The organism is Teredinibacter franksiae (assembly GCF_014218805.1).
GTDB lineage: Bacteria > Pseudomonadota > Gammaproteobacteria > Pseudomonadales > Cellvibrionaceae > Teredinibacter > Teredinibacter franksiae.
The window spans coordinates 2,888,945-3,811,690 of sequence record NZ_JACJUV010000001.1 but is presented as its reverse complement, the minus strand read 5'-3'; the positions used below and the strand labels follow the sequence as shown (position 1 = coordinate 3,811,690).

Below are 922,746 nucleotides of genomic sequence, written 5' to 3'. Positions count from 1 at the left end.
GCATTAGCACTTCCTTGTGCATCGCCGCTCTCGACCATCCCTGGCCTTCACGGCATTAGCACTTCCTTGTGCATAAAAAAAGGCCGGGGATCGCCCGGCCTTTTGTTTTAGAGAAGCGGGGTTATTGCTTCTCAAAAGCACCAAGGTCTGGTGCATTTCCTTGGTAGGGCAAGCCCACGTTTACACCAGCATCAATTAAATCGCTGTTGGCATTTAAGCGGAATAGGCCATTGTTCGGCAGGGTACCGTCTGGGTTGCGGGCTACCGTTGCGTTGTTTAGGTTCAGGCTTTCAAAGTCTGAGCTGTTTGCGGTTACGCTTATGTCCCACGAGTTGTTACGTGAGTCGGCGTTTTGTACGTCGGCGGTTCCACTAATGGAAACATTGTTGCGGAAGTAAAGTTGATGACCGGAATCTAGGTCGCCACCAAAACCATAATCCAAGCCATTATTGTAGGAGGTACAGTTCATCACCGTAACGCTTCCCGTGTTGTGGTTTTGGTCAAAACCTTTGTTTGGGTGACCAAAAGCAACCGACTGGGTAATACGATTATTGGCCGCTATCGCATTTCCGCCCATTTTAAAGCCGTTACCATTACCCGCGAAGTCACCATAACCCCATACATCTACACCGTTGCGGAAGGCCCAGCTTTTTTCTACCGTTACCACTTCGGGACTGTCGTACATGTCGAAGCCATCATCGGAGTTTTCCCACGCGCGGCAACCATAAAACGTGTTGCCGGGGCCTTGGGTTTGTTTGGGCCCAAATCCATCGGCCATGCTGCCGAATTTTTTAGGGTCGTAGTTGCGGTAGGCATCGGAGTTAATGACCGTGGTGTATGAACCGCCTTTGTTTATTTCTAAGCCGGTGTTGCGGTTATTGTAGAACGCGCAGTTTTCGAAGGTGTTGTTTGCGCCAATAACATACACGCCCTGATAACCTGCACGCGTTATGTCTATACCTTTAAAGAACCAGTAGTTACCGGTTAGGTGGAAACCGTAGGAATTTTGCACCCAGGTGTTGTCAGGGAATTGGAAATCGATAACCGCGCGACCACAGTTGGCTGCCACCATTTTTATTTCGGCACCACTGTTACCCGATTTAGAAAGGGTAATTGTATTTTTCGACCCTGCACTGTATGCAACACGGTAGGTACCCGGTTGCAGCAATATCATTTCACCAGCACCCACAGCCGAAAGTGCTGCATTCAAGCTCATAGGCGAGTTAAAGCTACTGCCGTTGCTAGAGCCGGTCGGTGTTACGTAGTAGGTACGTGAAGCGGTAATGTTACTGCTCTCGGTTCCACAGCCTGTTACATAGGGGTCGGACGAGCTGGAACTGGAGCTGGAACTAGAAGAAGAGCTGGAGCTAGAGGAGCTGCCACCACAATCACCCGCAGAAAGGTTAACACCTTCAATACTCAGGTAATCAACATTCGCCAGCCCACTGCTGGTAGTTGCCGTTAGCTCAAGGGTGTTTTCACCCTGCACTAAATCCACATACACCACTACCGTTTGCCAGCTTGTCCAGCCACCGGTTGCTGCAAGGTCTACTGTATAAATACCGCCACTGCCCGCATTAATGGTTAATTCACCGGGGCGAGACGCACTGCCGCCGTTGGCAAAGCGGAATTCCAGTTTATAGTTATCGCTAGTTGCGGCATTTACGCTCCATACGATACTTGTGCCGTTTGCGTTATCCGTATTGGCGTAGCCGATTCCGGTGAAACCGGCATTGGAGCTTTCGGAAGAATCACCATCAACTGAACAGAAACCGGCGCTTTCTTCTTGCAGGGTAAGTACAGACATTACGCTGCTTGAGGAGCTAGAACTTGAGCTACTACTGGACGAAGGAACAGAGCTGCTGCTGGAAGAACTGGAGCTACTGCTGCTAGAGCTACTGGAAGAGCTGCTACTGCTGGAAGAACTGGAGCTACTGGAAGAACTGGAGCTGCTGCTAGATGAGCTGCTACTAGACGATGTGCCCGGTCCATCACACGATGCTACCACTACGTTAGGGCCAGTAATTTCGATGTAATCTACGTTACCAAGGCCCGCACTCTGATTGGCCTGTAGGCGTAAGGCTTTATAACCACCGGCAAGACTCAAGTTAACCGAGGTGGTTGCCCAGGTTGTCCAACCGCCAGTACCCACAAGGTCTTCTGTGGATAGGCTTGCTCCGTTTGAGCTCAATACACCAGAACGATTGGTGGTAGAACCATTGGCAAAGCGCCAGCGCACGGTATAAGTACCTGCGTCGCCACTCACCGCCCAATCAATGCCGGTTGCGTTGGCATTGTCGGTATTAGCAAAGCCACTACCGGTAAAACCTGCGTTGTTGGTGTCTATGGAGCCATCAACACCGCAAAAGCCTGCCTCATCTTCCTGGATGGTGACCGTGTTATTCGCTTGCACGGAAGACGAGCTGCTAGAAGAACTGCTGGAACTCGAAGAAGAGCTGGAACTCGAAGAAGAGCTGGAACTTGAGGAAGAACTGGAGCTGCTGGAGCTTGAAGAGGAGCTGCTGCTGGAACTTGAATTACTGGTGCCGTCGGCCGAACACCCTAAAACGGTTGCGCTGGAGTCGTCGCCGTTTCCCTGAATGCCAAAACTGACCGAGCTACCCGCCGCGAGGGATAAATTCCAGGCTGCAGGCGTTGCCACATAAGGGTTAGACCCAGTGTAATTCGCCCCCCATACACTAGCTAATGTTGTGCCGCTGGCATGCTGCCAATTTACTTGCCAATTACTGATGGTGGAAGAGGAATCGTTTGTTACCGTCATATTGGCGGTAAAACCAGAACCCCAGTCGTTAGATACAGCGTAATCGCACGTCAAACTGTGGGCCTGAGAAACCAAGCAAGATAGAAATAGCGAGCCAATAACGGCATTCACACATTTCCGCCGAAATGAAGTGTTTACGGGCATGAGAGCGTCCTCTAATAAACCAGTTAGTTGCTATTGTGCGCACACCAGAGCGTGCAAGAAATATAAACGCAGTTTTTTATTTTTTTCTGCTCAAGCCCACTCGAGGGGAAGGGTTCGGACTACGGGCTTGGTTTATCAATAAGCGTATAACGATACATCAGTGTTATACCAGCCAACGCAGTTTGGCCTTACCAATAGTGCTAGGGTACGCCCACCACACGCCGCTGTAAAGATAACAAAAAGTATTAAATTACTTATTTGGTAACCATACCGATGGTGGAAATTGGCAGTTTTATACACCCCCAAGGAAGGGTTAAAACACAGACACTCAGAGGATTTTGGTCTAGGCCGGAACAGACCAGCGAGCGGTACCCGCCGGAATGCACAACGATAAGTGCGGAAATCTATTATTCCATTACCGAAGCCGCCATGAGTATGGCCATGTAGCCGTGCATATGCTGCTTGCCCTCTGGCGCCGGAATACTAACAGGCCGAATAGCGACATAATCTTCATAACTATTCTGACTGCCCATTCCCGGTGCAACAGAATTAATTTGTGGGCCGCCGTCTTTATAGGTGGTTATATCTGCTTGCAGTGCCTGCCAGCCTTTTTGTGCAACATTGCTGTAGCTTTTGTCCAGTATTTTTAAATCCACGCCTTTTTGTAAAGCGTAAACGATCATGCCGGTACTGCTCGCCTCGGGGTAGTTATCTTTTTTACCCACGGCATCTAACACTTGGTACCAGTAGCCATTGGCTGGGTTTTGTACCGCTTTCAAGCCTTTAGCCAAATTTTTATACAGGTAAACTATTTTTGAATAACCCGGATGTTCTTTGGGCAAGACGGCCAGCACATCCACCAACGCCATGGCGTACCAGCCCGAGGCCCGCGACCAAAACTGGCTGGACGTGCCCGTAATGGGATTAGCCCAAGGTTTAGTTTTGTCGTAATTCCAAGCATGAAAAGGCAAATTAAATTTAATGTTGAACGAGCGTTCAGACACCAATAATATTTGTTCTACAGCGGTATCTATGGCTTGCGCATCATTCGCAATAACCCCATAGCGCGTTAAAAACGGCTGCACCATATACAAACCATCGACTGATGACACATTGGTATATTTTGAGTTGTTTTTATGCCAGTAAGCACCATCGGGCGTTTTGTTGAAAGGCGATTTTTCACCCAACAAATAGTCGCGCATATTTTGCGCGGCTTTTAGGTATTTTTTATCGCCGGTTTCTTCATATAAAAACAAACAGTTCACACCAGGGTTAATGCCGTCCAAGGTTGTGAGCAGGCCGGTAATGCTGCCATCGGCATTTATAAACGCATCGGCATAGCGTTTTATATAGGTCACATAAGCTTTTTTGCCGGTATTTTTGTATACTTTTTCCATACCATGCAACACTACACTATTGGAATGATCCCAACCGTGGTGCGTTACTGCATCTATTGTCGGCTGGTAACGCTGAATTATGGCATCAGAAAAGGCCTCTCCCACGCCCTTGCCTGCGGGGAATGCGCTCGCAGAAAAAAACAAAACCCCTACTAACAACAGAGTAATTTTTACACCATTCATTCATTAACTCTCCCATTTCATAATAATTCCGCAGCCAGCCATTACCTTACGAAAAAAAACAATCAACCGCCACTCACTATTTTTATTCGGAAACTGACCATTGCCATAAACAAGCTATGTTACTGGAAATACGCGTAACTGCCTTTAGCGGCATCATTTTCTGATTCGGGGTGAGCATTCAGCCGGCAATAACCGTATAGGTAAACGATTAGTTCCCAAGTAAGATTTTACCGGTATCGCCACAGGGCTCGCGACGTTTTATTGTGGCAGGCCAGGGCCGTATCCAGTACCTGTCGTCTTCGAGGGGCACCCAATCGGGAATATTAGGGTTGCACAAAGGAATAATTCGGCGACCAGAAAAATTATAGTCTGTCAAAACCGAACGGGTTGTGGTGTGGGCATAGAACAGCTTATCTAACGCACCATCATCAATGGCTCGATCCAATCCCACGCTCAAGCGCTCCGCCAGCTTTGTTTGTTGCTTATTCAAGTGGAAGGCTGTCATAAAGGGGTAAGTGATCATTAGCGCAGGTTCAACTTCTATTGCATATTCACCATAAATGTTTATTTCAGAAAATATTTCGGCTGCACCTCGGGGGGAATAGTCAAAGCGCTTGTGCGTGAGCATATCAATCAGCGAGTCGATATTTGCGGTGGTTTTAACCGTGAGGCCATTCGCACGCAATATGCTAGTGTCCACGCATTTTTCACCTTGACCAGCCGACAACCTTTTCAGGCTTCCCACATTTTGTATGTCTGCGAACTTAGCGCTTTCGCCTTTACGAATAAGGAATATGCGGTTGCCTGCCAGGCCTTTATACAGAGGAACCGGTACCACCAAAAACCGTTCAGTTCGGTCGGCGCGTATGGATAGGTCTACCACTTGCAGTAAGTCGCCGCCTTCTAGGTACATTTCCGTGCGCTTAACCGGCAATGCGTTCATTACCAAATGAGCGCGACAGGGGCCATAATCGACTTCAGTTTTCTGTAATGCGAGGCGTAGCAGGCTAAAAACATAGCCCTGCTCCTTGAGGTTCTCTTTAAACTTATGGGGGAAATTGATAACGGGCTGGTTTTGGTCTGGCAATAGCTCACAAGCACTGGCAGAGCCAAAGAGCAGGTAGACCAAAAGGAATTGAACGATTGATTTGACCATTGGTTAAGCATAACGCAATAATCCTAAGCGTAAAGTCGAACCGACAAACCCCAGAACAAGCACCTTAGATCAAAAACCAATGATTTTTGTCCTGACCCGTTTGCCCGCGAGCCTGGCAATACCTATAATCGCGGCTTTTTGTTGATAGGAGTTGTTTCATGAAAATTGCCCTGATGAATGAGTTCAGTCAAGCGGCCAAAAACCCGATTGTGCTGGAACAATTAAACACCGTTGCCTCAGACTTGGATCACAGTGTTTTCAACGTGGGAATGGACGGCGATAACGATCACCGCCTTACCTATATCCACCTCGGTATTATTGCCGGGCTACTGCTTAACTCTAAGGCAGTAGACTTTGTTGTGGCCGGTTGCGGCACAGGCCAGGGCGCACTGATGTCACTGAACGCATACCCCGGTGTTGCATGTGGTTATTGTATCGACCCCGCAGACGCTTACCTGTTTGCTCAAATTAACAACGGTAACGCGCTTGCTCTACCTTTTGCCAAGGGCTTTGGCTGGGGCGCAGAGCTAAATGTTCGCTACATCTTTGAAAAGGCCTTTACCGGTGCGAAGGGCCAAGGTTACCCCCCTGAGCGCAAAGAGTCTCAGGTGACTAATGCCGGTATTCTAAATAGCATAAAAGACGCCACCACTAAGCCTTTCCTTGATGGAATGAAGGCCATCGACCCCGAGCTAGTCAAGCACGCGGTTTCCGGTGAGCGCTTCCAATCCTGCTTTTTTGAAAACGGCCAGGACGCCGACATTGAAGCGTTTGTGAAATCTGTACTCGCTGCGTAGTCCGCAGGCTCACACAAGCCGTGCAATGGAAAGTCGTTATTCACCCCGGTTCGGGTGTTCGAAGAACGGCTTTTCCAATTTGAAATCTTTAGGTAGTAGGTGGTTTTTCAAGGTATAAAAAACCGCATTTTTTTGTTTTATTAGGGTTATTTCCCCGTCAAAGTAGTGGTGCAAGAGTGCATCCCAGCTTCCATCCTTTTTGGCCGCCTTAAGGCCGACCTCAATACGCTCGGCTAGGTCCTTCCTGTCCATACTCACATGGTAAACAATGGGCAGTGGGTAGTAGATAAATATTTTGGGTGCTAAGGTGAATCGCGGTGCATGGTGCCTTGTATTATCTAAAACCGATTTCACCTCAATCACGCTCATGGCGATGTAGTCGAACCGCCCAACCGATAACATTGAGAACATCGTCTCCAAATTACCGTTGTCCATAACGTTGTAGCCTGCGGCTCGGTAGAATTTTACCTCTTCCCAACCTTTACCTTGCCCAAGCACCCATTTTTTTAGCTGCTCTTCACCGGTTAGATTATTAAACTTGTTGTAGTCGGCGCTGCGAATGAGCAGGCGCCGATAACCCAACAAATTACGCGCAATGGGAATATCGATACTTCTGTTAACTTCGGCTGCAACATCTTTTTTTGCAGCAATCGGTCGCCATGGGCCGACACGTACATTAATAACATTGCCGCGATTAATCTCTCGTCGCACCCTCGCGGTGCTATAACTGCGAATTTCACGCGTTAACAGATAGGGGCCATGGGAGGCTTGAGTCTTATCCAGAATTAGCTGTAGCAGCGCATATTGGTAGTCATCGCGCTTGGGCGTCGTACCCCAATCCCAGTAACGATAGTGCATAACTTCGGGCTTCTGCTCGGAATAGCATAGCGAAACCCAGCACAGAAGGAGGCATAACAGGCATAAATAACGGTTTTTTCGCCGGAAACAAACCCGTTGCAAACAGTGCTGTCGCATGAATTGAACCAATGTATGCCCAGTAATTACAGGGGTATAACTGGGCGACAAACAAATAGATCTGAGCCTTTTACTGTTTATGCTATTGATAGCACACAGCCAATTGGGAAATAGATGATTACCAAGCCCACAACCAGTGTAGTTAATAGCGGTGTAATTAATAGCGATGAAGCTAACAGAGATGAAGTTTAAAACTGAACGGCACTTTTATTGTAGGCGCTGTTTATTAAAAACGGTAATGCGGCGTTTCCTTTCGACATCATGGGTTGTTCAGTGGCCACTAAACCGACATGCATGGGAGCTTTTAAAGTGACATCAACATAGCAAACTTCATTTCTCGAATGAAAGCCGCCTTTTTTGATTTTACTTGAGGCATAAAAAAAGCGAACCGGCCGTAAGCCAGTTCGCTTGTAGTGCTGTTATTTATCGTTACTGTACCGCTTCTATAACAAGATCATCAAGAGTGATGGTTGCATCACTCTCAGTTCTTAGGGTAATAAACGAACTATTCGTGGCTACCAAACCAGGCACCACTACCGTTGCGCCAGGGGTGAGGTCGGCCAAAGCCACGGAGTAAAACTTCGAGTCACCCCCGTGAATTGACGCCTTACTATCGGCGGTATTGTTGTCCACGTACAACATAAACTTCTTAGTGGTAGTACCGCCAACGCTCACCACTTTAAACGAAACCTGATAAGCCGCGTTTAGGCTTAATACACCGGTCGTTGCCGCATCGGTTGCGGTTGTTACTACAGCAGGCGTAGTGTTACCAATGGATACCCGACCAGCCGTAATGGTGATTTCCCCAGAGGCGATTGCTACCGTACCGGTAACCCGATGATACATTGGCGCACTGCCGCCAGACGCGCCGGTAAGGTCGCGATACGCCGCGGTGAAAAACGCATCGGCATCGGTAGCCGCAAAGTCTTCACTGTACGGTAAGGCCACGTCACCGGGCACAATAGGTTCTTGGGTTGGAACACTGCCAATGGGCGTTTCGGGGTCTGGAATAGTCAAACCACTCTGGTCTATTACACCAACACCCGCATTAGCCACAACCTGATCTTTTAAACCCGCAATAGGGTCCAGCGTGTAGGCGTATGGCACGGCAATGGTTGCATCAGAACCGGTTACACCGTCTGGCCCAGCCGTGGCTTCGTCCGCATCGGGGGTAGTCCAGTTTGTGCTGGTAAATTCATTACCCACAGAATTCCAAAAACCAATTTGACTGGAGTAAAACGATACTATTGGGTTTTGTACATTTTCAAAAACATTGTTCTCCACTAAAATTTCCGCGCCCATGCGTGAGTTAATAGCCGTAGAACGTACATCTTTGTAATAGTTGTTATAAATATGGCCAGTGCCAAAACGAAATAGCGGCACACGTGACTCTAGGTTTTCGAAGTAGTTGTGATGAAAGGTAATATTGCGGTCGCCGCTATCGGTATCACCACTACCATGAAGGGACGCTTTCCAATGGTCGTGCAGGTAGTTGTAAGAAATAGTGATATTTTCGGCTTCGCTTTTACTGTCGAGCAAGCCATCGTAATAATCTTTACTCACCCCGAGGCTACCGTAAAGTTCATTGTGATCGATCCAGATATTACTGGTGGTAGTACCGTTATCATCACCCTCGATAGAAATAGCATCTTTACCGGAGGTTAACACTTCATGAATTTTTAGGTTCTGAATAATGATGTTGTTGGCACGACGAATACTGATACCGATACCGTCGAACTCACCTCGGTCCGCCACGCCAATAATCGATACGTTATCCATATCTTTAATATCGATTGATTTACCGGTAGCACCCGAGTTGACATCGGTAATAACGCCGTCAATAAAAACGGTTACCGGGCTGGAGGCATCACTGGCGTCCGACAAAACTTTAATCAGGTCGAGGCCATTGTTAACGGTATAAACGCTTCCACCGTCACCACCGGTAATGTTGAAGTTGTAGCCGGCAAAGCCACCGTCGACGGAGCCTCCGGCTGGAATACTAGAAGAAGAGCTTGAGCTAGATGAACTCGAACTACTGGAAGAGGATGAGCTGGCGACCGAACTCGAGCTGTTGTTGCTGCCCGATGAACCACCACCACAGGCCCCTAAGGCCGCACATGCAGTGAAAGCTAAAAGTGTTTTTGAAATGTTCATAATATTTTCTCGAATAATAAAACCAAAGAAGGCCAACATATTGCTGGCCTTCAAACACGTCAGTTGTTATTGCGTGATTTGAATATCTTCAAAGGTAAAGACCTGAGCACCTGATCCGTTTGGTGCAGCGAATACACCTACCTTTATAGTGTCGGGTAATGCGGTAAAGGTACTACCACCCAGCCCAGAATAGGTCACACCACCATCGGTTGAAACCGATGCGGCATAATCCTGCCCAGTGCGCACCAACTTCAGGTAAAGGTCGTCGCCCGGAGTCACCGCTGTACTACCGGTTTTACCCCAAGAGCCGTCTGCTGCCAGAATATGCCCATAACCTGCAATTAAATCCACGTTCGCATCGGCGGTAATATCGTGAATACTGGCATTAGCCAATGGCTCGCTTGTAGCCGAGGCTGCATCACAAACACACATCATCAAGCCGGCAGGGAACTGGTAACTACTGCTTTCACGCAATGTACCAACAGCCTTTACTTTGGCCGTGATGGTGAAATCACCGGTTACGTCTTGCGACGCCAGATACATGGAGGTTTTCTTGCTTTCGAACTTACCGCCTTCTGCCGTGAGGGTTACAGACGTATCCGTTTGCGCATCGATACTGCCGTTAATGCCTGAAGTTGATCCACCCAACTGCATTGCGGCTCCACTCCATGCTTCTGCATTAGGCAAAGAACAAGCGTCATCACTCACGTCTTCTGGGTATGGATCCCAACCGGCGCCGTTGTCAAAGCTGGCGAAGATTTGCGCACGACTACAATAGTTTGCATCAACCTCTGCCTGGCTTAATTCATAACAGCTATCGGGCTTGCCGCTACCGTCTCCATTATCACAACGATCTGACATATCCAAAGTCGCGCCCGACGCATCCAAGCTATTGAATTCTTTCCAACCGCTAGTTGCATCCGCTACCGCAGGGTTTGGTGCTGGCTGGCTGTTAATACCTTCATAGGCAAAACCGATATCGGCTACATGATCACCCATTTTGGTGTTCACAAATGTCACGTTATCAAAGTAACTGCTGCTTCCACCGGAACGCGCCAAATGCGTTGTACCTGTGGTGATAGTTACGCCTACAGGGCCTGCGCCAGAGGTGAGTTCGGAATCGAGGAATACGAAACCGGGGTCTGTCACATTGGAGGTACGCGCCTGCAGAAGATACCCACCGGAACTTTCTCCAGTGCCCACTTTTGAATCGCCCAAAGAACGAATCTCACTGGCTTCAAAGATGGTGGCAACACTGTAGCCCCATATGAAGTCAACGTTACCCGCTACCAAGCTGTTGTGGAACCAGTTGTAACCCTTCAACAACAAGGTGTCCTGCTCTGAAATAAACTGTGCATTGGTTGCTATCAGTCGGCCAGATGTAGAGTTGAAGTAAATGGTTTCGGCCTGATCGCCGCTACCCGTGCGTACATGTGTGTTGTACAGGGTGAGAGAATCCAGTGTGAGCATATCCACACCTTCCACTAAGAACAGTGCACGCCCACTACTACCGCCGTTCAAGCCCTCAGAGTTTTTACCCTGAATCACGGTCTTGCCTGCTGTGTTGTAGAGGTCGTTGTCGCCCTTGGCCGTGTTGTCTCCGTTAACACCTTCAATAGTAAGGTTGTTTTTACCTTTCAGGAAGTAGAGACCATCGTAAACACCTTCCCCTACGCTAATGGTAAAGGCGGTATCAACAAAGGTGGCATCGCCCGCTGCCTTCTCCATCACCCAATCCAAAGCACCCTGGAGGCTGCGGAAATCGGCGCTAGTGCCGTCATCATCCACACTGAGCCCGGTAGCATTTGCATCTGGAGCACTTTTAGTGGTGAATGTCCAAGCGGAAGATTCGCCCAAACCATCGAAATCAGACGTATTGAGCTTAGCTCCGGTCACTACATTCAGACCGATGGTAACCGTATATTCGGCGTCATAGGCAAGAACCTGGCTGTGCGGTTTGATGGTAAGCGTACTGCCGTCAAGGGTGATCAATGAGGTATTTAAAGGCCGCTCACCTGTCGCGCTAGAGAAGCCTACGTTTTCAGTTTCACCAGCCACTTTAATGCGGTCGACTAAGGTATCCGTTGCATCAAAAATACGCACTTCACCGGTGGTACCCAACGCGATGCCATCATCGCTGTCGAATTCAATGGTAAGGACGGTATCCGCGTAAGCGCCGGTGGAAAGCGGTGAAACCACGCTGGTAATATCGCCGTAATCGGTAGTAGGCATATCCCAGGCTGGCTCAATTTGCACATTCAACGTGCGCTGAACGCTGCTGTCAGAACCTGCCGAGAAGGTTACGGTGGTAGTACCCGCACCTACTGGTGTTAGGGTTACGGCGTTGGCGTCAGTCGCTACCGAGACCACGGTGTCATCGGCTGAAGCAACCGTAAAGGTATCCGCTGTAGTGCCATCGCTTTGAATGGCGGTTACATTGGTGGTTAAGGTGTCGCCGCGAACCGCAGAAACCCAACTGGTATCGGCGTAATCTAGGCTCAGCTGCACAGGCTTCACAGCGGGGTCACCCACTTTAACGTAGTCCACTTCAAAGGAGCGGTTATAAGTAAAGAAACCAATCAGACCCGGGCCTGCGGTATAGGTGTTGCCGGTATCTTCCCAGCTACCCAGCTCTTCACCGTCTAAATAGGCCGTTAAGGTACTGCCCACAACATCAGTACGAACCGTATGCCAGTCACCATCGGTGCCGCCTTCAGTGCCCAACTCAATCGCTTTCTTCTTTTGTAGACTACGCTGAACCGCACCGGTATCGATGAAACCCGCTTCTACCTGTGTAGAGGCGCTTGAATTCTGCATATTCAAACCACCGAAGTACCACTGTAGCTGGCCTTCGTAACGCATCATGCCGTAAAGGTATTTGTTACCCGTATTGCCGTTGGCGCGCGGGCGAATTTTGTATTCAACAAAATAATCATTGGGTACGTCGCCGAACTCAGAAGCCTTAACTAGGATCAGCTCGCCCTCTTTGAGTTCACCCCCACGTGTACCGGCAGTGAAGCGCAATGACTTACCAATTTCGGTACCCTCATCAAGAATATCGAACGCACCGGGATCAGCCAAGTCGTAGGTGGAAATCAGATCGTCCCACTTATCATCAAATGTGCCGTCTTCAAAGTCGTCACAAAAGTATAAGCTTCCGCCTTCTGGGCAAGTCCAAGCTGTTTGTGGTTCCTGAGTAGGTTCAGCCGTAGGTTCAGCCGTAGGAGAGGGACCGTTGTCGCCTCCACCACCACAAGCAACGATCGAGCTGCCCACGAGTGTTGCTAATAGCAATTTTTGTAAATTCATCTAATTGCGCTCCAAATTTATTGAGTTGTCGAGCTGTTATAAGAATGACGCGGCGGAACCAGTCTCCCGGAAATATACATCAGAACTCTTACTCCGAGCCGGTCGGGGATTACCATATTTAAAATTATTGGCATTACCAATTCAGGCAATTCGGTCAATACTGACACACCAACATTTGAAATACAATTAGGCCAACTTAGACTTTAGTATAATGTTTAATGTGCTCCAGTCGGCCCGAAAAGTGCCATACAGCTGACAATACGTGCAAATACCGGCCAAATCGGGATGTATGCATTACATTCGCTTTGTATTATTGTCTGGCCAAATTAACTATTGGCATGACATTAAACATACAAGTAGTAGCTATTTAGGCCTTAGGAAAAAGAGAATACTCAACAGGGGATAGCTCAAGGAGCCAGCCCTGCCTGAAGGTCTGGATCATCAAGGTTTTGTTTAGTGACAAAAAAACGCCGGTATCGACAAACTCTAGGTAGGCGCTATGGCTCAACATGGCCGCCAACCCCACAACCCCACAACCCCACAACCCCAAGATAACCCATTTCTCCGGGCCGCTGAGAGATTACAGCATGGATTTTACCCGACTCAACACCCGCCAATATTTGCTTGCTTACGTAGAAACCGACATGAATAATATCGGAGCGCTTAACCTTTTCGAGGGCGATGAGAGCTCCAATAGTAGTGGGTTCGTTTGAGGTAAACACACCATCCAACCCCTCCACACCATTAATTACTTTGAAGGCCTTACTGCGCGCACCACCAACCGTGACACCAATGTAAGCCTCCAGTAAAACATCCAGCCCCTCCCTCGGTCGCCCCCTTACGGAAGCCTTCTTCGCGAGCGTTGGTGGTTATCACTTCGGCATCATTACGCAATAGTGCCACACGGCCTTTTCCGCGTAATAGCGCTACCATGCCTTCTCCGGCTAAAGCACCCGCGCAGAAGTTTTCAGTTTTAACCACGCTCATACGCTTACCACCATAATCGCGATCGATGTAGACCACCAGAACCGGCATGTCCGAGTGATTCAAGTAATTGGCAACCGCAACCGACGCTGGGGCAATAACAATTCCAACACAACCACGAGCCAACATACTTTTTACGATATCTATCTGTGCGCCCTGATTAGTCTCTTCCATAGGGCCGCGAACAAGTATGGTGTAGCCATATTCAGCCCCCGCTTCCAGTGCGCCCTTCTGCACCGCTCGCCAGAAACTCAAACTGGAGCCTGCGGTTACAACACCAATACAACTATTGGCGTGCACAACAGGGGCAAGACAACACTAAAAACAGCAGGCATAACGGCAATGGGAGGGGGAATCTCGGCACTTATACATCAACTCGATAAGGGCTTATTCCTCAGCCTAGGCCAATTTCGGGGCTTTTTTAAGTAACAGCCTACTTGCGTAAGAACCGGTCGATAAAGTCGACGGTTGGCGTAAGCCATGGCTCGAACAGCCAGAAGGAATGCGGCGCCCCTTGCAGGGCCTGAACCTGGCTATGCTTCAGCCGTTGAATTACTTCGCTCTGACCCGCCGAAAAGCGTGGGCGGCTACTGTTTATAAACAGCATAGGAGGGGACTGCTCTGAGGCATACGACAAAGGAGATGCCTGTACCCATATTGCAGGAAGTTCCTCGTAACGCCCGCCAAACCAGGCTTCGGCCGATGAAGGTTTTTTACGTGGGTCGTTTTCGTGCTTGAGTGCCAGCGGTACGGTAAAACTCGACAAACCGTCGATATTAACGATAGCAGACACCTGACCCAGCTCGGGGTTATGCGCGCTATATTGGTCCAATTCTGAATGCCCGCTAGTAAGCCCCACCAAACTGGCTATCTGCCCGCCAGCGGACCCGCCCCCAAGCGCTAGGCGCTTAGGGTCTAGGCCATATTTTTCAGCATTCAATCGTAACCAACGCACAGCGTCACGAATATCATAAACCGCTGCGGGGTATTTCGCTTCACCTGCGAGGCGATAGCTCGCCGTTGCCACCACATAACCTTTTTCGGCTAATCGAGCCGCAAGCGTGTGGTACAAATCGCGGCTTCCTGCGCGCCAACCACCGCCGTGAACCAACAGCAATGCTGGCGCAACGCCAGCTTGATCTGCTCGGGCAAATATATCCATGGCCAACAACCTGCCCTCCACCTGTTTATACGTCTGGTTGCACCAGCGATTTAACTTGGCGGTAGGCGCCTGCGGCAATTGAATACCGGGGTGTTTTTTTTGGAGCTTATTGAATGTAGCTTCGATGGTGTAGCCGTTCGCTGGGCTCGCCTGCGTATGACACGCAGTTTCCGCGCGAGCAGCCATAGAAACGACTGCGCAGAAAAATAAAACGATAAAGTTATGCAACTTCATGTTTTTAACAAGCCCCGACAATGTTAAGTACGCCTCAATTAATTAATATGTCAATTTTAGATGCTTAGGGTCTGGTGTACGCAAGCGCTCAACCAGAGGGTGGTCCATTTTTTTCAACTCCACCAATACCAATTGTGCAATCTCACGGGCGCCCAAACGGTTAGTGTGGGTATTATCGCGAACACCATTGGGATAATTGGGGTGCAAATTGGGTTTTATGTGCATAAAACGTAAAGTAGAGGCCTCATCACCCATCTCTTCAAAATAGGCACGGGTTAATGGGTCCATATCGATAAAAGCAACGCCCTGCTCTTCGGCAACTTCGACCACCACTGGGCTGTGACTGTGGGTCAACTTAATGCTGTCGCCGTCAAAATAACGCCGCGTAATGGGGCTCAATAAAATAGGGCTGGCCTTTTTTTCTCGTGTTTCACGAATAAACTGTGTGAGATTAATTTTAAATTCTTCCGGTGTTGTGTAGCGTTCCTGTTTTTTAATTGACTCATCATTGTGACCGAACTGAATAAATACGTAATCGCCGGGCTTTACTTCATCCATAATTTTCCCCCAGCGCCCTTCCGTTATAAACGTTTTGGTGCTGCGGCCATTTTTTGCGCGATTCTCTATGCGAACAGTGTCATCAAAAAAGGTGGCAAAGGGCACGCCCCAACCGGTTTCAGGAAAATCTTTAGGATGCTTAATGGACATGGTGGAATCACCCGCCATGAATACGGTGGTTACTGGAGCCATGGAAGGCTCGCTTACCGTTTTGGGCTCTTCGTTAGCAACATTTACATTGACGCAACCGGTAAACGCAAGGCCCGCCATCAAGGACACAACAAGTTTCTTCATGTTATTTAACCACTTAAAAGGTGAAAAAATCAAAGCAGGGACTCTCTCAAGATTCCCCAGCCAGTTCAAGTTTTTTTGCTGTGGCCGCCACCATAAACGCATCAACTGGGTCTATGGCTTTACTACCATTCATTGCCTGCTCTTTGTGTACTTCAGCTTCAGCTCGGTCTACCTCTTTACCCAATTTACGCCCCAACCCCAAGCCTTTGGCCACCTGCATTAACCAGGTTATTTTTTGAAACATCTCGAACCAGAAGGGGGCTCCCTGGCCAATGAGAAATATAGCGCTCGCCAAGCCCATTAACCAGCCTACCCATTGTGCCACTAGTTTAAGCGGCCCAGCTTCTTTAGCGCCTTGAGTGCAGCGAATATCTTTTATCGCATTGTTCGCATTAGAAAAGCAGCCCGGAAAATGCTGCCACCCCATAGGCACCCCTTCTTCCTTCAACCCAGCCAAAGATGTTTTAATATTTTTTACACCCGATTGTGTTGTACTCAGCAAAGCCTCCAACTCAACTTTACCCTCCGAATTATTGGTGTTGGCTAGCTCCGTTTTTACGGTCTCCAGCGCTTGAGCCGTTTCTATATAACGCTCTTCTGCCTGGTGACCAATGTCGGCAACCGCCTCGGCTATGGCCGGGTTAGCGGCATAAGTACGGAATATATGAATCGCATCAATATTAAAAAACACAACCAGAGGAATTGCCGCTATTAAAGAGAGAAAACGGGACTTTACCCTGAAATTAGAGGTGGCGCCGGTCGATATAGACTCCAGGTTTCGGGCAAGGTCAAGAATCATCACCCGCGCTTTGTCTTCACTGTAATCTAGCAGAGTAACGCCAGCCTGTGTACGAGCCAAGCGCTGACAAAACTCAACGGCGTCCAGCCTCTCGGTTGTTTTATCTGCACTTTTAGACTTATGGTAGGTTAACTTATCGTCTTTTGATCTTTGTTCAATGTCTAGACTAGGTAAGCCACTCACCGACAACATAGCCTGTAAAAATTCAGCTTTATACTGCGCGGAAGGTTTGCCTTCAACCTCTATCAAGCCGCGTATTTTTGGCCAAATTAATTCATCAAAAAACTTACTCACCATCAATTCAAAATATTTTTCGCGTGTATGATTAAAACGATGAAAAACCTCTACAACAACCAAGGTCATCGTCGAGAAAATCAGCATCGTCACGCAAAAGGCGAGCAATGCATTTAGTAAGTTCATTCCGCATCCCTCATTAGGTATTTTTTTTGCCTATTAAAGCGATCCAAGGGTACACCCCAGCGCCCAACCCAGTAATTCAGGTCGCTCATCAGGCTTTTCAACCCAGCAAAATCGCGGCTTACCAGCAGTGGTTGCAGGCGCTCTCTAGTCACGGGCGTATAACCTCCTCGATAACGCAGGTCGGCAACTGTATCGCAGATTAGCACGGGTAGCGACGACCACGTTGTTAGGCCATATTTATCCTGAACAACTTCTTTTGTGCAAATTCGAATGACATGACCTTCACCAGAGGCCAAAAGTCATTAATAGAGGTGCCCCTAAGTTGTTATTGAAACCTTAGCCCACGAGATACGCATTGTTTGTATTCAGGCGTAAGGCAACAAGCTTCTTTAGTGCGTTGCTGAACATGCCTGCCTTCTAAATTAGCTTGCCAATATTGTATTTATGCCAGCGAAGCGGGTTAATCAATATACCCTTGCATAACATGAGCCCTGAGCCTATAGTGATATCAAATTGATATCACTATCAACGGAGCAAACCTTATGATGACCGAAACTCCCGCACAAACCTTCTCCGGGTATACCTTCCTGGCCCTGCTGTCCCTGGTACAACTGACCAGTATCGCCAGTGTGGCGCTAGTTCATGGGCCCATTATTCTCAAGGTGATGGAAGTATTAGTAGTAATGCTCGTGTTTGCCTGTATGTTTGGCTTTTTTATGGTGGCGCCTAACGAAGCCCGCGTAATGCAGTTATTTGGTCGTTATGTGGGTACCGAAAAGCTGACCGGGCTGCGCTGGGCTAACCCTTTGTACATGAAAAGGAAAGTGTCGCAAAGGGTACGTAACTTTGAAAGCAACCAACTGAAGGTAAACGATCTTTCTGGTAACCCCATCGAAATTGCCGCCGTTGTCGTATGGCGGGTCATCGACACGGCAGAAGCCATATTCGAAGTCGATGACTACGAACAATTTGTAGCCATTCAAACTGAAGCCGCCATCCGTGACATGGCCACCAGCCACCCTTACGACATTCACGAGGAAGACCAGATTGCTTTGCGCGGCAATGGCAATGAAATAGCCGCTATCCTTAAAGACGAAGTACAGGGGCGTCTCGGTAAAGCCGGTGTAGAGGTTATTGAAGCTCGCATCAGCCATCTTGCCTACGCGCCTGAAATTGCCAGCGCTATGCTACAACGGCAACAAGCTTCCGCTATAGTTGCCGCTCGGCAAAAAATTGTAGAAGGCGCCGTAGGCATGGTGGAGTCCGCACTGGAAAAACTATCTGAGAAATCGATTGTTGAACTTGATGAGGAGCGCAAAGCCGTTATGGTCAGTAATTTACTGGTTGTACTTTGCGGAGATAAAGCCGCACAACCGGTTGTTAACACCGGCACTTTATATAACTAGGGTGTTTTTTCGTGGCTGCTAAAAAATCGTATCCGTTACGGATAAATCCAGAAGTACTTGCGGCTATGCAACGCTGGGCAGACGACGAGCTGCGCAGCGTGAATGCACAAATCGAATATGTTCTACGCGATGCCCTAGTGAAATCGGGGCGAGTGAAACTTACCCAAACGGTTGTCACTCACATCGAAGAACCAAAAAAGAAAAATAGCCCACCATAGCGCCGGTTATTCACGCGTGTAGCCGCCCCTAATCAGCTTAGGGGCGGCTACACGAGGCTCATCCTGCTCATCCTGCTCATCAGTCTCTCTCGACAGCATTCATACTGACTCACGGTTTGCGTGCATAGCTAACCAAAAGCCTTGTAAACCGAAGGAGTGAGGAATAGAACCTCAACTTTCTGTCACCATTCATCTACACTGTCACCTTCAACCACCCTGCCGCTCGGCATTCGAAAGCGCTGCTTTTATACGCCGAGTGATACGGATAGCCCCATGAGTAGAAACATACGAAGCACCGAAGAAATAATTGTTTTGGCTCTAAGCGGGCTTACAGTGCTCTCACTTATACCGTTGAGCGTCATCCGTTTCATTCAAGCCGAATGGGAAATAGCCGTGCTGGATACCACCGCGGTGGTTCTGGTAGGTGGTATTTTCCTACATGTCTACAAAACCGGTAAAACTGAACTCGCCGGTAAAATGCTGGCTACCATTTGCTACTTGGTTTTATTAACAACGATAAAACTTGGGGGGGCAAGCCAGCTTCTATGGGCCTACCCCGCTTTAACGGCGGTATTTTTTCTTATCCCCCCTCGATTTGCGCTCGCACTGTCGTCGATTTGCCTGCTTATTATGGGCGGCCTTATTTGGACCGAAATCAGCTTATTAGAAAAGCTGAAATTTTACATATCAACATTTTCGACGCTCTTATTCAGTTATGCCTTTGCGGAAAAAATGTTGCAGCAAAAAAGTCAGTTACTCGAGTTGGTTAGTAAAGATCCTCTCACCGGCACTGGCAACCGACGCGCAATGGAAGAAAAACTTCGCGAAATCTATTCTCACAAGCAAAGAAAAGCCGACGTTCCGGCGTCAGTCATTCTTATGGATCTTGATGATTTCAAAAAACTCAACGATAAATTTGGCCACTCCATTGGCGATTTGGTGCTCGTCGAATTTGTTCAAACCCTTAACAAACAAATCCGAGCAACCGACAGCCTCTATCGCATTGGCGGTGAAGAGTTTTTAATTGTTGCGGAAACCTGTAATAAAAACGCAGCACTTGAATTTATTGACCAATTACACCTGGCAATTGCTACTAGCGCTACCCTGCGACTTTACGGTTTATCCATGTCTGTTGGTATTGCCGAATACAAAGACGCCGAAACCACAAGTGATTGGTTCGGCCGGGCCGATACGGCAATGTATGAGGCAAAACGTCAAGGGCATAACTCCACATGCTCGGCCTAACACTCAACCTTTTTGGCTTTCACCTGTAAAAGCCCGACATTAAACAACCGTTTTTCACTTCCGTATCGTGCACCTAATTAGCCCGTACAGTCACGCACAACTATAATCCCTTGGCAATAAACTTAGCTATTACGGGTTAAATAGAAAAAACTCGTCGCCAAATTCAACCAATTTCCCGTCAATCACTGCTATTCTCGGGCACTCAATAATAACAATAAGACTTCAGCAGAAGCCGAAGGTCCACATGTACGACCTAAAACCATCAGACACGTCTTTTTTCCTCGAGTCAGTTTTAGATTCGCTACCACTTTGCGTGTATCGAATAGCGGTGGACGGCTCCCTTATCTACGTTAATAAAGCCCTACAAAACTTGTTGGGTACGGATGCCGATCAAATACTGGGTAAAACCGCATACGATTTGTACCCCCCCGCAGTTGCAACACGCTACCGCAATGACGATATAAAAGTCATGACCACGGGTAAACCGCTACATATCCTTGAGCACAATATTCGCGCGGTGGGCGGTGCTAAACATGTAGAGGTACACAAAACCCCTCTTTTCGACGAAAACGGCGATGTGATTGGTGTGCAGGGCGTATTTTGGGATATTAGCGAGCGCTTTATCGCCGAGCAGGAGCAGGCTAAAAACGAACTTCTTCTAAAAACAATTTCGGAGCAATCGCCCAACCACGTTATCCTACTTAACGAACTACTGCGGATTGTATACATTAACAAAACCGTAGAGGGCATGAGTAACGATGACTTTCTTGGCGCGAACTATTTAAAATTTGAATCTGCCAACCGCGAGCAAGCACGGCGCTGTCTGTTACGCACGCTCACCACCGGTGAAATCACCACTTACCAAACAACCTTCACCCCACCGAGCGGCAACCTGCATTATTTTGAAGTTATATGTGTACGCCTCTCAGAAGCACCACTTGAAGCAAAACTACATTTAACCGCCACCGATATCACCCAGCGCATATACAGCGAGCAGAAACTTCGCCAAGCTGCCGCCGTTTTTACATTTGCAAAAGAAGCTATTCTGATCGCAGACGCAAAAGGGAAAATTAGCCTAGCAAACCAAGCTTTTACCGATATTACCGGCCACACCCCAGCCAGCTGCACAGGGCAACATATTCGCTCTTACCTGTCTTCCGATAACCCCACCCAGTTGCTCAATGAGGTGGCCAGCACCATATCCCAAACCGGTGCTTGGCAAGGCGAACTGAATATCATCGGCAAAAGACCCGGAGAGCTGGTGGTATCAGCTGCCATTAGCACCATCCGAAATGATGATAGTGATGTCCAAAGCTACGTCATTTTACTTTCAGACATCACCCGTCAAAAACAACATCAATTACAGCTGGAACATATTGCCCACTACGACGCGCTCACGGGGCTACCCAATCGATACCTATTGAGTAACCGGCTAAAGGATGAAATAGCCAATGCAACGCTTACCGGTGAACGGCTCGCCGTTGTCTACCTTGACCTGGATGGTTTTAAATCGGTGAATGACCATCACGGTCACAGTATTGGCGACCAACTTCTAATCAAAGTAAGCCAACGCCTGCTTGGCACGCTGGATGTACATAATATGCTCGCGCGTATCGGCGGCGACGAATTTTTAATTGTTATTCCACACATTGTTACACATAAAAATATAGACAATTATTACCGCCAAATTCTCAAAGCTATTTCCCTACCTATACACAGCGATGTAGGCATATTTGAACTATCCGCGAGCTTGGGTATTACCTATTTTCCACAGGAGGATTCCGTAGACCCCGACCACCTAATACGCCAAGCCGACATCGCCATGTACCAGGCAAAAATTCACGGAAAAAATCAGATCGCTGAATTTGACCCTATTGAGGATAAACATCAGCGCGGCTACGGAAAAATATTAACGGAGCTTCGCCACGGAATAGACAACGAAGAGCTTCGTCTGTACTACCAACCCAAGGTAAACATGAAAACAGGGGAAATACTGGGTGCAGAAGCGCTGGTTCGCTGGAACCACCGCCGTAAAGGTTTACTCGAACCGGAGGCCTTTCTCGGTGCAACGGTAGAAGACCCCATCGCCATTCGACTAGACCACTGGGTATTGCGCAACGCACTGCGTCAACTACAAAACTGGCAGGTAAAAAAATTGCATTTTGCCATCAGCATTAATGTCAGTATACAAACCCTGGAGCACCCCGATTTCATCCGTATTTTTAAGCAGTTAATCGAGCAGTCTGGCGCTAACGTTCAAAATCGTGTCACCCTGGAAATACTCGAATCCAGCGCCATTGCCGATATAGGCAAGGTGTCACAAATAATCAACGAGTGCAGCACCCTGGGTATCGATTTCTCCCTGGACGATTTCGGTACTGGATTTTCCACCCTTAGTTTTCTAAAACACCTCCCGGCCAGCGAATTAAAAATCGACCGCTCTTTCGTTAGCGACATGCTGAAAGACACCGATGACATGGCCATTATTCAAAGTATTCTCGGTATGGCCAGCGCCTTTAGCAAGCGCGTTGTTGCCGAAGGTGTAGAAACAGAAAAGCATTGCCGGGAGCTTCTTCAACTTGGCTGTCACGTTGCGCAAGGGTTCGCCATAGCCAGGCCGCTTTCGGCAACCGACTTTGAAAGCTGGTGTATGGAGTGGCAGCAGACCATGCCAATGGCTTCCAGATTTTCGTTAGAAACATCCGTTTAATGCATCGAATTGTGACTACTCAGTCACAAAGCCGCCACTCTTGGCAACCTAACCCCATGCTGTGATACCTTGCGCAACTCTCGAATTCGCAACGGATAGCCAGTCATGCTGCAAACAATAAAATCCATGCCCCGCAATATTTGGATTATTGCGCTGGCCCTGTGCCTGCTGCAAGGCTCTATGCCACTGCTGGTTTTAATCAGTGGCCTTTTAGGCGCAAAACTGGCACCACGGGCCGACCTGGCAACACTGCCTATGGCCATTGCTGTAGTGGGCCTAGCCATGGCGACAATTCCCGCCGCGGTAGTCGCGAAAAAGCTGGGACGGAAACAGGCTTCGTTACTGGGTATGCTATGCGCCCTTATGGGTACGGTTATCTGCTTGGTATCAACTTGGTACTCTCACTTTTATCTACTGCTCGCGGGTACACTTTGTATTGGTTGTAGTACGGCCTTTTACCAGCAGCTACGATTTGCGGCGATCGAAAGCCTTACCGATAAATCCAACACCGGGCCCGCCCTCTCTATTTTGATGATGTCTGGAATAGTGGCAGGCGTTGTTGGGCCAGAATTGGTCAGCATTGGCCAAGCCATCGGCGGTGGGCTGCCCGAATTCGCACCGGCGTTTGGTTTGATGGCTTTATTGATTATCGGCGGCATGCTGGTTTTTAGCGTTTTCCAAAACCCACCACAAGGTGAAACACAAACAGAAGGGGAACCACGACCGCTACTGGAAATAGTCAAATCACCACTATTTCTTACATCCGTTTGCGCATCGGTGGTTGGCTATGCCGTTATGGCCTTCCTCATGACCTCCACCCCCATCAGTATGCATACCATGCACGGCCACAGCCTGGCAGAGTCTAAATGGGTTATTCAAAGCCATATAGTCGCCATGTTTTTACCTTCACTGTTTTCTGGGTTTTTAATCAAACGACTGGGGGCCAGTACCATGATGATTGCCGGCTGCATAGCCTACCTAGTCGTTATTGTTGTGGCCACATCGGGGCAACAGGTAGTACATTATTGGTGGGCGCTGGTGCTACTGGGTATTGGCTGGAATTTTCTCTTTTTAAGCGGCACCACGCTTCTGCCTAGCGCCTATCGCGATAATGAGCGTTTTAAAGTACAGGCATTCAATGACTTTACCATTTTTACCACACAGGCCGTGGGCTCTCTAACAGCCGGACTAATACTGTTTAACTACGGCTGGACAGTACAGGTATTAGCCTGCCTGCCGGTGGTCATCCTTTGCCTCATAACGTCCACCATTTATACCATGAGGTCACGGGGCTAACGGCGTTTTAAACGCACGCAAAAGTATTTATGTCGAACAGTAAAGCCAAGCTTGAGAAAAATTAGCCCACATTTGAGCTAACCCCGGTAACAGGCAATTCCACCTTGATGAGGCACCCAAATTCGTTATGGTTAAAACCTCGCCATTGCGAACACAATAAAGCCAAGAGAGGAATACCCGATGTCGCAAGTTAAAATTCTGCTCAGCGAAGATGAAATGCCAACACACTGGTATAACATTGCTGCCGACATGCCAAACCCACCGTCACCACCACTGGGACCCGACGGTAACCCGGTCACCCCCGACCAATTGGCCGCTATATTCCCTATGTCTATCATTGAGCAGGAAGTTTCCCAGGAACGTTGGATCGAAATTCCTGGCCCCGTTCGCGATATTTACCGCCAGTGGCGACCCTCTCCTCTATTCCGCGCCCGCCGCCTCGAAGAAGCGCTCGGTACACCGGCCAAAATTTATTATAAAAATGAAGGTGTAAGCCCAGCGGGTTCACATAAGCCCAACACCGCCATTGCACAGGCCTATTACAACAAGCGCGAAGGTGTTAAGCGCATAAGCACCGAAACCGGCGCAGGCCAATGGGGTTCCTCCATGGCGCTGGCGGGGCAAATGTTCGGTATCGATGTAAAAGTCTTTATGGTGAAAGTGTCTTACGGACAGAAACCTTTCCGCCGCTCCATGATGGAAACCTGGGGCGCTGAAGTCGTTGCTTCGCCCTCCACCCAAACCCAAGCAGGGCGGGCCGCGTTAGAAGGAAACCCAGACAACCCCGGTTCGCTTGGGCTGGCTATATCAGAAGCGGTGGAGGAAGCGGCCACGCGCGCCGATACCAACTACGCTTTAGGCTCCGTACTAAACCACGTATTACTGCATCAATCCGTCATTGGTTTAGAAGCGAAAAAACAATTTGAAAAAGTGGGTGATTACCCGGATGTAATCTTCGCACCCTGCGGTGGCGGTTCTAATTTTGGCGGCGTCGCCTTTCCGTTTTTTGCCGATAAAGCAGCAGGTAAAAACATTCGCCTCGTCGCCGTAGAACCTCACTCGTGTCCCACGTTGACCAAGGGCAGCTACACCTACGACTACGGCGATGTCGCAGGGCTTACCCCGATCATGAAACAGTACACACTGGGTCACAATTTTATGCCTCCGGGTATTCACGCCGGAGGCCTGCGTTACCACGGCGATTCCACTCAGGTTTCACAGCTATACAACGAAGGTTATTTAGAAGCGGTTGCCGTTCACCAACTGGAAACCTTTGAAGCCGGTGTTAAATTCGCCCGTGCGGAAGGCATCATTCCCGCACCGGAATCCTCCCATGCCATTTGTGCAGCCATAAAAGAAGCGGAACTGTGCACAAAAACCGGCGAGGCCAAAACTATTTTCTTCAACTTATCCGGCCATGGCCATTTTGATATGGCATCTTACGATAAATATTTTTCGGGAGGACTAGAAGACTTTGAGTACCCAGCCGGTGCGATTGCCGAGTCGTTAAAGGATTTACCGAAGTTGGACTAGCCACCACTAACACCAGCAAACAAAAACCCCGGCTAACATGCCGGGGTTTTTTATTGTGTGCGAAGACCTTAAAGCAAACTTAGAGCTGTACAATTGCCTCTTTAGATTTCTCGCTCGCACCTATCACGCTGGCTTGCAAGCTTTGTGCAAGTGCACGGTGATAGCGTTGCCCCAAATCGCTACTGGCAAAATCGATATAACGCTGTAATTCTTCATCCGTTAAAGATTGATAATTATAAAGGTAACTGGCTTCTACCATAGCCCCCAAGCGCTGCTGTAATCGGGGACGTGCCTGCGCTTCTTTTTCCGCAAAGTCTTCTGCACTTATTTGTGCGCTTTCGGGCATATTAGATGAGAGCGTATCGATCAAAACCCGCTGCACCTCAATAACCAAATCCACAGAATACTGTGTTGCGTTTGTTGCAGACTGTAATTGCTGTGTTTTTGCAAGCCGCGAGTTGTTTTCTTTTAAACGATTATACTGCCCCATAATGTCGGCATGGCTACCATCGGCAGCACCGGCTATTTCAAGCGCTGTAATTTTTGTTCCAAGATCTGAACTCAACCATGCCAGAGTATGCTCGATATCGGCTTTGTTTAAATTTTCGCTCAAACTGACGCGCACCTGTGTGCGCAGTGCATCGGGGTTGAATTCCCGGCGAAGAATCGCACGAATGTCATCGACGTCGGTTGCCCCCCGACGCAGCTGATCTTCGGCAGACGTTAATACGTTTGCAGGTAAGTCGACTATTTGTGCGTTTAACCCAGAGCGCTCCATCAGTTCATCAATGGGCGCATCATCACTTTTAATTACGCGCCCATCCAATACGGGCAATGGCGTGGCTTCATTTTTACTGCAGCCGACCAATGTCAGCGCAAGCACTAACGAGAAACAACAGGTAAGAAGGCTTTTCATAGGAAATCTCCATTTATTATCAAGTGTTGTTGGAGTGCTAGGTTCCCGAGTTTAACCTATTGGCACAAATAAAAAAGGGCCGCCTTGTGGCGACCCTGTGTGTTTATCAATATTCGTTAAAATTACGGGCGAGTAGTTCCCGTTCCGGCGGCACCACCCAGCGGAACTTCACTGTCTAGACCAATAAAGGATCCACCGCTCTGCCACAATGCAGGCTTAAGTAGGTTGTATTTTTCTTCATCCCAATTCAGCCAGTCGTCCGCAACCAAACCACCAGTATCACCGGAATTGGGGTTAATACACCAAAAAGTGTGATGCAGCCCCTTGAGGACAATTTCATCACGAATAGCTTCCATCCACTTCTGATTGTCGGCGCCATCCATAAACCCACCCCACTCTCCGATTAGCAGCGGTGAAATATTTTCGTCGTGCAGGTATAACCAGTTAGGCCCCCAAACATCAGCCTCCAATGATTCGCGGGTGAAGCTGCCATCCTTAAACCAGGGCTGCATATAAACCAGCGGGCCGTAATCATGTGGCGAATACATAATCTGGTCGTTATGACCCGGTACTTCTACGGGCAGTTCCTTCGCCAGACGCAGGTTGCCGCCCCACCAGTTGTTGTCGTAACATTTGTCGCTATACTCACCGGCACCGCTCTTATTGTCGACCCACTTGCCGTACTTGGGCGTAGTTTCAATGCCCTCAACCAGAATCAGCACATTGGGGTTAAGCGCCAAAATACGTTCAGCTGCAACAGTGGCAGCGTGGCGCCAGTTGTGCTCGTCTTGCGAATCATCCCACTTGGCAAAATCGGTTTCAGCAGATAACGGCTTACGCTGGCAGTAATCTTCCCAGCTTTCATTCTCACCGCGAACAAGGTTTGCACCGGCACCGCCATCGGGCGAACCGTGTGGCTCGTTTTCCAAGTCGTAAGCAATGATGGTGTCATTGCTTTTATAACGATCAGCGAACCATTCCCAGGTGTCGTAAAAATCAGCCGTGGTGATATCACCTTTGTACCAGAGCTCCGCAGTATGACCAGCGTTATCCGCTTCAGCACTGTGCTGATCAACCAACACTTTCATTCCACAGGATTTGGTTTGCAGCAGGAATTCATCGAACACTTCTAGGCTGGTTGCACCATCTAGGTCGGGGTTAGTAAAGCCATTCACACTAACAACTTCAGCTTGGCCATTCATCCACTCTTTCAGTAATTCGGTAGAGATAGGCACGCGAATGGTGTTAATACCGCGTTCGGCCATCGAGCGTAGTAACTGGTTCATATTCGCAGTCCAAAGACCGTGAAAAACACGCTCGGAGGCGTTAAAGCCAAACCAGTTAGCACCAGTAAGCCGCACTTTAGTACCGTCGCTGTCGACAATTTTGTTACCACTTGTGGTCAACCAATCGTCGTCACTGGCAATGCTGGTAGGGTCTATGCCGCAGGCCCAGCGGTTGTAATCAGGCCCTGTTTCGCCGGTATCGCCTGTATCTCCGCCAGCGGCACCAACCACACAGCGGGGTTCTGCGTAGGTGCCGCTATAGGTACCCTGGAAACCAAAGGAGGCCGATTCGGCCGCTGCCAGAGCGCCGCTGTTTGCAGTGTTGCTAATAGTCAGCGGGTTATCGCCCGAATAATCTCCATTCCAGCCATTACTAAACGAAACGCTTATACCTTCCCAGATAAGCTTTACTGTCCAGTCATTGACTGTCCTGGTGCCATTGTTGGTCAAGCTGACATCCAGCTGAAAACCGCTGTTCCAAACATTCGCATTTGTTATTTCACAAATGACATCGCTAGAAGGCTCAATCGTTGGCTCAATCGTTGGCTCAATCGTTGGCTCAATCGTTGGCTCAATCGTTGGCTCAATTGTTGGCTCAATCGTTGGCTCAACCGTTGGCTCAATCGTTGGCTCAATCGTTGGCTCAATCGTTGGCTCAATCGTTGGCTCAACCGTTGGCTCAATCGTTGGCTCAATCGTTGGCTCAATTGTTGGCTCAATCGTTGGCTCAATCGTTGGCTCAATCGTTGGCTCAACCGTTGGCTCAATCGTTGGCTCAATTGTTGGCTCAATCGTTGGCTCAATCGTTGGCTCAATTGTTGGCTCAATCGTTGGCAGGTCTACATGATTTGCAGCTTCGCACTCTGGCGTTACGAAACTACCATTGTGATTGCCCTGAAAACCAAAGCTGGCTGAAGCGCCAGCAGCAAGGTTGCCATTCCAACTTATATTACTCGCGGTGACCGAATTACCGTTTTCGCTCAGTCCTACATTCCAAGAGTTCGTTACCTGAGGGGCACCATTAAAAGTGAGAACCACCTCCCAACCATTCGCCGAAATTGTATCGTTATTTGTAACATCAACACTTAGCTGATAGCCGCTACCCCATGTATTCACATAGGTAACATCGCAATCAACAGCCAAAACATTTTTTGATAGCAGGACACCCAGAAGCAGGGCTCCCACACGGAAATAAGGTCGCATACTCTAGCCTCGTTATTATTAAATCAAGGCGCGAACGTTATAGAAGCTGAATCAGAAATCTATCGGTCTAAAGTGTGGTAAACCCCTTAGCGATATAAGGTTTTTAAATACATTTGCTTGTGCTTTACAGCGATTCTTAATATAAGGTTGTTTTTCAATCAAATTGCCGAATACAAAAGCAAAACGCTTTGTCGCAGCCTGCATATTTAATTCCGCTTATATTTTTTTGAAATTTATTCCTAACGTAACTATTCAAAATCAAAATAGATAAGCGGGTAACCCTCATAATTTAGACTTATATTCTCCTCTTTTTACCACAATTTCTATGAATGGGCTCCCAACAATATATTTGATTAAAATCAACACGCTTTTCCTTTGATAGACTTGCCGGAGGTAGGTCTTTATCCTTCCAACGCGATATTTCCCCCAAACTGAAGACCGTACACTCGAGAAGTTCTAGCGCTCGTTAGTGACTGGGGACTTCTTCCACAAATCTAACATACAGAGGCTAATAATGAATAATATCCCTCTCAAACGATGTATCAGGCGTTTTTTGGCGCCGCTGGGTATTATCCCGCTACTTGCCATAGGGCAGGTACATGCAGCATGTGAGTACGGATTCTCCAACGACTGGGGTTCTGGCTACACAGGCTATGTACGCATCACCAACGATGGCTCATCTGCCGTCAATAGTTGGTCAGTCAGCTGGAATTATGCTGACAACTCAGCGGTCACTAATTATTGGGGAGGACAAGTAAACGGTGACAACCCCTATACCGCATCCAATGAAGCATGGAATGGCACTATCCAACCAAATGGCTCGGTGGAAGTGGGTATTCAGGTAAACCGTAATGGCAGCGGCGGCACTGCCACACCCACACTAACCGGAGCGTTATGTGGCACCGCAAGCTCGTCTTCGAGCAGTAGCAGTTCATCATCCAGCTCTTCGTCTAGCTCAAGCTCTTCGTCTAGCTCAAGCTCTTCGTCTAGCTCAAGCTCTTCGTCTAGCTCAAGCTCTTCGTCTAGCTCAAGCTCTTCGTCTAGTTCAAGCTCTTCGTCTAGCTCAAGCTCTTCGTCTAGCTCAAGCTCTTCGTCTAGTTCAAGCTCGGTCGGCCCTGGTCACTGCGGTGTTGCGCCTTCCGGCAGCTTAACGGCTACGCGTATTTCTGGCGCGGACTCTACACGAGGTACTAGTGGCCTCTACGAAGGTCCGATCTGGCTCGATGGTGCGCTTTATTTCTCTGACTTCACCTTCCAGACCGACTTCCCGTCTCGTATTCAAAAGCTGACTACAGCTGGCGTGATGACAACCCAAATAAATGATAGTGGTAGTAACGGTCTCGCCGTTGATGCCCAGGGCGATATTGTTGCGGCTACCCACAAGTACAGCGGCTTATCGCGCTATGACCTGAGCGGTAATCGAACAGCGGTTGCCAGCTCCTACAGCGGCAATGTGTTCAACTCGCCGAACGACTTGGTGATAGCAACCGACGGTACCATTTACTTTACCGACCCCGACTATCAGCAAGGTACTTCCGCAGGCCAGCCGCTCACCGGTGTTTACCAAGTTGCCACAAACGGCAGCGTTACACTTATTGACGGTACTCTTAGCAACCCCAATGGCATTGCGCTCTCACCAAACCAAGATGTGCTCTATGTCGGTGGTGACTCAAGCCGTGTGCGCACATACGCTATTGTAAACGGGCAAGTTCAATCGGGTAACGACCTGATAACTGGCCTAAACGTTCCAGACGGTATGGCGGTGGATTGCCACGGCAACCTCTACGTTGCCGAACACAACGGACAGCGCGTTTTGGTGTATGACGCTTCAGGTAACCAGTTGGCCTCCATTGCCGCTGACGCCAATGTGACCAATGTAGCATTTGGTGGCAACGACGGCACCAGGTTGTATATCACTGGCGCCCAGCGTGTATGGAGCATTGATCTTGACGTGATTGACGGCCACGGTACCGGCAGCTCCAGCTCATCCAGCAGCAGTTCCAACAGCTCATCATCATCCATTGGCGGCACAGACGTAACCGTGGAGCTGGAAAGCCTGTCGAACCAAGGCAACTTCTCACCATTTGAAGTGAAAACGGATAATAGTGCTTCTAGTGGGCAGTATGTCGTTTGGCCAATCAACGGTAGCCAGATATTGAACTCGGCCGCTAACGGTGCAACCGGACAAATGCAGATCAACTTCAGCCTATCGCAAAACGCCAATGTTGAATTTCAAATCAGGGTTGATTTTGCTAACGGCAGCGACGACTCCTTCTACTACAAGTTAGATTCGGGCTCATGGAATACCCAGAACAATACCTCGACCTCTGGCTGGGAAACCATAACCCCCGCAACATTTTCCAATGTTTCTGCAGGCCCTCACACTTTGCATATCCTGCGCCGTGAAGATGGGGCACAGCTTGACAACGTTACCTTAACGCCTTCTGCCGGCACTATTATCTCTTCCGGAGATAGCAACTCCAGCTCTTCTAGCAGTAGCTCCAGCTCTTCCAGTAGCAGTAGTTCTTCTAGCAGTAGCTCCAGCTCTTCCAGTAGCAGTAGTTCTTCTTCCAGTAGCTCCAGCTCTTCGAGTAGCAGTTCCAGCTCGTCTTCCAGCAGCTCGGTTCCACCACAAGAAGTAGCTATTGAGCGTGCATTTCCCAACCTGTTCTTTAACTCCCCGCTAGGAATGCTGCAGGCACCGGGCGACAATTCACGCTGGTACATCCTTGAAAAAGGCGGCACTATTTATTGGGTTGACGCCAACAACGAGAGCACTTCTACTAAGAACGTGTATATCGATTTACGTAGCGTAGTAGATACCGAAAACGAAGGTGGTGTACTAGGTATGGCGTTCCACCCGGATTACCCTGCGAACACCAGCGTGTATATTTCCATGACCACGCCAGACGCAAACCCGATGCGTTCAGTAATTGCCCGCTACACCGAGAGCAGTAACGGTAACAGCCTGAATTCTGGTTCGCGACAAGATGTTTTCGATTTCAATCAGACCTACTCCAACCATAACGGTGGTGACCTCCACTTTGGTCCCGATGGCTATCTCTACGCAGCCTTCGGCGACGGTGGCTCTGCCAACGACCCACAGAATGATGCTCAGGACCCGAGTAACTACTTCGGTACTATGATTCGTATCGATGTGGATAACGGTTCGCCCTACAGCATTCCAAGCGACAACCCCTTCGTTGGCGACGGCAATGCACAAGATGAAGTCTTTGCCTATGGCTTGCGCAACCCGTGGCGTTGGAGCTTCGATCGACAAACCGGTCAATTGTGGCTGGCAGACGTTGGCCAGGCCGCCTGGGAAGAAATCGACATAATTCAGGCCGGTGGTAACTACGGTTGGCGCTGCCGGGAAGGTGCTCACCAAACGTCAAACAGCTGTAACACCAGCGGTCCTTACATCGACCCCATTATGGAACTCGACCATGGTATAAGCGCTTCCATAACCGGCGGCTATGTGTACCGAGGCAATCGCATTGCCGGGCGCAACGGTCAGTACTTTGTAGGTGACTACGAAACCGGTCGCATTTGGGCCGTGTCTAATAATGGCAACGGTAACTACTCGCGTGAAGAAATCGCCAACACCAACCACAACATTGCCTCTTTTGGCGAAGCCAATAATGGTGAGCTGTACTTTGTTAACTATGGTGGCGATCTCTATAAGTTGGTACCTGTAGGCGGCTCCTCCAGCAGCAGTTCAACTAGCAGCAGCTCGTCGTCCAGCAGTTCCAGTTCATCGTCCAGCAGCAGTTCCAGTTCATCGTCCAGCAGCAGTTCCAGCTCATCTCCCGGTAGTGGAGTTACTTGTGTAGCCGAAGTTGGCAACGACTGGGGCTCTGGCTATCAATTGGATATCACTGTCACCAACAACGGCAGCTCGGCCGTAAGTGGTTGGGAGATCACCCTTGGGTTCAACGCTGATCCACAAGTCACCGGCTCGTGGAATGTGAACCTGGTTGAAAATGCCACCACTATTACGGCCACTAACGTTGGCTTTAATGGCAACCTTAGTGCAAATGGCGGTTCTGCCAGCTTCGGTGTGCAGGGTAATAAAGATAGCAACAGCAACTTCAGCGCCCCGTCCTGTACCGGCCCCGGCGGACCGTCCAGCTCTTCCAGCAGCTCTTCCAGCAGCTCCTCTAGCAGCGAGATGACCGGCGAGCAGGAGTTTGCTACACAGTGCTCCAGCTGTCACGGTGCTGATGCGGCGGGTGGTTCAGTGGGAATCGCATTGAACACCACCCAAGACAAGGCTGATATGGCGGCCTATATCGCAACACAAATGCCGCAGAACAACCCGGGTTCCTGTGGACAGACCTGTGCAGAAAAGGTTGTCGACTACCTCGAAACCACCTTCTGGGGTAACGACAACACACTGGTGTGTAATAACCAAACGAGCTACGGCGCTCGCCAGTTGAAACTGCTCACCCGACCGGAATACCAGAGCACAGTTGAAGACCTGCTGGGCATCAATGTCGATGTTTCCGAGGGGCTGGTAGCCGATACCATCATTGGTTACTTCGTAAACAACACTCACTCGTCAGTTGTTAACGGTAGTTACGACAGCTACCTCACTGTGGCTGAAAACGTTGCCCAACTGGTCGCTGACAGCAATTTTACCGGCGCCCTCAGTTGTAACGGTAACTTTAACCAATCCTGTGCCAATGAGTTCGTGAATACCCTGTTGCCACGCATTTTCCGCAGACCCCTAGAAGGCAACGAGAGTAGTACGTACTCAACCATGGCCAACGGCAGCGCCACCAACGGTGATGTGAAGACGGGTATCCAGATGGCACTAGAAGCGGCACTGTCCTCACCACAGTTCATCTACCGCCATGAAGTTGGTGAGCTGAACCCATCCAATACCGGTATCGACAGTGATGTATACGAACTGACCTCCTACGAAATGGCCTCCTGGTTGAGCTACACCTTTACGGGTTCATCACCAGATAACACCACTTGGCAGAAGGCTCAGAACAACCAGTTGCGCTCTGAACCTGCAATCCTAACCGAAGCCCAACGCTTACTGGGCAGCAATGAGGCTAAGGAACAGCTGGGTAACTTTGTCGCTCACTGGTTGGATACCGAGCACTTGGAAGCAGCTCCGAAAGATGACGCGACCTGGCCAGGCTTCAACGCCGTGATTCCACACATGAAACAAGAAATCCGTGAAGTATTTGCCTATGTAATGCTGGAAGAGAGTGAGCAGTTCGACTCCCTTTATAGCGCCAACTACACCTTCGTCAATGGCCCACTGGCTCAGTACTACGGTATTAACGGTGTTAGCGGCAATGGTTTCCAAATGGTAAATACTACTGACCGAGGCGGTATTCTCGCCAACGGTGCTTTCATGGCTCGCTGGGCAGAAGAAGTTGAAACCTCTCCGATTCGTCGCTCCGTAAGAGTACGCCGCAGAATGTTGTGTCAGGACCAGCCAGAGCCACCAGCCGGCGTGTTTGCGGATCGCGCAGAGAAGATCGAAGAATTAGCCGATTTCCTCGCTGCATCATCTACAACCAACCGCATGAAGTACGAAGCCATTACCGGTGACGCCGCTTGTCAGGTATGTCACGCCGAGTGGATCAACCCACTGGGCTTTGGAATGGAGGACTTCAGCCCTGTGGGCAGACCACGCAATACAGATTTGAAAGGCAATAGTATTGATGCCACCGGTGCGGTATACGCTCCTGAAAATCTGAACGACAAAGGTATTTCAATTGCCTTCCAGGGCACCAAAAACTTGGGACAGGTGATTACCACCTTGCCTAACGCCCAACAGTGTGTGCCCCAGAACCTATTCCGCTTTATGACAGGTGTGGGTATTGAAGGTATTAATGTTGATGACCTTGAAGGTCCGACACTGGCAGCTGAAGAGAAAAATGGCTATGCCTGTGCAGTTCGAGACCTGACAAACACCATGATGGAACAAAGCCCAAGAGTAATGTTGGAGCGCTTAAGTACGATCGATGCTGTGCGCTACCGCAAGGCTTGGTCTAGAAGCGAGTAAGGCCTAGTGGCCGCTGCCCTGCAGCGGCCCTCCCTAGCTTAAACAACGTTCCGAATATGAGTGAATAAATCTAAAGGTTAAGATCATGAAAAAGCGATACAAGAATAAATTTGATAAACAGCGCCGCGATTTCCTCAAAATACTATCTGCAGCTGGTATCAGCCGCGGACTTCTCAAGGCCTCCCCGCTAGTAGGCGGCATGATGATGTCTCGCCTAGCCGAGGCCCAAGACGCCCCCAACAAATCGTTGATTATCTATTGCCCCGACGGCTGCATTCCTTCAAATTGGGCCCCCAATTCGAACCTCAGTAATTTCCCTGTCATGTCGGCTCCTTACGCCAGCGTGGCCAGCGATTGCAACTTCCTTCGGAATATGGGGCACCACCGTGGCGGTCACGGTGTTATGAACACAATGATGAACAACACCTGGTCTAACGACAGCTTTGATGTGAACGTGGGTCGCATCCTGAGTGCTAATATGCCCTTCAGTTACCTCAACTTGGGTGTACACAGTAACGGCCACGGCTATATGACTCGCGATGCCGGTGCCGAAGTCCCCTTTGAAGACAACCCCTTCAATGCCTTCCAGCGCCTATTCGGTAACTTGCCATCAGGCGGCAATCAAGCTGTCGATACTAAAAGCAGCGTGATCGATGCCCACAAGGAAGCCTTAGACGCCCTGGGTAATAAGCTCGATAACTACGAGCAGCACCGCCTAGATTCGCACCTTACCGCCATTGAAGAAACCGAAACTCGCTTGAACGATTTAAGCGGTAGCCCCCTCTCCTGCGATGCGGCTAGCGAACCCACCCCGTTCGCGCTAACCTTCGACACCTTCGAGCAGCAAGCCCACCTGCAAGCAGATATTATCGCCATGGCATTGAGCTGCAACCTCACCGCTTCAGCCTCTATCGGCTTCGGCAACCACCAAGGTGAATTTGCTTTCCCATATTTGAATTTCACCGGTACCTACCACGGCTCAATTCACGGCGGAAACAATGGTGACCCCAGCTACCCTCACTTCAGTGAATACCGTGCGCATATGAGCAGCCTCTCGGCCTACGCCATTCAGGCGCTGAAGACTGCAGGCGTACTGGACACAACCATCGTCTGTGAGTTGTCTGACATGGGGAATGGCGACGCCCACAGCAGCACAGATACCCCCCTAATAATGGCCGGTGGTGGTGGTGCCATTAATCGCGGCGTTTCCAACGCAGGCGGATCCTCCTACACGCCACTGCATGTCATCCACACCTCGGCAGTCATATTGGGCGTTGATCAAGCAGCGGGATATCAGGGCTACGAATCAAGCGTTATTCCTGGCGTTATTGCCTAATTGTAGGGTTTTTATCAGCCAAACCCGGCTGCGGCCGGGTTTTTATTTTTAGGATGAACAGAAAGCGGCGAAGGCCATGAATAGCGATGTTGAGCTAGGCAAGTTGGCAAAGAGCACCTTATCCCAAAGCTTTAAATAGCCGATATCAACAATTGTAGGTCCCCTAGAAGAGCGCCACGAAACCAGTGATCCGTGGTGAGCTGAGGCGTATAGGCAGTTCGAACAAAACACTTTATGATAAGCCCGCTAGGCCGCACGCGCGGCACAAAATAAAATTGAAAACAGATAAAAACAATAACGATGCGACAATTAAAAACAGTTCTGGGCGCTACGGCCCTGCTCGCCATAGTCAGCGGTTGTGGTGAATCCACGCCGCCGCTCAGCACCAGCCAGGTAAAGCTTAACGACACCGGTATTCGCTGGGGCGGCAACTACCCGAAAGGTATCAACGATACCTGCACGGCGGCTATCAACGTAGAAATACTGCCTGAAGGAGAATCAGTCAGTGGAGACATTCTAGCCCAGCAAGACTGCTTGCATGGCCGCGATGCGTTGCTAAAGGACGATCGTGACGGTCTTGGAGGCCTCAGTTACCAGAAAATAAGTGCAGAGGGTAAGCCCCGACCGCATGATGCTGCGGAATGGGCCTGTGTGCGAGACACTGTCAGTGGTTTAATGTGGGAAGTAAAAAAACCAATAGACGGTATAAAGGGCAATGCAGGCCTACACGACGGCGATGACCGCTTCACTTGGTACAGCGGCAACACCAAAACTAACGGCGGTGCCATTGGCGACTGGAACCAACGCTACAATCAGTGTGCGGGCTATCAAGCCAATCAGCCAGCAAGCTACTGCAATACCGACGAATTTATAAGCCGCGTCAACAACGAAAGCTTGTGCGGCCACAGTGACTGGCGAATACCTACCCGCCCAGAGCTGGAAACACTAGTGTATTTTGGCCAATCACAACCCGCCATCGATACTCAGTTCTTTCCCAATACCAAAAACGAGTTTTACTGGAGCAGCTCGCCCGTAGCCGGACACAGCACCAGTGCCTGGGCCGTTAGTTTCCAGTTTGGTTTTACCGCACCCCTGCAACGTAACAACAGCCGATTTATCAGGCTGGTTCGCACGACCAAAAAAGAACAATAACGAGTCACCTATGAAGCAGACACTCCTAACTAAACACCTCTTACACGTCATGAGCACGATAATAGGTCTGGCAGCCACCGCGCTTAGCTACGCCGAACAAACGTGTCAACTCGACAATATGGCCCAGACAACTCCCAGCGCCCACTTCCAGGTAAATCTAAACCAAACGGTAACCGATAGCGCCACCGGTTTGATGTGGGCCCAGTGCCTTGTTGGCAGCACCGGCGTCAACTGTAGTCAGGGCGAAGCTACAGGTTTTACTTGGGCGCAAGCCCTACTCGCTGTTTCAGCGGTAAATAACGAAAAGCCGCCAGGGGGCCATAAAGACTGGCGCCTACCCAATATTCGCGAACTCAGCACCTTGGCAGAGCTTCAGTGCGCTTACCCTGCCATAAACCTCGAAGTGTTTCCCAGCACTCCGGGGAGCCATGTGTGGTCGTCCTCGCCTTACCACTTTTATACTCACTACTCCTGGTATGTTGATTTCGGCAATGGCGCGGCAACCTACGACGAGCGAATCAACCCTAAAATGCTGCGTTTAGTCCGCGAAGCGGACGCCAAATAGTCTTTAAGCCCGACAAGCCCCAGCCATGCTGAAGTAGCGCCCAACGGTTAGCGTTAGCTCTGGGTCAAATGTGGCCTTGAGCGTGGATTTAAGTCGCCGCTTGAATTAAGCTCTTCGGGTGAGCTTACCCGATGCGTGCATGCATCGACGAGTTCACAGCACATAAACACATACTAAGCCGCGTCAAAATAATAATAAAAGAAGCCAGAGGTATACCCATGCCCACACGCCATGTAGCCACCCGTTATGGGCTTATTGTCGCCCTGTTGATGATCGCAATAGTCGCATCGCACCTACTGTTTGAAGAGCCCGTTCATGCCTTTGTGAACCACCATTCTAGCGCTGCGAGTAACCCGCTAGGCATCGCCGTGGCCATTTTCACTGGCTTAGACGCCGATATTTTGTTACCTATCCCCTCGTCTGTACTGTCCATATGGGCCGTGATTAACTACGGTTTTATTTCGGGTTTTGTGCTGGTCTGGCTAGGTATGAGTGCGGCTTGCATATTGGGCTATCTACTCGGAGCCGGTGCGGGGAATCGCTTCTTAATGCGCTTTTTCTCAACTCAAGATATTCATTCGGCCCAACAGTTGACACAACGCTACGGCACAGGCGCTTTAATCTTTTCTCGAGCAGTACCCGTGCTGGCCGAAGCCAGTGTTGTTGCGGCAGGGATTGCGCGCATGCCCTTCGCCGCATTCCTGCGCGTTACCCTGCTCTCAAACGCGGGTATTGCTTTGGCCTATTCAGCTGCAGGCGCTTGGGCTAACGCCAGCACATCGTTCATTCTCGCCTTCGCTGGCAGCATTATTTTGCCCATGAGCGCACTTGGTATCTTTCGATTTGTACAGAAGCTTAAGTCGTCTAGCCAACATTTACCCCAAACGGCGTTTACCAACGATCAGCTGAACCCTAGCTTTAGTGTCAACTTTAGCTACCCACTAAGCTTCACCCAGGATGCCTTTCACCCTCAAAACACGCTGCTTGTAAGCCAGTTACGACGCAATAGAGCGGAAGATACCGCCATCAAACTACAGTTTTTTGTCGATCAAGAGGTTTTAAATTCTCACCCGGGTTTAACCGCCAAAATTGAACATTACTGTAAACACCATCAGCTGAATCTTCAATCAACGCCTATTGCCATACCGGGTGGCGAAGCCGCAAAAAACCACGCGCAAATCGAGCGTATGCACGATCATATGCTCACCGACGCGCTCGACCGACACGCCTACGTCATTGCTATTGGCGGTGGCGGCTTATTGGATGCTGTGGGCTATGCGGCCTCTACATTTCATCGCGGTATGCGACTGGTGCGTATGCCTACCACCGTACTCGCTCAAAACGACGCCGGGGTAGGCGTTAAAAACGGCATAAACAGTAACGGTCTTAAAAACCTACTCGGTTGTTTTGCCGTACCGCACGCCATCATTAACGATGCGGAATTTTTACAGACATTGAGTAACCGCGATTTCCGCGCTGGTTTTGCCGAAGCCATTAAAGTTGCCCTGATTCGTGACAGCCGCTTTTTTTATTGGATTTGCGAACACCGCGCCGAACTCTTTAATCGCGAACCCAAAACCAACCACTGGCTTATTCGACGTTGCGCGGAGCTGCACCTCAACCAAATTTGCAATGGTGGCGACCCTTTTGAAATGGGCAGTGCGCGGCCATTGGATTACGGCCACTGGAGCGCCCACAAACTTGAGACCCTCACTCAGCACGAACTTTGCCATGGCGAAGCGGTTGCCATCGGCATGGCACTAGACACACTTTACGCAGTAGAAATTGGCCTGTTAAAGCGAGCAGACGCCGAAATGGTTCTTCAGCTATTGCATGATCTAGGCTTTAACATTTGGCACCCTAGCCTGGAGTGGGTAGACGACGAAGGCACTAGCGCACTCATTAAAGGCTTGGAAGAATTTCGTCAGCACCTCGGCGGCCGCTTGTGCATAACGCTGTTAACCAGTATTGGCGAAACCTTTGAGGCCGACGCAATAGATCACTTGGCCATGCTAAGTGCACGCGACAAGTTGAAAGGCTACTCTGAATCTGTGCTGGAAAGCTCCAATTCCACACCCGAACTCACTGTGTAGCTCGCAGGTTCGGATCGGCTATGGAAATCGCCAATAATTGCCAGCTAACCTACTGTACCAATATTCACCCTGGTGAAGATTGGCCTACACTCTTTGCTCAGTTAAAAAACAAGCTCCCTCCAATTAAACAGGCCGTGTGCCCTCGGCAGCCTTTTGGGCTCGGCCTTCGGTTGTCGGCTCAAGCCGCCAAGTATCTATGTACCGATACCGCCGCGCGCAACGAATTTAAAACCTGGCTCGGCGAACACCAGCTCTATATTTTTACACTCAACGGTTTTCCCTACGGCACTTTTCACAAAGTGGCGGTTAAAGAACAGGTCTACCAACCCGACTGGCAAACCCCGCAACGCTTTGAATACAGCTGTGATCTCGCTCTCTTACTCAGTGAATTTCTTCCTGAAAACAGCAAGGGCAGTATTTCTACAGTACCAATCGGCTTTCGTAGCGATTTCGATTCCGAAGAAAAAATGCAAACAGCTGCCAATACTGTTCTCGATTTTGTCTGTTTTTTAATAGCGCTTCAGGCCAGCAGCGGAAAAACAATTCAGCTAGCGCTGGAACCTGAACCCGGCTGTTTACTGGAAACAACCGCTGGCACAATCAACTTCTTCCAACAATATTTATTATCGCCAAGCGCTCTAGCATACGTACAAAAGAAACTACCCAACCATTGCACGCCTGCCGCGATTAGCCAGAACGTAAAAGCACACCTCGGTATCTGCTTAGACACCTGTCACGCAGCGGTAATGTTTGAGAGTGCAACCGATGCAGCACGACAAATTCTTTCTGCCGACATTCCCATCCACAAAATACAGCTGACGGCGGCATTACAAGTAAACCACCTAAATGACCGTGCACAACAACAATTACACGCTTTTGTAGACCCCGTGTATCTCCACCAAACCAGCGTTATGGCACCGGGCACAACTAAGCCAGTGTTTTATCTCGACCTCCCTGAAGCACTAGCAAGCGCCCCCAAAGGTGCCGCTTTGCGTAGCCACTTTCATGTGCCCGTGTTCTACAGCGAGTTCGACGAACTGCAAACAACCCAAACCGATTTAATTAATTTAATTCAACAACACAACTTGTCACCTCTTTCGCCCCATCTGGAAGTAGAAACTTACACCTTTGACGTTTTGCCCCAAGAGCTGCAGACTGCTACTGTTACAGAGGCAATAAGCCGAGAAATTTTGTGGGTAAAGGAGTTGTTAGAGTGAAAGTCTCCACGATGTTGAAACTGGGCCGAATGTCGAATCTGCCCACAATATGGACAAACACCGCTGTTGGCCTAGCTTTCGCAGGCCTTTTAACCGACTACACGCTAGCCATTATTGCCATGGTGGCCATGAGCCTGATGTACATCGGCGGCATGTTCCTTAATGATGCCTTCGACGCCAAATGGGATGCTCAGCATAATGCTACCCGGCCAATCCCCAGCAAAGAAACTACCGTAGAAGAGGCCGCCGCCTTTGGTTCCCTGTTTTTTTTAGCGGCCATCTTACTTATTGTAACCATCGCCCGAGAAGAGCAAATTATCAGCGCCCTAATCTCTGCCGTTGGCCTAATAGTGTGTATTTTAATCTACGACTGGAAACACAAGGCTTGGAGTTTCAGCGCATGGATTATGGGCGCCTGCCGACTATTGGTATACGTTACAGCCGCCGATCTTTTAAGTAATTCCGGCTGGCCGGTACTGGCCATCGGCGCCTGTGTTATGGCTTACATCGCAGGCATTACTTACCTTGCAAGATCCGAACACCTCAATCAAATGAATAGTATGTGGCCAATTGCTCTACTGTATTGCCCCACTGCCACCGTTATTTATTTCGCATCAATCACCAATAATTTCAGCATCATTCTACTGGCCACCCTTTTAGCCACCATTTTTTGGACACTCTATTCCATTCGCTCTCTTATGCCTGGAGAGACGCGAAACATCGGCAAGGCTATCTCCAACCTTTTAGCGGGGATTTGCCTTTTAGATGCCTCTTTTTTATTTTTGCTAGATCAAGTTATCCTTGGGCGGTTTGCGCTGGTCGCATTCATCCTGTGTTTACTTCTTCAAAGAAAAATTCCAGCGAGCTAACTAGCCATGAATAATAATGAACAAACTCTATTTTCAGCTCTAAAAGATGCGCTTTCTTTGTCACGCCCCGAAGCATTTACCAAGCTCGACGAAGAACTTAAACTTTTGGAAAAAAACTTTTCTCACCAACAGTTTAACTATCTGTTTGCAATAGCACCTTCTCCGCGCTGGTTTAACGGCGCACCCATGATTCCGCAATCGATCGATCTTCTAAAGCCGTTCGACGACCACCATAAAATCAGTAATTGGACATGCTCGCAGGTTGCACGACTGACGATACTGTTGGCACTGTACAACCTTGTGGAAAAAGATACCTATATTGCGTGTATCAACGAGCTATTTAAAACCGCCGACATGAATGAACTTACCATGCTGGTTCAAAGCCTGCCCCATATACCCGAAAAAGAAGCCTTTGTAGAGCGTGCACGAGAGGCCGCGCGTAGCAATATCGAACAGGTGTTTTGCGCAGTTGCGCACCAGAGCGACTTTGCCAAATGCTTTTTCGACGCTGCTGGCTGGAATCAATTGATATTAAAAGCAGCATTTTTAGCCGTACCCATATGGCCCATCATTGGTCTACGTGAACGCAGTAACCCAGAGCTTGCCCTTATGCTCGCAGATTATGCCCGCGAGCGACAGGCGGCTGGGCGAGACCTACCCTGGGATTTATACTGCTGTATAGGCTGGCAAGCTAAAACCAATGAGGATATGAGTTTTCTGAAGCAACAATACCAAATCGGTAGCGAAGAAATTCAGTCCGCCATACTCTCCTCACTGTCAGAAAACGGCAGCGCTAAAGCCCTCGATACCGCAAAAAGTCTTGGGGCCAAGAATGAGCCAAAAAGCTGGCAGGAAATTGCACTGCTTCATGCATAGGCAACAATAAAGCAATAAAAAGGTTTATCCATGTTTATCGATCCACACATTCACATGAGTGCACGCACAACTGACGACTATGAAAGCATGGCCGCAGCCGGCGTTGTAGCGGTTATTGAGCCGGCATTTTGGCTGGGGCAGCCACGCACTTCTATAGATACGTATCGCGACTACCTAGCCTCGCTAGTCGGTTGGGAACGGTTTCGCGCATCGCAGTTTGGCATTCAACATTACTGCGCCATCGGGCTAAATTCGAAAGAGGCTAACAATCCAGAACTGGCTGAGGCGGTAATGGATATTCTCCCACTGTTTCTGGCAAAAGAAAGCGTTGTAGCCGTAGGTGAAATTGGTTTCGATGAACAAACCGATCTAGAAGAAAAATATTTACGCGCCCAATTAGAATTAGCCAAAAAATTTGAATTGCCGGTAATGGTGCACACACCTCACAGGAACAAACTTAAAGGCACAATACTAACCATGGACATTTGCGAAGAGCATGGTTTGGAGCCTTCCCAGGTCATTATCGACCACAATAACGAAACCACTGTAAAAGCGGTGAAAGACCGTGGCTACTGGACAGCTTTCACCCTATACCCGCAAACTAAAATGGGTAGCGAGCGCATGGTAAATATCGCCCGAGAATATGGCTCTGAACGTATATTTATAGACTCCAGCGCAGACTGGGGTGTGTCCGACCCAATGTCTGTACCCAAAACAGCCAATTTAATGCTGCAATCAGGCATAGACAAAAACGACGTACACAAAATTTGCTACCAAAATGCATTAACGGCCTATAGCAAGAGTGGACGAATAAATGAAGCCGACTGGGAATCGAAAAAAATCAACCAGTCGCAATTATTCGAAGGTAATTCTGTGCTTCGAGGGCAGCAGCCCCAAGTAGTGAAATAACCATTCATAACCACCGCTTTAGCGTGTTTCTCAGCTCGTGCCACTCTTTACATTCGCATAGCACTAGTAACTGATAAACCGCTATTTGGCGCTAAGAATCATAATATAAAAGCGCACCCCATATTCAAAAAAAACAGATACTAATCGTGTGAATATGGAGTGCCCATAAAAAAGACACATACCGTTTATGGCCAACAAATTATTACTACTGAACGTCGTTGGGCTTAGCCCAAAACATATTGGAGCCCACACCCCAAACCTTAGCCAATTAGCGGCGAAAGGCTGTAACACTCACATACAACCCATGTTACCCGCCGTCACCTGCTCCGTTCAAACTACCTACTTCACCGGTAAAACGCCTGCAGAGCATGGCATTGTAGGTAATGGTTGGTACTTTAAAGATCAGGCAGAAATTCGATTCTGGCACCAGAGCAATCACTTAATTCAAGCGGAACAAATTTGGGATCAGCTAAAAAAAGATAACAACCCACTGACCAGCGCCAATGTTTTTTGTTGGTACAATATGTACTGCCCAGCCGATACGGCAATCACCGTGCGCCCCATGTACCCCGCAGATGGTCGCAAAATTCCCGACATTTATACGACTCCGGGCCACCTACGTGCGGAGATGAATAAAGCGCTGGGGAGCTTCCCGCTATTTAATTTCTGGGGCCCCAAAAGCGATATTACGTCTAGCCAATGGATTGCCGATTGCGCCCTTCGCACACTGGAACAGCAATCACCCGACTTTACCGCCGTGTACCTACCCCACCTCGATTACGCCCTTCAAAAAGTCGGGCCTGACGACAGTAGCATACCCACAGAACTGGAGCGCATTGATGCTGTTTGCGGCCAACTTATCGATTATGCACAATCTCATCAGTACCAAGTGGTAGTCGTATCGGAGTACGGTATTCATGCAGTGAACAAAGTGTGCCACCTAAATCGACTATTCCGGCAGCAAGGCTGGATAGGCATTCGAGAAGAACTCGGCCTAGAATTATTGGATCCGGGTGCCAGCCGCGTGTTTGCCGTTGCCGATCACCAGTTAGCGCACATCTACGTACAAGACAAAACATTAATCGGAAGGGTGCGCGCACTGCTGGACCAACAAGATGAAATCGATCTAGTCATGGGAGAGGAGGAAAAATTGGCGTTTGGCCTAAACCACCCCCGCAGCGGCGATTTAGTGGCCATCGCCAAAGCCGATACCTGGTTTAGCTACTACTACTGGCTAGAAGATCAACGCGCACCAGACTTCGCCCGCTGTGTGGATATACACCGTAAGCCTGGCTACGACCCAGTTGAACTTTTTTTAAACCCAGACATTAAATTTCCGCTGGCAAAAATTGGCTTAAAACTGCTACAGAAAAAACTGGGGATGCGCACACTTATGGATATGATCCCACTCGATACTTCACTGGTTAAAGGCTCCCATGGCGCACTCACACCCGCGCCACAAGACGGCGCCATTTTTATGTGCTCTGAAGCCGCCTGCCTCAATGCCACACAAAAAACCGACGGCCTGGAAGCTACTCGTGTATACGATTTATTGACTACACTCATTGGGCCACACGACTAGAATGAATTAAGGGCACCTATAATAATGTGCCCTTAAGCACTGGCCTTAAGCGAAGTAATCTGAACGCCTCTGTAGCTTAAGCGAATCGACCACCCAGTAGGCTACGACCACGAAAAAAGCGAATACGGTTCCAATGAGTTCCCGCGCCTCTTCAATGTAGGGTTTAGTTGGGCTCATACCCTGGATTAACGATTCCGAAGTGATGTGATTTAAATACTCTACCCCCCCAGGCAAGGTCATAAGAATTCCTGCAGCACAATAGCCAGCCGCTACTCCGGTAGTCTTACTGCCAATACCACCACCCAGAGAAAGCATGCGAACAAATGGTACTGCCGCCGCCAGCAGATACAGCGTTACCCAAAAAAGTGGGTCAGGATCATTGAGCTGCAACCATGCGGTGTACCCCAGCAGGGCACAAAATATTAGGTGAATTAGTTTGGTCATTTCCAGCCTCATTATTATTGTATGTGTATAAGTGCTGGCCTGTTCGGCGCAGATTTTCAACGTCATTCTATATCAAACACGAAACAAGTCCTATTGACACAGCATCAAAAAAAACAGATTAGCGCTCGGCTTCCAGGCCTGTGTCATCTTTGCGCACCCAAGATGTGATCTAGTGCACCATAATGCGATGCGTTAAAAAGACAAACACCCAGAAAGCATATAGACACTTCAAGCAATCCCCAAGCATGCCCCCCAAAAGTAACTGTATTCACGTTCATGAGTATGTGCGATACATTTTTTTCATCTATTTTTGCCAATATTGTTGTGACTTGGAATGCATCATTCTCAAAAAATTGGGTCCAAAACCAACTGAACTCACGCAGCTTTTTAAGCTCTTCGATTCACTCTTCAGTTACGCAACACTATCATTCAAAATGGAAATGGCATCCACCAGTCATACAAGCGTAAAACCTATCTCGTCATGGGTGGTTAGCAAACTAATTGAAAAATCCCTTCGACAAAGCCTTGCGTTGTTTACCTACATTTAAAAAGGCACAAAATAAACGCCTAAATAACTAGGCTAACGATAACACTCAAGCCAGTAAAAAAACCAATTGCGTGCTATTTTAGTTCGCATCAGAAACACCCTCCAAAACGAACGTTCGTTGCGAAAACTTTTTTTCCGTTCCAACAATCATGGTGTTTTGTGGGCCAATAGATCTAATGAGGGCAAGCGCATTCGCACCACATTTCTTATAATCCAGAGTAACTATTTTCATTTTCTTGGGGCGCAATAAAATAAAACTGCCTTTAACTCTCCAACGTTTAGGCTAATGGCCTCCAGCGAAGACAATAAAATCAGTATCAAAAGGTTATTACTCAAGAAAAAATCGTCATTGAGATAAAATTAAAAGCTCAAATAGTCGTAACTCAGCCGCTTACAAGAGCAAGGCAACTAAACCACGATCTAGTTTTTAACCGTGCAGTACAAAACACACAAAATTCGGTGTGACGCAAGGGGAGATAGTGGCTAGACACTAGGCTTTGCAATTAACGTTTGTACCGATGTACTGATCTGACAACTGCCAATTATAACGTCTGTCTGAACGCGTGCCCGAGCGCTTGCGGCGGCACGTGCGCTTACCAGAGAGCGGCGCTCTTGCGGGGAATGACGGAGGAAGCTCAGCCGTGTGAAGAATATGGCGATAAGCCCTGATAACCAACTTGAACATGTCTTCTGCCGACATGTCACCTGGGTTGCGGTCAGGATGATACTGCGCAGCCATACGCCGATACGCCACCCGAACTTCGTCTATAGAAGCTTTGGGCCGCAAACCAAGAATGCGATAACTGGCGTCTGACATGGGTAGTGTGGGCTCAAAATGGCCTTTAGCACTTCCCTGATAGGCACTGTTTTATAAGCTAATAGATTGCAAGTTGGCGCCTATATTACTATTTCATCTATCACCAAAGCAATGATTATGGCGCCAGAAATTAACTAATTAGCTTCTTCTGAGCACTACCGCTCATGTTTTGCAGTAGAGTAGCTGCCCTACTGAGCCGAGCCTATGCCCCAGGCTGGCCTAAAACCCCTAAATCAGCCTAAAAATAAGACCATTATGAGCAATATTTTCGCCAAAATTTGGCTACTTCACCTCCTAGTGCTTACAGGTACATGTCACGCTACCAGCTGGAATGATATCAGTCGGCTAAATCAAGAAGACGTAGGCCAAGTAATCTCGGTTACCGCCGAAACACAAGTGATTCAGGCCATTAGAGACGCCACGGCTAACAAGCAAAAAATTGCTATCTCTGGCACAAAACACTCTCAGGGGGGGCATATTGTTTACCCTGGTGCAATTTTGTTGGATATGACCCCGTTCAATCGAATAGTCGATTTTTCACCGAAGAACAAAACCATTCGGGTGCAAAGCGGTGCAACCTGGGCCGACATTCAGACGGCGATAAACCCCCACAACCTCTCGATAAAGGTTATGCAGTCATCCAATATTTTCACCGTGGGTGGCTCACTAAGCGCGAATGCACATGGTAGAGACCCTAACTACGGGCCCATTATTGAAACCGTGAACGAATTGAAACTGGCTCTAGCATCAGGAAAAACGGTTAATGCCAGCAAAACCGAAAATAGCGACTTATTCTATGCCGTGATAGGTGGGTATGGCTCTATAGCGATTATTCTCGAAGCCGAAATTGCACTCACGGATAACCTTATTTTTAGTAAATCAGTCGTCGCTGTAGATTACCGAGACTACCCCACCCTGCTCTCAAATGGCCACAAAATGAATCCTCTGCATTTTGGTCGCTGCGCCATTGCGAAGGGAGGCACGCTTCTTCGCGAATGCTTCTCTATCGACTACACTGCCCACTCGCCAATTGATCAGGCCGAGCAAGGAGCAACTTTACCCGTACCTTTAGACCTGCAAAACGAAAAGAACATCTCCCTCAACGCCTTTTTCTTCAACCGATCAAGACACAGTAACACAGGGAAAAAACTCCGTTGGTATTTACAAAAAACTTTTATTGACCGCCCCGAAAAAACGACGTTAATCACCCGCAATAATGCCATGAGGCCTCCCATAAAATTCCTTGAATATCACGGTAAAAAAGATACCGATATATTGCAGGAATATTTTATCCCTCATCATCACTTTGTCGGCTTTGTGGATAAGCTGAGAACCGTTGTCGAAACCCACGATGTAAATCTTTTGAGTGTTACCCTCAGGCATGTAAAAGGAAACAACGATGCAGTACTAAGTTACGCACCCAATGATGCCATCGCAGTAGTGCTTTATATCAATATTGGTTTAGACACAGCCGAAATTGAGAAAGCAAAAACATGGACCAGGGAGCTGGTGGATATCACACATGAACATAAAGGCAGGTATTACTTGGCCTACCAGCGGTTCCCCTCCATTATACAATTCAGCACTATCTATCCGAATGTCAAAAAGTTTCACAAAATCAAGCAACTCCATGACAAAAATTATATTTTTTACAATCGATTTTATGAGGCCTATATAGCCCAACCGGATAAAAATTAACATTAATTGTCAAGCCTGCCTTAAGCGTTATCGCAGGTAAAAAACCTTAGATTTTTCTCGAAGGTTTTTAAGAAAATACTTATTCCCGGTTTGGCTACTCAACCTGCAATTGCTCAACCTAGACGGTTAAGTGCTCGCCCCAAAGCCCTAATTTTTTAGGGCGAAGCAGAATCCCCGGCAAAGAATATGCATTTGGTTGTAACTCGTCGGTACAAACACCCACCTAATGAGCAAACTAAAGCCGAAGACCACTACAACCATTTAACGCCAAACAATTCCTTTATACCGGAGAGAACAAATGTTGGCAGGGCGGCAATAGCGGCCGTCATTAACAGGTGTTTTGCGGATATTGCTACGGTGCCGAGTATCATCCCCCCCAGTGGCGAGTAAATTAATGCGAGTGAACTGCCGGTAGCAGCAACCAGCACGGTAATAAGCAGCTTGTTTTCAAAAGGGTTAAGGCGATAAATACTCTTGAAACTACGGGCATCCAGCAGGTGGAAATTCTGAATAAATATCAGCGAAACGAAGGCTATCGTTTGCGCATATTCCACACTTCCGCCTCGGCTAAGTACAAACTGAAACAACGCATAGATGATATAACCGTGGATTAATCCACGCACCAGTATTCGAGCCCCCAAACCCTCCGCAAAAAAGCTTTCGTTACGCTTTCGGGGCTTTCGGGTCATCAGGTCTGCTTCCTGTTTTTCCCAACCAAGACACAAGCTTGGCATCGCATCAGCCAACATATTAATCCATAAAATCATTAACGCGGTTAAAGGTACTAGCGGCTCATTTGCCATAAGTAAAAATGCGAACAGCACGCAACTAACCTCCGAAACGTTAGCTGTAAGCCCCGCTCGTAGGTACTTTCGAATATTATCGTAAATTCTGCGACCTTCTTTTACGGCTAAAACTATGGTGGAGAAGTTATCGTCCAGCAGTACCAAATCGGCAGAATCCTTAGCTACCTGGGTCCCCGCTATTCCCATAGCAATGCCAATATCGGCGTTGCGCAGGGCTGGAGCATCATTCACACCGTCGCCGGTCATGGCCACCACTTCATCATTCGCTTGTAATGCTTTCACAATACGCTGCTTATGTTCGGGCGAAACTCGGGCGAATACAGAGGTAGTTGGAGCTAGTTCACGCAATTTACGATCGCTAATTTCTTCCAGCTGTGGGCCCGTAACAACCAGCTCTTGATCGCTTTTACGAATACCCAGTTCCGTGGCTATTGCCTGTGCCGTAGCGGCATGATCACCGGTAATCATTACCGTGCGAATTCCAGCATCCGTACACTGAGCAACGGCTTCAACAACCTCGGGCCTAGGTGGGTCTATAATGCCGTGCATGGCCAGAAAGGTTAAATCCTGCTCGTGCTCTTCTTGGGGTTTATCGATATCCGCTTCGGTAATTTCAACAAACGCCAACGCCAATGTACGCAGTGCACGCTTACCAAAGGCATCAATACCGGTATGTATTTTCTGTTTAAAATCATCGTTCAATGATACCGCTTCATTGTTCCAGTAAATGGCATTGGAACGATTCAGAAGCACATCGGGCGCGCCCTTAGCGATCAGCCAATAACGGCCTAAGGGGCCACGGATGACGGAGCTGGCCATTTTTCGTTTGGAGTCAAACGGAAAGCTTTTTATTAATTGGAAGCCTTCTTCAAATAAAGCGTCGCGGTAAATACCCACTTTCGTGCCAGCAACTACAAGCGCGCCCTCTGTGGGATTACCCTGAATGGAGTAACGCCCGTCTTTTTCCTGCAATTCTGCGTCGTTACAAATAGCGGAAATAATCAAACCGTATTTCAGTTCCGGCGTTTGTTCCAAATCTAACTCTTCATCATTTTCATCAAGGAACCTGCCGACAGGTTCAAACCCTTGCCCCGTCACGTCAAATGTTTTACCACCGCTCCAATAAGCTACCACCTGCATTTGGTTCTGTGTGAGGGTACCGGTTTTATCGGAGCAAATTACCGTAGTGGAGCCCAGAGTTTCCACCGAGGCCAACTGCCTTATGCGCGCATTACCTCGCGCCATATGCTTGGCACCCATGGTTAACACAATAGTAACAATGGTGGGCAGCCCCTCGGGAATGGCAGCAACGGACAGCGATATACCCGTTTGCAACATTTCCAGCCAGTCGGCACCATTGTACAAACCTATTCCCACCACAATGGCTACCGCCGCTACAGCCACTCCAATTAAGGCATGAGAGAGCGAATTTAGTCGTCTCTGCATGGGCGTTTCAACGCTCTCCGCTGTTTGCATTAAGTTAGCGATATGCCCCACTTCGGTATTCATACCGGTATCAACCACTACCCCAGTACCGTTGCCCGCCGTAACAATAGTACTGGTAAACACCAAGTTTATACGGTCGCCAATACCCAGTTCAGGAGCATGTAATAACTCAATATTCTTTTCGACGGGCTCCGACTCTCCCGTTAATGCCGATTCGTCAATTTGCAACTGATTGGCGGCAAGCAGACGTATATCGGCACCCACCACATCACCTGTATTGAGCTTTACAATATCTCCGGGCACCAACGTCTTCACCGGCAACTTTTGCCACTCGCCATCACGTAGCACCAGTGCATTAGGTGCACCCATTTCCCGAAGAGAGTCCAAAGATTTTTTGGCGCCGAGCTCCTGAATGAAGGTGATCAATGCGTTGGCCACCACAATTACCAGGATCGCAATACCATCTACAAGGTGCCCTCCCAGAACGGAAAGCAGGCCACCAATAGCGAGAATGATAAGCATAGGGTTTTTAAACTGAACCAAGAACAGCGAGAGCGTGGACATTTGAGCAGTTTCAGCCAATTCGTTAGGCCCACATTCCTGCAGTCTCGATTCCGCTTGTGATTGGCTCAAGCCCTTTTCGATAGAAGATTCGAAATGCTCGATAATCTGTGAGGGTTCCTGGTTAAACCATTTCATAGCCGCTCTCCCGTGAGCTTTAAGATTTTTTAGACGAAACTTTTATTACATAACCTGTTAGTAGAAGTAACCTATATTGGCCCTCTAGATCATTGAAAAGGTTGCAATTGACCGATGACAGGCAAAATATTTCTACCCCGATACGTCACCATATCGACGACCCGCGGTGATTATCCATCGAGGGGTACAGCCGCGTTTAACCCTGTACAGCGACGACCAATACGGCGAATACCGAAGAGCCAAGTGTAGCGCAGCTTTCCGGCAAACGCTCTAGGCCACAGGCCCTTATCCACAAAAAAACACTGGTCGCCTATACTGCCATCCGAGGGAATCTAAACGCCTTGCCCCCGCAGAACGCAACGTACCGATTTAAAAACGCTGGCCTACTATTTTAAGGTGCGCAGTTAGTATGCTGCATACCTTCTCAGAATCAAAATCTAAACTTATAGCGCTAAAGCCTAACATCTATAACACCACGCACTTACGCGTCAAAATTGTACCTGTAAGCGACAAAAATACACACAGCTCGGCCCTAGATCTAACCCAACCCCATCTATTTTAATGTTCGTTTTTTTCATACTATTAATAACAGAAACGTGTTAAGTTTTTTCGCTCAAAAGTAAAAACACACAAAGAGCCTAAATACAAAGGGACACCTCTAGAAATTAAGTTTTGCCTCCGCGCGGTCTGGCAAGCCTTGACCTAAGACGGGCGGCGAAACGAAAGCAAACGGCCTTTCCAAGCATGCCAACGCCGCAATATGGCCTGCCAGACCACACACAAAACCAGAGGCCAAAAGCAATGAATAGAGGCACCCTAAGGATATTTTATGGAACCCAATAATGACCAAGCCCCTAACAATGGACCAGCTCCCAAAATGACAACAGACGCCGAAACACCCTCATACCTTATTCCTAAGATGAATGAACTCCCCGTAAATAATTCTGCCTATTATACTTCACTGCATATCACTGATTATGAGGGCGACGACACAGCACCTGGTGAAGCAATCCAAGCACCGATAGATCCGTTCATACAATTGCCAGATGAAACAAAGCGACCAGCCGTTGGCGTTCTTCTAACCCAAGAACAGGGTTGGTTTATGGAAGGACTGGCCTTAGGCGAACTACTGCATTCACTCTGCCTAGCCCCGGGGGAAGTCACTAAAATAGCCGTGGTTGATTGGCGCCGAAGAGAGGAAGCCAATGATGCCGCGGTTACAAGCCAAGCGGACCAAGTATCGAACCAAACAGAACATACATTAGCAACGGCTGAAATCCAACAGGCGCAAGCCTATGAATTACAAACCGGTAATTCACTCTCCTTTGGGTCCAGCTCCCAAAGTCAGGCCAGCGGCAATGCCGGTTTTCTATTCGGCGGTGCGTCCGCCTCAACCTCGGTAGCGAGCAGCCTTGGCTTCACCGCATCGGTCAGTACCGGTGAACGTAACTTATCTGCACAGTCAAATTCCTTTGCCAACCAACGCGCACAGCAGCTCAGCCAAGCAACCCGTTCTCGCCGCTCGAGCTCTGTTCGCGAAGTTAGCCAAAGCGAGAGTACCGAAGCCTCTACACGCGTTGTGGCCAATTACAATCGCCAGCATGCACTTACGGTACAGTATTACGAAGTACTTCAAGTTTACCAACTAAAAACACGCGCGGTTAAAGCACAACGCTGTGTTTTTATTCCCATGAAAGTCATCAATTTCGATGAGGATAACAACTTAAGTAAATTCCGAGAAACATTAGTAGTCATTGCCACTAAGGTCGGATTTGTCGATTTGAGGCAAATGCTAATGGATAGTGCCAAAAAGGAAGAGCAGCTTCAAATTGCACTCAAAAACCAGCAGACCGTAGTAGCTGAAAGAACAAAAGTCGTCGACTCCACCCGCCTCGCCTATAGCACCAATAGAGAAAAAATGGAGGCGCTCTTAGCCACCGGAATGCCTAATGCGCTTAAAGCCGCATTTAGAGCCAGCAATAAACCATTAAAAATGGCATTAAGTGCTGCCCTTCACGCCCTATCGGCTGCCACTGAAGCTCTCGAAAACATCCAGTTAAGCATGCAAGTTAGTCATGAAGAGTTAGTACAGTTTCTACAACGCGACAAACTCATTTTCAATCAATTAATGTGGATGGACCTAGACCCCCATCGAATCGCACGTCTTGTTTCCAGCTTAACCTACGAGGGAAAAAAATTAGGCGCGTTAATTAATCCCAAACCCGTTGGCGTTTTTGGTAACTTGCTTGCTCTACCGTGGCATTTTGAAAAAGGAGAGGAGCAAACGGCATTTGAACACGAATACCTTCAAGATCCCGAAGACGCGTCTAAAACCAGCGTTGTATTGCCGACCGAAGGCATGTTTGCAGAGGCTGTTTTGGGTCAATCTAACGCCGCCGAGAAAATTGACATCACCCGCTTTTGGGATTGGAATGCTTCACCGATACCTATTTTACCACCGGAAATCAGTGAAAGTATGGTGGCCAGTCGCGCAACCGATACGAGCACTGCGGATACACACTTGGACGCATCTCAAGCAACCCTACAGAGCCTGCAGTCCCTAAGCGGAGCACAAGGCTCCGGCCTAACGAATATTTTGAACGCACTTCAGGCCGGTAATCAATTCCGTGATATGAGTGGTACGACAGAATCCGCATCATTGGCGGGCAAGCTTGCCGATAACGTCGCCGAAGGCGCAACAGAAGCCGCAAAAGCGGCACTTCAATCGCAAAAAACCTACTCAGATACCCTCGTAAACCTGGCAAATTCTGAGGCAGGTAAAGCGGCGATTCAACTCGGCATGGCCACAGCCGTTCCAAGCAGTAAAGCAACAACCATGCTCGGTGGCTTAATTAATCAATCCAACGCTAAAGAATAACGCCTAAAGCTATCCCCTTTTACCCGCTATCCGCACGGCTAGCGGGCATTCATCTCCACGCCTAATTTTAGCGCAGCTCTTATAATTGCTTTTGGACTCCGGCAAACCAAAAACTAAGCTGTCTATCACAAAGACTCTAGCCATATTCGGCTGCTCGGCATCCAGTTTAAATCTACCTAAAAAAAACATTCGCCTTCCTACCGGGCCGGGTCCTTCGTAAACGCTCTTTACATCAGATACAGAATAGACTGCCGTCGAATCAAGGGTCTTAATTAAGTTTATCAGGCTAGGGACATTACGGCGTTTTTCAACTATAAACAATAACTCGATCGGCTTTTCGTGGCCCATATCACCATCAAATGAAACGACTTCAAAGCCTTTTTTACGTATTTTTTCCGCCAAAACATCACGGTTAAATGATAAGCATCGAACAAGCTCATTGCCAATGGCGAAACGATTTTCAATCCACATACCAACATAATTTCCAACGGAGAATCCGCCAGCGTAGGCTAACGCAAGATACCACTGATCAAGATTCTGAAAAACCTGGCCCGCCGCAACTAGCCATATAGTGATTTCAAAAAACCGATGAAGGCCGCTAAAAATTTGTGCCCACGAAAGACAACAATAGTACGAAAAGTCCCTAGAGATACAACCATGACTTGGGCTATAAAAACAAGCAATGCTAACAAATAGGGCATGCTACCCAATAATTTGTTCATACTGGAAGGGCCAATTGGGAGCCAATAGAAATGTATACAAAAATATCACGTGTGCACTATAAACCATTCGTAAGTACTTACTGAGACTAAGAATCTTAGTCGTGCACTCACATCCACACTTAAACTTTAGGGCATTTTTATTAATTGCTTTTGGCCTCGGGCTTAGCAAGCCATATGCCAGCGTTGGCCAGCATGAAAAGACAACCAGCCTTCCGCTGCGTAGCCCGCCTCACCCTAAGGTTTGACAGGTCGCGTAGGGGCTAAAATCAATTAATAGAGGGCACCCTTTACCTTTAGACCGTAACGTCTATATAAAGGGCCTAAGCGGCGCATCAGTGAAAGTTCAAACCGCAAAGAGCAAAGAGCCAGCTTTGATAAAATAGCAAGGCTATTGCGTCAGCTCGACTTTTCTCTGCGATACCCTTGTAGTTTCTCCACTGGCCTTACATTTAGGGCTTTTTAGCTAAGCACATGCTACGGCGAAGTAGCGCTTTTAGCTGTCTACCAATAATGCAGCGCATATTAAATACCTGATTAACTTTTCTCACAGCTCAAGATTTCTGGTTAAGACCTCTGCAGAAGTGATAATTCGTTTAGTCCGATACAGCTCAGGATGTTTTTCACTGTCAGCGTATCCTACTGGCTCTCCAGCACCTGTGTTAACGAACCAAGAATTTTCCGGCCTACGTTCACCCATTAGTTTTTTAAACTCGGCCGGTTTAATGCCTAGCGCTTGAGCTGCTGCATTATATGTACAGCGAGTTTTAGCTTCATTCAGGTAATTTCGTATAATATTAATTTTATCCAGCATTAAAAGACAATTCCTATAAAGTTAACGTTAGTATTTAGTGAATTTTTAAGCGGACAAAAAAATTTCGTTAAAATACACTGACTATGTTTTTACTTGTTTACAACCTTAACAGCTCTATATTCAGCAATACCGGTATTACCGACGTCCAAAAATAAAATATTCCCAACGTATTGTAGGCTCAAGCCATATTAAAATTACGTATAACATAGAGCCGCTCAATTCCGCCTGCACCTACTGTAAACACGCCACCCGCAAGAGTATCCAAAGTGGTCATGCCATTCGGGTTCTGCAACCTGCGGTAGAAAGGTATCGCTGGAATCACGCTATGAATCAACACCCATCCAGTCTGCGACTATTGTCATGATTCGCCCTGAAATATAGCGCAAAGCATAACGACGTCGCGTATATACATGCGTCAAACTGCAAGTGTTTGTCAGGCCGACCTAAACGGGTTACCACCGGGGGCTAACGCAAAGTTTTTTTGCTAGAAAAATGGTATGTCGACTGCCTTTACCCGGCCTAGATCTCACGGTGCGCGCTTCAACTGAGAACCGAGCTTTTTTTAGTTGAATAGTGAACATAGGGTCTGCTCCGGCAGACCACACGGCCAACATGCCTTCAGGGCGTAAACTGTTATATAAGGCGTCTAAGCCGCTGGTGGAATACAACCAATTGTTATTGCTATGGGTAATACCCTCCGGACCATTATCAACATCCAGTAAAATGGCATCAAAATCTGGTTGCTGCAATCTAATTAATTCGACAATATCGCCCAACCTTACTTGGCAGCGGCCATCGGCTAATGGCTTGCCCGCACATTCACCCAGCGGGCCTTGATTCCATTCAACCACCTCAGGAACAAGCTCCGCCACAGTGACCCGTGAGTTTGCAGTAACGCTCTCCAGTGCTGACGCCAAGGTATAACCCATACCCAAACCACCGACTAACACCTCCGCATTATCTTTATTTTGAATATGAGCACAACCCAGCTTTGCCAATTCCTGCTCGGAATTATAAACCCGACTATTCATTAACTCCCCGCGTACGCCGGAAAGCCGAATAGAAAATTCTTCTTCGCGGCAAAATAAAGTTAATTCGCCGCCATTATTGGGTATCTTCGCTATCGCGAGTTTGCTTAAAGGCTTCATTTTGCGCGCCGTGGTTACATTTTTCATCTAGGCGCTGTAAAAAATTATTTGCAAGAAATTACTGCTCGATGCTTTAAAATTCATAGAGTTTACTGCTAACGTTTCCACGGCGGCCTAAAGGGCGCCTCTATTAATTGATTAGATAGTGTAAATCTCCATACAAGACCGGCCCCCCAACTCAGACCCAACACCACCTTAAACATATTCACCATTAGCGCCATTCATAGCCATGGCATCCCGAGCCTACCAACTGGATGATTCACAAAATAAAATTTGTCAAGACAGGATAAGCCGATCGTGATCTGGATTTGAGTCATTGATCAAATCATCCAGACACCCCAACAGCACAAATTCCTGGGCCGAGCGCTCTGTTTTCTGAACTATCTTTAACTCCGAGCAGCAGCATAGGCATTTAGATACAATTATACCGGGAATTACTCTATTTTTGGCATTATTTACATTATCAAATTTTAGCGTTGACGCCATCATGGGAAAGCCGTCCGCTGGCCTGCATAGCGCGCAGGTAGGCTGCCATGGGTATGGAGCACCTTTTCAGGGTGGGGCGGAACCACCCCGAAAAGGCACCGAGCATCCTGCTGGCTAGGTGCACGATAGAGGCGCAGACCCAAACCATCAAAATACTGGTGTACTACTTTGTAGTATTCTTTTCTGGGCATTTTTCACCTGCATTGATCATCGTCCCATCTGGACAAAGCCTATAGGCAGAACGAACATTTTGAAAAGACCCGTCTTTGGCGCTAGCTGAAGAGCCCCTAGCCAGCGCTGGCGCTGCCATATCAATAGGTTTTGTAACGGTGATAGGCTTGTGTTGATGCTTGCCTGTAGCCATGCCCTCGGAGGACGTATCGGCATGGCATACAGAACCGAATAATATGGAAGTAACCATTGCAGCTTTAACAATCGAGTGAAGCGTCATAACAGTACCTTTTCATTTTTTTGAAGAAAGTTACCGTTAGGTCGTATGCCTCGCTAGTAAGGTTCAAATTATTTTTCGCAACCCATCGCCGATAGCATGACATTGAGCCCACACCAGCAATTGAGCAAGTCAGTTTAAACGAAGGCGTACATAAAGATCCCCGGGGCAAGCCCTCTCGCCTAGGCTCGACTTCTTTCGAAGCGGGGTATTTTAGAATAATGCCAGCTGGTGGTCCTTATGTACCTCTTTATATTCAGCCTCTTTTCCCTGATTCTTCACATAGCTCATAATCGTATTTTCGTCTCCGTGCTTACCCACTGTACTTGCAAAATAACCATCGGACCAAAACTCCCCGCCCCACAACGTCTTCTTTACATGCGGGCACTTTCTAAAGACTTCGCGAGCAATCAAGCTTTTTATCACTGTCACTAGCTTTGTAACGCTATATTTGGGTACAGACTGCACTAAAAAATGAACATGGTCCTTATCCGTACCTATCTCAAGAAACTTTAATTCATAGCGTTTCTCGATCTCTTGGCACACCTCTAGTAATGCTCTATCTACACCGCTATCAAACACCACTCGCCTATACTTCGCAGGAAAAACAAGGTGATACAACAACACAGTCACATTATGGCTCTTATGAATATATTCACTCATACTTCAATTTTACGCCGCAAGCGGCGGGGAATAAAACCCGAAGAGATTCAAACTGCGAAACTATTCTGCACAAACGCCGTCCCAAATTGCGCAGCCCCCCCCAGAGGTCAAGGAACATAAAAAATCCGATGACATTACTGACATCGGATTTTTCATCAGGCCCCGGCAAGCCAAAACCACTTCCGTAGACTGTAACTCGACATAGACACGGATTGCTGTCTTTTTTATGCTCAGCTCTCCAGCTCTCCAGCTGAGCACTGGGCTAAGGATTAAACTTAAAATTACGTACGCGAATATCGTCGGTAGGTAAGCCTTCACTTGTTGGCATGCTTAAGAAGAACGATGCTTGATTGATGGTGGTCACATCGAAATCTTCACTAAGAAATACCAGTGATGCACTGGGAATGTCAGTCAGTGAAATTGTGTTCCAGGCATCACCTACCAGATCCGCACTATAAATGGGTTTGGTAATTACTGAGTTATAGTTTAAGTCGTGCACGATTAATTGCATTAACACGCCGCTAGTAATGTAGCTTGCAGGCAGAAAGACGTCGATAGAAAGACTACCAGTCTCCAAGCTGGCGGGCGACTCCGGGTAGTGATATAAATTGACGCTGTCGCCGTTCGCTGTCCAAACGGGATTAAGGACCAGTTCACCCCCCTCAAAATACCAACCGAAGCCTTCACCCGCATTCACCTCCACTTGCAAGTTTACGGGGGTTCCCGTAACAGGCTCTTCGCCTGAGCCTTCAGAAACCGGTTCCGCCAGCGCTTGGAAGCCGCCCGACTCTGAAAGCTGAATGCGATCAATTACAATTCGGCCTCCTACATCTACAGGTTTACCGTTTGCCTGAATACGAACACCAATAGCCGTAATTTGTGACATATCAAAATCTGTGTCAGAGCTTTCCAAAGATTCAGGGGCAACTCCGGAGCCAATAGATATTGTTCCATTTTCAGGGTCTATCCAACTAAGCTCCAGAGGCGTTAGGTGCCCGTCATTTCCAAAAATGTCTTCAAAGAAAATATTGATGAGTAAATTACCGTCGTTAATGTAATCCGCGGGTATTTCAAAATCAGCAAAAAGCGCACCATTTGTTAGATTCAATGGGTTAGCGGTAGACAGAAGAGTCATCAAAGTGAATGAGTCGGTTTCAGACTGCCAGGTGGGGTCAACAGCCAGCGCGCCTTCCCCTCGCCAGTGTTCGATAGTATGAAGAATATCAACAGACGCTGGGCTGTTTTCTGATGGACCAAAAAACCAGTCGCTCACACTTACGGGATCATTAAAGAAATATAGAGCATTTTGAAAAGGCCGGCCGCCACCTACAGTTATCTGGACGGAAGAGAGGGAAACGGTACCTGCACTCTCGGTAATCTCATCTTGAAAAATAACTTTAAGACCAACGCTGGCAACTGCGGTGAAATCGAACCCTTCGTCCCTGTAGTCGAGGAAGGCGTCATCATCACCGTAAATGGTTTGAGAGAAGCCCACAGAGCCTTCGTCGAATGGCATTTCCGAATAGGTACCTGCCGAACGCCCTTGATCGTCAACTATAACAAGCTGTGCACTTATTGGGTTGCCAGCCAGCTCAGCCGAAAATTCAAGTGATGCATCTAGGCGCCCGCCAAGTAGATTTATCGGGCTGCCTAGATCATTAACAAAAAAACGCGTATCACCGGCATTCCCCGATTGCGGGAAGACATCCACACCGCTGTTACGACCTTGGTATTCGGTTGTAGGCGAGCCGACAATATCGATGGTTGTCCAGTTACCTGAGTCAAGCGTAATCACACCATCACCACTGGTATCTCCGCCGTTATCTCCACCACCAGAATCGGGGTTATCAGGACCGCTGCCTTCGTGAATTTGTACATTGCCAATGGCGAATTCGCCCGGACTACCCGTACTGCCAGCAGCAAAGAACAAAATATCAATAAGCTGGATGGCAGCGGGGTTGAAAGCTTCGTCGTGGCCAGTAAAAGCATTCACATCGAAGGGATTAAAGCTAATGGTATTCCATGCATCGCCCACATAGTGGCTGTATTGCGACCAAGATATATAGGCGCCATTCCAGCTTGTGTCATAAATATAAATACCTAGCGCACCGCTGGACTCCACAGCAGATTGAGGTAAATATACATCGAAAGACAGACTCCCACCATCAAGATTCAGTGGCGTGCTGAAATAGTAGTTCGCACCGAAGAAGTCGTCGACAGTGTTCCAGGTGGGGGTAAAATGTACGGAGTTTTCAGTGGTGTAAATATCATCCAGGCCAGTGGTACCACTGTAGTCACCTATGGTCCACATACTATAGTCAATGTTGACAGGGCCGGCAATTTCACCTCCCAGCCAGTGAATGTTGTCTACCTGAAAATGTACACCCGCTTGTTGCCCCCAGTTTGGGAATACCTGAAAGCCAATCTCCACGGCAGTTAAATCTAGGCCTGTGTCAGCTAGTGCGGATATTGGAAGGGAGACATGCTGCCATTCAGCGTTTTTATCTAAAGGCAATTGGAAGTGGCCGCTCTCACAGGGGTAAATGCATTCCAGTTTCAGCATCATATCGCTAGCGTTTGCCCAATCCAGTACGCGAACATCAAACTCCAACGTACCGTTGTAATAAGCGCTGAGATCTTTAGTTACACCAAAACCTCCTGCCGTATACAGCCGCGTATAGCCATTTACACCCGCTTGGTCGTTATAGGCGATATCGATCACCTGATCATAGCCAGACTCAGCGGTGTCGAGAATCTGCCAATTAATCAAAAACTCATTATGACCTTCTTCATAGTGGTAGTTGGTGTAGTTACCGTCATCTAGCATTTCCCAGCCACTTACTGAGCCCCAAGCGGGGTCTATACAATTGGTGAACATCGCTGAAGGGTCATCCATGCATTGATTTACAGGTACCACCACTTCAGCAACACTGGTTTCGTCTCCATCGCTGACGCTCACTTCAAACACAAGCTCACCTTCACTGCCCTTGCCCACGTAAAATTCAGGCGCTGTACCGTCAAGCCCGCTAATGGCGATTGCAGGCATACCTGCTGTCTGTTGCCAGCTATAGCTAAGTACATCGCCATCCACATCAGAGGAAGCCGAGGCATCCAGCGTGAAATAGCCATGAACATCAACAACCGCTGGGCCAAAAGCGACAGCTTCAGGCGCTTCGTTACTTAGCAGTTCTTCACAGAATTGCTTCTTCCAGCTATTAGATTTATTTTGAAATTTAGGCTTGGCTAGCTTTTTTTCACACCATGTCACTAGCTTATCTTTATAATCTGTTGGCAAGCATACGCTGCTGGTATCTTGAGCAACCGTAGAGACTGAAAGGCTGCTGAACAAAGCTAATGACAATAGCCATGTAGCTCCTGTAAGTATTTTGCGCATGTGAAGTTCCTTTTGTAGTTGAGGTCGTAGCCCCACGATGTTTGTGTTGTTAAGTAATTGGAAGCGAAGTGAATTGTAGTATTAGCGCCACAATCAACACAATCAGAAAAAGGTCCCGAAATAGTACATATAAGGGTAGACAGCTCGCTAAACCGTATTGCGGATGTTACCCGGCAACCTCGTTGTTGCGCTGAACAAGCGCCTAAAGATTGAACTACTGCACAACCGCCTTTCCATGTGTCAGTGAACCCCAATGACTGATCTATGCCCAGAATCAGAACGCAATCAATATCACTCGTCACCACAGCCTATTACCACTCAGCGTTGGCTTCCTGCGTCGCTCGGAGGCCTGCAGTCAATCGTGCTCGTTCCCCTGGGTAACGACAGGCATTTCGGTGAGGTTCAGATCCCGCCCCCGACAAAGTCTACGAACACCTCCATCAGTAGGAGGAAGACCGTGTTATTGTCTAGGTGGGGCGTTTTACATTCATGTTTATACCGCTGCGGTTATAAGTAATTGGCGAATTCAACATCTAAGTGCACCACCCGCCCACAGTACGCCGCCTCAATTACAAGATTCCATCCAGCTTGTGGGATAAACCGCTAGAGCGATCAGAGAAAAGAACGCAGCCTTATCAACACCAACTTGCATCCCTTCATTGAGAGACTTACGGGCACCTTTTATTACTTTATTTTCGCCTCTGCGTGGCACGACCAAATAGTATTACTTCGAACCGAACAAACCTTCTTTTACCGGACGCCCTTAACCTGGCTGACCACTTTTTCCTTTTGCAGTGTCGCTCTCTGTCTTTTTTAATTTGGGAACAAATAAAGCAATCCCGCCAAAATAACAATTTAGAATAATTACTGGTATATGATATTTCTTTTAATTGAGCGAGATCATTTAATAATATATTTAACGCGTTCATAACATTATTATCGTACTCCATATTACAAAATGTCCTAAAAAACAGCCAGAAACTCCTAGCTGTATTACCAAATGTGACCTAACATTGGCCGAATCGGACTGACCAAACCGGTCAACCGGTTTCAAATTCGCTTTGCGAACCCTAGTTATTCCAAGTCTTCATTTTGTCTCGGTGTGCACATAATAAAGTTTCCCTTTCTTAAATGCCCATACCGAACGATGACAATGAACAACAGGGGCTTAAATTAATCCGTTTTTCACAAAACCAAATGGCACACTTATCGCGAATGCAGGCTGTATCTCATCGCAGTAAGTCGTGACCGGTTCCGAAAGCAATAATGAATAAATGAGGGTCAATACTATGAAAAGATATCTCCGCGCCTGTAGCGCGCTTATTTTCACCTTTACATGTGGTTCCGCTTTAGCTGCAACGGGTTTTGCAACCCAAAATGGAGGCACAACAGGTGGGCAAGGCGGTAACAGGGTAAGTGCTTCTACGGGCACAGAAATTCACGCAGCGATTTGTAATCGCGCAAACGACGATACACCGCTTATTATTGAGGTTTCGGGTACCATCACACCTGGCAACACCTCAAAAGTTAGCGGTAGCTGCAACACCAAAGATGGTGTTATCGAACTCAAAGAAATCGAAAACATTTCGATTATTGGCGTGGGTGGCGGTGCTGTTTTCGACGAAATTGGTATTCATATTCGCAGTTCCCGCAATATTATCTTGCAAAATCTCCATATCCGAGACGTTAAAAAATCGGGTGGCACCACTTCCAACGGGGGCGACGCCATTGGCATGGAATCCAATGTTTCTAACATTTGGGTAGACCACTGTACGCTGGAAGCCTTTGGGGGTGAAAACGAAGGTTACGATGGCTTGTTCGATATCAAGGCCAACACTAAGTACATTACGCTCTCCTACAGTATTCTAAAAAATTCCGGCCGCGGTGGTTTGGTGGGTTCAAGTGAAAGTGATACCGGCAACGGCCCCATTACTTACCACCACAACCTATTTAGCAATATCGACTCACGCGCGCCCTTGTTACGTGGTGGTACCGCACATATTTATAACAACTTTTATGATGGTATTAATAAATCAGGTATTAATGCACGTGCAGGCGGAAAAGCCAAAGTTGAAAAAAACTATTTTCAAGATGCCAAAGATCCACTCGGTACTTTCTATACTAACGATCGCGGTTCATGGCAAGTAAACCAGAACATTTTTACTAACGTGAGCTGGTCGAGCCAAGGCGACGAGAAGTATCCTGCCGGCCCGAATGTGCAATCTACAACTTCAGTCAGCATTCCCTATTCCTACTCCATGGATGATGCCGGCTGTGTGCCACAGATTGTTCAAAGCACTGCCGGTGCTAACAATGGCCTGCGAACCTCCAACGGCTCCTGCCAATCTCAATCCAGTAGTTCGTCAAGTTCCACTTCTTCGAGCAGCTCAAGCTCATCCAATAGCTCAAGCTCAAATTCTGGCAGCGCAGCTGTTTACAATGGCTCGAACCCACTGACTGTCCAAGAAAACGGCACAGGCTTCGTAGGTGTTGATGGCGCGGTTGAAACCAACAACAGTGGCTATACCGGCAGCGGATTCGCCAATACCGATAACAGCAGCGGCACCGGTATTGAGTGGTCGATTTCCGTTCCATCCAATGGCAACTACACACTCACCTTCCGCTATGCCAATGGCGCCACCAACCGCCCCGGCGCGATTAAAGTGGACGGCAATACGGCTGTTGGTAACGTGGATTTTCAAGGCACCGGTGCCTGGGCCAGCTGGGCTCTAACATCAGCCAGCGTTTCCCTCTCGGCAGGAACCAATAGAATTCGACTGGAAGCAACCAATGGCAGTGGTCTGGCAAATATAGATTTCGTGGAGATATCAGGTGGCAATGGTTCGTCCAGCTCAAACTCCTCTAGTTCGACCAGCAGCTCTTCATCGTCTAGCTCAAGCTCGTCTAGTTCGACCAGCAATTCTTCTTCATCCACGAGTTCGAGCAGTTCAAATAACAATGGCGGTGACTGCAGTGGCGTAAATGAGTACCCCAACTGGACAGCGAAAGACTGGGCCGGTGGCGACTACAACCACGCCAGCGCCGGTGACCAGATGGTATATCAGGGTGTGCTTTATCAAGCGAACTGGTACACCAATAACGTGCCCGGCAGTGACGCCTCTTGGAGCACAATAGGTAACTGCAACTAAGTTTTCCCCAGTGAACTAAGCGCCCGAACCGGGCGCTTTCTTTTACCGTTATTACAGCGTAATTAATTTTAATTGTGCAGAAAAGCAATTAGAGGAACAGGTAATGAAAAAAAAAATATTGGGCTCAACGGCACTATTGGCTTTGTTGTTTGCCTCTGCCACTACCCTTGCAGCTGATTGCAGCGGTGTAAACGAATACCCGAACTGGACATCGAAAGACTGGTCCGGCGGTGATTACAACCACGCCAGCAGCGGTGATCAAATGACTCATCAGGGTGAGTTGTATCAGGCTAATTGGTATACCAACTCTATACCAGGCAGCGATTCTTCATGGAGCCCAATGGGCTCGTGCGATGGCACAAGCAGCTCTTCGTCCAGCAGTTCATCATCGAGTAGCTCAAGTTCAAGTTCAAGTTCAAGTTCATCAAACTCTAGCAGCAGCTCTTCAAGCTCAAGTAGCAGCTCTTCCAATTCAACCAAGCTCACGATTCAGGAAAACAACGCAGGCTTTTGTGGTGTAGACGGTTCAGTTGACTCCAACAACAGTGGATACACCGGCGACGGATTTGCCAATACCGACAACTCGAATAGCAAAGGTATTGATTGGGCCGTTAATGTGCCCTACGGCAGTAGCTATTCACTCGAATGGCGTTACGCGAACGGTTCCAGCGATAACCGTAACGCAAACGTGATTATAAATGGCACTTCCGTTGGCTCCGTGGATTTCGATTCTACCGGCTCTTGGAGCAGCTGGACTTCAGTTAGCACTACCGTAAACTTGAATGGCGGCAATAATACTATTCGGCTAGAAGCAAACACCGGTAGTGGTTTATCCAATGTCGACACCATTGTGTTGCTAGGCAACGATCTGTCTACCGGATCTTGTTCCGGCAACAGCTCGTCGAGTTCAAGCTCTTCCAGTAGCTCCAGCTCGAGCAGTAGTTCGTCTAACAGCTCCAGCAGCTCGTCTTCAAGTAGCGTCAATGTCAACCCAGACTCATCAATGGGTGGCTTCGCCAATACCAGCGGTCACGGCTTGAACACAACAACCGGAGGCAAAGGCGGCAGAACTGTTACCGCCAGTAATTATTCACAACTTCAGCAATATGTTCAGTCTAACGAGCGCTTAGTTATTCAGGTACAGGGCACTATAAGTAATGGTGGCGGTAAAATGCTGCGTGTTGCTGGTTCAAACAAAACCATTATTGGCTCAGGTAGTGGTGCTACTCTTAACGGATTCGGTTTGAATATTAGTAGCTGGCACGATGGCCTAGGCGCGGGCGACTCCTGTGACGAAGGCGAAAACAATGTCACCACACCGGTTAGTAATATCGTTGTCAGAAACCTTCGGTTTACCAACTCTGCCGATGACTCAATTACCATTCAGTGCTGGTCCCACCATGTTTGGATTGACCACAACACTTTTGAACCGGCCTATGATGGTTCAGTCGATACCAAGCGCGGCGCCGACTTGGTTACCATTTCGTACAACCACTTCGACGGCACTTCAAAAACCAGTCTCGTTGGCCATAGTGACAACGTCGCATCTTTGGACCGCGGTCACCTCCGAACAACCTATCATCACAACTGGTTCGATCGCGTAAACAACCGCACACCGCGTGTTCGCTTTGGCTATGTTCATGTGTATAACAACTACTGGGACAACCAAGACTCCTGCATGCGTATTGGCCCTGAAGGTAGAATCTACGCAGAAGCCAATAACGTAGCCGATGCTGGTAAAATTCTTAAGGCCTCAGAAAACGAAGGCAGCCTAACATGGACAAGCTCCAACGTATGGGATGAGAGTAAATTCGGCGGCGTAGGTAGCAATCTTCTCGATGCAGACCAATCCGTTAGCAGACCACCCTATAGCGACAACGTAGGCTCTGCCCCTTCATCGCCACCTTCTGCAGGTGTAGGAAAAATATAAAGCAATCTTAGTTGGTAGTATTAAGTAATTGATAAACGCAAACCCGGCAGCCTTTATTGTTGCCGGGTTTTTTCTACAAAAAATTGATCTGAAAACTAATGCTTACCCCTTCAAACCGCGCTGCAATTAGTGGCAAGACCCAAGCACCAAAGCTGCAGGGCCTTAGCCTTTACCTTACAAGGCTACATCCATATTCTAGATGTTACTGTCAGATAAATGCGACAAAACAAACGTCGAAAAAAACTGCTTCAGTGAAATAACCAGGCCAAAACATCCTTACAGATAGTCGACTATATTTAACCCAAACAAATCCAGCCCCATGAAACCCGTAGAAATCGACAAAACCAATAGCGAAATTGGCCTGCTTAGAATTCCTTGTCTGCGCGATTGAATGGTTCAGGCCACGTTAAAACGGCTACTGCATCCCGCCGTTACTGCCACAATTTTTAACTGCAGTTTTAGATCTGTTCCTAGCAAAATCAGGAGCAAGCGATCGAAGAAGCACAAAGGATATACGTAATTTTTAACATGGCTAATGTCTCGTTTATCGTTTTTTTTGCTGGATACGGGCTTTGCGAAGACTAAGCGGTAAAGTGAATCTGTTCAGCCGATTGGTTAATGATCTCTATAACCCACTGCGGTATTTTTGACCCGAAAATCCCTATTAACTCCACCAATGATATTTCATGAACTTCTAGTACTGGAAGGGGTGTATTCATGGCTGGCCTCTATATACCTAATTCGTGTTTCATTATGATTAGAATAACTGGGCTTCGCTTAACGATAACTGAATAGGTCGCTCTAACCACCCAGTACATATTTCGCCAGCGAGAACACTTAAATCCGCTAACTTTGAACACCGGGGCCTAGTATCCCGAAGGCTATGTCTTTTTACCTCAAATATTCACGTGATGGCTATCACTCGACTTGAGCTGATCTCTCTTTAGTAGACACAAAATATGAGCGTCTGTAGTAGCTCAGGTGAACAGGCCTTTCGACCAACCTTTTTTCTTATAACGACTTAATGAGTCGTCAAGAATATGCTCTTCATGAGAAGCGTATACAGATAGAAATCAAAGCCATTCGTGCCTAGGTGATCAAGACAATTAATATCCATGAGCACTGCTTGATCATGCTTGTGGGTAACACATGAGTATTTCAGAAAGGAGAGCGCCAGCGCTATGTACCAATGGCAGTCGTCAACCAATGTGGATGCTGATAAAACGGACATCAGAGTCCTAATTAAACCATGGGCTCTTTGTAAGCGCCAATCCAACCACACCCTACAAGGCGCGACATTAACATAATAACCTATAGTCTCCATTACTAAGGAGGCTATCATGTCCAAGCGCCGCACCTACAACTGGCCCCAACTTTTCGCAGAATTCGAGCGGTCAGGCCTATCGCAAGTCGAATTTTGCAAGCAACACGACCTCAATCCAAAATATTTCAACTTAAAGCTTTCCAAGCTCAAAGCGCAGGAAGACAGTGCGTTCGCGCATGTGGTTGTACAGCCTGAACTTTACTCGCGGCAGGGGCTTGTCCTCGAAGTGGGCAACTGTAAAGTTCATTGCCCACCAGCCATGTCTATTCCTTCCTTTGTATCATTGATTAAGTCCCTCGCATGATCCAGTGGTCCAATGCGATTCCCATATACCTGCACCGCGACCCAGTAGACTTTCGCAAAGCGATCAATGGCCTAGCGGTTATCGTGAGTGAGGAGATGGAGTTGGATGTATACAGCCAGGCGTTGTTCGTGTTTTGCAATAGAAACCGCAGTCAGCTCAAAGTGCTCTATTGGGACAGTACGGGTTTTGCCCTGTGGCAGAAACGCCTAGAGAAGGACAAATTTAAGTGGCCGAGTAAAGACCCGCTTGCAACCGCATCAATTACCTACGAGCAATGGGGTTGGTTATTGCGGGGTTTTGACTTTGCTAAATTTAGACCACATAAGCAGTTAAAATTCACCGAGGTGGCCTAATATTTTGTATAATAGCCGCTATGAAATATGCGGCGGATTTACAAAAAGAAAATGATTTATTGCGCGAAAAGATTGCCGCGCGCGATACGCAAATCGCCGTATTAAACGAACAGCTTAAACACCTGCTGAGCAAACGCTTTGGATCTTCTAGTGAAAAAATATCGGCTGATCAGCTAGGCTTATTTAACGAAGCCGAAGCATGTGTAGTTGAAGTTGAGGCCGCCGAAAGCGATAGCACCACTGTAAAAAGTTATACTCGCAAGCGTAAGCCTCGCGTTACTATACCCGACAACCTTCCCCGTGAAGACATCATTCACGACATCACCGAAACGGAAAAAGTCTGCCCTCACGATGGCAGCACTCTTAATATCATTGGCAGCGAAGACCATGAACAACTGGAAATCATCCCCGCTAAAATCAAAGTGGTTCGCCACAAGCGACTAAAATATGCCTGTCCCTGCTGTGACAATCACATTGTAACGGCAGGCAAGCCCAAACAGCCTATCGAAAAAAGTATCGCCAGCCCCAGTCTACTCGCTTACATCGCGGTGCAAAAATATGCGGATGCTTTACCTTTATACCGTCAAAGCGAGATATTCAAACGAATCGGCATAGAGCTGGACAGAACTAATATGGCGAACTGGATGGTGAAGTGTGGTGAGCTGACACAGCCCCTTATCAACCTGTTAATTGATTACCTCCACAAGCCACCGTACATCCACATGGATGAAACCACACTACAGGTATTGGAAGAGCCGGGAAAGACCGCACAAAGCAAAAGCTACATGTGGGTAATGACCAGCACAGGTCCACAGTCGGTTTACGTATTCCACTATGCGGATAACCGAGGGCAACGGGTACCCATCGAGCTACTTAGCGCCGAAAATACCTCCATTATGGTCGACGGCTACGAGTGGTACCAAAAAGCCTGTGATGAGTACGGTATTACCCGCTTAGGTTGCTGGGCTCATGCCAGAAGAAAGTTCAAAGAGGCTCAAAATTTACAGAAAAAGGGTAAAACAGGCAAAGCTGATCAAGCCTTAGCCTATATCCACAAGCTGTACGCGATTGAAAAGAAAATAAAGGACGAACCACCGGATAAACGCTACCAAGTTCGCCAAGAGCAGGCAAAACCCATCCTCGACAAAATCAAAGAATGGTTGGATAAAAGCTTACAGTCGGTGGCACCGAAAACAAAACTCGGTATAGCATTGGTGTACCTGAACAACCAGTGGGATCGATTAATCGCCTACCTGGAAGATGGGTGCTATCCCATCGATAATAATGCTGCCGAACGTGCAATACGCCCCTTTGCTATTGGTCGCAAAAACTGGATGTTCAGTAAGAGTCAGGCGGGCGCTAAAGCTAGCGCAAATCTTTACAGTCTGATAGAAACAGCCAAGGCTAACGACCTGAATACGTACGACTATTTGCAACATATTTTTGAAGAACTACCCAATGCGCAAAATGTTGAGCAGATTGAGGGATTGTTGCCTTGGAATGTCCAGCTTGGTTAGGGTGTGGTTGGTTTGGCGCTTACGGCTCTTTCAACGTAACCGGTCATTCCACCCTGTTACAACTAATAGCCACAAACCCTTTGAGCCGCTTTCAATTACTATGCTGGTAGCCTTTACTCATAGGCATAAAAAAACCGGCACTAGAGCGCCGGTTTTGTATCAGTCAATTTTCTAGGGCAAATCACACCCCTCTTTGGCTGCGCGTATTAAGGTAAAAAACTCTCACCCATCAAAAACGCATCAACTTCTCGCGCGGCACGTCGGCCTTCATCAATAGCCCACACAATTAAACTCTGCCCTCTACGTGCATCACCACAGGCGTATATACCTTTAACGCTAGTCGCAAACTTATCGTAGTCGGCTTTGGCGTTGCTGCGCTGATCTTGCTCTACGCCTAAGTCTTGTAGAATTTTTTCTTCTGGGCCTAGAAAACCCATAGCCAGCAACACCAAATCGGCAGCCATTACTTTTTCAGTGCCCACCAATTCTTGCGGAACCATACGGCCCTGCTCGTCTTGCCGCCATTCGATTTGAACCGTGTGGACGGCTTTTACATTGCCTTTGCCATCGTCTTCAATCTTTTTGGTCATGACCTGATAGTGGCGTGGGTCGTCGCCCTGTAAGGCAATCGCTTCACTTTGCCCGTAATCCACCAACAGAGTTTTTGGCCATTCTGGCCAAGGGTTGTTGGGGGCACGCTCTTCGAAGGGGCGTGGCATAATTTCCAACTGAGAAACGTGCTCACACCCGTGGCGTAGAGAGGTGGCCACACAGTCGGTGCCGGTGTCACCGCCACCGATAATCACTACATTTTTGCCTTTAGCAGAAATGTAGTTGCCGTCTTCTAAATTACTATCAAGCAAGCTCTTGGTGTTTTTACCGAGGAATTCCATGGCGAAATGAACGCCGTTTAATTCTCGACCGGGAACAGGCAAGTCGCGGGGCTTAGTCGCGCCTGTTGCAATAACCACCGCATCAAAATCTTTGTGCAATTGTTTTGCTGAAATGTCTTTGCCTATTTCAGTATTGGTAACGAAGACTATGCCTTCTTCTTTCATTATGTTGATACGACGATCCACATAATGTTTTTCCAACTTCATATTGGGAATGCCATACATCAACAAACCACCAATACGGTCGGCACGTTCGTAAACCGTCACCAAATGGCCCGCTTTATTCAGTTGCGCTGCCGCCGCCAAACCCGATGGTCCAGAACCTACAACGGCTATGGTTTTACCGGAACGGCTTGCAGGTGGTTCGGGCTGTACCCAACCCTCTTCAAAGGCCCGCTCAATAATGGCGTATTCGTGAAGTTTAATCGTTACCGCAGGTGCATTAATGCCTAGCACACACGAACCTTCACAAGGAGCCGGACAAACACGGCCGGTAAATTCTGGAAAGTTGTTGGTGTGATGTAAACGCTCAATCGCTTCCTTCCAGCGACCGTGATAAATCAGGTCATTCCATTCTGGAATTAAATTGTTTACCGGGCAACCGGCAACGCGCGGGGCGAACTCACTAATGCCGCTTTGACAAAAGGGCACGCCGCAATCCATGCATCGCGATGCCTGCTCTTGAATGCCAGCTTCTGGCATGTGTTCGTGCACTTCTTGCCAGTCCACTAAACGCTTTTGTGGATCCCTGTCGGCTGGCAGAGCGCGATCAACTTTTAAAAAACCTGTTGGATTTCCCATAATTCTCGCCCCCTTACGTCGCAGCCAGTTTAGCCAAGTGCATATCAAATGCAGCTTCGGCAACTTTCTGTTCGTTATCGTACTGGCCGCTGTTGCGCGCCTCTTTCATGTAACTTTGCATTTGCTTGTAGTCCACAGGCATTACCTTAACGAACTTCGCCAGGCTGGCTTCCCAGTCGGCCAAAATATCGGCCGCCACGTCGGAACCCGTTTGTTGCTGGTGTTCTGTAATTAAAGCTTTTAGTTCGGCAATGTCGGCTTCGTCTTCTGCTTTTTCAAGCTGCACCATTTCCATGTTGCACTTATTGGCGAAGTCGCCTTTTGTGTCTAGCACCCAAGCGTAACCACCGCTCATACCTGCGGCAAAGTTCCGCCCGGTCTCACCTAGAATAATGGCTTTGCCGCCGGTCATGTATTCACAGCCGTGGTCGCCCACACCTTCAACAACCGCCGTAACACCCGAGTTACGCACGCAGAAACGCTCACCGGCAATTCCGCGAATAAAAGCTTTACCGGCGGTGCCCCCGAAGAAGGCAACGTTGCCAATCAAAATATTATCGCGCGGCTCGAAAGGTGACACTTTGGGAGGGTATACCACCATGTCGGCACCGGAGAGACCTTTACCGAAGTAATCGTTGGCATCACCCTCTAACTCAAAGCGAATACCCCGAGCCGCGAAAGCACCAAAACTCTGACCAGCAGAACCGTCGAATTTCACGTTAATAGTGCCTGCAGGCAAGCCTTCGGCGCCGTAGCGCTTGCTGATCTCATTAGAGATCATGGTCCCTACGGTACGATCGGTGTTTACGATGTCTTTATGCAGGCTAACCTTTGTACCCTTCTCAAGAGCCGCGTGGGCTTCTTTAATGAGTGCTCGGTCAACAATGTCGTGAATCAGGTGCTTTTGTTCCACGCTGCGATACAGGGTGTCGCCTTCAGCGGCGTCCTGCTTTTTCAAAACGGGCGACAAGTCCAAATGAGCTAACTTCCAATGATCTAAGCCTTCCCGCATTTTCAAGCACTGTGCCTGCCCCACCATTTCATTAATGGTGCGGAAGCCTAACTCGGCCATAATTTCACGCAAGCCTTGGGTCATCATGGTGAAGAAATTCACCACATTTTCTACCTTACCGGCATAGCGCTCTCGCAATTCTTTATTCTGCGTGGCAATACCGACCGGGCAAGTATTGAGGTGACACTTGCGCATCATGGTACAGCCTTCCACTACCAGTGCAGCGGTGGCAATACCCCACTCTTCGGCACCCAGCAGGGTGGCAATGGCAAGGTCGCGTGGTGTTTTCAACTGGCCGTCGGTTTGTACGGTAATACGGCTGCGCAAACGGTTAGCGACCAATGTTTGGTGAGTTTCAGCCAAGCCTAACTCCCAGGGCAAACCCGCATGTTTGATGGAGCTAAGCGGCGACGCACCGGTACCGCCGTCGTAGCCAGCGATAAGCACAACATCGGCATATCCTTTACACACACCAGCCGCAATAGTGCCCACACCGGCTTCAGAAACCAATTTGACGTTTATGCGCGCTTCGCGATTGGCGTTTTTCAGGTCGTAAATGAGCTGCGCCAGGTCTTCAATAGAGTAAATATCGTGGTGCGGTGGTGGCGATATCAGTCCAACACCAGGGGTTGAGCCTCGGGTGCGGCCAATCCATGCATCCACTTTATGGCCGGGTAGCTGACCGCCCTCACCGGGCTTGGCACCCTGAGCCATTTTAATTTGGATTTCGTCACAATTAGCAAGGTAGTGACTGGTAACACCGAAGCGGCCAGAAGCTACCTGCTTAATACGGCTGAGCATGAGGTCGCCGTTTTCGTCTCTCTTAAAGCGAATAGGGTCTTCACCACCCTCACCACTGTTGCTCTTACCGCCAATGCGGTTCATGGCTTTAGCCAAGGTGGTGTGCGCTTCCCAGGAAATGGAACCGAAACTCATTGCTCCTGTAGCGAAACGCTTAAAGATAGCTTCTGCCGGCTCTACTTCTTCCAACGGAACAGAAGGCCGATCGGCATTAATATTCAGCAAGCCACGCAGGGTAAAGGCCGCGGTCGCTTGGTCGTCGACCTGCTGGGCGTATTCCTTAAACTGGCCATAATCGTTGGCCGCCGTAGAATGCTGCAGCATGCGTATAGTGGTTGGGTTGAACAGGTGACGCTCACCATCGTGACGCCAGGCATATTCACCGCCGCTGTGCAGTATATTGTCAACATGAATACGGTTCGCGGCTGGGTAACCTTCGCGGTGCTTGGCCAACGCTTCGCGGGCAATTTCATCTAGGCCAATGCCTTCAATACGGCTTATGGTTGCAGTGAAGTACTTTTCCACAACCGCACTGTTAATGCCCAGCGCCTCAAAAATTTGTGCGCCTTGGTAGCTCTGCAGCGTAGAGATACCCATTTTCGAAAAGATTTTTAGCAGACCACTGCCCACGGCTTTGGTGTATTTCTTCAGCAGGTCGGTATCGGCCAAGTTGCTGTCAAGCACACCTTCGTCGCGCATAACTTTAAGCGTTTCGATAGCCACATAGGGGTTAACGGCAGCAGCGCCATAACCAATAAGCGTCGCTAGGTGGTGAGTTTCGCTTACATCACCCGACTCCACAATAATCTCAGCTTTTGCACGTAGGCCATCCCGAATTAACGAGTGGTGAACCGCAGCCGTTGCCAGCAGTGAGGGTATGGCGGCGTGATCGGTGTCGGCATTGCGATCGCTAAGGATAAGCAGCGAATTGCCCTCGTTTACCGCGTCTTTGGCGGCGCGGCAAAGTTGATCCAACCCTTTTTCTAATTCGCCAGCACCACCGCCCGCACCGAACAGCGTATCGAGGGCTTTAGCCTTCAATTGACTCTGGTCTATGTGCTTTAGTTTGGCTAGCTGTTCGTTGCTTAATAGCGGCTGTAAAATTTCAACTTTGCGACAGTGTTCGGGGGTTTCACTCAGCAGGTTTTTCGAAGCGCCTACGTAAGTGCGCAGCGACATCACCATCTCTTCCCGGATGGGGTCGATAGGCGGGTTGGTCACCTGGGCAAACAGCTGCTTAAAATAACTGGACAAGTGCTGAGGGCGATCGGACATTACCGCCAGCGGGTTGTCGGCACCCATTGCCCCCAAAGGCTCTTTACCGGTCTCTACCATTTGCTTGAGGATCACATTCAGATCTTCATAGGTGTAACCGAAGGCCTTCTGCTGGGTACGCAGGTTTTCAATTTGTGGCAACTCAATACCCGCAGGAAGTGGTAAGGCATCCAGCTCCAACTTGTTGTTAGCCAGCCACTCGCCGTAAGGCTGGCGAGCACAGATGTCGGCTTTGACTTCGTCATCACTGATGATGCGACCTTCGTTGAGGTCGGCAATAAAGATTTTACCGGGCTGCAAGCGGCCTTTCTTAACCACGCGGGCGGGGTCTACACACAGCGCGCCGGTTTCGGACCCCATAATGACGGTGTCATCATCGGTTACGAGGAAGCGTGAGGGACGCAGGCCGTTGCGGTCTAGTGTGGCACCCACTACCTGACCATCGGTAAAGCTCACCGAAGCCGGCCCATCCCAAGGCTCCATAACATTCGCGTAATACTCGTAGAACGCGCGCTTGGTTGCATCCATATTGTCCTGGCTCTGCCAGGCTTCCGGTACCACCATCATCATCACCTGAGCCAACGGGCGACCACTCAGTACCAAAAGCTCGATAGCCATATCCAAGTTGGCGGAATCGGAGTTGTCACGGTTACAGATCGGCATCAGTAACTCTAGCTCTGCCTCGCTGAAATTGGCGCTATCGAACAACGCCTGACGGGCGGTCATCCAGTTGATATTGCCGCGAACGGTATTGATTTCACCGTTGTGAGACAAGAAACGGAACGGCTGGGCACGACGCCAAGCAGGGAAGGTATTGGTGGAGAAACGGCTATGGAACATGGCAATGGCCGATGTCAGGCGCTCATCACTCAGCTCAACATAGTATTCGCTCACCTGCGCTGTGGTGAACTGGCCCTTGTAGACAATGGTGCGGTTAGACAGCGAGGCAACGTAAAATTCGTCCTTCTGGCACCCTACCTTAGCATTAATTTGATGGCCACTGGCCTTACGCAGTACAAACAATTTGCGCTGGAAGTCCTGCTGGCTCAAGCCTTCAGGCTTGGCGATAAACACCTGCTCAATTTTTGGCTCGGTTTCGCGTGCCGCGTAGCCTAGGCTGGAATTATCGCCCGGCACACTGCGATAGCCCAGTGAGCTAAGGCCCATCTTGGCCATAATAGACTCGAAAACACTGCGACACTGGTTTGCGTGATCGTCGCTCTGCGGGAAAAAAACCATACCCACGCCGTAATCACCCACAGCGGGCAACTCAAAGCCCAGCTTGACCGTTTCTTCGGCCAAGAAATCGTGAGGGATCTGAATAAGAATACCGGCGCCATCGCCGCTATTTACGTCGTAACCGGTACCACCGCGGTGCTCCATGCAGGTAAGCATGGTGAGCGCATTGCGCACAATCTCGTGAGACCCACGGCTTTTCAGGTTAGCCACAAAGCCGATACCGCAGGCATCGTGCTCAAAATCAGGATGGTAGAGTCCTTGCGACTGCTCTTTTTCTCTCATAAACATTCTCGTATTTCATATTTCTCAGACAAACAAACCGCGCGGGATGACCCCTCGCGGTTCCTGAGAAGATTTCAATCATGTAATGCGGCGGGTTGGCACAGGTGTTTAGCCCTTATGCTATGGGCTATACCTGCACTTCCCTCCAACAGCGCAACGTTTCTATGGGCTAATTATTATTTTGTTCTGCCTGTATTGCTGTGAGGGCGATGGTGTAGACAATATCTTCCACCAGAGCACCGCGACTCAAATCATTCACCGGCTTCTTCAATCCCTGTAGAACCGGGCCAACGCTGACAACATTGGCGCTTCGCTGCACCGCCTTGTAGGTAGTGTTCCCCGTGTTTAAATCCGGGAAGACAAATACAGTTGCTTTACCTGCCACTGGACTATCGGGCGCTTTTGACGCCGCCACGCTGGCAATTGCGGCTGCATCATATTGCAGTGGGCCGTCAATGACCAGATCTGGACGCAATTTGCGCGCAATTTCTGTTGCTTCGCGCACCTTATCCACGTCGCTACCCACCCCGGAAACCCCCGTGGAGTAACTGATCATCGCTACTCGCGGCTCAATTCCAAAGGCCTTAGCCGAATCGGCCGAACTGATAGCAATATCAGCCAAATCCTCCGCATTGGGGTTGGGGTTAACCGCACAATCGCCGTATACCAGCACTTGATCCGGCATCAACATGAAGAAAATGGAGGATACCAGACGGGTGTCGTCGCGTGTTTTGATGAGCTGCAAGGCTGGGCGAATGGTGTTGGCGGTGGTGTGCACTGCGCCACTCACCAAACCATCCACTTCGTCTTGAGCCAACATCATGGTGCCAAGTACCACTTTGTCTTCCAGCAAGGCTTCGGCCTGGGGCGCACTCACATCTTTGTGTTTACGCAACTCCATCATTGGCTGAATATAGCGCGGGCGAATGGTCGCAGGGTCAAGAATTTCAATGTCGTCTGGCAGCACCAGACCATTGGCCTCTGCAACCAGAGTAATTTCTTCGCGATCACCCAGCAATAAACACTGCGCAATTTTACGTCGAGTACATTCAATAGCGGCCTGAATAGTACGCGGTTCGTTGCCCTCGGGCAGCACAATTTTCTTTGCTGCACTCTGCGCCAAAGTCATTAGATGATGGCGGAAAGCCGGGGGTGACATGCGTGAATCCTGAGGCAGCGCGGCACGCTCCGCCAACCATTTAATATCAATGGAGCGAGCGACCTCATCCATTACCTCCAGCATGCGGGGTACGTCATCGGCTGGCACTTCGTTATTCATGCCATCCAGCAACTGAACGGTTTCGAGTGAGTCATAACGCGTAACAAGCACAGGTAACCCGGTATTAAAGGCTCCACGGCAAAGCTGTAAAACCTTCTCGTCGGGTACCATTTCGCCGGTAAAAAGAATGCCCGCAAGCGGCACGCCGTTAAGCACGGCTTGGGAGGCCGCGAGTAAAATATCGATACGGTCACCCGGGGTAACAATCAAGGTTCCCGCCTTTAGGGCGTAGAGCATATTGGGAACAGTACGGGCACAAAGCACAACGTTGCTCACACGGCGTGTGTCCATTTGCCCCGCATTCACAATACGGGCACTTACACTATTGGCAATATCCTGTGTACGCGGCGCAACAAAATGTGGGTTCCAATGAATAATACCCAAGCAACGAAAATTCTTGTGGTTGAATACCGGCGTTTTCCGTTTGAAATCTTCAAAGCTACGTTCCTGTACTTCCCAACCGCTAACGTTGTCATCAGCAGAAACACGCTTATTGCCCTTAGGCGGTGCCCCCACTTTATTGATGATACAACCAAGCAAACGTGGGTTATCAAAACCGCCGAATATACTGGCGGTAATATTAATACGCTCGCTCCACTCAGCGGAGGTGTAGTGCTTTTTGGCGGTCACAATAATAACTTCACTGCCCAATGTAGCCGCCATGCGCTGGTTCAAGCGCGCAATGTAGTCTTCATTTGGGCGCGGCACCAAGCCTTCGATCACCATCACATCAGCATCACCACAGGACACCTGATAGTTAGTAATCACTTCTTCCATAAGCGTGTCAAAATCGCCGTTCGCCACTTTCTGTTGAGCATAGGAAAGGCTTACCGAATCACCAGATTGCAAACCTACCGTCTGCTTAATCAGCTCGGTAGAGCGAGTAGAACCGGAATCGGAACCGTAAATTTGTGCAACGGGTTTAAAGAAGGCTACGCGCACGCCAATTTGATCAAGAGCACGAACCAAACCGAGACACGCCGACGTTAACCCGGTACCTGAAGTAGTTGGAGCAAGATAAAAGCTGCGCATTATTGAGCGACCTCCTTCCCATTTAATAGACTGAGCGCATCTCGCGCGATCATCGCTTCTTCATTTGTTTGAATAACCATTGCGACCGTACTGCCGGCCTCGGTGATAACACCACCGGCTTCGCGACCATGAATATCGTTACTGGAAACATCCACGCGGAAACCAAAAATAACCAGTTGCTCTAATACCCGCGCTCGAATACCTGGGCTGTTCTCGCCAATTCCCCCGGTAAATATCAACGCATCCACACGAGAGAGGGACGCCGTAAGCGCCGCCAAATGGCGTGCCAGGCGGAAGCAAAATACATCTATCGCAATAATAGCGCCTTCACTCCCCGACTCTGCTGCGGCAACAAGGGTTCGCATGTCATTACTGACTTCAGATAAACCCAGCAAACCCGATTCTCTGTTTAGTACATCGGTAATACGGCTTAACGACCAACCGAGCGTGTCCTGTAAATATTGGTGAAGGCTCGGATCAACATCCCCAGAACGGGTTCCCATCACCAGCCCTTCTAACGGGGTAAGACCCATGGTGGTATCAACACTTTTACCGTTAACCACCGCCGTAGCACTACAACCATTACCGAGGTGTGCCACCAGAATTTGGCTGTCATCTTCGCTAAGTTTCAATTGCTCGATAGCGGTTTCAGCAACGTAGCGATGGCTGGTGCCATGAAAACCGTATCGACGAATACCCTGCTCTTTATAGAGCTTGTAGGGAATGGGGTACAAAAAGGCCTTGCTCGGAAGTGTTTGATGGAAAGCTGTGTCAAAAACAGCGACCTGTGGTAATTCTGGGTAAAGCTCTTTCACCAACTCAATACCCAGTACATTCGCTGGGTTATGAAGAGGCGCCAGCGCAGAGCAAGAGCGAATGTCTGCAAGCACCTTGTCGTCTATTTTAACCGATGCCGAAAAGGTTTCGCCCCCGTGTACAACCCGGTGACCCACTACGGCAACATCATCAAAACTTAAATCATAGGCCGGCAACTTTTCCACCAAGGTTTGAATCGCCGCCTCGTGATCACGGTGTATATCTAATTGCTCCTTTCGCCCATCGACGGCTTTTAGGCTCATAAAAGCCTCAGAGGTACCCAACTTTTCGGCTATCCCGGTAAGCAGTGGCGCTTCAGATTCAGTCGAAAAAAGAGAAAACTTGAAAGACGAACTTCCACTGTTAAAAACAAGAACATGCTGCATATTTCGTTTCGCTCGCACCTATATCAGATAAAAAGGGCCTTAGAGGCCCTGGCGGAGCCTATAGTAAACGAGATTGTCAGGCCAGTTTTTGATTTGGCTTGACAATTCATCAAATTTATCGAATATACAAAAAGATAAATGGTAATGATGTTACTTTTTCAACGCTCACGATAGAAGACATAGACACGAAAGGTGCTCTCCCCCCCCTGAACTGCGCAAGCTATTCAGGCAAGCCAAGCATTCCCTTTCAGTAGAAAATCCCATGAACGCAGGCCCAAGTATAGACAGAAGTCACCCAACAAAAGCACCCAAAGGATAAAGGACACCGCTATTAATGTGTTTTGGCCTCTGGCTTTGCATGCGATTCATGTGCAGGGGGAAATTTACAGGCACACCGGTGGTCTGGCGATAAATTTAGGCACTGTTCTTGAATCGCATGTAAAGCCCCGAAGCGCGGAGTCTGGCAAGACTTATACGGCGCAGATCGGCTTGGGAAAGCAGCTCGCCTTGCGCGACCCTACACTAAGCTTTCCAGGCCGCGTAGAAGCTTAAAGCCACTGAATCGCCGTGTCGAAAAAAATCAACAGCAGCAAGCAAAAAGTTGACGTTTTAGCAACGATCCTACTCCGTAATCACGCGAGTTCAGGAGGAGGAAAGTATTGGCTTAAGCGTCGTTTGAGTGACAATTTCGACCAGACACTGGTGACACAAGCAACTATCCCATTGCTGCGCGATAATTTCACGCTGCTGCCTACTCAGCTCAACACTGCTGCAATGGCACAGAGTAATTGAACCCATTTTGCACTCGAAGGAGGCCTGGCAGCGAGGGCACGGCAAAATCTCGTGATGCGGCATAACACCTACCTCAAACCCTATATGTTGTGAATTATATAACAATAAAATACTACATGCTGTGCTTGAAGTCAGTTTGAACCATATCAAACATAGTGCTTTAGTGGCCCCCAGCTTTGCGGGCAAAGCTTATGTACGTGCAAGCGCCAATCGTAATAGCCCCACCGCGTGGGAGCTTTCATTTTCACTAGCACGCATCCCCAGATGGATCTGCTTAGACACGCCAGCACAACCCAGCGATATCGGAACTACCGCAAACTGCCCGGCAAATTGCTCAACTAACCAGCGCGGCAAACAGGCAACCCCACGACCGGCCGAGACAAGTTGCAGCATAATTTCCGTTGCTTCAACGGTTTTACGGCGCGCTGGCACACAGTTTTCGGGCTGAAGAAATAACCTGTAGATATCCAGCCGCTCTATCTCAACCGGATAGGTATACAAACACTGGTCACTTAAATCTTCTGGCTGCACGTAGGTGTGCCCAGCCAGTGCGTGATTGCGGCTCACCACCAGCACCTGCTCATAATCAAACACGGGTGTAAAACATATACCTTTACGCTGCAACGGGTCGGGCGTGACCAATAAATCGATCTCATGATTGAACAGTGCCGCCATACCACCAAACTGAAAACGCTGTTTCACGTCCACTTCCACACCTGGAGATACCGCTAGAAACTCACCTACGATTGTCAGTAACCACTGGTAACAAGGATGGCACTCCATACCAATACGCAAACTGCCCCGCTCCCCTTTTGCGAACTGACCGAGGGCGTCATCTAACCGTTCCAATTGTGGTAACAACCTTTTTGCCTCTTTGAGTAAGTAGCGCCCAGCCTCGGTAAGTTGGAGATTACGGCCCTCTTTCGTCCACAAACGAGTACCTACCTGTGCCTCAAATTTTTTCATGGTATGGCTTAGGGCCGATTGCGTAAGGTGTAGTTTGCCGGCCGCCGCCGTGAGCGAGCCCTGCAGCTCAATTTCCCTTAGTACCGTGAGGTGAATACGTTCGATCATAGCAACTCATGAATAATTTTAATGATTGACTGAAATATTACCATTATTCCTCATGAATTATTTGCCTTAACCTCATCGCCACTTAAACCCGAAACCCCTCGAGTTCACTATGGCAATTACACACAACTTAGGTTTTCCCAGAATAGGAAAACATCGCGAGCTAAAGTTCGCACTAGAAAAATACTGGAAAGGCGACGCGAGTGCCGAAAACCTGCAACAACACGCGGCGGCCATTCGACAACAAAACTGGCAGCATCAAGAGGCGATCGACTGGGTACCGGTAGGCGATTTTTCACTCTACGATCAAGTGCTAGACATGAGTTTTTTACTGGGGCACGTGCCAGAACGGGTTGCCTATTCCCAGGCGCCGGAGCTAGACAAGTACTTTCAATTAGCGCGAGGACGATCCTCCAACCAATGTCAGTGCACACAGGCAGGCGAATTAACCAAGTGGTTCGATACCAATTATCACTACATTGTGCCGGAAATTTCCGCACAGACGCGCTTCCAACTTCAACCAAAGCGTTTGCTCGCTGAAATTGCCGAAGCCCAAACCAGTGGCGTTAACGCCAAGCCCGTTTTGATTGGGCCCGTGACCTATTTGTGGTTAAGTAAAACTAAAGATAACACTCAACCCTTGGATTTACTCGAACCCCTACTGGTGGTGTATAACCAACTCTTAGATGCTTTGAAAAAAAGCGGTGTTGAGTGGCTGCAAATCGACGAACCTATTTTAGTTACCGAGTTATCAGCTCCATGGAAACATGCGCTAGAAAAAGCCTATCACTCACTTAAAAACTCACCACTTAAGATTCTACTCACGACTTACTTTGGTACCTTGGAAGACAATCTACAATTGGCCTGCAACCTTCCTTGCGCAGGTCTACACCTAGATGCAACACGCGCGCGTGCCGAAGTGAATAAAGTGATTGACTGGCTACCGGCGCACAAAGTTTTATCGCTGGGCGTAATTGACGGTCGCAACATATGGAAAACAGACCTGACAAAAACACTCGACTGGCTTGAGCCCATTGCAGAACGATTACAGAATAGATTGTGGCTGGCGCCCTCCTGCTCACTACTGCATGTACCTGTCGACCTCACAACAGAACAGGAATTCGAACCCGAGATTCAAACCTGGGTGGCCTTTGCGGTACAAAAAATCACGGAGCTAACCCTGCTGAAAACCGCCATTAATAGTGGCAGAGAATCGATTGCACAAGCGTTAAGCGCAAACCATCAAGCACAGCAAAGCCGACGCCAATCACCGCGTGTACATAACCTCGCGGTGCGCAATAAAGTACAGAACATTTCTGCAGCCCAAAGCCAAAGGCAAAGCCCTTTTCGAGAACGCTCACTGTTACAATCTCAACATTTGCCTTTGCCCGCATTCCCCACAACCACGATAGGTTCATTTCCGCAAACAAAATCCATTCGCCAGTTACGAGCGCAATTTAAAAGTGGCGCAATCGACAGCGACACTTACCAAAAAAATATTCAAACTGAAATACACTACTGCATTCGTAAGCAGGAAGAATTGGAACTCGATGTGCTAGTGCACGGCGAAGCTGAACGCAACGACATGGTCGAATACTTTGGAGAACAGTTGGAAGGCTACGTTTTCAGCCGCTACGGCTGGGTACAATCTTACGGTTCCCGCTGCGTAAAACCGCCGATAATATTTGGCGATATTCACCGGCCCAAGGCGATGACGGTGGATTGCACAACCTACGCACAATCACTTACACAAAAACCCGTTAAGGGCATGCTCACCGGACCTGTAACCCTTTTGAACTGGTCGTTTGTTCGCGATGACCAAGATCGGGAGCTCACTTGCTACCAACTGGCACTGGCAATACGCGAAGAGACGCTGGACCTGGAAGACGCGGGCGTAAAGATTATTCAAATAGACGAAGCCGCATTACGTGAAGGTCTTCCCTTGCGGCAATCGGAATGGCAACAATACCTTGAATGGGCCGTAGACTCTTTTCGTTTGTGTGCAAACGGCGTACAAGATTCTACTCAAATTCACACACACATGTGCTATTCCAATTTTAACGACATTATCGAAGCCATTGCAGCAATGGATGCTGATGTTATCACCATAGAAACATCACGTTCAAACGGCGAACTACTCGATGCATTTAATTTTTTTCACTACCCCAATGCTATCGGTCCGGGCGTTTATGATATTCATTCGCCAAACACGCCGAACGTAAACGACATGGTAAAAATCATCCGTAATGCTGCCGCGCACCTTCCGGAAAAGCAATTGTGGATAAACCCAGACTGCGGCTTAAAAACCCGCCAATGGGAAGACGTAATGCCTGCACTCACAAACATGGTGAGCGCGGCAAAAGAGCTGCGAAAAAAGCACGCGGGTCAAACCGCAGAACTAAAACCAGCATCAATGGTAAGCGCCTAACACTCAGCAACGATAGCGGTAAAGCAAGGAGCGATGTTCATCGCCCTTGCTTTAGGGCATCTCTATTACCTGATTTTGGCCTTTGCGCGAACTAGCACGCCTTAGAGTAAGGCGGACTGTGCGGCGGAAGGCTGGCTGCCTTTCCAAGCAGAATACCCTGCAATAAGGTTTGCCAGCCTTCGTAGCTTTGTGTGCGATTCATGCAAGGCATTAACATTTTCCGCTAGACAACCCAAATGCCTATCAATTTTTACTGCGTACGAACAGCACCCAAAGCCAGAGGCCAAAAGCAATCAATAGAGGTGCTTTTAACCCCCAACATTCAACCCTCAGGAAAACTGATTCATTGTATTGCTGTCCCCGGAGGCCTTTAGCGCCTGGCCACCGGAAAAATACTCTTTGTGATCATCACCAATATTGGAGCCAGCCATATCCTGGTGCTTAACACAGGCTAGGCTTTCCCGAATCTCTTTACGCTGCACATTTTTCACATAAGCCAGCATTCCCTCGTCGCCGAAGTAATCTTTGGCAAGATTGTCCGTGGACAACGCAGCCGTATGGTAAGTGGGCAACGTAATCAGGTGATGGAAAATTCCAGCCTGCTTTGCCGCATCTTTCTGGAAGGCTCTAATTTTATCATCTGCAGCTTGGGCTAAATCGCTACCGTCGTACTGCACACTCATCAAATTATCGCGTTGGTAGGCCGACATATCGCTGCCTCGCTCCTGCCAAGTGTCGAACACCTGTTGTCGAAAACTCAGTGTCCAGTTAAATGACGGGCTGTTGTTGTACACCAGCTTTGCATTGGGAATGATTTTTCGAATACGATTAACCATACTTGCAATTTGCCCTACATGGGGTTTTTCAGTTTCAATCCATAAAAGGTCCGCACCATGTTGCAATGACGTAATACAGTCCAGTACTACGCGGTCTTCACCGGTATTGGGTTTGAAGCGGATTAAACCATTGGCGAGACGATCCACTTTTATATTACCCTCGGCCTGTGCAATTACCAGCTCACCAGACTTTAGGTTATCCAACGTACTAATAGGCTCACCATCAATATAGTTATTGTACTGCTCGGCCAAATCACCCGCAGACTGCGACACGGGTATTTTCTGTGTAAGGCCGGCGCCCAACGAATCTGTGCGCGCAACAATTACGCCATCCTCAACGCCCAATTCCATAAAGGCGTAGCGCACCGCATTAATTTTTGCCAGAAAATCTTCGTGAGGAACCGTCACTTTACCGTCTTGATGACCGCACTGCTTTGCGTCCGACACTTGGTTTTCAATTTGAATACAGCAAGCACCCGCTTCTATCATTTTTTTGGCCAATAGGTAGGTAGCCTCTTCGTTACCAAACCCCGCATCGATATCGGCAATAATTGGCACAATATGGGTTTCAAAATTATCAATACATTTTTCAATATACTTTGATTTCACATTGTCGCCAGCCGCACGAGCCACATCCAAATCTTTAAACTGCTGCCGCAACTCACGAGCGTCGGCTTGCTTCAAAAATGTATACAGCTCTTCAATGAGTTCCGGCACAGCCGTTTTTTCATGCATGGACTGATCCGGCAGAGGGCCAAATTCCGAGCGCATCGCGGCAACCATCCAACCCGAAAGATAAAGGTAGCGACCTTTGGTTGTACCAAAGTGTTTTTTAATAGAGATCATTTTTTGCTGACCAATAAAACCGTGCCAGCAACCTAACGATTGCGTGTAGCGTTCGGGGTTTTTATCGTAAGCTTTCATATCGTCGCGCATAATTTTTGCAGTGTAACGAGCGATATCCAAACCGGTGGAGAAGCGGTTTTGCAATCGCATACGCGCTACCGACTCGGGGTTAATTGCATCCCATGTGTGGTTATGGCCCGAAACGGCTTTGGATGCATGCTTTGACTCAAAAGAATACTTGTTCATAATTACCTCAACTAAATTCGTAATTAATTAAGCTCTACCGGCTCAACGTTTTATGCTGTTCTGTTTTAGCTATTACTCAAGGGAAACTCACTATCGCTGCTTTGCCTTTAAGCGATAACTATGTAATAGCGGTTCGGTGTAGCCGTTGGGTTGTTTGGCGCCGAGAAAAATCAAGTCTTGCGCGCTTTTAAAGGCAAGACTCTGATCTGTATCGGGCACCATGTTTCGGTACCCGGATATTCCTTCATTCTGACTGTCAACTACCGCAGCCATACGCTGCATAACATTGCGTACCTGCTGTTCGCTACAAACACTATGCATTAACCAATTGGCGATATGCTGACTGGAAATACGTAGGGTCGCGCGGTCTTCCATTAGGCCGATATTGTTAATGTCTAGCACTTTTGAACAGCCAACACCCAACTCCACCCAACGCACAACATAACCAAGAATTCCTTGGATATTATTTTCCAGTTCCTGCTCAATTTGCTCGGCACTGAGGCTGGTGTAACTGGGCATTAACGGAATTTCTAGAATATCGTCCACGCTAGCTCGTGGCCTATCACGCAACTCTGATTGAACGTCATGCACATTTACTTTGTGATAATGTAGTGCGTGTAACACAGCGGCTGTTGGCGAAGGTACCCATGCCGTATTCGCTCCGGCGAGAGGGTGATCGATTTTCGCCATCATCATCTGATTCATTTCATCGGGCATGGGCCACATACCCTTACCGATTTGTGCATGCCCAGGCAAACCACATTCAAGGCCTATATCAACGTTCCAATTTTCGTATGCTTTAATCCACGGCTGATCTTTAATACGCGCTTTGGGTAAGAACGGGCCGGCCTGCATACTGGTGTGAATTTCATCACCGGTACGATCAAGAAACCCGGTATTAATAAACGCCACTCGTGCTTTAGCTACACGAATACATTCCTTTAGGTTTACCGTTGTGCGACGTTCTTCATCCATAATGCCCAATTTGATGGTGTTGCGTTCAAGCTCCAGCAAGTCTTCCACACGCTCAAATAATCGACAGGTAAACGCGACCTCATCGGGGCCATGCATTTTGGGTTTAACGATATAGATACTGCCACTACGGCTATTGCGGATTGCGCTGTTTTCTCGATTCAAATCGAGTGAACCAATGAGTGCTGTAATCACAGCATCAATAATGCCTTCTGGCACAAAATGACCATCACGGGTTTGCAGTAAATCACTTTCCATTAAATGGCCCACATTTCGATTCAGCATCAGTGCGCGCCCAGGCACACGATATTCCTCGCCGTCTGGGCAGGTGAAATATCTATCGCGATTTAATTTTCGAGTATAGGTCACGCCATTCTTATCAAACGAGGCCATCAAGCTGCCCGCCATCAATCCAAGCCAGTTACGGTAAATTTCAATTTTGTCTTCGGCATCGACCGCCGCTACGGAGTCTTCGCAATCCATAATGGTGGTTACTGCAGCTTCAACGACAACATCCTGAATGTGCGCAAGGTCATGGCAACCAATGCTGCCGTTGCGATCGAACTGAACCTCGACGTGTAAGCCGTTGTTGCAGAGCAGAATCGATTCTGGGTCATCTTTATGTCCGCAAAGGGCGACAAATTGACGAGGCATTTTTAACCCGGTTTTACTTCCATCGGGGAAAAAAGCCAGTAAATGCTGGTAATACACAATGTAACTGGTGACATCTAAATGCGAACCTAAGGCCAAAGGGAAGACCTCATCGAGAAATTCTTTCGCATATTGAATGACATGGTTGCCACGCGCAGGGTTATAACGGCTACAGGGCTTTAATCCTTCGCTGTGGGGAATCGCATCCGTACCGTAGAGCGCATCGTATAAGCTACCCCAGCGAGCATTAGCCGCGTTTAGCGCAAAACGTGCATTTTTTAGCGGTACAACCAGTTGCGGTCCGGCAATGGCCGATATTTCTTCGTCAACATCGTCAGTTGTTACCGAAAAATCCTCACCTTCCTCCACTAAGTAGCCAATATCCAATAGAAATTGACGGTAGTTTTTAGGGCTAAATCCCTCGTTACTGGTGTCTCGGTGCCAACCGTCAATTTTTGCCTGAAGCTCATTACGCGTTTGCAGCAAATGTTGATTAAGGGGGGCCAGCTCGTCGACCAAATCATTGAGCCCATTCCAGAACTTTGCTACGTTCATTGAACGCAGGGGTAAAACTTCATCGTTGATGAATTTGTAGAACTTATCATTAATGAAACAGCTATTTTCGAGCGGAATGTTCATCGTATACACCTGTGTAATACTCAATAACAAAATGTTACTTTTGTCGTAATCCATATACGCAAGCCGTCTTATTTACTCGTCTAAGCTTAGAGTAGCGACATTGCTGCGTTGCATGATAAGCAGTGTAGGTGAGAGTGAACTAGAATTTCACAATAGAAATTACACAGTGTAAATTTTACAAAATGAAGGACACAAAAAGCCTGATGAGGAAGGCTCACTTCCTCGGCACAAAAATACGTAATCTACGTAAGCGAAACCACCTTACGATGGAAGACTTGTCCTCACGCTGCGTAAAAATCAACGCTGAATCCGCGCCGTCGGTTTCCTACCTTTCGATGATCGAGCGCGGCAAACGCGTACCCAGTGAGACCATGCTTGAGGTGATTGCCTCGGTGTTCCAAAAAGAAATGAGCTGGTTTCTCGATGACGTACCGGAAGAACAGGCCATTACCCCGGTGAAAGGCAGCCGCGGCGGCATTAGTGGCATAGCACTAGAACCCAACTTCCTGTTTTCCAATGAAATATTACAAATCGCTATCCCTGAGCTACTCTCACAAACCGGTACTACCGGGCGCCAATTTGCACACTTACTCATTCGCGCCCATCAAGAACACCATCAAAATCATTTTCCCGATTTAGAGCGCGCGGCTGAGGAGGTGGGCCAGAAGCGTCTGCCGCTGAATACGGCAGACCTACTTGAAATAGTTAAAACCATGGGAATGACGATTCAATGGTTTGATAAAACGCCCGAGGCCGTGAAAAGCGAGCTGCACAACGAACGGGCTGCCATTGTTACGTCTTTTTATTCGCCCCCTAATACTCTTTACGTGAATCTGGCACTAAAACAGAGACCCTTACGTTTCAAATACGACCTAGCTGTACACATTGGCCACTGCATTCTTCACGACAAAGACACCTTTAAAAATGTATTAATAGCGGGCCACGGACAGGCCTCAACGCTGCTCGAAGATGATAATGACATTAACCCCTCAGCCAACATCAACCCACAGGATATTCTCCATGCTTGGCGGGATTTTGAATGCAGTTTTTTTGCTGGCGCGCTACTGTGCCCAAAGGTACCTTTCCGCCACCTACTCGACAGGCAAGGCTATGAGATAAACACAGCACAATTAGTAGAGGTTTCTGAAGCGGTCGCCATGCGCCGAATGACGGCGGTATCGCCTTACCCTCACTGGCACTACTTTGATGCCTACACCCCCGGCAAATTAAAAGCCGTTTACCGCGGTAACGGCATACCCCTGCCTTGGGGAAATATGCGTGAAGTTAAAGACCCCTGCCATCACTGGTCGGTTTTCCGCATGATAGAGGTTCCCGCCGAGGGCACGGCCTCACAAATCTCGATTATGAACGTCAATGGCGAGCCACATATTTACTGTTGTGAATCTATCGCTGTAGCCGATTTAGCGGGTAACAATCATGTACTCTGCGCGGGTATTGACCTGAACCACGCTATCGAAGCGCAGGGGCGCAATGCGCTAGACCTCGCCAACAGCCTAAAGCAAACCTGTGTTACCAGCGGAGGCTCCACGCCCATCCCTAGAACCATCAAAAACGATCTGAGCACCACGGCGCGCATATTAAATATCGCCTGGGTATCCAGAGGCATTGAAGGTGAAGCGCGGCTTATTTGCCCAAGGGGAGCCGTTTGCCCGCGGGAGCCCAGCTGTTATCAGCATTAACTGAAATCACCAGTCAATACCATAACCTCCGTCCAGTTTTCTGTAGCCGTTTCAACAACCACTAAAAGGCCTGACTTTTTAACAACGTCTGCCCGGCAGTAACTCGTAAAGATTTATTTTTTTCCAATTAAACGCAAGTAGCAAGCCTGTATTCACAGCTCACAGCTTAGGTTAATGCAGCCGTAACACATTCAAACTGAGCAATGAACAAAAAAAGTCGCTCGCAATACAGTAAAAGAGAGACTCTCGATTTTACTGTATTGCGAGCGACTAAAAGGCATCGGTTGGGCTACTAGTTTGCGGCCAAAGTCTGTCGATAATTCACAACCATTTTTTGATCATTGCCGCGAGGAAGCTCAACAGAGGTTACAACACCTCGGCTGGACACATCCTCCACAATAACGGCCTCAATCTTTACTCGTATCTCGGCCATTTTGTCTTGGGCAACAGAAATAAGCCCAGTACCAACGGCCACTTTATCGCTGCCACCAACCTGCGGCACAGTTACTTCTGCGGCTTGTGCCATTACATTTACACTGGAAAATAACGCAATCAATACACCGACATATACAAATTTTTTGACCAAAGTTTTCATGACATATCTCCTGATAATAATTCCTGAGTTCTATTCACCGGCGTTCCGATCATGTGGGCTTGGCCAGCGATGCGAATAAGCGTTTCAACCACACACGCTAGGTATATCAGGAAGTGTGCCAACTTTTTAAAAGTCCGTAACCCACTGTTTTCATTGTAGTTTTATAAAACCGGAGTTTATCGGAAAGAATTCCGCGCCACTGCCATTTTAATAGTTAGTAAAAATAGCCAGCCAATTGGTCAATTAGGCCAACTGAAATATCTAGATCCAAAACAACCGCCTCCTACTTCAAAAAAACTTTGATATCCGTCAACGCTCTCGGCGGTTATTCCGGCAAACTGAAAGTCACTTTAAGCCGTCTGCAGCGGTGAATAATGGCGAATAGCTAATATTAAAAACCAACTTTTTCTTTAGGTATGCGATCAAGACGCACCTAAATTTATTTCACTACACACCCAATCATTCTCCGGAGGTCACGATGACCGAAATGAGATCTACCCTCCCTCTGCACTTGTGCTTTCAGCAACGCATGACCGTCCACCTGGCCAGGAATAATGTTTTACCCCATCCAGAATCCACATAATTCAACATTAGGGTAATAGTTATGAACACCACAGAGTCCATTCGAAATATTGCGGTTACCGGTCATTCAGGGGCCGGAAAAACATTACTTATAGAGAGACTACTATTCGAAGCCGGCGCCATACCAACACTTGGCGAAATTCAGCGTGGCACCACCGTCACCGATCACGACAACCAATCTAAACAATTACAGCATTCGGTAGAAACCTCCATTTGCAGTTTTGATACCGATAAAACACACGTAAATCTATTGGACACTCCGGGATATCCAGACTTTGTCGGCCGCAGCATCAGCATCCTTCCCGCTGTTGAGAGCGTTGCTATCGTTATTGATGCCAGTGCCGGTATCGAGCAGGTCACTGAACGCATGTTGGATGTAGCCAAAAAACGCGAAAAATGCCGGCTCATCATTATCAATAAAATTGATGCAGCCGAAGAAGATCTTTCTGGATTAGTCCGAGAAATACAGCAACGCTACGGCAGCGAGTGTCTACCATTAAATTTGCCAGTGCCCGGCCATGAAGCTGTTGTAGACTGCTATTTCGAACCGAAAAAAACTGACACCGAATTTTGCACGGTTACCCAGGCACACGATGCGCTTGTAGATCAGGTGGTGGAGGTAGATGAAGTATTAATGAACCTGTATTTGGAGCAGGGTCAAGCGCTAAAACCAGAGCAATTGCACGATCCCTTTGAGCAGGCACTGCGCAGCCAGCACTTAATCCCAATATGCTTTGTATCGGCAAAAACCGGCGCCGGTATTGCAGAACTGATGCGTATTTTAACGCAGCTAATGCCAACCCCCACCGAGGGCAACCCTCCGCTATTTTTGAACGGTGATACACCGGTGGAACTGTCGGAAAAAGCCGATGATCATATTCTCGCCCACGTCTTCAAAATATCCATCGATCCCTTTATGGGGAAGCTGGCGGTAATGCGTGTACACCAAGGCACCATTACCCCAGACAGCCAGTTATTTTTAGGAGACGGACGAAAGGCCTTTAAAGCCAGCCACCTGTACAAATTACAGGGCGGCAAACGAGAAGAGATTAACGGCGCTGTTCCAGGCGATATCTGTGCTATTGCGAAAGTGGATGACATCGATTTCGACTCTGTGCTGCACGATTCTCACGAGCAAGATCACATCCAACTTAAATCGCTAAGATTCCCGGCGCCCATGTATGGGCTGGCCATTCGCCCAACCCGCCGAGGCGACGAGCAAAAGCTTTCGGAAACGCTGAAAAAAATTGCCGCTGAAGACCCCAGCCTAAAAATTGAACACCGGCTAAACCTTAACGAAACTATAATTCAGGGCGTAGGCGCCTTCCACCTGCGTATCGCGCTGGAAAAAATGGAATCCGTTTTCAACATAACCGTCGATACACAACCACCCACCATAGACTATCGAGAAACCATCGCTCGCCCCGCCGAGGGCCATTACCGTCACAAAAAACAAACGGGAGGTGCAGGTCAGTTTGGCGAGGTATCCCTCAAAATTGAACCGCTATCGCGGGGTGAAGGTTTTGAGTTCGTCAACAACATTGTCGGCGGCGTAGTGCCCGGGCAATATATTCCCGCCGTCGAAAAGGGTATTCGAAATATATTAGAAGAAGGAGCGGTCGCGGGTTTTCAGTTACAGGATGTGCGAGTAACACTTGTTGACGGCAAACATCATGCCGTGGACTCCAAAGAAATAGCATTTGTTGCCGCAGGAAGAAAGGCGTTTCTGGATGCGGTATCGAAGGCGGCACCGCTGGTACTTGAGCCGATTGTCAATGTCACTATCATTGCCCCCTCCGATAATATGGGTGATATTACCGGCGATATTTCCGCCCATCGGGGGATGGTGACCGACGCCACGCCAACGCAGAAACAAAAAGTTCAAATCAGCGCAAAACTACCCTTGTCTGAACTTTTTGATTATCAATCGAGAATAAAATCGATGACGGGAGGCTTGGGTTCATTCACCCTTGAATTTAGTCATTACGACCCCGTTCCTGCCACAACACAACAATCCTTAACTAAAAACTATCAAGTTGCAGAGTTTGCGACCTAGATCATTAACCGGATCGAACTGAGGCGTATCGCTGCGCCTCAGCTTGTTTCACTTCGGGTTCTGTCAACCAAAAAAAATAATCTACAGAACGTCGAAATCAAAAGAAAGGCTGTACGATTACCATTCCAGCCTAAATCCGATCACGGGCACAGCGGAGCCTTCTTCGGCAATATCTTCACCGCTGCGCTCATTGAAACCGGTATTGGACGGGTTACTGGAACCCAGTAAATTAATCACATCCACAAACGCAATAACATTCGTGCGCCCAAACGCTCTCCGGTAATCCACTCGCACGTTCAGTGAGTTGTAGCTGTCGTAACGGTCAGTATTAAAGGCCACTGTTTCTCGTGAATAACGCAGCGGCTGATCATCGCCCAACACGTTCTCATGTACTACATAGCTATCGCTGGGGCGGCCAGAGGCGTACTTCCAACGGCTGGAAATTTTCCAGCGTGCATTGGCTTCCCAGATACCGCCAACACTCATGCTATGGGGGCGGCCAAAATCCGCATCGTAATAATCACCATCGGCTGAATCTTTTACCGTGGAATCATTATAGGAATAGGTCACGTCAGCCGACCAGCCATTGTCGAACACCCGCGTAAGCGCGGTATCCAAACCATAGGAGCGCCCTTCACCGGTATTCGCCAAGGTTCGACGTGTACCGTCCTGCTCAACAATTAATTCGGTTAAGCTCTGGTAATAGGGCTCTACGAACAGCTCAAGACTGTCTGAAAGCGAATAAGCAAAACCAACACTAAGCTGGTCAACCAATTCATTTTTGAGGTCTGCATTGCTGGCATCGCTAGCCCGCTCGGTTGCATCGGGCTCCTGATGATATCGCCCGGCCGTTGCGGTTATACGTACGTTCTGGCTCGCCAACCAGGTGGCACCTAGCCGCGGAGAGAAAATCGTTTCGTTGGCAAAGTTGTCTTGGTCGTAACGCAATCCCGCACGCCACTCCCAATCACCGGTCTCTAACTGTTGATCGACATAAAGCGTGTAATTAGTCGCCGATTCACGGAACTGGTTATTAGTTGTCTCGGGCGTAAGTTCTATGTAGCGTGCATCTGCAGAGGGACGAGAATCGTAATAATTATAGGTGTACCGAATCCAGTTGTCGGTTAACTCTAGGCCCATATCACGTTCAATATTGGCAATGCGCAGCCCAGTAGAAAAATAACCCAGCATGTTGGGTACCCGATAATCGAGACGGTAGCCCATTTCAGTTTCGCTGTGCGTCGATAACAATAGCTCTGGACGAACCGGCACTTCATTTTCAGGGGAACCCTGTGGAACCAAATCTGGGTAAGCCTCTCCCGATGCCGCTTCTTCATCAAATGAACGATGATACAAGCGCTGCCCTACCTCGCCATCATTAGCGGTCAAATGTTCCCAAGTGAAAGCCCACAAACGGTTACTGCGTTCAGTTTGCGCCAAACCGGCATTGGCATAATCGCCAATTTCGTCTTCATCCGACGCAATAACATGTTTGACTGTGCGTAAATAATCTTCCGAGGAGTCGAGCAGCAAAAAATTAAACTTGTCGTTGGTGAGCTGCGTTGTCGTTTTGACAATAATATCTGTCAGTCTCGGTTCACCTAAATCGTCCAAGCCTATAGTTTCAAATAGTTGAGTGAAATCCAGACTGCGGGCAGAAAACAGCACAGATGTTTTGTCGTGTATATAACTAGGGCCGTCGTAACCTACCTCCAGCCCTGCAACATCAAAACGAACAGTAGACGATGGTGTCTCGTTGTTAGCCTCTGCCACATCCAACTGAAGCAGAGACCCCGCTTGACCACCATAACCTGGCCCCCAACCTCCGGGCTGGAATTTTGCTTCGGCAATGACATTAGGTGCAAATACCGAATAACGACCGCCGCCTTCTAAATCCTCTTGCTCGCCAAAAGCATCGCTAAAATGCACAACATCGGCGAATGGAATACCATCAACCAGTATGAGGTTATTGCGTGGCCCATTGCCACGCACGGTGTAACTGGAAAACTCACCACCAGAGAACAAGCCCGGCAAGCCATCGAGAGAGCGCAGTACATCACCACCACCACCAGCGGCACTGCGCAAGGCTTCGCGGTCAACACTAGTGCTACTCACCGCGCTCAATACATCCACGCGCGTTTTCGACGCTTGCACCAGCATTTCTTCGAGGTTTCCCCGCGCATCATTTAAGGCGATATTCAGCGGTGTTGTTTTGGCGTTAACCACTCGCACACTGGGTTGCCTGTCAACGAAGTAATCTGGGTGGGAAATACGCACTTCGTAGAGCCCTGCTTCCAGCTCTTGTACCAGTAGCTCGCCATCCTCATCGGCCTTAAAAGTGCGCTGCTGTCCATCGCGGGAAATAATCGTAACGTCACTCTCAGTGATAGGGCGATGGCTATCGACATCGGTTACCACAACACGGATATTGCCACCAGCCAATACCGGGGCTGCCAACATGCTGAGTAAAACAATCACAGCTCCTGTTAACCAGTGTCGCTTTAAAATGTCATCCACTTTCATTAAGAATCTCTCAGTTTAAGTTTATTTCCCGTAGGTTATACGGATGAAACGTGATTTGGATTGCCGGGAATCTTATCGGAGGAGTAAACGGTCGAAATTGAGGCCCACAAGAAGTGAACACTTACATGAGGGAAGGGCAGAAGAGCTTTGGAAGTTAACCCTTCTGCCGTCATTTGCACTTAGCGAATTTGCATTTGCACGTGAAAGGTAGTGCCAACATCCACATCTGAAGTAACCGCCATATGACCATGATGGTGCTCTGTTACCACAAAATGTGCAAACGATAAGCGCTGGGAGCTCACGCCTGCTACTTGCTGTCCCGCTTCATCAACGAAGTACGGCTCGAAAATATTCTGTTGTTCTTCGGGCGAGAGCCCCTTGCCATTGTGATTAACCTTAATCCAGATAGCATCGTAAAACTCATTAACATCGATAGATATCAGCGGCGAAAAATGATCGCGCTCACACTGGCTCAGTGCGTGGCAAGCATGGCGGAAAATACCGAGGAACACCTGCTGTAATTCAGCTAGTTGACAGGGAACCCGACTGATATCGTCCTGATAATTTATTTGCAGCTCGATATCCTTGAACTTTAGCCCGGATGAGCTAGACATGATTTCACCCGCCAACTCTATGGTGTGATCCAGAATCTCAGGAATGGAGGACAACTGTAACTGCCCCCCCTGATTTAAGGAGAAATCCACCAAATTATGCACAATAGCATTGGCTTGCTGCCCATCTTCCAAGGCCGCATCCAGACATCGCGTGAGGTTTGCATCAGCTTTGTCACCCGCACAGGAAGATTGCAAACACTGCAGGTTATCCATAATGTTTTTGAGTGGCCTACCCACGTCAATGGCCATGGTGGCGGCTAGCTCGCCCATAGACGCCATTTTATCCAACTCGATTAGCCTGTTCTCGGATTTCACTCGACTGGTAACGTCTTCCAGTAAAATAACGATGCCCACGTCTGCACTGCTGTGCAGAGCGTAAAGCGTAATATCAAAATAGTACTGCCCACGCTGGCTGTGCTTAAGAGTGGTAGTCTTTTTGGTTTTGATCACCTCCTGCACTTGGTCACGCGATAGCGTAATAGTAGGGTAGGCTTCCCACAAATTTTTACCTAAGACTTGTTCGCGCTTGGCGCCCGTCACCTTTTCAGATGAACTGTTCCATTGCGTGATCTGCATATCCTGATTCAAACCAATCAGCATCAGCGGCATCGAATCGACAATGCTCTTGATATAGCCTTGGGAATCCTGCAGGCGCGACATGGTAGCGCGGTGCTCGCTGATTTCAGATTCCAGCGCTTGGTTAGATTGCGCCAAGTTTGCGGTACGCTCTTGAACGCGAATTTCCAAATCTTTACGTATCTCACTCAGGGCATTGTTCGCCTTGCGGCTAGCACGGTAACTAAAGAATAGGAATATCAGGGTGATGCTGAGTAGCGTGATTAAGATGGCGCCAGAAAAATTGGCGACATGCTGCCATTTCGTGTGGCCATCATCGTCTTTAAAGTAATCAGCGATTGAGGCACAGCAGGTATTGGCAAGTAATAACCCCGCCAAAAGGGCACAAACTTTCGTCATATGATGTTTCTTGCAACAGGTGGGAATGGGTCAGGACGGTATTGTAGCTGAATTCACAGCCATCTGAAAAAAACTGTCGCTCATTAGATAGCTTAAATGGTCAAAATTGGCCACAAAAAAACCGGGTGTTCAGAAAACACCCGGTTTTTCGTCGCCGTTCGCTATTAAGCGTCGGCGAATTTACGTCGCATCATCAACCCTGCAAAGCCAATGGCGAATAGCATCAGAGTCTTTGGCTCTGGAACCGAAACGCTGGTGACACCCTCAACAACGTCATTACCACAGGACATTGTCCAGTGCATACCCAGATCGAAGCCTTCAGTTAGCCCCAATACATTGAGGTCAATAGACGCCGTACGGAAGTAACTGTCGGCAGAAGCAACATAGTCAGCACTTGTACCAATCAAAGCACCACCCACCAGAGAGCCCTCCGTCATCGCAAAAGGAGCCGACTCGTCAAAGTAGATATCGTTATTCCAGGTTACGCCAGAATATAGACCCGCAGCATCAACACCCGTGCCGCTACCAGCATCCACAAGATCTAGATCGTAGTCTTTGGTCAACAGACCAAAATCCAGCGCGTAATCAAAATCACCACCAAAACTAAGTGCCAGGTCACCGGCATAATAATCGCGACCCGAAGCGCTTACATGCCCATCTACCAGATCGTAACCAGCCTGAATACCCAAATGCAGGGTGCTGCCTTCTACTCGGTAGTAGAGATACTCGGCATCAAAATCCTGACCTCCCCAACCTGGGTCGACAAACCCGTTACGGGCAACACCTTCATCATCATCAACCTGCACCCAGCCTTCCGTACCCCAAAAATCCAGAGGGGCGGCACTTACCTGAGCGACCAAAATCATGCCTACAAACGCCGTTAAGAGCTTCTTCATTGTCATCACCTAAATTCTCCATCAATCCGTTGGCTACCGTGCCAAGCCGCACTGTTACATACACTATTTATGCCAAATATTTTTACCTTAGATATCAATAACTTGAAATACCTAAACGCATTATATGTAAGTTTTACCGACATGAGCATACGGCGCGATTCCCCGCAAGTATCGATGCAAGATATGACGCCAACTTCAGCCAGAAAGCGTATTTATACGACGTGACTAGCTGTGCGAAGGCGGCCTATTCCTGGCGGTCAACTCACGAGCAGCAAGAAGTACCGGGGCCTCAACCCATAATCGATAGCACTGACACATGGGGAAGCTAGCTTTCCTAGACTGCTGGGTATACCGGCGCCCGTTCGTTCTGGCGGGTTGACAAGCCATGCGCAGGAGCAGCCCAATTTAATCCCTAGGGGTTAAACGATGAAAATGAAACGCTTGGCAAACGGCTGCGCAGCTTTCACTGTTTCCACAGGTGTTCACGGCCAGTCTTTACCATCAGTACAAACCAGGAACACCTCGCTTGCCAATGCACAGACCAAGATTGCGAGGAAACTTACGCGAACACAAAGCGGTGATGGTGAGGCCATTGCCAGTGGACACGGGCAATCAGTTTTATTACACGGCCCGGCAGCAAAGGCCCCAGGCTCTGCCTAAAACACAGGTCAGCTTTATTATTGAGGTAACAGGTAAGCTCAACATTCTAATACAGGGCACCCAGACGAATTATTTCCCGCTGTAAAAATGACAGCCGACTCGCCTCGTCATTTCCACCTAAATAAGGCAACAATATCCACGTTTCCTCGGCCGCCATACGCTTACCAGGCTGAAGAGTTTTATACGCCGCATGCACTTCAAGCTCCAATAAACCCTGCTCTGACTTGTCCCCGGTATACTGCATATAAAGTTCAATGTGGCCTTGTTCCGGATGGATGAGGCTTTTATCTAACAAAGGAAACTGAATAATAAGCAACTGGTCATCATTAAAGGCCGCCAGCCAGCCCTGCGAGGGCTGAATAAAAAACTTTCCACTGCGTTCATTTTTCCCTGCATCTGGCGGAGGCGTTAGCAAAGTAAACAGGTTATCTTTTATCGCATAGGTTAGCGGGCTAGCAGAATCGGAAAAGGGTGTTTGTTTCCGCAACGAACTTTCCTCGTCTACCGGCACATACACCTTTGTTCCCGCATTCACACGAGTGTTAAACCAAATATCCCAGCTTACATTTTCTGTTTCATGAATATTAATAGCTTCCGCGGCAACCTTTACCCGTGATGGGTGTATAGGGTCAAGTGAAAAACGTTTATTCAGTTGCACGCCAGAAACCGGACTAGGCACCCCTGCAAACTCAACTAACCGCTCACTGTGACCCACGACTGTATTTTTTGACTGCACCAACCAAGGGTCCGGTGGCCAGGCTGCAGCGGCATCGCGACGAGCAGAGTTTACCTGCTGATGCTTCCACCATTCCGACTGCGGGCCCAACCAAACAGTATGTCCAAGGTAGGCGATATTGTCGGCGCTAGCGGTTACCTCGGGTTCTGGCTTTAACGCCACAGCATCACCAACGGACAATATATTAGGTTTGCCATTAAGAGAAAGCTCCAACACCCGCCCACCCATTTGTGGTGATACGGCCAAGCTCACATGTGAATTTTCCAATATCAACAGCTCTACATTCTTAGCTGCGATTTCGCTATGGTGTGATGATAAAGCGTCTGGCTGCGCGGTGTTATCACACCCCACAATAAGCAGCATAATCGTTAATAAGCCATAATTTTTCATGTGTAAATACAACCCGACAAAGAATTCTAGACCACCAAAACAATTGTCCAACAAAGATACAGCAAGACATTGCAACTGTCTTGAATCATAATCAAACACGCGCCTAATCCTGCCAAACACTATTAATGCAGCGAATAATCGAATTCATATTTTTATCCCTTATAGTGCCGTGTTTCTTTGGCTGCACACATCCAGAGAAAGCGGCCCAGAAAGTTACCGCAGGCGCTCGCGTTATCACCATAGACAAAAATGCCTGGGCAGGAAGCTCTGTTAACGTGTTGGCGGGCGCAAGACAAACACTCTACACCCACGGGAATGTTCAATACGCGGCCTATTACAATGCGCAGGCACAATTGGTCGTTGCCAAACGTCAATCCGATTCAACAAACTGGCAAAAATACATTACCCCGTATTCCGGCAATGTAGTAGACGCCCACAACCATATTAGCCTTATGGTTGATGGTGATAGTTTTCTGCATATTGCCTGGGACCACCACAACAACCCTCTCAACTATGCTCGTAGCATTGAGCCCGGCGGGCTTGAATTGAAACGCCAGCCCATGGCCCAAACGCTTGACCAAAGTGTAACTTACCCGCAATTTTACCAGCTGCCATCGGGCGATCTTTTATTCCAATACCGGGACGGTGGCTCAGGACGCGGTACGCTGGTAATGAACCAATACAATGTTGCCACGCAAACATGGCAGCGACTACACAGCGCGCTAATTGATGGGGAAGGCCAGCGGAGCGCATATTGGGATATGGCCATAGACGCCAGGGGCGTTGTTCATCTAGCGTGGATTTGGAGAGAAAACCCAGATGTGGCCAGTAATCACGATATCGCCTAAGCACGCTCAAACGACGGGGGTAAAACCTGGCTCACCGACATCGGCAACCACTATCAACTTCCGATCACATTGAGCAATGCTCATGTCGTAAAACATATCCCTCAAATCACAAGCTAATGAACCCACCGGTGGTCGCGGCCGACGAACACAGCAACCCGTTCATTGCCAGCTATTGGGCCGACACCCCCAATGCCAGCCCGCGCTATAGAGTTTTATTCATGCAAGATGGGCATTGGCAAGAAGTCTCAACTGCCCCTGCCCCGGAAAACTTTACCCTGAGCGGTATAGGCACCAAGCGCCCACCGTGGTCGCGCGCAGCATTGTTGGTAGAAACAAGCCCCGACACCGAACACAAGCCTATCCACCTGATATACCGCGATGACTTCCACAGCGGCCGAGTTATTGCTTCAACAATAGACAACTGGCACAACCCGCTGTGGCGGCACCGCTTTCTTACGAGCGAAAACCTAGGCGCATGGGAACCTAGCATCGACCCGCAACAATGGAATAAACACAAACGCGCAAATATGTTGCTGCAGAAAGTTAACCAGCAAGACGGCAACGACGCCCAAGCCAAAGCTTCTACCCCCTCAGCTATCCAGCTACTGGAGTGGGTGCCGGAGTAAACACTCACATCACCCCGACAGAGCCTCCTCAGGTAAGAACCAATACAACCATAGCGCCCCATAAACTCCAGACATAATGGACCACCCTTCAAAGCAACCCCCTGCCCGCAGGGTCTCAGCAGGCGTCCTCACCTAGCCCAAACCAATCGGCGCAAAAATCATCATATAGACTTGTATACTAGAACGCCGTAAAATCCAATTCGTCACCTACCCAATAACCGGCCGAAGAACCGGAAAAACGCTCGCTACCTGTAGTTAGGAGATCACCATCACTTCATGTTGGCAGTTGGAGCCGCACAAACCACCCTTGAGGGGCCGTAGCCTTAAGGGCGCATTCATAAATGCTCCAGTACTTAGATCTATTCCATAACAAAAGAGAGTTTCCATGAATAATAAAATGCGCAAAATTCATAGCCGAAAAAGCATAGCACTGGCCTCTTCACTCATCGTACTCACATCCGCCCTTGGCTCCTATCAGGCCAATGCCCAAGACGACGCAGACATGCTCGAGGAGGTAGTCGTCAGTGGAACCCGAGTGAATCTGCAGAATGCCCAAGATATAAAACGCGAAGCCGATACTTTTGTCGACGCCATCTCGGCTGAGGATATTGGCAGCCTGCCCGACCGCTCGGTACTCGAAGCCATTCAACGTCTGCCCGGTGTGGCCGTAGAACGATTTGCGGGTCCAGACGACCCCGACCACTTCAGCGTTGAAGGTTCTGGCGCCATCATTCGAGGCATGACTCAAACCCGTTCAGAGTTTAATGGTCGCGACTCTTTTACAGCCAATTCTGGCCGAGGCCTGTCATTCCAAGATGTGCCACCCGAGCTTATGGGAAAAGTGGAAGTTTTTAAAAATCAGACGGCGGATATGATTGAAGGCGGTATAGGGGGCACCATTACCCTGCACACCCGCAAACCCTTCGACAGTGATAATCGCCAAGCAGCCTTCACTATTGACTACTCCTATGGTGACCTCGCCGAAGAATGGAGCCCCACTTTTTCAGGGCTGTTCAGCGATCGCTGGGACACGGATCTGGGTGAGTTTGGCTTGTTACTGAATATTGCTGATTCCACCCTAGTGGGCGAATCCCACGGCATTCAAAGTGATGCCTATGTAGAGTACTGGGCACGCAACATTCCAGGAGCCGAAAGCTTTGAAGGCGTCGATAACAATGGCACAGTATGGCTTCCGAATGCGGCCAACGCCTTAATGAAAACCGATGATCGTGAACGCCAGGGCTTTGCCACCTCTCTACAATGGGCCAATCCTAATGATACTGTAGAAGTTACCCTGGATTACATCCGCTCTGAAGCACAGCTTTCCTGGCATGAACAGGCACTTAAATATCAAGGCGGATTTCAAGATATTGATCGCCGAGAATCTACAGCCCTCGATACCGGCAATCCTGAAACCGACATACTAGCCTTTGACGAAAACGGCCTATTTGAATCAGGCACCTTGGTTTGGGGCGGCCCAACCCACAACGGCTGGCGTGTATCCGGCGGAAACGTGGACCACGCCTCCCGTACTTGGGGCACCAACTCCCGCCCTCAGTTTGGACACAAATTCCAGACCGACAGCCGAGTTCAAGACACGCGTAACCTGATTGAAGACATGTCACTGAATATAAAATGGCATGCCAGTGACAATCTTGAGCTGGAGGCCGACCTACAATATATCGATGCTGAAACCTCCGTTGATGATTTGGTTATCCACCTAGGCTCTTTCGCCTCTCAGAACTACGATACTTCAGGTAAAACACCAACGCTGACACTGATAGAACCCTGGCATGGATATAGAGATGCAAACCCCGACCTATTCACCACCTATCCGGGTGATGTACCTGTCGACGGTGATGGCAACCCCTATTTCGAAGCCATATATCCAGGCTTCAGCAACGACCCCGCAGGGGACACCAATTACTATAACGACCCTAACTCCTACTTCTGGCGTTCCGCCATGGACAAATACGAGCGATCAGAAGGTGAGTCCACAGCCGCAACCATAGACGGCACCTATCAATTTGAAGGCGACAACTTCTTTAAATCAGTAAAAGCAGGCATACGCTACGCCAAACGCGAACAACTTATTCGCGATACCGGCTGGGACTGGAGCTCTGTTGCACCGGAATGGTCAAGCGCGCGAGCGGGTTGGTTAATGGATGAAGACTACGCCGCACAATCGGGTGATTGGGAATACGTAGATTGGTCCGACTTTCACGGCGGCGGTGTTGTTAATATCCCCGAAGGCAAAACCATTCACGCCACCGAAGACTTTGTGCGAGCAGTACTGGCGCCAAATAATACCCGCGACCTCATCACATCCGCAGGCGGTTCCTGGGAAGGCTATTCCAGTAACGATGTCTACGACGTATTCGACGAAAGTCAAATCTTCGAAACGACTGAAACCAATAAGGCCCTCTATATTCGCCTCGATTTTGGCGGCGACGGTGAGCTGCGTTACTCCGGTAATATTGGCCTGCGTTATGTCGAACTAAGCCGCGAATCTAATGGCTTCATTCGCTTTCCAGATCTGGTGGCCGTGGATGCCCCCCCGGCCGAGCTTGGCTCATCGATCACGGCCCAAAGTGTTATCGAATATGCCACGGCAGAACTTGGCCAGCCCCCAACCGGCGCCGAGATGGAAGTTTGGCTGGCGGGTAATCCCTGGGCTTCGGAAGACATTAACTACCTGAGTAATGCCGAGCAAGGTTTTGGTGACTATTCAGCCGAAGCCCAATCGGCGAAGGCAGATTTTAAAATGTTCTTACCTAGCTTTAACTTCAAACTAGAACTCACCGACGACCTAATAGCCCGCTTCGCCTTAGCGGAGGCGGTTGCCTTACCGGATATTGGCGATGTACAAAACCGCGTTGTATTCGGCTCTGAATCGGTGCAAACGATTCGCCCGACGCCGGTGGATGAAGAAAACCCGACCGCTGAAGAGCAATTGATTGAAACCGCCTATGTAAGCAGCTGGAACGGTAGCGGTGACAACCCCTACATGGAGCCAATGGGTTCTGTGCAATATGACTTGGCACTGGAATGGTATTTCTCCGATGTAGGCCAACTTAGCGGCACAATTTTCCACAAAAATCTGAGTAATTACTTCATTAAAGGAGGTAATTTTCAACCAGTAACGAACAACTCATCCGGCGTAACGCAACAGGTAGATATGTACGGCACGGTTAATGGCGGCAACGCCAAAATGGACGGCTTCGAACTCGCCTACCAACAGGCTTTTGAAGGCGTATTTGACGGCTTTGGTATACAGGCAACTTACACTTACATCGATGCCAGCGGTGTACCCAACAACGAAGAATCTTACGATCAGGCTGGCTGGGTTGGCGCCGATGCCAACGACACTGGCATTCGCGTATCACTCGACAGTGTTCCACTACAAGGCCAATCGAAAGAGACTGTAAACCTAGTTGGTTTCTACGACAAAGACCGCTGGAATGCCCGCTTGGCTTACCACTGGCGTTCGAAATACCTCCTAACTACCCGCGATGTAATCAGCAAAGCACCACTATTTTACGACAATCACGGCCAGCTCGACGGCTCCGTATTTTTCGATGTGACCGACAATATCGAACTGGGCGTTCAAGGTACAAACCTGACCAACTCTCAATCTGAGACCATTATGCTACTCAACAATGAAGGACTGGAAACCGGGCGCTCTTGGTTCGTTGCCGATCGGCGTGTGGCTTTCGTAGTGAAAGGTAAATTCTAAGGAAGCACCAACTAACCATAACCCTCAGCCCCGCTCAGCGGGGTTTTTTTGCACAAGGATGTGCTTACGCTGCGAAGCACATGGATGTGCGAGAGCAGCGTTAGTTAGATTCATCTCATACGTAATATCCAAGCACAAACCCTACAACCCAATACCAACACTCTTACCCTGAGAAGCACATACATCCGCGAAAGCAGCGTTTGTTGGCGATCTTCTTTAAACGGATACTAGCTTCTGGTATCAGGTCAAAACGTGCAAACACTCTCCCTAAAGCTTCTTCGCAAGAAGCTCCTATCTATAAGTACCGACTAATCACCTACCTTACCCTCCCCTCTATGTCCCGCAACCCTCCGATTCAAACTCGAATACAACCACACATCCAAATCAAAGTTTTGCTATTTTAGCATTTGAACATTCGGAAAAGATCCCGCAATATGTCAGAAAAAACAAAAGGGAGTTATGGAAAGTGGAATCTAAAATAAGGGTATCTTGCTTTTGTATCGTATTGCTGCTCTCCCTTGCCGCCTGTAGCAAGCCCATTCCCGACAACAAAAAACACTTCGCGGGCCTCTGGCAAGCCAACAATATGAGCCTTCTCATTACCCTCGATGGTCGAGTCGATTACCAACGGGTAAAGAGCGACAATTTCAATAAAACCGTTAGCGTTAATGCGCCCATCCAAGAATTTACCGAAACAGGGTTTATTGTGGGTTTCATGGGCTTAACAACTGAATTTATTGTTTCACAACCACCCACCCAAAAAGGCGGGCAATGGTTTATGATTGTTGATGACGTAAAATTAATCAAATCCGAAGCCGTAAATGAAGCTTGAAACGCTCGAATACATTTCACCAAAAGAGTGGGAATACCTTACCCAGTGGCGTGAAACAGTATTCCCTATTGAAGGCAAAGAAATACAATGGAGCCCCTCAACACATCACGTAATTGCGCGAGACAACGACCAAAAACCAGTCGGCCATATTGGCTACGGACATTTTGTTGTGCAATCAGGCTCATACAGCTTTTCGATAATTGGCGTTGGCGGAGTTGTTGTACGCCCGGAATATCAGGGCCAAGGTGTACCCAAACGCCTATTTGAGCAATTACACAAAAACACCCCCAGTAGCGACTGCCTGCGGCTGTACACCTTATTCTGTCCAGCTAGACTTGAGTGCTATTATAAAAAGCATGGATATCAAAAATATACAGGCCTAGTCAAAATTTTGCAGATGAATCAACTTGTAACGACCGATTTCTCATTTATGTTTCGAGGTGACACTATTTTTGGCTCGGAGCTAAATTTAACCAGTAACCCTTGGTAACCGTTATAGAAACTACACAACTACCCTTTGGAGGGAAAATTTATGAGCGACGACATCTATCAAAGTCCAGAATCTAACTTGGAAAGCGGAAACGAAGAATTCGCAACCCCTAGTATTTCTGAAATTCTGTTTTCATTCAAAGGAAGAATTCTACGCAAACATTATTGGTTCAGTTTGCTCGCTATTTATGCAGTGGTTTTTATTATCGCTATCGTTCTGGGTGCAGCATTAAGCGAGCAAGCGGCTACTATTGGCATACTTGTTCTCTATGTTCCAATGATCTGGATTGGTTTGGCCGTTCAAATAAAACGTTGGCACGACCGCGATAAATCCGGATGGTGGGTTTTCATCAGTTTTATCCCCGTTATTGGTGCAATTTGGGCACTGGTAGAGAACGGGTTCCTGCGAGGCACTGAAGGCGTAAACCGCTTCGGTCCTCCCTGCGCGTAACCTCTAATCAACCTGTGTAACGGTCAAAGCACCGTTACACAGGTTGCACAAATACCGTATTTTACGATGCCCTCATCTACACCTTTCAGCAACACTAACAGCTCACTCCTCCTCGAAGCTTAAATCACCCAGGCACATTAAGAGCATACAGGCTTTTCGGTTTTTTTTACTAACAAGCACACTATTCATATGCAATGGCTATACTCCTATGTCATTGGAGGTGTGAAAGTGAAAGTAACGGAAGCCCATAGACCAGGTGAAGGACATTCTCAACTAAGATTATTCCCACTTGGTTGAAAAAGAAACCGAAAGCCAGCACACTCAGGCATACCCAATGGGTACGAATGAGAATAGCCGCCCCCAACTAAACGACACCCCTATAAAGTAGTTTTAGGCTCTAGCACTGCTCATGGTTCATTCGCAAAGCAATGTTTACACGTATGTTGGTGACCTAGCCAAAAATTTAACGCCGCATGTGAATGCCTACGCAAAGCCGCGTAGAAGCTAAAACCACTTATGTGAAATACCCTAAAATCAAGAAGGTCGCTTTCATTACATGGCTACTGGCTACTGGCTACTGGCTACTGGCTACTGGAGTTTCCACTGTTTTTTCACGGCTACATCAACTCAAACTGTGAACTTTTTTGGAAAAAGGCCAATGGGCACCGCTATAAATTGCTTTTGGCCTCTGGCTTTGTGTGCGGTTCGTGCGCAAACAATATTTATAAGTATGCTAGTGGCCTGGCGAAAATTTTAACGCCAAGCATGGCTCGCACAAAAAGCCCAGAAGGGCGCGGCCCGGCAAACCTTAGTGTAGCGTTGGCCTGCTTGGGAAGGCAATCAGCCTTCCGCTGCGCAGTTCACGTTACACTAAGGCTTGCCAGCTCGCGCAGAGACTAAAATCAATGAGTAAAGGTGCCCCTATTATGAGTTTCTTGCGTTTTCTTTGGGTAACGGTTGTCTGCCTGATTGCCCCTTCAGTCGTTTTTGCGAACAGCATCGAATCCGGAGAAGCGCTATTGCGCGTCGCCGATAATTCAATAAAAATTTATCGCAACAACAAGCCCATTCTGCATGTCACCAAGATCGCCTTTAACTACAAAACGGTTAACAACTGGGTGATTACAAAGCGCGATGACAAATACCTTCAGTTGAGCGCATCCATGCCCGCCGCTGTGGACTTTCATCGCTCGGCGGAAGATAACGCCCCACACCCGCTTACCATAACTATTACCGCCAGCGAAAACGGTTTCCATTTTTTCGCCGACGAAAAGTGGGCCACGCAGGTGACGCTGGAATTCCACTACCTGGGCGATCATTTTTTTGGATTATCTGAACCGCTCCAACCCGACAACCAGTTATCACCCGATCTCACGGGGGGAATGATTACGATAGATACCGTTAGCCATGCCAATGCTCTTCGCGAAAACTACGCTTCGGCGTTTTCCGCGTTTTACATGAGCAGTTTCGGCTATGGCGCTTTCTTCGATACCTTTGCTAGAGGTCGCTACGACTTTGCCATCAACGGTAAAAACAAAATCCACCACGAAACAGGCACATTAGACTGGCATATTTTCATCGGTGGAGACGGCCGCGAAATACATAAGGCCTATTTCGATTTAATTGGAAGCCCTAAAAAAATTCCTCTATGGGCGCTTGGCCCGGTTGGTTGGCGCGATGCAAATTCAGGTGGCGCCGCCGAAATTATCGACGATCTACAAAAAATGACCGATCGTAAAATCCCCTTTACAGGGTGGTTTGTAGACCGCCCCTATAGTGATGGCGCCCACGAATGGTCGAAAATGAATTTCAACAAAAAATTCGCCAATCCTGAAGAGTGGACTAAAACAATAATCGACGACTTCGGCATTGAATTTATGACTTGGGTATCACCGGCCACCTTCGGCGATAACATTTTTGAGAAGCAGTTTGAAGGCCGCTATAGCTATATCGACCTCTCTCACCAGCCCTCCGTGAAAGCCTACCAGAACGTTCTAACCAACAATCAATATCAACTGGGCATAAAAGGACACAAAATTGACCGCCTGGACGAACGCCTTCCTGAATATGAATTATGGCACGACAACACCCCCATCTTCGAACGCCGGAATAAGTATGCCTATCTCTCGGCGAAGATTCACGACCAAGGGTTGCGCGAGCACTTCGGCGACGACCAATTCACTTTTGCCCGTACGGCTTTCCATCGCACACAGCCTTACCTAAGCGCCATCTGGGGCGGAGACCCGCGCTCAACGTGGGAGGGCATGCAAGCTAATTTCGCCAACGCCATGCGCTCATCGTTTATGGGGTTCCCTATTTGGGGAACCGATGTCGGCGGCTACCTCGGTGAGGGGTTTATTCCAGAGGATCTCTATCTACGCTGGATGCAGGCAGGCAGTATGACGGGGTTATTTGAAATAAAATTTGACGGTAGTGGAGGCGAAGGCCGCGACCGTATGCCCTGGCGCTACAGCGAGGACTTTCAAAAAAAATTACGCGCCGTATGTGAAGACCGCATGCAATTACTTCCCTATTTATATTCGCTTGCCAATACGAGCCACCACAATGGTGTGTTAATGCAGCCAATGGCCTATCGGCACCTAAGCGATAAAAACACCTGGCAACTGTGGGATCAATTTTACCTAGGAGATGCGCTACTGGTCGCGCCAGTATTTAATGAAACATTGCGCCGTAGCGTTTACCTCCCCATAGGTGAATGGCGAGATTTCGACGACCCCAGCATGCTCTATAAAGGTGGGAAGCGCATTGAAATTGAAGCACCGCCGGAAAAACTTCCACGCTTTGTAAAACGTAACTCCTTATTTGTTTCAGGCCATACACGCACCGGTAATACCCAATTGTGGAAAAACCATGCTGAAAACCTCGTATTGCATGCATGGCCAGGTAAAGGGCGTGCAGAAACAGCTTTCGAGTATATCGACCGGCAAGACGGTAACAAGAAGAAGGTGTTTCAACTTAAATCGTTCAAAAAGCAAATAAGCCTTACGGGGCCGTCACTAACAGTAAGTGCCGTCATTGAGGTATTGCTCGATAAAAAACCGAAGTCCGTTAACCTGAATGGCAACAAAATAGAATATGAATTCGATAGTGTGAGTAAGGTGCTAACCACCACCCCCATAAAAGGCAAGCCTATCGATATTTCAATCCAATATTGAGGGCACCTCTATTCATTAGCTTTAGCATCTACACGATCTAACAAGGCTTTATGAAAGGTGGACTGGACTGCGTAACGGAAGGCAGGCTGCCTTTCCAAGCAGGCCACACTGTAGGCCGTTCCCATAAAGCGCGCGCGGAAGGCCACTCTGTGGTCTTTTACATCCATCGTAGACACACAATTGTGCTGCGAGGCCCAACTATAAAAAATCATTCCAGCCCCGACAGTACTTTTATATGAGCCACCACTGACGTACCCAAAGCCTGTAGGTCGTAACCGCCTTCGAGCGAAGACACAATCCGGCCCTCACAACATTGCTCCGCGAGCTTTTTAATTTCTCGCGTTACCCAACTGTAGTCCGCTTCCAGTAAGTTTAGTTGTGCTAGAGGGTCTCGGCGATGGGCGTCAAAGCCTGCGGAAATAAAAATCATTTGCGGTTTAAATCTACGTAATTGGGGAAACCACTGCTCTTCTAGGGCTGCCCGAAATGTTTCGCTGTCAGTGCCGGCTGGTAGTCGAACATTCACCAAATGCCCTTCAGCCGATGGGCCACAGGAATAGGGGTAGAAAGGGTGCTGAAATGACGAACACAGCATCACCCTAGGCTCATTTTTGAAAATATCTTCACTACCGTTGCCGTGGTGGACGTCGAAGTCAACAATGGCTACTCGCTCAAGACCATAGTGCTCAAGCGCATGGGCCGCCGCAACAGCGATATTATTAAAGATACAAAACCCCATAGCGCGCTCGCGCTCTGCATGATGCCCCGGAGGCCGCACCGCACAAAAAGCATTGTCTGCTTCACCATGCATAACAAGGTCTACCGCCTGCACAGCTGCACCTGCCGCCATCTGTGCAGCTTCGAGCGAATACTGGTTCATACTAATGTCTGAATCTAACGCAATCATCCCCTCTGCAGGTGCAGCACTGTGCACACTGGCGATATAGTCACGGGTATGCACTCGCTTAAGCTGGTGAACTTCCACAGGCTTCGCCTCACGGCACCGCAGAAAATCCATAACTCGAGCATGCACCAGCGCGTCGTTAATGGCCGACAAGCGCTGGGGGCATTCGGGGTGCCCTGCGCCCATATCGTGCTGCAGACAAACGGGGTGTGTGAGGTAGGCAGTTACCGGCATCAAAAATCTCTCTATTATTCGAATAGCGATAACCTAGATTTTACATGACTGCGACCAAAATGGTTGCTCCCAATACATTATCATCACTGAATTTTATACCCGATAGGGGCGGCCATACCTGCCCCCCGACATGACGTGAAGCCCACGCCAAGGAACAGCAACGACAGATATTCATTGTTGTGATCGCGATGTCTTATGGCCTCAATATCCACATCACGCGGCTGTTCATCACCCAGCTATTCGTCAATAGCCCTCGATAGATCAAAACGTGAAAACCGCGCGATAATCAGCGGAACAGTGGGAATGGAGCAAAAACTCGTCTAAATCGCTGACTTCATTTACCCTCTTTGAACAACAAAACGCATTTATAATTGCTATCGATAAATACAAACCGATTTAGGCGGGTTTAGGCTATAGGCAAGAATATAGTGGCCTATAAAGACGCTGTAGAAACTCACGCTAAACATCGGTTAATTACCCTATTGAATCTATTGAATAGCCAGCAAAGAAGTTTCTAGAACGCCGGACAATCACCCTATCTAAAGAGCCGCTGATAGAGGCTGGTGGCGACTTAGCTTTGGCCTTCTATGTCGCTTTACTTCCATATAGTCGTGTGTCAACGTGAAAAAAAGTATCCGGGGTTTCGCGCTTCGACGGGCAAGGGTGCCACTCTTACTTACGCGCCCCCCCCTGTAACAAGCCCGCGTGTTTTGAGAGCACCCACAGCTATCCCACCGGCACACCCTACCAATCCGAAAAAGTAACTCACAGCTAACGCAACATATTGTCTGCACGCTTAAGGGAATAATTTTTTAGATACCACTGAAGAAATTCATGATTTGGCGCAGGCGGCAAAAAGTAATACCCCTGCATACAATGACAGCCGAGATCTTGCAGGGTGGCAAGTTCATTTTCGTTTTCAACGCCCTCAGCAACCAACTGTAAGTCAAGGCCCTTAGCTAACGACACGATACCGCGAGTTAACCTTCTATCTTGCAGATTGGTATCAATACCAGCAACAAATGAACGATCCAACTTTACCGTATCAATAGGTAACGTTCTTAAGTAATTTAACGACGAGTACCCGGTACCAAAATCATCTAGACTAATGCCCAACCCTAGGGCTTTAACTTCACGCACAATTTTTTGTGCCTTATCCGGATCTTGAATCAATACAGCTTCGGTGATCTCGGCTTCTAGTAGGTCTGGATTAATGCCGTATTCTTCCAGCGCATCCGCCAACACATGAACAATTTTATTGTCATGAAAATGTCGCCCCGAAAGATTGAACGCTATCGGAATCGGCTGTGTAAGAATCGACTCCCACTCAACTTGAAGCTCACAACAACGACGAATAACAAAATAGTCTATTTCAGCTATCATCCCTACTTCTTCAGCATAGGGAACAAATTTATTGGGGGTAAGAAAGCCTTCAGTCGGATGATTCCAGCGAACCAGTGCTTCACAACCCAAAACCAACGATCTTGCTGGGTCTACCTTGGGCTGTAGGTACACCTCCAACTGCTTTTCATTTAGCGCGGTACGCAAATCGGTTTGAATCATCAACCGATATTTAACATCTTCTTCCATGCCTTTACTAAACAGGCAAAATCGGTTTTTACCCGCATCCTTAGCACGATACATGGCGACATCGGCATTGCGCTTTATGGTGCTCAAATTTTCACCGTGAAAAGGAAATACCGCGCCACCAATACTTACCGCCGTACGTACTTTTTCGTGCTTAACGGTAAACGACTCACCCAATTTACGCAGTATTTTTTCGGCTACGGCCCCTACAGATTCAGCCTCCTTTAAATCGTTTAGCAGCACTACAAACTCATCTCCGCCCAACCGGCATACCATATCCTCTGCGCGCACATTGTCTTTTAGTCGGCTGGCAACATCGATAAGCAGTTCATCTCCAAATTCGTGTCCTTTGGTATCGTTTATCGTTTTGAAATCATCTAGGTCTAGCAGCAATAGCGCAAAGTAACTATTGGATCGACGCGCATGCTGAACACTAAATTCGAAACGTTCGTGCAGCAGCGCACGATTAGGCAATCCAGTGAGACTATCGTGAAACGCGCGAAAGCGAAACTCCTCCGCCAGCTTTTCCAGCTGGTTTGTACGTTGCCCCACCTGCTTTTCCAACATCACGTCACGATGCTCAATTTGTTCAACCATATGGTTGAACATTTGACTCACTTGGCCTATTTCATCGTCGGACTTTATGGGTACCCTTAAGGCGTAATCTCGGGTGCTGGCAATTTTTTCGGTAACGTTATGTAAGTTTAATAGAGGAACAAGTATTGAGCCAACGATTGGGCGAATAAGGAGATACACCAACAATGAAACAAGGCATAGCAATACCGCTAAAAAACTAATATTAGCAAAATTTTGCTCGTACACTTCTTGTTTTGATACAACAAATTTCAAGTGACCAATGGTACGACCTTCGAATACAATATCGCGCAATATATGAATGGTGTTGGCTTCGCCCTCGCGAAACTCAATATCTTGATAGCGACTAAATACCTCACCATTCTCTTTAGTTAGTGTTGCCTGCATTACGGCAGCATCGGCTTTGATCGTTGCTAATATCTCACTGGCGGAGGCGGAATCATCAAACAATACAGAGGCAGCAATATTTTCACTGATTATTTTGGCTTCAATTTGCGTTCGAGAAAGGAGCACGTAACGTGCAACTTGATCTGAATTCCAAAAAATGGCTGCGCCACTGGCAATACCGGAAATTACCGTGGCTAACAAAGTAACAACAACGATACGAGACCTAAAAGTTAGGTTGCTAAGCCGCATACAATTTAGGCTCCATTACGAACGGACAACCGCAGCAATTTTGAGCTTGCTTTAAAATTTCGGTCTACCAGCGATCGGTTATCGATACTGAATTTTAATTTACTATTTTGCATAAATAAATGTATTACGCCTCGTTCATCTAACAGGCCCTCCGTTATTAAAAGCGTGCGCACGGAAATTTCTGGGCGGATAGCTGCCAACCACTCACGATGTTCTTCGGCCACATACAACATATGGCAACTAGCCAATGCACTCACCCCTCGGGGGGCCAGCAATACGATTTTTAGGGTATTGGCTCCCAACGATTTGTTGTCAATTGTGGTTAATTGGAATTGATCTTTTTTATCGTCAGTACGAACACACAAATTTAATTCGGACTGAGGGAATTCTGAGTCATCGGGCCATGAAATGAAATGAGAAAAATAGTACAGATAAGCGCTGCGCAGGGCGTGAATATCCGGCTCAGCTGAAACTGACGAGCTGGTGAAAACACCTAACAGCAACGCCGACAGCCAGCATAAGCCTGTCGCTACTGTTTTGCGTTGTAACTTAGCGAAACCAGTATTACTCAAAACGTATAACCCACCTTCAGCAGAGCGTAGGGCTCTACAACTCTCAACTCTGTAACAAACTCCTCCCGCCGCGCCTCGGTATGATCGCTACCCAAATTATTAGCGATTAAGGTCAATTCCACATTATTACTTGCCGACCAAGATAAATTGGTATCCACAACGGCATAGCTATGCACATCAGGCAATCCGCGTGATGCCGAATACTGTGCTCCCGATCCCGAATCTCCATCGCTGTAACGAAGCCAAATATTCCACTGCCAATTCTCGGCCAGGCTGATTGAATTCAAAAAAGAAACCTTGGAACTCCAGCCGACATCATCTTCCAAACGCCTCACCCTGGATACAGCCAGTTGGCTTTCCCAGTTAGCCACCCACTTGCCGCGCATACTCAGCTCGCCTCCACGACTCGAGTAATTTTCACTATTACTGAAGCTTCCGTTAACTTCTATATACTGCGGCTGATAATCTGCACTAAAACGTAGAACGGGGTCCCCCTTTAACGCCACGGTTACGTCATTTTTATACTCAAAATCAAATAGGGCAATATCGACATTAAAATGTTCGAACGTTTGCCTGTAGCCGAATTCTAACGCCGATAAACTTGGCTCATCACTGTCGCCTTTATTGCGCCCCAATACCACCACCACCGGGTAAGGCGTGCCGCTCAGCTTCGGGCTCTCAATGGTATAGGCCACTGAAGTTATGTCTTTTAAGGCGCGCGACGCAGAAGTATTCGCCTTTGAAGCAGCCATCCAAAGCCGCTGAGAGTCATTCGGTGCCCACAATAAACGGGCGGAGGGTTGCAAACTGCTATTACCAATTTCGTTATCGTCTAGGCGTGCCGCTAAGGTAAGCTCCAGCTGGCGGGTGATGTCCCAGCGATCACTGAGGTACACGCCGAAGTAATTGAGTTTGCGCCTTTCCGGTACCAACGCCAGAACGAAATTAGGCGGCGTGATGGCGGTAGAGTCATTGTTTCGGTTGTTCAATCCCATAGCAAGCGAGTGATTGCCCCAGCTACCTGCTACCTCTAGGTCCAGCTGATAGTTAGACGAATCCCACTGGTAGAGATCCGTGTCTCTTTTTGTACTGTCGGCCGATAATCGTAGCTTCCAGTGCCCGTGTTCAAACACAGACTGCTGGTGCGCAAGTTGTATCGCCCACCCACTTTTATCTTCTTGGTTGTCTTGGGTAACGTTCGAAAGCGAGGATAAGTCGTCCCAGCCCCATTCAGTGACCTGATCAACACCAAAGGCATCGGCACTAAAGCGCGTAGCAGAGGACGGCAGCTCACGACCCAGGCTCATGGCGAGCCTCCAGTTTTTGTGGGGAGCCTCATAGATATCCTCAGAGAGCGTTTTCATACCACCCCACTGCTGCCCCAAAGCCGACACCCCTAATGCCCAGTCACTGTCTACTTCCATACTATGAGAAACAGAAACACCTCTACGATCACTCGATCCACCCCAGGCCTTCACCCGCGAGGCACGCGCTGCATCCGGCTTGTTGGTAATAATGTGCACGATCCCGTTCACAGCATTGGCGCCCCATGACGCTGCATTCGGGCCGCGAATCACTTCAATTCGCTCAATATCGTCTAACGAGAGGTTTAGTTCGTCCCAATTCACGCCACTGAATACACTGTTGTAGACAATACGTCCGTCGATCATCACCAACACATAACGAGAAAATCGGCCTTCACCGCCACGAATGCCTATAGCCCATTCACCCGCGGATATTTGCCCCACAACAACACCCGGAGCCAAGCGCAGGGCATCGGGAATATTGGCGGCCCCACTCTGCTGAATCTCACTGGCAGAAATGACCGTAGCCGCGTAAGGTAAATCCATGGCCCTAGAGCTGTTCTTACCCGCACTTTCGATCTCTACATCCATATTCACCAAATCTTCGAAATCCATTTCAATTAGATCGGCGGCTGTCATTTGGTCATTTTCGGCAAAAGCATGGCAGGCTTGCAGCAGAGCCAAAACCAGCACCGTGTTTCCATAAGCTTTCATCAAACTATCTTCCGTCCTCGTTCCACATCAAACTGGAGCCATAAGAGGCCCAATTTTTAGTCTAGCAGTTGAATTGGCAGAGCATAGGGCGGTCGCTTTAGGGTTTGCCGATACGTCAAAGGTGCTTTAATCTGGCGTTAGAGTTCACACGCGACGCAAAACCGCCGTACAATTTAGGGGCTCCCTCTGAACTCTGGCCCCAAGCAGCGCGCACGGAAGTACTCAGAGCCAGAAACAGCAAAGCCTTACATTGAAGATTGCTTAAGAGGTTTCCTAACAATGACGATAAAAAAAATACTATTGGCAACTCTATTGCCGTCCCTACTCATCGTCGCCTGCAGCGGCGGGGGCGATATAAGGCTTAACAACGGAGCTGTTACCCCCACCCAACAACCAACAGCAACACCAACCACAGCGCCAGCCTCGACCCCAACTATCCTGCCCAACACCAGCACAGGTGGCGTGCCTACGGGCGGCAATCTTATTATTGACCGCAACCTCGGCAACGCTCGGTTCTGGGAAGGCGTAAACGATGGTGCCGCTGTTGGCAATAAATCCATTATCGAAGTGGACCACGAAGACTTCTCCCGCGCGTCACGTATCAGCGTAGAGCGGCCTGCAGGTGAATTCTGGAAGGGACAACTGATGTTTCCGGTAACCACCAGCCTGAAAAGCGGTGATGTGGTACTGGCACACTTTTTTATGCGCTCAGTGGAAAACACATATGAGTCGGGCAATAGCTTCGTAACCGTTTTTCTGGAAGATATCAGTACCAACGGCAAATACCTTACCCGAGAGGTCAGCGCCTCCTTCGAATGGGTTGAATACTACCTTCCAGCGACCGTCACAGACACCCAAGCGGGCGGTAACCTAGAGCTAAAATTCGGTTTTGGTGCCGGAAGTAGGGTCCAGGTTTTCGATATTGCCGGTGTGGAGCTCTATAATTACGGTGATTTCGATATCTCCCAACTGCCCAGTACACGCCCCAGCTACGAAGGCCGAGCGGAAGATGCCAGCTGGCGTGCCGCCGCCAGCGAGCGGATTGAGCTGCACCGCAAGGGCGACTTCGAAATCACCGTAATTGGCGCCGATGGCAAACCTGCAAGCGCCGCCACCGTTGACATCAACCTCCTTAAGCACGCCTATCACTTTGGCTCTGTCACAGTCGGTAAAGTACTGGCGGGTAACGATAGAGACAGCACTCTCTATAAAGAAAAAGTACTGGAGCTATTTAACCAAAGCGGCCCAGAGAACGACTTGAAGTGGGCCCCCTGGGAAGGCGAGTGGGGTAACAATTATAACAAGGTCCAAACCCTTGCAGGCCTACAGTGGCTGCGCGATAACGGCCTATACACCCGTGGCCATGTCATGGTGTGGCCGTCTAAACGTAACCTGCCCAAGCTGATGCAAAAATACTTACCTGAAGGCGACCCGGCTAGTGCCAACCCTCAAGCCAAGCAGGCTGTACTCGGCCATATTGATGACATTGCCAGCGCTTCAGCCAATTATCTAGATGAATGGGATGTAATCAATGAACCCTACGACAACCACTATCTAATGGACGCCTTTGGCGATCAAGTAATGGTCGACTGGTTCAACCGCGCCCGAACCAACCTTTCCGACCACAAGCTTTACCTAAATGACTACAGCATTCTCTCGGCCGGCGGCCGCAATGCAGTACACCAGCAACATTTTGAAGATACGCTTCAATACCTAGTCGACAATGAAGCACCGATTACCGGTATAGGCATGCAGGGGCACTTTGGTGATTCGCCCACCGGAATTGAATTGGTGTACAACATTCTCAACCGCTATAACACCGCCTTTCCAGAGCTTGATATTCGCGTTACGGAATTTGATGTGAACAGTGAAGATGAAGAACTACAGGCGGACTACACGCGTGACTTTCTCACCATTATGTTCAGCCATCCAGCTACTGTTGGCGTTCAATTATGGGGTTTTTGGGCGGGGGCTCACTACTCACCAAAAGCAGCGCTATTTACCGAAGAGTGGCGAGAAAAACCTAATGCCACGGCGTGGAAAAACCAGATATATACGGTTTGGTGGAATAACTTTAAGGGGCAAACAAATACAGAAGGACAATATTCTCAGCGGGGCTTTTACGGAGAATACGAAGCCATAGTTTTTGTAAATGGCGAAAACCAGACATTCAACTTTACGGTTGCAAAGGGTAACGACAACGCTTTCACCTTTTCACCCAAAGACTAAAAACAATCACAGCAACTCAACTATGCCGCTAGCCACACCAAACCCGCTTCAACCGTGAGCGGGTAGCTAGCAACTAGCATTTTCAGCCTACAACACTCTAGCGTATTTTCAACAAGGCTCGCGATTCAAATTTGAACCGGTGTGTACACCAATTGATTCTTACCGAGCTTCACATCACCGATTAATTGGTTCTGCTGCAAGGTCCAGTGCGTAACGCCGTACAAGCCCTCCCACTCTTTATCAATTTCCTCCTGAATCGTTACTCTATTTTGCTCAATAATGTAGGTAAATCTATGGTTGAGTGTCTTTATGCTACCGTTACGATTAAAACGTTGATAAGCGATTCCCGTGCCATCCTCAAAAAACATCCACAGCGTGGTTAAATCACCTTTAAACGTATTCGCTCTTTCTTTTTTCCACACTTGGCCGACCAACTGCTGTCGAATATCACTGTAGGCCGGCAGGCTCCAAACACCCACAAATAGGCAAAACAGAAAAAGAACAGAAAAAGTTTTCTTTGTTTTCATGACAACCTCCTAGTGCTTTTTCTTTAAATAAGGGTGGTTAAGTGGCAACTGAATATGCTGCTCCTCGAAGGTAAAATCGCCGTTTTCCTGAAGCGTTGCGAGCACCCAAAATATCGGATCTCCATCATTGCCAATACCCACCATAGTAACCGGTGTATCATCGAATTCATGATTTTGGATTCGACCGGAAACATCCCCAACCACAATACGTTTGTAGTCTTTCAGGTGAGGCGCAACCTCTTCGCGTTTAATACTCTTCCAGTACCACTGAATCCAGTTTTTACCAAATCGATCAATCCATATGGGATGATGGGTGAGCATAAAATTCGGAGTGTCCGGGTTTGCACTTGCGATGGCCTGATCGAGAAAAGGCTTAGTTGTGACATAGGGGTCGTTGGAGTTGAAAAGAATGAAATCTGCCCTATCATCCTGAACGTGTTTATTCACATATCCAATTTGATCAATATATTCCTGCCGCCGTTGAGGATAGTGGCGATTCGTTTCTAGGCTCTCCACTTCGTAAAAGCTATGCAAATCATGATTGCCTGGTGAGTAGTAAACTGGCGACATAAAACCGGAATGAAATGCCTTAGCATGCTCCCAGCGGTAAGCATCGTTCACCAAAACAACATCACCCAGCGAGAATATGTATTTTGGATTTGCCTTGTTAATACTATCCACCAACATAGCTTGAATATCTTTATGTGTGTGCAAGTGGTAAGTGTGCGATAGAAACGCCACACGCAAGGGGCCCTCATCGACTTTTTGTTTGCAAGCGCTGATACTGGCACATACCAGCATCAGCAACACAACACGCATTAGCATTGTCATAGTGCTGCCTATACTTTTAATCTATAAATGGATTGAATGGCGTTCACATATTTTGAATTTTTACTCAACCGGAAGGGGAAACGATTAGTAATGCGCTCCACTTCTACATCATTATCAACATCATACTTCAATTCAACAATATTGCGATCATCCCGGTTTCCGGCTCCGCGAACAACGCCGTTACCGGCATTAAAGTATCGAATGCGATCATCAAATGTCAGCCGATAGCGACCGTCTCGCGATTCAAAGTATTTTCTCCAATAACTCACTTGCACCACGGGCGAAGTCGTACGCAGACGCAACTTTACGTCTTGCGGCAAGTCTGACGCCAACAACGCCTTTACAATATCCCGTGTAGAGCCATTAGCATCAAAGGTATTAACGTGAAATATTTCTTTTCGGCCAACTAACGCACTTTTGATTTTGAATTCGAGCTTAGGGTTAACCACCATCCCTTTATTGTCACCATACCAACGTACTCGGATTTTTGTGCGCTTCCCTATACCATCAATATTCTCGGCACACTGGGTGAGCGCCAAATCATCAAAATAAATGCTGTTGATTTTTCTTTCGGGGTAAGCTTCAGCAAAACCAAGTACACCATGCTTCAACAACGTGAACAACCCCGTAATACGACTTTGGTTTACGACGAACTTTCGTTCGTAACGGTAACTTTGAGTCTCCACGTTAGGCTCCTGCAATCTTTGCAATTAACAGCTCTTTCTTTTTCTTCTCCATATACAAGGGCTCCTCATTCAGCGAGATTGACGACCCCTCGTCATAAATAAAGGGAAGGCTAATTTCAGAATTAAGGGTGGACTGCTTTAGATCGATCTGCGCTTTTCCGTACTCCGGCTTTTTTTGATAAGCGGCTAAACCAATAACGGATTTTTTTATTTCAACGGCATGGCCAACAACCCTAGAACCGTCTTTACTCGCTATACCTATCTCGGCTCCGTCTACAACAAGGTTTCGTAACGTTAGCGTACTTGCTTCACCGGCGCTCACGCCTTTGTCTCCAGCGTTATCAATTTTAACATCACTTATTAACACGCGGCTCCCGGAAAAATCTACAGAATCATTACCGGAATCGATGAAGTGGCTATCAATCACCCTTCCTGTTGAAAAATCCGAATCAAAAGCATCTCCGTATGTATTTTCAAATACCACCTTGGTCAGCAAAAAATCCGAAGACACGATATTCAGTGCATCTTCACAATGATTGTTTTTAAAAACAGATTCGGTAATCAATACATCAGACTGATAAAAAGTAATGGAACCGGGCACCATCCAGCCATCATCATTTGGGTTAGACAGCCCATCGAAAGTTACAAAGCTTAACACTGAGCTTCCGTCATGAACCTTTGATTTGTTTGCCTGCAGAACGGTCAACCCCTGGGAACTATTATCACTTGAGTGAATAACAATAGGCTCGGCCACTGAACCCGCAATAGTTACCGGCGAAAAACTGATGATTTTGGCTTGGTTTACAAGATCCAAACGCGTACCCGACTCAATAATCAGCCGTTTAGATTCAGGGACTATTAAGTCTTCATCTAGAGTCCACTCGCCTTTGGCTATAAGCAGCACATCAGCTTTTGGCTGCTTAATAAACGGTCGCTGAAGAACCGCTTCCGGGCTGCGAACAAAACCGTTCAAGCCCACCTCAGCTAGCGGGTTTTTGAAAGGCAAAACCTGCAATTCTCGCCACTTGGAGGTTCCAGGTACTCGGTAATCGATCAGCATCGGTTCGCTGCTCAAATCTAGGTCGGCGGCACCAATAGCAAAACGAATCCGTACACCTTTACCTTTCGCTTTAACGGTGGCGCCCGATCTTGCTGGAGCATATTCCTTGCTACCCATACGCAGCCCTCTAATTTCAAAAGGCACATCTAGGTCATTCTCAAACACCAAGTCCAGCTTGCCCGGCCGCAAACGATATACCATGGCATCCAAAGGCTTGCCACCATAGAACGTGTTACGAATCACCTCTTGCCTACGACTGAGCGCTTCCCATTTTATTTTATAATCGCCACCATTTTCTGACAGGAGCTTGTTCTTATGACTAAGCTCATCGGCATAATCGTTGCGAAATTCAGTAAAATAATCGGGATCTGAAAGCTTTTCCAACCTAGCAAAGTATTTTGCCGTAAACTCATCATCGCTAAACATCAATTCCAATATTTCGTCTTGATTTCGGGTAAAGTAATGCAGCCTTTGGGATCCACCTCGTCTGTCTGCATCAAAAAGAATAGGCTCAAGACGATCAATTATTGGATTGTAGTAGAAGCGTAGATTATGCCAGCGCAACGCATGCCATGACTGAAATATATCTGTAACGGACACAAAGCGCGCAAAGGCGTCAATATCAAACACATCACCAGGCTTCATCGTCTTCTTTCTAAAACCATCAAGCAGCGCATAACCACGACGGTAATTTTCTCGAAGATTATCAGCTTCCAACGTTTTACTCGTCTGGAACACGTCTATATCTGAATTCAGCAACGTTTTTATCGTATTATCAAAACTACCGCCATCTTCCAAGGCATCGTCAAAAACATCGGCTGACTTAAACAAAACAGATTCATCAAACTTCAAAATGGGCCCTTCCTTCCGCCCATGAAATTCAATCAAACGCTTTCCGAAATGCTCCTCCAGAGCATAAACACCAAAGCCCTTATTGTTAATATCAACGGGAACAAAATCGTAGCGCGGCGTTATGCCACCTTCCCGACGAAACACCTCATGGACAATCCACTCGAACATATGAGAACGCGTTCCCGGCGTTTGAATAGAAAACCGCTTCATTCCCATTAAAGTCTTAGCGCCCTTCATATTAACTCGGTACGACCAGCGTGCAGTATCCAAATGGTCTAACCAGTCACCCTTAAAACGCATGTCAACTTTATAGGTCTCGCCCTGAAAATCGAGTTTGGCTGGCACGCTTTTCTTGCTCGCATCTTTAACTCCCCCCCTCGACATTGCTTCATCACGTAAGGCCACCAGTTGCTGGTAGTGCTTGGGCTTTATCGTAAAGCGCAACTTATCTTCAGTAAGCGCCGCAGATTTCGCAGCCACAGTTTTTAATTCTTTCTGGGGAAAGGATTCCAGCAGGGTTATATTGCGATGATCATCGCTAACAATAGTATTAAAGCTACGATGAGAAATGATTTCAAATTGAGGGCTTAACACCACCATATTCACTCCCGGTGAATTGGCTGCGGCATCCTCGCCTTGAATATAAATGGCTGCCATTCCTCTCTCGTCAGCTGTGGAGACCAAACTGACAGGCATTTTGGCTTTGTGTGCAGCCTCACTGATTTCGGGCACCTCAAACAAGGACAACGCTTGGCCACCTTTCCCAAGTTTTTCACTTAACACTTTACCTGCACGGAAAACCCCTACATAAGACTCACCAGATTTCGCTTGCGCAAATGTAGAACCCAGCGCTGAAAAGTACTCTGTACTACCCTCAGAGAGAGCACGAACGTACTGCCCCTTAGAAACCAAAAGCGTATAAAAATCTTTCGGTACGCTGGCCATAACCTCGCCAAGACTTATTCTTTCGTAGCTACTGGCATGGAGTTTAAGCGATTTCGGTACCGAGAACGTTTCCTTTGAATATGTATCGGCAGTAAGAGAAGCAACCGTATTTAAATGATTATCTAAAACGACAATATTGATTCCGCGCCGGTCTCGCGAAAGGTCTTTTTCATTCATAACGATGCGAGAAACATTTCCGGCCTGAAAACCCGCCGATTGCACAAGAAGTTTCACACCCTTCTCTTTAAGAAGCGGCTTAAGTGCTGCAACACTAGCACCATCGATTTCCGCCATTTTTTTGGGCAACCCAATATCTTCGGCCAGTGGGCGATTATTTTGCCATATCGCAGCCCACGAGCCGCGGTAACGAATGTCTTTAATTTTTGAACCCATTTTCGCGAGCTGATCTCTATGCTCATCGCTTAAATGGCGCGTACCCTCATCCTTAATGGAAAAAATCGCCACATAATCTTTGGGCAGCTCTGAAATAAATTGCGGGATAGTCACTCGCTTGGAGCCGCGATCAATGTTTACCTGGTCGCTCTCATCAAAGGAGACTTTCAAGTCGAACTGGAAGTTAGGTCTGACGATAACCTCATCAAAACCTAACGCTCTCACACGCTCAGGAACCTCAAGCAAATAGCCGAACTCTGTAACTTTAAAGGTGTTTTTATGGGCAGTAAACTTCGTCGATTCTATAAAATCCTTATTATTAAAAAACGAAACGCTGTATTCCTTTGCTCCGGGTACATTTAGCCTAATATGGTTATTGTAAATTACATGACCAATTTTTAACTTTATTTCCGAACCGTTGTAAACTGTACGACTGAGCTTTAAAGTACGATCGACATAAGCGTGACCGGTATACCGCCCCCCTCCTTCTTCGATAACGACGCTGGCATCTGGCGAGGAGAGCAGTTCGCGCAGCACTAGTGCGACTATAGCCACCGCAAGCAATGCAACAACAATAGATAGGGCCGCAACAAGGGATACCCTCTGCGTTTTTTCTGTGGCGTTAGAGGCCATCATGGCAATGCCTCCGTTAGCTAATTTCGCGATTCGCTACCACATCGATAGCAATACCAGGCTCATACTCAACCAATAATTTGCGAAATCCATCAAGCTTTTCCAAACTCGAAATATCAGCAAAAAACAGCATAGAAGTTGATTGCTCATCTTCTGAATAATGCTTTAGCTCAGCCTTAGTGGTGTGCTCTTTAACAATATTACTGATGGGGCCAACACCAGCGGTTTTTGCCAGCTTACTAATAACATTAATATTGTAGTTGCCCATGGGCGTGGTCTTATTCACCTTGCCACCTATATGAGCGCGCAAAATTATCAGCCCAATAATAAACGGGATAGCAACCAAAATGATGACGAACTGAAAGGCACCTAGGCCAATGCCAATGGCAATAATAAAGAACAAGTAGGCAATTTCTTCAGGCTCTTTAATCGCCGCCCTGAAACGCACAATCGACAAAGCTCCCACTAGACCGAGTGATAGAGCGATGGAAGATTTAACCACTATAATAATTAATGTGGTAGACATTGTGATGATAAGAAAATTACGAGCAAACACCGTTCTGTTGGAGACAGAGCTACCGTACTTTTTATATACCATGCCGACAATGATGGGGAGAATGCCAGAAAGCGCCATGGCATAAGCAAAATCTGAATATTCCACTAACTGATTAAGTAAAGCTTGCATACTGAGCTCCAAAGGCCAAAAATCGTGGAGCACTCGGGACACCAAAGACAGGAATTAACATCATCCCAATAGTGAAAAAGGAAGGAAGCAACCTGCCAGAAGAAAGGTAATGAGCGCTGTTTTTATTATTTAAGTAGGCCTATTTCACTGACGAAACCACCTTCGGTGGACTGGATTCCGTAAGGCGTTCAATCAACAAGGCCAAGCCCAAATATAGGAGCGCGCTTGATTTTTATGTTACGTGGCGCTCACCGTTACAATAACTTACCACAACTGCCATGGTTGTGGAAAAAATTCTTATTATCTATAAACACCAAGGCCGAGCCACGCTGAATACGAGCGCCCTAAAAGCGTTAACCAAGCCACAGATCTGGGCCCTACAGCTTGTACAGTGTGAATTTCACACTTTTTCAGCAACACAACAAATTCATCTTACATACTTTATACGCAAAACTTATTCATCCAGTCACCGATCTGCCTAAGGCCTACAAACCGCACACGCATATACGAAAAAACGTATATACTAACCACCAACAATACGCTATCGACGGCTTTTAATGACACCCCTCAGCCTGTTCAAATGTTTTGCTGATGAAACCCGGCAGCTTTCCACCCTGTTAATTGCGCGGCAGGGGGAGCTGTGCGTGTGCGAATTAATGTTGCTGCTAGACGAGAGTCAACCCAAGATATCTCGCCACTTAGCGCAACTGCGTAAGTGCGGCGTATTGGCCGACCGCCGACATGAGCAATGGGTATTTTACCGGCTTCACCCCCAGCTTCCAGTATGGGCGCAAGCCATTGTTCGCCATGCTGGCGAGGCAGAATTCGACAGGGTCGAGCGCCTTACCCGTAAACTTAGCGTCAATAAGCGCGTGTTAAATCGCTGTTAAATTCAGCGCTATTCGAAAAAAGGTTCCTATGAAAGTTCTGTTTATTTGTACCCACAACCGCTGCCGCAGCATATTGGCAGAAGCCATTACCAACCACCTGAGCAATGGCAAAATAATAGCCCGCAGTGCCGGCAGCTCGCCGACAGGTGAAGTGCACCCGCTGTCGTTGAAATATTTGCAGGAACAAGGCATTAGTACCGATGGTTTGCAAAGCCAGTCATGGGATGAACACGAAGCCTTCGCACCGGATGTAGTCTTTACCGTGTGTGACAGCGCAGCAAAAGAAACTTGCCCCGCGTGGTTCGGCCAGTCGCTAGTCGTTCACTGGCGGCTACCCGATCCATCCAAGCTGGAATGTAGCGAAGAGAAAAAGCGTACCGCGTTCTATGCCCTTATGAAAACCATAGAAACCCGTGTTTCAGAACTGCTTAAACTCGATATTACCAAGCTAAACCGAATTCAACTAGATTCTGCACTGACTAAAATTGGAGGCGAAAACTAATGGGTATTTTTGAGCGTTACCTAACAGTCTGGGTAGGCCTATGCATATTAATCGGCGTCACCCTTGGCAATTTGGCCCCTGGAATCTTCCAGGTGTTTGCTGCACTAGAGGTCGCTCACGTAAACCTGCCAGTCGCTGTTTTTATCTGGATTATGATTTACCCGATGATGATACAGGTCGACTTTTCATCGATTAAGGATATTGGCAAAAAGCCCAAGGGGCTGGCTTTAACCTTGATAATAAACTGGCTAGTTAAGCCCTTCACTATGGCCGCTTTGGGCTGGCTATTTTTTCGTGTGTTTTTCGCACACCTAGTAGACCCGCAAACGGCTAACGAATATATCGCGGGCATGATTTTATTGGGCGTAGCGCCCTGCACCGCGATGGTATTTGTTTGGAGCCAATTAACCAAAGGCGACCCCAATTACACCTTAGTGCAAGTATCGGTGAACGATATTATTATGATATTTGCGTTCGCCCCGCTCGCCGCATTATTACTGGGTATTACCAACATACAAGTTCCCTGGGAAACCTTACTACTATCTGTACTTCTGTATGTTCTGCTCCCGCTTCTAGCCGGGCTTTTCACCCGCAAGCTACTAGACAAATCATCGGACCATCATGAAGTTAACGCCCTGGTAAGCAAGCTAAAACCCTGGTCCATCATTGGTTTATTGGCCACCGTAGTACTACTGTTTGGCTTTCAGGCCGAAGTGATACTACAAAAACCTTTGGCAATTGTTTTAATTGCGATCCCCCTGCTCATACAGACGTACGGCATATTCGCCATTGCCTACGCCGCAGCCAAAGCGCTAAAACTACCTCACAACATCGCCGCTCCGGCCTGCATGATTGGTACATCAAACTTCTTTGAGCTTGCCGTTGCCGTTGCTATCTCACTCTTTGGATTACAGTCTGGCGCGGCTTTAGCGACGGTGGTGGGTGTACTGGTCGAAGTACCTGTAATGCTCTCGCTGGTAGCTTTTGCCAATCGAACTCGCCATTGGTTTGAATGAAGGTTGATTTTGAAATTGCTATACTAGACCTCCTGCCAACCAAGAAAGATTGCTGGTGTGCCACCAGCAATCGCTACCATTTTAGAACCTTAACCCACCCAAAACACCAAAGGTGTTTGACTCATCGCCATCGGAAAAATAGGCTCCCACATAGGCATCCGGGGTGAAGAAATGCTTGCCGCGCAAGGTATATTGAGTATTTGCACCTGTGTCGACCAATTCAAAACCTAGGCTCGTCGCTCTGCTTACATAAAAATCCATACCCGCAATTAATGTATTGTTATCATCATTGATAAAGCTGCCGTTAAAGCTCACGGCATGATCAGCAAGGTTAGTAACATATTTGGCCGAAAGGTTCAGGTCGTAGCCTTCGTCTTCAACATAGGTAGTGGTTACCAACAACCCGTGCATCGGTGTTAGCCCTCCCGTAATTGAAATACGGCCATCGCTTTCACCACCGATATCCCAGCGCGTGTAATCTACGCCCACATATACAATAGAGTTCGGAATATACACTTCGCCGCCCAATTGCGTATACGCTACATCAGTCCCGCCGTTGTCGAATATCTGGGCATTGATATTGGAAGAACGGTTAAGAAACGCCGCTTCAGCTAAAGGTTTATTCGACGTATCAACAGGTGAAAAATGGAACTCACCGCCCACCGCAAACAATGTGCCGTCACTGCCCTCATCTACACCAACTCGGGCTAATTCGCCATTAACTTCCGCTTGATATGAACCGGCAAGCACCTGTGCACTACTAAGAGACAAGCCTAAACACATTATTGCCACTGCTTTTTTCATTATTTCACTCCACTATCATTTTTCTTGAATCAATTCTTTAAACCACTTTATCTTGAACTGGCAGCTGGCGAATTTTGTATACCGCCATCAATAATCCAGCCAATGCCACCAACACTGCGCCAATATAGAGGCCAACCATAATACCAACCGGCCCGCCCCACTTTGCGCCAAATAGCACAAATGGAATGGTAAATACGGTTGCTCTAAAAAAGTTAAACAGGGTCGCCCAATGAGCCAAGCGCAAATTATTAAAAAGTGCGTTGGTAACGAAGGTTATACCAGAGAAGAAAAACATGCTGCTAAGTCCGTAACAGAACCAGCGAATTAACCTTGCGGCTTCATCCTTCACCTTGAACGCCCAAATCAAAACATCGGTTAATGTCAGTAGTACTAAGCAAGCCACTATAGAATAAACGGCAATAAATTTGATGCTGCTGCTTAGGGTTTCCATAACTCTGTCTATTTTTCCTGCACCGAAGTTTTGCCCGGCTATAGGCCCTACAGAACCCGAAAGCGCAAACAAGCCCGCAAATGCCAGCGGCTGTAACTTGCTGATAATAGTATTACCGGCAACCGCACCATCGCCAAACTGAGCCATGGTAGCCGTCACATAGGCGACGCCTATAGGCGTTGCTAGGTTGGTCAAAACGGCAGGAAGTGCTGTTGCAAAATATTCGCGGATGTCGGCAAGCAATCTAGACATCTTCGGCATACGCAGAAGTTGATAAGCACCCGCCACTCGGTAGAAACCATAGGTTACCATCGCTACTCGGGCCAACACCGTCGCTACAGCCGCACCTTCAATGCCCCACCCCACCCAAAAAATAAGAATAGGGTCCAATACTGCGTTCACAAGGCCGCCAAACAAAGTGAGGTACATTGATTCCTTGGCGTGGCCCAACGCACGTAAAACACCTCCGGTTGCCATGGCAACCGACATTATCGACAGGCTAGGTAAAACAATGCGCAAATAGGAAAGAGCGAAATCAAACGCAGCCCCTTCAGCCCCTAACTTTGTCAAAAACCAAGGCGCATAGATTAGCGCTACTAGCGAAACAACCAAACTAACCGTGAATATAGTTAGAAACAGGTTACCGATTAACTGCGCGGTTTCCCCCTTGTCGCCACCGCCTACGGCATGAGAAACCATGGCGCTACAACCAATTGATAGGCCGATGGCAAATGATAAGGTGAAAAACAGGATAGACCCTGCATACCCGATAGCCGCGGCCAATTCGACAATACCCAGCAGGCTCAGCCAATACATGTCCACCAAGTCTACGAGAAATAGCGACAATAGCCCTGCCGTCGACGCAAACGTCATGACACAAACGTGCCGAAAGATAGAGCCTTCAGTAAATTTAGCCTGCATGAGGATTCCGTTTATACGGCGGGAGAGAATAAGGGGGTAATACTACTATGGCGTACGTAGCTGAAATATAAACAACAGCGCTATTCCATAACGGGTTTTTTTTGCAATTTTCGCTGCAGGGTACGGCGGTGCATTTTGAGTTGACGTGCGGTAGCCGAAATATTGCCATCGTTAGCCATGAGGGCTGTCTGGATAGTCTCCCACTCCCGACGACGCAAAGACATTTCACTCTCACCTTGCGGTAGATCCAAAACGTTCGTATCTTCAGGGTCTAGCGCGCGTAAAATTTCATCGACCGTTGCTGGTTTTGCCAGATAATTTGTAGCCCCCATTTTTACCGCCTGCACCGCTGTGGCAATACTGGCATAGCCGGTTAGTACCAGCACCTGCATCTGCGGATTAGCCTTAACCAACAATTCAATAAGTGACATGGCATTACCGTCGTCCAGTTTTAGATCCAATAAAGCATAGTCAAATTCGTCCAGATAATGACAAGCCCGCGCCAGCGCAATAGAGGGGAAATGCTCTACTGTATACCCTCTTTTTGTCAGCGCAGCGGTTGTCACCCTAGCCAGGACATCATCGTCTTCAATATAAAAAAAACGGTCCAAATCAAGTTCCATCACGCCTCTCCAGCTCGCGCTAATTCCACCAACACCGTTGTGTTACCGCTTCGACTCTCACCAGGGTTGAACAACATAATTTTACCGCCCAACTTATCAATGGTGGTGTTTGCCAAAAAAATACCAATGCCAAGGCCACCCTGCTGACGCGACAGGGTGGGCATGCCGAAATTTTCGACTAGCGCTTCAGGCACCCCCGCACCGTCGTCCACAATGGCGACATGTACTCCATCCTCAGAAGCATTCACATTCACACTCACCCGTTTTCGGGCTGCACGTATAGCGTTATCAATCAGGTTGATGAGCGCATAGGGTAAGGAAAGGCTGCTATGCAGTCTTACGTCAGCGGCACTCCCGTCGAGGTTAAATGTGGGCATAACCGCAGGATTTGCTAAAAAGTAGTGCTCCTGTAGCTGTTCTACCAGCGCTTTTACCAACAGCGTTTCGCTCTGATCTTCGGCACCCGCAAGCTGAGACAACCTCCCCAACGTACTCTTGCACCGATCGACCTGGCCCAGCAGCAGCTCTATATCCTCGGTTTCATCCTGTTCGGCCCGCATTTCCCCCAACATGACCGCCATTGTCGACAAAGGCGTTCCCAGCGCGTGAACAGTGGATGCGGCCAAGGTACCAATACCAATTAACTGTTCGTTTTTCAGCGTTTGCTCGCGGGCATGCGCTAAACGCACCTCTCTGTCCCGCAGAGCCGTTGCCAGAGAGGACACAAAGAAATTCATCAACAGTGTACTAGCAACAAAGTTCACCCACATGCCAATAAGGTGTAACTGAAAATCACTAAACAGGTGATGTATGTGCGCCTCGAGGTCGAAATACAACAACATCGTATAAGCCACAACGGCCAGCGCAGCAAAAGCCCAGCTTACTTTACGGGTAAAAATAGTCCCGCTAACGGCAACCAATACCAACAGGTAGTATATAAACGGATTAGTTGCCCTCCCAGAAAACGCCACCAACACCAGTAGGATTAACGCATCCATGAGCAAATGTACCAGTAACTCCAGGTCGGTAACCGGTAGGCCACTGCGCAACCGCAAAAAACTCGCAATCGTATAGGCCACGGCAGCAAAGGCAATACTGTAAAGCAACGGATAGTCTAATTCCCTCGCTAAAGCCAACTGGAACATAGCCAGCATGGAGAACGCCCCCACCAAGGCAATTACTCGCAGCCACAGCATGCCCCGCAAAATTTGCCTGCGGTCACCGCCCTGAGTTCGGGTAAGCTGAAACATGGTACGCACTCATCTAAAAGAGCCTAAAGTGTAAACGAGGATAGCCTCAGCAGGAAATCCTGGCCCGTTCTATGCCTTCATTTTAGGTGAAATACCCCCCAAAAGTGCTACACATCCCACACTATGCGCCAATATCATCCGACGAAGCTGGCGCATAGAGCTTAAGATTGATTAAATGTCGGGCACACCAAAGAATAATAAGTGAGGCAATAGTAATGCAGCGGGTATTGATTGTTGACGATTCCAAAACGGCACAGATTCGTCTTAGAAAAATGCTCACCCAGTATGACATTATTGTTGACGTAAGCTTCAGCGCTGAAGAAGCCTTAGGTTACCTCAGTTATCGTCACCCCGCGGTTATCTTTATGGATCACCACATGGAAGGGATGGACGGATTTGAAGCGCTGAAAATCATTAAAGCCAACCCCAAAACAGCCATGATTCCGGTGATCATGTACACCGCACAAAAAGGCGATGTGTATGTCGGGCAAGCTCGAGCTCTCGGAGCGTTGGATATTCTTTCTAAGGAAGCGATAAAACCTTCTAACCTCCAGCGCGTGCTGTCCAGCCTTAAAATATTACCGAAAGACAACGCCGAAAAAAGTGCTAAAAGCACCAAAACCGCCGCCACTGAAAATCCGGCAGCAATTGCTCAGGTCTCGCCACCAGTCGTCGCCGAACCCAAACCCACCCCGGAAGACACCGCACAAGAACAGGTAGCCACTCAAGTTGCGCGCCTATTTAAAATGCACATAGCAGAAATGCGGCAGCAAATTGCAGAAAACTCTCGCTTTGTTGTGCGTAGGCTAGGCGAAGAAATTGTTAAAAACAGCAGTAAAGAGCCCACCATTGGTGATGTGCCCCTGTCGGTTGTAAACGCAGAAATAGATGCTGACCAGCGAAAGTCTTCGTTTATCTCCAGCTCTCTATTAGTATTAATTTTTATCGGCCTAGCGTTAATCGCCTATGAAATCTTTCAGACCAAAGGTGAAATGAAGGGCCTACAACGGGATTACGGCGAGCTAGTTAAATTAAACAATGAAAATGTAAAGCTGCTGAACACCTACGCCAGCAGGCGAGCGCCCCCGCCCACACTTGCACCGCAGAGAGTCGCCCCAGCGTTACTAGACGCCTTGAGCTGGGCACTGGATATAGACTTAGAATTTCCCTGGCGAGCCGCACCGCTAAACGAACAACAGATGCTGAAAATCAGCAACTTAGTCTATCGGCTCTCCAGCGTAGGCTTTAATGGTGCCATAGAGCTAGACATACATTCTGGCAATTACTGCTTGCAGCAGAGCGCAGAGGGCACACTTGTTTTAGCAGACCCTACACTACCAACAACTAAGTGTGTTTTTAGCGCAGATGTCACCACCGAGTATTCCAGAGACTCCTATCTAAGCCTGCCATACCTGAATTTCGAGCAAAACGCCCTTCCCGTTCAGGAAGGTATTATCGACCTCAATGTAGTCACCAGCGGTAACGACAGTCCTCGCTATGACTACCCTCGAATAGCTCCCGAGCTTACCGCCGACATATGGAATGATGTTGCCCAGAAAAACAATCGAATTTCTGTTTCTTTCGATTTTTTGTAGTACAACACTGCGGTTAGCAACTAAGCACCGCAAAACTGACCCGCCAACAAATGTACCGGTAAAATCCGTTTTTATAGTGAGCGCCCAAACACCCACAGATAAAACGGCTCTATACCTTAAAACGCCCAAGGGTTTGATCCAGCGTTTGTGAAAGCTGGTGTATGTTTTGCGCCGAACTAGACAGCGAACGCGCACTGTCGGCGGTGTCTTCTGTTTGGTGGGTAATATTATTCATATTGCGATTAATTTCTTCGGTGGCCGTAGACTGCTGCTCTGCCGCGGTTGCAATTTGCACATTCAAATCCACAATTTGCCGTACCGATTCGGTGATTTCATCTAAGGACAACCCTGCCTGTTGTGCGCTTCCAACACTGGCGATCACTTTGTCTTGGCTTGAGCCCATTTGCGCAACCGCTTGGTCGGCACCGTTTTGTAATTGCAAAATTACATCTTGAATTTCCTGGGTAGACTCTTGGGTACGCTGAGCCAATGTCCGCACTTCGTCTGCCACTACTGCAAATCCCCGGCCCTGCTCACCGGCGCGCGCCGCCTCAATTGCAGCATTCAGCGCTAGTAGGTTTGTTTGCTCGGCAATGCCACGGATCACATCCAGTACGGTGCCAACATTAACGGTATCCTCCTTCAGGCTTTGAATGGCATTCGCTGATGTTTCAATATCTGAGGCCAAACCTTCAATACCAGCGACTAGGCTACCCACTATGCTCTGACCTTCACTGGCATTTCTTTCCGCACTTTTAGCGCGGTCCGCTGCGTCCGTAGTATTGCGCGCAACCTCGGTAATGGTGGCCCCCAGCTGGTTAATAGCAGCCGCTGCCATGCTAATTTCCTGACGCTGGCTTTCGATGGTATTACTGGTTCGATCACTTTCGCCATCAATAGAGGAGGAACGCTCGCTCAGCTGCTCCGAAACCTCAAAAATATCACGCACGCTGACCTGTAAATTCCCTACAAACTTGTTGAATTCGCTGGAGATTTTCCCAAACTCGTCTTCTCCACGAACTTCCAGCCGCTTTGTAAGGTCACCCTCACCCTCAGCCATATCTTCTATGCGATTCAGTAGAGTACCCAAACGCTTAGTGGCAAAATTCGGCAGCACAACCCACAGCAGCGCTAAAGTTATCAGCCCGCACACCAAAAGTGTCGTTAATTGAAACATCGCTGAAGCATTCACGCCGGCGACACGCGCGCTCAAATCAGTAGAATACTCATTTGTTCGCTCAGTCAGCTTGTCGATGACATCGCGCATCGCTTCAAATTCTTGCCCCGCCTGCCCCAAGCTGAGCTGCGCGGCAGACTCCTGATCGGCATCAACCATATCCAGTATTTTCTTAACCGACTGCATATGTTGCTGGTAAAGCGTAAAAAAACGTTCAGCTTTTTGGGTAAGCTCTGGCTCGTTCATCGCCTCAACATATTTTGTAACCCTAGCCTCCGCCTGACCGAGGTTCTCATTGATGGTATTGGCCAGCTCCCGTTGATTTACACTGCCTGGGTTCGCCAGGACTAGAATACGCTCGGCGAGCAACGCCTGGTATAAATCCCGGTCGGCCTCCAGTAAAAAACCTGTTGCTGGAAGGTAGCTGTCGACCGCCACTTCCGTTTCCTCACTAACCCGATTAACGTTCACAATAGCCAACATCACAATCAGTAACATCAACGAACCGATAATGGCCAGAGGAATTCTTAGCTTCCAAGCGAAGCCAATATTATTGAACCAGTTATTCATGTTATCTGCTCAAAATTACCCTATTCGTTCTTTGACTATAGCCCACACAAAGAGAATTGCATGCCTGTGTATTGCCTGCCCGGCGCAAGGTCGCGCGTTGATCTCCCATGTAAAGCTGTCGCAGCCAGTACAACACAAAGTATGTGAGCACTCACATACTTACTATAAGTGCGACCAACTTTACCACTGGCACGAATATTCACTTGCAGTGGAACGCACGGTACATTGAGGGGCTAAGACTTTCAGCTCAGGCAGGCAGGTGGCAAGCGAGCGATCCAGGATGTTCGCCGGTATAACCTTATCGGCTCCGGCTACAGACAACTCCGCCAGTGCAAGTATGTATTCTGCCGGTCGGACTTTTTGAGCCAAGGCTCTCTACCCCGCCGACGCCACCACTCACGTCGGTTTCATTCACAGGCGAGGGGTACGCACCTAAGGGAGCTCAACCAACACACGCCGAGAACGGCCCACAAAAGAACACAAACAAACCAGAACAATGGTAAACAGTACAATCCTTGAAACCCATTATTAGCCTGTACAGAAATACACAGCCACAATTAAGAGTACCCCTAATAATTGATTTTAGTCCGCAATGAGACGCACGCGTGCCCGCCAACATTGACAACAACACACAGGTAAGCGTCAACACCCAGAAAAATTTTGCTCTAGCAACTTCGTCTCTGCCGTGAAGTGCCTAGCAAGAAGGTAAAAAGGCTGAGCTATACCAACAATACTATTTGAGAGCACCAAGGCGTAAACTGTTAAAACGGTGGAGAGAGCCACGGAAAGAGCCAGACACCCATGATCCTCATACCTTATAAAGTAGATTCCGAAATGGCTGGGCTTCCCATAGTCACAACCCTGGTTGCCCTAGCCTGTCTTTTAATTTTTTTCGTACAACAGTATTCCTGGCACAACTATGAACGAAACGTAGAAAATTTTTGTCGCTACGAAATTGGAAATAATCTTGACGAGCTATTAACGCGTGAAGAGTGTCTCGATATTTTTGTAAAGCTTGACTTAAGCCAAGACCGAAAAAACACTACGCAACTATTGCTCAGCCGCCACCCTAAAATTAAACCTTATTCCAGCGATATTGCGTATCAACTCAAACGTATGCAAAGTATTGTGCCTAACCCCGCTACTATAGATTGGTGGTATGAACCCGAAAGCTTTAACCCACTATCTATGATCTCGTCAAAACTCAGCCATATTAATTGGCAACAACTGCTTTTCAACTTGGCTTTCTTTCTTGCATTTGCCATAACCGCCGAACAAATACTGGGGCACTTGGGCTTCGCTTTATTCCTATTTTACAGCGCAATTAGTACCTCAATCATCTACAGCCTGGGCGCAATGAATCTGCACAATAGCGCGCCCGAAATTGGCTTATCTGGAGTTGTCACTAGCACCATGATATTGGCCACCCTTGTTTACCCGCATCGCTTCCTAAAATTTTTCTTCTGGTTGATATTTGTTTCCGGTACGTTCCGCCTTCCTCTACTGCTCATTACCATCGGCTATATCGGCTCAGACGTGTACTCCATAACTATCAGGAGAAACGACGCCAACATCTACTTCCTATCGCATATCGCGGGTGTTTTATCTGGTTCAGCCGTTGCGATCCCGTTGATTATTTTTCGCAAATACAAAAAAAGGGAGCATAAAAAAAGGCCGTGCTAAGCACGGCCTTCTGTTTCTATTGAACTGTATCTATTGGTATTATTTACTCAGCCTTTACCGCTTCCTGCAACTCTTTAAGCTTCGTGTCCGCGGTATCAAGCGCTGCAAAGGCCACTTCTCTACTCTCAAACTCAAATATTTGGCTTATCGTGCAAGTGTCGCCACCGGAGCGAATCTTACTACTCCCTCCACCACAAATTTCATAACCTGATGGCCCCTCAAATCGCGCGGCAACAGCAGTGTTCATGGCGTTACAGCGCATAACGGTTGTTGCTAGGTAGTAATTCCTACGACCGTCGATCGTTATAACGTTATTCTGATAACCATAACCATTTATATCGGAAATACGCACACAAGCACGCCCGTTTTGCCCGGTTTGCTCTTTTAGCACATCCTTAATTTTAGGCGTTGAGGCGCCATCTTTAACATTACCGCAACCGGCTAAAACTAGTACTGCCAATAAAGAGATTACAATAACTTTTTTCATCAAACCTTCTCCTAATATCTAAGGAATAGCCCCAAGAAGAGCCAGGGGCCGAGTATAGCAAACGTAATTTCATCTCATCAACGTAAAGCGCCGGCTAACCTATGAATGATTCATATTGCTGCTGGAAGCGCTCAAAAACCACGTCCAAAGCCCGTAATTTATTGCCCCCCTCAAGGCCAGCTAAGGCCGCCACCGCCGCTTCGAAAGTCGATAATTGACTGCCTTTTTCGGCCTTGCGAATTCGATACTGCCCATGCACATCACTCAACGATAGCCGAGGTAGCGCCGCCAACCAGGGGTTCAGGTAGAGCAGTTTTCGACTTTTTCGCCAAGTGCCATCCAGCACCAATAGCTGGTCTACACGGCAGCCCTCACTAGCAGTAGTTTCTTCACCCTGAGCTGCAGGATAGAGCAGTGCACAGCGAGTAACGTCGAGTTTCAGATCGGCTGGCAATTGCTGCTGCGCGCACACCAATCGGCTGTTCGGTAAACACAAATGCAGTAACTTCGCCGTACCCTTAGCCCGCCGCTGCTCACTAGGGTGCTGCCAAATTACCAGCTCTACAGACGTTTCGACCGCCTCCACCAAGCGGCACAAACAGGCAATTTCCGGTCGCCCGCAACTTTTACAACAAGGTCGTTTATAATCCACCCTTGTAACCCCTTATATGTACCCAAAGCAGGAAGCCCCTCCCCATTATGAAAACTCGCGATCTTCTCACGGCAACTGAAGCTGATTACGTTCAAAGCCTGCAGGCTATGAAGATAAAGGAACTAGAACGCCACGCAAACAAATTCACCCTAAACTATGGCAATGGTGATTATAACGAACTTATGCGCGCCACAATCAACCTTCTGCAAACGCTAGACTCAATTGATAGTGAACGATTCCAAAAGGTTCAAGCGCTAGTGCGCGAGCGTCTCGCCAACAGTACCGATGAAGACATCATTCAACGTCTTACCGTACTGATTACGGTCATAATCACCAAAAAGTTTAATAAAATACACGCCACCTGAGTACTCCGCCCTTTACTACATCACAAACAATACTGTATCCTTGTACAGTATTGTGAATTTTCACCCTAAGGAGCCCGTTATGGCGGTAATTGCAGTTTGGAAATGTGACCGGGATGGTAGTATGTTCGAAGATAAAAAGTCCGCAGAAGCTCACGATAAAATGCTGGAGTTAGCAGCCAATATCACCAGCCTTATTGAGAGCGAAATCCCCGATGTTAGCGAACAAGCCTGCGAGGCCATTGGCCTGCTGCTGGCAAAACGCAGCGAAGATCTAGTAAGAGCCTGCAAAGGCAAGCCTTCGGTACTGCTGGAAGCCAGCGAAAATTCTACCGAAGAAAAAGCGACCGGCGAAGCAATCGTTACCTCCATAGCGGGCTAGCCTAGGTCAAGCTTTTACTATGGCGCCCCCCGAACTCCGCTACCCGAGTTCGGGGTATTTAAGGAATCGCCCGCAAGGATGCGGAGCCTCACTCTTGGCGCTTAGCTGGGCTACTCTCCAATATCGCCTCTGGCTTCTGCTGAAAACCCAGCAAATACTGTTTGTCCTGCGCGTACATACCCGGCTCGAGATTGGTATTTTCAATATAAAAAATACGCCGATTTTTTAAGTCAAAACCCTTTACCAAGTTACCGTAATGTGCAGTAAATAGCTCATCCAATGCACCACTTTTATGCATCTTAATAAGACCGGCCTCTATTCGATGCGCAAGGCGTTTGTGCTGCGGTGACACATAAAAGTAATTCGGCAGGTAGGTATAAACCGCTACATATCGGTCATACGTCAACTGTTTATGTTTGCGTGAGAATATCTCGAGTTCAATGGGGATTTCGTTTACGCCACGGTTAAATGTTTGAAAACGACCCTGGGCGAGCATATCGAACATAGTCGCATAACCGTAACCCACCACCAGATTAAACCCGTGATCGGCCAAAATCTGGGTTGTAGACCAATCAGAGCTGGAGCCCGTTGAAACGGCCTTTAATTGCGCCAACGTATGCACATTTTTCAATAATTCTTTGTGCTCCTCCATCAACATGAAAATACGGTAGCTGGAGATCCCCCGCTGAATCGGGAACGGCACCCGAATCACTTTTTTAGACCACTGTCGTTTTGGTGGCGAAGTTAGAACCGTAAGGTCCTTGCCCTTGTGAAGAGCCGAAAACTGGCGATCGCGAACCATCGCGTGTGCCGTTTCCCGCAACCTGAATCGACCATAGTCGCCTTCAGTTTCCCTCAGCGCCCGCAGTACTACAGCGTAGGTGTAATCCTGCAGTCGATCTTGAGCATCGGCAGGGGCCTGCATGATAACCAGGTCTTCGGCATGAACAGCAGCTACCAAACACACCCCCCCTACACTAAGGCAACGGAGAAAACGATGGGTTACGAACTTGAACATAGAATTTAAGTATTGTCCCTGGCACGTATAAACGCAATATTGTTGCCTTAAAACCCTCCTGTTTCGCGCCAAGGCGCCGGAGAGTACAAATTTGAAGTCGCCACCGGATAGCCCCAGAACACACAAGCGGCCCCCCCCCCACACGAAATCTTTTTGTCTTAAGCGCACTGCTACTAATTGGAGTTTTATCGCTCAAACGCTATTATCGGTCATTACAGCCTGTAGTTATCAAACGGAGATCTCGCCTTGAACGCATTAGCCTGGCTAATTCCTGAGCTAACCCAACCGGAATGGGTAGCCCATGGTTTCATCTTTGCCGTTAATATCGGCTTACTTTTATTTGCCAAGCCCATTCTAAGTCTTGTAGATGCCGATGAAGAAAACCGCATTACACTGCGTATCTTCAGGTCGGTTAACCTTATCATTCTAATACTGCATTTGCTTGATATTGCGTTACTACGCGTCAACGATCACTACCAAAATGCTTTTATAAAAATTGGTTTGAATTTGGCGGCTGTTTATACTGCGCTCTATTGCTACAAACTGCTTTGCTACCTCTCCCGCCGTCGCTTTGGCAACGAAAAAACCATTGATGAAAAAATTACATTTCTCGACACATACAGTTCTAGGCTTGTAGATCTGCTATCTTTGATTTTCATTGTTATTACACTGATCTATACACTGATAAAAATTTGGGGTGCCAACGGCCTGCTGGAGACAACCGGTATATTCGGAATTATTGCTGCTTTCTTTGCGTTTACCAGTAATGCTTGGGCGCCCGACATTATAAGCGGGTTGATTGTACTTAATTCCCGCATCCTAGAGGATGGTGATGTTGTCGTCGTCGATGGATACCCAGACGAATACATCATAAGCAAGGTATCGCTTATCTATATTGTTCTCTACGATGTTCGCAACAACCACCGCACGCTCATTCGCAACAGTCAGTTCATAAAAAGTAAAATTGATAACCTTAGCCGCGTAGCCTCGACCGATGGTTTACGTAAATCCATTACCTATAAAATAGGCTACCCCGCGTTACCCGTTAACGATCAAGAGCAACGAGTAGATCAATTGAATCGATATAAGTCACGTATTGATCGAATTTTTACGTCTGCGTTTGACAATTGCTGCGCCAACAAATCCGTTATGATCAATCGCGATAGAGAATTCGAGTGGGCACTAACCTCAACCGGAGATTTTGCACTTCATTACACACTATGGGTGTTTCTAGAGCGAATCCCAAATACCAAGGTTACCTCGTCAGTCAGGAAACACCTAATTCGCAGTCTGTTTCACGTTAACGAAGCGGTTTTTACGGCGGCTGAAATAGAAGGCGTTAGCCTTTCTACGCCAATACTCAACGAGGTGAATTTTGAGCACACTGAAAAAGATCGTTAGTGCCTCACTTCTGTTTTTGTCATTGAGCATTAATGCGGAAACCGCACGCATAGCCGTTGCCGCAAATTTTGCGCCGACACTTAAACAGCTCTCAACTGTTTTTGAGCAACAAACACCGCACAAATTGGTGATCGTGAGCGGCTCAACCGGAAAACTATTTGCCCAGATTGAACATGGCGCGCCCTTCCATGCCTTTTTATCGGCAGATAGTAAAAGAGCAGACGAGCTATTAAAAAGGGGTAATGCCATACAAGGCAGCGGCTTCATCTACGCCCGAGGTCAACTTGTTTACTGGGCGCCAAAGGAAAGTCCGCGGGAAGACAAACCCAATTTTTCCACCCTTCGCACACTGGCAATGGCAAACCCTAAGCTAGCGCCCTATGGTGCAGCGTCACAATCGGCCGCTGCTAATTTACTTGACCAGAAAATACCACCGTATAAAACAATTTTTGGAAGTAACATTACCCAAACCCTGCAATTTATTGCCAGCGGTAGCGTCGATGCTGGCTTTATCTCACTATCACAATTAATAATGATGCCGGAACAAAAGCGTGGCTATTGGTGGCATGTTCCCGAAAATTTTCATACCCCACTAACACAGAAAGCGGTGCTGCTGAAAAAAGGCGTAAAAAACGCTGCGGCCTTGGCTTTTCTCGATTATTTACAGAGTGAAGCCGCAATCACGCGAATTGCACAAAATGGTTATACACAGTAACCTCTTCTCCCCCCAACACATACGTTAGAGAGCATGCTGGCATCCCTAGACACTACTCCCATTTGGCTCACCTTAAAGCTAGCGGTCGTTACCACTTGGCTACTTATTTTTATTGCCTTGCCTCTAGCCTGGTGGCTCGCAAGAAGCCACAGCTTTATGCGCCCACTGGTGTCAACGCTGGTAGCCATGCCGCTGGTGCTACCACCAACGGTTCTCGGGTTCTATTTACTGATACTGCTTGGCCCTCAAGGATTCGTAGGCCAAATGACCAATGCCATTGGCCTGGGAACTCTGCCGTTTACGTTTTCGGGGCTTGTGGTCGCATCGGTGATTTATTCATTACCGTTTGCCGTACAACCACTGGAAAATGCTTTTCGATTAATGGGTAATCAACCCTGGGACGTTGCCGCAACCCTTCGAGCCTCAGCACTCGATCGATTTTTTACCATTGCCCTACCTCTAGCCCGGCCCGCATTACTCACCGCCGTTGTACTTTCCTTTGCTCACACCATGGGTGAGTTTGGCGTTGTTCTGATGATCGGCGGTAATATCCCCGGCGAAACCAAAGTGCTTTCCATGGCCATATACGACCATGTCGAAAGCCAAGAATACCAGCAGGCTCATTGGCTAGCGGCCGGAATGCTAATCTTCGCTTTTTTGGTTTTGCTGTGCCTGCAAGTACTTGATCAGCGTCAGAGGCGAAGACAATCGTGAACACATCGACGAAGAACGACCTGCGCCTAAACTACACCCTGCACAAAAACTATTTTGAATCGACGATAAATTTATCCATTCCCTGTCGTGGCACCACAGCCATTTTTGGCGCTTCGGGTTCAGGAAAAACCACCATGCTGCGAAGTATTGCTGGTTTGGAAAACACCGTGCGCGGTACGATACAGTTTCGTGAGCAGGTATTTCAAAATGAAAAAACGTTTTTACCGGTACACAAACGACCCATAGGTTATGTTTTCCAACAACCGGGGTTATTTCCTCACCTTACCGTTTTAAAAAATCTGCTGTATGGTTACAAGCGTATAAACCCTGCCGAGCGCACAATTACATTTGATGATGCCGTGCAGCTATTGGGTGTAGAAAATCTTCTTAAGCGCTTCCCTCACCAGCTTTCTGGTGGTCAACAACAACGCGTCGGAATTGCACGAGCGCTGCTTACCAGCCCGAAATTACTGTTGATGGACGAGCCTCTGGCCAGCCTCGACCAGCGCAGTAAAACCGAAATATTGCCCTACCTCGACCATCTCCATCGCCGTCTCGAAATCCCCATCCTTTATGTCAGCCACGCTATTGAAGAAGTTGTACGTATTGCAGACCGAATGATTCTGATGGATAAAGGCGCCGTTATTGCCGAGGGCGAACTTAATGCTCTACTTACCGACAATAATTTACCGCTTACAGACCTTGAAGAAGCCTGTGTAGTGACAGACGGCAGAGTTAAATGTCATCTGCCCGAGTACCACTTAACGCAACTCAAAACCGATTATGGCGATCTAGTTGTTTCACAGAAAGACTTGCAACCCGATAGCTGTGTGCGCATAAGAATACTTGCACGTGATGTGAGCCTAGCGTTGGATTTAGCCGAGCGTAGCAGTATCAGTAATATACTACCGGTTATAGTGGATCAGATTACGGATACCCCCGACCCAGCACAGGTTTTGGTAAAACTAAAAGCAAAAACAACACCAATGCTTTCGCGTATCACCCGCCGTTCACTGTCTCATTTAAACCTAGCCCCCGGTCAACAGGTATACGCGCAAATAAAAAGTGTATCGTTAATGAAAGACAACCTTTAAGCTACTTCGTATCAGTTTATTTTCGCTTCCGGCTTTATGTGTGGTTCTTGCGCAAAAAAAATGTTTACCGGCATATTGGTAGTCTGTGACAAAGTTTTAACGCTGAGTATGGCTCGCTCGTAAAGTGCAAAAACTAACATCAATTACCAGAAGTGTGCCCTAAAGATACTTAGTAATATCGACAGGAAATTCATCAAAACAAGGCACGCTATCATCTGGCTGTGCCCATTGTGGTTTAGAAGCAACCTGCACATTCGCAACTGGCTTTATTTTGTGATCAGAAATAACGCAAGCCAACGCAACACTCATGTAGTCGTTTTTTGCCTTTGCGTAATTCATCAACCGAGCCCCACAATTACTACAAAAAGCTCGAACACCCATAGGGCTATAACTGTATTACGCCACCAACGAATCTCCGGAAATAAGACGCAAAGAACTTTTCTTAGAGATAAGTTGCGTAGCACAATCGGCGCCGTGGGAGCACTGGCAAATAGAGCAATAACAGCGCAACGCTGTATCCCCCACAGGCACGAATTCAAATTCAATCTGGCCACACAAGCATTGTCCAATCATAATCACGCCTCCGGTTTAGCGCTCGGCGAAACTTTACTCCCCTCTTGAGAATCTAAAGGTTCTAGAACTCTCTCGGTACGAGGAATATAGAAATTATCATAATTGAAGGACAATACAACATGCCGCGCGCGACCGATCATTTCGTTTCTAGGCACAAACCCAATGGCTCTAGAGTCGGCACTGTTGTCACGGTTATCTCCCAAAACCAAATACTGGTCACTAGGCACCCTAACAGGTTCAAAATTGGCGTAGGTAGAAGGTTTAGAATGTACGCGAACACGGTGCTCAACTCCCACCAAGTTTTCACGCAGTTCGGCGAATTCGTCTGTTATTTTCACCGAGCTATAGGACAATGATTCGCCATTGATATACACCCGGTTATCGCGCATTTCGACGACATCACCCGGCACCCCAACAACCCGCTTAACCAATCGTATATCCGATACCGCTGAATCGAAGACCACAATGTCGCCCCGAACTGGGTCGGAAACACGGTATAGCGACATTGAGGTAAACGGCACCCTAAGGTCGTAAGCAAGCTTATTTACCCAAATCCGATCTCCCACTTCAATGGTGGGCTTCATTGAACCCGTTGGCACCGTATTCCAATCGGCAACCGCACTTCTAAATAGCAGCATTAACGAGAGAAACACAATAAAGGTTTTATTTTCGCGCCAAATTTTCAAAATCAATTTTTTCATAGCCAATCCCATTCGATTTTCGCCTAAATTTAGCACAGCTACAGGTGATTACTGGGTAAACCCCAGAGCCTTACACCCACAGTTCGACAATCCCATTGCGCTATGGTTCGCTCTTACGCAACACCCGCGTGCCCTATACCAGCCCAGACTGGTAACATTACGCCTTTCTGTATTCCACGAGCTATCCGAGGTTCACCAGCGTTGCTACCCATTCACGCCCATTTAGATACCATTTTGACCACACTTGGCCAAAACACTGCGCTGGTATTGCAAGCCGAACCGGGGGCCGGCAAATCTACCGCGCTGCCTCTCCGCCTGCTAGAGGCCGACTGGTTAGCCAATAAGAAAATCGTCATGCTCGAACCTCGACGAGTCGCGGCTCGCTCCATAGCTCACTATTTGGCGCACCAGCTAGGCGAAAAAATTGGTCAGCGAGTGGGTTATCAGGTGCGTAATGACCGTAAAGTCTCCAGTGAGACGGTTCTCGAAGTTGTAACAGAAGGCATTTTAACTCGCCGCTTACAGGCCGATCCGGAGCTAGCCAATACCGCACTCATCATTTTTGACGAATTTCATGAGCGCTCGATACATGCCGACCTGTCGCTATTACTGGCGCTAGAGGTTCAACAATCGTTACGCGACGACCTAAAACTCTTGGTTATGTCAGCTACTATCGACACTCAAAAAATGGCCCAATACTTAGGGGGAGCAGCAATTGTCGAATGTCCGGGGCGCAGCTTTCCCGTCACAGTTGTGCACACGCAGCCAATCAACAACAAATATCGCCTCGGCCACCAGGTAATCGCTGAAGTAGCCAATGCACTTAAAAACGTGAGCGAAGGCGATTTTTTGATATTTTTGCCCGGCCAACGCGAAATCAAACAATGCCTGAACGAGGCCAATAACTTTTTTAACGACGACACCTTAGAATTTTTACCCTTGTACGGTGCTCTCCCGCTGGATCAGCAGGAGCGCGCACTGCAAACTCATACCGGTGCTCAACAAAAACGTCGTATTATTTTCTCTACCAATATTGCCGAAACTAGCTTAACCATTGAGGGTGTTACCTGTGTTATAGATAGTGGCCTAGAGCGTGTGCTCACCTACGACCCCGCCAGTGATATGACTCGCCTTGAGACGGCGTATATTTCCAAGGCTTCGGCAGAGCAACGAAAGGGCCGCGCCGGGCGTGTACGCGCCGGCCATTGTGTGCGCCTGTGGAATGAAACCAACCACCACAGCCTGAAGGCTTTTCAAGCGGAAGAAATACTATCCGCAGACTTAACCCCTCTTGTGCTGAATTTACTCAACTGGGGTACCGCTGATTACAGCGAAATCAACTGGCTTACGGCGCCGCCTAAAGCGCATTTTGACTCGGCCAAAGCAACACTGCAGATACTTGGGCTAACGAAGAACAACCATCAGCTTTCTTCAATGGGTAAGCAAGCTAACGCGCTGCCACTGCACCCCCGGCTCGCCGCTATGGTGCTATCGGCAAACCAAAAAAACGCCGAGGCCTCCGTTGCCTGCCTACTGGCCGCATTGCTAAACGAACAGGATATTTTTACTGTTCAGGCCGGTGACGCACACCACCGCAGTGTTGATATTACCGAGCGAATAATCGCTATTCAGGAATATCATAAACATAAAGTAACGGCTCTGAGAAACTACCCCATACGCCGCACAGCGCTAGAATCGTTATTGAATACCCAGCGTAATTTAGAGCGCAAACTAAAACTTACATACAACCGCAAAGAAATTCCCCTCGCTGCACTAAAATTGGCGATTGGCGCACTTCTGCTCGCCGCCTACCCAGACCGATTGGCAAAACAGCGCTCGCGCGGTAGCGGTCACTACCAGCTAGCGAATAGGCGTGGCGTTATATTGCGAGAAGGTGATCCACTGTTCGACAGCCCCTGGCTAGTCGTTGCTGACGCCGACGGTCAAAAGCGAGAAGGGCAAATATTCAGTGCCGCGCAAGTATCGTTCGAGCAGGTTAAGCTGTGCTTAAAAGATCACCTTCATGAGCAAGACGAATTCCAATACGATCAGCAAAAACAAAAAATAACCGGCCGTAACTATACCCGCTACAAAGCACTCGAACTAAGCTGCAAAATGTTGGCCGAAATTCCGCGTGAAAAATTTCAACACTGCTTACAGTCCATTGTAAAAACTCAGGCATTTGAACTTTTAAACTGGACAGAGAAATGTGAACGCTGGCTCGCCAGGGCCCAATGGCTAGGGGAGCAGAGCACCCGCTTTCCAACGCTCTCGAAGGCGTCACTTTTAGCCTCAACTGAGCAATGGCTACTTCCCTATACCACTAGCCTAAACAGCATTAGCGAACTGAAAAAGCTAGACGCCTTGGCCATAGTGGCTGGCGCACTAAACTGGGAACAACAGCAACAACTGGAACGTGAAGCTCCCGCCAGCTACACAACGCCGAGCAATAAGCAGGTGAGTATTTACTATGATGAAAACCAAGGGCCTACGGTTTCCGTCGCCCTGCAAGAAATGTTTGGTGAACTCGAATCGCCAAAGCTCGGCGGAGGTAAGGTACCCTTGCGCTTCGAACTGCTATCGCCCGCTCGCCGACCGATACAAACCACCAGCGATTTAGCAAATTTTTGGCGAACATCGTACTTCGAGGTTGCGAAGGAAATGCGGGGCCGCTACCCAAAACACCGTTGGCCGGAGGAGCCACTGAAGGAAAAACCGGGCCGCTCCATCAAAGCTAAAAGCTGTCGATAATACCAGCATACGTGTGGGAGAAATCAAATCGTGTTAATCGAGATCTTCCTTACTCACGGCGCAGCAGCTTTTCATGCAAATCGGTCAGTTCAGGCTGATAGCTGCCCCGCGTTGCTAAATAATGTAAATTAAAAATTTTAAAATAGTCGAACAGTTTGTTGGCTTGAAGCGGCTCATTGGCCAACTGCAAGCACAAGCCACCGGCTTCCGCCGTCGAAACTTGGTGTAAATGTTCAGACTTTCTGACGGCATACCCTCGTAAAAGTGATTCCGGAAACGCCAATGTTGGAATACCATCCAACCACCGACTAAGCGTCAACATACGGCGCGCCTGCTTCCACGTACCGTCCAACAAAATAAAGGTGTTCGTCTTACCGTCCTCCGGCAGTGCCTCTGTACTTGGGTGGTGATCTACATTTTCCGGAAACACAATATAACAGCGTCGATCAGGTTGCTTAAGTAACTCCAGTAAATTCGGTTCCGGATGGGTGCGACTCCAGCAGCTCACCTGCGTACTTGCCGGAAATACATCAGCAATCAACCGCCCGGTATTCGTTGGCTTAAACACTTCATTGTGGTGCATCAGCAATACAAAATGGCTCTTGCAACTAGACTCTGGGCAGTACAGGCAAATACAGGCACGTTCGGCCAACTGACAGCGATCACACCGCACCACAGATTTCCCCCGCGCGTTAAAAACCCGTGTCGCTTCTGCCAATCGCTTGGCTTTTAATGCTAAAAACTGATTTGTCATTGTAAAGACGCCTAAGAGCTTTGTTCCAACTAGTAAATTGCCACTTCCCAAGCGACCGTTCATTTTGCATACAATGCGAATACTCATGTAACATTTTTACCACAAACACCCGCTAGTGTTCACCGATCTTTGCCAAGTGATTACTTATACATGCATTAAAATACCCTAACCCATTTCGAAAACTTAGGCCTTCCGGCAGCGTAAAGCTACAGAGCCAATCAACAAATGGGTATCGATTTAACCAATATGGGTAAGTAAACGAAAACTACGCCATTATCGCCAAAAAACTCACACCCAACCGGTTTTGTGAACCGTATCTGGCACATATTCGACAAAAGAAATGCAAGGGCTTCGCTATTCAATTGCTTTTAAACTCTGGCTTTATGTAGGCCCCTCTACCGCCATTCAGCAAATTACTGCAACCTCACCCCATCAATTTCTGGCGAGCGGAGCGATTTTCTTAGATACTCCGTTTACCCTCAGGTAAAGGAGTACAAAAATGACCGAGATTCTTGTACAGCACACCGATATCACCCGCCTCGAAGTAAACGCTATAGTGAACGCGGCGAACACCAGCTTACTCGGCGGCGGTGGTGTAGACGGCGCCATTCATCGCGCAGCTGGCCCAGAACTGCTGAATTACTGTAAAACGCTCGGTGGTTGCGATACGGGCGAAGCACGTATAACACCAGGTTATAGACTTCTGGCGGACCATATTATTCACACCGTTGGCCCGGTTTGGCATGGTGGCCACCAGGGTGAGAAGGCCGAACTTCAGTCTTGCTACCGGCAATGCCTGAAACTAACCGGCCGGCATCATATTCCCTCTATTGCTTTTCCCGCCATAAGTTGTGGTGTATACGGCTACCCCCATTCCGAAGCCTGTGCCACAGCAGTTGAAGAAGTGTGCAGCTACCTCACCGATCATACCCATCTACAATTGGTTATTTTTGCTTGCTTCAGCGAGGCTATGTGCGCCCAATACAAGCACGCGCTTTCACGCAGAACGTTTTAGGGGTCAACGATTGAATATTGTACGACGCATTCTAGTTTTTATTGCCGCCACAGGGTTACTCTTTGGCTCGCTATTTTTCAGCCAACTGGCATTTGACAAAATTTTAGATTTTCGCAAACTCGAGCGCATCCCTGTTACCTCAGTTCTCGGCAGTACCTATGGAGAGGTTCAGCTACGTGGCTATGCCATTGAGGCAGAGCAATCGCTAACCTCACCAATGACCAACACTGCCTGCGTTTATTACCGTTACCTTGTCGAAGAGGAATACCGAGACAGTGATGGCGATACCCATTGGCGCACTCTGCGCGATGAAACCCGAGGCCTAGACTTTTATCTAGATGACGGTAGCGGTCGCGCACGCCTGCGAGCGGCGGATGCGCTACATACAATTCAATGGAATGCACCAAAGGCGTTTTTCAAAGAAACCGGCGACCACCGCTATACCGAATGGCGTATAGACAACAACCAATGGATTACAGTTTTTGGCTGGATGGAGCCAGAATTAAACAACCCTCATGTTAATTTTAAAACACTAGGCGAGTATGTACCCATTATTTCCTCCGGCACTGCGGCTAACGAACGCAGTCGTATGGGTTGGAGTGCTCTTCTTTTATTAGCCAGCGCAATTGCAGCGCTGGTTCTGATGTGCTGGTGCGTAATGTTCTGTTTTCGCCTGCACAAGATATTAATATACCTTAGTCTTACCTCACTCTGTTGCACCGGTTTACTTTTTCACTACGGCTGGAAGAGCCTGCAAGAGGATGTGCTCACGGGTTACGGGCATTACCAAAAGCAGCTAAATCGTTCACAAACACTGACGCAGGCATTAATGGCAAACTACAAACTTAAAGCGATACCCGGCTTTGATGTTAACGCTCCGCCCCATTCCGCTCTTTCAACCGATGACAAGCTTCGGGTCAATAGCTGGCGCATAGCAAGCCACCTTGTACGCGAACATTATCTGCAGCAAATCGATCGTTTCCCCGAAAACATCTACGCTCGCATGAACAATTTGGACACGCCACCGCCTATACAACTACCCGCAGAACAATTAAAAATCGCAAACGAACAAATGGCGTCCTTTGAGCGAACCAAAACGGCAGATACCGCCTGGTTAAACCTAGTGGCCGTTGCCATTACCTTTATTACCGGGTGGCTGGCCTTTCGCTTTATTAAAGTAAAACGAATACAAGAAAATTTACCTACGCGAAAAACCGCAGGCGTTACCTGTGGGTTAACGGAAGTTACTGGCACGCTCACGGAAGAAGAAGGTAAAAACACCCTGATAGGCCCTGTATCTAACCAGCCCTGCTGCTGGTTTCACTACACCGTCAAAGAACGACGCAGTAGCGGTAAGAATACGCGCTGGGTAACCATTGAAGATCGGCAAGAAAAACAGCCCTTCTACTGTAATGACGACGAAGGCAAAATTCGTCTATTTCCCGGCAAGGCCGAAATTATAACCAAGCACTGCACCAGCAGGCGCGAAGGCCGCTACCGCTATACCGAAAAACGTCTAAGCCCCGGCGACACACTTTATTGTTTGGGTAAAGCCGTACCCGACAAAAGCCGGGGCGACACATTGGTACTCACCCACGATAAAGAAGCACCTTATATCATCAGCAATAGACCCGAACACGAAGTTATGCTGATGAAAGCCAACCGCGGTATGGGAATGCTCACGGTGGGCATTAGCGCGATGTTTCTGGCTCTGCTCATTATTGCGGGCAGTAACGGCAGTTTTTCTAGCCTCGACTACCTAATTGCGTCACTGGCTGCACCGTTTTTTTTAAGCGTGATTATGCTTATAATAATGTTTAACGACTTAATATTTCTTCGCCAGCGCTGCAAGCGCGGCTGGGCTAACATTCAAACAAGCTTGAAAAAACGCGCAACACTTATTCCTCAATTGGAAAAAGTCGCCAAAGCTTTACTTGCTCACGAAAAAGGTTTACTCACGCAAATAACACGATTGCGCAGCCAATCCATGCAGCAACAGTCGACCAATGAGGTGAATCGATATATGCGCAATGAACACACATTCATCAATAACCTACAAATAACCCTAGAAAAATACCCAGAGATTAACACCGATAAATCCATACAAGACTTACATCGCCGCATCGTAAAGCTGGAAAACGAAATTGCCATGATCCGCAACGGCTTTAATGATTCAGTTACCCAATACAATACCCGCATACAGCAATTCCCAGATGTACTAATAGCGAAATTATTTCGATTTACGCGAATGAGCTTGCTGGACTTCAGTACGGCTGCACACGCACTACCAGAGATAGCACTAGATAATCGCTGATCTAAACCTTTATTATGTATAACAATAAATAAAAACTTAAGTACGGAGTAAGCGCATGCCGCCCCTAAATCAACCCGCCCCTCAATTAACAGTAAAGGCCGTTCTGCTCGGCATTGTATTGTCCATGGTTCTTGCCGCCGCCAACGCCTATCTTGGCCTATTTGCGGGCATGACAGTTTCGGCTTCCATTCCAGCGGCGGTTATTTCCATGGGGCTGCTAAGGCTTTTCCGAAACTCCAATATTCTTGAAAACAATATCGTGCAAACGGCTGCCTCGGCGGGAGAATCCGTTGCCGCCGGTGTCATTTTCACGATACCCGCGCTGATTATTCTCGACTACTGGAATGTATTTGATTATTGGTGGGTTTGCATTATTGCCGGCCTAGGGGGCTTGCTAGGGGTTATGTTTACCGTACCTTTACGGCACACGTTAATTGTCGAGCAGAAATTAAAGTTTCCAGAGGGGCTGGCAACAGCAGAAGTATTGCGTGTAGGTGAAAGTGGTAGTCAAGGTTTAAAAATTCTGGCCTGGTCGGCGGCTATTGGTGCCGTAACAAAACTATGTGAAACAGGTTTAAAGCTTTGGTCGGGTACCGCACAGTCGGCCACTTATTTTGGCCAAAGTAGCATTGGATATATCGGCAGTAACTTATCTCCGGCACTTATCAGCGTTGGCTACATTGTAGGGCTTAACATTGCTGTACTAATATTTTTAGGCGGCGTTATATCTTGGCATATCGCCATCCCTATTTATTCCACCTTTTTTCTCGATACCGACCCCTTACTTGCAGCAAAATTTGCCAACGGTATGGCCGCCGAAGATTTGGCCTACAGTATCTGGACAGCAAAAATTCGCTACTTAGGTGTGGGTGCCATGCTGGTGGGTGGCATCTGGGCGTTAGTTTCCATGCGCGGCTCATTGCTCTCGGGGATTCGCAACGGGTTGAAAAAACAAAAATTTGAACCTGGAGAAAGTTACGACCACACAGAACACGATACACCAATGAAATTTGTACTTGCGGGTATTGTGCTATTTGTACTACCCATTTTTGCGGTTTATTACAACATCGTCGACTCCCTAGGCATCGCTTTTTTGATGGCGGTGGTTATGGTTATTACTGGATTTTTATTTTCGGCGGTGGCCGCTTATATGGCGGGCCTTGTCGGTTCATCGAACAATCCAGTATCGGGCATCACCATCGCAACGATTTTATTCAGCTCTCTCTTACTCGTTTTGTTAATGGGCAAAGAGGCCAGTACCGGCGCAGCAGCGGCCATCATGATTGGCGCCGTTGTGTGCACCGCCGCGGCTATTGGTGGCGACAATATGCAAGACTTAAAAGCCGGTTTTATTCTTGGTGCAACACCCTGGAAGCAGCAACTTATGCAGGCGGTTGGTGTTATTTCTGCCGTGCTTGTAATGGCACCCATCCTCAATTTATTACTGGCCGCCTACGGTATAGGCGCGCCTACCGCCGAGCACCCCGATGCATTACTCGCTCCGCAAGCAACCCTTATGGCTTCGGTCGCAAAAGGTGTGTTTGGTGGTGGGTTACCTTGGGGCATGGTGTGGATTGGCAGTGCTATTGGTATAGCGATTATTATTCTTGATGAATATTTAAAAAAACGCGACAGTAACTGGCGCGCACCCGTACTCGCTGTAGCCGTAGGCATCTATTTACCGTTGGAGCTTTCGGTTCCTATTGTTATCGGTGGTTTACTCGCACATTTTGTGAAAAAGAAGCTGAAGAACAACGCCCCAGGCGAAAACAATCACAATGGTCTACTGTTTGCTTCAGGCCTTATTACCGGCGAAGCGTTAATAGGCATATTCATGGCCATTCCAATCGTTATCAGCGGCAACCCCAACATTATCGCTCTAAATTTCAAACTGCCTGTATGGGTAGGTATTTTCGTTATCGCCGCTATTGCTTATTCACTCTACAAAGTAGCGAGTAAAAAACAAGCCTAAGCCCGTTTCCCTGTTGGTAAAAACCGACATTGCAAAAAAAAACACCGTTAAATTTGGACAAAAAAACGCCGGGCAAATAGGCCCGGCGCTTATGTTGAACCTTATACAATATTAGTCTAGAAGTCCCACACCCACGTTCTGAGTAACAACAGCAGGAATATTGGCTGACGCTTCCAGTTCGTAACTATAGGGTACCGTTACATCGGTGGCGCAACTCGACTGCAGCTGACCATCAACAATGGCAGGTACGGCATGAGCCTTACCATTAGCAACGGTGCGAGTGTACTGAATGTTGTCGATTGTGTTCTCGTATGCTGTCCAACATCCAGGCTCGGAAGAATCCGTGGACGCCAACAACGGATTGTTCGAGTTGTAAAAATAGTTACCTTCCACAAGCACTTCACTGTACATGCGTGCATTAATCCCGTGAATCATATCGCCATTACTTTGGTTCGACCAATAGTTGTTAAAACTATGGGCTTCGCCGTGGCGTAACAAAGGCGTGCGCTGTTCTATATTTTCGTACCAATTATGGTGAAAGGTAATAAAACTATTTTTATCATCAGTGTCACTGGAGCCAACCAACCCACCACGGCTTGAATTCCGCAACCAGTTGTAGGAAACCGTTACGTATTTCACATCACTTTTCATATCGACCAAAGAATCGTAACCATCGCTTTCACCGCCGCTGGCCTCGAGCGTATTGTGGTCTATCCAGATATTGTGAACACCCGCTTCCATACCGATGGCATCACCACCATTAGACGTGGGTGAACCGGATTTCTTCACGTTTTTAATATGAAGATTTTGCACAATAATGTTGGACGCATCACGTACGTGAATACCCACTTGGTCTAGTACACCGCGATCACCCACACCAATCAATGAGATATTACTCACACCTTTAAACTGAATCTCCTCGCCAGTTGTGTCGCAACTTCCGCTAGCACTGGTGGTGTTGTCATGGTTGATCGTGCCATCGACATAAATAATAAGAGGGGTCGTATCAGAAGCCCGGCCACACATCGCCTGATTAATTTCCGCTCCCGTGGTTGCGGTTACTGTATTTCCGCCAGCACCACCGGTGGTACCCCCATTTTCAGTCGCCCAACCTTCAAGCTTGGGTGCTCGAACAGCAACGCTACTAAAGCTAGAGGAAGTACTACTATTGGCGGAGGAACTGCTGGAGGACGAAGCACCCGCACAAACTTCAAGAGAAAGGCCCTCGCCTTGGATACGAATAGAATCGATATTCGACAACCCATCGGTCGATTGCGCGGTAATAACCAACGTATTTGAACCGGCATCTAAAGCAATATCCTGGGTTTCTTCCTGCCACGTATCCCAGTCACCGGTGGACGCCAAGTCAAATACGGCTGCACTGCCGTCGTTGCCATTCGCAACCAAGGTGCCAGAACGTGCCGCTGTACCTTTGTTGGCAAAGCGTAATGTCACGCTGTAAGTATTGGCCGAACTAGCGCTCACCTGCCAACTGACCGCCATATTCGCCGCATTAGTGGTATTGGCATAGCCGTTACCGGTATAACCGGCGTGCTCACTTTCAATATCACCATCCACACGGCAGAAGCCCTGCGAATCTTCCTGAATCAATAACTCGGAAGATGAACGGCTAGAACTCGAGGATGGTGTAGTGGAGGACGAATCGCTTGCGCTAGATTGACTACTACTGGAAGACTCACTATTCGCCGAAGAAGAGCTACTAGAAGATACCACTGACGAAGAGGAACTAGACAAAGAGACACTGGAGCTAGAACTGGAATTGTCGTCATTGCTTGAAGACGAGCCTCCGCCACCACAGGCAGCGAGTAGGGACACAGACAGGAAAAGTGAGAGGTACTTGAACATAGCGTAGAGACACCTAGTTAATCGAAATAAAAATTAACATCGAATATAGCGGCGCAGTATAACAGATCATTTTGTACGCCAGCCTTCGTCGACCAGCGGCTACGATAACTGTGATCTCAGACAAAATTTCACGATTCATACCGAAACTAGCGCTGTGAGCTTATGCGCACTCAGCTCGTAATGACTGCGCAGCTCGCGCTCGGCGCTTACGCATCCAGATAATCACGCCCGTTACCGAAAAAACGGCAACCATCAACCCCAAAAACGATACGATGACCCGCCCCGTCACACCCAAAATTCTGCCACTATGTAGCGGAAACTGTGCCTGCATGAAGATATCGCCTGCACTGCCCTCACCGGGTAGACTGGCCCCCAAATAGCGGCCATCTTCGCCACTGAAATAAAACCAAGGGTTACCCAAGCCGCCATCTCCGTGACTATTGCCCCCTTCAAAAAAACCAACTCCGTACACATTGTAATCGCGCGCAAAGAAAATCCCCCCCAGCGGTGAGCTCAGGTCCAATTCGCGCTCCTCGATTTCGGCCAGTGCACGCTCCAGTATCTGCTCACGACTGTAATGAGGTGTGGAATATTCACTGAAGGGGGCCGTTTCGAACGGGCTTGGCGTAAGCGGGGAGACACTATTAACTAACGGACGCACGACCTGAAAACCGAGATTCATCGAGACCGATGTAATGGCCAGAATTAACATGAAAAACCACAACCAAACACCACCGGAACGGTGTAGATCAAAATTCAGTTTGTAGCCCCCAGACTTAAAACGAAAAGCAAAGGATTTACGCCAGCTACGACGCGCAGGAAAGGAGATCCACAGCACCACCAAACAATCCAGTACCCACACAATGCCAACAATGCCCATCAATAAAACTCCCGTTTCTAAACCACCAATATCCGGCAGGTGCATGGAGTAGTGCAGCTTGTAAAGAAAGGGCAAAAGGTTCTCGCGAGAGAGCGACACCGCCCCCCACATACGACTTGCCTGAACTTCCCCCGTTCCCGGGTTAAGGGCTATTTGATTGTAATCCAGCTGAGTATCAGCACTGCGCTCCTTGACAAAAAGATTTAACGCATGTCCCTGCTCTATCGCTAAAGGTAGAAAGGTTACGATGGTATTCGGAGCTTGGGTTTCCAGCTGGTTTGCCAACATTAGAGCCGTTGCTGTCTCTCCCTCCCAGCTTGCTTTGTACATACTCGGATTCAATGCTTCATCCAGTTCATGATCCCAGGAAATAATGGCGCCAGTGAGCCCGGAAACAAATAAAAACACAGCCATAAACAAGCCAAACCAACGGTGCAAGTGAGGAAGTAAAGAACGCATAAATTTTTTCTAGCCGCAGAAAGTAGAGAAAGAAGAGGTTAATTTGACCCATTACAAATAATAACCATTATCATTGACATTTGCATTACCGGTGCTATATTGGCGTCAAAATCTTTCTCCGTCAACCCATATTGGATAGTACAAATGAAACCCTCTTCGTTACCCTACCGCCAAACAGCCCTTGCCTGCGCAGTATCCCTACTTGCTCAACAGCCCGTTCTCGCCGACGAAACTAACAGCGCCGAGTCCATTGAGGAAATGCATATTATTGGTCTGCGTGATGAGCGCACAAGTAAAGGCGCAATAGGCCTGGATTTATCACTGTTCAACACGCCGCAATCGGTCAGCATTATTGACCGCGCTCTTATCGACGACTTTGCCCTAGACAATATTACTGAGCTACTTAAACTCGCCGTCGGTGTGAATGTAGATGAAGTGGAAACCGACCGCACCTACTTTAATTCCCGCGGTTTCGACATTAAAAGTATGCAGGTAGACGGCCACGGACTGCCTTTCACTTGGAACCTAGTGGGTGACTTAGACACGTTTATCTACGACAAAGTGGAAGTTGTGCGAGGCGCAAATGGCTTACTTACCGGTACTGGCAACCCCTCAGGCACCATTAACTATGTGCGTAAACGCCCTACCAACGACCTACAGGCCAATGCGAGCCTTGAATTAGGTTCCTGGAACAAGCGCCGAATTGAAGCCGATATTTCCACACCGATTACCGAATCCGGCTCTTGGGCAGCTCGAATTGCCGTTGCCGACCTCAGTACCGACAGTCACCTGGACAACTACAGTAAAGAACGCCTAATTGCCTATGGCGTCATTGACGGTCAGCTTTCACGTAACGCAACATTCACGGCGGGGCTCACCCATCAGGCAGCTCGCTCTGAAAATGTTTTATGGGGTGCGCTGCCGCTACAGAACTCCGACGGTAGCCAGGCCGAATACGATACTTCGGCGTCCACCACCATGAACTGGAGCTTTTACGAAACCGACGATACCAGCGCATTTGCCGAATTACAGTTGGAGTTAGGCAACTGGATATGGACTACAACCCTCACCCACAACGATCGCGAAGTACCCTCTGAATTGTTCTACACCTATGGAGACATCGACGCCGACACCGGTCTTGGTCTTTATGGCTGGCCCGGAAAGTACCTGAACACCCGCGACCAAAATATGCTCGACTCCACCTTGATCGGTGATTTTGAGCTGGCAGGCCGTAACCATGGCCTCGCTATGGGCTTGAATGCAAGTAAATCGAACGAAGGTTATCTGGATTACGTCGCCCCTGCCGACTCTCCCGCTTGGGGAGCTCTACCGTCGTTTCCCGGCTGGAGCGGCAATGAAATTCCACGTCCAAATTTTGGCGAAGGCTCGGTTGAATCCAACTTCGACACCAATACTAAACGCCTCTACGCAGTGGCGAATTGGAGCCTAAGCGATAAGCTTTCATTCATCACTGGCGCCAATTTTATTGATGCTACATCCAAAGGTTTCAGTTTTGGCGAAACCATGGACAGAGATGATGCCGAACTTAGCCCCTATATCGGCACCACCTACGAAATTACACAAGGCGTAAACCTTTACGCCAGTTACAGCGATATTTACGAGCCCCAAGGCGAACTTAACGAGGAGCTAACAAATCTTGGCCCTGCAGTGGGCACCAGCAGCGAGCTGGGTGTTAAAGCCGAATTGTTGAACGGCGAGTTACTCACCAGCGCCTCTGTATTTACAGCAAACCAGGAAAACTATGCAGAATATGCCGGCTTTGAACCAGAGACAGGCTTGTCTTACTACAGCGGTATTGAAATCAACGCCAAAGGCTTTGAGCTAGAAGCCAGCGGAAAAATAACCGACGAATTACTGCTCACCGCAGGCTATACGCAACTTTCACTTGAATCTCCAGAAGGTGACGACGTTCGCACCTATGTACCGCGTAAAACCCTCAAAGCAACCGCTCAATACACGCCAGTAGAAGCCCTCTCGATTGGCGCAAGTGTTCGTTGGCAAAGTAAAATTGCTAACGGCCCCATCTCACAAGACAGCTACGCCGTGCTTTCGGCCTACGTAAGCTACGACATTAACGAAGCCGTTAATGTGGCACTCAACCTGAACAATATTACCGACACAAAATACCTCACCAGCCTCTACTGGAGCCAAAGCTACTATGCGGCACCACAAAATGCGCAGCTGAGTGCAAGCTACCGCTTTTAACCACTGCCCCACGTTATAATTCAACTAACCAACAAAAAAGGCCAGATGCTCACGCTCTGGCCTTTCTTGTTGTTCAATCTACACAGATTCGTGCAAAAGAAACACTATTGCCGAATACGATAGCCTGTTTTAAAAATCCACCAAACAGTTGCAAGACAAACCGTTAGGAAAAACAGGGTCATACCCAGACTTACGCCTATATTCACATCAGCAACACCGTAAAATGACCAACGAAAACCGCTAATCAGATACACCACAGGATTAAACAACGTCAATTTTTGCCAAGTTTCAGGTAGCATGCTGATGGAGTAAAACGCACCGCCCAAAAAAGTGAGCGGGGTAATAACCATTAACGGAATAACCTGTAGCTTTTGAAAATCATCGGCCCACACACCAATAATGAAACCGAACATACTAAAGGTAACCGCCGTAAGCATTAAGAAGGACACCATCCACACCGGGTGAGCAATATCATAATCAACAAACACGCGGGCCGTTAACAGAATAAGCCCTCCCAAAACTACAGATTTTGTAGCCGCAGCACCGACATAACCAATCACAATCTCCATTGGCGACACGGGTGCCGACAATATTTCGTATATCGTGCCAGAGAACTTCGGGAAAAATATACCGAACGAAGCATTCGAAATACTTTCGCCTAGTAAAGACAACATAATTAGCCCAGGGATGATAAAGGCACCATAGCTTACGCCATCTATATCGCCCATTCGGGAACCAATTGCCGCACCAAACACAATAAAATACAGCGACGTAGACAACACTGGTGAGGCAATACTCTGCATAAGAGTACGGCCTGTTCTCGCCATTTCAAACATATAGATAGCGCGAATACCGTATAAATTCATGATTCTTCCCTCACCAGATTTACAAATATATCTTCGAGTGAGCTTTCACTGGAATGAAGATCTCTAAACTCAAGTTTTTTTTCATCGAGACAACGCAACAACTCGGCAATACCAGAATTTTCGTCCTGTGTATCAAAAGTATAAATGAGCGAGTAGCCGTCATCACTGAGATCAAGGTTGAACCTCTCAAGGCCGGCGGGCACCTGCTGAAGAGGCACATGAAGCTGGATAGCCAGCTGTTTCTTACCCAGCTTTTGCATCAAACGTTCTTTTTCCTCAACAAGAATAAGTTCGCCCTTATTGATAACACCTATGCGGTCTGCCATCTCTTCCGCTTCGTCAATATAGTGCGTTGTTAATATTATGGTCACACCCGACGTCTGTAAATCTTTCACCATTTTCCACATGTCGCGCCGCAATTCAACATCAACGCCTGCTGTGGGTTCATCCAGAAACAAAATTTCAGGTTCGTGAGACAACGCCTTTGCAATCATGACACGGCGTTTCATGCCGCCGGACAACGTCTTTATTTGCGCGTCTTTCTTTTCCCATAGCGAAAGCTGTTTCAGAAGCTTTTCCAAATAGGCTGGGTCTGGCGCTTTGCCAAATAGGCCTCGACTAAAAACAACCGTTGCCCAAACACTTTCAAAAGCATCAGTGGAAATTTCTTGCGGCACCAAACCAATCGCACGCCGGGCTGCCCGGTATTCTTTTGCAATATCAAAACCACCGGCTAGCACACGCCCGTTAGTGCCATTAACAATGCCGCAGACAATACTAATTAAGGTCGTTTTACCTGCACCATTTGGCCCTAGCAGCGCAAACAACTCACCCTTTTTTATATCCAAATTAATATTACGAAGGGCGGTAAAACCACCCTTGTACGTTTTATTTAAATCTTTAATTGAAATTACATTTTCCATAAATACTCTATCAACCCGCGGTTAAATCTGTGTTACTCATTCACTTTGTCTACCACTAACCTATGGCCCTTTTCAAACCCCCAGGCTTCCCCATAATCCGCTTCAAAGAGATGCCCATTAGAGTCTTTACAATAGCCTGTAATTCCCCAGCGGCTGCAGGTTTGACAAGGGTTCCACCTGCCTCAACGGTATTTACAGAATTTGTGGTACTTCTTCCGGTGTTTTTGCTAAATACACCAGGCCAATACCCATAAAACCATTACCTTCCAAACACGAATATAGTGCATCTTTCGCTAGGTCTTGCCGGGATAGGAGGCAAAGCGCGTATCCAACCAGATCAATTTTTACAAATGCATCGTGTCCAGTGGGTGATTTTTCCACCCAAGCACCGTTTTATTTCTATTCATATTTTAGAAACCACCGCCCCAGACACCAACCCAAATAAGTGCCAAGGAAATAGTTAAAGCCAAAACAGCTAACATAATCAACAATGAAATACCAAACGCACGCCAATTGGAATACAGCAACCCCGCTTCCACCTTATGCTGCTCAATATATTCACCCTGGTAGTACTTCGCCAGTTGGTGCACAATAATTACCTGAGGAACAGCGTAAGAAATTTGTGGAAGCGCAACAAATTGTTCAATTAACATCAAAGCTAATATAAATAAAATCGTCCCCCCAATAGAAATCCATAGGGCTTTACTTGCCTCCACACCCATCCCCAACGCTTTGTAGTTCCGTGAGAGCAGAAAGCCACCGGCAATGGGAGTACCAAAAAAAGTCGCCACCCCCATACCCGTGAGTGTATAAAGCTTAAAATCCCGATGGCTACTTACAGCAACATTAAGATCGGATTCGGGAGACGTGTAAATATCGTTCATTGTATCAACGCCCTATTTGGCCAGGTAATTAAGAGCACCAACGTTAAGCGTAATTTTTCTGATACGCAAGTAGAGGTTAACCCCTGCACAACTAGATCAATTTAACCCCCAGCCCCTCCACACTTACAGCCGTATATTTTTGTTACTAAATCGATGTTTACCCTTTCAAAATTGGCGTAGAATCGAGTGTCAGGCGCCATTAAAGACCGGGTACTATTATGTCAAAACAAACAGCACACGCAGGTAAATCATAGTGAATAATTATAAACGCGTTTATCTAGCATCAGTTCTCGCTTCCCTCTCCGCCGCCGCTTCCGCCGTGGATGTCAGCTTTTCGGTTTCAGCCGAAAACCTCCGCCACGAAATTAGCCCTCTTATTTACGGTACCAACCAAACCCTAACCGGCAATGAAAACCTGGCACTATACCGTATGGGTGGCAACCGCTTAACCGGCTACAACTGGGAGAACAACTGGTCTAGCGCTGGCGAAGATTGGTTTAACTATAATGATGGGTTCTTAATCCCCAACGGGGCCGACGGCTCCACACCCGGCATTGTGCTCACTTCGTTTATTGATGATGCCGCTACTGCAAAATCGATTATAACCCTGCAAATGGCCGGCTATGTGTCGGCCGATGGCAGCGGCACGGTGAGTGAAACCGAAGCGGCGCCCTCCAGCCGTTGGATTCCCGCGCACGCCAGCAAGGGCTCCACTTTTTCGCTCTCACCCGACTTAACCGATAACGCCGTTTATATGGATGAGCTAGTCAACTTTCTGGTAGACCGTTACGGTACAGCAGACAACGGCGGCGTATTTGCCTACTCCCTCGACAATGAACCTGCCCTGTGGGCCGGCACACACCCTCGCCTACACCCAAACCCGGTAGGCGCCGAAGAGCTTGTTACCCGCTCAGTGGCGCTGGCAACCGCCGTTAAAAATGTAGACCCGTCAGCCAGTATATTCGGCCCTGCACTTTATGGGTTTGGCGCTTACCTGGACCTGCAATCCGCACCGGACTGGGCGAGCTTTTTCAGTAGCTATAACTGGTATGTCGACTATTATTTGGCACAGATGAAAAGCGCCTCCGAAATAGAAGGCAAACGACTGCTTAATGTTCTAGACCTGCACTACTACTCAGAAGCTAAAGGTGACCAGCGCATTACCAACAATGATGCAAATTCAGTCAATGACCAACTTGCACGCCTGCAGGCACCCCGCACCCTTTGGGATACGGAGTATACGGAAAACAGCTGGATTGTCGATAATCGTATTGAACAACTACCTTTAATCCCCCACGTTCAAACATCTATTAGCACGCACTACCCCGGAACAGAGCTGGCGTTTACCGAATATAATTTCGGCGGCAGCGACGATATTTCCGGTGGCCTTGCACAAATTGATGCGCTGGGTATTTTTGCAAAATACGATGTGTACGCCGCTAACCTCTGGTTGCTGAACGATAAGCCAAACTATCTCGCTTCGGCCTTTCGTTTATTCAGAAATTACGACGGTGCGAATGCCAGCTTTGGCACCACCAGTGTCGATGCATCAATGACCGATAAAGACAACAGCTCCATTTACGCTGCGGTTAATGCCAGCACCGATAACTTACACATTATCGTACTGAATAAAAACACCAAGGAAACCCTTAACGGTAGCTTCAGCATAAACTCGAGCACTGCCTTTGCCTCAGCGGCGGCATGGCGTTTAACCGATGGCTCCACCGCCATTGAAAGTCTGGGCGAGGTGGCCGTAACCAATAACAGCTTTAGTTATGCTCTACCGGCGCTTTCGGCCTACCATTTGGTTTTATCAACGGACAGTATCAGCTCATCGTCAAGCGATTCGTCATCCAGCAGCTCTTCCAGCTCCAGCAGTTCGTCTAGCAGCGACAATTCCAGTAGCAGTGTTTCATCAAGCTCAAGTAGTGAATCATCTTCCAGTAGCTCCTCAATAAGCAGCAGTAGCGACTCATCATCGAGCAGCTCTTCAAGTACCCTAGCAAGTTCCAGCACATCAAATAACAACACGCCGTCATCTTCCGGCGGTGGCGGCTCAACAGGGTGGCTATTTTTAGTATTAGGGTTCTGGCTATCGGCCGTTCGCCGCTCCCGCTAGCGTAACCCACTGCACAATAAAAAAAGCCCGGAAGAATAAGTTCCGGGCTTTTTTTTACGCCAGCAGTTAATGCCAGCAAACATGGTTATCTATTACAACCGTTACAGCTCCTGTGGAACCGCACCGGTAATACTCAGCTGATAATTCAACCCCTGTAATTCAGGACTTGCACTAGTCGATTCAAACGCATTGTATCGGTAAAGCGAATCAGGTGTGTTGGCTACTACAAGGCTGACCTCCTCACCACTGGCAATCGTTACCTGTCCGCTACCGTTGATCAAATCAATATAGCGAACACTACCGTTACTATTGCGAATAGCCAGCGTTGCGGTGAAATTACTGTCGGACAAACCGTTGCCTAAATTGCTAACAGACACATTTATCGCGCCGCCGTCGGTGACTTGTAGCGGGGTAATATTAGCACCACCATAATACGGTTTTTTCTCGGTTTTCACCTGGTAAGTATTATTACCTACAGACGCTAAGTTAGCGTAGGCCTGACTGCGGAAATTGCTATTGTTACGCACATTCAAAAAGCGCTGTAATGCCCTAGTATTATTAATATCTAAATAGGCCATACGTGCCCAGTAACGCCCTAAAATTGTCTGCACGCTCACTGGAGCCGCCAGCCGCTCGAGTACATGCAACGGTGTTTCATTATTTTTTAAATGATTACTGAAGAGGTTCGGCACAACCATTGCGCCAAGACCGGCATAGTTATCTGGATTGTTGTCCAAGTATTCGATAAATGGCCAAGCATCATAAAGATTTTCTTGATGCACAATGGTCAGGTAAGAACGCCCAAGTACAACATCAGTATTCAACACACCGCTACTATCCGGCAAACCAAATTCGTTGCGAACCCTTTGATAGGCAGGGCTGGATTGATATTCATCCGCTACCCAATTAGCGATGGTTTCCCACCAGGCACCGGTTCGACCTTGGTCCACCCAGCCTTCGGCGGTATACGTAAGTGAATGACCAAACTCGCGTACCGCAATACCGGGGATAGAAATTTCGCCATTGCCACCTTTTAGCTCAATAAAACTCAACCCCATTCTCGGGTCGGCACCCATCGCACCGGCAGCATTCAACGTTGTACTCACGTACAAGTTCATTTTGTAGTACGGCCCCTGATCGGTATTTTGCGGCAAAGCCGTAGATCGAAAGCCGCGTTCGTTAACGAAATACTCATACGCCGACTCAAGGTGAGCCAAACCTAAATCAATATTCTGCTGTGACTCTTGATATAGATTACCATCACCGCCAGACATACCGTTGCCTGCGTAATAAACCCTGAAACGGTCTGAATCCCGATAGAGCGCATTACTAGTCGTTGCGTTCAACTGTGTGAATTCATCTGTAATGGCTTGATAAGGAACCGCGCCACCATTATTGGATGAACGACTACTGGAGGAGGAGCTGCTTCTGGAAGAACGACTACTGGAGGAGGAGCTGCTTCTGGAAGAACTACTGGACGAAAAAGAACTGGCGCTGCTCGGAGACGAGCTGGAGCTGTTCGATACCGTGCCGTCACACAGGGTACCGGTTACTGTTGGCTGCTCTATAACGCCGCCAATGGTTTCGCCCTAGAAACCAAATTCAACACTTTTCCCCGGTGCAATACCAGCATTCCATCCAAGGTTTGTAGTGGTATAGCTGCCACTCAGGTTCGCATTCCATACATTGGTAACCACGTTCTGACTGTAATCCCAACTAACCTGCCAGCCAGCCATTAATACTAGATGAGGAACTGTTGGTAATCCGAATGGCGGCAGTAAAACCCGCGCCCCAAGAGTTTGTAACGACATATTCACATTCGGCCAATGCCAAACCGTTGCAGACAAATAAATATAGCCCGAGAAGATATGACAAGCGAAACCGCTTCACATTTTTATTCAGCATAGGGCTGCCTCTGTATCACGTGTTTAATTATTGAAACGTTGATGGTTTAACCGGCCCGGAAAAACGAAGAGATAAGTACAAAAAAGAAAAAATAGACGACAGCCTTTGCGTGCAACCGAATAAAACGCAAGGTCATCGGAAAATCTGGTGTCGAAAAACATTGAAATAAGTATGTTTGTTTTTATTTTTATAGGAAATAACACATGCAACGAAATTGTACCGGTAAGATGCTTACAATAATACAAATAAATATTCGATCAAAATTTTTAGGCTTTCCACACAAACTTCGTCACAAAGACAACCGCCCAAACTCACCACTTTAGCCGCCACAGACTGCGCGCCATCAACACCATAAGAAAAGTTATAAATCACCTAAAGTAACGCACGAGCATCCTTAGGGCACCTCGTATAATATTTGGCAGGGTAGCGTCAACCAATCGTTTCCCCACCCAAATATTATGAACAACGGCAAAACCACGGTAGCAACCATAGCGGATAAGTATCACAGCAATAGTCACACGGGACTTTTGGCCTCCTAAACCAAACATAGCGCTCATACACTGCCGTATTTTATTGTGTGGGGGGAAAACCCGAGAAAGCAAACAGCTAATGGACACAGCACGGCACTCATACAGCTCGCCGAGGCAATTGCATCAAACGACACAAACCAATACAGCATCTCAAGTGACTAAATTCGACCTCAATCTAGAGATAAGGCAGGTACAATTGCCGCTGAAAATACAGCGTCGAGCGCTCGAATATCAACTTACAACACCATAAGCCGTATTTATGGCCAAAAAAAAGGGCTAGCCCACTAGGCTTGCCCTTTTCTTGAAAAATCTAAATGCTATTTAGACAGCAACAATGTTCTCAGCCTGCGGGCCTTTTTGACCTTGAGACACTTTAAACTGAACTTTCTGGCCTTCGGCCAAAGTTTTAAAACCATCACCGGTAATTGCACTGAAGTGTGCGAATACATCGGGACCGGATTCCTGTTCGATAAAACCAAAACCCTTAGATTCGTTGAACCATTTTACGGTTCCTGTAACGGTATCTGACATAACAATATCCTGAAATTAAATTTTATAACGCCTTAATTTGGCACGGGTAGCGAAAAAAAGAGACTGGTACTTAGAAACTGCAGGACGAGGTATTACGGATAAAACAACGAAATGGAGATTTTAAAGATGTTACTTTCTTTCTAGCTGGCGGAATATTAGCCGGACTATTCACCCATGTACAGGCTTATTTTGAACTATGCGCCACGAATTTCACCATTTTTCGTAGATTCACAGAGAACCCTGTTTGCATTGCATTTAGTCCCCAATAGTTAACCAATAAGACGCCCCCGTGGCATACAACCACACGCAAATAAAGGCCTGCCAGTGGATAGTACGAGCGCCCATGCCACTGGCTAATGCGCATGGAGCCGCTATCGACACTAGCGCTAATCCCGAAAAAAACAAACACTCCGCCGCCGTGTATTTAGTTACGCGTATCAGGCGTAAACGCGTGCACATCGCGGGTGGCCATCTCCTCATATACAGACCACTTCTGATTAACGACTTGCTGAGCCAAGCTCATCAAGCGCTTGGCTTCTTCGGGGTTCCGGTTACGCAGGATTTTGTAGCGATTTTCACGGTACGCGTATTCCTGCATGTCGATAGACGGCCGCAATGAATCAAGCATAAACGGATTCCGACCAGTGGAGTGAAGACTTGGGTTGTAACGATATAGGGGCCAGTAACCGCACTTAACCGCCAGCTTCTGTTGAGTCAGCCCCTCATCCATACTAATACCATGCTCTACACAATGACTGTAAGCCAGAATTAGCGATGGCCCAGGGTAGGCTTCAGCCTCGCGGAAAGCTTGTAAAGCCTGTTGAGGGTTTGCTCCCAAGGCAATGCGCGCGACATAAACGCTGCCGTAGGCAATAGCCTGTAAGCTAAGATCTTTTTGCGGAACCACCTTACCACCCGCCGCAAACTTTGCGACTGCCCCAATGGGTGTTGCCTTCGACGCCTGACCACCGGTGTTAGAGTAGACTTCGGTGTCCATTACCAACACATTCACATCGCGGCCACTGGCAATTACATGGTCTACTCCACCGTAGCCAATATCGTACGCCCAGCCATCGCCGCCTACAATCCAGACGCTGCGCCTGACCAAATGGTCAATTACAGAGAGTAAATCTTTGGCTTTGGGGTCATCCAATGTTTCCAGAGCAGCACGCAGCACGATTACCCGCTGGCGCTGCTTGCGAATATCACTTTCCAGTTGCTGTTCGGCACCAAGCGCGGCATCCACTAAATCAACATCGAGCTTATCGCGCAATTCCAGCAAACGCATACGCGCCAACTTTAGATGCTGATCGGCGGTTAAACGGTAGCCGAAGCCAAACTCAGCGTTATCCTCGAACAACGAGTTGCACCAAGCGGGCCCCTTACCTTCACTGTTTTGCGCCCAAGGTGTTGTCGGTAAATTACCGCCATAAATGGAAGAGCAGCCAGTAGCATTGGCAACTAAAGCCCTGCCACCAAACAACTGACTAATTAATTTAAGGTAGGGTGTTTCACCGCACCCAGAACAGGCGCCACTAAATTCAAACAATGGCTGTAAATATTGCACACCGCGAACATTAGAAAAATCGACGGTGGCGCGGTCGTTATACTCCAGCGTTTCGAAAAACGTCAGGTTTTCCTTTTCTTGCGCTAACCAATCGTTTTTCGGTTGCATGTTAATCGCATGACGACTTTCATCTTCAGCATCGTTCACCGGGCAAGCACGTACGCACAGCCCACAACCGGTACAATCTTCCGGGTACACCTGCAACGTGTAGCGCAAATCGGGAAACCCGCGTGCCGTCACGTGAGAGGTTTTAAAGCTATCTGGAGCACTCTCCAACTCGGGTGCCCGATAGAATTTGGCGCGAATCGAGGCGTGCGGGCATACAATGGCGCAATTGCCGCATTGAATGCACAATTCAGATTCCCAGATAGGTAAGTCCGCGGCAATATTGCGTTTTTCCCACTGGGTTGTTCCGGTTGGAAAGGTGCCGTCGTCGGGCAATTGGGCAACGGGAATTAAATCGCCCTTACCTAGGATAATTTGACTGGTCACCTGTTTTACAAAATCTGGTGCATTATCAAAGGCTTGCATTGGGTCTGGATTGTACTCACTGGTCACCACCTGCGGATAATTTACTTCTTCTAGGTGAGCAAGCGCAGAATCTATTGCCGCGAAATTACGCTTAACAATGTCCTGACCTTTTCTGGCATAGCTTTTTTGCGCGGCACTTTTAATTTTTGCTATCGCCTCTTCTTTTTCCATTATGCCGCTGAGCGCAAAGAAACAGGTTTGCATTACAGTATTGATACGACTTCCCATGCCCACCGAGCGCGCAACACGTGCCCCATCTATAACGTAAAACGCCACTTCCTTTTCAATTATTTTCCGCTGTAGATGTTGTGGCAACTTATCCCACACCTCATGTTTGCCGTAGGGGCTGTTTAGTAGGAAGGTGGCACCGCGTTTAGCGCCCGCAAGGATATCTACGTGATCGATAAAATTGTACTGATGGCAAGCCACAAACGACGCGGAGGTTATTAAGTAAGGTGACTCAATTTTATGCGGGCCAAACCGTAAGTGCGAGGTGGTCATACTGCCGGCTTTTTTAGAATCGTAAACAAAGTAACCTTGCGCAGAAAAACGGTCTTCAGCGCCAATAATCTTAATGCTGTTTTTGTTGGCACCCACCGTACCGTCAGCCCCCAGTCCGTAAAAAAGCGCACGAATTGTTTCATCCGCTTCAATATCCAGGGGTTTAATATTATCGAGACTGGTAAACGATTTATCGTCTGTAATACCAACCGTAAAACCGTTTTTAGGCTTTTCGGCATTCAATTCTTCAAATACTCGCGCCACCATTGCAGGCGTAAACTCTTTACTCGATAAACCGTAACGGCCGCCTATAACCCGCGGCATGCGACTGCGCAGCCCATTGCTGTGTGCTTGCGCTAAGTCAGTAACGACATCTTTGTATAGCGGCTCGCCGTTTGAACCCGGCTCTTTGGTTCTATCCAGTACCGCTATTTTTTCTGCCGTTTTCGGTAGTGCCCGTAGCAAGTGCTCGGCGCTAAATGGCCGGTAGAGGCGCACCCGAATAGCGCCAACGCTCTCGCCTTGCTTGTTTAAATACTCCACCGTTGATTTAACTGTTTCGGTGGCGGAACCCATGAGTATGAGTACACGAGTGGCTTTTGGGTCGCCAAAGTATTCAAACAACTGATAGTGACGACCGGTCAGTTCAGCAAATTTTTTGAAATTCTCTTCAAAAATGTTAATGCTTTGACTGTAATAGGTATTAACGGTTTCCCTGCCCTGAAAATAGGTATCCGGATTTTGCGCCGTTCCGCGCATTTTTGGGTTGTCTGGATTTAGCGCACGGCTGCGGTGCGCGAATACTAGCTCATCATCAATCATGGCTCGAATGTGCTCATCTGCTAACATCGAGATCTTGCTAACTTCATGTGAGGTACGAAAGCCATCAAAAAAATGTACGATGGGCACACGGCTTTTTAGGGTTGTTGATTGGGCAATTAGCGCCATATCGTGACATTCTTGCACAGAGGAAGAAACCAGTTGTGCAAAACCAGTTTGGCGAACGGCCATTACATCTTGATGATCACCAAAAATAGAAAGCCCCTGCGCAGCCAAAGAGCGCGCGGCCACATGAAAAACCGTTGGTGTTAATTCCCCGGCAATTTTATACATATTGGGAATCATCAACATCAGGCCTTGGGAGGCCGTAAATGTTGTGGTCAACGCACCCGTTTGCAAAGCTCCGTGTACCGTACCTGCGGCACCGCCTTCACTTTGCAGTTCGGCTATCAACGGCGTCTGCCCCCACAGGTTGTTAACACCCTGGCTCGCCCACTCGTCGGCAAATTCTGCCATTGGCGATGAGGGCGTAATAGGGTAAATAGAACAAACTTCATTGGTTCTATAGGCCACATAGGCTGTGGCTTCGCCACCATCGAGAGTGACCTGTACGGCGGTATTTTTATTCGCGTCCATTATTCACTCCTCACACTTTTTCAGTCATATGAATGGCGGCTGTTGGGCACTGTGTTGTACAGGCACCACAGCCTGTACAAAGCGAATAATCAATTTGGTAAAAGCGCCCAACTCCGAGTTTTATAATCGCATTTTCCGGACATGCGCCGTAGCAGCCGTCGCACTCAAAACAATTGCCGCATGAATAGCAACGACTGGCCTCGTACTTTACTTCGGCGGGGGTTAAGCCACCAAGGACCTCATCAAAACTCTTATTCCGCTCATCGGCGGGAACAACAGGTTGTTGCGATTGACTGGCACTGGCGTAATACCAAATATTGAGTGAATCTAAACCCACTACGTCGGCAGGATTCTTCTTCGTCATGGCCTGGCCGCTAATAAAGGCGTGAATATTACGCGCCGCTTTTTTGCCGTGACCCGTTGCGATGGTGACCGTGCGCTCGCTGGGCACCATATCGCCCCCTGCAAATATACCCGGTTGCCCGGTCATCATATGGCTGTCCACTTGCACGGTGCCATCGTCAGTGAAATCAACGCCGGGAATATACTGCATGAGTTGTGAATCGATATTTTGGCCAAGGGCAAGAATTAACGCATCGGCTTCCAAGGTTTCAAAGATACCCGTTGGTTGTGGGCGCCCACTGTCATCGAGTTCCATTTTTTCAACTTTAATTTGGTCTTCGTCTATTTCATGAATAGTGCGCAACCAATTAATTTTCACACCCTCTTCCATCGCCTCTTCGGCTTCGAATTGATGCGCGGGCATATGCTCCATGTCGCGACGGTAAATAATCAGTGTTTCTTCCGCACCCAAACGTTTTGCCGTGCGAGCGGCATCCATAGCGGTGTTACCTCCACCATAGATGGCTACTCGGCGACCGAGCAGAGGTTGATTTCCAGAGCTAACGTCGTGGAGATAATTCACCGCATCGAGAATGCGCCCCGCTTCCCGTGAAGGAATATTGATCTTTTTGGATATATGCGCACCCACAGCAACAAAAACCGCATCGAAGGCACCCTGCTCTTTTTCTTTTTGCAGGTCTTCAACCTTGTGGTTGAGTGTAATCTTTACGCCCATTTTTTCGATGCGGCTAATTTCGGCCTGTAAAATTTTGCGCGGAAGACGGTACGCAGGGATACCAAAGTGCATCATGCCGCCGGCAATAGTGCCGGCATCGCGAATCTCAACCGTATGGCCTAGGCGAGCAAGCTGATAGGCCGCACTTAAACCGCTGGGGCCTGCCCCAACGACCAACACCCGCTTACCCGTTTTACGGCTGGTGAATTTCGGTATCCACCCCTGCTCGATGGCCATATCACCCAAATAGCGCTCTATCTGATGAATACCCACCGCGCCATCCACCTGCTCACGGTTACACTCAGATTCACAGGGGTGATAACACACCCGGCCATGAACAGCGGGCATAGGGTTATTTTCAACTAATAATTGCCAGGCATCTTGGTAACGTCCATCGTGCACCAGCGCCAACCACCCTTGGATATTCTCCCCGGCGGGGCAAGCGTTATTACACGGTGGTAAATAATCCTGATAGACAGGTCGTTTGTCTGCGGAGGGTCCCGTACCGGCACTAGAGGTAAGGTCGGGAGGCGTGGTCATATCTGCTGAGCGAATATTCATTATTATCCAACCTCTGGTAAGGCCAATTATTAAAAATAGGTTAGGCCATTTTTCCGGGCTGAAATTTGATATAGCGCAAATGGTTGGTTTTTCAGCAATCGGAACGATTGCCGGATTCATCGCCATCTAAAGCAACCACTTCTATTAGATCGCCGCAGTTCGACTCTAAATAACGCCATTTTAGGTCGAAATCAAAGATTTTCATGCCATATATTCGGCCGCCGTCTGTTTTTTGGTAACTAGGTCGAGGATCCTGCTGTAAAACCTGCTCAATAATTATGCGCCTTTGCTGGCTGTTTTCTATACTACTTAGCTGTTCTTCTGCTTTAGCGCAAAAATACACAGGTAAAAGGGCGGGAGGGGTATCGGCAATAGCGTTTTTGGCGCTATCTATGCAATCCACATAAGGCACATAAGGTTTAATGTCGATAATAGGGGTGCCATCAAGCAGGTCGCCGCCAAGAACATAGAGGTTCAGCTCCCGTTCAGTCTCAATACGGTCCAATGCGACAACCGATAGCCCTAGCGCCGATGGCCTGACCGGAGAGCGAGTTGCAAACACCCCTAAAGTTTTATTGCCACCCAACCGTGGTGGACGCACGCGCGGTCGCCATTGATGCTCTAGACTTCGGTGAAACACAAACTGTAACCAGAGGTGGCTACAGTGTTCTAGGCCATAAAAAGCCTCGGAATTATTGTAGGGCGAAACTATTTCAATACGTGCCTGCGCTGCTGTAACCAGGCCTGATTGGCGTGGAATTCCAAATTTTTCTTTATAACAAGAATGGACGCGACCAATGACGGGAAAATTGAACGATTCGATAGCTTTTTTTTTATCCATAGAGGTTGTTTTCTGTATTTATCCTGTCAGAATCGCGGCCGTAAAAAAACGGTTTATGTACGATTGTTTTAGTTTCTAAACATTAAACTCAATCTCCCAATACTACTCCATAGAAGGACACCTCATGAGACTTTTGGTCGCCTCGCTAACTTCAGTTTTATCTATTTCAAGCTTTGCTGCTGAAGAGACAAAACCCATTCAAGCAGAAGCTGAAGTTGGAGCCCTGATCACCACCGGTAACACCCAATCAACTGCCTTCAAAGGAAAGCTTGATATCAAGCACAACCTCGATAAATGGTTGAACAATTATATTGTCGAGGCTTTCTACAAGGAAAACCAAGTCGATATTATAATAGATGATGTGCCATCGACTGAAGACAGGGTAGACGCCGAAAAATATTTCGCCTCAGCCCAAAGCGACTACAAGCTAAATGAAGAACACCGCGGCCTATTCATGTTCGCCTCTTACGAGGAAGATAAATTTAGTGGCTATGAATACCAAGGGACTATAGCAGCGGGTTATTCTGACCGCCTTTTCAAAACTGAAAACCAACAACTACTCTACAACGTCGGCCCGGGTCTAGCTCTCTCCACAACGGATGATATTACCGACGCAAACGGTATTGTAACGGAAGAAGGGGTTAAGTCCGAAAACGTGGTATTGCGTATTTCAGCCAACTATAAGTGGCAAATCACTGACCATGCAAAGTTCACCCAAACACTGAGCTCTGAAATATCTCCAGACACCGATAAAAACACTAAAACTAAAGCAGAAACAGCGCTTACAACGGCTATCAACGGCTCTTTTGCATTAAAAGCTGGCTTTACTGTAAGTCATAACTCTGTCGTTCAACCGGAGTTCGACAAAACAGACACTCAGAGCTCTGTCACTTTGGTTTATACCTACTAAGTTAGGCTTTACGCGTATTGGGTGCTCGCTTCGAATGAGCATCCAATATTATCTGTACTGTTTCTCCACGTACTCCCGCTTACCCCTCCCCGTTAACGAGAAAAGACTACCCTTCCCTAAGGTGCTTCATTAGTCGCGCCTTCAATGCAGAGGGAATTTTACGAATAGTCAGGCTATCTGTCTCAGCATCATAAACAATCGTCTCTCCGAGACAATCCGAAGCAAAGCTCATGCTCATTAACTCATCACGGCCGCTGATACGCACATAATTCTTTACCTGCCCACGGTCGGCAATAAATTCCTTTTTTATTTTAGGGTTATGGCTTTGCAACTGCTGATAGAATTCATTAGGCGCACCGGTATTCACCTCTCGAGACAACTCAGACAGCTCCACGGCTTGCCCTAATTTGTCTTGCTCAAGACAGTACTCCACAATTTTATCGCGAGCCGGTGAAACCTCTTCTTCCGAGAGTTTACCCACATAGCTTTCAACGGCTTCTAGAAACACCTCGGTATCGGCTTTGGTGTCTACCCTATCGGTAAACCCTATTACATCGAGCAACGCGTCGGAAATTTCTTTTTCGCCACGCCAAGCAATTACGCCTAAGTAATGCTGCGAAGCTCCACTTACCCACTCTTCAATATTAATTTTTGCTGCCCAGGCAACATTCGCCGTTTCTAGCGTTTGCACGTCACTGAAGTTCAGCTCGCCATCCAATGCTGCAGCTTGATTTTGATGCGCCCAGAAGCAGTAAATACTGTTTCCGATTTCCAGCTTTTCCAGTGCGACAAAAAAATGGCCTTCTACAGAAAATTCGCCACTATCAAATAGGCTCCTGAGCTGCGTAAGTAGCTGTTCTGTAAATTTCACAAAACTGACTTTGTCTTCCAACAGCTCCTTAATCCAGCTCGAAAGCGGAAACTGGCCAATATCGTCTGAGAATCGGCCATACTGCTTACCTAAACGTTTAAGATAAGATTGTTTTAACTCTCGAAAAACTTCTTCGATTCTTCCGTTTAGCTTGAACTCTTCGGAACGTAATTGAATTTTACAATTTTCAGACGGTGATAACCGCTGCACGCGATGCGCAATAAAGTTAGTAACAGGCATGTGAGAGAAACACTGAAGTTAGTAAGTAATATGGAAACCTGCGGACAGGTTTGCGTATGAAGCGTAGTCGGGATCGGTTGGCGCTATTTCACGCATATCAACCGCCGCTACTTTTGCATAGGTTGGCCCTTTGTTGAGCCACTGTTCGAGCACTTGTAACTGATCGGGGGAGCCATTTGCCAGCACCTCAACAGCACCATCGGAGCTGTTACGCACCCACCCCTGTAACCCTAATGCTGCTGCTTGCTCCTGTGTGCTGACCCGAAAACAAACGCCCTGCACCAGCCCGATTATTTTGTAATAACAGATCATTTACTTGCGTAATCCTTTGCCGTGCTAATAAGGCCCGCAACGAGAACGTCGGTCATAGCGCCAAAAGAAGCTTTAATGCTTTCTTTGTCGCACAGCATAAATTCTTGCGGCCAGCGACCCGACATACACGCATTATGGTTCACATGTTTAGCCGCCAGCGCGCTAACCCCATGCGCCAGAGACCAGCAAGTAAAAGTACCCAACCCCTCTGTATAGGGATTCAATGGCAGATTATGCTTCCGCAATAAATCAACAACGGCAGAACGCACAGACATTTCCGCCGCCGTTGATGCATCGATCAATTCTTGCGTGATCGATTCATCGGGCAATTCATCTTGAAACATCATTTCAAAGTAACGCACGTGCTCAACCGAATATTGAAAATAAGCTCGGCCAAGATTACGGATACGCTTTTCCGGTGATTCTTCGCCTTCAGAACTATTATTGAGGTATTCAGTAAAATGTCGCAGACAACGTAATTTGATTTCTGAGCGCAGCGCTTCTTTATCAGCAAAATGATTGTACACAGCCGTTGGCGCAACCCCCACGTGGCCGGCTAGCTTGCGCAGGGACAACTTTTCTACCGGGACGGTTTCCAGCAGCTCTATGTAGGCATCAACCAGAGCCCGCTTGAGATTACCGTGGTGATAACTACCGTTCTGTTTGGTGGCCTTACTATTTTGCAAAAAAACCTCACAATAAAGAAGCCTTTCGGGTTCTAGAAACTCAATTTTACCGAAGCGTTGAGCGTATCATTCGTTCGGAAGGCATACAGCATGGATGCCGGGTTGCGGTTACGGTAGCCGATTGCCGCGAGCGCTAGCGTCCACTTGTCAGACAATTGGTAGCTCATATCCCACCGAGCCAGCTGAGTGTCATCACTGGTTAATGCCATTAACCACAGCGAATGGGTGAAGCGCTCATTAAGTGCAGTATGACGCATCCGGAAAACATGGCCAAGCTGCCATTGCGGCGTTTCAATAGTATCGTTTAAAGATACCGAAGCCACTTCTGGCGCGAAGATTGAACTAGCCTCATAAGTGATCGTAAGATCATTGATACCCGCGTATTCAATACCCGCCATACTGCGCCACTGGTTTTGTGTTACCCACGGAAGCGTACCGCCGAGTTCCACCGGTTGATCCCAGTAGTGTGCGAGTTCAGCACGCAATAACCAATCGCCAAATACTCGATTCATCGTTGCCCCAGCTACCCGTATACGCTCTTGGCTCAGTGTTACCAAGGGCGTAGCATTGACAACCTGAATGTCCTTTACCGCAAACGCGTTATCGTTCACCTCAGCAGCCATAAGTGATACATCACCACCATTGAACTGCCGCTCCCAGCGCACCGCCAACTCCCACTCCTCCTCAGGCGCCTGCTCGGTAAGCGTTACACCACTGCCGACTAGCGCAATATAAGGGTAAAACGCTTGGTCACTGTCGGCGTAGAGGTTGTGGCCAGCCTGGTATGTGACGACCGTAGACAGCTTGCCCCCCACGCTGGGGAGTGAAACCATGATCGCCGGTATTTGTTCGCGTAAATCTTGCAGCTCTGCCTGCCCCGGCTCTCGAGAGTCTACCGGGCTAAGCACATCGGTAATCGTCAGCCCTTCGGAATCTCCCCAGGCGAGCACCTGATTACCCGCTCGCAACCACAGGCCGTTGTTGAAACTTGCATCTAAATACGCATCTTTTAGACGCAGGTCTTCGCGGTGCAACGTCCAGTCTCTTTCGCCCTGCTGCCATTGCAACCAGTCGAGTTCTGCTTTAGCGCTAAGCTGCCAGTAAACATTGTCCGATGCCTCGCCACGCAGCTCAATAAAAGCATCCGTCCTCACCCGGTCAAGCGCGGCCCGGTCTCGCGCAAAAGGAAAGTTGGGGTCAGGGTCCTGCAAGCCGTATTTGCCGATAAGCTGGACATAACCACGATGAGACAATATGGTCGAATCTTGCTCTGTTTCGTTATCGAGTTCAACTTCAACACTATCGAAGAAGTCTTCGTTAGCCACGGCTGTACAGGCAAGAAACCCGATAGCCCATACGGCGTTTTTTAATTGCGGCATCGACTACAAACCCCGCTGCATCGCCTGAGTATCGAACATTGATTCATCTACACCTTGGTTGTACTTCAAATTATGCACTTTAAACACACTACTGTGCTCACGCTTACCTCTACGAGTAGTCACCATTTGTAAAGTTTGCGCTGTCCATACACCCTGTATTTTTTCAATATCTTTTGCTGCAAAGTATTTGATTCGTTTACCTTTTTTCACTTGGATAACCGCTTTCACAACCATGTAGTTGTCTTTGCGCACCCAAGAAACCGATTCCGTATAACCCGTTTCTTTAATTACGGCCTCATTTTTCGGTATCGACTTAACAACCCAACAATCGTGACCATCGACAGGCTCACTTTCATTCTCCAAGGTGTAATCAAAATCTTCGTAGTCTGTACCATTAATATCAACATACGCAAAATCACTACCCATAAAAGAACCAGACTCATCCGACGCTGCAACACGACGAACCTTCTGCAATGCAGGCAGATATAACCAAGAATCATCCTCTTTCGCTTCGGCTTTCCAGTCAAACGACATATACGATGTATTCTTCACATCAGACGGCGAGCGAAAAAATATAATCGATTTTTCAACATCGTCTTTTTCTATCGAATAAAGGCTGAGCTCTCGTACCCGCTGGCGATCTTTCTTGTCGATCAACACCAGTGTTGCATCCGACGTGCTGGTATCCCCCGTGTAGCGATCGTCCACCTTTTTCATTATGTCGTCGGCCGTTTGTGCATGAGCCGAAACCGCACCCCAAATAAACACAGTCGCTGCTAGTATATGTTTCACGTTAAACCACTCCTTATATAGTCGTATTTCTGTCTGTTACAACCGCAGATGAATGCTGGGCTATTGGCGCCTTAGCTTTACCCCGGCTTTCACCTTCGCTGGACGCCCTATTCAATACAGCCGCAATCGTGCTTTTATCCCCATCGACCAAATACAGTAACGCGGGCATAAAAATAATGTCTCCAAGAAGCGCAAACAACATAATCATTGCAGAGAAAAGCCCTACATAGATGTACGACACAAATGACCCAAGTAACATCACCGAGAAGCCTGTAACCAATATAATGGAGGTTAACACCACCGCTCTTCCCGAGCTATTCATCGAAAACTGGACAGCTTCATGAACGTTATAGCCACGACGGCGCATGAGCAGATAACGACTCATTAAATGAATAGCATCATCAACGGCTATACCAATGGTCATCGCCCCTACAATCATTGTGCCTAAATCCATCGCAACACCTGCGTAGGATATTAGCCCACCCGTTAAAATGACCGGAACAATACTCGGTGCCAGCGCGATGGTGCCATACTTAAACGAACGAAAAAGCAGAATAAAACACAACCCTATGGCAACAATCGCAATACCGAATGACTGGAACATTCCATTGTTAACATAGCGGTTCTGTGCGTTGTTCATTATCAGGTTTCCGGTAAGATCTATCGTCAAATCAGCAAATTGCTGTTCGAGGCCCTGATTAATTCTTTCTATAAATTGCGTAGTATCGACTTCATCCATATTCAGAACGGGGATCTGCACACGTAAAAACTGCTCATTAAAATCCTTCAGATCGCTCAAGTCTTCATTGGGGCCGGTATTTTCGTACAACAGCAAAAATTGCGCTGCCATTTCTCGGCTTGTCGGCAATTGAAAGAAATCCGGATTGTCTTCGTTTAGCGACTGATTTATTTGTTTAAAAAAGTCAATAATCGATGTTGGCTTTCCTGTCTCATCAAATGCACGCAGCCACGTTTGCATAGCATCGATACGCTGGAGAATTTCAGGGTTTTTAATACCGCCTTCTTCCCCCGTATCAACCACTACCTCTAAATTGGTAATGCCTTTAAAATTGTCGTTAAAATAGAAAAGATCTTGGTTCATCCAGCTGTCTTTCTTAAAATAATTGACAATATTCGAATCAACCCGAATATGAGAAATACTGTAGAAGCTGAACACGGTAATCAGTACGCCCACTACAGCAAGCGGCTTTCGATAGCGTAAAGTAAACACTGGAATGTGGTGCGTTAACCAAAGCATGGGCGATTTTTTAGACACAGTTTCCTGCGTAAGAATATCTTCCAAGCTCTCACTTCCGCTTTCGAGTTGCTTACGCTTGTTGCGCGGCACCCAGGGGACGTAGCTGAGGATAGCGGGTAGCGTGGTCATCGACAGCAGAAAAATCAGCATGGGCGCGAGTGCCGCTAGCAATGCAAATTCGCGCACAGGCTTTAACTCCGTTACCGAAAGGGCAATAAAACCCAGTGCCGTGGTAACACAGGTAAACAACACGGCAAAAAACAGGTCGCTAACAGCTTCTTTGGCCGCCACCTTCGGCTCATGGCCCGCAAAGCGGAATTGAAAAAATTCCACCAGCACATGTACGCAGGTTCCAATACACAAAATAATTACAGTGGGAATTAAAGCGGAGTTAACCGCCGTAAAGGGAAACTTGAGCCACCCCTGAATACTGGTGGCCAGCAGCATGGTGGCAATAATAACCACAATGGGTACGGCCATGGCAAAAAACGACCGAAAAATAACAAACAGGATAACCAGCATAACCACACCCATTACCGGGTTGATCCAGGCCATATCTCGCTGTGTCAACGTTTCAAAACGCTCACCTATTACCGGCATGCCCGATAAGTGAAGCTCGAAACCCTGTTCGCGATAGCCATTTTCTACAATAAAGGCGAGCAGTTCATTCACCAGCTCTACGTTGTGGACATTTTCACCGGGTAAATAAACCGCGCGGGCGACGATTTGTGTGTGTCTAAAATCCGGTGTAATCAATGCTTCCAGTGCCAACTGCTCTGTCGCCATAACACCTCGAGCATCATCCAATATTTCTGGCTGTTGCTCTAAATCTTCCACATACTCAAAGAGGTCGTCGGTTGCCATCATGCCATTATCATCATGAGTGTACTGGTACTCACTTAATGAACGAATCTGGGTGATATGGCGATGATCTTCAAGAAAATTACTGATCTCGTCGATCATAGTGATCGTTTCAACATTGAAAAGATCCCTATCCTGTTCGCGTGCTTCAACGCCTACCAGCAGGTAATTCGGATCGCCAAATAGATCCACTAGGCGATCGAATGCCTGTAAGTTTGGATCATTTTCAACAAAATAACTTTCGTTGGAATTGTCGTGGTGTAAACGATTAAACGAGAGTGGCGCGGCAAAAATACATAACGCGGTCACCGCCAACACCCATTTGCGGTATTCAACAATTTTACTGGCCCAGCCAAGGCTGAATCGATTCATAACATGAACTCCTTTCCTGCAGTGAACCGGGCGATAGACCCAGATTCGAAAACTGTATGTGCACCCTATTAAGTGCGCTCTAACGAAGGCCGCAACCAAATATGCACAGCGTTCATTTACAGTGCAAATATATGTTAACACTGTTTATATTGCAAGGCCTTCGACAGGAATTTGGCGCGTATTAACGACAACCTCATCACGCTTTACCTGCTCGAGCATAGGCAAGATAACGCTTAACACATGTAGTACATTTGATTCGGCATTACCACTCAGCCTACAATCGTCGCTTGCACTAACGTGATAACGGAGTATCCAACCCCATGCTGCACCGAACCGTGCCCGCCTTTTTCCTTTTTTTCTCCGCCCCCGCTTTCGCTTTCGACCTAGACGCCAGCAAAGCCCTCAGCCTGTTTGGCATTACCGGTTTGGTTATCTTCTGCCTATCCATTCTTGCTGCAGCAGTGGTGATCGAACGTTTTTCTCAACTACAAAAAAAATATGTTGTTCCCGCTAACCTTACCGCAAGGGTTGACGCCCTCTGGCAACAGGGTCAACACAGCGCCATTTCAGACCTGTGTAACTCCGACAACAGCACCCTATCGAAGGTGCTGGCCTTTATTCACCGACACAGAAAACACAGCCTAAACATTATCTCCACTGGCGCTGGCGATATTGCATCAATGGAGCTGCGCAAACATATGCAACGCGCCTACCCGTTAGCCGTCGTTGCTACTATCGCACCACTTGCAGGCTTGCTGGGTACGGTTATTGGTATGATCGAAGCCTTTTATGTCGTTGCCGAGTCTGGAACTATAGGCGACGCTTCACTTCTGGCCGACGGTATTTACAAAGCTCTACTAACAACAGCCGCAGGCCTTACGGTAGCACTGCCCGCACTGGGGTTTCACCACTACTTTAAGAACCGTACAGTACTTTACGGCATCGCTCTGGAAGAGGAAATAAACCAGTTAACCAGCGACTGGTTTGCCGGGGGGCACAACGATGAGGGTTGATCTGGACGACCAGGAAAACCTCGAGCCCAACCTAGCTCCATTACTTGACTGTATATTCCTTCTACTTATTTTCTTTCTCGTTGCCACCACCTTCGAAAAGCAAAAACAAGACGATCACCCCATTGAAGAGCTATCGATTCAGCTACCCAGTTCGGCGGCTGCGCTAGGAGCCCTCCACCACAAAGCATCCACTACCGTTATTGCTATCAATAGGAGGGGGCATATCTTCCTCAATAATCAGCGCATTAACACCTCTGAACTACACGTAAACCTAAAGGCCATCGCAGAGAAAAATCCGCAGCAAAATATTCGCATTGACGGTGACCGCAACACGCCTTTACAGCATATCGTTCATCTAATAGATCTATGCGAATTCGAAGGCCTGCGAAATATTAGCATTCGGGCAGCCTCTGATGTGGAGTACTAAACCTGTAAAACCGTCTAAGAATAAGAATCCCTACTGGGTCATTTCCGTGTATCTGCATGCCGCGGCCATCTATTTTGTGGCAACTAACCTTGAGCACCTAACGCCGAACACCGTTAGCGCAGCAGAACACGTAGAAGCCCTTCATTACACCCACGACAGTTACAAAAAAGCGATGCAATCGCGTATTGACGACATGGAGCACATCAAAAAAAACCTCGATGCACTCGCCCACAACAACAATCAGATCACCGAATTTGAGAAGGGTGCAGCCGAAAATAAAACAATAGAGCAACTGTACACAGAATCTGAGGAGCTGCTCGCCGATATTAGAACAATTGAGAACACCTATTTGCAGGAAAAGCTAAAACAATTACCCCAAGAAGAACAACGTAGCGCTGAGCCCGGCAACGAAACACCCGAAACCAACGAGACAACTAAAAAGAAAGAACAGAATAGTATTAGCGAAAAGCAAGCGCACAAACCCACAGCAGAAGAGATGGTACAAAAAACGGCCATTAATCAACGCCAAGCACGAACAATTTTCGATAAAATACAAATGTCTGAACAGGCAAAACAAGAAGGCCATAACATTCAGTCGCAGAGCAAAGACAACAGCGGTGGCTCAGCGCCCTATGACACCAACAACCCGCTCGCCGTTGAACAGCACTTTAATAATTTGTCTCGCGGTAACCGGCAAGATCTAGTGTCAGAAATGCAGCGCTACTATCACGCGACTCCTTTTCTATCGCCAGAGCTAGACGCAGACAAGGGCGAAAGTCCATCAAAGCGCAAACAGCTGAAAGTGCCGCCCAATAATCGACAGGATAGACGATTTCTTTTTTCGCGAAAACTCGACAGCAACGGTGAAAAAACCCAATGGTTAATTTTGGATTCCTGGTATTTTATTGGCCCCTACCCCAACAAAGATCGAGCGAATTTACACACGCGCTTCGCCCCGGAAACAGGTGTTGATTTAGATGCAATGTACATCGGCGACAACAACAGGCTGATAAAATGGCAACATATAGAATACGATCATCTACCGATTATCCCACCAGAATTCACTGACTTCGCTATCTATTATGCTTACACAGAGGTCTTAAGCGATAGCGAGCAGAATGTCTGGCTTAATATTGGCAGTGACGACCAATCCAAGCTTTGGATAAACGACATTCTTGTTTGGCAAAGTTCCAACGCACAAAAGGTGTGGATGGTGAGTGAAGGTCGCAGAAGAATCACCTTAAAAAAAGGCAGAAATCAATTTTTATTTCGTCTAGAAAATGGCGTACAACGAGCAGCTTTCTCTATTGTCGTGTCTGAGGGTTAACCTAGTTTTTGGTAAACCCAATTTATTACAATTGAATTCACCTCTGTAGAACTAAATTGGACGCGACTCAAACACATAAATACGTCGCAACATACCTGCTGCCACCGGCAACCAAATCACAATAGTAACCAGAGGATTAAGAGCAAAGAAGAGGGCCTGATAGTGCTCGTAACCCCAGCGAGACTCCAACTCACCCATAACTTCGGGCAAAATAGATTCAACCATATTAGTCAGGCTGTAAGTGTTGTCATCACCAAACAAGGCAAAACTGATCATTAGATTTAATTGCGCAAGAAAAATTAATACTATCCATTTGTGAAAGCGATTACACACTGGTAAAAACCCAGACAGCATACACAAAATCAGCAAAAACAAACCGTAACTAGCTGTATCGCCTGGCTCAACCTCCACACCGATAAGCATTGCAATAATCAATGGCTGAATTATTACCACCAAAATCAAAGATACAACATCCCGACTAAAGCTGGAAACAAACATCACCACCACAGACCACAACACAGCCCAACCGACAATTGCCGAAAAAATCGCGGCGCCATCCAAACCGGTCAGCTCGCTAGAGACGTCTTCGTGTAACCACCAGCCCAACTGAGACACTAAAATTAACGACACATAAAAAGGCAGCTGAAAGACAAGCGCGCTAAGAACCTGCACGAACGCTTCGGGGTAGGTTGCCATTGGGACATGGTATCGCCTCAATCGTACACAACGGTAAGCGCTATAAAGCAGCATGGCCATGAATGCGCCGAAGAATACCCCCATCATTTTTACATCTTCGTCTTCTGTTAAAAACAGCATTAACAAAGGAATCAAAAAACCCGCGACGGCCCCAAGAATAAGGTCGGGTATCAGGTTATGATTACCCATCGCCCACATACGGGGCATCCTTTGACTGAAATAATATTCGAGCCGAGTTAAGTTCAGCTTTTTTCTAAACTGTGAGTACCGGTAGGCAATAAATTCTTGGCAGACAGCAAAGGAGCCAAATCCACGGTTGGAGATAACAACAACAAGGATACTAAGTGATAGTGAGGCAAGGAAATACACACCCAGAAGTGGGTGATAGACGAGAAACGCAAGTAAACCGCCTTTCAGAACTAGCTGCCGATAATGATATGCGTGTTCAAGTGTTTCAATCTGCTCGCTAACACCCGCACTGAAATGCCAGCCGGCAACACCTTCACCTAAATATTCAAACCGCAACACAGTATCGGGCTCTGCGCGTTTCAACTTAGCCACAACCTGAGGGTTATATTTAGCGCAAAACTGAAATAAGACTGCCGCCTCTCGCTCCCCCCATTGACCTTGTTCTGAACCACCTTTTTTCCCTCGCCCTGCCAATTCACGCGATATAGCGTCCAAAGGCAACTGGTCCGAACCACCCTCGAACAATAATCCCTCACCTTTCTGGCCAGAGTAGAGCGTCTGAAAATTTAGCTCAGCCGTAGCCCCTCGATACTGTTGCCAGCGCTCAAAAAAGCCCTGGTACTCCGTGTCCGCAAGCTGTAATTTACTGCTGCACATAGCCGCTAACACACGCTTATCTTCCACAACTGCACTCTCGTCATAAAGCGCAGACATATTCATCAAACGGTTATGTACATGAGCAAATGGGCTACCAAATAAAATTAGCGCCAACAATAACGCCACCACCCAGGTAATCATATTCCGGCTCGCGCGGCCATCCAAAAGCGGATATTTGAAAACCTGAAATACCCAGATACAACTCAAAACACCAAGACCAATCAGCCAGGAAAACTGGCGAGCATTGAGTTGTTTTTCTAGGTACACCCAGTAAGGCACATCGCTGAGCCGTGTAACGGGCAATTCATACCAATAGAACCCCAGCACAACTAAGCTAGCAAGGAACAGCGGGTAGAAAATCCGGATACGCCAAACCAGAGGGAAAGAGGTTCGAAGCCATTGCGATAGTGGGTTAGACAATAGTAGTAGCCGACGAAAAGACACAGCCATAACTATGCTGCCTGCACAGCGCGCTGATTAAATAAACGTTTTGATGATCGGCTAATATCACGAAAGTAGTGCGGTGGTGCTCCGGCATTAATGAGTAATTGTAAAATAGTCTCTGCCGTAATATCCAGATCCGATGTCACCACGTAGTGCATACCATTGTAATCAATGGCTATAGGCATTACTTCGGGAAAGATTTTGGAAAATACGCCGGGCGCTAAACTAGAGCCTATTTCAAATACGTTGGCCGTTCGATTCAATCCCAGGCGCTTAACATTGTCATTAAAAACAGGGGTTCCATAGCGAAGAAAAAGCATATTATCGGCAATAGACTCAACTTCATGAATATGCTGAGAGCTAATAAACACAGCAATGGGGTGCACGACACTGGTAGCAAGGCTTTTTATATCTTGCAGTACCGATAATTGCGCATTCACATCCAGATTGGCCAACGGCTCATCCAGAATCATCAATTCTGGCTTCCATACCAATGCCTTCGCCAAAGCAAACCGAAATTTAGTTCCCCCCGAAAGCTTTTTCCAGCGTGTTTTCAGATGATCTCGCAAACCTAACCTATCAATAACGAAATCAACTTCACGACAATTCTCTTCGCCTGTTACACCGTGGGAAGCCGCTTCATATTGAAGATTCGCCTCCAGGTCGCCATACCAACTGGGTAACTCTTGGGGAACATAAGCAATTTTGTTTTTTACTTCTACCCAGTCTACATCGGAAGCCAATTTACTGGTAAGGCAAGGATAACTTAACTCACCGGCGCTAGGCTTAATTAACCCCGCCACAAGATTAAAGAAAGTTGTTTTACCATTGGCATTTTCACCAACGACTGCAGTAATGTCACCTTTACGCAATTCCAGAGAAATGGGTGAAAGTGTAAACTTCCCCCCAAAATTCTTAGTGAGACCTTTACAGGAAAACGCGACCTTTTTTTCTTCCATCAAAGACTTAAGCGCTGGCGCTTCATTTTTGAGGCGCTGACCACGCACTTCTCGAATTTTATCTCGGGAATAGCCTTGGACAACTTGGTTCACGATGTTTCGAATATCATCTTCCGCCGACTGACTTTTTTCAAGATCACTGACATTCAACCCAAAATTGGATTTAATGACGATTTTTTCCAAACTACGATCACCAGAATACTCTCGCACGAAATCGACCAAACGCTTCTGATAACCTCGCTTTCGCTCGGAGAGATCACCTAATAACTTGTCTGCTCGTTGCCGAATATCATTCATTCAGAAGTCCTTAAAATCCTGTTAGCGCTGGGCTTTCCGGCAGTAAATCCATAATTTCCATGGCCGACTGCTGTAATCGTTTATCGTACTCGTCGAAGGCAATCCTCCCCTCGTTAAAGGCTTCTTCCAGGCGAACAATTGAAGCACACAGCAACCCCAACTTGCGCAGCAGCGCTTTCGCTCCAGACAAAAATTCACGTACCAGGTCCATTGCCTTTTTGGCGGCTTCCTTGGTGTGATTATTATTAATCTCGTCGAAAATAATATCCATGCGGGACTGATAGTCGCCGTGAGCGACATCATTTACATCCATTAAGCTGACAGTTAGCTCATCTCGACCGGTAATTTTTTTGTAGAGCTGACGAAAGCCCGAATCAAAATTTGCAGACGTAAGATCAACAACATTCATAGCCGATAATTTGGCCACCAGCTGAGGTAGGTCGTTTTGAAAACGGATTAAGCTATTACGACGATCACTTAAATGATCATCGGCCATATTTTCCGCAATGGCTTTTTCTCGAAGCAGGTTAATGCGCTTAATTTCTTCTGCAATATTTTCGCCGATTGCATCGATCACATTCGGATCTTGGAAAGAGTCATCAAGGAAACACGGTAGGAGCTTACTGCCGCCAACATCACCATCTTGCGCAAGCGCCTGATGAATCTCCCACATTACCCAGGTAGATTGCAGGCTCGACTTAGACACAAGGCAAACGGTAAAGTCTGATTGAGAAATTAAAACTCGGAGGGAGCTGGATAAGCCTTCACCAGCTTCTAGCGACTCTTCATCCACGTCCACCTCAACACCCTGGGCGACCAAGTTGTTGCTGATAAAGCGACGAGCATCCATATCCCTGTGACTGTAGGATATAAACACGCGCTTGGTTTGAGAGCAGTCGGTATCGACGGTCATTTAACTGGCTATCCGTGAGCAGTATGCAAACGGGTATAAAATTACCGCCATTATTGTTTTAACACAAGAAATATAGCGTAAGCAGGGCGTTATTCAGCCGAATTTCTTCTTGCTGCAGCCCTTAAAGCTAAAAAGGCCTATGCCTAGATAATGATAAATATGTTAATGGATACGCCTGGCGCAGATTTATTACGCGCCAAAAATTGCCCTGAACACATAAAAGAAGAATATTGCTAAGCCAGCACCGGCCGGTAAGGTCACAATCCAAGACATAAATATGGAGCCGATAACCCCTAGATTGAGCGCGCCAATACCGCGAGCCAAGCCTACGCCCAATACGGCTCCAACCAACGTGTGCGTAGTGGAAATAGGTAAGCCCATGCCCGACGCAAATACCACGGTGCCCGCTGCACCCAGCTCAGCCGCAAAGCCTCGGCTTGGCGTTAATTCTGTAATTTTTCTGCCGATGGTGGCGATAACACGATAACCGTATGTGGCCAAACCCACCACAATACCCAAGCCCCCTAACAGCAGCACCCAACTGGGCATAGACGATTGAGAGGTGATAGCGCCAGATTTCACAACATTAACAATCGCCGCGAGTGGCCCAACAGCATTGGCGACATCATTGGAGCCGTGGGCAAATGCCATAGAGCAGGCCGTAAAGATCATCAGTACAGCGAACACTTTTTCAACATTAGCAAAGCGGTTATCGGGGTCGGGGGCCTCACTGGTATCAACACGACGCAGAAAGTAGAGGCCAATGCCGGTTACAATCAGGCCCATCACGAAGGCAATACCAATGTTTTCAAAGTAACTAAGTTTAAAGCCGCTGTCTTTTAATACGTGCTTTAGGCCCTTTACCATCGTGACCATAGAAATAAGGAAACCCACCAAGAACATATAGACAGGAATATAACGCCGGGCGGCCTGCTCTGGGTTCGCTTTATTAAAGATCAGCCATTGCACACTCTTGAACAGAAGAAACGACAGACTTCCCGCCAGCACGGGAGAGACTACCCAGCTACCAACAATTGTCCCCACTTTACCCCAAGCAACAATATCAGTAGAAATACCAACGGCAGCAAAACCGACAATAGCCCCTACAATTGAATGAGTGGTAGAAACCGGCCAACCGAGGATGCTAGCAATAACCAACCACACACCTGCAGCGAGCAACGCACTCAGCATGCCATAAACCAATAGGTGCGGTGTGGTTTCCATTACTGCCGGGTCGATAATGCCTTTGCGTACGGTGGAGGTAACCTCACCACCGGCCAAGTAGGCCCCTAAGAATTCGAACACCATAGCGATAAATATGGCTTGCTTGATCGTTAGGGCACCGGAGCCAACCGAGGTTCCCATTGCGTTAGCAACATCATTAGCACCCACGCCCCAGGCCATAAACACACAAAATATACATCCCAACACCAACAAGATGGTGCCGTAGTCAGCCAGGATCGACATGTTAATTTGTCCTCACGAAATTCTAAGCGTGGTAGCTTTCTTATGGTTTAACGTGCGAGTAGCTGTAGCAAGCGTTCGCCGGTTTTTTGGGCGCGATCAGCCAAATTGCCAATCCCCTCGATAATGCGGTAGAAAAAGATAACGTCTACCGGCGGCAGCTCGGATTCAATTCTGAAAAGCCCCGCGCGAATGACTATTTGCTGCTGATCGGTTCTCTGCTCTAAGACATCCAGTTCGCCAACCATATTCTCGACAACTTCCATCTCACGACCGCCAAAGCCGGTTTCTAGAAGCTCATCCAGCTCGTTAATCGCGCTACGAGCTTGGGCAACGGTTGCCACGGTACTTTGCAAGTATTCACGCACAGTCTCTCGTAGTGATGACGGGAAAACCATTTTACGGCCCAGCATCAAACCCGCTATGTCTTTGCAGCGGTGAGTCAATTTGTCTTGTTTGGTCAGCAGGTCGAGAAGGTCCGAGCGCGGTACAGGTAAAAATAGACTTTTGGGCAGATGCAGGCGAATCTGCTTTTTCATCTCATCGCCACGCTCTTCCATTTCACTGATACGGTTGTAGCAGGCCTCGGCCTTAGCCCAGTCCTCTATAACACTGGCGTCATAGAAGGCAATTAACTCATTGGCCGCTAATTCGGCTACAGCGATATGTTCTTCCATCGGCTTGATGGGCGAACGGCCAAACATCTCAGTGAGCGGATTCTTTATTTTCATAGCTATTTCCCCTAGCAAGCTGAGCACCTTTGGCGCGCATATTACACATTAATCTCATTCAGGTGACAGGTATTTTTTGATCAATAGCAAATCAACGCCAGCTGAGTACGCAGAACAAGAGTATCGGTGACACATTTTAGAATACAGGTGCCCTAAAGACATACATAATAAGCCGGCCACGGAAGCAGGCCACATATTAACCAGCTTAGGGCTCGAATGAGAACAACCGCCGAGCCCAAGCAGGATTTGCTTGCTGAAACCCAGCGTAAGTCTTAGCGGCTGTATCGCGCACAACCTCGGCACTAGCGCCGGTAAACCATGCCTTAATCGCCGCTTCTAAAGTATAGGCTTCCGGAGCCATAAGCCCGGTGGTCGTTAGCAACGAATGCGCATCTGCGCGGTATAGGTGAGGGTCAAAATAGGTTTTACTGGTACAGGCCAGAATAATTGCACTACTCGCGCCTTTTGTAGTACTCGACAAAGTCATTGCAGGCAACGAAAACTCCATCAAACCATTATGCCCAACATAGGCATGAAGCTGTGCTCCACCACCGGCATTAAGCGTAGCCACCTGGCCATTGTGCTCTACTCGAAGCTGCTCACTGTAATCACCCGCCGTGTATTCAAGATAACGCCGGATAGCCTGACGTATATTTTTCCCTCTCCAAGCGTCAGCAACAACATAAACCTCTGTCGGCTTACCGTTACGATCTAGCACTGATTTAAACGCAACACGCTCGAGAATAGCATCGCCGTCGGGGCTTTTCAGCGTGACTTTCTGCCATTCAGGCTTACCTGAAAAATAGGTTTTCACCCCATAGAGCGCGCCCCAGTATAGGTTGGTACGAGGAACATCGCCGTTTCCCAGTTCAGCGCTTACCGGCACTATTCCCTGGGAGGCGTTGTCGCACAAGGCAACCACCACATGGGCAACCAGCGGCTTACCCGCTCGCAGGTCACGTTCCATTCTCGCCTGAACCGCCTTGCCTTCGTTCGCCAAGGCCGCTGCAGCGTTACCAATGACCAAGAACAACCCCGCAATAACGGGGCACAGCCGATGAACGATTGAAAGCAACAATCGCTTGGAAGTCAATCGGTTGATTATTTTTTAACCTTCCTGAATTTTAAGGTCCAACGATCGGTTTTACCGGTTACGTCTTTATGCCCAACTTCATGCTTCAACTCATCCGCGGGGCGGTAGTGTAAATCGGTAAAATCTATCAGTTCAAATCCCGCATCTTGAATTTCCTTAATGGCCAGTACCGGGTCAAAACGACGACGGTTTTGATCATTATCGGGTTCCAAATGCCGACGAGTATGGTCGACAACACCGTAAACACCGCCGACTTTCAGCATTTTGTACACCTCATCGTTCATGCGTTTGCGGCTGTACGCATCAAAATTGTGGTAATTGCGAAAGGTAAGCACCATATCGGCGTCCGTTAACCCAGACGCTTCGTTTTCCAGTTTATAAAAACGCGCTCCGTCCGGCTTATACACTTTGCTCTCGGGGGCCAGCAGGGTAACTTTATCGAAACCGGGTTTCTGTAACAGGTCGCCCATCCAATTGGTTCCGTAGGCCACGCAAAGCTCGCCCTTATCCTTCAGTGTTGGCGCAAGAATTCGGGTATACCAACCTCCACCAGGAATCAGCTCAACCACTTTCATATCATCTTTCAACCCCATAAAACTCAAGGTTTCCAGAGGTTTACGGTTAGCATCGCGTTTTACCTGCTTTTCCGGGCGGCTATCATCCGCCATAGCGGCTTCAACTTTGGATTTCAGCGCCGCATGGTCGCCCGCAAACACCAGGGGGCAAAGAAACAAAACGGCCATACAACCTGCTGCAGATATTATTCTCATGAGAATTTCCTTAGGTTTGTCTACACTAACGTTGTTGTGGGAAAGCGGCCATAGTAATACCTTAAAGGTTAAAGAATCGAGACTATGGGCTACACTCAGAAAGGAAACCTCTGACGGGCAAGCACCATGAATGACGAGAAAGACGACAACAAGCTCGCACGCACGTACGAAAAGATGGCTACGCGAGCGCGAGAGATTTTTAACGACTCCAGTGAAAAGTCGCTAGAAGCACTGGAAAAAGCCATAGAGGCCTCCCGAGAACATTTTGTGAAACTCGGTGAAATCACCCAAAAAGAAAGCGCGCACCTAAAATATTACCTCAGGCGCGACCTGGAACAATCCGCCAAACACTTCCAAGAACTCAGCGAACAGGCAAAGAAACAATTTAGCAAACAGAACTTAGAAAACCTGCAGGCAGGCTTTTTAGATCTCACGGCTTCTGTTGCCCATGGCGCTAGCGACCTTTTTTCAAAGCTGGCCGACTGGGCTGAATCGGGCTCTAGCTATCACACAGGGCAGATAACCGCGCCAGGGATTCTCCGCTGCCGCAAGTGCGAAAAAGAAATGCATTTTCGCAAAACCGGTAACATTCCCCCATGCCCCAGCTGCCATGCCACAGACTTCATACGCACTAGCAGCAACCCCGAAGGCTAATGAACTTCGGGGTAATTTCGCAAGGGATCAAGAATAGCTTCTTGACCATTTACCTGAATCTCTAGTGCATACGCTAATAGTTCACCTAGCTCCCCCGGAGGAAAGCCTTTATTCGAAAACCAGAGCAAGTACTCCTCCGGCAGGTCAATCAGTACCCGGCCCTTGTAACGGCCAAACGGCATTGCCATGTTTGCGAGTTTAATCAAATGTCGCTTTTCCAGCATGGAGATCTAATTCCCTTGACGAATAAAGAACGCTATTCAACAGAAAATATTGCGCCGCGACAACATCTGCGGCACAGGTGCTTGAAAAACCCCTTCTAACCCCATAGGTTAGAAGCTGTTGATCACTTATCACGATCAACCCTCTGGGGAAGCCATTAGCAACCCCTCTACATGTGCCACGAAGTCCACCCTGAGGACAACAACAGGAAAGGTTATATGCAAATAAATATTTCTGGTCGCCATGTCGATATCACTGACGGTATCCGCAACTCCGTAAATAACAAATTCACCAAGGTACACAGCCATTTCCCCCAACTAGACGCTTTGTCCGTTATCGTCACAGTTGAAAAAAACGAGCAAAAAGTTGAAGCCCAAACCCAATATCTGGGCGCCCCCGTTTCCGTTCACGCCTCTAACGAAGATCTGTACGCAGCCATTGCCGGCTCTGCGAAAAAACTGGAGGCCGCGCTAAGCCACCGCAAGGGGTCGGTAAAAGCCCATCAACACGAAAACCCGATGAAAACCCAGGAACTCTAGGCCGACGAAGACCCGTTAAGCCCTCTATACTGACAGGGAGAGTTGCGCCTATTGCGAACTCTCCCTAAACCATCATTCGTCAGAGGCACACCGCTATGACCGACGAAACCAGCAGATTGAAAACCCTCGCCGGTGAGTTACTCGATGAACTAGGCAAAGCCGATGCGCCAGACGTTGAGGCACTGGAGCTGCTGCAAAACCTCGATGCCCAGCTGCAGGATGTTATTGAGCGCAGCCAGGACAGTAACGAAATCACCGATTTATTGACAAACCTTGAATCAAGGTTTGCGGTACATCATCCGGTTGCTGAGCGTTATGTTCGCGACATTATCGATTCGTTGAGTAAAATGGGGATCTAAACCGTCTTTTGTCTAACTCAACACAAGTAGCTTGCCTGTGACTAACATTTATCGACCCGTTTCCGATTCACAAGTTATTCTCAAAGAACTGATGGTGCCGTCCTACGCCAACTTCGGTGGCAAAGTACATGGGGGGATTATCCTTTCGCTTATGGATAAAATCGCCTACACCTGCGCCGCCAGCCACGCCAAAGCCTATTGTGTAACAGCATCGGTGGATTCCGTTAATTTCCTTAACCCCGTAGAAGTTGGTGAGCTTGCCACCCTCTATGCGTCGGTTAACTATGTAGGTCGCTCCTCTATGGAAGTGGGCATTCGAGTGGAATCTGAAGACTTTAAAGAAGGTTTGTGCAAACACACCAATACCTCTTACTTTAGTATGGTCGCCCTCGACGAGAAAACCCGAAAACCCGTGGAAGTGCCTGGCCTTGCTTTACAGACCGAATCCGAGGTTCGTCGTTTTATCAAAGGGAAATACCGTAAACAGGCCAAGCGCCGTTATGCCGAAGACTTTGAAAAACTAGGTGCTGAACTGGATTTTGCCGTAGAAGCAACCAAACTGAAAAAAGAAAACTGCCGAATAAAACTGCCAAAATAAACATTAATGGACGACACCCACAGTGTCGCCCAAGCTTGCATACCCAACTGAACCAATTCCGAGTACGGGGATCTTATCTAGCAGTACGATAAAGAGGTTTATGCCATGCCCCCTTCCCGCCCCCGCTTTCCACTCATCCCTAAACACCCACAATACGGGTATAGCGAACATCAGGTTACAGACGAAAACCTATACTTATCGCGACGAAAATTTATGTCCACCGGGATGTACGCCGGAGCTGCAGCTTTGGCGGGCTATTTACCGCAATGGGCTCACGCGAAAACCACACCATGGCAGGCAAAAATAACCTCTGCACCACGAACAAAAGAACACAAAGAAGCCCTTACACGCCTAGGTGACGTTACCACCTACAACAACTTCTACGAATTGGGCACAGCCAAAACCGATCCAGCCGACCGAGCCAGTGCCTTATCAACCGACCCCTGGCATATCGTAGTAGAAGGGGAATGTGCAAAACCGGGGAAATTCACTCTGGAAGACATACTCAAACCTCACGCCTTTGAGGAACGCATATACAAACTGCGCTGCGTTGAAGCCTGGTCGATGATTATCCCTTGGACAGGCTTTCCTCTGGCCGACTTACTTAAACGCTTTGAACCCACCAGTGATGCCAAGTATGTTGCCTTTGAAACCCTTTACGACAAAAGTCGCCCCCTGCCAGGGCAAAGGCGATCGACCATTTCCTGGCCTTATCGCGAAGGCCTGCGTATAGATGAAGCAATGAACCCCTTAACCTTTATGGCCGTTGGTTTGTACGGCAAAGAACTACCCAATCAAAATGGCGCACCTATTCGCCTTGTCGTACCCTGGAAATACGGATTCAAAAGCATTAAATCCATCGTCAAAATTCGCTTCAGCAAAACCGAGCCCAAAACCAGCTGGAATATGATCGCCCCCAACGAATACGGCTTTTATTCCAACGTAAACCCCGAAGTCAGCCATCCTCGGTGGAGCCAAAAACGTGAACGCCGTATTGGTGAGTTTTTTAAAGCGCCCACTGAAATGTTTAATGGCTACGCAGCCGATGTGGCCCATATGTATAAAAACATGGACCTGAAGAAATTGTATTGATGCTAAGGGCAGCCCTATTTTTCACACTTCTATCCCCTGCACTACTTCTGGTATGGCAGCTACTCACCCACCGGCTAGGCGCCAACCCGGTGGAGGCCCTCACCCACGAAACGGGTAAATGGGCGCTTATCTGCCTACTTGTCAGCCTTAGTCACACGCCCCTTAAAAACCTCTTCAATTGGAAAAAGGTCATGCGCTACCGACGTATGACAGGGCTGTACGCCTACTTTTACGTTTGCCTGCATTTTTGCATCTACTGGGTTTTCGACCAATCCCTTTCATTGGCCTACGTGTGGGACGACATACTCGACCGCCCCTACATAACTCTCGGGTTTTGCGCCTGGCTGCTACTCACACCGCTAGCCATAACATCGACCAAAAACATGCGCCGCCGTCTCGGCCACCGCTGGTTGAGCCTTCACAAACTCATCTACGTTATAGGTATTTTGGCCATCGCACACTACATCTGGCTAATACGCGCCGACTACGCGGAAGTCGTGATTTATACGTTATGGCTAGCGCTGGTTTTGGGGCACAGGCTATACCTTTTCGCACTAAAAGACCCTATTCGACATTAATTTGATTTATCTCGGTGTTTCCAAATTCATACAGGCGTATACCTTAGTTATACCCCTACTATAATTTAACTGAATGCGGATACGGCGATGAATCTACATGGCGTTGACCTCAATTTGATGGTCGCACTGAACGTGCTGCTACGGGAGAAAAGCGTTACTCGAGCGGCAGAATTCTTGGGCATTACTCAACCGGCCATGTCGAACGCACTCAAACGTTTACGACAATTGTTCGACGACCCCTTACTGGTGCGTACCAGCGAAGGTATGAAGCCTACCGAACGTGCTCAACACCTGGAACCCCATGTACGCGATTTGCTAATACAGGTAGAACAAGTCGTTCAGCCAGTGAATAAATTCGCGCCAGAAAAGAGTGAACATTTTTACCGTATCGCCGTAAGCGATTACGGCGAATCGGCGTTGATGCCTTTAGTGCTGGCAAAACTGCGAGAAATGGCACCGCATATCTCCATCGACATTATGGCCCCCAGTGATGTTAGTTCACACGATGTTGAACAGGGCTTTGTCGACTTTGTCATTAACCGATTCGACGAATTGCCTCAATCCTTTTACCAAACGCTGTTATGGCGAGACAACTTCAAGTGTGTGTTCGCAGCAGACAACACCATCGCCAACAACTTTGATTTCGATAGTTATATGGAAGCCCAGCATATCTGGGTAAGTAAAACCGGTATGGGGGTCGATGTTGGTGTGAACCCCGATGATGTTCAGCGACTCGGCTGGGTGGACGCTGCACTGAACTGTATCGACAAGAAGCGCCATATCAGTGTATTTACCCGTCACTATCAAGCCGCCCTGCAAATGGTTGAAGTAAGCGAAATGATCGTAACCCTGCCGAGTAAAGCGGCACAACTACAGAAGCACAATCCAAACTTAGTATTTGTTCCACCGCCATTTGGTATTCCGCCATTGGAACTCACCATGGCATGGAGCCCACTACTGCACTTTAACCCTGCGCACCAGTGGCTACGCCGTTTGGTGGCCGATGTTGCTCACGAGCACGCCGACACCAGTATTCGACCAAATTTTGAGCACCGCACCAATCGGGAGTTAGAAGAAGCGACGGTCTCACCGTAAACCCAAACTTGGCGAACACCCGCAACTCGATAGGGTACCGCAGCGCTGTGCTACCCTATAAAAGCCTCTGGTACTGTAAAATTTCTCCCAATCGTACTTTCTTCAGCGCTAACACCTCACTACCGCCAAAATCCTGCTATAACAAAAGGATTCCTTGGCTCTATTTTTAGAGTCGATATATAATAATTGGTCTGACCAGCCTTGGCGCACAAGCCAACCACGCCGCACCATCTGGTTTACCAATATTCTTGACAATAAAAGGCTTCGAGATATGAGCGACTTACCACAACTTAATCGTTCCACCCACCAAGCTCCTGTATACAAAGAGCGCGTGCTGCAGTTTGGAGAAGGTAACTTTCTACGTGCATTCGTTGATTGGATGATCAACAAAATGAATAAAGAGGCCGGATTCGACGGCGGTGTGGTAGCCGTGCAGCCCATCGACAAGGGCCTGATTAAAATGCTCAACGATCAAGACGGCCTTTACACCATTTACCTCAACGGTATTAAAAATGGCGAAGCCGTAAGCGAAAACGAAGTTATCGACTGTATACAACGCGGTATCGACCCCTACCTGGATTTCGATGCCTTGAAAGCCGTTGCCGCCAGTGATGACCTGCGCTTCGTAATCTCCAATACTACCGAAGCCGGTATTGCCTACCACAAAGGCGACAAACTGGACGACGCGCCACCCAGTAGCTTCCCAGCTAAAATGGCCGCATTGCTGCACCACCGCTTTGAAGCCTTTGCTGGAGCTACCGACAAAGGTCTGATCATTATCCCTTGCGAGCTCATCGACCGTAACGGCGATAACCTGTGCAAGATCATTTTGCAATACGCCGACGATTGGGGCCTGAGTGATGCGTTTAAAGCTTGGGTGAAAGACGCCAACGTTTTCTGTAACACCCTAGTTGACCGCATTGTACCGGGCTACCCCCGCGACAAAATCGACAGCCTATTACAAGAGCTAGGCTATCAAGACAACTTGGTGGTTGAAGGTGAGCAATTCCATTTGTGGGTTATCGAAGGCCCGGCATCGGTTAAAGACGAAATTCCTTCCGAGCAGTGCGGCCTAGACGTGGTCTTCACCGACAACATGGAACCGTACCGCACCCGTAAAGTTCGAATTCTCAACGGTGCACACACCACTATGGTACCGGTTTCTTACCTATACGGTATCGAGCATGTACGTGAATCAGTTGAAGACGACGTGGTGGGTGCTTATATTAAGGGCGCGATCTTCGATGAAATCGTACCTACTCTCGACCTCCCAGACGACGAGCTGAAACAGTTCTCCAACGATGTCTTGGACCGCTTTCGCAACCCGTTCCTCAAGCACGCGCTAATGAGTATTTCACTGAACTCTGTATCCAAGTTCAAAACCCGCGTACTGCCTTCGGTTACTGAGTATATAGCCCGTAAAGGCGCACTGCCTTCTAAGCTCTGTTACTCACTCGCCTCGCTGATTACTTTCTACAAAGGTGAAGTAAACGGTAAAGAAATTGCGTTGAACGACGACCAGTCAGTGCTCGATTTCGCCGCAAACTCTTGGAAGCAATACGATGGCTCTGCCGATTCTGCCAAAGCGGTTGTAAATGCGTTCTTGGCTAATGCCGATTTCTGGGGTCAGGATCTGACCGAACTGGATGGCCTGGCCGAGCTAGTAGGTAACAACGTTGTTGCCATTTTGGAAAAAGGTATTGCCGGTACTATTGCCAGCGCATAAACCTTAAGTTAGACCTGAGCGAAAAGGCTCTTACGCTTCGCGTGAGGGCCTTTTTTATATGGCCGATATATCCACAGATAAAATTGAATACACCGGAGGCTTGCGGCAGCAGCCGCACTCATCTCGTTCGCATGACGATTAACTGGCGAAAGCACGGAAAATGCATCGATACAGGAATGTAGCAAGTTAAAGCAACACAGGACGTAATTGCCGAGGAGCAATTTTCTGCTCGGCCATCCTTGGCCTTCGCGGCATACCGCACATCCTGTGCATAAAAAAACCGATTGCTGTTGCCGGCAATCGGTTTTTTGTAAATCGACTTTTTACTACTTAGTAAGCCTGGCTCACCAGATGCACATTTGTATCGTCGTGAATACGTAAGCTTGCCAACTCTTTTTTGGCATTTTGGTAGCTTGCGTTTGCATCATTCAATACCTTGAAGCACTGCTTGCGCTCTTCTCCAACAGTGCCTGCACAGGTCTTACGTAACTCCTTGTACTCAGCCACAACGGCTTTCGCTGACGTCAATTGCTCTAAAGTCAAGCCATCCGAAGCCATGACATTCGCTGAGAGCAGCGCAGCAGGTAACACAATCAATCGTATAAATGCGTTCACAGATGTACACCCACTTCATTTGTTACGTGTGGTAACAGTATATAGCAATCCCTATAAAACAATGAGATTCTTATAATCATTTTTGCGACATTACGTGTATATGGGTAACCGGCAAGTTCACAAAAACGTAAATTCCCTGTTAAACATTAGGGTTAACAACACAAGTCACGTTTTTGTGCGACTATTGATTTACCCCCTTGAACTCCGTCGCACTTTCGCATTTGATACCCGGGTACACAGGAATATCAATTGAAGGGGATGCTCATGATGCTAGGTTCGCGCTTTATTTTCGCCATTTTCACTGTCTTTTTACTCACCGTAACACCACTCCACGTTAACGCACAAATCGACACGACCGACAGTGACGGCGATGGCATGCCTGACCTTTGGGAGACTGCTTACGGGTTCGATCTTTTCATGCCCGATAGCAACGCCGATATGGATGGTGATTTGCTCACCAACCTGCAGGAATATCAAGCGGGAACCCACCCTCTGCTCATAGATTCCGATACTGATGGTATTGATGACGGAGTTGATTTAGCCCCCGTCAATCCAAGAGTAGCTTCGGATACCGACGAAGACGGCCTGCCCGACAGCTGGGAAATTATTAACGGCCTAGACATGAATTTCAATGAAGATGCCGCAGCCGATTTCGACAGCGATAGGCTCACCAACCTTCAAGAGTTTTTGCTAGGAACAAACCCCAACAACAAAGACAGTGATCGCGATGGTAGTCTGGACGCTACTGACGCGTTTCCGCTAGTTTTTAGCTACCAACTAGATGATGACAGTGACGGCCTGCCCAACGCGTATGAGAAGAAGTTACACTTTCTCGACCCACTATTCGCAGAAGACGCCGGTTTCGATTTTGATTTCGACGGCCTCTCCAATCTGCAGGAATTTATTGCAGGCACGTCACCTGAAAACCCCGACACAGACGGCGACACATTCTCTGACGGCTTCGACCCCGCACCTACCAACCCACAGTACCTGCAAGATAGCGATGGCGACACCCTGCCCGATTTTTGGGAGGTTACCGAGGGTACCGACCCCTACATGCAGGATTTATGGGCGGACGTAGACGGAGACAACTTCACCAATCTACAAGAGTTTAAGGCCAACACACACCCGCTCGACCCTGACAGTGATCTAGACGGCATGATGGACGGCTATGACCATTACCCAACACACGGCTACTACACCCGCGATGATGACCGCGATGGTATGCCTGCCGAATATGAATACCTCCATGGCACCATTGATTATAACCAGCAGGATGGCAGTGAAGATCTCGATGGCGACGGCCTGGGTAATTCTCAAGAGTTCTTTGCAGGCACCGAGCCCCAGCACCCCGATACGGACATGGATGGCATTCCAGATGGCGATGACCTCTACCCCACTGACCGTACCCGCGCGCTGGATTCTGATAGCGACGGTTTGCCCGATGCCTGGGAGATTGTGAACGGCTTTGACCCAATGATGCCTTTCGATGCCCAAATGGACGATGATGGTGATGGCCTGTCATTGCTGGAAGAATATCTGGCCGGCACCGATTGGCGATTAGAAGACTCCGATGCCGATGGCGCTCCTGACGCTGACGACCTCTACCCCACCAATGCGCTCTATCAAATCGATGACGATAACGACGGATTGCCCAACGCTTACGAAGATGGCTTCAGCTTCCTCTACCCCTTCGACCCCTTGGACGCCACACAGGATAATGACCAGGACGGTTTAAATAACCTGCAGGAGTTCCAGTTAGGTACCGACCCCAGCGAACCCGACAGCGACGCCGATGGTTTTTTTGATGGCGATGATGTCGCACCAACTGACCCACAGTACGCCATGGATTCTGACCAAGATGGACTGCCCGATCAATGGGAGTTCGCTAACGACTTCGACCCCTTTCGACACGACAGCTTCGAGGATATGGACAACGACCGCCTGTCCAATAGGCAGGAGTACCAGCTGGGTACCGACCCCAATAACCCGGATACTGACAATGATTATATGCCCGATGGTGAAGATCATTATCCGCTGAACCCACAGTACTCATTAGACTCCGACCGCGACACCATGCCCGATCGGTACGAGTATCTTCATAACCTTGATGCTTACAACACCCAAGATGGCGGCTTTGACTTCGACAGCGACGGCTTGAATAACGCTGGCGAGTTCGCTGCAGGCACCGACCCCCAGCACCCCGATACGGACATGGATGGCATTCCAGATGGCGATGACCTCTACCCCACTGACCGTACCCGCGCGCTGGATTCTGATAGCGACGGTTTGCCCGATGCCTGGGAGATTGTGAACGGCTTTGACCCAATGATGCCTTTCGATGCCCAAATGGACGATGATGGTGATGGCCTGTCATTGCTGGAAGAATATCTGGCCGGCACCGATTGGCGATTAGAAGACTCCGATGCCGATGGCGCTCCTGACGCTGACGACCTCTACCCCACCAATGCGCTCTATCAAATCGATGACGATAACGACGGGTTGCCCAACGCTTACGAAGATGGCTTCAGCTTCCTCTACCCCTTCGACCCCTTGGACGCCACACAGGATAATGACCAGGACGGTTTAAATAACCTGCAGGAGTTCCAGTTAGGTACCGACCCCAGCGAACCCGACAGCGACGCCGATGGTTTTTTTGATGGCGATGATGTCGCACCAACTGACCCACAGTACGCCATGGATTCTGACCAAGATGGACTGCCCGATCAATGGGAGTTCGCTAACGACTTCGACCCCTTTCGACACGACAGCTTCGAGGATATGGACAACGACCGCCTGTCCAATAGGCAGGAGTACCAGCTGGGTACCGACCCCAATAACCCGGATACTGACAATGATTATATGCCCGATGGTGAAGATCATTATCCGCTGAACCCACAGTACTCATTAGACTCCGACCGCGACACCATGCCCGATCGGTACGAGTATCTTCATAACCTTGATGCTTACAACACCCAAGATGGCGGCTTTGACTTCGACAGCGACGGCTTGAATAACGCTGGCGAGTTCGCTGCAGGCACCGACCCCCAGCACCCCGATACGGACATGGATGGCATTCCAGATGGCGATGACCTCTACCCCACTGACCGTACCCGCGCGCTGGATTCTGATAGCGACGGTTTGCCCGATGCCTGGGAGATTGTGAACGGCTTTGACCCAATGATGCCTTTCGATGCCCAAATGGACGATGATGGTGATGGCCTGTCATTGCTGGAAGAATATCTGGCCGGCACCGATTGGCGATTAGAAGACTCCGATGCCGATGGCGCTCCTGACGCTGACGACCTCTACCCCACCAATGCGCTCTATCAAATCGATGACGATAACGACGGGTTGCCCAACGCTTACGAAGATGGCTTCAGCTTCCTCTACCCCTTCGACCCCTTGGACGCCACACAGGATAATGACCAGGACGGTTTAAATAACCTGCAGGAGTTCCAGTTAGGTACCGACCCCAGCGAACCCGACAGCGACGCCGATGGTTTTTTTGATGGCGATGATGTCGCACCAACTGACCCACAGTACGCCATGGATTCTGACCAAGATGGACTGCCCGATCAATGGGAGTTCGCTAACGACTTCGACCCCTTTCGACACGACAGCTTCGAGGATATGGACAACGACCGCCTGTCCAATAGGCAGGAGTACCAGCTGGGTACCGACCCCAATAACCCGGATACTGACAATGATTATATGCCCGATGGTGAAGATCATTATCCGCTGAACCCACAGTACTCATTAGACTCCGACCGCGACACCATGCCCGATCGGTACGAGTATCTTCATAACCTTGATGCTTACAACACCCAAGATGGCGGCTTTGACTTCGACAGCGACGGCTTGAATAACGCTGGCGAGTTCGCTGCAGGCACCGACCCCCAGCACCCCGATACGGACATGGATGGCATTCCAGATGGCGATGACCTCTACCCCACTGACCGTACCCGCGCGCTGGATTCTGATAGCGACGGTTTGCCCGATGCCTGGGAGATTGTGAACGGCTTTGACCCAATGATGCCTTTCGATGCCCAAATGGACGATGATGGTGATGGCCTGTCATTGCTGGAAGAATATCTGGCCGGCACCGATTGGCGATTAGAAGACTCCGATGCCGATGGCGCTCCTGACGCTGACGACCTCTACCCCACCAATGCGCTCTATCAAATCGATGACGATAACGACGGGTTGCCCAACGCTTACGAAGATGGCTTCAGCTTCCTCTACCCCTTCGACCCCTTGGACGCCACACAGGATAATGACCAGGACGGTTTAAATAACCTGCAGGAGTTCCAGTTAGGTACCGACCCCAGCGAACCCGACAGCGACGCCGATGGTTTTTTTGATGGCGATGATGTCGCACCAACTGACCCACAGTACGCCATGGATTCTGACCAAGATGGACTGCCCGATCAATGGGAGTTCGCTAACGGATCCGACCCCTTTCGACACGACAGCTTCGAGGATATGGACAACGACCGCCTGTCCAATAGGCAGGAGTACCAGCTGGGTACCGACCCCAATAACCCGGATACTGACAATGATTATATGTTCGATGGTGAAGATCATTATCCGCTGAACCCACAGTACTCATTAGACTCCGACCGCGATGGCATTCCCCGGGAATGGGAAGAGGCGCGCATGTTCAGCGACTTCGATACTTACGATGCCCTATTAGACAATGACGGCAACGGTCTCACCAATCTGGAAGAGTTCCAAATAGAGAACAACGGTGGAGTGGTGGACAGTGACGGAGATGGCATGCCCGATGACTTCGAGCTGGCCAATGGCCTGATGCCCACAGACCCTTCAGACGCTGAATGGGATTTGGACAACGATGGTCTCTCCAACTTAGAGGAGTTCAATGTCAACACCGATCCCCATCAAATCGACAGTGACGGCGATGGATTGGAAGACGGCTGGGAAGTTTCCTACGGTTTTGACCCTACAACCGATACTGACGAAGGGGCGCTTGATAGCGACGATGATGGCCTGAGTAACTTCGACGAAGCCATACTCGGCACTAATCCAACGGCCAGTGATACCGATGGAGACGGTATAAATGACGGTATCGATGCCTTCCCCACCGATAGCAACGAGTCTCTGGATACTGACGGCGACGGCTCAGGTAATAACAGCGACAGTGACGATGACAACGACGGCTTGAGCGACACTGAAGAAGCTACCTTAGGCACCAACCCACTGTTGGCCGATTCCGATAGCGATACCTTCAGCGACGGCACGGAACTCAGCCTTGGTACTGACCCACTCGTATATAACGATAATACTGATGGCGACAACCTGCCCAATGCGATTGACCCCGATGATGATAACGACCGCCTAACCGATGAGCAGGAAATTGCGCTTGGCTCCAACCCCGAGCTACGTGATACCGACGGAGATACGGTTCTGGATGGTGACGATACAGCACTGCTGGACCCAACTCTTCCCCTAGTTCAGGTGCATGAAACCAGTAGCAACGATTCACTCGGCCGAGCCTTAGCAGCCCTTAATGACCTGAACGGTGACGGTATTGCTGACTATGCTGTGTCAGCACCTGACGCTCACCCCGGCAGTGCATATGGCGCGGTGTACGTATACTCCGGCGCTGATCACAGCCTTATCAATACCATCGTAAATAATAACGCCGCCCACTATCGTCTCGGCGGAAGCTTGGCAGCGGTTGGTGACCTCAACGGCGATGGTCTCAGTGATTTGGTAATTGGTGCCCCGCACTCCGACATAAACGGTACTGACAGTGGTGTAGCCCTCGTAGTATCGGCCGTCGACAGCACAGTGCTATTTACCCTAGAGGGCGATGGTATTGAAGTGAACCTAGCCACTACCGCCGCCGGAGGCGAAGACGTTAACGGCGACGGCATCCCCGATTTTATTCTCGGCATGATGGCGCTAGAAGGCGCCGAACAAAGCCAGCGCGCACGGGTTTACTCGGGTGCCGACGCCAGCCTGCTATTTGAACACACTGTCGTCGGCCCAACCTCATTGCCTCCGGCAGTTGCAATGCCCGGTGATCTAGATGGCGACGGCCTAAGCGAGTTTGCTCTGGGTACCCAAGCCAACAGCCGCGGCGCCCTAGAAGTATACTCCGGTGCAGACGGTAGCCTGCTGTTCGAACAGGAAGACGGTGTTGACTATTCCTACTTTGGTAGAGCAATCGCCAGCGGTGGTGATTTAGACGGGGACGGTATCAACGATCTGTTAGTGGGCGCCCAGCTTGACACCAGCGCAGGGAGTTATACCGGCGCCGTGTACGCTTACTCGGGCATCGATGGTTCGCTTATCCATCAGTTACAAGGCTCGGCCGCCTTTACCAGCTTCGGGTATAACGTGGCCTCCGCCGGCGATATGAACCTCGATGGCTACGATGACTTCCTAGTAGCAGCCCGAGGCTATCGTTTCAGCGATGGCATTAACCCGACCGTTCACCTGTATTCCGGTAAAACGGGGCTAGAACTCGCTCAAATCAACAGTCCGTTCAACACCAACTACGGAATCGGCCTGGCTAATATGGGTGATACCGATGGCGATGGCTTTAACGAGTTACTTGTAAGTGACAACTACATTAGCGGCAGTCTCGGCGGTTACGGCAGAGCCTACGTTTACTCACTTCAGGGCGACAACGACAACGATGGCCTACCCCACCTTTGGGAAACCACCTACGGCTTGAACCCCTTCGACGCCTCAGATGCCTCAACGGACTTGGACAATGACGGCTTCACAAACTTGGAGGAATATCAGTTAGGTACTAACCCCTCCGATGCCGCCACGGTTTATACCCTCAATAACGCCGCTTTATCACAACCTAACATCACCACCATCAACTTCAGCGAACGCCCACCACTGGCCTATGGCGGCAGCCAAGACAAATCCAATCTCGGCTTTGTTGCCGTTGAAGACGACGGTAATACCCTGCACCTCAACAGCAACCGCTGGCAAGCGGTTAACCTAAGTTATCAGGTTACAGCCAATACCATTTTGGCCGTGGATTTTGCCGCAGCGGAAATCGCTGAAATTCTGGGACTGGGCTTCGACAACAACCTCGGTATATCCAGCAACCGTACCTTCCGCCTCGCGGGCACACAAAATTGGGGACGCTCAAATTACCAGTACGGTGCTAGCGGTGATTTTGAATCGTTTGAAATTCCGGTGGGCGATTTCTATTCGGGTAGCTTTAACTACCTGTTTTTTATGTGCGACGACGATAAAAATCTGGGCTGCGATAACCGCTTCAGTAATGTACGTATCTACGAAAACGGTGAGCCCCAGGAGACTTACTTGCAACTGCAGGGCGGTGAAACCTGGGACAGCCTTGCGCTGGATCTCTACGGATCTGCTGGGGCGGCTGCGGAATTACAGCTGACCTTGGAGCCACTGTACCTGCTTAACGCGGGGGAAAATATTCTGGCCAGCGATTTACCAACGCAGATAACCGTTCACTAAACACGTTCGGCATACTCTACCCAAACCATCACTCTTCTGAGAGTGGTGGTTTTTTATTTTTACAGCACCACTTTTCCCCTGCGAAATCATAAAACCCATAAATTGTAGAGTTTATGTTCGCCCACAAAAAAGCCCGCCGAAGCGGGCTTTGCAGAAATGCCAATCAATCCGTTACAGATTAGGGACTAAAATTATCGGCAATATCGTCGCGTGCAGTGATGTTAAACATCAAATCTGTAAAGGCGATGCCTGCCGGGCTCATGTAACCCTGCCGTACATATTGCGTGCCCTCTAGGTCACTCTCTTCGAATACGAAACGGTGCTTATCTTCTTCGTCGCGCCCCACCCTGTGGAGAATGTTGTCGGGAATCTCAAAAGCGAGTACGGGAATACTGCCCATGGTGGTACTGATTACGATGGCTTCACCAATGGAATCGCGTGAACCGTCTGCGTGGTTATTCTGGATAAACGCCACAAGCAAGGTCTCGTCGGCCGCGTTGCCACTGGAGGAAAAGAATACCGCCTCTACATTGAAGCCTTGGTCAGCCTCATAACCTTCGCCCACCCAGATCTGGCCCACATAGGTGCCGTTGGTGAGGTCGGCATTGGTGTTCACGATATCATCCAAATCGGTTGCTGGGACTGGGTCCCAGTTACCCGACCCTACCGAGGTTTCAAACCAGCTGGTGGCAACGATGTTGTCACACGTTAGGTTGGCTGCAAACCAATCATCGTGGTCTTCATCACACCAGAACTCGTAAGTATCGCTCTGGTTTTGAATGTGGCCAATATATGCCACCGCACCCGCACTGAATGTGAGCGTTTCATCGAGGCCCTGCGCAAAATCGTCGGCCAATGCCAGTACCGGCAAGCCGGCAATATCGAATGCCTCTAGCTCAACGTGCATGATCTGATGATCTACTGCCGTTCCATCTTCGGTCATTTTAATAATGGCCGTTTCACCGTTGGTTGGGTCTACAAAACCATCGACTACAACGAGGTCCTGTATTACTGCGATGCCCGTTGAGATTAGCAGGCCTCTATCTTCAGCATCGGCGGCTAGCAGATCCACCCATGCGCTACTGGTAGTATCCCACTCGGTCGCTACTTCCAACTGCCCCACCTGGATAGTGCCGTATTCGTATTCGAATTGGTCATCAACTCCATCCCCATCACTGTCCCAGGCGTCGCCTTCCATCCAGCTAATGCCCGTGGTCAGCGCGGTTTCTTCAACCACTGAGTCTGGCCCGGTCGCGTTTACAGTACCTGTTGAAGCGCATTGCACGGTGCCGTCATCGTTTGTCCAGCTATCGTTGAAGGTGAAAGTAAAAGTATTGGCTGTGGGGTTAAAAGTGCCCGTACCAGAAAAGTTGTCACCGCCCACTAACACCAGGTCGTTGTTGGCATCGATGATCATACCCAGACCGTCGTCCTCGTCTTCATCCTTAATTTTGATAAACACCTGATTACCTAGGGTTTCCGTCTCGAGGAAGAAATTGCCGGGCTCAGCGTCTACACATTGGCCTGTTTCGTAGTCGAACTCGGTACTATTGGCAGTGAAGCTCAACTCCGCCATATAGACACCGAAGATCTCTTCAAAGGTAAAGTCACAAGCATCTCCCAAACCGTCGGTATCGGTGTCTGCCTGAGTATCGTTGGCGATGAGGGGACAGTTGTCATCCATATCGGGCTTGCCGTCACCATCAACATCTCTTGCGGGTTCACCTGTGGGCTCGCCACTGGGTTCACCAGAAGGGTTTCCACTGGGTTCGCCAGAGGGTTCGCCAGAGGGTTCTCCGGAAGGCTCGCCACTAGGTTCACCCGAGGGCTCACCGCTTGGTTGTTCGGGTGGTACGTAGTCAAAGTTCGCCTGTGCAGCATCTCCACCGGGAGCATTAAGGCCTGCATCACGGTATATTTCACCCGCCGCTCGCATACGCCCTTCACGCAGATAATCTACGCCACTCGTGGCATCTTCAACCACCGCGAGAATAATGGCCGCATCGCCACTTTCGGTATCAAACTCGTGCACTACCATTTCTGGCAGCTCAAACGAGAGGATAAGGTCAGTGTCATTGTCGAGCGGATCACTAACCGTCCACTGAGCCGTTACCGCTAAACCATCGGCATCCATCAACGGCTCTAGGCCAAGATCAAAATGGTCAATATAGAAAGTAGCGGTACCACTACTGCCTTCGGCGCCACTGGTGTCAGAACCCTGTAGGTAGGCACGCAGCTCACCATCACCTTCGTGAGATCTGGCTACCCAAAGCCCCTGCCATCCAGCTTCTATCGCCGCATCATCGGCATGAACCACATCAGCCAATGTTGTTGCCAGTACCGGTGTACCGTCGTCACTCCAGCTCGCGGCCAACCCGTTAGCGCAATCTAGGCCAGTATCCATCCAATCGTCATCGCCACAGTAAACCTCGTACACGGCGTTCTGGCTTTCGGCCTCAATGGCAATTGCCTTAACGCCAGCGCCAAATGTCTCTGCTGGGTCAACTAGGCCTTCACGCACCCAATTACGATCCACCAAATTTGCCATCGGCTTGCCTTCAGCCGAAAGCGCAAAGGCACTGACCGTCCAAGCGTTAATAAGGACTCCGGTACTGGTCACTTCAGACACCACGGCGCTATCACCACTGGCTTCCACGGTCATACTACCGGAGGCCGCCAACCAGCCGGAAGCGGTGAGAATCAAACCATCGCGATCGTCCGTTATTGCTACCCAGGTGGCATTTTCGGCATCCCAACTAAAAGCATTATCACCCTCAGTATTAAGCAAGCTATAGGAGAACATGAGTGAATGTTGGCCCATATCGTTATAGTGCTCATCACTTTCGGTTGTATAGAAACCGCCGTCTGCACCATCGGCATCCAATACTGGATAGGACGCTACCTCAGGCATAACCGTCATAGTCACTGACATCATGGAATGGCAGCTATAGCCCAGTGTTCCATCAGCCTGCATGACACGGCGGGACTCATCCACACTGCCGCTGATAACGCCCGTTGAAACATCCATCAAGCCTTGGAATACCAAGTGTTTCTCCTCCTTGCGGCCGTCGGGCATTTGATAATCACCATGATCCTCAATAACCACTTGCCCAAGCGCATTCACTGTACCTCGGCCAGCATCTTCACCACGAAACTCATCTTCTACGAAGTGCAGTTTGAATTCGGTTCCGTCCTGCGAAAAGAGTGCAACTTCTGAAGTCATTCGACCGGCTTCATCATCACAATCTTGGTCTGCCATTTCCTGCCACTCTGTGGTTGAAGCTTCTACCTCCACACTGTTTACGGTGATATCCAGCAGGTAATAACCAGAAAGGTCGGGCGGGTCATCACACAGATTACCCACACTGTCGCCGTCACCGTCTTCTTGATCCGCATTGGCGACTATAGGGCAATTGTCATCGCCGTCGTCGGTACCATCCCGATCGGTGTCACGATGCATGGGGTCGGTGCCGCTATCTTTCTCTACGTCATCGCTCAAACCATCGCCATCGTCATCGGTATCTTCATTGTTACCCACACCATCGCCGTCGGTGTCGCGCGACTCCTGCGGGTTCAGAGGAAAGCGATCATCATCGTCGGCAACTCCGTCGTTGTCGTCATCGCTGTCGCAGGCATCGCCCTGACCATCTTCGTCACTGTCGGTTTGAGGGCCCGCGTCATTCGGGCAGCTGTCGGACTGATCGCCATAGCCATCAGCGTCGGTATCTACACTTTCTCCATCATCATAGGGAAAGGCGTCGACATCGTCGTTTACGCCATCGTTATCATCATCCAGATCACCCCGGTCACCAGTGCCATCCTGATCCGCGTCGGCATGTTCCTCTGGGTTAGTGGGAAAGGCATCGTCGGCATCGTTCACACCGTCATTGTCGTCATCACCATCTGGCGCAGCACCACCATCGTCGGCTGCACCGTCGCCATCGGTGTCTACGTAGTCGCGCCCTGGAACGCTGGCATTGGTGTCGTCAGTGTCCTGCCCCACTGGCCAGCCGTCACCATCGGCATCGGTAGCTTCTGAAGCGTTAGGGTCGAGGGGAAAGTCATCTTCAGTGTCGACAACTCCGTCGTTGTCATCATCGCTGTCACAGGCATTGCCATCGCCATCCTCGTCACTATCCAACTGATTTGTATTGGCGACGAACTTGCAGTTATCACCGTTATTGCCCACTCCGTCATCATCGGAGTCGAGCGTTTCATTGGGATCGGCCGGTAATGCATCGACGCCATCACGCACGCCGTCATCATCGCTGTCTTTATCCGTTGGGTCAGGGTCTATTGCATCCGCAAGACCGTCGCCATCGGCATCAGGGTCTTTGTTGTCGCCAATACCGTCTTTATCCAAATCGGAATTTTCGTTTGGATTGAACGGAAAGGCATCCCCGCCCTCAGCCCTATTGGCAGAGGTGTTGGCAACATCATTACCACCGGTATGATTTGCCACACCATCGCCATCAATATCGTCATCTTTGTTGTCACCAACACCATCACCATCAAAATCGGACGATTCAGTTTCATCTAAAGGTAAGTCATCTTGGGCGTCGATCACACCATCATTATCGTCGTCGCTATCGACACTATTGCCCAAGCCATCGCCGTCGCTATCAACAAAGCCTATGCCCGGATTTTGAGGGTCGTCGTCATTGGGATCTTGTTCTGCTGGCCAGCCATCACCATCAACATCGGTTGCATCTGATGCGGTGGCATCAAGTGGGAAGTCGTCTTCGCTGTCGGCTACGCCATCGCCATCGTCATCGGTATCGGCATTATTACCTGTGCCATCGCCATCAGTGTCCGCTTTTTCGGACCCATCCAACGGAAAGGCATCCAGACTATCGGGCACGCCATCGCTATCATCATCGTCATCACCGTTGTTACCAACACCGTCGCCATCAGTATCAATGCTTTCTTCAGGGTCGTTAGGGAATGCGTCTTCCGAGTTAAGTACACCATCATCGTCACGATCGGTATCAACCTCACCCGGCTCTGCTTTGGCACTAATAGAGCCATCCGCAAGACCTGAGGTGTCCGTGGTAGTACCCGTGTCCGCAGACTCTTCGTCAAGTAATTGCTCAGCCTCTTCTACGGTTTTATTGGTACCCGGTACAATGAGATTTGCGGGGTCTGTCTCGACAATAATAGCCGCATCACCGGCCACATATTCATCAAGCGCTTCATTTTCACTGTTCTGACCATCGATATTGCCATCGGAAAGGTCGTCAGCCAACGAGGCCATCACATTGTCTGTTGTGGTATTTTCACTGTTGGCCTGTATCTGGAAAATAATCGCCGCCGCACCGGAAATCGCCGTTCGGTATTGCGCCACTTCTTCCAGTTCCTCTTCGGTATCGGTTTCGTCGGTAACCATTGGCGGCGCAGTAAAAATATCAACATCGTCATCCATGCCAAAACCTAATGCCGACACCACTTCGGCGGCGGCGGCGTCCAAACCATCGGTTATTTCATCCAGCGTGACACTGCCATCATCGTCGGCTTTTGCTACCGTAAGCGCGACCGCCATAGTGGTAAGTGGTGTTGCATATACCGGCTGACTCGCTCGCTCCTGCGTCAGAATTGTACGCACCTCAGAAATAATAGGAGCGTTGCCGGTATTCAGGTCAACGGTGTCCTCATCCGCCGTTACGACTATAAGAAAAGGCCCAGCTTCATCAGCATCAATTTCCAAACCGGTGAATTGTGCTTGTGCGTCGGTCTCTCCTTCATCAAGTAATACGCCCTGCAAATTGTCCACGGAGGGATCTACTCGGTACACCGCCACATCTGCATTTGCTATAGGGCCGTCTACTGCAGAGCCTTGTAATTGAAGGGGCGGAACAGCCGTTGGCGCAACGCTAGGCTCGGTTGTTGGCTCACCCGTTGGAATAATGCCTCCAAGCGATATACCGTCTCCGCCGGAATCACATCCGGCTAACCAGCCGGTAAGAGATAAATAAACAATAATGCCGAATTTCGAAAAATAATTTCGTCGATTTACTGAAGGCTTACTGGAAGGTGACATAAACAGGTTCCCTGACTATTTTAAAATCGGCCTCGCCCAAACGGAGGCAATCGAAAAAAAAGTATAGGAAGGAAATAGCGCGACGATAGTTGTAGTGCAGTAATGGCTAATAGAGGAGGTGGAACGCCTGTTCGAGAGAGCCGATTTTTTGACCCTGTTAAATATCAAAGAGTTAGAGCAACTTTTTTGTACCTTTATTCATTGCGCCATTTTATTGAACACGACAGGCTAAGGTTTAATAACCCACTGAAATAACCTCAGTAAAGACCTTTGGTTTAAATACTTAAAAAGTGTAGTGTTATTCCCTAAAGCGAAAGGGCGTAAGCTTTACCTGGAAAAATTAATCTATGTATAAGCGCGCCATTCTTAAATGGCAGCACAGGTTTCACATAGAGACTGCTAACGGCAGTCGAAATGTAGCAACATATGTTTCTTGCGTTTCACTGACTTCCAGCTCCGAACCATGAGCTTCGAGGACTTGCGCTACAATATCCAAGCCAAATCCCACCGACCCATATAACTTCAGGTTCTCACCGGTCATGGGCTTTGGCTTAACTTCCATCTTATTGATTACATCTATTCGACACGCATCCTCTTCCCGCTGCGCTCGCAGCATAACGGTGCCATTTACTGGCGAGTATTTAATGGCGTTAATCAATAGATTCATCAAGCTTTGATTTAAGCGGCTCATGTCACAACGGACACACGCACTTTCCTCAATCTGTACAAGTAATTTGGTACCCGAAGTGTTGGCATAGAGTTCTACCGATGCTATTGCCTCGTCAAACATCGCTTTCACCTCCACGACCTCCAACTCAACTGATATTTTCCCTGCACTTAGCGCCGCATTTTCTAAAATCGATGATACAAACTCCAGCGCTTGCTCCCCTGTTTTTTCGATTCTTGCAAAAATATCCAAACGCCTCGCTTCGCTGGTCTTTGGCATGACACCCATTTTCGCGAAGCCGATGATTGAGCCCAATGGGTTACGTAAATCATGGGCCACATAACCAACAAACCGTTTGATGCGTTCATTTAATTCCACCAGCTTATCTTCTTTATTTCGCAAAAGAATAAAAGAACCTATGGAGTTAGCCATTAGCAATATAAGATTCCGCTCATGCTTGGAAAACCCCCGCGCTCTTGGCTCGATAGAGGTGAAGTTAAACGTACCGAATAGGGTGTCGCCGACAAAAATGGGGGAAGATAAGTAGGCCTCTAATTTCAAATTCTGATAGACCGGATGGCAGTTCATATAATCCAGCTTACCAACCTCAGGAAAACCCAATACTTTGTTACTTCTAACAACCTCCCGGCAGTAGGTATCCTCTATTGGAAACTCCTGACCTTTGTGTAGTATTTCTAGCGGACTAACCACATCACAAACCCGATAGATGCCCTCGCTGGTGACTTGGCTGACAATCCCCGTTTCAAGGCCGAACACTTCTATGCCGGATATAAGGTATTCACGAATCAAATCGTCGAAGCTATCAAATTTATTAGCCGAGAGTAAATGTATACGCGTGAGATTACTTAACATGGCGCGCAACTGGTCGGTTTCCGGCACCGACGAGTCCATATCCATATAGTCCTGATCTTCGATAAAGGCGGGATATTCCATGGATCTTAAACCTGAGCGTAATTTATATGAGCAAGCCTCTAGCATAGTATAGGCAAATCAGCAGGAATTTTAGGCATAAAAAAGGCCGCCTTTGATGGCGACCTTGGTATTCATACACGGAATAAAGCCCGCTCTATTCGAAAGGGTTTCTCAGTACAATAGTTTCCACTCGATCGGGGCCTGTAGAAATAATATCTACAGTAATACCCACCAGCTCTTCAAGGCGAGCAATATAGTTTTTCGCTGCCTGGGGCAGCGCTTCGAGCGACTGCACACCAACGGTCGAATCGCTCCAGCCAGGCATCGACTCATATATCGGCTGTACATCTTCCCAACCTTCGGCGTCGCAAGGAATACCCACGACGTCCCCAGCACTGGTCTTGTAGCCCACGCAAATTTTCACTTCTTTTAAACCGTCGAGCACGTCTAGCTTGGTTAAACACATACCGCTCATGCTATTAATACGAACCGCATGTTTTACCGCAACAGCATCGAACCAGCCGGTACGACGTTTACGGCCGGTGGTTGCACCAAACTCATGGCCTTTAACGCCTAGGTATTCCCCCACTTCACATTCCAGCTCCGTTGGGAAGGGGCCAGAACCAACGCGTGTAGTGTAGGCTTTAGTGATACCGAGCACATAATCCAAATAGAGCGGACCAAAGCCAGACCCCGTAGCGGTGCCCCCGGCCGTAGTGTTGGAAGAGGTTACGAAGGGGTAAGTACCATGATCGATATCCAACAATGAGCCTTGCGCACCTTCAAATAAAATGTCTTGGCTGGCTTCACGGGCTTCGTGCAGATCGTTGGTGACATCGGCAATCATTGGAATCAGTTCTTTCGCAAGCTCGAGAGCTTCTTCAAGAACAGCGTCATAACTCACCGCTTCTACACCGTAGTATTGCGTGAGAGCAAAATTGTGATACTCCAAAACCCCTTTCAATTTTTCAGCAAATCGCTCTGAGTTCAACAAGTCGCCCAAGCGTAACCCACGACGAGATACTTTATCTTCATAGGCTGGGCCAATGCCACGACCTGTAGTGCCAATTTTTGCGTCACCACGTTTGATTTCACGCGCGTGATCCAAGGCAACGTGGTAGGGCAATATCAACGGGCAGGCAGGTGATAATTTCAATCGTTGACGAACCGGCACACCCTGCTCTTCTAACCCTTTGATCTCTTTCATCAATGCATCGGGAGCCAGTACCACTCCGTTGCCGATATAGCAGGTCACACTTTCGTGCAGAATACCGGAGGGAATAAGATGCAAAACAGTTTTTTTGCCTTCGATTACCAGCGTATGGCCTGCGTTGTGCCCTCCCTGAAAGCGGGCAACGTGGCCTACTTGCTCGGTCAGCAGGTCCACTATCTTACCTTTACCCTCGTCACCCCACTGGGTGCCCAGTACCACAACATTTTTACCCATTGTTAAAACACGCTCTTTTCGATTGAACTAAAAGCCACCCTCAGGCAGCCTGCATTTAAATATTGTGTATTGTGAGTGTTGTTACAGGCTTTCGACAACAAACGTTTCGCCATTTTCGATTAAAACACGGTCACAACTCTGGTGATCCAACGGTTTTTCCTGACCGGACAACGCCATAACGACCCGATCTCCTGCCGCTCGCAATTCACGTACCTTTTGCCACTGCTTATCGCTTTCTGAGGCGGGAACAAATATACCCCATACCCGAATGCTTTCGCTCTGTTGAACGCGACTTATTGCGGTGAGGTCAACATTGAACCCCGTAGCAGGGCGCGGCCGACCAAAGGCTTGGCCGATATGGTCGTAACGACCACCATTAGCAATAGCTTCACCCAAACCTGGCGCAAACGCACCGAAAACAATACCCGTATGGTAGTGATACCCACGCAATTCACTTAAATCAAAGTGAAGCTGTGCTTGCGGGTAACGTGGTTGCAACACTGCAGCCAGTGTAATCAGTTCATCCAGCGCGGCAGCAACTTCGGCGGGAGCATAGGCAAACACAGCTTGGGCTTTGGTCAGAACATTGACGCCACCCGAAAGCCGGGGCAACTCATTAAACCAGTTACGTATGTCCTCATCAGCAATGAATGCCTCTAACCATTGCTCAATTTCCGTCGTTGCCTTGGCCTGTAACAGCGTAAATAAAGCCTCTTCATCAGCTTCGCTTAGCTCGGCTACTTCCGCTAAAGCGCGGAAGATGCCAACGTGACCAATATCAATATACTGCTTTTCAAAACCCGCGGTGGCCAGTGATTCCAGTAGTAAGCTTATAACTTCAAGATCAGCATCGATGCCTGGCTCGCCGAATAATTCAACCCCAGCCCAAATAGGGGTACGCGACGCCAATGCTGCTTTTGCGCGGGTATGCAGCACATGGCCTGCATAGCAAAGGCGATTCACGCCTTCGCGGTCTAGGCTGTGCGCATCCATTCGCGCAGCCTGTGGCGTCATGTCCGCGCGAATACCCATGGTCTTACCAGAGATTTGGTCTGTAATTTTAAAGGTCAGCAGCTCAATGTCACTTCCGGAACCTGTCAGCAGCGAATCGGTAAATTCTACCATTGGCGGAATAACATAGTCGTACCCCCACCCCCGAAAACCGTCAACCAATCGACGACGTAAACTTTCTACCCTACTCGCGTCTTCAGGCAGCATTTCTTCGATACCGTCTGGCAACAGCCAGCGATCCACTCTACTCATAGCTCCGCATATCTCAAAGGTGTATGTTCAAAGATGTAAGTTCAAAAAATACAATTTAATCAGGTTAAGTTAAACGCGTATAGCGTCAAACGGCACACAATTAATTCGTTAAAAATAGCAACACACCAAGGCCAATCAGCATGCTCACCAGGCCCATCACTCTCAAGTCCCGGTCGCTGATAGTTGCCAAGGTAGCAACCAGCTTGCGCCACCGATCAGGATACAGAAAGGGCATTATCCCCTCCATGATCAACATCAGACAGAACGCCTTACCAAACTCTTCCCACATAATGCAGTAACTCTTGAACGGTCGCACCTGCACGACCAGGGTTTTGGCTGCTGCAATTACCTGCGACGCCAGCCTTGATCGGCGAAAGCAACTGCCAGTAGACCAAAAGGCGCGCGGGGAGTAAAAACGCTCGAAGCAGTTTCCTGCACCGTACATCCTGTGCATCTCGGTTCCTGTGCATCCATGCACTCACCGCATACCGCACATCCTGTGCATCTCGGTTCCTGTGCATCCATGCACTCACCGCATACCGCACATCCTGTGCATCTCGGTTCCTGTGCATCCATGCACTCACCGCATACCGCACATCCTGTGCATCTCGGTTCCTGTGCATCCATGCACTCACCGCATACCGCACATCCTGTGCATAAAAAAACCGGCTCTATTGGAGCCGGTTTTCTTATTTTACCATGGTTCTTTGCGTTATTTACCCTTTGAATTCTTCAGATAACGGAAGAATTCGCTATCCGGATCCACCAACAGAATATCTTCTTTACTGTTAAAGGTTTTACGGTAGGCCGAAAGGCTGCGTAAAAAGGCATAGAATTCAGGGTCCCGCGTGTAGGCAGAGGCATAAATAGACGCCGCCTGAGCATCACCTTCACCCATCAGCAGTTCAGCAGATCTGTAGGCTTCAGCCTCAAGGATAGTACGCTGACGCTCCGCGTCTGCTCGAATAATCTCGGCTTGCTCCTTACCTTTCGAGCGATGCTCCTGCGCCTCCCGCTCACGCTCTGCACGCATACGACTATAAACTGGGCCACTGACCTCGGTTGGCAAGTCAATTCGCTTCACTCGCACATCCACAACCTCGATTCCCAAAGAGGTCTGAGTGAACTCATTCAGTTGCTTCGTCAAATTAACCATCAATTGTTCACGCTCACCGCTAACCACCTCCTGCAACGAACGCTGAGCAAACTGGTTGCGTAAACCTTCATTGATACGCTGCTCCAGCAGACGCTTAGCGCGGGCCTCTTCACCATTGGTTGCGGTGTAGTAAGTACCTACATTAATAATGCGCCATTTGGCGAAACTGTCCACCATCATGCTTTTCTTTTCGACCGTAAGAAAGCGTTCGGCACGAGCATCCAGCGTCAAAATACGCGCATCAAACTTACGCACTTCTTGCACAAACGGAATTTTTGCATGCAGACCCGGCTGTAAATCCGCATTGGATACACGCCCCAAATGCAGCATCACACCGCGCTCGTATTCATTAACAATAAACAGCGAGCTAAACAATAAAAATACCGCAACGATAACGCCAATAAGCGAGAAAAGAGCTCTACTAGTCATAATTATCTCCCCTCTCTACGACGTGAAGTCAGACCGCTATCATCAAGCTCAGCCTGGTTTTTTATTCGCTCAGCCAAGGCATCCAACTCAGAGGCCGTAAAGCTACGTGAACTGCTCTGCTGGCTACTTGAAATAATCTTATCTAACGGTAGATACAACATGTTGTTCCCGCCTTCAACATCGACCATCACCTTCGAACTATTAGACATCACATCCTCAACGGCATCTATATACAAGCGTTGACGAGTAACCTCCGGTGCCTTTTTATATTCGGTCAACAGGTATTCAAAGCGCTTAGCCTCACCTTCTGCCTCAGCGATAACTTTCTCTTTGTACGCCGTTGCTTCTTCAATAACGCGCTGAGCACCACCCCGAGCTTCAGGAATAATACCGTTCGAATAGGCCTCAGCCTGATTCTTATACCGCTCTTCGTCTTCTCGCGCTTCAATGACTTCGTCAAAAGCACCTTGCACTTCTCGCGGAGGGTTAGAATCTTCGATGTTAACGGTTTCTACACGAATACCCGTTTTATAGTTGTTCAGGTATCTTTGTAGGAGTGCCTGTATATCAAACGCAACCTGTTCACGCCCCTCGGTGAGCACATCGTGCATCAGTGCGGAACCCGCCACATGGCGCAATGCGCTGTTGGTGGCTTGCTGCAAACTATTTTCTGGGTCTTTTACATTGAGCAAGAAATCGCGCGCATCTTCAATGATGTACTGCACAGACAATTTAATATCAACAATATTCAAATCTTTGGTGAGCATTTGCTCAGAGGTAGACCATTGACGCACGTTGGTTACGTTAATGGTGTATACCTTATCGACCAGCGGAGGGTTCCAGCGAAATCCTGGATCTTTGGTCGTATTGTATGTGCCAAGCCGCAGGATAACTGCCCGCTCCTGCTCATTCACAATACCCGCACCAACAATGGCGTATATAACCAACCCTATAACGATTAACAGGGCAACGATACTCCAGCTAAAGCCAAAGCCAGCGTTTTTCCCACCCCCGTTTTTGCCGCCACCAAACAAGCCAGAAAACTTCTTCTGAATGTTTTTCAGCGCTTCATCAAGGTCAGGGGGACCATCGTTTCCGCGATTACCGCCGCCCCAGGGGTCTTTGTTACCACCCGGTTCATTCCAGGCCATAGGTTACTCCGTCGTATTTTTATAAAGAAATTGGGATATGAAGGTGAATTACGAAAATTCAACCACTGTGGAACAGGTTAAAATTTATATTGCTAATTGCTGTATGTCTGAGACTGGGCCGGTCAAAAGCTTATCTAAGGCTACATCCTCAGCAGAGAGCATGCGCATTAAGTCTACCTTTGGCAATCGAATTTCCAGGTCGCAGGTGCCATCATTGCCGTAGCCCTCATTCAGCACCGCATTTTGGCGATATAAACGAGCGCGTAAACTGCCCATGCTGGCGTGTAAACGAATCGTCTCATGAAAGATGTCATCGGTAAGTAACTCAGCGAGGGCTTCAAATAGCAAATCCAAACCAGCCCCATTTTCCGCCAAACGCTGGGCAGACAGCCAAACCGCCACCGGGCGCCCCTGATCATCGCGATCGATTCGCGGTGACATGTCTCCCATAAGGTCAATTTTGTTGTAAATCAGTAACTGAGGGATTTCGTGAGCACCAATTTCCTCCAATACCAAACCAACCTGCTCTATATTGCGCAAGCGTTCATCCGCAGCGGCATCAATAATATGTAGTAGAAGGTCGGCACTAGCAGCCTCTTCAAGGGTGGCCCGAAAAGATTCCACTAATCGGTGAGGAAGATTACTGATAAAACCAACGGTGTCGGCGAGAATTACCGGCCCAACATCAGGTAAACCTATGCGCCGCATCGTCGGGTCCAGCGTTGCAAACAGCTGGTCCTCCGCGTAAACACTGGCACCTGTTATTGCATTGAATAATGTGCTCTTCCCGGCGTTGGTGTAACCCACGAGGGATACCGTAGAAATATCCGCACGACTACGCGCTCGCCGCCCCTGCTCACGTTGACGGCGTACCTTTTCAAGACGCTTACTAATAGTTTTGATGCGCGCGCGCAGTAAACGCCGGTCGGTTTCAAGCTGGGTTTCTCCGGGGCCCCTCAGGCCAATCCCGCCCTTCTGGCGCTCCAGGTGAGTCCAACCGCGAACCAAGCGCGTAGACATATGCTCAAGCTGGGCCAACTCAACCTGCAGCTTGCCCTCATGAGTACGTGCCCGCTGGGCGAAGATGTCGAGAATTAAACCAGTACGATCAAGAACGCGACATTCCAGTACTTTTTCTAGGTTGCGTTCTTGGCTCGGAGAGAGATCGTGATTAAAAATCACCAGTTCGGCATCTAGCTCCCGCACAAGCGCCTCCAACTCCTCAAGCTTTCCGGTTCCAACAAAGTATTTTGCGTGAGGTGCCGAGCGCTGTCCGCTAAGCATTTCCGCAGGATCACCCCCTGCTGACAACACCAGCTCTTCAAATTCGCGAGGGTCGTGAGTGCCTGCATGTCGGGGTAGCTCCAGATGAACAAGTACAGCGAGTTCACCTGAATCAGGTCGTTCAAAAAACAAATAAGACTCCGGTAGTGAGATGAAACAAAAGCAGCTCTAGAAACAAGAGGAGTATGTACCCTGAGGTTAAAGCCTACAACCCGCCCGACACCACTATCTCGTCAGGCTGCCCTTGATTACCCCAAATTACTATTCGCCGCCGTCCATCTCATCGCTATCACCGGCCTCTGCATTGAGCATTGGCACTCGCACAGGTCGAGATGGGACAACGGTGGAAATAGCGTGCTTGTAAACCATTTGGCTTACAGTATTCTTTAGTAAAACCACAAACTGGTCAAACGATTCAACCTGCCCCTGAAGCTTAATACCATTTACCAGATAAATAGAAACAGGAATGCGCTCTTTACGAAGCACATTGAGGTAAGGGTCTTGTAAGCTATGCCCTTTTGACATGGTTATTCTCCTTAAATTTAGGAACAAAAAGTAAGTAAACACCTCACCACTTAGATTCTTCCCTGTGAGCCTGTGAAAAGCACCAAAATCGCGCACTTAACCGTGCCGCATAGGTAAAAAATAGATGTGTCAGTGTAAGCGTATAAAAAGACTATAGCCTGTCGAGCTGGAATAACACAGTTCTTGGGAATTCATCCAGAAAATTGCCTATTCTCTGTGCACAACCCGACAAACAGAACCCCCCGTTATAAAAAGGGATCAGGGAGCCCGTAAACATTATATTGTGGTTTCAGTTAAAATTCTCAATGCTTTACTCACAATTTCTTCTGAACTTAACAATTCACCTGTTTCTTCCTGCGTATCGAGCCAATTAATACCCGGCCAGGATCGCAACCACGTTAACTGCCTCTTAGCCAGCTGACGAGTGGCGGCAATACCTTTTTGGCGCATATCATCAAAACCGAATTCGCCGGCCAGAAACCCCCACACCTGTCGGTACCCCACTGCACGAATAGCGGGCAGATCGGCGTGCAAGTCTTTTCGCTCGAAAAGCGCCTGCACTTCATCAATCAAACCACGGGACAGCATCCGATCAAAGCGCAACTCGATGCGCCTGTGCAAAATAGCTCTGTCACGCGGGGCAATGGCTATTTGCAACCAATGGTAGTCTTCCATTAAACCGCCCGATAAGTGGGTGCGAAACTCACTGATAGGCTTGCCGGAAATTCGGTACACCTCCAGCGCACGCCCTATCCGGTGGGAATGGTTAGGATGTATCTCGGCGGCTGTTTTTGGGTCTATTTCGGCTAGCTCAGCATGCAATGCCGGCCACCCCCGCTGCAGCGCGTCTTTTTCTATCATTTGCCGTGTTTGAGCATCGGAGGCAGGCATGTCAGACAAACCCTCCAGCAATGCTTTGAAGTAGAGCATGGTACCGCCAACCAGCAACGGAATCTCACCGGCGCTTACAACCTGTTCGATTTCACCTTTGGCGTCGACGGCAAAATTGGCTGCCGAATAGGGAACTGATGGATCGCGAATATCAATTAATCGATGCGGAGCCGCCGCCAGCTCTTCGACACTGGGTTTGGCGGAACCAATATCCAAACCCCGATAAACAAGCGCCGAATCCACACTGATTATTTCTGCGCCCAAACGCTGGTGCAACGCAATGGCTAGATCTGTCTTTCCAGACGCTGTGGGGCCCATCAGCGCTATCGCAATAGGTTTACCGTTCACCGCTTTAGGAATGCTGTCCACCACAATTATTGGCCACGCATAAATAGCTTATCTAGCTGACTCATGGTGAGCTGGGCCCAGGTTGGCCTACCGTGATTACACTGACCGCTGCGCTCTGTAGCCTCCATATCTCGAAGTAAAGCATTCATTTCAGCAATAGTGAGCTTTCTGTTTGCGCGCACAGAACCATGGCAAGCCATGGTAGAAAGAATTTCATTAATGTTGTGCTCAATTCGCTGACTGGTCCCAAACTCAACCAGGTCCGCTAATACATCACGCACCAACTGCTCGACCTTGGCATTATTGAGTATTACCGGGAGCTGGCGGATCAATAGCGTTTCCGGTCCGGCTCGCTCAATTTCAAACCCAAGGCGAACAAAGATTTCGTTGTGCTCTTCAGCATAACCCGCCTCTTTTTCACTTACCGCCATCGACTGGGGCACAAGTAACGGTTGAGACTGAATTTTTTGTTGCTCTTGCTGCCCCTTCATACGCTCGTAAGTAATACGCTCGTGAGCCGCGTGCATATCCACCAAAACCATGCCGTGCTCGTTCTCCGCCAATACATAAATACCTTTTAGCTGTGCAATAGCGTACCCCAAAGGCGGGATTTCACCCTGCTGTTGAAAATCCAGAGGCGCGTGGTCGGCGGGAGCAGGCGAAAAACTAGGGCGCGGTTGAAATTGAGACTGATACACAGGCTCAGCAAGCTCTCGCACCTGCATGCCCGCCGGTATAGATTCCGACTGAAAAACCGAGCCAGGCGAGCGACCCGCCAAACCCAGCGCTCCCTGCTCAGGAATTATCTCTGTCGCGCCAGGAGTTTCCGCACTTGTTGGCTGTGACGCGGCGGAAGGTCGTACATCGGCGAGTGCCTGATGCAAACTTCGGAACAAAAAGTCGTGCACTAGACGGCCATCACGAAACCGTACTTCGTGTTTAGTGGGGTGTACATTCACATCAACATTTGCGGGGTCGACCTCAAGATATAGGACAAAAGCAGGGTGACGACCATGATAAAGCACGTCTTGATAAGCCTGTTTTATGGCGTGGCTCACCAGCCTGTCGCGAATCGCGCGGCCGTTCACATAGAAATGCTGTAGGTCCGCCTGGCTCCGTGAAAAAGTTGGCAGCGCAACCCAGCCCCACAATTTTAATCCCGCGCGCTCAATATCCACATGCACACAGTTTTCCATGAATGCTGGGCCACAAATTTGAGCCACTCTGCGTTCTTTTTCCGCTTGGGAGTTGGCGGGACGCCAAGCGTGTACAACTCGGCCATTATTTTTTAACGAAAACCCTTGAGCAAAACGTGAAAGCGCGAGACGTTTCAGCACGTCTTCTATACGGTTGTACTCAGTTTTATCCGTGCGTAAAAATTTCCTGCGTGCGGGGGTATTAAAAAATAAATCACGCACTTCAACAGATGTACCCCGAGGATGGCCTGCTGGAGTGAGCACTGCGGACATTTCACGACCTTCGGCCTCTACACACCACCCACTTTCGCTGGCACCAGTATTACTCGTAAGCTTTAACCGAGCGACGGAACTTATACTGGCCAGAGCCTCGCCCCGAAAACCCAGCGTACCAACAGCTTCCAGATCATCAAGGCTCAAAATTTTACTCGTAGCATGACGATCTAAGGCGAGGGGAAGGTCGTCCTTATTAATACCTGAGCCGTTGTCGCGCACCCGAATTAATTTTGTCCCGCCGCTTTCAATTTCGATGTCTAATTGTTGAGCACCCGCATCGAGGCTGTTTTCTACTAACTCTTTAATAACGGATGCCGGTCGCTCAACGACCTCACCTGCGGCAATTTGGTTAGCCAACCGAGGGCTTAGTTTCTGTATTCGATTCATGGTATCAGGAAGCAGGTATTTTAATTATCTGCCCAATTTTAATAGAGGAGTCTTTGAGGTCATTAACCGCTTTAATGCGTGTAACACTAACATTGTAGCGACTGGCAAGCCCCGTGAGCGTATCACCACGCGCAATGGTATGTTGCACCACGTTGTGACTACCACCGTTTTTATTCCAGGCCACTAATGAGCCTGCCGGCGGTGTTTCATGAAAATATTTTTTAACACCGGTGAAAATAGCCGTTGCTATCTTTTTGCGGTGAGCAAAAGTGTTAAGTTTTCCCGCTTCTTCAGGATTAGATATAAAGCCTGTTTCCACCAAAATCGAAGGCACATCGGGCGATGTCAGCACCGTAAAAAAAGCCTGTTCAACATGACGCTTATGTAAACGCGTCATTCTGCCAATTTCTTTTAACACCTTATCCCCGGCATCTAAACTGTTTGCTAATGAGGCCGTCATTGAAAGGTCCAATAACACTCCAGCGAGAGCACCATCTACCTCGTCGAGATTTACACCACCCACACCACCAATTAAATCGGCTTCGTTTTCCTTCGATGCGAGAAAGCGAGCGGTTTCAGATGTCGCTCCGCGTCGGGAAAGCGCGTACACCGAAGCCCCCTTTGCTTTTGGGTTTGTGAACGCATCAGCATGAATTGAGACAAAAATATCAGCACGTACTTTCCGGGCTTTGTTCCGCCGCTCTCGCAGGGGGATGTAATAATCTCCATCACGTACCATATACGCCTTGTAGCCTGGCTCCGCATCCACCATTCGCTGCAATTGTTGGCTTATTTTGTAAACGATATTTTTTTCACGAATTCTTTTTGGCCCCAAAGCACCGGGGTCTTCACCACCGTGACCGGCATCAATCGCGACAATAATATCGCGATTGCCACTGACCATTTCAACTACCTGCTCTACAGTTCTTACTGTTTCGGTTTTTGCATCATAGAGGTCAACCACCAGCCGATCTTTTTTATCACCGTGCTTAACCAGCACAAAGGTTCGAGGCTTCACCTCAGATTTCAAATCGAGTACGACCCGCAAGTCATTGCCATGCTTACCAAATCGCATCTGGTCTATGGGGGTGCCGGAGAAATCCAGGGAGTCAAGGGTTGTGCGGTTAGTGGTGTTGGCAATATCAACAACGAGACGAGCCGGTGATTTCAGTGGGAAAACCGAATGCTCAACGGGGCCGTTGAGATCAAAAACCAAACGGGTATGATCTGGCGCGCGCCAGAGGCGGACACTATCAACCCGCGCGGCCAACGTGGGCATACTGCAGAGCAAAAGCACTTTCACCAGCAAGAGAACAGCTATTCTCTTTACCCGTTGCATGCTTGCGCCTTCAAGCCTGTAGTTCACCCCCACTCCTGACCCCACCCGCCTTGAATTCGTGCACGGCAATTTATGCTAGCCCAATTGCAAATACTTACAATTGGCAAACAATTTGTTCCCCGCGTTCGGTAAACGCCGTTAACGCTAGTTTTCGACAGTACCCCTGCGGCTTTAGTTCGGCCAGTATATCGGCCTTAGGCAAAAAGCCTTCGCCTTTGTCGGGCCACTCAATCAAACACACACTGCGTGCCTGAAAGTAATCGCGAATACCCATGTACTCTAACTCCTCTGGGTCTCCGAGGCGATACAAATCAAAGTGAAACACCGTGTTGTTCCCAAATTCGTACGGCTCCACTAAAGTATAGGTGGGGCTCTTAACCGCACCTGAATACCCGAAAGACCGGAGAATACCCCGGCATAGAGTGGTTTTGCCAGCCCCCAGCACTCCGGTCAGATAAATTACCGCCCCACCGGCCAAATATTGCCCCAGTTTCTCACCCGCTTTGACCGTGGCACTTTCGTCCTCCAGTACTTGCTGAAAACTCACATCAACCACCACTTGGCACTCCCGGATTTACAAGCTTGCGGATGTGGGAAATTAAATCAGTTGCCAACATACCCCGTTGCCCACCGTCAAAAGCCGCAAGATCTGCCGCATCCCCATGCACACAAACGCCAAGGCCAGCAGCTTCAGCCGGCCCGAGCCCCTGCGCCAGTAACGCACCAATAATGCCAGCCAAAATATCGCCCATACCGCCAGTGGCCATACCAGGGTTACCCACTTTAGCGACCAGCGTTTCTGTAGCACTGGCAATAATAGTTCCCGCGCCCTTAAGCACCACCACTCCACCAAATTTTGCCTGAATGGCTCGCGCCGCCGAAAACCTATCGGCCTGAATATCGTCAATAGTACAGCCTAAAAGCCTTGCTGCCTCTCCCGGATGAGGAGTGAAAACCCAATTCTGCCGTTCTACCTCACTGCACGCTGGCTTAGCGGCAAGAATATTTAAAGCGTCGGCGTCTACCACCAACGGCAGCCCTGTCTTCATTACCTGCTGTAACATTTGCTCCGACCAGGGGCTGCGGCCAAGCCCCGGCCCAACCACAATGACGCTGGGCTTAACCAAGTGCGGTTCCAGCTCCTGACCTGAAGCAACAGCATTTACCATAACTTCGGGCAAGCGAGCTAAAACAGGCGCAACATGTACCGCCTGAGTGGCAACGCTTACTAACCCCGCCCCCACCCGAGCACAAGCTTCGGCCGCCATTGCTACTGCACCACCAAAACCGGCATCACCACCGACAATGAGCACATGACCATATAAGCCTTTATGGGCATCGGCAGGCCGCGCTTTCAACCTGTAGGATTTTCTTGTTATTTGCTCGGCGCTCGGTTGGACCTCAGCGTATGCACTAGCCAGTGGCGAGGGCGCCTCCCTAAACGGCACACCCAGCTCATCAAAACACATCTCTCCAGCATATTCTGGTGCGCTAGCCGTTAATAGGCCTTGTTTCAGGCCGACAAATGTCGCCGTAACGTCAGCCTTAACGGCAGCACCCAGCACAACCCCAGTATCACTACAGATGCCCGAGGGAACATCAGCCGCAATTACCCTCGCCTTACCAGCGTTAATAGCGTTGATCGCCCGCTCATATTCGACGCGAACCTCACCCTTTATTCCAGTACCCAGTAGCGCATCAACAACCACACTTTGCTCGTCGAAAAGCGTCAAACACGAGGCCCAGTCATCAACCTCTGTAACCTGCACCCCTTCCGCGAGGGCGAACTGCATCGCAGCCGCTGCATCACCGTTAAGCCTCGCTGTTGGAACCGCAGACAACACCTGTACTTGCATGCACTTTTGAGCCGCCAGTGCAGCAACAATGTAGCCGTCACCAGCGTTATTACCGCCGCCACAACAAACGAAGACCTTTTGCGCAAGAGGCCAGCGCAAACGCAACTGCTGGAATATAACTCTGCCCGCACGCTTCATAAGCTGAATTCCGGCAATAGCACCCACATTTATGGCAATGCTGTCGAGCTCTCGTACTTGATCAGCGCGAAAAAGCGCTCTCCTACGTGTAGAATTAGTCATAGTATTTCAAATGGTAAAATTGAAAGCAGAATTATACGTTACTGCTTAGCCAACACAATCAAGCGTAACCTCATGACCACTATCGCACTATCTCAAGAGCAACAACTCGCTCTTTCTAATCTATGTACCAACATTCAGCTCTGGGCAAAAGAACTGGGTTTTCAGCAAATCGGTATATCCGACGCCGATTTAAGCTCCGAGACCGAACGGCTTCAGCAGTGGCTGGGTAAAGGCTATCACGGCAGCATGCAATGGCTGGAAGACCGCAAAAAAATGCGCTTGAACCCCGAACTTCTCCACCCCGGAACGCGTAGAATCATCTCGGTGCGCATGGACTATCTACCCGAAGGTTCGCAGCAAATAGCAATCTTAAAATCCCCCGAAAAAGCCTATGTTTCCCGATACGCTTTAGGACGTGATTACCATAAATTAATGCGCAAACGCCTTGCGCTCATAGCGGAAAAAATAAAACAGGACGCTCAGGCATTTATCCCTGAACTAGAGATCAGCAGTCGCCCCTTTGTCGACAGCGCGCCGGTACTCGAGCGCCCTATTGCAGAAAAAGCAGGACTCGGCTGGATTGGCAAACACACCCTAATCATCAATCAGCATGCCGGCAGCTGGTTCTTTCTCGGTGAAATATATACCAGCCTGCCTTTACCGGTCACCGAAGTGATTACAGAGAATAAATGCGGTGACTGTGAGGCATGCTTAAAGGTATGCCCGACAGCCGCCTTCCCCCGACCCTACGAGCTGGACGCACGCCGCTGTATATCCTATTTAACCATAGAGAATAAAGGTGAAATACCAGAAGAGTTCCGTACAGTAATGGGTAACCGCGTTTTCGGTTGTGACGACTGCCAAGCCATTTGCCCTTGGAACAAATATGCTAAACCTACCTGTGAAGCCGACTTTCAGCCCCGGCATGGCCTCGAAAATTCGGACCTATTAACACTTTTTATGTGGGACGAACAAACCTTCCTGAAAAATACCGAGGGCTCTGCCATTCGTCGAATTGGCTATGAATTGTGGCAGCGAAACCTTGCGGTCGGTCTAGGCAACGCTCCGGCTAATCCCGACATAGTCTCAGCACTCACCTCCCGATTACCCCAAGCCTCCGAACTGGTTGCCAAGCATATTCAATGGGCATTGGTTCAGCAAAAAAACCCAAATAGAAAACGCGTACGCAAACTATCACGCACAAGGGTTTAACCTTTAGCGTTCCTCTATTTATAAGAAAAAGCAGCGCTTACACAAGCGGCGAATACCGCTAGAGCCATGCACAGTGACAGCAGTGAAATACTCACATCCGCATCTATTAGTACACCTAAGATAATGGGTGATAGCGACGTTGCCCAAACGCCAAACGATGTTGTCATTGAGCGAATACTACCTATTTTTCCGGTACCATAGGCTTCCGCCCAAAGCGCTCCGGCTACCGGGCCGCCAAAACCAATAGACATCCCCAGCAACCCCAACATTAAAAACGGTACCAACGGGCCATCAACAAAACCAACAACCAACATCGCAGCAGCTAAAGGCAAATTGTAGTAGGCCAATAACCGCACAGCGCTATACCGGTCCACCATCACCCCAGCGGCAAGCGAGCTTATCCAGTGAACAACACCATAAGCAATAAAACTAGAAGCAAACAGCTCCATACTCCACAGCTTTTGTTGCATATAAAAAGATTGATGAATAAAAACACCCGTGACCACAAACGGCCCTGCAATTACAGCGGGCAATACTCGCCAAAACCTGCCATCAAGGAGGACTTCACTGCGCCCCACAGAGCTGTGCGACGGCGATCCACCGATGCTTGCAACTGGGGCAAACTCAAACCCCGATTTCTCTGCATTTTTTAGCAACCAAAGACCTACGGGAATAAACCCCAAAGGTACAAGTGCAGCGACCACTAACCAGCTTTGCTGCCAACCCAATTGAGCAATCAGCACTGCCGCCATTATTGGTAACAGTATTTCACCCGCAGGAACACCCGATGCTGCAATCGAAATGGCTTTACCTCGATCGCTATCAAAGCAACGCGCCATGGTGGTAATCCCCGTATGCGGAAGCAAACCTTGACCACAGAGACGAATGGCGACAAGCCCACACCCCAATATCCAAACATTCACACTGGCAAACATAATCAGGCTGCCAATAAAGAGCCCAGCGGCCACATATAAAACAAAGTGACGTAACGGAATACGATCGATATAACCACCAACAAACATAATGCTGGTGCCCGCAATTAAGGTGGCAACGGAATACACCAAGCCATAGCCCGATGCAGAAAGCTCCAATGCTTGCTGAATACTGGCCCCGTAACTTCCAATAAAAAATGATTGGCCAAAATTCCCCATAAATACCGCAAGAAAACCGAAGGACAATAAAAACTTACCTTTTCTAAAAAAACTATTTTTATCGGACAATTGGGGAACCTCAGAAATAGGGCTGCAGATGAAGAACTCTGATTTTATCTAGGGAAACACCCATTTTCAGGGTACGGCAACTAGGCCACCAAGACATTTATATCGCGTGCAGAAAGGGCCTTATGCCACAGGCAAAAGTAGGAACCCGAACAACCGTAAGGTGGTCGGGAATTCAAAGCGCGGATTATAGCGGAAAATGGCGTCGTAATTTTGACGAAATTACGCCAAGAGGTTCTTGCAGCTGAACTAGTGTCTCAAATCAATCATTGCCTGCATATTGATGGAACCGTCCTTTTCGAGAACACCATACTGGCTACTATCTTCGTTAGCCACTACAACAACCTGCTCTTGAAATAAGGGTCGACGGATAAACGACAACTGCCAACCAAAACTTTCCATCTGACGCAATGAAAACTGCTGATCATCGTTAAGGTACTCGGAGAGGTTGTAGGGGATTGGCTTACTTCGATCTCGGCGCTCGGAGCTAGCCTCTGCCTCGTGCTTGATAGCGGGCTGGCTTTTGTTCGAGTCCGAACGCGGATCACTCGCATCGGAGTGAGCCTCAGAAACAGCATACAGGGGGATAGAATTATTAGGGTATTGCATAATATCTCATTCCTTCGAGCTATAATATAAAGCTCAGAATAACGATTACTGACCCAACAACAGCCGCCTCCTGGCGCCGCTATTATCGGTCGGATCTGAATAAACAGACCTGTTATCTAAGCTTTGTCCTAAAGTGCAAGCTTGTCAAAAACCGGCTTGCGCTTAAAAGTTCCACATCCAGATCATCAAAGAATATGGAATAACCAAATCAATGTTACACCGAAGCCGCGCTAACCATGCGGCATAAGCCGCCAAGCTTTAGACGATTTGCGCTGCAACACACTTCGTTTGAGAAGAAAAACATCTAGACACCTCTGACCAGATGTACCCTTAGCTTAGCGTGTGTTAGTGCCCTGCCATTCAAATCTCTCTTCGGCCATTAGAAAAGGCACCCACTATTGCTTGCGAATAAAGTGCTCCCGGTAATAGCTGAGCTCCGCAATGGACTCGCGAATATCGTCCAAAGCTAGATGTGTGCCTTGCTTAGAGAAACCCTTGAGCAACTCCGGCTGCCATCGTGCAGCCAACTCCTTTAAGGTGCTAACATCTATATTGCGGTAGTGAAAGTAGCCGGCGAGCCTTGGCATAAAGCGCTGCAGAAATCGGCGATCCTGGCCGATAGAGTTGCCGCACATAGGCGACTTACCCTCGGGAATCCAGTTTGCCAGAAAATCCAATGTCGCCTGCTCCGCCACCGATGTAGAGATTTCGCTGCTTTTAACTCTTGCGGTTAGCCCTGATTTCCCGTGTTGGGTGGTACACCACTCGTCCATTTGGTCGAGCACTGCATGCGGTTGATAAATTGCCATTACCGGCCCTTCCGCCAGAATATTAAGCTGGGCATCGGTGACTACGGTGGCAATTTCAATGATGACGTCGTGCTCAGGGATTAATCCAGTCATCTCTAGATCGATCCAGATCAGGTTGTTTTCGCTGATAGTCATACTCTTTTCCATTACAATGCCACCAACAAATTCTAGCAGCTCGAAGAGGAAGTTCCTATCAACGGCCACCGGACACGCACCATAAATCCAATTATGCTCATCTTTGGCTCGATAATTGGCCCTCTTTCGCTCACCTACACACCCCACCCATGAGCAAACGAAAACTCACTCGACAGCAAAGTAACCGCATTGCCAACCACCAACAAAGCCTGCGTCAAAAGGCCAGCGCCAGCTCTGATGCTGGTGAGACCGAAACGGGCTTGGTGCTCACCCGCTTCGGCAAGCAAGTCGATATAGAAGCCGAAAACGGTAAAGTGTGGCGCTGCCATCTTCGCGCAAATTTGGGCGATGTGGTCACCGGCGACCGAGTTGCTTGGCAACAACAAGACGAAACCTGCGGTGTAGTGGTTTCTGTTGAACCAGCACACAATCGTCTATTACGACCGGACAGCTATGGAAAAATGCGCGCAGTGGCTGCCAATATTGACCAAGTACTTGTAACCATTGCTCCTGCCCCTGAGCCTCACGCGGGTTTAATTGATCGCTATCTGGTAGCAGCTGAAAACCTTGAAGTGGATATTATTCTGGTGGTGAACAAGTCGGATCTACTCGACCCAGAGATACGCTGTAATATTCAGCGACTACTCGAAGAATACCGCGGGCTCAACTATTCGGTAGTCGAAATCTCGGTCAAAACTGGCGCTGGCTTTGACCAACTGAGGGAGATGCTACGCGATAAAATTAGCATTTTTGCTGGTCAATCTGGCGTTGGCAAATCATCCATCATTCAGCTACTCCTTCCTGACGAGCCGATTAAAATAGGTCGTCTGTCAGAGCAAGTTGAAAAGGGTCGCCATACCACCACCCACTCCCGTCTTTATCATTTTCCGGACGGCGGCAACTGCATCGATTCTCCCGGCATTCGCGAGTTTGGTCTGTGGCATATGGACGAACACGATGTACTTAGGGGGTTTATCGAGCTCAGAGACCTTGCGGGCCATTGTAAATTCCGCGATTGCCAGCACCAGACGGAACCCGGCTGCGTTATTCGGGCGGCAGCCGAAAATGGAGACATCTCGAAAGAGCGCTTTGCCAGCTTTCGCCGTATAATCGGATCGCTGGACGAAGTAGACGTGAAAACAACATTAAGGAGCCCCTGATTGTTGGGCGGCTACTCACAATAATTCGCCGTACCATACAGCTATCAAGGAATACCCCATGCACGAGCCCATCCTGCCGTTGCTGCTAGAGCCCCAACAACTGCAAGGCTTTCTTGAGGAATATAAAGCCCTGCTGCTAGAGGAAGATTCGCCAGAAAAGGCCACCGAGCCTACAGACAAAATAGCGCAGGTCTGTGTTGTCGACATCTGTTCCGAGCAATCCTATATAGCCGGCCACGTTCCGCGCGCCGTGCACCTACCAGCACAAGCTTTAATCTCGGGCAAACCACCCGCTCCAGGTAAACTCCCTGAAATAGCACAGCTACAAAAAGTATTCGGTTACTTGGGCTTTACACCCGAAACACATTTTGTGGTTTACGACGATGAAGGCGGAGGCTGGGCTGGGCGATTTATTTGGACATTAGACACCATCGGTCATACTCGGTACTCCTATTTGAATGGCGGTTTATTGGCCTGGCGAGAAGGCGGCTTTGAGATTGAACAAAGCGAAAACAACGCGCAGGTAACGACACCTGAGTTAACCATCCATACGCAAGCCATTGCTGAAATACCCGACATTCTTGCAAACTTGAGCAGCACGGATTTATGTATTTGGGATGCCCGCTCACCAGAGGAATACCGTGGCGACCGCGTACTTGCAACAAAAGGTGGCCATATACCCGGCGCGATCAATTGTGAATGGACCAGTTTAATGGACCCAGACAATGGCTTTCGTATTCGCTCCGATGCCGAACAGCGCCTGGGTATGCTCGGCATTCGCAAGGGACAGCGCATCGTTACTCATTGCCAAACCCACCACCGTTCCGGCTTCACTTACATGGTTGGAAAGCTGTTGGGCTTTGATATTCGCGCTTACCACGGCTCCTGGGCTGAGTGGGGCAATCATCCAGACACGCCAGTTGAGGGGCACACACCGTGAAAGATTTTTTATTCATTCTGCTGCAGCATCTACTCCCACATCACGGGATTTCAAGAGTTGCAGGGTGGCTGGCAACAACCAATATCCGTTGGGTAAAAAGCCTATTTATCGAAAAGTTCTCCTCACACTACTCGGTTAACATGTCTGAAGCTGCGGAAGAAAATCTCGACGCCTACAGCAGTTTTAACGATTTCTTTTGCCGCGCGCTTAAGCCAGACGCGCGCCCAATTACTGAAGGCGATAACATACTCGCATGCCCCGCCGACGGAGCTATAAGCCAACTCGGAAATATTGAGAAAGACACCATTTTTCAAGCAAAAGGCAAATCGTTTAGCGCGACCACCTTGCTAGGTGGCGATAAAGCCTTGAGTGAACGCTTTAGCGACGGGCATTTTTGTACCGTCTATTTATCGCCCAAAGACTACCATCGTATCCATATGCCTATCACCGGCAAACTGGTATCCATGAACCACGTTCCCGGCGCGCTCTTCTCTGTTAACCCAGCCACCGTCTCAAATGTTGACAATTTATTCGCACGGAACGAGCGTGTAGCCTGTATTTTTGAAACTGAAATAGGTCCCGTAGCCCTCGTACTGGTTGGCGCCATGATCGTTGCCTCCATTGAAACTGTTTGGGCCGGTGAAATTGCCCCCCGTCGCAACCAGGTCACACATTTCCAATATCAGACGCACGACGAGATAAACCTAAACAAAGGCGAAGAAATGGGCCGATTTAAGCTGGGCTCTACCGTAATTTTGTTGCTCCCAAAGGGAGCCGGCAACTGGGTTGATCGCCTAACACCTGGGCGAACCGTTACAATGGGTGAACCACTGTTTACGCTGGGCGACTAAATCTCTGTAAATTAAACACGATTCGGGTCGAAAAACAGCCTTGGGAAGTTTAACCTTTGCACCATGAATCAAACACGGCTCGATAACCCAAAGCTCTACTCGCTAAACTCGAAAGCCATAGAGACACTACGTGCGCACTTTCGCGACCAACCCTCTCTTGAACAAATAGCGCGGCACTTTCACCTTAGCCCTAGCCACTTTCAACGCTTGTTTCGGCGCTGGGTAGGCCTCACCCCCAAACAATTTTTACAACATCTAACGGTTACTGGAGCGAATGCGTTATTGAGACAGGACTATTCCTGCCTAGACGCCAGCTATTCCCTAGGGCTTTCCAGCGCTAGCCGTTTACACGATCACTTAGTTACACTTGAGGCGGTAACGCCAGGCGAGTTAAAAACGCACGGCAAGGGAATGACTTTTTACACTGGAGAAGCCAACACCCCTTTTGGCCTGGCACGGGTAAATTGGACTGAACGCGGCATTCACACCCTCAGATTCATGCAAACCGCGGCGAGCAAAGAGACCGCCGACCAAAGCAAGACACGAAGCCTATGGCAGCAGGCCAGCTGGCAAACCGATCACCCTAGCGCACAAGCATTGCTCGATAGAGTTTTTTCAAACGGCACCATTCCCGAACGCTTTTCCCTTTGGGTACAAGGCACAAATTTCCAAGTGGCCGTTTGGCGGGCATTATTGAATATCCCAGAAGGTAAGCTGGAGAGTTACGGTGGCTTAGCGCTTGCCATCAATAAGCAAAACGCCAGTAGAGCCGTTGGCAGCGCCGTGGGCTCAAACCCCACAGCCTTGCTTATTCCTTGCCACAGGGTAATTCGCAACGATGGTAATTTGGGTGGGTATCGCTGGGGCCTAGAGACCAAGAGCTGGCTGCTCGGGAAGGAGCTGGCGGCCAGTGAAGGAGAGACAGATAAAACCGCGACTAAAAGCCGGGGAGCTTGAATCCACGGCCTTTGAACAACTTCATCAGTCCGCTGCCTTGCTTGCGCTGGATGTACTGATCTCGAATTAATGCAATGTCAATGTCGTAAGCGCCGGGCTGAAGATCCTGTAGAATCTCAATACGCTGAATTTCAGATGGATGGTACTTACCCGAATCCAGCTTTGCCTGCTTTTCCCGCTCTTCAGCAGCCAAGTCAATTAATTCAGTGCCGCGTAAGGGCTGTTTGTAGGCATCGAGCACAACCATAACCATGGGCTTTAATCGCCGCTCAAAATTTTGCTCGACAACCACACCAACTTCACCGGTCGAAAGTTCCACCAGTGTTCCTGTAGGGTAAAGACCAATCGCACGTATAAATTCAATAACCAGCTCTTCCTGAAACTCAACTTCACGTAATTCGTACAGTCGAGCAACCGCCTTGGAGGGCGATACGGGTTGCTTCTCACCACGTGGGTTCACCGTTTCGTCGTAAAAAGTCACAATACCAGCGATTTTGCCTAACAGAGGAATCTTGTCTCCACGAAGGTGCTGCGGAAAACCACTACCGTTCACGCGTTCACAGTGGGTTTTAACAACAGAGGTTACTCGCGGCTGTACATCTGGCAGCTTGCGTAAAATATCTACGCCGTAATCGATGAATTTTTCGTAAGCCTGCTGCTCCGTTTCGGTACGGACTTTTTTCTCAAGTAAATGCTTAGGCAGGCGTGTTTTTCCAATATCTTTGAGCAAAGCTCCCATCGCCAAAACATCGAGGTCAGCCTTGGGTAGGCCAATATGACGGCCAAAGAGAATACCCCACACCGCAGATCGAACAGCATGCGAATACGTATATTCATCTTTATCACGCACTCGACTCAACCAAGTGAAAGCATCCGGACTGCGCAATACGCTGTCCACCATTTGGCTAGCAACGCGCTTCGTTTCATTAATGGGTACGTGATGATGCTCCTGGTTCACATGACCCATTACACTTCCCACCGCGTTATACACCTGCTGATGCAATTCGCGCGCAGCACCCATCTCTTTTTCCAGAGGTTGAACTTCGCGGTACGCATCTCGCCTGATCTTTAGCGGTGCGACATCAACAATTCGAGTAAGCTTGGAAGCGCGAGCAGCCTTACGCGCACTGCTCGACTTGTTAGAGAGTTTGCGTAAATTTGATTTGACCGGAGAGGAGCCTTTTACAACATCGATGTACACGAAACTGCAATGAACCTTCAGCTCTTTGATTTCATCCAGGTCACGGATATAGAAACCTTGCAAAGGGAAAGGCGTCTGCGTCCAAGGGCGGTCTAACCCAGACACAAACATGCCAACAGTTAATTCGTTGACATCAAGTCTTATCTGTTTAATTCCCAACACTTACCCTCATGCTGCACGGCAGACTTACAATTTTAAGCGTGCGTTAACTATTTACACAAGAAAATCGCTGAATAGCCCGCCGACACACCAAAGTACTTGCCAAGTATGAGGGCAAGCCCGATAGGGTTAACAGAATTCGTCAGTAATTCCCCAAAGCAACAAACTACCACAGCGCACAATATTAAACGCCAAATTATACCGATTAAATTATAAGCGACTCGTCACTACTGCGGTAAGAGTAAGCGACGAGTGGATTTTTTGATTTGCCGACCAGCACCGAGCCACAACCCCCGACATATAGCTTACAGTTATATCAAGAATAGCCTCTGATTGAAAACAGCCTTATTCCGGCGCATTCGCCTCATGATAATCGGCCGATAATTCGTGTACGGCCGAAATAAACGCGCCCGCATTTGCAGGGTCTACCTCCGGCGTAATACCGTGACCCAAGTTAAATATATGGCCGTTGCCATGGCCATATTGGCTCAGGATTTTAGCTACTTCAGTGCGTATCCGCTGGGGGTTTGCGTAGAGCATCGTTGGGTCCATATTCCCCTGCAGAGAGACACGATCACCTACCCGTTCCCGCGCCTGCCCAATATGCGTAGTCCAATCCAATCCAAGCGCCGATGCACCAGTATCCGCCATAGCCTCCAGCCACTGCCCCCCACCTTTGGTGAACAGAATAACCGGAACCTTGCGGCCTTCGTTTTCCCTTATTAGCCCCGCCACAATTCGCTGCATAGGTTTTAACGAATACTCCAAGTAAGCATCGTGCGGCAGGGCACCGCCCCAAGTATCAAAAATTTGTACGGCCTGTGCACCCGCCCGAATTTGGGCGTTAAGGTAGTCTATGACAGATGCCACAAGCTTATCTAACAATAGCCGGGCAACTTCTGGCTGATCGTAGATCATACACTTTGCACGACGAAAATCTTTGCTCGAACCGCCCTCGACCATATACGTCATGAGCGTCCAAGGGCTTCCCGAAAACCCTATGAGCGGGACACGACCATTGAGCTCCGAGCGAATAGTTGATACAGCATCAACCACGTAGGTTAGATCTTTCTTCGCGTTAACAACAGGTAAAGATTCTACGTCTGCTGCCGTTCTAACCGGCTTTCGAAATTTTGGCCCTTCTCCTGCTTCAAAGTACAAGCCCAAGCCCATGGCGTCGGGGATGGTAAGTATGTCTGAAAACAGAATTGCGGCATCCAGCGGATACCGCTCCAGCGGCTGCAAGGTTACTTCGCAAGCCAGCTGAGGGTTGGTACAAAGCGCCATAAAATCGCCCGCGTGAGCGCGCGCTGCGCGATACTCAGGCAGGTAACGCCCCGCCTGTCGCATCATCCAAACCGGTGTCACATCCACAGGCTCACGTAAAAGAGCACGTAAAAATCGATCGTTTTTCAGTTCAGTCATAGTTGTTTTTAACAAAGAAAAAGGCCGGTCATTGTAACCGGCCTTTTGTGCAGATTAAACGTCTAGGAAGTCCAACATACCTTCGGCTGCCTGACGCCCCTCCCAAATGGCGGTGACCACCAAATCTGAACCTCGGACCATATCACCACCAGCGAATATTTTTGGGTTAGATGTCTGAAATTTATATTGCTGTTGTTCAGCGGCATAAACACCACCCCAGCTATTGACGTTAATACCGTGCGACTCAAACCAAGGTGCAGGACTTGGACGAAAGCCAAACGCGATCAGTACGGTATCGGCTGGAATAACTTCCTCACTTCCGGGCACAGGCTCTGGCCTGCGCCGGCCGTTTTCATCGGGTTCACCCAGCTCCGTGGTAACAACTTTTACACCTTCCACTTTTTGCTCACCAATAATTGCCACCGGCTGCCGATTAAACAAAAAATCCACTCCCTCTTCGCGCGCATTAGTTACTTCACGGCGCGAACCGGGCATATTGGCTTCATCTCGACGGTAGGCACAAGTCACGCTGCTAGCGCCCTGACGAATAGAGGTGCGATTACAATCCATGGCGGTGTCGCCACCCCCAAGCACTACCACTTTTTTATTTTTTACGCTAACAAAATCACTTGGGTCTTTCTCAAAACCCAAATTACGATTCACGTTCGAAATTAGAAACGGCAGCGCGTCATAAACACCAGCAAGATCCTCACCAGGAAAACCGCCTTTCATATAAGTATAGGTACCCATCCCTAGGAATACGGCGTCGAACTCTTCGAGTACTTCATCAAACGAAATATCTTTACCCACTTCGGTATTCAACCGAAATTCCACACCCATTCCGGAAAATATTTCTCGCCGTCTAGTAATAACGCTCTTTTCCAATTTAAATTCAGGAATGCCAAAGGTGAGTAACCCACCTATTTCTGGGTGCGAGTCAAAAACAGTGGGCTTCACGCCATTGCGTACCAAAATATCCGCGCAACCCAGGCCTGCTGGCCCCGCGCCTATAACAGCAACCTTTTTGTTGGTCCAGCTCACTTTACTCATATCTGGCTTCCAGCCAAGAGCAAAAGCCGTATCGGTAATATATTTTTCGGCATTACCTATGGTGACAGCGCCGAAGCCATCATTGAGTGTACAGGCGCCCTCGCACAATCGATCTTGCGGGCAAACGCGGCCACACACCTCTGGCAAAGAATTCGTTTCGTGGCATAGCTCTGCAGCCTCAATTACATTGCCCTCAGCCACCAATTTAAGCCAATTGGGAATATAATTGTGCACTGGGCACTTCCACTCACAGTAGGGGTTTCCGCACTCCAAACACCTGTGCGATTGATCCTTCACCTGCTTTTCTGAGAAAGGCTGGTAAATTTCCACAAAGCTATGCCTGCGCGCGCCAATATCCTTTTTATTGGGATCCTGACGACCCACGTCAATAAACTGGAAGTTGTTATTCAGTCTGTCAGCCATAAATTTCAGCCCTTGATACCTTCTGCGCAGTCTTTCGCTCTGCGTTTTTTTGCCTATTAACCAACCGTCTGTCAAATTCAATTAACAAACCTGTTAATTCAGTTGCTCGCCTCTTAACTACTCACAACTACCTTGGTCACCACTAAACTGGTCACACTAAAACTATTCACCACGTTTTTTCACACTGTGCAGCATGCTATCTAAATCAGCCGCGCGAGGTTTTACTAACCAAAACCGCCCAATATAACGATCGAAATTATTGAGAATATTTGCACCCCAAACGCTAGCCGTTTCCGCAACGAACTCATCAATTATGCCGCGCAAATGATTGCGGTGCGCCTCGAATGCCTCGGTATTGATGCGGGTAATATCTACCAACTCGTGATTATATTTGTCAACGAAACGATTCTTTTCGTCTAGCACATAAGCAAAACCACCGGTCATGCCTGCACCAAAGTTAACACCGGTTTCGCCGAGAACGGTTACGACCCCGCCGGTCATATATTCGCAACAGTGATCGCCAGCGCCCTCGACAACAACATGCGCACCTGAATTACGGACTCCACATCGCTCACCCGCACTTCCGGCAGCAAAAACCTTACCGCCGGTTGCCCCATAGAGGCAGGTGTTGCCCATAATGCTCGTTTTGTGGCTTTCAAACGTGGAGCCAGCAGGCGGACGAATCACTAATTTACCTCCAGCCATGCCTTTGCCCACGTAATCGTTAGCGTCACCCTCAAGGATCATATTCAACCCCCCGGCATTCCAAACACCGAAACTCTGACCGGCCACACCGCTGAGTTTAAGCGTAATGGGCTGCTCGGCCATACCCTGATTACCGTAACGTTTTGCTATCTCTCCACTAATACGCGCACCAATAGAGCGGTCGCAGTTGGTAACCTTAAAAGTAAATTCACCACCGGATTTGGCCTCGATGGTAGGCAATACTGCCGCCACCATCTCTTCAGCCAGCAGCCCTTTATCAAAAGGCGGGTTGCGCTCCATTGTGCAGAACTGCGGTTTGCTGTTGAGCAAATCATCGGTATGCAAAAGCGGTGAAAGATCGAGCTTATTTTGCTTTGGGGTTTTACCGTCGATAGCTTCTAACAGATCTACACGGCCAATGAGCTCTTCGAGCGAACGAACACCTAGCTGAGCCATCCACTCTCGTGCTTCCTCAGCAACAAACCGAAAGAAATTCTTCGCCATCTCGACAGTGCCGATATAGTGATCTTGACGCAACGCTTCTTGCTGAGTGGCAACGCCCGTGGCACAGTTGTTTAGATGGCAAATACGTAAGTATTTACAACCAAGCGCGACCATCGGCGCGGTGCCAAAGCCGAAGCTTTCAGCGCCCAAAATAGCCGCTTTAATGACATCCAACCCAGTTTTTAAACCACCGTCCGTTTGTACGCGTACTTTTCCACGCAGATCATTCGCTCTTAATGTTTGATGGGTTTCGGCTAACCCCAGCTCCCAGGGTGAACCGGCATAGCGAATTGATGTTAACGGGCTAGCAGCCGTGCCGCCGTCATAACCGGAAATAGTAATCATGTCGGCATAAGCTTTTGCAACACCCGCAGCGATGGTGCCTACACCGGGGCGAGATACCAGCTTGACCGACACCAATGCATCGGGATTAACCTGCTTTAGATCGAAAATTAGCTGGGCCAAATCTTCAATCGAATAGATGTCGTGATGAGGCGGCGGTGAAATCAACGTTACGCCTGGCACCGCATAGCGTAAACGCGCAATTAGCGCATTCACTTTACCACCGGGTAGCTGTCCACCTTCGCCAGGTTTGGCGCCTTGAGCCACTTTGATCTGCAACACTTCAGCATTAACGAGATAATGAGGCGTAACACCAAAGCGGCCAGACGCCACCTGTTTAATTTTCGATACTTTATGGGTGCCAAAGCGCACCGGGTCTTCACCACCCTCTCCACTATTGGAGCGACCACCCAATGTATTCATGGCTTCCGCCAGAGCCTCATGCGCTTCCGGGCTCAGTGCTCCGAGGGACATAGCAGCGGAGTCAAAACGACGAACGATTGTCTCTATCGGCTCTACGTCATTCAACGCAATTGCGCTTTGGTTGTCGCGCAACTTCAACAGATCACGTAACGTTGCCGCAGGCCGCCCATTGACTAACGTTGAGTAATCACGCCATGCGCCATAGTCACCCGACTGCACTGCACGCTGCAGGGTTTGTACAACATCAGGGTTAAATGCATGATATTCCTGACCGTGAACATATTTAAGCAAACCACCTAGCTCAATTTTTTTACGTAGCTTCCAAGCATCTTTTGCTAATGATTTCTGATCAGCTTCCAAATCACTAAAATCAGCGCCTTTTACACGACTGGCAGTGCCTTCGAAGCAGGTTTCAACCACATCTTCCGATAGCCCCACGGCTTCAAACAGTTGGGCCCCTCGGTAGGACGCAATGGTTGATATACCCATCTTCGACAGAATTTTAAGTAAACCTTTACTCAGACCTTTACGGTAATTACGTGAGGCATCACCGTAATGTGCGATTAATTCTCCGGTATTAATCAAGCGATCTATTAAATAATAACTCAGGTACGGGTACACAGCCGTGGCCCCATAGCCAAGCAGCGCGGCAACCTGATGCGAGTCTCGCGCGGTTGCCGTTTCGACGATAATATTGGCATCACAGCGTAACCCTTCTTTAGTTAAACGATGATGCACGGCGCCCGTTGCCAGCAATGCGTGTATCGGCAAACGATCTTCCCGAAGCATAAGATCCGTGAGCACCACCAGCGTTTTACCTCCTCTTACGGCAGCCAGCACATCCTCGAGCAACAGCTCTAGGGCCTGCTTCAGGTTCAGTATTTTAGCGTCGTAATTCAGGTCAATCCTGACGGGCTCATAACCCTGCCGCTCAAGACTGAGCAACTCATTAAATTTCGCTGGTGACAATACCGGGCTCGACAAAATAACCCGATTGGCATGCTCTTGCGTTTCATCGAAGACAGATAGTTCACGACCAATACAGGTTTCCAGCGACATCACAATCGCTTCGCGCAAAGGATCGATAGGCGGGTTGGTAACCTGAGCAAACTGCTGGCGAAAATAATCATACAGAGAACGGCGCTTTTCTGAGAGCACCGCCATTGGCGTATCATCCCCCATCGAACCAACGGCTTCCTGACCCGATTCAGCCAATGGGCGAACAACTTGATCGCACTCTTCGAAACTGACCTGAAACATCTTCATAGCCGTCTCAACTTGCGAGGCATTCAGACCGTCTTCCGGCAATTCTGGATCAAAACTCGACTCAATACGTTTTGCGTTTTCCTTCATCCACTTGAGATAAGGCTGGCCCGCTTTCAACATTTGATCAATGTCGGCAGTATGGTGTAGCTGCCCGGTTTCAGTATCCACCGACAATATCTGACCCGGTCCTAACCGGCCTTTAGCCACAACGTCTTCGGGGGCGTAGTTGTACACACCCACTTCAGACGCAACAGTAATTATGTCATCTTTGGTGATTACCCAGCGCGAAGGACGCAAGCCATTTCGGTCAAGCGTACAGACGGCATGCCGTCCATCGGTCAGAACCAGCCCGGCCGGGCCATCCCAAGGCTCAATATGCATGGAGTTGTATTCATAGAAGGCTTTCAGGTCGCCATCCATATGTTCAACATTCTGCCAAGCGGGCGGCACAAGCATACGCGCCGCACGGTGCAGCTCCATGCCACCAATAAGCAACAGCTCAAGCATGTTATCCAAGCTGGATGAATCTGAACCCGTGCGATTTACCAACGGAACAATATCGGTAAGGTTAGGTAGTAGCGGTGTCTGAAATTTTTTGGTGCGAGCCACCGACCAATTTCGATTACCCATAATAGTGTTGATTTCACCGTTGTGGGCGAGCATCCGAAACGGCTGCGCCAACGGCCACTGGGGCAAAGTGTTTGTTGAAAAGCGTTGATGAAATACGCAGATAGCCGTTTCGAGACGCTCGTCGGCTAAATCTGTGTAAAAAGCCGGCAAATCAACGGGCATCATCAGCCCCTTGTAAGACAGTACTTTATGGCTAAGGCTCGCGACATAAAAAGTACGGCTGCTCGCGAGGCGAATCTCCGCTTTACGGCGAGCCACAAAAAGCTTTGCACTGAGCTCCGCATCGGAGGTTTTATTCGCATTCACAAATAAATGATAAATAGCAGGCAAGGTTTGTAGCGCGATAGGGCCAAGACAGCTGGAGTCGGTTGGCACTTCACGCCAGGCGCATTGGCCCAGCCCTTGAGCAGCCAATTCCTCCTCTACCACCACGCGAGCTTGCTGAGCTTCGGCCGCATCTTTGCTGAGCATTATCGAGCCAATGCCATACATTTCGCTAAGCTCAAAGCCCAGTTCGCTTTTCGCAACACCGCGTAAAAACGTATCGGGTTTTTGAATGAGCAAACCACAGCCATCGCCGGTCTTACCATCGGCCGCAATTCCGCCCCGATGGGTCATACAGGTAAGTGCTTCTATGCCTGTTTGCAGCAACCTGTGGCTTGGTTTCCCTTTCAGGTGAGCAATAAGGCCGAAACCACAGTTATCCTTAAATTCGTCCAATCGGTAGAGACCGTTGTTCATAGGCTCATTCACTTTATTCATTCGCATCAATCTGATTTAAAGGGCGGCAACGCAAAATTAGCGCAAAATTAGTGCGAAAAGTAGCGTATTCGGCCAATTTTATAAGCAAGTCAATCTATATGCACAAACCAAACCGTCGGAGGCGGTTGAATGGGTACGAAGTCTCGTCTGGAGAACGTGTCGGAAATGTCCCCTAACCACTGGGAGGTAAAGCTGTATGCCCTGGCCGCGACAAGCTCATTCGGCATAGAGAACCAGACAAAAAAGCCCCTAGTTAGAGGGGCTTCTAATAATTGGGCGCGGAATGTTAACGGCAGTTGCAGACGATGGCAAGAATATTCAAATTAGGCAGATACAACACAGACTAATACAGACCTTAAACACAATCAATTTCTTTGATTTTCGTCTATCTCCTGCTTAATGTCTCGAAGCTGCCGCGGCCAAGGGCCCGCTTCCCTCTGCTCCTCCGGTAAGGCGTCACGCGCCAACAGCGCAGCCTGGCGACTAGGGTAGACTCCCGCCACTACCACAAATCTACGGCGCCCCTCTCTAAGCCCACGGTACAGATAGAGGTCCTCCCTATTTGTCTGACGACCAATATACGCCTTGAGCGAACCCGCTTTACTCGCGGCAAGAACTTGCAGGGTATATTCGTCATCACCCCGGGCCATCAAGAAAATTTCATCGGTCGATACAGCTGAAGGGGTGACCTGTATTGGTGCCGCTATGGGTGCTGGTGTATTTTTTATCGTCGGCTCAGCAATTCTCTCTGGCGTATCGATGGGTACAGGTACCGCAGGAAGCGGCGCTATAACGGGAGGCGCACTACGCGGCGCAGTAATGGGAATAGAATTCAGCCCTGCATCACCCATCGGCATTGCAGTGCTGACATCTGTAATCACCCTATCCGTCACGCTAACCTTTTCACTTTCGCCAGTAGCGGCGCGAGCAGGATCATCAGCACCTAACGCTGGCAACGCAGTGCGACCAACAACGGTTTCTGGCCCAGCCGACCGCGGCGGAGCAGGTGCCAACGATGGAAGCTCAACAGAAATAACCTCGGTACCCCCCGTAGCGCCTTCATCGCGAGAAATAAGTGCCCAGAGTAGAACACCCGCCAGCAATACCATGGCCGCCAAGTGCCCAACCGGTAAACCAGAAAAAAAGCGCCGTACAACAGATGCAGCCGGGGAGGGTAAACCCTCGAGACCAGTAGACGACGTCGCTTCGACCTTAACTAGGGACAACACCACCCCCGGATTACCTAAAGATTTTGCCCACAAGCCACGTACACTATCTGGAGATTCAGAAACCACGCCGCCATGCCCCACAAAATTCAGAAAGCTTTCAAGCTCCGCCGCAGATAGCAGCGGAATGTCAAAATCATAAACAGGGACTTCCAGTAGCGAAATAGAATCTAAGCGCTCAACAAGCCCAGATCTAGCCGCCATCAATAGACTCAAACCATAACTTGTCGCTTCGCGCCCCTGAAGTAAACTCACCATAGCCCCGAGAGAGGAGTCGTCCAGAAGGTGCGCGTCATCCAGCAGCAACGTAACTTTTTTCTGCTCGTGGGCAAGAGCCTGACCATAATGGCGCAACGCCGCTAGCATCTCACCGGCGATTGCTCGAGGCTTTAACTCAAGGCCAACGGCCTCGCTAATGATCGCAAGATTTTCAGCAAGATCAGCCTCTTCCGAAAGCGCGCAGTAAACACTAGCGCCGGTGCCCATCAACTCACGGGAAAGCTCGGCTAAAAGCACGGTTTTACCTGCACCGGGGGGGCCAATCAAAACCGGTAAGCCTTCCCCAAACTGAAGCAAGTGAACGAGCTGGTCCAGCAGGCCTTTTCTGCCTGGGGTAGAAAAATAGGCTCGAGCAGAATAAGGCTCGGCCGCCAAAAGGCCACCATCACCCGATTCAACCCGGAGATCTAACTCTCTATTTTCCATGTTCCCCCAATTCGATTACGAACAAAATGCTTCAAGCGTTTGCGCAAGCATTTGCATATCGAAATCACTGGTAACCACTGCCTCTCCGCACCCCTTGAGTAACACCAAACGCAGGGAGCCATCCAAAACTTTTTTATCCACTGACATATAACCCATAAAATCTTCTGGGGACATATTGACCGGCGCCGTAACCGGAAGACCGGCCCTCATAATAAGCGCAACAGCTCGACTGTAGATTGCCTCGTCTATCCACCCCAGTCTATGGGATAGATCACAGGCCATAACCATACCTGCGCCTACGGCTTCTCCGTGCACCCAAACGCCGTAGCCCAAATGCGACTCAATCGCGTGGCCAAAGGTGTGCCCAAGATTAAGAATCGCTCGTACACCGGATTCGGTTTCGTCACGGGCAACGACATCAGCCTTTGCTCTACAAGACACCTCAATAGCGTGAGCAAGGGCACCAGCGTCTCGAGCCAACAGTAATCCAATATTGTCTTCAAGCCACTCAAAAAACATCTGGTCAGCGATCAAACCATACTTAATCACTTCTGCCAGCCCGGCTGTCAACTCTCGATCCTCTAGCGTTCTCAACACAAGCGTATCAATGATCACGGCCTTGGGCTGATAGAACGCTCCGATCATGTTCTTACCTAGCACATGATTAACACCGGTTTTTCCACCCACGGAAGAATCGACTTGAGATAACAGCGTTGTTGGCACCTGAATAAAATTCACCCCCCGCTGGTAACTAGCGGCAGCAAACCCAGTCATATCGCCCACAACACCTCCACCAAGCGCTATCAAAGTGGTACGCCTGTTGTGACGGTTTTCGAGAAGGCCGTCAAAAATAAGGTTTAATGTTTCCAAATTTTTATATTGTTCTCCATCGGGCAAAACCACCTTATTGAATCGACACTTAGGCGCTAGTAAAGCCTCCAAATGGTCGCTATAGAGCGGGTCGATAGTTTCGTTGGTTACAAGCAATACCTGATCAGAAGCTAGGTAAGGAAAAAAATAATCAGGATTATGCAGCAGGTCTTCACCAATAAAAATAGGGTAGCTACGTTCTCCCAAATCGAGATTTAACGTTCGAAGAGACATGAATTCAAATTCTAAAAATAGATGAAACGGAAGGCAATGCCTGCCAAGCTAGACAGCATTGTATACGAGTTAGGCGCAAGATTTCACTAGGAACAACCGCCACCATACCACTGCCATAATCTCTGTATTTTCGAGGTCAATGGGTAACCGACAAAGCGGCTTAAAGCATTAGGCGCAAGCACACGCAATAAGCTAGTGCACCTGTAATTAAGGTTAGCTTAGCTCTAAATTATCAAGAATGGATTGAACAACAAATTTGGGGCCACGACTCTCTGTAACAAGTACATAGTCAGCAACCTCTCGATACAAAGGGTCGCGCAACTCAAACAGCTCAACTATTTTTTGCCGTGGGTCGGCCACCTGTAATAACGGGCGCTTTTTGTCCTTGTAGGTTCTTTCAACTAGCTGTTCAATACTGGCGGTCAGGTAAACCACGGATTTTTGCTGCTTAAGCAATCGACGATTGGCTTCGCGCACAACAATTCCACCACCCGTCGCAACGACGGCCGACTTCTCCAGGGAAAGCTCTTCCAGTACCGCAGATTCACGGTCGCGAAAACCCGACTCGCCCTCCATATCAAAGATCCAGGGAATATCGGCCCCCGTTCGCTGCTCAATAACGTGGTCGGTGTCGAAAAAATCACACCCAATGCGCTGGGCCAGTAAGCGCCCGATAGTAGATTTGCCGGCCCCCATGGGGCCGACCAGGAAAATAAGATGGTTCACACTATTTAGTCGAGAAAATCTGAATTCATAATGCGTGGCGTTACGAAAATCAACAGCTCGCGCTTCTCTTCTGAGCTGATATTGTGACGGAAAAACACCCCTAAGAATGGTACATCACCAAGCAACGGCACCTTTTCTTCACCTTTAACCGTTTCGGTTTGGTAAATACCACCAAGAACGACCGTATCACCATCCGACACCAAGACTGAAGTCTCTAGATGAGTAACATCAATTATCGGTACACCTGCAGAAACACCGGTTACAGAGTCTTGATCAATAATCAAATCCATAATGACACGATTATCGGGCGTTATCTGTGGGGTTACCTCCAAGCGCAGCAGCACCTCTTTGAAGGATGTGGTGGTGCCACCACTTGCGGACTCAGCTTGATAAGGCACCTCAGTACCTGACTGAATCGATGCGGGCTGCTTGTCGCCTGTAATGACTTTCGGCTGAGAGACTATTTCAGCAAATCCAGAATCCTGCAGTGCCGACAACTCCATACCTAGCAGGAAGTTGCTACTGATAACGTTCCAAGTAATGGAGCCTGTGGGGTTGAAAACCCCCAAATCCACTAGGTTTGAAGCCTCGAGATCCCGCAATCGGTCTGTTGCATTATTAACCGGATTAGTAAACATATCCTCAGGGCCGCCACCACCGGAAGTACCCAACCCTTCTAGGCTGCCGGTAAATTCATGTTTGTGGCTACCTGATTCGGACGTATCAACCGCATCACCCGACATTCGAAAACCAAGCTCTTTACGGAAATCCGAATTTGCAATAACTAAGCGCGCCTCAATCATCACCTGCTTGACGGGAATATCGATCCGGTCTACTAACAATTTGAACTTAGAGATTTTTTCTTCTGTGTCGGTAAGAATAATCGAGTTTGTTCGCTCATCAACAATGGCCTGACCGCGATCAGAAAGCATACTACCTGTAGAGTTTCGAGCATTGCCGCCACCACCACCACTATCACCGGCGCCACTTTGCCCTCCCCCGCCCTCAGACATGAAAAGCGAGAACAACTCTCGAGCATTCGCGTAACGAATTCGAATGTATTCAGTACGAAGTGGCGCCAACTCTTCCAGCTGCTTTTTCGTTTCAATCTCCTGCTTCTCACGCTCAGCGATCTCTGCCGCTGGTGCAACCATCAATACATTACCGATCTGACGTTTATCCAAACCCTTGGTCTTCAAGACCAAATCCAACGCCTGATCCCACGGCACATTTTCTAATCTCAACGTAATACTCCCAGTAACGGTATCGCTCGCTACTAGGTTAAGCTCAGTAAAGTCTGCAATTAATTGCAGGACTGAACGCACCTGAATGTCCTGGAAGTTAAGGGATAGCACATCACCCACATAGGCAAACGCTCTCTTTTTATCTTCTATTTCCTGCTGTGATAGCGGTTTAATGCTAATCACGTACTCATTATCAGCCTGATAGGCTAAATAATCGAAATCGCCGGACGCATCAATTTCGATCACGGTATTCGAGCCCTGCATAGACGAGCCCAACATTTTTACCGGCGTCGCAAAATCCACCACATCGAGTTTTCGTCGCATTTGATCTGGCAAAGCCGTATCCATAAATGACACTGACACCCCAGAGGAACTCTCCTCTACGTCGATCGCGATATTCGGGTTCGACAAGCTAACAATTACCTTGCCCTCACCAATATCCCCACGGCGAAAATCGATATTATTGATAACCGAATTTGAGCTGGCATAATCCTCTCGTGACGGTGCCACACTATCCGTAATGGAAGACGTGACAACCGCGGGCGCACTAGCCGACTCGGAACCGATTTCAACGACCAAATGCTGCCCATCAATACGGGAAGTAAAGGGCACCAAGTTATTTAAATTAACGATCAGGCGCGTACGGCCACCACCGGCAACGACAACTGCGCTACTCACTTCGCCCACAGACATAGCGTATTTTTTTTCGGCCAATAGGTTCTCAACACCGGCAAAATCTAAAACAATACGTGCAGGCTGATCGATCGTATACCCTTGAGGTTCGACGACCCCACCCTCAAAAAGCAGTCGTAGCTCAGCCCTTTCACCCGGTAGCTCCGAGAATTTAATATCTTTCAAACCGGCGGCCAAAGCGTTCACCGACATCATCGTCAGCGTACTCATGAGCAGGATTGTCAAATTACGTATGAACATTTTATTTATTCCTTCTCAGCTAAAGCTAGGACGCTAGGTCTCTCTACCCAACCATCGAGGCCATCAGATACAATTTCTATAAGCTCTATTTGCGAATCAACGGTTTCAATGACTTTACCGTGGTTTTTACCCAAGAAATGTCCATCGGTCACCATATGAATTCGTCCACTAACATCTCTCACTAGAGCCCATAATGTGCCGGCTTTACGAATAGTTCCAACCATTCGCAACGACGTAAGATCAAACCCCTCAAGAAATTCTTTCTCACGAGAAAAATCGGGTTTCACATCCACATTGGAGTTGGCGTAAACACGCCTTTCAACGTCAATCGGTAAATCAAACGGGCTTCGCAAGGCAGCCGCACTATAAATAAACGCTTCGTAAGGCCGAAACGCAGGCAGCGGATCTATTGAACCCGCAGGCCTTCGCTTAATCTCATCGACATAAACTCTTAAATCAGCATGTTCACCACCCATCCCACATGCCGCTAGGGTGCTGGTGATCACTGCGGCCAAGAGGGCGTGCTTCAATATTTTCATATCTACCTCTCCTGGGCCTTGTAACGATAAGTTTTCGCGATAATTTCCATCGACAGAGGGCTATTAACTAATGCATCTCCGCTCCGCCCCCCCCCAGCCTTACTGATTTTAAAGTTATGCAGGGTGACGATGCGAGGCATGCCCGCAACACCGCTAACAAAAGCGCCAAATTCATGGTAACCACCGGTAACACTAATTTTAATAGGCAGCTCGACATAGAATTCCGTCGAGACTTCATCCTGCAACGCAATGCTTTTAATCGTTAACCGACTCTCGACACCTTTATCGTCTATATCTTCCAGCAAGCCCGGAACTTCTGTATCCGTTGGCAGCCTTGATACAAGTGCGCTAAACGATTCATCCATTTCAATCATTTGCTGTCGATATTTATCCAAGTTAGCCGCTTCATAGGCTTTCTTTTCAAAGGACTGCTTTAAATCAAGCTCTTTTTTTTCCGCCACTTCTAATTGGCGATTCTTATCCTTAACAATAAAGTAATATCCGGCAAAGATTATTAGCCCCGCAGCGACCAGCGATAGAACGATGCGAACAGGCGTGGGCCACACACCAACACGATCCCAATCAACATCGTTAATATCAAAACCTTGCAGCTGTTCTAGGTACTTATTAAGGTCGGCCATTACTTTCCACCTCCCTTTTGCTTGTCGTCGCTTTCCAGCTCAGGCAGCACGGCTTTCAGCTGCATTTTAAAGATACTGGCCTGCTCCCCGTGCTGGGGAGCGGCGACAACAGACTTCAAGTTCGGCTCAGAGAACCACGCAGAATCGTCTAGCTGTCGCATAAAAGTGGATACCCGGTTGGTAGACTCACTCACGCCCTCAATAGAAAGGCTATTGCTACTTTTCGATATAGATGTCACATAAACGCCATCGGGAACAGCTTTAGCAAATGCATCGAAGTAGTGAACGATAATAGAGCGCCGACCTTCAAGATCTTGAATAACCTTCATTCGGTCAAGCAATTCTCTGCGCTTTGCCTTCAAGTCTTTAATTTCTGTCACTTGTTTGTCGAGTAATTTAATTTCACCATCAAGCAAGTTATTGCGCGACTTCTGAGACTCAATGGAGGCGTCAACCGCCCTCACCCACAGAAAGGCAACCCCCAACGCCAGCAAACAAACACCGACAAGCTGAGTAAGAAACTGTTTTTTCCTCTCCTGACGAAATTCTTCCCGCCAGGGTAATAAGTTAATCTGAGCCATGTTACACAAAGCTCCTTAGGGCTAGCCCCGTCGCAATCATCAGTGAAGGGGCATCGTTGGTAAGCGCTGCCGCATTTACTCGAGATGAAACGGACATATTGGCGAAAGGATTGGCCACTGTAGCAGAGGTACCGAGCTTTTCTTCGATTAACCCTGCTAGGCCTTCGAGAGATGCGACCCCGCCCGCGAGAACAATATGATCAACATCGTTGTACTGACTTGATGAAAAGAAAAATTGCAGCGACCGAGTAACCTGCTGTACTACCGCGTCTTTAAAGGGTTCGAGCACTTCCGGCTCATAGTCATCGGGCAAGCCGCCTTGTTTTTTAGCGAGACCAGCCTCTTCGGTAGACAAGCCGTATCGGCGTTGAATTTCCTCAGTTAACTGTTTTCCGCCAAACAATTGCTCTCGGGTATAAATGGTTTTAGCGTCGACCAACACGCTCAAGGTTGTCATCGTTGCACCGATATCGACAATGGCGACAACCTGTTCCTCCTGGTCCTCTAGCTGCTCCTGAATCAGAGAAAAAGCTCTTTCCATGGTGTAAGCCTCAACATCCACAACCTTCGCATGAAGATCTGCTAGGTCGAGCATAGACGCGCGAATATCGACATTTTCACGTCGGCATGCAGCCAGCAGTACATCCAACTGATCAGGGTTTTTAGAAGAAGGCCCAAGAATATCGAAATCGATAGCAACCTCTTCCAGGGGGTAGGGGATATATTGATCTGCTTCAAGGGAGATCTGCGTCTCCAGCGCGTCTTCACTTAGATCGCCGGGCATCTCAATAACTTTGGTAATGACGGAAGACCCCGGCACCGCAACAGCGGCATCCTTTATCCGGGTACGGGAGGATTGAACAACCGCCTTGATGACCTGGGCAACCGCCTCCACATCGTTGATGTTTTTTTCCACAACCGCATTCGGTGGTAAGGCGCGGACAGCGTAATTTTCTACGCGATAGCCATCGCCTTGACGACTGAACTCCAACAACTTCACAGTTGTCGAACTCACGTCCAGACCGAGTACGGGTTTCTTTTTCTGCTCGAATAAACTGAGAATACCCATTTTTCTATCTATATCCGCTACTTAGGTTATGTTTATGTTATAGCACTTTAAGTATAAGCTGCAACTAGAGACCGCGTATGTAAAGTGTGAAAAAGGTCTTATAATGGCAAAACATGTCACCAACCTACCCCTTATTCAGTTTTACAATAGCTAAATGACCTCTAAAAAACCGATTATCGTTGCCACTCTTTGGCTTATACTCGCAGGCACCGGCAGCGCACTATGCCTGCTGGCCGGTATGTACCTGTATCTCAGCCCCCAACTTCCGTCCGTCGGTAGCCTTCGAGAGGTAAAACTGCAAACCCCGCTCAGGGTATATTCCGCTGATGGCAAGCTGATGGCCGAGTTTGGCGAAAAACGACGCACCCCAATTAGGTTCGAGAACATACCTACAACCTATATCGATGCCTTACTAGCCGCTGAAGACGACGACTTTTTTGAGCACCACGGTGTTTCAATTAAAGGCCTAGCGAGAGCAGCAACACAGCTGATACTCACCGGCCGCAGGGCCTCCGGGGGTAGCACGATCACCATGCAAGTCGCCCGCAACTATTACCTTTCTCGCCGAAAAACCTTCGCTCGAAAATTCAACGAAATCCTGCTTGCACTCCGCATAGAGCAGGAACTCAGCAAAGAAGAAATTCTAGAGCTGTACGTTAATATCATTTTTTTGGGGAATCGTGCATACGGTATTCACGCGGCAAGTCAGGTGTATTACGGCAAACCATTAAATCAGTTAAGTCTAGCTCAATTTGCCATGCTGGCGGGCCTCCCCAAGGGCCCTTCAACAATGAACCCTATTGCCAACCCTTCCCGGGCACTCCAGCGACGCAACTGGATTCTCGGCCGCATGCTTTCCCTAGAAAAAATAGATCAATCCGCCCACGACCTAGCCATTATCGAACCCGTTACCGCGCAATACCACGGTAGCAACGTTGACGTGCAAGCACCCTACATCTCTGAAATGGCACGTTCCAAGGCAATTGAATTATTTGGTCTGGAGGCATACACCGAGGGCTATAGGGTATACACCACCATTGACAGTGAAATGCAAAATAGCGCGCACCACGCCGTTGTTAACGGCTTGCGTACCTACGATGCACGTCATGGCTTTCGTGGCCCAGAACAAACTTTAACGCTGCTAGCGGAAATGCCGGGAGATAAAGATAGCGGCCCACAGGCCACGCCCGCCCAAACCGACACCAATGACGAAGAGTCCGCGACAGCAACCGACATCAACTTCCAACCCCTAGCCGAAGCATGGCAGAGTTCACTAAGCGCCATCCCCATATACGGCAACCTGCTGCCCGCTGCTGTAGCGCTAATTCGTGAACAATCTTTTATTGCCCTGCTTGCATCCGGCCAAACCGTTGAAATAACCTGGGAGCAAGGACTCTCAACAGCAAAACCCCATATTAACGAAAATGTGGTGGGCGCAGCGCCTAAAACCGCATCGAACATCGTTAGTGTTGGCGACGTAATCAGGCTGGCTTACGACGAGGAAAAAGATACTTACGCCTTAAGCCAAGTGCCCACGGCGCAAGCGGCACTGGTAGCCCTGAAGCCACAAAATGGGGCCATTCTCTCCCTCGTTGGCGGGTTCGATTTCCGCCAGAGCCACTTCAACCGAGCCACTCAGGCAGAACGCCAGCCCGGCTCAAATTTCAAGCCATTTGTTTACACCGCCGCCCTTGAAAACGGCATGACGCCCGCGAGCATTATTAACGATGCCCCCATAGATTTTTTCGACGAAACCCTTGAAGACACCTGGCGCCCGAAAAACTCCGATGGCAAGTTTCTTGGGCCCATGCGCCTGCGGGAGGCCTTGTACCGCTCACGAAACCTTGTGTCCATCCGTGTCCTCCGCGAAGTCGGTATCGGTAATACCATTCGCGGTATGAGTCGATACGGTTTTAACGAGAAAGAGCTATCGCACGACCTCACCCTAGCGCTAGGCAGCCACGGCCTAACCCCCGTTAGCGTTGCAACGGGGTACGCGGTTCTCGCCAACGGCGGCTATCAAGTTCAACCCTATCTCATTGAACGTATTCTCGACAACGATGGCAAACGCGTATATGAGTCACTGCCAGCAACGGTTTGCGATCCCTGTGAGCAGCCACCGACGACAAATACACCCGCCCTTGGCGCATCCGCTGACGGCACGCAAAGCTTAGAGGAGCCCCACCAAACCCTCGACAGCCTTGCTGACGCCGGAAGCTACGACCTACAAGGCGACCCTTTCGAACTGCCGTTCAGTATAAAAAGCCTACTCGGTATACTGGAACCACAAGACTACCCGCGCGCCGAAAAAGTACTGGACGATCGAGTGTCCTATCTCATTGATTCCATGCTCAAAGATGTCATACGTCGCGGCACAGGTACTCGCGCCAAATCCTTGGGCCGATCCGACATAGCCGGTAAAACCGGCACCACCAACGACCAGGTAGACGCCTGGTTCTCAGGCTACAACGGCGACGTGGTAGCAACCACGTGGGTTGGCTTCGATCAGAACACCCCCCTGGGTAGATCTGAATACGGTGGCCGCGCGGCTCTGCCGATTTGGATTGAATTTATGGAAACAGCACTAAAAGGCCGGCCAGAAACCCGCAGAGTCCAGCCCCCAGGAATTGTAACCGTACGAATAGACCCCGAAACCGGCGAACGAGCCAAGCCCGGCGACCCCGATGCCGTTTTCGAATACTTTAGGAGTGAAAACGCTCCCCAGGAGACCGCCAACAGCTCCACTATAAATTCACCTTATGAAAACGAAGAGCGCATAACCGAAGATATATTCTAGGGAACCGCAACACTTGCGCTGGCCAACGTTTCTGGTAGTATGCGCGATCCGTAATTGGCGGCCCAAATTCCAGCCAGTTCGACTCTCATAATGCGGTACCGTGCCTGGCACAAGATCAAGTGGCGGTACACAGAAGGCCAATAGGCCGGAGGCTAACATGCAAGAAGCTATTCAACCCAAATATGAAGATATTACAGCTAGCTGTAGCTGTGGTAACACCATCAAAACTCGCTCGACTCTGGCAAAAGACATCCACCTCGATGTGTGCTCCGAGTGCCACCCGTTCTACACCGGCAAGCAGAAGACCCTAGATAGCGGCGGCCGAATAGACCGATTCAACAAGCGCTTTACGCGTCGTGCTGGTAGCTGAGTAACGACTTACTCCCATTAGCACCTCGCTGCTTGAGGCCCTATAGCCTTGAAAACGCAGCACAAAATAACCCCGCTTATCCGCGGGGTTATTTATTTGCGCCCCCTTCCCAAGCAACCCGGAATAACTTTAACCACTCGTACTAACACTATCCTCGTCTGGTACCGGTATTACATAATGCTCAATTGAGACCCAAAACTCGACTATACCTGCGAACGCGGGTATCTATTGTTGAGTGTGCTCCAGGCCCCGAACCTAAATCACACCGCCGTGCCACTCGTGTACACTGCACTACTGAATTCCTCAAGGGCATGATTTAAACTACCGTCGCACTTATAATTCGGCCTCAAAACGCCACCCCTGCCACCATTTTGAACAGCACACCCTGTAAATGCCCAACATTCTCGAAGTTGCTCTACCGGTCCACCTGTACGCCCAGTTCGATTACCTCGCTCCCGAGCAGGTTGTTCAACCCGGCACGCGCGTTAGGGTCTCGTTCAATCACAGGGAGCTGGTAGGTGTATGTATAAGAACAAAACAACACTCAGACTTCCCTTTAGAAAAACTCAAACCGGTAAAGGCCGTACTCGATGAGCAGGCCTGTATACCGCAAGAATTAATGAACCTCTGCCATTGGGGGGCAATTTACTACGTTTATCCTTTAGGCGAAGTGCTGAACCTAACGCTACCAAAACGCCTGCGCGAAGGGCTGCCAGAACAAAAGCCGATATTTTGGCAACACTCAACAGAAGGCAAAGGGCTACCAGAAAACGCACTTAAACGCGCGCCCAACCAACAAAAACTGCATCAGGCACTACTTGTCCATCAGCAGCTATCGAAGAGCGACCTAAAAAGGCTGAAGATCAACCCTGCCACGGTAAAAACACTGCAGGGAAAAGGCCTCATAGAGCAAGCCCAATCGGCTCTACCTAGCCAACCACCTACGACACTCTTATCGGCGTCGCCACTGACACTGAATGAGCAGCAAACGGCGGCCCTTGAAGTCATTCGCTACCACCAGTTCAGCTGCTATCTGCTCGAAGGCATAACCGGTAGCGGAAAAACAGAAATCTATCTACAGGCCGTTGCCAGAGTTATTCAGGCGGGCATGCAAGCACTGATATTAGTTCCCGAGATCGGCCTTACCCCGCAAACAGTGTCCCGATTCCGGGACAGGTTTAACGCAGAAGTAGTGGAGCTGCATTCCAATACCAGTGAAACCGAACGGGAAGGCAACTGGTGTGCAGCCCGCGATGGCAGCGCCCAAATCGTGATAGGCACACGCCTAGCGTCCCTATGCCCAATGAAAAGGCTGGGCATTATTATCATTGATGAAGAACATGATGCCTCTTTTAAACAACAGGACAGCTTCCGCTATTCCGCCAGAGACTTATCCATCTATCGCGCAAAGCAGAACAACATTCCGATTCTGCTCGGCTCCGCCACCCCCTCACTGGAAACCCTGAACAATGGTTTGCAGGCGCGCTACCAGCACCTGCGATTGACCCAGCGCGTTGGTGCCACTCAACTCCCCAGCTTGGAGGTTCAAGACCTACGCAACCAGCGACTGATCGCAGGCCTTAGCCCAACCACAATGGAGCAAATAGGCCACACCCTGAACGCCGGCGAGCAAGTTATGGTGTTTGTAAACCGACGAGGTTACGCGCCCGCGCTGCTATGCCACCATTGTGGCTGGACAGCCGCCTGCCAAAGTTGCGACGCCAAGCTAACCCTGCATGCGCACCCACGTCACCTTCGCTGCCACCACTGCGACCGTCAGAAAGCCGTCCCCAAGCACTGCCCCAAATGTCGAAGCCCAGAGCTTATGCATAGAGGGTTGGGCACCGAACAAACAGAAGAAGTACTCGCAAACCAGTTTAAACACTGGCCCGTAATCAGAATCGACCGAGATTCCACCAGCAAGAAAGGGGCATTTGCCGAAGCGCTTCAGCGGCTGCGCGATGGTGCCCCCTGTATCGCCGTTGGCACTCAGATGCTAGCCAAAGGTCACCACCTACCCAATATTACTCTAGTGGTCATCGTGGATGGCGATCAAGGACTACAAAGCGCCGACTTCAGAGGCATAGAAAAGCTCGGCCAGCTGATTGTTCAGGTTGCTGGGCGCGCAGGCAGGGGCGAACGCAAGGGCAAGGTCATTATTCAAAGCCACACCCCCGATCACCCGATTCTCGAACTATTACTACAAAAAGGCTACCACCCCTTTGCGCGGCAATTGCTTAGCGAAAGAAGAAACGCCAACCTTCCCCCCTACACCCAGCTGGCCATATTCAGAGCCGAGTCCAAACGCCCCGAAAACGCCATAGAACTGCTAGAACTGGCCCGAAGGCTATGCCAACAAACATTTCCCGCATCACCCACTTTCACGTCTCTGGGCCCATTCCCAGCACTGGTTGAAAAAGTACAGGACCGGTATCGGTATCAACTGCAATTAACCAGCACCAACAGGAAGCAGTTAAATCGCCTATTGAGTCAGGTCACAGCCACACTGTCCGATCACGCCATAGCCAAACGTACACGTTGGTCATTGGATGTCGATGGCGTGGAATAAACTGGCAGCAAAAACACGACTAAAATGAGGTACAACTAAAAAAATTGGCCAACTTACCTTTTTGCTCTAAGAAACGACGCTAAATTCGTGATAAATATGCAAAAAATTGCAAATCTGCTGTTATATTATATAGTCATCATTCAAAATCTAACTGAGAGCCCCCAGTCAAATAAGGGAACACTACATGTTTACTCACTGTTCAATAGTTAGGCCGATAACGATTTTGCTCACATTGCTGCTCGCCTCCTGCGGCGGCGCACCAGCCGACAACCCGAACATATCGGGCGGTGGTAACGGTGGCGTGGCAACGGAGCGAAACATTACCGTTTCTGTAACCGGCACCAGTGGTACGGTCGTTCTCAGTATTGGTGAGCTAAACCTGACCTTTAGTGGCGATGGCAGCCAAACTGTCTCCGGCGTTTCCAGTGCCGAAGAAGTAATAGCCCGCATAGTATCCGTTCCTGAAGGAGAATCTTGCTTCTTTACACCGTCGGCGCAAACTGAAATTACGGTGAATAGAACCGCCGACCTCGAATGTGGCGGCCCGTCACTAAGCGGGTATATTAAAGACTTTGTCTCCGACTCTGCCATTCCAGCAGCGACCATTCGCGTCACCCATGCCGCCGGCGAACTGGCCAACATCACCTCCGGTAGCGACGGCAGCTACAGCCTCGAAAACGTAACAATAGGCGATAGAATGGTGCTAAGCGTTCGAGCAGACGGCTACGCGCCCTATTCAGCCATTGTTACGATAACCGCCCAGCGCCCCATTTTCGAACAGAGCATCTTTTTATCCCGAATCGATAGAGCCAAAACCGCATCGCCATCAGACGTTATGGATTTTGTATTGAATGGAGTAACCGTTCTAAGCGTTCCCGCAAATGGCCTTGTTACTGCCAGCGGTGCAGCCCCAACCGGTGATGTGACAGCAGAAATCACCCTGCTCGATGGCAGTTCAGAACCAAGAAGCCTGCCCGGGCACTACGAGCTTAGCGCTGGTGGGCACTTCGAAACCCACGGAGCAATCTCCTTTGTATTAAAAGATTCCGCTGACAATGCACTTTCTCTGGCCCCCAGCGTAAACGCCGTAGTGTCTGTTCCAGTTGCTCAAAGAGCAAAAGAATCGATAATCAACGGGGAAACCCAGCTTATTATTAATACTCTATATGCATTCGATGAAACTACCGGCACTTGGGGTGACTCACAAATAAGCCGCCTCGTGTTTGAGGGTGTCACCTACTTATACCGATCAACTGTTTCCAGCTTGTCGAATGTATACAGCGTCGGACAGCCCTACCCCTCCGGAGCCACTGTCAGTGGCTGCCTAATTGATTTACAGGGTAACTTCGTAGCAGGCGCGCAAATAATCACACAGGGGCAAGATTATATTGGCCTAACTTACGGCACCAGCGACGCAAACGGTAATTTTTTAATACCGGCAAAGCCCGAGTCAGACATTCTAGTTTACGGACTGATGAACACTCGCAGCCAAACCGCTGAAGCAACCACAACAGAGGGCGTACTTGTCCTTAATGAATGTATTCTACTGGATATTTCAACAACCGTTATTACCCTCACCTGGGGTATTAATCCAGTCGATTTGGACTCGCAGCTGTTTGGCCCCGAATCAGAAGGTGCAGCGCGCTTTCATGTATTCTTCAACAATAAGATAGTCACCGTAAACGGTATCACCATGTTCTTAGATGTGGACGATGTCACCAGCTTCGGGCCCGAAGTCACCACACTGCAAGCCTTCCCGCTTCCTGGCACCTACGAATTTTTTGTTAAACTATACGCCGGTACAGGAACGATAGCCAACTCACCTGCCCGAGTGGAGGTCAACGCGCAGGGAAATAGCTTTGTTTTCTCCCCACGTGGAGGCACCGTAAGTGAATGCTGGCATGTATTCGATATTGTTGTGGATAACGACTTACAAGGTGTCGTGATACCCAAAAATAACTGGGTAAGCGATTCAGGCTGCGACAACGGTTTGCGCTAGCTAAAACGCGACCCGCTGGCGTAGAATTAACCCTCTACGCCAGTATTTTATCCGCTGCAGCACGTCCTTCACGCATTTATCAATGGCTAGGGAAGTAAGCTGCCCCTTAATGCACCCGAAAACCTAGCCACATATAACACGCAGAGAGCCGCTCTCATTCTCACGCGCCAACTAACACACCACAACAATACAAACGCTGTACTCTAAAACCATGCCCAAGCGCACCACCAAGCAAAACGAACCGCGCGTACCCGCATGGGTATGGCTTTTTACCGGCTGTATACTCGGAGCATTTGTCATGTTCCTCATGCGCTTATCTGAAATGGACCCCGTACAGAAAATAGCTAAACGGGACACCACAGCTACCAGCCAAACCCCAAAGAAAAAAACCAAAGAGCCCGAGACAACCCAGCCTCGATTCGATTTTTACGATATCCTTAAAGAAACCAAGGTCAATATTCCAGACTTCATGGAAGAAGAGCCCAGCTCCAGCAAATCTCCGGAGCAAAGCCCAGCAGAGGAATACATTCTGCAGGTCGCATCATTTAAAAACGCCGACGATGCCGAACAGCTAAAAGTTGAGCTAATCCTGCTCAATCTTGAGGCACAAATCGAAAAAGCACGTATTCGCAACGGCGAAACCTGGCACCGCGTTTTGGTGGGTCCGTTCCTATCACGCTCACAGCGCGAAACAGCCCGCGCAACGCTGGTCGCTAACCGTTACGAAGCGCTGGTTCTCAAACGAACAGCGGAATAATCGCAACTTGAAAAACCCCGACTAGCCCCCACCTCTCAGGTTCTTACCGAATTGATTTAAGGACTTCCAGTGGAACAGTATCGCGGAACCACTATCCTCTCCGTACGTCGAGGCAACCAGGTTGTTATCGGCGGTGACGGTCAGGTTTCCCTCGGCAACACCATAATGAAAGGTAACGCACGCAAGGTGCGACGCCTTTACAAAGACCAAGTACTGGCTGGATTTGCCGGCGGCACTGCAGACGCCTTTACCCTATTTGAACGCTTCGAAACAAAACTCGAAAGCCACGGGGGCCAGCTGGTTCGTGCCGCCGTTGAGCTGGCAAAAGACTGGCGTACCGACCGCGCTCTGCGCAAGCTAGAAGCGCTGCTAGCCGTCGCAGACAAAGACGCCTCACTGATCATTACCGGTAACGGAGACGTTATCCAGCCAGAAGAGGATTTAATCGCTATTGGCTCCGGCGGTGCCTTTGCCCAGTCTGCAGCGCGAGCCCTACTTGGCAACACCGAACTCTCTGCTGCTGAAATTGTTGAAAAAGGCCTGGCCATTGCAGGCGATATTTGCGTGTACACCAACCACAATTTCACCATCGAACAATTGGAGTACTGAGTGGCTCAGCTCCACTCCAGTGCCACTCAGACGCATTAAGGTTATTCCATGTCTCAAATGACTCCCCGCGAAATCGTCCACGAGCTGGACAAACATATTGTTGGCCAAGGCGCAGCAAAAAAAGCTGTTGCCATCGCTTTGCGTAACCGTTGGCGGCGCATGCAGCTGAACGAAGAATTACGCAACGAAATTACGCCCAAAAATATTTTAATGATTGGCCCCACCGGCGTCGGTAAAACAGAAATTGCTCGCCGCCTAGCTAAGCTCGCAAACGCCCCGTTCATTAAAGTTGAAGCGACCAAATTTACCGAAGTCGGCTATGTTGGGCGGGATGTGGAATCCATTATTCGCGATTTAGTAGACCGCTCCATTAAACTTTTCCGCGAACAGGAAATGACCAAGTGCCAACACCGTGCCATGGAAGCCGCTGAGGAACGCATTTTAGATGCCCTTCTGGCCCCGGCTCGTACTGGCGAAGAGCAAACCCACGAATCCAGTACACGACAAATATTCCGCAAAAAACTGCGCGAAGGCGAGCTAGACGACAAAGAAATTGAAATAGATGTTTCTACGGCCTCTGTTGGTGTAGAAATCATGTCGCCACCCGGCATGGAAGACATGACCAGCCAGCTACAAAACATGTTTTCTAACCTCAATACCGGCAAAACTAAAAAAGTAAAAGTGCCAGTAAAAAAAGCATTCAAAAAACTTACCGATGAAGAAGCCGCAAAACTGGTTAATGAAGAAGAACTAAAAACGCAGGCTATAGAAGCCGCCGAACAGACTGGCATCGTATTTCTGGATGAAATCGATAAAGTGGCCAAGCGTGAAGGCGCCTCGGGAGCCGATGTATCGCGCGAAGGTGTACAACGCGACCTACTGCCCTTAATCGAAGGCTGCACGGTAAGCACCAAGCACGGCATGATAAAAACCGACCATATTCTGTTTATTGCCTCCGGTGCGTTCCACGTTTCAAAACCCTCAGACCTTATTCCTGAATTACAAGGTCGGTTGCCCATACGGGTAGAACTGGAAGCCCTCACGCCCGAAGATTTTGAACGCATTCTTACCGAACCAGACGCTTCTCTAACCGAGCAGCACCAGGCGCTACTGGCCACCGAGGGCTCCAATATCAGCTTCTCTGAAGATGGCATTCGCCGAATTGCCGAAACCGCCTACCACGTAAACGAAAGCACCGAAAATATTGGCGCCCGCCGCCTGCATACGGTACTAGAGAAATTACTGGAAGACATCTCGTTTGAAACCGACGCTGCCGACACCAACATAACCATAGACGCGGCATTCGTTGATGAACAACTGGGCGAACTCGCCAAGAATGAAGACTTGAGTCGGTATATTCTGTAGAAGCCCATGAGCAAAACACCTAGCGCCATAAAGCTCCACCGTAAATCCTGCTTACTAGAAGTCTCGTTTGATAACGAGACTTTTCAGTTGCCCGCCGAATATTTACGGGTTTACTCACCCTCCGCAGAAGTAAAAGGCCATGGCCCCGGCGAAGAGGTTTTACAGCTAAACAAACAAAATGTTGCCATTACAGGAATAGAGCCACAAGGCCATTACGCCATTAAATTAATCTTCAGTGATGGTCATGACTCTGGCATATACGCCTGGCAATATTTGTACGAGCTAGGCACCCAACAAGAACAGAAGTGGGCGGAGTATTTACAAAAGGTGGAAGAATCTCAGATTAGCTCCGTGAAATGGATTGACCCAAAATAACGTAAGCTGAAATCACAAAATTTTAAGCAAACCCCCCGCCCGCTTTTAAAAATGGCAACAACCGCAACCGCACAACCTTATTCTCACCGTGCAACAGTCGCTCAATTGTCGTTACCGGGTGTAAATACTGCTGATAATATTCAACCGCCCCACTGGCAAGTTCAGCCCACTCGCCCTCCGTCATTACATTAGCCTGCTGTACCACCTCAACCAGTGATTGCTCACTGCTATACACCAAACAGTTTTTACCATGCTGCAACGAAGGGAAAAACAACTCTGGATATTCGGTAATAGGTACCGTTCCCACAGCCATCGCTTCAATTAAATTGTGCGACATAGGGTAACGCACACCAGGCAGTGCAAGGAAAAATCGCGTACGAGCAACCGTATTTAACCAGTCATGGACAGCCAGCTTACAGTAACGGGTACTGACGCAGAGCACGCCGTCTACACCTAACTGCATATTAGCCTCGAGTTCCGGCTGGGACTTAGGCTCTACCCAGAATTCACTCGGCAAATTTTCCCGTAAACAAGCCAAGGCTGTCGCACGGGGTATTTTTTTATAAATATCAACAATGGTGTTTTTACTGTATTTCCCCAACGCCGCATCACCGCCAAAAAACACCGACCAATCTCGCTTTTGCTTACGCAAGTTACTCAGCAGCGCATCGCTATCTTGACCAGAGCGATAGATACCCGAAAACATAGGAAACGGCATAGGAAAACCCTCCTCGGCTGGAGAGTAATCTGAGCGAAAATCCAGCTGTACAACTTTTTGCTCAGCGTTTACATGCTTGGTAAATAGACGTGGCCGGGCAAAATCGGTAACCAGAACATAGGGTAAATGCGTTTTTCGCTTCGCAGGAGACAACGCAAAACTTTCATCCAAACAAAAAGCCTTGTGGCGCTTCTTAATCGTTGAGAGAAAACGGTAGTTATCCACCAACACAGGAAAATAGCCCGCGCGCACAAAAAACATAAACAGGGTATAGAAACGCCGCCCCTGAGGACCATCAATCAGGCTGTCAGAAAAATCGAAGATAACCAGCGGCTTGTCAGCTGCCAGTACCCAGCACTGTTGCTGTTTCCACTTGCGATAGCGCCAGTAGCCGCGCACATTCAATAAGCAGCGATTGCGATGCCAGAAACTATCGAGGGCGTGGCCTAAAACTCGGAATCGAGCAAATAGAGATTTCATACGGAACAGTGAGTGATAGGCATAGGGAGGGCCACCTCTATTAATTCAACCCTGCACAGAAAACACCAGCAAACCTACATTTTGCGCTACAATTGCGGGCCTTGAGAGGACAAAAAAATGGCAGACGATAATACCACACATTTTGGATACCAAACGGTCCGCAAGGAAGAGAAGGCAGACCGCGTAGCGGATGTATTCCACTCAGTGGCCTTCCGTTACGATTTAATGAACGACCTGATGTCTGGCGGCATTCACCGTGTATGGAAGAAGTTCACCATTGAACTCTCGGGCGTGCGCACCGGTAACACCGTACTCGACATAGCCGGCGGCACTGGCGACCTAACCGCCAAATTCGCCCGCATTGTAGGCCCAGAAGGTAAAGTAGTACTGGCTGATATTAACGATTCCATGCTCAAAGTAGGGCGCGATAAACTGACCGACAAAGGTATTGTCGGCAATGTACAGTACACTCAGGCCGACGCCCAGTATTTACCCTTCCCCGACAACAGCTTCGACTGCATCACCATTGCCTTTGGCCTGCGCAACGTTACCGACAAAGACCTCGCATTGGCGGCCATGCTACGTGTACTCAAACCCGGCGGGCGCCTGCTGGTGCTAGAGTTTTCCAAACCGCAAAATAAGCTGTTAGAAAAAGCCTACGACACCTATTCATTCAGGCTGCTGCCACTCATGGGTAAGCTAGTTACCAGCGATGCCGAGAGCTACCGCTACTTGGCCGAAAGTATTCGTATGCACCCCGATCAAGACACCCTTAAAGGCATGATGGAGAACACCGGGTTTGCCGAATGTAAGTACTACAACATGACCGGCGGCGTAGTTGCTCTGCACAAAGGCATAAAAGCCTAGGGCCTACCAGCACTCGCCTTATTTTTCCTATAGTGATGTGATTGAGCGAGCGACAGAAGTAGTGCTAACTCAAAAGCAAAGGAAGGGGTTTTACCCATCGAAGAGAACAACATGCAACCACTAGCCGTACTATTTCAGCGCAAGCCCGCACCGGTATCAGCTGTTGCCCACCTTAACCTTCAACAAAGATGGTTCAAATAGTGTTAGCTGACACTCAAGATCCAACCCTAGCGACGGCAATGGCGATGTCGCTGGAAGCGGCCATTAATGCCGCACTAACCTACGACCCAGGTACGCGCACCAAACTCCGCGCGCTCTCCGGTAAGCACCTAAACATCCACACCAGCCAGCCAGCGCTTTTCCTGCAACTCTCCGTTGCCGAAGACCAACTGCAGCTCAGCGCCCACCCGGAATTAGAAGCCACCACAACACTCGAAGGTAAACTATTGAGCGTTATCGGGCTGGTATTCAGCTCAAACTCCAGCCTAGCCAACAGTGGCGTGACGGTTTCTGGGCACGTTGGCCTCCTAGAGCAATACCAATATATTTTTAACGATGTAGATATCGACTGGGAAGACGCGCTCTCATCAGTCATTGGCGACCTGCCCGCACATCAACTGGCACTGGCGGGCAACGCAGCGCTCGACTGGCTTCGCAGTAGAAGCCAACGCGCACCGCGCTTTATCAATGAATTCCTCACCGAAGAGTTGCGGGCCATACCCGCCCAAACGGAACTCAACAACTACAGCGAAGCGGTAGACCGCATACGCCAGCAAACAGACCGACTGGAAGCCAAAATAAATCACCTTGGCGCCGTTAAAAAACAGCAATAAACCAAAAACAAAAAACACACAGCCCCAGAAAATCCAGATAAAAATAGGTAACAACAGGTAAAAGGCACCGTGGGAAAATTTTTTCGACTACTCAAAATACTGCACACCATTGGCCTTTACCGGCTAGACGAGCTCGTGCACCCCGACTACAGCCCACGCACACTCAAACTCCTGCTGTTACTTTATAAACTCTACCCCACCCCAAAAGAAAATCGCGGCAAACGTATTCGCCACGCGTGCGAAGAGTTGGGTCCTATTTTTGTAAAATTCGGACAACTACTGTCCACCCGCCCCGATTTATTACCGCCCGACATAGTCGAAGAGCTAGACCACCTGCAAGACAACGTGGCCCCCTTCGATAGCAACACCTTTATTGATATTGTTGAGCGCGAACTTAAAGACACCGTCGACAACCTGTTCAAAGAATTCGACAAACAACCACTGGCCTCCGCCTCGGTGGCACAAGTGCACACAGCCGTATTGCACAGCGGCGAAAACGTGGTAGTAAAAGTGGTTCGCCCCAACCTCGAACCTATCATTGAAAAAGACACCCAGCTACTACGCTTTATTGCCCAACTGGTCGAAAAGTTCACCAGCGAAGGCAAACGACTGCGCCCCGTGCAGGTGGTAGACGATTACCGAGAAACCATATTCGACGAACTAGACCTCGCCCGCGAAGGTGCCAACGCCTCGCAACTGCGGCGTAACTTCGAAAAATCCAACATGCTGTATATACCCGAAGTACACTGGGACTACAGCACCGGCAACGTACTGGTACTGGAGCGCATATACGGCCACGCCGTAACTGACGTTGAAAACCTAAAAAAACACGACTACAACCTGAAGCTGCTAGCCGAACGCGGTGTAGAAGTTTTTTTTACCCAGGTGTTTGAGCACAACTTTTTTCACGCCGACATGCACCCCGGCAACGTATTCGTTTCCAAAGAAAACCCACAAAACCCCAGCTACATGGCCGTAGACATGGCCATAGTGGGCACCCTCACCCGCGAAGACCAGTACTACCTCGCCCGCAATCTGCTCGCCATGTTTCGCCGCGACTACCGCCAAGTAGCCGAGTTACACGTACTCAGCGGCTGGGTACCGCGCAACACCTCCATCGCCGGTTTTGAATCGGCTATACGCTCCGTATGCGAACCCATATTCGAAAAACCACTGGTTGAAATTTCCTTCGGCGAAGCACTCATATCTTTATTTAAAACCGCCCAACGCTACCAAATGCCGGTACAACCACAATTGGTACTGCTGCAAAAGACTTTATTGAATATAGAAGGGTTGGGTCGCCAGCTGTACCCCGAACTAGACCTGTGGGATACCGCTCACCCCTACTTGGAACGCTGGGTGCGTGAGCGTTTTCACCCTAAAACCCTGTGGCAAGATTTTAAGTACCACGCACCTGAATGGATGGAAAAGTTTCCACAGGTACCGCATTTAATTTTTGATACCATTTCTGAAGTTAAAGAATTAGCAAAGGTTGCACCGGAGCTTAAAGCCGCCAGCGTGGCCTTGAAGACCGCTCAAGGCCGCTCTCGCAAGCGGGCTGGAGGCCTGTTTGCCCGGCTCGCTGGGCTTGGGTGCTTGGGTGCTGGGTCTTTAATGGCCGTTGGCGGGGTTCCGGCTTTGGCTTCGGTTTCTATAGAGGCCCTTGTGTTAATGGGTATCGGGGTAGCGGCATTAGTGGTGAGATGATTTTCGTTTTTTGTCATCACTGCCCTCCTTCTTTCTATGACCTCGACTCCGCCATCCCTGCGGCTTAGTCATTCCCGCGCACGGTTAAATAGATTCAACTTAATAGAGTAATGTAAGAGCCGTTACCGAGGCGGAAATTCATTTGTTTTGGCACACGCCTAACCTTCCGTTTTACCTTCAACTGCCGACATGGCCTCAACCTTTTCTGCGCTTAAGCAGGTCTTGATATACGTCAGCGTAGCCACCTACTTGGCCTTATATTGTATAACGGGCTAACATAACACTTTTCGTTTTTCATATACGCGCAATGGAGGTGAATTTGGAATAGAGTCTTCGTGACAACTATCGGAGGTAGTGGGCCGGAAGACCGTAATTCCCAATGATCACGAACAAATATCCTCCTCGACGCATATATGATTATTACAACTCAAAAAGGAATCGCGCATGAAATACATTTTATTGGTTGCATCGCTTATTATTCCCCTATCGACTATAGCTAATCCCAGCAGTCTCTTCTGGCGACACTAAGCCTTCATGGTAGGGTAGTTTATGGATAAGATGGATAGAATATTTCAAACGATCAACGTGCTAGTTGTAGATGATATGGAATCTATACGCAGCGTAGTAAATTCGTGCCTTAAGGACATTGGGGTTCAGAAAATTCATATTGCCCCCAACGGCGACGAGGCATGGAAGATAATGAAAAGTACTCGTATAGACATAATAATTTGCGACTGGGACATGCCAAAAGTATCCGGTTTGGAGCTGCTTAAACTCGTCAGGAACGCTGAAAATTACTGTCACATTCCGTTTCTCATGCTAACCGCCACAACCGAAAAAGAAAGAGTGGTTAATGCGTTAGAGGCTGGTGTAAGTGACTATTTATCGAAACCCTTTCAACCAAAAGAACTGGAATATCGTTTTATAAAGCTACTTCGTAAAGTAAAACTTCCATAATTAGCGATATCATACGGGCAACAACTTAGGGCAAAGGTACGCGTGATCACCAAAGGGCAGGCCTTACATTGCATTCAGCCCACGGCTAAAGAAGACAACAAAAGCAATGTCACCTTGTGGTAGCATTTCCAAAACTCATACACGCGGGCATTTTAAGTAGTGTACAAACTCACATTAGTCCTCACAAGCATTAGCAAAGCCAATTTTTTGCACTCAAAGCAATCATCGCGTTTTCTTTTGCTCTACTTCTTTTCAGGCCTTGTCATATTTGGCACCTGCGCTTTTCTTGGAGTGAAACATCAGCAGGCAATTTATCAGGCGGTACTGAGCTATTTATTCCCAAGTTCGTGGCACCGAGCAGCCGATATTATTGTCGATTTTTTCTTTTCGTCGCAGTCTAAAGTTGTGCTGGCGGGGTTGGTTTCGGGCGGCTCCCTTGTTATGGCATCGCTGTTGCTCTTTCCAATAAAAGAAAAATGTTCTGCTGCCTATGAGAAATCACAAGGATTTCCAAATGGGCAAGGAAAAGAGCTGCCTTTATGGATGCAGGCCACTGAAGAATCCAAACTTATACTGCTGTATGTCATCTCACAGATGATTATTCTCGCCATTGGCTATTACCCATACACCTACACAAGAGTAATAGCGGAAGTATTAAGCATACTTTTTTTGGCCTTCACTTTTAGTATTGACTTTATTACCCCAACACTCCAGCGCCATGGCATTAAGTACAACGCTGTTTTACGCCTGCTGCTCAAACACTTTTTATTCACCGTTTTTTGGGGCGCGATTTTCACACTGCCTGCACTTTATATAGGAAAGTATTGGCTGAACCAAAACGAGCTTACTCTAATCGAGGTTTCAGCCTATATATTTGCTTTGAATTTATTCGTCTTAAGTTTTGCTATTGCATCAGGCACCTATTTGGCAAGCGCTATTTTGCCACAAGCTAAAAACATAAAACCCTTAACACCAAGGCTTAGACAATACACCTATTTGGTCATTGGCGTACTCTTTAGCCTAGGTGTTATTTTTCACAGCAGCATTTTTGTAAGTATTCACCATAAATCCCAAGCGCTTAAAATGGAATACGCCATTGGTTGGAGCGAAGTTGATGTAAAAATGGATTCAATGATGTCACTGCTTAAAGAGCAAGGGGAAATATCCATCAACTTCCCCTTGCAGGTCCTAAACCCTACGATTTACGATTTCGAGCTGGAAGATTCATTTATTATCCTTAAGCAGGAAGACAGAGAAATTGCCTATATGGCTATATCGCATATACGGGTCCCTGCTGGCGAGTACGTTACCCAGCATATGCAAACCAACATTCGCATCTCGGGTAAATCTCTATCCGGATTTCGCAAACTCATGTCAGGCTGGAGTGCCTACCTGACATACGACGTTCTACCCGGTATACCGCTCGTCTTTCAAATAATGTAAGCGGCACACTACTCACGCCCTAATCGATAAAATATTTATATAGCGGGGAGGAGCTACTCGCTATCTGCATTAAATAACCACACAACTTACAATCCCTAAACGCCATGTCTGTGGGCGCACAGGGTGCGCTTCTTAAGCCAAAAGAAGGCTCGACTAACATGGGAGCACGAACCTGTAGGTGGGCACTCAGTAAAACTCTCCATGTAGATCAGCCAAAAAGACTGGACTCATCCATTACAAAATATTTTTATAGGTGGATTTTATCAAGCATGATCTGGACGATTTCTTGGAATAGACCGCCCCTTTCTGGCGTCAAGCCTCACCTGCCAGTCGCCATCATGATCTCTCTCGCACGACTCTTCGGAATCAAATAAAATTTGGTTATTAACCCCCTTAAGCTTCACGCCAATTCTTAGCAATTTGGCTTGGATTAACTTCCTGATATTAGGTGCGCCCCCACTACATTCGGGCCGTTCACAATCTGCATCATTATCAAAGGCTACTGTGATCATTAAGCTAGCGGGAAAATCCGTAAAATTTACCTGATGAGTGATCCACTGAAAGCCATCCACATCTTTTAAACTCTGCTCACACACATCGACGAGTACGCTTCTAATACTATTCTCAATTTTTTTCTGTGTTTTACTTTGTGCCTTTGCCATTCACACTCTCATTTTTTATTGCTTCTCTGCCAACCACTATTCTACTTAATGAGGCTTTCGCCCAACTAACTACTATCGAGCATGTAACCACGTTTATTATGGCAATCCAGTTGATCACATACGCGTCGAAAAAGTAGACGGCTATTATAGGGTCATAGTATTACTTGGTTACGCGCGGTTTTGCAATACAATGAACCCTGACTGGAACTAGAGGGCTAGCGACCGGACATCCGCTTATTTTACTAATTTTTGAAAAGCGCTTTTAACGCTTTAGCTAACCTTTGGCAAGTATGTCGCCAACCTTACTTTCAATCTCCAAAGTTAGCCCTGATCATATCCGATAAACTCGATTTATGTATTCATCATCCACAAGCTTAACCATTCGTGACTAGTCCTGCTCAACCATCTGTAGCAAGCCTAAAGCTTTCCTGCGCCAAAAATGTGGGTATAACTAAACGCAGGGTCGCCGCTTACATTTCTCGCAAGCGGTAACTATATAGGTAACAGATTGCACAGATCCTGGGCACCCAGTACCTCCCATATGGAAACACCCGGATGTATGAAAGCCCGCTAAGTCGGTGCGGGCAATGTCGCCAATAATATGCACAGCAAGCATGCTGCAGGCCATAAAGCCTGCAGCATTGAATGCCAATGTGTCAAACCTAGGCTAGCTCTGTGGTTTTCTTCTTACAGCTAACAGGACGGGACTGTGCTTCAAAGCACGAGGCTTTTGGTAGGTCTTTTGCTGCCGCACCAATATCTGATACAAATTTCTCGCTCAAACTGATGCTTTGCTTAAAGTTTTCCACAAATAACTGTAAACCCGTTTCAGCCCCCTTCACCAATGCCTCTGACAATAGCTTTTCGTCAACCTCCTCAAGCCTTGCGTTTGACTTGATATCGGTGACTTCAACAATATTTTGCATAATGCCACCTAGCGTAAATATCTCCAGCGACTCCAGCGGCGGACAGGTTAGGCAGGGGCCAGGAAAGTCATCCGGCAGTTCGAATTTACGCCAAGGATCTAATACTTCGACAGGAAATAAATCGATAACCCAACGGTTTAGGGTACATTTACTGGAGGTTCTACCAATAGCGTCTCGTGCTAGCTCTCCCAACTGCCAAATAGTCAACCGCGAATGGATTTCTTCTACGAGAGGATAGCGAATCAGGCTTCCCCATAGTGCACGTATAAACATACAACGCTGCTTAGGTTTATCGGCCAACCACATACCCACATTACGGAAGTAATTTTGAATGCGCCTATACTCCGCCTGCCCTGCTGCATCATATAAGAAACCCTCCGTTTTTGGGTTTGAAGCATTGTTAGGTGGGCTGTCCAACCTTGATTGAGGACGCCCGGTTAAATTCACATCAAACCAATGGTGCCAGGTTGAATCGACAGCCACTCGCCCTATATCCACGTCTTGACCATCATATGCACCGATAGCGCCGAACGTTTTTGCGTTAACAAAGCCTTTGTTTAGATCGGATACGGCTGTGTGGTCTGATTTAACATGCGCCCAAGCAACAACCTCTGGCTTTGGCCCCGAAACAGTAGCGCTTGGAAATTCGTCGTTGCTATAGCCATTAAAGCTAAAGCTTGCGGACAAGTTTATGCCGGCGGTATCGATCACCTCGCCTTCATGTGGGTGATCAGGCAGTATATCGATGACACCTTTTTGCCCACACAGGAGCGCATGAGGTTGGTGTCGCCTTACGAACGGGGAAAAAGAATTTAGCGCATATTTTTTGTAGGTTATCGTCATAGGGGTGGTGTCCGACTCATCGTCGAAGGTGTAGACCGAATTGTCACCTTTATCCAAGGTGTCGTGACGATTCACTCCACTTCCGGAGGGTACCGATTGTGCTGCTGTCCATTTACGCATACTGCGCACCCGAGGTATACCCGAACACAATGATGCACCCAAGTCAGCGTGATCACCCGTAGCAAAAACACCACCACCGGCATCCATCCAACGCGATACTACCTCCAGCTCATCGATCGATAGACGCTGGCTATCCAATGGGTTCCCTCGCGCACCGAAAAACCAAATCTGATCGTATTCGTCAACATTGAAACCCGGCTGATCAAAACGAAAATTTTCGAAATGCGGACCGTACTTATCGTGCAAATCTGGATCTGTAGCAGGGTTCGGCTTGAAGGTATCCGTTTGCCTGTGTGCGCGCGTCACATCAAATTTTACAAAGTGTTCAGGGTTATCGCGCAGCGTATCTAACACAGCGGATAAGCCAAAATAGGAATGGCTATAGGAAACATTCAAAAAACTTCCTGGAAACCCGTCTACCACCATTAGTATTTTTAGGCGGCATGGCCTTAAAAAGAACTGAGGGATAACTCTACCCAGCTCAATATCTTCGAAACGCTGCCTGAGCCGAAACTGGTCTTCTGAAATAATCATCGTAAACTCCTTTTACGCTATTTATTGGGGCTATGGTACTTGAGAAAACCTTCTACATTAGAGGTTGGGTGATTTAATCAGAGCAACGGTCTTCTTGTCTTCAATCATTTATACATAACAACCTCGCGCCTATATATAGTTTCTAAAAATAACGAAAAACAGGCCTATTTATTTCGCGTTAATAAAAACACTATGTGTTTTCTCACCCGCATTTAAAAACAAACTATTATTACCAAATAAAAATAGTCTCGTTAATTTCAAACTAAACTTTGTGCGAATTATCACAACAGGTACTAGGCTTAGCTCCATTGATATATCATATCAAATGACGGCACACATATTGATACCGCAACTAGCTCTATAGAATGAATGACGGGCAAAGGGGGTTTCTTGGGGCGGCGCACGAATAGGTACAACTTAGGCGTGGGCATGGGTATAAAGGGGTGCACCATTAGTGCAGGCGAACGCTCATGGGCCCGGCGATTTCGAGTAAAGAAGGAATGATACAGGCGTGATTTTTAATTGCCCTAAGGGCAATACGCATGGGCGCGTGTTAAAACATAAACGTTCGCCCGGAATGGACAGAACGGCACACAAGCGCCCGATCTAAAAATTTTGGCGCTTGCTCAGTTGTTTAAAGTAGATAAGAGGCCTTAAGCCGCCGCCTGCTCCTTTTCTTTATTTTTGTGGGCAAGGTACTCATTGTAGTTGCCCTGATAATCTAGCACTTGCTGATCTTTAATCTCGATAACACGCGTAGCCAGCGACGATACGAACTCTCTGTCATGGCTAACGAAAATTATGGTGCCGTCGTATTTTTTAAGCGCCGTATTCAGCGCTTCAATCGACTCCATGTCTAAGTGGTTGGTGGGTTCATCCATTACCAGGACATTGGTATCCATCATCATCAACTTGCCAAAGAGTAAGCGATTTTTTTCGCCCCCGGAGCACACGCGCACTTTTTTATTAGCATCGTCAGAGGTAAACAGTAGGCGTCCCAGCATGCCGCGTACGGCCAAGTCGTCATGTTTGGGCTGGCGCCATTGCGACATCCATTCAAACAACGTGGAATCGCAATCAAAATCCCCTGTACTATCTTGTGGGCAATAGCCGAGTGTGGCATTTTCTGCCCATTTAACAACACCGTTGTTAGCTTGTATTTCGCTAATAAGACAGCGTAAAAAAGTGGACTTTCCAGCACCATTTTCGCCAATAACAGCAAGGCGTGCACCGGCTTCCAGGATAATATTGCCCTTACTAAACAGCGCTTCGCCGTCGTAGCCGTGCGCCAAATCTTCCAGCACTAATGCTTGGCGGTGCAGTTTTTTGCACTGCTGATAGCTAATATAGGGCGACTGTCGGCTAGAGGACTTAATTTCGTTTAGTGAAATTTTCTCTAAGCGCTTGGCCCGTGAGCTGGCCTGTTTTGCCTTCGATGCGTTGGCGGAGAAACGGTTCACAAACGACTGCAGCTCTTCCATTTCGACCGATTTCTTGGCGTTTTCGGTGTGCAGCTGCTCTTGAATGAGCGTAGAAGCCTGAATAAAGGCTTCATAGTTACCGGGGTATATACGCAAATCCCCGTAATCTATGTCTGCCATGTGGGTACACACCGAATTTAAAAAGTGACGGTCGTGCGAAATAATGATCATGGTACATTTGCGCTCATTAAGCACCGTGCCCAGCCAACCGATGGTGTGAATATCTAGGTTGTTTGTGGGCTCGTCTAGCAGCAGAATATCAGGGTTGGAAAACAAGGCTTGTGCTAGTAACACACGAACCTTGTAGCCTGGGGCTACTTCCGACATAGGGCCAAAGTGATATTGCTCGGCAATACCGGCCTCCAAAAGTATGTCTCCCGCGCGGCTTTCTGCGCTGTAACCGTCCATTTCTGCAAATTCGCTTTCTAGACCGGCCACCAGCATGCCCTCTTCTTCGCTCATTTCAGGCAGGCTATAAATACGCTCACGCTCCTGTTTTACTTTCCACAGCTCAACATCGCCCTGAATCACGGCATCTATCACGCTGTATTGCTCGAACGCGAACTGGTCCTGGCTAAGTGTGCCGACTTTCACACCCGGCTCAAACGATACCGTGCCGGAAGTGGGCGCTAACTCACCACTAAGAATTTTCATAAACGTGGACTTGCCAGAGCCGTTAGCGCCAATAAGCCCGTAGCGTTTTCCTGCTCCGAACTTAACGGAAATATTTTCGAACAACGGCGCTGCGCCGAATTGCATGGTGATGTTTGCTGTAGTAATCAATGAAAGTGTCCAAATACAAAATAGGGGGAGCGAAGCGAATAACGTGTGTTTTTCGATAGGCACAAGGGGCGCGCACTATAGAGACTTAAGGGGCATTTGTCGAGTTTTTGCGCAAAAAACATACAGCACCAACCCCCCCCCGCATAATCAAAAAGGCTAGGGCTACTGAATCAAGCATATGAAAAGCCAATGCCGGAGCTGTGAGGACGCCATATGGACAGCCTAGAGAGCCGATTTACAGGGCCATCCACACATGTAAACTCATCATGGAAACGTACCTGGGAAACACCCTACGATCCGGCTAGGCTCGGCCTTCTGAGGTAAGCGTAACGGTATAACAGATCAAAAAAGTCAAATAACACAATAAAACCCGCGTACAGGCTACAAATCGACTCTCAACAATATATGATTACTTAATCGACTGATATAAAGCATAAGGATACCCAGATGACCACCGATTCCGCTTACACCCCTCCGGAGGCCAAGCTGGTCGACTCTACTCCCGGCGATATTAAACGCAAAGGGCGCTATATTGTTATGGCCCCAGAGGATACGTTGCCATCCCGCTGCTTTAAATGTAACGATGACACACAAAACAAAAAGAAAGTTAAGCTAACCTATTTAAACCCTTGGATATACCTCACTATATTGGTGGCCCTGCTTTTAACGATTATTCTTGCACTGATCTTTCAAAAGAAGTTTAAAATCGAACTGCCGCTCTGTGACAAACACATTAAAAAGAGAAAGATGTTTATTGCCTTTCAGTGGGTCTTAGTTGCATTAACAACAGCCGGTATCTTTATGGGCGCGGCAACCGACAACGGCGCATTAATCGGTGTATCTATCACGCTGGTACTCGTTATCGTTATTTCCGCGCTATTTGGCCGGCTTGCCTTTGCGGCAAAGTTTAAGAACGGTAGCTTATGGATATCTGGTGCTGGTAAAAAATTCTTGAATAGCCTACCGCAATTTGAGGGGTAACCAGCGTTAGTTGCCCGCCAGCGAATCGGCACAACCACACCTATGGTTCAGAAGGCGTTAGTATTAAATATTTCGTTTTCTACTTGGCTGATCACAGCCATGTGATACGGCTCTCGCTGAGCAACGCAACTATGTTGCCACACGAAATTTCCAAGCAAGAGCAGAAACACAAACGATCTTTACTCGCTTTCATTCAACCAATCGACATTAGCTAGGCAATAGCCATCACCATAGACAACACCAGGACAATTAATTTCAACACCCACACCAACTTCAATAGCACCAAACAAACGGGTGCTTTTAGTTTCATCCTCGATCAACTTAAATACTGGGCACAACATTGTACACAGTATCAACGCTAGCAATTAAAATATCCCCAAACACCAGATCGATATCGAAAACCAAATATCGATGGATAAAGAATATCGGCCAGTGTTTCCCCCCATTAGAACTAAAATACTAACGAGCATTATTTTTCAGGTTTCTGACGAAGTTACCAGCGGCAAACAATGGATACCTCACTGATATCGGCAGCATAGAAATAACAGTCTTAGAGAAAACCCAAAGTGCAGCCATAGAAATATCGCTTGACTACAGACCAGCCTATAAAACACCAAAACGATATAATTAAAAACCTCATTTGTCATGCGTCAAATAGTTAACATGATTCATTGATAAAACTCCCTCCATGCCGTAGAAAAGCTTTTATTACACTTCCGCAAAAAATAGCAACAAGGACTGATCATGAGTGAACAAAATTTAGTTCAGCCGATTAATTCAATGCGCTGCACCGCTGGCTACAAGGATGCTAGGTATCTACGGGAAAACGGTTTTTCGCACTACGGCTGCGATTATACAGATCTAGCTAGGAGCAATACACGCCTCTACTCACTTGGCACGGGGAATGTATTGGAAGCTGGGCCAGATGTTAACACGGGAAACACAATAATCATTCGCTACAACAATGTTAAAGTGCAAAAATCATGGGGACGCTTAGTAGCAGGCAGTGTGATTAGTGTTGTTTGCCGCATGTGGCATTTAAAGAGCATCTCTATAGCCAAGTCTCAGATGGTCGATAAAGACACTACCATTGGTTTCTACGGGAACACCGGCGGCAAAAGCTTTGGCGCCCATCTACACATTGAATTTGATACGGACCTAATTTGTTACGCCTATTCGCCCACATTCCGCAGCGGAACCAACGGTGGAATTATTCGCGGGGGTACTGATTCCAGTGTTTCGCCAGGAGCCCTTATCAGCACTAAAACATCTCCCCCAGACAGTCAATCCAGTTTTGACAGCAATAATGGATACTGCTCCCGTTTTGATTGGAATTTTGTAGAAGTAAAGTGATGGCAAACATTTTTTATACCGTATTCAAGTAAGCTGATAAATTAGTAGAATATCAAGATTTCTCATTTCGACCGCGGAAGCAATATAGTTCTGGACAACAGATTCTTACAAAAACAGTCACCGAAACCACTAAAGCATAGAAAATACGATAACTGGAGATGCTACTAGTAATCTGCACTTTGGCAACTCTAAATAATCACACCTGTGTACGCGAGCGCCCTAAAAAAAAGTGTAAAAACCGCCCAATTATATTTCCGCATTCCCTCAGCGCCAACGAAACAAAATAATTATTACCTCGTACTATCAACACCATTTATAAGAATTGTCTGCGAGCTACCATTGCTTTATTCAAGCCAAAATTTAATCGAAATCAAATTTTTTGGTGCGCCACGTACAAGGCCCAAACTTTCAACTTTTACTTTCTACGGCGGCTAGATTAGGCTCCCGCAACAGCTGTACTAGCTTCACTTTTTTGAAAAACATCATCACCTCAATAATAAATGCTGCGATACACCTGCTGGTAACGAGTTGCTTTTCGCGAATATAACGGAGGAGACTATGTCTCGTTTAAAAAAAACAATCACCCCACTGACTATGGCCGCTTTTGCACTTATCACCGTATCCACCAACGCCGCAGAGTACAACTATGTAGAAGCGCTACAAAAATCAATTTACTTCTACGAAGCTCAGCGATCTGGTGCGCTACCGGATGAAGAAAACGACTTCCTTGCAACAGATCTTCACGCAGGTTTTCTACCTAACAGAGTAGAGTGGCGCGGCGATTCTTACTTGGACGATGGTCAGTACAACCAATTTGGTGAGTTTATCAACCTGGATTTAACTGGAGGCTGGCACGACGCCGGTGATCATGTAAAGTTCGGCCTGCCGATGGCTTTTTCCAGCAGCATTATGGGCTGGGGTGTCCTTGAATTTTGGGACGCCTATGAAGCAAGTGGCCAATTACCCTATGTTCTGGACAACATACGTTGGGTGAGTGACTATTTTCTAAAAGCTCATGTAGCAGAAAATGAATTTTACGGGCAAGTGGGGGACGGCGTAATTGATCACTCCCTTTGGGCTGCACCTGAGACCCAAGCGCTCGAACTGAAAAAACTCCACGGCGCGGACACCTATCGCCCAGCGATAAAACTCACAATCGAAAATCCCGGAGCGGATTTAGTTGGCCAGACAGCCGCGGCACTTACCATTGCATCCCTTATTTTTGACAAGAATAGCGTTAATAACCCTCAGGATGCTATTTACGCAAAAGAACTATTGAGGCATGCCGAACAACTTTTTGATTTTGCTTATCAAACAAAAGATTTCGACCACGGAGGCAAAGACCCTAACCCCGGTACTTACACCAACTCTATGATTGATAACGAAGGCTACAACTATGCCATGAGCTACTACAACTCCAGCTCTGGAGCCAAAGACGAAATCCCTTGGGCGGCAGGCTGGCTGTATATTGCCACCAAAAACCCTGAGTATTTACACAAGGCCGAAGAGGACTACACTCTAATTGCCGAGAATACCGGTCACTTCGCCTGGTATCCCGCCTGGGATGATATTCGCAATGCCGTGTACTACTTGATGGAAGATATTGCCGCGCTGCCCGAATACGCAAACGATACAATGATCACCGACGCAGAGCGCTACGATGGTTTTTATGACTACGAGTTACATTGCACCAATTACCTGAACGAGCTTCTCAACAATAAGCGCTACACGCCGGGAGGCATGATCTACTTGGACGGCTTCGCTTCGGCGCGCGCTGCGGCAATGGCCTCCATGGTAGCACTGGTACATCGCAACTACCTCGCTGACCACACAAAAAATCCAGCTTTTCAGAGTCAATTAGCGAGCTTTGCTACCCGCCAATTGAATTATATTATGGGTGATAACCCTCACAATTTGAGCTACCTTGTGGGCTATGGTGAACAATGGCAGTTGGCCGCGCACCACAGGGCCTCTCATGGCAGTAACCGCAATGATATAAACGACCCAGAAAAGCCTCGCCATATTCTTTATGGTGCAATAGCAGGCGGTCCCGGCGACGACGATAGTTTTTCAACAGATCGTGCGGACTTTCCCATGACAGAAGTTGCAACCGATATGAATGCAGGTCTCACCGGCGCCTTAGCCGGCTTGGTAGGCATACACGGCGGCACCGCTCTGGCCGACTTTCCACAACCAGAAGATCGTTCCACACCAGAGGCCTATGTGACGGCAAAAGTTGGCTACCCTAATGGTGACGATCGTCAATCTGGTTCACTGCTGAATATTAAAATGAACAACGCAACAGCCTACCCCCCAAGAGAAGTGGTTAACGCAAGCTTCCGTTACTTTATGGATTTAAGTGATGAGGAAACGGCTGGCTACGATATTAATAACTTAGTGCTTTCCGCGTACTATGACTCTTCGAATAAAAACCAAATTTCACTACAAAAGTGGGGAACTGTACCAGGCTTATATTTTATTGAGGGTGTTGCCGGAACGCTCTCGCCAGTCGGTGATTCAGAGAGAACCGCCACAATGGAAATTTTTGTTGGTGACTACGTAAAGGGCGGATGGGACTACACCAATGACCCATCGTTCACGGGGTTAAACAGCGATTCATTTGAACTCGCACACAACATTACGCTATATAACGAAAGTGGTGATTTGGTGTGGGGCGAAGAGCCTTCGAGCTTTTCAAGCAGTTCCACTTCTAGCAGCAGTGTGCCCAACTCAAGCTCCCTTTCCTCAAGCTCAAGTTCCATTCCACCCAGCAGTTCTAGTAGCTCTAGTAGCTCTAGTAGCTCTAGTAGCTCTAGTAGCTCTAGTAGCTCTTCCAGCACCTCGCTTTCTTCGAGCAGCACTTCTAGCTCACCTGCTGAAGCCGGCAAGCTACTGGCAACGGTAGATGTGAACAATGATTGGGGAGCAGGTTACTGCGGCACTTTAAGACTGGCCAATACTGATTCAGCCGTAATGACCTGGGATGTAACAGTAACAATTGAAGGCACCCTAACCAATCTTTGGAATGGTGAATGGGGCCAAACCGGTAATTTGCTGAATGTTAGGGGCGTGAGCTGGAATTCGCAACTACAACCGGGAGAAATCGATACATCTGTCGGTTTCTGTGCTGAACGTTAGCCAATAAAAGTAAACTTCGTTAGTCACAACCCCGCTTTTATGGCGGGATTTTTTTATGTAACTACCGCTTCCACCCGGCTATTCCGCGATATGGTATTCGTTACATTACCGTAACGGGTAAAGGTATTGCTAAACGCGAAAGATAGTTTGGGGGGGGAGCACTTCTGCGGATGTGCCCGATTAGGGTCCGTTTTAATAGCGGCCCTTTACTAGGGCCGCCGTAGGACTATGCCATAATCGCTTACTGATTCAGTTTTTCAAGTACCGCTAGAATAGATCGAGAAATTTCTTCCAGCTCCTTCCGAACCTTAACCACTTCCTCGCACTGTAATTTGCCACTCTGCAGCACCTCATAAAGCTTACTTTGATGCTCATAAAGGCGCATCAATTCATCGGCTGCGTCGCCACTGATCTCAATCAACTCTTTTAAGGTTGTAATTGATTGCTCCACCTGCTGAATCGCCAATTTAAATTGCTTATCGCAAACACTGTCTAATGCGCGCGATTCTAAAAGGAAGAGTAGTTTCAGCTGTTGAATAAGATCATCGTATTTGCCTTTCTCGTTATCACACGAATCGGGAATACCATTCTTATTCTTGTCCCATAAAAGCTCTACACTGTCGGGTATTTCGTCGTTATCAGAATCTGTATCCCAAACATTAGGCACGCCGTCTTTATCCATATCAAACCCACACTCACGCTTATTTGGAATACCATCGCCATCACAGTCATCATTTTTACACTCGGGATATGAGCCCTTAATAACATGAAAGCTGAGCGTTTTACTGCGAACAAAGGGTACAACATCAATTGGCATGCGTTCCGGACCATCAAATATTGATTCTCCAAGCATGGTTTTCGCACCAGCATTTACATTTAGGTCGAGGGTAACTTCATAAACGCCATTGCCAACATAATCGTTGAAGTCCGCCGTCCATGTACCACCCATTTTGTCATGAACCAAGGAGATTGATTTCACACTGCCGTCTGGCCGGGTTACCTTACCCTTCAGGCTAATGCCGCCTTCAATATCGATAGCATAAATAGGTGACGCTGAAATACTAACCGGTGTTGAAGGGTCCACTATTCGAGGCCGTACGTCAGCCAATAGCTTTGGCTTTGGGTTTTCAACAAAGCTCAGCACAATGGACTCCTGCACGCTTGCACTAGACGCTTCAGCGATCAACTTCCAGCTACCAGCCGCTGGGTTAGGTATACGAAAGAAAATATAATAGGGATCGTATACAAATTCTGGCGAACCGTTTTTGAATACAGACCCATCTGGACTGTGTAGCTCTAAATTAAGGCTCCAGGTATTCATATGTTGGTTGCGACCAGAAATAAACGCCACTAGGGCATCGGCATTTTTTTCCACTATTAGCTCGAACGCTTGCTGAGCATCGGCCTTGCCACCTCTGGCTATTGCCGAGCCCAACCTTGCTTTTTCCTGTTCCTGGAAGTTTTCCCTGTCACAGTATTGGGTTTTCTTACAGTCTTCCTCCCAGTACTTGTCGTTACCCAACAGCGTAAAAGGCGTACGCGGTAGAATTAGCCCTGCCCCCGAATACTGGCCAGCAAGTTCTGCATAAATAGCCGTTAGCTCATCTATCGGATCTGCGGCAATCATATATGCGCCGGTACCAGCGGCCAATTCAGATAAACCTTCAACGTCTGCTGCACTGCCAGCGGGTATTGTAAACATGCGAATGTCGGCATCTTTCAGGTCCTGAACTTTACTTTCTGGATCTGGCCCACTATTACTGTAACCATCTGTGAGTAAGAAAGCGGTTTGCGAACGACCAGCTGCGGCAACAGAATTGAAATGTACGAGAGAATCTTCTAGCGCGCTACCAATCGCCGTTGTTCCGGATGGATTCAAGTTGTCTATATCCGTCTTGAACGCATTGGAATTACTGCTATCCAGAGCTGCGATAGACCGAACAATATTGTTGTTTGAGTTAAATTGCTGCAAGCCTACTTCGATACCTGCGTTACGCTGTAAATCGATAAACGCACGGCCAGCACCAGCCACAAAGCTAATACGGGATTCAGCACATTCAGCCTCATCAACATCGCCGTCACCGTCATCATCTGAACCGTTATCACACACTTCGACAATATCATCACGGCTAGACCAAGACATACTGTCGGACCGATCGATAACCAGTAACACTTGATCACTACCGCTGATATCCTCATCAAAGGTTGGGGCAATAAAACAGTTTGCCTGAGGAGCCTCTATTGGTTTTCCGGCGGGCGCCGTAATAAAGGAATAATTCTCTACCAACGTTTCCCAGTCCGAATCGCCTCCGTGCCACAAGGTTTGCATAGTGGATTCCCAACGGCTGGTGATCGTGTTATAGCCGCCGGTATAAAAACTATCGGTGCACGATGCTTCAGTACTATTTCCCTGTAACAAGTCATGATTAGACACCACGCTAAATTCACTCATGAGTTCGGGCTGGCAATTGTTGCTGCCACACTCGGAATCCCAACGACAAAAGTCGCCATCATCCGCGCCCCCCACACAGACTGCCGAGCCAGATTGCTGCATTAAGGAATGATCCCTCTCCCCTAGATTCGCCGCCTCGAAGCCTCTGCCAATGCCACAGGGCCCCCCAAAGCGACTCTGCTCGTCGTATTGCTCCCCCAAACCAAAGGCATGATGGCCCATTTCATGGGCAAGTACATCGGCTCTAAATTGCGCACTATCCGAAAGCGACAAATGGCTCCCCAGACGCGTCAAACTGCTACCATCAGAAAATATGCTCCCTCCCGAACGAAAGGGGCCGGAGTAATACCAAAAAGCGGCTTTATCTTCTTCTACCGCTCCGCCCGTAAGGCGAATATCCGTGACTTGAACTTGCCCGTCGGTGGCATCACAGATCATTTGACTCATTAGCGTCAATGATTTTTTTGCATCGGTTATTTGAGACGTACTAGGCGGATAACGAAAATTGACTTCAAATTCCATATTTCCCGTTGATGAATCAATACTGCCGTCACCAGCGTTGGCGCTTAACGGCGCAAAAATACTGAGAAAGACGACCGAGGCTAAACTTAAAAAATGACATCTTCGGTTCTTCATAATTAATATCCTTATTAATTCCATGAATAAAAGCATTCCTAGCAAGCTTATGGCTTAACAAATTAGCCACACCAGAGGCTGTATGGACTCTATTGTGAATCATGATTAAACGCACATCGCTTACGACGCAAGAGCCTATAGTTATGGCGTTATTTTAAACGTAAACATAAAAGGTCAACTCCAGCTCCGCGCACCATACACCAGCAGCGCCATTGAACTAAGGTAATAATCACAATGAACAAGCCTACTTTAATACTGAATAAACGCGTTGTTACCGATGCTAGAAAAAACCAAACCGAATGAATTTCAACGAGGATACGGTCAAACTAAACTCTGCGCGCCAAGATCAAGCGCCCACTTGTTTGCGCCTATAAAGTGTGCAATTACAAGCGATAGCGCTCAGGCGTTATAGACCGCTCCAAGCTTTCCTGTGTAGGAAAAGAAAAACCGCTTAGAAAACCAGAATGTGGCATGAGCGCCTCTAGCCAGCCCAGCAAGAGAGTCATGTACTCTGATGAAAGTTTCGAAAGGGGCAGCGCGTCACAATAAACAACGGCTTGCAAAGAAGGTAATACTCTAGGCATATACCAGGCTTATCGGTCAGTTGGTACAGTCCAAACGTTTAAAAACAGCGCGAACAATAGGGGCACCTCTAAACATTACTTTTGGACTCTGCGCGGCCTGGAAAGCCCAAAATCAACTAATAGAGGTGACCATGGTGTTAGCGCAATAACAAAGTTCATCCTATTTCGCCAGTTGCGTCATTTTGGGCGCCGTAATAACTGAAATCTGACTATTTTGAGATTCCTTTACATAGGTTTCTCCACCAATAAAGGCGTTTCCATTTTCATCTATATTCGCTGGCTTTTCGTTGGTAATGAAAAGGTTGTCCATATAAGCGTGTTGATCTGACCTTGCTGTGCCGTTCCAATAGGTGAAGAGATAGAGCCCAGTCATTCTACCGGTTTCATCTACAGCGGTTATTTGATTGGCCAAATTAGCGATTAAAGTATTATTTTTCCAAACCCGAACAATAGACTGCCCGCCATCAGCCTCACCGCTCACGCCTATCTTTGCATACACCTCATAGGTTTCCCACACGCCTGTTTTCACGTCGTTTCTCGGCCTTGAGCCAACCATTTTTAATTTTGGCGCACCCTCAAAACTCGCAACAAACGGCGGCTTCACATCCCTTTCTAAATCCGCGCTCCAAAGAGACGCTGATGGAACTCCCATCAAAATATCCATTGCACCCGTGGACCGCGTATCGATTCGCGTTCCTAATCGAATAAATTTTAGCATTCCAGTATTCGTCCAAATATCAAACCCGGCTGGAATAAAAAGGTCGAAGCGAAGCCACACTTCTTGCCCAACGTTTACATCCTCCAAAAATGAAAATATTGCCCCCCACTCTAAAGGCCCACCCTCGGATGGCCAACCTTCTGAACCCGCAGCAATTTCAAACTTACAGCTTTGTGCGCCCGTACTGACTTGCTCGTTGCTAAGGGTCGTTTCTGCACCCCAGAAAACCCCCTCTATGTCCGCGGGGCGCCCGCCTAACGTCTCGCCTTCACAATCATTGGCAATATGCCACCCAAATACAGGCCCCGCCAACATCATTGTGAATGTAGCTCCAAGCATTACCACCAATCGCTTATCCATAACTCGCCTCACGTAAAAAATCCTTAAAGGGCAATAATGTCCATTCGTTAATTTCCATTCGTTTTGTCTTGCAAAACCCCCGCTCATCCTCTACTGAGCGCGCAGCCGAAGCCATCAGCACGGTCTATTTTTGAGCCACCAACTGTAAATATACGGGCTCATTCCGATCTGTAACCAACCAATCATTTACAAATTTCAACTCACTCAATTGAATAGAGCTTCTACGCGTTTCACTATTGTCTAAATGCCCGTTTTCCTTGGTACGGCCTGGGTGGGTAAAATAAAATAGATAAGCCCGACCGTTACTCACATACACATCGGGGTGCCCGCCCTTCACACCATCGTCAATGCCAGTACCGGGAGCTTCTAACAACCGGTCTGGTTGAATTTGCCAACGCTCCATGTCTTCTGAGCGGAATACCGCTAAGCCCTTCCAAGCATCGACGATCATCCACCAATAACCCTGCCACTGGAACACCACCGGCCCTTCCCCACGGCTATCGACGTTTACCTTGCCTTTATCTTGCCATGAATACAGGTCCAAACTTTCGGCGTAGTAAATGGACTTACCGTCGGGCTCATAGCTGTAATACAGACGATGCTTACCTCCGGAGACTTTAACGACATCGGCATCAATGACTTTCTCTGTATTGAGCGATAATCTGCTCTGATACTGCCAGTCCAACAGGTTTTGGCTGGTCAGATGAATTATGTAACGCGGGTGTTTCCAGTTATCGAATATGCCTGGTACCACCGTTCAATACATAAGGTATTCACCGCGGCCGTAAAAAACATCCGGTGCCCACCAGATAGGTTTATCTACAGCATAATCAATGTTGGCATCCGCCCGGAATTGCCGGGTAACACCATTTTCTGATTCAGTAATGCCAATGGGCGTTCCGTGCACCCAATCAACACCGGTTAAACCGGGCACGTTGGCACGGCGGTTGGTGTAAAACATAAACCATTTATTTTCAACGCTGTTCCAGATAACCACCGGATCTGCTGCGCCATCATATTTGTGATCGCGGTATAGTGGCTGGGGAGCCACTTTCAAGGATTGCTCAGTAACCGAATCCCCCTCACAGGCACATACCCCACAACAAAAACGGCTAACAACACCCTATATCGCATATAGAATCGCCCTATTTAACTAGAATTTCTATGACTTATTACCATTTATTAATGCTTATTATCTATTGCGATACACGCTATGCTCACCCAACTTTCAAGTTTGCATAGAAAGATTGCGATTTTCCAGGGGGGGCAACGCAGAATGGCTGAAAAACGCCCGCACTATCATCTCGAGGCCCGCGAGTAGCTCACCGCATCCGGTGTCCGCTTAAACCTTAGGCTGCTGGCGTAGTGGATAGGCGTCACCCAAAAAGCGAGGTGCTATAAGCTATACAGGATTGACATATCAGGTAATGAAATTTGGCCGATTACTAAAAGCGTTCTTTTTTCAGCGCTGTACCGAAATAATTCGAAGGAGATTATAGATCGAGGTCGTTTAGTCGGCCTTTAATAGCGATTGTAACGCCTCCTTATCTATATAGCTCCGGCATTAGCCATTTGCGCCTAAGGCGAAAGCCCTCTAATAAATAGTCCACACCAGGATGTGTGCATCTAGTCAAAACCTAACGAGCATCAAATAAAAAAAAGACGCTTCCAATACCTATTGAAAGCGTCCAAAGATACTCTTTAAAGCACGCGACCCAACATAGCGGATATACAACGCCTAGTGACTAATCATCCACGGCCGTGCAGAGGGAAACATTTTCTCTCCATTTGCGGTGTACATTAATTTTGATTTCCCTGGCTTGCGTTTATCGCAACCACAGCCATTTTTATGGTGATGATCTTGCTGCCGCCGATCTACCGTTGAAAATTCCGGCTGATGCTGTGATTTTTCATTAGTGCTTTCGGCCTTTCGTTTATGCGGATCCATACCCAAAAATTCGGGGGCTACCATAATAACCCGGCCTGATAGCCCCTTGCAGGTGGGGCATGCCGCCGGCTTTGCTGCATCGTTGAGTGTTGCGAGTTCGTGGAAGACTCCGTGCTCAGCACACTTGTAATCATAAACAGGCATAGAAACTACCTCACTAATTATTCATTACGGTTCGATTACACCCGCCCTAGTACGTCCCTGTGCATAGAACGCGGGTTTCGATTAGTCCAAATCAGGCGCGAGAGGAACATCAACGGAGCCATCCAGCTCTTTGGTTGGCCCATCAGCCCCGGGCTGAATATCGAAGTCAAATATTTCTGTGGGCACCCATACTGTGGCGCAGGCATTGGGTATATCTACCACCCCGCTGATATGCCCTTGCACCGGCGCGGTCCCCAATATAGTGTAGGCCTGCGCTTTTGAGTAACCGAATTTACTCATGTATTCAATTGCATTCAGGCAGGCCTGACGATACGCAATGTGTACATCCAGATAGTGCTGTTTGCCCTGCTCATCAACAGAAATACCCTCGAAGATAAGGTAGTCATTGTAGGTTGGGGTAATAGGGCTTGGTTTAAAAATGGGGTTCTTGACTCCGTATTTGGCGATACCGTCTTTTATCAGATTCACGCGCATGTGAATCCACCCGGCCATTTCGATAGCACCACAGAAAGTGATTTCCCCGTCACCCTGGCTGAAGTGCAGGTCGCCCACACTTAGGCCACCGTCTTTAACGTACACAGGGAAATAGACCTTCGACCCCCGCGACAAATCTTTGATATCGCAGTTGCCCCCGTGCTCCCGAGGGGGTACGGTTCGCGCAGCTTCCGCTGCGGCTTCTTTGGCTTCCTCCGACTTCATAGTGCCCATGTGTGCGGTGTCCGCATAGGGCAGCGTAGCGAGTGCCGGCATACGGTCTGGCTCGGTATCGTAGAGTTCTTTTTCGCGGGTGTTCCATTCCTCTAACATTTCTTTTGAAGGGAGACAGCCAATTAAACCCGGATGAACCAATCCGGCGAACTCAACACTCGGTATGTGCCGAGAGCTAGTGAACATTCCGCTTATGTCCCAAATAGATTTTTGCGCTTCGGGGAAGTGTTCGGTTAAAAACCCACCACCATTCTTTTTCGAGAAAAATCCGTTAAATCCCCATTCGCTTTCGCGAAATGTGCCAATATCAAGAATATCCACTACAAGTAAATCGCCTGGCTCTGCGCCTTCCACACCCACAGGCCCAGAAAGAAAATGTACCTGGGTTAAATCCACATCACGCACATCGGAAGCATCGTCATTATCTTTAATCTGGCCTCCTGTCCAATCGTGGCACTCCACAATAAAGTCATCCCCAGGTTTAACCATCGCACACATCGGTATATCCGGATGCCAACGGTTGTGGATCTTCTCGTTGTCGTAAGGGGAAGAATTCAAATCAATTTTGATTATCGTTTCGGTCATGGTGTACTCCAGTTATCGATTGATAAAAATGCAATATTATTAACGCCGCTTAGAGGCCCATTTACACAGACAAATAGGCCGCTATTTTTTTTTCGTCGACCGAAGCTCGGTCTTCTTCACGAACAATTTCCCCTTTCTCAATTACAAATATTCGATCAGCAATATCCAAAGCAAAACTAAGCACCTGTTCGGAAACAATAATCGACAAGCCAATTTCATCACGAATACGTTTCAGGTTTCTGGCCATATCGTGAATAATTGAAGGCTGAATACCTTCTGTTGGCTCATCCAAAAGCAATAAATCTGGCTTACTTGCTAGAGCCCTAGCAATGGCCAACTGCTGCTGCTGTCCGCCCGACAAGTTGCCGCCACGACGAAACTTCATCTCTTTTAGAACCGGAAATAATTCGTACAAATACTCTGGAATATCTTTGTCTTTTACGCTTGTAAGGCCGGTTTTAATATTTTCGCTGACCGTCATCGTAGAAAAAATCATTCGCCCCTGTGGAACAAAAGCAACTCCTGAGGCTACCCGTTCATAGCTTTTCAAGCCTTCCAAGTTTTTCCCTCCAAGCTTAATCTCACCCGAAACACTTGGAATCATGCCTATAAGCGATTTCATTAATGTTGTCTTTCCCATGCCATTGCGACCCACTATGGCGACAATTTCGTTTTTCTTTATATCGAAATTCATCTTGCTAATAACTTCACTCTGCCCGTAACCAACCGTATGATCTAAAACTTCAAACATGTGCTCATCCTCGCTGCTGTCTCACTACATTAATGTCCGAGATACACTTCAATAACCTTTGGATCTTTTTTAACACGATCCATAGAACCTTCTGACAACACTTTACCTTGATGCATTACCGTTACTCGGTGAGCGATATCTTCAACAAATTGCATATCGTGCTCGATTACTATCACTGAGCGGTCCTTGATGATACGGTTAAGTAGATCGGCCGTTTGCTTTCGCTCAGCCACAGACATACCAGCTACAGGCTCGTCCAGCATTAGCAGGTCAGGTTTCTGGATCAACAACATACCAATTTCTAACCACTGTTTTTGCCCATGGCTTAAAAGTCCCGCTGTGTTGTTTAGATGTTCAGACAAAAATATAGTTTCGGCCACTTCCTCTACAGAGGCCGTCACTTCGGCATCGCGTTTGAAAGCTAGAGCACCAAAAACGGTGTGTCCACGAGGGAAAGAGATTTCTAAGTTTTCAAATACCGTGAGATCTTCATAAATCGACGGGTTCTGGAATTTACGCCCAATGCCAGCATGAACAATGGCATGTTCTGACATTTTCGTAAGCTCTTTCCCTCGGAACTTAATAGACCCGTCTGTAGCTTTCGTTTTCCCGCAAATCAAATCTAAAACCGTAGTTTTTCCCGCACCGTTGGGCCCAATAATAACTCGAATTTCGTTTTCCTCAACGTAGAAGGAGAGATCATTTACGGCTTTAAATCCATCAAAAGAAACGGTTAAATCCTCCACAGACAAGACAAAATCATTTTCTTTTTTCATTTTACCCTCCTACTCTATTGCGCCTAACTGCTCAGACTTTACAGCACGTGAATTTTCATAATCATCACGTATCTTTTTCATGGCTTTCTGTATGCGAGGCTCTATATGCATTTTGTAAACACCTGCTAGGCCCGATGGAAATGCCATCACCACTCCAATAAACAATGCTCCCATTGCGAACAACCAAAGTTCTGGTAAAGATTCAGAGAAAGTTGTCTTCGCCCAGTTAACCAGCAGAGTTCCATAGACCGCCCCAATAATTGAATGGCGGCCACCCACCGCACAGAAAATCACCATCTCGATGGACGGTACTATGCCGACAAATGATGGCGACATGAAACCCACCTGTAGTGTGAACATAGCGCCGCCAATAGCCGAAAACGCCGCGCCTAAACAAAAAACAAATATTTTGAAATCGGAAACATCGTAACCGGTAAACCGCACGCGATCTTCGCGCTCACGCATCGCCAGCAAAATACGGCCCAATTTGCTCTTGCGCACAAACTGCGCGCACAGCAAGCAGGCAAACAGCAAAATCCCATTAACAAAATAGAGAATATATTTCGCCGAATCACTGCGAATATCCCACTCGAGTAAGGTGCGCAAATCCGTGATGCCATTAACACCACCCGTGTAACCTTGTTGACCAATAATCAGAATGGTTAGAATTGAAGCCACTGCCTGAGTAATAATTGCAAAATAGACACCTCCCACACGGCGCTTAAACATGGCCACACCAACGATATAGGCAAAAATAGACGGCACTACTATCACTGCAATTACTGCAAAAGAGAAACTGTGGAAGGGTTCCCAGAACCAAGGCAACTCTGTTAGTTGATTCCAGTCCATGAAATCTGGAATACCTGGTGTAGATTGGATAGCCGTAGCCTCGGGCGTCGAGGCTTCTAGCTTTAAAAACATCGCCATACAATATCCACCAAGACCGAAAAAAATACCCTGTCCCAGACTGAGAATACCCCCGTAACCCCAGCATAAAACTAGGCCCACTGCGACAAATGCATAGGTCAAATATTTTCCTACAAGATTTAATCGAAAAATATCCATTGCCAGAGGCATTACGACGAAAATAATGACTGCCAAAACTATAAAACCCACCAAATCCTGTTTTGGCATAAAGGCCGTTACTGCTTTAATCGACATAGTCCAGCTCTCCGTTCAGTGGCGAATTTTCAATGCAAACAAACCTTGGGGGCGCAACATCAGAATGCCAACCACCACCAACAGCGTTAATACTTTCGCCATTGATCCACTCAGAAAGAATTCCATACTAGACTGCGCCTGAGAAATGGTGAATGCCGAAGCAATTGTGCCCAGCAAACTCTGTGCGCCACCAAAAACTACAACCAAAAAAGTATCAACAATATAGAGCTGACCGGCTGTTGGCCCTGTAGAGCCGATCATAGTAAAGGCAGAGCCTGCGACCCCAGCGATACCGCAACCAAGTGCAAAGGTTACTCGATCAGATTTTTCGGTATTGATGCCCACTGCGCCGGCCATAGGCCGGTTTTGCACTACAGCACGAACCTGCACCCCCCAATTCGATTTAAACATCAACAAATACACGCTCACGGAAATGACCAGCGTTAAAGCCATTACAAACAAACCGTTTATGGGTATGTCGATGACATCAGTAAGGGGGATGGATCCCATTAGCCAATCTGGCAGACTAACCCCCACCTCCCGCGCGCCAAATACCGTACGATAAAATTGCTGTAATATCAGGCTTAAACCCCAGGTTGCCAATAAGGTATCGAGAGGTCTTTTGTATAGGTGTCGAATCATCGCCCACTCTACAAATGCACCTAGCCCTCCGGCGACAAAAAAGGCCACAATCATTGCCAAGAAAAAGTACATGCTGAACAGAGCCGGCATGTATTCAGAAAACAAATTGGAAATTAGGTAAGTAACATATGCACCGAGAATCATAAACTCTCCATGCGCCATATTGATAACACCCATCTGTCCAAAGATAATGGCTAAGCCAAGTGCCATTAATACGAATACCGAAAACAAGATAAGGCCGGCAAACCCTTGCATGGCAAATATCGACATCAATTCTGCCGTAGAATACTCAGAGAACATGCGCTGCTCCTCTCGCTAGCTTCCGGTTTTACACCCTAATACATGTATAAAATCGATTGTGATTACAGGTATTTCAAACGAGTGGAGCCCTCTACAAACCCCACGCGCTTTTAAGATTTTCCGGCTTATTGATAACCTTTTGGAAAGGGGTCTGGTTCCATTAGTTCGTCGGTTTCATATACCACCTTGTATTGACCATCGGGTTGCGCAAGACCTACACGAGTTTTGGACCAGAGGTGGTGATTGGGGTGAATTTTCACGTAACCCTCTGGTGCGGTTGTTAGCTCAATACCCGGAGATGCGGCCCGAATTTTGTCAATATCAAATGAACCCGCTTTTTCAACTGCGGCCTTCCACAACCATGGTCCCAGGTAGGCGGCTTGGGTTACATCACCAATAACAATATCTTCTCCCCACATTTCTTTAAACGCCTTTACAAACGCCTTATTGTTTGGGTTATCTAGGCTCTGAAAATATTTCATCGCCGCATAAGCACCTTCAATATTTTCCCCACCTATACCTCTAATCTCGTCTTCGGTAACAGAGATAGTAAGTAGTGCGGGCTTCTCTTTTGTCATATCAATTCCCGCCGCCTTTAACTGCTTGTAAAAAGCGACATTTGAACCACCAACGACAATTGCGTATATAACATCCGGCTTTTTCAATTTCATTTTATTGATTACAGAATTGAATTGCGTGTGACCTAGAGGGTAGTATTCCTCCCCCACCACCTTTAATCCAATCTTCTCGATATGCTTTCGAGCAATCTTGTTAGATGTTCTCGGCCATATATAGTCGGAACCCAGCAAAAAGAATTTCTTCGCACCTTTTTCTTTTACAACCCAGTCGATACCCGCAATAATTTGCTGTGTAGCTTCCTGGCCTGTGTAAATCACATTGGGCGATTGCTCCAACCCCTCATAAAAAGTCGGGTAATACAGCATGCCGTTGTACTGCTCGAATACGGGTAGTACCGCTTTACGCGAGGCCGATGTCCAACACCCAAATACGGCGGCCACCCTATCTTTTACTAAAAGCTTTTTCGATTTCTCGGCAAAGGTTGGCCAGTCACTTGCGCCATCCTCCTGAATAAACTTAATTTTTCGACCGAGTACGCCGCCCGTGGCATTGATTTGCTCAATGGCCAACTTTTCTGCCTGTACCGATCCGGTTTCACTGATAGACATGGTGCCGGTAACTGAGTGCAATATACCAACCGTCACTTCAGTATCGGTTACCGCTAAACCCGTGGTATTGACTGCAGCCACCGATGGGTTTGTCGCTAGTAATAACGCAACAGCGCCCACACCCAACGCGGCCGAGAAATTTCGACGCAGCATACGCGCGACTCTGTTTTTGGAAAGATAGTGAGTACTCATAGTGTCTTCTCGCTTTTAGGGGGTGATCCACACTTGGATCGCAGATGAATGTCTTACAGCACGAATTATCTGGGAAATCCACCACGAACCCTATTCGCCAACCTACGCACACACCTACGTCATTTAACGCATATCAGCGCTATTCATCAGGGTGTTACGGTCACCCGTATGCAACAAACGATATGAATAAGTGTGCGGCTCGATGTTTGCAGCCCGACAGGCACGACGGTTTCTTTTCTTGCTACAAGGGCGATTGGGGGTGCCTTTCCAGAAAAATTGGCGTCAACATGGTGCATGCGCACTAAATTGGTATTTAAATGTGAGCAGTAAGAAATGAATCCCACCCAAGAAATATTTCGCGTTCGAAGAAAATACAATCAGTGGGTGAACAACCAAACATTGGAAGACTATGCTTTGCGCTTTACAGCAAAGAGCGCACGACGCTGGAGCGCTTCACGCGTAGCCGTTACTGCGCTGGGTGCAATTTCGTTTCTTGCACTGGAGGCTATTGGTGGGGCCATAACTCTTAGCTATGGTTTTAACAACGCTGCGGTTGCTATTCTTGTGGTTGGCTTTCTTATTCTTCTTGCGGGCATCCCCATTTGCTATTACGCCGCCCGTTATGGGGTGGATATTGACTTACTCACCCGCGGCGCAGGTTTCGGCTATATCGGTTCAACCGCCACCTCGTTAATTTACGCCTCTTTTACTTTTATTTTTTTTGCGCTTGAAGCCGCAATTATGGCAATGGCGCTAGAGCTGCTGTTTTCCATACCTCTGGCGATAGGGTATATATTGTGCTCACTAGTGGCCTTGCCTCTTGTTATCCATGGCATTACACTTATCAGCCGTTTCCAGGTTTGGACACAGCCTTTGTGGGTAGTTCTTCAACTGACCCCGTTTGTTTTTCTATTTATTCAAGAAACTTCAATTATTAACCGTTGGACAGAATTTCCAGGCCTAGATCAGCACGCGGTAAACAACAGCAATAATGTGAATATTATTTACTTTGGCGCAGCCTCAGCGGTAATGTTTTCACTCATAGCTCAAATTGGCGAACAGGTAGACTACCTTCGCTTTCTGCCACCAAAAACAAAGAAAAACCGTGTCCGCTGGTGGGTCGCGCTCCTATCGGCGGGCCCCGCATGGATTATCGTTGGAATATTGAAAATATTCGCCGGATCGCTGTTAGCTGTTCTTGCACTGGAATACGGTGCAAGTCCGCAGCATGCGTCTGACCCCACACGTATGTATATAATGGCATTCAGCTACGTTGTTAAAAACCCCGACACGGCTTTGCTACTAGCTGGCATTTTTGTTATTTTGTCTCAACTAAAAATTAATGTCACAAATGCCTACGCAGGCTCTATTGCTTGGTCCAACTTCTTCTCACGATTAACTCACAGTCATCCCGGTCGCGTTGTGTGGCTTTTTTTTAATGTGACCATCGCATTACTACTAATGGAATTGGGCGTTTATCACGCGTTCGAAAATACTTTAGGTGTATATGCGATCGTCGCCGTTGCCTGGGTAGGTGCACTGGTAGCCGATTTAATCGTAAATAAACCTCTGGGTTTAAGTCCACGCTCCATAGAATTTAGGCGAGCTTATCTTCACGACATTAACCCGGTCGGCGTTGGTTCAATGTTTGTCGCATCATTGGTGGGCATATTGTGCTACCTTGATTTATTCGGCGAATCTGCCAAGGCCCTAGCCCACTTTATTTCGCTGGGTACTGCCTTTTTTCTTGCGCCCGCTATTGCCGTCATTACACGTAGTAAATTCTATATTGCCCGCGATCATATAGAACTCATCGACACGATAGATTCCGCGCAGCAATCCTCCAGCTGCTGTATTTGTCAGAACAGTTATGAACTGGAAGACATTGCCCAATGTCCTGCCTACTCTGGCCCTATCTGTTCACTTTGTTGCTCACTTGATTCACGTTGTAATGACTTATGTAAGCCAGTGAAAAAACTGCCCGACATGATTGTTGAATTCTTCAATAGTTTCCTCCCCAAAAAATTGACCGCATACCTCAGTTCACGACTGGTACATTTCGGGCTTCTGCTTATGCTAATTGCAGGGATAACGGGCATTCTACTTACGCTCGTTTACAGTAATAGCATCGTCGGCATCGCCGAAACCGATCAGCTGATGGAAACCATGCTATGGAAAGTATTTTTTATTCTGATGATAGTCGCCGGCGTAATTACTTGGCTATACGTATTGGCCCACGAAAGTCGATTGGTCGCCCAAGACGAATCTCAACGTCAGAATCGGCTGCTTCGCGACGAAATCGTAGCACACGAAAAAACCGACCTCGAATTACAAGCGGCTAAAGAAAAGGCCGAAGCGGCGAACAGCGCCAAGAGCCGCTATCTTAGTGGTATAAGCCACGAACTACGTTCCCCGCTAAACTCCATTCTGGGCTATGCGCAACTTTTGGAAAATGACCAAACCGTAAGCGAAGAAAAACGCTATCAGTTGTCGGTTATTCGGCGTAGCGGCGAACACCTGTCCGATTTAATTGAGGGCCTGCTGGATATTTCTAAAATAGAAGCAGGAAGGCTAGATATCCATCGTGACCAAGTGCGCATAGCAGACCTGATGGACCAAGTCGTTTATATGTTTCAACTACAAGCCGAAAAAAAGGGGCTTTCGTTTAAATACAATCAAATCACACCATTACCAGAATACGTTACCACCGACGAAAAACGCTTACGCCAGATTCTTATCAACCTAATATCCAATGCTATCAAATTTACGCAGCATGGCCATGTACACGTCTCATTGAAGTACCGCACCCAGGTTGCCGAGTTTACGATTAGCGATTCTGGTGTTGGTATTCCGGAAGAGGAACTTGAACGCATTTTCAAGCCCTTTGAACGCGTGCGTCGACCAGGAGTACCGATAGTGCCGGGCACCGGTTTAGGTCTAACAATTTCACGCTTGCTTGTTGATATTATGGGCGGAGATATTGAGGTTAAGAACAATCCTGAAGGTGGGTGTACTTTTAAAGTCTGGCTTATGCTTTCTCAAGTAGTCAAAGCCCATAGCGCACAACTGGCCAATCATCGGGTTTACGGATACAAGGGCGCCCGAAAGACTATCCTAGTAGTCGATGACGATGCCTCTCATCGCGGGCTGCTCAGTGACATGCTGTCACCCCTCGGGTTTATTGTTCTAGAATCACCCAGCGCCGAAGCCTGCCTAAAAACGTGTAACGATTCCCTGCCCGATATCTTCCTGCTAGATATTTCTATGCCCACAATCAGTGGTTTGGAACTCGCCGAACAACTGCGTGCGCGTCAATACAATGTGCCCATCGTAATGATATCTGCCGTTGTACGCGAAAATAACGATAAGAAACCGAGCGCCGATGCCCCTAAAGTGCCATACAGCGATTACCTAGTAAAACCTATAAAAATGCAGGGCCTGCTTGACAAACTCTGCTTGCATTTAAAGTTGCAATGGGACTATCAGCCACTAGTTTCCACCCCAAATTTTCAACATCAATCTTTAGCACTGAGGTGCAGCGCAGATCAGCTACCCGATAACGAAATTGTTGAGAAATTTTCTAGACTTGCCGAAATAGGTAACTTGTCAGGGCTAAAAAAATTGATTGGCGACATTGAGGAGAAACAACTGGCAAGTAAGGCATTCATCCAGCATCTTAAACAACTTATTTACGGTGTTCAATTTGACGCAATTATAGCGCTGAAGTATCAGCCAAACACTCTAAAAGAAGTTCCACAGGTCTTAGGTCAATGAACGTCACAAAGGACAGTCCACTGGTATTGGTTGTTGATGATTCACCGGAAACCGTCGGCATGCTAAACGATACACTTGAACGTGCTGGCATGTCGACACTGGTAGCACTGGAAGGTGACCAGGCAATTAGAATTGCACGGCGCATGAACCCCGACATTATTTTACTTGATGCGGTAATGCCAGAAATAGATGGCTTTGAGGTCTGCCGCACGCTAAAAGCGGACAGAGAACTACAAGCCATTCCGGTTATATTTATGACTGGTCTGAAAGAATCAGAAAACGTCCTAAAAGGTTTCGAATGTGGAGGTACGGATTATATAACCAAACCCATCGTTACCAACGAACTAATTGCGCGAATTCGCGTACATCTAGCGAATTCGCGCCTAACCCGCAGTGCACAAACCGCATTAGACACTGCGGGCCAATGCGTGTTCGCCGTAAACAATCGCGGCCAACTCCTATGGACCACACCTCAGGTTCATAAAATTTTCGACGCTGCCGACAACAATAACTGGCTCAAGCAAGAACTTGAGCATGAATTGGTAGTTTGGCTACAGCATAATCCCAATATTGGTATGGGCATAGACCTAGAGTTTCCAAACAGATCAATAAGATTAGTATACGTTGGCAATAGCGGCCCCGATGAAGTCTTGCTGCGTATCATCGACAAAAGTAAACCGAACGAAATCCTGATGTTGTGCGAAAATTTCAACCTCACGGCTCGCGAATCGGAGGTTCTCCGCTGGCTCACTCACGGTAAAACTAACCGCGACATAGGGCTGATACTAGGCACTAGCCCACGCACGGTAAACAAGCACCTAGAGCAGGTATACAAAAAATTAGAAGTGGACAATAGAACCGCTGCGGCAGCTAAAGTCTTGCATTCATTGGAGCGGTAGCCGTTAGGTTTGGAAAGCTCGGCAAATATCAAATAATGTAACGGGCAAAAAATAGAATAGCCTCCCTCTATTACCGGTAGATTCAGCGAACAACGCAGCGTCAAAAACAATTATTTACTCAGCTTTTTTACCCAACGCCCACTTATACAATTTGTTCTTTTTTATCCCTGTTAATTTAGAGGCAAGCGCGGCAGCCTGCTTAACCGGTAATTCTGCCATTAATACCTGCATGGTATGTTGCACCTCGGGTTCTAGTGCCTCGTCATTTTGTTCCGGCGCCACATAACCCTGAACCATTACCACCATTTCTCCACGCAGCTGGTTTGCATCGGCTGCCATCATCCCTTGTAATTCCGAGAAGGTAGCCGAGAGGAAGGTCTCGTAGGCTTTGGTAATTTCACGTGCAAGCACTACCTGACGGTCGCACCCAAATACCTGTGCCATGGCTTGCAGAGACTCGACAATACGGTGAGGTGATTCATAGAACACTAGCGTGCGGGTATCGGTCGCCAGCGCTTCTAGGCGCGTGTTACGCCCGACATTTTTTGCAGGTAGAAATCCTTCAAAGGAAAAGCGGTCTGAGGGTAAGCCCGCTGCACTTAAAGCCGCAACAAGTGCACAGGCACCCGGAATGGGCACGACTGCGATACCTTTTTCACGCGCCAGCTTCACCAACCGGTATCCGGGGTCGGAGATTAGAGGTGTACCCGCATCAGAAATCAGCGCTATGCTCTCACCCTTGCTCAACCTGTCTAGCAAGCGTAATGTCTGGCTCTCGTTACTGTGGTCGTGATAGGCGATCAGGGGTGTAGTAATACCAAAATGCTGAGTAAGCTTGGCGCTGTGTCTAGTATCTTCTGCCGCTATAATGTCTGCCTTTTGTAAGGTAGCCAGGGCCCGCTGGGTGATATCATCAAGATTGCCTATGGGAGTTGCGACTATGTATAGCGCGTTCATGCTGCTCATTTGTTATATTTCGGCCTTTAGGCTAATGCGTTGGGGGAATCTGTGTTCAGGCTTTTTGTTTTGAGATCTATATTGTCTGTCAAATTAATGGGCCTAGGCCTAGTACTGTGTGGCGCACTCACACTTAGCGGCTGCGGCCCGGCCTCGGTGAAGGAGGATACGGCAGAAACAACTACAGCACTCTCAACCGAAGATATTAGCAAGCTTCTGACCGAAGCCGAGAGCACAGTGGGGGAAGAACGCGCAGCGCTACTACTGGAGGCATCGGCCTCCATGTACCTAACGGACGAACTCGACTGGGCACGCAATACGCTTGCTACACTTTTCGCCAGCGGCCTAAACGATAGACATTATTTCACATACTCGCTGCTGTCGGCACAGGTTGCTTTAGCCGAGGGCGAACACTTTGTCTCCAAACGCTACCTGTGGCAACCCCGTTTTATCGACATTCTTGCCACTATTGAACCTGAGCGACAAATTATTGCACGGGAGCTACGTGCAAATCTCCTCTGTGACTTGGCCGAATTTCGCGATTGTGTAGCAGAACGACTCGCAATCGACGCTGTGTTCGAACGCCATAACCTCGCTCAGCAGGAAGCACGAGACTTGAATCAGGACTTAATCTGGCTGGCACTTATGGAGCTACCCCACCAAGATCTGCAGATGGAAGCACAAATGCAGAGCAACCCATTGGAGCAGGGTTGGTACACCCTAGCGGCACTCAGTAAAAACAACCAAACCAATATGCGTCTGCAATTGCAAAGCGTGGAAGACTGGGCCCTGCGCTGGCCAGAACACCCCGCGAGCTTGCGCTTGCCGGCCGATTTACAACTGCTTAAACAGCTCGTAGAAGAGCAAGCTACTCAAGTCGCCGTACTTCTACCCACCAGCGGAAAGCTGGCCAAGCCATCACAAGCCATACGCGATGGTTTAATGGCCGCGTTTTACCGCCTATCCGAAAGTGACGATCAAGTACCCAACCTGCGCTTTTACGACACCAATGACCGTGATATCAACATCCTTTACGATCAGGCAATACTGGAAGGCGCCCAGGCTGTAATAGGCCCCTTAGATAAAGCCCAAATCGACGAACTGGCGCTGCGCGAGCAATTACCTGTGCCCACTCTGGCTCTCAACTACGCTGAAAATCCAGTGGGAATTACTGCCCAATTGTTTCAGTTTGGTCTAGGTGTGGAGGATGAAGCCTCTCAAGTCGCCGAACGCGCTTGGCGCGACGGTCACCGCAGGGCGATGATCCTGGCCCCCGCCAGTAGCTGGGGCGATCGTGCAGCGGCTACATTTACCGCTAGCTGGGAAGCAAACGGCGGGCGATTAGTCGGTGATTTCCGTTTTAAAGGTATAGGAAACTATTCCAACCTTGTTCGCGATGCCATGAGTGTGGAGGCTAGCCAACAACGCGCGCGCCGTATACGACAAATTCTTGGGCAAAAAGTCGAATCCGAACCCCGTCCCCGCAAAGACGTAGACCTTATATTTTTAGTTGCTCACCCTACCCAAGCACGGCAGATAAAACCCATTCTCGCCTTTCACTACGCCGGTCAGATTCCTGTATATTCCACCAGCCACATTTATAACGGTGAAATAGACAGCAACGCCGACCGAGACATGAACGGCATTCGCTTTGCCACTCTGCCTTGGTTTTTTAACGCGCAGCTACCCGAAAAACAGTCTATCGATAGTTTTGCCAACGGCGCGTCATCTTATCAACCCCTATACGCCCTCGGCGTTGATGCCTTTCAACTGTACCCTCGTCTACGCCAATTGGTGCAAGTCCGCAACGCTCATTACTACGGCAACACCGGCAAACTCAGCTTAGACGACCAACAGCGCGTTATTCGCGAACAAACCTGGGCACAATTTATACGCGGCAGAGCCTACCCCATGCCCACCGTTCTCAGTGCTGATGACACTTAAGCTTTTTACCCGAAAGCAAAAGTCATCTGGTGACGCTGCCGAGGATGCGGCGCTCACCTACCTGAAAAAGCAGGGATTGACACTGGTTTGTCGCAACTATCGCTGTAAAACCGGCGAAATCGACCTTATTCTTAAGCACGCTGAAACATTGGTTTTTGTCGAGGTGCGCATGCGCAAGTCCGATGCTTTTGGTAGCGCCGTCGAAACAGTAACAAAGAGCAAACAGAAAAAAGTGGTAAGTGCTGCGCAAACCTATCTACTAGAAAAAGGTCATTCTGCTAATATGCCGTTGCGCTTTGATGTTGTAGGGATAGACGGCCACGAAATGTCCTGGATTCAAGACGCATTCTAATCTCACTCCCAGTAGCGCAACTTAATGAACCAACGTATATATAATTTATTCCAGAGCAGTGTCGAAGCCAAAATGCAGGTGGGAGAAGAGCTCGCCCCCATGATCGAGCAGGCCAGCGACATTATGGTAAACGCCCTTCTCAACGATAAAAAAATTATGATATGCGGCAATGGCACCTCGTCTGCGCTCGCCCAAATTTTCACCTCTTCACTACTCGACCGTTACGAGAAAGAGCGCCCCAGCTTACCGGCCATATGGCTAGGCAGCGCGGTTTCCACTTATACCGCCATTGCCGCCGACTACAATTACGCCGAAATTTACGCCAAACCTATTCGTGCCCTCGGCCACGAGGGTGACATTCTGGTTAGTCTGAGCACCAGCGGTAATTCGAGCAACCTGATTGCAGCCGTTTCCGCTGCCCACGATCGAAATATGCAGGTTGTCGCGCTTACTGGGCGCGACGGTGGGGATATTTCTGCACTACTTGATGTCAACGATATAGAGATTTGTGCCGCAATAAATTCCCGTGGTCGTATACACGAAATTCACTTGCTCACTATCTTTTGCCTTTGCGACTTAATTGATAACAAGCTGTTCGGGATTGAATAAATGAAAAAGCTGTTGGTATTACTTACCCTTGCCACGCTGCCGGCAATTATCTCTGGGTGCGTTTCCATTGTAGATGCTACCACCAACGGGCCAATTAACACTGACCCAGGGAAGCGCTCTATGGGAGACAAAATTGACGACTCCAGCTTGAGCACCATTGTCGCGGTTAATATTCGTAAAGCCAGCCCAGAGCTCGATAAAGCCCACATAAATGTGTACAGCTTTAACCAGATAGTTTTGCTAACAGGAGAAGTACCCACAAAAGAGGGCTACGAACTGGCAGGGAAAACAGCGCGCAAAGTAGCGCGAGTACGACAGGTTTACAACGAACTGCAGGCGCGGGAAAAATCCGATTTTTTCTCCCGCACCAACGACGAATACCTAGAACTGAAGATCAACAGTAAACTTATGTCCCACCGCGATATTGACGCGAGTAGAGTCAAGGTGATTGTAGAAGATGAAATTGTGTTTCTAATGGGGATAATGACACTGGTACAAGCGGACAAAATGACAGATGTTGTTGCCAGCACCAGCGGCATTAAAAAAGTTATACGCGCCATTGAGTACATCGAGTAAGCAGTCCGGTTTAGATCATTTCTACACCAACCGCTATTCCTTCACCTCCACCAATACACAAAGTGGCAACACCGCGTTTTTTTCCGTAGGTCTGCAGTGCGCCTAGCAGAGTAACCAATACTCGCGCGCCCGAAGCGCCTAATGGGTGCCCCAAAGCGCAGGCACCGCCGTGAACATTAACCTTGCGGCTATCCAGCCCCAACTCTTCCATCGCAGCCATTGTTACAACCGCAAAGGCTTCATTAACTTCAAACAAGTCGATATCGGCAACCGACCAATTATTTTTCTCCAACAGTTTTTTCACCGCCCCAACCGGTGCTGTGGTGAACCACTCGGGATCTTGCGCATGCTCACTGCAACCCACAATACGCGCAATGGGTTGAAGCTTTTTCGCCAGCGCGTCGGATTCACGCATTAACACCAGCGCCGCTGCACCGTCGGAAATAGAACTAGAGTTAGCCGCCGTAACCGTTCCATCTTTTTTAAATGCCGGCCGCAGGCTAGGGATTTTGTCCGGCCGCGCATTGCCGGGCTGCTCGTCAACGGTAATAATGGTTTCGCCCCTGCGAGTTTTTACCGTAACCGGTGTTATTTCCCGCTCAAACTTACCTTCAGCAATGGCCTTACTTGCACGAGTGAGCGACTCAATGGCAAAAGCATCTTGCGCCTCTCGGGTAAAACCGTATTTTTCAGCTGTTGCTTCAGCGTAGTTGCCCATTAAGTCATTACTGTAGGCATCCTGTAACCCGTCTAGGAACATATGGTCGTATATCTCGCCGTGCCCAAGCCGATAACCTCCGCGGGCTCTGTCGAGCATATAGGGTGCACGCGTCATATTTTCCATTCCGCCGGCAACAATCACATTAACATACCCCGACTGCAGCGCATTGTGCGCCATAATCACGGTTTTCAGCCCCGACCCACACACTTTATTCAAAGTGGTAGTGGGAGTTTTACGCGCAACCCCCGCGGCAAGCGATGCCTGCCTTGCGGGAGCCTGCCCCAATCCTGCTGAGAGCACGCACCCCATTAGCACCTCATCAACTTGGTCGGCCTGCATCCCCGCGTTTTGGATAGCGCCAGCAATGGCTGAACCACCCAGTTCGGGAGCCGAAACGTCTGAAAATGCTCCCTGCATACCACCCATTGCCGTTCTTGCGAAACCAACAACTACGATAGCCTCACTCATGGTAAAGCCTCCCTATGAGTATTTAGTCAACGTAAACCGAAAAACTACAAAACACAGCAGTTCCAAACACGGTTTATAACCCCTCGGAACCTCTAGCATACACCCAAGGTTTACCAAGTTATTTGTCAAATGAAGTACAACCATAAATATTGGCATACAATGCAACTTAATGGTGTAATCGGGCCGGTCAACCCTAAAGCCGATAACCCGCACGCAGCGTGAGAAGCCTAGCATTCGTATAATGTATTCTGCGACACAGCCAAATGTATGACGTTACTTGGCATTCACTCGTGTGCTCGCTAGACTGGGGCCAACTAAAATGCAGGAGCGCTATTTATGTCCGTATCCACCATTGTCACACTGGTAATTCTCGCTGGTATTGTTTTTTACGTTATTTCGATTTACAACAAACTGGTGAGCTTTAAAAATCGATATCAAAACGCTTTTGCACAGATCGAAACGCAGTTAAAACGTCGCTACGACCTTATCCCCAATCTCGTTGAGGTCGCTAAAGGCTACCTTTCTCACGAGCGGGAAACGCTGGAAGCGGTTATTTCTGCTCGCAATACAGCTCTCGCTGGCCTAAAAGCTGCTTCCCAAAACCCCGGTGACGCCGCCGCCATGCAAGAGCTCGCCGGTGCAGAGGGTATGCTCAGCAGCGCCATGGGACGCCTGAATGTGGTTATGGAGGCCTACCCCGATTTAAAAGCCAGCGCCAACATGGCACAACTGACAGAGGAACTAACCTCTACCGAAAATCGTGTAGCTTTCGCTCGCCAGGCCTTCAACGATTCTGTGACCGAATACAACACCTTTCGACAGAGCTTTCCGCCGGTGTTTTTCGCCAACATGTTTGGCCACCCAAAAGATGCTGAGCTATTGGAATTTGAAGACAGCGCAGCGATTCAAGCTGCCCCAAAAGTTTCATTTTAAGTATTATTAGCCTGTGAACTTTTTCAAGCATCAAGATACCGCCAAGCATAAAACAACACTGCTGGTGGTATTACTCAGCCTCGCTGTACTCAGCCTTGTCGCCATCACCATTGCAGCCATAGGCCTATTTCTCTATTACGTTGGTCTCCACAGCACCAGTGTATCGGCGGTTCAAGCCCAACAGCTGTCACTGCCGGAACATATGCTTCAATTTGTACAAACCAAGCTAGCCCTCTGGGTCTCGCTTGGTGTGGTGTTCGTCGTAGGCATGGGAACGGTTTTCAAATATGTCCAACTTAGCGGCGGTGGCCGCAAAGTTGCCGAAGCTTTGGGTGGAAAACTGCTTAACTACGATGGCGCAGAGGGCGAAGAAGCCAAGGTACTGAATATTGTAGAAGAAATGGCTATCGCTTCCGGGAACCCGGTGCCGCCGGTTTACATTATAGAAGACAACGGTATCAATGCATTCGCCGCCGGTTTATCCCGGCGTGACGCGGTGATTGGCGTAACACGTGGTTGTGTCAATTTATTGAACCGCGACGAACTGCAAGGCGTCATAGCTCACGAGTTTAGCCACATCCATAACGGTGATATGCGCCTGAATATGCGCCTGATCGCAATACTACACGGCATATTGGTAATAGGCTTACTTGGCTATTTTATTCTGCGTGGGTCCGGCGGTTATCACTATGGCTACGGATATAGACGACGTTATTCCGGCGGCTCAAACTCTAAAAGTCGCGGCGCGCAAATGGGGCTGGGTTTCGCCCTTGTCGCCATCGGTTTTGGCGGCACTTTTTTCGGCAATATTATAAAGGCGGCCGTTAGCCGACAACGTGAATTCTTAGCCGATGCGTCTGCCGTGCAATTCACACGAAACCCCGAAGGCATTGGCAATGCCCTGAAAAAAATTGGCGGCTTTGACCAGGGCTCTCTCATTTCCAACGGAGCGGCGTCACAGTTCAGCCATATGTTTTTTGGCCAGGGTATCAAAACATCGTTTAACGCGCTGATGGCCACCCACCCGCCGTTGCACGAACGCATAAGAAAAGTCCTACCCAACTGGAACGGTGGCTATATTCACGCTGAGCAGGCCCTCCCCTCTAGCCTTAAAACACACTCCACAAACGCAACAAACATCCCTGGCGCGTCAGCATTTGCCGCCGCAGGCTCTGTCAGCCTCAACGCTAGCAGTATCGAAACCATTGGCGAACCACAACAGAACCACCTTGAACATGCTCACGCGCTGCTCGCATCAATTCCCCAAACCCTGCGCGATGCCGCACACCAACCCTTTAGCGCACGCGCGCTCATATACTGCTTACTTTTAGATTCGCAAAAAGAAATACGCACAATTCAAGCGCGCGCGCTAAAAGATGCGGCACACCCCGCAACATTTAAGGTGATGCAGAACTTATATCGCGACGTAAACCAACTTCCACGTGAGCACCACATTGCGTTAATCGAAATGAGCATTCCCGCGCTAAAATTATTATCGGCAGGCCAATATCAAGTGTTTAAAAACAACTTGTCAGCGCTAATCAAAGCCGATAATCAGGTCAGCCTTTTCGAGTGGTGTGTATACCGTATTGTTACGCAAAATTCAGAAGCCAGGGTTACCGAATCTAAATACCGCTTACGCGACTTACCCCAAGAAATAAGCTTGCTGTTTAGCTTGGTAGTACAGGCAGGGAAAAGCCGTTCGCCCGGCGGCGCCTTTCAAAAGGGCATTGAAAACCTCGGTTTTAAAGGTGTGAAATTTACGCTTTCCGCCAGCGGTTTTGCGTTCCCAGAAATTGATACAGCCATTGAAAAGCTATCAAACCTGAAAGTGCTGCAAAAGCCAGTGTTGCTCAAGGCGTTGGTAGAAGTGATTAATGCCGATAGCGTTGTAACACCGGTAGAAGCCGAACTGTTCAGGGCAATAGCCGATTCTCTCGACTGCCCGGTACCGCCATTGAACTTAAGCTGAGGGGATTTAAACTGAGCTGCGTAACGGGCCTAGGCTACTAGCGGCCTCGGCTGCGATTGACTCAGCCTCTCGGCGTGATTCAATAAATGTTTGCTGGATAATCAGTGCGTCGCTACTGGCTCTATGACGAAGCACACCCATATTCCTTTGTACTTGCTGTTTTGTGTCGTCCCAGCACATTAGCTGCTGCTCCGTTGCAATCCCTTCAATGGGGCTAAGCCTAAACGTCGGTACCATCGCCGCGGCATGGTACAAGGTAATCAACCAAGGTTGATCTTGGGTCCATCCGTCACTATAAACCGTACTCTCTTTCAATAATGCATTGAGGTCGGTACAGACCTGCGCCACCGGTTTCCCTAATTCCACCAATGTACTGCGGTCTATCCCATGTAACTGATGCGCGTCTTTACTCCAGTGGTGCCATTCGCGATGGGGGCAAATCAGCGCGCAATAGCGTTCGCCGGAGCTAACAACAACTCCCACTTCAATGGGGTAGCTTTCGACACCAAAGCCAGATGCTTCAAAATCTAGGATCGAGGGAAACCCTAGGGATCTACGTTTTGCATCCGACATAATCAATTCATCCAAAACTTTAAACTCACCCATTTCCATAAAAAATATACGGGAACTCACATGGCAAGTATAGGTAAAGACAAACAAAAAACGGCGCTACTGCGCCGTTTTCAGATTTAATTGCGGGGAAAAAGCCGTTTAGTCAATATACACGGGGCCAATACCCATTCCCCAAACCAAAACCGTACCAATCATGGCTGATACCATTAACACCAAACCCACCGTGATAACGGATGAGGAATACATGAAAGCCCGGTTTTTATCAATATTCATGAGAATTGGCATACCTTCATAAATCAAATATACCGCATAGCTGCCAGCGGCAATCATTGCCAGCGTATTCACCCAAATAGAAGGGACAACTAGAAACAGTCCCGCTAGAAACATTGGCGTTGTGGCACATACAGCCAGTGCCGTACCCGCGTGGTGACGACGCTCTTCTGACTCCGCGACACCGTAGGTTCGGGACATCCAGTTTGCGAACTCACCAAGAACAAACACCCCAACCAATAGCGCCACATAGGTGAGTGCGCATAAAGACAGTGCCGAATTTGTAGACAGACGAGTAACATTATCGCCAACGACCCAACCAACCTGTGTAACACCGTAAAAGGCAGATAGCGAAGGAATAAGAGCCAGAAACGGTACGTGACTCAGGAAGACCTGCTTGAATGAACTTTTATCGTCTCTAACCGAAACCCATTCAGCCGACGGGTTTGTCATTATGCCAAAGGCGTGCTGCAAAAGTGCCATGAGACCTCCTCTCAATCATTATAATTTTTTATGGGCGCACCCTAATTGTATGGGAAGCACCCGAGGAGTGAAGACCCTTTACAGACCATATTAAGAATTATTCGAAATATGAAAGTTAAAAGTCCATCGCTTTTGAAATCAATCGCCGTGTTTCCGTGGAGTTTTAGGGAAACTGCGGAGGCCTACTTAACCACTCTAAGGCTTGGGCGGCGCTGACTGGTACCGTTATCTTCGCCATCGGGCGATTTAGGGTCTGGCTCTTCGGGTGTAGTCTCGCTATCGAACATCATGCCCTGTCCGTTTTCACGGGCATATATACCCAAAACAGCATGGCAAGGTACGTAGATATCGGTAGGAATGCCGCCAAAGCGCGCATTAAAGACCACAGCCTTGTTCCCAACCTCCAGGCTAGCAACGGCTCTGGGGGCAATGTTCAACACAATTTGACCTTCTTTGTTCACGTACTTTTGAGGTACTTCAACTCCGCCAGCAAGAGCGTTTACAACAACATGAGGTGTGTAATCGTTATCTACGATCCACTCATATAACGCGCGTATAAGATAGGGCCTACTCGAAGTCATCGCCATTGGCGTAGCTCTGTATATTATTTCGCTGATGAGACTCCAAGGCGGAGCATCTTAAGTGTAGGGAGGCATCGCCTCCCTGTTCAGAAACGCAGTTATATTAACCAAATTCCGGGCGCATTTCGCGCTCATATTCAGTCAAACTTTCCTGGAAAGATTCTCTGCGGAACATGCGATCCATGTATTCCAGTAAAGGCACGACCTGACGCGTTTTGGGCAATTGAACACCGTAGGCGTCCAAACGCCAAAGGATTGGAGCCAGGCAGCAATCGACGAGAGTGAATTCCTCGCTCATAAAAAAGGGCTTTTCACCAAAAATGGGGGCAATCGCCACCAAGCTGTCTTTAAGCTCCTTGGCTGCAGTAGCACTGGCCTCTTTACTGGAGGGTTTAGCTAAAGTTGCAACAAGCGGGCACCAATCATTCTCTATGCGATGAATAAACTGACGACTTTCGGCCCTGGCTACCGGGTACACAGGCAGCAGCGGAGGGTGAGGAAAACGCTCATCTAAATATTCCATCATCACACTGGTTTCGTAGAGCGTTAACTCACGATCGACCAGTGTTGGTAAAGAATTGTAGGGATTAATCTCACTGAGTTCCGTGGGAATATCGGCTGGATCGACTTCGACAACATCAACCGTAACCCCCTTCTCAGCCAGCACAATACGTACTCGATGGCTGTAGTGATCTTTACCGTCAGAAAAGTAGGTCATGGATGAGCGCTTGGTTACAACTCCCATTTTTTATCCCCGAAATCTATTAACTCAAAAATTAACCCCGAAGCAAACAAACCCCCGAGGTACAAAAACAGCTTATTTAATGCACATCTTTCCAGTATTCACGGTTCAGTAGCAACGTAAACACTAGCAGTACAGCAAGGAAAAGAAAGACATAAATACCCACTCGCTTACGCGAGTCGGCCACAGGCTCAGACATGTAAGTCATGAAGTTCACAAGATCATGCACAGCCGTGTCGTACTCTGCGGGTGTCATACGGCCTTTCACGTCACCTATTTTGAGTCTGCCGCAAGAGGTCATCAGCGGCTCACCCATCGCGTTGCGCTCGACATGGCCATGGCTATCTAACTTTTCGCCAGCAGCGCACTCAGGCAAACCCTGAAGCTCTAGCAGTACGTGAGGCATGCCCACGCTCTCGAAGACCTTGTTGTTCACACCGGTTGGACGGCTATCGTCTTGGTAGAAACTGCGCAAAAAAGTATGCACCCACTCAGGTGAACGCGCTCGCGTTACCAGCGTGAGGTCTGGCGGTGTAGCGCCCAGCCACTCTTTCGATTTTGCCTGCGCCATGGAAATACTCATTAGCTCACCAATCTTTTGATCGGTAAGCACTAAATTTTCAAGCATCAAATCATGTGGAATTTCCAGATCATCGGCTACCCGCTCATAGCGCGAGTAGGATGCGGAGTGACAGCCCATGCAGTAGTTCACAAACAGCTTGGCTCCGCTCTGCAGCGACTCTTTGTCGCTCAGATCTGCCTCAAAATGGTCGCAAGGTACTGCTCCACATGCACCGCCAGTAGCACCAACGGCCTTAATGGGAACAACAACCAACACAAGGAAAAGTGCCAGGCCGCCTAAAACTAGGGGCATCCCCAAACCTTTCTTCTGAACGCGCTCGGGCTCTGGAAGAGTTTTCTCCATTTTGGTCCAAAACGGCAATCCGATGAAATACAAGAAGTAAACAACGGTACAAATTTGAGCCAAAGCCGTTCGAGCGGGTGAAGGTGAATTAAGCCCAAGATAGCCAAGCACAACAAACGCTGCAGCAAACACTATCAATGCAACACGACTGAAATTGCCTTTGTAGCGGATAGATTTAACCGGACTGCGATCCAACCAAGGAAGGAAGAACAGCACAACAATAGCCAGCGCCATGGTAATAAAGCCGAGAAGCTTGGCGGTAAAAACCCCACCCAAATCAAAGGTAACGGCTCGCAAAATGGCATAGAACGGCGTGAAGTACCATACAGGTGCAATATGCTCTGGCGTTTTCAGGGAGTTAGCCTGTTCAAAGTTAGCGTGCTCAAGAAAGAAACCATTCAACTCGGGAGCAAAGAAAAGAATGCCACAGAAAGCAAACAGGAAGACGGTAATACCCACCAGATCGTGAACGGTATAGTAAGGGTGGAAAGGTACACCATCTAAGGGAACACCGTTTTCGTCTTTGTGCTTTTTAATTTCAACGCCGTCTGGATTGTTGGAACCTACTTCGTGTAGAGCTAGAAGGTGCAACACCACCAGCGCCAGCAGCACAATAGGAACAGCCACAACATGCAAAGCAAAGAAGCGGTTAAGGGTAGCACCAGAAATAAGGTAGTCCCCTCGAATCCACTGAACAAGGTCTTCACCAACCCAAGGAATGGCACCAAACAGGTTCACAATAACCTGCGCACCCCAGTAGGACATTTGTCCCCAAGGCAGTACATAACCAAGGAACGCTTCGGCCATAAGGGCAACGTAAATCACCATACCGAAGATCCACACCAGTTCGCGTGGATTTTTATAGGACCCATACATGAGGCCACGAAACATATGCAGGTATACAACCAAGAAGAACGCAGAGGCACCCGTTGAATGCATATAGCGGATTAACCAACCGTAGGGCACATCGCGCATAATGTACTCAACCGAGGCGAATGCACCTTCAGCTGTTGGTGTGTAGCTCATAGTAAGCCACACCCCCGTAAGTAGCTGGTTCACCAGAATCAGCAGAGAAATTACACCAAAGAAATACCAGAAGTTGAAGTTCTTGGGTGCATAGTATTTACCCATATGGGTATCCCATGCGCGCTGCACGGGTAAGCGAGCATCAATCCAGTTCCACAAGCCAGTCAGCCAGTTAATCATCTTTACGCCTCCTGGTCTTCGCCGATAAGCAACTGTGTGTCGCTTAAGTATTTATAGGGGGGAATTTCCAAATTGATGGGCGCGGGCACACCTGAAAAAACGCGGCCAGCAAGATCAAATTTGGAACCATGGCAACGGCAGAAAAAGCCGCCAATCCACTCGGCGCCACCGAGGTCTTCCGCACCAACTTCTGGTCGGTAGGTTGGCGCGCAGCCGAGGTGTGTACACAACCCCAGCAATACGGCGATCTCTTCCTTACCTTCAACAGAGCGAACCCGGTTTTTTACATATTCAGGCTGAGTAGAATCTTCTGAGCTGGGGTCACGTAAGCGTGACTCTACAGTCTCTAGGCTCGCCAAAGCCTCAGGAGTACGGCGCAAAACATATACGGGTTTGCCCCTCCACTCTACTGTCATCATTTGGCCTGGCTCCAACTTGGAGATATTGACTTCCACTGGTGCGCCGGCAGCTTTCGCCTTAGCGCTGGGGTTCCAAGAACCCACAAATGGAACAGCTACACCCACAACACCGGCAGCGCCCACAACAGACGTCAGGGCGGTCAACACGCGGCGGCGCCCTTCGTTCACACCGTCATTACTCACGACGTTTTTCTCCCCTACAAATGAGGCTTATTAAGGCCAAAATTTTAATTTAGCTAATGAATTCTCGAATGTATTTCAATAAGACCTTTCCCCTGTGGCGGGCGAGTCGTATTGAGTAAACATCTAAACAGCCGGCAACACGCCAACTTCACACTGATTATTATAGTTGGGGAGCTGCACCAAACCCTGGTTAATCCCCGTCGAACAGTTAGGAACGATAAACACCTTTAAGCTCAAACACACCGTCGACAGAAGCATCGCCCCCACAAAATGTGGCGTTATGGTAAAGAAATTCGCTAGAAGAGACAAGGTAAGGCGACGCTTAAGCCCACAGAACACGGGGAGTACACTTCTAACTCTGTGTGCCCCGCACCCGCCGGATACCGTACATCCGACCCCGGCTCCTGTGCGTCCGGCACCCGCCGGATACCGTACATCCTGTACATAAAAAACGCCCAAACCGATAGGGTATGGGCGCTCTTCCAACCAACCACTGTAGCCAAATAGGCCGACAGATTAACGTTTGGAGAATTGTGGCTTCTTACGCGCTTTACGCAGACCAACCTTCTTACGTTCAACCTCACGAGCATCGCGGGTAACATAACCGGCGGCGCGGAGTGTTGGGCGCAGGGCTTCGTCGTAAGCCATTAATGCACGGGTTAAGCCGTGTCGAATAGCGCCAGCCTGACCGAAGCTACCGCCGCCTTTGACGGTTACTTTCACATCAAACCTTTCAGCGTTATCCGTGGCTTCCAGAGGCTGACGCACAATCATGCGAGCCACTTCACGGCCAAAGTACTGATCCACAGGTTGATCATTAACAGTAATGATACCGCTGCCGCTTGTAATGAAAACGCGCGCAGTCGAAGTTTTGCGTCGACCCGTACCGTAATATTGTTCAGCTGCCATTGTAAGCTCCTAGTTATATGTTGAGTTCTTGAGGCTGCTGGGCGGCATGAGGATGCGTTTCGCCGGCGTAAACCTTCAGTTTTTTAAACATTGCACGACCGAGGGGGCCTTTCGGCAGCATGCCTTTTACGGCAGACTCGATGGTACGCTCTGGAGCTTTGGCAATCAGCTTTTCAAAGCTGATAGATTTCAGGCCACCGATATAACCGGTGTGGTGTTGGTACATCTTGTCCGATGCCTTCTTACCGGTAACATGAACTTTTTCGGCATTGACTACAACTATGTAATCACCGGTGTCCACGTGCGGCGTATACTCGGGCTTATGCTTACCGCGCAAGCGGTGAGCAATCTCTGCAGCCATGCGGCCGAGAGTTTTGCCGTCAGCATCTACGATGTACCAGTCGCGTTGAACTGTTTCAGGTTTGGCACTAATAGTCTTCATGTTATCTGCCCTGCGAAGGTACGGGTTTTAAAAGAAAATACTCTGAGCCGAAACTACACTACCCAATACAGGCAGGGCCCCGGCGAAAGGAGCGCGGATTCTACAGAAAGGCTGCACAATATTCAAGCAGCGAATTGAGGCTGGCAAGGTTCAAGGTTTGTGGGGGCTCGCCAGATACTCGTGGCTTTGCATTTCCTGTACTCGGCTCACCGTTCGCTCGAACTCGAATGCCAGCTGAGTGCCTTGATACAATTGATGAATCGCCGCCTCGGCGGAGAGGATAAGCTTAACGTTGCGGTCGTAGAATTCATCAACCAAATAGATGAAACGCCTAGCCTGATCATCGTTCTGACCCGTAAACTTCGGTACCCCCTGAACAATGACCGCATGATATTCACGGGCCAGCTCAATGTAGTCGTTCTGCGACCTAGGCCCGTCACATAGTGCAGCAAAGCTAAACCAGGCTACGTCCTCGGCCACATGAGTTGCCTGAATAATGCGACCCTCTATTTCCAGATCAACCCGCTCATCAACCGCACTCTGGTCGGGCAGCAAACTGTGAAAGCACTCATTAAGTTGACGCTCTACTGCCTCGCTGCTGCCAACATAGTAAAGCGCCGCCTGCTCTAGCGCTCGCAACCGATAATCAACGCCGCCATCAACATTCAGAATATCGCAGTGCTTATTTAAAAGCGCAATCGCGGGCAAAAACCTCACACGCTGTAAGCCATTGCCGTAAAGTCCGTCGGGCTCACTATTGGAGGTTGTCACCAGCACCACGCCGCGGGCGAACAAACCTTCGAGTAAATTAGCGAGAATCATCGCGTCGGTAATGTCGACCACAAAGAATTCATCGAAACAAATAACGCGAGCTTCTTTGGCCAGCCTTTCGGCAACAACATCTAGTGGGTTTTGTTGATCTTGCAGAGAGGTAAGCTCGCTATGCACCCGCCGCATAAAGCGATGGAAATGGGTTCGCATCTTGGCATCAAAGGGCAGGCAATCGAAAAAAACATCCATGAGGTAGGTCTTCCCTCGACCAACACCCCCCCAAATATAAAGGCCTTTGACCCTCGACCGCGAACCGCCCAACACCCTCTTTAGCTTTTTATACCAACTGCGCGCCCCCCAGGGTGAATCACCATGGGTTTCCAGCAGGCTCTCATACAAAGCCTGCAAATGGTCAACCGCCCGCTCTTGGGCCGCGTCTACTACGAATCCATCTTTCGCTAAGTCCGACTCATAGCGGCTTTTTGGTGAAACATTCATGGCTAAAGACAATCGATAGGCTACTCAAATTAGGGCGCACACTTTACCTGAATTTTAGCGACAATGAAGCCGAACCAACGTTTGTGCGTCTTGTTCGGACCACGCGACACATTCTGGTGTATTATTCACGATTACAGGGATCAGCATTTTAATTGGAGGTAAACCTTGTTTTCGCTTGAAATCCTTTCAATGGTTGGCGCAATACTATTTGTCCTTGGCGGGCTGGTAGGCGCAATTCTTACACGCTCATTCGCTCCTGCGGGGCAACAGAAAGAGCTGGAACAAAGCCTGCAGCTAACACGGCAGGAGCTCAATCAATATCAACAAGAAGTTGCGCAGCATTTTGCCGAAACATCCAAACTTGTTAACAGTCTTACGCAAAACTACAAAGACGTGCACGAACACCTTGCTCGAGGCGCCATCAAGCTCACTAACCCCGACATTAGCAAACAAATTCTCGAGGCGGGGGAAGGCACACTAGGCATTGAGGGCGGCGAAGCCATTAGTGACTTACAGCCAGAGCCACCTCGCGACTGGGCACCCAAAACCCCTGGGCAAACCGGCACCCTAAGTGAGGAGTATGGCCTAGACGACGATAAATCGGACGAAGACGCACCTCCCGAGAACTACCAACCAAGTAAAACCGGCAGCTAGTACTGGTAACAATTTCAGGCTGCCGGGGCCAACTGTAGATATTTTGGGCAGCCTACACTGTGCTGCCTTTTTTCAGCGCCCACAACTGACGCGTTAACCCCGTAGCGGACCACTGCGAATAACAACGACAGGAACGCAGAATGGATACCATCTACAAAATCATCACTTATACCCGCTGGCCGGTTGTCATTGGGCTACTGGTGGCACTCGTAGGTTTGGTAGCATTTCCCCAGCTAAAAAATGCCTCAATGATGGTTGCACCAGCAGGGAATGCTCCCCTTCGCGGCCTTTCCCCCTATGAAGGGGAGAGTTGGGGTGGGCCAGTATCCTATGCTCGGGCGGTTGCACGAGCAGCTCCTGCAGTTGTTAACATCTACACACTTAAGCAGGTGAATATTCGCCGCCACCCTTTATTTGATGACCCTTTGTTCCGCCATTACTTTAATAACTCAGACATCCCCCGGCAAAAACGTATGCAGTCGGCGCGAGGATCTGGCGTTATCGTCAGTAAAGAGGGCTATATACTCACCAACAACCACGTAATTAAAGGCGTAGATGAAATTGTGGTTGCGCTGTCTGATGGCCGTGAAGCAAGAGCCGAGCTAAAAGGCGCAAACAGTAAAAGCGACCTCGCGGTTCTCAAAATAGAACTCGACAACCTTACCCCCATCCCAATTGGCTCACCCGATACCACCATGGTGGGCGACGTTGTTTTAGCTATAGGTAACGCTTTTGGTATGGGGCAAACCGTTACCCAAGGGATCGTCAGTGCAACCCGACGGCGCGGCTTTAACATTGCCGACTTTGAAAATTTTATTCAGACCGATGCAGCCATTAACCCAGGAAATTCTGGCGGAGCCTTAATAGACGTCCACGGCAACCTGCTGGGTATAAACACCGCTAACCTCGACCAGAACGGATATGCCGGAGGCATTGGCTTCGCCATTCCCGCCGATACCGCCATCCAAACACTAAACGATATTGTTGAATTCGGCCGTGTTGTAAGAGGCTGGCTGGGAGTCGAAGCCCAATCTTTGTCGCCTCAGCTGGCGCAATCCTTCAAGCTCCGCTCCACCAATGGCGTTCTGATTACCCATGTGTACAGCGGTGGGCCAGCCGACAAAGCGGGCCTTCGGCCTGGTGATGTTATTACTCGCATCAACAATCAGATGGTGGGCGATGGCCGCTGGGGACAGCAGGAAATTGGAGAGTCTCGCCCTGGAGACAAAGTTTCAATTGAAATTGTTCGGCAAGGAAAGCTCCAAGTAATGGAAGCGGTTTTGGGTTCCGAACCCATCGCCAGTTAACCTTCGGACTATTTGATGTAGACGTCAAAGGGCTCGCCACAAAAAACGTTCAATAAGGTTCGCACTTATCTATGCATGCCCTAAGCCCTCTCCTGAAACACTGGCTTCAACTACAGTGCCAAATGATCCACAACTGCAACTATGGCTTGCTGGCACAGCAGGAATCAGACACCAATAACACCGTGCTTGCCGTATGGCCCGACTCCTGCGAAACCGAAAACCACGCTATTGATACCGCTAAAAAAGTTATCAGCCAACAACGCTTACATATATCCAAACCCCACAACGGTGAGGTTTTTCTTGGCTACCCGGTAAAAGTGAAAAATCAGTTTTGGGGAACGCTGGTTGTTCGTTTAAATCGCCACGACAGCACAACCATGAAAGCCGTCATTCGACTACTCGACTGGGGTTTAAACTGGCTGCAATTTATTCTTTTCGAATACGATACCTATATTGCTCGCGCACTTACCGACAGCGCGCCAAACCTTGCGCTCAATACCCCCGAGAGCAGCAGCAACCCCAGCCAGGCACTGAACCTGCTCAGTATTGCCCTGCGAGAACCCTCACCAGAGGAAACGGCTATTTCCATCGCCAACTTCCTGGCATCTCACTTTGATCTGGAGCGCGTAAGTATTGGTCTTAAACGCGGAAACAAAATTAAATTGGCTGCGGTGTCCTTCTCGGCGAATTTCGACCCACGAACACTGGCCATGCAAAATATTTTGGGAGCAATGCAGGAGTCTTGGGAGCAACGTCAAGCCATTAACTTTCCACAGCGCTCCGAAGAGCAAACAGCCACCTCCATTATTCGGCTGAACCACCAGCGCCTGCTTAAGAGTCACAAACTCCAGTCCTGCCATACTTTTTTGCTACGCACAGAAAACGCTATCACCGGCGCAATCACCATAGAGCACACCAAAGCTCAAGCGCTAAACGAAAACATACATGCATTCATCGAAAATAGCGCTCGCTCGCTCGCAACCATTTTCCATATAAAACAAAAGGCACACCTGAGTCTCGCACAGTTTATTCGCACACGATTCCTCAACGGTATAAGTCGTATTTTTGGCGCCCAACACCCTGTTGAGCGGCTGTTGCTGGCAAGCAGTCTGATATTTATAGTCGCATTATTTCTACCGAGCGATTTCAATATCTCCAATAAAGCCACTGTTGAAAGCACCAATAGGCATTTACTGGTTTCACCCTACGAAGGCTTTTTGGGGAACATCTACGCTCGCCCTGGAGAGCTGGTAAAAGAAGGTCAGCTGCTTGCGAGCCTGCGCGATGAAGAACTCAACTTGGAACGCCGAAAACTGTCCAGCCAACTACAACAATTTCGACTTGAATACGACAACGCGCTCGCGAACGGCAATCGAGCACAGGCTGCCATTGTCAACGCACAAGTTGAACAAAGCCGTATCGAGCTAAGACTTATTGAGCAAAAGCTGGAGCGTATACAGCTTAAGTCACCCATTAGCGGTATTGTAGTTTCGGAAGACATCAGTCAGTCACTCGGTGCGCCTCTGGAGCAAGGCGAAGTACTGTTTGAAATTGCCGACAGCAACAGCTACAGGGTTACCCTCTATGTTGACGAAAAAGATATCCGTTTTATTCAACCCCTGCAGCAAGGCAAGCTCACACTAAAAAGCCTACCAGGAAAGCCGTTTGAAATTGAAGTAGAACAAATGACTCCACTCAGCGAAGGTAGCGAGGGCAGAAATTTTTTTCGAGTAGAGGCTAATTTTTCTGTATCCGAGAAACGAGTGGAACAATCGTCTACACAACCCAGCAGTAATTCAACCGAACTGTCACAACAATTACGCCCCGGAATGACCGGGTCGGCAAAAATCTTTATTGAACGACGCGCACTCGGTTGGATTTGGTTCCACGACATATGGAACTGGTTGCGACTGGCCTTTTGGTTTTAGCCTATGTCCAGTCCCTCTTTATGGCAACGCCTGAACAAATTAAAACCGTCTTTACCTTATCATGTTCGTATTCAGCCACGACAGTACGGAAAGGAAGCTTGGTACGTACTCGAAGACACCGCCAACGGAAAATTTCACCGTTTTAATCGGCTAGCGTACCAACTGCTCGGCTTCATGAACGGGCGCAATACGCTCGAACAAATACTACAAAACGCCTCGCAATCGAGCCTGCGCCAAACACTAGACGACATCCCAACGCAGGAAGATCTCGTCGATTTACTCCAATATCTTTACGTTGCCGATTTACTGATATGCGATTTTCCACCACAAACTGCGCATCTCTTTGACCGCAGCCAAAAGCGTAAACAGCGTTTTTGGCATCAAATCATTAAAAGCCCCTACGCCTGGCGTATTCCGCTACTGAAACCTGGCAATTTCCTGGAAACCATTGCCCCCGCATTCAGGTGGATAACATCCCCTCTTGCCGGAATTCTGTGGCTGGCAACAATCATCTACGCACTCGTACTTGCAGCGAGTAACTGGTCGCAAATATCAGCAACCCAATTAACCAGCATACTCGCACCCGAAAATTTATTACTACTGTGGCTCACCTACCCACTGCTTAAAGCGCTGCACGAACTCGGCCATGGTTTATTCACCACCGTATGGGGGGGGCATGTTACAGAATTCGGCATTGTTTTTATTTTGGCGACACCTTTTCCTTATGTCGATGCTACGGCAGCAACCGGTTTCCCCAGCAAATCTCAACGACTCATGGTCAGCGCCGCAGGTATGGCAGTTGAATTACTACTGGCCGCCATCGCCTTAATTTTTTGGCTACATATTGAAGAAGGGTTACTCAGTAATATTCTTTTCAACATTGTCTTAATCGGTAGTGTATCCACCCTATTTTTCAACGGCAATCCACTTATGCGTTTTGATGGCTACCACATATTGTGTGATGCAGCCGATCAACCCAACCTTGCAACGCGCGCACTATTACAATTGCGCTATCTCATAAAACGCTATGGTTATGGACTACACGAACAACAGTCTATTGCCGTCACCAAAAAAGAAAGCCTGGGCCTTACGCTATACGGCGTCGCCGCCTTTTTGTATCGTTTAGTGGTTCTCACAACTATCGTACTGGTTGTCGCCCAGCACTTCCCTTCTTTTGGTTTGTTTTTAGCCGCTTGGCTACTAATTTTTCAGCTGTTACTACCACTATTAAAATACGCGGCCTATCTAGCGTCTAGTAAAGAACTGCAACAGGGTAGAACTCGGGCGTTAACACTATCGTTTGCTAGCGTAGCACTGGTTTCTGCGTCGATATTTTTTATCCCTACGGCCCACAACACTGCCGCAGAAGGAATTGTCTGGCTACCCGAGAAGGCGCGAATACGCGCCGAGAGTTCGGGTGAGGTTGTGTATGCCAATATAGCAGATGGAGAAAACGTTCAAGCAGGCGACACTTTATTGCACCTGTCAAACATCGACACCACAGCCGAGCTTTTACTACAGCAGGCTACATTAAAAGAGTACCAGTCCCGCTACGAGCAAGCCTGGTCGCTGGATCGCTCGCAAATTCAGTTATTCGAACAGGACATTAAATCGATTAAGCTAGAGATTGCGTATCTACAGGAGCGGGTTAACAACCTAATGGTTCGCAGTCCTAGCGACGGTGTTTTCAGAATGATTGGGCAGCATCAATTACTGGGAAGCTTTATTCGTGAAGGCGATATCATTGGCCTAGTGCTAAGTAAACAACGACCCAAAATTCGTGCTGTATTGAAGCAAGAAGAAGTGGAATACGTGCGCGCAGACACGCGCAACGTATGGGTACGGTTGAGTAGCAATCCCGGAACAAAACTCGCAGGCACCATTACCACTCAAGTTCCTGCTGGCACCTACGCATTGCCGAGCGCCGCATTGGGCACTTCAGCTGGAGGTCGTATTGTTGTAAAAAGTTCCGATACAGACCAGCTGCACACCAACGAACAGGTGTTTTTATTGGATATCGATGTACCCGCTGTGGGTAACCTGCAACATTTTGGCGAGAAAGTCTTCGTACAGTTTGCTCACAAACCAGAAACACTAGCCGAAAAAATAACGCGTACACTCCAACAGACGCTTGTTTCAATTCTTCGCAGTGAAGCACAATAATCGCCCATTACGATTCTAGATACACAACACAAATTCACCAGTACGTTTGAATTCGCGCCAAAAAGTAGAGTACTCTAGGGAATCTCTTAACAACACCTTGTCGATAGAAAGATTAATTTTCGCTAATCGGCACTGATATCGCGTACTAAGCTAAAGTTATTTGAACAGTATTTGATTTCACAAGTCAAAATAGAGCATATGAAAAAACTTCACACAGCCGTCCTCTTGGCGCTAGTACTGCAGACACCTTCTGCAATGCCTAACGAACCAGTGGCATTCAATTGCCGAATCGAACCCCATGTACGGGTGGATGTCAGCAGTTCAGCGGAAGGCGTGGTCAGCGAAGTACTGGTATCTAAAAACGATAGTGTTTCCGAGGGCGATGTACTAGCAAGACTAGAGGCATCTCTGGAATCAGCTACTGTCGATCTGCGCCGCTTACAGACGGAGCTTACGAGTGATGTTGATGCACAGAAGCTTACGCACAAATTTGCGCAAAGAAACCTTAAACGCGTACAAGATCTTTACGATAAAAAAGCGGCCTCCTACGCCGAGCTGGATAAGGTTAAAACCGAATATGAACTCGCCGCCCAGCAACTACAGCAAGCAAAGGATAGAAAACGGCAAGCCGAAATGGAATATAAGCGTGCTTTGGCAGACCTCTCGCAAAAAACCATTACCAGCCCAATTGAAGGTGTGGTTGTAGAACGCTACAAGGAACCTGGAGAACACATTTACTTTGAGCCTATCCTGCAAATTGCACAACTCAACCCACTAAAGGTTGAGGTGTTCGTGCCTGCTCACTTCTACGGCAAAATCAAGCTTGGCATGAATGCGGTGGTGACCCCGGAGCTAAACATTGCCCGCAGCTTTTACAATGCCAAAGTGGATCAAGTAGATAAAGTGATAGACGCCCCCAGTAATACCTTTGGCGTGAGCCTTAGCATCCCCAACCCTTTACTCGACCTGCCGAGCGGCCTCAAGTGCAAGGTATCCTTTCCCGACGTTCGCAACCAATCGGCGCTTTTAGGCAGCTAAGAAATCTCAGGTTAAGCCATGGCATCAGCGCATGCGGAAGTTCAAACGTTTAAACAGTACTTTGTGTGAGCAACTAAAAAAGCAATTAAAAATAACAATTCGCTATATTACCTATAAAAACATAGTGTTATGTGGATTTGTGCGCAACAATGACATGTTAGATTGTTTTTCGCACAGGTGTAAGGGAGATTACGCGCCCTATTCGGGAGTGGGAAGCCAGAACAGATATCCAACAAAGGAGATGTTTTCTATATCGGTTCTGCGTCCGGCGAGCAGTATTTTCACGTTTTACCTATGAAAATGACCACCAATTATGCGCGAGCACAAAAATAGACATCGAAGACGAGTAATCGCGGAACCGCTGGAAGACCGGCTAATGTTCTCCGCGACTGCCGATATGGTGTTGCTTGACGACGACCTACTGGCCGCCAGCGACCTCAATAGCGAAGCCGCCGAGGTGGACCTCCTCTCCGTTCTAGAACTACCAGAAGCTGTCGACATTGAGGCTGACAGCAAAGCAGAAGATACGCTAATTACAGAGAGCACAGAACTCGACGAGCGTGAGCATTACCCCGGCCACATTATTTTTACCGACCCCTCCGTTGAGAAGTCCGACTCACTAATAGACGACCTTACCGCCTCATATGGCGATAACGACTACAAAGTATTCACTCTAGAGCAAGACAGCGATGGCATAGAGCAGATGTCGCTGATCCTCGCACAATATGCTGGCGTGAAAAGCGTACATGTACTCAGCCACGGTAACGAAAGCCAACTGAATATTGGTTCTACCCGCCTCGACAGCCAAACCGTACTGCAATACCAAGAGCCTCTTCAAGCTTGGAACAATGCACTAGACGAAAGCGCCGATATCCTACTTTACGGATGCGACCTAGCTGCAAATAACAACGGCCAGCTATTGGTCCAAACCATTGCCACCTTCACCCAAGCAGATGTTGCCGCTTCCAATGATCCAACCGGCAACACAGAGCTGGGCGGCGATTGGCACCTAGAAAATACCACCGGAACTATTGAAACAGCCGCTATTTTTGCCCCCAGCTGGCAGGGCTTGCTGGGAACAATAACGGCTAACGATGACAGCGCCAATTACTGGCATGGTGAAATCATCACCGGCAACGTTATCACCGGTACTGGCGGCATTAGCGTTATTGCAGACACCATTGTGTCGGCACCCGGTGAGATTGTGTCCGTTGAATACGATAGCACCGTTTATAGCAGCTTCGTTGACGATGAGATAACCATCAACGCCTATAACGGCACGCTGGTAATGGATCGAGACGGTACTTACACCTTTACCTCCAATGGTGCCAGCGCAAGTGCAGAGTACCAAAACTGGGAGGCCTCCTATGTATTGTATGGTTATGTAGACGGTGCCGACCACACAGGATTTCTTAGTAGCGACTTGGACCTAGGTTCTGCAAGCGTAACGGTCGACCTGGGTATTACCGGTTTAGGAAACCCGGATTCCGGGAGCGATGAACTCGATAACGCCGAAGTTCTAGTGATTGACCTGGGAGCAGATTACACGCGAGCAGAGCTCGTCCTTAACTCCTTAGGCAGCAGCGAAGATGTGGACTATACCCTTTTCGCCTCCAATTTCAGTGAAGTAGATAGTGGCAGCTTTAGTGGCGATGCCGACGGTGTTGTAAGCGTTGACTTATTCGACAACCCTTTATTGGGCTACGATAGTTTTCGCTATATAGCCCTTGAACCCGAAGACATACTTCCCTTGTTACCCGATGGTGATTCCTTCCGTATCCAGGAAGTTACCGCTTATCAATACGATCCAAATGATGGCAATTTTACAACAAACGAAGTATTCACCTATACCGTCGATGACAATGATGCTGACAACGGCGACCTTCAGGCTGCAACCCTCACTTTCGTCAATACCAATAATAGTAACAACGTACCAACGCTGAGCTTCTCTGGAACCGAGTCCGAGGGTGACACCCTTACAGCCGCACAACCGACCGACGCAGATGGCACCACCGGCAGCAGTTTCAGCTACCAGTGGCAACAGAGTGACAACGGCAATGACACCTGGAGTAATATTTCAGGCGCAACCAGTGCAAACCATATACTAACCGCTGGTGATGCGAGTAAATATGTACGAGTGAACGCAACATTCACCGATGATGCCGGGCACACAGAAAACATCTACTCAGCGCCATCTGATGCTATCAACAGCCTCGCAAGCATATCTATAGGTGGCACGGTAACCATCGACCAAACCATCTCAGGGAATGTAACGGACGCAGACGGTACAAGCGGAGCCATCACTTACCAATGGCAACGCAGCGACGACGGCGTAAGCAGCTGGACAAATATCGGCTCAAACCAAAATTACACGCTCACCTCAGCAGATGTGGGCAAATTTGTTCGGGTTTCTGCGAGCTTTACCGATGATACCGGCACTTCAGAGGCGCCAGTTTCTGTAGTAAGCGCCCAAATAGCAGAAATTCCAATCGCCACCGATGACACAGCCAGTTTCTTTGTAGGAGAAACCTTATCGGGTAACGTGATTACAGGCGAGGGCGGATCAGGTATTAGCGCAGATACGCCAGGTACGGGACCAGCAACACTTTCGCAGGTTGAGTATGACAGTACCACCTACAGCTCTTGGGATGGAGACGGCAATCTTGATATCACGACAACAAACGGTGTAATTACCTTTAATCAGGACGGCTCCTATACATACTCCCCCACAATGGTGGGCGTAGGTGGTGATTTCGAGTGGGAAGATGTCCACTATACAATCTATGGTTATAGCATGGGGGTCGACTATGACACAGGCTCCCTAAATCTCGGAAATGCAGACGCCCTCCCATTTGGAGACCCTAATGACACTTTACCAGAACTCTACGACAGCTCTGCAGGCCTAGGGATACGCTATTCGGATGGCGATGACCATATTAGTGATAACGGCATCGATAGCGATGTAGACCCAATCAATGCCGAAACCGAAGCGCTCGCTATCGATTTCGGCGCTGACGCACGAATTTTTCAGGCGACATTCTCAAACTTCGGCGACTCGGAATCTCTTATTTGGACAGCTTACGACTCATTGGGAGCCTCAGTTCAATCGGGTACGCTTATCGGCTCACCTGATGGAAGTGGCTCTACGATATATTCTAACCGCACCGTTTCTGTAAGCGGGGATTTTCAATATCTAGTATTTACTGGGGATACAACTAACGCAAATGCTGATGCGTTTCGCATCTACTCAATTAGCGTCTTAGATAATAGCCCTGCCAATCTCGATTTTGACTACACACTAACGGATTCAGACGGTGATTCGGATATTGGTCTTTTAAGCTTCACCTATACCGATGATAACAATATTCCTACGCTCACAATTTCCGGTACTACCAACGAGGGAGACACACTAACGGCTGCAGGCCCAACAGACACTGATGGTGTTTCTGGCGCGGTAACCTACCAATGGCAACGTAGTGGCGACGGCGTTAAAAACTGGTCAGATATTGGCAATTCGAATAGCGCTACCTACATGGTCGCCGGATCAGATGATGGTGAGTACCTTCGAGTTCTTGCTACCTACGTAGATGATGAAGGAACCCACGAAACAATAGCCTCTGATGTTTCAACGCAGATTACAGCCAGTAATAACTCACCAAGCCTTGGGAACTCGAGCCTGACCGTTGATGAAGGCAATCTCCTGGTTATCACCAGTGCCCAAATTTCTGCCACAGATCCAGATGACAACGATGACAATCTACTATTTACCGTATCCAATATTACCAACGGTGAATTTCAGCTTATCAGTAACGACACAACCGCTGGTGAATTTACTCTTAGCCAAATCAACGCGGGGGAAATCAAGTTTGTTCATGACGGTTCAGAAACGGCATCAGGAACATTCGATATTACTGTTGAAGATGAGGCAGGCCTGAATGATTCGCTTACCAGCCAGGTTATCACCGTTAACGCAACCAACGATGCACCCGTGGCCACCGACGACGTGGTTGGCACCGACCAGGACACTGCTTTAACTTCTCAATCGGTACCAACACCAACCGATGTCGACGGCACTATTAATGCAACATCCTATGCGTTAGTGGCCGATGTCGCTGAAGGCGCGCTTACATTTAATAATGACGGCACCTATGCATTTAATCCCAACGGCGATTTTGATGATTTAGCCAACGCCGCTACACGTGATGTCACCTTTACCTACACGGTTGATGATAACAACGGCACAACCAGCAATACCGCTACGATCACCATTACTGTTACCGGTACTAACGACGCACCGGTCGCTGGCAACGAGTCAGTCGGCACAGACCAAGACACAACATTAAACGATGCCGTTCCAACACCAACCGATATCGACGGCACTATTAACGCAACCTCTTACGCGCTAGTCGCGGATGTTGCTGAAGGTAATTTGACCTTTAACAACGACGGCACTTATTCGTTTAATCCCAACGGCGATTTTGACGATTTAGCCAACGCCGCAACACGCGATGTGACGTTTATCTACACGGTTGACGATAACAACGGAGCCACCAGTAATACCGCTACCGTTACGATCACCGTTACCGGCACAAACGACGCACCGGTTGCGGGCAACGAAAGTGTTGGTACGGATCAAGACACAACTTTAAATGACGCGGCTCCTGTTCCTACCGATGTGGACGGCACAATTAATGCCACATCCTATGCATTAGTGGCGGATGTTGCTGAAGGGAATTTAACCTTTAACAACGACGGCACCTATTCGTTTAATCCCAACGGCGACTTCGACGACCTCGCCAATGCCGCAACACGTGACGTCACCTTCACCTACACGGTTGATGATAACGACGGCACAACCAGTAATACCGCCACCGTTACGATCACCGTTACGGGTACTAACGACGCACCGGTCGCTGGCAACGAGTCAGTCGGCACAGACCAAGACACAACATTAAACGATGCCGTTCCAACACCAACCGATATCGACGGCACTATTAACGCAACCTCTTACGCGCTAGTCGCGGATGTTGCTGAAGGTAATTTGACCTTTAACAACGACGGCACTTACTCGTTTAATCCCAACGGCGACTTTGACGACCTCGCCAATGCCGCTACACGTGACGTAACCTTTACCTACACGGTTGATGATAACGACGGCACGACCAGTAATACCGCGACCGTTACTATCACCGTTACCGGCGCAAACGACGCTCCGATTGCTGGCAACGAGTCAGTCGGAACCGATCAAGATACAATTTTAAATGATGCCGTACCTGTTCCAACGGATATCGACGGCACTATTAACGCAACGTCCTATGCATTGGTTTCCGATGTTGCTGAAGGTAATTTAACCTTTAACAACGACGGCACTTACTCGTTTAATCCCAACGGCGACTTCGACGACCTCGCCAATGCCGCCACGCGAGACGTCACCTTTACCTACACCGTTGACGATAACGATGGAACCACCAGTAATACCGCAACGATCACCATTACTGTTACAGGTACTAACGATGCTCCGGTTGCGGGCAATGAGTCAGTCGGAACCGATCAAGATACAATTTTAAATGATGCCGTACCTGTTCCAACGGATATCGACGGCACTATTAATGCAACATCCTATGCGTTAGTGGCCGATGTCGCTGAAGGCGCGCTTACATTTAATAATGACGGCACCTATGCATTTAATCCCAACGGCGATTTTGATGATTTAGCCAACGCGGCAACACGCGATGTCACCTTTACCTACACGGTTGATGATAACAACGGCACCACCAGCAATACCGCTACCGTTACGATCACCGTTACCGGCACAAACGACGCACCGGTCGCTGGCAACGAGTCAGTCGGCACAGACCAAGACACAACATTAAATGATGCCGTACCCGTTCCAACGGATATCGACGGCACCATTAACGCCACATCCTATGCATTAGTGGCCGATGTCGCTGAAGGTAATTTAACTTTCAACAACGACGGTACTTATTCGTTTAATCCCAACGGCGATTTTGACGATTTAGCCAACGCCGCAACACGCGACGTGACGTTTATCTACACGGTTGACGATAACAACGGAGCCACCAGTAATACCGCTACCGTTACGATCACCGTTACCGGCACAAACGACGCACCGGTTGCGGGCAACGAAAGTGTTGGTACGGATCAAGACACAACTTTAAATGACGCGGCTCCTGTTCCTACCGATGTGGACGGCACAATTAATGCCACATCCTATGCATTAGTGGCGGATGTTGCTGAAGGGAATTTAACCTTTAACAACGACGGCACCTATTCGTTTAATCCCAACGGCGACTTCGACGACCTCGCCAATGCCGCAACACGTGACGTCACCTTCACCTACACGGTTGACGATAACAACGGCACCACCAGCAATACCGCTACCGTTACGATCACCGTTACCGGCACAAACGACGCACCGGTCGCTGGCAACGAGTCAGTCGGCACAGACCAAGACACAACATTAAATGATGCCGTACCCGTTCCAACGGATATCGACGGCACCATTAACGCCACATCCTATGCATTAGTGGCCGATGTCGCTGAAGGTAATTTAACTTTCAACAACGACGGTACTTATTCGTTTAATCCCAACGGCGATTTTGACGATTTAGCCAACGCCGCAACACGCGACGTGACGTTTATCTACACGGTTGACGATAACAACGGAGCCACCAGTAATACCGCTACCGTTACGATCACCGTTACCGGCACAAACGACGCACCGGTTGCGGGCAACGAAAGTGTTGGTACGGATCAAGACACAACTTTAAATGACGCGGCTCCTGTTCCTACCGATGTGGACGGCACAATTAATGCCACATCCTATGCATTAGTGGCGGATGTTGCTGAAGGGAATTTAACCTTTAACAACGACGGCACCTATGCATTTAACCCCAACGGTGACTTCGACGATTTAGCTAGCGCCGCAACACGCGATGTGACGTTTACCTACACGGTTGACGATAACAACGGCACCACCAGCAATACCGCTACGATCACCATTACTGTTACCGGCACAAACGACGCTCCTGTTGCGGGCAATGAGAGTGTTGGCACCGATCAAGATACCGTTTTAAATGACGCGGCTCCCGTTCCTACCGATGTGGACGGCACTATTAACGCAACGTCTTACGCGCTAGTCGCAGACGTTGCTGAAGGTAATTTAACCTTTAACAACGACGGTACTTACTCATTTAATCCCAACGGTGACTTTGACGATCTCGCCAATACCGCCACGCGCGATGTCACCTTTACCTACACCGTTGATGATAACGATGGAACCACCAGTAATACCGCCACCGTTACTATCACCGTTACCGGTACTAACGATGCTCCTGTTGCGGGCAACGATAGTGTTGGCACCGACCAAGATACCGTTTTAAATGACGCGGCTCCCGTTCCTACCGATGTGGACGGCACCATTAACGCCACATCCTATGCATTAGTAGCCGATGTCAGCGAAGGTTCATTAACGTTTAATAATGACGGAACCTATGCATTTAATCCCAACGGGGACTTCGACGATCTCGCCAACGCCGCAACACGCGACGTCACCTTTACCTACACCGTTGATGATAACAACGGCACAACCAGTAATACCGCTACGATCACCATTACTGTTACGGGCACCAATGACGCACCGGTTGCGGGCAACGAGTCAGTCGGTACAGGCCAAGATACAATTTTAAATGATGCCGCTCCCGTCCCTACCGATGTAGACGGCACCATCAACGCCACATCCTATGCATTAGTGGCCGATGTCGCTGAAGGTAATTTAACTTTCAACAACGACGGTACTTATTCGTTTAATCCCAACGGCGATTTTGACGATTTAGCCAACGCGGCAACACGCGATGTGACGTTTACCTACACGGTTGATGATAACAACGGCACCACCAGCAATACCGCTACGATCACCATTACTGTTACCGGCACAAACGACGCTCCTGTTGCGGGCAACGAGAGTGTTGGTACGAATCAAGACACAACTTTAAATGATGCCGTACCTGTTCCAACGGATATCGACGGCACTATTAATGCAACATCTTACGCGCTAGTCGCGGATGTTGCTGAAGGGAATTTAACCTTCAACAATGACGGCACCTATTCGTTTAACCCCAACGGTGACTTCGACGATTTAGCTAGCGCCGCAACACGCGATGTGACGTTTACCTACACGGTTGACGACAACGATGGAACGACCAGCAATACCGCCACCATCACCATAACGGTGAGCGGTAATAACGACGCACCGGTCGCTGGCAATGAGTCAGTCGGAACCGATCAAAATACACTTTTAAATGATGCCGCGCCCGTTCCAACCGACATTGACGGCACCATTAACGCCACATCCTATGCATTAGTGGCTGATGTCGCTGAAGGCGCGCTTACATTTAATAATGACGGCACCTATGCATTTAATCCCAACGGGGACTTCGACGACCTCGCCAATGCCGCTACACGTGATGTAACCTTTACGTACACCGTTGATGACAACGACGGCACGACCAGCAATACCGCGACCGTTACTATCACCGTTACCGGCGCAAACGACGCACCGGTTGCGGGCAACGAGAGTGTTGGTACGGATCAAGACACAACTTTAAATGACGCGGCTCCTGTTCCTACCGATGTAGACGGCACTATTAATGCAACATCCTATGCATTAGTGGCTGATGTCGCTGAAGGCGCGCTTACATTTAATAATGACGGCACCTATGCATTTAATCCCAACGGCGACTTCGACGACCTCGCCAATGCCGCCACGCGAGACGTAACCTTTACCTACACGGTTGATGACAACGACGGCACAACCAGCAATACCGCAACGATCACCATCACCGTTACCGGTACCAATGACGCACCGGTCGCTGGCAACGAGTCAGTCGGCACCGATCAAGATACAATTTTAAATGATGCCGCGCCCGTTCCAACCGACATTGACGGCACTATTAACGCAACGTCTTACGCGCTAGTCGCGGATGTTGCTGAAGGGAATTTAACCTTCAACAATGACGGCACATACTCGTTTAATCCCAACGGCGACTTTGACGACCTCGCCAACGCCGCTACACGTGATGTAACCTTTACCTACACGGTTGATGATAACGACGGCACGACCAGTAATACCGCGACCGTTACTATCACCGTTACCGGTACCAATGACGCACCGGTCGCTGGCAACGAGTCAGTCGGCACAGACCAAGACACAACATTAAACGATGCCGTTCCAACACCAAGCGATATCGACGGCACTATTAATGCGACGTCTTACGCGCTAGTCGCGGATGTTGCTGAAGGTAATTTAACCTTTAACAACGACGGTACTTACTCGTTTAATCCCAACGGCGACTTTGATGATTTAGCTAGCGCCGCAACACGCGATGTGACGTTTACCTACACGGTTGATGATAACAACGGCACCACCAGTAATACCGCCACCGTTACCATCACCGTTACCGGTACTAACGACGCACCGGTTGCGGGCAACGAAAGTGTTGGTACGGATCAAGACACAACATTAAACGATGCCGCTCCCGTTCCAACCGATGTCGACGGAACGATTAATGCAACATCCTATGCATTGGTTTCCGATGTCGCTGAAGGGAATTTAACCTTTAACAACGACGGCACCTATGCATTTAACCCCAACGGTGACTTTAACGATTTAGCTAACGCCGCTACACGCGACGTCACCTTTACCTACACCGTTGACGACAACAATGGAACGACCAGTAATACCGCTACCGTTACGATCACCGTTACCGGCACAAACGACGCACCGGTTGCGGGCAACGAAAGTGTTGGTACGGATCAAGACACAACATTAAACGATGCCGCTCCAACACCAACCGATATCGACGGCACTATTAACGCAACCTCTTACGCGCTAGTCGCGGATGTTGCTGAAGGTAATTTGACCTTTAACAACGACGGCACTTACTCGTTTAATCCCAACGGCGATTTTGACGATTTAGCCAACGCGGCAACACGCGATGTCACCTTTACCTACACGGTTGATGATAACAACGGAGCCACCAGTAATACCGCCACGATCACCATCACCGTTACCGGCACGAACGACGCACCGGTTGCGGGCAATGAGAGTGTTGGTACGGATCAAGACACAACTTTAAATGATGCCGTACCTGTTCCAACGGATATCGACGGCACCATTAATGCCACCTCCTATGCATTAGTCGCTGATGTAGCTGAAGGCGCGCTTACATTTAATAATGACGGCACCTATGCATTTAACCCCAACGGTGACTTCGACGATTTAGCTAGCGCCGCAACACGCGATGTGACGTTTACCTACACGGTTGACGACAACGATGGAACGACCAGCAATACCGCCACGATCACCATCACCGTTACCGGCACGAACGACGCACCGGTTGCTGGCAACGAGTCAGTCGGAACCGATCAAGATACAATTTTAAATGATGCCGTACCTGTTCCAACGGATATCGACGGCACTATTAATGCAACATCCTATGCGTTAGTGGCGGATGTCGCTGAAGGGAATTTAACCTTTAACAACGACGGCACTTACTCGTTTAACCCCAACGGCGATTTTGACGATCTCGCCAGCGCCGCCACGCGAGACGTCACCTTTACGTACACGGTTGATGACAACAATGGAACGACCAGTAATACCGCAACGATCACCATCACCGTTACCGGTACTAACGACGCACCGGTTGCGGGCAATGAGAGTGTTGGTACGGACCAAGACACAACTTTAAATGATGCCGTACCTGTTCCAACGGATATCGACGGCACCATTAATGCAACATCCTATGCGTTAGTGGCCGATGTCGCTGAAGGTAATTTAACTTTCAACAACGACGGTACTTATTCGTTTAATCCCAACGGCGATTTTGACGATTTAGCCAACGCGGCAACACGCGATGTCACCTTTACCTACACGGTTGATGACAACGACGGCACGACCAGCAATACCGCAACCGTTACTATCACCGTTACCGGCGCAAACGACGCTCCGATTGCTGGCAATGAAAGTGTTGGTACGGATCAAGACACAACATTAAACGATGCCGCTCCTGTTCCAACCGATGTCGACGGAACGATTAACGCAACGTCCTATGCATTGGTTTCCGATGTCGCTGAAGGGAATTTAACCTTTAACAACGACGGCACTTACTCGTTTAATCCCAACGGCGACTTCGACGACCTCGCCAATGCCGCAACACGTGACGTCACCTTCACCTACACGGTTGATGATAACGACGGCACAACCAGTAATACCGCCACCGTTACGATCACCGTTACCGGTACCAATGACGCACCGGTCGCTGGCAACGAGTCAGTCGGCACAGACCAAGACACAACATTAAACGATGCCGTTCCAACACCAACCGATATCGACGGCACTATTAATGCGACGTCTTACGCGCTAGTCGCGGATGTTGCTGAAGGTAATTTAACCTTTAACAACGACGGTACTTACTCGTTTAATCCCAACGGTGACTTTGACGATTTAGCCAGCGCCGCAACACGCGATGTCACCTTTACCTACACCGTTGACGACGACAATGGCACAACCAGTAATACCGCTACGATCACCATCACTGTTACCGGTACTAACGACGCGCCTACACTCACAAGCAACAATCTAAGTGTGGATGAGGGCGAAACGGTTGTTATTAACAATACGAGTTTTGCAGCCACCGATTTTGATACCGCTGACAACACGCTAATATTTAGCGTCGCCGATATAAATAACGGCACATTCCAATTAGTGGCTGATGATTCTGTCGTTACCAGCTTTAGCCAGCAACAAATCGTCAACGGTGAAATCAAATTCGTTCATAACGGCAGCAATAATGCACCCGCTTATACCGTAACTGTGAGTGATGGTAATTCCACTAGCTTACCAACAGCGGCAACCATTATATTTAATACCGTTAATGATTCTTCAACAATCTCCATTGCCGGCACGCCAACCGAAAACCAAACATTATCGGCCAACATCATCGACGACGACGGGTTTACCGGCGAAAGCTATCAATGGCAACGCAGTGTCGATGGTACCAACTGGACCAATATCAGCGGTGCAACAAACACCACCTACACCTTGGTTAACACAGATGTTAACCAGCTTGTTCGCGTAACGGCTTCTTATACCGACGGTCAAGGCACCTTAGAACAACCGGTATCCTCAGCATCTACAGCCATTACCAATGTCAACCAAGCAGGTACTGTGACCCTTACGGGTAGCGCTACAGAAAACCAAGTACTCACCGCTAACTTAACAGACGACGACGGTTTATCTGGCAGCGTTAATTACCAGTGGCAACGCAGTATAAACGGCATAACTGGCTGGAATACTATCACCGGCGCTACGAGCGAGAACTACACGCTGGCAGATGACGACGTAAACCAGTACTTGCGCGTGGTAGTTAGCTATGTAGATGACTATGGCACGGCAGAAAATATTACATCAGCGGCTAGCACTCAGGTTGTAAACCTCAATGATGCACCGATTACGGCTGAACCCATTAGTGATCAAGTCGCAACAGAAGATACACCCTTTATATTTACCTTCTCGGATACTGCCTTCTATGACGCAGATGGAGACAACCTGATATACGCAGCGCAATTGTCGGATACCAACCCGCTGCCAAGCTGGCTAAGTTTCGACACTAATACACGTACCTTTAGCGGAACGCCTACAACAAACGCAGACGGCGGCAACTATAGTGTGCAACTCTTGGCCGACGACGGCAGCGGCAACCCGGCCACTATCGATTTTAATGTGCAAGTCAACGTCGTTAACGATGCACCGACAACGAGCGGTATAACAGACATCTCCGCACTCGAAGACCAGCAGGCTTCGATCGTTGACTTGTTAGCCGCGTTTCAGGATGAAGAAACCGCTGACGCTAACTTAACCCTACAAATTGTTTCAAACTCCAACCTACAGCTGTTTGAAGCGGCCACCATCGACACAGCCAGCGGGCAACTTCAACTCACCTACGCCAACAACCAGTATGGCGACAGTACCATCACCGTGCGCGCAGAAGATGCGCAGGGTGTTACCGTGGAGGCATCGCTTACGATAACGGTGGCCCCGATGAACGACGCACCTCAAGCAAGTGAGCTGAGTGGTATATCACTGGTCAGTGGCACTACAACCGAAAATCAAGTCGACCTTAGCGGTGTTTTTTCAGACATAGATGAAAATGATGTCTTGACCTATAGCGTAGCGAGTAACTCCAACACTGAACTAGTACAAGTTACCGCCATAGATAGTGAAACCCAGCAGATAATACTGGGGCTCTCACCCCAATTGTCCGGGGATTCTATTCTTGTTATACGGGCAACCGATTCCCAGGGAGCCTTTGCCGAAACCACACTGGTCGTCAGTATTGATCCCGCGCCGGTTATTGAACTGCCTATTGACGACGTTCTGCCAGAAACGCCCGATACCAGCCTGCCAGAAACACCCATTGATCAACCTGAAGATGATCAGCCAGAAGAGGACATTACCGACCCGATCGTTGATGACATGCCCACAACCGAAAACAATGGCTACAATGATTTCGTTCAACTAGCCAACACCACTAATGGCAACCAAACTGTTTTTGTAGCAGAAGGCCAAGCTGACTACAGTCAACAGAGGGATGACAGTCCCAAGGTTCGCAGTAGCCAGCAAATCAGCGAGTCAGTGGAATTCAACTCCAGCCTTGCCAGCCCTAGCAGCTTTAACAGCTTTAACAGCGGGTATCTCAGCGACCAGGATGTTGCTGACTTCAATAACGAACTGCGCAAGCTTAAACAAGATATGCAGGAAATTATTGACGATGAAGCCGAGCAAAGTGCTATTTACAAAGGTATTAGCCTTTCCGTTACCACCGGCATCATTATCTGGGCTTTGCGCGCCGGCAGTTTGTTCCTCACACTTTTCTCTATGATCCCCATCTGGAAAGGCATGGATCCACTACCCGTGATCACCAACCTACAAAGACGATTAGATACAGAAAAGCAAAAACGCGACCAGCAAGAAGAAGATAAACAGCGCAAAGAAGTTGGTTATATGTTCGACCGCGGATCAGAGAATTAGAGGCTGCCGTTATGCTAAAAATATCTCCAACCGTACAGCTGAGCACAGGGCTCGTTTTTTTAACGATTTCTCTGCTATTGCTAGCCCAGGTAATTGGACTAGCACCAAAGTCCGGCGGTGAAAATCAATTGTTAACACGGCAAAAACTAGCCGAGACCATTGCCCTGCAAACCACACTCGCGCTAAAACGAGACGACCGTTTTTTTCTAGAGTCTATGCTCAATCAAATCGTGGAAGAGACACCTTCGGTGCAATCTGTTGGCCTTCGACGCTCCAACACTAGTATTATATTCCAAACACCTACACACGAAAAAACTTGGACACTGGGCTATTCTGCGCCATCCACTATCAACCAAGTTAAAATACCCCTCGTTATCAACGGCGCGAATAAAGCCATGCTAGAAATGGCTTTTAATGAACTGGAAAAAGGTGGCGAAAAATTATTTGGCGTGCCAAAGGGGTTTTGGTTGTTTATTTTTATTTGTATCAGCGGCTTCACCACCTACTCCATATTTTTGAAGCGCGTACTTCGTCACTTAGATCCAAACTCAGTCGTACCTGGCCGTGTCAGAAATGCACTCAACACTATGGCCGAAGGCGTAATCATTCTCGACAAACGCGGTCAAATCGTTTTAGTTAATGACGCCATGCTCGACAAATTCAGCACAGACGAAGAAAAATTAATAGGCAGAAGAGCCAGCGAACTAGGTTGGACACCGATAAAAAATGAGTTGCCAACAACGGAATCCAGCATCGAACTCCCTTGGCATATTGCTCAGGAAAAATCAGAAAAACAGGTAAATTTTCGCCTTTCACTGGAACTTACCAGCGAAAGTTCATTACTGTTCAGCGTTAACTCTGTACCCATTATTGACGAAAAAGGAAAGAATCAAGGTACAATCAATAGTTTTGACGACATCACCGAGCTTGAAGAAAAAAACAATCTACTCGCTCAAATGCTCGGTGACCTTATGGACAAACAAAAAGATATTGAAGACAAAAACCGTGAACTCGAACACTTAGCAACGCGAGATCCGCTTACAGGCTGCTACAACCGCCGGTTTCTGTTTAAAGCGCTAAATACACACTTTGCCCGCGAAACAGCTCTTCAAAAAGAGTATTGCGTAATTATGGTCGATATCGACCATTTTAAACGTATTAACGACACCTATGGCCACGGGGTGGGCGACGATGTTATTAGGGCTGTATGTGAAAAATCGCAAACAGTACTGCGTAGCGAAGATGTTCTCGCCCGATTTGGCGGTGAAGAGTTTTGTATTTTGCTACCAGAAATGACACCCGAAAGAGCCATGAAAATAGCCGAATCGTGTAGGGAGCTTATCGCCAGCACTCCTATAGAAGGCGTATCCGTCACCTCTAGCTTTGGCGTAGCCTCTTTGACATTCGGTGCAGGTACGCCAAATGAGCTGGTACTACAGGCCGACCAAGCCCTCTATGCATCGAAAAATGCAGGTCGTAACAAAAGTACGCTCTGGTCAAAAAGTCTCACCAAAGGCACTACCACGGAATTTCAATTACTCTCCGCAAGTCGCAGCAGACCGGCCGATATGAACAAAACCTAATCACGCTGAAGCCTGCGAAAATATAACCGCCAGCAAACAATCTAAAAAGTGTCTCTATTCCACCGATTTTGCCTAACTGAAACCAAGAGTCCAGTTCAAGGTTCACCCACCCGCAATGAACATATCATTGTCGAACCCGCTCCAGTACCTGCACCTTCGGCACCGTAATTTCTCCATCGACTTAAAACTCAAGCACCGCTGTATTCTGCAGCGGTGCTTGGCGAAAAAAAACCTCTAAGCGAGGAATATAAAGAAATTACCTCGCTAACGCCATCTTCCTGCGCATATACGCAATTTGCTGGGCAAGCGGCAATTCTTTCGGGCACATATCTTCACAACCCAACAGCGTCATACAACCAAACACGCCATCCTCAGTGCCAAGCACTTCATAGTAATCCGCATCGGTACGGTCATCACGCGGGTCAATTTTAAACCGAGCAAGCTGGTTAATACCCACAGCGCCAACAAAGCTTTTGCGCATCTGCGCGGTACCGCAGGCAGCTACGCAACACCCACACTCAACACAACGCTCTAGCTCGTAAATTTTTTCGGCAACCTCTGGCTCCATTTTTTCTTCTATTTCACAGAAATCCCGCTCTTTTTCTTTACTGTGAATCCAGGTTTGCAGATGCTCACTCATATTACGCATCCACTTGCCCGTGTTCACCGAAAGATCACCAATCAATTCGAAACCGGGCAGTGGTGCAAGGGTTAATTCCTGCGGCAAATCTTTGGTTAACGTTCGACACGCTAGTTTGGGCCTACCATTGACCACCATGGCACAGCTACCGCAAATGCCTGCACGACAAACAAAATCAAACTGTACGCTTGGGTCTTGGTTTTCGCGAATATCGTTCAGCAAAATAAACAGCGTCATCGAATCGGCTTCTTCTACCTCGAAGGTATCGAAATGCGGCGCACTGTTCTCATCTACGGGATTATGGCGAAAGATATTCACTTTTAATTTCCGGTATTCGCCAGCGTCGCTTTCTACTTGTTTTACGGGGATAGTATTCACAATTTCAATCCTCTATTTGCCAGCGTTGGCCGACTGGCCGTTTTCATCTTCTCCAAGCCGCCCATTGCGACCGCGTAAACTGTCCGGTAATTTTTCATCGTATGCCATTAACTCTTCCTGGCAAGCAAAACGATTTCCGCCTTCGTGTTTATTTTTTATTGCATCCACTTCAGCTTGGCGCTTTTCCGTATCTGGGTGGTCGACACGATCTTTAGCACCGTAGCCACGCCAGCCAGGCGGCATTTCCATTTTCATTACATCTAGCGGCTCGTATTTAAGTGTTGGCATAGCGTCCTCTTCCATATTCCAAGTTGCCAAGGTTCTGGAAAGCCAATTTTTATCGTCGCGTAATTTAAAGTCTTCGCGAAAGTGGGCGCCACGGCTTTCTTCGCGGGCAAGTGCTCCCTGAGCCACACACAAACTTAATCGCAACATACTTTCCACACGATAGGCTGCCACCAACTCCGGATTACCGCCAGCAGCCGAACTATTAACTCTAATGTTGCGGGCCCTCTGCGCCAATTCTCTCAGCCCGCTAACGGCGCCCTCAAGTTTGCTGGCATTGCGAAAGATGGCCACATTCGTTGTCATTAATTCCTGCATGGAACGCATGATATGAAAAGGGTTTTCATTACCGCTACTATTGCAATAGCCGGCGAGGCGATTTGCCTGCTTGTTGTAGGCATCCCGTATAAGCGCTGTCGAAACGTTCATGTCGTTGGCTTCGCTGCTTATATACTCCCCCATATACTCGCCCACTATCATGCCTGCCACCGCTGTTTCGGCAACGGAGTTGCCACCCAACCGATTGAAACCGTGCATATCCCAGCAAGCCGCTTCACCGGCAGCAAACAAACCTTTCAGATGAGGCGATTCACCTTTGTAATTGGTGCGTACACCGCCCATAGAGTAATGTTGACAGGGACGAACTGGAATCAACTCTTTTATCGGGTCAACGCCGAGGAAATATTCGCAAATTTCTTTTACTTCGCGCAACTTACCTTCAATGTGTTTTTTACCGAGTAACCGAATATCCAGCCACAGATGCTCACCAAAACGGCTTTGCACACCTTTACCCGAAAGAATGTGATGCTCCATCCAACGAGAGACTACATCGCGCGAAGCCAACTCTTTCTTCTCGGGCTCGTAATCGGGTATAAAACGATGATGATCGCGGTCCAGTAGTAAGCCACCATCTCCACGACACCCTTCGGTAACCAAAATACCGGCAGGGAAGATTCCGGTTGGGTGGAACTGTACCGCTTCCATATTGCCTAGCGCAGCAACGCCGGTTTCTAACGCAATGGCCGTACCCATACCTTCATTGATCACGGCATTCGTTGTTGCCCGATAAATACGCCCGTAACCCCCAGTAGCAATACAAGTAGATTTGGCAATATAAGTAACAAGTTCACCGGTCATCAAATTGCGCACCACGGCGCCATAACATCGCTCGCCATCGTGAATGAGCGAGATCGCTTCCATACGCTCATGGACAGCAATATTTTCGGAGACAGCCTGATTACTCATGGTGTAGAGCATGGAGTGGCCGGTACCGTCGGATACATAACAGGTTCGCCATTTTTGCGTACCACCAAAGTTACGTGCCGCAATTAGCCCATGCGCTTCTTCCCGCTCCTCCAAGGGAACGTTTTTACCATCGATCACATGGTCGTGACTGCCGCGCGTAACACGGTCCCAAGGCACGCCCCAGGCTGCCAGTTCTCGTACCGCTTTTGGTGCGGTGTTAACAAATAGTCGCGCCACATCTTGGTCACACCCCCAGTCGCTACCCTTCACCGTATCGGCAAAATGAATATCTTCGTTATCTCCCTGCCCTTTATTGGTATTACCTAGGCTGGCCTGCATGCCACCTTGGGCTGCTGCAGAGTGAGAGCGTTTGGGTGGCACAAGGCTGAGTACAATTACTTCATGGCCCTGGCGGCGAACGCCGATTGCAGCGCGCAAGCCCGCCAGACCACCACCTATTACCAAGGCATCGGTATATATCGTTTTCATCATCAAATCCTGATTAATAAAATATTGTGGGCTTTAATGGATTGCTGGCGCGCCTTCTTGCCAGCTGGGCACATAGCGCTCACCAGCATTGTCGGCGTGCTCCATACCAATTTTCATGTAGGCAGCAAGTGTGGCAACACCCAGCACCAGAAAGAAAACCGTCAGCATCCATTTGAGCACATGCAAACGGCGTCGATTGCGCTTGGGGTTATCACCAAGGAAGAGCCCCCATTTAATCACCAGACGATAAATACCAATACCCGCGTGCAACTCAACAACAAATAACATAACGAGATACAACGGCCACATCATGCCACTCCACACGCGGTCCGAAGAGGCGTAAGGGCCTATGTCTGCCGGGTGCGTCATAAGTTGGTACAGATGTACCGAAGCCATAAAGAAAAGGGCGAAGCCGGTCACTACCTGTACATACCACAGGGTGGTATCGCTATGCTTAAGCTTGCCAATATGGGTATGGATAGCGTGATATTGCCCAGCACTATTGGGAAAACGTCGCAACGCCAAAAAGGCGTGAATAATGATGAGTGAAAGAATAAAAACAGCAAAAGCACTGACCAGTACCGGGTAGGGCTTTCCGAAAAGCGGCTCCCCTTCAAACATTCGCGCCACCCAGAACATGGCGTCCTTACCAAGCAAAATACTGGACACCATCAACATATGGGCCCACATAAACAACACTAAAAACAGTCCTGTCGCGCCCTGCGCAATATCCATAAACGCCGGCCAGCGATTTGGTTTTGCGGCACGTTCTACAGCTAGAGACATCTGCAAATACCTCCTGAGAGAGATTAAAGGGGATAAAAGGTATTAGATCACCTAAGGCTTATAGCCATTATGCTTTACATCAAGCCTACTAGGGTCGCCTATCACCTAAATTTATTTTGGTCAAGTGACTTGACCTTTATAGCAGCAGACGCTTCCCTGATAGCGCTCACTCAAATTGGTATACATCTTTCCAGCAGACTCGGGTTACAATGGCTCCAACGTCTTTTGTCGTACTATTTAAATCCCCGAGCTTCTAGATTGCCTGCGTCCAAGTCACACAACCCAGTTTCTTCTAACTCAGTTGAAACCACTCCGAGATCCAGCCTGGCATTGCTGTATATCTCCGTGGTGTTATTGAGCATGAACGGCTTGTTCGCCAAATCTATCGCGCTAGACGCCATGTCGATTACCCAGTTGCGCAGCCTTATCGCCGCCCTAGGCCTTGCCGCAATACTCTCCCTCAGGCGCACAACGCTAGGCCTGCCAGACTGGAAAACCACGTTTCTCGTCTATGGCCTTGGCATTGTAATGGGCCTGCACTGGATCACTTTTTTTCATTCTATGCAGGTATCCAGCGTAGCAGTGGGCATCATTTCACTTTTTTGCTACCCGGTCATTACCGTTATTATCGAGCCGCTGTTTTATCGCGGCTCGCCCAAACTGGTGGACTTCGTCGCCGCTATGGTGGTACTTGTCGGTGTTAGTGTAATGGTGTCTGGCGAAACCCTTGGCGGGAATGTTCGCGAAGGCGTGTTTTGGGGTATTTGCTCTGCGTTTATGTTCTCGCTGCGTAATACCAGCCAGAAATACCTTATCCCACACGTTCCCAGCGGTGCCATAATGCTGCACCAAACCATCGCTATCGCCGTGGTACTGGCGGTATTCACCGACTGGCCCTCCGTCGTGTATGCCTCCACCCACGACTGGTTTTTACTCGTCTTGCTAGGCCTATTTGGCACAGCTGGCGCTCACACCTTATTCAGCATGACACTAAAACGGCTTTCGGCTAAATCTGTTGCCTTAATCGGCTGTCTTCAACCGTTTTTCGGCTCTATATTTGCCTGGCTAATCCTAACCGAAGTTCCTACCGTTCAGGTCATTATTGGCGGGCTGATAGTTGTCAGTGTAGCTGCCTATGAGTCACTGCGAAAAAATCTTATTGATAATTAATACGCTCGCTGCACCTCTTTCCTCTTGTTGAATTACACGCAACTTTGACGTTCCTCCGCTACAATTATTAATTCAAGCCACCCAACCCGCTGTACCATATGAAGCCGTTCAACACCCCTCTTAGAACTTTAGTGCTTGCCTACCTATGTTTATTCACGTCAAACGTACAAGCCTCTAAGGGCTACACACTGAAACATATTCCACAGACTCCCAACCTTGACGGCATCATTGACGAAGGCGTATGGCAGCAGGCCAATCAGTTTGAGCTTGACTACGAATATTCTCCTGGGCCCGGAAACCCGGCCAAAGCCAAAACTACCGCTTATATCTACGAAGACGGCGAGCGTCTTCATATAGCCTTCTACGCTTTTGATCCAAACCCCCAAGACATTCGCGCGCACTTAGCCGACCGAGACGAGTTCTCGGGCGACGATAGGCTCGGCGTTACACTCGACACCTTTAACGGAGAGCGCGAAGCCTACGAATTTTATGTGAACCCCTATGGCGCGCAGATGGAAGGCCGCATGGAGGATTACGACGGTTGGCGCGGCAGCAACTCATGGAACGGTATTTGGTACAGCGCGGCAAAAATTCATGCCGATGGCTGGAGTGTGGAAATGAGCATTCCATTCAAAGCCCTGCGGTTTCCAAATTCAGACCAAGCCCTTACTTGGGGAATTGCTTTTTTTCGCGCCTACCCACGAGAGCTGGAATACTGGCTATCGGATGTTCCCGCTAAACGCAGTATTCGCTGCAACCTCTGCCAATTTAACAAGGCCGTGGGTTTTGAATCGGTAAAGCCCGGCCAGAATTTTCAGCTTACACCCACCGTTACCCTCGGTAAAACAGAGTCTCGAGAAGACATTCCCGGCGAGTGGGAATCAGACGGGGTTGAACAATCTGCGGGTTTGGACTTGCGTTGGGGCGTTACCCAAAACTCGGTACTCAATGCCACAATCAATCCCGACTTTTCTCAAGTTGAAGCCGACGCGGCACAGCTAGATGTTAATAATACCTACTCGCTGTTTCTAGAGGAGCGCCGTCCCTTCTTCCTAGACGGCGCAGACTACTTCACAACAAACCGATTTCGTTTCGTGCACACCCGCAATATTGCCGATCCCGACATCGGCGTTAAACACACAGGAAAAACAGGCGATCATTCCTACGGGCTTATACTCGCAAACGATAATTCCACTAATTTTATACTGCCGGGAAATCAAGGCTCCGACATTGTCGAACTCACGGAAGAAACGCCAACCGATGATGAGGCACCCATTGGCAGTAACATCGCTATCGCGCGATACAAAAAAGATGTTGGCGAGCGCAGCGCTATCGGCGGGCTATTCACCCATCGAACCGCCGATAACTACAACAACACCATGGCAACAGTAGATGGCATCACATGGCTTTCCGAGTACGATGCACTCTCGTACCAACTGGCTTACGCCGAAAGCAGCAACCCACAAGCAGTGCAGGCAGAGTACGACCTAGCCGCCGAACAAAGTGATCACGCCTTTGCCGTGGAATATATTCACGACACCCCTGATTATAAAATTGAAGCCGACTACCGCAATATAGGAAAAGACTTTCGTGCCGACATGGGCTTTGTCACCAAAGCCGATATTATTGAGAGTTCCATAGAGGGTGTACTGAAATATTATGGCGAGCCTGCAGATTTCGTTTCTGAACGCTACTATATCGCCAAATATAAAACAATCGACGACCAAAACGATCAACGCATCATGACCGAAAGCAAACTGATTGGCGAAGTTAATGCGGGCTGGCAGTCGAATTCAGCTATAGGCATAACTGTACGCGATCAATACTACGAAAACGACTTCAACCCTACGGGCGAACACTTTGACGAACAACTACTATTTGCCAAAATCAAGGTAAAACCCTCATCCAGTATTCGATTAAAAGTCTCCTCCGACTACGGCGACAGAATCGACTATGCGAACGCTCAGATTGGTCGCGTATTAAATGTCCACACAGAAGTAGGCATGAATTTTGGCAAGCATTTAAAAATTGATCTGACCCATAATTTCAATACACTCGACGTCGATGAAGGCATTTCCGATATCGAGGGTATACCCACGCATTTCGAGGGAGGCATACTTTACACCGCCAACCAAACAGATCTTCGACTGAATTATCAATTCAGTATTCGCAGTAGATTAAAATTTGTGGTGCAGTATACCGATGTAGAGCGCGATGCTACCTTATATCGAGCCAACTACGACCTAGACGAAGACAATGATATAGATGCGGTAAACAAATCATTATCCTCACAGCTTATATACTCCTACAAGCTTAACTCACAAAGCCTATTTTACTTTGGCTATTCCGACGGAGGCTATCAAGATGACGACCTCCCCGCAATCGAAAAAGATTACCGCTCAGTCTTTGCCAAGTTTAGTTATGCTTGGCAAAATTAAGCGCGCCTACGCGAAACCAAAAGTAGGCTTACGGCTATAACGCCTGCAAGAATCAATACACCAGCAATAAAAGCAATCGTAAGCCGGTACAAGGCCGTTGGTCGGTCCAGCTTCGCCTCCAAACCAATTGATTTATCCACTTTAATAGCCAATTTCTCTCCCGGCTGAAATTCTTGCCAAAATGCGGCCTTCACCTGAACGCTAGCGGATTGCCCCTGCGACTCTTGGTAGGTAAAGCTCAACAATTTACTCCGAGGCTTATGGTTTATGGCTACAAGCTCTGCTTGAACTGAAACAGCAGTATTATCAAACTGATATTCAACCCAATACAGCAAACTCCCCATACCCATAATTACAATAACAATCACTGCCATGAACGTTTTACTCACCATCTACTAGCCCCCCTTCTGCGATATTGATACTCTTCTGGTTAATTAGGCCTTACAACAGGAACGTATATTTCGAATGTAATGCACTTCTAAAATTATAATAACTTTTGCATTTGAAAACGACGACCGACTGCGAAGAGGATAACCGTTATATGGCACCAACTAAAAACCCAAAATACGTTAGTGGATTTTTTTTCGCCTGTCTGGTCACAGTACTCATTAATGGCTGCGGTAACAGTGACGACAACTCCTCGCCGACCAACACAACCCCCACAATACTGCCAACCGCCGCGCCTACCAGCGAACCGTCCGTATTACCAACAGCCGAACCAACCGTAACACCCTCACTAACGCCAACACCTTCGGCTGAGCCGCTAAAGCCCGATAACAGCGCGGATCCAACGCTACCCGCGCCAAGCGACGCCAATTACCACGCGGCGAAATCAACAGCACGCTTTTTAACTCAGGCCACCTTCGGGCCAACAGCAAAATCTATTCACGCTAATTTAAATAGAACCCGCGAACAATGGATACATGAGCAATTTTCACTGCCACAAACACGACACCTTCAACGGCTTGATCAACGTTTAGAAGAAATTGGCCTGGTACCAGCACCAGACCCAGAACTGGATGAAGAAGGTTGGATAAGAGACTTACAACGCAGTGATATTTGGTGGGAATCAGCCATTTGGGGTAAAGACCAGTTGCGCCAAAAAATGGCCTACACACTCAGTCAAATATTGGTTATTTCCACTATTTCCGACGTGCTCTTTAATGATTCCAGAGGCGTTGCCAACTACCACGACATACTGGCAACGCACGCCTTCGGTAATTATCGCGACTTACTGGAAGAAGTAACACTAAGCCCCATGATGGGTGAATACCTAAGCATGATTCGGAACGAAAAGGCTAACCAAGAACGCAATATTCGCCCCGACGAAAATTACGCGCGGGAAATAATGCAACTATTCAGTATTGGCTTGGTGGAACTAAACATAGATGCCACCCCCAAGCTAGACAATAACAACAACGCTATTGCAACCTACGGCCAAGATGACATTAAGGCACTTGCCCGTGTTTTTACCGGCTGGAATCACGGTACGATTAATCAATGGTGGGAATGGACGAGCGCGGGTGACAGTGAAGTAGTGCCAATGAAATCCTTTGATAACTATCATGATAACGAACAAAAAGTCATTTTCGGCAATCAAACAATTACAGCGAATCAAACACCCCAACAGGATATAAGCCGTGCACTCGATATTTTATTTTTACACCCCAACATTGGCCCTTTTGTCAGCAAGCAACTAATTCAACGCTTGATCACCAGCAACCCATCACCCGAGTATGTCAGTCGTGTGGCAACGATATTCAACAACAACGGCAACGGTGTTAAAGGCGATATGAAGGCTGTTATAAAAGCCATATTGTTGGACACCGAAGCGGTGAATGGCCACACACTTCACCCCTCCACCTTCGGTAAGCTGCGCGAACCTATTTTAAAAATCAGCGCTCTTTGGCGCGCCTTCAAGGCCCAAGGAGTGCCGGTGTCGAACCTCGAAGACGACAACAGCCCGATATACCCGAACCGTTTACGTTATCGCGGTACCGATCGTGAATTTGGTCAGCGCCCTTACGGTTCTTTTTCAGTATTCAATTTTTATCGGCCCGATTTTCAGCAGCCAGGAGCTATTAAAGATGCCGACCTCAATTCACCCGAATTTCAAATCATGACCGATAGCCAACTTATTAGCGCAACTAGCGCTATGAGCTTTACGATCTTCTGGCGCGATACCCAGGGAGACTGGCCCCAGTCGGAAATTATTGGCGAGGGCTGGGATATCTACCCCACACAATTGTACCTAGAAGAAGAGAAGGCCATAGCCAACAACCCGGCTAAGCTATTGGACCGCATTAATCTTTTATTAATGGCCGGGCAAATGTCACCAGCCATGTACAACGAAATTCTTACTCATTTAAACGCTTACAGTGGCGGCTTTGGCAACCTACAAATATACGATGCCCTATTGCTGGTAACCGCTTCCCCCGAATTTGCTGTGCAGAGGTAAGAGCAGAATGAACAAACACTTTACCCGTCGCCAGTTTTTATCTCGCTGCCAATCACTGGCTCTGGGCAGCAGCAGCGCTTTAGCTGCACTAACCAGCCTGCGATTGGCCCACGCCCAAACCCCACCGGCGGAAGATTATAAAGCACTGGTGTGTGTATTTTTATTTGGCGGCAACGACGCCTTTAATATGGTGGTACCCCGCAGCACCAGCGCATACGCCGATTATTCAGCAACACGCCAAGGCTTGGCCGTTGCGCAAAACAACTTAATCGCGGTTAATTCTTCGCAGGCAAATGGAGTGGACTACGGATTACACCCGGCCCTAACCGACATAGGCAATCTTTACGGCCAGGAAAAACTGGCGGTAGTGGGCAATGTGGGGGCCTTAGTAGAGCCCACCAGTAAAGCCGCGTATCAAAGTAAATCGGCGGAGTTGCCGCCGCAACTATTCTCCCACAATGACCAGCAAAATTTTATGCAAAGCCTGCAATCCACACAGCGCCGCAATGGCTGGGCCGGCAGAGCAGCAGACGCGCTGGCCAGCATGAATAGCAATACTCGCCTGTCGATGAATATTTCTCTTAGCGGCAGTAACCTATGGCAATCGGCTGGCAGCGTCATCCCCTATGCGGTGAATCCTCAAGGGCTGCAGAATATTCGCAATCTAGATCGCGCGCTAGCGCCAGAGGACAATGCCAATACACGCGAGCTAGCACGTGTACGCGTACTGGAAAATATTCTCGCGATACCGCAGGAACATATTCTCACCAGCGCTTATGCGGCATCGTTAACTAAGGCATGGGACCTTTCCGATGAAGTAGGCGTAGCTCTGGAAAATATTGCCGATATTCAAACCCCGTACCCCGAAGACAACCGCCTCGCCAGCGGGTTAAAAATGACCGCTAACCTGATGGCGGCACGTCAAACACTGGGCGCTTCACGACAGACATTTTTTATCGGTGTAGGAGATTTCGATACGCATGGCGACCAGGTACGTCGCCACGACTTGTTGATGGCGCAGCTTAATGCCGCGCTAAAAGCCTTTTACGACACAACCGTTGAACTGGGTATTGCTGATAAAGTGACAACATTTACCCTATCCGATTTTGGTCGTACCCTCACCAGTAATGGCGATGGTACCGATCACGGCTGGGGCAGCCACCAGCTAATAATGGGCGACGCCATAAGCGGTGGTAATATTTATGGCACCATGCCAGATCTGGCAATAGGCAGCAACGACGACATGGGCGAAGGCCGTATCATTCCCACAACCGCCGCAGACCAATACAGCGCTACCCTCGCCAACTGGTTTGGCTTGCCGGCGGGTTCATTTGGCGATGTATTTCCAAATTTAGGTAATTTTGATACAAAAGACTTGGGGTTTATGAAAAGTTAATCACGACAGCTCTTATAGGGTTTTGCCAAGCCCCATCCAACCTGCAACGGTATTGTGTAGGCTCCCCCCTAGAAAAGAACCTCAACGCTCGCCGTTCAGAAAGGCTTTTCGCAATTGTTCGGGAAATTTTTCGATGGCGTAGCGCAGCATAGTACGCGGCATAGTGCGGTAATGCTTATCAAGAAACGTCAGTTCCACAGATGGGTCTCGCTTGCCCACTTCACGCAACATCCAGCCAACGGCCTTGTGTATCAAGTCTTCTTTGTCCTTCAATAAGGTTTCAGCAAAATTGAGAAAATCGTCGAAATCGGTATTGCGGATAAAATGAAAACACGCCAACACTGCAATTCTACGCTCCCATAAGCTTTCCGATGCTACGAGTGAATACAAGCATTTGCGACTTTTATTGTCGAGATAGGCGCCCACCACCTGAGGTGCTGAGCAGTCCACCAGATCCCAATTGTTGATCCATTGAGTGTTGGCCAAGTACAAATCAAAAATTCGTTTTTGCTCAGCTTCCGCCACACGCGCCATTTGCAAAACCAGTAGCAAGAGCGCGAATAGACGCTCTTCGTGGAATTTAGAGTGCAGAAGGTTTTCTATTTCGAGAAGAGGGGTATCGCCAAAAGTCTTTAACTGCCCGCGCAGTACCGGCATACGAATCCCGAGGAACATATCGCCCTCACCATATTCACCTTTGCCGGTTTTAAAATATCGCAGAGAGTGTTCAGCAATGTCGGGGCTAGCCAAAGACCGCAGCCACTTTTGAATAGCCTGAGCTTTCATCACTTACGCTTGAAGCTGTAACTCAATGTCAGCGACAATACCGCGATAAACCCAACCGAAATTCCCGCTAAACCATCGGCCATCGATAGCGGCCCCAACACTAAAGGTGTTTTCCCACAGGAATCCTGTACCAAGAACAGCGTAGGCAGCCATTCATCCAACCGCGCCCAGGATGGAAAGTTTGCCACTAAATTACAAGCGCCATTGGTATTTAAACCATACTCAATCGCCAGCAACTCCCACACGACAGCGGCTAGGCCAACGGCCAAGCACAGCTCAACCGCAACAAAAAAGCGCATAGGCCAGAGCTTTTTCCTAAAAGCCAATGCCAGCAGCGCCACAAGCACCATGGCACTCATCCATACGCGGGTATAAATACACAACTCACAAGGGTAGTACATGAGCACTTCTTGAAAAAAAACAGCTCCCGCTTCAAGCCCTATACAAATGAATATAATGGCAGCCCAGCTTTGCCATTTTTCGCCCAGAGTTGAAAAAAAATCAGCCAGTTTTTCCACGGCTATGCATTATCCTCGAATTTACTTTTTTATGCGGTATTCCGCCGAGCGCGCATGCGCCTCTAACGACTCGCCGCGAGCCAGAACAGAGGCCAACTTGCCCAATTCTGAAGCCCCTGCTGGCGAACAATGAATGATGGAGGATCGCTTAACATAGTCATAAACCCCCAGCGGCGAAGAAAAACGTGCGGTTCCAGAAGTAGGCAGAACGTGATTCGGCCCCGCGCAATAGTCACCCAAAGATTCCGAGGTGTGCCGCCCCATAAATATGGCCCCGGCATGGCGAATACCGCCAACCAATTCACCTGGATTTTCTACAGAAAGCTCCAGGTGTTCTGGCGCAATATAATTGGCAAGATCTATGGCGTCTTTCATATCTTTTACTGCAATTAACGCACCGCGTGTTTTCAGCGAGATACCCGCCATTTCAGCACGCTCAAGTGTAGGCAATAATTTCTCAATGCTTTGATAAACAAGATCGAGGTAATTCGCATTGGGGCTAATAAGAATCGCCTGGGCATTTTCGTCGTGCTCGGCCTGCGAGAATAAATCCATCGCTACCCAATCCGGGTCGGTTTTTCCATCGCAGATAATAAGAATTTCCGAAGGGCCCGCAATCATATCAATATCCACAACACCAAATACCTGGCGTTTAGCGGTAGCGACATAGATATTGCCGGGGCCGACAATTTTATCCACTTTGGGAATGGTAGCAGTACCATAGGCCAGCGCACCAACGGCTTGGGCACCACCAATGGTTGCCACACGAGACACCCCCGCAACAGCCGCAGCAGCCAACACAATATCGTTACACACGCCGTTGGGCGTTGGCGTAACCAGCACCACTTCGGGTACGCCAGCCACCTTCGCAGGGATGGAGGCCATTAATATTGAAGAAGGGTAAGCCGCTTTTCCACCCGGCGCGTACAAACCAACACGGTCTAAGGGTGTGACTTTCTGTCCTAATACAGTGCCGTCGGCTTCGGTATAGGTCCAGGAATCCTGCTTCTGGTGTAAATGATATTTTTCAATACGTTCAGCTGCCTGCCACAAGGCATTGGCCTGAGCTTTTGGAATACGCGCGAGCGCACTTTTCAGTCGTGGGCTTTCAACAATAAGTTCTGAAGCAGACTTAACATTGCGATGGTCAAATTTGTTGGTAAATTCAACCAGAGCGGCATCACCATCACGGCGAATACGCGCCAGCACATCACTAACAACAGTGTTCACATCGCTATTAAGGGAATCTTCCCAGTGCAACAACTTGCGCAGCGTTTCACCAAACCCTGCATCGCTGGAATTTAATCGGTTTATCAACATGATCCCATTCCGAATTAAGCGGCTAACCGTTCATTAACAGCAGCGCTGACCGCATCGATCAACGCTTCAATTTGTTTGTGCTTCATTTTCATCGAAGCTTTATTCACAATCAGGCGAGAACTGATATCGCAGATATCGTCACGAGCCTCCAAACCATTTGCACGCAGTGTATTGCCGGTATCAACGATATCGACAATTTCATCACACAAATTCATTATCGGTGCCAGCTCCATCGCCCCATAGAGTTTAATAATATCGGCCTGACGGCCCTGCTCCGCATAATAGCGTTTGGCTACATTAACGTACTTGGTTGCCACCCGAATTCGGCCCGACTTTAAGCTTTGCCCTTTAATTCCCGCGGTCATTAATTTACATTTGGCAATGTGTAAATCTAATGGCTCATAATAACTTTTACTATTGTGTTCAATAAGCGTGTCCTTGCCCGAGACGCCAACATCAGCCGCACCGAACTCCACGTAGGTAGGTACATCGATTCCGCGTAAAATAAGCAATCGCACATTTTGCGAGGTTGTTTCAAAAGTCAGCTTTCGGCTTTTACTAATATCCTCGAGCGGCTCAATACCTGCCGCCGCAAAAAGCGGCAGGGTTTCTTCCAGAATTCGACCTTTTGTTAACGCAATTGTTAATTGAGACATATTTCTTCCTATGCTTTACAGGACCTAGCCCGGAACCCGGCGAATATCGACGCCCAGTTGCTGTAATTTTTCTTCGATACACTCGTAACCGCGATCGATATGGTAAATACGATCTACCACCGTTTCACCTTCCGCCGTCATCGCGGCAATAACGAGGCTTGCCGATGCGCGTAAATCCGATGCCATAACCGGTGCCGCTTTCAGTTGCTCCACGCCGGTAATAACCGCCGTGTTGCCTTCGAGCGTGATGTTGGCACCCATACGATTCAACTCATGGACCTGAATCAAACGATTCTCAAAAATGGTTTCGGTAACCGTAGACGTTCCCTCTGCAACGGCATTCATGGCGGTGAACTGCGCCTGCATATCGGTAGGGAATGCAGGGTACGGCGCCGTGCGTAAACTCACCGCCTTCGGGCGCTTGCCGTGCATATCCAGCGAAATCGTGCCGTCACCAACCTCGACATCGGCACCCGCCTCTTCGAGCTTTTGTATTACGGCCGTAAGAATATCGGCGCGAGTATCGCGTAACTTTATCGAACCGCCCGTCGCGGCGGCGGCAACCAAGTATGTACCGGTTTCTATGCGGTCAGGCATGACCGTATAAGTACACCCCTGTAGCTCTTTTACACCTTCGATTTCCAAACGATTTGAACCAATACCCGAAATTTTTGCACCCATAGCAACCAAACATTCCGCCAAATCAACCACTTCGGGTTCTCGCGCAGCGTTTTCCAGTATAGTAACGCCGTCGGCAAGCGCTGCAGCCATGACTAAGTTCTCGGTCGCACCAACGGAAACTTTCTCCATCACAAAATGAGCACCTTTCAAGCCGTTAGGTGCTTTTGCACGAATGTACCCACCATCCACCTCTATCTCGGCTCCCATGGCTTCCAGGCCGCGCAGATGAATATCCACAGGACGGCTGCCAATGGCACAGCCACCGGGAAAAGAAACATCGGCACGGCCGAATTTCGCCAGCGTTGGGCCAAGCACCAAAATCGAAGCGCGCATGGTTTTCACCAGCTCATATGGCGCCTCGTAATCAGTCAGCGTGGTGGGGTCCACTTCCACACACATTTTTTCGTTAATGGTTATACCCACACCCATGCAGCGCAATAAAGCCAGCATGGTGGTGATATCGTTCAAGTGCGGCAGGTTACCGAGATTCATCGGGCTACTGGCCAATAAGGTCGCGGCCAATATAGGCAGACCCGAGTTTTTGGAGCCGGAAATGCGAATCTCACCCGAGATGCGCGCTCCGCCTTTAATAATCAGTTTATCCATGAGATGTCTTTGCTACCGGCTTAAGCGTTCTGCTCTGCCCATTCGGCAGGTGAATAGGTTTTCATTTGCAGTGCGTGCAAGCGGTCACTGGCGATTGCCGATTCCAGCGCAGGTACGGAATAAACCAGCTGGTGACGCTTTACTCGATTGAGGTTTTCAAAGGCCGGGCTAACAATAATGACACTTACGTGACGGCCATCGCTGGAAATTTGCTCGACGCTAGCACCGTCAATAGAGGATTCGAGAATGGCTTTTAGTTCTTCTGGCTGCATGAAATGAGGCCTTTCGGTTGTAGTGAGTACTCGCTAACTTACAGGTAGCGAGCACGAAAAGGCCGCCATTTTAATAAAAAAGCAGGTATAAGGCACCCGCTTTAACCGACTGATTAGCTCTTACCCGACCAACCGGCGATTGTCGCGTCGATATCACCCTTGTTTTCCTTAACACCTTGGGCGAATTGACTGCGAAATGTTTTACCCAAATTTACCCCATCGAGCACCACATTGAGCACCTTCCAATTGCCCGACTTGCCTTGCCCCAAGGTATACACCACCAAATTGGAGCTGTCTGGGCCAACAATTTTTTGCACAATACTCGCTTTAGTTTTCAAAACCTTACTTTCATCATCGACTAACTTAAGATCATAATCGAGGTTTTGCGACATACCTTTTACGTAGGTTTCAACCAAGCTGCGCTTAAACACGATAAGAAATGCCTCACGCTGCGGCGTTGTCGCCTGGCCCCAGTAGACCTCCCCCATAACGTTTTTAGCAATAAACTCGAAACTCACCATGGGTTCCAACACTGTTTCAATGTCGGCATAAAAGCTTTCGGGGTCATCCTTCAACTGTTGCTGACCCTTGCGAGCCAAATCCAGCAATTGCGCGGTAAGTGATTCAACAACTTCGCCTGGTGCAGACGTCTCGGGCTCAACGTCAGCCGCGAATGACCCAACAGCAAACAAAAAACCAGCGCAAAAAACCCATGCACCCAGTGGGGAGCAAACAGAACGCAAACTCACAACTCATCTCCTTAATTGACAACGTAACGAATAATAATTAACGCAATTCTAATACCGGCTAGATGAACGGCCGCTGAGTGAAAAGCGCAACGTGTTCATATAGCATCAAAACTATAGACCCATACGGTTTGGACTTGTTCAGAAGTTCACTATAAGATTGCGGCCGATCTTTGGAACCTCTATTAATACGGCTCCTAAGCCTCAAGCCCACTGTAGGCAAAACCTGTAAAATCCTTTTACTTGGCGAGCCCCATGCCGCCATATGCTGTTATAAACCGAGATATTGCCTCATGCTGGACTCCCTCCACCCGCTCGTATTGGTTATTGCCGCAATTCTGATTGGGCTAGCTGGCCTAGTATGGAGTGCGGACCGCTTCGTGGCGGGTGCAGCCTCACTGGCAAAATCCTTTGGTGTCGCCCCTTTAATTATTGGCCTCACCATCGTATCTTTTGGGACCTCGGCTCCAGAGATTATGGTAGCGATCAGCGCTTCCCTTAAAGGCACCGGTGCCTTAGGCGTTGGCAACGCCATCGGTTCTAACATCGCCAATATAGGTCTTGTGCTCGGCGTTACAACACTGGTGGCCGCTATTCCGGTGCAAAATCACATTTTGCGGCACGAAATACCCGTCCTTTTAGGTGTTACGCTTGTTTCTGGCTACTTCCTGCTCGACGCCACACTCACCTTCACGGAAGGTCTTATCCTAGCGGGCTGCCTAGTGCCCGCCATTCTATACCTTGTTAAGGTTAAACAGCGTGAACTTTCGGTAACAGAAATCGCTGAAGAAGAGGAAATTCAAGAGATGCCGCGTAGCCGCGCCATTCTATGGTTTGTTATTGGCCTATCACTGCTAATGGTTTCATCAGAGCTTTTAGTCTGGGGTTCAAAGTCTGCCGCCGAGATGGCCGGCGTAAGCCCATTAATCATCGGCCTCACCGTTGTCGCCGTTGGCACCAGCCTTCCGGAGCTTGCCGCATCCATGATGAGCGCAGTGCGCGGCCATCACGACATTGCCTTGGGCAATATCGTTGGCTCCAATATGTTTAACCTCATGGCCGTAATGTCAGTACCCGGTATTATCGCGACCACCGCCATGGAGCCTCAAGTGTTCAGCCGTGATTACCTCGCAATGCTAGGCCTTACGGTATTATTGGCACTGCTAGTCGCGAAAACACTGTGGCTCAATAGAACAACCGGCAATGCAAAGCTGGGCGCCGTTACCGGTATTATTCTGTTGTGCAGCTATGTCGCATACTACGCTCTACTCTTTACCACCCCTTAGAGATCACGAGGACACCGACTTCCACCATGACTGATTTCGATTTCGTTCAATCGGCACGTCGCACCATCCAAATGGAGCAAGATGCCGTTGCCCTTTTAAAAGGTCGGATCGGCCAAAGTTTCACCGAGTGCTGTAAACTTTTACTCAACGTTAGCGGCCGAGTTGTTGTCTCTGGCATGGGTAAATCGGGCCATATCGCCCGAAAAATCGCAGCAACGCTGGCCAGCACAGGAACCCCTGCCCTGTTTGTGCACCCTGGTGAAGCTAGTCATGGTGACTTAGGCATGATTACCCGCGACGATGTGTTTATCGCCATATCCAGCTCAGGCTCTTCACCAGAGCTCATTACGCTACTGCCACTCATCAAACGCATGGGCATTCCGCTGGTAGCGATGACCGGTAGTCACTCGAGCCAGCTTGCCGATGCCGCCGATGTCACCCTCGATATCAGTATCGAAACAGAAGCCTGCCCGCTGGACCTAGCGCCAACATCGAGCACCACCGTCACCCTGGTTATGGGCGACGCCCTAGCGGTGGCCCTACTCGAAGCGCGCGGCTTTACCGCCGAGGATTTTGCCTTCTCCCACCCCGGCGGGGCATTGGGCAAAAAATTACTGCTGCACGTAAGCGATGTGATGCACCGCGACAACCAGCTACCTTGCGTATACGCGGGTACCGGTTTGATCGAAGCGCTATCGGAAATGAGTAAAAAGGGGTTTGGCATCACCACCGTTGTGAATACAGAAAACCAACTTCTAGGCGTATTCACCGACGGCGACCTTCGCCGCTGCCTGGATAACAATATCGATATAAAAGCCTCCACCATCGAACAAGTCATGAGCGCCAACCCACGCACAGTAGAACCCAACGCGTTGGCCGCAGAGGCTTTTAACATTATGGAAACCCATAAAATTACCGCGCTGGTAGTAGCCCAAAACAACCAACCCATCGGCATCCTGCATATGCACGACATGCTGCAGGCAGGACTGTTATGAAGCATTTATCTCTCGATGAAATACAACAAAAAGCCCGCGCGATTAAGTACCTCCTGCTCGATGTAGACGGTGTACTCACCGACGGTAAACTCTACTTCAGCGGTGAAGGCTACGAAATGAAAGCCTTCCATACACTCGATGGTCACGGCATAAAAATGCTTCGCCGCAGCGGTGTAGAAGTGGGCATTATTACCGGTCGCAACAGCTCTATTGTCGCCAAGCGCGCTGCCGACCTAGGTATAAAATTGCTCATACAGGGCCGGGAAGACAAATTCGCCGCCATGCAGGAATTACTCGACGGCCACTCGGTCGAACTAAACGAAATAGCCTTTATGGGTGACGACTACCCCGATTTGACCGTTATGTGTAAAGTCGGCTTGGCGCTTACCGTTGCCAACGCACACCATGCCGTTGTTGAACTAGCGCACTGGCAAAGCACCAACAAAGGTGGAGAAGGTGCCGTTCGCGATGCTTGCGATCTCATTATGAAAGCCCAAGGCACCTTTGACGCAGCACTGCAGGCCTACACTCGCTAATGAACAAAAACCGCCTGTACATTCTATTCACATGCCTCGCAATCTCCGCGATCGTTATGTTTTGGGATTCTTCCGAAGAAATTCTCACCCCGCCGCGTGCGTCGGCCCTCGACGGTTCGCAGTTCCCCTACGCCGTCGCCCGAGACGCATCAACTAGCCATTACGACGATAAGGGGAGGCTTGACTATGCATTTACGGCGGAAATACTCGAACACTTCCGCATTGAACAAATGCAAAAGCCAGTGGAAGAATACACGCTGATGCACGCCCCAAGCTTTACCCTCTATGACCAACAAAACCCCTGGCACATCGAGGCAAACCAAGGACGACTGCAGCGAGTCCCGGAAGAAATTACACTTTGGGATACGGTTCGCATCTGGCAAACACCGTTAGCCGACGCCAACGATGGCAGCAGCCAAGCGAGAACCCTAGCAACAGAATTAACAACCGAGTCTTTAGTAATTAATCCCACAGAAAAGCTCGCGCACACCCAAGAGCCTGTTAAAATACTGTCCGCTTACGGCACCATAGACGCAGTGGGTATGACAGCAGATTTTCAAAATCGAAAAATTCGCTTACACCACCGCGTAAAAGCCATTCATAAAATCCCGGCGCAAGTAAAGTGAAGCAGCAACTATCTAAATCATTTTTTCATTTAAGTCATTTTGCGCTCGCACTGTTTTGCGTTTTGGCCCTTGTCAGTTTTGCTTTCACCTCGGCGGCTGTTCACGCACTCCCCGACGATCGTTTTCAAGACCTGAGCATTCAAGCCGACAGCGCAGAGCTCGACGACCAGTCTGGCACCACTACTTACGCCGGCAAGGTTATCGTTGAGCAGGGCAGCCTGAAGATTACCGCCGAAAAAGTTGTCATTTTTGGTAGCAACGACACCTATTCAAAAGTTGTCGCCACCGGCAAACCCGCCCGCCTTAGCCAAGTGCCCAATATGGGTGACAACCCGGTTACCGCGCAGGCTAACCGACTTGAATACCGCATCACCGACGAAACCCTGTTTCTGATTGATAATGCTGCGTTCAAGCAAGAAGGCACCAGCCTCAGCGGTAATCGAATTGAATACGACGTAAAAAAAGCCGTCGTTAAAGCTGGCGGAGAAGCCACCGCCTCCGGTGACGATCGCCGAGTAAAAATGATTATCCCGCCTAAAGCGCTCTCGTCAGAAAACGAAACTGAAGAATAGAGCCCAAAACAAACAAAACAAAGGACAACCAACTGCACCATGCCTACCCTAAGCGCCCAGCATCTGGCGAAAAGTTATAAAGGCCGAAAAGTTGTTATAGACGTATCCATCACCGTAGAAGATGGTCAAATCGTCGGCCTTTTGGGCCCGAACGGCGCCGGAAAAACCACCTGCTTTTACATGATTGCAGGCATCGTAAAAGCTGACAGAGGTGCAATATCAATAGCCGATAAAGATGTCACCCAAATGTCCATGCACGAGCGCGCTCGAGAAGGTCTTGGCTATCTACCTCAAGAGGCCTCGGTATTCCGCAAGCTGACAGTGGCCGACAACATTATGGCTATTCTAGAAACCCGTTCAGAGCTTAACCGCAAACAGCGTATTGCCGCCATGGAGCAATTACTTAACGAATTCCACATTCAACACATTCGTGACAGCCTGGGCATGGCGCTTTCTGGCGGTGAACGCAGGCGCGTTGAAATCGCCAGAGCCCTAGCCACAGAACCACAGTTCATCCTGCTTGACGAACCTTTTGCCGGCGTAGACCCCATCTCTGTCAGCGACATTAAGCAAATTGTTCAACACCTAAAAGGGCGCGGCATTGGCGTACTCATTACCGATCATAATGTACGAGAAACACTGGATATCTGTGAGAAGGCGTATATCGTTTCTGAGGGCCACATTATTGCCGAAGGTGCAGCAGCGGAAGTACTCAACAACCAGAAAGTACGAGAAGTGTACCTAGGTAAACATTTCACCCTATAATCCCCGAGATTTCCTTGACAACCCCCTTAAAATGGTCTTCAAACCGGCATATTCCTTGCTTTTAAAAACCATTGCGCGTCTCGAATACGAAGACTAAACTACGACTTGTAACCCTTTACTCACTACACGTTCGCAGTTCATCCTATGAAGCAATCTCTCCAGCTAAAACTGGGACAACAACTTACGATGACACCACAGTTGCAACAGGCCATTCGCCTACTGCAACTTTCGACGCTGGACCTGCAAGTCGAAATTCAAGAGGCGCTGGACTCCAATCCAATGCTCGAAACGTCGGACGATATAGAAGAGGCGCCAGCGACAAACGACGCGAACGAACAAGCACCGCCGGCAACAGACAACCAAAACACCTCGCAGGACACCGAAGCAGCTAATACCACGGCGAGCGCCGATGACACCAGCAGCGCGGAGGAATTTGCCGACAAGCCTGACGGTGACTGGAATGAAGACAGCATTCCAACAGACCTCGCGGTAGACACCAGCTGGGACGACATTTACGAACCTACGCCATCAGGTTCCGGCCTAGCTAAACCCGACAGCGAAGATTACGATTTTGAGTCCCGCCGGGGCACGTCCGAAACCTTGCAGGATCACCTGCACTGGCAACTCAACCTCACCCCCATGTCGGACCTCGACCGAGAAATTGCCGAAACCCTCATCGATGCCGTGCAGCCCAACGGTATTCTCGGGCAACCGCTTGAAGAGCTGTTCACCAGCCTGATGACACAGTATGAAGAACTCGAAGAAGATGAGATTCTCGCCGTACTTCATCGCGTGCAGCAGTTCGATCCTCCGGGCGTACTCAGCCAAGATATCCGCGAGTGCCTGCTTATCCAGCTGAACCAGCTAGGCGTTGAAGGCCCCGATATCAGCCATGCACGCGCACTGGTAAAAGACTACCTGAACCTGCTCGCAAGCCGCGACTTTAAGCAACTTATGCGCAAGCTTCGGCTCAAAGAGCCCGAACTGCAAGCGGCCATTAGTATCATCCAAGGGCTAAATCCACGCCCCGGAGAATCCATTGGCAGCGACGATACCGAATATGTAGTACCCGATGTATTTGTCAGCAAGGTCAATAATCGTTGGGTTGTGCAGCTTAACCCCGACATCGCCCCCAAGCTTCGCATTAACTCCGGCTATGCATCGATGGTAAAGCGTGCGGACTCCAGTGCCGACAACACTTTCCTGCGCGACAACCTACAGGAAGCTCGCTGGTTCTTAAAGAGCCTGCAAAGCCGTAACGAAACCCTGCTAAAAGTCTCCACCTGCATTGTCGAAAAACAACAGGGCTTTCTCGACTACGGCCCAGAAGCCATGAAGCCCATGGTGCTGCACGATGTTGCCGAAATAGTGGAAATGCACGAATCCACCATTTCTCGGGTAACCACACAAAAATACATGCACACCCCCCAGGGTATTTTCGAGCTGAAATACTTCTTTTCAAGTCATGTTGCCACCGATACCGGCGGAGAGTGTTCATCTACAGCCATTCGCGCCATCATTAAAAAATTGGTGGCCGCAGAGAATGCACGCAAACCCCTAAGCGACTCAAAAATCACAGGGCTACTGGGCGAGCAGGGAATCAAGGTGGCCCGACGCACAATTGCCAAGTACCGTGAATCGCTACACATACCACCTTCCAACGAACGAAAGCGGCTGGTGTAAAGCCATTTACCACACCTTGAATAAGTGATTAAATTTTTATTTACTCTTTTTTTGATTTCCCCAGCTCCCAACTCTTGGAAGATCACGGATTATTGGTAGAATGCGCGCCAATTCGATGAGTTGCTCAACAAAGCAATCGCTTTGCACAAAAGACTTAAACCTCATCTAATATTAATACGGACATCACCGGCAATCGAATCACCATGCAGATTTCGTCACTCCTTTCCGAAGATCGCTGCAAAGCCGCCACAAGCGACAGCAGCAAAAAACGCCTGCTAGAAAATCTCGCTGGCATTTTTGCCCACGCCATTGAAGGTACCAACGAGACAGCGCTTTTTCAGAGCCTCGTTTCAAGGGAACGCTTGGGTTCAACCGGTATCGGCCAGGGTATTGCTATACCCCACTGCCGATTTGCCACCGGGGGTGAAACCCTATGCGCCTGTATTACCCTCGAGCAGCCCATCGACTTCGACGCCGTAGACGGTGAGCCCGTGGACCTAGTATTTGCCATGCTGGTGCCCGAGAACGCTGAAGACGCCCACCTGCAAACCCTCTCGAGCCTTGCCGAAAACCTGCAAGACCCAAGCTACGCAAAGCGCCTGAGGGCCTGTCACAACAATCAAGAATTGTTTCGTATCGCTTCTGGTGTAAACTAAAAACTGAGCCCAAGCCTATGGCTCAGCCCGTCGGGTCTAAGCGCTCCGAAGAGCGCACCAGTATTACACTTACCCAGCGAACAACTTTCCCGGAAGAATTTTATGCGCCTGCTTATCATCAGTGGAAGATCTGGATCCGGTAAAACGTCGGCCCTACACCTGCTTGAAGACGAAGGCTACACCTGTATCGACAACCTACCGGTTAACTTGTTACCGGCCCTTATCGAGCAAATAGCCGCCGCACCCAACGCCGATAGCCAGCGCTTTGCCATCGGCATTGACGCACGCAATATCTATAGCGACCTCGGCAAGCTCGGCGAACTTATTGCCAGCGCCCCTATCGACCGCAAACAGTACCAGATCGTATTTCTCGATAGCTCGCGTGAAATGCTGCTTAAACGCTTTTCCGAAACACGGCGTCGCCACCCTCTTTCCGACGAGTTTATTGGCCTTAACGAAGCTATCGAGAAAGAGAAAGCTATACTTCAACCCATGGCCGCAGCGGCAGACTTTACCATTGACACCTCTCACCTCAGCCTGCACGAACTGCGCAGTTCCATCAAACATCTGGTGGTAGGTAAAAACGGTAAAGGCGTAGCACTCATGTTTAAATCCTTCGGTTATAAATACGGTGTGCCCGTAGATGTTGACTTTATCTTCGATGTTCGCTGCCTGCCCAACCCCTTCTGGAGCACCCAACTGCGCGACCACACTGGGCTTGAACCTCAGGTTATTGAGTTTCTCGGCGGCCAGCAGGAGGTCGAAGAGATGTTTGCCGACATTCTTGGTTTTATTAAAAAATGGATTCCAAAGTTCGAAAGCAATAACCGCAGCTATCTCAGTATTGGCATCGGTTGTACCGGCGGCTGGCACCGCTCCGTGTATATGTGCGAACGCCTCGCAGAAGCATTAAAGGACGACTATAAAAACGTACAAACCAGGCACCGCCAACTGGAAAATAAACCAGGGCACTAGCGGCTTGCGCCGAGATCAGCGAAGAGAATAAAAACACTGCCATGCAGGAACAACACATCCAAATCATAAACAAGCTTGGCCTGCACGCACGAGCGGCAACAAAATTGGCAAATGTCGCCATGCGCTTCTCCTCTCGCATACACGTGATAGCCAAAGGAAAAACGACCGATGCCAAAAGTATAATGTCGCTAATGCTACTTGCCGCCTCAAAAGGTACCGACATAACCTTGCGTACCGAAGGCACAGACGAAGCGGCTGCAATGGACGCCTTAACAACCCTAATCCACAACCGTTTCGACGAGGCGGAATAAACACCAAACTAATTGCAAGATTAGCTCTAAGAAGATTTCCGGAAGCCGTTGAAAAGGCTACAATTTCCACATTCCAAATTTAGCCACTGCAACCGGACCACCACATGCCGCAAGCTGCCGAACAAGCCGATTATCAGCCGCATGCTCACCTGAGCAAAATGCAGGCAATGCTCGACAGCGGTACCTTTCGCCAAGTAAGGCAAATGCTGAATGGCCTACGGCCGGTTGAAATTGCACATTTAATAGAATCCTCCCCTCCCCCCTCTCGCACCCTACTGTGGGATCTGGTAGACAAAGAAGTCTCCGGTGAGGTACTCGAAGAGCTCGGGGACGATGTCAAAATACTCTTCCTCGAAGGCATGGGCACCGAAGAGCTGGTAGAAATTACCGAAGGCTTAGAAACCGACGATGCTGTTGACATTCTGCAACAGCTGCCCGAGCAGGTTATCCAAGAAGTATTGGAAGCCATGTCCGATCAGGACAGAGCGCGCGTTGAGGAAGTTATTGCCTACGACGAAGAAACCGCCGGGGGCCTAACCAATACCGATACCATCACCGTGCGTCCGCGCTTCACCCTAGACGTGGTGCTGCGTTACCTACGTCGCCACCCCGAGCTACCTCCGTCCACCGACAGCTTAATTGTCGTTAACCGTAAAGACGATTATTTGGGTGTACTGCCGCTAAGCAAACTACTCACCACGGACCCTAGCGTTACCGTGCGCGAAGTAATGGTCACCGACACCAACGCCATCCCCGCCAGCATGGCCGACAAAGATGTAGCCAAATTGTTCGAGCAGCACGACTGGGTATCGGCACCCGTGGTAAACGACCAGGGTAAGCTGCTCGGCCGAATCACCATCGATGATGTGGTAGACGTTATTCGTGAAGAAGCCGATCACTCGTTAATGAGCATGGCAGGCCTCGACGAAGACGAAGACACCTTTTCCACCGCTCGCCGCTCAATTCCCCGTCGCGCTACTTGGCTGGGCATCAACCTGCTCACTGCCATTCTGGCCTCCAGCGTCATCAGCCTGTTCGATGCCACTATCGAAAAACTGGTTGCCCTTGCCATACTTATGCCCATTGTCGCCAGCATGGGCGGCGTTGCCGGCTCACAAACCCTTACGGTGGTTATTCGCGGTATGGCCCTGGGGCACATTGGCTCGAGCAACCTCGGCTGGCTGCTATCCCGAGAAGTGCGCGTAGGCCTATTCAACGGGCTGCTATGGGCGATTGTAATGGCGGGCATCGCCGCCTGGTGGTTTAACGATGTTAACATCGCCATGATCCTCGGCGCCGCCATGGTGATTAACCTGCTAACGGCCGCAGTGGCCGGTGCGCTGTTACCGGTTGCGCTTAAGTCTATGAAAATCGATCCGGCACTGGCCGGAGGGGTTACCCTCACCACCATTACCGACGTGGTGGGCTTCTTTTCTTTTCTGGGATTAGCCGCCTTTTTTTACGGATAACCCCATAACCTCCAGCAACACAACAGAGCCCCCAGAGATACAGTAAAATGCAAGACCAACACGAAGATGACTGGCCAGAAGAAGACGACCAAAAAAGTAAAACCAGGCTTAAACAGGAAATGCATGCACTTCAGCAACTGGGCGAAAAAATCACCGAGCTTCCGCCCGCGCAACAAGCCAAAATCCCCATGGACGAAAAGCTGCGCAATGCTATAGAAGAAGCACCCAGAATTTCCGAAAAAAGTGGCCGCAAACGCCATATGCAGTTTATCGGTAAGCTAATGCGTAAAGCCGACGGTGAAGCCATTACAGCGGCTTATGAAGCCTTAATGGAAAAAACCCACCAATCAGTACGCCAACACCACCAGATGGAACAATGGCGAGATCGACTACTAAAAGATGGCAAAGCGCTTGCGGAATTTATCGACCAATTTCCACAATGTGAGCGCCAACAACTACGCCAGCTTATTCGCAGCGCGCAGAAGGAACAATCCCAAAACAAGCCGCCCGCTAGCGCGCGTAAATTGTTTAAGTTTATTCGGGAATGTTTTGAGACAGAGTAATACCGGCCTTACTTAAACCAAAGTACTTAAATCAAAGCACTTTGGGTCCGGTGTCTACGGAATTTCCCGTTAAACAACCACCATTAAACACAGTGACAATTACCATAATTACCTTACCACCTCACTTCAAAAATTTACCCAATTTATGCTAAGAATGGCAGGACCTGTTATGACACCCGCATTAAAACGACTACTGATCTCATCTTTATTCCTTTTAATTGTTGGCTGTACCTCACTCACGGTCTCCAAGTTCACACAACAATTCGGTGAAGCCACACCTAAATCCCGAGCGGTAGAACAACTACCCGAGAATGGCATTGATTATTGGACCGAGGTAAAACCGATACTGGAAAAGCGATGTGTCGTCTGCCATGCCTGCTATGATGCGCCCTGCCAATTAAAACTAACAGCTCCGGAGGGCGCAGAACGCGGCGCAAGCAAAGCGCGCGTATACCATCCAGAACGCATAACGGCCGCCCCCCTCACCCGCCTATTTGAGGATGCAACCACTGTGGAAGGCTGGCGAGAAAATGGCTTTTATCCGGTATTGAATGAACATCAAAACACGCTAGCCGCAAATCAACAGGCCAGTGTATTACACCAGATACTTACCTTGAAAAAGCGTCAACCTCTTCCTGAAGGTGACATACTGCCACAAGCGTTCACACTCGGCATCAACCGACAGCAAAGCTGTCCCAACGCCGAAGAGTTCGAAAAATTTTCCGCCAACCAACCCTATTGGGGAATGCCTTACGCACTTCCAGCGCTGAACGATCAAGAACAACAAGTACTACTCGAATGGGTTGAACAAGGCGCGACCTATACCGTAACAGCGGATCTAGAAATAATATTTCTAGATGAAATAAAAAAATGGGAAAACTTTTTAAATAAAAATTCCCTAGAGCGCCAGCTTTCGGCTCGCTATATTTATGAACATCTATTCTTAGCCCACATCTATTTTGATGAATTAGACCAAAGACGCTTTTTTAAACTCGTTCGCTCACGCACACCAAGCGGTCAACCGGTAGAGCGTATTAACACACGCCGCCCTTTTGATGATCCCGGTACGGCAAGAGTTTATTACCGCATTATTCCCGAACAAGAAACCATCGTAGCCAAAACCCACATGCCCTATGCGCTGCACGAAGATCGGCTTACACGGTGGTCCGAATACTTTGATGAAACAGCATTTGAAGTGCAAGCATTACCAGACTATTCAAGGAAACATGCATCCAACCCCTTTCTAGCCTTTCACTCGCTGCCGATGAAATCGCGATATAAATTCATGCTGGATGAAGCACAATTTTCGATTATGAATTTTATTAAGGGCCCCGTCTGCCGAGGGCAATCTGCGCTGAACGTTATCAACGATCATTTCTGGGTATTTTTTATCGACCCAGAACATTCAGCCGACGAGGCGACCGCTGAATTCATGCACACCTATGCCGAAGACTTCGAACTGCCCAGCGCTCGCGGTGACATTAATATGCCGTTGACTAACTGGCTACGATACTCCCGAAAACAGCGTCGACTGCTGGCGGCAAGAGACGCCTACCTCGAAGAGTTCCTCCAAAAAAATCCCGATAAAATTGGCCTAGACATTGTATGGGACGGTAACAATAGCAATAAAAATGCTGCGCTCACCATTTTTCGAAATTTTGACAGTGCCACCGTAGAAAAAGGGCTTATAGGCGCGCCCCCCAAAAGTGCTTGGATCATCGGCTACCCATTGCTCGAACGAATCCACTATTTACTGGTTGCCGGTTACGATGTGTATGGCAACGTCGGCCACCAATTACTTTCTCGCCTGTATATGGACTTTTTGAGAATGGAGGGGGAGTCTAATTTTCTTATGCTATTGCCTTCAGAAACGCGGCAGCAAGAAAGAGAGAACTGGTACAAAGATGCATCGCCAAAAGTATTTGAATATCTCACACACCCGAGTATAGACAAAAAGGTCGAGCCCAACATTCTATACCAAACAGACAACCACAAGCTTGAGCTTTATAGGCTACTGCAATCCCATCTAACAGGAGCGCTTTCACAGCAGCGTTTACTCAGTACACTAAAGGACGAAAACGTTCGCGTTCAGCTAGAAAAATTAGCGACATTCAAAGGCGCTATGACCACACTATTATCCGAGCACTCTCACCTATTGATTACAGACAGAAACACCGGCGCTAATACTCATATTTCTCTTATTAAAAACAATGCACACAAGAACATTACATCTATGTTTGGTGAAGGCCGTAATCTTGACCCGCAAGAAAATACTGTTTCTGTAACCAACGGGTTTATTGGCGCTTACCCCCTTACCTTTTTTCAGCTAAGCAAAACTGACTTACCCGAATTTGTACAGCGCGTACTCGCACTTGAGAGCGAGCAACAATATACCAAGCTAATGGCCGACTTCGGTATTCGTAGAACCGACCCGGAATTCTGGCAGCACAGCGACAACATTCACAACGCACTGCTTGAAAGTGCAGGCGCAGAGTTCGGGGTTTTGGACTACAACCGCCTGGAAAATAGATGAGCCTATAGAACAACAAAAGTCACAAAACCCTAAAACCTACCTCACAACGACCCGACAGATTAAACCCGTTAACTATTTCTCTGAAAACGCAGAGGTATCCAACACACCACTTTTTTACCCTCTAATGGCATAACCACCGCTAACGTCTAGAATTAGCAGTATCGCTATTCCCCTTTTTTGAGGTTGAACTATGTGTCAAGACGAGCCAAAACCTAGCCCCCAACCCAGCCGTTCTACACTTAGCCGCCGCAGCATAATCAAAGGCCTAGTAACAACCCTTGCTGCGTCAAAAGCACCCTACATCATCGCAAAACCCGCTATAACTCTGCGCGTTCTCGGCACACACGTAACACTTCAAGAGGAGTTACGGATAAAGGCAATGGCAGACCTAGGCTTCAATATAACTTTTGAACCTAAAGGAAGTGCGGCGGTATTACAAAAAGCATCCCTGCTTCCCCAATCGTTCGATCTTTATGAACAATGGTCGAACAGCATTAATATTCTCTGGCAGTCTGGCGCGATTCAACCTATCGACAAAAAACGTATCCGCTATTGGGACGAAATAAATGCGCTAACCAAAACCGGGAAGCTCACCCCAGAAGCCCAATACGGCGCTGGTGATACACCCTATTCGATTCTAAATGTACAGAACGACGGTTCGTTGGGTTCTAAACATACAAACCATATTAGCTATTTACCCTATGTGCACAATGTCGATTCATTCGGCTACAACACCGCCAGCATTCCAAAAGGCATTCCCTATCAAACAGAAAGCTGGGGCTGGCTACTAGACGATAAATATCGAGGTAAAGTTGGGGTGGTAAACGCACCAACAATCGGCCTTTTTGACATGGCTCTTGCAGCACAGGCACGCGGGCTCATGCAATTTGAAAACATTGGCGCCATAACACGCAATGAACTGGACACCCTATTTACAATTTTAGCGAAGAAAAAACAGCAGGGGCATTTCAGTGGTTTTTGGACTTCCGTGCCTGAATCCGTGAATTTCATGAAAAGTGGGCGCGTGATTATCGAAAGCATGTTTTCACCCGCCGTTTCCGCCCTTAACGGATTAAAAGTACCCGTAACCTACGCCGCACCTAAAGAGGGGTATCGTGGCTGGCACGGTGTTATGTGTCTCTCTTCCGCAACCTCAGGTTACACCGCTGATGCAGCCTATGAGTATATGAATTGGTGGCTGTCGGGTTGGCCCGGCGCGTTTATCGCCAGGCAAGGCTATTATATATCCAACCCTGAACGATCAAAGGCGTTATTAACGCAAGACGAATGGAACTACTGGTACATGGGAGAAAAGGCTGAATCAAATTTAAAAGGCACCAATGGTCAAATTTCTGTATATGCTGGAGAAGCACGCACTGGAGGCGCCTACAAAAAACGCTTTAGCAATGTTGCTGTTTGGAACACTGTGATGCCCACCTATGACTACAGCCTGCAAAAATGGTATGAGTTCATTAGCCTATAGAATGGTTATTTAGAATGCGTTCAAATAAAATATTTAATACCATAAAATTTCAAATTATATCAGCTTTCGCCGTGCTCATTATACCACTGGCCTCCCTCAGCTATTTTTACACTCTCTCTTACAAAATATTCAACCAGTCATTTAATAATTTTTTGGAAGCGGAAGATGCATCCTCTCTGTTAAGTAAAGTAGAAATCAATATTATTGATCTACAAAGAAATGTGCTCATATTTAAAGAAACCGCCAGCGAAAACTCAGCAATTCAATCTTCAAAAAAATATCAAGATATATCGATTTTAATCGACCAACTAAACACACTATCAATTATAAACGAAAATGTGGAAACACTCGAAAATATTCGAACACACCTAGATAGCTACAAGTCCAATTTTGATACTGTTGTAGGCATGCGCAATCAACAAGTATCCTTGATCAACAACCACCACAACGCTAAGATCTTGAATTTAAAAAATATTTCAGATAGAACACTTGAAAATCACATTATAAAAGCACATTCCGAATCACTACTTTATCTTTCGTCCTACGACTCGTCGCACATAACTCTATTCAAAAAACATCTATCAAAAGCAAAATTTCAACTAGGCCGTAAAAGCGCTAGCACTACCAAAACCCCCTACCCACTAGAGCAGTCGTTAGAGGACTACAGCAAAAACTTTTCCACTATAGTCTCCATTACCCGGCACTACATTTATCTCATCAATGTAGTGATGACAGGCTCAGCCAATGAAATATTTTACCATGCCGCAAAGCTACAAGAGCAATATCATACAAATGCTACCACCACTCGCCAACTGGCAAAATTAACACTGGAAAAGCAGCAACTACTTGGGCGAGCGCTCCTGTTGATCGGCAGTGCACTAACACTAGTTATCGCATTCGCACTGAATTTTCGCATTACCCGCCCTATCGAAGCCATCACATCGGTATTTCTTAAGTTATCCGAAGGTGACCAAGTAAGCGCTCTCCCTGGCCTGAAACGGAAAGACGAAATCGGCTTACTAGCCGCTGCAGCTAATGTTTTCAAAAGGCGGAATGCAGAAACGCAGGAGTTGTTAATGCAAGCAGAAAAACTAAATCTTATTCAAACAGAACTGAATGAAGCTTTATCGCTAGAAAAATCAAAAGTTGAAAGGGCTTTATCGATAAAAACAGATTTTTTAGCCAACATGTCGCATGAGCTACGAACCCCTTTAAACTCGGTAATTGGCTATACCGTAAGACTACTTAAACGTGAAAAATACGATGACCGAACCACATCGGCATTAACGGCCATCGAGCGAAGCGGACGCCACCTTCTATTCATGATTAACGACATTTTGGATTTAAGTAAAATCGATGCAAACAAACTTGAACTCAACATAATTTCCGTGAACATTGAACAGCTGTGTAAAGATTGTATTAATCAAGTTAACACAGCGGCCGAAGACAAAAGTTTATTGCTTAAATTTGAAAGCCCACACGACCAAACCATCCACACAGACCCTGGAAGGCTAACCCAAATACTACTTAATTTATTGTCGAATTCAATTAAATACACCGACAGCGGTTCCGTCACTCTAAAAATAACGCCTGAAGAAACGCTAGGTAGAACACAAATAAGCGTCATAGACACCGGGGTCGGAATCAAGGAAAGTGACCAAATCAAATTATTTACCCGCTTTAATCAATTCGATGAGTATACCCGCTTTAAAGTAGGCCAAGGTACCGGGCTAGGCCTCGCCATTGTTTCAAATTTGTCGCGGATCATGGGCATTGCATTGGAGGTTAGCAGTGAATACGGCAAGGGCAGCAACTTCACTATTTTTGTGCCTTACGAATACACTGGGCCATTACCCTCCGCCCCTGATTAATCCGTAGCCTTACAGCAAAACGACCTTCAAATGGTATTGCCTAAAAACACAAAAGCTTTACCCAAAAATGGTATACAAAAAGCGCTTCTGAACAATTTGTAAGTAATATAGGCGCCACTAAAAAGCATTACCGAATTGCACGTAAAACCCGTTATTGTCGCTTTTACCAACGGCTATTTCAGCCCGAACGATCATTCTTTCTTGTTTTTTTATCATATAGGTAATGCCTGCACCCATCGCCGGATACCAGTTTTCTTCCTTGTTACAGCTTGCTCCGTCACCGTAAAGACATGCGGCGCCGGCAAAAGCCGTTGCTCCCCACTTTTCGCCAAAAGCGTAGCGTTCCTCTACTTCCATTGTTACGGAGTGCGGCGATAAGTATTCACCGCGAGTATACCCACGTAAATCAACAGAGCTGTACCCACTTACAGGGGCATCTTTAGACCAGCTACCTTTAACAATTGCAGCCAAAACAATATCCCCGCCATGCCCCATAAACTTACTGTACTTCGCTGAATATCGATCGAAACTTACATCCCCGCCGAGCCCCTCACGAAATGCCGTATTACTGAGGTTAAGAAAAGAGCCAGATTGAGGCGAATTGTTTGTGTCCCGCGTATCGCGCTCTATTACTACACCAACCCCGTTACTACTAAAGCCTTCAATTCCGGCTAACTTTAAGATTATTTGAGTTCGCTCATCACGACCGGTAATGTCGTAGTTCATCGAAATTAACTGCGCGCCAAAAAACCAATTATTTCGGCCACGCTTCAAATAGCGAATAAAGCCTATATTCAAATCGTCTGTGGTCAACATCCGCACGCCGGACCCAAGAAAATCCTCATAGTCATTTTCGATATTTCCATTCACAACACCGGCCATTAACCGGTGAGAGTCACCAGAGAAATATGTGCGCGCAAAAAGACCGTAAATATCGGAATTCGTATCACTAAAGGAGGCCATAGCACCAAACATAGACGTTGGCGAATCCTCATCAAACTTCACCAAATACCCACCCATTGCACCAATTGTATTACCCAATTTTGGGTCGCTACTAAGGGTGGGCGTAACCAACCAAGGCGATTCGTTTTCTTCCTGCGCACCCACGACTACAGACACAAAAATGTTAAGAAACACAAAAAAATGCAATACTAACCGACGATTCATTGGTGAAGCCCTATTAGACAACGAGAAAGAGATTTTCGAGCAAACTGATATGCGTGCCCCTTATCCATGGGTCACCAAGCTCAACAGGCGCCATCATAACACTAGTACCTTGTGTGCAGAGCGCTTAAGCCAAATCTTCATACAGCCAATAGGCTTAACCCCACAGATAGCGTGCCACACAAAAGTAACATTGCCTTCACCTCCAACCAAAAACATCAAGATATTCAAGCGTGGTTTTGGCGCTATAACCCGACCCCAAGCATTCCCCGCAATACCACTTGCCATCACCAGCCATAAACCGAAATTCCGACAGTCATAAGTCGAAACAGAACAACGGAATTACACCCTTTAACCTAACACACAAGCCACCTATTTGGGGCCTCGCAGTGGTCACCAAAACTGGCCATACCCCAGACCTCGAAAGACATTGGTGTTTACTAGTTATACGCCTAGCTTTTATCACTCGCTCGATTAAAAAAGGCGGGTATGGCGAAAGGTCGAACGTTTTAACTATGGACGTTCATTATCGAATATTTTTAAACAATGCTGATGCAGTCAATGGGTTTTATATTAGTGGTTTTGCTCGGCTAGCTTGTATTAGCGGAATCTTGAAAAACAGCGGCTATGATGATAGGGAGTTTCGCACGGAAGGTAAATTTGGCCTTGTCGTTGGCATTGGGTATCGTGTTTTCGCGAAAAATAATCAGCACATTTACCGGAGAACCTCACAACTGCCGCATATTTTCCTTTTACTAATGTGGAGGAGTATTTATTGTGCTTGCATAGTGCAAATCAAACCAAATATCGGCACGAGGGCCCCGCACGCAAACATGGCTAGTTACTCATCGGCTGATGAAATTCAATAACATTTCTATCCGGATCTCTTATAAAAAAGAATTTTGCACCATCAAATTCAACCTCTCCAGTTATTGTAATACCTAGCTCTCTAACAGATTTTAATGCTGATTCGGCGCTAGTTACTTCTAATGCCACATGAGTATAACCAGTATTTTTTTTGGGAGTATCCATAAGAACATTTTCTGTACACTCAGCATCCCCGTTGAGAATAAAATTTATATTGATCCCAGACGGGTGCTCCATGATTGCAACTGGTTCCGTCCCAACAGGCCCAGCTATAAATATGAACCCTAGTTTCTCGTAAAAAAATCTGGACGTTTTTAGATCCTTAACTCTTAAACCAAGGTGATTAATTTTTGTAATTTCCTTCATTTTAAATTCCCTTATGCATAGTCAGTTAACTTTCTTAATAGCGTAGCGTGCAAACGAAAAAAACGATTCAGCGGAGGCAGAACGCCGAAGCGGTGAAAATTAGTAAAATAGTGATTGATTTGCGGCATATAACGTTGCAAATCCTACTAAAAGAAAAACCACCCAAGAAAAATGCTTTCCTTTGGATCCAGAAATTGCAACTAAAAAATGTAACAAAAATGTGGCTGCAATAATATCTAGAATTGCCAAACGATCCAGTCCTGATTTTGACAAAGAGATAAGAATTGCTGCGAAACCAAACCAACAAACAGTTGTAAGATGCCAAGCAAATCGTAGCGTTCTTCTCGTAAACTCTGAACTACCCATAGTTTTTGGGATATTATCTCGACGAAATAACCGGATTAATATATAGCGTTCGCCTAAATAGGAATGAACAAGTCCAATTGCGACTAATAGCGAAGCCGAAAATAACAACATCACTGTACCCTCACATGTTTATACCCACCACCTGTCTCACCTGCGACCCTTGTGTACTGAGCCAGTGTAATATGAACTAATACGACATACTCAAACGAATGTAGTGATGCTTACATTTATACAGCGGTTTACAATGTGTGCCTTATTCATGGTACTTCCGTATCATGCCAACTTTGCCATTCTCAATTTCAAGAATCTCCATCATCACGTAGGACCAAGGCGATTTCGTACCCTTTTCCACGTCTACATAGACAGCTGAATGACTATATCTAAGTGCAATGGCGGTTTCATTAAAAATACGAATTTCTATTAGTTCAGCCTTAAACCCGGTATTTTTTTTTAAGTACGGTAGCATCGCCTGCCTAAGTCTATCTTTTCCGTCTTTGTACCTTTTTTCATCCGAAAAAAATGGACTATGCGTATGCCCTACATCATCCGTCATGAAATCCAGATACGTTTCTAGATCTGCCTTTGTAGCATCATCCTGCTGAGTGGCAATAAATGTGGCAAAATACTCTTCTGCAAATTTTTCTAGCTGCGGTTCTTTTCCAAATGCGCTTACTGAAACCAAAACAAAAAACGCAGAGGCAATCAAATTCTTCATAGTATCCCCTTTAGTAAAAATAACTTAAACGCCCGAAGAAAGCGCCTACAGTAAGCCGAGATAAGGTTTCCCCGGAACTAGGCTGGCATTGATAGGCTATAGATCCTCTATACGCTTAATCAATAGAGTATTGTCAGGTAACTCAGATGTTCGATATATTTCGGCTCCATTTTTTAATAGAATCAAGGTTGGAAAATCTTTAATGCTATATTTTGCAAATGTCTTATTGCTTTTATCTATTAAACCTTGCAATGGAGTTCTAAATTTATTGTGGTAATCTTCCAGATCAGATTCACCAGTCCACAAGCTTGAAACAATCAAAACCCAATTAATCCTAGGGTATTTATTAACCATTTTATTGAATTCACGCTGTGAATTGGAGCAATTTATAGCCATCGCAGGTTTGGTATCTTTTAGATACCAATCACACCATGTAGCAGTAAAGAACAAGGCAGTAGGCCTATCCTCTACACCAGCAATCACCAACTCAGGTTCATTTTTCAAAAACACAGCATTTGATAGATGCCCAACATCTTTATCTGTAGAAACTAGGGCCAGCTTGTTGTCGAGCGATTCGTTTGCTTTATGCCCCCGATGTACCAAATTCATATTCTTATCAAAAATTAGGTGATACGGGGTCCCAATAAATTTAAATGTCTGTGCCAATTTTCCGTCATCGTCTAAAGTAGTAGGCATTGTTAACCCGAACGCCTCAACAACGCTTTTTACATCATCCGGGCTATCATTAATGCCTAAATTTATACTTATAAACTCGATAGAGCTTCCGAACTTCTCATGCGCTCCTTGAAAGTGAGGCATCTCTTTCATACAGGGACCACACCAAGACGCCCAAAACTTCAGGTATACCGGCTTTTTTCCTTTGTAGTCGGATAAAGTAATACGCTCGCCCGAGGTAATATGTATAGGAACATTCAAAATATCGGTACTGGCGTCTGTGAATGAAACTAGAGACGATAAAATCACAGCAATAACGCAAACTTTCAAATTTTTCACTACCTACTCCTTTGATCATATACATGGGCTTCGTTAGCGAGTGATATTTGTACTACAGTACGCTAGACAACTTATTGATCATATTATGCCTAAACAGGAAGAAGCAAACCTGGAAGATACATTGGCCGCTAATGACCATACCAATGCCCCTACACCTGCCAACTCCAACTCCAACTCCAACTCCAACTCCAACTAAAAGATAGTAAATCTATCAAACATACCATCATAACTATATCAGACGCCACTGAAGCGCCTTGATGACTGCCTGCGTTCTATCACGGCAGTCCAGTTTTCCAAGTATATTTGATATATGATTTTTTACTGTACCTTCGGCTAAAAAAACCGAACTAGCAATCTCCTTGTTGCTGAAGCCTGCTGCCAGATAACGCAGAATTTGTTTCTCTTTTTCGGAAAAATCCTCGAAATTAAAATTCTTTGGTATTGTGGCTATCCCATTATCAGGAAGCAATTCGCGGTTAAGTAGTTGTGGCTCGGCCAAAAAACCGCCTTCGGATATTGTGTGTATCGCTAAGCATAACTTTTCGAAGTTTATATCTTTTAGTAGAAATCCATTCGCGCCAGCGTTTAACGCACTTACGAAGAGTTCATGCTCATCGAAGGTTGTAAGCATTAATACCGGAATTATACAAGCTTGCGCACGCAAGGCTTTGACAAGCTGTATACCATCCAGCACCGGCATACGAATATCGGAAATTATTATATTGGGCACGCCGAAACCGGCCAATTTATCTAGTGCTTCCTGGCCATTACTCGCCTGCCAAATGACATCAAAGGTTTCTTCTAATTCGATAAGCCTAGCTATACCTTCTCGAATCAGTACCTGGTCGTCCACTAAGGCTATTCTAGTCATTTTTAATCTACTGTATTGGGCACACTCAGCGTTAACTGAGTGCCTTTGTCGTGGGGTGCGGGACTGAGTGTTACCTGCCCGCCAAATGGCTTCAGCCTTTCTTTCATACCCTTTATACCGCTGCCTTCCTCGCCATGGTGACCTCCGTTACCATTGTCGATCATCTGTAAAACCAAAGGCGATGTTGATTCACAAAAAACCGCTATAGAAGTCGCTCGCCCGTGGCGTAACGCGTTGCTAATGCCCTCCTGTATGCAAAAAGCCAATTGATCACGAACGACTACTGAATTTACCTCAAGGTTTTCGGGATAATGTACTTGCACCCCTTCAGGTAGGGCTTTGGTTAGCGCATTGAGAACGTCATTGAGGGAGCTACTTTTTATTTCACGCACCTCTCGAACAATTTGACGAAGCTCTTCTAGCGTTTCGTTAACGGACTCTTTTAGGCTACGATGAAAAGCTATTGTATCCTCTGGTGTACGGTGGATGGCGTGTTCTATGTTGAGGCTGAGTACAGTCAGCTTATGTCCGATACTATCATGTAAATCTCTCGCGATGCTTAACCGCGCCTGCCCTTGGGATTGCTCAGTCAGCAGCGATTGAGTGGCGATTAAGGCTAAGTGAGTCTGTTCCAGTTGCTCTTTGTTCTGCCGTGCCGCTATCCTTATCTGACTCGAACCTGCGGCAAACAATTGAAACGCCATAAAGACAAAAATCGTCACTACCGAGCTTGTATTAGCACCATCAATAAAATCGTAACCGATAAGAAATCCATTTAGCAGCAACCAAACCAATAACCACCGGCGGGTAGGCATTGTTTCGGGTAGTAACGACACCCATATCACAAACAAAATCGGTATCACTGAATTGGGGTCTAACACATACAGGGCAAGAGCGACAAACAATTGGGCCACTAAGGCGTAGGCATAGCTAGGGCTTCGCATTACCCCCATGGAGGGGATGCTGGTTAGGAGAAAACACAACAAATACGCCAGATACAGACCAACCCGCAATAACTGATACTGGTGAAGCATGAGGGCATCCATGACGAATATCACCAACCACGTCGCTAAGCCACTGACCTTCATGATGTTTTCGTTATTGTTCATTATCGTGCTTACCTTATTCTAATCAGCTTACTCTATCGCATTGCCTCCAACCCTCAAGGTGCCAAAAGTCATAATCTGAATTATTCAGGTTGTGACCTTTGGCACCTGCTCCGCTTACTGCTGGAGCGCTACTCTACTTACAACTTATTCGCACCACTTAACTATCAAGGGAAATAACCATGAAGCATTTAAACAATACGAACATTTTCACAACCATAGCCGCTGTTGGTTTTTTTGCCGCTAGCCTAACAGTTAATGCCGGCACTCTTAAGGTTGTAGTGGACGGCTACGATAGCACCGAAGGGTCGACCCTTCTTAACATATTTTCTTCCCAAGCAACTTATGAAGCTAATCAAGCTGCAGCCTCTGGCATGGCTAGTTCTAGTGAAGGCAGGGCAACAATTACCCTCAATGGCCTACCCGATGGCCTCTATGCCATAAAGCTGTTTCACGACGAAAACGGAAACGAAAAATTGGACACAAACATGCTGGGTATCCCCAAAGAACAATATGGTTTTTCTAACAACGGTGGCCATTTTGGGCCAGCAAGCTTCAGCGATGCTAAGTTCGAAATAAAGGGTGACACCCAGATTGGAATTACGCTGCGCTAGATTCACACGCCTTAAGACAAAATCAACAGACGAGAACACAACCCATGGACCGCAGAGATTTTATCAAATCGGCCACTGCTTTAGCTGTCGCTAGCAGCACTGGTGGATTTTCAGGCTGTACAATTACCGCCGGTGACACTCCTATGAGCACACAACTTCGCTCACTAGTGCTAAGCCCAATCGCCGAGGACCCGGGTTCCGAACTTAGCGCTCAGGGGCACTGGCCCGCAGATTTACACGGCACTCTATTTCGAAATGGACCGACCTTATTTAGCCGCAACGGTGATAGCCAAGACCATTTGTTTGATGGCGACGGCATGGTTCACGCCTATCGTATCAATGGTGGCAAGATCCGCCATCGCTCACGCTATGTTCAAACAGAAAAATTCGTTCAGGAGCAGCAAGCTAACAAGTTTTTATACAGTGGCTCAGCCTCTGCGCGAACGGCCTCATTGCCCATGCGAACCAACGACACCATCAACATGGCGAACATTAGCGTACGCAAAGTGGGTAAGAGGTACTACGCATTATGGGAAGGAGGCTCGGCCTATGAGATAGACCCAAACACCCTCGCAACGCGCTCACGCATTACATTGTCCCCAGAGTTAGAGCATGCACCCTTCTCCGCGCATCCACTGCAAGATACCAATGGTGATACCTGGAATTTTGGGTCGCTGGTAAACATTGGCCAGGCTAAAACACTACTCTACCAATTGGGGCCAAACGGGGATCTAAAGCGGAAACAACTGATTGATATGGATTTTCCAGGCTATATGCATGCCTTTGCCCTTTCGCAAAATTACATCATACTGTTAAATACCGCTTGCATTCATCAACCGGCAGAAACCTTTGTAGGTGGGTACACATTCCACCAAGATAAACCGAGCCAATTTATTTTTATCGACAAAAACAATCTTGAGGTGAAGCGCACGATAGAAGTACCCGCCAATTTCGTTTTTCATTTTGGCAATGCCTTCGAAGAAGGCGGTAAACTATTGTTGACCGCTTCGGAATACAATAACGCTAACATTATGCTTAAAGGAATGGCGCTGAACACTCACGACGGACTCGGCGCAGGCTACTCAGCAGGCAACATGGTGCAATACGAATTTGAGCTAACCACAGGCCACTACAAAAAATCGAGCACATTCGTCGACCTAGAATTCCCACAGTATGATTTAACCAAGCCCTACCTCGCTCAAACACTATTCGGTGCAGGGGAAACCGGTAATAAGAAGAACAATATTGCTAATGCCTTGGTCGCCATTAACCCCACAACCCTACACCATCAAACGTTTAGCTACGCTAAAAGCATTATTGCCGAAGAACCTTTGTTAGTGCGCTCAAAAACAAATCAGCAATACATAATACAAACCTTTATCGACGTTAAGAATCGCAACGGCGGCATCGCATTATTTGAACCAGCGCGTATAGCCAACGGTCCCATCGCCTTGGCCACAACACAGGCACCAATACCGCTAGGGTTTCACGGTTGCTTTGTGGCAAGCTAATACTTACACAAAAGCAGAAAGGATACCGTTATAGCAATGCACCTACCACCAAGCCCACGTACCCAATAATCAATACAACTCATTTGAGACCTGTAAAATTAAGCTCATGAAAAATGGCGCAAGGAAGCTTAGTGCAGAAGAACAGCATCCAATTCGTAAGATAGCCGTGCAGCGAGTCCATGATGGTGGAAGTGCGGCCGAAGTTACACGCAGTTTCGGCCTTGGAAGCCGAAGAGTTTTCACCTAGTTGCGTTTCGCGCGTAAAAAATATACTGAAGCTCAGGCACCCAAAGTACGAACTGGACGCAATGGATAAGTGTATTGAATGCTTAAAAAGCTTCCAAAAAGGCCGCAGCTACCCTTCCATGCTCATCGTTGATGGGTATCCTGCACGTATATCAAAGAAGGTAACGGACTATCTTGATTTACTCAAAGAAGAAGTTGAAATGGTATTTCTACCATCGTATGCACCCGATTTAAGTCCCGATGAGCTAGTATGGAATCAGATGAGAATTATCGGACCATAAAATAGCCACTGAAGAAGCGAAATTATTAATGAATCGTGGCGTTTTAGATCTAGAAAGCATCAAACGGGATAAGGCTCCGATTAAATCAATCTTTCAAACGGCAACTGTAGTGTTCGCTACCGCCTAGGTAGTAGCTCCGTCAAACCCTTCCCCGTATAGCTAGCTCTCCCCCCTCAAAGTACTATGTTTTACCCAACTTCCATTTAACCATCGGTCAATACCCCGTTAAAGGACCCTCGACTTTCCTTATGCACAATGATTAGCCCTGAACACCAGCACAGTCCCATCTCCACAGTGTTTCGTTAAGAGGCCAATTTTGGACACGTCATTTTGATCAACCCGCTAAGGGTACCTTTGGATGGTGTCACGCCTCGCAAAACAAAACCTTCTATTTCTTTTTGGACATTTTGTGCACAAGCCACCACTTGCCTTCAATTTTCATCATATTGAAGTAATCGATGTAGCCAAATTTCTGATTTCCAATATTTACTTTCACTGAAGCTAATGGAGCAGACACATCGATATAGAGTATCTCCGTCTTCCAATTCAGCGACACATCATTTTTAGAGGGATCATACCAAGACAGGTATGTGCTTTTATCAACCTGAAAGAGTCCGCCATCATCTCCTACAGAAAACATTTTCCAATCGTCATGTAGAATCTGCCGATAGTATTTCGGATCCGAAGTTACATGGCCCTCATGATAAAACTCCATAATCACTTCTTTGATTAAAAGCTTATCCACGTCATCATCTATAGTCTTGATGCGATTACATGCGATCATCAAAAATCCAATAAGGGCTAGTAGTACGATATTCCCTATTATCTTCATCATTTTTTCCCGCAATTAGATAATGTATAGAGGACCTCAACTTTAGGTGGAAGTACCATCAGAGATCAGACAGCAGTAATTGATGCGGACCAATGCAAGGTTCTCACTTACCAAAAAAAAAATTAGGCAACCAGCAGCTCGCCACTTAGAATGTATATTTGTCGCTACAAAACTCATTACTCGACCGTCAGGTAGAAGGAAGACGCTCAGTACAAAAGCTAAACGCCCTGAACGTATCCGCGCACAGGGTATTACGGAAAGGTAGGTCTAGACACTCTTCCTTGCCCGACTTATGTATCAGGTAACCAGCAGTTGGCAACCACATTAAAGAGTTGGCGACAATAGCATCCATATTTCCAAATGGACTCCGACTAATGAAAAGCTTCTGAAGCTGTAGCGTAAAAAACTCAGTTAATCGGTAGCCACATCGAAAATATGTTTTCGTAATATAGTTTTTGCGATTATTAATTCTTCCTATATTACGTGAAAGCACTATTTTAATTTTGGCAAGAGAGCTTTAAACTTAACCTGAGCATATCTTTAAGTTGTACACCCTGTTCGTAGATGGGTTCAGAATAATTATCGATAAAGAAATTCGCCCAAATACTCGTAACCCTAAAACCAAATCGCTGATAAAATAGCAATTGATAACCAAATGTTCCAGTCCCCAACTCAAGCTGCTTATCGCCACTTTCCGTAAAGCACTTTATAACATATTCCAGCAGCTTGGTACCAACCCCCTGTTTTTGTTTATCTGGACTCACCACGAGATTAAATATCTCCCAAACGCCTGCTTTATTCAAATTTGTTACGCATACACCGACCAACGAATTTTCAACAAAAGCACCAAAGCATTTCGCTCCAGGAAGATACCTTTCAATACTCATCTCTTCCGGGTCTGCATGTAGCATTAGGCTCAGCGGTATTGCATTTTGCGAAATATTTCTTATGGCAGTCATTTTATTTTAACTTTTTTGTTCCAAAAATATTCCCGATTTTGACGTCTGAGTACATCAGGAAATATTAGTAAGCACCAAAGAGAACGCAGACAGTTTCAGGTTGCTCACAAATTAATGGCTAGGTGTATACCCCGTTAACAGTAGAGGAGCCTTAAAGTACTGCTATATTCTTGCCAAGAAGGCAAGATTTAGTCTAGCACCTTTCCGTAATGGGAAGGTGAGGAATTGGGCAGGCTTACCAATGAACGACCAGAAAACAATTCTACTCGTGTAGTAATCGAAAGGGCAGAAACACAGAAAAAATCGACGGAACCATATTTCGCACCTACCAGCTAGCTTAGCCGGCAGTCACATTTATGGCTAGCGCGCCTTGCATAAACGTAAGTTATTCTAGTAGCATTTCTGCCTATGCAAATGTTATTTTGAAATATCCAAAATTTACTGGCGAAGTGTTTTCTCTATGAGTCTCGAATTATAAATGCGATCGTCTTCAGGTGTTCATCCTCAAGCTCAAATTGGATACCTCTAAATAATTCAAGATTTAAGTTTGGAAGATGTCGCGCAAAAGGAGTAGAGCGCGACATTTAGGCTATACACTCTTCTACCTAAATAGATTCACGGAGCTACTGGTTAACCCGATGATGCTGATCTGATGGCCTGCATGTAAATATCACTAATTCGACACTCCTGCACCCTCAGCTCCTATCGGTGATTTTTACCCTTTACATAATTTTACTTGTATTTTCCCACCAACATACCCCTGCCAAGAATTTTCATTTACAAAATATTATATTTTTTTCCTACGAAAACTTCCTGAATTGACCAATTCCCCCTATAGAATATTAGTAAACGTCTATTACACACTTAGTTGACTGTAGCTTGCCTCATCTAAAATTTTGGTCCAGAAAAATAAATACGCACTGAATTCATTCAACTTCGTAAACTCTAGTTACTTTGTGGGCAGCAACACAAAAATGCTTACGCACTGTATATGGAAATAATTTACTTCGGCGCAGATATCCTTTTTTTATTTATTCTTGGGCGACGTAAATGCTACGCGAGAGTTTTTTCCTACTAGGAGGCGGCCCAGTTCTCACAATATGCATGAGCCTTATCACGTAACTAAGTATTAGTGCTCATAACGCGTTGTGGCGGTGCTTGGTTTTCATTATGGTTCGCGCAACATTTACCTTTGTTGTTATCACGTGATCGTTGGCGTTAGCCTCGCGCCACAGCTTCTCAAACGTAAAACCTACTATATTGCAGTGTCATACGCTTGTTTAACTTGTTTATCTAATCGATATTTCTAATGAAAATGGAAGATAAAAATTGTGACTAACCATAAATATCCAATCAGCTCTATTATTCCAGTTGTGCTTTTAAGTGTTGCTATAACCAGCTGCGGTGGTGAAAGCCTAGACGAAGAGGGATCGCAACCACTTTCCAATGACAATTCATCCTTAAGTACAAGCTCGTCCTCTAGCAGCGGATCACTCTCGGACGGCGATTCACCGACGAGTAGCAGCTCGTCCTCTAGCAGCGGATCACCTTCTGACGGCGATTCACCAACGAGTAGCAGCTCGTCCTCTAGCAGCGGATCACCTTCTGACGGCGATTCACCAACGAGTAGCAGCTCGTCCTCTAGCAGCGGATCACCTTCTGACGGCGATTCACCAACGAGTAGTAGCTCATCTTCTAGCAGTAGCTCATCTTCTAGCAGTAGCTCATCATCCAGCAGTAGCTCATCATCCAGCAGTAGCTCATCATCCAGCAGTTCGCCCTCATCTGGAGGTTCAGATGAGCTAGTGTCTTTCCCTGGTGCGGAAGGCTACGGGAAGTACACCACGGGTGGGCGCGGTGGCGAGGTTTATATTGTTACCAACCTTAATTCTTCTGGGCAAGGCAGCTTAAAAGATGCGCTTTCTAAATCTGGCCGCACAGTGGTTTTTGAAGTATCTGGTACCATCGTAGGGCGCTTTAAAGTACCCAGCAATACAACTATTGCCGGTCAAACTGCGCCTGGAGACGGTATTACCATTTATGGCGAGATGCAGCACGGTAGCAATGTCATCGTGCGTTATATTCGCGTACGTTTCGACGGTAACGGCGACAGGGATGCATTTGGTACACGATACCAAGAAAATGTAATGATAGACCACGTTACAGCCAGTTGGAGTCGCGATGAAGTTATGTCCATCTACCACGGTAAGAACGTCACCATTCAGTGGTCATTGATATCTGAAGCTTGCCCGAACGAAGGTACAGACTCCCACCGCTTTGGTGGAATCTGGGGGAATGACTACTCAACGTACCATCACAATTTGATTGCCCACAATGAAAATCGAACGCCGCGCTGGGCTTCAGGAGCGGGGCACAACGACTACCGCAACAACGTTACCTATAACTGGGGTTATGGCGGTTCTTATGGCGGAGAGCGTGTACAAAGTGGCACCGACCATATCGGTAGTTGGGTTAACTTGGTTGCCAACTACTACAAACCTGGACCAGGCTCAGAATCCGACGACCGCATTGTTTCACCGTCTTCACGTGGAACTGGTGATGAGGGAAATTGGTATGTTTCCGATAACTACGTAGAAGGTAGTGCTGATGTCACAAGCGATAACTGGAAGGGCGTTAAAAGTAGTAAATATATCAAAATGTCGGCCCCATGGGAGGCCATGCCGATAAATCAGGAAACAGCAGAGCAAGCCTATGAAAGTGTTCTAGCTGATGTGGGTGCCTCAATGCCTAAGCGTGACTCCGTTGATGAACGAATTATTTCCGAAGTTAGAAATGGTACTTACTCACTAGGGCAAAATGGTTTTATCTCATGCCCGGCGGAAGCTCAGCTACCAACACTTAACAGTACTCCCGCCCCAGCAGACAGCGACCGTGACGGTATGGCAGACAGTTGGGAGCAGGCAAATGGCCTTAATCCAAACGATGCCAGCGACAGAAACGACAAGGATGCTATCGGCTACACTATGTTAGAGAACTATCTAAATACAATCGATAGCCTTTAATAGTAAACAGCGCCAGGGGGGGTTAGCTACCTCCTGGCGTTTGATGTACTTCCACTAAATCTTGTATTTATTTACAGTAAGCGCCCATTAACTAGGGTGTCTTGACATCCTTACATTTAAAATTCCACGGCAATAATTTTTCAAGATCCTCCATCGTCTCTGCGTAAGGCAATTTTTTCAACATATCCTTAAAATAACCATAAGGCTCAAGCCCATTCGCTTTTGCCGTTTCAATTAAACTGTAGTAAATCGCGCTGGCATTTGCCCCTTTCGGAGTATCACTAAAAAGCCAATTACGTCGACCAACACAAAAAGGTCGTATGGCGTTTTCCGCTAGAATATTGCTGATGGGGATTTCCCCCTGCTCGCAGTATAAGGTCAGCTTTTCCCACTGGTTTAAGGTGTAGCTAATAGCTTTCCACGTTAATCCTTCTTTTGATACCCGGCTTTCATTTTTTTCTAGCCAAGTTTTTAGTGTGTTGAGTAAACCCTGTGAATGCATAAACAGTAAGAAAACCCACGCCCAACACCTATAAATGGAGCTTGAAAGGCTGGTTTCGTGATGTATTCTGGATTTCACTCTGAGTGAGTTCCAGAGCACATAAAATCCATAAATAAATAAAAAAACGGCTCAAGTTTTTGTTACTATTTTTTCACCACAAAAAAAAGAATAAAAACAAGAGCCGTTTCGATATGAAGTATAGCAAGACCGAGATTAACAGTAAAACCCACGCCGTCCCTGACGTCCGTTTTGACGACCAGAAACTCACGTCGTTTGGGGGTTTGGTCATATTTCAGTTGATGCTAAAATCGCTTAACTTAAAACATCGCTTAAGGCAATGCTTAGAGCGCGGCCAACCGAATCAGACATACGGGCAAGCGACATTAGTTATACTCCTTATTGTCCATATCACCCTAGGTTATCGTAAGTTAAGTGATATAAAGTTCTACCAGCATGATCCTATAGTAAAACACCTGCATGGGCTCAACAGTCTGCCTAATGACTCAACGCTTAGCCGTCGACTGAACGCCGTTACAGGTCAGCATATTGAAAAAGTCTCACTTTTATCTCAGCAATTGGTCGTGGATCGCTGCGTCGAAGAAAAATTATCTCGCATTACCCTGGACTTTGATGGATCTGTAATATCAAGTAAACGCTACGCAGAAGGCACCGCCGTTGGGTACAACAAAAAACACAGGGGTGAGCGAAGCTACTATCCTTTATTCTGTACAATCGCACAAACAGGACAAGTCTTTGACGTATTACACCGCTCTGAAAATGTTCATGATTCAAATGGCGCCCATAAATTCATTCTTGCCAATATCCGTAGAATAAGGCATTTTATGCCCAAAATTGCGATTGAAGTGAGAATGGATAGCGCCTTCTTTAGCGATGAAATCATTAGCTTACTGAGTCAGCAGAAAGTTGAATTTACCATCAGCGTACCCTTTGAGCGGCACCTAAAGCTTAAAAACATTTTAGAGAAAGAAGAGGGTTGGTCCAAAATAGACAGTACGTATAGCACGACGGAAATTGACTGGAAACCCAAATCCTGGTCTAAGTCATTTCGCATGATTGGCGTTCAAAGAAAAGTCTTTATTCAACACAAAGGTGTTGTTCAGCTCGATCTATTTATACCCTATAAAACTGGGGTTGATTATACCGTCATTGTCACTAACGCCAAGAGAAGTGCTAAAAAGGTGATGGAATGTCATCAAGGGCGCGGTTCTCAGGAAGGTTTGTTTGCGGAATTAAAGTCGCAGGCTCAAATGGACTACATTCCCGTTAAAACAAAATTCGGAAATAATATGTATTTGCTTTGTGCCGTCATGGCACATAACCTGAATCGTGAGCTGCAAATGAAAACCCATGATAAATCGCGTAAGGCGAACGCAAAACGCGCGGCTTTCTGGGTATTCGAATCTTTGAGCCGAGTAAGAAATACCCTTTTTATTCACGCGGGAAGATTGATTCGCCCAAATGGCCAGTTAGTGCTGAGCATGAACTCAAATGACACACTAAAAAATGATATGGATAAGTATTTCGCGTGCCTAAGTTAGCCAGATTTATGCATAATTAGGGTAAAGGGACGCTTTCCTGCTGTCGGGTTTGGATTTTTTCTTCGGCTGTTTTGCCTTGTATCTGGCGCTCAACCAGGTAAAGCTTGTTGATAAGCGATAATCCCATGCGGGCCTTGCTGGGAGCTCTCGATTTTGCGTTAGCTTTTAAATCTTTGCTTGCTGCTTTTTCGGCTTCGTCAAACTTGCGGCGTGCATGATCCCAGCACCCAGCATGTTGGAGTTTCTGCTTTTTCACCACAGCATTGTAGCCAGCATAACCATCAGTTTGCAGAGCGCCATTAAACCCTTCTAACAGGCGCAACGGCACCTCCTTACTTCGAGATGGATCATACTCAAACAAAACACTGGGTTGATCTGGAGGCCCTCCACGGGTTAACCACATCCACTTGTCACTGGTTGCGCTCCGACCGGGTTCTTTGAGCACCTGAACGCGGGTCTCATCGGCTTGTATAAGATCACCATTCCATTGATGCTCTCGCATTAGCTTGATTAGCGGAGCAAGCTGTAACGATAAACGTATTAGCCAATTGGCCAGTGTAGTGCGTGTAACACTGCCACCATAGCGCCCCAAAATGCCTTCTAAACGATAGAGTGGCAACGCATCCATGTATTTAGCAGTAATGATGTAGGCCAATGTGTTGGTGCTGGCAACAGCTTTCGGTAGCGGGTGTTTAGGTAAGGGGGCAGAAACAATTCTACGCTTATTTTCTCCGCCAATATTTTTATCTTCGTCGTCGATAAAAATCGCTTTTTCTTGCATCAGTTCAATCACTTGAACCTGTGCCGGGATAATATCCAGCTCTTCTTTAACTTTGACAAAGTAGGTGTCGATAGCGCCGTCTTTTGCCTCATCACTGAGTTCAATGCGGTGCTGAACACGCGGTATAGTGGGATTTAGCCCTTTGCGGCCCGAGGGCTTTTTCTTCTTGGGCTCATCATCGGCTTCCTGCTCAACCTCTATGGCTTCTGCTTCATCAAACATCCCCAGCTGATTAGGCTGTTGCTCGCTACTGCGGCCATACAGTTTTTGTTTTTGTTGCCGAAGCAGCTCTTCCAGTACGGCAATTCGAGCTTTTTGCGACTGTATGACTTGAGTTTTTTTGCCAATGACCTGATCTTTTTCGTCAAGTAGATTTTCTTTTTGTTCGAGCTGCGTATTTTCTTCCAGCAGCAGATCGCGCCACGAACCTTCATCAAAAGTGGAGTCGCTATCGCTTACATTCTGAGTATTTGGAGGTGAAGTCATGGCGTGGATTATACCAAATTATCCCCCGCTATTTTTAAAATACTGTTTCGTAATGCAGTTTTTTATGGGGTTTCATCGCGCTCAGATCATAGCCATCCAGTAGCCAATTTAATTGTTGTCCGCTGAGGGTGATAATGTCATCCCCCTGCCTAGGCCACTTGAATTTTTCTTCGGCTAAGCTCTTGTAATACAGGACAAAACCGTTTCTTTCCCAAAATAGGCATTTGATTTTGTTGCGGCGCTTGTTGGTAAGTAAGCGCCAAACGAACTACACCCTTCAGTCAGCTTGAATCACTCACTACTCTACAGCCTCACTTATCAAGGAGGCTGTATGGCTTACCAAAAATACAATTGGCCCGAGATTTTCGAAAAATTCGATTCGTCAGGGCTCTCGCAGACAGAGTTCTGCAAACAACACAATCTCAATACCAAATATTTCAACTTAAAGCTCTCCAAGCGCAAAGCTCAAGACGGTGGTGCTTTTGCGAAAGCTATTGTGCAGTTGGAGCCAGCCTCACCTGAAGGCCTGACTGTAGAGGTGGGCCATTGTAAAATCCATTGCCCTGCGACCATGTCCATACCGTCCTTCGTCTCATTGGTGCGCTCTCTGGCATGATCCAGTGGCGAGATTCAATTCCAATCTACTTACACCGTGACCCTGTAGATTTCCGCAAAGCCATTAATGGATTGGCCGTCATCGTCAGCGAAGAGATGGCGCTGGATGTTTACGATAGTGCCTTGTTTGTCTTCTGCAATAAGAACCGTAGCCAGCTTAAAGTCCTGTACTGGGATAGCACCGGTTTTTCCCTCTGGCAGAAGCGTTTAGAAAAAGCTAAATTCAAATGGCCTAGGAAAGCGCCGCTGGCGACGGTTTCAATAACCTACGAGCAATGGTGTTGGTTGTTACGCGGCTTCGACTTTGCCAAATTTATGCCCCATCAGCAATTAAAGTATACCGAAGTCGTTTAAATATTTTGTATAATAGCCGCTATGAACGATGCAGCGGCCTTACAAAAAGAAAATGATTTATTGCGTGAGCAGCTCGCCGCTGAAAAAGTAAAAAGTGGAGAAAGAATAGCCGCGCGTGATGCACAAATATCGGCTCTTCACGAACAAATAAAACATCTTCTCAGTAAGCGCTTCGGCACCTCTAGTGAAAAATCATCGCCAGATCAGATGGGCTTATTTAATGAAGTAGAAGAATGCCTGGTTGATGAAGCTTTAATCTCAGAATCTGAAACTACGGTTGTTAAAAGCCATACACGTAAAAGTAAACCTCGGATCACCCTTCCAGACAACCTCCCACGTGAAGACATTATCCACGACCTGCCGGAAGAGGAGAAAGTATGCCCGCACGATGGCTCCGAGCTTAAAAACATTGGCAGTGACGATCATGAGCAATTAGAGATCATTCCAGCCAAGATCAAAGTGATACGGCATAAGCGGCTCAAATATGCTTGCCCCTGCTGTGACAATCATATTGTTACTGCGAGCAAGCCAAAACAACCCATCGAAAAAAGCATTGCTAGTCCTAGCTTACTTTCCTACATCGCCACTCAAAAATATGCTGACGCCTTACCGCTGTACCGCCAAAGCGAGATGTTCAAGCGCATAGGCATTAAGCTGGATAGAACGAATATGGCCAACTGGATGGTCAAATGCGGTGAGCGAGTACAACCACTTATTAACTTACTGATCGATCATCTCCATAGTCAACCGTGCTTGCATGTAGATGAAACCACGCTGCAGGTATTAGATGAGCCCGGAAAGGCAGCGCAAAGTAAAAGCTACATGTGGGTAATGACCAACACCGGCCACCAGCCCGCATGCGTGTTCCATTATGCTGATACGCGTAGCCAGCAAGTACCACTAAACCTGCTCAGTCAAGATAACGCTGCGATTATGGTGGATGGCTATGAGGGTTACCAAAGAGCGTGCACTGAGTACGGCATTACTCGTATAGGTTGTTGGGCGCACGCCAGAAGAAAGTTTAAAGATGCACAAGCATTACAAAAGAAAGGAAAAACGGGCAAAGCCGATCAAGCTTTAGCCTATATCCAAAAGCTCTACGTCATTGAGAAGAAAATCAAAGGCGAACCGCCGGATAAACGCTACCAAATTCGTCAAAGCGACGCCTTGCCGATCCTCGAAAAACTAAAAACATGGATGGAGAAAAGCCTTGTTACTGTGCCACCACAAACGGCAATCGGTAAAGCCTTGGTGTACCTGAATAATCAATGGGGTCGCTTGGTTGGCTATGTCGACGATGGTCGATACCCAATTGATAACAACGCGGCGGAGAGATCAATAGTAAGCGCCCATTAACCCGGGTAATACCCAGCCAACAATCATCAGCTCATAATGGCCCCCCCTAACCAAGGAGTCCATTATGGAAAAACAAACGCGTACCCCCCCAATTGACTGGCGGGTCGAACTCAAAGCATGGCGAGAATCTGGTTTACCACTTTCTCAATTTTGCCGAGAGCAAGGCTTGGTCGCTCACCAGCTGTCATACTACAAACGCAAGTATGAACCCCAAGCACTTAGCCCAGATGCGCAATCAACAGGCTTTAGCCAAGTTAGTGTTTTGAGCACCAATGCCATCGGCGCTGAATGTTTAAGTTTACGCCTGGCCAGCGGACATACAATCGAAGGGATAAGCACACAAACCTTACCGCTAGTGAGCGCATTAATGTGCACGCTACAATGAACGAAGTAATGCGACCCTCGCGGTCGCTACCCGTTATCTACCTTTATCGAAAGCCTGTAGACTTCAGGAAATCGTTTAATGGACTCAGTGCCATTGTTGAGCGGGAGCTGGGGCATAACGTATTTGAAGGGCGCCTTTATGGCTTTACCAACAAGCGCCGCAACAAAATCAAATGCCTATTTTGGGAAAGAAACGGTTTTGTCCTGTATTACAAGAGCTTAGCCGAAGAAAAATTCAAGTGGCCTAGGCAGGGGGATGACATTATCACCCTCAGCGGACAACAATTAAATTGGCTGCTGGATGGCTATGATCTGAGCGCGATGAAACCCCATAAAAAACTGCATTACGAAACAGTATTTTAAAAATAGCGGGGGATAATTTGGTATAATCCACGCCATGACTTCACCTCCAAATACTCAGAATGTAAGCGATAGCGACTCCACTTTTGATGAAGGTTCGTGGCGCGATCTGCTGCTGGAAAAAAATACGCAGCTCGAACAAAAAGAAAATCTACTTGACGAAAAAGATCAGGTCATTGGCAAAAAAACTCAAGTCATACAGTCGCAAAAAGCTCGAATTGCCGTACTGGAAGAGCTGCTTCGGCAACAAAAACAAAAACTGTATGGCCGCAGTAGCGAGCAACAGCCTAATCAGCTGGGGATGTTTGATGAAGCAGAAGCCATAGAGGTTGAGCAGGAAGCCGATGATGAGCCCAAGAAGAAAAAGCCCTCGGGCCGCAAAGGGCTAAATCCCACTATACCGCGTGTTCAGCACCGCATTGAACTCAGTGATGAGGCAAAAGACGGCGCTATCGACACCTACTTTGTCAAAGTTAAAGAAGAGCTGGATATTATCCCGGCACAGGTTCAAGTGATTGAACTGATGCAAGAAAAAGCGATTTTTATCGACGACGAAGATAAAAATATTGGCGGAGAAAATAAGCGTAGAATTGTTTCTGCCCCCTTACCTAAACACCCGCTACCGAAAGCTGTTGCCAGCACCAACACATTGGCCTACATCATTACTGCTAAATACATGGATGCGTTGCCACTCTATCGTTTAGAAGGCATTTTGGGGCGCTATGGTGGCAGTGTTACACGCACTACACTGGCCAATTGGCTAATACGTTTATCGTTACAGCTTGCTCCGCTAATCAAGCTAATGCGAGAGCATCAATGGAATGGTGATCTTATACAAGCCGATGAGACCCGCGTTCAGGTGCTCAAAGAACCCGGTCGGAGCGCAACCAGTGACAAGTGGATGTGGTTAACCCGTGGAGGGCCTCCAGATCATCCCAGTGTTTTGTTTGAGTATGATCCATCTCGAAGTAAGGATGTGCCGTTGCGCCTGTTAGAAGGGTTTAATGGCGCTCTGCAAACTGATGGTTATGCTGGCTACAATGCTGTGGTGAAAAAGCAGAAACTCCAACATGCTGGGTGCTGGGATCATGCACGCCGCAAGTTTGACGAAGCCGAAAAAGCAGCAAGCAAAGATTTAAAAGCTAACGCAAAATCGAGAGCTCCCAGCAAGGCCCGCATGGGATTATCGCTTATCAACAAGCTTTATCTGGTTGAGCGCCAGATACAAGGCAAAACAGCCGAAGAAAAAATCCAAACCCGACAGCAGGAAAGCGTCCCTTTACTCAACACACTAAAAACTTGGCTAGAAAAAAATGAAAGTCGGGTATCAAAAGAAGGATTAACGTGGAAAGCTATTAGCTACACCTTAAACCAGTGGGAAAAGCTGACCTTATACTGCGAGCAGGGGGAAATCCCCATCAGCAATATTCTAGCGGAAAACGCCATACGACCTTTTTGTGTTGGTCGACGTAATTGGCTTTTTAGTGATACTCCGAAAGGGGCAAATGCCAGCGCGATTTACTACAGTTTAATTGAAACGGCAAAAGCGAATGGGCTTGAGCCTTATGGTTATTTTAAGGATATGTTGAAAAAATTGCCTTACGCAGAGACGATGGAGGATCTTGAAAAATTATTGCCGTGGAATTTTAAATGTAAGGATGTCAAGACACCCTAGTTAATGGGCGCTTACGATCAATACGTCCGTTTACAATTGGTCGAAAGAATTGGATGTTCAGCAAAAGCCAAGCGGGCGCCAAAGCTAGCGCCAACCTTTATAGTTTGATCGAAACCGCCAAGGCGAATGAGCTAAATGTGTATGACTACCTCGTACAGGTTTTTAGAGAGCTTCCAAACGCTCAAAGTGTCGAACAGGTTGAGGCCTTACTGCCTTGGAATACAAGCCTGTAGTCGGATTGGCGCTTACGTTGGTAAAGCCATAAAGGCGCCCTTCAAATACGTTATGCCCCAGCTCCCGCTCAACAATGGCACTGAGTCCATTAAACGATTTCCTGAAGTCTACAGGCTTTCGATAAAGGTAGATAACGGGTAGCGACCGCGAGGGTCGCATTACTTCGTTCATTGTAGCGTGCACATTAATGCGCTCACTAGCGGTAAGGTTTGTGTGCTTATCCCTTCGATTGTATGTCCGCTGGCCAGGCGTAAACTTAAACATTCAGCGCCGATGGCATTGGTGCTCAAAACACTAACTTGGCTAAAGCCTGTTGATTGCGCATCTGGGCTAAGTGCTTGGGGTTCATACTTGCGTTTGTAGTATGACAGCTGGTGAGCGACCAAGCCTTGCTCTCGGCAAAATTGAGAAAGTGGTAAACCAGATTCTCGCCATGCTTTGAGTTCGACCCGCCAGTCAATTGGGGGGGTACGCGTTTGTTTTTCCATAATGGACTCCTTGGTTAGGGGGGGCCATTATGAGCTGATGATTGTTGGCTGGGTATTACCCGGGTTAATGGGCGCTTACGTTTGTTTTTCCATAATGGACTCCTTGGTTAGGGGGGGCCATTATGAGCTGATGATTGTTGGCTGGGTATTACCCGGGTTAACGGGCGCTTACTATTTACATACCCGGGTTCCAGAATTGAGTGCACCACGATTAAGCCGTGGTACCTTTTTTTGTAACCCAGAGCTTCTCACTCGCCTCAAGAAAATTCATTCCTGATTTTTCATTACACGAGTTCAATCTCTACCGAATGTTATTTAGGCGTAAAAGGCACGGCGCAGTCTCGCATTGCTCCGTCATCAACGCGAAGGAGAAGCTCAGGAGGGTAGGCCTTGCGGCCAACATTACTATTTTTATATCGACTGAGGAAATCATCAATAATTTTGTCTGTATTCAGAAGAGTATACATATAGAAATCAAAATTATCTGTACCGTGCTGGTCAAGGAAATTGATATCCAGAAAAACGGTTTGATTTATATTTGTATCGATGAAGTTGGCCATATCCGCCTCAGTAAACTGCTGAAGTGACATTTTACTATGAAAGTCGGCCTAAATCCCGAAGGAGATCTATTTTTCTACAGCCTGAACGCCGCCATCAGCGGCAGACTAGTTGTTGATTGTTTTGTGTAAAGATGGCGTAGCCATGCACAAAGCGAGCGACGGCTAGGCTGTCCAAGCCACGCAGTGGCTGATGCTGCATGGCCTTGTTAGAAAGCGCCCTACTCACCCGAACAAAAAAATGCGTTAGTCTAAGAGGACAGCCTCTAAATGATCGAAAACTTTCGATTCATCTAAGTGTTTTGAATTTTCAATATTCTCCAACACATACATAAATACGACATTCTTCTCGGAGGACGGCAGCATGTATATCTTTACAGTTTTATTAACTCCAATCTTATTTACACCATTATCAGAAAATATGAACCCCTGCCTTTCAAAATGCTTAGCAAACATGTTTGACCACTCACTCGGACTGCCAGTACCTGAATCAGGATATAAAACGGATATATAGTCATTATTTGAAACACTGCGGCTGAAGTATTTATATATCTTGCTATTGCTATCATTTGAGCGGTCAAGCTGTCTTGAACCGTATTCATTTCCGTTAAAGTATATTACTTCTGGTAATGACTCCCGAAAAAACAAAAGATAGCCAACAACCAACAAGACTACAATTCCAACAATTTTATACATACGTTTAATATCTCCAGGTAATTATTTTCTAACGAGGCTGTAGAAAATTTCGGGTTTGACCGTCACTTTTTTGCGCCTCTGAATTGTTTTCTGAGGCGTTCATTATATGACCACAATTATGAATCTAGCTAATCTTTACATTGCCTGATCGACAAATGATCGAACATTGCCATATAGGGCGCCATTTGGCCCTTTCTACCCCTCTATGAGGCATACCTCCATAACTTCTCGGCATTATGTACCATACAATACAACTGCCATTGCGCCGTCACCTTGCTTTCCCCTCGCAAGCTCAATTTGTCTAAACCTTTGTTGCTACAAATATTTCCAAATACCGGTTCGATTGTATACATTCGCTTGCTATACATTTTTTTACCATCATCACTATCGATGATCTTTTTCATTTTATCTAACTGTGTCACTCTTCTTTTCGATTCGATTAAAACTGATATTTGTCGCCCCTAACTTTTGACTTCTTTCTGCATACATTGCTCTTGCAATGGGCATTCTCGGCAGTCTTTCAAATAACCTCGGAATCGAATGTGGGGTCCACTTTTAGTTTCGAAATCATCACCCAAATAGATCATCTCTTTACCATTAGGACACACAGCTTCCTTCTTAACAAAATCAATTACAAACTCGCTACCCGGAAAGACGTCTCTTGTTTTTTTGTTATCTGTTCTGGTTTCCTGCCGTTTTTTCTTGTGCGCTTTAAACGTTTCTGAGTCGGAATAAACCGGGTCTCTCATTCTAAATTGATTGTCTGGTATGACAGATTTAATATTCTCATCGTGTAAAAACTGTAGGTTACCTTCACTACAATATCCTGTATCAGCTGTTAATACACATCCAGCGGAAAATACATCTTCTTCAAATTTGTCTTTAATACTCTCGACCATCGGTTTCAACGTAATCTGTTCTTGACCGACACCAAAGGCTCTTGCTTCAATAATAATCTGATGCTTCTCGTCCGCAGCAGTCACACAAGCCATTCCTTGAATTGTGCCTTTACTAGTGGTCATTATACACGACTCATTATCCGTGATGTTACTCTGTACCTCTTTCTTACTTTTTGAATGCCCTATACGAGGTTCATTCTCAGCCAGAAAACCATCAATTTTATCGGCTGCCTTTAGCAAGGTTTCTACAGTTTGCATATCCTTTTTATAATGGCCGCTTTGATCACTCTTTGTAGAGTCCGATTCCAGGTGCTTATCCACGATTCTTTCGGCTCTAGCACGCATCTTGGTGGACTTCTTTTCCAGCTCAGGATGGGTTCCACTCCATTGCTTGGAAGCATCGGTAGGAAGCTTACATCCGTCAATAGCAAAATGCTCCTTACCAATTAAACCACTCTCATCGCAAATGAGTAGAATCTTGTGAAACAACTCCTTAATTGCCTCACAGTTACCTGAGACGAAATTTGCAATAGTTGTAAAGTGTGGCGTGGTACCAACAGCCAGGGCCATGAAGGTCAAATCAGTTGTGCATAGCTTAGCAATCACTCGACTGGAGGTGATTCCTCGATAATAGGCACTAAAGATAACGCGAAGGAGAAGCTCAGGAGGGTAGGCCTTGCGGCCAACATTACTATTTTTATATCGACTGAGGAAACCATCAATAATTTTGTCTGTATTCAGAAGAGTATACATATAGAAATCAAAATTATCTGTACCGAGCTGGTCAAGGAAATTGATATCCAGAAAAACGGTTTGATTTATATTTGTATCGATGAAGTTGGCCATATCCGCCTCAGTAAACTGCTGAAGTGACATTTTACTATGAAAATCGGCCTAGATCCCGAAAGAGATCTATTTTTCTACAGCCTGAACGCCCGCATAAGGGGCCGTAACGTAGTTGATTGTTTTGTGGTAGCGTAAGCGTTAAACCACAAAACAATCAACGCAGTGGAGGTCCAGCCACGAAGTGGCGAGCCTTGATGCGCTTGTTAGCTAATATTAATAGAACTGACAATTAAACGCCCATTCACCCGCATCAGTTTTATTAAAATATGCAATTCCATTATCAGCCCACATCCAGTTGGGTTTTTCTTCACTACCTATTTGAAACACAAAACCTTCTAAATCATGACCATGCTGAATGCAATTTGGAAACCCTCCAAATTTTGTACCTGAATAACGATTATATTCATAGAAAAATCTTTCATCATCGGCTTCATTGATAGGAGTCATATCAACTAGGTCCCATGAATTTTCCCAATCAGGTGAGTCATCCATAACTTTCTTCCATCTTATGGGAAAGGCCTTGACGACCTCCTTCTCGCTTGATTTGGGAAACATTTTTAGCTCCTCTAAAGAAGAGTATTCTCTGATTTCCCAGCCATCACCATGTTTTTTGTCAAAAGGGAATTCTTCACGATTTGTAAATACGATAAGAAATTCTGTTCCTTCTAATTCTGGAGGAATAACAGGCAATTCTGATACCTTAACCTGGAGCAAGCAAAACATATCCCCACCATTGTAAGTAGGTAGTGTTTCACCATCCAACCCAAAACCAGGGCCTCCGAACCAGGAAGTCAATTTGTCTTCTGGCGGACGAAAACCGCCTATTTCTGCAACGGAAGCTTCTCTTAAATGTTTCTCTAACTCTATATATGTTTCTTCAATTGACTTCATAATTTCGTCCATGGATAGCTAACGCTGCTATAAGCAGCCGTAATGGAGGTCTGCTTGATAGCCTGGTTATATTTTCCCCCGAATAATACTTTCCACATCTCGGCGGTCAATATTCTTTCGTTTTAACTGGCCTATTACTCCTAGTGAATCTAAACCTGCAAACTTGGAAGGTCTCTCCACCGCAGTTCTAGGATTTGCTCCTAAGCCAATAACAAGTCTCACCAAGTCCGGCTGATTAAATAGCACTCCGGCGATTAATGCAGATATCCCAGCCTTATCGACAGCGTTAATATCACAACTTCGCGATACGGCTGAACGAATACCTTTCTCTATTTTCTCGGTATTGAAACCTTTCTGGTTGTATGCGGCGGCATAGAACGGAATTAAGGGACCCACCTCTCCTTGTATCGAAACAAAACAACCATTTTCACCGGTAATAAATACTTTCTTATTAAAGCCTTCTTTCCAGTCACTAAAAGCGAGTGGACTGAAAAGCAGAACACATAATATTATTTTTTTCACCTTTAATACCTGAACAAATATAACGCCCTGCAGCAGCGGCCGTAGTGGAGGTGATTGGGTTTGTGCAAGCGTAGCGACCAGCACAAAAACAAACACCGGAACGTAGGTCCCGCTGGCTGAGTTTGTTATACGCTTAATTCGTTATTGTATTAAAAACTGAGAGATCAATAATTGCGCCTTTCTCAACCGATACTTCCAATATAGTTTGATCATAGAAAGCCTGATTGTTTATTGGCCTCTGATAGAGCCAAACGATCTCATTTTTCCCCTCATTCAGCTCTACTCCCAGCAAGGAAGATGCTTTAGCTACATTTAGCCCTATACGCAACCCCATGGAGTTACTTGTACTTACTTTACTCGATGCGGTCCTACAATTTAACTCCGGCGATATAGAATGGAAAGAATACCCTTCTCCCACAACATTTTCAGAAAAAACCACAAAAACGCCACCTACGTTGTAACAATATTTCTTGCTTCTATGATGCCCAGTAGTCGGCTGCCCTTCATAAACCTTCGATTCTGGCAAAAGTAAAAGATTCACTGGTGGAGGGGATTCTATCTCGGCACCAACGACCATGCCCGACAACATAAAAATTGAAAAAATAATGTGCTTCATACTTGTTTCCGTATAACGCCAAGCTCACCTGCAGTTTTTGCGGAGAGCAATTGTGTAAAATGGAGCTACGCGACATACACAATTGAGCGCAGCAAAAAATGTCAGGTGCAGCTTCTTGTTATGTGGGCGATCTACTTCACGGAACAACACTACGTTGCGAAACGCGAGTGAAGCCTTTGCCGACGACTGGCGATAGAAAACCACCCTACACACTCACTTCCATTTTAGTTTAAAACATGAAGAACGAACGGGGAAAACTTGATAGCGACTCCCTGCTACGGACTCCATATTTGCGATAGCTAAAACTACCACGACACTCTCAAACGAACAAGATGCCAAGACAAACCACTCGCTATTTTATTACATTCAGACTTGCAGAATACTCAGCGGTGCTCAATGCTAGATAGCCAATTTAGATTACCGAACCACCTAAACCTACAAACTAAAATTACTCCACAAACCAAATAAACTTACCTACGAAGTAAAAAAACTAAAAATAATCACAAAATTAATGGCAGAGCCATATAACGCCCTGCAGCAGCGGCCGAAGTGGAGGTGATTGATTTTGTGCAAGCGTAGCGACCAGCACAAAAACAAACACCGGAACGTAGGTCCGACTGGCTGAGTTTGTTATACAAATGTTGTGAAAGCTGAATACGCACAATACATACCCCATACAAAGAAAACGTACGACAAAAGCCCCAAAATTATGCATAGTATATTAAGGCCAAAACCCCAGGATTGTGCTTTTGGCTTAGCACTGTCATATAGCCATTGACTTATGTATGTGCAACCGGACGTCAAGGTCATAGCTAGCACACCCAAAACAAATGGAAGCAAAACATTTGCAAAAGCGACGACACTGCTGGGCTTTATTTCTGCAAGATGCCCTATAAACGCGAGTAAAGCTACAGACGCCCCTCCATTCATTAGAAAAGATGTACGGATAGCATTTTGACCGGCAGATATTACTGACCTAAACATCTCAATCTTAGAATTGTGTATGTTTTTATTTTGCTCAATCTGCAACTGTAACTCAGCTTTGTATTTTTCAAGCTCAACTTCTGTTGGTGCGTGAGAAGAATCTCCTTCCACGTCCTCTAAATATGCAATCAAATTTTCACATAAAATAGCTTCTGTACCGCTCTCTTTTATACCTTGAATAGTCTCTTTTAGTTGTGAAGCGAATTTTTGAACGCTCATGACTTTCTCTGTTGTGTATAACGCTAAGGTAGCCTGCGTTGCATATGGAGCTGTTTTTTGTGCAAGAATGAAGCGAAGCGTAATGCACAAAAAACGGCGGAGTATGCAGCGTCAGGTTGACCGACTGGTTATGCGGCGGCGGTAAGCACCACAACAAAACCACGTTTTATTTTAGCTTGCCAATGGCAGCAGGAACGAACACACCACCCCACCAACAAACCCCATACTATAAAAGCGGTGACCAAATGCGAAGTGCTATTTACCACCACCTATCAAACTACTATTTGGCACCAAGAAAGAAACTGGTGAGATACAAAGAGCCTACTTACTTTAACGCAGAGAGACCCGCTACAACGTGCCGTAAATTAAGCACATGACTCGTTTCATTTATTTTTGAACCGCGCTCATAACGCTAAGGTAGCCTGCGTTGCATATGGAGCTGCTTTTTGTGCAAGAATGAAGCGAAGCGGAATGCACAAAAAGCGGCGGAGTATGCAGCGTCAGGTTGACCGACTGGTTATGCGACGGCGGTAAGCACCACAACCAAACCACGTTTTATTTTGGCTTGCCAATGGCTGCAGGAACGAACACACCACCCCACCAACAAACCCCATATTGTAAAAGCGGTGGCTAAATGCGAAGTACTATTTTCCACCACCCATAAAACTACTATTTGGCACCAGGAACAAAGCTGGTGAGATACAAATAAACTACTTACTTTAACGCCGAGAGACGTTCTACAACGTGCCGTAAATCGAGCACATGACTCGTTCTATTTATTTTCGAACCGCGCTCATAACGCCGTTGTATGGGGCTGGAGTGCAGTTGTTGATTTTTGTGGTATCCACCACAAAAAGCGGCAACGAAACGGAAGTCCCGCATGACAACCTTGTTAGGGCTACGCCCCACTGTACTTTAATGTAGACCACGAGTTTAGCAATGCTGCCCATAAATACCACCTAAATGATGGATAGAACGACATGCTTTAACTTGCTAGTGACTACCTTAGCTTGAACAACCGCAATGGGTTGACGTTGTTTAATTCGAAATATTTACGTGCTGCCAATATGCCCTACACGAACACATTACTCTTTGTACATTGTGAAGCTTACTGGTGTAACTTATACCGATAATACTACGACTATTTTCTGCAACACACTGACGCCAACTTTTAGAATACTTGAAAATAAAATTACGTAAATACCAAAAATATTTAAACCGCCCTAACGCTAAGCTCATAAGCGCCTACTGTGTAGTTTGTTTTACGCTAAAATGTAGCGAAGCGGAATGCGTAAAACGAACTGCGCAGTAGGCGTCTTATGGAGCGACTGGTTATGCGGCGGCGGTTGGCGCTACAACAAAACCACGTTTTTAATTTAGTTTGCCGATGGCAGCAGGAACGAACACACCACCCCACCAACAAACCCCATACTATAAAAGTGGTGGCTAAATGCGAAGTGCTATTTACCACCACCCATAAAACTTACATTTGGCACCAGAAAAGAAACTGGTGAGATACAAAGAACCGACTTACTTAAACGCCGCGAGACCCACTACAACGTGCCGTAAATCAAGCACATGACTCGTTTTATTTATTTTCGAACCGCGCTCATAACGCTAAGCTCATAAGCGCCTACTGTGCAGTTTGTTTTACGCTAAAATGTAGCGAAGCGGAATGCGTAAAACGAACTGCGCAGTTGGCGTCTTATGGAGCAACTGGTTATGCGGCGGCAGTAAGCGCCACAACAAAACCACGTTTTATTTTAGCTTGCCAATGGCAGCAGGAAGGAACACACCGCCCCACCAACAAACCCCATATTACAAAAACCGATGGCCAAATGCGAAGCGCTATTTACCACCACCTATAAAACTACTATTTGGCACCAGGAACAAAGCTGGTGAGATACAAAGAACCGACTTACTTTAACGCCGAGAGACGCTCTACAACGCGCCGTAAATCAAGCACATGACTCATTTTATTTATTTTCGAACCGCGCTCATAACGCTAAGCTCATAAGCGCCTACTGTGTAGTTTGTTTTACGCTAAAATGTAGCGAAGCGGAATGCGTAAAACAAACTACACAGTAGGCGTCTTATGGAGCGACTGGTTATGCGGCGGCGGTTGGCGCTACAACAAAACCACGTTTTTAATTTAGTTTGCCGATGGCAGCAGGAAAGAACACAACACCCCACCAACAAACCCCATATTATGAAAGTGGTGGCTAAATGCGAAGCGCTATTTACCACCACCTATAAAACTACTATTTGGCACCAGGAATGAAACTGGCGAGATACAAATAACCGACTTACTTTAACGCCGAGAGGCCCGCTACAACGTGCCGTAAATCAAGCACATGACTCGTTTTATTTATTTTCGAACCGCGCTCATAACGCCCAGCTAAGCCGCCGGAACGGAGTTGATTATTTTGTGCCAGCGTAGCTGAAAAGCACAAAATGAGCAACGCAGTGGAGGTCGGTTTGAGCTGTTTGTTATAAGCCATACTCGGCAACTGGAACCCCTACTCTTTTAGATATTGGGAATACAATTACACGATGCACCTCGTAGTGAGTTTGATGTGTATATGATTTGCAAGGCATAGCTCTAAACTTACTATATTCAATTTCAGCTACAAGCAGTCTATTGTAATTCCACCCGTCTAATGGACTCAATTTCTGTGGCAACAATTCCGCGCACGAAGAAAACCTATACTCCTTAAATAAACTATCTACATACTTCTTAACATCTAGCAACTCGAGATCTTCCCAGTGTGTTGCAACATGAGATTTAAAAGGAGCGCTATAACTGTATAAGACGCGCTCTTTACTCATGAGCTTGATGTTCAGCGCCGTTTCGTAGCATTTACGACCTTTTACAGAAGCGCGAAGGATTACGTCATCATCTCCGAAAATAGAAACATACCCTTCATGAGAATAATCACACGAAAGTTCTTCATCGCCCCAAGACTCTGCTGTTACCAAACTAATAATTAAGAATAAATATTTCATCGTTTCGAAAGCTTATAACGCCAAGCTCACCTGCAGTTTTTGCGGAGAGCAATTGTGTAAAATGGAGCACCGCGACATACACAATTGAGCGTAGCAAAAAATGTCAGGTGCAGCTTTTTGTTATGCATTTTTCTGCCACCATACGGAATTTTCTGATTCTGCGATAAATGTATTTTTTACCGTAGTAATTATACATTTTGTGTTTAGCTTGAATAGAGCTGTTTTATCTCTATTTGTTTTTACACTAGATGAATCATATTTTAGCTCTACATCTATTTCCTTGATATCGGAACCTCTATACTTAGACATAGATGTGGACCACCAAGATCTTAGCTTTGCACCCACTACTTCATCACCTTTAACATTTAATAGGCTAAATGTAATTGTACCCTTTTCATCTTCGAGCAATTGATTCAACTCGATTGATGATGAAGCAGCCATATCTGCTAATGATTTAGCAGCAGACTTAAGTTCTTTTTCCTTCATAGCGACTCTAAATGCATAACGCCTTGCTCTGCTGAATTTGTGGAGTGGATGCTTTTGTGCTATTAAGCACAAAAGAAGCAACGGAAAAAATGTCAGCAGGAGCAATTTGTTAAGTGTTTTATACACCGCCATTTAGTGCCACCCAAAAAGCAAACCCTAAGAACGCCAAAGGAACAATACTTGCAACTAGACCACCAAGTGATGCTGCTATATTGTTGGATTTAAGTAATCCACTGGCTCCAAAAGTAAGGGCAGCAACCCAAAATACAAATCCTAGTACTCCAGCTGGAGCTGCAATCAAAAAGGATGTTTCTACAGAAGCGCCAAGAGCAGTGAAAACACCGACCAAAAGATACATACCCGGAAATAGCAGCCAACCAAGGCCACTAAGCAGTAGAGGCTTATCTTTTAACTTCGAAAAACTCTCAATCATACTTCGTACACTTAACGCTAAGCTCATAAGCGACTGGTTATGCGGCGGCGGTTGGCGCTACAACAAAACCACGTTTTTAATTTAGTTTGCCGATAGCAGCAGGAAAGAACACACCACCCCACCAACAAACCCCATATTATGAAAGTGGTGGCTAAATGCGAAGTACTATTTACCACCACCTATAAAACGACTATTTGGCACCAGGAAAGAAACTGGTGAGATACAAATAACCGACTTACTTTAACGCCGAGAGACCTGCTACAACGCGCCATAAATCAAACACATGACTCGTTTTATTTATTTTCGAACCGCGCTCATAACGCCTACAATAACGGGCCGCAGTGTAGGCGCGAAGCGCCGAAACGAAGGTCCGAGCCAGCTTGCTGGCGGTCGTTGATTGTTTTGTTGAACGAAGCCGCTTTGCGGCAAGTATCAAAATTCTGATTTCTCATAAACAATCCCCCTACGTACTCACATCCGAGTACGACAACTTGAGGCATTATTTATGAGAAAGGCACAACAAGCACGATTTGGTTCGCTGTACCAACGTCATATTAACGCATTGCGCCGTCAAGGCAAGGCTGACAATACCATTGACGGATACAGTCGAGCACTGCGGCGCATCACCGAATTCTTTGATCGCGTTCCCGACCGATTGACACAAGATGACCTCAAAGACTACTTCTCTTCGCTCACAAAAACCCACTCCTGGAGCACGGTCAAGGTGGACCGTAATGGCCTGCAGTTTTTCTATAAACACGTACTCAACAAGCACTGGCAATGGGTCGACATTGTTAAACCCCCTCAGAAGAAAGTTCTGCCGGATATATTAACCCTCAAAGAAATTGAGCGGATGATCAATGGCACGCATGAACGCCGCTATCAGGCATTTATACTAACGGCATTCAGCATGGGACTCCGTATTCACGAAACACTAAACCTACGCATTGGTGATATTGATGCGCAGCGCATGAAGGTCCATATCCGCCTAGGAAAGGGTAAAAAAGACCGGTTCGTCACCTTACCGCAAGCAACACTGATTCACCTCAGGCAATATTGGGCCACACATCGACACCCTGATATGATTTTCCCCGCCGGGCGCAATCACCAAGAACGCCAAAGCGCTACCAAAATCATGGACCGCGGGGGGCTACAAAAATCATTTAAAGCCATCCTAGCTTCTGTTGGTATACACAAACACGCAACACCACACACACTGCGCCATTGCTACGGCGCTTTATTGGTGGAAAATGGCGTAACCCAGCGCGCCATTCAAACGGAGATGGGACACGATTGTCCAAAAACAACGGCCCTCTATACCCAGCTAACCGACGTAACGCAAAAAGATACTGACAAGATTATTAACCGCATGGTAAATCGGCTCAATATCGTCCCTACGACGGAGGCTGAATAGTATGCTTGCCTCAATCGAACTGTCTTCCATCATCACCCAATACCTCGATCGTTTCAAACACCAATACGGGGCGCAAACCCGTGACGATCAGTGGTCTGCCATTAATGCCATCACCGGTTGCCGTACGCAACAATATGCGCAAATGACGTTTGCCTGTGATGCATGCCCCTATACCACCCAAAAACACCGCTCCTGCGGTCACCGCGCGTGTAATCAGTGCCAACACAGCGCCACATCTGACTGGCTTGAGCGTCAAGAACAGAAGCTGTTACCGGTGAATTATTTTATGGCCACGTTTACCTTACCCGAGCAATTAAGAGCGCTGGCCAAAGCAAACCCCAAAGTCGTTTACAGCTTGCTATTCAAATGCGCCGTCGAAACACTCAAGACGTTCGCGCGCAATAAAAAAGGCTTTCACGCTGAGTTGGCGATGACAGCTGTATTGCACACGCATACCCGTCGGCTCGACTACCACCCTCACGTGCATATTGTAGTGCCTGCAGGTGGTGTGCACCGTGCTCGTCGTGAATGGCGTACGCTGAAGGGGAAATACCTGTTTAATGGACGCGCCCTTGCCGCCAAATTTCGAGGCGCATTATTACGCGCCCTATCGGAAGCAGGATTTACCGTACCGATAACACCGAAAAAATGGGTGACGCAATGCCAGCGTGTTGGCCGTGGTTTACCTGCACTTCAATATCTTTCACGATATTTGTATCGTGGAGTAATCAGCAATAAAAACATTATTAAGAATGATGGGAATGAAGTGACACTCCGCTATACCGAAAGCAACACAGGGGATGTCAAAACGCGCACATTGCAGGGTGAGGAATTTGTGGCGCTGGTGCTACAACATACGTTACCCAAAGGCTTTAGGCGCGCACGCGATTACGGTTTTTTACACGGCAATGCCAAACGCCTACTGAAGACGATACAGTACATTTTATGCGTTGAAACACCCATACCGAACACCCGAAAAAAACCAGTCTTCAAGTGTAAAAAGTGCAAAGGCACCATGCGAGTGATTGCGGTAATCACGCCAAGGAAATCAATAAAAGCAGAAATTGACCCGAATTTTAGTTTGTTTCCAGACTAAAAAGATTAAAAGGGAAGACACCAAAGGGAATCAATTCATTCAAACTGGAGAAGCATCCATGAAATAAAATCAGTATTTTTTTATCGTCTAACAGGCGAGGCTTGCACTCGCCTTCCATAAAGACATAACGTCGACACACCCTTCCGGTTAACAAAACCCATTTTACTTATTTACTATAGAGAGAGCCTGCAGCACGGGCTCGTTCAACAATAGGATAGGTCGCGGCTTCGCGCGACATATCCTTATTTGTTAGGTTTGGATACTTGATACATTATGAAACTGCTAACCAAACCAAAAAAGCAGTTAAAATAAATGCAACGCCTATTAAGACGAAAGCGATCTTTGATCCGAAAGTATTTACGTTTCCTTGTTTTTCGAAATACTTAGAATCTAGGCACCGTATGGCTAGAAATTCTCCGATTTCCGTTTTTGACTCACCTTTTTCTATAGCCTCATCAATTGCAAAGCGTAGAGCTTCTAGTCCCTCTTTATTTCCAATGAGAACATCTTCGTGCTCCGCCCAGTCACTTCCATGATATAAATGCTTATTGTCTGAATTCATAGAAAACCTAACGCCTGTATAAATTGCGCTATTTATGTAGTGTAGTTTGCGGTAAAGTGGCGAAGCCACCGCAAAACGAAACGAAGTAAATGGCGTCAATTTGATACATTTGTTAGATTTTTCTTTGATAGCTAGGCTTAAGTGTAATTTTTTCACAGTTTAAAAAATACTCATTCACATTGAAGTCAAAATCAACTTGATCGACAAACATGGCGTAATTATCTTCAGTTATTTGAAAGTGATGATTGCATGGATGCTCATTAGAGAAGTCCAATGCTATTCTAATATTATCTCGTGTAATATTAACAAGATAAACTGTATTATCTACACACTCCTCGCCTTTACCTGCGACATCTACAGAAAATTCATAACTATACCCTGACACATCTTGATCAATATTTTCAAAATACAGCCCCAGCCCTTCTATGTATTCAATTGTATCTTTGTCAAAACCTGGAATACTGGCGTACATATAAAAGTCATAACCGAAGTGTAAGCTAAACTTACCATCCACCTCTAATCTACAGCCTATATAATTTCGAAGTATCATTTTTATTATTGTTTTAATATCTGATATATCAACTGATTTGTCTTCGAATAATTCAATTTCTGAAAACTGACTTTCAAAGAGCCACTGGTCATTTTGGTCAGATAGATACTCACTAATAAAGTTCGTGTTTAAGCCTACAATTCTTAGATAATTCAAACCCGTCGATTCAATCAGCTTTATAGCTGCATCTACATATTTTGATTCGATTTCAAAGTATTCAGATTCTTTAAACTTCACCCCATTAAATGTTTTTCCAACTTCAGATGGGCAAGTCCATTCGTCCAGCAAGTAATGCCCTTCGGAATTTCGGTTTTCAGGGTTGTATTTAGTGATTCTTATAGAATTCATAACTTATAATCTTGGAATGGGCCTAAATGAAATCTAACGCCGCAAACAGCTGCGGCTTTGTAGTGGATTGTTTTGTGGCAGCGTAGCGTAAAGCCACAAAACAAGTAACGGAAAAGCCGTCAGACTGATTTTCCTTGTTAGCTCCCACGCACCGGATAATTTTCTAGGGCCAATTTTATGCCTCCACGTATATTGGCAAAGTCATTAGCGCGTAGTTCGACCACCACATTCCAATCTTCACTTTTAGCCCTAAACTGCTCAATTTTAAATGGAGGCTTAAGCTCGTGACTTAGATTAATGGCTATTCTTACTACACCATCATTAAACGCCAAAAAATCGAAACTAAGACATGGCTCAGTAAATGTTAGGCAAGAGTAGCGCGGCAACCGCCCATCTGCCAGACTCGAAAACCAGCGTAATAGTTGCACCAATTCTGTAGTTTCCACAGCCGGATCGACAAGCTCGCATCTATCGTCACCCTGAGCAATTTTTACCTTTAGTAAGCACCAGTCATCTTTCTTGCTATCTGGGAATTGGTATCCAATTACCTCCAAAGAAAAATCAATATTGCCTTCTACATTTTTTAGCTTGATCATATCGATTGCTTATTTTGCGAGCTAACGCTAAGGTAGCCTGCGATGCATATGGAGCTGCTTTTTGTGCAAGAATGAAGCGAAGCGTAATGCACAAAAAACGGCGGAGTATGCAGCGTCAGGTTGACCGACTGGTTATGCGGCGGCGGTTGGCGCCACAACAAAACCACGTTTTTAATTTAGTTTGCCAATGGCAGCAGGAACGAACACACCACCCCACCAACAAGCCCCATATTAAAAAAGCGGTGGCTAAATGCGAAGTGCTATTTACCACCACCTGTAAAACTACTATTTGGCACCAGGAACAAAGCTGGTGAGATACAAAGAGCCGACTTACTTTAACGCCGAGAGACGCTCTACAACGTGCCGTAAATCAAGCACATGACTCGTTTTATTTATTTTCGAACCGCGCTCATAACGTCGCTAGAACCTGCACTGCGTGCGGAGCAGCTTTTTGGTGTATTGTGGCGCAGCCACACCGAAAAGAAGCGTAGCATGCAGTGTCAGGTTGCTAGCTTGGTTAGGCATTTTACCCCCGTATTCGATAGCTATATACCAACCCTGAAATATTCTTGTAACTAGGATCTGTACTGCTTGATTCCACAACTGAAATCCCTTTTCCCGGCATATACAAACCATATTCTTCTACAAAAACACCACCATACTTAATGTAAGCGCCGGATTGGTTACAATAAGACAACCTTTTGCCAATTGGCTGTTCATAACTCATCTCGCCAAAAAAAATACCACCATCCGCGACACATTTTGACAGTAGATATTGCAGAGACTTCGTTGCCACCACTACATCGATATCGCTCTCGCTCATCCTTTCAGAACAAGAACATAAAAACAAAACAGTAATCACAAATGCATATTTCATATCTAAATCTTGCCCGCGCCTAACGCTGCTAGAACCTGCACTGTGTGCGTAGCAGCTTTTTGGTGTATTGTGGCGCAGCCACACCAAAAAGAAGCGTAGCATGCAGTGTCAGGTTGCTAGCTTGGTTAGACCGGCGACAATTACACCCTAATTTATACTACGTTGTGGAGCGCTAGCGGAACCACACCCGAAAATTGTGACCGCAAGAATACCAAACCAGCCGAAACCACAACACCCTGCTACCCCGTGAAGAACGAACGGTAATTTACCGAACAACACACAAAGGCTTAATACCGAGATAGCTCAAAAACGGAAATCACTTTGAGCTACCACGTATTACTTTAAAGCTACCCAGCACCACTCACTTCCTACGAAGCGCCTTACTCCAAACTAAAAGCAGACCATATTTTTAGCAGAGCTTTCTAACGCCCTGCAGCAGCGGCCGTAGTGGAGGTGATTTTTTTGTGCAAGCGTAGCGACCAGCACAAAAACAAGCGCCGGAACGGAGGTCCTGCTGGCTGAGTTTGTTATGCATAAGCCACTTGAACACATAATTGGTACGTTCCAGCTATAAAAAATGCTATTGCTATTAGCTCCATAAAAATAATGGAAGACCAAAACCGAATTGGCATACTTTCTCGCGCTATTGCAGATGTTCGTACGCCGGTAGCTTTACCCGGCATAATTCCACCAACAAGACTTTCGAGATTAATATACGTTATGAGCATAGCAAAACATAATCGCCCTATAGGCACGGCTATACGCTCTCCGTAAATCACCGCTGAGCATAATCCTAGACTCGCCAATAGAACAGTAATCCACCCGCTAATATATTTGGCCCTGTCATATTTATTGAGAAACAACCTTCCATTCATATAGATATTTTATTCGCAATACTCTGTGCATAACGCCCATAGCAGGCGCATTGATGGAGACGTTTAATTTTGTGCTAGCGTAGCGGCCAGCATAAAATCAAACGCCGGAATTAATGTCGGCCTGGCTATGCTTGTTAGAGCCTTGATAAAACAAGCCAAAAGGCCACCTGTTTAATGCCCATGCCCAAGCCAACAGGCACAGTTTTTTAACCAACTTATAGCACACTACAAAGAAAAAAATTGCGGCTAAAGACACCAGAATGACATTAACAGGATATGCTGCCTCTACAAGATACTGCTCTGATAGATATACGCCAGCTATAGACAGGAGGAAGGCAGGCAATGCCACTAAGCATGCAATAGCGATTGATATTGGGAATGCAAAATACACAGCCAATACGGGCATTGAGTACTTACTGTACTTGCCAGTAAAATGCATACAGACGCAAACAAGTAAAACCAGAAAAAAGAGAGGCGCATACATTACAAATGCTAAAAATACTAGAAATGTTGGTGGCACTGATACTCCTTGTGAGTTCTAACGCCTTGCTCACCTGAAAATATTGTGGAGAGCGTTTTGTGTAGAATGGAGCTGCGCGACATACACAAAACGAGCGCAGCAATATTTGTCAGGTGCAGCTACTTGTTAAGTGCGGATTTCAGGCGATGCTGTAACCCACCAACATAGGCACTCCATTCCTTCGACTCATTCCACAATTGTTTTAATTCTGATCCCGACTCACCACTACATATTGCCACAGCTTTTTCTGCTCTCGGGACTGCTTCTTTACTCAACTGCGGTTTTAGCGATTTTGCAAGCTTCAATATTACTTTGCTATATTCCCCACTCGATGCATTGAACACAATTGCTACAATTTCTGATGCAGCAATGGCATTGGAACAAATGTCAGCATCAATATAACCACCTATAGATGGGGCATCGATTGCACTTTTAAAAAGCACTAACGGATTATCTGAGTCGGATAATTCACTCACCCAATCTAGAGCAGTATCGTTATCAAATGCACCGACTCCCCATGCGCCAGCGATAGCTTGAAATGGAAACAATATCAGACCTATTAGGGATACTAATTTATACATACATTTCTCTATTCACGGGGGCACTTAACGCCGCGCTAAACGGCCGCAGTGAAGGCGCGAAGCGCCGTAACGGAGGTCCAAGCCCAGCTCGCTGGGCTGATGTTTGAGCGCCTTGTTATGAGCCACACTCGTTAACCTCTTAGAACGCATAAACCAACCTTTTTAACTAACCTGGACTTCCTGTGGCAACACACTGTCCGACTACCACTTAAAAGGAACGAACAACTCCTACCGTCAATTCTACTACTGTAAAAAGCTCAATTAATTTGCGCTTTTTGTAATTTAATTGAGCGACTAACTAGCACCCGTTTTCTACGAAGTGCTTAGTTGTGGCCTACGGCTGCAACTGCCACACTACGATAAAGCTCCTACCGATTTAGCACCCCACTACAAAAGTGGAAGTTAAAATACTTTAATTCGCCCTAGCCTCATAACGCCGCTATAAATTGCGGCTTTGGAGTTGATTGTTTTGTGGTAGCGTAGCGTTAAGCCACAAAACAAGCGACGGAAAAGCCGTCAATTTGATAGCTTTGTTAGGAGAGTACATATCTATTAAGTAAAACAGCTTCGCAATAATTTCTTAATTTGGAATTCGATTCTCTGTCGAATACATAGAACTTAAAAAACCTTGTATATTCTGAACCAGATGGCGTATATGCTTGAATATTTACACTACAAAGTGATTCAACAACCTTACTAGACATGGCAGCCATCGCCGTTGCTATAAAGATAATATTAGATATTTCTTTATACCATGACTCCTCATCACAAGACAAATCACCTTCAACTAGGCTACTTACGTAGGTTGAGAGCGATTTACATGCCGGTAGACTTTTACTACCATCAAAATATAAATCTAAATCAGCGCATTCAGCTACTTCAGTTTCGCTTACACCTGCTGGGATAAGTGAAATACTAATACCGCCATGCTGGCCAGGAAAAACATCTACCGCCAGCCCGGAGACGCTTATAAATACTTCGGTAGGTGATTTTTTCTTATACGAAACAATTTTTTCGGAATTATTATCGATAATCTCAATGATCGCTGACTGAATTAATATTTTTAACCTTTCTTGAATTTCTTTCATGATTTTTCTCGCGTGAACATGGACTCCTAACGTCGCCAGAAACTGCTGGAGTGAGATGGCTGCTTTTTTGCGTGTTTTTGCAAAAAAGAAGACAGCTCACGGAAGTCAGATTTGCTGGCTTTGTTAGGCAAGTTCGGATTCCTTAGTGCCCAACATTATTAATATTTCCCTTTCATCATCAAACTCCGAAATACCGACACCGGGAAACGGACCATTTGATTTAATTATACGTGTACTAAAGCTGATAGAAGTACCTTTTTCTAAACCATCCAGATCGTCGACGTTTACTGCAGAAAAATTCAATGCTAGAAAATTCGCAGTTATGACTTTGTCATGATGTGACACTTCAATCCGCGGCATATTCAGCTGAATAAATGGTGATGCAATTGTGGAGTCAATTTCTACACGCTCAATTTCCCCGCACCCACTCAGAGAAGCTTCGGCAAGCTTAGATGAAATTTCAGACTCGCCTAGGCCTGAAATATGCATCCTAGCTATTTCATTTATAAGCTCAGCCCAGCTAAATTTCATGATGCTCATTTAATGCCTAACGCCCGTAACAGGCGAATTTATGGAGGTGATTTTTTTGTGGCAGTCTTTTCCGCCACAAAACAAGCGCCGGAATAAATTTCGCACTGATTACGCTTGTTATGCTATTTGCCCTTCTTCATTTAGCACCACCTTGCCCATTGACTTTAGATTTGCATGACCGGAAATATAAATCAAAAGTTGATGCTCTCCGTTCATGTACTTTACTGTCAATTTTATTGGTGGGTACTCTGGAGAATAGCCTTCAGGCTCATCTACTTCGGTTATGCTAGAGCCCCCGCAAACCAGACACTTTGCTTCTGACTTCCTAGCTTTTCTGAGATTTCGGAGCAACTCCATTTCAGAAATTTCCGAATTTCGCTTTACGCCGTCTAGCCCAAGAACCTCATCCAAAGCGCCGGAGCGAAACCTTTCCATTCTGTCATTAATGGCAGCAAGGCTAGGTAATAACTCGCCATCACATAGTTTTTGACAGTCGTTGCACCAAACTATAGTTGAAGGAGCTTTTATCTCTTTCCCGCTAACGGAGTAGAAATACTCTGTATTCGGTACGTAGTCCTGCTCAAAGCCTTGTTCGGATATTTTACCCGTTAAAATCATTGCCATGAATTAGAAATTCCTTGAGAGCATAACGCCAGTAGCAATTGCCGGAGCAGGCTGGCTGTTTTTTTGCTCCGCAAAAAAGAAGACAGTTTGCGGAGGTCAATTGGCTACTTTTGTTAAGCATTTGCGTGATTACTTAAATAGTTATTCATACCTGAGGTTGCGATTTGTAAACGTCTTTTGCTTTCATTCTCTCGGTCTGAAGCAATGTCCCAATACCCCATAACAAAGTGTGACATAGATCGAATACCGTCCCTTCTAATATCCCCATCAGGATAGTTGCTTCGACCTACCTCCTTGTATAGTCCTGTACCCAGCTCTTTTAGTCCTTCCAACCCCTTTAGCTCTCCATTTAAAAAACGATCCACCTCATGAATAATTTCATAGGAGAATTCGCAGTCTTTTTTCACATTTTCCCAGAGAATCTTTACGCAATTTACAATTTCTACTTTATCCATAATAGTGCTTAACGCCGCCAGAAACTGCCGGAGTGAATTGGCTGCTTTTTTGCGTGTTTTTGCAAAAAAGAAGACAGTTTACGGAGGTCAGATTTGCTGGCTTTGTTAAGCGCGGTAATCTTCATCCCAATATTCTTCTGTAAGCACATCTGATACTTTCATACCATTTAGGTAAAACTCATGGTATCCACAGTGCTCGGTAAAAACTGCCACTTTACCAGCCTCTGCATTAACGACTGAAAATGCATGACTAAAAGTACATTCCAGCTCACCTGGATTGCTTAGAACCACCTTTGACGAGCTATTAAAATCAGATGCAGATAAGCCTCTTTCTGAAAGCTCCTCTACTGACTTACCTAACTTCTCCGAAAGTTTGTCCTTCCAGGTTTCTAATATTTCTTGCCCGATTCGTTGCATATCAATTACTGCTTAACGCCTTACTCTGCTGCATTTTTTCCGTTGCTTCTTTTGTGCTATTAAGCACAAAAGAAGCAACGGAAAAAATGTCAGCAGGAGTAATTTGTTAGGGATGTCAATTCTCATTATTTATATGAATAACCACAACATTTACATTTAGCATGTTTCATGAAAAACATACAGTGCTCAAATGCTCTCTCGTTACACTTGGGACATTTCAATTTTCGAATTCTTAGTGAAATATAGAACCAAAGCACACCCCAGAGTATTAAGGGGGTAAAAAATGGTAATGGTGATTCTTCACTAAATAAATAGCTATCAAAAGCTGTATACATCACTCCAAACGGAATCCAGCATAACCACCAAATGAAGAATAAGTTTCTTCTTTTTCTGGCTTGATTCCAAAATTCTCTACTCATCCGAAGGCCCTAACGCTAAGGTAGCCTGCGTTGCATATGGAGCTGCTTTTTGTGCAAGAATGAAGCGAAGCGGAATGCACAAAAAAGCGGCGGAGTATGCAGCGTCAGGGTGACCGACTGGTTATGCGACGGCAGTAAGTACCACAACAAAACCACGTTTTATTTTAGCTTGCCAATGGCAGCAGGAAAGAACACACAACCCCACCAACAAACTCCATATTACGAAAGTGGTGGCTAAATGCGAAGTGCTATTTACCACCACCTATTAAACTACTATTTGGCACCAGGAACAAAGCTGGTGAGACACAAAGAACCTACGTACTTTAACGCCGAGAGACTCTCTACAACGTGCCGTAAATCAAGCACATGACTCATTTTATTTATTTTCGAACCGCGCTCATAACGCTAAGGTAGCCTGCGTTGCATATGGAGCTGCTTTTTGTGCAAGAATGAAGCGAAGCGGAATGCACAAAAAAGCGGCGGAGTATGCAGCGTCAGGGTGACCGACTGGTTATGCGACGGCAGTAAGTACCACAACAAAACCACGTTTTATTTTAGCTTGTCAATGGCAGCAGGAAAGAACACACCATCCCACCAACAAACCCCATATTATAAAAGCGGTGGCTAAATGCGAAGCGCTATTTACCACCACCTATAAAACTACAATTTGGCACCAGGAACAAAGCTGGTGAGATACAAAGAACCGACTTACTTAAACGCCGCGAGACCCGCTACAACGTGCCGTAAATCAAGCACATGACTCGTTTTATTTATTTTCGAACCGCGCTCATAACGCCGCTATCAATTGCGGCTAAAAGTGTAGAGAGTGAAACGAACGAAGCTTTTTGACGTCAATTGCATAGCTTTGTTAGGGCTTCAACTGAACATACTTTTTAAATATGCTTTGTATTGAAACTAGAGGGTTACCGTACCCGTATAGTTTACCCTCTTGCTTTCCACCACTTAAATTTATACCTACTACTTGGCCGCGAGAATTCAAAATAGCCGCACCGCTAGTACCGTTCAAAGTTAACCCGGAATCCGCAAACTGATACGAGATCCAATTTTTGTCGTATTCTACAACTACCGCTTTATGTAGAAGTAATTCAGGTGATCGATTATAAACTAATCCATACAGCCAGACAGTTTCTCCGACTTTTGGAGGTGATTCGGCCAGTGCCAGATAGTTAGCAGGCTTCTGATTAAGCATAAAAATAGCTATGTCATTTTTGCCCGTCCAATTTGATACAGACTTAGCTCCCTTGATCTTAATAGCCTTATCAGTTGAATACTTGGTTTCCTCATCACTTAAGCTTTGAAGTGAAACCTCGCTAACTAAACTCTGCAATTCTTTCCAATTATATTCTCGACTAAACCCTCCAGCTTCACTAAATAGGTGATGCGCTGTTACCGCATAAAAGTGTTCCTTATATTTGACAACAAATGCAGTACCGGCTTTTTGCTCACCTTCAGTTGATGCAAAAGATGGTTTGAACACAGACTTTAGAGCTTCTTCTTTAAGCTCTGAGGCATCTGCAAAAAAGGCCGAGACCGATAAGCAAACAACAAATAATATTTTTCTAAACACTTTTACTCCAATTTCAGCGCATTCTTTAATGAGCCCTAACGCTAAGCTCATAAGCGCCTACTGTGTAGTTTGTTTTACGCTAAAATGTAGCGAAGCGGAATGCGTAAAACAAACTGCGCAGTTGGCGTCTTATGGAGCGACTGGTTATGCGGCGGCAGTAAGTACCACAACAAAACCACGTTTTATTTTAGCTTGCCAATGGCAGCAGGAAAGAACAAACCGCCCCACCAACAAACCCCATACTATAAAAGCGGTGGCCAAATGCGAAGTGCTATTTGCCACCACCTATAAAACGACTATTTGGCACCAGGAACAAAGCTAGCGAGACACAAAGAACCTACGTACGTTAACGCCGAGAGACCCGCTACAACGTGCCGTAAATCAAGCACATGACTCGTTTTATTTATTTTCGAACCGCGCTCATAACGCCCTGCAGCAGCGGCTGGAGTGTAGGATTTTATTTTTGCGGTAGCGTAGCGTTTTACCGTAAAAATAAAATCCGGAACGTAAGTCCGCTGGCTGAGATGGTTATGTTTTGATGCCATAGCTCAAATACCCAACGATAGCCATAATTTCAATAGCCCTAAATAACCAAACCCAACGCAAATATGTGCTATGGCCCCGAATACGGGTATTGCTATTTTCTTTTGCCTCACCAAACACATACACAAAAAGCCTAAAAGAAACCCTTCTCGAAAAGTATGAAACATCAGGATTTCCCAGATCGCTATATATTTCGGGAAAATGCGATCGTAGCTCTCTAGCCAAGTCTCTACTTACGACGAAAGCGTATCCCTCCTGCAGCACTATTATGACCAGCAAAACTATAACCATAATTAAACATAACTATAAGGTAAGTTGCCGGAACGAAGTTGGTTTTTTTGTGCTATTTAAGCACAAAAATAAGCAACGCAGTGGAGGTCAACTTGACCGCTTTGTTATAAGAGCGAACCACCGAACCAAACACTGCTTCGTTGCGTAACGCAAGTGGAGCTTAAACCAAAGCGAAGCTACCACTTAGAAGTACAACCTTCCAAAAACTATTATTTTCTCTTAGTGGCACCAAGATGCTCGGGCAAAACCACCAAAATCTCAAAGAACAAACCTACCACAATGGAGAAAAAAAAGAACACCCCACCAAAACATATAAACGACAAATTCACAGCGCTATACGTTTAAAACAACCAACTCGCAGAACGGATTAAATGAACTCACTCCAATGCAAATTTTTAGCACTGACTTGATGCCAAGACGAAAAATGCAGAGCACTTATAACGCCAACATTTGGCGCCTATTTTGTGTTGCTTGGTCTTTTTCAAGCGACGCAAAATAGGTCGCTCAAGATGTTTTTGTTATGATATTTTTCTACTTTCCCAATCATCCCAGTAATTATTACATGCCTCTGTTAGTTCCTGAAATGTCACTGGTGCGCCAGAATCTAGTTGAAACTCTATTTTTTTGTAAAGAACGTCAAGTTCACCCGTTGAGCATATAATATGGGCAGTATCATCTTGCTGCTCAATGCTAAGTATTTCTGGTTCTTCTTTCTGAATTTCTGCCAGTTCATTTGTGCGAGTTTCATTTTCCCAATTGTAGAATACAATAGACTCACATTCTGATACGTGAGCAAGAAATGAATCACCTTTTGATGGGAACATATTTCGGAGATACTCTATTTCAATGCGAAAAGATATTTTCGGAAGCGCGCCAAGAATCTCAACGATGCTTCCGTCGTGAAATACTCCAAGTATGTCAACGTTCTCTCTCATACGCGTAACTCATAACGCCTTGCACACTTGCGCTGTGGTTGGAGCCGCTTGCCGTGCAATAATGAGCGTAGCGAATGCACGGCAAGCTGCGGATACCACGGCGTCGAGTGGTGCAACTTGTTAAGTGTTGACACGCCCATACAAATACTTAACTCCACTTATAATTAGTAAGACCAACATTCCACTTGTACCCACATCGATGATAAAAACAACGCCAAAAAAGCCTATGCCAGATTTTATAACTTCTATTGGGCTGGTAGCCGTTGCTATTAGCGCGAACACGGCCGCAACAAACGGAATATATGAAACGTGCCTATCAATACCTGCCTTCTTATTTCTGTAATTTTCAAAGATGCAGAAATAATTGAGCACCAACGTATACAAAGATACGGCGCAGCAAAAAACAAATACTATCCATTGGATTATGTTCATACCTGCTTTCTTACACTTAACGCCAAGCTCACCTGCAGTTTTTGCGGAGAGCAATTGTGTAAAATGGAGCTACGCGACATACACAATTGAGCGTAGCAAAAAATGTCAGGTGCAGCTTCTTGTTATGTGGGCGATCTACTTCACGGAAAAACACTACGTTGCGAAACGCGAGTGAAGCTTTTGCCGACGACTGGCGATAGAAAACTGCCCTACACACTCACTACCATTTTAGTTTAAAACATGAAGAACGAACGGGGAAAACTTGATAGCGACTCCCTGCTACGGACTCCTTAATTGCGATGGTTAAACCTACCACGACATTCTAAAACGAACAAGATGCCAAAACAAACCACTCGCTATTTGATCACATTCAGACTTGCAGAATACTCAGCGGTGCTCAATGCTAGATAGCCAATTTAGATTATCGAACCACCTAAACCTACAAACTAAAATTCCGCCACAAACCAAATAAACTTACCTACGAAGTAAAAAAACTAAAATTAATTACAAAATTAAAGGCAGAGCCATATAACGCCGTTATAACCGGCCGGAGCTGGGTTGATTGTTTTGCGGTAGCGTAGCGTGAAACCGCAAAACGAGCAACGCAGCGGAGGTCCAGCCAGCTTGCTGGCGATGGTTAATAACCTTGTTAGGGTACTATGGCACAATAACCTTTTGATTTTCTTGGATTACACCATATAAACATGCAAAATAGTAATTTAGTAACTCTTTAACTTTTGCATTATTTTTATTAATCCTTTCGCCCCATTCTTCTTTGAGTAACTCAAGGCTTACTTTTGATACAGGTGAAAATTTGGGATCTGACTTAGCAGTTGAAGAGAATAAGCTTGCGTCATCTAGAATATCGTCTGTATACCTTCGTTGATGCACATGACCGCCTCGAGTATCTACAATACCTTGAAAGCTTGATTTAATGACATCAAAAACTGGTTCAACAAGTAAATCCACAATTTGATTGCGACCTAAATTATTATGTATGCGCTTAATTTTTGTAGCGTAAGAGTTTAACCTTTCTTTTAATATGTACATGTCCTGAAGGTATGTATTGATCACATATCTACAATATTTATCTTCAGAAACTTTATTACTTCTAGGCCCCTTTACTGAAAGCAACACTCCAGAGAGTTCGAGTGCTTCATAAGTTTCCATGATGTCGTAGAAATTATGGTGGAGGATATCGATAAATTCTCTTTCCGGTAGGTCTACTTCTTTACCGTTAGTTATTTCGTCCATGTGCGGTATCAATATTTCGCTACACCAATCGAACATTAACTTTCTATATTGCTCAATATTATCCATGACTACCTAACCCGAGAGTACCCTAACATTTGTATATCGCGCCCCAGGCGTCATATTTCGGGGCGCGCATATTTTTTATTTGGAAACCCGGAAACTACGCTGAAACCCCCGCCACGTCAAGCTTTCCGCCAAGTGGCGCCTAAATCCCAAAAGGGCAAATGGTCCCAATGGCCTCATATCACCGAATTCCATCAACCCGTGTAACCCTTTGAATTCATTATAAAAACAGGCCATTTTTACAACAGCGTCAGATATATGAGGAAAAAATCGACTATTTTTTTGCCCGCCGCGATTTATCCTGTATTTTCAACACTTTTGAACGACAAAGCACTCAATTCATCTAGGAAGTACACCCGTACGCTATTCATCAAAAACACTTAACCGTAAAACGACGCCATTTCGCCAACAGCCAGAAAACAGTATTGAAGGCTCTTGCCTTTATTTTGAAAAGCGTTTGAATGTTCAGCTGGGAGTTTTATGCTTATACCAAGTTCGACCTCAGAACAATTTCATTGGTATTTAAACTCGAAGTAAAAAGGGGTTTTAAAACAATAGGAGTGGGTTGATAAAAACGGATACCGGCCAAATAGATACCCACACCCGCTAAAAATTCAGACGAACACCACTACCACCTCCAAACAGAAACCTTTTACGGCAGAGGTGCCACCAACGGCATACTCTCCCGAATCGCGCGCTGCCCAGCCAACTTCAACTCTGCCAGTACTATACTCTCTCCCAATTGCGAATCGTCGGCGGTGAGTGCGTTACCTACACGCGCCAACACACTGCCCCAGGCATCCACAATCATGGAGTCACCCCAGGTTTTACGTTTGCTATCGTGGTCACCCCCCTGGTTTACGCCCACCATCGCCGTTTGATTCTCTATCGCTCGTGCGCGTAGTAAAATCTCCCAGTGTGCCTTGCCGGTTGTGTAGGTAAACGCCGAAGGCAGTACTATAAAATCCGTGCCTAGCGCACGTAATTGCTGAAAATACTGAGGGAAGCGCAGGTCGAAACAGATGGCGATGCCCATTTTTCCCCAGGGAGTTTCTACAACGGCCGGGTGCCTGCCCCTTTGAAAAATATCTGATTCTCGATACTGCCCCGTTGCGTCGGCAATATTGGCATCAAACAAATTATTTTTTTGGTACACACCACGTAGCTTACCTTTTTTGTCGAATACTACGGTTGTAGCGTATGGAAGACCTGCGGCTTGAGACCATTCCAGGTCTTTACAGTTATCTCCAATCTGCCACTGAAAATTGGAAAGCGGCAGGCTACCGGCTACTAGCCAAATTCCTTTATGTTGCGCCAATACGCTAAACGCGGCCAACCACTGTTGTTGGGCTTCTAGGGTGAAGGGCTTACGGCTACCAAAAGTGAGTACATTTTCTGGCAGCACCACCAGCTCGGCACCGCTTTTTGCAGCCTCGGCAACCAGGCGCTCTACGGTTTGCATATTGTCTATAATGGCTGATTCGGTTTCCTCTATACACGAGGGAACATTACTCACTATTTGAATAGCGGCAACGATGAAGGACTCAGCATTTAACACGGGGGCCACCTTCTAGTCGGGAATGGGGGTGGGTTCTGGTGGCTCATGGTAGGGGTCTACGGTTTCTGTTTTGGCTGATTCTTTACGTAAAGACTCAACTTCTTTGGCTTTGGATTTTGCCGCGCTATCGTCAAATATTTTGCGAAATTTTATTTTTGGGTCGTCCCAGTTTCCAGTAACACGGTAGTTAATGCTGGAAGCTCTATCTAATTGCTCTTCAAACATGTGGCTAATCATAAAAACCCCAATGGCTGCAGGCAACCCGGCAATCAACGCAGCGGCCACGGTAATATCACCGGCAACCGGCAGGGTAGCCACTAGCTCTGCATCCACTTTTTCTTCGACCAAATCCAGCGTGCCTGCCATCTGTAATTTTGATGAGGTGGAATCCACCACGAGGGGCTCATGAATATAAACCCAACCATTCTCAAATAGAAATTCACCGTGAACCGATTCAAAGCCAAAACCGGATTTTGCCATGTCACTAAAATCCAACTGCAGCCGCCTAGCAATGGTATCGAAATTAAATAAGGCAATTAAACGCAGCAGGCCGTTGTCGGCCTCTTTTGCGCCGCGAATAAAACTGCCGTCTTCAATGTCGAACACCACTTTACCGCTAACGGCTTGCATGTTTATTTCATCTGGCGCACCAGGCCAGCTCATCCGTGCGGATACCGCTGTCTGTTCACTGTCTAGAATTTTCTCAAAGCCCCAGGCTTCGAGCAGGCTCCCTGTTCCCACAGCCATTAGCGTGCCGTTAAACGAACTAAAATTTCCTCGTTCTGTTTGTCGCCATATAAACTCGGCGTGGGGTTGCTCTACCACGCTTTTTGTAAACGCCAAGCGTTTATCTATTTTTCTATTCCGCCCGGCTGTCGACGTTTTCTTTGTATTTGTTCTTGTCTTACTCGCCGTGACCTCCTTAGGTGCAGGCGGCTGCACCGCTTCACCTATGCCCATACCGCGCACGTTAGCTTTTAAGTTTGTTAGTGCAATACCATCTTCAAGCGGTTTTAGGTCGAACGCCCAACGCCCATAGGGTTTGCCTGCAAGCGTCAGTTCTTTTACTGAAAACTGTATGGGGAAAGTAAAGCGACTTAAATCCATTTCTTTTAACGCCCACGCTTCCTGCTCTTCGCCTTCGCCTTCGCCTTCGCCAGACGCTTCCTCGCCAATACGAAAGTAATCCAGCTCTACGGCCAATTCTATTTTGTTTTCTTCACCGGTCACTAATAGGTTGCCCGCAGCGATCTCACTGTCGATATACAGCGCCCACTCGTTTTCAGTGCCAATACCAGACACTCGCACATCGTCCACTACCACATCACCAAAGTTGGTTTGCCCTATATCCAAATTTAGGCGTATGGGCAGGTCTGTTTCCTCTTGCCCAATCTGCTCTTCGGTTTGGCCCGCACGTAAATATTTAAAATATTGCTCACGCACGCCGTCCCACTCTTCGATATCAAACGTCTCTACTTGGCCTATAACATCGAAAAAACCGTGCTGCAAGGGCAATGGCTCCGCATCAATATTCAACTGGGCGGCACTTTCAATGGCGTCCCCAGTTTGTAGACGCAATACCACCGATTCGTCGTAGGAAAATCGGTAGTGCTGAAAACCTTCGTGCAGGCGTAAATTTACGTTAAAGGGCTTTTCCTCTGCGGTCGTTTTTACCATGGGTTCTGGCATTTGAAAGCTAACGCCCTTTAACTGGGAGGAAAGGTCTACCTCTAGGAAGTGGTCGACGGTATTGCGCGCGGGTATGGTGATACTGCCCTGCACAGCGGTAACACCCTCAACAAAGCCCAACTCTGGGCGATGCGTCCATTTGCGTACATCCGCGACGTTCACCGGGCCTGTAAAATGGATAACGGTGTTGCGCTTGCCTTCGCTTTTAGTGCCTTCTATATTCTGTACTAATGGGCTTTCGATGCGGGCCGACAAGGCTTTACCCCAAACAGAACCTTTCAGTTTAGGCGCACTTAGCCCCTTGTCTGAATCGAACTGCAGGCGACCCGACACTTTATCTATGGCCAAGTTGATATCGGCCATATTTACTCGCGCCTGATTGAAGTCGACCTGCACACTCTGACGGGTACCTTCGGCGCCGGGTTTTAATGGAATTTGCAACGCGATGGCCGCAGACACATTACCGCCAAAACTCCACGAATCGAATGTTGAACCGAACACACTGCGTACCGGGCTGTTTTGCAATAGCTCCATTGCAACGGCGGCGTTACTTTTTAAATCGCCACGAATCGACAGCGCCATGCCATCGTCATTGGGGTTTTCTATTAGGCGCACCTGGGCATCGGATACCTGGTTGCCCAATAAAGTGGCCTGTTTCACTTGTGCATCTAAGCGATTGTTAGCGAGCTCTAGGCGTCCATTTACATGTTTTAGCTCGGGCCAGTTTTTGTCAAAGGCCAAGTTGGCGTCGTGAATATCCGCCGAAAATTGAATGGAGGGTTTGATTTTAGGGTTTTTTTTGATCGACCCGTGAAATGTAAAGGCCATGTTTGTTGCCGTGCCTTCGCCAATACTTTCCCCCAACCACTTGTGAAGATTTTTAGGAATAGTCTGAGGCACAAATTTTCGGTGCACACTTAAAGGCGCTTTTTCAACGCCAATGGCTAAAGTCATGTGTGGCTCACGGCCATCGCGCACAGTGGGTAAGCGAAGGTGCATATAACCATTCGCCACTTCGTCACCGTTTGCAAACTGTAATCGATTAGAGTTCACATAGGCGGTTTTAGTTTTAGTATCGATTTGCCAGCCAACGCGGCCGCTAGCGGTTTCAAATTCAAGTGGCTGTGCATACACCTTCGGGAAAGCAATACTGAAACCCTCATGATTGTGAATATCAACGAAACCACCTAATGCGTTGGCTGAAACAAATCCATTCAGCTTTTTTACAACCGGGGAACCACGAAAACTGTGCACGTTCACGCGGTCTAACTGCGCCTTTAGGTCAAAGTATCCGGCGTCTTTTCCCGTTAGGCGAATATCAATATTATGTAACCGCCCCTCTGGCGCTAGGGCGTTTATAATACCTGCAGGCTTTTCACCCATAATGCCTATTTTTTTTGTGAGGTCATGCCAGGGTTTTAGGTCTAGCTCCTCTACGGCTATGGCCAGCGGTCGCTTAAGCCCACCACGCAATTCCACATCGAGCGGCGGTGATTGAAACTCGGGCCAATTAACCACCATTTGCTGTAATACAAAATTCCAACCATGGTTTGGGTGCCAACGCCCGGAGATATCGGCGGCCATGCCTTCAGGCAAAATCACATTTTCTGGTACATCCAGTGGCAAGCCATCGGAACGCAGCTGGCCACGCAGGGTCATTCCGCTGTAGGTGGTGCCACGAAACCAAAGCTCTAGGTCGAGCCGATGACCCTCTCCCCAAACCTGGTCGTCCTGCATTTCCCAGTGGCTGCCGGCAAATGCCGCGACCACCGTTTCCATGGGAAATTGCTTAAGTGCTAGGTAGCCAACAGAATCAAAATTATCGGGGTCTCGCGGGTCGCCGGTGGCTTCCACTACCATCTGGAAGTGCCGATCTAGCTCACCGGCTTCATTAACAACACCCACCGCCGCAACAGCTCGGTGGAAGTCTCGGTCGTTTTCGAGGGTAATACTGGGGATGTTTACGACAGACGCATGCCCCGTACGGTACTCAAGATTGAAGGTTACATCGTTGAGCTGAATACGGCGGCCAAAAAGGAAGATGTCGAGCGGGTCATCAATAGTGAACTTGGACTCACCAGTTTTTTTCATGGCCAGGTTTTTAATTTTCCACTGGCCACTTTCCGCTTGCTTGAAGGTTGTCTGGAAACGTTCAAACGCCAAATGATGCCAGCGTAATTCAAAATCCAGTAGGCTATCGATAAGCCCCAGCTCCGCTGTCACCGTCGCCATGTTGAAGATGGGTTCTTTCTGCAAGGTGGCAACGTAAACATCGGTAAGGATGATTTTTGGCTTAAGGCCAGACCAGTCTGCCACCAGCCCACCTACTTGAATATCAACACCCAGGCGCTTACCTAATATCTCGCTGATATCATTGCGATAATCATCGAGTAGCGGAAATGCCTCCCGCCCCAACTGCACCAGAACAGCAATAGCGATAATTAGGGTGAACAAAGTCCCCCACACCCGTCGGGCGAGTCGCCGTATCGTTCGTTGGCTGATTAATCTCATAGCCGCTACCAGAGCCCGTCAGTACGCATAGGGTGGCTCCGCCCCTATCCTAAAATGATATCGTATTGTTCCTGATTGTAGAGCGATTCCACCTGAAACTTAATGGGCCTACCAATGAAGGCTTCTAAATCTGCGACGCTGTCTGACTCTTCATCCAATAATCGGTCGATTACCGCCTGGGAAACCAACACTAAAAAACGTTCGTTGTCGTAGGTTCTGGACTCACGCAGAATTTCGCGGAATATTTCATAGCAAATGGTTTCCGCCGACTTTAGTGAACCTCGGCCGCTGCAAACCGGACAGGGCTCACACAATACCCGCCCCAAAGATTCCCGCGTTCGTTTGCGCGTCATTTCCACCAATCCAAGTTCGGAAACACCCGTAATGCTGGTTTTAGCGCGGTCTTTTTCCAGGTACTTTTCCAGCGTGCGCAACACCTGGCGCTGATGCTCGGCATCTTTCATGTCGATAAAATCGATGATGATAATACCGCCCAAATTGCGCAGTCGCAGCTGACGGGCAATCGACGACGCCGCTTCAAGATTGGTTTTGAATATTGTTTCTTCTAAATTACGGTGGCCCACAAAAGCACCGGTATTCACGTCGACGGTGCTCATGGCCTCGGTTTGCTCGATGATCAAGTATCCACCCGATTTGAGTACCACTTTATTATCGAGCGCGCGCTGTAATTCATCTTCTACACCGTATAGGTCGAATAGCGGGCGTTCTCCGGGGTAGTGCTCAATACGCCCGCCAATCTCCGGCGCATAGTGTTTGGCAAAGGATTCCATTTTGGAAAAGCTTTCGCGTGAGTCGATACGCACACGCTCAATATTGGAACGCATTAAATCGCGAATGGTACGCAAGTAAAGCGGTAAGTCTTCGTAAACAATAGAGGGGGCCTTGGCCGACTTAATACGGTCCGCTAGGTCGTGCCATAGCTTAAACACAAACGGGATGTCGGCGCGCAAGTCCTCTTCCGTTGCCCCTTCGGCCACGGTGCGTACAATAAAACCACCACCTTTATAGGTATCGGCATATTCGGCCGCCAGCTTTTCTACGATAGCCTTTAGCCGCTCGCGTTCTTCGGCATCCTCAATTCGGTTGGACACACCAATATGATTACTATTGGGCATATACACCAAATACCGCGCCGAAACCGACAGTTGGGTTGCCAGCCTTGCCCCCTTGGTGCTAATGGGGTCTTTTATAACTTGCACGAGCAAGTCCTGCCCATCGCGCAGGTGCTCGCGAATATCGGCCTCAGCATTGCCGCGCTCTTCTACCCCGTCTTCGTTCAGTGGCGCAATATCCGAAACATGGATAAAACCGGCACGAGCCTGACCAATATCGATAAACGCCGCCTGCATACCCGGCAGCACTCGCACGACCTTGCCCTGATAAATATTACCCACAAAGCCTTTGGTTCGCGCACGCTCTACAAAAACCTCCTGCAACACACCGTTTTCTACCAGAGCGGCGCGGGTTTCTGTTGGACCAAAATTAACCAGTATTTCCTCACTCACGAGAGCTCTCCTCTTCCTGATTTATTGCCGACACCTGCCACACGGGCACATCGAACTCTCCCAATAACTGTGAAGTCTCATATAGCGGCAAACCCATAACGCCGCTGTAACTTCCCTTAATAGATTCTACGAAAATAGCACCTAAGCCCTGAATACCATAACCTCCCGCCTTGTCGCTAGGCTCTCCGCTGTGCCAGTAACGGCGTGCCTCGGCCTCACAGATAGCGCGAAACCTCACCGTAGTAGTACTAAGTCTAGTCTGGCAACGGTCGCCCATACACAGGGCTACTGCCGTTAACACTAGGTGTTCACTGCCGCTCATCCTCAGTAACATATTAACCGCTTGCTGCTCATCACCCGGTTTTTCCAGTACTTCGCCCGCACACACCACAATAGTGTCAGAACCCAGCACCGGTACAGACTTATTCTTGACCTGTAGCCAGCCCGCCGCCGCCTTCGCTTTTGCTAGCCGCACCACATAATCCTGCGCGGCTTCTGCGGGTAAGCGTTGCTCGGGCACGCCTAGGCTAACACACCGGTATCGAACGCCAATCTGGTCCAGCAGTTCACGCCGGCGAGGCGACTGGGATGCAAGGTATAAATTGGGAGTTTGCTGCTGATCCACGATGAATACTGACTTATATAAGAGCGTTAAGGTGCTATGAGCACGGGGGCGAGAGTTTAAGTTACCTCAGCCAGTTGCGATAGTGGGGCATTCTACCTTAGCAGGGGCAGTTCAGCTTATGCGATAACGCAGCCGAACCCGGCGAAACAGCAAGATCATCAGCGGCCAGCACAAAGCGCTCATTACCGTAGGTAATATCAACAGCTTCGCGGGTGCGTGATAACCCGCCATGCCCTGTATCCAGTTAACGACCACCTGATGAGTACCCACCAGCACAAATATCCACAGTGATTGATGCCATACAGAATAATTACGAATGCGTTGGTACGACATCAAGCAAATATAGGCGAGCAACGTTAGGGCCATGGCGTGAGCCCCCCAAACCGTCATTTCTACAATGTCTTGAGCTAGACCAACCAAAAATGCGAACAGCATTCCAAGGTGCTGAGGCGACTGCATAACCCAGTAGGCCACCAACATACACACCAGCTCTGGCCGCAGGTAGGCTACCTCCTCTGACACGGGAAACACGGCAATGATCAGCCCCAACAGAATACTAACCACCAACACCACCAGCGGGCGTTGCCGTTCATTGACCATTTTCAGGCTCCGCTGCCGTCACTTCGGCGGGAGGCTGGTCGAACACCAGCAAAACATGGCGACTGCGATTCATTTCCGCCATCGGTCGAGCAACCACGTAGGCGAAGGGCTTCCCTGGGTTTACCCGTACCTCCGTTACTTCAGCCACAGGGTAACCAATAGGAAAACGCTGACCTAAGCCCGAACTGACGAGCATATCGCCAACTTTAACATCAACTGTACTTGCCACATGGCGCACCGCCAGCTGATAAAGGCTGCCTATGCCTTCGGCCACAAGGCGCACGCCATTGCGGTTTATCTGCACGGGTAAGGCGTGAGTTGTATCGGTTATTAACAACACTTGGCTGCTGTAGCTACCGACATGCACCACCTGCCCCATTAATCCATGGGCATCAACCATGGCCTGCCCCACGTAAACACCGTCGGCACTGCCCTTGTTTAGAATCACTTTATGAATACTCGGGTCTGGCGCAACACCAATCAGCTCGGCAATAATCACCCTATCTTCCAGCAGCTCCGCTGAATTCAGTAATTGGCGTAAACGAACATTTTCGGCCACCAGCGATGCCATTTTCTGCAACTTACGTTTGTGCACCAACAGCTCGGTACGCAACGCCTCATTTTCCTGAAGCAACTTAGCCCGTGGCATCATTCCGTTATCGGCCCAATCACCGGCGCGGGCCGGTATATCCGATACCCAGTAGAACGGCGCAGAAAAGTCCGCCGCTTTGCTTTTGAGGGAATCGAACCAGTCGGTATAAAGGTAGGTAGTAGCGATGGCGAGGGACGCCAGTGTCAGTACAAATACCCGTACTGACAGCGAAGGACCTTGTCGAAACAGCGGTTTAATGAGCGACTCCCGGTTGTTTTAGTGACGAAAAAACCAGCAAGGCAAAGCCCCTGCGCCCAACTTACAAGCCGACTGCTGGGCTTTTTCGAGAGGAACACAGGGTTCGGCAGCGAAAAAACCCAACAGCCGACATATTAATACACCAAGTCAATTGTATGCTGGTCCATCAACTCCATAGCACGACCACCACCCCGAGCCACGCAGGTTAACGGGTCTTCCGCAACGACCACTGGCAAGCCCGTTTCTTCGGTGAGCAGCCGGTCCAAATCGCGCAGCAGCGCACCACCACCGGTTAACACCAAACCGCTTTCAGCAATATCGGAAGCCAGCTCAGGAGGCGCGAGTTCCAGCGCACTCTTAATGGATTGGACTATACCCGAAAGTGGCTCCTGCAGGGCTTCCAGCACTTCATCGCTATTCAGCGTAAAGCTCTTGGGTACACCTTCGGCCAAGTTGCGACCACGCACATCAATTTCGAGTACTTCACTGCCCGCATAGGCACAACCAATTTCTTTTTTGATGCGTTCAGCGGTTGCGTCACCAATGACACTGCCGTACTTGCGACGCACATAGTTCACAATAGCCTCATCAAAACGGTCGCCACCAATACGCACAGAATCGGAAAGCACCACACCGTTAAGCGAGATAATGGCAATTTCGGTAGTGCCACCACCGATATCCACCACCATGGAACCGGTGGCTTCATCAACGTTCAGGCCAGCGCCAATCGCCGCCGCCATAGGCTCCTCGATCAAGCGTACCTCACGCGCACCGGCGCCTAAGGCCGATTCACGTATTGCGCGCTTCTCTACTTCAGTAGACAAACAAGGCACGCACACCAGCACCCGAGGGCTGGGTTGAAACCAGCTGTTCTCGTGAACTTTCTTTATAAAGTGCTGCAACATTTTTTCGGTTACCTGAAAATCGGCGATTACACCATCTTTCAGAGGCCGAATGGCGGTGATATTACCCGGCGTACGCCCCAGCATACGCTTGGCGGCCATACCAACCGCTTCCACGGACTTTTGGCCATTCTGGTTTCGTATTGCGACCACAGAGGGTTCGTCTAAGACAATGCCGCGTTCACGGACATAAATAAGAGTGTTGGCTGTACCTAAATCAATAGATAAATCGTTGGAAAAAATACCGCGTAAACGCTTGAACATATATGTTTAAACCTTACCTTGTCGACCTAGCGAATTCACTCAAAATGTAAATTCTGTTTTCCTAAGAGCCCGTTAACAAATCACATCTCTGCCTTCAGACTGCAGAACCGCGCCCAAGCTCAATATTTGAAGGCACTCTATCAACGCCGGGGATTTTGGGCAAGGCGCAAATATGGTAACGTAGCGCGTTTATTGTAATCCTCTCAAAAGAGATGCCCTCAATGCTTTTAGGAGCCCGGCGTGAACCCCTCGGAAATCGAAAAGCTGGCCAATTTGGCTCGGCTAAAAATCAGTGACGAAACCATAGAAGAAACCGCAAAAAGTATTACCGAAGTACTGGCTCTGGTAGACCAGTTACAAGCGGCGGATACCCAAGGCGCAACACCTATGGCACACCCTCTCGACGCCATTCAGCGTTTGCGCGCCGATAATATAACCGAACCCAATCAGCGCGAAAAGTTTCAACAAATTGCACCCGCAACGGAAGATGGCTTGTACTTGGTGCCTAAGGTCATCGAGTGATACTCAGGCAACCCGTGACCATAACAAGAACAAACTCTTCAGCCCATTTCAGATATTTCAGGACCACGCAATGCACAACCTGACTATTGCAGAGATTAGTCGCAAACTACAGGCAAAGGAATTTTCCAGCGAAGAAATCACTCGCTACTTACTCCAGCGCATAGGCGACCTAGACGGCGACTACAACAGTTTCATCACCGTTACCGAAGAACAAGCTATCAAACAAGCGCAAGCCGCCGATAGCCGAATCGCCGGTGGCGACACAGCACCCATGTGCGGCGTACCCTTTGCCCATAAAGATATTTTTTGTACCGCCGACGTTAAAACCAGCTGCGGCTCTAAAATGCTCGACAACTTTGTGCCGCCCTATAATGCAACCGTAGTACAAAACTACCTAGATGCTGGCGCGGTAATGCTGGGCAAAACCAATATGGATGAGTTCGCCATGGGCTCCTCCAACGAAACCAGCTACTACGGGCCGGTAAAAAACCCCTGGGCGACCAATTGCGTGCCCGGTGGGTCATCCGGTGGCTCCGCAGCCGCTGTTGCAGCCCGCATGGCGCCTGGCGCGACCGCAACAGACACCGGCGGCTCCATTCGCCAACCCGCTGCACTGTGTGGCATTACCGGCATTAAGCCCACCTACGGAAGGGTATCCCGCTGGGGCATGATTGCCTTCGCCTCCAGCCTCGATCAGGGTGGCGTAATGGCCCGCAGCGCTGAAGATGCCGCCATGATGCTGAATGTTATGGCCAGCTTCGACAGCAAAGATTCCACCTGCGTCGATGAACCCCTAAGCGACTACACCGCCTCTCTGGCAGACCCCATTGCCGGCATAACCATTGGCGTACCCGAGGAATATTTTGGCGAGGGCCTCGACCCGGATACTCAAACGCAGGTAGAGGCCGCAATCAAAGAATATGAAAAGGCGGGTGCGACCATTAAATCCATCTCGCTGCCTCACTCCAGCCTCGCGGTTCCCGCTTACTATGTCATTGCCCCGGCTGAATGTTCGGCCAATTTGTCCCGTTTTGACGGTGTACGCTACGGTTATCGCTGCGAAAACCCGAAAGACCTAGAAGATCTTTACAAGCGCTCCCGCGGCGAAGCCTTTGGCGATGAAGTGAAGCGTCGTATCCTCGTAGGCACCTACTGCCTGTCGGCCGGATACTACGACGCTTACTACGGCAAAGCACAGCAAGTACGCCGGTTGATCAAACAAGACTTTGTTGATGCCTTTAAAGACGTGGATGTCATTATTGGGCCGACCTCGCCCTCACCCGCGTTTGAATTCGGCTCCAAAGGTGATGACCCGGTAGCCATGTACCTAGAAGACATCTACACCATCGCCACCAACCTCGCCGGTTTGCCCGGTATGTCTATCCCCTGTGGCCTGGTTAATGGCAAGCCCATTGGTTTACAGCTAATTGGCAACTATTTTGCCGAAGGCAAGCTGCTCAATCTCGCCCATCAATTCCAGCAAGCAACGGATTTCCACACCGCTGCTCCGGCTTCCATTGCGTAAGGAGTAAAGATTATGGAATGGGAAACAGTTATCGGGCTGGAAGTTCATGTACAACTGGCCACCAACACCAAGATTTTCTCGGGTTCCAGCATCGCTTTTGGTGCCGAACCTAACACCCAAGCCTGCGCTATCGACTTGGCTATGCCCGGCACACTGCCGGTCGCCAATGAGCAAGCCTTCCGCTTTGCCACCATGTTTGGCTTGGCGGTGAATGCTGAAATAGGCAAGCGCTCAGTTTTTGAGCGTAAAAATTACTTTTACCCGGATCTACCCAAGGGCTACCAAACGACCCAGCTGGAAGAACCCATTGTTGGCCCCGGCCACATGGACATTCAGCTTGCCGACGGCAGTGAAAAGCGGGTGCGTATTCATCACGCCCATCTGGAAGAAGACGCAGGCAAATCTCTACACGAAGACTACCACGGCATGAGCGGCATCGACCTGAACCGCGCAGGCACACCGCTGATTGAAGTGGTTACCGAACCCGATATGCGCACCTCCGAGGAGGCTGTAGCCTTAGCCCGCAAGCTACACTCGCTGGTAATTTCACTGGGCATATGTGACGGCGAAATGAGCCAAGGCTCCATGCGTTTCGACGTAAACATTTCTGTTCGCCCCAAGGGCCAAAAAGAGCTGGGCACGCGCACCGAAACCAAAAACCTCAACTCCTTCCGCTTTATGGAACGCTGTATTCATCAGGAAGTGGAGCGGCAAATCGAGGTATTGGAAGACGGTGGCAGCATTACCCAGGAAACCCGCCTCTACGATGGCGATACCCATACCGCTCGGGCTATGCGCTCCAAGGAAGAAGCTAACGACTACCGCTACTTCCCCTGCCCTGACCTTCTGCCCGTTATTATCGATGACGACTACATTGAAGCTATTCGCCTGCAGTTACCCGAACTGCCCGACACTCGCCAGAAGCGTTTTGAGGACAGCTACAGCCTGTCTCATTACGACGCAGGCACACTAAGTGCCAACGCCGATACGGCCGCCTTTTTTGAGCAGGCGGCGGCCAAATGTGACGATGCCAAACTGGCGGCCAACTGGGTGATGGGCGAAGTTTCAGCGCGCCTGAATGCCGATGAAACCAGCATCAAAGACTGCACCGTTACCGGTGAACAACTGGGCGGCCTGATAGTGCGCATTAAAGACCAGACTATTTCCAACAAAATCGCCAAGCAGGTTTTTGAAGCCATGTGGAAAGGCGAGGGTGATGCCGACACGATTATTGAAAGCAAGGGACTGAAACAGGTTTCAGATTCCGGCGCGCTGGAAAAAATGGTGGACGAGGTTATGGACAATAGTCCACAACAGGTAGAAAACTACCGCAAAGCGGATGACAGCAAACGACCGAAGATGATGGGCTTTTTTGTTGGGCAGGTAATGAAGGCATCTAAAGGCCAAGCCAACCCTCAGCAATTAAACGCCATCTTAAAACAAAAACTGGAAGGCTAACGGCTCGCCAAATTGAGCAGACTGTTTACCCAACAAGGTGGGCTTTTGAACACGCGCATAACACCCTCCCTTGAGGGCTGCCTCGCATCTTCTGGGCGCGAGGCATTCAAAAGCTTACCCTTTACACCAAACACTAAAGTGCTGACCGGTTTGAACAGCACGCCGAAAATATATACAGGTAAAAGCATGTCACTAAAAAAAGACAAACAAAAAGTACTGGGCGAAGTATTTGATGACGACCGCGTACGCAGTTTTCTGGATGTAGAAGACAATGGCGAAGCGGACACCAACTACATTGCGTTGGAACGCGCTTATCGCGGCATGAAAGCCATAAACTTCAAAACGTTTTTGACGTTCTTTGTGGCGGAGGGGCGAGACATTAACGCCAAAAACCCACAGGGTAAAACATTACTTCAAGTGGCTAGTGATCACCGCTTGAGCAACGACTACATCAAAGCGCTGGAGGCGGCGGGAGCCAAATTTTAATGTTGGATGCTCTGCCTAAAAACAGCTTTTTCTCCGGGGCCCAATACTTCATTCAGGGCGTTAAACTATTGTGGCACCCCCAGTTGCGGCCCTACATTCTGGTGCCGCTGGTGGTTAACATCTTCTTATTTGTTGCCCTCACCAGTATTCTTATCTCCTACCTAGGCATGTTTACTGGCGGTATTTCGTTTGATGTCGCCGACTGGCTAAAACCCGTTGTCGATTTTTTTCTAGCGCTATTGGGGTTTGTTCTGATAGTGCTCGTCCTCATAATTTACGGCTACAGCTTTAACATTATTACCAATATTATCGCCGCCCCCTTTTACGGGCTACTAGCCGAAAAGGCCGAACACCTGCTGAGTGGCAAACGCCCCGCGCCCGAGTCGTTATCTAGCATGATTCCAAGGGTGTTCAAACGCGAAATCAAAAAACTACTGTACTTTATTTTTCGCGGGATGCTGGTGATATTGATTATGTTGCTGGTAGGCTTTGCTATTCCTGGCGTTGGAGGCCTTTTGGCCCCCTTAATCGGGCTTGCTTGGAGCGCTTGGTGTATGACTATTCAGTATGCCGACTACCCCGCCGACAATCATCGCTGCTCGTTCACCCGCGTACGGAACAAGCTCTGGAATTCTCTGTACAGTAGCTTTGGGTTTGGCGGCATGATTACCGCTTGCAGTGTAATACCTATCGTCAACATTGTTGCAATGCCTGCAGCCGTAACAGGCGGCACGTTATTCTGGCTCAACGAACTTTGCCAAGAGCCTTGCGAATAGAAAAACGGCGTTTTACACAACTCCACCCGTGTAGGCATACATGAATGTATTAAACATATCGCTTAAGACATTCATGTACAGCCACCCCATCATAAGAGAGCAATTCTTATGCCGTTACTCCCACGCACCGTCTCACGTGCATCAGCCCTTCTCAATACGCTGAACTGTCCTCAACGCGTATTTCTTCAATTGGCTAATGTCATTCTGCTGTGTTCTTGCACACACCTTGCCGTGGCTGCAGACAATGAATGGGAAAACCCAGAACAGGTTGAGCGTAATAAGCTAGCACCCCACACCTATTTCATTCCTTATGACAAAGTCCGAAACGCGCGACAGTATAAGCGAGAAAAGTCCCCCTATTTTCAATCGCTAAACGGTCAATGGAAATTCAACCTGGTACAAAAGCCAGCGCTTAGGCCCGGTGATTTTTACTCCCCTAGCTTTGATGATAAGAGCTGGGGGGAAATACCCGTTCCGTCGAACTGGGAGATAGAAGGCCACGACACCCCTATTTACAGCAACATCCAATACCCCTTCCCTGCACAACCACCTCTAGTCGATAACAAATACAACCCGGTTGGTAGTTATCGTCAGCACTTTACCGTTCCAGAGAACTGGAATAACCGCCAGGTACTGCTCCATTTTGGCTCGATTTCGGGCTACGCCCGCGTTTTTATAAACGGTAATGAAGTGGGCATGAGTAAAGTGGCAAAGTCGCCTGCCGAATTCGATATCACTGAGCACCTGATTCCAGGCAAAAACTTACTCGCGGTTCAAGTAACCCGCTGGCACGATGGCAGCTACTTAGAAGATCAGGATTTTTGGCGACTGAGCGGCATTGAACAGGATGTTTTTCTGTACAGCCTTCCTAAACTGGCCGTATGGGATTACTTCTTACGCGCAGGATTAAACGACACTTACCAATCCGGCACGCTTACAGCCGATTTCTCACTAAAAGACTTTGACCAAACCGGGCTCGCTGGCCGACTAGAGTTAAGCCTGTTCCCGCGCGGGAAAAACACACGGCTTTGGCACAGCGGCAAAAACATTCCTGCGGGAACGTCCCAGCTCAGCTTCAACGCCGAGCTTGCCAACATTCAACCCTGGAGTGCAGAAAACCCGCGACTATATGACGCCGTATTTACGCTAAAAGACGCCAGTGGCAAAATTACCATGCAGGTTAACCAAGCCATCGGGTTTAGAACCGTTGAACTGAAAAATGCGCAGCTGCTGGTCAATGGCCGTGCCATCGTTTTACGCGGTGTTAATTTACACCTTCATCACGACGAACTTGGCCATGTACCCTCTAGGCAAACCATGTTGCGTGATATCGAACTGATGAAGCAGCACAATATTAATGCCGTGCGAACCAGCCATTACCCACACCCCCCCGAGTTTTATCGTCTGGCCGACGAATATGGGCTGTACCTCGTCAATGAAGCCAATATTGAAACCCACGGCATGGGCGCCACCAAGCAAGGTCCGTTTGATAAAACAGTGCACCCCGCCTACTTGCCACAATGGCATACCGCACACATAGACCGAATTAAACGCCTAGTGGAGCGTGATAAAAACCACGCCTCCGTGATCATCTGGTCACTCGGTAACGAAGCTGGAAATGGGCAGACTTTTTTTAGCGCCTACGACTGGATAAAAACCAGAGACACTTCCCGCCTGGTGCAATTCGAACAAGCTGATGAGGAACGAAATACCGACATTGTTGCGCCTATGTACCCAGGCCTAGATTATTTGCAGCAGTACGCCGAAAGTACAGACAAAACGCGGCCACTGATCATGTGTGAATACGCCCACTCCATGGGTAACAGCACCGGCAACCTCTATAAATTTTGGGATATTATTAATAGCAGCCCGCACATGCAAGGCGGGTTTATTTGGGACTGGGTAGACCAGGGCCTAAAAACGCAAGACAAAAATGGCAACACCTTCTGGGCCTACGGCGGTGACCTCGGTTCTTCGCACCTGCACCACGACGAAAACTTTAACGCCAACGGTCTTGTCGCCTCCAATCGAAAACCCCACCCGGCATTACACGAAGTTAAGCACGTATACCAACCCCTTCACTTTTCCAACTTCGATTTCGACACCGGAACGATAAACATTGAGAACCGCTTCAGCTTCACCAATTTAGATCAGTATACATTTCGCTGGGCACTGCTACACAATGGTAAAACAGTCAAAAAAGGCACGCTTAACGTTGACATTGCGGCGGGTCACAACAACAAAACACCACTATTTGACCCTAAAAAAATAGCGTCAACTATAACCACAAAAACTGGCGGCGAATGGCTGCTGAATGTGTATGCGCTTGTGCAAAACGGCTCCCCAATGCTTGCCCGCGGCCACGAAATAGCCCGTGAACAATTCCACATTCAACCCTGGAAGCCATCCCCGACCGCTTCAAAAGGCACGCTGAATGTTACCGACGAAAAGGGCGTGCTGCATTTTTCTTCGGGGAAAACCTCTGGGCAGTTTGACACCCGCACAGGCCGCTTTCTTTCATACAGCTCGAAGAACATAACGCTAGGCAGTTTTCCTGAACCTTACTTTTGGCGAGCGCCCACCGACAATGATTTTGGCAATGGCATGCCTGAGCATCTAAGGTTTTGGCGAGATGCCCACCAAAGCATGGTGTTGTCTAAAGTAGAGGTTGGGAAGCTGGATTCAAATGGCTTACAAATATCCGTAACCAGCTCTTGGCCAAACCTGCCAGCCGAGTACCGTACCAATTATCACATTCACCCAGACGCCTCCATTCAAGTACAAGCCACCTTGAAACTTAACGATGCAGATCTCCCCGAGCGGCCACGCATGGGGATGCGACTCACGGTTCCCAAAGCATTCGATACCCTGCATTACTACGGTCGAGGCCCCTTCGAAAACTATTCAGACAGAAAAATGGCCGCATTTTTGGGGCGCTATACATTTAAGGTAAGCGAGCAATATATGCCTTATATTCGCCCACAGGAATTTGGCTATCGCACGGAAACGCGCTGGTTAACACTGGCAAAGCCTAATGGTAAAGGCTTAACCATTACCGGGTTACAACCCATAAGCTTCAGTGCCTTAACGCTTAAAACAGAAGACCTCGACCCCGGAGACAAAAAAGCACAGCGCCACCCCCATGAACTACAGTATCGCGACAGCATTACCCTGCATATCGACCTTGCACAACGCGGTGTTGGCGGTGATACCAGCTGGGGAGCTTTGCCACACACGGAATTTCGGCTAGAAAAACCGGTTTATACCTATGGCTTCGAAATTTCACCCACCAACGGCCGAAATTAAGCGGCCAGAAAATGGTTTTTGTAAACAGCGGGTGCATCTTTCTTAGAGCACTCTCTGTTACCCACAAGGCAGGAATAAAACCGCACCGGCCGTATTACTTTGAGCCCGGCAACCAAGCTTTAAACTCACCGCTACAATGTAAAAAGGCCATTAAATACAACATACCATCGTAGTAGCGGTAATGGCCGGTTGGCGGCTGACGCGCCCAAAGCGCGCGGGTAAAATCGTGTTTGCGCGGATGGTCGGCGGCAAGGCCTGCGGTGGCATTCATTGCAACAAGGGCCGCTGTTTGACCGCCTCCCAGTTTTTCTCCCTCCAGCGTGTATAGGCTTTCATAGGTTGTCATGCCTTCAGCCGCAAAAAATGCCTGCAGGCGATTACTAAGCCCAACCTGCCGTGTATCCTTCCCCCACCACGCCCAGTCCATCGACCAGTTCATCGCCGTCCGCCAAGCATCGTAGCGAAAATCTACAGAGTCTTTACGCCAGGGTGCCGCCCAAGGTGAGCCATCGAAATTCCCATAGTCGGGCGTTAATGATGTTTTCGGGTGGGCAGTTTGAACAAAATAATCGCGACTGACCTGCGCCGCTTTGCGCCAAAAGTCACGATCTTGCTCTGGCCCCACCCTCGCCCAAACGTCATAGAAAGCGGGCAAATGGTAGGAGGCGTCAGTGTAGCTAGCGTTTACGGCGTCTGGAGTAAAACGCACCATTTTATGGCTTTTATCGAAAAGATTACCCGCGGTCATCTCACCCCGGTTAGTGGTGCCTGTTACTATTTCCCGGTGTAAGGCATCACTTAGTATGCGATCAGCCCAACGGGAATATTGATATATTCCCTCACCATTACCCCAGCGCTCGGCGGCAAAGTACAGTGCCGTTATAAAATATTCCTCTCCATCTGGCGCCGGCATATCGTCAATATTTTCACCGGTACTTTTTACCGACCAAGCAAAATACCCGTTGGCCGGATGGGCGGTATTGTGATGATACATATGCGTGAGCGACCAATTCCATATTGCGTCGAACTCCGCCTTTTTATCCATCTGCACCGCAATCATCATGCCGTAGGACATACCCTCCGAACGCACATCATTACTGTTTATATCGAAAATGTAAGCCAATGGGCCGCTGCTATTGTGGCCCGCCGGAAAGTAAACTGCCTGATTTTCTGGCTCGCCATAAAATAATTGCTGAAAGTTCTGCTCTAAGCGTTTGGCTACCTGATCAGCCGAATAACCCGCCTCCACAAACAAATTTTGGTAAGCGCCGGTATCCACGCTATTGCTGCTGGCAGAGCTCGCTTTCGGCGATGAATGGTCAGTACTGCAAGAAAAAAGAACAAAGAACAAAGGAAGAAGTAAAAGTAAGCGCATAGTGATCATTATTTAAACAGGAAGATTTAACAATTTAGAGGTCGTAGATTGGCCCGAGAGCACAACAGCTTGGCATCCACACATTTATTGTATAATTCTACTGGGAAAAGGGGGGTGGCAGGGTCAACTAAAGAGCTCCCTTAAAGGTCAGAGTCATCATCGCCAAATACCAGGTCACCGCCCGCGTCCTTGGCCCTATGTAAGCACAATCCCGCCGAATACAGCATATCGTCGATGCTTTCACCCAACAAGCTGGTAACGCCGGCACTAAAACTGATGCTGGTTTCATCTTGACCCACAATCTGTCTATCGGCGGCTATAAGCTCACGTACTCGATCAACAAACTCCACCGCCTTTTCATTGGGTAAACCCGGCAGCAACGCAAAAAATTCGGCGCCGCCCGCCCGAGCCAGTAGGAAGCGATCAAACGTTTTTCTTAAGCCCTCAGCCACCCGTTGCATAACAAAATTACCAATTTCATGGCCATATTTGTCATTAATCTGCTTAAAGCGATCAAGGTCAATAACCACCACCGATAAAGGGCCACCCTTTTGTACTGCCCTATCACGAAAATTAGCGCCCTGTTCGAAGAAGTATTTTCGGTTATAACACCCCGTAAGTTCGTCGCGATTCGCAGTATCCCGCACCTGCTCGATTAACTCCACAAACTCTACGTTGTGGGAAATACGGCAGAAAAACTCCTCGTGGTTAAAGGGTTTACGTAAAAAATCATTAGCGCCGTTTTTAATGAAGCGTGCAGAGAGCGCACTTTCGCTATCCGAAGACAAACCAATAATAATTAGGTCGGTTTTTTCATATTTTGCACGTATTGTTTTTACCAGTTCACAACCGTCCATGCGCGGCATGTTGTAATCGGTAATCAATACTTTGATATCGGGGTGGGCAAGTAGTGCTTTAATGGCGTCTACGCCATCAGAGGCCTCAACAACCTGATAGAGATGAAGGCGCAGTAAATTGACAATAAAATTTCGCTGCGTACTGGAGTCATCAACGATTAAAACCTTAATCGTCTGATTTTTAATGAGCCGGTGGAGTACACCCAAAGCATACTGGTAAGAAAACCGGCCCTCTTTGGTCACATAATCGACTATGCCCTTGGCAAGTAGCACTTCGCGACGCTCCGCATCGAAACTACCGGTAAGTACCACGGTAGGCAGTTTTAACGCCAAAGTGTAATCAACAACTTCACCGTTGGGGGCATCGGGAAGGGTAAGATCGACCAGCGCAGCAAAGAAAGCGTAGTCACCGCTTTCCACCAAGGCTTTTGCCTCATGCAGGCTACTGGCATAAACAGGGTGTATAAGGCTGCTACGCGCCAAAACGTGGCGCAACACCTTCATCACAATTGCACTGTCTTCAACTACAAGAATGCTTTTCATAGAAGCTCTTTTCGCAGTGTTTCCATGAAGAGCATAGCGGTAAACAGATCAGCGCGCCATAATTGAACAGAATTGTCAGGCCCTAGCCAAGCAGGTGCTCCGGGGGTTGCTCACAGACAAGCTTACGCCCCAGTAACTCTTCAATAGCGGGCAAGCGAAAGGCATCGTTTTCACAGGCAAAGCTGATGGACTTGCCGCTATTACCTGCACGCCCGGTGCGCCCAATGCGGTGAACATAATCTTCAGGCTCTTCCGGTAGCATGTAATTCACCACGTGGCTAACACCGTCGATATGAATACCTCGGCCGGCCACGTCGGTTGCGATTAGCGCTTGCAGCCTACCGGCTTTGAAATCTTCTAGGGTTTTCAAGCGTTTCCCCTGGGGTATCTCACCCGATAACAAGCCAACCCTAAACCCCTTGTTGCGCAGTTTTTCGTGTAACCGGCGACACTCATCGCGACGGTTAGCAAATACCATAAGGTTTTTTACATCCGGCTGATGGATGAGGTTAACTAACAACGGCAGCTTTTCGTCACTGGAGACAAGATAGACAAGCTGCTCCACGGTGTCGGTTGCTACTGATTCTGGCTCGATTTCTACGGTTACCGGCTCGTGCATCCACTGCTCAGACAAGCGTAAAACATCGTTCGAGAAGGTGGCCGAAAACAGCATCGTTTGCCGATGCGTCTTTTGCGGCGTCATACGCACAATGCGTTTAACCTGAGGAATGAAGCCCATATCCAGCATGCGATCGGCCTCGTCAATAACCAACACTTCGGCTTGATCAAGATATACCTCCCGCCGTTCACACATGTCCAACAAGCGCCCCGGTGTCGCCACGAGAATGTCGACATGCTGAGAATGCAAGGCATTGAGCTGTTTATTAAAGTCCATGCCGCCCACCAAGGTATGGACTTTAAGATCGGTATATTTACCAATGGCTTTGGCGTCTTTGGCAATTTGCATGACGAGTTCACGAGTGGGCGCGATTATCAGTGCCCGCGCCTCCCCAGCGAAACGCTCCTCTGGTGGTGGCTGACGCAACAGGTCTTCGAATGCAGCAACAAGAAAGGCTGCGGTTTTGCCGGTTCCGGTTTGCGCTTTACCCAGCACATCGTGCCCGCTCAAACTATAAGGTAAAGATTTTGCCTGAATCGGCGAGCAGTAACTAAAGCCCATGTCTTTCAGCGCTTTGGCCACCGGCTCGGTGAGTTCCAGCGCTTCGAAAGGTAGTTTTTCTTCGGTATTATCTATGGGTTTACTCCCGGTGATGTCGCGCTCTTCCTGTATAGCAGAAGACTTTGGGTCAAGGGTTTGAGGGTTGCTATTCGGTGCGTCTGTCATTGGGCAGGAATTATCCAGTTTTTCGAAGGGAGGTAGGCTTTGTACACAGTCGAGCCAGCATCTGCAAGTTATTTGGTTTATGCCGTTGGACTGCCCACTTGCGACTGTTATTATGCGCCACAGATTTAAGTGCCGATAAAAGGCCCCTATCAGTCAAATAATTACAACTCAGGTAAGAGAACCCCTCCATGCATGATCGTAAAATTTCTGTCATCGGCTTGGGCTACGTAGGCCTCCCCGTTGCCGTTGCTTTCGGCAAACAACAACAAACCATTGGTTTTGATATTAACGTCGAGCGCATAGCGGAGTTAAAAAACGGCGAAGACCGTACGCTGGAAGTGGAGCCAGAAGATCTGGGCAACGCCGATATTTACTTTACCGCCACCCCCAGCGACCTTGCCAAAGCCGACTTTCATATCATTGCGGTGCCCACACCCATTAACGACTCTCGCCAGCCCGACCTGAGCCCACTGATCGGCGCCTCCAAAACCGTTGGCCCACACCTGAAAAAAGGCGACATCGTCGTCTACGAGTCCACGGTGTACCCCGGTGCCACCGAGGAAGATTGCGTGCCCATTCTTGAAGGCCTCTCAGGCTTAACCTGCGGCCAAGACTTCTTTGTTGGCTACTCGCCCGAACGCATTAACCCCGGCGATAAAGAACATACCTTTACCAATATCACCAAAATCGTGTCTGGGCAGACACCTGAGGTTCTGGATATTGTCGCGGCAGTCTATTCCAGTGTCGTCACCGCCGGTGTATTCAAAGCGTCGTCCATTAAGGTGGCCGAGGCCGCAAAGGTGATAGAGAACACCCAGCGCGACCTTAATATTGCACTAATGAATGAATTGGCGCTGATTTTTAACCGCCTAGATATCGACACTCTAGACGTACTCGAAGCCGCCGGTACCAAGTGGAATTTCCTCCCCTTTCGCCCCGGCCTCGTCGGCGGCCACTGTATTGGTGTTGACCCCTACTACCTCACCCATAAAGCCGAAAAAATGGGTTACCACCCCGATGTGATACTTGCCGGCCGTATGATTAACGATGGCATGGGCGAATTTATTGCCTCACAGGCCATTAAGCACCTAATTAAAGCCGGTAAAGTAGTCAAGGGCGCACGCGTTGCCATTATGGGGCTGACATTCAAAGAAGATTGCCCCGACCTGCGCAACTCCAAAGTTATTGATGTGATTAAAGCCTTTCAGGACTACGGCGTTGAGCTGCTAGTACACGACCCTATGGCCGACGGTACAGAAGCGCATCACGAATACGGTGTAACCCTGGTAAACGATGACGCCATAACTAATATTGATGCTTTGCTGTTTACCGTTGCCCACAGCCAGTATAAAAGCCTTTCACTCGACACCATACGCTCCTACCTGAATGAGGATGCTGGTGTATTTGATGTGAAATGCATGCTGGACCGAGAAGCATTCGCGGATGCGGGTATTCCTTTGTGGCGGCTTTAATAGCGCCCCGTTTACACGGCAACAAACAAAACTCATCACTCAAACAAGCGTCTGAAAAAACCCTATGAAAATTTTAGTTACCGGTGCTGCCGGCTTTATTGGTCAGGCACTAAGCGAGGCCTTTTTAAAACGCGGCGATCATGTTGTTGGTATAGACAACATGAACGACTACTACGCCGTTACACTGAAAGAATCGCGCCTTGAACGGCTAAAGAAGTACGACCAATTTGAATTTCACAAACTGGACCTAGCGGATCGCGCAGGCATGGAAGCGCTGTTTCAAAACAATCAGTTCGATCGCGTTGTTAACCTCGCCGCTCAAGCCGGTGTGCGCTATTCCATCGAAAATCCGCACGCTTATATCGATTCTAACATCGTGGGCTTTCTGAATATTCTTGAAGGCTGTCGCCACAGTAAAGTACCGCATTTAGTGTACGCTTCGTCGAGCTCTGTATTCGGTGCCAATAAAGAGCAACCTTTTTCTGAAACCCATAATGTAGACCACCCCGTTTCACTTTATGCCGCCAGTAAAAAATCTAACGAATTAATGGCGCATGCCTACAGCAGCCTCTACAAGCTACCCACCACAGGCCTGCGATTCTTTACGGTGTACGGTCCCTGGGGTCGCCCAGATATGGCGCCCATACTGTTTACCAAGGGCATTGTTGAAGGCCAACCGATTAACATCTTCAATAATGGTGATATGGAGCGCGACTTCACTTATATCGACGATATTGTTGAGGGTGTAATACGCGTTACCGATAAAATTCCAGCCGCCAGTGAGCAATGGGATGGCCACCAGCCAGACCCATCCTCCAGCTACTGCCCATACAAGGTATACAACATTGGCAACAACACACCCGTGCGGTTAATGGACTTTGTACAGGCCATCGAAAACGCATTGGGCAAAACGGCCGAGAAAAACATGATGCCCATGCAGCCTGGCGATGTACCCTCGACATGCGCTGATGTCAGCTCACTTGAGCGCGATGTTGGCTTCAAACCTGCTACCAGCATTGAAGACGGCATCAATAAATTTGTCGCTTGGTATCGCGATTACTACAAGGTATAAACCTTCCGCGGGGCAATGTCGCCCCGCACTTTGCCCCCTTTTGTCAACCGACCAGAGCCAAATTGTCAGGATTGCACATTAAGTGCATTTATGGGGTACATTTTAGGTATCGGTTTACCCTATACTCCAAAGATTACTCAAAACGATAATAATATTTCGGAGGCAACATGCGCCACTCACCTCGCCGAAACAAAGGTTTCACTCGTCAACCACTAGCCGTTGCTCTCGGCCTCATTGCAACGTCCATCGCCTTCTCTACTTCTGCGCAGGATTCACCGCGCCTTGAGGAGCTGATCGTAACCTCGCAGAAACGCACTGAAAGCTTGCAAGAAGTGCCCCTATCGGTCGCCACCATCAGTGGCGAGAAACTGGAGTCTGCCGGCATTGAAAACCTAGGCGATCTCACGGTGCACCTGCCCAACCTTCATTTTACTGAAACTGGTTTCAGTACTCAGGTGCGAGTGCGCGGTATCGGCTCCGATAACAGCCAGGGCTTTGAGCAGTCGGTCGGCATGTATATCGACGGCATATACTACGGCCGCGCGCAGCTGTTCCGTGCTCCGCTTATGGATATGCAGCGGGCCGAATTACTTCGAGGCCCACAAAGTACGCTCTTTGGAAAAAACAGCATCGCCGGCGCGCTTAACCTAACTACGGCAGCGCCTACCGACGAACTGGAAGGTAAAGTGTCCATTTCTCAGGAAACCGAGTTCAATACCACCGAAATTAACGGTGTGATTTCTGGGCCGCTGACAGAAACCCTGCAAGCCCGGCTGGCCGTGCGCCAGCTAACCGACGACGGCTATTCCTACAACTCATATCTAAACGTTGATCACCCTCAACGCGAGGAAACAGGCGCCCGCCTCAGCTTAACCTGGCAGGCAACCGACAACCTCGATTTATACCTGAAAGCCGAGCAAAGTAAATTCGATACCATTGGTCGCGCAATAGAAATCACCCACGATGTTGCGCTCAACGAGGGTGCCCCAACCTACAACCAGTTCTTGAACATTCTCAACCAACCCGGCTTCGAAGCCGAGCTAAACAATGTGCGCCAAACCGACCAAGAAGAGTTCAGTCAAAACGAAATCAACAATTTAACCTTTAAGGCCGATTACGCACTGGGGGACAACACGCTCACCGCCATTACCGGCTGGCTTGAATTCAATTATGACGAGCTGTGTGACTGTGATTTTGTCGCCGCTGAAATTCTTAACCTCGACTTAGCCGAAGATTACCAACAATTCAGCCAAGAATTTCGCCTCGCCTCACCACAGGGCGAGACCTTCGAATGGCTGGCGGGCGCCTTTTATCAAAGTTACGAGCAGACCTTCAGCGATCAAATTAATATTTCTGAAACCAACCTGCTGACAAACTTTTACCCGGTGATGGCCGGTACAGGCCTACGCCGAGACTTCGACCAAACATCCAGCTCCTGGGCTGCATTCGGCCGCGTGACTTGGAATGCCTCCGACGCTTGGCACATAACGCTGGGAGCGCGCTATACCGAAGAAACCAAAGACGCCAGCAAGATTTTGGACCTGCTCACTCTCGAAACCGGCCAGCCGCTGGTTGACCCACTGGTGGGTATTACCTATATGGGCGCCTTCCTGGCAGAGAATCAGCAGGGGACCATTTTCCCCGACAGCGGCGACCCCATACTGCACAGCGGCTATAACGTGGAAGGCAGCCGTAGTGAATCCGCCTTTACACCATTGCTAAACGTAGAATTCGATATTAATGGCGACATGATGGCCTACGCGGCTTTCACCACCGGATTCAAAGCGGGCGGTTTCGACCCGCGCTCAAATAATGTCGGCTCGTTTGATTACCGTGCGGTAGATTATGTCCGCGGAACAGATGATTTCCCGCCACCTGCGGAGACCGAAAGCAACCCATTGCTACATTATGAATTTGAAGAAGAAACAGCCACCGCCATGGAAATAGGCATGAAAAACACCCTATGGGATGGCCGGGCAGAATTAAATTTCTCTCTTTACCGCACACTCTATGACGACTTACAAATAAGTCAGTTCGATGGTGGTGTAGGGTTTAATGTGGGTAACGCCAAAGAAACTATTGTGCAGGGGCTGGAAGTCGATGGCCGTATACTGCTACTAGACGAACTGACAGTTCAATACGGTATGTCGTACCTCGATTTTGAATACAAAGACTTCAAAAACGGCAACTGTTATGCGGGCCAAGAGAAAGATGGTGTAGATCTAGACGGCAATGGCACTATTGATACCTGTGATTACACCGGTAAGCGCGGTGTTTATACGCCGAAACTCACACTCAACCTGTCACTGGATTACTACCGGCCGCTCACCAACCAACTGAACTGGGTGTCTATTCTAGATTGGCAGTATGTTGACGGCCAACAGGTTCATGTAAACCTAGACCCAATGGGTGAAATTGAAGGCTACAACATGCTTGGCCTGCGCTTGGGAATAGATGCCGCCAACTGGAGTGTGGCGGTACTGGGCAAAAACCTGTTGAATGAAACAATTGTCAGCTATACCGGTAATGCGCCGCTATCCGACTCTCAGTTTAACACCAACACGCATTACAGTTTTGTTAGGCGACCAAGGACAATTGCGCTGGAAGCCGCTTACCGTTTTTAATTAGAGCGCACCGGTAATAAGCACTTAAAGAAAAAGCCCAGACTGAATTCAGTCTGGGCTTTTTCTTATTGGCCAGCCATTATTTTTTAATTAGGCGCCCACATAAACGTTCACATAAAACAGCGGTGTAAACCCTCCACAAAAAAACCTACGAACCACAACAAGCACACCCTAAATCTTTAGCAAAATTCAAATATCGCCACTCGCCGTTCACCCCGTCAAAAATCCCTAACCGCCCTCGGGCAAAAGCACTCACTCCGGAAATAATCTTTAACGCCTCTAATGCTTGATGTGTACCCACAATACCGACCACCGGCCCTAGAATGCCACTTTGAGAACAACTTAACGGCTCTTCTCCGGTTACGGCATATAAACACTGATAACAGGGGGTTGTATCATCACGAAAATCAAACACCACCAACTGCCCTTCCATTCGAATAGCCGCACCACTTACCAGCGGTTTTTTTCTTTCAAAACAAATGCGATTTACCCGCTGACGGGTTTCGAGATTATCCGAGCAATCCAACACAACGTCGGCCTGCGCAACCTGCTCAGCCATAGTCTCGACATCTAAACGCTGTGCAAAAGTAACAATTTTTATGGCGGTGTTTATTGACTGCAACGTTTGCTTTGCAGACTCTACCTTTAATTCCCCCACATGCTTTTCCGTGTAAACGATTTGTCGCTGCAGGTTTGTTTCATCAACACAGTCATCATCGACCAGCACCAACTCGCCTACCCCAGCCGCCGCCAGATACATGGCCGCAGGCGAGCCAAGGCCACCCATACCAATGAGCAGCACCCGTGCAGCCAGTATTTTTTCCTGCCCCTGCACATCAATTTGTGGCAATAAAATTTGGCGGCTATAGCGCAGCAGTTGCTCGTCGTTCATTGTGGCTTCCAACCCAAGGTTACGCGGTCATTACCGCCTATATCTTTTCGTGTTTCAATCTTTGTGTAGCCATTTTGTTCAAACAGACGCTGCACCGCTTGCGCCTGCCGCCAACCATGCTCCAACAAAAGCACACCGCCTAGGGAAAGGTGTTTTTGTGCCGACTCAATAATGAAGCGAATATCCGCCAGCCCCGCTTCACCGGCAATCAACGCACTGACCGGCTCAAAACGAACATCACCCTGTGCTAGGTGTGGGTCATGCTCGTCAATATAGGGTGGGTTACTCACAATAACGTCGAACCGCTGTTTTTTCAGCGCTGCAAACCAGTCACTCTCCAAAATAGTGACATGATTAAACTGCAGGCGCTGCAGGTTTCGTTGCGCAAGCGCGACAGCCTGTGGTGATTTATCCACAGCCACAACGTTGGCGTTCGGAAATTCACTCGCTAAGGCCAAAGCGATAGCACCGGTACCGGTACCCAAATCAAGAATGTTATCAGGTGAAGTTGTTAGCGCTATGGCCGTTTCTACTAGCGCTTCGGTATCGGGCCGGGGAATAAGCGTTGAGGAATCCACATACAGAGGGAGCGACCAGAATTCTCGCTCGCCAAGAATATGCGCAATGGGCTCGCCCTGCACTCTTCGCTTCAATAATGTTAAAAATGTTGAGTGGGCATCCTCGGCAACAAGTTTTTCCGGCCAGGTAAAAAGCCATGTTCGATTTTTTTCGAGAACATGCCCCAACAGTAATTCGACATCTAAACGAGCACTGTCACTGATCGACTCCAATTCGCTCGCGCGCCTAAGACAATCAGCAACGGTTATTCGCATAGGCCTGTTATAATCAGTTACTCAAAGCCGCCAACTGGTCGGCCTGATGCTCGTTAACCAATGGCTGTACCACATCGCCCAAACCACCTTCCATAATTTCATCGAGTTTATAAAGGGTAAGATTAATGCGGTGATCCGTTACGCGTCCCTGAGGGTAATTATAGGTGCGAATACGCTCCGAACGATCACCACTGCCCACTAAACTTTTGCGCTCACTGGCTTGCTCCGCCGCCGCCTGCTCCTGCTGAGCATTGTTTAAACGTGCGGCTAATAACGACATGGCCTTGGCTTTGTTCTTGTGCTGGGATCTTTCGTCTTGGCATTCAACCACAACACCGGTAGGAATATGCGTAATACGAATAGCTGAATCAGTTTTGTTAACGTGTTGCCCGCCCGCGCCGGATGCGCGAAAGGTATCGATACGTAAATCGCCTTTGTTGATATCCACTTCGTCCGCTTCGTCGGCCTCAGGCATAATCGCAACCGTACAAGCTGAAGTATGAATACGCCCCTGAGATTCAGTTTCGGGCACTCGCTGAACGCGATGAGCACCAGATTCAAACTTCATCTGGGAATAAACACCCTGCCCCACTACACGGGTAATAATTTCTTTATAGCCGCCATGGTCACCGGTGTTTTCACTCACAATTTCAATTCGCCAACCGCGGTTTTCAGCAAAGCGTGAGTACATGCGAAACAGGTCACCGGAGAAAATAGCAGCTTCGTCTCCACCGGTTCCTGCACGTATTTCAAGAAACACATTTTTTCCGTCGTTGGGGTCTTTTGGCAATAATAATTTTTGCAGCGCCAGCTCCAACGGCTCAATTTGCGACTGATTAGCTTTGAACTCTTCCTCAGCCATTTCGCGCATATCAGCATCGCCGTCTGCCATCAACAGCCGCGCTTCCTCCACGTTATCGCGTACCGTGCAATACGCCTGAAAACACTGCACCACCGGTTCTAGTTCGGCATACTCTCTTCCCAGATCCCGGAATTTATCCTGGTTTGAAATAATCTCGGCGTCGCCCAACAGCACGCCAACTTCATCGTAACGCTCTACTAGGTGTTCCAGTTTTTCTTTTATTGAATCTTTCATGTATTGCTTAATTCACTAGTGCTTGTTCACTCAATCTAACTATCAGTCATCCAGTAAACCGAATAACTGCTCGAAATCAGACAACAACTGCTGTTTGCCATTGGCACTCGCGCGCTTTAGCTCAGAAGTGGGCTGATGTAAAAATTTGTTGGTGAGATTACGGGCCAGATTATTCATGACTTCGGCGGGGTCTGCACCGGCCTCAAGAGCCTTGAGGCTTTTCTGTAATTCCTGTTCACGCAACGCATCGGTTTGCTGCCGAAAGCGCTTAACAACGTTCACTGCCGACTGCGCCCGTTGGTCGTGCCCGAAACGGTCAACACCTTCCTGAATAATATCCCGGGCGATTTCCGCTGCTTGTTCTCGGGATTTTCGGTTTTCGTCAATAACCTCTTTTAGGTCGTCAACGGTATAAAGGTATACGTCGGCTAGCTCGCCAACCTGGGTCTCAATATCACGAGGAACAGCGATATCGACCATAAACATCGGCTTGTGCTTACGTGCGCGCAACGCCGCTTCGACCGCCCCCTTACCCAAAAGCGGCAATTGACTGGCGGTGGATGATATCACGATGTCAGCCCGGGGCAGGTACTCGGGGATGTCGGCCAGTAAAATGGCCTCTGCACCTAACTCTTCAGCGACGTGACGGGCATTTTCGAGTGTTCGGTTGGCAATAATCAGCTGATGAATATTCTGGTTTTTAAGATGCCTTGCCACCAGTTCAATGGTTTCACCGGCGCCAATAAGTAAAGCCGTATCCTGCTTCAGGTCAGAAAAAATTTGCTGCGCCAGCGTTACCGCTGCATAGGCCACAGATACGGGGTTTTCGCCAATGGCAGTGTCTGAACGCACGCGCTTGGCAATCGCAAATACGCGCTGAAAAACATCGTGTAAACAACTGCCCAGCACCCCAGCTTCGCGGGATACTGCATAGCAGGATTTCATTTGCCCCAATATTTGCGGCTCCCCAAGCACCAAAGAGTCGAGCCCGGCGGCAACGCTCATCATATGACGCGCCGCTTCCTGGCCTGCATAAACGTAATGACAGCCCTTCAAAGCCTGAGTATCAGCGTTTTTGATTTCCGCTAGCCAGGCTAGAATCGCGTCGACATCACCGTTCGTTTGGCAGTATATTTCTGTGCGATTACACGTCGATAGTATAGCCACCTCACTGGCTAAGTCGCAGGCGAGGGCGCCCTTCAGCGCCTCTTCCGCCTGAGCGGGGGTAAAGGCCACTTTCTCACGAATATCAAGACTCGCGGTATTGTGATTAATGCCCAGTGCAAGAAGCGTCATACGGAATTAAGGAATGAGAAAAGCCGACCATTTTCTGTGTTGCGATCCGATAAGGCAAGGAATAAGCAGAATCGCTTAAAATCGAGTTACGCCATAACCCCTTCAGGCTTGTTATACTGACCGGTACGTCCCGGCGAAACCTAACTGCAAACGGGGAGTCTATTTGAAAAGACTGGTTGAAACCAGGCCCCGCAAACGGACCAAATCCAGGAAGCTCAGCAGTACATATATTATGATAATTCCAGTATTACGCACCACATTCACACCAGCGCCGCTGGGACGACTTCTCGGCAGCCTGCTTGTTATTGGCCTTGCCCTACAGGGTTGCGCTACCACAGGCACTAGCGAACAAACTGCCGCGCCAACGCCGGAAACTTTGGTAGAACCGACAAAAGTGGCGGATCGCAGCTTTGAAACCGATACGCTTTATGCCCTGCTAGTTGCGGAAATGGCGATCGACCGCAAACGCTACGACATTGCCCTGAGCAACTACGTCCAGCAGTCGATCTCCACTCGAGACCCCGATGTTACCGCTCGCGCCACTCAAATAGCACGCATACTCCAGGCCCATCAGCCGGCTCTGGAGATGTCCGAATTATGGGTCGACTTAGAACCAAAAAACAGTGACGCACTGCTTATTGCCACCGCCGAACTCATTGAGGCGAATCGCCTAGAAGAGGCATTTAAACTCTCATCACGCGTACTTACGCTGGGCGGCACCGGCGCCTTCGATGCCATTGCCCTGAAAGCCTCCGAAGGCGACATTCAAGCGAGCCAAACCCTAAGCGCAAGCTACCAACAACTTTTAGAGCAACACCCAGAGAACCAGCAATTGCTGCTTGGCTATAGCGTATTACTGCAACAGGCCGACCGCAAAGAAGAAGCCCTAGCGATCGTAAATCGCGTGCTAGAGCAAGACCCTGCCAATATTCGTGCAGCGTTTCAGGAGACCAGCATTCTCCAACAAATGGGCAAGCAGGACCTAGCGTTGCAAAAACTGGGTAAGTTAGTCGCTGATAATCCCGATAACTATACCCTGCGCGCGCGTTATGCCCGCGTCATTTCAGCCTCAGACCTTAACGAGAGCCGCCGACAGTTTCAAACCCTGCACAACCAATCACCCAACGATACAGAAGTTCTATTCTCATTGGCTCTTGTCGAAAAAGAACTGGGCCACTTAGAAAGCTCGGCTACGCATTTTCGCAGCCTGGTGGAAAAAGGCTTTTATCTCTCATCAGCCAACTACCACCTAGGAGAGATCCACGAGAAAAACAACCAGAACGAAGCCGCGCTAACGCACTACACGCAGGTAAAGGAGGGGCGCAGCTATCTCGCGGCCATGTCCCACGCAACCGCCATTTTAGGTAACAGCGGTCGAGAACTAGAAGCGCTGAACCTAATACGCGAACAGCGCGAACAGGTTCAAGGCAGCTATCGCGAAGGCTTGTACATGCTTGAATCCGATGTCATGGCCACCGCCGGGCAGATGAAAGCAGCCGGACACGTGCTCAGCGATGGGCTCGAGGAATTTCCCGACAGCACGCGCCTACTCTACTCCCGCGCCATGCTCTACACCCGTATAGACTACATTACTGGCGCCGAACAGGACCTAAAACTCATTCTAACCCTGGCGCCCAATAACGCCGCCGCCCTGAACGCCCTGGGATACACGCTTGCCGACCGCACAGAGCGCTTAGATGAAGCCTACATTTATATAAGCAAAGCTTTTAAGCTTACCCCCGACGATCCCGCCGTCATCGATAGCATGGGCTGGATTGAATTCCGCAGGGGCAACTACAACCAAGCACTTGAACACCTGCGCCAGGCTATGATAGCTATGCCCGACCACGAAATCGCCGCACACCTGGGGGAGGTTCTCTGGGTAACCGGTGGCGAGGCCGAAGCCCGGAAAATATGGCAACAAGGGCTAAAGCTAACCCCTCAAAGCAGTGTTATCCGTGAAACCTTGGACCGCCTGAAGGTAGAGCTGAATTAATGCGCCCACTCCTGCTCACAGCCCTAGTACTGCTGCTGAGCAGCTGCGCAAGCACGCCTCCCCAGCGCCTGCTGCCAAACGATATAGCCGCTATGGAATATTGGCTGCTGGAAGGCAAAATCGCCATCAAGCACCACCGTGAATCCCACAGTGGTTATTTTAGCTGGCAGCAAAACCTTGAAGACTACACCATTCGCATTCATGGCCCCCTTGGTCAGGGTAGCGCCAGACTGGTAAGCAATCACCGAGGCATTACCCTGCACGCCGATGGCCGCGAGCAATCCGCCTCTACAGCGGAAGAATTAATGACCATGAACCTCGGCTGGTCATTCCCGGTTAAGGATATGACTTGGTGGGTGCGCGGGCTTGCCTCCCCCCACAGCCCCATCGACCATGAAGAACGTAACGAAAACGGTTTATTACTAAGCTTGGAACAACAGGGTTGGACGCTAAATTACCTGCGCCACCAACAATTGGACCAACTAACCCTACCCTACAAACTAATAGCGGTGCGTAACAACACCCAAATTACGCTACTGCTCAAGAAGTGGGAGCTCTAAGCCTTGCCCAGCATTACCCTCCCCTGCCCAGCAAAGTTGAATTTATTTCTGCATATCACCGGTAAGCGCACAGACGGTTACCACGACCTGCAAACCCTTTTCCAGCTACTCACCGTAGGCGATGAACTGAGACTTAGCTGCCGAAAGGATGGTCAGATTCATCTCAGCCCCGAGATCCCAAACCTGCCCACCCACTGCAATCTAGTGTACAAGGCCGCAAAACTGCTTCAATGCGCAACTGGCTCCCCCCTTGGCGCAGACCTGCACCTACATAAAGAACTGCCGATGGGCGGCGGTATAGGCGGCGGCAGCAGTAATGCAGCCACAACGCTGCTGGGCCTGAACCATTTATGGCAATGCCAACTCACGATAAACCAACTGGCAGAGCTAGGTCGTCAACTGGGAGCCGATGTTCCCGTATTTGTTCGCGGCAAAACAGCCTGGGCAGAAGGGGTGGGCGAGCGCCTCCTACCGGTGCAAATGCCCTCGCTCTGGTACCTAGTACTGGCGCCAGACTGCCACGTCAGCACCGCCACAATTTTTTCACATAAAGATTTGACAAGAGATACCCTCGCCATTACAGTAGCCGCCTTCCTCGAGAAGGGTGGGAAAAACGACTGTCAACCATTGGTTGAAAAGATGTTCCCGCAGGTGAGAGATGCGGTTGATTGGCTAGATCAATATGGCCTAGCGCAACTGACCGGAACGGGAGCTTGTGTATTCGCAGCCTTCCAAACGGAACAGAAAGCACTGGATGTTTACGCCAAACTACCAAGGCATTTACATGGCTTTGTAGCCCAAGGCGTGAATGATTCGCCACTGCATCAATGCCTCCCCTGATACCAGTTCCACTGGGGTGTAGCCAAGCGGTAAGGCAGCGGGTTTTGATCCCGTCATGCGAAGGTTCGAATCCTTCCACCCCAGCCAATTTTATTCTTCCAACCGCGCCCTCCCTACACTATCCTTCGCGTATCGCAACAGAACCTGTAGAAGGAGCGGAAAAGTGCCTGATTTGATGGTATTTAGTGGCAATGCAAACCCCGAATTAGCTGAAAAGGTTGTTGCCAACCTAGGAATACCACTCGGGGACGCAACCGTCGACAAGTTTTCAGACGGCGAAATTATGGTGGAATTGAATGAAAACGTTCGCGGTCGCGATGTCTTCGTTATTCAACCCACCTGCAACCCCACCAACGACAACATAATGGAATTGATCGTGATGGTGGACGCGTTGCGCCGAGCCTCGGCTGGCCGCATTACCGCCGTGGTTCCCTACTTTGGTTACGCCCGCCAAGATCGACGCGTTCGGTCGGCCCGCGTGCCCATCACCGCAAAAGTGGTTGCCGACATGATGGTAACCGTCGGTGTAGACAGAGTACTAACCGTGGATTTGCACGCAGAGCAAATCCAGGGCTTTTTTGATGTCCCGGTGGATAACGTATACGGCTCGCCCGTATTGCTAACCGACATCGAAAAGCAAAATTTTGAAAACCTGGTGGTTGTATCACCCGATATCGGTGGCGTTGTTCGCGCCCGCGCTGTTGCCAAGCAACTGGGCATCGAACTAGCGATTATCGACAAACGCCGTCCGGCGGCCAACGTGGCCGAAGTGATGAATATTATTGGTGAGATTGAAGGCCGCACCTGTTTGCTAGTCGATGACATGGTAGACACCGCCGGCACCCTGTGTAACGCAGCAACAGCGTTGAAAAAACACGGCGCCAATAAAGTCGTTGCTTATGCTACCCACCCGGTACTGTCCGGGCCGGCAATAGAACGGCTGAACAACTCACAAATGGATGAACTTGTCGTTACCGACTCCATCCCTCTATCGGACGAAGGCAAGGCCTGCAAGCGCATTCGTACCCTGAGCCTGTCGCACATGCTCGCAGAAGCGATGCGCCGTATCAGCAACGAAGAGTCGCTGAGCGCCATGTTTGGCGAGCCGGCCGGGTAAGTATTTTTCCCACCTGGGAAAATAAAAGCGCGAGCGCACCTTAAAGCTCTCGCGTTTCATAAACCCCCACTCTGTTCCTGGTCGCGGGATAGCGTGGTTTTTTATTTTTTGGAGCACATTATGTCTACTGAAGACTTCAAACTCGACGCAACGCTGCGCGATGACACAGGAAAAGGTGCGAGCCGCCGCCTGCGTCGCGAAGCCGGTTTAGTACCCGCTATTGTATATGGCGGTCGCAAAAACCCCGTTAATATCTCTCTTTCGCACAACGAGCTGTCCAAGCACCTTGAGAACGAAGCATTTTACTCTCACATCATCACCCTGAACGTTGCGGGCAAAGACGAAGATGTGATCCTCAAGGATTTGCAGCGTCACCCTGCAAAACCCCAAATTTTGCACGTAGACTTCTTGCGCGTATCCAAAACTAAGAAGTTCACTACCCGGGTACCTCTGCACTTCATAAACGAAGACACCTCTACAGGCGTTAAGGTTCAGGGCGGCACGGCCTCCCACAGCATGACCGAACTTGAAATCAGCTGTTTGCCTGGCGATCTACCTGAATTTATCGAAGTGGATCTAGCCGAGGTTGAAGTGGGTCAAATCGTACATATCTCTGACCTACAATTGCCGAAGGGTGTAGAATCTGTAGCCTTGGCACACGGTACTGATCACGATCTCCCCGTTGCCACCATCGGCAAGCCTCGCGGTAGTGCTACCGAAGGCGAGGAAGGCGAAGCAAGCGAAGAAAGTGGTGAAGGCGGAGAAGCGTAACCGCTTCAAAACCTTCAAAGGGCAGCCAAAGGCTGCCCTTTTTGTATCTATGCACCCAGCGATAAACCTCGCAGCATAAATAGCAACGATTTACCGACACCATGAACGCACCCGTAAAAATGATTGTAGGCCTGGGTAACCCCGGTGCTGAATACGCCAATACCCGTCACAATGCCGGCCAGGATTTTGCCGAAGAACTGGCACGTGCTCACGGACAAACACTAAGCAATACGCCGAAGCATTTTGGCTATTCCGGCCGTATTACCGTTAGCGGTAAAGATGTTCGCCTATTGGTACCCACCACTTTTATGAACCGAAGCGGCCAAGCGGTAGCCTCGCTGGCAAATTTCTTTAAAATAGCGCCAGAAAATATTCTAGTGGTTCACGACGAACTGGACCTCGACCCCGGTGTGGCCAAATTAAAGGTTGGCGGAGGCCATGGCGGCCACAATGGCCTGCGCGATATCATCAGCGCACTGGGTAACAACAAAAATTTTGGCCGCCTGCGCATTGGCATTGGCCACCCTGGCAACGCCAAAATGGTGAGTAACTTTGTACTGAAAAAAGCGCCTGCTAGCGAACAAACATTAATTGAAGACGCCATTCGCGACAGCGAAAAAGCTATTTTCGACCTCGTAGCTGGCAACTGGGAAAAGGCCATGCTGCAACTACATACCCGCGCGTAATGCGGCCCGGCTGGACTCTGTAGCACGGCTACGCGGCTTTTGGAAACGACCGCTCTCGTTATTAACGTATTTGAACACTTTTAGAAAGGTAAAAACTTATGGGCTTTAACTGCGGCATTGTTGGCCTGCCTAACGTTGGCAAATCCACTTTATTTAATGCGCTCACCCAAGCCGGTATCGACGCGGGAAATTTTCCCTTCTGCACCATCGAGCCCAACGCTGGTGTGGTTGCCGTTCCCGATCCCCGCCAAGATAAATTGGCGGAAATCGTAAAGCCCGAGCGCGTTGTCCCCACCACCATGGAGTTTGTCGATATTGCAGGCCTTGTGGCAGGCGCGTCCAAGGGTGAAGGCCTAGGCAACAAGTTTCTCGCAACTATCCGTGAAACCGACGCCATTGCCCATGTGGTACGCTGCTTCGAGGATCCTAACGTCATCCATGTAGACGGCCACATTAATCCCGCTTCGGATATTGAGGTGATCAATACCGAACTCGCCCTAGCAGACCTAGACACCGTAGAAAAAGCACTGTTCCGCGTCGGTAAAATGGCAAAGGGGCAGGACAAAGATGCTATGCGCATGAAAACCCTGCTGGAAGAAATACTACCGCACTTGAACGAGGCCAAGCCCTTGCGTTCATTCGGCTTAGATGAAGATCGTACTAAGCAGCTAAAAGAGCTCAGCCTACTGACCCTCAAGCCAACCATGTACATCGCCAACGTTGAAGAAAACGGTTTCACCAACAACCCGCTACTCGACATAGTGCAAGGTATTGCAAAAAGTGAGGGTGCTATTGTGGTTCCCATCTGCAATAAAATGGAAGCCGAGATTGCTGAACTCGACGAGGAAGAAAAAACCGAATTTCTTGAAGAGATGGGCATGGCAGAACCAGGCCTGAACCGTGTTATTCGTGCCGGTTATGACCTGTTAGATCTACACACCTACTTTACCGCAGGAGTAAAAGAAGTACGCGCTTGGACCATTCCAGTGGGCGCCACAGCACCTCAAGCGGCGGGCAAAATTCATACGGACTTTGAGAAAGGCTTTATCCGTGCGGAAGTCGTTGCCTATGACCATTTTGTTAGCAACAAAGGCGAAGCCGGAGCTAAAGAAGCCGGTAAATGGCGACTTGAGGGCAAAGACTATATCGTGAAGGATGGCGACGTCGTACATTTCCGCTTCAACGTTTAAATCACCCTTGACTTTAAAGGGACGACTAGTGAAAATAGCCGCCCTCTCGAACCCGGCCAGATTTTTAACATAAAAATTAACCGGGTAAGCCGCTCGAAGAGACGGTGAGGGTATTAGCTCAACACATTGCCGCTAGGTAATATGGGCAAAGCAAAGGTAAGCAAACCCTCGCGTTTGCGCGACCAAAGCGATGCAAATTAAAATCAACACGATATTTTTATTTGCAGCAGATGATTACAGAAGGTCATCGCACTCGGTAGAAAATGGCTAGGTAGCTCAGCTGGTTAGAGCGCAGCACTCATAATGCTGAGGTCGGGAGTTCAAGTCTCCCCCTAGCTACCATTTCCTACCAGACGCTAGCAAAACCACTCCGACACAATAGACTCAAGCTGTTCATTATCAAACGGTTTGTGAAGTGTCGCGTCCGCACCGTGAGCCAAAGCTAAGCTCAAAGTATCTTCAGCCATCCCCGAAATAACCAATATTTTTCCGTATTTTTCACCTCCAATATCCTTAAGCACATCGATTCCATTCAACTTAGGCATCTGTAGATCCAAGGTCATCAGCAGTGGTTTCTCTTTGGCGTACAGCATTCCCGCTGTGAAACCATCGGTGGCAATGGCCGTCTGAAACCCATTCACCCTCAATACCCGCTGTATGGATTTTGCCATGGCCAGCTCATCGTCAACAATAAGCGCAAACCGTCGCTGAGGCTCCAACGCTGCTGGCAAAGGCAGATTGCTGGCGCGCATAAATACGACAAGATCCTCAACCAGTACTCGATTATCCCCCCGAGCACCCGGTAATTGGTGAGCCTTAAGCAACCCTTTAGCAATCCAGTTGAGCACCGTACGAAGACTAACCCCGCACAACTTAGCGACCTCTCCCGAGGTGTAGTGTGTTTTATTCATTACAGATATACCCAAGCACCCCGTATATAACTCGAAGATGGAACCCGCGTTAGCGCCATAACAAAGCAGTCTTTATTGGTTCATGTTATTCATGTTATAACTGATATTCAAGCATTAAAGGCTGTTTTTTAATCTGCTTTGAGGCATTCGGAGGTTTTTATGATCAACATCACACCAGTGCGAACGCCATCCATACTTTTCGTGGACGATGAACTTCCTGTACTAAAATCCTTGAAAAGACTTGCATTAGACGAATCATGGTCGGTTTTTTGCGCAAATTCGGCGGAAGAAGGCTTAGCCGTACTAAAGCAACAACCGGTGAACGTAGTCGTTTCAGACATGCGTATGCCAGGCATGGACGGAGCCGAGTTCCTGACGCGTGTGCGCAACGAACAACCGGATACGGAGCGTATCCTCATCACCGGTTATGCCGATGTTCACGCGCTGGAAAAGGTTGTAAACGATGCCAAAATTTTTAACTACATATCAAAACCCTGGGATGATCAGGTACTTACCCGTGTAATCCAAGGCGCACTAGATTTTCAGTCTGCACAAAAAGAACAAAAACGCTTAGAGAAACTCACCGCTGCGCAAAACAAAAAACTCGGCCGCCTCGCCCTCTGCCTTGACGGTAAGGTAAAGGAGAAAACGATTGAAGTTGCGCAAGCCCTATCTCTACTCAGCATCGAACATCAGCAGGCCCAATCGCGCGCTAAAGGCTTGCTAAGTGCGGTATCCAGCCTTATTGAACTCAGCGGTAAAGGCGACGGACATAGCCATTTTGTGGAAAATATTGCCGTCGCCACCGGTGAGCGACTATGCCTACCACCCACAGAAACCGAGAATCTGCAGTTGGCGAGTCAACTACACAATATTGGCAGCCTCGCTATCGCCGACTACTGGGCTTACCGCGTTGTATCCGAGATGGATACAAATGAGCTCAAACGCTACCGCGCTCAGGTCGAAATTGGCGAAACCGTACTCAGCGGTTTACCCGAACTGGCTCCCGTTGCGGACATTGTAGGCAAACACAAAGAGCACCTTGACGGCAGCGGCTACCCACGAGGTCTAACCGCTCAAGATATCCCTCTGGCGGCACGCATCATGTGCGTGGTAACCGAATATGTGCTCCTGTATGAGGGTCGCCTAGAGGAGGGAATAATTGGACACAGAGCCGCCCGCGCTTACATGCAAAACCTCTCGGGAGAAACCTACGACTCCCAAGTTCTAACTGAATTTTTTAATCTGGTTCATGCAGATTCACTTAAACGAGACTCAACTATACTGTCTAAAGATCAGTTTCAGCTGGTTCCTGGAACGGTGTTAGCTGCCGACATTTTTTCTTTGCACAACGCTCTGCTGTTGAAAGCCGGAACCACGTTGACGGCAACCCATATTGAAAAATTGCGTGTGTACGAAAAAAGCACCGGTGACAAACTTGAAATCCGGATCAATAGACCCCTCAACTGAGAACGAATATGAAAGGCGCGGTATTTATTGCTCTCAATGATATGGTAGAAGAAGCCTACGGCATAAAAGCCTGGGAAGAGATTCTCGCACAAGCGAAACCTGAATCAGAAGGCATATACGCTTCCGCCGGCAGCTATAAAGACGAAGAAATCATAGCCTTACTGGTTGCATTAGCCGATGTTACCGATATCGACATCAATGAAATAACGCGAAGTTTTGGCAACTACCTGTTTAAAGGTCTAAATTCAAAATTTCCAATTTTCGCCAACATGTACGACAATTTTTTTGACTTTTTATGTAGCATTGAGGGCGTCATTCACAAAGAAGTAGAAAAACTATACCCTAATGCTTCACTACCTAAAATTCAGTGTGTGCGCGCAAGCGAGCGCCATATACAAATGCTATATTCATCACCACGAAAAATGTGTTTCCTTGCTGAAGGTCTTATTTCTGGCGCAGCAGAGCACTTCAAAGTTCACGCAACAATAAATCAGAGTAAATGCTGCCACCGCAATGATGATTTCTGCGTTATCGATATAGAACTAACATGAGTAACATCGATTACAAAGCGGCTTACGCACGACAAAAAAAAGCCCGCGAGCAAGCCGACAAACTCCTGGAAGATAAGTCCCGCGAACTCTACGAGGCTAATACAACACTAACCTCCGCCTACAATCGACTTAAGCAGCAAAAAACACAGCTCTTACACCAGGAGAAGCTGGCCTCTATCGGCCAGCTCGCGGCAGGGGTTGCCCATGAAATCAACAACCCATCTGCCTATGTGAAAAGTAACCTTACCTCTCTAAATCGGTACCGAACTAAATTTATAGCCTTCCTTTCTGAGCTACAGGAAGAGCTTAATCAAGGCAAAACCATAAGCTATACCGAGCTAAGTGAGAAGCATACCCTAGACTTTTTAATGGAAGATTTTGAAGACATTATCAACGACTCCATTATGGGCATGGATAAAATTGCTAGTATCGTACGCAGCCTAAGAGATTTTTCTCGACCAGATAGCGACAAAAAAAAATTATTTAACCCAAACGATGCTGTAAAAAATACCCTCAAGCTCGTGTGGAACGAATTAAAATACAAAGCTGAAATAGTTGAGGAGTACAACGATCTCCCCGATATTTATGGTTTTGCAGGAGGCTTCTCGCAGGTCATTCTAAACCTCCTTATTAACGCATCACATGCCATTCCTGAAAAGGGTACTATCGCCATTTCCACCTCAACGATAGAAGGCGGGATTAAAGTGATTGTGAGTGACACGGGGCATGGGATTGCCCCCAAAGACCTATTGAAAATATTCGACCCATTTTTCACAACTAAAGATCCCGGCAAGGGCACAGGTTTAGGCCTGTCTATTTCACAAAACATCATTGAAAAGCACGGCGGCAGGCTGCTAGCATCAAGCGAAATCGGCAAGGGTACTACCTTCACGATTGAACTCCCCAATGGCGCCTAGCCCCTTACCGCACGGTTAACTACCATCAGCCCCAAAACTAGCATCACACCAAAACTCTATATAGTCAGCCTCAAAACTATACTCTGCTGAAACTCTCACTGAAAAACCACAACGCCTCTAGCGTATCTTTGGGCAACTTAAATAATTGATGGTAGCCTCAGCGCGACAATTAGATGTGCACCACAATAAAAAACCAACATTGCATCAGTAACGTTGGCGTTATTCGGCATTCGTCCTGAGTTAAAGCAGCTGCTCCTCAAGCAATTGGTGCACCATTCAGGTTTTCTTTTTCTCTACGCAACCACTGAAATAGTTTCATCGCAGAAGATTCTACTTTACCGTATACACTTGCGGGGAAAACACTAAGGAACGCACAAGCAAAGGTTACAAAAGTACGAGCAGGTTCCTTAATAACGATACGCCAATTAGACAACATAGCCGAGAAACACAAATTAATCGCCTTAAGACTATTACGCGACTGCACCGCTCGGCGAGCAAGATAGCGTAACTGGTAGGCCCTGGCTAAGCCCTCCCACTCTTTAAAAAAACCTGGATTCAGACTTCGGTTTTTTTCGATCATCCGTTCCCAAGCACAAAGCTGATTGTCCAGATTAGCCGACAGTCCGCTGGAATTCACTCTATACCGCGTTAACGCCTTATCTATTCCTGCAAAATCCCACTTTGTTCGCAATGCCGTACGCAGCCAAAACTCGATATCTTCAGATTGTCGGAAAGACTCATCAAAATAGGTCGCCCGGTAACCACCCGCAACCTCCCTTATTTCCATCATCTGCGTTAGCAGGCTGTGGCGAATGACCGCTGCAGAACCATTACCAATTGGGTTTCTACAAAAAATATCGGCAACACTCACATTTTTCGTTTTCGGATACTGTCCAACGCCCATATCGCGCCCCTTTTCGTCCATAAACGCCGAAGCCGAATAGCTTACACCCACCGAAGGGTTGTTTCTAAAATGTTGTAGATGCATTTTTAATTTTTCGGGGTGCCACGCATCATCGGAATCTAACAACGCAATATAAACCCCCCGTGCATCACCAATTCCGGTATTTCTCGCAGCTGCGAGCCCCATATTTTTCTGCTGCACAAGCCGCACTCGAGAATCCGTAACTTTCGCCAGTATCTCAAGCGTACCATCGGTACAACCATCATCTACGCAAATAAGCTCGAAATGTTCATACGTCTGCTTTAATACCGATTCAATCGCTTCCGCAACAAACTTTTCAACGTTATACATCGGCATAACAACAGAAAATATTGGTTTACTTACAGTCTTCATGTCACCACCTTTGGCTGAATAAACATCATCGGGATTTTCTTCACGTAGAGCATGGGTAGCAGCCAGAATACACTGGCAACGGTCGTAACTGACGCGAGAGCAATCCCATTATTGGGTTGGAAAATTAAAATTGTGAATACAAAACAAGCAACGCTGGCGGCCATGAGTATCATTTCAGGTTTCGCTTGCTGCTTCGCCCTTATGAAGCTTGAAAAAGTATCCGCGAGAATCGCTGTAATTCCGGTAAGGCATAGAATGGAAACGATAGGTATAGCAGCGTCCCACTTACTGTTAAATAGTATGGGTATATAGATTGGCGCAGCCAGTGATTGCAACACAAACACCAACGCAATTGTACCGGCGAACAACGTTGCCTTCCTCAGCGCAGGCTGTTCTCGTCCAGCTCTCAGTTGCTCACAAATATAAGGGTACAAGCTTGATAGAAAAGCCTGAGTTAACGATTGACTTAAACCTACACCAGCGCTTTTTGCGAAGCTGTAATAACCGAAATACAGTGGATCTAACAGCCGCGCAGCGATAAATACATCCACTTGAAATCGCAAAGCCCTCAAACTATCGGCTAGAAATAATTGCACAGAAACTATAGTTAGGCGAACAAAGGTCGCCCTATGAAAACTCGGCCGCAACGTTTCTACTTTTGCAAACCCAAAGACCAATATCCATACCAAAGCCGCGAGAATCTTAGCGTAAGCCACGGCCATAATACCTTCACCCATAAAGAGCAAAGCGGCGATGGCCAAATTGTCGGTTATAACCGTTGCGGCATTCGCAAGGGAGAAATATCGAAATCGATTTTGTCGCTGTAGCATAAATACTTTCACCGCCACTAAGGGGTAGCAAAGATACGTCCAGGCCAGTGTTTTAAGTAACACCTCCAATTGTGGCTCCTGGTAAAATAATGCAATGCGCTCCGCTATCGACCACTGTAAACCCGTCAGCACCACACAAGTGATCCACTGAAGCAATGAGGCATTTGCGGCGGTTCGTTTCAGCCGCTCTTCACTGCATCCAATAACGACAGCACCTGCCCCCGCTCGGCTAAAAATACGGATCAATTCATGACAGGCTAGGGCCAGCGCGGCTATACCGAAAGCTTCAGGACTAAGATAAGCGGCCATTACCACCACTGTGAGTAACCGGCTAATTTTTGAAACCGCTTCGGTCAACATCATCCAACTGGTATTCCTAAATAATTTGTCGGTGACAATTTTTTGCAAAAGCAGGGCCATGGATTTATCTCGCGGGAATGAGTAAGCAGGAGCCGAGTTGCAATCGTCTTGCCAGAATTGGCATTGCTCGCCAAAAAGCATGTTTAGAGCCAGTGGCAGGCGCAGGAAAGCGGAATTTGGACTGAGGGGGAGAAACGGTCTTAGGTGCTTAGCAAATTGCGAAAGCCTATTCGCAATTTGCTAAGCACTTTTCACAGACGACCAACTTTGCATTTTACGGTAGAGAGTAGAGGGACTAACTTGTAGAACAGCCGCTGCCTGCACCACATTGCCTTCGCATTGGGCTATGGCGAACTCTATGTACTCTTTTTCAACATCGGCCAAGGGCCTGAGAGCGGCGTCACTTTGCCCTGAAGCTGGGGTCAAAGGCAATACTGGGGACATAGCGCTTATCGGGTTGGCCCTAGGTGCCTGTAAATCATCAACTTCGGTCAACCGTTCTCGCACCTCACTGCTTAGCTGTAACGCCTCCGCTAGGTCCGAGCTGGTGATTAGCGGCCCAGGGCTCATGACCACAGCAGAATGCAGGCAGTTTTCAAGCTGACGAACATTGCCCGGCCAATCATAGCGCAGTACCAGACGCTCGGCATCCTGGCTTAACCCAGCAAGCTCTTTATTTTCACGCTCGGCATACAACCCTAAGAAATAGTTGGCTAACAGCGTTGAGTCACCCTCCCTTTCAGCCAAAGGCGCCAGATGAAGCGCTACTACATTCAACCGGTAGTATAAGTCTTCGCGTAACAAGCCTTTCTCAATGGCTTCATGCGGATTACGGTTGGTAGCACACACGAACCGAATATCAACTTGTTCCAAACGTGAAGCGCCAATTTTCTGGAAACTACCGGTTTGAATAAACCGCAGTAATTTAGCTTGTAAGGCTATATCCATCTCACCTAATTCATCGAGAAACAAGGTGCCACCGTGCGCTTGACTCGCAGCACCATCGCGATTGGATACCGCCCCCGAAAAAGCACCCTTCACATGCCCGAATATCTCAGACTCCATTAGATCCGCTGGGATAGCCGCGCAATTAAGCGCAATAAAAGGGCCGTTAGCACGCGGGCTCATCTGATGGACGGCCGCTGCCGCTAACTCCTTCCCGGTGCCACTCGGGCCAGTGATAAATACAGACGCCCTACTGGGCGCGGCACGCTCTATCTGACTGTATAGCGCCTGCATCGGGGTCGACCGACCAATAAACTGACAAAAGCTTTCTTTATGATCGCGCGTAAATCGCTCAACGGTGTGGCGAAGCAAAGCCCTCTCTACCATCATTTGCTGTGCCGCTATCGCCTGACTTAGCGTCACTAACAGCTGATTATCTTCCCAGGGCTTATGCACAAAACCCCAAATTCGGCCCTCGTTAATAGCCGCCATTATCAGATCGTCGTCGGAATAGCCCGATAAAACGAGGCGCATAGATTCCGGATACATGCGCGCCACTTCCGCTAGGAAGGTAGCGCCATCCATCTCCGGCATACGCATATCCGACACAATGACATCAAAGGGTTTCTGCTCCAGCAGCTCCAACCCTTTTGCTCCACTGTCGACAAACACACACTCCGCATGCATTGGCTGCGTGGTGCGGCGCAAACTTTTGAGAATAGCGGTTTCATCATCCACAAATAATATGCGGGCCAAAACGGATGATTCATTCGTCATTCAATACGGCTCCCAATTATTTTGGCACCATAAGTGCAGGTTCCATACGGTAAGCCACACAGCTCAGCTGGCAGCCCTTTTAAATATTAGCTCAACGAATAGAAATATAGAGGTTTTCATGCCCAAGGTCCTAATCTTCACCCTGGCCGCCCGCGGATATCACTGGCTGTATCGAGATAATCTCGAAAGTCAGCGTGAGTATGCACAAAGACACGGGTACACCTACAGTGTAGTTGACCGCCCGCAGCTGACCACCCTTGGGTTAGATGTCGCTTGGCTAAAAATTCATTTAATTAAAAAAGCCCTTTCAATGGACTTTGACTGGGTATTTTTTATTGATGCCGATGCCAAAATCCAATCTAACTGCCCTCCCATAATCGATTTGCAACAGCAAGAAAAATCAATTTATGTCGCCAACGGCTATAGTGGTCGAATCAACTCAGGCGTACTCATAATTAAAAACGATGTCGCCAGCCGTAATTTTTTCAATACCGTTTTATCTCATCGTGACCATAGCCTACCCCCGGAAGACGATGTGGGCTGGGGTGAAAACGGACACATCATTCATTTTGCCAAAGCCAACGCGAGTATCGCCATTCTCAGCAAACACTGGAATAACAATTCCGACGCAAACCTCAATGATTATATCCGTCATTACAGCGCAGGCCCCCTGCGAAAACTGTACAAACCACGAGCAGCCGATTTCATTCGACACAAGGCGCTCAACTACTTTCTCGCGGTGCTTACGCGAACACACAAGCTTTTTAACTCCACAGAAAAAATCGACAACAAACAACTGCACAATATTTGCCATAGCGTTAATTTTATGTAGCCCGATCAGTAGAACGCCAACTACTTCTCGCCAACAGTTTTTCAACTTTCGTTACCTTGCAAACCTCCTGCACACGCCTCCGACCTAAATATTTCCTAATAATTTAACCAACCTCTATTAGCAAATTTCAATTTATTAAAAAATATATACTTTTCTCACATACCGGCTCACATACCGGTTTGCAAATTGATTTGCAATCTGCAAATCGCCAACAACAAAAAACCAGAAATATCCATTTTACTTATTAAAAACAATGATTTAAAAAACTTATTTAGGATGGCACGGCTACTGCAATAGACCCTTTACAAATCAAAACGAGGGTAGCGCCATGCACCAATTAAGCAGACCAGCCAGACGAAGAATAAACAGTTTTGAAATGTTTGAAGCATGCGTAGCCTGTTCGATCATCATAATTGTTTCACCCATATTTGTGATTAACGGCATACTCGCCGCTATCAATGGATCCCCCTACCTCAGGCAGTCCATTATTCAGGATGCCGTGGGTCGACAAATTGTTTTTTTACAGTGGCCGTATGGCATTCTCAAAAACACCCTACTTTTATTGAATGTTATTCGCGGCGATATCAGCTTATGCGGCGTAAGCCTTAAACATGCCTGCCACGATGATGCACTAGCGCCATTAACATCACTAAAGCCTGGTTTATTCAGCCTGCACGGTCAACGCCAGCTAATTGGTAATATTGAAATGACTCATGGTGAAACGATCCGCTTTCACGAGAGCCACAACAGCTTCCATTTTAATTTATCCATTATGGCTAAAACATTGCTTTGCCATGCGATCTACCAAGGTAACGCTTTACCCACACCATCAACGTTCAACCTGTTTGGCATAAAAATCCATAACGCCACAGCCAAGAGTGCTGTAGACACTATTCTTTCTGCGCCGAAAGAAACTTGCCGATCAGTATTTTTCGTTAACGTAAATTCAGTAAATATAGCCGTAAGGAATAATGCCTTTACTTCAGCATTGAACAATGCCGACATGGTATTGGCAGACGGATCCGGTGTTCGCTTGGGTGCCCGCCGAATGGGTGTAAAACTGCGTGAAAATGTAAATGGTACGGATCTTTTACCCCATATTTGTAAAGGCGCTTCAAAAAGAAAACTGTCGATATTCATGCTCGGATCAGCACCTGGAGTAGCCGAAAAAGCCGCAAAAAATCTTCAACAACAGTGGCCCCAGCTAGATATCGCCGGTATTCATCACGGGTATTTCGACAAAAATCATTCTGATGAAGTCATCGACATGATAAATGCCTCCGGTGCCGATATTTGCCTAGTGGCAATGGGCTCCCCCGTTCAGGAGCAGTGGGTGGAAAGTCATCAACATCAACTCAACATCCGAACCATTATCGCGGTGGGCGGATTGTTCGATTTCTACTCTGGCAATATTCGCAGAGCACCACCGTGGATGCGCGAGATAGGTATGGAATGGATTTTTCGCCTACTGATGGAACCACGAGCAAAGTTTAACCGCTACGTAATGGGCAACCCCCTTTACCTACTGCGTTTGGCTTTTTATAACCGCCCAACTAGCCACTAGCAAGATCAACAACCCCATATTTTTTAGACTTAAGTCGAAAGCCTTTATTGGAGTTACAGCCATGTTAAATTATCAGCCATCTGCGTTCTCAAAATTTATTTCTTCATTCTCTCAGCACCCTTGGTTTGCCCCCGGTCAGCCCGGTTTATCTCCAAGTATTCAGCGTACTGCCGCCGCCGCAGGGCTTGTTGTGCTTTCCCCCATATTACTGCTCGTGTGCTTGGCGATACGTTTGGAAAGTAAAGGTTCGGCAATTTTCTGCCAACAAAGAGTGGGTAAAAATGGTGAGGAATTTAAGTTATATAAATTTCGCTCTATGTATGGTGCAGATCATCCCAGTCATATCGAAGTACAGAATAAGCAGAGTGATCGTGAGGGTGTGTGCAAAAAACATTTTAGCGATCCCCGTGTTACTCCCATTGGTCAAATTATTCGCAAACTGTCCATAGACGAACTACCGCAATTATTGAATGTAGTGAAAGGTGAGATGGCCTTGGTTGGTCCTCGTCCCGCACTGCCACAGGAAGTTGCGGTATACGATTATAAAGCTCGACGGCGATTGCAGGTAACGCCGGGCTTGACCGGTTTATGGCAGGTATCTGGCCGGGCCGACACTACATTCGAACAGCAGATTGATCTGGACCTCCGTTACGTAACCAGTAAAAGCCTTTTACTGGATATTAATATTTTGTTGAAAACCTTGCCCGCGGTGATAAGTGGTCGCGGTGCGTACTAAGAGTACCCTAAAGATCCTTAAAAAAATCAAACAGGTGTTGATCTGGGAACAGATCAACACCTAAAATACTTTTTATACCATATACAATTATTAACAATATCGGCACGGCCGCCGCCAGCATAAAGTACGCAAATACAAAAGTGCTGAGCCCCTGCATGTGCACCATCCTTTTTTGTTCCTTTGCTCGGGTGTCCAACCTGCGGTCTTTGCCCATCAAAATAACAAAATAGAGTTTTAGAAAATACAGCGGTAACACTCCTCGAATATCGATGGCATGCTGACGAAAAGGCGCATTTGCACTAACCGCCGTGCGAATTGCGCGCAACTGAACAAGATTTAAAGTTTTAGTAACCTCAGGGTCAATAGCGCTCATAACATGGTGCGTATAGACGTCTATATTTCGCTTACTATTACGGGTCATGGTGATCTCTCATCTAAAAAATGCAGGCTTCTGTGAATGCGCCACACCAACAGTGCAACGTCATTTTCGCCGCCAACACTAAAAAAGCCACTACACATCAGCCTCTCACGTTTTTGCAAAGTGCAAATTGCGCAATTTAGCTATTTGCAGATTACGAATATGCATCTTCAAATTTTCGCTCGACATACATTTTACTATGTAAATCAATAACTTAAGATATGGCACGACCCATGCAATATTAAAGAAAATGTTGCGAGGTCACTATGCTATCTTCATCTATTCTAAAGTCAGTCTTCTTGGTTAGCTGCCTGTTTACCACCGCGTGTACGCAGCACCACGCCTTAAGATCCCCCGTAGATGCCGATGGTGAATTTTATGGCCAGTCGGGCGATAGCGGTCACCATGTTGCCCATGACGGAAGTCAACGCCACGTGTTCGCCTCTAACCTGAATTGCGAAGATTCAGGCGATAACTATAGAACAGCACATTTTCGAGCAGACCACGCGTTAGATCCGTCTCAGAAATCCAAATTCGCCACGCCTCCCAGCTATGCTTTTAATCGTGGTATACCCCTCAGCCCCGGGGACATGCTGGAAGTACAAATCGAAAACGGTGAGGGCTTTAATAACGAATATGTTTTAAACCCCGATGGCTCCCTGCATATACCCCTGCTTTTACCCATTGCCTCCGCCGGCCTTACCGTTCAACAGCTCGCTGAAAAAATTGAGATGGCACTGGTTCGCGCAGAAATTTTTCGGCCCACTGCAGCCCGAGCCAGCGTTCGAGTAAAACACTGGGCACCGGTGAACATTGGTGTGAGCGGTGCGGTATTTAACCCTGGCCGAGTCACCATTAACGAGAATAGCCAAGAAAGCATTGTCAGTGAACGCCTCAGCGCTATTGGCGATTTTGCCGCTAAGCGTTCGATTGTAGAAGCTATTCGTGCGGCTTCCGGTATTCGTCCGGATGCCAAACTAGATCAAGTGATCTTGTTACGCCGTGGCTGGCAGGTTGAGCTGGACCTCTCCGGTGTTATGCAGGGCAAACCCGTGCAAGACGTAGCGCTAGTAGACGGCGATCAAATCATTGTGCCCACCACCGGTTGCTTTCAATCCAGTCTCGCACGCCCCTCGCAGGTTACACCACGTGGCTTTCGCGTATTTATGTCTAACTTAACCCAACCCGCGAACGATAATTCAGGCGCAGCGATTGGTCGCTACAGCAGTAACTTGCCCTACGGCTCAACCCTTCTTCAAGCCGCCGTTTCTGCAAACTGCGTGGGCGGCACCCAGTTTGTTAACGCGCCACGTAAAATAGTGCTCTCCAGTAAAAACCCCATCACCGATCAAATGCAGGTCATTGAACGTTCGGTCGAATCTCTTCTGCGATTTCCTCACCGCGAGGACATTAATCCTCATCTGATGCCCAATGACGCCATCGCCTGTTATGACTCGGACGCTTCAAACCTACGGGATATTGCCCGCAGTGTCAGCGAGATCATCTCCCCGATCCTACTGATGTTTTAGAGGGCTAAACGATGAATACGCTTCCCGTACTAGCAACACACCAAGGCCGATTTAGCCGCCGCTTTCGTCAATACAAATACCTATGGGTATCCCTGCTTGCGACCCTCATCGTGGCTGGGCTAGTGGTCGCCTATCTCAGTAAATCCCCCGTTTACGCAAGCGCCTTAAGTGTGGTTCTGCCCGGGTCTGGCAGTTCCAGTAACTTTGCTATCGACGACGTTGGATCAGCCTCACAGTCTACCCGCACGCCATTTTCAAGTATCGCCTTCAACCCGCTGGTGAACTATAAAGAGATTTTCAAAAGCCGGGGCGTAATACAAAGTGCAGCCGCACGCTTGGGGGTTCACCCCACAGCATTAACACCACCTCGTATCGAGCTGCGCGAGCGTACTTCCATTATTTACATCCACGCCGATGGTGGCTCCGCTGAATCGGCACAGCGATATGCCTGGGCTTTATTTGACTCTTTTCAGGAGGAACTCGAACGCCTGCGTCAGGATGAAATGTTGCGAAGAGACAACAGTATTTCCTCGGTAATGGAGCAATACCGCTTGCGGCTTATGCAAACCCGACAGGCCATCGTTGATTTTCAACAACGTTCACTGCTGGTCTCTGGCGAACAAGTTACACAACTCATGCACACGCTTACCAATATCAATGAGCGGCGTATATCTGTTCAATCTAGCGTCCGCAACGCCCATGATTTTGTTCGCCAGCTAGGGATTGATTTAGGGGTATCCCCCGCTCTGGCTGGGCAAGCGTTTCGCCTGCAAAGTGATCCCGAATTCCGAGGCTACCTGAAAGAACTGGACACCAGCGCCATGAAAGTAGCCGAGTATTCCAGCCTATGGGGCAGTAAACACCCCAAGGTGGTGGCACAAAACCTACGCTACGATACAGCACAGCAATCGCTGAAGTTTAGGAGTACCAAGTTGGTTGGCACTCAATCGGCCGAAATTCTGCACAACATCGATCTAGCCTCAAGTATCCATCGGGCAGAGCTGTTCGCTTCACTAATGGAGAATTACGCAAAACTTCAGGGCCTTCAAGCAGAGAGCACTCAGCTAGATATTACTGAAACTAAACTCGAAGACCGACTTAAAGTGTTTACCCGTGAGTCGGCTGAATTAGAGCGGCTAGAACGTGAACACGCACTTGCCGAAGCCGTATTTACCTCGGCTGCGGTCAAACTGGAAGCGGGTAAATCGGACATTTTTGCTTCTTACCCAGCCTTACAGATGCTGGGTTTACCGTCATTACCCTATGCCCCCAAAAGCCCTAACACCACTATCGCTATCGCCATTGGCGCAATGGCGATTCTCTTTATTCTGTTTGGATTATTCACCGCATGGCACCGTCAATATTTAATCAGCTTACTGCTGAAGAACAGCTAGTTTATTCTGCACTGATATTCAGCTACCCCATTTATGTAGTCGGGGGGCTCTATGTACTGGGATCTGTACTTGGCTGGGCACTGCTGGGGGTTTTCTTGCTGCGCGTTTACCTGCTGGGTAAAGCCAAATTCCCTGTGCCCATTCTGGCCTTAGTCTCACCCATAGTGTGGTTCTGGATATTAGCCATGCTAGTAATGCTAGCTGCCCTACTCATTGCCCATATCGACCGACAACTCGGTACGGGTGCCACAATTAAATCGACAATCGGTTGGGCCAAAGGCTGGGCACTGCTCGCACTTTTCCCGCTACTCGGTTGCATCACCACTATACGTCCACAGGTCGTCACCCGAGGTGTATGCGTCGCCGCGGCCAGTGCTATTCCCTTCGCCCTTCTGGGCATAGCAGCCTACGTAATTGGCCTGTCGGGGGAATTGTATATGTCCCCCTTCAAAGTCATCGGCGGCCCAGAAGAAGCCTTTCGAGTCAGGCTATTTGGCATAAACCCTGAAACCGGTATGGCCCGCTGGCAATTTACTGGCCCCTGGGCTCCGGCGGCAGGACTATTGAGCTGCTTTCAACTGGTGATATGTCTACAGGAATCTAATCGAAGATGGCGTTTACTGGGTATTGCCGGCGCACTCACTATGTGCCTGCTGTGCCAGTCGCGGGCCGGCTGGGCTATATTCATTGCGATTGTGCCCATTATGATTTTACTCAGCACGCTCAAACATCCCCTCAGCTGGATAGCCGCCGCCATTATTCTGCCCGCCCTCGTGTTACTAGGTGAACCCATTTACCAGTGGGTTTTGGAGTCTTATACCCAGGTTAAAGAAAGTCGCCCCGGCTCTACCCGTGTGCGCGGCACTCTCGCGAGGCTGGCATTACAACGCTGGGAAAATGAAGCGCCCATATGGGGCCACGGTACCGTCGAACGCGGGCCGAAGATTGTTGAGTATATGCCAATCGGCACTCACCACTCCTGGTACGGGTTGCTCTTTGTCAAAGGCATTGTGGGTCTATTTGCCCTAGCATTACCGCTGGCACTCACGTCTATTTACATGCTTATCGCCGCACAAAAATCAAAAACGGCACGAACGGCGCTAGGTATTTGCGTAATCATGCTGAGCTACAGTTTTTTCGAAAACCTAGAAATACTCGCTTACATCTACTGGCCAGCACTGCTTTGGCTGGGTATCAGCTTACGCCCACAAATCAACCACACTGGCACTACTCTTGCTCCAGGTAGAGTATAAATAATCATTCGACTAAGAGGTAAAATATGAGTCATAAAGCTTATTTGTGCGGTTATTACGGCATGCAGAATTCAGGAGACGACGCACTCCTGGCAAGCACCGTTTGGGGCGCACAGAAATTCTATCGTTATAGCGATTTCGTTGTCAGCACACCACAACCACTTCATATTGATGGTGCCGGGAGCTTCTCCGCCACCTTAAAAGCCCAGCAAAGGTTCCGTGGTCAAAACAGGCTTTTGCAATATGGAAAATCTGTGGGCTGTAATCGCGTTTTCTTTGGTGGAGGCTCAGTACTGCACAACGAACACGACATTGGTATTAAACGCGACCTAATCAAACTCAGCGCTCGAAGAAAAGCCATAGGCGTAGGTATTGGCATAGGCCCGTTTAAAAACAATAAAGCCGAAATTGCCTGTGCAAAACTGTTAAACGAATGTGCCTTTGTTGGCGTTCGCGATTGGCATAGTTATGACATCGCAAGCACCATCGCCCCCAGCGCTAATGTGAAGCTCACATTCGATCTTGCGCCGCTATTAAAAATGTCTAAGAAAATACAGCCTGCCCAACGCGCAAGAGAAGGTATTGCCATATCGCTATGTCCCAAAGAGCGCCTTAGTGGACTCAACGAGGAGCGTGAAACCCAACGTCTGAAATCGCTGGCAGCCGCCCTCAGTAAAGTGTACAGACAAACCGGCAAGCGCTTCACCTTCCTGGATTTTAATGGCCACGAAACCCTCGGTGACAAGGCTATACATAAAGAACTCATTGCGCTTCTGCCCAAAAACGCCGTGGCTGAACATATTAGCTACAACCCGAACCCACATAACGTTCTTGCAAATTTAGGCCGTTTTGAGCTGGTGCTGGGGATGCGTTTACATGCGGCTATTCTTGCATTTTTAGCCGAGTCACCGGTTTTTTCGCTGAATTACCACAGTAAATGTAACGGCTGGTGCGAACAAGTTGGTATTCCCAAAGCGTATCAATTTGATGCGGAAAACATAGACCCCGAATGTTTATCTGAAACAATGTTGCACGCTCTCGATCAAGGGTTCGAAACACCAGAGTTAACAGTTCCTCAAGCCGTGAGTATGGCCATGTCCAACTGGAGTAACGTAAATGAAAGCTAAATGCCCCACAATTTCAGTGGTCATCCCCCTTTACAACAAAGAGCTACATATCGTGAAAACGCTCATATCCGTAGCCGCTCAAACATATTCGGCACATGAAATACTGGTAATAGACGATGGCTCAACAGATAAAAGCGCAGCCGCCGTTGCCGAAGCAATAGCGCATAACCCCGCCCTGTACAAAACACGGTTAATCCACCAAACCAATGGCGGCGTATCCTCGGCACGCAACACGGGCATTAAAGAAGCAACGGGCAGCCATATTGCTTTTTTAGATGCAGACGACCACTGGCTACCAGGCTTTATAGAGAAATTAGTGGTGTTAATCCGGCAGTTCCCGCGCGCGCGCGCGCAGGCCACCAACTACTACAAACAACAAGCCGGAAAAAGAATACAACCGAAAATCCGAATGAATAGTAGAACCGATAAAAACTCTATTTTAAATAACTATTTTTCAATATCTGCTCGTGGCGATTTACCCTTTATGACATCATCAGTTTGTATAGAGAAAACCCTGCTAAACGAAATAGGAGGGTTCCCACTGAACGAACCCATGGGTGAGGATCAAGACGTTTGGTCAAAAGTGGCTTTAAAAACCGATATCGCGTACAGCCCAGTTCAACTTTCAGTTTATCAACTTGATGCCAACAACAGAGCCTGCAACGCCATTATCAGTTATCAGGAATGCCCTTTCAGTCGACGCCTACTAAAGGGCGTGACCCTCAATCAAATACCCAGAGAGTTACACACAGCAGTACTGGCTTACACCGCCACACATTTAATTCACATTGCTGAAACACTGATAGCAAACGGCGAATTAAAAGCAGCCCATACCATTATGGCCGACCCAAGATTAAAGCTTCTACCCCTCAAGTCATTACGCTTGAGAACAAAATACAGGCTTTCCACCCTCAAACACTATGCAAGGCTTAACCCACTAACAACAAATCGCAGCCATTGCTGAATACTTACTCAAGCGAACAAAACCAAACAAGGCGCCAATGGCGCCTTGTTTGGTTTTGCATACTGACAGAACACTAACGGCAAGCTCTTTCGGTATTTTCATTATGCAAATCAATATGGGAAAAAATGCTCTAACTTCGATAAATATTAGGAAAAATCGTCATTTTCACCCACTAATTTAATTTTTCAACATTGGCACAGTTTTCGTAATACCTAGTTTATAGCTTAAACCCTTAAGGCAGGTATTACGATGATCTCCAACGAAATGAAAGCGCTAATTCTGGTGGCAGGCTGCATACTTGCCTCGCACAAATCCAACGCTACAGAAATGGTTGATGGACAATACATTTGGAATTTCTTATCGGGACAATCTTGGCCGTATGGCTACAATCAAAGTACCGGAAAGCCGGACCAATTAGCGTATGCCCGCAACGAGTATCCTACCGATTTTTTTAATCGCATTGCTAACGCACTGCCAGAAGCAAAAGTAAATGAAGCTTTTCTTACCGGTGACCAAGGCTCTAACATTACCTTACAGGAAGACGGCGAAGTTTCCGTTACCTTCTTACATGAAGGCGCAGGCTACCGGAATTCTTTCGGGTTTTTTACGTTTGATAAAAACAACCCGCCAACCACCCGTGAAGAAATAGATGAAACCGTTATTTTCCCCAACCTTTCATACCCTCACTTAACCAATGGCCACCGGGTAAACCTAGGGTACTTTGAAGCAGGAACCAGCATTGGTTTTTTTATTGCAGCTAACGGTTTTTGGTACGATACAGGTGTTAAGCCCTTTGCCGTACCTTACTACTACTCGCTCAAACACCTGAACCCAGACCCTACCAATGAGTTGAGACAGCACAACGTACTGCTGTTTGATGAAGACGTTGCCGAAGTGATTATTGGATTTGAAGATTTACCAAGGAGCTGGGGTGACAACGACTTTAATGACGCCGTCTTTTCTGTCAAAGCCTCACCTTCGACAGCCATTCAAACCGCTTCTCTAGTAAAGATCCCTGAAGCCAACGATAGCGATGCCGACGGTATCGCCGACAGTGAGGACGAGTTCCCAAACGACTACAGCCGCGCATTCAGTAGCTTTTTTCCCTCACAAACTGATTGGGTCACACTTGCCTATGAGGATAACTGGCCAGACATGGGCGACTACGATATGAACGACCTAGTCGTGCGTGAACGCATGCAAACCACCTACGATGCCAACGGCCATATTAGTGGTGTAATTATCCATGGCTATATAGATGCCCGAGGTGCCAGTCATCATAACGGCTTTGCCCTTCGACTGATGTCCGTCGCACCATCACAACTCGCCAACGCTAGCCTTAACATCGCAGGAAAAGTCTACGAAAAAAACGCCGAAGCAGGGCAGTCCGATTTGGTAATTGCCCTATGGCAAGATAGCCATACTTATACCAACACCGGGGAATCCGGAAGCTGCTCGCACTTCAATACAAAAACAGACTGCGCCACTTTCGACCCAGTAGCCTTCACCCTCGACATCAGTTTCAGCAACGCGCCACTGCAACTAAACCACTCAGATCTCGACTTCTTTATTTTTCGCACCGATTTTCGTAGCCGTGAGATTCACTTTGCGAATTATCCGCCCACCGACCTGTTTGATTCTAGCCAGCTGGGAAAAAACGATGACACTTCCAACCCCGAAACTAATCGCTATTTCAAGAACGCTACCAACCTGCCATGGGCGCTTAAAGTTACAACTAACTGGTGTTACCCCAAAGAGTATATCGATGTACTCTGGGCATTCCCTGAGTACGAAACCTGGGTAGAAAGCTCCGGACAGACCGCTCAGAACTGGTTTCACTCCTCGGCCCGCAATACCCACTACTTTTGCCGTGATGACAACCGCTTTGAACCCGTGTTACCGCCACAAAGTGCCAGCGCAGCCAGTGCGATTGATTGTAATATCATCGGTTTTTCACAGCTCGATGGGCAAATTCAAGTAGACGCTGAAATAGTAAACAACGGAGAAATCGACCTTCACAGCTGGAGCATAACCTTCGACTTAAGCCAAGCTGTCACCATTACTGACAGCTGGGGTGTTATCACTTCCTATAGTGAGGCGGGCGTACTGGTCGCAGAAAATTTGGGTTGGAACAGCCTACTGATACCAGGCAACACCCGTTCGATAGGCTTCCAAGCAACAAGCGACTTGGAGCTTAGCCGACCCACTTGCAGTGCACATTAATCACCAATTGAAATTGAGGGTAAATCGATGAAACTTTATATTCCAGCCATACTGACTCTGTATTGTTGTCTCTCCATCGGCTGCGGCGGCGGTAGCAGCACATCGGCCAGCTCTGCGCCAACCGGCGCAAGCACAGCTGCAAATATTACTGCGCCATTAGAGCCAACACCAACACCAACAAGCGCAGTAAAGGCCCCAAGCTACACACCAAGCCAAGAGCGTCTAACTGGCGAGGCCACTGATTCAACCGAACTGTATATCGAAGAAAGCTTTAACTTCGATTCAACCAAAACCCTTGTGTTGCGCATTACCGGTACCGACCTTTCCGGCTCGCCGGCTGCGGGCACACGGATAAAGGTGAAACAAGTAGACGCCCTCGTCTCCAGCTGGGATAACCCACAACTCAGCGAGGCCGCATTACTCACCACAGGCACCACAAACGATTCGGGCGAGTTTATTAGAACGCTGGAGGTGGCGGGCGATGTGGAAAAACTACTGCTCGAAATATCGCTGCTTGGCGTAGAAAATAGAGCGCTAGTAGCGCTTACAAACAGTAGCCCGCAACCAATAACCTACCATTTTCAATAATACCTATACACCGCTGTAGATATACCCACGGGATTGGCGCACAAGCCCGTGGGCTACTGTGCCCCCTACCCACCATAAAAAGCGTCGGCTTGTATTCCCCCAAAATTTACTGACCCGAGCCGTTATGCCGAATTGTTCTTCACCTTCAATAACCCGGCACCTATACTTTTCCTACAAAAGCCTTTAAAGAACTGTTTATGAAGTGGGCTTCACTCATGTATCCACACTTATACAGGAGTCGGTTTAACGCTTGTTTATGGCTCATGGCCAGCATAGTTACACCCCTTGCGTCTGCCACTGGAATAACCGCTGAACGTACGGTATTCACCTATAGAAATTCCGAAAGCGCATCGGATCAGCGCTTTGATTATGACACAGCTGCCCTCAGGCTAGCGCTGGAAAAACCAGCCATGTCTATGGTCCCTACTTACTCATCCCCAGCCCGGTAATGAATGTTCCCAGAGCAACGCTCTCTGCCAAGCGGGATCAATTCCCAAACTTTATGCTAAAGCTGAGTTACAGCGCTTCACCGGATCACCAAGGTTTAGCCAATGCTCCCTTTCCAGTAGACCTTGGAGTTGTTGGTTACAGAGTCTGTTTTACCAACCCAAAACACAAAACCCGTTTGCTGCGAGTAAAGAATTTACGCGACTTACAGGCCTATAACTTCGGCGTGGGCAGTGGCTGGGCAGAAATCGATATTTACAAAGCCAATCAGCTCAAGCATGTGGAATCACCCCTCTACACGAGCTTATTCACTATGCTGGCCAACGACCGCTTTTCATTATTTTGTCGCGGGGCCAATGAAGTACTCAGCGAGTTCAACAACAACCGTAATGTTGCCAACTTTTCCTTTAATAAATCCTTTGCACTGCACTATACCTTGCCGCGTTTTTTTTATTCTAGTGCGGCAAACACCGCTGCGTTAGAACGAGTGAATATTGGTTTAAGGAGGGCTTACAAAGATGGGTCGCTAATTGCCTTATGGCAAGAGCATTATCAGGAAAGCCTAGACTTTGCCAACCTCCCGGCCAGAAGAATCATCAAAATTAAGAACCCAGCACTTAAAAATTTCAATACAGATTTAGAACAATTTTTTTACGACCCGTTTTCGACGAGCTTAAATTCAATTAATGCGACAAGTAATAACACTAAAGAAAACCGCTATTAACTGATTTTAGCCTCTGCGCGATCTGGCAAGCCTCAGTGTAAGGCGGACTGCGCAGAGGAAGGCGGACTGCGCAGAGGAAGGCGGACTGCGCAGAGGAAGGCGGACTGCGCAGAGGAAGGCTGATTGCCTTTCCAAGCAGGCCAACGCTGCAATAGGGTTTGCCAGGCCGCGCCCTAAACCCGACGACGTTATTGGTAGATAGGCCGAGGAAAAAACTCTGTAATTTGAATAAAGGGCTGGTGCTCCATCACAATACGATAGGTTCGCCAAATCGATTCATCATCCGCCAGCGGCTCAGCAGCTCCGCCTTCACCTATCGCCACGATTTCCCTGTAGGTCTCCAGGCCACACTCTCGCAATAGCTCCCCTACTCCCACTCGCCCACCCTCAAGACTGGCTCTAAGTCCATCGGTAAGAAGTTCGGCGCATATAAGCGAAACCGCCGTGGCATAACATGTACCACTCTTTTCGCCAACAAGCTGCACGGTTCGCCTAAGTACCCTGTCGCCAACCTGGCGATTGATCACCGGCGCGGCTGTCGCAAGCGTTAAGTATTGCTGACCACAATTTTTAACTTTGACCGGCTCCCAAAAATAAGATTCCAGGCTTTTTGTAACCGTGCCATCGGTAGTCAGTAGCACACGCAAGAAAGCCGGCAGCCGCTGAAGTGACAGAGTGGTAGATTGATCATCTGCTTCGAGATAACCCGTAGATGTGAATAGCCTTGTCATTACCTTTCCTACTGTGACAGCTGTATTGCCCTAAACAGGGTGATCAACCCCAAAGCAAGAAAGCCAATGCCTGAGATCCAGGCCAGCATCTTCTCGTTCACCCAATGGCCAAACAAGCTTCCAGCAAAAACCCCAATACCGGTTGCGAGTACCAGCGCTAAGGAAACACCTATAAAAATAACCACCGGGCTGGCCGACTTGTTGGACGCAAAGAGCAAGGTCAATACTTGAGATTTATCTCCCAGCTCAGCTACAAAAGCGGTAAAAAACACCAACCCGAGAATTTTCACATCCATAAACAATCACCTAAATCAAATGACAAACGAGCATTCTACCACCGCACTGCGGAATTGACTGATTTACCCCAGCCTTCGCCTGTATAATCTTTCATCGATATGGGTTTGTTGCCGCCCAGGATTCAGGCAGCCGTTCACTCACTCTAAGGAGATAACATTGAATCTTAACAACGCCTCCGCCGAACAGCTCGCCGAGCTGGAAGAGCAACTTGCCGGCGAGTACGATGCTATCAAAACTCAGCAGCTTAATCTGGACTTAACCCGAGGAAAGCCTTCCTCCGAGCAACTCACACTTTCTAACGCTCTCGACGGTATTCTAAAAGGCGAGTACACCACAAGTAGCGGCGTGGATTGCCGCAACTATGGCGGGCTCGACGGTATTCCCGAGACCCAAACCATCGGTGCCAGCATTCTCGGCCTACCTCAGGAAAACGTATTGACCGGCGGCAATAGCAGCCTCACCCTTATGCATCAGGCCATGTCCGTGGCTCACTTCTTCGGTTTGCAAGGCCCTGGTTCAGCGTGGAGTAAAGAAGAGACAGTAAAGTTTATTTGCCCGGTTCCCGGCTATGACCGCCATTACTCGGTATGTGAACACTTAGGTATTGAAATGATCACCGTACCTATGACAGCTCAGGGCCCACACATGGATGAAGTGGAACGCCTAGTCGCCACCGACAGCGCCATCAAAGGCATGTGGTGCGTACCCAAATATTCCAATCCAACCGGCGTAATTTACAGCGAAGATACCGTCAAACGTATTGCCGCACTGGGCAACACCTCCGCCGCGAAAAACTTCCGCATATTTTGGGACAATGCCTACGGCGTGCACGACCTATCCGATCAACCCGTGCAGCTAACCAGTATTTGGGATGCCTGTGTAGCCGCCGGCACCGAAAACAGCGTTTTACAATTTGCTTCCACCTCAAAAATCACGTTCGCCGGTGCCGGTGTTGCTTTTTTGGGCGCAAGTGAAACGAACCTTAGTGGCTTCAAGCAATCACTAGGCTTTATGACTATTGGCCCCGACAAAATCAACCAGCTTCGTCACGCAAAATTTTTCGAGGAAGAGGGTTCTCTGCGCAGGCACATGAAAAAACACGCCGACATTATCAAACCTCGTTTTGCCTGCGTGCTCAAGCATCTAGAAACGGCCTTTACGGATAACGACCTAGGCGCGTGGGAATCAGCCAACGGCGGCTACTTTATTTCGTTTGATACCAAACCCGGGTTAGCGAAAGAAGTCGTAAAATTGGCGGGCGAAGCAGGTGTGAAGCTTACGCCTGCTGGTGCAACATTTCCCTATGGCAAAGACCCCAGCGATTGCAATATTCGTATTGCGCCCACCGTGCCTAGCGTTGAACAGGTAGATGCTGCGATGGAAGTGTTTGTGATTTGTGTAAAATTAGCGTCGGTTAGGCAAGCGCTTAACGGCTAACGTGATGCATGTTTGTTCCCATGCTCTTGCGTGGGAACACATTTTTTTATTTTTTTGCGGGGGGTTAATTTTTTATTCTGTTTTTCATTTTTTTATTCAACTATTGGTTCAACTCTAAACCTACTCCGCCACCAATTCCACGCACCGACACCTACCCACCCCATCCTCACTTAAGGATTTTGAAAGTTCCGGCACAACGCTGTTGAACGTATCGGCCAATGTCCAAGGCGGGTTCACAACAATCATTCCCGATGCCTGCATACCCTTTTGCTCATCCTCACCCACGCCCATTTCAAACAACTGTACATTGCGAAGACTGGAATTTTTCACTTTCCTTTCCAATTGCTCCACCTGCTGCCGCTCCACAACGGGGTACCACAGTAACATTACGGTTTGGGGCATTTTGTTGTAGGCTTTCTCCATTACCTGTACAACCCTCTGATAATCAGATTTTATTTCATAAGAAGGATCTATCAATACAAGTGCCCGCCGACTTTTATTGGGTAACAAACGCAGGAGGCCCGCAAAACCATCAGCCTGCTCGACAAAGCTTTTTCGTTTAGAGGCACAATGCTTTTCAAGTTCAACAATGGTTTGAGGGTGAAGCTCAAACAACCAGGCTTGGTCTCCCGCGCGCAGCAATTTATTCAAGATGGCCGGCGAACCGAGATAACAGTGGCTTTTCAGGCTATCTTCAACCAGCGCATGATATTCGCTTAACCCGGGGTGAGCGGCCCAATCGATTTTGAGTACCCCACCTTCGTATTCAGCCGTTTTCTTGGCAAGAGTAGAATTCAGCTGATATAGGCCAGCGCCTGCGTGAGTATCAATATAATCGAAGGGGTTGTCTTTTTTTTGTAGATATTTCACACACTCAATCAGTAGCCAATGCTTAAGCACATCAGCGTGATTACCTGCGTGGTAGTGGTGTTGATAACTTAACATGGTGCAAACATCCAATAACTAATCGAGCAATTTTACCCGATTTCCCTCCTCTACTGAATGTTTTTGAATTACCTTGAATCAGCGCCAGCGTATGTGATTTGAGCATAATTCAGGCTAAACATGCAGGGTAACACCTAGTCATCCGCTTTAAGATACACCTTATAATTTTCGCCATAGTCAGCCATATTTTCTTCCAGTAACTTCTGGAATTCTGACGTCAGGTGGAGAATCGAATCCTCACTGTCTTCGAGAAAATCCTTACGCGATTCAGACATACTGGCGATATTAAAGGCGCAATATCTAGCGGCTGCATACATGGCCGCAGAACGGATAACGCCAGGATCACCGTCTTCCACAGCCTTGTTAGCGGCATCGATAAAGGTATCGACGGCATTCCAAAATTGCTGTTCCTCGGCACTCAGGTTGCCGCCTTGTTTTTCACTCATGATAACCTCCCATTTTTAGACCACTGAATTAACTCGATTTCTGGCATAGGCCTACCAAATAGATAGCCCTAGAAGATTTTACACCCCATTTGCTTGAGATTTTCAAATTGTTGCTGAGTTTCAACACCGTCGACCACTAGCTCTAGGCCCATATGACGACCAATCACTATCATCGAGCTGACCAGAGCCGAGGTTTGCTGACTTTCCATACTGCCTACAAATGCCTGGTCAATTTTAGACGTATTCAATGGGGAATCTTTTAAATACGTCAGCAGCGAATAACCTGTACCGAAATCATCCAGCGATATTTTTTTACAGCTATACCTCAACCAAAAAAGTTTGTTTTTGATGAGCGTAAAATTCTGCAAATTGGCCGACGCGTAACCTCCAGTGAAATTCTAGCGATGGCGATTTGTGCATTTCCAACCGATTTACGCAGCTTTTCTTCAACGTCTGGTCGAGCAAATTGCCACGCGGCAATAAAGTGATCAAGGCCGAGAAAAAATACGCTAATGCAGCGCGCCACGGAGGTTGCAGGAGCCGCAGAAAAAGCGTAGGCGCCAGCACTAAAGTAAAAAAAGACGACCCAGATTAACCCGTAACCGGGAGGCGTTCTTATAAGCCAGTAGAGCCGCCTGAAAACCCAGAAGGCCCATTACAGCGGAAATAAAAAATACAGGGATAACGGGCGACATTGGTAGCTTAAACAGTAGGGAGACTAGATGAGGGGCAATCCACCCCCCTAGTACTTTTAAGTGCAGCAGCTCTCTGTAAACTTGCGCGCCGGCATAAAAGAGGCCTTAGAGTAAAAATTTTAACAGTAGACGAGTAACCAAATCGGGCTTATCGGCATGCAGCCAATGGCCTGTATCAGCCACAATTTTGACCTTCGCCAATGGAAAGCGAGTGAGAATTTCGTCTTTGTGGTGAGGCTCTATATAGTTCGAGCGCCCCCCCTTCAGAAAGAGGGTCTGCCCGCGGAAACAGCTGCCACTGCGGTTACCGCCCACCAGCTTAGGGTAATGGTGATGCAGTGCTGTCAAGTTCATACGCCAGCTAAAGCGGCCTTCTTTTCGCACTAAATTTTTCAACAGAAAACTGCGCACCGCAGGCTCTTGTACATACTGGCGCAGCTGATCGTCTGCTTCGCTACGGCTTTTCAACTCATCCATATTCAGGGCGAGCAAACCGGAAAACACATCGTTATGGCGCGGCGCATAATGTACCGGCGCTATATCCAATACGGCCAGCCGGTCAACCACCTCTGGGTGAGTGAGCGCTAACTCCATAACTACTTTACCGCCCAAAGAATGACCAACAAAGCTAGCATGGCAAAAAGATTGCTTCTGTAGCCAGCGGTAAACGGTATCAGCCATTTCAGCCAAACTGGTTTGATCGGTATGGTCAGAGCGACCATGATTGGGGAGGTCGAGAGAATATATATGGTGGTGCTCTGCCAATTTGCGGGCAATACCCCCAAGGTTCTCCAAAGAGCCGAACAAGCCGTGAATCAGTACTACCGGCTTACCTGACCCGGCTTCTTTAGCATGGAGAGGCACTAGTAACGGCCCATGCTAATCGTTGCTTGGCTTGGGGGCTGGGCTAGGAAAAGGAAATTGAGCTATTTTATCGCCTGCCTTCACTTCGCTTACTTTCCCGGCACCTTCTTTTTCCACCTCATCGATGCGAATAATACTGTGCATAGGGATGTACGAACGCTTCACTCCGTTGAACTCATTTTTGAGTTTTTCCTCGCCTGGGTCTACTACCAGCTGAGTACGCTCGCCAAATACGAGTTCTTCCACTTCGATAAAACCATACATTTCACTTTGGTAAATCGCGCGTGCGTAAATTTCGTACACTTCGCTGCGGTTATAGAAAACCACTTTAAAGACAGGGTTGGATGACATGAAACTAAGACCTCAGAGCGCTGCAGCTTTTACCGGTGGTTCACCGATTTGCCGCACCGTGTAATACGTTTGAAGATTAGTACAATATGGGCACACATCGCCGTAATTCAAGCTGGGAATGCCTTCGCGCTGCCGCTATAATGCGCGCTCGATTTTTGACCAGTTTTTTTACAGAGAAATCCATGTCCAACACTAGCGCCCCTACCAAGAAACTCTTCATCCAGACACACGGCTGTCAGATGAACGAATACGATTCTGCCCGCATGCAGGATTTGCTGGGGGTCTCCCACCAGATGGAGCCAACAGACAACCCGGAAGAAGCCGATGTACTGCTGGTGAATACCTGCTCCATCCGCGAGAAAGCACAGGAAAAACTATTCCACCAGCTGGGTCGCTGGAAGCACTTAAAAGCGAAAAACCCAGACTTAGTTATTGGTGTGGGAGGTTGCGTTGCCAGCCAGGAGGGCGAAGCCATTGCCAAGCGAGCGCCGTTTGTCGACCTCATTTTCGGCCCACAAACCTTGCACCGTCTACCCGAGATGATGGAAACCCGCCAGGGTGATGGCGCAGTGATTGTCGATATCAGCTTCCCTGAAATTGAAAAATTCGACAACCTACCGGCACCGGAAGCCGATGGTGCAACCGCCTTTTTATCGATTATGGAGGGCTGCTCAAAATACTGTACCTTCTGTGTGGTGCCCTACACCCGTGGCGAAGAGGTGAGTCGTCCACTAAAAGACGTACTCCAAGAAGCGGCCCACCTAGCAGGCCAAGGCGTTCGCGAGATAAATTTATTAGGCCAGAATGTGAATGCCTATCGCGGCGAAGGCCCCGAGGGCATTGTCGACCTAGCTGAGCTGATTACTTTGGTCGCCAAAATTGAGGGGGTGGATCGCATTCGTTTCACTACCTCACACCCGGTGGAATTTACGGACAGTCTCATTAACGTCTACGCCGAAGTACCCGAGCTGGTCAGCCACCTGCACTTGCCGGTACAAAGCGGTTCCGACCGCATTTTAATGGCGATGAAGCGTGGCCACACGGCACTGGAATATAAATCCAAAATGCGCCGCATTCGCGCATTGCGCCCCGACATCAGCTTCTCGTCTGATTTCATCATCGGTTTCCCAGGTGAAACCGATGCCGATTTTGAAGCCACCATGAAGCTCATTGCCGATATTGGCTTCGATATGTCATTCAGCTTTATCTATAGCCCCCGTCCCGGCACACCGGCTGCTGATTTACCCGACGGCACCCCCGATTCCGTTAAGAAAGAACGGCTCTCTCTGCTGCAACAACGAATTAATCAGCAATCTCAGGAAATCAGCCGTAAGATGGTCGGCAATACCGAGCGAGTCTTGGTGACCGGTTACAGTAAAAAAGATCCAGGACAACTTTCTGGCCGTACAGAAAATAACCGTGTAGTGAACTTCCGCTGTGACCAACCGCAGCTAATTAACAAATTCGCCGACATTCTGATTGAAGAAGCCCTACCCAATTCACTGCGTGGCATTTTATTAGGCTCAGAACTGGATGACTGACACGGAGTTGCGGTAGGCTAAACCTTAACAATACGTTGCTGGCGCTATTCTCACCTAGTACCTGAGTACAGACAGAATATTGCACACAGGCGCGGGGGTAAAAAGCATCACTCACCCGTGCGTCTAATCATGTGCCATCCCCGAAAGCATTCAGTCGATTCCCAAAATAAGCAGGAATGACAAAAAAGAGAGACTAGATAACCCCCTTGAATACACCTTACAACCCATCCAGCTTAAGCTTTTCGCTGGAACCCACAGACTCACGCCGACTGGCCATCCTCAGCGGCCAATTTGGCGCTCACCTCAAACAAATCGAAAAACGCATGGAGGTCGAAGTCATCCATCGCGGTAGCAATTTTGCGGTGAATGGCTCCAAAGCCGAAAACGCCACTAAAATCATTCAGCAGCTCTATAAACAAACCACTAATGGTCAGGAATTAACGCCTGACGAAGTGCATCTGGCGATACAGGAATCACTAATGGAATCAGTTGCAGTAGAAGACGCCAAGCAAGCCCTCGACACCGCCAGTATTATTCGCACCAAAAAATGCACCATCAAACCCCGTGGTGGCAACCAAAAAGGCTATGTGGCCGCGGTGCGCACCAACGACATCAATTTCGGCATAGGCCCAGCGGGCACCGGTAAAACCTACTTAGCCGTGGCTTGTGCAGTTGAGGCACTACTGAAAGATGAAGTTGAACGCATACTACTGGTTCGCCCTGCGGTAGAAGCGGGTGAGAAACTTGGCTTCCTACCGGGTGACCTCGCACAAAAAGTCGACCCCTACCTGCGCCCGCTTTACGATGCACTCTACGAAATGCTCGGCTTCGAAACCGTAGCCAAATTTATCGAGCGCAATGTTATCGAAGTAGCTCCGCTGGCCTATATGCGCGGCCGCACGCTCAACAACTCTTTCATCATTCTCGACGAAAGCCAAAACACCACACGCGAACAAATGAAAATGTTCCTTACCCGCATTGGTTTTGGCTCTACCGCGGTTATTACCGGTGATCCGTCGCAGATAGACCTACCACGCGGCATAGCCTCTGGCCTCAAGCATGCAATCGAAGTATTGGATAACGTAGAAGGCGTAAGTTTCACGCTTTTTACGGCTAAAGACGTCGTTCGCCACCCTATAGTGCAACGCATAGTAGAAGCGTACGAAGCCGCTGAAAAGCGTGCAGAAAAAAACAACTAAGCGGCTGTGGAACGCGTATCGCTAGATCTCGATAATGCATCCTCTATTGCCGACAAAGACCTGCCCTCGCCCGAAGATTTCGAGCGCTGGCTTATACCCTGCCTAGCACCCGAGCGCTTTAGCTCAACGCTAGCCCCAGTCGAAAAAAATAACCCGAGCCTCAGTATTCGCATTGTTAACGAAACCGAGAGCCAAACCCTGAACAACCAGTATCGCGGTAAGAACAGCGCTACCAACGTACTATCCTTCCCCTGCGATCTCCCTCCTGAAGTGGAACTGGAGTTGCTGGGTGATTTAGTAATCTGCGCACAGGTTGTTGCCCGAGAGGCGCAGGAACAGGGTAAATCCATAACGGCCCATTGGGCCCATATGACAGTTCACGGCTGTCTGCACCTGTTAGGTTTTGACCATATTGAAGATTCAGACGCCGAAATAATGGAAACACTCGAAACTGCCATCCTAAAGGCGCTGGACTTCCCCGCGCCCTATGAACAATAATCCCAGAAAGTCGGATGAGCCCACTGCGGGCTCAACTGATATTGCCGGGACAATTCTTTCCCCGTATTAGGAGATAAAAAACATAATGTCGGAAGACCCGTCGAGTAGTCACTCGTCCAATGACGAACCCTCGCGCCACCGGACCTGGTTACAACGCCTGCTTGCCAACTTCGCCAGCGAACCTAAATCCCGCGCCGAATTATTGGATATTATTAAAGGTGCCGCCAACAATAAGGTGGTAGACCAGGAAGCCTTGAATATAATCGAAGGCGCTCTGGACGTAGCCCAGCTGCAGGTTCGCGAAATAATGATCCCCCGCTCGCAGATGGTGGTCATCAAAGACGATGAGTCCCCCGCTGAGTTTTTACCCAAGGTTATTGAAAGCGGGCACTCACGCTTCCCGGTTATAGGTGAGTCCAGCGACGACATTAAGGGCATCCTTCTCGCAAAAGACCTATTGCCGCTCATTCTGAAAGGTCACGAAGGTTTTAACATTACCTCCGAATTACGTATTGCGAATATTATTCCCGAAAGTAAACGCCTAAACGTATTGCTTAAAGAGTTTCGCGAAAACCGCTATCACATGGCGTTGGTTATCGATGAATACGGAGGCATTTCCGGATTGGTAACCATTGAGGACATTCTGGAAGAGATCGTGGGTGAAATTGAAGACGAAACCGACGAAGAAACCGACGACTTTATTCGCCAAGTATCCGATTCCGACTACCTGTTAAAAGCTCTCACCCCCATCGAAGAATTCAACACCTATTTCAAAACCAAGTTCAGCGACGAAGAATTCGATACCATTGGCGGCATAATCACACGGGCATTTGGCCATTTACCCAGCCGTAACGAAACCGTCTTTGTCGGCGAATTTAAATTCCGCGTGCTCTATTCAGATAACCGCCAGGTTCACTTGTTGCGCGCCACGCGCACCAAGGAAACGGAAAAAAATGGCGACGGCAACTAACCCCACCACCAGAGAAATACTGCATCGATGGCCCGGAGATCTACTAGCCCTTATCTCCGGCGCCCTCATAACGCTGTCTCTGGCCCCCTACAACCTGTGGTTTTTCTCGCTGCTGGCAATAACGGTTTTTTGTTGGACCTTGCGTGGTCTGAGCAACCGTAGCGCTTGGTGCCGTAGTTTTTTCTTTGGCCTGGGCATGTACGGCAGCGGCGTATCCTGGGTGTATGTGAGCATTCACGATTTTGGCTATACCGGTATACCGCTGGCCATTGTAATGACCTTTTTATTCGTCAGCTTTCTCGCCTTGGTATTCTCCCTACCCTTTTATTTTTTCCAGCGATTTATGTCGCGCTCCCGGTTTGGGTTTTTATTGGGTTTCCCCGCCATATGGGTATTGGGCGAATGGCTGCGCAGCTGGTTTTTAACCGGCTTTCCCTGGCTCTATCTGGGTTATGGCCATATCGATAGCTGGCTTGCGGGCTGGGCACCGGTTACCGGCGTATTCGGACTTTCATTTATTGTGGTAATAACCTCAGCGGCTGTCGCCAGCGTACAGCAGGATTTTGAAAACTTGAATAAACGCCGGTACCTGTTCAGCGCTATATCGCTGTGCACCGTAGCAAGTCTGTGGCTTGCTGGCCTGCAACTCCAAAACCATGAATGGACCCACCATACCGAAGCCGACAAGCGTACGGTCACACTGGTGCAACCCAATATTCCGCTGGAGATCAAATGGAACTCCATGTATCGCCCCGCCATTTTGCGACAACTGCGAGAGTTAACCGACCCTCACTGGCAATCTGACATTATTGTGTGGCCTGAAGCGGCTATCCCACTGATGTACCACGAGGCCACCGATGTTATCGAAGAGCTAGAGCAGGATTCCAAGGAGAACAACACCGCAATTATCAGCGGTATTCTTTACGATGACACCCAACTAATGGCCTATTACAACGGTATAGTGGGTATGGGCGCGGCAGATAATATTTATTTTAAGCAGAGGTTGGTGCCCTTTGGTGAATACGTGCCGCTGGAAAAATACTTGCGCGGACTCATCGCCTTTTTTGATTTACCCAACTCAATTATTCATGCTGGCCCGAATAACCAACAGGGGATAACAGTCGGTGACTATTCTATAGCGCCTTACATTTGTTACGAGATTGTCTACCCCGATCTGGTAGCGAGTAATCTTGGCGATGCACAATTAATGGTCACTATCAGTAACGATGCATGGTTTGGCAAATCTATTGGGCCGCTGCAACACTTTGAGATGGCTCGCATGCGGGCGTTGGAAAACGGCCGCTACCTTATTCGCGGTACTAACACCGGCCTCAGCGGTATCTTTTCTCACAAGGGCGAAATTATGCTCCAAGGCACCCCGTTTGTTGCAGAGAGTATTACCGGTAACATTTACCTCACCCGAGGCGTAACACCCTTCACTTTAACCGGCTCCAAACCCACTATAGCTCTTTGCATTCTCATGCTTTTACTCGCCATATTTTTTCAACGACGCCAGTTAAGAGTTGCGCACTTGCCGCTTTAAAGCTTTACTTAGCAGTTGAAAAAACGCCACGGCCAAAACATGTAGTTTTATGTCATGGTTGTACCGTATTAGCCAAACGCTCAATTCAAACAATAAAATTCAGGGCCCTTACCATGGCAAAACTATTTAAACCGCGCACATTTCTGACCGTTTTTATCGCTATTTTCCTTGTTTCGTCTGCCGTTTATTTATTTCGATGGGTGACAGCACCACAAGACCGCGGCGCGAAACCCGCCGAAGCCGATTTTTTTGGTGACAGTGTGAACACCATTGCCTACCTAGACCAAAACTGGGGCCCGCTAGACAGCCTGTGGTTCTACAACACCACTCAAGGCTCAGACTTAATACCCTACGACCTTTTTATCCACCTGGAGCAGGCGAACAGCGAAGAACTGTTTCGCGCCGATGAGAACATTCTGCGTTACCGCTACCTAACGCAAAAACCTAGCTGGAATAACCCCGACGGCCTACCAATCGGCATCGTAAAAGACAGCTATCGCGGCAATGACTATATCGGCTTCACCTGTGCGGCCTGCCATACTGCACAAATTAACTACCAAGGCTTGGGGATACGCATCGACGGCGGGCCGGCGATGTCAGACATGGAAGGCTTTTTGATTGCATTGGAAGCCACGCTAACCGCCACCCTTAACAACAGCGCCAAACTGGAACGCCTAAACCGCAATATGTTTGGCGACGCCCAGGAAGAAACGCTGGAGAAAACCCGTGAAATGGTGGTTGCTGCACGCCTGAAACAACAAGCCTACAATCGCGTAAACCAACCTACCCACGGCGACCAAACCGTGCACTACGGCTACGCCCGCCTAGACGCCTTCGGCCGTATTTATAACCGCATACTCGGCCACCTAGCCGGCAGTACTAACTTCAATCCCGCCAGTGCACCGGTGAGCTATCCGTTTCTATGGGATACACCACAACACGATTTTGTGCAGTGGAATGGCGTAAGCGAGAACGCCAAAACCGGCGCACTCGGTCGCAATGTAGGCGAGGTTATGGGCGTTTTCGGCACGATGAACCTGGAAAAACAAACCAAAGATAACGGCTACCCATCATCGGTGGACGTCAGAAATATCATCCGCTTGGAACGCCATCTTACCAAGCTCGAATCTCCCCTATGGCCGCAACAGCTCCCCTCCATCGACCAAACCAAAGCCAAGCAAGGGCGCCAGGTTTATGATCAATACCGCTGTCAGGAATGTCATCAAGAGATAGACCGCACCGATCCCAAGCGCACAGTACAAGCGCAAATGGCATCACTACCGCTCATTGGTACCGACCCGCAAATGGTGATGAACGCCGTCAGTTACGGCGGTAAATCCGGCTATTTTGAAGGATTACCAGTAGACCACGATAAACCCGAAGGCCCCAAATTCGGCACCGATAGCAAAGCGCTGCCGCTAGTCGCAGAAGCGGGTCGCGGTGTTGTAACACAACCCGATCTCGACAAGCCCGCTATCTACCGAGGCCTGCTGCGCATGATCGACGTGCTGGGCTCTATCATGGACAACCCCGCACAGACCGGTGACCGCCAACTAAACTTTGAAAGTAACACCAACCCGGCGGAGTACCTTCTCGCCTACAAAGGTCGCCCGTTAAACGGCATTTGGGCTACTGCACCCTATCTTCACAATGGATCCGTACAAAACCTGTATGAACTTTTCCTGCCTCAATGCAGCTCAGAGCAAATAACCGCAGAGCTTTCAGGCCGCGAATGTCGATCTACGCGCTTTACTGTGGGCAGCCGTGAATTCGACCCCGTAAAAGTAGGCTTTGCCAGTAAATCGGCCGAACGTTACCCGGATTTATTCGTGTTTGACACCAGCCTGCCCAGTAATAGTAACGCTGGTCACGAATATGCCGCCGGTAAAACACCGATGATCAAGCGTGACACCAACGGTAAGCCGCTGCGTGATGCCGATGGCCAATATCAAACTGAGTGGTTGCCACCGATTAGCGAAGAGGACCGTTGGGCGCTAGTAGAGTACCTAAAGACATTATGATACTCCGCTGATGAAAGCCGGCCGCTTCGCTTATGGAGTGGCCGGCAACCTTCTAAAACGCCGTAAACCAAACACCAGCCTCAGACATCCAGTCAATTATTTACAATTAGCCCAAAGCATTTCACCCATCCTCGTTTATAATCGCGGCTCTTATCCACGCTTCCAAACAGACAACTTCATGCTTACCTCTTGGCGCCAGATTCTCAAACGTATCACCCTTGTAACCGCATGCCTATTCCTGCTCAACGGCTGCACCACTAAGCTCGCCTACAATTTTCTAGACTGGGGTATTCTTTGGTATCTCGAAACCTATGTCGACCTAAACAAAGAGCAAAAAAACTACGCTAAAAAGCAGCTGGCCGAATTTCACCACTGGCACCGCACCACCCAACTCACCCGCTACGCGCTCTATCTGGAAGGCCTGCAAATGCGCCTGATCGCACGCAATATGACCGGGGAGATGATGCACGGTGAAATTGACGAGCTACAGGTGTACCTAGACGAATGCATCGTCAAGCTCACCCCCATGTTTGTTCAGCTAGCCTCAACACTAAGCGATGAGCAGGTTAAGGAGCTAATGAACAGCCTGCAAAAAGAACGCGACCAGTACCAGAAAGAATATGTCGATATCAGCGAGAAAAAATTACATAAGACGCGCACAACGGATTTAAGGGATCACCTCAATATCGCCATTAGCGGCTTCAATGCGGCGCAAAAAACCAAAATGCTGGAATGGAGTCAATCGCTACAACCGTTTGAAGAATTAACGTTAAAGCAACAGCAAATATGGGCCGATGAATTACAGGTGGCACTCAACCAAAGACAACAACGCCAACAGCTCGACAAAACCATTCGCAAGCTGCTATTCGTTCATACCGATCACTGGAATGAAGAACTGGAAAAGCGCATGGGTTACAACCAAGCATTAACCTACACCATGCTAGCAAACCTGCTCAATGAATTAACCACTGAGCAAAGTAAAAAAATGAACAAAAAGCTAACCGGCTATATCAGCGATTTTCGTGAACTGGCCATTGCCAAAGAAAAAAACAAATAGAAATGCACTGTGCTCGCTAAATAGGTAGTACGCCCACTACCTATATTACAAGCGCAATCAATAATTATTGCCGCAACCAATCATCAAGATCTTCTTGCTGCCACTGACGCACCTGTAACAAACCGTCGCTAACCACTTTCCAATACACGTCAATAATCTCAGTGGCCAGAGTGAAATACTGCTGGCTGCCGGTGGAAATATCCAACCCTGAAAGCACATCCTGCTCTACGGTATTTAGAAGATAGAGCAATTTTAATTCAATATTTTTGAATGCCTGCAAAGCACTAAAACCACCGGCAAGCTGCTCGTTTATACGCTCTGCCTGCCCGCGGAGTTTATCGCTTTGCTCGCGCGTGCACTGCAATAAAAAACGCAACTTGCGGTCGTTATAGAAATCGACACTGCCAATCGAAGCGGCATACACCGAAAGCCCGCGCACTTTGGCCAACTGCTCAATCATGTCAGGTAACTGGCGGGCGATAAAGTTCAGCATTTCAATTTTCTTGAAGTGCCTCGGGTATGCCGTGTCGCCCCCGGCTAGAGCCTCCCCAGCCTCCGGATCAGCACTAAACGGTTGCTCCAATTTTTTAGCCAATGAGACCAACATGACCTGCAACTGCTCAATCAAGTGCGTATGTAGTTCAAAATTATCGCTAACATTATCGTCTTGCCAATCGTGGCGAATGGTGGCCCATGCGAGATGCAGGTTTTGTTTATCGCGATCTGAGAGCAAGCCCCCGGTAGAGCGGGCAAAGCATTCCAGCATCGCCAAGCGCCTTGCCATATGCTGCTGAAGAGTGTCTAGGTCCTTAGTGAAGCTTTCATCACCGGCTAACACGCCCATGCTCGCGCCCCTGTGCTTCTGAACCACCTTGATCAACTGGTTAATTTGGATAATCAACGAAAGTAAGTCGTCGCCTTGGCGATAAAGGCAGCAGGTCACCTGGTATTCAGTGGTTTCGGCATCCTGCATACCAGCGGCGGATGGGGCAATCTCTAACGAAGACCGGGCTTCTAGCATTGGCTATCTCAACAGTTCTCAGTTCTTTTTCCGACCAATACATAAGGGCCAGTAAAGAGTGGGTCGATCATTACTTTCAACATTTCTGCAAAGGCCGTACCACCCTTAAACTATTCAACTCAGTAGCGGCAATAGCACTAAGATACCGCCAACCTTGCGTCAAAATCACAGGCCTAGGGCTATAAAAGTGAAAACACCCATACTGAGCGCCCTGTTTTAGAGCCGATATTGACAAACATGCCCCGTTTTAGCACTACACAGAGGTTTCAAGCACACAAGCACCCCTAACTTGACTTACTTTCACCCTCTGCAAACCCTATAATGTCGACCTTCTTTTTATCATCCAAACAAACTTCCTAAGCAGACAGCCAACCCACCCATGAAAGACCTCTACCAACCGTCGGAAATCGAACAGTCCGCCCAGCAATTTTGGGAATCCAGTAAGTGTTTTGAAGTAACCGAAGACCGGAGTAAAGACAAATTTTACTGCCTGGCTATGTTTCCCTACCCAAGCGGCCGGTTACACATGGGGCATGTGCGGAATTACACGATTACCGATGTGATCGCCCGCTTCCAAAGAATGCAGGGTAAAAACGTACTGCACCCCATGGGTTGGGATGCCTTCGGCCTGCCCGCCGAAAATGCCGCCATAAAAAACAACACCGCACCAGCGGCCTGGACCTACGACAACACCGACTACATGCGCAAGCAGTTGAAAGAGCTTGGTTTCGGCTTCGACTGGACCCGTGAAGTCACCACCTGTAAACCCGACTACTACCGCTGGGAGCAGTGGTTTTTCACCCGTTTGTATGAAAAAGGTCTGGCCTACAAAAAAGTATCGGCGGTTAACTGGTGCCCCAACGACCAAACCGTACTCGCCAATGAGCAGGTCATTGATGGCTGCTGCTGGCGCTGCGACACCGCGGTAGAACGCAAAGAAATTCCCCAGTGGTTTATTCGTATTACCGACTACGCAGATCAACTACTGGCCGACCTCGACAAACTGCCCAACTGGCCAGAACAAGTTAAAACCATGCAGCGCAACTGGATCGGTAAAAGTCGTGGTGTAGAAATGCGCTTCGACCTACTCGCACCGGTTGCCGGCATCGACAATTTCGAGGTGTACACCACCCGCCCCGATACCACCATGGGCATCACCTATGTCAGCCTCGCAGCCGAACACCCCATCGCCCTAGCCGCGGCCGAAACCAACACAGACCTGGATGCCTTTATAAAAGAGTGCAAAGTACAGTCGGTTGCCGAAGCTGATATGGCGAGCATGGAAAAGAAAGGCATGAACACCGGCCTGAAAGCCCTTCACCCCATTACCGGCGAAGAGGTGGACGTGTGGGTGGGTAACTACGTGCTAATGGATTACGGCTCCGGCGCGGTAATGGCCGTGCCCGCACACGACCAGCGAGACTGGGAATTTGCCAAAAAGTACGGTCTAGAGATTAAACAAGTCATCGCTCCAGCGGGCGATGAGCCCATCGATATAGACAAAGAAGCCTTCACCGAAAAAGGTATTCTGGTGCATTCCGGCGAATACGAAGGTCTAGATTTTAATGCCGCTTTTGAAGCCATTTCACAAACCCTTATCGCCGCAAAAAAAGGGCGTGTGACCACCAACTACCGCCTGCGTGACTGGGGTGTTTCTCGTCAGCGTTACTGGGGCGCACCTATTCCCATTTTCAATTTACCCGACGGTGGTGAAATTCCAGTACCGGCCGACAAGTTGCCCATGTTGCTGCCAGAAGACGTAATAATGGACGGCGTACAGTCGCCCATTAAGGCCGACCCAGAATGGAAAAAAGACGAAATAAACGGCCAGCCAGTTGAGCGAGAAACCGATACTTTCGATACTTTTATGGAGTCTTCCTGGTATTACGCCCGCTATGCCGCCCCCAGCGACAGCGGCATGCTTGATGCCGACATGGCCAATTACTGGCTGCCCGTAGACCAATATGTGGGCGGTATCGAGCACGCAATTCTACACCTGCTTTACGCGCGGTTTTTCCACAAATTAATGCGCGACGAGGGCTTAGTCGAATGCGACGAGCCATTTGAACGCTTGTTGTGCCAAGGCATGGTATTAAAAGACGGCACCAAAATGTCCAAATCCAAGGGCAATACCGTTGACCCCGCCGACCTAATTGAACAGTACGGTGCTGATACTGTTCGCCTGTTCACCATGTTCGCCGCACCTCCCGAACAGTCCCTTGAATGGACTGATACCGGCGTTGAAGGCGGTTTCCGCTTTTTGAAGAAACTCTGGAAAACCGTTGCCTCTCACATAAAAGCGGGCGAACCGGGCGAATTAAACCCAGCGGCTATCGAAGGCGCGCAAAAAGATTTGCGCCGTAAAACCCACGAAACCATTAAGAAAGTGTCCGATGACTACGGCCGCCGCCAAACCTTCAATACCGCTATTGCTGCTGTAATGGAGCTATTAAACGAAGTAAGCCGTCACGCCGACCGCAGCACGCCATTAGGCTTGGCCGTTGAGCGCGAAGCGCTGCAATCTGCGGTGTTGGTATTAGCCCCAATTGTTCCTCATATCTGTCACCAGTTATGGCGAGAATTGGGTAACGAAACATCGATTATTGACCAACAATGGCCAGGATTCGACGAAGCTGCACTCGCAAAAAGTTCCATAACCCTGATTGTTCAGGTTAATGGTAAATTACGTGCAAAACTCGATGCGCCAGCCGATGCTGACAAGGAAGCACTCGAAAAAATGGCGCTGTCCGACGAAAACGTAGCGAAATTTATCGAAGGAAAAATGATTCGCAAGGTCATTGTGGTACCCGGGAAACTAGTTAATATTGTGGCCAATTAGAGTAAAACGGGTTACGCGCACGGGTACTCCCATTCGTCACTCCCGCAGCTCGCTAGAGCGCGGGAGCCTACTTTATTTATGTAGTTATTATCAGGTTTTATGACAAGCCTATAGGTAGATACCCACGTAAGCGGGCATTACGAATAAAACAATGGTCTATGTTAATCGGGCACCGATGAAAGCCGCCTCACCGAGCGTGTTCACACCGACTCGGTGCATCGAATAAGCAGGTTAAAAAACACATGAAAAAAATACTAGCAACCATACTAATCCTAAGTATTACCGCCTGCGGTTGGCAGCTTCGCGGCCTGGAAAACGGTGTAAAAAATTTAGCGCCCCTTCCCTCCCAGCTAGACTTACAGCTTTATCAACGCAACAGCAAAATGGGCCAGTCACTCAAAAAACTTCTACGCGAAAAAAACATCGAGATCAGCTCGCAGGCGCCACTATCATTAATTATTGAGGTGGAAGACTTCGACAAACGCCCACTCGCCGTAACCGACACAGGCGTAACCGCCCAATACCAACTCACGCTGAGCGTACTTTATCGCTATCAAGCGAACCTCGGCAACACCTCAGACGAAGACATTACTCCCTCAAAGAAAATTCTCAGTTGGCGCAATTACGATTTCGACGCGAAATTAGTTGTTGCTAAAAACCAGGAAGAAAAAGCACTACTTGAGGAAATGCGCGAAGAACTCAGCCTGCGTATACTTGACACCTTACCCAGATAACAAACCATGCCAAAAATTCGCCCTGAACAAGTTGCCGCCACTGTAAAAAAATCACTGGCACCGGTGTATTTTGTTTTCGGCGATGAACCACTTATTGTTCAAGAAAGCTGCGATGCTATACGCACGGCGGCGCGTGAACAAGCCTTCATCGAGCGCGAACTTTATCATACCGATGCGGGTTTCAGTTGGGACGAGCTTTACAACAGTGCTAACGCCATGTCGCTTTTTGCCGACAAAAAAATTATTGAAATTCGTGTCCACAATGGTAAACCTGGAGATGCCGGAGGTAAAGCCATTGCCGAATACTGTGCATCCCCAAACGAAGAAACGCTGTTGCTAATCGTCAGCCCTAAGATCGATGCCCGCAGCCAAAAAAGTAAATGGTTTACTGCTATCGAAAACTGTGGCGCAACCATTCAAGTTTGGCCGATTGGTCCTCAGCAAATGGCGCGCTGGGTCGATCAACGCATGAAGCGTGCGGGCCTCAATGCCGACAGCGAAGCCATCGATATTCTCTGTGCGAAAACGGAAGGTAATCTATTGGCGGCCGTCCAGGAAATCGAAAAATTAAAATTAGTAGCCGAAGGCACTCTGATAGACGCCCACACCATGACCACGGCAGTAACCGATTCAGCACGCTTTGATGTTTTCGGCTTGGTCGACAAAGCCATGCACGGCGACAGCCGCGCTGCCGCCCACAGCTTACAAGGCTTGCGCGGCGAGGGCAGCGAGCCCCTAAGCTTGCTATGGGCTCTTGCACGCGAAATTCGCGCCCTGAATAGCATACGCGAAGCTATAGATAGCGGCGAACACTTCGACCGCGCCGCGCAGCGTAACGGCGTATGGGAAAAGCGCAAACCACTTTTTAAAGGCGCCCTTAGTCGTTTAAAAACCAGACAGTTACACGACTTGATTCGTAAAGCGGCTCTAGCAGACCGAGCAGCAAAAGGCATGGCCAACGGCGATGTATGGAATATACTTCTGGACATTGTGCTGGGGCTAGCCGGCACTCGCGTACTATCGGCTAAAAATCAAAAACTAGAATTTCGTAGTTAGTCGGCAAAGGATTATTGGGATAAAATAATGAAAGGGCCTAGTGTTAATAAAGTCTACCCAAAACTTAGCTATCTTCTCGGCTTGTTATTAATTCTATTAATCGTAACCAGCTGTACACAGCCACCCGAATTTTCTGCCTTAGCCGATTCTGAACCAGAAGTAAAGGAGGCATTTACTGTATTAAAGGGGTACCTCAAACGCAGAAATATGGAAGTGTCAGATACCGACGTAACCTCAAAATTAGTCGGAGACACGCTTATATTTCGCTGCGTAATTGCCGACGGCGAAAAATATTTCTCTATGCTAGCAAAAAAAAATGCTTGGCAGATTAAAGAAATTCCTCAATATGAACATGAACCGCAATAGCCACTATTTTTTCCCGCGATTACTTCAAATCCTATACATCTAAGAACGCTAGCAAAAGATTACCCCTTGCGCTGAAAATCCTCGCGCATTCGCAACAGCAGCTTTTCATAGGTAAGCGATAAAAGTCTAAATTTCGTGTCAGCCAAAATTTCAAGCCTCATAAACCCACTAAGCCATTTGCTCCTGAATACATTCCAGTAACTCGTCCTCCGACCAGGGCTTACTCAAATAGTTATTTACCCCGGCATTTTCAGCCATAATACGGTGCTTACTCGCCGTTCTTGAGGTGATCATGATAACCGGAATATCACGGGTATCTTCTCGTGAACGAAGGTGAGCCGTTAGCTCCAAGCCATTCATACGGGGCATCTCCAAGTCCACTAACATCAACGCCGGCTTTTTATCTGCGAGAACACTAATGGCCTCAAAGCCGTCTTTCGCTGTACGCACTTCCATACCTATATCCGACACAAATTGAGCAAGTGAACGGCGCGCACTCAAAGAGTCATCCACGATTAGTGCAATAGGTGATTCTTGATCGTAGTGCTGTTCACTTCGTGCAACCTTTTCGCGCTGTTCCCGCAGGCGGGAAAATTCTACCCCACTCATGCTCATGCCCGGTAACTCCTGTAAATCTACCACCGCTGCCACTGCGCCATCGCCCAATATAGTGGCGCCCACCACACCCTGCGGGTGATAAGTAAACTCATTGAGTGGCTTAATCACCATTTCCTGGCTCGCAATCACCGTTTGTACCGCCACCGCCACACGTTCACCGTCGGCCCGACGGATAATAAGCAACGCCGAAAGCGCTTTATCGGCAGAACGACGCATACCGGTTAGGTGGCTAAATTCAACTAACGCTATCGGCTCGCCGTCCAATGTAAAAACGGGGTTATCGGTATCGAGTTGTAACTCTTTGCGCTGAACATAAACAATTTGCTCGATATTACGCGTCACAACGCCAACAAACTGCCCTTCGCTCGAAGAAGAAACCGGCACCAAAATCGCGTGGCCGCTAATAATACTGGTGGGTACTGTAATACTAAAACAACTGCCTTTATCCACGCTTGAACTCACCGACAACTTGCCTTTCAATCGCCTCACTTCATTTACAACCGCATCCAAACCAATCCCACGACCAGAGGTTTGGCTGGCGCTAACGCATGTCGAGAACCCCGGCATAGTAATTAACTGATTCAGGTAAGACTCGTCAACCTGGTCACTGGGACTTATCAACCCCTTGTCTATCGCCAATTTTTTTATGGCCTCATAATTCAAACCACGGCCATCATCGCGACACTCAATGGTGACAGTTTCGCCGGTATGACGAAAACTCAAGGTAATTAGACCTTCTTCCACTTTTTCCTTTTGCGTTCGATCGGCAGCGCTGGCCTCAAGGCCGTGGTCAACAGCATTGCGCAACAAATGCATTATGGGGTCGGCAATAGTATTGAGAACACGGCTGTCGAGCAAAGTACTACTACCTTCTATTTCCAAGCGCGCTACTTTTTTGGTCATACGGCTAGCTTGTCGCACGCAACGATTAAAACGTGACACCATGGTGCTGACGGGAACCAGTCGCATCTGCAGCATAAGTGTCTGACTTTCACGATTTAACAATGTTTGCTGGTAAGTTAAGTCCTGCAACGTTGTTATCTGATCATCAATTTGGATAACAGCCTCATGGGAGTCGGTGGTAAGTTCTAATAGCTGATGCGAAAAACTGTGCAGTTCCGAATAGCGCTCCATCTCCAGTGGGTCCATTTCATCTTCACCCCACTTTTTTGATGCAGCCCGCAGCGCACTCTGGGTTTGCACCAACATTTCCAGCTCTGCTGCCATGATGTTAATTTTACCGTGATAGCCCTCGGCCAATTGAATACTGCTTTGTAAAGAATCGATTTGAGCCACCACCTGGGTATTGGTGATTTGCGATTCACCCGCAAGGCGTAACAACTCATGCGCTGTATTTTCGGCAAGGTGAAGAAAGTGCTTCTCACCCAGCTCTTCCTGCTGGACGGATTCGACAGGCATGCTTATTTGTTCCAATACAGGTTCAGAATTGGCTATGATCGGCTTCGCTTCGACTTCCACCTCAATCTCAACCTCAGCTGCAGCCTCAGCTTTTATCTCATCTATCACCTCGGGAATATCTTCTGCAATATCGTCATCCAGCGCCTGCAAATCAAACAAACTACTCTCGTCTTCGTCAGTCAGCACTTGAAAATCAAGATCATCATCGCAAAGGCCGTCGATTGGATCGTACTCCAACGCCTCGACACGGCTTTCTAACTGGCTTTCACTGTGCTCTTTTTGCCCATTCCCATCCAGCATTAATGCCGAAAGTTCAGCATCAAGCACGTCCAACGGTAGATCGATTTTCTGATCGTCGGGCTCCAGATAAAAACCTTCATCATTAACCGTGTCGATATGAATACCCAAAGTTTCACTAGGGATATCAACAACTGGCGGATTCGCAACCGATGCATTAACAACGGTTTCATCGACAACGGGTTTAACCGTAACCGCTTCAGCTACAATCGCTTCAACAGTAGCCGACAGGTTCACCTGCGCAGGAATTTTCGCTACATCATTGCTGTGATGCGGCGCAGCAGTATTTTTTTCTTGCTTTAAACCTCGCAGCCAATCGAGTACCTGCGCCATCACATCCTCAACATCTTCCGGCGCGGGGCCAATACCGCACACGTACTCGCCCATTGCAGCCAGGCAGTCCGAGGCATTGAGTAAAAGCTCGTCAAAACCTTCGGGTGCTTGCTGCCACTGCTTAACACCAAGCTCCAGTAAGTCTTCGGTAAAATGCATTAGGTTTGCAATAGCGGCAATACCGACAATATTAGCGGCACCCTTTAGGGTATGCGCCATGCGCTGAGCCTGATTTAGCTCTTCAAATTTATGTGAAGCCAGATAATCGCTAATAGACACTTCAAACTGCTCAACCTGCCGAGGCAACTCAATAATCAGGCCATCAACAAGCTCCTGGCGAACATCCGCTGGGAGTTGCAACGATGTCATTTCAGCCGTTATTTCCGTAGGGAAAGTTGCATCGTCTTCTAGCTCTTCCAGTTGGTTGTCTAGTAATCGGACCTGTAGGTTTTGGCGATCAGTATTTTGTAAATATTTAGGCCAAACGTTATCACCTACGGCATCCAAAAGATGATGGGTTGCCGTCAGAAGGTCCTGCGGGTTGCCAACCTGCTGCAAATAGCCTATCAATAATTTCGGCCAAGCTTTCAGCTGACCTCTAAGACCACTATCAATAGGTACCGGTGTATTTACTTGTAGGTCTTTAAAGTTTTCCACGAGGCAGCTACAAGTTTCCGCCAGCGCATCCAACCCGGCCAAGTCCAAAGCGTTAGCCAAGTGTTCCAAATGAACGGAAAATGTCTCCAGTAGCACCTGCTGACCAGCATGGTCATCGCCATCGAAAACATCTTTATCCATCTGATCAAGATCCAACAGCTCGTGCTGTAATAGATCGATAATTTCCTGCTGTTCGGTACTTAAAAAACTACTCATATTAGCGTACCAGTGAAATTAGCCAACCGACAGCAATTCAGGTTTAGTCTTTTTAATTACCGTCTCCTCTGCCTTTTGCGATTCAGGCAGAACAAACACATTAACGCGATCCACGAGTGTCGCCGCGTAGGTCGTCAGCATTTCGGTATAACCTTTCTGCTCGTCCAACTGTTTCGCTGTTTTTTCAGTAAAGTTACGGATAATTATCGAACGGTCTCGTACTCGACCCGCTACCTCCGCTTGTTTACTGGCCTGCTCGGCAATAATTTTTACCGTTTCCACCAAGGCCTGGGTGGCGGTTTCGGTTTCACTCATCTGTTCACCTGCTTTTTCTGCCATACGGCTACCATCTGCCACTTGGGAAATAAGCGTATTCATAATGGTTACCGTATCGGATGTTTCCACACGAATATTATTCACCATAGAAGAAATTTCATCGGTAGATTGTCGAGCACTCTCTGCCAGGCGCTGTACTTCGTCAGCAACAACCGCGAAGCCTTTACCGGCTTCGCCAGCAGAAGCGGCGTGCATGCTCGCGTTAAGTGCAAGAATATGTGTACGCTCAGCAATAGTGTTAATCAAATTCACAATACCGGAGATTTCTTGGGAGCGGTCCCCCAGACGTTTCATACGTTTTTCTGTTTCGGATATCGTTTCGCGAATGGTGCGAATGCCACTTACTGTTTCAACTACCGACTCGCGTGCAGCGCGCGTATTCTCAATCGCACGGCCAGCTGATTGGTTGGCTTTACCTGAGTTTTTCGCAACTTCATTCATCGCCTTGGCCAACACATCGAGCGCTTTACTGGTTGCGATTACTTGCCGACGCTCGCTTTCCGCCACCTGCGTTACGTTTCGTGATTGCAGATCAATTTTTTCTGATACGGTATTAACATCATCTGAAATGTCCTTTACCTGCTGTAACGTCTTCGCCGTTTCTGTTGTTAGCAGGTTAACCGCATCGGAAACGGTACCCGTAATATCCTCTGAAACCGGCACTTTTATCGTAAGGTCTTTATTCGCAATCATGCCCAACGCACGAATAAGCGATATAATGGAGTTATTCAACCGATCATTTTCATGGGATTGATCTTCGAGCTGCTGAATTCTTTCGTCAAACAGCTTATTAAAGGCCCTGCCTAAATCACCCAATTCGTCGTTGGCGAGAAGCTTTACTCGGGCCTGGGTTTTACCCCGATTGATTCGCGCGATCACATTCTGCATATGGGCCATAGGGAAGATAATGGACCGATAAATAAAGTAGATGCCCACCGCCGTAGAAATAGCAACCAAAAAGATAATGGCCGTTACAACGGCCTGGATAACCTGGCTCTTGTCGCGAGCTTGTACCAGCGTTGCCTCAGACATTGCTTTTGCTGTATTGGATATTTTACCAAGCAGAGACGACACTTCCGCAGCGGTGGCAGACATATCGGCAGTTAGGTCAGTAAAGGATTGCAGGGCCTGCTCTTGACGAGAGATTTGCTGTCGATAACCAGTGAGTAGTGCGGCGGCCTCCGCCAGCCCGTCCTGCTGACTCCAACGCTCGTTTATCGCTGCAGCTTGCACACCAACGTCCACAATACCGATTAGCGCTTGGCTTTTAACACCCCTACTCACACGATCGTCAAATTGCTTGAAACTGTTTAGCTCTTCATTGGCGCCGGCTGCCGTTAGCTCCTGTTCAATAGATTCCGAACTTTTACTCAATAAGTTGAGTACACTTAACTCGCCCGTTACCACGCCACCTAGCTCTACAGCCTCGGCAAACAGATTTTCGTGATAATTCAGTAACTCATTGGCCTGCCCTAACGCCTGCGCACCATCACCGCTGCCCATATCTTTAGCGATTGCAATATTGCCCCGAATACTAATAAGCAGGTCACCATACTCCGCTGCGAGTTCGCTTGATGGCGTGTTCATATAGGCGCTGGCGGTTGCTTGCAGCTTGAAATCCTGCAGACTAATTTCCGTAAGTTGACTCTGGAAGTTCATCGCCTTCAATTCCTGTTGCCGCTGCGCTTTATCCATGCCAACCTGAATATAGTAGGTTACACCGATGGCGATAAACCCGATAACCAGGCCGATCATTAAGGCACTGATCTTGTGGGATATACGCAAATTACCTAAAAAACTCATAACGGGAACTCCTGCCTGTGCACGATTAAGCGCTTATTAATTGGCTAAAAAGACGAACATGATCCAACGCTAGCCATACGGGGCTTTCTGCGCTCTCTTTACTTCGATAGCAGCCGATAACAGCGGGTTGCAATACATCGGGTATGGCACTCGTAGGCAACGGGGTCTCTTCCAGCTGGGTAAAGTCCTGCATCACAGGTTTTTGTGAAATAAGAAGTGCGCCACAACGCTGGCCACTACCTAGGACAAATACGTAGGGCCTGCGTGGTATAGGCATCCCCATTAAGGGTTGCAGTTGATACACCGGCACTAGGTTACCCCGCACCGGCACCAAGCCGGCAAAATGCCGAGGGACATTAGGTAGTATCGACAGCCGAAATTCGTTCAGCAGTTCGCAATACAACCCTTGAGGTAATAGTAAATTTAGCGGGCCTAATTGAAAGCCGTAAACTCTAACCCGCGACCATTTGCGTTCGGTTTCAGATTCGGCTATTTCGACATCTACATCCTCGACTCGCAACGTGCTCTGAGGTTCAGTGCCGGCATTTTCGGTTACCGACTGGGTGTGCATGGCTTCCATCATTGTTTACTCAATATCAATCACACGGCGGCAATGGTCTCGATAATTTGTTGCGGGGTAAATGGCTTGGATATCATGCCCTTGCCCCCTTGTAACTCACCCCAAACCTTGTCCGCCCGCTGGTTTTTACTGGTAACAAAAAATACGGGTATTTTTGCAGTTGCGGCATCCTTGGTAATATTACGGCAGGCTTCAAAGCCGTCAACACCGTCCATCACTACGTCCATCAAGATCAGATCGGGATGGCAAACTTTCGCTTTATCTTGCGCATCTTTTCCGTTTGTTGCCGTAACGACCTGATAGCCAGCACCTTCTACAATTGATTTAAGGTGTGCCAGATCGACGGGGGAATCATCTACAACGAGAACTTTACTTACAGACATTATTTAACTCCTTGGACTGAATTACACACATATTTATTGTAAACATCTTCAAATTCATTGTGATTAATAGGCTTGACTAGATACGCAGCGCAGCCGGCCAGTGCTCCCTTTATCTTGTCGAAAGATGACGATCGACTTGTCAGCATAATCACTGGGGTATCTTTATTAAGGGCATCTTTTTTAATCTTTTTACAGGCAGAATAGCCGTCAATACCAGGCATCACTACATCCATAAAAATGGCATCGTATTTTTTACCTTGCATAATGCTAAGCGCCTCTTCTGCATTCGACGCTACATCTAACTGGTTATCGCGTAAAGAAAATTCAATTTCCATCTGCTTGCGCACGGCTAAACTGTCATCTACAACCAACACCCTGGTCTGAACTTCGCTACTAGCCAGCCTTTTTTCTTTATTGGCACGTAGAATACGTAGACCTGAAATCGCGTCGTTTTCTATAGGGGTATCTTCAGCGCCTATCTCGAATTCCGGCAGGAAGTTCAACTCACGAATAGTGTATTGATCTAACAGCTTGATAAATTTACTGGGGTTAACTGGCGACACCAACTGATAACGCCCCAACTCCGCTGTTTCAAATTTCGTTAAATAGACAAATGGGACACTGAGCGCACCCGACCTATTGTTAGTTCGGTAGTTTATCCAAGCATGAATAACGTTAGGGTTTTGAGAACAAATAAGAACAAAGTCGATGGCTATATCGAGTTTTGACGGGGCCAATGACACCTCAACAGGCTCATAACTACGTGTACGGTAGTTTGTTACCGTAAATATCCGGCTTATTGCATCTAACTCGCCTTTACCCGCACCGACGATTGCAATTTTGAATCTACGCAAGCTTCTCGCTTGTTTTTTTTCTGCCAATTGCATGTAACCACCCTTGCCGGCAAGCAACCTAATAAAAATAGTATTTTCGCGACTTAGTTTTTTATTTTCATAAAATATTGAAACCTCTCACAACCAAAACAAAACTAATTGTCGCTTCTAAAAGCCTAGTCACGCAGGGGAATTAAACAATCAAACCCAGCCAACAATTTATTTATATATTTACTTATTTTTGGCCAAATAACCTCTATCGATAAGAAAACCGGTTCTATATATCTTAAAACCACATACAAATGTGCCACTCCGTCACACTTTATTGCTCGAGGTCGCCATTTTTATCTTTGCTTTTAAGGCAATTCGAATTACTTATTCCAATAAAATTTTTTGCATGGCTAGGAGTAAATAGGTATATGGCACCACTTTGGTTATTCATGCGCCAGTCGGCGTGTAAATCATCACCCAAGGCCCATAGCGCGAACCCCCGAAAAAACGTTAGCCTGTAAATTCAGCTATGTTTTAGTGGCCAGATTTAAAAATTTGGAAATCCAAAGTTCTGCCTCTTAATAGTTGTGATACATCGCACAGGGCAGCACAACAAAGGGCTATGAAAGAGGTATTTAATTGTGGAAACAACGATGATCTTGGAAACATCTCACAACCTATTACTGGTTGCTTTATCTTTTTTTGTAGCTGTTTTCGGTTCTTACACCTCACTGCAGTTAATGCGAGGTATTAGAACCGATGATGGAAAATCTAAAATCGGCTGGATAATCGGCGCTGCGTTTGCACTCGGCGGTGGCGCCATTTGGACCATGCATTTTATTGGCATGATTGCCTATGAAACGTCCATGGAGGTTGGCTACGACCCCTTACTTACTTTTGCATCACTGTTAATTGCTGTGGTCGTTGTCGGCCTCGGTATTTTTATGTTGAGTAAAAACCCAAAGTCAGTGCTGGTGCTACTAGTTGCAGGCGTCGTTACCGGCCTTGGTGTAGCAAGCATGCATTACGCAGGGATGGAAGCCATGATTATGGCCGCCGACATGAGCTACGAACCCACACTATTTACCATTTCTATCGTTATTGCCGTAGTGGCAGCCACCGCCGCATTGTGGCTAGCCTTTAACTTGGACGGCGGATGGCAAATGTTTCTCGCCTCCATTGTTATGGGTATTGCCGTGTGTGGCATGCACTACACCGGAATGGCCTCCATGACCATGACCATGAACCATCAGGAGGTCGCCATTGAATCAACCATAGAACCTCTCACGCTCGGCCTGTTTATTTTCTGTTTTAGCATGATGCTACTGGTGCTTTCATTAATCGTAACATTGAGTCAATTGCAGAAGCGTATGTACGAGCAGCTCGAAGACGAGGATGAGGACGATGCCATGGACGACGCTAAACCACATCCAGTTTAGCGCATAGCTCAAGGGCAGCCGCAGCTGCCTCAATTTCAATTCGTATACATTCAATCAGCGGCCTAAAGCCACCGTGTGGTGGCCGTTTGCGCCAAAAAGGAGCCGCACAACACGTAATTCGGAGTAGATGTAATGAAAGTCTTTATTCTTGCCACGGCTTTTAGTGGCCTATGTCAGCGTATACAACGAGAACTCATTTTATTAGGGCACGAAATTCAGGAACACTACGACTTAGAGCCAGACAGCCTGCGCTTGCAACTAAATGCCTTCGGCCCGGACGTAGTTCTTTGCCCCTTTCTTACGCAGCGCATACCCGATGACGTATGGAAAACTTACCTTTGCTTAGTTGTACACCCCGGAATTGAAGGGGATCGCGGACCATCATCATTAGACTGGGCGATAAGTCAGAACTGCTCAGAGTGGGGCGTTACATTACTGCAAGCCAATGCCGAAATGGATATGGGTGATATATGGCAGACAAAAAACTTTTCCATGCGAAACGCGTCGAAGATCAGCATTTACAAACGCGAAGTTAGCACCAGCGCTATCAACCATATTAAAAAGGCGCTTATCGCAATCGAATCCGATCGGAAAATGTCCCGCCCCCTTAATTACGAAAATGTAAATGTAGTTGGACAGTTACAACCGTATATGCGTCAGAGTTATCGCAAGATTAACTGGGACAATGAAACCACCGGTGACATTCTGCAAAAAATTCACGCTGCCGATACTAACCCAGGCGTACTTGATTCTATAAATGGCTATGAAGTTTACCTTTACGGTGCACGAGCCGAACATACGCTTACAGGAAAGGCTGGCGAAATTATTGCCATCCATCAGGGTTCCTGCTGCCGCGCTACACGCGACGGCGCGATTTGGATACGTCAACTGAAATGTCGAACCCATAATAAACTGCCCGCGGTAAAACTGCCTGCTAGCATGATACTAAACGAACTACTAACTGATCGCCAAAAAAACGCGTTACTCGACGCCAGCGTGTTTGTTCCTCACGACGACATTCGTGTAGAAAAAAAAGGTGGAACAGCCTTTGTAACCTTTGATTTTTACAATGGTGCAGCCAATACCCAACAGTGTATCGAACTCAAAAATCGATTGATTGCACTCAAACAAAGCGATGTTAAATGTATTGTTTTTATGGGGGGAGAGGACTTCTGGAGCAATGGCATTCATCTAAATTGTATAGAGGCGAATCAGAACGTAGCTCAGGAATCTTGGCTAAATATTAACGCCATAAATGACGTTGTATACGAAATGATAAATTGCCCAAAGCAAATGACCATTGCCGCACTGCGTAACAACGCAGGAGCTGGCGGTGCCATTATGGCGCTCGCCTGCGACAAGGTGTTAGTAAGAGACGGTGTGGTACTAAACCCACACTATGCATCTATGGGGTTATTTGGTTCGGAATACTGGACCTACCTGCTACCTAAACGTATCGGTATTTCTGACGCAAAACGTATAATGCGCCAATGTAAGCCAATGCTCGCTAGCGAAGCTATGGACAAGCGTATAGCCGATGAATTACTTCCCGAAGACTGGCAGTCCTACCATGACGCTCTGCACAAACGCTGCGAACAGATAGTCACACGAACCAGCTGGCCTGAATTTTTTGCACAAAAGTTCAAGCAGCGCGAACGTGATGAAAAACGAAAGCCTCTGAACGCTTACAGGCGCGAAGAGCTCGCAGAGATGAAAAAAACATTCGACAACCCTTACGCCGAATACCATCAGCTTCGACACAATTTTGTGCACAAGATAAAGGCCGAAAAGCAAGTCGAAAGAGAGACTAAAAGTATGGCGGCCGTTGCTTGGGAGGCATTAGGCGGGAGCTTGAGATCGGCCTAAAGGCCAACCTCAAGTCGAGGTTTATCTGAATGCTAGCGCCACTCTAAAATTCTTGAAAAGTCGAATCGTTCTGGGTTTTCAACGTATTCCCTAGCGGCAATAAAGTCTTTCGGTTTAAGGTAGTGCAAGTTCTGGAAACCCAATTTCGATATTTCTGAATTCATATCAACTAAACGCGGCGGAATATTGCCGTCCTCGTTCTGTAGGCCGTCGAGAAATAACGGCACAATGTCGCCATTGGAGTTTGCGCTAACAATGCAGCCAGTAAGACCTTGCTCGTAGACTTTTTTAACCCCGTAACCCAACAACGTACACAGCGTTAGGTCAAATCCAATGGGGCGACAGCAGCGCAATTCGTACCCCAGTTCAACAGGCCGACTGCGCAATTCAACACCCACTTCTCGTAAGCGTTCCTGCAGCAACACATTAAATATATGTGCTTTGCTAACGTTGCCAAGCTCTGGATGACCATGAGCATCGTAAGTAAACCGCACACCTGATTTTTGAATCTCATCGTCACCAAGGATATGAAAAACGCCTTCACTAATAATGGCGACACCATAGTCGTAACCTATAACACGCCGCTTAAGAATGGAAGAGATAATCAAATCTAAAATCTTCTGGAATGTCGGCTTAGTGTTATTAAACATCTCCGGAATTATTATTATCGGCAAGTGGCAACTGGTGCCTATACCAAAAGCCAAATGACCGGCCGACCGTCCCATAACTGAAAGAACAAACCAGCTGCCTGTTGTTCGCGCATCCTCATAGAGCGTATTGCCAATACGCACACCTTCATCTTTCGCCGAGTGAAATCCAAACGTGGGATTTCGATCCGGCAATGGCAGGTCATTATCAATGGTTTTCGGAACGTGTACATTCGCAATGCTTACGTTGTGACTTTTTAGGTATTTAGTTAAACGGTTCGCCGTTGAGGCGGTATCATCACCGCCAATGGTTACAAGCAAAGCGATATTTTGCTCAACAAAAAACCGAGGGGAAAAGTCGCTATCTTTTGGCTTAAACCGGCTCATTCTAAGCGTTGAACCACCACGACTAAATATTCGATCGGCATGCTCAAAATCAAATTCTATAAAGTCTGAATTACTCTGAAATAACCCCGCATAGCCTCGATGAACACCAAGTACACGGTAGCCGTCACTGAGAAACGTTTTTGCCACGGTACTTATTACCGTATTAATTCCGGGCGCAGGGCCACCGCCACATATAATCGCTACTGTCTTTTGCATAGAAGTAAATCGTTCAATTAATAAAATCGCGGCATTGTGACAGAACGAAGTGAAAACAGTAAAGCCATTATGAAGCATGCGCGCATCAAACAACCGTGAATAAACATTTTCGAATCAATATCGAACAAAATAAAAATGTATTCTGGTATACGTACTATAGTATACAAATGTAACCGGCTACATTTTACGGGTTTTTATTTCGTGAATAACGCCCTCGATACATGTGCGCTTTTTTAAGAAAAAAAGTATTACCTTCTAAAAAAACAAGCCATCACTGTAACCAAACGCCATTAGTCAGCTGGCAATCAATAGCGTCTAACGCCATATGGAGTAACAACCCAAGCCCAACTAACCGAGTTTTGGCGGGGAATACTAAGCCAGCATAAAGAACAACCAGCCACAACTGATGTAACGGATGAAAACCAATACTACAGCGCTGCGGATCATAAATAGGGCTAGCCAAAAGGTGGTCAATATCCACTAGCATGGTAGCCACCATTAACAGATAAGCCCACTTCCAATTTTTACGGAAAAATACGCTAACAACTATGGCAGGTACTAAAAAGTGTAAAACTATATGGAACATCTGCTTTTTTTCATATAAATAGAATGATAACCAACCAACGGACCCGGTTTTTAATGTGACCAAATGCTAATGCGGTCACGCCTCTAATTGTAGTTTTAATTCTCGGAACTGATCGGTTCCCGACGCCAGACTCAGATGACGAGCCTTTCACTCGGGATGTTTTCTGCGAGCCCACCGCACACATAAACGATTTAGTCACGACATGGCACTCAATAACAACGAGGCATTGCTATTGCGGCACACAAAAAACCTCCCAAAGGAGGCTCGTTAACCAAACACCAGCGTACAGCGTACCTTAGTTTACAGCTATTCCCACGCAACCCAAATCAAGTCAAGCAGATGGGCGGTTATAGCGCACCCAATTCCAAATATTACCACCACAATCCGCGTTAATTGTATTGCCGGATCCACCTCGAATTCGACAATTGAGGTTAGCCCTTACCTTGCCGCTATTCACTCGGGTATCGCTGTAGCCTTGAATATAGATACCTTCCTTAATAGATCTTGCGATATCAACATAATTCAAGGTTGTGCCTCGTGAACCGCTTACACTGAAAAAACCACACCCGGAATTTCGAGAAACAATGCTATTCACCGTTACATTAGGGCCATTATTGTTTGCAACGCGGAACGTATTGCCTCTTATCATTATTAATTCCCCCTGCGAACTTGGTACTTCCAGTAGAGGCTACTCAACGCAAGCAACGGTCGCAAGGCCCCCTGAAGACGACAAGCTTCCAGGCTTCGACACATATTGCGCCAACATTAAAGGCAATTATGTGACCAATAATGAACAACCTAAAGCCTTATAACGACAATAGTGCCACAATAGGTAATATGGATACGTTTCTCGACGACTGTTTCGAAGCGTTTGGCGATAGAATAGTGGCTGTGCATGCGAAAGATTACCGCATGCTACCTAGCGCATCGGGGGCAATATAATCAGGCCCCATGCCAGCAAGCGAAGGCGAAATGGACTGGCATGGGGTATTCAAGCGATTGCTACAGGCGGGTAAACAGCATGTCCCCATCCTGCTGGAAGAAACCGGACCAGACAAAGCAAGCGAAACATTTACTCGACTTAATTCAATTGCCACGCAAGCCTGGGGCAATTCAAATCTTCAACAAAAATCGCTACAAACTGAAAACGCACAATAAAGTATTACTCACATGCGAAAAATTTGATGCGATATTATTTGTGTTGTTTTAACGTAAAACCTAACCACTCACAACCTATCGATAAGGTTTTTACCATAAGGTTTCCTGTTAACCCCACGACAGGTACCCTAGACGATCACCAGCACCAAAAGAGCTAACTAGCCAAAACAAACGTTTTGCGTTTTGCGTTTTGCGTTTTGCGTTTTGCACTGTAGTGCCCTGTAGCCACCGCGAATACGACCGATGATGTAAATATCCAATAATTTGTAAACCAATGACCGCTAATGTGTAGCGGCTAAACCTGAGTCTCACGCAACAAGATGACGCTATGAAACATTTGGGCATATCAGAGCGCATGCCATACAACCCAGAGGTTTAACAACATCACGCCAGCTAGGGTTTGCTTTAATGGCGCTAACAATATATCCGCCACCAATATTTTGCTAACCGTCATGTATCGCCAAACATCCTCATCATCGCCCTCTGGCGCAGCCAGCAGCTACACCTCTTACTACACCTCGCACTTTAGACCTCGTACTGCGCCGCTAAAACAGCGCATACCCAACACCAAATATAGGGTTATTCAAAATCTGTCCACGCAACTACGTTAAAATGGCTTCGATTAAGTTACAGTTACCCTCAATATACAGATGAACACACTCAGGCGAACCCACTTGAGCAAAAAGCTTCGAATCCCCAAGACCCATCAACACGGAAATAGAAACCTGACTATGAATATGGTTTTATCAAATAGTTACCCATCGTTGGGTGAAGAATTTTATGAGCATGCCTCCCCCAGCCCCGTTAGTGCGCCGAAGCTGCTGCTCTGGAATCCAACATTGGCGAATGAATTGGGAATACCGCACGCATTACAAAACGACGTCTCCGCTTTAAGCCAGTTCTTTTCCGGCAATCAACTCTTTGCAAATACTACACCCATGGCTTTGGCCTATTCAGGTCATCAATTCGGGCAGTTTAATCCGCGCTTGGGCGACGGACGCGCGCACCTACTCGGCGAAATCACCGATCAACAAAACCGCACATTCGATATTCAATTAAAAGGTTCCGGGCGCACACCCTTCTCTCGCAGCGGCGATGGTCGCTGTGCTGTAGGCCCAGCCGTTCGTGAATTCATAATGAGTGAAGCCATGTATGCCTTGGGTGTACCTACGTCCCGCGCGTTAGCCGTCGTCACCACTGGAGAAACAGTCTTTAGGGAAGCGGCAATGCCTGGCGCCGTCGTTACGCGCGTCGCCGCCAGTCATCTGCGGGTTGGAACCTTCGAATACTTTTATTCCCAAGGCAATATTTCAGCCATAAAAACATTGTGTCGCTACGCGGCAAACCGCCATTACCCAGAGATAGAAAAAGAAACGGGTGGGCGTTTTTACAGCGCATTTTTACAGGCCGTTTTCAACAAACAAATAGAACTTGTTTGCCAGTGGATGCGTGTTGGTTTTATTCACGGCGTAATGAATACCGATAACACAACCATCAGCGGTGAAACGATCGACTATGGTCCCTGCGCAATGATGAATGTCTACGACCAAAATACAGTTTTTAGCTCTATCGACTCTATGGGCCGTTACCGCTTTGGTTACCAACCGAATATTGCGCAGTGGAATATGGCGCGCCTCGCGGAATGCTTGTTGCCTTTGATAGATGAAAACGCGAGTACCGCGCAAAAAATTGCTGAAGACTTATTAGAAAAATTTTCTAGCGATTTCAAACAACGCTATTTGTCGATGCTGGGCAAAAAAATAGGCTTAGCCAATATCGACTCCAACGACGAACCGCTTATAAATGAATTGCTTGAATTTTTACGCGTAAACGCGCTAGATTACACCCAAACATTTGATGCGCTCACACGCAGCGTTATATCAACCGACAGTACGAACGAAGTAAGGTCGGTGTTAGGCCCTTGGTTTGCGAAGTGGCAAACACGATTGTCTATTCAAGATAATGGCGACCAAACCGTTTACGCTCTTATGCGCGCCCAAAACCCCGTGGTGATTCCGAGAAACCACCATATGGAAGCCGTTATTACCCACTGTATAGAAACGGGAAAAGCCGATGCCGCCGAAAAATTCCTCCAAGTATTACAATCGCCTTACCAAGACATAGACACAACCACACGCTATCAAGATGCGCCGGAAGATGGGGGTAGAAGCTACCAAACGTTTTGCGGTACTTAAGAGTACCGCTATTAATTAATTTTAGCCTCTGCGCAATCTGGCAAGCCATAGTGTAAGGCGGACTGCGCAGCGGAAGGCTGGTTGCCTTTACAAGCAAGCCAACACCGTAATACGGCTTGCTAGGCCGGGCCTTTTGTGTGCGGTTCGTACTCAAAGCAGTAGTCAAAAGTAATTATTAAATGTGCCCTTAAAACCCCAAAAGCCTACAGCCCTCGAAAAACCACCTACTGCCGGGCGAGAAAAAAAGCAAATTATTGAAGCTATATTTCTCCGGTTTAGAAAGTAGGCTGCGCTGGACCTAAAGTATAACGGGGTTTAAATCTGGCCGTTTCGCCAGAGTTTCGATGTAATCTTTTCAAGTTTTCGCCGACAATTATTTACTTCAAATGCTTCGCTACCTCCCTTTAAGGTATTGAATATTCCCTCACTCAATAACGCCGCAACAGCATATATCGCCTCATGCCGATCTTCACCTTGGCACATTAGCCTCGCAACGATTTCAATCACATAATCTTCGCCGAGCGCTAGTTTATTCTCGACGACCACATGCAATGATGAATGTAAATTTAGCGCACCTTCTTCAAGTTTCTCCTCGAGCGACTCATGGTAATTTTTCACTAATGCGATTCGCTGAATTTCATCCAACGCCAGCCATTCGCTATACGGTACTTAAGCCAATGGATCGTAACTTTTTAAATAATAATCACTCCTATTGATGATGGCGTCCCGGCCTCTTCGCTCCATGTATGGTTGAATCATAAAGGTTTGCCAGGCCGCGTCCTTCGGAGGTTAGTGCTCCCCCAGAAATCCGCCAGACTGTCGCGCCCACAACTGGGCATACAGGCCCTTTTTTGCAAGTAACTGCTGATGACTACCCTCTTCTATTACACGGCCTTCGTCGAGCACTATAAGACGATCGAGTGCGGCGATGGTTGAAAGGCGGTGAGCGATAGCGATAACGGTTTTACCTTCCATCAACCTGTTGAGATTTTCTTGGATGGCGGCTTCCACTTCAGAATCCAGCGCCGATGTGGCTTCATCCAATATTAAAATGGGTGCATCTTTAAGCAGTACACGGGCAATAGCCACCCGTTGACGCTGGCCACCCGATAGTTTTACACCGCGCTCACCCACATGTGCATCGTAACCAGTGCGACCTTTTAGGTCTGATAGGTCGGCAATAAATTCTTCTGCTTTTGCCTGGCGTGCGGCTTCTTCCATGTCGGCCTCGCTGGCATCGGGGCGCCCATAAACTAAGTTGTCACGCACCGAACGGTGCAGCAGGGAGGTGTCCTGGGTGACTACACCAATTTGCGCACGTAGGCTTTCTTGAGTCACTTTACTAACATTTTGGTCGTCTATCGCTATGTCACCAGCTTCCGTATCGTAAAAACGCAGCAACAGGTTTACGAGAGTCGATTTGCCCGCGCCGGAACGGCCAACAAAGCCCACTTTTTCACCGGGTTTTATTTCCAGTGTTAGCTGCTCTATTACACCACTACCTTTACCATAGTGAAAACTGACATCGCGAAAGTTTATTTTTCCTTTTTCTACCCTTAGCGGTTTTGCCTGGCCTACGTCTTGAATTTCTTGAGGCTGGGCGACGGTGTTCATTCCATCGCGCGCGGTGCCTATATTTTCAAACAAACTGTATATCTCCCACATTATCCATTGCGACATACCATGTACACGCAATACCAGCGCCACGGCCGCAGCAATTGCGCCAACGCTTATCTCGCTTTGCAACCACAAGACTATACATAGGCTTACGACCGAAAATATAACCGCAATGTTCAGTATCCACAACGCAATGCCAAGGGAGGTTGCCATGCGCATTTGCGGGTATACCGTTTGCAAAAAATCACCCATACCTTCACGTGCGTAATCAGCTTCGCGCTGGGAGTGGGAAAAGAGCTTTACCGTGGATATATTGGTATAGGTATCGACTATGCGCCCGGTCATTTCTGAACGCGCATCGGCTTGACGAGTAGAAATTTTTTCCAAACGCGGCAAAAAATAACGGAGTATGGCGAAATACAATGCCAGCCACACCACAAAGGGCACCGCCAAACGAAGATCCAACACGGCAACCAATACCACTACGCTGGTAAAGTACACGCCCACGTACACCATCATATCGAGCACTTTCATTACAGTTTCGCGCACGGCCAATGCCGTTTGCATCACTTTCGTCGCTACACGCCCGGCAAATTCATTTTGGTAAAAAGCGTAACTCTGCCCCAGTAGATAGCGGTGCGCTAACCAACGAATAGTCATGGGGTAATTACCCAACAGGGTTTGGTGCATAACGGTAGAGTGCACCAATACCGTTATGGGCAGTACACCCACTAGCACCACCCCCATCCAGAACAGGCTATCGCCTTTTTCAGCTAGAAAACTATCGGGTGTGTAAATTGAAAGCCAATCCACCATTTCACCCATAAAGCCCACCAACACCACTTCTAATGCGGCGATAATGGCAGAGGCGATGGCCATTATCAGCAGGTAGGGCCCGCAGCCACGGGTATAGTGCAGCAGAAAAGCAAACAAGTTTGCAGGCGGCTGCTTGGGATACCCAGCTGGAAATGGTTTAATCAGTCTTTCGAAAAACGCGTACATACAACACTCTTTGTTTATATCCGGTTGTTTATATCCGGCGGCAGGGCACCCTATAATAAGCTGCCCGCATTAAGAACCCGGTAAAGGGCCCCCTATTAATTGCTTTTGGCCTCTAGCTTTGCGTGCGGCTTGTGCGCAAGGCAAGATATCCAAGCGTACTGCCTGCCTGCGGGGAAAGTTTACCGCCGTGCATGAACGGCACCCAAAGCCCCGAGGACCTAGCCTGGCAAGCCCTATTACGGCGTTCATCTACTGCAAAGGCAACAATTAGCCCAGCGCTGTACAGCCCGCCTTGCACTAACGCTTACTAGGCCGCGTAGGGGATAATATAAATTAGTAGAGGTGCCCAAAGTTTCATGATTGCGACACTACCTATCTCAGTCCCCGGTCAAGGACTGCACAGTTTCACACCTAAAGTACATGCCCTGGTTACTCAGTCTGGCATACACGAGGGGCTCTGCACCCTGTTCGTTCAGCATACGTCGGCGAGCTTATTAATTCAGGAAAATTACGACTCTTCAGCCCAACACGACCTAGAAAACTGGCTAAACCGTTTAGTGCCAGAACGCGACCCTCTATATACCCATACGCTGGAAGGCGACGACGATATGCCCGCCCACATTAAGGCCACACTCACCGCCACCAGCCTATCGATTCCGATTGTCGATAGCACCCTAGCGTTGGGCGCTTGGCAGGGTATTTACCTGTGGGAGCATCGCCACATGGCCTGTAGCCGTAAAGTTATTGTACATATTGCATGAGCTATTTTCGCCGCAGCACACGGCCTCGGCCACAAAAAAAAAGCGCACTCGAAGTAGCAGGCGTTGCCGTCGAGGTTACCCGCAAACGAATGAAATATATTCGCCTAAAGGTTAGCCCACCCAATGGGACCGTGAGTGTCTCAGCCCCCCATGCCGCCACTAATCGCGAAATAGAGGCCATGGTACAGGAGCGCCTAAGCTGGATTCACAAGCAGCAGGCTTACTTTCGCGCGCAGCCGGAAATACCCATTGCGCAATTCACCCAGGGCGAGCAGCATCTTCTTTGGGGGCAAAAACTGCCACTTGAGCTGGTAACCGCCAGAGGCCGTAGCCGAGTGTTTAAGTCAAGCAGCTCCCTCATGCTCATTAATAGCCACAATAAGAGCCAGGAGCAACGCGCAGACCTGCTCGACACCTTTTACCGTCAGCAGCTTCAACAGCAACTACCAGCGCTGATAAAAAAATGGCAGGTACACACCCAGCGCGAGGCGCTTTTCTGGGGTATAAAAAAAATGAAGACCCGCTGGGGAAGCTGTAATACTGTAAATAGCCGAATTTGGCTTAACTTGGAACTGGTAAAATACCCGGTGGGTTGCCTTGAATATGTGATGGTGCATGAGCTTACCCACCTCTACGAAGGCAGCCACAACCAGCGTTTTTATGACCTACTCGAAAGCTTTATGCCAAGCTGGCAGCAATGGGAACATATCTTAAAAACCGACGGCGAGGACTGAAAATCAGTATCACAGGCCCCATAGACTAGAAACCTATGTATGCGTAACTCGCCACAAAACAGTATACTGATACGCGGTTTCTTCACTGGGGTGCCCGTATATACCTAATGTGTGACCGGTCGCCTTATGCTTTCTGGGTCGGCGTGGTATAAATATTGACTTTTTCGCGCCAAAGAAATCGTCAAACCTTGGCAACACGCCTTCGGCGCGGTTACTGCATTTTTAGAGCTAACAGCTCCTCCCCTGCAGAATTTTCCACACGTACTGTTGAGTTGAAACATGTCGTCAAAGCAGCCTCCAAAAACAGAGAATCTATATAACGCTTTTATCACCGGTGAAGTACTGGATGGATTTGGCTCGGCTCAGGTGCAATCCTGGTTGGCCAGCACGCTAAAACTCACCCCAACAAAAGCCGGCATCCTGCTTACTGGCACGAGCAAATGCATTAAACAGGGGCTCGACAAAAGCGCTGCCGCTAAATTCCGCACCCTATTTGAATCTAACGGCGTTGCGGTGCGCCTACAACTACAGAAAGTAAAAAATACGGCCAAGCCATCGGCGACTCATCGCACTGCCACATCGCCTGGCAAAACCCAAGCAATGCACACTCAATACTTTCAGGGCGCTCTCACCTCTCACCCAGCCAAGTGGAAAGAAACGGCCAGTGTTACCGGTATTTTCGCTTCACTTGTATTGGTTATGGCCGCTTACGCAGGCGTGGTGGGTCTTTTGCTGGTTATTTTAGTGCGCGCCTTAGTGCAAAGTGTTTTCCCCAGTGGCGAGGCCTCGCCATTAGAATTTACTTTTTTTACGCTTCTGCCTGCGCTGTTAGCCGTGTTCTTTTTTGGTTTGATTCTACGGCCTTTTCTCGGTCGCGATGCCATTACCGAAGACACTCTAGAGGCCAGCGCCAACAAGCAAGTAAAGCTATTTCAGTACGTGAAAGAAATATACGAACAGGTCGGTGCTACGCCGCCCAACAGTATACGTTTCAGCAACGAATTACACTGCCACGCCAATTACGTATACCATTTCCCCAAACTGCTTTCCGGGGAACGACACCTAACCATTAGTCTCCCGCTTATAGCCGCCCTTAATAGTCGGCAGCTTTCCGTTTTAATTGCCCACGAAGCAGCGCGCCTGCAACACCCTGCAAATGCTCTAGCACAATCGCTCTTGCAAAAAATTCAACAACGGTTCGAAGCGGCTTCGAGCAATACCGACACCTGGGCAACGAATGCAGAAGCCCGAGAACAAAGCGCCGAAAGCTTTATTAAGCATTTTTTTGCGGCTGGAGCTCATCGACTGATTATTTTCAGCTCGCTACTGGTTAAGCCCTTTTCTCGGGTTCTCGCACTGCTAAGTAACCGAGCATCACACGCACTGGTTTTTACCGCCGATCACTACAGCGCCGCACTGGCAGGCTCACGACGACTAAGCGACACTTTTGTACAAATGCACTGTGCCACTCACGCTTTACATCAAGCCAACGAGAAAATTTTCAGCCGTATTGGCGAACGCAAATTGCCCGACAATTTTCCAGCTTTGGTACAGCATTTCTATGTTGCCATCGAAAACAAACAGGTAAAAAGCCTTGCCGATGAAGTAAACCGAGGCGAAACCCGCCGTCACCACGACTCTCCCACAGACCGCGAGCGCATTATTCGCGTCGAGGATTTAGAGCTGTCTGCAATAGAGTCGCAATTACTGCCAGCTTCAGCGCTACTCGAAAACGCGAATGCCGTCTATCTAAAAGCCACACATATGTACTACCAGAATCAGGAATTGGATTTTTCTGATGCAGAACTGGTTGATGTACGTGAACTCACCAGTCTTGCGCAAAAAGATCAATTGCGCGATCAGCTCAGCTCCGATTATTTTAACCGATGGTTTACGCCCCAGGTATTCTGGCGATTGCCGACACCATCCACGATTAAACCGCTAAATCACAGTGAGCGCATAGCACTGCTTAACGAAAACATTGCCCGAATTCGCCACGCCACTCCCGATTTTATGCGGCTGATCAATTCCGAATTAGCACTTGTCGAACAACGGGTACATTTTTCGGCTGCAAACGAGGTACGCAAAGCGGGATATAAAATTGTTGCACAGGATTTTGGCTTAACCGAACAGCAGGTGGAGCTTTTTCAGCAATTTAACGAAAAAACAAAAATTAGCCATCAGGGCTTTAAAAGTCGATTTATGAAACTTAATGAACTGATGGGCACACGACTTTTTCTCGCCACGGCTCTGCACCCAGATGCCAACCGTAGGAAAGTAGGTCTGATGTTGTTACAGGCCTTAGCCGGCCTAACCAGCCAGAACACAAAACTGCAAACACTGCGTATTCGTGTGGGCTACCTTCCGCTGCTTATGGCGAGGGTATCCGAGCGCAAGGAAGAAAATCTGGAACCAAGAGTTCTACGAGTAACCAAAGATATCAATGAATTTTGCCAGTCAGTGCTGCATACTTTGGAGTCTCATACCTGTGGATTTCACCAAGACTACGACACCATTGCAGCCTTTATTCGCGCCCATGTGAAGCAAGAGTTTAACCACCAAGAAGCGCAACCGCTCGAATCCATTGGTTATTATTATGAAATATGCCACGGCCTAAGTGAAGCCAACCGTATGGTGAATAGCCAGCTTGCCTTAATCGCCAGAGATTCGGAGCAAGCCAATAAAATTACGCCCGTAAAGCTCACAGCTTAGGAAAGGCATTTACCGCCTCCTCTGCGTAAAAAATCACGATAAAGATCGCACCAGACGGTGGCATCTTCAATGCTGGCAAATATCTCCACCTGCCAGCTCAAATCGTCGGCAAGGTATTTATACCAGGCCACCAAGGCATTGCCTTGCGGATCTGGTTTTACAATGGAGGCGCTTTTTGCGTCGGGGCAAATCTGGCTTATGGGTCGTAGGCAGGCCACAAGTGCTTTAATATCTTCAGTACTAGCCTGTACACGACCAACCTCAGTCCAGTCAGTAAGAATGTAGCGAACGTTGTCGAAGCGCATATCACCGCTTTTCCGCAATGCGCTTTGAATCAGTTCTTCACCCGTCACAAATTCTGTGTAACGGGTTAGCAGCAGTTGGCCGTCATTTATCCAGTAATCTGTAATCACATTTGATCTGTATATATCTTCTCGGGATACCGAGGTTAAATTCACTATCGATTGATGACATTACAAGCTTAGGCGATGCATGCATTGCTTGCATTTGGATTTAGCCGTTAAATGACGTAACTTTTACCCTAAACTTTGGGAGTAACCGGTTACCAAACAACCCCCCGAGCAGGCAAATACTGTCTTTCCCTTTTTATTCACCCCAAGAGCCATTTATTTATGCGCGGGCAAAAAACCGATGTAGCTTTTTCCGATGTTGATTGGCGGGCACTAAAATCCCTTATTCCGTACTTATTTGAATTTCGCGGCCGTTTACTACTGGCGCTACTGTGCCTAGTAGGGGCAAAACTCGCCTCTGTAGGCTTGCCCTTTGTGTTGAAACACATTGTTGACCACCTAGATATCCCTAGCTCCGCCAGCCCGCTAGCCACCTTGCCACTAGGGCTGTTGGTGGCCTATGGGGTAGTACGTTTTGCCAATGTGCTTTTTGGTGAGCTACGCGACACGCTGTTCGGTCGTATAACCGAGCGCTCCATGCGCCGTATTGGCCTGCGCGTTTTTCGCCACCTACATGCACTGGATCTGGAGTTTCACCTTAATCGCGCCACCGGGGGCTTATCTCGAGACATTGAGCGCGGGGTAAACGGCATAAGTTTTATTATGCGTTTTATGGTTTTCAACATTGGCCCTACTCTGTTGGAAATTGCCTTAGTCGCTGTCCTGTTGTTGGTTAACTACCACGCCGGGTTTGCCTTAATTGTGTTGCTAGCGGTTGTCGCCTACATAACCTTTTCGGTGGTGGCCACAGAATGGCGCACGCGCTTTATTCGACAGGCGAATACAGCCGAGTCGGAAACCAGTACCCGTGCCGTTGACAGCCTGATCAATTACGAAACAGTGAAATATTTTACCAACGAAGAACATGAGGCACGCCAATACGACACCGATCTTGCACGCTGGGAGCAGGCCCGCCGTAAAAACCGTTTAACCCTGTTTGCACTTAATAGCGGGCAAGCGGCGATTATCGCCACGGCCATGTGCGCCGCGATGACTCTGGCTGCCCACGACGTAACCCGCGGCGTAATGACACTTGGTGACTTCGTGCTCATTAACGCCTTTATGATGCAAATATTTATGCCCTTGAATCTTTTGGGGTTTGTCTACCGCGAAATGAAAGGCTCCATGGCCAATATTGAAAAAATGTTCAGCTTACTCGCCAGCGCCCCTAAGGTCAGCGACAGCGAAAATGCATCTGAATTACACATTTCCAATGCCGAGATTGAGTTTCGCAACGTTAGCTTTTCTTACGATGCCGAGCGCCCCATTCTAAAAAATGTAAGCTTTAAAGTAGGCGCCCATGAAAAAGTCGCGGTGGTTGGCAGCAGCGGCGCAGGCAAATCCACGCTACTGAAATTGCTGTTTCGTTTTTACGATGTAACCGAAGGCGAGATCCTTATTGATGGCCAACCTATTCGAGATTGCAGCCAGCACTCTTTGCGCCGCCAGATTGGCGTAGTACCGCAGGACACCGTGCTCTTTAACACCACCATAAAAGAAAACATTCGCTACGGCCGCATAGACGCCTCAGACGACGATGTGCGCGAGGCCATTCGTTTGGCGCACCTCGATACGTTTATCGAGACCCTGCCCAACGGGGTAGACACGCTGGTGGGCGAGCGCGGACTAAAACTTTCTGGTGGCGAAAAGCAGCGTGTAGCCATTGCCCGCACCATACTTAAGCGCCCCCCCATTCTAGTGTTCGACGAGGCTACATCGTCACTGGATAGTAAATCGGAAAAGGGCATACTGAAGGCGCTGGAAGAAATTTCTCAACATCAAACCAGCTTGGCCATTGCTCACCGCTTGTCCACCATCGTAAATGCTGACAGAATCCTAGTACTCGACAACGGTACAATTGTTGAGCAAGGTAGCCACATGCAGCTACTGAAAAAGCAAGAGCGATATGCTCAGCTCTGGCAACTGCAGCAGCAAACCCAATAGACAAACTAAAAGCTCAACCCCTACAGCAGCCCTGCGCGGGCTGACTTAACCAAAAGGCGCAAGGAAGCGAATCTATGCAAAAAACTAAAACCCTCTACCTGGTTAGGCACGCAAAGTCTTCTTGGCGCTCGCCGCAGTTAAACGACAGGGAGCGCCCACTGAACGAGCGCGGTAAACGCAATATGCCGGTAATGGCCAACCGCTTAGCCGACCACGTGAGCCAGCCGGACGACCAGTTTCCCGCGCCACAGCGCATCCTTACCAGCCCGGCCATACGGGCCCATACGACGGCCGTGGGTATCGCCACAGCTCTTAACCACCCGATGGATCATTTCCACCTCGACGAGCGCCTCTACTTTCAAGGTGTAAAAACCCTGCTGAACCTCATTCGCAGTCAAAACTCTAGCTGTGATGCACTCATGCTCGTTGGCCACAACCCAGACCTAACCGACCTGCACAACACCCTCTGCTCAGTAGACATAGATACCTTACCCACCTGCGCCATCATTACCCTGTTGTTCAAGTTGGACAACTGGCAGGATTTACAGCCCGATTCCGCGAACCTGGTAGATTTCGACTTTCCCAAAAAAGAGCTTAGGAGCTAATATTAAAAGGCTCCCTAGGCTTCACAAATTTTCAGCCAACGCTGAATACCCGCACTGCGATATTTGTGCCGGTGTAACACAATAAACAGCATGCGCTGTAGATTCAGATCTGGCGTTTTAAGCGCCACCAGCGAACCTCTGGCAAACGCCTCCACCAATGCAATACGCGACAGACACGATACCCCCAAACCCGATTCTACCGCGCGCTTGATGGCTTCTGTGTGTTGCAATTCTAACAGCACATCTAGTGCGTGCAGGTGTTCATAGAGCGCTCGATCAAAGGTTTGTCGGGTGCCGGAACCGGGCTCACGCAAAATCCATTTCAGCCCAAGTAACCGCTCTAACGATAGCTCACCAACACTGGCTAGCGGGTGCTCCGGCGAGCAAAAGCACACCAGTTCATCCTGCCGCCAAGGTTGAATTAACAAGTCTGGGTGCTGTAGCTCACCCTCAATCATGCCAATATCAATTTTGAAATCTAAAATTTCGCGGGCAATAGTTTCCGTATTCGCCACATCCAGCTTCACACGGCTCTCAGGAAACGAGGCCATAAAGCGATCCATTAGCCCAACACACAGGTAATTACCGATGGTGAGCGTGGCGCCCACTTTAATTTCACCGCCGGCTTGGTGTTGAAAAAAATCCTGTTCCAGTTCAAGTGCTTGAGCAACAAGCGCCTCCGACTTCGAACGCAGAATACGACCCAACTCGTTAATTTGTAAGCGCTTACCAACACGGTCGAACAACTGGATATCAAACTGCGACTCCAACTCCTTCAAAGCCCCACTTACCGCCGACTGCGACATCGCCATCTCTCGCGCAGCTCGGGAAACGTTTTGGTGGTGAGCAACCGCCAGAAAGACGCGTAACTGTTTCAGGGTGAATTTCATCGTTACCTCGCTGCGCTCTACCCAGGCTATTGGGTCAGTGAACATTTTTAAGCATTGGGCAGCGTGAAACGGAACCCAAGAATATCTATCGACAAAAGCCTACTTATCGATTTTTACGATATCGTTTTGCGAAAAAAACCATTTTACCGAATTAAAGCAGGTGGTTATTCTATATTCAACCGAATATTGGAGAATACAATGAGTAAGCTGTTGCGAGAAAAAGTACTGGAAGTACACCACTGGACCGATTCGTTGTTTAGTTTTAAAACCACCCGTAGCCCTGGGTTTCGCTTTCGCAACGGTCACTTCACCATGATGGGGCTAGAGCAGAACGATGGCAGGCCACTGCTGCGTGCCTACTCCATTACCAGCGCCAACTATGAAGAACATCTGGAATTCTTCAGCATTAAGGTGCCCAACGGGCCACTAACGTCCCAGTTACAGCACATCAAACCGGGGGATGAGGTTCTTATCAACCGTAAATCTACGGGGACTCTGGTGAGCGACAGCCTACTACCGGGTAAACACCTATGGCTTGTCAGTACCGGCACAGGGCTAGCACCGTTTATGAGCATCATCAAAGATCCGGAGGTTTATGAGCAATACGATAAAATTATTCTCACCCATGGCGTGCGCACCCGCGACGAACTGGCCTATCAGGAATTTATCATTAGCGAACTGCCTCAAAATGAGTACTTCGGAGAGGACATTCGTGCAAAGCTGCTTTACTACCCTACCGTTACTCGTGAGCCCTTCGAAAACAATGGCCGTATCACCGACGCCCTGTCTTCTGGCGAGCTAGCCGAAAAGCTGGGGTTACCTCCAGCTTCGGTTGAGCGTGACCGTTTCATGATTTGTGGGAGCCCAAGCATGCTCAAAGATACCTGTGCAATCCTTGACCGTCTGGGCTTTACAGAAGCGCGCAACGGCAAGCTGGGGCATTACGTGATCGAGCGGGCTTTTGTCGAGCAATAATCCCTGCTAACATCGGCAGCTCTTCGGGTTTTGGCGGCGTGAATCCCCGCTTCTTCCCCCCATTAAAGACGAAGTAACAGAAGAAAAGATAATATTATGGCTGCCCTCATGTTCTACCAAGAGCCAACGGCTCTGGACAAGAAAAAACACATTGACCTAAAACTAAACCGCACTAGCGACTACAGCTTCGCCAGCGGCGTAAACTCCGTGCCTCTGGGCGGCGTTGAATTTTTCCACGCCAGCCGCGACTTCCCCATTCTGTTCATCAAGAACGAGAAGGGTGAGTACCTACCTATGGCCATTCTTTCGCTGAAGTCTGATTCTCACGATCTCGGCGACGACTGGAAAGAAGCGTACATTCCCGCTTTTATCCGTCGCTACCCGTTCGCCATGACCTCTGAACGCGTGATTATGTTCGATGCCAAAGCACCTCACTTTGAAAGCGACGAAGGCGAAGCCCTGTTTGAAGGCGAAGACAAGCCCACCGAAACGCTGAAGCAAATAGTCGGCTTCCTCGAGCAAATCGACCTTGGCTTTCGACGTACAGAAGACTTTTCTAAAGCCCTAGGCGAAAAAGAACTGTTCGAACCCTACAACGCCACGGTTAAGTTCAAAAATGGCGAAGTAAAAATGAACGACCTGTTCTGCATAAACGAGAAAAAGCTGCACGAAGCTTTAGACAAAGACGAACTGCAAGAGTGGTTCAATAAAGGCTGGATAGCTTGGTGCCACGCTCATCTGCATTCTTTAAGTTCTATGCCTGAAATCATCAAACGTCAGCGTAAGACGCTTGAAGAGCCTGGCCAGCCAGAAGAAGCCCCAGCGGAAGAAACTAAGGCCGAAGAAACTAAAGCGTAACTACCAACCGCTTTACATTTAGTTGCCCTTCATAAAAAACCCGGCTTTCATTACCGGGTTTTTTATTGCCTACGCAAAACAGCCGAAACGCTATCAATAATTCGGGTCGTACTGTTCGGCCCGAACGTACTCGGCAAAATCCTCTCGTAACTCGCCGTCGATCAAACCGCTACGCAACGCAGATTCTGCCACCGCCTCCGCTATGTTAGCCGACACTTCGCGGATATCTCGCAGTGGCGGGTACAAACAACCGCTGTCAATTTGCTGCTGCGACACTGAAAGCGCCAAACGCTCCGCCGCACTTATTAACATGTCGTCGTTAATACGCCTGGCCCCGGAGAGCAACGCACCCAAACCCAAACCGGGGAAAATGTAGGCATTGTTACCCTGCCCGGGAACGCGAATTTCACCGTTTACATGCACAACACCAAAGGGGCTACCACTGGCGAATATGGCTTTACCCATACTCCAGTCGTAGGCCTGCTCTGCGGTACATTCGGCATTTGCAGTAGGATTAGAAAGCGCAAATACAATAGGATGCTCATTGAGTTCACACATTAAGGCCACCGACTCCTCGGTAATTAACCCCGGTCGTCCGGTTGCACCAATAATGGCGTGTGGCTTAAAGGCTTTAATCGCGTCGATGAAGTTCATCGCTGGCATATCGGCCGCAAACGGGCGCACATGGTCGGTCAATAGCTCACGGCTTTTTACCACCAAACCTTTACTGTCTAAAAACACCAGTTGCTCACGGGCCTGCTCTTGCGTAATACCCTCCCTAGCCATTGCCTTAGCCAGTAAATCACCAATCCCCGTTGCCGCAGAGCCGGCGCCTAAAAACATAAAGCGCATTTCACTTAGGCGAGTGTTCGTAATCCGTGTTGCAGCAATTAACCCTGCCAGCGCCACTGAAGCCGTACCCTGAATGTCGTCGTTAAAACACAGTAATTGATCGCGGTAGCGCTCCAACAGAGCCACCGCATTAGGCGTGGCAAAATCTTCAAATTGTAACAGCGCACGAGGAAACTGCTGTTTAACAGCCGCCACAAATTCATCAACAAACGTTTGATAATCTTCACCGCGAATACGTGACTGACGCAAACCCAAATAATGCGGAGCCTCCCGAAAACGCTCATTTTCGGTACCCACGTCGAGCATGATAGGTAAACAGTGCGCCGGGTCTATTCCGGCGCAGGCACAGTAAAGAGCCAGCTTGCCAATGGGGATGCCCATGCCATTACTACCGAGATCTCCCAGCCCAAGTATGCGCTCGCCGTCAGTCACCACAATCAGGCGTACATCCGGTTCCGGCCAGTTGGCCAATAACTCGGCAATATTGCCCCGGTCCTGCCACGCGATGTAGCAGCCGTGACTTTCACGAAAATTAGTAGCAAATTCCTGACAAGCTTGGCCAACCGTGGGTGTATAGACCACGGGCATCACTTCTTCGATATGATCCACCAATATTTTGTAATACACCCGCTCATTGCGCTTTTGGAGTGCCGAAAGAAACATGTATTTATCGATACCTTTCGATTTACTACGCAGATTCTCCAAAGAACGCTCCACCTGCTGCGCCTGAGTACTGACCATGGGCGGTAACAAACCCGTTAATTTTAACTGCTCGCGCTCCCCCAGCGTGAAGGCGGTACCTTTATTGGTGCGAGGGTTTCTGAGGATATCGATACCGGTTTTATTCATAAGAACCACTTAACCTTTATGAAGTTGGGAATAACACTGTGTAAAAATAAGGCGCACAAGAACACATTTTTAGTGCTGAGGCCAATGACTTTGCAGAAGAGCACTATAATCAGAAATGGATCAATAGGAGTTTCACGCTTACCCGAGGAAAAACCTTGAACATTGGACTGGTTGACCAAGAAATATCTGTGCTCATAGTAGATGACTCCAAAGCTATCTGTGAGGTTCTCAAGGCCATGCTCGAGGATTTTGGTATTAGGCACGTACACTGCTGCTACAACGGCGAAGATGCCTATCACCGAATAGAAGCAGACCCCGCCGCCTTCGACGCCATCTTTCTCGATTTACACATGGAAGGCATGGACGGCCTTGAACTCATGAATAAGCTGAACGGGCTAAGATACCGCGGCGGCATTGTGGTGATGTCCGGCTTGGAGAAAAAAATACTCGACTTCACCTTGGAAGTTATCAGTAACTATAACCTGCGTATACTTGGCTCTGCGGAAAAACCGCTGGAAAAAACACTTATTGCATTTATGGTAAAACGCATCAAGAATTACCGCCCACAAATTTCCCGCCACGAAAAAGTGCTAAAGCGCCGTGAAGTATACGAGGCCATAAAAAGTAATCGCGTTGTCACTTATTTTCAGCCCAAAATATCAGCCATCGACAATTCTCTCGTTGGTCTAGAGGCTTTGGTTCGCCTCGACATCGATAAAATTGGCATTATCCCCCCCAATGCTTTTCTACCCGTAGCGGAAAAATTTGAACTCATAGAAGCCCTAACCGACGCCACTTTAAACAGCGCACTGCCACAATTTAAAAAATTCCGCGACCAGCTTAACCTCGATTGTCACTTAGCCCTAAATCTTTCCCCACTGCAACTGCACAACAATTTTCTACCGGAAAATCTAAGTGAATATTTGTCTCGCTATCAGGTGGCGCAAGAAAATATCATTCTCGAAATCACTGAAAATCACGCCATACGTGAAGACAATCAGCTTAAGAATTTGAATCGCTTGCGTATTCACGGTTACCGCTTATCACTAGACGATTACGGCGCTGGATTCACCAATTTACGCCAGCTGAAAAACCTGCCCTTTAACGAAATAAAACTGGATGCTCAACTGGTAGAAGGCATTCACACCGATAAAGTTTTGCAAATCATCGTGAAATCGATTCGCGAAATGACCAAAGCGATGGGCCTGAAACTGGTGGCCGAAGGCCTATCCGACTCACGAGACCTAGTAACCATTGCCGATATCGGAGTGGACATTTACCAAGGCTATCTATTCTGTCGCCCCAAACCCATGGACGAACTGCTGCGCTGGTACCCCGTTTGGGAGAAAACGATAAACAGTGACAAGATGGTTAATAGCCGAGGCGAGTGAGTGTAGCCATTTCACGCCAGGCCTACTTAGATATTTCGCAGCTTCCTGATTTGCGTCAACCACAGCGAATCAAGCTCGCCGGGTAACTCGGGGATGCCCTGCTTACTAAAAGTTTGCAACGACACGCGAGTCGTTTCACGATTGCCGGCCACCTGCTGAGTTTCTATTAACGAAATGGATTTTTCTGGCGCCCAGATGGGCGTAAGTTGCGTAACCTGGTTCTCGCCACTTTCGAGTAGGTCGACCATCCGCAGGACAAATCGCTGAATGTGATACAGCACTTCCTGCATCATTAAAAACACATCTTCCACCTCGCGATACGCATGGCAGAGCTGCTCTTTTTCTACCTGCTCCAGCCAGCGGATATAGGCTTCGTTAATGAGGCCCGATTGGTTCATGGCTTTTACAATATGCTCCAATAAGCGCCCGAGTGAAAACAAACGCGCATTGGCGATAGAGGCCTGATTTTGTTCCACGTAAATTTCAGCTTGATCCACAAATTGCTTAATGTACAAATGCCGGTTTTTCACCTGCTTAATAAACAGTGGCATCAGTTCTTCCGGCACACTGCACGAGGTGGTCTCTATACCCATCCGCAGCAGAACAATTAAGTCAGCGCCGGGCTGGCCGGGGCTAGACAATTGATTCATTTGAATAATAGGAATCATATCGGCCAGAGTGCGCCCACGCGGTTGAAAATATTTAGTGTAGATTGCGTGAATACTGTCGAGCAGATGAATTAAACGCCCCAATGGCCCCAATTGCTTACCCACCTTACCGGCAGGGTAACCGGAACCGTCCATTTCCTCGTGATGCTCCATCACTGCCCGAGATACCGGGTTAGGCATACTAGGCATAAAACTCAACAGATCGTACCCAATTTCAGGGTGGCGCTGTATCAGATCCCAAGCTTCAGGGTTTAACTCTTGGTTGTCAGCACTGGAAACAGGCGGAATAAAGAGAAGACCGATGTCGTGACTTAAGCCGGCGATAAACGCATCGCAAATCTGCTCATCGGACTTGCTTTTTCGCTTGCTCAAAACCGCTGCCGCCCAAGCGCAAAAAAGCGCTCGATTGAACCCCTTTAGCATATGTCGAGACATAACCCACAGGTACTGCAACAGGCTAGGTTGCTGGGCGATTCTTTTACAGGCAAACGCTACATGGCGACTAACATCAATTTTGCGATAAATATCAGCTATTGCCGTATCGTTAGCGCAATAGCTCTCCAGCGCATGCCGCAATTGCTCGGCATTGAAACTACCTTCAATCTCAAGGTTATGCGCCAACGGCTGCAACAGGTTACGACCCACCAGTTTTTTCAGCTCAACCTCGTCCAGAACTGTACCCGCTGATAGCAGGCAAACTCGCTCTGTGCTCCAGACATCACCCGTTACCGTAATCGAAGTAGCGCTAACCAACTCGATTAGGTGGTTAATGTAGTGGTCGTTCAGGCAGTCTTTATCTTTGACCATTAAGCCCTGGGCCCCAATGTAGTTCGTATCCTAAGAAGTATAGCCAGACTCTCGCATCCCGCGCAGCCACTTACCACAAATCAATACCAACTTTACGGGCAGAGCATATACTTACGATAAGGTTCCTTACGCTAGGGAGGCTTTATGGCGACAACAGCCGAACAAACATCCACTTTTTCTGCCCGCCACTGGCATAACCAAGACAGCCAGGCAGCTCTCGACCAACTAAAATCCGGGCGCGAAGGCCTTTCCCGCGAACAAGCTAAAAAGCGGCTAGTCGAATACGGTGCCAATCAACTACCCGAAGTAAACACCAAAAGCCCATGGATACGTTTTCTCCAACAATTCAATAATGTACTGATATACGTGCTGCTGGTAGCGGGCGCAGGTACCCTGCTACTGAATCACCTAGTTGATGCCAGTGTCATTTTCACCGTGGTACTGCTTAATGCCCTCATCGGTTTTATTCAGGAAGGCAAAGCCGAAGACGCCCTACGCAAAATTCGTCAAATGCTTTCGCCAAGCGCCGAAGTGGTTCGCGATGGCCACCACCACGCCATCGATGCGCGCGAGCTTGTTCCCGGTGATATCGTGCAATTGCATGCCGGCGACAAGGTGCCCGCAGACCTGCGCCTGATAGCCGTTAAAGGCCTGCAAATACAGGAAGCTACGCTCACTGGTGAATCAGTAGCGGTAGAAAAAAACACGGCCAGCGTATCGAGTAATGCAGTACTCGGGGACCGCCGCTGCATGTGTTTTTCCAGCACGCTTGTAACCCATGGCCAGGGTCTTGGAGTAGTGGTTTGCACCGGTGCCCATACCGAAATTGGCCGCATTAGCCATCTGGTATCTCAGGTACATACCACCACCACGCCGCTACTGCGGCAAATGGCGCAGTTTGGTCGCTGGCTTTCCATGGCTATTCTGGTAATCGCGGTCATCAATTTTATCTTTGGGCTATGGATTCACCAATACACCGCCGCCGATATGTTTCTGGCCTCTGTCAGTTTGGCGGTTGCGGCCATACCCGAAGGCCTGCCCGCGATCATGACCATAACCCTCGCCATTGGCGTGCAACGAATGGCTAAGCGAAACGCCATACTGCGAAAGCTACCCGCCGTTGAAACCCTTGGGGCGGTGAGCGTCATCTGCTCCGACAAAACCGGCACCCTAACTCGCAACGAAATGACCGTTCACTCGGCTGCAACAGCAGAACACGTATTTGAATTTGAAGGTACCGGTTACAATTCGCGCGGCGGCATTTTGTATGAAGGAAGAGAAACCGACGCAGAGCAACGCCCGGTACTGTGGAAAATGTTGCATGCCGGCGTACTATGCAGCGAATCAGCACTGGAGCAAGGCGAAAACATACACCAGCTGCAGGTAGTGGGCGACCCGATGGAAGGTGCGCTGCTGGTTGCTGGCCTTAAAGCCGGGCTGGAGGCCGACACGCTAAACGGCCAATATCCACGCTCAGACTTAATACCCTTTGATTCCGAACACCGCTTTATGGCCACCCTTAACCATGGCCACCACAGCGAAGCCAGCATACTGCTCAAGGGCGCTCCAGAAAATGTGCTACGCATGTGCAGTTGGCAAAAAACCGCAAGCGGCGATTTGCACAAAATTGAACCCGACTATTGGCTGAAAAAACTGGAGGAATTCGCTGCGCAAGGTCAGCGAGTACTCGCTATCGCAATGAAGCCCGTGCATAAAAACCAACGCACGCTTAATTTTTCCGACGTAGAAACCGGCATGATAATGCTCGGCCTGTTTGGCCTAATTGACCCGCCAAGAGAAGAAGCCATTCGCGCAGTGAGCCGCTGCCACCAAGCCGGAATTAGCGTAAAAATGATAACCGGCGATCACGCCGCCACCGCCAAAGCGATTGCTCGACAATTAAAGCTAACAAACCCCGAGCAAGCACTCACCGGTGAACAATTGATGGCAATGGATATCGACGAACTGCGAAGCCTTGTAGACAGTATTGACGTTTATGCGCGCGTTGACCCGGAACACAAACTACAGCTGGTGCAATTACTACAGGAACGCGGCTATATCGCCGCCATGACCGGTGATGGCGTAAACGATGCTCCCGCGCTAAAGCGTGCTGACGTTGGCATTGCCATGGGTATGAATGGAACAGAGGCCGCAAAAGAAGCCGCCGAAATGGTATTGGCCGACGATAACTTTGCCTCCATCAGCCATGCTGTAGAAGAAGGCCGTACGGTTTACGACAACTTAAAAAAAGCCATACTGTTTATATTGCCCACCAATGGCGGAGAAGCCCTAATCGTACTCGCAGCGGTGTTACTGGGTTTTAACCAGCTACCGCTCACGCCCGTTCAGATTCTCTGGGTAAACATGATTACCGCCGTAACCTTGGCCCTCTCACTTGCGTTTGAACCCCCGGAAGCCAACGTAATGCGTCGGGCGCCAAGAGACTCTCAACAACCCCTGCTTTCACCACTACTGATATGGCGTATTGCCTTCGTATCCGTGATTCTTGCCACCGGTACTATTAGCCTGTATTTGTGGGAATTACGCGCGGGACAATCCATTGAGGTAGCCCGAACCGTAGCGGTAAATACACTGGTTATGTTCGAAATTTTTTACCTGTTTAATGCCCGCTACATACTCGCCTCGGTACTGAACATTCAAGGCCTGCTGGGAAACCGATTTGTACTCTATGCCATTGCCCTGCTTGTAGTATTTCAAATCGCCTTCACCTACCTACCACCACTGAACGCACTGTTTGGCACCGCAGCAATCAACTTCGCACAATGGCTGTCTATAATCCTGGTCTCCAGTTCGGTGTTTATTTTGGTAGAATTTGAAAAGTTCATTCTTCGCAGGCTAAATAACATTTAGAGAACCCGTTATCTAAATGTACGTATTTTATTTTAAATAACCAATCACGACAAAACCGGAGCCAATAGATGAAGCTTGATGAAATATGGCCCTCTTATCGAAGTAGTATAAAAGCGCTTTTGCACTCAAAGGTTTCAGATCCAGACGATGTTGACGACCTGCTGCAAGAGGTGCTCATTAAAACCCACAGCAATATTGGCAACCTGAGAAAAGAAGAAAGTGTGAAATCTTGGTTGTTTCAAATTACAGCCAGGACAACTATTGATTATTACCGAAAGAAAAGCCGTATTCACGAAATTGAAGCCGAAAATCTGTGGTTTGGCGAGAGTGAGCGCAACATAAAGGCCGACATTTCACCCTGCGTTGAACCTTTCCTTAAAACCTTACCGGAAAAAACAGCAAATTTATTGCGTGCTATCGACCTCCAGGGCATACCGCAAAAATCATATGCGCAGGAATTGGGCATCAGCTATTCCACCCTCAAGTCTCAGGTACAAAAAGCCAGATCAGAATTAAAAGACCTGTATGAAGATTGCTGTGATTACAGTGTGGATACTCAGGGTAACCTAATCGATTTCGAGCAAAAATCAAAAAAATGTCCAAAATGCTAAATATTTTTCGTCTTTTTCGGGCGAGCCTCGTCTTATAGGTACACCCATTAGAAAGGAATGAAAAAAGATGAAAGTAGTAAGCGCTAAAATTTGCCCATTTGTACAACGTGTTACCGCGCTGCTGGAAGCAAAGCGTATAACTTATGAGATTGAGTATATTAGCTTAAACAACAAGCCCCAGTGGTTTTTGGATATCTCACCCAATGCGCAAGTACCCGTTCTAGTAACCGACACCGGAATCGCATTATTTGAATCCGATGCGATTTGTGAATATTTAGATGAAATAAGCAAGCCAATTGAAGGCCATATTTCATCAGAACAACGAGCCCTCGACCGGGCCTGGAGTTACATGGCAACAAAAAACTACCTGACACAGTGCAGCGTTATGCGCAGCGCCACCAGTGAAACTCTCAATGAGCGCTTGGCTAATTTAAGCCAACTCTTTACAAAAGCCGAGGCCGTTTTGGCTGAAGGGCCATTTTTTAAAGGCGCGGCACTCAGCAATGTAGACATTGCTTGGCTACCACTGTTGCACCGTTCCGATATAATTTGTAAATATACAACCTATGATCTATTGGCTGGCAACCCAAAAGTTCAGGCATGGAGAAAAGCCCTAATGAATTCCGATATCGTCGAAAAATCGGTGTCCGACGATTTCGAAAAGGTATTCACCAATTTTTACCTGTCCAACAAAACCTACTTGGGAACGAAAAAATGTTGTGTGAATCCAGTAAAGGGCAGAGAGCAGAAAACAGACCATTACGAAACTAGCTCCTGCTAGATTCAGACCGAAGGACGAAGGGTTTGTAACATTTAAATTGTCAATATAGGGCACCGCTATTAATGGATTTTGGCCTCTTCGGGGCTTTGTGTATGGATCCTACACAGGACTACACGTTTTCGCCAAGCCAAAAGCAACTATTAGCAGTGTCCTTTAGTGGCCTCTGCGCAATAAAAACCTCTTACTGCGCCTAGGTTCCATAAAATATTGGCGTCATGCGCTTTTAGCTTTCTTATCTACCAGCCAAGCTAAAAGCGCGCGATTAACTCTGTTTCTATTTTTTTGCGAAACTAACGATGGCATTAGACGCCAAATTGGAATCTATCGGCTTGCCATCCAGCTGTTCCTTTGCATTCTCCTGTGTAATTTTGTCGAAAATCTCCTCTCGATGAACCGGAACATTACCAGGTGCCGCTATTCCGAGCCGAATCTGATTTCCGGCTGATTTCAGAACCGTTACGATTACGTCTTCACCAATAACAATGGACTCGCCTATTCGTCGGGATAAAATTAACATTCAAATCTCCTTATTACCTTAATGATTTTTCGCTTCCGCATACAAAGAAGCTTCAATTGCAGGATATAAAAAAGAGAGATGTTAGAATTGTCCGAACAAGACAATAACTTGTCAGTTTTAATAGCAGGCGCCATCTTCACTGTACATTTTTTTACGGAATTCACGTGGCGAAGTGTTTGTCCAACGTTTAAGAGCGCGAGTGAAACTTACTTGATCCGAAAAACCCAATAAATAGGCTATTTCAGTAAACGAAAGGTGGGGATTACGAATATATTCCTGTGCAACTCCTTCCCATGTTTGATTTAAAAGAGCCCGAAAACCATACCCTTCGTTGAGTAATTTTCGCTGTAGTGTGCGCAAATTAAGGTGCAACTCTATCGCCACTTTTTCTGGCGAATGACGTATTAATGGCCGAATGATAATTTAATCATAGTGCCCATTAGCCATGCAAAGGTAGACTAATGGGCACATCTATTCATTGTTTTAGTGTAACCCCGCGGTACAAGTCAGCTACACCGATGGACGCACCACAGGTAGGATGACAGAAAACCGACTGCCCTCACCGTGCCGACTAGTCGCTTCTACCTGCCCACCCAGCATTTCCACCAACTCTGCCGTAATCGCTAAGCCTAAACCCGTACCGGGCTTTTCACTTCTCACTCGGCTTCTTCCCCGACTAAAACGGTCGAAAAGGTATTCCATTTCACTTTCTTCTATGCCCGAACCCGTATCCACCACATCGATTTTAACCCTTTGATGTTTTTCGGATTCATCGTACAAAATGACGTTCACCTTTCCCTGTTCGGTATATTTAATAGCATTGGCAATAAGCTGCCGCAATATTTTTTTTACAATGTCAGCGTCGGTATTAAACGCACAAGTTACAGGGCTGCTGCCTTCATTGCACTGAAGAACAAGTTGTTTCGCGTCTGCATGCATTTCAAATTCGCTTAACACATGACGCACTAGCACCAACAAATCACAGTCACTAAGATGAACATGCACATTGCCATTTTCGATTCTCGCCATTTCCAATACATCATTCACCAATACCTGCATCATTTCCCCATTGCGTAGAATGGCCTCCAACCCAGTTTTATCTTTATTCGTTAATTCACCACCGAAACTACGCAATAAACGCCGGGAGAAACCGATGATTGCATTCAAAGGCGTACGGAATTCGTGCGACATGCTGGCCAGAAATTGGGATTTGTATTCGGCTATATTTGTCAATTCAAGATTCGATTCTTTCAGCGAAAAATAAAAGCGATCGTAAAGGCGCGAGTAATACCAGCCAATGGAGCTGATACCGCAAAGCACTAGAATAAAGGAGCCCATGCGCGCCAGAGTTTCTCTGATTTGGCCCATATCATTCTGGGGTAAAGTAACATTTAGCATGGGCGCCAAACCCAAAAAAACAAAATACAGGCATACCAATAGGGTGAATATCCAGCCCGCAGGGCGAGATACGAGCATAAAAGCAGCGACCGGTATAAAAATAATTAAAATAAGGAAAGGGCTGTGAATACCGCCGTAAAAATAGCTTAGCGCCAGTATCGGAATAGTAATACCCAGTAATAGCATGACCGCAAGTATGCGTGGCGGTACACCACGATGTATGGCAATTATTACGCCAGCCGTTACCGCAATACAAACATCCAGTAACAATGACCTGACAAAACCCGTTAGTATCAGGTCTACCACAAATATACTGACCAACAGGAATAACCACACCGCTGCCGTTCGCTCTAGCAGTCGCTTACGATTAACACCCACCACCTTGCTGTAGCGCCTGTTTTTCGCCGTATTAGCAATGGATAATTCGGGTTTGTGTCTTGCCACGCCTAATCACTATAGAAGGAGCCTTTATTGAGCATAGAGCATTGTCGCAATACGTGCAGTAAGCCTGTTGGGCACAGCTATTGGCGAGTATTAATCATTCGCTTGGTTATCTAACAGATGACCCAACTTACCGCGCTTCGTTTCCAGGTAGTGCGCATTATGTGGGTTGCGGCCGGTTTCGTGAGCCTGGCGTTCAGTCACTTCAATGCCCAGCTCTTCCAATGCCTTTATTTTGCGCGGGTTGTTAGTCATAAGCTTCACACGTTTAATACCCATTTTTTCAAACATAGGTTTAAGCATGGAATAATCGCGCATATCCGCTCCGAAACCCAGCTGTTCATTGGCTTCCACGGTATCAGCGCCCTTGTCCTGCAAATGATAAGCACGAATTTTATTAACCAGGCCTATGCCTCGCCCTTCCTGACGGAGGTAAAAAATCGCGCCACGCCCTTCTACGGCAATACGATGCATAGCCGCCTGTAGCTGTGCACCGCAATCACAACGCAACGAAAATAGCGCATCCCCGGTAAGACACTCGGAGTGAATACGCACTAAGGCCGGCTCGTCGGTAGTGAGATCTCCCATAGACAGCACTATATGCTCTTTTTCGGAGCTGTTATCGGCAAAGCCGTGCATTTCAAACATGCCTTGGGAGGTTGGCAGCTTGGAAGATTCTACGTATTTAACAGACACTCAATTACCTTTCATTAATATTTGGACTGCAACACCAGCACGCCCTGCTCTACGCGCATATCCACTCGCGATAGAAAGCTGTTGCCCAATAATATTTCGCGGGGTGAATTGCCCTCAATTATAACGGCGCGCACATTATTTAACGTTATGGCGCCCACTGTCACTTTCGTTAGGTTAATGCTGTAACCCGCTGCGACGCCATTTGCTGTACTAACGCGAGTAGGCGTGCCTTTTTTATACTGTATACCCAGCATATCGGCCTTACGGGAGCTGAGAGCAATGGTGCTTGCGCCCGTATCAACGAGGTATTGCGCCGAGCGGCCATTGATAAATCCGGACGCCATATAATGCCCGTTTCGGCCACTGGGCAATCGTACGATGGTTTTTTCCGGGACCTGATATTGCCCTCCCACAGCACGAGAAAGCGTTAATCTTTGTTGCTTACCGCCAATTTCCACTAATGCGAATTTGCTCGTGGCTTCAAGCAGTTTCACTCCCTGCGGAGAGGTTTTGCCCTGTTTCAACAGCATTTGCTGACCATCAATAATAAGAATGGCTCCGCCCTTAAACAGGCCTTTGACTTCAACGCTCGGCGCCGCTAATACAATACCGCTGAAAAGCAGTATCAGCCCGAATAGAGAAATAAACGAAAACTTGGCTCGACCGCTTGCTCGACACCTTTCTAACATAGGCACACCGTCCATGATTTAGAGCATACCGTAGGCCAGAAGTAGCCACAGCACAACAGCAGCGGCTATCCCCGCCAACACATCATCGACCATGATACCGAAGCCGCCGTGAACCTTGCGGTCTACCCAGCTTATGGGCCAAGGCTTAACCATATCGAACAGTCGAAACAACACAAAGCCCGCAAGTACGGTTTTCCATGTTACCGGTACCGCGACCATCGTTAACCAAAAGCCTACAAACTCATCCCAAACGATGCCTTTATGGTCGTGCACCCCAAGCTTTGCCGATGCATAGCCACACAGGTGTATACCAATTGCCGCCGCAATCGCGACAACAGCCAAATAAGCAGGCAAGGGTAAAAGTGTCATTAATAAGTAAATGGGCACAGCAATCAGTGTGCCCATAGTGCCCGGCACAACGGGAGACATACCGGAGCCAAAACCAAAAGCCAGTAGCAGGCGGGGGTCTCGAAGTAACTGTTTAGCGCTGGGGTCAGCCAAAATGGTTATATCCTTTTGATGCTATGGTGAAGGGTTCGCCTAGTAGCAGGCAAGTCACACGATTGCCGCTGGTAATTTTGCCGATATTACACGCTTTCAGGCCACTACCAATTAGTGCGTCTACAGCAGGTACATGCTCGCGCGGTACAGTGAAACAGAGCTGATAATCATCACCCCCGCTTAACGCCCATTCGCGCTGCTGCCGGTTACTCGAAAAATTTTCTACCGCCTCCGAGAGTGGCAGGTTTTCAACATACACTTCAGCGCCCACACCACTGGCCGTACAAATGTGGCCTAAGTCAGCCATTAAACCATCCGAAACATCAATGGCAGCACTAACGTGAGGGGCTAACCGACCGGCCTCGTTGAAGCGTGGTATCGGGTGATAATAGCGCTGGATCAAATAGTGAAAGGCATCGCTATTGGGCTTGATTTTGCGATTGAAGGCCGCCAACGCCGCAGCGCCGTCGCCTAATGTTCCAGTAACGTAAATTAAATCGTCCGGCTGTGCACCACTGCGAACAAAAGCCTTGCCGGGCTCAACTGAACCCATTACCTGCACGCTAATAGCCAGTGGGCCTTTTGTTGTATCGCCGCCTACGAGTTCGCAACCGTAATGACCAGCGACACGCAACAAGCCTTCACTGAAAGGTGCTACCCAGCGCTCATCTGCCTGAGGCAGGGTTAAGCATAGGGTAAACCACAAAGGCGATGCGCCCATGGCCGCCAGATCAGAAAGAGAAACGCATAGCGCGCGCTCGGCAATGGCTTGCGGGTCGCCATCGGCAGGGAAATGCACATCAGCAACTAGAGTGTCAACGGAAACAGCCAGTTGCCGCCCCGACGGCACATTTAACAGCGAGCAGTCATCCCCCACGCCCAAGGCAATGGTGTTGCTCATTGCGCTGCGCTTGAAGTAGCGGTTTATCAGCTCGAATTCATTCATACCAGTAATGCACGCCGGGTAGAGCTTATTTCTTTTTGGCTTTCACTTCAGCCGCGCGTAAATCAGTGGCCACTTTATCCAGAACACCGTTAACAAATTTGTGGCTGTCTTCAGCGCCAAATTTTTTTGCTAGATTAACCGCTTCGTTGATAACCACCCGATAGGGTACATCGAGTCGTTTTTTAAATTCGTAACTGGCTTGCCTTAACAAAGCCAAAGTAATGGGGTCTAGCTGCTCAACTGTCATAGCTTTCAAATGCGGCTGAAAGCTTTCATCGAGTTCGCCTTTTGTTGCCGCAACACCATGAAAAAGTTCGTGGAAATAGTCGGTATCCACTTTCGACATATCATTGTCGGCATGAAATTCCGCTTCAATCACATTAATAGGGTTGCCGGTCATTTGCCACTGATAGATGGCCTGCATAGAAAAATGTCGCGCACGGCTGCGAGTTGCGGCTGATACTTTCATTAAATTAAAACCTGATAACTTGAACTTACTATTCCCGCATGGACGAGAATCCAAATACTGAATAAACCCCGGAGCCTGCATACCCGCCTACGCAGGTATAACGGAGCCCTCAAGCGGCTAAGCTTTATTTAATTCTGGCCAACAAAGAAACCATTTCTAAGGCGGTTTCTGCAGCTTCTGCACCCTTGTTACCGGCTTTGGTGCCAGAACGCTCTATGGCTTGCTCAATAGAGTCTACGGTTAATACGCCAAAGCTAATAGGTACGCCGGTATTTAAAGAAACCTGAGCCAAGCCTTTAGTACACTCACCCGCCACATATTCAAAGTGTGGCGTACCACCACGAATCACGGCACCCAGAGCAATAATGGCATCGTATTTTTTACCCGCCGCCAGCTTTTGTGCGGCCAAAGGAAATTCAAATGCGCCGGGAGCATAAACAATTTCAATATCACTATCGGCAATGCCTTGACGGCGCAAGGTATCCAGCGCGCCTTCTTTTAGGTGTTCAACTACAAAACTGTTCCAGCGACTCACTAAGAGCGCGTACTTGCCCGCTACTGATTTAAAATCACCTTCGATTACGTTAATGGTCATTATCTGTTCCGCTTGTCTCTATGTTCGTGTTTTATTCGTTTCTGAGGTATTCAACCACTTCCAAGTTAAACCCGGATAGTGCTTTAAATTTGAGGGGCGCGCTCATTAAGCGCATTTTTTTAACGCCCAAATCCTGCAAAATTTGAGAACCGGTACCCACCTGCTTGTAACCAACATCTTGCTTGGGTCGCAATTGTTTGCCCGACAGCAACCAATCTATGCTTTCTTCAATTTCCAGGGTTGTTTCGTTGTGACAGATAAGCACCAAAATCCCCGAACCCTCTTCGGCCACTTTGCGCATGGCGGCCTGAAAATGCCAGGGAGAAACGTCACTATCGGCTTGCTGAATGGTGAGCACATCGCGCGCGGTATTACCAACATGTACACGAACCAGAATGGGTTCCTCCGCATCTAGTTCGCCCTTGATTAAAGCAAAATTCAATTCGTTTCGCGCAGAATCTTTGTAGGTTTTCAGTAAAAATTCGCCATACTCTGTTTGTACTTTACGCTCATTAATACAGGTAACCGTTTTTTCATGCGCCGAGCGATATTGAATTAAATCGGCAATAGTGCCAATTTTTATGTTGTGCTTTTGCGCAAATTTTTCCAAATCTGACCGCCGTGCCATTGAGCCGTCTTCATTCATGATTTCAACAATGACCGAAGACGGATCGCAGCCCGCCATGCGTGCAAGATCGCAGCCTGCTTCGGTATGACCCGCACGACTCAGTACACCACCGGCCTGCGCCATAATGGGAAACACATGCCCGGGCTGAACCAAATCCTTCGGCTTGGCATCCCGCGCAACCGCAGCACGCACTGTACGCGCCCTGTCTGCAGCAGAAATACCAGTAGTGACGCCTTCTGCCGCCTCAATGGATACAGTGAAATTGGTAGCAAGCTGCGCGCGGTTATCTCTTACCATAAGCGGCAGATCCAATTGATGACAGCGCGCTTCAGTCAAAGTCAGGCATATAAGCCCGCGCGCCTGACTGGCCATAAAGTTTATATCTTCGGCACGCACTTGGTCGGCCGCCATAATAAGGTCGCCTTCGTTCTCACGGTCTTCATCATCCATCAAGATAACCATTTTACCCTGGCGAATATCGTCAATAATATCTTCAGTCGTATTCAGTTCCATAACCTAACGTCAAAACCTATTTTAAATAGCCGTTTTCGGCAAGAAAGCTTTCGGTAAGCGACGTCTGGCCACTAACATCAGCCGCTTTGTCGCCCATTAACAGGCGCTCCAGATAGCGGGCAATTACATCCACCTCTAGATTCACCCTAGTGCCCGACTGATAATCACCGATAACGGTATTTTCCAGCGTATGGGGCACGATATTCAGTTCAAAATCACAGCCGTTTACGGCATTCACCGTGAGACTGATTCCATCGACGGTAATTGAGCCCTTATGAGCAATATATTTTGCCAGAGCTTTCGGCGCGCGCAGTGTAAAACGTTCAGAGCGGGCATCAGCCTCGCGTTTTATTACCTCACCAATACCATCCACATGGCCACTAACAATATGCCCCCCTAATCGCGACTGGGGCATAAGCGCCTTTTCCACATTTACGCGAGTGCCGGGCTTCCAGTTACCCAGCGAGGTCAAACTTAGGGTTTCCAGCGACACATCCGCCACGTATCCATCCCCGGGCAATGCCACCGCCGTAAGGCAAACGCCGCTGGTGGCAATTGAATCACCGAGGGCAACATCCGCCCAGGTCATATCGTTGCTGCGCACCTGTAAGCGCACATCACCGCCATGTTTTTCGATACTGACGACTTCACCAATCGCCTCAATTATTCCGGTAAACATTCGTTGTATAGGGCTCTAAGACTCAGGATCTGGTACAGCAGTAAATCGCCAATCAGGCCCCACCGCACGTACATCTTTAAGGGTTAATTCCAGTGACGCTCCCATAGTGCTAACCGGGAGGTTCAGCAGCGGCCGAGCACTGCTGCCCATAAGTTTAGCCGCCATGTACACAATAAGCTCATCCACTAAATTTGCGGACACAAAAGCCCCCGCTAGGGTTGCACCGGTTTCCAACAGAATTTCGTTACAACCTTCGTCAGCCAATTTACCGCACAGTGCACGGATATCTACACGACCGTTTTTTTCCGGTAACAGCCAGCACTCCAACTCACTACTAGCGGCAGCTTCAGCATTACAGGTGGCAACCACAGTGCGCCCTGGCTGCTGAAAAATTTCGGCCTGCGCCGGCGCCCTGAGCTGACTGTCGACGATTATCCGCAGGGGCTGACGCTCACACTCGGGCAAGCGAACCGTCAACATTGGATCGTCGAGTAAAACGGAATCCACACCCGTAACAATAGCGCAAGAACGAGCGCGAAGACGCTGAACATCCTGGCGGGCAGAAGGGCCGGTAATCCACTTACTGTTACCGTCGGCCATCGCGGTTCGACCATCAAGGCTCATCGCCAGCTTGGCGCGAATAAAAGGCCGCCCCGCTTGCATTCGTTTGATAAAACCAGGGTTAAGCTCACGCGCCTGCTCTTCCATAAGCGGCCCAGCAATTTCAATTCCGGCTTCCTTCAATTGCTGCAGACCTGCACCTGAGACCTGCCGGTTTGGGTCTTCCATTGCAAAAACCAGACGCCCTATGCCCGCGGCAATAAGCGCTTGCGTACAGGGGCCGGTTTTACCCTGATGACAACAGGGTTCGAGAGTTACATAGGCGGTGGAGCCGGCAAGCTCAGATGTATCGGTGACAGCGGCCAGCGCATTAACCTCCGCATGACCTTCTCCAGCGAGACGGTGAAAACCTTCACCCAGTACCTGACCATTTACAGACACCAGCACACAGCCCACACGCGGATTTGGCGTGGCGGTATTGAGGCCATTTTCGGCAAGACGCAGAGCGCGCTGCATGTATTGATGATCCGTAGCGGTAAAACTCATTCTTCGGTATTTTCCTGCAGTCGATTAATCTCTTGCTGAAACTCACTAAGATCCTGGAAGCTCCGGTATACAGACGCAAAGCGCACATAGGCAACCTCATCGAGATTGCGCAACTCTTCCATTACACGCTCACCAATCACCAGCGATTTCACCTCTCTCTCCCCCAGCGCCTGCAGGTAATGCCGCACATTCTCCAGCGACGACTCAATATCCTCTACGCTCACTGGGCGTTTTTCCAGCGCGCGCTGCAAACCATTGCGCAGCTTCTGCTCGTTGAAGGGTTCGCGGGTGCCGTCTTGCTTAATAACCTTGGGCATCAGCAGCTCGGCAATTTCAAAAGTGGTAAACCGTTCGCGACATTCCTGGCACTCACGGCGGCGTCGAACTTGGCCACCGTCGGCAACCAAACGGGAATCGATAACCTTGGTATCAGTTTCATGACAGAAGGGGCAATGCATGTTGATGAACCTGTTCAGGTAAGCAGGAAGGTGAAAATTGCGCGCATTTTAGCAGAAACGGCGCGAAAGTGCGGGCTGAGCTTAGCCCCCACTAATTACCACCATTTCGATTAAAATAGTGATTGACCCGTCTATAAGTTCAGGGTTGACACTCTTCTCTCGCTCAACAGAGAACGCACTATGCTCACGGTTACCCAGCTTGGGAATAAATTTGGCATATCCCGCACCACCCTCCTGTATTACGAACGTGCAGGCCTGCTAACGCCCGCCTGCCGCTCGCAAAATGGCTACAGAAAATGGCTACAGGTGGTACGGTGAAAGCCAAATCCAGCGACAGGCATCCATTGTTGCCTATCGCGCCTATGGACTTCCGGTGGCCCGAATAGTCGAACTGCTTAACCAAGCGAGCGAACAACCTCAACCGCAATTGCTGCGCGATCACTTCAAACAGCTGGAAAATGAGATATGTCAATTACGCCAACAGCAGAAAGCCATCGTGGCCGCACTGCGTGAACCTGAACTACTGGAGAACAATATGGTTAGCAAAGATCGCTGGGTAGAAATAATGAAAGCCGCCGGTTTCGATAAGACCGCCATGCGCTTGTGGCACCAGAAATTCGAAGAAATGGAGCCGCAAGAGCATCAACTGTTTCTAGAATCACTGGGCATCGGCGAAGAAGAAATCAAGCACATTCGCCAACTGTAGCCAGTCCTATAGCCCGAAAGAAGAGGCGGGCCAAACCAAACAGCTAGGCCCGCCAATCTTATTAAACGCACAAATAAAAAAACCTCGGTGCGAACACCGAGGTTTTTTAAATCCAACACTTAGTTTTGCCGGTATTTATACAAACTTGCGACGACGCAAAGCCGCTATGCCCAGCAGACCCAAACCTAACAGTGCCAGTGAACCAGGCTCTGGTACAGAGGCCGCCTGAATATTGAGGCGCGCAAGGGCGTAATCGCTGAAACCATCATCTTCCGCAAAAAGAATTAACTGAGTAACACCGCTGGCAGTAAAGCCTGTTGACCAATAACCACCGGCAACGCCATCGTTCCCAGAAGGCGGTGTAAAGCTGTTTTCGATACCGTCAACTTCCATCAACAAGGCCGTCTCACCATCACGCTCACTACCGAAAAGATCGAGCACGTCGACGTTAAGAATATCTACAGCAGAAGCAAAAGTAACAATAATTTTTTGAGAACGACCTTCGGTGATTTCGTCGTTATTAATACCAATGCCGTCGCCATCACAGGCCAAGCCATGAGAAGCTTGACCAGCAACACAGCCACCGCGATCTCCACTATTGAATGTGAGGTTACCCGCGATGGAAGTCAGGGTGATATCACCCAGAGTAGCACTATTGCCATTAATGGCGCTGGCCCACTCGCTGTCGGTAAAGTCGATAACAATCGCGTGACTGGCAGCCGCAAAGCCTAGGGCAATAACGGCAACAGTAGTACGGGCTAGAAATTTAAACATCATTGTCTTTCTCCATGAAACTCTTGGTACTCTGCCGGCGCTGACTTCAGCCCAACAGAAGGGTATTTCGGCTTACTTACCACGACCTAATACAAATATTATGCCAATATGGTAAGTACCTGTAATAGCTGGAAATTTTCAGCCTCACCTCCCTAGGCGTGTAAAATTACCCGTCGCTTTTGCCGACACCTTCACAAGCTTCCACCAAAAAAAAGCCCCGGCGATTACCAGGGCTTTGCGGTTGAACCTTAGGTTGTACCGTAGGGTTGTACCGTATTCAGCTGCCGTATACAGGGAAGCGTGAGCAAACATCCAACACTTTCGCTTTCACTTCGCTAATAACCTGCTCGGAATTACCATTTTCTAAACTTTCCAGCACATCACACATCCAGTTGGTAAGGTCGACACATTCTGTCTCGCCAAAACCGCGGGTTGTAATAGCCGGGGTGCCAACACGTAAACCACTGGTGACAAACGGTGACCGCGGGTCGTTCGGCACGGCATTCTTGTTTACGGTGATATTGGCACTGCCCAATGCAGCATCGGCATCTTTACCGGTATAGTCCTTACCAATCAAATCGACCAGCATCAGGTGATTTTCAGTTCCACCGGACACAATTTTAATACCTCGCTCGTTAAAGGTTTTAGCCATAGCCTTGGCGTTAACAACCACCTGCTTTTGGTACACCTTGTACTCTTCTTTCATGGCTTCTTTAAAGCAGATCGCCTTACCAGCGATAACGTGCATTAAAGGTCCGCCCTGACCACCGGGGAATACCGCAGAATTAAGTTTTTTCTCAAGGGCCTCATTGGCCTTAGCGAGAATAAGCCCACCGCGTGGGCCGCGCAGAGTTTTGTGCGTGGTGGTAGTGGTAACGTCCGCAATTTGCACAGGTGACGGATACTCACCCGCAGCAACCAACCCGGCAACATGCGCCATATCGACCAGCAAGTAGGCACCAACCTCATCGGCAATGGTACGAAATTTCTGCCAGTCCAGCACTTGGCTGTAGGCCGAAAAACCTGCAACGATCATTTTAGGCTTGTGCTCACGCGCCAGTGCCGCGACTTCCTCGTAGTCCACCATGCCGGTGTCCGGATTCAGACCATACTGAACAGCATTGTACATTTTGCCGGAAAAACTCACCTTGGCACCGTGAGTAAGGTGGCCACCGTGCGCTAGGCTCATACCAAGAACCGTATCGCCCGGAGAACAAAGTGCCGCATAAACGGCAGAGTTAGCCTGCGACCCCGAATGCGGCTGCACGTTGGCGTAGTCAGCACCAAAAAGCTCTTTGGCGCGATCAATGGCCAAGACTTCCACTTTATCGACATATTCACAGCCGCCGTAGTAACGCTTAGCGGGGTAGCCTTCTGCATACTTATTGGTTAGCTTGGTCCCCTGAGCAGCCATTACCAGTGGGCTGGTGTAATTTTCAGATGCAATCAGTTCGATATGCTCTTCTTGGCGAGTGCCTTCATCAACGATGGCGCTCCACACATCAGGGTCAAAATCGGCAATGGTCTGGGTTTTATCAAACATTGGCGGCTCCGCGGAAAAATAAGGTGGAAAGAAAATAGGGCAGAATTTGAAGGCCGGGAATTGTACACGAATGCACCAGTAAACTCATCTGCCGAATGCAATTTCGGCAGCAGATCTCATGGCACCCAATACACGATGTGCCCGCCCGCAAAGCTTTGCTATGATTCGAACGCCTTCCGTGGGGCAGCCCTCTCCCCGGCCAGAATAAAAACCAAGGAACCGCTTCTATGCCCAGCACTGCGATCATCGTTGATTCCGCCTGTAGCTTGCCGCGTAAAATTTGTGACAAATACGACATCAGCTTCGCACCACTCACTGCAAACATCGACGGCACCCCTATGCTCGACCCCTGCGACGAGAGCAAAGCACTGGCATTGTTCGCCTCCGGCAAGTTTGAGCACAAGCACAAAGTGTTTACCAAGCCACCGGCAGCCGACGCATTTGGCAAACTGATCATCGAAAAAGTTAAAGCGGGGTACGAGCAGATTATTATACAAACCGTAAATCGCACTCAAGGTGACACTTACCTTAACGCCAACACGGCTCTCGCAACACTGCAACCCAAATTAAAAGAACGCAGCATCAGCCTGCGCGTTATGGACAGCCGCACGGTATTCTCTGGTCAAGGATTAATGGCCATAGAAACTATTCGTCGGCTGCGACGAAACGCAGATTACGACCAGGTACGCCGTGAAATGAATGCCCTCTCTGGACATATTCTCACCTTCATCGTACCCCGCTCACCGCTAATAGCCTGGGAGCGATCGAAAGAACGCAATGAAAATAATGTCAGCTGGACACAAGCTCTGATTGCCAACACGCTAGGCATTCACCCCATTATCGTCAATGCCAACGACACCTCACAGCGACTGGATAAAATCCGTAAATTCGACAATGCCGCCGAAGCACTGTTTAAGCACGCTTGCCGACAAATAGAGCGCGGGCTTAAAAGCCCCTATATCACCGTTAGCTATGCGGGCTTGCTGTCTGAACTTAATGGCTTACCCGGTTACAACAATTTGCTGCATACGGCTGAGGCCCACAAGGTGAAAATCATACCCTCAGTTGCTAGCCTTGCTGCTGGCATTTACACCAGTGTTGGCTCACTATCCCTTTCTCTTGCGTCAAACGAAATGGAATGGAAAGGCTGACGCGCCAGCAACCCAAGAGCAATTGTATTTCAGCGCAGCTTCCGGTAAGTTGCGCCTGAAATCCTTCCCTTCCCCAACCCCCAAATAACTTCCGGAGCGAGTGCGTAATGGCGCAATACGTTTACACCATGAATCGCGTAGGCAAAATCGTGCCGCCCAAACGCGAAATTCTAAAAGATATCTCTCTATCCTTTTTTCCTGGCGCAAAAATTGGCGTACTAGGCTTGAACGGATCCGGTAAATCTAGCCTGTTAAAAATTATGGCGGGTATTGATACCGACTATATTGGTGAAGCACGCCCCATGCCCGACATTAAAGTCGGCTATTTAGCCCAGGAACCACAACTTAACGAAGAAAAAGATGTGCGCGGCAATGTGGAGGAAGGCATGCATGAGCTGATGACAGCTCTTGCCGACCTAGACAAAGTCTATGCCGCCTACGCCGAACCCGACGCCGACTTCGATGCGCTTGCTAAAACCCAAGCCCGGTGCGAAGACGTTATCCAAGCCTGGGACGGCCACAACCTGGAGCACACACTGGAAGTAGCTGCCGACGCCCTGCGCTTGCCACCCTGGGAGGCCGATGTAAATAAACTCTCGGGGGGTGAACGCCGCCGCGTAGCCTTGTGCCGCCTGCTACTGTCTCGCCCCGACATGCTTTTACTCGACGAACCCACCAACCACTTGGATGCTGAATCTGTATTCTGGCTGGAACAATTCCTAGTAAATTTCTCCGGCACCGTAGTCGCCATTACCCACGACCGCTACTTCCTCGATAATGCGGCCGGCTGGATTCTAGAACTGGATCGCGGTCGCGGCATCCCGTACGAAGGCAACTATTCCAATTGGCTGGAACAAAAACAAGCCCGCCTAGAGCTAGAAAAGCGCACCGAAGCGTCTCACCTGAAGACCATGAAAGCCGAACTGGAATGGGTACGCCAGAACCCCAAAGGCCGCCACGCCAAGAACAAGGCGCGCCTCTCCCGTTTTGACGAAATGCAAAGTCAGGAATTCCAAGAGCGCAACGAAACCAACGAAATCTATATCCCACCCGGCGAACGCTTGGGCGACAAGGTTATTGAGTTCCACAATGTGTGCAAAAGTTTTGGCGACGAGCTACTTATTGATAACCTCAGTTTTAGCATTCCCAAAGGTGCCATTATCGGTATTGTTGGTGGTAACGGCGCGGGTAAATCTACCCTGTTTCGCATGATTGCCGGCACCGAGCAGCCCGATTCCGGCGAAATTGTCGTCGGTGACACGGTAAAAACCGCTTACGTGGAGCAAGGGCGCGAAAACCTAAACAACGATAGTTCCGTGTGGGAGGCTATTTCCGGCGGTCAAGACACCCTTAAAATCGGTGGCTACGAAGTCAGCTCCCGTGCCTATGTAGGCCGATTCAACTTCAAAGGTACGGACCAACAGAAGCGCGTTGGCGACCTTTCCGGGGGCGAACGGGGGCGCCTGCACCTAGCCAACACCCTGAAGCAAGGGGCCAATTTACTACTCCTCGACGAACCCTCCAACGACCTTGACGTGGAAACCCTCCGCGCCCTAGAGGAGGCCATTCAAACCTTTCCCGGCAGCGCACTGGTTATTTCCCACGACCGCTGGTTTCTCGATCGAGTCGCTACCCATATTCTGGCCTATGAGGGCGAATCAGAAATCGTGTTCTTTGAGGGCGATTACACCGAATACCACGAAGACTTCATCGCCCGCAAAGGCGAAAACGCCCAACCCAAACGCGTTAAATACAAACCGCTAAAGGGTTAACCTCCGCTCCAACGACCAACGGTATTACTGAAAAGGAGTACCGTTGGAACGTGCATCTAAGACCCCGTCAACTACACTTAGAAAGAATCCAGACCTTCACCGGAGACTTTCATGTCGCAAGCCGCCGAGCGTCGCCGTTATTCGCGGGTAGACTTCAATACCCAGGTGACCATAACCCAACACGACAAAAGCTGCCAAGCCGACCTTTTGGATATTTCCCTGAATGGGTTGCTGGTGAAAACACCAGAACACTACGAAATTAACGCCTCCCACCCCCTCATAGCCACTATCCCTCTCAGCAACGATGCCCATATTCGTATGAACGTGTCGCTCGCCCACAGCAGCCACAACATCCTCGGTTTTCGAAACGAGAGCATCGATATCGACAGCATTGGCCACCTGCGCCGTTTGATTGAGCTGAACCTGGGTGAAGCAGACGCCGCTGAGCGCGTACTGTCAGAACTACTAGCTGATATTTAAGTTATGCAAAATATCAAAGAAGAAATCGAAAGAAGAGTAGGTGAGCGGATTGAATGCCGAGGCTACTGCACACTGACATCCGCCGCCGGAAGCTGGAGTGGCTCAGTCGTGAACATGTCCCAAACTGGCGCCCTTGTCGCCATACTCCAAGACTACAAACTTCAGATGAACGAAAACATCACCCTCAACATTGAGCTCAGCAGTGGCACTGCAGCCGCACTTCTTGGCCGAGTCGCCCACAAAAAAGAGCACCTCATAGGTCTCGAATTTAAACTTCCCACAGAAGATGACCGCCGTAAGCTAAACGAGTTTCTTTCCAGCACCGGCCTCCCCCGGCTCGACTAATCTTCACTCAGCAAAATCACTGACCTGTCAGCGCCTTGCCACAATTGCTCACAATTCCGGCATTCGAAAGCCTGCTTTCCTCTTTAGGCTACCGCTAATCTTTAATACCACAAAGAGGGAAAAGTAATGCAAAAACAGCTCGCCATCAAAATCGCACTCATTTTTCTAATCGCACTAATTTTACTCATTCCGCTAAACATGATTTCCGGAAAAATAGCTGAGCGCCAACAATTCAAACACGAAGCTGAACACAGCATTGCCAAAAGCTGGACGTCAGCCCAACAAATAATGACGCCCCTGCTAGTAGTGCCCTACGAAATTGAACGTGCGGTTGTGCGCAACCACCAGCCCGCCGAAATAATTGTCGAAACCCAGCAATTACTAGTACCGCTAGACACCATCGACATAGTCACCGATGTAAACACCAGCCTTCGACAAAAAGGGATTTACCGTGTGCCCGTATACGACGCCACCATCGCCATGAACGGCATGATATCGCAGTCTACAATGGACAGCCTGCTCACACCTGTTCGCGCCAGTAACGGTTTTCAAAAATTACTGCCTGCCTACATTGCACTGCACGTAGCCGACGGCCGTGGAATTACTGGCGCGCCCACCATTACCTGGCAGGGCGAGAGTGTTAAATTTAGATCTGGATCGGGCATATCCGACTTAACTGCCGGGCTACACGCGCCGGTTAAAATAAGTCAGGAACAACTCGATCTCAATATCGCATTTCAACTGCGCGGCATGTCATCGTTACAGTTTATTCCCGCCGCCGCCAATACCCGAATAACCCTACACTCCAACTGGCCACACCCAGAATTTATCGGTGCTTTTCTACCCTCAGAGCACAACATCACTGAAAACGGATTCTCCGCCAAATGGCAGGTAAACGAGTTCAGTAATAATATAGGGAGAAATATCGAGTTATGCGCACTGGGTACATGTAAAAAACTGCAACAGTTCAAGCTGGGCACCAACTTTTACCAAGCGGTAGATATTTACCTGCAAACCGAACGCGCAGTGAAATACGGTATTTTATTTATCGCCATCTCTTTCGCTACATTCTTTTTATTTGAAGTGCTACGCCGCGCGCCCATTCACCCCATTCAATACACCTTCGTTGGACTGGCCCTGGCTATATTCTATTTGCTATTAGTTTCGCTTTCAGAGCACATCAACTTTTTAGCTTCTTATACCCTGGCAACAATAACCTGCTTAATACTCCTTAACATTTACCTAGGGCACGTATTACGTGGCTATATTGCTAGCACCGTTTTCTGTTTAGCCCTGGGTGGTCTCTATACGCTTCTATATGTCATTATTTTGATGGAAGATTTCGCCCTACTCACCGGTAGCGCTATGTTGTTGGTAATATTATCGATAATTATGATTACAACGAGAAAGATCAATTGGTATCAAATAACACAAACAGTGTAAAACCGCCGGACAAACTTAGTAGGTTGGTATCGGCATAACAATACACCTAGCTAAATTTTGATTGTGAGCAGGCCACAAAGACGTTAACCCAACCGCTTACGACACCCCAAATATTACAAAGCACGTACAAAATCCATACTGGTGGCGCATAGCAAGACAGTCTTCGCAATACAATACCGGCATTTACAACAAAAATACCGGCAGTTGCACAATAGCTTTTCATCATCAACCATAAGGGAATAGGTAGCTAACTCTGAGGGGAGTAGAAGAAACCGCGTACAGATTAAAGAGCACCGCTATTAATGAGGCAAACCGTGGCTACGGAGCACCCCACTAATAATTTCAACCCCACTCAAACATGGGTATTTAGGGATGGTAAAATAATGCGATTCGTTACAAACTAATCAACATTATCTCACCAGTTCATGTGCTTGTGAGAATGCCGGCAACGTTGTGATATCACATCCAGCCCGAGCGGCATTTAACGGCCATACGCTACTGAACAGTATGACGCAACAATAAACAGCCGTCGTCTAGCGCTTTAATTCAGCCGCTGCATATAAATCTACCCTGGCAGCTAATCATCAAACACTATGGAGGCTTACAATTTATGAGGCTTGTTTATTTTTTATTAATGCTCACCTTCACATTCTCATCTCAAGCACTCCATGGCAAAGAAAGCCAGGAACATAGAGTCATAATATTAACCGATATTGAGGCCGACCCTGACGACACGCAATCATTGATTCGACTATTTCTATATGCCAACCAAATTGACATAAAAGGACTCATTGCCACGACCTCCTGTTGGCATAAAGCAGAAGTAAACCCTAATTCAATTATGAAAGTCATTAAGGCCTACGGCAAAGTTCAGCCCAATCTCACCAAGCATGAAAATGGCTTCCCTAAAGCTAAAACACTGCTGCAATTAGTAAAATCAGGCTTACCCAAATACGGAATGCTAGGCGTTGGAGACGGCAATGATTCTGAAGGTTCAAACTGGATTATTAAAGAGCTTGAGAAAAACGATGATCGTCCACTGTGGATATCTGTTTGGGGTGGGGTTAATACTCTGGCACAAGCACTGCGTACAATTGAAAGCACCAGAGACAAAGAAGAAGCCAAAAGACTGATTGCAAAACTCAGGGTTTATACTATATCTGACCAAGACGACAGCGGTATTTGGATCAGAAACAAATTCCCCGATTTATTCTATATTGTTAGCCCAAGCGATCATTACGGCAGCGCCACATGGATCGCCATCAATAGCGTTATAGACAACATCGACAATAAAACAATAAGTAATGCTTGGCTGGCACAAAACATTCAACAAGGGCACGGGCCTTTAGGTGCCGCCTATCCGGATGTTGCATGGGGAGTAGAAGGCGATACGCCAGCGTTCTTATCATTAATACCCAACGGCCTAAATGTGGCCGAAAATCCGGCATGGGGTGGCTGGGGTGGACGCTATGCATTATACAAACCTGACTTTATCGAAAACAAAGAAGGCAGTTCCGGGTCCGGCGTTCCCTATGAACCCGAAACGAGAGCAATCTGGACAGATACTGAAGATAGCTACACGCCCTACATCCCAAAACAATTTGGCCGTACAGTAAAAAGCCACGAAACAGCATTCAAAAGTAATAAAGCCACGTTATGGCGATGGCGAGACGACTTTCAAAATGATTTTGCCGCCCGCATAGATTGGAGCACACAACCGTATAAAAAGGCCAACCACCCGCCGGTTCCGATGTTAGACCATTCCGAACGTATAACGGTAAAATCAGCAGAAGGCTTTCAATTGAGCGCTAGCACTTCATACGATCCCGACGGGGACAACCTTAGTTTTCTTTGGTTTCAATACCCTGAGGTAGGCTCTTACAAGCAAGCGATAAAACTGGGCCCACCAGAAAATGCACATGCTATTTATGGGACGGCGCCAGAAGTAGAAAAAGAAGAAACCATTCACATTATCTTAAGGGTTACAGACAAAGGCAAACCCCAACTATCACGATATAAAAGAATCATTCTAACGGTGGAACCAAAATAACAGCGCTATCAAACACCCACAAAACACTACACAGGGCTCAAAAAACAACCATAAGGGCGCCGATTTACAGCCGACGCCCATAACATAAACACTGAAAACATAACCGTCAGAAAAAAATGGCTAAATATACTTTGAACGTATAATTTTGTAATGCATTTTTGTGTTCGGACAAGTCCGATTTTTTATATGGAACAATTAGAAGGCTGCACTTATGGGTTGGTTTTTGCACCGAAGGCGTCCAGACAATCGTCTGCCAACAAATATTTATGTCCATATGAAATGGGCTGATTACGGCTAGCACCGGACATTTATATACACTTTCATATACGCGCAATCTGCACCTCATCAACAGCCCGAAATACAGGCATCTACCGCCAAACCGACCCCACAATAGCCGATCCCCTAAAAACCTTAGAGTAAGGGCAAATAAATATCAGTAATCATTTCATAATCTGGCACGTTGGGGTAAAAATGTACACGCTCAAAAAACAAAGGGAAATCTCTAAGGCTCTCTCCACTTACTCGCAACCAGTTTTGGTACAAATAGCCGATCGGCATGTCAATAAATTCATCTGCGCCTACATAACGAAGCACCGCGCACCGCCCGGCGGGAATACATATTTCTATTACACCACAATCATTCTTCTGTACCGGAGCTTGTATCTGTGCGCACAAATCCAACCGAAAGTCTTGAGGTGGCGTAACTTCCGGGTTGCCGTATAGCAAATTAAACGTTCGGCTCACATCCGGCGTTAACCCATTCGCTTTTCGCCACGCTATAAATTTTTGAATGCTGCTACCGAGATTTTCCGGTGGGCCCAAGTGTGAGAGGCAAGCCGCTCTAACCTCCGAAAATTCAATACATTCCACCCGGTAATCTTGAGCAGCTTCTTCCGCAGATTTTCCTTTTCTCTTCATTCTATATCACCGAACATTACTCAATCAGAGACCCCTGACAAAACAGACAAGCGAACACACCGCTATAGGGCGCCTCTATTAAATCGCTTCCAACGCCTCACTCAACTTTTTGACGGCCACAATTTCCATACCCACTACCGGCTCTCTGGGTATATTGCCGTAAGGCACTATGGCTTTTTTAAAGCCGTGCTTGGCCGCTTCGCGAATGCGTTCTTGCCCACTGGGCACCGGTCGAATTTCTCCAGCCAAGCCCACTTCGCCAAACACCACTAACTCACGGGATAAAGGCCGATCGCGAAAACTGGAAACCAGCGCTAACAAAAGTGCAAGGTCTGCACTTGTTTCCACAATCTTTACACCGCCAACAACGTTTACAAACACATCCTGATCGCCCACCATTACACCACCATGACGGTGTAAAACAGCCAGCAACATCGACAGCCGATTTTGATCTAGTCCAACAGCCACACGGCGCGGGTTGCCGAGGCTGGAGGAATCTACCAACGCTTGAATCTCCACCAACAATGGACGCGTACCTTCCCATACAACCATCACCACAGAACCAGAAGCAATGTCTTCGGAACGCTGTAAAAAAATTGCCGATGGGTTAGACACTTCTTTCAAGCCTTGTTCGGTCATGGCAAAAACCCCCAGCTCATTTACAGCGCCGAAACGGTTTTTGGTTCCACGTAGCGTACGGAAGCGAGAATCGTGGGAACCTTCAAGCATGATGGAGCAATCGATAATATGCTCCAGTACCTTCGGCCCAGCCAGGGAACCATCTTTGGTGACATGGCCCACCAAAATTAGCACCGCACCGCTTTGTTTGGCATAGCGAGTAAGCTGAGCTGCGCATTCTCTCACCTGCGACACACTGCCGGGCGCAGAAGAAACATCGGCCTGATGCATAACTTGAATGGAATCTACTACCATCACCTTTGGATTAACCGTTTCCGCCGCATACACAATGGCATCCACATCCGTAGCCGAAAGCATTTGCAACCTATCGGTGGGCAACTCCAATCGCTTTGCGCGCATCGCCACCTGTTGTAGCGATTCTTCACCTGTAACGTATAGCGCTTCATGGCTTTGCGCCAACCTGCAGAGAGTTTGCAATAAAACAGTCGATTTACCCGCGCCCGGGTGACCGCCAATCAGCACCACCGAACCCGGTACAAAGCCGCCGCCGAGCACACGATCAAACTCTTCCATACTAGAAGAAAAGCGTGGCAACTCTGCAAGATCTATATCCGCCAGCGGTGTAACTTTAGATTGTAAAGCCCCGGCAAAACCCGAACGGTTAGTGGTCGGCGAAGAGGCTTTGGAACTGCTACCTAGGCGCACTTCTTTTAAGGTGTTCCAAACACCACATTCCGTACACTGCCCTTGCCATTTAGTGAAATCTGCACCACAATCGTTGCAAACGAAGGCGGTTTTGTTTTTTGCCAAAAAAACCTCTCCAAATAAAATTAGTTCACATCCACTTTGGAAGCTTCTGTACCAGCGACAAGATTTTCCGCTTCGAAATATTCTAACTTACAATTATCATCAACAATTTCTAGATCACTGTTTCTTAAAGAGGAATACGGCAATGAGAGTAGCCACCCCCGCAATGTTCGAACAACAACACGGCCACATTCTTGCTTTACTAGCTGCCCTCGCTCAAACAGTTTTTCGCCGCCTTGAAAATATCGAAATGTAGATTCGACCTCAGATTCGTTTTTGTGCCGCGAGAGCACATCATCAATAAACAAATTTAGCGAAAGCGCATATAGATTTGCTGCTTTCGACATCATCAAATCATCGGAAACCCACTTAGAATAAGGCTCTTGTTCTGATAATTTTTTAGAGGCGACCTCAATAATATTTCTGCCCATAATTTTTTCAGGGTCCTCAGTTGAATGAAAATAAATCAAATTCTTTACCACCAACTCCCTTTCATCTTGAGTCAAATAAAACACAGGTGTTGCATGTAACACCCAACCATCCATATCCTCAATATTCTCCTCACTACTATACTTAACTATTTGGAAGCTATATTGATCATCAAGATTTGAAACTATACTGTGAAAGATAGTCTCAGCACTGAAAGTGTCTATATAATTTTGATATTTTTCGACCACCAAATTTGCTTGGTCAATTACTTTTTTCTCAACTGAATTTTGCACCGAGCCCGATGCTGCAGCATGTACAGCTATCGCGGCCAGAAAAGTAGCGCCATTGTACGCTGGATAGGCCATACTGCCCGACGTTGCATTAATCGCGTCAAAATCATACGCTCCCTGAAATGACAAAGGCTCATCAAACTCCATTTTTACGTACACTGTTTTGTCCGCAGGCACAGCTATAACATCACTTTGATATTTCATCACGGTTTTAGCGCCCGGACTGGAACAACCCACTACAAACAAAACCAATATTATTGTTAATATGTTTTTCATCCCCCCCCCTTATACCTTACAAAAAAAAGCCGGAGCAAGCTCCGACTTTTAAATTCACTTAAAACTCAGAAAGCACCGCCTCTCGGCCAACCTCTATTACATGATAAAATGCATTTGTTAAGCCTGGATAATTCGGTGGCTCCTTCCATTCACCATCAGCAGCTTTGTAAAGGCTTATAGGCTTGTACCACTTGTAGGTATTATCTGTAAGGTCAACAAGGTAGGCAACGCCCTTAAGTATTGCTTTAGGATCTCCAGCTGGAATATAACTTGAATACGGTCTCTCAATACCGATCATATCAATATCAATTACCAACAACTGATCAATTCCATACTGATTTTTAAAGCCACGTAGATCTTTTTTGGCTGAATTTGGTACGTCAGACTGAAATTTCGGTAATTTACGGAAATTGATCTGATCGTCGATTGCCACAACATCTACGCCGTTCTCTTCTAAGCGAGTCACAAGCTCAGACTCTACCAACGTAAACTCCTTAGGCGTCCAACTCTCCACATGGCTACTCAAATTGGAATTCGCAGCTTCTGCAGCTGCCAAACAGAGTAGGCAGCTTGCCCCGGGAAGATAAACATTAGCGGCAGGAATTTCATCCATCACTACACCTACTTTCATCTTAGGTTGCAAATAGTTATCGTCTAGGGCTACGGGCAGCTGAGGGTTAGACGCACAACCGTACATCAACCCGATGGTTAAGAATAATAGTATTTTTTTCATTTTCGAACACTCCTAATGATTCATTCTTTTTATGGTCTAACGCAAGATGCATTCGCAGTGAAATATACCTTCGGTAGATTTCCACTCACCCAAAATGCCGTCCCTCCTTGCCATGTGGATATTAACGCCACCCTTCCCATCAATCTAGTTGTTTTTTTAGAAACTTACGTCGTATATCCATCCATACTTTACCCAGCATATTATCTCCCCGTTGATCTCGACCAATTCCCCAATAGTGGTCGTACGCCGACGCCTCTATAATCAGCTGGTCTCCGGTAGACACCAACTCCTCCTGTATCGCTGGATACATTTGCACTTTGGTATAAAGTGCTCGGCTCATCATCACCCGGCGCAACGTCTTCCAGTTCTTGTGTTTACGACGATACCAAGGCGAACCAAGCTTAAACGCGAACTCAGGTGTTTTGGCACTTTTGATTTTCCCCACAATGGACGGGTTCGCGACCATTTGAGCTTGGAAATAATGCTCTGCGCTGGCCCAAGTTTCACCTTCCAGCTCTATCGGGTGGGGTGACATTGGCGATAACAAATGTGAGGTATCATGACGAGAGAAGCGGTAAGCCTTTTCTTTTTCGGTATCGTGGGTGAACATTGCTTTATCCGGCAGCTAGTACAAGCCGAGTAGTTTAACACCAACTTAACGAACGACCACTTAACTAACGTCCACTTACTAAGGCCTGACTAATGGACTCAACCTGCCCCTGCGGCTCAGGTACGGCATACGCCGCGTGTTGTGCTCCTCTACACTTGGCGGAGGTACAGCCCACCGGTTGTACGCCTGAAGCGCTTATGCGCTCCCGCTTCTGTGCTTTCGTAAATGGCAATGTCGATTATTTAATCGCCACTCTACACCCGGATTTTCATACCGGGGATGAGCGCAAACAGGTTGATCACGCACTGAGCACCCATAACTGGCTTAGTTTACGCGTGCTAGAAGCTTCCCCTGCACAGGGAAACAGCGCTACAGTGGAATTTGTTGCGTTCTGCACAACCGATTCAGAGCAGCCGCAGCAACTGCATGAAAAATCTAACTTTATCTTTGAAGCCAGCCGCTGGTGGTACACCAACGGTGAAATGCTGCCCGCGATAAAATTGCAGCGCAACGACCTATGCTGGTGCGGCAAAGGTGCAAAACTTAAGAAGTGCCACGGCCTCTAATATGCCCTCAAAACACATTTTTATAATGGTAACCGCCGTCGCCAGCCTGCTCGCTATCATCATGTGGAATTTCCGCGCGCCAGAAACCCAACAGCCTATCGCGCCGGTCTCCGCCCCGAGCACAACCTCCGCGGTAACTGAAATGCCATTGCTGCCGTTATCTGAAGTTGCATCGAAATCCACGCCCACCCCTGCACCCGGCAAAAAAACAGTGGCGACACACACGAGCCAAGAGCTGGCGGCCCCCCCCGCCATACTTACTTTTCTAGAACTACCCGAAAAGTTTTATCACCCCCTGCCTGAATCCTGCGTTCCTCCGCTGGAAGCACTTGCCCAAGAGTACGACATCGACACTCTCGATATACACAAACTGACCCTTGAGTATGAAAATTGGAATCAAAGTAGAGGCGGTAGAGACTATGCCGAAGTAGGCAGCAGCTACGAAATAATCGCATCAGACTATGATGCTTACAGCGACGATACCCTGCATGAACTTGCCGAGCAGGGCGATATGCTGGCAAACCAGATAATCGGCCAAAAAATAATGACCCAATCTAGAGCCAGTCACGAATCACTCGAAAAAGCAGAACGCTATTTTACCCAAGCCGCCATTTACGGTTCTTCGCAATCGTTAATCAACCTTATTGCGCTAGAACAGCGCCGAAAAATTTTTGCCAAACAAGAAAAACAGAAAGGTAACGAGATACAAGCCAACATCAACGCCCGAGCTTGGAGCGAAGTGGCGCGCCTGCGAGGCGGCATTAACCTGCAAATCAAATTCTCGGCGTCTATAACCGGCCACCTTACCGAAGAACAAAAGCAACAGGCCCACAAAAAAGCCGATGCACTTTATCAGTCGCTTAACGGCATGCGTGAACACAAAGGGCTTTCACCTTTCGATAACAGCCTGCCACTGGCGGTGCATATGATAAACCGCACCACGGCCGTTCTTGAAGACTGTAATGAATTAAAATAATTAACTACCAAGGATTTTCGGCCACTACACGTCTAAGTAGTTGAAGCAAAATGAAATGAAATGAAAAATTCACCACACGATAAAGCTTTAATCCAAGCCGCCCAGGCCGGAGATAGCAAAGCCTTTGAAACGCTGTTGCAGTTGCACTACGACAGGATCTACCGCTTTGCCTGTAAATGGTGTGGCGACTCACACGATGCGCAAGACATTGCCCAACAAGCCTGTATAAAGCTGGCACGCGCGATTAAACAGTATCGCTTCGATGCCAGCTTTACCACTTGGCTGTATCGCATAGTGGTGACCTGCGCTGTGGACTGGCATCGCGGCGAAGCTCGTCACCAGCACGAACATAACGACGCGCCAGAAGCCGCTACCAGCGACAGCGGCAATGAAGCCGGTATTTACTTGCAACAGATTCTAAAAAGGCTCGAAAGCTGGGGTGAAGGCTTTAAAAGTACGCTACTACTGGTGCTGGGAGAGGGGCTTACTCACGCCGAAGCCGCCGAAGTATTAGACGTGAAGGAAAGCACCGTTTCTTGGCGAATCCACGAAATCCGCAAAAAACTCGGCCTTCTAACGAAGGAGGGCGTTAACCATGAATGACCACGACTTAAAAAACTTACTCGACCAAGCGGGCGATAGCCAACCTGACCCAAAAGCCAAACAACAGGCCATTCGCATGGCCCTAGACGCGTTTGAAACCGCCCACGCTAACGAAAAAGTGGGCGAAGAAAAACATTCTGAAATAAATTCCCAAGGATTTATACACTGGCTGCGTCACACCTTCAGTTCCAACAAAATGAACCGGAGAGATGACGTGAACAGAGAATCTGTATTTCAACAAAAATGGCTTTTCGGTGGTGTGGCCACCACCTGTGTAGTGTTGTTCGGTGTAATGATTACCACCTACAACCCCGGCATTATGACCAAAGACCCTTATGTGGAAACCTATCCGCTTAATCTACCCAACCCCTCAGCCAATGACAAAGACGACACCGCCGTTCTGGAAGAGATGGAGATAACCACGGAATACCGTACCATTTCAGCCGACACTAAAAAGCTCGATAAATCTGATGCTGGTGCGCTACCCGATATGGAAATTGCAGAGGCCCTGCAACGAGCCAAGGGCACAGCTATTCAAACCCAAACCGCAGCGAAGCCTATGGCTGATATGGCCTTAAGTAGCCCTGCCGTAGCCCCTATGGCAATGCGACAAGAACTGAAGTCAGCACCTGAGAAGATTCTTCAGCAAACGCACCAAGAAACCGGTCGCGACCGTTTCGAGTCCTTCGAAACCAACCCGATAAAACTTACCAGCGAAGAACCGGTTTCCACCTTTTCCATTGATGTAGACACCGCATCCTACAGCTTTACGCGCAAACAACTGAACAGTGGCGTACTGCCACAAAAAGATGCCGTGCGCTTGGAAGAAATGGTGAATTATTTTGATTACCAGTACCCCCAGGCCTCATCCAAAAGCGAGCCCTTTAGCCGCTCGGTAACGGTTATGGATTCTCCGTGGCACAAAGATAAAAAGCTCATCCACATCGGCATTAAAGGCTACGAAATAACCGAGCAACCGAAATCCAACATTGTATTTTTACTGGACGTAAGCGGCTCCATGAACGCACCCGACAAGCTGCCGCTAGTGAAGCAGTCAATGAACCTGCTGCTGAGTAAACTACGCCCCGACGATACCGTCTCCATTGCCGTGTATGCAGGCGCCGCAGGCACCATACTGGAACCTACTGCGGTATCGGAAAAGCAAAAAATCATCAGCGCCATCAATCAGCTGAGTGCAGGTGGCTCCACCGCCGGTGCGCAAGGTATAAAGCTGGCCTATCAGTTAGCCGAAAGCTCATTCAAAAAAGATGCGGTGAACCGTATATTCCTCGCTACCGATGGCGACTTTAACGTTGGTATTACCAACAACGAAGAGCTAAAAGGATTTGTTGAACGCAAGCGAGAAAAGGGTATTTATCTGTCCATACTCGGCTTCGGCGGCGGCAACTACAACGATGCGCTGATGCAAGACCTCGCCCAAAACGGTAACGGTGTAGCCGCCTATATCGACACCCTTAGCGAAGCGCAAAAAGTGCTGGTACACGAAGCCACATCTAGCCTATTTCCGATTGCCAAAGACGTAAAAATCCAGTTGGAATTCAACCCCACAACGGTTGCCGAATATCGCCTACTGGGCTACGAAACGCGCGCACTCAAGCGGGAAGATTTTAATAACGACGCCGTAGATGCCGGTGAAATTGGTGCAGGCCATAGCGTTACCGCTATATACGAAATCACCCCCGCGGGTTCAGCTGCGCAATTGATCGACAATAGCCGATACGCAAAAAAGGAAAAACTTGAAGCGGCCAGTAACGAATACGCCTTCCTGAAAATTCGCTACAAGCTGCCAGAAGAAAACACCTCTAAACTACTCACCACGGTTATCGACAAAGAAACCGAAAGCAGCAAATTGCTGCAACGAGAAGCGCGGTTTGCCTCAGCGGTTGCTGGGTTTGCTCAACTACTGAAAGATGCCAAATACACTGGCAACTGGGGGTATGAAGACGCCATTGCGCTAGCGCTGGCCAACAAAGGTGATGATGAGTTTGGTTACCGCAGCGAGTTTGTGCAGCTGGTAAGAAAAGCTCAGGTAGCAGCGGGTATGTAAGTAGCTTAGGGCACCTGCACTTTTTTTGCCAAATCAGGGTTCCCTAGCTTGATACTTAAATCGGCTTCGCCTACAGCGGGCCGATTTCCGAATTCCCGCCCACTTCGCAAGCGACCAAAACACACCCGGAATCTTTTAAATCAGCTGAATACGTCATGCCCGCGAAGGCGCACTAGCGGTGGAAAACACCCAAAAACACATACCCGCTCGTGCCGAGTAGCGCTAGTGAAGATTGAAGCCGAGCTCGCCCTCCCCTGAATGAGGTGGTTTCAACTCGGTCACACCCGCCTACAAGACGATAGACGCTAGCGCTATGGCGGTGGCGTCCGACCAAGGAATAGCGTTACCGGAGGAGCCGTCAGCCCCAGGGCAAGCGACAGAATCGAACGTTTACAGGCAAATCAGAGAACAAAATCGACCCACAGAATGTTAAAGTATGCCTCCTAAATGCGAGGTGCCATGAGCTCATCCCTAATCCCCGAACGCCCCATCCTCATCTACCCTGGCCTAGCAGCCACTTTGGGGCTGGAGGAATCTGTGCTGCTCTCCGTTCTCGCCGATATTGCCACCGGCAATAACCCTCACTCATCTCAGGGGTTCGACTGGTACACCACGGAGGTAGACCGGTTGCGCGCGCAACTACCTTTCTGGGACGACAGAGATCTTTTACGCGTGAGTAAAAACCTGCATGCCAAAGGTGTTCTACTACAGGGCCCCACCGACTTCGGCAGCAGCCCTCACTACCGCTTTGCCTTTAACGAGCGAGTAGCCGCAGTAACTACACAGCAGAGACCGGCGCCTCCCCCTCCCCAAGTTCAAACAGCACAACAGCAAGTGCCCTACGGTAAAAACTTCATCCCTAACAACTGGCAGCCCGAAGCCGATACGCTGGCGCAATTGGCCCAGCACAATATTCCCGACAGCTTTGCCTTCGAGCACCTACCGGAATTTGTAACCTACTGGCGCGACACCGGTGAGGCACACCGTTCCTGGGGCGCTAAGTTTATTTCTTGGGTTATTCGCAAGTGGCGGGATTTTGAGGCGCAGCGTAACCGTCAGGACCAGAATAGCCCCATGCACAGTAACTGGTACCCCAGCCCCGATGCTATGGATGTACTGACCGTTCATGCGGAAATCAAGAAAGAATTTGTAGAGGATGCTATTCCTGAATTTATTCTCTACTGGCAAGAACGGGGCGATTCGCTTAAAACCTGGAACAGCAAGTTTATTCAGCACGTGCGTATTCAATGGAAGAAGTTTAACTCCACCCTGGAACACAGCACCGACCCCAAGCCCATCGCTGGCAATTGGCATCCATCGGAAGACGTATTCGATGTGCTGCGCCTGGCCAATATTGATGTAAACTTTGCCAGCGCGTTAATACCAGAATTCGTACTCTACTGGCGCGACAGCAAACAGGTACATACCAGCTGGAACACACGATTTTTACAGCATGCCAAGCGTGAGTGGGCTAAACGCCACGCGCTGACAAACCAGCCAGGCAATACTGATGACCGATCCACACGAGATATAACACTTGAAGAAGAACTCACCGACAGAAGCTGGGCCTACTAACTCTCAAGCCCCCTCTCAAGCCTCCACTCAAGGGCAGGCCAGTGAGGAGCGTATTGATGCTCTTAACCAGATCTTCGCGCTGTTTAAGCGTAACTACCACAACCAGTTTTTTAAGGCCTACGGCAATGAAACTGATGTAAACGCTACCAAGCGCTTATGGTTTGAAGCCCTACAGCGATTCAACTGCAACGTGATTTTACGAGCAGCCCGCACGATCATTGAAAACAACGAATTCCTACCCACCCTAGCCACTATGATCAAAGCCTGCGAAACCAGCAGCGATCTCGGCCTGCCGGAGGTTCACGCCGCCTACCTAGAGGCCTGCAGGGCACCTTCGCCCAAAGCAAATTACAACTGGAGCCACCTTGCGGTGTATTACGCCGGTAAATCGGCAGACTGGTATTTTTTACAAAGTAACAGCGAGCAGTATGCCTACCCGGTATTTAAACAGCACTATCAGGATGTCTGTGACCGTGTGAAGCTCGGTGAAAAACTAATCACCCCCACACAACCCGCGCTACCAAGCAAGATTAAAACCCCCGTCGACAAACAAAAAGCACGCGCTGCATTTAGTGAAATGCGCAAATCTTTGGATTTGTAGTTTACAAAAAAGGAATTTAAATGCTGTTGAAAAAACTGACAGCGATTGTTTTGATCGCCTACCTTTTCCTACTGCTGGTTTTCACCCTGGTTGCCAGTCACTACCTTTCGATCCCGCCATCGATTGCAAATCTGCCCGATTTCTCTGCTATTGAAGATACAAAAGCGCGCAAATCAACCTTTTTCAGCTATTTCGGCGCCATCATTGAAGCCAAGAACAGTCAGCTCTCGACTAAGCGAGAAGCGCTGTTACTTATACAAGAACAATGGCAAGAGCACGGTCAACTCAACGGAAAAAACAGAAAGCGCCTTAGGCAATTAAGCGCAAGTTTTGGTGTTGAAGCAACTGACCCAGCACAGGCAATTAAAGAACTATTGCTGCGGGTAGACATCATTCCTGCTTCTATGGTTTTGGCCCAAGCCGCAAACGAATCCGGTTGGGGCCGCTCCCGATTTGCACAGCAGGGCTATAACTACTTTGGCCAATGGTGCTTCACAAAAGGTTGCGGCATTGTGCCCAACAAACGCGCCGCTCACGCCGGGCACGAAGTAAGAGTGTTTCGCTCGCCCGCGGAGTCGGTGGCAGCCTACTTTAAAAACATCAACACCCACAGAGCCTACCGTGAGGTTCGGCAAATACGCGAGAGCTTACGCACACAACAGCAACCACTCAGAGGCTCTGCTTTAGTCGCGGGCTTAGGGCAGTATTCAGAAAGGGGGAAGGCGTATATTGAAGAACTAAGAGCTATGATTCGTGCAAATAAGCTCGAATAAAAGCCAACACAACGTTTTTGGGGGAGCTTTTTTTTTAACCGTGCCTAGGCGAAGGCTAACCCAACACCGTCGTCGGTAAGGCGTACAACCTTCATACTGGTTTCCGAAACATTGCGACACTCGGAATAGAGTTTTGCATGCAGTTCGTCGCCAATGGATATAAATCGAACAATATCTCGACAGCTGACAAATACGCCCGACTCGGAAATATCACGGGTTTCAACTACAACTTCGCCGAAATCGGCATGATTTAAACGAACAAGACACTTTTCAAGTGTTCGCCCGTGCTTACGGAATCCAGACATATCTCACACTGTTTCGCGGGGTTATACAGTTGCGGGAACAGAAAAACAGAGCCGAGTCTGTCACCACAATCCACATCACTCAACCCATTTCCGGTTTTAAATGTGACTCGGTTCTCGCAGTCGCCGAATGTAACCGTTTTCTCTGGTTTAGCGTAAATACTGAACACTATGCGTAGCGCTGCCAGAAATGGTTTACTCGGCCTTACAAACCCCTTACTTCACAAACTTGGAAAATTCTAATTAATGACCCATTTTGGCTGATTAACACAATGGCTAGCGTTCAACACAAAACGTATTTTGCGCGCACAAACCGAACGCTAACAAACCGGCAACCAGCCCGGCGGCTATTCTACCTCAACCGAGTCAACTTTTTGGAAACCTCGAGGTAATTTATTTCCTCTTCGTCCCCTTTCTCCACAATAATGCTCTAGATCCTTAAACTTAAGTGTTAAGTGGCGTTTACCCGAATTAACTTTCAAGCATTGGCTTTGATCCAACACAACTAATGCGATAACAAACTCCTCTCTCGACAGCACTCGGGCAGCGGGAATGTTGATAATTTTATTACCTTTTCCGCGGGCAAGTTGTGGTAATTCTGTAATCGGAAAGACCAGCAGTCGTCCTTCATTGCTAATGGCCGCCAACCAGCTGCTATCGATGGCGTTTATAAGTTGTGGTTGTATAACACGACCACCTTTTGGCAGGGTTAACAGGGCTTTGCCCGATCGATTTTTGGTATACATATCAGCAAGGTTGGCAACAAAACCGTAACCGGCATCAGAAGCCAATAACACCTGCTGTTTTTCATCACCCATTAACATGCCTTCTATGGTGGCACCACTGGGCGGGTTTAATTTGCCGGTTATAGGCTCACCTTGCCCGCGAGCAGAGGGCATCGTATGCGCAGCAATGGCGTAACTCCTGCCGGTAGAGTCGAGCAGCAAGGTATTTTGGTTGCTCTTGCCAAGAGCCGCTACCTGAAAGCTATCTCCAGCTTTGTAGCTAAGCGCGGTAGGGTCAATGTCGTGGCCTTTGGCGGCTCGAATCCAGCCTTTTTCCGACAGTACAACCGTTACCGGCTCGCTGGTCATGAGTTCCGTTTCGCTGAAGGCCTGAGCTTCACCACGCACAACAATGGGCGAGCGGCGGTCATCACCAAACTCATCGGCCGCTTCTTGCAGCTCTTTGCGAATCAGCGTTTTTAAGCGACGCGCAGAATCCAGTAATTTTGCTAGATTGTCGCGCTCTTTCCCCAGCTCCGATTGCTCGCCGCGAATTTTCATTTCTTCCAGTCGCGCCAATTGGCGTAAACGGGTGTCAAGAATGTAGTTCGCCTGATCTTCAGAGAGCTCGAAGCGCTGCATTAACTTTTGTTTGGGGTGATCCTCAGTACGAATAATATGGATGACTTCATCTAGGTTGAGGAATGCAACCAATAAACCATCCAACATATGCAACCGACGTTCAACCCAGTCCAACCGGTGCTGCAGGCGGCGTCGCACTGTAACCATGCGGAAGCTGAGCCAGTCACTCAAAATTTTATCCAGCGACTTCACACCCGGCCGACCATCGATGCCAATCATATTCATGTTAATGCGGTAGCTGCGTTCCAGGTCGGTGGAAGCAAACAGGTGATTCATCACCGGTTCCAGTTCAACCCGATTCGAACGCGGCACCACAATCAGCCGAGTAGGGTTTTCGTGGTCAGACTCATCACGCAAGTCAGCCACCATCGGCAATTTTTTCGCCTGCATTTGCGCGGCTATCTGCTCCAGCAGTTTGGCGCCACTGACCTGATGAGGAAGTGCTGTGATGACAATATCACCGTCTTCCTCCGTCCAGATCGCGCGCATTTTCATGCTGCCGCGACCGGTTTCATACATTTTCCGTAAATCTTCGCGCGGCGTAATAATCTCGGCATCGGTGGGCATATCGGGGCCCAAAATAAACTCACAAAGATCCTCTGTGGTTGCATTTGGGTTTTCCAATAGGTGGATCGTAGCGCTCACTACTTCGCGTAGATTATGTGGCGGAATATCGGTCGCCATACCTACGGCAATACCGGTTGTACCATTAAGCAGTACATTCGGTACCCTTGCGGGTAAAACCTTAGGCTCTTCCAACGTGCCGTCGAAGTTGGGTAGCCATTCAACGGTACCCTGGGTCAATTCGCTCAGCAGCACTTCGGTATATTTCGACAAACGCGACTCGGTATAACGCATGGCCGCGAATGATTTGGGATCATCGGGCGACCCCCAGTTCCCCTGCCCCTCTACCAGCGGGTAACGATAGGAGAATGGCTGAGCCATAAGCACCATGGCTTCGTAAGCGGCACTGTCACCGTGGGGATGAAATTTACCAATAACATCACCCACCGTACGTGCCGACTTTTTAAATTTGGCACTCGCCTTTAAACCCAGTTCGCTCATGGCGTATACAATGCGCCGCTGTACGGGTTTTAAACCATCCCCTACGTGCGGCAATGCACGGTCGAGAATCACGTACATGGAATAGTCGAGATAGGCTTTTTCAGTGAATGTTTTCAGCGGAAGCTGTTCGTCTGCGAAGGGGATAACGTTAGAGTCAGACATAAATTTTTTTTGCTAGGAATAAATTATTGCGCTGGATTCTAGCAGTTTTCGACGAATAAATGTCATGATTAACGCGGTTAGAAAAAGGACATAATATGAATAAAACCCACCCGAGGAAACACCACCCCCTGCATTGGCAGCGCAACTCTCTGCAACAACCCGTAGGCAATGACCTCAACTGGAGTAGCGCAAAGGCGCCCGACGGTGAGCCTATTAAAGGGAGCTTTGCCAACCTTGAGCCCATTTCAAGCCAGCAGCATGGCCTAGCGCTATACAACCAGTGGAAGCTCGATAGTCAAGGGGCAATCTGGACCTATATGCCCTACGGCCCCTTTGTTACCGCCGAACACTACTGTATGTGGTTGCGCGAACAGGAATCCATTGAGGCGCCCTGCTTTTACTGCATAACCGATGCCCAAGGTGAACCACGGGGTATTTTTGCTCTGGATGCAATCAAACCCGACAAAGGCTCCCTAGAGCTGGCTCATGTCATGTTCAGCCCGGTAATCCAGCACACGCCCACCGCGACGGAGGCGGTGTACCTAATACTGAACTATGCGTTTGAAATGGGCTATCGACGCTGCGAATGGAAGTGCAACGCACTGAACGAAAAATCAAAAAAGGCGGCGCAACGCTTCGGATTTTCCTATGAAGGCTTATTTCGTCATCACATGGTGGTTAAAAACCGCAATCGCGACACGGCGTGGTTTGCAATGACCGCAGAAGACTGGCAACAGCTCCAGCCTGCCTATAGGCAATGGCTAGACCCCAGTAATTTCACCCATGACGGCAAGCAAAAATGTGCCCTCTCAACAACAACCCAATGTGTACTGCGCGAACTGATTGTCGATCCACTTGGAACCAATAACGTCGAGCCTGATCTATAGAAAACCCGTACAAAAAGGTTTAAATTCACCCGATGCTTCGCTTTGTTGTTCAATTTTTAGTCGCACTAACCCTAGTGGCAAGCCTGCAAACACAGGCTAGTGGCCCTTCGTCGACGCTCAAACAGGGCATGACGGCACCTAACTGGATGCTAAGCGATATTGAAGGCGACGTGCATTCACTCTACAGCGAACTCGATTCGGGCAACGAAGTGATAATGGTGTTCTGGGCCAGTTGGTGCCAGTTTTGTCGCGAATTACTGCCCGAGCTCAACCTGTTTAAAACATCTCTATCCAAAGAGCCCGTGAAGATATTTGCCATGAACATATGGGAAGATGGCGACCCAGTAGGATACTTCGATAGCCGCAATATCGACCTCTCTCTGCTACTAAAAGCCGAAGCGGTTGCCAAGCGCTACGGCATTGCAGGTACGCCAGGGGTTGTCTTTGTAGGTAAGAACAAAACTATTCGCTACCTGCGCGACAATGGCGAAGACACCAGTGCGGTGATGAAACAACTGCAGTCATTGATATTGGAAAAACACTTAAAAAAATAGTCAGGCCGAATCGGCAGCCGAGCGATCAACGTCTTCAAGCAGATCCAGCGGTTCCACTTCTAGCCCTTCCAACTCGGTATTCCAGTTGGGGCCAATTAACAGCAAGTCCTCATGCATACCCGGTAGCCAGTCATCCAGCAGCTCTTCCACAGCGATAGGTACAGGCTTGTAATCTTTCCACTCCTGGCGACAGTGAAACTCAGCATATTCCGGTTGTGACCACATGGGCATCACATCTAGCGTTTCATTCTTATTCGAGGGGCAAATAGCCCAGCCTTCACTGTGCTCCAACCCCCATACGCAACCGGTTTCAAGCGCGTCTTCTATGAATATATCGTAATTTTCGTCGTGGTCTTCGCCGAGCATTTCAGGGGTATCCGTCATATTAGTCACCAGCTGTGTGCAGTGGAAGAGAGAAAGCCATATGGGAAGAGCAAAAGCAGTGTAAATGTAGGCCAATGATTATCCAAGCAACAGGCCTTATTTTGCCCATCAACGGCCAATCCTTGCTCCCCTTTTACAACCTGCAGCGCCCGCCATACGGATAGCATCAAGGGCCTAATCCCCCACAAAGGGATTACTGGCTCGCTCAGCACCAAAAGTAGAGAGCGGCCCATGGCCGGGCACGAAAGTGACATCGTTCCCCAATGGCCAAAGGCGTGTTTTGATCGCGTTTACTAGGGTAGCTTGGTCCCCCTTGGGGAAATCCGTTCGCCCTATAGAACCGTGAAAGAGCACATCCCCCACGAACGCCATTTTGCTTTGCGGCTCAAACAACACAATATGCCCCGGTGTGTGCCCTGGACAGTGCAATACCTGGATCACCAAATTACCCAACGCAATGGTATCCCCGTGCTCCAACCACTGCTCAGGCTCAAAGCCCTCCACCTTGGAAAACCCCATCATTTGAGCCTGCTGGTCTAAAGCGGCAATCCAGAACAAGTCCTCTTTGTGAGGCCCAACAACCGGTACCTCAAGCAAACCTTTAAGCTCTGCCGTACCGCCAACATGGTCCATATGCCCATGGGTAAGTAGAATTTTTACCACTTTAACGCCACGGCGCTCGATCAACGTCTGAATTTGCGCCACATCCCCGCCCGGATCGACTACAGCGGCTTGCAGCGTTTCATCGCACCAGATCAGTGAACAATTCTGCTGAAATGCTGTGACCGGCAGTATTTCGTACTTCAACATCTGTATACCTATTTGTTAGCGTGTTAGCCGGGAACCCGTACCGCCAATACCCACCTTCCCTAAGGCCAGGTTCAACAGGTCCCTTAGAAATTTTCCGGCATTTTAGCGGCACACGACTAGAATAGATATTACGACTCTTGTTTACGCCGAAATCAGTATGAGCTCTATTCTCAACCTTACAGAAGACCACCGCGACTGCCTCCAGGAGATCACTAATGTGGCCATGGGGCAGGCAGGTGATCGTCTGGCGCGGCTGCTGGGCACATTTGTAGTACTTTCTATTCCTCACATCGAGGTTATGGCCCCTTCCGATATAGCCATGGCGCTAAACTCCATTGACGGCAACGACTCGGTATCCGGCGTTTGCCAAGGCTTCATCGGCGGCGGTATCTCCGGTGAAGCGATGATTATCTTTAACGATACCAGCTTTTCCGACCTCGCAAAGTTAATGAAGTACGACGATGAGCTCGACGAGCATGCCGAACGCGAGCTGCTAATGGACACCACCAATGTGCTGTTTGGCGCCTGCCTAAAAGGTATTGCCGAGCAAATTGACCTAGAGTTCAGCTACGGCCCCCCCATGGTGCTGGGCCAACATATGCATTTAACAGAAATCATCCAGCAAAATAATAACCGCTGGGATCATGCGCTAGTAACAGAGATCAACTATCAGCTAGAAGGCTATAATGTTAACTGTGACCTATTGATCGTTTTAACAGATTCTTCATTGGATATATTATTGAAAAAACTTGACTACCTGCTGTATTAACAAGGGCCCCGAAAAGCAACCAAACTCCATGACAGATTCAGCACAAGATTTTTTGAGCGATTTTCACTGGCTGATGGATGTCCTGCAGGATATCGATGTGGGTCTAGTTATCCTCAACAAGGAATTTGAGATAAACCTGTGGAACGGCTTTATGCAGAACCACAGCGCTCGCATGCCCGACGAAGTCCTTCATAAAAATATCTTTCAATTATTCCCTGAGTTACCCGAAGCTTGGTTTCGCCGTAAGGCGGAAGCCGTGTTTGTACTGGAAAACTCCGCCTTCACCACATGGGAGCAGCGGCCGTATTTATTTCGTTTCGAAAGCTACCGGCCCATTACCAGTATCGCGGATTTCATGTACCAAAATAGCACCATTATTCCGCTCACCAACACCCGCGGTGAAGTCGAGCAAATATGCCTCATTGTTTACGATGTAACCGAAGTTGCCGTAAACCGCCTGCAACTGCAGGAGGCAAACGCCCAATTGCACACACTCAGCCGCACCGACGGTTTAACCCGCTTGCTAAACCGCAAGGCCTGGCAGCAGGAACTGGAGTTAGAGTTCGCACGCTACAAAAGGCATAAGCATCCAAGTAGTTTGGTGATGTTCGATATCGACCATTTTAAACGTGTTAACGACTCTTACGGCCACCCAGCGGGCGATGAAGTGATACGTCAAACTGCCGACGCCCTGCGTGATAATCAGCGTGAAATCGATGTTTCAGGCCGTTATGGCGGTGAAGAGTTTGTGATAATTTTACCCAACACCGATGCCGAAGGAGCCAAAATCATGTGTGAACGGCTGCGTAAGGCAATAGAGTCGCTCACCATTCAATACGAAGAACACACCATTCACTACACCGTAAGCCTGGGTATCGCCGTGCTAAATCCATCTGTGTCCTCTGCAGATGAATGGCTAGAACAAACCGACAAGGGCCTCTATCAGGCCAAGGATGGCGGTAGGAATCAAACGGTGATATTTACCTAGCAAGGTCGACCACACTCTGGCTAGCCCCCCTTTAGCGCTTAACCTCGGTCAGAAAACTTACACAAAAAACGCCACCCCCTGCCCGGCAAGATGGACTCCCTAAGCAAAAGTTGTTAGCGTCCAATCACAAAAGACAATAAAACAAGAATCCCCGGGGGGGCTAACAATGAGAAAACTGATTGTAGCGGTCGGGCTGCTGAGCCTAGCTCTCGCCTTTCCAGCAAACGCAAGCATTAAGCTTGATAAATTAGCTAAACAGGACTGGCTTCGGGTCACCTCACCCCACGTCGATATTGTGACCGATGCAAAACCGGCGGTCGCAAAAAAAATGGCTCAAGATCTAGAACAATTTCGCCATTTCATTTCTCTTCAAATAGGCGAAACCCTGTATGAGAGTGTACCCCCATTAACCATTCTTGCCCTATCTAAGAAAAAAAACTTCAAGTCTCTGGATTTGGGTGAAGGCATCGGAGGCATATTTTACCATCATATTGACGGCTCATTTTTTATCGCCAATGCCACCGGATACTCCACCAGTGACACCCATAAAGGCTGGGGCAACCATATCGTGATGCACGAATTTGTGCACTATGCCGCACAGTCCAAGTTTGGGCGCCACATCTACCCGCTCTGGTTCAGTGAAGCCACCGCCGAATATATGGCCACCTTTCGCTTCATTGAGAAAGGCAACTTAGTCTCCGTTGGGGATACTGGTATTATTCGACTAAGAAGCTATAGCCTTATGAACCGCAGCTATACAAAATATCAGAAAATTGATATTGAAGACCTGCTAAAAACACGTAATAGCCGCAAGTCCTGGCGCGACGAAAACAGTGGCAAAACCAATCAGGATAAAAAGCGTACCTTCTCAAAATTTTATGCCCGCTCGGTATGGGCCTACCACTACCTCCACTCATCTATGGAGCTTGCCAACCAAACGGCACACTATATTGATTGGCTAAACGAAGGCAAAAGCGTCGACTCAGCATTCAAGCTTGCCTATAACGGTATTAGCTATGCGGATATGGACCAAGCCATGTATAAATACATCACTGGCCCCACACATATGCGCTGGAAATACCCTGTTGGCGAAGGTGGAATCCAATTCCCTGAGACTGACATCACGCTGGTGAAACTCGACAAAGCCGCAGCCGCAAAAGCGATTGCAAAAACCGTATCTCGGCTCAATTATAAAAAAACAGACGAAAAACATCTGTTGCTCGATGAGGCACTGCAGTTAAACCCTGGTGATATCGAGCTGCTATACGCAAAACTACTATTGCGGCCAGCGAAAAACGAAACCAATACCCAAGTAAATCTAGACCAAATTCTGGCCGAACATCCAGACAACCCGTCACTGCAAGTATTGAAAGGCGCGAACTTGCTGAAAGAAGCGTACCGACAGTTTTTAGTTGGCGCCCCAAATACGCAAGAAACCATTCGCAGCGGGCGCAAAACCTTGCGCAAAGTACTGAAGCAAGATAGGTACAATGCTCGCGCCTACTACGCCCTGGCAAACCTTGCCGAAAACATCGCTGAAAACAACCCAACCTACCTCAAGGAAGCCTGCATAGCCGCCGAATCTGTCCGCCTACTCCACGGAGATAAATCTAAACACATTTTGAACGAACTGGATTGCAGCGTAAAACTAAAGCAACCAGAAACCGTGACTATGCTTCTGCGGAAGTACGCCACCGTAGCCCCCAACAAATGGATCGATAGCGGCTATGGCCGTTTTGTGCTCGAGGCCTTTAACCTGCGCGCCCAAGCACTGGCAAAACCGGTTTCCAGCGAAAAACAAAAGCTCACCTATGACGACGGCTCCTATTACAAAGGGAGCGTTCACAACAACCTGCCCCACGGCCAAGGCGCATTGGCCATGCAAAGCGGCAGTGTTGCAGAGGGCAACTGGGTTTCAGGGAAGCTTGAAGGCCCCGCCACGTTTACTGCCAGTAATGCATATAAATATACGGGTGAATTCAGTGACGGCACCATCAGCGGAAAAGGCCGAATAGACTATCCGAAAGATCAAAATTTCAAGTCATCTGAAGGCGAGTTTTTATATGCTTTCGAGCACGGTCAGCACCGATTCGAATACGCCAAAGGGATGATTATTGAAGGTGAAACCCATATGGGTACTAGCCACGGAGAGCAGCAGGTCACACTCCCCAACGGCAGTCGCTCCACTGAAATTTTTGTGAATAACCGGATTCGCTTGACACGCGAAGATGGCAGCATATATGTGGCCTACCTAAAAAGCAGCGGTGAATTAAAAAACAAAGGTCTGTGCTATTCGCCGAAGGTCGGCACTATTGAAAACTGCACGCTGTCTGAACCACCGCTACTGGTAAGCCAACCGTAAATACCGCACATAGATAAGCCGCACACGGCGGCTTATTTATTCTTGAGTCTCCGTAATACTTTACAGCGTAATCCCCTGTACTTTTACCAAGCGCTCCGGCCACTGCGGTCATAGGGGGCAAATGGAGAAGTAAAAAGAAAGCAATGTCAGCGATCAGCCACGAAATCTCTTCGGGCTGGTGTTCTTTTACCTTTACAATTAACGTCAGTTGAAAAACGTCTTCTATCGACCCTCGTGTGGCACCAACAGTCAAATAGGCCTTGTCGGAGCCCTACTAGGTAAACCAACACCCGTGCCACGCTAGATAAGAACGCCGTGCCCTTACGCCGTAAAGCTGGAGACTGGCGCTGGGGCAACCCGCTTTTCCTGCTTTTTGATCGCCTTCAGGATGAAGGTGCACACTGGGTGTTTCTTTCAACAACAAACATCATCTACCCTTAAAATAGTTATACATTCACAAACCGTCAGCCCGAGAACATTAATAATGCTGAGCTCCCTAATACCGCTACTGGAAGATCTTGGCTATAGCCAAGCCCGCTGTGAACACTTCAACCGTTTTATTGAACGACTGAAGGATGCCACCATTCGCTTCGAACAAACGGCTTTACTGGGAAGGTTGAGCTCAACAACCTCGATTCACCCGGCCTTTCTCCGCGCTGTTAGCAATAGCGAGTTTGTTCAGCAGCAGCTCGAAAAGAACCCCGAGCTGATGGCGTGCATGATAGACGGCACTATTAACGCACCTCGAAATTTCGAACACTACCTCAGCGACTGTACCAAGCGACTGCAGAATTGTGACTCCCCAGATGAATTAAACCAAGCCTTACGCCAGCTTCGTAATACCGCAATGACAGGCATTATCTGGCGAGATTTCAATCGCCTCGTAGACACCCTGCAAACCACTCAGGAACTCAGCTGGCTGGCGGAAATTTGTATTCAGCAGGCAATGGACTTTCACTACAAACTGTTGGTAGGAAAACACGGCGAACCGAAAAACCGCGAGAGTGAGGTGCAACCTATGTTAGTCATTGGCATGGGTAAACTTGGTGCAGGCGAATTGAATTTATCGTCGGATATCGACTTGATTTTCGCCTACCCCGACACCGGCGAAACCGATGGACAGCGCCCGCTCAGTAATCAAGAGTTTTTTATTCATCTCGGCAAGGCACTGATTCAGAGCTTGGATAACACCACCGCCGATGGCTTTGTGTTTCGTGTGGATATGCGCCTGCGCCCCTTCGGCCAGAGCGGTGCGCTCGTCAGCCACTTCAGCGCCTTAGAAGACTACTACCAAACCCAGGGCCGCGAGTGGGAACGCTACGCCATGATCAAGGCAAAAGTTGTGGCCAGCACCCACAAAAACACCGATATCAGCGATGGCGCAATCACTGTACTGAAACAACTTATCACTAGCTTCACCTACCGCCGCTATGTAGATTTTTCAGTTATAGAAGCCCTGCGCGACCTAAAGCAAAAAATCAATCAAGAAGTGGCTAGGCGCAAACTCACCCACGACGTAAAACTCGGCGCCGGCGGTATTCGTGAAATTGAATTTATTGCCCAAGCCTTTCAGCTAATTCGGGGCGGCCGTGATACCCAGCTGCAAGACAATCGTCTGATGTTGATTCTACCGCTGCTAGAAGAACTGAACTGCCTGCCTAAGGGCAAAGCCGCCGAGTTAATCGAAGCCTACAAATTTTTACGCAATACCGAGCACGCGATACAGGGCTTTCAAGACAAACAAACCCAAAAGCTGCCCGACGACCCCGACCAACAGCGGGGCATTGCTCAGGTGCTAGGCTTTGACGACTGGCCAAGCTTCAGCCACAAACTCGGGCAATTTCAACAAACCGTGAAAACCGAATTTGCCGAAGTTATTGCCTCACCCGATGATAAGCCTGAAGCTGAGTTAAGTGGCGATTGTGACTGGAGCTGTATCTGGCAGGACGCCCTCGAGCCAGATAGCTATATCGCACTATTGCAGGAGCATAACCACGAAGACCCGGTGAAAAGTCTAGAAGAACTGGAATCCTTGCGCATGTGCTCCAACGTCGCAACCATGCAGCCGGCCAGTCGCCAGCGACTAGATGCCTTTATGCCACGGTTGCTGGCGGCACTTGCCAACACCACCACCCCCACCGCAACCCTTACCCGTATTGTGCAATTGGTAAAAGCCGTAGCCCGTCGCAGCGCCTATTTATTACTGCTCATCGAAAACCCCGGCGCCTTGAAACAGTTAGTAAAACTGACATCTGAAAGCGTGTGGTTTGCCGAAGAACTGGCTACACGCCCGGCGCTGCTTGATGAACTACTCGACTTACGCACGCTGTACCGGGCAACCGATAAAGCCGAACTCGTTGACGAGCTGCGCCGTACCATGCTGCGCATCAATGAAGACGACCTAGAGGAGCAGATGGAAGCTCTGCGTTATTTCCGCTCGGCCCATGCGTTACAGGTGGCCGCCTGCGAAATTAGCGGCGCACTGCCGTTGATGAAAGTAAGTGACTACCTGACATGGCTGGCAGAAGCCCTGCTCAACTACACACTCAATGCCGCCTGGCAGCAAATGACTGACAAACATGGCTATCCCGACGGTGACGAGCGCAGTACCCCCAACTTTATAGTATTGGGTTACGGCAAACTGGGAGGCATCGAACTGGGCCACGGTTCAGACCTAGACCTGGTGTTTATCCACAACGCCAACCCCATGGGCGCCACCGACGGCGACGCACGCGACAAAAAACCACTCGACAACCAAACCTTCTACATGCGTTTGGGCCAAAAAATGATCCACATGCTCAACACCCGGATGTCTTCCGGCGAACTGTATGAGGTCGATATGCGCCTCAGGCCTTCGGGCAATTCAGGCATGCTCGTAAGTACGCTCAAAGCCTTCGAGAAATACCAGCAAACCGAAGCCTGGACCTGGGAGCACCAGGCGTTGGTGCGTGCACGCGTCGTCGCCGGAGACAGTGCGCTAGCCCAACAGTTTAATGACGTTCGCGCGCGTATCCTTTGCCAGGAACGCGAACTGGGTAAACTTAAAACCGATGTACGCGAGATGCGGGAGAAAATGCGCGCCCACCTTGGCAGCGACAAGCTTAATAGTGGTACACATGCATTCCACCTTAAGCAGGATCGAGGCGGTATCGTTGACATTGAATTTATGGTTCAATACGCCGTTCTCGCCTGGGCACACAAGGTACCGGCGTTAACGCAGTATACGGACAACATCCGAATTCTGGAGAGCCTTGCGCAATCCAACCTCATGTCGGCTCAAGAGGTCGACAAGCTAACAGAAGCCTATAAAGCTCACCGCTCCCTTGGTCATCGTTTAACCCTGCAGAAACAGCCTAGCCTGATTCAGGCTGGCAATCTGGATGAAGACGTTAAACTTGCACGAGAAGCCGTGGCGCAACTGTGGCAAAACACTATTGGTAGCTGAGACAAAAGAGGCTCAGTCATAAATTCGGTAGACCGACAAACGCAAAATTTTGGAGTACACAATGTCACTCGCTGACCGCGATGGAGTTATCTGGTTCGACGGAGAATTAATCCCTTGGCGCGAAGCCAAGGTTCACGTCCTCACCCACACCCTGCACTACGGCATGGGCGTATTTGAAGGTGTGCGCGCCTACAATGCCGGGAAACACGGAACCAGCATATTTCGTCTGAAAGAACACACCGACCGCCTGTTCCGCTCAGCCCATATCATGAATATGGAAATGCAGTGGAGTAAAGACGAACTCAACGAAGCGCAGAAAACCGTCATCCGCGAGAATAATCTCGAAGAGTGCTACCTGCGCCCCATGGTATTTTATGGCTCAGAAGGCATGGGCCTGCGTGCCGACAACCTGAAAACCCACTGCATTGTCGCAGCCTGGGACTGGCCTTCGTACATGGCACCCGAGCTAAAAGAAACCGGCATTAAGGTACGCGTCTCCAGCTACACTCGCCACCATGTGAATATTTCCATGTGTAAGGCAAAAGCTAACGGCCACTACATCAACTCCATGCTCGCACTAAAAGAAGCACTGGATTGCGGCTGCGACGAAGCCCTACTGCTGGACACCGAAGGCTATGTAGCCGAGGGTAGTGGTGAGAACGTCTTTATCGTACGCGACGGCATCATCTACACACCCGAGCTGACCTCCTGCCTAGACGGTATTACCCGCAACACTCTGTTCCAGCTGGCCCACGCCTGCGGCTATCAGATAATCGAAAAGCGTATAACCCGCGACGAAGTCTATGTGGCCGACGAAGCCTTCTTCACCGGCACGGCCGCTGAAGTTATGCCTATTCGCGAACTGGACGGCCGCATAATCGGCGCCGGGCATCGAGGCCCCATCACCGAAAAGCTGCAAACTATGTATTTTGACGCGGTGCGCGGTGGGCTAGACCAGTTCTCTGAGTGGTTAGATCCGGTTAAGTCATAACCAGCCCTCGCTCCTCCGATGGTGGGGGAGCGAGCAATCAAGCATAACTAAACGTCACCCCCGCACATCGTTACAAGAGGTAATGTAACGAATTAAAACAATACAGGCGCAATTGTTGAGGTTGGAGCCTACAAGGTTTTACCTTTGCAGCTTATTCACCGCTGCAAGTGCAGCAACTCCGAATATGCAAACCCTAGAGCGGGGCTTCAAAAAAACAGCTTTAGTGCTGACGGCCACGGAAGAAAGAAATGCAGTTATTACAGGAACAGAAAACAGCCACCTTTAGAGTACCCCAATTCATCTCGACAATTGTTCCTGCATTACTCTAACATCACGATCCATGGCGAAGCTTCAATTCAAAATTTTTGAAAGCTCAATGCTTTGCTCACTAAGGTGGTAAATTCGCCGCCGCGCGAGGAAAAATGACAGCAAACAACGCCACAGAGCCAACCGACGTGGAAAACCCAGGCGTTCAAACAGCCGACCAAACCGGCCTATACCGCCGCTTACTCGGCTACGCCTTTGAATATCGCCGCTACTTCATCATAAGCATTGTCGGCTTTGCACTATTTGCCGGTACCCAAGCGTTAATGGCGATGATTCTCGAGTTTTTTCTCAACAACCTCGAAAACCGCCCCACCAACACCTTTGGGTTTATCCCCCGCGAAATAACCAGCGCACTCTATTTTGTACCCGTGTCGATTATCATTCTCGCGGTGTTTCGTGGCATAGGCGGCTTTCTCGGCAATTTTTATATGAGCCGAGTCGGCCTCGGCGTTGTCAACGATTTACGTAAATCTGTTTTTAGCCACATGATGGGGCTTACCCAGCGGTACTACGACGAAAAAAATTCCGGCGAACTCGTCTCTTTAATTATTTACAACATAGAGCAAGTCACCGGCTCCGTAACCCGTGCCGCCAAAATATTATTTCAGGACGGTTTTCAAGTTATCGCGTTTCTCTCTGTACTGCTTTACCTTAACTGGCAGCTCACACTGGTCTTTATAGCGGTTATCCCCTTGCTTGGTGGTTTAATTTATCTGGCAAGTCGGTATTTTCGTCGCGTCAGTCGGAGCATTCAATTAGCCGTGGGTAAGGTCACCCACATTGCCACGGAGAGTTTTCAAGGAATAAAGCTGGTTAAAAGCTTTAACGGCGAACCGTTCGAGAAAAAACGTTTTAACAGTGCCACCGACGAGAACCTGCGCTTCGGCATCAAGTTTGAACGTGTACACGCGGCACAAACCCCCGTACTGCATTTCGTAATCGCCGGCGCACTAGCGGTACTGTTTTTATTAGTGCTCCTATTTTGGGACGATACCGCAGCCCGCGCCGTGATGTTTGTTTCGGTTGCCGGCGGCATTGCCAAACCCGCACGACAACTCACAAGTATCAATTCCGTCATACAGCGCGGATTAGCCGCAGCAGAAACCATTTTTGATACGCTCGATATGCCCTTGGCTGAAGACACAGGCCGCAAGCAACTCAATGCACCTAAAGGCGAAATCTCGTTCAACGCTGTTAGCTTCAGCTATCAGCCCGAACAACCGGCACTCAAAAGCCTAAACCTACAGATTCGACCTGGTGAAACAGTAGCGTTGGTGGGTGCCTCCGGTAGTGGTAAATCCACGATTGTGAATTTATTACTCCGCTTTTACGACCCGCAGCACGGCAGCATTACCATTGACGGTGTTGATATAAGAGAACTCTCGCTGCACAATTTACGCAACAATATTGCACTGGTTAATCAGCAAACCATTCTTTTTAACGACAGCGTTGTTGCCAACATAGCCTACGGCTGTGAAGACCAAACGGTGTGCCGTGAAACAGCCATCGACGCAGCAAAAAATGCTAACGCCGACCACTTTATTACCCAACTTGAACAGGGATACGACACCAAAGTTGGCGAGAGCGGCGATCGTCTGTCTGGCGGTCAACGTCAGCGACTTGCCATCGCCCGCGCACTATACAAAGACGCCCCCATACTGATTCTCGACGAAGCGACCTCGGCACTGGATAACGAGTCGGAAAAACAAATTCAAAAGGCGCTGGAAAATTTAACCCGAGGCCGAACAACGCTGGTTATTGCTCACCGCCTTACTACCATCGAAAACGCCGACAAAATTGTTGTGCTCGAACAAGGCGAGGTGCTCGAAGCGGGCACCCACGACGAACTGTTAAAAAACAACGGCCCCTACGCGCGACTCCACAGCAGCCAAGGCGCAATTTCGTAAAACACCATGCGCCTGCTCTATACCGCCATATTCACACTCTGCATCCCATTAATATTGGTAAGGCTCTGGTGGCGTGGTAAAAAAGTACCCGCCTATCGCCAGCGTTGGCGTGAGCGCTTTGGGCTTATTCCTCCACGGCAAAACGACAAGCCTACCCTATGGGTACATACGGTTTCCGTTGGTGAGTTTATCGCCGCGCGCCCGATGCTAGACAAATTGCTGCAACTCGAAAGCTATAACTTGGCCATAACCACCACAACCCCTACCGGCTCCGAACGCGTTACCGAAGCCTACGGCAATAAAGTTTACCATTGCTACCTGCCCTACGATTTACCCTTTTGCCTCGCACCATTTTTTAAAAGAATAAACCCCACGATAGCGATCTTTCTAGAAACAGAACTTTGGCCAAATACCCTCCACGGCTGCTATAAACGCAACATCCCCGCGCTTCTTGCCAACGGCAGACTTTCGAAAAAGTCAGCAAAGGGTTACCAAAAGTTTTCCTCGCTCACCACACCCATGCTCCAAAAACTAACCGCCGCCGCCATTCAAAATACCGACGACGCAGCCCGATTTGAAGCGCTTGGCCTTGCTCGCAAAAAAATCAGCATTACCGGCAGTATCAAATTTGATATCGCAATAACCGCAGCACAAGCACAAGCCGCGCAAACGTTAAAAAAAGCATTGGCGGGCGAAGACGAACCCCCTATATGGATAGCCGCCAGCACCCACAAAGGCGAAGACGAACTTGTCCTCGATGCTTATTCCCGTGCGCGTGAAAAAATCAAACACTTAAAGTTGATTTTAGTACCCCGCCACCCAGACAGATTCAATCAGGTATTCGAGCTTTGCCAAAATAGGGGCCATACAACTCTGCGCCGCAGCGAAACAAAAGACACTACGGAGAGTAAAGTATTTGCCAATTTTGATATTCTGCTAGGCGATACGATGGGTGAAATGATGCTACTTTACGGCTGCGCCGATGTTACCTTTGTGGGCGGTAGCTTTGTCGAAAATGGCGGTCACAACACCATCGAACCCGCGGTATGGCAACTACCCATTATCACAGGCCCAAGTCAGTTTAATTTTGCCGATGTTTCCCAGCAGCTAATTAACGCAGGCGGGCAAACCATAGTCCATACCGCTGCAGAACTTGCAGAACAACTGCACACACTTCTTACCACCAGCGAAGGCAGGCAAAGCGGAAAGGCTGCCGCAAACGTTGCTAAAAGTAATCAGGGCGCACTTTCTCGATTAATGGGCCTCATTAATCAAACCCTCCAACACGACACTAGCCGCCCGCAGAGAAATCACCAATAGCACGAAACCCAATCAAACAAAATATTGCAATTTTAAAACGCGATAATACTGTTAAAAAGATGCCACTCGCTGAATAAACCAAAAAGCGGCAACAGTGCCAATCGAATAGGCGGGCAACTGCAAACCCCATCGCCACTTAGCCAAACCTACACGTCGGAGAATCGCGCAGGCGATTAACACGCCAAAAATAAACACTAGCTGTCCAACTTCTACACCAAGGTTAAAAGCGACTAAAGAAAGGGCAATCTCATCTTGAGGCAAACCAATATCCGTTAATGCCCCCGCAAAACCAAAGCCATGTAACAGACCAAAAATAAACGCTACGAGCCATGGGAACCTAGCCGTTAAGCTCGGCTTGCCATGATTAACTTTTATTAACTCACTTGCCAAAAACAAAATTGATAACGCAATCACCGCTTCAACGGGCGGCCCCGGCACCCAAAATAGGCCCAACGATATAGCCGCCAAGGTGATACTGTGGGCCAACGTAAAAGACGTTACGGTAAACATCAACTTTCGCCAACCCACCACAATCAGTACCAGCGCCAACACAAATGTTAGGTGGTCAAAACCAGAAAGAATATGATCCACACCCAAAACAAAATAATCGCTGGCAACATCCAAAAACGAGCGCTTACCCTCAATCTTTATCCAAGGCTGGTTTGGGCGTGCAATGGCGGTAGACTGTCTACCATCTAACCAGAACACTCGCACAAAAACATCGGTAATAGTCGATTCGAGGCCAACAAAGCGAATAGTGCTGCCCTCAATTTTCTCATCACTAAGTTTTACCACTCGACTGTGGAGTTTTGAATCTGCAACGTCGCGAACAGTGGGCGTACCGATAGTTTCCCACGTGCTTGGAAGCTCCAATGTAGCGGGATGAGGTAGCTTATAATAGTTTGGGGCTTGCCAATTGATTTCGTACTGATCATTAGTTAATTGGCGAACTTCCAACAAACTGGGCTGCAATTCATGGGCAAAAACATTAACCGACAACCCCAGTAATACCAACCAAAGCCACATCATTTTGTAATGTGAATATACGTTTCTCATCGCAGGCTAGTAATCTCGTCAGCATTTGAAATCATAGGGTCAACAACGACTTTGTAGCGTTTTCGCATAACCTCATATGCTTGCTCTTTTTGTTCAACCCGGTGGTACGCTTCATAATCCCGCAACACTTTTTCTCTAATCGACGCGAAAGACGGTAGTTCGCCCGGCTGCCTTTCGGTAACCTTTACTATGTGCAACCCAAAACTGGACATAACGGGGCCTTGCCAACTATTAACCGCGAACTGCTCTAGTTGGCTAGCAACGCCACCACCCAAATAATTGTCGATTTCTCGCGAGCTCATTAACGTAAACTCAAAGGGCAGTAACGTGTGATCAAACCCATCAAATGCACCACGCTCATTTATACCCTGCAATAACACCAAAGCTTGCTTATTTGCGTCTGCATGATTTTTTGGGTTAATAAAGAACTGCTGAAATGAAAACTGAGTATCGTATTTAAACGTGTCCGCGTGCTGCGTATAGAACGCCTCTAATTCCTCTTCGTCGGGCTCAGCCACCAATAGGTCTTCTAGGAAAAATTCGAGTTTTCGGCGCATTCGACTTCGCACTTGAGGGTCACCTTGATCAAGCCCCATCGCTATAGCTTCACGATAAAAAACTTCATCTCGCACATACTCCTCAATCAACGCGTCCAATTCCGATTGAATGGGTGGGCGCAACTTAGTAAGGGTAAAACGAGAAGATATTTGACTAATTTGCTGACTAGAGACTTGAATGATGTTGGGGGCTTGAGTGTACTGTCCCTGACGGTAGTCATAAAACAAAAACAACAAAAACCCAAGAAACAGAAAATGTAAAAGCGGCTCTTTAAAGAGCCGCTTAATAGAAAAACCAAACATAGTTAGGTGTATTCCAATATTTTTAAGAAAGCAATGACGACCTAGGGCGTATACCAAATAGGAGAGGTATATGCTCGTTCTTGACCAATTGTAGTTGCGCCTTCAGGAAGCTCAATGTCAAAACGGAAGGCATCGTAAACAATCCAACGAGGGGTAGGAATCTCAAGCACTCGAGCATAATAAAAAGCGCTTTGCTCCGCATTAAACTCGGGATCAACCCAAACCGTCGCCAACTCCGAAGCGCCAATGGTATTTTCCCAACTGGCGTTTTCAATGTCTACGGTATTGCCTACGGCAGGAAGCTTACCTTTTCGATTAATTTTACGGTCACCGGACCAAGCCACATCGTAAACTTTTTCGTGCGCTTTACCTTTACCGTCTGACCAGCCTTTTACAATTTGAATGCGATCCAAATTAGCACTGAACTGATCTCGAATGGCATAAACCATAAATGACGGCGCTTTTTTGTCTTTCGCTTTGGTTAAATCGCCACCCATCGGCACGCCTTTTTCGTAGCCTAAAAACGAAGGCTGGCGAGTATTTAGATCGTCTTGCGAGAAATCCCAACCACCGAAAAAGCGTACGGAAATTCTTGGGCCGGTTGTCGCGTAGGTTTCTTTACGCTCCATGGCATCAAAGATTGCCTCTCGGGTATTCTCCTTCGCCCAAACCGCTTGTAGGCCCGAAGCCACTTGCTGCCAACTAAAACGCTCGCCTACATCGGTTTTTTGAAAAGGGTGTTCCAAACGCGTGGGTGACGCTTCATAACCCGCGTGCTTACCCATAAAGTTTTCTTCTTCAGCCGTTGGCATGCCGGTATGGCTATCGGTTGCACCGACAAAACCAAACTTATAAGGGTTAACGCCCAACTTTTCTTCTAACAGTAAACCATTTTTTAACGCTGAACGAGCGTACTCGTATTGCAGCATGTCATCGGTTTTGGCTTTACTTAAATCCAGATTACCTTCATCCCATGTTTCATAATCGGCAAATTCATCGTCTGGAGAAAGAAAAGGGTGGGCTTCGCCATCGCCTTTTATCTGGGTGATTTCATAGAGCACTTCCCACTTTGCTCGTGCCTCTACATATTTGCGGTCTATCTCTCGACCCGTATATTGCTTATCTACAGGAAACATTATGCCGTTAGAAAGGTTACCGTTATGGGCTAGCGTTAGCGCATTACCTCCCGTTTTTGCCTCATAGTTTTCTAACCATGCATAGAGGTCTAACGGGTCTACACTACCTAAAGGCTTCTGGGTGGTATAGGGTACAATCTGTGACACCTTGTCGGCATTATCGCGGAATACAACGTTGCGGTGCATATTTGCGCCCTCAACTAGAGACGTCCACTCAAAACCAAAAAGCGCCGTAAAGCGGCCGGGCTCATTATATTCGTCTGCCGTTTTGACCATGTAGCCCCATATAGAATCATATTTTTTAGAGCCGGGTGAATACATTTCAATCAAGTTCGGATCAAGCTTTCCCTGAGAGAAAGTTTCAATTAAATTGAGTGCCGTTTCAGCGGCAGCATTGCCACCTTTTTTAATACCTTCATGCCAACGTTTCGCCTGCTCAGACTTCATAACAGAAGCTTCGCCACTTACAACATCTTGAATCATACCCATCTGATCGGAGTGATCGGTAATAACTAACCAATCAAGTGGGCGAGAAAGCTTAACCTTCTGGCCATTAGACGTTTTAATTTGCTCACCCTTGGCAAGCTTATAAGCTTCTTCGTGACCCAATCGCGCACCAAAAAGCCCTGCATCCATGGAGTAGCCAGTGTGTAAATGCGTTTCACCCCACAACGGGAAAATGGGGTAGTCTCGCTCAGCATAAGGAGAGTACTCTTTCCCTGGGTACTTGTGGCTAAGCATATCTTTCGTAACAACCATGCCTTCTAATGATTCACTAGAGTAGGCAGACGAGGCTATTAAAGGTAAAGACAATGCGACTAGGCACGACAATCCTAACGTTAATTTCATAGTGATATCCTTTACAATACGTAGGGTACTTATTCGATACGAATTACTGAGGTGATCGGCAAGCGCGAAGGCATCCACCAAGTTAAACATTATTTTTTTTATGTTTAACCTTACTTTGGGCCACACGAACACTAGACCGTTCATTATGCCCACTTATTGACGATAAAACTAACTTCAGCACTGCCACTCCGACAAATGGCACCAAAATCACCCCCCTACAAAAAACCGCTACTTAACACCGCTTGTCCTAAATTTACGCCATAACTAAAAAGCGCCTGATCGCTACCCCCCCTCTTCGGCCGGTGAGACAATGCCTTCGCCCACAAACTAACAGCCCGAATACCTGATACAGCATTAATAAGGGGTATCACCGTCAACATCGTTGTAAAAAGCTTTGTATCAGGCAAACACCCATAGTCTTGAGGCTTTTCAGGTCAAGCCGTTACTACCGGGCGAAAAGCCATTGCCCAATTTTGAAAAAGGCACTTAAACACGTTTGCGAAGTAAAAAGCAGGTTAAGCGCACCACTATTAAAGACCAGCAGCAACGCGGTATAAACAAAAAAACTACCAGTTGCGCGGTAGTTTTTTCTTTAATTCGATACAGCCTGAATGCTGCTCAATATACTCACCAATAATTAACTGCTTCATTATGCGACTCACCATCTCTCTCGAAGAGCCGACCATATTGGCAATATCTTGATGCGTGACCTTGGGGTTATGAATTTGCTGTTTGTCATCCGCCAACTTTTCCAGCGTATGACTCACACGTCCGTACACATCGAGCAAAGCGAGATCTCGCACGCTTTCTGTAAGCTCTCTAACACGCCGAGTTAACTCGCGGTTCATTACCAAGGAAAAGTCATGGTTATTATTTAACAGTTCCTGAAAGCTGGAACGAGAGATAACGGTTAGCTCGCAGGGTGCCACCGTCATCACCGATGCTGAACGCACCTTGCCATCCATTAGCGAGAGTTCGCCAAAATACTCACCTTCCTGCATGTAATTAAGAATTACCTGCCGCCCTTCATTGTCACTTAAATATACGCTCACCGTACCCTGGCGAATAATGTATAAGTGATTGGATTCATCGCCTTCTGTCACCAAAATGGTATTTTTTGGGTATTTGCGTGTAGAACTGAGCTTTTCCAGCTCTGTGAGGTAATGAGGCGGTACCTCTTTAAACAGATTGACGGTTTCTAACATGGGCTCGTTTCGCTGAACAATTGGTAGGCGTGTATGATACCCACAACTATAGCGGCCTGACACCAAACATCACCATTATGCTTTTCTCGCCACATAAAGATTCGAATGGGCCATTTGGGGAATATTTCCAAGAGCTTAACTTACTCGGCCGAGGCGGCGCAGTAATCATCCTCATAATGATGTGCCTGCCGCTGCTAATGGCCACCACCACAGCACTGAATAATAGCGAGCAGGTTACCGGTTTGCAGTGGCTATTTAAGCTGAGAGGTGCCCAACCGGTATCAGAGCAAGTGGTGGTGGTTACCATCGACCGTGGATCTTCCCGCAACTTGGGCAACCCGGAACAACTTATTCGCTGGTCACGAGAAAGCTATGCCAAGCTACTCAATCGACTCGCGCAACTGGGCGCAAAAACGGTTGTATTCGACATTTCGTTTTTAGAACCAAGGCCCCAACAAGACAGCATGCTTGCCAAAGCCATAGAAAACCATGGCGAAGTCATTCTGTTCAAATATTTAAAACGCAGCCGAGTAAAAGGCGAACACAGCGCCCTGGATATTGAGCAAGAAATACAAGCACCCGAGCCACTACTGAAAGCCGCCGTGGGTGATGCCAGCTTCACCCTGCCTAAATTTCCAGCGCAGGTGGTCAAAACAGAACTGATCCGCGAAGCTAGCAATGGCGCCGAACTCACACAACCGCTACTCAGCCTATGGGTGTATCACTACCACCTGTTAAACGAGCTAGCCGGTAAAGTAAAGTCCGCTGGTGGCTCCCATACCCTGAGCCACGCGCCCCAAAAAGACAATATCAATGATTACGTACGGCTGCTACGTTGGGAGCTAGAGGCCAACCAAACCTTTCGAAAACAGCTGCTCGAGCAACTGGCAAAGCCAAAAAGTAGCGCCGAGTTAAGGGCGTTGGTACACCAAACCACCCAGAACCGTGCGCACTATATTAATTACTACGGGCCACCCAATAGCCTGCAAATCATTCCTATAGATACCCTACTCAATAACCAAGCCCACCCTCTGCAGGAAAAAATACGCAATGCGGTCGTGTATATTGGTTTTGCAGAATCCGGGCAAACAGAACAGTACGATTCATACCGCACAGTATTTACCAGCGCGGACGGACTAGAGATTAGCGGTGTGGAAATATCCGCCACCGTTTTTGCCAATTTATTACACAACAGCGGTATCCAGCCATTGCACCCCGCTGTTCAATTATTAGTTTTATGGCTATTTACACTCCTACCGCTTATTACCCTATGGAAGCTCAGCCTACGCTATACCGTATTGGCCAATTTTTCGGCCTACGCGCTGTATCTTTGCTTAGCGGTGGCGCTCTTTAAACATAACCTTTGGCTGCCACTATTAGCCCCCCTCCTGCTAACGGCAATGAGCTTTGGGGCAGGGCTGTATTTAAAACTGAACATCCAAAGGGTGCGTGAGAAGAACGTTGAATTAGCCCTAGCCAACTACCTACCAAAAGAAATCGCCGAAGCCCTAAGCTACAACGTAAGCTCACTGGAGTCGCGTCACCAGCTGGTACAGGGTGTGTGCCTCATGACCGACATTCATGGCTACACCTCCCTCTCCGAGCAATTCAGCCCCACTGAGCTGCACCAGCAACTCAATACTTACTACGGCAATATTATTGATATTGTTAACAAACACGGCGGTGCCATATCCAATATTGTGGGCGACAGCCTACTGGCCGTCTGGACCAGCGACACCCTCAGCGCAAAAATTTGCCAAACAGCACTAAAAACAGCCCAAGAAATTATCCAGGAATTGCAATCAGCAACGAACAATGACCCCGACGATAAAAGCACCATCAGCTTTCCCACATCCATTGCACTGCATTGCGGTGAATTTTCTATTGGGCATCTAGGCGGCAGAAATCATTTCGAATACTCTCCGGTAGGCGACATAGTTAACACCACCTCGCGAATTGAGCAGCTGAACCGCAAGCTAAACTCGCAAATTCTCTGCAGCGACGCTTTCGCAACACTGCTCGACAAAGATAAAATGCGCTACCATGGCTTATTTGAATTAAGGAACAAACAACAGCCCGTGGGCATATATGAAATTCCTTAACATTTAAATGGCTGCACGCCACGAATACCCTACTGCCGTTAAAACCAATAAAAAGGTCTAGGAACGCTAATGAAGCCGCTATCAACCGTCCAACTATTCATTGCAATGCTTATTGTGTTTTCGGCACATGCCAGCGCACAAACCGGAAACTGCAGCAGCTGGGCAGCAAAACTCGAAAGCCTAGAGGGCAACGGCAGCGTTAAACGCGGTGGCGAAAGCGAATGGGTAGGCGTAACCCCTGGCGCCACCTTCTGCTACGGCGACACCCTGCGTGTCACAGAATTCCGCGCAGCCTTAAGATTAGAAAATGACAGCCTGGTACGCATAAACGAAGGCTCTATTATTAAGTTTCTGCCCCCCAAGGAATCTTTCTGGGTTGAAGTGCTTAACGGAGCCGCACACTTTTTGTCGCGTACCCCCAAAAAATTTACGGTTAAAGCACCGTATATGAACGCGGCGGTAGAAGGCACAGAATTTATAGTGAGCCACAACGACAACGGCGATACCGTCACTGTTTTTGAAGGGCAGGTACTCGCCAGCAACGCGCAGGGCAAGATCCGCCTGCAAGCGCTGCAGCAAAGCTCTGCACTACCCAACGAGGCGCCAACGAAGGCCATTTCCATTAACCTGAGGGAAACGGCTGCATGGACTTTATATGCACCGCCCCTGTATGTACCCAGCGACCAACTCGCGCAAGACATTCAGCAAGCCATTAACACCGGGGCCATTGGCAAGGCTTTATCGCTGCTTGATGCGAGCGCGCTAAAAAGTGACCTAAATGCCTTAAACGCCTACACCACTCTGGCCCTGTTCCGTGGCCGCCTGACGGACGCGCGTATTAAAAACCAACAGGCACTCGCTCAAAACAAGGCATCGGCCGATGCCTTGGCCAATAGCGCTTTTATGTATTTATTAGATGGCAAAGCGGGCCTCGCCCTAGAAAAAACTCACAACCTAGTGAAGCAACACCCCGAAAGTATTAACGCTCAGCTAGTTCACAGCTATGCACTACAAGCAAATTTTCAACTTGAACAAGCGCTAGCGGCTGCGCAAATAGCACAGCGACTAAACGCCAATGTTGTCACCAATACCCGAATAGCGGAACTCGCCTTAAGCTTAGGTAAAAGTCGGCTGGCGTCCGACACTTTAGCCAAGACCAAAACCAACCCTCTCTACGCACCCTATGCCGATAGCCTACGCGCCCTAATAGCCCTGCAAAACAACAGCAATCGCAAAGCACGGGCAATATTACAAAAATCGGTAACCAACAACCCCAATGTTCCCCTTACGCACTTTGTGCTGGGCCTAACGCACATTCGTTTGAATAAACTTCAAGAAGGTAGAGCAGGCATTGAGCTAGCGGTAACCTTAGACCCGAGCAACAGCTTGTATCGCAGTTATTTGGGCAAAGCGTTTGCCGCGCAGAACAAGGGCGAAAAAGCCAAGGAACAATTTGAGCTGGCAAAAATACTAGACCCGAATGACCCTACGCCTTGGTTTTATCAAGCACTGGAACAACAAGCGAACAATCAACTCATTGAATCTCAACATAATTACAATAAGAGCCGAGCGTTAAATGATGGGCGGGCCGTGTATCGCTCAAGGCTGTTATTAGACAAAGACGATGCCGCTAGAACTTCCAGCCAGGGCCGCGCATTAAAGGCCCTTGGCTTTGAGCAACAGGCCATTCAGCTGGGGGCAGAGGCCGTGCAGCAAGCACCGGGCGAACACGCAGGCCACAGACTCTTGGCAGAAGTATACGCCAACGATTATCACCGCGAATTGTTGCGCTCCTCAGAGCGATTGCAGGCAACCATTCACCAGCCTTTGGGCGCGGTGCCGCTTCCGCTGGGCTTAAGCGAATCGGGAATGGTAATAACGGAAGGTGCAGGCCCAGCAGACTTGGGGGCCAACGAATACAACTCCATGTACCTAGATGAAGGTTTCGGCCTGCAGGCTAAAGTACTGGGCGGAACACAGGGAACAGGGGCGTACGATGTTGCGGTAAATGGCAACAGAGAGACGCTGGCTTTTTCGCTTGGGCAATACCGATATAAATCGGACGGTTATCGCGAAAATAACGATGTGGATTATAAAATATCCAATGCGTTTGTGCAGTGGCAACCAACACAAAACCTTGGCTTTCAAGCGGAACTGGGGCAGAGAGACGATAACATTGGTGATTTAACGACAGAATTTGGGGCTAACACCCACTCTACCACTAGCCGAGTAGTGGGTGAGAGCGAGACCCAACGTGTCAGTATGAAATACCAATCCGATTCAGGCACATATTTAGTTCTAAATGTTACCGACAAAGATGAATCTAACGTTGCGGAAGACACGCTTGCCCTTCCAGGTCTAACGATCGAAATTTCTAATGATGAGAAAATCAATTCTAGCCAGTATGAATTACAGCTGGTGCATGAATTCCGCCATACGACTTTATCGGGAGGGTTAAAAAGCTCAGAGTCTAAAAGTACAGGTGCCAGCTCCCTCTATTATGTAGAGTTCGATGCTCTTGATTCAGCTGAAACCAGCAGCAAAAACAGCCTTGAACAAGCCTACCTCTATTCAGATATTACAGCGCTAAACAATTCTCTTATTGTCACCCTAGGTGCAGAACACAATAGTGCCGAGCACGCTGTACAGGTTGGCGTAGATGGTCAACCAATCGAAAATAAAAATGACAAGACAATATACCCAAAAATGGGCGTGGCATGGGATATAACGCCTAAAATAAAATTACGAACGGCTTATTTTACAACCATTTCAATGGTCCCCAAAATTAGCGGAAGCCTAAATTCTACACATATCGCCGGCGCTGCACAGGTTTACGATCATTTTGACGTCGGCACAACATCGTCAAATAAAACCCTCGGCGTCAATATAGCCGCATCCGATAGAGCTAAAATTGGCCTAGACATTCTAAAGCAGAACATAACGCTACCCAATAATACTGGACTACAATTTGTAGATAGCGATATGCAATATGATCTAGTGAGCGCACATTTTGACTATCTACTTACAGAAAAGCTGAGCACGCATATCAAACTTTCAACGGAAGAAGTCGATAGAGATCAAATTTCAAATGAGCCACTTCCACTTTTCCCATTAACCCTTCAAAACAATTCACTTAATATCGGGTTAAGCTATCAGCTAACGAGACATTCATTTATAAAAATAGAGGGGAAACATATCAACCAGCAATATTCTACAGAATCCATTCCTGATCTATTCATTGACTCGGAGGATTTTAGTGAACGACTGAATATTATTGATGCTTCAATTCAAGCTAATCTACCCAATAGGCTCGGCAAGGTGACACTGTTAGCTAAAAACCTCTTAGATACAGAATTTACCTACGCAGATTTAGAGCTAATGTATTCAACGCCCTCCAGACAGGAATTGACACCGGAGCGAACACTTTTAGTAAAATTTGAGATTAACATATAAAAAAAGCCGAACTTACGTTCGGCTATTTTTTACGGACAACCCGGCTTATTATAGATAAAAGTGCGCGTGCCTCCTATTCGGTAAACCATAACCACATAACAACCCGAAGCAGCGGCATGCGCTTTTTCAACAAAAGGTACGCTGCTTTGCTTTTGGTCAATGCCACTCTTCTCCCCAGCCTCTACAACCAAATAAGCGTTTAAATCTAAGTTAGTACTCTGCTTAATATTTGAAAGTAATGCATCCACTTGCGCTCTATTCGCTTCCGAGAGTACATCTTCGTAACAATTCTCGATACAGGGTGTAAACGCTTTAGCAGTCGGAGCGTAGGGCGTTGGCTCACCGGCATCATTCACCGACAAGTAGTAATCCAACACACCCGATGCAGGTGGCAAGAAGTTGATATCTCGAGGTTTTGCGCCACTTTGCCCAATATACCAGCCCAAAACCACCGCCAGCAGCAGAAGCAAAGCCACCACGATGATATTGAGACCTCCAGACTGAGCCCCCGTTGTTGCTTTGGTCGAATTATCTTCACTCATTGATCTACTCCTATTAAGTTTAACTATTATTATGACGCGGCTATTATGGCGCGGCGCCCAAAACCACATGCGGGCTAACTTCAGCGCTTTCTGCGCCAACGAGCATATTACGCTGTTAACCTGTTAACCGAAGAGCTGATATCACACTATTGGCGCCCATTACCACGGAACTATGTCACAAAATGACCGGTAATCGCTCGTAGACCCGCCCCATGCAAGATCGTACTCTATTTCTACACAGGGCGTTAGACGGAGCGTTACCGAGAGAAGGAAAGCTCGAGGCAAGGGATAAGCAAGGACAATAGCTGCCAAGGATGGCAACATCAGCACCTCCCCAACCATCATGCAGGTGAATCGGAATCACCCGCTCCTCTAGCGGCCTGTTCTGCTCTCCTTTTTGAAAGGAGCAGACTAAATTAACTAAGGCTGCTGCAATGCAGACAGCCTGGCGAAATTAGCGCGGTGCCATTGCCGTAGTATAGGCAGCCCCAGTCAACTTGAATTTCGCCCACACAAGGTTATGTGTGTACTCATTGATATTGAAGGAAGGCAAAATGTTGCTGTGGAAATACACGTTTAAAGTTGTTGTTACGCTTTTTCTTATTCAGGGCGTGCTTTATTTCGTCCTAAATGGCGGTAAACAAATGCAGCCTGAAGAAGCAGTAGATAAACCCGCTTTAAAAGATAGCCAACTTTTCCAATCCGGCACATCAACAGTGGAGGGAGAAACGCCAGCCCTCATTGAGCTTATCGGTATAAACCCCCAAAATGACAACTCAAAAAATGAAATTAAGCGTGCTTAGGAACAATCAGCCAACAACGCTCACACCACATTTTTTCCAGCGATAGGCTGTTTTTGATTACCCGGTATATAGCGAAAAAATAAGCCGTTCGCGCTACACACACGACCAATACCGATCAAGTAATACCCCGTGCTGCGCCCAAGAAAGCAGCAAAATGCCTTAAAGCACCGATTACCCCCGGTACTTGTCACTGCGTTAGACGCGCTTTTCTCTGTGATTTAGATGTTTTTATTGTTCATGGCTATCAATAAGTAGGGGATCCAGGCTTGCCAATGATAAAGCCATTTTCAGTAGCCGGGCGGCCCCATGCATTGTGTATTCCGCTTATAAACGGTTGCGTATTTACATTCTCGCTAAATTTCCTGTGCGAGATACGTACCCCTGTGAAACTGAGCAATAACATTTTGTTTTATTTTTGTAGATGATGTTTTGGGGTTATAGCTAACCTGCACAATTTTACTATCCTTGGAATGTAAATACGTCTCCACATCAATATTATGCGGCTTATCGCCCCAATCCTCACCAATAACAAAAATATCAGGCTCCAACTCTTTACAGGCGGATACATATTCAAGCTCATTGTAAGACCGCACAATATCGACGCATCGTAAAGATTTTAGCATTTCCATTCGTTCTTCGAGTGGTATAACAGGTACGTTAGGTTTATATGAATTGACTACACTATCGGAGGCAACACCAACGGCGACCACATCGCCTAATGTTCTACAGTATTCCAATAAAGCAAGGTGTCCCACATGTAACAAATCAAATGTACCCACCGTATATACAACCATTGCGATAATTTAACTCCTATCATTTAATATAAAAAATATTTTCATTCGATTACTTATAAAAGCTTCCAGCCATAAATTCCCGTTATCACAAGAGTATAAGTAGCAAGCGCGTAGACATTAACCGGCTTCCCAGAGAATTTCGGCGTTTTAATTTGAGATACATTTAAAACCGCGAGCGCCAAAACAGTAATATAAAATACTGTAGAAAAACCGCTATGACTTAAAATGCTTTCAAAGATAAAAACGAAAACGATAACTAAGCTATTATTGTCGAGAGCCAACCCTGTATATTTCGAGTCATCCGACAGACCAAAAGTACTAAAATAACTTAATCTTATTGCACTTGCCGCCACCAAGAAAAAAGCACCGATTAAAAATACAGGCTCAAATCCACCATAGCTCATCAGCAGAATTGCGGGCGTAACACCGTAACTAACAATATCTATCAATACATCAAGCTGACCGCCAAATGCACGATCATTTCCCGTTCTCCCTTTCATTTTCCGTGCAACTAAGCCATCGGCCCAATCAAAAGCAACGGCCCAAACCATCCCAATCATAGCGGCGTAATAAACGCCTAAAATACTAAAATAAATAGCTAATATTGTGCAGGCTAATCCAGCAAGTGAGCACAGGTTAGGTAGATCCTTTACAAAAGAAATAATAGTGGGTTGCAACTCTTTACTATCTTTACTCATAGCGTGCCTAAATAATTATAATCTGCATTGACACCAAACATTTGCCGCGACCTATCGGACACCACCACAGGGTGTTAGATGAAGCCCAAGGATTGAATGGTTTGGGCGGTATACGAAGCTGACACAAGCTCTACCAGGGCACCCTATTTGCCTCAGAAGCTTACTAGGGGGGAGTACCACTGCTCGGCGCCACTTTTATGACACCCACACTAGGCACTTTTCGGACATACACACTAACACTGTAATGGTTAATCACCACCATGTGGTTTTGCATATCAATATGACCAAAAACCAAGATTTGAGTGATTTAGCGGCATGCGACGCAGATACCAGCACTACAATGGCACCCTTTTGCATTAGAACTTACGCAAGGAGAGCGGCCGAATGGCACTCTATGCGACTAAAAATGAAGAACAAGCGAGACAAATGGCGTCTAGAATTTCGCCCTATTAGCCGCTTTTAGAGAAGAAAAGATAAAATCCGACGCCCACGCTAACAACTGAACGCTAAAAATATGACGGTGCATTATTACAGTATGCTCGACTTCAAGGGGCAAGCGACTTGCGGACACCCACACTAACCCGCATTTAAGTAAAGCGCCTGCGAACACGCCACACCCTTGCCGCAATTACGCTCAAACACCTGGGCATAATCGACCATGCGCGCCACCGAACCGGCACTGGAACCGTAACGGCGGCCAAAATTTTGAACGTGGTCGATCCATTTATTTGGATTAATACCCAACCTCGACACTATGGCCGGAAGTTCGCTGACGATGGCTCCGCGTTTATCGTCTCGTAGAATACGGCCGGTGGTATCCACCAACTCAAAATAATCTTCACGGGTAAAGGGTAAGGCATGGTGAGTATCGGTATGGGAGGAACCATCAAAAGGCATTAACGGCGCTTCGGGTAAGGCATCCAAACCCATTTCCGCTTTAATCTCACGCTGCTTTTGAATACGAGCATTCAATTTCTGCTCGTCTTTAGATTTGGTATTTTTGTATTTTACGTAATCGAATAAACGCTGCTGTATGGAGGTGAAATCACTCTCCATAAGATCTTTTTCCATCGCCGCCCGAATGGGGTTGAGGTCGACATAGGCCATGCAGCTTAATAACGCGGCTTCATCCAATAGGGCCTGACTTTTAAAGCGCCCCTCCCAAAACCGGCCTTTACAGTTTTCTTCCTCGTTGGCCATACGGGCTATGGTTTCATTAACACCGCGCATAAACCAGCTGATATCGTATAAACGTTTACGCCACTTCTCGATAATTTCATCCACTGCGGCTTGCGTAGCCGCATCAATAGCCTCCGGGTTCTCCAGCCAGTGATCAACCAGCATATGGCCGCTATACAACTGCATCCAGCGCTCGGCCACTTCTTCATTACTCCATGCCTGCGCCCTAGCCTTATCCGCATGCAGCACAACATGGTAATGATTGCTCATTACCGCATAAGCACACACATCTACCGCATACACATACGACAAAAAACGCAAGCGAGATACGATCCACTGCTTACGGTGATCGTAATTCTCACCCGTCGAATGATCCTCACCACACAAATACGCACGCCGAACACAGCGTACATAACAATGGTAAAATGGCGTTGAATCCAGAGAGATTAATGTTTCACGGCTTTGGGTCATGGTTGCATAAACTACTAGAACCCGGAAGGCTTGTCAAGTTTTTGGATGTCCTTTGATTCTCACTTGTGCCGACAAGTAAATATCGCTTTCAAAGTTGCCCAATTGTAATTGCTACCATATTTTTTAAAAAGCGACTGTATGTTAAGTACTGCATTAAAAACTGCAGCTAAGAGAATTAACAACCAGATTAACAGCACAACAACAAACTTGACTGGGTACTCTTCAAATGAAGGGTCAATACCCCGACTTGGTAGAGTGCCCATCAATAATCCAACCATAGGAACAAGCGCTATCAACAGGACGCCTAATATTGATACCCCAATTTTACCGAGTGTGGGCTCCTTCATAATGTGCACCTAACGCACGTAGTTGGCGTGCTTTTGTAGTGGAGCGAAGCGCAACGAAAAAAGCATCGCCAAGCTACGCTTGTTAGGAGCCATTGGCCAGCTCATACCTAAATGCTGCATGAACACCATTAAAAAAATCACTCAAATAATTTAAAGCTTCTTGGATTTTACCTAACGCATCGGCATCCATGTCATATGTTTCTATCAGTTCATCATTCTGATCGAGCATTAAGACTAATGCTCTAGGCTTTTCCTGATTGTCAAAAGCACCTTCAAATGTTGTTTTTTGAATCCGTGACTTTTTAACATCCTGATGAGCACTGCCAGATTTCGGATACCTAAAGAAGGTGCTTTTAGGGTCAGTTCCACTGACCATGTCAATTTTGGATTTAATATCCGTGGGCATATCCCAACAAGTTGTTTCAGGAAGTGCTCCTTTGCAGTTTTCGTAAATCACCTCGAAGTAAGAATACAGATCAGATAAGTTGTGGGTATTGTCCATTGGTAGCCACTTATCTCGGACTTTAATTGCTGGCTTCTCTAAGCTGAATCCATCACCGAATTCAATGGAGTATCTCTTGTGCAGAATAAAAATCACTGACTTTAAAAATAACTCTATTGCATGTCGATGTAGATAACAAAGAGGAAGAACTCCATCTACGGATGACCCATGCTCCTTTAGTGTGTCAGCAGCATGTCTGAAGTTACAGCCTGTAATACCAATTCCGCCGTCATAGTGAGTTGATGGTGGAGTAATTAAATAGTTCATTTAGAACGAAGGCTCCGTCATGGTAGAACGGCCAGTTACCCAAGCCGCCCCCATACAGATCCGGACGTGCGGAACTACCGCATCCGGCTCCTCAATAATATCGTTGCTCGTGTAATTCACAAGCCCTCAATACCAGTCCACTTGAATGTGACGTTTCCACACCCGTGGTTGCTGGATCTGAAAGTATTTTAACATGTCTTTAAACCCTTGCCAGTTAAAGCTGTGCCGCTGACTTCGCCGATTGAGCCACTTGTATAGACTATGCAGAACATAATCATAAACACGCGCGACACTTCGACTATTATCAGGCAAACCAAAGTAGTTTATAAAGCCCGTCAGCTTACGCCTTAACTGTGGCATCCAGACATTCAGTCGTTTAGACCGATTGGCTTTTATCCACTGATAGAACTCGCTCAACTTAGCTTTGTGTTTCTTTGGTGCCGTATGTCGACGCAACCTAGCCTCACCCTTTTTATCAGTGTCCCAGTAGTACTCAAAGCCCAAGAATTCGAAGCTATGGTGCTGCCCTGGGTGGAACCGACTAAACCGCTTCAGGTGTGTTTTCTCTGGCGCTACGTCTAACTTAAACTCTCTCAAGCGTTTCGGTAGTTCCCGATAAAACTCACGCGCCTCATTAGCGTACTGGAACGCAACAACAAAATCGTCGGCGTACCGTATCAACATGGCTCGCCCCTGTAAGCGTGGCTTTATGCGTTTCTCAAACCAAATATCCAGTGCGTAATGTAAGTATATATTCGCCAATACCGGGCTGATCACACCGCCCTGTGGACTTCCACTGGCCGGTTTCTCAAACACCCCTTCTGGTGATTTTATTCTCGCTTTCAGCCACTGGTTGATAAGGTTCAATAAGGCTTTATCTTCAATACGCTGTTTCAGCATACGCATCAACCACTCATGATCTATATTATCGAAGAAGCCTTTTATATCCGCTTCGACAACATAACCATAAGTACCGTATTGAAGGTTCAACTGTAAACTATGCACCGCTTGATGGGCGCTTCTGTTCGGACGGTAACCATAACTATTCTTCACAAAGTCCTGCTCCCAAATACTTTGCAGTATCTGACTCACGCTTTGCTGTACGATTTTATCATCTAACGTTGGCAGCCCGAGCGGGCGTAGTTTACCGTTGGATTTTGGGATAAAGACCCGCTTCACATCATTCGCTCGATAGCTTTTACACTTTAGCGTTTGATGCAGGCGGTTGATATTTTCAGGCAATCGTTGTTTGAAATCGCTAGGTGTTACGCCGTCAATTCCACACGCCGATTGTTTATTGATTTGACCCCAACTTTGTACCAACAAATCCGAATCTAGCAATCCGTATAGATTCTGGAAACGATGATTAGGGTGGGTTTGTGCCTTAAATGCTATGGTATGCAATGCGGTTGTCATAGTTTCTCCAGCCCGACTTGTCCGGACTATGTGTCTGTTACATACCGTGATATTACTGTCAGCCCCCTCGCCATGTGAACGGCTTTCCCGCTCTCAGACTACTATGAGCTGATCCGACTTCCAAGGTGCCATCGATCTGCCTCGCTTTTTACTCAGCGTCACTACCCACTTCCTGCGGGAGCTACTTTGGATCTCTCAAGTTCTCGAAAACATCTCTTTATACATGCCACGGTTTGATAACTCCGCCAACTCGCCACAACCTTGCCAACTAATGGTTGTATTGCATGGGCTTCGGCGGCGTTACAAGCCTAGCCAGTCAGGACAATTTATTATCAGAGCGATACCAACACTTCAGGAACACGCATTCCTTATGGCCTACATAATTCTCTGTCTACGCTTCACACTGGTTGTTCGATTATTTGTTGAAGAAAAAAAATCAGCAACAGGAAAGTATTCGCGATCCATAATCTCCGCACAGTGCGCAAGACTCGATACAGGTGGCTGGCTAGACCTTACCCGACTGGGACTTACACCCAGCAAGATGCTCCAAGCTTAACTTGTCGCACTAACGCCGCAATAAAGGGCGCACGTAGTGCGTCCAGCCGCAGGCGACTTTAATTGCCTTGTTAAATTATTTTTGATTGCACCAACCTTCGTTTTTTATTTGCATAATAGACGAACCCAACTGCTATCGATAGCGTGATAATCACAACCATAATATGAGTGAAATTATTGCTATATTTTATAGGTATTAAATTGAACGCAGTAACGATAATTAATCCAACAGAACTTAGCAATGTCGACTTGTTGTCAATGTGCACTCTTGCCCCACAAGAGGCGCATGTATATTCATACGAAGGCGATAGAAACCCTTCGCTGACTTTATTAAAATTGCAAATATCTTTGCATGCAGGGCAAGGCTGACTTTTTAGATACTTCTTCATAGAATTTAACGCCAAGCTCACCTGCGAATATTGCGGAGAGCGTTTTGTGTAAAATGGAGCTACGCGACATACACAAAACGAGCGCAGCAATATTTGTCAGGTGCAGCTTTTTGTTATGAGCTGGATCTACAATAAATACACTCATCATAATAAGCACCATCTTTAAGGATTCCCTTAGTGATAACCCCCTCTAGCTCAAAGCCATTTTTAGTAAGGACTCTCTTTGATCCTTCATTTGGAGAGAACACTGGTGCATAAAGTTGAACTATATCCGTTTTACAAAAGATAATTTGGCACATTATATGGAGCGCTTCAGTTGCGATACCTTTTCCCCAAAATGGTTGGCCAATCCAATATCCTATTTCGCCACGATGGGATTTTTCAAGAGCATCTCTACGGACCCCGATAATACCAACAAAATTTCCACTGAAAGTTATAGATCGTACAATTTCAGCCTTTGAACCTTCGTTTATCCACCAGTGGGCATCTACCTCAGTATAAGGACTTGGGATACGAGAAGACAAAAACCTCACGACATTTTCATTATTCAAGTGATGAATCAACTGGTCCTTATCATCTTCCACTAATTCACGTAGCTCGATCATGGGTGCTCATAACGCTAAGGTAACCAGCATTGACTGTGGAGCTTGTTTTTATGTAAAAATGCAGCGAAGCGGAATGCATAAAAACAAGCGTGTGTGACTGGCATGCCGGTCGTCTAGGTGGTGAAAGTCCATCCATAGCCCTGAAAGGAGGGAATAAGCAGCCAATGACAAGGGTGTCCGAAGAAACCTATAGTCGCTGCCCAACAGGGAGCAAAGGTGAGTATAGGCCAATGAGGAATCTGAAGGAAGTCGGAGGCAAAGATGCTATCTAAACGCAAGTGAACCTTTATTGAGGCCGTTAGCAGGATGAGGTGCCACGGATCACCAAAGTCCAATATCCTTTACGTAAACGCGACACGGTATAGAAGGTAGATGAGCATCGGACATAGACGATTGGCTTACCCAGTGAAAATCCGCTGGTCTTGGGTCGGTGTAACTACGACACCTTAAGCCCTAAGCGACACAGTAATGTGAGCGTAATGAGACAGGGGATTGCAGATGAAGCCGTATGAGACATAAAACGAGTGGCCGGTGACGGTGCGGTGACGTACTTGAGGATAAAACCACCCGACAGCGACAGGACGTTAAAGTCAAAGGGCTGAACACATTAACGATTATGCCCGTGCTACAAACTAAAGATCTGAGGCCAGCCGAAAGGAATGCGGTCAGAATAATTTTTTTTTCCCACAACGTAACGTGGGAAGACCTCATTGAGCCAACGACAGAACTTTACAAAGAGAAAGTGCAGCATGGAAACAGATCTACTCCAAGACGAAGAAAGACTCTTCGAGCTACTGATCAACCCTTTTTGGTTGACCTTCGGATGGGCCGACGTTGCGAAGAACAAAGGTGCCCCCGGCATTGATGGCGTGACAGTAGAAGCCTTCCAAGAAAATAGTGACCAAGAGCTAAGCCAACTCGCCGAGGAACTGGCGAGTTGGACTTATAAACCCCTCCCAGTAAAACGTGTTGAAATTGACAAACCCGATGGAGGTATCCGCTTACTAGGGATACCTTGTATCCGTGACCGAGTGGTTCAAGCCACACTTAAGCGGATACTGGAACCGCGTGTCACACCCCTATTTTCTACCCACAGTTTTGGGTTTATCCCGAACCGTAACCAGGGGCAGGCCGTGAGAGAAGCACAACGGATAGTGCAAACAGGAAAAGAATGGGTCGTCGACATTGACCTATCAAAATTCTTTGATCGTATCCATCACGACCGTCTAATTAATAGGCTTGGCAAAATCATAAAAGACAAACGCATACTGCGTCTGACCGGAATGATACTGCGCAGCGGCATTATGAAAGACGGCATGATATTGCCATCGCGAGAGGGATCTGTTCAAGGCAGCCCGCTTAGCCCATTACTAAGCAACATCGTATTGGATGAGTTGGACAAAGAGCTAGAAAGCCGAGGTCTGGAATTTTGTCGATTCGCAGACGACTGCAACATCTTCGTGGCGTCGCATAAAGCGGCAAAGCGGATTATGAAAAGTGTAAGCCAATACATTGAGTGCAAACTCAAACTGGTGGTTAACAAGGAAAAGAGCCAAGTGGCGAAATCAAAGGGTGTAAAGTTTCTGGGCCTGACCATCGTAAGAGGTCGAATTGCAATATCGCTGAAATCCATGGCGCGAGCAATGAAGAAAGTCAAAGAGCTTACCCCGCGAGGAACCCACCAAAAGCTGGAAACCACAATGGCGGTCATAAACCGCTGGTACAGAGGTTGGTCCAGTTATTACAGCTTAACCCAGTTCCCTGGTCAGTTTGTGGAAATAGAAGCGCATATACGGCGTAGACTACGTTCACGCATTATTGACCAGCAGAAAAGTCGTAGGAATTTATTTAACAAGCTCAGGAAGAGAGGCGTAAGCCGAAGAATGGCTGCGAATGCTGTATTCACGAATAATAAGCGGTGGGCACTCTCACGCAGCAATGCGGTAGAAAGAGCTTACTCAAATAAATATTTTGTGAACGAGCTAAAGCAGTTTATTCGCTCGGGAGAAAATAGAGAACATTGGTTTAATCTTCGTCGCTGGTCATGTTTAGTGTGAGGAGCCGTGTACGTGACCCGTACGCACGGTTCTGTGGGCAGACGGGGCTTCGTGCCCCTCTGACCCGATAGCAGGCAATGTCTGGTTGACCGCATGGTTATGTGTTTAACTTGCAGGCTGCAGGAATGTAACTATCCGGCTCACCCTCGCACACCCAATTTACTGTATTACCGTTTATACGTGGACAAAAACGTATAAATATTCCGTACACATTATTCTTTAACTCGATTTCCCCAACAGAGTTGACCGCAACAACCATTTCGGGGAGTTCACATTTATGTTTATAGTTGCTAGGCATTACTCTTCCCTCCAATAGCGCAACACCTACCAAGAAGCGTAATTCTGCTGTGCACACAACCATCTCCGCACTCGTCATCCTGCCGAGCGATACTTTGTGCGGAATAGAAAATAAGGTAATACCAACAAAACCTACTAACAAAACTAAAACAATTAGGAGATATTTCTTCATATGTGCTTACACATAACGCCCTGCAGCAGCGGCCGTAGTGGAGGTGATTTTTTTTGTGCAAGCGTAGCGACCAGCACAAAAACAAGCGCCGGAACGGAGGTCCTGCTGGCTGAGTTTGTTATGCATAAGCCACTTGAACACATAATTGGTACGTTCCAGCTATAAAAAATGCTATTGCTATTAGCTCCATAAAAATAATGGAAGACCAAAACCGAATTGGCATACTTTCTCGCGCTATTGCAGATGTTCGTACGCCGGTAGCTTTACCCGGCATAATTCCACCAACAAGACTTTCGAGATTAATATACGTTATGAGCATAGCAAAACATAATCGCCCTATAGGCACGGCTATACGCTCTCCGTAAATCACCGCTGAGCATAATCCTAGACTCGCCAATAGAACAGTAATCCACCCGCTAATATATTTGGCCCTGTCATATTTATTGAGAAACAACCTTCCATTCATATAGATATTTTATTCGCAATACTCTGTGCAGTCATGGTAGAACGGCCAGTTACCCAAGCCGCCCCCATACAGATCCGGACGTGCGGAACTACCGCATCCGGCTCCTCAATAATATCGTTGCTCGTGTAATTCACAAGCCCTCAATACCAGTCCACTTGAATGTGACGTTTCCACACCCGTGGTTGCTGGATCTGAAAGTATTTTAACATGTCTTTAAACCCTTGCCAGTTAAAGCTGTGCCGCTGACTTCGCCGATTGAGCCACTTGTATAGACTATGCAGAACATAATCATAAACACGCGCGACACTTCGACTATTATCAGGCAAACCAAAGTAGTTTATAAAGCCCGTCAGCTTACGCCTTAACTGTGGCATCCAGACATTCAGTCGTTTAGACCGATTGGCTTTTATCCACTGATAGAACTCGCTCAACTTAGCTTTGTGTTTCTTTGGTGCCGTATGTCGACGCAACCTAGCCTCACCCTTTTTATCAGTGTCCCAGTAGTACTCAAAGCCCAAGAATTCGAAGCTATGGTGCTGCCCTGGGTGGAACCGACTAAACCGCTTCAGGTGTGTTTTCTCTGGCGCTACGTCTAACTTAAACTCTCTCAAGCGTTTCGGTAGTTCCCGATAAAACTCACGCGCCTCATTAGCGTACTGGAACGCAACAACAAAATCGTCGGCGTACCGTATCAACATGGCTCGCCCCTGTAAGCGTGGCTTTATGCGTTTCTCAAACCAAATATCCAGTGCGTAATGTAAGTATATATTCGCCAATACCGGGCTGATCACACCGCCCTGTGGACTTCCACTGGCCGGTTTCTCAAACACCCCTTCTGGTGATTTTATTCTCGCTTTCAGCCACTGGTTGATAAGGTTCAATAAGGCTTTATCTTCAATACGCTGTTTCAGCATACGCATCAACCACTCATGATCTATATTATCGAAGAAGCCTTTTATATCCGCTTCGACAACATAACCATAAGTACCGTATTGAAGGTTCAACTGTAAACTATGCACCGCTTGATGCGCGCTTCTGTTCGGACGATAACCATAACTATTCTTCACAAAGTCCTGCTCCCAAATACTTTGCAGTATCTGACTCACGCTTTGCTGTACGATTTTATCATCTAACGTTGGCAGCCCGAGCGGGCGTAGTTTACCGTTGGATTTTGGGATAAAGACCCGCTTCACATCATTCGCTCGATAGCTTTTACACTTTAGCGTTTGATGCAGGCGGTTGATATTTTCAGGCAATCGTTGTTTGAAATCGCTAGGTGTTACGCCGTCAATTCCACACGCCGATTGTTTATTGATTTGACCCCAACTTTGTACCAACAAATCCGAATCTAGCAATCCGTATAGATTCTGGAAACGATGATTAGGGTGGGTTTGTGCCTTAAATGCTATGGTATGCAATGCGGTTGTCATAGTTTCTCCAGCCCGACTTGTCCGGACTATGTGTCTGTTACATACCGTGATATTACTGTCAGCCCCCTCGCCATGTGAACGGCTTTCCCGCTCTCAGACTACTATGAGCTGATCCGACTTCCAAGGTGCCATCGATCTGCCTCGCTTTTTACTCAGCGTCACTACCCACTTCCTGCGGGAGCTACTTTGGATCTCTCAAGTTCTCGAAAACATCTCTTTATACATGCCACGGTTTGATAACTCCGCCAACTCGCCACAACCTTGCCAACTAATGGTTGTATTGCATGGGCTTCGGCGGCGTTACAAGCCTAGCCAGTCAGGACAATTTATTATCAGAGCGATACCAACACTTCAGGAACACGCATTCCTTATGGCCTACATAATTCTCTGTCTACGCTTCACACCGGTTGTTCGATTATTTGTTGAAGAAAAAAAAATCAGCAACAGGAAAGTATTCGCGATCCATAATCTCCGCACAGTGCGCAAGACTCGATACAGGTGGTTAGCTAGACCTTACCCGACTGGGACTTACACCCAGCAAGATGCTCCAAGCTTAACTTGTCGCACTAACGAGGCTGTCGAATTACTCACTTAGTAGACCGAACAAATTCAACTAGCCTTTCCTATTTTAATTTTAATTTTAATTTGCCGATGTTCATTTATTTTTCCATGATAGAAAATCAATACACTAACAAAAAAAAGCAATAAAGCCCTACACGGGCTCATATTCGCCGTATTTTTGAATCTTAACCATATTATGTACCATTGTGAATAGCAACCATTGACCGGTGACCTTCTCTAGGCCTCGCAGGCTCAGCCACTTTAATCCAATGTTATGCTTAAGGTTGCCAAACACCGGCTCTACAGTACCCATTCTACTGCCGTATATGTCACGCCCCTCCGGTGAATCTATCTTTTCTTTCATCAAATCATAAGGTCTCGGAGGATTCGATTCCACGTCCTTTTTAATCGATACTTGTCGCCCCTGTAGTCTGGGTGCGCTTTTCATACACTGTCTCTGAAACGCACAGGTCCGACAATCATTTAGTAGACCCACAAACTTTCGATAGTGCTCGCCATGAAGGATGTAATCATCCATCGCTAACCGCATACTGTTTCCTGCCGGACATTTACAAGTATTGCTTTCCTCATCGTAGTGAAAGTCACTAACCTTAAAATATTTTCGTCTTCGCCATTCTGGTTTCTTACGATCCCTGTCTTTATAGAGCGGGTTTCTGGTTCGCATACCCCCGTCCGCTAAATATGCATCAATTTCATGCTCAAAACAGTAGTCAACGTTTTCAATGGTATTAAACCCTGCATCTCCAAGAACCTTTCGACCCTCAAGGCTTACCCCTAAGTTTTTCTCGACCTGTTCAAGCATTGGAATGAAGCATTTTTGCTCTGTGTCATGCGCTATTCCCGCACCAGAAATCACCTGGTGTTTATCATCTACAACAGCAACGGCCATATACCCTTGCTCGGCACCACCACCTCCAGATTTTAACGTACTGCTGTCCGGGTCCGTAAGGTTGGTCTTTTTGGGCTTACCTGTACGGCCAATTTTGTCCGTCATGTCACTAAGCGGAGATTCGAGGTCCTTAGCGAGTTTTCGCAATTTCTTGATTTTCTTCTTTTCTCGCTCTCGACGATCAGGGTCCACCTTACCGGCTTTGTCTTCTTCGCGGTGCTGTCTTATCAGATAATTAACACCATTCTTTATTTTCTCGTACTTCTTCTCGAAGTCAGAAATTGTGCCCGAATTGTCTTTACTGGCATTAGATGACAATTTAGTCCCATCTATTGAAAAACAATTGCCGCCTATCAAGCCCAAGTAATCGCATTCAACGACGATTTGAACAAATAGATCTTCGATTTGCTTATGCTGCTTAGATACGAATGCCGCTATTGTCGAGTGATCCGGAGTAAGAAATCCAGACAAGCACATAAAAACGGTGTTGAACTTACAAAGGTTTTCTATTTTTCGGCTACTGGTAATGCCGCGAGAATAAGCGGCCAGTATAATTTTTAACAACATTGATGGCGGGTAAGCTGAGGCTCCACCCTGAGAATTATTGTAACTCGCTTCGAACGAGCTTAAATCAGCAACTTTATCGATTAAAAGCTGAACCGTTTCATCAAAGCTGCCCTCCGTTATTTGCTCATCCGGGATAACAGAAATAAATCGACCTTGACTCGAATCACTTTCTTTGAAGTTATTGCCCATCTGCATTTCCAGTAAATGGATAGTAGGTTCATTTTACTAGAAGAAAGTAGTCAATTCAGCCGAAATATTGCGTTTTTTGGAGTAATTCGACAGCTTCAACGCCGTTATAACCGGCCGGAACGGAGTTGATTTGTTTGTGGTAGCGTAGCGTTAAACCACAAACGAAGCAACGCAGTGGAGGTCCAGCCAGCTTGCTGGCGATGGTTAATAACCTTGTTAGTAGCTATGTCCACAGCGCCCACCTAATATGGATAAGACGTAATAACATTTTTGTTTCTTCTTCGTAGCCATCATCATCTGGAATATCTCTTTCCTTGTATGATTGCCACCAAACATATAGCTCTTCTATTTCACTCTTTGCCGCACGATGTTTTTCATCTGCTTCCCAGTCAGTATGACCGCTCAACAATTCTTCCTTATTTATACAATCACTTAGTAGTTGGAAACAAGCATGTAACATAATGGAGTCTTTATCTCGCCACCCGTCATCAAGCGTTTCTATTTTCAAAATATTTCCAGGATCCATGGGCTTCCTTTGGCTACTAACGCTGCTATAAGCAGCCGTAATGGAGGTGATTGTTTTGTGCTAGCGTAAGCGGCCAGCACGAAATCAAGCACCGGAATGGAGGTCTGCTTGATAGCTTGGTTATGTGTTGCCCCATATGATTAACGGAATACTTGGAGCAATGACTATTAAAGTAATTACGACCAGAGACAACATATAAGCGCCAATGGCAGGAAAAAACCTATAAACCACAAAAAAGTAGTAGGCCAAACCCAAGGGAGCAAAAACTGCAGTTAATGTTTTAGCACCAAAGGGAATTGGCAACGCCTTACAACTAGAGTTAGCGCCGCACCATTCATATACAAGCACGTTGTATGCGACGAAATATCCTACTCCAAGAAAAACAGTGATGTAGGGATTTAAGCCGTCTAACCCGGCAATTACTCCAAATACAAAATTCAGAGAAAAGAGCCCTATTACAATTTTTATAGGTGCATTCATTTCTAGTTACACATAACGCCGTGGGAACCTGCGTTGCATACTGCGCGACTTTTTTTAATAAAATGGCACAGCCATTACAAATAGGCGCGCAGTATGCAACGTCAGGTTGGCCACTTGGTTATGTGTTACTGCCATGCTCTCAATTCTTTTAAATGCTCAAGTGCAAGAGGCTCTTCAACAGGCAACCATGCTACGGTAAAACCGCCAAGCGCATTCACATAGTTTGACTGCCAAGCCTCCTCTCTCTCTTCTTCTGTTTCGATTTTTCTCGACTCCAAATAATATACTTTTTCACCTTCTACAGCTGCCGAAAACTTTCTCATTTCGACTTTTAAGTCCAATAGCGCATCAGGACGAAATGAAAAATTATGCTCGCCTGGAGATAGCACAACTTTCACAAACCCTGGGCTTCCGATACATCCGCGCTCTTCTTCATCTACCGTCACGATAGTACACGCTGTAGAACCAAATTCCTTCTCAGAGATATAAAAATAGATTATTGCGCTGTCCTTTCCTGGCTCTTCGTGCATAGAGAATAAAGCGCCCTTAGAAGGTCCAGAAGTACACCCTGCACAAATAATAAAAATCAAAAACACATAAATATTTCTCACACTTTACTCCTATCATTTTTCTCACACATAACGCCAGTAACAGGCGCAAATATTGTGTTGTGGAGTTTGTGTAAAATGGGCGGAGCCCTTACACAAACGGAGCGACGCAATATTTGTCGCTTGCCTACTTTTGTTATGCATTGCGAAGGCCCACCCAATATGCCACTTTATTGTACCCATCATTTTCAACCACTTGAGGGTGCGCGGAATATTTAAGCATTGCCTCCTTAACTATTTCCTTGCCAAAAGTTTTAACGCAAGGAAGAACCAGAAACTTGTTAGAACTAGGGTTTGGTTCCAACATTGAGGCTAAAACCAAGTCTTGCAATAGTGATTTGGGTATGGGGTTTACCTTGCTCATTACTTTTGCAACAAACCACTTTTTGCGCTTATCTTGAAGTGCGGCTGTAAACCACGCAAGTTTCTCTGGATTATCGCGAGGGAAGTTACTCGCAACAGCCCTAGTAATTTCATTTATTCTGTGATGAGCCGAATTTTTATCTTCTGCATCAATAGCTTCACTATATTCTTCCGCAAGTTCATCTAGGTTCATAATTTAGTTTTGCATAACGCCCTGCAGCAGCCGGAACGTAGGTCATGCTGGCTGAGTTTGTTATGCATATTTAGCTAGACATCACCATATTTACGCCTATTAGTACGACCAAGCCAGCAGTTACAACTAGCGAATATTTGTACAACCTTAGGAAGGTCATTTCACCAGTCAAATCATTTCCGAAAAGAAACTTCATTGCGCCCATGGCAATACCAAAAGAATCCCCACCACTTCTTCTTGCCTTATCGAGAAAGCCAGCGTACTTGATTATTCCAATAAGCAGTAAAAGTATCGCATAAACAAAAAGTGATAATAGCAATAACGGGAATATGATTCTTATAAGAAGTTCAATGACCATATTTTTACTTTATGCATAACGCCGCTAGAAGCAGCCGCAGTGTAGGTGTTTAAATATATGCCAGCGTAGCGACCGGCATAAATTTATACACCGAAACGTAGGTCTGCTTGCTAGCTTTGTTAGAACGTTCATATACGTAAAACCACCTGCCTTGCCGCCGCGCCTTTTGTAGTAACGAACGTGACCGTATTAAGCCTGGAGTTATAGGTAGCAATCGGTGACTCTGCAGGCATTTGTGTATAGTGGATAAAAAAGTCACTGGAATTGTCAAACTGACCACTAATAATTAGCTTGTATGTAATATCTGCGATATCGTCATCTGTTGCCTTCACAATATCCTCGCAGCTTACAAATATTTCGCCTCCATTCTCAGAGATTACGTCGACTTTATCACACGCTAATGCATTGGAGGCTAGAAGAAATATCGCCACTAGAATTCTCATTTTCACATTCCTTCTAACGCCACAATAACCGAGCGGAGCGTTGCGTGGTAAAGTGAGCGAAGCGAACCACGCAATGCGGAGTCCGGTTGATTGTTTTGTTAGCCATTTTTCATTAACGCCAATTTAGAACCAAAGAAAATAAATACAACACCAGTTATTGAATTTAGCCATCGTTTAAACCATGCATTGTTTGTAGCATTTTTGATACGCAATAACATCAACACCATTATAGAAAACCAAAAAAAGTTGGCTATAGAGTGTATTGTTACTAACGCATATGCATTTATGACACTCTCGTTCACAGATATGAATTGCGGAAAAGCAGCCAAATAGAACATTGATACTTTGGGGTTAAGCGTGTTTGTTAAAAACCCCTCTGAAAATGCGGTTAGAACTGAAACTGGTTTAACATTTCTTTGATCCAGATCAGGTAGTTTAGCACTGCTAACTTTGAAAGCGCTTACAAGTGCTTTAATACCGATCCAGATTAAATAAGCTGCACCTAACATTTTAAAAACAAAGAATGCTTTAGCCGAATTAACCAGAAGGATAGAAATACCAAATATTGATAGTGTACCATGCACATAAAAGGCAGCAACGAACCCCAAGATATTAGCGAAGCCCGCTTTTTGTCCCGACAATGGAACTGTTTTAGCGATGAGGAAGCCGTTAGGACCAGGCGAAGCAACCAACAAAGTCGCTACAGCTATAAAAGTTATGATGTTATTTATATCCATTTAATTCTTCTTCGATAAAGGTAAAGACTCAGCTTACGGCTAACGCCGCCAGCAACTGCCGGAGTGAACTGGCTGCTTTTTTGCATTTTTTTTGCAAAAAAGAAGACAGTTTATGGAGGTCAGATTGACTGGCCTTGTTATACGTATTTGCAAGCTGGCGTTACCTTTGTAGTAAAACTGAAAACAGTATTTGTTAAATGTAGGTAATAATCACCCACACTCTCACTGAACTCCAAAACTAGGTCAGTGAATTTATCTATGCCTACCTGATCTTCATCGTCGATGACTTCTTTGTCGAACTTTACTACGTCCATAAATATCAGCTTATGTGAAGGCTCCCAGTCTTCTGGGCCTTGGTTAAACAAAACTTCTAGCGTAGAAGAAGCTCTGTCAAAGTTAACAGCATCGACGTATTCTGTAGGCTGAATCTCTAAATCTTTTATGATGCTCATAATTTAGTTCGTATAACGCTTGTAGCACCTGCATAAATTACGGCGTGAGTTTTTGTGTATACTTGAGCGCAGCGAAATCACAAAAAGGCGCGCCGTAATTTGTGTCAGGTGGCTGCACTGGTTATGTTTACCGTACAAGCTGAACAAGAATAACTCCCAATGAAATCGCCAAAAGCTTACTAAGCAGTACAGTGACAAACAAATCCAAAAATGAGGACTTAGTTGCATACCACAGTAGAAAATAGAACACCACAACAGACAACAGTGTACCAATACCCGGAAGTAAAGAGATTACCGAAGATGTAGCAACTATTAATAGAGCACCTTTAAAATAGAGCTCCATTTTAAAAAAACGAAACGCAAGCCACAAGCAGCTTCCGCTTACAATAAAATCTATTCCAAACGAAAAAACCCAGTACATTATGCTCGAAATCAACGAATTCGAAAAATATCTTTCTACCTGCAACCAAATAACAAGATAGGCCAACAATCCACTGACAATCCATATACCGATATTCTTTGCTTCTATTTTTTCTTCCATAACTCGCTTATACATAACGTCTTTGTCAGTTGCGTTTTGGTTGTAGTGGATTTTTGCGCAAAAATGGCCGCAGGCCATGCGCAAAAAAGGAGCGTAGACCAAAACGTCAACTGGACAAATTTGTTATGTGGCCGATGTAAATTAAATTTATTTTTCATTAGTCGCCTGAGCAATCAATAATCGCATTTTTTGTACAAAAGGCGGTGCACCCTGACTGTAGTTCGAAAGAACTATAGCTATATATCCTTGATCAAGGAATACATCCAGATTGGTACTTATCCCATCAAAAGCCCCGTCGTGACCCACTATACGGTGGTTTTTTTCTCCGAATACCCGAAAGCCATAACCATAGTTCACCGCGTTTAATTCAGAGTTAATGACAAAAAGCTGCTCAGTAAATTTCTTTCCGAGTAGCCTGTTGTTGATTAACGCTAAAGTAAATTTATACAAATCTTCTGCAGTTGAATATCCCCCACCAGCCGGCCCCCCTTTGACAGACAGTAGAAATCTGTTGTTTTTCCATCCATCTCTGAAATAATAACCCGTAGCGAGATTGGAAGTGGGCTGATCCATATCGAAGCTGCCGGAGTTTGCCATTCCAGCAGGCATATATATGTGCTTGCGGATGTAGTCGAAATAGTCTTCTCCACTCACATTTTCAATCACCAACCCGAGTAAAAACATTCCAGTATTGCTGTAAGAGTATGCAGCTCCCGGTTCAAACTTTAATGTTTCATCTTTAATTAGGATTTTATAATCATCAAGATCCCTGAAAGAATCTTTAGCAGAAGCTTCATAAGTATTATTTAAGAAGCTGCCCAAGCCTGACGTGTGACTTAGTAAATGCTTTATTTGTATTTTTTGACTGATTTCCGGCGAAAGCCAGCTTTCATCTATAAATTTATTGAGCTGATCGTCAAGATGTAATTTACCTACCTCAACCAATCGCATGATTGCAACAGCGGTAAACATCTTGCTCATGGAGGCTAGATTAAATTTAGTCTTTGTATTGTTCGGCACGTCGAATCTTTTATCGGCTAGGCCAGCAGCTCCAGTAAAAATAACCCTATCTCCCTTTGCTAAAAGAACGGTACCGGAAAACACGTTTTTTTTGGCAGCGCGTTTCAAATAGGATTTAAGTTCCTTCTTTAATTTCCCTTGGGAAATATTTTTCGATACGTCAGGTATGCCAGAAAGGCTTGCAGGCCTCATTTGGATTCCGGCTATTTTCTCTGGCTTGTCAGCACTGAACCACACGATAAACTCGCTCCACGCTTCCGTCCGTTCAGATTTGACCAACGCTGACCACCTGATGAAACCCCTCTTGTCATCAATACGGGAAATCGATTCAATACCGAGACCACCATTTTGATCGTGCAAATGAAAGGTATGATTTAAATGGTTGTCTAGCGGAAACGCTTCCAAAAAGCGGCGGTAGTAATTATCTGAAATATACTGCTTTGTCTTATTTTTATTATTTTCGTTAATTGTGGAAATGAACTCTCTCACTACGCTTGTTGATATCGAGTGTGCAGTTCCTTCTGCATTCGCGAGAAGTGGAACTGCTGAAATCAATATCACAACAATTCTAATCCAAAATCTCATTCAATTCTCCGTTTTGTACATAACGCCCTGCAGCAGCGGACGGAGTGGAGGCGTTTGATTTTGCGGTAGCGTAGCGGCCACCGCGAAAACAAACGCCGGAACGGAGGTCCGCTGGCTGAGCTGGTTAGAATTTAAACCACCCAAAACAGCACCCCAAAACCATATATTATAAGCGGAGCTATTACAGGCCCTCTTGTTGGCCCAAACATAATTTTTTGCCCTGCTATCTCTTCTTGCTTAACTGACCTAAAAGGAGACAAGTAAAGCACCAACATGAATAGTAACAATAACGCGAGCGAAAACAGCAAATAATAAATGACCGAATACTTGCCTAAAAATACCACAAAAAAAGCTACTGAAATTAAAGGCAAAACAACAGACCACAAAACCTGTGCTCCTAATTTAGGCTCCACGGATGCACCACAGTATGGGCAGACTACCCACCCAATCAGAAAAGGTAATATTCTCCTTTTTTCAATCTCTCCGTAGTTACAACTTGTGCATTTCATGATTTTAAATTCTAACGCCGCTGTCACGGGGCAACTAGGCGAAGTTGTAATTTATGTTAACGTAGCGGCAGCGTAGTGCATAAATTGCAAAACGTAGCCTAGCTGCCCCGTGCACAGCCTTGTTAGAGGCTTTTAGATGATCCAAGGATCGCCCCCGCTAATTGAAATTTTCATTGTTTCAAATTGTTCGGAATTATCACAAAGATGAATAGATAAACCACTCTCTAGGGTAATAATAATTGCCTCTGCATTCTGAGTCCGTACAGATTCAACCGGTACATTCATGATTTCGTAGAAAACGCAGTCTGGCCATTTTCCAGCTTCCCACGCTCCAATCTCTACTTTATTTTTAAACAAGCCAATTTTGGATTCAAGGGCGAAGTCAACTTCACCAAAAGAAAACTGGATGTCAAATTGTCCAACTCTGATTTGAGTACACTCAGAGCCTGCCATTACATCAAGATTTAACTCTTTCGGTATTCCGTACATATGACCTCTAACGCTAAGGTAGCCTGCGTTGCATATGGAGCTGTTTTTTGTGCAAGAATGTAGCGAAGCGAAATGCACAAAAAGCGGCGGAGTATGCAGCGTCAGGGTGACCGACTGGTTATGCGACGGCAGTAAGTACCACAACAAAACCACGTTTTATTTTAGCTTGCCAATGGCAGCAGGAAAGAACACACAACCCCACCAACAAACTCCATATTACGAAAGTGGTGGCTAAATGCGAAGTGCTATTTACCACCACCTATAAAACTACTATTTGGCACCAGGAAAGAAACTGGTGAGATACAAAAAATCCACTTACATTAACGCCGAGAGACGCTCTACAACGTGCCGTAAATCAAGCACATGACTCATTTTATTTATTTTCGAACCGCGCTCATAACATTTGTATATCGCGCCCCAGGCGTCATATTTCGGGGCGCGCATATTTTTTATTTGGAAACCCGAAAACTACGCTCAAACCCCCGCCACGTCAAGCTTTCCGCCAAGTGGCGCCTAAATCCCAAAAGGGCAAATGGTCCCAATGGCCTCATATCACCGAATTCCATCAACCCGTGTAACCCTTTGAATTCATTATAAAAACAGGCCATTTTTACAACAGCGTCAGATATACGAGGAAAAAATCGACTATTTTTTTGCCCGCCGCGATTTATCCTGTGTTTTCAACACTTTTGAACGACAAGGCACTCAATTCATCTAGGAAGTACGCCCTTACGCTATTCATCAAAGTCACCCAGCCGCAAAACGACGCCATTTCGTCAACAGCCGATAATCAATATTGAGTAATCTAACGGCGATGTTGAAGAGGGGTTCGACAAGGCGCTGTGTGTGTGTTTTATCTTTCTACCAAGTTCAACCTTTGAGCGAATGCAGCGGTATTTCGCCACGCCTAAAATAGAGAGGGCCTATAAAAAGTACGCCACCTAAAAGACCGAAAAATATTGGTGTACATGCCTAGATAAACAGACTGCTCCACACAACACCTAAGCCATAAAAAAGTGCGACCGAAAAAAAAGCCACGCATAGCGTGGCTTTTTTGTATAAGTAACCTACACGGTTTACTCAGGAATCTTCCTCAAATGAAATTTCTGGCAATCCGTTCCAAACCACTGCGTCTGACCAATATTGGTAGCTACAGACAATGTGCAATTGGCCAAATCCAACGTGTGATTGCTTTCTCGGTTGGAAATTTTCACAACACCATCTTCCAGTAATTCGAATCGCCATTGGGCGTAGGGGCTTTCGCAGGTTCCCGCTTCGACGTTGGTGCCGGGTACAATGGTGCGATTGGTGATGGTCATGCACTGGTCGCCGGCTTTAATATTAAAGAAGCCTTCCTCTATGGATGCGAATTGCCATTACTGGCATTCGCTTCTGCTCCAGCCAGCTTGGCCTACATTGGCAACGTTTTTTCCGCAGTTTTCGGCCTGAAGTACACGACCACTTTGAACGCTTGAAATCGCTACTTTATCGGCCGGTTGTACACGGAGTTCGTTGCGCTACGTTTATCCGTAATTGGCCGTACTGTCGCATGCCGATAACAGTTCACCACTGCCCGCATTGATAAAGCGAGTCAAACCTGGAAGTGAAGTAGCTACCTGCCATTTTTGGTAATCATTGTTAACCCAAGCCGACTGCACGGCTTTTTGGTTTTGCGTAACACTTTTACCGTTACCCATAAACTGGCCACTGCCGGCATTTTCAAGACGGTATTTAACATCGTCGGTGTGGTCGATTACCCAGCGCGCGATTCAGCTTCACAACTGGCTTGTACAACCTTATCGCCATCGGTGACTAAACATTGCTGGGTTTTCGGGTTCACAATATGCATGTGTGCGCCCTGTACTTTGGTAACTATCGAGCCGTCGTCACCGGAAGGAAAATTGTAGCTTCGCCTTCGGATGTCATCACAATGCGCTTCATGGTGCCGTCGGGGTTGTAGTTGTCATATCGTTACTAATTAAGGCTTTGGCTAGGGCATCTTTAATCGGGCCGGTTGGGCTGGCTGAAACCGCTACATTTACGGCAAAGCCATTAATGGCGACGTGGCGTACGGTGGTATAAAAAAAATTTACCGTTTTTTCAACGGTATGGGCCGCCCAAGCACCGCCTTTTGCCCATTTAAAATCGGTCGCTTTCATGTGTGAACCGTGATCTGTCCAGTTCACCATATCGTCTGAAGAAAACACCAATCACTTGTGCATTTCGTAAAACTTGCGGTTGTCTTTGGCTTCATCGTGCCCGGCGTAAAGGTAAACACGACCATCGTGCACCATGGCGACCGGGTCGGCGGTTAGCACATGGGTAATGGCTGGGTTTTCTGCCTGAACAGCGGCACTTGTTAGTGCCGCGGCGAACAAACCGCCTGCAAGTAATTTTTTAATCATCTCTAGCCTCAACTTACTTTTATTTTTGAATACTGAACCTAAAGCTCATACGCGACTGGTAGGCATCGTCTGGCCGCAAAATGGTAGACGGAAATTGATTCTGGTTGGGTGAATCTGGAAAGTGTTGCGGTTCTAAGCAAAAAGCACCGTGCTTAGTGTAGCGCTGCCCGCCCTTGCCTTCTAAGGTGCCATCCAGAAAGTTACCGGAATACAGTTGAACACCGGGCTCGGTGGTAAACACTTCCAATACACGCCCCGATTGAGGTTCAACCACAGTTGCCGCCAGCTCGAAACTTTTGGATGCTTTTTTGTCGATGATGAAATTGTGATCATAACCGCCGCCAACAACCTGTAACTGGTCGTTATCGCGTTCAATGTCACGCCCTATAGCTTTGGCCGTGCGAAAATCAAAGGCACTGTATTGCACGCTTTCTTTCAAACCAAACGGAATCAGAGTTTCATTTACCGGTAAGTATTGCTCGGCATTTATGTGTAACTCATGGGCTAACACATCGCCGCTACCGGCTAGGTTAAAATAGCTATGCTGGGTAAGGTTTACCGGCGTTGCTTGGTCTGTTGTTGCACGATAAGAGGTGATCAGCTCGTTGTCATCGGTTAGCCAATACACCACCGTGATATCCAGGTTACCCGGAAAGCCGCCCTCACCATCGGGGCTTAGATAATTCAATACCAGCGCCTGCGCACCGTCCATTTCGCGCACATTTGCATCCCACACCACTTTATCGAAACCTTTATGGCCTCCGTGTAAACAGTTGCTGTTATCGTTTTGTTCGAGCGCGTAAGTTTTGCCGTCTAACTCAAAACACGCATCGGCAATACGATTGCCGAAACGACCAATAAGTGCACCGAAATAGGGGGAGTCGGTTTCATAAGGGGTAACACTGTCAAACCCTAACACCACGTCGTCCAGCTTGCCGTTTTTATCTGGTACGTGTAGCGCAACAATAATGCCACCAAAGTTGGTGATTTTGGCGCACATACCTTGCTTGTTCGTAAGTGTGTATAAATTCACCTGCGTGCCGTCGGTAAGACAGCCAAAGGATTCTTTGTTAATAACTGCGTTCATATCAACGTCCAATTAAAGATTAGTCTGCTTCATTTTGGCGGAAATCGGGCTGCCCTTTATTTCTTTGTAGAGGCGCGCGTGGGAAACCATTAGGTCGGTAACACCATCTTCCGCTACCGCAAAAGAATTATGCTCTAGGCCAAATCGTTTTAACTTTCCGTGAGTAAAAAATACCGGCTCAGGCGATTTATGCCAAGTCTTAGCGTTCATTATATCGTTGTTTTTATCTGCCCAGAGTAAGCCCATTCCACAGTGGTGATCGGTTGCACTGGCCGAATAGGTCACAAATAGTTTGCCATTCCACTGAATCACCGAAGGCCCTTCATTCACCTTGTAACCAATAGTTTCCCAGGGTAATGCTGGTTCACTGAGCACAGTAATCGGTAATTTGATTTTGGTGAGTGTTTCCAGCTCGGCTAACAGCAGCGCCGAATTATACGTTTACTTGGGCTTATAGCCATCGGCTTCGTCCCACAACAGGTAACGCTTCCGTTGATAGGTAAAGGGCTGGTAACTAGCGCAAAGCTGTCCCAAGGAGTTTTAATCTGCCCTTCTTCTAGCCACTCGCCCGCCATTAGGTTGGTATGGCCATTGGACAGCGCGAACATGCGAATAAGCCACGGCTTCTCACTGTCCCCGGCGGCGTAATAGATGACCCATAGGCCTTCAATATAGTGAATTTCCGGGGCCGGATGTTAGCGACTTGAGGAACGCTATCGTGTTTACGCCAAATAACCGTGGGCTTTGTCTCGGCGAGACCAGTAATCGTTTTCAACCGGCGCAGCTCAATACGACCGAACTCCGGAGCCGTAGCAATGAAATAAAACCAGCCATCCGTATGGCGGTAAATCATCGGATCTGCCCATTGTTTGATCAACGGGCTAGAATAATCGCCCTGAGAGAAAACCGACGCCGATATCAGGCCGAGGGCGAAAACCAGTGCTAACTTACTGAAATAAATAGAAATATTTGTCATACCGTACCTTTGTTAGCCTGACCTATGGCGGCTATTTGCTAAATATTACTCCAGTAGCACTTGAGCGAAGAAAGAATATTATTATAATACATAATATATTTCAGCAAAAAGCCGCCGCAAACACACAATTTAGGGTTACTGCCTTTATGTTATTTAACAAGCGCAATACAACGCACTTGCGCCGGTCTTCACGGTTTTCGTCTGTCGCCTGCTTGCTGTTTATAAGCCTAACGGGCGCCTCCTAAAGCTAGGAGAAGCAAATTGATGTGCACGACCCGGTGATGACCAAACCTGGCAACCGCTACTACACGTTTAGTACAGGTAGAGGAATAACGATTTACAGGTCGCTCGATATCCTCAGCTGGAGACACGAGGGCAAGGTATTCGACACCCAACCCAAATGGGCAAAAGCGGTGGCTCCCGGCTTTAATGGCCACCTGTGGGCACCGGATATTGTTCAAAAAGGCGGGAAATTCCTGCTCTACTACTCCGTTTCAGCTTTTGGTAAGAACACCTCTGGTATGGCGTTGCGATCAATAAAACCCTGGATACCAGCTCCCCCGATTACCGCTGGGAAGATCAGGGGCTAATTGTTCAGTCAATGCCCGAGCGCGACTGGTGGAACGCCATAGACCCAGCAGTGGTTGCCGACAAAAAAGGCGACGGCTGGATGGCATTCGGGTCTTTTTGGGGTGGCCTAAAATGGTCAAGCTGGACAAAAACTGCCGAACCACAAGAGTGGTACAGCATTGCTAAACGACAGATTCAATTGGACGAAAACGGCAACGATTTTCCCCAACAAATTGAAGCGCCGTTTATTCACCAAAAACTACCACTATCACTTCACTTCCGGCTGAAATTCACTCCTCAACCGAACACCATAAATACCACACTCTGCACTACCCTCTGCAGATTTGAACTTCAATTAAAACTTACTCTTGGCAATGGACACGCGAACTTTTTCCGTTAACGGGTAATCTACGGTATAAAAAATATCGCCATGACCTTCAACTAAAGTTACTTCGGCCAGCTCGATGGCATTAATTAAAATACTGAAGATACGCCCGTAAACTAAGCCATAGTACGTTAAGCGTAAAATATTTTTTCGGCTTTCTTATCGTTCATTTGGTAGCTAAACCAACCGTTACCCGCATGACGCCAGTGCCGACCCTTATACACACCGGCTTCTGTGTTGTCACCCTTAAAGAAGTGATCGGCTTCTGGCTGCTGTTCACTCGGCGCTGCTTTGTCTTCCGTTGCCTGCTGCAATGTCATAAAGGCTTTTTCATGAGCAGCTTGTGTGGCTTTTTTCTCTGCCAAATCTAGCTTATTGTATTAGGGCCAATAAAGCACATAGGCGCTATCAGGCGCACGAAAGAAAGGCTCCAACACCAATTCGCCGGTATTGCTTTGCAGGACGATATCGTTGGCCGTAAAAGCAAGATCGTTACCCGGCAGGCGTACTGTTTTATCGGGCATTTTCTCTAGCTCGACGTGCATTTTGCCAGGACACTAAAAATCAATACAATTCATTTAAAACCTGTATGGCTGAAGTCATGAAAAATGACGCAAGAAACCTTAGTACAGAAGAACAGCATTTAGTTCGCAAGATAACCGTGCAGCGAGTACATGATGGTGAAACAACGGCCGAAGTGACACGCAGTTGGTCTTGGAAGCCGAACAATTTTCACTTGGCTATGTTTGGCGCGCGAAAAAGGGATTGAAGCTCTGGCTCCCAATGCACGCACTGGACGCTATCCGATCTTGAAGAGCAAGAAATAAAAAGGTAGACAATTGGCAGAGACCATCGACAGCATGATTTTGGTTTGTGGACACGCAAAACTGTTGCTGATTTAATTCTTGAAAGATTTGACGTTACCCTAAGCACTTCCGGTGTGGGAAAATTCTGCATCGATTGGACTTGACGCCACAAAAACCGCTACGTAGAGCGTATGAGTCAGACGAGAAAGCGGTGCAAGAATGGGTTGACGACGTCTACCCTAAAGTTAGGGCATACGCAAAAAGTAAAGGGGCTGAGATATTTTGGTTGAATGAAGCTACTATTCGTTCTAATGACTCTTTACAGCGTACTTGGAGTGAAACAGGGAAGACGCCCGTCGTCACAACAAGCGGTCAAAGGCAAACAATTAGTGTGATCTCAACGCTATCGAATAAAAGCGGCTTTTGGAATTACGTTTTTGACGGAAAATTTAATACCGATAAATGTATTGAATGCTTAAAGAATTTTCAAAAATCCCGTCACCACCCGGTCATACTCCTCGTTGATGGGCATGCTGTACATAAATCAAAGAAGGTCACGGACTATCTTCAAACACTTAAAGGAAAAATTGAAATGGTATTTCTGCCACCGTATGCACTTGATTTAAATACAGATGAACAAGCATGGAATCAGATGAGAAATATCGGCACATAAAAAAAGCCACTCAAGAAAAGAGAATCGTTAAAGAATTGTGCCGTTTTGTATCTAGAAAGTATCAAACGGGATAAGGCTCTGACTAAATCGTTTTTTCAAGAGGCAACTGTATTGTTTGCTGCTGCCTAGGTAGTAGGTAACCATAGAAAGATTAAATACCGCCATTCAAATGGTAATACACGGCATTAAATCGAAGCTCCTTCTTCAGCTCTGGAATAGTGGTATCGGTACCAATCAGAACCATTTCCACATCGGCCATCTCTACGAAATCCGCTAACTGCTCCAAGGTAATGCCTTGCGTGTACACGCTGTGGTGCGCAGCACCGGAATGAATCCAGGCGGCCGCCGCTATTTCTAAGTTGGGGCGTGGCTGCCACAGCGCTTTCGCAACAGGCAGGTTAGGTAATTCTGCCGGTGGCTCTACGGTATCTACTTCATTAACAACCATGCGGAAACGCGTACCCAAATCGATAAGCGAAATATTCATGGCATAACCCGCTTTGCCGGTAAACAGCAGACGAGCAATGTCTTTTTTAACACCAATGGTGTGACGCTGCACTTCCACAGTAGGTCTTGCCGCTGCAATAGAAGGGCAAACCTCAAGCATGTGGGCACCCAATACCTGATCGGGAGAGCCAAAGTCGTAAGTGTAGTCTTCCATAAAGGACGTACCGCCTTCCTGGCCCTTGCTCATCACTTTTACGATACGGTTCATGGCGGCTGTTTTCCAGTCACCTTCACCTCCGTATCCGTAACCTTTACTCATTAAACGCTGCGTGGCCAAGCCGGGCAGACCGCTTAAACCGGTAAGGTTTTCAAAGCAGTTGGTAAACGCCATGCAGCCTTTGTCTTGCATAAAGCGCTCCATGGCCAATTCTAGGCGCGCTTCGTTTTGCAGCATTTCCAGTTGATGCGCGTTGGAGAATACGGCGGCCTCAATATCGTAATCTTGCTTATACAATTCTATCTGTGCAGCGATATCTTCAGCGGACACTTGCTCACACGCTTCAGTTAATTCGCCAAGGCCATAGGCGTGCACTTCAAAACCAAATTTAATTTGTGCTGAAACTTTATCGCCTTCTGTTACCGCCACCTGGCGCATATTGTCGCCAAAACGGGCTACTCTTAAGGTGCGCGCTTCGGCTAGGCCCATAGCCGCGCGAACCCAATCGTCTACTTGCTTCTGTACAGTTTCTTTCTGCCAGTGCCCCACAACCACTTTGCGCTCTTGGCGTAAGCGTGTGCCAATATGACCAAACTCTCGGTCACCGTGAGCACTCTGATTGAGGTTCATGTAATCCATATTAATGTCAGCCCAGGGAAGAGCCGCACCGAACTGCGTGTGTAAATGCAGGTAGGGCTTATTTAATACGCTTAACCCGGCAATCCACATTTTTGCGGGTGAAAAAGTATGCATCCACAGAATTAAACCAACACAATTATCATCGCTATTGGCCTGCTGACAGACTTTTAAAATTTCTTCGGGTGTTGTAACAATGCCTTTTGCTTCAATCTGCGCAGACAAAAGCGAAGAGGAACTTAAACCATTCGCAATTTCCTGGCTGTTTTCAGCCACTTGTTGCAGGGTTTTTGGCCCGTACAGGTGCTGTGAACCGGTAACAAACCAAACCGTTTTGTTTTCAAAATTCTTCATATCTAGCCTCTCAAAAATCGGTCAAACGCTGTCTACTGACCGTAGTACGCATTCTTTCCATGCTTGCGCATATAGTGTTTATCGATAATCGCTTGCTTTAATGGCGCACGACTAGGATCGAGTGTTTTTGTTAAGTACGCCATCTTCGCCATTTCTTCCAATACTACGGCGTGGTACACGGACTTGGCAGCATTACTGCCCCACGTGAAAGGCGCATGACCGGCAACAATAACCATCGGCACTTCCTCGGGGTTTATAACCGCAAAGGCATCGGTAATTTGCACACCGGTTTCTTCTTCGTAATCGCGCTGGATTTGCTCATCACTCATCACCGCCGTGCAGGGCACTTCGCCATAGGCAAAATCGGCATGGGTAGTGCCAAAGCAGGGAATGCCCATTTGCGCCTGCGCCCACGCAGTCGCATAGCTAGAGTGGGTATGCGTTACACCACCAATAGATTCAAAATGACGATACAAATGGGTATGGGTTTTGGTATCGGAAGACGGGCGCATATCACCTTCAACAATCGTATTTTCCATATCCACAATAACAATGTGTTCGGGCTTTAAATCTTCGTAAGGTACACCGGAAGGCTTAATGGCGATAACGCTAGCATCGCGATCTATTTGCGATACATTGCCCCAGGTGTAAATCACTAAGTTGCGCGTATGCAGCTCCATGTTAGCTTCATAAACTTCACGCTTTAATTCGGTAAAACGGCTCACGCCAAACCTCCATTCACAAAACCGCCCAGCTTCTGATAACGGGCGTACAGACTATCGTAAACACTCGCGTGCTCTGCGTTAGGTTCATAAGACTGACACACTTTTGAAGCCATCACGGCTTGCGCGTCGGCGACTGTTGCGAAAGCACCGCCAACGGTTGCGGCAAAAATAGCGGCGCCTAAAGCACAACTCTGCTCGCTCTCCAGCACCTCGATTTTGCAGTTCCACACATCCGCGCAGACCTGCATAACAAAATCGGATTTTTTCGAAATACCGCCAATAGCTACAACCGAGTTAACCGCAACACCCTGCTCACGGAAGCGTTCAATAATAGCGCGTGCACCAAACGCCGTCGCTTCAACTAAACCACGGAAGATTTGCGGTGCGTCGGTGCCCATTTTTAAACCGGCCAAGGCCATGGCCACCGTTTGATCGGCATCCGGTGTGCGGCGACCGTTAACCCAGTCTAGCGCGGTAATACCGGCTTCGCCGGGCGCAAGCTTAATTGCTTGCTCACTTAACTGAATAAGCATTTGGTCGTCGAGTTCTGCCAGTAGCTGTTCTTTGGTGGCATCATCCAGCGCGCGACTATTGGCAATAATATTTTTAGCGGGCCAGCTAAGTAATTTTTTGTACCAGGCATAAAGGTCTCCGAAAGCACTCTGCCCGGCTTCCAACCCAACCATTCCAGGGACAACAGAGCCATCCACCTGACCGCAAATGCCTTTTATGCACTTATCGGCCACGTCTTCGTAGCTGGCTACAGTAATATCGCAAGTAGAGGTGCCCATAATTTTGGTGAGCACGCCTGGGCTAACTTTTGCCGCAACGGCACCCATATGACAGTCGAAGGCACTAAAGCCAACCGGTACTCCAACGGGCAGCCCTAGTTTCTCGGCCCATTCGGCGGTGAGTTCGCCAACTTTTTGATCGGAACTAAAGGTATCGGCGGGCAGCGTGTCACGCAGGCCGTCCAGTAATGGGTCGATACCGGTAAAGAATTCATTAGGTGGGTAACCGCCCCAGCTTTCGTGCCACATAACCTTGTGACCTGCGGCGCAGCGGCCCATGCGGAAGCTTTTGGGGTGAGTTGTGCCGGTAAGGATGGCCGACATCCAGTCGCAGTGTTCTACAAAGGAATAAGTGGCCGCACGTACTTCGGTGCTTTCACGCAATACGTGCAACGCTTTGGCCCAGTACCATTCCGAGGAGTAGATACCACCTTCGTACTTAAGATAATTTTCACTAGCCGATTCGGCGGCAGCGGTAATTTCAGCCGCTTCGGCCACGGCGGTGTGATCTTTCCAGAGCACGAACATGGCATTCGGGTTTTCAGCGAACTCGGGCTTAAGCGCAAGCGCAACACCTTCTTCGTCCACGGCTACCGGGGTTGAACCTGTAGTATCAAAACTAATGCCTATAACCTTTTCGGCGGCTCCGGCCGGGGCATCCCGCCAAAGACCAGACACAACCTGCTGCAGGCTTTCGAGGTAATCGAGGGGATGCTGGCGAAACTGATCCGCAGCCGGGTCGCAATACAACCCCTTCGACCATCGCGGGTAGTAGACCACTCGCGTTGCCACTTCTTCGCCAGTTGTAACATCGACTAGAAGCGAGCGAACAGAATCGCTGCCGTAGTCCAGACCTAATGCATATGAAGTCATAGAGAAAACCCACCTGATACGGTATTCGACCAGACCACAACGAGGAAGCCGGCAACCCATTATATTGTATTATAATATAATCCCTGACTGATTGGAGCAGTGTCAAATGTTTCCGCGCCCAATTTCGCTATAGGACTAATAGCATCGGCTAAGTTTGATTCAAGTATACATCTTTAGCTTTCAAGCACTTACAACGTTTGCAAAGGCTTAAAAAATGCGGCGGGGCAAGAGAAAGACTAGTGGACACCTCAATGGAGCTGAGTACTAAACCCAGCCACCATCAACGATAAAGTGCTGGGACGTACACATGCGGGAGTCGTCAGAGGCCAGAAACAGGGCCATGGCGGAAATATCCTCCGGTACCACCAACTGCTTTAAGCACTGCGCCTCACTGATAGTTTTCCGCGCGCGGTCATCTATGCGGTCTTCGAGCTGACGCTTAGTCATTACCCAGCCGGGAACCAGTGTATTCACACGGATGTTATCTGGCCCCATGTCGCGAGCTAAACCACGGGTGAGCCCTTCAATGGCGGCCTTAGAGCTGGTGTAGCCTGGCATACCGCCTTGCGTGGCATACCAACTCATGGAGCCCAAATTAATAATGGAACCACCGCCCATCTCTTTCATATCCGAGTAAACCGCCTGGGAGGCAAAGAAGTGGTGGCGTAAATTTACCGCAATACGCTCATCCCAATAGTCGACATCTACGGTACGGAAGTCGTGGCGATCGTCATCGGCGGCGTTGTTTAGCAGGACATTAACAGGGCCTAGCTCAGCCTGAACCTCCACAATGGTTTTTTGCAGCAGGCGAATATTGCGTAGATCGCAGTGGTAGTAACGGGGAGTTGTGCAATTTTCAGTGGCGGTGGTGTGCTCGATTAACCACTCAGCGCAGTCATCAAGAATATCAATAAATGCGACCTTGGCCTTCTGTCTACAGAAAGCCTCCACCATGTTTGCGCCAATACCGGAGGCTCCGCCGGTTATCAATACCACCTTGCCTTCTAGGCTGGGGTAGACATTGGTCAAGTTCACGAATTCTGCACCAAATTAGTTTTATCGTTTAGTGTACCCACATGACGGGGCAACCAAAAGTAGAGATTGCAGGAAGCTTATGCAGCTAAGGCAACCCATTCATCTGTTTCTTCGCCGGAACTACAGTAACATAACTTGCGCAAAAACCACCACGCACTTGCACCAAGGGTTAGCACCAACTTACATACACGATAACCATACCCGACCCTAGCGAGGAGCTAGCCATACATAGGGGTACCCTCAACCTCCCCAGAGTATTGGCATTCCCGGTGATAGGCTAAAACCCCTCAACTTTGAGTGCTCCACCATCATTAATACGCTCACCTCACTAACAGCGCACTCACGCTATAGCTGTGAGGCCACCTCAACACCCGAAGGCTTATATGTGGGCACCAGCTTGCCAATAACCCAGACAACTATTATTAGCTGGATACTTTTTTAAACATCATGAAGCATTTCAGACAACACCGCGCTTACCGAAATCAATGTTAAGCGTATTACATTGGCGCATACAGCGAACCTCGGCGAGAGCATTCTGACGCAAAAAAGCCAGCCTAGGCGACACCACCTCATCGCCCACGCCCAAACGTTTGTTTAGCGCCCTTACTTGCCAGCCTAAACGGGTAGGACCTTTAAACACCATGACTTCCAATAAACAACTAATGGGCACCTCACCTAGATTGCGCGCGGTCGACGTTCCCATTGCATGAGCGCAATTAAACTCAACGTATCGGTCGTTCTCGCCTTCGAGAAAGGACTCAAATCTTAGGTACCTGAAGGTTTTAACATTTCACTGAACATTAATACCCAATAGCGGTAATGCCCCCCATATATCCGTTTTATTTGTACGAGGGCAATCCTTGAACTATCTTTAAGCGAGTGAAAAAAGGCTTAGCAAGCTGTACGAGTAATAACCTTACTTTTCCTGGTCATTTATAAGTGAAAGCACTTCAACCCTACTATTTTTGCCTTCTATCGATTTTCATCGCAACTACCAAAGTCTATGCATCTGCCGATGAATACTCGATCTATATAGACGCAGACTTTTCCCACAACCTCGAATCTTCGCAAGCGATTGAAAGGGGAATTAATACAGCGCTAAAGGGAATTAATTACCAAGTAAACAACCTAACACTGTCTACAAAAAGGATGGACCATCGCGGTAACACAAAAAGGAGTAAAAAGCATATACAAGCGTACCTCGACGACAAAAGAGCTATTGCGATATTTTCGGGATTACACTCCCCCCCACTGCTAGCGAACCGAGATTTTATCAACAAGAATCAAGTGCTTGTTTTGGACCCTTGGGCAGCCGCAGGCCCAATCACTCGATACCCAGATCCGGAAAATTGGATATTTCGACTTTCCATAGATGATTCAAAAGCAGGCGAGGTTATTACCAGCTACGCAATAGACCACAAAAAAGCCAAACACCCCTGTTTAATTTTAGAAAACACTGGTTGGGGCGATTCAAACAAAAAGACAATACTCAAAGCCCTAAAAAAAAGAGGGCTTAAACCTTCCCTTATCCAAAGGTTTGGGTGGGGCTTAAAGTCCGGCGAAGCTGGCAGTATTATTGAAAACTGCTTAGCGTCAGAAGCGGACTCCGTATTTTTAGTTGCGAATGTCACCGAGGGTTTCTATATAACCAAGGCAATATCACAAATAAGCAAAAATATTCGGTTGCCCATATATAGCCACTGGGGAATTACTGGGGGTAAATTTCAAGAACTAATGCCACTATCTGAACTCAAAAAAATTGATTTGTTTTTCTTGCAAACCAAATTTTCATTCTCGCAGAAAAACTTAAGCGCCATGCAACAATCGATACTTGTAAAATTGAAAAAAAACTATGCAGAATATGAGAACCCAGAAGCCATAAAAACATCAGCTGGGCTTATTCATGCTTACGACTTAACATTAATGCTTATAGAGGCCCTAAAAAGCATCGCCGTTACAAACTCTATTCATACCATAAGACGCTCAACTCGAAACCATCTCGAAGACCTAAAAAATCCAATACAAGGTTTGATAAAAGAGTACCGAAATCCCTTTCGACCATTTAGACCAGATGATACTGATGCTCATGAAGCACTTAATATATCTGACTATGTAATGGGATTTTTTGATAGCAAATACAATATTACTCTTGACTCTTGGACCTACAACGGCAACTCCAGTGACAAATAAAAACGACCCTAATGTGTCACCAACGGATCACTTTAACGTATCACGCATATTCTCAATATACATAGTGTTTATAGTTTTTAGCCTAGCATTCACCTTAATAACGATTGGCTACATAAACGTTAAAAAAACGACGCTGAATTCTTATGATAAATTTGCCGAAATCGAACTAAATTTATTCTCCAGCCTATTCAATATTTATATAGATAATCATATAGCCGCGCTAGCCGATCACGCAAAATCCCCAATCATAATTAACAGCGTAATGAACAGCGGTGAATACAACCCAACACTGGATGATGTACTCAACGAAATTAGGCTTGTGGGTAAAAATGCATCATTTGCCGTTATAGACATAAATAACGTTATCACACAGAAAGACAAAGACTTCTCAGCACTTAACGAATCAACATCTGCACGAATATCAGAAGTTATCGCAGAAAAAATCGATTCCTATTTCTATTTTAAAGCTCACCATTCGGATAATTCCAAACTAATATTGGGGCTGATCGTGCCAATACTGTACAACGGTCTTTCGGAAGGAGCTCTTATATCGGAAGTCGATATAGACATTAATCGTATACTAAAAAAAAGTACGGCCATAAACAACAACGTTGAATTAGCAATTAGCCACAAAAAAGAAACTATCTATAGAAACCCACACACGAATACCGGAAAGTCATTAATCAAGATTTCGCCTTTAAGTAACGGCGATTCATTCATTTCTGTAAAATTGGATCTTTCGTACACCCACGAATCGATGAAAAATCTAGCCATAACAACACTTTTTCTATCTTCATTATTTATGGCAGCGTTTTTATTGGTATTTCACTTTATCGGGAGAAAGCTTTTCATTGAACCGGGAGAAATCATACAGAAGGAGAGACTTAAAACAGGAAACCTAAACAAACAGCTCGTAAGAACGAATGAAGATTTAAATCAATTCGTCTATGTCGCCTCTCACGATCTAAAATCTCCTTTGCTAGCTATTAGCCAACTTTCCGAATGGATTGTGGAGGATTGCGAGGAAATACTTCCAGCCGAATCAAAAAAACACCTGCGATTGCTTACTGATAGAACAACAAGAATGCAATACTTATTGGATGACTTACTTGAATATTCAAGGGTTGGACGATTTAACTACGAAGTGGAAACCTTTTCATTCACCGAAATAGTAACACAAGCTTTCGAGCCCCTTAACAACGCTTCAAACTTTAAACTTCACTGTAAGAGCGTACCCGAAACGATAACGTTACCCAAAGTTCCATTAGAAATCGTTCTTAGAAACTGCATATCTAACGCCATCAAGCATCACCATGAAAGCCAAGGTGAGATACATGTGTCTTGTGACATCATCAACGACACGTACTGTATCTCTATAACGGATGACGGCCCTGGAATAGCAAAAAATTTACACGAAAAGGCATTTGAAATGTTTCAAACACTTCAACCTCGTGACGAAGTAGAAGGCAGCGGAATGGGGTTGGCCATAATAAAAAAATTGGTGCAAAATTATGACGGCAAGGTACTCATTGAATCAGACGCCGGAACCGGAACAACAATAAAAACAATCTGGCCAACACTAAAGGATTACACCCATGGCGCAATCTGAAGATGCAATCACGATACTGCTCGTTGAGGACGATGATGTAGATGTAATGTCCATTCAACGCACGCTTAAAAAACACAGAATTGCCAACACACTAGTCCGCGCGAAGCACGGAAAGGAAGCGATGGACTTCCTAGAAAAAGACATAGTAAAAAAGCCCTACATCATCCTTTTAGATATCAACATGCCAGTAATGAATGGCATAGAATTTTTAGAAACTATTAGATCACATAAAACGTTACACGACAGCACAATTTTTGTATTAACAACATCCTCGGCCGACGAAGATATAACAAAAGCATACAACCAGCATATAGCGGGCTACTTTTTAAAATGTGAAACAGGATCTAGCGTAACCAATGTTGTTAACGTGTTAGGTGGCTATTGGAAAATAGTGCATCTTCCAAAATAAATAACTGAGTAATAGTGCAGATGAACGTTTTATTAGTCGACGATGACGAGGTCGATCGCGAAAGAGTTAAAAGAATACTCAAGCGATCTCAACCCTCCATTCAAATTACCGAAGCCAGCACTGTAGATAAAGGTATAGAAGCATACAACAGCAATGCATTCGATATAGTTCTGCTCGATTACAAAATGCCTAGACGAGACGGCATTGAGATGCTAAAGGAACTAAGATGCCTACCAAAAGATGGCAGCGTAGCCATCGTTATGATGAGCACCTCAGAAGACGAACAACTAGCACTAGAATGCTTACGCTTTGGCGCTCAGGATTTTGTACCCAAGTCCGACATCACAAAAGCTCGACTATCGCGCGCCATTGCCCACGCCCACACTAGATTCGAACTCGAAAAAGAATTATGGCAAAGCTACAAAAAAGTTAAACAATTAGCCGAGAGCGACTCACTCACAGGCCTTGCGAATCGGTACCTTTTCGATGAGACCTTGAAAAGCTCCATCCAAACAAACGAAAGAGCCCATCATAAAATAGCTTTGGTTTTATTTGATATTGATAATTTTAAATTTGTTAACGACACTTTTGGCCATAATGTTGGTGACGCACTTCTACAGCGTACCGTAACGCGTGTAAAAAGCTGCATGCGCGGGAATGAATTATTTTACAGGCTTGGCGGGGACGAATTTGGCATTATCATACCCACTATAGATGAGATAAAATATGTTCATTCGATTGTCAATCGAATCAAAAATATATTCGTTAAGCCCTTCGAAATAGAAGGCGTTAAAGTGACATCCAGCGTCAGTATTGGTATCGCCATACATCCAGATAACGGAAACACCGCTCAGGAGCTATACAAGCAAGCAGATATCGCAATGTATAGAGCTAAAAAGCAAGGGAAAAATCTCATTTGCTTTTTCGAACACGACATGCAAGAACAATTTTCAAAACGCTATCTGATAGAACAGCAACTTAGAGAGTCCATTATAGATAAAAGCTTTTTTTTGGTCTACCAACCAATACTCTATGCCAACCAATACGAACTGGCCGGTGTTGAGGCATTGCTCAGATGGGAGTACAAGTCCAATATTAGAGCTCCAGACACCTTCATATCGGTAGCAGAAGATACCAACCTTATTCGGGAGATTGGCAAGTGGGTGATACAGGAAGCGTTTAAAAAAATTGCCGAATGGCACGGATTGTCTAATCTACAGCCAGAACTTTCACTAAACCTTTCGCCAAAGCAACTTGTTGATGAGCAACTGGTTGACTTCATACAAGCGGAGCTAATTCATTACGACTTGGACCCAAGACACATACAATTTGAATTGACAGAAACGGCTTTTTTGGATAATTCACCCGAGATTGCGGCAAATATACATAAAATTAGTGATCTGGGATGCAAAATAGCCCTGGACGATTTTGGCACTGGGTTTTCTTCAATATCGCACTTACGCAACTTTCCGATCGACACCGTAAAAATCGACAAATCAATATTACCCAAAGATAATAGCAATGAAAAAGAAATCGCCTTAATGAACGGGCTTTGCATGATGATAAAAGCCTTAAAACTCAACATAGTCGCTGAAGGGGTTGAGACCGAATACCACAAACAACTGTGCCATTCGTTTAACGTAGATAAATTACAGGGGTTTTATTTTTCAAAGCCAATTTCACCTAAAGAAATTACTAGCAACTATTTCACCAAGGGGACCTAAACTAGTTGCTTAACTAAGAAGAAGTTAAAGCCTAGATTATTTTGACATTAGGTTTTGCACCGTCGCACACCCAACAATAGACGTTTTCGGTGAATTCTAGACATTCACTACATAACGTAGACAACTGACAACACTCAAGCAAAACTCACCAAACATAAAACAAGCCAAGGACTGCGCATCCACATACAAACTTTATTCCACCAATAAAATATTATTGCGTAAGTAGCACTAACCTCAAAATATTTATTCATGTATGCATCCCATCTTTTAACTAAGTCATGCGCAAAGCATTTAAAGCCATATTCACATACCGCGAATAAAAATATCGAATTTGGCGAAAAGCATTGGACCGTATTGCTTTCTACTTTCCGCGTCATAATAATGTTTATTGTGCTACATATATGACAACATTCCATATTTATAGCATTTTTTATTTAGAATTTATGACAGTACCTGTAATTAATATTAACTTACGCTATATGCGAAATCATCAATTACAGAACTCTGTTCATTGCGATTATTATTCGTGGTATATTCCGCAAAAATAAAAATAGCGGCTAAGCAACAATCTGAATAGCGCGCGTATTCTTTTGATTCAAATCCAATTATTTGAGATCGTCCACTTTAAACTAGATCATTAATCTGGCCCATAGCCGGCAGGTATTGCCGCAATAACGAATACGCCATGAAACTATTTCGCCTACTCATTTTGATAATCGTTACGCTATTAAATACAACCACACTAAGCTCGAACACCCAACAATTAGCCCACAACTACCACCAAGTGGGTATTGCCTCTGAATCTTATAGGCTTGAACTCTATACGCAAACGGACAGAATTCCATTCAACAAGATGCATTCTTGGAAAGTTATCGTTCACGACACTAGCCCCTCTCCTAACTTACGGGTAGACGTCTCAATCGATGGAGGCATGATTGCGCACAAACACGGCTTACCCACGACACCAATAGTTGAGCGTTTGACAACACCAGATACTTACTTAATACACGGGCTGAAATTTCAGATGGAGGGTGAATGGTTTATCGATTTTATACTTAGCGATACCACGAATAACACCCTGGCAATAAGGCATATATTCAACGTCGAATGCGACAGCACTGCCAACAAAAATCAATAACTCAGTTAGTTGAAAAACTTTCTCGGCAATCAATAATAATGAATAGAACAAAGATCTATTTGACCATTTTCATGGTCTTTATCATTTTTTTTGTTTTTTGTGTTATGGAGTTTCGTATAGAATCATCACCGACATGGAGTGAAGATGAACTACGCATACTTAACACATTGGCCTTAGATAGAAACGCCAACGAAAACGGCATTAATACTAAGCTCGCGAAACTGGGGAAAGAGCTATTTTTTGATGCTACTTTAAGCGAAAACCATGACATTTCATGTGCCACCTGTCACCAGCCAACCAGGTTTTTTTCCGACGGGAAAATGTTGAGCTCCACTGGCGAACATACTGCAAAAATTCACACCCCCACACTTATCGGTGCAAGCTCCAGCCAATGGTTTTTTTGGGATGGGAGAAAAGACAGCCTTTGGTCCCAGGCTCTTGAACCTTTGGAAAATCACACAGAGCACGGAACAAATCGTCTCGCTGTAGTCAAGCATGTTACCACCCGCTACAAAGCGCAATATTATACTCTTTTCGGCACGTTTTCAGAATTCAGTATGGAACTGCAAAAGACTGCTAACGCAACACCGATGGGAGAGAACACTAAATGGCAAAAAAATTGGTATTTATTGACAGAAAAAGACCGGAAAAAAATAAATCGCATTTTCGCCAACACTGGCTTAGCGATAGCCGAATACCAAAAACTCATTCAGCCTGGTTTATCTAGATTCGACAAGTACGTACATAGCCTAAGCAATCGTGAGCACAACATAAAACAAAAAGAGCAGTTAACAGCAGAAGAAATATACGGCCTTAAACTGTTTTTAGACTCAGAAAAAACGACCTGCATCAATTGCCATAACGGACCACTGTTTTCAAATTTTGATTTTCAAGCAACGGGAATTAGAACCGTATTCGACAAAAAACGCAGGGGAAGAATCGGCCGTATAGCCGGTATAAACACCGCACTTAAAGACGAATTCAACTGCTTTTCTGGTTATGTTGAAAAAAACTGTGACGAACTGCGGTACGCAAAAAAAGAAGGTAGCGAACTTATTGGCGCGTTTAAAGTGCCCACGCTTAGAAATGTCGCTGACACCGCGCCTTACATGCATAGCGGCGATCTTTCAAGTCTCGATGAAGTATTAACCTACTATAACAAAGCTAAAACGATTGGAAATGAGCATATCGACATTCAACCGCTACGATTACGGCCTCATGAATTAAAGCAGCTCAAAGCCTTTTTAACTACTTTATCCGCTCCATTAGCCATGCAAGATCACTGGCTCACCCCCACCAAATTGTAACTACCATAACCTGAAACGGCCATTCTATGAAGCCTTTAGCATCGACCATTATTGTACCATTTACTTTTATTTCTGTTCACAGCGAAGCGCATGTTCGCTGGTTTATCGATGCCGCTGTAGTACCCGATGTACCCTTTGTTTTTAACTGGCCGCTAGCCCTAAGTGCCTTGTTAATCACACTTTACCTAAGCGGTATATTACTAACAAACCAATTTTTATCTACAGCCAGCAAAAATTCGGTATTAAACACGCTAAAAACGGATTGGGGATTACCTGCATACCTTGAGTGGTATGCCTTGTTTGGTATGTTAAACATTGTGTTGGTTGTAAACTTAATGCTCGGTGAATATCTAGCACCCAATTTGATCTTACACCCCTCACTTATACCCCTTGGTATATTTATTCAGGCAACCGTTCTGGTTTTACTCCCATTTTCGCCAGCTATTGTTGGCGTGGCGCTCATAATTGTAGCGTTTCTAAATATTGCTTTTTTTGGTGCGGCCATCGCACTTGACTACTTTTTTGAATTTTTTGGTGTAGGCATGGCGTTTATATTTATAGGCCCCTACGTTAGCCGATTCGACAGAAGAGTGATGGGGGGTTTCAACCCGAATAAATATAACTGGGAAAACCTAGCCATACTAAGCTTGCGTTTGGGCTTGGGGTTACAATTACTGGAACTAGCCATTCACAACAAATTTATTGGGTCTGGTTACGCATTACTATTTGTGGAACAACACAGCTATTACAATTTTATTCAACTACTCGGGTATAGCCAGTTTGGCCATACTGACTTTGTCTATTTTGTTGGTTTTTTCGAGGCCGTATTAGGCATATTACTTTGCACCGGCATCGCTATGCGGCTGGTATCCATCACCCTGGGCTTCGTTTTTATTACGACGGCTGTCGTCTCCGGTGTTGAGGAGCTTGTGGGGCATCTACCCATTATGGGTACACTATTAATACTGATTTTAAAAGGGCAAAGCAGCGTTCAACTCTCGCCGTTTAAACATTTTTTTACGTCTCTAAAAAGTGCGCAATAGGTCAGCTACCGAAAGTTGCCTTACACTTTGGGGGCTAACATTTATGCACTTCAACGTTAGGCGCCGTGTATTTTCCATGACTTTACAACCTTCTCGTACACAACCTTCCAGAAAAAAGAATTAGGCCTTCACGTATCCATCAGCGGGCCTTTTTGGCCCCTTACCACGGCTCACCCAAATCATCACTAATAATCTGGCCGTGCTAATCCGCTTGAAGCGCCGCCAACACATACACCAGAGGCGCATTCCAATTAATAGTGACTTCGTTAGACGCATAGCTACACCAGTCGTCCACATAGGATTTTGCTGGCTCATCATAGAGGTAATCACAGCCGTCCTGTTGCCCCGGGTTTGGACCACCCACCAAGAAGCCCGGCACGGGAGCGACAACGCTATCGGCCTCAGACTGACGGTGATGTATATTCATCGCTGGCCGTGCGCCAAAGCCGGTAACGAAAGAATAATCTGTGGGATTTTTGCCTAAGGCGTAATCTACTAACCCTAAAGCCGCGTTTCGATATTTCTGCTCGCCAGTCATGCGCCAAGCCTGCAACAACATCATGCCTTGGTTTAGAGCAACGCCATTGCTTCCCCAGTAGAACTGGGTCATGGACACCCGATAAGCAGAGCGGCTGTATTCCGCTTCTAGGCTATTGGCCGTATCAATGAGTATTTGCTGGAAGCTGCTGTACTCATCAACCGCCACCATGGATTCAGCGTTAAACACTAACGACATGTACGCCAGTGGCGACACGTAACTCCAACCGGGTACACCGGCAGCCACGTTGCGGTCCAAGAACGCAGTTAAGTATGACGCTTCTCCGGTAGCAATAAATAACTCTGCTGCCGCCCAGGCAAATTCATCGCCCAAATTGCTATCGCCATAACCGCCGGTGTTCACGCCATCGGGGTTACTGAATGTATAGCCGGGGTTAGCCGCGGCCCAGGCCCAAGCTCCTTTGGCTGCGGCTAAATAGCGGCTGGCTCGGGCGCTGTCACTATCCTCAAACACCCGGCTTGCTGTAGCCATTACGGCGGCAAAATTAAGGCTGGCGGCAGTGCCCTTGGTAACGACATAACGCTGTGCAGTGGCATTTGCCGGCATGACGTCGCCCGAAAAGTTGAGGGTGGTAAGTTTGTGGAATACACCGCCATCGTTTGGATCTTGCATGGCTTCCATCCAATCGAGATTCCACAGAATTTCGTCGAGCAGGTCGGGGGAGTCATCACCCGACTCGGGAATATTCCAGTCGCGGCTATTGTAGAAAGCAGGAAAGTGCTCATAGGCGGCTAACAGGGTATACGTCGATATACCGGAGTTAACAATGTATTTGTTGTAGTCACCGGCGTCATACCAACCTTTAGGCGCCGAAATACTGGTGCCTTCGGGGCGCACGCTAGTGGCCGCAGAGGCATGAACAAGTACATTGGTGTCTGGGTGGCCAGCTGCACGCTGCCAGTCGCCAGCGTGCGCTGCCAGTAGTGCCGTGCTAGCACGGTTGTAATAGTAGGCTTTGATAGTGGCATCATGCAGGTCGCTGTATACCTGAGCACCTATGTCGAAGCTATCGGAGTCAATCACACCTTCCACTGTAATACGATAAGACCCGCTGGTATTGAAGCTGGAGAAGTCTGCCAGCTTTACTGAATCCCCGGCTGGCTCCCAAGTAGTCGGTGCAGACAGGTTGCCGGTATAAACAACAATACCCGCTGCATTCACCAAATCGAAACTTGCGGCTGATACCTCGGGCACAATAGCCATTTTTGGTGCATCTAACAGGTAGCCCACCTGATTCACCTTAATCAACTGATCGGACATACTAGAGGACGAGCTAGAGGACGAGCTAGAGGACGAACTCGAGGACGAACTCGAGGACGAACTCGAGGACGAACTCGAGGACGAACTCGAGGACGAACTCGAGGACGAACTCGAGGACGAACTCGAGGATGACGAAACAGAGCTAGCGGCTGAGCTTGAGCTGGTTGAATCTCCGTCACCAGAACCACCACAAGCCACAAGTAACAAAGAAAGAAGGGTGATTGCCCCACAGGGTTTAAAAATAGCCATTGGTCGCCTCAGAATCATGTCTTTTACTAAGCTTACTAGGCATAGGGTCGCGACTGCGTTAATTTTTGTACTTATTGTTCGGTTTATCGCCGATATAACCCTGCCTCTACCCTCACCCCCACCAACCGCTAGCGGAATCTCCACCCAAACAAAATATTCAACAGCCCATTATTGAAGCACAACGACGCTCAATTCTATCGAGCTGATTTACCCACGCTTTATCCTTCGAGCCTGTTACAAAAAATAGTCATTGCGAACACTAAAGGCTTCCAACACATCTATGCCATCCATGCCTGCCCGTTCGGCAGCTTCCAAGCCTAGTTTTGAATCCTCTAGAACAACGCAGTTTTCGGGTGACACCCCCATTAATTCTGCGCAGAGTAAAAACGTATCGGGTGACGGCTTGGGGTTTGCTACTTGATCGGCACCAACCACCGGCCCAATAAGTTCACGAATACCACACCATGCCAAAATCGATTCAGCCTCTGCGGTATAGGCGCCGGTGCCTACGCTCATAGGTTTTTGACCAAGGTAACGACGGGCGTACTCTTCAAGAGCGGTGGGTTTTACGTAATCTTTAGCAATGTTGCGTACTACCGCTTCTTTGTAGTCATTCATTTCGCTGCTGGTGGCGGTTACTTGCAGGTTAAAATGTTCCAACAGAATATCTAGCGTGCCTTTGGTGGGCACACCGGCTAAGGAACGCATAAATGCCCGATCAACCGGTATGCCATAGTTTTCCAAAGTGCGCGTCCAGGCCACTTCATGCAGTTGGCCACTGTCGACCAAGGTTCCGTCCATATCGAAAATGATGGCTTGGTATTTATCTAGCACGGTTACTCCAAAGTTAATTAATGAACAGCGTCCACTGCGGGTCGCTCGTTAGACTGCCGAAATTAGCACAATGCGACTCCAACCACAGCAAAGGTTGACGTTATTGTAACGCCTCGAGCCCCCCATTAATGTTGATACTACGACCGAATAGGCTCAATAGATTTGCCTACAGGTCTATCTTTAACTGGGACACCTTTGACTAGGACAAGCCCTAGCTGCACCGGTACACTGGCCGAACTGGCGGGAAGTGAAGTTCAAACCATCGGCCAAATAAAGGCTCTGACAACGACCACCAATTGTATTACAATACTACGACTTGTTTTAGCCTCGTCTAATACGATATTTTAATAACAACAGAACATTGGGAGTTACCACACCATGATCGAGTTAAGCACACTCGACTGGCTCGTGCTCGGGGGATTTTTCATTCTTCTGGCCGGGATTGTCTACCTATCCATTTTGTCTCGAGAAGAAGACACAACAGATTATTTTTTAGCCGGCCGTAACGCGACCTGGCTGACTATTGGTGCGTCTATTTTTGCCTCCAATATTGGCTCGGAGCACCTTGTGGGCCTGTCTGGCGCAGGCGCGTCTTCAGGTATGGCCTTGGCGCACTGGGAGTTACAGTCTTACATTATTTTGCTGCTCGGCTGGGTGTTTGTGCCGTTTTACTGGAGCTCCGGGGTTTACACCATGCCTGAGTTTCTTGAGCGTCGCTTTTCCTCGCGCTCTCGCACCTTTCTCGCGGCTATCTCCATTGTAAGTTATGTACTAACCAAGGTGGCCGTCACCGTTTATGCGGGCGCCCTAGTACTGCAAACACTACTGGGTATCGACACCCTTTGGGGCATACCGTTCTTCTGGGTTGCCGCCGTGGCTATGGTGGTAGTTACCGGTATTTACACGGTTCTGGGTGGCATGAAAGCCATTATGTGGACGTCCGTACTGCAAACCCCCGTACTGCTGATTGGCTCCATTGTGATTCTTTGGGTTGGCCTAGACAAGGTCGGCGGCTGGGCCGAAGTAGAGCGCATTAATGAAGCAAAAATGCATTTGATTCGCCCCTGGGATGACCCTGATTTCCCTTGGCCTGGTGTACTTTTCGGTTCCTTTATTATCGGCTTTTGGTACTGGTGTACCGATCAGTACATTGTTCAGCGTGTACTTTCTGCGAAGGGCATTAAGGAAGCGCGTCGCGGTACTATCTTTGCGGGCTACCTAAAGCTGTTGCCGGTATTTATTTTCCTCGTACCCGGCATGATTGCTTTTGCGCTGCGAGAAAAAGGCCTCATTAGTTACGGCACATCCGACTCGGCATTCGCAACGCTGGTAACTGAACTACTGCCCTCCGGTGTCAAAGGCATTGTGATTGGCGGGCTACTGGCGGCATTAATGTCTTCACTTGCCTCGCTGTTCAACTCCTCCGCAACCTTATTTACTATCGACTTTTATAAAAAGTTACACCCAAAAACTTCAGAGAAAAAGCTTCTGCATGTCGGCCGTCTCGCAACTGTGGGCATTGTAATTCTCGGTATGCTGTGGATACCGTTAATGCTGGCACTTTCCTCGAACTTGTTTGAATACCTGCAGCAGGTACAGGCTTTGATTGCGCCAGGTATTGCTGCCGTATTCTTACTGGGCCTTGGCTCTAAGCGCATTACCGAAGCCGCGGGCTTCTGGGGTTTAGTTATCGGCTTTGCTCTGGGCATGTCGCGATTGGTGCTGTCTTTCTGGGCAGCCGAACTAGAAGGTATACCTTTCATAGGTTGGTTTGCTAACGAAAACTGGTTGTATATCTGTATTTTCCTCATGATAACGGTAGTGGTGCTTATGATGGTAATCAGCCTGTTTACGCCTAAAACCGATATCGCGCAGCTTGAGGGCATTACCTTCCGCACAATGAAACCAGAACAGATGGCCGAGCTTAAAGCGGGTATCGATATGTGGGATATACTCCATACAGGCATGATTATTGGTATTACCATGTTTATTTACTGGCGATTCTTTTAATGCTCAATCTGCCCATTAGCCTTTAAAAAACGCCCCGAAGTCGGGGCGTTTTTTTGTTTTCGGTTTGGACCAAACGGCGTGCTTATTAGGGTTATGAATACCTATCTACGCGCGGAGGGGATAAAAAAATCCTCACGCACCTTTTACCCAGTCGCTCCAGTGAACAGAAGTGTCGATTTTCCGTGGCCTTGGGTAGCCCCCGACAAAAGATAGCCGCGTTCGCAGGCATGATCAAAATTTGAGTTTGAATTATGCTCGTGCTACGAGACCACCGACCGCACATAAGCTACAAGGCAAGTCACTATAGCTTCCCTTATACGCGGGCATCCACCAACCAAGCGACTCAAAGCATGTAAAATGCTCGATTAAAGCCAAACTTTCGCCTCGGGAATCGCTCAATTCCCGCCCCGAATTACGCCAAATAAACGCAGCAGTAACGCATCGAAATATTTCAGAGTACCGCTCAAAAAACTCATTTTTCTGTAGGGTTAGGCGCTATCGCTTAGCATTAGATCGTGGCTTTAGCTCATATAAAAAGATCGATTCACATATCTGCACGACAAGGAAAAAACAGGAAAGTAAATAGCGCTTTCGCACATAGAAGGTATTTAATTACCTGGGATTACAATCAAAACGGAGAAAAACAAAGGGACGTAGCAGGGAGCGTAAGCGCCCTGCTGATAAGAATTTATTTGACCGCGCTGAAACGATAACTCATACGCGTACTGTAAACCTCGCTGGGCTTAACCAATGTTGAAGCAAAGTTAGGCTGATTGGGAGCATCAGGAAAATGCTGTGGTTCAAGACAAAAACCCGTGCGGTGCTCATAAGTTTGGCCCTTACCTTTCGCGGTACCATTGAGGAAGTTACCGGAATAGAACTGAATGGCTGGCTCTTCCGAAAAGATTTCCAGTACACGCCCCGTTTTAGGCTCAACAACTTTCGCTGCCAATTCAAAAGCCCCCTCTTCAGACTTATTCAACACGAAATTGTGATCATAACCCAAACCATATGCCAACTGAGGATTTTTAACATCAATGCGTTTGCCAACGGCCGTAGCTTTACGGAAATCAAAAGGCGTGTTCTCTACTTTATCCAGGGCCCCAGTTGGAATCAGGCCTTTATCGACGGGTGTTATGCTATCCGCTGGAATTGTAAGCTGATGATCGAGAATACTACCGTCGCCTGCTAGATTAAAGTAGCTGTGCTGAGTCATGTTGATATGCGTAGGCTTATCGGTTATCGCCATATAATCCATAACCAACTCGTTACTACTTTTTAACGTATAAACCACTTGAGCAGTGACATTACCGGGGTAACCCTGCTCACCGTCTGGGCTGAACAGCTCCATCTTCAAACCAACTTCGCCGTCAATTTTGAAGGCTGTCGCATTCCAATTTTTTTTGTCGAAACCTTTAAAGCCACCGTGAAGATGGTTTTCGCCATCGTTAACTTCTAGCTGGTAGGTTTTACCCTCAATAGAAAACTGCGCTTTACCAATACGGTTACCATAACGGCCGATTAACGCACCGAAATAATTCGAGTCTGCTATGTAACCTTCTAAGTTGTCATAACCCAACACAATATCGCCAAGCTTGCCATTTTTATCGAGCGTTTTAAGAGAGGTTATGATGCCACCATAAGTAATAATAGTGGCTTCCACACCACTGGTATTGGTTAGCACATACTGCGTAACCAACTCACCATTGGGCATGGTGCCATATAAGGATTGTACTATTGACGCTTCGCCTCCAGACGGCTTGGCACACGCCGTGAACGACAATAAAAATGAAACCGAAAGCACAAAGGCCCGAGACAGTAGTTTATTCACATTATTACCCTTAGCCTTGACGGACTTATTTTTTTGTAAGTGAGGCTTGCAGCCGTTCGGGAAGATGTACGAAGCAGCTCCTAATCCTTACTATTAAAGTGAAACCTTCAAAACCAATTGCGCAAGTATCTCAATATGCTCACACATATTAAGGAATGCTGCAGGTTTCACCTATTCAAAGTCATTAAATTTCAAACAAAAATTGCACTTCTTCGGTATCGAAATTTTCCGTGAGTTCGATAGGCATTTATTCCTTAGAAAACCTCTGATACCTAGCACTGCCAACCAACGTATGATTTTTTATCACGTCTCAGGGTTAAACCGACACCGAAGGGCTCGGCAGAAAAAGCTGTGGATTATTAACAATTATTAGGCATATCTAATGATTGATTGTAGCCGAACCCAAAAAAGGGTCTTGAGCGAGGCTTTCTATGCCAAGAAAGCAATGGCAAAAAACGACACCTAAAACCTCGCTCAGCTGGCCTATTCTCCCGGGCAGGCGCAGCACGCCACTCCAGTGCTGCACGGGTAAGTGAGTATGGAAGGTCGGACCAACCCAAATAGTAATATAATAATTTAAGATACGCAAATTACCCGTGTTTTATGTAAAAAACAACTAGGGGCTAGCCCCGCACAAAAACCGCAACACTGCAGGATGACTAACCTTTCAAAACTTACGGGTTGCGCAGGGAGTCGGCGCTAACTCAAGGACACAGGTTGTATCTGTTGTGTTTATGAGCAGGGGTGGGGAAGTATCCAGCAGCCAGTAATTCAGTTTCCACGAGCCGACACCCGCTACTGCCCCATGCATACAGTAGTTTGCATACGTGCCGGCCAGGGCACCAGCCAGTATTTCGCTTTTTGTATGGGCACCCAGGGAGGCAGGTAAGGATTACACAGATGTAACACGCGGCGGTTTTCCAAATCCATATACTTTAGCGCCGCCTCTACGCTATGGTGGGCATAAAAAAATTGATCAAAACTACCATCATCGTACGCACGTTCCAAACCGTACTCAAGGCGGTGAGCCAGTGCATAGTTTTCGCGATGAACATACAGCGCTGTAAGATTGGGATAGCTGAGCACCAAATCACTTTCTAGCACTATGGGCAAATTTTCGTAGATACGCATCTCCGAAACCAGTTCTCTAGAGCCTCGTGGAAAGTAATCAAACCGCCTGCTGGCCAGCATGCCCGCAAGCGAATTAACGTTGTCGGTTGTAATTACCGATAAGCCGTTTTGCCTCAGTATTTGAGTGTCAACCCAGTTAGCTCCCTGCCCGGCTGTCAAAGCCCTGAGGCCATCTAGCGAACGAACGGCAGAATAACGCGGCTGCTCGCTTTCCCGAATCAACAACAACCTTAGGCCACGTAAACCTCTGGACAATGGTAACCGAACCGGCAAAAAGCGCTTATCTCTATCGCGCGTCACGGTAAGAGACACCACATGAACGCGCTGATTTTTTTCTAAATAAAGCTCGGCGCGATTCAATGGGATGTTTGTATCCATATACACCACATTGCAGGGGCCGTACTTATCGATGGATTTAGCCAGAATTAGCCGGATCAGGTTAAAGGTGTACTCCTGTTCGCGATCTTTGGCATTGAATTTTGGAGGAAAGACCAATACGGGCTCGGCATACCCCGGCTTTTGCTCACAAGCCAAGGCCGTAATACCCTGTAGAACTAAAAACAACACCATCAAACAGCGAAAACATCTGTACAAGCTCAGCCTTGAACAATCTAAAGCTTTCGTCGGAATTCTCCACACAGGCATGAGCTTCACATCTCGCAATACAACACATAGTCACATCACCAAGAACCGTTGGCACTGTTACTTCAGCTTAGTCCAATTGTTTGATTTTGGAGCATCAGTTTTTCAGGTTTTTCACTCTGAGAGCACAGATAAAAACGGTTTATGGGTACCGTTTTTTAAAACACTCGCTTAAATTCCTCTAGTTAGGCCTAAACAATTGCGAAATCTCACCCGAACCAAATGGCCTTCTAGCCGTCACATAAGAGCACCTCTATCACTTATTGGAATAACGTTTGCTGGTACTCACAGAAGACTTTGCCAGAACGCTGGACAACAGCCAAGCTAAAAAACTTATTGTTGCACTGATCTTTTCTGCGGCCGTGCATTTTACAGCCTTTTATTGTTTCAAACCTGAGAGGCTACCCATGGAGCCCCCTCAAGGAGCAGCAAGTATCCGAACCGTACATCTCTTGCAGCCCCACAGCTTGCAAACCAACAAAAAGCCAAGCCTGCCCGCCCAGCCGGAAGCTGACTTGAAAGAAAAGCTTTTACACAATGAAGTGACCATGAAAGGCGTTGCCGATTCCGCCATAAAAATACGACCGAATAACAACATCGACCAAGCCAGAATCCAGCCCAGTGAACCTGTAGACATAACCACAAACAATTCCGTTAGCCGTTCTTTCCCGCAACAGCAAAAAAGATCGGCAACTGTATTTGATCCTAAACTTCGAAAAAATATTGGTGATGCGAATAAACTCTATAGCCAGAACAACACCAGGCACAAAAATGTCGATACATTTACCACTATTCACGGGCAAAAGATAATACAGAAAGGGAATGTTTGTTTCGCGTTTACCGAAGGGCACGACGAGACGAATTCGGGGTATTGGTCATTACCTTATAAGTGCGGCAACAGCCCAACTGAATCCGAAAAAATTCAGCGGGCGCTGCATAAAGCATTGGAGAGGTACAAGAACTAGTCGATGTCCGCCAGAGCGCCCTTACTTTCAAGCCATATCTTTCGATCACCCGAGCGTTTCTTTGCTAACAGCATATCTAAAAGCTGATGAGTGTCGTCTCCCGCATCAATTGTTAGCTGCACCAACCGACGGGTATCAACGGCCATAGTGGTTTCTCGCAATTGTAGCGGGTTCATTTCACCCAACCCCTTAAAACGCTGCACATTCACTTTGCCCTTCTTCTTTTCCGCTTGTATGCGCTCGAGAATACCCTGCTTTTCACTTTCATCGAGGGCATAGTAAACGTCTTGACCTATATCGATACGAAACAAGGGCGGCATGGCAACAAACACGTGGCCAGTTTTGACTAACGCATGAAAATGGCGAACAAAAAGCGCGCAAAGCAGCGTGGCAATATGTAAGCCATCGGAGTCGGCGTCGGCAAGAATACACACTTTGTGGTAACGTAAGTTTTCGAGGTTATCGGAGCCCGGGTCGATGCCGAGCGCAACAGAAATATCGTGTACTTCCTGTGAGGCAAGCACTTCTGCGCTATCCACCTCCCATGTATTCAATATTTTTCCGCGCAATGGCATGATAGCTTGATACACGCGATCTCGCGCCTGTTTAGCAGAGCCGCCCGCCGAGTCGCCTTCCACTAAAAATAATTCGCCTGCGCTTGGATCATCGGAAGAGCAATCGGCCAGCTTTCCCGGTAATGCCGGGCCAGCGGTAACTTTTTTACGTGCAATTTTTTTGCTTGAACGCACACGTTTTTGCGCGTTACTAATGCAAAAATCAGCAAGTTTATCACCCTCTTCCGTATGCTGATTCAACCATAAACTGAAAGCATCTTTGGCTACACCCGACACAAAAGCCGCCGCCTCGCGTGAAGACAAGCGTTCTTTGGTTTGACCAGAAAACTGCGGGTCTGACATTTTCTGTGACAAAACAAAACAACAATTCGCCCAAATATCATCGGGAGCCAGTTTAATGCCACGCGGTATTATATTGCGAATTTCACAGTACTCTCGCATTGCATCCATTAACCCGGTGCGCAAGCCATTTACATGGGTGCCCCCCTGCGCGGTAGGAATAAGGTTAACGTAACTTTCTTGAACAACTTCGCCGCCCTCTGGCAACCATTGCACGGCCCAGTCTGCCGCCTCTGTAGTACCGGCAAACACGCCTACAAAGGGTTGCTCGGGCAGTGTTTCCCACCCTTGTGTAGCGGCCTTCAAATAGTCTTTAAGTCCATCTTGGTAGAACCAAGTATCGGTATCTCCCGACTGTTCGTCGACGAATACAACCTCAAGACCGGGACACAATACTGCTTTTGCTCGCAGTACATGACGCAAGCGTGAAACCGAAAATTTAGGGGAATCAAAATACTTAGGGTTGGGTAGAAATCTAACGGTGGTGCCCGTATTGCGCTTGCCACAGGTATCGACCTCGGTGAGGTCGGAGGCCTTGTCACCGTTTTTAAAGCCTATGCGGTACACCTTACCGTCGCGCTTAATAGTGACCTCTAAAACCTGTGAAAGTGCATTAACAACCGATACACCCACGCCGTGTAAACCACCGGAGAACTGATAGTTTTTATTAGAAAATTTACCCCCCGCATGAAGTGTTGAAAGAATAACCTCCACACCCGGTTTTTTTTGTTCTGGATGTAAATCTACTGGCATACCTCGTCCGTCATCGGAAACACTGACGGATTGGTCTTTATGCAGCACTACTTCAATTTTATTTGCATGACCGGCCAAGGCTTCATCAACACTGTTGTCTATCACTTCCTGCGCGAGATGATTTGGGCGTGTAGTGTCGGTGTACATACCCGGGCGTTTTTTCACCGGGTCTAGACCCGTGAGTACTTCAATATCTTCTGCAGTGTAAGTTGCCATTGCTTCTCTAATTGTTTTTGTTTGTATGGGTGGTTTTAATGTTTATACCGTTTGTCGCACTGTTTATCTCATGCATGTAACACTGAATACTTAGGCGATCACACATTAAAAAAATTCATTATCTTTGGCAGCCATTTTTCATAGCCATCAAACGTGTGGCTACCCCCCGGCTCGACCCGCTGCTGGCACCACCGGTATTTTGCAACAGCCTGCTGGTAGGGCAGCGTTTCATCGCCCATTTGTACCATAAGCCAGTAGGCATCGTATCGTTTCACCACCGGGTAGTCGTACTGCTCAATAGCGGCCAAGTCGTCGGTGCCCAAAGTAAATACTTCGTCGGTGTAGTAGCTCTTCAGTGGTTCACCCAGTAACGGCCGCACAAATGTTTGCGGAGCAACAGCAGGGTTGATGATTACCGCTTTTTTTGCAAGCGACTGCTCTATCAGCCAGGTAGCCCAAAACCCGCCAAGAGAGCTACCAATGATATACAGCGGCTCTTGCGCAAGCGATTTTAGCTGATCCTTAAGTGCGGCGGCAGCCTTTTGTGGGTAAGACGATAAAGCGGGGCAAATATAGTGGAGATCAGGCCGGTTGGCCGCCAGCCATTGCTGAGTAACCCGAGCTTTAAATGACTGCGGAGAGCTGAGAAAACCGTGAATATAAAGAATTGTTGCCATGCAGACCTCTTGCGAAGGCCTGCATTATAGCGGTCTTTAATAGCCGGTGGAGGCGAAATCGATTTTGTACACTTTATCTTTAATTCGGCATACCTCGGTTTCAACACGGCCATTGGCGTGTAGCTCGAAGCGACGATAACCCGGCATGGCCGCATCAACACCAAACTTCTCGGAATTGGGCAAAAACTGTACGCAGGTGGAAGGCGTTGCCAGTAATTGCACGCCGTTTCGCTCCGCTTCAAAAGACTGATGCACGTGGCCCCAACACACCGATTTAACCTGTGGGTGTCGATCGAGGATTTTAAAAAATGCTTTATGGCTCAATACTACGTACTGGTCCAGCCATTCACTACCGACAGGAACCGGCTGGTGATGGAGGAAAACCGCGGCAGGTAACCTAGGGTAAGCCGCCAATTGCTGATCCAACCGATCGAGCTCATTGGGGTGCAGATCTCCACCTTCTTCCATCGGGATACGCGAATCGAGAAAAGTCATGTTCCAGCCGCCGCGAATGCAATGGGCCTCAATGGGTAAATTAGCGACCTGATCCATATTCATGGGGTCGTCGTGATTACCGGGCAACCAGGCCAAGGGCGTATTGGGAAAGTAGCGCTCAATGATATGAATGAAACGCTCATAGGAAGCAACGCCGCCATCATTGGATATGTCTCCACTTGCGAGGATCATATCCGGGGCTTCATTAGCTTGTAGCAGCTGAAGTACATCGTAGAGGCTCTGATCGGTATCTAGACCGAGTAGCTTCTCTCCAGGCTGACTACCTAAGTGACAATCCGTTATCTGTAAAAGGCGAAACGGCCTCATAATTCATCTGCTCTGCTCTTGGAACCTTGTTTCTAAAAACCCTTTGGCGTTTAGACCTTTTTTCAGGCTCCTGTATCCATTTAATGGCGGGGCTATCCATATTAGGGCGTGATAACACTAATTTAAAGCTCCCGTTGGAAACTTTTAAGTAATGTGGCCAAACTCCCGTACTCGTATGAACCAACAGATAAGCCTTAACACCGTTGAACTTTGCTTATCTAGGGCACCAATAACGGCTTGTGGTCAAGCGAGAGTGCTACCCCGGTAGAGGAAGTGTGGGCTGGAATGAGCTGAAAGCGAAATAATATTTTGTACGAACGAGAACAGTTTCACACTAATCTGAGCGGGCATATCCCTGAGTGCGACACACTTCTAACCAGTCTCCCAAGAAGCGGTTGAGGGCAAGCTTTTCGTCTGGCATATACATTTGCGGGTTAGGGTAGTCGTAATGTGGTTTCCAGTGCCTATGGCCATCCCAGGAGATGATCTCCGCCATACTCGCGTCGTGGTATAAACGCACAATTAGCCGTGGCGGCTGCAGCCCTTGCTGATGCTGCTCCACCTCTAAAGTAGTGGTGTAGCGCGCCGAATCGATAACGCGCATTTGCACTTTAAACAGGTGCCCAGAACCAATGGCAAACGCCCACCGTTCGGCGCCCTCTTTCCAGCCCGGCATAAGCGTTAGCAGACGATGGAAATTAAGCTCACACTGGGCGTGATGGCCTTTAATATCGACCGATATCGACTTTTGTTTGGAGGTGTTTAATTCGGAAGAGGTTGCCACGTCTATTGGCCTGCGTATGTATTTTGTAAATCGTTTCGATTAAGTTGTATCCACTGCAAGCCTATCAAGGTTGCCGCGTTATTGGTACGACCCTGATACATAGTTTGAAAAACATCACCGGCAGGGTATACCGTAAAGCGAATATCTTCATGCTCATCCGCTAAACCAAATAGACCACCTTTACCCTTTAGATCGCACAACCCGCAAAACAGATGGATTTTTTCACTACAGCCGCCCGGTGATGAGTAATAACTAGAGATAGGTAAAATGTGGGCGCCAACAATGCCCGCCTCTTCTTCCAACTCACGCCGGATAAGCGCTTCCGGTGTTTCACCTTCCTCCATCATGCCCGCCACCGTTTCCAAGCACCAAGGCCCAAACTCCGATGCCAACGCACCTATGCGAAATTGTTCTATAAGGCCAATAAGGTCATTTTGCGGGTCGTAGAGGATCGCAGCTGCCGCTTCGCCTCGATGAAATAGCTCGCGGCTGATATTATCAATATCACCACCATCAAAGGCCTTGTGGCTGAGCCGTAATTTGTACATTTTGAAGAAACCGTTGTATACAACATCGTCTTCATGAACGGTGAAATCATCCACCCCCAATTCGGCTTTCGCCCCCATATCGGCCATTTAGCTTCCCCCCACTATTAATTAAGAAGATGAGTGTATTTAGGCCCATGCGCAGAGTAAAGCTACAGTAAGTGTTGACATTCAGCTCCCCCACCCCATGATGTAATTTATTCAAGCTAAAATCGTGATATCAGTCTGGCTAAACCCCATATTGAGTATCGCAAAAATAAAGACCGCACAAGAATTAGACAATTACTCGACCACTGGACAACATTCATGAACAAAACATGCAGGAATTTTATGGCCCTGGCCGCCCTTAGCGGTATATCCACTATAGGACAGGCTTCTACACTGGAAGAAATTTACCAGCAAGCGCTGTTAAACGACCATACGTTTAAAGTGGCCCAGGCGAACAGGGAAGCGGGTAAAGAGAGTGCAAAGCTAGGCCTTGCGGGTCTATTACCCAGCGTTAACGCACAGGCCGGTTGGACTGACTCGTCATCCGATTTGACCACCACCACTAACGATAACCTGGCGCCAATCAATAGCGAATCCAACGGCACCAATAGCGGTTACTCTATTACCCTCAACCAACCATTGTTCGATATGGCCGTCTGGTATTCTTACCAGCAGGCAAAAGACGTAACGGATATTGCTGAAGCGCAGTTTCGAGTTGCAGAACAGGATATTATTCTGCGTTCAGCTCAGGGCTATTTTGCTGCCTTACAAGCGGTTGATAACCTAGAATCGGCGAAGGCGGAAGAGAACGCACTTTCCCATCAGCTAGAACAAACCCGTCAGCGCTTTGAGGTCGGGTTAACCGCCATTACCGAAGTACACGAAGCGCAGGCGGTATTCGACTCTGCCACCGCAGAGCGACTGATAACCGAAGGCCGCCTAGCAATCGCTTTCGAAGCCTTAGAAGTAATTACCGGCCGGCCGCACTTCCAGCTGTCTCCGCTAAAGAAAGACCTCACCGTATCTCCCCCCATCCCCGCTGAACGGAATGCTTGGGTGGATATGGCCATGGAAAAAAACTACAACCTTAAAATTGCATCGCTCAGCGCCGCTTCCGCCAAAAATGTTAGCAAAGCAGCAAAATCGCAGCACCTACCAACACTTGTCGGCTCCTATAGCTACTCAGACAACTCAAACGAAAGCGACCCTAACACTGGCCTAATTACCACCACTGACACCCAAGGCCAATCCATTGGTGTGACACTATCGGTACCCATTTTTAACGGTGGTGGCGTTTCTGCTGCGCGCCGCAGAGCCGCGCAGGACTTCATTGCCGCGCGTGAACAACTGAGCCAGAGCCAGCGCGATGTTGTACAGGCAACCCGCTCTATCTACCTCACGGTAACCACCAGCGTTGCCACGGTAAAAGCTCGCTCACAGGCTATCACCTCGAACCAAAGTGCACTAGAAGCCACCCAAGCCGGCTACGATGTCGGTACCCGCGACTTGGTCGATGTATTGAACGCACAGCGTAATTTATACCGTGCCCAACGTGACTATTTTGATGCGCTCTACTCTTATGTGCTTAGCACCCTGCAACTCAAGCAAGTTGCCGGCGCCCTCTCCCCGGTCGATGTGACCGAGTTGAACGGCTGGCTCGATACCAGCAAGAAAGTATCCCGCAATCAGATTGATTAAGCCGCTAACCAAAAAGGCCAGCTAATTAGCTGGCCTTTTTTATGGGCATTACCGAACGAAAAGTTGTCGCAACCCTTATACCCCGGCGGTTATCACTTTCGGTTTTTTGGATTTTGTGCAGCCGCCTGAAACAATGCAGCCATAGTGCCCTGTTGTGACTGAGGCTGTTTTTGTGGTCGTGGCGCGGCTCCCTTTGCGCCTCGACGCGCACCGCCACCAGGTTGTGAAGTTTTCTCGCCAGGGGTATCGTCCAAACGCATCGACATAGCAATTCGCTTCCGTGGCACATCAACCTCCATGACTTTTACTTTAACGATATCCCCGGCTTTAACCACTTCGCGCGGGTCTTTTACAAAGGTATTGGACAGTGCCGAAATATGCACAAGGCCGTCTTGATGAACACCCACATCAACAAAAGCACCAAAGTTCGTTACGTTGGTTACCGTGCCCTCTAAAATCAAACCCGGCTCCAGGTCGGATATTTTTTCTATACCCTCTTGGAAGCTGGCGGTTTTAAATTCTGGGCGCGGGTCCCGACCGGGTTTATCAAGCTCCGATAAAATATCCGTTACTGTAGGTACTCCAAACTGATCGCTGGTGTAATCGTTTGCGCTCAACGAACGTAAGAAGCCGGTATCCCCCATCAAACCTTTAATTTCGCGACGATTTTTCTCGGCAATGCTTTCCACAACCGAATAAGCCTCTGGGTGCACACCCGAAGCGTCTAGGGGGTTATCACCACTGGCAATACGCAGAAACCCCGCCGCCTGTTCAAAGGCTTTTTCGCCCAGCCGGGCCACTTTTAAGAACTGCTTGCGGTTTGAGAAGGGGCCATTCTGATTTCGAAATTCGACGATATTGTTAGCCACTGTGGTGTTAAGTCCGGACACCCGCGCCAAAAGCGGTGCAGAAGCGGTATTGACTTCCACGCCCACGCCATTCACACAATCTTCTACCACTGTATCCAGCATTTTCGCCAAACGAGACTGAGACACATCATGCTGATATTGGCCTACGCCTATGGACTTCGGATCAATTTTTACCAGCTCCGCCAGCGGGTCCTGCAGCCGACGTGCAATCGAGACTGCGCCGCGTATGGTGACATCCAAATCGGGAAACTCTTTAGCCGCATATTCCGACGCCGAATAAATAGAAGCACCGGCTTCGTTTACCACCACTTGCTGAGCAGTGATATCGGTATGCGCCTTTAGTACATCAGCCACAAACTTGTCGGTTTCACGGCTAGCCGTGCCATTGCCAATAGCGATAAGCCCAACGTTGTGTTTTCTACACAACGCGACAATGACAGCTTCAGCTTCCTGAATTCGGTTCTGCGGGGGCGTTGGAAATATCGCGCAGTGATCTACCACTTGCCCAGTCGCATCTACAACAGCAACTTTAACCCCAGTACGTAACCCAGGGTCGAGCCCTATTGTTGCCTTTTGGCCAGCGGGGGCGGCCAGTAGTAGGTCTTTGAGATTACTGGCAAATACATCAATCGCGTCAGCTTCTGCACTATCGCGCAAACGCCCGAGCAGGTCGGTTTCCAGATGCGTGTGTAATTTAATTCGCCACGTCCAGCGCACAACTTCCGCTAACCATTTATCCGCCGGCCTCGCCTCGTCAGTAATAGTAAAACGCTCCGCCACCATTATTTCGCACGGATGCATAGCAGTTGCCGGTTTGTCCTCGGGTTCATCGAGGTTTAGCGCGAGGGTCAACACACCTTCGTTACGACCGCGAAACATGGCCAAAGCACGGTGAGAAGGTGTTTTTACCAGCGCTTCACTGTGTTCAAAATAGTCCCGAAATTTAGCCCCCTCCTGCTCTTTTCCTTCCACTAATTTCGCTTGCAAACATCCTTCCGTGCGCAAAAAGTTGCGTAGTTTTTCAAGAAGGGCGGCATCTTCACTGAAGCGCTCCATCAATATCTGCTTGGCGCCATCCAGCGCCGACTTGGTGTTTTCAATTTTGTGTTCACTGTTGAAGAACGCCTGCGCCTCTTGCTCTGGGTCTTTTGATGGGTCGCTTAGCAGTAGATCGGCCAGGGGTTCCAACCCAGCTTCACGGGCAATCTGGGCCTTGGTTCTGCGCTTGACCTTATAAGGAAGGTAGAGATCTTCCAGTTGCGTTTTAGTATCAGCCGCTTTTATCTGTGCCTCTAGCTCGGGCGTTAATTTTTCCTGTTCGGTAATGGAGTTCAGTATAGTTTCCCGCCGGTCTTCCATTTCACGCAAATAGGTAAGCCTCTGCTCCAGCTCTCGTAGCTGGGTATCGTCGAGCCCCCCGGTTACTTCCTTTCGATAGCGCGAGATAAAAGGCACTGTTGAGCCTTCATCCAACAGCGCTACAGCGGCGGCTACCTGACGTTCTTGGGTATTGAGTTCTTGGGCAATGCGGGCGTTGATACTGCTCATTCTAATATCTGTTTCCGGGATTAAAAAACGGCGGCAGATTATGAGGAATCTGCGCGGGGATTACCAGAAGCCTAGAGCGCAGGCTCTCCATTTCTGCCGATTACGACACCTCGCGACACCACCCTCTGCCCATACTCGACCAAAACAGCGGCAAAAACCTGCACTAAGTCTCATTTAAAATTAGACAAAACTCACACTTTGTAATGATGGCGCACAGCTCGTTTTTTGATCATTTTTTATGTTAACCGGCACACAACTGGTACCTTTTGATCAGTTTATAATGCATACACAACAATACAAAAGTACCAAATACTAATTAATGTTGATTTTGAGGTAACGGCTAATGAACTTTTTACGACTGACTGCAAGCGCGCTCATATGTACTTCCCTTATCGCCTGTGGCGGTGGCACTGCGCCCGGTGGGTCTAATCAGGGAGGAACATTACTTCCGCCAAGCACCCAGCCTGAAGTAACTCCAGAGCCAACTATAGAGCCCACCCGAGCACCTATTCAGTCACCCAACCCCACTACAGAGCCAACGGTTGAGCCTACAATCACTCCAACAATAGTGCCTACCATTCAGCCTACTGTACAACCAACTGTTGGGCCTACTGTAGTACCTACCGTTGAACCGAGTGCTGTGCCTACCGCAGTACCTACCGTTGAACCGAGTGCTGTGCCGACTGTAGAACCTACCGTTGAACCGACGGTAGAACCTACCGTTGAACCTACCGTTGAACCGACGGTAGAACCTACCGTTGAACCTACCGTTGAACCGACGGTAGAACCTACCGTTGAACCTACCGTTGAACCGACGGCAGAACCTACCGTTGAACCTACCGTTGAACCTACGGCAGAGCCGGAGATATTGGACGCCGTAGTGGAATGGGATATCCCAACCACCCGGGAAAATGGTGACGACCTATTGTTGAGCGAAATTGGCGGCTATGAAATCATGTACCGCAATACGGATAACATTGCCTACACCACCGTGGTTATCACCGATCAAACCATTGACAACTTCCTGATCGAAAACCTAAACGCTGGCGAATATGAAGTACTCATTGCGGCTTTCGACTCCGATGGTCTCTACTCGGACTACTCTGAACCAGCCTTCGCTGAAATCGGACTCTAGCCGACACAGTCTTTCCAGATGGGCAAGGACGCCCAACCCTACTGCGCTAAAACACCCTTATCTCCAGCAAAACCCTTAAAACCATTGTTCGCGTTTTAAACAAGGTTTGATCCACATACATTTTTTAACAGGTTCCCCCCCACACTCGAGTAAAAACGTTAAATACCCCACAGTTCTAACCGCACGTGTCGTCTAGAATCAAATGTCAATTATAGAGAAGTTGTAAAACAATGATTGCAATGACCACTCTTCCATTAGGAACCGCCAGGAATTTGTTAGTCATCCTCCTTACCACCACATTACTGTCGGCCTGTGGCTCAGGTGGTGGTGAAGGCAATCTCATACCCGGTGACGTATCGCAACAGTCATCATCATCGTCATCATCGACCTCGTCGTCCAGCTCCAGCTCCAGCTCATCACCCGCAACACCTAATTTACACACCGCCATCGTAGAATGGGACATTCCCACGACCCGAGAAAACGGTGAAGATTTACTGTTGAGCGAAATAGGTGGCTACGAAGTGATGTACCGAGGCGCAAACGATGAACTGTTTACTTCAGCCGTTATCACCGATCAAACCAGAAGCGAATTTGAAATAACCAGCCTAGAAGCCGGCCGTTACGAAGTGCGCATTGCGGCCTTTGATACGGAAGGGTTATACAGCGATTACTCTGAACCTGCCTTTGCCGATATAGGTATTTGAGCGGAGGCGCGCCTTACAGCGTATAACGCTGTAAGGCGTGATGAACAACAAGCCTGCTAGGCGCTGCCAGCGGCTGAGCGGTGACCGCGATCTGAAAACTCCTGCAATAGCCCCACTAAGCTATTAATAGTGTCTTTACCAACCGCTTGCGACAATAATTTATATTGCTTATCCACCTTCGGTACGATGCGATCATGAAGCCGATTGCCCTTGGCGCTGAGACGAATGTTCAACGCTCGCTGATCTTGGCTATCGACTTTTTTCAAAATAACTTTTTCATTTTCTAGGCGGTTGAGAATACGCGATAGGCTCGGGCTCAATATGCAGCTCTCGCTCGCTAGGTCCTGAGCGTTCATCTCGCCTTCTTTCTTTAAGGTTCGAATTACTCGCCATTGCTGTTCAGTTAAACCGAAATCGGCCAGTATTGGCCGAACGCAGGCTATGGAGTTTTCTCGAGCCTTTAAGAGCAAGAGTGGAAGGTTTTCATTGGATACTGTCATCAATTTTACCTGCTTGCCATGGTAACTATTAACCAAGCAACGAAACCGATCACCAAAACCATTCCGTTGCACACCACTGAAACGCAGATCAAATAAACTACATTTGCTAATGTTTCTAGTGGCTCACATTGGCTGCGACCATTGGTGTCACCTTGGCAATGACTCCTGCACTACCCTGACTCCACCTTCCTTAACGGCCTGTTATCCCTGTGTCGGGGTAGCAGCTTCTTTTAAAGCATAGACAACGAATACCCCGTTGATTCCACTATTCGTCACTTTTTTGAAACATTAATCCATAAAAAGACCGAATAATGTGCAACATCGCCATAAGACAATGAGCCAAAGCACACCCACACACCGACCGAATTGAGCTTATCTCACACAAAAAAAACCGACTACAGGAGCCGGTTTCTTAGCGGGTTAAGCAATTTAGGTGGTTACTTTCCTTCTTTTAGATAATAGTCCCATCGACAATGGGCTCAAAGGACGTAATGCGATCCATCATTCCGGCGCTACCCAAGCCATGCGAGAGGCCCCGGCTAGTAAACATTGACTCAAACTGAGACTGCTCACCATGCAAAGCCATATAATTGAGCATAACCGTTTGCACCAGTAAGTTTACATTATTGGCAGCTGGGTTGGGGCGGTCACCACTGGAGGTAGTTTCCACATCACCACTACCGCGCATATAACCAATTTGCTGATGTATAGCCTGTTCTTCAGGGTTTGCACCAATCAATACCGGGCGCCCACCAGGGTTATACACCAAAAAGAACGCTGAAGCCGTTTGCTGATTGTCACCTGTCCAAACACCTTTACCACGCCCGTCAATGGAGTCGTCGGTCATACCGTTACTGAATACCGAGCCATCACTGAACACATACATCATCAACGGCACACCTTTACGCGCGGCATATTCAAGACAGGCACCCATACAACGGCCCGCACGTAAATCACGCATTTCACCGGTGGCGCGATCTCCGGTGTGATAATCATAACCACCCATAGTGATCGTACCCGCACCAGAATAGCCATTGACTACTAATTTCATCACCGAAGCGGCTTTTTGAAATTCGCGATCGCCATTAAACTCATCCACCGTAAAAATACCGTTCGCACCGACAATATCCGGATCCGTCGCGGGGTCTAAAAAGCCGGGATCGGGAAATTGCTCGGCAAGATACGCACTTTTAATATAGGCACAACTCACTAGATTTTTGACATCTTGGTCGTTGCTTAAGCCGGTAGAAACACGAGCCAGTTTTTCATCACTGATACGCGATACCGATTCCATTACCGCGACAACTTCAGAGGACGACAGGGCACCAAAATCACCCACATCCACAAGACCAGTCACGTCTGAGGGCCGATCAATTTTGGTGGGGCGCACTTCGTTATTAACCAATGCTGCAGGCGCCATGGAGTTACCCCCCGACTCACTACTGCGAGACCCACAAAGCGCGAGCAATTCACCATTAGCTCCAGCCATATTGATAGCGTACATAGGATTGTGCGGATTATTACCGGTATCATTTTCTGACCGTGCCGCAACAACCGCACCGTTGATCGCCGCCTGAGTACCCGGGGAGGTACGCTCTAGGATACCCCTCAGATATTGACTATCGGCATGAAACGACAAGCCTAGCTGCGAATTTGTATGGTCGCCGTTGCCACCAACCGCGGGAGTTACCTCTTCGAGACCAGGAATCATGTCACCCGGTAAGCCCTGCTTGCTATAGCCCGCCGTAGACAAAAAATCCATTTGCCCACCCTGACCGCCCACCAGTACATTGGAGCCAGCGATATTGGCTCCGCCAGCAAGGTCAAAACAGATAAAAGGTATTTTGCCCGCGCCTGCGGTAATACCGCAGGGAGAGAGAAGGTTGGCGATATCCGGTGACAACGCCATCGCTTCGCGTGGGCTTGCAAAAAGACTGAACATCGAGGTGCCGACAACGGTACCTAAGCCGGCCTGAAACCCCTGGGCGATAAAATCGCGACGGGTTTTCGGGCGATGATGATCCGCATGCTTGAGAGGCTCATCCGGACGGAAAAAATTTCTTCGTTTAGCCATGGTTCTGGTCCACCTCAATTATTGCAAGATCATCACAGCACTGCCCGCAGTCGCGGCACAGAGTGCAATAACAGTTGTATCGGTATTAGCGGTCGACATATCGGCCACCAAACTGTACAGATGCGCTTTTACGGCATCTGGTATTGGTTGGGTTGTTAATACGGTTGGCGTACCCTGCACATCAACTTCGCCGGCACTAAGGCCCTCGAGTAACGGCTCGATAATCAGGTCTGCATTTGCCGCCGTTACATCGCCGCCAAAATTGAAGCCGTCAAACACATTACTGCGGCGACTACTGTCATTTACCAGTGCCGTACAGTAGGCAACAGAGAGTTGCATAACACCGGCCTGATGAGCGGCGAGGAAGGTGTCAACGTTTTCTACCGTTGGTAATTGCTGCTTGACCACCTCGAACACATCCGAGACGCTGGTAGGTAAGCCCTCCATGGGGGTTTGTGTCATCTGCGCGATGGTAGCGTTGATTTCAGCGAAATGGCGCAGGCCGACTAAAGACTGCTCACCCAAGTCTGCAGGTTCTGGTGCTGCGGGAGGCGCGGCCATTGACCGCGTATAGCTAGAACCGCCAATGCTGTCGAAACTAATAAAGAATTGGTCCAGATCAGGGCCTTTATCCAGCTCAATCACGGCTCCCAGTTGCGACAGAGGCATGCCAACGTCGGCGTTGTAGTTGCTCGAATTGATCGTGACGTTAAGGTTGGCATAGCTCTGACCAATAGCCGCTTCACGACCATTAACACCAATGCGCATACCTTCAATCACAATGTCTTCGGTAGGTGCTGTGTCCCCTAGGCTGATGAAGAACGGATTCGAGAACAAGTAGCTGTAGCTATCAAACTGCTCCACCTGGAATACAATATACGACTCAGGCAAATTAATATGGTGGGAAACACCAAACAACAGGAAGAATTTTTCACCCACACCGGCATCGAAATTCATCGTCACATCATCGGCGGTGAGCGTTCGATTATGGATAGCCAGAAAGCGTACTACGCCCTGCCAAAGGTATTGATCATCGACTTCATTACCCACCGCCAGAGCGAAGGTATCGTCCCAGTCGTTGAGATTTGAACCGACCACAGTATCGTCTTGCGCCGCCAGTTCACCATTCACATACACCGACATGCCCGAAATGGGGTTATAACTGGCAATAACGTGTTGCAGCGTTGCCTGTAGCACTTCATCGGCGTCCGGAGTAGACAACATAGGCATGCCGTTGCCATCGGTTACCGAACTGCGGTTCATGAAGTTGTAGTTATACAGGGTTTGCCCCAAGGTAAAGTTACGAATTTCCGAACCACCCGAATAGGTCACGATACGTGCGGGGCCGTCTTGAGCGACATTGTCGGGCACCACCCAGGCTTCAATGGAATACTCACCGGTAGCGCGGATCAGGTCGTATAGTTTTTCACTTGAACTGGTAGACCCCTGAGCCTTGCCGTTATTGATTCGAATTCCCCAGCCGCCTACACGCTGCACATTGCCGGTTAAGTTCAAATCGAGTGCGGGGTCCACGCCACTGGTATCAAATGCGGTTTGCAGTGAACTGTTTTTAAACTCGTACAAGGCAACAATGTTGTTTTCCACACGGCCACCGCTGGCAGCCACAATGCCATCGGGCAGGCCGAGAGCACGACTAACGACGAGGTCGGGGTCAACTTCGGTAATGGGTATGGCATTGGCAAAGGCAGCAATAGCATTTTCCATTTCGGCTGAGTTAGTGTCGCAACTCGTCCAGCAGTTGTGGAACTCACTCCCTAGGCGGGTCACCAAGCGCGATGCGCCAGGGTCGTCCATATTGATACGGCTACGAGATGCATCGTAGGCCACATCAACATCACTACTGCCAATAAATGGCTGTTGCTGTAAAGCCGAATCTTCCGAGTGACAACTTGAGCAATATTCCTCGACCACCGGGTACACAGTAGTGGCAAACGTGCCACTGTCTCCCGGGAAGCTTTTACTATCGGTAACTTCGTATTCCGGTGGCGCTGTTAACACAATCACATTACTGCTGGCCCCCGAAGTATTGGCCCAAGCTTCAATGTAGTTGGTAATAATATCAGCGCACACTGCAGGGTCTGAACTCCAGCAGTTATGGCCGCTCGCAACCTTTTGCACAATACGGGAATTAGCCGGAATTTCGAGATCCACCAGCGGGTTAGCGGAACCATAGGCGAGGTTAATGTCGTCGGCACGTACAAATTCCGGTGAGGTACCGCCCAGAATATGACAGCTACCGCAGCGGTTTTCACCCGCTAGGTTATCCCACAGGTTCAATTTGAACGCTTGCACATCCTCGGTGGAGGGCGCTGGCCCGTTATAAGAAATTCCATTATCACCATCGTTGCGGGTGAAATCATCGTTTTGCTGAACCTCCTGGCCACTGCCACCACTGCAGGCAACAACACCAAGCACACTGGCAACAAGAAGAAGTTTTTTTAGCGGAGAAATTAACAGGTTCATCACTATTCTCCCTTACAGTAATCAGCGGATTCGGCAAACATCTGCTTGATGTTGTAATCGCTGTTTTTGAAATTGCTAATCATGCCGTTCAAAGCCGAGCGATCATTGGTATCACCCGGATCACGCAAACAAACAGCCTTGAATACTTTTTTCACTTGGCACGCCGCAAAGGCTTCAGAGTGAGCCAGCTCCACTAGCATAGAGCGTGCACCCGTGCCACTGCCGGAAAGTGCTTGATCCCACCCTAGATTCTGGTTCGGCCCCTCGCGCCAATAGTTGTCCCAGCTATCATTGGGCGTTACAAAACCGGTGGGGAAGGTAGCGCTGTTGATACGGTATTTAGCCTTAACCCTAGTGCCCGTCTCCGGGTCAGTGGTGCCTTCGGCATTATACGAAATGGAACCGTTTTCACCGGTTAGGTCTTCGTCGGCATCATACTCATAGTCGTAGTAGGCAAACGCCTGTGTAAGAGGGTCCATACCCGTGTGACAACCGATGCAGTTATTCAGGAACACCCGGGCATCTCCACCGGGGCTGCGGGATACATCTTGACGGATACGATCCGGCACACCCGTTACGTCGTGCACCTGCTCCAAATCCATACACAGGTGGTTAAGCAGGGTAAAACGAAAATTGGCGCGATTTGTACCCGCTTTAAAGAACGAACGCGCAGCTGCACGGGAAGTCACAACGCCGGCCGTTGCATCGGCGGGCAAACCGGTAAGCGCCGACTGACTCGATTGCACTAGATTGTCCTTGAGGCTGTAGCCACCGGTTTCCAACTGCTCGTAATGGCTGTTGTTACTATTGGAATAGGCTGCCAAGTCTAGTGATGCATTGCCTGTATACAGAACATCGGCGGACAACAGCTCACGAAAATCCATGGTGTCTCCGTCGCGCACAAAGCCCACCACCGTGGCAACATAATCATTTAAAGGCACAAAAACCGTCTGCTCTCGATTCGTCCAAGGAGCCGCCCAGTTTTTTACGGTGACATTGTAAAAACCGTCGTGCTCCATGGCTTTCATGGCTGCAGCAACCCCGTCACCAGAATCCAGGTCGGATTTCATTTGTAACAGCACATCCTGAGTAGGAGGAACGCCCGCCAATCGGTCGTGCATACGCTTGGCCTGCTCCAATGTCCCCGCCTGGGAAACACCAGCGCTACCCATCAGCGCCGCCGCACAGACAGTCCACAGCATAAATTTGCTGCCCGCTGTTGTTTTGCGTCTTTGTTGATTACACCTGATCATCGCTTTGCCTTTCTCGCTAATTAATTCTGCTTTGGGTTCACACCTGCAGCATTTATGCGTTTTGCTGTTACGCCTTTTAATTTTCTCATTGGCGCCAAGCTTGATTGCCAAAACCTAACGGCGCACAATTTTTGTAGCCTTTCGCCAAATTTTGTCACTTTAAAACAGATTGCTTTTTAAATAACTGCAATCTCACTCACTACACGGTGACTTTGTTTAGTGCCTATTTAACGCGTTGAGGCAAACGCACGAATTATTCCCAATTGCAGTTTCAACCCGTTAAATTATGTAAAAACCAATCAAAATGAGAACCACGTCATCTTTACTCGGTGTTTGCTGCGCATAATCGCCACAACCGCTCATTCACTGCCCCCCATATTCGCTGAATAATTCTGCAATTGTGTAAAGATTCGTAAACCCGTGGCCAACTAGGCAAAAATACGCTGTTATGGGCATAAAGCTTGTTTTAGAGTGAATCAACAAAATGGAGAACGCCAAAGGCGTTACACAGTATTCATCTGCATTGTTTACCCAAAAACGCTAGGCCAATAAAAATGAACAATGTAATTAATGTAAAAGACCCCATAGAAAGAGTGGCGTTATGAGTCGCAAACAACCGATTTTTATTCTCAGCCTGATCAGTTATATTTTTTTGCAGGGCTGCGATGTTAGTAGCGGTGGAGGTGGTGATACCCAAGAGCCCGATCCCGTAGTCGCCGATTTTCCCGTTGCCTACATCGAGCGCCCCATACCCCGTGACGAGGACGGACTGTTTGTTCCCGATAACCTGCTGGAGTTAACGCAATTTAATCCCGGCGCGCGCCTCTACCTCAAAGACCGCGCCTCGGTACCCGCCGACGCCATACTGATTACCGACGTCGCCTTTGGGGCGGAAGAAGCACCCGCCGACGGAGGGGAAGCCTCGGCGCCCATGTATGACGTTAAAGGGCTTACCGTTGACCCCGACGGCACCAAGCTGTTGTTTTCCATGCGCGCACCGGAAATAGAAGGCCTAGATGAAGATGAACAGCCTACTTGGAATATCTGGGAATATGACCTTGAAACAGAAATCCTCCGGCGTTTAATTGAATCTAATACCATTGCCGAAGAAGGCCAGGACATCATGCCGGCCTACTTGGCCGATGGACGGATTGTTTTTTCAACCAACCGCCAACGCCGCTCCCGCGCGGTGCTACTCGATGAAAATAAACCACAATTTTCGGCACTAACGGAAGATGACGAAGAAACCGAAGCCTTCTCGCTACATGTAATGGAAGATTCCGGCACCGAAATAAAACAAATTACCTTTAACCAGAGTCACGACCTTTACCCCACACTACTCAATGACGGCCGCATTATGTTTCTGCGTTGGGACAACTACACCGGCGACAAAGATCGCCTGAGCCTTTACACCGCTAACCCTAACGGCAGTAACGTCAGCCTGGAATACGGTTTCCACAGTCAAACCACCGGTACTAACGAGTCCGAAGGCGTATTTGCCAAACCACGAGAATTAATCGACAACCGTATTCAGGTAAACTTGCGCCCACGTTCATCGGAGAAACTCGGGGGCGGTATGGTGGCTATTGATACCCTCAATTTCACCGAGTCCAACATCGCAGTACCTGGCTCGGGCGCTACAGGCTCGGCGCAACAATCCATTATTGACGCCGATATTACTACCGACGGCTCTGTGTCGCCCGCCGGTTACTACAGCTCAGCCTACCCCATAGACGACGGAAGCGAGCGCTTACTTATGAGCTGGGCGCCCTGCCAATTGCGCGGGTACCGCCTTGGCATTTTTATCGACGATGCTCTGCAGTTAATAAATGACGCGGGCGAATTTGTGAATACCGATGGCGACACAACGGAAACGCCCGTCACCATTACGGAAGAGGAAGTAGGCAGTTTTCCCTGTACGGACAGCGCACTTAGCCTACCTAACATACAGTCTGCTTTACCGCTGTATGGCCTGTGGATTTTCGATCCACTAACACAAACCCAATCACCGGTTGTATTAGCTCAGCAAGAAACCATCTATACCGATGCGCTTGTTCTGCAGCCCATCCCTCTTCCCGACTTCATTCCCGACCCAGTACCCGGCCAAGATTTTGAACAGGAGCTGGCCGATGAAAATGTGGGTATTCTGCATATTCGCAGCGTCTACGATATCGATGGAATGGATGTTTCACCCAATGGCATCAACGCCACCGCCGATCCACTGCAAACCCCTGAAGCCGAAAGGCCCGCGCGCTTTATTCGCTTAGTAAAAGCCGTATCCCAGGCCGATGACGACGTAGTAGATTTTGATAACAGCGCCTTTGGCCGCGTCAGTTGGATGAGTGATATTCTCGGCTACATCCCCATCGAACCCGATGGCTCGGCTATGTTCAAAGTGCCTGCCGATGTTGCCTTTACTTTCTCTATTCTCGATGCCAACGGCAGGCGTGTGACCACCGATGGCAGCGGCGACCTTGGCCCTCGCCACGAATATTGGATGACCCTACGTGCCGGTGAAGTACGTGAGTGCTCGGGCTGCCATACCAGTGATGACACCGAAACACCTCATGGTCGCGTTGGCGCCGAACCGCCATCGATTAATCTTGGAGCACTTTCCGATGCGCCCTTCCCCAATACTCGGCTGCGTGATGAATTCGGTACGCCCCACACCGACCCTCAGGTAGGCGAGAGCATGGCTCAGTACTATGCGCGCGTAAATGGCGCGCGCACCCCATCGGTTAACATACTCGACTACAGCGACTGGACCGAAGACGGCACTACTCGACCAATAGTCGCCACCACGGATTTAAGCTACAGCGATTTGCGTTCCGAAGCACCCACCGACTGTGCCGTAAACTGGAATAGCCTGTGCCGTATTGTCATCAACTACATCCCGCACATTCAGCCCGTGTGGGAGGTATCTCGCCAAACTTTCGACGACAGTGAACCACCCGTATTAATTTCTGATTATACCTGCACCAACTGCCATAGCACCGCTGACGCAGACGGCATGACGATTATACCCGCCGGTAACCGCCAGCTAAATTTATCGGCCGCCCAATCGGAAGAACGCAACGATTACTTGGTCTCTTACGCACACCTGCTATTCGGTAACCGTGTACTCGAATTAGATGCAAACGGAAACCTGCGACTGGAACTTGAGCAACTGGTTGTAGACGGCGTGCCTCAATTTCAAATGATTCAACTGGTTATCGAAGACATAGCACAATTCGAAGCCATTGATCAAAACGGCAACACCGTACCCGCGCCACTGGATACCATCGACCCCAATTTGACACTGGTACTGGATGAAAACGGCAACCCTGTGCCCTACTTGGTGCAAGAAATGCAACAAGTGGTAGACGACGAAGGGAATCCAGTATTCGACATTAACGGCGACCCGGTACTCGAACCCATTCCCATAATGGTCGAAACAGGCAATCGTAATGGCGCCCTATTGTCGCCGGCTGGCGCACTAGCATCCGATGAGTTTTTCGATGTATTTGCTCCCGGTGGATCACATGACGGCTATTTAAATGGCGCAGAATTAAAACTTATAGCAGAATGGATGGATATTGGTGGGCAGTACTACAATAATCAGTTTGATGCTCCATAAATCTAACGACGCCATCCACAGCCTTAATCGGAACAAGCCTGCACGGGATATGAAGTTGCCTGTAAAAACGAATCTTATCGTGTTAATCGTCATGCTATTGCTGCCATTTCAAGCAATAGCTAAAGACAAGGGTGTGGATGTTATTGTCACCGACGCCTACGCCGAAATGCACACTGGCCCAGGCCGTGGCTACCCAGTGTTCCATACCATAGAAAAAAACGAACAGGTGAAAATTTATAAACGCCGAACGGATTGGTACAAGGTTGAAACAACGGATGGAAAAAAGGGCTGGGTTCACCGCGATGAGTTTCGCGATACCCTTGGCCCCGCAGGTGAAATTGTTGATCTATCCAAACCCGGTCGCGAAGCTTTCGATACTCGGCGTTGGGAGCTAGGTGTAGGCGGCGGTGATTTTTCCGGTGCTCGCGGCCTAAACACCCATATTGGTTACCATCTCACCCGCAACATATCGGCAGAATTGCGTTATACCCAAGCATTTGGCTCATTCTCCAACAGTAAAATGGTTTCACTTAATGCGGTACACGAGCCCTTCCCCGACTGGAATGTTTCACCGTTTTTTACTCTCGGTTCTGGCGCAATTTTAATTTCGCCAAGTTCTGATATTGTCCAATCTGAAGATCGCGAAAACGGCACACTTACCGTTGGTGGCGGATTTATTTTTTACGCTTCCCGCAGTTTTTTATTTCGCGTTGAATATAACGATCACACGCTGCTTACCGCGCGTGAAACAAATGAAGAGGTTGACGAATGGAAAGCCGCTATCAGCGTATTTTTCTGATCTTACTCGCGCTGGCCTTTGTGCCCGTCGCCCAGGCGCAGGATGAAGAAGAATCCCAAGCAGACGGTGAAACCGTGCTCGACGCTGTGATCAATCCAGATCTTGAGCGTCGCAGTATCGACGAAGAAAAAATAGACAATGAAAACTTCGAATTTGGTATATTCGCTGGTGTTATTAGCGTAGAAGATTTTGGCACCAACAATGTTTACGGTGCTCGCGCGGCCTATCACATTACCGAAGATATTTTTCTCGAAGGTGTATACGGTTCTACCATCACCACCGAAACAAGCTACGAAACGTTAAGCGGCGGCACTCCGCTGCTAACCGATGACCAGCGCCAATTCGACTACTATAATTTATCCATCGGCTTCAACTTGCTGCCCGGTGAAGTTTTCGTAGGAAAGTATTCATTCAATACCGCTTATTATTTTATCGGTGGGGTCGGCAATACAGCTTTTGCTGACAACGAATATTTCACCTATAACTTTGGCGGCGGCTTTCGAATTTTTATGACTGACTGGCTCGCATTTCGCCTCGACGTACGCAATCACCTGTTCACCCATAATATTTTAGGTGACGACAAACCCATACAGAACCTGGAAACCCATATCGGAACATCCATTTTCTTCTAACGAGGCAAAGACTTATGCAGCTCACCCGAATTCTAAAAGCATTGGTAATTACAACATCTCTTTGCGCAATCCTTTTTACTCCGCTATCAATAGCAGCAGGAAAGGCCTCACCCGCCAAAGATTTCACCCTAAAGTCTAATCAGGGTAAAAATGTTCGCCTTAGTGAGCTACGCGGCCAAGTGGTAATGCTAAATTTCTGGGCGTCCTGGTGCGGCCCCTGCCGTCAGGAAATGCCATTGCTTGAAAAGATTCACAAAAAGTATTCGCCAGCTGGCTTTGTGCTTCTAGGCATAAATGTAGAGGCTGACCCAAAAGAAGCCGACCACCTATTAAAAGAGATTCCCGTAAGCTTCCCCATTCTCTATGACACAACCAGTAAAGTAAGCGAAGCCTACAAAGTAGATGCCATGCCCAGCAGCGTAATGATCGACTGCGACGGCAATATGTCCTACCTGCACCGGGGCTACAAGCCTGGCGACGAAAAAGCCTACATTAAACACATTAAAGGGTTGCTCCGCTCATGCAGCAGTTAAACCTAATACGCAAAATATTTTTGGCGGGGTTCTTATTCTGCTCTATCAGCGGCTGCTCCTTTATAAAACCCTGGGTAAAACCCTACGAGCGTGAAAATCTCGCCGACCCGATTATGGCCTTCGAATCGCACCCTGCGTCTACACGGTATATAAACCACGTATACGAAGCGCGTGAATCTGCAAGAGGCGCAGAAGGTAGTGCCGGTGGCGGGTGCGGGTGTAATTAGAGTGTGCAGGCTAACCCGGTGGAGCAGGAGCAGCCTTAGGGCTTTCTCGGGCAAGCCACATTAGCTATATGCCATTCCTGCGCGCACAGGAACCCACAGAACAATGTTAGATTCACGCTTACGCGGAAACGATGAGAAAGAAACGAACTAATGAATAAAAATATCCGTTATCTACTTCTGCTTTTTAGCGTACTTGTAATACCGGCAAAGGCTGCCGTGCTGCCAGAAGATCGGTCGGACATTCTCTTTCACAGTTTTTCCGGCGGCGGCGTAACCATTGATGGCCCCTCGGTATTACTTCGGAAAAACATTGCCGATAAAGTTTCCGTGTGGGGAAATTACTACGTCGACTTTGTCACCAGCGCCTCACTAGATGTGCTTACCCAGGGCAGCCCATACACCGAAGAAAGAACAGAAACCGGCGGAGGAATGGATTACCTGCGTGGCCGTTCAACCATGAGCGTTAGCTATACCCAAAGTATTGAAAGTGATTACGAGGCAGAGACCGTTGGCCTTGCCGTTAGTCAGGACTTTTTCGGTGACCTAATCACCTTAAGCCTTGGCTATTCACAGGGCAACGACACCGTAATGCAAAACGGTACACCTGAATTTAGTGAGAAAGCCCAGCATCAACGATTTAGTATTGGTTGGACCCAAATTTTAACAAAAAACCTTATAGTTGCCTTAAATGCCGAAACCGTTATAGATGAAGGTTATCTCAATAACCCTTATCGCAGTGTTCGCTATCTTGATGATGACGGAGGCCTAGGTACACAACGTGAAGTCTACCCTGGCACCCGTAACAGTGATGCATTTGCTATTCGCAGTATGTACTACCTCCCGTATCGCGCCTCTATAAGAGCCGAAGCCAGGCAGTTTCGCGATAGCTGGGGTATATCCGCAAAGAACTATGAAATTAGGTATCTTCACCCCTATCAAGAACAGTGGATTTTTGAAGCCAAGGTACGCTCCTACAGCCAGACACAGGCTTCCTTTTATTCTGATTTATTTCCCTACCGCAATGCACAGAATTTTCTAGCCCGCGACAAAGAAATGAGCGAATTTTCCGATATTGCTTTTGGACTTGGAGCATCCTATGACATTAAGTCTAGTTGGCTTTCTTATTTTGAAAAAGCCACTGTAAACCTCTATTGGGACAGCATCAGCTTCGACTATGCCAACTTCCGCGAAAACCTTGCCGAAAATTCGCAAGAGTTCGGTATAGGAAACGAGCCGTTATACAGCTTTAATGCGAATGTGATACGCTTCTTTGTATCTGCTTGGTATTGACCGTTATTCATACTACCTTATTGCTTCTGGCTGTCTATCAGCCTACAAACAAGTACTAAAATAGTATTCAACGCTTCTAAAAATTTACCTTGCACGCAAAAAATACCTGCTAACAATAAGGAAATATTGTGAAAGTGTTCAAAAGCACAATCGCCAATCTTCGCGTGTTAAAAACGCTGTCCGCTGTCACGCTGACCCTATCCATTGGCCTTCTGTTGCCCGCCTGTGAACGCGGCTGGGACCCAAGCGACAATGACAGCTCCTCCAGCAGCTCGAGCGACAACAACAATGAAAAAACCTACCGGGGGCCTGGCTCGAACTGGGAACTGGTAGTCAACGAAAGTATTTCGACCTTCACCTTTAATAAGAGCAATACGCCAAACTCAACCCCAACTCTCGTTGTTAACGGAGATTATGAAAAAACAAGTGCCGGCTTCATACGACTAACGGTGGTCAAAAGTACGCCAGGTCAAGGAGTGGGAACTAACCAGCAGATTACCGGTATAAACATAGCCGACAACCTGAATATTTTCATACCCTTCGATGGTTCTGTCGACCAACCCCTTATGCTCGCGCGCGCAAACGGTTGCCCCACCAACATCTCAAGCAACTGGCTGTTATACAAGCCCGCCAACAGCAAAAATGCCGAGGTTCATACCGAAGGGCATTTTGGCCAACTAAGTTACAACAAGGTTAATGGCGAAACAGTTGTCGTCATCCAATATTCAATGGACAACACTGAACAAGAGCTAGATGGTATTTCATTGGGCACCGGAACCTGTACAGAGAGCCTGTCAACATCGGAGACTCTACAGTCTTGGTTCAGCGCCAACGAAACCACCTCAATCGAAGTTGCCACCAACTCAGACGCGTTGGAAAGCGGAGACAGTAGCGATTCTCAGTTTCTTTTAAGTGTGCAGAAAAGATCTATCTCCGCAAGTTCAATTTTTGATGCCGACTACATTGGCATCCTCTACAACAGTAGTTACAACTCTCGCCCACGCTCCATTCCGGTGAAAGGAGGTTGTGCAGCAGGTAAATGCACTTTGTACACCGTTACCGATATCAGCAACGGTGACACCGAAAACGCAGCCCACATACTCGATCTCTCCTCCGAAAACGATGACAATAACAACAAGCCGCTCGATGGATTTGTTGTAGGTGGCCTTACTGCTCCGGGAACGGAAAGCCCTCTGGGTAAGACTACATGCTCAATCAACGACGATTATCGTGATTCTGGTACTAAGTTTATCGCCTGCGTGGGCATTGCCCCCAGCGCCAGTGACAGCAGCCAATTAACCAACCTATTTTTGGTGTCTACCGGACAGTCAGACCCATAAGGAAGTACAAATGAAATTAAACGGAAATTTTCAAATTACCGGCTGGGATGAACACACCACACAAGAAAACGATAACGGCAGTAAACAAAGCACTGCCGTTGTAGCACAAACCTATACTGGGGATTTAAAAGGCAACTCAACCATTCACTACGTGATGAGTTACCAATCGCCACAGTCTGCGGTATTTGTTGGCTACGAAACGATTGAATGCACAATAGATAACAAAGCAGGCACTCTAGTGCTACAACACCAGGGTAAATTCGACAATGGCGTTGCCAGTAGTAACAGTACCGTTGTTGAGAATTCCGGCACCGATGCCTGCATGGGAATAACCGGCAACGGCAACTTTACGGCACCTATGGGTGGCACTGCAGAATATGAATTTATTTTGGAATACTAAGGCCCTTGGTGAATAAACTTACCTAACCTATCACTCTGTAACGCCGAATTACCTACGCTCAAAAATCATGTAATCTGTTACAGAGTGAACATCAATCACTAGCCGAAAAGCATACCCACAATAGCAATCACAATAAAACACGCACCAACCAAAGAACCTAACTGCAGGTACGTAAAAACGGAAAATGCGTATTTCAGCTGTTTATCTTCAGAAGTATACTCTGTAGCGAGGCTTCGTAAGCGGTATAATCTAGCTATTGGGTGAATTTTACGGCTACCGCTGCCAAATTTTTTCCACAACGCCGGGTATTCATTTTGCAGTAATGTATTGAGGCAATGAAGACGATAATTAAACATAAGCCCCGAAGCCATTATTATGGCTAAACCCAAAAACAAAAGTTGTTCCATCGACATTTCCCCCAACAACCCTTACCCTCCAGAGACTTTAATGGCCTCTGACCTCACCAATAGCTCACCTGTATTTTCCAAATACAGATCACTAAAAAACAGAGCGGACTAGTACACACGCGGGCAATTCACAGACAGCGCAAAGATGAAACCTGTACGCTATGCTCTATAAAATTTTTTTTCGACAAAGCATTCTTTCAACGTTACTTTAAACATAGCCCTGAGCGGTACCTTAAACATAGCCCTGAGCGGTACCTTAAACATAGCCCTGAGCGGTACCTTAAACATAGCCCTGAGCGTTGCTTTAAACATAGCCCTGAGCGTTGCTTTAAACATAGCCCTGAGCGTTGCTTTAAACATAACCCTAAGCTTTGCTTTAAACATAACCCTAAGCTTTCAAAACTCGACTAAACCACCAGCCTGACCAGTTCAAAACACTCACAAAAAGCCTTGTCAATTTGTTTCCCGCGAAACCTCGCGTTATCCAGCACGATATTATTGTTAAAAAAAGTACGCTCCTGCTGGGAGCTAAAACAACTTAGCGCTTGCTGTTTTGCCTCTAGGTTCTGCTCACTCAATTCAATAAATACATCGGCGCTAAACGAAAAATTATTCCAGGGTAACTCATAGCCCAAAAGCGTGACGTGTTTAAAAACCCGCTTGGCTTCTTGGTGTACCAGCTGGTGGGACTGATGTACATCATCACTGTTGGGAACCAATACAACATCCGGACTATATGTTTGGTTGAAATCGTAAAATAACTGCAGAATACGCGCGCGATCGCTGGCTAAATCACGCGGGTCAAACTCATGCAATACAACGTTTTTCTTCTGTAAACCCAACACACAAGCACTCAGCCAAAATTCGGCCATAAATGATTGCTTATTCACTTTTGGTGGCCGTGATAGACCAAGATAAAAGATGTCGTTCTCCGTCGCCAAGCGGTGAATGGTTCCACCAGCCCCCAGCTCAACATCATCGATATGCGGCGCAATCGCCAGTATTCGCTTATTTTGTATATTCATTCATAACTACACTTTTAGACGCTCGAATGACTCGTACCCCAAAGTAACTTGCAGGTAATAAAAAACTGTCTGATCAAGGCTGGATACTTCATCGCTAGGGATCCGCTAAGTACCATAGTCGAACTGCGTCAATAAAGTAAGAGGCGCCTACCCGTTGGGTTTACAAACAACTAACGTAGCGTTTGGGTAAAAAAAGGAATCAGAATTTCTGAAGGAGGATATAGCGTCAACCATAATTAAGCTGACAAAACATTAGGAAGAACACCAACGGTTCCTCCTAATGTTAGTTAGCTGCGTTAACACTACATCGGTTTCTCTGCATTCGCCGGTAAACCTAGAGCCCCGAGGGGCTCTAGGTTCTAATAGGGCAAAAAGTCGAACGAGAAAATCAGTTTGGTTTGCTTAACATCCTGTTTGCCAAAATTAATCAATTTAATACGGTTGAGTAATTTTGTTTCTAGCGCCGGATTGTTGAGTTCGCTAGAGACTACTTTAGCCGAAATAATTCTTCCGCTAGGTTCAATCACCATTTCAAATACAACCTTGCCCTCAAGCGTAGGATCTCTTCTCAGCGCGCGATTATAGATGTTAAACATCGCGCCTTTGTTTTGATCCATAATTTTACGCATTTTCTCTTCGCTGCGCTTACCGCCGGTAGACGCCTGCTTTTTCGCTGTATCGCCCTTACCCGTAGGTGACGCCAACTTACTATCGACCTTGGTAGCTTTTTTACCCGAGAGCGCTACACCACCGGTGTTACGACTAAGCTTAGAGGTTTTAATGCCGCCACTGCCTGCCTTGGCACCACTGGTGATGACAGAACGATCGATTTCTGCGGCCTCTCCGGTCGATTGCGTGAGTTCGGCATTTGTCTCTGAAAGATCAAAGGAATCCCGCATGTCCGACAAAGCATCGGCAAACTGATTGATCTCTGCTTGCGCCTCTTCCCTAGCTTTCTCCACCAGCTTTGCTGGCTCTGGAGTCGAAACAGACTCCGGCGTAGCCTGTGGTTCTGGTTCTGGCGTTGGTTTATCCTCTGGTTTTTCTTCTTCCTTCGGCTTTTCTTCTTCCGGTTCAGGCGTAGGTGGCGGTGTGGGCACAGGCGTTGGCTTTGGTAATTCCTGTTGCTCCAAAACCACTTTAGCCAATTGTGGCGGCAATTCCTCGAGCTCTGCTCGTTCTTTTTCCGGTACGTGAATAAGAGGAATGGCTACGCTCAAAAAGAAAAACGGAACCAAGAGAATCAGTACAATTAGCCAAAAGCGCCGATCCTCCTTTATAGAGGAGCTCCACGGAAGCTGCAGATTGGGTGCGAGTAGTACGGTAGCCACTTTAACCCTCCCCAGCCTGTAGGCTTTCTACGGTTACTTCTTCCTGAAGCTTACTAACCGCCAATGAAATATTACGATACTCCGATTTCGCACAGGTAGTCATGACCTTTTTCAGAACATCATAGGGAATACCCTTATCGCCCATAATCGTAACATCACGACCTTTCAGTGCTTCTTCTTCGGTTTTATAAGGTTTACGGCCCGCCAAATACACAAGCTCATCTTTTAAACCCTTAATTTCGTTGCCCTTGGTTTCTTTCACCTGTTGCATGTCCGCTACTTTACGGCCACCTACCAGAATACTTTCGTGGCTAACGGCAACGATAAGATTATTTTCTGGTGGTTTTTCCGCGACAGATTCCGGTAATTTAATCGATTTATCGCTTTGTAGAACTTCCACGTCCGATGAGTTTACCAATAGGAAAAACACCAGAATGGTAAAGATATCCATCAGCGATACCAAGTTCAGCTTAGACGCAGCGCCGTGACGCTTAGCGGCACGAGCCATACGTTTGGCGTGCATAGATTGCTTCATCGTTTACCTCCTGGCCTATCGGAGGCTTCACTGACCGGAGCGTCGCCCAACGAAACAGCTGGAAATAATTCCGCATTTACCACCGTCGCCGCTACCACCGCTTTAAAGCTGCGAACGGTATCCATTGCTTGCACAATGGTTTGATAATCTGTGTTAGGTTGCGACATGATCAGTATGTCTTTTTTGTCTTTGCCCTTGCTTTTAAGTAATCGCTTCACTTCCTGTAGAGCAATCGAAAGCGTTTTGAAGTCGTATACCCTTTCACCGGTTTCCGGGTCTTCAATTTTTGGCAATCGCTTTAACGGAGCGCCAGCAGGATAGTTGATAACCATTTCGTTCAGTTCGATTACCAGCTCCAAACTGTCGTTTTCCTCGTTGTCCTTGGGCGGTGTTGATGGATCGGAGGCAATGTCAGGTAATTTCAGATCCAGCACGGTAATATGAGAAAACACCATGCTCATCAACAACACCGGAACCAGAATAATCATCAGGTTCATAAAAGAAGTGATATCCAGCTCAGCTTCTTCTTTTGGTCTTCTTCTAGTACGCATAAGTACCGCCAGTGTTATGAAGTTCGTTAATGCCTGCTATTTTTATGCAGACTGGTTTGTTGCGCCTTGCAGAATTAGCGAGACCCTTCACCATTGCGAGTACGCGAAGAAAACGCATTAACGTTCGACATAATGTTCAGGCACTTAATGCCAGCCATTTCTAGGCTATCAACAATTTCAGTTGTTTTGGTTTGCAACGTAGCATGAAATAAAAGTAACGGAATCGCGGCCATCAAGCCAAAGGCGGTGGTATTCATCGCCACCGAAATACTTTGCGACAAAAGGTTGGCCTTTTCTGAAGGGTCGGCATTTGCAACAGCGGTGAAAGCCGCAATCAAGCCCATAATAGTACCTAACAGCCCAAGCAGGGTGGATATATTAGCCAAGGTCGCGAGGTAAGGTGTGCGCTTTTCCAAACGGGGAACGGCTTCCATTACTCCCTCTTCCATCGCATATTCAATTTCGTCACGACGGGGAGATTGCTGCATACGGGCAATACCCGCTGCCACAATGCGACTGATAGGCGCGCGGCTTTGACGCGCGAGATCCATTACCGCTGCGTAATCTTTCTTTTGCAACATAGGTAAAAGTCGATTAAACGCCCTGCGATTAGACGCTTTCGCCGCGGTTAAAAACATCCAGCGCTCAATGGCTAACGCCAAACCCAGTACCAACACCAGTGCAATGGGGTACATAAACGGGCCGCCGCTTTGGAAAAATGTAATAGCTGTGTTCATGGATCTTTGCCTCCAGATCTTAATGGTTATTCGGAAGTGTTTTCTTCTTCCATATCCTGAATAAATTTTAACTGTCGTTTGTGTTCACTGCGCTCAACGTGACCAAATATATTATCGGTTTGGCTGTTCAGCGGTTGATATAATATTGAATCATCGTCCGCTGCTTTCCAAGGTACAATATAGATAACCTTGGGCTGTTCTTGGTTACCCGTAACCGTAGCACTCATTTCAACCACATCTTGCTCTTGCGCAACGGCTGTGTGTGTAAATAAAAAAGCCATTAAAATTATAAAAATATTACCCCAACGCTTGTCATTCCAATGTACATCTACGCTTTGCGAACAAAAAAGCAACCGAGCCCCTCCATCTTCAGGTGTAACACTATCGAAAAATGGGAATCTAATCTTCATAAATTTACTCTCTATTCTTCCTTCGCGGGAAGACGGCGCTCAAGGTCGCGAATCCACCCTTTCAACTGCCGATCCTCATCGGGCAAAATGCGTTGAAGAAGCTTATAGTGAGCCAACGCCTCCTCAAGTCGCCCCATATACAAATCATATAAAATACCGAGGTTGCGATGAGAGTCTGCATGGTGCGGCCATACCGCAAGCGCAGCCTTATAGGTCGCTTCAGATTCAGTAAACTTGCCTTGCTCTCGGTACAAAACGCCTAACCACGTGTAGGCATCCATATTGGCGGGGTTAACCTCAATGGCTTTGCTAAAACTAGCCTCCGCTTGCTCCAGAAGCTCCTGCTGGTACAAACAAATCGCTAAATTAACATGAGGGCCAGACAACAAGGGATAAGTCTCTGTCATCAAGACTAGCAACCCCTCGGCCTCCTTCCATTGTTTAGCGTCCATGATGTCAGCCGCTTCGGCAAATTCATCTTTCGCGCGGCCAGGAACCGAGGGCTTATTGTCAAGATAAGGGTTGGGGATCAACTCCAGCGGCGGTTCAGTTGCAACGTCACCTTCCGCCTTTTCAATCGTTTGCTCTTCCTGTTGCTGATCTTTCTTCGGCGCACCACCACAAGCAGCAAACAATGTTGCCACCAACACAACTAACAGGTAGCGCAACACGCTAAGACGCTTTGGATTAGTAAATTCCACGACTCACCCCCGCCTTATTTTCCTGTTTACCGTAGCGCGCAGGTAAAAGCTTGGCTAGTGCGCTAAAGCTATTTTTAACACCACCGTCATAGAGACCTTCCCACGCTCGCTGAATATTGCTGGCGTGAATATCAATAGCTTTCTCCTCAAAAGGAAACGCCTGGTCTTCCAGTAAAATTTCGTACTGCTCCATAGCCAGTGGGTCCAAGCCTGCAGGGCGCTCAGAATCCATAAGGTCTTGACTCAACTGCACATACAGCATGCCAATTTTATAATTAGCATCGGTTGAGAATTCGGCCACACCATAATCCAGCACCTTACGGTACGACTTCAGGGTTTGGTCCATAGCCGACTTTTTCTTGCGCATGCTTTTCTTGACTGGCAAAGTAAGTTTAATTTTATTGAAGCGTTCATACTCGTCATTCGCAAACTTAGATGTTCCCATTGCGGCTAAATATTTCGAACGGCCCGTTCGGTTCGCTCCGGCTTTTCTATCCTGCTCGATAAGATCTTTTAGCCAGTAATTACGTTTACCGTTATCGCCGTTGGCTTTGTATATTTCCACCATTTTAAAGCGCGACTCTATGGCAAGGTCAAAAGGCTGCGGGTAGGTGTTAGCATACTTTCTATATTGATCTAGTGCCTTATTCGTATTGCCAGACTTTTCGTAAAGCTCCGCAGACAGGTACAGCGAAGTGCGGCGCGCCTGTGGATCACCAGAGCTCGCTAATAGCGAAAGCTGGCCAGCAGCCTTACCCCATTGCTCAGATTCCTGATAAATAAACGCAAGTTTCGGTGGTATCGTTTTACTTAATTCGTGTTCCGGATAGCGCTTACCAAAATCGAGCAGTACACTTTCCGCCTGGGTAAAATCTTTTAACTCAATTAGTTGATTAGCCGCATCGTATTGCGCCGCAATGGCAATTTCACTGCCAGGCGCTATTATACGAATCTGCAACAAACGACTTACCGCTTCGACATTATTGCCTGCTGCTATTTGAGCTTCTGAAGACCTATACATACTCGCAGCAATGCGCTCGACAATCGCGGGCTTATCGGGGTCGGCGTCTTCCAGTAGTGTAAGTAAGCGGCGATAGGACACTTCTGCTTCGCCAAATTTCTGTTGATCAAACTGCGCGTGTCCCAATACCATCCATGCGGTTTTCTGTAATGATTTTTCCGGTACCGGCTGCCATTGGGTCATACGTTTGGCAATGGTTTCTGCACGCGGCATATCGCCCTGTTCAAAAACTTCCTGCCCAGCTTTTGTGAGTACCGCTGGCGCCCGTTTATCAATGGAGTAATAGTCGGCAAAATTTAGCGTACTGGTAATTTTGTGTTCGCGGCGTTCAGCTAATACAATTTGATCGGCTTCGGTCTTGGCTGGGGATTCTTCTATCAATCGCTGTAATGTAAAAATTGCCGAATAGCCCGCATCAGCGCCACGCTGTTTATCTACATGGGTATAAGCTACGGTTTCGTACGCTTTTATTGCTGACTCTAACTGTCCAGCTTCGTAAAAGGCTTCACCCATCAGGTAAGTAATTTCAGCAACCTTAGGGTCTTCAGGGAAGGTAACAATAAATTGTTGGTAGAGCCCGGCAGCCTTAATAAAGTTAGCCTGGGAAGAATCTTGCGGCTTTTTGAAATTCGGTTTTTTCCCCGCGGCTTTTAACTCGCGATATTCTTCAACCAACTGTCGATTGCCAAGTGCTTGGGAGTGAAAGTAACTAGAAAGCTCATCCAAATACGTAAACAAGTGCGGTTTTAGACTTGCTCTTTGCTCTTCTGTTCGAGCCTTCCAAAACTCACTGTATACGCCGTAGTTACGAATATATTCTTCTTTAGCTGGCAAAATCTCACTGGGGAAATTGCCCAAGCTATACACTTCAATGGCTTTTACACTGAAACTTGGTGAATAATCAGTATTGGGGAAAACCTGCACGTAATGGCGAAATGTATCGGCACTGTCGCGGTAGCGTTTTTTCTCTAGGTAGAGGTCTCCCAATTGCATATAAAGCAAATACTGATAATGACGCGGCCCCAGATTTTGATAGATTTCAGTGATCGACTCAGGGCCATCAAGATAAGAAAACACAATACCGAATACGCGAAGCGTATCGAGTACAAGATTGCGGTCACTGTTCGACAACTCCGAAAGCTTTTGCCCTTCTATTGGTAGCTTATTATCAAGCACTTCGGTAAACGACTTAACCGACGCTCGATAACGGTTGCGCTTAAATTGCGACCAGCCGTGCATATACACGGCATTTAGATAAAAGGGGGTTTCTTTACCCACGGCAATAACCTGCTGATAAAGCTCCTCTGCTAGTGCATAGTTACCATCGCTAAAAGCTTGTTCGGCGCTGCGGAAATCGGCCTCGGCGGCAAAGCCCGATGCGGGATAATTCCCCACCAGTTCACGTAATACCTCATTAGATTCATTCATACGCCCATCCAAGGCATAGGCTTTGGACAGTTGATACAGCAACCTTTCGTTTGACATGAGTTCGCCGTTAACTGGACGCTCCCGATTAAGCGTTATTAGCTCACGATACATCGATACAGCGTCGTCAAAATAATACTTTTGCTCTTCGGCATCCAATTGGAATTTTTCACTACGTGCCATCTCCAAATCGGCAAGCCGCACCAGTATTTGGTGCCGCACACCGGGGTCCTGTGCAATTTCTAGCGCAGAGCGATAGCTATCTTCAATTTGATCGATCGTGGTTACCGGCACCGGCATGGGGTCGTCGGGAATTTCTGGCTCTTTCAGATCGGCGATGGTGCGACCATAATCGGGCATATCATCACCCAGCCACGCACAGGAAGAAAACAGCACAAGGGTACAACACATCGCAAGGCGCTTTATCATTCTTCCGCCTCCTTCTGTGCCGCTTCTAGTTCAGCGGCTTGCGCGTTTTCATCCTCTAGTGCTTGAATATCTTGCGCTTTTAAAGCTTTATCATAAAGCCGCGCAACGGAAAGCCTGCTTTGCGCTGCGTAATGCTGGATACGATTGCGCTGACGAATTAATACCGTTACCACCTGGTCACGTAATTCTTCTTTCGCCGCGTCTACGGCAATATCCACACTTGCACTTTGCCCGGCAAGCTGAATATTGGCGTCAGCAATACGATTTCGATAGGGAATTAAATCGGGCGCTGAACCGAGAATGGCTTCAACCGAAGCGAGGTTCACCTGGAGTTTTTCGATAGTGTCGTCAAGACTATTCAGCGTTTTAACCGCCCTCCATAGTCGGTCGGAAAAACCTTCGCTGGCATTCCATAACAACATTCCATGATACCAACGAATAGCTTCGTCAGTATCTTCAATAAACGGGTCATCTTCGCGTATCGCGGGTAACGTTAGCGCTTTTTTAGCGCGCGTGGCACGACGGATCAAGTCGGCTTCATCGCCTGCGGCCAGAGCGAAATAGTCTTTACTGGCCGCAATGGTTTCGATTTTTAAGGCCAGCGAATCTCGCTGTTGTTGAACCTGCTGCAATTGTTTTTTTAATTTATTCTGCGCCAGTAATGCTGATTTATTTTCGCGATCTTTTTCACGGGCGTCGAGCATATCCAAATAAAAGCGTAATTTAGACTGCCATTCTCGCGTATTTTTTTGCACAGCAAGTAAATCGCGTAATTCCTGCACGCGCATTTGAAATTCTTCACGGGCAAACAAAGCAATTAAATAACTCAGTTGTGGCGCCAACTGGTTGGTTTCAGCGTAGGTTAGCCAGTCAACACCGTCGGCGTTTTCAATTTTTAGCGCTTCAAGCAGAGTGTCGCCCTTAAGGTTTTGAATAACCTCATCAATACGCACAACTTCGTCTTGGAAATCGGTTACCGCTTTTTGAAATTCCTGTAGAGCCAGCCCCTCCAAACCCATTTTCTCATAGGCAAAGGGTACGGCCATAAGCGCTTCTTGGCTGTTTTCATCGACCAGTGTTGCTTTACTTAAATGCGACCACACTTTCAATGCTTCGCGATAATCTTCCTGCTCGGCTGAAGCCCAGCCGTACCCAAGTAACGCTCTACCCGACAATGGGCTGTCGAGGCGTACCCGCGAAAATTTAAACTTGGCCATGTCTGGCTGCTTATTCAGTAGGTATGCATACCCTGCTGCGGTCATGGCCTTGTCGTGAAGTGAGCGGTACTCGTTATCATCGTATTCTTTTTGCGCCACCCGCTTGTAGTACTCAACGGCTTTGTCAAAATCACCTTCGCGTGCAGCCAAGGAACCTATATTGAAGTACAAGTAGGGTAACCAGTCTTCTCCCGGCTCATCTTCTTTTAGTGTACTTTCGGCTCTGACGATATCGTTTTGTTTAATGGCAAGGTTCACCCGCAGGGCGTTTAGATCATGTTTAACATCGCGGGTGCTTTTTTTATTGACCAGCGCTATTTTTGTTACTTCATCAATAGAGCTTTGTGACATAGCCCAGTCGCCACGCATATAGCGCATTTTCGCCAGGTAAAACCAGGCGGCTACCTGAGCATCCTCCGGTACATTAGCGGCGAGAATATCGGCGAAAATACTGCCGGCATATTTTTCTAGCCCGTAAGCCAGGGCAAAACCACCTTCCATTAACGCGGGATTATCACCATGCCCTTGAATACCACCACGCTTCTTGGCTAACATCAACTCGGTCAGCGCGTCCATGTAGTCGGTTTGATAGTAATGGTACAGGGCAACGCCGTAGCGCAGGTCGGCCACAGAAGTCAGCGGTTTTTCTTTTTTGCCTGCGTATGCATAAGTGGCAATAGCGAAAAAGAAAAACACCAATACAATACGGATGAGGGGCTTTACAGCTGCCATTCTTTAAAATCGAATTCTGGTTGCATGTTGGCGGTGGAATCTTTAATACGAAGTTCCAACATCTTTGGGTCGTCGTCCTTTTCCAGGCTTACCGTAGCCGCGCGCTTGTACTCACGGTTGTCGGGCCCAATTCCGGTAAAAAAGGCGGTGAGTTCATGTTCGCCGGTTTTAATATTACCGATATAAAGACGCTGAATACCGCCTCGACTCAAGGCATCGTTTTGGCGCGGGGTATATAGGTGGCTAGCGACGAGCTTGTCGTCGATATGTAACTTAACTGCATCAAGCCGAAAATAGGCGCCGACATCCAGCGACAGAAACACCATGACTTGCGTATTAGCGGGGAATAGCAGCTCCTCCTCAAGAATTAACAGGTCACGGTTAAGCTCTAGTGCTTTTTTCTTGAGACTTTCAATTTCGTCACTCAGCGGAGACGTAGACGCCTCCTGCACAGCTTCGGCCACTTCCGCCCCAGCGCCCTCTTCCTGAGCGTGGGCCACACCCAACATTCCCCCGAAAAACAGCAGCATCAAAGCATACGAAGACAGCTTAGCGCAGCCGACTCTAGGTTGTACTGCGCAAGAATTTCTTAACAAATTCAGCACTGCCAAAATTTGGCACAATTTACCACTCAACGTCATTCTCCAGGAAAAGTTCAGTCAGACTTACGTCACCGTTGCGAACGGCATTTGTTCGCGAAAGTCCAGCCATACACCGGTTTCAACTTCGGTAATGTGACACAGGTTCGATTGTCTGAGAATTAGCTTTTGGATTTCATTGTGAACATTCAGTCTACACACAAATAACCGCGCTTATTACAGATATTTTAGCGTTATGTGCGACCATCTGACGTGGTTGTTTCACTTTCTGTGCCATTTTTTGCCGCCAACTTGTATAGCTTTGTAAAGTGGCGCCAGTATTGGTAAGACTGAGGGGAGTTTGTACAGGAAGGGTGCAAAAAACAAATGCGGGCGCAGAAGCACCCGCTAGCGTTCAAGTATTATTCGGCTAGTAATTCAGCCAACTTAGGCTCCATAGCATCAGCCCAAATACGATAACCTTGCTCGTTTAGGTGCAGTAGGTCGGGCATAATTTCTTGACTGAGACTACCGTCGTCAGCGAGGAATTTAGCGTTTATGTTAAGAAAATGTACGCGGTTTCCATCGGCCAGAGTCGAGATTTTGGCGTTGATCTCTTCGTTTATTAAACGCATCTGCGCATCTGCCTGCGCTTCGCGCGGGAATACAGCCAACAGCAAGATCTTCGTGTTTTCCAGCTTAGTCTTTAGCAACTCGACAATTTGACGAACGCCCTCGGCGGTGTATTCCGGCTGATGCAGCCTGTGCCCCGTGTTATTAGTGCCAATCATAACCACGGCCACCTTGGGCGAAATGCCGTTAATCTCGCCGTTTTTTAGCCGCCAAAGTACGTTTTCTGTACGATCACCCGAAAAACCTAGGTTAACGGCATTTCGCTCACCATAGTATTCCTGCCACACCTTAGCACCTGCCTCCTCTTCCCAACCTTGGGTGATGGAGTCGCCCACCATTATGAGGTCTACATTGCCTTCAGCAACACGCTTCAGCTTTGCTGTATGACGCGGCTCCCACCAGGAAACCGACCAGTACTCCTCCAGTTTTGCCGGCGTAACCCCAACCTTTTTCAGGTCGGGGCAGTCGGTTTTAGCGTCGCCTTGAACCAAGAAGCGAATATTGGCAATTTCAATTTCACCGTCACCACCATTTTCCAGCACAAAGGGGTTAGTCATTGCACTGAAGTCGTCGCCCTCACGATAAAAGCAGGCCATATCAAGGCTAACGCTCTGCCAACCCTTACCCTGCCATTCGCGCGCCTGCGCTAACGGCACATTGCGCTTACAGTTTTCGCCACACTCAAGGGTAACGCCAATGCCCCCGCGGCTAATGTCTTTCACATTTAGGTCGAAGGCAAGAACACCGGCGGCGACATGACCACTTAAATTAAGCGGCTTGCCCCCACCAAACGTAAGCTTCGCAGTCCAGGCATCTTTCCAGGTAAAGCGCAGGGCATCCTCCTGAACATCTTTATCCATGGTTTCAATTTTGACATCGCCATCGGGCAGCGCCGCGAAGGCACCGCTAAGGATTTGCTGACGCTCGTGGTTATGAATAAAAATATTCCACGGCTGCAACGGGCGGCCGACATACAGGTTTATATCGCCGCTTTTTTCGGTGGCCACACCGGCCACTTTTTCCATCAAGCCTCTGGGGCCTTCCAGCTTGGCGTTGTAATCCAGCCCGTAGCCAAAGGCAAATAGCGGCGTGTAGTCACTCTGATGTAGGTTAACCTCTGTATCCAGCGGTGTGTTTGGCCAGGAGAAAGACAGCTTGCCAGAGAAGTTATAGTTCACAGAACCATCGGTTTTAGCGAGCAGCACGTCAGCTACGCCCCCACCTTCGGTGCCCGGTAACCAGGCCGCAATAAAGGCATTAGACTGATTATATTCCGGGTTTACCCACATGGGCCGCCCTGAAAGAAATACCGATACAACAGGGATACCTTCGTCACGTAGTTTTTTAAGCAGCGCTAAAGACTTTTTGTCGCCAGGCTCAAACTCAACGGTATCCCGGTCACCAATACCTTCGGCATAGGGCTGCTCGCCAAACACGACTATCGCCACATCGGGTTTTTCGCTATAGCTGCCATCAGCCGAATACAATGCGCGCCCGCCGGCCGCCTCAGCGGCATCGGCAATACCTTTGTAGATAGAGGTTGCACCGGGAAACTGCTCGTTGGTGGTGTCAGTACCCTGCCAGGTAACCGACCAGCCTCCGCTTTGCTGGCCAATATTGTTGGCCGCTTCGCCCGCTACCAACACAGTTTGTAAGGGGTTAAGCGGCAAAATTTTGTTGGTGTTTTTTAGTAAAACCAAACTTTCTCGGACGGCCTGCCTTGCCAACTCGCGATGCTCGGCACTACCAATAACATCTGGGTTTTGGGCACCGGCACGCTCAGACGGTTTAGCATCGAAAAGGCCAGCTCGCATCTTTACTCGCAGAATTCGGCGCACGGCATCATCCAGCCGCTCGACCGAAATTTCACCCTGATTCACCTGCGCAATAGTATTGGGGATCATGGCTTTCCAGTCGAAGGGCACCATAACTAAATCCACACCGGCATTAATGGCCTGCGCACAGGAATCGTTGGTACAGCCTGGCACTTGGCCATGGCCGTTCCAATCACCGACAACAAAACCATCAAATCCCATTTTGTCTTTCAGCGCGCCGGTTAATAGCGCTTGGTTACCGTGCATCTTGACGCCGTTCCAGGATGAGAAGCTCGACATCACCGTTTGTACGCCTGCGGCAATTGCCGGAGGGTATCCGGCATTATGTATATCAATCAACTCCTGCTCAGATATTCGGGCATCGCCCTGATCGTCTCCTTTCCAAGTACCGCCATCGGCGAGGAAATGCTTGGCCGTGGCGATAACCTGCTCGCCACGCAAAAAGTCGCTGTCACCCACTTCCCCCTGCAGGCCCATCACCATAGCCTCAGAATACTCAGCCACCAATGCAGGGTCTTCCGCATAGCTTTCGTAGGTACGCCCCCAGGCATCGTTACGCGCTACCGCTAGAGTAGGCGCGAAAACCCAATCGATTGCCGTTGCCTGTACTTCGCGCGCGGTAGCTTCACCGATTTTGCGCACCAGCTCGGCATTGCGCGCAGCGCCGAGGCCAATATTGTGCGGGAAGATAGTGGCACCAATCACATTGTTGTGGCCATGCACGGCATCAGTACCCCAAATAACGGGAATCGCTATCTTGCCGTCGGAGTCGTCCATACTCTCGTCGTAAAGCTCATCGGCGAGTTTTACCCAGTCGGCGGTTGCCGGCAGGGCTTTGCGGTAAGGCATGGAGCCGCCGCCATTTAGCACAGAACCTAGGTGATATTTTTTTACGTCGCCCGGCTGCAGGCTTTGTATTTCAGCCTGCATAATTTGACCAACTTTCTCCTCCAGCGACATCCCAGCAATAATCTGGTTTATGTGCTCTTCCCGTTTCGGGTCAGCCGCTAGCGGACTGCCAACCTTCGGCCAGCCGGAGGCTTTCGACGAATTTTCAACGCCGCCCTCCATTACGGTTGGAACGGTTGCGGGCGTGTCGCTGCCGACTCCCTGACAGGAAGCAAGTAGCATCGCCGTCAGCAGGGCTGCAGGCAGCACAACAAAACGGCTTATCAGTAGCGGCTTAATCGTTGATCTCGACATGGTATCTCTCTTTGTTTTTCTAGCTATAGCGGAAAATTTGTAATTTCGTTCTATTGTTTTAGGGCTAATCAGGTCAGTACGCAATAGTCGTAAGGCGCCAATTAACCAATACCCAGCCCAGCAGTGTAATACAAGCTCGCTCAACGCAACTTCAAACGCCAAAACACCAAGTGACAGGCAAAAATAATGGCCGCAATGCAGCCATTCTGTCGCTTCTAGCCAACGTCTTTTAAAACTTAATCGTCCCAGTTACGCACTACTTGAGTTTGCTCACCTAAGCCGTCTATACCCAATTCTATTTTATCGCCAACATTAAGAAATACCGGCGGTTTCTGACCCAGCCCTACGCCGGGCGGGGTACCCGTAGAAATCACATCACCTGGTTGCAGGCTCATAAACTGGCTGAGATAGGACACTAAAAACGCCGGACGAAATACCATGCTATTGGTACTGCCGTCCTGGTAGGTTTTGCCGTTTACTTTCAACCACAGATGCAGGTTGTTTATATTGCCAGCTTCGTCGGCCGTCACTAGATAGGGGCCGATAGGGCCAAAGGTGTCACACCCCTTACCCTTATCCCACTGACCACCGCGCTCTAACTGAAAATGGCGTTCGGAGACATCGTGCACCACACAGTAACCGGCAATATGCTTTTCCGCTTCAGCCTCGGACACATAGCGGGCCTCTTCACCAATCACCACGCCTAGCTCAACTTCCCAATCGAGCTTGGTGGAATTTTTTGGCTTAGCAATGCCATCGTTTGGTCCAGTAATGGCGCTGGTCGCTTTCGTAAAGATTACCGGCTCATCGGGCACTTCCGCACCCGTCTCGGCAGCGTGATCGGCGTAGTTGAGGCCAATACAAATAAATTTTCCCACCTGACCGACACAGGCACCATACCGGGTACTTTCGTGCACTAACGGCAGTGATGCCACATCGGCCCCGGCAATTTTCTGCATGCCTGCCGCACCAAGGCTTTCGCCGGCAATATCATCAACAATTCCGCTCAGGTCGCGAATGCGGCCTTCGCTGTCGAGAATTCCGGGCTTTTCTTTGTTGGCTTCACCAAATCGAACAAGTTTCATAACACCTCACGAAATACTCCAACCACCGTCAATGACGTGGTAAGAGCCAGTTGTAAAAGAAGATTCATCGCTGGCCAAATACAGTGCAAGCTGGGCAATTTCTTCGGGCAGGCCGACACGCCCCATAGGCTGTCGTGCAACAAAGGCTTTTTGTGCGGCTTCGTAGTCACCGGTATCACTCAAACGCTGATCCAAAGAAGGCGTTTGCACTGTGCCAGGACAAATGGCATTACAACGAATACCTTGGGCTACGTAATCGGCGGCTACAGCTTTGGTCAAACCGTTGATAGCGGCTTTGGTTGCACCGTAAGCAAAGCGATTTTGCACGCCGAGTATGCTGCTGGCAACCGACGACATGTTAATTATTGAACCCCCGCCTGCGGCCAGCATACCGGGAAGGAAGGCGCGGATCATACGATACATACCGGTAACATTTAAGTTAAGCGAAAAGGCCCATGCGTCTTCGTCGCAATCCATAATGCTGCCACTGTGAACAAAACCTGCACAGTTAAACAGTATGTCCACTCGGCCTAACTTTTCACTCAAAACCTGAATGTTTTCCAAGCTAGTCACATCGAGCACATGGGTTTCACAACCCTGCAGTGTTTCCAATTTTTTGCCATCTATATCGGTGGCTATAACTCTGGCGCCCTGACTGGCAAACAACTCAGCCGTCGCTCGACCAATACCTTGGCCCGCCGCTGTTACCAGTGCAATTTTATTTTCCAATCGTACAGACATTTTTTTAACCGCGAAAAGGAAGACAAGCCGGCCCAATAGGTTCGAACGACTTGTACGTAAGAATAAATTCTTGATGGCCCAGCGCTTCGGAACAGGAAAGCTCGCCCTCTGCAATCGACATCACCTTGCGGTAAATCGATTCGCCCACCTGCTGTAAACTGCTCTCACCGGTAAGTACAGCACCGGCGTTAATATCCATATCACCACTCATGCGCGCATAAGTTTCCGGGTTGGCGCAGATTTTTATCACCGGCGAGATAGCCGAACCCACCACCGAGCCACGACCCGTGGTAAATAAGATTAGGTGGCTACCGCAGGCAATCATTTCGACGATTTCAGCATTGTCGGAAATATTAGGAAACCCAAATCGCGGCTCCCCATCGGGTACTACGTCGAGCAAATACAGCCCACCACCAGGGGGCTTATCACCCGGTTTAATTAAACCATTAATAGATGAGGAACCGGATTTTGAGTAGGCACCCATGGACTTTTCTTCGAGCGTTGTTAGGCCACCGTCGGCATTACCCGGTGCAAAACTGCCAAAACCCATGGTGGTGTAATAGCGTTCGGCTTTATCTACGCAGGCAATAATTTCTTCAGCAAGCCCTTCATTAACCGCCCGCTCGGCCATTACGCCTTCACAACCAATTAATTCGCCTGTTTCCTCAAAAATACAGGCCGCACCGTCAGCAATGAGCTGATCAAAACATAAGCCAACACCGGGGTTGGCGCTAATGCCGCTGGTGCCGTCGGAACCACCACAAATGGTACCGACCACCAATTCATGAGCATAGAGCGGCGCACGCTGCACCTGATGGGCTTCGGCCCAGATACGCTCGAGCGCTGCACCACCGGCGTCTATTGTTGCTCTGGTGCCACCCGTGTCCTGAATAATTAGTAGCTCTGCAGCGCGGCCACTATCACGGGCATCGGCCAGCACCGAATCACGGTCCATGCTCTCACAACCGAGTGACACCAGCAGCACACCACCCACGTTGGGGTGCGTACAGAGCGAGAGCATCATCTCGCGGGCGTATTCATTGGGATAACATCCAGGGAAGCCTATAAGGTGAGTATTCTCTCCCCCCTGTTCAGCAATTTTACGTGCAACATGATGCGCACACTCCACCAGATAAGCCACAACGACAATATTACGTATACCCTTGCCGCCATCTTTTCGCACATACCCATTCGCGATTTGTTTTGTTTGTTTTTTTTCAGTCATTCGGTTTTCGCATATGAAGAACGGGAGTGGCTAGCGATATAATCACTGCGCATATTATGAAGGTGAACATGTTCACCTTCATCGATCGCACAAGTAACCGAGCCAATAGCAGCGCCATACTTGATCACTTTATCGCCCACCGCTAGCGCGTGGTGGGCGACTTTATGACCAACAGCAATAGCTGTCTGCATAACGGATTTTTCGCCGCCAATTGTTGTTGTTTCACCAGCTTTCAAAGGGGAAATACAAATTAAAACATTATCATTTTCATGCAATAAAATGAGCTTCTGTTCTATTTGTTTTATATTGTTTCTAGCCTTAGCTTCCACCAATTCACTCACTGGGAATCCCTCTCGGGTACAGGTAATTCAGCAGCTATCAGACCCGAGTTTTTCAATTGCTGCCAAAATTCTTGTGGTATTACAAAGCTGTGCATCGCAACAGCGGTTTCCACTTCTGCCGGGCTAGCCAAACCTAGCACCACGCTGGTTACCTGTGGGTGAGCAGCCGAAAATTGCAATGCGGCAGCCGCCAGCGGAACGCCATAGGCGGCACAAATAACCTCTATTGCCGACACTCTTTTTATTATTATTTCCGGTGCGGGCGCATAGTCGTAATGCAGGACCGCACTGGTTTTTGTACCCGTTGCCAGAATACCGGAATTAAATACGCCGCCCAAAATAACCGAGACATTACGTTCTCGGCACAGGGGGAACAAATCGTTTACGGGGCTCTGCTCTAGGAGCGTATAACGCCCGGCCAGTAACAGGCAGTCCAAATCCACTTCGGCGAGCAGCTCCAAACAAATTTCTTTTTCGTTAACTCCCACGCCCAAAGCGCCAATAACGCCCTGGTCTCGCAATTCTGCTAGCGCTTTGTAACCGCCCTCTAAAAACTGCTTTAAATGGTACGAGTAACCATCGCCGTGCTGGTAACGCCCTAGGTCGTGCGCCAATAGAATATCGATGCGATTTCTGCCTATGCGCTCTAGGCTAGCTTCAACTGATCGCATTACACCGTCGAAGCTGTAATCAAAGGCAACATCGAGAGAATCGTCGCAAGCGAAGCCATATCGTAGGCTTTCACCACTCGGGGTATCGGCAGGGCAGAGCAGCCGCCCCACCTTGCTGGAAACAACCGCTTCGGTTTGCGCCTGCAACGCTGCCCCCAAGCGCGTTTCACTGGTGCCCAAGCCGTAGTAAGGCGCTGTATCGAAATAGCAAATACCGGCGTCCAGCGCCGATTTTACGGCCTGGCTGGCACTTTCATCGGCTACCGACTTGTATAAATTGCCGATAGGGGCCGCACCGAAGCCAAGGCTGCTTACCTTTACGTTAGTACTGCCGATTTGGCGCTGGGGATGCATCACAACTACTTACCTATTTTTATAGGCGAACATTGTATCGCAGTTTTCACAATTGAAACAAATATTACCTGTAAAACAGCCTGCGTAAATGTACGAAACCCCTATTAGTTCGCTTTCACAAACCAATCCTGGCGCTTGGGCAATGATTTAAGTAGGAAAAACCACCGGGCGAGAATGCCCGGTGGTTAAGAGGAGGCTTTTAATTAGGTATTCTCGGTACCCAGGGCCGCACTTATCTGCTCGGTTGCCAGCTTGAGCATATCAAAGGCTTCGTCTTGATCGCAGGTGACCGGGTTACAGTCCACGTAGGGTACCGTCAAAGAGGCGATGGCACCCTTTTGCCCCATAACCGGTGAGGCCAAATCGACCACGCCCTTGACAAAATCGCTCTGTGAGCGAACCCTACCTGCGTTAAGTGAACTTTCTACTTTGCTGCGGAAACCGGCAAAAACCTCAGCATCGGATACAGCTTCCAGCTCTTCGAGCACACGCTCTCGCTCCTCCGGCTCCTGCACAGCGCACAAAATGATGCCAGAGGTAGACTCTATGAGAGGGCGGCGATAGCCCACTCGCACCGAAAATCCAAGATCCATCGGGCTTTCAATACGCGCAACCACCACAATTTGATCGTTAGACGCCACCACAAGGTGACAAGACTGGCCGATTTTTCGGGCCAACTCCTGCATTTCTGGCAGAGCCACTTCGATAAGTGTACGCGTGGGTGTTTGTGCCACACCCAGGGCAAACATTTTGTTGGTCAGCCCATAACCTTCGCGCCCACCAATTTGGGCAATGTAACCACGTGCCTCTAAAGTAAGCACCATGCGAAACAGCTCACTCACCGAGCGCCCTAGCTTGGCAGCAATTTGCGACGTGGTTAGTGGCTCACCTATTTCCGCTAGCAACTCGAGAATGTCCAAGCCCTTTTCTAGGGCCGGAGCTCGGTACTTACGCTCACCTTCTTCGGGTGCTTGTTCTAGTACTTTCGTTGTCATAGTATTTCTTCTTCTTTGTTTCAGTCTTAGTGCCTACCTTCACCTGCCTAGCGCCCGTCAACAATCATTGAACGTATACTATTGCAGATATTAACTACCCCTTTTTTTATGGCCATCTATGGCAAATTTGTCCTCCGTGTTTTTGGGGTACCTCACGTCATCAAGTTGCTATACGATTGAATAGAATCGCCTAGCATTAGAGCTGAAAACCGCTTGCTCTGCCGCTGCGAGTTTTTCATTCGGGTACAACTGTGCAACCTGTTCACGTAATGTTTTTTTGGCCAGCGACAACCATGTGCTGTAATCCGATACCAGCTCCACTACTGGCCAGTCGCTACCCCACATAAGCCGCTCGACTCCAAACACCGCAAGCAGCTGGCGAACATAAGGCTTAAAAACCGCCGGCCGCTGCACCTGTTCTGGCAAAGCCTCTGTAACCAACCCCGAAAGCTTGCAGTACACATTAGGCTTATCGACAAAAGTGCTTATCTCCGATTGCCAGAACGCGATTTCACCGAGATCGATACGCGGCTTGGCTCCGTGGTCAATCACAATTTTCAGGCTGGGGTAACGATTTGCCAATTTAGCAATAACAGGCAGATGTCGCGGCTGGATTAAAGCATCAAACGTTAAGCCTCTATCGCACAGCGCTTGCAAACCTTTAGCAAGCTCTGGACGCAACACCCAATCGCTTTGCTCAATGGCCTGAAGCATAGGCCTAACGCCGCGAAATTTACTGCTGGCCGCGAGCCGGTCTAAACGTTCGTCAATATCGGTGGCATGCAATTCCACCCAGCCAACAACCGCTTTCACCTGTGGAGATTCATCCGCTAGTGACAACAAAAAAACCGTATCCGATTCACAGGGCTGCGACTGTACCAGAACACTCGCCTCTACCCCGCTATTTTCCAACCAAGGTTTCAAATCGTTAGGCAAATAATCCCGGTATATTTTCCCCAATGCTGGCGTGGGCCACTCGCAATCAGGTCTCGTTATTTGCCAAAAATGCTGATGCGAATCAATCACTACTCAGCCTTTTAGGCGCCGAAAGCCCAAACAACCCAATAACCACAAAGCACACCAACGGCACACACATAGCGTAGTTAATAGCACTTAAGTCTGAAATCCACCCCATCAACGCCGTCAGTACCGCCCCGCCAATAATTGCCATAATCAGGAACGAAGAACCCGCCTTGGTGAGCGAACCCAACCCCTTAACCGATAACGCGAATATAGTGGGAAACATCAACGACATAAAGAAGCTAGTAGACGCCAGCGCATAAAGGCCCATCTGGTTGGGCGACAGCATGGCCACTGCGCAAAGCATTACATTCATTAGCGCGAAAACCGCCATGAGCTTGGCCGGAGATATTCGCCCCATCAACGCTGTAGCGACAAAACGCCCCACCATAAAAGCAACCAACGAAATCGTGAGATAACCCGCTAACACTTTTTCCCCGGTACCCGGCACCGCCAGTTGCCCGTAGCGAATCATATAACTCCAAATGCCAACCTGCGCACCGACATAAAAGAATTGTGCCATTACGCCGAACAAAAAATATTTATGTACGAGCAACCCTTTAAAGTCACTCAATTTGCCCGCGCCCAACTCACCGGGTAACGGCTTAGAGGCAACAGCGGGAAAACGGGTGATCAAAACCAGAACAGCCCAAACAATCACAACAGCCGCCAACACCAAATAGGGCATTTGCACTGCACCCAGTTCCATTTGATAATAGCCCTGCTGCTCAACAGCCGACATAGCGGCAAGCTCAGCGTCACTGTGTTCGACACCAGAAAGAATAAATTGTCGGCCAATAATAACCCCGGAAATTGCTCCCAGAGGGTTAAAGGATTGCGCGAGGTTAAGACGCCGCTCAGCCGTTGCCGGGTCGCCCATCACCACAATCAACGGGTTGGCTGAAGTTTCCAAGAAAGCCAAACCACTGGCAATAACGAAAAGCGCAGCGAGAAAAAAGTTATACTCTGCAGCTTCGGAGGCTGGATAGAAGAGCAACGCACCCAGCCCATAAAGGCAAAGCCCTGCTACCACGGCCGCCTTGTAGCCCAGGCGCTGCATAAAAATAGCGGCGGGAATGGAGAAACAAAAATAACCGAAGTAAAATGCCGACTGCACCAACCCAGATTGTAAGTCAGTTAGCTGAAAAGCCTTTTTAAAATGAGCGATTAAAATATCGTTGAGGTTATTCGCGATACCCCAAAGAAAGAACAGGCTGACAATTAAAACAATGGGAAGAGTTACCGCCAACCGCCTTGTTGAACCTTGGGCTGGCGCTGCCATATCGGCCCTTTGAGTTGTCTCAGGCATGGGTTACCTCTGATTTTTTTGGTTATTATTTTGCTGTTTAGACCCTAGCGCCAATATACCAACAGCATTCATATTTAAAAACTATTTTTTGGGTAAAAATACGATAATCTTTCTGATTCAATAACAACTACCGTAGAATCCCGTGATTCCCGCCAATATCGACGACTATCGCACCCAAACAAGGCGCTGCATAGCCCGATTTTTAATTGAACACACAGCCAGTGGAGCCTTGGAAGAGCGCACCCTGCGCAATAACACTGCCGACCTGCAGGCTACAACCGTACGCCAGCGCGTATTGCGCAACGCAGCCAATATAACCCTCGCAACCGAACTGCTGGGCGAAAATCTGGCCACACCCCTTATTCTCTCACCTGTTGGCATAGCTGAGCTGAATGCCCGTCGCGAGGAGGTGCTGGTGGCACAAGCCGCCGAATAAAAAGGCGCTACCTTTTGCCTGCCTGCCGGTTCAGCCTGCTCCATTAAAGAATTGAACGCAGGCGTGAACCAACCCTTCCAATTCCAACGGCATAGGATTAAAGATCGCGGTTTTCTTAAAGAAATGCTCACCCGCGCTCAAGAAAGCGGCTGACGAAAATATTAGAGATACAACATAAAAGCCGCGGAAGCTTTTTTAGGAAGATATGGCGCAAGGTGTCCATAATGTTCGACTACCCAGAACCCATTGCCCGTATGGCAAACGCTGAAGACCAATTTGCCGAGCGCTTCTGGACAGGTTTTTGCTCCTGTAAAACCAGTATTTCCAACATCCATGCTGGTCAGCGCCGCTTTAAATCACAGGCCTTACTCGACGAAAAAGCCTTAGTCGCCTGCATGGCCGGCCTATGTAGACATAAAGCAAGTAAGAGCCAAAATGGCAAAAATCCCAGAAAGCTCTGACCACACCTCAATTAAACGCCGTATTGAAAACCTAGAAAAAATAACCCTCAGCCTTTAAATCTCGCCGAATATGTGGCCAACCCAAAAGAAGCCATGCCCCAAGACCTACCCTTTCATTTACAAGTTTACGTGCAGCATGTGGATATCACCGGTAGAGCTATTCGTGAAAACAAACGTGGCGTTATCGACAAGAACTTGCCTCCCATTTTAGAGCAGCTCAATATCTCCAGCCTTGAATGGCTTGTACTTACCACCCAGCTTGAATCCAAATTTAAACGTTTGGTTGGCTGTAAGGAAAAGCTTATGCTCTCAGCGCAGGTACTGGGTTTACAAAGAAGACCCGCATACGCCAACTATGAAGCGATATTCCACTAACACTTCACTCCAAAACTATACTCGCAACCAACCGGGAACAAAAGCAACGAATTAACCGGAAATCCTCGAAGCTAACTTGATCGTATTTTTCTTAACGTGGCTGTCCAACATTTTGGCTCTAAGCCAATAAGAGGCCTAGGTTATTACCGAGTTTTTTGTGCCAGCGAATGAAAAAAGTGGCTTACTGATAACTAACGAAAAAACACGTGTCCACTTCACAGCAAAAACACACGGGTATACGAAATAGTTTCAGATAGAAACTATTTCAATCTCAGCACTAACACTTCAGCCCTGCTCTGCTCACTTTAATCGTTTGCGCTTGTATTTCACACAACCTTATTCGTCCTACTTAGACTTAAGGGCACCTCTACTAATGCTTTTAATCTCTGGTTTTGTGTACGGTTCTCGTGCAAGGCAAAATTTACTGGCATGCTGGTGGCTTACATGGAAAAGCAACCAGCGGTCCGCCTCACACTAAAATTTTCCAAATCGTGGAGAGGCTAAAATCAATTCTTAGAGTTGCCCTTAATATCATCGGCCAAAAACTTCGAGTAATTTTTCCCCCAGGCCTTCATCATATTGCGAAAATCACGATAATTAGTCGATCTATTCGCCGTGAAACCCTGCTGCCGATAGCACGTGCGACTTCTGTCCTTTATACGATAAAGCACCTCATCCTTCATTCCAATCAAAGCGATGGTCACCATAGCTGACCCCGCTTCCGTCAGCGGTATACCTGCATGGCCAATCAGCTCTGGGCCATTTATTCTTATATCTGAAATCCTCACAAGTACCAGACCGGCTTTTTTCCGGGTCACCCGTTATTTTAAAGCCTTTTGCCTGTAGCTCTGCACTGAACTCCTCAATTCAACTATATTTGACACTTCATCTCCTCGTGATAAACACTTGCATATGTGGTGGGTAGCTCTAGCACCTAACGCCCATATAAGCTCAAACTGATTGCTTTGTTACGCATTTTTATGCCTCTTTACAAAATGAGTAGAAAACACACGTTCTAAATTTAAGCTTCCGCTTTTCGTAAACCTAAGGTCTATTTTACTACCTTTTCCCCAGGATTTGTAAGCAGTAAAACTTGCTTTAAGCTTCCCCATATTGCTACTTGCTTCTACCTGTTTTAGGATGAAATTAATCTTCCCAAAATTTATCTTAATGCTTTTTTCCAAATACGGGATTTTTCTCATGCGCCACGCTTCGTAATCGGTTTTATCGAGATACCCCAATTTCTGAAAAACGTCAACATAACAGATATAGCCTTTTTCCTGGATCAGCTCACCTGTAATCAAATTCAATTTCTTCTCTAAATCACTTCTAGATAAAGCCATGTTAAATTATATATTGGTTGATTGTGTGGCGTAACGAGGCTGTAGAAAAATTCGGGTTTGACCGTCACTTTTTTGCGCCTCTGAATTGTTTTCTGAGATGTTCACTATATGACCACAATTACAAATCTAGCTAATCTTCACATTACCTGATTGATAAATGATCGAATATTGCCATATAGGGCGCCATTTGGCCCTTTTTACCCCTCTATGAGGCATACCTCCATAACTTCTCGGCATTATGTACCATACAATACAACTGCCATTGCGCCGTCACCTTGCTTTCCCCTCGCAAGCTCAACTTGTCTAAACCTTTGTTGCTACAAATATTCCCAAATACCGGTTCGATTGTATACATTCGCTTGCTATACATTTTTTTACCATCATCACTATCGATGATCTTTTTCATTTTATCTAACTGTGTCACTCTTCTTTTCGATTCGATTAAAACTGATATTTGTCGCCCCTGACTTTTGACTTCTTTCTGCATACATTGCTCTTGCAATGGGCATTCTCGGCAGTCTTTCAAATAACCTCGGAATCGCATGTGGGGTCCACTTTTAGTTTCGAAATCATCACCCAAATAGATCATCTCTTTACCATTAGGACACACAGCTTCCTTCTTAACAAAATCAATTACAAACTCGCTACCCGGAAATACGTCTCTTGTTTTTTTGTTATCTGTTCTGGTTTCCTGCCGTTTTTTCTTGTGCGCTTTAAACGTTTCTGAGTCGGAATAAACCGGGTCTCTCATTCTAAATTGATTGTCTGGTATGACAGATTTAATATTCTCATCGTGTAAAAACTGTAGGTTACCTTCACTACAATATCCTGTATCAGCTGTTAATACACATCCAGCGGAAAATACATCTTCTTCAAATTTGTCTTTAATACTCTCGACCATCGGTTTCAACGTAATCTGTTCTTGACCGACACCAAAGGCTCTTGCTTCTATAATAATCTGATGCTTCTCGTCCGCAGCAGTCACACAAGCCATTCCTTGAATTGTGCCTTTACTAGTGGTCATTTTACACGACTCATTATCCGTGATGTTACTCTGTACCTCTTTCTTACTTTTTGAATGCCCTATACGAGGTTCATTCTCAGCCAGAAAACCATCAATTTTATCGGCTGTCTTTAGCAAGGTTTCTACCGTTTGCATATCCTTTTTATAATGGCCGCTTTGATTATTCTTTGTAGAGTCCGATTCCAGGTGCTTATCCACGATTCTTTCGGCTCTAGCACGCATCTTAGTAGACTTCTTTTCCAGCTCAGGATGGGTTCCACTCCATTGCTTGGAAGCATCGGTAGGAAGCTTGCATCCGTCAATAGCAAAATGCTCCTTACCAATTAAACCACTCTCATCGCAAATGAGTAGAATTTTGTGAAACAACTCCTTAATTGCCTCACAATTACCCTAGACGAAATTTGCAATAGTTGTAAAGTGTGGCGTAGTACCAACAGCCAGGGCCATGAAGGTCAAATCAGTTGTGCATAGCTTAGCAATCACTCGACTGGAGGTGATTCCTCGATAATAGGCACTAAAGATAACGCGAAGGAGAAGCTCAGGAGGGTAGGCCTTGCGGCCAACATTACTATTTTCATATCGACTGAGGAAACCATCAATAATTTTGTCTGTATTCAGAAGAGTATACATATAGAAATCAAAATTATCTGTACCGAGCTGGTCAAGGAAATTGATATCCAGAAAAACGGTTTGATTTATATTTGTATCGATGAAGTTGGCCATATCCGCCTCAGTAAACTGCTGAAGTGACATTTTACTATGAAAATCGGCCTAGATCCCGAAAGAGATCTATTTTTCTACAGCCTGAACGCCGCGTTAACCGGCAGACAAAGTGTTGATGCTTTTGTGCAATAATGAGCGTAGCGAATGCACAAAAGGAGCGACGTTTTGGCTGTCCAGCGAAGCCGTAGGCGTAGCGATGGTTGAACGCTTTGTTATGCTTTATTTTCCACCATATCCTTAAGCACTTGCAACGTTACAGAATTATTTAAAGTACGTCTATTTGGGTGTTCAATCCTCAAAGCTTTAACTGACGGGAATTGAGGTATTATAATTTCAGCGATCAAATTTAGAGTTTCACTTGAAAATATACCGTTGTTCAAGCTCAATTTTGGATAAAATTTAACATTACTACCAAAATGATGTTTGATATATGAATCCCTAGTACTTCCCGTAGTAAAAATTGCGATATCTGGCTTTAATATTTCAAACTCTCTTAAAAAAATGTTGAAGTGATTACGCTCCAAATTCTCTATTGACGAGCCAGGTTTTCCCCTACCATCGCTACCAATTTTCGAAATATTATTCCATATAAATGAAACATTTTTATCGTGGTAATATTTAGTGATTTCATCTTCGAAATATCTATAATTTTTCCTATTCCAGAATGCTCGCTTACCATGATCAGCACGTTGATTAAAATAACCCGAGTAAGCTTCCATTAGCTTTTCAACAGACATTTCCCCTTCATTCAATTGACCAAACCAACCATCAGTCTCTTGACCAATGATTATGACTTTTATATCCGAGTCTATATATGCTTGGTCAACCTTGATTAGCAGTGGATTCGCTGCTTTAGCAGTTAACTTATTAGCTTCTTCGAGCAACTTATTCCATTTTGACAAGTACAAACCTTGAAGTTCTTTATTCATAAACTCTAAATTTCCGGAAGCAGTCATGGTAGAACGGCCAGTTACCCAAGCCGCCCCCATACAGATCCGGACGTGCGGAACTACCGCATCCGGCTCCTCAATAATATCGTTGCTCGTGTAATTCACAAGCCCTCAATACCAGTCCACTTGAATGTGACGTTTCCACACCCGTGGTTGCTGGATCTGAAAGTATTTTAACATGTCTTTAAACCCTTGCCAGTTAAAGCTGTGCCGCTGACTTCGCCGATTGAGCCACTTGTATAGACTATGCAGAACATAATCATAAACACGCGCGACACTTCGACTATTATCAGGCAAACCAAAGTAGTTTATAAAGCCCGTCAGCTTACGCCTTAACTGTGGCATCCAGACATTCAGTCGTTTAGACCGATTGGCTTTTATCCACTGATAGAACTCGCTCAACTTAGCTTTGTGTTTCTTTGGTGCCGTATGTCGACGCAACCTAGCCTCACCCTTTTTATCAGTGTCCCAGTAGTACTCAAAGCCCAAGAATTCGAAGCTATGGTGCTGCCCTGGGTGGAACCGACTAAACCGCTTCAGGTGTGTTTTCTCTGGCGCTACGTCTAACTTAAACTCTCTCAAGCGTTTCGGTAGTTCCCGATAAAACTCACGCGCCTCATTAGCGTACTGGAACGCAACAACAAAATCGTCGGCGTACCGTATCAACATGGCTCGCCCCTGTAAGCGTGGCTTTATGCGTTTCTCAAACCAAATATCCAGTGCGTAATGTAAGTATATATTCGCCAATACCGGGCTGATCACACCGCCCTGTGGACTTCCACTGGCCGGTTTCTCAAACACCCCTTCTGGTGATTTTATTCTCGCTTTCAGCCACTGGTTGATAAGGTTCAATAAGGCTTTATCTTCAATACGCTGTTTCAGCATACGCATCAACCACTCATGATCTATATTATCGAAGAAGCCTTTTATATCCGCTTCGACAACATAACCATAAGTACCGTATTGAAGGTTCAACTGTAAACTATGCACCGCTTGATGGGCGCTTCTGTTCGGACGGTAACCATAACTATTCTTCACAAAGTCCTGCTCCCAAATACTTTGCAGTATCTGACTCACGCTTTGCTGTACGATTTTATCATCTAACGTTGGCAGCCCGAGCGGGCGTAGTTTACCGTTGGATTTTGGGATAAAGACCCGCTTCACATCATTCGCTCGATAGCTTTTACACTTTAGCGTTTGATGCAGGCGGTTGATATTTTCAGGCAATCGTTGTTTGAAATCGCTAGGTGTTACGCCGTCAATTCCACACGCCGATTGTTTATTGATTTGACCCCAACTTTGTACCAACAAATCCGAATCTAGCAATCCGTATAGATTCTGGAAACGATGATTAGGGTGGGTTTGTGCCTTAAATGCTATGGTATGCAATGCGGTTGTCATAGTTTCTCCAGCCCGACTTGTCCGGACTATGTGTCTGTTACATACCGTGATATTACTGTCAGCCCCCTCGCCATGTGAACGGCTTTCCCGCTCTCAGACTACTATGAGCTGATCCGACTTCCAAGGTGCCATCGATCTGCCTCGCTTTTTACTCAGCGTCACTACCCACTTCCTGCGGGAGCTACTTTGGATCTCTCAAGTTCTCGAAAACATCTCTTTATACATGCCACGGTTTGATAACTCCGCCAACTCGCCACAACCTTGCCAACTAATGGTTGTATTGCATGGGCTTCGGCGGCGTTACAAGCCTAGCCAGTCAGGACAATTTATTATCAGAGCGATACCAACACTTCAGGAACACGCATTCCTTATGGCCTACATAATTCTCTGTCTACGCTTCACACTGGTTGTTCGATTATTTGTTGAAGAAAAAAAATCAGCAACAGGAAAGTATTCGCGATCCATAATCTCCGCACAGTGCGCAAGACTCGATACAGGTGGCTGGCTAGACCTTACCCGACTGGGACTTACACCCAGCAAGATGCTCCAAGCTTAACTTGTCGCACTAACGCCGCAAACATGGGCGAGCCAGCGAAGCTGGCGAAGTCCAAGCACACGAAGTGTGCTGAACATGATTTGCCTTGTTATGTGTAGCCTTAACATTACCGGATATCTTGGTGATGGTATAAATCTTATGAATAACAATAAATACTCTTGTAACACTCTAAAAACAATCGGTTTTTAAGTAGACGCTTTTATGGTGCTTTTGAAAGAGCTTAAATACATTGATTTGTTAAGCGCTATTTAAGGCGTATCGCAAACACTGATTATTCCGCTAAGTAAGCCCGCCTCACCTTCAATATTAGCGACCATAAGACCTGGGAAGAACCCTTCCATCGCTAGCATTTCGCTATTGGTAGCTAGCTCTATATCGACCTGGTAGCCAAGCGTACAAATCATCGTATTAGAACCGATTGTATTTTCCACATTATAGAAAGCTGCGACACACTGGGCATCGGATTTACAAGACAACAAACAAGCTTCGTTTCCGTAGTGGTTATTTCCATCACTATCAATTGCAGAAACAGGGTGATGGCTCGTTGAATATGAAACAACATTATTAGCTGTTAGTTGGTAGTTACCGCTATCATTTGTCCAGCTCCAGATACCACAAGAGTCTTCAGTACTCAGGTCATTTAAAAAGACGTCAAGTGATGCGTAATTTCCACCTGTAACCGCTGATAGATAGTCGCTGCTGGTCCCAGAATACAGGTCAATTCGCTCTGCGCCGAAAAGAAAACTCGCATTGCCTTCACGCGAGTGAGTATTCACCACAAGGCCAGTTGTTGGGTTTCCAACCACAGTTGTCGTTACTGGTGAAGAAGGAATAGCACGGCAATCCAACACATTAACAAAGCTGTCACGGTTGCTGTCTTCATCAGGTGAATCCTTAACTCCATTTTCATTCAGATCCCAGCAGCTAATCCCAGCAGCACCAGTTTCGCCTGCCCTTCCAGCGGCACCAGTTTCGCCTGCCCTTCCAACAGATCCATTATCGCCGTCTAAAAAACAACCTGAAAGCACAGATATCAGCGCGACTATTATAATTTTTTTAATTGAGTTCATATATTTACCTTTTGGTTTGACTTGGTTATAGATCTAGCAAAGTATGATTTCTCACATTACGAATAAGCGATTTAAATTTTTACAAGCCTAGTTACACATAACGCCCGGCTCACCAGCGCCCAAACCGGAGAGGCTTTTGTGGTAAAGTGTAGCGTAGCGAAACCCACAAAAGCAGCGTAGGTTTGGGCGTCTGCGTGGAGCCGTTTGTTAGCATTTTCTTACTTCTTTGAATTATTATGGATAAGTTTAGCCTTCGCTAAATCGCTCTGCTGCTCTATAAACCGGAAGAACCCCTCCTTACTAATGAATGGGTTACTTGACACCTCTTTCATGTTTTTCTCCCGATTTTCAAACAAATTATTTTTATGCGGATGATTAGATAGATTAACGGTTACTGCGGGGCTTTCCACTGCTAAATTCTTGATTCGGGCCATGCTAGCCATAAACTGCTTGGCGAGACCAGGTTTTTGAAAGTTTGTTCCATGCCCACCAACTACAAATGCGCGATATCGCTTGCCTTTATCTTCCACGAAGAAGTCGATGGACAGGTCGCCCTCTGTATGTCCTAGTGTAATATAGAATTTGAACTCTGTATCGCCGACAACAATATTGGAGCTATCTTCGGCGAAAGATTCTACAGCTGGTGGTAAAAACTTTTTTTTGCCTTTGCTTTTCAGAGATTGTTCTTTGGTCAACTCAAGTGCATTTTCCGACATTATGACTTTAGAGCCATACAGAGACTGAAGAAATTTTGCGCCACCAACATGGTCGGAATGCCCATGGGTTACAAAAATGTGTGTAACTTTCTTATCATTTAAACCTAGTTTTTCTAAGTTGATTGGTATCCACTTGCTATATGGAAAATCAAGAGTATCTATGATGATCAGACCGGATGACGTTTCGACTGCATACGAAGAGACCCACTTATCTCCGACGTAGTACACATTGTCAAACATTCTGAAGGGCTCAACATACCCATTCTTAGCCTTCATTTCTGGAGCACCTGCACCTGCCACAGCCTTCATTGAAATTAATAAGACGAGAAAAAAAACAATTTTACGCATATCGATTTCCGAATTGCTAACGCCAAGCTCACCTGCAAATATTGCGGAGAGCGTTTTTGTGTAAAATGGAGCTAGGCGACATACACAAAAGCGAGCGTAGCAATATTTGTCAGGTGGAGCTTTTGGTTATGAATTCTCTATAGGGTCAAAGAACCAATATTTTTCATTGCTGCCACTCAAACTCTTAACCTCTTTGATTAGTCTCGAATAGTACTTATTTGAAGTACCCACTTTCCAAGCGTTGATGTACGCCCTTCCTTTGAGGGACTGAACAAAAGGCTCGATCATGCCATCTTTACCTGCCCTTACCATCGACGCCTTGATTAGTGCCATCAAGTGGATGTGATTTTTAAATAATGCAGGAGAATCTGAAAACTCTTTGAGAATAGATGACTTACTATAATCGAACGACTCCACTAAATACTTGTGAGTAAATTCGTGCAATACCAAGGGAATATTGGCTGATATAGGGGATCGCATATTCTTTATTCTACCCATATGGCTTCTTATACTCACTACTAACGGGCTACTTCTAGACCCGTAACCACACACAGAAGTGTAAACCGTCAACTCCCTTCGGGAGTACTCTCTACCAACAATGCTAATCAACGCCGAAAGTAACTCAGCGCCCTCTGCATCCCACTGCTTCTGCAATATGGGCGTGAGACCGATTGCTTCTTTCATGATATCTTCACGCGTAGAGCCATGCGCAGTCAAATCGGTAGCTAACCTCTTGCATTTAGAATCTGAAACAATACCATACTCAAATACGAGCTTAGGAATTTCTACTTTAGCCGCAGCCACCTCGGTTGACACGCAAAATATTCCAAACAACAAAAATGTATTCCGTATCATAAATACTTGCTCCAATCGACCTAACCGGTGATTCATAACGCCAAAATAATTCGCCGGAGCGAGATGGCAGCTTTTTTGCTCCGCAAAAAAGAAGACAGCTTGCGGAGGTCGAATTGATTTTCTTGTTACATGTTGACTGCATTACAGATAACCTTGGCACATACTACAGGGTTTGATTGAGCTATAAAATGCCCGCCTTTAACTTTAATACGACTAAAGTTAGAACACATAGAAGCCAAATACTTAACTGAATTAATACCTACGACAAGATCTGTACTCGGCCGAATATATGTTACGGGGCAATCTATTTTTTCAGTTGGCTTAGCCAAATTAGCAATATTGCCCAACCGTAACTTTAGTTTACGCTTATCCGATTTTTGAAGTGATAGAAATACCGGAGCGACAACTTCCGGGCCGCCAGCCATATTAAAACCAAATAAATACAACATAAATCGACTTAGGCCGTTTGGCTTTAATAAGCCAAGAGGCATTATTGTAGCAAGGCGGGACATAGCGGATGGCCGAGAAATAAAACTTGCCAAAAACACCACACCTTTAACGTACCCACCTAAGATCTGGCATAGTTCATACGCTACGCGACCAGAGTAAGACTCCCCAACAATGAATATATCTTCACCCTTAAAACGCTCCGCAATTTCTATTGCTTGACTAGAATAAGAAACCGCTTTGATTGAATCATATGAGACTACTTCAACATCAATGACTGAAGGAATTTCCTCTAGCAACTTTTCAAAGAGAATGCCTGTTCCATCAAGACCTGGAAGAAGTATGATTTTCATATGTACATGTAACGCCAAGCTCACCTGCAGTTTTTGCGGAGAGCAATTGTGTAAAATGGAGCTACGCGACATACACAATTGAGCGCAGCAAAAAATGTCAGGTGCAGCTTCTTGTTATGTGATTTTTTCTCTTTTTTAACTTAGATTTATTTGGCGACCACTAAACTTTCTATGTATTTATATTCTACATTTGATCCGTAACTATTCAAATAAATAGCGATTTCTTCAACCAACTTGTATGTTTCTATCGATATAATGACATTATATTCATATATATTTTCACATAGAATTTCTAGCCCAATCACTCCTTCATTGTGACTAAACAAGCACTTCACGTCGTCAATTGTGCTTATTTTTTCAGATTGAAAGCCTCCCCAATCTGATTTCGAGCAGTTACCAAGCAACGTTAAATAAGCCTTTTTGTATTGTTTAGTTTCCATATATTACACATAACGCCTTGCTCTGCTGCATTTTTGGAGTGGAGAATTTTGTGCTATCAAGCACAAAAGGCGCAACGGAAAAAATGTCAGCAGGAGCAAATTGTTATGAATTTTAGTCACCGAGATTCATATGAAAGTCAGTAGTAACATTTTTGCCCTCACATTTGGGAGCCTTGCTCGTTGAGCTCACCGCAATATCTCCTGCCTCTACTATGTTTTCGGGAATACGAAGATACACAACATCCGTAATTTTTAACTCGGACTTCTCATTTCGTATATACGAAAAATCTAGTGTGGCCGGGAGCGGAAGAGATTTTTCTTCGCTATATTCTTCCAACTCGTTTACATCAGTTGGCCAACGTTGATGTTCACAGTAGAAATATGCAACAGTTGCCGCCATTGCAATATGCTGGTTTGCATTTTCGATTGACACGTCTTCATCTTTGGTCTGAGTTGTAGCATTGCAACCAACCAAGCCCAAAAAGAGCGAGACTAAAAGTAATTTCTTCATGACTTCCTATAATTCATAACGCCCTGCAGCAGCAGCCGGAGTGCAGGCGATTATTTTTGTGACAGCGTAGCGACCGGCACAAAAACAAGCGCCGGAACGTAGGTCATGCTGACTGAGTTTGTTATGCATCATTCCGTAATTCTACCAATATTTTCCCGGTGCTCTTTCAGAACTACTTGTGCCTGCACTCTAAAAGATTCCATACTATGAGAAAGATTCTGAGTTACCTGATCTTGCAAATCTTGATTGTTTGATAATAGCTTCCTGCCTGCAGAGGTCTGGTAGAACTTCGCAATATCTTCTAGCTCCTTACTGGAAAATGTTGCGCTTATCGATTCTGCTAGATCCACTTCCAAGATTTCCCAAGCGAAATGCTTTTCAATAAGAGCATCGATTTTGTCTGCATATCGATTGTGCTCTTCCAGTAGCTCATCTGGGTATCCCGAATTTTCTATATTCAGTGGATTAACTAACGATTGTCGGAGCTCATTTCTGTATTCATTCCAATCATTTTCCAGGTCCAAAATACTAATGAGGCTGTACGCATCTTGCGAAAACGAAAAATTAGAAATACCCAATAGTAATAAAACTAAAATTACTCTCATAGTTACTACCCTATGCATAACGCCGCGCTATACCGCAGCTTTGTAGTTGGTTGATTTGTGGCAGTCTTTTTCGCCACAAATTCAAGCGACGGAAAAGCTGTCAGTATGAGCGCCTTGTTAAATACTGGCCGTTATTGAGGAATTCCAATGCTGGCAATCTCCATTTGTTTTTTGGGGTCCCAGTTTTCTGGAATAAACTTCTTATCACCCCACCACTTACATCCATTTTCAATGAACCATTCTCGACGGATCTTTTTAAGATGCTCCGGTGTGGAATGCTGATCATACTCTACGCCTGACTCAGAGCCACAACACTCACAAATTTCGAACGTGGTGCAATTTAACTCATCGAGAGCTACAACATCAGAAAAACCACAGATTGGGCACCCTTGTTTATTCATACTCATGGTATTTAACGCCGCTGTAACCTGCGCAAATTATGGAGCAGTTTTGTGCGAAAATGCGCGCAGCGTATTGCACAAAATCGCGTAGACATTTGGGTCCGGTTTACAGCTTTGTTAGGCGACATTTCTTAAACTTTTGCACGATAAAATGAACTATCTGATACAACCATACTATAGGCACAACCATAGCAACTAGAATAAACATTGGCGGCGCCCACATATTCACATAAAATATGCTAGCAAAAATAGCTACTTGCGCTACAAACCAAACTATAAAATATTTGACTTTTTTGCAATGAAGCCACTTAATAAAGCAACGTATTGAAAACGCCAAAAGCAATATGGAAAAAAATAAAGAAACCCAGTCTATAATACGATCTAATATATAATTTCGATATCCTATACGCTCTTTCTCTCGCCAATTGCCTTCTAGCTTATTAGAGGTTACATTCTCCACTTTCATAAGTGAGTTAAAATAATATTTTGCTTCTAGATCTAACTCCCTAAATTTATGGTACTCTTCGAACGAATAATCAAATTTGATACCAAAGGGCCTATTAAGAACCAGCATGTATATCCCGCTATTTTCTTCAATATTTCCGAGTTCAGTCTCGTAATCAGATATGCGTTTCACTGCCTCTGGCATTAAATCGACGACAGGCCTTCTCCCGCAACCGCCACCAGAATATACTTCTTTTACAAAAAACAGTTCTGTGCAAACTGAATTTTCGCACTCGATAAACACTTTGTCTTCATAGCCTCTGCACGACAAGGACAAGGCATCCATGCAAAACATGAAAAGATAGGTTGCAATGATATATAAGTATATTTTCATACGACCTGGAGTGCCTAACGCCCGTGTATGCGGACGGAGTGGAAACGCGAAGCGTTGGAATGGAGTTCCGTATGACACGCTTGTTAGCATGCATTTGTAAGTGCTCCTTCAACAACAGCCGATTTATGTTGCTTTATTCGTCTACAGTCATTTTTCCGCATCCATTCTAGGGCATAAGGACCGACCCAAATTTGCGGATCTGGCTTACTTGGGTTTGCGGAACGTTTTAAGCTTGCTGGTGCAATTGGTAGTGTAGGATTGCACCACTGAACTATTGAATTACAATATTCTTTCTTTATATATCTTCTAAGCATTTTAAAACGAGCATCTACTTGCTTTGCCTGAGGCTCCGAGAAATCCGAATGATCATAGACAGTACTGATTGCGATTCGTCCCTCTGTGATAACCGAATCACCTAATTCAGAGCGAAGAAACTGGATAGTGGCATGCTCTGACTCACAGTACCAATCATCGCACTGTTCTATATACCTTGCTTTTAGTTGATCAATATCAGATGTTGACCAAACGATACAGTAAGTTCCAGTAATCTTCGAGAGAGTGCGAACGCCTTCTGGAAACTCAGTTTTCCATCGAGGGCCGTCTACTAGCAGAACAGTTTCATCTGCGAGAATTTTTGCTTCAAATTCCTTCTCATCCTCAGGATGCATTAAAAATCTTATCTGACTTCGCATAATCCTTCTGTGCTTGCTAACGCCTTTGTAACGGGCATTTTTTGTGTAGTGTAGTTTTGCGGTAAAGTGGCGAAGCCACCGCAAAACGAAGCGTAGCAAAAAATGTCCTGTTGACAAACTTGTTATGCGAAACCACCATCCGCTCACTTTCCACAGTTTGCACAATAGCTCGCCTTTGGTGTCCGAAGTAGGTGGCCACAATTGGAACACTCTTTTCCAAAGATACTTCGTCTGTGGTGAAAAACAGCAAGGTAGTTGGTTTCGTTAAATCCAGTTAACTCGTTGAATATTCTTAATACCTCTTTTCCAACTTCTACTTGCGCCTCTTTTAATCCGCACCCATTTCCCTCTTTATATTCCTTGATTTTCTTTACCATGTTTTCTGTGTGGGGAGAAAGTATGCTCCACTCCTTTTCATCCAGAGTGGAACTCTACAATCGCATCTCCAGCAATGATGATATTCCATAATTCAATTACGCATAACGCCGCCAGCAACTGCCGGAGTGAACTGGCTGCTTTTTTGCGGATTTTTTGCAAAAAAGAAGACAGTTTACGGAGGTCAGATTGACTGGCCTTGTTCTGTGCTGACCACACACAAATGTTTGCTATCTTTAAGCGCCCAAACACTCCAGGTATCGTACAATGACTGTAAGCGCCCATTAACCCGGGTAATACCCAGCCAACAATCATCAGCTCATAATGGCCCCCCCTAACCAAGGAGTCCATTATGGAAAAACAAACGCGTACCCCCCCAATTGACTGGCGGGTCGAACTCAAAGCATGGCGAGAATCTGGTTTACCACTTTCTCAATTTTGCCGAGAGCAAGGCTTGGTCGCTCACCAGCTGTCATACTACAAACGCAAGTATGAACCCCAAGCACTTAGCCCAGATGCGCAATCAACAGGCTTTAGCCAAGTTAGTGTTTTGAGCACCAATGCCATCGGCGCTGAATGTTTAAGTTTACGCCTGGCCAGCGGACATACAATCGAAGGGATAAGCACACAAACCTTACCGCTAGTGAGCGCATTAATGTGCACGCTACAATGAACGAAGTAATGCGACCCTCGCGGTCGCTACCCGTTATCTACCTTTATCGAAAGCCTGTAGACTTCAGGAAATCGTTTAATGGACTCAGTGCCATTGTTGAGCGGGAGCTGGGGCATAACGTATTTGAAGGGCGCCTTTATGGCTTTACCAACAAGCGCCGCAACAAAATCAAATGCCTATTTTGGGAAAGAAACGGTTTTGTCCTGTATTACAAGAGCTTAGCCGAAGAAAAATTCAAGTGGCCTAGGCAGGGGGATGACATTATCACCCTCAGCGGACAACAATTAAATTGGCTGCTGGATGGCTATGATCTGAGCGCGATGAAACCCCATAAAAAACTGCATTACGAAACAGTATTTTAAAAATAGCGGGGGATAATTTGGTATAATCCACGCCATGACTTCACCTCCAAATACTCAGAATGTAAGCGATAGCGACTCCACTTTTGATGAAGGTTCGTGGCGCGATCTGCTGCTGGAAAAAAATACGCAGCTCGAACAAAAAGAAAATCTACTTGACGAAAAAGATCAGGTCATTGGCAAAAAAACTCAAGTCATACAGTCGCAAAAAGCTCGAATTGCCGTACTGGAAGAGCTGCTTCGGCAACAAAAACAAAAACTGTATGGCCGCAGTAGCGAGCAACAGCCTAATCAGCTGGGGATGTTTGATGAAGCAGAAGCCATAGAGGTTGAGCAGGAAGCCGATGATGAGCCCAAGAAGAAAAAGCCCTCGGGCCGCAAAGGGCTAAATCCCACTATACCGCGTGTTCAGCACCGCATTGAACTCAGTGATGAGGCAAAAGACGGCGCTATCGACACCTACTTTGTCAAAGTTAAAGAAGAGCTGGATATTATCCCGGCACAGGTTCAAGTGATTGAACTGATGCAAGAAAAAGCGATTTTTATCGACGACGAAGATAAAAATATTGGCGGAGAAAATAAGCGTAGAATTGTTTCTGCCCCCTTACCTAAACACCCGCTACCGAAAGCTGTTGCCAGCACCAACACATTGGCCTACATCATTACTGCTAAATACATGGATGCGTTGCCACTCTATCGTTTAGAAGGCATTTTGGGGCGCTATGGTGGCAGTGTTACACGCACTACACTGGCCAATTGGCTAATACGTTTATCGTTACAGCTTGCTCCGCTAATCAAGCTAATGCGAGAGCATCAATGGAATGGTGATCTTATACAAGCCGATGAGACCCGCGTTCAGGTGCTCAAAGAACCCGGTCGGAGCGCAACCAGTGACAAGTGGATGTGGTTAACCCGTGGAGGGCCTCCAGATCATCCCAGTGTTTTGTTTGAGTATGATCCATCTCGAAGTAAGGATGTGCCGTTGCGCCTGTTAGAAGGGTTTAATGGCGCTCTGCAAACTGATGGTTATGCTGGCTACAATGCTGTGGTGAAAAAGCAGAAACTCCAACATGCTGGGTGCTGGGATCATGCACGCCGCAAGTTTGACGAAGCCGAAAAAGCAGCAAGCAAAGATTTAAAAGCTAACGCAAAATCGAGAGCTCCCAGCAAGGCCCGCATGGGATTATCGCTTATCAACAAGCTTTATCTGGTTGAGCGCCAGATACAAGGCAAAACAGCCGAAGAAAAAATCCAAACCCGACAGCAGGAAAGCGTCCCTTTACTCAACACACTAAAAACTTGGCTAGAAAAAAATGAAAGTCGGGTATCAAAAGAAGGATTAACGTGGAAAGCTATTAGCTACACCTTAAACCAGTGGGAAAAGCTGACCTTATACTGCGAGCAGGGGGAAATCCCCATCAGCAATATTCTAGCGGAAAACGCCATACGACCTTTTTGTGTTGGTCGACGTAATTGGCTTTTTAGTGATACTCCGAAAGGGGCAAATGCCAGCGCGATTTACTACAGTTTAATTGAAACGGCAAAAGCGAATGGGCTTGAGCCTTATGGTTATTTTAAGGATATGTTGAAAAAATTGCCTTACGCAGAGACGATGGAGGATCTTGAAAAATTATTGCCGTGGAATTTTAAATGTAAGGATGTCAAGACACCCTAGTTAATGGGCGCTTACCAATGACTTAAACCAAATACAAGCACCGTTTTGATAATTGAGTGGATTAACAAAAAATGACTCTATCGCTTTATCATGGTCTTTTATCACAACCTTAATGCTTTTGTCGTGTGTGTATTCAAAGCATTCGCTAGCCACTATACCTTGTTGTATTACTCGATCATGGATGTGGACAGACAGGTCATAGGGCTTAACACGGCCAGTTGGATTTGACAAACTTCTATTACCATCGGTGGCAACTGGAATAGGAGCAATACAAATTTCAACAGCTCGCACACTTACTGAAATAATTGCTAATGTAATTAGTAATATGACTTTCATAGTTATTGCCACAGAACGCCACAATAACCGAGCGGAGCTAAGCGTGGTATTGTGAGCAAAGCGAACCACGCTTAGCGGAGTCCGGTTGATTGTTTTGTTACGTGCTGATTTTGCACAACTGCTTGATTGCTTTTTCATGCTCTTTACCCACCAATCCAACGTCTTGATGAAAACGAAACCCGGATCTTTTTACTTTGGCCGAATCCAGTGCTTTTTTCGCTTCAGCACCATCATTATTGATTAATGCTTTAGAAGCATGCCACTTGAAATAATCAAGTGGAAACGTGAGCCTATCAATATGTTCATCTAGAACATCGAGCGCGCCGACAAACTCATGCTCCATTCTTTGCATTGCCACCAAATACGGATAATCAAGATACACCCCTGTTTGGTGGTTAGGGAATTCTCGCTCTCTCTGCAGTACTTTTTTGTAAGTAGCCAAACACCCTTCTAAATCACCTAGCGCGATAAAAGCATTAGACTTTGCTAACAAAGCACGGACGTCATCATATTTCTCTTTTCTTGATTCGAAGTACTCATCAACTAATCGGAGTGACACCTTTGGGTGCTTGTCAGTCAAGGTTAGAGCTTGAATCACCAAATACTGATCCCTTTGTGATCTAGCTCGCTTTAACTTCGAATAGAAATTCTCTTCGATTGATTCGTTCCAATCTTTATTTCTATACCAATCATCAGATGACACGATGAATCCTTAAGGCACGTAACGCCCTGCAGCAGCGGCTGGAGTGCAGGAGCTTGTTTTTGCGGTAGCGTAGCGTTTTACCGTAAAAACGAACTCCGGAACGGAAGTCCGACTGGCTGAGCTGGTTATGCGGCCCTTATTTAAAATATGATTTTAGCAGCTTAGGATTTAGCAAATAAAAAGCTGCATACCCATAAAAACAAAACATTATAGCTAAAACCGCAATACCATTTATCCCTAAGCTAGATGATTTAGTAGCCACAACTACCATCCCAAATAAGACCGCAATCAGAGAAAGAACACCAAGCAACCATCTTGACCACGTGTAACCCAAATAAAGACATATACATAAGACTACTGCAATAGCCGTACGAACAAGCTCTTTAGCCTCAGGGTTTGGAAACCAACTAAAAAAAGAAAACCAAATAATCCCGAAGATAATTCCTAAAACAATTAATTTATCTTTATTCATTTTTTTAGTATTGCTGCATAACGCCCGCAGCAGCGGTATTTTTGTAGTGAGGCAAGAACGGAAAAAATATCCGACTGCCTGCGTTTGTTATGTGATAATTTCATGCGACTAGCTCACCGTTAACAATAAACACGCCTTCTTTACTATTCTCTGGGCATACTAAGTAGCGCGACGAACCAGTTACAACCTTTATCTCCTCAAGAATACTTAAGAGAGCGAATAATTTCTCCTCGCTGTCAATTTCAGAAGGTGAAACATCACACTCCAACTCTGATTTTTCATAGAACCGTAAAAACAACGTTATGTCGCCAACCAACATTGAAACAAAGCAATAAAATCCGCTAACATCGATATAGGCGTTGATATCTTTAGGAAATTTTTCTGAGTTCTCATCAGATTCTGGAATATAGCAATTAATTGATGTCACATTTGAATTAGCTGAAAGCCACCCGAACAGCTTTTCCCAGCCGCTAGTGGTCATATGCTCATAATAAACATCTACAAGCATTCCATCGTCTTCGAAGTACTCTTTCGCTAATTTCCAGTTCATCAATTTCGATTCACATAACGCAAAGCTAAATTGCATTTTGGGCGTAGTGGAGTTTTGTGCAAAAATGGCCTCTGGCCATGCACAAAACGGAACGAAGGCCAAAATGTCAATTTGAGCGTTTTGTTAGAGCTTTTACTCGTAGCACTCCAATTTATTAGCAATTTCACTCTCAAAGCAATAAACCTTGCCTTTAAAACCAATATCTATTACTTGGTAGTTTGCTTCTTTGTTGCCAGTAATTGGCTCTATTTTAACAACAGCTTTCTTAATATTTTTCTTTCTTAATGCATGTTGGCCAAAAATTACGTTGAATTTTTCTGGTAGCTCTTTACCTGATACATGTTTTTTAACTTTTGCTTCAAATAAATAAAAGGTACTCCACGATGAGCATTCCGTTCCTTCGTCACCGAAACAGAGAGCAGACGCGGTTTCCCCTGTATCCCTAACGTACGCTAGATCTACGACAACAACTGACTCTGCTTGAACACAAATCGACACTGTAACCAATAAAAGCAGTATTATTTTTCTCATAGTTCTAACGCCGCCATTACGCGGCTGCTTTGTAGTTGATTGTTTTGTGGCAGCCTTTTTCGCCACAAAATCAAGCGACGGAAAAGCAGCTCGCTGTACATGGCTTTGTTAGCTACCTACAGGCTAATCTCCGAAAAAAAATAAAACACGCTGTTTTTCCAATGCTTTTTCAATTAGCTTCCGAAGGCTATTTAGCTTTTTTAGCATATCCTTTTTAATCAGGCGAACATATATTTTTTTCTTAGGCTTTACCTGAAAGCCAATATATTCATCCCATGATTCAGGCTTCTCGCTGACCACCGATATCCGCTCTATTAAATGATCATCCAATAAGGTGAGTTGGGCACCATCTAACCTAGCATCCTCCCACGGTACAATTTCGACGCTAGTTTTATTTCTAATATCTTCTAGTGCTTCAAATAGAAAAGCTAAATCACCATCCTCAAGAGTAACTACAAGATCTCTTTCTAATGGATCTTTTAACCCAGATCCCGAATAGATACCTACATCGAGCGCCATACTTTCTTCCTGTAGCTAACGCCGCTAGAACCTGCACTGCGTGCGTAGCGGATTTTTGGTGTATTGTGGCGCAGCCACACCAAAAAGGAGCGTAGCACGCAGTGTCAGGTTACTAGCTTGGTTATGCATTTAGTGCCATTAAATTAATAACTCCTAATAAAAAAATATAATGTAAAACAACCCTAATTCCACTGCGATAAACCCGACGAATTGGGTCCAATGAAACCCAGGAATTACTACAGCATCTTTCGGGTCTTGTGGATTTACGTATACATCTATTACTTTTCCCTCATAAAAGAAATCCACTTCGTTTAGCGCAGATTTCTTAGTCAGCGCAGAAAAGATACTAACCCCAAATATTGTTAATACATCACTTGTCAGTTGTCTCCCTCGATACTCATAAGAGTATGTAACTTCTACTATCCAGTCGTTTCCACTCTTGGTGAGCGCGCTACTAACGACCTTTCCCGGAGCGGTGGGCCAATATTTGCTTAGAAAACTCTTTCTCCATCTAGGCCAAAACCTAATAGTAAAAGCAATGAGCAGAATAAATACTGTCAATTTTGCTAGCTCTTGATATTCCATGGCTCTCTTCAATTTGCATAACGCCGCCATCACAGGAAATGAAAGTGGCGTGGTTCTTGTGTTATTGTTTGAGCGCAGCGAGTTAACACAAAAATCGCGACGCTTTTATTTTCCTGTGCATGGCCTTGTTATGCCTTTTATTGAACACGTTTAAGAGCCTCTTTGGGTTGACTAACGTTAATTCTACGGCTCAATATTTTTAACGAACGTGCAACCACTTGAAGAGTTTCATCATGGAATGTAGCAACCCATAGATAATGGTCGGGTAACAACTCAAGCTCAGGGCTAGAAGTTAACTTATAGAAACCATAAAAGCCAACCCCCAAATTATGGAGAGGATGTTCATACAAGCCCTCATCGTTGGGTGCGCCAAACTTGTAACTAGTAACACCTTCAAATTCAAGCACTGCACAGTATTCATCGAAACCTGGGTGATCGGGACTTTCACCAGAATCCCAGCCTGGGAAATCTGGGTTGGTACATATATAAGAACAGCGGAGGAAATCACCCAATTCCTCGATTTCAGGTAAAGGTGCGCCTGTTTCCATTGCTGGTGGTTCACTTAACTCCATATCTCATTCCAGGGCATAACGTTAAGGTAACCAGCATTGGCTGTGGAGCTGGTTTTTATGCAAAAATGCAGCGAAGCGGAATGCATAAAAAAAAGCGTAGCAGGCAATGTCTGGTTGACCGCATGGTTATGCTCTTAGCACGCACTTCGCATTACAAACTCTCGCCAACTTCAATATATGCCAAAATACCGCAATACCGAAAGCTATTTTGCGTATTGATTTAGCCTACAACTACGTACTGTCCTGGCGAGACCGTAATTGGTTCTGGAAACCCCCGCCCCAACACTTTCATTCCATCGTTATTCTCACCATGCTCACTTCTAAAACCCTTGTTTACGACCCTCTCGAAGTGAGCATAAGATTCCCACACAATCGTATTTATATACTTTAAAGACCCATCTGATTCCCGGCAAATCGATTTATAGAAAACGGAACTAACAAACCCTTCCTGCTTACTAAAATATGACAAGTACTCATCGCGTACACGCTCAGCGGTAACCTCCATACCTTCTGGAACTGTTATGGTATTAATAACACTTAGCTGTTCCATGCTCTATTCCTATTCTGATGCATAACGTTCCAAGCAGAGGCTTATTTTGCGTTTTGGAGCGAAGCGACAGCAAAATAAGTCCTGCTGACTTGGCTTGTTAGGCTGCCCTCTGAAGGTAACTCTCATTCGATAAAAACTGATCAATTTCTTGCATAAAAATATCAGTGGCTTCAGCTACCGATGATATATATTTTTCAATACTTTCCGTCTCTGGGAGAATTGAGTTTTCACCATGTGCAATTTTATTTCGAAAGGTTACAATTCTATCTATATCACTTATTACATCTTTGAACTTTTCAAAGTTAAACCCAAACATATTACATAATTCTTTAAGGACTTTGCTATTCAAGTTTGATTTCGTATCAATATCTTTCTTGAATTTAATAACGTTCTCAAAAATAACTATAAATTTATCTGTGAAATCAACTTTCTGATCAAAAGACTGCTTACCACTTAACGAGTTGTAAGTCTTACCAAGCCCAATAACTATTAACTTTACATCTACATCACTGGGTTTTAGTTGCAACTTATTCAGATGACCCATTAACACTCTTAGGGAGCTAACAAAAAATCCTTCCCAATGCGCATATATCATAGGGATACACATCCTATCCCATAATTGCTGATCTACCTTATGCGGATTAATCTTGAATTTTGCAAGCTCGCCATCTCTCCAATTATTATCTTCTTGGATTTCAATAATCACCTCATGCGGCATCTGAAAATATCTCCAAAGCCCTATCCATTCGTTTTCTAATTCTTCCAGTTGAAAAAGTACTTGTCCCAATACTGTTATATTGCTCATCTACTAACAACTGATCAATTTTCTCTTTTATCTGCTCTTCATTTCCGTCGATTTGCAGGAATGATTTTGGTAATGCATAGGACAAAGAATCAAATATATGTAATGCAAAATTTCCTTTAGGTCTGAAAACTTCTTTTCCGTAATTGGCTCCTAAAAAATCTATCAAATTCGAAAATTCAAGCTTCTCTCCGTCGAGATCAAACGGAATTTCATTGCTAGACACTGATTTCATATATTCGCTGAGAAACTGAGGAACTGTAGTTTTAAAGTTATTCCCAAGATTTTTAAAGGCAAAATATCTCAACACCAACTCCTCTAAGAACATTTGCTCTTTTTTTGAATCACTTGGACTAATTAACTCGATAAACTCAGGTTTTTCGGCAACATCTCTGAGGACCTTATTCAGATCTACAGGGTAGCTTCTAAAAATGCAGTTTCTAATCTCTTGGTCGGATAGCGGGCTAGCTCCAGTATTCAGTCTATTGAATAACTCATAACGTATATCTTCCGTACTATCCCACTTAACAATCTCAACCCTACATACTGAACGCTTTATAGTAGTTTTTAACTTTATAGGCAGTTGATCAATAGTTAGGCCTTCTAACTCATTTACCAACTCACCCTGTGTTAGGGTTGTATTATTTTTTTCAGGTAGATTTTCCAGCAAACCAAAAAAAGCAAATATTGTTGATATTCTCTGAAGTCCATCAACAACCTCCCACTTTCCTTCATCATCTTCAGCGACGAATATTGGTGGAATTGGAATTCCCAATAGAACAGACTCGATAAACCTCGTTTGCTGAAAGAGCGACCATCTAAATACACGCTGATATTCAGGAGAAATGAATAAATCACCATCTTCATACATATTCATTAATTCACCGAATGACATATCTAGACGGTCAGTTTTTAACGAGTTTCGTTTTGTAGCGATTACTGATTCTAAGTCAGGCATTCCTGTATCCTTTTAATATCTACTTTATCCGCACTGGTCATTTCTGAAGCCTAACGCCCGGCTCACCAGCGCCCAAGCCGGAGAGTTTTTTGTGGTAAAGTGTAGCGCAGCGAAACCCACAAAAAGCGCGTAGGTTTGGGCGTCTGCGTGGAGCCGTTTGTTATGAGTGGTATTGCCTACCAGTACTCTGCTCCAAGTACTTGGTTTTCCATAATATCTTTATAGGAGTAATCTTCGATCAGTTCAGCTTTAACGAATAGCTGCCTAAATAACTTATATTCTATGCTGTCTAAATAATATTTAGTAATCTTTGTTTCATAAAAAGCTGGAGCATGCAGGGTAGCAGAATAATGAATGCAGATTCGGTCCCCTTCATGAGAGAGTATAACTTCTAAAGAAGTTTCACACTCAGAGCCACTTAAATATATGTAATCCCCAATTTTAGCCATGAATACTTTTCGAGTATTTTGCCATTGCATTCTCGGCGGCCCCTCAGGCTGACCAACATATGACAACGGCGACTTATCTTCTTCGTCGACAAGACTGAAACAGTCCACGAGTTTGATTCTACTTAAGACTTCGAAGTCAAAGGCCAGTCTAGCTTCATCTATAGGCTTAAGAAATCCTTTTAGTACATAGGACTTTAATATTTCAGATGGCCTTTTATCATCCCAGCCGTTCAGCTCCGAATGAGGTGGTTGCCACAATATGAAAGCACTACCTTCCGTTACAAAATCTTCATTTTCCTCAAACTTAACCGAATATATTTCTCCAGTCTTTGGTAAAACCAAATCTAGTGGCATTATTTCTTCAAAACTTTGATCCCAGCACAACTTTGACCATTCCATGGTTTGAAGTAGTTCAATACTCATTTTTCACCGTGTGGTACTCATAACGCCTAGCTCACCGGCAACCTTTGCGGAGAGCAATTGTGTAAAATGGAGCACCGCGACATACACAATTGAGCGTAGCAAAGGTTGTCCGGTGCAGCGTTTGGTTATATTTTTCTACCCGATTGGTTTTAAATCTTTTGGGAATTCTGTGTGTACCTTTCTTTCTGATTCACTTATTTCACCAACCGTATTTCGTGAGTTCCATGCCCTGTTTATATGCGCATAAATATGCGCCATCTCAATTGAATACTCCTCTTTACGCACTTCATTGGAAGTATTCATTTTAGTAATGAGATCGCCCAAATGCTCATGAACATCATCGAGCTCATACATTAACTGCGCCCATTCAATTGGATTACGTTCTTTGTCTATCATACGATTCCAGAAAAAATATAACGCCGTTAGCAACGGCCGTAGTGTAGGTATTTTTTTTGTGTTAGCGTAAGCGTTAAAACACAAAACAAATACCGGAACGGAGGTCCAGCCCGTTTTCGGGCGATGTTGGCTAACCTTGTTAGGCCCTTGCTTGTATGTTCGGGAACACCTACCCCTCCTTATTTTTACGCCAGATGATTTGACTACCTCTAGCATACGGGTTTTCGTTTGTAGGTGCTGCCCAATACAGTGTTACGGTTGGCTCGCTTTCACCCACATGAGATAGCGCAAGCTCAATCCTTTCATCAAAGCAGTTCGCTAGAACTATATACGGCCCTCTAGAACGGTAAACTCGGATTAGGTCTGCATTTAAAAAACTCAAATTCTGGGGAATTTCTGACTTTAGGAATTGCGTTTCGTAGTTTTTTTTCGAGTAAGCTTCACTAATTTTTTGCACTTGAAAATAGACCATTTCTAGTTGATCCGAACTAAGCGATCTAGCTTTCTCGACAGCAGGATGAGACTCTGGAGCAATACAACCAAAACCATGATATGGATCGCTATCACAACCAGATACCCCAACCATACAGATAACAATAACTAGTAAAATACGCACTCTTTTAATATTCATACCTGATTGCGCCTAACGCCACTATCACCGGAAACGAAAGCGGAGTGTTTTTGTGCTATGTTTGAGCGCTTGCGCGAGTTGCACAAAAACGCGTAGCTTTTGTTTTCCGGTGCATAGCTTTGTTAGCTGAATACCTAAAACTCAACTTCTTCAACAATGAAGGCTGACGACTTGGAATGATCTATAAAATTATTCTCATCAGCAACTAGTTTTGGACCTAACTCTGCCATCTCACTAGACCCCATAGCGGCCATCAGTTGTTCTTCTGATTCGAACCATACTTCGGCAACGCCATCATATGCGTCTTGCATTCCTCGAGACGCTCTCATCCCGTCATTGAGAGGGCTAGATAACGTATGAGATTGCACATACTTTTTACTCCCCATTACATGGGCGTTCTCCATAAAAAAAGGCCCATGCTTATCGCGCCAATATGATTGAAATTCTTCTCGAGATATATCTTCTCGTCTTTTTAAGCACATTATCAATTTAATCATAATCTATCCTGAGATTTTTTGGTTTTACTTGCTAACGCCGCAAACAAAAGCGAGCGCTAGCGAGTCCGGCGCTGTAAGCGCGATTTTGGTTTGCTTTGTTAGGAGTAGAACTCACAAAAAAGCCTCCACTTGCTTAATAACGGTTTCTGTTGGCATATCGAAACCGGACATATTTTTACCACTAAGATTTACGCCAACTACTCTATCTTTATTCTTGAGTATTGGGACAAGCACTTCTTTGAATGAATCCCAAGATATTTCTCTTGGCGTAAATTCTGACAACAATTCAGGGTTTAACTTTTTAAGCCTCAGAATCCGAGATTTAGACGACCAAAGAGGAAAGGATACTTTGTCCTCGCTAACATCGAACTCAAGTGCAGTGCCTTCGGAGTTTTCAGCAAACCATAAAGACTTATTCGATGATACCTCTTCATAGAATTTATTTGCTTGTGCTCCTGCGCTACTCATTTAAGCCTCCTAACGCCTAGCTCACCTGCAACCTTTGCGGAGAGCATTTTGTGTATAATGGAGCTACGCGACATACACAAAATGAGCGTAGCAAAGGTTGTCAGCGTGCAGCTAATTGTTATAACTTTTTCCATAGGTTGAAATCGCTACCAATGGCTGAAACTAAATAGTTACCGCACCAAGAGAACCCATACGCCCTTAAGTGTTCTGATTCTATTTTTTTACAAAAAGAAGCATGACCTTCAATAAGGGCTGATTTGTATTCGGAACAAAAATATAGATCATACTTCGGCCAGTTGGGCGCATGTACCTCTATGCTTTCACCTGATACCCCTGAGTGAGGCAGTCCTCCGCCGTGAATTCCGCAGGTTTGAATCAGCTCTGATTCTACTGGGCCAATGCCTTTACATATAAGGCTACGATCGTTAAACCAGTCGCCATACTCTTCATAGTCCCGAGATACTCTTTCGCCAGTATCACAGTTAAAAAGCCCTCTACCTTGACTCGAAATTACCAACAAATATGGACCTTGCTTAGAGAAGCCTAAATCAGTTAACCCGCCAACAGATGGAGAAGCAACCTTCTCCCATCCGACAGGACTTTCAGCATCTTCTATTTTACTTAGGAGGTTTTTCAACCTCTCTAAATTCGGGTCTTTTTTCTTGAACAATTCCGCGATCTCGATTTAGTTATAACGCCACTATCACCGGAAACGAAAGCGGAGTGTTTTTGTGCTATGTTTGAGCGCTTGCGCGAGTTGCACAAAAACGCGTAGCTTTTGTTTTCCGGTGCATAGCTTTGTTAGCTGAATACCTAAAACTCAACTTCTTCAACAATGAAGGCTGACGACTTGGAATGATCTATAAAATTATTCTCATCAGCAACTAGTTTTGGACCTAACTCTGCCATCTCACTAGACCCCATAGCGGCCATCAGTTGTTCTTCTGATTCGAACCATACTTCGGCAACGCCATCATATGCGTCTTGCATTCCTCGAGACGCTCTCATCCCGTCATTGAGAGGGCTAGATAACGTATGAGATTGCACATACTTTTTACTCCCCATTACATGGGCGTTCTCCATAAAAAAAGGCCCATGCTTATCGCGCCAATATGATTGAAATTCTTCTCGAGATATATCTTCTCGTCTTTTTAAGCACATTATCAATTTAATCATAATCTATCCTGAGATTTTTTGGTTTTACTTGCTAACGCCGCAAACAAAAGCGAGCGCTAGCGAGTCCGGCGCTGTAAGCGCGATTTTGGTTTGCTTTGTTAGGAGTAGAACTCACAAAAAAGCCTCCACTTGCTTAATAACGGTTTCTGTTGGCATATCGAAACCGGACATATTTTTACCACTAAGATTTACGCCAACTACTCTATCTTTATTCTTGAGTATTGGGACAAGCACTTCTTTGAATGAATCCCAAGATATTTCTCTTGGCGTAAATTCTGACAACAATTCAGGGTTTAACTTTTTAAGCCTCAGAATCCGAGATTTAGACGACCAAAGAGGAAAGGATACTTTGTCCTCGCTAACATCGAACTCAAGTGCAGTGCCTTCGGAGTTTTCAGCAAACCATAAAGACTTATTCGATGATACCTCTTCATAGAATTTATTTGCTTGTGCTCCTGCGCTACTCATTTAAGCCTCCTAACGCCGGTAGCAATTGCCGGAGTATGATGGCAGTTTTTTTGCTCCGCAAAAAAGGTGACAGCTTACGGAGGTCAATTGGCTACCTTTGTTAAGCTTGGTGCTCATTTAATACCTGCCACTCTGCCCACTGTAACCCAGATATACTTATATGGTTGCTCGCATTTTTACTAAGAACAGCATTTGATTCATTATTTATATTGCCAAACATGCTCCAACCGCTACCTAGCCTTTGCCCAAACTCTATAACCTCCACAACTACCTCAGACCATGAATACTTGTCATTGTGAAAGAACTCTAATGTAGCCATATACCCACCTTTAGAATATTTTTCGATTGAAGATTCAATGGGTGGACGATCAAATGCTCCAATACACCGATTTACTATCTTCTTGGCCGATTCCTCTGATGATGAATCTAAGTGTAATTTCCATGTAGATCTAGGCATGATTCCTCGTGGAGCTTAACGTTTTGCTCACCTGCACGTGCTGCGGAGAGCGTTTTTGTGTGAAAATGGAGCGCAGCGACAAACACAAAAACGAGCGCAGCAGTACGTGTCAGAGTGCAGCAACTTGTTATGGCTTGGACGCCCCACATACTAATTTTGAATCTAGAATACTGTATTTAACAGACCAGATTAAAGCCGGAATCAAAATTACTAGAGGCCACCCTGATTTATATGTGAATACAAGAATCCATGCTACAACAGCTGGAAAAGCCAAATATTTGTATACTAGCCATCCTCCATTAATCGGGACATAGAATTCTCCACCACAACTATTACACAGCTTAGGAGCTAGCCGGGTAGAAAATAACTTTTTCCACCACGAAATCGAATTCATGCCGCAGCAAGGACACTTGTACATAATTACCTTTGTGAGCTATAACGCCGCTATGTGGCGCCACTTTGTAGTTGGTTTAAATTGTGCTGTCAAAGCACAATTTGAAGCGACGGAAAAGTGGTCGCTACGATAGCCTTGTTAGCACTTCGTTTAGATCCACTTCTCTCGTTGGATAGTATAAATATTATTCAATTACTAGCGCGCTTACCTAGTGTAGAAATATAGGCCAGTAACATAGCGCCAGAAAATGAAGCTACGCCAACAGCCAACAAAAGGTATACATCAAACCCATTAAGAAACGAGCTAACCCCAACAGTTCCGACTGTTGCGCCGACGGACGAATATATGACATTTTTCCAATTCATCATGACCCTGAATTTTTATTGCTAACGCTAAGGTAGCCTGCGTTGCATATGGAGCTGTTTTTTGTGCAAGAATGTAGCGAAGCGAAATGCACAAAAAGCGGCGGAGTATGCAGCGTCAGGGTGACCGACTGGTTATGCGACGGCAGTAAGTACCACAACAAAACCACGTTTTATTTTAGCTTGCCAATGGCAGCAGGAAAGAACACACAACCCCACCAACAAACTCCATATTACGAAAGTGGTGGCTAAATGCGAAGTGCTATTTACCACCACCTATAAAACTACTATTTGGCACCAGGAAAGAAACTGGTGAGATACAAAAAATCCACTTACATTAACGCCGAGAGACGCTCTACAACGTGCCGTAAATCAAGCACATGACTCATTTTATTTATTTTCGAACCGCGCTCATAACGCCCGGCTCACCAGTGGCCAAACCGGAGTGGTTTTTGTGATAAAGTGTAGCGCAGCGAAACCACAAAAACCGCGTAGGTTTGGACATCTGCGTGGAGCCGTTTGTTATGTGACATTGGGGTTGAACTCATCGTAGGCTTCAATGAACTCCTTGTGATACTCCTTCGATTGCTCTAGAAGCTCACGATACGTTTTAACAAAAACTTCCCCAGTTTTAATGTAAGTATCTTCTTTATCTTTAAATTTGTAGTCGTCTGATTTTTCTCCGCCGACCACAAAGCAAACGACCCTTGAAAATCCAGTTGTGCTTCCGTACTTGTTTCTCAAAAAACTACCGTATTCATAGGCTTGTTCTAACGCTTTCTTATCGACTTTGTATTTGCTTCTTTTTATTTCGATAACATACAGAATCTCACCGAGGGCATTACTGCAAAGAAAGTCAATCCGTCGATTCTTTTCGTCTAATTCTTCGTCAGGAAACTCCTCCTTCAATAGAGACGAGTAGGTGACTTCATCTCGAAACTCTAGAATCCTTGGGTCTAAAAGCCATGAGAATTTTTTGAGAAAGTTATGAAGAGTCGGTACTTCTTTAGTGTCGTTGTCGATGTGTTCCTCAAATTTTTTAATAACTTCGACCCTAGAGCAAGACAGGTCTCGAAACTGTTTAGCTTCAATAGATTTCCAGTCCTCCATCAGTGCTAGGAGCTTTGGAACATCTTCTTCACTTGAAATGTCGGCTATATCTGACGCATATTTTTTGAAAACCTGATTGTCAAATTTATCAATAACACCACCAATAATTTTCGATGCGTTTTCAGAAGTAATACCGTTATTTGCCAATATAGGGTCAATTATTCTATTGCTCAGGTCTCTTTCATAGGTTGGCAGAGTTTCTTGCCATTTTTCTATGTCAAGTGATCTTTCGGCCTTAATCTGTTCTCTTTTTTTCTCCTGCCTTCTTTTTTTCCATTCCCGACCAACGCCCTTTATTACCTCATGGAGGTAAGATTGAAGATCTTTTGTTTCATCATGCTCCCAATTCAGAGAATGGCGATCAGTCGAAATTAGGTCGTTTGCTAGATCATCAATGAAATCTACATGTAAATACCCAGTAACGTAATTGTGAAACTGGTCGTTGTCACGAACACCAAAGAAGCTTGCCGAATTAACAATTTTTCCTCGGGATGTAAGGTAGATTCCTCGCATTTCTGTATCTTTTACTGGAGTCTCTAAAGTTACTATCTGCCCCTGTATTTCACCAAAGTGATCATAACTTTCACCAAATTTTTTGTTTGGGAAATCCCATGTGAACTGTTTCTTCATTCCACGAAACTTGTCTTCATTTAGTATTCTGGTGTGGTTTGTTCCATTTTCTGAAAACGTTAATTTGAATTTATCAAGAACAGTGAATTTTTTCGAAATACTAATCCCGGTTTCATCTAGCTTAAAAGGGGACTTTCTTCGAACGCCTTTCAAAGTTATCTCTGTCCCATCAGGTTCTTTAGTAGAAACATCACTCTCAATAATGGCTGGCTGATATGAGTTAGTAGTGCTTCTCTTTATTGCCTCTAGATCAAGCGAAAATTGGTTTGCGACACCTGATCGTATCGACCTAACTAATACGGAGTTGCATATACCAAATACGGAGAGCTTTCCCAGACCTTTCTTACCGATTGGTTTACGCCCTTTCGGTGTTGTTGACGCTCCTGAACTACGCCGGTTACGGCCTATAACTAAATAGTTGTTATTCAGCTCATCAAATGTCATTCCATGACCGTCGTCTTTTACGTGAATCTCTTTCCTAGAATCCGATGTGCGAAAGTCTATTTCTACTGATGTTGCATCCGCATCCCAAGAGTTAGAAATGAGCTCTGCTAAGACACTTGGTAATTGGGAATACAGCGACACCCCTAGATGCTCAATGGTGTTTGGGTCGAATTTTAACTCTAACGTTTTGGTCACGAGTTGTCCTTTGAAATTTTATTTGTTACATAACGCCAAGCTCACCTGCAAATATTGCGGAGAGCGTTTTGTGTAAAATGGAGCTACGCGACATACACAAAACGAGCGTAGCAATATTTGTCAGGTGCAGCTTTTTGTTATGCTTTTAACCGTCAGCATACTCATAATATATTTCACCCAACGCATCATGAAAACCCCAGCCCATGTCAATGGTATCGTCTACTATTGATTTACAACGTTTTTGATACTTTCCTTCCAGATTGTACTTGTAAATATGACTGAGAGCTCGTCTATATACGCTCTCCATACTCAAATAAAACTGTTCGTTGATATCACCATAACAGTCTGTATATTTAACTCCAACTTCGACGTAAAACACCAGGAGTGCTGCCATATGATCTTTATTAGAAGAGATTTTATTAAATTCTGAAATCGCGCTTTTCGCAACCGCGAGTCTTCCACGACCATCCCCATATTCAGGAAAGAACTCATTCTCTATTATCTTTGCGTACTTCTCCAAGACACTTTCACTATTATCAGAACCACATTTAGATACGTAATAGTTTTTTACAAACTCATTCTTCTTATAAAGATCAGCTATATCATTTATTAATTCGTCTTTAGTCTTTTCTTTCAGAGCTTTCTTTAGCTCAGTAATCTTCATAGTCGATACCTGTGGAGCATAACGCCGCAATTACCTGCACCGAAAGTGGCGCTGGTTTAGTTTATAATGTAGCGAAGCGGAATGGAAAACTAAACCAGCGACGCTTTTGGTGTCAGGTAGATTGCATTGTTAGCTGACTGTGTGTAATACATATATTTAGCCGCACACCAATATACTAAACTTGATGTTTAACCGCCTCAAGCGGCACGAAAACCTTAATGACAAAACATAAAACTAACATACCTTGTACTATATTCCGCGCCTCAGCGCGCGCAACTTAACTTTACCGCAGCTCATTTCTTTTCTGCTTTATCAGATTATCTGATTTTTATCTTCCCGCCTCAGCGGAGCATTGCTACAGATTTAAGACATGTAGCTTCTTTAAAAGTACTACAACTAATCTGTAGCTTTTATCTTTTCATGGTTTTTTGCTTTTAAAGCTAACGCGTGTAGCACCTGCACAAATTGTGACGTGCTTTTTTGGTATATTGTGAGCAACGCGAACACCAAAAAAGAACGTTGCAATTTGTGTCAGGTGGCTACATTGGTTATACATTTGGTGTTTACCCAGCGCCAACTGAAAATACAGCTTGTGTTTTTAACGAATGACCAATACTAGCAGCCAAGTTTCGTTGCTACAAAGCACAATACGATACATGCTTTTAAAAAGGTTTTAATCAATCTTTACCGCCTCAGCGGTTCTTCTCTCTCTCTATCTTTTGATCTTATTGTCTACTTTCGCAATACAAACATTATTTGTAGTAGTTTGACTATTTACTGCAACGCGCTAATGTTTCGGGTTTGCACGTATAACATTTGTATATAAGACTTCCTATATCTAGACATAATGTCCATATATAGGCATAAAAGTACAGATATAGACACAAGATGGCTATATCTAGACATCTTAACCCCGGTCAAACCAGCTTTTTTTCAGCCAAGGCCTTCGGGATAACAATCGTTAACCGAAACAATTCGTGCTTCTAGGTGCATCCGTTTTACATCCAAAAGCGGTAAATGCCACAGTTTTTGCGTTTTATCCCATTTTGCACCCTGGCTTTTTATCAACCCCCTCAACTTTTCTTCCTCGAATTTTACCCGTATAGCGGCTATGCCATCTCGTTGAAATTCTGGCGGGCGTTCGTGGTCTGGGGTGTGGAGAGGCATGCGTTCATCCACTATTAGCTCTACTGTGGTGTACTGCCGACCTGTGACACGGTCTTTTCGGTAACGTACGGCAACCAGCTTCTCATTCCATTTTTGTTGATAGCGCTTCGCACCTGCGGCGTGCGGCTTTATTGTTTTAATAACGTCCATTCGCTCAATTCTCCCTTTTTAGAAGATTATATCAACAACACACAAATTTAATACATTCAGCCATATTGGTTTTCAGGAGCGCATTTCTGACGTACTTCACTACCACTTTTGTAATTTAGGGCGCCTTTAATTACGCCTCTAAACTTTGGTACCCAGCCGGTATCGGCGTGCAATTCATCCACACCCCATGCGCTGACCGCTTAAGCGGATTAGAAGACAAACCGAAACAAGAACCACCGACAAAACCCGCCCAACCTCAACAATGCGACAGATGTCGCATAAACCCCTTGAACATTAAAACTCTATCTGCGACACTTGTCGCACACATTAACTTTTTGTAAGGATACCGCGTGTTAGGCAAACCCACTCAACAAGCTCTCCAGCTTTTCGCTATCGCAATTCTATTTGTTTTTACTCCACGCATACTTGCGGGTGAAATTGCACTAACCTTCGATGACGCCCCCATGCGTGGCACAGCCATTATGGGCGGCAACGAGCGTACCGAAAAACTCATTGCAACGCTCAAAGAAAATAAGGTGCCCGACGTTTTATTTTTTGTTACCACCAAAAACTTTAACACCGAGGGCCGTCAACGAATTGAACGCTATACCGATGCAGGTTTTCACTTGGGCAGCCATAGTCATAGCCATAAATCAGCCAACAAAATAGGGGTTGACCATTACATGGCCGATGCCCGGCGCGCCAAGGCCATAATTGATCAGTTTGATAACACCTTGCCGTTTCATCGCTTTCCCTACCTACACCACGGAGCAGACCGCGAAGCGATAGAAACGCTGAATGCAGAATTATTGAAAATCGGCTATAGCGATGGTTACGTAACCGTTGATAATTTTGATTTTTATATAAATTCGCTAATCGTAAAAGCCAAGGAACAAAATAAGGTAATCAACTGGCAAGCCGCCGAACAGATTTATGTTGAAGTTCTTTGGCAGGCCATTGAGTTTTACGACCAGCTAGCAAAGCAAACACTGCAACGTTCGCCCAAGCACGTTTTACTGCTACACGAAAACGACGCCGCCGCCCTGTTTGTTGGCGCACTGGTAAAGCATATTCGCCAACAAGGGTGGACAATAATCTCACCTCAGGAAGCCTACCAAGACCCTATTAGTCAAGAACTACCGCCGGGTATAACCCTAAATCAAGGCCGTATTGCGGCGCTGGCTTTAAGCAAAGGCGTAGATAAAAGCAAGGTGCGACACCCGGCAGAAGATGAAGCCTATTTGGAAAATTTGTTCAAGCAGCGCAAGGTTTTTTCAGATAACAACCTCAGTCAGATACAGTAGGGCCAAGTTATGCAGCCAACGGCTCCAGAATTGGAAATATTGAAACAGCTTTGGGAAAAAAGCCCGCTGACCGCGCGGGAAATACATAACCAGCTGGGAGACGTTTTGTGTTGGAGCTATTCCTCCACCCGTAAAACACTTGAGCGAATGCAAACAAAGGCCTTTGTTGCAGGCTCTTCGGAGGGCAATAAAATACGCTACACACCTTTGGCAGACAAAGTTACCACTCTTGCAGCATTTGCGCAGGACTTTGCGCAACGAATATTTGAACTTAAATCACCGTTACCGGTGGCCATGTTTGCCGACAGCCAACTCATCGACGAACACGATATTAAGCAGCTTGAACAACTGTTAAAAAAACTGCAAGCCAACGGCGGAGGAAAAGAATAATGCAGGCCTACGCACCAACCCTTGTTGTTCTGTTTACGGTTTTTATTGGCTGGAGCGCTATTGTGTGGTTGCTCGTATTGGCCACGCGCCAGTGCTTGCCAAAGGTTTGGAATTGGTCGCGACTATGGTTAATACTACTACCGGTAATGCTCACGCCCTTATTGCCCGCTCTACAATTACCTACAGCCTATTTACTGCCCGCTTCACTACTAGAACCCCTGCCCGCCCTGACGATTGAGGCAGCAAACTGGCGTAACTCTGTACAGCAACTCGCACGTGAGGGTAATCCGTTTCCACTGGCCACACTTGCCTTTTTGGTTGCGCTGCTTTCGATAAGCCTTTACCACATAGTGCGTTTTCTGTATTCGCTGCAAGTAGTAGGCTACATATTGACAACAAGCAAACGCCACAACGGGATACCGTGCTTACCCGATAAGCTCAATACCATGCTGGCATCAAGAAAAATCGAACTGCAGGTTACCGATATGGCCTGCCCGCCATTTGTTTTTGGTTTTATTCGACCGCAATTAATTTTACCCTCCCGCGTTTTAACACTGCCCCCTGCCAGCCTCGAAATACTGGTTGCCCACGAGCTTACCCATATTGAGCGTAAAGACCCCCAAGCCGTTTTACTTTTTCGGTTCTTCGCCTGTCTGTTTTGGTTTAACCCCTTTATACGCATGCTAGAACAACGCTACCTAAGCACCATGGAATTGGATTGTGACAACCACACCATCAATCGCCACCAATTTTCAGGTTTGGACTACGCACACGCTCTGATTAACAGCCTTAAACTACTCAAAGGCTCTTATATACCCGCGGGTCACACCGCTTTTTTTGGAGACAATTCAACTATGGCACTACAACAACGCATAACATGCGCCACCCAAGCTCACCAGCAATCACCGTTACGCGCACCGTCAAAATGGTTCATTGGTGCCGCCGCTACATTACTGGCCTGCGCTTCTATAGGCGTAAAATCTGAACTCTTAAACCAACAGCCAACGCTGGCTGAAAATTCTGGCTTGCAGCCAGTTGCCAACGCCCGTTTAACCTCAACGTTCAAGGCTAAGCAAGCCATTCGCAACAACAAACTCCATAAAGGCATCGATCTCGCGGCGCCGAAGGGTACAGCTGTTGTAGCAAGCTTTGGCGGTATTGTTGTTATTGCAGACGATACGTCGCTTCATGCCAATTACGGTAAAACGGTGGTTATTAAGCACGAAGGGAACTTTCAGACAGTCTACGCCCATTTAGACGCTATATCGGTAAGCGCTAACCAAGTCATTTCCGCAGGCGAAGCCTTAGGTACCGTAGGCGAAACGGGTAAGGCAACTGGCCCACATTTACATTTTGAAGTACTGCACGAAGAAACGCCTCAAGACCCACAGCTATATTTAGCTAAAAACTCAGCCAAATAACGGCTCAACCGGCGAGCAATAAACGTACGTTGCGAGCACCTAGGCTCTAGGCGCTCGCCTTTATTGCTAACTTCACATAACTTTACCTTATAACCACACGTCTTCTGCTCTCCGTTAACCAAAAACCGTAAAAAAACCCGTAAAATACCTCCCCTTACACACTATTCTTTAATAGAAGCATTCGCATTAACGTGCGCTGTTTTTTTAACCGTCTATTCACCTGTGTTCTGCCACGATGCACAAAAATTACACGCTTTTCACTCCGGAGGTTGAAAACAAATGACCAGCAATACGAAACGGATTGTCTTCCCGCTAGCATTACTTTTAATAGCAGCAGGTTTGGTTAGTATTATCGTTGCGAGTAAAAAGCCACCGGAAAAAAAGCCCGAAAAAAACGAAGCCCCTTTTGTAACGGTTACAAAAGTTGAGCTCGCGCCATTAACCCTTACGGTTAAATCTCAAGGGTTGGTTAAGCCAAAATTTGATACCCGCTTACTCGCACAGGTAAGCGGAGAAGTTACCGAAGTGTCGCCACAATTCGTACGTGGAGGCCTGGTAAAAAAAGGCGGTCTGCTAGCGCAAATCGACCCCTTTAACTACGAGGTAAAACTACAGCAGGCCAATGCCAGCCTTGCCGGCGCCAAAGCACAATTTATTCTCGAGCGTGCGCAGGGTCGTGTGGCTGAAGCGGAGTGGGATAAAATCACCAACGCCGAACCTTCTGAGTTGGGTTTACGTAAACCGCAGCAGGAACAAGCGCTAGCAGCGGTAAAAGCCGCCGAAGCGGGCGTTCGCCAAGCCACAAAAGATTTACAGCGTACTCGCATTATTGCGCCCTTCGATGCTCTGGTAACCGCACGCAGTATAAGCCCCGGCACCTTTGTCAACATGGGTGCCAATATAGGCAACGTGGTTAATGTCGAAACCGCCGAAGTTCGGCTGCCGGTTCCCGGCAACGAATTGGCCTATTTGGCCAATAGCGGTATAGATTCTTCCGTAACGCTCACGGCTGTGGTTTCTGGAATGCCCCAGCAGTGGCAAGCCAATATCGTGCGCGACGAGGGCGTCATCGACGATAGCAGCCGCATGGTGTACCTGGTAGCCCAAATTACCAACCCCTACCAACTCGGCGCCCGCGCGAGCACCGCCTCGCCCTCTCCCGCACGATTGCCTTTTGGCACCTATGTAATCGCCAGTATTGAAGGCATTCAATTAGAAGCCGCCGCCTCGGTTCCCCGCCACCTGTTAAGTGACAACCGACTCGCACTGATAGTTGATAACAAACTTGCATTTGCAGAGGTTGAGATTGTGCGCCATGAAGGCAAAAACAGCATCATTAGCACTGGCCTAGAGAGCGGTGACCAGCTTATTACCTCTTCGCTACCCTACCCGATTGAAGGCATGCTGCTAAAAACCGAACTGAGTTCTAATTACGCTGAAGACTCCGACGATGGTGCCGCCGTTACAACAGCCGAACCCGTTGAAACTAACAACACCAAGAAGGAGAGCTAAATGTCTACGCCCTCCGTTTCCGAGCCCAATAACGACAAGCACCTCAATACCAACCGCGGCATTATTGCTTGGTTCGCACGTAATTCCGTTGCCGCCAATTTATTAATGTTCGGCATTATTTTGCTGGGCCTCTATTCAGCAATGAACATTCGCAAACAAATGTTCCCCATGGGCGAGAGCAATCGCATTACGGTTTCTGCGGTATACCGGGGCGCCTCGCCACAGGAAGTGGAAGAGGGCATTACCACCAAGCTCGAAGAGGCACTGCAAAGTATTGAAGGCATAGAGCGCATGGTTACCCGCAGTAATCGCGGCAACTCCTCGGCCAATCTGAGGGTTTTCGACAGCTACGATGTACAAACCGTGCTGGACGATGTGAAATCGGCGGTCGATTCTATTTCCAGCTTTCCCGCCGGTATGGAACCGCCGCGCGTTAAACATCAAAAATACCGCCAAGAAGTGATGTGGCTCAATATCGCCGGTGACGTATCAATTAAAGAATTGAAGCGCCTGGGCGAAACCTTGCACGACGAATTACGCGCCCTGCCGGATGTGAATATCACCGAGTTCTACGCAGGCCCCGCCTACGAAATTGCGATTGAAGTAAGCCAAGACCGGCTGCGGGAATACAGCCTAAGTTTTAACGATATAGCCAAGGCCGTACGCGATTTTTCTACCAATAGTTCGGCGGGTGAAATTCGCGCCGACGACGGTGTTATCTCTGTTCGCGTTGAAGAGCAGGCCTATATCGGTTCCGAGTACGAAAACATTCCACTGCGCACACTGCAAGACGGCACGAAGCTGCGCCTACACCACGTTGCCAGTGTTAACGATAACTTCGAAGAGGGCGTGAGCTACACCAAGCTCGACGGTGTAAATTCACTCACCTTTTTTATTGGCGCCTCTCGCGACCAAAGCATTACGGACGTTTCTAAAATTGTTCTCGGCTACCTAGAAGAACGTCAAAAAACCCTACCAGACGGTATTCGTTTCGAACCTTGGGCCGACATGACCTACTACCTGAATGGCCGCTTAAACATGATGCTGGAAAACATGTTCTGGGGCGGTATTTTGGTGTTCCTCATTTTGTCGATTTTCCTGCGGCTTAAACTGGCCTTTTGGGTAATGATGGGGCTGCCGGTGGCCTTTCTAGGTGCTCTAGCGCTTTTACCGGTTAGCTGGATTGGTGTCACTATTAATGTGGCTAGTTTATTTGCCTTTATTATGGTGCTCGGGGTAGTGGTGGACGACGCCATTATTATTGGTGAAAGCGTGTACACCGAAACACAGGACAAGGGCCTGTCGGTAGATAACGTTATTCGCGGCGCGCAACGGGTCGCGGTACCTGCAACGTTTGGCGTACTCACTACGGTAGCCGCCTTTATGCCCATGGTATTGGAAAGCGGCCCGCAGTCGGCTTTCCCTCATGCCATTGGTTACGTAGTGGTGCTCTGCTTGCTGTTTTCGTTGGTGGAATCCAAGCTTATTCTACCGGCGCACTTGGCGTCCATGTCGCCAGAAAATCACAACCCTCGCAATCCGCTTACCCGCCTGCGCACATGGGTCGATAAAAATTTGCACAACATTATTACCAACCACTATCGCCCCTTCCTACAAACGGCCCTGCACTATCGCTATACCGTGCTGGCGGCCTTTTTTGCCATGATAATCCTCATGGGTGGCACATTTGCTGCGGGTGCCATTCGGGTTATTGGTTTCCCTAAAATTCCCCACGACTGGTCGAACGTGGTTTTAGAGATGCACCCCGATGCCCCAGAAAGCGCGCTGTTAAAAGGCATGCTCAGTATCGATGCGCTCATTAACGAAGTGAATATCGAAATCGAAAAAGAATTTGGTAAACCCATGGTTGAAAAAGTACTGATGTACAACCAAGGCAGAACCAAAGCACGCATTGAAGCAAAACTGGTGCTCCCCGAAGATAGGTCAATGGATACTTTCGAATTGTCACGCCGCTGGCGCGAACGCATGCCCGAAATACCCGGTATGAAAAACATTACCATTATCGACAGCATCGGCCACGGCGGCACCAGTGATGGTGATATTAACTTCCGCCTTAAAAGCCGCAACATCGAAGACCTAAGAGGCGCCGCCAGTATTATCAAAGCTGAACTGGCAAAGATGAAAGGCGTTTCTGAAATTAATGACAGCGAGCAAAAGTCTACAAAAGAAATTCAGTTCAAGCTCAAACCTGTAGCCTACAGCCTGGGATTAACAACCGCCGACGTTGCCAGCCAGGCTGGGTTCAGCCTATACGGTATAGAGGCGCAACGTATTATGCGGGACCGCCAAGAAATTAGAGTAATGGTTCGCTACCCCAAAGAAGAGCGCAACACACTGGATTCTATCAATAGCGTGCTTGTGCGCACCCCCGGCGGCGCCGACGTTCCGCTATCGGAAGTTGCCAACATTGAATTTACCCAGGGGGTCAATCAAATATACCGAGAAGATGGTAATCGCGCGCTTAGCGTTTGGGCGTCGGTAGATTTTGAGCAGGGCGAAGCTTTTAAAATTGCCGATGAAATGAAGGATAAAACCTTCCCTCAAATAGAAGAACGCTACCCATCGGTTATTATTGAAGAATCGGGAAAACTGAAAGATGACCGCGATGGTGTGTGGACACAAATACTCGCCATGCTGGTTATTCTGTTACCTATTTACGTACTGCTAGCGCTTCCACTGAAATCTTACTTCCAACCATTAATGATTATGTCGGTTATTCCGTTCGGCGTTATCGGTGCAATACTCGGCCACCTGTTGCTCGGCCTGGATTTAAGTCGAATGTCGATTATGGGTATAACCGCGGTTATTGGTGTTGTAGTAAACGACTCATTGGTAATGGTGGACTACGTTAACCGTGCCCTCGCACGCGGCGAAACAATGATAGAGGCTGTTTTACACGCGGGGCAGAAGCGCTTCCGCGCCATTATTCTCACCTCACTCACCACTTTTACCGGCCTTATGCCGATAATGTTTGAAACCAGCCTGCAGGCGAAAATAGTAATACCCATGGCCGTATCACTGGCCTTCGGTGTGCTTTTCGCTACCCTGGTGACACTGATACTGGTGCCGAACCTTTACATGATTTCAGACGATATAGCGCGAGGCGTACGCAACCTACGGGGCTTTGTGAAAGGCAGTTTCACCAGCGCTGAAAAAGCTTAGGCGAAGTAACTTAACGACAGAGCGCCTTCAGCAATGGATTGAAAGGCGCTCCATAACCCGAAGGCGTAGCAAGCTCCAGCAACAAAACATCCCAGAAGCCGAAGGCGCTCCACCGGCGCAAGCCGGTATTCTATTTCTCCCGCAACTTCACCAACAAATAACTGGTTGCCGAAATCTCACCATCTCTTGCATAGACCCGCAAATACCCTTCCCATTCGCGGTCTGAAAATTGCCAATCGGGGTTGCGCTCGGTAATGTCATCAAACTGTTTGTTCAACCCCTGTATATATTCAGATTGATTATTCAAGCCAGCGATTATATTTTTCTCTGCTTCAGGATTATCGGATAACGATGCGGCTATAGCATAACCGACATATTTGCTGTTTTGACTGAGGCTGTTTTTACTCATGGCTGTTCCACGCTGTAAACACAGTTGTCGCCAATCACTATTGGTTTGCTGCTCTCGGCACATGGTATTCAGGCCATCAAAGCGCAGACCCTCTCGGGTAGACGATAAACGCAATACTTTCTGAATAAACGCCGCATCTTTTATTTCACCACGCTCCGACAACACTTGGCTAATACCGTCCATTCGCTGCCAGCGGTAATCATCTGTTACTTCCATATCCAGCGATTCCTTTAATGCTTCCAAGGCGCCATCCACATCGCCATTCTGGTAAGCGTGTACTGCTTTTAAATCTTTTACCGCCGCATTTTCGGCGTCGAGTAATTCGAGGGCATTAAAAATTTCTGGCCCACACTGGGACGAATTTATGTAGCCCAGGCAATGTTCAATGACTAAAAAATTCAATAACGGATTGTAGGGGTCGAGCAATAGCGCTTCAAACAACAGCGCTTGGCGTTTTTCAATATCATCTTCCAGCGAAATATTCAGTAGAAATTCTTCTGCGCTTTCGGGCTCTGGTACGGGTTCAATCTGGGTATTAGCCACGGTTTGCTTTGCCGCAACAGGCCTTTGCTCAGGCCGTTTTGGCTGCTGTGGCAACATGGGGTTTGCAAAACCCTCAGCCGGCGCACGCGGCTCTGTTACCGGCTCGCTTTCCAGTATTTTGGTCGGTGGTACTGAAGGTGTTTCAGGCTCGTCGCCCGTCAATAGCTGCCAAACAACAAATACCACGGCCGCCGCCGCAACAAGGGGTAAGAAATTTCGTTTTATGCTGTCCATTTCTGCTCTTATACCGTTAACTTGCGCGCATTGTCGCACTTTCGCTCTTGCTGTAGAATCGCCGCCCTCTCCTGTCTACCCTAATAACTATTCACCCGACAGCTTATAGAGCTTTGCCCCGCGGAGAATCCGCCGGTTGCCGCTCTGCACATATGTAATTCTCAAGGTAAGCAGTATGTTACTCCACTCTACCAAAGCCGACTGGTTCGGCAATATGCGCGGCGACATTCTCGCTGGCCTCGTTGTGGCGCTGGCGCTTATTCCAGAAGCTATAGCCTTTTCCATTATTGCCGGTGTCGACCCTAAGGTCGGCCTGTATGCGTCTTTTTGTATCGCTGTAGTTATAGCCTTCGTTGGCGGTCGGCCCGGTATGATCTCGGCCGCTACCGGCGCCATGGCGCTGCTAATGGTCACGCTAGTAAAAGAGCACGGCCTACAATACCTGCTGGTGGCCACTCTGCTTACCGGTGTTCTACAAATTATAATGGGCTACCTGAAGCTAGGCAGCCTGATGAGCTTTGTTTCCCGATCCGTGGTTACCGGTTTTGTGAATGCACTGGCTATTCTCATTTTCTTAGCCCAACTGCCGGAACTCACCGACGTAACCTGGCATGTATACGCCATGACAGCCGCTGGCTTGGGTATTATCTACCTGTTCCCGCACATTCCAGTTATTGGTAAAGCTATACCTTCACCACTGGTATGTATTCTCGCCTGCACGGCATTTGCCATTGTCACTCAATTGGATATTCGCACGGTCGGCGATATGGGCGAGCTACCCGACACCCTGCCGATTTTTCTGTGGCCCGATGTTCCCCTCACCTTCGAGACTCTGCAGATTGTATTCCCTTATTCGGCGGCATTGGCCGTTGTTGGCCTGCTGGAATCCTTAATGACTGCAACCATAATCGATGACCTGACCGACACCAGCAGCGATAAAAACCGAGAGTGTAAAGGCCAAGGTATCGCCAATATCGGTTCTGGTCTTCTTGGCGGCATGGCCGGTTGTGCGATGATCGGCCAGTCGGTAATTAACGTAAAATCGGGTGGTCGTGGCCGTTTATCGACCTTGGTTGCCGGTGGCGTATTGCTGGTTTTGGTAGTATTTCTTAACGACTGGGTTGCTCGAATTCCCATGGCTGCACTGGTAGCGGTGATGATTATGGTCTCGATTGGTACCTTCAATTGGGAATCCATTCGCAACCTAAAGAAGTACCCCGTTTCGACCAACGCCGTCATGGTAACAACCGTCATAGTGGTGGTCTGGAGCCACAACCTGGCTTATGGCGTATTTGTTGGCGTATTGCTGGCCTCGCTGTTCTTCGCCAACAAGGTTAGCCACTTTATGTACGTAGAATCTAAATTGGACGAAAACAACAGCGCTCGCCACTACAGCGTACACGGCCAGGTATTTTTCAACTCCGCGGACAAATTTCTCGCACAATTTAACTTTAAAGAGGCGGTGGAAAAAATTACTATCGACCTTAGCCGTGCTCACTTCTGGGATATTTCCGCCGTACATTCACTGGATATGGCCGTGATAAAATTCCGCCGAGAAGGCGCCGAAGTAGAGCTAATAGGCCTTAATAAAGCCACAGAAACTATCGTTGACCGCTTTGGTGTACACGATAAACCCGCAGAATTAGAACGCGTTTTGGGAGAACACTAATGACTATAAAAAAACAACTGGTACTCTCCTGCGTAGATGGCTCGCAGCACAGCGAAGCCGTTTGCCAATATGCCGCTTGGATAGCTAAAACCGCAGACGCGCCACTGAAACTACTGCACACCATAGAACACAGCCAAGCGCCGGTAGTGGCCGACTTCAGTGGCGCAATAGGCCTCGGCTCGTCCGAAGAGCTACTTAACGAGCTAACCAAAGTTGAAGCCGACCGCAGCAAACTGCTGATAAAACAGGGCAACCTAATGCTCCAGGCAGCAAAGGAAAAGGCCCAACAGGTAGGCGTTGCCGAAATTCACTTATGCCAGCGTCACGGTACACTGGCGGAAACACTGGTAGAACTTGAAGACGACATTCGTGTACTAGTCGTGGGCATTCGCGGCCTAGACCATGAAAACGATGACAGAGGCGTTGGCCACCAACTAGAAACGACTATTCGCTCTTTACACAAACCCATTCTCGTGGTGAATAAAGCCTATTCACAACCGAAAAAAATCATGCTCGCCTACGATGGCAGTGAAGCGGCGCAGAAGGCACTGCTAATGGTAGCCACCAGCCCACTGTTTAAATCCATGCCCTGTCATTTGGTGCACGTAGCCGCTAACGCCAATGAGAGTGACAACCTGCTAACCGATGCTAGCCATCGCCTAGAGGCCGCCGGTATTACGGTAACCTGCGCAACACTTGAAGGGAAAAGTGAAGACGTTCTCCCGGGTTACCAGGCCGAGCACAATATCGACCTCACCGTTATGGGCGCCTTTAGCCACAACCGTGTACGCGACTTTCTGCTCGGCAGTTTTACCGCTACTATGTTGCGTAAAACCCAAAAGCCGCTACTGTTACTGCGTTAGTTTTAGCCTAATAACAGACGAAAAAAAAGCAGCCCATTGGGCTGCTTTTTTTGATAAACCATACTATCTAAGCGATTTTCTTAAGCTCGCTCTCAATATAGGTAAGCGCCTCATCCATTAGAAAATGCATCGCTGCGCGGGCCGCCACTACATCGCCACTTTTAATCGCAAAATAGACCTTGGCGTGATCTTCCACCACTTCATCAAAATCTTCACGAATAATATTGGTGTGCGCGATGCTCACTTTTAGTGCCGTACGGACAAAATCACGCATGCGAATGTAGAAGCGATTTTCACTGGCGTAGAGTACGGATATATGAAAATCGATATCAGCCTCCATGACTTCTGCTGAATCGTTGGGTGCAGAACGCATTCGCGCTAGGGCTTCGCCGATAGCCGCAATTTTTTCGGGGTTGCAGCGTTGTGCAGCCAATGCAGCGGCTTGTGGCTCAACCGCTATACGCATTTCGAGGAATTCTTTAAGCACCTGCATGGAAGGATTGCCTTCCAAAGACCAGCTAAGCAGGTCCGCATCAAATATGTTCCACTCTTCACGCGGCAGAATACGAATACCTTGGCGTGGCTTGCTGGATATTAACCCTTTGGCCGACAGCATTTTAACCGCTTCACGAACAGCAGTTCGGCTTACACCAAATTTTTCGCAGAGTTCAGCCTCTGTAGGTAAGCTATCCCCAGGCAAGTATTCACCACAGATAATGGTGCGCCCCAGTTCCTGAGTCATGCGAAAAGATAAATTAAAATTTCGTTCCAACACTCAATACCTCGGCAATGGTTAACAATCGGTAACTATCGGTAACTAAGTTGTGCTTGTGTGCTCGCAAGTCCTTTTCTATAGCTGGCTGCATGATACCACGCTTTGATTACACAGCATGTACACGTCTCTTAATTCAGCGCAAGCACCCACCTATTGGGCAGCACCTATGGTCAACACTGGCCATGAAGGTAAACGCTTACAGGGTTTAGAAATACTCGTATCAGGGCGCTGGCTGTATTCGATAATTACCTATCTCGTCGTTTGGCCAAATCAGTTCTGCGCCGTTGCTGTTATCTAGGTCAAGCTTATATCGAGCGCATAAAAAAGGCCCCATAATTTATTATGGGGCCAATACGAGTGAGTTTTTCGTAATCTTTAAAGCGTCATTCGGGTGTATCTCTACTATTTGGAAGCTGCAAGGCGCAGCCTCTAATTACCTCATCACTTGCTTAAAAAGAGAATCGCGTACCCAAAGCAAAGGTTGGACTGTAGATGCTCGAACCATCGTTCCCGTAAGTAGGATCAGACCAGTAGCTCTGGTCAAGTTGGTTGCATCAAAGGTGACAACCCAGTCATCTGTAATATCGTAACTAACCTGGAAGTCCATAGATTCTTCTGAAGCCGCGTAGCGCAAGGCTGGCTGAGCAAAGCCACGGTTATTACTGGCGAGGAAGTCATCCCTATAGACGTATGACAGGCGAACATCAAACTTGTCACGCTCGTAGGAAAGCACCAGTGAATAGGACGAATCAGAGACACCGTAAAGTGGCGTGGTATTGTATCCTATCAACTCTCCAGCACCGGAACCATCTTCAGGTGTTTCATAGATCGGGTCTTTGGTTTCACCATCAAGTGCCCTGTAACCGGCTTGTATTCCAATGCCCTGCAAGTATTCATGAACATTTTCAGGGAACCACTGAAAACCAATTTCAAGGCCATTCTATTTCCCCTTACCAGCGTTAGTTGGTTGAGTCCAAGAATACGGCGCCGTAGTACCGGGGGGATAAGTTTCGTCCACGGTTTCTTCAACTGCGTTACGGGCAGCGGAGAAAATAAAGCCTTCCACATCTCGCCAGAAAAGAACACCGTACAAACTACTACTTTCCGCAAAATACCATTCCAAGGACCAGTCTATATTGGCCGATTCAACAGGCTCCAGTTCAGGGTTGCCGCTGGAAATAGAACCGTGAGTGTGATCCAGGTCCAAGCGAGGATCAACTTTGGTACGCGTTGGGTTTAATTCGCCAAAGGCTGGGCGACTAATCGTTTCACCCTAAAAAAGCGCGTCATCAGATCACCTGTGAACGAGCAGCACGCCAAGAAGCTAGGCAATACTGTCGTGCTGCTAGAACTACCCGTTTCTGTACCAAACGTAAGTTCAGACTCATATTGCGTAGCGCGCTCCCCAATCTGACCATCAATGACACCAATACCCAAATCAAAGGAGTAATCTGCCTGCAGGTATGCCGCCGTGGTAGTTTCGGTAATATCGAAGGTTTCATCACCTAACCAACTTGACTCCAACTGCTCCAGAGAATAAAGATCGCGAACTGTGCTTTCATTGTTAAGCAACCAATGTCCGTCAGCCGCCAACCAGTGTTGGGGCACCTGAGCTTCATCGTTGAAGAATCCATCTGGATTAATGTTCACCAGCCCATCAAAATTTTCTAAACGGCAAATTTCATCGGGCTGAGAAGTATCTACACAAGTATTTGCCGACTGATCCCAGGAGCGAGCAGCCGCGTTGCGAATATCGTGACGAACACCAGAGCTAAGCGTTTCAAGCAGGCCTAAGTCTACGTCCCAATCACCATCAAGATTCCAACTGAAGGCATCACCCTTGTCTTGACCACCATTGTCAAACACGGAGGACATGGCCCAATCTTCGGGTCGCGTTAAATCGCCCTCATCAATGTCGGTAGCGGGATCATCTAAGTACTCCGCCAACGGCAGGCCATCGCCCGCATTAAAATCGACGATCAAACGGTCACGTGTACTGGTTGTTTGCATGGCAAAGAAAGAACGCTCAAACGTACTTTCTTGATAAACCACTTCGGATTCCAGAGAAAGCTTTTCTGAGAGATCCCACTTACCTCCCACGGTAAAGACGTAGCTATCGGTTTTACCGGTAGCACCATCGCCCGATGTAAACATGTTCGCGTCGTTTATATATTTACGCTTCACAATATTAGTGCCGGGAAAAAGCTGTGGTTCAGAAAAATGGTTATCACTGTTTACAAACATAAACACCAACGAATTAAAGCTCTCGTCGCGGTATCCGTTATAGAAACCTTCCATCAGATATTCGGAGTTCTCATTAGGTGCCCACTGCAGGGAAATATTAGCCGCAGGTCGCTTGCGTTTACCCGTAAAATCGGTAAAACCCATGGCATCACGCATCAACACATATTCAGTCGCCTCTCCGTTGCTATCAACAAGCGTTGAACCAGCGGCATAGGGTAAACCGTCATCTAGACCGCGCTCCCAAGCACCGCCAAACGGTGTGTAATCAGAAGCATAATGTGGGTTCGCAGCACCAACCCAGATATTTTCATCGCGGTAATTCGACTCAGAGTAAGACACATTAAGCAATGCACCAAATTCGCCACCGCCCACTTCCCATCGATCGCTAAGTAGCATACTTAACGCTGGATCAGTTTCACCGGAGTTGTCAGCATAAATGCCGCGTGCAGCAACGGTAATTTGACGATCGTCAAAGTTAAACGGACGGTGCGTATGCACATCGATTTGCCCTGCAATACCGCCTTCTTTGGTGCAGTTGATGGCGACCATTGGGTCAGTATGCTACCTATGCAGGTCGACGACGGTAACTCGGTGTTCTGGGCTGGTAGCCAGCCATCATACTTCGATGGCACCTTTAACCAGCGTATTCAAAAAGGTCAGTGGACTCACATCATTACCACTGTTAGCAGTGGTCAGTGGGCAACATACATTGACGGTGAACGTGTAGGCGGTGGCCTGAACTTCCCAGACATGTTGAGCGGTACTGATACCGTAATCTTCTCTCTCGGAAACAACTGGTGGGATACCACCTACCACGGCATGATCGATGAACTGCGCATTTACGATGCCGCCGTCAACGATCTGGATGCTGCGGAGTTCTACCAGAACGCTGTTGCTCGATAAAACGTAAAGCACTAGGAGGTGGCATGAACGTGTACCCCCTCCACCAAGTCTCGCTAAGCGCCCCTTTGGGGCGCTTTTTTATGCGCAGGAAATACATAGCAAACGCTTCATTAGCGCCTTCTGCCACATCATATGCCGACCCTATACACACCAAGACTTTCACATGCCTCGGTGAACCAAGCTCCGGCGACGCAACGTCCGCTTTCCCTTATTTACTCGCCACTGTCTTCGATCAATTCACAATTTTCGTCTAACCTTAAAACGTTAAGTATTTTTCAAGCCATCTAAAAACCCGGCGTAACTATGAGTATTCTGCGGAAAATTTTTATTATTTTTATTGGATTTGGCTTATTAATGGGGCTAATATTTCCGGTATATGCTTCGTTTTTTGTGGATTACAAGGAGGGCATGAAAATCTGGTTTTCACTCGGCTGCCTTGTGGCTGGCGTGATAATTGGCGTCATCAATTTCTGGCTGTTAAAAAACTATTTACTGGCCAAGTTAGTAGAGGTTTCGGATATATCGCAGGCTATCTCCATAAAAGACCTGTCTCAGCGCAGCAACATTAGAAGCGAAGATGTTGTCGGCGATATAGTCTGTAGCGTTAATACCATGGCCGATAATCTACAGGAGTTCATTTCCGGTATTGGTCACACGGCAAAACTGTTGTTGCAAGTTGAGGAGGATTTTCAACGCGGTATAAACGAAGCCTCACTCTCAACTGGAAGCGCTCAAAAAGTTAGCCAAGGCCTGATTAGTCACTTCCGCACCGTAGACGAAACCTCCCACCATCTGCAGCAAACAACTGAGCTAACCAATACCGCAATGTCCGAACTTGTTGGAAAACTTATTGAGCTGGAAACATGTATTGCCGGCCTGAGTAAAAATATTCACGGCCAGGCCGGCGACATGACCGACACCATTGAACACCTAAAATCCTTGGAACAGAAAAGCCACACCATTGGTGATGTAACCGCCATTATCGATTCGGTCGCTGAACAAACGAATTTACTCGCACTAAACGCTGCCATTGAGGCTGCGCGTGCTGGCGAACTAGGCAGGGGTTTTGCGGTAGTAGCCGATGAAGTGCGCGAATTGGCTCAGCGCACCCAAAAAGCCACAGGCGAAATTCAGCATACGGTACAAGAACTGCAAGCGGAGGTAAGAGCCGTTGTTTCGCAGGCCGATAAAATGGCGGCCCAAACCGGCGATACTGTAACCTCCGCCAGTACGTCTCACACCATCGTTGTCGAAGCCTCCAATGCCGTTGCCGATATCCAGCAACACTTTAAACTGCTCAACGAAAGCGTGTTTCAGAACACCAATAGCGTCGAGCATCTCACCTGCGATGTAGAAGCCATTTCCAGCGCCAGCGCATCCAGCGAAAATGAACTCAGCCAGTTGAAAACCCGACTAACGAAACTGAACTTGGTATCACAAGATTTAAACAAAGCTATTTCAGCTTTTAAGTATTAGGCATTGGGACAACAGTTTATGCCGACAGGGGCCAACACACGGCTACACTATTTACCGCCATATCAGCATTTTTTTTGCTGCGCGCCCCTCTCCACATTCACCCATCATAAAGCGCAGTGATTCGTAAACGGATGAGTATCTTTCGACACACCGCGCAAAATAACATTTGAGTACATTATCTTGATTGCCACCCCATTATAACAATAGGTGTTGGTATAACTATTCTAGGGGCAAGATAATGCTGTCAGGTAATTACAAACTCGTACTCAGCGTATTGTTGATAGCGGCCATTACCGCCTGCGGCGGCGGTCAATCATCAAGCTCATTCGACAGTGACACTAACGAAACCGCCGATACGCCCACGAATAGCCAATCATCATCCAGCGGTAGTGCAGCCAGCAGCTCTCCCAACCAGATCTGTAACACTTGCCAGACAGGCGCGCACTACTACGTATCTCGCGCCGGTAACGACACACAAAACGGTCATTCAACAGAAACCGCCTGGCAAACCATTGCCCGTGTAAACCAGCAGAATTTGGTTCCTGGCGATACAGTGCTCTTTCGCCGCGGCGATACCTGGCGGGAAACACTTTACTTGGAACAGTCCGGGTCTGATGAGCAATGGATTATGTACGGCGCCTACGGAGAAGGCGAAAAACCACGCATACTCGGTTCGGAACAAGCGCTGGAATGGACGCAAGTTACCGCCAATATCTGGCAATCCGCCACCGATTTACAAAATCCATACAGCGGTGGCTACTCCTTTGGTGAGGTCTTTTTCGAGCACAACGACAGCCGCGTAAGTTGGGGACGACAGCGAGACTTCGACATTAGCTATGCCAATTTAGAACGCGAGTACGACTGGGCCTGGAACGACAGTCGCCTGTACGTTTTCGCCGCAACAAACCCTAGCCAGCGCTACTTTTCGGTAGAGGCTCCACAGCGAGACGGGAGTATACGTTTTACTAACATCGACAATACAAACGATGACCCACTGGAAAATATCGCTATCGATAATCTAGACCTGCGCTACGCAATGCGCTGGGGTATTTACGGTGGCTACAACGAGGTAGAAGCCAGCGGTATTCGCATCACCTCCAACCATATCGGCTACATTGGCGTTAAGGGCGGGGCTTCGGCTTACTGCATTTCCAACTGGCGATCGGACATGCTCATTCAAAATAACAGTATTCACGATTGTGGCCGGCGCGGTGTATCCATTAACACTTACACCCACTTCACCGCCAACCTGCAGGTGCAGAATATCACCTTAGACAGCAATCATTTTTACAACGGCTACCACACCACATCGGTAGACGTTTCGTCTCTGCCTGAACTAGGCCACAGCATTTCAAATATAGTGTTCAGCAATAACCTAGTCGATGACAGCCAACGACACAGCACCGACATTAACGATGGTTGCGCCGCGAATTCCTGCACCAGTAATGCCTATTACGTAGCGGCTAGTAGCGGCAACCACTACTCCAACTTTACGGTTTTTAATAACCGGTTTATTGGCTCCACTTCAAGAGCTATTTTAATTTCGGGTATTGTTGAGGGCGTTAAGATATACCACAACAGCATCTACGGCTCGCACCCAGACGCGTTCCCGTATGCGCTGGTTACCCTTAACAATATTTACAATGTGGATATGCGCAATAACATTATCCATGGCAACCTTCCCGCCGAGATCGAAGGCCGATGTGTACTCGACGAAAACACCACCTCGTTTAGTCTTCGTGACTACAACTTGTATTTTCAGGAGGACGAGAACCAACCCTTTAGTGGCAGTGAAAATGGTGTTGGCGGCTGGAGTACCTATACCACGGAGTGGGACAACTGGCGAGACGCCAGTGGTTTTGAAAGCAACAGTCCAGCACCGCAGAACCCACTGTTTACCCATGCGCAAAACGGTAATTTGTCGCTACAGGTAAACAGCCCAGCCATCGATGCCGGTGACAACATTAGCGGCTTTAATGACGATTTTCGAGGGAATGCGCCAGACCTAGGCGCCTTAGAAAGTGACTATTAACCAAAGGCAGGAAAGACGTAGTCCAGTTAACATATGGGCCAACGTCAGGTATTAGCACTCTAATTTTTGGAGGAATCTCCACTTACCGCATATTTATAAATTTGGTCGGACACCAGTATATTTGGTCGGACACCCATGCCGAACGCGGCTTTAATTTTTGGGCGTTTGAATTTCATCGCTTGGAAGACCCCAACGGCGCACGCTGGTACGTAATGTACACCGCCGGGCACCAAGCCAATCTCGACGGTCAAAAACTACATGTTCTGGAAAGCGCCGGTGACGACCCGCTCGGCCCCTACGAATTCAAGTCCACCCTTATGCCCAACCGCTGGAACATAGACGGTAGCTATTTCAAGCTCGAAAACCAGCTGTACCTGCTGTGGTCTGAATGGGTAGGCGCGGATCAAAGCACCTGGATAGCCAAAATGGACAACCCATGGACGGTGGATGAAAGCACGGCCGTGGTGATAACAAAGCCCGAACTGGATTGGTAATTCGGCCTCGACCTGGACGGCAACACCAGCCGCGTGACTGAAGCACCGGCCATTGTGCAACACGACGGCCGCACTTTTATGAGCTACTCCACCAACCCCTGCCACGGCCCCAACTACAAACTGGGTATGCTCGAGTTGACTGGCGGCAAACCACTGCAGCCCGGCGACTGGACGAAAAACAGCACGCCTATGTTGGTAGCCGCCAACGGTGTATACGGCCCCGGTCACAACGGCTTCTTTACATCACCCGACGGCTCAGAAGACTGGCTGGTGTACCACGGTAATGCGCTGGAAACCGAAGGTTGTGGCAACACCCGTTCGGTACGAGTACAAAAATTCGAATACGACAATGGCGGTTACCCAAACTTTGGTGAACCGGCCACCCCCGGTACATAACTGGCACCGCCTTCAGGCGAAAACACTCCGCATACGCTAGTCCCAGAGGGCATGGCCTTCCGTATTGTAAACACCGCTCTTGCGCACTGTGTCGTCAATGGAGAAAGCGGCAGCCTTGCAGTAACCGAAAGTTGCAGCAGCAACAGCGACAGCTGGGTGCTCGACTTCGTCGACGACGGTTACTACCGCCTCGCCAATAGCCGCACAGGTGAATACCGACAAAGCTATAGCTGTAACACCGCCGAAGCCCCACCGGCACCTGCCGCGAGCACGGTTGTTACCGGTAACTGGAACAATAGTGATTGCTCACTTTGGCGTTTGGCGCCGATCACCAACGGTCTGCTCAGCCTCAGCAACAAACATGAAAGCGCTAAACTTGCGCTAGACAACTGCGACAGTAGCGCCGATGCACTCAGTTTCGATAACGTCGCAGAAGAAGCCTGTAGTCTCTGGCACTTACGGTGGTCGGCAGGCTTCTATATAGGCTTGTGAGAAAAGAAGGGAAACGCTTTGGGTAACAAATTAATAGCCAGGCCACACACAATCAACACACAAGCAACCGCTTTGGTGGTGCCAATTGTTTCGCCATAAAAAATACTGGACCCCAGCAAACCAAATAGGGGGACTAACAACGACAATGGCGCTACGGAAGACACGGGGTATCGACGCAGTAATGAATTCCAAATCCAATAACCAAAGAGTGTAGTGGGATAAACCTGAAATAAAATGGAAAACACGGATTTGAAGTTAAATGACTGAAGCAGATAGTCCACTTGGTTATCACCATACACCCAGTATGAAAGTACAAACAATGGCAACGGTGAAAACAGGCTTGACCACACCATGAAGGGAAATATACGTTTCGCCCCCGACCATTTAAGAAGACTATTCGATAAACTCCAACACAATGCACCCAAGAGCACCAACAGCAACCCACCAAGCGTAACCGAACCATCGGTAATACTGATAATAAGCGCAAGCCCTACCAGCGCAATAGCCGCACCGATTTTCTGCCCTCGACTAATCGTTTCTTTAAATAGTATGCGCCCGAACAGAATGGTAATAAATACACTTATTTGCAAAACCAGTGATGCCACCCCGGCAGAAGCACCGAAATAGATACCCAACGCCACCATACCCCACAACCCTACACCAAATAATAACCCATAGGCGACCACGTATTTGAATGCCGTATCGGGGCGAGCAACAAAAAAAACCAAAGGCACAGCACACAGCAGGAAGCGACAACCCGCTAGCATAAACGGGTCCATCGCCGACAAACCCATTTTAATAACAGAGAAATTGAACCCCCAAATGGCTGTGACCAGCACTCCTAAGAGCATATCGCGTGTGGTCATTCTATTTTTTAGGCCTCGCTTAATGCGGCTGCTGCCGCTGAAGGTTGCGCCACTAACGGGTCGCCGATAATTACCCGGCTTAATACTTCACCCATAGTGTTTTTACCCACAGCTATTGCCCCCCCCGTATACACATCAAACTCCCACTCTTGGGCGCGAGTGAACCCCTGAATACGAACCGGCATACCGTGGATTTCTATAGTTACTGGAAATTGACCAATATTAAAGGCCGTAGCATTACCCAAAAGCGTTGCTGCAAGCGCGCGGGCCGATTGCATAATGGGGGGCACATACTGATATAGCTCCCCGTTAATTTCAGCGCAATCGCCTATAGCGAAAATATCGACTTCGCTGGTTTGCAGATACTCATCGGTCACTATCCCCTTGTTAACGACGAGACCCGCGGCCTTGGCTATCGCTGTATTGGCTTGTAACCCGGTACAATTCAATACCAGTGGTGCAACCAATTGCTCACCGCTTTCAAAGGTAATCACACTGTTGTTGTTTTCATCCTGCGTTATGTTTAGTACCCGCGAATGGGTTTTAAATATAACGCCCATCTGCTCCATATACTGCTGTAAGTAGAGCGAACCCTGCGCTGGCAAGATGTGTTCGAGCGGCCCTGAACCCGCACACATTAGCGCGGGCTGGTAACCCGCATTAGCCAGATCGCTGGATATTTCACAGCCTATAAGCCCCCCACCCAGTACAAGTACTTCTTGATGCCTAGCTAAGCGCTGACGAAAATCAAAATAACTTTGCAAACTATTGAGATGAAAAATACCTTCAACATCTTTGAACAACGAAGGTATTGCGCCAACGGCCAACACTAACTTGTCGTAAGCGAGTATCTGGCGGTTAACCGATAGGGTTTTTCGTTTAGGGTCTAACCTTTCGACCCAGGAATTTTCAATTAGCGTTACATTGTATCGCTGAGCCCAGTCGCTAGCCGTTGCAGTAACGAGCGATTCGGGTTCCAACATTTTGCGTAATGTTTTTGATAAGCTTGGCTTATAGTATTGATCGCCAGAGCCACCACACACGACGGTAATATCCACCGTTTTATCCAATTTCCGCAAGCGTTGCACAACAAAGTATGCGGCCATACCTGCGCCAACAATAACCAATTTCACATTAGGGCACCTCTAATTTAATTCAGGGAGGCTGTAATTGTTTTTAGCTTTTCACAGCAGCAACAAGGCTTGGCGCAACCACTCTCGATGTAGAGCGAAGCCTGTGAAAAAACACGATTAATACAATTACGGTAATGAGCGACAGAGCTAGAAACACATTTTTCACCTGCTCTTCGCTGCTCGACAGTCCAACAATTAGCCCCGATATTGGTAAAGTAAGTTGATTAAGAAAAACAATCATGCCGATGGTTTTACCCAAATGCACTTTGGGTATCCATAATGCCCGCTCTGAACGAATATAGATGTTAAACCAACTCCCCAACGCAAATATGCACGCATAACAAAACGCATACACATAAAAATTATTGGAAACACCAATAATAAACGCGCACACCGCCACTACAACATAGGAAACGATCCCCAGCGAGAAAAGGTTCACGCGCTTCAACATCATCGGAACCGCCAGCAGACTAAGCAGCATTAAAAGGCCCGTAACCGATTGCAACAGACCAAAATCGGACGCTGTGCGTGAGAAATGACCGGTAGTAAGCGCGGCGCCAGTTGCCAGGCCAATGCCAAATACGAGATTAATGCTGATACTCAAAATAGTGAGAAACAGCAGATTCTCCCGAATACGAAAAATTTGCCATGCCTTGCGAAAGTCGCGAAGAATACCAACGATCACCTTTTTGTTGTTTTTCCTTACGGACATCTTCGCTTCAGGGATATGTATAAGCGATATACCGATAAAGGCAGAAAAATAGAGTATACCCGCAATTATCACAATATTTATTGGCTCTGCATTGGCGATTATGAGCGCTCCTACTACTGGAGCACTGATCATCGACCCCTGTTCAATCGCCTGCAATCGACTTTGCAACTTAGGCAAACTAGCTTTGTCTGCAAGTTTGGGGATTAAAGCTTCAAGTGAAATGTAAGACTGCGCGTAAAGAAATGCACTTGACGCCATAAATAAGCTTAAGGCAACGAAATAGTCCAGATTAAAATGTACTATCGCAACAAACACTAGAACACAAGCTACAGCTCTCATAGCATCGGCGAAAAGATACACCGATTTACTGCCAAATCTATCACTCAATGAACCAGCCAGCGGCAAAGACAGTATTCGCGGTGTCCATTCAATAAAAAATGCAATTCCCGACATCGCGACCGATTTCGTTTGCATATAAATAATTACCGGTACGGCAAAAAGCATCAGTTGATCGGCAAACGCGGCAAAAAATCGGTAGACCAACAGGTGATTAAATACAGATGAATTCATAACGGCAACTCAATTTTTGGAGGTAGCTTAAGCAACGGTGACATTATTAAAAATACCTGCCATAAAATTACGCACGGCATGGCTGGTATCACCTCGCACCAACCCCGCCAATGGGACTTCGTGCGCCTGGTAGGTAATGTTTTTTGCTAACGTTTGCTGCGGCGACAACTGGTTCCAGCGAACTACCTGCTCACTCGCACGAAAGGTATCACTGCCTTCAATTCGGCATCGTTCACCACGCAGCTGGTGGCCAGGAAAAACAAACCAACCGAAGCGTGTAGTAACTGAAGGCTGGTTATACAAATGCTGTGCTTCTCCTAGGTACACTTTCAATTCCGCACTTGGCAAATGAACGCCCGTTGCCAACTCTACAGCGGCACACACATCTGCACCGCCCACCCTGTTCGCCAGCTCCAAAAACACCATAGTATTACCTTCACGAATGGCCTCTACATGAAAGCAGCCATTGCGCACAGCCGTTGCGGACAAGGCAGTATTTACCCAACGTTCAATCGCTGCGGTGGTTTCAATTTGATAGGAACCTAGGGGCTCACCTTCTGCATACTTCAGGCAATTGCCTAAATACTGGCTAGACACAAGAAGTTTTATTTCACCCTCAACCATTAAACCATCAAAGTGCAGAATATCTCCGCTAACGAAGGCTTCAACCTCAAAGCCTTCGTAGTCGCCCGCATCCAACGGAGGAATTCCAGTAGAACTACCGTTTAGTGCTTCAGCCAGCGCGTTTGCGCTTGGAAAAATAAGTACGTTTTCACTCGAGGCGCCGTCAATTGGCTTAAGAACGACTTTCCCCGGAAAACCATTCGATAACAATTCAAACGCCGTTAATGCGCAGTTCGCCGGTACCACCAACCCCGCTTTTTCAACACAGGCTTTCATGACCAGCTTATCGCGTACTTTTAATACATCGACGTAACCTGGGCCAGAAATCGAAAAGTGATCACGTATAAGCGCTGCATCCAGCAATTCGTATTCAGAAAGTGACACCACCAAATCAAATTTTTTGCCGTGAAGCTCTATCAGCCGAATAACTTCATCACTCAGGCTTGATGCTTCATTGCGCAGCCAGCGCACACAGCGTAAGGATTCAGGAATGGTGGCCAAAGCCGCCTCAGAACCTACGTAATAGACCTCGTGTTGGAGATGATCAATGCCACGGTGATATTCTATTTTGTGGTATGGAATACGGTGTAAAACTAGTATTTTCATAACTCCCCCGTTACGCCGATTTTATTGATTCATCGAATAATTGTTGATCGATAGTCGCGCGCCACATATCTTGTATTGCAGCAAAAATACCTTTAAGCACCTGTGCACCATCACTACTGGTCAGCACTACAGACGCAAGAAAGTCACCGTTGTCTCTTGGAGGTGAATATATGCGCTGCATCGGCGGCGCAACCGGCTCATAGTCACTCCAAATGATTGTGTTCGAATATTGGGGAAATTGCTGTGCGAATTGCTGGTGTAACAGCTCAACGTAAAAGCCGATGTCTTCGCGTAATTCTGTTCCATACATATCTCTCGGTGCTGGAAGCATCACCATCATCGCACCGGCATTAGTGGTAAGCATTCCTTCTGAATTGACATAACCCAAAGCGGAATCAACCCACTGCTCGTACAAATTCTGGTCAAATACGCGGCTAGCCAGTGACCATATTTTCATACCCGCAGGGCGCCGATTCGGTTCAACGATGCCCACTTTGCTGTTGTCTTCGGCAACCAATATTTCGTTGTGGAACGCTCCATGATTTTGACCAACCAGCAAATTAGCGGCCCTTCCTGCACGTACGATAGCCTGGTGCCGATCTTGTGACACGACCGCCGGTACCAACTGACCAAACTCTACCGGGTAGCGCCCTTTGGTCGAAAATTTTTCGGTGATAAAATATTGCCCACCAATACCATCGTAGGAATACTCGTCTAGGTAGGGGATACACTCCTCAACGATAACGCCACTCGCCATATAGGGCGCAACCTCTTCAAGCGCCGAATCAATTTCCGCAACGCTCGGATTGCGCAATAAAATAACGCCTCTGTTGTTGCCTTCGGCTTTAGGTTTAATAACAACACCATTGCCATGGGCATCAACAAACGATTTTAGTGTCTTACGATTGTGGATTTCTGCTACTGCGGGAACAAAAATGCTTTGTGCGTTTAATAGGGGTTTAAGCGCATTTTCGGTTTCACGATATCGATACTTACAGAACGCATTTACTGCCAACTCACTACTATCACCGGGCAATTGTAGGCTTTCCAGTAATCGTGCGCCTTGCACTATGGCATTATCTGAAAACACCAAACCAGCAACTAAAGAGCACGGAAGCTCGACTAACTGTGCGCGTGCCCGCTCTACAAATTCCGACACCAAGGGATCTGCATCTATAACATAGTCCGCAATATCAAAATCGTGTTTTAGGGGATTTGGCCGTACCAGTACCGTAAGCAGGTTATGCTGTCGAGCGGCGTAGTCACGAATGGTTTTAACATCATTCACCCTCGACAAATTGTAATCAACAATAATCAATGCCTTTCTTTTTTCTATGATGCTCATACTCTGCCCTTTAAGAAGGTGCCCTATTCAAGCCCAATCCCACTATGCGACGGATTTGGTCACTATTGGTTGGTATTCCACTTTCAATAAATTTTTCGCCTGCTCATCCAACGCAATAACGTCTGATAGCAATTCATTTACCGCTCCACCCCAGAGTGCCTGCCCAACAAAATTTTCTTTGCTATTACATTCAAACTCGGTACCCGGTGTGACAAAAACTTGCGTAACCAATGGCGGCAACGGAACTGGGATTTCTTCAACAGTTTTTACCACACCAACTTCACCATAAAAAACACGGAAAAAAGTTTCCCGATTATGGGGACTATTACCATGCCGACTCACATCCAGATCAGCCAGATCTTCCATGAAATTCTGCCGCTTGCTGCCTTGCACCAGGAGGCTCTCCACCCACAAATCGACCATCGACCTTCCGTCGGTAAAATACTCAACACTTTGCGATATAAGTGAACCGCCTACACGTGGATTAATCTCAATAATTTCCCAGCGCCCTTTTTCAACTTTCGCTTCAATGTGAAAGCACCCCTGCGTTATATCCAGCGCCCCTAGCACTCGATGCAACCAGGAAACCCCCTCTTTAACAACGGCTTCTTCCATTGATACAGGAGGGCAGGTACACGCATTTTCCAAAGTCGTTGAATCACAGTGAGTGGTTTCATATTTTTCGTGCACAGCCACGACGAATACGTGGCCATCTACAACCTGCACTTCAAAACTACACTCAATTCCGGCAATAAAGTCTTCTACAACAAAGGCCACTCCCGCTTTAAAATACGAGCCGTATACGGGGTCGTGGCGCGCTTCTTCTACTATATTTTGCAGTTGGTGCCAATGAGTATCACTATTGAGTTTAAAGGCACCAAACGAAGCAATACCACGGCGCGGCTTAATAAAACATAGCTGCTGCGTACGTTTGAGTTCTTCCAATAATTCAGGGGTAAGACACTTCACATCAACACGGCTAATATTCTGTGCAACCAAAAATTGACGCAGCGAATATTTGTCCGTGAGTAAGTCAATTTGTTCAGGCGTAATATCGGGCGTACCCGCCAGCAAGTTCACATTGGCCATAAATGTGCGGTAACCTTCCCAGACACAGATACAGCTGTGCACGCGAATACCATCAGCTTCCAGAGTACTGAGCGCTTGCTCAACGTGACGCCAGGAAAGCGTATGGTTATTGGTAACCTGAACCCAGTCAGCAAGCTGTTCCAAAACCTTTGGCCTATCTGCCGATTCAGGCTTTGAGGACAACACCAACGCCTTATATCCCCGGCCCTGTACAGCTTTAGCTAATTGGTCGACAAAGGAAAACCCGCAATGACTTAATATGAGCACGCCGATATTTTTCATTACGACTCCTTATGCGGCTTGCTCTGCAGCAAGATCCACATCAAACTCTTTATTCATTTCCACAAAAAACATAGACAATATCTGTTGAAATTCGCGAAGGTAAATTTTTAGCTTTTCTATATCAGCTTGATCGCTTATTAAATAGCGTAGGCATGACCACACCATCGTCGGGTGATCGTGATTTACATCCGTGTGTGCATGGGCGACCTGGCCGGCGATTAATTCTTCACCCAGAATGGCTTTTAGACCTTCTAACTTTTCCGGTTCCAGCTTCACATTCACATACTCAACTAGATACGAGTACGCAACCACGCCCAGCGGGCCTTCGTGATCCAGCAAATAAGAGAAGAAGCCGACTAGCATTTTTGTAGACAACGTAGGCTCAATTTCCATAAAACGCTCACGACTGAAACCGGATTTTTCTAGATCTTGAATAAACATTTCATCATGTAGCATCTCATCACGTTCATAGTCGGCCCAAATTTGGGCCGCTTCTGGACTTTTCTTTGCGATTTCAACAAGCGCTTTCGATTCCACAACACGAAGTAAACGAATCCTCAATGCCGTTTCAGCTAAGCTTCGCTGATAGTAAGGCATATTGAACGCGTTCTTTCGCTCATGATGATCTGCGCCCGGTACAGATGCTTTCCACTCATCGATCTGTTGATCGATAATACTGTCAATTTCAGAACGAACTTCGATCGAGCGGGTAGGGTTTAAAAATGGCTTACCCCGCCCAATACCGGTGTTTATGCAACGATTTACATTCATTTCAGGTCTCCTGTAAAAATATTTTTTTGGGCAATTAGTCGTTAAATCGGCTTAATTGTAATATCACCCAGTATTTTGCATTGGCAGGCCAATCGAAACGCATCCCCCTGATAACCAAGGCTATCCAAAAAGGTGATTTCGTCATTTGTAGCGGGTGATACTTTTTGTTCGCCACTGGTGATTTCGATCACGCAACTCCCGCAGCAACCCGAACGGCAACTAAAAGGAATTTCGTCATCGACATACTCCTCAACACTCGTTAAATTGGTATTTACTGGTAAAACAATATGGTCACCACTTTCAAAAAATGTAACCTTATGTAAGCTAACAGACATATATATAACCGTTATCTAAATTATTTTTCAGCTCACTTGTAGGCCACAAATAAAACATGCGTTATTTGTGCATTCGCAACAAATATTTTTTGATTTGCATTAAAACTATTTTTTAGCCTATTTTGTGCGCAAGTCCATGCGGCGCGCAATATACACATATTTTGTGACAGTTTTTATTCAGTTATCCCGAATGTGACCAAGTTAGCTTGGCCACGCAGATAAATGTTAACTAGTTAAACTATAAAGTCGTTAAATTCTTCGCTTTGACATCCAGGTAAAATGTAACGCGAAATCTATCCCGTGAAAATTAACTCAATCATATGCCGTAGAGGCAAAAAAGAACGTCGAGCTGGATCGCGTCAAATGGTTTTTTTTGATGCCTAAAAAATAATGATACGAAATTGGCCTATGAACCCCCTCAAATACAGGCATTACCAGGCACCATTAATCAGCTATTTCTTCTGTTTCATCCTGCCAAAACATCTATTTGTATGACAGTTTAATTTAGTCCGTATCGAGCATACGGTCGTTAATGCACTAATTTTTTTACTATTAAAGAAAGAGGCGTTAACACACTCTATTACGCTCATCTCCTTCGCATAGAATCGATTTTTCAGTGAGTACAGATAAACAATAGAAATACTTATGGGCGAGCAACCTAGCACTGTTTTCTTCAGAAACAGTCTCCGTTAACAACGGTATGTTAACCATCGAATTAAACCCAGCACCCGCCGGTACCGTTGTTGATGGTGAAACTAAACCGTATCTCGGTGCGGAGGTTCGCTCTATTGATTCCGTTCGCTATGGGCGTATCAGCAGTCGCGCAAAATTGGCAAAAGGTTCTGCCGTTGTATCAGCTTTGGTCGGTATTTATACCCCCTGGCCCGCCGACAATTGGAACGAGTTTGATATTGAAAGCCTTGGTCAAAACACCCGTGAAATTCAATTTAACGCCATGGTTTATACCGGTGCTCTTCCGGCGCCATCAACGCCGGTTTCTCCAACACAATATCCTTCCTTACAACAGCTGGTGTTCGACTCAGCAGTCGATTTTCATGTGTACACCATTGAGTGGACTCCCAATAGCGCTGAGTTCATGATTGACGGTGTTGTTTATCACTGCTGGACGGATCGTATGGATTTGATCGGGCTACCACAGAACGTGCTGCTTAGTATCTGGGCGTCCAGCTCACCCAGCTAGGCTGGCCCAGTTACTAGCGATACAGAAAATGCCAAAGCGGTTTACGATTGGGGTGAGGTCTGGGAGTACACCCCCTAACCGCAACGCGAATAATGTTTTTTATCGGAGCCTCGGCATTGCCGGGCTCCACTTTTTTGTAAGTTAGATTCGCGCTATAGCGAAACCGTTTTAGTTAACACACTGCCGGAACTCCCACCTACCATCACCTCGAAATCACCGGGTTCGAAAACGAATTTACCATCATCTTTATAGAAACTAAGCGAGTCTCTATCCAAAATAAATTCTACTTCTTTGGACTTTCCAGGTTTAAGCAATATTTTTTTAAAACTTTTCAATTCTTTAACCGGACGAACGAGACTTGCCACTTTATCCCGAATGTAAACTTGAACCACTTCTTCGCCCTGCCGCTTTCCTGTATTTTTCACCGTTATGCTCACGCGAATCGACGCTTTGTCGCGAACCTCTGCTTGCATATTGGTGTAACCGAATGTTGTATAGCTTAAGCCGTATCCAAACGGATAAAGCGGTGAATTTTTTTCATCCATATAACGTGACCAAAAGACTTTTTCTTCCGGTTCCGGTCTACCGGTACTGAACACGCGGTAACTGATAGGTACTTGGCCAACGCTTCTAGGAAAGCTCATCGGTAATTTTCCGCTGGGGTTATAGCCACCAAAGAGTACATCGGCAATGGCATGACCGCTCTCACTACCCAATTGCCACGTTTGTACAATGGTGGGAATGTGCGCGTCAGCCCAACTAAGTACTAGAGGCCGACCGCTTGCAACCAGCAATATAATATTTTTATTGACCGCAACTATTTCTTCAAGTAACTCTTGCTGCAAACCCGGAAACCCCAAGTCTGTGCGACTCCGGCCTTCGCCCGATTGGTAGCCGTGTTCACCCAGCATCATTACAACTACCTCAGCATTTTTTGCCAGCGCCTTGGCTTCGGCTATTCCGCTACGATCCGTTGTATTCACTACAATCGGGTCGGCAAACGTTTCCTTGCCAATACTTAGTTTTACGCCTTGGGTATACTGAAAAGCACTGGTGTGCTGCTGTAAACCTTCTACCAGAGAAATAGCGGAATCATCCTTAACGGCTAATCTCCAGGTCCCCAGCGGACTGTTTTTATCGTTTGCTAAGGGCCCCACAACGAGAATATTTTTTTGCTTTTTCGACAAGGGCAACAAATTAGTTTCGTTTTTGAGCAACACGATTGAACGCTTTGCCATCTCTCGAGCGGCCTTCAAATGGGTATTATTGCCTAATACCTCTTCCTCTCTTTTTTTGTTGATGTACCGATACGGGTCATCAAACAACCCCAGCTCAAATTTAACCGTTAGTATGCGACGCACAGCATCGTCGATAAGACTTTCATCTACAGCGCCTGCGGTAACTAAATCTTCAAGGTGGTTAACATAGGCGAAACTCTGCATATCCATGTCGGAACCTGCGATAACCGCTAGCTGAGACGCATGGCGGTCATCGGTAGCGTACCCATGTTTGGTCATTTCCATAATGGATGCCCAGTCGGAAACAACAAACCCTCCAAACCCCCACTCACCTTTCAGGATATCCCGCTGTAACATAATCGAACCGGTTGCCGGCACACCGTTTAACGTATTAAAAGAATTCATAAAGGTACGAACACCCACTTCTACCGCCGCTTTAAAGGGTGGCAGTACTTCGTTATAGAGTGTTGAATAACTCATATCGGCATGGTTGTAATCTCGGCCCCCTTCCGCATAACCATAACCGGCGAAGTGTTTGGCGCAGGCGGCTATAGTATCGACCGCCGCGAGATCATCACCTTGAAAGCCTTTTATCCGCGCCTTAGCTATTTCCGCACCAAGATACGGGTCCTCGCCCGCGCCTTCCGCCACACGCCCCCAACGCGCGTCTCTGGATATATCCACCATAGGTGCGAAGGTCCAATTAACCCCTTGGGCCGCAGCTTCTGTTGCGGCAATACGCGCGCCCTGCTCTATAGCCGTAAGATCCCAACTAGCAGCCTCCGCCAAGGGAATAGGAAATGCGGTGTTGTGCCCGTGAATGACATCAAAGCCAAATATAAGCGGAATCCCCAACCGGGATTGCTTAACCGCCACATCCTGGAATTCTCGCAGGGCTTCGTGCCCGGCCACGTTCAAGATAGAGCCAACACGCCCCTGCTGCAGATGTTCATATTTCGTTTTAGCATCACCCTGCTCTGGCACCGGGCCGGTCGCGTCCCAAAAGCCATTGTATTGATTCATTTGGCCGACCTTTTCGGTGAGCGTCATTTTTTGCAGTAGAGCATCGACCCGCTTCGCAATTTTTGACTGCTCTTCAGCAAAGGCCGTCACGTGTGCAACAGAGAAGATAACACCTAGCATCAGAGCTATTATCAGACGCATATTCAAACCTCTTTGTTTTTATTTATATTAGGTATTTCGAACAACATGAAGACCCGCATCAATTCACAATCGCCAAAATAGCACGCCACTTCGAGGAGTTAACTGACCCAATAATCTGCCAGCACACCGACGGCTAAGCACAGTATAGCAAGGGTATATTCAACGGCATGTTGCCACGATCACCCAGATCTATGCGCCCCCGTAAGCGAGGAAAAAGGACCAAAAAACAAGTAGACGAGTAGATCAACAACCCAATTTATGCCGCAACCTGCTTTGCTAATGGCTGTTAGCGCCCGTTAGAAAAAGGGTCTTGTCTGAGCACCGTAAAGCTAATCAAGCGCTACCCAATAAAGCAATACAGCCCCCGAGGCTTGGTACTCGCTTCGTACTCGCTTCGTACAAACAAAAAACCGCTCAAGGTCTTAACAATAGCCATTATGGGAGCATAGATTGTAGACAAAGCCCCGAAGGACGCAGCCCGCCTTGCACTATGGTTTGCCAGGTCACGCAGAAGCTAAAATCAATTAATAGAGTGCCCTACAGCATCTATTCGTATTAAATAGCTAAAACATGCAAAATAATCGTAATCAATGTGAACCAACCTCAGACTCGCTACGACATACTGATTAACTGTCCGGCTGGGGAGGTATTACCCGCTAGCAATGCATACATTGGCGAAGATGTGACTATGAACAAGTTGTTTTACATGGGGATGCTCAGCCTTGTAGTAGCTATAGGTGCAGGTATAGCGATGCCCGCGTTAGCCACTACGGAATCTACTCGGCTCCAAGCGCCGCTCTCCGGCGACGCCTATCGGCCCGGCGAGGCATTTGTCCTAAGCCTGCCAGAGGGCATAGCGGCGCACTTACTTCAGGGCCTTGCACTTGAGCTAGACGGCATAGACGTAACCGCGCTGGTGGTCGCTCAGGGCAATAAGCGTACCTACCGGCCGGTAACTGCGCTCAGCCACGGTCGGCACGCACTGCGTTTAGTGCGATACGGCGAAGATGGTAGCGTATCGGAGTTGGGCTTTTGGGAAATCGACATTCAACACGCAGGTTTTTTTCGTAACGCACGGGTACAGGGAGAACTAAACCTCGAAATGAGCCAGCGCCTGCTTGCCAGCCAAAATGTAAAGCAGAGCCAAAACTCGAATACGCACGTGCAAGCCAATGGCCAATATACTTCACAATTTGAAACCGGTACCTGGCGTACGGAGGCACAGGCTATAGTGTCCTACAGTGACGACCCGGCTTTATCGCTAACCGGTCGCGAAGCCGATATTCCAAGTTTTTCTATTAATAGCTCTAATGGCGCGCTGGGTGTTAGCTTGGGCGATCAAATTTTTGCGTCAGCCGACCTCCTAAACGACGGCTATCAGCGTCGCGGTCTGGCTTTTTCGGCGGCGCTGCCAACGTTAAACTCGGCTATAAATGTGTTCGGGGCTAAAACGAACCAGAGCGTGGGCATAGACGACGGCCTAGGGCTTAGCGATACGAATAACCGATTCAGCGGCGCCAAGTGGCAATACCAACCCCTGAACAAAGACATTGCGCAGCTTGTATTTTCCTCCAGTTTTTTACAGGGGAAAAGTAGCCAAGCCGATTTCGGGAGCATTGAAACGGCACCCAACTACAACACACAAACAAACGAAGGTGATGCCTGGAACATAGTCGCCGATGCGCTGTTTTTTGAAAAACATATGCGTATTCGTCTAGAGCGGGCTTCTACACATTATGATTTTGATGGTATTGATCAGGGGTTAGAAGCAGAACAAGACGATGCCTACTCGGCCATTATTTTATTTGACCTAACCGCTCAATACGAAAAGCCAACCCAGATTAATTTTGGCATGGAAAAACAGCGGATTGGCACCTCGTTTAAAAGTATCGCCAATAAACAACTCCCGACAGACAAGGAATATGTGCGCACCTTCCTCGATACCAAAAACGACAACTGGTCTTTCAATGCATCGGTTGCCAACGAGCGTAATAACCTAGACAACAATTTAGGCTATGCACAAACCCGCACGTCGCAATGGGTGGTAGGTGGTAGACTAAAAGAGCACACATCGCCGGTGCGCAACAGCTTATTCGCGCTGTTAGGGCAGCCAACCTTAAATTGGTACCTTACTTCGGCTAAGTTTAAGGATCACTATACGCCCGTAGGGTATTGGGAGAACAACCTACAAACACGCAGCGCAAACATAAGCACGGTATTTGAACACCCGCGCTGGAATTGGTTGGTGGGTGTAAACCAAGACTCATTAACCGATCATACCGGCTGGCAGCCACAAACGCGTACGCGAACCCTCATGTTTAATACCAGCATAAAAATTGCAAACAACTATTTCCTCGCTGTCGGTTGGCAGCTACAAGGCACCCACTATGTAGAAGAGCAGCTTGATACACACCGCCAACTCTATTCATTGGAAACCCGAGCAGAATTAATACCCGAACGCCTATCGGCGAATTTGGCTATTGGCGCAAACCAGAATAATGCGCAGGAAGATCCCTATGCGGCTCTACGTGATAAATCAGCCTACGCCAGCGCAAACATCAACTGGCGAATAAAAAAGCCTGAAAGAAATCGACTCGGCTGGGACCTAAGCCTAGCGCTGATACGCAACGAGTTTTCAGACTATATGAACAACCTAAACAATATTGACCAATACCAAGTGCAATTAAAATTCAATACCACGTTACCAAGCCTGCTACCGGAGACTGTGCAATGATACCGCTACCGCAACTAGCCACGGTTTTCTGGCGACACGCCTGTGTATTTATTTACTTGTTATTTTTTGCAGCCAACGCCTCGGCACAAATTACAGCCCTGTGTGATGTGGCCAATAGTTGTAGCGCCAACCCGTCGATTACAGCAGGACTAAGCAGCAATGTTTCGGTTGTATGGCGCGGCATCGCCAATCTCAAGGGCGATACCACGTTGGTTTCCGATAGCGCCCAATTATCCACACCCAGTGATGACCTTCTAGTGCGATTATCCCTGCCCCTAAGACAAAATCTATCCGCAAATGCGGTAGGGGCGCCAGTACGTTTCAGCGTAAATGAAACACTCAACGTACCGGCCAGCATCAGCCTGCAAACCGCAACTATGGGTGCACAACAGATCGTTTATACCCGTACGTTCACGCTTGACGGCATCAGCATCCGTGGCAGTGTACGTATCAATATACAGCGGGCGTCACTTAACAGCAGTGGTTCTATTCCAGAGAGTGTAAAGCCCGGCGCCACGGCACTGGGCATTAGTCGTATCGATCTGCATTTTTCCAGCGGACAAAAAGTTGAGGTTATAGAAAGTAACCAAGCACTGAATGTTTTAGCCACCCTTAATTTTGATAGAGCAGGTGTCCTCAACGCACAGTGGGAAGTGGCCACGCCGAGTTCAACCGGCGGCCTAGCCGTGTTTCTGCCGCTGCAAAATATACGTCAGTACTTGGCCGCAGGCCGGCAGGCGGTAATAAGAAGCCCCACCTTGCCAACAGATGTAAAAGGCCTATACCGTGTGCGCCTACGGGTGCTGCAACCCACAATCGAAACACCCGAAGTGGAATTGCGTTACCAGGTAAATGCTGCGTCAACCGTAAAGGTCGCGGCGGCGAAGAACATGAAAAATGTACGTCCGAAACAAGGCGCAGAAATTAGTGCCACATCGGCGTTTTCGTGGGCACCCGAGGCTGACGCAGTGGCCTATCAACTCGAAGTGTATAAATCCACGGATGACAAAAAACCCATAAGTGGTTTACTACTGAAAGCGGACCAAATACGCAGCCCACTTTCGGCCAGCGTATTACACACATTGGCGCCGGGTAAGCCCTATTTCTGGCGCGTTATCGCCGTAAATAATAGTGGCGATATAGTGGCCGCCAGCCCGCGGCGGGAATTTCGTATACGCGAATAAAATAACAACACGTGTGAGACAGTATGAGCGCAACACCGAATTGGAGTGATGAGCAATTAATACAAGCCATTGCAAATGACAACATGGAGGCAGTGAATGAATTTTATCGGCGTCATGAAAACAGAGTATACCGATACGCACTGTCCAAACTAGGTGACAGCTTTGCCGCAGCAGACGTTCTAAATGACGTAATGCTAGAAGTGTGGCGATGCTCGGCAAAATTTGAAGGGCGGGCAAAAGTAACCACCTGGCTACTAGGCATTGCCCACAATAAAATTCTTGACTTATGGCGCAAGCAGGGAGCGCGAGAGTTTACTGAAGTGGACGAGAACATGGTAGATGAATCGGAAAGTACTAACCCAGAAAAGGTAAACGCTGCTGCCAGCGATGGCAAACTATTACGCCAATGTATGGCCAAATTGAAAGAAGAGCATCGCGAAATTTTGCACCTCATATTTTTTGAGGAACTTGGGTTTACCGAGATTGCAAACATTATGCAGGTGCCCGAGGGAACCGTTAAATCCCGCGCATTTCACGCGCGAGCGCAAATGAAAATACAACTGACCAGAGCAATGAGGGCGGCCTAATTAAAGGGCAGTAAACCGTTATGACTGATATTGATGAAAAATTAAGTAAGCTCGCAACCGGACAGCTGAATGCGCAGGACGAGCATGAAATGAAAAAAATGCTAGAAAACGATGCCGAACTAAAACAGGAGTTTGAGTTTATGTCGGCGCTGCACACCGGATTTCAGCAGGACGACATGAAACCACCCGGAGAAATGGGGCTGGCGCGGCTAAAGCGTGATATACAAAACGAACAAGCGCAAAAGAATCAACAACAGAAAATTGTTACAAAAAAACAACACCGTGTTTGGAGGCCGGTGGCTATTGCCGCATGCTGTTTGTTAGCGCTACAAGTAATACTGTACTTACCCAAAGAGCTGAGCGATACAACGCCCAATATGGTACCCCTGTCGGGTGGAGAATCACACCAAACGGCAAGCTTACAAATTGTATTTAAGCAACACGCTACGGCATTACAAATACAGCAAGCACTGTCTGCCGTGCAGGCCCAAATTGTAAATGGCCCAGGTGCGTTAGGCATTTATTCGCTAGCCACACCGACCGAAAGCGACAACGAACAAATATCCGTTCAATTGCAAACACTGGATTTTGTTGAGGAAGTCATTGTAATAGCGGGTGGAGCTAACTAATGCACGGCATACGCGGCGTAGCTTGCATTCTATTTTTAGGGCTGGCGGCTTTTACTCAGGCCCAGCAAGCGAATGATGCAGCAGAAGAAAAGCGCGCGCAGACACAAGCACGAATTAAAGCCAGCGCTCAAACCGCAACCGCCGAGCGAGAAACGCAAGTACAAGCGCTAAAGTCGCCTGAAACGAAGCCAAAAATTGACAAGCCAGCTGACGTTCCTACCGATGATAAACGGGAGCCAAAGCCTACAGCTGAAGCTCAAACAGAACCCAAACCTACCGTAGCCCAAAACACAGAAGCAGAAGCAGAAGCAGAAAACAGTAAACCATCGGTTACAAAGCAAGCGGCAGAACCCCAGCCCCGCCTCACGCCGAGCAAGCTTAGGGTAGATCGTAGTGGCAGTTTTATTGGCAGCAATACTATTCCACCCATGCCGCAATTAACGTTCAATACTCCACCCAGCAATATGGCCAATAAACATTCAGGCGAGACCGACGCCGACTATGAACCCGGTGAACTGTTACTCAGCAGCCCGGACATGAATGCGGCGATAACCGCAGCAGGCCAACTACGCGCTTCGGGCTTAACCGTAAAGTCACGCCAGCATTTGAGCAAGCTGGGCCTAGTGCTAACGCGTTTTCGTTTACCCGCCCACATACAAACCCGCATGGCGCTGTCACAAATTCGTCAACAATTCCCAACACTGCGTGTAGACACCAATCAACGATACCGCCTACAAGCGAACTCACGAAAAGCCTGGGCAAATACAATGGTCAACTGGCCTGCGGGGGGCAGCCCCTGTCTCCTACAAAACAAGCCAGTACTCGGTATGCTCGACACGGCCGTTAACCTCGAACACCCCGCGCTTAAAGGTAAAAGCATTAAGGCGCAAAGTTTTGTTGAGGGCAAACCCGCCGATGCCACACATGCAACAGCCATTGCCAGCCTTTTGTTAGCCGATGGCAAAACCGGTTTCACGGGATTACTGCCCCAAGCAACACTCTACGCCGCCAATGTATTTCACCTTCGAGACGAGAACACAGAAACAAATACAAGTGCCTTATTACCCGCATTGGAGTGGCTGGCAACCAACAACGTAGCCGTTATAAATCTTAGTTTTGGCGGCCAGCAAAATCGTATTTTCTCGCAGGCTATATCGAATTTGTCTGAGCAAGGTATTGCAATGGTGGCCGCTGCCGGTAACAACGGGCCAGAAGCTGCCCCCGTCTACCCCGCTGCCCAGCGAGAGGTGATAGCCGTTAGCGCCATAGACGCCGCTGGCCATGTTTACAGTAGCGCCAACCAGGGCGACTATATTGATTTTGTCGCGCCCGGTGTAAATGTATGGGCGGCGGCTGGTGAACAGGGTGGCCGCTATCACAGCGGCACCTCCTTCGCCGCACCTTTTGTTACCGCGCGTTTGGCGCTGGCAAATACTACCCTGCAGACGCTCATTGGGGGAGCCGAAGATAAGGGCATAGAGGGAAGAGATAAGGTGCACGGCTGGGGGCTGATTAAAGGCCCTCCTCAGTGCCAGGTGGATGGGGTATAGCTACCCGCCTTCGGCTTATAAATAGATTCGTTCCTACGCCCACTAGAGTTCAAACACAGGTTAGAACTCTCGCGCTTCTTCGCTCCCGTGAACGTGGGCGTTTAGTATTTCCGTGGGTGGAACTATCGCAGCTAAATCCACAAATCAAAACAGTATCGGCGCGCACTAGGCAATACGAGAGGCACAAACGGTTAAAACAAAAACGCCCCCACTAAGGGGCGCTAGCGGCACAGTCTATTAAGGCCACCTATCCTTGCCTATTGCTACGACTGGAATTGTAGTCTGTTGCAGGGTTAGCTGGTACCGGAACGTTCAACATTGGCGACGACTTATCCAACGCCTTAACAACACGACCAGTGCGGGTGCTCGGGGTGGTGCCACCCTGGCCACCCACACAGCTAGCTGGTTTGGCACTATTCATACGTGCCGTATTATCGATAGGCCGTGGGTAACCCGCCGCAACACCACCGTGATCGGCGCAAAATTCTGTGGCGGTATTGTGGTTGGGTGGCATGCTACTGGTATTGCTGTGGCCATCGTTGCACGTCAAAATAAATTTGTCGTTGCTATTGCCACAAATTTCGTAGGCAAAAGAGGCGCTTGAAAGAGCAGAAAGGCTAAGGGCTAAAATAAAAGGTTTCATGTGATTCTCCAATCGGGTTGTTTAAATCCTGCTTAAGCAGCGGGTTTATGTCTGTGTCGTTGCCGATGAGAAAAGGGTTCAAAAAAGGTTTACTTTTTTTCGCGAGCACCGGTGAAGTGGTACAAAATCACCCGAGCCACTCACAATAGACAGGCTCAATACAGTTTTAGCCAGCGGGCTTTTGCCGGCACTCTTCAGTAACGGGAATATATAGGGCAGCTCCATTAAGTTAGCTGCAATATCCAGTAGAACGAAACGCCGCTTGTTGGCGTTTGAGCAAGGCGATGCAGGCCGGGTTATAGCGATTGTCAGGCAACCAAACCCTGCCGCCATGAACAGGTATTAAAGCCTCCTGCCCTTGAATCTGCGATTACGTAACAAAGTAAACCTGTCGTGCAGTACGTGCTCTGCCTACACTCCGCATAAGCTCACTCATTGTATTGCAAGGCTCAAACAAAACTAGGGTAAGGGTAAATAAAGCCTGTGCGTTAAGGGGCTGTGACATAAGCTTCACAGCCCCCGAATAAGCGTAACGTATCAAGTGATTAGCACACCTGGGCACCAGACAAGCATGGCAGACAATTACGAAGGGCTGTAAATAGAGAAAAAATACCGCCTCCAAGAAAGGCGGTACCCATAAAGTTTGCGAGCGCTCACTTACAGTGACTTATTACTACGGCTGGAGTTGTAATCTGTTGCACGGGTGGCTGGTGCAGGCGCACTCATCATTGGCGACGATTTGTCCAGCTCTTTAACAACACGACCGGCGCTGGTGTTCGGGGTGCTGCCACCCTGGCCACCCACACAGCTGGCTGGTTTGGCACTATTCATACGTGCCGTTTTATCGATAGGCCGTGGGTAACCCGCCGCAACACCACCGTGATCGGCGCAAAATTCTGTGGCGGTATTGTGGTTGGGTGGCATGCTACTGGTATTGCTGTGGCCATCGTTGCACGTCAAAATAAATTTATCGTTGCTATTGCCACAAATTTCGTAGGCAAAAGAGGCACTTGAAAGGGCTGAAAGGGCAAAAGCCAAAATAAAAGGTTTCATATAATTCTCCAATCGGGTTGTTTAAATCCTGCTTAACTAGCGGGTTTATGTCTGTGTCGTTGCCGATAGGAAAAGGGTTCAAAAAAGTTTTATTTTTTTTGGGGAGTGTTCAAGGAAGCTTCGCTATTTTCGTGCGAAAACTAGGCGCTGACGCTCGCAATGGATTTCGGTTGAGCCTAACACTGCCTTAACCGCACTTTACTGCTCGAAAAAACATATCAACCCTACGGATATAGTCTTCTTTCTACATTCCCATATATAAGCGCTTCACCTCACCTTTTTAGAAATCAATACGGCTTTCCAAAAATCATAAAAAAGCCCGCTAAAAAGCGGGCTTCAAAAGCAAGGCTATTGAAACTAATTATTTACGCTTCAGCGTAAGCGCTTCACCTGTATATTCAATGGTTTCCGCAATAGCAGAATCAAAATCTGCAGCAGCTTCCATTACACCGCTAATCCAGCGTATTTTCACGGAGCGCACTTCTGCCATCCCCGGGAACGTCCCTTGGCGTTTACCTAGGGTGAGCGTACCGGCTGCTTCGTTGTAGCTAAAAGGTATGCGTGACCATTCGCCCTTTTCGTAACCGTAGCTGCGTCCATCATCTTCGTAAAGTTCGAAGTTGCCATCGGCACCGGTATACACATTAAGTGTTATAGGTGCATTCAAAATCTGGTCGGCGTACTGCACTTCCGGCGCGGTTGGAATAATGGAACCGGCTTTTACGTACAGCGGCATACGATTTAACGGCGCTGCGGCTTCTACGTGCTGACCACCGTCACTTTTGGCGCCGGTATAAAAATCGTACCAACTGGTACCTGCGGGCAAATAAAGGTTACGACTGCGTGCGCCATTTTCGTACACGGGGCTTACCAAAATAGAGGGGCCGAACATGTATTGATCGTTTAGGTTGCCGGCAATTTCATCTTTTGGGAAATCCATTACTAGGCCGCGCATGAGCGTTGCGTCTTTGTGGTACATATCACCGGCTATTGAATAAATATACGGCATTAAGCGATAACGCAATCGGGTGTACCACACCATGCTGTTGTAAACCTCGGAACCCTCAGGTGCGATGTTGTAAATTTCGCGGTAAGGGTTTTGGCCATGTGCACGGTATAGCGGTACGAAAGCACCGAACTGATACCAGCGTACATTCAGCTCCTGCCACTCGCTAACCTGACCATTATCAAGAGCGGTGAAAGGACCAACGAAGGGTTTGTCTGTAGCATTGGAGCGAAAGCGATCTTCTGGTGTGAAGCCGCCGATATCCATCGTCCAGTTGGGCATACCCGCTAAGCTGGTACCAATACCGGCCGAAATTTGCTCTTTCAGGTTTGACCAACGAGAAACCGTGTCACCGCTCCAAATAGCGGAACCCGTACGCTGAATACCACCAAAACCTGAGCGCGTAAGAATAAACACGCGTTTTTCGGGTTCGGAAGCGCGATCATTTTCATAAACACCCTCGGCGTGTGGCACCGAATAGGCGTTGAAATGTTCCGCACCAGAACCTATGGCGTTGGGGCTCATAAACTCTTTGCGTTTGCTCCAACTGGTATTGGAGTGCATGTCTGGTTCTACGGCGTCTAACCACCAGGCATCAAAACCATGAACGTTTATTTTCTCGTTAATTTGCTTCCAGAAAATATCACGACCACCCTCGGCAAAGGCATCATAGAAACCATTGGGGTACCCATCGCCAATCCAGTCTAGGTTGCCGTCTTCGATATTACGATTAAGCATGTAACCTTTTGCGTTCAGCTCTTTGTAGTTATCTGTGGAGGGATAAAATTTTGGCCAAACAGAAATCATAATTTGTGCGTTCATATCATGAACTTTTTTCACCATACCGGAAGGGTCTGGGAAAAATTCGGGATCGAAGTCGTGGCTACCCCAAGCATCCGTGGGCCAGTAGGACCAATCCAGCACAATATTGTCGATAGGGATTTTACGGTCACGATATTCTTTCAGCGCACCTAACAACTCTTCATCCGATTTGTAGCGCTCACGACTCTGCCAAAAACCATAGGCCCAGCGTGGCAACATCACCGATTTACCTGTAAGCGTTCGATAGCCCGCAATAATTTCATCGGCACTTTCACCGGCAACCAAATAGTAGCTAATGGCTTTACCGGTTTCCGATTTAAACGATGTTAACGCTTGCTGATCGGCTGGCAGCGGGTCACGGTGTAGCAAACGGAAATAACCGTTGCCGGGTGTCCAGTCTATTTTCAGCGTGTGGCGCTTACCTGCCGTAACGTTGGTATTAATATTGTGATACCAAGGGTTCCAGTTCATACGCCAGCGATCAAGCACTAACTCATCATCAATGGACAATTTGGCGTAACCGCTGGAATACATTTTAAATTCGTGAGTGCCAGCCGTAGCACTTTCAAAACTGCCTTCCCATTCAATACGCAGATTTTCAGACTCAGCCACTTCTTTTGGAAAAGGGTTGGCACGGTTAGTACCCTGACTCAGAAACTGATAATCCGGGTCAGATTCAACGCGAGTGAGCACCAACTTGTCGCCATCGTAATAGCGTGCGGTCAAACCACCCTCTTTGCCTTCGGCATCAAACAGTTTTAAATCTTCAGCTAGCGGTTTAGCAAATTCTGTATCGCCAAAATTGGTAACCGAATTGTTATCCCATAAAACACCGTAATTGTTCGTGGAAACCATGAACGGAATGCTGATAATCAGGTTGTAGGTCGTTAACTCAACGTTTTGACCCGCTAGGTTTATCTGCCCGTTTTGGAATTGGCCCAGGCCGTAAAGGCGCTCAGTCTCACCACGCTCAAAAGCCTGACGCAAAGCAAACGAATCGGCATCGGGTGTAACAGGGTCACTTGTCACCGCAGAGAACTCACGCACCCCGGCTTCTTTTGCCAGCGGTTTGCCCGCAGCATCAAAGAAATCCACCCGGCCGTTGACTATCGCTACAGTGGCTGATGCCTTGGCCGTTTTAAGCGTTACCACTCCGTCGGCTTCACTCACGGTAAACGCAGCAGAAGGTTTGGTGACAACCATTATACTTTCGGGCATTGCCACTTCAGTAGTAGGCGCAGCTAATACATGTATTATGCTATCGCTAACAGCTTCTAGCTGAACGCTCTTTGCCGCACCGCTTGTTGGCAGTACTACAACGCCCGTTTCAGTTACCTTGTAACTAGCGCTTTGTGCCGTCTTATGATCGCCCTCGTTCTTGGGGCTACAGGCAGTACCAACGACAAGCATACAAGCCGCCATTAACAGCTTGAAACTCTGTAGTTTCGGAATCATCAACTCAATCTCCGCTTAATATTAATTTTTAAACTTATTCAATTTAACTTATTCAACTTGTTAGTAAGTTGCCATTTTCACTTTCAATAAATGATACTTACCATCAAAATTCAACCCCCAATCGGTTTGATCGCCATTCCATACGCGCTCAAATACCCAATTGCCCTTTTTGTCAAAATGCCCTTCTTCCACGCGAACTGTCATTGTGCGCTCGTTTTCAATTTCATCTGAAGGCACAAAGGTAACGCGTGAATGCAGTGCTGTAACAAAAAATTCATTTTCGTCAAGCTTGGCGATCAGTGCGCCGCCTTTGGCAATATCGTTACCTTCAGGAGGTGCTATCCAAAACATGGGACGGCCATAGGTTACCTCCGCATTCCAGCGGCCAAGATCTAATACCTGAGTATAGGTTTTAGACTCTTCTTCTTTTTCTTTTTCGCTTGCTGCCGCATTCCAAATTTGTTTGCTTTCGCCAAACGTATCTCTTGGCTCGGCGACACCCCAGGTTTCACTTTCGAAACTCATTTTTGCCCATACATGGGCCCAGGGTGCAATTAGCCCATAGACCTCCGCAAAAGGCTCAAAGGTTGCGTCATCATAATTTTTCGCTCCCAAAGGGTAATTGGTGTAGCCGGTTTTATCCAGCCCGAACGGTGCAAAACCAATACCTTGGTGCCCTAGGGTTTCAAATACATAACGAGCAAAGGGCTGATCGTTGCCAATTTCGGCTACAAACAGAGGGTTGTCATCACGGGCATACAAATCCAATACTCGGGTTACGGTACGGTAATCCCTAAAATAGATATCCGGCGAAATCATATCAATGGAGGGCGCGGCAGCCTTCCATAAATCCAGCACGTTGTCTGTTGGCCCACCGCTAGAGTACTGCCCAGGCTTACCTGGATTGAACGGATTTCTAAGTGCAACATTCACGTTCATTGGCAGGTTATACACAGCCTTGCCCGCTTCGGCCATCTCGTTGCAGAAGCGTGCGATATGGTATGCATGAAAATATTCATCGGCATCCGCCGCAAAGCTTTCAACCCAGCTTTTGGCCGGAAGGTTCATCGACTGCTGCAGCTGATCTGGAATAGTGGCTTTGAATAACTTTTCTGCTGCAGGTGAAAAATCTCTTACCTCACCATAGGTGCCCACCTCATTTTGTACCTGCACCAAAATAACGGTTTGCCTCTTATCTACTTTTTTCAGGTGTTTCATCATCTCAACAAAGGCTTTTTTGTCTGCATCCAATGTTGACTGATGAATGGGCGAAAGAGAATTGACCGTAGACCCATCTTTTTTGTGTACGCGAGGAAAACGCGCATCATCCAGTTTCACCCAATCTGGCGCATAATGCGGTGCATTATTCTTCCAGGTGGCAAACCATAGCAGAACCACACGCACGTCGTTGTCACGCGCTTGCTTAATTAATTCATCGATATAAGAAAAGTCGAATTTTCCTTCTTCAGGCTCGACCTGCTCCCAAGCTACATTTATTTCCAACGTATTGGCATGCACCTGTTTAACGACTGGCCATACCTCTTTCAATGCAGCCGTGTAATTGGAAGAGTTATTGGCCTGAGCACCTAAAATTAAGTAGGGCTTGCCATCGACCATTAAGGCATGGCGGTTATTTTCGGTTACAAATTCAGGTAGTGCTGCTTGCGCAATAGAGCCCAGCAGTAATATTGATAGGCCTATCCAAAATCCAAGATACTTTTTAAAATTATCACTTGTCACAACAGAATCCCATTCAACTGTTTAAGGGTGGTAACATATTTTGTTGTAGTTATAAATCACCTAGCACCCAGAGCATCGTGCTTGCTGTTAGCGTGAACTCTAGGTCCTAGCGACTACTAAACGCTGTCAGAAATACAAAAAATTTAGGCGGTATTTCTATTTCTAGGTTTACTCGTAAAGGATACGGGAAAGAGAGAAAAGGCGCCGTGAAGGCGCCTTATTTAACTTAGTACTTCGCGGTTAACTGCAACTGATAACGGGTATCGTTGACATGATAAGCACCGAAGAACTCACCAGAACTTGCCTGATCCACAATTGTTTTCGTTGCGGTATTGCCTAAGTTATTCGCCTGAAGCGAGACATGTAGATTGTCGGTTAAACGGTAGAACAACGACGCATCCAAATATCCTGCTGCTGCGTTGTAAGTTGGGAGCTTCCAGGCATTCTTAGGGTCTGGAGAACCGTCACGAATAACATTACCATCGGCATCAATATACTCCTCGCCGTTAAATCCATTCGCCCCTATATCTGTCAGGTAACGATTGCGCCAGTTGTAAGCTAAGCGAGCAGAGAAACGTCCCTTCTCATAAATGCCCACTAAGTTATAGGCATGCTTAGAAAGCCCCTGATACGGACTCACCCCAAAACTAGTATTTCCGTCAGTATCAACGGGATCCGCATCATTTTCTAGATCAGTTTCTGAATCGATGTAAGTATAGTTCGCCTGCACACCAAAACCATCGAAAGGAGATGGTAAAGTCGTAAAAAAGTGGGTTAGCGCAACTTCAAACCCAGAAATTTTAGCAGTACCCGAGGTCACTGGGCGCTCTATAAGATATTGGTATTCTGGCCCATCATTTTTAGGCGCATAGGATTCCAACACGAACTCTTTAGCCGGGTATCCATCGATATCTTTATGGAATAGAGCCAAACTAAGTGAGTTACCCTCTGCATAATACCACTCCAACGATGTATCTAACTGGGTTGACTGCATTGGGTCCATATATGGGTTGTAATTAGATCCGCCACTGAAATCAAAATCGTCCACGCCTATATCAGCGTTTGGATCTAAGATGGGATCGCCGTCGGGGTCGTCAGGATTTGCTATTAGATATGGCGTAAGATCAATATCAGCATTTAACTTTAACCCGGAGCGCAGCGTGTCAAAATCTGGACGTGTCATCGTCTCCGCCACAGCAAAACGTAAAACCAAGTCATCGGTTAGGTCCGCCTTGATATTTAGACTTGGCAAAACATTGGAATATGAGTGCTTAGCGGTGCTTTCTTCGAACTCACCATTTAGGCCTAACATAGGTTGGTTAGGGAAATTCAGGTAGCCATAAGCAGAGTTATCGGTTTCCACATAACGCACACCAAGATTACCCGAGATTGGAACAGGTAAATTATCGAAGCCAAAGTCCAGCATTACATAGGCAGCTTTGGTCTTTTCTTTTTGCGAGTTAAACCACTGCTGATCGGTTAAATCACGTGGCTGCCAGTGACCGTTAAACCAATCATAGTAGTCAACAGTATCTAGTAGCTGATCGTAGGATTCTGGATGGCCAGCAGCCCAGTGCTCTGCTGGCGCGTAGATACTTGGAGGCGTCGGTACATCACCGCGGAAGAAATTGTCGAAGGAGTTAAGCGTAAGCATACTTAACTCTGGCTCTCCACCCGACTCCATTGCCCAAGGGTAAGCCCAGTGTCCTATTGCGCCCCAGTTATAGCCTGTATCAAAGTTATTGGATTCTGAACGACTTACACGGGCGCCCACCTTCAATGCTTTAAAAATATCGTTTTCAAAATGGTATTTAACATCAATGTTGGTGGAGTCCATCTTCCCCTTATTATTGTACTGGTTATCCATTAAGAACCCCCAGAAATAATTTTCGTGATCCCCAAGGAACGCGTCGTCGGATCCGATTTTCGGAAGGTCTCCAGACAAGTCTATATCGATATAAGGTACGCGGGTTTGAACAGACACTGTTGAGTCTAAACCAGCCGATGTTGCTTGCACCTTTTGATGACCCGCTTCAATTTCGAACTTTTCACCTGTAAATTTATACTGCAAAGTTTGATCAGACGTTTTCGATTCCTGATCTGACATTCGAATATCAGACCCCATTTTGAGAGCATCAACCATTGCATTTCCGTCGCCGTCTACACCCGGCACTAAGCGACCACTAACAAACCGACCATCTTCATTAAACTCAGCTGGTATGCCGGTGTCCAGATCCAGTGCTGGAACCCAGTTTTCAACGAAGATCGCATCTTCGCTCCAGTTCATATCATAGTTACTACCAAAATAGGTGTAGGTAAATTCTTGCTCTTCTGTGGGCGACCACTGGGCGGCGAGGTAACTACCCATACGCGCTCGGTTAAAAAACATGGTGCGCCAGTCTGCACCACGTGTCAGGTATCGTGATTCATCCTGACCGCTTAAGTCACTGCGCTTAAAGAACGGGCGCACATACATAGAATCATTACGCGTTGAGAGCTCCGAGTATGCAAAGTCGACTAACAAACCCAATTTACCAATGTCCGTATCCCAAACATTGCTATACAGGCCTGAGTAGGTGGGGCTAGTCTCTTCAACTAGGTTGCCATAGTTCATACCAACGGTAGCGGAAATTTGTTGGCCATCGTTATCGAAAGGCAGCTTCGTACGCAAATCAATCGTGCCAGCAAGGCCACCTTCTATTTGATCTGCCTGTGGGCTTTTATGAACATTAACAGCACCCAGCAATTCGGGGGGAACATCACCAAAACTCAGGGTGCGGCCACCGTCGGCACTAAATGCACTGCGGCCATTCAACTCTGAACGAACTTGCGTTAAACCGCGAACAATTACGCCATTACCTTCAACAGAAAAATGCTCTGGATCGCCCTGAGTCATATAGCGGTCGATTGCAACACCCGGTACACGAGACAGCAGCTCGGTTACTGAGCGGTCTGGCAAGACACCAATATCATCGGCCGCGATTGAATCAACAATAGTTGTGGATTCACGTTTCATTTCTTGAGCAGTAATGATACTGCCACGAAGGCCGGTAACGACCACCTCCTCTTCAAACATTTCGCCTTCGCTGTCATCTTCCTGCGCATAAACAGGCAAGGCCCCCACAGCCAATAAAGCCAGCACGGAAGCACTTGTGCGCATCTTGACGTAAAATGGCGATGGATCGCCATATTTCTTCAATGCACTATTTGTTTTGTTCACGATTGATCTCCTATTTTTTTGTTTTATACCCTACAGTCTTGCCGAGGGTGATTATGCTCAGTTTTAATACTGATTCATTATGATTCTGGTAAATGTATAACAACGTCTAACGCCGGGATAACTCATATACGTCGCCTTTTATCACGGGGAACACTATTAGATTTTCCCGGCTCTTGACCTTAACCACCTTACCAGTCGTTGCATTTACAATAAGGAAGGTTTTAGCCGGCTCGTTAGTACGCACACGAATATCACCCTCAATAGTTGGCTGCAATCTTGTTGTCGTTAGCTTTCCCTTTTTCCAAGCAATATCAACTTCAATGCTATTTCTAGCCTTCAACCCCTTTACCGCTCCCGTCACCCAAACATCTGGCAGCGCGGGCAGAATTCTAATTTCACCGTCGTGGCTTTGTAACAGCATTTCAGCCACACCAGCGGTTGCACCGAAATTACCGTCTATTTGAAAAGGTGGATGGTTATCCCACAGGTTTGGTAGGGTGCTGTGTTTTAATTGTTCGGCCAGTAATTTGTGTGAGCGGTTGCCATCGAGCAGGCGCGCCCACAAATTAATTTTCCACGCCTTCGACCATCCGGTTCCAGCATCACCCCGTGCACTGAGGCTTGTGCGTGCGGCTTCGGCTAGCTTCGGTGTTTGCGAAAGCGAAATTTGGCGACCTGGATGCAGCGCAAACAAATGTGAAATATGGCGGTGCTGGTTATACTCATCGTCTAAGTCTTCTCGCCACTCCTGCAGTTGCCCCCAAGAGCCAATACGCAAACCTTTATCTAATTTGACGAGTGTTTTATTGATTTTTGCTGCAAATGTTTTATCGTCCAATATTGCCGCCGCCTCAGCGGTATTGTTTAACACATCGAAAACCAATTGCTGAGACATGGCTGCAGCGGCGGTAAAATCGCCATGCTCTGGCGAATAGCTTGGGCTAACCACTAGCGCACCATCTTCCGGGTGCTCCACAAGAAAATCGAGCCAGAACTGCGTAGCCCCTTTCATCGCTGGGTAGGCGCGATCCTGCAAGAAAGCCTGGTCTCGAGTAAACAGATAATGTTCGTAATAATGCTGGGCCAACCACGCCCCCGCTTCCGGCTGCCAAAAAGCCGTGGGCCATTCAATCAAACCCGTAAAACCATAAATATTGGTATTCAGAAAAAGCGTCCAGCCGTTGGCGCCAAATTTGGCAGCCACTTGCTCGCCGGGCGCTATTAAAGAATCGATAAAATCAAATAGGGGCGCGTTGGTTTCCGATAGGTTGGTAACGTCGGCCGGCCAGTAGTTCATTTGCAGGTTGATGTTTACGTGGTAGTCGGCATTCCAAGGTGGCGTATTAGAGTGGTTCCATACTCCTTGGAGATTGGCCGGTAAAGAGCCTGCCCGCGAACTACCGATTAGCAAATATCGACCGTACTGAAAATAGAGATTTTCTAGGTAAAGATCCTGCGCCGAACCTTTTCCTTTGTAGTTCGAAAGTAAGTGATCGATGGGCTTATTGATGTAGGTTTCACCAATAGCCAGGTCAACCCGCTCGAACAGTTGTTGATGATCTTCGATATGGCGCTGCCGTATATCGGCAAAGCTACTGTGCTCAAGCTTCTTTAATAGGCTATCAACTTTGGCGCTAGCAAGGCTACCGCGATAATGCGGATATTTCTGCGCGTAATTGGTTGCCGCAGTCAGCACTAGCCATACGCTGTCGGCTCGCTCAATTCGCAGACCTTCGCCGTGTGCACTTATGTCGCCTCCCTGCGCATGAACCAAGGCTTGCGCCTGCCACGCGAGGCCGTTGTCGTGTAGTGCTCCAGATACGGTAATGCGGTTATTTTTTACCTGTACCTTACGGCTGCGGTTTTCAGACGTCGCCAAATCCAGATTGAAGGTGAGCGCTGCGGGCTTACTCGCGGTTAAGCGAACCGCAATGACGTTATCGGGGTAGCTGGCGAAATATTCTCGGGTAAAGGTAACCCCCTTTTGCTTGAAACTTACCTCTGCAATACCGGTACGGAGATTTAGTTCACGACGATAATCACTAACACCGTCATCACTCTCAAAGCCAAATACCAAATCACCAAAGGTTTGGTAGTGACCGTAGCCCGCCGTATTCTGGCCCAGCTCATCGGCCACCGCTTGCGGTGCCAAGCCCTGCTTGAATAATTGTTGTTGTAGTTTGGCAATTTTTTCGGTTTGGTTTTTTGCCGGGTGACCGAAGTTATAACCTTTACTGCCGGGGCCGCCGGTCCAGAGCGTTTTTTCATTAAACTGTAATCGGTCCTCCAGAATACCACCGGTTACCACCGCGCCCATGGCACCATTACCTATAGGCAAACCTTGGCTTTCCCAATCGGAGGCTGGGGACTCGAAGTACACCAAAAGTGGCACCTGACTACTCTGTCCAGAACCGCCACACGCTGCCGACAGCAGTACAATCACTATCGCCCAACCACGCATTCACTTCCTCCCGGTTGCCCTCTTGCAAGGGTTGAAATTAGGCTTATTTTTATACATGAGAGACCTTACACTCCCCCATGGTATGGCATAATTTTCATCCGTGCAACGAGTATTACCAGTGAATTGATGTAAGTTTTGTTGGGATAAGAGGGTACAAAAACAGGTTTATGCCGGCAGCTTGCTGCATCGCGCTAAAACACACTATGGCGCAAGGCGCCGAAAACAGAAAAGAGGCTAAATCTTTTGCTCAACAGCCCAGCAGTACTGACAACCGATTGAGCCAGCGGCTAAGAATATAGGGTATGAGCAATGGCGATACGGGCAGTGCACGCGCATCAAACAAGGTGGCTATTTTTCCGGGGGTGCTAAATCATCGCTGTAATGCACCTTGCCGGCGGCATCGATAATGACACAATCAAACCCAGGTAAACGGTTGACCAGTGCCAAGCCCTTTTCCACCCCTAGGACAAACACGGTGGTCGACAGAGGGTCCGTATCACTGCCGGTAGGCCCGAGTATAGTCACACTCACAACGCCCCTTACAGACTTACCGGTTTTTGGATTGAGAATATGGTGAATACGCTCTCCGGATTGTGGGTCGACGAAATAACGCTCGTAGTCGCCTGAGGTGGAGATTGCGGTATTTTCCAAAGGCAAGACCAGTGCCGTGTCGTTGCCTGTGCCACCCCCATCACGCGGATTTTTTATGCCCACCATCCAGGGTTTACCGCGCTTGTCACCCAATACACGGCTGTCTCCACCGGCACTCACCGTCGCGTGCTTAACACCCGCGGCCGACAATTGCGCTATTACACGATCAACCGCATAACCCTTGGCTATGCCCCCGAGGTCAATACGCACGTTTTTATGTTTAAACAGCAGTGTGCGCTCTTCCCTATTCAATTCCAGCCAACGGTAATTAATAGCCGGTAGAAGTTGCTGACGCTTCGCTTCCTCCGGCTGTACTTTTTCCCGATAGTCGTAATACCAACCGACGGAGGCAAAGGTAATATCGAAGGCTCCCTCGCTTACACGACTAAAGAAAAGCGATTTATCAACCAAGCCCACAAGCTCGTCAGAAATGGGTTGTGCGGAAATAGCCGCCAGCTTATTCACGCGGGCGATTTCACTGGTGTCTATCCAGGGCGACAACAGGTTATCCAGTCGCTGCATTTCGGCGTAGGCGGCCGCCATTAAAGGCTCTGCTTGGGAAGGGTTTTCATGCCAAAGCGTGACACTAAAAGAAGTGCCCATAATCGAACGCGTATCGGAATACCATTCGGCATGGGAGGGCGACGACAATATCACCGTGAAGACGACAAAAACCCATAGCCGATTCAGCGACAGGTTTAGCTTAGGCAGTTTTAATCTCGACTGTTTTTCAACAGCAAACAGCAGTTGCGCGGGCATACCCACTCTGTGCTCCGGCTTAGGCGCAGCTCTTTTAATTGCTAGACCAAACGATATGATAAATGCCGGGCTCCACTTCTTCACCAATAAGCTGCACGCCACCGGCAAGTATTTCTGGCGCATTGGCCTGCGGCTCGACTTTGCCTTCAATCGTCCAGCCCGAAAATGTAATGTCGGCTTCCAGCTCAGCTTTAACCGGCGCGGCAATATCGAAGATACTGGCTGAAACGCCACCACTACCGTTTTCTTTCAGGTTTGCACCGTAAGAACCAACATTTACCCAACCCGTATTTTCTGGATTGACGCTACCTTTTTGCCAGCTTAAGCGCGCATCCAATTTCTGAACATCTGTACCCTTCAGCTCAGCGGAAATAATCTGTACAGAGCCCTGACCACTTATAGGTAGCTGTAATAATTCGCTCAACGACGACACGGGAGCATCCACACTAACATCGGTTAAACCGGTAACACCGGCTACGCCCTGGCAAACATTCCCCGAGGCCATTAAGGCACCACCATCGGTGGCAAATTTTATGCACGGGCGCAGTAATAACAACGACCAGCCACTCAATTGCCAAGTCACACGACCCAACGGCAATACGTCTTTGCCCATATCTAACTGTGAACCGTTGGCTACGCCGTTCCACAACGTACCTTCTACACCCGTGAGCCATACATGAGGTACCGCGCTGTGGATAGCCGAAGCCGCTATTTCTGCCGGAGCACGTGACACAACCAAATACAGAAAGTACACAATTAAAAAGGTAATGACGACAGGTTTGGTTAATATCTTAGAAAACGTCATAGCTTAATCCCGATGCAAGCGCAGGTTAGCTGAAACAAGCCCAGTAGCAGACCCGGTAGCAACAGAAATATCTTTTACCTGAATGCGCTGACGCACTTCAATTTCGTAGAGCCAAGCCAAAAGGTTATCGAATGGAATTTGCTCTAGCCGAATACGCACATCGTTGGCGCCACTAGGCTGCATACCGGAAAGTTTCAAATTATTTTGACGCAAACTACTGTCTACGATTTCAACAATACTGCCATTGCTAGCACTACTTTCTTTTGAAGAACCCTGACTGGTATAAATTGCAGCGTAATCTCTCACACGCTCCAGCGCTTGCTGTTGGGCAATATTTTTTTGCAGCTGAGTATCGCGCATACCGGTCACGGGCTTTAACAATACAATATAAAGCACATAAAAACCCAATAGGCCACCACAGATTACCAGCGCCATCTGGTCGCGGGAAGAAGCCTGATTCCACCACTCTTTAATTTCGTTCATTCGCTGGCCTCCGCAACTTTCATACGAGCACTTTGTTTATCGCCCTTCGCTTCTACACGCATCAGTTCAGCTGTAAAACCCTTTTTCTCCACACCGGTACGTAAACTTTCCAGGTCACCAAAACTATTGGCCTCGATGTTTAACATCAATTCACCTTCGTCCGAGTTGTAACGAAAGCTGGACATGGAAATACTGCCGCCACCTCTCAAGTTTTCAGAAACACCTGCCAGCAGAACCATTAAATTACTACTGGCACGGGTACCACCTTTCATATTTTTAACGAGTTTTTCCAAACGCCCTTCAGCATCGCCGGGGCGGCCATTTGGTACAGCCCTTTTGTACACCTCATTGATGGTTGCCACAATGTGCTTCTGCTCTGCTTTGGCCCGCTGATACTCTACAAACGCAACACATACGGCAATTAGGTAAGCCGCTGCAATGGCTATCAACGGTTTTTTCCAACTTTCTAGCCAGCGTTTTAACGGCAGCTGACGCGAAAATATTCCGCTACGTAAATTTAATTCGTCATTAACGGCTTCGGGCTCTATCCAATCCCATATACCACCAATATTACGTTTTATTTCGGGGCCGTTTTCCTCTTTCCATGCCTTAGGCAGCCACTCTTCTATCCAGTCGAGCTGAGTATCGTCTTCGGCAACCAAATTAATGGTTACGGTAAAATCCAGCTCTGGCTGGTCGCGCAGTACCATGGGTGCGAGCGCAATATCGACCGTAAAACCCAGGTCTTCACCCAAGCGCACAATTAACTGACCATTGTCGGCAACAATGGTTACACCCTGGTTTTCGGTACGCAAACTCAGGTAACTGGCAACCACAACCCGCAAATCACAACTCTGTTGCAACAGCGGCGCTATCGCAGCCGTCAGATGATCAGATTTTATGTACGCAATTGACACTTGATCTTCACGAATACCGCCAAACACCATATGCACATCTTCAACGTTGTCGATAATCTGCTCTTCCAGTTCATAGGGCAGCATTTTCGCAAGATGGCGCTTGTCTTTAGATTCTACCTTCGAAGAACAACATACAACTGACTCACCGGGTACCAGCAACGTAACCGCGGCGTGGCTTGCTTTCGCCTGCTCGGCCATCGCTTCGTCATCACCGGTGTGATAAACATCCGATAGCCATTGGCCTTCGACCGTTGCGCTGCGCCACTGCCACAGGCCATCGAATGTCTGTCGGGCAATTATTTTTTCAGCCACGTTTGCAATCTCTTTTTAATGTTTCTTATTTCTTTTTGCCGTTAACGGCCTAAAAATTTGCATCCGTTCTACGCAAGATTGTCACCTTGCTTCCTTCGCGGTGCAGTAAGGTTTTGCGTTGGCGAATGGTCTCGCCTACCGCTGTATCCCCCAACATCAGAAAATACTTACTTGCTACGCCCAAGCCATCGGTATCGAGGTTGGTGTTACCACCCCCCCCACCTACGACCTGATCAACAGCCCCTGAGGTTTTAAAAGCTTCAATGTCGTCGAAACCAGCACCGCGCTCCTCAAAAATATATTGCGCATCGTCCACAGTGCTCGGATACAACTCAGTTTTACTATTAATGGTACGAATTAATTCAAACGGCATGGTGTTTACGTTTAAGGTTGCTTCTTCATCTGGCAGCGCAATAACCAACGGCAACAGCGCCTGATACAATTGCGGTGTCATACCGCGAATAATATTCAGTTCCGACACACTTATCATTGGCCTGTTGGCAATCACAAAGGGTGGCTCCAGCTGACCGTAATAATCGGATTCAGCTCCACCAAAGCCCGTCACTTTCGAGTCTTTGTCCACCCAATCTATAACCGCTTCCGTTAAGCTCATGGCCACCTGCTGGTCCATATACACTTCCGGCTCTATTTCAATGGTTTGGAGTAAGCGAATAAACCGCCTTTGTGCCGCCGTCCATTTTTGCCAGGGTGCCGGGGTTTTGTTGCCGTTTGGCTTCTGGGCTTTTTTCACCAAAGCGTTGATATTGAACCGGCCCTGGGCGTCTTCCAAACTCGCGCGCAACCAACCTTCATCCGTTGGAAACTGTTGTGGTGTGGCCCATATTTCGGTGAGCGTGTCAGACAGTATACCGTCCTTACTATCTTCGTCGGCATCGGTTTCCAGTAAAAACACACCAACTTCTTCTGCGCCCAACAAGTAAGCATCGGCCTGTACGCCGTACCAGCGGTTGGCCGACCGAGTAACGCTAAGGTCAAACTTCCAACTCAGCTCCACAGCGATCGCCGCAACCAAGGCTACCACAAGCAGTGCCAGTATCAGCGCCACACCCGCTTGCTTCGACCTTTCTGTTTGCTGCAGCTGCGTCATAAAACCATCTTTTTTTGTATACCCACGTTTATTGTCCCGGCGACAAGGAGAATAAGCGTGTAATTTCGCCACGGCCTTCGGTGTTAAGGGTAATTTCTAGGGCCAGCGGTAATACGTTGGGTGGCCCGGTTCCGGGCCATTCTTCTACCCAAGGGCCTTCTTTATAGCCCTTACCAATTGGGGCCGGAGGCAAAACCCGTATAGTTATTTCTTCTACTTTATCCAGCACTTTCTGGCTGCGGGCAAAATCGATATCCAAATTCTGTGGGTCAATCCACTGGTCGCGCCACAGAGTGCCATCTTCAACACGGTAGCCTACCCTTGCCAGCTCGGTGCGCGGAAAGCCCAGCGGGTTGGCGCGGCCACCCCGTAGAAACGATAGAACGTATTCATCGCCGTAGCTCACGTCCATGGCGTTAATTAAGTCGCCGTAAGCACTGCCGCTAGCGTAGGAAAGTGCGTTGCGCAGGTCGTTTTCGATCATCGTCCAGCCGCGGTCGAATTGCTGCAATTTGCGCATGTTATCTTCGCTGGCCACCTTCGAGCGCTCGGTTACATCCAGTGCGCCAAAGGCCAATACCGCAATGCTAGCCATAATCACCGAGGCTACCAGCACCTCTAACAGCGATATGCCCGCTTGCGATTTCATGAGCCCGGGCCTGCTTGCGGGGTACGACCTTTATCGCGAATAAACGCACCATAGCTAGCGAGAATGTCGTCTTCGTCGTTACCCACGCTCACCTGCATGCGATAAACGCCTTCCTGTCCTGTAGTATCGGCCTCTACTTCCCAGTACCACTCTTTGCCGCCAAACTCGACGGTGTCGTGCAGCTTGGTTTTAGGAAAGGTATTTTTCAACCGATAGTCGAGCATCAACTCTTCCATCTTGTTCTGCGCTACCCAGAAGGCATAGGTTTTCTGTTCAATATAACCGGTGTTTTCGGAGACTGACTGCACCCGTGTTACCAGTGCCGGCAATGCTACGGCAACAATGGATAACGCTATCAACACTTCAATAAGGGTAAAACCCCGTTGCTTGTTGTTTGGTCGCCGCGCTGGAGCTGCCATATTAGTTCTCCAATTCAAGCCGAAGTTCTTCTTCGAGCTTGGCCATTTCAACCCACACCACACGCCCCCAGTCGTCAACGGCGACATGCTCGGTGGCCTCTACATCCATATCTAACTCTAAGCCTTCGAGCGTAAATTCAATCTCGAAGATTGTCATATCACCACCGGGGTAAAACGCTATGGCCGGCAGCCGAACTTCCGGTGCATCCTCCCAGTCCCACAATTCACCTTCGATGGTGACATAAAGAGCGATTTGTTTAGGCAGGTGAATAGCCTGTAACTCCGGGTAATCTACCCAGCCCTGTAGTTCCATGGTTTGCCAGCGATAACGCCAACCGGCATCAAGTGAATCTTCCTGCCACCCGGGGGGCTCCAACATTAAGCCAAAGGGTTTGCCGGTTAGCACGGCCATTTCGCTGGCATGCTCGGCAAACGCGGTAAATTTTTGTACCGATCCCCTTAACTCTTCTTCCGGGCCACCGCCACCAACGGCAATGCTTACACCGCCCATAACAACGCCAATCACCACCAGCACCACCAATAGCTCTATCAGCGAAAATGCGCGCTGCTTGCTATGCCGACTTAGCGAGCGCCGAGGGGTCATTGTCTACTGGCCATTGCCACCGGGCTGCGCCCAGTTACTGATGTCGGTTGCTTCGTCATCACCACCGCGCACACCATCGGCGCCCAAGGTGTAAATCTCGTAGGGCTTGCCAGTACCAGGGTCGCCCTCGTACAAATAAGGGGTTTGCCAAGGGTCGTAAGGTAATTCACCCAAGTAGCCGCCTTTACGCCAGTTTTTGGCTTCCGGTGATGAGGTGGGTGGAGACACCAGTGCTTCTAAGCCCTGTTCGGTGGTGGGATAAATAAAATTATCCAGTTTGTACATTTTCAGTGCGGTTTCAATGTTGGCGAAATCGGCTTCAACTTTCTGCTTTTTACTGCCCGAAAGCGCTTCCATAACATTCGGCGCCACAACCGAAGCCAAAAGCCCCATAATCACCAGCACAACCATAATTTCTATAAGGCTGAAGCCGCGACTTTGTTTAACATGTTTCATAGTTAACTCTCACCGTTAATTTATTTAACCAGTTGGTTCATCTGGAAGATGGGCAGCAACATGGCTACCACAATAAAGCCAACCATACCGCCCATAAACAGAATCATGACGGGCTCCATTAACCCCATCATGGTACTGACAGTGAACGACAATTCACGCTCCTGATTTCGTGCCGCATGCAGCAGTTGTTCTGCAAGCTTTCCGTTGGCCTCTCCACTCGCTGCCATTTGCACCAGCAGCGGTGGAAATACGTCTACGGCATCCAAAGCTTTGTTGAGGCTGGAGCCCTCTTGTACCATAACCGCCACTTCGGCAGCCGCGCTTCTAAGCTGCGAATTAGTGAGTACCTGTGCAGCAATACGCAATGCATCCAGCAGCGGTACGCCACTGCTAGCGAGTAAGCCAAGGGTACTGGCATAACGCGCACTTTCAGCCTGTAGCGTCAGGTTGCCAAACAGTGGCATGCGCAACACAATTGCATGCCAGCGCTGTTTATATTTTTTATTTTTAATGGCCCATTTAAACGCGATTACCGCAGCAATAATGGCGGCCAATAAAAAAATCCCGTAGTCCGTTATAAACCGACTCGAACCAATTAAAAATTCGGTAATACCCGGCAATTCCTGCTTACTGCGCTCGAACATATCAACAATTTTGGGTACTACATTCACCATCAAGAAGGTCACGATACCAATACTGACCAGGAGCATAATGGCAGGGTAAACCATCGCCATTTTTAACTGTTGTTTCGCTTCCTGCCCGCGCTCCGTGTAGTCGGCCAACTGCTCAAGTACTGGGCCAAGATAACCGGAAGATTCGCCAGCACGCACCATGGCGCGGTAAAGGTTGTCGAACACCTTAGGCAGTTCTGCCATTGCTTGGGCAAGGCTCAGGCCCTCGAGCACACGCGAGCGCACCTGTAAAACAATGGTTTTTACCCCAGGCTTACGTGCTTGCTTGGCGGTGGAAGCCAGTACTTCGTCTAGCGGCAGCCCTGATTGCACCAGCGTTGCCAGTTGCCGTGTAACCAGAGACAAATCGCGGTAGCCCATACTGGGGCCACCAAAAGAAAAACTGAATTTCGGCTCACCCGACGACGGACTGGCCTTCTGCCGAGTGGTTTTAACCTCGAGAGGCTTTAATTGCTTAGCACGCAACTGGGTGCGTACGTGGCGCTCCGAGTCGCCCTCAAGAACGCCCTTAACCTTTTTACCTTTGGCATCCAGAGCCTGATAACTAAAAGCACTCACTTCAGAATCTACCTACGCTATGACACGGACGTTACGCGCAGAACTTCCTCAACGCTGGTTTCACCGTTGAGTACTTTCTCGCGACCACATTGGTCAATGGATTTGGAATAAGTACGCGCATGAGCGAGCATAACTTGCTCACCAGCGCCCTCATGAATGAGCTGACGCAAATGGTCGTCTACCTGAATTAATTCATACAGACCAGCTCGCCCACGGTAGCCTGAATGGTGGCAGCGTTCGCAACCCGTGGCTTTAAAAATGGTTTCTCCCTCGGGCACGCCAAGACGCACGGTCTCAGATTCCGACGATACATAAGCTTCTTTACAATGTTCACACAGAACACGTATCAGCCGCTGGGCCATTAGCCCTTCTAGGCTGGATGACAATAGGAAGGGCTCTACACCCATATCCTGTAGCCGCGTTATTGCACCAATGGCCGTGTTGGTGTGCAAAGTGGACAACACCAAGTGACCGGTAAGCGATGCTTGTACCGCAATGGAGGCGGTTTCTTGATCGCGAATTTCACCAATCATCACTACATCCGGATCCTGACGCAGTATGGCGCGCAGTCCGCGAGCAAAGGTCATATCGACTTTGGCATTTACCTGAGTCTGACCGATGCCCTGTAACAGGTATTCAATTGGGTCTTCTACGGTGAGAATATTCCGCGCTCGCGTGTTCAAATGACTGAGGCCCGCATAAAGCGAGGTAGTTTTACCAGAGCCCGTGGGCCCGGTTACCAGAATAATACCGTGAGGTTTATGCAGAGCATGCTCGAAGCCCGCCGTAACATCCCCGGGCATACGCAGCTGCTTGAGCGATAACTGCCCAGCGGCTTGGTCTAGCAAACGCAACACCACGCGCTCACCATGGGCAGATGGAATAGTGGATACACGAATATCCACCGCATGCCCCGCCAGTTTGACGGTAATTCGGCCATCCTGGGGTATACGCTTTTCAGCGATATCCATCCGCGCCATAACTTTTAAACGCGATACCAGAATGGGCGCCAACTGCGGCTTGGGTGACAGTACTTCGTTCAGAATACCGTCGACACGGAAACGAATAGATACACGATCTTCATAGGGCTCAACATGAATATCAGACGCTTTTTCTTGAACCGCCTGTGACAATACCGCATTAATCAACCGAATAACGGGCGCATCACCATCGCCCGATAACAGCTCACTGTCATCGGGAATATCTTCTGCCAGCGAGGAAAGATCGAACTCATCGCCCATATCTTCTGCTGCCTGTAACGCTTCACCGTCGGCACTTTGATAAACACGGGCCAGCCGTGCTTTAAAACTTTCTTCGTCCAGCTCTTCCAGCTCAAACGGCTGACCAAGATGGCGGCGAACCTCCAGTAAGGTCTGCGCGGATATGCCCGGCTTGTACAGCAGTTTCTGCTCGTCGAGCATCACACCGTAAGTGCTGGCGAAAGAAAACGGCAGGCGCGCATGGACAAGTGTGGCAGTTTCTTCACTCACAACAGCTACCCCTTACTTGGCTTCCGCTTCAGTATTTTTATAACCTTTTATCTGTTCTTCCCATTCCGGCAGCATGCGTAGCATATCTTCCGGTATGTCCTGCAGGCTTTGGGAGCGCTGCTGCACCTGCAGATCGCGAATGTAGCGATATTTTTCAGCCGTAGCACCTTCCAGTGTTTCATCGTCGCGAACAATAGTTGGACGAATAAAGATCATTAAATTGGACTTAACAATGTTGGTGGAATTTGAACGGAAGGCACGACCCAGGATTGGAATGCTACCCAACAGCGGTACCCGTCGCTCACCCATTTGTATGTCGTCACGGATCAAACCACCGAGCACGATAACCTCACCGTCTTTAGCCATAACCTGCGTTTCAACTTTACGCTGGTTAGTAATAACATCCGAGGCACTGATGGCTGCGGCGTTATCCACACTGGAAATTTCCTGCTGAATCTCCATGATAACCTTATCGCCCTCGTTAACATGTGGCGTAACGGTAAGGGTAATACCCACGTCTTCCCGCTGAATGGTCTGGAACGGGTTGCTGCCACCATTGCCGCCGGAGTTAGTGAAGCTACCGGTTACGAAAGGAACGTTCTGCCCCACAGAAATCATCGCTTCGTTGTTGTCCATGGTCAGCAACGTAGGCGTTGATAGAATATTCGCGTTGGTGTTGTTTTTAAGCATATTCACCAACACGATAAAGTCTTGATCACCGGTATTGCCGGCAACACCAAAAGTTTCGCCCGGCATACTGCCAAGAGCACCCGCAAGACCAACGGTAGCCTCTTCAGCACTGCCGAATAGCGCGGCCGCAATACCCGCGGCACTACCCGCACCGGTTGAGGCACCCAACAAACCTTGCGATGCATTTTGGAACATCCATTCAACCCCAAGGCTCTCTTTTTCGCCTAGCGCCATTTCTACAATAATCGCCTCCACCAAAACCTGCGCACGGCGAATATCGAGGCGCTCAACTACGGCTAGGAGCGCTTCCAGAATTTCAGGGTTGGCGGTAATCAATAGGGCATTGGTGGCTTCGTCCGCTTCCACGGTTGCCCCCTGGCCAGAGGTAGTCTTCTTGTCGCCACCCGGTGCCATACGCTGCATGTTTTGAACAACCTTACTCAAAACCGTGGCGACGTCTTTGGCGGTGGCATATTCAAGATAAACCACACGCACATTACCGGTTTGCATTTGTGGGCGGTCGAGTCGGTAAATCAGTTTTTTAACGCGTTGGCGCTGCAGGTCTTCACCACTAATAAGAATGGCATTGTTACGCTTATCGGCGACCATCTGCAATCTGTTTGCAGGCGCAGCCCCTTTACTACCTGCAGCACGATCTAACTTGGTTAGCGTGGCAACAAGGTTTTCGGAATCGGCATATTTCAGTTCAATAATTTCGGTTGTAGGTAGCGCTGCAGTATCAATTTTTTCGATAATTTCTTTAATGCGCTCGATGTTGGCCGCGGTATCCGAAACCACAATGGCATTACTGGGATCGTAGGCAGCCAAATGCGAATGCTGTGGCACCAGCGGGCGCAACACCGGCAATACCTTTGCCGCAGCGATATTCTTAAGCTGAATCACCTGGGTAACGTAACCCTCATCAAATTCAGGGTTGTCTTTTACCGGCAACGGTGACGAACGCGCGTCCTTCAGCGGAACAACGCGCACGATATTACCCACCTCGATAATCGTAAAATCATGCACCTCGAGCACAGAGCGGAATAATTCCATAAGCTCCCGCTCGGTTAACGGCTTTTGCGAAATGACTTTTACCCGACCCTTAACACGAGGGTCGATCACCAAGGTTTTTCCGGTGACCTCAGCGACGAATTTAATGACTTCGTGAATATCGGAGTCTTTAAAGTTGACCGTATAGGTACGTTCCTGAGCGCCATAGGCATGGAACGAACCTACTACTGAGAATCCCAAAATCACCACACAAAGGGCGATACGAAAATGCTTTAACACGGTTTATCCACCTGTACTGTCTACTCTTACGGTAATGGGAATTTCTTCTTCATTGCGGCGCACAACCAAACTAGCCTCGGTTGCGGTTTTCAAATCCTGATAGACCTCACGCAACTGCTTGGGGTCGGTCATTTCGCGGCCGTTAACACTGGTAACAATGTCACCAGACTTCAGCCCTACCTGCTCAAATAACACCTTATCCCGCCCTGGTCGAACCTTATAGCCGATCATCTTCCCGTCTTCTCTGTGTACGCTAAAACGTACAACATCACTAATAGACTTAGGGATTTGGTTGGGAGTAATACTGTTGCTAACCGGTTTTTTGCCGGCGCTAGCCTTGCCTCTGGGCACTTTGTAGCTATTTCGAGTCGCGGCCGATTTTTTGAAATCTTCTTCCGAATACAGCCACAGCGACTCAAAAGCCCCTTTATTATCGAGAATAACGCGCTGATCCATGACCTTGGCCAGCTTCACGCCCTTATTCTTTTTGATTTCTTCGCCAATGCGATAAAGAGCCTGCTCGTTACCTACATCGATAATGGCACGCGCCTCGCGTGAATCATCACTGGCAATAACACCGTGTAACTTCAAACTAAGACGCGTAGTTGCCGCATTCTCATCAACCATTAACTCGGTATTTTCAGATTGCGCTTGGATGTCTTCGATGGGCAGGTCGCCAGCATCACCAAAAAGCTTTAACTCCTGCAGCGCAACAATGTCCACCGACACTGTCTTTACTGAAGCGCCTTCCACTACTGGAGCGGCAAAGCGGGTGGGCTGGGGCAACTCTGGTAGCGGGTAGACCACCCAAAACAGGCGGGCAAAGCTATGCACCAACCAAAACGCGGCAAACATCAGAACAGCATTGCGCCAAACATCAAGCGGCTGGCTTTTTGCCCACGCCTGTAGCACCAACCAATACCGATTGGCTGTTATAAATGCTTGATTGTCAGCCAACCGGGTTGTCACCAATCATCTCCAAAATAATACGTTTACACCCGCCACACATGAAGTGGGGCTGAGCCATTAGTGATTGCGTGAACCCGAGGCAAAAACTTCTCGAATCGGCGAAATTCTGATCTAAGCAAGCAAATCGCCTGCCCTGAATCGCGCCCTGTTCCGACAGAGCGAAAACACACGAACCACATAATTATTGTCTTTGCCTCTCCGCGAACCCCGAAAACACTATAGATCTCAGCGGAAAGGCTGCGAAAGTTCATCTAGTCTATACAGGCTGAATGAGGAATGGTATGTCAGCCTTCTGGTATTCTCGGTTTTTTCACAATTTGAAGGCACCACCCAGACAGATGCTGGACAAACTTGTATTTTATCAAGCCCGTCCCCATTTAGGCCTTCATCGAAACGGCAATTTGACTCTCTACCACCACATGTGTCGGCTACAATTCGCCAAAGGTTTCGAGCCCTGCAGTCAATATTGAGCATTCCCTATGAATCGAGTCTTCGTAATTTGCAATCAGCATGAACAGTTTTTAGCAAAATCCGGCGAGTGGGGAGATGGCTCCGAGAACCGCTCTATCTATCGCACACCCCACAAAGACGAAGCGCTGAATCGCATGGTTGAACTAACCGTTAAAGACCCGAACCTGCGTGCACGCATATGCGAAATAGAGAAAACCGAGAAGGATGTTTTACAGTTACCAGCACATTCAGAAGAACTCTCTATGGCGGCGGATGAAGCAGCGATAAGTGAGGGAACGACCGCCGACGGGGCTATACCTGAAGGTTTGGCGCCAGAATCAACCGAATCTCAATTACTCCCCCCTATACACACTGCAGCCGAAATGCCTACCACCGAAGCGGTCACCCCGGAGGTGGTTGATGGCAACGATACCGCCGATAACACGCATGCCGAAGCCGACAGCAACAGCGCGCCACCCCTAGAGGTCGACGGTAATCTCGAGCTTAGTACCGCGCTAGACGCGGATCAGCTGGCGCAAGCAATACCTGAAACCGACACTCCGCAACAAATGCTGGTGTAACCCAATGTTTGAACTCAAAGATCTGCCTCACGAATTAAGCGAAGACCAAAACGCCGCTTTGCTTACGGGCATACTGCGTGGCGTAGAGCGCGAGAGCCTGCGCGTTAACCATAACGGCAAGTTAAGCCTGAGCCCTCACCCCCCAGGGCTGGGCGCTGCGCTCACACACCCGCAGATCACCACCGATTTCAGCGAAGCACTTCTTGAGTTTATTACCCCGCCAAGCCATGCCATAAACGACCTGCTGAACCAACTCGACATTTTGCAACGCTACACCACCACCCAACTACCCCAGGATGAATACCTGTGGACCCACAGTATGCCCTGCGCCCTTGGCAAGGATGAAAATATTCCCGTCGCACGCTACGGCAACTCCAATAACGGCCGCATGAAAACCATTTACCGCGTGGGCTTGGGTCATCGCTATGGCCGCTCCATGCAAACTGTGGCTGGGCTGCACTACAACTTCTCGCTCCCCAACGCTTTCTGGGCTTTTTTATCTCGCCGCGACAACAGTATGGCCGACCTGCAGGAATACAAAAATCAGCGCTACTTTGGCCTGATTCGTAATTTCCGCCGCCACTACTGGCTACTGATCTACCTGTTCGGCGCATCACCGGCCATCTGCACCTCGTTCGCCGGCGACCGCAAACACAACCTAGAACCTTTGCAACCCTTGCAACATACGCTTCACCTCCCCTACGCCACATCACTGCGCATGGGCGACCTGGGCTATCAAAGCAGTGCACAGGATTCACTGTACGTTTGCTACAACGACAAAAAGCGCTATATCGAAAGCCTTTGTGCAGCCATTACCCAACCCTATCCGGCCTACCAAGCGCTTGGGGTTACCGACGAGAATGACGAATACCGACAACTCAACACCGGCCTATTGCAAATCGAAAACGAGTTTTACAGCGCCATTCGCCCCAAGCGCACCGCGCAACCAGGCGAGACAGCACTCGCGGCACTGGACAATCGTGGTGTGGAATATATTGAGGTGCGCTGCCTAGACTCCAATCCCTTTACGCCACTTGGGATCACCTCGGAGCAGATTCATTTCCTCGATACCTTTTTGCTGTACTGCGCACTGCAAGATAGCCCGCAAACAGACAGCGACGAAGCACGGCTGATACTGGCCAACCAAAAAACAGTGGTGAGCCACGGCCGCGCGCCGGACACCAGCCTTACGCACCCCGAAGCCGGCGATATTTCTCTGAAAACCTGGGGGCTATCGCTAATGGATGCCATGCAGCCTGTTGCGGCAATTTTGGATACTGCGAACAAATCCGGCGAATTCACCGCCAGCCTTGAGCTACAAAAGCAAAAACTAATCAACCCGAACCTCACGCCTTCCGCGCGCATACTGAAAGAGCTCCGCGACAACAAACTCGATTTTGCTACATACGCACTGGAACAGTCACGAGACCACTCCCAGCAATTGCAATCACAACCTCTGCCGGACGACATTAGGGAAAGAATGGAAAGTATGGCGCTAGAGTCTGAAGCAGAGCAGCGGTCGATGGAAAACAAAGACCAACTGCCATTTGGAGAATTTTTAGCACGCTACTACAAACAATATCGGCGCTGTTGCGGTAACTTCATGTCGTAACGGACGCGTATGATATGGCGGCCGGCCTACGCCCAAGCCTTATTCGCCATTATTTTTGTACAATTAATGTGTTAAAAAAAACATCAATAATGCCTTCGGCTTGGTCCTCCTGCATCACTATTTTTCGAATTTCGGCCAAGGCATCCTGGCGCAACGCCTCTTTTCCCTCCTGCGAATCCAGAGACTCATCTGTCTGGCTGGCAAACAACATCACCAAGTTGTTACGAATATAGGGAAGATGGTGACGAACGGAGTTCGCCGCAGAGGAAGAATCCACCCTCACAGATACCTCAGCCTTTATGTATTTTAACCGGCCTGAGCCACCGTAATTCACCACGAACGCTGGTTTAATGGGCAAATAAATAGCCGCTGCAGTTGCGGCTTGCGCTTCTTCGGCAGCGGCCTCTTCGTCTTCAGCTACTGCAACAACGCTTGCCAAAACAAGCACCATCAGTACACAGCTTGAGCAGAACTGACGCACGGAGCTTGCCATCACCCTAACCCTACATACAAGCCCTACAAGAACCGCACATATCATAACGGGCACCTGATCAATTTAGTCACTAAAAGCATAGCCCAAAGCCGCCTCGACAACTGCAAATCTCCGCAGACTACTCGCACGTTTTTTAACCCCTATTTTCAACCCTTAGGAGATTACAAACACTCAAGATCTCCCCCTTTGCTGAACGTTCAGACCAAAGTAATCTGGCAATACGCAATAATTGGTAAATTTGTAATATCAGCTAGAACAGAGTTCACCATCTCTGGCGCGATATAGTCTTGCTCTTGGGCGCCCAATCACCTATCTTCATTTAACGATTCAATTAGTGGGAATTTATAGACCTATGCTCGAAAATTGTAAAACTGCACAGGAACGCTGGGGAGGCGTGAGTGAAATAATCGACCGCTGGTTAAAGGAACGCCAGCAAGTACTGGTGCTCTACTGCCAACTGTCGGAAATTGTTGATGAACCTAGCGATACCGCAGGTGAAACACTCAAACGCATGTGCCAACTCATGGTTGACTATGTGTCTGCCGGGCATTTCGAAATATACGACCAACTTGTTCAGGAAGGTCGGGAGTACGAAGACAGCGAAGCCCTAACAGAAGCCAAATCTCTTTTCGGCCAGGTCGACAAAACGACTGAATATGTTCTCGACTTCAACGACAAGTATCAGGAAATAGACGACCTGGACTCACTTTCGCCAGACCTGTCGAAGCTGGGCGAACGCCTAGCTACACGCTTTGAGGCCGAAGACCGCGCTATAGAAGTTCTGCATACTGCCCACAAAGATCAGGTTGCTTAACAGCGCAACTGTTGCCCATTGGTAATTCACTCCCGTAAAACCTGCGCCCACTCAGGCCGCAGGTTTTTTTTCAACTGCTATTCTTAAACCAAATACCACACCAATAACGCGCTTGAAGCCAATTTGCCACAGGCTGTTCGCCAATGTTCAAAGTTACCCATAAATTATTTTTTCCGCTACTGTGCTGCTTGGCACTAGGGGCTTGTGACCATGCCATGCCGCCAAAGCAATCGCTCGAAGTTGCCGTAAAGGGCATGTACGCCTCGGCACTTGCTGAAGACGGCTCCATGGCCATTATTGGCTCCATTCATCACGGCGGCAGCCTGTGGAAACTTAATTCACAAGAGCGACTTTATAACTGGAATCACAGCGACGGCGAAACAACTACAGTCGTCGCAGCCGACTTTTCCAGCGATGGTTTTTGGGGTTTAACCGCCGACCCGGCCACGCTGGTACTTTGGGATACGCGTACAGGAGAGGGCACACGATTTTGGCGCGCCCCCGGTGAAATACTCGACGCCGTACTCGGTCCCGGTGGTAACACAGCCTTACTGGGCTTAAGCGATCACTCTGCTGTGCTCTTTGACATTCAGCGGGGCGGCATTCGACAAACACTTAAACATAGCAACCGCGTACGTAGTGTCGACCTCAGCCAAGATGGCCAGTTGGCGCTGACGGGCAGCGAAGATTACACCGCAGCCCTCTGGGATTTACGTTCGGGCAAGGTTATTACCCGCTTCAAGCACAACGATGATGTGCAACTGGTAAAGCTGTCAGCCGACGGCTCTATAGCACTTTCAGTAAGCAAGTATGACCGCGCGTTACTTTGGCATACACGCACTGGCGAGATTATGGCTGAATTGCCGCTAAAAGCTCAACACCTCAAGCGCGGACTAGCATTCACCGTTGCCCGCTTCAGCGACGACAATGCCTATTTGCTCACCGGCCGACCAGATCAAATCGTTCAACTGTGGAAATTGCCAGAAGCGGCAGAAATTGCACGCTGGGAATTACCCAAACGCGACAAATGGAAACCCACCAGCGCAGCGGTTATTGCAGTGGCCTTCGACCCGCAGCCTCACCGTTTCCACGCAATTGCTTCTAACGGATTTGTGCACACACTAGAAACAAAAACGCCCGGCGAATTGCCGGGCGCTGATGGTAAATAAACAACAGGAGCTGAACTATTCAGCTTTTGCCGCTGGAGCTGGAACTGCTGGTACTGGCGCAGCTTCGTCTTCTGCTGGATTAATTTCCAGCAACTCAAGTTCAAATACCAACAGGGCATTTGGCTCGATGTCATACTCACCCGTACGGCGATCCATTTTACCATTAGGTCCGTAAGCTAAATCGCCCGGGATATAGAGCTTCCACTTAGAACCAGCAGGCATCAATTGCAGCGCTTCAACCCAGCCAGGAATCAGACTACCAACGAAAAACTTGGCTGGCTCACCACGACCGTAGGAGCTATCGAACTCTTTTCCGTCTAGGGTGGTGCCACGGTAATGGGCCAAAACACGGTCTTTAGCCAATGGCATAGCACCGGTACCGGCGGTAAGAACTTCGTACTGCATTCCAGACTCAGTGGTAACAACGCCCTCTTTCTTAGCATTTTCGTCTAGGAAAGCTTTACCTTTGGCGGTGTTATCTTCCGACAGCTTGTTAGTCGCTTCCTGACGACGAGCTTTCTGCTCTGCCTGGAAGGCACGCATAGTGGCCATTATTTCGTCATCGTTAAACCGAGGTTCAGCATCGGTTTTGACTTCATTAATTGCCAGGGCAATGAGGTCAGGATTTACGTCGAAGCTGGAGGTTTTAGCCTGACGCGCCAAGTTATAACCCAAGATATAACTCATTTTGTCATCCAGCGATTCCATGGTTAAATCTTTCGGCTGCTGGTTCGCCGCATCTTCTTGACAGCCAGCAACAAAAAGAGTCGCAACGGCCACTGTAATCAAAGTAAGTTTTTTCATTTTTTTATGGTCCTGTTATATGGCAGAAATCGAAGCAGATATGCAATAGCACACGACGATTCTGTTTTTTTGTATTGTCGTTAGCCGACATTCACCCAAAGGCTTTCGAAATCTGCAGCGGGGCATGGTTTCGAGAGACACTGTTTTCAAGGGCCTTTCACCAAATGCGCAGGCAGTATACCCAAGCCCAAAGATCGCGGCCAGCCTCACCGCAATTCACTTATGCGCTATGCGGGACGGCTCGCACAAAAATGTCGTACTATTACCAACAATCGCAATGTTAAGCCGAATTTGCTCAGATAGCTGGTACAAATGGCTGAATACTGTAAAAAATATGGCTCTCAAATCAAATTGGACACAAAAAACATACAATTTTCATTTAAACGCAGTTATTATTTTTGCGCCCTTTGGCCCTTCCAAATAAAAGAACTCTTTTCAGGTACTCACTCATGGCAGCAAAAAAGAAAATCCTCGACCCGGTTGTTGAACTAGAAAAACAAATTGCCAAGCTGTCAGCTCAGCTCGACAGTGCGCGCAAGAAGAACCTCGCCACTGCTGACAAAGCTGTTAAATCGGCTACTTCTACTATGGCGAAAGCCAAAACCAAGCTCAGCAGCCTGCAAAATAAAGCAAAAGCAGCAGCAGCAGCCGTTGCCAAAAAGAAAACAGCGGCATCCACAGCCAAGCTCGCCGCCACCAAGAAAGCCGTTGCCGAGCAGCGCGCTGTTGCAGCTGAACTGAAATCCGCACTCAATGCAGCCAAAGCCACTCAGGCTGGGGTGAAAGCGGTGCTGACTCAAGCCGCCGATCTTGCAAAAATCGCCGCTGCCACCGAAAAGCAATTAGCTAAAAAGAATAAGAAAAAGCCGGCAGCCAAAAAAACGGCAACCAAAGCAAAACCTGCAACGGAAGCTGCCATAAAAAAAGCTGGGCCAAAGAAAGCTGCAACTAAAAAAGCGCCTGCAGCTAAACCCGCGGCTAAAAAGCCAGCAGCAAAGAAAGCAGCGGCAAAAAAACCCGTAGCCAAAAAAGCCGCCAACAAGCCCGCAGAGAAAAAAGCGCCAGCCGCTAAACCTGCGGAAACCAAGCCCACCCAAAAAGCAGAAGTAACACCGGCTGTTGTGGCTCCGGCAGCACCGGTAGCAACGCCTGCTGCTCCTGCTCCGGCCCCTAAAACAGTAGAGGCCAAACCCGCTGAGCCTGAAGCTAAACCAATAGCCCTAGAAGCACCGAAGGCTGATATAAAGGTAGCGGAACCCACCCCTGCGGCATCCCCAGTAGAGTCGCCCAAGCCTATAGAACCCTCTACAGGCGGCCTGTTCGACCCCAGCAAAGACTAAGCCGCCACGCTACACGCTAAAAACCCGGCCCACAAAAAAAGCCCGCCTAACTAGGCGGGCTTTTTTTGTGGGCAACCATTACATTAGGCAACCAAAAGCCATTAACCTGGCTGAATAGCTGGCGTGCGTGCATGACGAGTCGCAACGCGAATTAGATGGGCAATTTGATGCGCATCTGGAATTCTCATGAAGTCGAAGTAATATCCCAGGCGCAATGGATTTTCTTCGTCTCTTAATACTTCGTAGAAGCGACGGGTTAAATCCTGCAAGCGATAAACCAATACTTTCTCGATCATCAATTCGGCATTCAGTAACTGCTTGGAGATAACCTTGGCTTGTACCTGGGTAAAACTACCCGCATCTTTCAGATAGCGTCGTACTTCACGGATTTTAATCAGTGTTTCCTGATTAACCGTGTCGATAGTGATTAGTACATCATCAAGAGATTCGCGAGACAGCCATATACCCTCTTCTTCCAGCCAACAGCACCAGAGGATGATATCGATATTTGCGTGGTAGTCATCTTGCAAGCCGATCAGAATATCTTCGACTTCCTTATGGGAAAAAACACGAACAGCGTAGTCCCACAGCGATTCCCCCCAGAGTGCCGATGAGGGTCGGGCAGACATCATTTTCTCGTAAGTTTGGCCTTGTTTGTTTCCGTACATCGCGCAGACTATGCCCTGTTCCTGATTTCGTCCAGTATTGGTTCAAAGTATTGTAAAGCCGTGTGAAATTTGTTGCAGGTGTAGGTCAATACCCTGCTAGGTAATTATTCGGTTTTCGCAAAAACAATATCCCAAACACCGTGCCCCAAGCGCTCCCCTCGAGATTCAAATTTAGTTTTTGGACGATAACCTGGCCTTTCGGCAAAGCAATATTGACTAGCGGCATTGGTATACCCTTCGGCGATACTCAGTATTTCCATACTGTGATCGGCATAATTTTCCCAATCTGTTGCCATATGGAAGCATCCGCCTTCTTTCAGTACACGACGTATCTGCTGGGCAAATTCGGGCTGTAATATTCGCCGCTTGTTATGTTTTTTCTTATGCCACGGGTCGGGAAAGAACAACTGAAAACGGTCAACGTGGTTAAGCGGGATACAATCGGTCATAACATCTACAGCATCGGCCAAATAAACACGCAAATTGGTTAGCTTATCACCACCAGCAAGACTAATAAGGCGCCCCACGCCGGGAGGATGAACTTCAATGCCAATAAAGTTTTTATCGGGCTCCGCAGCCGCCATGGCATACAGCGAGTCGCCCATACCAAAGCCCACTTCCACCACCAGTGGCGCTTCTCGCCCAAAAATCGCTGTCGGGTCGATTACCCCATCAAAGAGGCTCAAACCATACATGGGCCACCAACGGTCAAACGCATTCTTCTGACCATCGGTCATGCGCCCCGCACGAATCACATAGCTGCGAATCGATTTTTTCTTATATTCAGGTTTCATGTGTTTTCAATACTGCGATGAATAAGGACAACCAGCCCAAAATAAACATTAAGCCACCTACTGGCGTTATCGGGCCAAGCCAGCGCGGGCCACCCAATGCAAGAGCGTAGAGGCTGCCGCTGAACATTAATATGCCTACGATCAATAAATAACCCGAAAGGTTCAGCCAGTGACTACCTCCTATATGAATACCCACAAGAGCAACCACTAACAGGGCAAAGGTGTGGTAGTAATGATATTGCACTGCGGTCTGCCAAACCGTTAATAATTGTGGTGCAATCATATTTTTAAGACCGTGGGCACCAAAGGCACCCAGAATGACGGCAATCATACCGCTGGCACTGGCAATTAGCAGAAAGAGTTTTGTGGTGGGCATAAAATTTCCAGAGCGTAAAAACGTTTTTTCGCTGAAGGCCTGCAACAAGGTGCCACAGCGTATTTACGGGAGCTAAAAACGAGGAGCTTGGTACTACAAAAAGGGCTTGATTGCTTCATCGTCGCCAGAGATACCAACAACTAAACCCTGCGGGCAAAGAAAAAGCCGCAATTTGCGGCTTTTTCCTTTTCCTATAACTATTTAGGTTGGTATCAGGCTTCCATGGAAACGCGTACTTTTTTCATCGCGTTCTTTTCAAGCTGGCGAATACGCTCAGCCGACACACCGTACTGCCCTGCCAGCTCATGTAACGTAGATTTTTCTTCACTCAACCAACGCTGCTGGAGGATATCACGACTGCGATCATCCAGCTGCTCCATTGCCGAAACCAAACCCGCCACGCTGTTTTCTGTCCAGTCAGCCTTTTCCAACAGTGTGGATGGGTCGTAACGACGATCTTCCAAATAGTTGGCAGGTGCCTGATACGCCGTTTCGTCGTCTTCATCGGCACCGGCATCAAAGGCGGCATCGAATGCAGACAAACGGCTTTCCATTTCACGAACGTTTTTTACGTCCACGTTTAAATCTTCAGCAACCGCCTTGGCTTCGCTGTTGGTCAACCAAGCTAGGCGCTTCTTTTTGCCACGCAGATTGAAAAACAACTTACGCTGGGCCTTGGTGGTGGCCACTTTTACAATACGCCAATTGCGTAAAATAAATTCGTGAATCTCGGCTTTAATCCAGTGAACGGCAAAACTCACCAAACGAACACCCTTTTCGGGGTTAAAACGTTTTACCGCTTTCATTAGCCCAACATTGCCTTCCTGAATCAAATCACCCTGTGCCAGCCCGTAGCCAGCATAGGATTTGGCAATATGAACAACGAAACGCAGATGCGCCATAACCAGACGGCGCGCAGCCTCTAGGTTCTCACGATAATACAAATCTTCGCCTAACTGCTTCTCTTCTTCTGCAGTCAGCACAGAGAATTTGTTCACGGCCTGCATGTAGGCATTCAGGTTCTGCCCTGGAGCCAGTATTTCCACAGTCTGTAAACTTTTGCCCATTCGGCATTCCTCCAACAATGATGTTTGGCTCTCCAACGAACCAGTTGGAGAATTCTAGGCGGATATTCAAGAATTTCAAGGGTTTGGACAGATCAACCTGCAATAAATTCCAATTCTGTCACTAAGAAGCTAACGTGGCTCGATTTGTGCGAGATGCCTACCTACCGCCAACCAAGCCCCCAGCCACCCTAATAGAGTGCCTGCAGCTAATAGCTGCAGGCCGCCTTTGGCACCCAGCGCCTGAAGCTGGAAGTCACTCTGATAAAGGCTTGCCAGCCGGCCTGCTGTATCATCGATTATCCAGAAGCCTAGGGCAACAATGAGTGAAGCCAATACACCGCCGAAGAATCCATACCAGCCACCACTGTACAAGAAAGGCCTGCGCACAAAGCCGTTGGTGCCACCCACCAGCTTGGATACGATGATTTCTTCGCGACGGTTTTCTATGGCTAAACGGATTGTATTGCCTACGGCCAAGAGCACGCCCAAGCCCAGTAAACCTGCAAGCGCGGCGACAATTTTCTTGCCGAGCACCATCAGTTCGCGCAATCGCCTTATCCACTCCATATCCATGGACACTTCATCGACTATAGCTTCAGCCGTGATGCGCTCGCCCAAGAGCTTCAGCTGCGCCGGTTCAACCGCTACAACGGCTGGGGTAATAATGAGTGTTGCCGGCAGTGGGTTATCCTCCAACGCCTCAAGTGCTTCACCAAACCCAGAAAGACGCTGAAAGTCTGCCAATACCGCGTCTGCAGACAAATACTCCACAGCGTTTATCTCGGGCATTAATTTGAGTTTTTCCACCAATAACTGAATAGCGGTATCCCGCGCCCGCAGGTTGAGGTATACCGAAATTTTGGGGCTGGCATCCCAGTTATCGCCCAGCTGTTGGATATTGCCCAACGCCAGCAACAGCGTCATGGGTAATGCCAACGCAATGGCGACCACCAACGAGGTCATTAGCGTTTGCCCTGGCGTGGCCATCAAACGCACCAGGCTGCCAAAAAATGTGCTGCGGTGATGAGCCCAGTAACTGCGCGACTTATCGCCAAAGCTGGTTTTACTCTGCACCGCCCCGGTGTCAAATTTAGCCATTAGCCTGCACCTCGGTTGCCGGCGGCGGCAATAAGCCATCGTGAATTAACTCGCCTTTTGAGAGCGTTAAAACCCGATGATTGAGGCGGCGTACCAAAGCGATATCGTGGCTGGCGATCATCACGGTTACGCCAAACTGATTAAATTGGCGAAACAAGTTCATTATCTCAGAGGATAGTTGCGGGTCGAGATTACCGGTGGGCTCATCCGCCAACAGCAATGGCGGCTTGTTAACCACCGCCCGCGCGATACCAACACGCTGCTGCTCTCCACCAGAAAGCGTAATGGGGCTGACTTTTTCGCGATCCAACAACCCGACCTTGTCCAATGCCGCTCGAACCCTTCGGCCCACCTCGCGCGACTGATAGCCGGCAATATGCAGCGGCAAAGCCACATTCTCAAATACGGTACGATCGAACAGCAACTGATGGTTTTGGAACACCACACCAACCTGGCGACGGTGGTAGGGAACTTGGCTTTGACGAAGACGGTTAAGGTTACGTCCGGCGATGACCACCTGACCGGTGGAGGAGCGCTCCATCAACATAATGAGCTTCATCAGCGTACTTTTACCCGCGCCCGAATGACCAGTAAGAAACACCAGCTCACCGTCGTCAATATCGAAAGACAGATTACTCAGTGCCTGATGGCCGTTTTCATAGCGTTTACTGACGTTGCTAAAATTGATCACAAGTTGTTATTGTTCTACTAAGTAGCGGCGTATCTACAGTGAAATTAAGAGGCTCAGAGCAAGTGAGCACTCACTTGGGTTGACCAAATAGGGCGTCAATAAAGCTGTCGGCAACAAATGGCTGCAGGTCATCAATGCTTTCGCCGACACCAATGTAACGCACCGGAATCTGGTATTTTTTACTCAACGCAAAGATGATTCCGCCCTTTGCGGTACCGTCTAGCTTGGTTAGCGCCAAACCCGTTATCCCAGCAGCTTCTCGAAAATGGCCGGTCTGGCTTAGAGCATTCTGACCGGTACCGGCGTCGAGCACCAACAATACTTCGTGAGGCGCTGTGGCGTCCAGCTTTCCCATTACGCGTTTGACCTTGGCCAACTCTTCCATGAGGTTACTTTTGTTATGCAGGCGACCAGCGGTATCAGCAATGACGACATCAATACCACGCGACTGAGCCGACTGCACCGCATCGAAAATAACCGAGGCGCTATCTGCCCCGGTGTGCTGGGCCACTACCGGCACTTGGTTACGCTCACCCCAGACCTGTAGCTGCTCGACTGCCGCCGCACGAAAAGTATCGCCGGCCGCCAGCAATACCGATTTCCCCTCATTCTGTAGACGCTTGGCAATTTTACCTATCGTGGTCGTTTTACCCACACCATTAACGCCCACCACCAAAATAACGAAGGGCTTGAAGGCGGTATCGATAACCAGCGGTGCTTCTACGTCCTGCAACAAACTCTTCAGCGATTGTTTCAAAGCCTCAAATAAGGCGTCCGAATCCGCCAATTGTTTACGCGACGCCCTATCCGTCAGGTCGTCAATAATATCGGCGGTGGCTTCCACCCCCACATCGGCCATGAGCAACAGAGTTTCAATTTCCTCCAACAGCTCGTCGTCGATCGCTTTTTTACCCAGCAACAGCGCTGCTAAGCCGCTGGAAAGTTGGCCACTGGTACGTGACAGGCCTTTCTTTATACGACCAAATAGACCCAGCGGCTCAACAATGGGCTGCTCGTCGATGGGTTTTTCAACAGATTCGGGAGTCTCGGAGTTGCTTTTTTTACGCTTAAAAAACATGATGACCGCAAATTTCGATGGCTAACAATAATTGGCCCACATCCTACCATTTTGGAGTGACTTCTTTTGCCGTCTAAAAAGAAAAAACCGCAAAAACCTTCAGAATCGAGTATCCGCATCATCGGCGGCCAGTGGCGTGGTCGAAAATTAGCCGTTACCGAGGCCGAAGGGCTTCGACCCACCGCCGACCGCGTGCGCGAAACACTCTTTAACTGGTTAATGGCTGATATTCACGGTAGCCGCTGCCTAGACTTATTCGCTGGCACCGGTGCGCTAGGCCTAGAAGCCCTGTCACGCGGGGCGGCTTTTGTACAATTTGCCGAAACCAATACTCAGGCCGCGCGCCAGCTGGAAGCAAATCTTCAGTTACTCGACGGCATGCATGCCAAGGTATTCGGCGGAGATGGGCTATCGTTGGCGCCACCGAGCGAGCCTTTTGACTTAGTGTTCCTCGACCCACCCTACGCTAGGAATCTGTGGCAGCCAGCACTGACATACTTAGCCGGAAAGGGCCTACTGCACCCCAGCGCCAAAATATATATTGAAGCGCCAAAATCCCACCCGTCGTTCGCAATCGAGGGGCTGTACACACTTAAGGAAAAAACCGCAGGCAGCGTGCGCTACGGTTTATATACGAAAACTTGGGACTGAATACACTTCGGGCTACAATACGCGCCGCCAACCCACAACCAACTTGAGAGCTGTTATGAAGCGAGTTGTTTACCCAGGTACTTTCGACCCAATTACCAACGGTCATATCGACCTCGTTCACCGGGCTTCGAAATTGTTCGATTCCGTGGTTATTGCCATAGCGGTAAGCACGCGCAAGCAGCCACTGTTTACGCTTGAAGAACGTGTTGAATTAGCAACAGACGTGCTTTCGGGCATCAAAAATATCGAAATCTGTGGCTTCAACTGCCTACTGAAAGACCTAGTGGAGGAGAAGCAAGCCTACGGTGTTGTGCGCGGGCTGCGCGCAGTATCCGACTTTGAGTACGAGTTCCAGCTTGCCAACATGAATCGTGTCCTCGCACCCTCAATGGAGAGCCTTTTCCTAACACCCGCCGAGCACCTCTCTTACATCTCCTCCTCTTTAGTGAAGGAGATTGCCTCTCTTGGGGGCGATGTATCCAAGTTTGTGCCAGAGAAAGTACGCGCGGCGCTGGCGGCTAAATACAACTCTGCCGACCCGAAATAGGTCGCCAATCACAATAAAATGTTCTAAAACACTTGCCTATTAAGCGTGGCCAGTAACCTGGCCACTGCTAAACTGGAATAGAAGCTTCAATTCATGGCGCCCACAGGGGCCCAGCTATTCGTTTCGGTTGTTACGCGTGAAATCACTGGCGATAGATCATGGTTCAATAGAGCAAGGGCTGGACCGCCAGGTACTGCTGCAGGCAGGAAAACGCTTCGTCGCCATCAATAGCGACCGCTTACAGCGCCTACGCAACGCTCTAAGTGAACGCCAACAGCGCGTACTCGACGCTTTTCCTCTACTCTTCCACACCAACCACCCGATGATGCCAGGGTACGTGTCTCGCGATACACCCTCACGCCTGTGTAGCTATAAACTGGTTAAAACCGACATCACTTTGGGGCGTAGCATAGCCCGCAGCTTTACCGCCAATATCGATGTCAGCGCGCCGGAAAACATCTACAGCCTGTTTGTTATGGGTAGCGTTGGCACCATTGCTCAAAGCGAAAAAAGTGACCTGGATATCTGGCTGTGCGTAAAGCCCGGGCTCTCCACTCGGGCAGTGGAACAACTGAACCGTAAATGCCTGCTGATTTCAGACTGGGCGATGAAGGTTCGCCTCGAAGTGCATTTCTTTATCATGGATCACGAAGCATTTAAGCGAGGGCAGCAGTCCAGCTTGAACGCAGAATCCAGCGGCAGCGCACAGCGACTGTTACTGCTCGATGAATTTTATCGCTCGGCTATCCATCTGGCGGGACGTAAACCGGTGTGGTGGTTTGTGCCTCCGCAACAGGAAAACAACTACCCGGAGTTCACCTCTACACTGCTGGAAAAACGCTACCTGCGCTCTGAAGCGCAACTGGATTTCGGTGGTATCTCAACCATTCCCGCCGGCGAGTTTGTCGGTGCTGGCATCTGGCAGCTTTACAAAGCCATTGAGTCGCCCTACAAATCGGTGCTCAAACTATTATTGCTGGAAACCTACGTCAATCAACATCCCAATATTCAACCACTCTCGCTGGCATTCAAATCGAGGGTATACGAAGGCGATATCGATATCGACGAGCTCGATAGCTACGTGATGATCTATCGCCAGATCGAGCAGTACCTGCAACAGCAAAAAGACGCAACCCGACTAGAGCTGGCGCGCCGCTGCTTTTATTTCAAAGTGAACAAGCCGCTTTCTAAGCCACCCCATGGTCGGGCGAAATCTTGGCAGCGCTGCCTAATGGAAAAAATGGTACGCCAGTGGGGCTGGAGTAATCGACAAATAGAAACGCTCGACCAGCGCGCTAAGTGGAAAGCCCCGCAGGTGGCAGAAGAACGCGCACTGCTGGTTAACGAGCTGAACCACAGTTATCGTTTTATTCAAGAGTTTGCCGCCGATACCGGCGCCGAGCGGTCTATTTCCACCGAAGAACTCACCGTCCTTGGACGTAAATTGCAGGCGGCGTTTGAACGAAAGCCTGGCAAGATTGAATGGATCAACCCGGGCATATCAGAAGACCTAAGTGAACCCGTAATCTCCCTAACGGCCACCGAAGATAGTGAAAATGCTGTAGAAGTGTGGACCGCCTATGCCCGAGAAGCGGGCGGCGCCCTGACCGGCGAAGGCGAGGCCGTTAAATCGTCATTAAGCTTGGTAGAGCTAGTGCTCTGGTGTTATTTCAACGGCATTATCGACACCAGCACTTATTTCGATTTGCAGGCCGCTGCATCACTTACAGACTTCAACTTGCGCAAACTTCTCACGCAATTCGAACAATGGCTACCGCTTCCCCTGCCACACCTAAACCATAAATCCTTTAACCAAACATCAGAACCGCAGAGCGTTCTATTGTTACTTAATGTGGGCAAATCACCCACCCCCCACCTTGACGGCCTGGGTATACAGCGACTAAGCAACCAGGCCGATGCTCTACGCTACAGCGGATTCGAAGAAAACCTGGTAGTTTCTGTAGACATCATCACCCGCAACAGCTGGAATGAAATTAGCTCCCGACGCTACGACGGTGAACACGCGCTCCTCGATGCTCTACGAGACTTCCTCCAGCATTCGCAACCGGACAGCCATCGCACACCTCCCGAGCTAACGGTGTCTTGCATTGGCCGTAATCATGCGGCAACGATCAGCCAAAGAGTGGAGCGCTGGTTTAAGGAGATTATTCATTGTTATTACGGTGGTCGCTTCCCCGCAACTACCCGCTACCTGTTTGAAATGGCCGGGGACTACTACAGCCTGCAGTTTCGTGGTCCACGCTTACTTACCCGACAGCACTCCAGCACAAAAGTGCTGGAGCACTACCTAGCAGAAGAGCAGGTCTCCATCAGCCCTGTTATGCTCGACAGCCGCGCTCTGCTGCACCACCCACTGCGTACCCTTACATCCGCTATTTCAGGGGACAGCGGCGGACGCGGCTGGTCGGGCGCCATCCATATTTTTTACCAGCGCTTCGACATCGGCATGGAGGTCTATATCATCGATGAGATGGGCGTCATTCTGCACCAGCTCTATCGCGGCTCTGGCCAACACAGCCCGCTCAAACCCCTGCACCGCTTCCTGCGTGCCGTCGCCGACCGACAAACGCGCATGAATCAGGAGCTGATGTATGACTTTGGCATATTCCCCATCCACTTTCACGAATTGAGCAAGATCGGTAACCGCTACCAGGCCCTGCATAAAAGCGTGTCTCGCGAGCTGCCTGCCATCGCTAAGTTTGACGTGAACGCGGTGGCTCACCCCGGCAAAGCCGAGGGTGAACTGGTGTACGATTTTTATTGTGATGATCAGGAATTTCTCGGTATAACTTTCTCTGACCAGCTCTACACGGTGGTCGCCCAATACATTCTCAAACTACGAGCATCACGGGAACATTACCCTGTGTACCTAACCGACTTGGATCTCAGTCTAAGCAAACAACAGCTATCCGAATCCGGAAAACTATCCAGCGCGCACTACTTAAAAATTAAAGACCGGCTCGAATTCCGACTGAATCAGGCGATCGGCATTTTGCTTAAGAACTAAACAGCACCTCTTTTCATATACAGCAGCAACAGCTACTACACCGCTCCCTAAAGCTGTGACTCGAACACCTCACGTAACGTAAACCAACACAAATTTTTTTCGGCAATTGCACCACAGCTAGAGTGCAGGGTTCTGCGATCTCCAGTGAAAGGTTATACTCCGGCCTTTTACTCAGGGGCAAACCATTGTGCGCAAGCTTCACAGCAAACTAAAAGCAACCGCTTCTCCGCTGCGTTTGATCGCAACAGTCAGCCTATTGCTTTTACTTGCCGCCTGCGGACAAAAAGGTCCACTGAAGCTGCCGGAACAGGCGCAAAACCCTGCTGACCAGCCTTCCAGTGAGCCCCAACAGAATTCGAGACAGTAACACCATGCCACATTTTCATTACCAGAGCGGCGGCCTTTACGCCGAAGGCTGTGCCTTGTCCAGCCTTGCCGACCACTACGACACCCCGTGCTACGTTTACAGCCGGTCCGCCCTTACCGAGCACTACCTGGCCTATGCCAACGCCCTTGGTGACCACCCGGGCACCGTTTGTTATGCGGTAAAGGCCAACTCCAATATCGCGGTGTTACAGGTGCTCGCCAAACTCGGCGCAGGCTTCGATATTGTCTCTATCGGCGAACTCCAACGTGTACTCGCAGCCGGTGGCGACCCACAAAAAATTATATTTTCCGGTGTTGGTAAAAAAGCCGAAGAAATGGTATTCGCACTAGAAACCGGTATCGCCTGCTTTAACGTTGAATCCACAGCCGAGCTGGAAGTGCTTTCCGCTGTCGCCACCAACATGGGTAAAACCGCCAATATATCCCTGCGCGTTAATCCCGATGTGGATGCCAATACCCACCCCTATATTTCCACCGGCTTGAAAGAGAACAAGTTCGGTATCGATATTGATACCGCGCCCGCCGTGTATCAACGTGCGGCCGAGCTGCCGGGGCTAAATATTATCGGTGTGGATTGCCATATCGGCTCCCAGCTAACTCAGCTAGAGCCGTTTCTCGATGCCCTCGACCGCTTATTGATGCTAATCGATACGCTGACAGAGAAGGGGGTACACATCCACCACCTCGATTTAGGTGGCGGCATCGGCGTAACCTATAGCGATGAAACACCACCAACCCCTGCAAGCTACTTGCAGGCGGTAAAGCAACGCCTAGGGGATCGCAAGCTGGCCATTATGCTAGAGCCGGGCCGATCTATCGCCGCGAACGCCGGAACGTTACTCACAAAAGTGCTTTACCTTAAGCCTACCGAGCACCGCAACTTTGCCATTATTGATGCCGCCATGAACGACAATATTCGCCCAGCCCTGTATCAGGCTTGGCAAAAAGTTTTACCCTTGGCAGAAAGCTCCAGTGCTGCGCTTCAAGAGTGGGATTTAGTTGGCCCCGTATGCGAAACCGGCGATTTTCTTGCTAAGGATCGCAACTTGGCACTGAAAGCGGGTGATCACCTAGCTTTAATGTCCAGCGGCGCCTACGGTTTTGTAATGAGTTCCAACTACAATACCCGCGGACGCGCAGCAGAAGTACTGGTCGATGGTGACAAGCATTATCTTATTCGCGCACGCGAAACCTTCGAAGATATGACTCGGGGTGAGCAGCTACTTCCAAGTGAGGAGCTAAGCTGATGCGCTTAAGGTTTACCAAAATGCAGGGGATTGGTAACGACTTTGTTATGATCGATGCTATCAGCCAAAAAGTAACCGTAACTCCCGAGCGAGCAAGCAAATTGGCCGATCGCCATTTTGGCGTTGGCTGCGATCAAGTATTGATCGTTGAAGCACCAGACAACCCAGAAGCCGACTTTCGCTATCGCATCTTCAACTCTAACGGTAGCGAAGTGGAAAACTGCGGCAACGGCGCGCGCTGCTTTGCGGTATTTGTTCGCCAACGCCAGCTCACCAGTAAAAACTGCATTGTCGTAGAAACGGCAAGCGGCTTAATGACCCTGCATGTACTCGCTAACAATCAAGTGTGCGTCGATATGGGCGTGCCCGAACTTGAACCTGCGAACATCCCTTTCGAAGCCGATTCGACACTACCCGAATACCCGCTCGATGTTGAAGGCCAGGTATTTAATATTGGTGCAGTATCCATGGGTAACCCTCACGCCGTTGCTGTTGTTGACGATGTTAACGAGTTTCCGGTACTCGACATTGGCGCCAAAATTGAGCGCCATCAACGCTACCCCAAGCGAGTGAATGCCGGCTTTATGCAGATACTAGACCGCCGCAATATAAAATTACGAGTATTCGAGCGTGGTGTAGGTGAAACTCTAGCTTGCGGAACCGGCGCCTGCGCCGCCGTTGTGAGTGGCATTGAACGCAATTTATTGGATACCGATGTAAATGTTTCTCTACCCGGAGGTGATCTGCGCATCCAATGGGAGGGGCATGGAAAGCCTGTTATGATGACAGGCCCGGCAACGTCAGTCTTTCATGGCCAAGTAAAAATATGAGCGAATCGCCCATTACCCAAAAACGTGAAAAAATCAGCGCCGATCAGGTAGAGTTCTACTTGAAATCCAACTCCGAATTTTTTAGCGAACGTCCGGAGCTGCTGGCAGACTTGCAGTTACCCCACCAAAGCGGTGGCGCAACTTCATTAGTTGAGCGACAGGTCGCTATTTTGCGCGAACGCAACATGGACATGCGCCACCGTCTCAGCAGCCTGCTAGATAACGCCCGTGAAAACGACAGGCTGTTCGACAAAACCAAACGCCTAGTACTGGCCATGCTCGAGTGTAACGATCTAGGCGACCTTGTAGATGCGCTTTATTACAGCTTCGACAAAGAATTTAATATCCACTACACGCGCCTAATACTGTTTGGCAACAGCAGTACACCGGCAAGCGCCGCTCGCATAGTGTCCGTGCACGACGCTCGAGACTATATTGGCAAGCGTTTGAAACTACCCAACACCGTCAGTGGCGGCATCGACATTAAAGAAACGGAATTTTTATTTGACGATGATTCAGCCAATGTCGGCAGCGCCGCCCTAGCCGTTTTGCAACACGGTAGTCCACTCGGGCTACTGGCCATCGGCAACCAAGACCCAACCTACTACCGCTCCAGTATGGGTACACTCTTCCTCGGCTATATCGCCGAGGTAATGAATCGTTTACTGCCGAAGTATTTGGGATAACAAACAGACGCGCGGCGTCTAGGATCTAGCGCTTTATTATTGTAGGTACCAAATCCCCTTTACGGACGTACCAACAAATGCGTCGAACACAAACATGCTGAATTCAAGCAGCGCCTCAAATGGCAAGGCTCCAGCCAAAACCACTATCGAGGTTTTTGTTAAATCGGCTGTCCACCGTAGTTCGATTCGGGTTTTTTCGGCGGATCGGCCACAACATTGTTGGCCACTCGACTAATTGTGCCGCCACTGGCCAAAAAAGCTTCTATTTCTGCTTGCATCTTAGTCCGCTCGGCTTCTTTAGACGAAAGTGCTTCGCCCGTTAGCGTTAGCGCTACTGCATCAGCTGCGTCGTCAATTGTATCTGCATCACCCATAGTTAACACCCTCATTAAAAATCTTAGCTAACAGCCTCAGCAACACACAAAAAGCCATTCAAAACAGTCGCTACTCATCACGACTAAGCTCGTATTCTGAACACCTGTGAACTGCCAGCACTTAACCCGTGCATTAATCATCGCTAATTTATATAGCTCACAGATTTGGCGCTGTCATTGAATAGGCCGAATTTGGTTAGTTTTTTTTGTTCTAGTGTTAAGGGAAAAATCAGAAAACGGTTATTTGTTAAAAAATATTGCAACCGAAAAATTAACCTGATAATCAACAACGGCGAGCTATAGAGGGAGATTTAGGAAAGGCAAGGATAGCGCCACAGGCTAAAAATGTGGCGCAAAAAAATACCGGCGTGGCTTATACCGCGTCGGGGCCAGTTTCACCGGTTCGAATGCGAACAACATCTTCACAGGGGGTGATAAAAATTTTACCATCTCCAATTTTGCCGGTTTGCGCCGCTTTGGTAATGGCCTCGACTGCCTGCTCTATAAGGTCATCTCCCAGTACCAGCTCCAGTTTTACCTTGGGTAAGAAATCGATAACGTATTCAGCACCACGGTAAAGTTCGGTGTGGCCTTTCTGACGGCCAAAGCCTTTAACTTCGGTCACTGTCATGCCTTGAACGCCAATTTCAGACAGCGCGTTGCGTACGTCATCCAGCTTGAAAGGCTTAATTACGGCTGTGATCAGTTTCATAGGAAATCCTTAAATGCACCTAAATACTCGGTTTTATTGTAGTTGAGGGCCCAAACTGAGGGTATTCCCCCTTTTAAGGGGTTTAATACGGCAATTTACACCGAAGATTCCCCGCCCGCAAGGGGAGCGCCTAACAGACAACCCTGTACTTCTAAGTACGTCAAACATGTGGCTTAGCTGCTACATAGCCTATTAAACTGCCCAGAAACACATTTTAGCCAGCTTACGGTACTTATCCCCTTTGTCCCCACACCATACAACCCTCGGAAACCCTTTAGCACACGCGGGAGCCCAAGATAATTCTAGTGACTAACCTGTACCCCATTACACCGTTGGTGTTTGCATTGGCCGAGCGCAATTCAAACTCAAGTTGGGTCATGGCCGCGAACGCGGGTATCTATCTTCCAGCGCTACCGAAGCGCCCCGAAAATACTAGGCTTCCACGCTCTCGGGAGCGACTGAATGGGAACTGCGTGAAGATTCAAACCTTTCCTCTGGCACCAGTACTTTCATACGTTGCTCCCCACCGAGCGATATGCTTCGATCGGCAATCGTGTAAACATCTCGCTCTAACACTTTTTTGAGGGGGCGATTATCCATGCAATGGAATGTTTTTAAGCCGAAGGTTCTTTTTTCCCGCTTATGGCTGCTTTCCCGCTAAGGGCCTTTCACCCGCTAAGGGCTTCTTTTTAGCTAAGGGCTTCTTTTTAACCAATAGCTATTTCCAGCTAAATAACGCACTCCGCTAACGGCACCTTTGTAGTGCACTACCTTTTACGCAGCTCTGCAGGTGCCTTTAATGGCAAACGGTAATCTCCAAGAAGATGGAAAAGTATGCCCTATTATTAACCCTATTTTTAACCTGATAGCATGCTGACCTAGGTTAGTTGAACACATTTTGAATGCTATGGCCTCGCCACAATATTACTCAAAGACAATCGTGGAATTGACGCATCGCACTCGATTACATTATGTTGGTGGGCAGCTCGTTTAGCGGGGGGCTGATGTAAGCGCATAATAATAAATAGTCTGTCGCATATAGTTACACTCAGGCGCACAAATCAATTTTGTCGGGTAAAACGCATGGATGAATTAGACAATAGTCACCCTATTTTTATTGTGGGCACTGAGCGTTCCGGCTCCAACCTGTTGCGGTTAATACTGAACACACACTCCCACATCACCGTTCCACACCCACCGCATATTATGCATTTTATGGGCAGCCTCGAAGGCCGCTACGGCGACCTCAATGAGCAGGATAATTTTTATCGGCTGGTCGCCGATGTCTTAGGACTTATTGATATTCATATCTACCCTTGGGATGTAAAACTGGATATCGACCAACTGATTAGCCAGGCACCCTCACGTGACCTTTTTGGTGTCTTCGTCACCGTGTATAACGCCTACCTTAAAGCCAGTAATAAAAAGCGCTGGGCCTGTAAAAGTACGTTTATGGTTGAGCACGCCGATGCCATTTTTCGCCTGTTCCCCCACGCGAAATTATTATGGTTGGTGCGCGACCCCCGCGATGTTGCCGTATCCTCGATGCATTCGGTATTCAACCCCTTCCACCCCTATCACACAGCGCGATTGTGGCACGAACAGCAGCAAAAAGGTCTGGCACTAGCCAATGGCCCATACGCTGAGAACGTACTGCAATTGCACTATGAATATTTAATTGCGCAACCAGAAGTCACGGTCAAAAAAATATGCGCTTTTATAGACGAATCCTTTGAGAGCACCATGCTGGCGTTTGCCGAAACGCCAGAAGCGAAGCTCAGCGGTACCCTTTCCGAATCTTGGAAAAACACCGCCAAACCGATTATGTCCAATAATGCCGGTAAGTATAAAAAGCGTTTGTCGAGCATACAGATAAAAACAGTGGAAAGAGCCGCCGGCAAGACGATGGTTAACCTCGGTTACACGCCGGACAATACTGATTGGCAAAGCCATACCATTGGCCCGGTAAGTCGTGCACTATTTGGCGTGCAAGACACCCTATTGAATATCCAAGTGCAAATTAAATCGCTTCTAAACGATAAGAATTTTGGACGACGAATTGCACGGCGACTGTATTTAACCAAATTATCTTGGGTTAGACGATCGCCCCCAACAACGCACAAACACCTCTCAAAATAATAATAAGCACAGGGACATTCGTGTGTTAAAACAGAGCCAGTCATATTCCACCAGCACATCCAGTCGCCGCAGGATAGCCCTATCCGCAGCGAGAAACTTACTACTAAGCGAAAACACACACCTACAGGATCAAAACAAGCTACCGAACATTAACCAAATAACCGATATTGTTCTGGTTGCGACCAGTTCACGCGGTGGCTCTAGTTTTTTTATGGAAATACTGCGCCACTGTTCAGAAATACTGCACCTGCGCGGTGAGGCCATCCCAATGATGCGAATGGCCGGCTTAATGTACCCCGAAAACAATACCGGCTCCGATGCGCTATTCACCAATGCCGGATTTGATATCCCGCTATTACAGCAATTGCTGTTGCGCGAAATGGGTGCAGGTTGTGATCCACATAAAATTACCGACCCGTTAGTGGCAACGCCAGCAATCGATATGACCCGTTTTGCACGCGATCTTTATCTTCGACTGAGTATTCAGTGGCCGGCCGAAGGCTTCGACCCAGATCAAGTGCGCAAGTGCATGCAAAATACGTTTAACCAGTTCAGTAACAAAACTGAACAAAGCATTATTGCGCTGCTGCACAGCAAATTGTTTCACGTACATTTTTTAAACCGCGTACGTGTTCAACACCCCAACGTTAACCCCTACTACTACGATATTCCTGCACAGCTCATTCACAGCCATTACCCAGAAATCCCTACTCCACAAGGTCCACCAACCGATCTATTGATTGAAGAGCCGCCTTTTTTAGCCATTTCTCCTTGGGAGGTAGACACAAACTCCACAGGCACCCACGGCGATAAGCCACCCAGTACCCTCGTGCTCAAAGCCCCTGGTCATGCCTACCAGTTAGCGTTTCTTAAAACTGTTTTTCCCCAGGCCCGGTGCCGAGTTATTCACCTTACCCGTAACCCCGCAGCGGCTATTAACGGCCTTTACGACGGCTGGCTACACCACGGTTTTTTTGTACAGGCAATGCCCGTTGAGCTACAGATAAAAGGCTACAGTGATCAATTTCCACGGTGGGGGAAGCGCTGGTGGAATTTCGATTTACCCCCTAGCTGGGAACAATACACCCACGCAAAACTGGAAGAAGTGTGTGCTTTTCAATGGACAAGCACCCATCAACATATCCAGGATTTTCTCGCCCAACAGCCGCTACCGACATTGCGCGTACGCTATGAAGATCTCATCGGCGGTGAGCAGCGGCGCGAAGCCGCACTGCATAGCGTGTGCACGTGGTTAAATATCAGCAAGCCCGGCACCCAAGCACTGACACACATTCACCCGCCGCCAATCATGACCACTAGCGCGCCTAACCCCGATCGATGGAAAAAACGGGCATCCATTATTCAACCCTTGATTGAAAGCGAATCAATAAAACACCTGGCTCAGCAGCTAGGCTACTAAAGCAGGTCACAATGAGCGATACACCACTTCCCGGTACCTGGGGCGGCCCGGCTTTTAAAGTCCGTAGCCAGCGTCACGAACAGGAACTCAATAATGCACTGTGGCGCAAATGTGGCGTAAACAGTGAATGCGCCGCATTAACGAGCGTTACCCTCGGCTGGCCCGGTGATATTCTCGGCCACATTAGCAACCCCAACGAAGCTTTATTGTTACGCCCCGTAAACCTCCAACGTATACGTGAGCAAACTCTGGCAATTAAAGCCGCCTACGAAGCACAGGGGGTTGAAGTGACAATATCCCGGTGCGACGCACCACTACCCAACTTTATATTTATGCGCGACCTCTACTTCATGACCCCTGAAGGCGCCATACTCGCACGCCCCGCTGCGCAGCAGCGCGCAGGCGAAGAACGCTACGCCGCACGTACGCTCGCCGCCATGGGTGTACCCATCCTCACCACATTGCGGGGTAACTGCTCCTTTGAAGGTGCCGATGCGCTCTGGCTTGATCATAAAACGGTATTAATCGGTACAGATCTGCGTACCAACAACGAAGCCGTTAGCCACATTACTCCGTTACTGGCAACCATGGGCATTGATGTGCTCACCACTTCCATGCCCGGCAATCAGCAACATCTTCTGGGAATAATGAATTTTATTGACCACAATTTGGTCGCCGTGGATAGCAACCGCGCACCACCAGAATTAATTAGCTTGTTAAAAAGCCGTAGCATCGACATCATTGCATTGGAGAACGAACAAGAGCTTCGCGAAAAGCGAGGAATGAATTTTGTTACCCTCAAACCAAGGGAAATACTGATGCCCGCCAATTGCCCCAATATTCAACGGGCATTGCACCGGCACGATGTCACCACCCACCAAGTGGATGTAAGTGAATACCTGAATGCCGGCGGCGGGTTAGCGTGCCTGACCGGCATTATTAGTCGCACATAAAAACCAGCAGGAAACACAGTAGAGAGCAATGCACCATGGGTGATTCGGCAACACAAGACGTCAATGATAACGACCTGTTTATCAGCTACACGCATATCGATAACGTACCGTTAGATATGAATGAGCCCGGCTGGATTTCACGTCTGCATTATTCTTTGGGAGTACGCCTGCAGCAAATTATTGGCGGCCAGGTGTCTATCTGGCGCGATGAAAAGCTGACCGGTAACGACAATTTCAGCGATTCCATTCTCAAAGGTTTAAAAAATGTACCCCTGCTCGTTTGCGTGGTTTCGCCACGCTATGTTAATTCCGACTGGTGCATCAAAGAATTTGAGCAATTTACCCACGACGTCGAAGCTCAGGGTGGGCTGCAAATGGGTGAGAAGTCGCGCATATTTAAAGTGATAAAAACGCCTCTGGAACTAGAAGAGCAACCCGATGTACTGCAAACTCAACTGGGCTATTGTTTTTACGATGTAAACCCAGCCAACAACCGACCCGATGAATTCCGCCAGGACCCAGGTGCAAACAAAGATCCTCGCTACTGGGCCAAACTCGAAGACCTAGCCTACGACATTGCACAAACATACAAATTGTATAAACAGTCCCGCACTGAACCCGCCAATAGTGCGAATAAAAAAGTGTACATTCCACAACCCACACTGGACATCGATGAGGAATACCAAAGTATAAAACGGGAATTTAATGAACGCGGTTACGATGTTGTACCGCAAAGTGCACCGGCGCGAAAACTAGGAGACTTTATTGCCGAAACAAAGGCCGAACTCTCCGAGTGCGAACTCATTGTCAACATGATTGGTGGGCATTATGGCTCCATCCACGAAGGCACAGAAAAATCGGATATCCACTGGCAAACCGAACTTACAGCAGAGCATGCAAAAGCCAAAGGCATACACCGTATTATATGGCTACCAAAAGCTCAGTCTGTAACCGAAGAATGTCAAATCGAATTTATTGACAACCTGCGCAATGAAGAATACGAACTCGATAAAACTGAATTTTTAGAAACTGATATCGAAGAGCTAAAAAACTGTATTAGTAATGCAGTCAATAAAAAGCCTACAACGGCCCATAGCCCGGTGGCGACTTCTGCCAGCGCTGAAGATAATATCTATCTACTGTACGAAGAAACGGACTACGACTACACCGAGGCACTAGAAGAAGCACTGTTAGATAGCGGCCACAATATAATACACCCGCTCTTTACCGGCTCAGAACAACTGATACACGACGATTACATGAATAATTTAAAATCCGCGCAATCAGTCATAATTGTACAAGCCAATAGCCGTGCAGAGTGGCTGAGCGATAAGGTGCGCGATATTACCCAGATAGAAAAAGAACGCCAACAACCTTTCCAATTACGCGGGGTATACCTTACCGGTGATGAAACCGTTGACAAGCTGCGATTCCGTGCGCGCAAATTCGCCACCATTCGCCATCTACCCGAAAGCAATGGCGACTTTGACGAATTCCTGCAACCCCTTAGCGTAACGGGAGGCCACTAACATGGCTAAACGCCCTTCGGCCAAAACACTAACCAACCCATTCCCTGGTTTACGCAGCTACTCGCCACACGAGTCTGGAAATTTTTACGGCCGCGATGAACAAGTAACCGAACTGGCCCGAAAAATAAAGCGCAACCGATTGATAACCGTACTCGGCGCTTCCGGTAGTGGTAAATCTTCACTCATTCGCGCAGGGCTGTTACCCAAACTCAATGCTTCTTTAGTAGGCGATCATTCGTTGCGTAGCCACTGGGAAACCACCGAAATGACCCCCGGTGGCGCTCCGCTGGCACGTCTAGCTCAAGCACTATTTGCCGTTCACCAAAATCTCGAACACCGTAAGCACCCAGAAGCCGATCCAGACGTTTTGGCAAAGGCTTCCAGTGAATATACGCTCATGGCCGAGGCTCTACTTTCACGCAGTTCGTTTGGGCTGGTAGAGCTAGTTAAACAATTAAACAGTGAACACCCCCTTCTAATTTTGGTGGACCAGTTCGAAGAACTGTTTCGCATTACCAGCAATAACAGTAAACGCAACTATGCATTGGCATTTATAAAACTGTTGCTAGAAGCGGTAAAACAAACTGAAGTCCCGGTTTATATTGTGATAACCATGCGCTCGGATTTTCTCGGCGACTGTACCAAATACGAAGGACTACCCGAGGCCATTAACCGCAGCCAATACCTAATACCGCGAATGAATCGCCAACAACGGCGAGACATTATTCTCGGCCCGTTACAAAAACAAGGTGTGGATATTAGCGCTCGGTTGGTCAATCGCCTGCTCAACGACCTTGGCGATGAACCGGATCAATTACCCATTTTTCAACATGCCCTTATGCGTATGTGGTTTTGCTGGCACCAACAAGGTGAAAACAGTCAACCCATTGACCTCTCGCACTACCAAGCCATTGGCACATTAAGCAATGCCCTTAATGTGCATGCCGAAAGCATCTTCAACCCACTAAACGAACCACAGAAACAGCTCGTCGAAAAAATATTTAAATGCCTCAGCGAGCTAACTCAGGACAGCCGTGTAGTGCGACGCCCGGCCGCGGTCAGCGAACTGATGGCCATTTGCGAAACCGACTTCGATAGGTTGGCAGCCATTCTAACTATTTTTCGCAACCCGCACTGCAGCTTCCTTACCCCCAATGCGGCAGAAACGATTACCGAAGACAGTATTATCGATGTGTCTCACGAAAGCCTTTTCCGCCTGTGGCAACAGGTAATGATCTGGATAAAAGAAGAATCGCAATCGGCTGAGCAGTACTGGCGCTTGTCTGAACTGGCTTGCCGCTATAACAAGCAGGAAGCGAGTTTAATGCGTAATCCAGAGCTGGATATCGCTGTGAACTGGCAGCAAAAAACCAAACCCAACCCTGCCTGGGCGGCGCGCTATGACGACAATTTCCAGCAGGTAAAGAACTATATCGCCCAGAGCGTAAAGCAGCATATTGCCGATAAGCAGCAACAGGAAGTTCAGCATCAAAAAGAAATCGCGACCGCAAAAAAAATTCGCTACCTAAAAAATGGGCTACTGATGTTTTGTATTATCGGTATTGCTATCCTCGGTTTATTCTCGCAACACACCTATAAGCTGCAGCAAAAATCCGAATCGCTTAAACTTGCCATCGACGCCAAAAACGCACTGCTTACATCACCCGAGCAAGCGGCCTATACAGCGATTCTTGCGCTGCAGAAATCCGACACCTACGAAGCCAAGCAAGCACTCAATCAGGCCTACTCGATTATGCACCGACGTTCCGTGTATTTTATCGATTGGCAATCATTAAACACTTTACCCACAGCCTGCAGCAACTGCCGTACCCCGAAACCCGCCGAACCAGACGCTCACGCAGCGACCGCCTGTAACGCATCACCTGCAACGGCTTCTAGTGGATACAATACAAACTTTACTCTTCCAAAAATTCTCGCCACCCGTAAAATTAACGAGCAAACACTTATTTCGGTTACCTCGCTGGGCACTATTTTGGTGGGCGATAGCGCTTATGATTACGATCTGGGAATAAAGCAAACATATAGCCTATTTACCAAGGGCGAAACGCCATCGTTGCTATCGGCAACCGATATTCATCACGACCCAGCGACCAACATCGTTACCATCGCCATTGCTTCACTCGATACACAACTGCGGCTTATTCAATACGACCCTGGCCAGTGCGTGTTCAGCCAACGTAAAATAGCGCGCGACAGCCCGGTTACGGCGCTAACCATCAGCCCCGATGGCAGTACGCTCGCTACCGGTGATAGCAAGGGCCAAGTGCAGCTCGTCACCGTGATAGAAACAGAAAAACCACCTGTTGTATTAACCCAAAAACATACCGAGGCCATCTCCGCATTGCGCTACAACGCGAACGGTAAACTGTTGGCCAGCGGCGGCTGGGACGGCGCCATCTATCTATATGATACCGATAGCCATTTAGCCAGGAATGAATTCGCCTATCACGATGCAAATGTATCGGCGCTGCACTTCCATGAAGGCCCAACACCAGGATTAGTCAGCGGCGATCGCGATGGCAATGTTCGCCTCTGGTATCTATACAATAATTCACTGGAATTCATCGACGAAACTCGCTGCAGTAACGCCGAAATCGTAGACTTGGAAATTGTTGCGACCAACCGCTTGGTGTGTGCCACCCACGATGGCATCGTCAAATTGTATAAGCTCAGCGAAGATGGGCTGCAACCGCGCTATGCCTTGGGTAACAGTACTGGAGTTTATATCAACGATATATCTGTTACGCAGTCTGCCACCAACGATAACACTCTGCGCGAAGCAGTATTGGTATCACGCAATAACTATATCGTCGCCTGGGACGTATCGGACCTAATATTTACCGACCAGGAAGAGGCCGCGCTTGTTTGGTACAGCCGATTATCTATTACCCAAGCTAACGACAACCCAACGCCCGAGCATACCCAATGGCTGGCCTCCGTGGCCAACAACCACCGTCTGGAAGTATTTAGACACAACGGTGCCCATGGGTTTGAAACACGCCCAACGTATGTCATCAATACTGATGTCGACTTTGTTATTCAAGCCGTTGCATTCGACAACATGCGCACACCAAAAACCGTAATATTAAAAAGTAACGATGGCCGCAAAATGGAGCACAGATTAAACGACGCCCATATATACGGCGATACGGTAAAACGGCTGACCCAATTGCGAAACTCCAAAACCTGTAAACCATTATTTAATCTTGGGGCGCATGAACACTGCCTCCCTGAATTGTAATTGCAACAATACGGCGTCTTTCTAACGCAACCCGTAATTAATCGTTCACCCTATATTTGGCTACACACATTGTTATGAATACACACATTTTTTTCACCTGCGCACGCCCGTTGCTCGGAATCGGACTGCTGTTTTTAGCCTTGTTAACTAACGCGGCCAATGATCCATCAGCCTGCACAAAAACACCCACATCACCGGAAGGTTTTTTGGATCAACACCAGAAAACCATCACCATTATTATTCCCCGCGGAGAAGGCGGGGGTTCACACCAGTTAAGCGCCAAAATGCGCGAGGCCATGTTGCCTTATCTGCCCGAAGGTACCAACATTACCTTGCAACATATCACCGGCGATAACGGCTTAGAGGCTATTCGCCAATTTTATTTGCTTCCGGAAAATGGCTACACGCTTTTGCAACACGTGGATGATGTCGCCCCCTATATTCATATGCATGAGGGGCACAAAACCATAGACAAAAGCCGCCTCAAACCACTCGCCATTGTTCAGCGCACCTATAGCCAACTCTTTATTCGCAACTACGTTGAACAGCGGTTTACCAACTGGCCCGAATTCGTTACCTATGCGAGCAATAACCCAGTTAAAGTGGCCGTGGTTGGCCACAAGGGCTCCATGGAAGACCTCTATATTGATGAGTTGAACACACAATACGGACTGCGAATTGAGGACCAAGCGATTAATAATCCGTCTGAACGCTATATGGCCATTATCCAAGACAAAGCAGACTTACTTATTGAACAGCCCGGCGATGTGAGTGTTTTTATCGATCGAAAATTATTTAAACCCATTATTTCTTTGCCTGTTCAGCCAAATGACACCATAGAAGGCGCACCTAGCCTAAAAGAATTTATTGAAAAAGGTATGCCAACGCTCGAGCGTTTCCGTGGTTTTTTCGTGCACTCTGGTGTCGAACAACCACGCTACGATTACCTCCACGAAGTGCTGTCTTGTGCCTACCGATCCAAAACCTACCAAGCCTTCAACAAGGCAAATAAAATGGCCCCCGACAGCTATTTGGATGGTGCCGGTGCAGCCAAATTTATCGACAGCAGTATTCAATACTATATTTCCCTCACAGATAGCAACGGCAGCCTGCTCCATCATGCCGACGCCCATTAATTTGTAGCCCTAGGCCTTAAGAGCGTTTCATGATTAAGTATTTTTCGTTTTTGTCCATCCCGCTATTGGCGATGCTGGTACTCATATTTGTGGGTATTGGCGATGCCCGCCATGTTTACACCAACTTGTTACTGGAACGAGAACAAGCAAAAGCGGTTCAGCTACAGGGGTTAATTGGCGACTTTCTCGATGCCGGCCTGAAGGTCAGCTTTGTGGCAGACATTCTCAATTATCTTGATCGAGAATCCCACTCGAGCCGTCGTGCAACGTCAGGTAAAACTTTGGACAAGGGTTCAGATAAAAGTATTGCCGTCGTTGCAGGTTTTGTTGCAGACGAAAATCTTATGGTTTTTACGCTGGAAGGCGACGATAAAAAAAGTGTTACGCGGCTTTACCCATCGGCCAGCCCACCATTAAGACCAAATTTTCCCCATGTTTGTGATTTAACCGGCCCCCATCAAAGCGATACCGTTTGGTGGGTTATTACGCCACTGCTTCGTCATGGCGCCAGCAAGCCGGTGGGCTGTATTGCCCAAGCCATTCCTCCCCACGTCATTGACCAAGGCTTAGAAAATCTACCGCAAATACTGCTGATAACGTTCGTAACACTTTCATTTCTATTGGCTATGGCATTATTGCTGCTGCAAAAACGCTCAGCAAAGGGAACCAAGCATTTTCAAAGTCTAAGCGCCGCTGCATTTTTCATTATGGCTGGCGTTATCACACTATCATCCGTATCGATTTACAAAAATGGTGTTTACGCCAAGGCAGACCAATACGCTCGCTCTCTTGCTCATCAACTTTCCATTATTCCCAATATCGGCCGCTTGTCAGAGGAAGATTTGGACGGCGTAAATAATATCGTTGAAAACTTTTACAGCAACGCGTCGGAAATGGCGCGCTTCGAGCTCAGTTTTGACGATAAAACACTGATTCACTATCCTAAACACAGCAGAGTACCAGCCGATGCCGAGTTTCTTAGCGCGGCCATTAATGATTCCGGTTCGGCAACGATTAAAGTCTACCCACAGGCGAGTGTGGTACGCGATAAAATCATTAATAATGTCATTAACTTTGCAGCACTATTTGTTTCCTGTTGTTTTATTGCCTATATCTGGTTTCGTCTGGTCACCTCCGTATCAGAACTGCGCTTCGCCGAACGCCAGAAAGCCAACAGCGTAGATCACCAAACACTCTCCTCTCGCCACAGTGTTACGCTGGTACAGTGCGTGTGGTTTTTGGCGGTATTTATGGAGGGCCTTAATGCTTCGTTTATGCCTGACTATCTACGCTCTATTGCCACCCACAGCAATCTTTATTCGCTATTGTTCTCGTTCTTTTTTGCAGCTTTTGTGTTATTGCTAATTCCCGCGGGCAAGCTTGTCAGCGCCGTCGGCGCTAAAAGCACCGTATTAGTAGGCTGTATTTTGACGGCGGTAGGCGCAGCCCTGATGGCCACCAACGAACAGTTAGAAATTGCCTTTGCTGCACGCTTTATTTCCGGTGCGGGTCACGGCTTATTGTTTATCGCTATTCAATCTTACATTCTCAATTCAGTCGCGAGCTCACAGCGTGCTAGCGGTTCGGCACGTATTGTATTTGCCCAAAACAGCGGTATATTGTCCGGCGCCGCCATGGGCGCTTTAATGTTTATTTATGTTGGTGCCAAGGGCATTTTTCTGTCTGCTACCGCCGTCGCCATAGTGAATGTTTTTCTCGTTTATCTTTTTATGGCTAAACGCAGCTCCACCACTAATACTGAAACAGCGCCGCAACCTGCCGTTTCTTTTGCGGCCACACTGAGCAATGCCACAAGCGATGCAAAGTTTTTGGTTTCCAGCCTGTTTGTCGGTACTTACAGCAAAATTATCTATAACGGGGCAATCTTTTTCACCATACCCATATTGCTTGCACAACTGGAATTCAGTAAACCGCAGATCGGCCAATTACTTATGCTGTTTGCGTTCTCCGTTATGCTCTCTAATTATTTTGTACCCAAAGTTGCCAAGCGCTTTAATACCAATTCCATTTTACTCATGGGTATGCTGGGCAGCGCTCTAGGTTGCTTTATCTTGGGCGCTTTCGCACTTTTGGGTTCACCTATATACCAGCATACCGCCGTTGTTGTAGGGGTAATTGTTGTAGGCTATTCCAACGGCCTTATTGCCGCCCCCATTGTTGCCAGTGTTCTCGATACTCAGTTTGCGAACCGTGTAGGGGTGAACAGTAGCCTTTCTCTTTATCGCTTTGTCGAGCGTATTGGCCATGTACTGGGCCCCATCATTTTTGCCTGGTCGTTTGCTTTCTTTGATGCTGGCGAGGGGCAAATGCAGCTGTTTCAAATTATAGCCGCTGTCACCACAGCCTTTGCCTTCATATTTTGGTTATCGCAACGAAAGCCTAGCCACCAGTAACGGTCGTCGCCAATCTATCCTGGATTGGCGGCTTTCCCTACGCCCACAAATTACTCCACCCAACGCTGTTGACAATTCCCGCCTACCTCTAATAAAAATTATTGGGTTGAACGGGTGCCTTCCTAATTGATACTCCCCAGATATCGTTAATCAGGCTAACCATCCATAAAAAACCCGGGTACTTTTCAGTACCCGGGTTTTTTATGGATGGTTAAATGCCTTTTCTCATTGCCTCCCCCTAAACAAGGGAGTCAGTAGATAGCGCAATTAACGACTTACTTTGAGCCAGAAACAAACTCTGGGTAAGCTTCCATACCACATTCAGAAATATCCACACCGTCGAACTCTTCTTCTTCGCTGACGCGAATGCCCATGATCAGCTTAATTACATACCAAACAATAAAGCTGGTGATGAATACCCATCCGAAGATAGTGAGAGCACCGAGTAACTGCATTCCGAAACTAGCGTCAGTATTGGTCAAAGGTACAACCATCACACCAAAGAAGCCAACAACTCCGTGAACGGAAATCGCACCTACAGGATCATCAATCTTGAGCTTATCCAGGGTGATAATGCTAAACACAACCAACACACCACCAACCGCGCCAATCAATGTGGCCGCCAAAGGACTAGGAGTGTCAGGGCCAGCTGTAATAGCGACTAAACCGGCAAGAGCACCATTCAACGCCATTGTAAGGTCTGCTTTACCGAACAGAATACGAGCAACAATCAAAGCGGCAACTAGGCCACCGGCCGCAGCGGCATTTGTGTTCATAAAGATTACAGCCACTGCGTTAGCATCGCCTACACTGGAAGTCGCCAGCTGAGAGCCACCGTTAAATCCAAACCAACCCATCCACAAGATAAATGTACCCAGAGTAGCAAGAGGTAAATTCGCACCTGGAATCGCATTTACTTCACCATTAGGGCCATACTTACCTTTACGAGCGCCCAACAACAATACGCCAGCCAAGGCAGCACCAGCACCAGCCATATGAACGATGCCAGACCCGGCAAAGTCTTGAAAATTAACACCTTCAGCCTTTCCTTTGATCTGGAAGAGACCAAATACTTCTTGCTCACCCCAGGTCCATGCGCCTTCCATTGGGTAGATAAAACCCGTCATCACAACAGCAAACAGCAGGAAGGCCCAAAGCTTCATACGTTCAGCAACAGCGCCCGAGACAATAGACATAGCCGTAGCGACGAATACGACCTGAAAGAAGAAATCGGCAGAAGGTGCATAGGTCGCAGGCTCTTCAGCCCCAACAACACCATCTCCAACAATACCCGTTAAAAACCAAGTTTTGCCGTACATAATGGCGTAGCCGCACACGAAATACATGATGGAAGCAATCGCATACAGGGAAACGTTCTTGGTTAAAATTTCAGTTGTGTTTTTAGAGCGGACAAGACCAGACTCGAGCATTGAAAAGCCCGCGGCCATCCACATTACGAGTGCGCCACATACCAAGAAATAAAAGGTATCTAAAGCGTACTGCAATTCAAAAATTGATTGTTCCATAGCAGTTCTCCGGAATTTGGGATTCTACTTACTCATAAACTAAGTAAGGATTTACAGGGCTTCTTCGCCAGATTCGCCCGTACGTATACGAACAACCTGTTCCAGGGTGGAAACAAAGATTTTTCCATCACCGATCTTGCCGCTGTGTGCAGCTTTGCTAATGGCTTCTACAACAGAATCCAATTGATCGTCGGCGACCGCCACTTCCAATTTAGTTTTGGGGAGAAAATCTACTACGTACTCTGCACCACGATAGAGTTCAGTGTGACCTTTTTGACGGCCAAAGCCTTTTACTTCAGTCACGGTAATACCTTGCACACCAATCTCAGATAAAGCCTCACGGACAGCATCCAACTTAAAAGGCTTGATTACGGCAGTTATTAATTTCATCGGACTGCTCCTATAATGTTTGTGCAGCCTAGGCTGCAAATATTTTAATCAGTCAATAAAGCCGCCGACAAAACTAGCCAGCGACTTTCAAGCAATGCTTATTCGATAGGTATGCTGTAGGAAACAACCACATTCAAATCGTCATCGTAGTCGCCGTCAACATTGTCAACAACCTGGCTAAAAGTGAAGCTCAAGTTGTCGTTGTAGGCGTAGGAGAAATCTATGTGCATCATGTCATCTTCATGTGCACCCAAATTAACACCGAAATCGCCGAAAGATACGCCCGCATTAACGTAGTAGTAATCTTCCAAATCCTGGATACCGTGGTAGTAGCTCAAGCTCACAGGACCGTAACCAAGAGATACGACGGCTTCCATCAAATCACCGATGTTACTTTCGTCATTAGATGGGGATACGACGATTTCACCTTCGCTGTTAAAACCTAAATAACGAGTAGAAGCAGTTGGGTACTGGTAGGACCAGAGGCTCACATCGTAAGAGAAATCACCCGCTTCACCGCCATAACCCAAATACAAATCGTACTCGGTTCCGCCATTTGCATCACCAGAACTGACCCAAGTACCCGCGTAGAAACCGCCTTCGCTGAAGCCCAGGTCACCAAAAACAGCCGGAGTACCGTAACCGTCACCTAGGTCGATACCGCGCCACAAGTAACTACTCGCCACACCAACAGAAGCAGACACTTCAGCCTGAGCAACAGGAGCCATACCCACTAAAGCGACAGAAGCCGCTACAGCACCAGCAAGAATTGATTTAGATATTTTCATGTGTTTCCTCCAAAATTAACTTTTGTATGTTTTGTTAGCTTTTCGCTACCCATTACGAACGAGCTTGCCTTTGGATTTGCACTAACTAAGCCAACTTTATTATTTCTATATTTATCAATTAGTTAACGGTGTCACCCGGCACAACCAATACAAACAGGCGCGCCAAAAGCACAGAAATGGTGCAATCCCCAAACTAGTGCACGAGGTTTTGCACTCAAATAACGCGTTATGTAAGTGGGACAAAAAACAGGCTTATTTACGAGGTACTAGCGCAAAGGACGGACAATGGAAAATGTGTGAATTATGCTCAATCTCGGCATGCGTTGATTAGCCCTTCAAGGGAGGGCTAATCGGTTTGCCAGATGGGTAATTAGATGGGTAAAAGGAAGCGGTAAACTAGAATATAGACACTCGGGATTACACCGTAAGGTACTTACGAACCTCCTCCTCATTCATAGAAGCAACCTCGCCCGAGAGCGTCACAACACCGCGATCCATCACCGAGTATTTGTCACCTAGATCTCGGGCAAATTCAAAGTACTGCTCAACAAGAAGGATTGCCATCTCACCCTGCTGGCGCAGAATACTGATAACGCTGTGAATATCTTTAATGATCGATGGCTGAATACCCTCGGTAGGCTCGTCCAAAATTAATAGCTTGGGCTGCATAACCAATGCACGAGCAATCGACAACTGCTGTTGCTGCCCTCCAGACAGATCACCCCCACGCCGACGCGTCATTTTTCGCAATACGGGAAATAAATCGAATATTTCATCCTTTATTTTTCGTTGCGATCTCGGCAGTGCCGCAAAACCCGTTTTCATATTTTCCAATACGGTCAACTGAGAAAAAATTTGGCGGCCTTGAGGTACATAGGCAATACCCAGGCGGGCTCTTTCCGCAGCCGATAACTTGGTAATATCTTTTTCATTCCAGGTAATACTACCTGCACGCACTGGCTCTCGCCCCGTTACAGCCTGCATAAGGCTGGACTTGCCTACACCGTTACGCCCGAGAATGCAGGTGATTTCACCCTGCTTTGCCTCCAGGCTTACGTCACTCAACGCCTGACTGGCACCGTAGAATAAATCAATATTTTTTGCACTTAACATATAATTTAACCCGTGTAGTACACGATGTTTGTGTAGATTAGAATAACCTAAGCACTGAATTACCGGCCTAAATACACCTCAATTACCCGTGGGTCCGCCGACACTTTTTCCAGAGAGCCTTCGGCTAGCACACTACCTTCATGCAGTACCGTGACCTTACTTTCCAAAGCTCGCACAAATTCCATATCGTGTTCTACCACGATTACCGAGTGACTTTTAGCAATATCTTTTAGCAGACGTGCGGTTTCCATGGTTTCGTAGTCCGTCATGCCACCGGCGGGTTCGTCTACCAATAGTACTTCCGGTTCTTGGATAAACAACATGCCAATTTCTAACCACTGCTTCTGCCCATGGGACAAATTTGCAGCCAGGTCTAATTTTTTTTCTTTTAGACCAATTAACTCCATAACTTCTTCCACACGGCTGGACTGCTCTGCTTTCAATTTAAAAAACAGTGTTTGCCAAATTTTGCGGTTTCCGGCCAAGGCCAATTCCAAATTGTCCCACACGGTTAGGCTTTCTATTACCGTTGGTTTCTGAAATTTTCGGCCTATACCCATATTGGCAATATCGGCCTCATCGAAGCGGGTTAAATCAATATTATCTTTAAAACGTACTTCACCTTCATCGGGGCGGGTTTTGCCGGTGATGATATCCATCATCGTACTTTTTCCTGCACCATTGGGGCCTATAATGGCTCGCAACTCACCCGGCGAGATATCAAGCGAAAGATTATTGATGGCTTTAAAGCCATCAAACGATTTAGTAACGCCGTTTAGGTACAAAATACTGCGAACTTGAGACTGCGCGTTTGTGGGCAAATCAATCTGTGTCATGCCTCTGCCCCCCCAACTGAAATATTTTTGTCATTCGGATTTTTACCGTCCGGCCTTTCTTCGCTAGTCTCATGCTTGTCGAGCGTCTTTTTTCGCCTTGCCACCAAATCTTCGGCTAAGCCCACAATTCCGCGCGGTAAAAAAGTGGTAGAAATAACAAAGAGACCACCCAACATAAACAGCCAGATTTCGGGGAAGGCCCCAGTGAAATAGGTTTTTGCGTAATTAACAACAACCGCACCGATTATCGCCCCGTACAGGGTGCCTCTGCCGCCTAGCGCCACCCATATAACAATTTCGATAGAATTCAGCGGGTGAAATTCTCCGGGGTTAATAATACCCACCTGCGGTACAAACAAAGCACCGGCTATACCGGCCAATATTGCCGATATAACAAAAACAAATAATTTGTAGTGCTCAACCCGATAACCCAGAAAGCGCGAACGGCTTTCGGCATCGCGAATAGAAACCAGAACCCGACCAAATTTAGATGTGGTGATATAGCGGCTTAACAAGTACGCCAGAATCACAAAAAAGGCCGAGAGCATAAACAAGGCTATGCGTGTGCCATCGGCCTGTACATTAAAGCCTATAATTTCCTTAAAGTCGGTAAAACCGTTATTACCGCCAAAACCAAAATCGTTAAGTAGGAAGGCCTGCCAAAGTGCGTAGGTTAACGCCTGAGTAATAATAGACAGATAAACCCCGGTTACCCGTGAACGAAACGCCAGCCAACCAAAAATAAATGCCAACAACGCCGGTACGAACATCACCATTACCATGGCGAACCAGAACATATCGAAGCCCTGCCAAAACCACGGCAGCTTATCCAAATTCAGAAATACCATAAAGTCCGGCAGGATTGGGTTACCGTATACGCCACGATCACCGATCTGACGCATCAGGTACATACCCATGGCATAGCCACCTAGTGCAAAAAAAGCGCCATGCCCCAGACTTAGAATGCCACAGTAGCCCCAAACCAAATCCAACGCTAACGCCAATAGTGCATAGCAAAGGTATTTCCCCAGCAGAGTTACGGTATAGGTGGGCACATGGAAGAACGAGCCCTCTGGCATTAACAGGTTTAATAGCGGAATAACAAACATGGCCAACGCCAGCGCTGCAAGCACATAGCGGCCCACTTTATCGTTCGCAATTAGGGTATAGAGTAGAGAATGCTTAAACATAATTTAATCCTCCACAAACCGGCCTTTAAGCGCAAATAGTCCGCGCGGCCGCCATTGGATAAATAGAATAATAAATACCAACACAATAATTTTTCCAATTACGGCACCGGTAACCGGCTCAAGGAATTTATTTACAATCCCCAAGCTCATAGCACCAATAAAAGTACCCATTAAATTGCCGACACCGCCAAACACTACAACCATAAAGGAATCGATGATGTAGCTCTGGCCTAGGTTCGGGCCTACATTGGTGATCTGGCTAAGCGCTACACCGGCAATACCCGCAATACCCGAACCCAAACCAAATGTAAGCGCATCCACCCAGTTGGAACGAATACCCATAGAGTTCGCCATTGCACGGTTTTGGGTAACGGCGCGCATCTGCAAACCTACTAGTGTTTTACGTAGCAGTAGTGCGAGCATAAATAATACAAAGAGTGCGAACAGCAGAATAAAAATGCGGTTGAAGGTTACCGACATTGCGCCATTAATCACCCAGGAACCACTCATCCACTCAGGGGTTACCACGGGTACATTGTTTGCACGGTAGGTACGAACGGCTTGCTGTAGTATTAAGCTAATGCCAAAGGTCGCAAGAAGCGTATCGAGTGGGCGGCCGTATAGGTGGCGAATAACGAGACGTTCTATCAGTACGCCTGTGGTACCCGACACCAAAAAAGCCGCGGGAATTGCCAGTATTAGCGAAACCCCCATCAAATTAGGGAACATTTGTTGGATTGCGAAAGTAGTATAAGCACCCAACATTATCATTTCGCCGTGGGCCATATTGATAACGCCCATCACGCCGAAGGTAATCGCTAAACCAATCGCTGCCAGTAAAAGTACCGAGCCTAGACTAATCCCAAACAGTAAGTTTTCCGCAAATTTGAAAAAACTAAGTTTAGTATCCACCAGTTTTAATTTCTTTTCGGCCAGCTGCGCAAGCTCTTTATCGGCTTCTACATATTTGCCATTCTCATCTTTTTCGACAAGCTGATTCAACACGGCAACGGCTTCTGGTTCGACGGCCGTACCCAATTTTTCTACAGCGGCCATGCGTAGGGCTTTTTCGCCCGATTTAATATCGATACGCGCTATCGCCACTTGCAACAGATGCCTAACGTCCTCACTTTTTTCGCTTAATAGCGTTTCACTGAGCAGTTCGCGCAAGCTGTCGTCGGGGGATTTAATAAGATTACGAGCAGACTCTAGGCGAAGCGCCTTATCGTCGGCGGTGAGTTCCAAAATGGCTATGGCGGTACGTAATTTCTCACGCAACTGATTATTGATAGTCACTTTTTTAACCTTCCGTTTACCAACCACACCCAGCACTTCGCCAGAAGCAACACTGGTAACCAGAAAGCCGCCCTCAACCTTTTCGATAGTAACAATAGTTTTGTCACTTTTTTGATAATAGAGTGAACCAGCCAACATAATTTTGAAGGTTGACAGCGCACGAAGATCTTTGGAATTGGATAATTTGTCGATAACATCGGCTTTAGTGGAAAACGACTTTGCGCTCAACTCCCCCACTAACCCATCGAACTGTACCTGCTCTGCAGTGGCCAGCTCTTTTTCAAACACAATCCCGTCTGCCGTATTATCGGCATAGGTGTTTGAAAAAGATAAAACAACTGTGGCAAGCAATAGAAAAGCGGCTATTAGTTTAGCTTTCATTTTTTTTCCGCAAATTGCTTAATTGGCTTATTGATTCGGCAAGCATTGCACCATACTTTGCCAAATCGCCATTTAATTACCCCGGCTTACGCCGGGGCAATCACACTGTATAAGATTCAATTTAACTCAGAATCTCTTTAAAGTCTGGCCGTTATTAGCCACTAAAAGTTTTGACCAGAGCATTTCTTGGTTTCAGTATTGTAATTACCGCAAGCCACTTTAGGGTCTTGCCAATCCGAAATAATTTTGGCGCTTTCTGGCAGGAAATCAGTCCAGGCATCGCCAGCAACTTCGCTGTCTGTAGACCATACCGTTTCAAACTGACCGTCTTCTTGAATTTCACCAATTAATACAGGCTTGGTGAAGTGGTGGTTAGGCAGAACTTCAGCAATGCCACCGGTCAGGTTAGAAACCTGAATGCCGTACATAGCAGAGCGCACTTTATCGACGTCGGTCGTTTTGGCTTTCTCTACTGCTTTAGCCCATGCTTTAAAGCCAATATAGGTTGCCTCCATTGGGTCGTTGGTTACACGCTCTTCACTCTTAATAAACTTGTGCCACTTAGCGATAAATGCATCGTTAGCTTCATCGTCAACACTCATGAAGTAATTCCATGCAGCCAGGTGACCTACCAGAGGCTTGGTATCGAAACCACTCAGCTCTTCTTCACCTACAGAGAAAGCAACAACAGGAATATCTTCCGCAGACACACCAGCGTTACCCAGCTCTTTGTAGAAAGGCACGTTAGCATCGCCATTGATGGTGGAAACAACGGCTGTTTTCTTGCCAGCAGAGCCAAATTTCTTAATTTCAGCTACACGTGTTTGCCAGTCTGAATGGCCAAACGGCGTATAGTTAATAGAAATATCGGCCGCTTTCACGCCTTTACTGAGCAGGTACTGCTCAAGAATTTTATTGGTCGTACGCGGGTACACATAGTCGGTACCTTCTAGAACCCAACGCTTAACGTCACCACCGTCTTTGCTCATTAGGTAGTCAACGGCAGGGATCGCCTGCTGGTTAGGTGCCGCACCGGTGTAGAAAACATTTTTCGAAGATTCTTCACCTTCGTATTGAACCGGGTAGAACAGCAGGCCATTCAGCTCTTCAATAACAGGCAGTACTGATTTGCGTGATACTGAAGTCCAGCAGCCGAAAATAACGTCAACTTTTTCTTTTTCTAAAAGCTCTTTAGTTTTTTCAGCAAACAGAGGCCAGTTTGAGGCCGGGTCTACTACCACCGCTTCTAACTTCTTACCCAGCAGGCCGCCTTTTTTGTTTTGCTCTTCCACCATCATTAACACGGTATCTTTCAGTGTAGTTTCACTAATAGCCATGGTGCCCGATAGAGAATGAAGTACGCCAACCTTGATTGTATCGGCAGCCTGCGCGGTATAAGCACCAATTGTCAGTGCTACAGCCCCCAAGGCTATACCCGTTTTTTTCAAAAGTTTTTGCATGTTTATCTCCTCCGAAGAGATGTGTGTTGGGTTAAATTTTTTTATTTCCCGTACGGGTAATGCGGAAGAGACAACGCAGAAATGGTGCCAATTTGGTTTTTGACGATTCAGACGAAAATATTATTCTTAAGTATTTGAAAAATAAAGAGATTTAGCGTATGCATTAAATGCTGACTTAATTTGTAACAACCGCCGCCGATATCCTGTGCACCATTCCAGTGCTAAAACGCAGGTGCATTCTTTTATCAACACACTATTGGTGCGCCACTTGAATTACAGGCTTGAAAAAGCGAGATACAGGCCAAGCAATAACGAAAATGCCGCCATAAAGCCTTGAAGCACGGCATGTAACGCATGGTAACTACGCTTTACCATGCGCATTGAGTGAGCAATCACCCCCCCAAAACCAGCCATAGCCAGCACTACCCCTGCACTAAAAAACAGCACGTAGACAATACCGACGGCAGGCTGGGTAATTTGAGACACAGGAATTAGTGCCAGCAGTGGAGCAGACCCGGCAGTACCGTGAATCAGGCCAACAATTGGCGCGCTTACACCGCTAGCAAGGTGCTCACGATTTGTTTTGAGTCGCCAGAATGCCAATAGGCCTATCGCTATCAACATAAACGCGACACTGTGTTCAGCGAATGCGCTGAGCTCTGCAGGAATGGCGCTACCGGCTACAAAGACAAACAAGGCAATAATAAGCAGGGCCGAACCATGCCCCACAGACCACTGTATGGCAAAACGAAAGTTACCCAATAGCGACGGGGCTCGTTCACTGGTATTAACGTCCCCGGCACTTAAGCCGCTCACAGCCGCGAGATGATCGGGATCGAAGGCGTGTATCAAGCCTAGAGCCAAACCCATAAACAAAAAACTGGTGATTGCGGCGGTTTCCATTGCGCTACCCCAGCATGCCTTGTTTTTCGATAAAGCTTATGATTTCCTTCACGCCAATTTCATCTTTTAAATTAGAGAATACAAAGGGCTTTTCGCCACGCATTTTTTTAGCATCGCGATCCATCACGCCTAAGTCCGCGCCAACGTAAGGTGCCAAATCGATTTTATTGATAATAAGAAGGTCAGATTTGGTTATACCTGGCCCACCTTTACGTGGGATTTTATCTCCGGCGGAAACATCGATGACATAGAGTGTTAAATCGGAAAGTTCTGGGCTAAAGGTAGCGGCTAAATTGTCGCCACCGCTCTCAATCAATATCACATCGAGGTTATCAAAACGGTTTTGCAATTCGGCCACGGCAGACAAATTCATGGAGGCATCTTCACGAATAGCCGTATGGGGGCAACCGCCCGTTTCTACACCCATAATACGGTCTTGTTCCAGCACCTCGTGACGCAAAAGGAATTCGGCATCTTCGCGGGTGTAAATGTCGTTGGTAATCACCGCAATGCTGTATTTGTCTTTTAACACCGCACAAAGCGTTTTAACCAGTGCGGTTTTTCCAGAGCCTACGGGGCCACCAATGCCAAGTCTTAATGTGGGTTTTTTGTTGGTCATAACTATTTTTCTTTTCTCGCTTTAATTTCACACATCTAATTTCGCTCTCTAAGCCACATGAGATGTGTACTTTATTGCTATAAAGCGCTCTTACAATAGAGCGCGCCTAAACACCCCAGTTAAGACCGAAATAGACGGGAATACTGCCTTTCGTGTAATGACGAGGCAATCGCCAAAGCGGGCAACCCAATACCAATTTCATCGTCACTTAATTGTTTCGCTTTAGCGCAGACCTCTGGTATTAACGCCATCAGTTGAACCAATAATTGTTGTGCATGGGTTTGCCCCAAAGGCACAATTTTTGTGGCAGCAGCTATTTGATTTTCTAACCAGCTCCATGCAAAACCTTGTATTAAATCGTCGGAGCTAATTTGCCAACGTACACCCGCCAGTGCGAACTGAGTAACAAAACTGCTGGGCGCAGCTATTTCAATTGTCGATTGAATATCAAGCGAGACTAATAAACGCTGTAATGCCTGACCAAGTTGCTCATCTTCCAGCAGCAGTTCACTAGTTTCGCGATTTGCCCGCACAAAATGATTCCATTCGTTAACTTTTTCCGCGTCGTTGGCTGCCCATGCGGCATGTAATCGTAAGAGTACCGGCAAATCCAAACAACCCACGCTAAAACGTAGAACACCGCTAATCCATTCCGCTAACGCACCGTCACCTTTAAGCCAGCCACTTTCTACGGCATATTCCTGCCCTTGGGAGTAAGCATATGCACCAACCGGTAAAGCCGGGCTAACCAAATGCATAAGATGCAGTAATTTTTGATCCATTTTTAATTCAATCGCCATCAATGTTCATGATGATGATGGCCGCCACCGCCACCGTGGTATGCGCCGTTTTCAGGGTGGAAGGGTTTATTCGCATGAACCACATCCAAACCCAACCCCCTTACCATTTCGTCTAACACATGGTCGTGCTGATAACGTAAATAGCCTTCCCCTATCTGCAGAGGTACATGACGATTACCCAGGTGATAAGCCGCACGCGTGAGCAATAAACTATTGCCGTTGGCTACTTCGCTTATAGATTCATCGGCCGCCGTAATTTTTACCGCTTTGCCATTGGAACACTGTAAAAACTCTCCGTCTTTCAGTATATGACCACGCTCAAGAAACCAACCTAATGGCTCGCCCCCAGTGGTATTAAGTTTATACCTACTTTTTTTTCGTTCTTCGTAGGTGACAACTACTTCGTAATCACTCTTATCAATATCTTTTTTTATTTCAAATGCTTCTAGCATGGTACTCACTTTGTTCATGGGGCGCCGCTACGCGACTGCTGGAATCTGGAGCGCTCGCGAGCTCGCTGCTGGAGCGGCCTTCGGCCTGCTGGAAAAACCAGTCCAGAAGTGAGCTTGCGAACGTTCCAACAAGGAGCTTGCGACTGCTCCAGAAGGACGTAGGCTGCTCCGTGCGCGCTGAATTAAAATAGAAAGTACCGCTGCGCCAGTGGAAGCACCTCCGCAGGCTCGCAGGTCAATAACTGCCCATCCGCGCGCACTTCATAGGTTTCTGGGTCCACTTCCATTACTGGCTGATAATCGTTGTGAATCATGTCTTTCTTTTGCACGCTTCGACAATTCTTTACAGCAACCAATCGGCGCTCTAATTTATAGCTGGCGGCAATACCGGCATCGATTGCCGCTTGGGAAACAAAACTGACCGATGTTCCCATTGCGGCCTTTCCAAACGCTCCGAACATAGGGCGATAGTGTACAGGCTGCGGTGTAGGAATTGATGCGTTGGGGTCACCCATAGGCGCTGCAGCTATTGCACCGCCTTTAATAATCATCGATGGTTTCACACCAAAAAAAGCGGGCTTCCATAAAACGATGTCAGCCAATTTACCCACTTCAATAGAGCCTACTTCATGCGATATGCCGTGAGCCAGTGCCGGGTTAATGGTGTATTTGGCGATATAACGTTTTGCCCGAAAGTTATCGCTATAATCGCTGTCCTGCGGCAGTGCTCCACGTTGCACTTTCATTTTATGTGCGGTTTGCCATGTGCGGCACACCACTTCACCGACGCGGCCCATGGCTTGGGAATCCGAGGCAATCATAGAAAAAGCACCAAGGTCGTGAAGAATATCTTCAGCGGCAATGGTTTCTTTGCGAATACGCGAATCGGCAAAGGCGACATCTTCTGGAATGTTGGGGTCGAGATGATGACAGACCATCAACATATCCAAATGTTCATCTACGGTATTTACCGTGTAAGGACGTGTTGGATTTGTGGATGAAGGTAATACATTGTCGGAGCCACAGGCTTTAATAATATCCGGCGCATGCCCCCCACCCGCACCTTCGGTATGGTAGGTGTGAATAGTGCGGCCTTTAAATGCACCAAGGGTGTCTTCAACAAAACCCGATTCATTCAGGGTGTCGGTATGAATCGCCACCTGCACATCGTAATTTTCGGCCACACTTAAACAGCAGTCGATCGACGCCGGCGTAGTACCCCAGTCTTCGTGCAGTTTTAGGCCCAAAGCCCCCGCTTCCACTTGTTCGTTCAAGGCTACGGGTAAGCTGGCGTTGCCTTTGGCGAGAAAGCCTAAATTCATCGCAAAACTCTCGGCGGCTTCGAGCATTTTTTGAATATGCCAAGGGCCAGGCGTACAGGTTGTAGCATTGGTGCCGGTCGCCGGGCCTGTGCCGCCACCGATCATGGTGGTAACGCCGCTCATTAAGGCTTCTTCGATTTGCTGAGGGCAAATAAAGTGGATATGGGCATCAATGGCACCCGCCGTTAGAATTTGCCCTTCACCAGCAATGACTTCTGTTCCTGGGCCAACTTCTATCGTGACATCCGGCTGAATATCAGGGTTACCGGCTTTACCTATAGCGGCGATGCGCCCGGCTTTAATGGCAACATCGGCTTTAACGATACCCCAATGGTCGAGTATAAGTGCGTTGGTAATAACCGTATCGGGCGTGTCTTTACACGAGGCTTGGCTTTGACCCATGCCATCACGGATCACTTTACCGCCGCCAAATTTCACTTCTTCTCCATGGGTAGTGAAATCTTTTTCTACCTCTACCCACAGTTCGGTATCGCCTAAACGTACGCGATCACCCACGGTTGGGCCGAACATATCGGCATAGGCTTTTCGGTCTATTTTTGCCATTGTTTTTCTCCTATACCTTTTTAAAGTTTACCCATTACATCGCCGCGAAATCCGTACACCGTTTTCGAGCCAGCCAGTTCAACCAATTCCACTTCACGGTCTTGCCCCGGCTCAAAACGTACCGCTGTTCCGGCGGCAATGTTTAAACGGAAACCCCTTGCGGCTTCTCGATCAAAACTTAACGCAGCGTTAGTTTCAAAAAAATGGTAATGGGAGCCCACTTGAATGGGGCGGTCGCCAGTATTGGCCACTTTCACAGTAAGCGTAATGCGACCCACATTTAATTCTATGTCGCCTGTTTTAATATCGTATTCGCCGGGAATCATTGACTTTCTCCAGTCTTTTTAAAATGCCTGCGCAACGGGGCATACATTTGGTAATTGACTCATATATCCACTTTCACAGGAATCATGAACGACCCTATTTAAACAATAGGTTCGTGCACCGTCACCAGCTTGGTGCCGTCTGGAAAGGTGGCTTCTACTTGGACGTCGTGAATCATTTCAGCAATGCCTTCCATCACATCTTCGCGGGCAAGAATAGTGCGCCCGTAGTTCATTAGCTCCGCTACGGTTTTACCTTCCCGCGCGCCTTCCATAATTTCTGCCGAAATTAAGGCAATGGATTCTGGGTAGTTGAGTTTCAAACCTTTGGCTTTTCGCCGCTCCGCCAACAACGCGGCAGTAAAAATTAATAATTTGTCTTTGTCGCGTGGACTGAGTTCCATTGTGGAGCCCTCTCAGTTATTGGTTATGTAAGTTTTAAAAGACCGAAGGCCTCTTCGGAAGCGCAAACTCTGCACATTAGGTATTCCAAATGCGGGGTACAACAGCCTCCCGACCATTAAATGTAGGTCGAATATTTTTCCAGATTAATTCAAACCCTTTTCGGCAAAGGGCAACATCATTACCCAAATAGCGCGCAATAAATACATCCTGTTTTTGGGTAAGCCCCCAGCATTCAGTTGCCGAACCATCCAACGCCTCTAATTGCTCTACCCATAAATCGCGATCGTCCCGCGAAATGCTAGCGGTAACGATAAAAGTGCCCAGTGTATTCTTGCCCTTTAACCCCCAAATTGATTGTTGTAATTCACCACCACCAACAATACGGTTCCGTTCAATAAACAATGGCTTTTGCTCTTGCCAGATCTCTAGGTTTTGCCAACACTCGCCGGAATTAAATGTTTCTCCACTGGCAGCCCTGCCCAAACGCACAATATCCCAACCAGCGTACTTTGCGCCGGGGCTTAGATCCACCCGCGTGTTTAGGCGACCATTGGCGGAATCGAAGACAATGGTCTCCTGCGGCAACCATTCTAGGCACGTATCGGCCTCCAACTGAAAATGTATACTTTGTTGCTGCGTTTCTCTGGCCCCCTTGGCTCCGTATATTTTTCCAGCGGAGGGCGTAGTGATTAGCGCCTGTGCACCCTCGGCAAGTGAAGCACCAATACTCAGGGAGTCCCCAATAACCATTCCGCCCGGCGGATGCAACAAGTAGACATGGCAACAATCCTGCTGCTCGGGGTAAAAAGGACGCTGCACACGCAATGGGCCATGATGTTGACTGGTAACGATACGAGTGCGGTGCTGACGCAAAGCAAAGCCGAGTGAAATACCCGCACGCCATTCACGACCCTGCTGAATATTGAGAACAACGGTGGCTGTAGTTGAGGCGACTAACTCGGCGACAGGACGATTCATGAACAGATTCAATAGTTATTTATGTTTATCCATGGTGCGAAAATGCTCATACGCACCAAAAAAAGGCGCGAAAATGCCCCACATTAACGCAACTTAGGGGCTGGCGCACTTTTCAATATTCTGACGAATACACAGGGCAAGTTTCTTGCCAGACAAACAAAGCAAAAGTATTTAGCCGCAACCCCACCATTTTAAGGCACCGAGAAACAACGAGTTTGCGCATTTTTTTTCGGAATTGCAAAATAGCCCGATAGCGACCAATAAGAGCGGAGGACAATTAAAAGCGTTCACCCTAGCAGATACGGAAGGCGCTATGATCACCCCCAACCCCATACGCTAGGCTAGGGATGAGTTTTTGTTGGTTAACAACCGCCAGCACACAAAACACCTAGTGTAAGTGAACACATTATCGCCATTGAATCCCTGCCGTTAATCAGCCACTGAACTAACAACACCTAACAGCACCTAAAAACACTCGAAGGTTTACCCTGTGTCGCCACTGCACATAGCCGGAAGTTACAGGGATGTTGTAGTACTTCCCGCGAGCAAAACCGACCATCTTAATGGAGGCTAACCTGTAAAATGGCGACACGCCAATCCAACCGGCGGTTTCTATTGAAAATGAAATGGGATTATCGCCAAATTTCGAGTCTTCGACAGAGGGCGCCTCAACAACGATATACTACGCACCTAGGCCCACCGAATGATTCTAGAGAGAAATCGCCTACACTTATTCTTTGCAGCCAAGCTTTGATACTATGCCCCTCCAGACCGGAGAACACCCCATGATCGACCAACTCGCCAAGCAAATTTTCAACGACATCAACCAAAAAGCCAGCCAATTTTCCGAAAATCAAGACCAAGCCTCTTCGCAGGTTCGCGCTATTATCGAATCCGCCCTGCGGAAGCTGAACCTGGTTACCCGAGATGAATTCGATGCACAGCAGGCTGTACTGCTGAGAACCCGAGAAAAACTTGAGCAGCTCGAATCTCGCCTAGCAGAATTCGAAAAAGCGCACAGCCCCGATAGCTGATATCGCACATCATTCGATGGCTGTCTTTTTTACAATGCGCGCTTGGAATTCATTATCAGGGACGATTCATGTCACTTGCTGTTGTTTACACACGCGCGCAACTCGGCGTTGGCGCGCCGCTGGTTACCGTGGAAACCCACCTTTCTAATGGGCTACCGGGTTTCACCATTGTTGGCCTGCCTGAAACGGCGGTAAAAGAGAGTAAGGACCGGGTACGATCCGCTCTGCTAAATAGTCATTTCGATTTTCCACAACGAAGAATTACCGTCAACCTCGCCCCCGCTGACCTACCCAAGGAAGGTGGCCGCTATGACCTTGCTATTGCGTTGGCTATTCTTGCTGCTTCTGAGCAAATTCCTGGGCAAGCATTAGCTGAATACGAATTTGTGGGGGAGCTAGGCCTTTCTGGCGACCTGCGGCGCATACGCGGTGCTATCCCTGCGGCCATCGCCTGCGGTGAAGCCAAGCGAGCACTAGTTGTTCCTCGGCTAAATTCAACCGAAGCAGCCCTGTGCCGCAATACCGAGGTGTTGGTTGCCTCTAATCTATTAAGTGTTTGCGCTCACCTACATAAACGCGAGGCCCTGGAGACACCGGTAAAATCCGTTGCCCACGACGCCTTTTACCCTACCGATATGAGCGATGTAAAAGGCCAACTACAGGCCAGACGCGCACTTGAAGTAGCCGCCAGCGGTGGTCACAATTTACTCTTTTTTGGCCCCCCGGGAACCGGCAAATCCATGCTCGCTTCCCGACTACCCACTATTATGCCTCCGCTACGGGAGAGCGAGGCTTTAGAGGTAGCCGCTGTAAAAAGCGTTGCGAATCAATCCGCAGCGAGTAACTGGTTATCGCGACCTTTCCGGTCACCCCACCACACCGCTTCGGCTATTGCGTTAGTTGGTGGTGGCAGTAACCCACGACCTGGGGAAATTTCTCTTGCTCACAACGGTGTTCTATTTTTGGATGAGCTACCGGAATTCCCGCGGCAAGTGTTGGAAGTACTGCGAGAACCACTCGAAAGCGGCCATATTTGTATTTCGCGGGCATCCGCCCAAGTAGAATACCCCGCTAAATTTCAATTAATTGCCGCCATGAATCCCTGCCCTTGCGGATTTAACGGCGACGCTACCGATCGCTGCCGCTGTACACCCCAACAAATTTCCCGCTACCGTAACAAAATATCGGGCCCATTATTAGACCGCATCGACCTGCAGGTACACGTGGGTATCCTGCCACTGCAAGACCTGCAACAGAAACCTGAAGGTGAAAAAAGCTTATCTATTCGCAAGCGTGTTATCAGCACCCGTAAAATTCAGATGGCCCGACAAGGTAAAATTAACGCGGAATTAAACGGTAAAGAGCTAGCAAAGTTCTGCCAACTGGGTGAAAAAGAAAACCAGTTACTTGCGACCGCTCTAACGCGATTAAACCTGTCGGCGCGCGCCTACGATCGTATTTTACGCGTTGCCCGTACGTTGGCCGATATGGCAAACGAAGAACATATTTCAATTGCACAAATTTCCGAGGCCCTAGGCTATCGAAATCTCGACAGAGGTAATATTGAACAATTCCCCCAAACACACGCCCACGACACACAAGGCGCATAGCTAAACATCACTACCATTTCTGTAACTAATCCAAATCATCACCCCTCCTTATGAGTTAATTGTAATCATTCGTATTAAATTTTATTTTTCTCCCCAAGCACTTATTTTTAAACGAAATTTTTAACTTCAAATTATTCATATAATTTTTTGGTGTGGGTATCTGGCATTTAATTCGTTGCTATTTGATCTGTATCTTCCTCAAATAATTCGCACTTCATTTCAGGCATATATACTTAACTATCGCCAAGCAACAATGATAGCGGATGTTTCACATTGAATGCTCAAAAAACAAAAATGCTTGCCACGAATCCGAACCTTTGGCAAGAAATCCTCACATCTGCACACTTCGATTTCTCACTAGATCACCTCGTCGAACTTCAGAGTTCGCGTACACCACAAGCTATAGCCGTACAAGATGAACAGCAGCAACTCCGTTATTGCGAGCTGATTCAGCGCAGCAATCAACTCGCCCACGCGCTACTACAACGAGGCGTAAAACCCAATGCGTTGGTGGGCGTGTGCATGGAGCGCTCAGTCGACATGGTTGTTGCTCTTTTGGGTATACTAAAAGCGGGCGGTGCCTATGTGCCCTTCGACCCAGACTACCCACAAGCGCGACTCGATTTTATGGCTGAAGATGCCGCGATTTCTCTGCTTGTTACCGACGCAAAATTTCAGCATAAAATCACCGTTCCAGCACTGCAGGTAATGATCACCGAAGACATAGAAAAATACGTCAAGGCATTACCGAAAACCTGTCCAGATATCGACATTTCCGCCGACAACCGCGCTTACATGATTTATACATCTGGTTCTACCGGCAAACCAAAAGGCGCCATCATTAGCCACAAAGCCATTATCAACCGGCTGATGTGGATGCAGCTAGAATACAAAATAGGCCCAAGCGACACCGTATTGCAAAAAACGCCCATGAGCTTTGACGTTTCTGTATGGGAATTTTTCTGGCCATTAATCGTAGGCGCAAAACTTTTTATGGCGCGCCCGGGCGGGCACAAAGACCCAGATTACCTTGTCGATACCATCATCGAAAAAAATATCAGTATTTTGCATTTCGTGCCCTCTATGCTGAGCTTGTTTCTATCAGCCAATAATCTAAAAAAAATCACCCAGTTACGCCACGTTTTTTGTAGTGGTGAGGCCCTTCCTGCTGAGTTAACACAAAAATTCTTTCGTACATTAAATGCGCGATTACATAATCTTTATGGCCCCACAGAAGCGGCTGTAGATGTTACCTATTGGGAGTGTAAAGCCAACACAAAATTAAAAACCATCCCCATTGGGAAGCCTATATCTAACATTAGAATTCTTTGTCTAGATAAAAATCTAAACGAGGTTGCTCACGGCGAAGAAGGTGAATTGCATATCGGAGGGGTTGGCCTCGCAGAAGGCTATTGGAACCGCCCAGAGCTCACAGCGGAAAAATTTATTAGCGACCCGTTCTCCCATAACTCACACGACCGATTATATAAAACCGGAGACCTCGGACGCATTCACGATGACGGCACTGTTGAGTACCTCGGACGAATCGATTTCCAGGTAAAAATTCGGGGTTTACGCATTGAATTAGGTGAAATTGAATCGGAATTACTTGAGCACCCCGCTATTCAAATGGCTAGCGTTTCGGTCAGCGACAATAATCTTGGTGAAAAACGTCTATTAGCCTTTTTGGTAGTAGATAAAAATCAACACTTCTCCATCACCGAGCTGCGCTCCTGGCTAGGAGAAAAGCTACCCGACCACATGGTGCCAGCGGTATTTATTCTGCTGGATGAAATCCCACTAATGCCCAACGGCAAGGTAGACCGAAAAGCACTGCCGCAGGGTCCTACCGCACGACCAGATCTTAGTCAAAACTATATAGCACCTAGCACTACACTTCAGAAAGATTTGGCGAGCATATGGCGGGAACTCCTAAATCTTACCGGTATAGGAATTGACGATAATTTTTTTGATTTAGGTGGTAACTCATTGCTGTCAATGATGAGTTTGGTAGAGCTTAAAGCACGCCATAAAATTGATATTCCCTTAGTAATGCTATTCCAGTGCCCAACCATACGCTCTCTAGCCAAACATATTGAGCGCGATTCCAGCGCCCCTGAAGGCCAACCACAAAGAGAACAGCAAAAATTATTTAGCGGTAATAGTCAGATAAGCGATGTTGCTATTGTGGGCATGAGCGGTCGCTTCCCAGGCGCTTACTCAATAGACGAACTTTGGCAGAATCTTTGCGACGGTACAGAAACGGTCACCCACTTTTCCAAACAAGAATTGGGCCCAGGCTTAGATCCGGAGCAAACAAATGACCCGCGATATGTTTTCGCTCGCGGTATTATTCCCGATGGCGACAAATTTGACGCCGCTTTTTTTGGCATAAGCCCAACGGAGGCAAAAACCATTGACCCGCAGCAACGCGTGTTCTTGGAGTTAGCCTGGGCCGCATTAGAAAACGCCGGCTACTGCGCCGAAAACTACAATGGTTTAATTGGCGTGTATGCGGGTATGGGGAATAATAACTACTACCCACTAAACGTTATGCAGCATACCGACATTGTAAAAATGGTCGGCCAGTTCCCCGTTATGGTGGGCAACGAAAAAGATCACCTGGCTACACGCGTTGCAAACAAACTCAACCTTACGGGCCCCGCGGTATCCGTTCACACCGCGTGCTCTACGGCAATGACCGCCATAGATAACGCCTACTTCAGCTTAATCACCGGCCAATGTGATATGGCATTGGCCGGAGGAATATCTCTGCAAACACCTCAGTTTAGTGGCCAGCTAGCCGAAGAAGGTGGTGTATTTGCACCCGACGGTCACTGTCGTCCCTTCGACGAAAAAGCCGCGGGCACCATGTTCAGTGATAGCGCTGGCATTGTGGTACTGAAACGCCTCGACGACGCTATTGCCGATCGAGACACTATCTATGCCACCCTAAAAAGCACCGCACTGAATAATGATGGCGCCAATAAAATTAGCTACTTAGCACCCAGTATAGAAGGTCAGAAAAAAGTAATTGCCATGGCACTGGCCCGCGCGGGTGTTTCGGCCAGAGATATAAGCTATATAGAAGCGCACGGTACCGGCACCCCCGTAGGCGACCCCATTGAAGTAGAAGCCTTAACACAAGTGTACCGACGTGATACTGAGGAGAATCAGTTTTGCGGCCTTGGATCTATTAAAAGTAATTTGGGTCACCCAACAATTGCCGCTGGTGTGGCCGGCGTTATTAAGGTTGCTCTTTCTCTAAAAAACGAAAAAATACCTGCAACTTTACATTACCAAAAACCCAACCCAAAAATTCAGTTTGAAACCAGTCCATTCTATGTTGTCGATCACCTAAAAAATTGGCCGCGCACAACCAAAAAACGCTATGGAGCGGTCAGCGCATTTGGATTCGGCGGAACAAATGGTCACGCCATTTTAGAAGAACCACCAGAGCCGCAAATCTCTGGCCCTAGCCGTCCCAAACAGCTTATCCTTCTTTCAGCAAAATCAAAAGTTGCACTGGCGCGCAAGCGCGAAGAATTGACTGCGTTTTTGCAGCAACGCCCTGACATTAATTTGGCCGATCTTGCGTTTACTTTGCACAGCGGACGCGCCGCTTTCAATCACCGCCAATTTTTTGTTTGCGAAAGCTCTGCAGAGCTAATTGGCTTACTAGGTAAAAAACAAAACTACGCATTAATGCAGCAAGCCGCGCCTGAATTGGTTTTTATGTTTCCTGGACAGGGGTGTCAGTACCTTGGGATGGGTAAGAACCTTTATGATCAGGAGCCCATTATTCGTGAAACAATCGATAATTGCGCAAACGAATTGGAGAGGTTTTTGGGCCTCGACATTCGCGAACTTCTGTTTCCCGAAACTGATGACAGTGAACTCGCAACACTAAAACTGAAGGATACTCGATTTCAGCAACCGGCGATTTTTGTGCTCGAATACGCTCTGGCGCGATTGTGGCAGTCCTGGGGAATTGAACCCAACGCTCTAGTGGGCCACAGTATTGGCGAATTTGTATGCGCCGTTATCACCGGTGTCTTTTCCCTACAGCACGCACTACACATTATTGCAGAGCGCGGCCGGCTTATGAGTGAGCAACCCGAAGGCGCTATGTTGTCGGTCCGCCTACCGGCACGTGAGCTGCAATCTAGGCTCAGCAATGGCCTTTCACTGGCGGCATCAAACGGCCCGGCCTTATCGGTTGCTTCGGGGCCATTAGCCTCTATTAGCGCGCTAGAGATTGAACTCAAAGCTGAGGGCATTGGCTGTACGCTACTGCAAGTATCGCGGGCGTTCCATTCACCCATGATGGATGCCGCCGCACAACCCCTACGCGACTTTATAGCCAAACTACCTACAAACACACCGAGTATTCCCACGGTATCGACGGCCACCGGTAGCTGGCTTACACCAACAGATTTTGTACAAGCCGATTATTGGGCACAGCAGCTATGCTCCCCGGTATTGTTTCGCGAAGCAATAGCAACACTGTGGCAAAAGCCCACGCGCGTACTCGTGGAAGTTGGCCCGCGAAATGTAACCTCAACACTCGCCCGCCAACAAATTCAAGATGCTGATGTACAACACGCTTTTCCTTCTCTCGGTGATACCAGCGAAAACAATACCGAGTGGCAAGCACTGCTTACGGCACTGGGTAATCTGTGGCTACAGGGAGTCGAGTTATCGACCGAAAAATTCTGGGCGCAGCAACAGCGAAATAGAATTCCTCTCCCCTGCTACCCTTTCGAGCGTAAACGACACTGGCTAGACCCGATTTACAATCTTTACACCCAAGCTAGCGAAAAACTAGCCAGCGATACTTGTATCTTTGACGACATCAATTCCGCCGAAGAATCAAAGATAGAAAATACTGCTGCGCCGCTCTCTGTTAATCAAAGCCTTATTGCCATTTTAGAGGAAATATCGGGCATTGAATTTGGCGACGATCTAGATCAATCTCTTAGTTTTGCCGAACTAGGATTAGACTCGCTTTTTCTTACTCAAATTGGCTTCAAGCTAAAAAAGGAATTTGCACTTGAGGTTAGCTTTCGCCAGCTCACGGACGAATATTCCAGTATTGCCGCACTTACAACATTAATTGAAACTCGCAAAGCAGATACAGGTCAAACACCCCCGCTAGAACAGGCACACGTAACACCGGTCACCACTGCCGAGCATAGCCCCGACCATAGCCCCAAAAACACCACTGAAGACGTCAACCAAGATCCCCAGGCCCTTCCCTGCTCCGCTATGCAGCAGGAGATATTTACGCTGATTAAACAACAGGGAGATCAGGCTAATTGTGCATTTAATGAATCCATTTCCATTCATCTTACCCAGGGTAAAGTAGATCTTGCTCTATTAAAGCAGGCTATCCACCTGCTGTTTGAACGTCACGACGCGCTCAGCATGTGTTACACAAAAACCGGGAAGTGCCTGCGGCATGAAACACCCCCTAGCGCAAACCTTAGCTTTAAGGATTTATCTACTCTTAACGCCAAAGCCGCCGAAGCCGCAACAACACAACTTTTGAAAGACGATTTTTGCCAGCCTTTCGATCTAAATCAATCACCGCTGGCGCGTGTACTACTCATTCAAAAATACGCCCAACATATTCAAATCGTGTTGACGGCCCACCTTGCCATTTGCGACGGTTGGTCGCTTGATGTATTGGTGAAGGATCTGGGCGAACTTTATTCAGCTCTGGTAGAAGACCGGAAGCCCATATTGCCAGCAGCACTATCTTTTCGTCGCTACTTAGCTGAACGTCAAGCCCAGCTATATACAGCCTCCACCATTCGACTGCAGCAGTATTGGCAGGATAAGCTAACTCATTATAACGGGCTTTATCACTTCAAACCCCACACTAACCCAAAGGCCGAGTCGGCGTTTAGCAGCGGTCACTCCGCGCTAATGGTAGACCCCATTACCGCGAAAGCGCTACGCAAACTAAGTAGCCGCCACAACTGCAGCCTCTATGTTGTTCTTCTGGCGGGATTAAAATTACTGCTTGCCGCAAAAAGCGGACGTGACGATTTACTGGTAGGAATGCCGGTAGCCGACCAGACACTTCTGCAACAGGAGTTCGTGGGCAACGGTCTCTACTATGTGCCGGTATTAAGCCATTACAATAGCAAACTCGCGTTCGGTGATTGGCTCAATGTATTGCGCGATAATGTAAGTGATGCCGTCGACCATGCCCGCTATAGCGCCAGCATTTTGCCAAAAATGTCGACCCCCGGTGCTGGTGCTGGTAACAAGGCCGAAATTCAATTGTGCTTGAACTACAGCCCGCAAATGAACGCAGACAATTTTGCCTATAGCGGTCTAGCGGCCGGTTACGAAGTTAACCCTCGCCACTTTGAATCTTTCGATTTATTTGTTAACGCGGTTTCCGCTCCTGGCGACCATTTACGTTTTGAATTTCAGTACAACTATAATACTTTGGACGACGAAACCCTGGAACAGTGGCAGCAAGATCTGCTTAGTATTTACCAACAAATCAGTGCCAACCCCAAGCAACCGCTTAGCACACTGCTGTCACAACTTGGCCTAGCGGAGCCCACACAGATAAATTCAGCACCGCCACTTCCGAACACCTCAATGATTAAACCGGGCATAACACCCTGCTATTTCGGCAGAAACAATGCACTCTACGGTATATTTCAGCAGCCGGAAACAGTTAACACCACTAGTACAATCAGCACTCTGGGCGTACTTTTTTGTTATCCCATTGGTCAGGAATACATGAAATCACACTGGGCTTTTCGTTTGCTTGCAAACGCGCTAGTGACTGAGGGGATACCTGTATTTAAATTTGATTACTACGGCACTGGAGATTCTCTCGGGGATACCGATGACTGGTGCATTGATCGTTGGAGCAGCGATATTGTTGAAGCCGCTAACCATTTCAAAACCACCGCAAACATCACCAAACTGGCGGTAATTTCACTGCGCTTTGGTTGTGTTCTGGCGGCAAACGCCATTGACAAAGGTTTACATGTTGATGAATTAATATTATGGAACCCGGTTGTTACTGGCTCGCAATACCTCAATACAATAAAGCAGAGTAATAGGCACTCTATTAACAACGAGCAGTGTTATTTTCCTTTCCCTACAGATGAAGATCTCGGTGTTCAGGAAAATGAAATAATGGGTTATTGCTACAACGAAAAGGTGCTTAAGCAAATTCAGTCTGCACAATTAATGAATCACAGAATAGAAAATTGCGATAATGTTTTTATTACCGCATCAACGCATGACGAACAGTTCACCCACCTGCTCGCAAGCCTAAAACCCCACTTCAATAACGCTTGCTACCACCTAATTGAAGAAGCCGTAGACTGGGATGACTACCAAAAATTTCAAGATGCGGTTTTGCCCAGCGAAATGATTCACAGAATTACCGAATTGATCGAAGGTGAAAAATCGTGACCGACCTTGCTGTAAGTTTTGGAAACTCGCCCACTTTAGTCGGTGTTGTGTCCGAGCCGGAAACTGTACTCTCAGGCTCACCTACCGTTATCATTTTGAACTCAGGTCTACTGCACAAAGTCGGGCCCTTTCGCCTTAGCGTTACCTTGGCTCGCCGTCTCGCCGTTATCGGGTACCGTGTGTTACGGATGGACATCTCAGGCATTGGTGATAGTAAAATGCGCGTGGTTCGCGATAGCACCCATAAAGCCTTGCTAGACGTCGATTACGCTATGAACTTTATGAGTAAAGACTTCGGTTCTCAGAAATTTGTGCTTATGGGCCTGTGCTCAGGAGCAGATAACGCCCATAGAACCGCCGTTGCCGATGAGCGCGTTGTCGGCACGGTAAACCTTGACGGGTACTGCGCAACGAACTTTATGTACACACTGCACTACTATGGTGAGCGATTTCTATCTTGGAAATTCATTTCATCGAAGTTACAGCGTTTTACAGCAGTACAGAAGAACACCACGCCATCGGATAAAAGCAAAGAAGTATTCGACCCCAATGCCGATGCCCTATTACGGAGCTTTCCTTCGCGAAAACAAATGGGTATTGAATTTTCGCAGTTAATATCTAGAAATGTGAAAATGCTCTACGTGTACACCCGCGGTGTTGAATATTACTGTAATTACGCTAATCAACTTTTCGACATACTCAAGCCCAACAAAATAAGAGAATGCGTAGATGTTCAGCTATACCCTTACGACGATCATACGTGGTCACGCACAGAAGCACGCAAAAAACTTATTAACAGCATCTGCCTTTGGATGCAAAAAACGTTTCACCAATTGTAAAATTTAGACTATGAAAATTTGGGTAAGCCTCGCTATTGTCATTGTTTTCCTACTTCTTTTTCTAAGCGGCCTCTTACTATACGTACTGCCTTACAACGCACATTTCTATGGCATTCATATTATTACAGGGTTTGCCTTCACAGCGGTGGTAGTACTGCACTTTCGTAACAATTTCGCTTCACTGTTGCGTTATTTTCAACGCAAAAACGCCTTATTAAAGGTAAGCCTAATTGTAGGCGTATGCGGTGCATTGATTATTGCGGTTATCTATCGCCTCACGCCGGTAACTCAACTACTGGATTACAGCCATAAATTGAAGAGTACTGCCATAGTTGTAGAGAGCAAGCACCAAACGCTGCTTATCCATAGCGAAGCAGATGACCGCCATAGCTTTACTATAGAAGTTCGAGCAGGCGAGCACTATCGCGGACGAAACCAAGCCTTTCACTGGGGGAAAACCATTAGCAGCCCACCGCAAATGGTTTTTTGGTTGGAAGATATGCAGGGCAAACACCTCAAAACACTCTACGTTACCGCCAAAACCGGTTACCCGTTTATTTTCCCAAACGACAAGGTACGAACAGATCTGGTTGCGCGTCAGGAATCATTCCCCTACTGGCTACACAAATGGAAATCGGGTTCAGCCGTGAGTCAATTGGACGCTTTAACCGGTGCAACACCCAACGGCCACTTTTCTATTTACTCAAAACCGCCAGAACAATCACAACAATTCCAGGTGTTGGCCGAGGTCAATAGGTCTTTCGATTTCAATGATTACTATACAAAAGATAAATTCCCAGACGATCCGGTATACAGCGGAAGCGGGAACCCAGGACAACCTTCCATAATCTACAGCGCAACGATTAATTTGAATGCTGACGACAATGTTTTCGTGATGAAACCCATTGGTCATGGACACCCTTCTGGCGAAAATGGCGATCTCTATACCGAGATGGAGGGTATCGATTCTGCGCTCTCCATCATTCAGCGAATGCTAGTAGAGATTAATCGTTAACAATCCTTTTTAGAAGTAATTGTAAATGCATTTAAATGATATACATGCTTTTCGCGGCATATCCATCCTCATCATTGTATTTGGCCATTCTCTTTACTCCGCTATTGATTGGACAGAAAAGGCGTTCCAATTTAAGTCGATAAATATACTATTTTCCGGAGGAAGTATTTTATTTGTATTCGTTTCTGGCTACCTATTTCACTATTTACTCAACAAGTACAGCTATTCAGGTTATCTGAAGAAAAAACTAAAATTCATTATATTGCCCTACATTGTTGTTGCTACACCCGGTATCGCGCACGCTTTTTTGGATGGTAATCCCGGTTTGGAATATCCACAGATATCCGGCCTTAGCACACCCGTACAAGTAGTCTGGTACTACCTGGTTGGTGGTGCGCAAATTAATTATGCCCTCTGGTATATTCCAACTGCTGCACTTTTTTTTGCTTGCTTTCCCGTTTTTAAAATAGTTGACTCTTACCCGAAGTTTTATTGGCTAATAGTCCCATTACTACTACTTTCGAATGGCCTGCATAGGGCCCACTTTCCACCGGTGGACCCCATCAGAAATTTCGTCTATTTTTTACCTGTCTATCTTGTTGGTATGCTTGCTTGCCGGTATAGAATGCAAATCAGCCATATTGTTGACCGCAACCTAATAGTGCTACTTGGCCTGTTTTTGGCTCTCTACGGCTTACAGCTATTTTATTCAGATATAGATGGCATATATGCCAGTCACGTACCTTTTCAGTTCAACAAAGGATGGGTAGACATTGTTCTTTTTCAAAAGCTAATTTTTTGTTTTCTGCTTCTGGGTTTAATCAATCGCTCCACGGTAGTGTTAACGTCCAACAAACTAAAGTATTTGGCCAATATCAGTTTCACACTCTATTTTTTTCACGTTTATTTCCTTTATGCCTTCGAATTCTTTATCGGCGAAAAAGTTGCAGGGGCTGTGTTTTCCATTTGGTTTTCGATGGGGCTTGCCAGTGTACTGTGTTGTACCGCCCTAGCCGCAATAGCACAACGCACACTAGGGCGCCACAGCCGCTTATTCATAGGCAGCTAGCCGCCGGTAGGGCACAACCAACAAACCTGCTAGAATCCCGCCCCCTAGTGGTACTGTCGGAATCCCAGCTCGCGTGAACCAACTTAACCCCCGTCAAAAACAAGCCGTGCACTATATCGATGGCCCCTGCCTAGTACTCGCAGGGGCTGGTAGCGGTAAAACCCGTTATTACCCGCAAGATTGCCTACCTTATTGAGCAGTGCGATCTGCCGGCCCGCCACATTGCCGCTCTAACCTTTACCAATAAAGCCGCCCGCGAGATGAAAGAGCGCGTTGGCAAGCTGGTTAAAGGCAGTGCTGCGCGTGGATTAACGGTGTCTACCTTTCACAACCTGGGGTTGAACATCATCCGTAAAGAGCTAAAGCACGTTGGCTATAAATCGGGCTTTACCATATTCGGTGCTGAAGATGCTGGCGAGCAGACCTGGGCATTAGTTTATGAACGATACAATAAGGCGCTTCGTAGTAACATCAACAACAATTTTTCTTCTGCTCTGGAGCGGCCAAATATATCGAGCCAAGATTAATTTGTACTTACCGTCCTGCTTGAACCTAAAATTTAAAACCATTGCGGTCTGTAAACAGAAGGCTATGCTCAGAATAAGACGCTGGCTCGGTGCAAAAGCCGATAAAGTGACCGACAAAAAACAGTACTCTATCGATTACACACGCCTTAACGTGACGCCCTATTCTAATCCCTGGGCTTAATATAAAAACTCAAATACAATTTTGAGCCTGCAGAATAAACCCTCCTATAAAGAACGCCGCCGATTACAACAAGATAAAGAAAAAAAGTTGCTGATTCGGATACTTCGATTGGCTTTGCTACGACCCAATGATATATAAAGGAAGAAATACTAGATTCAAAATAGTCTACTTCTTTCGTTGATCTGCAGAGATCAACTGTGTCATAGCCAAAGCAGCCAGTAGCTTCAAATTGTGCTAAAACACTGCTGGTCAATCCAGAATATGCAAAGAAAGGAGATTCGTTACCTCCAGTATTTATGTAGCCAATTTTATCGAAGCCTGCACTTAATGATAAAAACTCACTTGCTAAAATTTCGTTATCCCACCACTTTTGAGATTGCAAAAGATCTTTATGGCTCGAGAATGAACCCGTTACGGTAGTAATATCAAAAGCCCCTACTGACGTTTCTATTACTAATGCGTTTGAATAGATAGGCGTAAAAGACAATAACAGCGCGGCCAAATAATTTTTCATTTCACATTCCTTTGTGGATCTCTAAGCACAGCACAACATAGAACTCTCTACGCTTGCAAAATTTATCCCAGAGTTCATATGCAATTGATTTAAATAAGATAATTTAATGTAAAAGAATCAGATTGGCTTAGCATGTAAATAATAGCGACACACTAAATCAAACTAATCACCCCACCAGAATTTGTATAATCTACTTGAGCGGGATGAATGTAAAGTATTTCCACGTATGAAATATCCGAGAGACTTTCATGCAAGCTTTCTTATGTAGAAATATGTACCTTATAATTGATTTGTTTGGCGTAAAATTCACCTTAATGTCAACAAAAAACCATTTTCATTAGTCTAAAGATTATTTATTTTGCAGATAGATTTTAAGTTAATCACTCTAGCTGCGATCGAACTCAATCACAAAATCATTCGAAACTATCCACCTTCTTATTGGCGTCGTACACATTTTGATGACTCTACTTATAGCCAAGTAAATTTTTTGTCCATATCGTATAGCTGTGCATATCAATAGGCCCAAAATCACTGCGGCTCTAGCTAAACGATTCATAAAACGTCTAAATATCAACGAGCTAAAACAATGAATGTGCGAAAAACCACTGAATAATAATGGCATTTGGACGTACGCCGTAATAACGCTGTAATCTCTAAAATATTTTAATACGTACCAAGCTATAGAACCAATTTAGGCTACGACAACCCCATGGACACGTGCGGGCCTAATCAACACACACCGTTCTTCTATAGCTGAAGTAAACATCGTTTTTTCACAATATATAGAACACCCGTAATAATTAGGATCTCCAACATGATACTGCTAGGCAGCTAGCCGCCGGTAGGGCACAACCAACAAACCTGCTAGAATCCCGCCCCCTAGTGGTACTGTCGGAATCCCAGCTCGCGTGAACCAACTTAACCCCCGTCAAAAACAAGCCGTGCACTATATCGATGGCCCTTGCCTAGTACTCGCAGGGGCTGGTAGCGGTAAAACCAGCGTTATTACCCGCAAGATTGCCTACCTTATTGAGCAGTGCGATCTGCCGGCCCGCCACATTGCTGCTCTAACCTTTACCAATAAGGCCGCCCGCGAGATGAAAGAGCGCGTTGGCAAACTGGTTAAAGGCAGTGCTGCGCGTGGATTAACAGTGTCTACCTTTCACAACCTGGGGTTGAACATCATCCGTAAAGAGCTAAAGCACGTTGGCTATAAATCGGGCTTTACCATATTCGATGCTGAAGATGCTGGCGCTCTACTGAAAGAAATTATGCTGAAGGACGGTGACCTAGACGCCGACCTCATACAATCAGTACAACACCAGGTTTCTAACTGGAAAAGCGGGCTAATTGAACCTCAGCAAGCCCTCGAAATGGCCGAAAACGCAGGCGAGCAGACCTGGGCATTAGTTTATGAGCGATACAATAAGGCGCTTCGTGCCTATAACGCCGTCGATTTTGATGACCTTATTCGCCTGCCCTCACAGCTGTTTGCCAGCAACCAAGAGGTGCTCACGCGCTGGCAGCAACGTATCCGTTATTTGCTGGTCGATGAATATCAAGATACCAACTCCAGCCAATATCAAATTGTAAAGCAGCTTATAGGTCAGCGCGGTGCACTCACAGTAGTAGGTGATGATGACCAATCAATCTACGCCTGGCGGGGTGCAAGGCCGGAAAACCTCAGTCAGTTAAAACAGGATTTCCCCAGCCTGCAGGTAATCATGCTGGAGCAGAATTACCGTTCCACTGCGCGCATTCTGAAAGTGGCTAACAAGCTGATCAGCCACAACCCCCACGAATTCGACAAGACTCTCTGGAGCGACCTCGGTATGGGCGAGCCTCTGCGTCTACTACGCTGCTCGACAGAAGAGACCGAAGCCGAACGCGTTGCCACCGAAATTCTCAGCCAGCGCTTACGCCGCCAGTGTCAGTTTAAAGATTTCGCCGTCCTCTACCGAGGCAACCACCAGTCACGCCTACTGGAGCTAAAACTGCAGCACCATCAGATTCCTTACAATATCAGCGGTGGCACCAGCTTTTTCGCACGCGCCGAGATTAAGGACGTAATGGGCTATCTCCGCCTGCTGGTTAACCCCAGTGACGACAATGCCTTTCTACGGATAATCAACACCCCCCGCCGACAGATAGGCACCGGTACTCTCGAGGCCTTAGGGCGCTATGCCACCGAGCGTGAAGTAAGCCTGCTTGAAGCCTGCGAGGAGGTAGGATTACAAACCGTTATCCCTAAAAAAGGCCTAGAGAGGCTGCGAGAGTTTTACGGCTGGCTCAACCGCGTGCGTGACAACTGCCACAACAACGACCCCGTTGCCGCCATACGTGAAATGGTGGAGGACGTCGACTACGAAGGATGGCTATATCAGAATGCCAGCACCCCAAACGTGGCCGAAAAGCGCATGGATAATGTATGGACCTTGGTCGACTCCATTCGCTCATCCTTGGAGCGTGATCAGGAAGAGAATTTATCTGGCGAAGAGCGCGTGAATCAAGCCGTTGCGCGGCTCGTACTGCAAGACCTTCTCGACCGCCAGGAGGAAGATGATGAAACCGACCGCGTTCAACTTATGACTTTACATGCCTCTAAGGGACTCGAGTTTCCGCACGTGTACCTAGTAGGCATGGAAGAAGAGCTGCTGCCCCACCGCAACAGCATTGAGGAAAACAATATAGAAGAAGAACGCCGCCTGACCTATGTCGGTATTACCCGTGCGAAAAAAACCTTCACCATGACCCTAGCAGCAACCCGTAAGCAATTTGGGGAAAAATCCGAAACACAACCCAGTCGATTTCTGGAGGAGCTACCAGAAGAAGACTTGGAGCGAGAGGGCTTTACCCCGGCAAGCCGGGAGCAAACCAAAAAGAAAGGCCGAGAAACCCTGTCATCAATTAAGGGCATGTTCGACTAAACCAAAATAAAACACAAAAAAAACCGCGCAACGAGGCGCGGTTTTGTTTTCAGCTGGGGCGCGATTACTTAGACTGATTCACCATGTAATCAACCGCTGCCTTCAACTCGTCATCAGAACAATCAAAGCACAAACCCTTGGCCGGCATGCCGTTAAAGCCTTTGATGGAACTGCTGTAGAGTACATCTATGCCCTTACCTATACGCGGTGCCCACGCGGCTTTATCGCCTAGCTTAGGCGCACCAGCAGCACCCGTGGCATGACATACAGTACACTTTTTATACACATCTTCGCCGGAACGGGCCGAGCCAGTATCTGCGGCCACAGCAACCGCCGCTGCTGCGCAATCCTCACCCGCCATACATGTACTGCCGACTGGCTTAATGCGCTCTTCAATGGTGGAATCCGCCGCGATAGCGACAACACTGGCCAGCATTAGGCCTAGAATTGCCAAACTCAACTTTTTCATATTATTCATCCTGTCAAAATTGCTAAAATGCCTGAGGAACCCATACGTTTAGTGGCGAGGATTATAACGGCTATCCCGGAAAATAGGCAGAGGCAAATTGTCGCGCGCTCTAGACGTTAACATCAGCGAAGCGTATTATGCCCAGCCTGATTTCTAGGTCGATCGCGCAGAACTTCGCGGCTGACACCCCATCAGGAAACGGCTGACATGAGTAGGTGGCTTCGAACCACTTGGTCAGTAGTTGAACAATATTTGCAGCAGTTTACGCACCCGTAGCTCAGCTGGATAGAGTAGGTGGCTTCGAACCACTTGGTCGGGAGTTCGAATCTCTCCGGGTGCGCCATATAAAAAAGCCCTCGCCGAAAGGTGAGGGCTTTTTTATATGGCGCCTGCTAACAGCGCACGACAGACCAAACTGGGAACACGGTTTGTGCAATGAATTTCGACACTTCTAGGCGGCAAACATACCCTAAGGTGTAGCACGCGCCAAATAACCATATCCCTCCGTATACGAAATCCACCCTCAACCCAATTCTGCATTGAATCAGCAACATGCTATCGATAGACTAGCGGCCGACATAATACTTAACACAGTGATCGTGACCATGTATACCAAGCCCAGCATTCCTGTATTTAATCTGAAAACTTTTCTCCTTTCTGCCGCACTAATACTTCTAGTGGGCTGCTCTGAAGATTCCAATCAAGGTAAAGATACCCGTTCTGCAGACGCTCATCTAAACAACAGCGAACGGTATATAAAGCAGGGCCAATACAGACCCGCGATCCTAGAAATTCGCAACGCGGTTAAAAAATCCCCCAGCGCCGAGTCGATTGGCGCACTCGCCGATGTATACCTCGAGCTCGGCCAATATAAGAGTGCTCAAACGCTGCTGGAAGAACAAGTAGTAGCTTATCCAGCACTCAATTACCGGTTAACGCAAACCTATATTTCACTCACAAAATATTTTTCAGCCAAACAGAGCTTTGACGCCATTGACGCGTCTTCAGTAGAGGCAGGCGAATATCAATTACTAAAAGCAAAAATTTTACTCGGCACGGGAAATGCCGACGAAGGATATGCCCTTTTACAATCCATCAAAAACCAGTACCCAAACGATTTAGACATTCAGCTGGCTCACTTCATCACCGCCTATAAACTTGGCACACCTGAAGAAAACGAAAATAATCTACTCGAGCTAGTAGAGCAAAACCCAGAAAACCCCGAGGCACTCTACACCGCAGCACGATCACGCTTTCTACAAAAAAATTACCCGGAAGCAGAACAACTGCTAATGAAGGCCCTCCATCAATCAACTACGCCTGATGTGCTGACACCTCTGCGCTCGGGTATTTTGAATCTTCTATCTAAAACACTTACACAGATGGGCCGCTATGCCGATGCCGTGCCCTTTGAAAAAGTCTTAAAAGACGCCAACCCTGACGCATCTGATGTACAGGCACAGCTACAGGAAGCCATCACCGCTATTGAAAGTGGCGATATTGACAAAGGTGCAACTCTGCTGGAGAAGCTCCATCAAGACTTCCCCAACATGGAATCGGCCGAGGCGCTACTTGGCGTCATCAGCTTGGAGCAAGGCGACGCCGACAAAGCCTCTAAATTATTTCAAGATAGCGTAGATCCTGAAACGGCCTCGCCCAAATTGAGTGCGGCGGCGGCAATTGCCGAACTTAGGCTCGACAGAAAAGGCGAAGCACTAAAAATTCTGGAAAAAGCCGCCAGCACAAACCCGGAAAACCTGCATTTGCAAACCCTCTTTGGCTTAACCGCTATAACGGAGGAACAATACAAAGACAAAGGTGCACAGGCACTTGAAAAAGCCATCTCCCTAGGCACCAATGAACTACGTGCTTACTCCCTACTCGCCGCACACTACCGTCAGCAGGGAAAACCAGAAAAAGCCAAGCAAACTCTCAAAAAAGCCTCTGAAACATTTTCTTCCACTCCAGATCAGCTCGCACTTTTTGGTGCGTATCGTCACCTGAAGTTAAACTCCGAGGCATTGGCCTACGCCGCAAACTTAAAGCAAACCCAACCCCAAAATGAAGCCGGGTGGCTAATGACGGCTGCGGTCAATATCAAAGAGGGTAACACTGGCAACGCCTCCAAAGATCTGCAAAAAGCCTTAGCACTTAATAACAATAGCGCATATGCATGGACCTTTACCGGCACCAACGAAATGGTGCAGCAGAATTGGGCTAAAGCAATACCTGCCTTTGAAAAAGCACTCAGATTAAACCCCTCTGCCCCCAAGCTCGCACAAAACCTATTAGCTGCTCAGATAAAAAATAGTACCGACTGGACCACCATCGTTAACACCTTCACGGCTATTCCAGCTGAAGAACAAGCTAGTTTATCGCACTTATCCTTGTTGGCTGTAAACGCCATGAGTGTGGGTGAAATCGATACCGCCACCAATATCGTCGAGCGTATCAAAGCCTCTACGGCAAGTACCGCTGGGCAAGTAAGACACTTTGAAATTCGCTTGATCGATGCCGAAGCCAAAACGTACATCAAGCAAAACAAAATTTCCACGGCCGTTAAAACACTGGAGAATGGCTACAAAAAATTCCCCGATTCACCGGAAGTCGCTATATTGTTAGGCAATTTATATCTACTCCAAGAAGATTTTAATAGCGCGAAGAAAATTCACTCTGATTTAGTTCAAAAAGGCCACGACGTTACAGCAACGCTGTTTAACGCCGACATACTAATAAAACAAGATAAAAGAGACGACGCTTTTACCACACTTATGGCTTACTGGAAGACAAACGCGACACCCAGTATTGGCAACGCTATCTACAAAGTCAGCCTATCTCTCAAACAACAACTTCCTGAAGATTTTGTGGCGCAATGGACCAAGGTAGACCCGGGCAATTATCAACCATTGCTGGTGCAAGCGATGAATGCTCAACAAGCCGGCGAAAATAGGGCTATTGATTTGTACGAAAGCGCCCTGAAATTAAACCCAACCAGTATCGCCGCGCTTAACAACCTAGCCTGGTTATACCAAGAGGACAATAAACTGTTCGAAGCCGACCAGCTAGCAACGCGGGCGGTTAAGCTTTCACCAGAAAATGCGGCAGTGCTCGACACTGCAGGTTATATCAAAATGAAGATGGACAGCGCTGAAGCCGTTGAATTACTCGAGCGCGCGGTGGAACTTGCGCCGAATGAAAAAGAAATTCAGCAGCACCTCGAACAAGCGCAACTTCGGTTTAACTAAAAGTAGCATTCACCCATTTATTACCTGCAATACTATGAATAAAAATCTAACCGTAAAACGGCTTTCTGAGTCGGATTTCGCCGATATGCAAGAAGAGTGGTCTTCGCTACTGGACCGATCCACAGCCGACAAGCTTTTCCTATCATGGCACTGGATGCATGGGTGGTGGTCAACCTACCGTAAACCCGAGGAAGAGCTACTGTTACTTGCTGTCTATGAAGAGGATATTCTTCTAGGCCTAGCACCATTGTATTCATGTAAGGTAAGGCCTTTTCCCCTCTCTCCCAGCTTGAGCCGTATTCAGTTTATTGGCCATCGAAAAGAGGGGTTTAGCGGCTTCAGGAGTGAGTACTTACAATTTCTTCTGGATCCAGATCAAGAGCAAGCCACCGCACAAAAAATTATCGACTACATTTTTGAAAAATTCACCTTCGATGAGCTTTTTTTCTCTGACCTAGTTGTGGGCTCAACTACATTTATACTATTCGATCAGGAGTGGCAAAAGAGAAACGGCTGTAGACGGGTTCAATTGGAAAGCACAACATACCAATCCAATACACAAGATGAATTTGATTCTTATGTGAAAGCCTTGGGGAAGAACTCCAGACTGCAACTGTTTAATCGAAGAAAGAACTTGGAAAAACTAGGTTCACTATCCATAGAGCAAGTTTCAGCAGAAAATTACGAAAGAATATTCCCCCTCCTTACAGAATTCCATACAGATCGCTGGGGGAAAAACGCACAATACCATCAGCACAAAGAATTTATTCGGTATATACATCAAGCTGAAAACATAGCGGCAAACGGTATCATCGTCAGCCTCGAAGGCGAAATCATTGGCTGTACTTTTGATATCGCCTGTAATCGCCGTACTTATAACTTCCAACTCGGGTTCTCAGATAAATCTGCGCAAAAATTATCTATCGGAATGTTAACTCTTGGTTATGCAATAGAAAAAAATTGCGAGGCTAGCGAATTTGATGAATACGACTTATTAGCTGGCACGGGAAAAATCAGTAACTATAAAGCACGTATTGCAAATCCCGGCCAACGTTTCGAATCGGTGCAGTATATCTACAGCCCATTATTTAGATTGCTTTACCGAATTAAAACATATGTCGATAATCTAAAAGCCCGCTTTGCCTAAACATATGAGGCCCGCCATGAAGCTACCAATATACTTAAGTTTATTCGCAAGTTTTTTGGCCGGCTGTATCGAAGGCCCACCGGTAAAACTTGAAGACGCTAACGTCTATGAAAAAGCGGTTTATTTCAATAATAATCGCCCATATGCAGACAGAAAACGCGATGCAGAACGCAAACCTGCCGAAATTCTCGCTTTTTCAGGAATCAAACCCGGCGACAAAGTTGTAGACCTTCTCGGCGGCGGTGGCTGGTATACCGAGATACTGAGCGAGCTAGTAGGTAAGAAGGGGCACGTTTATATTGTTAACCCTCCGCTTTTTACACATATCGCAGGCAAAGACCTTACCGACCGCCTCGATAATAACCGTTTGAAGAATGTAACGCGTTTGGATGTACCTTGGAACGATCTGCAGCTTCCCACAGAAATTGACGCAATTGTGCTTGCACTTAGCTACCATGATATCTACGTCAAACGGCCTAAACGTCCGCATTTCGAAGCCAATACCGAACATTTTTTTCAGCAATTACGATTAGCACTAAAGCCCGAAGGCCGCCTACTACTCACCGATCACGCCGCGGTCATCGGCTCAGGTATTTCGGCTGCAGGAAAGCAGCACCGAATAGATGAAGAATTCACCAAAAAAGATTTCGAAAAGCAGGGGTTTAAGCTGATTAAAACAACAGATATCCTGCGAAACCCAAACGACAATTACGCCCTCGACATTTGGAATAAAGCCGTTAAGCGAAATACCGACCGATTCGTACACCTTTATCAACGTACCACCGATACACTCACACCCTAGCCTTACTTGGCACCCATAAATATATCTTCGAGATATTTATATAATTTCTCCTGCATATATTTTTTTGATAGGCCGTGGTCGGCGCCATCAATGGACTTAAGCTCAAGGCTCCCCGCCCGCTTATATCTTTTTACGCTATTTGCCGCATCGTCAAGTAATAACGCAAGCCCAGGTTCATTTTCTGCTAGAAGTAAGTGTAATTTACACGGCCTACCAACAACATTATCTAAGCGTTTGGCTACAATATTCTCGATTCCCATGAATGACTGAATGCGTGTGATAGCCATACTCGCGGTGTAACTTATTAGATTGCGGAAAACTCTGAGGACATTTATTTTGGCAGTAAACATGCGTTTCCAAACCTCTCGGCTCAGCAGTGCCCCACGATATCTAGCTATATCTCCATACAAACCTACACGATTAACTCCCCCGGCGTTACTATAATCCCAATCATAAACAAGCGGATTAATGAGGATGGCGTGCGGTATGCACAACGTTGGAGGAAGCTCAGCTGCGGCCTTAAAGGCATGGTAAGCACCTGCACAAATACCCGCCAACTGAAAGCGCTTAAACCCTATTTGTTCCAGTATCTCAATCGCCTGAACAATATCGCGTATGGCAACAGGAGAATAGGCATTATTGTCATCATTCCCGCTCACCGCAGGGCTGTCGCCAATGCCTTCAATATCAAAACGAAAACTCGGCACGCCCTTCTCTGCTATACGGCGAGCAAATTGCGTATAAAGCCGATGCGGTCCTACATGGTGCTCGGCACCGCAGTTAAGAAACACAACCACGCTATCTTGAGGGCCGTCGGCTTTTTTACTTTTGCACAAAACGCCAAATAGCGATCCACCACTACCAAAGCTAATAGCTTGCTCTTCGATGCTACCGAGCAAATGAGAAGCCTTTAACGCCAAAGGGTCAGTAGGCGATTCCTCTTCGTGGTCTGGTTGGAGGCGAGATACTTGTACAAACGCCACTATCTCGTTAATAGCCGAATACGGAACAACTGTCTCCGTCGGGTAGGCGACCATATCGGCGTAGCCTTCGTATTCGGAAATGCTTACCCGCTTGACGTTTTCACTTAGTTGCTTAGCAAATAAGGTGTGCTTGGTTTTTTCTTGTTGGTACAAGTAGAGCACACTTTCAGCGTTGCTTTTACTATCATCAACGATCGATAAGCGCTCTAAGCTAGAACTAAATGCCGAATTAACCTGTAATCCTGACACCTCGATTTCGGATATCTCAGCTTTTTCTTGCTGCGGCAAAATCTCCGACAGCAACTTTACTTCGCGCAAGTACCGACGCCCACTGATACAAGGGTCCCATAGCACTAGTGCTGTTACATCGGTTTTGGAAGCGGCCTTATAGGCAAATGACGCCCCGAGCCCAAAACCAACCAAGCTGATATTGGTAAACGCGCGCTGCGCGCGAAGGTAATCACACAATTGCACTAAACTAAGAATACAAGAATCAGCCGTCAGCCCCTCCGCTGGATCTGCTGAATCCCCCTGACCTGGGTAATCAATGCGTATGCAATGAACGCCCGTTTCGGCAATCGCTTCGGCAAGATGTCGCAATGTACGATGTGTAGACATATAAGCCTGACCGATAGGAGGACAAAGAATCACCAGATCGGTTGAGGCTCGCTCCACAGGGCTATAGTGCCAGAGGAAAGTACTAGCGGAAGGAAGCGGCAGATAACCAGCGTTGCGAGTGAATGGCATATAGAATCTTTGTTATTTAGGCGTCAAACTAAAAAACTATAGCATTTGGGAACGGATCTGGTAAATTGCGAAATATCAACGCGGATGTTTTTAATGGATAATATTGCCTTTATTGCCGGTTCCGGCCGAAGTGGTACAACTTGGCTTCAATTAATGCTCGGCAGCCATCCCGCATTAGCCACAGCTCAGGAAAGTCAATTATTCAACAACTATTTGAGCAAACTAGTCCGTCAATGGGAAGCCGAGCTACGCTATCCAGAAACATCTGAACTTCGCTTCCACGGAATCTCCTCCTACATAGACACAGCAGAATTCTACCAACTACTTCGCCAATTTGCCGAGGGAGTATATGCACCTATACTCGCACAGAAAGCCAGCGCAAAGCTATTTCTTGAAAAGTCTCCCAATAACAGCCTGCACCTACCGGTCATACAGGCCTGCTTTCCAAAAGCGAAAATCATTCACGTTATACGCGACGGTCGAGATGTGGCCAGCTCCATTCTTGCTGCACGGAAAGATTGGGGTAAATATTGGTCCCATCGGGGCATAGAAGACGCCGCCTTAGAGTGGAAAACAGCGGTAAATACTAGCAGAGCGGCATGTATATCCTCGTCAAGTTACCTCGAGGTCAAGTATGAGGATCTGCTTGAAAATGGCTACAGTAAGCTAGAAGAAATATTCTCTTTTCTATCGATACCGATAACGGAAGAAGAAATTAGAGCTATCTATGATGCACATACTTTCGATAAATTGAAATCAAACAAGTACGACAAAAAAACGTTTATTAACCCCGGTGAACGTGTCGCATCTGGCACAGAGGAGCGCCCCGAACCTACCAATTTTTTTAGAAAGGGTGTATCTGGCTCATGGAAAACTGAACTTTCAATGCACCAGCTAGCGGAATTCAATTGGGTGGCTGGCGATTTACTACACGAATTGGGTTACACCGAAAACGCTATTACTAATGTAAAAAAACCATTCTCACTCTCCCTTAAACACGCCTATCGATACTTGCGTAGCGGTTTCGCCAAGAAAATAAAGACTATTCTCCGGCTCTCCTCATAAGGCAAAACCTATTTTTTGCCTTTCATATCACGGCTTATATCCGCAATAGCATTTACACAGAGCTCTTATCATGCAGATAGAAAGAGAACAATTTTCTCTTGGTTATTCCCCTGAATTTGATGCGTTGCGAGGTTATGCAATCCTGCTCGTGACGATTTTTCATGCCGCCCCAAAAGACGGATGGCTCATTGGCGGGTATTTGGGTGTTGACTTATTTTTTGTTTTAAGCGGATTCCTTATCACCGCACTGTTGTTTAAGGAAATACAAACAAACGGACGCATTAACTACAAAAAGTTTTACATTCGCAGAGCGCTTCGACTAGCGCCCGCACTGAGCCTAATGCTGTTCGTTTTTGTACTGCTGAGCGTGCTATTTTTAGAGCGCGCTCAATTCGTAAAAAATATTGAAGGATCAATATACGCTTTTTTTTATATAGCCAACTGGACGAGAGCATTTGGCATGTGGCAGCCAGACTGGATAGGGCATACTTGGTCCCTCGCTATAGAAGAGCAGTTTTATATCGCATGGCCACTCATAATTCTGGCCTGCTCAAAGCTGCGCTTACCCGCTGAAAAACTACTGGCGCTATGCTTTGGCCTGGCGTTGACAGCATGTGCCTGGCGGGCTTACCTTACTTTACAGGACGCTCACTGGATGCGTGTCTACAACGGGTTGGATACTCGAGCAGACTCACTACTGCTTGGCGCCACTTTAGGTATGGGGGTTTACTACCCTCATTTTCGCACGATGCTCTACGTGTTACGTCCCGCCATCACCGTTGCTGCCAGTCTTGGTATTATACTACTGGGGATATTCACCTACAAAATACCCTATGAAAGCAAGCAGCTGTATTTATACGTATTTACACTGGTTGAAATAATAACCTGTATATTCATACTTGACGTACTATTACCAGGCAGAACCCCGCTAAAACTTTTCTTGCGCCTAAAACCCGTTATCTGGCTTGGGACAGTTTCTTACGGATTCTATCTTTGGCACTATCCAATCTTTAGAGTGATGCGACACTTCGAATGCTCAGTTGGCCAGATATTAGTATGGGGAACCGCAATGGCATTAGTCGCGACTACCTTAAGCTACTACCTATTGGAAAAACCCATACTGCGACTGAAAGACAAATTTCATTGAACATCTTTACTTTACCAACCGAACCTGATGATAGCCGCTGTCTACACACAAGCTTTTTTTAATTACTGATACATCAACTTTTTTGCTGTCAGCATCAAAGTCGGTAATCGCCAAAAGTCCGCTTAAAAAATTAAATACAGGTGAGTTTCGCAGAGTTTCCTGGTAGTTCAAAGATTGAACGGATATATTGGATTCGTAAAGAAGCCATCGTAAAAAAGTATTTTCTATATCACGCTGCAATACTCTACACGACATTACCCAGCTAATTACATTACCCTGAACATCTATAAGACAAGCCATAATGTCGCCATGATCACCAAATTTGTCAACCAGACGCACACTTACTAGGCTTCCACCGCACGCAATAACATTGTCAACTTCACAATCAGAAAATCGAATGCCGTTCAAATTAAATTGATTAGTTTTATTTATTAGCTGTATTGCTCGCGATCTATTTTCTAAAACCTTAACGTTTATATGCAGTGTCATATTCAAAGACGACAAATAACTTTCAAGACTTTTCGATTCAGCTTTTTCCACATTGGCCAATGCACGTATTTTGTACAGCTTGTCGCGCTGAAGATCCTCAATTGTAATTTCGTCTGACCGGAAAAAGGCTAACATCCTATTTAACCAAGCGGGAAACTCCTCGATATTATCAGGAAACGTAAGGCACATAATTTCGGGCACTTCACTTTTCACTTCCGCAATTTCAACCGGATTATCATCCACAAAAACAAAGCTTTTTACTGGCAAACTTAATTCATTGCTAAGCAGTTTTATCTGATTAGACTTTTTCCCATACCCTGCCCTAATTGAATGAAAACTATCCAGCGATAGCGGAAATTTAGCTTGCTCAAAAGGTGCCCTAGCAAGATCGATATCATTTCTCGAAACAGCCACGAGCAACACGCCACGGGAATGCAATTGTTTAAGCGCCAGCTGATACCAATAGTGAGCAATACCCCTTCCCTCCGGAGAGCAAAAAACACCATCCACACCATCTTCACCTACAACACCACTCCACACGGTATTATCTAGGTCAGTAATTAACACTTTTTTTGGTTCAAAATTTTCTTCTATTTGCGAATAAACCTTAATCGATAGTATTTCTGCTATGGCTACAGCAACACTATTCGAAAACGGTCTGCCAAGCCGAGCAAAACTCTCTAACGAAAAGTACTGATTTTCTAAGAAAGCGAAATTGCAGGTCATGGCCGCCACACGGATGTAGCGCTCCAACCGATGCTGCTCATCATCACTCGCTAAAACCCGAGGAACATCCGCATTCACAAACACCCCCGGAATCGCGCGCACCCGAAGCAACTCCACAAAGTCATCGACCTGCGCATTTAACCTATTAAAGCACAGTGGATCTGTGCTCACAGGCCCTCGCCAATTCAATTGAGGGCAAAAATCCCATGGAAATAGAACCAAAACACTCACAGAAATAGGCCCTAACTCAGGCCGAACAATCGGAGGCTCAAGCAGTGACTGAGAAAGGGTATCAAAGGGCGTGTGCGCTATCGTTGATCGCAAATTATGGTGCGCGCAATAGGCCTCAAAAAAGGGCGATAGATTTTCTAACTGGGCAGAAGAAAACAAATGAACACTGCAATCAACACCGGCCTGAAGATTTCGAATAGCTTTCTTTGCTTCCAAAAACTTCATTAACTTATATGCTTTTCAATAACTGATTCAGCCACACTATACGACGTGATCGCCAGCGCCTCATCAAGTGCAATTACAATATCAAACTCACTTTCAATTGCCGAAACCAAGTTTAACTGGATCATAGAGTCCCACATCTCTATTGCGTTTTTGTTGATAGATGTTTTAGAAGGTAAGGTTTCCCAATTGAAAACACTAAGAAATATTTCATCTAGAATGCCACTGTCAATCATTTTATCAAGACCCAACCATAACTTGTGTATTAATTTTTGTATGTGGAAATGTTACTTAAACCAGAATACTTCACTCAATTTTCAGTTTTTGTTCTACGCCGGCATATAAATGTATCTGCTGCTGGCGTAGAACAAATGCGTGATCGGCATCAGGTAATACTGTCATTTCACAATAGCCTCTACTTAAGAAATATCTGTATCTCACACCCAAAAGGCGTTTAATGTACGATAAACCCGATTCATTTTTGGAAATGAGAAAAGCGATACGGGTACCAAGAGATTGCAATACAGTTAGGTCTTGCGTGAAGGTGTTACCTCGCTTTCCGTAAAGCGTCAAAAAATTAAAAGCCTTACATAAAATGCTAGTAACGCACAGCCATAGCTCATGAAAAACCGTAATCAAATAACGTTTTAGCGAGCCAGCCAATCTCCAGCTGAACAGCGCTTTAAGCATTGTCTTGACTTGACGCTTCACTGTTTTTTTCTGATTTATGTAGGGTAAGTATGATTGACCCTCTCGCCAATATAGCTGTGTAGGGTTTATCGCCAACACCATATTTATTCGCTTATCGTGCTGCGCTAATTGATACTGAAAGCCATTTAGTCCGGCAGAGCAAAGCCCCCCGAGGGATACTTGCTGATACCGATGATTTTTGTTCGCCACATCAATAACCGATTTAATATCGTCTAAACAGCCCTGTGGAAAAGGATGCAACCTCTGTTCAATCTTTTGCGTTGCACAAGCGCCATCTCCCAAGGCAGGCAAATCGGCGCGTAGCACCGCGTACCCTTTACTCACTAAAAAACGAGCTAAATTCACATACAGCCGAGAAGGCCCAACGTGGTGTGATGCGCCACCGTTAAGTAGAATCAATAGGCAAGTAGGCTTTGCGCCGTCTGGCTCGGTTAAAACTCCAACAGCACCAGTCTCGGGAATTACCACTATTCTTTCAACGACATTATTCGACTCTATTTGTGAATCTATTCGTGAGCCTGTTTTCAACTCTAATGTTGAATCGGTAGGTGTATTGATGTTTACGCTATAGTCATTTTCGATGAGTGGCGTACTCTCATTTTTTACACACGTTGCCAGCGACCGCAATATCTTTTCGATAGCATCTAGCGGAACAGTATTAACAAGCGCTGCCTTTTGAAATTCGTTATTTCCAAGGTATAACGTTTGATAGGCTTTTCCAATAACACCTGAAAGCTTTGTAAACAGGCGTTTAGACAAGGGCCGTTCTTCAGGCTGAAGAATGTGAAGCTCTTGTACATGGGAGGCATTATCCAGCTCTAGCGCAATGCCTGAGAGCCGTTTTTGTGCTGCGCGACTAAAAATACACCCCCCGGCATCAAATACATTGTCAGGCGCGTCCAACCAGCCGGGCTGATTACGCCCAATAATTTCCATATCTCGAAAAAATGCCGCGCCGTTCGTATAAGGGTTCCAAATTAACACACACTGGATATCTCGTATTTTCTTAGCGAAATACGCAGCCATCAACCCCCCAAAGCGGTACCCTATAATCGTAATATGGCGGGTACCATGCTTAATTTTAAGCTCGGAAATCGCTGACTCAATACACTCCGACCATTCTTCAATACAAAATTCAGATATCTCATCACCAGGGGAATCCCCAGTGCCAGACAAATCCAACCGCAGGCATGCCGCCCCCCCCTGCAACGTAATTTGTTCACACATATAGGTAATTGCACGATGGCTGTGATTATATTCATGACCTAATGTAGGAAGCACAATAAAACCGCGCGTTATTTCTTCTGATCCGACTTCTTCTGACCCAATTTCACCTACTTCATTTTCGATTGGGCTTTCGGTTGGGCTTTCGTGAGAATTCTGCTCATTATTTTTGGACAAGTAAGTAACTGCGTAACATGCAGATTTTCTGGCCTTAAGCCAGTGCAGGTTTTTCGTTATCACATTCTTATTAACACTATGGCCAGCATAAGCATCACGATGTTCATATTGATCAATAACCACTGTCATACACTACCAATTGCCTAATACATGTTTATAAAACAAAACGAAAGTCTTTTTTTGTATTGATTGCAGAGGCCAAAACGCGCACTTTCTCTGCTATTGCCATAGAGTTCTCATCGCTAGTCGCAAAAACTTTGTATTTCTTACCCGGCAACAGACATAAAATATTTTTGTTAAAGCGGTATTTTTTACTCGCTAAAGTAACGTATTCCAAAAACGTATTGGATTGAAGTATCAAAGCGAAATGATTCGAAGTAATTTTTTCAGCAAGCGTACACTCTAAATTTCCGGGCTGCATTTCGATACACTTCCTATTTGGAAATACGACATCCTGACTAATTAACACATCAGTCGAAGACCGGAGTTCTGCCACCAGTGCATACACTCGCTGTGCTCCAAATTTATAGGCATGTGTTGTGTCAGTAAAACGGCCAATCTCTTCATCGAGTGAGAAGCGGGTACTGCTGGACTCTTCTAGCTGTATACTTTTAACAATCTCATCAATTAGCTGGCCATCGAAACCGACAAGGCCAATATGCAACACCGCATTAAGTTGCGTGTTACGCTCATTGATCAGCTCTATACGGTGCCCGTTAAATGCCTCATCGAGTATAAGCACTTGTTGTGATTGCAATACATGACCGAGAAGATGGTAACAAGACTTAGGCGTGTCGTAGCTGTCGATCAGGCCCCACCCGGCGCCCTCGACCAAGTCACGATAAAACCAGATTACCCCACCAAAACAATTACTGCGCGACGATCGCCAATATCGAAATACTGCGCGCATCGCTTCACCAGACACCAAACGGGATAAGCGATGGTAACGGTCATTATCCTCGTATCGAAGTTCTCGCGCCTCAATAGCGAAAAGCGCCTTAAGATAATGATCTCTAATATCTTCAAAATCCCAACCAGCGGCAGAGTCCCGCGGTACTCCGTGTTTCCAGAGCGGCGTATGAACAGCGGGCGCCGCCAGACCAAAAACTTTTTTAAGCGTTTCCTCACTGGGAATATTGGAAAAGCCAAGACATTCTGATGAAAACTTTATATCGAATTTCTGTGGGTCTGTAAGGTCTCCACGGTAGGCGCCAACGCCCCAGTAATGGCATATGCCATCTTCTAGGTGTATTGGTAAGTCTCCCTCACAGGGCGTAGAGGGAAAATAAGGAAATTCACCGTACGCCTCGTGTAACTTAGTCGGCAATAACTGCTCAAACAACGTCTTGTTCCAATATTGCGGCTCAATACCCAATAGTGCGGCCTGCTGATATACCTCGCTACCGCCACAAAATACAACGACACAAGCATATTGCTGAAGTCGCTTAAATTGATACTCAACTTCTTTACCAACATTAGCGATAAACCCTTCATCACCTACCGGGTAATCCATATTAGCAAACATGCAATCTTGCCAAACCAAAATTCCGATTTGATCACAGAGCGCATAAAATTCTGATTGTTCGTAGAACATAGTGCCAGGAATGCGCAACATGTTAATACCGGCATCACGCGCCAACAGCAAAAGCTTTTGCAACTGCTCAGTGGTGGTTTTTAGTCGGATAATATCCGGCGTTATCCAACAAGCACCACGTGAAAATACCGCTTTGCTATTGATCTTTAACACAACGTTATTGTCTGGCCTTTCCAGGCTTACACAACGAAACGCCAGAGCGCCCTGCTTGAGAACCGTCGTAGACGCTTTTCCACCGTCGTAGGTTTTCAGTATTATTTTGTACCTGTGGGTTTTCGGTTCACCGTGGGTATGAGGCCACCATAGCGGCAGGCTCCCAAGCTCAATACGCTGTTTTGGTACACAAATAACACCTTCGGATGAGATATGCTGACAGGCTATCGGGTAGTGGATGCCGTTAATGTCGAAGACAATCTGCGCTCGAGAAATGTACACCGCCTCAGTGTCAAATTCAGCCTGCACGTCAACGTAGCACACGTCGTCTTTTACGTCGGGGCGAACAGAAAACGTCTCGGTAGCCATATCCTCCCAGCTAAAAATGCGAACATCGCCAATAAAACCTACAGGTTTTTTATCGGGCATCCAGGCAGGAATATAGCCAATAAGACTGGTTCGATACCACCGTAGATTCTGTTGGTCAACTAAACGCGTTTTCCAGGCAGGACGCACATGCTTTTTCCCAAGCGCATGTGCAAGGGAGCGAAACACAACAACCAACTGATTATCTCGGCGCAACAAACCGTTTACCTGCGCACAATAAGGTAAAAATAAATTGTTAGATTCACCCAAGCAAGTGCCGTTTAACCATACCTCGGCCAAAGTTGCCAAGCCATCACAGGTTATTTGCGCAAGCGATTCAGCAAGCTTTTTTTCGCTGGCCGAAAAAGAACAACTAAACCACCAATCGTATTCATCAAGCTTTTCGCAGGGAAGCTGGTACGCCTGCATAACATCTGCCACCGTAGTCGCAGCCATCGATTGCCATTGATACGCGTGGTGTGGCACTTGTTCTGGCGATGCGAACTCGTCTGCTGCGCTTCTGCCTATTTTCCAGTGGGTTAACTGCATAGTTTTTCCAAAGAGCGCGCCACCCGCTATTTTAAGTATTTGGTCGTTAAAATATCACGGCATTGCTGCCAATGCTTCGCCATACTGTGTAATTCATCTAACGCTATAATTTTGTTTCTGGCAATGCTGCGTGCGAGTTTAAATTGGTAGGTTTTGACATCGTTCGAAATGGCAAGATAACCGGCCCTTGCCACCTCCAAATCCGTCTCGCCAGAATCGGTCAGCCACTGCAGATATGTTGCCGAAAGTTCAAAGCAAGCACCAAACTGCCGGAGTGTTGCAAAGGCATATTTATGGAAACTATCGATAGACTCTTGACGCAACCAATTTACATCCACTATAAATTGCTCACTGAATTTATCAAATGGATTTTGTTCCGGCATGATTCTGAGCTGGCGCTGAAGCGATATAATTGAGCGCCGTAATAATATCTGACCATTTATTTTATTAGGTTGCTCACGCAGCTTAATCAGCTCAATGTAAGGCGGAAGCATTCGCTCATGAACAAGGCCGTTTAGCTGAAATAGCTGTTCAAAATCCTCCCCGCCCACGTGATAATAGCCCTGCCCATGAAAATAGCCCATATGCTTTTTTTCTATGTCTATTTCATTTACGGCAACTGTCGATTTTACGTGGTCCGTTTTATAGGCCGTGCCCGCCGTATCGGGTAAATAATATGAATCTAACTCGACAAGTACAGGGCGGCCAGCCTCCACCTGCGTTTGAACATGTATTGCCAAGCTTCGCCAGGGGTTTAATTCCTGTACGTCCATACCGTAGAGTTCGAGTAAATCTATGGGGGGGTATTTAAAGAATGTCCACTGATCACTTTCAAAATCAATAGAAAGCGTAAACGCAAGACCAGCAACAGGGTTGTAACCAAACGCGTGAATCAGTTCAATTAGTACATCCACATAACAGTTGGTTTCAGCCCAAATTCTGTCATCGCCGTGTATTGCGTGTTGTTGGTAAGCGTGCGGGTTGAGAGGTAATAGGCTTTTCATTCAATACGTAATATTGTTTTAGTTTCAACCGGCCATTTTTGAGGATTTAACCCGTGCGCTTTTAATAGCGCCAGCGTAATACGCTCCATGCCAAAACCAATACAGGCCGTATGGGCGGCCTGCCCGCCAGCCGTTTTTATGTCAAACGATTGCCCGAAATGGTCTAGATGGTAGTTGCACGAACTAATGGCGGTGAGTTTCTCGCTGGAACAGATAGGCGCAAGAATTTCAAATTTAAGCTCCAACTCCAACTGTGAAGCTTTCAAGAATTTACCGGAACGACCAAAAAACGGATCGTTGGCACTGGCGACCTGTACATCTAAACCCAACGAAAGCAGCATAGTTTCAGCTCGCTTCAGCCAGCTATTACGATGCTCTAAAGCTTGCTCGGCGGTACCCAAACGAACGAACTCTCGCTGACGAAAACTCTGCATACGTGCTGGGTCTGGGGAGGGCTCATGACGGAAAACGCAGGTCTCAAGGTCTACAACCCGGCCCTGTTCGGGTAAAACACCGGTAGCGGTTGGGTATAGGGGGTAGCAGGCGGCTGGTGCCAACATCACTTCGGTTGCACGCAAATCAGAAGCCCAGTCTTGCTCTCCCGCGTGCACTCGCTCAATCAGTTTTCGCTGATCACGATCACCGCCATCAAATGAATGCACCGAGCCCATAAGGTCGGGCATGTTTTCAATATGGTCTGTGGCAATATAGGTTTCACGACTTAGGATAGGCGGGAACCGCATTACTTCGGGATTTTGGAAAGCGCCTTCACGGGAAATAAACGACTCTAGTTTATCCACTATGCCTTCAAACACTCCGCTACGACCATAAACACCGGCCACACCCAATGGAATCAATAGCCCCCCCGCAATTAACTCAGAACGAAACGTATCGTAAGCCAAAAGTAAGTCGCTATCGGAAAGGCACATGGGCTAGCCTCGCATGCCAAGCTGCATGGTGGCATTGTGGCCACGGATACGGTCGTTGTTAACCATCAACGCCGCGCCGTAAGCGTCGCGTATATGACGACAGAGACTGTTGCTGGAATCGTTTCGATACCCGGAAATACCGACAATCATCAACGCCTTGCCAACAATATCGACCACCATTTCAGAACAGCGTAATTTCACGTTGTTCATGCGCGTAGCAAAAACAAAATTACTGCAGCCAGCCGTATTATTCTGGTTAACCAATGCTTGGTAAGCATTGAGCATTTCCAGAACGCCTGCTCGCATACTAAAAAACTGTTCATTAAGTTCGGCTAAACGCAGCGGTGCTACGGGAGGTAAATCAGGGTTTTTACGTGCAGCAGCCTGCACCGAAGAGCGAGCCTTATGTACGGCATCCTCTGCCATACCTGTCCATAGTGCGCCCCAAGTTAAATGCGCAACAGGGTGCATGGTTTCAGCCAGTATTGTAGCAAAGGGCACTGGCAGCACTTGCTCCATTGCACCACTACCACTTAAAGAAAACCCCGAACTGCAGGTTCCTCTAAAGCCCATAGTGTCCCAGCCACAGATCTCCTTGAGTTCACAAGCGTCTTTTTCCAGCAACAGATGTAACTGATCGCTCGCTGGCGCCTCGGGGTTCGCGCGACAGGTTACCAGTATGGCATCGGCGTCCAACGCATAAGATATAACAGGAGCCTCTTTCTTGATGGTAAAGCTGTCCCCGCTTCGCTGTAACGCACATAAACTCGAACGCAAATCGCCACCCACGCCTAACTCCGTCGTCGCAGAAGCCATAAGTAACTGTTCCGAAACAAGCCGCTGGAGGTAGCCCCTAAAATAATCACTGCCCAGACCATGATGAACCAAGCAGGCCACCTGTATTTGGTGCATGGCATAGACCATGGCTGTGGAAGCACAGTACCGACCCAATCGTTCACATAGAAGCGCAACCTCGGTAACGGTAAGACCATCGCCACCCAATTCACGCGGCACATAGCAACTGAGCATCCGGTGCTGCTTGAGTGCAGTAAATGTTTCGTGGGGAAAGCGAGCTTGCGTATCAACGTCATCGGCATGCGTACTGGCGCACTCCCGCCCCAATTGATCTATCAGCTCGAATAAATAGGTGAAATCGCGTGTTTGGCTAGATTCCAAAAAAGTCGCCTCTATAGTGAACTATTGGACTAACTCTTCCAGCGCTTCAACCAGAGCATCAATGCTCTGAAACGTCTGGCGATTGAGCATGCTGTCTGCAAACTCAATATCGAATTCTTCTTCAATCGCCAACATAACATTGACGGTAGTCAGGGATGTGAGCCCAGCCTCATAGAGATCGCTGGTATCCGATAATGACTCTACATCAACGGAAATTTTACCGTGTTTGGCCAGAATCTCCCTGATTTTTTGCTGATACATACGGCAAGCCCATGATGGTAGGTGGATATTTTTACACAGTGTCAGCAACAAATCTGCCACGGCTTAAGACTGGCGCACAGCCTACCGAAATAATTATTTATATGCCACAAATCTACCCACCTTTTCCCGGCATGGCACCCCTTATGACTTCCCCTTTGACGGCAAAACCGCGTATCCCGTGCCTTTCTGTAAAACACGCGCACTTCTCAATACCGAGGTGTTAAGAATTTCAACATCCTGACCATCAACAGCTACTTGCGCTGATACCCACATACTACCCGAAGGATGATGAATGTGAACGCGCTGCTCACTGCCGCTGCCACACCCATCTAAGTGTAAAAGAGTACCTGGAATACTGACAGCAGCACTCACGCATATCGCCCCGGTCACGGGAAAAGCTTTATGGGTTTTGTAGCGATTGACGACCTTTGCCTCAATTCTTACCCCACCGTTCTGCTCCGCAAGGGCTAGAGGCTCTGCCAGAACACACATCTTTATTTGCCGGGGTAACATGGCCCTACCTAGTTGCTCAGTCACTCTGGCGGCTACAGCTTCACGTAGGGCCTCAATCGTGCCCTTGAACTGGCTGTTACGGTCAAGGTCCTGCGGAGACTCATCACCACGTAGCCTAAATAGACTATAGCGAAAAAACGCGTAGAGCGTACCGCAGTCAACAATAGAGCACTCATAGCTCTGGTCATTGATCTGCAGATAATCCTTTACGTTACCGCTTGGAAGCAAAGCACCGGTTATTGAACCCGCCGGCGCAACGAACGACATTTCGATTTTCGAGCCATAGCCCTGCACACCATCAATATCATGGCAAGACTGAAGCACTACGCTGCTGCCTTCTACCGGCACCGACGCTTTTAGAAATTTTCCCGTATTCAGGTTACGGATACGCACTTCTGTCACCGGGGAGGAGAGGGGTACTATTCCCGAAGAAATAGCATAGAGCGCGGCCCCGGAAGCGAGGTTGCCACACATAGTACTGTAGTTAATTTTAGCTTCGTCGATACCCACTTCGCCCGAACGGTAATCGATATCCGCCTCGGGGTTATCTGAAATCTCTATCAAGGCCACTTTACTGGTAAGTGGATCCCCCCCGCCCAGTCCGTTCACTTGCCGAGTATCTGGACTGCCGAATAACGACAATATGGCAGCATCGCGCTGTAATTCATCGCTAGGTAAGTCCTTGGTACGAATATAAATACCTTTTGTTGTTCCTCCACGAATAATCATGGCGGGTATTTCTACAACATTCATTACCGCTCCTTGCAACTCTGTAACTCTGACACGACTAGATCAATTCCAACGCCGAAAGCGCATCTTTGACCCACTACGAATAAACGTAACCGTTCTCGTTGCCGGTTAAAATCGACTCTGCTGTTTCGCTACTAAACCACCGTGTCTGGCTGCTTTACGCCGGCAATCCAACGCTCATACCAACGGGCTATGACAAATATACTCCATACGTGCAGCTCCCACCCACTATTTTCTTTTACCCGGCGTACCATATCTTCCAAGAAAGACTGACTAAAAATACCCGAATCAGTTATGGGCGAATGCAATAACGCACGCTCGAATTCGGCGGGCATTTCTTTAAACCAATCGGACGCGGGTGCGGCAAACCCCTGCTTACGTCGATCTATAATTTCATCTGGAATAATACCCCGTGCGGCTTTTTTGAGAATTGATTTCGCGCCCCCGTTAATTTTCATCTCGCGAGGCATGTTAAAGACCAACTCCACCAACTTGTGATCCAGAAATGGAACACGTGCCTCCATTGCGGATGCCATAGACATTTTATCTACGCGCATTAACAAATGTTCCGGCAGGCGAAGACCCATTTCCATATAGGACATATATTGAGGTTGATCTCCGCCAGGTAAATCGCGCTTTAGCTTATCGTATACAGGCGCAAGAATATCCTTATACGTATTCAAGCCTTTGTTACGCGTCAAAAATTCTTCGCTAAACATTTTTGGTTTAAAATCTTCTGAGAAGCAAACTAAGCCACCCCAAAAAATTTCTTCTTCGGAGGCCATCCGACGATTGTACTCTTGCTGCGCTCTAAAATAGGGCGCATCGCCTGTTCTTTTCCGCTCGTACTGGTATTTTTCCATTTGGTAATATAATTGTTTGACTATACGAGGCATTCTCGTGAACCAACGCCACTTCCAGCCGTCGTAAGTTTTAAGCTCCGACATAAAACGCTCATAACCAATAAATATTTCGTCGGAACCTTCTCCCACCTGAACCACCGTTACGCCTTTTTCCTTTGCCCCCTTAGACATCATATAAAATGGAATACAAACCGGGTGCGCGACGGGGTCGTCCTGCTGCTCAAAAAAACCGGGGAGTTCATCCAATACTTTTTGAGTATCAATATGAATTTCTTGATGGTGTGTAGAAAAAGCATCTGCAACAAACCGCGCTTCAGAAAACTCGTTAAAGCGCTCGGTGCCCGCTGTAGAAAATCCAACCGTAAACGTATCTACCGGGCGATCCAATAACTGGCTCATAAGCGCAGTATTTAAACTGGAATCGATCCCACCACTGAGGAATGCACCAAAGGGAACATCAGACATCATGCGCTTGTCAGTCGCTTCGGTCAGCAACTCACGTATTGTCTGAATGTACTCACCCTCGCTAAGAACCTTTTCCTTGCCCTCGCCGTAAGGTTCCCACCAGCGCTGCTTCCGCTCAATGCCATTGTCACCCACCACCATAAAAGTAGCCGGTTCCAATTTATGAATGCCTTTAAAAAGCGTAAGTGGGGCCGGGAGACATATAAAGCTAACAAAATGGTACAACGCCGCTTCATCCACCTCTGCGGTAATGGACGGATGCTCTAATAACGCCTTTGGCTCAGAACCAAAAACAAATCGCCCGCCTTCATCATAAAAATATAGCGGTTTTATGCCCAGCCGATCCCGCGCAACAAACAATTTTCGTGTTTTTGCGTTCCAAACAGCAAAGGCAAACATACCTTCCAGCATGGGTAAGCAGGCTTCCCCATACTCCTCAAATAAATAAAGCAGGGTTTCGGTATCGGACTGGGAATGATAAGTGTAGCCTTTCGCTTCCAAATCCTTGCGAAGTTTTTGATGGTTGTATATTTCCCCATTAAAAGCAATCCACAGATCACCGCTCGCGTTTACCATCGGCTGACGGCCCGATTCCGATAAATCGACAATACTCAGGCGCCTGTGCCCTAAGCCTATTGACTTATCATCCGATACAAATACACCGGCGTCATTGGGGCCGCGATGAAACAGCGTGTCGCGCATATTCACTACCAGAGATTCACTTACCTCTGTATTTTTTCCATATTCGTAAACACCGCATATTCCGCACACAGCTACTCTCCCTCTTTACCCATCTGTATCCATTAGTGTTTTACCGGCGCCTTCAAGCAATGCAAGAAAGAGCCAACGCGACCAGTAGCACTTAGGCTTACCGTACTATACTTTTCAAAGCCCGAGACGAGCGAAATCCAATCCATGAATTATTCATTTCCAAACCAAACCCAATTTCAACACACTGAAATCATGCTCCCTTGTATAAAGGGGCGTTACATATGCATGGGGCAAGCTGGCGTCACCCCCGGGCAACCGAAATTGCGGACGTTTGTCGCCAGACAAATCAGCGGCGGCGGGCAACGTGTAAACTTTCTGCCACTTTTGACCGTTCCGCGATGCCCATAGCGCGGCCTCTGGCTCAGCATCACCTGTTTTTCCGTATTCCGTCAACGGAATGTAAGTGGTGCTCACCAGTAAAGTGCCATCGGCTAAGGCACCAATATAGCTCGCGGGATTCCCAATTTTCGCAAGTCCATTTAGACGCTTCTGTGTGAAATCCCACTCAAATACAAATGAGTTGTTACGACCATCATCCGACCCCCAAACCAACCTACTCTCTTGAACTAGCAGGGACACCGCACGCCAATCCTGGCTACCCCCACCCAATAACTCCAATGTTCTAAAATTATCAGCCGTATAAAAAATATGGCTTTCGCTATCCGCATCCCCTGTGGACACCCAAAAACGCTGGCGGTATTGATCCCACTCAATAGAATGTACATGGTAAATTTGGCCGGCAGGAAACTGGTACGCCACCCCCCAACTTAAGCCATCATTCGATCCACGAAAAATGCGCATTTTTTTTGGGTGTGGGCCTTTTGTGTATTCGCCAAAATAGAGCGTGTCATCTGGCCCCAACCCTAAGGTACGTCCAGACTCAAATGGCGGCAGGAATTCACCAACACTAGGCACAATACTAAAATCCGTATCGGTAGGCGCTTTCCGGTAGATTTGATCCGAGACCACTATTACCGTGCCAGAATTCAGTACAACCAAAGAAGCTGGCCCAGGCGATTTACGCAGCCTTCTTACGTAGCTGTTCTTCGCCACCCACTTTTTTAGCAGTGCCTTAAACCCGCTACTGGGACGCGGTAAATAGCCCAATACTTCAAACGTATTACCCTGATCACGGCTAATATAAACCGACCGCTCCTCTATGGCATACAAGTTCCCTGCGCGAACATACACAGCCTGCATACGATCGGATTTCGCCATTATCTGTAAATCAACCAAGGGGGTAGTTTGACGCAAATGTAGAGGGTCGAATTGTCGAACATCACGGTAGGTATACGCTATACCCACCACAACAATTACAAATAGCACACAAACGACATATGTCGCTGCTCTTGAAGAACCAGCCACGCTCACGACCCCTATTTTTGCAATAACTTTTAACGTATTGAGCAGTCTGTTTTTTGTTTTCTGCTTCTTACTTTGAATTAACTACAATCTATTAACTACAATCTATTAACTACTATGTATTAATTACTATGTATTAATTACTTTCTATTGATTATGCTTGATATTTTCCCTTTTACCAGTCCCAGTAGAAAACTGGACATGTAACTAAACGACATCCCAAAATCATCCCAAGCAAAAACCGCATCCGCCTTTATATTTTTAATCGACGAATACCATTCTGTCCAGGTCAGATTACCTTCTGATATAAGCTCTTTTGCAGCCCAAAAGTCATTGGTCAACCAAGCCCAGCGCTGCCCATCTTCCCAGTTTGTTACCGGCGGAAGTGACTTTCCTATTGCGTAAAAATACGCAATAGCAGGTAAATCAACCCCAGACGCCATGGCGCAGCCAGTGGTATTCACCGGTCGACCATTAATTTCAATTAATTTGTATTTATCCGTTTTAGGATCGAGTTTCCACTCCACGCCGGCAATACCATAATAATCCATGGCCTTTAACAGCTGTGTCGTTTGCTGGAAAACCTGATCGTTATGGCAGGATTCAGTCATAGTACAGTAACCAAAATCTACCGGGCACTGCCTGTATTTTTTTCGAATAAACCACGAATGAGGCTCACCACCTTCCGTATAAAAACCTATACACGTCACTAACCGTTCGTCACGACCACCAATCACCTCTTGGATCATGAACTCATGGCCTGGGACAAATATTTCTTTGGCCACTTCACGAAGATGAGTGGCGTCTTTAACCAAAACACCTTTTTTGCCTTTCACCTTAGATTTCGCGGCTTTTAACTTCCACTCAAACGACACATTCGGCTTAATAACATACGGATAGTTACTGATTTCACCCGCCAGCTTTTCAACTTCTTCCGGCGCTTGTGCGTAGTAAGTTTCCGGAATGGGAATTCCTAATGATTCTGCGGTTTCATATTGAAAACGCTTGTTATTAATTTTACTGACAGAATTCCAGTTAGGCGCGGGGATTAAATAGGATTTGGACAACTGTTGATGATATTTGCCGACAAAATATGAGCATTCATCCACCGCAGGAAGAAGCACTTTATCGCCCGGATATTTCTCCGCCACCTGCAAACAAAAAGACAGCAACGCCTCTTCTGAATCATGTAAAAACGGACAGAATTCCGTATGAGTGACATATTTAGACGAGAGGACCGCATCACGGCTACTAGTCGTAATTAAAACCACCGGCACACCTCGACGTCCCAATGATCGAACTATTGCCAAGGTACTTAAGTTGTACTGCTTAATTTTGGGGCTTCCTTCACCAACATGATTAATGACAAAGGCATAGGGTAAGCTCATTATGTTTTCCTTTTCTACAAATTCCACTTTCGCAATATTGAGGTACAACTTTCAACTACAAACAACAACAATATTTTTTACTTTAATAGACGCAAAATTAATTTTTGGTCGCGCACTCGCACACCAGAATGTACAGGCAACGTTAGGAGGCTTCGCGCAAATTGGCGAGCACCATCCACTCTATCGGCTATCTCCACTTTATCGGCAATGCCCGGAATATCGACCAATGCCCGTTCATAAAAAGGAGATACCCCAAGGCGGCTTGATAATAACGCCCCACGCATGGCGTCATTTTCCGGCGCAGATACCAACAGCGGATATCGTAACAAGCGCCCAGCGCGCGATGCTAACACCTTGGGTAACAACTTCACACCAGCACTGCCCGGCAACTGCGCGGAATACCAAAGCTCTACCGATCGGTCTTCGTTTACATACCCCAAAATGTTACTTCCAGCATGCCTCGCTTCCCCAGCCGAAATAGTCGATATATTTAACAGTGGATGGTGTTCGGTTGCACCCAGCTTTAAAAATGGCAGAAGATTTAGCCAATAGTACATACTGGGACGTAGAAGCGTATTAAAGATACGCGCTTTGCATTGATATGTAATTGAACTCGCCTTACCGCCCGAGTCCCTCAATAGACCCAAGCTGGATCGGAAACTGCTTTCCTCCCGCCAACGCTGAAGTAAAGCTTGCCACTGCTCTGCAACCAACAACAACCCACCTCCCATTAAATTTACGGGCTTCCCGCGACCAAAGGATGTGAGCACCATATCCGCCAATGTCGATCCAGCATCATCCAACAGCTCTTCAGGAAAGCTTTGCGCCCGATCTTCAATTAACAGAATACCGCGCGGCTCCGTTAGCGCCTGAATAGACTCAAGACGCTCCCGAAGACCCAGAAAATTGACGGCAACCACAGCGACAACTTGATTGCTCAACGCCTGCTCGAGAGCTTCTATGTTGTAACCAGGGTCTTCACTACCTATATCAACCAACACCGGCTTGACGCCCGCAAAAATAGCCGCGGCTACAAGGTCTGGACAACCGTAGGCCGGCAATATGACTTTCGGGGACTCTATTTCCGGACGCGCGCTACGCGCAATACTGCAGGCGACGGACAAGGCCGCGGTTCCACTGTTTAACCATAATGAGCTGAACCCGAAAAATTCTGGTAAATTTCGTTTAGCGGTACCCAAATCCAGGGCGCGGCCAACTGGGGGCAAACAACGCATCATCTCGCCGACGGCTTCCAGGTTGTCATACGCTTTCCTGCAAAAAACTTACAAGAGGCGTCAAACAGAGCCACATTAACTTGGACAAAAAAGTACACTAATTTGACGACTCCAAACCGGTGAAGCGACTCATTAAAATGACCCGCAATTGCCACGCCATAAAACGTTATCTGCCCCAGAAACGCTAACATATATATACCACCCGCATTCGCCACTAGCGCGCTCACCACAAACAACCCCAACAACACCCAAGGTACAGCCCAACGCATAAACTTGTGGCTCCATACCTGAAAAGAAAACAGCCCGAATTTACGCACATTCAATACATCGGAATGGCGCTTTAACGCTGTCATCCCACGGATTACCGTACGCACCTTGCGCGCATACTCCTTTGAGGGGTCTTTAAGGTCCTGATAGTAACCCAGAACATCTGGCGCTGTAATTGCCCTATAGCCAAGCCGAGCACAATTTAGCGCGGTATTGAAGTCGCTAGGGGAATGGATATCCCACTCAGAACACACCTCTTTCCTCGCAGCAAAAAACGAACCGCTAAGGCCAACCAAGCCCGCCAATTTGGACTCCTGCTGACGCAGCCACATTTCATACTTAACGTAAGCGCCCTCACCAGCGACGCTGCCATCCTGAGAGATAAACCGATCCTCACTGGATACACCACCCACCTCAGGATCAGCGAAATGCTGCACTAACTTATCCAATGCATCCTCAGGAATTTCTGTTGCTGTGTCCGAAAAAACCACAATTTCGCCAGACACCTCTTTAATAGCGGTAAGTTGAGCGTTTTCTTTCCCTAACCGCTCTTGGGCGCGCACCAGCACCACATTTTTGTCGGCATACTCGCGAACAATGTCATCTGTGTTATCGTCCGAGCAGTCAGAGGCGACAATAATTTCTAGCTCCCCGGCGTACTTAAGCTGCAGCGTATTTGTGAGCTTTTGACGAATACGCCCTTCCTCATTGAAAGCTGTAATAACCAACGAGATTTTGGGCCAATTGACCTCAGCTAAAGTATCGACATCTTTTACACCCGTATCTTTTACAAGAATCTTTAGTATCACGGGATACAAAAAGTAACTGTATATCGCTAGAATGGCGAGCAGCCAAAAGGCAAACAGCAACATCGTTCTATCACTCCTTTATGAATTGGTAGTAAATCCCCGTTTTAAACGCATTCTTTGAGCGTAAGAATTAAAATGATACAAAAACAGGATTCACAAAGATTGCGCATTGTACACATAATTTCTGGGGATCGCTGGGCTGGGGCTGAGGTACAAGCTTACACGCTACTCAAAGAAATGCATAAATCGCACGATGTACATGCAATCATTCTCAACGAGTATTTACTTGCGGAAAAACTCCGTATCGTTGGGGTCAAGGTCAGCATTCTCGATGAAAATACACTCTCTCCTTGGAGAATATTCACGGGTCTTTGCCAGCTGCTCAATGAATCAAAACCCGACGTAGTGCACACCCACCGCCAAAAAGAAAATATTTTAGGAAGTATCGCCAACAGGTTCACCGTACGATCTCGGTGTATTCGAACCATTCATGGCTCTCCGGAATTCCAGCACAGGGGGCTTAAATTACTACTACATAGGATTGATACCCTATGCGGGCAATGGCTGCAGGACAATGTTATCGCGGTCAGCGATGCACTAGGCAAACAACTACTACCCATCTACGGCTCAAAAAAAGTTGGGACTGTTTACAATGGAGTTCCCCATCAAGAGAGTTCTGGAATTCCCGACACTATCGATTTCAAATCGTCAGCGCAAAACAAAACCCACGTAGGCATCATTGGGCGGCTAGACCCTGTAAAACGAATCGACATGTTTTTAGAGATGGCCGCCTCACTACTTAAGTTACACAGCAACACAAACTGGCAATTTCATGTTTTCGGCGAGGGCAAACTAGAAGCCCAACTAAAACAGTCAGCAGCATCCCTTAACCTTCTTGAAAACTGCCAATTTCATGGCCATAGAACTGATATTATCTCCTGCATCGCGCACCTTGACGTTATAGTCATGTGCTCCGATCACGAAGGGCTTCCCATGACTGCCCTAGAGGCGCTTTCACTTGGAACAAAGTTTGTTTGCCATAGCGTTGGTGGCTTATCTGTTCTATTGGCTGAACAGCGCGACTACCTCGTTACTGACCACAATTCGGCCGGCTACGCTTCTGCTGTAGTCAAGGTACTACGCCCCACGACCGCAGCGCCCTACTTACCAACGGCTTATACAATTGAACGAACCTGCTTGGACACGCTGAAATATTACTATCACAACTAGCCTATAGAGCACCGCCGCCCCATGTGCAAGCCCCCAAATTCGCTCTCTACAATATTAATCCCGTATAGCCAAATATGTCGCCTTAGGTAGCAGCTATCCCTATAATGCCGCAGCACTGCGATACATAATCAAAAATCAGGTAGCGAGACCCACGGAGCTATATGTCCCAAGCAACAAAAATGGTAAAACACTCTACGATTTACGCTGTAGGCAATATTAGCCGCCAGCTGGTCGGGTTTATTATGCTTCCGGTCTACACCCGTTTTCTCTCGCCAGCAGACTACGGGGTAATTGGATTATTAGTGTTTTTGGTCAGCCTGGTTGAATTGTTATTTGGCGGGCATATGTTCAATGCCGTTCCAAAATACTACTATGAACAAAAGAGCGAACAAGCACGAAAGCGGCTAATATCTTCTGCTCTCATTATTACAGCGATTACAAGCGGAATAACTGTTTCTTGCGTAATGCTCCTAAGCACTCAAGCATCATCTCTTCTATTCGGCAGCACTGAATACTCCACTGCGCTGGCAATGTTCTCAATTGTTGTACTTACCAATGCATTAGAAAATTACGCGCTTATCTATATTCGAATACAGCAAAAGCCTTGGCTTTTTGTTGGCTTAAGCTTATCCAAGCTCGTACTTCAACTCTCACTGAACTTGTACTTCATCGTATACCTAAACTGGGGTGTACTTGGGGTCGCTGCGAGCGCTATGTGCTCGTCATTACTTTTTGCCACTTACCTTACGATTCGAACAGTTCGACAAACTGGCATAAGCTTCGAGAAAAAGATTTCTATTACCTTATTCAAGTTCTCACTTCCACTTTGGATTGGCGGTATCGCAGGTTTATACATCGGCTCCGCCAATAGATACTTTATCCGTATATTTAGCTCACTTGACGACGTCGGGCTTTTCGAGCTTGCGACAAAATTCAGCAGCATAATATTCTTACTCATATGGACACCCTTCCTTCAATACTGGCAGACTGAAAGGTTTAGAATATATAAACAAAAAAATGCAATCGCAACTTATCAGACCGTATTTAAGATCGCCACAGTAGCCCTTATTGTTCCAGCCATCGCTATCAGCTTGTTTTCCGACGTTGTCATTCACATAATGGCAGCGGAGGATTTTTATCCTTCCAGTAATGCCGCGCCGTTCTTGATTTTTTCCGTAGTGTTTTATTGCCTAACCATTTTTAATAACTTTAGCTTTCTCGTAAAAGAAAAAACTGGATGGATGAGTAAAAATAGCTACCTTACGGCCGCTATTGTCACAATCTTCTATTTTGCTTTAATACCAGAATATGGATTTGTAGGTGCAGCAATAGCCACCATGGCTGCGAATATAATTCAGTTTTTTATTGTTTTCTATGCGTCGAAAAAATTCTACGATATGGAACTACAGCTTTCGAACCTATTCTCACTGTCTCTTGTTGCCTGCTTGAGCCTTTCAGTCGCCTACTTATTTGACGCAGACAATCTATTGACAAACATATTATATCGATCGATTAACCTTTGCGTAGTAATGCTCGCTGTATTTTTAGTTATTCTGAGAGACTCCACACTAAGGAAAATACTGGTTAACCTAGCCGATGGCCTAAAAATGAAAATGAAGCACCGTGGTAAAAAGAGCATTAGCGATTCTGCATAAAGTACGAATTACTTAGCCTCACAAAGAATTTTTATAACCACTGAATTTAAAAATACTGACAGACTGCAATGAGTGCTGATCAATGAAAAATATACTCCACGTAATCGATACAACTGGGCCCGGCGGAGCCGAAACAGTTTTTTTACAACTTGCAGAAGCCACTTCAAAAAGTAGCTTTAACAGTATTGCACTTATACGAGGCCCAGGATGGGTGAAAGATCAACTGCATGAGATGGGCATCCACACAATCGTCCTCGATTGCAAAGGTTCTTTTAATCTTGCTTATTTAAGACAAGTTATCAGTGTAATAAGAAAACACGATATAGATTTAATTCAATCACACCTATTAGGCTCGAATGTATACTGCTCTATCGCTGGTCTTATAAAACGCATACCGGTAGTGGCCACATTTCATGGTGAGGTTGATATTTCACCGAAAGAAAGGTTCAAACTATTGAAGCTTGCAGCACTTCGCTTGGGAGCCAAAAAAATAGTTGCCGTAACTACGCGTATTGAAAACATCCTTTTGTCTATGCCCCTCTTAAGCGCCAGCCAAATCACCACCGTGCAGAATGGGATAGATCTTTCACAATATTCAAAAATAACTAAACCCAAGCTGCGAAGCACCTTAAAACTGTGCAGTAACACTATATTAATCGGCGCAGTTGGCAATATTCGGAAACCAAAGAACTACCCTCTCGCTATAGACGTTATACAGGCATTACACACGAAAAATTACCGGTGTCATTTAGCCGTTGCCGGGCAAGGGAATGACAATCAAATGATGCCACTACAAGAACAAGTGGAACGACTAGGGCTCCAGACGTACGTGCACTTCTTAGGCTTTACAAAAGATATTCGTGATTTTCTATCCAGCCTGGATCTGTTTTTAATGACCTCGTCCTCAGAAGGTCACCCTCTAGCATTGACACAGGCTATGGCTAACCAACTCCCAATTATCTCCACTCCCTCTGGAGTTGAGGAAATAGTGTCTAATAACGTCAGTGGCTGTATCTCAAGCTCACATAGCGCTGCAGACGTCGCAACGTGTATTATTGGGCTAATCGAGAATAAAGAAAAAGCACAATTCATTGGCAACAACGCCGCTGAGCAGGCCTTTGAAAGTTACAGTATTGAAAAGATGCTCAATCGCTACATTGAATATTATGTATAACGCTATTTAACGCTTAACCTGATGATGATATCGGCAGATATGACAACACCCGATTTTAGAAACAACAGTTTAGACTTAGTAAGATTACTTGCGGCTTTTCAAGTTGCAATGTTTCATTGCTTTCACTATATCCCCAACCTTGCATCAGAGTCGATTTTTTTTAGGCTAATACTACTTTTTCCAGGCGTACCCGTTTTCTTTTTTATAAGCGGGTACTTAATAAGTAAGTCCTACGAAAGCAAGCCGAACCTACGAGAATTTGGTAAAAATCGGGCGCTACGTATCTACCCCGCATTGATAGTATGTGTAGTAATAAACGTTGTCGCGATTGCCCTTACCGGCTATTTCCAGGCCGAGCAGGTACAAACACATGAATTATTACTTCTCATAGCCGCAAAATCCTCCTTTGTCCAGTTTTACAACCCCGATTTTATGCGTGCCTTTGGAGATGGCGTATTAAACGGTAGCCTTTGGACCATTTGTGTGGAGCTTCAGTTTTACTTAATAACGCCAATTGTCTATATACTGATGCGAAAATGGAATCTCCTATCGACACAAAATCTGCTACTACTTGCCCTACTATTTTTACTAGCGAACAGAGCTCTCGTATATACTGCTCCAGAATTTGGAGGCAGTACAACTTGGAAGCTATTCCGCGTAAGCTTTATTCCGTGGTTTTATATGTTCGTTATAGGCATTATTTTTCAAAGAGAATATGACCGCATTCACAGCTTACTGACACGAGTCCCTGCACTTCCATTAGTTGGTGCTTATATGGTATTCGCTTTTTATGCCAGTCAGAATGGTTTAGCGCTTGGAAATTACGTTTCTCCTGTTATATTTGCAGCACTTGCCATTGTCATATTTCGTGTGTCATACAGCCTACAACCGTTTACCAGAAAAGTCCTAAGAGGTAACGACATATCCTATGGCCTTTATATTTGGCATATGCCTGTAATAAACCATTTTCTATATACCAGTGAAACGACACATTACTGGTCTTCGTATTTGGCTCTGGCTATTTCGATTCTATTAGCAGCTCTGTCATGGAAACTGATAGAAAAGCCCGCCTTAAAGCTCAAGAAATTTCAAATATACTCCCACTGACAACATCATGATTACTAATAGAATCTTTACCCACATCGCAAATTATTACGGCAGTAAATCCGGTTTACTAAAATACATCAAAGCCACTCTTTTTGGGTATCTTGGTATTTTTGGTAACTATGGAATCGTTAACTCTAGGGTTAAGCGGTTAGTTTTCGTCTGTAAAGGGAACATTTGCCGCAGTGCATTAGCAGACATCTATTGTTCGCGACAAAATCAGATCCCCGTAGCTTCATTCGGTTTAACAACCCACAGTGGTAAGCCAGCAAATATTAGAGTTCGTGAAAAATCGGAAAAACTAGGGATTGATATGTCAGGACATATTACCACCTGCTACAACGATTTTGAGCATCAAACAGGTGATATGTACATTTGTTTTGAACCCGACCACTGCCGACAACTACAAGCACTGGGCATTAAAAACGACATTCTTTTATTAGGTACATTGCACAATAACAAAAAGTGGTACATTCACGACCCCTATAATGCAAACGACCATTACGTAGCGTATATTTCTACGTACATAGTTGAGGCATGCGACAGACTACTCTCTCTGGTTTCAGAACCGGAAAAGCCTGGATTTGGCACAAACCAATGATTCGAATATGATTTCAGAATTAAAAAAAGACATTAGCAAATACTATTGCGACTTAAAAGCCCAAGATTTTGCGTTTTGGATGGTATGCTTCTACCTCATATTTTCTTACGTACGACCTCAAGTCATTATCCCCGCAATTGGGTTTTTGCCGTGGACTCAAATTTCGATTTTGCTTGGTTTAAGCTTTTTACTTTCAAAAGGAAAAGCATCTTTTCAGTCTGTTCACTGGTCTACACTCATTTTTTTCTTGATCATACTCGCCTCGTCCTACAACGCTACTTGGCCAGAAATATCATTCAAGAAAATTGACACTGTTCCCATATGGCTAGTTGAAATCTTTTTTTTCACTAATTGTGTACGTACGCTAGAGCAATATCGTGTTGTTATAATATTTTTCTTCATACTACTTTTCAAAATGTCTCTTTTTGGAGCCAAAACGTGGACAATGCGCGGGTTCGGCTTTACAAAGTGGGGGATAGCAGGCCCGGACGGATTTTTTGCTAACTCAGGTGAATACTCTTTACTCATGGCCATGCTGGCTATTATGAGCATTAGCTTTATAGCGAGCCAACCAAACATCAGGAAATTCTACTATATATTGCCAATCACCGCCGTCATGACAGTTCTTGGCGCGAGCTCTCGTGGAAGCCAGCTCGCAATAGCGTTAGGCTTACTCTTATTTGGACTAATAGTCGGAAAACTAAAGGTAAAAAACCTTCTCGTCATTGGGGTAGTTATCTTCCTCGTAATGACCTATTTGCCTGAAGAACAAAAAAAGCGGTTTGATTCCATGGGTGAGGACGGCACCTCCGAGTCAAGATTACTCTATTGGGAAAAAGGATTGGACATGCTGGCCAATCATAAATTACAGGGAGTAGGCTACCTAAATTTCGCAGAGTACTTCCATGTCTACTATAAAGACCCTTCCGATTTCGACTCCGAGTACTTGTACAAAAGAAAAGAAGTAGCCCATAACAGTGTAATTGAAACTGCAAGTGAACTAGGTTACCCAGGAGGTATTACCTACCTTTGGTTTCATTTGTTATGCTATATTTTGCACCGGAAGTCCCGCAGAATTCTTGTGCAAAAACATCCACAAGGAAACAAGCATTGGGTCCACAAATTTTCTATTGGGATGGATATTACACTGATAACCTATTTTGTAGGTGCATTTTTTATGTCCGTTGCATTCTATCCTTATATATACCTAATGATGATGCTTAGCCAATCAATGTACAATTGCGTACGAAGAGAATGTAGTAATTTGGAACAACAACGACCTACCATATCAAATACAGGCTTAGCTTCATCAGTTCCGTAAAAAGCAATATCTTCCGTAATAAACACATTGAAAACCGTCGTCGTCACAATAACCGTGACCTTTCTATTTTGGCCAGGAAAATGCTCGAGAAACTACCACCCTACAGATTACTTCATACCTTGTTTGGTACGATTATGCTTGTTTGCCTTCTTGAGCTCGCGCTCGAATATAGGCACCATAAACTTAATTACGCAACACCAATTTTTGGGCAGGCTTCAACACCAACACCTGATACCAAGCCAACCAATCACAATTCACAGGGCAACTTGTACGGCCCAACAGCAGACTTTCCTTTTCGAAGTAAAGTCGTACCGATCGGCAAGCATAAGCCCTACCACCCCGTTATTTGGATTGCCTCGGCGTCCCATGCAGAGCATATCCGGCTGCCCGCAATTAAAGTGTTTCCCAATCGAATATGTGAGTTTATGGAGAGCCCAATAAACTGTATCGTATTCAATGGAAGCCGCGCCGGAATGAGCATTTCCGACAACATCAGGTTGCTTGAAGAATCATTAAGTGAGTACAAGCCCAGCATCGCTATCCTCTATCAAATGAGTCTAGCCATCGAGGAGCAACAACGCATACTTACCACACGCTCAAAATCTTCCAAATCAAATTCTTTTGCCAACCCACTCATCGATTTCAAACCGATCAGCAAGCTATTTCAGCGAACTTCTATTCATCAACACTTATCGGATTACGTTGGCGGAAACATTAAGTTACAAGCATCTTTAAAAGGCGAATTACCCGACGGTTCACGCAAGCAATATATGTCCGACATAAGGGAATTTGTAGCATTTTGTCAGAATAATAATATTGTGCCTATACTAACAACCTTTGCCACAAGCCATAGCATTGACAATCTATCAGAAATGCCTCGGTCATTGAAAACCAATTTTGTTCGGTACAACACCTATTTATCACCAGAAGGTTGGGTCAACTCCACTGCGGCACTAAATAAAAGCGTTCAAACGTACGCAGCCACCAACAGTATTTCCCTTATTGATATAAATGCGGTAATAGGGGGCCGGCCAGAATATTTTGTAGACTTTGTCCACTTCAATGAGACTGGTCACAAGATAATAGCGGAAACCATTTCGCATAGTCTAACAACGGACCCTGAATTGGCAAAACCTCATGACATTTAACTCCATAAGCTTCGCAATTTTCCTGCCGATCCTTCTTGTATTGTATTACGCAGTATATAGGCGCCAACCACTACGAGACATTTTGTTATTGGCCGCTAGCTATATTTTTTATATGTGCTGGTATTGGCAGTATGCGGGCCTAATCGTTCTATCCACTATAGTTGACTACGCTCTAGGGGTCAAAATGGATAAAGAACGAAGCAAACGTAAAAAACGATTGTATCTAATATTGAGTTTGACGGTAAACTTGGGTCTACTCGCGATATTCAAATACTATAATTTCTTTGCGGACTCTGCTTTCAGCGCACTTGGATTATTTGGGGTAGAAATACCGCACACATATTCTTCGCTACTTTTACCTGTTGGAATTTCTTTTTATACCTTTCAAACTCTCAGCTACTCCATAGATGTGTACCGAGGCGATATCCCTCACGAACGCTCACTGATTAAATTTTCCGTATTCGTTTCGTTTTTCCCCCAACTTGTAGCCGGTCCTATTGTTAGAGCTCGGGATTTTCTACCGCAAATAAACAGGCCTACTCACCTCAAAGCAAGCGATGTCGAACGCGGCACGATGTTGATTTTTATAGGTCTTTTTAAGAAAATTATTATAGCCGATTTACTTGCATTCTTAATCGTGGACGAAGTTTTTTCTGCTCCGGGCAACTACTCCTCAACCGACCTTCTCATATCACTTTACGCCTACGCATTCCAAATTTATTGTGATTTCTCCGGCTACTCCGATATAGCTATTGGCATCGCTCTTTTGTTAGGCTTCCGCCTTCCAACCAACTTTAACAGACCATATCTTTCTCAAAATCCATCCGAATTTTGGCGCAGATGGCATATCTCACTGTCACAATGGCTTAGAGATTATTTGTATATATCTTTAGGTGGAAATCGAGGAGGACGGTGGTTCACGACAAGGAATTTGCTAATTACCATGCTGCTTGGAGGCCTATGGCATGGTGCAGCATGGAACTTCATTCTATGGGGAGCTTATCACGGCCTAATTCTAGTACTTTTTAGAAACATGATTACCGAAAAGAAGTTCGGCTTTAAAATGGTGACAAAAATAGTATTTAATTTCCATTTAATTCTATTTAGTTGGCTTATTTTCAGAGTCTCAAATATGGAAGTTTTTCTTGAATATATTGGTGGTTTATTCGCTTTGAATTTCAAGTCAAACACCAATAGCATAGTATTTTTCATTCTTGCAATTGCTGCGCTCAGCCATTTCATTCCGACGTCAACATCAAACAAAATGAAAGAATTTTTTTGCTCTAGCTTAAACGGTTTTGTACGGGCAGGACTGTACGCGGGATTACTACTTCTCTTTATTGGTTCAAGTATCGGGGAGCCAACGTTTATTTATTTTCAGTTCTAGGAGTATTCACTAACATCCAAAAATTTATCGGGCGCGCCTTCCATTAATGACGAAGGACAGCGCTCTCCCACTTAGATAGAGCAGAACAACATACATATTTTTAAGTCGCAACAAGCCGCCCAAATTTTTGAATTTATAACTGGATATCCCAAAGCTTAAAAGAATCAGCATCATAAGCGTAGAAAAAGATACCAAAACAGAGGCGGTAAGCAGACCGTAAAAGAAAAGTAAAAAAAGCGCAGAAAATATTAAACTAGCAAAATTGACGGGAGAAAAAAATAAGTCTCTTAGTGATTTTACTCCACCGTGCCACGCCTCTCTCAGCACAAATTGTTTGACGCTCCGCGGAAAACCATGATGAAGCGCTCGAAAATTTTTATTTGGCACAATCTTACCGCCTCTATCCGTAATTCTCTCACAAATATCAGAATCTTCCCCAGTTGTCAAACTTGCGTTAAAGCCCTCAACTTTATGAAATAATTTTGCAGGCATAATCATATGTGCTGACCCGATATAATTAGTACTGGGCTTTTCAAAAAGCAGTGAAAACCATGCATCATGGAACACCCCCTCGGTTCCGTCAGACAGGCAGCGATACCCGGTAAGCACATTACTACTGACTAGCTCGTCATACTCTTTGTATAGCACACCACCCCAGTCATCTCCTAAAGTAATATCAGCATCAATAAAAACAAGTAGTTTTCCCGATGAGAGTTTAACCCCTTCGTTTCTAAGCCCTGCTATGCTCGATGCACTAGACTTCAAGACTTTAGCCCCGAGCTCTTGTGCGATTATTGATGTCCTGTCAGTACTCATATTATCCACTAGGATAATTTCAAACTCAAAATAGCTTGCCAGAGCTGCTTTTATTCCATCAACGGTGTTACCGATGACAGTCTCTTCGTTAAAGGCTGGGATTACTACGCTAACCTTTAGCCCACTATCCTCTTCACATACCACTAGCCGTATTCCCCGCTATTTAATTTTCTGCTGCACGTCTACGTTATTTTTAAATACCGGCTTTTCTGAATATGGGTTACCAATGCGAGAATTCCCCCACCCATCTATTGCTGATGGCTTTTCATTTGTAATAATTATATTGTCAACGTACATATGCTGATCCTTTGGCGCACCGTTATTCCAATAAGTGAATAAATAGAAACTAACGACCTCATCGGTTGCAGCCCCGAGCGTCATGATTTCAGTTTGCTCAACAATTAGCGCTCCGTTCAACCAAGACTTGACGACACTTGCTCCACCATTTTTCACAGGAACTTCGTCCAATTTCATATATATTTCATACCGAAACCATTCCCCTTGTGGAATAGGCTGGGCACCTTGACTACCATACTCGAGAACATAGCTAAGCCCTTCCTTGAGAAGCGCAAACGTCCCTGAATTCCTCGATGGCATAACGATAAGGTTATCGAGATACCCTGTATGGGTACCATCCGATTTCTTATTACGAAATCTAATGAATTTTAGGTAACCATTATTAGTCGAGTAATCAAAACCCTCAGGGAAAAACACATCCATTCCTACCCACAGCTCTTCACCCTTATGAAGCGCAGTGGGGAAATCAATTACCCCGCCCCAGCGACCGAAAGCAGTTTCTCCGGCCTGAATTTGTAACTTAGCCGCAAACTGCCCCTCTCGAACGTTTGCGGTCGACAGAATCGAATCACCCGCGCTCGAATCAAATGCGGTAGCGCCCTCCGCCTTAGTTCCCTCAGTACCTACATTAAAATCCTTTACTATTTCCCATGCACTCACACCAAAAGAGCAAGACAAAAGGAAAATCATTATAAGAACTGAAAACAACTGCTTATTGCCAATATTCATATACACCACACCAATATACCGAAAAATTGAGTTTTCAAAATAGGGAGAACAAGTCTGAGTTATATTTTAGCTGAGGCAAACGCATTTATCGATCAATATTTGTGCAGAATCGAGAACCACTTGGCACATTCACTCGTCAAAAATCACAATACGTCATCACCGCTTACCACACAAAAAATCAATCCATCTTTGCTAAAAAAAGCGATATATTAATCCGACATTTCCTAGCTATTGGCTATAGCGGTCGCCTAACGCACTAAGGAGGTTTTGTCGATGATGCTCAACGGTATAAGCGCTTGCTATTCGGTCACGGGCAAATTCTGACATATCTTGATACAGGGCCGCGTCCTTCCAAAGTAATTCAATATGTTCCGCCAATTTTGGAGCATCACCCGGCTCGAAAAATAGGCCGCTTTTGCCCTCACAAATCACTTCTTTTAGACCTTGCAACTTCGACACAACAATCGGTAACCCGCAAGATGCCATTTCCAAGCTTGACATCGGAAATGAATCCCAGCCAGTAGAAGCAATAACTCCAATATCACAACCAGGAATAATCTTATCTAAATCAGTTCTATAGCCCGCAAAAATCACACTATTCGCGGCTGGTGAGTCTTCCATCATTTCAATAAAAGGGAGCTCTTCTCCAGCTCGATTCCCACAGATCAGAAATTTTACTTTTCCTGCGCAGCGTTTCTCTTGGAGTTTCATAGCAGCCTGGATAATAACGTGCACACCTTTACGCTTCTCCATATGGCCTGAATAGAAAACGATAAAATCATCACTATGAAGCCCAAATTGATCTCGGACGTATCCTTTACTCTCCACAGACGGCCTAAATTTGTCGACATCTACTCCAGTATGCACAACTCGGGTGTTTGATCTGGCAATTCCGCGCCCATGTATCGCGTAATACCGCATGGCTTCAGATTCAAAAATGAACATATCAGGCTTGTTACGTGAAAGTAGCACTTCGACTTTTTTCATTAGTAGTCTGACGCCCCTATTTTCCCCACTTATCCCCGCCCCCCAATACGACACCACATTCTTAATCCCGCCTTCCCTTAATAGATCGCACACAGGCGATCGAACCTGTAGGTCGAAACAGAATGCTAAACTAATATTTGACGACTTTATATACTCCAATCTTTCCCTGTAGTAATCCCCATGACATTTATCCCGGTCTATATCAAATACATTTGAAAAATTAGTCGGCAATGTATCTGGCATTCCCATATCTAGATTTTTAAATGCAAAGTGAATTTTTTCCTTCCGCCCAACTAAATCCATTGCCACCTGAAAGAACAATCTTTCTAATGGCGCCATTGCATACCCCGCATTTGAAGGGGTATGGAATATTACTAAAATTCCGCTCATTCTATTCCCACTTATTGCTTATTCGATGCAATCATTGAAATATCATTTGTCACTTTTCTCAAAAAAAGTGACATTAGGATATGGTTCCTTTAATGAATATTCGTACACCGCCCTACATTTAAAGTACGAATTTGGATAAAACGACACCTTCTTTCCCATAAGCGCTGAGGCGATGCAAATATGTAGTCGATCGGTACGAATCTCATCAAAACGATTCACATATTTCATTAGCCTAGAGGTAGTGTAATCAGTAATCGCGTCATTCCTAGTCCCATACTCATACTTCACGGATAGATCGGCATTCCCAGCGGGAACCTCACTTAACGCTCGCTCAACGTCTTCCCTAAAAAAGTTGCCAACTTTACTGCCTAGAAGAGCCCCCCTGAATTCAAATAATGTATTATCAAACATCATTTTTGGACGAGGAAGCTTCAAAAATTCTTGTTTGTTACCAGTAGTTTTATACAATAATTTCTTTGCAATTATCGATAATATACTGGGACTCTTCATATCAAGAAAATCTTTTGGCTCAATATTAAATGCTAAATCATGATCTATATAGACTTTAGCATTTATTGCATTCTCTTTTAAAAACTTAAAGGTGACCAATTCTCTAGCGAACAACACTGCATTACTGCCCAGCTCAGCCAAAAGATCCTCATTGTCCTTTACCGTATGAGGCAATAAAATTATTGTTTTGGCTTGCATGTGAAATTTCCTAAAAAACTCCCTTGCTTCTGGGTAGATGCCAACCAAGTTTCCACCACCCGCATAGAGCACAATCTTATCCGTTGCATCGAAGCTCTCTAGGTCAATAATTTCGACATCTAACTCCAATTTTCGAAATAGAATAAAGGCACCAGCTGCAATTAAGGCATCACCTGCGTTACCGGGGTTTGCCCTATAGTATATTTTTTCGCCTTCCGGCAATTGGCTAAGGTACTCTACAACAGATAAATTTTTCATTCCTAATCCCATAGTGGCAAGTTCACCGCCACTCACCTGCAAATCAAATTTTTATGCATCACCAACGACGATGCCCCCACAAATTTTTCACCGTAGTCGATTTTAACTTGCCGACTTGCATGTAGCCGTCGGGCAAGAATCAGGCACTTAATAAACCGTACGCGCTCTACATGCTTTGCGACTCGGTCAACCTAAATGCAAGCTAAAACAACGCAACCTCAAAACTGAGAAACACTCTTGCTATACACACAGCAATCCGAATTCAACTATCAATATGCTCAACAAAACGCAACTAACATCTAGAGAAAGCGGATTCAATTGAAGCAGCTGAAATATTTGGCGGTATAATAGCATTTTGCCCAGTAGTTAACAGCAATTCGGGTCAGGCAACAAGCCTCATATATTTGCGTCTCACATGGTAATATGTACTCTAGTCTCTCAACGCACATTACGACCAAGCGGTACGCATGAACAACAACTCTCCGACAAAAATATTGATACTTGATGCCTGCCAACGCAGTGCTCTCGCCGCAACCAGATCGCTAGGAGCCTTCGCTCATCTATACGTTGTAACAAGCGACACAGTTGAACATACGCTCGCCGGAAGCTCTCGCTTTAGCGAGCAACATTTCACCTACCCAGACCCTGTAAAAAAACCTGACGATTTCGTCCGATCGGTAGCTCGTTTTTGCTGCTCCGAAGGAATATCCTTTATTCAGCCTATGACCGAGATTACTAGTCAGCTAATCGCAATAAATCACAAGCAATTTGGTAGCACGATCATCCCCTTTAGCGGTATCGAAATTATTCGGTCAATTGCAAACAAAACATCGCTTATGTTACTCGCAAACTCACTGAGTATCCCTATTCCCTCTACTCAATATTATGCCTCATTGAAGGAGTGGGACTATAACAAAGAAACTGATTTCCCCATTGTGGTTAAACCATCATTATCGCGTTTTGAGCACAATGGCGAATGGATTACCACCACCGTTAGGATAGTAAAATCTGCCCAGGAATTAAGTTCCATTATCTCAAAGGATAACTACCTCAAGTACACTTCATTCATGGTACAAGAGTACATACCGGGACATGGTGCCGGTATTTTTGCGCTGTACCGGAACGGTAGGCGAAAAGCACATTTTGCTCACCGGCGTATTCGAGAAAAGCCGCCCTCTGGGGGCGTAAGCGTGCTTAGCGAAAGCGTTGCAGCCAGTCCAACACTAATTAGTTATGCCGATGCTATGCTTGAAAAGGTACGCTGGAGCGGAGTTGCCATGGTCGAATTTAGAATATCCGACGAGGGTACCCCTTATCTAATGGAAATTAATACGCGGTTTTGGGGGTCGCTCCAACTTGCTATTGACTCAGGTGTAGACTTTCCCCTATTAACCTACCAAGCCTTTACTGGCTCGACGAATACCTCGGGCGAATACAGAGTTGGTCTAAAATTGCGCTGGCTTCTAGGAGATTTTGACAGCCTTTACTTATATTTACGTGATGCGCGCTACACAAAAATGCAGAAGTTTCAAAGGCTTGCCGTATTCTTTACCCCTTCGTTTAACTGCAAAAATGAAATCTTCAGGCTGCGCGACATACAACCTGCTTGGCATGAGCTAGGTAATTATATAAAGAATATTTTTGTCAAATGAACTACCTCAAACAAGTCGTAAAGCAATTACTTACGGTCCTTAAAGGCACTTTACTTTTTAGGTATAACATAAGAAAACACGACCACCTGTGGGTAATTATGTATCACCGCGTATTACCCAAAAACTCTCCCGCCTATGCTCGGGAGGAACCCGGAATGGTCGTATGTCCTGAAGCACTAGAACAACACCTTGAGCTCTTTAAGAAGCACTTCGAGATTGTGGATATTGATAGCCTCTCCGATCTACAGCCAAACTCAAATACTGGAAAACCCCGGCTCATCGTAACCTTCGACGATGGTTGGGCGGATAACTTTCAATACGCCTTCCCTTTGCTAAAAAAACATAACGTACCCGCATGCATCTACCTTGTTACGGATATGATTGGTACAAATAGAGCTTTTTGGCCAAACATTATATCTAAGTGTGTTCACAATGGATGGACGAACCAATTAGTCGGTGCCTTCGATATTCGCCCCCAAACAAATACCAAGATTCCAACGAGAGAGCATGCTGCTCACCTGATTCAACAAATTAAAACTCTACCAGACACCGAAATCTGGTCAATTTTGTCTGCGAATGGTTGGGATACGGCGGCTGACGATGATGATCGCTTACTGAACTGGGATGAGGTTGACGCAATGCATAGCTCCAAGCTAATCACGTTTGGAAGTCACACCTGCAACCATTTTCGGCTTACATCAGGCCTCCCTGAAAACGTTGTTGTTCACGAACTAACCGAAAGCGCTAGTATTCTCGAAAAGAGATTTGGCGCCCCATGCTTACATTTTTGTTATCCCAATGGCGACTCCAGCCACATAGCGGAAAAAGGCGTAGAAAACATCTATAGAACGGCCGTAACGACCGAGAAAGGCATTAACTCACCAGCAAGCAATAACTTGCGATTAAAACGTATTGGGGTATTTGACGATGCAACCAAAACACCACTGCATCTTCGGGCTAGGTTAAATGGCTAGGTGATCACTTGAAATTTGCATTGATGAGCATGCTACACTTGGTATATAACATGCAGGTAATTAAGCATCTAGCACCAAATAGCGAAACATATACTATAGCAATATGGGATGCAGATAATTCAGTCATGGGATACGAATTCAAGTATGAACACCGGGAAGCTCGTTGAAAAACTCGCAGATATAGCGTCGCTTGAAAAGCTAGCCTCTATCGTGCTGGGTCAAGCTGTTACAATTTTTACGCTACACCGCGCGAAGGTGGCCTCTCACCCTCACGCCGGTACAAACCCGGAATTTCTTGACACAACGCTTAGAAAGCTTCATTCAAGCGGTTACTCATTCGTATCTCTTGAGGAGGTTGTTAACGCAGGTATAAAAGGCCGCCCCCTTCCCGAAAAAGCCGCTTGCTTTACTCTAGACGATGGCTATGCCGACCAAGCCGATATTCTGATGCCTATCTTTATTGAGCATAATGCCAAACCGACCTTTTTTGTAATTACAGACATGCTCGACGGAAAATCATGGCCCTGGGACGAAAAAATAACCTATGTGCTGGAGACTACAACTAAATCCAAAATAGCCAATCCTTTTAGCCACTTAGACAAGAGTCAAGCGACACTGCTCGTAGATACCAAAGCCAAAAAGACCATTGCCCGCCGATACTTACAAACAACAGCAAAAGAAATTTCAAAGGATCAGGTTACTGCACTTTTAGAAGAGTTGTCACAAAGCTGCGCCGTCACTATTCCTGAAATTCCTCCAACACCCTATCAACCAATGACATGGGCCCGCGCTCGGGAACTCGAATCTCAAGGTGCATTTTTTGCCCCTCACTCTTGTGATCACAGTATATTTAGCAAGCTATCGGCTGAAGAAGCGGAATCACAAATACTCCAATCTTGGCAGCGGCTTAAGAGCGAATTAAAAAGCCCCGTAAAAATTTTTTGCTACCCCACTGGTCGCCTACAAGACTTTACTATGGAGCACATGCTGTTTCTGGAAAAACAAGGGTTTTTAGGCGCTGTTAGCTTTGTTTCAAAACCCTGTAATATCAGAAAAATTTCTGCAGAGCGTTTTAAATTACCCCGTATCGCTTTGCCGAACACTCTATCGGCAGTTAAGCGATACGCAAGCTGGATAGAAAAAATCAGATGAATATTTCGCGCCGAACTTCACCCGAATAAACTTTACCATATCAATTTAAAGCTGGTCCAACGTCGCCCCAAATAAACTCAATCCAAATCACTTCTCGCTAGTACTCACCACTCCACTGAATTGACTCACTACGCCAACTATTGAGCTTTCTTTTAAGAGTTGGATCCCATCCCCACAGAATTCACTACTCGAGCCACAATATGAATAAATTACAAGCAGCTCGGCAGAGCGCTCTCGTAAAAAACTAGTCGGTAACTGCAGTAATTTAGCACTTAGTTCCGACGCAGCAAACCAAGGCCCAACTTTATAGCTCCAAATTACGACAAAGACTCCCTCCTCAGTTTGGACTTTAGCCGCATTAATAGGAATACTATATAAATCATTGGGGACAGGTATAATTTCCATTCGGTATTTACCGGCTATTTCGTTGCTGTAGTATATTAGCTCCTTTCCCTGCTCTTGGTTCAAATACACATATCGGCTAACATAAGTTTTTTCTGTATGTGGCAGCTGCCAGTGCTGCTCAAAATCAAATCCCGAGAAATTTGGCTTCCATGGAACGGTTTCCACTTCCTGCAGATTTGAATAGATATTGTAATTTTTATTTTTATCTTTCTGGCCAACAATATCTGGTGCGACAATATGAGTTGTCCACCAATAGACACCGCTCATAAGTAATAGCAAAACCCAAAAAATGGGTTTATATGTTGGCTTTATCGTTATCGCACTCTCCTCAGGTGCGTAACCGCCCTGCTCAGATACTTCAACACGCCGATACAGTAAAAAGAACATCAAGAGCACAACTGCAAACATCATCCAGCCAAACGAGCCGTGATCCTCGACTAAACTACTTTGCATCTTGGAATAGTATCCAATGACTACAAGCGAAAAAACCCTAACCCAGTTCGTTGCGATACCGAGTATCAGCAGTACACCTATGCAATATACAACACTCGATGGACGCCGGAGGTATAGATAACTATACAATGAGCCTACGGTTAGGCTCACTAAAAACAAATTTAACCCAGCGCAACCATCCGCGATAACTAGGTCACCGTAAGGTAAGGAAACTCTATTCCCATCAATGAAAGCCGCTATACCTGCCCACTCAACAGCCTTTGTAACAACCGTAACCGTCATATCTTGAAGGGGGCTGATGGCCACATCCCACAGGGGGATAGCCAGTAAAACAATGAGAAAAGGTGCAAGCAGCTTTAATGCAAAGCGGTAACCGCCCAAGGTCCAACAATAGCACCAACCTAACGCAACAACTGCCAGCTGCTCCAGTAAGCGTACCTGTATCACCCTACCCGCATACCACGCAAACAACATGCCTAGAAAACATACTAGCGCTAGACCCACCGAGCGATCGGGCACCAGGCTTTCCTGCGCTATCGTCGCCCGCGTGACCCAAAACAAAAATAACCCAACAATCAAATAGCCGTGGGAATAGGCTTGATCCCACTGTATCCAAGTACGGTGTAAAACCGCTAGTGTGTCACCGAAAAATAGCAGCAACAACAAGGGAAGTATGAAGATCGGCCACAAAGACTTTACTTTTTTCAATAACACAAATTTTCCTAATCGCCTGTGATAACATTCCGGCCACGTTAACATTCACTGGAAATTAACATGGTTTCACCTGCGACAACAAGTTCACCTTCGCGCCGCCACGCGATGACCATCGATGTAGAAGACTATTTTCACGTATCCGCCTTTGCCAAGGCGATAAAACCTTCTGAATGGGACAACTGGCCATCTCGGGTAGAGCACAACACGCGCTCGTTACTGGAACTTTTCGCAGAGCAAAATGTTAAGGCAACCTTTTTTGTTTTGGGCTGGGTAACGGAGCGGTTCCCCAACCTTGTAAAGGAAATCGACGAGCAGGGGCACGAAATCGCCTCACACGGCTATAGCCACCAATTGGTATATAACCAGTCACCCGAAATCTTTAGGGAAGAAACCGCTAAATCCAAACAGCTTTTGGAGGATATTATTCAGCGACCGGTGGTAGGCTATCGTGCTGCCAGCTACTCCATTACGGCAAAATCCTTTTGGGCCTTAGATATACTCGCCGAACTTGGCTTTACTTGGGATTCCAGTATTTTCCCTGTGCATCACGATCGTTACGGCGTCGCAGGCAGCCCCACCCAACCCTATACAATTTACACGCCATGCGGGGCAACACTTTTAGAATTCCCTTTAACCACCGCGCATGTTTTAGGTATGCCTATACCCGCGGCGGGCGGCGGCTATTTTCGCCAGTACCCTTATGCGCTGTCAAAATGGCTTTTTAAAACCGCGAGTGAAAACGGCGAGAAATCTCTCATATTTTACTTACACCCATGGGAAATTGACCCCGAACAGCCACGCATTCCCGATGCCGGCTGGCTTTCGAATTTTCGCCACTACACCAACCTTTCCCGATGCAAAAGCCGCTTAAGATCTATGCTTCAGGACTTTGAATTTACTACCGTGGAGAATGTGCTTAAAGACTCCGACGTTTCACTCGAATTTAAAACAGCTTAATAATGGATTTGAAAAGACTACTCACTGAGTTCCCCACACTGGAACTAAGCACCCTGCTCACTGATGAGCAGGCGATTACCCTAGCGAACACGCTTTACGCGCAGATTAGCGCGCTACAGGTTTCGCTAAAGGATTTGCAGGCGCAAAAACGAGAACTCAACGCTCAGTTTAAGCTAGCAAAGGGCGATCAGCAAAAGCTGGCTCTGCTTAAGGCTCAATCAAAGTCGCAGTCACTTGCAATAAAAGAAAAAGAGAGCGAACTACGCGAGCACGGACTGAACCTACAGGCCCTTTTTGAGGTTCAACACAAGGAAGAGGTCTGGCCGCCCGAACGCTTCACCACAATCACACGCAACACATCATCCAATAATATTTCGGTGATCGAAGCAACGGATACCGATGCCTCGCGGTGGAACCATTATGTTAACGACCACCCCCAAGCATCGGCTTACCACGATTATCAGTGGCGCTCCGTTATCGATCTATCCTTCAACCATCAGTCCTTTTATCTTGTTGCTGAATCCGAAAACAAACAGGTGATAGGTGTACTTCCCCTCACGTGGCTAAACAGTAAACTATTTGGCAGCTTTAGCGCATCCGTGCCCTATTTCAACTACGGTGGCGTATTAGCCGACAACAGTAATATAGAACAAAGTCTATTGCGCGCCGCAGTGGCTTTGTCTAAAAAATTGGGGTGGGAGCATATTGAGTACCGTACCTGCAAGGAAGGCCTAGACCTACCTTCTGTATCCCACAAGGCTTCCATGATATTACCCCTGCCGGATACTGAAGAGGGGCTCGACAAAGCTTTGGGGGCAAAAGTGCGCGCCCAGTACCGCCAATCGGAACAGGCGCAACCAGCTACTCACTTCGGTGGAACAGAGCTTCTCGATCAGTTTTATGAAGTGTTCGCACAAAATATGCGCGACCTGGGAACGCCCGTTTACAGTAAGGCGTTTTTCAGAAATATTCTTACGACCTTCCCTGAACAAGCAAAGATTATTGTGATTACTGTGGATGGTTCGCCTGCAGCGGTAGGTTTTTTACTGGGCTATGGCGAAATATTGGAAATACCCTGGGCTTCCACACTACGCAAATTTAATAAGTACAGTATAAACATGTGGATGTATCGCCAAATTTTGGGCTACGCCATTGATAAGAAATTTATTTACTTTGACTTTGGCCGCTCATCAATTGACGCTGGCACGTATAAATTTAAGAAACAGTGGGGCGCAAAACCCATTCAGCACTATTGGTATTATCAGCTGGCCGACGGAAAGGCCTTACCGCAACTGAACCCCAACAACCCTAAGTACAAACTCGCCATAAGCGTTTGGCAAAAACTACCGGTATGGGTAACGAAGATAATCGGTCCACCGCTGGTTAAATACTTACCCTAAAGAGGCAGCACTTAAATCCATATTTTTTTGTTACACAAACGCGGCGCAACAATCCGATATTCATAGCGGCCCCCGATGCAGCGTTGATAATTTAGCGAATAATATATTCAGCTCTTAGACCGACTAGATTTTCCGTAAACCCTTGCCCTTCTGTGCCCGACTGTCGATCGCGTGCTGCATAGTATGCCGAAAGATTTAGTCCAAATCGAAAACCCTGCTGTAGCTGAACTCTACTCAGACTATCGATAGAGTCCCTTAGGTCATCTTCCACAAATTCTATTTTCGTGCGCTGGTAGGAATACTCCAAAGAGGTATTCGCTTTGAAGCTGTATGCGAAAGTGGCAATTCCTCTATTGGAGGTATTGCTTTCTTCTGTGAGCGACAAGTACTCTTCTTCCTCTCGGCTCACCTGTAAAGACAGTGAGCACCTGCCACACAGTGAGGTATTCCGATAAAAAATATCGCCTGCGGTTAACTTAAACTGGTCAGCACCAAGAGCGCTAGCATCAACCACGGCTTCGGCTTCCTCCATAATAGCACCGCGATTATTGTCGCCATTAGAGGTATCCGTTATACGGCTAATAAAAGCCGCGCCAAACGCCTGACCTGTTGCATTATAGGTAAAATTTATATCGTAACTCGGCGCTTTATACTCTTCGCCATTTTGCTTGGTAAGGTTATACCCCAAACTTAAAGAATAATTTAACTTGCGCAGGCTGGCGTCGTAATTGAAGTAAGCGTTTTGCTGATCATACACATAGTCAGGTATTTCGGTGTATTCAACTTCAAAAGCGGAAACAGAAACGCCCATATTGCTAACGGGCGAAAGAGCGTGAGCCCATGTTGCAAGGCCGCCGGTACGGTCGGAATTACGCTGCTTTTGAATGTCGAAACGCGTTTTGGTGTAGATGCCTGTAATGTTAATAGAATCAACCGAACCCACCTTAAAAAGCAACATAGGGTTAACATCCAGAATGCTGCGCTCATCGCTGTTATCGATGGTGTCGGCTTCACCTCGATCGATTAAGGTTCTAGACTGCGAGTGATTCGCGCTAACCGAAAATAGCCCGCTCTCTTTTCCCAACCGTAAGCTCGCCGCACCTTCTGTAATTCCTCGCTCTGGCTGACTGTCTTCGCCGTAGGAAAACTTAGAAAATCTATAATCTATATCGTAAAGATAAAAAAGCGATGAATCACTAAGAGATGCAGCTGCTCCGTACTCAGACTGCAATTCCGACAGTTTGTTCTCGTCATCCAAGAATGCATTATCGGATTCGGCCGCATCGGCAAATACCGAAAACCCGTAGTCGACGGCAAATGTTTTTGCACTACCAAGGGTGCCAATAACCAGCGCTATAGCCAGCGACAACTTACTGTTTGTCATTGTTTATTTCCTTATTTTTAGTGCCGGCCAGCATTAACCCTATGCTTACTCAACAACCATTAATTGATTGAGCACCACTGCGATATATCCGAGAATAAATAGAAAGAAAACACCTACTAACATTAGCGCATCGCGCCTAAGAATTCGGGTCGAAATGGATGTATAGCAATAGGGGACTGCCCCCAATAGGCGCAAATTCCCATAGCCAGTTTCCAAAGAAGCTGTCGAGCGAATTCGAGGGTCAACCATAATATAAGCAACGATGAGACCAATAGGTACTAGTAATGCGAGTAGCGGCGCTATCACAGCAAAATGTATAAATTTCAGCCCCACAGAGCTCAAGGGGTAGACCGCCGGCTCGTGTACGCGGTATGAGATTCCCTGCCCTTCAATATCTAACACCATGGATAGCCGCGCGCTCTCTTTTCGCTGTAACATTTCTTCGTACACATTTTTAGTTACATCGTAGTCACGTGTTAGCTCAGAAAGCTCGGCCTCATTACTGGCTACTTTTTCCGCACGAAGAATGCCCGTTTCCAATAATCGATTCAGCGATTTCAAACGCTGTGTCTGAGCTTTAAGGTCTACTTCGGCAACGGAAAGCTGTAGCCTTAATTCCTCGTACAACGGATTCTCAGCACCTTTATTGTTGGATCGACCCACAACACCTTCGGCTTCATAAACCGAGTCAATCTGCGTATCCAGCTCGGCAATCTGCGCTTTGAGCGAGACGATATCGGGATAGCTCTCTTGGTACATTAAGCGCAACTGCTCAAGGTTCCTTAACATTTGATCCTTGGATTCTTCAAGCACTGTCAGCCGAGATCTTGCTTGAAGGAAATTGGACTCACTAGCAAGTTGCTTTTTCAAAGTGGCTATTTTGGATATTGTTTCTTCTTCACTTAAATCCAGAGACTCAATTTCACTCCTAAGATTTGAAATCCTTAGGGTAACCGCCGCCTCACTACCTTCAACATTTTTCGTTTTAAACACTTTCAAGCGGTCTTCCGCATCTTCCAATTGTTTCTTGTAGGCCTGCACCTGCGAATCAATAAACTTGTACGCCCCGTAGCTCTCTTCTTTCTTTTGCCTATTGGTGTAGGAGATAAAGCTTTGTATCGTGGCCACGAGAATATCGTAAGTTCGGTCGGGATTATTAGACGCAAAAAGCACTTTAAAGTATTCTTTTCCCACCGATTCAATATGTATTGTGCCACGCAAATACTTTACTTTTTGTTCTAAAACCTCTGGCGAGGCCCCAGGCTGTAATAGATTGGCTTCTTCAATAACTTCTTCAAGAAACTTTCTCGTATAAATAATATCTTTAGCCGATTTTGCACCATCAATATCAGTAACTTGTGCCCGTCCACGCAGCAAAGGCTCGATAATATTAGTTTGATCCGCATACAGTGTTGCGCTTGTTTTGTATGTTTGTGGCCAGGTATAACCTACGGCAAGCACGAGGCAGCAAATAACGATAAAACCGGCCAGACACCAGCTTTTATAGCGTACAAGCTCAAGCTTTAACGCGAAAAAAAGTTCTTTTAACTGTTGCGAATCCATAATTTTTTAAAACGCTCTTTCTGGGACAGTAACAATATCTGAAGGCAGTAATGGATAGTTGGAATCCAGTTTGCCCTTGTTTAAGATATCATCGAGATAAATGGGGTATATTTTCACCTTATCATCTACCTTTCGATACAATTTTGCTTTGTTTGCGCTAGCGAACTCACTCAAACCACCCGCCTGCAGTACCAAATCTAGAACGGTCATACCATCACGATAAGGCATGGAAAGCTGACCGTTTACTGCGCCTGTTATACGAATACGACGCTGAAAATCCGCGCTACTAGGGTTGGTCACAATTACAGTAACCTGAGGATTGCGAATATAGGTCGTTAATTCTTCAGAAATACGCTCGGACAAACTCTCGGCAGTTTGACCCGCTGCAATAACATCGCCCACTAAAGGCATAGATATTTTCCCATCTGGACGAACGGGAACCGCAACCGATAATTCTTCGTTACGCCATACGTTAATGGCTAGGGCATCCGCAACACCAATTTTGTATGCATCCGTATTTTCTGGCGGTTGATATTCGGGCTTTTCCTTAACCACATTTGAGCCACAAGCCACCAACATGATACTTAACAGCATCAACCCCGCATTACGAAACAGCTTCTTTATTGTGATCATTATTCCACTCCTTTTTTAATGAACGCCCTTACCCAGCAACACAACCTCAACGGTTTGGATCATAATCAACAAATCCATCAGGAAGCTGTGGTTTTTGGTGTAATACAGGTCGTATTCCAATT

The 922,746-nt window shown here is 47.6% G+C and carries 767 protein-coding genes, 3 tRNA genes and 9 pseudogenes (1 of these 779 running past the window's edge); 318 read left to right on the top strand and 461 right to left on the bottom strand.

Features of this window, described 5'->3' with window-relative positions; all coding sequences use genetic code 11:
- Positions 1-121 precede the first annotated feature (121 nt).
- The 3 genes from H5336_RS22695 to H5336_RS16015 form a co-directional block, all read right to left on the bottom strand.
- Positions 122-2,926, bottom strand: a complete 2,805-nt coding sequence (locus H5336_RS22695) for a right-handed parallel beta-helix repeat-containing protein (RefSeq protein WP_221628071.1) — start codon at positions 2,924-2,926, stop codon at positions 122-124.
- A 407-nt stretch (positions 2,927-3,333) separates the two neighbouring features.
- Positions 3,334-4,506, bottom strand: a complete 1,173-nt coding sequence (locus H5336_RS16020) for a glycoside hydrolase family 88/105 protein (RefSeq protein ID WP_185235251.1) — start codon at positions 4,504-4,506, stop codon at positions 3,334-3,336.
- A 208-nt stretch (positions 4,507-4,714) separates the two neighbouring features.
- Positions 4,715-5,662, bottom strand: a complete 948-nt coding sequence (locus H5336_RS16015) for a transporter substrate-binding domain-containing protein (RefSeq protein WP_185235250.1) — start codon at positions 5,660-5,662, stop codon at positions 4,715-4,717.
- A gap of 158 nt (positions 5,663-5,820) precedes the next feature.
- On the opposite strand from H5336_RS16015, the gene H5336_RS16010 reads away from it, so the two are divergent.
- Complete coding sequence (locus H5336_RS16010) at positions 5,821-6,459, top strand: RpiB/LacA/LacB family sugar-phosphate isomerase (RefSeq protein WP_185235249.1); 639 nt, start codon at positions 5,821-5,823, stop codon at positions 6,457-6,459.
- 36 nt (positions 6,460-6,495) lie between these two features.
- On the opposite strand, the gene H5336_RS16005 is transcribed toward H5336_RS16010, so the two are convergent.
- From H5336_RS16005 to H5336_RS24030, 9 genes are all read right to left on the bottom strand, one after another.
- Complete coding sequence (locus H5336_RS16005; protein ID WP_185235248.1) at positions 6,496-7,317, bottom strand: transporter substrate-binding domain-containing protein; 822 nt, start codon at positions 7,315-7,317, stop codon at positions 6,496-6,498.
- A 546-nt stretch (positions 7,318-7,863) separates the two neighbouring features.
- On the bottom strand, positions 7,864-9,588 hold the full coding sequence (locus H5336_RS16000) for a pectate lyase family protein (RefSeq protein ID WP_246439115.1): 1,725 nt from the start codon (positions 9,586-9,588) through the stop codon (positions 7,864-7,866).
- 66 nt (positions 9,589-9,654) lie between these two features.
- Positions 9,655-12,897, bottom strand: a complete 3,243-nt coding sequence (locus H5336_RS15995; protein WP_185235246.1) for a pectinesterase family protein — start codon at positions 12,895-12,897, stop codon at positions 9,655-9,657.
- Positions 12,898-13,394: 497 nt separating this feature from the next.
- Positions 13,395-13,619 carry a type 1 periplasmic-binding domain-containing protein gene (locus tag H5336_RS23445; protein WP_313557479.1) on the bottom strand — a complete coding sequence of 75 codons (225 nt, stop codon included), beginning with the start codon at positions 13,617-13,619 and terminating at the stop codon, positions 13,395-13,397.
- Positions 13,620-13,659: 40 nt separating this feature from the next.
- Complete coding sequence (locus H5336_RS23440) at positions 13,660-14,181, bottom strand: substrate-binding domain-containing protein (RefSeq protein ID WP_313557476.1); 522 nt, start codon at positions 14,179-14,181, stop codon at positions 13,660-13,662.
- A 133-nt stretch (positions 14,182-14,314) separates the two neighbouring features.
- Positions 14,315-15,229, bottom strand: coding sequence for an alpha/beta hydrolase (locus tag H5336_RS15980; RefSeq protein ID WP_185235243.1), 915 nt, complete (start codon positions 15,227-15,229; stop codon positions 14,315-14,317).
- Positions 15,230-15,319: 90 nt separating this feature from the next.
- Entirely contained in the window at positions 15,320-16,129 is an 810-nt protein-coding gene (locus H5336_RS15975; RefSeq protein ID WP_185235242.1) for a rhamnogalacturonan acetylesterase, read from the bottom strand.
- Positions 16,130-16,175: 46 nt separating this feature from the next.
- A complete protein-coding gene (locus H5336_RS15970; RefSeq protein ID WP_185235241.1) occupies positions 16,176-17,348 on the bottom strand; it encodes a hypothetical protein in 1,173 nt (390 codons plus the stop codon).
- Positions 17,345-17,644, bottom strand: coding sequence for a DUF8812 domain-containing protein (locus H5336_RS24030; protein ID WP_512700774.1), 300 nt, complete (start codon positions 17,642-17,644; stop codon positions 17,345-17,347). Before H5336_RS24030 ends, H5336_RS15970 begins: the two co-directional genes overlap by 4 nt.
- A gap of 246 nt (positions 17,645-17,890) precedes the next feature.
- On the opposite strand from H5336_RS24030, the gene H5336_RS15960 reads away from it, so the two are divergent.
- The 6 genes from H5336_RS15960 (at position 17,891) to H5336_RS15935 (ending at position 25,756) form a co-directional block, all read left to right on the top strand.
- Positions 17,891-18,754 (top strand): SPFH domain-containing protein, encoded by an 864-nt coding sequence (locus tag H5336_RS15960; protein ID WP_185235239.1) that lies wholly within the window; start codon positions 17,891-17,893, stop codon positions 18,752-18,754.
- Between the two features lie 11 nt (positions 18,755-18,765).
- On the top strand, positions 18,766-18,972 hold the full coding sequence (locus H5336_RS15955; RefSeq protein WP_185235238.1) for a type II toxin-antitoxin system antitoxin: 207 nt from the start codon (positions 18,766-18,768) through the stop codon (positions 18,970-18,972).
- 273 nt (positions 18,973-19,245) lie between these two features.
- Complete coding sequence (locus H5336_RS15950; protein ID WP_185235237.1) at positions 19,246-20,217, top strand: GGDEF domain-containing protein; 972 nt, start codon at positions 19,246-19,248, stop codon at positions 20,215-20,217.
- 244 nt (positions 20,218-20,461) lie between these two features.
- Positions 20,462-22,927, top strand: coding sequence for a sensor domain-containing protein (locus H5336_RS15945; RefSeq protein WP_185235236.1), 2,466 nt, complete (start codon positions 20,462-20,464; stop codon positions 22,925-22,927).
- A 105-nt stretch (positions 22,928-23,032) separates the two neighbouring features.
- Positions 23,033-24,223, top strand: a complete 1,191-nt coding sequence (locus tag H5336_RS15940) for an MFS transporter (RefSeq protein ID WP_185235235.1) — start codon at positions 23,033-23,035, stop codon at positions 24,221-24,223.
- A 180-nt stretch (positions 24,224-24,403) separates the two neighbouring features.
- Complete coding sequence (locus H5336_RS15935; protein ID WP_185235234.1) at positions 24,404-25,756, top strand: TrpB-like pyridoxal phosphate-dependent enzyme; 1,353 nt, start codon at positions 24,404-24,406, stop codon at positions 25,754-25,756.
- Positions 25,757-25,835: 79 nt separating this feature from the next.
- Here H5336_RS15935 and H5336_RS15930 read toward each other — a convergent pair whose 3' ends face one another.
- Together H5336_RS15930 and H5336_RS15925 are read right to left on the bottom strand one after the other, a co-directional pair.
- Positions 25,836-26,672, bottom strand: a complete 837-nt coding sequence (locus tag H5336_RS15930) for a DUF2059 domain-containing protein (RefSeq protein WP_185235233.1) — start codon at positions 26,670-26,672, stop codon at positions 25,836-25,838.
- A 122-nt stretch (positions 26,673-26,794) separates the two neighbouring features.
- Positions 26,795-29,161 carry a cellulase family glycosylhydrolase gene (locus tag H5336_RS15925; protein ID WP_185235232.1) on the bottom strand — a complete coding sequence of 789 codons (2,367 nt, stop codon included), beginning with the start codon at positions 29,159-29,161 and terminating at the stop codon, positions 26,795-26,797.
- A 514-nt stretch (positions 29,162-29,675) separates the two neighbouring features.
- Between H5336_RS15925 and H5336_RS15915 the strand changes: the two genes are divergently transcribed.
- The 10 genes from H5336_RS15915 to H5336_RS15870 all read left to right on the top strand — a co-directional run bounded on the left by H5336_RS15915 (position 29,676) and on the right by H5336_RS15870 (position 45,788).
- Positions 29,676-35,189: a PQQ-dependent sugar dehydrogenase gene (locus H5336_RS15915; RefSeq protein ID WP_246439114.1), complete on the top strand. Its 5,514-nt coding sequence runs from the start codon at positions 29,676-29,678 to the stop codon at positions 35,187-35,189.
- 85 nt (positions 35,190-35,274) lie between these two features.
- Positions 35,275-36,525, top strand: coding sequence for a DUF1552 domain-containing protein (locus H5336_RS15910; RefSeq protein WP_185235231.1), 1,251 nt, complete (start codon positions 35,275-35,277; stop codon positions 36,523-36,525).
- A 300-nt stretch (positions 36,526-36,825) separates the two neighbouring features.
- The gene (locus H5336_RS15905; RefSeq protein ID WP_185235230.1) at positions 36,826-37,677 is read left to right on the top strand and encodes an Lcl C-terminal domain-containing protein; all 852 of its coding nucleotides are present in this window, start codon (positions 36,826-36,828) and stop codon (positions 37,675-37,677) included.
- 49 nt (positions 37,678-37,726) lie between these two features.
- Positions 37,727-38,242, top strand: coding sequence for an Lcl C-terminal domain-containing protein (locus H5336_RS15900; RefSeq protein WP_185235791.1), 516 nt, complete (start codon positions 37,727-37,729; stop codon positions 38,240-38,242).
- Positions 38,243-38,460: 218 nt separating this feature from the next.
- Entirely contained in the window at positions 38,461-40,335 is a 1,875-nt protein-coding gene (locus H5336_RS15895) for a 3-dehydroquinate synthase (RefSeq protein WP_185235229.1), read from the top strand.
- Between the two features lie 20 nt (positions 40,336-40,355).
- Positions 40,356-41,552, top strand: coding sequence for a metabolite traffic protein EboE (eboE, locus tag H5336_RS15890; RefSeq protein WP_185235228.1), 1,197 nt, complete (start codon positions 40,356-40,358; stop codon positions 41,550-41,552).
- Positions 41,549-42,421: a UbiA family prenyltransferase gene (locus H5336_RS15885; RefSeq protein ID WP_185235227.1), complete on the top strand. Its 873-nt coding sequence runs from the start codon at positions 41,549-41,551 to the stop codon at positions 42,419-42,421. Before eboE ends, H5336_RS15885 begins: the two co-directional genes overlap by 4 nt.
- A 6-nt stretch (positions 42,422-42,427) precedes the next feature.
- Positions 42,428-43,297, top strand: a complete 870-nt coding sequence (locus H5336_RS15880; protein ID WP_246439113.1) for an EboA domain-containing protein — start codon at positions 42,428-42,430, stop codon at positions 43,295-43,297.
- A 30-nt stretch (positions 43,298-43,327) separates the two neighbouring features.
- The gene (locus H5336_RS15875; RefSeq protein WP_185235226.1) at positions 43,328-44,206 is read left to right on the top strand and encodes a TatD family hydrolase; all 879 of its coding nucleotides are present in this window, start codon (positions 43,328-43,330) and stop codon (positions 44,204-44,206) included.
- A gap of 187 nt (positions 44,207-44,393) precedes the next feature.
- Positions 44,394-45,788 (top strand): alkaline phosphatase family protein, encoded by a 1,395-nt coding sequence (locus H5336_RS15870; protein ID WP_185235225.1) that lies wholly within the window; start codon positions 44,394-44,396, stop codon positions 45,786-45,788.
- 45 nt (positions 45,789-45,833) lie between these two features.
- Here H5336_RS15870 and H5336_RS15865 read toward each other — a convergent pair whose 3' ends face one another.
- Both H5336_RS15865 and H5336_RS15860 read right to left on the bottom strand, forming a co-directional pair.
- Complete coding sequence (locus H5336_RS15865) at positions 45,834-46,232, bottom strand: transmembrane 220 family protein (RefSeq protein WP_246439112.1); 399 nt, start codon at positions 46,230-46,232, stop codon at positions 45,834-45,836.
- Between the two features lie 1,037 nt (positions 46,233-47,269).
- On the bottom strand, positions 47,270-47,596 hold the full coding sequence (locus H5336_RS15860) for a J domain-containing protein (protein ID WP_185235224.1): 327 nt from the start codon (positions 47,594-47,596) through the stop codon (positions 47,270-47,272).
- A gap of 255 nt (positions 47,597-47,851) precedes the next feature.
- On the opposite strand from H5336_RS15860, the gene H5336_RS15855 reads away from it, so the two are divergent.
- Positions 47,852-49,294 carry an FAD-binding oxidoreductase gene (locus tag H5336_RS15855; RefSeq protein ID WP_185235223.1) on the top strand — a complete coding sequence of 481 codons (1,443 nt, stop codon included), beginning with the start codon at positions 47,852-47,854 and terminating at the stop codon, positions 49,292-49,294.
- Between the two features lie 251 nt (positions 49,295-49,545).
- On the opposite strand, the gene H5336_RS15850 is transcribed toward H5336_RS15855, so the two are convergent.
- Entirely contained in the window at positions 49,546-52,245 is a 2,700-nt protein-coding gene (locus tag H5336_RS15850) for a cation-translocating P-type ATPase (protein WP_185235222.1), read from the bottom strand.
- Between the two features lie 829 nt (positions 52,246-53,074).
- Here H5336_RS15850 and H5336_RS15845 point away from each other — a divergent pair.
- The gene (locus H5336_RS15845) at positions 53,075-55,123 is read left to right on the top strand and encodes a hypothetical protein (protein WP_185235221.1); all 2,049 of its coding nucleotides are present in this window, start codon (positions 53,075-53,077) and stop codon (positions 55,121-55,123) included.
- Positions 55,124-55,132: 9 nt separating this feature from the next.
- Here the strand turns inward: H5336_RS15845 and H5336_RS23055 are convergent, their stop codons facing one another.
- The 7 genes and pseudogenes from H5336_RS23055 to H5336_RS15815 all read right to left on the bottom strand — a co-directional run bounded on the left by H5336_RS23055 (position 55,133) and on the right by H5336_RS15815 (position 62,795).
- Entirely contained in the window at positions 55,133-55,594 is a 462-nt protein-coding gene (locus H5336_RS23055) for a DUF2179 domain-containing protein (protein WP_246439111.1), read from the bottom strand.
- 51 nt (positions 55,595-55,645) lie between these two features.
- A pseudogene (locus tag H5336_RS23655) lies at positions 55,646-55,693 on the bottom strand (hypothetical protein); the annotation flags it as partial.
- A gap of 696 nt (positions 55,694-56,389) precedes the next feature.
- On the bottom strand, positions 56,390-56,656 hold the full coding sequence (locus H5336_RS15835) for a hypothetical protein (protein WP_185235220.1): 267 nt from the start codon (positions 56,654-56,656) through the stop codon (positions 56,390-56,392).
- Positions 56,657-57,108: 452 nt separating this feature from the next.
- The gene (locus H5336_RS15830; protein ID WP_185235219.1) at positions 57,109-57,804 is read right to left on the bottom strand and encodes a spermine/spermidine synthase domain-containing protein; all 696 of its coding nucleotides are present in this window, start codon (positions 57,802-57,804) and stop codon (positions 57,109-57,111) included.
- Positions 57,805-58,453: 649 nt separating this feature from the next.
- Positions 58,454-58,741 (bottom strand): hypothetical protein, encoded by a 288-nt coding sequence (locus H5336_RS15825; RefSeq protein WP_185235218.1) that lies wholly within the window; start codon positions 58,739-58,741, stop codon positions 58,454-58,456.
- A gap of 210 nt (positions 58,742-58,951) precedes the next feature.
- Positions 58,952-59,401, bottom strand: a complete 450-nt coding sequence (gene tnpA / locus H5336_RS15820) for an IS200/IS605 family transposase (protein WP_185235217.1) — start codon at positions 59,399-59,401, stop codon at positions 58,952-58,954.
- Between the two features lie 262 nt (positions 59,402-59,663).
- The gene (locus tag H5336_RS15815) at positions 59,664-62,795 is read right to left on the bottom strand and encodes a PKD domain-containing protein (RefSeq protein ID WP_185235216.1); all 3,132 of its coding nucleotides are present in this window, start codon (positions 62,793-62,795) and stop codon (positions 59,664-59,666) included.
- A 1,289-nt stretch (positions 62,796-64,084) separates the two neighbouring features.
- Here H5336_RS15815 and H5336_RS15810 point away from each other — a divergent pair.
- Together H5336_RS15810 and H5336_RS24025 are read left to right on the top strand one after the other, a co-directional pair.
- The gene (locus H5336_RS15810; RefSeq protein ID WP_185235215.1) at positions 64,085-65,944 is read left to right on the top strand and encodes a pectate lyase family protein; all 1,860 of its coding nucleotides are present in this window, start codon (positions 64,085-64,087) and stop codon (positions 65,942-65,944) included.
- A 103-nt stretch (positions 65,945-66,047) separates the two neighbouring features.
- The gene (locus H5336_RS24025; protein ID WP_185235214.1) at positions 66,048-67,874 is read left to right on the top strand and encodes a pectate lyase family protein; all 1,827 of its coding nucleotides are present in this window, start codon (positions 66,048-66,050) and stop codon (positions 67,872-67,874) included.
- Positions 67,875-68,455: 581 nt separating this feature from the next.
- Here H5336_RS24025 and H5336_RS15800 read toward each other — a convergent pair.
- A complete protein-coding gene (locus H5336_RS15800) occupies positions 68,456-68,593 on the bottom strand; it encodes a hypothetical protein (protein ID WP_185235213.1) in 138 nt (45 codons plus the stop codon).
- A 621-nt stretch (positions 68,594-69,214) separates the two neighbouring features.
- Here H5336_RS15800 and tnpA (H5336_RS15795) point away from each other — a divergent pair.
- Genes tnpA (H5336_RS15795) through tnpC (H5336_RS15785) form a run of 3 tightly spaced genes read left to right on the top strand, consistent with a single transcriptional unit; the run spans position 69,215 to position 71,372 of the window.
- Entirely contained in the window at positions 69,215-69,502 is a 288-nt protein-coding gene (gene tnpA / locus H5336_RS15795; protein WP_185231017.1) for an IS66 family insertion sequence element accessory protein TnpA, read from the top strand.
- Entirely contained in the window at positions 69,499-69,855 is a 357-nt protein-coding gene (gene tnpB / locus H5336_RS15790; protein WP_185235212.1) for an IS66 family insertion sequence element accessory protein TnpB, read from the top strand. The genes tnpA (H5336_RS15795) and tnpB (H5336_RS15790) overlap by 4 nt, the downstream gene beginning before the upstream one ends.
- A gap of 20 nt (positions 69,856-69,875) precedes the next feature.
- Positions 69,876-71,372 carry an IS66 family transposase gene (tnpC, locus tag H5336_RS15785; protein ID WP_185235211.1) on the top strand — a complete coding sequence of 499 codons (1,497 nt, stop codon included), beginning with the start codon at positions 69,876-69,878 and terminating at the stop codon, positions 71,370-71,372.
- A 206-nt stretch (positions 71,373-71,578) separates the two neighbouring features.
- Here the strand turns inward: tnpC (H5336_RS15785) and H5336_RS15780 are convergent, their stop codons facing one another.
- The 6 genes from H5336_RS15780 to H5336_RS15755 all read right to left on the bottom strand — a co-directional run bounded on the left by H5336_RS15780 (position 71,579) and on the right by H5336_RS15755 (position 83,054).
- On the bottom strand, positions 71,579-73,066 hold the full coding sequence (locus H5336_RS15780; RefSeq protein ID WP_185235210.1) for a glutamate synthase subunit beta: 1,488 nt from the start codon (positions 73,064-73,066) through the stop codon (positions 71,579-71,581).
- 13 nt (positions 73,067-73,079) lie between these two features.
- Positions 73,080-77,675 carry a glutamate synthase large subunit gene (gene gltB, locus H5336_RS15775; RefSeq protein ID WP_185235209.1) on the bottom strand — a complete coding sequence of 1,532 codons (4,596 nt, stop codon included), beginning with the start codon at positions 77,673-77,675 and terminating at the stop codon, positions 73,080-73,082.
- 169 nt (positions 77,676-77,844) lie between these two features.
- Positions 77,845-79,986: a phosphate acetyltransferase gene (gene pta, locus H5336_RS15770; protein ID WP_185235208.1), complete on the bottom strand. Its 2,142-nt coding sequence runs from the start codon at positions 79,984-79,986 to the stop codon at positions 77,845-77,847.
- Positions 79,986-81,188 carry an acetate/propionate family kinase gene (locus tag H5336_RS15765; RefSeq protein WP_185235207.1) on the bottom strand — a complete coding sequence of 401 codons (1,203 nt, stop codon included), beginning with the start codon at positions 81,186-81,188 and terminating at the stop codon, positions 79,986-79,988. Before H5336_RS15765 ends, pta begins: the two co-directional genes overlap by 1 nt.
- A gap of 642 nt (positions 81,189-81,830) precedes the next feature.
- Positions 81,831-82,043, bottom strand: a complete 213-nt coding sequence (locus H5336_RS15760; RefSeq protein WP_185235206.1) for a cysteine-rich CWC family protein — start codon at positions 82,041-82,043, stop codon at positions 81,831-81,833.
- Between the two features lie 126 nt (positions 82,044-82,169).
- Positions 82,170-83,054 (bottom strand): LysR family transcriptional regulator, encoded by an 885-nt coding sequence (locus H5336_RS15755; RefSeq protein WP_185235205.1) that lies wholly within the window; start codon positions 83,052-83,054, stop codon positions 82,170-82,172.
- A 109-nt stretch (positions 83,055-83,163) separates the two neighbouring features.
- Between H5336_RS15755 and metE the strand changes: the two genes are divergently transcribed.
- Positions 83,164-85,479 carry a 5-methyltetrahydropteroyltriglutamate--homocysteine S-methyltransferase gene (gene metE, locus H5336_RS15750; RefSeq protein WP_185235204.1) on the top strand — a complete coding sequence of 772 codons (2,316 nt, stop codon included), beginning with the start codon at positions 83,164-83,166 and terminating at the stop codon, positions 85,477-85,479.
- A gap of 329 nt (positions 85,480-85,808) precedes the next feature.
- Here metE and H5336_RS15745 read toward each other — a convergent pair whose 3' ends face one another.
- Together H5336_RS15745 and H5336_RS15740 are read right to left on the bottom strand one after the other, a co-directional pair.
- Entirely contained in the window at positions 85,809-87,407 is a 1,599-nt protein-coding gene (locus H5336_RS15745; RefSeq protein ID WP_185235203.1) for an isocitrate lyase, read from the bottom strand.
- Positions 87,408-87,497: 90 nt separating this feature from the next.
- Positions 87,498-89,669, bottom strand: coding sequence for a malate synthase G (locus H5336_RS15740; protein WP_185235202.1), 2,172 nt, complete (start codon positions 89,667-89,669; stop codon positions 87,498-87,500).
- A gap of 182 nt (positions 89,670-89,851) precedes the next feature.
- Here H5336_RS15740 and H5336_RS15735 point away from each other — a divergent pair, with 182 nt between their 5' ends.
- Positions 89,852-91,369, top strand: coding sequence for a DUF3612 domain-containing protein (locus H5336_RS15735; protein WP_185235201.1), 1,518 nt, complete (start codon positions 89,852-89,854; stop codon positions 91,367-91,369).
- Positions 91,370-91,661: 292 nt separating this feature from the next.
- Here H5336_RS15735 and H5336_RS15730 read toward each other — a convergent pair whose 3' ends face one another.
- Positions 91,662-91,964 carry a hypothetical protein gene (locus tag H5336_RS15730; RefSeq protein WP_185235200.1) on the bottom strand — a complete coding sequence of 101 codons (303 nt, stop codon included), beginning with the start codon at positions 91,962-91,964 and terminating at the stop codon, positions 91,662-91,664.
- Positions 91,965-92,568: 604 nt separating this feature from the next.
- On the opposite strand from H5336_RS15730, the gene fusA reads away from it, so the two are divergent.
- The gene (gene fusA, locus H5336_RS15725) at positions 92,569-94,602 is read left to right on the top strand and encodes an elongation factor G (protein WP_185235199.1); all 2,034 of its coding nucleotides are present in this window, start codon (positions 92,569-92,571) and stop codon (positions 94,600-94,602) included.
- Between the two features lie 117 nt (positions 94,603-94,719).
- Here fusA and H5336_RS15720 read toward each other — a convergent pair whose 3' ends face one another.
- From H5336_RS15720 to H5336_RS15705, 4 genes are all read right to left on the bottom strand, one after another.
- On the bottom strand, positions 94,720-97,125 hold the full coding sequence (locus H5336_RS15720) for a TonB-dependent receptor (protein WP_185235198.1): 2,406 nt from the start codon (positions 97,123-97,125) through the stop codon (positions 94,720-94,722).
- 179 nt (positions 97,126-97,304) lie between these two features.
- Positions 97,305-98,714, bottom strand: coding sequence for a two-component system sensor histidine kinase NtrB (locus H5336_RS15715; RefSeq protein WP_185235197.1), 1,410 nt, complete (start codon positions 98,712-98,714; stop codon positions 97,305-97,307).
- Positions 98,715-98,878: 164 nt separating this feature from the next.
- Positions 98,879-99,610: a PEP-CTERM sorting domain-containing protein gene (locus tag H5336_RS15710; protein WP_185235196.1), complete on the bottom strand. Its 732-nt coding sequence runs from the start codon at positions 99,608-99,610 to the stop codon at positions 98,879-98,881.
- A 706-nt stretch (positions 99,611-100,316) separates the two neighbouring features.
- A complete protein-coding gene (locus H5336_RS15705; RefSeq protein WP_185235195.1) occupies positions 100,317-101,495 on the bottom strand; it encodes a DUF4380 domain-containing protein in 1,179 nt (392 codons plus the stop codon).
- A 26-nt stretch (positions 101,496-101,521) separates the two neighbouring features.
- On the opposite strand from H5336_RS15705, the gene H5336_RS15700 reads away from it, so the two are divergent.
- The 7 genes from H5336_RS15700 (at position 101,522) to H5336_RS15670 (ending at position 111,554) form a co-directional block, all read left to right on the top strand.
- Positions 101,522-102,244 (top strand): BNR repeat-containing protein, encoded by a 723-nt coding sequence (locus H5336_RS15700; protein WP_185235194.1) that lies wholly within the window; start codon positions 101,522-101,524, stop codon positions 102,242-102,244.
- A gap of 116 nt (positions 102,245-102,360) precedes the next feature.
- Entirely contained in the window at positions 102,361-102,870 is a 510-nt protein-coding gene (locus H5336_RS15695) for a hypothetical protein (protein WP_185235193.1), read from the top strand.
- Between the two features lie 385 nt (positions 102,871-103,255).
- Positions 103,256-106,606 (top strand): TonB-dependent receptor, encoded by a 3,351-nt coding sequence (locus H5336_RS15690; RefSeq protein WP_246439109.1) that lies wholly within the window; start codon positions 103,256-103,258, stop codon positions 106,604-106,606.
- A 466-nt stretch (positions 106,607-107,072) separates the two neighbouring features.
- Complete coding sequence (locus tag H5336_RS15685; protein WP_185235192.1) at positions 107,073-107,438, top strand: hypothetical protein; 366 nt, start codon at positions 107,073-107,075, stop codon at positions 107,436-107,438.
- Positions 107,428-107,928 carry a GNAT family N-acetyltransferase gene (locus H5336_RS15680; RefSeq protein WP_185235191.1) on the top strand — a complete coding sequence of 167 codons (501 nt, stop codon included), beginning with the start codon at positions 107,428-107,430 and terminating at the stop codon, positions 107,926-107,928. Before H5336_RS15685 ends, H5336_RS15680 begins: the two co-directional genes overlap by 11 nt.
- A 42-nt stretch (positions 107,929-107,970) precedes the next feature.
- On the top strand, positions 107,971-108,378 hold the full coding sequence (locus H5336_RS15675) for a DUF805 domain-containing protein (RefSeq protein WP_185235190.1): 408 nt from the start codon (positions 107,971-107,973) through the stop codon (positions 108,376-108,378).
- Positions 108,379-109,304: 926 nt separating this feature from the next.
- On the top strand, positions 109,305-111,554 hold the full coding sequence (locus H5336_RS15670; protein ID WP_185235189.1) for a TIM-barrel domain-containing protein: 2,250 nt from the start codon (positions 109,305-109,307) through the stop codon (positions 111,552-111,554).
- An 8-nt stretch (positions 111,555-111,562) separates the two neighbouring features.
- Here the strand turns inward: H5336_RS15670 and H5336_RS15665 are convergent, their stop codons facing one another.
- The 5 genes from H5336_RS15665 to H5336_RS15645 form a co-directional block, all read right to left on the bottom strand.
- Positions 111,563-111,766 carry a hypothetical protein gene (locus tag H5336_RS15665; protein WP_185235188.1) on the bottom strand — a complete coding sequence of 68 codons (204 nt, stop codon included), beginning with the start codon at positions 111,764-111,766 and terminating at the stop codon, positions 111,563-111,565.
- Positions 111,763-112,692 (bottom strand): histone deacetylase family protein, encoded by a 930-nt coding sequence (locus tag H5336_RS15660; RefSeq protein WP_185235187.1) that lies wholly within the window; start codon positions 112,690-112,692, stop codon positions 111,763-111,765. Before H5336_RS15660 ends, H5336_RS15665 begins: the two co-directional genes overlap by 4 nt.
- A 771-nt stretch (positions 112,693-113,463) precedes the next feature.
- Positions 113,464-115,509 carry a putative bifunctional diguanylate cyclase/phosphodiesterase gene (locus H5336_RS15655; protein WP_185235186.1) on the bottom strand — a complete coding sequence of 682 codons (2,046 nt, stop codon included), beginning with the start codon at positions 115,507-115,509 and terminating at the stop codon, positions 113,464-113,466.
- A 5-nt stretch (positions 115,510-115,514) separates the two neighbouring features.
- Positions 115,515-116,081, bottom strand: coding sequence for a YfiR family protein (locus H5336_RS15650; RefSeq protein WP_185235185.1), 567 nt, complete (start codon positions 116,079-116,081; stop codon positions 115,515-115,517).
- The gene (locus H5336_RS15645) at positions 116,078-118,099 is read right to left on the bottom strand and encodes a TonB-dependent receptor plug domain-containing protein (protein ID WP_185235184.1); all 2,022 of its coding nucleotides are present in this window, start codon (positions 118,097-118,099) and stop codon (positions 116,078-116,080) included. Before H5336_RS15645 ends, H5336_RS15650 begins: the two co-directional genes overlap by 4 nt.
- Before the next feature lie 279 nt (positions 118,100-118,378).
- Between H5336_RS15645 and H5336_RS15640 the strand changes: the two genes are divergently transcribed.
- Positions 118,379-120,328 (top strand): endo-1,4-beta-xylanase, encoded by a 1,950-nt coding sequence (locus H5336_RS15640; protein ID WP_185235183.1) that lies wholly within the window; start codon positions 118,379-118,381, stop codon positions 120,326-120,328.
- A 125-nt stretch (positions 120,329-120,453) separates the two neighbouring features.
- Here H5336_RS15640 and H5336_RS15635 read toward each other — a convergent pair whose 3' ends face one another.
- From H5336_RS15635 to H5336_RS15615, 5 genes are read right to left on the bottom strand one after another with little or no spacing between them, the layout of a single operon-like run.
- A complete protein-coding gene (locus H5336_RS15635; protein WP_185235182.1) occupies positions 120,454-120,855 on the bottom strand; it encodes a hypothetical protein in 402 nt (133 codons plus the stop codon).
- Positions 120,856-120,864: 9 nt separating this feature from the next.
- Positions 120,865-121,686 carry a metallophosphoesterase family protein gene (locus tag H5336_RS15630; RefSeq protein WP_185235181.1) on the bottom strand — a complete coding sequence of 274 codons (822 nt, stop codon included), beginning with the start codon at positions 121,684-121,686 and terminating at the stop codon, positions 120,865-120,867.
- Positions 121,687-121,694: 8 nt separating this feature from the next.
- Complete coding sequence (locus tag H5336_RS15625; protein WP_185235180.1) at positions 121,695-122,372, bottom strand: polyphosphate polymerase domain-containing protein; 678 nt, start codon at positions 122,370-122,372, stop codon at positions 121,695-121,697.
- A gap of 1 nt (position 122,373) precedes the next feature.
- The gene (locus H5336_RS15620; protein WP_185235179.1) at positions 122,374-126,258 is read right to left on the bottom strand and encodes an interleukin-like EMT inducer domain-containing protein; all 3,885 of its coding nucleotides are present in this window, start codon (positions 126,256-126,258) and stop codon (positions 122,374-122,376) included.
- A 13-nt stretch (positions 126,259-126,271) separates the two neighbouring features.
- Positions 126,272-126,940 carry a DUF4956 domain-containing protein gene (locus H5336_RS15615; RefSeq protein ID WP_185235178.1) on the bottom strand — a complete coding sequence of 223 codons (669 nt, stop codon included), beginning with the start codon at positions 126,938-126,940 and terminating at the stop codon, positions 126,272-126,274.
- Between the two features lie 557 nt (positions 126,941-127,497).
- Between H5336_RS15615 and H5336_RS15610 the strand changes: the two genes are divergently transcribed.
- Genes H5336_RS15610 through arsB form a run of 3 tightly spaced genes read left to right on the top strand, consistent with a single transcriptional unit; the run spans position 127,498 to position 129,348 of the window.
- Complete coding sequence (locus H5336_RS15610) at positions 127,498-127,830, top strand: metalloregulator ArsR/SmtB family transcription factor (RefSeq protein ID WP_185235177.1); 333 nt, start codon at positions 127,498-127,500, stop codon at positions 127,828-127,830.
- Positions 127,831-127,858: 28 nt separating this feature from the next.
- On the top strand, positions 127,859-128,332 hold the full coding sequence (locus H5336_RS15605; RefSeq protein ID WP_185235176.1) for an arsenate reductase ArsC: 474 nt from the start codon (positions 127,859-127,861) through the stop codon (positions 128,330-128,332).
- Entirely contained in the window at positions 128,332-129,348 is a 1,017-nt protein-coding gene (arsB, locus tag H5336_RS15600; protein WP_185235175.1) for an ACR3 family arsenite efflux transporter, read from the top strand. The genes H5336_RS15605 and arsB overlap by 1 nt, the downstream gene beginning before the upstream one ends.
- Before the next feature lie 81 nt (positions 129,349-129,429).
- On the opposite strand, the gene H5336_RS15595 is transcribed toward arsB, so the two are convergent.
- From H5336_RS15595 to H5336_RS15580, 4 genes are all read right to left on the bottom strand, one after another.
- Complete coding sequence (locus tag H5336_RS15595) at positions 129,430-130,152, bottom strand: putative porin (protein ID WP_185235174.1); 723 nt, start codon at positions 130,150-130,152, stop codon at positions 129,430-129,432.
- A gap of 37 nt (positions 130,153-130,189) precedes the next feature.
- The gene (locus H5336_RS15590; protein WP_185235173.1) at positions 130,190-131,524 is read right to left on the bottom strand and encodes an MATE family efflux transporter; all 1,335 of its coding nucleotides are present in this window, start codon (positions 131,522-131,524) and stop codon (positions 130,190-130,192) included.
- A gap of 80 nt (positions 131,525-131,604) precedes the next feature.
- Positions 131,605-132,147: a response regulator transcription factor gene (locus H5336_RS15585; protein ID WP_185235172.1), complete on the bottom strand. Its 543-nt coding sequence runs from the start codon at positions 132,145-132,147 to the stop codon at positions 131,605-131,607.
- Positions 132,147-133,397 (bottom strand): sensor histidine kinase, encoded by a 1,251-nt coding sequence (locus H5336_RS15580; protein ID WP_185235171.1) that lies wholly within the window; start codon positions 133,395-133,397, stop codon positions 132,147-132,149. Before H5336_RS15580 ends, H5336_RS15585 begins: the two co-directional genes overlap by 1 nt.
- Before the next feature lie 215 nt (positions 133,398-133,612).
- Here H5336_RS15580 and H5336_RS15575 point away from each other — a divergent pair, with 215 nt between their 5' ends.
- On the top strand, positions 133,613-134,992 hold the full coding sequence (locus tag H5336_RS15575; protein ID WP_185235170.1) for a response regulator: 1,380 nt from the start codon (positions 133,613-133,615) through the stop codon (positions 134,990-134,992).
- Between the two features lie 109 nt (positions 134,993-135,101).
- Here H5336_RS15575 and H5336_RS15570 read toward each other — a convergent pair whose 3' ends face one another.
- Positions 135,102-136,739, bottom strand: coding sequence for a methyl-accepting chemotaxis protein (locus H5336_RS15570; protein WP_185235169.1), 1,638 nt, complete (start codon positions 136,737-136,739; stop codon positions 135,102-135,104).
- An 801-nt stretch (positions 136,740-137,540) separates the two neighbouring features.
- Here H5336_RS15570 and H5336_RS15565 point away from each other — a divergent pair.
- Positions 137,541-138,422 carry a rhomboid family intramembrane serine protease gene (locus H5336_RS15565; protein ID WP_185235168.1) on the top strand — a complete coding sequence of 294 codons (882 nt, stop codon included), beginning with the start codon at positions 137,541-137,543 and terminating at the stop codon, positions 138,420-138,422.
- A gap of 43 nt (positions 138,423-138,465) precedes the next feature.
- Here the strand turns inward: H5336_RS15565 and H5336_RS15560 are convergent, their stop codons facing one another.
- Together H5336_RS15560 and H5336_RS15555 are read right to left on the bottom strand one after the other, a co-directional pair.
- Positions 138,466-138,909 carry a DUF6491 family protein gene (locus tag H5336_RS15560; protein WP_185235167.1) on the bottom strand — a complete coding sequence of 148 codons (444 nt, stop codon included), beginning with the start codon at positions 138,907-138,909 and terminating at the stop codon, positions 138,466-138,468.
- Positions 138,910-139,003: 94 nt separating this feature from the next.
- Positions 139,004-139,561: a tRNA-uridine aminocarboxypropyltransferase gene (locus tag H5336_RS15555; protein WP_185235166.1), complete on the bottom strand. Its 558-nt coding sequence runs from the start codon at positions 139,559-139,561 to the stop codon at positions 139,004-139,006.
- A 47-nt stretch (positions 139,562-139,608) separates the two neighbouring features.
- Between H5336_RS15555 and H5336_RS15550 the strand changes: the two genes are divergently transcribed.
- Both H5336_RS15550 and H5336_RS15545 read left to right on the top strand, forming a co-directional pair.
- Complete coding sequence (locus H5336_RS15550; protein ID WP_185235165.1) at positions 139,609-139,926, top strand: hypothetical protein; 318 nt, start codon at positions 139,609-139,611, stop codon at positions 139,924-139,926.
- Positions 139,927-140,005: 79 nt separating this feature from the next.
- Positions 140,006-140,305, top strand: coding sequence for a YebG family protein (locus H5336_RS15545; RefSeq protein ID WP_185235164.1), 300 nt, complete (start codon positions 140,006-140,008; stop codon positions 140,303-140,305).
- A gap of 88 nt (positions 140,306-140,393) precedes the next feature.
- Here the strand turns inward: H5336_RS15545 and H5336_RS15540 are convergent, their stop codons facing one another.
- Complete coding sequence (locus tag H5336_RS15540; RefSeq protein WP_185235163.1) at positions 140,394-141,266, bottom strand: transporter substrate-binding domain-containing protein; 873 nt, start codon at positions 141,264-141,266, stop codon at positions 140,394-140,396.
- Positions 141,267-141,569: 303 nt separating this feature from the next.
- On the opposite strand from H5336_RS15540, the gene H5336_RS15535 reads away from it, so the two are divergent.
- The 4 genes from H5336_RS15535 to modC are packed head-to-tail and all read left to right on the top strand — an operon-like array spanning position 141,570 to position 145,247.
- A complete protein-coding gene (locus H5336_RS15535; RefSeq protein ID WP_185235162.1) occupies positions 141,570-142,724 on the top strand; it encodes a mechanosensitive ion channel family protein in 1,155 nt (384 codons plus the stop codon).
- A complete protein-coding gene (modA, locus tag H5336_RS15530) occupies positions 142,699-143,439 on the top strand; it encodes a molybdate ABC transporter substrate-binding protein (RefSeq protein WP_185235161.1) in 741 nt (246 codons plus the stop codon). The genes H5336_RS15535 and modA overlap by 26 nt, the downstream gene beginning before the upstream one ends.
- A gap of 33 nt (positions 143,440-143,472) precedes the next feature.
- Positions 143,473-144,153: a molybdate ABC transporter permease subunit gene (gene modB, locus H5336_RS15525; protein ID WP_185235160.1), complete on the top strand. Its 681-nt coding sequence runs from the start codon at positions 143,473-143,475 to the stop codon at positions 144,151-144,153.
- Positions 144,150-145,247, top strand: a complete 1,098-nt coding sequence (gene modC / locus H5336_RS15520; protein WP_221628070.1) for a molybdenum ABC transporter ATP-binding protein — start codon at positions 144,150-144,152, stop codon at positions 145,245-145,247. Before modB ends, modC begins: the two co-directional genes overlap by 4 nt.
- Before the next feature lie 159 nt (positions 145,248-145,406).
- On the opposite strand, the gene H5336_RS22680 is transcribed toward modC, so the two are convergent.
- From H5336_RS22680 to lepB, 3 genes are read right to left on the bottom strand one after another with little or no spacing between them, the layout of a single operon-like run.
- Entirely contained in the window at positions 145,407-145,586 is a 180-nt protein-coding gene (locus H5336_RS22680; protein WP_221628069.1) for a hypothetical protein, read from the bottom strand.
- Between the two features lie 57 nt (positions 145,587-145,643).
- Positions 145,644-145,820 carry a GFA family protein gene (locus tag H5336_RS24020; RefSeq protein ID WP_446697310.1) on the bottom strand — a complete coding sequence of 59 codons (177 nt, stop codon included), beginning with the start codon at positions 145,818-145,820 and terminating at the stop codon, positions 145,644-145,646.
- A gap of 2 nt (positions 145,821-145,822) precedes the next feature.
- Entirely contained in the window at positions 145,823-146,521 is a 699-nt protein-coding gene (gene lepB / locus H5336_RS15510; RefSeq protein ID WP_185235159.1) for a signal peptidase I, read from the bottom strand.
- 102 nt (positions 146,522-146,623) lie between these two features.
- Here lepB and hrpB point away from each other — a divergent pair, with 102 nt between their 5' ends.
- Complete coding sequence (gene hrpB / locus H5336_RS15505) at positions 146,624-149,272, top strand: ATP-dependent helicase HrpB (protein ID WP_281385635.1); 2,649 nt, start codon at positions 146,624-146,626, stop codon at positions 149,270-149,272.
- 49 nt (positions 149,273-149,321) lie between these two features.
- Here hrpB and H5336_RS15500 read toward each other — a convergent pair whose 3' ends face one another.
- Positions 149,322-150,026 carry a tRNA-uridine aminocarboxypropyltransferase gene (locus tag H5336_RS15500; protein ID WP_185235157.1) on the bottom strand — a complete coding sequence of 235 codons (705 nt, stop codon included), beginning with the start codon at positions 150,024-150,026 and terminating at the stop codon, positions 149,322-149,324.
- Positions 150,027-150,525: 499 nt separating this feature from the next.
- Here H5336_RS15500 and H5336_RS15495 point away from each other — a divergent pair, with 499 nt between their 5' ends.
- Genes H5336_RS15495 through H5336_RS15485 form a run of 3 tightly spaced genes read left to right on the top strand, consistent with a single transcriptional unit; the run spans position 150,526 to position 155,327 of the window.
- The gene (locus H5336_RS15495) at positions 150,526-151,041 is read left to right on the top strand and encodes an O-acetyl-ADP-ribose deacetylase (RefSeq protein WP_185235156.1); all 516 of its coding nucleotides are present in this window, start codon (positions 150,526-150,528) and stop codon (positions 151,039-151,041) included.
- Between the two features lie 10 nt (positions 151,042-151,051).
- Complete coding sequence (locus tag H5336_RS15490) at positions 151,052-153,355, top strand: LemA family protein (RefSeq protein ID WP_185235155.1); 2,304 nt, start codon at positions 151,052-151,054, stop codon at positions 153,353-153,355.
- A 55-nt stretch (positions 153,356-153,410) separates the two neighbouring features.
- Positions 153,411-155,327, top strand: a complete 1,917-nt coding sequence (locus H5336_RS15485; protein ID WP_185235154.1) for an OPT family oligopeptide transporter — start codon at positions 153,411-153,413, stop codon at positions 155,325-155,327.
- A gap of 111 nt (positions 155,328-155,438) precedes the next feature.
- Here the strand turns inward: H5336_RS15485 and H5336_RS15480 are convergent, their stop codons facing one another.
- Both H5336_RS15480 and H5336_RS15475 read right to left on the bottom strand, forming a co-directional pair.
- Positions 155,439-157,193, bottom strand: a complete 1,755-nt coding sequence (locus H5336_RS15480) for a pectate lyase family protein (protein WP_185235153.1) — start codon at positions 157,191-157,193, stop codon at positions 155,439-155,441.
- Positions 157,194-157,353: 160 nt separating this feature from the next.
- The gene (locus H5336_RS15475) at positions 157,354-158,532 is read right to left on the bottom strand and encodes a PepSY-associated TM helix domain-containing protein (RefSeq protein ID WP_185235152.1); all 1,179 of its coding nucleotides are present in this window, start codon (positions 158,530-158,532) and stop codon (positions 157,354-157,356) included.
- A 144-nt stretch (positions 158,533-158,676) separates the two neighbouring features.
- On the opposite strand from H5336_RS15475, the gene H5336_RS15470 reads away from it, so the two are divergent.
- Positions 158,677-160,758: a TonB-dependent siderophore receptor gene (locus H5336_RS15470; RefSeq protein WP_185235151.1), complete on the top strand. Its 2,082-nt coding sequence runs from the start codon at positions 158,677-158,679 to the stop codon at positions 160,756-160,758.
- A 104-nt stretch (positions 160,759-160,862) separates the two neighbouring features.
- Here the strand turns inward: H5336_RS15470 and H5336_RS15465 are convergent, their stop codons facing one another.
- From H5336_RS15465 to H5336_RS15450, 4 genes are all read right to left on the bottom strand, one after another.
- Positions 160,863-161,624 (bottom strand): ABC transporter permease, encoded by a 762-nt coding sequence (locus H5336_RS15465; RefSeq protein ID WP_185235150.1) that lies wholly within the window; start codon positions 161,622-161,624, stop codon positions 160,863-160,865.
- On the bottom strand, positions 161,621-162,547 hold the full coding sequence (locus H5336_RS15460) for an ABC transporter ATP-binding protein (RefSeq protein ID WP_185235149.1): 927 nt from the start codon (positions 162,545-162,547) through the stop codon (positions 161,621-161,623). Before H5336_RS15460 ends, H5336_RS15465 begins: the two co-directional genes overlap by 4 nt.
- A 192-nt stretch (positions 162,548-162,739) precedes the next feature.
- Positions 162,740-162,928, bottom strand: a complete 189-nt coding sequence (locus H5336_RS15455) for a VOC family protein (RefSeq protein ID WP_185235148.1) — start codon at positions 162,926-162,928, stop codon at positions 162,740-162,742.
- A 29-nt stretch (positions 162,929-162,957) separates the two neighbouring features.
- Positions 162,958-163,431: a hypothetical protein gene (locus tag H5336_RS15450; RefSeq protein ID WP_185235147.1), complete on the bottom strand. Its 474-nt coding sequence runs from the start codon at positions 163,429-163,431 to the stop codon at positions 162,958-162,960.
- A 253-nt stretch (positions 163,432-163,684) separates the two neighbouring features.
- On the opposite strand from H5336_RS15450, the gene H5336_RS15445 reads away from it, so the two are divergent.
- Positions 163,685-165,550, top strand: coding sequence for a glycoside hydrolase family 44 protein (locus H5336_RS15445; protein ID WP_185235146.1), 1,866 nt, complete (start codon positions 163,685-163,687; stop codon positions 165,548-165,550).
- Between the two features lie 101 nt (positions 165,551-165,651).
- Here H5336_RS15445 and H5336_RS15440 read toward each other — a convergent pair whose 3' ends face one another.
- The gene (locus H5336_RS15440) at positions 165,652-166,917 is read right to left on the bottom strand and encodes a DUF6055 domain-containing protein (RefSeq protein WP_313557757.1); all 1,266 of its coding nucleotides are present in this window, start codon (positions 166,915-166,917) and stop codon (positions 165,652-165,654) included.
- A 28-nt stretch (positions 166,918-166,945) separates the two neighbouring features.
- Here H5336_RS15440 and H5336_RS22675 point away from each other — a divergent pair, with 28 nt between their 5' ends.
- Positions 166,946-167,143 carry a hypothetical protein gene (locus H5336_RS22675; RefSeq protein WP_221628066.1) on the top strand — a complete coding sequence of 66 codons (198 nt, stop codon included), beginning with the start codon at positions 166,946-166,948 and terminating at the stop codon, positions 167,141-167,143.
- On the opposite strand, the gene H5336_RS23435 is transcribed toward H5336_RS22675, so the two are convergent.
- From H5336_RS23435 to tsaA, 6 genes are all read right to left on the bottom strand, one after another.
- Positions 167,140-167,286 carry a cellulose binding domain-containing protein gene (locus H5336_RS23435; RefSeq protein WP_281385631.1) on the bottom strand — a complete coding sequence of 49 codons (147 nt, stop codon included), beginning with the start codon at positions 167,284-167,286 and terminating at the stop codon, positions 167,140-167,142. The genes H5336_RS22675 and H5336_RS23435 overlap by 4 nt on opposite strands.
- Positions 167,267-167,455, bottom strand: coding sequence for a cellulose binding domain-containing protein (locus H5336_RS23430; RefSeq protein WP_281385629.1), 189 nt, complete (start codon positions 167,453-167,455; stop codon positions 167,267-167,269). Before H5336_RS23430 ends, H5336_RS23435 begins: the two co-directional genes overlap by 20 nt.
- An 851-nt stretch (positions 167,456-168,306) precedes the next feature.
- The gene (locus H5336_RS15435; protein ID WP_185235145.1) at positions 168,307-168,516 is read right to left on the bottom strand and encodes a cold-shock protein; all 210 of its coding nucleotides are present in this window, start codon (positions 168,514-168,516) and stop codon (positions 168,307-168,309) included.
- A gap of 424 nt (positions 168,517-168,940) precedes the next feature.
- Complete coding sequence (nifJ, locus tag H5336_RS15430; RefSeq protein WP_185235144.1) at positions 168,941-172,531, bottom strand: pyruvate:ferredoxin (flavodoxin) oxidoreductase; 3,591 nt, start codon at positions 172,529-172,531, stop codon at positions 168,941-168,943.
- A 10-nt stretch (positions 172,532-172,541) separates the two neighbouring features.
- On the bottom strand, positions 172,542-174,170 hold the full coding sequence (locus tag H5336_RS15425; RefSeq protein ID WP_185235143.1) for an NAD(P)-binding protein: 1,629 nt from the start codon (positions 174,168-174,170) through the stop codon (positions 172,542-172,544).
- A 91-nt stretch (positions 174,171-174,261) separates the two neighbouring features.
- Positions 174,262-175,011, bottom strand: a complete 750-nt coding sequence (gene tsaA, locus H5336_RS15420; protein WP_185235142.1) for a tRNA (N6-threonylcarbamoyladenosine(37)-N6)-methyltransferase TrmO — start codon at positions 175,009-175,011, stop codon at positions 174,262-174,264.
- Positions 175,012-175,135: 124 nt separating this feature from the next.
- Here tsaA and H5336_RS15415 point away from each other — a divergent pair, with 124 nt between their 5' ends.
- The gene (locus tag H5336_RS15415; protein WP_185235141.1) at positions 175,136-175,921 is read left to right on the top strand and encodes a DUF481 domain-containing protein; all 786 of its coding nucleotides are present in this window, start codon (positions 175,136-175,138) and stop codon (positions 175,919-175,921) included.
- A 106-nt stretch (positions 175,922-176,027) separates the two neighbouring features.
- On the opposite strand, the gene H5336_RS15410 is transcribed toward H5336_RS15415, so the two are convergent.
- From H5336_RS15410 to H5336_RS15385, 6 genes are read right to left on the bottom strand one after another with little or no spacing between them, the layout of a single operon-like run.
- Positions 176,028-177,032: a nucleoid-associated protein gene (locus tag H5336_RS15410; protein WP_185235140.1), complete on the bottom strand. Its 1,005-nt coding sequence runs from the start codon at positions 177,030-177,032 to the stop codon at positions 176,028-176,030.
- 18 nt (positions 177,033-177,050) lie between these two features.
- A complete protein-coding gene (locus H5336_RS15405) occupies positions 177,051-177,344 on the bottom strand; it encodes an acylphosphatase (RefSeq protein ID WP_185235139.1) in 294 nt (97 codons plus the stop codon).
- On the bottom strand, positions 177,341-178,030 hold the full coding sequence (locus H5336_RS15400; protein WP_185235138.1) for a TetR/AcrR family transcriptional regulator: 690 nt from the start codon (positions 178,028-178,030) through the stop codon (positions 177,341-177,343). Before H5336_RS15400 ends, H5336_RS15405 begins: the two co-directional genes overlap by 4 nt.
- Positions 178,031-178,062: 32 nt before the next feature.
- Positions 178,063-179,409 carry a DUF1302 family protein gene (locus tag H5336_RS15395; protein WP_185235137.1) on the bottom strand — a complete coding sequence of 449 codons (1,347 nt, stop codon included), beginning with the start codon at positions 179,407-179,409 and terminating at the stop codon, positions 178,063-178,065.
- Positions 179,410-179,412: 3 nt separating this feature from the next.
- On the bottom strand, positions 179,413-180,201 hold the full coding sequence (locus H5336_RS15390; protein WP_313557410.1) for an outer membrane lipoprotein-sorting protein: 789 nt from the start codon (positions 180,199-180,201) through the stop codon (positions 179,413-179,415).
- Between the two features lie 13 nt (positions 180,202-180,214).
- Positions 180,215-182,692, bottom strand: a complete 2,478-nt coding sequence (locus tag H5336_RS15385) for an efflux RND transporter permease subunit (RefSeq protein ID WP_185235136.1) — start codon at positions 182,690-182,692, stop codon at positions 180,215-180,217.
- A gap of 320 nt (positions 182,693-183,012) precedes the next feature.
- Here H5336_RS15385 and H5336_RS23045 point away from each other — a divergent pair, with 320 nt between their 5' ends.
- The 3 genes from H5336_RS23045 to H5336_RS15370 are packed head-to-tail and all read left to right on the top strand — an operon-like array spanning position 183,013 to position 185,459.
- Entirely contained in the window at positions 183,013-183,705 is a 693-nt protein-coding gene (locus H5336_RS23045) for a MotA/TolQ/ExbB proton channel family protein (protein WP_185235135.1), read from the top strand.
- Positions 183,695-184,132 carry an ExbD/TolR family protein gene (locus H5336_RS15375; protein ID WP_185235134.1) on the top strand — a complete coding sequence of 146 codons (438 nt, stop codon included), beginning with the start codon at positions 183,695-183,697 and terminating at the stop codon, positions 184,130-184,132. The genes H5336_RS23045 and H5336_RS15375 overlap by 11 nt, the downstream gene beginning before the upstream one ends.
- The gene (locus H5336_RS15370) at positions 184,119-185,459 is read left to right on the top strand and encodes a hypothetical protein (protein ID WP_185235133.1); all 1,341 of its coding nucleotides are present in this window, start codon (positions 184,119-184,121) and stop codon (positions 185,457-185,459) included. Before H5336_RS15375 ends, H5336_RS15370 begins: the two co-directional genes overlap by 14 nt.
- A 51-nt stretch (positions 185,460-185,510) precedes the next feature.
- On the opposite strand, the gene H5336_RS15365 is transcribed toward H5336_RS15370, so the two are convergent.
- From H5336_RS15365 to H5336_RS15335, 7 genes are all read right to left on the bottom strand, one after another.
- Positions 185,511-187,451 (bottom strand): hypothetical protein, encoded by a 1,941-nt coding sequence (locus tag H5336_RS15365; protein WP_185235132.1) that lies wholly within the window; start codon positions 187,449-187,451, stop codon positions 185,511-185,513.
- 2 nt (positions 187,452-187,453) lie between these two features.
- The gene (locus H5336_RS15360; RefSeq protein ID WP_185235131.1) at positions 187,454-188,701 is read right to left on the bottom strand and encodes an ABC transporter ATP-binding protein; all 1,248 of its coding nucleotides are present in this window, start codon (positions 188,699-188,701) and stop codon (positions 187,454-187,456) included.
- A gap of 10 nt (positions 188,702-188,711) precedes the next feature.
- The gene (locus tag H5336_RS15355; protein ID WP_185235130.1) at positions 188,712-189,614 is read right to left on the bottom strand and encodes a toll/interleukin-1 receptor domain-containing protein; all 903 of its coding nucleotides are present in this window, start codon (positions 189,612-189,614) and stop codon (positions 188,712-188,714) included.
- A 189-nt stretch (positions 189,615-189,803) separates the two neighbouring features.
- Positions 189,804-191,081 (bottom strand): inorganic phosphate transporter, encoded by a 1,278-nt coding sequence (locus H5336_RS15350; protein ID WP_185235129.1) that lies wholly within the window; start codon positions 191,079-191,081, stop codon positions 189,804-189,806.
- Positions 191,082-191,128: 47 nt separating this feature from the next.
- The gene (locus H5336_RS15345; RefSeq protein ID WP_185235128.1) at positions 191,129-191,809 is read right to left on the bottom strand and encodes a TIGR00153 family protein; all 681 of its coding nucleotides are present in this window, start codon (positions 191,807-191,809) and stop codon (positions 191,129-191,131) included.
- A gap of 205 nt (positions 191,810-192,014) precedes the next feature.
- Positions 192,015-192,902, bottom strand: coding sequence for a hypothetical protein (locus tag H5336_RS15340; RefSeq protein WP_185235127.1), 888 nt, complete (start codon positions 192,900-192,902; stop codon positions 192,015-192,017).
- An 8-nt stretch (positions 192,903-192,910) separates the two neighbouring features.
- Positions 192,911-193,672 (bottom strand): class I SAM-dependent methyltransferase, encoded by a 762-nt coding sequence (locus H5336_RS15335; RefSeq protein WP_246439108.1) that lies wholly within the window; start codon positions 193,670-193,672, stop codon positions 192,911-192,913.
- A gap of 126 nt (positions 193,673-193,798) precedes the next feature.
- Between H5336_RS15335 and H5336_RS15330 the strand changes: the two genes are divergently transcribed.
- Positions 193,799-194,326: a zinc ribbon-containing protein gene (locus H5336_RS15330; RefSeq protein ID WP_185235126.1), complete on the top strand. Its 528-nt coding sequence runs from the start codon at positions 193,799-193,801 to the stop codon at positions 194,324-194,326.
- Here H5336_RS15330 and H5336_RS15325 read toward each other — a convergent pair.
- Positions 194,323-194,550 (bottom strand): DUF3820 family protein, encoded by a 228-nt coding sequence (locus H5336_RS15325; protein ID WP_185235125.1) that lies wholly within the window; start codon positions 194,548-194,550, stop codon positions 194,323-194,325. The genes H5336_RS15330 and H5336_RS15325 overlap by 4 nt on opposite strands.
- 216 nt (positions 194,551-194,766) lie before the next feature.
- Here H5336_RS15325 and hpf point away from each other — a divergent pair, with 216 nt between their 5' ends.
- The 7 genes from hpf (at position 194,767) to H5336_RS15290 (ending at position 200,535) form a co-directional block, all read left to right on the top strand.
- The gene (hpf, locus tag H5336_RS15320) at positions 194,767-195,087 is read left to right on the top strand and encodes a ribosome hibernation-promoting factor, HPF/YfiA family (RefSeq protein ID WP_185235124.1); all 321 of its coding nucleotides are present in this window, start codon (positions 194,767-194,769) and stop codon (positions 195,085-195,087) included.
- A gap of 95 nt (positions 195,088-195,182) precedes the next feature.
- The gene (locus H5336_RS15315) at positions 195,183-195,446 is read left to right on the top strand and encodes a DUF4404 family protein (protein WP_185235123.1); all 264 of its coding nucleotides are present in this window, start codon (positions 195,183-195,185) and stop codon (positions 195,444-195,446) included.
- Between the two features lie 91 nt (positions 195,447-195,537).
- Positions 195,538-196,044 (top strand): acyl-CoA thioesterase, encoded by a 507-nt coding sequence (locus H5336_RS15310; protein ID WP_185235784.1) that lies wholly within the window; start codon positions 195,538-195,540, stop codon positions 196,042-196,044.
- 105 nt (positions 196,045-196,149) lie between these two features.
- Positions 196,150-197,136 (top strand): protein-methionine-sulfoxide reductase catalytic subunit MsrP, encoded by a 987-nt coding sequence (gene msrP / locus H5336_RS15305; protein WP_185235122.1) that lies wholly within the window; start codon positions 196,150-196,152, stop codon positions 197,134-197,136.
- Positions 197,136-197,714 carry a protein-methionine-sulfoxide reductase heme-binding subunit MsrQ gene (msrQ, locus tag H5336_RS15300; RefSeq protein WP_185235121.1) on the top strand — a complete coding sequence of 193 codons (579 nt, stop codon included), beginning with the start codon at positions 197,136-197,138 and terminating at the stop codon, positions 197,712-197,714. Before msrP ends, msrQ begins: the two co-directional genes overlap by 1 nt.
- A gap of 87 nt (positions 197,715-197,801) precedes the next feature.
- A complete protein-coding gene (locus H5336_RS15295; protein WP_185235120.1) occupies positions 197,802-198,809 on the top strand; it encodes a LysR family transcriptional regulator in 1,008 nt (335 codons plus the stop codon).
- A gap of 271 nt (positions 198,810-199,080) precedes the next feature.
- Complete coding sequence (locus tag H5336_RS15290; RefSeq protein ID WP_185235119.1) at positions 199,081-200,535, top strand: tagaturonate reductase; 1,455 nt, start codon at positions 199,081-199,083, stop codon at positions 200,533-200,535.
- A gap of 330 nt (positions 200,536-200,865) precedes the next feature.
- Here the strand turns inward: H5336_RS15290 and H5336_RS15285 are convergent, their stop codons facing one another.
- Positions 200,866-201,150: a hypothetical protein gene (locus H5336_RS15285; RefSeq protein ID WP_313557397.1), complete on the bottom strand. Its 285-nt coding sequence runs from the start codon at positions 201,148-201,150 to the stop codon at positions 200,866-200,868.
- A 264-nt stretch (positions 201,151-201,414) separates the two neighbouring features.
- On the opposite strand from H5336_RS15285, the gene H5336_RS15280 reads away from it, so the two are divergent.
- On the top strand, positions 201,415-208,629 hold the full coding sequence (locus H5336_RS15280; protein ID WP_185235118.1) for an FG-GAP repeat protein: 7,215 nt from the start codon (positions 201,415-201,417) through the stop codon (positions 208,627-208,629).
- 178 nt (positions 208,630-208,807) lie between these two features.
- Here the strand turns inward: H5336_RS15280 and H5336_RS22660 are convergent, their stop codons facing one another.
- From H5336_RS22660 to H5336_RS15200, 15 genes are all read right to left on the bottom strand, one after another.
- Positions 208,808-214,666: a thrombospondin type 3 repeat-containing protein gene (locus H5336_RS22660; RefSeq protein ID WP_221628065.1), complete on the bottom strand. Its 5,859-nt coding sequence runs from the start codon at positions 214,664-214,666 to the stop codon at positions 208,808-208,810.
- Between the two features lie 385 nt (positions 214,667-215,051).
- Positions 215,052-216,287 carry a GAF domain-containing sensor histidine kinase gene (locus tag H5336_RS15265; protein ID WP_185235117.1) on the bottom strand — a complete coding sequence of 412 codons (1,236 nt, stop codon included), beginning with the start codon at positions 216,285-216,287 and terminating at the stop codon, positions 215,052-215,054.
- A gap of 133 nt (positions 216,288-216,420) precedes the next feature.
- A complete protein-coding gene (locus tag H5336_RS15260) occupies positions 216,421-217,713 on the bottom strand; it encodes an adenylosuccinate synthase (protein WP_185235116.1) in 1,293 nt (430 codons plus the stop codon).
- An 81-nt stretch (positions 217,714-217,794) separates the two neighbouring features.
- Entirely contained in the window at positions 217,795-218,976 is a 1,182-nt protein-coding gene (locus tag H5336_RS15255) for an ATP phosphoribosyltransferase regulatory subunit (protein WP_185235115.1), read from the bottom strand.
- 100 nt (positions 218,977-219,076) lie between these two features.
- Positions 219,077-219,265 (bottom strand): DUF2065 domain-containing protein, encoded by a 189-nt coding sequence (locus H5336_RS15250; protein WP_185235114.1) that lies wholly within the window; start codon positions 219,263-219,265, stop codon positions 219,077-219,079.
- Complete coding sequence (locus H5336_RS15245) at positions 219,246-219,599, bottom strand: hypothetical protein (RefSeq protein ID WP_185235113.1); 354 nt, start codon at positions 219,597-219,599, stop codon at positions 219,246-219,248. Before H5336_RS15245 ends, H5336_RS15250 begins: the two co-directional genes overlap by 20 nt.
- Before the next feature lie 89 nt (positions 219,600-219,688).
- The gene (hflC, locus tag H5336_RS15240) at positions 219,689-220,561 is read right to left on the bottom strand and encodes a protease modulator HflC (RefSeq protein ID WP_185235112.1); all 873 of its coding nucleotides are present in this window, start codon (positions 220,559-220,561) and stop codon (positions 219,689-219,691) included.
- 2 nt (positions 220,562-220,563) lie between these two features.
- The gene (hflK, locus tag H5336_RS15235) at positions 220,564-221,712 is read right to left on the bottom strand and encodes an FtsH protease activity modulator HflK (protein WP_185235111.1); all 1,149 of its coding nucleotides are present in this window, start codon (positions 221,710-221,712) and stop codon (positions 220,564-220,566) included.
- An 84-nt stretch (positions 221,713-221,796) separates the two neighbouring features.
- Positions 221,797-223,128: a ribosome rescue GTPase HflX gene (gene hflX / locus H5336_RS15230; RefSeq protein ID WP_185235110.1), complete on the bottom strand. Its 1,332-nt coding sequence runs from the start codon at positions 223,126-223,128 to the stop codon at positions 221,797-221,799.
- Positions 223,129-223,257: 129 nt separating this feature from the next.
- Positions 223,258-223,521: an RNA chaperone Hfq gene (gene hfq, locus H5336_RS15225; RefSeq protein ID WP_185235109.1), complete on the bottom strand. Its 264-nt coding sequence runs from the start codon at positions 223,519-223,521 to the stop codon at positions 223,258-223,260.
- A gap of 276 nt (positions 223,522-223,797) precedes the next feature.
- Positions 223,798-224,730, bottom strand: a complete 933-nt coding sequence (gene miaA, locus H5336_RS15220) for a tRNA (adenosine(37)-N6)-dimethylallyltransferase MiaA (RefSeq protein WP_221628206.1) — start codon at positions 224,728-224,730, stop codon at positions 223,798-223,800.
- Positions 224,731-224,786: 56 nt separating this feature from the next.
- On the bottom strand, positions 224,787-226,619 hold the full coding sequence (gene mutL, locus H5336_RS15215; RefSeq protein WP_185235108.1) for a DNA mismatch repair endonuclease MutL: 1,833 nt from the start codon (positions 226,617-226,619) through the stop codon (positions 224,787-224,789).
- 4 nt (positions 226,620-226,623) lie between these two features.
- Complete coding sequence (locus tag H5336_RS15210) at positions 226,624-227,958, bottom strand: N-acetylmuramoyl-L-alanine amidase (RefSeq protein WP_185235780.1); 1,335 nt, start codon at positions 227,956-227,958, stop codon at positions 226,624-226,626.
- A 94-nt stretch (positions 227,959-228,052) separates the two neighbouring features.
- Positions 228,053-228,514 (bottom strand): tRNA (adenosine(37)-N6)-threonylcarbamoyltransferase complex ATPase subunit type 1 TsaE, encoded by a 462-nt coding sequence (gene tsaE, locus H5336_RS15205; protein ID WP_376766546.1) that lies wholly within the window; start codon positions 228,512-228,514, stop codon positions 228,053-228,055.
- Entirely contained in the window at positions 228,507-230,054 is a 1,548-nt protein-coding gene (locus tag H5336_RS15200) for an NAD(P)H-hydrate dehydratase (RefSeq protein WP_185235106.1), read from the bottom strand. The genes tsaE and H5336_RS15200 overlap by 8 nt, the downstream gene beginning before the upstream one ends.
- A 72-nt stretch (positions 230,055-230,126) precedes the next feature.
- On the opposite strand from H5336_RS15200, the gene queG reads away from it, so the two are divergent.
- Entirely contained in the window at positions 230,127-231,266 is a 1,140-nt protein-coding gene (queG, locus tag H5336_RS15195; RefSeq protein WP_185235105.1) for a tRNA epoxyqueuosine(34) reductase QueG, read from the top strand.
- Positions 231,267-231,280: 14 nt separating this feature from the next.
- On the opposite strand, the gene H5336_RS15190 is transcribed toward queG, so the two are convergent.
- The 3 genes from H5336_RS15190 to orn all read right to left on the bottom strand — a co-directional run bounded on the left by H5336_RS15190 (position 231,281) and on the right by orn (position 234,036).
- A complete protein-coding gene (locus H5336_RS15190) occupies positions 231,281-232,486 on the bottom strand; it encodes an MFS transporter (RefSeq protein ID WP_246439107.1) in 1,206 nt (401 codons plus the stop codon).
- Between the two features lie 246 nt (positions 232,487-232,732).
- Positions 232,733-233,092, bottom strand: coding sequence for a hypothetical protein (locus tag H5336_RS15185; protein WP_185235104.1), 360 nt, complete (start codon positions 233,090-233,092; stop codon positions 232,733-232,735).
- A gap of 395 nt (positions 233,093-233,487) precedes the next feature.
- Positions 233,488-234,036, bottom strand: coding sequence for an oligoribonuclease (orn, locus tag H5336_RS15180; RefSeq protein ID WP_185235103.1), 549 nt, complete (start codon positions 234,034-234,036; stop codon positions 233,488-233,490).
- Positions 234,037-234,185: 149 nt separating this feature from the next.
- On the opposite strand from orn, the gene rsgA reads away from it, so the two are divergent.
- The 4 genes from rsgA to H5336_RS15160 all read left to right on the top strand — a co-directional run bounded on the left by rsgA (position 234,186) and on the right by H5336_RS15160 (position 237,944).
- A complete protein-coding gene (gene rsgA, locus H5336_RS15175) occupies positions 234,186-235,196 on the top strand; it encodes a small ribosomal subunit biogenesis GTPase RsgA (protein ID WP_185235102.1) in 1,011 nt (336 codons plus the stop codon).
- Between the two features lie 58 nt (positions 235,197-235,254).
- On the top strand, positions 235,255-236,136 hold the full coding sequence (locus H5336_RS15170) for a sulfurtransferase (protein WP_185235101.1): 882 nt from the start codon (positions 235,255-235,257) through the stop codon (positions 236,134-236,136).
- Positions 236,133-236,987 carry an archaetidylserine decarboxylase gene (asd, locus tag H5336_RS15165; RefSeq protein WP_185235100.1) on the top strand — a complete coding sequence of 285 codons (855 nt, stop codon included), beginning with the start codon at positions 236,133-236,135 and terminating at the stop codon, positions 236,985-236,987. Before H5336_RS15170 ends, asd begins: the two co-directional genes overlap by 4 nt.
- A gap of 63 nt (positions 236,988-237,050) precedes the next feature.
- Positions 237,051-237,944 (top strand): methylated-DNA--[protein]-cysteine S-methyltransferase, encoded by an 894-nt coding sequence (locus H5336_RS15160; protein ID WP_185235099.1) that lies wholly within the window; start codon positions 237,051-237,053, stop codon positions 237,942-237,944.
- Here the strand turns inward: H5336_RS15160 and H5336_RS15155 are convergent.
- The 12 genes from H5336_RS15155 to H5336_RS15100 form a co-directional block, all read right to left on the bottom strand.
- On the bottom strand, positions 237,925-239,304 hold the full coding sequence (locus H5336_RS15155; RefSeq protein ID WP_185235778.1) for an HD-GYP domain-containing protein: 1,380 nt from the start codon (positions 239,302-239,304) through the stop codon (positions 237,925-237,927). The two genes, H5336_RS15160 and H5336_RS15155, sit on opposite strands and share 20 nt — an antisense overlap.
- A gap of 345 nt (positions 239,305-239,649) precedes the next feature.
- Positions 239,650-240,729 (bottom strand): uroporphyrinogen decarboxylase, encoded by a 1,080-nt coding sequence (gene hemE / locus H5336_RS15150; RefSeq protein WP_185235098.1) that lies wholly within the window; start codon positions 240,727-240,729, stop codon positions 239,650-239,652.
- Between the two features lie 54 nt (positions 240,730-240,783).
- The gene (locus tag H5336_RS15145; protein WP_185235097.1) at positions 240,784-242,202 is read right to left on the bottom strand and encodes a glutamate synthase small subunit GltD family protein; all 1,419 of its coding nucleotides are present in this window, start codon (positions 242,200-242,202) and stop codon (positions 240,784-240,786) included.
- Between the two features lie 162 nt (positions 242,203-242,364).
- Complete coding sequence (gene gltB, locus H5336_RS15140) at positions 242,365-246,813, bottom strand: glutamate synthase large subunit (protein WP_185235777.1); 4,449 nt, start codon at positions 246,811-246,813, stop codon at positions 242,365-242,367.
- A 386-nt stretch (positions 246,814-247,199) separates the two neighbouring features.
- Entirely contained in the window at positions 247,200-248,765 is a 1,566-nt protein-coding gene (locus H5336_RS15135; protein WP_185235096.1) for an AAA family ATPase, read from the bottom strand.
- A 15-nt stretch (positions 248,766-248,780) separates the two neighbouring features.
- Positions 248,781-249,869 carry a 3-dehydroquinate synthase gene (aroB, locus tag H5336_RS15130; protein WP_185235095.1) on the bottom strand — a complete coding sequence of 363 codons (1,089 nt, stop codon included), beginning with the start codon at positions 249,867-249,869 and terminating at the stop codon, positions 248,781-248,783.
- A gap of 213 nt (positions 249,870-250,082) precedes the next feature.
- Positions 250,083-250,595, bottom strand: a complete 513-nt coding sequence (gene aroK / locus H5336_RS15125; protein WP_185235094.1) for a shikimate kinase AroK — start codon at positions 250,593-250,595, stop codon at positions 250,083-250,085.
- 5 nt (positions 250,596-250,600) lie between these two features.
- On the bottom strand, positions 250,601-252,772 hold the full coding sequence (locus tag H5336_RS15120) for a type IV pilus secretin PilQ (protein ID WP_185235093.1): 2,172 nt from the start codon (positions 252,770-252,772) through the stop codon (positions 250,601-250,603).
- Between the two features lie 5 nt (positions 252,773-252,777).
- Positions 252,778-253,311, bottom strand: a complete 534-nt coding sequence (locus H5336_RS15115; protein ID WP_185235092.1) for a pilus assembly protein PilP — start codon at positions 253,309-253,311, stop codon at positions 252,778-252,780.
- Positions 253,312-253,313: 2 nt separating this feature from the next.
- Complete coding sequence (locus tag H5336_RS15110) at positions 253,314-253,952, bottom strand: type IV pilus inner membrane component PilO (protein ID WP_185235091.1); 639 nt, start codon at positions 253,950-253,952, stop codon at positions 253,314-253,316.
- The gene (locus H5336_RS15105; RefSeq protein ID WP_185235090.1) at positions 253,952-254,533 is read right to left on the bottom strand and encodes a PilN domain-containing protein; all 582 of its coding nucleotides are present in this window, start codon (positions 254,531-254,533) and stop codon (positions 253,952-253,954) included. The genes H5336_RS15110 and H5336_RS15105 overlap by 1 nt, the downstream gene beginning before the upstream one ends.
- 1 nt (position 254,534) lies before the next feature.
- Entirely contained in the window at positions 254,535-255,602 is a 1,068-nt protein-coding gene (locus H5336_RS15100) for a pilus assembly protein PilM (RefSeq protein WP_185235089.1), read from the bottom strand.
- A 154-nt stretch (positions 255,603-255,756) separates the two neighbouring features.
- Between H5336_RS15100 and H5336_RS15095 the strand changes: the two genes are divergently transcribed.
- From H5336_RS15095 to H5336_RS15060, 8 genes are all read left to right on the top strand, one after another.
- Complete coding sequence (locus H5336_RS15095) at positions 255,757-258,399, top strand: penicillin-binding protein 1A (RefSeq protein WP_185235088.1); 2,643 nt, start codon at positions 255,757-255,759, stop codon at positions 258,397-258,399.
- A 157-nt stretch (positions 258,400-258,556) separates the two neighbouring features.
- Complete coding sequence (gene rpmE, locus H5336_RS15090; protein WP_185235087.1) at positions 258,557-258,769, top strand: 50S ribosomal protein L31; 213 nt, start codon at positions 258,557-258,559, stop codon at positions 258,767-258,769.
- A gap of 391 nt (positions 258,770-259,160) precedes the next feature.
- The gene (locus H5336_RS15085) at positions 259,161-261,338 is read left to right on the top strand and encodes a primosomal protein N' (RefSeq protein WP_185235086.1); all 2,178 of its coding nucleotides are present in this window, start codon (positions 259,161-259,163) and stop codon (positions 261,336-261,338) included.
- 184 nt (positions 261,339-261,522) lie between these two features.
- Positions 261,523-263,337, top strand: coding sequence for a carboxypeptidase regulatory-like domain-containing protein (locus H5336_RS15080; protein ID WP_185235085.1), 1,815 nt, complete (start codon positions 261,523-261,525; stop codon positions 263,335-263,337).
- Between the two features lie 298 nt (positions 263,338-263,635).
- The gene (locus tag H5336_RS15075; protein WP_246439106.1) at positions 263,636-264,094 is read left to right on the top strand and encodes an SPOR domain-containing protein; all 459 of its coding nucleotides are present in this window, start codon (positions 263,636-263,638) and stop codon (positions 264,092-264,094) included.
- Positions 264,095-264,163: 69 nt separating this feature from the next.
- Positions 264,164-264,703 (top strand): ATP-dependent protease subunit HslV, encoded by a 540-nt coding sequence (gene hslV, locus H5336_RS15070; RefSeq protein WP_185235083.1) that lies wholly within the window; start codon positions 264,164-264,166, stop codon positions 264,701-264,703.
- A gap of 48 nt (positions 264,704-264,751) precedes the next feature.
- The gene (hslU, locus tag H5336_RS15065; protein WP_185235082.1) at positions 264,752-266,068 is read left to right on the top strand and encodes an ATP-dependent protease ATPase subunit HslU; all 1,317 of its coding nucleotides are present in this window, start codon (positions 264,752-264,754) and stop codon (positions 266,066-266,068) included.
- Positions 266,069-266,074: 6 nt separating this feature from the next.
- Positions 266,075-266,443, top strand: a complete 369-nt coding sequence (locus H5336_RS15060; protein ID WP_185235081.1) for a gamma-butyrobetaine hydroxylase family protein — start codon at positions 266,075-266,077, stop codon at positions 266,441-266,443.
- A 22-nt stretch (positions 266,444-266,465) separates the two neighbouring features.
- Here the strand turns inward: H5336_RS15060 and H5336_RS15055 are convergent, their stop codons facing one another.
- Entirely contained in the window at positions 266,466-267,641 is a 1,176-nt protein-coding gene (locus H5336_RS15055; RefSeq protein WP_185235080.1) for a glycosyltransferase, read from the bottom strand.
- A 117-nt stretch (positions 267,642-267,758) separates the two neighbouring features.
- Here H5336_RS15055 and ubiE point away from each other — a divergent pair, with 117 nt between their 5' ends.
- From ubiE to H5336_RS15030, 5 genes are all read left to right on the top strand, one after another.
- Positions 267,759-268,508 (top strand): bifunctional demethylmenaquinone methyltransferase/2-methoxy-6-polyprenyl-1,4-benzoquinol methylase UbiE, encoded by a 750-nt coding sequence (ubiE, locus tag H5336_RS15050; RefSeq protein WP_185235079.1) that lies wholly within the window; start codon positions 267,759-267,761, stop codon positions 268,506-268,508.
- Between the two features lie 200 nt (positions 268,509-268,708).
- Entirely contained in the window at positions 268,709-269,341 is a 633-nt protein-coding gene (locus H5336_RS15045) for a ubiquinone biosynthesis accessory factor UbiJ (protein ID WP_185235078.1), read from the top strand.
- A 69-nt stretch (positions 269,342-269,410) separates the two neighbouring features.
- Positions 269,411-271,048: a ubiquinone biosynthesis regulatory protein kinase UbiB gene (gene ubiB, locus H5336_RS15040; RefSeq protein WP_185235077.1), complete on the top strand. Its 1,638-nt coding sequence runs from the start codon at positions 269,411-269,413 to the stop codon at positions 271,046-271,048.
- A 549-nt stretch (positions 271,049-271,597) separates the two neighbouring features.
- Complete coding sequence (locus H5336_RS15035; protein ID WP_185235076.1) at positions 271,598-272,005, top strand: response regulator; 408 nt, start codon at positions 271,598-271,600, stop codon at positions 272,003-272,005.
- 291 nt (positions 272,006-272,296) lie between these two features.
- Positions 272,297-273,448 carry a hypothetical protein gene (locus H5336_RS15030; RefSeq protein ID WP_185235075.1) on the top strand — a complete coding sequence of 384 codons (1,152 nt, stop codon included), beginning with the start codon at positions 272,297-272,299 and terminating at the stop codon, positions 273,446-273,448.
- Positions 273,449-273,711: 263 nt separating this feature from the next.
- Here H5336_RS15030 and H5336_RS15025 read toward each other — a convergent pair whose 3' ends face one another.
- From H5336_RS15025 to H5336_RS15015, 3 genes are all read right to left on the bottom strand, one after another.
- Positions 273,712-274,110, bottom strand: coding sequence for a Fis family transcriptional regulator (locus tag H5336_RS15025; RefSeq protein WP_185235074.1), 399 nt, complete (start codon positions 274,108-274,110; stop codon positions 273,712-273,714).
- 662 nt (positions 274,111-274,772) lie between these two features.
- Positions 274,773-276,533: a hypothetical protein gene (locus tag H5336_RS15020; protein ID WP_185235073.1), complete on the bottom strand. Its 1,761-nt coding sequence runs from the start codon at positions 276,531-276,533 to the stop codon at positions 274,773-274,775.
- 653 nt (positions 276,534-277,186) lie between these two features.
- Positions 277,187-278,797, bottom strand: a complete 1,611-nt coding sequence (locus H5336_RS15015; RefSeq protein WP_185235072.1) for an ABC-F family ATPase — start codon at positions 278,795-278,797, stop codon at positions 277,187-277,189.
- A 447-nt stretch (positions 278,798-279,244) separates the two neighbouring features.
- On the opposite strand from H5336_RS15015, the gene H5336_RS15010 reads away from it, so the two are divergent.
- A complete protein-coding gene (locus tag H5336_RS15010; RefSeq protein ID WP_185235071.1) occupies positions 279,245-279,778 on the top strand; it encodes a hypothetical protein in 534 nt (177 codons plus the stop codon).
- 179 nt (positions 279,779-279,957) lie between these two features.
- On the opposite strand, the gene H5336_RS15005 is transcribed toward H5336_RS15010, so the two are convergent.
- The gene (locus H5336_RS15005) at positions 279,958-280,119 is read right to left on the bottom strand and encodes a hypothetical protein (protein WP_221628063.1); all 162 of its coding nucleotides are present in this window, start codon (positions 280,117-280,119) and stop codon (positions 279,958-279,960) included.
- A 403-nt stretch (positions 280,120-280,522) separates the two neighbouring features.
- Here H5336_RS15005 and H5336_RS15000 point away from each other — a divergent pair, with 403 nt between their 5' ends.
- Positions 280,523-281,131 carry a M23 family metallopeptidase gene (locus tag H5336_RS15000; RefSeq protein ID WP_185235069.1) on the top strand — a complete coding sequence of 203 codons (609 nt, stop codon included), beginning with the start codon at positions 280,523-280,525 and terminating at the stop codon, positions 281,129-281,131.
- 558 nt (positions 281,132-281,689) lie between these two features.
- A complete protein-coding gene (locus H5336_RS14995) occupies positions 281,690-284,269 on the top strand; it encodes a glycoside hydrolase family 9 protein (RefSeq protein ID WP_376766535.1) in 2,580 nt (859 codons plus the stop codon).
- Between the two features lie 241 nt (positions 284,270-284,510).
- On the opposite strand, the gene H5336_RS14990 is transcribed toward H5336_RS14995, so the two are convergent.
- The 11 genes from H5336_RS14990 to urtA (H5336_RS14940) all read right to left on the bottom strand — a co-directional run bounded on the left by H5336_RS14990 (position 284,511) and on the right by urtA (H5336_RS14940) (position 297,434).
- Positions 284,511-287,357, bottom strand: coding sequence for a vWA domain-containing protein (locus H5336_RS14990; RefSeq protein WP_185235068.1), 2,847 nt, complete (start codon positions 287,355-287,357; stop codon positions 284,511-284,513).
- Between the two features lie 744 nt (positions 287,358-288,101).
- On the bottom strand, positions 288,102-289,019 hold the full coding sequence (locus tag H5336_RS14985) for a hypothetical protein (protein WP_185235067.1): 918 nt from the start codon (positions 289,017-289,019) through the stop codon (positions 288,102-288,104).
- A 124-nt stretch (positions 289,020-289,143) separates the two neighbouring features.
- The gene (locus H5336_RS14980; RefSeq protein WP_185235066.1) at positions 289,144-289,773 is read right to left on the bottom strand and encodes a glycoside hydrolase family protein; all 630 of its coding nucleotides are present in this window, start codon (positions 289,771-289,773) and stop codon (positions 289,144-289,146) included.
- 3 nt (positions 289,774-289,776) lie between these two features.
- Positions 289,777-290,076 (bottom strand): glycoside hydrolase family protein, encoded by a 300-nt coding sequence (locus H5336_RS14975; RefSeq protein WP_185235065.1) that lies wholly within the window; start codon positions 290,074-290,076, stop codon positions 289,777-289,779.
- 681 nt (positions 290,077-290,757) lie between these two features.
- Positions 290,758-291,111 carry an FmdB family zinc ribbon protein gene (locus tag H5336_RS14970; RefSeq protein WP_185235064.1) on the bottom strand — a complete coding sequence of 118 codons (354 nt, stop codon included), beginning with the start codon at positions 291,109-291,111 and terminating at the stop codon, positions 290,758-290,760.
- An 81-nt stretch (positions 291,112-291,192) separates the two neighbouring features.
- Positions 291,193-292,425 carry a formamidase gene (gene fmdA / locus H5336_RS14965; protein WP_185235063.1) on the bottom strand — a complete coding sequence of 411 codons (1,233 nt, stop codon included), beginning with the start codon at positions 292,423-292,425 and terminating at the stop codon, positions 291,193-291,195.
- Positions 292,426-292,486: 61 nt separating this feature from the next.
- Positions 292,487-293,176, bottom strand: coding sequence for an urea ABC transporter ATP-binding subunit UrtE (gene urtE, locus H5336_RS14960; protein WP_185235062.1), 690 nt, complete (start codon positions 293,174-293,176; stop codon positions 292,487-292,489).
- Between the two features lie 29 nt (positions 293,177-293,205).
- Positions 293,206-293,952, bottom strand: coding sequence for an urea ABC transporter ATP-binding protein UrtD (gene urtD / locus H5336_RS14955; RefSeq protein WP_185235061.1), 747 nt, complete (start codon positions 293,950-293,952; stop codon positions 293,206-293,208).
- Between the two features lie 9 nt (positions 293,953-293,961).
- Positions 293,962-295,113, bottom strand: a complete 1,152-nt coding sequence (gene urtC, locus H5336_RS14950; protein WP_185235060.1) for an urea ABC transporter permease subunit UrtC — start codon at positions 295,111-295,113, stop codon at positions 293,962-293,964.
- A 15-nt stretch (positions 295,114-295,128) separates the two neighbouring features.
- Positions 295,129-296,055, bottom strand: a complete 927-nt coding sequence (urtB, locus tag H5336_RS14945) for an urea ABC transporter permease subunit UrtB (protein WP_185235059.1) — start codon at positions 296,053-296,055, stop codon at positions 295,129-295,131.
- Positions 296,056-296,180: 125 nt separating this feature from the next.
- The gene (urtA, locus tag H5336_RS14940) at positions 296,181-297,434 is read right to left on the bottom strand and encodes an urea ABC transporter substrate-binding protein (protein ID WP_185235058.1); all 1,254 of its coding nucleotides are present in this window, start codon (positions 297,432-297,434) and stop codon (positions 296,181-296,183) included.
- A 333-nt stretch (positions 297,435-297,767) separates the two neighbouring features.
- Here urtA (H5336_RS14940) and H5336_RS14935 point away from each other — a divergent pair, with 333 nt between their 5' ends.
- Together H5336_RS14935 and H5336_RS14930 are read left to right on the top strand one after the other, a co-directional pair.
- Positions 297,768-301,208 carry a hybrid sensor histidine kinase/response regulator gene (locus tag H5336_RS14935; RefSeq protein ID WP_185235057.1) on the top strand — a complete coding sequence of 1,147 codons (3,441 nt, stop codon included), beginning with the start codon at positions 297,768-297,770 and terminating at the stop codon, positions 301,206-301,208.
- Positions 301,205-302,107: a DNA-binding response regulator gene (locus tag H5336_RS14930; protein ID WP_185235056.1), complete on the top strand. Its 903-nt coding sequence runs from the start codon at positions 301,205-301,207 to the stop codon at positions 302,105-302,107. The genes H5336_RS14935 and H5336_RS14930 overlap by 4 nt, the downstream gene beginning before the upstream one ends.
- A gap of 114 nt (positions 302,108-302,221) precedes the next feature.
- Here H5336_RS14930 and rsmI read toward each other — a convergent pair whose 3' ends face one another.
- On the bottom strand, positions 302,222-303,073 hold the full coding sequence (gene rsmI, locus H5336_RS14925; RefSeq protein ID WP_185235055.1) for a 16S rRNA (cytidine(1402)-2'-O)-methyltransferase: 852 nt from the start codon (positions 303,071-303,073) through the stop codon (positions 302,222-302,224).
- 72 nt (positions 303,074-303,145) lie between these two features.
- Between rsmI and H5336_RS14920 the strand changes: the two genes are divergently transcribed.
- From H5336_RS14920 to H5336_RS14905, 4 genes are read left to right on the top strand one after another with little or no spacing between them, the layout of a single operon-like run.
- Positions 303,146-305,008: a penicillin-binding protein activator gene (locus H5336_RS14920; protein ID WP_246439105.1), complete on the top strand. Its 1,863-nt coding sequence runs from the start codon at positions 303,146-303,148 to the stop codon at positions 305,006-305,008.
- Complete coding sequence (locus H5336_RS14915) at positions 304,998-305,360, top strand: YraN family protein (RefSeq protein WP_185235054.1); 363 nt, start codon at positions 304,998-305,000, stop codon at positions 305,358-305,360. Before H5336_RS14920 ends, H5336_RS14915 begins: the two co-directional genes overlap by 11 nt.
- 24 nt (positions 305,361-305,384) lie before the next feature.
- The gene (locus H5336_RS14910; RefSeq protein WP_185235053.1) at positions 305,385-305,969 is read left to right on the top strand and encodes an SIS domain-containing protein; all 585 of its coding nucleotides are present in this window, start codon (positions 305,385-305,387) and stop codon (positions 305,967-305,969) included.
- A complete protein-coding gene (locus tag H5336_RS14905) occupies positions 305,970-306,545 on the top strand; it encodes a BON domain-containing protein (RefSeq protein WP_185235052.1) in 576 nt (191 codons plus the stop codon).
- 10 nt (positions 306,546-306,555) lie between these two features.
- On the opposite strand, the gene H5336_RS14900 is transcribed toward H5336_RS14905, so the two are convergent.
- The gene (locus H5336_RS14900) at positions 306,556-307,734 is read right to left on the bottom strand and encodes an acetyl-CoA C-acyltransferase (RefSeq protein ID WP_185235051.1); all 1,179 of its coding nucleotides are present in this window, start codon (positions 307,732-307,734) and stop codon (positions 306,556-306,558) included.
- Between the two features lie 336 nt (positions 307,735-308,070).
- Here H5336_RS14900 and H5336_RS14895 point away from each other — a divergent pair, with 336 nt between their 5' ends.
- Positions 308,071-308,667 (top strand): LemA family protein, encoded by a 597-nt coding sequence (locus H5336_RS14895; protein ID WP_185235050.1) that lies wholly within the window; start codon positions 308,071-308,073, stop codon positions 308,665-308,667.
- A gap of 13 nt (positions 308,668-308,680) precedes the next feature.
- Positions 308,681-310,639: a M48 family metallopeptidase gene (locus H5336_RS14890; RefSeq protein WP_185235049.1), complete on the top strand. Its 1,959-nt coding sequence runs from the start codon at positions 308,681-308,683 to the stop codon at positions 310,637-310,639.
- Between the two features lie 6 nt (positions 310,640-310,645).
- Here H5336_RS14890 and H5336_RS14885 read toward each other — a convergent pair whose 3' ends face one another.
- From H5336_RS14885 to zapE, 9 genes are all read right to left on the bottom strand, one after another.
- Positions 310,646-311,212 (bottom strand): 3'-5' exonuclease family protein, encoded by a 567-nt coding sequence (locus H5336_RS14885; protein ID WP_185235048.1) that lies wholly within the window; start codon positions 311,210-311,212, stop codon positions 310,646-310,648.
- Positions 311,213-311,350: 138 nt separating this feature from the next.
- The gene (locus tag H5336_RS14880) at positions 311,351-311,965 is read right to left on the bottom strand and encodes a Yip1 family protein (protein ID WP_185235047.1); all 615 of its coding nucleotides are present in this window, start codon (positions 311,963-311,965) and stop codon (positions 311,351-311,353) included.
- Between the two features lie 182 nt (positions 311,966-312,147).
- Positions 312,148-312,552 carry a ClpXP protease specificity-enhancing factor gene (locus H5336_RS14875; RefSeq protein WP_185235046.1) on the bottom strand — a complete coding sequence of 135 codons (405 nt, stop codon included), beginning with the start codon at positions 312,550-312,552 and terminating at the stop codon, positions 312,148-312,150.
- A gap of 97 nt (positions 312,553-312,649) precedes the next feature.
- Positions 312,650-313,291, bottom strand: a complete 642-nt coding sequence (locus H5336_RS14870) for a glutathione S-transferase N-terminal domain-containing protein (protein WP_185235045.1) — start codon at positions 313,289-313,291, stop codon at positions 312,650-312,652.
- Positions 313,292-313,367: 76 nt separating this feature from the next.
- Positions 313,368-315,419 (bottom strand): ubiquinol-cytochrome c reductase, encoded by a 2,052-nt coding sequence (locus H5336_RS14865; protein WP_185235044.1) that lies wholly within the window; start codon positions 315,417-315,419, stop codon positions 313,368-313,370.
- A 2-nt stretch (positions 315,420-315,421) separates the two neighbouring features.
- Positions 315,422-316,021, bottom strand: coding sequence for a ubiquinol-cytochrome c reductase iron-sulfur subunit (petA, locus tag H5336_RS14860; RefSeq protein ID WP_185235043.1), 600 nt, complete (start codon positions 316,019-316,021; stop codon positions 315,422-315,424).
- Positions 316,022-316,537: 516 nt separating this feature from the next.
- On the bottom strand, positions 316,538-316,930 hold the full coding sequence (rpsI, locus tag H5336_RS14855) for a 30S ribosomal protein S9 (protein WP_185235042.1): 393 nt from the start codon (positions 316,928-316,930) through the stop codon (positions 316,538-316,540).
- Positions 316,931-316,943: 13 nt separating this feature from the next.
- Positions 316,944-317,372 (bottom strand): 50S ribosomal protein L13, encoded by a 429-nt coding sequence (rplM, locus tag H5336_RS14850; RefSeq protein WP_185235041.1) that lies wholly within the window; start codon positions 317,370-317,372, stop codon positions 316,944-316,946.
- 150 nt (positions 317,373-317,522) lie between these two features.
- Positions 317,523-318,641: a cell division protein ZapE gene (gene zapE, locus H5336_RS14845; RefSeq protein WP_185235040.1), complete on the bottom strand. Its 1,119-nt coding sequence runs from the start codon at positions 318,639-318,641 to the stop codon at positions 317,523-317,525.
- 165 nt (positions 318,642-318,806) lie between these two features.
- On the opposite strand from zapE, the gene H5336_RS14840 reads away from it, so the two are divergent.
- From H5336_RS14840 to H5336_RS14810, 7 genes are all read left to right on the top strand, one after another.
- Positions 318,807-319,295, top strand: a complete 489-nt coding sequence (locus tag H5336_RS14840) for a Z-ring associated ZapG family protein (RefSeq protein WP_246439104.1) — start codon at positions 318,807-318,809, stop codon at positions 319,293-319,295.
- 140 nt (positions 319,296-319,435) lie between these two features.
- The gene (locus H5336_RS14835; RefSeq protein WP_185235039.1) at positions 319,436-320,602 is read left to right on the top strand and encodes a S1C family serine protease; all 1,167 of its coding nucleotides are present in this window, start codon (positions 319,436-319,438) and stop codon (positions 320,600-320,602) included.
- Between the two features lie 122 nt (positions 320,603-320,724).
- On the top strand, positions 320,725-322,530 hold the full coding sequence (locus tag H5336_RS14830; RefSeq protein ID WP_185235038.1) for an efflux RND transporter periplasmic adaptor subunit: 1,806 nt from the start codon (positions 320,725-320,727) through the stop codon (positions 322,528-322,530).
- Positions 322,531-322,533: 3 nt separating this feature from the next.
- The gene (locus H5336_RS14825) at positions 322,534-324,693 is read left to right on the top strand and encodes a peptidase M50 (protein WP_185235037.1); all 2,160 of its coding nucleotides are present in this window, start codon (positions 322,534-322,536) and stop codon (positions 324,691-324,693) included.
- A 198-nt stretch (positions 324,694-324,891) separates the two neighbouring features.
- Positions 324,892-325,731 (top strand): efflux RND transporter periplasmic adaptor subunit, encoded by an 840-nt coding sequence (locus H5336_RS14820; RefSeq protein WP_185235036.1) that lies wholly within the window; start codon positions 324,892-324,894, stop codon positions 325,729-325,731.
- 376 nt (positions 325,732-326,107) lie between these two features.
- Positions 326,108-339,841 (top strand): cadherin-like domain-containing protein, encoded by a 13,734-nt coding sequence (locus H5336_RS14815; RefSeq protein WP_185235035.1) that lies wholly within the window; start codon positions 326,108-326,110, stop codon positions 339,839-339,841.
- Between the two features lie 11 nt (positions 339,842-339,852).
- Positions 339,853-341,424 (top strand): sensor domain-containing diguanylate cyclase, encoded by a 1,572-nt coding sequence (locus tag H5336_RS14810; RefSeq protein ID WP_185235034.1) that lies wholly within the window; start codon positions 339,853-339,855, stop codon positions 341,422-341,424.
- Between the two features lie 256 nt (positions 341,425-341,680).
- Here the strand turns inward: H5336_RS14810 and H5336_RS14805 are convergent, their stop codons facing one another.
- From H5336_RS14805 to H5336_RS14795, 3 genes are read right to left on the bottom strand one after another with little or no spacing between them, the layout of a single operon-like run.
- Entirely contained in the window at positions 341,681-342,442 is a 762-nt protein-coding gene (locus tag H5336_RS14805) for a fumarate reductase iron-sulfur subunit (RefSeq protein WP_185235033.1), read from the bottom strand.
- 12 nt (positions 342,443-342,454) lie between these two features.
- Positions 342,455-344,461, bottom strand: coding sequence for a fumarate reductase flavoprotein subunit (locus H5336_RS14800; protein ID WP_185235032.1), 2,007 nt, complete (start codon positions 344,459-344,461; stop codon positions 342,455-342,457).
- 33 nt (positions 344,462-344,494) lie between these two features.
- Positions 344,495-345,247 carry a fumarate reductase cytochrome b subunit gene (locus H5336_RS14795; protein ID WP_185235031.1) on the bottom strand — a complete coding sequence of 251 codons (753 nt, stop codon included), beginning with the start codon at positions 345,245-345,247 and terminating at the stop codon, positions 344,495-344,497.
- A 330-nt stretch (positions 345,248-345,577) separates the two neighbouring features.
- On the opposite strand from H5336_RS14795, the gene H5336_RS14790 reads away from it, so the two are divergent.
- Complete coding sequence (locus H5336_RS14790) at positions 345,578-346,417, top strand: DMT family transporter (protein WP_281385700.1); 840 nt, start codon at positions 345,578-345,580, stop codon at positions 346,415-346,417.
- A 98-nt stretch (positions 346,418-346,515) separates the two neighbouring features.
- Positions 346,516-348,855, top strand: coding sequence for a carbohydrate binding family 9 domain-containing protein (locus tag H5336_RS14785; protein WP_185235029.1), 2,340 nt, complete (start codon positions 346,516-346,518; stop codon positions 348,853-348,855).
- Here the strand turns inward: H5336_RS14785 and H5336_RS14780 are convergent.
- A complete protein-coding gene (locus H5336_RS14780; RefSeq protein ID WP_185235028.1) occupies positions 348,852-349,229 on the bottom strand; it encodes a DUF3592 domain-containing protein in 378 nt (125 codons plus the stop codon). The two genes, H5336_RS14785 and H5336_RS14780, sit on opposite strands and share 4 nt — an antisense overlap.
- Before the next feature lie 167 nt (positions 349,230-349,396).
- Between H5336_RS14780 and H5336_RS14775 the strand changes: the two genes are divergently transcribed.
- Positions 349,397-351,313 carry a DUF1800 family protein gene (locus tag H5336_RS14775; protein WP_185235027.1) on the top strand — a complete coding sequence of 639 codons (1,917 nt, stop codon included), beginning with the start codon at positions 349,397-349,399 and terminating at the stop codon, positions 351,311-351,313.
- Positions 351,314-351,320: 7 nt separating this feature from the next.
- Positions 351,321-352,709, top strand: coding sequence for a DUF1501 domain-containing protein (locus H5336_RS14770; RefSeq protein WP_185235026.1), 1,389 nt, complete (start codon positions 351,321-351,323; stop codon positions 352,707-352,709).
- An 81-nt stretch (positions 352,710-352,790) separates the two neighbouring features.
- Here the strand turns inward: H5336_RS14770 and H5336_RS14765 are convergent, their stop codons facing one another.
- From H5336_RS14765 to H5336_RS14735, 7 genes are all read right to left on the bottom strand, one after another.
- Positions 352,791-353,495: a DNA alkylation repair protein gene (locus H5336_RS14765; protein WP_185235025.1), complete on the bottom strand. Its 705-nt coding sequence runs from the start codon at positions 353,493-353,495 to the stop codon at positions 352,791-352,793.
- Positions 353,495-354,013 carry a disulfide bond formation protein B gene (locus H5336_RS14760; protein WP_313557342.1) on the bottom strand — a complete coding sequence of 173 codons (519 nt, stop codon included), beginning with the start codon at positions 354,011-354,013 and terminating at the stop codon, positions 353,495-353,497. The genes H5336_RS14765 and H5336_RS14760 overlap by 1 nt, the downstream gene beginning before the upstream one ends.
- Before the next feature lie 21 nt (positions 354,014-354,034).
- Complete coding sequence (gene hisD / locus H5336_RS14755; RefSeq protein ID WP_185235024.1) at positions 354,035-355,333, bottom strand: histidinol dehydrogenase; 1,299 nt, start codon at positions 355,331-355,333, stop codon at positions 354,035-354,037.
- A gap of 14 nt (positions 355,334-355,347) precedes the next feature.
- Positions 355,348-355,989, bottom strand: a complete 642-nt coding sequence (hisG, locus tag H5336_RS14750) for an ATP phosphoribosyltransferase (protein ID WP_185235023.1) — start codon at positions 355,987-355,989, stop codon at positions 355,348-355,350.
- Positions 355,990-356,013: 24 nt separating this feature from the next.
- Complete coding sequence (gene murA, locus H5336_RS14745) at positions 356,014-357,276, bottom strand: UDP-N-acetylglucosamine 1-carboxyvinyltransferase (RefSeq protein ID WP_185235022.1); 1,263 nt, start codon at positions 357,274-357,276, stop codon at positions 356,014-356,016.
- Positions 357,277-357,296: 20 nt separating this feature from the next.
- A complete protein-coding gene (locus H5336_RS14740; protein WP_185235021.1) occupies positions 357,297-357,548 on the bottom strand; it encodes a BolA family protein in 252 nt (83 codons plus the stop codon).
- Between the two features lie 113 nt (positions 357,549-357,661).
- Positions 357,662-358,297: an MlaC/ttg2D family ABC transporter substrate-binding protein gene (locus tag H5336_RS14735; RefSeq protein WP_185235020.1), complete on the bottom strand. Its 636-nt coding sequence runs from the start codon at positions 358,295-358,297 to the stop codon at positions 357,662-357,664.
- Positions 358,298-358,587: 290 nt separating this feature from the next.
- Here H5336_RS14735 and H5336_RS14730 point away from each other — a divergent pair, with 290 nt between their 5' ends.
- From H5336_RS14730 to H5336_RS14660, 15 genes are all read left to right on the top strand, one after another.
- Positions 358,588-359,580, top strand: coding sequence for a calcium/sodium antiporter (locus H5336_RS14730; protein ID WP_185235019.1), 993 nt, complete (start codon positions 358,588-358,590; stop codon positions 359,578-359,580).
- A gap of 26 nt (positions 359,581-359,606) precedes the next feature.
- Positions 359,607-360,575 (top strand): KpsF/GutQ family sugar-phosphate isomerase, encoded by a 969-nt coding sequence (locus tag H5336_RS14725; RefSeq protein ID WP_185235018.1) that lies wholly within the window; start codon positions 359,607-359,609, stop codon positions 360,573-360,575.
- Complete coding sequence (locus tag H5336_RS14720) at positions 360,572-361,111, top strand: KdsC family phosphatase (RefSeq protein ID WP_185235017.1); 540 nt, start codon at positions 360,572-360,574, stop codon at positions 361,109-361,111. Before H5336_RS14725 ends, H5336_RS14720 begins: the two co-directional genes overlap by 4 nt.
- Positions 361,111-361,737 carry an LPS export ABC transporter periplasmic protein LptC gene (gene lptC, locus H5336_RS14715; RefSeq protein WP_185235016.1) on the top strand — a complete coding sequence of 209 codons (627 nt, stop codon included), beginning with the start codon at positions 361,111-361,113 and terminating at the stop codon, positions 361,735-361,737. The genes H5336_RS14720 and lptC overlap by 1 nt, the downstream gene beginning before the upstream one ends.
- A complete protein-coding gene (gene lptA / locus H5336_RS14710; RefSeq protein WP_313557337.1) occupies positions 361,734-362,309 on the top strand; it encodes a lipopolysaccharide transport periplasmic protein LptA in 576 nt (191 codons plus the stop codon). Before lptC ends, lptA begins: the two co-directional genes overlap by 4 nt.
- A gap of 39 nt (positions 362,310-362,348) precedes the next feature.
- Entirely contained in the window at positions 362,349-363,074 is a 726-nt protein-coding gene (gene lptB, locus H5336_RS14705) for an LPS export ABC transporter ATP-binding protein (RefSeq protein WP_185235015.1), read from the top strand.
- Positions 363,075-363,218: 144 nt separating this feature from the next.
- Positions 363,219-364,757 (top strand): RNA polymerase factor sigma-54, encoded by a 1,539-nt coding sequence (locus H5336_RS14700; protein ID WP_185235014.1) that lies wholly within the window; start codon positions 363,219-363,221, stop codon positions 364,755-364,757.
- Positions 364,758-364,960: 203 nt separating this feature from the next.
- Entirely contained in the window at positions 364,961-365,413 is a 453-nt protein-coding gene (locus H5336_RS14695; protein ID WP_185235013.1) for a PTS sugar transporter subunit IIA, read from the top strand.
- A gap of 102 nt (positions 365,414-365,515) precedes the next feature.
- Positions 365,516-366,388, top strand: a complete 873-nt coding sequence (gene rapZ / locus H5336_RS14690) for an RNase adapter RapZ (RefSeq protein ID WP_185235012.1) — start codon at positions 365,516-365,518, stop codon at positions 366,386-366,388.
- A gap of 41 nt (positions 366,389-366,429) precedes the next feature.
- A complete protein-coding gene (locus H5336_RS14685; RefSeq protein WP_185235011.1) occupies positions 366,430-366,699 on the top strand; it encodes an HPr family phosphocarrier protein in 270 nt (89 codons plus the stop codon).
- 104 nt (positions 366,700-366,803) lie between these two features.
- Complete coding sequence (gene mgtE, locus H5336_RS14680) at positions 366,804-368,168, top strand: magnesium transporter (protein WP_185235010.1); 1,365 nt, start codon at positions 366,804-366,806, stop codon at positions 368,166-368,168.
- Between the two features lie 47 nt (positions 368,169-368,215).
- On the top strand, positions 368,216-368,731 hold the full coding sequence (gene yjgA, locus H5336_RS14675; protein WP_185235009.1) for a ribosome biogenesis factor YjgA: 516 nt from the start codon (positions 368,216-368,218) through the stop codon (positions 368,729-368,731).
- A 169-nt stretch (positions 368,732-368,900) separates the two neighbouring features.
- On the top strand, positions 368,901-371,264 hold the full coding sequence (locus H5336_RS14670) for a fatty acid cis/trans isomerase (RefSeq protein WP_185235008.1): 2,364 nt from the start codon (positions 368,901-368,903) through the stop codon (positions 371,262-371,264).
- Positions 371,265-371,454: 190 nt separating this feature from the next.
- Complete coding sequence (locus H5336_RS14665) at positions 371,455-372,747, top strand: ABC transporter substrate-binding protein (protein WP_185235007.1); 1,293 nt, start codon at positions 371,455-371,457, stop codon at positions 372,745-372,747.
- A gap of 14 nt (positions 372,748-372,761) precedes the next feature.
- Positions 372,762-374,618 carry a sensor histidine kinase gene (locus H5336_RS14660; RefSeq protein ID WP_185235006.1) on the top strand — a complete coding sequence of 619 codons (1,857 nt, stop codon included), beginning with the start codon at positions 372,762-372,764 and terminating at the stop codon, positions 374,616-374,618.
- 117 nt (positions 374,619-374,735) lie between these two features.
- Here H5336_RS14660 and H5336_RS14655 read toward each other — a convergent pair whose 3' ends face one another.
- From H5336_RS14655 to H5336_RS14625, 7 genes and pseudogenes are all read right to left on the bottom strand, one after another.
- Complete coding sequence (locus H5336_RS14655) at positions 374,736-375,785, bottom strand: BamA/TamA family outer membrane protein (RefSeq protein WP_185235005.1); 1,050 nt, start codon at positions 375,783-375,785, stop codon at positions 374,736-374,738.
- 834 nt (positions 375,786-376,619) lie between these two features.
- Positions 376,620-377,015 (bottom strand): VOC family protein, encoded by a 396-nt coding sequence (locus H5336_RS14650; RefSeq protein WP_185235004.1) that lies wholly within the window; start codon positions 377,013-377,015, stop codon positions 376,620-376,622.
- 99 nt (positions 377,016-377,114) lie between these two features.
- A complete protein-coding gene (locus H5336_RS14645) occupies positions 377,115-377,492 on the bottom strand; it encodes a hypothetical protein (protein WP_185235003.1) in 378 nt (125 codons plus the stop codon).
- A gap of 142 nt (positions 377,493-377,634) precedes the next feature.
- Positions 377,635-378,096 carry a nuclear transport factor 2 family protein gene (locus H5336_RS14640; RefSeq protein ID WP_185235002.1) on the bottom strand — a complete coding sequence of 154 codons (462 nt, stop codon included), beginning with the start codon at positions 378,094-378,096 and terminating at the stop codon, positions 377,635-377,637.
- Positions 378,097-378,192: 96 nt separating this feature from the next.
- Positions 378,193-379,005: pseudogene (locus tag H5336_RS14635) on the bottom strand (TlpA family protein disulfide reductase); the annotation flags it as partial.
- Positions 379,006-379,339: 334 nt separating this feature from the next.
- Positions 379,340-379,981 (bottom strand): response regulator, encoded by a 642-nt coding sequence (locus H5336_RS14630; protein WP_185235000.1) that lies wholly within the window; start codon positions 379,979-379,981, stop codon positions 379,340-379,342.
- Positions 379,982-379,983: 2 nt separating this feature from the next.
- On the bottom strand, positions 379,984-381,090 hold the full coding sequence (locus H5336_RS14625) for a sensor histidine kinase (protein WP_185234999.1): 1,107 nt from the start codon (positions 381,088-381,090) through the stop codon (positions 379,984-379,986).
- A gap of 179 nt (positions 381,091-381,269) precedes the next feature.
- On the opposite strand from H5336_RS14625, the gene H5336_RS14620 reads away from it, so the two are divergent.
- The 3 genes from H5336_RS14620 to H5336_RS14610 all read left to right on the top strand — a co-directional run bounded on the left by H5336_RS14620 (position 381,270) and on the right by H5336_RS14610 (position 383,739).
- On the top strand, positions 381,270-381,701 hold the full coding sequence (locus tag H5336_RS14620; RefSeq protein WP_185234998.1) for a DUF2141 domain-containing protein: 432 nt from the start codon (positions 381,270-381,272) through the stop codon (positions 381,699-381,701).
- Positions 381,702-381,844: 143 nt separating this feature from the next.
- Positions 381,845-383,212: a carotenoid oxygenase family protein gene (locus H5336_RS14615; protein ID WP_185234997.1), complete on the top strand. Its 1,368-nt coding sequence runs from the start codon at positions 381,845-381,847 to the stop codon at positions 383,210-383,212.
- Positions 383,213-383,391: 179 nt separating this feature from the next.
- Positions 383,392-383,739: a transposase gene (locus H5336_RS14610; protein ID WP_185234996.1), complete on the top strand. Its 348-nt coding sequence runs from the start codon at positions 383,392-383,394 to the stop codon at positions 383,737-383,739.
- 388 nt (positions 383,740-384,127) lie between these two features.
- Here H5336_RS14610 and H5336_RS14605 read toward each other — a convergent pair whose 3' ends face one another.
- Together H5336_RS14605 and H5336_RS14600 are read right to left on the bottom strand one after the other, a co-directional pair.
- Complete coding sequence (locus H5336_RS14605; protein ID WP_185234995.1) at positions 384,128-384,574, bottom strand: nuclear transport factor 2 family protein; 447 nt, start codon at positions 384,572-384,574, stop codon at positions 384,128-384,130.
- A 494-nt stretch (positions 384,575-385,068) separates the two neighbouring features.
- Complete coding sequence (locus H5336_RS14600) at positions 385,069-385,530, bottom strand: GNAT family N-acetyltransferase (protein WP_185234994.1); 462 nt, start codon at positions 385,528-385,530, stop codon at positions 385,069-385,071.
- Positions 385,531-386,861: 1,331 nt separating this feature from the next.
- Between H5336_RS14600 and H5336_RS14595 the strand changes: the two genes are divergently transcribed.
- A complete protein-coding gene (locus tag H5336_RS14595) occupies positions 386,862-388,553 on the top strand; it encodes a pectate lyase family protein (protein WP_221628062.1) in 1,692 nt (563 codons plus the stop codon).
- 91 nt (positions 388,554-388,644) lie between these two features.
- On the opposite strand, the gene H5336_RS14590 is transcribed toward H5336_RS14595, so the two are convergent.
- The gene (locus tag H5336_RS14590; RefSeq protein ID WP_185234993.1) at positions 388,645-389,133 is read right to left on the bottom strand and encodes an IS66 family transposase; all 489 of its coding nucleotides are present in this window, start codon (positions 389,131-389,133) and stop codon (positions 388,645-388,647) included.
- A gap of 113 nt (positions 389,134-389,246) precedes the next feature.
- Between H5336_RS14590 and H5336_RS14585 the strand changes: the two genes are divergently transcribed.
- Positions 389,247-390,614, top strand: coding sequence for an IS1380 family transposase (locus H5336_RS14585; RefSeq protein ID WP_185234992.1), 1,368 nt, complete (start codon positions 389,247-389,249; stop codon positions 390,612-390,614).
- Between the two features lie 16 nt (positions 390,615-390,630).
- Here H5336_RS14585 and tnpC (H5336_RS14580) read toward each other — a convergent pair whose 3' ends face one another.
- Together tnpC (H5336_RS14580) and tnpB (H5336_RS23845) are read right to left on the bottom strand one after the other, a co-directional pair.
- On the bottom strand, positions 390,631-391,881 hold the full coding sequence (gene tnpC, locus H5336_RS14580) for an IS66 family transposase (RefSeq protein WP_185234991.1): 1,251 nt from the start codon (positions 391,879-391,881) through the stop codon (positions 390,631-390,633).
- Between the two features lie 34 nt (positions 391,882-391,915).
- Positions 391,916-392,122, bottom strand: a pseudogene (gene tnpB, locus H5336_RS23845) (IS66 family insertion sequence element accessory protein TnpB); the annotation flags it as partial.
- Positions 392,123-392,212: 90 nt separating this feature from the next.
- Between tnpB (H5336_RS23845) and tnpA (H5336_RS14570) the strand changes: the two are divergent.
- The 7 genes and pseudogenes from tnpA (H5336_RS14570) to H5336_RS14540 form a co-directional block, all read left to right on the top strand.
- Positions 392,213-392,497 carry an IS66 family insertion sequence element accessory protein TnpA gene (gene tnpA / locus H5336_RS14570; RefSeq protein WP_185231924.1) on the top strand — a complete coding sequence of 95 codons (285 nt, stop codon included), beginning with the start codon at positions 392,213-392,215 and terminating at the stop codon, positions 392,495-392,497.
- Positions 392,494-392,850, top strand: coding sequence for an IS66 family insertion sequence element accessory protein TnpB (tnpB, locus tag H5336_RS14565; RefSeq protein ID WP_185231926.1), 357 nt, complete (start codon positions 392,494-392,496; stop codon positions 392,848-392,850). Before tnpA (H5336_RS14570) ends, tnpB (H5336_RS14565) begins: the two co-directional genes overlap by 4 nt.
- Positions 392,851-392,871: 21 nt before the next feature.
- Positions 392,872-394,191: pseudogene (gene tnpC / locus H5336_RS14560) on the top strand (IS66 family transposase); the annotation flags it as partial.
- A 79-nt stretch (positions 394,192-394,270) separates the two neighbouring features.
- A complete protein-coding gene (tnpA, locus tag H5336_RS14555) occupies positions 394,271-394,591 on the top strand; it encodes an IS66 family insertion sequence element accessory protein TnpA (protein WP_185233959.1) in 321 nt (106 codons plus the stop codon).
- On the top strand, positions 394,588-394,953 hold the full coding sequence (tnpB, locus tag H5336_RS14550) for an IS66 family insertion sequence element accessory protein TnpB (protein ID WP_185233961.1): 366 nt from the start codon (positions 394,588-394,590) through the stop codon (positions 394,951-394,953). Before tnpA (H5336_RS14555) ends, tnpB (H5336_RS14550) begins: the two co-directional genes overlap by 4 nt.
- 34 nt (positions 394,954-394,987) lie before the next feature.
- The gene (gene tnpC / locus H5336_RS14545; protein WP_221628031.1) at positions 394,988-396,625 is read left to right on the top strand and encodes an IS66 family transposase; all 1,638 of its coding nucleotides are present in this window, start codon (positions 394,988-394,990) and stop codon (positions 396,623-396,625) included.
- Positions 396,626-396,627: 2 nt separating this feature from the next.
- Positions 396,628-396,858, top strand: a pseudogene (locus tag H5336_RS14540) (transposase domain-containing protein); the annotation flags it as partial.
- On the opposite strand, the gene tnpB (H5336_RS14535) reads toward H5336_RS14540, so the two are convergent.
- The 12 genes and pseudogenes from tnpB (H5336_RS14535) to H5336_RS14475 all read right to left on the bottom strand — a co-directional run bounded on the left by tnpB (H5336_RS14535) (position 396,788) and on the right by H5336_RS14475 (position 407,502).
- A complete protein-coding gene (gene tnpB / locus H5336_RS14535) occupies positions 396,788-397,030 on the bottom strand; it encodes an IS66 family insertion sequence element accessory protein TnpB (protein ID WP_185234990.1) in 243 nt (80 codons plus the stop codon). The pseudogene H5336_RS14540 and the gene tnpB (H5336_RS14535) sit on opposite strands and share 71 nt — an antisense overlap.
- Positions 397,027-397,347 (bottom strand): IS66 family insertion sequence element accessory protein TnpA, encoded by a 321-nt coding sequence (tnpA, locus tag H5336_RS14530; RefSeq protein WP_185233959.1) that lies wholly within the window; start codon positions 397,345-397,347, stop codon positions 397,027-397,029. The genes tnpB (H5336_RS14535) and tnpA (H5336_RS14530) overlap by 4 nt, the downstream gene beginning before the upstream one ends.
- Before the next feature lie 311 nt (positions 397,348-397,658).
- Positions 397,659-397,907 (bottom strand): hypothetical protein, encoded by a 249-nt coding sequence (locus tag H5336_RS14525; protein ID WP_221628061.1) that lies wholly within the window; start codon positions 397,905-397,907, stop codon positions 397,659-397,661.
- 243 nt (positions 397,908-398,150) lie between these two features.
- The gene (locus tag H5336_RS14520; RefSeq protein ID WP_185234988.1) at positions 398,151-398,600 is read right to left on the bottom strand and encodes a hypothetical protein; all 450 of its coding nucleotides are present in this window, start codon (positions 398,598-398,600) and stop codon (positions 398,151-398,153) included.
- Positions 398,601-398,803: 203 nt separating this feature from the next.
- Positions 398,804-400,252, bottom strand: a pseudogene (locus tag H5336_RS14510) (IS1182 family transposase).
- Positions 400,253-400,558: 306 nt separating this feature from the next.
- Entirely contained in the window at positions 400,559-401,236 is a 678-nt protein-coding gene (locus H5336_RS14505; RefSeq protein WP_185234985.1) for a DUF1963 domain-containing protein, read from the bottom strand.
- A gap of 66 nt (positions 401,237-401,302) precedes the next feature.
- A complete protein-coding gene (locus H5336_RS14500; RefSeq protein WP_185234984.1) occupies positions 401,303-401,758 on the bottom strand; it encodes an ankyrin repeat domain-containing protein in 456 nt (151 codons plus the stop codon).
- Positions 401,759-401,891: 133 nt separating this feature from the next.
- Positions 401,892-402,374, bottom strand: a complete 483-nt coding sequence (locus tag H5336_RS14495) for a hypothetical protein (RefSeq protein WP_185234983.1) — start codon at positions 402,372-402,374, stop codon at positions 401,892-401,894.
- A gap of 630 nt (positions 402,375-403,004) precedes the next feature.
- On the bottom strand, positions 403,005-403,577 hold the full coding sequence (locus H5336_RS14490; RefSeq protein WP_185233968.1) for a hypothetical protein: 573 nt from the start codon (positions 403,575-403,577) through the stop codon (positions 403,005-403,007).
- Positions 403,578-406,067: 2,490 nt separating this feature from the next.
- Positions 406,068-406,583, bottom strand: coding sequence for a hypothetical protein (locus H5336_RS14485; protein ID WP_185234982.1), 516 nt, complete (start codon positions 406,581-406,583; stop codon positions 406,068-406,070).
- A 120-nt stretch (positions 406,584-406,703) separates the two neighbouring features.
- Complete coding sequence (locus H5336_RS14480) at positions 406,704-407,069, bottom strand: hypothetical protein (protein WP_185234981.1); 366 nt, start codon at positions 407,067-407,069, stop codon at positions 406,704-406,706.
- 118 nt (positions 407,070-407,187) lie between these two features.
- Positions 407,188-407,502, bottom strand: coding sequence for a hypothetical protein (locus tag H5336_RS14475; RefSeq protein WP_185234980.1), 315 nt, complete (start codon positions 407,500-407,502; stop codon positions 407,188-407,190).
- Positions 407,503-408,007: 505 nt separating this feature from the next.
- Here H5336_RS14475 and H5336_RS14470 point away from each other — a divergent pair.
- Both H5336_RS14470 and H5336_RS14465 read left to right on the top strand, forming a co-directional pair.
- Positions 408,008-408,916 carry a tyrosine-type recombinase/integrase gene (locus H5336_RS14470; RefSeq protein WP_185234979.1) on the top strand — a complete coding sequence of 303 codons (909 nt, stop codon included), beginning with the start codon at positions 408,008-408,010 and terminating at the stop codon, positions 408,914-408,916.
- A gap of 13 nt (positions 408,917-408,929) precedes the next feature.
- Positions 408,930-410,012 carry an IS91 family transposase gene (locus H5336_RS14465; protein ID WP_446697317.1) on the top strand — a complete coding sequence of 361 codons (1,083 nt, stop codon included), beginning with the start codon at positions 408,930-408,932 and terminating at the stop codon, positions 410,010-410,012.
- Between the two features lie 271 nt (positions 410,013-410,283).
- Here the strand turns inward: H5336_RS14465 and H5336_RS14460 are convergent, their stop codons facing one another.
- The 21 genes from H5336_RS14460 to H5336_RS14360 form a co-directional block, all read right to left on the bottom strand.
- On the bottom strand, positions 410,284-410,574 hold the full coding sequence (locus H5336_RS14460; RefSeq protein ID WP_185234978.1) for a hypothetical protein: 291 nt from the start codon (positions 410,572-410,574) through the stop codon (positions 410,284-410,286).
- Between the two features lie 112 nt (positions 410,575-410,686).
- Positions 410,687-411,472, bottom strand: a complete 786-nt coding sequence (locus H5336_RS14455) for a hypothetical protein (protein WP_185234977.1) — start codon at positions 411,470-411,472, stop codon at positions 410,687-410,689.
- 137 nt (positions 411,473-411,609) lie between these two features.
- Positions 411,610-412,068 carry a WapI family immunity protein gene (locus H5336_RS14450; RefSeq protein WP_185234976.1) on the bottom strand — a complete coding sequence of 153 codons (459 nt, stop codon included), beginning with the start codon at positions 412,066-412,068 and terminating at the stop codon, positions 411,610-411,612.
- A gap of 526 nt (positions 412,069-412,594) precedes the next feature.
- Entirely contained in the window at positions 412,595-412,945 is a 351-nt protein-coding gene (locus H5336_RS14445) for a hypothetical protein (RefSeq protein ID WP_185234975.1), read from the bottom strand.
- 972 nt (positions 412,946-413,917) lie between these two features.
- Positions 413,918-414,340, bottom strand: a complete 423-nt coding sequence (locus tag H5336_RS14440) for a hypothetical protein (protein ID WP_185234974.1) — start codon at positions 414,338-414,340, stop codon at positions 413,918-413,920.
- Positions 414,341-414,459: 119 nt separating this feature from the next.
- Positions 414,460-414,921 carry a DUF4259 domain-containing protein gene (locus H5336_RS14435; protein ID WP_185234973.1) on the bottom strand — a complete coding sequence of 154 codons (462 nt, stop codon included), beginning with the start codon at positions 414,919-414,921 and terminating at the stop codon, positions 414,460-414,462.
- A 533-nt stretch (positions 414,922-415,454) separates the two neighbouring features.
- A complete protein-coding gene (locus tag H5336_RS14430) occupies positions 415,455-416,009 on the bottom strand; it encodes a hypothetical protein (protein WP_185234972.1) in 555 nt (184 codons plus the stop codon).
- Between the two features lie 123 nt (positions 416,010-416,132).
- Entirely contained in the window at positions 416,133-416,549 is a 417-nt protein-coding gene (locus H5336_RS14425; protein WP_185234971.1) for a hypothetical protein, read from the bottom strand.
- Between the two features lie 108 nt (positions 416,550-416,657).
- Positions 416,658-417,164, bottom strand: a complete 507-nt coding sequence (locus H5336_RS14420) for a hypothetical protein (protein WP_185234970.1) — start codon at positions 417,162-417,164, stop codon at positions 416,658-416,660.
- Positions 417,165-417,277: 113 nt separating this feature from the next.
- Complete coding sequence (locus H5336_RS14415; RefSeq protein ID WP_185234969.1) at positions 417,278-417,619, bottom strand: hypothetical protein; 342 nt, start codon at positions 417,617-417,619, stop codon at positions 417,278-417,280.
- A gap of 105 nt (positions 417,620-417,724) precedes the next feature.
- Positions 417,725-418,036 (bottom strand): hypothetical protein, encoded by a 312-nt coding sequence (locus H5336_RS14410; protein WP_185234968.1) that lies wholly within the window; start codon positions 418,034-418,036, stop codon positions 417,725-417,727.
- A 1,287-nt stretch (positions 418,037-419,323) separates the two neighbouring features.
- The gene (locus H5336_RS14405; protein ID WP_185234967.1) at positions 419,324-420,094 is read right to left on the bottom strand and encodes a S1 family peptidase; all 771 of its coding nucleotides are present in this window, start codon (positions 420,092-420,094) and stop codon (positions 419,324-419,326) included.
- 1,301 nt (positions 420,095-421,395) lie between these two features.
- The gene (locus H5336_RS14400; protein WP_185234966.1) at positions 421,396-421,812 is read right to left on the bottom strand and encodes a hypothetical protein; all 417 of its coding nucleotides are present in this window, start codon (positions 421,810-421,812) and stop codon (positions 421,396-421,398) included.
- Between the two features lie 1,089 nt (positions 421,813-422,901).
- Positions 422,902-423,564 (bottom strand): hypothetical protein, encoded by a 663-nt coding sequence (locus H5336_RS14395; RefSeq protein ID WP_185234965.1) that lies wholly within the window; start codon positions 423,562-423,564, stop codon positions 422,902-422,904.
- Positions 423,565-424,213: 649 nt separating this feature from the next.
- Entirely contained in the window at positions 424,214-425,119 is a 906-nt protein-coding gene (locus H5336_RS14390) for a carbon-nitrogen hydrolase family protein (RefSeq protein ID WP_313557306.1), read from the bottom strand.
- A 12-nt stretch (positions 425,120-425,131) separates the two neighbouring features.
- A complete protein-coding gene (locus tag H5336_RS14385) occupies positions 425,132-429,319 on the bottom strand; it encodes a YhdP family phospholipid transporter (RefSeq protein ID WP_221628059.1) in 4,188 nt (1,395 codons plus the stop codon).
- 44 nt (positions 429,320-429,363) lie between these two features.
- A complete protein-coding gene (rng, locus tag H5336_RS14380; protein WP_185234963.1) occupies positions 429,364-430,845 on the bottom strand; it encodes a ribonuclease G in 1,482 nt (493 codons plus the stop codon).
- On the bottom strand, positions 430,838-431,470 hold the full coding sequence (locus H5336_RS14375; protein WP_185234962.1) for a Maf family protein: 633 nt from the start codon (positions 431,468-431,470) through the stop codon (positions 430,838-430,840). The genes rng and H5336_RS14375 overlap by 8 nt, the downstream gene beginning before the upstream one ends.
- A 111-nt stretch (positions 431,471-431,581) precedes the next feature.
- A complete protein-coding gene (gene mreD, locus H5336_RS14370; RefSeq protein ID WP_185234961.1) occupies positions 431,582-432,070 on the bottom strand; it encodes a rod shape-determining protein MreD in 489 nt (162 codons plus the stop codon).
- Entirely contained in the window at positions 432,060-432,911 is an 852-nt protein-coding gene (mreC, locus tag H5336_RS14365; protein WP_185235768.1) for a rod shape-determining protein MreC, read from the bottom strand. The genes mreD and mreC overlap by 11 nt, the downstream gene beginning before the upstream one ends.
- A 143-nt stretch (positions 432,912-433,054) precedes the next feature.
- The gene (locus H5336_RS14360; protein WP_185234960.1) at positions 433,055-434,086 is read right to left on the bottom strand and encodes a rod shape-determining protein; all 1,032 of its coding nucleotides are present in this window, start codon (positions 434,084-434,086) and stop codon (positions 433,055-433,057) included.
- Between the two features lie 240 nt (positions 434,087-434,326).
- Here H5336_RS14360 and gatC point away from each other — a divergent pair, with 240 nt between their 5' ends.
- The 6 genes from gatC (at position 434,327) to H5336_RS14330 (ending at position 442,159) form a co-directional block, all read left to right on the top strand.
- Positions 434,327-434,608 (top strand): Asp-tRNA(Asn)/Glu-tRNA(Gln) amidotransferase subunit GatC, encoded by a 282-nt coding sequence (gene gatC, locus H5336_RS14355; protein ID WP_185234959.1) that lies wholly within the window; start codon positions 434,327-434,329, stop codon positions 434,606-434,608.
- A 70-nt stretch (positions 434,609-434,678) separates the two neighbouring features.
- Entirely contained in the window at positions 434,679-436,133 is a 1,455-nt protein-coding gene (gatA, locus tag H5336_RS14350; RefSeq protein WP_185234958.1) for an Asp-tRNA(Asn)/Glu-tRNA(Gln) amidotransferase subunit GatA, read from the top strand.
- 12 nt (positions 436,134-436,145) lie between these two features.
- The gene (gene gatB, locus H5336_RS14345; RefSeq protein ID WP_185234957.1) at positions 436,146-437,591 is read left to right on the top strand and encodes an Asp-tRNA(Asn)/Glu-tRNA(Gln) amidotransferase subunit GatB; all 1,446 of its coding nucleotides are present in this window, start codon (positions 436,146-436,148) and stop codon (positions 437,589-437,591) included.
- Between the two features lie 186 nt (positions 437,592-437,777).
- Positions 437,778-438,077, top strand: coding sequence for a PA4642 family protein (locus H5336_RS14340; RefSeq protein WP_185234956.1), 300 nt, complete (start codon positions 437,778-437,780; stop codon positions 438,075-438,077).
- On the top strand, positions 438,077-438,853 hold the full coding sequence (gene cysZ, locus H5336_RS14335) for a sulfate transporter CysZ (protein WP_185234955.1): 777 nt from the start codon (positions 438,077-438,079) through the stop codon (positions 438,851-438,853). The genes H5336_RS14340 and cysZ overlap by 1 nt, the downstream gene beginning before the upstream one ends.
- A gap of 108 nt (positions 438,854-438,961) precedes the next feature.
- On the top strand, positions 438,962-442,159 hold the full coding sequence (locus H5336_RS14330; RefSeq protein WP_185234954.1) for a glycoside hydrolase family 2 TIM barrel-domain containing protein: 3,198 nt from the start codon (positions 438,962-438,964) through the stop codon (positions 442,157-442,159).
- 94 nt (positions 442,160-442,253) lie between these two features.
- Here H5336_RS14330 and H5336_RS14325 read toward each other — a convergent pair whose 3' ends face one another.
- From H5336_RS14325 to rhlB, 3 genes are all read right to left on the bottom strand, one after another.
- Positions 442,254-443,438: a family 8 glycosyl hydrolase gene (locus tag H5336_RS14325; RefSeq protein ID WP_313557299.1), complete on the bottom strand. Its 1,185-nt coding sequence runs from the start codon at positions 443,436-443,438 to the stop codon at positions 442,254-442,256.
- 236 nt (positions 443,439-443,674) lie between these two features.
- Positions 443,675-444,934: a diguanylate cyclase gene (locus H5336_RS14320; RefSeq protein WP_185234952.1), complete on the bottom strand. Its 1,260-nt coding sequence runs from the start codon at positions 444,932-444,934 to the stop codon at positions 443,675-443,677.
- An 82-nt stretch (positions 444,935-445,016) separates the two neighbouring features.
- On the bottom strand, positions 445,017-446,279 hold the full coding sequence (gene rhlB / locus H5336_RS14315) for an ATP-dependent RNA helicase RhlB (protein WP_185234951.1): 1,263 nt from the start codon (positions 446,277-446,279) through the stop codon (positions 445,017-445,019).
- 188 nt (positions 446,280-446,467) lie between these two features.
- Here rhlB and H5336_RS14310 point away from each other — a divergent pair, with 188 nt between their 5' ends.
- From H5336_RS14310 to H5336_RS14300, 3 genes are all read left to right on the top strand, one after another.
- Complete coding sequence (locus H5336_RS14310) at positions 446,468-447,751, top strand: nucleotide sugar dehydrogenase (RefSeq protein ID WP_185234950.1); 1,284 nt, start codon at positions 446,468-446,470, stop codon at positions 447,749-447,751.
- Between the two features lie 64 nt (positions 447,752-447,815).
- Positions 447,816-448,823: an NAD-dependent epimerase gene (locus H5336_RS14305; protein WP_185234949.1), complete on the top strand. Its 1,008-nt coding sequence runs from the start codon at positions 447,816-447,818 to the stop codon at positions 448,821-448,823.
- A gap of 167 nt (positions 448,824-448,990) precedes the next feature.
- On the top strand, positions 448,991-451,447 hold the full coding sequence (locus H5336_RS14300) for a TonB-dependent receptor (RefSeq protein WP_185234948.1): 2,457 nt from the start codon (positions 448,991-448,993) through the stop codon (positions 451,445-451,447).
- Between the two features lie 148 nt (positions 451,448-451,595).
- On the opposite strand, the gene H5336_RS14295 is transcribed toward H5336_RS14300, so the two are convergent.
- The 4 genes from H5336_RS14295 to hemA are packed head-to-tail and all read right to left on the bottom strand — an operon-like array spanning position 451,596 to position 455,564.
- Complete coding sequence (locus H5336_RS14295; protein WP_185234947.1) at positions 451,596-452,339, bottom strand: HesA/MoeB/ThiF family protein; 744 nt, start codon at positions 452,337-452,339, stop codon at positions 451,596-451,598.
- Positions 452,336-453,172: a peptide chain release factor N(5)-glutamine methyltransferase gene (gene prmC, locus H5336_RS14290; RefSeq protein ID WP_185234946.1), complete on the bottom strand. Its 837-nt coding sequence runs from the start codon at positions 453,170-453,172 to the stop codon at positions 452,336-452,338. The genes H5336_RS14295 and prmC overlap by 4 nt, the downstream gene beginning before the upstream one ends.
- 13 nt (positions 453,173-453,185) lie before the next feature.
- Positions 453,186-454,268: a peptide chain release factor 1 gene (gene prfA, locus H5336_RS14285; protein ID WP_185234945.1), complete on the bottom strand. Its 1,083-nt coding sequence runs from the start codon at positions 454,266-454,268 to the stop codon at positions 453,186-453,188.
- A gap of 42 nt (positions 454,269-454,310) precedes the next feature.
- Positions 454,311-455,564: a glutamyl-tRNA reductase gene (gene hemA / locus H5336_RS14280; RefSeq protein WP_185234944.1), complete on the bottom strand. Its 1,254-nt coding sequence runs from the start codon at positions 455,562-455,564 to the stop codon at positions 454,311-454,313.
- 232 nt (positions 455,565-455,796) lie between these two features.
- Between hemA and H5336_RS14275 the strand changes: the two genes are divergently transcribed.
- The 9 genes from H5336_RS14275 to H5336_RS14235 all read left to right on the top strand — a co-directional run bounded on the left by H5336_RS14275 (position 455,797) and on the right by H5336_RS14235 (position 463,066).
- Entirely contained in the window at positions 455,797-457,560 is a 1,764-nt protein-coding gene (locus H5336_RS14275) for a tetratricopeptide repeat protein (RefSeq protein ID WP_185234943.1), read from the top strand.
- Entirely contained in the window at positions 457,560-458,120 is a 561-nt protein-coding gene (gene lolB, locus H5336_RS14270; protein ID WP_185234942.1) for a lipoprotein insertase outer membrane protein LolB, read from the top strand. Before H5336_RS14275 ends, lolB begins: the two co-directional genes overlap by 1 nt.
- 3 nt (positions 458,121-458,123) lie before the next feature.
- On the top strand, positions 458,124-458,960 hold the full coding sequence (gene ispE / locus H5336_RS14265) for a 4-(cytidine 5'-diphospho)-2-C-methyl-D-erythritol kinase (protein ID WP_185234941.1): 837 nt from the start codon (positions 458,124-458,126) through the stop codon (positions 458,958-458,960).
- 12 nt (positions 458,961-458,972) lie between these two features.
- A tRNA-Gln gene (locus tag H5336_RS14260) sits at positions 458,973-459,047 on the top strand.
- 88 nt (positions 459,048-459,135) lie between these two features.
- On the top strand, positions 459,136-460,077 hold the full coding sequence (locus tag H5336_RS14255) for a ribose-phosphate pyrophosphokinase (protein ID WP_221628195.1): 942 nt from the start codon (positions 459,136-459,138) through the stop codon (positions 460,075-460,077).
- Between the two features lie 120 nt (positions 460,078-460,197).
- Positions 460,198-460,848 (top strand): 50S ribosomal protein L25/general stress protein Ctc, encoded by a 651-nt coding sequence (locus H5336_RS14250; RefSeq protein WP_185234939.1) that lies wholly within the window; start codon positions 460,198-460,200, stop codon positions 460,846-460,848.
- A 101-nt stretch (positions 460,849-460,949) separates the two neighbouring features.
- A complete protein-coding gene (pth, locus tag H5336_RS14245) occupies positions 460,950-461,534 on the top strand; it encodes an aminoacyl-tRNA hydrolase (protein WP_185234938.1) in 585 nt (194 codons plus the stop codon).
- Between the two features lie 98 nt (positions 461,535-461,632).
- A complete protein-coding gene (gene ychF, locus H5336_RS14240; protein WP_185234937.1) occupies positions 461,633-462,724 on the top strand; it encodes a redox-regulated ATPase YchF in 1,092 nt (363 codons plus the stop codon).
- Positions 462,725-462,989: 265 nt separating this feature from the next.
- A tRNA-Met gene (locus H5336_RS14235) sits at positions 462,990-463,066 on the top strand.
- A gap of 14 nt (positions 463,067-463,080) precedes the next feature.
- On the opposite strand, the gene H5336_RS14230 is transcribed toward H5336_RS14235, so the two are convergent.
- Complete coding sequence (locus tag H5336_RS14230) at positions 463,081-463,635, bottom strand: response regulator (RefSeq protein WP_185234936.1); 555 nt, start codon at positions 463,633-463,635, stop codon at positions 463,081-463,083.
- Between the two features lie 159 nt (positions 463,636-463,794).
- Here H5336_RS14230 and H5336_RS14225 point away from each other — a divergent pair, with 159 nt between their 5' ends.
- From H5336_RS14225 to H5336_RS14215, 3 genes are read left to right on the top strand one after another with little or no spacing between them, the layout of a single operon-like run.
- The gene (locus H5336_RS14225) at positions 463,795-465,105 is read left to right on the top strand and encodes an HD domain-containing phosphohydrolase (RefSeq protein ID WP_185234935.1); all 1,311 of its coding nucleotides are present in this window, start codon (positions 463,795-463,797) and stop codon (positions 465,103-465,105) included.
- An 8-nt stretch (positions 465,106-465,113) separates the two neighbouring features.
- Positions 465,114-465,656, top strand: a complete 543-nt coding sequence (locus H5336_RS14220) for a heme NO-binding domain-containing protein (RefSeq protein WP_185234934.1) — start codon at positions 465,114-465,116, stop codon at positions 465,654-465,656.
- Positions 465,653-466,573, top strand: a complete 921-nt coding sequence (locus tag H5336_RS14215; RefSeq protein WP_185234933.1) for a sensor histidine kinase — start codon at positions 465,653-465,655, stop codon at positions 466,571-466,573. Before H5336_RS14220 ends, H5336_RS14215 begins: the two co-directional genes overlap by 4 nt.
- A gap of 256 nt (positions 466,574-466,829) precedes the next feature.
- On the opposite strand, the gene H5336_RS14210 is transcribed toward H5336_RS14215, so the two are convergent.
- The 3 genes from H5336_RS14210 to H5336_RS14200 form a co-directional block, all read right to left on the bottom strand.
- A complete protein-coding gene (locus H5336_RS14210) occupies positions 466,830-467,870 on the bottom strand; it encodes a glycosyltransferase family 2 protein (protein WP_185234932.1) in 1,041 nt (346 codons plus the stop codon).
- On the bottom strand, positions 467,867-469,120 hold the full coding sequence (locus H5336_RS14205; RefSeq protein WP_185234931.1) for an oligosaccharide flippase family protein: 1,254 nt from the start codon (positions 469,118-469,120) through the stop codon (positions 467,867-467,869). Before H5336_RS14205 ends, H5336_RS14210 begins: the two co-directional genes overlap by 4 nt.
- Before the next feature lie 180 nt (positions 469,121-469,300).
- On the bottom strand, positions 469,301-470,782 hold the full coding sequence (locus H5336_RS14200; protein ID WP_185234930.1) for a sigma-54-dependent transcriptional regulator: 1,482 nt from the start codon (positions 470,780-470,782) through the stop codon (positions 469,301-469,303).
- A 118-nt stretch (positions 470,783-470,900) separates the two neighbouring features.
- Between H5336_RS14200 and H5336_RS14195 the strand changes: the two genes are divergently transcribed.
- From H5336_RS14195 to H5336_RS14185, 3 genes are all read left to right on the top strand, one after another.
- Positions 470,901-471,614, top strand: a complete 714-nt coding sequence (locus tag H5336_RS14195; RefSeq protein ID WP_185234929.1) for a glycosyltransferase family protein — start codon at positions 470,901-470,903, stop codon at positions 471,612-471,614.
- A gap of 376 nt (positions 471,615-471,990) precedes the next feature.
- Entirely contained in the window at positions 471,991-473,178 is a 1,188-nt protein-coding gene (locus tag H5336_RS14190; protein WP_185234928.1) for a WecB/TagA/CpsF family glycosyltransferase, read from the top strand.
- Between the two features lie 61 nt (positions 473,179-473,239).
- Positions 473,240-473,914, top strand: coding sequence for a sugar transferase (locus H5336_RS14185; RefSeq protein ID WP_185234927.1), 675 nt, complete (start codon positions 473,240-473,242; stop codon positions 473,912-473,914).
- A gap of 7 nt (positions 473,915-473,921) precedes the next feature.
- Here the strand turns inward: H5336_RS14185 and H5336_RS14180 are convergent, their stop codons facing one another.
- Positions 473,922-474,335, bottom strand: a complete 414-nt coding sequence (locus H5336_RS14180; protein ID WP_185234926.1) for a hypothetical protein — start codon at positions 474,333-474,335, stop codon at positions 473,922-473,924.
- A 263-nt stretch (positions 474,336-474,598) separates the two neighbouring features.
- Here H5336_RS14180 and H5336_RS14175 point away from each other — a divergent pair, with 263 nt between their 5' ends.
- The 8 genes from H5336_RS14175 to H5336_RS14140 all read left to right on the top strand — a co-directional run bounded on the left by H5336_RS14175 (position 474,599) and on the right by H5336_RS14140 (position 484,581).
- Complete coding sequence (locus H5336_RS14175; protein ID WP_185234925.1) at positions 474,599-475,861, top strand: polysaccharide biosynthesis/export family protein; 1,263 nt, start codon at positions 474,599-474,601, stop codon at positions 475,859-475,861.
- Positions 475,862-475,872: 11 nt separating this feature from the next.
- Positions 475,873-477,255 carry a GumC family protein gene (locus tag H5336_RS14170; protein WP_185234924.1) on the top strand — a complete coding sequence of 461 codons (1,383 nt, stop codon included), beginning with the start codon at positions 475,873-475,875 and terminating at the stop codon, positions 477,253-477,255.
- The gene (locus tag H5336_RS14165; RefSeq protein WP_185234923.1) at positions 477,210-478,508 is read left to right on the top strand and encodes an O-antigen ligase family protein; all 1,299 of its coding nucleotides are present in this window, start codon (positions 477,210-477,212) and stop codon (positions 478,506-478,508) included. Before H5336_RS14170 ends, H5336_RS14165 begins: the two co-directional genes overlap by 46 nt.
- 26 nt (positions 478,509-478,534) lie before the next feature.
- Positions 478,535-479,635 (top strand): polysaccharide pyruvyl transferase family protein, encoded by a 1,101-nt coding sequence (locus H5336_RS14160; protein WP_185234922.1) that lies wholly within the window; start codon positions 478,535-478,537, stop codon positions 479,633-479,635.
- Complete coding sequence (locus H5336_RS14155) at positions 479,625-480,599, top strand: glycosyltransferase family 2 protein (RefSeq protein ID WP_185234921.1); 975 nt, start codon at positions 479,625-479,627, stop codon at positions 480,597-480,599. The genes H5336_RS14160 and H5336_RS14155 overlap by 11 nt, the downstream gene beginning before the upstream one ends.
- A 249-nt stretch (positions 480,600-480,848) precedes the next feature.
- A complete protein-coding gene (locus tag H5336_RS14150; RefSeq protein WP_185234920.1) occupies positions 480,849-482,822 on the top strand; it encodes an LruC domain-containing protein in 1,974 nt (657 codons plus the stop codon).
- A gap of 27 nt (positions 482,823-482,849) precedes the next feature.
- Positions 482,850-483,410, top strand: coding sequence for a hypothetical protein (locus H5336_RS14145; RefSeq protein ID WP_185234919.1), 561 nt, complete (start codon positions 482,850-482,852; stop codon positions 483,408-483,410).
- A gap of 448 nt (positions 483,411-483,858) precedes the next feature.
- Positions 483,859-484,581, top strand: coding sequence for a hypothetical protein (locus tag H5336_RS14140; RefSeq protein WP_185234918.1), 723 nt, complete (start codon positions 483,859-483,861; stop codon positions 484,579-484,581).
- Positions 484,582-484,769: 188 nt separating this feature from the next.
- Here H5336_RS14140 and H5336_RS14135 read toward each other — a convergent pair whose 3' ends face one another.
- Positions 484,770-485,312, bottom strand: a complete 543-nt coding sequence (locus tag H5336_RS14135; protein ID WP_185234917.1) for a chorismate--pyruvate lyase family protein — start codon at positions 485,310-485,312, stop codon at positions 484,770-484,772.
- Between the two features lie 8 nt (positions 485,313-485,320).
- On the bottom strand, positions 485,321-485,608 hold the full coding sequence (locus tag H5336_RS14130) for a TMEM165/GDT1 family protein (RefSeq protein ID WP_185234916.1): 288 nt from the start codon (positions 485,606-485,608) through the stop codon (positions 485,321-485,323).
- A gap of 157 nt (positions 485,609-485,765) precedes the next feature.
- On the opposite strand from H5336_RS14130, the gene H5336_RS14125 reads away from it, so the two are divergent.
- The gene (locus tag H5336_RS14125) at positions 485,766-487,046 is read left to right on the top strand and encodes an aspartate aminotransferase type Ic (RefSeq protein ID WP_185234915.1); all 1,281 of its coding nucleotides are present in this window, start codon (positions 485,766-485,768) and stop codon (positions 487,044-487,046) included.
- Between the two features lie 120 nt (positions 487,047-487,166).
- Here H5336_RS14125 and H5336_RS14120 read toward each other — a convergent pair whose 3' ends face one another.
- From H5336_RS14120 to H5336_RS14100, 5 genes are all read right to left on the bottom strand, one after another.
- On the bottom strand, positions 487,167-487,991 hold the full coding sequence (locus tag H5336_RS14120) for a 23S rRNA (adenine(2030)-N(6))-methyltransferase RlmJ (RefSeq protein WP_185234914.1): 825 nt from the start codon (positions 487,989-487,991) through the stop codon (positions 487,167-487,169).
- 134 nt (positions 487,992-488,125) lie between these two features.
- Positions 488,126-488,437, bottom strand: coding sequence for a DUF3144 domain-containing protein (locus tag H5336_RS14115; protein ID WP_185234913.1), 312 nt, complete (start codon positions 488,435-488,437; stop codon positions 488,126-488,128).
- 68 nt (positions 488,438-488,505) lie between these two features.
- Positions 488,506-488,766, bottom strand: coding sequence for an EAL domain-containing protein (locus H5336_RS14110; protein WP_246439303.1), 261 nt, complete (start codon positions 488,764-488,766; stop codon positions 488,506-488,508).
- A gap of 471 nt (positions 488,767-489,237) precedes the next feature.
- Entirely contained in the window at positions 489,238-489,996 is a 759-nt protein-coding gene (locus tag H5336_RS14105; RefSeq protein WP_185234911.1) for an alpha/beta fold hydrolase, read from the bottom strand.
- A 15-nt stretch (positions 489,997-490,011) separates the two neighbouring features.
- On the bottom strand, positions 490,012-490,347 hold the full coding sequence (locus H5336_RS14100; RefSeq protein ID WP_185234910.1) for a DUF1820 family protein: 336 nt from the start codon (positions 490,345-490,347) through the stop codon (positions 490,012-490,014).
- 182 nt (positions 490,348-490,529) lie between these two features.
- Between H5336_RS14100 and miaB the strand changes: the two genes are divergently transcribed.
- The 7 genes from miaB (at position 490,530) to H5336_RS14065 (ending at position 499,176) form a co-directional block, all read left to right on the top strand.
- Positions 490,530-491,888, top strand: a complete 1,359-nt coding sequence (miaB, locus tag H5336_RS14095; protein ID WP_185234909.1) for a tRNA (N6-isopentenyl adenosine(37)-C2)-methylthiotransferase MiaB — start codon at positions 490,530-490,532, stop codon at positions 491,886-491,888.
- Positions 491,889-492,085: 197 nt separating this feature from the next.
- A complete protein-coding gene (locus H5336_RS14090) occupies positions 492,086-493,087 on the top strand; it encodes a PhoH family protein (RefSeq protein WP_376766545.1) in 1,002 nt (333 codons plus the stop codon).
- A gap of 6 nt (positions 493,088-493,093) precedes the next feature.
- A complete protein-coding gene (gene ybeY, locus H5336_RS14085) occupies positions 493,094-493,585 on the top strand; it encodes an rRNA maturation RNase YbeY (RefSeq protein WP_185234907.1) in 492 nt (163 codons plus the stop codon).
- An 85-nt stretch (positions 493,586-493,670) separates the two neighbouring features.
- Positions 493,671-494,555, top strand: a complete 885-nt coding sequence (locus tag H5336_RS14080) for a CorC family transporter (protein WP_185234906.1) — start codon at positions 493,671-493,673, stop codon at positions 494,553-494,555.
- Positions 494,539-496,098: an apolipoprotein N-acyltransferase gene (gene lnt / locus H5336_RS14075; RefSeq protein ID WP_185234905.1), complete on the top strand. Its 1,560-nt coding sequence runs from the start codon at positions 494,539-494,541 to the stop codon at positions 496,096-496,098. The genes H5336_RS14080 and lnt overlap by 17 nt, the downstream gene beginning before the upstream one ends.
- Positions 496,099-496,211: 113 nt before the next feature.
- Complete coding sequence (locus H5336_RS14070) at positions 496,212-498,119, top strand: di-heme-cytochrome C peroxidase (protein ID WP_185234904.1); 1,908 nt, start codon at positions 496,212-496,214, stop codon at positions 498,117-498,119.
- 178 nt (positions 498,120-498,297) lie between these two features.
- Complete coding sequence (locus H5336_RS14065; protein WP_185234903.1) at positions 498,298-499,176, top strand: DUF6279 family lipoprotein; 879 nt, start codon at positions 498,298-498,300, stop codon at positions 499,174-499,176.
- 64 nt (positions 499,177-499,240) lie between these two features.
- Here the strand turns inward: H5336_RS14065 and H5336_RS14060 are convergent, their stop codons facing one another.
- Positions 499,241-500,197, bottom strand: coding sequence for a lytic murein transglycosylase (locus tag H5336_RS14060; protein WP_185234902.1), 957 nt, complete (start codon positions 500,195-500,197; stop codon positions 499,241-499,243).
- A 379-nt stretch (positions 500,198-500,576) separates the two neighbouring features.
- Here H5336_RS14060 and leuS point away from each other — a divergent pair, with 379 nt between their 5' ends.
- The 4 genes from leuS (at position 500,577) to H5336_RS14040 (ending at position 505,192) form a co-directional block, all read left to right on the top strand.
- Complete coding sequence (leuS, locus tag H5336_RS14055; RefSeq protein ID WP_185234901.1) at positions 500,577-503,036, top strand: leucine--tRNA ligase; 2,460 nt, start codon at positions 500,577-500,579, stop codon at positions 503,034-503,036.
- A 242-nt stretch (positions 503,037-503,278) separates the two neighbouring features.
- Complete coding sequence (locus H5336_RS14050; protein ID WP_185234900.1) at positions 503,279-503,770, top strand: LPS-assembly lipoprotein LptE; 492 nt, start codon at positions 503,279-503,281, stop codon at positions 503,768-503,770.
- Between the two features lie 6 nt (positions 503,771-503,776).
- A complete protein-coding gene (holA, locus tag H5336_RS14045; protein ID WP_185234899.1) occupies positions 503,777-504,826 on the top strand; it encodes a DNA polymerase III subunit delta in 1,050 nt (349 codons plus the stop codon).
- A 27-nt stretch (positions 504,827-504,853) separates the two neighbouring features.
- The gene (locus H5336_RS14040) at positions 504,854-505,192 is read left to right on the top strand and encodes a hypothetical protein (RefSeq protein ID WP_185234898.1); all 339 of its coding nucleotides are present in this window, start codon (positions 504,854-504,856) and stop codon (positions 505,190-505,192) included.
- A 168-nt stretch (positions 505,193-505,360) separates the two neighbouring features.
- Here the strand turns inward: H5336_RS14040 and H5336_RS14035 are convergent, their stop codons facing one another.
- The 5 genes from H5336_RS14035 to H5336_RS14015 are packed head-to-tail and all read right to left on the bottom strand — an operon-like array spanning position 505,361 to position 512,721.
- Complete coding sequence (locus H5336_RS14035) at positions 505,361-508,732, bottom strand: response regulator (RefSeq protein ID WP_185234897.1); 3,372 nt, start codon at positions 508,730-508,732, stop codon at positions 505,361-505,363.
- Between the two features lie 18 nt (positions 508,733-508,750).
- Positions 508,751-510,871 (bottom strand): methyl-accepting chemotaxis protein, encoded by a 2,121-nt coding sequence (locus H5336_RS14030; protein ID WP_185234896.1) that lies wholly within the window; start codon positions 510,869-510,871, stop codon positions 508,751-508,753.
- 25 nt (positions 510,872-510,896) lie between these two features.
- The gene (locus H5336_RS14025; protein WP_185234895.1) at positions 510,897-511,454 is read right to left on the bottom strand and encodes a chemotaxis protein CheW; all 558 of its coding nucleotides are present in this window, start codon (positions 511,452-511,454) and stop codon (positions 510,897-510,899) included.
- Positions 511,455-511,471: 17 nt separating this feature from the next.
- On the bottom strand, positions 511,472-511,834 hold the full coding sequence (locus H5336_RS14020; RefSeq protein WP_185234894.1) for a response regulator: 363 nt from the start codon (positions 511,832-511,834) through the stop codon (positions 511,472-511,474).
- A complete protein-coding gene (locus H5336_RS14015; protein WP_185234893.1) occupies positions 511,834-512,721 on the bottom strand; it encodes a response regulator in 888 nt (295 codons plus the stop codon). Before H5336_RS14015 ends, H5336_RS14020 begins: the two co-directional genes overlap by 1 nt.
- Before the next feature lie 590 nt (positions 512,722-513,311).
- On the opposite strand from H5336_RS14015, the gene H5336_RS14010 reads away from it, so the two are divergent.
- Both H5336_RS14010 and H5336_RS14005 read left to right on the top strand, forming a co-directional pair.
- Positions 513,312-514,097: an MHYT domain-containing protein gene (locus tag H5336_RS14010; RefSeq protein ID WP_185234892.1), complete on the top strand. Its 786-nt coding sequence runs from the start codon at positions 513,312-513,314 to the stop codon at positions 514,095-514,097.
- Between the two features lie 132 nt (positions 514,098-514,229).
- On the top strand, positions 514,230-515,963 hold the full coding sequence (locus H5336_RS14005) for an enoyl-CoA hydratase-related protein (protein WP_185234891.1): 1,734 nt from the start codon (positions 514,230-514,232) through the stop codon (positions 515,961-515,963).
- A 32-nt stretch (positions 515,964-515,995) separates the two neighbouring features.
- On the opposite strand, the gene H5336_RS14000 is transcribed toward H5336_RS14005, so the two are convergent.
- The 3 genes from H5336_RS14000 to H5336_RS13990 form a co-directional block, all read right to left on the bottom strand.
- A complete protein-coding gene (locus H5336_RS14000; protein ID WP_185234890.1) occupies positions 515,996-517,213 on the bottom strand; it encodes a 6-phosphofructokinase in 1,218 nt (405 codons plus the stop codon).
- A gap of 271 nt (positions 517,214-517,484) precedes the next feature.
- The gene (locus tag H5336_RS13995; protein WP_185234889.1) at positions 517,485-517,799 is read right to left on the bottom strand and encodes a DUF6122 family protein; all 315 of its coding nucleotides are present in this window, start codon (positions 517,797-517,799) and stop codon (positions 517,485-517,487) included.
- 331 nt (positions 517,800-518,130) lie between these two features.
- Positions 518,131-518,448 (bottom strand): hypothetical protein, encoded by a 318-nt coding sequence (locus tag H5336_RS13990; RefSeq protein WP_185234888.1) that lies wholly within the window; start codon positions 518,446-518,448, stop codon positions 518,131-518,133.
- A 140-nt stretch (positions 518,449-518,588) separates the two neighbouring features.
- On the opposite strand from H5336_RS13990, the gene H5336_RS13985 reads away from it, so the two are divergent.
- The 3 genes from H5336_RS13985 to H5336_RS13975 all read left to right on the top strand — a co-directional run bounded on the left by H5336_RS13985 (position 518,589) and on the right by H5336_RS13975 (position 521,152).
- Positions 518,589-518,741 carry a hypothetical protein gene (locus H5336_RS13985; RefSeq protein WP_185234887.1) on the top strand — a complete coding sequence of 51 codons (153 nt, stop codon included), beginning with the start codon at positions 518,589-518,591 and terminating at the stop codon, positions 518,739-518,741.
- A gap of 9 nt (positions 518,742-518,750) precedes the next feature.
- On the top strand, positions 518,751-518,957 hold the full coding sequence (locus H5336_RS13980) for a hypothetical protein (protein WP_185234886.1): 207 nt from the start codon (positions 518,751-518,753) through the stop codon (positions 518,955-518,957).
- Between the two features lie 731 nt (positions 518,958-519,688).
- Positions 519,689-521,152: a protein adenylyltransferase SelO gene (locus tag H5336_RS13975; RefSeq protein WP_246439100.1), complete on the top strand. Its 1,464-nt coding sequence runs from the start codon at positions 519,689-519,691 to the stop codon at positions 521,150-521,152.
- A gap of 315 nt (positions 521,153-521,467) precedes the next feature.
- Here H5336_RS13975 and H5336_RS13970 read toward each other — a convergent pair whose 3' ends face one another.
- Both H5336_RS13970 and H5336_RS13965 read right to left on the bottom strand, forming a co-directional pair.
- A complete protein-coding gene (locus H5336_RS13970; RefSeq protein WP_185234885.1) occupies positions 521,468-521,797 on the bottom strand; it encodes a hypothetical protein in 330 nt (109 codons plus the stop codon).
- A gap of 144 nt (positions 521,798-521,941) precedes the next feature.
- On the bottom strand, positions 521,942-523,771 hold the full coding sequence (locus tag H5336_RS13965) for an ABC transporter ATP-binding protein (RefSeq protein WP_185234884.1): 1,830 nt from the start codon (positions 523,769-523,771) through the stop codon (positions 521,942-521,944).
- Between the two features lie 356 nt (positions 523,772-524,127).
- On the opposite strand from H5336_RS13965, the gene H5336_RS13960 reads away from it, so the two are divergent.
- The 3 genes from H5336_RS13960 to H5336_RS13950 all read left to right on the top strand — a co-directional run bounded on the left by H5336_RS13960 (position 524,128) and on the right by H5336_RS13950 (position 527,978).
- Entirely contained in the window at positions 524,128-524,532 is a 405-nt protein-coding gene (locus H5336_RS13960) for a secondary thiamine-phosphate synthase enzyme YjbQ (RefSeq protein ID WP_185234883.1), read from the top strand.
- 89 nt (positions 524,533-524,621) lie between these two features.
- Entirely contained in the window at positions 524,622-525,266 is a 645-nt protein-coding gene (locus tag H5336_RS13955; protein ID WP_185234882.1) for a M48 family metallopeptidase, read from the top strand.
- Positions 525,267-525,545: 279 nt separating this feature from the next.
- Positions 525,546-527,978: a M48 family metalloprotease gene (locus H5336_RS13950; protein ID WP_185234881.1), complete on the top strand. Its 2,433-nt coding sequence runs from the start codon at positions 525,546-525,548 to the stop codon at positions 527,976-527,978.
- Here H5336_RS13950 and H5336_RS13945 read toward each other — a convergent pair.
- Positions 527,975-528,391 (bottom strand): hypothetical protein, encoded by a 417-nt coding sequence (locus H5336_RS13945; RefSeq protein ID WP_313557259.1) that lies wholly within the window; start codon positions 528,389-528,391, stop codon positions 527,975-527,977. The genes H5336_RS13950 and H5336_RS13945 overlap by 4 nt on opposite strands.
- Before the next feature lie 219 nt (positions 528,392-528,610).
- Here H5336_RS13945 and H5336_RS13940 point away from each other — a divergent pair, with 219 nt between their 5' ends.
- Together H5336_RS13940 and H5336_RS13935 are read left to right on the top strand one after the other, a co-directional pair.
- A complete protein-coding gene (locus H5336_RS13940; protein ID WP_185234880.1) occupies positions 528,611-530,392 on the top strand; it encodes an ABCB family ABC transporter ATP-binding protein/permease in 1,782 nt (593 codons plus the stop codon).
- 74 nt (positions 530,393-530,466) lie between these two features.
- Complete coding sequence (locus H5336_RS13935; protein ID WP_185234879.1) at positions 530,467-530,997, top strand: SixA phosphatase family protein; 531 nt, start codon at positions 530,467-530,469, stop codon at positions 530,995-530,997.
- 14 nt (positions 530,998-531,011) lie between these two features.
- Here H5336_RS13935 and H5336_RS13930 read toward each other — a convergent pair whose 3' ends face one another.
- A complete protein-coding gene (locus H5336_RS13930) occupies positions 531,012-531,887 on the bottom strand; it encodes a LysR family transcriptional regulator (RefSeq protein ID WP_185234878.1) in 876 nt (291 codons plus the stop codon).
- A gap of 198 nt (positions 531,888-532,085) precedes the next feature.
- Between H5336_RS13930 and H5336_RS13925 the strand changes: the two genes are divergently transcribed.
- Both H5336_RS13925 and H5336_RS13920 read left to right on the top strand, forming a co-directional pair.
- The gene (locus H5336_RS13925; RefSeq protein ID WP_185234877.1) at positions 532,086-532,862 is read left to right on the top strand and encodes a ferredoxin--NADP reductase; all 777 of its coding nucleotides are present in this window, start codon (positions 532,086-532,088) and stop codon (positions 532,860-532,862) included.
- A gap of 96 nt (positions 532,863-532,958) precedes the next feature.
- A complete protein-coding gene (locus H5336_RS13920) occupies positions 532,959-533,720 on the top strand; it encodes a SapC family protein (RefSeq protein ID WP_246439099.1) in 762 nt (253 codons plus the stop codon).
- Positions 533,721-533,813: 93 nt separating this feature from the next.
- On the opposite strand, the gene H5336_RS13915 is transcribed toward H5336_RS13920, so the two are convergent.
- Positions 533,814-535,421 (bottom strand): NAD-dependent malic enzyme, encoded by a 1,608-nt coding sequence (locus H5336_RS13915; RefSeq protein WP_185234876.1) that lies wholly within the window; start codon positions 535,419-535,421, stop codon positions 533,814-533,816.
- A 155-nt stretch (positions 535,422-535,576) separates the two neighbouring features.
- On the opposite strand from H5336_RS13915, the gene H5336_RS13910 reads away from it, so the two are divergent.
- On the top strand, positions 535,577-536,812 hold the full coding sequence (locus tag H5336_RS13910) for an EAL domain-containing response regulator (RefSeq protein WP_246439098.1): 1,236 nt from the start codon (positions 535,577-535,579) through the stop codon (positions 536,810-536,812).
- A gap of 26 nt (positions 536,813-536,838) precedes the next feature.
- Here H5336_RS13910 and H5336_RS13905 read toward each other — a convergent pair whose 3' ends face one another.
- The gene (locus H5336_RS13905) at positions 536,839-538,287 is read right to left on the bottom strand and encodes an HD-GYP domain-containing protein (RefSeq protein WP_185234875.1); all 1,449 of its coding nucleotides are present in this window, start codon (positions 538,285-538,287) and stop codon (positions 536,839-536,841) included.
- A gap of 144 nt (positions 538,288-538,431) precedes the next feature.
- On the opposite strand from H5336_RS13905, the gene H5336_RS13900 reads away from it, so the two are divergent.
- From H5336_RS13900 to H5336_RS13890, 3 genes are all read left to right on the top strand, one after another.
- On the top strand, positions 538,432-541,158 hold the full coding sequence (locus H5336_RS13900; RefSeq protein ID WP_185234874.1) for a cation-transporting P-type ATPase: 2,727 nt from the start codon (positions 538,432-538,434) through the stop codon (positions 541,156-541,158).
- A 68-nt stretch (positions 541,159-541,226) separates the two neighbouring features.
- On the top strand, positions 541,227-541,769 hold the full coding sequence (sigZ, locus tag H5336_RS13895) for an RNA polymerase sigma factor SigZ (protein ID WP_185234873.1): 543 nt from the start codon (positions 541,227-541,229) through the stop codon (positions 541,767-541,769).
- Between the two features lie 67 nt (positions 541,770-541,836).
- On the top strand, positions 541,837-542,550 hold the full coding sequence (locus H5336_RS13890) for a glutathione S-transferase family protein (protein WP_185234872.1): 714 nt from the start codon (positions 541,837-541,839) through the stop codon (positions 542,548-542,550).
- A 274-nt stretch (positions 542,551-542,824) separates the two neighbouring features.
- On the opposite strand, the gene csrA is transcribed toward H5336_RS13890, so the two are convergent.
- The 13 genes from csrA to nrdR form a co-directional block, all read right to left on the bottom strand.
- Positions 542,825-543,067 carry a carbon storage regulator CsrA gene (csrA, locus tag H5336_RS13885; protein WP_185234871.1) on the bottom strand — a complete coding sequence of 81 codons (243 nt, stop codon included), beginning with the start codon at positions 543,065-543,067 and terminating at the stop codon, positions 542,825-542,827.
- A gap of 117 nt (positions 543,068-543,184) precedes the next feature.
- Positions 543,185-543,451 carry a helix-turn-helix transcriptional regulator gene (locus H5336_RS23840; RefSeq protein WP_376766534.1) on the bottom strand — a complete coding sequence of 89 codons (267 nt, stop codon included), beginning with the start codon at positions 543,449-543,451 and terminating at the stop codon, positions 543,185-543,187.
- Between the two features lie 126 nt (positions 543,452-543,577).
- Positions 543,578-544,909, bottom strand: a complete 1,332-nt coding sequence (locus H5336_RS23650) for a sensor histidine kinase (RefSeq protein ID WP_185234869.1) — start codon at positions 544,907-544,909, stop codon at positions 543,578-543,580.
- A 90-nt stretch (positions 544,910-544,999) separates the two neighbouring features.
- Positions 545,000-545,602: a GTP cyclohydrolase II gene (gene ribA / locus H5336_RS13870; protein ID WP_185234868.1), complete on the bottom strand. Its 603-nt coding sequence runs from the start codon at positions 545,600-545,602 to the stop codon at positions 545,000-545,002.
- 14 nt (positions 545,603-545,616) lie between these two features.
- Positions 545,617-546,291, bottom strand: coding sequence for a retropepsin-like aspartic protease family protein (locus tag H5336_RS13865; protein ID WP_185234867.1), 675 nt, complete (start codon positions 546,289-546,291; stop codon positions 545,617-545,619).
- Positions 546,292-546,309: 18 nt separating this feature from the next.
- Complete coding sequence (locus H5336_RS13860; RefSeq protein WP_185234866.1) at positions 546,310-546,792, bottom strand: phosphatidylglycerophosphatase A family protein; 483 nt, start codon at positions 546,790-546,792, stop codon at positions 546,310-546,312.
- A complete protein-coding gene (thiL, locus tag H5336_RS13855) occupies positions 546,785-547,738 on the bottom strand; it encodes a thiamine-phosphate kinase (RefSeq protein ID WP_185234865.1) in 954 nt (317 codons plus the stop codon). Before thiL ends, H5336_RS13860 begins: the two co-directional genes overlap by 8 nt.
- 25 nt (positions 547,739-547,763) lie before the next feature.
- Positions 547,764-548,207 carry a transcription antitermination factor NusB gene (gene nusB, locus H5336_RS13850; RefSeq protein WP_185234864.1) on the bottom strand — a complete coding sequence of 148 codons (444 nt, stop codon included), beginning with the start codon at positions 548,205-548,207 and terminating at the stop codon, positions 547,764-547,766.
- Between the two features lie 124 nt (positions 548,208-548,331).
- Positions 548,332-548,802: a 6,7-dimethyl-8-ribityllumazine synthase gene (gene ribH / locus H5336_RS13845; protein WP_185234863.1), complete on the bottom strand. Its 471-nt coding sequence runs from the start codon at positions 548,800-548,802 to the stop codon at positions 548,332-548,334.
- Positions 548,803-548,833: 31 nt separating this feature from the next.
- Entirely contained in the window at positions 548,834-549,943 is a 1,110-nt protein-coding gene (gene ribBA, locus H5336_RS13840; RefSeq protein ID WP_185234862.1) for a bifunctional 3,4-dihydroxy-2-butanone-4-phosphate synthase/GTP cyclohydrolase II, read from the bottom strand.
- A gap of 16 nt (positions 549,944-549,959) precedes the next feature.
- Entirely contained in the window at positions 549,960-550,622 is a 663-nt protein-coding gene (locus H5336_RS13835) for a riboflavin synthase (protein ID WP_185234861.1), read from the bottom strand.
- 15 nt (positions 550,623-550,637) lie between these two features.
- Positions 550,638-551,729, bottom strand: coding sequence for a bifunctional diaminohydroxyphosphoribosylaminopyrimidine deaminase/5-amino-6-(5-phosphoribosylamino)uracil reductase RibD (gene ribD / locus H5336_RS13830; RefSeq protein ID WP_185234860.1), 1,092 nt, complete (start codon positions 551,727-551,729; stop codon positions 550,638-550,640).
- Positions 551,726-552,187, bottom strand: a complete 462-nt coding sequence (gene nrdR / locus H5336_RS13825; RefSeq protein ID WP_185234859.1) for a transcriptional regulator NrdR — start codon at positions 552,185-552,187, stop codon at positions 551,726-551,728. Before nrdR ends, ribD begins: the two co-directional genes overlap by 4 nt.
- 180 nt (positions 552,188-552,367) lie before the next feature.
- Here nrdR and H5336_RS23035 point away from each other — a divergent pair, with 180 nt between their 5' ends.
- Complete coding sequence (locus H5336_RS23035; protein ID WP_246439097.1) at positions 552,368-552,505, top strand: MerR family DNA-binding transcriptional regulator; 138 nt, start codon at positions 552,368-552,370, stop codon at positions 552,503-552,505.
- Positions 552,471-552,893 (top strand): MerR family transcriptional regulator, encoded by a 423-nt coding sequence (locus H5336_RS13820; RefSeq protein ID WP_246439096.1) that lies wholly within the window; start codon positions 552,471-552,473, stop codon positions 552,891-552,893. The genes H5336_RS23035 and H5336_RS13820 overlap by 35 nt, the downstream gene beginning before the upstream one ends.
- 135 nt (positions 552,894-553,028) lie before the next feature.
- On the opposite strand, the gene H5336_RS13815 is transcribed toward H5336_RS13820, so the two are convergent.
- Both H5336_RS13815 and glyA read right to left on the bottom strand, forming a co-directional pair.
- Positions 553,029-553,670 carry a PEP-CTERM sorting domain-containing protein gene (locus tag H5336_RS13815; protein ID WP_185234858.1) on the bottom strand — a complete coding sequence of 214 codons (642 nt, stop codon included), beginning with the start codon at positions 553,668-553,670 and terminating at the stop codon, positions 553,029-553,031.
- Positions 553,671-553,944: 274 nt separating this feature from the next.
- A complete protein-coding gene (gene glyA / locus H5336_RS13810) occupies positions 553,945-555,210 on the bottom strand; it encodes a serine hydroxymethyltransferase (protein ID WP_185234857.1) in 1,266 nt (421 codons plus the stop codon).
- A gap of 227 nt (positions 555,211-555,437) precedes the next feature.
- On the opposite strand from glyA, the gene H5336_RS13805 reads away from it, so the two are divergent.
- The 6 genes from H5336_RS13805 to H5336_RS13780 all read left to right on the top strand — a co-directional run bounded on the left by H5336_RS13805 (position 555,438) and on the right by H5336_RS13780 (position 562,451).
- Positions 555,438-556,361 carry a DegV family protein gene (locus H5336_RS13805; RefSeq protein ID WP_185234856.1) on the top strand — a complete coding sequence of 308 codons (924 nt, stop codon included), beginning with the start codon at positions 555,438-555,440 and terminating at the stop codon, positions 556,359-556,361.
- A 107-nt stretch (positions 556,362-556,468) separates the two neighbouring features.
- Complete coding sequence (ettA, locus tag H5336_RS13800) at positions 556,469-558,133, top strand: energy-dependent translational throttle protein EttA (RefSeq protein WP_185234855.1); 1,665 nt, start codon at positions 556,469-556,471, stop codon at positions 558,131-558,133.
- Between the two features lie 111 nt (positions 558,134-558,244).
- Positions 558,245-558,613, top strand: a complete 369-nt coding sequence (locus H5336_RS13795) for a PilZ domain-containing protein (protein WP_185234854.1) — start codon at positions 558,245-558,247, stop codon at positions 558,611-558,613.
- A 3-nt stretch (positions 558,614-558,616) separates the two neighbouring features.
- Positions 558,617-558,958 (top strand): PilZ domain-containing protein, encoded by a 342-nt coding sequence (locus H5336_RS13790; protein WP_185234853.1) that lies wholly within the window; start codon positions 558,617-558,619, stop codon positions 558,956-558,958.
- A gap of 126 nt (positions 558,959-559,084) precedes the next feature.
- Entirely contained in the window at positions 559,085-560,401 is a 1,317-nt protein-coding gene (gene creD / locus H5336_RS13785; protein ID WP_185234852.1) for a cell envelope integrity protein CreD, read from the top strand.
- 610 nt (positions 560,402-561,011) lie between these two features.
- A complete protein-coding gene (locus tag H5336_RS13780) occupies positions 561,012-562,451 on the top strand; it encodes a DUF1593 domain-containing protein (protein WP_185234851.1) in 1,440 nt (479 codons plus the stop codon).
- A 411-nt stretch (positions 562,452-562,862) separates the two neighbouring features.
- On the opposite strand, the gene H5336_RS13775 is transcribed toward H5336_RS13780, so the two are convergent.
- The 5 genes from H5336_RS13775 to ybiA all read right to left on the bottom strand — a co-directional run bounded on the left by H5336_RS13775 (position 562,863) and on the right by ybiA (position 567,153).
- The gene (locus H5336_RS13775; RefSeq protein WP_185234850.1) at positions 562,863-563,369 is read right to left on the bottom strand and encodes an AraC family transcriptional regulator; all 507 of its coding nucleotides are present in this window, start codon (positions 563,367-563,369) and stop codon (positions 562,863-562,865) included.
- A gap of 78 nt (positions 563,370-563,447) precedes the next feature.
- Entirely contained in the window at positions 563,448-564,818 is a 1,371-nt protein-coding gene (gene radA / locus H5336_RS13770; protein WP_185234849.1) for a DNA repair protein RadA, read from the bottom strand.
- Between the two features lie 20 nt (positions 564,819-564,838).
- Positions 564,839-565,810 (bottom strand): hypothetical protein, encoded by a 972-nt coding sequence (locus H5336_RS13765; protein WP_185234848.1) that lies wholly within the window; start codon positions 565,808-565,810, stop codon positions 564,839-564,841.
- Positions 565,811-565,868: 58 nt separating this feature from the next.
- Positions 565,869-566,543, bottom strand: coding sequence for a hypothetical protein (locus tag H5336_RS13760; RefSeq protein ID WP_185234847.1), 675 nt, complete (start codon positions 566,541-566,543; stop codon positions 565,869-565,871).
- Positions 566,544-566,682: 139 nt separating this feature from the next.
- Positions 566,683-567,153 (bottom strand): riboflavin biosynthesis intermediates N-glycosidase, encoded by a 471-nt coding sequence (gene ybiA / locus H5336_RS13755; protein ID WP_185234846.1) that lies wholly within the window; start codon positions 567,151-567,153, stop codon positions 566,683-566,685.
- Positions 567,154-567,245: 92 nt separating this feature from the next.
- Between ybiA and H5336_RS13750 the strand changes: the two genes are divergently transcribed.
- From H5336_RS13750 to H5336_RS13720, 7 genes are all read left to right on the top strand, one after another.
- Positions 567,246-567,719: a YchJ family protein gene (locus H5336_RS13750; protein ID WP_185234845.1), complete on the top strand. Its 474-nt coding sequence runs from the start codon at positions 567,246-567,248 to the stop codon at positions 567,717-567,719.
- A 1-nt stretch (position 567,720) separates the two neighbouring features.
- Positions 567,721-568,695: a hypothetical protein gene (locus H5336_RS13745; protein ID WP_185234844.1), complete on the top strand. Its 975-nt coding sequence runs from the start codon at positions 567,721-567,723 to the stop codon at positions 568,693-568,695.
- Positions 568,696-568,755: 60 nt separating this feature from the next.
- Complete coding sequence (locus H5336_RS13740) at positions 568,756-569,298, top strand: RNA polymerase sigma factor (protein ID WP_185234843.1); 543 nt, start codon at positions 568,756-568,758, stop codon at positions 569,296-569,298.
- Complete coding sequence (locus H5336_RS13735; RefSeq protein ID WP_185234842.1) at positions 569,291-571,366, top strand: vWA domain-containing protein; 2,076 nt, start codon at positions 569,291-569,293, stop codon at positions 571,364-571,366. Before H5336_RS13740 ends, H5336_RS13735 begins: the two co-directional genes overlap by 8 nt.
- A 459-nt stretch (positions 571,367-571,825) precedes the next feature.
- The gene (locus tag H5336_RS13730; RefSeq protein WP_185234841.1) at positions 571,826-572,941 is read left to right on the top strand and encodes a DnaT-like ssDNA-binding domain-containing protein; all 1,116 of its coding nucleotides are present in this window, start codon (positions 571,826-571,828) and stop codon (positions 572,939-572,941) included.
- Entirely contained in the window at positions 572,904-573,542 is a 639-nt protein-coding gene (locus tag H5336_RS13725) for a replication protein P (protein WP_185234840.1), read from the top strand. Before H5336_RS13730 ends, H5336_RS13725 begins: the two co-directional genes overlap by 38 nt.
- A gap of 20 nt (positions 573,543-573,562) precedes the next feature.
- Positions 573,563-574,315 (top strand): glucosaminidase domain-containing protein, encoded by a 753-nt coding sequence (locus H5336_RS13720; RefSeq protein WP_246439095.1) that lies wholly within the window; start codon positions 573,563-573,565, stop codon positions 574,313-574,315.
- A gap of 44 nt (positions 574,316-574,359) precedes the next feature.
- Here H5336_RS13720 and H5336_RS13715 read toward each other — a convergent pair whose 3' ends face one another.
- Positions 574,360-574,620, bottom strand: coding sequence for a PilZ domain-containing protein (locus H5336_RS13715; protein WP_185234839.1), 261 nt, complete (start codon positions 574,618-574,620; stop codon positions 574,360-574,362).
- A 344-nt stretch (positions 574,621-574,964) separates the two neighbouring features.
- The gene (gene parC / locus H5336_RS13710) at positions 574,965-577,211 is read right to left on the bottom strand and encodes a DNA topoisomerase IV subunit A (protein WP_185234838.1); all 2,247 of its coding nucleotides are present in this window, start codon (positions 577,209-577,211) and stop codon (positions 574,965-574,967) included.
- A 95-nt stretch (positions 577,212-577,306) separates the two neighbouring features.
- Here parC and H5336_RS13705 point away from each other — a divergent pair, with 95 nt between their 5' ends.
- Positions 577,307-578,098: a GNAT family N-acetyltransferase gene (locus tag H5336_RS13705; protein ID WP_185234837.1), complete on the top strand. Its 792-nt coding sequence runs from the start codon at positions 577,307-577,309 to the stop codon at positions 578,096-578,098.
- A gap of 32 nt (positions 578,099-578,130) precedes the next feature.
- Entirely contained in the window at positions 578,131-578,652 is a 522-nt protein-coding gene (locus H5336_RS13700) for a TlpA family protein disulfide reductase (RefSeq protein ID WP_185234836.1), read from the top strand.
- Here the strand turns inward: H5336_RS13700 and H5336_RS13695 are convergent, their stop codons facing one another.
- A complete protein-coding gene (locus tag H5336_RS13695; RefSeq protein ID WP_185234835.1) occupies positions 578,653-579,036 on the bottom strand; it encodes a DUF2750 domain-containing protein in 384 nt (127 codons plus the stop codon).
- 174 nt (positions 579,037-579,210) lie between these two features.
- The gene (locus H5336_RS13690; RefSeq protein WP_185234834.1) at positions 579,211-579,846 is read right to left on the bottom strand and encodes an MBL fold metallo-hydrolase; all 636 of its coding nucleotides are present in this window, start codon (positions 579,844-579,846) and stop codon (positions 579,211-579,213) included.
- Between the two features lie 157 nt (positions 579,847-580,003).
- Here H5336_RS13690 and H5336_RS13685 point away from each other — a divergent pair, with 157 nt between their 5' ends.
- The 7 genes from H5336_RS13685 to waaA all read left to right on the top strand — a co-directional run bounded on the left by H5336_RS13685 (position 580,004) and on the right by waaA (position 591,955).
- The gene (locus H5336_RS13685) at positions 580,004-580,615 is read left to right on the top strand and encodes a histidine kinase (protein WP_185234833.1); all 612 of its coding nucleotides are present in this window, start codon (positions 580,004-580,006) and stop codon (positions 580,613-580,615) included.
- 28 nt (positions 580,616-580,643) lie between these two features.
- A complete protein-coding gene (locus H5336_RS13680) occupies positions 580,644-581,603 on the top strand; it encodes a GGDEF domain-containing protein (protein ID WP_185234832.1) in 960 nt (319 codons plus the stop codon).
- 166 nt (positions 581,604-581,769) lie between these two features.
- A complete protein-coding gene (locus tag H5336_RS13675) occupies positions 581,770-583,965 on the top strand; it encodes a hypothetical protein (protein ID WP_185234831.1) in 2,196 nt (731 codons plus the stop codon).
- A gap of 484 nt (positions 583,966-584,449) precedes the next feature.
- Complete coding sequence (glnE, locus tag H5336_RS13670; protein WP_185234830.1) at positions 584,450-587,410, top strand: bifunctional [glutamate--ammonia ligase]-adenylyl-L-tyrosine phosphorylase/[glutamate--ammonia-ligase] adenylyltransferase; 2,961 nt, start codon at positions 584,450-584,452, stop codon at positions 587,408-587,410.
- Positions 587,411-587,471: 61 nt separating this feature from the next.
- The gene (locus tag H5336_RS13665; RefSeq protein WP_185234829.1) at positions 587,472-588,401 is read left to right on the top strand and encodes a branched-chain amino acid transaminase; all 930 of its coding nucleotides are present in this window, start codon (positions 587,472-587,474) and stop codon (positions 588,399-588,401) included.
- A 422-nt stretch (positions 588,402-588,823) separates the two neighbouring features.
- Positions 588,824-590,635, top strand: a complete 1,812-nt coding sequence (gene msbA, locus H5336_RS13660; RefSeq protein ID WP_185234828.1) for a lipid A export permease/ATP-binding protein MsbA — start codon at positions 588,824-588,826, stop codon at positions 590,633-590,635.
- A 6-nt stretch (positions 590,636-590,641) separates the two neighbouring features.
- A complete protein-coding gene (gene waaA, locus H5336_RS13655) occupies positions 590,642-591,955 on the top strand; it encodes a lipid IV(A) 3-deoxy-D-manno-octulosonic acid transferase (RefSeq protein WP_185234827.1) in 1,314 nt (437 codons plus the stop codon).
- A 51-nt stretch (positions 591,956-592,006) separates the two neighbouring features.
- Here waaA and H5336_RS13650 read toward each other — a convergent pair whose 3' ends face one another.
- From H5336_RS13650 to H5336_RS13635, 4 genes are all read right to left on the bottom strand, one after another.
- Positions 592,007-593,011, bottom strand: coding sequence for a HupE/UreJ family protein (locus tag H5336_RS13650; protein ID WP_185234826.1), 1,005 nt, complete (start codon positions 593,009-593,011; stop codon positions 592,007-592,009).
- The gene (locus H5336_RS13645) at positions 593,008-593,871 is read right to left on the bottom strand and encodes a peptidylprolyl isomerase (RefSeq protein WP_185234825.1); all 864 of its coding nucleotides are present in this window, start codon (positions 593,869-593,871) and stop codon (positions 593,008-593,010) included. The genes H5336_RS13650 and H5336_RS13645 overlap by 4 nt, the downstream gene beginning before the upstream one ends.
- Positions 593,872-593,912: 41 nt before the next feature.
- The gene (locus H5336_RS13640; protein WP_185234824.1) at positions 593,913-595,856 is read right to left on the bottom strand and encodes a DUF3604 domain-containing protein; all 1,944 of its coding nucleotides are present in this window, start codon (positions 595,854-595,856) and stop codon (positions 593,913-593,915) included.
- Between the two features lie 566 nt (positions 595,857-596,422).
- Positions 596,423-597,061 carry a Crp/Fnr family transcriptional regulator gene (locus tag H5336_RS13635; RefSeq protein WP_185234823.1) on the bottom strand — a complete coding sequence of 213 codons (639 nt, stop codon included), beginning with the start codon at positions 597,059-597,061 and terminating at the stop codon, positions 596,423-596,425.
- A gap of 29 nt (positions 597,062-597,090) precedes the next feature.
- Between H5336_RS13635 and H5336_RS13630 the strand changes: the two genes are divergently transcribed.
- Both H5336_RS13630 and H5336_RS13625 read left to right on the top strand, forming a co-directional pair.
- Positions 597,091-599,163 (top strand): adenylate/guanylate cyclase domain-containing protein, encoded by a 2,073-nt coding sequence (locus H5336_RS13630; protein WP_185234822.1) that lies wholly within the window; start codon positions 597,091-597,093, stop codon positions 599,161-599,163.
- Positions 599,164-599,232: 69 nt separating this feature from the next.
- Positions 599,233-602,616, top strand: coding sequence for a FecR domain-containing protein (locus H5336_RS13625; RefSeq protein ID WP_185234821.1), 3,384 nt, complete (start codon positions 599,233-599,235; stop codon positions 602,614-602,616).
- A 29-nt stretch (positions 602,617-602,645) separates the two neighbouring features.
- Here H5336_RS13625 and H5336_RS13620 read toward each other — a convergent pair whose 3' ends face one another.
- Positions 602,646-603,158 carry a hypothetical protein gene (locus H5336_RS13620; RefSeq protein ID WP_185234820.1) on the bottom strand — a complete coding sequence of 171 codons (513 nt, stop codon included), beginning with the start codon at positions 603,156-603,158 and terminating at the stop codon, positions 602,646-602,648.
- Between the two features lie 554 nt (positions 603,159-603,712).
- Here H5336_RS13620 and H5336_RS13615 point away from each other — a divergent pair.
- Positions 603,713-603,961 (top strand): hypothetical protein, encoded by a 249-nt coding sequence (locus tag H5336_RS13615; RefSeq protein ID WP_221628058.1) that lies wholly within the window; start codon positions 603,713-603,715, stop codon positions 603,959-603,961.
- Positions 603,962-604,314: 353 nt separating this feature from the next.
- Here the strand turns inward: H5336_RS13615 and H5336_RS13610 are convergent, their stop codons facing one another.
- The 7 genes from H5336_RS13610 to H5336_RS13585 all read right to left on the bottom strand — a co-directional run bounded on the left by H5336_RS13610 (position 604,315) and on the right by H5336_RS13585 (position 611,184).
- Positions 604,315-604,755: an FAD synthase family protein gene (locus H5336_RS13610; RefSeq protein ID WP_185234818.1), complete on the bottom strand. Its 441-nt coding sequence runs from the start codon at positions 604,753-604,755 to the stop codon at positions 604,315-604,317.
- 53 nt (positions 604,756-604,808) lie between these two features.
- Entirely contained in the window at positions 604,809-605,453 is a 645-nt protein-coding gene (locus tag H5336_RS13605) for a CDP-alcohol phosphatidyltransferase family protein (protein ID WP_185234817.1), read from the bottom strand.
- 576 nt (positions 605,454-606,029) lie between these two features.
- On the bottom strand, positions 606,030-607,019 hold the full coding sequence (locus H5336_RS13600; RefSeq protein WP_185235762.1) for a transposase: 990 nt from the start codon (positions 607,017-607,019) through the stop codon (positions 606,030-606,032).
- 143 nt (positions 607,020-607,162) lie between these two features.
- Complete coding sequence (locus H5336_RS22655) at positions 607,163-607,450, bottom strand: hypothetical protein (protein WP_221628057.1); 288 nt, start codon at positions 607,448-607,450, stop codon at positions 607,163-607,165.
- Positions 607,451-607,532: 82 nt separating this feature from the next.
- Positions 607,533-608,219, bottom strand: a complete 687-nt coding sequence (locus H5336_RS13595) for a hypothetical protein (RefSeq protein ID WP_185234816.1) — start codon at positions 608,217-608,219, stop codon at positions 607,533-607,535.
- A 126-nt stretch (positions 608,220-608,345) separates the two neighbouring features.
- Entirely contained in the window at positions 608,346-609,635 is a 1,290-nt protein-coding gene (gene ltrA, locus H5336_RS13590; protein WP_185231675.1) for a group II intron reverse transcriptase/maturase, read from the bottom strand.
- Between the two features lie 1,057 nt (positions 609,636-610,692).
- Positions 610,693-611,184, bottom strand: coding sequence for a GNAT family N-acetyltransferase (locus H5336_RS13585; RefSeq protein ID WP_185234815.1), 492 nt, complete (start codon positions 611,182-611,184; stop codon positions 610,693-610,695).
- A 749-nt stretch (positions 611,185-611,933) separates the two neighbouring features.
- Here H5336_RS13585 and ltrA (H5336_RS13580) point away from each other — a divergent pair.
- Positions 611,934-613,241, top strand: a complete 1,308-nt coding sequence (gene ltrA, locus H5336_RS13580) for a group II intron reverse transcriptase/maturase (RefSeq protein ID WP_185234814.1) — start codon at positions 611,934-611,936, stop codon at positions 613,239-613,241.
- A 97-nt stretch (positions 613,242-613,338) separates the two neighbouring features.
- Here ltrA (H5336_RS13580) and H5336_RS13575 read toward each other — a convergent pair whose 3' ends face one another.
- The 22 genes and pseudogenes from H5336_RS13575 to H5336_RS13470 all read right to left on the bottom strand — a co-directional run bounded on the left by H5336_RS13575 (position 613,339) and on the right by H5336_RS13470 (position 629,605).
- Positions 613,339-613,710 (bottom strand): hypothetical protein, encoded by a 372-nt coding sequence (locus tag H5336_RS13575; RefSeq protein WP_185234813.1) that lies wholly within the window; start codon positions 613,708-613,710, stop codon positions 613,339-613,341.
- Positions 613,711-614,316: 606 nt separating this feature from the next.
- Positions 614,317-615,606, bottom strand: a complete 1,290-nt coding sequence (gene ltrA / locus H5336_RS13570; protein WP_185231675.1) for a group II intron reverse transcriptase/maturase — start codon at positions 615,604-615,606, stop codon at positions 614,317-614,319.
- A 712-nt stretch (positions 615,607-616,318) separates the two neighbouring features.
- Positions 616,319-617,833 (bottom strand): IS1182 family transposase, encoded by a 1,515-nt coding sequence (locus H5336_RS13565; protein WP_185234812.1) that lies wholly within the window; start codon positions 617,831-617,833, stop codon positions 616,319-616,321.
- A 223-nt stretch (positions 617,834-618,056) separates the two neighbouring features.
- Positions 618,057-618,359 (bottom strand): hypothetical protein, encoded by a 303-nt coding sequence (locus tag H5336_RS13560; protein WP_185234811.1) that lies wholly within the window; start codon positions 618,357-618,359, stop codon positions 618,057-618,059.
- Between the two features lie 120 nt (positions 618,360-618,479).
- Positions 618,480-618,839 (bottom strand): hypothetical protein, encoded by a 360-nt coding sequence (locus tag H5336_RS13555; RefSeq protein ID WP_185234810.1) that lies wholly within the window; start codon positions 618,837-618,839, stop codon positions 618,480-618,482.
- Between the two features lie 125 nt (positions 618,840-618,964).
- Positions 618,965-619,450 (bottom strand): hypothetical protein, encoded by a 486-nt coding sequence (locus H5336_RS13550; protein ID WP_185234809.1) that lies wholly within the window; start codon positions 619,448-619,450, stop codon positions 618,965-618,967.
- 133 nt (positions 619,451-619,583) lie between these two features.
- Positions 619,584-620,003, bottom strand: coding sequence for a hypothetical protein (locus H5336_RS13545; protein ID WP_085159484.1), 420 nt, complete (start codon positions 620,001-620,003; stop codon positions 619,584-619,586).
- Between the two features lie 70 nt (positions 620,004-620,073).
- Entirely contained in the window at positions 620,074-620,361 is a 288-nt protein-coding gene (locus H5336_RS13540; protein WP_185234808.1) for a hypothetical protein, read from the bottom strand.
- Positions 620,362-620,489: 128 nt separating this feature from the next.
- Entirely contained in the window at positions 620,490-620,804 is a 315-nt protein-coding gene (locus H5336_RS13535; protein ID WP_085159470.1) for a hypothetical protein, read from the bottom strand.
- 98 nt (positions 620,805-620,902) lie between these two features.
- Positions 620,903-621,541 (bottom strand): LysE family translocator, encoded by a 639-nt coding sequence (locus tag H5336_RS13530; protein ID WP_185234807.1) that lies wholly within the window; start codon positions 621,539-621,541, stop codon positions 620,903-620,905.
- 137 nt (positions 621,542-621,678) lie between these two features.
- Positions 621,679-621,993 (bottom strand): hypothetical protein, encoded by a 315-nt coding sequence (locus H5336_RS13525; RefSeq protein ID WP_185234806.1) that lies wholly within the window; start codon positions 621,991-621,993, stop codon positions 621,679-621,681.
- A gap of 127 nt (positions 621,994-622,120) precedes the next feature.
- Positions 622,121-622,636, bottom strand: coding sequence for a hypothetical protein (locus H5336_RS13520; protein WP_185234805.1), 516 nt, complete (start codon positions 622,634-622,636; stop codon positions 622,121-622,123).
- Positions 622,637-622,681: 45 nt separating this feature from the next.
- The gene (locus H5336_RS13515; RefSeq protein WP_185234804.1) at positions 622,682-624,139 is read right to left on the bottom strand and encodes a serine hydrolase domain-containing protein; all 1,458 of its coding nucleotides are present in this window, start codon (positions 624,137-624,139) and stop codon (positions 622,682-622,684) included.
- A 131-nt stretch (positions 624,140-624,270) separates the two neighbouring features.
- Positions 624,271-624,552 (bottom strand): hypothetical protein, encoded by a 282-nt coding sequence (locus H5336_RS13510; protein WP_185234803.1) that lies wholly within the window; start codon positions 624,550-624,552, stop codon positions 624,271-624,273.
- Positions 624,553-624,780: 228 nt separating this feature from the next.
- Entirely contained in the window at positions 624,781-625,137 is a 357-nt protein-coding gene (locus H5336_RS13505) for a hypothetical protein (protein ID WP_185234802.1), read from the bottom strand.
- 1,076 nt (positions 625,138-626,213) lie between these two features.
- Positions 626,214-626,501: pseudogene (locus H5336_RS13500) on the bottom strand (RICIN domain-containing protein); the annotation flags it as partial.
- A gap of 159 nt (positions 626,502-626,660) precedes the next feature.
- Positions 626,661-626,891 (bottom strand): RICIN domain-containing protein, encoded by a 231-nt coding sequence (locus H5336_RS13495; protein ID WP_313557745.1) that lies wholly within the window; start codon positions 626,889-626,891, stop codon positions 626,661-626,663.
- A gap of 183 nt (positions 626,892-627,074) precedes the next feature.
- Positions 627,075-627,344: a glycoside hydrolase family protein gene (locus tag H5336_RS13490; protein ID WP_185234800.1), complete on the bottom strand. Its 270-nt coding sequence runs from the start codon at positions 627,342-627,344 to the stop codon at positions 627,075-627,077.
- Between the two features lie 3 nt (positions 627,345-627,347).
- Complete coding sequence (locus tag H5336_RS13485; protein ID WP_185234799.1) at positions 627,348-627,542, bottom strand: hypothetical protein; 195 nt, start codon at positions 627,540-627,542, stop codon at positions 627,348-627,350.
- Between the two features lie 19 nt (positions 627,543-627,561).
- Entirely contained in the window at positions 627,562-628,629 is a 1,068-nt protein-coding gene (locus H5336_RS13480; RefSeq protein ID WP_185234798.1) for an aldose epimerase family protein, read from the bottom strand.
- 12 nt (positions 628,630-628,641) lie between these two features.
- Positions 628,642-629,052 carry a family 43 glycosylhydrolase gene (locus H5336_RS13475; protein WP_313557742.1) on the bottom strand — a complete coding sequence of 137 codons (411 nt, stop codon included), beginning with the start codon at positions 629,050-629,052 and terminating at the stop codon, positions 628,642-628,644.
- A 151-nt stretch (positions 629,053-629,203) separates the two neighbouring features.
- Positions 629,204-629,605, bottom strand: a complete 402-nt coding sequence (locus H5336_RS13470; RefSeq protein WP_185234797.1) for a glycoside hydrolase family protein — start codon at positions 629,603-629,605, stop codon at positions 629,204-629,206.
- Between the two features lie 266 nt (positions 629,606-629,871).
- On the opposite strand from H5336_RS13470, the gene H5336_RS23030 reads away from it, so the two are divergent.
- Positions 629,872-630,195, top strand: a complete 324-nt coding sequence (locus H5336_RS23030) for a family 43 glycosylhydrolase (protein WP_313557210.1) — start codon at positions 629,872-629,874, stop codon at positions 630,193-630,195.
- A gap of 11 nt (positions 630,196-630,206) precedes the next feature.
- The gene (locus H5336_RS23025) at positions 630,207-630,575 is read left to right on the top strand and encodes a glycoside hydrolase family protein (RefSeq protein WP_246439094.1); all 369 of its coding nucleotides are present in this window, start codon (positions 630,207-630,209) and stop codon (positions 630,573-630,575) included.
- 116 nt (positions 630,576-630,691) lie between these two features.
- On the opposite strand, the gene H5336_RS13460 is transcribed toward H5336_RS23025, so the two are convergent.
- Positions 630,692-630,925: a DUF6805 domain-containing protein gene (locus H5336_RS13460; protein ID WP_185234796.1), complete on the bottom strand. Its 234-nt coding sequence runs from the start codon at positions 630,923-630,925 to the stop codon at positions 630,692-630,694.
- Positions 630,926-630,940: 15 nt separating this feature from the next.
- Positions 630,941-631,084 (bottom strand): DUF4986 domain-containing protein, encoded by a 144-nt coding sequence (locus H5336_RS13455; RefSeq protein ID WP_185234795.1) that lies wholly within the window; start codon positions 631,082-631,084, stop codon positions 630,941-630,943.
- Positions 631,085-631,161: 77 nt separating this feature from the next.
- On the opposite strand from H5336_RS13455, the gene H5336_RS13450 reads away from it, so the two are divergent.
- Positions 631,162-631,329, top strand: a complete 168-nt coding sequence (locus H5336_RS13450) for a hypothetical protein (protein WP_185234794.1) — start codon at positions 631,162-631,164, stop codon at positions 631,327-631,329.
- A 102-nt stretch (positions 631,330-631,431) separates the two neighbouring features.
- A pseudogene (locus H5336_RS13440) lies at positions 631,432-632,039 on the top strand (IS630 family transposase).
- Positions 632,040-632,190: 151 nt separating this feature from the next.
- On the opposite strand, the gene araA reads toward H5336_RS13440, so the two are convergent.
- The 5 genes from araA to H5336_RS13415 form a co-directional block, all read right to left on the bottom strand.
- A complete protein-coding gene (araA, locus tag H5336_RS13435; protein ID WP_185234791.1) occupies positions 632,191-633,693 on the bottom strand; it encodes an L-arabinose isomerase in 1,503 nt (500 codons plus the stop codon).
- A gap of 32 nt (positions 633,694-633,725) precedes the next feature.
- The gene (locus tag H5336_RS13430; RefSeq protein WP_185234790.1) at positions 633,726-634,418 is read right to left on the bottom strand and encodes an L-ribulose-5-phosphate 4-epimerase; all 693 of its coding nucleotides are present in this window, start codon (positions 634,416-634,418) and stop codon (positions 633,726-633,728) included.
- Positions 634,415-636,082: a ribulokinase gene (locus tag H5336_RS13425; protein ID WP_185234789.1), complete on the bottom strand. Its 1,668-nt coding sequence runs from the start codon at positions 636,080-636,082 to the stop codon at positions 634,415-634,417. Before H5336_RS13425 ends, H5336_RS13430 begins: the two co-directional genes overlap by 4 nt.
- 264 nt (positions 636,083-636,346) lie before the next feature.
- Positions 636,347-637,117 (bottom strand): SDR family NAD(P)-dependent oxidoreductase, encoded by a 771-nt coding sequence (locus tag H5336_RS13420; protein WP_185234788.1) that lies wholly within the window; start codon positions 637,115-637,117, stop codon positions 636,347-636,349.
- 457 nt (positions 637,118-637,574) lie between these two features.
- Positions 637,575-637,820, bottom strand: coding sequence for a hypothetical protein (locus tag H5336_RS13415; RefSeq protein ID WP_185234787.1), 246 nt, complete (start codon positions 637,818-637,820; stop codon positions 637,575-637,577).
- 236 nt (positions 637,821-638,056) lie between these two features.
- Between H5336_RS13415 and H5336_RS13410 the strand changes: the two genes are divergently transcribed.
- The 7 genes from H5336_RS13410 to H5336_RS13380 all read left to right on the top strand — a co-directional run bounded on the left by H5336_RS13410 (position 638,057) and on the right by H5336_RS13380 (position 646,537).
- On the top strand, positions 638,057-639,307 hold the full coding sequence (locus tag H5336_RS13410) for an ABC transporter substrate-binding protein (RefSeq protein ID WP_185234786.1): 1,251 nt from the start codon (positions 638,057-638,059) through the stop codon (positions 639,305-639,307).
- The gene (locus tag H5336_RS23645) at positions 639,297-640,916 is read left to right on the top strand and encodes a sensor histidine kinase (RefSeq protein WP_185234785.1); all 1,620 of its coding nucleotides are present in this window, start codon (positions 639,297-639,299) and stop codon (positions 640,914-640,916) included. Before H5336_RS13410 ends, H5336_RS23645 begins: the two co-directional genes overlap by 11 nt.
- On the top strand, positions 640,903-641,325 hold the full coding sequence (locus H5336_RS13400) for a response regulator (RefSeq protein ID WP_185234784.1): 423 nt from the start codon (positions 640,903-640,905) through the stop codon (positions 641,323-641,325). Before H5336_RS23645 ends, H5336_RS13400 begins: the two co-directional genes overlap by 14 nt.
- A 20-nt stretch (positions 641,326-641,345) precedes the next feature.
- The gene (locus H5336_RS13395; protein ID WP_185234783.1) at positions 641,346-643,049 is read left to right on the top strand and encodes a putative bifunctional diguanylate cyclase/phosphodiesterase; all 1,704 of its coding nucleotides are present in this window, start codon (positions 641,346-641,348) and stop codon (positions 643,047-643,049) included.
- Positions 643,050-643,734: 685 nt separating this feature from the next.
- Positions 643,735-644,187: a hypothetical protein gene (locus H5336_RS13390; RefSeq protein WP_185234782.1), complete on the top strand. Its 453-nt coding sequence runs from the start codon at positions 643,735-643,737 to the stop codon at positions 644,185-644,187.
- Positions 644,188-644,225: 38 nt separating this feature from the next.
- Positions 644,226-645,494, top strand: a complete 1,269-nt coding sequence (locus H5336_RS13385) for a cytochrome-c peroxidase (protein WP_185234781.1) — start codon at positions 644,226-644,228, stop codon at positions 645,492-645,494.
- A gap of 26 nt (positions 645,495-645,520) precedes the next feature.
- Complete coding sequence (locus H5336_RS13380; RefSeq protein ID WP_185234780.1) at positions 645,521-646,537, top strand: hypothetical protein; 1,017 nt, start codon at positions 645,521-645,523, stop codon at positions 646,535-646,537.
- A 202-nt stretch (positions 646,538-646,739) separates the two neighbouring features.
- Here H5336_RS13380 and H5336_RS13375 read toward each other — a convergent pair whose 3' ends face one another.
- Positions 646,740-648,605: a glycoside hydrolase family 9 protein gene (locus H5336_RS13375; RefSeq protein ID WP_185234779.1), complete on the bottom strand. Its 1,866-nt coding sequence runs from the start codon at positions 648,603-648,605 to the stop codon at positions 646,740-646,742.
- 234 nt (positions 648,606-648,839) lie between these two features.
- Positions 648,840-649,439 (bottom strand): HAD-IA family hydrolase, encoded by a 600-nt coding sequence (locus H5336_RS13370; RefSeq protein WP_185234778.1) that lies wholly within the window; start codon positions 649,437-649,439, stop codon positions 648,840-648,842.
- Positions 649,440-649,817: 378 nt separating this feature from the next.
- Here H5336_RS13370 and H5336_RS13365 point away from each other — a divergent pair, with 378 nt between their 5' ends.
- Positions 649,818-651,449 carry a sodium:solute symporter gene (locus tag H5336_RS13365; RefSeq protein ID WP_185234777.1) on the top strand — a complete coding sequence of 544 codons (1,632 nt, stop codon included), beginning with the start codon at positions 649,818-649,820 and terminating at the stop codon, positions 651,447-651,449.
- A gap of 688 nt (positions 651,450-652,137) precedes the next feature.
- Here the strand turns inward: H5336_RS13365 and H5336_RS13360 are convergent.
- Entirely contained in the window at positions 652,138-653,280 is a 1,143-nt protein-coding gene (locus H5336_RS13360; protein ID WP_313557203.1) for an aldose epimerase family protein, read from the bottom strand.
- 795 nt (positions 653,281-654,075) lie between these two features.
- On the bottom strand, positions 654,076-654,984 hold the full coding sequence (locus H5336_RS13355) for a hypothetical protein (protein WP_185234776.1): 909 nt from the start codon (positions 654,982-654,984) through the stop codon (positions 654,076-654,078).
- Between the two features lie 344 nt (positions 654,985-655,328).
- On the opposite strand from H5336_RS13355, the gene H5336_RS13350 reads away from it, so the two are divergent.
- Entirely contained in the window at positions 655,329-656,018 is a 690-nt protein-coding gene (locus H5336_RS13350) for a hypothetical protein (protein WP_185234775.1), read from the top strand.
- Here H5336_RS13350 and parE read toward each other — a convergent pair.
- From parE to H5336_RS13325, 5 genes are all read right to left on the bottom strand, one after another.
- Positions 656,015-657,901: a DNA topoisomerase IV subunit B gene (parE, locus tag H5336_RS13345; RefSeq protein WP_185234774.1), complete on the bottom strand. Its 1,887-nt coding sequence runs from the start codon at positions 657,899-657,901 to the stop codon at positions 656,015-656,017. The two genes, H5336_RS13350 and parE, sit on opposite strands and share 4 nt — an antisense overlap.
- 98 nt (positions 657,902-657,999) lie before the next feature.
- The gene (locus H5336_RS13340) at positions 658,000-658,578 is read right to left on the bottom strand and encodes a YqiA/YcfP family alpha/beta fold hydrolase (protein ID WP_185234773.1); all 579 of its coding nucleotides are present in this window, start codon (positions 658,576-658,578) and stop codon (positions 658,000-658,002) included.
- 36 nt (positions 658,579-658,614) lie between these two features.
- Positions 658,615-659,400 carry a 3',5'-cyclic-AMP phosphodiesterase gene (gene cpdA, locus H5336_RS13335; RefSeq protein WP_185234772.1) on the bottom strand — a complete coding sequence of 262 codons (786 nt, stop codon included), beginning with the start codon at positions 659,398-659,400 and terminating at the stop codon, positions 658,615-658,617.
- 334 nt (positions 659,401-659,734) lie between these two features.
- Positions 659,735-660,184 (bottom strand): DUF1249 domain-containing protein, encoded by a 450-nt coding sequence (locus tag H5336_RS13330; protein WP_313557200.1) that lies wholly within the window; start codon positions 660,182-660,184, stop codon positions 659,735-659,737.
- Between the two features lie 2 nt (positions 660,185-660,186).
- Positions 660,187-660,810 (bottom strand): NUDIX domain-containing protein, encoded by a 624-nt coding sequence (locus tag H5336_RS13325; RefSeq protein WP_185235757.1) that lies wholly within the window; start codon positions 660,808-660,810, stop codon positions 660,187-660,189.
- Positions 660,811-661,035: 225 nt separating this feature from the next.
- Here H5336_RS13325 and H5336_RS13320 point away from each other — a divergent pair, with 225 nt between their 5' ends.
- Complete coding sequence (locus H5336_RS13320; protein ID WP_185234771.1) at positions 661,036-662,415, top strand: TolC family outer membrane protein; 1,380 nt, start codon at positions 661,036-661,038, stop codon at positions 662,413-662,415.
- A gap of 92 nt (positions 662,416-662,507) precedes the next feature.
- On the opposite strand, the gene H5336_RS13315 is transcribed toward H5336_RS13320, so the two are convergent.
- Positions 662,508-664,832 carry a Tex family protein gene (locus H5336_RS13315; protein ID WP_185234770.1) on the bottom strand — a complete coding sequence of 775 codons (2,325 nt, stop codon included), beginning with the start codon at positions 664,830-664,832 and terminating at the stop codon, positions 662,508-662,510.
- 343 nt (positions 664,833-665,175) lie between these two features.
- On the opposite strand from H5336_RS13315, the gene H5336_RS24015 reads away from it, so the two are divergent.
- Together H5336_RS24015 and H5336_RS13305 are read left to right on the top strand one after the other, a co-directional pair.
- Positions 665,176-665,967 carry a PT domain-containing protein gene (locus H5336_RS24015; protein ID WP_185234769.1) on the top strand — a complete coding sequence of 264 codons (792 nt, stop codon included), beginning with the start codon at positions 665,176-665,178 and terminating at the stop codon, positions 665,965-665,967.
- Positions 665,968-666,239: 272 nt separating this feature from the next.
- Positions 666,240-666,671 (top strand): fibronectin type III domain-containing protein, encoded by a 432-nt coding sequence (locus tag H5336_RS13305; protein WP_185234768.1) that lies wholly within the window; start codon positions 666,240-666,242, stop codon positions 666,669-666,671.
- Between the two features lie 56 nt (positions 666,672-666,727).
- On the opposite strand, the gene hpaR is transcribed toward H5336_RS13305, so the two are convergent.
- From hpaR to H5336_RS13285, 4 genes are all read right to left on the bottom strand, one after another.
- Entirely contained in the window at positions 666,728-667,171 is a 444-nt protein-coding gene (hpaR, locus tag H5336_RS13300) for a homoprotocatechuate degradation operon regulator HpaR (RefSeq protein ID WP_185234767.1), read from the bottom strand.
- Between the two features lie 451 nt (positions 667,172-667,622).
- Positions 667,623-669,245, bottom strand: a complete 1,623-nt coding sequence (locus H5336_RS13295) for a general secretion pathway protein GspF (protein ID WP_185234766.1) — start codon at positions 669,243-669,245, stop codon at positions 667,623-667,625.
- 18 nt (positions 669,246-669,263) lie between these two features.
- The gene (locus tag H5336_RS13290) at positions 669,264-671,729 is read right to left on the bottom strand and encodes a LamG domain-containing protein (protein ID WP_185234765.1); all 2,466 of its coding nucleotides are present in this window, start codon (positions 671,727-671,729) and stop codon (positions 669,264-669,266) included.
- A gap of 2 nt (positions 671,730-671,731) precedes the next feature.
- A complete protein-coding gene (locus H5336_RS13285; protein WP_185235756.1) occupies positions 671,732-672,931 on the bottom strand; it encodes a hypothetical protein in 1,200 nt (399 codons plus the stop codon).
- A 652-nt stretch (positions 672,932-673,583) separates the two neighbouring features.
- Here H5336_RS13285 and H5336_RS13280 point away from each other — a divergent pair.
- The 8 genes from H5336_RS13280 (at position 673,584) to H5336_RS13245 (ending at position 681,819) form a co-directional block, all read left to right on the top strand.
- The gene (locus H5336_RS13280) at positions 673,584-676,598 is read left to right on the top strand and encodes an HzsA-related protein (protein ID WP_185234764.1); all 3,015 of its coding nucleotides are present in this window, start codon (positions 673,584-673,586) and stop codon (positions 676,596-676,598) included.
- Positions 676,588-677,397 carry an SH3 domain-containing protein gene (locus H5336_RS13275; RefSeq protein ID WP_246439093.1) on the top strand — a complete coding sequence of 270 codons (810 nt, stop codon included), beginning with the start codon at positions 676,588-676,590 and terminating at the stop codon, positions 677,395-677,397. The genes H5336_RS13280 and H5336_RS13275 overlap by 11 nt, the downstream gene beginning before the upstream one ends.
- The gene (locus tag H5336_RS13270) at positions 677,367-678,029 is read left to right on the top strand and encodes an outer membrane beta-barrel domain-containing protein (protein ID WP_185234763.1); all 663 of its coding nucleotides are present in this window, start codon (positions 677,367-677,369) and stop codon (positions 678,027-678,029) included. Before H5336_RS13275 ends, H5336_RS13270 begins: the two co-directional genes overlap by 31 nt.
- 14 nt (positions 678,030-678,043) lie before the next feature.
- Positions 678,044-678,562 carry a TlpA disulfide reductase family protein gene (locus tag H5336_RS13265; protein WP_185234762.1) on the top strand — a complete coding sequence of 173 codons (519 nt, stop codon included), beginning with the start codon at positions 678,044-678,046 and terminating at the stop codon, positions 678,560-678,562.
- On the top strand, positions 678,550-678,789 hold the full coding sequence (locus H5336_RS13260; protein ID WP_185234761.1) for a DUF4266 domain-containing protein: 240 nt from the start codon (positions 678,550-678,552) through the stop codon (positions 678,787-678,789). Before H5336_RS13265 ends, H5336_RS13260 begins: the two co-directional genes overlap by 13 nt.
- 150 nt (positions 678,790-678,939) lie before the next feature.
- Positions 678,940-680,079, top strand: a complete 1,140-nt coding sequence (locus tag H5336_RS13255) for a DUF3570 domain-containing protein (RefSeq protein WP_185234760.1) — start codon at positions 678,940-678,942, stop codon at positions 680,077-680,079.
- Between the two features lie 128 nt (positions 680,080-680,207).
- Complete coding sequence (locus H5336_RS13250) at positions 680,208-681,419, top strand: hypothetical protein (RefSeq protein WP_185234759.1); 1,212 nt, start codon at positions 680,208-680,210, stop codon at positions 681,417-681,419.
- Positions 681,420-681,429: 10 nt separating this feature from the next.
- Positions 681,430-681,819: a DUF3224 domain-containing protein gene (locus tag H5336_RS13245; RefSeq protein ID WP_185234758.1), complete on the top strand. Its 390-nt coding sequence runs from the start codon at positions 681,430-681,432 to the stop codon at positions 681,817-681,819.
- Between the two features lie 98 nt (positions 681,820-681,917).
- Here the strand turns inward: H5336_RS13245 and H5336_RS13240 are convergent, their stop codons facing one another.
- From H5336_RS13240 to fucP, 21 genes are all read right to left on the bottom strand, one after another.
- Positions 681,918-682,226: a hypothetical protein gene (locus tag H5336_RS13240; RefSeq protein WP_185234757.1), complete on the bottom strand. Its 309-nt coding sequence runs from the start codon at positions 682,224-682,226 to the stop codon at positions 681,918-681,920.
- A 159-nt stretch (positions 682,227-682,385) separates the two neighbouring features.
- Positions 682,386-682,610, bottom strand: coding sequence for a hypothetical protein (locus H5336_RS23015; RefSeq protein WP_246439092.1), 225 nt, complete (start codon positions 682,608-682,610; stop codon positions 682,386-682,388).
- A 23-nt stretch (positions 682,611-682,633) separates the two neighbouring features.
- A complete protein-coding gene (locus H5336_RS13230; protein ID WP_185234756.1) occupies positions 682,634-683,251 on the bottom strand; it encodes a PIG-L deacetylase family protein in 618 nt (205 codons plus the stop codon).
- Positions 683,252-683,610: 359 nt separating this feature from the next.
- Complete coding sequence (locus H5336_RS13225) at positions 683,611-684,582, bottom strand: AgmX/PglI C-terminal domain-containing protein (RefSeq protein ID WP_185234755.1); 972 nt, start codon at positions 684,580-684,582, stop codon at positions 683,611-683,613.
- Between the two features lies 1 nt (position 684,583).
- Positions 684,584-685,117 carry an ExbD/TolR family protein gene (locus tag H5336_RS13220; RefSeq protein ID WP_185234754.1) on the bottom strand — a complete coding sequence of 178 codons (534 nt, stop codon included), beginning with the start codon at positions 685,115-685,117 and terminating at the stop codon, positions 684,584-684,586.
- A complete protein-coding gene (locus H5336_RS13215) occupies positions 685,114-685,668 on the bottom strand; it encodes an ExbD/TolR family protein (protein ID WP_185234753.1) in 555 nt (184 codons plus the stop codon). Before H5336_RS13215 ends, H5336_RS13220 begins: the two co-directional genes overlap by 4 nt.
- 74 nt (positions 685,669-685,742) lie before the next feature.
- On the bottom strand, positions 685,743-686,405 hold the full coding sequence (locus H5336_RS13210; protein ID WP_185234752.1) for a MotA/TolQ/ExbB proton channel family protein: 663 nt from the start codon (positions 686,403-686,405) through the stop codon (positions 685,743-685,745).
- A 26-nt stretch (positions 686,406-686,431) separates the two neighbouring features.
- Positions 686,432-686,815, bottom strand: coding sequence for a hypothetical protein (locus tag H5336_RS13205; protein ID WP_246439091.1), 384 nt, complete (start codon positions 686,813-686,815; stop codon positions 686,432-686,434).
- A gap of 11 nt (positions 686,816-686,826) precedes the next feature.
- Positions 686,827-687,516 (bottom strand): tetratricopeptide repeat protein, encoded by a 690-nt coding sequence (locus H5336_RS13200; protein ID WP_185234751.1) that lies wholly within the window; start codon positions 687,514-687,516, stop codon positions 686,827-686,829.
- The gene (locus H5336_RS13195; RefSeq protein ID WP_185234750.1) at positions 687,503-690,391 is read right to left on the bottom strand and encodes a tetratricopeptide repeat protein; all 2,889 of its coding nucleotides are present in this window, start codon (positions 690,389-690,391) and stop codon (positions 687,503-687,505) included. Before H5336_RS13195 ends, H5336_RS13200 begins: the two co-directional genes overlap by 14 nt.
- Entirely contained in the window at positions 690,388-692,340 is a 1,953-nt protein-coding gene (locus H5336_RS13190; protein ID WP_185234749.1) for a tetratricopeptide repeat protein, read from the bottom strand. Before H5336_RS13190 ends, H5336_RS13195 begins: the two co-directional genes overlap by 4 nt.
- Positions 692,328-692,849, bottom strand: a complete 522-nt coding sequence (locus H5336_RS13185; RefSeq protein WP_246439291.1) for an AraC family transcriptional regulator — start codon at positions 692,847-692,849, stop codon at positions 692,328-692,330. Before H5336_RS13185 ends, H5336_RS13190 begins: the two co-directional genes overlap by 13 nt.
- 491 nt (positions 692,850-693,340) lie before the next feature.
- Positions 693,341-696,589 carry a glycoside hydrolase family 3 N-terminal domain-containing protein gene (locus tag H5336_RS13180; protein WP_246439090.1) on the bottom strand — a complete coding sequence of 1,083 codons (3,249 nt, stop codon included), beginning with the start codon at positions 696,587-696,589 and terminating at the stop codon, positions 693,341-693,343.
- A gap of 236 nt (positions 696,590-696,825) precedes the next feature.
- Positions 696,826-697,674, bottom strand: coding sequence for a fumarylacetoacetate hydrolase family protein (locus tag H5336_RS13175; RefSeq protein WP_185234747.1), 849 nt, complete (start codon positions 697,672-697,674; stop codon positions 696,826-696,828).
- 6 nt (positions 697,675-697,680) lie between these two features.
- On the bottom strand, positions 697,681-698,415 hold the full coding sequence (locus H5336_RS13170) for an SDR family oxidoreductase (RefSeq protein ID WP_185234746.1): 735 nt from the start codon (positions 698,413-698,415) through the stop codon (positions 697,681-697,683).
- A gap of 4 nt (positions 698,416-698,419) precedes the next feature.
- Positions 698,420-699,640, bottom strand: coding sequence for a UxaA family hydrolase (locus H5336_RS13165; protein ID WP_221628056.1), 1,221 nt, complete (start codon positions 699,638-699,640; stop codon positions 698,420-698,422).
- Complete coding sequence (locus tag H5336_RS13160; protein WP_313557185.1) at positions 699,637-699,981, bottom strand: UxaA family hydrolase; 345 nt, start codon at positions 699,979-699,981, stop codon at positions 699,637-699,639. Before H5336_RS13160 ends, H5336_RS13165 begins: the two co-directional genes overlap by 4 nt.
- Entirely contained in the window at positions 699,978-701,006 is a 1,029-nt protein-coding gene (locus H5336_RS13155) for an aldo/keto reductase (RefSeq protein WP_185235749.1), read from the bottom strand. The genes H5336_RS13160 and H5336_RS13155 overlap by 4 nt, the downstream gene beginning before the upstream one ends.
- A gap of 203 nt (positions 701,007-701,209) precedes the next feature.
- Positions 701,210-702,001 (bottom strand): IclR family transcriptional regulator, encoded by a 792-nt coding sequence (locus H5336_RS13150; RefSeq protein WP_185234745.1) that lies wholly within the window; start codon positions 701,999-702,001, stop codon positions 701,210-701,212.
- A 168-nt stretch (positions 702,002-702,169) separates the two neighbouring features.
- Positions 702,170-703,027 carry an amidohydrolase family protein gene (locus tag H5336_RS13145; RefSeq protein WP_185234744.1) on the bottom strand — a complete coding sequence of 286 codons (858 nt, stop codon included), beginning with the start codon at positions 703,025-703,027 and terminating at the stop codon, positions 702,170-702,172.
- Entirely contained in the window at positions 703,020-704,330 is a 1,311-nt protein-coding gene (gene fucP, locus H5336_RS13140; RefSeq protein WP_185234743.1) for an L-fucose:H+ symporter permease, read from the bottom strand. The genes H5336_RS13145 and fucP overlap by 8 nt, the downstream gene beginning before the upstream one ends.
- 142 nt (positions 704,331-704,472) lie before the next feature.
- On the opposite strand from fucP, the gene H5336_RS13135 reads away from it, so the two are divergent.
- The 3 genes from H5336_RS13135 to H5336_RS23005 all read left to right on the top strand — a co-directional run bounded on the left by H5336_RS13135 (position 704,473) and on the right by H5336_RS23005 (position 705,602).
- Positions 704,473-704,766, top strand: a complete 294-nt coding sequence (locus H5336_RS13135) for an alpha-hydroxy-acid oxidizing protein (RefSeq protein ID WP_185234742.1) — start codon at positions 704,473-704,475, stop codon at positions 704,764-704,766.
- 224 nt (positions 704,767-704,990) lie between these two features.
- Positions 704,991-705,227: a hypothetical protein gene (locus H5336_RS23010; RefSeq protein ID WP_246439089.1), complete on the top strand. Its 237-nt coding sequence runs from the start codon at positions 704,991-704,993 to the stop codon at positions 705,225-705,227.
- Between the two features lie 72 nt (positions 705,228-705,299).
- Positions 705,300-705,602: a hypothetical protein gene (locus H5336_RS23005; RefSeq protein ID WP_246439088.1), complete on the top strand. Its 303-nt coding sequence runs from the start codon at positions 705,300-705,302 to the stop codon at positions 705,600-705,602.
- A gap of 506 nt (positions 705,603-706,108) precedes the next feature.
- Here H5336_RS23005 and H5336_RS13125 read toward each other — a convergent pair.
- From H5336_RS13125 to H5336_RS13050, 16 genes are all read right to left on the bottom strand, one after another.
- Positions 706,109-706,390, bottom strand: coding sequence for a hypothetical protein (locus tag H5336_RS13125; RefSeq protein ID WP_185234741.1), 282 nt, complete (start codon positions 706,388-706,390; stop codon positions 706,109-706,111).
- A gap of 180 nt (positions 706,391-706,570) precedes the next feature.
- Positions 706,571-706,945, bottom strand: coding sequence for a hypothetical protein (locus H5336_RS13120; protein WP_185234740.1), 375 nt, complete (start codon positions 706,943-706,945; stop codon positions 706,571-706,573).
- Between the two features lie 205 nt (positions 706,946-707,150).
- Entirely contained in the window at positions 707,151-708,335 is a 1,185-nt protein-coding gene (locus H5336_RS13115) for a transposase (protein ID WP_185234739.1), read from the bottom strand.
- A gap of 24 nt (positions 708,336-708,359) precedes the next feature.
- A complete protein-coding gene (locus H5336_RS13110; RefSeq protein ID WP_185234738.1) occupies positions 708,360-708,692 on the bottom strand; it encodes a transposase in 333 nt (110 codons plus the stop codon).
- Between the two features lie 212 nt (positions 708,693-708,904).
- Positions 708,905-709,621, bottom strand: coding sequence for a hypothetical protein (locus tag H5336_RS13105; protein WP_185234737.1), 717 nt, complete (start codon positions 709,619-709,621; stop codon positions 708,905-708,907).
- A 132-nt stretch (positions 709,622-709,753) separates the two neighbouring features.
- The gene (gene ltrA / locus H5336_RS13100) at positions 709,754-711,043 is read right to left on the bottom strand and encodes a group II intron reverse transcriptase/maturase (RefSeq protein ID WP_185231675.1); all 1,290 of its coding nucleotides are present in this window, start codon (positions 711,041-711,043) and stop codon (positions 709,754-709,756) included.
- An 804-nt stretch (positions 711,044-711,847) separates the two neighbouring features.
- Positions 711,848-712,669, bottom strand: coding sequence for a collagen-like protein (locus H5336_RS13095; protein ID WP_185234736.1), 822 nt, complete (start codon positions 712,667-712,669; stop codon positions 711,848-711,850).
- A 218-nt stretch (positions 712,670-712,887) separates the two neighbouring features.
- Positions 712,888-713,733, bottom strand: a complete 846-nt coding sequence (locus H5336_RS13090) for an MBL fold metallo-hydrolase (protein ID WP_185234735.1) — start codon at positions 713,731-713,733, stop codon at positions 712,888-712,890.
- Positions 713,734-713,859: 126 nt separating this feature from the next.
- Entirely contained in the window at positions 713,860-714,417 is a 558-nt protein-coding gene (locus H5336_RS13085; protein ID WP_185234734.1) for a hypothetical protein, read from the bottom strand.
- Positions 714,418-714,713: 296 nt separating this feature from the next.
- The gene (locus H5336_RS13080) at positions 714,714-715,388 is read right to left on the bottom strand and encodes an alpha/beta fold hydrolase (protein WP_185234733.1); all 675 of its coding nucleotides are present in this window, start codon (positions 715,386-715,388) and stop codon (positions 714,714-714,716) included.
- A gap of 146 nt (positions 715,389-715,534) precedes the next feature.
- A complete protein-coding gene (locus H5336_RS23825; RefSeq protein WP_185234732.1) occupies positions 715,535-715,828 on the bottom strand; it encodes a MafI family immunity protein in 294 nt (97 codons plus the stop codon).
- A 112-nt stretch (positions 715,829-715,940) separates the two neighbouring features.
- Entirely contained in the window at positions 715,941-716,339 is a 399-nt protein-coding gene (locus H5336_RS13070; protein WP_185234731.1) for a hypothetical protein, read from the bottom strand.
- A 128-nt stretch (positions 716,340-716,467) separates the two neighbouring features.
- Positions 716,468-716,944, bottom strand: a complete 477-nt coding sequence (locus H5336_RS13065) for a DUF2059 domain-containing protein (protein WP_185234730.1) — start codon at positions 716,942-716,944, stop codon at positions 716,468-716,470.
- 131 nt (positions 716,945-717,075) lie between these two features.
- Positions 717,076-717,351 (bottom strand): hypothetical protein, encoded by a 276-nt coding sequence (locus H5336_RS13060; protein WP_185234729.1) that lies wholly within the window; start codon positions 717,349-717,351, stop codon positions 717,076-717,078.
- 100 nt (positions 717,352-717,451) lie between these two features.
- A complete protein-coding gene (locus H5336_RS13055; RefSeq protein WP_185234728.1) occupies positions 717,452-718,183 on the bottom strand; it encodes a hypothetical protein in 732 nt (243 codons plus the stop codon).
- Positions 718,184-718,266: 83 nt separating this feature from the next.
- Positions 718,267-718,875 carry a DUF8467 domain-containing protein gene (locus H5336_RS13050; RefSeq protein WP_512700773.1) on the bottom strand — a complete coding sequence of 203 codons (609 nt, stop codon included), beginning with the start codon at positions 718,873-718,875 and terminating at the stop codon, positions 718,267-718,269.
- A 727-nt stretch (positions 718,876-719,602) separates the two neighbouring features.
- On the opposite strand from H5336_RS13050, the gene tnpA (H5336_RS13045) reads away from it, so the two are divergent.
- Genes tnpA (H5336_RS13045) through tnpC (H5336_RS13035) form a run of 3 tightly spaced genes read left to right on the top strand, consistent with a single transcriptional unit; the run spans position 719,603 to position 721,957 of the window.
- The gene (tnpA, locus tag H5336_RS13045; protein ID WP_185233959.1) at positions 719,603-719,923 is read left to right on the top strand and encodes an IS66 family insertion sequence element accessory protein TnpA; all 321 of its coding nucleotides are present in this window, start codon (positions 719,603-719,605) and stop codon (positions 719,921-719,923) included.
- Positions 719,920-720,285: an IS66 family insertion sequence element accessory protein TnpB gene (gene tnpB, locus H5336_RS13040; protein WP_185233961.1), complete on the top strand. Its 366-nt coding sequence runs from the start codon at positions 719,920-719,922 to the stop codon at positions 720,283-720,285. The genes tnpA (H5336_RS13045) and tnpB (H5336_RS13040) overlap by 4 nt, the downstream gene beginning before the upstream one ends.
- Positions 720,286-720,319: 34 nt before the next feature.
- Positions 720,320-721,957 carry an IS66 family transposase gene (gene tnpC / locus H5336_RS13035; RefSeq protein WP_221628031.1) on the top strand — a complete coding sequence of 546 codons (1,638 nt, stop codon included), beginning with the start codon at positions 720,320-720,322 and terminating at the stop codon, positions 721,955-721,957.
- Here tnpC (H5336_RS13035) and H5336_RS13030 read toward each other — a convergent pair whose 3' ends face one another.
- From H5336_RS13030 to H5336_RS12920, 23 genes are all read right to left on the bottom strand, one after another.
- Complete coding sequence (locus H5336_RS13030; protein WP_185234726.1) at positions 721,958-722,293, bottom strand: hypothetical protein; 336 nt, start codon at positions 722,291-722,293, stop codon at positions 721,958-721,960. It lies immediately after the preceding gene.
- A 97-nt stretch (positions 722,294-722,390) separates the two neighbouring features.
- The gene (locus H5336_RS13025; protein WP_185234725.1) at positions 722,391-722,996 is read right to left on the bottom strand and encodes a hypothetical protein; all 606 of its coding nucleotides are present in this window, start codon (positions 722,994-722,996) and stop codon (positions 722,391-722,393) included.
- 136 nt (positions 722,997-723,132) lie between these two features.
- Complete coding sequence (locus H5336_RS13020; protein WP_185234724.1) at positions 723,133-723,468, bottom strand: hypothetical protein; 336 nt, start codon at positions 723,466-723,468, stop codon at positions 723,133-723,135.
- A 100-nt stretch (positions 723,469-723,568) separates the two neighbouring features.
- Positions 723,569-724,054 (bottom strand): hypothetical protein, encoded by a 486-nt coding sequence (locus H5336_RS13015; protein ID WP_185234723.1) that lies wholly within the window; start codon positions 724,052-724,054, stop codon positions 723,569-723,571.
- A gap of 96 nt (positions 724,055-724,150) precedes the next feature.
- A complete protein-coding gene (locus tag H5336_RS13010) occupies positions 724,151-724,615 on the bottom strand; it encodes a hypothetical protein (RefSeq protein WP_185234722.1) in 465 nt (154 codons plus the stop codon).
- Between the two features lie 57 nt (positions 724,616-724,672).
- Entirely contained in the window at positions 724,673-725,068 is a 396-nt protein-coding gene (locus tag H5336_RS13005) for a hypothetical protein (RefSeq protein WP_185234721.1), read from the bottom strand.
- Positions 725,069-725,221: 153 nt separating this feature from the next.
- Positions 725,222-725,653 (bottom strand): DUF3592 domain-containing protein, encoded by a 432-nt coding sequence (locus H5336_RS23820; RefSeq protein WP_185234720.1) that lies wholly within the window; start codon positions 725,651-725,653, stop codon positions 725,222-725,224.
- Positions 725,654-725,790: 137 nt separating this feature from the next.
- The gene (locus tag H5336_RS12995) at positions 725,791-726,225 is read right to left on the bottom strand and encodes a hypothetical protein (protein ID WP_185234719.1); all 435 of its coding nucleotides are present in this window, start codon (positions 726,223-726,225) and stop codon (positions 725,791-725,793) included.
- Positions 726,226-726,445: 220 nt separating this feature from the next.
- Positions 726,446-726,775, bottom strand: coding sequence for an antibiotic biosynthesis monooxygenase family protein (locus H5336_RS12990; protein WP_185234718.1), 330 nt, complete (start codon positions 726,773-726,775; stop codon positions 726,446-726,448).
- 97 nt (positions 726,776-726,872) lie between these two features.
- On the bottom strand, positions 726,873-727,493 hold the full coding sequence (locus H5336_RS12985; protein WP_185234717.1) for an MAE_28990/MAE_18760 family HEPN-like nuclease: 621 nt from the start codon (positions 727,491-727,493) through the stop codon (positions 726,873-726,875).
- Positions 727,483-728,535: a DUF262 domain-containing protein gene (locus tag H5336_RS12980; RefSeq protein ID WP_185234716.1), complete on the bottom strand. Its 1,053-nt coding sequence runs from the start codon at positions 728,533-728,535 to the stop codon at positions 727,483-727,485. The genes H5336_RS12985 and H5336_RS12980 overlap by 11 nt, the downstream gene beginning before the upstream one ends.
- Before the next feature lie 176 nt (positions 728,536-728,711).
- Positions 728,712-729,407 carry a hypothetical protein gene (locus tag H5336_RS12975; RefSeq protein WP_185234715.1) on the bottom strand — a complete coding sequence of 232 codons (696 nt, stop codon included), beginning with the start codon at positions 729,405-729,407 and terminating at the stop codon, positions 728,712-728,714.
- A gap of 135 nt (positions 729,408-729,542) precedes the next feature.
- A complete protein-coding gene (locus H5336_RS12970) occupies positions 729,543-729,803 on the bottom strand; it encodes a hypothetical protein (RefSeq protein ID WP_185234714.1) in 261 nt (86 codons plus the stop codon).
- Positions 729,804-729,972: 169 nt separating this feature from the next.
- On the bottom strand, positions 729,973-730,434 hold the full coding sequence (locus H5336_RS12965; RefSeq protein WP_185234713.1) for a hypothetical protein: 462 nt from the start codon (positions 730,432-730,434) through the stop codon (positions 729,973-729,975).
- A 134-nt stretch (positions 730,435-730,568) separates the two neighbouring features.
- Entirely contained in the window at positions 730,569-730,931 is a 363-nt protein-coding gene (locus H5336_RS12960) for an EthD domain-containing protein (protein WP_185234711.1), read from the bottom strand.
- A gap of 111 nt (positions 730,932-731,042) precedes the next feature.
- Positions 731,043-731,399: a DUF2750 domain-containing protein gene (locus tag H5336_RS12955; RefSeq protein WP_185234710.1), complete on the bottom strand. Its 357-nt coding sequence runs from the start codon at positions 731,397-731,399 to the stop codon at positions 731,043-731,045.
- 118 nt (positions 731,400-731,517) lie between these two features.
- Positions 731,518-732,069 (bottom strand): hypothetical protein, encoded by a 552-nt coding sequence (locus tag H5336_RS12950; protein WP_185234712.1) that lies wholly within the window; start codon positions 732,067-732,069, stop codon positions 731,518-731,520.
- Between the two features lie 143 nt (positions 732,070-732,212).
- A complete protein-coding gene (locus tag H5336_RS12945) occupies positions 732,213-732,575 on the bottom strand; it encodes an EthD domain-containing protein (RefSeq protein WP_185234711.1) in 363 nt (120 codons plus the stop codon).
- A 111-nt stretch (positions 732,576-732,686) separates the two neighbouring features.
- Positions 732,687-733,043 carry a DUF2750 domain-containing protein gene (locus H5336_RS12940; protein ID WP_185234710.1) on the bottom strand — a complete coding sequence of 119 codons (357 nt, stop codon included), beginning with the start codon at positions 733,041-733,043 and terminating at the stop codon, positions 732,687-732,689.
- A gap of 100 nt (positions 733,044-733,143) precedes the next feature.
- Entirely contained in the window at positions 733,144-733,362 is a 219-nt protein-coding gene (locus H5336_RS22645; RefSeq protein WP_221628055.1) for a hypothetical protein, read from the bottom strand.
- Between the two features lie 1,416 nt (positions 733,363-734,778).
- Positions 734,779-736,635 (bottom strand): ATP-binding protein, encoded by a 1,857-nt coding sequence (locus H5336_RS12930; protein WP_185234708.1) that lies wholly within the window; start codon positions 736,633-736,635, stop codon positions 734,779-734,781.
- Between the two features lie 145 nt (positions 736,636-736,780).
- The gene (locus H5336_RS12925; RefSeq protein ID WP_185234707.1) at positions 736,781-737,299 is read right to left on the bottom strand and encodes a DUF6155 family protein; all 519 of its coding nucleotides are present in this window, start codon (positions 737,297-737,299) and stop codon (positions 736,781-736,783) included.
- A 933-nt stretch (positions 737,300-738,232) separates the two neighbouring features.
- Positions 738,233-738,616 carry a hypothetical protein gene (locus H5336_RS12920; RefSeq protein WP_185234706.1) on the bottom strand — a complete coding sequence of 128 codons (384 nt, stop codon included), beginning with the start codon at positions 738,614-738,616 and terminating at the stop codon, positions 738,233-738,235.
- Between the two features lie 350 nt (positions 738,617-738,966).
- Between H5336_RS12920 and H5336_RS12915 the strand changes: the two genes are divergently transcribed.
- The 5 genes from H5336_RS12915 to H5336_RS12895 all read left to right on the top strand — a co-directional run bounded on the left by H5336_RS12915 (position 738,967) and on the right by H5336_RS12895 (position 746,426).
- On the top strand, positions 738,967-739,920 hold the full coding sequence (locus tag H5336_RS12915) for a polysaccharide deacetylase family protein (RefSeq protein ID WP_313557156.1): 954 nt from the start codon (positions 738,967-738,969) through the stop codon (positions 739,918-739,920).
- A 9-nt stretch (positions 739,921-739,929) separates the two neighbouring features.
- Entirely contained in the window at positions 739,930-740,310 is a 381-nt protein-coding gene (locus tag H5336_RS12910) for a BlaI/MecI/CopY family transcriptional regulator (protein WP_185234705.1), read from the top strand.
- The gene (locus H5336_RS12905; RefSeq protein WP_185234704.1) at positions 740,310-741,731 is read left to right on the top strand and encodes a M23/M56 family metallopeptidase; all 1,422 of its coding nucleotides are present in this window, start codon (positions 740,310-740,312) and stop codon (positions 741,729-741,731) included. Before H5336_RS12910 ends, H5336_RS12905 begins: the two co-directional genes overlap by 1 nt.
- Before the next feature lie 279 nt (positions 741,732-742,010).
- Positions 742,011-743,243, top strand: a complete 1,233-nt coding sequence (locus tag H5336_RS12900; protein ID WP_185234703.1) for an efflux RND transporter periplasmic adaptor subunit — start codon at positions 742,011-742,013, stop codon at positions 743,241-743,243.
- A complete protein-coding gene (locus H5336_RS12895; RefSeq protein WP_185234702.1) occupies positions 743,244-746,426 on the top strand; it encodes an efflux RND transporter permease subunit in 3,183 nt (1,060 codons plus the stop codon).
- Positions 746,427-746,556: 130 nt separating this feature from the next.
- Here H5336_RS12895 and H5336_RS12890 read toward each other — a convergent pair whose 3' ends face one another.
- Positions 746,557-747,612, bottom strand: coding sequence for a hypothetical protein (locus tag H5336_RS12890; RefSeq protein WP_185234701.1), 1,056 nt, complete (start codon positions 747,610-747,612; stop codon positions 746,557-746,559).
- 175 nt (positions 747,613-747,787) lie between these two features.
- Here H5336_RS12890 and H5336_RS12885 point away from each other — a divergent pair, with 175 nt between their 5' ends.
- Entirely contained in the window at positions 747,788-749,281 is a 1,494-nt protein-coding gene (locus H5336_RS12885; protein WP_185234700.1) for a SulP family inorganic anion transporter, read from the top strand.
- Positions 749,281-750,144 (top strand): universal stress protein, encoded by an 864-nt coding sequence (locus H5336_RS12880; RefSeq protein WP_185234699.1) that lies wholly within the window; start codon positions 749,281-749,283, stop codon positions 750,142-750,144. Before H5336_RS12885 ends, H5336_RS12880 begins: the two co-directional genes overlap by 1 nt.
- Before the next feature lie 67 nt (positions 750,145-750,211).
- Here the strand turns inward: H5336_RS12880 and H5336_RS12875 are convergent, their stop codons facing one another.
- The 4 genes from H5336_RS12875 to H5336_RS12860 all read right to left on the bottom strand — a co-directional run bounded on the left by H5336_RS12875 (position 750,212) and on the right by H5336_RS12860 (position 753,661).
- Positions 750,212-750,919, bottom strand: coding sequence for a FadR/GntR family transcriptional regulator (locus tag H5336_RS12875; protein ID WP_313557149.1), 708 nt, complete (start codon positions 750,917-750,919; stop codon positions 750,212-750,214).
- A 433-nt stretch (positions 750,920-751,352) separates the two neighbouring features.
- Positions 751,353-751,709, bottom strand: a complete 357-nt coding sequence (locus H5336_RS23640; protein ID WP_313557146.1) for a hypothetical protein — start codon at positions 751,707-751,709, stop codon at positions 751,353-751,355.
- 150 nt (positions 751,710-751,859) lie between these two features.
- Complete coding sequence (locus tag H5336_RS23635) at positions 751,860-752,183, bottom strand: TonB-dependent receptor domain-containing protein (RefSeq protein WP_185235745.1); 324 nt, start codon at positions 752,181-752,183, stop codon at positions 751,860-751,862.
- On the bottom strand, positions 752,156-753,661 hold the full coding sequence (locus H5336_RS12860) for a TonB-dependent receptor (protein ID WP_185234698.1): 1,506 nt from the start codon (positions 753,659-753,661) through the stop codon (positions 752,156-752,158). The genes H5336_RS23635 and H5336_RS12860 overlap by 28 nt, the downstream gene beginning before the upstream one ends.
- On the opposite strand from H5336_RS12860, the gene H5336_RS12855 reads away from it, so the two are divergent.
- The 6 genes from H5336_RS12855 to H5336_RS12830 all read left to right on the top strand — a co-directional run bounded on the left by H5336_RS12855 (position 753,656) and on the right by H5336_RS12830 (position 758,956).
- Positions 753,656-754,066, top strand: coding sequence for a LamG domain-containing protein (locus tag H5336_RS12855; protein WP_185234697.1), 411 nt, complete (start codon positions 753,656-753,658; stop codon positions 754,064-754,066). The two genes, H5336_RS12860 and H5336_RS12855, sit on opposite strands and share 6 nt — an antisense overlap.
- A 303-nt stretch (positions 754,067-754,369) precedes the next feature.
- A complete protein-coding gene (locus H5336_RS12850; protein ID WP_185234696.1) occupies positions 754,370-755,542 on the top strand; it encodes a methyl-accepting chemotaxis protein in 1,173 nt (390 codons plus the stop codon).
- A 238-nt stretch (positions 755,543-755,780) separates the two neighbouring features.
- Positions 755,781-757,574, top strand: coding sequence for a hypothetical protein (locus H5336_RS12845; RefSeq protein WP_185234695.1), 1,794 nt, complete (start codon positions 755,781-755,783; stop codon positions 757,572-757,574).
- Positions 757,575-757,675: 101 nt separating this feature from the next.
- Positions 757,676-758,068 (top strand): glycoside hydrolase family protein, encoded by a 393-nt coding sequence (locus H5336_RS12840; RefSeq protein WP_185234694.1) that lies wholly within the window; start codon positions 757,676-757,678, stop codon positions 758,066-758,068.
- Between the two features lie 33 nt (positions 758,069-758,101).
- A complete protein-coding gene (locus H5336_RS12835) occupies positions 758,102-758,464 on the top strand; it encodes a family 43 glycosylhydrolase (protein WP_185234693.1) in 363 nt (120 codons plus the stop codon).
- A 51-nt stretch (positions 758,465-758,515) separates the two neighbouring features.
- A complete protein-coding gene (locus H5336_RS12830) occupies positions 758,516-758,956 on the top strand; it encodes an RICIN domain-containing protein (RefSeq protein WP_185234692.1) in 441 nt (146 codons plus the stop codon).
- Here the strand turns inward: H5336_RS12830 and H5336_RS12825 are convergent.
- Genes H5336_RS12825 through H5336_RS12790 form a run of 8 tightly spaced genes read right to left on the bottom strand, consistent with a single transcriptional unit; the run spans position 758,941 to position 767,289 of the window.
- On the bottom strand, positions 758,941-759,822 hold the full coding sequence (locus tag H5336_RS12825; protein ID WP_185234691.1) for an EamA family transporter: 882 nt from the start codon (positions 759,820-759,822) through the stop codon (positions 758,941-758,943). The two genes, H5336_RS12830 and H5336_RS12825, sit on opposite strands and share 16 nt — an antisense overlap.
- Before the next feature lie 8 nt (positions 759,823-759,830).
- Positions 759,831-760,955: an FAD-dependent oxidoreductase gene (locus tag H5336_RS12820; RefSeq protein ID WP_185234690.1), complete on the bottom strand. Its 1,125-nt coding sequence runs from the start codon at positions 760,953-760,955 to the stop codon at positions 759,831-759,833.
- 43 nt (positions 760,956-760,998) lie between these two features.
- Positions 760,999-762,237 (bottom strand): MFS transporter, encoded by a 1,239-nt coding sequence (locus H5336_RS12815; RefSeq protein WP_185234689.1) that lies wholly within the window; start codon positions 762,235-762,237, stop codon positions 760,999-761,001.
- A 27-nt stretch (positions 762,238-762,264) separates the two neighbouring features.
- On the bottom strand, positions 762,265-763,467 hold the full coding sequence (locus H5336_RS12810) for an ATP-grasp domain-containing protein (protein WP_185234688.1): 1,203 nt from the start codon (positions 763,465-763,467) through the stop codon (positions 762,265-762,267).
- Positions 763,468-763,477: 10 nt separating this feature from the next.
- Positions 763,478-764,812 carry an ATP-grasp domain-containing protein gene (locus tag H5336_RS12805; protein WP_185234687.1) on the bottom strand — a complete coding sequence of 445 codons (1,335 nt, stop codon included), beginning with the start codon at positions 764,810-764,812 and terminating at the stop codon, positions 763,478-763,480.
- 42 nt (positions 764,813-764,854) lie between these two features.
- The gene (locus H5336_RS12800; protein ID WP_185234686.1) at positions 764,855-766,183 is read right to left on the bottom strand and encodes an ATP-grasp domain-containing protein; all 1,329 of its coding nucleotides are present in this window, start codon (positions 766,181-766,183) and stop codon (positions 764,855-764,857) included.
- 9 nt (positions 766,184-766,192) lie between these two features.
- On the bottom strand, positions 766,193-766,954 hold the full coding sequence (locus tag H5336_RS12795; protein WP_185234685.1) for a hypothetical protein: 762 nt from the start codon (positions 766,952-766,954) through the stop codon (positions 766,193-766,195).
- Positions 766,955-766,995: 41 nt separating this feature from the next.
- Positions 766,996-767,289, bottom strand: a complete 294-nt coding sequence (locus H5336_RS12790; protein ID WP_185234684.1) for a 2Fe-2S iron-sulfur cluster-binding protein — start codon at positions 767,287-767,289, stop codon at positions 766,996-766,998.
- 664 nt (positions 767,290-767,953) lie between these two features.
- Between H5336_RS12790 and H5336_RS12785 the strand changes: the two genes are divergently transcribed.
- Entirely contained in the window at positions 767,954-768,490 is a 537-nt protein-coding gene (locus H5336_RS12785; protein ID WP_281385694.1) for a glycoside hydrolase family 16 protein, read from the top strand.
- 152 nt (positions 768,491-768,642) lie between these two features.
- Here the strand turns inward: H5336_RS12785 and bglX are convergent, their stop codons facing one another.
- A complete protein-coding gene (gene bglX / locus H5336_RS12780; protein WP_185234683.1) occupies positions 768,643-770,892 on the bottom strand; it encodes a beta-glucosidase BglX in 2,250 nt (749 codons plus the stop codon).
- A 592-nt stretch (positions 770,893-771,484) separates the two neighbouring features.
- Between bglX and H5336_RS12775 the strand changes: the two genes are divergently transcribed.
- Genes H5336_RS12775 through H5336_RS12755 form a run of 5 tightly spaced genes read left to right on the top strand, consistent with a single transcriptional unit; the run spans position 771,485 to position 777,576 of the window.
- Entirely contained in the window at positions 771,485-773,626 is a 2,142-nt protein-coding gene (locus H5336_RS12775) for a hypothetical protein (protein ID WP_185234682.1), read from the top strand.
- A complete protein-coding gene (locus H5336_RS12770; protein ID WP_185234681.1) occupies positions 773,623-774,810 on the top strand; it encodes a hypothetical protein in 1,188 nt (395 codons plus the stop codon). The genes H5336_RS12775 and H5336_RS12770 overlap by 4 nt, the downstream gene beginning before the upstream one ends.
- Before the next feature lie 23 nt (positions 774,811-774,833).
- On the top strand, positions 774,834-775,397 hold the full coding sequence (locus H5336_RS12765) for a sigma-70 family RNA polymerase sigma factor (RefSeq protein WP_185234680.1): 564 nt from the start codon (positions 774,834-774,836) through the stop codon (positions 775,395-775,397).
- 20 nt (positions 775,398-775,417) lie between these two features.
- Positions 775,418-776,026 carry a hypothetical protein gene (locus H5336_RS12760; protein ID WP_185234679.1) on the top strand — a complete coding sequence of 203 codons (609 nt, stop codon included), beginning with the start codon at positions 775,418-775,420 and terminating at the stop codon, positions 776,024-776,026.
- Entirely contained in the window at positions 776,026-777,576 is a 1,551-nt protein-coding gene (locus H5336_RS12755; RefSeq protein ID WP_185234678.1) for a S8 family serine peptidase, read from the top strand. Before H5336_RS12760 ends, H5336_RS12755 begins: the two co-directional genes overlap by 1 nt.
- A 247-nt stretch (positions 777,577-777,823) precedes the next feature.
- Here H5336_RS12755 and H5336_RS12750 read toward each other — a convergent pair whose 3' ends face one another.
- The 19 genes from H5336_RS12750 to gspC form a co-directional block, all read right to left on the bottom strand.
- Complete coding sequence (locus tag H5336_RS12750) at positions 777,824-778,219, bottom strand: hypothetical protein (protein ID WP_185234677.1); 396 nt, start codon at positions 778,217-778,219, stop codon at positions 777,824-777,826.
- Between the two features lie 657 nt (positions 778,220-778,876).
- On the bottom strand, positions 778,877-779,272 hold the full coding sequence (locus tag H5336_RS12745) for a hypothetical protein (protein ID WP_185234676.1): 396 nt from the start codon (positions 779,270-779,272) through the stop codon (positions 778,877-778,879).
- A 361-nt stretch (positions 779,273-779,633) separates the two neighbouring features.
- Positions 779,634-782,555 (bottom strand): TIM-barrel domain-containing protein, encoded by a 2,922-nt coding sequence (locus H5336_RS12740; RefSeq protein ID WP_185234675.1) that lies wholly within the window; start codon positions 782,553-782,555, stop codon positions 779,634-779,636.
- Positions 782,556-782,615: 60 nt separating this feature from the next.
- Entirely contained in the window at positions 782,616-784,295 is a 1,680-nt protein-coding gene (locus H5336_RS12735) for a DUF5597 domain-containing protein (protein WP_313557125.1), read from the bottom strand.
- A 226-nt stretch (positions 784,296-784,521) separates the two neighbouring features.
- Complete coding sequence (locus H5336_RS12730; protein WP_185234674.1) at positions 784,522-787,515, bottom strand: TonB-dependent receptor; 2,994 nt, start codon at positions 787,513-787,515, stop codon at positions 784,522-784,524.
- Positions 787,516-787,621: 106 nt separating this feature from the next.
- The gene (locus tag H5336_RS12725) at positions 787,622-789,976 is read right to left on the bottom strand and encodes a glycoside hydrolase family 95 protein (RefSeq protein ID WP_185234673.1); all 2,355 of its coding nucleotides are present in this window, start codon (positions 789,974-789,976) and stop codon (positions 787,622-787,624) included.
- A gap of 348 nt (positions 789,977-790,324) precedes the next feature.
- Positions 790,325-791,230, bottom strand: coding sequence for an FAD:protein FMN transferase (locus H5336_RS12720; protein ID WP_246439282.1), 906 nt, complete (start codon positions 791,228-791,230; stop codon positions 790,325-790,327).
- A 190-nt stretch (positions 791,231-791,420) separates the two neighbouring features.
- Positions 791,421-792,191 (bottom strand): type II secretion system protein N, encoded by a 771-nt coding sequence (locus H5336_RS12715; RefSeq protein WP_185234671.1) that lies wholly within the window; start codon positions 792,189-792,191, stop codon positions 791,421-791,423.
- A gap of 3 nt (positions 792,192-792,194) precedes the next feature.
- Positions 792,195-792,674, bottom strand: a complete 480-nt coding sequence (locus H5336_RS12710) for a type II secretion system protein M (protein WP_185234670.1) — start codon at positions 792,672-792,674, stop codon at positions 792,195-792,197.
- On the bottom strand, positions 792,671-793,903 hold the full coding sequence (gene gspL, locus H5336_RS12705) for a type II secretion system protein GspL (RefSeq protein WP_185234669.1): 1,233 nt from the start codon (positions 793,901-793,903) through the stop codon (positions 792,671-792,673). The genes H5336_RS12710 and gspL overlap by 4 nt, the downstream gene beginning before the upstream one ends.
- Positions 793,904-793,952: 49 nt before the next feature.
- Complete coding sequence (gene gspK / locus H5336_RS12700; RefSeq protein WP_185234668.1) at positions 793,953-795,011, bottom strand: type II secretion system minor pseudopilin GspK; 1,059 nt, start codon at positions 795,009-795,011, stop codon at positions 793,953-793,955.
- Between the two features lie 28 nt (positions 795,012-795,039).
- Complete coding sequence (gene gspJ, locus H5336_RS12695) at positions 795,040-795,660, bottom strand: type II secretion system minor pseudopilin GspJ (RefSeq protein ID WP_185234667.1); 621 nt, start codon at positions 795,658-795,660, stop codon at positions 795,040-795,042.
- Positions 795,657-796,079: a type II secretion system minor pseudopilin GspI gene (gene gspI, locus H5336_RS12690; protein ID WP_185234666.1), complete on the bottom strand. Its 423-nt coding sequence runs from the start codon at positions 796,077-796,079 to the stop codon at positions 795,657-795,659. The genes gspJ and gspI overlap by 4 nt, the downstream gene beginning before the upstream one ends.
- Before the next feature lies 1 nt (position 796,080).
- Positions 796,081-796,683: a GspH/FimT family pseudopilin gene (locus H5336_RS12685; protein ID WP_185234665.1), complete on the bottom strand. Its 603-nt coding sequence runs from the start codon at positions 796,681-796,683 to the stop codon at positions 796,081-796,083.
- Between the two features lie 3 nt (positions 796,684-796,686).
- Positions 796,687-797,139: a type II secretion system major pseudopilin GspG gene (gene gspG, locus H5336_RS12680; RefSeq protein ID WP_185234664.1), complete on the bottom strand. Its 453-nt coding sequence runs from the start codon at positions 797,137-797,139 to the stop codon at positions 796,687-796,689.
- 20 nt (positions 797,140-797,159) lie between these two features.
- Entirely contained in the window at positions 797,160-798,389 is a 1,230-nt protein-coding gene (gene gspF / locus H5336_RS12675) for a type II secretion system inner membrane protein GspF (protein WP_185234663.1), read from the bottom strand.
- Positions 798,390-798,406: 17 nt separating this feature from the next.
- Positions 798,407-799,879, bottom strand: coding sequence for a type II secretion system ATPase GspE (gene gspE / locus H5336_RS12670; RefSeq protein WP_185234662.1), 1,473 nt, complete (start codon positions 799,877-799,879; stop codon positions 798,407-798,409).
- 12 nt (positions 799,880-799,891) lie between these two features.
- Positions 799,892-801,859, bottom strand: a complete 1,968-nt coding sequence (gspD, locus tag H5336_RS12665; RefSeq protein ID WP_313557116.1) for a type II secretion system secretin GspD — start codon at positions 801,857-801,859, stop codon at positions 799,892-799,894.
- A gap of 3 nt (positions 801,860-801,862) precedes the next feature.
- Complete coding sequence (gspC, locus tag H5336_RS12660) at positions 801,863-802,828, bottom strand: type II secretion system protein GspC (RefSeq protein ID WP_313557113.1); 966 nt, start codon at positions 802,826-802,828, stop codon at positions 801,863-801,865.
- A gap of 479 nt (positions 802,829-803,307) precedes the next feature.
- On the opposite strand from gspC, the gene H5336_RS12655 reads away from it, so the two are divergent.
- Both H5336_RS12655 and gshA read left to right on the top strand, forming a co-directional pair.
- A complete protein-coding gene (locus H5336_RS12655) occupies positions 803,308-803,859 on the top strand; it encodes a hypothetical protein (RefSeq protein WP_185234661.1) in 552 nt (183 codons plus the stop codon).
- Between the two features lie 4 nt (positions 803,860-803,863).
- Complete coding sequence (gene gshA, locus H5336_RS12650) at positions 803,864-805,471, top strand: glutamate--cysteine ligase (protein ID WP_185234660.1); 1,608 nt, start codon at positions 803,864-803,866, stop codon at positions 805,469-805,471.
- Positions 805,472-805,520: 49 nt separating this feature from the next.
- Here gshA and H5336_RS12645 read toward each other — a convergent pair whose 3' ends face one another.
- The gene (locus H5336_RS12645; protein ID WP_185234659.1) at positions 805,521-805,964 is read right to left on the bottom strand and encodes a flagellar basal body-associated FliL family protein; all 444 of its coding nucleotides are present in this window, start codon (positions 805,962-805,964) and stop codon (positions 805,521-805,523) included.
- 352 nt (positions 805,965-806,316) lie between these two features.
- Between H5336_RS12645 and rsd the strand changes: the two genes are divergently transcribed.
- Together rsd and H5336_RS12635 are read left to right on the top strand one after the other, a co-directional pair.
- Positions 806,317-806,778 carry a sigma D regulator gene (gene rsd, locus H5336_RS12640; RefSeq protein WP_185234658.1) on the top strand — a complete coding sequence of 154 codons (462 nt, stop codon included), beginning with the start codon at positions 806,317-806,319 and terminating at the stop codon, positions 806,776-806,778.
- Positions 806,779-806,921: 143 nt separating this feature from the next.
- Positions 806,922-807,947 (top strand): WD40 repeat domain-containing protein, encoded by a 1,026-nt coding sequence (locus tag H5336_RS12635; RefSeq protein ID WP_185234657.1) that lies wholly within the window; start codon positions 806,922-806,924, stop codon positions 807,945-807,947.
- 15 nt (positions 807,948-807,962) lie between these two features.
- Here H5336_RS12635 and H5336_RS12630 read toward each other — a convergent pair whose 3' ends face one another.
- Positions 807,963-808,751 (bottom strand): FKBP-type peptidyl-prolyl cis-trans isomerase N-terminal domain-containing protein, encoded by a 789-nt coding sequence (locus H5336_RS12630; RefSeq protein WP_185234656.1) that lies wholly within the window; start codon positions 808,749-808,751, stop codon positions 807,963-807,965.
- 449 nt (positions 808,752-809,200) lie between these two features.
- On the opposite strand from H5336_RS12630, the gene H5336_RS12625 reads away from it, so the two are divergent.
- Complete coding sequence (locus tag H5336_RS12625; RefSeq protein WP_185234655.1) at positions 809,201-810,091, top strand: histidine kinase; 891 nt, start codon at positions 809,201-809,203, stop codon at positions 810,089-810,091.
- A gap of 101 nt (positions 810,092-810,192) precedes the next feature.
- Here H5336_RS12625 and H5336_RS12620 read toward each other — a convergent pair whose 3' ends face one another.
- From H5336_RS12620 to ftsY, 7 genes are all read right to left on the bottom strand, one after another.
- Positions 810,193-810,759, bottom strand: a complete 567-nt coding sequence (locus tag H5336_RS12620) for a TIGR02444 family protein (RefSeq protein WP_185234654.1) — start codon at positions 810,757-810,759, stop codon at positions 810,193-810,195.
- 104 nt (positions 810,760-810,863) lie between these two features.
- Positions 810,864-811,553: a tRNA (guanosine(46)-N7)-methyltransferase TrmB gene (gene trmB, locus H5336_RS12615; protein WP_185234653.1), complete on the bottom strand. Its 690-nt coding sequence runs from the start codon at positions 811,551-811,553 to the stop codon at positions 810,864-810,866.
- Positions 811,543-811,929: a DUF423 domain-containing protein gene (locus tag H5336_RS12610; RefSeq protein ID WP_185234652.1), complete on the bottom strand. Its 387-nt coding sequence runs from the start codon at positions 811,927-811,929 to the stop codon at positions 811,543-811,545. Before H5336_RS12610 ends, trmB begins: the two co-directional genes overlap by 11 nt.
- Positions 811,930-812,141: 212 nt before the next feature.
- The gene (gene rpoH, locus H5336_RS12605; protein WP_185234651.1) at positions 812,142-812,996 is read right to left on the bottom strand and encodes an RNA polymerase sigma factor RpoH; all 855 of its coding nucleotides are present in this window, start codon (positions 812,994-812,996) and stop codon (positions 812,142-812,144) included.
- A 129-nt stretch (positions 812,997-813,125) separates the two neighbouring features.
- Positions 813,126-814,094, bottom strand: coding sequence for a permease-like cell division protein FtsX (gene ftsX / locus H5336_RS12600; RefSeq protein ID WP_185234650.1), 969 nt, complete (start codon positions 814,092-814,094; stop codon positions 813,126-813,128).
- The gene (gene ftsE, locus H5336_RS12595) at positions 814,087-814,785 is read right to left on the bottom strand and encodes a cell division ATP-binding protein FtsE (protein ID WP_185234649.1); all 699 of its coding nucleotides are present in this window, start codon (positions 814,783-814,785) and stop codon (positions 814,087-814,089) included. The genes ftsX and ftsE overlap by 8 nt, the downstream gene beginning before the upstream one ends.
- Before the next feature lie 70 nt (positions 814,786-814,855).
- A complete protein-coding gene (gene ftsY / locus H5336_RS12590; RefSeq protein ID WP_185234648.1) occupies positions 814,856-815,863 on the bottom strand; it encodes a signal recognition particle-docking protein FtsY in 1,008 nt (335 codons plus the stop codon).
- A gap of 66 nt (positions 815,864-815,929) precedes the next feature.
- On the opposite strand from ftsY, the gene rsmD reads away from it, so the two are divergent.
- From rsmD to H5336_RS12555, 7 genes are all read left to right on the top strand, one after another.
- Complete coding sequence (gene rsmD / locus H5336_RS12585) at positions 815,930-816,514, top strand: 16S rRNA (guanine(966)-N(2))-methyltransferase RsmD (protein ID WP_185234647.1); 585 nt, start codon at positions 815,930-815,932, stop codon at positions 816,512-816,514.
- Positions 816,515-816,569: 55 nt separating this feature from the next.
- A complete protein-coding gene (coaD, locus tag H5336_RS12580; RefSeq protein ID WP_185234646.1) occupies positions 816,570-817,061 on the top strand; it encodes a pantetheine-phosphate adenylyltransferase in 492 nt (163 codons plus the stop codon).
- 136 nt (positions 817,062-817,197) lie between these two features.
- On the top strand, positions 817,198-820,089 hold the full coding sequence (locus H5336_RS12575; protein WP_185234645.1) for a class I adenylate cyclase: 2,892 nt from the start codon (positions 817,198-817,200) through the stop codon (positions 820,087-820,089).
- Positions 820,090-820,276: 187 nt separating this feature from the next.
- On the top strand, positions 820,277-820,456 hold the full coding sequence (lptM, locus tag H5336_RS12570) for an LPS translocon maturation chaperone LptM (RefSeq protein WP_221628054.1): 180 nt from the start codon (positions 820,277-820,279) through the stop codon (positions 820,454-820,456).
- A gap of 4 nt (positions 820,457-820,460) precedes the next feature.
- Positions 820,461-821,723, top strand: coding sequence for a diaminopimelate decarboxylase (gene lysA / locus H5336_RS12565; protein WP_185234644.1), 1,263 nt, complete (start codon positions 820,461-820,463; stop codon positions 821,721-821,723).
- The gene (gene dapF / locus H5336_RS12560; protein WP_185234643.1) at positions 821,723-822,553 is read left to right on the top strand and encodes a diaminopimelate epimerase; all 831 of its coding nucleotides are present in this window, start codon (positions 821,723-821,725) and stop codon (positions 822,551-822,553) included. Before lysA ends, dapF begins: the two co-directional genes overlap by 1 nt.
- Positions 822,550-823,239, top strand: coding sequence for a DUF484 family protein (locus H5336_RS12555; protein ID WP_185234642.1), 690 nt, complete (start codon positions 822,550-822,552; stop codon positions 823,237-823,239). The genes dapF and H5336_RS12555 overlap by 4 nt, the downstream gene beginning before the upstream one ends.
- A gap of 158 nt (positions 823,240-823,397) precedes the next feature.
- Here H5336_RS12555 and H5336_RS12550 read toward each other — a convergent pair whose 3' ends face one another.
- From H5336_RS12550 to H5336_RS12540, 3 genes are all read right to left on the bottom strand, one after another.
- Positions 823,398-823,613 (bottom strand): hypothetical protein, encoded by a 216-nt coding sequence (locus H5336_RS12550; protein WP_185235823.1) that lies wholly within the window; start codon positions 823,611-823,613, stop codon positions 823,398-823,400.
- Positions 823,614-823,986: 373 nt separating this feature from the next.
- Positions 823,987-824,325, bottom strand: coding sequence for a P-II family nitrogen regulator (locus H5336_RS12545; RefSeq protein WP_185234641.1), 339 nt, complete (start codon positions 824,323-824,325; stop codon positions 823,987-823,989).
- A gap of 432 nt (positions 824,326-824,757) precedes the next feature.
- Positions 824,758-824,925 carry a hypothetical protein gene (locus H5336_RS12540; protein WP_185234640.1) on the bottom strand — a complete coding sequence of 56 codons (168 nt, stop codon included), beginning with the start codon at positions 824,923-824,925 and terminating at the stop codon, positions 824,758-824,760.
- Between the two features lie 483 nt (positions 824,926-825,408).
- On the opposite strand from H5336_RS12540, the gene H5336_RS12535 reads away from it, so the two are divergent.
- From H5336_RS12535 to H5336_RS12505, 7 genes are all read left to right on the top strand, one after another.
- A complete protein-coding gene (locus tag H5336_RS12535; protein ID WP_185234639.1) occupies positions 825,409-826,464 on the top strand; it encodes a sulfotransferase family protein in 1,056 nt (351 codons plus the stop codon).
- A gap of 22 nt (positions 826,465-826,486) precedes the next feature.
- Positions 826,487-827,884 (top strand): sulfotransferase family protein, encoded by a 1,398-nt coding sequence (locus tag H5336_RS12530; protein ID WP_185234638.1) that lies wholly within the window; start codon positions 826,487-826,489, stop codon positions 827,882-827,884.
- Between the two features lie 11 nt (positions 827,885-827,895).
- The gene (locus H5336_RS12525; protein WP_185234637.1) at positions 827,896-828,837 is read left to right on the top strand and encodes a dimethylarginine dimethylaminohydrolase family protein; all 942 of its coding nucleotides are present in this window, start codon (positions 827,896-827,898) and stop codon (positions 828,835-828,837) included.
- Between the two features lie 35 nt (positions 828,838-828,872).
- Positions 828,873-830,366, top strand: a complete 1,494-nt coding sequence (locus H5336_RS12520; RefSeq protein ID WP_185234636.1) for a toll/interleukin-1 receptor domain-containing protein — start codon at positions 828,873-828,875, stop codon at positions 830,364-830,366.
- Between the two features lies 1 nt (position 830,367).
- Positions 830,368-833,628, top strand: a complete 3,261-nt coding sequence (locus tag H5336_RS12515) for an NACHT and WD repeat domain-containing protein (RefSeq protein WP_185234635.1) — start codon at positions 830,368-830,370, stop codon at positions 833,626-833,628.
- Positions 833,629-833,702: 74 nt separating this feature from the next.
- Positions 833,703-834,764 carry a type 2 periplasmic-binding domain-containing protein gene (locus tag H5336_RS12510; RefSeq protein ID WP_185234634.1) on the top strand — a complete coding sequence of 354 codons (1,062 nt, stop codon included), beginning with the start codon at positions 833,703-833,705 and terminating at the stop codon, positions 834,762-834,764.
- 29 nt (positions 834,765-834,793) lie between these two features.
- Positions 834,794-837,178 carry an MFS transporter gene (locus tag H5336_RS12505; RefSeq protein ID WP_185234632.1) on the top strand — a complete coding sequence of 795 codons (2,385 nt, stop codon included), beginning with the start codon at positions 834,794-834,796 and terminating at the stop codon, positions 837,176-837,178.
- A gap of 275 nt (positions 837,179-837,453) precedes the next feature.
- Here the strand turns inward: H5336_RS12505 and amtB are convergent, their stop codons facing one another.
- From amtB to H5336_RS12425, 16 genes are all read right to left on the bottom strand, one after another.
- Positions 837,454-838,704, bottom strand: a complete 1,251-nt coding sequence (gene amtB, locus H5336_RS12500; protein WP_185234630.1) for an ammonium transporter AmtB — start codon at positions 838,702-838,704, stop codon at positions 837,454-837,456.
- Between the two features lie 51 nt (positions 838,705-838,755).
- On the bottom strand, positions 838,756-839,094 hold the full coding sequence (gene glnK, locus H5336_RS12495) for a P-II family nitrogen regulator (protein ID WP_185234628.1): 339 nt from the start codon (positions 839,092-839,094) through the stop codon (positions 838,756-838,758).
- A 98-nt stretch (positions 839,095-839,192) separates the two neighbouring features.
- Entirely contained in the window at positions 839,193-839,882 is a 690-nt protein-coding gene (locus H5336_RS12490) for a TorF family putative porin (RefSeq protein ID WP_185234626.1), read from the bottom strand.
- Positions 839,883-840,299: 417 nt separating this feature from the next.
- Entirely contained in the window at positions 840,300-840,995 is a 696-nt protein-coding gene (urtE, locus tag H5336_RS12485) for an urea ABC transporter ATP-binding subunit UrtE (RefSeq protein WP_185234624.1), read from the bottom strand.
- A 59-nt stretch (positions 840,996-841,054) separates the two neighbouring features.
- On the bottom strand, positions 841,055-841,831 hold the full coding sequence (urtD, locus tag H5336_RS12480; protein WP_185234622.1) for an urea ABC transporter ATP-binding protein UrtD: 777 nt from the start codon (positions 841,829-841,831) through the stop codon (positions 841,055-841,057).
- Entirely contained in the window at positions 841,828-843,021 is a 1,194-nt protein-coding gene (gene urtC / locus H5336_RS12475; protein WP_185234620.1) for an urea ABC transporter permease subunit UrtC, read from the bottom strand. The genes urtD (H5336_RS12480) and urtC (H5336_RS12475) overlap by 4 nt, the downstream gene beginning before the upstream one ends.
- Before the next feature lie 3 nt (positions 843,022-843,024).
- Positions 843,025-844,698 (bottom strand): urea ABC transporter permease subunit UrtB, encoded by a 1,674-nt coding sequence (urtB, locus tag H5336_RS12470; protein ID WP_185234618.1) that lies wholly within the window; start codon positions 844,696-844,698, stop codon positions 843,025-843,027.
- A gap of 161 nt (positions 844,699-844,859) precedes the next feature.
- Entirely contained in the window at positions 844,860-846,158 is a 1,299-nt protein-coding gene (gene urtA, locus H5336_RS12465; protein WP_185234615.1) for an urea ABC transporter substrate-binding protein, read from the bottom strand.
- 273 nt (positions 846,159-846,431) lie between these two features.
- Positions 846,432-847,061 (bottom strand): urease accessory protein UreH, encoded by a 630-nt coding sequence (locus H5336_RS12460; protein ID WP_185234614.1) that lies wholly within the window; start codon positions 847,059-847,061, stop codon positions 846,432-846,434.
- Between the two features lie 4 nt (positions 847,062-847,065).
- Positions 847,066-847,680: an urease accessory protein UreG gene (gene ureG / locus H5336_RS12455; protein ID WP_185234613.1), complete on the bottom strand. Its 615-nt coding sequence runs from the start codon at positions 847,678-847,680 to the stop codon at positions 847,066-847,068.
- 119 nt (positions 847,681-847,799) lie between these two features.
- Positions 847,800-848,462 (bottom strand): urease accessory protein UreF, encoded by a 663-nt coding sequence (locus H5336_RS12450; RefSeq protein WP_185235740.1) that lies wholly within the window; start codon positions 848,460-848,462, stop codon positions 847,800-847,802.
- A gap of 17 nt (positions 848,463-848,479) precedes the next feature.
- The gene (gene ureE, locus H5336_RS12445) at positions 848,480-848,932 is read right to left on the bottom strand and encodes an urease accessory protein UreE (protein WP_185235739.1); all 453 of its coding nucleotides are present in this window, start codon (positions 848,930-848,932) and stop codon (positions 848,480-848,482) included.
- 182 nt (positions 848,933-849,114) lie between these two features.
- Entirely contained in the window at positions 849,115-850,818 is a 1,704-nt protein-coding gene (gene ureC / locus H5336_RS12440) for an urease subunit alpha (protein WP_185234612.1), read from the bottom strand.
- Between the two features lie 20 nt (positions 850,819-850,838).
- Positions 850,839-851,144 carry an urease subunit beta gene (locus tag H5336_RS12435; RefSeq protein WP_185234611.1) on the bottom strand — a complete coding sequence of 102 codons (306 nt, stop codon included), beginning with the start codon at positions 851,142-851,144 and terminating at the stop codon, positions 850,839-850,841.
- Positions 851,145-851,242: 98 nt separating this feature from the next.
- Positions 851,243-851,545 carry an urease subunit gamma gene (gene ureA / locus H5336_RS12430; RefSeq protein ID WP_185234610.1) on the bottom strand — a complete coding sequence of 101 codons (303 nt, stop codon included), beginning with the start codon at positions 851,543-851,545 and terminating at the stop codon, positions 851,243-851,245.
- Positions 851,546-851,621: 76 nt separating this feature from the next.
- Positions 851,622-852,524: an urease accessory protein UreD gene (locus H5336_RS12425; RefSeq protein ID WP_185234609.1), complete on the bottom strand. Its 903-nt coding sequence runs from the start codon at positions 852,522-852,524 to the stop codon at positions 851,622-851,624.
- A gap of 785 nt (positions 852,525-853,309) precedes the next feature.
- On the opposite strand from H5336_RS12425, the gene H5336_RS12420 reads away from it, so the two are divergent.
- The 7 genes and pseudogenes from H5336_RS12420 to H5336_RS12390 form a co-directional block, all read left to right on the top strand.
- On the top strand, positions 853,310-853,558 hold the full coding sequence (locus tag H5336_RS12420; RefSeq protein WP_185234608.1) for an accessory factor UbiK family protein: 249 nt from the start codon (positions 853,310-853,312) through the stop codon (positions 853,556-853,558).
- Positions 853,559-853,626: 68 nt separating this feature from the next.
- The gene (locus H5336_RS12415) at positions 853,627-855,168 is read left to right on the top strand and encodes a YifB family Mg chelatase-like AAA ATPase (protein ID WP_185234606.1); all 1,542 of its coding nucleotides are present in this window, start codon (positions 853,627-853,629) and stop codon (positions 855,166-855,168) included.
- A 273-nt stretch (positions 855,169-855,441) separates the two neighbouring features.
- On the top strand, positions 855,442-862,620 hold the full coding sequence (locus H5336_RS12410) for a non-ribosomal peptide synthetase/type I polyketide synthase (RefSeq protein ID WP_221628053.1): 7,179 nt from the start codon (positions 855,442-855,444) through the stop codon (positions 862,618-862,620).
- Positions 862,617-863,459, top strand: coding sequence for an alpha/beta fold hydrolase (locus tag H5336_RS12405; protein WP_185234602.1), 843 nt, complete (start codon positions 862,617-862,619; stop codon positions 863,457-863,459). Before H5336_RS12410 ends, H5336_RS12405 begins: the two co-directional genes overlap by 4 nt.
- Positions 863,460-863,469: 10 nt before the next feature.
- Positions 863,470-864,474 (top strand): T9SS type B sorting domain-containing protein, encoded by a 1,005-nt coding sequence (locus H5336_RS12400; protein ID WP_185234599.1) that lies wholly within the window; start codon positions 863,470-863,472, stop codon positions 864,472-864,474.
- 25 nt (positions 864,475-864,499) lie between these two features.
- Entirely contained in the window at positions 864,500-865,543 is a 1,044-nt protein-coding gene (locus tag H5336_RS12395; RefSeq protein ID WP_185234597.1) for an acyltransferase family protein, read from the top strand.
- Between the two features lie 73 nt (positions 865,544-865,616).
- A pseudogene (locus H5336_RS12390) lies at positions 865,617-866,055 on the top strand (UvrD-helicase domain-containing protein); the annotation flags it as partial.
- Positions 866,056-866,234: 179 nt separating this feature from the next.
- Here the strand turns inward: H5336_RS12390 and H5336_RS12385 are convergent.
- Positions 866,235-866,765 carry a hypothetical protein gene (locus H5336_RS12385; protein ID WP_185234595.1) on the bottom strand — a complete coding sequence of 177 codons (531 nt, stop codon included), beginning with the start codon at positions 866,763-866,765 and terminating at the stop codon, positions 866,235-866,237.
- A gap of 908 nt (positions 866,766-867,673) precedes the next feature.
- Between H5336_RS12385 and rep the strand changes: the two genes are divergently transcribed.
- Positions 867,674-869,692 carry a DNA helicase Rep gene (gene rep / locus H5336_RS12380; RefSeq protein ID WP_185234593.1) on the top strand — a complete coding sequence of 673 codons (2,019 nt, stop codon included), beginning with the start codon at positions 867,674-867,676 and terminating at the stop codon, positions 869,690-869,692.
- A 64-nt stretch (positions 869,693-869,756) separates the two neighbouring features.
- On the opposite strand, the gene H5336_RS12375 is transcribed toward rep, so the two are convergent.
- The gene (locus H5336_RS12375) at positions 869,757-870,170 is read right to left on the bottom strand and encodes a c-type cytochrome (RefSeq protein WP_376766533.1); all 414 of its coding nucleotides are present in this window, start codon (positions 870,168-870,170) and stop codon (positions 869,757-869,759) included.
- A gap of 257 nt (positions 870,171-870,427) precedes the next feature.
- Here H5336_RS12375 and H5336_RS12370 point away from each other — a divergent pair.
- From H5336_RS12370 to H5336_RS12355, 4 genes are all read left to right on the top strand, one after another.
- Positions 870,428-870,504 (top strand) — tRNA-Arg (locus H5336_RS12370).
- Between the two features lie 262 nt (positions 870,505-870,766).
- Positions 870,767-873,406, top strand: a complete 2,640-nt coding sequence (locus tag H5336_RS12365) for a tetratricopeptide repeat protein (protein WP_185234589.1) — start codon at positions 870,767-870,769, stop codon at positions 873,404-873,406.
- The gene (locus tag H5336_RS12360) at positions 873,354-874,553 is read left to right on the top strand and encodes a GNAT family N-acetyltransferase (RefSeq protein WP_185234587.1); all 1,200 of its coding nucleotides are present in this window, start codon (positions 873,354-873,356) and stop codon (positions 874,551-874,553) included. The genes H5336_RS12365 and H5336_RS12360 overlap by 53 nt, the downstream gene beginning before the upstream one ends.
- A 16-nt stretch (positions 874,554-874,569) precedes the next feature.
- Positions 874,570-875,355, top strand: coding sequence for a class I SAM-dependent methyltransferase (locus H5336_RS12355; RefSeq protein WP_185234585.1), 786 nt, complete (start codon positions 874,570-874,572; stop codon positions 875,353-875,355).
- 2 nt (positions 875,356-875,357) lie between these two features.
- Here the strand turns inward: H5336_RS12355 and H5336_RS12350 are convergent, their stop codons facing one another.
- Positions 875,358-877,085 (bottom strand): alpha/beta fold hydrolase, encoded by a 1,728-nt coding sequence (locus H5336_RS12350; RefSeq protein WP_185234583.1) that lies wholly within the window; start codon positions 877,083-877,085, stop codon positions 875,358-875,360.
- A 93-nt stretch (positions 877,086-877,178) separates the two neighbouring features.
- On the opposite strand from H5336_RS12350, the gene H5336_RS12345 reads away from it, so the two are divergent.
- Both H5336_RS12345 and H5336_RS12340 read left to right on the top strand, forming a co-directional pair.
- On the top strand, positions 877,179-878,150 hold the full coding sequence (locus tag H5336_RS12345; RefSeq protein WP_185234581.1) for a sulfotransferase family protein: 972 nt from the start codon (positions 877,179-877,181) through the stop codon (positions 878,148-878,150).
- Positions 878,151-878,220: 70 nt separating this feature from the next.
- The gene (locus H5336_RS12340) at positions 878,221-879,297 is read left to right on the top strand and encodes an acyltransferase family protein (protein ID WP_185234579.1); all 1,077 of its coding nucleotides are present in this window, start codon (positions 878,221-878,223) and stop codon (positions 879,295-879,297) included.
- Between the two features lie 6 nt (positions 879,298-879,303).
- Here the strand turns inward: H5336_RS12340 and H5336_RS12335 are convergent, their stop codons facing one another.
- From H5336_RS12335 to H5336_RS12275, 14 genes are all read right to left on the bottom strand, one after another.
- The gene (locus H5336_RS12335) at positions 879,304-880,968 is read right to left on the bottom strand and encodes an HAD-IIIC family phosphatase (protein ID WP_185234577.1); all 1,665 of its coding nucleotides are present in this window, start codon (positions 880,966-880,968) and stop codon (positions 879,304-879,306) included.
- Entirely contained in the window at positions 880,968-881,093 is a 126-nt protein-coding gene (locus tag H5336_RS23425; RefSeq protein ID WP_281385563.1) for a hypothetical protein, read from the bottom strand. The genes H5336_RS12335 and H5336_RS23425 overlap by 1 nt, the downstream gene beginning before the upstream one ends.
- 178 nt (positions 881,094-881,271) lie before the next feature.
- Positions 881,272-883,206, bottom strand: a complete 1,935-nt coding sequence (locus H5336_RS12330) for an alpha/beta fold hydrolase (RefSeq protein ID WP_185234575.1) — start codon at positions 883,204-883,206, stop codon at positions 881,272-881,274.
- Positions 883,207-883,231: 25 nt separating this feature from the next.
- Positions 883,232-885,739 carry a glycosyl hydrolase 2 galactose-binding domain-containing protein gene (locus H5336_RS12325; protein WP_185234572.1) on the bottom strand — a complete coding sequence of 836 codons (2,508 nt, stop codon included), beginning with the start codon at positions 885,737-885,739 and terminating at the stop codon, positions 883,232-883,234.
- 26 nt (positions 885,740-885,765) lie between these two features.
- Entirely contained in the window at positions 885,766-886,743 is a 978-nt protein-coding gene (locus H5336_RS12320) for a DUF1839 family protein (protein ID WP_185234570.1), read from the bottom strand.
- A complete protein-coding gene (locus H5336_RS12315) occupies positions 886,740-887,672 on the bottom strand; it encodes an amino acid--[acyl-carrier-protein] ligase (protein WP_185234568.1) in 933 nt (310 codons plus the stop codon). The genes H5336_RS12320 and H5336_RS12315 overlap by 4 nt, the downstream gene beginning before the upstream one ends.
- A 3-nt stretch (positions 887,673-887,675) precedes the next feature.
- A complete protein-coding gene (locus H5336_RS12310; protein WP_185234566.1) occupies positions 887,676-888,848 on the bottom strand; it encodes an acyl-CoA dehydrogenase family protein in 1,173 nt (390 codons plus the stop codon).
- A gap of 21 nt (positions 888,849-888,869) precedes the next feature.
- Complete coding sequence (locus H5336_RS12305) at positions 888,870-889,169, bottom strand: acyl carrier protein (RefSeq protein WP_313557068.1); 300 nt, start codon at positions 889,167-889,169, stop codon at positions 888,870-888,872.
- Positions 889,170-889,250: 81 nt separating this feature from the next.
- Positions 889,251-890,375 (bottom strand): PrpF domain-containing protein, encoded by a 1,125-nt coding sequence (locus tag H5336_RS12300; RefSeq protein ID WP_185234564.1) that lies wholly within the window; start codon positions 890,373-890,375, stop codon positions 889,251-889,253.
- A 131-nt stretch (positions 890,376-890,506) separates the two neighbouring features.
- On the bottom strand, positions 890,507-892,471 hold the full coding sequence (asnB, locus tag H5336_RS12295; protein WP_185234562.1) for an asparagine synthase (glutamine-hydrolyzing): 1,965 nt from the start codon (positions 892,469-892,471) through the stop codon (positions 890,507-890,509).
- Between the two features lie 153 nt (positions 892,472-892,624).
- Positions 892,625-893,836 (bottom strand): hypothetical protein, encoded by a 1,212-nt coding sequence (locus tag H5336_RS12290; RefSeq protein ID WP_185234560.1) that lies wholly within the window; start codon positions 893,834-893,836, stop codon positions 892,625-892,627.
- Between the two features lie 137 nt (positions 893,837-893,973).
- Positions 893,974-895,248 carry a carboxylate--amine ligase gene (locus H5336_RS12285; protein ID WP_185234558.1) on the bottom strand — a complete coding sequence of 425 codons (1,275 nt, stop codon included), beginning with the start codon at positions 895,246-895,248 and terminating at the stop codon, positions 893,974-893,976.
- A 50-nt stretch (positions 895,249-895,298) separates the two neighbouring features.
- Positions 895,299-896,456, bottom strand: coding sequence for a DegT/DnrJ/EryC1/StrS family aminotransferase (locus tag H5336_RS12280; protein ID WP_281385692.1), 1,158 nt, complete (start codon positions 896,454-896,456; stop codon positions 895,299-895,301).
- Entirely contained in the window at positions 896,456-897,595 is a 1,140-nt protein-coding gene (locus H5336_RS12275; RefSeq protein ID WP_185234554.1) for a glycosyltransferase family 2 protein, read from the bottom strand. Before H5336_RS12275 ends, H5336_RS12280 begins: the two co-directional genes overlap by 1 nt.
- A 72-nt stretch (positions 897,596-897,667) precedes the next feature.
- On the opposite strand from H5336_RS12275, the gene H5336_RS12270 reads away from it, so the two are divergent.
- From H5336_RS12270 to H5336_RS12235, 8 genes are all read left to right on the top strand, one after another.
- Positions 897,668-898,762: a glycosyltransferase gene (locus tag H5336_RS12270; RefSeq protein ID WP_185234552.1), complete on the top strand. Its 1,095-nt coding sequence runs from the start codon at positions 897,668-897,670 to the stop codon at positions 898,760-898,762.
- A 161-nt stretch (positions 898,763-898,923) separates the two neighbouring features.
- On the top strand, positions 898,924-900,417 hold the full coding sequence (locus H5336_RS12265; protein ID WP_221628051.1) for a lipopolysaccharide biosynthesis protein: 1,494 nt from the start codon (positions 898,924-898,926) through the stop codon (positions 900,415-900,417).
- An 82-nt stretch (positions 900,418-900,499) separates the two neighbouring features.
- On the top strand, positions 900,500-901,591 hold the full coding sequence (locus H5336_RS12260) for a glycosyltransferase family 4 protein (protein WP_185234548.1): 1,092 nt from the start codon (positions 900,500-900,502) through the stop codon (positions 901,589-901,591).
- Between the two features lie 21 nt (positions 901,592-901,612).
- Positions 901,613-902,698, top strand: coding sequence for an acyltransferase family protein (locus tag H5336_RS12255; RefSeq protein ID WP_185234546.1), 1,086 nt, complete (start codon positions 901,613-901,615; stop codon positions 902,696-902,698).
- 7 nt (positions 902,699-902,705) lie between these two features.
- Positions 902,706-903,296, top strand: coding sequence for an arsenate reductase/protein-tyrosine-phosphatase family protein (locus H5336_RS12250; RefSeq protein ID WP_185234544.1), 591 nt, complete (start codon positions 902,706-902,708; stop codon positions 903,294-903,296).
- A gap of 7 nt (positions 903,297-903,303) precedes the next feature.
- Positions 903,304-904,617, top strand: coding sequence for an O-antigen ligase family protein (locus H5336_RS12245; RefSeq protein ID WP_185234542.1), 1,314 nt, complete (start codon positions 903,304-903,306; stop codon positions 904,615-904,617).
- A 134-nt stretch (positions 904,618-904,751) separates the two neighbouring features.
- Positions 904,752-905,765 carry an SGNH/GDSL hydrolase family protein gene (locus H5336_RS12240; RefSeq protein WP_221628050.1) on the top strand — a complete coding sequence of 338 codons (1,014 nt, stop codon included), beginning with the start codon at positions 904,752-904,754 and terminating at the stop codon, positions 905,763-905,765.
- A gap of 184 nt (positions 905,766-905,949) precedes the next feature.
- On the top strand, positions 905,950-907,152 hold the full coding sequence (locus H5336_RS12235; RefSeq protein ID WP_185234539.1) for an MBOAT family O-acyltransferase: 1,203 nt from the start codon (positions 905,950-905,952) through the stop codon (positions 907,150-907,152).
- A gap of 24 nt (positions 907,153-907,176) precedes the next feature.
- On the opposite strand, the gene H5336_RS12230 is transcribed toward H5336_RS12235, so the two are convergent.
- The 4 genes from H5336_RS12230 to H5336_RS12215 all read right to left on the bottom strand — a co-directional run bounded on the left by H5336_RS12230 (position 907,177) and on the right by H5336_RS12215 (position 911,337).
- On the bottom strand, positions 907,177-908,112 hold the full coding sequence (locus tag H5336_RS12230) for a glycosyltransferase family 2 protein (protein WP_185234537.1): 936 nt from the start codon (positions 908,110-908,112) through the stop codon (positions 907,177-907,179).
- Positions 908,113-908,127: 15 nt separating this feature from the next.
- Positions 908,128-908,994: a hypothetical protein gene (locus H5336_RS12225; protein WP_185234534.1), complete on the bottom strand. Its 867-nt coding sequence runs from the start codon at positions 908,992-908,994 to the stop codon at positions 908,128-908,130.
- Between the two features lie 228 nt (positions 908,995-909,222).
- Positions 909,223-910,371 (bottom strand): glycosyltransferase family 4 protein, encoded by a 1,149-nt coding sequence (locus tag H5336_RS12220; RefSeq protein WP_185234532.1) that lies wholly within the window; start codon positions 910,369-910,371, stop codon positions 909,223-909,225.
- A gap of 42 nt (positions 910,372-910,413) precedes the next feature.
- Positions 910,414-911,337: a polysaccharide pyruvyl transferase family protein gene (locus tag H5336_RS12215; RefSeq protein ID WP_185234530.1), complete on the bottom strand. Its 924-nt coding sequence runs from the start codon at positions 911,335-911,337 to the stop codon at positions 910,414-910,416.
- Positions 911,338-911,804: 467 nt separating this feature from the next.
- Between H5336_RS12215 and H5336_RS12210 the strand changes: the two genes are divergently transcribed.
- From H5336_RS12210 to H5336_RS12200, 3 genes are all read left to right on the top strand, one after another.
- Positions 911,805-912,989: a carboxylate--amine ligase gene (locus H5336_RS12210; RefSeq protein ID WP_185234528.1), complete on the top strand. Its 1,185-nt coding sequence runs from the start codon at positions 911,805-911,807 to the stop codon at positions 912,987-912,989.
- The gene (locus tag H5336_RS12205) at positions 912,986-913,963 is read left to right on the top strand and encodes a polysaccharide deacetylase family protein (protein WP_185234526.1); all 978 of its coding nucleotides are present in this window, start codon (positions 912,986-912,988) and stop codon (positions 913,961-913,963) included. Before H5336_RS12210 ends, H5336_RS12205 begins: the two co-directional genes overlap by 4 nt.
- 108 nt (positions 913,964-914,071) lie before the next feature.
- Positions 914,072-915,115 carry a polysaccharide deacetylase family protein gene (locus tag H5336_RS12200; protein WP_185234524.1) on the top strand — a complete coding sequence of 348 codons (1,044 nt, stop codon included), beginning with the start codon at positions 914,072-914,074 and terminating at the stop codon, positions 915,113-915,115.
- A gap of 87 nt (positions 915,116-915,202) precedes the next feature.
- Here H5336_RS12200 and xrt read toward each other — a convergent pair whose 3' ends face one another.
- Complete coding sequence (gene xrt, locus H5336_RS12195) at positions 915,203-916,681, bottom strand: exosortase (protein WP_185234522.1); 1,479 nt, start codon at positions 916,679-916,681, stop codon at positions 915,203-915,205.
- A 66-nt stretch (positions 916,682-916,747) separates the two neighbouring features.
- Between xrt and H5336_RS12190 the strand changes: the two genes are divergently transcribed.
- Both H5336_RS12190 and H5336_RS12185 read left to right on the top strand, forming a co-directional pair.
- On the top strand, positions 916,748-917,644 hold the full coding sequence (locus H5336_RS12190) for an XrtA system polysaccharide deacetylase (RefSeq protein ID WP_185234520.1): 897 nt from the start codon (positions 916,748-916,750) through the stop codon (positions 917,642-917,644).
- A gap of 2 nt (positions 917,645-917,646) precedes the next feature.
- Positions 917,647-919,044, top strand: a complete 1,398-nt coding sequence (locus H5336_RS12185) for a FemAB family XrtA/PEP-CTERM system-associated protein (RefSeq protein ID WP_185234518.1) — start codon at positions 917,647-917,649, stop codon at positions 919,042-919,044.
- 91 nt (positions 919,045-919,135) lie between these two features.
- Here H5336_RS12185 and H5336_RS12180 read toward each other — a convergent pair whose 3' ends face one another.
- The 4 genes in view from H5336_RS12180 to H5336_RS12165 are tightly spaced (at most 45 nt apart) and all read right to left on the bottom strand, a layout consistent with a single transcriptional unit that may run on beyond the window.
- Complete coding sequence (locus tag H5336_RS12180) at positions 919,136-920,428, bottom strand: hypothetical protein (RefSeq protein ID WP_185234516.1); 1,293 nt, start codon at positions 920,426-920,428, stop codon at positions 919,136-919,138.
- Positions 920,429-920,473: 45 nt separating this feature from the next.
- Positions 920,474-921,991, bottom strand: a complete 1,518-nt coding sequence (locus tag H5336_RS12175) for an XrtA system polysaccharide chain length determinant (protein WP_185234514.1) — start codon at positions 921,989-921,991, stop codon at positions 920,474-920,476.
- Between the two features lie 6 nt (positions 921,992-921,997).
- Positions 921,998-922,624 (bottom strand): XrtA/PEP-CTERM system exopolysaccharide export protein, encoded by a 627-nt coding sequence (locus tag H5336_RS12170; RefSeq protein WP_376766532.1) that lies wholly within the window; start codon positions 922,622-922,624, stop codon positions 921,998-922,000.
- A gap of 15 nt (positions 922,625-922,639) precedes the next feature.
- A protein-coding gene (locus H5336_RS12165) for a TIGR03013 family XrtA/PEP-CTERM system glycosyltransferase (RefSeq protein WP_185234512.1) crosses the window boundary here: on the bottom strand, positions 922,640-922,746 show its final stretch. The gene runs 1,300 nt beyond the window's last position; 107 of the gene's 1,407 nt are visible here — the last part of the coding sequence; its start codon lies off the right edge, out of view — the gene reads right to left on this strand; the stop codon is at positions 922,640-922,642.

What these genes read in the sequence shown, in the direction of transcription:
- urtA (WP_185235058.1), bottom strand. Translation starts at nt 297,434, where the DNA reads ATGAGTACTCACTATCTTTCCAAAAACAGAGTCGCGCGTATGCTGCGT.
- H5336_RS13990 (WP_185234888.1), bottom strand. Translation starts at nt 518,448, where the DNA reads ATGATAAGAGGCAATACGTTCCGCGTTGCAAACAATAATGGCCCTAAT.
- H5336_RS14880 (WP_185235047.1), bottom strand. Translation starts at nt 311,965, where the DNA reads ATGGCACTTTTGCAGCACGCCTTTGGCATAATGACAAACCCGTCGGCT.
- H5336_RS13620 (WP_185234820.1), bottom strand. Translation starts at nt 603,158, where the DNA reads ATGAGTGAAGATAATTCGACCAAAGCAACAACGGGGGCTCAGTCTGGA.
- H5336_RS12815 (WP_185234689.1), bottom strand. Translation starts at nt 762,237, where the DNA reads ATGAATTCATCTGTATTTAATCACCTGTTGGTCTACCGATTTTTTGCC.
- rpoH (WP_185234651.1), bottom strand. Translation starts at nt 812,996, where the DNA reads ATGGGCAAAAGTTTACAGACTGTGGAAATACTGGCTCCAGGGCAGAAC.
- H5336_RS12995 (WP_185234719.1), bottom strand. Translation starts at nt 726,225, where the DNA reads ATGGAGTTAAGTGAACCACCAGCAATGGAAACAGGCGCACCTTTACCT.
- H5336_RS13470 (WP_185234797.1), bottom strand. Translation starts at nt 629,605, where the DNA reads ATGACAAATATTTCTATTTATTTCAGTAAGTTAGCACTGGTTTTCGCC.
- urtC (WP_185235060.1), bottom strand. Translation starts at nt 295,113, where the DNA reads ATGTCGATTAAAGCAGTAACGGCCTTTATGCCAAAACAGGATTTGGTG.
- H5336_RS13450 (WP_185234794.1), top strand. Translation starts at nt 631,162, where the DNA reads ATGAAAAATGACGCAAGAAACCTTAGTACAGAAGAACAGCATTTAGTT.
- H5336_RS13955 (WP_185234882.1), top strand. Translation starts at nt 524,622, where the DNA reads ATGAAATATATTCGCCTAAAGGTTAGCCCACCCAATGGGACCGTGAGT.
- H5336_RS13765 (WP_185234848.1), bottom strand. Translation starts at nt 565,810, where the DNA reads ATGAAAAACATATTAACAATAATATTGGTTTTGTTTGTAGTGGGTTGT.
- H5336_RS14900 (WP_185235051.1), bottom strand. Translation starts at nt 307,734, where the DNA reads ATGAGTGAGGCTATCGTAGTTGTTGGTTTCGCAAGAACGGCAATGGGT.
- H5336_RS12845 (WP_185234695.1), top strand. Translation starts at nt 755,781, where the DNA reads ATGCTGTCAGGTAATTACAAACTCGTACTCAGCGTATTGTTGATAGCG.
- tnpB (WP_185235212.1), top strand. Translation starts at nt 69,499, where the DNA reads ATGATCCAGTGGTCCAATGCGATTCCCATATACCTGCACCGCGACCCA.
- H5336_RS15350 (WP_185235129.1), bottom strand. Translation starts at nt 191,081, where the DNA reads ATGTCGATCCTGGCTGACTACGGCACCATCTTGTTGGTGTTGGGATGT.
- murA (WP_185235022.1), bottom strand. Translation starts at nt 357,276, where the DNA reads ATGGATAAACTGATTATTAAAGGCGGAGCGCGCATCTCGGGTGAGATT.
- ubiE (WP_185235079.1), top strand. Translation starts at nt 267,759, where the DNA reads ATGGCAGACGATAATACCACACATTTTGGATACCAAACGGTCCGCAAG.
- H5336_RS15280 (WP_185235118.1), top strand. Translation starts at nt 201,415, where the DNA reads ATGATGCTAGGTTCGCGCTTTATTTTCGCCATTTTCACTGTCTTTTTA.
- H5336_RS13555 (WP_185234810.1), bottom strand. Translation starts at nt 618,839, where the DNA reads ATGAATGCACCTATAAAAATTGTAATAGGGCTCTTTTCTCTGAATTTT.
- tnpA (WP_185235217.1), bottom strand. Translation starts at nt 59,401, where the DNA reads ATGAGTGAATATATTCATAAGAGCCATAATGTGACTGTGTTGTTGTAT.
- H5336_RS24015 (WP_185234769.1), top strand. Translation starts at nt 665,176, where the DNA reads ATGAACTTTTTACGACTGACTGCAAGCGCGCTCATATGTACTTCCCTT.
- H5336_RS14025 (WP_185234895.1), bottom strand. Translation starts at nt 511,454, where the DNA reads ATGATGGAAGCCATGCACACCCAGTCGGTAACCGAAAATGCCGGCACT.
- H5336_RS12360 (WP_185234587.1), top strand. Translation starts at nt 873,354, where the DNA reads ATGAAAAAGAAATTCAGCAGCACCTCGAACAAGCGCAACTTCGGTTTA.
- H5336_RS15495 (WP_185235156.1), top strand. Translation starts at nt 150,526, where the DNA reads ATGACCGAGATTCTTGTACAGCACACCGATATCACCCGCCTCGAAGTA.
- H5336_RS13170 (WP_185234746.1), bottom strand. Translation starts at nt 698,415, where the DNA reads ATGTCTGTACGATTGGAAAATAAAATTGCACTGGTAACAGCGGCGGGC.
- H5336_RS15635 (WP_185235182.1), bottom strand. Translation starts at nt 120,855, where the DNA reads ATGAAAACAAAGAAAACTTTTTCTGTTCTTTTTCTGTTTTGCCTATTT.
- H5336_RS14450 (WP_185234976.1), bottom strand. Translation starts at nt 412,068, where the DNA reads ATGATCAAGCTAAAAAATGTAGAAGGCAATATTGATTTTTCTTTGGAG.
- H5336_RS15595 (WP_185235174.1), bottom strand. Translation starts at nt 130,152, where the DNA reads ATGAAAAAAGCAGTGGCAATAATGTGTTTAGGCTTGTCTCTTAGTAGT.
- H5336_RS13150 (WP_185234745.1), bottom strand. Translation starts at nt 702,001, where the DNA reads ATGACAACGAAAGTACTAGAACAAGCACCCGAAGAAGGTGAGCGTAAG.
- H5336_RS14455 (WP_185234977.1), bottom strand. Translation starts at nt 411,472, where the DNA reads ATGAATTCTATAAGAATCACTAAATACAACCCTGAAAACCGAAATTCC.
- urtD (WP_185235061.1), bottom strand. Translation starts at nt 293,952, where the DNA reads ATGAAAAAAGAAAATGATTTTGTCTTGTCTGTGGAGGATTTAACCGTT.
- H5336_RS14885 (WP_185235048.1), bottom strand. Translation starts at nt 311,212, where the DNA reads ATGTCGGATGCAAAACGTAGATCCCTAGGGTTTCCCTCGATCCTAGAT.
- H5336_RS15830 (WP_185235219.1), bottom strand. Translation starts at nt 57,804, where the DNA reads ATGAAGCCTTTAAGCAAACTCGCGATAGCGAAGATACCCAATAATGGC.
- ltrA (WP_185231675.1), bottom strand. Translation starts at nt 615,606, where the DNA reads ATGACAACCGCATTGCATACCATAGCATTTAAGGCACAAACCCACCCT.
- H5336_RS14050 (WP_185234900.1), top strand. Translation starts at nt 503,279, where the DNA reads ATGAAAAAAATACTAGCAACCATACTAATCCTAAGTATTACCGCCTGC.
- H5336_RS15910 (WP_185235231.1), top strand. Translation starts at nt 35,275, where the DNA reads ATGAAAAAGCGATACAAGAATAAATTTGATAAACAGCGCCGCGATTTC.
- rsd (WP_185234658.1), top strand. Translation starts at nt 806,317, where the DNA reads ATGCTCGAAAATTGTAAAACTGCACAGGAACGCTGGGGAGGCGTGAGT.
- H5336_RS15375 (WP_185235134.1), top strand. Translation starts at nt 183,695, where the DNA reads ATGAGGGTTGATCTGGACGACCAGGAAAACCTCGAGCCCAACCTAGCT.
- H5336_RS14305 (WP_185234949.1), top strand. Translation starts at nt 447,816, where the DNA reads ATGAAAATTTTAGTTACCGGTGCTGCCGGCTTTATTGGTCAGGCACTA.
- H5336_RS15310 (WP_185235784.1), top strand. Translation starts at nt 195,538, where the DNA reads ATGGTGCCGTCCTACGCCAACTTCGGTGGCAAAGTACATGGGGGGATT.
- H5336_RS13065 (WP_185234730.1), bottom strand. Translation starts at nt 716,944, where the DNA reads ATGAGAGTAATTTTAGTTTTATTACTATTGGGTATTTCTAATTTTTCG.
- H5336_RS15970 (WP_185235241.1), bottom strand. Translation starts at nt 17,348, where the DNA reads ATGAACTTACTAAATGCATTGCTCGCCTTTTGCGTGACGATGCTGATT.
- H5336_RS12210 (WP_185234528.1), top strand. Translation starts at nt 911,805, where the DNA reads ATGAACAACAACTCTCCGACAAAAATATTGATACTTGATGCCTGCCAA.
- H5336_RS12315 (WP_185234568.1), bottom strand. Translation starts at nt 887,672, where the DNA reads ATGTGCCTTTCCGATAGCGACTTACTTTTGGCTTACGATACGTTTCGT.
- H5336_RS14865 (WP_185235044.1), bottom strand. Translation starts at nt 315,419, where the DNA reads ATGATTAACTGGCTGACTGGCTTGTGGAACTGGATTGATGCTCGCTTA.
- ureA (WP_185234610.1), bottom strand. Translation starts at nt 851,545, where the DNA reads ATGGAACTCAGTCCACGCGACAAAGACAAATTATTAATTTTTACTGCC.
- H5336_RS15095 (WP_185235088.1), top strand. Translation starts at nt 255,757, where the DNA reads ATGACCTCTAAAAAACCGATTATCGTTGCCACTCTTTGGCTTATACTC.
- H5336_RS15875 (WP_185235226.1), top strand. Translation starts at nt 43,328, where the DNA reads ATGTTTATCGATCCACACATTCACATGAGTGCACGCACAACTGACGAC.
- H5336_RS15255 (WP_185235115.1), bottom strand. Translation starts at nt 218,976, where the DNA reads ATGAGTAGAGTGGATCGCTGGCTGTTGCCAGACGGTATCGAAGAAATG.
- H5336_RS12655 (WP_185234661.1), top strand. Translation starts at nt 803,308, where the DNA reads ATGAATCGAGTCTTCGTAATTTGCAATCAGCATGAACAGTTTTTAGCA.
- H5336_RS12910 (WP_185234705.1), top strand. Translation starts at nt 739,930, where the DNA reads ATGCAGCCAACGGCTCCAGAATTGGAAATATTGAAACAGCTTTGGGAA.
- H5336_RS15425 (WP_185235143.1), bottom strand. Translation starts at nt 174,170, where the DNA reads ATGAATATTCGCTCAGCAGATATGACCACGCCTCCCGACCTTACCTCT.
- H5336_RS15055 (WP_185235080.1), bottom strand. Translation starts at nt 267,641, where the DNA reads ATGAAATCTCTATTTGCTCGATTCCGAGTTTTAGGCCACGCCCTCGAT.
- H5336_RS13280 (WP_185234764.1), top strand. Translation starts at nt 673,584, where the DNA reads ATGAGTCGCAAACAACCGATTTTTATTCTCAGCCTGATCAGTTATATT.
- H5336_RS14460 (WP_185234978.1), bottom strand. Translation starts at nt 410,574, where the DNA reads ATGAATTCAGACAATAAGCATTTATATCATGGAAGTGACTGGGCGGAG.
- ribBA (WP_185234862.1), bottom strand. Translation starts at nt 549,943, where the DNA reads ATGGAACTGAATACGACTGAAGATATTATTGACGATATTCGCCAGGGT.
- H5336_RS22660 (WP_221628065.1), bottom strand. Translation starts at nt 214,666, where the DNA reads ATGTCACCTTCCAGTAAGCCTTCAGTAAATCGACGAAATTATTTTTCG.
- H5336_RS12510 (WP_185234634.1), top strand. Translation starts at nt 833,703, where the DNA reads ATGAATACACACATTTTTTTCACCTGCGCACGCCCGTTGCTCGGAATC.
- H5336_RS15615 (WP_185235178.1), bottom strand. Translation starts at nt 126,940, where the DNA reads ATGCAAGCTTTACTTAATCAGTTAGTGGAATATTCAGATTTTGCTTAT.
- H5336_RS14775 (WP_185235027.1), top strand. Translation starts at nt 349,397, where the DNA reads ATGGCACCAACTAAAAACCCAAAATACGTTAGTGGATTTTTTTTCGCC.
- gspK (WP_185234668.1), bottom strand. Translation starts at nt 795,011, where the DNA reads ATGACGCAGCTGCAGCAAACAGAAAGGTCGAAGCAAGCGGGTGTGGCG.
- H5336_RS13055 (WP_185234728.1), bottom strand. Translation starts at nt 718,183, where the DNA reads ATGAAAATATACTTATATATCATTGCAACCTATCTTTTCATGTTTTGC.
- H5336_RS14065 (WP_185234903.1), top strand. Translation starts at nt 498,298, where the DNA reads ATGCTTACCTCTTGGCGCCAGATTCTCAAACGTATCACCCTTGTAACC.
- H5336_RS23435 (WP_281385631.1), bottom strand. Translation starts at nt 167,286, where the DNA reads ATGGCTGGCTGGCAGGTTAGTTGGGATTACAGTCAGAACGTGGTTACC.
- H5336_RS13165 (WP_221628056.1), bottom strand. Translation starts at nt 699,640, where the DNA reads ATGACTGAAAAAAAACAAACAAAACAAATCGCGAATGGGTATGTGCGA.
- H5336_RS12375 (WP_376766533.1), bottom strand. Translation starts at nt 870,170, where the DNA reads ATGAATAATATGAAAAAGTTGAGTTTGGCAATTCTAGGCCTAATGCTG.
- H5336_RS14915 (WP_185235054.1), top strand. Translation starts at nt 304,998, where the DNA reads ATGACACTTAAGCTTTTTACCCGAAAGCAAAAGTCATCTGGTGACGCT.
- prfA (WP_185234945.1), bottom strand. Translation starts at nt 454,268, where the DNA reads ATGAAAGATTCAATAAAAGAAAAACTGGAACACCTAGTAGAGCGTTAC.
- ychF (WP_185234937.1), top strand. Translation starts at nt 461,633, where the DNA reads ATGGGCTTTAACTGCGGCATTGTTGGCCTGCCTAACGTTGGCAAATCC.
- H5336_RS15120 (WP_185235093.1), bottom strand. Translation starts at nt 252,772, where the DNA reads ATGTTCATACGTAATTTGACAATCCTGCTCATGAGTACGCTGACGATG.
- H5336_RS12970 (WP_185234714.1), bottom strand. Translation starts at nt 729,803, where the DNA reads ATGATAGACAAAGAACGTAATCCAATTGAATGGGCGCAGTTAATGTAT.
- H5336_RS15580 (WP_185235171.1), bottom strand. Translation starts at nt 133,397, where the DNA reads ATGTTTCAGCTTACCCGAACTCAGGGCGGTGACCGCAGGCAAATTTTG.
- H5336_RS13975 (WP_246439100.1), top strand. Translation starts at nt 519,689, where the DNA reads ATGAATATGGTTTTATCAAATAGTTACCCATCGTTGGGTGAAGAATTT.
- H5336_RS13090 (WP_185234735.1), bottom strand. Translation starts at nt 713,733, where the DNA reads ATGCGTAAAATTGTTTTTTTTCTCGTCTTATTAATTTCAATGAAGGCT.
- urtB (WP_185235059.1), bottom strand. Translation starts at nt 296,055, where the DNA reads ATGTTCTCTGAGTATTCTACGGCAGAATTGATGTCGATATTTGCCATG.
- H5336_RS13940 (WP_185234880.1), top strand. Translation starts at nt 528,611, where the DNA reads ATGCGCGGGCAAAAAACCGATGTAGCTTTTTCCGATGTTGATTGGCGG.
- H5336_RS15905 (WP_185235230.1), top strand. Translation starts at nt 36,826, where the DNA reads ATGCGACAATTAAAAACAGTTCTGGGCGCTACGGCCCTGCTCGCCATA.
- H5336_RS13505 (WP_185234802.1), bottom strand. Translation starts at nt 625,137, where the DNA reads ATGTACGGAATACCGAAAGAGTTAAATCTTGATGTAATGGCAGGCTCT.
- H5336_RS12400 (WP_185234599.1), top strand. Translation starts at nt 863,470, where the DNA reads ATGAAAATTTGGGTAAGCCTCGCTATTGTCATTGTTTTCCTACTTCTT.
- H5336_RS12750 (WP_185234677.1), bottom strand. Translation starts at nt 778,219, where the DNA reads ATGAAACCTTTTATTTTAGCCCTTAGCCTTTCTGCTCTTTCAAGCGCC.
- H5336_RS13285 (WP_185235756.1), bottom strand. Translation starts at nt 672,931, where the DNA reads ATGCTGTGGACTGTCTGTGCGGCGGCGCTGATGGGTAGCGCTGGTGTT.
- H5336_RS12220 (WP_185234532.1), bottom strand. Translation starts at nt 910,371, where the DNA reads ATGAGCGGAATTTTAGTAATATTCCATACCCCTTCAAATGCGGGGTAT.
- H5336_RS14300 (WP_185234948.1), top strand. Translation starts at nt 448,991, where the DNA reads ATGCGCCACTCACCTCGCCGAAACAAAGGTTTCACTCGTCAACCACTA.
- H5336_RS15640 (WP_185235183.1), top strand. Translation starts at nt 118,379, where the DNA reads ATGACGATAAAAAAAATACTATTGGCAACTCTATTGCCGTCCCTACTC.
- H5336_RS15145 (WP_185235097.1), bottom strand. Translation starts at nt 242,202, where the DNA reads ATGGCTGACAGACTGAATAACAACTTCCAGTTTATTGACGTGGGTCGT.
- tnpA (WP_185233959.1), top strand. Translation starts at nt 394,271, where the DNA reads ATGGAAAAACAAACGCGTACCCCCCCAATTGACTGGCGGGTCGAACTC.
- H5336_RS12450 (WP_185235740.1), bottom strand. Translation starts at nt 848,462, where the DNA reads ATGGATCAAAAATTACTGCATCTTATGCATTTGGTTAGCCCGGCTTTA.
- H5336_RS14420 (WP_185234970.1), bottom strand. Translation starts at nt 417,164, where the DNA reads ATGGCAATGATTTTAACGGGTAAAATATCCGAACAAGGCTTTGAGCAG.
- H5336_RS15410 (WP_185235140.1), bottom strand. Translation starts at nt 177,032, where the DNA reads ATGCCTGTTACTAACTTTATTGCGCATCGCGTGCAGCGGTTATCACCG.
- H5336_RS15900 (WP_185235791.1), top strand. Translation starts at nt 37,727, where the DNA reads ATGAGCACGATAATAGGTCTGGCAGCCACCGCGCTTAGCTACGCCGAA.
- tsaA (WP_185235142.1), bottom strand. Translation starts at nt 175,011, where the DNA reads ATGGATAAAAAAAAAGCTATCGAATCGTTCAATTTTCCCGTCATTGGT.
- H5336_RS14985 (WP_185235067.1), bottom strand. Translation starts at nt 289,019, where the DNA reads ATGGATAAGCGATTGGTGGTAATGCTTGGAGCTACATTCACAATGATG.
- H5336_RS13105 (WP_185234737.1), bottom strand. Translation starts at nt 709,621, where the DNA reads ATGAATAAAGAACTTCAAGGTTTGTACTTGTCAAAATGGAATAAGTTG.
- H5336_RS14360 (WP_185234960.1), bottom strand. Translation starts at nt 434,086, where the DNA reads ATGTTCAAGCGTTTACGCGGTATTTTTTCCAACGATTTATCTATTGAT.
- H5336_RS14435 (WP_185234973.1), bottom strand. Translation starts at nt 414,921, where the DNA reads ATGTATAAATTAGTATCCCTAATAGGTCTGATATTGTTTCCATTTCAA.
- H5336_RS14275 (WP_185234943.1), top strand. Translation starts at nt 455,797, where the DNA reads ATGATAATTCCAGTATTACGCACCACATTCACACCAGCGCCGCTGGGA.
- H5336_RS13260 (WP_185234761.1), top strand. Translation starts at nt 678,550, where the DNA reads ATGCAGCAGTTAAACCTAATACGCAAAATATTTTTGGCGGGGTTCTTA.
- H5336_RS16010 (WP_185235249.1), top strand. Translation starts at nt 5,821, where the DNA reads ATGAAAATTGCCCTGATGAATGAGTTCAGTCAAGCGGCCAAAAACCCG.
- H5336_RS15870 (WP_185235225.1), top strand. Translation starts at nt 44,394, where the DNA reads ATGGCCAACAAATTATTACTACTGAACGTCGTTGGGCTTAGCCCAAAA.
- tnpC (WP_221628031.1), top strand. Translation starts at nt 394,988, where the DNA reads ATGACTTCACCTCCAAATACTCAGAATGTAAGCGATAGCGACTCCACT.
- H5336_RS15025 (WP_185235074.1), bottom strand. Translation starts at nt 274,110, where the DNA reads ATGGCAAAGGCACAAAGTAAAACACAGAAAAAAATTGAGAATAGTATT.
- H5336_RS12795 (WP_185234685.1), bottom strand. Translation starts at nt 766,954, where the DNA reads ATGAATGTAAATCGTTGCATAAACACCGGTATTGGGCGGGGTAAGCCA.
- H5336_RS12490 (WP_185234626.1), bottom strand. Translation starts at nt 839,882, where the DNA reads ATGAAAATATCTAAATCAATTCTTGCTGGTGCTGTAGCGGCTTCTGTC.
- H5336_RS12945 (WP_185234711.1), bottom strand. Translation starts at nt 732,575, where the DNA reads ATGATTAAATTGATAATGTGCTTAAAAAGACGAGAAGATATATCTCGA.
- H5336_RS13095 (WP_185234736.1), bottom strand. Translation starts at nt 712,669, where the DNA reads ATGAACTCAATTAAAAAAATTATAATAGTCGCGCTGATATCTGTGCTT.
- glnE (WP_185234830.1), top strand. Translation starts at nt 584,450, where the DNA reads ATGCTGAGCTCCCTAATACCGCTACTGGAAGATCTTGGCTATAGCCAA.
- lnt (WP_185234905.1), top strand. Translation starts at nt 494,539, where the DNA reads ATGGCGACGGCAACTAACCCCACCACCAGAGAAATACTGCATCGATGG.
- H5336_RS14655 (WP_185235005.1), bottom strand. Translation starts at nt 375,785, where the DNA reads ATGAATCGTCGGTTAGTATTGCATTTTTTTGTGTTTCTTAACATTTTT.
- arsB (WP_185235175.1), top strand. Translation starts at nt 128,332, where the DNA reads ATGGGTATTTTTGAGCGTTACCTAACAGTCTGGGTAGGCCTATGCATA.
- H5336_RS15475 (WP_185235152.1), bottom strand. Translation starts at nt 158,532, where the DNA reads ATGCGTTCTTTACTTCCTCACTTGCACCGTTGGTTTGGCTTGTTTATG.
- H5336_RS13390 (WP_185234782.1), top strand. Translation starts at nt 643,735, where the DNA reads ATGAAACTATTTCGCCTACTCATTTTGATAATCGTTACGCTATTAAAT.
- hflC (WP_185235112.1), bottom strand. Translation starts at nt 220,561, where the DNA reads ATGACTAGTAGAGCTCTTTTCTCGCTTATTGGCGTTATCGTTGCGGTA.
- H5336_RS15000 (WP_185235069.1), top strand. Translation starts at nt 280,523, where the DNA reads ATGAGTGAACAAAATTTAGTTCAGCCGATTAATTCAATGCGCTGCACC.
- H5336_RS13455 (WP_185234795.1), bottom strand. Translation starts at nt 631,084, where the DNA reads ATGCCCGATAAAACAGTACGCCTGCCGGGTAACGATCTTGCTTTTACG.
- H5336_RS15315 (WP_185235123.1), top strand. Translation starts at nt 195,183, where the DNA reads ATGACCGACGAAACCAGCAGATTGAAAACCCTCGCCGGTGAGTTACTC.
- H5336_RS14695 (WP_185235013.1), top strand. Translation starts at nt 364,961, where the DNA reads ATGCAGATTTCGTCACTCCTTTCCGAAGATCGCTGCAAAGCCGCCACA.
- H5336_RS13060 (WP_185234729.1), bottom strand. Translation starts at nt 717,351, where the DNA reads ATGAGTATGAATAAACAAGGGTGCCCAATCTGTGGTTTTTCTGATGTT.
- H5336_RS14605 (WP_185234995.1), bottom strand. Translation starts at nt 384,574, where the DNA reads ATGATGAAGATAATAGGGAATATCGTACTACTAGCCCTTATTGGATTT.
- gltB (WP_185235209.1), bottom strand. Translation starts at nt 77,675, where the DNA reads ATGAGAGAAAAAGAGCAGTCGCAAGGACTCTACCATCCTGATTTTGAG.
- H5336_RS13545 (WP_085159484.1), bottom strand. Translation starts at nt 620,003, where the DNA reads ATGAACCTAGATGAACTTGCGGAAGAATATAGTGAAGCTATTGATGCA.
- H5336_RS13080 (WP_185234733.1), bottom strand. Translation starts at nt 715,388, where the DNA reads ATGAAAATCATACTTCTTCCAGGTCTTGATGGAACAGGCATTCTCTTT.
- H5336_RS13190 (WP_185234749.1), bottom strand. Translation starts at nt 692,340, where the DNA reads ATGGCAGCTGTAAAGCCCCTCATCCGTATTGTATTGGTGTTTTTCTTT.
- H5336_RS13980 (WP_185234886.1), top strand. Translation starts at nt 518,751, where the DNA reads ATGCCAGCAAGCGAAGGCGAAATGGACTGGCATGGGGTATTCAAGCGA.
- H5336_RS15565 (WP_185235168.1), top strand. Translation starts at nt 137,541, where the DNA reads ATGATCCTCATACCTTATAAAGTAGATTCCGAAATGGCTGGGCTTCCC.
- ribD (WP_185234860.1), bottom strand. Translation starts at nt 551,729, where the DNA reads ATGAGTTTTACCGCTACGGATCATCAATACATGCAGCGCGCTCTGCGT.
- aroB (WP_185235095.1), bottom strand. Translation starts at nt 249,869, where the DNA reads ATGTCTCTTCGAACGTTAAATCTCGATTTGGGAGAACGTAGCTACCCT.
- H5336_RS15720 (WP_185235198.1), bottom strand. Translation starts at nt 97,125, where the DNA reads ATGAAAGTGGATGACATTTTAAAGCGACACTGGTTAACAGGAGCTGTG.
- H5336_RS14610 (WP_185234996.1), top strand. Translation starts at nt 383,392, where the DNA reads ATGATGGTGGAAGTGCGGCCGAAGTTACACGCAGTTTCGGCCTTGGAA.
- H5336_RS13995 (WP_185234889.1), bottom strand. Translation starts at nt 517,799, where the DNA reads ATGTTCCATATAGTTTTACACTTTTTAGTACCTGCCATAGTTGTTAGC.
- H5336_RS12335 (WP_185234577.1), bottom strand. Translation starts at nt 880,968, where the DNA reads ATGAAGTTTTTGGAAGCAAAGAAAGCTATTCGAAATCTTCAGGCCGGT.
- H5336_RS15755 (WP_185235205.1), bottom strand. Translation starts at nt 83,054, where the DNA reads ATGATCGAACGTATTCACCTCACGGTACTAAGGGAAATTGAGCTGCAG.
- H5336_RS14005 (WP_185234891.1), top strand. Translation starts at nt 514,230, where the DNA reads ATGAAAGTCTTTATTCTTGCCACGGCTTTTAGTGGCCTATGTCAGCGT.
- ureC (WP_185234612.1), bottom strand. Translation starts at nt 850,818, where the DNA reads ATGGCAAAAATAGACCGAAAAGCCTATGCCGATATGTTCGGCCCAACC.
- H5336_RS14145 (WP_185234919.1), top strand. Translation starts at nt 482,850, where the DNA reads ATGAAACTTTATATTCCAGCCATACTGACTCTGTATTGTTGTCTCTCC.
- H5336_RS13175 (WP_185234747.1), bottom strand. Translation starts at nt 697,674, where the DNA reads ATGAAACTTGTTCGATTTGGTGAAGCCAACAAAGAAAAGCCCGGAATT.
- H5336_RS13205 (WP_246439091.1), bottom strand. Translation starts at nt 686,815, where the DNA reads ATGAAGATTAGATTCCCATTTTTCGATAGTGTTACACCTGAAGATGGA.
- H5336_RS15370 (WP_185235133.1), top strand. Translation starts at nt 184,119, where the DNA reads ATGTGGAGTACTAAACCTGTAAAACCGTCTAAGAATAAGAATCCCTAC.
- ltrA (WP_185231675.1), bottom strand. Translation starts at nt 711,043, where the DNA reads ATGACAACCGCATTGCATACCATAGCATTTAAGGCACAAACCCACCCT.
- H5336_RS16005 (WP_185235248.1), bottom strand. Translation starts at nt 7,317, where the DNA reads ATGCACTATCGTTACTGGGATTGGGGTACGACGCCCAAGCGCGATGAC.
- lysA (WP_185234644.1), top strand. Translation starts at nt 820,461, where the DNA reads ATGCCACATTTTCATTACCAGAGCGGCGGCCTTTACGCCGAAGGCTGT.
- H5336_RS15915 (WP_246439114.1), top strand. Translation starts at nt 29,676, where the DNA reads ATGAATAATATCCCTCTCAAACGATGTATCAGGCGTTTTTTGGCGCCG.
- H5336_RS15395 (WP_185235137.1), bottom strand. Translation starts at nt 179,409, where the DNA reads ATGCCGCAATTAAAAAACGCCGTATGGGCTATCGGGTTTCTTGCCTGT.
- fucP (WP_185234743.1), bottom strand. Translation starts at nt 704,330, where the DNA reads ATGCCTGAGACAACTCAAAGGGCCGATATGGCAGCGCCAGCCCAAGGT.
- H5336_RS23430 (WP_281385629.1), bottom strand. Translation starts at nt 167,455, where the DNA reads ATGCTGAATAAAAATGTGAAGCGGTTTCGCTTGTCATATCTTCTCGGG.
- H5336_RS13240 (WP_185234757.1), bottom strand. Translation starts at nt 682,226, where the DNA reads ATGGAACAACTTTTGTTTTTGGGTTTAGCCATAATAATGGCTTCGGGG.
- H5336_RS12535 (WP_185234639.1), top strand. Translation starts at nt 825,409, where the DNA reads ATGGATGAATTAGACAATAGTCACCCTATTTTTATTGTGGGCACTGAG.
- H5336_RS15035 (WP_185235076.1), top strand. Translation starts at nt 271,598, where the DNA reads ATGGATAAGATGGATAGAATATTTCAAACGATCAACGTGCTAGTTGTA.
- H5336_RS12180 (WP_185234516.1), bottom strand. Translation starts at nt 920,428, where the DNA reads ATGACAAACAGTAAGTTGTCGCTGGCTATAGCGCTGGTTATTGGCACC.
- H5336_RS13275 (WP_246439093.1), top strand. Translation starts at nt 676,588, where the DNA reads ATGCTCCATAAATCTAACGACGCCATCCACAGCCTTAATCGGAACAAG.
- H5336_RS15365 (WP_185235132.1), bottom strand. Translation starts at nt 187,451, where the DNA reads ATGGCTGTGTCTTTTCGTCGGCTACTACTATTGTCTAACCCACTATCG.
- H5336_RS14020 (WP_185234894.1), bottom strand. Translation starts at nt 511,834, where the DNA reads ATGTCTGTAAGTAAAGTTCTCGTTGTAGATGATTCCCCCGTCGATCTG.
- H5336_RS13640 (WP_185234824.1), bottom strand. Translation starts at nt 595,856, where the DNA reads ATGAAATTAACGTTAGGATTGTCGTGCCTAGTCGCATTGTCTTTACCT.
- H5336_RS15660 (WP_185235187.1), bottom strand. Translation starts at nt 112,692, where the DNA reads ATGCCGGTAACTGCCTACCTCACACACCCCGTTTGTCTGCAGCACGAT.
- H5336_RS15250 (WP_185235114.1), bottom strand. Translation starts at nt 219,265, where the DNA reads ATGTGGGAAGAGTTTGGTAAGGCGTTCTGTCTGATGTTGATCATGGAG.
- H5336_RS13585 (WP_185234815.1), bottom strand. Translation starts at nt 611,184, where the DNA reads ATGATCGAGCTACGTGAATTAGTGGAAGATGATAAGGACCAGTTGATT.
- H5336_RS14525 (WP_221628061.1), bottom strand. Translation starts at nt 397,907, where the DNA reads ATGGCCAACTTCATCGATACAAATATAAATCAAACCGTTTTTCTGGAT.
- ftsX (WP_185234650.1), bottom strand. Translation starts at nt 814,094, where the DNA reads ATGGCTAAATTTGACACCGGGGCGGTGCAGAGTAAAACCAGCTTTGGC.
- H5336_RS14990 (WP_185235068.1), bottom strand. Translation starts at nt 287,357, where the DNA reads ATGAAGAACCGAAGATGTCATTTTTTAAGTTTAGCCTCGGTCGTCTTT.
- holA (WP_185234899.1), top strand. Translation starts at nt 503,777, where the DNA reads ATGCCAAAAATTCGCCCTGAACAAGTTGCCGCCACTGTAAAAAAATCA.
- H5336_RS12365 (WP_185234589.1), top strand. Translation starts at nt 870,767, where the DNA reads ATGTATACCAAGCCCAGCATTCCTGTATTTAATCTGAAAACTTTTCTC.
- H5336_RS14405 (WP_185234967.1), bottom strand. Translation starts at nt 420,094, where the DNA reads ATGAGCTTAGCGTTAGGGCTCATTAAAGAATGCGCTGAAATTGGAGTA.
- H5336_RS12740 (WP_185234675.1), bottom strand. Translation starts at nt 782,555, where the DNA reads ATGATTCCGAAACTACAGAGTTTCAAGCTGTTAATGGCGGCTTGTATG.
- H5336_RS14830 (WP_185235038.1), top strand. Translation starts at nt 320,725, where the DNA reads ATGATCCACAACTGCAACTATGGCTTGCTGGCACAGCAGGAATCAGAC.
- H5336_RS14140 (WP_185234918.1), top strand. Translation starts at nt 483,859, where the DNA reads ATGAATGTTCCCAGAGCAACGCTCTCTGCCAAGCGGGATCAATTCCCA.
- urtA (WP_185234615.1), bottom strand. Translation starts at nt 846,158, where the DNA reads ATGCAAAAACTTTTGAAAAAAACGGGTATAGCCTTGGGGGCTGTAGCA.
- H5336_RS14520 (WP_185234988.1), bottom strand. Translation starts at nt 398,600, where the DNA reads ATGTATAAAATTGTTGGAATTGTAGTCTTGTTGGTTGTTGGCTATCTT.
- H5336_RS12610 (WP_185234652.1), bottom strand. Translation starts at nt 811,929, where the DNA reads ATGCCCACCACAAAACTCTTTCTGCTAATTGCCAGTGCCAGCGGTATG.
- H5336_RS12975 (WP_185234715.1), bottom strand. Translation starts at nt 729,407, where the DNA reads ATGAGTATTGAACTACTTCAAACCATGGAATGGTCAAAGTTGTGCTGG.
- nifJ (WP_185235144.1), bottom strand. Translation starts at nt 172,531, where the DNA reads ATGGACGCGAATAAAAATACCGCCGTACAGGTCACTCTCGATGGTGGC.
- H5336_RS13245 (WP_185234758.1), top strand. Translation starts at nt 681,430, where the DNA reads ATGAAATTAAACGGAAATTTTCAAATTACCGGCTGGGATGAACACACC.
- H5336_RS12745 (WP_185234676.1), bottom strand. Translation starts at nt 779,272, where the DNA reads ATGAAACCTTTTATTTTGGCTTTTGCCCTTTCAGCCCTTTCAAGTGCC.
- H5336_RS14660 (WP_185235006.1), top strand. Translation starts at nt 372,762, where the DNA reads ATGCGTTCAAATAAAATATTTAATACCATAAAATTTCAAATTATATCA.
- H5336_RS15675 (WP_185235190.1), top strand. Translation starts at nt 107,971, where the DNA reads ATGAGCGACGACATCTATCAAAGTCCAGAATCTAACTTGGAAAGCGGA.
- H5336_RS13900 (WP_185234874.1), top strand. Translation starts at nt 538,432, where the DNA reads ATGGCGACAACAGCCGAACAAACATCCACTTTTTCTGCCCGCCACTGG.
- H5336_RS13380 (WP_185234780.1), top strand. Translation starts at nt 645,521, where the DNA reads ATGAAGCCTTTAGCATCGACCATTATTGTACCATTTACTTTTATTTCT.
- H5336_RS12805 (WP_185234687.1), bottom strand. Translation starts at nt 764,812, where the DNA reads ATGAGCATCATAGAAAAAAGAAAGGCATTGATTATTGTTGATTACAAT.
- H5336_RS15925 (WP_185235232.1), bottom strand. Translation starts at nt 29,161, where the DNA reads ATGCGACCTTATTTCCGTGTGGGAGCCCTGCTTCTGGGTGTCCTGCTA.
- H5336_RS12175 (WP_185234514.1), bottom strand. Translation starts at nt 921,991, where the DNA reads ATGGATTCGCAACAGTTAAAAGAACTTTTTTTCGCGTTAAAGCTTGAG.
- H5336_RS15330 (WP_185235126.1), top strand. Translation starts at nt 193,799, where the DNA reads ATGAATGACGAGAAAGACGACAACAAGCTCGCACGCACGTACGAAAAG.
- H5336_RS14670 (WP_185235008.1), top strand. Translation starts at nt 368,901, where the DNA reads ATGACACCCGCATTAAAACGACTACTGATCTCATCTTTATTCCTTTTA.
- H5336_RS14175 (WP_185234925.1), top strand. Translation starts at nt 474,599, where the DNA reads ATGCTATCTTCATCTATTCTAAAGTCAGTCTTCTTGGTTAGCTGCCTG.
- H5336_RS13530 (WP_185234807.1), bottom strand. Translation starts at nt 621,541, where the DNA reads ATGGATATAAATAACATCATAACTTTTATAGCTGTAGCGACTTTGTTG.
- H5336_RS12525 (WP_185234637.1), top strand. Translation starts at nt 827,896, where the DNA reads ATGAGCGATACACCACTTCCCGGTACCTGGGGCGGCCCGGCTTTTAAA.
- H5336_RS12280 (WP_281385692.1), bottom strand. Translation starts at nt 896,456, where the DNA reads ATGCGTTGTTTGCCCCCAGTTGGCCGCGCCCTGGATTTGGGTACCGCT.
- msbA (WP_185234828.1), top strand. Translation starts at nt 588,824, where the DNA reads ATGACAGCAAACAACGCCACAGAGCCAACCGACGTGGAAAACCCAGGC.
- H5336_RS15545 (WP_185235164.1), top strand. Translation starts at nt 140,006, where the DNA reads ATGGCGGTAATTGCAGTTTGGAAATGTGACCGGGATGGTAGTATGTTC.
- H5336_RS14620 (WP_185234998.1), top strand. Translation starts at nt 381,270, where the DNA reads ATGAAGCATTTAAACAATACGAACATTTTCACAACCATAGCCGCTGTT.
- nrdR (WP_185234859.1), bottom strand. Translation starts at nt 552,187, where the DNA reads ATGCATTGCCCCTTCTGTCATGAAACTGATACCAAGGTTATCGATTCC.
- H5336_RS15935 (WP_185235234.1), top strand. Translation starts at nt 24,404, where the DNA reads ATGTCGCAAGTTAAAATTCTGCTCAGCGAAGATGAAATGCCAACACAC.
- H5336_RS13950 (WP_185234881.1), top strand. Translation starts at nt 525,546, where the DNA reads ATGTCGTCAAAGCAGCCTCCAAAAACAGAGAATCTATATAACGCTTTT.
- H5336_RS13395 (WP_185234783.1), top strand. Translation starts at nt 641,346, where the DNA reads ATGAACGTTTTATTAGTCGACGATGACGAGGTCGATCGCGAAAGAGTT.
- H5336_RS12415 (WP_185234606.1), top strand. Translation starts at nt 853,627, where the DNA reads ATGTCACTTGCTGTTGTTTACACACGCGCGCAACTCGGCGTTGGCGCG.
- H5336_RS14155 (WP_185234921.1), top strand. Translation starts at nt 479,625, where the DNA reads ATGAAAGCTAAATGCCCCACAATTTCAGTGGTCATCCCCCTTTACAAC.
- H5336_RS24020 (WP_446697310.1), bottom strand. Translation starts at nt 145,820, where the DNA reads ATGATTGGACAATGCTTGTGTGGCCAGATTGAATTTGAATTCGTGCCT.
- H5336_RS14255 (WP_221628195.1), top strand. Translation starts at nt 459,136, where the DNA reads ATGGTATTTAGTGGCAATGCAAACCCCGAATTAGCTGAAAAGGTTGTT.
- H5336_RS14770 (WP_185235026.1), top strand. Translation starts at nt 351,321, where the DNA reads ATGAACAAACACTTTACCCGTCGCCAGTTTTTATCTCGCTGCCAATCA.
- hrpB (WP_281385635.1), top strand. Translation starts at nt 146,624, where the DNA reads ATGGTTCGCTCTTACGCAACACCCGCGTGCCCTATACCAGCCCAGACT.
- urtD (WP_185234622.1), bottom strand. Translation starts at nt 841,831, where the DNA reads ATGACACAGATTGATTTGCCCACAAACGCGCAGTCTCAAGTTCGCAGT.
- H5336_RS15470 (WP_185235151.1), top strand. Translation starts at nt 158,677, where the DNA reads ATGAAACCCTCTTCGTTACCCTACCGCCAAACAGCCCTTGCCTGCGCA.
- H5336_RS13695 (WP_185234835.1), bottom strand. Translation starts at nt 579,036, where the DNA reads ATGACGGATACCCCTGAAATGCTCGGCGAAGACCACGACGAAAATTAC.
- H5336_RS15845 (WP_185235221.1), top strand. Translation starts at nt 53,075, where the DNA reads ATGGAACCCAATAATGACCAAGCCCCTAACAATGGACCAGCTCCCAAA.
- H5336_RS12715 (WP_185234671.1), bottom strand. Translation starts at nt 792,191, where the DNA reads ATGACGTTTTCTAAGATATTAACCAAACCTGTCGTCATTACCTTTTTA.
- H5336_RS23825 (WP_185234732.1), bottom strand. Translation starts at nt 715,828, where the DNA reads ATGGAAACTAAACAATACAAAAAGGCTTATTTAACGTTGCTTGGTAAC.
- H5336_RS13760 (WP_185234847.1), bottom strand. Translation starts at nt 566,543, where the DNA reads ATGAAAAAAATACTATTATTCTTAACCATCGGGTTGATGTACGGTTGT.
- H5336_RS15590 (WP_185235173.1), bottom strand. Translation starts at nt 131,524, where the DNA reads ATGCAGGCTAAATTTACTGAAGGCTCTATCTTTCGGCACGTTTGTGTC.
- H5336_RS14060 (WP_185234902.1), bottom strand. Translation starts at nt 500,197, where the DNA reads ATGCTAGAAGCCCGGTCTTCGTTAGAGATTGCCCCATCCGCCGCTGGT.
- H5336_RS14135 (WP_185234917.1), bottom strand. Translation starts at nt 485,312, where the DNA reads ATGACAAGGCTATTCACATCTACGGGTTATCTCGAAGCAGATGATCAA.
- H5336_RS13230 (WP_185234756.1), bottom strand. Translation starts at nt 683,251, where the DNA reads ATGAATATACAAAATAAGCGAATACTGGCGATTGCGCCGCATATCGAT.
- H5336_RS13680 (WP_185234832.1), top strand. Translation starts at nt 580,644, where the DNA reads ATGACAGATTCAGCACAAGATTTTTTGAGCGATTTTCACTGGCTGATG.
- H5336_RS15780 (WP_185235210.1), bottom strand. Translation starts at nt 73,066, where the DNA reads ATGGGAAATCCAACAGGTTTTTTAAAAGTTGATCGCGCTCTGCCAGCC.
- H5336_RS14930 (WP_185235056.1), top strand. Translation starts at nt 301,205, where the DNA reads ATGAACGTCACAAAGGACAGTCCACTGGTATTGGTTGTTGATGATTCA.
- ltrA (WP_185231675.1), bottom strand. Translation starts at nt 609,635, where the DNA reads ATGACAACCGCATTGCATACCATAGCATTTAAGGCACAAACCCACCCT.
- H5336_RS13890 (WP_185234872.1), top strand. Translation starts at nt 541,837, where the DNA reads ATGAAAGTAGTAAGCGCTAAAATTTGCCCATTTGTACAACGTGTTACC.
- H5336_RS12185 (WP_185234518.1), top strand. Translation starts at nt 917,647, where the DNA reads ATGGATTTGAAAAGACTACTCACTGAGTTCCCCACACTGGAACTAAGC.
- H5336_RS15630 (WP_185235181.1), bottom strand. Translation starts at nt 121,686, where the DNA reads ATGACAATGCTAATGCGTGTTGTGTTGCTGATGCTGGTATGTGCCAGT.
- H5336_RS14165 (WP_185234923.1), top strand. Translation starts at nt 477,210, where the DNA reads ATGGCACCGTCAATATTTAATCAGCTTACTGCTGAAGAACAGCTAGTT.
- H5336_RS12270 (WP_185234552.1), top strand. Translation starts at nt 897,668, where the DNA reads ATGATACAAAAACAGGATTCACAAAGATTGCGCATTGTACACATAATT.
- rhlB (WP_185234951.1), bottom strand. Translation starts at nt 446,279, where the DNA reads ATGACAGACGCACCGAATAGCAACCCTCAAACCCTTGACCCAAAGTCT.
- H5336_RS15765 (WP_185235207.1), bottom strand. Translation starts at nt 81,188, where the DNA reads ATGCAGCATGTTCTTGTTTTTAACAGTGGAAGTTCGTCTTTCAAGTTT.
- H5336_RS12190 (WP_185234520.1), top strand. Translation starts at nt 916,748, where the DNA reads ATGGTTTCACCTGCGACAACAAGTTCACCTTCGCGCCGCCACGCGATG.
- gspJ (WP_185234667.1), bottom strand. Translation starts at nt 795,660, where the DNA reads ATGAAATCGCAAGCGGGCATATCGCTGTTAGAGGTGCTGGTAGCCTCG.
- miaB (WP_185234909.1), top strand. Translation starts at nt 490,530, where the DNA reads ATGTCCAACACTAGCGCCCCTACCAAGAAACTCTTCATCCAGACACAC.
- H5336_RS16000 (WP_246439115.1), bottom strand. Translation starts at nt 9,588, where the DNA reads ATGAACATTTCAAAAACACTTTTAGCTTTCACTGCATGTGCGGCCTTA.
- H5336_RS14100 (WP_185234910.1), bottom strand. Translation starts at nt 490,347, where the DNA reads ATGTCATCCAACCCTGTCTTTAAAGTGGTTTTCTATAACCGCAGCGAA.
- H5336_RS13270 (WP_185234763.1), top strand. Translation starts at nt 677,367, where the DNA reads ATGGAAAGCCGCTATCAGCGTATTTTTCTGATCTTACTCGCGCTGGCC.
- H5336_RS15010 (WP_185235071.1), top strand. Translation starts at nt 279,245, where the DNA reads ATGACCACCGATTCCGCTTACACCCCTCCGGAGGCCAAGCTGGTCGAC.
- H5336_RS14225 (WP_185234935.1), top strand. Translation starts at nt 463,795, where the DNA reads ATGATCAACATCACACCAGTGCGAACGCCATCCATACTTTTCGTGGAC.
- H5336_RS14720 (WP_185235017.1), top strand. Translation starts at nt 360,572, where the DNA reads ATGAAGCATTTATCTCTCGATGAAATACAACAAAAAGCCCGCGCGATT.
- H5336_RS15950 (WP_185235237.1), top strand. Translation starts at nt 19,246, where the DNA reads ATGAGTAGAAACATACGAAGCACCGAAGAAATAATTGTTTTGGCTCTA.
- H5336_RS14600 (WP_185234994.1), bottom strand. Translation starts at nt 385,530, where the DNA reads ATGACTGCCATAAGAAATATTTCGCAAAATGCAATACCGCTGAGCCTA.
- H5336_RS15295 (WP_185235120.1), top strand. Translation starts at nt 197,802, where the DNA reads ATGAATCTACATGGCGTTGACCTCAATTTGATGGTCGCACTGAACGTG.
- prmC (WP_185234946.1), bottom strand. Translation starts at nt 453,172, where the DNA reads ATGCGAATAACCGTTGCTGATTGTCTTAGGCGCGCGAGCGAATTGGAG.
- H5336_RS13265 (WP_185234762.1), top strand. Translation starts at nt 678,044, where the DNA reads ATGCAGCTCACCCGAATTCTAAAAGCATTGGTAATTACAACATCTCTT.
- H5336_RS15560 (WP_185235167.1), bottom strand. Translation starts at nt 138,909, where the DNA reads ATGAAAAAAGTTATTGTAATCTCTTTATTGGCAGTACTAGTTTTAGCC.
- tnpC (WP_221628031.1), top strand. Translation starts at nt 720,320, where the DNA reads ATGACTTCACCTCCAAATACTCAGAATGTAAGCGATAGCGACTCCACT.
- H5336_RS13195 (WP_185234750.1), bottom strand. Translation starts at nt 690,391, where the DNA reads ATGATAAAGCGCCTTGCGATGTGTTGTACCCTTGTGCTGTTTTCTTCC.
- H5336_RS15810 (WP_185235215.1), top strand. Translation starts at nt 64,085, where the DNA reads ATGAAAAGATATCTCCGCGCCTGTAGCGCGCTTATTTTCACCTTTACA.
- H5336_RS13675 (WP_185234831.1), top strand. Translation starts at nt 581,770, where the DNA reads ATGAGAAAACTGATTGTAGCGGTCGGGCTGCTGAGCCTAGCTCTCGCC.
- H5336_RS12765 (WP_185234680.1), top strand. Translation starts at nt 774,834, where the DNA reads ATGAGCGCAACACCGAATTGGAGTGATGAGCAATTAATACAAGCCATT.
- H5336_RS12635 (WP_185234657.1), top strand. Translation starts at nt 806,922, where the DNA reads ATGTTCAAAGTTACCCATAAATTATTTTTTCCGCTACTGTGCTGCTTG.
- H5336_RS15710 (WP_185235196.1), bottom strand. Translation starts at nt 99,610, where the DNA reads ATGAAGAAGCTCTTAACGGCGTTTGTAGGCATGATTTTGGTCGCTCAG.
- H5336_RS14150 (WP_185234920.1), top strand. Translation starts at nt 480,849, where the DNA reads ATGATCTCCAACGAAATGAAAGCGCTAATTCTGGTGGCAGGCTGCATA.
- glnK (WP_185234628.1), bottom strand. Translation starts at nt 839,094, where the DNA reads ATGAAATTAATAACTGCCGTAATCAAGCCTTTTAAGTTGGATGCTGTC.
- H5336_RS12460 (WP_185234614.1), bottom strand. Translation starts at nt 847,061, where the DNA reads ATGGAAACCGCCGCAATCACCAGTTTTTTGTTTATGGGTTTGGCTCTA.
- H5336_RS14070 (WP_185234904.1), top strand. Translation starts at nt 496,212, where the DNA reads ATGGCAAAACTATTTAAACCGCGCACATTTCTGACCGTTTTTATCGCT.
- H5336_RS14170 (WP_185234924.1), top strand. Translation starts at nt 475,873, where the DNA reads ATGAATACGCTTCCCGTACTAGCAACACACCAAGGCCGATTTAGCCGC.
- H5336_RS15325 (WP_185235125.1), bottom strand. Translation starts at nt 194,550, where the DNA reads ATGCTGGAAAAGCGACATTTGATTAAACTCGCAAACATGGCAATGCCG.
- H5336_RS14115 (WP_185234913.1), bottom strand. Translation starts at nt 488,437, where the DNA reads ATGAGTGAAAAACAAGGCGGCAACCTGAGTGCCGAGGAACAGCAATTT.
- H5336_RS13315 (WP_185234770.1), bottom strand. Translation starts at nt 664,832, where the DNA reads ATGAGCAGTATCAACGCCCGCATTGCCCAAGAACTCAATACCCAAGAA.
- H5336_RS12905 (WP_185234704.1), top strand. Translation starts at nt 740,310, where the DNA reads ATGCAGGCCTACGCACCAACCCTTGTTGTTCTGTTTACGGTTTTTATT.
- H5336_RS14740 (WP_185235021.1), bottom strand. Translation starts at nt 357,548, where the DNA reads ATGCAGCCAGAAGAACTAAAAGCCATTCTCGAATCCTCTATTGACGGT.
- H5336_RS12790 (WP_185234684.1), bottom strand. Translation starts at nt 767,289, where the DNA reads ATGTCTGTTAGCTTACATAAGGTTACATTTTTTGAAAGTGGTGACCAT.
- pta (WP_185235208.1), bottom strand. Translation starts at nt 79,986, where the DNA reads ATGCGCAGCTTTTATCTTGCTCCAACTACTTCAGGTACCGGGTTAACG.
- H5336_RS14725 (WP_185235018.1), top strand. Translation starts at nt 359,607, where the DNA reads ATGACTGATTTCGATTTCGTTCAATCGGCACGTCGCACCATCCAAATG.
- ettA (WP_185234855.1), top strand. Translation starts at nt 556,469, where the DNA reads ATGGCGCAATACGTTTACACCATGAATCGCGTAGGCAAAATCGTGCCG.
- H5336_RS13005 (WP_185234721.1), bottom strand. Translation starts at nt 725,068, where the DNA reads ATGGCGCTCGATGTAGGTATCTATTCGGGATCTGGGTTAAAAGATCCA.
- H5336_RS14665 (WP_185235007.1), top strand. Translation starts at nt 371,455, where the DNA reads ATGTGTCAAGACGAGCCAAAACCTAGCCCCCAACCCAGCCGTTCTACA.
- H5336_RS15080 (WP_185235085.1), top strand. Translation starts at nt 261,523, where the DNA reads ATGTTTACTCACTGTTCAATAGTTAGGCCGATAACGATTTTGCTCACA.
- H5336_RS12515 (WP_185234635.1), top strand. Translation starts at nt 830,368, where the DNA reads ATGGCTAAACGCCCTTCGGCCAAAACACTAACCAACCCATTCCCTGGT.
- H5336_RS13665 (WP_185234829.1), top strand. Translation starts at nt 587,472, where the DNA reads ATGTCACTCGCTGACCGCGATGGAGTTATCTGGTTCGACGGAGAATTA.
- lolB (WP_185234942.1), top strand. Translation starts at nt 457,560, where the DNA reads ATGCGCCCACTCCTGCTCACAGCCCTAGTACTGCTGCTGAGCAGCTGC.
- H5336_RS12900 (WP_185234703.1), top strand. Translation starts at nt 742,011, where the DNA reads ATGACCAGCAATACGAAACGGATTGTCTTCCCGCTAGCATTACTTTTA.
- H5336_RS12300 (WP_185234564.1), bottom strand. Translation starts at nt 890,375, where the DNA reads ATGAATGTTGTAGAAATACCCGCCATGATTATTCGTGGAGGAACAACA.
- tnpC (WP_185234991.1), bottom strand. Translation starts at nt 391,881, where the DNA reads ATGACTTCACCTCCAAATACTCAGAATGTAAGCGATAGCGACTCCACT.
- H5336_RS23425 (WP_281385563.1), bottom strand. Translation starts at nt 881,093, where the DNA reads ATGATCCAGTTAAACTTGGTTTCGGCAATTGAAAGTGAGTTTGATATT.
- H5336_RS14935 (WP_185235057.1), top strand. Translation starts at nt 297,768, where the DNA reads ATGAATCCCACCCAAGAAATATTTCGCGTTCGAAGAAAATACAATCAG.
- H5336_RS12345 (WP_185234581.1), top strand. Translation starts at nt 877,179, where the DNA reads ATGGATAATATTGCCTTTATTGCCGGTTCCGGCCGAAGTGGTACAACT.
- tnpA (WP_185233959.1), top strand. Translation starts at nt 719,603, where the DNA reads ATGGAAAAACAAACGCGTACCCCCCCAATTGACTGGCGGGTCGAACTC.
- H5336_RS13965 (WP_185234884.1), bottom strand. Translation starts at nt 523,771, where the DNA reads ATGTACGCGTTTTTCGAAAGACTGATTAAACCATTTCCAGCTGGGTAT.
- leuS (WP_185234901.1), top strand. Translation starts at nt 500,577, where the DNA reads ATGAAAGACCTCTACCAACCGTCGGAAATCGAACAGTCCGCCCAGCAA.
- H5336_RS14295 (WP_185234947.1), bottom strand. Translation starts at nt 452,339, where the DNA reads ATGAACGACGAGCAACTGCTGCGCTATAGCCGCCAAATTTTATTGCCA.
- H5336_RS15695 (WP_185235193.1), top strand. Translation starts at nt 102,361, where the DNA reads ATGAACCCACCGGTGGTCGCGGCCGACGAACACAGCAACCCGTTCATT.
- H5336_RS13730 (WP_185234841.1), top strand. Translation starts at nt 571,826, where the DNA reads ATGAGCTCATCCCTAATCCCCGAACGCCCCATCCTCATCTACCCTGGC.
- rsmI (WP_185235055.1), bottom strand. Translation starts at nt 303,073, where the DNA reads ATGAGCAGCATGAACGCGCTATACATAGTCGCAACTCCCATAGGCAAT.
- yjgA (WP_185235009.1), top strand. Translation starts at nt 368,216, where the DNA reads ATGCAAGACCAACACGAAGATGACTGGCCAGAAGAAGACGACCAAAAA.
- H5336_RS14895 (WP_185235050.1), top strand. Translation starts at nt 308,071, where the DNA reads ATGTCCGTATCCACCATTGTCACACTGGTAATTCTCGCTGGTATTGTT.
- H5336_RS14615 (WP_185234997.1), top strand. Translation starts at nt 381,845, where the DNA reads ATGAGCACACAACTTCGCTCACTAGTGCTAAGCCCAATCGCCGAGGAC.
- tnpB (WP_185233961.1), top strand. Translation starts at nt 394,588, where the DNA reads ATGAACGAAGTAATGCGACCCTCGCGGTCGCTACCCGTTATCTACCTT.
- H5336_RS13705 (WP_185234837.1), top strand. Translation starts at nt 577,307, where the DNA reads ATGAATAAAACCCACCCGAGGAAACACCACCCCCTGCATTGGCAGCGC.
- rpsI (WP_185235042.1), bottom strand. Translation starts at nt 316,930, where the DNA reads ATGGCAGCTGAACAATATTACGGTACGGGTCGACGCAAAACTTCGACT.
- H5336_RS15290 (WP_185235119.1), top strand. Translation starts at nt 199,081, where the DNA reads ATGAGCGACTTACCACAACTTAATCGTTCCACCCACCAAGCTCCTGTA.
- glyA (WP_185234857.1), bottom strand. Translation starts at nt 555,210, where the DNA reads ATGTTTGATAAAACCCAGACCATTGCCGATTTTGACCCTGATGTGTGG.
- hfq (WP_185235109.1), bottom strand. Translation starts at nt 223,521, where the DNA reads ATGTCAAAAGGGCATAGCTTACAAGACCCTTACCTCAATGTGCTTCGT.
- H5336_RS14215 (WP_185234933.1), top strand. Translation starts at nt 465,653, where the DNA reads ATGAGTAACATCGATTACAAAGCGGCTTACGCACGACAAAAAAAAGCC.
- cpdA (WP_185234772.1), bottom strand. Translation starts at nt 659,400, where the DNA reads ATGAGGCCGTTTCGCCTTTTACAGATAACGGATTGTCACTTAGGTAGT.
- H5336_RS13790 (WP_185234853.1), top strand. Translation starts at nt 558,617, where the DNA reads ATGCAAAATATCAAAGAAGAAATCGAAAGAAGAGTAGGTGAGCGGATT.
- H5336_RS14910 (WP_185235053.1), top strand. Translation starts at nt 305,385, where the DNA reads ATGAACCAACGTATATATAATTTATTCCAGAGCAGTGTCGAAGCCAAA.
- nusB (WP_185234864.1), bottom strand. Translation starts at nt 548,207, where the DNA reads ATGAAAGTATCAGCCGCAACTCGCAGCCGTGCGCGACATTTTTCTATG.
- H5336_RS12990 (WP_185234718.1), bottom strand. Translation starts at nt 726,775, where the DNA reads ATGGAACAGCTAAGTGTTATTAATACCATAACAGTTCCAGAAGGTATG.
- H5336_RS12540 (WP_185234640.1), bottom strand. Translation starts at nt 824,925, where the DNA reads ATGGATAATCGCCCCCTCAAAAAAGTGTTAGAGCGAGATGTTTACACG.
- ureE (WP_185235739.1), bottom strand. Translation starts at nt 848,932, where the DNA reads ATGCTAGAAGCATTTGAAATAAAAAAAGATATTGATAAGAGTGATTAC.
- H5336_RS13535 (WP_085159470.1), bottom strand. Translation starts at nt 620,804, where the DNA reads ATGAGAATTCTAGTGGCGATATTTCTTCTAGCCTCCAATGCATTAGCG.
- mutL (WP_185235108.1), bottom strand. Translation starts at nt 226,619, where the DNA reads ATGAATCGAATACAGAAACTAAGCCCTCGGTTGGCTAACCAAATTGCC.
- H5336_RS14430 (WP_185234972.1), bottom strand. Translation starts at nt 416,009, where the DNA reads ATGAAAGAAATTCAAGAAAGGTTAAAAATATTAATTCAGTCAGCGATC.
- H5336_RS12275 (WP_185234554.1), bottom strand. Translation starts at nt 897,595, where the DNA reads ATGTTGCTGTTTGCCTTTTGGCTGCTCGCCATTCTAGCGATATACAGT.
- ftsY (WP_185234648.1), bottom strand. Translation starts at nt 815,863, where the DNA reads ATGTTTTTTAAGCGTAAAAAAAGCAACTCCGAGACTCCCGAATCTGTT.
- H5336_RS12620 (WP_185234654.1), bottom strand. Translation starts at nt 810,759, where the DNA reads ATGTACGGAAACAAACAAGGCCAAACTTACGAGAAAATGATGTCTGCC.
- H5336_RS13815 (WP_185234858.1), bottom strand. Translation starts at nt 553,670, where the DNA reads ATGATGTTTAAATTTCTAGCCCGTACTACTGTTGCCGTTATTGCCCTA.
- H5336_RS13735 (WP_185234842.1), top strand. Translation starts at nt 569,291, where the DNA reads ATGAATGACCACGACTTAAAAAACTTACTCGACCAAGCGGGCGATAGC.
- H5336_RS13560 (WP_185234811.1), bottom strand. Translation starts at nt 618,359, where the DNA reads ATGGATCCTGGAAATATTTTGAAAATAGAAACGCTTGATGACGGGTGG.
- H5336_RS12235 (WP_185234539.1), top strand. Translation starts at nt 905,950, where the DNA reads ATGGATAAAGAACGAAGCAAACGTAAAAAACGATTGTATCTAATATTG.
- H5336_RS13700 (WP_185234836.1), top strand. Translation starts at nt 578,131, where the DNA reads ATGCTTCGCTTTGTTGTTCAATTTTTAGTCGCACTAACCCTAGTGGCA.
- parE (WP_185234774.1), bottom strand. Translation starts at nt 657,901, where the DNA reads ATGGCAACTTACACTGCAGAAGATATTGAAGTACTCACGGGTCTAGAC.
- gspG (WP_185234664.1), bottom strand. Translation starts at nt 797,139, where the DNA reads ATGAAACATGTTAAACAAAGTCGCGGCTTCAGCCTTATAGAAATTATG.
- H5336_RS15210 (WP_185235780.1), bottom strand. Translation starts at nt 227,958, where the DNA reads ATGCAACGGGTAAAGAGAATAGCTGTTCTCTTGCTGGTGAAAGTGCTT.
- H5336_RS15170 (WP_185235101.1), top strand. Translation starts at nt 235,255, where the DNA reads ATGCACGAGCCCATCCTGCCGTTGCTGCTAGAGCCCCAACAACTGCAA.
- H5336_RS15825 (WP_185235218.1), bottom strand. Translation starts at nt 58,741, where the DNA reads ATGACGCTTCACTCGATTGTTAAAGCTGCAATGGTTACTTCCATATTA.
- H5336_RS16020 (WP_185235251.1), bottom strand. Translation starts at nt 4,506, where the DNA reads ATGAATGGTGTAAAAATTACTCTGTTGTTAGTAGGGGTTTTGTTTTTT.
- H5336_RS14015 (WP_185234893.1), bottom strand. Translation starts at nt 512,721, where the DNA reads ATGCAATTGGCAGAAAAAAAACAAGCGAGAAGCTTGCGTAGATTCAAA.
- H5336_RS15980 (WP_185235243.1), bottom strand. Translation starts at nt 15,229, where the DNA reads ATGGCTGCTCGCGCGGAAACTGCGTGTCATACGCAGGCGAGCCCAGCG.
- H5336_RS13290 (WP_185234765.1), bottom strand. Translation starts at nt 671,729, where the DNA reads ATGAACCTGTTAATTTCTCCGCTAAAAAAACTTCTTCTTGTTGCCAGT.
- H5336_RS13650 (WP_185234826.1), bottom strand. Translation starts at nt 593,011, where the DNA reads ATGAGAAACGTATATTCACATTACAAAATGATGTGGCTTTGGTTGGTA.
- tnpC (WP_185235211.1), top strand. Translation starts at nt 69,876, where the DNA reads ATGAAATATGCGGCGGATTTACAAAAAGAAAATGATTTATTGCGCGAA.
- H5336_RS13425 (WP_185234789.1), bottom strand. Translation starts at nt 636,082, where the DNA reads ATGACTTCATATGCATTAGGTCTGGACTACGGCAGCGATTCTGTTCGC.
- urtC (WP_185234620.1), bottom strand. Translation starts at nt 843,021, where the DNA reads ATGTTTAAGCATTCTCTACTCTATACCCTAATTGCGAACGATAAAGTG.
- parC (WP_185234838.1), bottom strand. Translation starts at nt 577,211, where the DNA reads ATGTCTGACTCTAACGTTATCCCCTTCGCAGACGAACAGCTTCCGCTG.
- H5336_RS14995 (WP_376766535.1), top strand. Translation starts at nt 281,690, where the DNA reads ATGTCTCGTTTAAAAAAAACAATCACCCCACTGACTATGGCCGCTTTT.
- hemA (WP_185234944.1), bottom strand. Translation starts at nt 455,564, where the DNA reads ATGACGCTTCTTGCACTGGGCATTAATCACAATACCGCGAGTCTTGAT.
- H5336_RS13610 (WP_185234818.1), bottom strand. Translation starts at nt 604,755, where the DNA reads ATGGTTGTATATACGGTGGGTACATTTGATTTGTTACATGTGGGACAC.
- H5336_RS14480 (WP_185234981.1), bottom strand. Translation starts at nt 407,069, where the DNA reads ATGAAGGAAAAAGAACTTAAGTCTGCTGCTAAATCATTAGCAGATATG.
- H5336_RS15345 (WP_185235128.1), bottom strand. Translation starts at nt 191,809, where the DNA reads ATGAAAATAAAGAATCCGCTCACTGAGATGTTTGGCCGTTCGCCCATC.
- H5336_RS15265 (WP_185235117.1), bottom strand. Translation starts at nt 216,287, where the DNA reads ATGGAATATCCCGCCTTTATCGAAGATCAGGACTATATGGATATGGAC.
- H5336_RS15105 (WP_185235090.1), bottom strand. Translation starts at nt 254,533, where the DNA reads ATGGCTCAGATTAACTTATTACCCTGGCGGGAAGAATTTCGTCAGGAG.
- urtE (WP_185234624.1), bottom strand. Translation starts at nt 840,995, where the DNA reads ATGTTAAGTGCAAAAAATATTGATTTATTCTACGGTGCCAGTCAGGCG.
- ltrA (WP_185234814.1), top strand. Translation starts at nt 611,934, where the DNA reads ATGGAAACAGATCTACTCCAAGACGAAGAAAGACTCTTCGAGCTACTG.
- H5336_RS13565 (WP_185234812.1), bottom strand. Translation starts at nt 617,833, where the DNA reads ATGGGCAATAACTTCAAAGAAAGTGATTCGAGTCAAGGTCGATTTATT.
- H5336_RS15835 (WP_185235220.1), bottom strand. Translation starts at nt 56,656, where the DNA reads ATGCTGGATAAAATTAATATTATACGAAATTACCTGAATGAAGCTAAA.
- tnpA (WP_185231924.1), top strand. Translation starts at nt 392,213, where the DNA reads ATGGCTTACCAAAAATACAATTGGCCCGAGATTTTCGAAAAATTCGAT.
- H5336_RS13020 (WP_185234724.1), bottom strand. Translation starts at nt 723,468, where the DNA reads ATGAATAAAGATAAATTAATTGTTTTAGGAATTATCTTCGGGATTATT.
- H5336_RS12880 (WP_185234699.1), top strand. Translation starts at nt 749,281, where the DNA reads ATGACTATAAAAAAACAACTGGTACTCTCCTGCGTAGATGGCTCGCAG.
- H5336_RS14185 (WP_185234927.1), top strand. Translation starts at nt 473,240, where the DNA reads ATGTTAAATTATCAGCCATCTGCGTTCTCAAAATTTATTTCTTCATTC.
- H5336_RS16015 (WP_185235250.1), bottom strand. Translation starts at nt 5,662, where the DNA reads ATGGTCAAATCAATCGTTCAATTCCTTTTGGTCTACCTGCTCTTTGGC.
- H5336_RS23015 (WP_246439092.1), bottom strand. Translation starts at nt 682,610, where the DNA reads ATGTTTAAAGCAAAGCTTAGGGTTATGTTTAAAGCAACGCTCAGGGCT.
- H5336_RS12350 (WP_185234583.1), bottom strand. Translation starts at nt 877,085, where the DNA reads ATGCCATTCACTCGCAACGCTGGTTATCTGCCGCTTCCTTCCGCTAGT.
- H5336_RS15020 (WP_185235073.1), bottom strand. Translation starts at nt 276,533, where the DNA reads ATGATTATTTCAGAAGACCAGTTTCGGCTCAGGCAGCGTTTCGAAGAT.
- H5336_RS15645 (WP_185235184.1), bottom strand. Translation starts at nt 118,099, where the DNA reads ATGAAAGCTTATGGAAACACGGTGCTGGTTTTGGCTCTGCTGCAAGCC.
- H5336_RS15465 (WP_185235150.1), bottom strand. Translation starts at nt 161,624, where the DNA reads ATGAATTTATACGGTATTCGCGCTATCTATATGTTTGAAATGGCGAGA.
- gatA (WP_185234958.1), top strand. Translation starts at nt 434,679, where the DNA reads ATGCACAACCTGACTATTGCAGAGATTAGTCGCAAACTACAGGCAAAG.
- H5336_RS15245 (WP_185235113.1), bottom strand. Translation starts at nt 219,599, where the DNA reads ATGCACAGGAACCGAGATGCACAGGATGTGCGGTATGCGGTGAGTGCA.
- H5336_RS13325 (WP_185235757.1), bottom strand. Translation starts at nt 660,810, where the DNA reads ATGGGGGCGAAAGCCGAATTGGGGGTGGATGATTTCACCGTTCATGAA.
- thiL (WP_185234865.1), bottom strand. Translation starts at nt 547,738, where the DNA reads ATGAATGAATTCGAGCTGATAAACCGCTACTTCAAGCGCAGCGCAATG.
- H5336_RS13155 (WP_185235749.1), bottom strand. Translation starts at nt 701,006, where the DNA reads ATGCATCCCCAGCGCCAAATCGGCAGTACTAACGTAAAGGTAAGCAGC.
- H5336_RS15975 (WP_185235242.1), bottom strand. Translation starts at nt 16,129, where the DNA reads ATGAAGAAACTTGTTGTGTCCTTGATGGCGGGCCTTGCGTTTACCGGT.
- H5336_RS13110 (WP_185234738.1), bottom strand. Translation starts at nt 708,692, where the DNA reads ATGGCCAACTTCATCGATACAAATATAAATCAAACCGTTTTTCTGGAT.
- H5336_RS12395 (WP_185234597.1), top strand. Translation starts at nt 864,500, where the DNA reads ATGCATTTAAATGATATACATGCTTTTCGCGGCATATCCATCCTCATC.
- H5336_RS12265 (WP_221628051.1), top strand. Translation starts at nt 898,924, where the DNA reads ATGTCCCAAGCAACAAAAATGGTAAAACACTCTACGATTTACGCTGTA.
- H5336_RS13375 (WP_185234779.1), bottom strand. Translation starts at nt 648,605, where the DNA reads ATGGCTATTTTTAAACCCTGTGGGGCAATCACCCTTCTTTCTTTGTTA.
- H5336_RS12385 (WP_185234595.1), bottom strand. Translation starts at nt 866,765, where the DNA reads ATGAAAAATTATTTGGCCGCGCTGTTATTGTCTTTTACGCCTATCTAT.
- H5336_RS15085 (WP_185235086.1), top strand. Translation starts at nt 259,161, where the DNA reads ATGCCCAACATTCTCGAAGTTGCTCTACCGGTCCACCTGTACGCCCAG.
- H5336_RS15485 (WP_185235154.1), top strand. Translation starts at nt 153,411, where the DNA reads ATGCCGCCCCTAAATCAACCCGCCCCTCAATTAACAGTAAAGGCCGTT.
- H5336_RS13215 (WP_185234753.1), bottom strand. Translation starts at nt 685,668, where the DNA reads ATGCGTACTAGAAGAAGACCAAAAGAAGAAGCTGAGCTGGATATCACT.
- H5336_RS23035 (WP_246439097.1), top strand. Translation starts at nt 552,368, where the DNA reads ATGCTCACGGTTACCCAGCTTGGGAATAAATTTGGCATATCCCGCACC.
- H5336_RS14415 (WP_185234969.1), bottom strand. Translation starts at nt 417,619, where the DNA reads ATGGATAAAGTAGAAATTGTAAATTGCGTAAAGATTCTCTGGGAAAAT.
- H5336_RS12320 (WP_185234570.1), bottom strand. Translation starts at nt 886,743, where the DNA reads ATGAAAAGCCTATTACCTCTCAACCCGCACGCTTACCAACAACACGCA.
- H5336_RS13540 (WP_185234808.1), bottom strand. Translation starts at nt 620,361, where the DNA reads ATGGTCATTGAACTTCTTATAAGAATCATATTCCCGTTATTGCTATTA.
- csrA (WP_185234871.1), bottom strand. Translation starts at nt 543,067, where the DNA reads ATGTTAATTTTATCCCGACGAATAGGCGAGTCCATTGTTATTGGTGAA.
- H5336_RS14425 (WP_185234971.1), bottom strand. Translation starts at nt 416,549, where the DNA reads ATGAGCATCATGAAATTTAGCTGGGCTGAGCTTATAAATGAAATAGCT.
- H5336_RS12895 (WP_185234702.1), top strand. Translation starts at nt 743,244, where the DNA reads ATGTCTACGCCCTCCGTTTCCGAGCCCAATAACGACAAGCACCTCAAT.
- H5336_RS12550 (WP_185235823.1), bottom strand. Translation starts at nt 823,613, where the DNA reads ATGGGTGATGCAGATACAATTGACGACGCAGCTGATGCAGTAGCGCTA.
- H5336_RS12545 (WP_185234641.1), bottom strand. Translation starts at nt 824,325, where the DNA reads ATGAAACTGATCACAGCCGTAATTAAGCCTTTCAAGCTGGATGACGTA.
- H5336_RS12720 (WP_246439282.1), bottom strand. Translation starts at nt 791,230, where the DNA reads ATGGGCACTTCTTTTAGTGTCACGCTTTGGCATGAAAACCCTTCCCAA.
- trmB (WP_185234653.1), bottom strand. Translation starts at nt 811,553, where the DNA reads ATGAAACCTGAATATAAGAAAAAATCGATTCGCAGCTATGTGATTCGT.
- H5336_RS15945 (WP_185235236.1), top strand. Translation starts at nt 20,462, where the DNA reads ATGTACGACCTAAAACCATCAGACACGTCTTTTTTCCTCGAGTCAGTT.
- creD (WP_185234852.1), top strand. Translation starts at nt 559,085, where the DNA reads ATGCAAAAACAGCTCGCCATCAAAATCGCACTCATTTTTCTAATCGCA.
- sigZ (WP_185234873.1), top strand. Translation starts at nt 541,227, where the DNA reads ATGAAGCTTGATGAAATATGGCCCTCTTATCGAAGTAGTATAAAAGCG.
- hslU (WP_185235082.1), top strand. Translation starts at nt 264,752, where the DNA reads ATGTCTCAAATGACTCCCCGCGAAATCGTCCACGAGCTGGACAAACAT.
- hflK (WP_185235111.1), bottom strand. Translation starts at nt 221,712, where the DNA reads ATGGCCTGGAATGAACCGGGTGGTAACAAAGACCCCTGGGGCGGCGGT.
- H5336_RS14585 (WP_185234992.1), top strand. Translation starts at nt 389,247, where the DNA reads ATGAAGTATAGCAAGACCGAGATTAACAGTAAAACCCACGCCGTCCCT.
- H5336_RS15385 (WP_185235136.1), bottom strand. Translation starts at nt 182,692, where the DNA reads ATGAATCGATTCAGCCTTGGCTGGGCCAGTAAAATTGTTGAATACCGC.
- H5336_RS15110 (WP_185235091.1), bottom strand. Translation starts at nt 253,952, where the DNA reads ATGGCCGACCTTAATAAGTACCTAGAACAGCTGCAAGGTTTTGATATT.
- H5336_RS13220 (WP_185234754.1), bottom strand. Translation starts at nt 685,117, where the DNA reads ATGAAGCAATCTATGCACGCCAAACGTATGGCTCGTGCCGCTAAGCGT.
- H5336_RS12225 (WP_185234534.1), bottom strand. Translation starts at nt 908,994, where the DNA reads ATGAATATTGGCAATAAGCAGTTGTTTTCAGTTCTTATAATGATTTTC.
- H5336_RS13985 (WP_185234887.1), top strand. Translation starts at nt 518,589, where the DNA reads ATGAACAACCTAAAGCCTTATAACGACAATAGTGCCACAATAGGTAAT.
- H5336_RS12955 (WP_185234710.1), bottom strand. Translation starts at nt 731,399, where the DNA reads ATGAGTAGCGCAGGAGCACAAGCAAATAAATTCTATGAAGAGGTATCA.
- H5336_RS13595 (WP_185234816.1), bottom strand. Translation starts at nt 608,219, where the DNA reads ATGAACTATTTAATTACTCCACCATCAACTCACTATGACGGCGGAATT.
- H5336_RS15665 (WP_185235188.1), bottom strand. Translation starts at nt 111,766, where the DNA reads ATGATTTTTTATAGTTGGGCCTCGCAGCACAATTGTGTGTCTACGATG.
- H5336_RS13920 (WP_246439099.1), top strand. Translation starts at nt 532,959, where the DNA reads ATGGCTGCCCTCATGTTCTACCAAGAGCCAACGGCTCTGGACAAGAAA.
- H5336_RS14190 (WP_185234928.1), top strand. Translation starts at nt 471,991, where the DNA reads ATGTTTGAAGCATGCGTAGCCTGTTCGATCATCATAATTGTTTCACCC.
- H5336_RS12985 (WP_185234717.1), bottom strand. Translation starts at nt 727,493, where the DNA reads ATGCCGCATGAGGTGATTATTGAAATCCAAGAAGATAATAATTGGAGA.
- H5336_RS12645 (WP_185234659.1), bottom strand. Translation starts at nt 805,964, where the DNA reads ATGGCAAGCTCCGTGCGTCAGTTCTGCTCAAGCTGTGTACTGATGGTG.
- H5336_RS15895 (WP_185235229.1), top strand. Translation starts at nt 38,461, where the DNA reads ATGCCCACACGCCATGTAGCCACCCGTTATGGGCTTATTGTCGCCCTG.
- H5336_RS14650 (WP_185235004.1), bottom strand. Translation starts at nt 377,015, where the DNA reads ATGAAGGAAATTACAAAAATTAATCACCTTGGTTTAAGAGTTAAGGAT.
- H5336_RS15670 (WP_185235189.1), top strand. Translation starts at nt 109,305, where the DNA reads ATGAGTTTCTTGCGTTTTCTTTGGGTAACGGTTGTCTGCCTGATTGCC.
- H5336_RS23010 (WP_246439089.1), top strand. Translation starts at nt 704,991, where the DNA reads ATGTTCGACTACCCAGAACCCATTGCCCGTATGGCAAACGCTGAAGAC.
- H5336_RS15715 (WP_185235197.1), bottom strand. Translation starts at nt 98,714, where the DNA reads ATGACGAAAGTTTGTGCCCTTTTGGCGGGGTTATTACTTGCCAATACC.
- amtB (WP_185234630.1), bottom strand. Translation starts at nt 838,704, where the DNA reads ATGGAACAATCAATTTTTGAATTGCAGTACGCTTTAGATACCTTTTAT.
- H5336_RS14310 (WP_185234950.1), top strand. Translation starts at nt 446,468, where the DNA reads ATGCATGATCGTAAAATTTCTGTCATCGGCTTGGGCTACGTAGGCCTC.
- H5336_RS23055 (WP_246439111.1), bottom strand. Translation starts at nt 55,594, where the DNA reads ATGTGGATTGAAAATCGTTTCGCCATTGGCAATGAGCTTGTTCGATGC.
- H5336_RS14445 (WP_185234975.1), bottom strand. Translation starts at nt 412,945, where the DNA reads ATGAAATATGCATTTGTGATTACTGTTTTGTTTTTATGTTCTTGTTCT.
- H5336_RS12250 (WP_185234544.1), top strand. Translation starts at nt 902,706, where the DNA reads ATGATTACTAATAGAATCTTTACCCACATCGCAAATTATTACGGCAGT.
- H5336_RS12355 (WP_185234585.1), top strand. Translation starts at nt 874,570, where the DNA reads ATGAAGCTACCAATATACTTAAGTTTATTCGCAAGTTTTTTGGCCGGC.
- H5336_RS12980 (WP_185234716.1), bottom strand. Translation starts at nt 728,535, where the DNA reads ATGCCTGACTTAGAATCAGTAATCGCTACAAAACGAAACTCGTTAAAA.
- H5336_RS14730 (WP_185235019.1), top strand. Translation starts at nt 358,588, where the DNA reads ATGCTGGACTCCCTCCACCCGCTCGTATTGGTTATTGCCGCAATTCTG.
- H5336_RS12330 (WP_185234575.1), bottom strand. Translation starts at nt 883,206, where the DNA reads ATGACAGTGGTTATTGATCAATATGAACATCGTGATGCTTATGCTGGC.
- H5336_RS13480 (WP_185234798.1), bottom strand. Translation starts at nt 628,629, where the DNA reads ATGAACGCAGTTATTAACAAAGAATCCTTTGGCTGTCTTACCGACGGC.
- H5336_RS15815 (WP_185235216.1), bottom strand. Translation starts at nt 62,795, where the DNA reads ATGCGCAAAATACTTACAGGAGCTACATGGCTATTGTCATTAGCTTTG.
- H5336_RS13120 (WP_185234740.1), bottom strand. Translation starts at nt 706,945, where the DNA reads ATGGCTTTATCTAGAAGTGATTTAGAGAAGAAATTGAATTTGATTACA.
- H5336_RS15500 (WP_185235157.1), bottom strand. Translation starts at nt 150,026, where the DNA reads ATGACAAATCAGTTTTTAGCATTAAAAGCCAAGCGATTGGCAGAAGCG.
- H5336_RS14820 (WP_185235036.1), top strand. Translation starts at nt 324,892, where the DNA reads ATGAAAAAACTTCACACAGCCGTCCTCTTGGCGCTAGTACTGCAGACA.
- H5336_RS13820 (WP_246439096.1), top strand. Translation starts at nt 552,471, where the DNA reads ATGGCTACAGAAAATGGCTACAGGTGGTACGGTGAAAGCCAAATCCAG.
- H5336_RS13180 (WP_246439090.1), bottom strand. Translation starts at nt 696,589, where the DNA reads ATGTCGAGATCAACGATTAAGCCGCTACTGATAAGCCGTTTTGTTGTG.
- H5336_RS15930 (WP_185235233.1), bottom strand. Translation starts at nt 26,672, where the DNA reads ATGAAAAGCCTTCTTACCTGTTGTTTCTCGTTAGTGCTTGCGCTGACA.
- H5336_RS15405 (WP_185235139.1), bottom strand. Translation starts at nt 177,344, where the DNA reads ATGATCTGTTATTACAAAATAATCGGGCTGGTGCAGGGCGTTTGTTTT.
- zapE (WP_185235040.1), bottom strand. Translation starts at nt 318,641, where the DNA reads ATGAATGTTTCACCAAAAAGCCGCTATGAGTCGGACTTAGCGAAAGAT.
- miaA (WP_221628206.1), bottom strand. Translation starts at nt 224,730, where the DNA reads ATGGGCCCCACAGCGTCTGGAAAGACAGATCTAGCCATTGCGTTGCAC.
- H5336_RS14230 (WP_185234936.1), bottom strand. Translation starts at nt 463,635, where the DNA reads ATGAATAAAACACACTACACCTCGGGAGAGGTCGCTAAGTTGTGCGGG.
- H5336_RS14810 (WP_185235034.1), top strand. Translation starts at nt 339,853, where the DNA reads ATGCTAAAAATATCTCCAACCGTACAGCTGAGCACAGGGCTCGTTTTT.
- H5336_RS13295 (WP_185234766.1), bottom strand. Translation starts at nt 669,245, where the DNA reads ATGGCTAAACGAAGAAATTTTTTCCGTCCGGATGAGCCTCTCAAGCAT.
- H5336_RS14630 (WP_185235000.1), bottom strand. Translation starts at nt 379,981, where the DNA reads ATGACTAGAATAGCCTTAGTGGACGACCAGGTACTGATTCGAGAAGGT.
- gspI (WP_185234666.1), bottom strand. Translation starts at nt 796,079, where the DNA reads ATGGCAGCTCCAGCGCGGCGACCAAACAACAAGCAACGGGGTTTTACC.
- tnpB (WP_185233961.1), top strand. Translation starts at nt 719,920, where the DNA reads ATGAACGAAGTAATGCGACCCTCGCGGTCGCTACCCGTTATCTACCTT.
- H5336_RS12890 (WP_185234701.1), bottom strand. Translation starts at nt 747,612, where the DNA reads ATGGACAGCATAAAACGAAATTTCTTACCCCTTGTTGCGGCGGCGGCC.
- urtB (WP_185234618.1), bottom strand. Translation starts at nt 844,698, where the DNA reads ATGAAAGCTAAACTAATAGCCGCTTTTCTATTGCTTGCCACAGTTGTT.
- H5336_RS12825 (WP_185234691.1), bottom strand. Translation starts at nt 759,822, where the DNA reads ATGACCACACGCGATATGCTCTTAGGAGTGCTGGTCACAGCCATTTGG.
- H5336_RS14815 (WP_185235035.1), top strand. Translation starts at nt 326,108, where the DNA reads ATGTTCTCCGCGACTGCCGATATGGTGTTGCTTGACGACGACCTACTG.
- ribH (WP_185234863.1), bottom strand. Translation starts at nt 548,802, where the DNA reads ATGACCATTAACGTAATCGAAGGTGATTTTAAATCAGTAGCGGGCAAG.
- H5336_RS14400 (WP_185234966.1), bottom strand. Translation starts at nt 421,812, where the DNA reads ATGAGAGAGAACGTTGACATACTTGGAGTATTTCACGACGGAAGCATC.
- H5336_RS14035 (WP_185234897.1), bottom strand. Translation starts at nt 508,732, where the DNA reads ATGAGTAGTTTTTTAAGTACCGAACAGCAGGAAATTATCGATCTATTA.
- H5336_RS13925 (WP_185234877.1), top strand. Translation starts at nt 532,086, where the DNA reads ATGAGTAAGCTGTTGCGAGAAAAAGTACTGGAAGTACACCACTGGACC.
- H5336_RS15575 (WP_185235170.1), top strand. Translation starts at nt 133,613, where the DNA reads ATGCAGCGGGTATTGATTGTTGACGATTCCAAAACGGCACAGATTCGT.
- ureG (WP_185234613.1), bottom strand. Translation starts at nt 847,680, where the DNA reads ATGACCAACAAAAAACCCACATTAAGACTTGGCATTGGTGGCCCCGTA.
- H5336_RS12940 (WP_185234710.1), bottom strand. Translation starts at nt 733,043, where the DNA reads ATGAGTAGCGCAGGAGCACAAGCAAATAAATTCTATGAAGAGGTATCA.
- H5336_RS15940 (WP_185235235.1), top strand. Translation starts at nt 23,033, where the DNA reads ATGCTGCAAACAATAAAATCCATGCCCCGCAATATTTGGATTATTGCG.
- H5336_RS14625 (WP_185234999.1), bottom strand. Translation starts at nt 381,090, where the DNA reads ATGAACAATAACGAAAACATCATGAAGGTCAGTGGCTTAGCGACGTGG.
- H5336_RS15735 (WP_185235201.1), top strand. Translation starts at nt 89,852, where the DNA reads ATGAAGGACACAAAAAGCCTGATGAGGAAGGCTCACTTCCTCGGCACA.
- H5336_RS15700 (WP_185235194.1), top strand. Translation starts at nt 101,522, where the DNA reads ATGCAGCGAATAATCGAATTCATATTTTTATCCCTTATAGTGCCGTGT.
- H5336_RS15480 (WP_185235153.1), bottom strand. Translation starts at nt 157,193, where the DNA reads ATGTTCAAGTACCTCTCACTTTTCCTGTCTGTGTCCCTACTCGCTGCC.
- lepB (WP_185235159.1), bottom strand. Translation starts at nt 146,521, where the DNA reads ATGAAAAAATTGATTTTGAAAATTTGGCGCGAAAATAAAACCTTTATT.
- msrP (WP_185235122.1), top strand. Translation starts at nt 196,150, where the DNA reads ATGCCCCCTTCCCGCCCCCGCTTTCCACTCATCCCTAAACACCCACAA.
- H5336_RS15655 (WP_185235186.1), bottom strand. Translation starts at nt 115,509, where the DNA reads ATGCGGCTTAGCAACCTAACTTTTAGGTCTCGTATCGTTGTTGTTACT.
- H5336_RS15005 (WP_221628063.1), bottom strand. Translation starts at nt 280,119, where the DNA reads ATGTTGTGCCCAGTATTTAAGTTGATCGAGGATGAAACTAAAAGCACC.
- H5336_RS13905 (WP_185234875.1), bottom strand. Translation starts at nt 538,287, where the DNA reads ATGGTCAAAGATAAAGACTGCCTGAACGACCACTACATTAACCACCTA.
- H5336_RS12685 (WP_185234665.1), bottom strand. Translation starts at nt 796,683, where the DNA reads ATGACCCCTCGGCGCTCGCTAAGTCGGCATAGCAAGCAGCGCGCATTT.
- gshA (WP_185234660.1), top strand. Translation starts at nt 803,864, where the DNA reads ATGTTTGAACTCAAAGATCTGCCTCACGAATTAAGCGAAGACCAAAAC.
- H5336_RS15135 (WP_185235096.1), bottom strand. Translation starts at nt 248,765, where the DNA reads ATGGAAAATAGAGAGTTAGATCTCCGGGTTGAATCGGGTGATGGTGGC.
- rsgA (WP_185235102.1), top strand. Translation starts at nt 234,186, where the DNA reads ATGAGCAAACGAAAACTCACTCGACAGCAAAGTAACCGCATTGCCAAC.
- H5336_RS12425 (WP_185234609.1), bottom strand. Translation starts at nt 852,524, where the DNA reads ATGAATCGTCCTGTCGCCGAGTTAGTCGCCTCAACTACAGCCACCGTT.
- H5336_RS13715 (WP_185234839.1), bottom strand. Translation starts at nt 574,620, where the DNA reads ATGTCTGGATTCCGTAAGCACGGGCGAACACTTGAAAAGTGTCTTGTT.
- H5336_RS13625 (WP_185234821.1), top strand. Translation starts at nt 599,233, where the DNA reads ATGAAGCCGCTATCAACCGTCCAACTATTCATTGCAATGCTTATTGTG.
- H5336_RS12965 (WP_185234713.1), bottom strand. Translation starts at nt 730,434, where the DNA reads ATGAATATTAAAAGAGTGCGTATTTTACTAGTTATTGTTATCTGTATG.
- H5336_RS12855 (WP_185234697.1), top strand. Translation starts at nt 753,656, where the DNA reads ATGCACATCGATTTGCCCTGCAATACCGCCTTCTTTGGTGCAGTTGAT.
- msrQ (WP_185235121.1), top strand. Translation starts at nt 197,136, where the DNA reads ATGCTAAGGGCAGCCCTATTTTTCACACTTCTATCCCCTGCACTACTT.
- H5336_RS13745 (WP_185234844.1), top strand. Translation starts at nt 567,721, where the DNA reads ATGCCCTCAAAACACATTTTTATAATGGTAACCGCCGTCGCCAGCCTG.
- H5336_RS13485 (WP_185234799.1), bottom strand. Translation starts at nt 627,542, where the DNA reads ATGATTAAAAAATTACTTGCAGGCGGTTTGTTCGCCGCGGCACTAACA.
- H5336_RS13340 (WP_185234773.1), bottom strand. Translation starts at nt 658,578, where the DNA reads ATGGCAACAATTCTTTATATTCACGGTTTTCTCAGCTCTCCGCAGTCA.
- orn (WP_185235103.1), bottom strand. Translation starts at nt 234,036, where the DNA reads ATGACTATCAGCGAAAACAACCTGATCTGGATCGATCTAGAGATGACT.
- H5336_RS12260 (WP_185234548.1), top strand. Translation starts at nt 900,500, where the DNA reads ATGAAAAATATACTCCACGTAATCGATACAACTGGGCCCGGCGGAGCC.
- H5336_RS12555 (WP_185234642.1), top strand. Translation starts at nt 822,550, where the DNA reads ATGAGCGAATCGCCCATTACCCAAAAACGTGAAAAAATCAGCGCCGAT.
- H5336_RS13685 (WP_185234833.1), top strand. Translation starts at nt 580,004, where the DNA reads ATGAGCTCTATTCTCAACCTTACAGAAGACCACCGCGACTGCCTCCAG.
- H5336_RS15075 (WP_246439106.1), top strand. Translation starts at nt 263,636, where the DNA reads ATGTTCCTCATGCGCTTATCTGAAATGGACCCCGTACAGAAAATAGCT.
- eboE (WP_185235228.1), top strand. Translation starts at nt 40,356, where the DNA reads ATGGAAATCGCCAATAATTGCCAGCTAACCTACTGTACCAATATTCAC.
- waaA (WP_185234827.1), top strand. Translation starts at nt 590,642, where the DNA reads ATGCGCCTGCTCTATACCGCCATATTCACACTCTGCATCCCATTAATA.
- H5336_RS13365 (WP_185234777.1), top strand. Translation starts at nt 649,818, where the DNA reads ATGATCGAGTTAAGCACACTCGACTGGCTCGTGCTCGGGGGATTTTTC.
- urtE (WP_185235062.1), bottom strand. Translation starts at nt 293,176, where the DNA reads ATGTTTGAAGTTTTAGATCATACGGTTGGTTACGGGCAGAGTGAAGTT.
- H5336_RS13690 (WP_185234834.1), bottom strand. Translation starts at nt 579,846, where the DNA reads ATGTTGAAGTACGAAATACTGCCGGTCACAGCATTTCAGCAGAATTGT.
- H5336_RS14970 (WP_185235064.1), bottom strand. Translation starts at nt 291,111, where the DNA reads ATGCCTGTTTATGATTACAAGTGTGCTGAGCACGGAGTCTTCCACGAA.
- H5336_RS12830 (WP_185234692.1), top strand. Translation starts at nt 758,516, where the DNA reads ATGGCCTTCCGTATTGTAAACACCGCTCTTGCGCACTGTGTCGTCAAT.
- pth (WP_185234938.1), top strand. Translation starts at nt 460,950, where the DNA reads ATGAACGCACCCGTAAAAATGATTGTAGGCCTGGGTAACCCCGGTGCT.
- H5336_RS14205 (WP_185234931.1), bottom strand. Translation starts at nt 469,120, where the DNA reads ATGGCCCTGCTTTTGCAAAAAATTGTCACCGACAAATTATTTAGGAAT.
- H5336_RS12850 (WP_185234696.1), top strand. Translation starts at nt 754,370, where the DNA reads ATGAGTATTCTGCGGAAAATTTTTATTATTTTTATTGGATTTGGCTTA.
- tnpA (WP_185233959.1), bottom strand. Translation starts at nt 397,347, where the DNA reads ATGGAAAAACAAACGCGTACCCCCCCAATTGACTGGCGGGTCGAACTC.
- H5336_RS13400 (WP_185234784.1), top strand. Translation starts at nt 640,903, where the DNA reads ATGGCGCAATCTGAAGATGCAATCACGATACTGCTCGTTGAGGACGAT.
- rapZ (WP_185235012.1), top strand. Translation starts at nt 365,516, where the DNA reads ATGCGCCTGCTTATCATCAGTGGAAGATCTGGATCCGGTAAAACGTCG.
- H5336_RS22680 (WP_221628069.1), bottom strand. Translation starts at nt 145,586, where the DNA reads ATGAATTACGCAAAGGCAAAAAACGACTACATGAGTGTTGCGTTGGCT.
- H5336_RS12710 (WP_185234670.1), bottom strand. Translation starts at nt 792,674, where the DNA reads ATGAACGAAATTAAAGAGTGGTGGAATCAGGCTTCTTCCCGCGACCAG.
- H5336_RS12925 (WP_185234707.1), bottom strand. Translation starts at nt 737,299, where the DNA reads ATGAAGATTACTGAGCTAAAGAAAGCTCTGAAAGAAAAGACTAAAGAC.
- H5336_RS13515 (WP_185234804.1), bottom strand. Translation starts at nt 624,139, where the DNA reads ATGAGATTTTGGATTAGAATTGTTGTGATATTGATTTCAGCAGTTCCA.
- coaD (WP_185234646.1), top strand. Translation starts at nt 816,570, where the DNA reads ATGAAGCGAGTTGTTTACCCAGGTACTTTCGACCCAATTACCAACGGT.
- hpf (WP_185235124.1), top strand. Translation starts at nt 194,767, where the DNA reads ATGCAAATAAATATTTCTGGTCGCCATGTCGATATCACTGACGGTATC.
- H5336_RS23045 (WP_185235135.1), top strand. Translation starts at nt 183,013, where the DNA reads ATGCTGCACCGAACCGTGCCCGCCTTTTTCCTTTTTTTCTCCGCCCCC.
- lptB (WP_185235015.1), top strand. Translation starts at nt 362,349, where the DNA reads ATGCCTACCCTAAGCGCCCAGCATCTGGCGAAAAGTTATAAAGGCCGA.
- H5336_RS15690 (WP_246439109.1), top strand. Translation starts at nt 103,256, where the DNA reads ATGAATAATAAAATGCGCAAAATTCATAGCCGAAAAAGCATAGCACTG.
- H5336_RS12420 (WP_185234608.1), top strand. Translation starts at nt 853,310, where the DNA reads ATGATCGACCAACTCGCCAAGCAAATTTTCAACGACATCAACCAAAAA.
- H5336_RS12885 (WP_185234700.1), top strand. Translation starts at nt 747,788, where the DNA reads ATGTTACTCCACTCTACCAAAGCCGACTGGTTCGGCAATATGCGCGGC.
- ybiA (WP_185234846.1), bottom strand. Translation starts at nt 567,153, where the DNA reads ATGTTCACCCACGATACCGAAAAAGAAAAGGCTTACCGCTTCTCTCGT.
- H5336_RS13835 (WP_185234861.1), bottom strand. Translation starts at nt 550,622, where the DNA reads ATGTTTACCGGAATAATTGAGGCGATTGGTGAAGTCGTCAGTATCGAA.
- H5336_RS12630 (WP_185234656.1), bottom strand. Translation starts at nt 808,751, where the DNA reads ATGAAAAAACTTACTTTGATTACAGTGGCCGTTGCGACTCTTTTTGTT.
- H5336_RS15360 (WP_185235131.1), bottom strand. Translation starts at nt 188,701, where the DNA reads ATGAATGATATTCGGCAACGAGCAGACAAGTTATTAGGTGATCTCTCC.
- H5336_RS13385 (WP_185234781.1), top strand. Translation starts at nt 644,226, where the DNA reads ATGAATAGAACAAAGATCTATTTGACCATTTTCATGGTCTTTATCATT.
- H5336_RS14645 (WP_185235003.1), bottom strand. Translation starts at nt 377,492, where the DNA reads ATGTTGTTATTTTCGGCTTCGCTATTAGTCGCAATTGGACTTGTTCAT.
- H5336_RS15335 (WP_246439108.1), bottom strand. Translation starts at nt 193,672, where the DNA reads ATGAGAATAATATCTGCAGCAGGTTGTATGGCCGTTTTGTTTCTTTGC.
- H5336_RS13750 (WP_185234845.1), top strand. Translation starts at nt 567,246, where the DNA reads ATGGACTCAACCTGCCCCTGCGGCTCAGGTACGGCATACGCCGCGTGT.
- H5336_RS12520 (WP_185234636.1), top strand. Translation starts at nt 828,873, where the DNA reads ATGGGTGATTCGGCAACACAAGACGTCAATGATAACGACCTGTTTATC.
- gatB (WP_185234957.1), top strand. Translation starts at nt 436,146, where the DNA reads ATGGAATGGGAAACAGTTATCGGGCTGGAAGTTCATGTACAACTGGCC.
- H5336_RS12725 (WP_185234673.1), bottom strand. Translation starts at nt 789,976, where the DNA reads ATGCGTGGTTGGGCGATAGTGATTGTACTGCTGTCGGCAGCGTGTGGC.
- tnpB (WP_185234990.1), bottom strand. Translation starts at nt 397,030, where the DNA reads ATGAACGAAGTAATGCGACCCTCGCGGTCGCTACCCGTTATCTACCTT.
- H5336_RS13780 (WP_185234851.1), top strand. Translation starts at nt 561,012, where the DNA reads ATGAGGCTTGTTTATTTTTTATTAATGCTCACCTTCACATTCTCATCT.
- H5336_RS14505 (WP_185234985.1), bottom strand. Translation starts at nt 401,236, where the DNA reads ATGAAGTCAATTGAAGAAACATATATAGAGTTAGAGAAACATTTAAGA.
- H5336_RS13070 (WP_185234731.1), bottom strand. Translation starts at nt 716,339, where the DNA reads ATGAAGAAATTACTTTTAGTCTCGCTCTTTTTGGGCTTGGTTGGTTGC.
- H5336_RS23820 (WP_185234720.1), bottom strand. Translation starts at nt 725,653, where the DNA reads ATGGAATATCAAGAGCTAGCAAAATTGACAGTATTTATTCTGCTCATT.
- rpmE (WP_185235087.1), top strand. Translation starts at nt 258,557, where the DNA reads ATGCAAGAAGCTATTCAACCCAAATATGAAGATATTACAGCTAGCTGT.
- H5336_RS14875 (WP_185235046.1), bottom strand. Translation starts at nt 312,552, where the DNA reads ATGGCGATGACTTCGAGTAGGCCCTATCTTATACGCGCGTTATATGAG.
- H5336_RS14195 (WP_185234929.1), top strand. Translation starts at nt 470,901, where the DNA reads ATGCCCAAGGTCCTAATCTTCACCCTGGCCGCCCGCGGATATCACTGG.
- H5336_RS15995 (WP_185235246.1), bottom strand. Translation starts at nt 12,897, where the DNA reads ATGAATTTACAAAAATTGCTATTAGCAACACTCGTGGGCAGCTCGATC.
- hisG (WP_185235023.1), bottom strand. Translation starts at nt 355,989, where the DNA reads ATGTCTCAATTAACAATTGCGTTAACAAAAGGTCGAATTCTGGAAGAA.
- H5336_RS14130 (WP_185234916.1), bottom strand. Translation starts at nt 485,608, where the DNA reads ATGGATGTGAAAATTCTCGGGTTGGTGTTTTTTACCGCTTTTGTAGCT.
- H5336_RS13615 (WP_221628058.1), top strand. Translation starts at nt 603,713, where the DNA reads ATGTTGCTGTGGAAATACACGTTTAAAGTTGTTGTTACGCTTTTTCTT.
- H5336_RS15610 (WP_185235177.1), top strand. Translation starts at nt 127,498, where the DNA reads ATGACACCCCTCAGCCTGTTCAAATGTTTTGCTGATGAAACCCGGCAG.
- H5336_RS15760 (WP_185235206.1), bottom strand. Translation starts at nt 82,043, where the DNA reads ATGCCGCATCACGAGATTTTGCCGTGCCCTCGCTGCCAGGCCTCCTTC.
- H5336_RS14320 (WP_185234952.1), bottom strand. Translation starts at nt 444,934, where the DNA reads ATGAAAAGCATTCTTGTAGTTGAAGACAGTGCAATTGTGATGAAGGTG.
- H5336_RS15730 (WP_185235200.1), bottom strand. Translation starts at nt 91,964, where the DNA reads ATGAAAACTTTGGTCAAAAAATTTGTATATGTCGGTGTATTGATTGCG.
- H5336_RS13720 (WP_246439095.1), top strand. Translation starts at nt 573,563, where the DNA reads ATGCTGTTGAAAAAACTGACAGCGATTGTTTTGATCGCCTACCTTTTC.
- H5336_RS14120 (WP_185234914.1), bottom strand. Translation starts at nt 487,991, where the DNA reads ATGTTAAGTTATCAACACCACTACCACGCAGGTAATCACGCTGATGTG.
- H5336_RS12755 (WP_185234678.1), top strand. Translation starts at nt 776,026, where the DNA reads ATGCACGGCATACGCGGCGTAGCTTGCATTCTATTTTTAGGGCTGGCG.
- H5336_RS13865 (WP_185234867.1), bottom strand. Translation starts at nt 546,291, where the DNA reads ATGTTAGAAAGGTGTCGAGCAAGCGGTCGAGCCAAGTTTTCGTTTATT.
- H5336_RS22695 (WP_221628071.1), bottom strand. Translation starts at nt 2,926, where the DNA reads ATGCCCGTAAACACTTCATTTCGGCGGAAATGTGTGAATGCCGTTATT.
- queG (WP_185235105.1), top strand. Translation starts at nt 230,127, where the DNA reads ATGACCACTATCGCACTATCTCAAGAGCAACAACTCGCTCTTTCTAAT.
- H5336_RS12215 (WP_185234530.1), bottom strand. Translation starts at nt 911,337, where the DNA reads ATGAAAAATTTATCTGTTGTAGAGTACCTTAGCCAATTGCCGGAAGGC.
- H5336_RS14785 (WP_185235029.1), top strand. Translation starts at nt 346,516, where the DNA reads ATGAAGCCGTTCAACACCCCTCTTAGAACTTTAGTGCTTGCCTACCTA.
- H5336_RS14835 (WP_185235039.1), top strand. Translation starts at nt 319,436, where the DNA reads ATGGATACCATCTACAAAATCATCACTTATACCCGCTGGCCGGTTGTC.
- H5336_RS13915 (WP_185234876.1), bottom strand. Translation starts at nt 535,421, where the DNA reads ATGAATAAAACCGGTATCGATATCCTCAGAAACCCTCGCACCAATAAA.
- H5336_RS15115 (WP_185235092.1), bottom strand. Translation starts at nt 253,311, where the DNA reads ATGAAAATATTGAAGCACGCCCTCTTGGCCGCAGTGATCACCAGCACC.
- H5336_RS14765 (WP_185235025.1), bottom strand. Translation starts at nt 353,495, where the DNA reads ATGAAAGCTCAGGCTATTCAAAAGTGGCTGCGGTCTTTGGCTAGCCCC.
- H5336_RS14470 (WP_185234979.1), top strand. Translation starts at nt 408,008, where the DNA reads ATGAGAAAGGCACAACAAGCACGATTTGGTTCGCTGTACCAACGTCAT.
- H5336_RS14180 (WP_185234926.1), bottom strand. Translation starts at nt 474,335, where the DNA reads ATGACCCGTAATAGTAAGCGAAATATAGACGTCTATACGCACCATGTT.
- H5336_RS15860 (WP_185235224.1), bottom strand. Translation starts at nt 47,596, where the DNA reads ATGTCAGACGCCAGTTATCGCATTCTTGGTTTGCGGCCCAAAGCTTCT.
- tnpA (WP_185231017.1), top strand. Translation starts at nt 69,215, where the DNA reads ATGTCCAAGCGCCGCACCTACAACTGGCCCCAACTTTTCGCAGAATTC.
- H5336_RS12800 (WP_185234686.1), bottom strand. Translation starts at nt 766,183, where the DNA reads ATGAAAAATATCGGCGTGCTCATATTAAGTCATTGCGGGTTTTCCTTT.
- H5336_RS15855 (WP_185235223.1), top strand. Translation starts at nt 47,852, where the DNA reads ATGAGCAATATTTTCGCCAAAATTTGGCTACTTCACCTCCTAGTGCTT.
- H5336_RS14870 (WP_185235045.1), bottom strand. Translation starts at nt 313,291, where the DNA reads ATGGGAGTTGTAACCAAGCGCTCATCCATGACCTACTTTTCTGACGGT.
- H5336_RS14250 (WP_185234939.1), top strand. Translation starts at nt 460,198, where the DNA reads ATGTCTACTGAAGACTTCAAACTCGACGCAACGCTGCGCGATGACACA.
- H5336_RS14200 (WP_185234930.1), bottom strand. Translation starts at nt 470,782, where the DNA reads ATGACGAATGAATCATCCGTTTTGGCCCGCATATTATTTGTGGATGAT.
- H5336_RS15200 (WP_185235106.1), bottom strand. Translation starts at nt 230,054, where the DNA reads ATGACTAATTCTACACGTAGGAGAGCGCTTTTTCGCGCTGATCAAGTA.
- H5336_RS12325 (WP_185234572.1), bottom strand. Translation starts at nt 885,739, where the DNA reads ATGCAGTTAACCCACTGGAAAATAGGCAGAAGCGCAGCAGACGAGTTC.
- H5336_RS13575 (WP_185234813.1), bottom strand. Translation starts at nt 613,710, where the DNA reads ATGAAGAAATATCTCCTAATTGTTTTAGTTTTGTTAGTAGGTTTTGTT.
- H5336_RS22645 (WP_221628055.1), bottom strand. Translation starts at nt 733,362, where the DNA reads ATGGCTACATTAGAGTTCTTTCACAATGACAAGTATTCATGGTCTGAG.
- gltB (WP_185235777.1), bottom strand. Translation starts at nt 246,813, where the DNA reads ATGAACAACGGTCTCTACCGATTGGACGAATTTAAGGATAACTGTGGT.
- H5336_RS15160 (WP_185235099.1), top strand. Translation starts at nt 237,051, where the DNA reads ATGAATCAAACACGGCTCGATAACCCAAAGCTCTACTCGCTAAACTCG.
- H5336_RS15355 (WP_185235130.1), bottom strand. Translation starts at nt 189,614, where the DNA reads ATGACCGTCGATACCGACTGCTCTCAAACCAAGCGCGTGTTTATATCC.
- H5336_RS12760 (WP_185234679.1), top strand. Translation starts at nt 775,418, where the DNA reads ATGACTGATATTGATGAAAAATTAAGTAAGCTCGCAACCGGACAGCTG.
- H5336_RS15960 (WP_185235239.1), top strand. Translation starts at nt 17,891, where the DNA reads ATGATGACCGAAACTCCCGCACAAACCTTCTCCGGGTATACCTTCCTG.
- H5336_RS12255 (WP_185234546.1), top strand. Translation starts at nt 901,613, where the DNA reads ATGATGATATCGGCAGATATGACAACACCCGATTTTAGAAACAACAGT.
- fmdA (WP_185235063.1), bottom strand. Translation starts at nt 292,425, where the DNA reads ATGACCGAAACGATAATCAAAATTGATTTGAATTCTTCCCCTTACGAC.
- H5336_RS15460 (WP_185235149.1), bottom strand. Translation starts at nt 162,547, where the DNA reads ATGGAAAATGTAATTTCAATTAAAGATTTAAATAAAACGTACAAGGGT.
- bglX (WP_185234683.1), bottom strand. Translation starts at nt 770,892, where the DNA reads ATGCGTCTGATAATAGCTCTGATGCTAGGTGTTATCTTCTCTGTTGCA.
- H5336_RS13210 (WP_185234752.1), bottom strand. Translation starts at nt 686,405, where the DNA reads ATGAACACAGCTATTACATTTTTCCAAAGCGGCGGCCCGTTTATGTAC.
- H5336_RS15260 (WP_185235116.1), bottom strand. Translation starts at nt 217,713, where the DNA reads ATGGGTAAAAATGTTGTGGTACTGGGCACCCAGTGGGGTGACGAGGGT.
- H5336_RS15605 (WP_185235176.1), top strand. Translation starts at nt 127,859, where the DNA reads ATGAAAGTTCTGTTTATTTGTACCCACAACCGCTGCCGCAGCATATTG.
- H5336_RS15435 (WP_185235145.1), bottom strand. Translation starts at nt 168,516, where the DNA reads ATGTCAGATACCGTTACAGGAACCGTAAAATGGTTCAACGAATCTAAG.
- lptC (WP_185235016.1), top strand. Translation starts at nt 361,111, where the DNA reads ATGAACAAAAACCGCCTGTACATTCTATTCACATGCCTCGCAATCTCC.
- H5336_RS12435 (WP_185234611.1), bottom strand. Translation starts at nt 851,144, where the DNA reads ATGATTCCCGGCGAATACGATATTAAAACAGGCGACATAGAATTAAAT.
- mgtE (WP_185235010.1), top strand. Translation starts at nt 366,804, where the DNA reads ATGCCGCAAGCTGCCGAACAAGCCGATTATCAGCCGCATGCTCACCTG.
- dapF (WP_185234643.1), top strand. Translation starts at nt 821,723, where the DNA reads ATGCGCTTAAGGTTTACCAAAATGCAGGGGATTGGTAACGACTTTGTT.
- H5336_RS13255 (WP_185234760.1), top strand. Translation starts at nt 678,940, where the DNA reads ATGAATAAAAATATCCGTTATCTACTTCTGCTTTTTAGCGTACTTGTA.
- H5336_RS13960 (WP_185234883.1), top strand. Translation starts at nt 524,128, where the DNA reads ATGATTGCGACACTACCTATCTCAGTCCCCGGTCAAGGACTGCACAGT.
- H5336_RS14700 (WP_185235014.1), top strand. Translation starts at nt 363,219, where the DNA reads ATGAAGCAATCTCTCCAGCTAAAACTGGGACAACAACTTACGATGACA.
- H5336_RS14330 (WP_185234954.1), top strand. Translation starts at nt 438,962, where the DNA reads ATGCCGTTACTCCCACGCACCGTCTCACGTGCATCAGCCCTTCTCAAT.
- fusA (WP_185235199.1), top strand. Translation starts at nt 92,569, where the DNA reads ATGAACACCACAGAGTCCATTCGAAATATTGCGGTTACCGGTCATTCA.
- H5336_RS24025 (WP_185235214.1), top strand. Translation starts at nt 66,048, where the DNA reads ATGAAAAAAAAAATATTGGGCTCAACGGCACTATTGGCTTTGTTGTTT.
- modB (WP_185235160.1), top strand. Translation starts at nt 143,473, where the DNA reads ATGCTGGCATCCCTAGACACTACTCCCATTTGGCTCACCTTAAAGCTA.
- H5336_RS12240 (WP_221628050.1), top strand. Translation starts at nt 904,752, where the DNA reads ATGCTTGTTTGCCTTCTTGAGCTCGCGCTCGAATATAGGCACCATAAA.
- rplM (WP_185235041.1), bottom strand. Translation starts at nt 317,372, where the DNA reads ATGAAGACTATTAGTGCCAAACCTGAAACAGTTCAACGCGACTGGTAC.
- H5336_RS12205 (WP_185234526.1), top strand. Translation starts at nt 912,986, where the DNA reads ATGAACTACCTCAAACAAGTCGTAAAGCAATTACTTACGGTCCTTAAA.
- H5336_RS14220 (WP_185234934.1), top strand. Translation starts at nt 465,114, where the DNA reads ATGAAAGGCGCGGTATTTATTGCTCTCAATGATATGGTAGAAGAAGCC.
- H5336_RS14080 (WP_185234906.1), top strand. Translation starts at nt 493,671, where the DNA reads ATGTCGGAAGACCCGTCGAGTAGTCACTCGTCCAATGACGAACCCTCG.
- H5336_RS14000 (WP_185234890.1), bottom strand. Translation starts at nt 517,213, where the DNA reads ATGCAAAAGACAGTAGCGATTATATGTGGCGGTGGCCCTGCGCCCGGA.
- H5336_RS14340 (WP_185234956.1), top strand. Translation starts at nt 437,778, where the DNA reads ATGTCACTAAAAAAAGACAAACAAAAAGTACTGGGCGAAGTATTTGAT.
- H5336_RS14795 (WP_185235031.1), bottom strand. Translation starts at nt 345,247, where the DNA reads ATGTCTCTAGCTGTAGAACGTGCCGCAAAACCAAATCGCTGGCCGGCG.
- hpaR (WP_185234767.1), bottom strand. Translation starts at nt 667,171, where the DNA reads ATGACAGTATCCAATGAAAACCTTCCACTCTTGCTCTTAAAGGCTCGA.
- H5336_RS12340 (WP_185234579.1), top strand. Translation starts at nt 878,221, where the DNA reads ATGCAGATAGAAAGAGAACAATTTTCTCTTGGTTATTCCCCTGAATTT.
- H5336_RS15060 (WP_185235081.1), top strand. Translation starts at nt 266,075, where the DNA reads ATGAGCAAAACACCTAGCGCCATAAAGCTCCACCGTAAATCCTGCTTA.
- H5336_RS15415 (WP_185235141.1), top strand. Translation starts at nt 175,136, where the DNA reads ATGAGACTTTTGGTCGCCTCGCTAACTTCAGTTTTATCTATTTCAAGC.
- H5336_RS12625 (WP_185234655.1), top strand. Translation starts at nt 809,201, where the DNA reads ATGGCAGCAAAAAAGAAAATCCTCGACCCGGTTGTTGAACTAGAAAAA.
- H5336_RS14475 (WP_185234980.1), bottom strand. Translation starts at nt 407,502, where the DNA reads ATGATTGAGAGTTTTTCGAAGTTAAAAGATAAGCCTCTACTGCTTAGT.
- H5336_RS14040 (WP_185234898.1), top strand. Translation starts at nt 504,854, where the DNA reads ATGAAAGGGCCTAGTGTTAATAAAGTCTACCCAAAACTTAGCTATCTT.
- H5336_RS14210 (WP_185234932.1), bottom strand. Translation starts at nt 467,870, where the DNA reads ATGAAGACTGTAAGTAAACCAATATTTTCTGTTGTTATGCCGATGTAT.
- H5336_RS12200 (WP_185234524.1), top strand. Translation starts at nt 914,072, where the DNA reads ATGCAGATAATTCAGTCATGGGATACGAATTCAAGTATGAACACCGGG.
- H5336_RS15550 (WP_185235165.1), top strand. Translation starts at nt 139,609, where the DNA reads ATGAAAACTCGCGATCTTCTCACGGCAACTGAAGCTGATTACGTTCAA.
- H5336_RS14160 (WP_185234922.1), top strand. Translation starts at nt 478,535, where the DNA reads ATGAGTCATAAAGCTTATTTGTGCGGTTATTACGGCATGCAGAATTCA.
- tnpB (WP_185231926.1), top strand. Translation starts at nt 392,494, where the DNA reads ATGATCCAGTGGCGAGATTCAATTCCAATCTACTTACACCGTGACCCT.
- H5336_RS14385 (WP_221628059.1), bottom strand. Translation starts at nt 429,319, where the DNA reads ATGAGATTAATCAGCCAACGAACGATACGGCGACTCGCCCGACGGGTG.
- H5336_RS15680 (WP_185235191.1), top strand. Translation starts at nt 107,428, where the DNA reads ATGAAGCTTGAAACGCTCGAATACATTTCACCAAAAGAGTGGGAATAC.
- H5336_RS15585 (WP_185235172.1), bottom strand. Translation starts at nt 132,147, where the DNA reads ATGGAACTTGATTTGGACCGTTTTTTTTATATTGAAGACGATGATGTC.
- H5336_RS14685 (WP_185235011.1), top strand. Translation starts at nt 366,430, where the DNA reads ATGCAGGAACAACACATCCAAATCATAAACAAGCTTGGCCTGCACGCA.
- H5336_RS14490 (WP_185233968.1), bottom strand. Translation starts at nt 403,577, where the DNA reads ATGAGCGTTCAAAAATTCGCTTCACAACTAAAAGAGACTATTCAAGGT.
- H5336_RS13030 (WP_185234726.1), bottom strand. Translation starts at nt 722,293, where the DNA reads ATGAAAGTCATATTACTAATTACATTAGCAATTATTTCAGTAAGTGTG.
- H5336_RS14800 (WP_185235032.1), bottom strand. Translation starts at nt 344,461, where the DNA reads ATGAAAACGATATATACCGATGCCTTGGTAATAGGTGGTGGTCTGGCG.
- H5336_RS14030 (WP_185234896.1), bottom strand. Translation starts at nt 510,871, where the DNA reads ATGAGTTTTTTAGGTAATTTGCGTATATCCCACAAGATCAGTGCCTTA.
- araA (WP_185234791.1), bottom strand. Translation starts at nt 633,693, where the DNA reads ATGAAGAATTTTGAAAACAAAACGGTTTGGTTTGTTACCGGTTCACAG.
- H5336_RS13050 (WP_512700773.1), bottom strand. Translation starts at nt 718,875, where the DNA reads ATGCGAAGTCAGATAAGATTTTTAATGCATCCTGAGGATGAGAAGGAA.
- H5336_RS15850 (WP_185235222.1), bottom strand. Translation starts at nt 52,245, where the DNA reads ATGAAATGGTTTAACCAGGAACCCTCACAGATTATCGAGCATTTCGAA.
- H5336_RS13085 (WP_185234734.1), bottom strand. Translation starts at nt 714,417, where the DNA reads ATGAAAGAAGCAATCGGTCTCACGCCCATATTGCAGAAGCAGTGGGAT.
- H5336_RS15865 (WP_246439112.1), bottom strand. Translation starts at nt 46,232, where the DNA reads ATGACCAAACTAATTCACCTAATATTTTGTGCCCTGCTGGGGTACACC.
- hisD (WP_185235024.1), bottom strand. Translation starts at nt 355,333, where the DNA reads ATGTTGATAAACCGATTAAATTCCAGCGATGCAGGGTTTGGTGAAACG.
- H5336_RS13605 (WP_185234817.1), bottom strand. Translation starts at nt 605,453, where the DNA reads ATGAGTAAAGATAGTAAAGAGTTGCAACCCACTATTATTTCTTTTGTA.
- H5336_RS12920 (WP_185234706.1), bottom strand. Translation starts at nt 738,616, where the DNA reads ATGGACGTTATTAAAACAATAAAGCCGCACGCCGCAGGTGCGAAGCGC.
- H5336_RS15570 (WP_185235169.1), bottom strand. Translation starts at nt 136,739, where the DNA reads ATGAATAACTGGTTCAATAATATTGGCTTCGCTTGGAAGCTAAGAATT.
- H5336_RS15450 (WP_185235147.1), bottom strand. Translation starts at nt 163,431, where the DNA reads ATGAACGATATTTACACGTCTCCCGAATCCGATCTTAATGTTGCTGTA.
- H5336_RS13015 (WP_185234723.1), bottom strand. Translation starts at nt 724,054, where the DNA reads ATGCAATTTAGCTTTGCGTTATGTGAATCGAAATTGATGAACTGGAAA.
- H5336_RS12960 (WP_185234711.1), bottom strand. Translation starts at nt 730,931, where the DNA reads ATGATTAAATTGATAATGTGCTTAAAAAGACGAGAAGATATATCTCGA.
- H5336_RS13415 (WP_185234787.1), bottom strand. Translation starts at nt 637,820, where the DNA reads ATGGGAACGTCGACCGCGCGCAATCTAGGTGAGGTGCCCATTAGTTGT.
- H5336_RS22655 (WP_221628057.1), bottom strand. Translation starts at nt 607,450, where the DNA reads ATGAAGGAGCCCACACTCGGTAAAATTGGGGTATCAATATTAGGCGTC.
- cysZ (WP_185234955.1), top strand. Translation starts at nt 438,077, where the DNA reads ATGTTGGATGCTCTGCCTAAAAACAGCTTTTTCTCCGGGGCCCAATAC.
- H5336_RS23025 (WP_246439094.1), top strand. Translation starts at nt 630,207, where the DNA reads ATGCCCGAGCGCGACTGGTGGAACGCCATAGACCCAGCAGTGGTTGCC.
- H5336_RS14395 (WP_185234965.1), bottom strand. Translation starts at nt 423,564, where the DNA reads ATGGATAATATTGAGCAATATAGAAAGTTAATGTTCGATTGGTGTAGC.
- H5336_RS14905 (WP_185235052.1), top strand. Translation starts at nt 305,970, where the DNA reads ATGAAAAAGCTGTTGGTATTACTTACCCTTGCCACGCTGCCGGCAATT.
- metE (WP_185235204.1), top strand. Translation starts at nt 83,164, where the DNA reads ATGGCAATTACACACAACTTAGGTTTTCCCAGAATAGGAAAACATCGC.
- H5336_RS13525 (WP_185234806.1), bottom strand. Translation starts at nt 621,993, where the DNA reads ATGAGCATCATAAAAGATTTAGAGATTCAGCCTACAGAATACGTCGAT.
- H5336_RS13185 (WP_246439291.1), bottom strand. Translation starts at nt 692,849, where the DNA reads ATGTTGGGTGTGGCCCACGCTCAGGAAGAGGGCGCTGGGGCGGAAGTG.
- H5336_RS15100 (WP_185235089.1), bottom strand. Translation starts at nt 255,602, where the DNA reads ATGGGTATTCTCAGTTTATTCGAGCAGAAAAAGAAACCCGTACTCGGT.
- H5336_RS13740 (WP_185234843.1), top strand. Translation starts at nt 568,756, where the DNA reads ATGAAAAATTCACCACACGATAAAGCTTTAATCCAAGCCGCCCAGGCC.
- mreD (WP_185234961.1), bottom strand. Translation starts at nt 432,070, where the DNA reads ATGGTCAATGAACGGCAACGCCCGCTGGTGGTGTTGGTGGTTAGTATT.
- H5336_RS12505 (WP_185234632.1), top strand. Translation starts at nt 834,794, where the DNA reads ATGATTAAGTATTTTTCGTTTTTGTCCATCCCGCTATTGGCGATGCTG.
- H5336_RS12245 (WP_185234542.1), top strand. Translation starts at nt 903,304, where the DNA reads ATGATTTCAGAATTAAAAAAAGACATTAGCAAATACTATTGCGACTTA.
- H5336_RS15185 (WP_185235104.1), bottom strand. Translation starts at nt 233,092, where the DNA reads ATGCAATACCCTAATAATTCTATCCCCCTGTATGCTGTTTCTGAGGCT.
- H5336_RS14780 (WP_185235028.1), bottom strand. Translation starts at nt 349,229, where the DNA reads ATGGCAGTGATTGTTATTGTAATTATGGGTATGGGGAGTTTGCTGTAT.
- H5336_RS12170 (WP_376766532.1), bottom strand. Translation starts at nt 922,624, where the DNA reads ATGATCACAATAAAGAAGCTGTTTCGTAATGCGGGGTTGATGCTGTTA.
- H5336_RS12810 (WP_185234688.1), bottom strand. Translation starts at nt 763,467, where the DNA reads ATGAAAATACTAGTTTTACACCGTATTCCATACCACAAAATAGAATAT.
- H5336_RS14640 (WP_185235002.1), bottom strand. Translation starts at nt 378,096, where the DNA reads ATGAAGAATTTGATTGCCTCTGCGTTTTTTGTTTTGGTTTCAGTAAGC.
- H5336_RS14495 (WP_185234983.1), bottom strand. Translation starts at nt 402,374, where the DNA reads ATGAAGCACATTATTTTTTCAATTTTTATGTTGTCGGGCATGGTCGTT.
- H5336_RS13645 (WP_185234825.1), bottom strand. Translation starts at nt 593,871, where the DNA reads ATGTTTGGTTTTTCTATTAAGCGGCTCTTTAAAGAGCCGCTTTTACAT.
- H5336_RS12770 (WP_185234681.1), top strand. Translation starts at nt 773,623, where the DNA reads ATGATACCGCTACCGCAACTAGCCACGGTTTTCTGGCGACACGCCTGT.
- H5336_RS13930 (WP_185234878.1), bottom strand. Translation starts at nt 531,887, where the DNA reads ATGAAATTCACCCTGAAACAGTTACGCGTCTTTCTGGCGGTTGCTCAC.
- H5336_RS13320 (WP_185234771.1), top strand. Translation starts at nt 661,036, where the DNA reads ATGAACAAAACATGCAGGAATTTTATGGCCCTGGCCGCCCTTAGCGGT.
- H5336_RS13805 (WP_185234856.1), top strand. Translation starts at nt 555,438, where the DNA reads ATGCCCAGCACTGCGATCATCGTTGATTCCGCCTGTAGCTTGCCGCGT.
- H5336_RS15800 (WP_185235213.1), bottom strand. Translation starts at nt 68,593, where the DNA reads ATGAATACACCCCTTCCAGTACTAGAAGTTCATGAAATATCATTGGTG.
- H5336_RS14010 (WP_185234892.1), top strand. Translation starts at nt 513,312, where the DNA reads ATGATCTTGGAAACATCTCACAACCTATTACTGGTTGCTTTATCTTTT.
- H5336_RS13635 (WP_185234823.1), bottom strand. Translation starts at nt 597,061, where the DNA reads ATGTTAGAAACCGTCAATCTGTTTAAAGAGGTACCGCCTCATTACCTC.
- hemE (WP_185235098.1), bottom strand. Translation starts at nt 240,729, where the DNA reads ATGACTGAACTGAAAAACGATCGATTTTTACGTGCTCTTTTACGTGAG.
- H5336_RS13775 (WP_185234850.1), bottom strand. Translation starts at nt 563,369, where the DNA reads ATGAAGAGAAAAGGAAAATCTGCGGAAGAAGCTGCTCAAGATTACCGG.
- H5336_RS15620 (WP_185235179.1), bottom strand. Translation starts at nt 126,258, where the DNA reads ATGATGGCCTCTAACGCCACAGAAAAAACGCAGAGGGTATCCCTTGTT.
- H5336_RS14410 (WP_185234968.1), bottom strand. Translation starts at nt 418,036, where the DNA reads ATGCAACGAATCGGGCAAGAAATATTAGAAACCTGGAAGGACAAACTT.
- H5336_RS15880 (WP_246439113.1), top strand. Translation starts at nt 42,428, where the DNA reads ATGAATAATAATGAACAAACTCTATTTTCAGCTCTAAAAGATGCGCTT.
- H5336_RS13795 (WP_185234854.1), top strand. Translation starts at nt 558,245, where the DNA reads ATGTCGCAAGCCGCCGAGCGTCGCCGTTATTCGCGGGTAGACTTCAAT.
- H5336_RS13935 (WP_185234879.1), top strand. Translation starts at nt 530,467, where the DNA reads ATGCAAAAAACTAAAACCCTCTACCTGGTTAGGCACGCAAAGTCTTCT.
- H5336_RS14825 (WP_185235037.1), top strand. Translation starts at nt 322,534, where the DNA reads ATGTCCAGTCCCTCTTTATGGCAACGCCTGAACAAATTAAAACCGTCT.
- H5336_RS15740 (WP_185235202.1), bottom strand. Translation starts at nt 89,669, where the DNA reads ATGAACATTCCGCTCGAAAATAGCTGTTTCATTAATGATAAGTTCTAC.
- H5336_RS14485 (WP_185234982.1), bottom strand. Translation starts at nt 406,583, where the DNA reads ATGAAATATTTATTCTTAATTATTAGTTTGGTAACAGCAGAGTCTTGG.
- H5336_RS15745 (WP_185235203.1), bottom strand. Translation starts at nt 87,407, where the DNA reads ATGAACAAGTATTCTTTTGAGTCAAAGCATGCATCCAAAGCCGTTTCG.